The 730,496-nt window shown below is 58.8% G+C and carries 724 protein-coding genes, 15 tRNA genes, 2 rRNA genes, 14 pseudogenes and 1 riboswitch (2 of these 756 only partly in view); of the genes and pseudogenes, 384 read left to right on the forward strand and 371 right to left on the reverse strand.

What is annotated here, in order from left to right:
* The 3 genes in view from AFERRID_RS01405 to AFERRID_RS15390 are tightly spaced (each overlapping or abutting the next) and all read left to right on the forward strand, a layout consistent with a single transcriptional unit that may run on beyond the window.
* A protein-coding gene (locus AFERRID_RS01405) for a helix-turn-helix domain-containing protein (RefSeq protein WP_113525866.1) crosses the window boundary here: on the forward strand, nucleotides 1-434 show its 3' portion. 109 nt of this gene lie to the left of the window's left edge; 434 of the gene's 543 nt are visible here — the last part of the coding sequence; its start codon lies beyond the left edge, outside the window; its stop codon occupies nucleotides 432-434.
* The gene (locus tag AFERRID_RS01410; protein ID WP_232027696.1) at nucleotides 434-1,762 is read left to right on the forward strand and encodes a proton-conducting transporter transmembrane domain-containing protein; all 1,329 of its coding nucleotides are present in this window, start codon (nucleotides 434-436) and stop codon (nucleotides 1,760-1,762) included. Before AFERRID_RS01405 ends, AFERRID_RS01410 begins: the two co-directional genes overlap by 1 nt.
* Nucleotides 1,750-1,923 carry a hypothetical protein gene (locus AFERRID_RS15390; RefSeq protein ID WP_232027705.1) on the forward strand — a complete coding sequence of 58 codons (174 nt, stop codon included), beginning with the start codon at nucleotides 1,750-1,752 and terminating at the stop codon, nucleotides 1,921-1,923. Before AFERRID_RS01410 ends, AFERRID_RS15390 begins: the two co-directional genes overlap by 13 nt.
* Nucleotides 1,924-1,990: 67 nt before the next feature.
* Here AFERRID_RS15390 and AFERRID_RS01415 read toward each other — a convergent pair whose 3' ends face one another.
* Nucleotides 1,991-3,313 (reverse strand): IS701 family transposase, encoded by a 1,323-nt coding sequence (locus AFERRID_RS01415; protein ID WP_070807692.1) that lies wholly within the window; start codon nucleotides 3,311-3,313, stop codon nucleotides 1,991-1,993.
* Between the two features lie 165 nt (nucleotides 3,314-3,478).
* Between AFERRID_RS01415 and AFERRID_RS01420 the strand changes: the two genes are divergently transcribed.
* From AFERRID_RS01420 to AFERRID_RS01460, 9 genes are all read left to right on the forward strand, one after another.
* The gene (locus AFERRID_RS01420; RefSeq protein WP_226832909.1) at nucleotides 3,479-3,973 is read left to right on the forward strand and encodes a hypothetical protein; all 495 of its coding nucleotides are present in this window, start codon (nucleotides 3,479-3,481) and stop codon (nucleotides 3,971-3,973) included.
* Nucleotides 3,970-4,911: a respiratory chain complex I subunit 1 family protein gene (locus AFERRID_RS01425; RefSeq protein ID WP_113525410.1), complete on the forward strand. Its 942-nt coding sequence runs from the start codon at nucleotides 3,970-3,972 to the stop codon at nucleotides 4,909-4,911. The genes AFERRID_RS01420 and AFERRID_RS01425 overlap by 4 nt, the downstream gene beginning before the upstream one ends.
* A gap of 1 nt (nucleotide 4,912) precedes the next feature.
* Entirely contained in the window at nucleotides 4,913-5,590 is a 678-nt protein-coding gene (locus AFERRID_RS01430) for a formate hydrogenlyase (protein ID WP_126604231.1), read from the forward strand.
* On the forward strand, nucleotides 5,587-7,044 hold the full coding sequence (locus tag AFERRID_RS01435) for a hydrogenase 4 subunit F (protein ID WP_225981782.1): 1,458 nt from the start codon (nucleotides 5,587-5,589) through the stop codon (nucleotides 7,042-7,044). The genes AFERRID_RS01430 and AFERRID_RS01435 overlap by 4 nt, the downstream gene beginning before the upstream one ends.
* 10 nt (nucleotides 7,045-7,054) lie before the next feature.
* On the forward strand, nucleotides 7,055-8,602 hold the full coding sequence (locus AFERRID_RS01440) for a hydrogenase large subunit (RefSeq protein WP_126604232.1): 1,548 nt from the start codon (nucleotides 7,055-7,057) through the stop codon (nucleotides 8,600-8,602).
* Between the two features lie 36 nt (nucleotides 8,603-8,638).
* Nucleotides 8,639-9,136, forward strand: a complete 498-nt coding sequence (locus AFERRID_RS01445; protein ID WP_113525406.1) for an NADH-quinone oxidoreductase subunit B family protein — start codon at nucleotides 8,639-8,641, stop codon at nucleotides 9,134-9,136.
* A 255-nt stretch (nucleotides 9,137-9,391) separates the two neighbouring features.
* Nucleotides 9,392-10,771 carry a ribulose-bisphosphate carboxylase gene (locus AFERRID_RS01450; protein WP_113525405.1) on the forward strand — a complete coding sequence of 460 codons (1,380 nt, stop codon included), beginning with the start codon at nucleotides 9,392-9,394 and terminating at the stop codon, nucleotides 10,769-10,771.
* Nucleotides 10,772-10,910: 139 nt separating this feature from the next.
* Complete coding sequence (locus AFERRID_RS01455; RefSeq protein WP_126604233.1) at nucleotides 10,911-11,729, forward strand: CbbQ/NirQ/NorQ/GpvN family protein; 819 nt, start codon at nucleotides 10,911-10,913, stop codon at nucleotides 11,727-11,729.
* An 18-nt stretch (nucleotides 11,730-11,747) separates the two neighbouring features.
* Nucleotides 11,748-14,027, forward strand: a complete 2,280-nt coding sequence (locus tag AFERRID_RS01460) for a nitric oxide reductase activation protein NorD (protein WP_126604234.1) — start codon at nucleotides 11,748-11,750, stop codon at nucleotides 14,025-14,027.
* A 6-nt stretch (nucleotides 14,028-14,033) separates the two neighbouring features.
* On the opposite strand, the gene AFERRID_RS01465 is transcribed toward AFERRID_RS01460, so the two are convergent.
* Complete coding sequence (locus AFERRID_RS01465; RefSeq protein WP_172959314.1) at nucleotides 14,034-14,945, reverse strand: LysR family transcriptional regulator; 912 nt, start codon at nucleotides 14,943-14,945, stop codon at nucleotides 14,034-14,036.
* Nucleotides 14,942-15,283, reverse strand: coding sequence for a zinc ribbon domain-containing protein YjdM (locus AFERRID_RS01470; RefSeq protein ID WP_126604235.1), 342 nt, complete (start codon nucleotides 15,281-15,283; stop codon nucleotides 14,942-14,944). The genes AFERRID_RS01465 and AFERRID_RS01470 overlap by 4 nt, the downstream gene beginning before the upstream one ends.
* Nucleotides 15,284-15,885: 602 nt before the next feature.
* On the opposite strand from AFERRID_RS01470, the gene AFERRID_RS01480 reads away from it, so the two are divergent.
* The 3 genes from AFERRID_RS01480 to AFERRID_RS01490 all read left to right on the forward strand — a co-directional run bounded on the left by AFERRID_RS01480 (nucleotide 15,886) and on the right by AFERRID_RS01490 (nucleotide 19,415).
* Nucleotides 15,886-16,722, forward strand: a complete 837-nt coding sequence (locus tag AFERRID_RS01480) for a polysaccharide deacetylase family protein (protein ID WP_126604236.1) — start codon at nucleotides 15,886-15,888, stop codon at nucleotides 16,720-16,722.
* Nucleotides 16,723-16,869: 147 nt separating this feature from the next.
* Complete coding sequence (locus AFERRID_RS01485) at nucleotides 16,870-18,102, forward strand: putative glycoside hydrolase (protein WP_225981783.1); 1,233 nt, start codon at nucleotides 16,870-16,872, stop codon at nucleotides 18,100-18,102.
* Entirely contained in the window at nucleotides 18,057-19,415 is a 1,359-nt protein-coding gene (locus AFERRID_RS01490) for a serine hydrolase domain-containing protein (protein ID WP_225981784.1), read from the forward strand. The genes AFERRID_RS01485 and AFERRID_RS01490 overlap by 46 nt, the downstream gene beginning before the upstream one ends.
* A gap of 24 nt (nucleotides 19,416-19,439) precedes the next feature.
* Here the strand turns inward: AFERRID_RS01490 and AFERRID_RS01495 are convergent, their stop codons facing one another.
* The 3 genes from AFERRID_RS01495 to AFERRID_RS01505 all read right to left on the reverse strand — a co-directional run bounded on the left by AFERRID_RS01495 (nucleotide 19,440) and on the right by AFERRID_RS01505 (nucleotide 21,205).
* On the reverse strand, nucleotides 19,440-19,964 hold the full coding sequence (locus AFERRID_RS01495) for an RNA pyrophosphohydrolase (protein WP_126605658.1): 525 nt from the start codon (nucleotides 19,962-19,964) through the stop codon (nucleotides 19,440-19,442).
* An 87-nt stretch (nucleotides 19,965-20,051) separates the two neighbouring features.
* Nucleotides 20,052-20,495 (reverse strand): NUDIX hydrolase, encoded by a 444-nt coding sequence (locus AFERRID_RS01500; protein ID WP_126604238.1) that lies wholly within the window; start codon nucleotides 20,493-20,495, stop codon nucleotides 20,052-20,054.
* Nucleotides 20,492-21,205 carry a pseudouridine synthase gene (locus AFERRID_RS01505; RefSeq protein ID WP_126604239.1) on the reverse strand — a complete coding sequence of 238 codons (714 nt, stop codon included), beginning with the start codon at nucleotides 21,203-21,205 and terminating at the stop codon, nucleotides 20,492-20,494. Before AFERRID_RS01505 ends, AFERRID_RS01500 begins: the two co-directional genes overlap by 4 nt.
* A gap of 84 nt (nucleotides 21,206-21,289) precedes the next feature.
* Between AFERRID_RS01505 and AFERRID_RS01510 the strand changes: the two genes are divergently transcribed.
* The 8 genes from AFERRID_RS01510 to AFERRID_RS01545 all read left to right on the forward strand — a co-directional run bounded on the left by AFERRID_RS01510 (nucleotide 21,290) and on the right by AFERRID_RS01545 (nucleotide 30,956).
* Entirely contained in the window at nucleotides 21,290-22,321 is a 1,032-nt protein-coding gene (locus AFERRID_RS01510) for an agmatine deiminase family protein (protein WP_126604240.1), read from the forward strand.
* A 192-nt stretch (nucleotides 22,322-22,513) separates the two neighbouring features.
* Nucleotides 22,514-25,264, forward strand: a complete 2,751-nt coding sequence (locus tag AFERRID_RS01515; protein WP_126604241.1) for a molybdopterin-dependent oxidoreductase — start codon at nucleotides 22,514-22,516, stop codon at nucleotides 25,262-25,264.
* Between the two features lie 10 nt (nucleotides 25,265-25,274).
* Complete coding sequence (locus AFERRID_RS01520; RefSeq protein ID WP_113525395.1) at nucleotides 25,275-25,898, forward strand: 4Fe-4S dicluster domain-containing protein; 624 nt, start codon at nucleotides 25,275-25,277, stop codon at nucleotides 25,896-25,898.
* Nucleotides 25,895-26,929, forward strand: a complete 1,035-nt coding sequence (nrfD, locus tag AFERRID_RS01525; RefSeq protein ID WP_113525394.1) for an NrfD/PsrC family molybdoenzyme membrane anchor subunit — start codon at nucleotides 25,895-25,897, stop codon at nucleotides 26,927-26,929. Before AFERRID_RS01520 ends, nrfD begins: the two co-directional genes overlap by 4 nt.
* Nucleotides 26,910-27,437, forward strand: coding sequence for a TorD/DmsD family molecular chaperone (locus AFERRID_RS01530; protein WP_225981785.1), 528 nt, complete (start codon nucleotides 26,910-26,912; stop codon nucleotides 27,435-27,437). The genes nrfD and AFERRID_RS01530 overlap by 20 nt, the downstream gene beginning before the upstream one ends.
* Entirely contained in the window at nucleotides 27,434-27,967 is a 534-nt protein-coding gene (hybE, locus tag AFERRID_RS01535) for a [NiFe]-hydrogenase assembly chaperone HybE (RefSeq protein ID WP_113525392.1), read from the forward strand. The genes AFERRID_RS01530 and hybE overlap by 4 nt, the downstream gene beginning before the upstream one ends.
* A 160-nt stretch (nucleotides 27,968-28,127) precedes the next feature.
* On the forward strand, nucleotides 28,128-28,946 hold the full coding sequence (gene lgt / locus AFERRID_RS01540) for a prolipoprotein diacylglyceryl transferase (protein WP_113525391.1): 819 nt from the start codon (nucleotides 28,128-28,130) through the stop codon (nucleotides 28,944-28,946).
* A 30-nt stretch (nucleotides 28,947-28,976) separates the two neighbouring features.
* Nucleotides 28,977-30,956, forward strand: coding sequence for a UvrD-helicase domain-containing protein (locus AFERRID_RS01545; protein ID WP_225981786.1), 1,980 nt, complete (start codon nucleotides 28,977-28,979; stop codon nucleotides 30,954-30,956).
* A gap of 100 nt (nucleotides 30,957-31,056) precedes the next feature.
* Here the strand turns inward: AFERRID_RS01545 and rpsT are convergent, their stop codons facing one another.
* The 3 genes from rpsT to AFERRID_RS01560 all read right to left on the reverse strand — a co-directional run bounded on the left by rpsT (nucleotide 31,057) and on the right by AFERRID_RS01560 (nucleotide 33,303).
* Nucleotides 31,057-31,332 (reverse strand): 30S ribosomal protein S20, encoded by a 276-nt coding sequence (gene rpsT / locus AFERRID_RS01550; protein WP_009567470.1) that lies wholly within the window; start codon nucleotides 31,330-31,332, stop codon nucleotides 31,057-31,059.
* A 134-nt stretch (nucleotides 31,333-31,466) separates the two neighbouring features.
* The gene (locus tag AFERRID_RS01555) at nucleotides 31,467-32,480 is read right to left on the reverse strand and encodes an ABC transporter ATP-binding protein (RefSeq protein ID WP_113525388.1); all 1,014 of its coding nucleotides are present in this window, start codon (nucleotides 32,478-32,480) and stop codon (nucleotides 31,467-31,469) included.
* A 19-nt stretch (nucleotides 32,481-32,499) separates the two neighbouring features.
* Entirely contained in the window at nucleotides 32,500-33,303 is an 804-nt protein-coding gene (locus AFERRID_RS01560) for an ABC transporter permease (protein ID WP_126604242.1), read from the reverse strand.
* A gap of 206 nt (nucleotides 33,304-33,509) precedes the next feature.
* Here AFERRID_RS01560 and AFERRID_RS01565 point away from each other — a divergent pair, with 206 nt between their 5' ends.
* From AFERRID_RS01565 to AFERRID_RS01590, 6 genes are all read left to right on the forward strand, one after another.
* Entirely contained in the window at nucleotides 33,510-33,956 is a 447-nt protein-coding gene (locus AFERRID_RS01565; RefSeq protein WP_226833052.1) for a DsrE family protein, read from the forward strand.
* Between the two features lie 3 nt (nucleotides 33,957-33,959).
* Nucleotides 33,960-34,799 carry a symmetrical bis(5'-nucleosyl)-tetraphosphatase gene (locus tag AFERRID_RS01570; RefSeq protein ID WP_113525386.1) on the forward strand — a complete coding sequence of 280 codons (840 nt, stop codon included), beginning with the start codon at nucleotides 33,960-33,962 and terminating at the stop codon, nucleotides 34,797-34,799.
* 55 nt (nucleotides 34,800-34,854) lie between these two features.
* Complete coding sequence (recQ, locus tag AFERRID_RS01575; RefSeq protein WP_126604243.1) at nucleotides 34,855-36,666, forward strand: DNA helicase RecQ; 1,812 nt, start codon at nucleotides 34,855-34,857, stop codon at nucleotides 36,664-36,666.
* 87 nt (nucleotides 36,667-36,753) lie between these two features.
* Nucleotides 36,754-37,068, forward strand: coding sequence for an iron donor protein CyaY (cyaY, locus tag AFERRID_RS01580; RefSeq protein ID WP_113525384.1), 315 nt, complete (start codon nucleotides 36,754-36,756; stop codon nucleotides 37,066-37,068).
* 4 nt (nucleotides 37,069-37,072) lie between these two features.
* Entirely contained in the window at nucleotides 37,073-37,525 is a 453-nt protein-coding gene (locus AFERRID_RS01585) for an EVE domain-containing protein (protein ID WP_126604244.1), read from the forward strand.
* A gap of 114 nt (nucleotides 37,526-37,639) precedes the next feature.
* Entirely contained in the window at nucleotides 37,640-37,984 is a 345-nt protein-coding gene (locus AFERRID_RS01590) for a hypothetical protein (protein WP_126604245.1), read from the forward strand.
* Here AFERRID_RS01590 and lptG read toward each other — a convergent pair.
* On the reverse strand, nucleotides 37,977-39,050 hold the full coding sequence (gene lptG / locus AFERRID_RS01595; protein WP_113525381.1) for an LPS export ABC transporter permease LptG: 1,074 nt from the start codon (nucleotides 39,048-39,050) through the stop codon (nucleotides 37,977-37,979). The two genes, AFERRID_RS01590 and lptG, sit on opposite strands and share 8 nt — an antisense overlap.
* Nucleotides 39,047-40,168: an LPS export ABC transporter permease LptF gene (gene lptF, locus AFERRID_RS01600; RefSeq protein ID WP_126604246.1), complete on the reverse strand. Its 1,122-nt coding sequence runs from the start codon at nucleotides 40,166-40,168 to the stop codon at nucleotides 39,047-39,049. The genes lptG and lptF overlap by 4 nt, the downstream gene beginning before the upstream one ends.
* 116 nt (nucleotides 40,169-40,284) lie before the next feature.
* Here lptF and AFERRID_RS01605 point away from each other — a divergent pair, with 116 nt between their 5' ends.
* Genes AFERRID_RS01605 through nadC form a run of 6 tightly spaced genes read left to right on the forward strand, consistent with a single transcriptional unit; the run spans nucleotide 40,285 to nucleotide 47,956 of the window.
* Nucleotides 40,285-41,787: a leucyl aminopeptidase gene (locus AFERRID_RS01605; RefSeq protein ID WP_113525379.1), complete on the forward strand. Its 1,503-nt coding sequence runs from the start codon at nucleotides 40,285-40,287 to the stop codon at nucleotides 41,785-41,787.
* Nucleotides 41,788-41,798: 11 nt separating this feature from the next.
* Nucleotides 41,799-42,224 (forward strand): DNA polymerase III subunit chi, encoded by a 426-nt coding sequence (locus AFERRID_RS01610; RefSeq protein ID WP_113525378.1) that lies wholly within the window; start codon nucleotides 41,799-41,801, stop codon nucleotides 42,222-42,224.
* A gap of 13 nt (nucleotides 42,225-42,237) precedes the next feature.
* Nucleotides 42,238-42,918 carry a hypothetical protein gene (locus AFERRID_RS01615; protein WP_113525377.1) on the forward strand — a complete coding sequence of 227 codons (681 nt, stop codon included), beginning with the start codon at nucleotides 42,238-42,240 and terminating at the stop codon, nucleotides 42,916-42,918.
* An 11-nt stretch (nucleotides 42,919-42,929) separates the two neighbouring features.
* Nucleotides 42,930-45,746 carry a valine--tRNA ligase gene (locus tag AFERRID_RS01620; protein WP_113525376.1) on the forward strand — a complete coding sequence of 939 codons (2,817 nt, stop codon included), beginning with the start codon at nucleotides 42,930-42,932 and terminating at the stop codon, nucleotides 45,744-45,746.
* 30 nt (nucleotides 45,747-45,776) lie between these two features.
* Complete coding sequence (nhaA, locus tag AFERRID_RS01625; RefSeq protein WP_172959315.1) at nucleotides 45,777-47,132, forward strand: Na+/H+ antiporter NhaA; 1,356 nt, start codon at nucleotides 45,777-45,779, stop codon at nucleotides 47,130-47,132.
* A complete protein-coding gene (gene nadC, locus AFERRID_RS01630; RefSeq protein WP_113525375.1) occupies nucleotides 47,129-47,956 on the forward strand; it encodes a carboxylating nicotinate-nucleotide diphosphorylase in 828 nt (275 codons plus the stop codon). The genes nhaA and nadC overlap by 4 nt, the downstream gene beginning before the upstream one ends.
* A gap of 12 nt (nucleotides 47,957-47,968) precedes the next feature.
* Here nadC and AFERRID_RS01635 read toward each other — a convergent pair whose 3' ends face one another.
* Nucleotides 47,969-49,207, reverse strand: coding sequence for a hypothetical protein (locus tag AFERRID_RS01635; protein ID WP_126604247.1), 1,239 nt, complete (start codon nucleotides 49,205-49,207; stop codon nucleotides 47,969-47,971).
* A 160-nt stretch (nucleotides 49,208-49,367) separates the two neighbouring features.
* Here AFERRID_RS01635 and AFERRID_RS01640 point away from each other — a divergent pair, with 160 nt between their 5' ends.
* The 3 genes from AFERRID_RS01640 to AFERRID_RS01650 all read left to right on the forward strand — a co-directional run bounded on the left by AFERRID_RS01640 (nucleotide 49,368) and on the right by AFERRID_RS01650 (nucleotide 51,876).
* Nucleotides 49,368-49,985 carry a TetR/AcrR family transcriptional regulator gene (locus AFERRID_RS01640; protein WP_225981788.1) on the forward strand — a complete coding sequence of 206 codons (618 nt, stop codon included), beginning with the start codon at nucleotides 49,368-49,370 and terminating at the stop codon, nucleotides 49,983-49,985.
* 89 nt (nucleotides 49,986-50,074) lie between these two features.
* Nucleotides 50,075-50,803, forward strand: a complete 729-nt coding sequence (locus tag AFERRID_RS01645; protein WP_113525373.1) for a dienelactone hydrolase family protein — start codon at nucleotides 50,075-50,077, stop codon at nucleotides 50,801-50,803.
* Complete coding sequence (locus tag AFERRID_RS01650) at nucleotides 50,800-51,876, forward strand: NADH:flavin oxidoreductase/NADH oxidase (RefSeq protein ID WP_126604248.1); 1,077 nt, start codon at nucleotides 50,800-50,802, stop codon at nucleotides 51,874-51,876. The genes AFERRID_RS01645 and AFERRID_RS01650 overlap by 4 nt, the downstream gene beginning before the upstream one ends.
* A gap of 50 nt (nucleotides 51,877-51,926) precedes the next feature.
* Here the strand turns inward: AFERRID_RS01650 and AFERRID_RS01655 are convergent, their stop codons facing one another.
* The gene (locus tag AFERRID_RS01655) at nucleotides 51,927-52,553 is read right to left on the reverse strand and encodes a nucleotidyltransferase (RefSeq protein WP_113525371.1); all 627 of its coding nucleotides are present in this window, start codon (nucleotides 52,551-52,553) and stop codon (nucleotides 51,927-51,929) included.
* Between the two features lie 54 nt (nucleotides 52,554-52,607).
* Here AFERRID_RS01655 and AFERRID_RS01660 point away from each other — a divergent pair.
* The 4 genes from AFERRID_RS01660 to AFERRID_RS01675 all read left to right on the forward strand — a co-directional run bounded on the left by AFERRID_RS01660 (nucleotide 52,608) and on the right by AFERRID_RS01675 (nucleotide 55,162).
* A tRNA-Leu gene (locus AFERRID_RS01660) sits at nucleotides 52,608-52,692 on the forward strand.
* A 69-nt stretch (nucleotides 52,693-52,761) separates the two neighbouring features.
* Nucleotides 52,762-53,328: a DUF805 domain-containing protein gene (locus AFERRID_RS01665; RefSeq protein WP_126604249.1), complete on the forward strand. Its 567-nt coding sequence runs from the start codon at nucleotides 52,762-52,764 to the stop codon at nucleotides 53,326-53,328.
* A 32-nt stretch (nucleotides 53,329-53,360) separates the two neighbouring features.
* Entirely contained in the window at nucleotides 53,361-54,155 is a 795-nt protein-coding gene (locus AFERRID_RS01670; RefSeq protein WP_126604250.1) for an FkbM family methyltransferase, read from the forward strand.
* 152 nt (nucleotides 54,156-54,307) lie between these two features.
* Nucleotides 54,308-55,162, forward strand: coding sequence for an alpha/beta fold hydrolase (locus AFERRID_RS01675; protein WP_225981789.1), 855 nt, complete (start codon nucleotides 54,308-54,310; stop codon nucleotides 55,160-55,162).
* On the opposite strand, the gene AFERRID_RS01680 is transcribed toward AFERRID_RS01675, so the two are convergent.
* From AFERRID_RS01680 to rluC, 3 genes are all read right to left on the reverse strand, one after another.
* Nucleotides 55,155-55,724, reverse strand: a complete 570-nt coding sequence (locus tag AFERRID_RS01680) for a methyltransferase family protein (protein WP_113525367.1) — start codon at nucleotides 55,722-55,724, stop codon at nucleotides 55,155-55,157. The two genes, AFERRID_RS01675 and AFERRID_RS01680, sit on opposite strands and share 8 nt — an antisense overlap.
* A gap of 123 nt (nucleotides 55,725-55,847) precedes the next feature.
* Nucleotides 55,848-56,513: an HAD family hydrolase gene (locus tag AFERRID_RS01685; RefSeq protein WP_113525366.1), complete on the reverse strand. Its 666-nt coding sequence runs from the start codon at nucleotides 56,511-56,513 to the stop codon at nucleotides 55,848-55,850.
* Nucleotides 56,510-57,463, reverse strand: a complete 954-nt coding sequence (rluC, locus tag AFERRID_RS01690; protein ID WP_126604252.1) for a 23S rRNA pseudouridine(955/2504/2580) synthase RluC — start codon at nucleotides 57,461-57,463, stop codon at nucleotides 56,510-56,512. Before rluC ends, AFERRID_RS01685 begins: the two co-directional genes overlap by 4 nt.
* A gap of 197 nt (nucleotides 57,464-57,660) precedes the next feature.
* On the opposite strand from rluC, the gene AFERRID_RS01695 reads away from it, so the two are divergent.
* Nucleotides 57,661-60,012 (forward strand): Rne/Rng family ribonuclease, encoded by a 2,352-nt coding sequence (locus AFERRID_RS01695; protein WP_126604253.1) that lies wholly within the window; start codon nucleotides 57,661-57,663, stop codon nucleotides 60,010-60,012.
* 42 nt (nucleotides 60,013-60,054) lie between these two features.
* Here AFERRID_RS01695 and cysS read toward each other — a convergent pair whose 3' ends face one another.
* Both cysS and gltX read right to left on the reverse strand, forming a co-directional pair.
* Complete coding sequence (cysS, locus tag AFERRID_RS01700) at nucleotides 60,055-61,443, reverse strand: cysteine--tRNA ligase (RefSeq protein ID WP_113525363.1); 1,389 nt, start codon at nucleotides 61,441-61,443, stop codon at nucleotides 60,055-60,057.
* Entirely contained in the window at nucleotides 61,440-62,888 is a 1,449-nt protein-coding gene (gene gltX, locus AFERRID_RS01705) for a glutamate--tRNA ligase (protein WP_215886242.1), read from the reverse strand. Before gltX ends, cysS begins: the two co-directional genes overlap by 4 nt.
* Nucleotides 62,889-62,985: 97 nt before the next feature.
* Here gltX and AFERRID_RS01710 point away from each other — a divergent pair, with 97 nt between their 5' ends.
* From AFERRID_RS01710 to AFERRID_RS01725, 6 genes are all read left to right on the forward strand, one after another.
* Nucleotides 62,986-65,034, forward strand: a complete 2,049-nt coding sequence (locus AFERRID_RS01710; RefSeq protein ID WP_407923813.1) for a penicillin-binding protein 1A — start codon at nucleotides 62,986-62,988, stop codon at nucleotides 65,032-65,034.
* Nucleotides 65,027-65,473, forward strand: coding sequence for a hypothetical protein (locus AFERRID_RS16160; protein ID WP_407923814.1), 447 nt, complete (start codon nucleotides 65,027-65,029; stop codon nucleotides 65,471-65,473). Before AFERRID_RS01710 ends, AFERRID_RS16160 begins: the two co-directional genes overlap by 8 nt.
* Nucleotides 65,474-65,638 carry a hypothetical protein gene (locus tag AFERRID_RS15095; RefSeq protein ID WP_172959316.1) on the forward strand — a complete coding sequence of 55 codons (165 nt, stop codon included), beginning with the start codon at nucleotides 65,474-65,476 and terminating at the stop codon, nucleotides 65,636-65,638.
* Nucleotides 65,639-65,719: 81 nt separating this feature from the next.
* Nucleotides 65,720-66,256, forward strand: coding sequence for a hypothetical protein (locus AFERRID_RS01715; protein WP_126604254.1), 537 nt, complete (start codon nucleotides 65,720-65,722; stop codon nucleotides 66,254-66,256).
* On the forward strand, nucleotides 66,253-67,251 hold the full coding sequence (locus tag AFERRID_RS01720; protein ID WP_126604255.1) for an aminoglycoside phosphotransferase family protein: 999 nt from the start codon (nucleotides 66,253-66,255) through the stop codon (nucleotides 67,249-67,251). Before AFERRID_RS01715 ends, AFERRID_RS01720 begins: the two co-directional genes overlap by 4 nt.
* 4 nt (nucleotides 67,252-67,255) lie before the next feature.
* Entirely contained in the window at nucleotides 67,256-68,002 is a 747-nt protein-coding gene (locus AFERRID_RS01725) for an HAD family hydrolase (protein ID WP_113525358.1), read from the forward strand.
* 53 nt (nucleotides 68,003-68,055) lie between these two features.
* Here the strand turns inward: AFERRID_RS01725 and AFERRID_RS01730 are convergent, their stop codons facing one another.
* Genes AFERRID_RS01730 through AFERRID_RS15395 form a run of 3 tightly spaced genes read right to left on the reverse strand, consistent with a single transcriptional unit; the run spans nucleotide 68,056 to nucleotide 71,543 of the window.
* Nucleotides 68,056-68,799 carry a winged helix-turn-helix domain-containing protein gene (locus tag AFERRID_RS01730; RefSeq protein WP_126604256.1) on the reverse strand — a complete coding sequence of 248 codons (744 nt, stop codon included), beginning with the start codon at nucleotides 68,797-68,799 and terminating at the stop codon, nucleotides 68,056-68,058.
* Nucleotides 68,800-68,802: 3 nt separating this feature from the next.
* Complete coding sequence (locus AFERRID_RS01735; RefSeq protein WP_232027713.1) at nucleotides 68,803-70,587, reverse strand: ATP-binding protein; 1,785 nt, start codon at nucleotides 70,585-70,587, stop codon at nucleotides 68,803-68,805.
* A complete protein-coding gene (locus AFERRID_RS15395; RefSeq protein ID WP_232027715.1) occupies nucleotides 70,563-71,543 on the reverse strand; it encodes a sensor histidine kinase KdpD in 981 nt (326 codons plus the stop codon). Before AFERRID_RS15395 ends, AFERRID_RS01735 begins: the two co-directional genes overlap by 25 nt.
* 361 nt (nucleotides 71,544-71,904) lie before the next feature.
* Here AFERRID_RS15395 and AFERRID_RS01740 point away from each other — a divergent pair, with 361 nt between their 5' ends.
* The 11 genes and pseudogenes from AFERRID_RS01740 to AFERRID_RS01785 all read left to right on the forward strand — a co-directional run bounded on the left by AFERRID_RS01740 (nucleotide 71,905) and on the right by AFERRID_RS01785 (nucleotide 82,082).
* Nucleotides 71,905-71,997 carry a K(+)-transporting ATPase subunit F gene (locus AFERRID_RS01740; protein ID WP_113525355.1) on the forward strand — a complete coding sequence of 31 codons (93 nt, stop codon included), beginning with the start codon at nucleotides 71,905-71,907 and terminating at the stop codon, nucleotides 71,995-71,997.
* Nucleotides 71,994-73,745 (forward strand): potassium-transporting ATPase subunit KdpA, encoded by a 1,752-nt coding sequence (gene kdpA / locus AFERRID_RS01745; protein WP_126604257.1) that lies wholly within the window; start codon nucleotides 71,994-71,996, stop codon nucleotides 73,743-73,745. Before AFERRID_RS01740 ends, kdpA begins: the two co-directional genes overlap by 4 nt.
* 12 nt (nucleotides 73,746-73,757) lie before the next feature.
* On the forward strand, nucleotides 73,758-75,044 hold the full coding sequence (locus tag AFERRID_RS16305; protein ID WP_232027717.1) for an HAD-IC family P-type ATPase: 1,287 nt from the start codon (nucleotides 73,758-73,760) through the stop codon (nucleotides 75,042-75,044).
* 35 nt (nucleotides 75,045-75,079) lie between these two features.
* Nucleotides 75,080-75,826, forward strand: a complete 747-nt coding sequence (locus AFERRID_RS16310) for an HAD-IC family P-type ATPase (protein WP_232027916.1) — start codon at nucleotides 75,080-75,082, stop codon at nucleotides 75,824-75,826.
* Between the two features lie 12 nt (nucleotides 75,827-75,838).
* Nucleotides 75,839-76,459, forward strand: a complete 621-nt coding sequence (kdpC, locus tag AFERRID_RS01755; RefSeq protein WP_126604258.1) for a potassium-transporting ATPase subunit KdpC — start codon at nucleotides 75,839-75,841, stop codon at nucleotides 76,457-76,459.
* A 242-nt stretch (nucleotides 76,460-76,701) separates the two neighbouring features.
* On the forward strand, nucleotides 76,702-76,926 hold the full coding sequence (locus tag AFERRID_RS01760) for a hypothetical protein (RefSeq protein ID WP_113525351.1): 225 nt from the start codon (nucleotides 76,702-76,704) through the stop codon (nucleotides 76,924-76,926).
* A 50-nt stretch (nucleotides 76,927-76,976) separates the two neighbouring features.
* The gene (locus tag AFERRID_RS01765; protein ID WP_113525350.1) at nucleotides 76,977-77,222 is read left to right on the forward strand and encodes a hypothetical protein; all 246 of its coding nucleotides are present in this window, start codon (nucleotides 76,977-76,979) and stop codon (nucleotides 77,220-77,222) included.
* 190 nt (nucleotides 77,223-77,412) lie between these two features.
* Complete coding sequence (proB, locus tag AFERRID_RS01770) at nucleotides 77,413-78,411, forward strand: glutamate 5-kinase (protein ID WP_126604259.1); 999 nt, start codon at nucleotides 77,413-77,415, stop codon at nucleotides 78,409-78,411.
* A gap of 79 nt (nucleotides 78,412-78,490) precedes the next feature.
* A complete protein-coding gene (locus tag AFERRID_RS01775; protein ID WP_126605659.1) occupies nucleotides 78,491-79,687 on the forward strand; it encodes a porin in 1,197 nt (398 codons plus the stop codon).
* A gap of 54 nt (nucleotides 79,688-79,741) precedes the next feature.
* Nucleotides 79,742-80,112, forward strand: a pseudogene (locus tag AFERRID_RS01780) (P-II family nitrogen regulator).
* A gap of 347 nt (nucleotides 80,113-80,459) precedes the next feature.
* Nucleotides 80,460-82,082, forward strand: a complete 1,623-nt coding sequence (locus tag AFERRID_RS01785; RefSeq protein WP_126604260.1) for a cation:proton antiporter — start codon at nucleotides 80,460-80,462, stop codon at nucleotides 82,080-82,082.
* Between the two features lie 16 nt (nucleotides 82,083-82,098).
* Here AFERRID_RS01785 and AFERRID_RS15885 read toward each other — a convergent pair whose 3' ends face one another.
* The 5 genes from AFERRID_RS15885 to AFERRID_RS01805 all read right to left on the reverse strand — a co-directional run bounded on the left by AFERRID_RS15885 (nucleotide 82,099) and on the right by AFERRID_RS01805 (nucleotide 86,580).
* Nucleotides 82,099-82,227 (reverse strand): hypothetical protein, encoded by a 129-nt coding sequence (locus tag AFERRID_RS15885; protein WP_264158123.1) that lies wholly within the window; start codon nucleotides 82,225-82,227, stop codon nucleotides 82,099-82,101.
* A gap of 213 nt (nucleotides 82,228-82,440) precedes the next feature.
* Entirely contained in the window at nucleotides 82,441-83,046 is a 606-nt protein-coding gene (locus AFERRID_RS01790) for a thioredoxin fold domain-containing protein (protein WP_126604261.1), read from the reverse strand.
* 116 nt (nucleotides 83,047-83,162) lie between these two features.
* Nucleotides 83,163-83,603: a hypothetical protein gene (locus AFERRID_RS01795; protein ID WP_126604262.1), complete on the reverse strand. Its 441-nt coding sequence runs from the start codon at nucleotides 83,601-83,603 to the stop codon at nucleotides 83,163-83,165.
* A gap of 655 nt (nucleotides 83,604-84,258) precedes the next feature.
* Entirely contained in the window at nucleotides 84,259-85,380 is a 1,122-nt protein-coding gene (locus AFERRID_RS01800) for a carbohydrate porin (protein WP_126604263.1), read from the reverse strand.
* Between the two features lie 12 nt (nucleotides 85,381-85,392).
* Nucleotides 85,393-86,580: an outer membrane protein assembly factor BamB family protein gene (locus AFERRID_RS01805; RefSeq protein ID WP_126604264.1), complete on the reverse strand. Its 1,188-nt coding sequence runs from the start codon at nucleotides 86,578-86,580 to the stop codon at nucleotides 85,393-85,395.
* Between the two features lie 419 nt (nucleotides 86,581-86,999).
* On the opposite strand from AFERRID_RS01805, the gene AFERRID_RS15410 reads away from it, so the two are divergent.
* On the forward strand, nucleotides 87,000-88,334 hold the full coding sequence (locus AFERRID_RS15410; protein ID WP_225981790.1) for a hypothetical protein: 1,335 nt from the start codon (nucleotides 87,000-87,002) through the stop codon (nucleotides 88,332-88,334).
* Nucleotides 88,335-88,355: 21 nt separating this feature from the next.
* Here AFERRID_RS15410 and AFERRID_RS01815 read toward each other — a convergent pair whose 3' ends face one another.
* From AFERRID_RS01815 to AFERRID_RS01835, 5 genes are all read right to left on the reverse strand, one after another.
* Nucleotides 88,356-88,715 carry a roadblock/LC7 domain-containing protein gene (locus tag AFERRID_RS01815; protein WP_225981791.1) on the reverse strand — a complete coding sequence of 120 codons (360 nt, stop codon included), beginning with the start codon at nucleotides 88,713-88,715 and terminating at the stop codon, nucleotides 88,356-88,358.
* A gap of 17 nt (nucleotides 88,716-88,732) precedes the next feature.
* Nucleotides 88,733-89,524 carry an oxygen-binding di-iron domain-containing protein gene (locus AFERRID_RS01820; protein ID WP_113526601.1) on the reverse strand — a complete coding sequence of 264 codons (792 nt, stop codon included), beginning with the start codon at nucleotides 89,522-89,524 and terminating at the stop codon, nucleotides 88,733-88,735.
* A 142-nt stretch (nucleotides 89,525-89,666) separates the two neighbouring features.
* Nucleotides 89,667-90,422, reverse strand: coding sequence for a TIGR02186 family protein (locus tag AFERRID_RS01825; RefSeq protein WP_113526600.1), 756 nt, complete (start codon nucleotides 90,420-90,422; stop codon nucleotides 89,667-89,669).
* Nucleotides 90,423-91,340 carry a sulfite exporter TauE/SafE family protein gene (locus AFERRID_RS01830; protein WP_113526599.1) on the reverse strand — a complete coding sequence of 306 codons (918 nt, stop codon included), beginning with the start codon at nucleotides 91,338-91,340 and terminating at the stop codon, nucleotides 90,423-90,425.
* Between the two features lies 1 nt (nucleotide 91,341).
* A complete protein-coding gene (locus AFERRID_RS01835; RefSeq protein ID WP_113526598.1) occupies nucleotides 91,342-91,875 on the reverse strand; it encodes a universal stress protein in 534 nt (177 codons plus the stop codon).
* Nucleotides 91,876-92,124: 249 nt separating this feature from the next.
* Here AFERRID_RS01835 and purH point away from each other — a divergent pair, with 249 nt between their 5' ends.
* From purH to AFERRID_RS01865, 7 genes are all read left to right on the forward strand, one after another.
* On the forward strand, nucleotides 92,125-93,690 hold the full coding sequence (purH, locus tag AFERRID_RS01840; protein ID WP_113526625.1) for a bifunctional phosphoribosylaminoimidazolecarboxamide formyltransferase/IMP cyclohydrolase: 1,566 nt from the start codon (nucleotides 92,125-92,127) through the stop codon (nucleotides 93,688-93,690).
* A 13-nt stretch (nucleotides 93,691-93,703) separates the two neighbouring features.
* Nucleotides 93,704-94,966, forward strand: coding sequence for a phosphoribosylamine--glycine ligase (purD, locus tag AFERRID_RS01845; RefSeq protein WP_113526597.1), 1,263 nt, complete (start codon nucleotides 93,704-93,706; stop codon nucleotides 94,964-94,966).
* 15 nt (nucleotides 94,967-94,981) lie between these two features.
* Nucleotides 94,982-95,545 (forward strand): L-threonylcarbamoyladenylate synthase, encoded by a 564-nt coding sequence (locus tag AFERRID_RS01850; RefSeq protein WP_126604265.1) that lies wholly within the window; start codon nucleotides 94,982-94,984, stop codon nucleotides 95,543-95,545.
* A 4-nt stretch (nucleotides 95,546-95,549) separates the two neighbouring features.
* Nucleotides 95,550-96,440 (forward strand): oxygen-dependent coproporphyrinogen oxidase, encoded by an 891-nt coding sequence (gene hemF / locus AFERRID_RS01855; protein ID WP_113526595.1) that lies wholly within the window; start codon nucleotides 95,550-95,552, stop codon nucleotides 96,438-96,440.
* The gene (locus AFERRID_RS01860; RefSeq protein WP_126604266.1) at nucleotides 96,437-97,528 is read left to right on the forward strand and encodes a quinone-dependent dihydroorotate dehydrogenase; all 1,092 of its coding nucleotides are present in this window, start codon (nucleotides 96,437-96,439) and stop codon (nucleotides 97,526-97,528) included. The genes hemF and AFERRID_RS01860 overlap by 4 nt, the downstream gene beginning before the upstream one ends.
* Before the next feature lie 161 nt (nucleotides 97,529-97,689).
* Nucleotides 97,690-97,839 carry a hypothetical protein gene (locus AFERRID_RS15105; RefSeq protein WP_172959317.1) on the forward strand — a complete coding sequence of 50 codons (150 nt, stop codon included), beginning with the start codon at nucleotides 97,690-97,692 and terminating at the stop codon, nucleotides 97,837-97,839.
* Nucleotides 97,840-98,107: 268 nt separating this feature from the next.
* Nucleotides 98,108-98,656: a GNAT family N-acetyltransferase gene (locus AFERRID_RS01865; RefSeq protein WP_172959318.1), complete on the forward strand. Its 549-nt coding sequence runs from the start codon at nucleotides 98,108-98,110 to the stop codon at nucleotides 98,654-98,656.
* A gap of 3 nt (nucleotides 98,657-98,659) precedes the next feature.
* Here the strand turns inward: AFERRID_RS01865 and AFERRID_RS01870 are convergent, their stop codons facing one another.
* The 6 genes from AFERRID_RS01870 to AFERRID_RS01895 all read right to left on the reverse strand — a co-directional run bounded on the left by AFERRID_RS01870 (nucleotide 98,660) and on the right by AFERRID_RS01895 (nucleotide 103,641).
* Nucleotides 98,660-100,231: an alkaline phosphatase family protein gene (locus tag AFERRID_RS01870; RefSeq protein ID WP_126604267.1), complete on the reverse strand. Its 1,572-nt coding sequence runs from the start codon at nucleotides 100,229-100,231 to the stop codon at nucleotides 98,660-98,662.
* Nucleotides 100,232-100,291: 60 nt separating this feature from the next.
* Nucleotides 100,292-101,011 (reverse strand): TonB family protein, encoded by a 720-nt coding sequence (locus AFERRID_RS01875; protein ID WP_126604268.1) that lies wholly within the window; start codon nucleotides 101,009-101,011, stop codon nucleotides 100,292-100,294.
* A 21-nt stretch (nucleotides 101,012-101,032) separates the two neighbouring features.
* On the reverse strand, nucleotides 101,033-101,434 hold the full coding sequence (locus tag AFERRID_RS01880; RefSeq protein ID WP_126604269.1) for an ExbD/TolR family protein: 402 nt from the start codon (nucleotides 101,432-101,434) through the stop codon (nucleotides 101,033-101,035).
* The gene (locus AFERRID_RS01885; protein WP_126604270.1) at nucleotides 101,434-102,117 is read right to left on the reverse strand and encodes a MotA/TolQ/ExbB proton channel family protein; all 684 of its coding nucleotides are present in this window, start codon (nucleotides 102,115-102,117) and stop codon (nucleotides 101,434-101,436) included. The genes AFERRID_RS01880 and AFERRID_RS01885 overlap by 1 nt, the downstream gene beginning before the upstream one ends.
* Before the next feature lie 64 nt (nucleotides 102,118-102,181).
* Nucleotides 102,182-102,943 carry a winged helix-turn-helix transcriptional regulator gene (locus AFERRID_RS01890; protein ID WP_225981792.1) on the reverse strand — a complete coding sequence of 254 codons (762 nt, stop codon included), beginning with the start codon at nucleotides 102,941-102,943 and terminating at the stop codon, nucleotides 102,182-102,184.
* A gap of 176 nt (nucleotides 102,944-103,119) precedes the next feature.
* Nucleotides 103,120-103,641 (reverse strand): DUF3568 family protein, encoded by a 522-nt coding sequence (locus AFERRID_RS01895; RefSeq protein ID WP_113526588.1) that lies wholly within the window; start codon nucleotides 103,639-103,641, stop codon nucleotides 103,120-103,122.
* Nucleotides 103,642-104,380: 739 nt separating this feature from the next.
* Between AFERRID_RS01895 and AFERRID_RS01900 the strand changes: the two genes are divergently transcribed.
* Nucleotides 104,381-104,602, forward strand: coding sequence for a type II toxin-antitoxin system Phd/YefM family antitoxin (locus AFERRID_RS01900; RefSeq protein WP_113526587.1), 222 nt, complete (start codon nucleotides 104,381-104,383; stop codon nucleotides 104,600-104,602).
* A complete protein-coding gene (locus tag AFERRID_RS01905) occupies nucleotides 104,602-105,015 on the forward strand; it encodes a type II toxin-antitoxin system VapC family toxin (protein WP_113526586.1) in 414 nt (137 codons plus the stop codon). Before AFERRID_RS01900 ends, AFERRID_RS01905 begins: the two co-directional genes overlap by 1 nt.
* A gap of 653 nt (nucleotides 105,016-105,668) precedes the next feature.
* On the opposite strand, the gene AFERRID_RS01915 is transcribed toward AFERRID_RS01905, so the two are convergent.
* The 8 genes and pseudogenes from AFERRID_RS01915 to AFERRID_RS01950 all read right to left on the reverse strand — a co-directional run bounded on the left by AFERRID_RS01915 (nucleotide 105,669) and on the right by AFERRID_RS01950 (nucleotide 112,758).
* Entirely contained in the window at nucleotides 105,669-107,147 is a 1,479-nt protein-coding gene (locus AFERRID_RS01915; protein ID WP_225981793.1) for a hypothetical protein, read from the reverse strand.
* Between the two features lie 13 nt (nucleotides 107,148-107,160).
* Nucleotides 107,161-107,450, reverse strand: a pseudogene (locus AFERRID_RS01920) (transposase); the annotation flags it as partial.
* 37 nt (nucleotides 107,451-107,487) lie between these two features.
* On the reverse strand, nucleotides 107,488-108,846 hold the full coding sequence (locus AFERRID_RS01925) for a sugar porter family MFS transporter (RefSeq protein ID WP_126604271.1): 1,359 nt from the start codon (nucleotides 108,844-108,846) through the stop codon (nucleotides 107,488-107,490).
* A gap of 514 nt (nucleotides 108,847-109,360) precedes the next feature.
* Nucleotides 109,361-109,843 (reverse strand): phosphohistidine phosphatase SixA, encoded by a 483-nt coding sequence (gene sixA / locus AFERRID_RS01930; RefSeq protein WP_126604272.1) that lies wholly within the window; start codon nucleotides 109,841-109,843, stop codon nucleotides 109,361-109,363.
* A gap of 109 nt (nucleotides 109,844-109,952) precedes the next feature.
* A tRNA-Leu gene (locus tag AFERRID_RS01935) sits at nucleotides 109,953-110,039 on the reverse strand.
* Nucleotides 110,040-110,134: 95 nt separating this feature from the next.
* Complete coding sequence (locus AFERRID_RS01940) at nucleotides 110,135-110,671, reverse strand: Slp family lipoprotein (RefSeq protein WP_113526583.1); 537 nt, start codon at nucleotides 110,669-110,671, stop codon at nucleotides 110,135-110,137.
* A 114-nt stretch (nucleotides 110,672-110,785) separates the two neighbouring features.
* Nucleotides 110,786-112,057 carry an ATP-binding protein gene (locus AFERRID_RS01945; protein WP_225981794.1) on the reverse strand — a complete coding sequence of 424 codons (1,272 nt, stop codon included), beginning with the start codon at nucleotides 112,055-112,057 and terminating at the stop codon, nucleotides 110,786-110,788.
* 20 nt (nucleotides 112,058-112,077) lie between these two features.
* Entirely contained in the window at nucleotides 112,078-112,758 is a 681-nt protein-coding gene (locus tag AFERRID_RS01950) for a response regulator (protein WP_113526581.1), read from the reverse strand.
* Nucleotides 112,759-113,335: 577 nt separating this feature from the next.
* On the opposite strand from AFERRID_RS01950, the gene orn reads away from it, so the two are divergent.
* The 11 genes from orn to AFERRID_RS02010 all read left to right on the forward strand — a co-directional run bounded on the left by orn (nucleotide 113,336) and on the right by AFERRID_RS02010 (nucleotide 125,552).
* Nucleotides 113,336-113,920: an oligoribonuclease gene (gene orn / locus AFERRID_RS01955; protein WP_113526580.1), complete on the forward strand. Its 585-nt coding sequence runs from the start codon at nucleotides 113,336-113,338 to the stop codon at nucleotides 113,918-113,920.
* Nucleotides 113,921-114,065: 145 nt separating this feature from the next.
* Entirely contained in the window at nucleotides 114,066-115,151 is a 1,086-nt protein-coding gene (locus AFERRID_RS01960; protein ID WP_113526622.1) for an LLM class flavin-dependent oxidoreductase, read from the forward strand.
* Entirely contained in the window at nucleotides 115,151-116,113 is a 963-nt protein-coding gene (locus AFERRID_RS01965) for an SDR family oxidoreductase (protein WP_113526579.1), read from the forward strand. Before AFERRID_RS01960 ends, AFERRID_RS01965 begins: the two co-directional genes overlap by 1 nt.
* Before the next feature lie 21 nt (nucleotides 116,114-116,134).
* A complete protein-coding gene (locus AFERRID_RS01970) occupies nucleotides 116,135-117,025 on the forward strand; it encodes a diiron oxygenase (RefSeq protein WP_113526578.1) in 891 nt (296 codons plus the stop codon).
* Nucleotides 117,026-117,084: 59 nt separating this feature from the next.
* Complete coding sequence (locus tag AFERRID_RS01975) at nucleotides 117,085-118,716, forward strand: alpha-D-glucose phosphate-specific phosphoglucomutase (RefSeq protein ID WP_126604273.1); 1,632 nt, start codon at nucleotides 117,085-117,087, stop codon at nucleotides 118,714-118,716.
* A gap of 15 nt (nucleotides 118,717-118,731) precedes the next feature.
* Nucleotides 118,732-119,094, forward strand: a complete 363-nt coding sequence (locus AFERRID_RS01980) for a YtxH domain-containing protein (RefSeq protein WP_113526576.1) — start codon at nucleotides 118,732-118,734, stop codon at nucleotides 119,092-119,094.
* A gap of 34 nt (nucleotides 119,095-119,128) precedes the next feature.
* Nucleotides 119,129-119,205, forward strand: a tRNA-Pro gene (locus AFERRID_RS01985).
* Between the two features lie 18 nt (nucleotides 119,206-119,223).
* Entirely contained in the window at nucleotides 119,224-121,791 is a 2,568-nt protein-coding gene (mgtA, locus tag AFERRID_RS01990) for a magnesium-translocating P-type ATPase (protein WP_113526575.1), read from the forward strand.
* 301 nt (nucleotides 121,792-122,092) lie between these two features.
* Nucleotides 122,093-122,683, forward strand: coding sequence for a cytochrome b (locus AFERRID_RS02000; RefSeq protein ID WP_113526574.1), 591 nt, complete (start codon nucleotides 122,093-122,095; stop codon nucleotides 122,681-122,683).
* 213 nt (nucleotides 122,684-122,896) lie between these two features.
* On the forward strand, nucleotides 122,897-123,691 hold the full coding sequence (locus tag AFERRID_RS02005; RefSeq protein ID WP_113526573.1) for a COG4705 family protein: 795 nt from the start codon (nucleotides 122,897-122,899) through the stop codon (nucleotides 123,689-123,691).
* Between the two features lie 544 nt (nucleotides 123,692-124,235).
* Complete coding sequence (locus AFERRID_RS02010) at nucleotides 124,236-125,552, forward strand: MFS transporter (protein WP_126604274.1); 1,317 nt, start codon at nucleotides 124,236-124,238, stop codon at nucleotides 125,550-125,552.
* Here the strand turns inward: AFERRID_RS02010 and AFERRID_RS02015 are convergent.
* From AFERRID_RS02015 to rpsU, 7 genes are all read right to left on the reverse strand, one after another.
* On the reverse strand, nucleotides 125,434-126,360 hold the full coding sequence (locus AFERRID_RS02015; RefSeq protein WP_126604275.1) for a LysR family transcriptional regulator: 927 nt from the start codon (nucleotides 126,358-126,360) through the stop codon (nucleotides 125,434-125,436). The genes AFERRID_RS02010 and AFERRID_RS02015 overlap by 119 nt on opposite strands.
* A gap of 440 nt (nucleotides 126,361-126,800) precedes the next feature.
* Nucleotides 126,801-126,877 (reverse strand) — tRNA-Ile (locus AFERRID_RS02020).
* A 56-nt stretch (nucleotides 126,878-126,933) separates the two neighbouring features.
* Entirely contained in the window at nucleotides 126,934-128,808 is a 1,875-nt protein-coding gene (rpoD, locus tag AFERRID_RS02025) for an RNA polymerase sigma factor RpoD (protein WP_455550281.1), read from the reverse strand.
* Between the two features lie 131 nt (nucleotides 128,809-128,939).
* The gene (dnaG, locus tag AFERRID_RS02030) at nucleotides 128,940-130,682 is read right to left on the reverse strand and encodes a DNA primase (protein ID WP_113526570.1); all 1,743 of its coding nucleotides are present in this window, start codon (nucleotides 130,680-130,682) and stop codon (nucleotides 128,940-128,942) included.
* Between the two features lie 3 nt (nucleotides 130,683-130,685).
* The gene (locus AFERRID_RS02035; protein ID WP_113526569.1) at nucleotides 130,686-133,010 is read right to left on the reverse strand and encodes an endonuclease MutS2; all 2,325 of its coding nucleotides are present in this window, start codon (nucleotides 133,008-133,010) and stop codon (nucleotides 130,686-130,688) included.
* An 11-nt stretch (nucleotides 133,011-133,021) separates the two neighbouring features.
* Nucleotides 133,022-133,468 (reverse strand): GatB/YqeY domain-containing protein, encoded by a 447-nt coding sequence (locus AFERRID_RS02040; RefSeq protein ID WP_113526568.1) that lies wholly within the window; start codon nucleotides 133,466-133,468, stop codon nucleotides 133,022-133,024.
* Nucleotides 133,468-133,683 carry a 30S ribosomal protein S21 gene (gene rpsU, locus AFERRID_RS02045; protein WP_009564692.1) on the reverse strand — a complete coding sequence of 72 codons (216 nt, stop codon included), beginning with the start codon at nucleotides 133,681-133,683 and terminating at the stop codon, nucleotides 133,468-133,470. Before rpsU ends, AFERRID_RS02040 begins: the two co-directional genes overlap by 1 nt.
* Nucleotides 133,684-133,701: 18 nt before the next feature.
* Here rpsU and AFERRID_RS02050 point away from each other — a divergent pair, with 18 nt between their 5' ends.
* Nucleotides 133,702-133,917 (forward strand): hypothetical protein, encoded by a 216-nt coding sequence (locus AFERRID_RS02050; protein WP_126604276.1) that lies wholly within the window; start codon nucleotides 133,702-133,704, stop codon nucleotides 133,915-133,917.
* 53 nt (nucleotides 133,918-133,970) lie between these two features.
* Nucleotides 133,971-134,828: a sigma-70 family RNA polymerase sigma factor gene (locus AFERRID_RS02055; RefSeq protein WP_113526567.1), complete on the forward strand. Its 858-nt coding sequence runs from the start codon at nucleotides 133,971-133,973 to the stop codon at nucleotides 134,826-134,828.
* On the opposite strand, the gene rdgB is transcribed toward AFERRID_RS02055, so the two are convergent.
* On the reverse strand, nucleotides 134,795-135,418 hold the full coding sequence (rdgB, locus tag AFERRID_RS02060; RefSeq protein ID WP_113526566.1) for an RdgB/HAM1 family non-canonical purine NTP pyrophosphatase: 624 nt from the start codon (nucleotides 135,416-135,418) through the stop codon (nucleotides 134,795-134,797). The two genes, AFERRID_RS02055 and rdgB, sit on opposite strands and share 34 nt — an antisense overlap.
* A complete protein-coding gene (gene rph / locus AFERRID_RS02065; RefSeq protein ID WP_113526565.1) occupies nucleotides 135,415-136,143 on the reverse strand; it encodes a ribonuclease PH in 729 nt (242 codons plus the stop codon). The genes rdgB and rph overlap by 4 nt, the downstream gene beginning before the upstream one ends.
* A gap of 139 nt (nucleotides 136,144-136,282) precedes the next feature.
* Here rph and AFERRID_RS02070 point away from each other — a divergent pair, with 139 nt between their 5' ends.
* A complete protein-coding gene (locus AFERRID_RS02070) occupies nucleotides 136,283-136,777 on the forward strand; it encodes a Crp/Fnr family transcriptional regulator (protein ID WP_113526564.1) in 495 nt (164 codons plus the stop codon).
* Between the two features lie 26 nt (nucleotides 136,778-136,803).
* Here the strand turns inward: AFERRID_RS02070 and AFERRID_RS02075 are convergent, their stop codons facing one another.
* A complete protein-coding gene (locus tag AFERRID_RS02075; RefSeq protein WP_113526563.1) occupies nucleotides 136,804-137,361 on the reverse strand; it encodes an LON peptidase substrate-binding domain-containing protein in 558 nt (185 codons plus the stop codon).
* Between the two features lie 24 nt (nucleotides 137,362-137,385).
* Here AFERRID_RS02075 and hemW point away from each other — a divergent pair, with 24 nt between their 5' ends.
* Nucleotides 137,386-138,543, forward strand: coding sequence for a radical SAM family heme chaperone HemW (hemW, locus tag AFERRID_RS02080; RefSeq protein ID WP_126604277.1), 1,158 nt, complete (start codon nucleotides 137,386-137,388; stop codon nucleotides 138,541-138,543).
* A 14-nt stretch (nucleotides 138,544-138,557) separates the two neighbouring features.
* On the opposite strand, the gene AFERRID_RS02085 is transcribed toward hemW, so the two are convergent.
* Entirely contained in the window at nucleotides 138,558-138,869 is a 312-nt protein-coding gene (locus AFERRID_RS02085; protein ID WP_113526561.1) for an encapsulin-associated ferritin-like protein, read from the reverse strand.
* Nucleotides 138,870-138,892: 23 nt separating this feature from the next.
* Between AFERRID_RS02085 and AFERRID_RS02090 the strand changes: the two genes are divergently transcribed.
* From AFERRID_RS02090 to AFERRID_RS02095, 3 genes are all read left to right on the forward strand, one after another.
* Complete coding sequence (locus AFERRID_RS02090; RefSeq protein ID WP_113526560.1) at nucleotides 138,893-139,687, forward strand: pseudouridine synthase; 795 nt, start codon at nucleotides 138,893-138,895, stop codon at nucleotides 139,685-139,687.
* A 115-nt stretch (nucleotides 139,688-139,802) separates the two neighbouring features.
* Nucleotides 139,803-139,961 (forward strand): hypothetical protein, encoded by a 159-nt coding sequence (locus AFERRID_RS15110; RefSeq protein WP_012537140.1) that lies wholly within the window; start codon nucleotides 139,803-139,805, stop codon nucleotides 139,959-139,961.
* Nucleotides 139,962-140,186: 225 nt separating this feature from the next.
* Nucleotides 140,187-141,722, forward strand: coding sequence for a DHA2 family efflux MFS transporter permease subunit (locus tag AFERRID_RS02095; RefSeq protein ID WP_113526559.1), 1,536 nt, complete (start codon nucleotides 140,187-140,189; stop codon nucleotides 141,720-141,722).
* A 9-nt stretch (nucleotides 141,723-141,731) separates the two neighbouring features.
* Here AFERRID_RS02095 and AFERRID_RS02100 read toward each other — a convergent pair whose 3' ends face one another.
* Nucleotides 141,732-142,682, reverse strand: a complete 951-nt coding sequence (locus AFERRID_RS02100) for a D-alanyl-D-alanine carboxypeptidase family protein (RefSeq protein WP_113526558.1) — start codon at nucleotides 142,680-142,682, stop codon at nucleotides 141,732-141,734.
* Nucleotides 142,683-142,849: 167 nt separating this feature from the next.
* Here AFERRID_RS02100 and AFERRID_RS02105 point away from each other — a divergent pair, with 167 nt between their 5' ends.
* The 5 genes from AFERRID_RS02105 (at nucleotide 142,850) to AFERRID_RS02125 (ending at nucleotide 145,824) form a co-directional block, all read left to right on the forward strand.
* Nucleotides 142,850-143,611 (forward strand): sulfite exporter TauE/SafE family protein, encoded by a 762-nt coding sequence (locus AFERRID_RS02105; RefSeq protein WP_113526557.1) that lies wholly within the window; start codon nucleotides 142,850-142,852, stop codon nucleotides 143,609-143,611.
* 15 nt (nucleotides 143,612-143,626) lie between these two features.
* Entirely contained in the window at nucleotides 143,627-144,634 is a 1,008-nt protein-coding gene (locus AFERRID_RS02110) for a class I SAM-dependent methyltransferase (RefSeq protein WP_126604278.1), read from the forward strand.
* A gap of 72 nt (nucleotides 144,635-144,706) precedes the next feature.
* A tRNA-Ala gene (locus AFERRID_RS02115) sits at nucleotides 144,707-144,782 on the forward strand.
* Nucleotides 144,783-145,198: 416 nt separating this feature from the next.
* The gene (locus tag AFERRID_RS02120; protein WP_054608893.1) at nucleotides 145,199-145,435 is read left to right on the forward strand and encodes an antitoxin; all 237 of its coding nucleotides are present in this window, start codon (nucleotides 145,199-145,201) and stop codon (nucleotides 145,433-145,435) included.
* Nucleotides 145,432-145,824, forward strand: coding sequence for a type II toxin-antitoxin system VapC family toxin (locus AFERRID_RS02125; RefSeq protein WP_215878407.1), 393 nt, complete (start codon nucleotides 145,432-145,434; stop codon nucleotides 145,822-145,824). The genes AFERRID_RS02120 and AFERRID_RS02125 overlap by 4 nt, the downstream gene beginning before the upstream one ends.
* Before the next feature lie 189 nt (nucleotides 145,825-146,013).
* Here AFERRID_RS02125 and purL read toward each other — a convergent pair whose 3' ends face one another.
* The 16 genes from purL to AFERRID_RS02205 all read right to left on the reverse strand — a co-directional run bounded on the left by purL (nucleotide 146,014) and on the right by AFERRID_RS02205 (nucleotide 164,146).
* Nucleotides 146,014-149,868, reverse strand: a complete 3,855-nt coding sequence (purL, locus tag AFERRID_RS02130; protein WP_126604279.1) for a phosphoribosylformylglycinamidine synthase — start codon at nucleotides 149,866-149,868, stop codon at nucleotides 146,014-146,016.
* A gap of 70 nt (nucleotides 149,869-149,938) precedes the next feature.
* Entirely contained in the window at nucleotides 149,939-150,661 is a 723-nt protein-coding gene (purC, locus tag AFERRID_RS02135; protein ID WP_113526534.1) for a phosphoribosylaminoimidazolesuccinocarboxamide synthase, read from the reverse strand.
* Nucleotides 150,658-151,965, reverse strand: coding sequence for an adenylosuccinate lyase (purB, locus tag AFERRID_RS02140; protein ID WP_126604280.1), 1,308 nt, complete (start codon nucleotides 151,963-151,965; stop codon nucleotides 150,658-150,660). Before purB ends, purC begins: the two co-directional genes overlap by 4 nt.
* Complete coding sequence (locus AFERRID_RS02145) at nucleotides 151,962-153,095, reverse strand: outer membrane protein assembly factor BamC (RefSeq protein WP_126604281.1); 1,134 nt, start codon at nucleotides 153,093-153,095, stop codon at nucleotides 151,962-151,964. Before AFERRID_RS02145 ends, purB begins: the two co-directional genes overlap by 4 nt.
* Nucleotides 153,096-153,132: 37 nt before the next feature.
* Nucleotides 153,133-154,008, reverse strand: a complete 876-nt coding sequence (gene dapA / locus AFERRID_RS02150; protein WP_113526531.1) for a 4-hydroxy-tetrahydrodipicolinate synthase — start codon at nucleotides 154,006-154,008, stop codon at nucleotides 153,133-153,135.
* A gap of 141 nt (nucleotides 154,009-154,149) precedes the next feature.
* Nucleotides 154,150-154,225: transfer RNA gene (locus AFERRID_RS02155), tRNA-Glu, on the reverse strand.
* A 55-nt stretch (nucleotides 154,226-154,280) separates the two neighbouring features.
* Nucleotides 154,281-154,934 carry a PAQR family membrane homeostasis protein TrhA gene (gene trhA / locus AFERRID_RS02160; protein WP_126604282.1) on the reverse strand — a complete coding sequence of 218 codons (654 nt, stop codon included), beginning with the start codon at nucleotides 154,932-154,934 and terminating at the stop codon, nucleotides 154,281-154,283.
* A gap of 73 nt (nucleotides 154,935-155,007) precedes the next feature.
* On the reverse strand, nucleotides 155,008-156,336 hold the full coding sequence (locus AFERRID_RS02165; RefSeq protein WP_113526530.1) for an N-acetylmuramoyl-L-alanine amidase: 1,329 nt from the start codon (nucleotides 156,334-156,336) through the stop codon (nucleotides 155,008-155,010).
* 84 nt (nucleotides 156,337-156,420) lie between these two features.
* Entirely contained in the window at nucleotides 156,421-156,855 is a 435-nt protein-coding gene (trxC, locus tag AFERRID_RS02170) for a thioredoxin TrxC (RefSeq protein WP_113526529.1), read from the reverse strand.
* A gap of 30 nt (nucleotides 156,856-156,885) precedes the next feature.
* A complete protein-coding gene (gene grxC / locus AFERRID_RS02175; RefSeq protein WP_368356501.1) occupies nucleotides 156,886-157,167 on the reverse strand; it encodes a glutaredoxin 3 in 282 nt (93 codons plus the stop codon).
* Nucleotides 157,168-157,169: 2 nt separating this feature from the next.
* Entirely contained in the window at nucleotides 157,170-157,595 is a 426-nt protein-coding gene (locus AFERRID_RS02180) for a rhodanese-like domain-containing protein (RefSeq protein WP_113526528.1), read from the reverse strand.
* Between the two features lie 3 nt (nucleotides 157,596-157,598).
* A complete protein-coding gene (locus AFERRID_RS02185; RefSeq protein WP_113526527.1) occupies nucleotides 157,599-157,820 on the reverse strand; it encodes a YgaP family membrane protein in 222 nt (73 codons plus the stop codon).
* Between the two features lie 6 nt (nucleotides 157,821-157,826).
* Nucleotides 157,827-161,102 (reverse strand): efflux RND transporter permease subunit, encoded by a 3,276-nt coding sequence (locus AFERRID_RS02190; protein ID WP_126604283.1) that lies wholly within the window; start codon nucleotides 161,100-161,102, stop codon nucleotides 157,827-157,829.
* A complete protein-coding gene (locus tag AFERRID_RS02195; RefSeq protein ID WP_126604284.1) occupies nucleotides 161,095-162,177 on the reverse strand; it encodes an efflux RND transporter periplasmic adaptor subunit in 1,083 nt (360 codons plus the stop codon). The genes AFERRID_RS02190 and AFERRID_RS02195 overlap by 8 nt, the downstream gene beginning before the upstream one ends.
* Complete coding sequence (locus AFERRID_RS02200) at nucleotides 162,174-163,595, reverse strand: TolC family protein (RefSeq protein ID WP_113526524.1); 1,422 nt, start codon at nucleotides 163,593-163,595, stop codon at nucleotides 162,174-162,176. The genes AFERRID_RS02195 and AFERRID_RS02200 overlap by 4 nt, the downstream gene beginning before the upstream one ends.
* A 248-nt stretch (nucleotides 163,596-163,843) precedes the next feature.
* Nucleotides 163,844-164,146, reverse strand: a complete 303-nt coding sequence (locus AFERRID_RS02205; protein WP_012537155.1) for an ArsR/SmtB family transcription factor — start codon at nucleotides 164,144-164,146, stop codon at nucleotides 163,844-163,846.
* Nucleotides 164,147-164,259: 113 nt separating this feature from the next.
* On the opposite strand from AFERRID_RS02205, the gene AFERRID_RS02210 reads away from it, so the two are divergent.
* Nucleotides 164,260-164,333: transfer RNA gene (locus AFERRID_RS02210), tRNA-Gly, on the forward strand.
* A gap of 112 nt (nucleotides 164,334-164,445) precedes the next feature.
* Here the strand turns inward: AFERRID_RS02210 and ubiD are convergent.
* The 5 genes from ubiD to AFERRID_RS02235 all read right to left on the reverse strand — a co-directional run bounded on the left by ubiD (nucleotide 164,446) and on the right by AFERRID_RS02235 (nucleotide 168,892).
* Nucleotides 164,446-165,918, reverse strand: coding sequence for a 4-hydroxy-3-polyprenylbenzoate decarboxylase (ubiD, locus tag AFERRID_RS02215; protein WP_126604285.1), 1,473 nt, complete (start codon nucleotides 165,916-165,918; stop codon nucleotides 164,446-164,448).
* Nucleotides 165,919-165,942: 24 nt separating this feature from the next.
* A complete protein-coding gene (locus AFERRID_RS02220; protein ID WP_113526522.1) occupies nucleotides 165,943-166,815 on the reverse strand; it encodes a phosphate/phosphite/phosphonate ABC transporter substrate-binding protein in 873 nt (290 codons plus the stop codon).
* Nucleotides 166,816-166,827: 12 nt separating this feature from the next.
* Complete coding sequence (locus tag AFERRID_RS02225; RefSeq protein ID WP_113526521.1) at nucleotides 166,828-167,220, reverse strand: SCP2 sterol-binding domain-containing protein; 393 nt, start codon at nucleotides 167,218-167,220, stop codon at nucleotides 166,828-166,830.
* Nucleotides 167,221-167,330: 110 nt separating this feature from the next.
* Nucleotides 167,331-168,077: a tRNA threonylcarbamoyladenosine dehydratase gene (locus AFERRID_RS02230; RefSeq protein WP_113526520.1), complete on the reverse strand. Its 747-nt coding sequence runs from the start codon at nucleotides 168,075-168,077 to the stop codon at nucleotides 167,331-167,333.
* Nucleotides 168,077-168,892: a TatD family hydrolase gene (locus tag AFERRID_RS02235; RefSeq protein WP_113526519.1), complete on the reverse strand. Its 816-nt coding sequence runs from the start codon at nucleotides 168,890-168,892 to the stop codon at nucleotides 168,077-168,079. Before AFERRID_RS02235 ends, AFERRID_RS02230 begins: the two co-directional genes overlap by 1 nt.
* A gap of 129 nt (nucleotides 168,893-169,021) precedes the next feature.
* On the opposite strand from AFERRID_RS02235, the gene AFERRID_RS02240 reads away from it, so the two are divergent.
* The 8 genes from AFERRID_RS02240 to AFERRID_RS02275 all read left to right on the forward strand — a co-directional run bounded on the left by AFERRID_RS02240 (nucleotide 169,022) and on the right by AFERRID_RS02275 (nucleotide 176,633).
* Nucleotides 169,022-170,254 carry an FAD-dependent monooxygenase gene (locus tag AFERRID_RS02240; protein ID WP_225981799.1) on the forward strand — a complete coding sequence of 411 codons (1,233 nt, stop codon included), beginning with the start codon at nucleotides 169,022-169,024 and terminating at the stop codon, nucleotides 170,252-170,254.
* Nucleotides 170,244-171,431, forward strand: coding sequence for an FAD-dependent monooxygenase (locus AFERRID_RS02245; RefSeq protein WP_126604286.1), 1,188 nt, complete (start codon nucleotides 170,244-170,246; stop codon nucleotides 171,429-171,431). Before AFERRID_RS02240 ends, AFERRID_RS02245 begins: the two co-directional genes overlap by 11 nt.
* Before the next feature lie 11 nt (nucleotides 171,432-171,442).
* Nucleotides 171,443-171,706, forward strand: coding sequence for an accessory factor UbiK family protein (locus AFERRID_RS02250; RefSeq protein ID WP_113526517.1), 264 nt, complete (start codon nucleotides 171,443-171,445; stop codon nucleotides 171,704-171,706).
* A gap of 3 nt (nucleotides 171,707-171,709) precedes the next feature.
* On the forward strand, nucleotides 171,710-172,648 hold the full coding sequence (locus AFERRID_RS02255; protein WP_226858175.1) for a YifB family Mg chelatase-like AAA ATPase: 939 nt from the start codon (nucleotides 171,710-171,712) through the stop codon (nucleotides 172,646-172,648).
* Nucleotides 172,649-172,958: 310 nt separating this feature from the next.
* The gene (locus tag AFERRID_RS02260) at nucleotides 172,959-174,098 is read left to right on the forward strand and encodes a tyrosine-type recombinase/integrase (protein WP_126604287.1); all 1,140 of its coding nucleotides are present in this window, start codon (nucleotides 172,959-172,961) and stop codon (nucleotides 174,096-174,098) included.
* Nucleotides 174,095-174,532, forward strand: coding sequence for a helix-turn-helix domain-containing protein (locus tag AFERRID_RS02265; RefSeq protein ID WP_126604288.1), 438 nt, complete (start codon nucleotides 174,095-174,097; stop codon nucleotides 174,530-174,532). The genes AFERRID_RS02260 and AFERRID_RS02265 overlap by 4 nt, the downstream gene beginning before the upstream one ends.
* 9 nt (nucleotides 174,533-174,541) lie before the next feature.
* Nucleotides 174,542-176,350: a hypothetical protein gene (locus AFERRID_RS02270; protein ID WP_126604289.1), complete on the forward strand. Its 1,809-nt coding sequence runs from the start codon at nucleotides 174,542-174,544 to the stop codon at nucleotides 176,348-176,350.
* Nucleotides 176,337-176,633: a GIY-YIG nuclease family protein gene (locus tag AFERRID_RS02275; RefSeq protein ID WP_126604290.1), complete on the forward strand. Its 297-nt coding sequence runs from the start codon at nucleotides 176,337-176,339 to the stop codon at nucleotides 176,631-176,633. Before AFERRID_RS02270 ends, AFERRID_RS02275 begins: the two co-directional genes overlap by 14 nt.
* Here the strand turns inward: AFERRID_RS02275 and AFERRID_RS02280 are convergent.
* Both AFERRID_RS02280 and AFERRID_RS02285 read right to left on the reverse strand, forming a co-directional pair.
* The gene (locus AFERRID_RS02280) at nucleotides 176,630-177,442 is read right to left on the reverse strand and encodes a hypothetical protein (RefSeq protein WP_126604291.1); all 813 of its coding nucleotides are present in this window, start codon (nucleotides 177,440-177,442) and stop codon (nucleotides 176,630-176,632) included. The genes AFERRID_RS02275 and AFERRID_RS02280 overlap by 4 nt on opposite strands.
* Nucleotides 177,439-178,158: a HipA domain-containing protein gene (locus AFERRID_RS02285; protein WP_126604292.1), complete on the reverse strand. Its 720-nt coding sequence runs from the start codon at nucleotides 178,156-178,158 to the stop codon at nucleotides 177,439-177,441. Before AFERRID_RS02285 ends, AFERRID_RS02280 begins: the two co-directional genes overlap by 4 nt.
* 679 nt (nucleotides 178,159-178,837) lie before the next feature.
* Between AFERRID_RS02285 and AFERRID_RS15255 the strand changes: the two genes are divergently transcribed.
* From AFERRID_RS15255 to AFERRID_RS02380, 18 genes and pseudogenes are all read left to right on the forward strand, one after another.
* Entirely contained in the window at nucleotides 178,838-179,005 is a 168-nt protein-coding gene (locus tag AFERRID_RS15255; protein WP_197722469.1) for a hypothetical protein, read from the forward strand.
* A gap of 7 nt (nucleotides 179,006-179,012) precedes the next feature.
* On the forward strand, nucleotides 179,013-179,375 hold the full coding sequence (locus AFERRID_RS02295) for a MarR family EPS-associated transcriptional regulator (RefSeq protein ID WP_126604293.1): 363 nt from the start codon (nucleotides 179,013-179,015) through the stop codon (nucleotides 179,373-179,375).
* A complete protein-coding gene (locus AFERRID_RS02300; protein WP_126604294.1) occupies nucleotides 179,372-179,932 on the forward strand; it encodes a Uma2 family endonuclease in 561 nt (186 codons plus the stop codon). Before AFERRID_RS02295 ends, AFERRID_RS02300 begins: the two co-directional genes overlap by 4 nt.
* A gap of 15 nt (nucleotides 179,933-179,947) precedes the next feature.
* Nucleotides 179,948-180,352, forward strand: coding sequence for a hypothetical protein (locus AFERRID_RS02305; RefSeq protein ID WP_126604295.1), 405 nt, complete (start codon nucleotides 179,948-179,950; stop codon nucleotides 180,350-180,352).
* A gap of 16 nt (nucleotides 180,353-180,368) precedes the next feature.
* Nucleotides 180,369-181,370 (forward strand): UDP-glucose 4-epimerase GalE, encoded by a 1,002-nt coding sequence (galE, locus tag AFERRID_RS02310; RefSeq protein WP_126604296.1) that lies wholly within the window; start codon nucleotides 180,369-180,371, stop codon nucleotides 181,368-181,370.
* Nucleotides 181,367-182,836, forward strand: a complete 1,470-nt coding sequence (locus AFERRID_RS02315) for a flippase (RefSeq protein ID WP_126604297.1) — start codon at nucleotides 181,367-181,369, stop codon at nucleotides 182,834-182,836. Before galE ends, AFERRID_RS02315 begins: the two co-directional genes overlap by 4 nt.
* Nucleotides 182,837-182,894: 58 nt before the next feature.
* Nucleotides 182,895-184,094: an O-antigen polymerase gene (locus AFERRID_RS02320; protein ID WP_126604298.1), complete on the forward strand. Its 1,200-nt coding sequence runs from the start codon at nucleotides 182,895-182,897 to the stop codon at nucleotides 184,092-184,094.
* A 159-nt stretch (nucleotides 184,095-184,253) separates the two neighbouring features.
* Complete coding sequence (locus tag AFERRID_RS02325) at nucleotides 184,254-185,195, forward strand: glycosyltransferase family 2 protein (protein ID WP_126604299.1); 942 nt, start codon at nucleotides 184,254-184,256, stop codon at nucleotides 185,193-185,195.
* A 178-nt stretch (nucleotides 185,196-185,373) separates the two neighbouring features.
* Nucleotides 185,374-186,303, forward strand: coding sequence for a glycosyltransferase family 2 protein (locus AFERRID_RS02330; protein WP_126604300.1), 930 nt, complete (start codon nucleotides 185,374-185,376; stop codon nucleotides 186,301-186,303).
* A 42-nt stretch (nucleotides 186,304-186,345) separates the two neighbouring features.
* Complete coding sequence (locus tag AFERRID_RS02335; RefSeq protein WP_226833112.1) at nucleotides 186,346-186,606, forward strand: PIN domain-containing protein; 261 nt, start codon at nucleotides 186,346-186,348, stop codon at nucleotides 186,604-186,606.
* Between the two features lie 130 nt (nucleotides 186,607-186,736).
* Complete coding sequence (locus AFERRID_RS02340; protein WP_226833110.1) at nucleotides 186,737-188,770, forward strand: O-antigen ligase family protein; 2,034 nt, start codon at nucleotides 186,737-186,739, stop codon at nucleotides 188,768-188,770.
* 56 nt (nucleotides 188,771-188,826) lie between these two features.
* Nucleotides 188,827-189,060, forward strand: a complete 234-nt coding sequence (locus tag AFERRID_RS02345; RefSeq protein WP_126604301.1) for a type II toxin-antitoxin system Phd/YefM family antitoxin — start codon at nucleotides 188,827-188,829, stop codon at nucleotides 189,058-189,060.
* Nucleotides 189,061-189,065: 5 nt separating this feature from the next.
* Entirely contained in the window at nucleotides 189,066-189,527 is a 462-nt protein-coding gene (locus AFERRID_RS02350; protein WP_126605662.1) for a PIN domain-containing protein, read from the forward strand.
* 454 nt (nucleotides 189,528-189,981) lie between these two features.
* Nucleotides 189,982-191,466 (forward strand): undecaprenyl-phosphate galactose phosphotransferase WbaP, encoded by a 1,485-nt coding sequence (gene wbaP, locus AFERRID_RS02355; protein WP_126604302.1) that lies wholly within the window; start codon nucleotides 189,982-189,984, stop codon nucleotides 191,464-191,466.
* A 22-nt stretch (nucleotides 191,467-191,488) separates the two neighbouring features.
* Nucleotides 191,489-193,609, forward strand: coding sequence for a hypothetical protein (locus tag AFERRID_RS02360; RefSeq protein ID WP_126604303.1), 2,121 nt, complete (start codon nucleotides 191,489-191,491; stop codon nucleotides 193,607-193,609).
* A gap of 63 nt (nucleotides 193,610-193,672) precedes the next feature.
* Nucleotides 193,673-193,942 carry an IS66 family insertion sequence element accessory protein TnpB gene (gene tnpB / locus AFERRID_RS02370; RefSeq protein WP_197722471.1) on the forward strand — a complete coding sequence of 90 codons (270 nt, stop codon included), beginning with the start codon at nucleotides 193,673-193,675 and terminating at the stop codon, nucleotides 193,940-193,942.
* A gap of 49 nt (nucleotides 193,943-193,991) precedes the next feature.
* Nucleotides 193,992-194,249 (forward strand): annotated as a pseudogene (locus tag AFERRID_RS02375) (IS66 family transposase); the annotation flags it as partial.
* 60 nt (nucleotides 194,250-194,309) lie between these two features.
* Nucleotides 194,310-194,915 (forward strand): ATP-binding protein, encoded by a 606-nt coding sequence (locus AFERRID_RS02380; protein ID WP_269149225.1) that lies wholly within the window; start codon nucleotides 194,310-194,312, stop codon nucleotides 194,913-194,915.
* Nucleotides 194,916-194,961: 46 nt separating this feature from the next.
* Here the strand turns inward: AFERRID_RS02380 and AFERRID_RS02385 are convergent, their stop codons facing one another.
* From AFERRID_RS02385 to AFERRID_RS02405, 5 genes are read right to left on the reverse strand one after another with little or no spacing between them, the layout of a single operon-like run.
* Nucleotides 194,962-195,405, reverse strand: a complete 444-nt coding sequence (locus AFERRID_RS02385) for a tetratricopeptide repeat protein (RefSeq protein ID WP_151528248.1) — start codon at nucleotides 195,403-195,405, stop codon at nucleotides 194,962-194,964.
* 27 nt (nucleotides 195,406-195,432) lie between these two features.
* Complete coding sequence (locus AFERRID_RS02390) at nucleotides 195,433-197,052, reverse strand: peptide chain release factor 3 (protein WP_126604305.1); 1,620 nt, start codon at nucleotides 197,050-197,052, stop codon at nucleotides 195,433-195,435.
* Between the two features lie 6 nt (nucleotides 197,053-197,058).
* A complete protein-coding gene (rimI, locus tag AFERRID_RS02395; protein ID WP_126604306.1) occupies nucleotides 197,059-197,529 on the reverse strand; it encodes a ribosomal protein S18-alanine N-acetyltransferase in 471 nt (156 codons plus the stop codon).
* Nucleotide 197,530: 1 nt separating this feature from the next.
* The gene (tsaB, locus tag AFERRID_RS02400) at nucleotides 197,531-198,199 is read right to left on the reverse strand and encodes a tRNA (adenosine(37)-N6)-threonylcarbamoyltransferase complex dimerization subunit type 1 TsaB (RefSeq protein ID WP_113526512.1); all 669 of its coding nucleotides are present in this window, start codon (nucleotides 198,197-198,199) and stop codon (nucleotides 197,531-197,533) included.
* Nucleotides 198,199-200,115, reverse strand: a complete 1,917-nt coding sequence (locus tag AFERRID_RS02405; RefSeq protein WP_225981807.1) for an ATP-dependent DNA helicase — start codon at nucleotides 200,113-200,115, stop codon at nucleotides 198,199-198,201. The genes tsaB and AFERRID_RS02405 overlap by 1 nt, the downstream gene beginning before the upstream one ends.
* Before the next feature lie 78 nt (nucleotides 200,116-200,193).
* Between AFERRID_RS02405 and AFERRID_RS02410 the strand changes: the two genes are divergently transcribed.
* Together AFERRID_RS02410 and AFERRID_RS02415 are read left to right on the forward strand one after the other, a co-directional pair.
* Entirely contained in the window at nucleotides 200,194-200,529 is a 336-nt protein-coding gene (locus AFERRID_RS02410; protein ID WP_113526510.1) for a hypothetical protein, read from the forward strand.
* Between the two features lie 11 nt (nucleotides 200,530-200,540).
* Nucleotides 200,541-200,762, forward strand: a complete 222-nt coding sequence (locus tag AFERRID_RS02415) for a hypothetical protein (protein ID WP_126604307.1) — start codon at nucleotides 200,541-200,543, stop codon at nucleotides 200,760-200,762.
* 101 nt (nucleotides 200,763-200,863) lie between these two features.
* Here the strand turns inward: AFERRID_RS02415 and AFERRID_RS02420 are convergent, their stop codons facing one another.
* Nucleotides 200,864-201,925, reverse strand: a complete 1,062-nt coding sequence (locus tag AFERRID_RS02420; protein ID WP_126604308.1) for a C40 family peptidase — start codon at nucleotides 201,923-201,925, stop codon at nucleotides 200,864-200,866.
* A 510-nt stretch (nucleotides 201,926-202,435) separates the two neighbouring features.
* Here AFERRID_RS02420 and AFERRID_RS02425 point away from each other — a divergent pair.
* From AFERRID_RS02425 to AFERRID_RS02450, 6 genes are all read left to right on the forward strand, one after another.
* Nucleotides 202,436-203,692 (forward strand): carbohydrate porin, encoded by a 1,257-nt coding sequence (locus AFERRID_RS02425; RefSeq protein ID WP_113526507.1) that lies wholly within the window; start codon nucleotides 202,436-202,438, stop codon nucleotides 203,690-203,692.
* Nucleotides 203,693-203,724: 32 nt separating this feature from the next.
* A complete protein-coding gene (locus AFERRID_RS02430) occupies nucleotides 203,725-204,012 on the forward strand; it encodes a FeoA family protein (RefSeq protein WP_113526616.1) in 288 nt (95 codons plus the stop codon).
* Nucleotides 204,009-206,357 (forward strand): Fe(2+) transporter permease subunit FeoB, encoded by a 2,349-nt coding sequence (feoB, locus tag AFERRID_RS02435; protein WP_126604309.1) that lies wholly within the window; start codon nucleotides 204,009-204,011, stop codon nucleotides 206,355-206,357. The genes AFERRID_RS02430 and feoB overlap by 4 nt, the downstream gene beginning before the upstream one ends.
* Entirely contained in the window at nucleotides 206,354-206,668 is a 315-nt protein-coding gene (locus tag AFERRID_RS02440) for a FeoC-like transcriptional regulator (protein ID WP_113526505.1), read from the forward strand. The genes feoB and AFERRID_RS02440 overlap by 4 nt, the downstream gene beginning before the upstream one ends.
* 117 nt (nucleotides 206,669-206,785) lie before the next feature.
* On the forward strand, nucleotides 206,786-207,646 hold the full coding sequence (aguB, locus tag AFERRID_RS02445) for an N-carbamoylputrescine amidase (RefSeq protein WP_225981808.1): 861 nt from the start codon (nucleotides 206,786-206,788) through the stop codon (nucleotides 207,644-207,646).
* Nucleotides 207,639-208,394: a gamma-glutamyl-gamma-aminobutyrate hydrolase family protein gene (locus tag AFERRID_RS02450; protein ID WP_126604311.1), complete on the forward strand. Its 756-nt coding sequence runs from the start codon at nucleotides 207,639-207,641 to the stop codon at nucleotides 208,392-208,394. The genes aguB and AFERRID_RS02450 overlap by 8 nt, the downstream gene beginning before the upstream one ends.
* On the opposite strand, the gene AFERRID_RS02455 is transcribed toward AFERRID_RS02450, so the two are convergent.
* Genes AFERRID_RS02455 through AFERRID_RS02470 form a run of 4 tightly spaced genes read right to left on the reverse strand, consistent with a single transcriptional unit; the run spans nucleotide 208,391 to nucleotide 211,100 of the window.
* Nucleotides 208,391-209,038 carry a VTT domain-containing protein gene (locus tag AFERRID_RS02455; RefSeq protein WP_113526502.1) on the reverse strand — a complete coding sequence of 216 codons (648 nt, stop codon included), beginning with the start codon at nucleotides 209,036-209,038 and terminating at the stop codon, nucleotides 208,391-208,393. The genes AFERRID_RS02450 and AFERRID_RS02455 overlap by 4 nt on opposite strands.
* 28 nt (nucleotides 209,039-209,066) lie before the next feature.
* Nucleotides 209,067-209,423 (reverse strand): hypothetical protein, encoded by a 357-nt coding sequence (locus AFERRID_RS02460; RefSeq protein ID WP_126604312.1) that lies wholly within the window; start codon nucleotides 209,421-209,423, stop codon nucleotides 209,067-209,069.
* On the reverse strand, nucleotides 209,420-210,172 hold the full coding sequence (locus tag AFERRID_RS02465; protein ID WP_113526500.1) for a type 1 glutamine amidotransferase: 753 nt from the start codon (nucleotides 210,170-210,172) through the stop codon (nucleotides 209,420-209,422). The genes AFERRID_RS02460 and AFERRID_RS02465 overlap by 4 nt, the downstream gene beginning before the upstream one ends.
* A gap of 1 nt (nucleotide 210,173) precedes the next feature.
* On the reverse strand, nucleotides 210,174-211,100 hold the full coding sequence (locus AFERRID_RS02470; RefSeq protein WP_113526499.1) for a LysR family transcriptional regulator: 927 nt from the start codon (nucleotides 211,098-211,100) through the stop codon (nucleotides 210,174-210,176).
* A gap of 84 nt (nucleotides 211,101-211,184) precedes the next feature.
* Between AFERRID_RS02470 and AFERRID_RS02475 the strand changes: the two genes are divergently transcribed.
* The gene (locus AFERRID_RS02475) at nucleotides 211,185-211,787 is read left to right on the forward strand and encodes a TM2 domain-containing protein (RefSeq protein ID WP_113526498.1); all 603 of its coding nucleotides are present in this window, start codon (nucleotides 211,185-211,187) and stop codon (nucleotides 211,785-211,787) included.
* A 20-nt stretch (nucleotides 211,788-211,807) separates the two neighbouring features.
* Here the strand turns inward: AFERRID_RS02475 and AFERRID_RS02480 are convergent, their stop codons facing one another.
* Genes AFERRID_RS02480 through AFERRID_RS02500 form a run of 5 tightly spaced genes read right to left on the reverse strand, consistent with a single transcriptional unit; the run spans nucleotide 211,808 to nucleotide 217,897 of the window.
* A complete protein-coding gene (locus tag AFERRID_RS02480) occupies nucleotides 211,808-212,953 on the reverse strand; it encodes an aldo/keto reductase (protein WP_126604313.1) in 1,146 nt (381 codons plus the stop codon).
* The gene (locus AFERRID_RS02485; protein ID WP_113526615.1) at nucleotides 212,950-214,116 is read right to left on the reverse strand and encodes an acetoin utilization protein AcuC; all 1,167 of its coding nucleotides are present in this window, start codon (nucleotides 214,114-214,116) and stop codon (nucleotides 212,950-212,952) included. The genes AFERRID_RS02480 and AFERRID_RS02485 overlap by 4 nt, the downstream gene beginning before the upstream one ends.
* 44 nt (nucleotides 214,117-214,160) lie before the next feature.
* Complete coding sequence (locus AFERRID_RS02490; RefSeq protein WP_113526496.1) at nucleotides 214,161-216,656, reverse strand: nitric oxide reductase activation protein NorD; 2,496 nt, start codon at nucleotides 216,654-216,656, stop codon at nucleotides 214,161-214,163.
* Between the two features lie 9 nt (nucleotides 216,657-216,665).
* Nucleotides 216,666-217,496: a CbbQ/NirQ/NorQ/GpvN family protein gene (locus AFERRID_RS02495; RefSeq protein ID WP_126604314.1), complete on the reverse strand. Its 831-nt coding sequence runs from the start codon at nucleotides 217,494-217,496 to the stop codon at nucleotides 216,666-216,668.
* Nucleotides 217,493-217,897, reverse strand: coding sequence for a hypothetical protein (locus AFERRID_RS02500; protein ID WP_225981810.1), 405 nt, complete (start codon nucleotides 217,895-217,897; stop codon nucleotides 217,493-217,495). Before AFERRID_RS02500 ends, AFERRID_RS02495 begins: the two co-directional genes overlap by 4 nt.
* 123 nt (nucleotides 217,898-218,020) lie before the next feature.
* On the opposite strand from AFERRID_RS02500, the gene AFERRID_RS02505 reads away from it, so the two are divergent.
* Nucleotides 218,021-218,344, forward strand: coding sequence for a hypothetical protein (locus AFERRID_RS02505; protein WP_113526493.1), 324 nt, complete (start codon nucleotides 218,021-218,023; stop codon nucleotides 218,342-218,344).
* Nucleotides 218,345-218,402: 58 nt separating this feature from the next.
* On the opposite strand, the gene AFERRID_RS02510 is transcribed toward AFERRID_RS02505, so the two are convergent.
* The 21 genes from AFERRID_RS02510 to moaA form a co-directional block, all read right to left on the reverse strand.
* Nucleotides 218,403-218,780: a hypothetical protein gene (locus AFERRID_RS02510; RefSeq protein WP_113526614.1), complete on the reverse strand. Its 378-nt coding sequence runs from the start codon at nucleotides 218,778-218,780 to the stop codon at nucleotides 218,403-218,405.
* 52 nt (nucleotides 218,781-218,832) lie between these two features.
* The gene (locus AFERRID_RS02515; RefSeq protein WP_172959319.1) at nucleotides 218,833-219,840 is read right to left on the reverse strand and encodes a lipoate--protein ligase family protein; all 1,008 of its coding nucleotides are present in this window, start codon (nucleotides 219,838-219,840) and stop codon (nucleotides 218,833-218,835) included.
* 4 nt (nucleotides 219,841-219,844) lie between these two features.
* Entirely contained in the window at nucleotides 219,845-220,258 is a 414-nt protein-coding gene (locus tag AFERRID_RS02520) for a hypothetical protein (protein ID WP_113526492.1), read from the reverse strand.
* A 127-nt stretch (nucleotides 220,259-220,385) separates the two neighbouring features.
* Nucleotides 220,386-221,675: an OmpP1/FadL family transporter gene (locus AFERRID_RS02525; RefSeq protein WP_113526491.1), complete on the reverse strand. Its 1,290-nt coding sequence runs from the start codon at nucleotides 221,673-221,675 to the stop codon at nucleotides 220,386-220,388.
* A gap of 214 nt (nucleotides 221,676-221,889) precedes the next feature.
* A complete protein-coding gene (locus AFERRID_RS02530) occupies nucleotides 221,890-223,026 on the reverse strand; it encodes a radical SAM protein (RefSeq protein ID WP_113526490.1) in 1,137 nt (378 codons plus the stop codon).
* Between the two features lie 24 nt (nucleotides 223,027-223,050).
* Entirely contained in the window at nucleotides 223,051-224,112 is a 1,062-nt protein-coding gene (locus tag AFERRID_RS02535) for a geranylgeranyl reductase family protein (RefSeq protein ID WP_113526489.1), read from the reverse strand.
* Entirely contained in the window at nucleotides 224,109-225,179 is a 1,071-nt protein-coding gene (locus tag AFERRID_RS02540; protein WP_113526488.1) for a lipoate--protein ligase family protein, read from the reverse strand. Before AFERRID_RS02540 ends, AFERRID_RS02535 begins: the two co-directional genes overlap by 4 nt.
* Nucleotides 225,180-225,227: 48 nt before the next feature.
* Entirely contained in the window at nucleotides 225,228-226,349 is a 1,122-nt protein-coding gene (locus AFERRID_RS02545; RefSeq protein WP_113526487.1) for a radical SAM protein, read from the reverse strand.
* 84 nt (nucleotides 226,350-226,433) lie between these two features.
* Nucleotides 226,434-226,874, reverse strand: coding sequence for a glycine cleavage system protein H (locus AFERRID_RS02550; RefSeq protein WP_225981811.1), 441 nt, complete (start codon nucleotides 226,872-226,874; stop codon nucleotides 226,434-226,436).
* A 53-nt stretch (nucleotides 226,875-226,927) separates the two neighbouring features.
* Nucleotides 226,928-227,326 carry a DsrE family protein gene (locus AFERRID_RS02555; protein ID WP_113526486.1) on the reverse strand — a complete coding sequence of 133 codons (399 nt, stop codon included), beginning with the start codon at nucleotides 227,324-227,326 and terminating at the stop codon, nucleotides 226,928-226,930.
* A complete protein-coding gene (locus AFERRID_RS02560; protein WP_113526485.1) occupies nucleotides 227,323-227,769 on the reverse strand; it encodes a glycine cleavage system protein H in 447 nt (148 codons plus the stop codon). Before AFERRID_RS02560 ends, AFERRID_RS02555 begins: the two co-directional genes overlap by 4 nt.
* Nucleotides 227,770-227,837: 68 nt before the next feature.
* The gene (locus AFERRID_RS02565) at nucleotides 227,838-228,749 is read right to left on the reverse strand and encodes a CoB--CoM heterodisulfide reductase iron-sulfur subunit B family protein (protein WP_012537254.1); all 912 of its coding nucleotides are present in this window, start codon (nucleotides 228,747-228,749) and stop codon (nucleotides 227,838-227,840) included.
* The gene (locus AFERRID_RS02570) at nucleotides 228,742-229,461 is read right to left on the reverse strand and encodes a 4Fe-4S dicluster domain-containing protein (protein ID WP_113526484.1); all 720 of its coding nucleotides are present in this window, start codon (nucleotides 229,459-229,461) and stop codon (nucleotides 228,742-228,744) included. The genes AFERRID_RS02565 and AFERRID_RS02570 overlap by 8 nt, the downstream gene beginning before the upstream one ends.
* Nucleotides 229,462-229,484: 23 nt before the next feature.
* Nucleotides 229,485-230,303 (reverse strand): hypothetical protein, encoded by an 819-nt coding sequence (locus AFERRID_RS02575; RefSeq protein ID WP_113526483.1) that lies wholly within the window; start codon nucleotides 230,301-230,303, stop codon nucleotides 229,485-229,487.
* Complete coding sequence (locus AFERRID_RS02580; protein ID WP_113526482.1) at nucleotides 230,293-231,348, reverse strand: CoB--CoM heterodisulfide reductase iron-sulfur subunit A family protein; 1,056 nt, start codon at nucleotides 231,346-231,348, stop codon at nucleotides 230,293-230,295. The genes AFERRID_RS02575 and AFERRID_RS02580 overlap by 11 nt, the downstream gene beginning before the upstream one ends.
* A 12-nt stretch (nucleotides 231,349-231,360) precedes the next feature.
* Nucleotides 231,361-232,704, reverse strand: a complete 1,344-nt coding sequence (locus AFERRID_RS02585; protein WP_113526481.1) for a heterodisulfide reductase-related iron-sulfur binding cluster — start codon at nucleotides 232,702-232,704, stop codon at nucleotides 231,361-231,363.
* 10 nt (nucleotides 232,705-232,714) lie between these two features.
* The gene (locus AFERRID_RS02590) at nucleotides 232,715-233,401 is read right to left on the reverse strand and encodes a 4Fe-4S dicluster domain-containing protein (RefSeq protein ID WP_197722472.1); all 687 of its coding nucleotides are present in this window, start codon (nucleotides 233,399-233,401) and stop codon (nucleotides 232,715-232,717) included.
* A gap of 65 nt (nucleotides 233,402-233,466) precedes the next feature.
* On the reverse strand, nucleotides 233,467-233,937 hold the full coding sequence (gene dsrE2 / locus AFERRID_RS02595; protein WP_009562304.1) for a sulfur carrier protein DsrE2: 471 nt from the start codon (nucleotides 233,935-233,937) through the stop codon (nucleotides 233,467-233,469).
* Nucleotides 233,938-233,980: 43 nt separating this feature from the next.
* Nucleotides 233,981-234,211: a sulfurtransferase TusA family protein gene (locus AFERRID_RS02600; RefSeq protein ID WP_113526480.1), complete on the reverse strand. Its 231-nt coding sequence runs from the start codon at nucleotides 234,209-234,211 to the stop codon at nucleotides 233,981-233,983.
* Between the two features lie 123 nt (nucleotides 234,212-234,334).
* Complete coding sequence (locus tag AFERRID_RS02605; protein WP_113526479.1) at nucleotides 234,335-234,664, reverse strand: rhodanese-like domain-containing protein; 330 nt, start codon at nucleotides 234,662-234,664, stop codon at nucleotides 234,335-234,337.
* A gap of 60 nt (nucleotides 234,665-234,724) precedes the next feature.
* The gene (moaA, locus tag AFERRID_RS02610; protein WP_126604315.1) at nucleotides 234,725-235,759 is read right to left on the reverse strand and encodes a GTP 3',8-cyclase MoaA; all 1,035 of its coding nucleotides are present in this window, start codon (nucleotides 235,757-235,759) and stop codon (nucleotides 234,725-234,727) included.
* A gap of 258 nt (nucleotides 235,760-236,017) precedes the next feature.
* On the opposite strand from moaA, the gene AFERRID_RS02615 reads away from it, so the two are divergent.
* Nucleotides 236,018-236,323 carry a hypothetical protein gene (locus tag AFERRID_RS02615; protein ID WP_113526477.1) on the forward strand — a complete coding sequence of 102 codons (306 nt, stop codon included), beginning with the start codon at nucleotides 236,018-236,020 and terminating at the stop codon, nucleotides 236,321-236,323.
* Between the two features lie 3 nt (nucleotides 236,324-236,326).
* On the opposite strand, the gene moaC is transcribed toward AFERRID_RS02615, so the two are convergent.
* The gene (gene moaC, locus AFERRID_RS02620) at nucleotides 236,327-236,836 is read right to left on the reverse strand and encodes a cyclic pyranopterin monophosphate synthase MoaC (RefSeq protein ID WP_126604316.1); all 510 of its coding nucleotides are present in this window, start codon (nucleotides 236,834-236,836) and stop codon (nucleotides 236,327-236,329) included.
* Nucleotides 236,837-237,094: 258 nt separating this feature from the next.
* On the opposite strand from moaC, the pseudogene AFERRID_RS02625 reads away from it, so the two are divergent.
* The 10 genes and pseudogenes from AFERRID_RS02625 (at nucleotide 237,095) to AFERRID_RS02670 (ending at nucleotide 246,644) form a co-directional block, all read left to right on the forward strand.
* Nucleotides 237,095-238,137 (forward strand): annotated as a pseudogene (locus tag AFERRID_RS02625) (rod shape-determining protein).
* A 23-nt stretch (nucleotides 238,138-238,160) separates the two neighbouring features.
* Complete coding sequence (gene mreC / locus AFERRID_RS02630) at nucleotides 238,161-239,000, forward strand: rod shape-determining protein MreC (RefSeq protein WP_126604317.1); 840 nt, start codon at nucleotides 238,161-238,163, stop codon at nucleotides 238,998-239,000.
* Nucleotides 238,997-239,473, forward strand: a complete 477-nt coding sequence (mreD, locus tag AFERRID_RS02635; RefSeq protein WP_113526473.1) for a rod shape-determining protein MreD — start codon at nucleotides 238,997-238,999, stop codon at nucleotides 239,471-239,473. Before mreC ends, mreD begins: the two co-directional genes overlap by 4 nt.
* Nucleotides 239,470-241,278 carry a penicillin-binding protein 2 gene (gene mrdA, locus AFERRID_RS02640; protein ID WP_126604318.1) on the forward strand — a complete coding sequence of 603 codons (1,809 nt, stop codon included), beginning with the start codon at nucleotides 239,470-239,472 and terminating at the stop codon, nucleotides 241,276-241,278. Before mreD ends, mrdA begins: the two co-directional genes overlap by 4 nt.
* Nucleotides 241,275-242,369: a rod shape-determining protein RodA gene (rodA, locus tag AFERRID_RS02645; protein WP_113526471.1), complete on the forward strand. Its 1,095-nt coding sequence runs from the start codon at nucleotides 241,275-241,277 to the stop codon at nucleotides 242,367-242,369. Before mrdA ends, rodA begins: the two co-directional genes overlap by 4 nt.
* A 142-nt stretch (nucleotides 242,370-242,511) precedes the next feature.
* A complete protein-coding gene (locus AFERRID_RS02650; RefSeq protein WP_113526470.1) occupies nucleotides 242,512-243,678 on the forward strand; it encodes a D-alanyl-D-alanine carboxypeptidase family protein in 1,167 nt (388 codons plus the stop codon).
* 293 nt (nucleotides 243,679-243,971) lie between these two features.
* On the forward strand, nucleotides 243,972-244,238 hold the full coding sequence (locus AFERRID_RS02655; RefSeq protein WP_113526469.1) for a YbeD family protein: 267 nt from the start codon (nucleotides 243,972-243,974) through the stop codon (nucleotides 244,236-244,238).
* Nucleotides 244,235-244,873, forward strand: a complete 639-nt coding sequence (lipB, locus tag AFERRID_RS02660) for a lipoyl(octanoyl) transferase LipB (protein WP_113526468.1) — start codon at nucleotides 244,235-244,237, stop codon at nucleotides 244,871-244,873. Before AFERRID_RS02655 ends, lipB begins: the two co-directional genes overlap by 4 nt.
* 2 nt (nucleotides 244,874-244,875) lie before the next feature.
* A complete protein-coding gene (gene lipA, locus AFERRID_RS02665) occupies nucleotides 244,876-245,829 on the forward strand; it encodes a lipoyl synthase (RefSeq protein ID WP_113526611.1) in 954 nt (317 codons plus the stop codon).
* A 14-nt stretch (nucleotides 245,830-245,843) separates the two neighbouring features.
* Nucleotides 245,844-246,644, forward strand: a complete 801-nt coding sequence (locus AFERRID_RS02670; RefSeq protein WP_126604319.1) for a YdcF family protein — start codon at nucleotides 245,844-245,846, stop codon at nucleotides 246,642-246,644.
* A gap of 29 nt (nucleotides 246,645-246,673) precedes the next feature.
* On the opposite strand, the gene AFERRID_RS02675 is transcribed toward AFERRID_RS02670, so the two are convergent.
* Nucleotides 246,674-247,759, reverse strand: a complete 1,086-nt coding sequence (locus AFERRID_RS02675) for a L,D-transpeptidase family protein (RefSeq protein ID WP_113526466.1) — start codon at nucleotides 247,757-247,759, stop codon at nucleotides 246,674-246,676.
* Between the two features lie 113 nt (nucleotides 247,760-247,872).
* Between AFERRID_RS02675 and AFERRID_RS02680 the strand changes: the two genes are divergently transcribed.
* The 10 genes from AFERRID_RS02680 (at nucleotide 247,873) to AFERRID_RS02725 (ending at nucleotide 257,018) form a co-directional block, all read left to right on the forward strand.
* Entirely contained in the window at nucleotides 247,873-248,304 is a 432-nt protein-coding gene (locus AFERRID_RS02680; protein WP_113526465.1) for a hypothetical protein, read from the forward strand.
* Nucleotides 248,305-248,386: 82 nt separating this feature from the next.
* Entirely contained in the window at nucleotides 248,387-249,859 is a 1,473-nt protein-coding gene (locus tag AFERRID_RS02685) for a hypothetical protein (RefSeq protein ID WP_113526464.1), read from the forward strand.
* 9 nt (nucleotides 249,860-249,868) lie between these two features.
* Nucleotides 249,869-251,038 (forward strand): response regulator, encoded by a 1,170-nt coding sequence (locus AFERRID_RS02690; protein ID WP_113526463.1) that lies wholly within the window; start codon nucleotides 249,869-249,871, stop codon nucleotides 251,036-251,038.
* 56 nt (nucleotides 251,039-251,094) lie between these two features.
* Nucleotides 251,095-251,658 (forward strand): GTP-binding protein, encoded by a 564-nt coding sequence (locus tag AFERRID_RS02695; RefSeq protein WP_197722473.1) that lies wholly within the window; start codon nucleotides 251,095-251,097, stop codon nucleotides 251,656-251,658.
* Nucleotides 251,659-251,660: 2 nt separating this feature from the next.
* A complete protein-coding gene (locus AFERRID_RS02700; RefSeq protein WP_113526461.1) occupies nucleotides 251,661-252,299 on the forward strand; it encodes a roadblock/LC7 domain-containing protein in 639 nt (212 codons plus the stop codon).
* A gap of 47 nt (nucleotides 252,300-252,346) precedes the next feature.
* Nucleotides 252,347-252,709 (forward strand): roadblock/LC7 domain-containing protein, encoded by a 363-nt coding sequence (locus AFERRID_RS02705; RefSeq protein WP_113526460.1) that lies wholly within the window; start codon nucleotides 252,347-252,349, stop codon nucleotides 252,707-252,709.
* Nucleotides 252,710-252,798: 89 nt separating this feature from the next.
* A complete protein-coding gene (glyQ, locus tag AFERRID_RS02710) occupies nucleotides 252,799-253,683 on the forward strand; it encodes a glycine--tRNA ligase subunit alpha (protein WP_113526459.1) in 885 nt (294 codons plus the stop codon).
* Nucleotides 253,670-255,754 (forward strand): glycine--tRNA ligase subunit beta, encoded by a 2,085-nt coding sequence (gene glyS, locus AFERRID_RS02715; protein WP_126604320.1) that lies wholly within the window; start codon nucleotides 253,670-253,672, stop codon nucleotides 255,752-255,754. Before glyQ ends, glyS begins: the two co-directional genes overlap by 14 nt.
* Complete coding sequence (gene gmhB, locus AFERRID_RS02720) at nucleotides 255,754-256,293, forward strand: D-glycero-beta-D-manno-heptose 1,7-bisphosphate 7-phosphatase (RefSeq protein ID WP_113526457.1); 540 nt, start codon at nucleotides 255,754-255,756, stop codon at nucleotides 256,291-256,293. The genes glyS and gmhB overlap by 1 nt, the downstream gene beginning before the upstream one ends.
* Nucleotides 256,290-257,018 carry a lysophospholipid acyltransferase family protein gene (locus AFERRID_RS02725; RefSeq protein WP_113526456.1) on the forward strand — a complete coding sequence of 243 codons (729 nt, stop codon included), beginning with the start codon at nucleotides 256,290-256,292 and terminating at the stop codon, nucleotides 257,016-257,018. Before gmhB ends, AFERRID_RS02725 begins: the two co-directional genes overlap by 4 nt.
* Here the strand turns inward: AFERRID_RS02725 and AFERRID_RS02730 are convergent.
* Complete coding sequence (locus AFERRID_RS02730) at nucleotides 256,966-257,874, reverse strand: ATP-grasp domain-containing protein (protein ID WP_126604321.1); 909 nt, start codon at nucleotides 257,872-257,874, stop codon at nucleotides 256,966-256,968. The genes AFERRID_RS02725 and AFERRID_RS02730 overlap by 53 nt on opposite strands.
* 2 nt (nucleotides 257,875-257,876) lie before the next feature.
* Nucleotides 257,877-258,197, reverse strand: coding sequence for a hypothetical protein (locus AFERRID_RS02735; RefSeq protein ID WP_113526454.1), 321 nt, complete (start codon nucleotides 258,195-258,197; stop codon nucleotides 257,877-257,879).
* A gap of 174 nt (nucleotides 258,198-258,371) precedes the next feature.
* Here AFERRID_RS02735 and AFERRID_RS02740 point away from each other — a divergent pair, with 174 nt between their 5' ends.
* The 3 genes from AFERRID_RS02740 (at nucleotide 258,372) to AFERRID_RS02750 (ending at nucleotide 261,152) form a co-directional block, all read left to right on the forward strand.
* The gene (locus AFERRID_RS02740; protein WP_113526453.1) at nucleotides 258,372-259,724 is read left to right on the forward strand and encodes a heterodisulfide reductase-related iron-sulfur binding cluster; all 1,353 of its coding nucleotides are present in this window, start codon (nucleotides 258,372-258,374) and stop codon (nucleotides 259,722-259,724) included.
* Nucleotides 259,725-259,901: 177 nt separating this feature from the next.
* A complete protein-coding gene (locus AFERRID_RS02745) occupies nucleotides 259,902-260,204 on the forward strand; it encodes a hypothetical protein (protein WP_225981813.1) in 303 nt (100 codons plus the stop codon).
* Between the two features lie 246 nt (nucleotides 260,205-260,450).
* Nucleotides 260,451-261,152: an epoxyqueuosine reductase QueH gene (locus AFERRID_RS02750; RefSeq protein ID WP_126604322.1), complete on the forward strand. Its 702-nt coding sequence runs from the start codon at nucleotides 260,451-260,453 to the stop codon at nucleotides 261,150-261,152.
* On the opposite strand, the gene AFERRID_RS02755 is transcribed toward AFERRID_RS02750, so the two are convergent.
* From AFERRID_RS02755 to gstA, 6 genes are all read right to left on the reverse strand, one after another.
* Nucleotides 261,086-261,676 carry a hypothetical protein gene (locus tag AFERRID_RS02755; protein WP_113526450.1) on the reverse strand — a complete coding sequence of 197 codons (591 nt, stop codon included), beginning with the start codon at nucleotides 261,674-261,676 and terminating at the stop codon, nucleotides 261,086-261,088. The genes AFERRID_RS02750 and AFERRID_RS02755 overlap by 67 nt on opposite strands.
* Nucleotides 261,666-262,220, reverse strand: a complete 555-nt coding sequence (gene ampD, locus AFERRID_RS02760; protein ID WP_126604323.1) for a 1,6-anhydro-N-acetylmuramyl-L-alanine amidase AmpD — start codon at nucleotides 262,218-262,220, stop codon at nucleotides 261,666-261,668. The genes AFERRID_RS02755 and ampD overlap by 11 nt, the downstream gene beginning before the upstream one ends.
* Nucleotides 262,217-262,552, reverse strand: coding sequence for a thioredoxin domain-containing protein (locus AFERRID_RS02765; RefSeq protein WP_012537279.1), 336 nt, complete (start codon nucleotides 262,550-262,552; stop codon nucleotides 262,217-262,219). The genes ampD and AFERRID_RS02765 overlap by 4 nt, the downstream gene beginning before the upstream one ends.
* A gap of 270 nt (nucleotides 262,553-262,822) precedes the next feature.
* Entirely contained in the window at nucleotides 262,823-263,047 is a 225-nt protein-coding gene (locus tag AFERRID_RS02770; protein ID WP_113526610.1) for a hypothetical protein, read from the reverse strand.
* Between the two features lie 86 nt (nucleotides 263,048-263,133).
* Entirely contained in the window at nucleotides 263,134-263,382 is a 249-nt protein-coding gene (locus AFERRID_RS02775; protein WP_225981814.1) for a hypothetical protein, read from the reverse strand.
* Nucleotides 263,383-263,443: 61 nt separating this feature from the next.
* The gene (gene gstA / locus AFERRID_RS02780) at nucleotides 263,444-264,058 is read right to left on the reverse strand and encodes a glutathione transferase GstA (RefSeq protein WP_126604324.1); all 615 of its coding nucleotides are present in this window, start codon (nucleotides 264,056-264,058) and stop codon (nucleotides 263,444-263,446) included.
* Nucleotides 264,059-264,286: 228 nt separating this feature from the next.
* Here gstA and AFERRID_RS02785 point away from each other — a divergent pair, with 228 nt between their 5' ends.
* Nucleotides 264,287-264,661 (forward strand): winged helix-turn-helix transcriptional regulator, encoded by a 375-nt coding sequence (locus tag AFERRID_RS02785; RefSeq protein ID WP_126604325.1) that lies wholly within the window; start codon nucleotides 264,287-264,289, stop codon nucleotides 264,659-264,661.
* An 84-nt stretch (nucleotides 264,662-264,745) separates the two neighbouring features.
* Here the strand turns inward: AFERRID_RS02785 and AFERRID_RS02790 are convergent, their stop codons facing one another.
* Both AFERRID_RS02790 and AFERRID_RS02795 read right to left on the reverse strand, forming a co-directional pair.
* Nucleotides 264,746-266,287 carry a 2-isopropylmalate synthase gene (locus AFERRID_RS02790; protein ID WP_126604326.1) on the reverse strand — a complete coding sequence of 514 codons (1,542 nt, stop codon included), beginning with the start codon at nucleotides 266,285-266,287 and terminating at the stop codon, nucleotides 264,746-264,748.
* Between the two features lie 75 nt (nucleotides 266,288-266,362).
* On the reverse strand, nucleotides 266,363-267,682 hold the full coding sequence (locus tag AFERRID_RS02795) for a sigma-54 interaction domain-containing protein (RefSeq protein ID WP_126604327.1): 1,320 nt from the start codon (nucleotides 267,680-267,682) through the stop codon (nucleotides 266,363-266,365).
* 398 nt (nucleotides 267,683-268,080) lie between these two features.
* On the opposite strand from AFERRID_RS02795, the gene AFERRID_RS02800 reads away from it, so the two are divergent.
* From AFERRID_RS02800 to AFERRID_RS02825, 6 genes are all read left to right on the forward strand, one after another.
* Complete coding sequence (locus AFERRID_RS02800) at nucleotides 268,081-268,467, forward strand: DsrE/DsrF/DrsH-like family protein (protein WP_126604328.1); 387 nt, start codon at nucleotides 268,081-268,083, stop codon at nucleotides 268,465-268,467.
* 13 nt (nucleotides 268,468-268,480) lie between these two features.
* On the forward strand, nucleotides 268,481-268,711 hold the full coding sequence (locus AFERRID_RS02805) for a sulfurtransferase TusA family protein (RefSeq protein WP_113526101.1): 231 nt from the start codon (nucleotides 268,481-268,483) through the stop codon (nucleotides 268,709-268,711).
* Nucleotides 268,712-268,753: 42 nt separating this feature from the next.
* Nucleotides 268,754-269,893 (forward strand): NAD(P)/FAD-dependent oxidoreductase, encoded by a 1,140-nt coding sequence (locus tag AFERRID_RS02810; protein ID WP_126604329.1) that lies wholly within the window; start codon nucleotides 268,754-268,756, stop codon nucleotides 269,891-269,893.
* A 12-nt stretch (nucleotides 269,894-269,905) separates the two neighbouring features.
* A complete protein-coding gene (locus tag AFERRID_RS02815; RefSeq protein WP_126604330.1) occupies nucleotides 269,906-270,532 on the forward strand; it encodes a hypothetical protein in 627 nt (208 codons plus the stop codon).
* 227 nt (nucleotides 270,533-270,759) lie between these two features.
* Complete coding sequence (locus tag AFERRID_RS02820) at nucleotides 270,760-271,371, forward strand: class I SAM-dependent methyltransferase (RefSeq protein WP_126604331.1); 612 nt, start codon at nucleotides 270,760-270,762, stop codon at nucleotides 271,369-271,371.
* Nucleotides 271,372-271,485: 114 nt separating this feature from the next.
* On the forward strand, nucleotides 271,486-272,469 hold the full coding sequence (locus tag AFERRID_RS02825; protein ID WP_225981815.1) for a hypothetical protein: 984 nt from the start codon (nucleotides 271,486-271,488) through the stop codon (nucleotides 272,467-272,469).
* Nucleotides 272,470-272,796: 327 nt separating this feature from the next.
* On the opposite strand, the gene AFERRID_RS02830 is transcribed toward AFERRID_RS02825, so the two are convergent.
* From AFERRID_RS02830 to tldD, 32 genes and pseudogenes are all read right to left on the reverse strand, one after another.
* Nucleotides 272,797-272,873 (reverse strand) — tRNA-Pro (locus AFERRID_RS02830).
* Between the two features lie 37 nt (nucleotides 272,874-272,910).
* A complete protein-coding gene (locus AFERRID_RS02835) occupies nucleotides 272,911-273,363 on the reverse strand; it encodes a MerR family transcriptional regulator (protein ID WP_126604332.1) in 453 nt (150 codons plus the stop codon).
* Nucleotides 273,338-273,637 carry an integration host factor subunit alpha gene (locus AFERRID_RS02840; protein ID WP_012537288.1) on the reverse strand — a complete coding sequence of 100 codons (300 nt, stop codon included), beginning with the start codon at nucleotides 273,635-273,637 and terminating at the stop codon, nucleotides 273,338-273,340. Before AFERRID_RS02840 ends, AFERRID_RS02835 begins: the two co-directional genes overlap by 26 nt.
* 9 nt (nucleotides 273,638-273,646) lie before the next feature.
* Nucleotides 273,647-276,046 carry a phenylalanine--tRNA ligase subunit beta gene (gene pheT / locus AFERRID_RS02845; RefSeq protein WP_113526096.1) on the reverse strand — a complete coding sequence of 800 codons (2,400 nt, stop codon included), beginning with the start codon at nucleotides 276,044-276,046 and terminating at the stop codon, nucleotides 273,647-273,649.
* A gap of 9 nt (nucleotides 276,047-276,055) precedes the next feature.
* The gene (pheS, locus tag AFERRID_RS02850; RefSeq protein WP_113526095.1) at nucleotides 276,056-277,078 is read right to left on the reverse strand and encodes a phenylalanine--tRNA ligase subunit alpha; all 1,023 of its coding nucleotides are present in this window, start codon (nucleotides 277,076-277,078) and stop codon (nucleotides 276,056-276,058) included.
* Nucleotides 277,079-277,098: 20 nt separating this feature from the next.
* Entirely contained in the window at nucleotides 277,099-277,458 is a 360-nt protein-coding gene (rplT, locus tag AFERRID_RS02855) for a 50S ribosomal protein L20 (protein ID WP_012537291.1), read from the reverse strand.
* 18 nt (nucleotides 277,459-277,476) lie between these two features.
* Nucleotides 277,477-277,674 carry a 50S ribosomal protein L35 gene (gene rpmI, locus AFERRID_RS02860; protein WP_012537292.1) on the reverse strand — a complete coding sequence of 66 codons (198 nt, stop codon included), beginning with the start codon at nucleotides 277,672-277,674 and terminating at the stop codon, nucleotides 277,477-277,479.
* A 9-nt stretch (nucleotides 277,675-277,683) separates the two neighbouring features.
* A complete protein-coding gene (gene infC, locus AFERRID_RS02865) occupies nucleotides 277,684-278,184 on the reverse strand; it encodes a translation initiation factor IF-3 (protein WP_113526094.1) in 501 nt (166 codons plus the stop codon).
* Nucleotides 278,185-278,218: 34 nt separating this feature from the next.
* The gene (gene thrS / locus AFERRID_RS02870) at nucleotides 278,219-280,153 is read right to left on the reverse strand and encodes a threonine--tRNA ligase (RefSeq protein ID WP_113526093.1); all 1,935 of its coding nucleotides are present in this window, start codon (nucleotides 280,151-280,153) and stop codon (nucleotides 278,219-278,221) included.
* A gap of 53 nt (nucleotides 280,154-280,206) precedes the next feature.
* Nucleotides 280,207-280,281 (reverse strand) — tRNA-Val (locus AFERRID_RS02875).
* A 119-nt stretch (nucleotides 280,282-280,400) separates the two neighbouring features.
* Nucleotides 280,401-281,846: an NADH-quinone oxidoreductase subunit NuoN gene (nuoN, locus tag AFERRID_RS02880; RefSeq protein ID WP_126604333.1), complete on the reverse strand. Its 1,446-nt coding sequence runs from the start codon at nucleotides 281,844-281,846 to the stop codon at nucleotides 280,401-280,403.
* 12 nt (nucleotides 281,847-281,858) lie between these two features.
* A complete protein-coding gene (locus tag AFERRID_RS02885; RefSeq protein WP_113526091.1) occupies nucleotides 281,859-283,343 on the reverse strand; it encodes an NADH-quinone oxidoreductase subunit M in 1,485 nt (494 codons plus the stop codon).
* Nucleotides 283,344-283,346: 3 nt separating this feature from the next.
* Complete coding sequence (gene nuoL / locus AFERRID_RS02890; RefSeq protein ID WP_113526090.1) at nucleotides 283,347-285,329, reverse strand: NADH-quinone oxidoreductase subunit L; 1,983 nt, start codon at nucleotides 285,327-285,329, stop codon at nucleotides 283,347-283,349.
* A 1-nt stretch (nucleotide 285,330) separates the two neighbouring features.
* Nucleotides 285,331-285,648: an NADH-quinone oxidoreductase subunit NuoK gene (nuoK, locus tag AFERRID_RS02895; protein WP_113526367.1), complete on the reverse strand. Its 318-nt coding sequence runs from the start codon at nucleotides 285,646-285,648 to the stop codon at nucleotides 285,331-285,333.
* Complete coding sequence (locus AFERRID_RS02900; protein ID WP_113526089.1) at nucleotides 285,648-286,244, reverse strand: NADH-quinone oxidoreductase subunit J; 597 nt, start codon at nucleotides 286,242-286,244, stop codon at nucleotides 285,648-285,650. The genes nuoK and AFERRID_RS02900 overlap by 1 nt, the downstream gene beginning before the upstream one ends.
* A gap of 15 nt (nucleotides 286,245-286,259) precedes the next feature.
* The gene (nuoI, locus tag AFERRID_RS02905; protein WP_012537299.1) at nucleotides 286,260-286,751 is read right to left on the reverse strand and encodes an NADH-quinone oxidoreductase subunit NuoI; all 492 of its coding nucleotides are present in this window, start codon (nucleotides 286,749-286,751) and stop codon (nucleotides 286,260-286,262) included.
* 10 nt (nucleotides 286,752-286,761) lie between these two features.
* The gene (nuoH, locus tag AFERRID_RS02910) at nucleotides 286,762-287,787 is read right to left on the reverse strand and encodes an NADH-quinone oxidoreductase subunit NuoH (RefSeq protein ID WP_113526088.1); all 1,026 of its coding nucleotides are present in this window, start codon (nucleotides 287,785-287,787) and stop codon (nucleotides 286,762-286,764) included.
* An 11-nt stretch (nucleotides 287,788-287,798) separates the two neighbouring features.
* Entirely contained in the window at nucleotides 287,799-290,150 is a 2,352-nt protein-coding gene (nuoG, locus tag AFERRID_RS02915) for an NADH-quinone oxidoreductase subunit NuoG (protein ID WP_113526087.1), read from the reverse strand.
* Nucleotides 290,150-291,226 carry an NADH-quinone oxidoreductase subunit NuoF gene (gene nuoF, locus AFERRID_RS02920; RefSeq protein ID WP_232027734.1) on the reverse strand — a complete coding sequence of 359 codons (1,077 nt, stop codon included), beginning with the start codon at nucleotides 291,224-291,226 and terminating at the stop codon, nucleotides 290,150-290,152. Before nuoF ends, nuoG begins: the two co-directional genes overlap by 1 nt.
* Before the next feature lie 11 nt (nucleotides 291,227-291,237).
* The gene (locus tag AFERRID_RS15415; RefSeq protein ID WP_232027736.1) at nucleotides 291,238-291,432 is read right to left on the reverse strand and encodes a hypothetical protein; all 195 of its coding nucleotides are present in this window, start codon (nucleotides 291,430-291,432) and stop codon (nucleotides 291,238-291,240) included.
* Complete coding sequence (gene nuoE, locus AFERRID_RS02925; protein WP_126604334.1) at nucleotides 291,422-291,913, reverse strand: NADH-quinone oxidoreductase subunit NuoE; 492 nt, start codon at nucleotides 291,911-291,913, stop codon at nucleotides 291,422-291,424. The genes AFERRID_RS15415 and nuoE overlap by 11 nt, the downstream gene beginning before the upstream one ends.
* A 3-nt stretch (nucleotides 291,914-291,916) precedes the next feature.
* Nucleotides 291,917-293,170 (reverse strand): NADH-quinone oxidoreductase subunit D, encoded by a 1,254-nt coding sequence (locus tag AFERRID_RS02930; RefSeq protein ID WP_126604335.1) that lies wholly within the window; start codon nucleotides 293,168-293,170, stop codon nucleotides 291,917-291,919.
* Nucleotides 293,154-293,762 carry an NADH-quinone oxidoreductase subunit C gene (locus tag AFERRID_RS02935; protein WP_113526083.1) on the reverse strand — a complete coding sequence of 203 codons (609 nt, stop codon included), beginning with the start codon at nucleotides 293,760-293,762 and terminating at the stop codon, nucleotides 293,154-293,156. Before AFERRID_RS02935 ends, AFERRID_RS02930 begins: the two co-directional genes overlap by 17 nt.
* Before the next feature lie 3 nt (nucleotides 293,763-293,765).
* Nucleotides 293,766-294,242 carry a NuoB/complex I 20 kDa subunit family protein gene (locus tag AFERRID_RS02940; RefSeq protein WP_113526082.1) on the reverse strand — a complete coding sequence of 159 codons (477 nt, stop codon included), beginning with the start codon at nucleotides 294,240-294,242 and terminating at the stop codon, nucleotides 293,766-293,768.
* A complete protein-coding gene (locus tag AFERRID_RS02945; RefSeq protein WP_113526081.1) occupies nucleotides 294,233-294,589 on the reverse strand; it encodes an NADH-quinone oxidoreductase subunit A in 357 nt (118 codons plus the stop codon). The genes AFERRID_RS02940 and AFERRID_RS02945 overlap by 10 nt, the downstream gene beginning before the upstream one ends.
* A 130-nt stretch (nucleotides 294,590-294,719) precedes the next feature.
* A tRNA-Leu gene (locus AFERRID_RS02950) sits at nucleotides 294,720-294,804 on the reverse strand.
* A 40-nt stretch (nucleotides 294,805-294,844) separates the two neighbouring features.
* Nucleotides 294,845-295,246, reverse strand: coding sequence for a preprotein translocase subunit SecG (gene secG, locus AFERRID_RS02955; RefSeq protein WP_113526080.1), 402 nt, complete (start codon nucleotides 295,244-295,246; stop codon nucleotides 294,845-294,847).
* Nucleotides 295,247-295,250: 4 nt separating this feature from the next.
* Nucleotides 295,251-296,011, reverse strand: a pseudogene (gene tpiA / locus AFERRID_RS02960) (triose-phosphate isomerase).
* Nucleotides 296,012-296,129: 118 nt separating this feature from the next.
* Nucleotides 296,130-297,494 (reverse strand): phosphoglucosamine mutase, encoded by a 1,365-nt coding sequence (gene glmM, locus AFERRID_RS02965; RefSeq protein WP_113526078.1) that lies wholly within the window; start codon nucleotides 297,492-297,494, stop codon nucleotides 296,130-296,132.
* A 38-nt stretch (nucleotides 297,495-297,532) separates the two neighbouring features.
* A complete protein-coding gene (folP, locus tag AFERRID_RS02970; protein ID WP_172959320.1) occupies nucleotides 297,533-298,309 on the reverse strand; it encodes a dihydropteroate synthase in 777 nt (258 codons plus the stop codon).
* A gap of 53 nt (nucleotides 298,310-298,362) precedes the next feature.
* Nucleotides 298,363-300,288, reverse strand: a complete 1,926-nt coding sequence (gene ftsH, locus AFERRID_RS02975) for an ATP-dependent zinc metalloprotease FtsH (RefSeq protein ID WP_113526076.1) — start codon at nucleotides 300,286-300,288, stop codon at nucleotides 298,363-298,365.
* A gap of 96 nt (nucleotides 300,289-300,384) precedes the next feature.
* Complete coding sequence (tldD, locus tag AFERRID_RS02980; RefSeq protein WP_113526075.1) at nucleotides 300,385-301,830, reverse strand: metalloprotease TldD; 1,446 nt, start codon at nucleotides 301,828-301,830, stop codon at nucleotides 300,385-300,387.
* Between the two features lie 324 nt (nucleotides 301,831-302,154).
* On the opposite strand from tldD, the gene AFERRID_RS02985 reads away from it, so the two are divergent.
* The gene (locus tag AFERRID_RS02985; RefSeq protein ID WP_126604336.1) at nucleotides 302,155-305,007 is read left to right on the forward strand and encodes a ribonucleoside-diphosphate reductase subunit alpha; all 2,853 of its coding nucleotides are present in this window, start codon (nucleotides 302,155-302,157) and stop codon (nucleotides 305,005-305,007) included.
* A gap of 88 nt (nucleotides 305,008-305,095) precedes the next feature.
* On the forward strand, nucleotides 305,096-306,163 hold the full coding sequence (locus AFERRID_RS02990; protein WP_225982026.1) for a ribonucleotide-diphosphate reductase subunit beta: 1,068 nt from the start codon (nucleotides 305,096-305,098) through the stop codon (nucleotides 306,161-306,163).
* Nucleotides 306,164-306,426: 263 nt separating this feature from the next.
* Here AFERRID_RS02990 and AFERRID_RS15115 read toward each other — a convergent pair whose 3' ends face one another.
* The 9 genes from AFERRID_RS15115 to AFERRID_RS15260 form a co-directional block, all read right to left on the reverse strand.
* A complete protein-coding gene (locus AFERRID_RS15115; protein WP_172959301.1) occupies nucleotides 306,427-306,600 on the reverse strand; it encodes a hypothetical protein in 174 nt (57 codons plus the stop codon).
* The gene (locus tag AFERRID_RS02995) at nucleotides 306,601-306,999 is read right to left on the reverse strand and encodes a type II toxin-antitoxin system VapC family toxin (RefSeq protein ID WP_126604338.1); all 399 of its coding nucleotides are present in this window, start codon (nucleotides 306,997-306,999) and stop codon (nucleotides 306,601-306,603) included.
* On the reverse strand, nucleotides 306,999-307,211 hold the full coding sequence (locus AFERRID_RS03000) for an AbrB/MazE/SpoVT family DNA-binding domain-containing protein (protein ID WP_113526071.1): 213 nt from the start codon (nucleotides 307,209-307,211) through the stop codon (nucleotides 306,999-307,001). The genes AFERRID_RS02995 and AFERRID_RS03000 overlap by 1 nt, the downstream gene beginning before the upstream one ends.
* A 72-nt stretch (nucleotides 307,212-307,283) precedes the next feature.
* Nucleotides 307,284-307,472 carry a hypothetical protein gene (locus AFERRID_RS03005; RefSeq protein WP_126604339.1) on the reverse strand — a complete coding sequence of 63 codons (189 nt, stop codon included), beginning with the start codon at nucleotides 307,470-307,472 and terminating at the stop codon, nucleotides 307,284-307,286.
* A 141-nt stretch (nucleotides 307,473-307,613) separates the two neighbouring features.
* Nucleotides 307,614-308,144, reverse strand: a complete 531-nt coding sequence (locus AFERRID_RS03010) for a hypothetical protein (protein ID WP_113526070.1) — start codon at nucleotides 308,142-308,144, stop codon at nucleotides 307,614-307,616.
* Between the two features lie 276 nt (nucleotides 308,145-308,420).
* A complete protein-coding gene (locus AFERRID_RS03015; RefSeq protein WP_113526069.1) occupies nucleotides 308,421-308,807 on the reverse strand; it encodes a hypothetical protein in 387 nt (128 codons plus the stop codon).
* Nucleotides 308,800-309,189, reverse strand: coding sequence for a carboxymuconolactone decarboxylase family protein (locus tag AFERRID_RS03020; RefSeq protein ID WP_113526068.1), 390 nt, complete (start codon nucleotides 309,187-309,189; stop codon nucleotides 308,800-308,802). Before AFERRID_RS03020 ends, AFERRID_RS03015 begins: the two co-directional genes overlap by 8 nt.
* Nucleotides 309,182-309,571 carry a PadR family transcriptional regulator gene (locus AFERRID_RS03025; RefSeq protein ID WP_172959321.1) on the reverse strand — a complete coding sequence of 130 codons (390 nt, stop codon included), beginning with the start codon at nucleotides 309,569-309,571 and terminating at the stop codon, nucleotides 309,182-309,184. The genes AFERRID_RS03020 and AFERRID_RS03025 overlap by 8 nt, the downstream gene beginning before the upstream one ends.
* Complete coding sequence (locus AFERRID_RS15260; protein ID WP_226858178.1) at nucleotides 309,568-310,110, reverse strand: class II aldolase/adducin family protein; 543 nt, start codon at nucleotides 310,108-310,110, stop codon at nucleotides 309,568-309,570. The genes AFERRID_RS03025 and AFERRID_RS15260 overlap by 4 nt, the downstream gene beginning before the upstream one ends.
* A gap of 392 nt (nucleotides 310,111-310,502) precedes the next feature.
* Between AFERRID_RS15260 and AFERRID_RS03035 the strand changes: the two are divergent.
* Nucleotides 310,503-310,700, forward strand: a pseudogene (locus AFERRID_RS03035) (transposase); the annotation flags it as partial.
* 602 nt (nucleotides 310,701-311,302) lie between these two features.
* Here AFERRID_RS03035 and AFERRID_RS03040 read toward each other — a convergent pair.
* From AFERRID_RS03040 to AFERRID_RS03070, 7 genes are all read right to left on the reverse strand, one after another.
* The gene (locus tag AFERRID_RS03040) at nucleotides 311,303-311,512 is read right to left on the reverse strand and encodes a type II toxin-antitoxin system HicB family antitoxin (RefSeq protein ID WP_113526065.1); all 210 of its coding nucleotides are present in this window, start codon (nucleotides 311,510-311,512) and stop codon (nucleotides 311,303-311,305) included.
* A 152-nt stretch (nucleotides 311,513-311,664) separates the two neighbouring features.
* Entirely contained in the window at nucleotides 311,665-312,156 is a 492-nt protein-coding gene (locus AFERRID_RS03045) for a GNAT family N-acetyltransferase (protein WP_226833143.1), read from the reverse strand.
* A gap of 69 nt (nucleotides 312,157-312,225) precedes the next feature.
* Nucleotides 312,226-312,912 carry a DJ-1/PfpI family protein gene (locus AFERRID_RS03050; protein WP_113526063.1) on the reverse strand — a complete coding sequence of 229 codons (687 nt, stop codon included), beginning with the start codon at nucleotides 312,910-312,912 and terminating at the stop codon, nucleotides 312,226-312,228.
* Nucleotides 312,909-313,568 (reverse strand): FMN-binding negative transcriptional regulator, encoded by a 660-nt coding sequence (locus AFERRID_RS03055; protein ID WP_126604341.1) that lies wholly within the window; start codon nucleotides 313,566-313,568, stop codon nucleotides 312,909-312,911. The genes AFERRID_RS03050 and AFERRID_RS03055 overlap by 4 nt, the downstream gene beginning before the upstream one ends.
* 13 nt (nucleotides 313,569-313,581) lie before the next feature.
* A complete protein-coding gene (locus AFERRID_RS03060; RefSeq protein WP_126604342.1) occupies nucleotides 313,582-314,229 on the reverse strand; it encodes a transglutaminase-like domain-containing protein in 648 nt (215 codons plus the stop codon).
* Between the two features lie 10 nt (nucleotides 314,230-314,239).
* Nucleotides 314,240-314,725: a cupin domain-containing protein gene (locus AFERRID_RS03065; RefSeq protein ID WP_126604343.1), complete on the reverse strand. Its 486-nt coding sequence runs from the start codon at nucleotides 314,723-314,725 to the stop codon at nucleotides 314,240-314,242.
* An 89-nt stretch (nucleotides 314,726-314,814) separates the two neighbouring features.
* On the reverse strand, nucleotides 314,815-315,213 hold the full coding sequence (locus AFERRID_RS03070) for a VOC family protein (protein ID WP_113526059.1): 399 nt from the start codon (nucleotides 315,211-315,213) through the stop codon (nucleotides 314,815-314,817).
* A gap of 213 nt (nucleotides 315,214-315,426) precedes the next feature.
* Here AFERRID_RS03070 and AFERRID_RS03075 point away from each other — a divergent pair, with 213 nt between their 5' ends.
* Together AFERRID_RS03075 and AFERRID_RS03080 are read left to right on the forward strand one after the other, a co-directional pair.
* Complete coding sequence (locus AFERRID_RS03075; protein ID WP_126604344.1) at nucleotides 315,427-315,642, forward strand: hypothetical protein; 216 nt, start codon at nucleotides 315,427-315,429, stop codon at nucleotides 315,640-315,642.
* Nucleotides 315,643-315,866: 224 nt separating this feature from the next.
* Nucleotides 315,867-316,898, forward strand: a complete 1,032-nt coding sequence (locus tag AFERRID_RS03080; RefSeq protein ID WP_113526057.1) for an IS110 family RNA-guided transposase — start codon at nucleotides 315,867-315,869, stop codon at nucleotides 316,896-316,898.
* Nucleotides 316,899-317,182: 284 nt separating this feature from the next.
* On the opposite strand, the gene AFERRID_RS03085 is transcribed toward AFERRID_RS03080, so the two are convergent.
* Nucleotides 317,183-317,920: a DUF72 domain-containing protein gene (locus tag AFERRID_RS03085; RefSeq protein WP_113526366.1), complete on the reverse strand. Its 738-nt coding sequence runs from the start codon at nucleotides 317,918-317,920 to the stop codon at nucleotides 317,183-317,185.
* 827 nt (nucleotides 317,921-318,747) lie between these two features.
* On the opposite strand from AFERRID_RS03085, the gene AFERRID_RS03095 reads away from it, so the two are divergent.
* Genes AFERRID_RS03095 through AFERRID_RS03105 form a run of 3 tightly spaced genes read left to right on the forward strand, consistent with a single transcriptional unit; the run spans nucleotide 318,748 to nucleotide 320,673 of the window.
* Complete coding sequence (locus AFERRID_RS03095; RefSeq protein WP_113526055.1) at nucleotides 318,748-319,050, forward strand: BrnA antitoxin family protein; 303 nt, start codon at nucleotides 318,748-318,750, stop codon at nucleotides 319,048-319,050.
* 52 nt (nucleotides 319,051-319,102) lie between these two features.
* Nucleotides 319,103-319,288 carry a type I restriction enzyme endonuclease domain-containing protein gene (locus AFERRID_RS15265; RefSeq protein ID WP_197722475.1) on the forward strand — a complete coding sequence of 62 codons (186 nt, stop codon included), beginning with the start codon at nucleotides 319,103-319,105 and terminating at the stop codon, nucleotides 319,286-319,288.
* Nucleotides 319,285-320,673 carry an APC family permease gene (locus tag AFERRID_RS03105; protein ID WP_225981830.1) on the forward strand — a complete coding sequence of 463 codons (1,389 nt, stop codon included), beginning with the start codon at nucleotides 319,285-319,287 and terminating at the stop codon, nucleotides 320,671-320,673. The genes AFERRID_RS15265 and AFERRID_RS03105 overlap by 4 nt, the downstream gene beginning before the upstream one ends.
* 113 nt (nucleotides 320,674-320,786) lie before the next feature.
* Here the strand turns inward: AFERRID_RS03105 and dcd are convergent, their stop codons facing one another.
* From dcd to rpmB, 10 genes and pseudogenes are all read right to left on the reverse strand, one after another.
* Nucleotides 320,787-321,353 (reverse strand): dCTP deaminase, encoded by a 567-nt coding sequence (gene dcd / locus AFERRID_RS03110; RefSeq protein ID WP_113526052.1) that lies wholly within the window; start codon nucleotides 321,351-321,353, stop codon nucleotides 320,787-320,789.
* Nucleotides 321,354-321,382: 29 nt separating this feature from the next.
* The gene (apbC, locus tag AFERRID_RS03115; protein ID WP_126604345.1) at nucleotides 321,383-322,459 is read right to left on the reverse strand and encodes an iron-sulfur cluster carrier protein ApbC; all 1,077 of its coding nucleotides are present in this window, start codon (nucleotides 322,457-322,459) and stop codon (nucleotides 321,383-321,385) included.
* 14 nt (nucleotides 322,460-322,473) lie between these two features.
* Nucleotides 322,474-322,788 (reverse strand): antibiotic biosynthesis monooxygenase family protein, encoded by a 315-nt coding sequence (locus tag AFERRID_RS03120; RefSeq protein WP_113526050.1) that lies wholly within the window; start codon nucleotides 322,786-322,788, stop codon nucleotides 322,474-322,476.
* A 29-nt stretch (nucleotides 322,789-322,817) separates the two neighbouring features.
* Nucleotides 322,818-323,648: a 4-hydroxy-tetrahydrodipicolinate reductase gene (gene dapB, locus AFERRID_RS03125; protein ID WP_113526049.1), complete on the reverse strand. Its 831-nt coding sequence runs from the start codon at nucleotides 323,646-323,648 to the stop codon at nucleotides 322,818-322,820.
* Complete coding sequence (gene dnaJ, locus AFERRID_RS03130) at nucleotides 323,648-324,769, reverse strand: molecular chaperone DnaJ (protein ID WP_113526048.1); 1,122 nt, start codon at nucleotides 324,767-324,769, stop codon at nucleotides 323,648-323,650. Before dnaJ ends, dapB begins: the two co-directional genes overlap by 1 nt.
* A gap of 66 nt (nucleotides 324,770-324,835) precedes the next feature.
* Nucleotides 324,836-326,740 (reverse strand): molecular chaperone DnaK, encoded by a 1,905-nt coding sequence (gene dnaK / locus AFERRID_RS03135; protein WP_113526047.1) that lies wholly within the window; start codon nucleotides 326,738-326,740, stop codon nucleotides 324,836-324,838.
* Nucleotides 326,741-326,786: 46 nt separating this feature from the next.
* Nucleotides 326,787-327,305, reverse strand: coding sequence for a nucleotide exchange factor GrpE (locus AFERRID_RS03140; RefSeq protein ID WP_126604346.1), 519 nt, complete (start codon nucleotides 327,303-327,305; stop codon nucleotides 326,787-326,789).
* A gap of 72 nt (nucleotides 327,306-327,377) precedes the next feature.
* Nucleotides 327,378-328,399: pseudogene (gene hrcA / locus AFERRID_RS16170) on the reverse strand (heat-inducible transcriptional repressor HrcA).
* A gap of 235 nt (nucleotides 328,400-328,634) precedes the next feature.
* Nucleotides 328,635-328,790: a 50S ribosomal protein L33 gene (gene rpmG / locus AFERRID_RS03150; RefSeq protein WP_113526044.1), complete on the reverse strand. Its 156-nt coding sequence runs from the start codon at nucleotides 328,788-328,790 to the stop codon at nucleotides 328,635-328,637.
* 10 nt (nucleotides 328,791-328,800) lie between these two features.
* Nucleotides 328,801-329,037, reverse strand: a complete 237-nt coding sequence (gene rpmB, locus AFERRID_RS03155) for a 50S ribosomal protein L28 (RefSeq protein WP_009567983.1) — start codon at nucleotides 329,035-329,037, stop codon at nucleotides 328,801-328,803.
* Between the two features lie 110 nt (nucleotides 329,038-329,147).
* Here rpmB and metG point away from each other — a divergent pair, with 110 nt between their 5' ends.
* Nucleotides 329,148-331,184, forward strand: coding sequence for a methionine--tRNA ligase (metG, locus tag AFERRID_RS03160; protein ID WP_113526043.1), 2,037 nt, complete (start codon nucleotides 329,148-329,150; stop codon nucleotides 331,182-331,184).
* On the opposite strand, the gene AFERRID_RS03165 is transcribed toward metG, so the two are convergent.
* The 4 genes from AFERRID_RS03165 to AFERRID_RS03180 form a co-directional block, all read right to left on the reverse strand.
* Nucleotides 331,177-332,295, reverse strand: a complete 1,119-nt coding sequence (locus AFERRID_RS03165) for a 3-deoxy-7-phosphoheptulonate synthase (protein ID WP_126604347.1) — start codon at nucleotides 332,293-332,295, stop codon at nucleotides 331,177-331,179. The genes metG and AFERRID_RS03165 overlap by 8 nt on opposite strands.
* Before the next feature lie 78 nt (nucleotides 332,296-332,373).
* On the reverse strand, nucleotides 332,374-333,780 hold the full coding sequence (gene fumC / locus AFERRID_RS03170; protein WP_225981831.1) for a class II fumarate hydratase: 1,407 nt from the start codon (nucleotides 333,778-333,780) through the stop codon (nucleotides 332,374-332,376).
* Nucleotides 333,749-335,545, reverse strand: a complete 1,797-nt coding sequence (locus AFERRID_RS03175) for a M3 family oligoendopeptidase (protein ID WP_126604348.1) — start codon at nucleotides 335,543-335,545, stop codon at nucleotides 333,749-333,751. Before AFERRID_RS03175 ends, fumC begins: the two co-directional genes overlap by 32 nt.
* 43 nt (nucleotides 335,546-335,588) lie before the next feature.
* The gene (locus tag AFERRID_RS03180) at nucleotides 335,589-336,035 is read right to left on the reverse strand and encodes a DUF1841 family protein (protein WP_126604349.1); all 447 of its coding nucleotides are present in this window, start codon (nucleotides 336,033-336,035) and stop codon (nucleotides 335,589-335,591) included.
* Between the two features lie 163 nt (nucleotides 336,036-336,198).
* Between AFERRID_RS03180 and AFERRID_RS03185 the strand changes: the two genes are divergently transcribed.
* Entirely contained in the window at nucleotides 336,199-337,902 is a 1,704-nt protein-coding gene (locus AFERRID_RS03185; RefSeq protein WP_113526365.1) for a hypothetical protein, read from the forward strand.
* A 66-nt stretch (nucleotides 337,903-337,968) separates the two neighbouring features.
* Here the strand turns inward: AFERRID_RS03185 and AFERRID_RS03190 are convergent, their stop codons facing one another.
* Nucleotides 337,969-338,538, reverse strand: coding sequence for a 3-deoxy-D-manno-octulosonic acid transferase (locus AFERRID_RS03190; RefSeq protein ID WP_126604350.1), 570 nt, complete (start codon nucleotides 338,536-338,538; stop codon nucleotides 337,969-337,971).
* Between the two features lie 157 nt (nucleotides 338,539-338,695).
* On the opposite strand from AFERRID_RS03190, the gene glgA reads away from it, so the two are divergent.
* The 6 genes from glgA to AFERRID_RS03225 all read left to right on the forward strand — a co-directional run bounded on the left by glgA (nucleotide 338,696) and on the right by AFERRID_RS03225 (nucleotide 344,589).
* The gene (glgA, locus tag AFERRID_RS03195; RefSeq protein WP_113526037.1) at nucleotides 338,696-340,162 is read left to right on the forward strand and encodes a glycogen synthase GlgA; all 1,467 of its coding nucleotides are present in this window, start codon (nucleotides 338,696-338,698) and stop codon (nucleotides 340,160-340,162) included.
* A gap of 43 nt (nucleotides 340,163-340,205) precedes the next feature.
* Nucleotides 340,206-341,594, forward strand: a complete 1,389-nt coding sequence (locus AFERRID_RS03200) for an MBL fold metallo-hydrolase (protein WP_126604351.1) — start codon at nucleotides 340,206-340,208, stop codon at nucleotides 341,592-341,594.
* 83 nt (nucleotides 341,595-341,677) lie between these two features.
* Nucleotides 341,678-342,094 (forward strand): hypothetical protein, encoded by a 417-nt coding sequence (locus tag AFERRID_RS03205; protein ID WP_113526035.1) that lies wholly within the window; start codon nucleotides 341,678-341,680, stop codon nucleotides 342,092-342,094.
* Nucleotides 342,095-342,191: 97 nt separating this feature from the next.
* Complete coding sequence (gene nth, locus AFERRID_RS03210; protein ID WP_113526034.1) at nucleotides 342,192-342,854, forward strand: endonuclease III; 663 nt, start codon at nucleotides 342,192-342,194, stop codon at nucleotides 342,852-342,854.
* Nucleotides 342,855-343,430: 576 nt separating this feature from the next.
* Nucleotides 343,431-344,015 (forward strand): hypothetical protein, encoded by a 585-nt coding sequence (locus tag AFERRID_RS03220; protein WP_113526033.1) that lies wholly within the window; start codon nucleotides 343,431-343,433, stop codon nucleotides 344,013-344,015.
* A gap of 106 nt (nucleotides 344,016-344,121) precedes the next feature.
* Nucleotides 344,122-344,589: a hypothetical protein gene (locus AFERRID_RS03225; protein ID WP_126604352.1), complete on the forward strand. Its 468-nt coding sequence runs from the start codon at nucleotides 344,122-344,124 to the stop codon at nucleotides 344,587-344,589.
* 3 nt (nucleotides 344,590-344,592) lie between these two features.
* On the opposite strand, the gene AFERRID_RS03230 is transcribed toward AFERRID_RS03225, so the two are convergent.
* The 20 genes from AFERRID_RS03230 to AFERRID_RS03315 all read right to left on the reverse strand — a co-directional run bounded on the left by AFERRID_RS03230 (nucleotide 344,593) and on the right by AFERRID_RS03315 (nucleotide 364,273).
* Nucleotides 344,593-345,423: an energy transducer TonB gene (locus tag AFERRID_RS03230; RefSeq protein WP_113526364.1), complete on the reverse strand. Its 831-nt coding sequence runs from the start codon at nucleotides 345,421-345,423 to the stop codon at nucleotides 344,593-344,595.
* Complete coding sequence (locus tag AFERRID_RS03235; protein WP_226829019.1) at nucleotides 345,380-347,248, reverse strand: TolC family protein; 1,869 nt, start codon at nucleotides 347,246-347,248, stop codon at nucleotides 345,380-345,382. The genes AFERRID_RS03230 and AFERRID_RS03235 overlap by 44 nt, the downstream gene beginning before the upstream one ends.
* Entirely contained in the window at nucleotides 347,245-348,642 is a 1,398-nt protein-coding gene (locus tag AFERRID_RS03240) for an HlyD family type I secretion periplasmic adaptor subunit (protein ID WP_113526031.1), read from the reverse strand. Before AFERRID_RS03240 ends, AFERRID_RS03235 begins: the two co-directional genes overlap by 4 nt.
* Before the next feature lies 1 nt (nucleotide 348,643).
* Nucleotides 348,644-350,812, reverse strand: coding sequence for a peptidase domain-containing ABC transporter (locus AFERRID_RS03245; protein WP_113526030.1), 2,169 nt, complete (start codon nucleotides 350,810-350,812; stop codon nucleotides 348,644-348,646).
* Entirely contained in the window at nucleotides 350,809-351,576 is a 768-nt protein-coding gene (locus AFERRID_RS03250; RefSeq protein ID WP_225981833.1) for a DUF2968 domain-containing protein, read from the reverse strand. Before AFERRID_RS03250 ends, AFERRID_RS03245 begins: the two co-directional genes overlap by 4 nt.
* 115 nt (nucleotides 351,577-351,691) lie before the next feature.
* Complete coding sequence (locus AFERRID_RS03255) at nucleotides 351,692-353,080, reverse strand: sigma 54-interacting transcriptional regulator (RefSeq protein ID WP_113526029.1); 1,389 nt, start codon at nucleotides 353,078-353,080, stop codon at nucleotides 351,692-351,694.
* A complete protein-coding gene (locus AFERRID_RS03260) occupies nucleotides 353,080-354,636 on the reverse strand; it encodes a TadG family pilus assembly protein (RefSeq protein WP_225981834.1) in 1,557 nt (518 codons plus the stop codon). Before AFERRID_RS03260 ends, AFERRID_RS03255 begins: the two co-directional genes overlap by 1 nt.
* Nucleotides 354,602-355,207, reverse strand: a complete 606-nt coding sequence (locus AFERRID_RS03265; RefSeq protein WP_113526028.1) for a hypothetical protein — start codon at nucleotides 355,205-355,207, stop codon at nucleotides 354,602-354,604. Before AFERRID_RS03265 ends, AFERRID_RS03260 begins: the two co-directional genes overlap by 35 nt.
* Nucleotides 355,204-355,995: a tetratricopeptide repeat protein gene (locus tag AFERRID_RS03270; RefSeq protein WP_232027743.1), complete on the reverse strand. Its 792-nt coding sequence runs from the start codon at nucleotides 355,993-355,995 to the stop codon at nucleotides 355,204-355,206. The genes AFERRID_RS03265 and AFERRID_RS03270 overlap by 4 nt, the downstream gene beginning before the upstream one ends.
* A gap of 49 nt (nucleotides 355,996-356,044) precedes the next feature.
* Nucleotides 356,045-356,983 carry a type II secretion system F family protein gene (locus AFERRID_RS03275; RefSeq protein WP_113526026.1) on the reverse strand — a complete coding sequence of 313 codons (939 nt, stop codon included), beginning with the start codon at nucleotides 356,981-356,983 and terminating at the stop codon, nucleotides 356,045-356,047.
* A 7-nt stretch (nucleotides 356,984-356,990) separates the two neighbouring features.
* Nucleotides 356,991-357,932 carry a type II secretion system F family protein gene (locus AFERRID_RS03280; RefSeq protein WP_113526025.1) on the reverse strand — a complete coding sequence of 314 codons (942 nt, stop codon included), beginning with the start codon at nucleotides 357,930-357,932 and terminating at the stop codon, nucleotides 356,991-356,993.
* Entirely contained in the window at nucleotides 357,929-358,201 is a 273-nt protein-coding gene (locus AFERRID_RS15435; RefSeq protein ID WP_232027745.1) for a hypothetical protein, read from the reverse strand. The genes AFERRID_RS03280 and AFERRID_RS15435 overlap by 4 nt, the downstream gene beginning before the upstream one ends.
* Nucleotides 358,108-359,262, reverse strand: a complete 1,155-nt coding sequence (locus tag AFERRID_RS03285; protein ID WP_232027746.1) for a CpaF family protein — start codon at nucleotides 359,260-359,262, stop codon at nucleotides 358,108-358,110. Before AFERRID_RS03285 ends, AFERRID_RS15435 begins: the two co-directional genes overlap by 94 nt.
* Complete coding sequence (locus AFERRID_RS15440) at nucleotides 359,259-360,053, reverse strand: AAA family ATPase (protein ID WP_226858242.1); 795 nt, start codon at nucleotides 360,051-360,053, stop codon at nucleotides 359,259-359,261. Before AFERRID_RS15440 ends, AFERRID_RS03285 begins: the two co-directional genes overlap by 4 nt.
* A gap of 7 nt (nucleotides 360,054-360,060) precedes the next feature.
* On the reverse strand, nucleotides 360,061-360,486 hold the full coding sequence (locus AFERRID_RS15445) for a response regulator (RefSeq protein ID WP_226858240.1): 426 nt from the start codon (nucleotides 360,484-360,486) through the stop codon (nucleotides 360,061-360,063).
* Nucleotides 360,483-361,907: a type II and III secretion system protein family protein gene (locus AFERRID_RS03295; RefSeq protein ID WP_226858237.1), complete on the reverse strand. Its 1,425-nt coding sequence runs from the start codon at nucleotides 361,905-361,907 to the stop codon at nucleotides 360,483-360,485. Before AFERRID_RS03295 ends, AFERRID_RS15445 begins: the two co-directional genes overlap by 4 nt.
* 25 nt (nucleotides 361,908-361,932) lie before the next feature.
* Nucleotides 361,933-362,904, reverse strand: a complete 972-nt coding sequence (gene cpaB, locus AFERRID_RS03300) for a Flp pilus assembly protein CpaB (RefSeq protein ID WP_113526021.1) — start codon at nucleotides 362,902-362,904, stop codon at nucleotides 361,933-361,935.
* Nucleotides 362,905-363,012: 108 nt separating this feature from the next.
* Nucleotides 363,013-363,498: a TadE/TadG family type IV pilus assembly protein gene (locus AFERRID_RS03305; protein ID WP_113526361.1), complete on the reverse strand. Its 486-nt coding sequence runs from the start codon at nucleotides 363,496-363,498 to the stop codon at nucleotides 363,013-363,015.
* Between the two features lie 20 nt (nucleotides 363,499-363,518).
* A complete protein-coding gene (locus tag AFERRID_RS03310; protein WP_126604353.1) occupies nucleotides 363,519-363,977 on the reverse strand; it encodes a prepilin peptidase in 459 nt (152 codons plus the stop codon).
* A 122-nt stretch (nucleotides 363,978-364,099) separates the two neighbouring features.
* Nucleotides 364,100-364,273: a Flp family type IVb pilin gene (locus AFERRID_RS03315; RefSeq protein WP_113526019.1), complete on the reverse strand. Its 174-nt coding sequence runs from the start codon at nucleotides 364,271-364,273 to the stop codon at nucleotides 364,100-364,102.
* A 548-nt stretch (nucleotides 364,274-364,821) separates the two neighbouring features.
* Between AFERRID_RS03315 and AFERRID_RS03320 the strand changes: the two genes are divergently transcribed.
* From AFERRID_RS03320 to AFERRID_RS03330, 3 genes are all read left to right on the forward strand, one after another.
* A complete protein-coding gene (locus tag AFERRID_RS03320; RefSeq protein WP_113526018.1) occupies nucleotides 364,822-365,010 on the forward strand; it encodes a hypothetical protein in 189 nt (62 codons plus the stop codon).
* 179 nt (nucleotides 365,011-365,189) lie between these two features.
* Nucleotides 365,190-365,699, forward strand: coding sequence for a hypothetical protein (locus AFERRID_RS03325; RefSeq protein WP_113526017.1), 510 nt, complete (start codon nucleotides 365,190-365,192; stop codon nucleotides 365,697-365,699).
* Between the two features lie 90 nt (nucleotides 365,700-365,789).
* A complete protein-coding gene (locus tag AFERRID_RS03330; RefSeq protein WP_113526016.1) occupies nucleotides 365,790-366,233 on the forward strand; it encodes a hypothetical protein in 444 nt (147 codons plus the stop codon).
* A gap of 123 nt (nucleotides 366,234-366,356) precedes the next feature.
* Here AFERRID_RS03330 and AFERRID_RS03335 read toward each other — a convergent pair whose 3' ends face one another.
* Nucleotides 366,357-366,659 carry a superinfection immunity protein gene (locus tag AFERRID_RS03335; protein ID WP_225981835.1) on the reverse strand — a complete coding sequence of 101 codons (303 nt, stop codon included), beginning with the start codon at nucleotides 366,657-366,659 and terminating at the stop codon, nucleotides 366,357-366,359.
* 33 nt (nucleotides 366,660-366,692) lie between these two features.
* Entirely contained in the window at nucleotides 366,693-367,007 is a 315-nt protein-coding gene (locus tag AFERRID_RS03340; protein ID WP_113526014.1) for a hypothetical protein, read from the reverse strand.
* A gap of 297 nt (nucleotides 367,008-367,304) precedes the next feature.
* Between AFERRID_RS03340 and AFERRID_RS03345 the strand changes: the two genes are divergently transcribed.
* The gene (locus AFERRID_RS03345; RefSeq protein WP_225981836.1) at nucleotides 367,305-367,808 is read left to right on the forward strand and encodes a GNAT family N-acetyltransferase; all 504 of its coding nucleotides are present in this window, start codon (nucleotides 367,305-367,307) and stop codon (nucleotides 367,806-367,808) included.
* A 27-nt stretch (nucleotides 367,809-367,835) separates the two neighbouring features.
* On the opposite strand, the gene AFERRID_RS03350 is transcribed toward AFERRID_RS03345, so the two are convergent.
* Together AFERRID_RS03350 and AFERRID_RS03355 are read right to left on the reverse strand one after the other, a co-directional pair.
* On the reverse strand, nucleotides 367,836-370,124 hold the full coding sequence (locus tag AFERRID_RS03350; protein WP_113526013.1) for a tetratricopeptide repeat-containing sulfotransferase family protein: 2,289 nt from the start codon (nucleotides 370,122-370,124) through the stop codon (nucleotides 367,836-367,838).
* A gap of 98 nt (nucleotides 370,125-370,222) precedes the next feature.
* Nucleotides 370,223-370,624 (reverse strand): DUF2784 domain-containing protein, encoded by a 402-nt coding sequence (locus AFERRID_RS03355; RefSeq protein ID WP_113526012.1) that lies wholly within the window; start codon nucleotides 370,622-370,624, stop codon nucleotides 370,223-370,225.
* Between the two features lie 215 nt (nucleotides 370,625-370,839).
* Here AFERRID_RS03355 and AFERRID_RS03360 point away from each other — a divergent pair, with 215 nt between their 5' ends.
* From AFERRID_RS03360 to AFERRID_RS03370, 3 genes are read left to right on the forward strand one after another with little or no spacing between them, the layout of a single operon-like run.
* The gene (locus AFERRID_RS03360; RefSeq protein WP_225981837.1) at nucleotides 370,840-372,837 is read left to right on the forward strand and encodes a ribonucleoside triphosphate reductase; all 1,998 of its coding nucleotides are present in this window, start codon (nucleotides 370,840-370,842) and stop codon (nucleotides 372,835-372,837) included.
* 19 nt (nucleotides 372,838-372,856) lie between these two features.
* Nucleotides 372,857-373,063, forward strand: coding sequence for an anaerobic ribonucleoside-triphosphate reductase (gene nrdD, locus AFERRID_RS03365; protein WP_113526010.1), 207 nt, complete (start codon nucleotides 372,857-372,859; stop codon nucleotides 373,061-373,063).
* A 7-nt stretch (nucleotides 373,064-373,070) separates the two neighbouring features.
* Nucleotides 373,071-373,793 carry an anaerobic ribonucleoside-triphosphate reductase activating protein gene (locus AFERRID_RS03370; RefSeq protein WP_126604354.1) on the forward strand — a complete coding sequence of 241 codons (723 nt, stop codon included), beginning with the start codon at nucleotides 373,071-373,073 and terminating at the stop codon, nucleotides 373,791-373,793.
* Nucleotides 373,794-373,800: 7 nt separating this feature from the next.
* Here the strand turns inward: AFERRID_RS03370 and AFERRID_RS03375 are convergent, their stop codons facing one another.
* Genes AFERRID_RS03375 through ubiT form a run of 4 tightly spaced genes read right to left on the reverse strand, consistent with a single transcriptional unit; the run spans nucleotide 373,801 to nucleotide 377,846 of the window.
* Nucleotides 373,801-375,333 (reverse strand): lipoyl protein ligase domain-containing protein, encoded by a 1,533-nt coding sequence (locus AFERRID_RS03375; protein WP_113526008.1) that lies wholly within the window; start codon nucleotides 375,331-375,333, stop codon nucleotides 373,801-373,803.
* Between the two features lie 13 nt (nucleotides 375,334-375,346).
* Nucleotides 375,347-376,234: a U32 family peptidase gene (locus tag AFERRID_RS03380; RefSeq protein WP_113526007.1), complete on the reverse strand. Its 888-nt coding sequence runs from the start codon at nucleotides 376,232-376,234 to the stop codon at nucleotides 375,347-375,349.
* A gap of 49 nt (nucleotides 376,235-376,283) precedes the next feature.
* Nucleotides 376,284-377,294: a ubiquinone anaerobic biosynthesis protein UbiU gene (gene ubiU / locus AFERRID_RS03385; RefSeq protein ID WP_113526006.1), complete on the reverse strand. Its 1,011-nt coding sequence runs from the start codon at nucleotides 377,292-377,294 to the stop codon at nucleotides 376,284-376,286.
* A gap of 30 nt (nucleotides 377,295-377,324) precedes the next feature.
* A complete protein-coding gene (ubiT, locus tag AFERRID_RS03390; protein WP_225981838.1) occupies nucleotides 377,325-377,846 on the reverse strand; it encodes a ubiquinone anaerobic biosynthesis accessory factor UbiT in 522 nt (173 codons plus the stop codon).
* A 248-nt stretch (nucleotides 377,847-378,094) separates the two neighbouring features.
* Here ubiT and AFERRID_RS03395 point away from each other — a divergent pair, with 248 nt between their 5' ends.
* The 10 genes from AFERRID_RS03395 to AFERRID_RS03440 all read left to right on the forward strand — a co-directional run bounded on the left by AFERRID_RS03395 (nucleotide 378,095) and on the right by AFERRID_RS03440 (nucleotide 385,664).
* On the forward strand, nucleotides 378,095-379,276 hold the full coding sequence (locus tag AFERRID_RS03395; RefSeq protein WP_113526005.1) for an NAD(P)H-dependent flavin oxidoreductase: 1,182 nt from the start codon (nucleotides 378,095-378,097) through the stop codon (nucleotides 379,274-379,276).
* Nucleotides 379,273-379,620 (forward strand): hypothetical protein, encoded by a 348-nt coding sequence (locus AFERRID_RS03400; protein ID WP_126604355.1) that lies wholly within the window; start codon nucleotides 379,273-379,275, stop codon nucleotides 379,618-379,620. The genes AFERRID_RS03395 and AFERRID_RS03400 overlap by 4 nt, the downstream gene beginning before the upstream one ends.
* Nucleotides 379,621-379,832: 212 nt before the next feature.
* Nucleotides 379,833-380,489: a c-type cytochrome gene (locus AFERRID_RS03405; protein WP_225981839.1), complete on the forward strand. Its 657-nt coding sequence runs from the start codon at nucleotides 379,833-379,835 to the stop codon at nucleotides 380,487-380,489.
* A 5-nt stretch (nucleotides 380,490-380,494) separates the two neighbouring features.
* Nucleotides 380,495-381,304 carry an SDR family NAD(P)-dependent oxidoreductase gene (locus AFERRID_RS03410; RefSeq protein ID WP_113526003.1) on the forward strand — a complete coding sequence of 270 codons (810 nt, stop codon included), beginning with the start codon at nucleotides 380,495-380,497 and terminating at the stop codon, nucleotides 381,302-381,304.
* Between the two features lie 30 nt (nucleotides 381,305-381,334).
* Nucleotides 381,335-381,955, forward strand: a complete 621-nt coding sequence (gene petA, locus AFERRID_RS03415) for a ubiquinol-cytochrome c reductase iron-sulfur subunit (RefSeq protein WP_113526002.1) — start codon at nucleotides 381,335-381,337, stop codon at nucleotides 381,953-381,955.
* Between the two features lie 27 nt (nucleotides 381,956-381,982).
* On the forward strand, nucleotides 381,983-383,197 hold the full coding sequence (locus tag AFERRID_RS03420; protein ID WP_113526001.1) for a cytochrome b: 1,215 nt from the start codon (nucleotides 381,983-381,985) through the stop codon (nucleotides 383,195-383,197).
* A gap of 22 nt (nucleotides 383,198-383,219) precedes the next feature.
* The gene (locus AFERRID_RS03425; protein WP_113526000.1) at nucleotides 383,220-383,921 is read left to right on the forward strand and encodes a cytochrome c1; all 702 of its coding nucleotides are present in this window, start codon (nucleotides 383,220-383,222) and stop codon (nucleotides 383,919-383,921) included.
* Between the two features lie 86 nt (nucleotides 383,922-384,007).
* Nucleotides 384,008-384,328 (forward strand): iron oxidase, encoded by a 321-nt coding sequence (gene iro / locus AFERRID_RS03430; RefSeq protein WP_113525999.1) that lies wholly within the window; start codon nucleotides 384,008-384,010, stop codon nucleotides 384,326-384,328.
* Between the two features lie 174 nt (nucleotides 384,329-384,502).
* On the forward strand, nucleotides 384,503-384,955 hold the full coding sequence (locus AFERRID_RS03435) for a PH domain-containing protein (protein ID WP_113525998.1): 453 nt from the start codon (nucleotides 384,503-384,505) through the stop codon (nucleotides 384,953-384,955).
* A 100-nt stretch (nucleotides 384,956-385,055) separates the two neighbouring features.
* Complete coding sequence (locus AFERRID_RS03440; protein WP_126604356.1) at nucleotides 385,056-385,664, forward strand: cytochrome b/b6 domain-containing protein; 609 nt, start codon at nucleotides 385,056-385,058, stop codon at nucleotides 385,662-385,664.
* A gap of 67 nt (nucleotides 385,665-385,731) precedes the next feature.
* Here AFERRID_RS03440 and AFERRID_RS03445 read toward each other — a convergent pair.
* A tRNA-Arg gene (locus tag AFERRID_RS03445) sits at nucleotides 385,732-385,808 on the reverse strand.
* A gap of 10 nt (nucleotides 385,809-385,818) precedes the next feature.
* Entirely contained in the window at nucleotides 385,819-386,478 is a 660-nt protein-coding gene (locus tag AFERRID_RS03450) for a ribosomal RNA large subunit methyltransferase E (protein ID WP_009561097.1), read from the reverse strand.
* Nucleotides 386,479-386,573: 95 nt separating this feature from the next.
* On the opposite strand from AFERRID_RS03450, the gene AFERRID_RS03455 reads away from it, so the two are divergent.
* From AFERRID_RS03455 to AFERRID_RS03465, 3 genes are all read left to right on the forward strand, one after another.
* Nucleotides 386,574-386,858 carry a YhbY family RNA-binding protein gene (locus AFERRID_RS03455; RefSeq protein ID WP_113525996.1) on the forward strand — a complete coding sequence of 95 codons (285 nt, stop codon included), beginning with the start codon at nucleotides 386,574-386,576 and terminating at the stop codon, nucleotides 386,856-386,858.
* An 89-nt stretch (nucleotides 386,859-386,947) separates the two neighbouring features.
* The gene (gene apaG / locus AFERRID_RS03460) at nucleotides 386,948-387,331 is read left to right on the forward strand and encodes a Co2+/Mg2+ efflux protein ApaG (protein ID WP_113525995.1); all 384 of its coding nucleotides are present in this window, start codon (nucleotides 386,948-386,950) and stop codon (nucleotides 387,329-387,331) included.
* Nucleotides 387,328-387,933: a class I SAM-dependent methyltransferase gene (locus AFERRID_RS03465; protein ID WP_113525994.1), complete on the forward strand. Its 606-nt coding sequence runs from the start codon at nucleotides 387,328-387,330 to the stop codon at nucleotides 387,931-387,933. The genes apaG and AFERRID_RS03465 overlap by 4 nt, the downstream gene beginning before the upstream one ends.
* 67 nt (nucleotides 387,934-388,000) lie before the next feature.
* Here the strand turns inward: AFERRID_RS03465 and typA are convergent, their stop codons facing one another.
* Both typA and AFERRID_RS03475 read right to left on the reverse strand, forming a co-directional pair.
* Entirely contained in the window at nucleotides 388,001-389,818 is a 1,818-nt protein-coding gene (typA, locus tag AFERRID_RS03470) for a translational GTPase TypA (protein ID WP_113526358.1), read from the reverse strand.
* A 157-nt stretch (nucleotides 389,819-389,975) separates the two neighbouring features.
* Entirely contained in the window at nucleotides 389,976-391,193 is a 1,218-nt protein-coding gene (locus AFERRID_RS03475) for a porin family protein (RefSeq protein WP_113525993.1), read from the reverse strand.
* A 187-nt stretch (nucleotides 391,194-391,380) separates the two neighbouring features.
* On the opposite strand from AFERRID_RS03475, the gene AFERRID_RS03480 reads away from it, so the two are divergent.
* From AFERRID_RS03480 to hslU, 7 genes are all read left to right on the forward strand, one after another.
* A tRNA-Gln gene (locus AFERRID_RS03480) sits at nucleotides 391,381-391,454 on the forward strand.
* A gap of 56 nt (nucleotides 391,455-391,510) precedes the next feature.
* Nucleotides 391,511-392,404 (forward strand): diaminopimelate epimerase, encoded by an 894-nt coding sequence (gene dapF, locus AFERRID_RS03485; RefSeq protein WP_113525992.1) that lies wholly within the window; start codon nucleotides 391,511-391,513, stop codon nucleotides 392,402-392,404.
* A gap of 1 nt (nucleotide 392,405) precedes the next feature.
* The gene (locus tag AFERRID_RS15120) at nucleotides 392,406-392,582 is read left to right on the forward strand and encodes a hypothetical protein (protein ID WP_172959322.1); all 177 of its coding nucleotides are present in this window, start codon (nucleotides 392,406-392,408) and stop codon (nucleotides 392,580-392,582) included.
* A complete protein-coding gene (locus tag AFERRID_RS03490; protein ID WP_126604357.1) occupies nucleotides 392,583-393,266 on the forward strand; it encodes a DUF484 family protein in 684 nt (227 codons plus the stop codon). It abuts the gene before it with no gap.
* Nucleotides 393,260-394,207, forward strand: coding sequence for a tyrosine recombinase XerC (locus AFERRID_RS03495; protein WP_126604358.1), 948 nt, complete (start codon nucleotides 393,260-393,262; stop codon nucleotides 394,205-394,207). The genes AFERRID_RS03490 and AFERRID_RS03495 overlap by 7 nt, the downstream gene beginning before the upstream one ends.
* Entirely contained in the window at nucleotides 394,204-394,743 is a 540-nt protein-coding gene (hslV, locus tag AFERRID_RS03500; RefSeq protein WP_113525989.1) for an ATP-dependent protease subunit HslV, read from the forward strand. The genes AFERRID_RS03495 and hslV overlap by 4 nt, the downstream gene beginning before the upstream one ends.
* A 52-nt stretch (nucleotides 394,744-394,795) precedes the next feature.
* Nucleotides 394,796-396,067, forward strand: coding sequence for an ATP-dependent protease ATPase subunit HslU (hslU, locus tag AFERRID_RS03505; RefSeq protein WP_269149226.1), 1,272 nt, complete (start codon nucleotides 394,796-394,798; stop codon nucleotides 396,065-396,067).
* Nucleotides 396,068-396,091: 24 nt separating this feature from the next.
* On the opposite strand, the gene AFERRID_RS03510 is transcribed toward hslU, so the two are convergent.
* The 5 genes from AFERRID_RS03510 to ftsY all read right to left on the reverse strand — a co-directional run bounded on the left by AFERRID_RS03510 (nucleotide 396,092) and on the right by ftsY (nucleotide 400,027).
* A complete protein-coding gene (locus AFERRID_RS03510; RefSeq protein ID WP_113525987.1) occupies nucleotides 396,092-396,424 on the reverse strand; it encodes a DsrE family protein in 333 nt (110 codons plus the stop codon).
* The gene (gene rpoH / locus AFERRID_RS03515; RefSeq protein ID WP_113525986.1) at nucleotides 396,421-397,281 is read right to left on the reverse strand and encodes an RNA polymerase sigma factor RpoH; all 861 of its coding nucleotides are present in this window, start codon (nucleotides 397,279-397,281) and stop codon (nucleotides 396,421-396,423) included. Before rpoH ends, AFERRID_RS03510 begins: the two co-directional genes overlap by 4 nt.
* A gap of 144 nt (nucleotides 397,282-397,425) precedes the next feature.
* Nucleotides 397,426-398,331, reverse strand: a complete 906-nt coding sequence (gene ftsX / locus AFERRID_RS03520) for a permease-like cell division protein FtsX (RefSeq protein WP_113525985.1) — start codon at nucleotides 398,329-398,331, stop codon at nucleotides 397,426-397,428.
* A complete protein-coding gene (gene ftsE, locus AFERRID_RS03525) occupies nucleotides 398,328-398,999 on the reverse strand; it encodes a cell division ATP-binding protein FtsE (protein WP_009568266.1) in 672 nt (223 codons plus the stop codon). The genes ftsX and ftsE overlap by 4 nt, the downstream gene beginning before the upstream one ends.
* Nucleotides 398,996-400,027 carry a signal recognition particle-docking protein FtsY gene (gene ftsY, locus AFERRID_RS03530; RefSeq protein ID WP_126604360.1) on the reverse strand — a complete coding sequence of 344 codons (1,032 nt, stop codon included), beginning with the start codon at nucleotides 400,025-400,027 and terminating at the stop codon, nucleotides 398,996-398,998. Before ftsY ends, ftsE begins: the two co-directional genes overlap by 4 nt.
* Nucleotides 400,028-400,149: 122 nt before the next feature.
* Here ftsY and rsmD point away from each other — a divergent pair, with 122 nt between their 5' ends.
* The 3 genes from rsmD to AFERRID_RS03545 are packed head-to-tail and all read left to right on the forward strand — an operon-like array spanning nucleotide 400,150 to nucleotide 401,516.
* Nucleotides 400,150-400,719 (forward strand): 16S rRNA (guanine(966)-N(2))-methyltransferase RsmD, encoded by a 570-nt coding sequence (rsmD, locus tag AFERRID_RS03535; RefSeq protein WP_126604361.1) that lies wholly within the window; start codon nucleotides 400,150-400,152, stop codon nucleotides 400,717-400,719.
* Nucleotides 400,712-401,236, forward strand: coding sequence for a pantetheine-phosphate adenylyltransferase (gene coaD, locus AFERRID_RS03540; RefSeq protein ID WP_113525982.1), 525 nt, complete (start codon nucleotides 400,712-400,714; stop codon nucleotides 401,234-401,236). The genes rsmD and coaD overlap by 8 nt, the downstream gene beginning before the upstream one ends.
* 28 nt (nucleotides 401,237-401,264) lie before the next feature.
* Nucleotides 401,265-401,516: a YfhL family 4Fe-4S dicluster ferredoxin gene (locus tag AFERRID_RS03545; RefSeq protein WP_126604362.1), complete on the forward strand. Its 252-nt coding sequence runs from the start codon at nucleotides 401,265-401,267 to the stop codon at nucleotides 401,514-401,516.
* Here the strand turns inward: AFERRID_RS03545 and AFERRID_RS03550 are convergent.
* Genes AFERRID_RS03550 through hemA form a run of 5 tightly spaced genes read right to left on the reverse strand, consistent with a single transcriptional unit; the run spans nucleotide 401,500 to nucleotide 407,592 of the window.
* On the reverse strand, nucleotides 401,500-403,479 hold the full coding sequence (locus AFERRID_RS03550) for a dynamin family protein (RefSeq protein ID WP_126604363.1): 1,980 nt from the start codon (nucleotides 403,477-403,479) through the stop codon (nucleotides 401,500-401,502). The two genes, AFERRID_RS03545 and AFERRID_RS03550, sit on opposite strands and share 17 nt — an antisense overlap.
* A gap of 16 nt (nucleotides 403,480-403,495) precedes the next feature.
* Nucleotides 403,496-404,308 carry a bifunctional DNA-formamidopyrimidine glycosylase/DNA-(apurinic or apyrimidinic site) lyase gene (mutM, locus tag AFERRID_RS03555; RefSeq protein ID WP_126604364.1) on the reverse strand — a complete coding sequence of 271 codons (813 nt, stop codon included), beginning with the start codon at nucleotides 404,306-404,308 and terminating at the stop codon, nucleotides 403,496-403,498.
* Nucleotides 404,309-404,310: 2 nt separating this feature from the next.
* Nucleotides 404,311-405,177 (reverse strand): peptide chain release factor N(5)-glutamine methyltransferase, encoded by an 867-nt coding sequence (gene prmC / locus AFERRID_RS03560; protein WP_126604365.1) that lies wholly within the window; start codon nucleotides 405,175-405,177, stop codon nucleotides 404,311-404,313.
* The gene (gene prfA / locus AFERRID_RS03565) at nucleotides 405,167-406,264 is read right to left on the reverse strand and encodes a peptide chain release factor 1 (RefSeq protein ID WP_113525977.1); all 1,098 of its coding nucleotides are present in this window, start codon (nucleotides 406,262-406,264) and stop codon (nucleotides 405,167-405,169) included. Before prfA ends, prmC begins: the two co-directional genes overlap by 11 nt.
* Complete coding sequence (gene hemA / locus AFERRID_RS03570) at nucleotides 406,261-407,592, reverse strand: glutamyl-tRNA reductase (RefSeq protein ID WP_113525976.1); 1,332 nt, start codon at nucleotides 407,590-407,592, stop codon at nucleotides 406,261-406,263. Before hemA ends, prfA begins: the two co-directional genes overlap by 4 nt.
* Nucleotides 407,593-407,646: 54 nt before the next feature.
* Between hemA and AFERRID_RS03575 the strand changes: the two genes are divergently transcribed.
* The 6 genes from AFERRID_RS03575 (at nucleotide 407,647) to AFERRID_RS03600 (ending at nucleotide 412,016) form a co-directional block, all read left to right on the forward strand.
* Nucleotides 407,647-409,308, forward strand: a complete 1,662-nt coding sequence (locus tag AFERRID_RS03575) for a tetratricopeptide repeat protein (protein WP_126604366.1) — start codon at nucleotides 407,647-407,649, stop codon at nucleotides 409,306-409,308.
* Between the two features lie 14 nt (nucleotides 409,309-409,322).
* Nucleotides 409,323-409,961 carry a lipoprotein insertase outer membrane protein LolB gene (lolB, locus tag AFERRID_RS03580; protein ID WP_225981841.1) on the forward strand — a complete coding sequence of 213 codons (639 nt, stop codon included), beginning with the start codon at nucleotides 409,323-409,325 and terminating at the stop codon, nucleotides 409,959-409,961.
* Nucleotides 409,958-410,803, forward strand: a complete 846-nt coding sequence (gene ispE, locus AFERRID_RS03585; protein WP_126604368.1) for a 4-(cytidine 5'-diphospho)-2-C-methyl-D-erythritol kinase — start codon at nucleotides 409,958-409,960, stop codon at nucleotides 410,801-410,803. The genes lolB and ispE overlap by 4 nt, the downstream gene beginning before the upstream one ends.
* A 4-nt stretch (nucleotides 410,804-410,807) precedes the next feature.
* Nucleotides 410,808-410,882: transfer RNA gene (locus AFERRID_RS03590), tRNA-Gln, on the forward strand.
* A gap of 48 nt (nucleotides 410,883-410,930) precedes the next feature.
* Entirely contained in the window at nucleotides 410,931-411,878 is a 948-nt protein-coding gene (locus tag AFERRID_RS03595; protein WP_113525973.1) for a ribose-phosphate pyrophosphokinase, read from the forward strand.
* 62 nt (nucleotides 411,879-411,940) lie between these two features.
* A tRNA-His gene (locus AFERRID_RS03600) sits at nucleotides 411,941-412,016 on the forward strand.
* 411 nt (nucleotides 412,017-412,427) lie between these two features.
* Here AFERRID_RS03600 and AFERRID_RS03605 read toward each other — a convergent pair.
* The gene (locus AFERRID_RS03605; RefSeq protein ID WP_113525972.1) at nucleotides 412,428-413,591 is read right to left on the reverse strand and encodes an outer membrane beta-barrel protein; all 1,164 of its coding nucleotides are present in this window, start codon (nucleotides 413,589-413,591) and stop codon (nucleotides 412,428-412,430) included.
* A gap of 806 nt (nucleotides 413,592-414,397) precedes the next feature.
* Between AFERRID_RS03605 and AFERRID_RS03610 the strand changes: the two genes are divergently transcribed.
* Nucleotides 414,398-414,592: a hypothetical protein gene (locus AFERRID_RS03610; protein ID WP_126604369.1), complete on the forward strand. Its 195-nt coding sequence runs from the start codon at nucleotides 414,398-414,400 to the stop codon at nucleotides 414,590-414,592.
* A gap of 144 nt (nucleotides 414,593-414,736) precedes the next feature.
* On the opposite strand, the pseudogene AFERRID_RS03615 reads toward AFERRID_RS03610, so the two are convergent.
* Nucleotides 414,737-414,880, reverse strand: a pseudogene (locus AFERRID_RS03615) (type II toxin-antitoxin system RelB/DinJ family antitoxin); the annotation flags it as partial.
* A gap of 129 nt (nucleotides 414,881-415,009) precedes the next feature.
* On the opposite strand from AFERRID_RS03615, the gene AFERRID_RS03620 reads away from it, so the two are divergent.
* Entirely contained in the window at nucleotides 415,010-415,669 is a 660-nt protein-coding gene (locus tag AFERRID_RS03620; protein WP_226832946.1) for a trimeric intracellular cation channel family protein, read from the forward strand.
* A 139-nt stretch (nucleotides 415,670-415,808) separates the two neighbouring features.
* Here AFERRID_RS03620 and AFERRID_RS03625 read toward each other — a convergent pair whose 3' ends face one another.
* Nucleotides 415,809-416,297 carry a type II toxin-antitoxin system YhaV family toxin gene (locus AFERRID_RS03625; RefSeq protein ID WP_225981842.1) on the reverse strand — a complete coding sequence of 163 codons (489 nt, stop codon included), beginning with the start codon at nucleotides 416,295-416,297 and terminating at the stop codon, nucleotides 415,809-415,811.
* A 20-nt stretch (nucleotides 416,298-416,317) separates the two neighbouring features.
* Entirely contained in the window at nucleotides 416,318-416,647 is a 330-nt protein-coding gene (locus AFERRID_RS03630) for a type II toxin-antitoxin system PrlF family antitoxin (RefSeq protein WP_113525968.1), read from the reverse strand.
* Between the two features lie 582 nt (nucleotides 416,648-417,229).
* Between AFERRID_RS03630 and AFERRID_RS03635 the strand changes: the two genes are divergently transcribed.
* From AFERRID_RS03635 to AFERRID_RS16315, 14 genes are all read left to right on the forward strand, one after another.
* Nucleotides 417,230-417,871: a hypothetical protein gene (locus AFERRID_RS03635; protein WP_192796469.1), complete on the forward strand. Its 642-nt coding sequence runs from the start codon at nucleotides 417,230-417,232 to the stop codon at nucleotides 417,869-417,871.
* A 243-nt stretch (nucleotides 417,872-418,114) separates the two neighbouring features.
* A complete protein-coding gene (locus AFERRID_RS15270) occupies nucleotides 418,115-418,309 on the forward strand; it encodes a hypothetical protein (RefSeq protein ID WP_181710098.1) in 195 nt (64 codons plus the stop codon).
* Nucleotides 418,310-419,615: 1,306 nt separating this feature from the next.
* Nucleotides 419,616-419,834, forward strand: a complete 219-nt coding sequence (locus AFERRID_RS03650) for a hypothetical protein (protein WP_113525967.1) — start codon at nucleotides 419,616-419,618, stop codon at nucleotides 419,832-419,834.
* A gap of 51 nt (nucleotides 419,835-419,885) precedes the next feature.
* Nucleotides 419,886-420,923, forward strand: coding sequence for a hypothetical protein (locus AFERRID_RS03655; protein ID WP_113525966.1), 1,038 nt, complete (start codon nucleotides 419,886-419,888; stop codon nucleotides 420,921-420,923).
* Nucleotides 420,920-422,080 carry a polysaccharide biosynthesis/export family protein gene (locus tag AFERRID_RS03660; protein ID WP_126604371.1) on the forward strand — a complete coding sequence of 387 codons (1,161 nt, stop codon included), beginning with the start codon at nucleotides 420,920-420,922 and terminating at the stop codon, nucleotides 422,078-422,080. The genes AFERRID_RS03655 and AFERRID_RS03660 overlap by 4 nt, the downstream gene beginning before the upstream one ends.
* A gap of 2 nt (nucleotides 422,081-422,082) precedes the next feature.
* On the forward strand, nucleotides 422,083-424,278 hold the full coding sequence (gene mdoH, locus AFERRID_RS03665; RefSeq protein WP_113525964.1) for a glucans biosynthesis glucosyltransferase MdoH: 2,196 nt from the start codon (nucleotides 422,083-422,085) through the stop codon (nucleotides 424,276-424,278).
* A 55-nt stretch (nucleotides 424,279-424,333) separates the two neighbouring features.
* Entirely contained in the window at nucleotides 424,334-425,212 is an 879-nt protein-coding gene (galU, locus tag AFERRID_RS03670; protein ID WP_126604372.1) for a UTP--glucose-1-phosphate uridylyltransferase GalU, read from the forward strand.
* 24 nt (nucleotides 425,213-425,236) lie between these two features.
* Nucleotides 425,237-426,010 (forward strand): hypothetical protein, encoded by a 774-nt coding sequence (locus AFERRID_RS03675; protein ID WP_145987105.1) that lies wholly within the window; start codon nucleotides 425,237-425,239, stop codon nucleotides 426,008-426,010.
* Between the two features lie 195 nt (nucleotides 426,011-426,205).
* Nucleotides 426,206-426,424, forward strand: coding sequence for a GmrSD restriction endonuclease domain-containing protein (locus tag AFERRID_RS03680; protein ID WP_172959323.1), 219 nt, complete (start codon nucleotides 426,206-426,208; stop codon nucleotides 426,422-426,424).
* Nucleotides 426,425-428,204: 1,780 nt separating this feature from the next.
* Nucleotides 428,205-428,453 carry a YMGG-like glycine zipper-containing protein gene (locus AFERRID_RS03695; RefSeq protein WP_172959324.1) on the forward strand — a complete coding sequence of 83 codons (249 nt, stop codon included), beginning with the start codon at nucleotides 428,205-428,207 and terminating at the stop codon, nucleotides 428,451-428,453.
* A 943-nt stretch (nucleotides 428,454-429,396) separates the two neighbouring features.
* Entirely contained in the window at nucleotides 429,397-430,068 is a 672-nt protein-coding gene (locus AFERRID_RS03705; protein ID WP_113525959.1) for a hypothetical protein, read from the forward strand.
* Nucleotides 430,069-430,319: 251 nt separating this feature from the next.
* A complete protein-coding gene (locus tag AFERRID_RS03710; protein WP_113525958.1) occupies nucleotides 430,320-430,523 on the forward strand; it encodes a hypothetical protein in 204 nt (67 codons plus the stop codon).
* A 1,021-nt stretch (nucleotides 430,524-431,544) separates the two neighbouring features.
* Nucleotides 431,545-431,823 carry a hypothetical protein gene (locus AFERRID_RS03720; RefSeq protein WP_126604374.1) on the forward strand — a complete coding sequence of 93 codons (279 nt, stop codon included), beginning with the start codon at nucleotides 431,545-431,547 and terminating at the stop codon, nucleotides 431,821-431,823.
* A gap of 482 nt (nucleotides 431,824-432,305) precedes the next feature.
* Entirely contained in the window at nucleotides 432,306-432,944 is a 639-nt protein-coding gene (locus AFERRID_RS16315; protein WP_423856248.1) for an ArdC-like ssDNA-binding domain-containing protein, read from the forward strand.
* A gap of 16 nt (nucleotides 432,945-432,960) precedes the next feature.
* Here the strand turns inward: AFERRID_RS16315 and AFERRID_RS03730 are convergent, their stop codons facing one another.
* Nucleotides 432,961-433,254 (reverse strand): hypothetical protein, encoded by a 294-nt coding sequence (locus AFERRID_RS03730; RefSeq protein ID WP_197722477.1) that lies wholly within the window; start codon nucleotides 433,252-433,254, stop codon nucleotides 432,961-432,963.
* 186 nt (nucleotides 433,255-433,440) lie between these two features.
* Here AFERRID_RS03730 and AFERRID_RS03735 point away from each other — a divergent pair, with 186 nt between their 5' ends.
* Complete coding sequence (locus AFERRID_RS03735) at nucleotides 433,441-434,064, forward strand: nucleotidyltransferase family protein (protein ID WP_126604375.1); 624 nt, start codon at nucleotides 433,441-433,443, stop codon at nucleotides 434,062-434,064.
* Nucleotides 434,065-434,104: 40 nt separating this feature from the next.
* On the opposite strand, the gene AFERRID_RS03740 is transcribed toward AFERRID_RS03735, so the two are convergent.
* From AFERRID_RS03740 to AFERRID_RS03755, 4 genes are read right to left on the reverse strand one after another with little or no spacing between them, the layout of a single operon-like run.
* Entirely contained in the window at nucleotides 434,105-435,154 is a 1,050-nt protein-coding gene (locus tag AFERRID_RS03740; protein ID WP_126604376.1) for an FAD binding domain-containing protein, read from the reverse strand.
* A complete protein-coding gene (locus AFERRID_RS03745) occupies nucleotides 435,154-437,502 on the reverse strand; it encodes a xanthine dehydrogenase family protein molybdopterin-binding subunit (RefSeq protein ID WP_126604377.1) in 2,349 nt (782 codons plus the stop codon). The genes AFERRID_RS03740 and AFERRID_RS03745 overlap by 1 nt, the downstream gene beginning before the upstream one ends.
* Nucleotides 437,503-437,504: 2 nt before the next feature.
* Nucleotides 437,505-438,032 (reverse strand): (2Fe-2S)-binding protein, encoded by a 528-nt coding sequence (locus tag AFERRID_RS03750; protein WP_126604378.1) that lies wholly within the window; start codon nucleotides 438,030-438,032, stop codon nucleotides 437,505-437,507.
* A gap of 5 nt (nucleotides 438,033-438,037) precedes the next feature.
* Nucleotides 438,038-438,286: a hypothetical protein gene (locus AFERRID_RS03755; RefSeq protein ID WP_126604379.1), complete on the reverse strand. Its 249-nt coding sequence runs from the start codon at nucleotides 438,284-438,286 to the stop codon at nucleotides 438,038-438,040.
* Between the two features lie 230 nt (nucleotides 438,287-438,516).
* Between AFERRID_RS03755 and AFERRID_RS03760 the strand changes: the two genes are divergently transcribed.
* Complete coding sequence (locus AFERRID_RS03760) at nucleotides 438,517-439,461, forward strand: PDC sensor domain-containing protein (protein WP_113525950.1); 945 nt, start codon at nucleotides 438,517-438,519, stop codon at nucleotides 439,459-439,461.
* Nucleotides 439,462-439,796: 335 nt separating this feature from the next.
* On the opposite strand, the gene AFERRID_RS03770 is transcribed toward AFERRID_RS03760, so the two are convergent.
* A complete protein-coding gene (locus AFERRID_RS03770; protein WP_225981844.1) occupies nucleotides 439,797-440,165 on the reverse strand; it encodes a DUF167 domain-containing protein in 369 nt (122 codons plus the stop codon).
* A gap of 225 nt (nucleotides 440,166-440,390) precedes the next feature.
* Between AFERRID_RS03770 and AFERRID_RS03775 the strand changes: the two genes are divergently transcribed.
* The gene (locus AFERRID_RS03775) at nucleotides 440,391-440,624 is read left to right on the forward strand and encodes a hypothetical protein (protein WP_113525948.1); all 234 of its coding nucleotides are present in this window, start codon (nucleotides 440,391-440,393) and stop codon (nucleotides 440,622-440,624) included.
* A gap of 278 nt (nucleotides 440,625-440,902) precedes the next feature.
* On the opposite strand, the gene AFERRID_RS03780 is transcribed toward AFERRID_RS03775, so the two are convergent.
* Nucleotides 440,903-441,412 (reverse strand): hypothetical protein, encoded by a 510-nt coding sequence (locus tag AFERRID_RS03780; protein ID WP_126604380.1) that lies wholly within the window; start codon nucleotides 441,410-441,412, stop codon nucleotides 440,903-440,905.
* A gap of 156 nt (nucleotides 441,413-441,568) precedes the next feature.
* Entirely contained in the window at nucleotides 441,569-442,765 is a 1,197-nt protein-coding gene (locus tag AFERRID_RS03785; RefSeq protein WP_126604381.1) for an NnrS family protein, read from the reverse strand.
* 280 nt (nucleotides 442,766-443,045) lie between these two features.
* On the opposite strand from AFERRID_RS03785, the gene AFERRID_RS03790 reads away from it, so the two are divergent.
* Nucleotides 443,046-443,294 (forward strand): hypothetical protein, encoded by a 249-nt coding sequence (locus AFERRID_RS03790; RefSeq protein ID WP_172959325.1) that lies wholly within the window; start codon nucleotides 443,046-443,048, stop codon nucleotides 443,292-443,294.
* Nucleotides 443,295-443,339: 45 nt separating this feature from the next.
* Here AFERRID_RS03790 and eno read toward each other — a convergent pair whose 3' ends face one another.
* Entirely contained in the window at nucleotides 443,340-444,635 is a 1,296-nt protein-coding gene (eno, locus tag AFERRID_RS03795) for a phosphopyruvate hydratase (RefSeq protein ID WP_126604383.1), read from the reverse strand.
* 215 nt (nucleotides 444,636-444,850) lie between these two features.
* Between eno and AFERRID_RS15125 the strand changes: the two genes are divergently transcribed.
* A complete protein-coding gene (locus AFERRID_RS15125) occupies nucleotides 444,851-445,006 on the forward strand; it encodes a hypothetical protein (protein WP_172959326.1) in 156 nt (51 codons plus the stop codon).
* A 166-nt stretch (nucleotides 445,007-445,172) separates the two neighbouring features.
* Here AFERRID_RS15125 and AFERRID_RS15130 read toward each other — a convergent pair whose 3' ends face one another.
* Entirely contained in the window at nucleotides 445,173-445,460 is a 288-nt protein-coding gene (locus tag AFERRID_RS15130; protein ID WP_172959327.1) for a hypothetical protein, read from the reverse strand.
* Here AFERRID_RS15130 and AFERRID_RS03805 point away from each other — a divergent pair.
* The 5 genes from AFERRID_RS03805 to AFERRID_RS15895 all read left to right on the forward strand — a co-directional run bounded on the left by AFERRID_RS03805 (nucleotide 445,459) and on the right by AFERRID_RS15895 (nucleotide 447,748).
* The gene (locus AFERRID_RS03805; RefSeq protein ID WP_172959328.1) at nucleotides 445,459-445,770 is read left to right on the forward strand and encodes an addiction module antidote protein; all 312 of its coding nucleotides are present in this window, start codon (nucleotides 445,459-445,461) and stop codon (nucleotides 445,768-445,770) included. The two genes, AFERRID_RS15130 and AFERRID_RS03805, sit on opposite strands and share 2 nt — an antisense overlap.
* A 146-nt stretch (nucleotides 445,771-445,916) precedes the next feature.
* Complete coding sequence (locus AFERRID_RS03810; protein WP_126604384.1) at nucleotides 445,917-446,102, forward strand: hypothetical protein; 186 nt, start codon at nucleotides 445,917-445,919, stop codon at nucleotides 446,100-446,102.
* A 9-nt stretch (nucleotides 446,103-446,111) separates the two neighbouring features.
* A complete protein-coding gene (locus AFERRID_RS15890; protein ID WP_331251186.1) occupies nucleotides 446,112-446,279 on the forward strand; it encodes a DUF6858 family protein in 168 nt (55 codons plus the stop codon).
* 151 nt (nucleotides 446,280-446,430) lie between these two features.
* Nucleotides 446,431-447,300: a DUF2202 domain-containing protein gene (locus AFERRID_RS03815; RefSeq protein ID WP_172959329.1), complete on the forward strand. Its 870-nt coding sequence runs from the start codon at nucleotides 446,431-446,433 to the stop codon at nucleotides 447,298-447,300.
* Nucleotides 447,301-447,469: 169 nt separating this feature from the next.
* On the forward strand, nucleotides 447,470-447,748 hold the full coding sequence (locus AFERRID_RS15895; RefSeq protein ID WP_197722478.1) for a transposase: 279 nt from the start codon (nucleotides 447,470-447,472) through the stop codon (nucleotides 447,746-447,748).
* Here the strand turns inward: AFERRID_RS15895 and AFERRID_RS03825 are convergent.
* From AFERRID_RS03825 to AFERRID_RS03830, 3 genes are all read right to left on the reverse strand, one after another.
* On the reverse strand, nucleotides 447,702-456,278 hold the full coding sequence (locus tag AFERRID_RS03825; RefSeq protein ID WP_226832989.1) for a GH36-type glycosyl hydrolase domain-containing protein: 8,577 nt from the start codon (nucleotides 456,276-456,278) through the stop codon (nucleotides 447,702-447,704). The genes AFERRID_RS15895 and AFERRID_RS03825 overlap by 47 nt on opposite strands.
* A gap of 190 nt (nucleotides 456,279-456,468) precedes the next feature.
* Nucleotides 456,469-456,597 carry a hypothetical protein gene (locus tag AFERRID_RS15900; RefSeq protein WP_264158128.1) on the reverse strand — a complete coding sequence of 43 codons (129 nt, stop codon included), beginning with the start codon at nucleotides 456,595-456,597 and terminating at the stop codon, nucleotides 456,469-456,471.
* A gap of 65 nt (nucleotides 456,598-456,662) precedes the next feature.
* Nucleotides 456,663-456,992, reverse strand: a complete 330-nt coding sequence (locus AFERRID_RS03830) for a hypothetical protein (RefSeq protein WP_126604385.1) — start codon at nucleotides 456,990-456,992, stop codon at nucleotides 456,663-456,665.
* Between the two features lie 488 nt (nucleotides 456,993-457,480).
* Between AFERRID_RS03830 and AFERRID_RS03835 the strand changes: the two genes are divergently transcribed.
* On the forward strand, nucleotides 457,481-457,732 hold the full coding sequence (locus AFERRID_RS03835) for an AbrB/MazE/SpoVT family DNA-binding domain-containing protein (RefSeq protein WP_113525940.1): 252 nt from the start codon (nucleotides 457,481-457,483) through the stop codon (nucleotides 457,730-457,732).
* Nucleotides 457,729-458,124: a type II toxin-antitoxin system VapC family toxin gene (locus AFERRID_RS03840; protein WP_126604386.1), complete on the forward strand. Its 396-nt coding sequence runs from the start codon at nucleotides 457,729-457,731 to the stop codon at nucleotides 458,122-458,124. The genes AFERRID_RS03835 and AFERRID_RS03840 overlap by 4 nt, the downstream gene beginning before the upstream one ends.
* Nucleotides 458,125-458,435: 311 nt before the next feature.
* On the opposite strand, the gene AFERRID_RS03850 is transcribed toward AFERRID_RS03840, so the two are convergent.
* On the reverse strand, nucleotides 458,436-458,741 hold the full coding sequence (locus AFERRID_RS03850; RefSeq protein ID WP_009569260.1) for an Lpp/OprI family alanine-zipper lipoprotein: 306 nt from the start codon (nucleotides 458,739-458,741) through the stop codon (nucleotides 458,436-458,438).
* A gap of 395 nt (nucleotides 458,742-459,136) precedes the next feature.
* On the opposite strand from AFERRID_RS03850, the gene AFERRID_RS03855 reads away from it, so the two are divergent.
* Entirely contained in the window at nucleotides 459,137-459,715 is a 579-nt protein-coding gene (locus tag AFERRID_RS03855) for an RlpA-like double-psi beta-barrel domain-containing protein (RefSeq protein ID WP_113525938.1), read from the forward strand.
* A gap of 31 nt (nucleotides 459,716-459,746) precedes the next feature.
* Here AFERRID_RS03855 and pepP read toward each other — a convergent pair whose 3' ends face one another.
* From pepP to cysM, 17 genes are all read right to left on the reverse strand, one after another.
* A complete protein-coding gene (gene pepP, locus AFERRID_RS03860; protein WP_126604387.1) occupies nucleotides 459,747-461,087 on the reverse strand; it encodes a Xaa-Pro aminopeptidase in 1,341 nt (446 codons plus the stop codon).
* A gap of 121 nt (nucleotides 461,088-461,208) precedes the next feature.
* Complete coding sequence (locus AFERRID_RS03865) at nucleotides 461,209-461,649, reverse strand: DUF4168 domain-containing protein (protein WP_113525936.1); 441 nt, start codon at nucleotides 461,647-461,649, stop codon at nucleotides 461,209-461,211.
* A 168-nt stretch (nucleotides 461,650-461,817) separates the two neighbouring features.
* Entirely contained in the window at nucleotides 461,818-463,176 is a 1,359-nt protein-coding gene (gene radA / locus AFERRID_RS03870) for a DNA repair protein RadA (protein ID WP_113525935.1), read from the reverse strand.
* Nucleotides 463,173-464,267: an alanine racemase gene (alr, locus tag AFERRID_RS03875; RefSeq protein WP_113525934.1), complete on the reverse strand. Its 1,095-nt coding sequence runs from the start codon at nucleotides 464,265-464,267 to the stop codon at nucleotides 463,173-463,175. Before alr ends, radA begins: the two co-directional genes overlap by 4 nt.
* 86 nt (nucleotides 464,268-464,353) lie before the next feature.
* Complete coding sequence (dnaB, locus tag AFERRID_RS03880) at nucleotides 464,354-465,727, reverse strand: replicative DNA helicase (protein ID WP_126604388.1); 1,374 nt, start codon at nucleotides 465,725-465,727, stop codon at nucleotides 464,354-464,356.
* A gap of 14 nt (nucleotides 465,728-465,741) precedes the next feature.
* Nucleotides 465,742-466,188, reverse strand: coding sequence for a 50S ribosomal protein L9 (gene rplI / locus AFERRID_RS03885; protein WP_113526351.1), 447 nt, complete (start codon nucleotides 466,186-466,188; stop codon nucleotides 465,742-465,744).
* A 37-nt stretch (nucleotides 466,189-466,225) separates the two neighbouring features.
* Nucleotides 466,226-467,140 (reverse strand): DUF2232 domain-containing protein, encoded by a 915-nt coding sequence (locus AFERRID_RS03890; RefSeq protein ID WP_113525932.1) that lies wholly within the window; start codon nucleotides 467,138-467,140, stop codon nucleotides 466,226-466,228.
* A gap of 15 nt (nucleotides 467,141-467,155) precedes the next feature.
* Nucleotides 467,156-467,434 carry a 30S ribosomal protein S18 gene (gene rpsR / locus AFERRID_RS03895; RefSeq protein ID WP_009562432.1) on the reverse strand — a complete coding sequence of 93 codons (279 nt, stop codon included), beginning with the start codon at nucleotides 467,432-467,434 and terminating at the stop codon, nucleotides 467,156-467,158.
* Nucleotides 467,435-467,450: 16 nt separating this feature from the next.
* Complete coding sequence (gene rpsF, locus AFERRID_RS03900) at nucleotides 467,451-467,849, reverse strand: 30S ribosomal protein S6 (protein ID WP_113525931.1); 399 nt, start codon at nucleotides 467,847-467,849, stop codon at nucleotides 467,451-467,453.
* Between the two features lie 124 nt (nucleotides 467,850-467,973).
* Nucleotides 467,974-469,038 carry a beta-N-acetylhexosaminidase gene (gene nagZ, locus AFERRID_RS03905; protein ID WP_126604389.1) on the reverse strand — a complete coding sequence of 355 codons (1,065 nt, stop codon included), beginning with the start codon at nucleotides 469,036-469,038 and terminating at the stop codon, nucleotides 467,974-467,976.
* Nucleotides 469,022-471,163, reverse strand: a complete 2,142-nt coding sequence (locus tag AFERRID_RS03910; protein WP_113525929.1) for an APC family permease — start codon at nucleotides 471,161-471,163, stop codon at nucleotides 469,022-469,024. Before AFERRID_RS03910 ends, nagZ begins: the two co-directional genes overlap by 17 nt.
* Nucleotides 471,164-471,173: 10 nt before the next feature.
* Nucleotides 471,174-471,704 (reverse strand): L,D-transpeptidase, encoded by a 531-nt coding sequence (locus AFERRID_RS03915; RefSeq protein WP_226829140.1) that lies wholly within the window; start codon nucleotides 471,702-471,704, stop codon nucleotides 471,174-471,176.
* Nucleotides 471,685-473,007, reverse strand: a complete 1,323-nt coding sequence (gene rlmD / locus AFERRID_RS03920; RefSeq protein ID WP_126604390.1) for a 23S rRNA (uracil(1939)-C(5))-methyltransferase RlmD — start codon at nucleotides 473,005-473,007, stop codon at nucleotides 471,685-471,687. The genes AFERRID_RS03915 and rlmD overlap by 20 nt, the downstream gene beginning before the upstream one ends.
* Entirely contained in the window at nucleotides 472,982-473,815 is an 834-nt protein-coding gene (locus AFERRID_RS03925; protein ID WP_126604391.1) for a 3'-5' exonuclease, read from the reverse strand. The genes rlmD and AFERRID_RS03925 overlap by 26 nt, the downstream gene beginning before the upstream one ends.
* A complete protein-coding gene (locus AFERRID_RS03930; protein WP_126604392.1) occupies nucleotides 473,800-474,525 on the reverse strand; it encodes a DUF1318 domain-containing protein in 726 nt (241 codons plus the stop codon). Before AFERRID_RS03930 ends, AFERRID_RS03925 begins: the two co-directional genes overlap by 16 nt.
* Nucleotides 474,526-474,529: 4 nt before the next feature.
* A complete protein-coding gene (locus AFERRID_RS03935) occupies nucleotides 474,530-476,587 on the reverse strand; it encodes a hypothetical protein (protein ID WP_126604393.1) in 2,058 nt (685 codons plus the stop codon).
* Between the two features lie 7 nt (nucleotides 476,588-476,594).
* Complete coding sequence (cysM, locus tag AFERRID_RS03940) at nucleotides 476,595-477,479, reverse strand: cysteine synthase CysM (protein WP_113525923.1); 885 nt, start codon at nucleotides 477,477-477,479, stop codon at nucleotides 476,595-476,597.
* Nucleotides 477,480-477,584: 105 nt separating this feature from the next.
* On the opposite strand from cysM, the gene pgl reads away from it, so the two are divergent.
* The gene (gene pgl, locus AFERRID_RS03945) at nucleotides 477,585-478,295 is read left to right on the forward strand and encodes a 6-phosphogluconolactonase (RefSeq protein WP_113525922.1); all 711 of its coding nucleotides are present in this window, start codon (nucleotides 477,585-477,587) and stop codon (nucleotides 478,293-478,295) included.
* Between the two features lie 83 nt (nucleotides 478,296-478,378).
* On the opposite strand, the gene AFERRID_RS03950 is transcribed toward pgl, so the two are convergent.
* From AFERRID_RS03950 to glgB, 3 genes are read right to left on the reverse strand one after another with little or no spacing between them, the layout of a single operon-like run.
* Nucleotides 478,379-479,317: an SPFH domain-containing protein gene (locus AFERRID_RS03950; protein WP_113525921.1), complete on the reverse strand. Its 939-nt coding sequence runs from the start codon at nucleotides 479,315-479,317 to the stop codon at nucleotides 478,379-478,381.
* Nucleotides 479,318-479,368: 51 nt separating this feature from the next.
* The gene (locus AFERRID_RS03955; RefSeq protein WP_226833059.1) at nucleotides 479,369-479,755 is read right to left on the reverse strand and encodes an NfeD family protein; all 387 of its coding nucleotides are present in this window, start codon (nucleotides 479,753-479,755) and stop codon (nucleotides 479,369-479,371) included.
* Nucleotides 479,756-479,770: 15 nt separating this feature from the next.
* The gene (glgB, locus tag AFERRID_RS03960; RefSeq protein WP_113526350.1) at nucleotides 479,771-481,969 is read right to left on the reverse strand and encodes a 1,4-alpha-glucan branching protein GlgB; all 2,199 of its coding nucleotides are present in this window, start codon (nucleotides 481,967-481,969) and stop codon (nucleotides 479,771-479,773) included.
* A gap of 242 nt (nucleotides 481,970-482,211) precedes the next feature.
* Here glgB and glgC point away from each other — a divergent pair, with 242 nt between their 5' ends.
* The 5 genes from glgC to murI are packed head-to-tail and all read left to right on the forward strand — an operon-like array spanning nucleotide 482,212 to nucleotide 488,995.
* Entirely contained in the window at nucleotides 482,212-483,519 is a 1,308-nt protein-coding gene (gene glgC / locus AFERRID_RS03965; protein WP_126604394.1) for a glucose-1-phosphate adenylyltransferase, read from the forward strand.
* Nucleotides 483,520-483,524: 5 nt separating this feature from the next.
* Complete coding sequence (locus tag AFERRID_RS03970) at nucleotides 483,525-485,231, forward strand: glycoside hydrolase family 57 protein (protein WP_126604395.1); 1,707 nt, start codon at nucleotides 483,525-483,527, stop codon at nucleotides 485,229-485,231.
* Nucleotides 485,228-487,246, forward strand: a complete 2,019-nt coding sequence (locus tag AFERRID_RS03975; protein WP_126604396.1) for an alpha-amylase/4-alpha-glucanotransferase domain-containing protein — start codon at nucleotides 485,228-485,230, stop codon at nucleotides 487,244-487,246. Before AFERRID_RS03970 ends, AFERRID_RS03975 begins: the two co-directional genes overlap by 4 nt.
* Nucleotides 487,239-488,186, forward strand: a complete 948-nt coding sequence (locus AFERRID_RS03980) for an ROK family protein (protein WP_126604397.1) — start codon at nucleotides 487,239-487,241, stop codon at nucleotides 488,184-488,186. Before AFERRID_RS03975 ends, AFERRID_RS03980 begins: the two co-directional genes overlap by 8 nt.
* Nucleotides 488,186-488,995: a glutamate racemase gene (gene murI, locus AFERRID_RS03985; RefSeq protein ID WP_113525916.1), complete on the forward strand. Its 810-nt coding sequence runs from the start codon at nucleotides 488,186-488,188 to the stop codon at nucleotides 488,993-488,995. Before AFERRID_RS03980 ends, murI begins: the two co-directional genes overlap by 1 nt.
* 12 nt (nucleotides 488,996-489,007) lie before the next feature.
* On the opposite strand, the gene AFERRID_RS03990 is transcribed toward murI, so the two are convergent.
* Nucleotides 489,008-490,300, reverse strand: a complete 1,293-nt coding sequence (locus AFERRID_RS03990) for a DUF445 domain-containing protein (RefSeq protein WP_126604398.1) — start codon at nucleotides 490,298-490,300, stop codon at nucleotides 489,008-489,010.
* A gap of 168 nt (nucleotides 490,301-490,468) precedes the next feature.
* Here AFERRID_RS03990 and AFERRID_RS03995 point away from each other — a divergent pair, with 168 nt between their 5' ends.
* A complete protein-coding gene (locus AFERRID_RS03995; RefSeq protein WP_009569363.1) occupies nucleotides 490,469-490,657 on the forward strand; it encodes a YqaE/Pmp3 family membrane protein in 189 nt (62 codons plus the stop codon).
* A gap of 143 nt (nucleotides 490,658-490,800) precedes the next feature.
* On the opposite strand, the gene AFERRID_RS04000 is transcribed toward AFERRID_RS03995, so the two are convergent.
* Nucleotides 490,801-491,274 (reverse strand): single-stranded DNA-binding protein, encoded by a 474-nt coding sequence (locus AFERRID_RS04000; RefSeq protein WP_113525914.1) that lies wholly within the window; start codon nucleotides 491,272-491,274, stop codon nucleotides 490,801-490,803.
* Nucleotides 491,275-491,360: 86 nt separating this feature from the next.
* On the opposite strand from AFERRID_RS04000, the gene uvrA reads away from it, so the two are divergent.
* The 4 genes from uvrA to AFERRID_RS04020 all read left to right on the forward strand — a co-directional run bounded on the left by uvrA (nucleotide 491,361) and on the right by AFERRID_RS04020 (nucleotide 497,426).
* Nucleotides 491,361-494,165: an excinuclease ABC subunit UvrA gene (gene uvrA / locus AFERRID_RS04005; RefSeq protein WP_126604399.1), complete on the forward strand. Its 2,805-nt coding sequence runs from the start codon at nucleotides 491,361-491,363 to the stop codon at nucleotides 494,163-494,165.
* A 65-nt stretch (nucleotides 494,166-494,230) separates the two neighbouring features.
* Complete coding sequence (locus tag AFERRID_RS04010) at nucleotides 494,231-494,845, forward strand: hypothetical protein (RefSeq protein WP_232027749.1); 615 nt, start codon at nucleotides 494,231-494,233, stop codon at nucleotides 494,843-494,845.
* A 54-nt stretch (nucleotides 494,846-494,899) separates the two neighbouring features.
* Nucleotides 494,900-495,769, forward strand: coding sequence for a thioredoxin (trxA, locus tag AFERRID_RS04015; protein ID WP_126604400.1), 870 nt, complete (start codon nucleotides 494,900-494,902; stop codon nucleotides 495,767-495,769).
* A 136-nt stretch (nucleotides 495,770-495,905) separates the two neighbouring features.
* Complete coding sequence (locus AFERRID_RS04020) at nucleotides 495,906-497,426, forward strand: Do family serine endopeptidase (protein WP_126604401.1); 1,521 nt, start codon at nucleotides 495,906-495,908, stop codon at nucleotides 497,424-497,426.
* 19 nt (nucleotides 497,427-497,445) lie between these two features.
* Here AFERRID_RS04020 and xerD read toward each other — a convergent pair whose 3' ends face one another.
* The 9 genes from xerD to AFERRID_RS04065 all read right to left on the reverse strand — a co-directional run bounded on the left by xerD (nucleotide 497,446) and on the right by AFERRID_RS04065 (nucleotide 504,640).
* Nucleotides 497,446-498,354, reverse strand: coding sequence for a site-specific tyrosine recombinase XerD (gene xerD, locus AFERRID_RS04025; RefSeq protein ID WP_126604402.1), 909 nt, complete (start codon nucleotides 498,352-498,354; stop codon nucleotides 497,446-497,448).
* 113 nt (nucleotides 498,355-498,467) lie between these two features.
* On the reverse strand, nucleotides 498,468-499,640 hold the full coding sequence (locus AFERRID_RS04030) for a hypothetical protein (protein WP_232027751.1): 1,173 nt from the start codon (nucleotides 499,638-499,640) through the stop codon (nucleotides 498,468-498,470).
* Nucleotides 499,641-499,654: 14 nt separating this feature from the next.
* Nucleotides 499,655-499,999, reverse strand: a complete 345-nt coding sequence (rplS, locus tag AFERRID_RS04035; protein ID WP_009564594.1) for a 50S ribosomal protein L19 — start codon at nucleotides 499,997-499,999, stop codon at nucleotides 499,655-499,657.
* Between the two features lie 22 nt (nucleotides 500,000-500,021).
* Nucleotides 500,022-500,765: a tRNA (guanosine(37)-N1)-methyltransferase TrmD gene (gene trmD, locus AFERRID_RS04040; RefSeq protein WP_126605669.1), complete on the reverse strand. Its 744-nt coding sequence runs from the start codon at nucleotides 500,763-500,765 to the stop codon at nucleotides 500,022-500,024.
* Nucleotides 500,765-501,247, reverse strand: coding sequence for a ribosome maturation factor RimM (gene rimM, locus AFERRID_RS04045; RefSeq protein WP_197722479.1), 483 nt, complete (start codon nucleotides 501,245-501,247; stop codon nucleotides 500,765-500,767). The genes trmD and rimM overlap by 1 nt, the downstream gene beginning before the upstream one ends.
* A gap of 16 nt (nucleotides 501,248-501,263) precedes the next feature.
* Complete coding sequence (rpsP, locus tag AFERRID_RS04050; RefSeq protein ID WP_126604403.1) at nucleotides 501,264-501,524, reverse strand: 30S ribosomal protein S16; 261 nt, start codon at nucleotides 501,522-501,524, stop codon at nucleotides 501,264-501,266.
* A 70-nt stretch (nucleotides 501,525-501,594) separates the two neighbouring features.
* On the reverse strand, nucleotides 501,595-502,971 hold the full coding sequence (ffh, locus tag AFERRID_RS04055) for a signal recognition particle protein (protein ID WP_126604404.1): 1,377 nt from the start codon (nucleotides 502,969-502,971) through the stop codon (nucleotides 501,595-501,597).
* Complete coding sequence (locus AFERRID_RS04060) at nucleotides 502,956-503,315, reverse strand: NADPH-dependent FMN reductase (RefSeq protein ID WP_269149213.1); 360 nt, start codon at nucleotides 503,313-503,315, stop codon at nucleotides 502,956-502,958. The genes ffh and AFERRID_RS04060 overlap by 16 nt, the downstream gene beginning before the upstream one ends.
* A gap of 14 nt (nucleotides 503,316-503,329) precedes the next feature.
* Nucleotides 503,330-504,640: an arsenic transporter gene (locus AFERRID_RS04065; protein WP_126604405.1), complete on the reverse strand. Its 1,311-nt coding sequence runs from the start codon at nucleotides 504,638-504,640 to the stop codon at nucleotides 503,330-503,332.
* A gap of 93 nt (nucleotides 504,641-504,733) precedes the next feature.
* Here AFERRID_RS04065 and AFERRID_RS04070 point away from each other — a divergent pair, with 93 nt between their 5' ends.
* The 8 genes from AFERRID_RS04070 to AFERRID_RS04100 all read left to right on the forward strand — a co-directional run bounded on the left by AFERRID_RS04070 (nucleotide 504,734) and on the right by AFERRID_RS04100 (nucleotide 511,194).
* Complete coding sequence (locus AFERRID_RS04070; RefSeq protein ID WP_113527514.1) at nucleotides 504,734-505,093, forward strand: ArsR/SmtB family transcription factor; 360 nt, start codon at nucleotides 504,734-504,736, stop codon at nucleotides 505,091-505,093.
* A complete protein-coding gene (locus AFERRID_RS04075; RefSeq protein WP_126604406.1) occupies nucleotides 505,090-505,581 on the forward strand; it encodes an arsenate reductase ArsC in 492 nt (163 codons plus the stop codon). Before AFERRID_RS04070 ends, AFERRID_RS04075 begins: the two co-directional genes overlap by 4 nt.
* 212 nt (nucleotides 505,582-505,793) lie before the next feature.
* Nucleotides 505,794-506,831 carry an efflux RND transporter periplasmic adaptor subunit gene (locus AFERRID_RS04080; RefSeq protein ID WP_126604407.1) on the forward strand — a complete coding sequence of 346 codons (1,038 nt, stop codon included), beginning with the start codon at nucleotides 505,794-505,796 and terminating at the stop codon, nucleotides 506,829-506,831.
* A 3-nt stretch (nucleotides 506,832-506,834) separates the two neighbouring features.
* Complete coding sequence (locus tag AFERRID_RS04085) at nucleotides 506,835-508,613, forward strand: ATP-binding cassette domain-containing protein (protein ID WP_126604408.1); 1,779 nt, start codon at nucleotides 506,835-506,837, stop codon at nucleotides 508,611-508,613.
* Nucleotides 508,610-509,725: an ABC transporter permease gene (locus AFERRID_RS04090; protein WP_113527518.1), complete on the forward strand. Its 1,116-nt coding sequence runs from the start codon at nucleotides 508,610-508,612 to the stop codon at nucleotides 509,723-509,725. Before AFERRID_RS04085 ends, AFERRID_RS04090 begins: the two co-directional genes overlap by 4 nt.
* The gene (locus AFERRID_RS04095; protein WP_269149214.1) at nucleotides 509,725-510,531 is read left to right on the forward strand and encodes an ABC transporter permease; all 807 of its coding nucleotides are present in this window, start codon (nucleotides 509,725-509,727) and stop codon (nucleotides 510,529-510,531) included. The genes AFERRID_RS04090 and AFERRID_RS04095 overlap by 1 nt, the downstream gene beginning before the upstream one ends.
* Nucleotides 510,474-510,833, forward strand: coding sequence for an ABC transporter permease (locus AFERRID_RS15905; RefSeq protein ID WP_269149215.1), 360 nt, complete (start codon nucleotides 510,474-510,476; stop codon nucleotides 510,831-510,833). Before AFERRID_RS04095 ends, AFERRID_RS15905 begins: the two co-directional genes overlap by 58 nt.
* Nucleotides 510,834-510,873: 40 nt before the next feature.
* The gene (locus tag AFERRID_RS04100) at nucleotides 510,874-511,194 is read left to right on the forward strand and encodes a hypothetical protein (RefSeq protein WP_225981846.1); all 321 of its coding nucleotides are present in this window, start codon (nucleotides 510,874-510,876) and stop codon (nucleotides 511,192-511,194) included.
* 149 nt (nucleotides 511,195-511,343) lie between these two features.
* Here the strand turns inward: AFERRID_RS04100 and AFERRID_RS04105 are convergent, their stop codons facing one another.
* Nucleotides 511,344-511,625, reverse strand: coding sequence for a hypothetical protein (locus tag AFERRID_RS04105; RefSeq protein ID WP_113527521.1), 282 nt, complete (start codon nucleotides 511,623-511,625; stop codon nucleotides 511,344-511,346).
* Nucleotides 511,626-511,839: 214 nt separating this feature from the next.
* Nucleotides 511,840-512,082 (reverse strand): thioredoxin family protein, encoded by a 243-nt coding sequence (locus AFERRID_RS04110; protein WP_113527522.1) that lies wholly within the window; start codon nucleotides 512,080-512,082, stop codon nucleotides 511,840-511,842.
* Between the two features lie 83 nt (nucleotides 512,083-512,165).
* On the opposite strand from AFERRID_RS04110, the gene AFERRID_RS04115 reads away from it, so the two are divergent.
* Both AFERRID_RS04115 and AFERRID_RS04120 read left to right on the forward strand, forming a co-directional pair.
* Nucleotides 512,166-512,627: a hemerythrin domain-containing protein gene (locus tag AFERRID_RS04115; RefSeq protein WP_113527523.1), complete on the forward strand. Its 462-nt coding sequence runs from the start codon at nucleotides 512,166-512,168 to the stop codon at nucleotides 512,625-512,627.
* Nucleotides 512,620-513,066 (forward strand): glycine cleavage system protein H, encoded by a 447-nt coding sequence (locus AFERRID_RS04120; protein WP_113527524.1) that lies wholly within the window; start codon nucleotides 512,620-512,622, stop codon nucleotides 513,064-513,066. Before AFERRID_RS04115 ends, AFERRID_RS04120 begins: the two co-directional genes overlap by 8 nt.
* A gap of 90 nt (nucleotides 513,067-513,156) precedes the next feature.
* On the opposite strand, the gene AFERRID_RS04125 is transcribed toward AFERRID_RS04120, so the two are convergent.
* The 4 genes from AFERRID_RS04125 to AFERRID_RS04140 form a co-directional block, all read right to left on the reverse strand.
* The gene (locus tag AFERRID_RS04125) at nucleotides 513,157-513,666 is read right to left on the reverse strand and encodes a hypothetical protein (RefSeq protein WP_126604410.1); all 510 of its coding nucleotides are present in this window, start codon (nucleotides 513,664-513,666) and stop codon (nucleotides 513,157-513,159) included.
* A 141-nt stretch (nucleotides 513,667-513,807) separates the two neighbouring features.
* On the reverse strand, nucleotides 513,808-514,170 hold the full coding sequence (locus AFERRID_RS04130; RefSeq protein ID WP_126604411.1) for a DUF192 domain-containing protein: 363 nt from the start codon (nucleotides 514,168-514,170) through the stop codon (nucleotides 513,808-513,810).
* Nucleotides 514,167-515,048, reverse strand: a complete 882-nt coding sequence (locus AFERRID_RS04135) for a type II secretion system F family protein (RefSeq protein WP_126604412.1) — start codon at nucleotides 515,046-515,048, stop codon at nucleotides 514,167-514,169. Before AFERRID_RS04135 ends, AFERRID_RS04130 begins: the two co-directional genes overlap by 4 nt.
* The gene (locus AFERRID_RS04140; protein ID WP_113527528.1) at nucleotides 515,045-515,896 is read right to left on the reverse strand and encodes a type II secretion system F family protein; all 852 of its coding nucleotides are present in this window, start codon (nucleotides 515,894-515,896) and stop codon (nucleotides 515,045-515,047) included. Before AFERRID_RS04140 ends, AFERRID_RS04135 begins: the two co-directional genes overlap by 4 nt.
* Before the next feature lie 330 nt (nucleotides 515,897-516,226).
* Here AFERRID_RS04140 and AFERRID_RS04145 point away from each other — a divergent pair, with 330 nt between their 5' ends.
* From AFERRID_RS04145 to AFERRID_RS04215, 16 genes are all read left to right on the forward strand, one after another.
* Nucleotides 516,227-516,916, forward strand: a complete 690-nt coding sequence (locus AFERRID_RS04145) for a helix-turn-helix transcriptional regulator (protein ID WP_113527529.1) — start codon at nucleotides 516,227-516,229, stop codon at nucleotides 516,914-516,916.
* A 5-nt stretch (nucleotides 516,917-516,921) separates the two neighbouring features.
* A complete protein-coding gene (locus AFERRID_RS04150) occupies nucleotides 516,922-518,064 on the forward strand; it encodes an OmpA family protein (protein ID WP_113527530.1) in 1,143 nt (380 codons plus the stop codon).
* Nucleotides 518,065-518,451: 387 nt separating this feature from the next.
* Nucleotides 518,452-518,730, forward strand: a complete 279-nt coding sequence (locus AFERRID_RS04155) for a Flp family type IVb pilin (protein ID WP_113527531.1) — start codon at nucleotides 518,452-518,454, stop codon at nucleotides 518,728-518,730.
* A gap of 94 nt (nucleotides 518,731-518,824) precedes the next feature.
* Nucleotides 518,825-520,435 (forward strand): pilus assembly protein TadG-related protein, encoded by a 1,611-nt coding sequence (locus AFERRID_RS04160; RefSeq protein ID WP_126604413.1) that lies wholly within the window; start codon nucleotides 518,825-518,827, stop codon nucleotides 520,433-520,435.
* Nucleotides 520,436-520,449: 14 nt separating this feature from the next.
* Nucleotides 520,450-521,358: a hypothetical protein gene (locus tag AFERRID_RS04165; protein WP_113527533.1), complete on the forward strand. Its 909-nt coding sequence runs from the start codon at nucleotides 520,450-520,452 to the stop codon at nucleotides 521,356-521,358.
* A gap of 82 nt (nucleotides 521,359-521,440) precedes the next feature.
* On the forward strand, nucleotides 521,441-522,175 hold the full coding sequence (locus tag AFERRID_RS04170; protein WP_113527558.1) for a hypothetical protein: 735 nt from the start codon (nucleotides 521,441-521,443) through the stop codon (nucleotides 522,173-522,175).
* Nucleotides 522,176-522,177: 2 nt separating this feature from the next.
* Nucleotides 522,178-522,852: a hypothetical protein gene (locus AFERRID_RS04175; RefSeq protein ID WP_113527534.1), complete on the forward strand. Its 675-nt coding sequence runs from the start codon at nucleotides 522,178-522,180 to the stop codon at nucleotides 522,850-522,852.
* Between the two features lie 9 nt (nucleotides 522,853-522,861).
* Nucleotides 522,862-523,029, forward strand: a complete 168-nt coding sequence (locus AFERRID_RS15135) for a hypothetical protein (RefSeq protein ID WP_172959331.1) — start codon at nucleotides 522,862-522,864, stop codon at nucleotides 523,027-523,029.
* A gap of 8 nt (nucleotides 523,030-523,037) precedes the next feature.
* Nucleotides 523,038-524,084 carry a Flp pilus assembly protein CpaB gene (cpaB, locus tag AFERRID_RS04180; RefSeq protein WP_113527535.1) on the forward strand — a complete coding sequence of 349 codons (1,047 nt, stop codon included), beginning with the start codon at nucleotides 523,038-523,040 and terminating at the stop codon, nucleotides 524,082-524,084.
* Nucleotides 524,085-524,099: 15 nt separating this feature from the next.
* The gene (locus AFERRID_RS04185; protein ID WP_126604414.1) at nucleotides 524,100-525,455 is read left to right on the forward strand and encodes a type II and III secretion system protein family protein; all 1,356 of its coding nucleotides are present in this window, start codon (nucleotides 524,100-524,102) and stop codon (nucleotides 525,453-525,455) included.
* Between the two features lie 10 nt (nucleotides 525,456-525,465).
* Nucleotides 525,466-527,205, forward strand: coding sequence for an ATPase, T2SS/T4P/T4SS family (locus AFERRID_RS04190; RefSeq protein ID WP_126604415.1), 1,740 nt, complete (start codon nucleotides 525,466-525,468; stop codon nucleotides 527,203-527,205).
* Entirely contained in the window at nucleotides 527,195-528,190 is a 996-nt protein-coding gene (locus AFERRID_RS04195) for a TadE/TadG family type IV pilus assembly protein (protein WP_225981848.1), read from the forward strand. The genes AFERRID_RS04190 and AFERRID_RS04195 overlap by 11 nt, the downstream gene beginning before the upstream one ends.
* A 35-nt stretch (nucleotides 528,191-528,225) precedes the next feature.
* Entirely contained in the window at nucleotides 528,226-529,572 is a 1,347-nt protein-coding gene (locus AFERRID_RS04200; protein ID WP_126604416.1) for a hypothetical protein, read from the forward strand.
* 14 nt (nucleotides 529,573-529,586) lie between these two features.
* The gene (locus AFERRID_RS04205) at nucleotides 529,587-530,636 is read left to right on the forward strand and encodes a hypothetical protein (RefSeq protein WP_126604417.1); all 1,050 of its coding nucleotides are present in this window, start codon (nucleotides 529,587-529,589) and stop codon (nucleotides 530,634-530,636) included.
* 43 nt (nucleotides 530,637-530,679) lie between these two features.
* A complete protein-coding gene (locus AFERRID_RS04210) occupies nucleotides 530,680-531,657 on the forward strand; it encodes a lysozyme inhibitor LprI family protein (RefSeq protein ID WP_126604418.1) in 978 nt (325 codons plus the stop codon).
* 59 nt (nucleotides 531,658-531,716) lie between these two features.
* Nucleotides 531,717-532,424: a lysozyme inhibitor LprI family protein gene (locus tag AFERRID_RS04215; RefSeq protein WP_172959332.1), complete on the forward strand. Its 708-nt coding sequence runs from the start codon at nucleotides 531,717-531,719 to the stop codon at nucleotides 532,422-532,424.
* Between the two features lie 62 nt (nucleotides 532,425-532,486).
* On the opposite strand, the gene AFERRID_RS04220 is transcribed toward AFERRID_RS04215, so the two are convergent.
* Nucleotides 532,487-533,461, reverse strand: a complete 975-nt coding sequence (locus AFERRID_RS04220; protein ID WP_126604420.1) for a uracil-DNA glycosylase — start codon at nucleotides 533,459-533,461, stop codon at nucleotides 532,487-532,489.
* A gap of 176 nt (nucleotides 533,462-533,637) precedes the next feature.
* Here AFERRID_RS04220 and AFERRID_RS04225 point away from each other — a divergent pair, with 176 nt between their 5' ends.
* From AFERRID_RS04225 to AFERRID_RS16185, 4 genes and pseudogenes are all read left to right on the forward strand, one after another.
* Complete coding sequence (locus tag AFERRID_RS04225; RefSeq protein ID WP_126604421.1) at nucleotides 533,638-533,988, forward strand: DUF4870 domain-containing protein; 351 nt, start codon at nucleotides 533,638-533,640, stop codon at nucleotides 533,986-533,988.
* 96 nt (nucleotides 533,989-534,084) lie between these two features.
* Nucleotides 534,085-534,921: pseudogene (locus AFERRID_RS16175) on the forward strand (ATP-binding cassette domain-containing protein); the annotation flags it as partial.
* Nucleotides 534,922-534,954: 33 nt separating this feature from the next.
* Nucleotides 534,955-535,431, forward strand: a pseudogene (locus tag AFERRID_RS16180) (ATP-binding cassette domain-containing protein); the annotation flags it as partial.
* 285 nt (nucleotides 535,432-535,716) lie between these two features.
* On the forward strand, nucleotides 535,717-535,947 hold the full coding sequence (locus AFERRID_RS16185; protein ID WP_404813022.1) for an ABC transporter C-terminal domain-containing protein: 231 nt from the start codon (nucleotides 535,717-535,719) through the stop codon (nucleotides 535,945-535,947).
* Here the strand turns inward: AFERRID_RS16185 and AFERRID_RS04235 are convergent.
* The 9 genes from AFERRID_RS04235 to glnL form a co-directional block, all read right to left on the reverse strand.
* Nucleotides 535,944-536,267, reverse strand: coding sequence for a hypothetical protein (locus AFERRID_RS04235; RefSeq protein WP_172959333.1), 324 nt, complete (start codon nucleotides 536,265-536,267; stop codon nucleotides 535,944-535,946). The genes AFERRID_RS16185 and AFERRID_RS04235 overlap by 4 nt on opposite strands.
* Nucleotides 536,260-536,571 (reverse strand): hypothetical protein, encoded by a 312-nt coding sequence (locus tag AFERRID_RS04240; protein WP_113527544.1) that lies wholly within the window; start codon nucleotides 536,569-536,571, stop codon nucleotides 536,260-536,262. Before AFERRID_RS04240 ends, AFERRID_RS04235 begins: the two co-directional genes overlap by 8 nt.
* Nucleotides 536,568-538,322 carry a peptidoglycan D,D-transpeptidase FtsI family protein gene (locus tag AFERRID_RS04245; protein WP_113527545.1) on the reverse strand — a complete coding sequence of 585 codons (1,755 nt, stop codon included), beginning with the start codon at nucleotides 538,320-538,322 and terminating at the stop codon, nucleotides 536,568-536,570. The genes AFERRID_RS04240 and AFERRID_RS04245 overlap by 4 nt, the downstream gene beginning before the upstream one ends.
* A gap of 148 nt (nucleotides 538,323-538,470) precedes the next feature.
* Complete coding sequence (locus tag AFERRID_RS04250) at nucleotides 538,471-540,531, reverse strand: O-antigen ligase family protein (protein ID WP_126604422.1); 2,061 nt, start codon at nucleotides 540,529-540,531, stop codon at nucleotides 538,471-538,473.
* 316 nt (nucleotides 540,532-540,847) lie between these two features.
* Nucleotides 540,848-540,924: transfer RNA gene (locus AFERRID_RS04260), tRNA-Pro, on the reverse strand.
* A gap of 10 nt (nucleotides 540,925-540,934) precedes the next feature.
* A complete protein-coding gene (locus AFERRID_RS04265; RefSeq protein WP_113527547.1) occupies nucleotides 540,935-541,903 on the reverse strand; it encodes a polyprenyl synthetase family protein in 969 nt (322 codons plus the stop codon).
* Between the two features lie 101 nt (nucleotides 541,904-542,004).
* Nucleotides 542,005-542,958: a tetratricopeptide repeat protein gene (locus AFERRID_RS04270; protein ID WP_225981849.1), complete on the reverse strand. Its 954-nt coding sequence runs from the start codon at nucleotides 542,956-542,958 to the stop codon at nucleotides 542,005-542,007.
* A gap of 102 nt (nucleotides 542,959-543,060) precedes the next feature.
* Entirely contained in the window at nucleotides 543,061-544,467 is a 1,407-nt protein-coding gene (gene ntrC, locus AFERRID_RS04275; protein WP_113527548.1) for a nitrogen regulation protein NR(I), read from the reverse strand.
* Nucleotides 544,464-545,549: a nitrogen regulation protein NR(II) gene (gene glnL, locus AFERRID_RS04280; RefSeq protein ID WP_113527549.1), complete on the reverse strand. Its 1,086-nt coding sequence runs from the start codon at nucleotides 545,547-545,549 to the stop codon at nucleotides 544,464-544,466. The genes ntrC and glnL overlap by 4 nt, the downstream gene beginning before the upstream one ends.
* A gap of 309 nt (nucleotides 545,550-545,858) precedes the next feature.
* On the opposite strand from glnL, the gene AFERRID_RS04285 reads away from it, so the two are divergent.
* The 13 genes from AFERRID_RS04285 to AFERRID_RS04340 all read left to right on the forward strand — a co-directional run bounded on the left by AFERRID_RS04285 (nucleotide 545,859) and on the right by AFERRID_RS04340 (nucleotide 563,575).
* A complete protein-coding gene (locus AFERRID_RS04285; protein ID WP_126604423.1) occupies nucleotides 545,859-546,629 on the forward strand; it encodes a peptidase in 771 nt (256 codons plus the stop codon).
* A 314-nt stretch (nucleotides 546,630-546,943) separates the two neighbouring features.
* The gene (locus AFERRID_RS04290; protein WP_113527551.1) at nucleotides 546,944-548,407 is read left to right on the forward strand and encodes a circularly permuted type 2 ATP-grasp protein; all 1,464 of its coding nucleotides are present in this window, start codon (nucleotides 546,944-546,946) and stop codon (nucleotides 548,405-548,407) included.
* Entirely contained in the window at nucleotides 548,392-549,378 is a 987-nt protein-coding gene (locus tag AFERRID_RS04295; RefSeq protein ID WP_113527552.1) for an alpha-E domain-containing protein, read from the forward strand. The genes AFERRID_RS04290 and AFERRID_RS04295 overlap by 16 nt, the downstream gene beginning before the upstream one ends.
* Nucleotides 549,379-549,416: 38 nt before the next feature.
* A complete protein-coding gene (locus AFERRID_RS04300; RefSeq protein WP_126604424.1) occupies nucleotides 549,417-552,779 on the forward strand; it encodes a transglutaminase family protein in 3,363 nt (1,120 codons plus the stop codon).
* Nucleotides 552,780-553,236: 457 nt separating this feature from the next.
* The gene (locus AFERRID_RS04305; RefSeq protein ID WP_126604425.1) at nucleotides 553,237-555,171 is read left to right on the forward strand and encodes a PrkA family serine protein kinase; all 1,935 of its coding nucleotides are present in this window, start codon (nucleotides 553,237-553,239) and stop codon (nucleotides 555,169-555,171) included.
* A gap of 277 nt (nucleotides 555,172-555,448) precedes the next feature.
* Nucleotides 555,449-556,765, forward strand: coding sequence for an ammonium transporter (locus AFERRID_RS04310; protein ID WP_225981850.1), 1,317 nt, complete (start codon nucleotides 555,449-555,451; stop codon nucleotides 556,763-556,765).
* Between the two features lie 101 nt (nucleotides 556,766-556,866).
* A complete protein-coding gene (locus AFERRID_RS04315; RefSeq protein ID WP_113527555.1) occupies nucleotides 556,867-558,171 on the forward strand; it encodes a YeaH/YhbH family protein in 1,305 nt (434 codons plus the stop codon).
* Nucleotides 558,164-559,564, forward strand: a complete 1,401-nt coding sequence (locus AFERRID_RS04320) for a SpoVR family protein (protein ID WP_232027755.1) — start codon at nucleotides 558,164-558,166, stop codon at nucleotides 559,562-559,564. The genes AFERRID_RS04315 and AFERRID_RS04320 overlap by 8 nt, the downstream gene beginning before the upstream one ends.
* A complete protein-coding gene (locus AFERRID_RS16320) occupies nucleotides 559,513-559,638 on the forward strand; it encodes a hypothetical protein (RefSeq protein ID WP_456263961.1) in 126 nt (41 codons plus the stop codon). Before AFERRID_RS04320 ends, AFERRID_RS16320 begins: the two co-directional genes overlap by 52 nt.
* Before the next feature lie 181 nt (nucleotides 559,639-559,819).
* Nucleotides 559,820-561,007, forward strand: a complete 1,188-nt coding sequence (locus AFERRID_RS04325) for a porin (protein WP_126604426.1) — start codon at nucleotides 559,820-559,822, stop codon at nucleotides 561,005-561,007.
* A 53-nt stretch (nucleotides 561,008-561,060) separates the two neighbouring features.
* The gene (gene glnK / locus AFERRID_RS04330) at nucleotides 561,061-561,399 is read left to right on the forward strand and encodes a P-II family nitrogen regulator (protein WP_113527613.1); all 339 of its coding nucleotides are present in this window, start codon (nucleotides 561,061-561,063) and stop codon (nucleotides 561,397-561,399) included.
* 54 nt (nucleotides 561,400-561,453) lie between these two features.
* The gene (locus tag AFERRID_RS04335) at nucleotides 561,454-562,758 is read left to right on the forward strand and encodes an ammonium transporter (protein WP_113527614.1); all 1,305 of its coding nucleotides are present in this window, start codon (nucleotides 561,454-561,456) and stop codon (nucleotides 562,756-562,758) included.
* Nucleotides 562,759-562,861: 103 nt separating this feature from the next.
* Nucleotides 562,862-563,575, forward strand: a complete 714-nt coding sequence (locus tag AFERRID_RS04340) for a type 1 glutamine amidotransferase (protein WP_126604427.1) — start codon at nucleotides 562,862-562,864, stop codon at nucleotides 563,573-563,575.
* Between the two features lie 4 nt (nucleotides 563,576-563,579).
* On the opposite strand, the gene AFERRID_RS04345 is transcribed toward AFERRID_RS04340, so the two are convergent.
* Complete coding sequence (locus tag AFERRID_RS04345) at nucleotides 563,580-563,966, reverse strand: hypothetical protein (RefSeq protein ID WP_113527616.1); 387 nt, start codon at nucleotides 563,964-563,966, stop codon at nucleotides 563,580-563,582.
* 247 nt (nucleotides 563,967-564,213) lie between these two features.
* On the opposite strand from AFERRID_RS04345, the gene AFERRID_RS04350 reads away from it, so the two are divergent.
* Together AFERRID_RS04350 and AFERRID_RS04355 are read left to right on the forward strand one after the other, a co-directional pair.
* Entirely contained in the window at nucleotides 564,214-564,585 is a 372-nt protein-coding gene (locus AFERRID_RS04350; RefSeq protein WP_012537475.1) for a glycine zipper domain-containing protein, read from the forward strand.
* Between the two features lie 398 nt (nucleotides 564,586-564,983).
* On the forward strand, nucleotides 564,984-565,982 hold the full coding sequence (locus AFERRID_RS04355; protein ID WP_232027757.1) for a septal ring lytic transglycosylase RlpA family protein: 999 nt from the start codon (nucleotides 564,984-564,986) through the stop codon (nucleotides 565,980-565,982).
* Here the strand turns inward: AFERRID_RS04355 and AFERRID_RS04360 are convergent.
* The 4 genes from AFERRID_RS04360 to pgi form a co-directional block, all read right to left on the reverse strand.
* On the reverse strand, nucleotides 565,963-566,271 hold the full coding sequence (locus AFERRID_RS04360; protein WP_113527618.1) for a superinfection immunity protein: 309 nt from the start codon (nucleotides 566,269-566,271) through the stop codon (nucleotides 565,963-565,965). The two genes, AFERRID_RS04355 and AFERRID_RS04360, sit on opposite strands and share 20 nt — an antisense overlap.
* On the reverse strand, nucleotides 566,268-567,515 hold the full coding sequence (gene kch / locus AFERRID_RS04365; RefSeq protein ID WP_172959334.1) for a voltage-gated potassium channel protein: 1,248 nt from the start codon (nucleotides 567,513-567,515) through the stop codon (nucleotides 566,268-566,270). The genes AFERRID_RS04360 and kch overlap by 4 nt, the downstream gene beginning before the upstream one ends.
* 180 nt (nucleotides 567,516-567,695) lie before the next feature.
* Nucleotides 567,696-568,862 carry a D-alanyl-D-alanine carboxypeptidase family protein gene (locus tag AFERRID_RS04370; RefSeq protein WP_126604428.1) on the reverse strand — a complete coding sequence of 389 codons (1,167 nt, stop codon included), beginning with the start codon at nucleotides 568,860-568,862 and terminating at the stop codon, nucleotides 567,696-567,698.
* A gap of 110 nt (nucleotides 568,863-568,972) precedes the next feature.
* Entirely contained in the window at nucleotides 568,973-570,592 is a 1,620-nt protein-coding gene (gene pgi, locus AFERRID_RS04375; protein ID WP_126604429.1) for a glucose-6-phosphate isomerase, read from the reverse strand.
* A gap of 449 nt (nucleotides 570,593-571,041) precedes the next feature.
* Here pgi and AFERRID_RS04380 point away from each other — a divergent pair, with 449 nt between their 5' ends.
* Entirely contained in the window at nucleotides 571,042-572,733 is a 1,692-nt protein-coding gene (locus tag AFERRID_RS04380; RefSeq protein ID WP_126604430.1) for an ArnT family glycosyltransferase, read from the forward strand.
* A riboswitch (Fluoride riboswitch) is annotated at nucleotides 572,732-572,795 on the forward strand. (Overlaps the previous gene by 2 nt.)
* A gap of 104 nt (nucleotides 572,796-572,899) precedes the next feature.
* Here AFERRID_RS04380 and AFERRID_RS15140 read toward each other — a convergent pair.
* Nucleotides 572,900-573,238: a hypothetical protein gene (locus AFERRID_RS15140; RefSeq protein WP_172959335.1), complete on the reverse strand. Its 339-nt coding sequence runs from the start codon at nucleotides 573,236-573,238 to the stop codon at nucleotides 572,900-572,902.
* Between AFERRID_RS15140 and crcB the strand changes: the two genes are divergently transcribed.
* The 17 genes and pseudogenes from crcB (at nucleotide 573,228) to AFERRID_RS04445 (ending at nucleotide 592,935) form a co-directional block, all read left to right on the forward strand.
* Nucleotides 573,228-573,605 (forward strand): fluoride efflux transporter CrcB, encoded by a 378-nt coding sequence (crcB, locus tag AFERRID_RS04390; RefSeq protein ID WP_126604431.1) that lies wholly within the window; start codon nucleotides 573,228-573,230, stop codon nucleotides 573,603-573,605. The genes AFERRID_RS15140 and crcB overlap by 11 nt on opposite strands.
* Nucleotides 573,606-573,615: 10 nt before the next feature.
* Nucleotides 573,616-573,933, forward strand: a complete 318-nt coding sequence (locus tag AFERRID_RS04395; protein ID WP_113527628.1) for a DUF190 domain-containing protein — start codon at nucleotides 573,616-573,618, stop codon at nucleotides 573,931-573,933.
* A 51-nt stretch (nucleotides 573,934-573,984) separates the two neighbouring features.
* Nucleotides 573,985-574,878: a prenyltransferase/squalene oxidase repeat-containing protein gene (locus AFERRID_RS04400; RefSeq protein WP_225981851.1), complete on the forward strand. Its 894-nt coding sequence runs from the start codon at nucleotides 573,985-573,987 to the stop codon at nucleotides 574,876-574,878.
* A 77-nt stretch (nucleotides 574,879-574,955) separates the two neighbouring features.
* Complete coding sequence (locus tag AFERRID_RS04405; protein ID WP_126604432.1) at nucleotides 574,956-576,215, forward strand: SAM-dependent methyltransferase; 1,260 nt, start codon at nucleotides 574,956-574,958, stop codon at nucleotides 576,213-576,215.
* Nucleotides 576,216-576,276: 61 nt separating this feature from the next.
* On the forward strand, nucleotides 576,277-576,855 hold the full coding sequence (locus AFERRID_RS04410) for a TMEM175 family protein (protein WP_126604433.1): 579 nt from the start codon (nucleotides 576,277-576,279) through the stop codon (nucleotides 576,853-576,855).
* Between the two features lie 301 nt (nucleotides 576,856-577,156).
* A pseudogene (recC, locus tag AFERRID_RS04415) lies at nucleotides 577,157-579,541 on the forward strand (exodeoxyribonuclease V subunit gamma); the annotation flags it as partial.
* A gap of 29 nt (nucleotides 579,542-579,570) precedes the next feature.
* The gene (locus tag AFERRID_RS15465) at nucleotides 579,571-580,548 is read left to right on the forward strand and encodes a hypothetical protein (RefSeq protein ID WP_232027759.1); all 978 of its coding nucleotides are present in this window, start codon (nucleotides 579,571-579,573) and stop codon (nucleotides 580,546-580,548) included.
* Nucleotides 580,545-584,153 (forward strand): exodeoxyribonuclease V subunit beta, encoded by a 3,609-nt coding sequence (gene recB, locus AFERRID_RS04420; protein WP_126604434.1) that lies wholly within the window; start codon nucleotides 580,545-580,547, stop codon nucleotides 584,151-584,153. Before AFERRID_RS15465 ends, recB begins: the two co-directional genes overlap by 4 nt.
* Before the next feature lie 8 nt (nucleotides 584,154-584,161).
* Nucleotides 584,162-584,479, forward strand: a pseudogene (locus tag AFERRID_RS16075) (exodeoxyribonuclease V subunit alpha); the annotation flags it as partial.
* A gap of 60 nt (nucleotides 584,480-584,539) precedes the next feature.
* Nucleotides 584,540-585,867: pseudogene (gene recD / locus AFERRID_RS16080) on the forward strand (exodeoxyribonuclease V subunit alpha).
* Nucleotides 585,864-586,088 carry an ATP-binding domain-containing protein gene (locus AFERRID_RS15470; RefSeq protein WP_232027767.1) on the forward strand — a complete coding sequence of 75 codons (225 nt, stop codon included), beginning with the start codon at nucleotides 585,864-585,866 and terminating at the stop codon, nucleotides 586,086-586,088. The pseudogene recD and the gene AFERRID_RS15470 overlap by 4 nt, the downstream one beginning before the upstream one ends.
* Nucleotides 586,089-586,253: 165 nt before the next feature.
* Entirely contained in the window at nucleotides 586,254-586,382 is a 129-nt protein-coding gene (locus AFERRID_RS15920) for a hypothetical protein (protein WP_257248105.1), read from the forward strand.
* Nucleotides 586,373-587,194 carry a winged helix-turn-helix transcriptional regulator gene (locus tag AFERRID_RS04430; protein ID WP_126604435.1) on the forward strand — a complete coding sequence of 274 codons (822 nt, stop codon included), beginning with the start codon at nucleotides 586,373-586,375 and terminating at the stop codon, nucleotides 587,192-587,194. Before AFERRID_RS15920 ends, AFERRID_RS04430 begins: the two co-directional genes overlap by 10 nt.
* Before the next feature lie 113 nt (nucleotides 587,195-587,307).
* Complete coding sequence (locus AFERRID_RS04435; RefSeq protein ID WP_126604436.1) at nucleotides 587,308-589,713, forward strand: TonB-dependent receptor; 2,406 nt, start codon at nucleotides 587,308-587,310, stop codon at nucleotides 589,711-589,713.
* Nucleotides 589,714-589,907: 194 nt separating this feature from the next.
* Complete coding sequence (locus tag AFERRID_RS04440) at nucleotides 589,908-592,067, forward strand: TonB-dependent receptor (protein ID WP_232027783.1); 2,160 nt, start codon at nucleotides 589,908-589,910, stop codon at nucleotides 592,065-592,067.
* A 53-nt stretch (nucleotides 592,068-592,120) separates the two neighbouring features.
* Nucleotides 592,121-592,270, forward strand: coding sequence for a hypothetical protein (locus AFERRID_RS15475; RefSeq protein WP_232027785.1), 150 nt, complete (start codon nucleotides 592,121-592,123; stop codon nucleotides 592,268-592,270).
* Between the two features lie 86 nt (nucleotides 592,271-592,356).
* Nucleotides 592,357-592,935: a cytochrome b/b6 domain-containing protein gene (locus tag AFERRID_RS04445; RefSeq protein ID WP_126604437.1), complete on the forward strand. Its 579-nt coding sequence runs from the start codon at nucleotides 592,357-592,359 to the stop codon at nucleotides 592,933-592,935.
* A gap of 149 nt (nucleotides 592,936-593,084) precedes the next feature.
* On the opposite strand, the gene AFERRID_RS04450 is transcribed toward AFERRID_RS04445, so the two are convergent.
* The 4 genes from AFERRID_RS04450 to msrA all read right to left on the reverse strand — a co-directional run bounded on the left by AFERRID_RS04450 (nucleotide 593,085) and on the right by msrA (nucleotide 597,421).
* Nucleotides 593,085-593,330 carry a hypothetical protein gene (locus tag AFERRID_RS04450; RefSeq protein ID WP_126604438.1) on the reverse strand — a complete coding sequence of 82 codons (246 nt, stop codon included), beginning with the start codon at nucleotides 593,328-593,330 and terminating at the stop codon, nucleotides 593,085-593,087.
* Nucleotides 593,331-593,727: 397 nt separating this feature from the next.
* The gene (locus AFERRID_RS04455; RefSeq protein WP_126604439.1) at nucleotides 593,728-596,304 is read right to left on the reverse strand and encodes a cation-translocating P-type ATPase; all 2,577 of its coding nucleotides are present in this window, start codon (nucleotides 596,302-596,304) and stop codon (nucleotides 593,728-593,730) included.
* Between the two features lie 89 nt (nucleotides 596,305-596,393).
* Nucleotides 596,394-596,819: a peptide-methionine (R)-S-oxide reductase MsrB gene (gene msrB, locus AFERRID_RS04460; RefSeq protein ID WP_126604440.1), complete on the reverse strand. Its 426-nt coding sequence runs from the start codon at nucleotides 596,817-596,819 to the stop codon at nucleotides 596,394-596,396.
* 5 nt (nucleotides 596,820-596,824) lie between these two features.
* On the reverse strand, nucleotides 596,825-597,421 hold the full coding sequence (gene msrA, locus AFERRID_RS04465; RefSeq protein WP_126604441.1) for a peptide-methionine (S)-S-oxide reductase MsrA: 597 nt from the start codon (nucleotides 597,419-597,421) through the stop codon (nucleotides 596,825-596,827).
* A gap of 151 nt (nucleotides 597,422-597,572) precedes the next feature.
* On the opposite strand from msrA, the gene AFERRID_RS04470 reads away from it, so the two are divergent.
* The 8 genes from AFERRID_RS04470 to rng are packed head-to-tail and all read left to right on the forward strand — an operon-like array spanning nucleotide 597,573 to nucleotide 603,416.
* Nucleotides 597,573-598,442, forward strand: a complete 870-nt coding sequence (locus AFERRID_RS04470) for a thioredoxin fold domain-containing protein (protein WP_126604442.1) — start codon at nucleotides 597,573-597,575, stop codon at nucleotides 598,440-598,442.
* Between the two features lie 59 nt (nucleotides 598,443-598,501).
* Entirely contained in the window at nucleotides 598,502-599,158 is a 657-nt protein-coding gene (gene nadD, locus AFERRID_RS04475) for a nicotinate-nucleotide adenylyltransferase (protein WP_126604443.1), read from the forward strand.
* Nucleotides 599,159-599,182: 24 nt separating this feature from the next.
* Entirely contained in the window at nucleotides 599,183-599,539 is a 357-nt protein-coding gene (gene rsfS, locus AFERRID_RS04480; protein ID WP_113527497.1) for a ribosome silencing factor, read from the forward strand.
* Nucleotides 599,540-599,545: 6 nt separating this feature from the next.
* On the forward strand, nucleotides 599,546-600,019 hold the full coding sequence (gene rlmH, locus AFERRID_RS04485) for a 23S rRNA (pseudouridine(1915)-N(3))-methyltransferase RlmH (RefSeq protein ID WP_126604444.1): 474 nt from the start codon (nucleotides 599,546-599,548) through the stop codon (nucleotides 600,017-600,019).
* A gap of 13 nt (nucleotides 600,020-600,032) precedes the next feature.
* Entirely contained in the window at nucleotides 600,033-600,464 is a 432-nt protein-coding gene (locus AFERRID_RS04490; protein ID WP_126605672.1) for a DUF4398 domain-containing protein, read from the forward strand.
* Nucleotides 600,461-601,342 carry a hypothetical protein gene (locus AFERRID_RS04495; protein ID WP_126604445.1) on the forward strand — a complete coding sequence of 294 codons (882 nt, stop codon included), beginning with the start codon at nucleotides 600,461-600,463 and terminating at the stop codon, nucleotides 601,340-601,342. The genes AFERRID_RS04490 and AFERRID_RS04495 overlap by 4 nt, the downstream gene beginning before the upstream one ends.
* The gene (locus tag AFERRID_RS04500) at nucleotides 601,339-601,926 is read left to right on the forward strand and encodes a Maf family protein (RefSeq protein WP_126604446.1); all 588 of its coding nucleotides are present in this window, start codon (nucleotides 601,339-601,341) and stop codon (nucleotides 601,924-601,926) included. Before AFERRID_RS04495 ends, AFERRID_RS04500 begins: the two co-directional genes overlap by 4 nt.
* Complete coding sequence (rng, locus tag AFERRID_RS04505; protein WP_126604447.1) at nucleotides 601,923-603,416, forward strand: ribonuclease G; 1,494 nt, start codon at nucleotides 601,923-601,925, stop codon at nucleotides 603,414-603,416. The genes AFERRID_RS04500 and rng overlap by 4 nt, the downstream gene beginning before the upstream one ends.
* Before the next feature lie 20 nt (nucleotides 603,417-603,436).
* Here rng and AFERRID_RS04510 read toward each other — a convergent pair whose 3' ends face one another.
* The 5 genes from AFERRID_RS04510 to AFERRID_RS04530 form a co-directional block, all read right to left on the reverse strand.
* The gene (locus tag AFERRID_RS04510) at nucleotides 603,437-604,810 is read right to left on the reverse strand and encodes a sigma 54-interacting transcriptional regulator (RefSeq protein ID WP_126604448.1); all 1,374 of its coding nucleotides are present in this window, start codon (nucleotides 604,808-604,810) and stop codon (nucleotides 603,437-603,439) included.
* A 6-nt stretch (nucleotides 604,811-604,816) separates the two neighbouring features.
* Nucleotides 604,817-605,104 carry a hypothetical protein gene (locus AFERRID_RS04515; protein ID WP_225981852.1) on the reverse strand — a complete coding sequence of 96 codons (288 nt, stop codon included), beginning with the start codon at nucleotides 605,102-605,104 and terminating at the stop codon, nucleotides 604,817-604,819.
* A 4-nt stretch (nucleotides 605,105-605,108) separates the two neighbouring features.
* Nucleotides 605,109-606,629: a HAMP domain-containing sensor histidine kinase gene (locus AFERRID_RS04520; RefSeq protein WP_126604449.1), complete on the reverse strand. Its 1,521-nt coding sequence runs from the start codon at nucleotides 606,627-606,629 to the stop codon at nucleotides 605,109-605,111.
* A gap of 172 nt (nucleotides 606,630-606,801) precedes the next feature.
* On the reverse strand, nucleotides 606,802-607,047 hold the full coding sequence (locus tag AFERRID_RS04525; protein ID WP_126604450.1) for a hypothetical protein: 246 nt from the start codon (nucleotides 607,045-607,047) through the stop codon (nucleotides 606,802-606,804).
* Between the two features lie 291 nt (nucleotides 607,048-607,338).
* The gene (locus tag AFERRID_RS04530; protein WP_126604451.1) at nucleotides 607,339-607,620 is read right to left on the reverse strand and encodes an oxidative damage protection protein; all 282 of its coding nucleotides are present in this window, start codon (nucleotides 607,618-607,620) and stop codon (nucleotides 607,339-607,341) included.
* A gap of 375 nt (nucleotides 607,621-607,995) precedes the next feature.
* Here AFERRID_RS04530 and AFERRID_RS04535 point away from each other — a divergent pair, with 375 nt between their 5' ends.
* Nucleotides 607,996-609,468 (forward strand): mannose-1-phosphate guanylyltransferase/mannose-6-phosphate isomerase, encoded by a 1,473-nt coding sequence (locus AFERRID_RS04535; protein WP_126604452.1) that lies wholly within the window; start codon nucleotides 607,996-607,998, stop codon nucleotides 609,466-609,468.
* 26 nt (nucleotides 609,469-609,494) lie between these two features.
* Here the strand turns inward: AFERRID_RS04535 and AFERRID_RS04540 are convergent, their stop codons facing one another.
* The gene (locus AFERRID_RS04540; RefSeq protein ID WP_126604453.1) at nucleotides 609,495-610,673 is read right to left on the reverse strand and encodes a polysaccharide biosynthesis/export family protein; all 1,179 of its coding nucleotides are present in this window, start codon (nucleotides 610,671-610,673) and stop codon (nucleotides 609,495-609,497) included.
* A 410-nt stretch (nucleotides 610,674-611,083) separates the two neighbouring features.
* Complete coding sequence (locus tag AFERRID_RS04545) at nucleotides 611,084-612,406, reverse strand: IS701 family transposase (RefSeq protein ID WP_070807692.1); 1,323 nt, start codon at nucleotides 612,404-612,406, stop codon at nucleotides 611,084-611,086.
* 188 nt (nucleotides 612,407-612,594) lie between these two features.
* On the opposite strand from AFERRID_RS04545, the gene AFERRID_RS15480 reads away from it, so the two are divergent.
* The 13 genes from AFERRID_RS15480 to AFERRID_RS15145 all read left to right on the forward strand — a co-directional run bounded on the left by AFERRID_RS15480 (nucleotide 612,595) and on the right by AFERRID_RS15145 (nucleotide 625,311).
* On the forward strand, nucleotides 612,595-613,296 hold the full coding sequence (locus tag AFERRID_RS15480) for a hypothetical protein (protein WP_232027787.1): 702 nt from the start codon (nucleotides 612,595-612,597) through the stop codon (nucleotides 613,294-613,296).
* Entirely contained in the window at nucleotides 613,269-613,712 is a 444-nt protein-coding gene (locus AFERRID_RS15485; RefSeq protein ID WP_232027789.1) for a hypothetical protein, read from the forward strand. The genes AFERRID_RS15480 and AFERRID_RS15485 overlap by 28 nt, the downstream gene beginning before the upstream one ends.
* On the forward strand, nucleotides 613,702-614,502 hold the full coding sequence (locus AFERRID_RS04555) for an ABC transporter permease (protein ID WP_126604454.1): 801 nt from the start codon (nucleotides 613,702-613,704) through the stop codon (nucleotides 614,500-614,502). The genes AFERRID_RS15485 and AFERRID_RS04555 overlap by 11 nt, the downstream gene beginning before the upstream one ends.
* Before the next feature lie 24 nt (nucleotides 614,503-614,526).
* Complete coding sequence (locus AFERRID_RS04560) at nucleotides 614,527-615,240, forward strand: DUF4214 domain-containing protein (RefSeq protein ID WP_126604455.1); 714 nt, start codon at nucleotides 614,527-614,529, stop codon at nucleotides 615,238-615,240.
* A gap of 3 nt (nucleotides 615,241-615,243) precedes the next feature.
* A complete protein-coding gene (locus AFERRID_RS04565; protein ID WP_126604456.1) occupies nucleotides 615,244-615,783 on the forward strand; it encodes a glycosyltransferase family protein in 540 nt (179 codons plus the stop codon).
* A 49-nt stretch (nucleotides 615,784-615,832) separates the two neighbouring features.
* Nucleotides 615,833-617,155 (forward strand): IS701 family transposase, encoded by a 1,323-nt coding sequence (locus tag AFERRID_RS04570; protein ID WP_070807692.1) that lies wholly within the window; start codon nucleotides 615,833-615,835, stop codon nucleotides 617,153-617,155.
* A gap of 107 nt (nucleotides 617,156-617,262) precedes the next feature.
* Nucleotides 617,263-620,958 (forward strand): glycosyltransferase, encoded by a 3,696-nt coding sequence (locus AFERRID_RS04575; protein ID WP_126604457.1) that lies wholly within the window; start codon nucleotides 617,263-617,265, stop codon nucleotides 620,956-620,958.
* Nucleotides 620,959-620,966: 8 nt separating this feature from the next.
* Nucleotides 620,967-622,481: a glycosyl transferase family 90 gene (locus AFERRID_RS04580; RefSeq protein WP_126604458.1), complete on the forward strand. Its 1,515-nt coding sequence runs from the start codon at nucleotides 620,967-620,969 to the stop codon at nucleotides 622,479-622,481.
* 110 nt (nucleotides 622,482-622,591) lie between these two features.
* On the forward strand, nucleotides 622,592-623,614 hold the full coding sequence (gene gmd / locus AFERRID_RS04585) for a GDP-mannose 4,6-dehydratase (protein ID WP_126604459.1): 1,023 nt from the start codon (nucleotides 622,592-622,594) through the stop codon (nucleotides 623,612-623,614).
* 16 nt (nucleotides 623,615-623,630) lie between these two features.
* On the forward strand, nucleotides 623,631-624,470 hold the full coding sequence (locus tag AFERRID_RS04590; RefSeq protein WP_126604460.1) for a class I SAM-dependent methyltransferase: 840 nt from the start codon (nucleotides 623,631-623,633) through the stop codon (nucleotides 624,468-624,470).
* A gap of 112 nt (nucleotides 624,471-624,582) precedes the next feature.
* Nucleotides 624,583-624,840, forward strand: a complete 258-nt coding sequence (locus AFERRID_RS04595) for an AbrB/MazE/SpoVT family DNA-binding domain-containing protein (protein ID WP_126604461.1) — start codon at nucleotides 624,583-624,585, stop codon at nucleotides 624,838-624,840.
* Nucleotides 624,837-625,163 carry a type II toxin-antitoxin system PemK/MazF family toxin gene (locus AFERRID_RS04600; RefSeq protein ID WP_126604462.1) on the forward strand — a complete coding sequence of 109 codons (327 nt, stop codon included), beginning with the start codon at nucleotides 624,837-624,839 and terminating at the stop codon, nucleotides 625,161-625,163. Before AFERRID_RS04595 ends, AFERRID_RS04600 begins: the two co-directional genes overlap by 4 nt.
* Before the next feature lie 7 nt (nucleotides 625,164-625,170).
* The gene (locus tag AFERRID_RS15145; RefSeq protein WP_172959336.1) at nucleotides 625,171-625,311 is read left to right on the forward strand and encodes a hypothetical protein; all 141 of its coding nucleotides are present in this window, start codon (nucleotides 625,171-625,173) and stop codon (nucleotides 625,309-625,311) included.
* 80 nt (nucleotides 625,312-625,391) lie between these two features.
* Here AFERRID_RS15145 and AFERRID_RS04605 read toward each other — a convergent pair whose 3' ends face one another.
* From AFERRID_RS04605 to AFERRID_RS04615, 3 genes are read right to left on the reverse strand one after another with little or no spacing between them, the layout of a single operon-like run.
* Nucleotides 625,392-625,622: a type II toxin-antitoxin system Phd/YefM family antitoxin gene (locus tag AFERRID_RS04605; RefSeq protein ID WP_126604463.1), complete on the reverse strand. Its 231-nt coding sequence runs from the start codon at nucleotides 625,620-625,622 to the stop codon at nucleotides 625,392-625,394.
* A gap of 3 nt (nucleotides 625,623-625,625) precedes the next feature.
* Entirely contained in the window at nucleotides 625,626-625,763 is a 138-nt protein-coding gene (locus AFERRID_RS04610) for a PIN domain-containing protein (RefSeq protein WP_197722480.1), read from the reverse strand.
* Nucleotides 625,764-625,797: 34 nt separating this feature from the next.
* Nucleotides 625,798-626,178: an SCP2 sterol-binding domain-containing protein gene (locus AFERRID_RS04615; RefSeq protein ID WP_126604464.1), complete on the reverse strand. Its 381-nt coding sequence runs from the start codon at nucleotides 626,176-626,178 to the stop codon at nucleotides 625,798-625,800.
* Here AFERRID_RS04615 and AFERRID_RS04620 point away from each other — a divergent pair.
* From AFERRID_RS04620 to AFERRID_RS15925, 7 genes are all read left to right on the forward strand, one after another.
* Complete coding sequence (locus tag AFERRID_RS04620; RefSeq protein WP_226833033.1) at nucleotides 626,177-626,611, forward strand: type II toxin-antitoxin system TacA family antitoxin; 435 nt, start codon at nucleotides 626,177-626,179, stop codon at nucleotides 626,609-626,611. The genes AFERRID_RS04615 and AFERRID_RS04620 overlap by 2 nt on opposite strands.
* Complete coding sequence (locus AFERRID_RS04625; protein ID WP_126604465.1) at nucleotides 626,612-627,130, forward strand: GNAT family N-acetyltransferase; 519 nt, start codon at nucleotides 626,612-626,614, stop codon at nucleotides 627,128-627,130.
* 85 nt (nucleotides 627,131-627,215) lie between these two features.
* On the forward strand, nucleotides 627,216-627,878 hold the full coding sequence (locus AFERRID_RS04630) for an ABC transporter ATP-binding protein (protein ID WP_126604466.1): 663 nt from the start codon (nucleotides 627,216-627,218) through the stop codon (nucleotides 627,876-627,878).
* Nucleotides 627,878-628,639 (forward strand): class I SAM-dependent methyltransferase, encoded by a 762-nt coding sequence (locus tag AFERRID_RS04635; RefSeq protein ID WP_126604467.1) that lies wholly within the window; start codon nucleotides 627,878-627,880, stop codon nucleotides 628,637-628,639. The genes AFERRID_RS04630 and AFERRID_RS04635 overlap by 1 nt, the downstream gene beginning before the upstream one ends.
* Nucleotides 628,640-628,643: 4 nt before the next feature.
* Nucleotides 628,644-630,686: an HAD-IIIC family phosphatase gene (locus AFERRID_RS04640; RefSeq protein ID WP_126604468.1), complete on the forward strand. Its 2,043-nt coding sequence runs from the start codon at nucleotides 628,644-628,646 to the stop codon at nucleotides 630,684-630,686.
* Between the two features lie 191 nt (nucleotides 630,687-630,877).
* Complete coding sequence (locus AFERRID_RS04645) at nucleotides 630,878-632,047, forward strand: glycosyltransferase family 4 protein (protein ID WP_126604469.1); 1,170 nt, start codon at nucleotides 630,878-630,880, stop codon at nucleotides 632,045-632,047.
* Between the two features lie 39 nt (nucleotides 632,048-632,086).
* On the forward strand, nucleotides 632,087-632,221 hold the full coding sequence (locus AFERRID_RS15925; RefSeq protein WP_264318059.1) for a hypothetical protein: 135 nt from the start codon (nucleotides 632,087-632,089) through the stop codon (nucleotides 632,219-632,221).
* A 35-nt stretch (nucleotides 632,222-632,256) separates the two neighbouring features.
* Here AFERRID_RS15925 and AFERRID_RS04650 read toward each other — a convergent pair whose 3' ends face one another.
* The 12 genes from AFERRID_RS04650 to AFERRID_RS04705 form a co-directional block, all read right to left on the reverse strand.
* Nucleotides 632,257-634,113 carry an ABC transporter ATP-binding protein gene (locus tag AFERRID_RS04650; protein ID WP_126604470.1) on the reverse strand — a complete coding sequence of 619 codons (1,857 nt, stop codon included), beginning with the start codon at nucleotides 634,111-634,113 and terminating at the stop codon, nucleotides 632,257-632,259.
* 62 nt (nucleotides 634,114-634,175) lie between these two features.
* Nucleotides 634,176-634,613 (reverse strand): GNAT family N-acetyltransferase, encoded by a 438-nt coding sequence (locus AFERRID_RS04655; protein WP_126604471.1) that lies wholly within the window; start codon nucleotides 634,611-634,613, stop codon nucleotides 634,176-634,178.
* A 23-nt stretch (nucleotides 634,614-634,636) separates the two neighbouring features.
* Nucleotides 634,637-636,268, reverse strand: coding sequence for a peptide ABC transporter substrate-binding protein (locus AFERRID_RS04660; RefSeq protein WP_126604472.1), 1,632 nt, complete (start codon nucleotides 636,266-636,268; stop codon nucleotides 634,637-634,639).
* Nucleotides 636,269-636,284: 16 nt separating this feature from the next.
* Nucleotides 636,285-637,595, reverse strand: a complete 1,311-nt coding sequence (locus AFERRID_RS04665; RefSeq protein WP_126604473.1) for a metallopeptidase TldD-related protein — start codon at nucleotides 637,593-637,595, stop codon at nucleotides 636,285-636,287.
* Nucleotides 637,592-639,049, reverse strand: a complete 1,458-nt coding sequence (locus tag AFERRID_RS04670) for a TldD/PmbA family protein (protein WP_126604474.1) — start codon at nucleotides 639,047-639,049, stop codon at nucleotides 637,592-637,594. The genes AFERRID_RS04665 and AFERRID_RS04670 overlap by 4 nt, the downstream gene beginning before the upstream one ends.
* On the reverse strand, nucleotides 639,039-640,049 hold the full coding sequence (locus tag AFERRID_RS04675; protein ID WP_126604475.1) for an ABC transporter ATP-binding protein: 1,011 nt from the start codon (nucleotides 640,047-640,049) through the stop codon (nucleotides 639,039-639,041). The genes AFERRID_RS04670 and AFERRID_RS04675 overlap by 11 nt, the downstream gene beginning before the upstream one ends.
* Entirely contained in the window at nucleotides 640,046-641,113 is a 1,068-nt protein-coding gene (locus AFERRID_RS04680; protein WP_126604476.1) for an ABC transporter ATP-binding protein, read from the reverse strand. Before AFERRID_RS04680 ends, AFERRID_RS04675 begins: the two co-directional genes overlap by 4 nt.
* 1 nt (nucleotide 641,114) lies before the next feature.
* Entirely contained in the window at nucleotides 641,115-642,026 is a 912-nt protein-coding gene (locus tag AFERRID_RS04685) for an ABC transporter permease (protein ID WP_126604477.1), read from the reverse strand.
* Nucleotides 642,019-642,981: an ABC transporter permease gene (locus AFERRID_RS04690; protein ID WP_126604478.1), complete on the reverse strand. Its 963-nt coding sequence runs from the start codon at nucleotides 642,979-642,981 to the stop codon at nucleotides 642,019-642,021. Before AFERRID_RS04690 ends, AFERRID_RS04685 begins: the two co-directional genes overlap by 8 nt.
* Before the next feature lie 42 nt (nucleotides 642,982-643,023).
* Nucleotides 643,024-644,634 carry a peptide ABC transporter substrate-binding protein gene (locus tag AFERRID_RS04695; protein WP_232027791.1) on the reverse strand — a complete coding sequence of 537 codons (1,611 nt, stop codon included), beginning with the start codon at nucleotides 644,632-644,634 and terminating at the stop codon, nucleotides 643,024-643,026.
* A gap of 29 nt (nucleotides 644,635-644,663) precedes the next feature.
* Complete coding sequence (locus AFERRID_RS04700; protein ID WP_126604480.1) at nucleotides 644,664-646,505, reverse strand: DUF3857 domain-containing protein; 1,842 nt, start codon at nucleotides 646,503-646,505, stop codon at nucleotides 644,664-644,666.
* On the reverse strand, nucleotides 646,505-648,406 hold the full coding sequence (locus tag AFERRID_RS04705; RefSeq protein WP_225981858.1) for a DUF3857 domain-containing protein: 1,902 nt from the start codon (nucleotides 648,404-648,406) through the stop codon (nucleotides 646,505-646,507). The genes AFERRID_RS04700 and AFERRID_RS04705 overlap by 1 nt, the downstream gene beginning before the upstream one ends.
* 927 nt (nucleotides 648,407-649,333) lie before the next feature.
* Here AFERRID_RS04705 and AFERRID_RS04710 point away from each other — a divergent pair.
* From AFERRID_RS04710 to AFERRID_RS04785, 16 genes are all read left to right on the forward strand, one after another.
* Entirely contained in the window at nucleotides 649,334-651,808 is a 2,475-nt protein-coding gene (locus AFERRID_RS04710; protein WP_126604481.1) for a TonB-dependent receptor, read from the forward strand.
* 88 nt (nucleotides 651,809-651,896) lie between these two features.
* Entirely contained in the window at nucleotides 651,897-652,529 is a 633-nt protein-coding gene (locus AFERRID_RS04715) for a MarC family protein (RefSeq protein WP_126604482.1), read from the forward strand.
* A gap of 18 nt (nucleotides 652,530-652,547) precedes the next feature.
* Nucleotides 652,548-653,615: a malate dehydrogenase gene (locus AFERRID_RS04720; RefSeq protein ID WP_126604483.1), complete on the forward strand. Its 1,068-nt coding sequence runs from the start codon at nucleotides 652,548-652,550 to the stop codon at nucleotides 653,613-653,615.
* Nucleotides 653,603-653,875: an ACT domain-containing protein gene (locus tag AFERRID_RS04725; RefSeq protein ID WP_126604484.1), complete on the forward strand. Its 273-nt coding sequence runs from the start codon at nucleotides 653,603-653,605 to the stop codon at nucleotides 653,873-653,875. Before AFERRID_RS04720 ends, AFERRID_RS04725 begins: the two co-directional genes overlap by 13 nt.
* Nucleotides 653,876-653,946: 71 nt before the next feature.
* A complete protein-coding gene (locus AFERRID_RS04730; RefSeq protein ID WP_126604485.1) occupies nucleotides 653,947-654,651 on the forward strand; it encodes an energy transducer TonB in 705 nt (234 codons plus the stop codon).
* Between the two features lie 35 nt (nucleotides 654,652-654,686).
* Nucleotides 654,687-655,334 carry a MotA/TolQ/ExbB proton channel family protein gene (locus AFERRID_RS04735; RefSeq protein ID WP_126604486.1) on the forward strand — a complete coding sequence of 216 codons (648 nt, stop codon included), beginning with the start codon at nucleotides 654,687-654,689 and terminating at the stop codon, nucleotides 655,332-655,334.
* Nucleotides 655,335-655,365: 31 nt separating this feature from the next.
* Nucleotides 655,366-655,764: an ExbD/TolR family protein gene (locus tag AFERRID_RS04740; protein ID WP_126604487.1), complete on the forward strand. Its 399-nt coding sequence runs from the start codon at nucleotides 655,366-655,368 to the stop codon at nucleotides 655,762-655,764.
* 6 nt (nucleotides 655,765-655,770) lie between these two features.
* Nucleotides 655,771-655,950, forward strand: coding sequence for an N-succinylarginine dihydrolase (locus tag AFERRID_RS04745; RefSeq protein WP_225981859.1), 180 nt, complete (start codon nucleotides 655,771-655,773; stop codon nucleotides 655,948-655,950).
* Nucleotides 655,947-656,429, forward strand: coding sequence for a GNAT family N-acetyltransferase (locus AFERRID_RS04750; protein WP_126604488.1), 483 nt, complete (start codon nucleotides 655,947-655,949; stop codon nucleotides 656,427-656,429). Before AFERRID_RS04745 ends, AFERRID_RS04750 begins: the two co-directional genes overlap by 4 nt.
* Before the next feature lie 292 nt (nucleotides 656,430-656,721).
* Nucleotides 656,722-658,287 carry a glycosyltransferase family 4 protein gene (locus AFERRID_RS04755; protein ID WP_126604489.1) on the forward strand — a complete coding sequence of 522 codons (1,566 nt, stop codon included), beginning with the start codon at nucleotides 656,722-656,724 and terminating at the stop codon, nucleotides 658,285-658,287.
* Between the two features lie 230 nt (nucleotides 658,288-658,517).
* Nucleotides 658,518-665,975 carry a type I polyketide synthase gene (locus AFERRID_RS04760; RefSeq protein ID WP_126604490.1) on the forward strand — a complete coding sequence of 2,486 codons (7,458 nt, stop codon included), beginning with the start codon at nucleotides 658,518-658,520 and terminating at the stop codon, nucleotides 665,973-665,975.
* Between the two features lies 1 nt (nucleotide 665,976).
* On the forward strand, nucleotides 665,977-667,302 hold the full coding sequence (locus AFERRID_RS04765) for an aminotransferase class I/II-fold pyridoxal phosphate-dependent enzyme (protein ID WP_126604491.1): 1,326 nt from the start codon (nucleotides 665,977-665,979) through the stop codon (nucleotides 667,300-667,302).
* A 68-nt stretch (nucleotides 667,303-667,370) separates the two neighbouring features.
* Nucleotides 667,371-668,414: a capsular polysaccharide export protein, LipB/KpsS family gene (locus tag AFERRID_RS04770; RefSeq protein WP_126604492.1), complete on the forward strand. Its 1,044-nt coding sequence runs from the start codon at nucleotides 667,371-667,373 to the stop codon at nucleotides 668,412-668,414.
* On the forward strand, nucleotides 668,411-669,721 hold the full coding sequence (locus tag AFERRID_RS04775) for a capsule biosynthesis protein (RefSeq protein ID WP_126604493.1): 1,311 nt from the start codon (nucleotides 668,411-668,413) through the stop codon (nucleotides 669,719-669,721). Before AFERRID_RS04770 ends, AFERRID_RS04775 begins: the two co-directional genes overlap by 4 nt.
* Entirely contained in the window at nucleotides 669,628-670,401 is a 774-nt protein-coding gene (locus tag AFERRID_RS04780; protein WP_126604494.1) for an SDR family NAD(P)-dependent oxidoreductase, read from the forward strand. The genes AFERRID_RS04775 and AFERRID_RS04780 overlap by 94 nt, the downstream gene beginning before the upstream one ends.
* On the forward strand, nucleotides 670,394-671,986 hold the full coding sequence (locus AFERRID_RS04785; RefSeq protein WP_126604495.1) for an LTA synthase family protein: 1,593 nt from the start codon (nucleotides 670,394-670,396) through the stop codon (nucleotides 671,984-671,986). The genes AFERRID_RS04780 and AFERRID_RS04785 overlap by 8 nt, the downstream gene beginning before the upstream one ends.
* Here the strand turns inward: AFERRID_RS04785 and mutY are convergent.
* The 19 genes from mutY to AFERRID_RS04880 all read right to left on the reverse strand — a co-directional run bounded on the left by mutY (nucleotide 671,960) and on the right by AFERRID_RS04880 (nucleotide 686,871).
* Nucleotides 671,960-673,069, reverse strand: coding sequence for an A/G-specific adenine glycosylase (mutY, locus tag AFERRID_RS04790; RefSeq protein ID WP_126604496.1), 1,110 nt, complete (start codon nucleotides 673,067-673,069; stop codon nucleotides 671,960-671,962). The two genes, AFERRID_RS04785 and mutY, sit on opposite strands and share 27 nt — an antisense overlap.
* Entirely contained in the window at nucleotides 673,066-674,316 is a 1,251-nt protein-coding gene (locus AFERRID_RS04795) for an AsmA family protein (protein ID WP_126604497.1), read from the reverse strand. The genes mutY and AFERRID_RS04795 overlap by 4 nt, the downstream gene beginning before the upstream one ends.
* A 23-nt stretch (nucleotides 674,317-674,339) precedes the next feature.
* A complete protein-coding gene (ptsP, locus tag AFERRID_RS04800; protein WP_113527483.1) occupies nucleotides 674,340-676,049 on the reverse strand; it encodes a phosphoenolpyruvate--protein phosphotransferase in 1,710 nt (569 codons plus the stop codon).
* Nucleotides 676,046-676,318, reverse strand: a complete 273-nt coding sequence (locus AFERRID_RS04805; protein WP_113527482.1) for an HPr family phosphocarrier protein — start codon at nucleotides 676,316-676,318, stop codon at nucleotides 676,046-676,048. The genes ptsP and AFERRID_RS04805 overlap by 4 nt, the downstream gene beginning before the upstream one ends.
* Nucleotides 676,319-676,425: 107 nt before the next feature.
* Entirely contained in the window at nucleotides 676,426-676,842 is a 417-nt protein-coding gene (locus AFERRID_RS04810; protein WP_113527481.1) for a PTS sugar transporter subunit IIA, read from the reverse strand.
* On the reverse strand, nucleotides 676,839-677,738 hold the full coding sequence (rapZ, locus tag AFERRID_RS04815) for an RNase adapter RapZ (RefSeq protein WP_113527480.1): 900 nt from the start codon (nucleotides 677,736-677,738) through the stop codon (nucleotides 676,839-676,841). The genes AFERRID_RS04810 and rapZ overlap by 4 nt, the downstream gene beginning before the upstream one ends.
* Nucleotides 677,738-678,670: an HPr(Ser) kinase/phosphatase gene (gene hprK / locus AFERRID_RS04820; RefSeq protein WP_113527479.1), complete on the reverse strand. Its 933-nt coding sequence runs from the start codon at nucleotides 678,668-678,670 to the stop codon at nucleotides 677,738-677,740. Before hprK ends, rapZ begins: the two co-directional genes overlap by 1 nt.
* 54 nt (nucleotides 678,671-678,724) lie before the next feature.
* Nucleotides 678,725-679,171, reverse strand: coding sequence for a PTS sugar transporter subunit IIA (locus AFERRID_RS04825; protein ID WP_113527478.1), 447 nt, complete (start codon nucleotides 679,169-679,171; stop codon nucleotides 678,725-678,727).
* A 6-nt stretch (nucleotides 679,172-679,177) separates the two neighbouring features.
* On the reverse strand, nucleotides 679,178-679,519 hold the full coding sequence (gene hpf / locus AFERRID_RS04830; RefSeq protein WP_113527477.1) for a ribosome hibernation-promoting factor, HPF/YfiA family: 342 nt from the start codon (nucleotides 679,517-679,519) through the stop codon (nucleotides 679,178-679,180).
* Between the two features lie 103 nt (nucleotides 679,520-679,622).
* Nucleotides 679,623-681,050, reverse strand: coding sequence for an RNA polymerase factor sigma-54 (locus AFERRID_RS04835; RefSeq protein WP_113527476.1), 1,428 nt, complete (start codon nucleotides 681,048-681,050; stop codon nucleotides 679,623-679,625).
* A 12-nt stretch (nucleotides 681,051-681,062) separates the two neighbouring features.
* Nucleotides 681,063-681,788: an LPS export ABC transporter ATP-binding protein gene (lptB, locus tag AFERRID_RS04840; RefSeq protein WP_113527475.1), complete on the reverse strand. Its 726-nt coding sequence runs from the start codon at nucleotides 681,786-681,788 to the stop codon at nucleotides 681,063-681,065.
* Nucleotides 681,785-682,321: a lipopolysaccharide transport periplasmic protein LptA gene (gene lptA / locus AFERRID_RS04845; RefSeq protein ID WP_225981861.1), complete on the reverse strand. Its 537-nt coding sequence runs from the start codon at nucleotides 682,319-682,321 to the stop codon at nucleotides 681,785-681,787. The genes lptB and lptA overlap by 4 nt, the downstream gene beginning before the upstream one ends.
* Nucleotides 682,305-682,874, reverse strand: coding sequence for an LPS export ABC transporter periplasmic protein LptC (lptC, locus tag AFERRID_RS04850; protein WP_113527473.1), 570 nt, complete (start codon nucleotides 682,872-682,874; stop codon nucleotides 682,305-682,307). Before lptC ends, lptA begins: the two co-directional genes overlap by 17 nt.
* Before the next feature lie 25 nt (nucleotides 682,875-682,899).
* Nucleotides 682,900-683,454: a KdsC family phosphatase gene (locus AFERRID_RS04855; RefSeq protein ID WP_172959337.1), complete on the reverse strand. Its 555-nt coding sequence runs from the start codon at nucleotides 683,452-683,454 to the stop codon at nucleotides 682,900-682,902.
* A complete protein-coding gene (locus AFERRID_RS04860) occupies nucleotides 683,451-684,437 on the reverse strand; it encodes a KpsF/GutQ family sugar-phosphate isomerase (RefSeq protein WP_113527472.1) in 987 nt (328 codons plus the stop codon). The genes AFERRID_RS04855 and AFERRID_RS04860 overlap by 4 nt, the downstream gene beginning before the upstream one ends.
* A 9-nt stretch (nucleotides 684,438-684,446) precedes the next feature.
* Nucleotides 684,447-684,725, reverse strand: coding sequence for a hypothetical protein (locus AFERRID_RS04865; RefSeq protein WP_113527471.1), 279 nt, complete (start codon nucleotides 684,723-684,725; stop codon nucleotides 684,447-684,449).
* Nucleotides 684,726-684,756: 31 nt separating this feature from the next.
* Nucleotides 684,757-685,191 (reverse strand): hypothetical protein, encoded by a 435-nt coding sequence (locus AFERRID_RS04870; RefSeq protein WP_113527470.1) that lies wholly within the window; start codon nucleotides 685,189-685,191, stop codon nucleotides 684,757-684,759.
* Entirely contained in the window at nucleotides 685,181-685,870 is a 690-nt protein-coding gene (gene murU, locus AFERRID_RS04875) for an N-acetylmuramate alpha-1-phosphate uridylyltransferase MurU (protein ID WP_126604498.1), read from the reverse strand. The genes AFERRID_RS04870 and murU overlap by 11 nt, the downstream gene beginning before the upstream one ends.
* Nucleotides 685,843-686,871, reverse strand: coding sequence for an aminoglycoside phosphotransferase family protein (locus tag AFERRID_RS04880; protein WP_126604499.1), 1,029 nt, complete (start codon nucleotides 686,869-686,871; stop codon nucleotides 685,843-685,845). The genes murU and AFERRID_RS04880 overlap by 28 nt, the downstream gene beginning before the upstream one ends.
* A 107-nt stretch (nucleotides 686,872-686,978) precedes the next feature.
* Between AFERRID_RS04880 and AFERRID_RS04885 the strand changes: the two genes are divergently transcribed.
* The 23 genes and pseudogenes from AFERRID_RS04885 to AFERRID_RS04995 all read left to right on the forward strand — a co-directional run bounded on the left by AFERRID_RS04885 (nucleotide 686,979) and on the right by AFERRID_RS04995 (nucleotide 710,192).
* Entirely contained in the window at nucleotides 686,979-689,084 is a 2,106-nt protein-coding gene (locus tag AFERRID_RS04885) for an LPS-assembly protein LptD (protein ID WP_225981862.1), read from the forward strand.
* A complete protein-coding gene (locus tag AFERRID_RS04890; protein WP_113527466.1) occupies nucleotides 689,084-690,517 on the forward strand; it encodes a peptidylprolyl isomerase in 1,434 nt (477 codons plus the stop codon). Before AFERRID_RS04885 ends, AFERRID_RS04890 begins: the two co-directional genes overlap by 1 nt.
* Nucleotides 690,510-691,315 (forward strand): annotated as a pseudogene (locus AFERRID_RS16085) (ABC transporter permease). Before AFERRID_RS04890 ends, AFERRID_RS16085 begins: the two are co-directional and overlap by 8 nt.
* 6 nt (nucleotides 691,316-691,321) lie before the next feature.
* Nucleotides 691,322-691,657 carry a BolA family protein gene (locus AFERRID_RS04900; RefSeq protein ID WP_126604500.1) on the forward strand — a complete coding sequence of 112 codons (336 nt, stop codon included), beginning with the start codon at nucleotides 691,322-691,324 and terminating at the stop codon, nucleotides 691,655-691,657.
* Between the two features lie 32 nt (nucleotides 691,658-691,689).
* Complete coding sequence (gene grxD / locus AFERRID_RS04905) at nucleotides 691,690-692,022, forward strand: Grx4 family monothiol glutaredoxin (protein WP_113527463.1); 333 nt, start codon at nucleotides 691,690-691,692, stop codon at nucleotides 692,020-692,022.
* Nucleotides 692,023-692,031: 9 nt separating this feature from the next.
* Nucleotides 692,032-693,303 carry a UDP-N-acetylglucosamine 1-carboxyvinyltransferase gene (gene murA, locus AFERRID_RS04910; RefSeq protein WP_113527462.1) on the forward strand — a complete coding sequence of 424 codons (1,272 nt, stop codon included), beginning with the start codon at nucleotides 692,032-692,034 and terminating at the stop codon, nucleotides 693,301-693,303.
* Nucleotides 693,300-693,947: an ATP phosphoribosyltransferase gene (gene hisG, locus AFERRID_RS04915; RefSeq protein WP_113527461.1), complete on the forward strand. Its 648-nt coding sequence runs from the start codon at nucleotides 693,300-693,302 to the stop codon at nucleotides 693,945-693,947. Before murA ends, hisG begins: the two co-directional genes overlap by 4 nt.
* Nucleotides 693,944-695,245 (forward strand): histidinol dehydrogenase, encoded by a 1,302-nt coding sequence (hisD, locus tag AFERRID_RS04920; RefSeq protein ID WP_126604501.1) that lies wholly within the window; start codon nucleotides 693,944-693,946, stop codon nucleotides 695,243-695,245. The genes hisG and hisD overlap by 4 nt, the downstream gene beginning before the upstream one ends.
* The gene (gene hisC, locus AFERRID_RS04925; protein ID WP_113527459.1) at nucleotides 695,242-696,321 is read left to right on the forward strand and encodes a histidinol-phosphate transaminase; all 1,080 of its coding nucleotides are present in this window, start codon (nucleotides 695,242-695,244) and stop codon (nucleotides 696,319-696,321) included. The genes hisD and hisC overlap by 4 nt, the downstream gene beginning before the upstream one ends.
* Entirely contained in the window at nucleotides 696,318-696,917 is a 600-nt protein-coding gene (hisB, locus tag AFERRID_RS04930; RefSeq protein ID WP_126604502.1) for an imidazoleglycerol-phosphate dehydratase HisB, read from the forward strand. The genes hisC and hisB overlap by 4 nt, the downstream gene beginning before the upstream one ends.
* Complete coding sequence (gene hisH, locus AFERRID_RS04935; RefSeq protein WP_113527457.1) at nucleotides 696,914-697,585, forward strand: imidazole glycerol phosphate synthase subunit HisH; 672 nt, start codon at nucleotides 696,914-696,916, stop codon at nucleotides 697,583-697,585. Before hisB ends, hisH begins: the two co-directional genes overlap by 4 nt.
* Before the next feature lie 39 nt (nucleotides 697,586-697,624).
* A complete protein-coding gene (gene hisA, locus AFERRID_RS04940) occupies nucleotides 697,625-698,353 on the forward strand; it encodes a 1-(5-phosphoribosyl)-5-[(5-phosphoribosylamino)methylideneamino]imidazole-4-carboxamide isomerase (RefSeq protein ID WP_126604503.1) in 729 nt (242 codons plus the stop codon).
* Nucleotides 698,304-699,119, forward strand: coding sequence for an imidazole glycerol phosphate synthase subunit HisF (hisF, locus tag AFERRID_RS04945; RefSeq protein WP_204507242.1), 816 nt, complete (start codon nucleotides 698,304-698,306; stop codon nucleotides 699,117-699,119). Before hisA ends, hisF begins: the two co-directional genes overlap by 50 nt.
* A gap of 85 nt (nucleotides 699,120-699,204) precedes the next feature.
* Nucleotides 699,205-699,897 (forward strand): bifunctional phosphoribosyl-AMP cyclohydrolase/phosphoribosyl-ATP diphosphatase HisIE, encoded by a 693-nt coding sequence (gene hisIE / locus AFERRID_RS04950; RefSeq protein WP_113527454.1) that lies wholly within the window; start codon nucleotides 699,205-699,207, stop codon nucleotides 699,895-699,897.
* A gap of 78 nt (nucleotides 699,898-699,975) precedes the next feature.
* The gene (gene tatA, locus AFERRID_RS04955) at nucleotides 699,976-700,194 is read left to right on the forward strand and encodes a Sec-independent protein translocase subunit TatA (RefSeq protein WP_126604504.1); all 219 of its coding nucleotides are present in this window, start codon (nucleotides 699,976-699,978) and stop codon (nucleotides 700,192-700,194) included.
* 6 nt (nucleotides 700,195-700,200) lie between these two features.
* Nucleotides 700,201-700,569: a Sec-independent protein translocase protein TatB gene (gene tatB / locus AFERRID_RS04960; protein WP_113527453.1), complete on the forward strand. Its 369-nt coding sequence runs from the start codon at nucleotides 700,201-700,203 to the stop codon at nucleotides 700,567-700,569.
* A gap of 142 nt (nucleotides 700,570-700,711) precedes the next feature.
* Nucleotides 700,712-701,548, forward strand: a complete 837-nt coding sequence (tatC, locus tag AFERRID_RS04965) for a twin-arginine translocase subunit TatC (protein ID WP_126604505.1) — start codon at nucleotides 700,712-700,714, stop codon at nucleotides 701,546-701,548.
* Between the two features lie 311 nt (nucleotides 701,549-701,859).
* On the forward strand, nucleotides 701,860-703,281 hold the full coding sequence (locus tag AFERRID_RS04970) for a form I ribulose bisphosphate carboxylase large subunit (RefSeq protein ID WP_113527451.1): 1,422 nt from the start codon (nucleotides 701,860-701,862) through the stop codon (nucleotides 703,279-703,281).
* Between the two features lie 30 nt (nucleotides 703,282-703,311).
* Nucleotides 703,312-703,668, forward strand: a complete 357-nt coding sequence (locus AFERRID_RS04975) for a ribulose bisphosphate carboxylase small subunit (RefSeq protein WP_113527450.1) — start codon at nucleotides 703,312-703,314, stop codon at nucleotides 703,666-703,668.
* 155 nt (nucleotides 703,669-703,823) lie between these two features.
* A complete protein-coding gene (locus AFERRID_RS04980; protein ID WP_113527449.1) occupies nucleotides 703,824-704,627 on the forward strand; it encodes a CbbQ/NirQ/NorQ/GpvN family protein in 804 nt (267 codons plus the stop codon).
* A gap of 51 nt (nucleotides 704,628-704,678) precedes the next feature.
* Nucleotides 704,679-706,997, forward strand: a complete 2,319-nt coding sequence (locus AFERRID_RS04985; RefSeq protein WP_126604506.1) for a nitric oxide reductase activation protein NorD — start codon at nucleotides 704,679-704,681, stop codon at nucleotides 706,995-706,997.
* 202 nt (nucleotides 706,998-707,199) lie between these two features.
* Nucleotides 707,200-707,481 (forward strand): HU family DNA-binding protein, encoded by a 282-nt coding sequence (locus AFERRID_RS04990; protein WP_126604507.1) that lies wholly within the window; start codon nucleotides 707,200-707,202, stop codon nucleotides 707,479-707,481.
* On the forward strand, nucleotides 707,448-710,192 hold the full coding sequence (locus AFERRID_RS04995) for a bifunctional diguanylate cyclase/phosphodiesterase (RefSeq protein WP_225981863.1): 2,745 nt from the start codon (nucleotides 707,448-707,450) through the stop codon (nucleotides 710,190-710,192). The genes AFERRID_RS04990 and AFERRID_RS04995 overlap by 34 nt, the downstream gene beginning before the upstream one ends.
* Here the strand turns inward: AFERRID_RS04995 and AFERRID_RS05000 are convergent.
* The 21 genes from AFERRID_RS05000 to AFERRID_RS05100 form a co-directional block, all read right to left on the reverse strand.
* The gene (locus AFERRID_RS05000) at nucleotides 710,074-711,348 is read right to left on the reverse strand and encodes a dihydroorotase (protein WP_126604508.1); all 1,275 of its coding nucleotides are present in this window, start codon (nucleotides 711,346-711,348) and stop codon (nucleotides 710,074-710,076) included. The genes AFERRID_RS04995 and AFERRID_RS05000 overlap by 119 nt on opposite strands.
* A gap of 5 nt (nucleotides 711,349-711,353) precedes the next feature.
* Nucleotides 711,354-712,337 (reverse strand): aspartate carbamoyltransferase catalytic subunit, encoded by a 984-nt coding sequence (locus AFERRID_RS05005; protein WP_113526409.1) that lies wholly within the window; start codon nucleotides 712,335-712,337, stop codon nucleotides 711,354-711,356.
* A complete protein-coding gene (gene pyrR / locus AFERRID_RS05010; protein WP_113526408.1) occupies nucleotides 712,334-712,840 on the reverse strand; it encodes a bifunctional pyr operon transcriptional regulator/uracil phosphoribosyltransferase PyrR in 507 nt (168 codons plus the stop codon). The genes AFERRID_RS05005 and pyrR overlap by 4 nt, the downstream gene beginning before the upstream one ends.
* A complete protein-coding gene (ruvX, locus tag AFERRID_RS05015) occupies nucleotides 712,837-713,187 on the reverse strand; it encodes a Holliday junction resolvase RuvX (protein WP_331251187.1) in 351 nt (116 codons plus the stop codon). Before ruvX ends, pyrR begins: the two co-directional genes overlap by 4 nt.
* Before the next feature lie 72 nt (nucleotides 713,188-713,259).
* Nucleotides 713,260-713,817: a YqgE/AlgH family protein gene (locus tag AFERRID_RS05020; protein WP_113526406.1), complete on the reverse strand. Its 558-nt coding sequence runs from the start codon at nucleotides 713,815-713,817 to the stop codon at nucleotides 713,260-713,262.
* Nucleotides 713,818-713,886: 69 nt separating this feature from the next.
* Nucleotides 713,887-714,825, reverse strand: a complete 939-nt coding sequence (gene gshB / locus AFERRID_RS05025) for a glutathione synthase (RefSeq protein ID WP_126604509.1) — start codon at nucleotides 714,823-714,825, stop codon at nucleotides 713,887-713,889.
* Nucleotides 714,822-716,132 carry a glutamate--cysteine ligase gene (gene gshA / locus AFERRID_RS05030; RefSeq protein ID WP_113526404.1) on the reverse strand — a complete coding sequence of 437 codons (1,311 nt, stop codon included), beginning with the start codon at nucleotides 716,130-716,132 and terminating at the stop codon, nucleotides 714,822-714,824. The genes gshB and gshA overlap by 4 nt, the downstream gene beginning before the upstream one ends.
* 8 nt (nucleotides 716,133-716,140) lie before the next feature.
* Nucleotides 716,141-717,301 (reverse strand): citrate synthase, encoded by a 1,161-nt coding sequence (locus AFERRID_RS05035; RefSeq protein ID WP_113526403.1) that lies wholly within the window; start codon nucleotides 717,299-717,301, stop codon nucleotides 716,141-716,143.
* A 194-nt stretch (nucleotides 717,302-717,495) separates the two neighbouring features.
* A complete protein-coding gene (gene erpA, locus AFERRID_RS05040; protein WP_041647534.1) occupies nucleotides 717,496-717,867 on the reverse strand; it encodes an iron-sulfur cluster insertion protein ErpA in 372 nt (123 codons plus the stop codon).
* A 132-nt stretch (nucleotides 717,868-717,999) separates the two neighbouring features.
* Nucleotides 718,000-720,951: an FAD-dependent oxidoreductase gene (locus tag AFERRID_RS05045; RefSeq protein ID WP_126604510.1), complete on the reverse strand. Its 2,952-nt coding sequence runs from the start codon at nucleotides 720,949-720,951 to the stop codon at nucleotides 718,000-718,002.
* Between the two features lie 56 nt (nucleotides 720,952-721,007).
* A complete protein-coding gene (locus AFERRID_RS05050; protein WP_126604511.1) occupies nucleotides 721,008-721,988 on the reverse strand; it encodes an alpha-ketoacid dehydrogenase subunit beta in 981 nt (326 codons plus the stop codon).
* Complete coding sequence (gene pdhA / locus AFERRID_RS05055; RefSeq protein ID WP_113526400.1) at nucleotides 721,981-722,964, reverse strand: pyruvate dehydrogenase (acetyl-transferring) E1 component subunit alpha; 984 nt, start codon at nucleotides 722,962-722,964, stop codon at nucleotides 721,981-721,983. The genes AFERRID_RS05050 and pdhA overlap by 8 nt, the downstream gene beginning before the upstream one ends.
* Before the next feature lie 334 nt (nucleotides 722,965-723,298).
* Nucleotides 723,299-723,577, reverse strand: coding sequence for a hypothetical protein (locus AFERRID_RS05060; protein WP_126604512.1), 279 nt, complete (start codon nucleotides 723,575-723,577; stop codon nucleotides 723,299-723,301).
* A 64-nt stretch (nucleotides 723,578-723,641) separates the two neighbouring features.
* A complete protein-coding gene (locus AFERRID_RS05065; protein WP_113526398.1) occupies nucleotides 723,642-723,989 on the reverse strand; it encodes a hypothetical protein in 348 nt (115 codons plus the stop codon).
* Nucleotides 723,990-724,252: 263 nt separating this feature from the next.
* On the reverse strand, nucleotides 724,253-725,287 hold the full coding sequence (gene argC / locus AFERRID_RS05070) for an N-acetyl-gamma-glutamyl-phosphate reductase (protein ID WP_126604513.1): 1,035 nt from the start codon (nucleotides 725,285-725,287) through the stop codon (nucleotides 724,253-724,255).
* Nucleotides 725,288-725,363: 76 nt separating this feature from the next.
* A complete protein-coding gene (rpsI, locus tag AFERRID_RS05075; protein WP_009567384.1) occupies nucleotides 725,364-725,750 on the reverse strand; it encodes a 30S ribosomal protein S9 in 387 nt (128 codons plus the stop codon).
* A gap of 12 nt (nucleotides 725,751-725,762) precedes the next feature.
* Nucleotides 725,763-726,191: a 50S ribosomal protein L13 gene (gene rplM, locus AFERRID_RS05080; protein ID WP_113526396.1), complete on the reverse strand. Its 429-nt coding sequence runs from the start codon at nucleotides 726,189-726,191 to the stop codon at nucleotides 725,763-725,765.
* 231 nt (nucleotides 726,192-726,422) lie between these two features.
* A complete protein-coding gene (locus tag AFERRID_RS05085; RefSeq protein WP_113526395.1) occupies nucleotides 726,423-726,635 on the reverse strand; it encodes a YgaP family membrane protein in 213 nt (70 codons plus the stop codon).
* 85 nt (nucleotides 726,636-726,720) lie between these two features.
* Complete coding sequence (locus tag AFERRID_RS05090) at nucleotides 726,721-727,320, reverse strand: nitroreductase family protein (RefSeq protein ID WP_126604514.1); 600 nt, start codon at nucleotides 727,318-727,320, stop codon at nucleotides 726,721-726,723.
* 163 nt (nucleotides 727,321-727,483) lie between these two features.
* Nucleotides 727,484-727,599 (reverse strand): 5S ribosomal RNA (rrf, locus tag AFERRID_RS05095).
* Nucleotides 727,600-727,680: 81 nt separating this feature from the next.
* Nucleotides 727,681-730,496, reverse strand: a 23S ribosomal RNA gene (locus AFERRID_RS05100) (it continues 73 nt past the right edge of the window).

Consider the following 730,496-nt stretch of genomic DNA (forward strand, 5'->3'; position numbering starts at 1 on the left):
AGGCCGGGCAGAACTCCCCCTCCATCGCCACGCTGGAAAAAATCTGCGCGGCGCTGCAGATTCCCATCGCCGCAATTTTCGATGACGGTGAAACGGCGGGTTTGCCATGGATCATGCGCAGCGGTGACCGACGCAAGTTTTACAGTGCCGGTTCCCACGCTTCACTAGAACCGCTGGCCCACGGCCTGCCGCAAAAGAAAATGCAACCGCTGCTGATGGTACTGGAACCGGGCGGAGAGTGTGGTGAGCACCCCTACACCAGCGCCGAAGGAGAAGAATTCACCATCGTCATCCGCGGGACAGCCGCTTTTGAGCAATCCGGGGTGGCCACGGAACTGGGGGAAGGCGACGCCATTTACTATGATCCGCGTCTGCCCCACAACTGGCACAACCGCGGCCACTCCGCAACAACCCTGTTGGTGGTGGTAGCCTAGTGATCTCCTGCCTGCCTCTGGATCTCGCCACTGGGGCATTACTGCTCTGGCTGGGTCTCGGGCTACTGGGCTTTCTGCTGGGCGGCTGGCCAACCGCCGCCTGCCGGCTGATCTTCCCCCTCAGCAGCGTGGTTGCCCTGCTGCTGGCCATTGCCGGGTTCAGCGCGCTGACGGCCCCTCCAGACCAACTGCAACTGCGCGGGCCCCTGCCCGCCTTGCCTTGGTCTTTCCAGATCGATCCCCTCTCGGGATTTTTCCTGATTCTGCTGGGATTGCTAGCCTTCGCGGTATCCCTTTTTGCCACGGGCTATTTCCGCACCCTTTCGGGACCGGCACTGCGTCGGCTCGTGCTCCAATACCACACCTTTCTGCTGGGGATGGGGCTGGTTCTGCTGGCGGCCAATGCCTTCACTTTCCTGGTCGCCTGGGAAGTCATGGCGCTGGCCTCGTATTTCCTGGTGGTGACGGAGCATGAGGAGGCGGGCAGCCGCCATGCCGGTTTCGTCTATCTGCTCATCGCCCACCTTGGGGCGCTGGCCATTTTGCTGGGCTTCGTCCTCCTCGCCGGAGCGGCCATAGCCCAGGGCGGGCCGTTCAGCGCCATGCTGCACGCCCCCCTCGATCCATTCTGGGCATCGGCCGCCTTTCTCCTGACCTTTTTCGGATTCGGTGCCAAGGCGGGCTTGCTTCCCCTCCACATCTGGCTGCCGGATGCCCATCCTGCCGCCCCCGCACCGGTCTCCGCGTTGATGAGCGGGGCCATGCTGCAGATGGCCTTCTATGGCATGTTGCGCGTGGACTTTCTCTTTCTCGGCAAGCTGGCCTCGTGGTGGGGTCCCTTTGTACTGGGCGTGGGCCTGGCGACGGCCCTCTTCGGTGTGCTTTTCGCTGCCGTCCAGACCGACATGAAACGCCTGCTGGCCTATTCCTCCATAGAAAACATGGGGCTGATCATGGTGGCCTTCGGCCTCGCCCTGATCTTCCGCGCGCATGGACTCGGTGCCCTGGCGGCACTGGCTCTGGCCGCCGCCCTGTATCACGCCCTGAACCACGCCTTCTTCAAGGGTCTGCTTTTTCTCGGCAGCGGCAGCGTCCTGCACGGAGCGGGCAGCGTGGCCATGGATCGACTGGGCGGCCTGATCCGGCAGATGCCTCAAACCGCCTTTTTCATGCTCCTCGGCACCCTCGCCATCGCCGGGCTACCCCCCTCAACGGCTTCGTCTCTGAATGGCTGCTCCTGCAGGCATTCCTGCTGTCGCCTGCCTTGCCCCAAAGCACCCTCAGCGCGGTATTGCCCCTGGCGGCCTCCGGCGTCGTGCTGGCGGTAGCGCTGGCGGCCTATGCCATGGTCAAGTTTTACGGTATCGCCTTTCTCGGTCAGGCGCGCGGCGCACGGCATGCCCATGAGAGCGGACGCTGGGAACGCTCGGCCATGGCCCTGCTGAGTGTCGCCTGTATTGTCCTCGGACTTTTTCCGGCTGAAGTTTAGACATGCAGCCTCCTCGCCAGCTTCTATGTGTGGCGATATGGCGTAGTAAATGTGGAGCAGGATTGAGTCAGGCGACCTTTTTGCGGGGTGGGTCATCGGTATCGGCCCAAAAGGCGGGGGCGGGGCACTGGAATTTCCCGGACTTCGGGTCGTAGCCCTTCCAGAATGGAACCCGCAGAAATTGCAGATGAAGCCATTGGGCCATGAGTCCTGCGGTGACAGGAGTAGCGATACGCCAGGGCGCTACTGCAGTCATGGGGAAATCTTCGGATAGGGTTTCGGCGAGGAGTTGCACCATGGACCAAGCGATGCAGCGGATTTGCATCCAGCGTTCCAAGACGGTGCGTTTTTGCTGCCAGAGGTTATGGATGCCCCACCAGCGTTTGAGATTGTGGAAGATCGGTTCGATCTGCCAGCGGTTGCTGTAGAGGACGACGATTTCGCTGGCGGTGAGATCCGTCTCGGAAGCGAGATAGAGGCGGGTGGGAGACCACCGATGATGCTTTTCATCGTAGATCGCACTCCATACGGCACGGACCGGATGGCCGTTCAGGAATCGTGCATTGGCGATGATGGATTGAAGACGGACCTTCTGCCGTTTCCCATAGAGATCCAGAGAGACGATCTCGGTGGGCAGCGCAGCCATGTCTTCCACGGTGTACTTGTTTCCATATATCCGAGGACGCCCGCGTTGGGATGTCCTCGGCGGTGGGTCGCGGAGCAGTACAGTATCTTTGCGCACCTGGCCGATGAACTGGCCTGCCGGCTGCAGGCCGTGCTGACGCAACAGGGGCAAGAGCAGGCGCCGCCGCATGAACCAAGCATCGGTGAGCAACCGGACGGGTACGGGGATGTGGGGTATAAAGGCGCGCAGCAATGCTCCGGCGATTTTCAGCTTGTGGGTGTTGCCGGTACTGGGCACCAGGCGCAAGCGGATGGGAAAGGAAATGGCTTTGCCGGAACGGGTACGCAGGGTCAACGCCAGACCCACCCAATTCTGGGCGAGGACATAACTGGGGCGGTTGTGCTTATGACTGTGGTCGAAGCGGATGGCCGCGCCTGGGGCCTTGGTAGAGTGCCGCAGGACCATCGTGTCGTCGACGACTAACTCGACGATCAGGGGCTTGGGCAAGGACTGCAGGAGCCAGCGTACCTGGGTTATGGCCAACGCCTGTGTACGCAAGGACGCACGCTCCAGGAGTTTGTAATAGGTGGTCCAGTGGCAGCGGAGGGAGATGCTGCTGAGGGCGCGGGTGACCCAGCCTTCGGGCGAGATCAGGCAACCGCAAAGCAGCTCCACAAAACTGCGCCGCGAGCGGGGCGGCACGACCGTCAGAAAGTAGGAAATCCACTCCGAGAGGCGGAGGGCAACGAGACGATGAAAGGGCATGACAGTGATTCCGAGAAGCCTAAAACGCTTCTCATTGGCCGACCCTTTTTTACAAGGGTCGGCCGCACGGCACTATCACTGTGTCAAGCACTTTCGTAGCAAAAATAGAAAAAACCCGGCGGAGCCGGGCTGTATGTCTAAACTTCAGTTTTTCCGGGTATTTTGTTGAATATGCTGCATCCCGTGCTGCAGGAGATGCTCGGCCAAGGCTTCGCCGTCCAGCACGGGCTGTGGCTGACTCCGGTCTCCGCGCAACGCGCCAGTTACAGTCCGATCATTTTCTTCCTCGGCATAGCCACCGCCCTGGGACTGGGTTTTCTCCTGATCTGGAGCTTCTTTGGCCGGCCCCTGCGGCGGGTGCCGGTCTGGTCCTGCGGCTTTCCCGTCCGGACGTCGGCCATGCAGGATAGCCCACTGGGATTTGCGCAACCCCTGCTGCGCATCTTCGCCCCGCTGTATCAGGCGGGACGAGAGGCGGACGGCGCCGGCCGCTGGCGAATGCGGATCGGAGAACCTTTGTACCGTGGCTTCTATCAACCCCTGAACCTTGTTGCCTTCTGGCTCTCGGCTCAGGTGCTGCGCCTGCAGCAGGGCCGCATCACCCTGTATCTGCTCTACAGCTTCCTGACCCTGCTGGTCCTGCTGGCGATCTGGCGATGACGGGCATACTGCTGGAACTGGCACAGGTACTGCTGGTGGCATTTCTGGCGCCACTCTTTGCGGGGTTGCTGCGGGCCTTGCGGGCGATCCTGCAAAACCGGCGACCGGCAGGCTGCTGGCAGAACTACCGTGATCTGTATCGTCTGTTCCATAAAGAATCTCTACAGGCCGACGGCACGTCCTGGCTCTTCCGCTTTGCCCCTTATGCAATTTTCGGGGCGTTCTGTCTGGCGGCGGCGATCATCCCCATCCTTGCCACCGGCCTGCCTCTGGCACCCGCCGCCGACGTCATCGCCTTGGTGGGTCTGTTCGCCCTGGCACGGGTTTTTCAGGTGCTGGCAGCCATGGACACGGGGACGCCCTTCGCCACCCTGGGCGCCCATCGGGAAATGCTGATCGCCGGACTCGCGGAGCCCGCCCTGCTGGCCACACTCTTTACGGCGTCCCTGCTCTCCCGGTCCACTTCGCTGAGCGTGATCGTGGCCCATCTGGAGCAACTGCGCTTCGCCCTGCACCCCAGCATGGTTTTCGCGGCCGCCGCCTTTTTCATCGTGCTGTTGGCGGAAAATGCGCGGATTCCCGTGGACAATCCCGCTACCCACCTGGAACTGACCATGATTCACGAAGCCATGCTCCTGGAGTACTCGGGGCGGCATCTCGCACTCATGGAGTGGGCGGCGCAGATCAAGCTGACGCTCTATGTGGCCATCGGTATTGCGCTGTTCCTGCCCTGGGGTATCGTGCCCATCGCAGAAGTCGCGATACTGCCCGTGACCCTGCCGGTCCTGCTGCTGAAATTCGCGGGCGCCGCCGTGATCCTGGCATTGATCGAAACCTTGCTCGCCAAGCTCCGACTTTTCCGCGCCCCGGAGTTCATGGCCACCGCCTTTCTGCTCGGGGTTATCGGCCTTTTGACTTTTTTCATGCTGGGGGCATGACATGATCATCACCGCACAGGGACTCGCGTGGGGCATCCCCCTGCTGAAGCTCCTCGCCGCCCTCCTCCTGCTGCTCGCTTTCGCCATGCTGGCGCAACGGCGCCTCCTCACCCTGATCCATCTCCTCGCTTGGCAGGGAGTAGTCCTCGCGGCCGGCACGGCGCTGGTGGCACTGCTGACCGGGCAGACGGAATTGTGGTTTTCCGCAGCCCTGACCCTGGGGCTGAAGGCCATTCTGATCCCAACGGTACTGCATCGTCTGTTACGACGCCTGCAGGTACATGGCGATGTGGAGGCAGTGCTCAACATCCCCCTGACCCTGCTCGCCGGCATCGCGCTGGTCATCTTTGCGTTCTCCCTGGCCGCCCCCATCACCGCCCTGACCGACACCGTGACCCGCGGTATGGTCGGCATTGCCCTCGCCGCCGTGCTGCTCGCTTTCCTGATGATGATCACGCGGCGCAAGGCCATTTCTCAGGTGGTGGGATTTCTGGCCATCGATAACGGCCTCTTCTTCGCCGCCACCAGCGCCACCCTGGGCATGCCGATGATCGTGGAACTGGGGGTGGCCCTGGATGCCCTGATCGGCTTCGTCATTCTCGGCGTATTCTTTTTTCAGATACGGGAGACCTTCGACAGCATGGATCTCCAGAATCTGGAACATATCCGGGAGGAATGATGCTGATTCTATTGGTTCTGGCTTGTGCGGCGATGGGCATCCCCCTGCTTGCCCTCTGGGGCGACGGGCGCCGGGGGGCGGCGATGTTCATCGGCTTCAATACGCTGACGCTGCTGGCCATCCTGGCCCTGGCCATACAGGTGCTGCAAGACGGTGCATTTACCGCGGGCGGCGGGCAATTCTTGGTGGATGATCTCAGTATCGTGCTGGTACTGGTGGATGGCGTGGTGGGACTCAGTACGGCGTGGTTCTCCCGCAACTATATGCTGCACGAAACGGCGCACTGGTCGCTCTCTCGCCGGCGTGTCCGCCTTTATCACGCCATGTTTCAGACCTTTCTCGCCACCATGCTGCTGGCCCTGCTGACCAACAATATGGGCATCCTCTGGGTAGCCATGGAAGGCGCTACCCTATCCACGGTACTGCTGGTGAGCCTCTTCCGCACCGCGGAGGGCCTGGAGGCGGCGTGGAAGTATTTCATTCTCTGCGGCGTCGGTCTGGCGATGGCGCTATTCGGTACGATCCTGCTATATTTCGCCGCCCAGAAAATCATGGGGCACGGTGCGGACGCATTGTTGTGGACGCATCTGGCGGCCGTGCGCCATCAGTTGGAGCCGCAGGTCATGGCCATCGCCTTCATCTTCATGCTGGTGGGCTACGGCACCAAAATCGGCCTGACTCCGCTCAACAACTGGCTGCCGGATGCTCACGCCAGCGGCCCCAGTTCGGTTTCGGCGGTGCTCTCCGGCCTGTTGCTCAATGTCGCCCTCTACGCCATCCTGCGCGCCAAGGTACTGGTGGATGGCGCTCTGGGTCGGGACTTCGCCAGCCACCTGCTGATGGGTTTCGGTTTGCTCTCCCTGCTGGTGGCAGGCTTTTCCATGCTGCGGCAACGGGATGTGAAGCGGCTTTTCGCCTATTCCTCCATCGAGCATATGGGGCTGGCCACCTTCGCCTTCGGGATCGGCGGACCACTAGCGAGCTTTGCGGGCTTGCTGCACATGGTCAGCCACAGCCTGACCAAGTCCTCGGTGTTTTTCTCGGTCGGGCAAGCGGTACAGGACATCGGCAGCCGCGAAATCCAGCGCATCCGCGGTATGCTGGAATTCAACCCCTTGCTGGGCTGGGCGTTTATGCTGGCGGTGCTGTTCATCCTGGGAATGCCCCCCAGCGGGCTTTTCTTGAGCGAATTCCTGATCATCACCAGTACCCTGCAGGCCCAGCCCTGGCTCACGCCCTTGCTTCTGCTGGGGTTGGGTGTGGCTTTCGCCGGGATTTTCCCGCGTCTGCAGAGCATGGTCTTCGGGGTACATCAGGAAGGCGTTGTGCGCCAGTCCGCCGTCGGCATCATTCCGGTCTTCATCCAATTGGCCCTCGTCGCCATGCTCGGGGTGTTCATCCCCTTGACGCTGGACCAGTGGATGCAGCACGCCGCTCAGCTTCTCCACGGATAGGGACGCCATCATGCCCAACCCCGCGCTGCGCGTACTGACCGATTTCCGACAGTGGGGCACGACCTTGCCGGTGTGGTCCGGTCGCCTCTGCAAAGAGTACTGGCTCCTTGCCGCCGAAAACATCCATGCGCAAGGGGGTCGCCTGCTGGCCCTCTGGGGCGAGGACCGCCGTACTGAAGAACCTGGTTATCTCGTCCATGCGGCCTTTTTGTCGGAGACGGGCATCGTGCATACGGAGATGATCGTAGACCCGGCCGCGGCGTCCTGCCCGAGCCTGGCCGCCGTTTTTCCGGGCGCGCTGCGCATGGAACGCGCCCTATACGACCTGCTGGGCATTCGCGCGGGGAATGGCGACACTCGTCCCTGGCTGCGGCATGCCGCATGGCCTGCGGATCAGTTTCCCCTACGCACGGATTTTTGCGCTGACAACCTTACTACCGCTGGAGACGGAGACTATGCCTTCGTGTCTGCCGCCAGCCCGGATGCCCACGAGATTCCGGTGGGTCCCATACATGCCGGCATCATCGAGCCGGGGCACTTCCGCTTCCAGGTCCTGGGCGAAGAGATTCTGCACCTGGAGGAGCGCTTCGGCTATACACACAAAGGGGTGGAGCGCCTGCTCCAGGGCCTGGATGTGGATGCGGGCGCACGTCTGGCCGGACGGATCAGCGGTGACAGCACAGTGGCGTATGCGTGGAGTTATGCCCAGGCGGTGGAGCAGATCGCCGCGATGCAGGTCCCGGAACGCGCCCAATGGCTGCGCGTCCTCTGCCTGGAACGGGAGCGCCTGGCCAATCACCTCGGTGACATCGGCGCCATCGGCAACGACGCCGGATTGGCCTTCGCCCTGACCCAGTTCCAGGCGCTCAAGGAGGATCTGCTGCGGGAGAATCAGCGCTATATCGGGCATCGCTACCTTATGGACCGGGTCTTGCCCGGTGGGGTGGGCTTTGACCTTACGGCGGTGGCCGTCGCGGCCCTCCGCAGTGCGGGGCAAGCGCTTGGAACCGCCGTCGGGCGCCTGCAGGAAATCCTTGCCGAACATGGCGGTCTGCGCGACCGTGTGGTGCGGCTGGGCATAATTTCCCCGGAACGGGCGGCGCATCTGGGACTCATGGGGGTCGCCGGCCGCGCCAGCGGTCAACCCTGGGACCAGCGCATACAATTTCCCCAACCCCCTTACGATCAGATCCAGGTACGCATGGCCACCGCCACGGAGGGCGACGTCGCGGCGCGCATGGCGGTGCGCTTTCTCGAGATTTTCGAGTCGCTGCGCCTGCAGGAGGAAATCCTCCGCAATCTGCCCGGCGGGAACGTGTGCCAACCCCCGGATCTCCGGGATGCTGCGGGAGAGGGCGTTGGTTGGGTGGAGGGCTGGCGGGGTGAGGTATTTTTCTGGCTGCGCATGGAGCAGGGACGTATTCGCCGCTGTCATCCCCAGGACCCGTCGTGGACCCTCTGGCCGGCGCTGGAAGAAGCGGTCCTCCGCGATATCGTCGCGGATTTTCCGCTCATCAACAAATCTTTCAACCTGAGTTACAGCGGTCATGATCTGTGAGCACGGCGCCGGGACAGTTCCCGGAAGGAGATGGTGATGTACCGGATATTGCGTGAGCTGCTGCGGCTGGGAAGGGTGGGAGAGACACCACCGCGGACGGAACGGGACCCATCCTCCGCCAGCCCCCTTGTTTTTCGCCACAGCCTCGGCATCCGCCATGTGGATGCGGGCTCCTGTAATGGTTGCGAGCTGGAGCTGAATGCCCTGGGCGGCCCACATTATGGCCTGGAGCAGGCAGGCTTCCACTTTGGCGCCTCACCGCGTCATGCGGATGTGCTGACAGTGACTGGACCAGTGACCCGCCACATGGTCGCGGCTTTGCAGGACTGCCACAATGCCATGCCCGAACCGCGGCGGGTCATCGCCATTGGCGACTGCGCCTGTGGTGGCGGCGCATTCCGGGGCAGTTATGCGGTCATGGGCAGCGCCGCGGAGGTCTTGCCGGTGGATCTGCAGATACCAGGCTGTCCGCCGGATCCGGACGCGCTGCTGCGGGGACTTTTGCAGGTGTCCGGGGAACGAATAAACGGTTGACGGACGGACTCCGGCACCGAGGGTCTGACGCAGTCCGGCAAAAGCGGGGCAAACGATCCATAAGCTGATACTTACCGATCCAATAAGATTCTTCTGGTATATGGGTCGGTTTGACAATGCTATAATGCCCGGGGTTATTTGTTTTGTTGCGTGGAACGCGCTGCTCGCACAGTCCATCGGCCGGATCCGGCAGGAAGTCAACCGCAACATCGGACTTTTCATGATCAATATGCAATATGCACAAGAGGAACAACCATGGATCAATCTAATCGCTATGCCGATCTTTCGCTAAAAGAGGAAGACCTTATCTCTGGCGGCAAACACGTTCTGGTGGCCTACAAAATGAAGCCCAAGGCTGGCCACGGTTATCTCGAGAGTGCCGCCCACTTCGCCGCCGAGTCCTCCACCGGCACCAACGTCGAGGTCTCCACCACCGACGACTTCACCAAGGGTGTCGACGCGCTGGTCTATCACATCGACGAAGCGACCGAAGACATGCGGATCGCCTATCCGCTGGAACTGTTCGACCGCAACGTTACCGACGGCCGCTTCATGCTGGTGTCCTTCCTGACGCTCACCATCGGCAACAACCAGGGCATGGGCGACATCGCCCACGCCAAGATGATCGACTTCTACGTGCCCGAGCGCGTGATCGAGATGTTCGACGGCCCGGCCAAGGGCATCTCCGACCTGTGGCGCATCCTCGGCCGCCCGGTCAAGGACGGCGGCTATATCTCCGGCACCATCATCAAGCCCAAGCTCGGCCTGCGTCCCGAGCCTTTTGCGGCAGCGGCCTACCAGTTCTGGCTGGGCGGCGACTTCATCAAGAACGACGAACCCCAGGGCAACCAGGTGTTCGCCCCGATCAAGAAGACCCTGCCGCTGGTCTACGACTCCCTCAAGCGCGCCCAGGATGAAACCGGCCAGGCCAAGCTGTTCTCCATGAACATCACCGCTGACGACCACTTCGAGATGTGCGCCCGCGCCGATTTTGCGCTGGAAACCTTCGGTCCCGATGCCGACAAGCTGGCCTTCCTGGTCGACGGTTTCGTCGGTGGTCCCGGCATGATCACCACCGCCCGCCGCCAGTACCCCAACCAGTTCCTGCACTATCACCGCGCCGGCCACGGTATGATCACCTCGCCCAGCGCCGAGCGCGGCTACACCGCCTTCGTGCTGGCCAAGATGAGCCGGCTGCAGGGCGCTTCCGGCATCCACGTCGGCACCATGGGCTACGGCAAGATGGAAGGCGAAGGCGACGACAAGGTCATCGCCTACATGATCGAGCGCGACGAGTGCCAGGGCCCGGTCTACTTCCAGAAGTGGTACGGCATCAAGCCCACCACCCCGATCATCTCCGGCGGCATGAACGCACTGCGCCTGCCCGGCTTCTTCGAGAACCTGGGCCACGGCAACGTGATCAACACCGCCGGCGGCGGCTCCTACGGCCACATCGACTCCCCGGCGGCCGGTGCCATCTCCCTGCGCCAGGCCTACGACTGCTGGAAGGCCAAGGCCGACCCGATCGAGTGGGCCAAGGAGCACAAGGAATTCGCCCGCGCCTTCGAGTCCTTCCCGGGCGATGCCGACAAGCTGTTCCCCGGCTGGCGTGAAAAGCTGGGCGTGCATAAGTAATCCTCCGTCTCCGATCAACCAGATAAATGCGCCCCCGAACGGGGGCGCTTTTGTTGAAAACGGCCTCCAACAGCCCGTTTCGAACCGACTCATTCCCTGTTTCGCCGCCTCTGGCGGCAAACCACACACGGAGCGCCGCATGACTGCAACAGATTCCTCCATCCTGAACCAGTACCTGGTAGGCAAGGAACCGTTTTACCAGCCTCAGCACGACGAAGTGGCCCTGTTTGAATCTGCCTACCGCAAGCGGCTGCCGGTGATGGTCAAGGGACCGACCGGTTGCGGCAAGTCCCGCTTCGTCGAATACATGGCCTGGAAGCTCTCCAAGCCGCTGGTCACCGTAGCCTGTAACGAGGACATGACCGCCGCTGATCTGGTCGGCCGCTGGCTGCTCGACAAGAACGGTACCCGCTGGCAGGACGGCCCGCTGACGGTGGCGGCACGCTACGGCGCGATCTGTTATCTGGACGAAATCGTCGAGGCCCGCCAGGACACCACCGTGGTGATCCACCCGCTCACCGACCATCGCCGCACCCTGCCGCTGGACAAGAAGGGCGAACTGATCCGTGCGCATCCCGACTTTCAACTGGTGATTTCCTACAACCCCGGCTATCAGTCGCTGATGAAGGATCTCAAGCAATCCACCAAGCAGCGCTTTACCGGCTTTGAATTTGACTATCCCAACGCCGAACTGGAAGCCGGGATTCTGGTGCGGGAAACCGGTGTGGCGCCGGCCACAGCCACCCAGTTGGTCGCCGTGGCCGCTACCGCCCGGCGTCTCAAGGGCCATGGTCTGGACGAGGGCATCTCCACCCGGCTGCTGGTCTATGCCGCCATGCTGATGGACGATGGGGTGGCACCGCGCGCGGCCTGCCGCATGGCTTTGGTGCAGCCGATCACCGATGATGCCGACATTCGCGCGACGCTGGAGCACGCCATCGACATGACTTTCGCCTGAAGCGCGGCAGTGGCCTCCATGACGGATCATCCGTGCGACGCCTCTCTGCCATCCCGCCTGGCAGCATACCGGAAACAACTCGACTGTCGCTTCCCCCGGGTCGGCGAGGTGTTTCCCGACTGTATCGCCAAGGCCAGTGCCTGCCTCGGCCCGGCGGGAGTGAGCGCCTATGTTGACGCAGCGCGCGTCCTCTGCAAACTCGGGCGGGGTGAAGAACCGGTCCTGATTTTCCTCGAAGAATGGCCGGACATCGGCGCCGCGCTGGGCGACGGTACACTGGAAATGGTCATGCAGATGGTGCAGCACATGCAACGCACCCCCAACGGCAACGCCATCGGCGGATTTCTGCAAACCCTGGCGCCGGTCAGCCGCGCCCTGCAGGGCCGCGAGCAATTGGGGCATTACCTGGACACGCTACGCGACATGATGGAGCGTACCACCGGCTCCATCCACGGTCATCACCAGACCCACCCCAGCCCCGGTCTGCCGGAGCTCCTGCGCCAGGCACCCACCCTGTTGCAGAGCCTGACCGTGGATGGCCTGCGCCATTGGGTCGACTATGGCGTGCGCAATTATCTCCACCACCCCGAACGTCAGAAAGACTTCTTCTCGCTACAGTCGCCGGACAGCCGGGCGGTGCTGCAGCGCGAACGACACGGCACCCTGCTGGCGGACGTCGAACGCAAACTCGACCTGTACCTGCGCGGGCTCTGGGAGGACAGCGAAGTATTGGTCCCCTACTCCACCGCCTTTACCACGCTGCGCACGCCGCAGCCCTACTACGACGCGCTTGGCATGCGGCTGCCGGATGTGCTCGTTGATCTGCCGGGTGTCAGCGCGCTGGACCACTACCGCGCGATCCTGGCGCATATGGTCGGCCACCGGCGCTGGTCGACACCGCAAATAGCCGATAACTGGAGCCCGTTCCAGCGCCTGGCCGTGGAGTTTTTCGAGGACGCCCGCATCGACATCCTGGTCATCCGGACCTATCCCGGCCTGCGCACGCTATTTCTCGCGCTGCACCCCAAACCCGGTGAGGATGCCTGCGATCCGGAGACGACCTCCTGCTTGCGCCATCGTCTGGCGATGCTGTCGCGGGCGCTGCTCGATCCGGAACATGGTTACCGCAATCCCGTGCTCCATGACTTTGTCGGCCGCTTTCACCGGGAACTCGCGGGCGGCAATGCCGATACGGCGACCATGGCCCGGCTGGCGCTGGATTACGTCACCACCACACGCCGCCAGAGCGACCAGTTCGCCAAAGTGCATTTCGCCGATACCGAGATCAGCTACCGCGACGACAACCGCGGCTTATGGCGCTTCATCGAATCCGGCGATGAGGAAGAGGCCTTTGACGCGGCGCAACGCAAGGCGCCCGACCTGGAAACCCAAGGACTGCCGCCGCGCCACTATCCCGAATGGGACTATCAGAGCCAGAGCTACCGGCCAGACTGGGTCAGCCTCTATGAAGGGCTGCACGCCTCGACGGCGGCAGCGGCCATCGATCAACTGCTTCTCAAGCATGCGGCGCTGGCCAAGCACCTCAAACGCCTGCTCGATCTGCTCAAACCGCAGGACAAGGTGCGCATCCGCTACCAGGAAGAAGGCAGCGAACTGGATCTGGACGTCGCCCTGCGTTCCTGGATCGATTTCAAGAGCGGCAGCACCCCTGACCCGCGCATCAACATGAGCCATCGCACGGCCGGGCGCGATATCGCCGTGACCCTGTTGCTGGACTTGTCCGAATCACTGAACGAACCTGTCAAAACCGGCGGCGGTGACGGCCAGACGGTGTTGCAACTATCGCAGGAAGCGGTATCGCTGCTCGCCTGGTCCATCGAACAACTCGGCGATCCGTTGGCTATTGCCGGTTTCAACTCCAACACCCGCCATGAAGTGCGCTATCAGCACATCAAGGGTTTCTCCGAACCTTGGGGAGACACCGTCAAGGGCCGCCTGGCGGCGCTCCAGGCCGGTTATTCGACCCGGATGGGTGCCGCCATGCGCCACGCGGGACACTATCTGGCGGCACGCAAGGCCGACAAGAAACTGATGCTGGTACTCACCGACGGCCGGCCCTCTGACGTCGATGTGCAGGACGAACGTCTCCTGATCGAAGACGCCCGCCAAGCAGTCAATGAGCTGGATCGCGACGGCATCTTCACCTACTGTATCAGCCTCGACGCCCATGCCGACGCCTATGTCGCCGACATCTTCGGCCGTCAGTACACCGTCATCGACCACATTGCCAGACTGCCGGAAAAGCTGCCGGAACTGTTTATCGCCCTGACCCGGTAGGGGCCCTTATGCGGGCAGCAACCGCGCCGCATCCTGGTTCAGCAGAAAATCCCGGAAGGCCTGAGCGGCTGCCGAGAGGCGCTTACCCTGACGATGTACCAGATACCAATGGCGTTCGATAGGCATGCCTTGCACATCCAGCACCGCCAGATGTCCCGCCAGCAACTCTTCCCGCACCGTATGCAGAGAAGCGATGCCCAGCCCCATACCGGCGCGCACCGCATGTTTGATCGCTTCGTGGCTGCTGACTTCGATGCTCGCATGCAGCGCAACACTGGCCTTTTCGAAAAATTGTTCCACCGCGATCCGCGTCCCCGAACCCGACTCCCGCATAATGAAAGGATAAGCCGCCACCGCCTCCAGAGTAATCGCCCTGACCTGAGCCAAGGGATGATCAGGCGCGGCGATGATCACCAGCGGGTTTTCCAGAAAGGCCGTAGCCTCCAGCGACAGCCCCGCTGGTGGCCGCCCCATGATGGCAACGTCCACTTCGTTTTCCGCCAACTGATGCAGCAAGGTCTCCCGATTGGTGACATCCATACTGACCGTCACCTGCGGGTGCAATTTACTGAACGCCGCCAGTAGATAAGGTGCGATATATGCCCCAGTGGTCGCCACGCTGATATGAATATGTCCCCCGGCCAGTCCCTTGAGGTCATTGATCACTTGCACCGCCTCATCCAGCTGCTGGGTGATGGCGGCACTGTAGCGCGCCATTTCCCGCCCCGCTTCAGTGAGATATATCTGGCGCCCCAGTTGTTCAAAGAGCGGCAGTCCAACCTGCTCTTCCATCTGCCGGACCTGCATGGATACGGCGGGCTGGCTGAGATAGAGCGCCTGCGCGGCGCGGGTAAAGCTCTGATACTTCGCCACGGCGGTAAACACCTGTAACTGGCGAAAGGTGAGATGCATGCTCATGGTGTTTTACGTAGAAACTCGGACTTTAACTGTATCGCACCAACACCATCCACCTTACAATCAATGTTATGATCACCATCAACAATACGGACATTTTTTATTTTTGTTCCAACTTTTATTATTGATGACGAACCTTTGATCTTGAGATCTTTCACCACGACCACGGTATCGCCATCATTGATGGCATGGCCATTTGCATCAGAAGCACGAAGAGAGTCGATTTTTTCCAGATGGTTTTCTTTTGGCCATTCTTGTGCGCACTCTGGACATATATAAAGATTGCCATCTTCATAGACGTAATTTGAACCGCATTTTTGACAACTCGGAATACTGCCCATAGATAAGCCTTCCTTAGTGGTTATTGGTAAAAACAGCATCTTGCGGACCAAATATGGGTGCCCCATATACGCAACGACCATCCCGTTCCCAAACAAATCCGCCTCGACAGCAATGACCTGGTCGTCAGATCTCTCGCAGATTCTGGTGATACAGGTACACATCTTCTATCACTATTTAACATATTGGCCACCAATACGCCACCCTTCCGGGGTCTGGCGTAGCATGCCCGTAGAACTCCGCGCTGCATAACTGTCTGGCCTGGCCATCCTGGTTGAATCCGTCAATGAGCAGCACATCGACAAGTTTGGAGTGAACGGCCCCGAGTATTGTGGAGGCTGTTCAGGTTAAGTCATACCGCTTGACCGGCCTGACGTTCGAGTTGCTGATAATATTGTGCCTCAGCTTCTGCCGGAGAGATATAACCCAAAGACTCCAGCAGTTCATTACTAATAGCTATTTACAACTCCTTTCTCACAGGACGGTAGTTTCCTGCCAAATGACCATTTACACAACAATTCTTACAACCCCCGTTCCCGTCCGGCTGGGGAACTGCTAGCATCTACCCAGCAGCGGCCCCACGGCGATTTTTGAAGGCGGGTGCATGAAACTTGGAAGTTCGGGGTTGTTTCTCCAGACCGGCAGGGCACAGCGGATGGGAAAGCCGGGCATGCGCGTTGTTTGGCAAATGGTGTCTTTACTCGCCATATTTTTCGCCATACCGGCTTGGGGATCAGGGGCGGAGCGCGTCGTGCCCATCCTGCTCTACCATCGTTTTGGTCCCGTGGTGAGAGATACCATGACCGTTCGCACAATGGTCTTCGCGGCACAGATGGAATACCTGAGGAGCCATGGCTACCGGATTGTCCCGCTCAAGGAAGTCGTAGCATATATTCGTGGCGTTGGTCCCCCTCCCCCTCCCCATTCCGTGGTGATCACCGCGGATGACGGGCACCAGTCGGTGTACACGGACATGTTTCCCTTGGTGCAGCATTACCATATTCCGGTGACGCTCTTCATCTATCCTTCCGCCATATCCCGGGCGTCTTACGCCCTGACCTGGGATGAGTTGCGGATCATGCGCGACTCCGGGCTCGTGGACATCCAGTCCCACACCTACTGGCATCCGAACTTCAAGACAGAAAAGAAACGTCTTGCCCCTCAGGCATACGAGAAGTTCGTGGCCATGCAATTGGAAAAGTCCAGGGCGAAGCTCGATCAGGAACTGGGGATCAAAGTGGACATGCTTGCCTGGCCCTTCGGGATCTACGATGAAGAGCTCATCAAGAGCGCCGTGGCGGCGGGATATATCGCCGCCTGCACCATGGTAAGGGCGCCTGCCGGGCCATCGGATAATGTGATGGCCCTCCCGCGCTATCTGATCACGGACCAGGATACGGGCAAGACATTGGGAAGACTGTTGACCACGGACTCCAGATAAACGAGGTGAGCTGTGAAGGGTTATAAAAACATAAAAAACATATGCGCTTCGTTAGTTGCAGTCTTGTTGCTCGTCTCGGGGAGCGCTGCCGCCTACAGCGGGATGGTCGTGGACGCCTTGACATGCAAACCGATCCCAGGGGCATTTGTGACCTTGGGAGATACGGTCGTGCGCACCAGCCAGGGTGGACGTTTCCAGATTGGCGGAGAAGGGGCGGTGCTTGGCCTCAGGGCCTACGGCTACAGGCGACGCGAGGTCCCCGTCGGAGATCTCAAGGAGGATGAGACCCTATCCCTCGCGCCTTTCAAACCAAAGGCCCTTTATTTGTCTTCCTACGGAGCGGCCAACACGCGCCTGCGGGAATCCGCGCTTGATATCATCGGCAAAACGGACCTCAACGCCGTAGTGATCGATGTGAAAAGCGACCGGGGAAGGATTGCGTACAAGACCGACGTTCCTCTGGCGACAGAGATCGGCGCCCAAAAAATGATCACCATTAAACATATCAAGCAACTAATGGACGATTTGCACAAAGAAGGCATCTACACCATTGCCAGGATCGTGGTTTTCAAGGACAACGTCCTCGCATTGGCGCGACCGGATCTGGCCGTGAGGACCGCGGGCGGTGCCATCTGGAGGGATCGGGAGGGCCTCGCCTGGACCGATCCTTTCAGCAGGCAGGTATGGGACTACAACATCGACATCGCCATCGAGGCCGCCAGGGACGGCTTCGACGAGATCCAGTTCGACTACGTCCGCTTTCCCGACGCCAAGGGCCTGGTGTTTTCCCGGCCGACTACCCGGGAAAGCCGGGTCTCGGCAATTTCCGGCTTTCTCGCGGAGGCCCGCAGGCGCTTGATCCCATATAATGTCTTTCTTTCTGCGGATATCTTTGGTTACGTGATCTGGAACCGCAATGACACCGGGATCGGCCAAAACCTGGATGAGATGGCGCAGCAGGTCGATTATATCTCTCCCATGCTCTATCCATCGGGCTTTCAGTACGGTATTCCCGGCTACCCCAACCCCGTTCTCCATCCGCACCAAATAGTGTACCTCTCGCTGCGCAAAGCCGAAGAAAGAACGGGTTTGCCTGCAGTGCGCTTCCGCCCCTGGCTGCAGGCATTTCGTGACTACGCCTTTGGCGGGAAACCCTTCGAGGGCGAGGAGATTGCGGCGCAGATCGATGCGGCGCAGACTTTCGGATCAGACGGATGGATGCTGTGGAACCCCCGTAATGTCTATACTACGGCAGGACTCCGGCCGAAGTCGGGGATGGTGACAACCATTCGCGAAGGCCACCTGAACAATCCTGGAGGGATCGGAACGGGAATATGTTCACGCAATACGCCGGTAAAAATGGCGCATCTCGCGCGCTGACCTGGAAAGGCGCCCTATGGGCTCTGGTGTTCTTCGCCTTGCTGTGTACGGGCATATTATCCGCCCAGGCGGATGCTGACCCGGAAAGGCTTCATCGGGCGGACTTGTCGGGAATCGCGCAGATCGTTCAGAAGGAGATCCAGAGCGGCAGAATTCCCGGAGCCGTCATACTCGTGGGCAACGAGGGCCGGATCGTCTACCGCCAGGCCTTCGGATATGCCGCGCTGGAACCCGAAAGGATCCCCATGAGCGTCGGGACACTGTTCGATCTGGCGTCTCTTACCAAGGTCGTCGCAACCACCACCGCCGTGATGCAACTCGTGCAAGAAGGGAAACTGGATCTCGACGCCCCTGCGGCCAGATACTGGCCGGCCTTCGGGGAGAATGGCAAGGAAGTCATTACGGTACGGGAACTGCTCACCCATTACTCGGGGCTGGCCCCAGATCTCAACCCGAGAATCCCATGGCGCGGTTACCGGGGGGCGCTTGGGGCAATCATCGCGGAAAAGCCGGTGGCTGCGCCCGGTAGCCGTTACCTTTACAGCGATATCAATTTCGAGGCCCTCGGCGAGATCGTCCGCAGGGTTTCCGGCGAGCCGCTCGACGTCTACTGCGCCGAGCATATCTTTAGGCCGCTCCACATGCGGGAGACGACCTTCCGCCCACCCGCATGGAAACGATATCGCATTGCGCCCACGGAATATCTGGGTGGCAAGCTGCGCTGGGGCAAGGTGCATGATCCCACGGCCTACCGCATGGGAGGGGTTTCTGGCCATGCCGGGCTGTTTTCCACCGCCGGCGATCTCGCGATTTTTGCGCAGATGCTTCTGAACGGTGGCGCCCTTCATAGCGTTCGGATATTGGAGCGCCGTTCCGTGGGGCGGATGACCATCCCCCAATCCCCGCCCGGAAAGGTGCAGCTGCGCGGGCTGGGCTGGGACCTGGCCGCGCCCTTCGCCCCCAACCGTGACGACCTCCTGCCCGTGGGCGCCTATGATCACACCGGCTTTACCGGGACACTCCTGTGGATCGACCCGGTGTCCAGGACCTGTGTGATCATCCTGACCAACCGCGTCTATCCCTTCGGCAAGGGCAACGCCGGCCCACTCAGGGAAGCGGTGGTCCAACTGGTTTCTTCCCATCTCGGTCCCTTGACCGACGCCGAGGTGGCAGCGAGCCGCCCACGCCTCGGGCGTTATTACGCGACGGTGAACCGGCCAGATGTGGGGCCGAGCCATGTGCAAACCGGCATGGGAGGCCGGAAACGCCACTATGTGCAGAAGTCTTCGGGAAATCGTCCGGTGAGTGGATAGATCGTCCGTTACTGCGTAGGGCGGTCAGCGGCTTCCACCAACCGGATATCGGTTCTCGGAACGGCAAGGATCGGTCATGGGCGGCGGATTCATGTTGATCAGCGGCGCCAGTTCCTGCAACGCCTGCCAGTAGACGCGGCGTTTGAAGGAAATGATTTCATTCACCGGCATCCAGTAATCCACCCAGCGCCAGTCCTCGAACTCCGGCTGCCGGGTGCGCAGATTGATTTCTGCCTCTTCGCCCTCAAAACGAAGTAAAAACCAGATCTGCTTCTGCCCGCGATAGCGACGCCGCGAGACGCGATGGCGGGCGCAGGGCACTTCATAGCGCAACCAGCCCCGCGTCCTTCCGATGATGCAGACCTTGGCGGTCCCTACTTCTTCTTCCAGTTCACGGAACATCGCCTGCTCCGGCGTTTCTGCATAATCGATGCCGCCCTGGGGAAACTGCCAAGCATTTTCACCCAGGCGTTTGGCCCACAATACCTGATTCTGTTCGTTACAAATGATCATGCCCACATTGGGGCGATAGCCGTCTGCGTCTATCATGTTCATCGTCTCTGCCGATGCCTTTTATATTGGCAATATAACACGCTGCAGGGCCAGCGTCAGTCCAATTCCACCTCCGGGGCGCCTTCAGACCATGTGAAGCAGTTCCAGCGGGTAGCGTTGGCCCGCCCGATAGTCCGCCATGCAGCGCTGGACCATGGCGCTACGCATCTCTCCCTCACGCGCCACAATCTCCTCCGGGGTCAGCCACACCGGACCGATGATGCCCGCATCCAGAGCGCGGCTACTGTCCCTGGTGCCGAGCTGTCCGCCGAAGGCGAAGCGCAGATAAGTCAGGTTTTTCGCAGGATATTCCCAGTGATAAATACCAGTCAGATATTCCGGCCGAAAAAAGTGGCCGGTTTCCTCCAGGGTTTCGCGAACGACCGCCTCCAGCAGCGTTTCACCAGGATCCCAGTGGCCGGCAGGCTGATTGAAACAGCGCCGCCCATCTACCACTTCTTCCACCAACAGGAAACGGCCGTTCTCCTCTGCGACGGTGGCTACCGTCACATGGGGTGTCCAGATCATGGAATTTCCTCCCTCATACGCTCCGCCACTGTGAGTTCACGCCACTGACCGGCCGGGAGATCGCCCAGCAAAAAAGGGCCGTAGGCCTCCCGATGCAGTGTCAGCACGAGATTATCCAGAGCCGCGAACATCCGGCGGACTTCATGGTAACGCCCCTCCGTCAGTGTCAGCAGGACCTCGCGCTCTGTCAGGCAGTGCAACGTGGCGGGGCGACAAGGTGTGTCTTCACCGTCCAGCATCAAGGTTCCCGCGGCCAGAATGTCCGCCGCATCCCCTCGCAATGGTTCCTGCAGAGTCACGCGATACACCCGGGGAATGGCACGGCGGGGGCTCGTCCAGTGGTGCAGCCAGTCACCGTCATCGGTGAGCAGCAGGACCCCGCTGGTCTCCCGGTCAAGCCGACCGACACTGCTCAGCGCTGGCCGCCGATAGCGCCAGCGCAGGGGAAAATCCTGATAGATGGCGCGGGGATCATCGTGAGCACAGACCTTCCCCAGAGGTTTATGATAGAGCAGATAGAAAGCATGGGGATGATCAATGGGCTCCTCATCCACCCAAACCTCCGCCGCGTTCACTCTGGCAGAGGCCTTGCGCAGCAGTTCCCCAGCCACGCGCACGCGCCCCTCGCGCAACAGGTCGCGCACTTCGGAGCGGCTGCAATACCCTAGGCGGGACAGTAAATGATCCATACGCTCGGCAGTTTTTTGCATAGGACGCAGTTTAGCCTGTCGGACAGGCTGACGAAAAGTCATTAAACTCCTATGATGTCGGGGTGACGGACAACGGAGCGGACCATGGCAGCTGAATACACCCTTCCCGCGGAGTGGGCTCCGCAGCAATCGGTACAACTCACCTGGCCGCACCCGGATACCGACTGGGGGCCGCGCCTGGAAAGCGTGCTGCCCGTCTTTGCCCGCATTGCCCGTGAAATCAGCCTCCGCGAGGACGTGCTCATTGCCTGCCATGATCCGACCAGCATCGAGGTCTGCAGGCAATATCTGCATCAGGCCGGTGCCAACCTATTCCGCTGCCACCTGCACATCGTCCCCAGCAATGACTCCTGGGCGCGCGACCACGGTCCCATTACCCTGAAAAATGCTGCTGGACAGCATAAACTGATGGATTTTGCCTTTAACGCCTGGGGCCTGAAATTTCGCGCTGATTTAGATAATCAGATCACCCGTCACCTGCATGCTCAGGGTGCCTTTGGTGCAGCAGCGCTGGAAATTTCCGGCATGGTGCTGGAAGGTGGCAGCATTGAAAGCGACGGCCAGGGCACCTTGCTGACCACGAGTGCGTGCCTGCTTTCGCCCAACCGCAATCCGCAATGGTCCGCGGCGCAGATCGCAGACGCCCTGTGCGCCCAACTCGGTGTGGAACGCGTCCTCTGGCTGCATAGCGGCCATCTGGAAGGAGATGACACGGATGCCCACATCGACACCCTTGCCCGTTTCTGCAACCCCCATACCATCGCCTATCAGAGTTGCGATGACCCTGACGACAGTCATTTCGCCCCGCTCCAGCAAATGGCGGCGGAACTCAGAGCCTTCCGCAACCGGGATGGCGCACCGTATCACCTGATTCCTCTGCCTTGGGCACAGGCGCAAAGGGACGGTGATGGCGCCCGTCTGCCCCTCAGCTATGCCAACTTTCTCATTCTCAACTCTGCCCTGCTCCTGCCGACTTACGATGATCCCGCCGACACGGTGGCACAGAATCGCCTGCAACACGCCTTCCCCGATCGGGAAGTAATCGCCATTCCCTGCATCGAACTGGCTCGCCAGCATGGCAGCCTGCACTGCGTAACCATGCAGCTACCGCGCTGAGAATGGAACATTGAGGGCACCCCAGAACTACATTATATGATTATATACCGTTATAGAACATTACAATAAATAAATTGATTTTTATCAATTCCCACCCGGCACCAAGGCGCGTAGCATATCACCATATAATGACATTCTAAACTAATTATATTATTAAAAACATAGCGCTTATTGTGCACAGGAGGCCTTCAAATGGCTTGGCAGTTTCCAAAAATGACCCGCCGTACCTTTCTTAAAAGCACCAGCGTCAGTGCCGTGGGCGCGACGCTCTACCATCCCGACTGGATCAAACTGGCTGGCCCCACGCATCCCGACGCTGCCGACCACTTTGCCCACTCCATTTGCAACTACTGCTCTTCCTTTTGCTCGCTGCGTATTACCGTCGCGGAGAAAAAAGGCAAGCAGCGCATCATGAAGCTGGGCGGCAACCCCAACTCCACCCTCAACGGCGACAAGATCTGCGCCCGCGGCCAATCGGGCTTACGTCAGGTCTACAGCGCCAACCGCATCAAGACGCCCCTCATCCGCGTGGCGGGCAGCAAGCGCAGCGAGATGAAATTCCGCGCCGCCACCTGGGAAGAAGCCTGGGACTACATCGCGCAGAAGAGCAAGGGGATCAAGCCGTGGGAATGGACCATCTATGGCGGCTGGAGCACCTGCTCCTTCTATATTCCCAACACCTTCTGCTTCACTGCCGCCAATCAGATCCCCAATCTCATCACCTCGCCCACGCAAAATTGCGTTTTCAACGGCCATTTCGGCACCAACTCCATGACCGGCAACTATGTCGTTCACGGCGAGAACATTGAGGATTACGAAAACAGCGACTACATCCTCTCTATCATCGGCAACGGCAGCATCGGCGGCGTCTCGACCTGCCGAGCCGTGCGTTTCGCCGCCGGCATAGAGAAAGGGGCCAAGGTGGTAGTTCTCGACCCGCGCGCCTCGGAAACGGCGGCCAAGGCCGACGAGTGGTATGCCATCAAGCCCGGCACCGACCTGGATTTCACCCTCGCCATGCTACGGGAGATGATGAATAACGGCTGGTACGATGAGGAGTTTCTCATCAGCCACAGCAACATGCCCTTCCTGGTGCGCAAAAATGCCCACAACGTCTGGGAACTCTATCTTTCGGCGCAAAAAGAACCCGCCGTCATCGACGCCAAGAGCGGTCAGGTGGTCTTTCTCCCCGCCTTCAGCAACCACAATCTGCAAGGCAGCAACGGCAACAGCGTGACCCCCTTGCTTCGCGCACCCCAAGGCTTTACTCACAATGGCGAGGCCATGCTGACGGTCTTTGATGCTCAGCATCAGGAGATTCAATCCTATACACCCGAATGGGCTGCTGCCAATACCGGCATCAACGCCGCCGACATCCGCAAGATCGTTCGCGATTTTCATCAGGCCAAGTCGCCCATCCTCATCCCCGGATGGTCCGGGGCCCGCTACGGCAACATCCAGATGCTGCGCAGGGTCCAGGCCATGATCCAGGGCCTCAAGGGCGGGTTCGACGTGCCCGGCGGCTGGATCTTCGGCGGGGACTACCGCGAGCAGGTGCGGCACATGTGGGAGGTGAAGAATGATCCCAAGGCGCCGCCCATGGCCAGCTTGGCGGGCATGCCCTTCGTTTACTGGAGCGCCAAGGCGGCAGCCGATCCCAACACCTATCCCCACGGCTATCCGGCCTGGGCGGCGGTGCATCGCGATCAGACTCCCAAGGATTCTCCCGACTGGGCGGCGTTTCCCTTCACCACAGAGGTAGGGTTGGATTCCGCCGTAAAAGGCAAACTGACCTGGAAAGGCGCGCCCTATCTCTGCAAAGCCATCCTCTTCAACGGCACCAACCCCCTGCGCGATGCGCCCGAGAGCTTCTGGGAAGAGGTCCTGAACCATCCCAACATGGACTTGGTCGTCGTCATGGACGTAATGCCCTCGGATACCCTGGCCTATGCCGACGTGGTCCTGCCCGAACTCACCTACCTGGAGCGCGATGAACCGGCCATCTACGGCAACGGCACCAATCCCGACAACATGCTCATCACCCGTTATCAGGCCGTTCCGCCCCTCTACGACAACGTCATTCTGCCCGATGCCTTGCTGAAGCTGACGGAGATCATCAGCGGCAGCAGCGAACCCTATTATCGGGCACTGGAGCAGCTCGCTGGCGTGCCCGCCGCCCGCCTCAAGGCCCTGACTGCCGAGAATCGCGCCAAGGGCATCAAAAATCCCTTCAACATGGCCAGCCGCCAGGTGGATTTTGAAATGAAGGCCAAAGGACTCGGCATCACGCCGCAAAAGCTCGATGCGGTGTTGCGCGAGAAGGGGGTCTATCCCGTCGCCAAGGCCGAGGAACTCATCGCCAACTACGGCATGCCGCGCAAGATGGCCCTGCCCACCCCCAGCGGGCGAGCCGAGTTCTACAGCAACCTCTATGGGCAATTGCGGGAGCAGTTTGGCCTCTGGGATAACCCTTATTTTTCGGTACTGGCCACCCACATTCCCGCCGATTGTCGACCGGGCAGCAAGGCACCCATGGCCGATGACGAGTTCTATTTTACCTTCGGCATGGTGCCCGTGGTTTCCCATTGTTCGCCGAACAACGATTTCCAACCTCTGGTGAGTATCAGCAAGTTCCGTGGCGACATTTATACGGGTCTATGGGTGCACAGCCAGCGTGCCGGCAAACTCGGGCTCAAGGAAGGCGACAAGGTATGGGTGACCAACCAACTCACGCAGCAGAAGGCCGAGGCATCGGTTCATGTCACCCGCCTCGTCCGAGAAGATACCGTCTTTCTCTACAGTGGCTATGGCGACCAGAATCCGGCCCTCACCCATGGTTACCGCATGGGCACGGCCCTGAACAAAATCACGCCCGACTTCATCGAACCGGTGAGCGGCGGTTTCCGCTCCCAGGAATTCACCGTGCGCCTCGAACGCGCCTGAGGAATCTGTCATGACCAAATATGCGATGCTCATCAATCTGGATACCTGCGTCGGCTGCAATGCCTGTATGGCCGCTTGCGCCATGGAAAACCAGACGCCCGTGTGGAATCCGGAAAAATACCGCACCTATGTGTACGACGAAGAAATTGAAATCGGGGATAAGTTCCTCCGCCAGTTTTTTCCCAAGCTCTGTAACCATTGCGACAACCCGCCCTGTGTGAGCGTGTGCCCGACTGGCGCCACCTGGAAGGAGGCCAACGGCATCGTCCGCGTCAACCCCGACATCTGCATGGGTTGCCAGGCCTGTGCCATGGCCTGCCCCTACGATGCCCGCTACCCTGCCGACAGTAACGATATCGACAAGGGACTGGGCTATTACGGCAAGGACTTTCTCAAACGTACCGTGCCCAGCATCGATAAATGCGACTTCTGCTACGACCGCCTGCAGCAAGGTCTGGATCCCGCCTGCGTGGAAACCTGCGTCGCCCACTCCCGTATTTTCGGTGACCTGGACAACCCCAACGACCTCATCACCAAGGTGGTCGCGACCGGCAAGGCTCAGGGTCTGCTCACCGAACTGGGCACCGGCCCCAATATTTACTACATCCACAAGCTTCCGGAGGATCTCGTATGAACTCGGTCCATTTTGCCACCAGTCTCATCGTTCAGGACCGCTGGGCGACGCTGGTCGCGGCTTATCTTTTCCTCGGTGGTCTAGGTGCAGCCCTCATTGCCCTGAGTCTCTTCAGTCATCTCTATTTCCGGGCCAACCGGGCCGTCACCCTCTGGGGTACCCTGGCGGGAGAGGCTTTTCTGGGTGTTGGCTCCGCCCTGCTGCTGATCGATCTGCTTCACCCCCTCAATGTCTGGGAAATCCTGATGCCCTGGAATCCCTTCTTCCTGCCCTGGTCCTGGATCGCCTGGGGTACCCAGTTCATCGTCTGGGCGATGGTTTTCGGCCTGCTCTACATCTGGCCGCTGATGATCGATGAACCATGGTTCCGCCGCCTGCCGCTGGTGGGACGCTGGCTGAATTTCTGGTTCGAACTGCCGCTGATCAAACTGGTGGGCGTCTGGGCGCAGAAACTGCGCACCCCCATTGCCTGGGTGGCCATCCTCTGCGGAGTAGGCACCGCCGTGTATACAGGGTTGCTGCTACGCTCCTTCCCGGCGGCAACCCTCTGGGCCAACGACCTGGTGCCGCCTTTGTTCACGGTTTCCGCTTTCTCTACGGCGCTCGCCTTTCAATTGCTGGTACTGTACGGCGTACTGCATCAGCATGACACCCTGGCCCGCTGGTATGAGCGTCTGGACATGCTCCTCATCGCCGTTGAAATCGTGCTGATTTTCAGCATCATGCTGGTCATTTTGCCGGGCAATCTCAGCGGTCAGGCCACACTGCACATCCTCCTGCACAGTTGGGGCTGGATGATAGGCTTCCTGATGATCGGTCTGATTCTGCCCTTCCTGCTGGAGATCAAAGGCACGTTCAATGGTTGGAAGGGCAGCGCTCCGGTGATCCTCACCGCCTGTATGGTGCTGCTGGGCGGCTTCCTGCTCCGCCATTACTTTCTCGCCAGCGGGGTGTACGTCTTCCCTTGGGCCAATGCCGGCCACGACGGCGTACTTGGTGCGGGTATCTATCATGTCCTCACCAGCCACTGAAGCGGGTGTGTGTGCGGAGGTCTGGCGCTTTATCGCCATGGCCCTGGCCGAGCCCGCTGCCGACTCTGCGGAGTTGATCAGCGAACAACCCTATCAGCCGGAGTGGTTGACCTCGGCCTTGGGGGAATTGGCCACAGTGGCCCTGGATGTCTGGCAGGGCGAGCATACGCGGCTGTTCACCTTTCCTGCCGTCTGTCCACCCTTCGCCTCCACCTTCCTGGAGGACGGCGTGCTGGACGGTCACCGCGCCGGCGAACTGGAGCGTTTTTATGGACAGTATGATCTCGCTATTCAGGGGTTGCCTGCAGATTACCTGGGTACCATGGCGGAGTTCATCGGCTTTTTTCTGGAAAAGGACGACACGTCCGCGGCGGCCGATTTTTATCGGGAATACCTGGCGGACTGGCTGGATCGTTTCTGCGACTGCCTGGAAAGGCATGCCGAGTTCATGTTTTATCGGGAGCTGGCGGGCGAAATCCGCCGTCAGGCTAGAGGATTGCGCCCATGAACTGGCAACTCATGGCGGATCGCGACGATCTGACCCAGACCCTGGAGGGGGTGTTTGCCGACTGGCATCAACGGTGCTTTGCAAACAGTCCCAACGTCCATCCGGGACTCTCCGTCGAGATACGGGATTTGCAAAAAGTGCAGGACTGGTATCTGGCCTATCTTCTGACGCCCATCGCCCTCTATCGCCTGGCGATGCCCCTCAAAGTCCCCGACATTCCCCTGCCCGAAGGCTGGTCTGCTGCCGCACGGGTGAATCAGCCCTGTACCGGCCTTGGTCCCGCCCTGAGTCTGAAGATTCCGGGCGTGCTCGGGCAGGGCCACCTCCAATACCTGCCGGAGATCGGGCATTTTCTCTGGCAACCGCTGGTCCAGAACCTGCGCCGCTATCCCGACGCCGCCGCCGTGTTTGCGGCCTGGGAGGGCGTAATCGACCACCGCCGCAAAACTCGCGCCAGCATGCAGGAACAACAGCAGTGTGATCGCCGCGATTTTCTGCGGCGGCTGATGCCGGCGCCCAGGGAGCCATAAGCAATCGCTGTGAACCGCTGACCGATACGAAGGTCGCTTGCAACCGCCGCCCAGCGCCCGGAACTTGCTGCCGGGCGCGGTCGATATGCCTTCACCTGCGGTCCCAACTTGACAGAATCGCGAGGCTCCGCCATGGTGGCCTGAAATTGCGAGGGCACCTATGCTGCATTTTCCGGATATCAACACCGTCGGCTTCCAGCTCGGCCCCATCACCATCCACTGGTATGGCCTGCTGGAGATCATCAGTTTTGTTATCGCCACCGTCTGGCTCATCCGGCGCGGCCGCATGGCGCACTGGAACTGGCGCAAAGAGCAGGTCGTCGACCTGGAATTCTATGTGGCCGTCGGCGCCATTCTGGGCGGACGGGTGGGTTACGTGCTCTGGTACAACCTTCCCTATTATCTGGCCAACCCTATAAAAATGCTGGCCATATGGGATGGCGGCATGTCTTTCCACGGCGGCCTGCTGGGTGTCGTCATCGCCTGCTGGGTATTTGCGCGACTCCATGAGCAACATGCCTTTCTGCCCACTCTGGATTTTATCGCGCCGGCCGTGCCCATTGGGTTGGGTCTGGGACGTCTTGCCAACTTTATCAACGATCAGCTTTTTGGCCGCGTCAGTCACCTGCCCTGGGCCATGGTCTTCCCCTCCGGTGGTCCGCAACCCCGGCAGCCCTCGCAACTTTACGAGTTTCTGCTGGAGGGCGTTCTACTCCTTGTGATTCTCGCCATTTACAGTCGCAAAGCCCGTCCTGCCGGCGCAGTGGGCGGGATGTTCGTTTTCCTGTACGGCGTCTTCCGGTTTGCCGCGGAATATGCGCGGCAGCCGGATATCCAACTGGGCTTTGTCTTCGGTCCTTATACCATGGGTCAGGTGCTGTCCGTACCCATGATCATTCTTGGCCCGGTGGTGATCTGGTGGGCCTATAAGGGCGGTTTTTCCGAATCCCCTGAAAGCATACCGGCAGTCGGTAAATAGCGGCTGCAAACCCCCACCCATATGACACCTATGGCTGATCTCAATCCGCCACAGCAGGAAGCCGTAACACACATCCACGGTCCCCTGCTGGTGCTGGCCGGGGCCGGGTCGGGCAAGACCCGGGTCATCACCCGGAAAATCGTCCATCTCATCCGGGAGCAACAGGTCGCACCCAGGCATATCTGCGCGGTGACTTTTACCAACAAGGCCGCCCGTGAAATGAAGAGCCGCGTCGGGGAGGCCTTGCAGGGCCATAACAGCCGCGGCCTGATGGTCTCCACCTTTCATCATCTCGGCCTGCAGATCCTGCGTAAAGACATCGAGCGCCTGGGTTATCGCGGCAACTTCAGCGTCATTGACCCCGGCGATAGCCTGGGGATGGTGCGTAATCTGCTCCGCGAGGCCAATGGCCCCAGCGACCTCGCCGAAGCCATCCAGTCCCGCATCTCCCGCTTCAAGAATGACGGCGTCTTTCCCGAGGAGGCACGTGCCGATGACCGTCTCGGCCAGGAGGCTGCTCAAATCTATACGACCTATCAGCGTTCCCTCAGCGCCTGCAACGCCGTGGATCTGGATGACCTCATCCTCTTGCCCACCCGTCTGCTACAGGACGATGCGGAGGCCCGTTATGCCTGGCAGGACCGTATCCGCTACCTGCTGGTGGATGAATATCAGGACAGCAACGGCGCACAGTACCGGCTGATAAAAAGCCTGCTGGGCACCCGCCACAACCTGACCGCAGTGGGAGACGACGACCAGAGCATCTACTCCTGGCGGGGTGCGGCTGCCGGCAACCTGGATCGGCTGGCGCAAGATTTCCCCAACCTCAAGGTGGTCAAACTGGAGCAGAACTATCGTTCCACCGGCCGCATTCTCCAGGCCGCCAATACGGTCATCGCGCAAAATCCACACTTCTTTGAAAAACGCCTGTGGAGCACCCTGGGCGATGGCCACAGCATCCGCGCCCTGCGCTGCGCCAACGAGACGGACGAGGCGGAGCAAGTGGTCAATGCCATTCTCCGCGACCGCTTTCAGCGGCAGGGTGAATACCGCGATTACGCCATACTGTACCGCAGCAACCATCAGGCCCGTCCCTTCGAAGCGGCCCTGCGCAATGCCCGGATTCCATACCAGATATCCGGCGGGCTCTCTTTCTTTGAACGCAGTGAAATCAAGGATTTTCTGTCCTATCTGCGGCTACTGGTCAATCCTGACGATGATCCCGCCTTTCTGCGGGCGGTCAACACGCCACGCCGGAGCATCGGCAGCAGCACCCTGGAACGCCTGGGTGCCTTCGCCAAGGAGCGTAATCTCTCGCTCTTCGCCGCACTTTGGGACGATGCGCTGGACGTTCCCGACAAGGCGCGCATCGCCCTGCGCGGCTTCGCCGGCTGGGTGAATCTCAAAACGGACGAAATCGGCAAGACCGAACTCATCCCCGCCCTACGGGGTCTGCCGGAAGAAATCGGCTACCTGCAATATCTGCAGAATGAGGGAGATGAAAAAGACGCCGCGCGCCGCTGGGAGAATATTCAGGAGCTTTTGAACTGGATGCAACGCCTGCAGGAACAGGATGAAGGCCCGCAAACCCTTGCGGAGATCCTCAACCGCCTGATGCTCTTCCATGTGCTGGAGCGTGAGGAGGATGACGATCGCGATGTGTTGCGCCTGTCCACCCTGCACGCGGCCAAGGGCCTGGAGTTCCCGCAGGTATTTCTGGTTGGCGCAGAGGAGGAACTGCTGCCCCACCGCAACAGCGAAACCCCGGAGCAGATTCAGGAAGAACGCCGCCTCTTTTACGTGGGCATGACCCGCGCCCGCTTCCGCCTGACCCTCAGCCTTTGCCGTAAACGTCGCCGCTACGGCCAGGATGTCCATCCGGAACCCTCCCGCTTCCTCCAGGAAATCCCCAAAGAGCATCTGGACTGGCAGGGCGACCAGAACCCAGAAGAAGAAATGGACCCCACCGCCGCTTTCGCCCGTCTGCGGGAGATGCTCGGCAAGACCTGACCAGCGGGTTCGCCGCACATAAAAGCAAAGAGGCGATCCACACAACCGGATCGCCTCTTCTGCTACGCAGTCCACACGGACTGCGGGAATACCGCCCTCATTACTGGGCGGCGTTACCCATCGCCTTGACACGAGCCGAGAGCCGGCTCTTGGTGCGGGCTGCCATGTTGCGATGTGCCACGCCCTTGCCAACCGTCTTGTCGATGACCGACTCCGCGGCGCGCAGTGCGCTGCGTGCCTGCTCTTGATCACCGACATGTACGGCCTTCAGCACACCCTTCACATAGGTGCGCAAGCGCGACCGCAGGCTGGCATTATGCAGGCGCCGCTTTTCATTTTGTAATACGCGCTTGCGCGCCTGAGCTGTATTGGCCAACTTTTACTCTCCATATCTACAATCCCGCGTCTGCGGGAAATTAAGTCGCGTATTCTGGCGCCAACGCCCAACCCTGTCAATATCAATGGATTGCAAAAACCACCAGGCGCTACGAAAATGGGGCGCATGGCCTACTACTCTACTTCGGCCATCACATGTACATGCTCTGGTGCCACCTGTACCCAAAGCGTGGCGCCTAGCGCCAGAGACCTGCCTTCGCATTGTAAGCGAGGTAACAGCATATCCAAAGAACAAGCCCCTTCCATTCTGACGCGCAAGGCGACACCCTCCTCCCGGAGGCTCACGACCTTCAATTTCAGGGCATTCGGCGCTGGGACGCCCAAAACGTCGCCCGGCACGAGATCCTCGGAACGAATGGCCACGGTCACCGGTATACCCGGATGCATGCCATACCGAAAACCGGTACGCAGACGCCAGCCAGATCCAGCCACCACCATTCCGGCTTCCGCTGTCTCCTCAATGCGCCCCACCAGGAAATTACGAAATCCCAGCAAACGCGCCGCTCCCATAGTGGCGGGTCGTGCAAACACCGCACGGGGAGGGCCTTCCTGCACGATATGCCCACCCAACAGCACTGCCATGTGATCTGCGAGCATCGCCAGGTGCGGATCGTGGCTCACCGCCAGCACCGGCACTCCAAAATCGTGGACCTCCCGGATGAGTTCGTCCAGAATCTCGTCGCGCGTGGCCATGTCCAGCGCCGAGGTGGGCTCGTCCAGCAGCAGCAGCTCCGGACGCCGGGCCAGAGCACGGGCGAGCGCCACCCGCTGACGTTGCCCGCCGGAGAGGGCCGCAGGATAACGCTCCGCCAGGTCGGCAAGCCCCACGCGCGCAAGCAAATCCATAGCCTGCGTGCGGCGGCCTGCACCCCTTGGCAGCGGAAAGGCGACGTTTTCCCAGGCCCGCAGGTGCGGGAAAAGCGCATAACCCTGGGGCAAATAGCCAATGGGGCGTCGCTCGGCAGCAAGGCCACCGAAGGGATACCCATGCGCCGGAATCAAACCGGCGATGGCCTTGAGCAGCATCGTCTTGCCCTCTCCGGATAGACCGAGCAGGACGGTGAAATCCCGCACCTGCATCTGGATATCCAGGGTGACCGGCGTTTCCAGTTGATAACGAATTTCCATGAGTTTTAGCGCGGAGTCATCAGAACATTCCCTGTCGGCGCGAGCGCAACCCCAGCCACAGAGGTAAAGGCACAGCGACCAGAAAGAATATCCAGAGCAGAGGGTAAACCGCACTCAGCCCCATATCCTCCAGATTGACCCAAAGCTTGACCGGAATGCCCTGCGGGAAATACGCCACGATGAGCACGATGCCGAACTCGCCCATGGCGCGCACCCAGGCCAGCGCCACCCCGGCCGTCAGTCCCAGACGGGCCAGCGGCAGCGTCACCCGCCAGAAGGTCTGCCAGCGATTGCGGCCCAGGGTGCGACTGATCTGCTCCAGCTCTTCCGGAACCCCCTCAAAAGCCGCACGGGCGGCCAGCACATAGTAGGGCATGGCCCCGTAAATCTGCGCCAGCACAAACGCCGAGGCGGTATTGGTCAGGTAGAGCCCTGCCTGACTGAGCAGTCCACCCACTGGTGAGTAAGGTCCGTAAAAGGAACTCAGCAAAATGCCCATGGCCAGGGGTGGGGTCAGCAACGGCAACAGCAGCAGCGCATCCACCAGCCACTTGCCGCGGTAACAATAATGCGCCAACCACCATGCGAGCGGCGTTCCCGCCAGCACCACGAGCGCCAGAGCCAAGGCACTGTAAAACAGGGAAACCTGGATGGCGGCGAGGTCGCCGGGCGCAAAATGAAAATCGTGCCAGTCCGTGGCGAAAACCAGCGCCGCAAAAGGCGCCAGCAGAAACGTCAGAACGGTGGCAGCTGTTGCCGTCGCTATCCAGCGCGCCGATGGCTGGCGTCCTGCGCTGATCCCTACAGCCGCCCCATGACTCAAAAGAACCTTCCTGATGCGCCATATGCCCTTTGCCCGTCATCCGGGATACTCGCAGCCAGCATAATACGATAAGGCATCCACATCGGCAGATCCGGCATATTCAGGTGATCCGTTATTGTTCGTCAGATACTTCCGTGACCATCTTATATCGACGCCCCCGGAGCGGGTCAAGGGCACGGAGAAATCTTCCATACAAAAGCCCCACCTTGCATTTTTATGCTATGCTTACATGGAAAGGTATGCGAAAGCGGCGCGAGGACGCGCAACATTTTGAACGGAAAATTAAAATATTGAGCGAACCGACCATGCACTGGACCATTCTCATCAAATCCCATCCGGATGCCAGCGGCAATCCCGTTCTTCAGGGTCTGCGCATGGCGGCAGCCGCTCTCGCCGATGGCATCCCAGTCAGCCTGTTTCTTTCCGAAGAAGCGGCATCTCTGGCGCTACATATAGAAAATCCAGGGGATCGGCAAAAAGTTCACCACGATCTCATCGCGGAGATTCAAGAACTGGGCGCCGAAATTTATGTAATTGGTCTCGACTGGATGCATGCGGTCGGAAGCCTGACCTTGATTCCCGGCATCAAAGTAGCGAGCATGAAAACTCTGGTTCGCCAGATGAGGCTTTCCGACCAGGTTGTCGCGCTCTGATTTATGACCACCACGTACGCCATGGGCGACCTGCAGGGTTGCTATGTCCCCTTTGCCGCTCTGCTGGAACAGGTAGACTTCACACCGCAGACAGACCGGCTCTGGCTGGCAGGCGATCTCGTCAACCGGGGACCGGATAGCCGCGCCGTCATCAACCGGCTTTACGCCTGGCACGAGCGGGTGCAGATCGTCCTGGGCAACCACGATTTATACGCACTCGCCCGCTGGGCGGGCATCGTTGCGGCAAAAAAGAACGATACCCTCGGCCCACTGCTGGCCGATCCTCACACCGATGACTGGATGGAGTGGTTACGCACCCGTTCGTTACTGCATACCGATCCGCAACTGGGCTGGAGCATGGTCCACGCGGCTATCCATCCCGACTGGGATATGGCCAGCGCGCGAGGGCATGCTGACGCCGTCGAGGATGCGCTGCGCGATCGTCACTGGCGGCGTTTCCTGAAATCTCTCTGGGACGCCCCGGCACCCAACCGCTGGGAGGCTTGTCGCAACGAGGAAGAGGCGCAACGCTTCCGGGTCGCCGTATTCACCCGCGCCCGCTACGTGACTGCCAAGGGTGTTTTCAACTGGTCCAGCACTGCGCCCAAGGACACCGCTCGCGAATTTGTACCATGGCATGAGCGTTTTTTGGAAAAACAGACGTCTGGGTCTATCATCTGCGGTCACTGGGCCACCCAGGGTCTGCTGGTGCAACCACGTTTGCTGGCGCTGGACAGCGGTTGTGTCTGGGGTCGCCAACTGACCGCGGCACGGATCGATCTGGACGAACCCCTTATTTACCAAACCCCATGCCCTATGTTTGCACGACCGGACAGCGGGTGAGGGGCTGACCACCAGATTTTTGGTCCATCCCGTTTAGCGCTCAACCTGAGGCACCATGCCGATCCTCCCTACCCAGCAGCCAGTGGAAATCCTCCGCCACACCTTCGGTTATGACGCCTTCCGGGTGCCGCAGGAAGAGGTAATCCAGACCCTCATGGCGGCCCGGGATGCGCTGGTGCTCCTGCCTACGGGGGGTGGAAAATCCCTGTGCTATCAGATTCCCGCCATCGCCATGGCAGGGACGGGCGTAGTCATTTCGCCACTGATCGCGCTCATGGAAGATCAAGTCACCGCCTTGCGTCAGGCGGGTGTCGCTGCTGCCGCCCTGAACTCCACTGCCAGCCCCGCAGAAACACGCGCCACCGAGGAAGCGTTGCTACGGGGCAGCCTCGATCTGCTCTACATCGCTCCGGAACGCTTGCTGCAGGAACGCACCCTCAACCTGCTGCAAAGGGCCACGGTCAACCTCTTCGCTATTGACGAAGCCCATTGCGTGTCCCAGTGGGGTCACGACTTTCGCCCGGAATACCTGCAGTTACGAGTGCTGCATGAGCGCTTCCCCCAGGTGCCGCGCATCGCCCTCACTGCCACCGCCGACTCAAAAACCCGCGCGGAAATCACCGAACGGCTGGCGCTACAAGAAGCGGCCGCCTTTATCGGCTCCTTTGACCGACCCAACATCCGTTACCATATCAACAGCGGTGGTCAGGGTGCGCGCAACGCCTTGTTGCGATTCATCCGCGACCGCCACACCGGAGATGCCGGCATCGTATATTGCCTGTCCCGCAAGCGCGTGGAGGAAGTTGCCGAGTGGCTGCAGGGCGAAGGGCTGGACGCCCTGCCCTATCATGCCGGTTTGGGGTTCGACGAGCGGCGTCGTAACCAGCAACGATTTCAACGGGATGAGGGTGTGATCGTTGTCGCCACCATCGCCTTCGGTATGGGCATTGACAAACCCAATGTCCGCTTTGTAGCGCACCTGAATCTGCCCAAGAGTGTCGAGGCCTACTATCAGGAAACCGGGCGTGCCGGGCGCGACGGTCTGCCTGCAGAAGCCTGGATGCATTACGGTCTTCAGGATGTCGTGCAGTTACGGCAGATGATCCAGCAATCCGAAGCCGACCTGCCGCGCAAACAGATGGAAGGACATAAGCTGGACGCTATGCTCGCGCTTTGCGAAACCACGGACTGCCGCCGTCAGACCCTGCTCGGCTACTTTGGCGAAAGCCTCTCCTCCCCCTGCGGCAATTGCGACAATTGCCTGCAGACGCCGGCCACCTGGGATGCCACGGTGGCCGCACAGAAAGCCCTGTCTGCCATTCATCGTACCGGTCAGCGCTTCGGGGTGCAGTATCTGGTAGACGTGTTGCTGGCTCGGGAAGATCCACGCATTCGGCAACAGGGCCATGATCGGCTCAGCGTATACGGTATTGGCAAAGAACTGTCCGCCAACGCGTGGCGCGCCCTGTTTCGCCACCTCTTGCTGCGCGGACTTGTGGAAGTGGATCACGACGGTCACGGCGGCATGCGCCTCAGCCCATCCAGTCGCCCGCTCCTGCGCGGCGAAGAAAAGCTGACCCTGCGCCAGCACGAAAGCTCGGTCCCGAAGCAACGCGAACAACGCCCGGAGATCGCACCCCGCGACACCGCGCTCTGGGAAGCCCTGCGCCAGCACCGCCGTGAACTGGCGCAAGCCCAGGGCGTGCCGCCCTACATCATTTTTCACGACGCCACCCTCATGGAAATGCTCCATCGACGCCCGCGTGACCTGGAAGCACTGGCGGCGCTCCCCGGCATCGGCGAGCGCAAACTGGCGGCTTACGGCACATCTTTTCTGAAGATACTGCATCGCGATCGACCTTCCTAAGTTCCTCGCGCAGATACGACGCGGAGATGACGGCTTGCCCTGCGCCGCCGCAGACTGCATCATGAGGGCATGACTCAGGATAGCCCCATGAACCCGCAAAGCTTCGCCGTCACCGTCGAAAGCACCCTCGATGACCTGCAGAACCGGATAGAGGCCGATGCTCCCGAAGTGGAGTGCGACCTCGTGGACAGCGTGCTCACCCTGCTCCTGCCCGACGACAGTCAGATCATCGTCAATCGTCAGGAAGCGGCGCAACAGATTTGGCTGGCGTGCAGCGATGGTCCGGCACGTTTTTCGTGGCAGGGCGGCGCGTGGCAGGATAGCCGGACGGGGGAATCCCTGAAACAGGCCGTCGGCCGCCTGCTGAGCCTGCGTCTCGGCCACCCCGTGTCACTGGGTTGAGCGAATGGCCTACTGGCTGATGAAGACCGAGCCCGATGCCTTTTCCCTGCAGGATTTGCAGCGACGCGGGCAGGAGCCCTGGGACGGCATCCGCAATTATCAGGCCCGAAATTTCCTGCGTAGCATGCAGATCGGCGACGAAGCCTTCATTTACCATTCACGTGTACCGGTCCCGGGTATCGTCGGCACTGCCGAAGTCGTCTGTACCGCTTATCCGGACCCTACCCAGTTTGACCCGCAGAGCAAATATTACGACCCGGCCTCCCATCCCGACCGGCCGCGCTGGGATCTGGTGGAAGTGGCCTATCGCCGAACCTTTGCCCACGGCATCGCGCTGGACTTTCTTCGCTCCGTCCCGGAGTTTTCAGACAGCCCACTGATTCGCAAAGGGAATCGCCTGTCGATCTTGCCCATTAGCAGCAGCCAGTGGCAGTATATCCTGCAATATGCAGGATAAAACGGTGCAGGGTGAAAAAGCCAACCTCGCGGACGGCGTTACCATCCCCTCCGATTTACCATGTCATTTGTCGTTTGGCGGCGTGAGCCGAACTTTCTCATCCCGGAGTCCAGCATGACCTATCAACAACTCATAGAATTCCTCGACCGCCATTTGGGATACCCCTTCCTGCCGGATATGGCGCCGGATGCGGCGCTGCGTGCCGCGCAACAGGGCGGGCTTGACGACGCGCTGACCACGGAGGTGCTGACCGCCCTCTATCAGGGCAACCAGTGCAAAAGGGTCGATGACCCCGTGGACCGCGCGCACAGCTTTGATGGACTTGCCCACCTGCGCCTGCGCAGCCAGGCCGATGACACGGATCCCGCCGTATTCCGCAAGGTTCTCAAACTTTCCCAGGAACTCGACAATGCGTTTGACCAGGAACTGATTCGCCAGCGTGACGCTGCGCTCAGCTAAAGCGATGCAACACCCCGGCAACAGCCGCAAAGAGCGCAATGGGCAGGAGCGTGGCGGCTAGGGGTGGTATCCCGCCGGAGACGCTGATATATCCCGACATCTCCGTGAGGAAATGAAATCCCAGTCCCAGCACCAGCCCCGCCATGACCCGCGCCGCCAGGCCTCCACCTCGGGGATTGCGCGTCACAAACGGTACCGCCAGCAAAATCATCACCAGACCCACCCACGGATAACTCACCCGACGCCAGAACGCCAGGGCAAAGCGGTTCATGTTCAACGCCCCGCTCTGCAACGCCTGGTAACTTTGCCACAGGGTGAGCAAGGTCATGGTGCGTGTCGGGTGTGCAAAACTGCTCAGGGTGGCCGGGTGCAGGGCTACCGGCCAGGGCGTCTCCGTAACGGCCGTCATCCGTATCTGGTCAGGCGTGATCCTGAACATCCGGACATCGTGGAGATACCAGTGCCCCCCTTGGAATACAGCTTCAGAGGCCGTCGTGATGGCATTGATGCCCACCATACCCTGGCGCACGTCGGCGATATGCAGGTTCTGCAGGATCTTCCCGCCATCGCCCACTGTGCCCACCTGGATTATCTGTGTTTCATAGCGCAGCCATAATCCCCGCGGTCCCATATTGTGGAAGCCCGCTCCCGGCTCACCGGCGTTGGCCCACATCGCCTCGGCGGCGGGCGCCGTCACTGGTATGACCCATTCTCCCAGGGCAAACATCAGGCCGGCACCCAACAGTCCGACCAGCAACAACGGCTGCTCCAGGCGCCAGACCGACCACCCCGACATGCGCAGAGCAATCACCTCGGAATGCCCGCTCAGGATACTCATCCAGACCAAGGCACCCAGCAGTAGCGCCAGCGGGATCACATCGTACGCCACGTCGGGCAACTGCAAAGCGGCATAGGACAGCAGACGGGTCATAGACCAGACGCCGTGCCCGGGCCCGGAGGATTTAGCGATGAGCTGGGCGATATAGACCAGCGTCAGCAGCATGGCCAGCACGAGGCTGCTATACAGCAGCATGCCGCGAAACAGCAATCGGTCGGCGCGTTTCATGACGCAGACCGCCCCGGCCAGGCGGGTAACATCGGCAGATCGCGGCTGCGCCGGAGAAAGGCATAGGCAGCAACCACCAGAATCAGCACGAGTACCCACAATAATCCGGGGAAAACTGGCATGCTACCATTCATCATATGCTCTTTGACGTAAACGACGATGTTATTGACGGCCAGCAGAAACAGTATACCCACCAGCATGCCCGCCGCCCGTCCGCTGCCGCGGGGCTCACTGTAAGCCAGGGGGATGGCCAGCAAAGCCAACAATGGCAACGCCAGCGGCCAGAGCAGGCGCCACTCCAGCTCGGAGACGGCAAAACGCATCCCGGTGCCGCGCAACTGCCGTACCAGCTGCGGCAAAGATGCGCTGCTCCAGTTGATGCCGCCGCGCTCGACGCCGCCGCTGTCCTGGTTGTCCAGCAATACCCGGTAGCGTGCGAAGGAAAGGACTTTGAACCCGTCTTTTCCCGGCTGCCCCAGGTAGCGTTGGCCATCCACCAGCACCAGGGTCAGGGCACCATCCTGAGCGGGCTTGACCTCGCCGTAAGCCGCTGTCGCCATATCCAGTTGCCCGCCCTGGGCAACAGACAAAAATATCTCCTGGAAGCGGTGGCTGTCTTTACCGACGGCCTGCCCCACGTAAATAACCCTGCCACCGGGTAAATTCGTGAAACTACCAGGCTGCAGCATGGCTTCTGCCGCAGCATTGGCGAGGCGTACCGATTCGGACTGCAACTCGCGCTGCGCGCCGGGCGCCCAGGAAAGGGACAAAATCAGTTCCAGACAAAAGACGCACGCCGCAACCACCGCGACGGGCGGCAGAAGTCCCATCAGCCCGGTGCCGGTACTTCGGATGGCCACCATCTCGTTGGAACGATAGAGGTTGCTGAACACCAGATAAACCGCGAAAAAAAAGGCCAGGGGCAATACCATGACCAGCAAGGTCGGCAGCGCCAGTCCCAGCAATCGCAGAATGATCGACAATGGCAACTGCCCGGAGGCGACCTGCCTCAGCAATTGGGTCAACTGACCGATAGACAGAATGGCGAGCACCACCAGGCTGGTCAGCAGAAAGGAGATCGTGAGATTGCGCACGACCTGCATACGAATGCGGGTCAAGCGGGCAACCCCTGGGGATTATACGCAAGACTTGATTCCCTGTGCCTCTGGGGCTTATGTTCTGTCTTTGACATCGTCTCGAATTCCTCACCCATAAGATTATCAGGAGAACCGCCGTGGAGATAGCCGTACAATGCCAGAACCCGACTACCGACAACAGTGACTGTGTGGTCGTCGGAGTTTATGAAGGCGGCATATTGAGCCCTGCCGCAACGCTGGTTGATCTGGCCAGCGGCGGCGCGCTCCGGACCCTCCTCGATACCGGAGACTTTAGCGGCGCCTGTGGTGACACGCAGTTGCTCTACCAGGTGCCCGGCGTGGCTGCGGCGCGAGTACTGGTTCTGGGCCTCGGCAGCCATGGCAAGGTCAAGGACAGTCAGTTCCGCAAAGCCGCGCTGGCTGCGGCCCGCGCTTTGCAGGGTGCCCATGTCGGGCGCGCCAGTCTGCACTTGCTCGACATCCCGGTAATACGTCGTTCCGCGCCGGCTTGCGCCAAAATACTGGTCCAGGCCGTGGCGGACGCGGAGTATCACTTCGATCGCCACAAGAAACCTGCTGACGCGCCACAACGACCCATATCCGAACTGCAGCTATCCATTCCTGAAAACGATACCGCAGCGCTCGCGGAGCTTCAGGGTGCCGTAGCAGAAGCTCATGTAACGGCCCGCGCCGTCGCCTGGACCCGGGATATGGCCAACGAACCCGGAAATATCTGTACTCCCACGTGGCTCGCTGAACAAGCGGAGGCCATGGCCGGGCGGCTGGGCATCAAAAGCACTATCCTCGGTCCGGACGCGATGGAAGCCTTGGGTATGCACCTACTCCTTGGCGTGGCCCACGGATCCCGGCAGCCGCCCCGCCTGATCATTCTCGAATACCGGGGCGGTGCCGAAAATCAGGCGCCTATCGTCCTGGTCGGCAAGGGTCTCACCTTTGATGCGGGCGGCATCTCTCTAAAACCCGCCGACAAGATGGATGAAATGAAGTATGACATGTGCGGCGGGGCATCGGCCCTGGCAGCGATTCAGGCAGCGGCAGAACTCCAACTTCCGCTGAACATCGTTACCGTGGTGCCCGCTTCGGAAAACCTGCCCGACGGGCAGGCCACCAAACCCGGCGACATCCACAGGAGCATGAACGGCATGAGCGTGGAGGTCGTGAATACCGATGCCGAGGGCCGGCTGATTCTTGCGGATGCGTTGACCTATGTGGAGCGTTTCGAACCCGACGTGGTGATCGACATGGCCACCCTTACCGGCGCCTGCATCATCGCCCTGGGGCACCAGACGGCGGCGGTAATGGGCAATCATGAAGGGCTCGTTCATGATCTCATCGCTGCGGGCAAGGAAAGTATGGACCGGGTTTGGGAGTTACCCCTCTTCGAGGAATATCAGGAGCAATTGAAGAGCCCGGTTGCGGATCTTTCCAACGTCGGTGGCCGGCCGGCGGGGACCATCACCGCCGCCTGCTTTCTCTCGCGCTTCACCGAAAACTATCACTGGGCCCATCTCGATATTGCGGGGGTGGCGTGGAAGAGCGGCGAACACAAAAATGCGACGGGCCGCCCGGTACCGTTGTTGGTGGAGTATCTGCTGCGGCGGGCTCGGCAGGTGGCCTGAGAGGACCGCCCTTGCCTGTCGCCTCGTTTTATACCCTGCCGCCGACACTGCTTACCGCGCACGAACAGCGGCGCGGCATGTGCCGGGTGATTGCCAAGGTGTGGCAGGTCATGGGAGAAGCAGATATCCTGTGTCCGGATACGGAGGCCGGGCAGGCCCTGGATGACCTGCTCTGGACCTTTCAGGCGGGAGCTTTCGTGCCCCATGTCCGGGGCGCAGGAGAACCGGTACGCATCCACGAGAACGGCGCATGGCCCTTGCAGGGCAAGGCGCTGGTGCTCTGCGGGCTGGACGAATTGCCGGCGCCCCTCCCCCCCTGCGAGCGGCTCATCGACTTCATTCCGGTCGCGGAGCAATTACGCGGCTTCGCCAGAGAACGATACAGACAATTAAAGAACGCAGGATTCACCATGCAGGTGCATCCCCTGGAAGCCTGATCGGAGACACGCCATGGCAAGCATGACCACACGTAAGGAACCTGTCCTCGAAGAGCAGATGGACGTCGATGACGACGCCCCGCTGTTGCTCACCAACCTTGTACGTCCGGGGTTGCCACCCCAGCTTTGGCGACATGCGGACGACGAAGCGCCGGAAGCCGTAAACCGTCCGCCGGCAGAGGCGGCGCCGGACCAACTCCCTCCGCATGGTTCCGGGCCGGTGGCGACGCCCGACAATCCCGCCGCCTTTTCCATGCGTTGGGAGGAGGCTGCGGCAGCGAGCAATGGCGCAGCAGCGACTGCCGGAGAATATGCACAGGCAGCGCCACACTGGCAGGATGACGCGGCTTCCCCGGAAACACTGCAGGAGACCACGACAACCGATGCCCCCGAAATTGTCGGGTCAACCGCCGCGATGCCTCCCATGACCCTCGATTTTCTCAAAGACTTCGAAGAGTTGCTTTTCCGGGAGATCGAACGACGGATCATCAACGAGATCGAAGAGCAGGTGACACAGCATCTGCAAACCGTCTGGAAGGAGCGGATCAGCCTGACGATCATGCGTACCCTGGCGCTGGAGGGCATCCAGTTGCGTGAAAGCCTGAGCGAAGATCTTCGCAAATCGCTTCCGGAAATACTGCAGCGCGTCCTGCACGAAGGCCTGGACCAGATCAACGCCTCGGAAATCGAGTAAGATACCCTCCCATGACTGACACTCTGAATCGCCCCTTCGCCCCCGCCGAAATCGAAACCCAATGCTACGCACGCTGGGAAACCCACGGCCTGTTCCAGCCGAAAGGCAGTGGCACCCCCTATTGCATCATGCTTCCGCCACCCAATGTCACTGGCACCCTGCATATGGGCCACGCCTTTCAGGATACCCTCATGGATATCCTCACCCGCGTCCACCGGATGCGCGGCGAGCGCACCCTCTGGCAGCCGGGCACCGACCATGCCGGTATCGCCACCCAGATGCTGGTGGAACGGCAACTGGTACAGGAAGGCGGCGATCGCCATCAGATGGGCCGCAGTGCCTTTCTGGAACGGGTCTGGCAGTGGCGCCGGGAATCCGGTGGCCATATCACCCGGCAGATGCGACGGCTGGGGGCATCCTGTGACTGGTCACGCGAGCGTTTTACGTTAGACAGCGGGCTCTCCCATGCGGTCACCGAAGTCTTCGTCCGCCTCCATGACGAAGGGCTGATCTACCGCGGCAAACGGCTGGTCAACTGGGACCCGGTCCTGCGTACCGCAGTCTCCGATCTGGAGGTCGTCAGCGAAGCGGAGCAAGGCTCGCTCTGGCATATCCGTTATCCCCTCAGTGATGGCACCGGCTCCCTCGTGGTCGCCACCACCCGTCCGGAAACCCTGCTGGGCGACGTGGCGGTGGCGGTTCACCCCGACGATCCGCGCTACGCCGCCCTCGTCGGCAAGACCCTGCGCCTGCCGGTCATGAACCGTGAGATTCCCATCATCGCAGACGATTATGTCGATCCGGAATTTGGCTCCGGCTGCGTCAAAATCACCCCGGCCCACGATTTCAACGACTATCAGGTGGGGCAACGGCACAGCCTGGCCCTGCTCAACGTCTTTACCCCTGACGCGCGCATCCGGGACAGTATCGAGGTCTTCGGCGACGGCGTCGTCGCCGGGGAGATTCCCGAGACCCTGCGCGGACTGGACCGTTATGCCGCCCGCCAGCAGATTCTCGCCCTGCTGGCGGCGGAGAACCTGCTGGAACGCACTGACGAACACCAACTCATGGTGCCCCGCGGCGACCGCTCCCATGCCGTCATCGAGCCCTATCTGACCGATCAATGGTATGTGCGGGTCGCCCCCCTGGCGGAGCCGGCCATCCGCGCGGTGGAAGAAGGCCGCATCCGCTTCGTGCCGGAAAACTGGAACAAAACCTACTTCGACTGGATGCAGCGCATCGAGGACTGGTGCATTTCCCGCCAGCTCTGGTGGGGGCACCAGATTCCTGCCTGGTACGGTCCCGACGGCAAAATCTTTGTCGCTCGTCGTGAAGAGGAAGCGCAGTCGGAGGCCGCCCGCCATTACGGCATGCCGGTGGTCCTGGAACGCGACCCGGACGTGCTCGACACCTGGTTCAGTTCGGCGCTGTGGCCCTTCACCACCCTGGGCTGGCCGGAAAAAACATCGGACCTTGCCCAGTTCTACCCCACCAGCGTGCTGGTCACCGGCTTCGACATCATTTTTTTCTGGGTGGCGCGAATGATCATGATGGGTCTGCGCTTCATGGACGAGGTGCCATTCCATGAAGTCTATGTCCACGGTCTGGTGCGCGATGCCGAGGGCCAGAAGATGAGCAAGTCCAAAGGCAATGTCCTCGACCCCATTGACCTCATCGACGGCATCTGTCTGGAAGACCTCGTCGCCAAGCGTACCCGAGGTCTCATGCAGCCGCAGATGGCGGCCAAAATCGAAAAGGCCACCCGTAAGGAGTTCGCCGACGGCATTCCCGCCTTCGGCACCGATGCCCTGCGCTTCACCTTCGCGGTACTGGCCACCCAGGGCCGGGACATCAAGTTTGACCTCAAGCGGGTGGAGGGGAATCGCAATTTCTGCAACAAGCTTTGGAACGCCTCGCGTTTTGCCCTGATGCAGACACGAAATCCGGCCGATCTGGACGGCGAGCGCGAGCTACTGGCGCCGGAACGCTGGATCATCGGTCGCCTGCAGCACTGCGAGGCGGACGTCAACAGCGCCATCGACCAGTATCGCTTTGCCGACGCCGCCCATGCGCTCTACCAGTTTTTCTGGAATGACTACTGCGACTGGTATATCGAACTGAGCAAACCGGTGCTGCGCGAGGGCAGCCCGTTTACCTCGGCACAGCAGTGCGGCACCCGCAATACCCTGCTGCGGGTGCTGGAGGCCGGACTGCGTCTGCTGCACCCGGTGATGCCCTTCCTCACCGAGGAACTCTGGCAGCGGGTCGCACCGATGATCGGCAAGGCGGGCGACAGCATTGCCCTTGCCCCCTACCCGGTGGCCGATCTCGCTCGTGTGGACGCCGATGCCGATGCCGATACGGAATGGCTGATTGCCGTCATCCGCGCCATCCGCTCGGTGCGCGGCGAGATGGATATCCCACCGGGGAAACCTCTGCCCCTGCTCCTGCAGGCCGGCGATACCCATGACCGGAAAAGGGTGGAACGCTATCAGTCCTGGCTCTTCGCCCTCGGCCGCCTCGCCAGTCTGGAATGGCTGGGCGCCGAAGAGGAAGCGCCGCCCGCCGCCTTGCAACTGGTCGGCGATCTGCGCGTCCTCGTCCCTCTCGCGGGGGTGATCAACGTGGCCGCCGAACAGACCCGCCTCGCCAAGGAACAGCAGCGACTGGAACAGGATCGCGCCAAAACCGTCGCCAAACTCGGCCAGGAGAGCTTTCGCAGCCGGGCGCCCGCAGAGGTGGTCGCCAAAGAAGAGGAACGTCTGCGGGAGGTGGATGCCGCATTACTGCAACTGGAGGAGCAGGCACGGCGGTTAGCCTCGTTGTGATCAACGCCCCCGGAAATCGGAGACACCCGGATGGCTAAACGCCAGATCTATCCCCTGGAACCCCTGTTCGGAAGAATGCTCTCACCTTTCGAACAGTTTCTGCGGCGGGCAACGGCGGGTGGTATCGTGCTCATCGCGGCGACCATCCTCACCCTGATTCTCAGCAACTCAACCTGGCACACGGCCTATCACGCGTTCTGGGAGCAGCATCTCAGCCTGCACTGGGGTAACTGGATATTCGATCAGAGCCTGCATCACTGGATTAACGACGGGCTGATGGCGGTATTCTTTTTTGTGGTCGGGCTGGAACTCAAGCGCGAATTTCTGGTGGGGGAACTGTCCTCCCTGCGCGATGCCGCCCTGCCGGTTATCGCCGCGCTTGGCGGCATGCTGGCTCCGGCGTTGATTTATCACCAATTTAACCCGACCGGCCCGGCGGCAGACGGTTGGGGAATCCCGATGGCGACGGATATTGCCTTCGCCATCGGGATTCTCGTCCTGCTCGCCTGGCGCATCCCTCGTAATCTGATCATTTTTCTGACTGCACTGGCCATCGCCGATGATCTGGGCGCAGTGCTGGTCATCGCGATTTTTTACACACCGGCGCTCCATATCAAAGCGCTGATGATCGCCCTGCTCTTGCTACTGGCCTTGCTTTTGTTCAACCGGAGCGGCGTTCGTCATACCCTGCCCTATCTGCTGGTCGGGCTACCCTTCTGGTATTTCGTGATACTCTCCGGAATCCATGCCACGGTGGCCGGGATTCTTCTGGCTTTTACCATCCCGGCGCGGGGCCGCATACTGCCGGGCGAACTGGCGGACAACCTCAGTGCCCACGGACAACACCTGCGCGATACCATAATCCACGGCAAACGTCTGGATCCTCTGGTCAACGAACAACTTGCCGGGATCATTCAGGACATCCGCAACATCAGCGTCGCCGCGCTGGCCCCCCAACAACGTCTGGAGCATGCCATTCAGCCCTGGGTGACTTTTGCGGTCCTTCCGGTTTTTGCGCTCGCCAACGCCGGCATCCATTTTGCGCACATCTCCGTGAACATGCTGTTCAGTAGCGTTACCATCGGTATTTGCCTGGGATTGGTATTGGGCAAATTCCTGGGCATCGGCCTCAGCAGTTGGTTGGCCGTGCGCCTCAAAATCGCGCGGCTGCCTGCCGGGGTACGATGGCCACACCTGCTGGGCGCTGCCTGGCTCGGCGGCATCGGTTTTACCATGTCTTTATTTATCGGCCAACTGGCCTTTGGCGATCCGCAGCTGCGAGAAGAAGCCAGGCTCGGTATCCTGCTCGCATCGCTGATAGCCGCAAGCATAGGTTTGCTCTGGCTATTTCAGGTAAGCCGCAAAAAAGGAGACCTACCCGCATGATCCCCGCTGACATATTACACACGGTACAAGAGGCTCTTGCCGAAGATATCGGCAGCGGTGACCTGACCGCAGCACTCATTCCGGCAGATCAGGAATTGCGCGCGCGCATCATCAGCCGGGAAGCCGGCATTCTTTGCGGACGCCCCTATGCGGATGCCACTTTCGCCGCGCTATCCCCCGCCCTTCAGATCCACTGGCAATTGGCCGAAGGCGCGTGGATGCTGCCCGATCAGGAAATCTGCAGCATCGCCGGTCCTGCCAGGGCTCTGCTCAGCGGCGAGCGCACCGCACTGAATTTCCTGCAGACGCTCTCCGGTACCGCCACCCAGGTCAGCGCTTTTGTCGACATGCTGCGCGGCCATAAAACCCGGCTGCTGGACACCCGTAAAACCATCCCCGGCCTGCGTCAGGCGCAAAAATATGCGGTGCGTATCGGCGGCGGACACAACCACCGGCTGGGCCTATACGATGGCATTCTCATCAAGGAAAATCACATCGCTGCCTGCGGCAGCGTCGCGGCGGCACTGCAGGCGGCCCGGCAACTGGCTCCGGCACTCACCCGCATCGAAATTGAAGTGGAAAATCTGAGCCAGTTGGAAGAAGCGCTGAGCGCGGGCGCCGACATGATCCTGCTCGACAACTTTACCCTGGAGGATTTGCGCCTTGCCGTGCAGCGAGTCGCAGGGCGTCTGCCCCTGGAGGCATCGGGGAATATGGACCTGCACAATATCACTGAAGCAGCGGCCACCGGCGTGGATTTCATTTCCGTGGGCAGCCTCACCCGCCATCTGCGCAGCCTGGATCTGTCGCTGCGTCATCGCTGAGCGTTCCGCCGCTCAGGAGGCACGTGCCGCCGCATCCAGACTGCGCAGGGTCTCATCCGCACCTGCCGCCGCCGTCAGGTCGGCGACATTATCCTTGGTGAAGAAGCCCTGAAAACCTCCGAAGCGCTGTACGTACTCCACGATCAGCGAGGAATGCTCCGAAGCGCTGGAGAAAATCTGCTTCAGCCCTTCCCTCTCCGAACCAGCAACCTCCAGCAGAAATTTCTGCCCGCAATTCTGCAGGACGTGCACCACATGGTCGATATTGGCCTGACCTCCGGTGTGTCCATCCCGCACCGCCACCGCCAGATGATGTAAACGCGGCCCGAAGTTGCGCACGAAGGCCTCGGTGGGGGACGGTCTGCCGATCAGGTGATTGCAAAAATACGGATGGTTGGCGGCGGTAAAAACCTTGGCCGGGCTCTGCAGTTCACTGGTAAAATGCATGCTCTTGGTCACATTCGTGGAAGAATTCTGATCGGGAATATCGTAGGAACCCCAATAGTAATAACTGGAGAGAGTCAGATACTCGAGAATAGCCGCCTCCCGATTCTGACTGTAGACCCTGGTCGCCAGGTGATCGATGGGCAGAAGGAGCTTGTCCAGACCGAGCCTCTCACGCAATTCCTTGGCCCGTTCAAAGGCGGCCTGCATGTCCTCCCGGATCGAGGATAGCCCCAGGGAATAGACCCGGATGTGGTCGTCCGGGCGCTCCCAGTAACCGACGACATTGTGGGTATAGGGAGACGGTTTGACGATGGCCATATTCCCCGGCAACTCCAGGTGGCGAACCTGCTCCTGATTGAAAAAACGGATTTCCCGGCCCTTCTGCACCTCCACCACCTCATGCAGGTTTTGAACCTGAAAGATCTCCCCCATATACCGGGAGTTCGGCCGCTGCGCCCCGATGGGATAGACCTCGTTGAGACTGCGAAAAATACCGTGCAGGTTGGGATCTTTCACCTCCCGCACCAGCACGTCGGGGGCACTCATGTCGATCCGCAGGATGTGCGTCGAGTGCTGCTCTGTTTCCAAGGTAACCAGGTAGTCATAAGGCGTCATCAGGCAGAGTTCGCCGACATAAGCCACGGAATGCCCGGGCTCCACCGTGATCATCAGACTGTCGATACGGCCGATATTTTCGCTCAGGCCCTGGCGGTCACGGTCTTCCAGCAACCGTCCCAGCCACTCCTCAAAAAAAGCGGAATTCTGCTTGTCGCCCTGCCGCTGAAAATCTGCCGATGCCTGCATATCCACTTCTCCATTCATGTCGTGTCGATCAGTGTAACCCCCCTGATCCAGGCAGCCAACGTACCCCCCTTCGCACTGCCCTTGCTTCATCGGCCGCGTCTTGCCGGAAAAGCACATGCACTTCTTGACAAGATACCGATTGGTCGGTATCCTTAATTTTATGATGACACAGCCCCTACGAAAAACCCGTAACCCGGAGCAGACCCGCAGCGATCTACTGGATGCCGCCTATATCGAGATTTTGGAATCCGGCTTTCAGGCGGCCAGTCTGGAACGCATTCTTGCCAATACCTCAGTAAGCAAAGGCGCGCTCTACCACCACTTTGGCACCAAGCGCGAACTGGGGCTGGCCGTAGTCGAAGAAGTGATTGCGCCGCAACTTGCGGTGCGGTGGTTCGCCCCTTTTGCCGAGCACAATGACCCTTTGGTCAGCCTCCATCGTATTCTCGAAGAAAAAATCAATACCGCCGACGAATCCGTCATCCGCTACGGCTGCCCCCTCAATAATCTCATCCAGGAAATGAGCCCCCTCGACGAGGCGTTCCGCTGCGGGTTACAGCAGATTCTCGATCGCTGGGTCTCGGTCATGGCCGACGCCCTGGCCGAGGGGCAGACCGCCGGCAAGGTGCGCACTGACGTCGAGGCGAAAGAGGTAGCACTCTTCATCGTTGCCGCCATCGAAGGCTGCGTCGGCCTGGGCAAAAATGCGCAGTCCGTCGAAGCCTATCGGCGTTGTTTGCGACAGTTGCAACTCTACGTCCAGTCACTGGCGGCCTGAAGGGTATCCCGCATCGTGCCGTGAACATCCGCTTCTCCATTTCCGGCGTGCCGCTTTTTTCTGCTTTCTGACCGCAGCAAGGAGATATCATGTCGCAAATCACATCTGAATGGGTTCAACTGGAAAACGGCCTACGCGCCTGGTATGCCCGCCCTGCCGACGTGGGTCCACACCCGGCCGTGCTGATCTTCATCGAGGCATTCGGAGTCAACGCACACTTTCAGGACGTGGCCCAACGTCTTGCCCGGGCGGGTTATTGCGCCATAGTGCCCGACCTGTATCACGGCAAGACCTATGAATATTCCGATTTCAACAGTGCCATCGCCCACCTCAAAACTCTGAACGACGCAGTCGTCATGCAGGAAGCGCACATGGCCATCCAGGCACTGCAGCAACGCGCTGAGGTGCGTAAGGACGCCATCGGCACGCTGGGGTTCTGTATGGGTGGACGCTACGCCTTCATGGCCAACGCCATCCATGCAGAACATCTCCGCGCCGCAGTCGCCTTCTACGGCGGCGGTATTGCTCCCGATCAGGATTCCGTCGGACGTAAATCGGTGCTGCACCTGGCGGATCAGATGGGGGCGCCGCTGCTGCTGCTCTATGGCGCCGAGGACCAATCCATCACCCCCGGAGAACATGGCCGCATCGCCACTGCGCTCAGCGCCGCCGGCAAGCGCTATACCCTGACCGTGTTTCCAGGCGCGCCACACGGTTTTTTTGCGGATCCTCGGGACAGCTTCCGTCCCGATGCCGCGCAGGAAGGCTGGCGCCTGACCCTTGACCACTTCACCCGTTATCTCGGAGCATCCGCATGACGCACAAGCTGTTTTCCTCCTGGACGTTGCGCAGCGTCACCCTGCGCAACCGCATCTGCGTGGCGCCCATGTGCCAGTACTCCACGCCCGATGGCGTCGCCGGGGACTGGCATATGGTGCATCTCGGCAGCCGTGCCGTAGGTGGCGCCGGGCTGGTCATGGTTGAAGCGGCCGCCATCAGCCCGGAAGGCCGCATTTCCCCCCGCGACCTCGGTATCTGGACGGATACGCAGGCGCAGGCACTGGCCCCTATCGTGGCGTTCATGAAGGCGCAGGGGGCGGTCACCGCCATTCAGATCGCCCATGCGGGACGCAAGGCGTCCACCCGGCCGCCCTTTCTCGGTGGCGACCCCATTGCGACCGACGCAGAGGACGGCTGGGAGCCTCTGGGACCCAGTGCCCTGCCCTTCCACCACAGCCATACCGTGCCCCACGCCATGGACGCCCAAAACCTGGAGAAGGTACGTAGGGACTTTGTGGCCGCGGCCAGGCGCGCACTGGCCGCAGGATTCGAGGTTCTGGAACTGCACATGGCCCACGGCTATCTGCTGCACAGCTTTCTGTCCCCCATCAGCAACCAGCGGACCGACGAATACGGCGGCAGCCTGGAAAACCGCATGCGCCTGCCACTGGAAATCACCGCTGCCGTGCGCGCGGTGTGGCCCGAAGATCTGCCCCTCTGGGTGAGGATTTCCGCCACGGACTGGGTGCGCGGCGGCTGGGACCTGGAGCAGTCCGTCGTCCTCTCCAAGGCGCTGAAGGACCGTAGCGTGGACGTTATCGATTGCAGCAGCGGCGGCATGACGCCGGATGCCGTCATCCCCGCCGGCCCCGGCTTCCAGACGCCTTTCGCCAGCGCCATCCGCCAGGAGGTCGGCATACCCACCGTCGCTGTCGGCCTCATCACCGAGGCAATGCAGGCAGAACACATCCTCGTCACCGAGCAGGCCGACGCCGTGGCCCTGGCCCGGGAACTGCTGCGCAATCCCTACTGGCCCCTGCACGCAGCCCGAGAGCTCGGCGTCGAACTCGCCTGGCCCGTACAGTACGATCGCGCCAAAGCTCGTCCATAATCCCCCTGCCATTCGGGGACTGCCATCGGGGTGGCGGTAATGAGGGGATGTCAAACGGGGTTCGGGACGGATTCCACCAGCAGCTTCTGCAACTGCGCGAGTGTCGCCCTGCGCAGGGGTCGACCGTCCACGGGGGATGCGGGACTGCGCCGGTCCTCGTCCAGATCAAAGAGGACCAGACGCAGATCAGCCCCGGCAAAATTCAGTTTCAGGCAAGGATAATCCCGGGCCGGGGCATCCCCATAATGAAGCCGCTGCCAGACCTCTTCATAAGCCACCTTCTGATCCATCAGAAAAAAAATCACGCTCTCCGGCGTGTCCACAAAAAGATGGAGGGTGACGGGCACGTGACGCGTCGCCGTCCCGGTCAGAACCGGCCCGGTCAGACGCGGCCGAAACTCCGCCAGCCACTGCATGGCCTGCGCAGCCTGCTCGCGGAGCAGGCGCAACTCCGCCTCATGCGCCTGACCATGGAAAAGCTGCAGACGTGACTGAAGCTCTTCCTCGATCTCCGCATTACTTGGCCAGTCCTGTTGAGCATCGCCACCAGCGCCCAGGCGGCGCGCCGCCTTTTCCTTGGCCACCCGGAAGTCCACCACCCCTTCGTCAGCCATGATCCGCGCCGATTCCACCACTAGCAGGCGCCGCAAACGGGATTGTTGCTGTGACTTAACCATTTCCGCACCCCGCTCATTGTCTACAAACGACATTCCGCATAAGATAGCGCGAATGCGAGAGTGGCGGAATTGGTAGACGCACTGGATTTAGGTTCCAGCGGTTACGGCCGTGCGAGTTCGAGTCTCGCCTTTCGCACCAACTTCTCAAAATAGCCGTTGCGCCGTAAGGTTGTCGCGTGCTGCAAGTTGGGTACAAATGGGGGCATAAATGAATATGCAACAATCCATTATGTCAGGATATCAAAAGTTTTTTACCAGAAGCGGCCGGGCACCGCGCTCAGAATACTGGTATTTCCTTTTATTCTATCTATTGTTGAATATTGCCGTACAACTACTGGGTATCTATCTCCGGACCCACGATCATTCCGGCACCACTTCCATTCTCCTTTCGATTGTCGCGATGGGGTTCTGGCTGGCAGCCCTGGCCACTGCCGTACCAATGCTGATGGTCACGGTCCGTCGTGTTCACGATATTGGACGGACGGGTTGGTGGGTAGGCGTCTCCTTTATCAACGGGCTCCTGCTCGACGGAGCGTTTGGATATGTGATCTTCAGAACCACTATCATGCACAATACCCAAAATCTGCAGGCTGGTCTGCCCAGTGGCGGTATGGCAATCGTCTTGGGCATATTGGGCTTGATCGGCATCGCGTTGGGCCTTACGATCTTCATCTTCACCCTCCTGCCGGGAAGCCCAGGAGAGAACCGTTATGGCCCAAATCCTCTGGACTCCCACGCCACGCCTGTTTCCGGGCGCGAGTTCGATAGATCCTGATCGAGGCACCTGTAATTCATGAGGATTTAACATTGACCACCTTCAGACCAATTGCATTTGTCATGGCGTCAACCAATCATGGAACCATGATAGTCAACAGAAATGACTACAGAATCGTTCCCGGCGGGGAATTTGGCGTTGGCCATCAAATACTCACGTCGTCATCTTTCGACCAGCCCGAAGTGGATCTCGTCCTGCAGTTGTTATCCGCCAGAAGAACCCACCATGGCGATGGCGTCTTTGCCATCGATTGCGGCGCCAATATAGGCGTCCACACCATAGAGTGGGCAAAGCTCATGTATGGCTGGGGATCGGTGGTCGCCTTTGAAGCGCAGGAAAGAATTTTTTATGCGCTGGCGGGGAACATCGCCATCAACAACTGCTTCAACGCCAGAGCCGAATGGGCTGCCGTCGGCGCCGGCAACGGATTCATCGGGGTTCCGTCACCGGACTACAACCTGCCGTCGAGCTACGGCAGCCTGGAGTTGAAAAAATCGGCGAGCAACGAGTTCATCGGCCAGGAAATAGACTATTCAGAGGAAAAAACCATCCGGACGCGGATGGTTGCCATTGATCAGGCGATAAGTGGACGGGTTGATTTTATCAAAATAGACGTCGAGGGAATGGAAATCGATGTGCTCCATGGCGCAAGGGAAACGATCATACGCAATAAGCCAGGCATGCTCATTGAAAAAATAAAATCAGAGGAAAACGAACTGATCGGATTCGTTACCGGGCTAGGCTATAAAACATTCCAATTTGGGATCAATATAATCGCCGTACACGAATCGGATCCGGTGATCTCCATCATAAATACCACGGTGTAGATTCACGCCATGGAGCGGAGCACGACGTGTGCGGCGGCCGGGCAGAGCATCCTTACCGACGGCGCGAAGCGGATTGTCCTGGCAGATCGCCTGCGACCGAACACAATGCCTGAAAAATGAAACGGTCATTCACCTCGGATTCCGGCCGGATCGTGTCCTATGAAGACATCGGTGACCCGAACGGAAAGTTGCCGGTATTGTTCCTTCACGGTACGCCCGGCTCCCGCCTGCAACTGGAGTTACTGCCTGCAGCCCTGCGTAGCGGTCTGCGCTGGATCGCCTTCGACCGGGCGGGTTATGGAGCATCGGACCGGCAGCCGGGACTGACCATGACCGAAGTGGCGGCGACGGGCGAAGTTCTGGCCAACCATCTGGGGCTGGACGCCTTTCACGTGCTGGGTTTCTCGGGCGGTGGTCCCTACGCGCTGGCCTGCGCCCGCGCCATGCCGGGGCGGGTGCGCACCGTGCATCTGGCGAGCAGCTCGGGACCGGCGGAGCTTCCCGAGGTACGATCCGCCTTCGGTCTTCAGGACCACACCATCTTTATCCTGGTGCGCCATGCACCGTGGCTTTTCAGGGCGCTGTTGCGCCTCAGAATGGCGGGCGTGCAGCGGAGGCCGGAGCGCTTCGTGGCGCAGTTCGCGGCAAAGATGACTACCCGGGACCATGCCCTGCTGGCGGCGCCCGACGTTCTGGCGAAGCTTTGCGACGATTTGCGGGAGGCTTTGCGGCAAGGGACTGCGGGGTTGGCTGACGATTTCGCGGTGCTCAACCGCCCCTGGCCCTTCCGCCTGGAGGATATCCGGGTGCCGGTGCATGTCTGGCAGGGTACACAGGATCATGTGAACAATCTGCAGGTCGGTCTGGCGATGGCCGCACATTTGCCAAGTGCGCAGATCCATCTCCTGGAGTCAGGCTCGCATACGCTGTTGCTGACCCATGCCGCGGAGATCCGTGCGGCGTTGGACCAGGATGAGGCCCTGGCTGCTCAGGAACCCGCTAAATGATACCGGGAACAAGGCAGTACGTGCAGTTGCGGTATTCCTGATAAGCGATCCCGAAGGCGTCCACGAGTATGCGTTCCTCTTTGACGATTCTCCAGAGGTAGGCCAAAATAACAGGAACGACGATCAGGATGGCGGTGGCCCAGTAGCCAAACGACAGCGCCAACCCCAAAAAACAGAGTAGCGCTCCCGTATAGGATGGATGGCGCACCATGCGATAGGGTCCATGTCGGATCAGCCGGTGCCCAGGCTGAATGGCCAGATCCACGGTGAAATATCTCCTCAACGTCATGATCGCGTATGTTCGCAACAGGAGTCCCGCCATGAGTAACGAAACCCCCACCCGCGGTAGATAGAGCGCGATATGTGGCTCCTGACGGATTTCCAGAGCCAACACGCAAGCCCAACTTCCTACGCTGGACAAGATCACGACGTTGAATATTTTTGAAGACCCGCCATCCTGCCTGTTCGCATTCATGGGGGAACGGAAAAAGTATTCCAGGTACAGCTCCAGCAATATCCACGCTGACAACAGCGCTAACAGCAGAACAGCAGATACCATCATTCCTCACCGCCCTTGAGCCCCTTGCCCCGATCACCAGCGATGAAACAGTGTACCACCATATCTCCACATCCTGAATCCTTGAGATTATCCCGAATGTTACGACAGCTATTCAACGCCGGTGCGTTAGCGGATGAGCCACCCAGGCAAGGCGGTGGGGTCGGCAAAACACATCGCGGCACCGCTGGCATCCAGGCGTTCCGCGCCGTGTACGCCGCACAGCACCCCCACCGGCAGGACCCCGGCGGCCACGGCCATTTCCATGTCATGCACAGTGTCGCCCACCATGATGGCCGCTGCTGGGGGCAGGTCATAGTGCCGTAGCAGTTCGCGGAGCATCAGGGGGTCGGGTTTGGAGCGGCTTTCATCGGCACAGCGGCTGGCGCTGATGCAGGCGGCAAGGAGGGGATGTTCGCCCAGCACCCGATCCAGCCCGCGACGGGTTTTACCGGTAGCCACCGCAATCTCGTAACCAGCGCCAGCGAGTTGCACCAGCGCGTCTTCCACCCCGGGAAAGAGGGGCATTTGGCCGACCGGGGTGCCGAAAAAGCACTCCCGGTAACCCGCCAGAATCCGTTCCCGGGTAGGCTGATCCGCATCGGGGGCGAGGGCCGCCAGGGCGTCTTCCAGTCCCAATCCGATAATTTCCCGGTACTGCTGTACGCCGCGATCCGCCAGCCCTGCATAGGCAAACGCATGGGACAGGCAGCCGCAGATGGTAGAGATGCTATCCATGAGGGTACCGTCCCAATCGAAAACGATCAGCCGGCAATCACTGGGGGGCGGGATCATCCGGCGGATTCCTTGCGCAGTTGGGTCAGGACGGCCTGCAGATCAGCCGGCAGCGGGGCCTCGATGCGCATGGGTCGGCCGTCCTGCGGGTGGCGGAAGGCCACCAGGGCCGCATGCAAAAAAAGTCGCTGCAGGCCCAGGATACGCAGGCGCTGGTTGAAGATCGCATCGCCATATTTCTCATCACCCGCCACCGAATGCCCTATCGCTTGCAGGTGAACCCGAATCTGGTGCGTACGCCCGGTATCGAGGTCCGCCTGCAACAGCACCGCACCGCGGAAACGTTCCAGTGGTAGAAAACGCGTATGTGCAGCCTTACCCTCCACCGGGTCCACCCGCACCATGCGCTCGCCGGACTGCAGGGTGTTCTTGCGCAGGGCCAGACGCACGGAGCGCACCTTGCCCTGCCAGTCACCGGCCGCCAGCGCCAGATAACGTTTCTCCATGAGGCCTTCCCGCAGGGCTTCATGGAGCGCACGCAGCGCCGAGCGCTTCTTGCTGAATATCAGACAGCCGGAGGTGTCGCGGTCCAGGCGATGTACCAGTTCCAGTTCACGGGCATCAGGCCGCAACTGGCGCAATGCCTCGATGACGCCCCAGCTCAAGCCCGACCCCCCATGCACGGCCAGCCCGCTGGGCTTGTCCAGCACCAGCAGATAAGTGTCTTCGTAAAGGACAGCGGCTTCCAACTGGCTCTGCAGGTAGGTGGGCAGCACGGCGGGATCGCTGGGCGCCGCCACCCGCACCGGCGGCAGGCGCAGCACATCGCCCTCAGCCAGGTGGTAGTGCGGCCGCGCCCGCCCTTTGTTCACCCGAACTTCGCCACTGCGCAGGATTTTGTAGATATGGGAGCGCGGCACACCTTTCATCACCCGCAAGAGGAAGTTGTCCAGCCTCTGCCCGGCTTCCGCGTCGGTTACCTGCCATTGCCGCACCCCGTTTCCCGTCATTTTCCCTGCCTCTGTGCTTTTTTCATTTGCGATTCTATTCTTTTATGGCATATATTTCGACCTGGGCCGCTGCGCTTCTCGGAGCGCGGCCCCAATTTCAGCATCGACGGGTAACCCCGTCGGTCCCAATTACAAACGCTGCGCTCCCTGGTGGGCCCTTTGGGCTTGCGGGTTGAGCGCCGGAGAACGAAGAACTTATGAAACGGATGTTGATTAATGCCACCCACGCGGAGGAGTTGCGGGTGGCTTTGGTAGATGGTCAAAAACTCCTCGATCTGGATATCGAACGTGCGTACCGGGAACAGAAAAAAAGCAATATTTACAAGGGTCGAATCACCCGTGTGGAACCGAGCCTAGAAGCCGCCTTCGTCGACTACGGCGCCGAACGGCACGGTTTTCTGCCCCTCAAGGAGATCGCCCGGGAATACTTCCAGCAGCAGGAGCAGGGCCGCAAGCGCATTCAGGATCTGGTGCGGGAAGGTCAGGAAATCATCGTTCAGGTAGACAAGGAAGAACGCTCCAGCAAAGGCGCGGCGCTCACCACCTTCGTCAGTCTGGCGGGACGCTATCTGGTACTGATGCCGAACAATCCGCGTGCCGGTGGCGTCTCCCGGCGCATCGAAGGCGAGGACCGCACCCAGATTCGCCAGCACCTGCAACTCCTGGACATCCCCGAAAACATGGGCGTCATCGCCCGTACCGCGGGGATCGGTCAGGAGCTGGAGGCTCTGCAGCGCGACCTGGAATACCTCAAACAGATCTGGCAGGCCATCGTCGATACCGCGGCGCCGCGTGCCGCGCCTTTCCTGATTTATCAGGAGGGCAACGTCGTGGTCCGCGCCTTGCGCGATCACTTTTCCGAAGATATCGGCGAGGTGCTGATCGACGAGGAAGGGGCCTACCATGCCGCGGTGCAGTTCATGGGCTCCATGATGCCGAAAATGGTGCATCGCCTGAAATACTACGACAACGACGTACCTCTTTTCTCCCGCTATCAGATCGAGCAGCAGATCGAGTCCGCATTCAGCCGCGAAGTGCGCCTGGAGTCGGGGGGAGCCATCGTCATCGACCACACCGAAGCGCTGGTGGCCATCGACGTAAATTCGGGGCGCGCCACCAAGGGACAGGACATCGCGGAGACCGCATTTCAGACCAACCTGGAAGCCGCTGAGGAGATCGCCCGGCAGATTCGTCTGCGTGATCTGGGCGGGCTCATCGTGGTCGATTTCATCGACATGGAAATCCCCAAACACCAGCGCGAAGTGGAGAACAAACTCAAGGAGGCACTCAAGCTGGATCGGGCCCGGGTACAGTTGGGGCGTATCTCCCGCTTTGGCCTCATGGAAATGTCCCGGCAACGTCTGGGTGCGAGTCTGGAGGAAGCCTCTTCCGAACCCTGCCCGCGCTGCAACGGTACCGGTCAGATACGGGGCTGCGAAGCCACCAGCATGCACGTCCTGCGCCTGCTGTATGAGGAGTGCATGAAAACTGGTGCCGCCGAAGTGGAGTGTCAGGTCCCGGTGGATGTAGCCGTCTATCTGCTCAACGAAAAACGCCGCCAGATTCTGGAACTCGAGGCCAAAACCGACACCCGTATTCTGATCCGTCCCACGCCAGAGATGGTTACGCCCCATTATCAGATTCAGCGGACGCGCGTGGAGGGGGGCAGCAGCCGGACGGCTCCGGCGCCTGGCGGTGAAGGCAACACGCTGCCCACCCGCCCCAACCGCCCGACGAACGAATCCGCGGCGCTGAGTCCGTTGACCGCGCCGCCACCGCCCGAGGTGTTGCCACCACTACGCACACCACCGGCACCCAGCAGCCCGAAAACGAAAGCACCCGCCAAGGTCGTTCCGCCGGAAGAGGGCATTCTGGCCCGGCTGGTGCGGGCGCTGGTATCCCGTTATGTGCCCGTTGATGCCGCGACTTTCCTGGCGGAAACCAGTGGTGCCGAGATGTCGGCAAGCACGGAGCAGGCCAACGAGACCAACAGCGATGAGCAGGAAAACGGCAGCGAAGGGCGCAGCAGTGGCCGGCGCCGCCGCCGCGGTGGACGTCGGGCGCGCGCCCGGCGTTCCACCCAGGGTGGAGAGAATGGTACGGAATCCTTTTCGGCAGATGAGGAAGTCCCTGAGGAGAGCTATACGACAGAGGGATTTCAGGATAATGATCTGCTGGCAGGCCCCGAGGATGACAGCCATGTCCTGGAGGAACTCGTCTATCCCGGCTCGGTACCCGCCGCTGCCGACTGGCACCAGATGCTGGTCCCCGTCACGACGCGGACTCCGGTTGCCAATCTGACCGTTCAAAGTGATCCGGCACGGGAAGTAGAAAGCCTGCCCGCAGAGGAGCCCACGTCCTTGGCCGTTCAAGAACCGGCCAAAGACACCACTCGGGAATCCTTGCCGGTGGCCGTGCGACAGGAGCCCACTCCGGAACCCGTGCAGGGTGACCTACTGGCCGTGGAGGCCATAGAACAGGGGGGAGCAGAATCTGTTGACGTCCCCGGTGACGCCGAGCAACGGTCTTTCCCGCTGGGCGACGGTTGAGCAGCGGCTACGTCGCGCTACCAACCGGGGCGTAGTGGTGCCTTATCCCCGCCGCCATGTGGTGCCGCCGGGGCCATCTTCGAGGATGACTCCAGCGCCTGCCAATTCCTGCCGGATGGCGTCGGCTCCGGCAAAATCACGGGCCTGCCGCGCCGCAGCGCGCGCGGCAATACGCCCATCGATCCAAGGCACGTCCGCGTCGTCGCCGCGAAGAAAACCCTCGGCATCCTGTTGCAGCAAACCCAGCACACCCGCCAGTTCCCGTAACAGGGTGGCGAGCGGCGCTGCCACCTCACTGCCTTCGTCCCGCAGGCGATTCAGTTCGCGGGCCAGATCAAAAAGCACGGCAAGGGCTGCCGGTGTATGAAAATCATCACTCATGGCGGCATGGAAACGCTCCCGCCACTCGCTACCCATCTCCGCCACGATTTCAGGCCTGGGCATTCCACGCAGGGCAGTATAGAGCCGCGTGAGACCCGCCCTCGCCTGCTCCAGCGCCTCTTCCGCATAGTTCAATGGGCTACGGTAATGGCTGGAGAGAATGAAAAAACGCAACACTTCGCCGGAATAGCGGGGCAGAAGCTCCCGCACCGTGAAGAAATTATTCAGGGATTTTGACATTTTCTCGTCGTTGATGCGGACAAAGCCGTTGTGCATCCAGTAATGGGCAAAAGCACAGCCCGCGCCCTGGGACTGGGCGATTTCATTCTCATGATGCGGGAACTGCAGATCGGCACCGCCGCCATGTATATCAAAGGCACAGCCCAGGGCATCGGCGGACATGGCGGAGCACTCGATATGCCAGCCCGGCCGCCCCTCTCCCCACGCTGAAGGCCAGGACGGCTCGCCGGGCTTGGCCGCTTTCCACAGGGCAAAATCCAGAGGATCGCGTTTTTCTTCGCCGACTTCGACCCGCGCACCCGCCGTCAACTCGTCAATGGACTTGCCGGATAGGCGGCCATACTCCGGAAAGCTGCGCACTGCGTAGTATACATCGCCATTGGCCGCCACATAGGCATGCCCTCTGTGGATGAGTTCGCCGATCAGGGTTTGCATGGCGCCCACATGCTCCGTCGCCCGCGGTTCCAGATCAGGTCTCCGGCAGAGCAACGCCGCCTCATCTTCATGCATGGCGTCGATGAAACGTGCTGTGAGGGACTGAATCGACTCGCCACACTCCAACGCCCGACGAATGATCTTGTCGTCGACATCAGTGATATTGCGAACGTAGGTCACCTCATATCCGCGCTCACGCAGATAGCGCACCACCGTATCAAAGGTGACCATGACCCGGGCATGGCCGAGATGACAGAAGTCGTATACGGTCATCCCGCAGACATAGAGTCCCACATGATTGGGACGCAACACCTCTAGCGGCGTTTTACTGCGGCGCAGGGTGTCAAAGAGGGTCACTACGGGCAGATTGATCATGGGGTGGTCTCGATGGGCGTTGAGGGGCGTTGGGCCGCGGCATGGAGACGCGCCAGAGCGCGCTCTTCACCGATAAGGGGAAGGAGCGCCGCCAGTTCCGGGCCGTGAGTGAGCCCGGTGAGCGCGGCGCGCAGGGGCATGAACAACGCCTTGCCGCGATGCCCGCTAGCCTGCTGCAAGGCTTTTGTCCAGCTCCGGTACTCTCCACCGGACGCCTGCAGCGTCGCCTGAGCGACGGACCAGAACTCCGGACTAACGCCGATGATGGCCTCGACCGCGTCGTCAGCCAACGCGGGAACGCCAAAACAGCGCTCGGCCCAATCCAGGGCATCGCCGGGCAGCAGGATATTGGCACGCACCGCCGCCACGAAAGGCATTTCCAGCCCCATCGGCACCTTACCCCGCAGCAGTGGCGCCAGCCAGTTCCAGACGGCGGCCTCGTCCAGCGACTGCACCGCCTCGTGCTGCCAGTGCTGCAACTGCGCCATATCAAAATGGCTGGGCGCCCGGCTGATCTGGTTCAGCGCAAAGCCCTGCGCCAATGCCCTGCTATCCAGAAAGCCAGTCGCACTGTAATGATGACCCAGACGGGCGAGGTAGTTGCGCAGCGCCGCGGCCAGATAACCGTCCTTGCGCAAATCACGCAGGCTGGCAGCTCCGTATCGTTTGGACAGGGGCTGACCGTCGGCCCCAAGCAACAAAGGCAGGTGCCCATAAGCGGGAACCGGTAACCCCAGCGCCTGCAATATCAAAACTTGCCGGGGCGTATTGGTCAGATGATCCTCGCCGCGCAAAACCAGATTCACCTCCATCAGCGCGTCGTCGACCGCATTGGCGAAAAAAAAGGCGGGGCTGCCGTCGCTGCGACGGATGACAAAATCCCCCAGATCGGCCAGCGCATAGTGTCGCTCACCCCAAACCAGATCCGGCACCGTGAGGGTGCCCTGATCTGGCACCCGGAACCGCAGGGTAGGCAATAACCCGGCAGCCTCGCGCTCGGCCCGCGCCGCGGCGTCGAGGTGCCGGCACCGCCCCCCATAGCGCGGCGCCTTTCCGGCGGAGCGCAGCACGGCGCGCTCGGCGGCCAGATCATCGGCACTGCAATAGCAGGGGTAAGCCTGCCCGGCCGCCTGCAACTGGGCATAATACGCATCATAGAGGCGCAGACGTTCCATCTGCCGGTAGGGGCCGTGGTCGCCACCACGGTCCGGGCCTTCGTCCCAGTCGATGCCGAACCACCGCAGATCTTCCAGCAGGGCTCTCTCATAGATCTCTGGAGAGCGCTGCTGATCCGTATCTTCCAGACGCAAAGTGAATGTTCCACCCGCGCCACGCGCCGCCAGCCAAGCGAAAAGGGCTGTGCGGGCATTGCCAAGGTGCAGGTAACCGGTGGGGCTGGGCGCAAAGCGACTCTTCAGATTCATGGTGGTATAGTATTGCGCCATCGGCCGCATCGCAATGCAAAAGCCGGGATAGGATACTTCGCAAAGTGCAGGCCAGCATGCGCTTTGCGAAGTACTCATACACACGGAAAGAAACGGAATGGCTCAAGCGAATACCCCGCGCGCGCGCGCCAGGCAACCGAAGCGCCACCATTATGGACGCTGGATTTTACTGATCATCCTGCTGATTCTGATCAATATCGGGATCGGCGTCGGCATTTATGTCTACCGCATCTGGCAAACTCTACCGCCTGTCCACGAACTCAAGGAATGGCATCCGGATGAACCCTTGCGGATATACGCCGCGAACGGCGCGCTGCTGCAGGAGGTCGGTCCTCAGATGCGCTATGCGCTGCCCCTCGACCAGATTCCGGCCCGGTTGCAGGAAGCCTTCATATCCGCCGAAAACGCCCGTTTTTACAGTAACAACCCGCTGTATTACCCGGTCAGCTATCCCGGGATTCTGCGGGCGGCGGTGGTGGACGTCATTCATATGGCGCCGATGCAGGGTGCCAGCACCATCCCGGAGCAGGTGGCCCGGAACTTTTACCTGACTCCGCAAAAAACCATTTCCCGGAAGATCGCGGAAATTCTCCTGGCATACAAACTCGCCGCTCATTTCACCCATAAGCAGATTCTTGAACTTTATCTGAACAAGATTTATCTCGGGCAAGGGGCCTACGGCGTGCAGGCAGCGGCCCGGACCTATTTCGGAAAAGGCGTCAGTGAACTGACACTGGGGGAGATGGCAACTATTGCCGGGCTACCGCCGGCGCCTTCGGTCCTAAACCCCGTAGTGAATCCCGATCTCGCCAGGAGGCGCCGCGGCTATGTGCTCAAACGCATGGAAAAGCTCGGCTATATTTCTGCGGATGAGGAGGCGAAGGCCAATGCGGAGCCCATTCTCTCGCGCTATCATGCCGCCGCCAGCAATGGCGCGCCCTACGTCACCGACTGGATCGCCAGTTGGCTTACCCAGCAATTTGGCAGCGATTTCACCTACCGTTCCGGCCTCAAGGTGTATACCACCATCGTGCCGCAAGATCAGGAAGCGGCGAATGAGGCGATTGCCGTGGGCCTGGAAAACTACGATATGGGGCTCTCCAGCATGGATCCCAAAAGCTACCGTGGCCCCATCGCACGTCTCAGCGGGGCTGCGCTGCAGGCGGCTCTCGCCGGCAAGCGGCCGGACATGTTGCCACCACATGATCCGGCCAACCTCAAATGGGGCGTAGTGGTCAGCGCCGACCCCAAAAGCGCCACGGTCTCTCTGGAAGGCGTAAAAAATGTCACGCTGACCCTGCGCGACGTCAACTGGGCACGCCCCCGTGTGGGCGCACCCATGCCGCGTACGGTAAACGCGGTCCTGCACAGCGGCGACCTGATCTGGCTGCGCCCTTATGTCCACGCTGTCACGGCGGGGGCTGGCCAGGAATGGGGAGCCAATGTCTGGTCCTCGGCCGGGAAGAACGCGGGCTGGCAGCTTTCACAAGTTCCCCAGGTACAGGGCGCCCTGGTCAGTCTGGACAGTCGCACCGGGGCCATCCACGCCTTGGTGGGCGGCTTCAGCTATGAACTCAGCCATTTCGATCGCGCCGTGTTTGCCTACCGGCAACCCGGATCGGGCTTCAAGCCGTTCGTCTACGCCGCGGCCATGGATGCGCCGGCACTGCTGGCTTCGGGCAAGAACACCTACATGACGCCCCAGACCCCGATTCCGGACACCCCCCTGTCCATCACCCTGCCTACCGGCCAGGTCTATGTACCGACCAACTACAGTAACCAGTTCTCCAATACGCCGATCCCGGTATGGTCGAATCTGGCGTACTCCCATAACGTGCCCAGTGTGCGTATCCTGATGGATATCGGCATTCCCTACGCGGCGCAGTATGTGCAACGCTTTGGTTTTCCGGCAAAGCAGGTGCCTCAGGTGCCGTCCATGGTGCTGGGCGCGGGGGACTACAGTCCCCTGCAACTCGCTCGCGCCTATGCGGTCTTCTCCAGTGGCGGCTTTTTGCCCAAGCCCTATCTCATCACCAGAATCGTGAACAGTCGTGGCACCCAGATCTCCCTGCTCAACTGCCCCATGGGCTATACTCCGCCCCCCAGCAGACGGCCATACCCCCGGGGTGGCCTACCTGATGACTGAAATGATGCAACAAGTGATCAAAATCGGGACCGGTGTCGCCGCCCAGAGCCTCGGGCGCAATGACATCGCCGGCAAAACCGGCACGACCAACCACGAAAACAACGCCTGGTTCAACGGGTTTAGCCCGCGCATCACCACCAGCGTCTGGGTGGGCTACGACGATAACCGCACCATGGGCCGCTGGGCTGCGGGCGCGCGGGAGGCGTTGCCGATCTGGATTCACTATATGCGTACGGCCATGGCGGGCAGCCCGGCTACCGGATTCTTCCGGCCGCCCTCGGTGACCGGCCCGACCATCAGCGGTGGCAGCAATATCATCGGCGTCAGTGATTATCTTGCAGGATATCCGCCCGTTGCCGCGCCCACGGCGTCAACGACAAGCGGCGCGGGAACGGATATCGGCGACCGACTGATGAACACTATCAAGAGCCTTTTCTGAGTGGATAACCCAAGCCAAGCGCCCGCTGCCGCCTGGCGCCGCCCCGTCTGGTCCACCGCCCGGGAATCCTGCGTGGGTACGGCGCTGGGCAGCAGCCCCTTCGTCCAGGTCCCCTGCGCCATATTGCTTTTAGCGGCCTCGCCCGTGCTGCAACCGCCTAACTAACCACATCGCCCATGTTCCTTGCGGGCAGGAAGGGATATCGCACAGGCAGGCCCCGTTCAGCCGGGAAAGGAGAAACGGAGATTGGCAACACGTCCCAAAAAGTGGGCCCGGTCCAACCGCGGTCGATGGGCGATTTTTGTCATCCTCGCCGTGCTGCTCACAGCCATTGCGGTGGGTATAGCCCTCCATCTGCCGGTTCGTCCGCGGAGTGTCGGCGCGCCGCTCGTGACACGGAAACCGGCGGCGCCGATACCCTCCCAACGCGCCGTGGACCTGGGGTCTTATGGCGTCACCATTACGGACCATACCGGGCGAATCCATGTCCTGACCATTCATCCGGTGGCCATCCTGCAGGGCGATGGCCCTTGGAAGAGCCTTCTCCCATTGCAGGGGCAACTGGATGCGCGCATCGCCAACCCCTTCATGGCGTTTCCTGACCTGGCCGGCATCACCAGCTCCACCTCAGCCAGGGCTGCGCTGGAGCAACAAATCCAGCGAAATATCGCGCCGTTGCTGAATGGTGCGGAGTCGGGCTGGAAAATCATCGGGATAGAATTACATCCGGTACTGCGGCCTCCACCCCCGGAGATTCAGGGCAAGGCAAACGGCGCCCAATGAAATACCTGGGCCGTCTGAATCCCTACGATCCACTCTACGCGTATCTCGATAGGCAGATATTTCCACGACCAGACCATGGGCAGGGCTCCAGTCAGTTTCGGGTATTTCAGTTTCCGGCATCCAATGCGGTATTTCTCTATGAGGAAACCCATTCCCAGCAGAAAGTGATCGGCAAGTTCTTCAACCGTATCCATAGGGACCCGCAACAGGCCTGGGACCGGGCGCACAATGAATGGCGGCATATGCATCTGTTGCGCGACCTGGGTTTCCAGACCGAACGCCTGTATATTCCGCAGCCCCTGGGAATTTCACGGGATATCAACAGTGTCATCATCGAGGAATTCTGTCCTGGACAATCCCTCTCCAGCGTCATCAGAGAGTGTATTGAACACAACGATGCGGCGTTATTATATGCGCGCCTGACGGACCTCGGCTATTTCCTTGCCAAATTGCATAACCGGACAGCTCGCGTGGAGACCGTACGCTTTGATGCCCAATTTGCCTATTTCGACAAGATCACGGCGCGCCTGCAGAGACGCCAGCGGATATCCACCCATCAGACCGGAGAACTCCATCATTACCGGGAACGCTGGCAGTATATGGGCTGCATGTGGGCGGACCGGCAGGTGCTGATCCATGGCGATGCCACGCCCTCCAATTTTCTCTTCGCAGCCCGTCGGCGTACCATTGCCATCGATCTGGAACGGATGCAGTATGCAGATCGCGCGTATGATCTTGGCATGATCGCGGGAGAACTGAAACATCACTTCATGCGCAGCACCCATCATGGGGAGCATGCCGAACCATTCATCGGCCATTTTCTCTGGGAATACAGCACCCATTTTCCGGATCGTCATGCCGCTTTCGCGTCGATTACCGAACGGATCCCCTTTTACATGGGCATGACCCTGTTACGCATTGCCCGCAATTCCTGGCTGGACTGGCGTTACAGTCAGGTCCTGATCCACGAAGCCACTCACATTCTGCGGAGATAACACCATGTCCATACGCGCCGTATTTTTCGATCTTTATGGCACCCTGATCAACATTGAAACCAATGAGGAAATGGAGGAGATTTATCGCGGCATATCCCATTATCTCACCTATCACCGGGTCTTCATGAACCGGCGTGAGGTCCGCGAACGCTACTTTGCCATCCTGAAAGAAGGAAAACGCCAATCTGCGGAAAGATATCCGGAAATCGACGTCGAGGCGATCTGGCACACGCTGCTCGTCCAGGAGAACAGCAAACCCCTCAAAGGCCGGGCGAAACTGGCCAGAGAACTGGCCCGCCTGCATCGTGGTCTCTCCCGCACCCGCCTGGAGCGTTACGACGGTGTCAAACGCATCCTGAAAAGTGTTCAGGAAAGCTACCGGATGGCGACCGTTTCCGACGCGCAACGCTGCTTTGCGCTCCCCGAAATGCGCGCGCTGGGTATCAAGAAATATTTTGACGTACGGGTTATTTCCGGTGACTACGGCTATCGCAAACCAGACCCGCGATTATTCACTATGGCCGCAGAGCAACTGGAAGTGGCTCCCCATGAAACGATCTATGTCGGCAATGATATGTATCGGGATATTTATGGCGCCCAACAGGCGGGGATGAAAACCATTTTTGTGGACTCCAATCAGGGCAGCAAATCCTATAACGACGTAGTGCCCGATTATTATGCGAGAGATCTTTATCAGGTGCTGGATGGCATCGGGTTCCTCGCACTGAAACATGCGGATGGCGATGACTGATTACTGTTTTACCCTCGCCGTCAAAGCCCGTGGTATCTTTCCTCTGAGCACGGTTATTTTGAGACCTCCGGATTGCCAAATCGATACCCAACTCCTTTTTCGGTTACCAGATATTGTGGCATTCCGGGATCATCCTCAATCTTCTCCCGCAGTCGTTTGATATATAACCTTACATAGTGGGCCTGATCGCTACTGTGCTCTCCCCACACTGCGCCGAGAATTCGTCGATACGACAATATTCGCCCCTGATTCATCACAAAAAGGTGGAACAGTTGATACTCCTTGGGCGTAATCGGAATGGGCACCCCGCCCTTGCGAAGGGTATGGGTGAGATCATCCAGCTCCAAGACACCAATGACCCAACGGGAAGATTCGGCGGATGAGCCTACTGGCCGTCGCCGCAAATGGGCGCGCAGGCGCGCCAGCAGCTCGCCAATGGTAAACGGCTTGGTCAGATAATCGTCGGCGCCACTATCGAGAGCCTGTATCTTGTCAGCCTCGTTTCCACGCGCCGAGATGACGATGATCAATGCCTGTTCCCCGCCGTGGTCGCGTAATCGACGGATCAGTCCCTGCCCATCCCCATCCGGTAAACCAAGGTCCAGCAGAACCAAAGCGAATGGCCGACCTTCCTGGATTTGTCGTTTTTCCCAAGCCTTCCAGGCATCTTTCAGCGTGGTTTCCCAGTACAAGTGATATCCTGGTTCGCGGTCCATCGCCGCCTGTAGAAACCCGCCGATACTCGGGTCATCCTCCACCAACAGGATATCCAGATCACCTTCGTGTAGGTTTGTCATGGCTTAATCTCCGTCAGACGGCATAGGCGGCTCGGGCTCCCGAAGTACGGTAAAACAAAACACCGCACCGCGCACTGCGACCCGGTTACGCACCCAGATACGTCCGCCATGCAACTCTATAATAGCCGCACAAATGGCGAGGCCCAGTCCGCTACCACCCAGTCCGACGGGTGGCTGGACCTGGCTGAAGCGGGTAAATATTTCCTCTTCGCGGCCCGGTGGTACGCCAAAGCCGTGGTCGATGACGCAAACGGTGATCTCGGCATCGTTCGCATAGGCTTCCAGTTCGATAGCGCGGCCACTCGGGCTATATTTACAAGCATTTTCCAGCAGGTTGGTGAGCACTTGCACCATAAGTTGCGGATCCACGAGGAGCAATGGCAAATCTTTGGGTATCCGCGCCTGAAAAGGACGATCAGTGCATACGGCCTTAACCTGATCGCGTGCGGTAACCAGCAGGTCTTCCAGGGGAACCCATTCTTTCTTGATATGGAGTCGCCCGGACTGCAATGCGGCCATATGCAGAATGCGGTCCACGGTATGTTCCATCTTTTGGGTTTGCTCGCGAATATTCTCCAGGAGATCACGCTCCTCGGCAGTCAGGCCCTGCGCATTGCGCGAAAGTGTCGTCGCGGTGCCCAACACGCCAGCCAAAGGCGTCCGGAGATCATGGGAAACGGCGCCTAAAAGCGCATTTTGCAATTGCTCGACCCGCAAACGGACATCGGCTTCAGTACGCTGAAGAGAAGCTTGCGCCGAATCCAGAGCCACCGCGATGAGCCGCGCTACTGTTTCGAGAAAGCGCAACCAGTCGGCAGGAGCCCGGCGCAGGTCGAGATCCGACAGCATCATGACCCCCAGCACCCGCTCACCAGACAGCATGGGCATAAACAGTGCGGGAATATCCGCCAGCGTATCGGTGCTCATCCCGGCGTTCTTTTTATTCAGAAAACTCCACCGGGCAGCAGCCCGCAGGTTGCGTTGCGGAGCTTCCAGTTCGGTGGACGCTGGAAACATCTGCAAAAGACCATCCGCGTTTTCCGCAGGCGGCAGCCAGAATGCGGCCGCAATACCCAGGGTCTGGTTCAACTTCTCGATGCTGGCGTTCAGAATCCCCTCGACGCCACGGGCACTGCTGAGCGCCTGAACCAATTGATAGAGATTGCGAGCGCGCCGCTCGCGGAGCCGGGCCATGAGTTCCTGCTCGCGGGATCGCGCCACCAGCTGACTGATGAGCAGGATCAGAGAGAGGATCAGCGTAAAATAAGCAAGCGAGCCCACTGTGGTTGGCAAACCGCGATCCAATCCAAATGAATAGTAGCTCACCACGGCGGCAATGAACGTGATGAGGGAGGGCCAGCGACCATACATCAGGGCGGTGCCCACCGCGCCCAGCATATAGAGCATGAACACTCCGGCAAAACCCAGGTAGGCCCCCAAAGACCATGCCAGACCGCTTAAAGCAAGACCTATGGCCCCGCTGATCACAAAGGCGCGATTCCGAGTGCGGCGGCGCAGGGAGGTGTCCACGATGCCAAGGTATTGTTGATTCCGCAGGCGGCGATCTTCGGGTATGGCTTTTTTTACCGGCAATGGATGAATTACCACATCGATGCCGCGCTCGCTGTTCAACAGATGGGCCGTCAAAGAACCGGGCCACCACCAAAGAAACTTGCGCAGGCCTTGCGCCTGTCCCAGTACAATCTGGGTGACGTCGCGCAGCCGCGCATATGCCAAAACCTCCGCGCCGATATTTACTCCGGTCAGACGTGCGGTTTCCGCACCCAAACTTTCCGCAAGATGCAGGTGATTCCATATCCATGCCTGGGTCTGGGGTTCTGCAGCAGGCCGCGTGGAGTGTCCACATGAATCACCAACCAGTCGGCCCGTTGGGCGGTCGCCAGGTGATATGCCGCGCGCACCAGATGCTCATCTTCCGGGCGGCCACTCACGGCTACCAGCAAACGATCCCGGCTTCCGCTACGTCGCCCCTCCTCCGGATTCTGTTGATGAAACTGTCGCAGTTCCAGATCAACCCGGTCCGCTGCCAGTCGCAATGCCAATTGCCTCAGGGCGATGAGGTTGCCTTTACGGAAAAAATGCGTCATCGCGCGCTGACCGCGATCGCCCAGGTACACCTTGCCCTCCTTCAGCCGTTGCAAAAGATCCTCGTCACTGATATCTACCAGAATCACTTCATCGGCCTGCTGAATGATCTGATCCGGCAGGGTCTCCTGAACCTGTATCCCGGTAATCTGCTGGACGACCTCGTGAACGCTCTCCAGATGCTGAACATTCACCGTGGTCGCCACGGAAAGACCCGCGTCCAGCAGTTCCTCCAGATCCTGCCAGCGCTTCTTGTGGCGAGAGCCAGGGGCGTTGCTGTGGGCGAGTTCGTCCAAGAGGAGCAGTCCGGGACGACGGGCAAGCGCCGCGTCCAGATCAAACTCTTCAAGCACAACGTTTTTATAGGGAATATGCACTCGCGGTAACGTCGGCAGGGCATCAGCCAACGCTTGAGTTTCACTGCGCTGGTGGGTTTCGACGACGCCCACCAAAACGTCCACCCCCTTGGCCATCTCCTGTTGCCCGTAGCGCAACATGGCGTAGGTCTTCCCAACGCCCGGGGCGGCACCAAAGAAAATCTTGAGGCGGCCGCGCTGGCGCGCCTGCTCCTCCTGCTGTACCTGTGCCAGCAGGGCATCCGGATCGGGTCGTCCGTCTTTGCGATCTTCAGTCGACATCTGCTACTACCAGGTACCGGATACCATCATCCATAATGCTCCTTTGTTGTCGCATCTTCCGGCGTTTGAGCATAGGGCAAAGCCCGGTCATTACCAAGCGGGATAACGCCACCATGATCTGCAATGGGTATGGTTTACCCAGAAAATATACCATTTATATAGAATTTATAGATGATTTATATGGAATTTATAGAGGCAATCTTGCTAGGCTTTCTGGCGACTACATGATGAATACGTGCGAGACATTGCCTAGCGCACACCAAGGAGGCTACATGGAGCTTATATACCTATTGATTATTATCGGTTTTTTCCTGGCGTCCATAGGGGTTGTTGAGCTATTGGATCGCCTGAGGAGCATAAAATGAACGCTTTTGTGTGGATAGGCCTCGGATTGGGCGCCATGCTCTTCATCTATCTCTTGGTATTCCTGATTAGTCCGGAGCGCTTCCTATGATATCTACCATCATACTGACAGCCGCGGTTTTGCTGTTGACCATTCTGCTGGCCTTGCCGCTGGGACGCTATATGCATCGCGTCTATGCGGGTGATCGATTCTGGGCGACACGCCTGATGGGTCCCGTGGAGCGGGGACTGTACCGCGTCATCGGTGTTTCGGCGAGCGAGGAAATGGATTGGAAGCGCTACGCCATCGCCCTGTTGATCTTTAACCTGATCGGTGGCGTTTTTCTCTATGCCTTGTTGTTGGCGCAAGGCGCGCTGCCCCTGAATCCTTTACACTTCGGTGGCGTCCAGGGTGGCTCCGCATTCAATACTGCGGTGAGCTTTCTCACCAATACCAACTGGCAGGATTACTCCGGTGGCTCGACCATGAGCTATCTCTCGCAGATGCTGGGCTTGACCGTGCAGAATTTCCTCTCGGCGGCGACGGGTATCACCATCGTCCTGCCCATCATTCGCGCGATCGCCCGTCATAAAACCAAGGATCTCGGCAATTTCTGGGTCGACATGACCCGCACCGTTTTATACGTGCTGCTTCCCCTCTCCGCGCTCTTTGCGTTGATTCTCATGGAACAGGGTGTGGTCCAGACCCTCACCGGCGAGGTGCGGGCGGATCTTGTTGCCCCCTTTGTATCCGGCGGCAAGACCATTCTTCATCAGATAATGCATGTGGGACCGGTAGCCTCTCAAGAGGCCATCATGATGCTCGGCAACAATGGGGGCGGTTTCTTCAATATGAACGACGCCCACCCTTTTGAAAATCCCACCGCGCTTACCAACTTTCTAGAAACCCTGGCCATGATTCTCATCCCCTCCGCACTCGTGTTCCTATTTGGGCATATGGCCAAGGCCAAGCGCACGGCATGGGCTATCCTGATTTCCATGCTGGTGCTTTTTATCCCGCTGACGCTCGTAAGTCAGCACTATGAACTGGCCGGGAACCCCGTGCTTACCCAGTTGGGGACCTCCCAGGCCAACACCGCGAGTCTTGCCGGTGGTGGCAATATGGAGGGAGTGGAAGACCGTATCGGCGCTGGCGCGACCGCGCTCTTTGCAACATTGGCCACTGCGACCTCTACGGGGGCGGCCAACGGCGCCTACGATTCCCTCATGCCATTGTCCGGGGGGGTAAACCTTTTTCTGATGCAATTGGGTGAGGTCGTGTTTGGCGGTGTCGGTTCCGGTCTCGCCACTTTCCTCGCCTTCATGATTTTTGCGGTTTTTCTCGGTGGTCTCATGGTGGGACGCACGCCGGAGTTTCTCGGCAAGAAGATCGAGTCCTTTGAAATAAAAATGGCCTCTCTCTCCATACTGGTCATGCCGTTGCTGGTGTTGATCGGTACCGCCCTCGCCGTCACCACGGTGGCGGGGCGGGCCGGTGTATTCAATCCCGGGGCGCACGGTTTCAGCGAAGTGCTCTATGCCGTAACAAGTCCGGCCAACAACAATGGCAGCGCATTCGGCGGTCTGAGCAGCAACACGCGGTTCTACAACCTGCTTACCGGCATGTGCATGCTGCTGGGCCGGTACTGGACCTATCTGCCGTTGCTGGCGCTGGCGGGTGCCCTGGTCGAGAAAAAGAAAATCCCCGCAGGATCGGGGACACTGACGACTTACACGCCTATTTTCATTGGCCTGACGGTGGGCGTCATTCTCCTGGTTGGCGCGCTCAACTTCTTTCCGGCGCTGGCGCTGGGTCCGATTGCAGAGCAACTGGCGCCCCTTGCCACCCTGACTCATTAAGGAATCATATCCATGGAATCTATCCACCATAAACATGCGGCATCTCCGATCCACTGGAAAGATCAGAGCCGGGGCGCCCTCTGGGACAGCTTCAGCATGCTCTCCCCGCGTCGCCAGTTGCGCAATCCGGTGATGTTCGTCGTCTACGTCGGCTCCTGGCTGCTCCTGGCCCTCTTTTTTCACGATCTGATCGTGCATAACAGTGAAGCGCCTTTTACCGCTGTGATCGACCTCTGGCTCTGGCTCACACTGATTTTTGCCAATTTTGCCGAAGCGCTGGCCGAGCGTCAGGGCGAGGCCCAGGCCAACAGTTTGCGGCAGAGCCGGCAGGAAGTTACGGCCAAAAAACTGCCGAAACCGGTGCGCGAGGCGAGCTATAAGGAGGTTCCCGGCGCCAGCCTGCGCAGCGGCGACTTTGTCCTGATAGAAGCGGGAGACCTCGTCCCCACCGACGGCGAGGCGGTGGCGGGGGTCGCCGCCGTCGATGAAAGCGCCATCACGGGCGAGAGCGCACCCGTCATCCGCGAAAGCGGTGGTGATCGTAGCGCGGTGACCGGCGGTACCCGGGTGATCTCGGACTGGCTCATCATCCGGGTAACGCAGGAGGCCGGACACACCTTCCTCGACAAAATGATCGCCATGGTGGAAGGAGCGGCACGGCGCAAAACCCCCAACGAAATCGCCTTGAGCATCCTGCTGGTGGTGTTGACGCTGGTCTTTCTCGTGGTCACCGTCACCCTCTTTCCGTTTTCCTGGTACAGCGTGCATTATGCCGGCCACTCCGGATCGGTGATCAGCCTGACGGTGCTGGTAGCCTTGCTGGTCTGCCTGATTCCCACCACCATCGGAGCGCTATTACCCGCTATCGGTATTGCCGGCATCGTGCGCTTGCTGCAGAGCAATGTGGTGGCGACTTCCGGGCGTGCCATCGAGGCGGCGGGTGACGTGGATGTGCTGCTTCTCGATAAAACCGGCACCATTACCTACGGCAACCGATCCGCAGCGGCGTTTTACCCCGTTTTAGCGGTTACCCAGGAAATCCTCGCGCAGGCGGCCCGCCGCGCCTCTTTGGCCGATGAGACGCCGGAGGGCAAAAGTATCGTGACCCTTGCCGACAAACATTACCCGCAAAGCCGGGAAGCCTTGCCACCGGAAGCCCAATTGATCCCTTTTACTGCCGAAACCCGCATGAGTGGGGTGGACTGGAATGGGCAGCAATTGCGTAAGGGATCTCCCGACGCCATGAAGGCGTGGGTCCAGTCGCTGGGGGCACCTGGCCTAACGAGCTGGACGGCATAGTGCAGGAAATCGCGGGGGGTGGCGCAACACCCCTGGTGGTCTGCTCTGGCGCAGCGGTATTGGGTGCCATCGAGTTGCGGGACATCGTCAAAGCCGACATCAAATCGCGCTTTGCCGAATTGCGGGCGATGGGTATCCGCACCGTCATGGTGACCGGCGACAATCCGTTGACTGCCGCCGCCATTGCCGCTGAAGCGGGGGTCGATGATTATCTCGCGGAAGCCAAACCGGAAACCAAGCTCGCGCGCATTCGAGAATACCAGAATGAGGGTTACATGGTCGCGATGACCGGCGATGGCACCAACGATTCCCCGGCTCTTGCTCAAGCGGATGTCGGACTTTGTATGGCCAGTGGTACCCAGGCGGCGCGCGAAGCCTCCAACATGGTCGACATGGACTCCAACCCCACCAAGCTTCTGGAGATCGTCCAGATCGGCAAGCAACTGCTGATGACTCGCGGCGCCCTTACCACCTTCAGTGTGGCGAACGATGTGGCCAAATACTTCGCCATCATCCCGGCGGCGTTCGTGTCGACTTACCCCCAATTGAGCGCGCTGAACATCATGGATTTGAGCTCACCCACTCATGCCATCATGGCCGCGGTCATCTTCAACGCGCTCATCATCCCCTTTCTGATTCCTCTGGCCCTCAAAGGCATCAAGTTCCGTGCCGACTCGGCACAGCACATCCTGCGCCGCAACGTGTGGATCTACGGATTGGGCGGCGTTATTGCGCCATTTATCTTTATCAAGTTGATAGACATGCTGCTGGTTGTGCTGTAGGAGGATGACGCCATGATCAAAGACATCAAAACCGCGCTGTTGCTGTTCCTGATTCTGGCCGTGATGACCGGCCTGATCTATCCCTTGGCCATGACGGGTATCGGTCAGGTGGTGTTTCCCCATCAGGCCAACGGCTCGCTCATTCGTCAGCATGGACGGGTCGTGGGCTCCAGCCTCATTGGTCAGTATTTCCGCGAACCGCAGTATTTCTGGAGCCGCCCTTCGGCGACTTCACCGGTACCATACAACGGGGCGGGGTCCAGTGCCTCCAATCTGGGTCCGAACAATCCTGTTCTGGCACAGCACGTGGCGGCGCGGATCAAGGCCCTTGAAGCCGCCGATCCCGCGGAAAAGGGGCCGGTTCCGGTGGATCTCGTGACTTCCTCGGCGAGCGGGCTTGACCCGGATATCAGCATCGCCGCGGCGCGCTATCAAATCCCGCGCATTGCGCAGGCTGGCGGTATCGCCGCCGCAACGTTGCGCCACTTGGTCCAGCAAAATACGACGGAACCGTTGCTGGGTTTCATCGGAGAACCGGTGGTCAATGTGGTGAAGCTCAACCTCGCGTTGCATGCGCGATATGTCGCCGCACATGTGGCAACGGGATCCCTCACGAAAGGGCCACAATCATGATGGCCTTCTGAGTGTGCGCAGCTTTGGTCACCCTGCTCACGATCGCGCTTGGCATATACCACTGCGAGGCGCGGAGAGTGGCACTTCTTCGCCGCAAAATCAGCGCGTTTCAGGGCGGAGCAATCCGCCCGGCAGGCCCACCCGGCGCCTAGGGGTAATACGACACCACCAAAACCTACCGTTGGCGGAGGGGGTTTCTCTCTTCTACTAACGGCAGGATATCTACGGAGGTACAAAAACACATGGAGACGTTGAAAGAAAGCATCCTCGCGGCCGAGTGGGCGGGTTACCGTTGGGCGCTGCAACACCCGGATGCTACCGCCGATGAGCTTGAGGACGCCTGCGAAGCGTATTTACCCGAACACATGTCTGGCGTGCTGGCTTACGCATTTGAGCGTGGTTGGGCGATGGCGCGCGAGGGAAAGACACCGCAGTCCATCCATTCCGATGAGCCCTCGCTACCGTGACTTGATCATGGTCGATGTGCCGACGCTGCCAACCCACTAAGGAACTCCCCATGTCACCATTAACGCTCTTCGGCGTAATCGCTGTCACATGGATGATGATCTTTTATGCCCTGGAGGAGCGCTCCCTTTGGTGGACTCTGGCATTTTCCGTATCTTGCCTCAGCACCTCCATTTATGGATTCCTGGCCGGTACCTGGCCTTTTGGCGTGGTCGAGTTTATCTGGTGCCTGCTGGCGTTGCGTAAATGGTATCTGCTTTATGCTCGGAAAGAACACGTTACGGGCAAGACGGAATAATGCAAACCGGTGGAAATACTAACTCCTGTCCCATAATATTACGTTATCGTATGTGTAGTTTGCTCGTCGTGTTACGGGCAACAATATACGCAAATTATATACTATTTATATGGAATTTATAGATGATGACCATATACAATATCCGTTGATGACATAACCAAACCGGTTTATCAACCAATGGAGTCTTTCAATGCGCATGAATACCGTCGGTAAAACGACACTGCATTCCGTAGTGCCCGACCGTGCAGCGCTACAGCAGCACGCACGCCGCTGGGTTATCAAGATCGGGAGCAGTCTGCTGACTCAAGACGGCCAACGACTGGATTTGTCGGCCATGCAGAACTTTGTGCAGCAAATACTGCGACTTCGCGCCGACGATATTGAGGTCGTATTAGTTTCCTCCGGTTCCGTCAGTGCCGGCAAATGTCACCTGGGATGGGCACAGAAGATGACCACCACCGAAGAGCGTCAGGCGGCGGCCAGCGTGGGGCAATCCGCCCTGATTCATGCTTATGAGAATCTCCTGGCCGAGGGAGGGACGCATTGCGGGCAAATACTGCTGACGCGCGATAACTTCAGAGATCGGAAGCGCCTCAAGAAGACCCGGTCCGCCATCGAAATGCTCTTGAGAATGCAGATGTTGCCCATTATCAATGAGAACGATGTGATCGCCGATCTGGATAATGCTCTGGGCAACAACGACCATTTGGCCGCCCTGGTCAGCAACGTCTGGCATGCCGACCTGATGGTATTGCTGACCGATCAATCAGGGCTATTTACAGCCGACCCGCGCGCACGGCCTGATGCCGAAATGATCACAGAAGGTATGGCGGGTGACCCACGGTTTGAGCGTATGGCGGGTGGAAGCGGTGGCACCGTGGGTACCGGCGGGATGCTCACCAAAATACACGCCGCCACCCATGCGGCGCGCTCTGGTGCGACCACGCTCATTGCCGATGCCCGAATCCCGGATGTGCTCCTGCGCTTGCACAAGGGAGCACTTTTGGGGACGTTTCTGCGTTCTGGAAAATTCGACCGGAAATTGCGTCGGGATGCCTGGACACGTCTTCAGATCCACCACGGCCAACAGTGGGTGATCCATCCCGTGCGCCGGGTAAAAGATGAGGTGGTGTCTTTTTATTCGGAAACGCTGCCTTTTACCGCAATACCAATATTCAACGGCCAATAAATTTGCACATTCATTGGCTACGGGATCGCGCCAGTCATACCTGGTGTACAGGCCTCTTTTACCCAATTGGAGAAACATGATGAACCGCTTCACCACGAAAAAAGCCCCTCGCACCGGTAGCAAACTGGCTTTAACAATCCTGCCACTGGCGGTTTTGTCCACACTGGCGATGGTATCAGACACCGCTCAAGCCGCCCCCTTCGCATTGCCAGCCCCCCTGAGCTTTGACGCCGGGCCCTTGGGCAAACTTGATGTCCAAGGGGTGTTGAGCGGCTATGGCGTCTGGCAGGACAACAAGTTCGCAGGATCAGGCAATCCTGGCAACAAGTCTGCGTCCGCCGACATCAGCAACGGTCAGGTGATCATCCAGAAGAACTCCGGTCTGGTGCAATTTTATCTGCAGGCAGGGGCGTATAACGTCATGACCCTGGGCTCCAGCTATTTCTCCACCGGTACCTTCACTCAGAACACCTTCGGCGCCCTGCCGGTCGGTTATCTTGAAATCGCCCCCACCGATAACTTCAATGTCCAGATCGGCAAACTCCCGACCCTGATCGGCGCCGAATACACCTTCAGCTACCAGAACTGGAACATCGAGCGCGGCCTGCTCTGGGGCCAGGAGAATGCCGTCAACAAAGGCATCCAGGCCAATTACACCATGGGGCCGGTCACCGCTTCCTTGTCTTGGAATGACGGTTTCTACTCCGATCGCTTCAACTGGGTGACGGGCGCCCTGACCTGGGCCATCAACAAGGAAAACAGTGTCTTCTTCCAGGCTGGCAGCAATATGGGACATACGAATTTCGCCTATTCGTCCATTGCCACCACGCCGCTACAGAACAACGAGAGCATTTACGACCTGGGTTATACCCATACCGGCGCAAACCTCGTCGTGACGCCTTATGTGCAGTATACCAGCGTGCCGGCGAGCGCAATTCAGGCGCTGGGTGCCGGCACCAGAAAGACCAGCACCTTCGGTGCCGCCATTCTTGCCGATTACAGCCTGACGGACAAAATCTCCGTCGCCGGGCGGGTGGAGTACATCAGCAACTCCGGCACTGCTACAGATGGTGCCGCCAACCTCACCGGCTTCGGCCCCGGTTCCCATGCCTGGTCGCTGACCGTGACGCCGACTTATCAGGACGGCGGCTTTTTCGCTCGGGCCGAGCTTTCTTATGTTACAGCATCCATGCAGAGCGGCACTGGTTTCTCGGGTACCAACGGCCTCGCCCAGAACCAACTCCGGGGCATGGTCGAAACCGGCTTCATGTTCTAACCCCCGGGGTCGTTGCCCCCCGAGATGTTCCAACCCTGCGCAAGAGGTGTCGTCATGAAATTGATTACTGCCATAGTAAAACCCTTCAAGCTCGATGATGTCCGTGAGGCATTGTCGGCAGTCGGGATCCAGGGCCTCACGGTCACCGAAGTCAAAGGTTTCGGGCGCCAGAAAGGTCATACCGAACTCTACCGCGGCGCGGAATACGTGGTGGATTTTCTCCCCAAGGTCAAAATCGAGACGGTAATCAGCGATGACGTCGTCGACCAGGCCATTGAGGCCATCGAAAAAGGTGCCCGCACCGGCAAGATTGGTGACGGTAAAATCTTCGTCTCTGAAGTGCTGGAGACCATCCGTATCCGCACCGGGGAAATTGGCGATGGCGTCTGTAACCCACCTTTTACGGTGCGCTTTCGGCGTCATGAGCGCTCTGTCACTGATCGGCGATCTGGCAGAAGGCGTTTTTGTGCTTGGCGAGATATTCCTGCTGAAGCGACTCGATTCCTCCTTTTTCGGCTATCATCGTGAATCCAGACGGATTGGACGATTAAAAAAGTTCAATAGGAAATCTGTGGAAAAGCAGACGTAAAGCTATGCCTATGAAATGATTGATTATAATGATACCATACCCATATACCATCGTCGTCAGGATATTTGATGGCTCAGGTGGACATGGAGGCTGAAACTTGGCAGGCCGTTCACTGACGGTTGTCCAGATGCGCTGTAGTCCCGATGTCTGTCTTTCACCCTTCATGAACACTATGCAGGAACGATGATACCGGAAACTGCCATTCTCTATCTCTTTGTGGCGGCCTCATTGCTATCGGTACTGGCGAACCGCTTTCACATGCCCTATACCGTTGCGCTGGTGCTGGGCGGCCTAGTGCTGGGGGCGTTACACCTGTTTCAGGCGCCGGTACTGACCCATGATCTGGTATTCACCCTCTTCCTGCCTGGGCTGATTTTCGAGTCCGCCTACCATCTTTCCTCCGGCGCCCTGTGGCGTGACCGTCTCGCCATATTTGGCCTGGCGGTGCCGGGTGTGCTTATTTCCATGATTGTGACCGCCTTCGTGTTTCTTTGGAGCAGTCAATATCTGCCCAATTTATCGAATGTGGTCATGCCCGTCAGTGTCGCACTGGTATTCGGCGCCGCTGTGGCAGCCACCGACCCAATTTCTGTGGTCTCCATGTTTCGCAAACTGCAGGCGCCCGCACGGCTGACCTTTATGGTAGAGAGTGAAAGTCTGCTTAACGACGGTACGGCTATCGTCTTTTTTAGCCTTTTCCTTGCCTTGGCGGAAGGCAAAACGGTATCCGCTTCGTCACTGGGCATTCAGTTTTTCGCAGTGGTCGGCGGTGGCGCGCTGGTGGGCGTGGTCATTGGCTGGCTGAGTTCCGAAATCATCAAGCGCGTCAATGATGGCATGGTCGAAATCACTATCACCATTCTCGCGGCCTATGGCAGTTTTCTCGCTGCGATGCAGCTCGACTATTCCGGCGTCATCAGTACCGTCGTCGCCGGGCTGATCTGCGGCAATTACGGGGCCAAACAAGGGATGACGGCATCTGTTAAAATGGCGGTCGACACTTTCTGGGAATATATCGGTTTTGCCCTGAATTCACTCATCTTTCTGCTCGTTGGTTTCACCATCCACTTGCCTGACCTGCTCGGTATCTGGCCCTTGATTCTGGCCGCTTATGTAGCGGTCACCATTGCCAGAGCCGCGGTCATTTACGGGATGAGCGGATTATTGAGCCGCACGCGGGCCAGGATACCTCCTGCCTGGAATTTTGTGCTGGTCTGGGGCGGCATCCGCGGGGCGCTATCCATGGTGCTGGCCCTGAGTCTTCCGCATGACTTTCCTCATCGCTCCCTGCTGATTAACCTGGTCTTTGGCGTCGTATTACTGACCATCCTGATTCAGGGACTGAGCATTTCGCCGCTGGCACGGGCGCTCAAGGTGCTGGGTAACGGCCAGTCCTCCCAGGATTTTGAAATGCAGAGGATGCGCGTCGTCCTGGCGCAAATCGGTAATCAAGAGATCGGGCGGCTGCAGCAGGAAGGTCTGCGGGACGGGCACGCGCTGGACCTGCTGGCCACCTATTACCAGCAGGCGCAGAAGGATGCCGAAAAAAAGCTGGCTGGCCTGGATAAACGGGACGAAAAACGTGTACTTCAGGGCGATTTCTCCCGGTTATACCGGCGCCTACTCCTTAAGGAAAGACAGAAACTTCTTGATGCCCGCAACGAAGGTCTGCTCAGCGAGGCAAGTGGCGACCAGATGCTGGCCGACATTGACGCCAACCTGCTGGAAATTGAGTCCCAGCCAGAGGCCGTTATGGAGCGTTTATCCGCAAAACAGAAACCTGCGGAGGGAGTCACTCCGGGGTGATTCGTTTCAGCCCGGTTCAGACGACATGCTTAACGCCCTGGTGATCCAGCGCGGATACCATACCGGGGATAGCCCCCGCCAAAGGACGCGTATCCGTATCTGCCGAGAGTCCCAGCATCAGGACCGCATTCGCTCCCACTGGCACAAAGGTAATCAATCCTTTTACAGTGAGGTTGCGACATTGTGAGCACCCCGTCGTTGCTCGGCGATTTGATGGAAGGCTTATTATTCTCGGTGGCATATTCCTGCCGTGGTACAGGATCGCCGGAATTGTCAGCGGCTTCGGCGCAAAGGGGCCAGGATGGCGGGGTATGACTGGGCGGTAACTCATCCTCTGGCTGTGCTTTTCAGATGAACCCTATCTGAAATACGGCAACATGCTAACCAACCTGTGCCTGGATATCAATCCCATAACTGTTTTAATCCTACCGTCTTCAGCCCGGTATATAAGGGCGGGTGTTCCTGTTACACCCAATGACCTAACAACAAGAAGATTATCATGAAGCTTGATTCTCGTCGACGCGCTGGCTGGCACTGTCGGCAGGGTGCTAGTATTTTCGCTACGAAAAGCATCACCAACGATGTTTTCAAAGTGCTGCAACGCAAACAGTGGATGTGGGGCCTGCAACCATGCCGCCGCTTCCCCCAGGCTTCCAGGAGTCAGGATCGCTACTGGTATATACCTCACGGTTAGTTTCCCGGACTCAATCAGGGGGATCTCATTTTCGTATAGTACATGACAATATGGACAATTCGGATCCTGAACATCATATATAACCGGGCCATGCGTTCCATCCTGGATATAGGTAACACGATGCCGGAGTATTTGCGTCCATAATCTATTTGCTTTGCCGCCACTATGCGGCGCATCACCGGCCATGGCAACGCTCATGCTCATCAAACACAACACACAGAACATCAGCAATGAGTTCATGATATTCCGGATACCGCTATAATTCGTCATCACAAATATCCGGCATGACTGACAACATCACAATATTGCATATCAAAGACCGCTCCACATCATTTGCCTAGTCCACGTCGAGCGTTACAGAACCATGGCGAACGCTGGCATGGGCTCTACCTGCCATCGCCGTTGAAACGGCACAAACGCCCGGAACTGGCAGGATAAATTTCCGATATTCTTATCCATCTCTCATGGTCGGCCATCTGAATCTTGACGATTGGTCGTCTTATTTTTACCACCATACCGCACTGGGACATATCACCGATTTTGAGATGCTCACGAAACCTCACCGTTTCAGCGAAACCATTTCCTTCAGGGCGGGGCGTTTCTGTTTTTTGTGTATCAATAACCTGATGTGCATGATCGGTTATCTTGTTAGACTGGTTTACAGCAATCGGCGTTTTTTTTGCTGGTATGGCGGAGATTTTTTGGAGATCCTGCTGCGATGCGAGCCCCTCATAATAACTAGCCTGGCCCTTGTCCTCAGACATTGCGCATCCGGAGAGCAGTTGCACAACAACAAGCGCCATGATTACTTCAGCTATCCTTACCATTTTAATTTCCTTATAATGCAATAGTTATATGTTACCAAGGACGGTATTCCGTATTTCTTCGAGCCAGACTTTACACTAATAATCTAGATATTTTCCGGCAATCCTCTTGCCCGGCCAGATTCGGCAGATGGCGCCGTCACCGAAACCAACCTTACGGCACTCGCAACTGCTGCGCAAGCAGCCCCACGGAGCCCCCCATCGCGGCGTTTCCGGACCCAGCCTTAAAACCCCTGCCGCGGGTCATGACACCCCCACGCAGCACGCCCGGCAACTTGATAGCCCATGGCCAGAGCATGGTGATGCGAATCGGAACATGACACACCCCGCTACATCTCCCCTGTTGCATATGTATAAGCGAGATCTTGCTATACTTCAAGTGAATCGCTGGCATACATAAGCATGATCATATCATTTACGAAGAACAACAGTAAATCATGTAGCGCCAATACAGGTTTCCGTGATCCACTTCGGGGATCACCCTTGGAGGCATTTCTGCCTGGATATAAAAAAGCCGGGGTAAATCCGCCCGGCAATCAAGGAGAAGGTACTACACGACAACGCTAAATAAAACGAGGTTCTTTATCCGTGATCTGGACGCCCGACTTGGGCAATCATTCGATATAATCATATAAATGCAGAATTCGTTCCCATTTTACTAGGAAAAAGTGACATGCAAGCGTACGATGCCGACCAGCGCATTTGGATATACTGCACTGGGGTGAACGACATACTGAAGGTCTGTTTGTAGATATAAACGACGGACTATCCGCGCCGAATAATAGCCCTCAAAGTCTGTCTCCGCATTATAAGGAGCGCCCCTCAACCATGCCCGGGCCATGCCGATACCAGCACTATCGCGCGGGCGCACCGCCCAGAAGTGTTTCAGGCGCAACCCGGCACCCATATACCAAGGCAGACTATTCACCGGATTAGGCGCAGCTTCAAACTCCAAAAAGCTGCCCCAATCGATACCGTCCATCTCCCAGCGGTATTCTCCCGTGGTATACATACCACTGGCGTCATTACCCAGCGTTGCCTGATACTGTGGCAACTGGCGGTTACGCCACCCGCCCACTTTCACCGTATATTTTCCATCACCCAGAGAACCACTCTTGTCGGCCTCCAGCCAGATCATGTCTCCACGATGCGTAGGATCCCTGAAAGGATGAATGGCATCTCCCTCGAAAATGCCGACCATTCCCGTCCAGCCGTCAGCGCTATAGCTCCCCATCACCCCAAGGCTGGAAAATGGGTAAGAAGAAGCTCCTGGAACATTGATTCCCATAGCGGACCCAAACCCATAAGAAACATTCAGAAAATTACTCGCTACACCGGTGGAATCGAAATAATCATTGGCACTGATGAGTCCCGCCCTCAATGTGGCATTATCTATATTTTGCCGGTAGTACAGTTGATAGAGTGCGCCCCGGTTAAGTCCGGTAAAGGCGTTAACCCCTTGGGTATCGCCCACGTAGTTCTCCGGGTTGCCATTCTGAATGGCCAGAAACTGTGCGACCAATCGCCCGCCGGTCCACCAGCCGGCGCGACTGGTATTGAAGGCAAAACCGGCCCTAGCCGTAGCATTACCCACGGCACCCGGGGCGATTCCTCCGGAGAAATTGTCGATACCCTCCAGACTGAGGTGCAGATTCCAGGACACCGCCGAGCTCAGATAGTTCGCCTCGGCTATCGATGGCAATGCCGACAGGCAGCTTAAAATAAGTGCTGCCAGGCAAGCCGGACGACATGCGCGATATCGGTTATATAAATCACTCATGCGCCGTCCCCATCACTGGCCAATGGCTACCAAGGTCCCGCCGATGGTGCCGACATAGACGCTATCGCCCTTGGGGACGGGGCTGGTGACCACATTCTTGCTATGATAGGTCCACACCAAGCCTCCGCTCTGTGCATTGAATGCCATGATTTTGTGATCATTTACTTTAAGTACAGCGTCACCTTTCCAAAGTGCCGGTTGTGACTTGGGAATACCATGCAACTCGCTGCGCCAAAGTACTTCTCCGGTTGTTGCGGAAAGGCCCAGTATATTTCCGTCCTGCGACGCAACAACCACGATTTGCTTGGCCATGACCGGAGCGTAGGCCGTGTAGTCCGCCATCCGGGTATACCATAGTTGCTTCCCGGTTTTAGCGGAGAGGGCATAAACGCCACGATCCCCAGCCCCTGACGCAATAAAGGCACTGTCATGCCAGATGAGTGCGGTGGTACTAATGGGTCCGTTGGTCGTAAAATTCCATAACGATGTGCCGGTCGTTGTCGAGTACGCATGTACGGTACCACCCCGATTTCCGATGATCACTTCATGCTTCCAAACGGCGGGTTGCGCCACAAAGCCATAACCAGTCTTCTGTTGCCAACGAATTTTCCCGGTTTTATCGAAGAGCCCATAAACACTATGATCGGCAGAACCAAAAATGACGGTATGATCCACCACTACCGGTGCCGTCAATTTGGCACCATCTCCCGTAAATGCCCATAACCGGCGGTTCGGAATATTTCCGACTGGGTAAAAGGCATATAGACTATGACCATCCGTCTGTGCGAAAAGCAAATGATGCTCGTAATGTGTGAGATGGCTACACATGCACTCCGGAGGCTCATGTCGGGTGTAGTCCCATATCAACTTGCCAGTTTTGGCCTCGATCGCCCGTAGATAATGGGTGCTGCCCACGTCAGACGCAACCCAAACCTGTCCATGACCCACGGTTAGGGGCATTAGAATTGTCCCACCGGTCGTAAATTGCCAAAGAATTTTCCCATTTTTCGCCGAGAAGACATTGGGGCCCTTGGATTGAGCCGTATCGAAATAAACTACGCCATCGGCTACCCGAGGTGAGTTGTAGATCGGCGCATGGACATCCACCGACCACTGCACCGGCACACCGGCCATGGCCGTCGACACCGCCACTGACGAAAAGATCATCGTTGCCAAAACGATATTAAGTCTAAACCGCATGGGAATACCTCCTTAGGGGTTGTATGCGCGCTAGTAACAACTATTTCTATCATGTAATTCGTAGGAATATTACACGCTATGCAGCCCGTATTACCTGCGACAAATTGTCGCACCGGCGCGCAGGATTTATATGTCATAATATTTAAGATTATCGGAATACGCTAAATAAACATTCCGCTCTCCTCGCAGGCGTCTCTGGCTCCACGCATCATTGAGCCACACGCGCCTTGTTCGGTTACGGAATTTGAGCAGGTGGTTTGGTTTGACCGAACGGCCAAGAACAATGCATTGATCAAATCACTGTAGAAAATGATAATATAGCTCAGTAGCCGTAACCCAAGGGAAGCAACGATGCCGCAACGTAAAAGCCGTCGCCGGATTACACTGACAGTGGCAGCATTCCAGCCACCCCTGAGGCATTGCCTACGGCGCTGACGAACTCCGCGAGCAGTGGTACCACGCTCCCCTTGGTCAACCTGTCCCGCGCCCTGCCCGGCTTGGGGAACGATGCGGAGACTTATGCCAGCAATCTGGAGTCCTCCAAGCTGGGGCACCGCTTCCGTGCGGCAGGCCGGGCCAACGACCAGGCGATTCGCGCGGCCCTGAAAGCTGGCGACACGGCCAAGGCCGCACGCCTCCAGACCCAGCACGAAGCATGGAAAAAGCAGCAACGTACCCATGCCCTGGACACAGCGGAAAAGGCATACGCCGCGGGCGACTGGTCATCGGCTGTCGCCGACTACCAGCAACGTATCGGCCTTGGCCATAATGGTAATCCGCAGATCTGGTGGCACCTGGCCAACGCCATCCGCAACAATGGCGCGCCCTTCGAGAAAGACATCGCGTACTCCGCCTATCTCGCTTATGAGCGCACCATTCAGCAGCACAAAGCCGATGTCGCCATACTCCTTCCCGCCCTGAATCTCTTGCGGCAAACTCTGGCGGCGCGCGGTAATCACCTGGCTGAAATTCATCTTCTGGAGGCCATGTATCGCGCTTATCCCGCAGATACGCGGATTGCTGCCGATTTGAAAAAAACGGTGATGACCTACGGCTTCCAGGTGCAGAGCGTCACCCCGGATGCCAACCAGTTTCCAACCCGCACCTGCGTGAAATTTACCGCCCCGCTCTCCGATGCACCGGATTTTCATGCCAGTAACTGGGTAACCTTCTCCCCCGCCCGGCCCCATGCGGCGGTGGTCCGCGAAAACGGCGGCATCTGCGTCACCGGTCTGCCTGCGGGCAGCAGCACGCAGATGCATATCCGGGCAGGCCTGCCCGCCATTGCCGGAGCGGTCATGACGGCGGCGAAAAGCATTACGTTAACCCTGCCCAATCGCTCGCCCAGCATTATCTCCGATACCGGACGCTTTATCATTCCGGCATCACTGCCACCGGCGGTGGGCTTTTCCAGCGTCAATATTTCACGGGTCAAACTACAGATCAACCGGGTGCCGGAACGCACCCTGCTGGAGATCGCCGCACCCCCACCGGGCGCACAACTGACCGCCGGTGAGCCGGTCAGTATTCGCGTGCTCGGCGGCAGCCGACCTTTTCATTTTCTGGTCGATGGCCGCCCCATTCCGTCCAACCCGGCCTTGAGAAGTGTGCGCTGGACGCCCTCTGTGGCGGGCTTTTATCATCTCAGCATTCTCGACGCCAACGGCAAGCTGGTGAAGCGGGCGTTGCGGGCAGTACCGCCGATCAGCGCGGGAAATGTGGAGTGGGGCAGCACTACCGTTGCGCAGAAGTAGAAAACTCAAAACACCCGCCAGTCAGAACCGCTCCAGGCGACTTCGGACGGCCCTCGCCAAAGGGCGCGTGTCCGTCTCTGCCGATAGCACCAGCATCAGGAGCGCATCCGCTCCCACGGGCACAAAAAGTGCCGTATATCTGTCACAGCGAATGCTGATCTCCTGTGCCGGACATTCGGCAAGACCAGAGCTGATATGCTCTGCAAGACGCATAATGGCAGCCCCGGCGATACCGATAAGATGCTGGTCCACTATTGTTTCTCCCTCCTGAAAAATCACCGCCCCTTCGTTGGAAATCAGCGCGGCACCTTGTATTTCTGGCGATATGGCGCCGAGTTGTGCGTAGAGATCGTCAAACATGTCCTGATTCAAGATACCCATCTTTCGATGCACCTCTTTCAGAGATACTCGGGAATAGGAAACTGAAAGTCCTTCTGGGTCAACAGATCAGGCCCCGATTCCAGCCCCTCGAACCAGTCGAGGAAAGCCAGGACCGTCTCCCGCCCCTTGAAGGAAGCGCCGTGTTGCGGCACGATCCATTCGATGTCCATGCCCCGCGCCATATTGGTCCAGAGCCTGCAGACTTTCTGGCCACCCATATAACGACGGTGGAAGCCATCCATGGAGGTTGCCGCACGATGTGCCGCAAACGCTTCCGCACCTTCAATTACCTTGGAAGCATCATGCCCACTGACCAGGTTAGCGCCCAGATCTCCGGAGAACAGAATCTTGCTCACCGGATCGTAAACCTGGAAATTGCCCACCGAATGCATGTAATGCGCGGGCACGATAAAGAGTTCCTGCCCCGCCAGATTGACCCTCATGCCCTGCGGCGGAATACCGATAACTCGCCCGGCGGTCATCCCCTTGGAGCAGAAGTGCGGCAGGAAACGGGTCCATTCATTGGCGATGAGGATCTTCGCGTCGGTGATCAGCAGCCAGCCGTTGGCAGAGGCGACGATATCCGGATCCTCATGAGAGGCAAATACATAATCGAGATGCGCCGGCAGGAAATAGCTCGCCATTTCCGCCAGCAGATTCTTGTAGGTGAGGTTACCGCCCGGGTCGAGCAGCATCCCTTCGCCATTGTTGACGATGAGGAACTGATTGGCCTGAATCCCCTCGCCTTCCACCAAGTCGGTGAAGGCGATGCATTTATGCGTTCCGTTGTCATAGAGCAACTGGGACATTATGAACTCCTGATGGAAGTGGCATCGGCCAACATTTGTGCAGCCCGATAGAATGTTAAAATACCCAAATCAAATATTATAGCAGTTTGCTATTTCTTTTAAACGCCCCTACGAATGGCTGATCTGTGAGCACACGGAGAAGTCAGTTCAGACGCCGCTGCATGACGATACCCAGGCCGAGCCCCATGGCAGCCAGCATCAGGGTCAGTACGATGCCGTAGAGCCAGCCATCCTGGCTGACGAAACGCGCGATCCAGGCCTGAAAGCCGGTCTGCTGTACCTCGATATGTTGTTCCTGCCTAGCCACCACCTGATCGTGACGGACCAGGAAAGTATCCAGGGTATAGCGCCCCAAAGGCAGAGAAGCCGGCAGGGCCATACGAGCCGAAAAAAGTTGTCCACCCTCAATATGCACCCCTTGCGACTGCACCACATAGTCACGACGGCGCAGTTTGTTCTTCAGAAAAGCCTGCTGCCACGCAGCCACGTCCGCCGGCTCCGGCTGATAGCTGGCCTGCCGGGACAGATGGTCGGGGTCCAGACCCAGCAACTGCCGGGTCGCCAAGGGCAGCAACTGGTCTACAGGCGCTGAGGAGAGCATCTCCCAGATACCGGGGGCACCTGTCACCGTCACCCTGGCGCCGGTCAGCCAGATGGGCCCAGTCCGGGTTTTGCGTAACATGGCCTCGGTAGCCGCGGGAGAGTGCAGCAGGACAATCACCTGCCCCGGTTGGGAGAGAGCACCGTAAACCAGTAGTTCCCGCCCTGTAAAATGGCTGGTGACCTTCACCACGTCGTTACTGGTGCCGACCACCAGAGGCTCCGCCGCCAGCACGGGTGTCATCCATACCGTCATCAACGCGGCGAGACCCATGAGGCAAAGCTTTACCAGACGCATCTAAACCACTCGTGCCATGCTGTAGAGGTGCTCGGGCGGAATCACCAGCCCCAGACCCATCTTGATGGCGACGCCCAAAACCACCAGCGCCAGCACCAGACGCAACTGCTCCCCACGCATCAGCGCCCCCAGCCTGGCACCGAACTGTGTCCCGAATATGGAGCCCAGCACCAGCGCCAGGACCAGGTAAGGATCAACGGCGTGGTTCATGCCGGCCTGCAAAATGCCCACTTCCGCGCTGGTAAACAGCAACTGAAATAGCGAAGTCCCTACCACCACCCTGGTCGGCATCTTGAGCAGATACAGCATGATCGGGACCATGACGAAACCGCCGCCCACCCCCATCAGCGACGCCATGATTCCCACCGCGAAACCCAGCAGTACAGGTGCCAGAATGGAGAGGCGCAGTCCGGAAACAGGGAATTCCATCCGCCAGGGCAATCGATCCAGCCAGGAAATCCCTGCCTGCACTTTCTTTTTGTTTTTACCGGGATGATGGCCCCAACGCATGGCGAGGGTCGACTCCACGAGCATGGAGATGCCGATAAATCCCAGCAGGCCGACGTAAAGGAAGGTGACCACTAGTCCAAAATACCCGGACGCATCCAGGATACGCGCCACATGCACACCCAGCAGTCCACCCATCCAGCTCCCCGCGAGGAGGATGAAGGCCATGCGCATGTCTACATTACCCATACGCCAGTGCGCATAACTCCCGACAGCCGACGCCCCAACGATTTGCGCCGCGCCGGTGCCCACTGCCACGAGGGGTGGCACACCGACAAAAATCAACAGCGGAGTGATCAGAAACCCGCCTCCGACCCCCGTCAACCCGGAGAGAAAGCCGACGATCAGACCAAAGCCGATGATCAGCCAGATATTCACCGCCATATGAGCGACCGGGAGGAAAAGCTCCAACTTACGCGTCTCCGGGGGATCTGACAGAAACCATCACGCCGGCACAGATCTGATCCATCGGGGTATCGGGCGGAACCATCAGGACCGGCACCTTCAGCGTCAGGCTCAGTCTGGCGCCCAGGCCACCGAGCAAATGCGGCAGACCAAGGGGCCTGCTCTCGGTGCCATAGCCACGCTGGCCCACCACCACCATGATGATATGCGGATCCTGTTCGACCAGCCTGGGGATTTCCACCTCGGGAGCACCTTCGACCAGATAGTATTCCGGCAGGAGAATTCCACAGTGTTCCTGTATGCGCTCTGCGACACCTCGCAGATTTTCTTCCGCCTCGATGCGGGCATCCGCCAGCAGCCGGTTTTTGAGATCACTGGAAAAAAGCCCACCGCCAAACCCCAGGGGCACCGTCGGCACCTGCAAGGTCGTCACCAGACCCAAATGACCACCCAGCAGGTGGGTAAAGCGCGCAGCCACCGCTGCGGCCAGCAGGGCATTTTCCGAACCATCCACGGCCGCCAGTATCACATGCTCGGACATAGCCGCCTTTCCATACTGAGGAGTCCCGGAAATATTAGATTATCCGCATAGGTCTGTCGAGGACGGCGTTGTCCGCAGCGCACTTGCATCGCAATGGAGGCTCTTTTACAATGGTCTCATTCCGCCGGTGCGTGCGTTTGCACGGGCGTGAGCAAAACGCTCCCTCCATCAGGAGGTTTGGGTACGACAGGTCTCCTGATCGTACCTTTTTTAGTTTGGACTGCCACTTTTTCGGAGGCCGTGGGATTTATGGGTGAGATTACAAGGGCGCTCATCAGCGTTTCCGACAAGCGTGGCATTGTGGAATTTGCCCGGCGGTTGCAGGATTTTGGGGTGGAGATACTCTCTACCGGCGGTACCGCCAAAGCCCTGATGGCCGATGGTGTCGCGGTGCAGGAAGTGGGGGACTATACCGGTTTCCCGGAACTGCTGGAGGGCCGCCTCAAAACCCTGCACCCCAAAATCCACGGCGGGCTGCTGGCGAAGCGCGACGACAGCAGCCACACCCGGCAAATGGCCGAGTACGGCATCCCCGCCATCGATCTCCTCTGCGTCAATCTTTATCCCTTCGCCGAGACCATCGCCAGCGCCGATTGCACACTGGAAGAAGCCATCGAAAACATCGATATCGGCGGTCCGACCATGCTCCGTGCGGCAGCGAAGAACTGGGAGGGCGTCACCGTCCTCGTCGACCCCAATGATTATGCCGCCGTACTACAGGAGATGGAACAGAGTTACGGCGGCGTCGGCGCCAGTACCCGCTTCCGCCTGGCCACCAAAGTCTTCGCCCACACGGCGCGCTATGACGGAGCCATCGCCAACTATCTCTCCAGCCTGGGCCCCGATGGCAACCGGACAACCTTCCCGCAGACTCTGTCCCTGCAATTTAAGAAAGCGCAGGATCTGCGCTACGGCGAAAATCCCCATCAGGCCGCCGCCTTCTACCGCGATGGCAGCGGCGGCGGACTGGCGGACGCCCATCAGTTGCAGGGCAAGGAACTGTCTTACAACAATATCGGGGACGGTGACGCCGCCGTCGCGCTGGTGATGGAATTTGCCGAACCCGCCTGTTGCGTGGTGAAGCACGGCAATCCCTGCGGCGTGGCCGTGGGACCGGATCTGCTCGGTGCCTATCAGCGCGCATGGGCCGGCGATCCGATATCCGCCTTCGGCGGCATCGTCGCCTGTAACCGGCCGCTGGATGCACAGACTGCCGAACTCATTAGCGGCCAGTTCATCGAGATGGTACTGGCGCCCGCCATTTTACCCGATGCCCGGCCCATTCTGGCCAAAAAGAAAAATCTGCGGGTGCTCGCCTTTGACGATGGCCGCGCCTGGCGGCGGACAGGCTGGGATTACAAGCGCGTGCGGGGAGGCTTGTTGGTACAGAACTTTGATCAGGCCATGGAAGCGGAAGCGGACTGGAAAGTGGTCTCCGAACGCGCACCGACGGCACAGGAAGCCCGTGATCTCGCCTTTGTCTGGCGGGTTGGTAAATACGTGCGCTCCAACGCCATTGTCTATGGCCGCGAAGGCCAGACCATCGGCATCGGTGCGGGGCAGACGAGCCGGGTGGATGCGGCCAGATGCGGGGTAGCCAAGGCCCTGGAACTGGGCTTCGATCTGCACGGTGCGGCGCTGGCTTCTGACGCTTTCTTCCCTTTCCGCGATGGGGTCGATGCGGCGGCGGCGGCGGGCGTAAAGGCGATCATCCAACCCGGCGGCTCCATCCGTGATGAAGAAGTCATCGCCAGCGTCAATGAACACGGCATCGCCATGGTTTTCACCGGTGTGCGCCATTTCCGGCATGGTTGAGGAGAAAACGCAGATGGGCGCGAAAGTCATGATCCTCGGCGGTGGCGGACGCGAACATGCCGTCGCCTGGAAGCTGGCCCAGTCGGCGGAGGTCGCGACAGTCTACTGTGTGCCCGGCAATCCCGGTACGGCGGCCGAGGCCAAAGTCCACAATCTGGCCCTGAAGCCGACGGATGCCGACCAGGTGATCGCCGCCGCCCGTGGGTTGAACGTCACGCTGGTGGTCATCGGCCCCGAAGCCCCTCTGGTGGCGGGTGTAGGTGATGCGCTGCGCCGGGCTGGTATTCCCGTCTTTGGTCCCAACGCCGCCGGAGCGATGCTGGAGGGTAGCAAGGCCCACGCCAAAGCCTTCATGGCGCGGCACGGTATCCCTACCGCCCGTTACGGACGTTTTGACGATACCGACGCGGCCCTCGGTTACCTGCGTGACCAACCGTTGCCGATCGTGGTCAAAGCCGATGGCCTCGCCGCCGGCAAAGGAGTCGTCGTGGCTGCGGAGCGCGCCGAAGCGGAGGCCGCCGTGCACCAGTTCCTGAAATGGGGTTCTATCGTCATCGAAGAGTTTCTGGAGGGGGAGGAAGCCAGCTTCATCGCCATCGTGGTGGACGGTCAGGTCTTGCCGCTGGCGGGGTCGCAAGACCACAAGCGTCTGCTGGACGGCGATCAGGGTCCCAATACCGGCGGCATGGGTGCCTATTCCCCCACCCCCATCCTCGACACCGCCATGAGCGAGCGGGTGTTGCGCGAAGTGATGCGCCCGGCAGCGCAAGGATTGATGACAGATCGCACGCCCTACTGCGGGTTTCTCTATGCCGGTCTGATGATCGGCCCCGCCGGACCCAAGGTGCTGGAATTCAACTGCCGACTGGGCGATCCCGAGACGCAGCCGCTGATGATGCGCTTGCGGTCCGACCTCTATACGCTTCTGCTGACCGCGGCCCGCGGCGATCCGCTGCCGACGGCTCTCGACTGGGACAGTCGCGCTGCACTCTGCGTCGTACTGGCTGCCGCGGGTTATCCCGATCATCCGCAGACGGGAGACCCCATCTGCGGTCTCGACGAGACGCAGGGGGATACCGTCAAAATCTTTCATGCCGGGACGGAGGCGCGCGACGGCACCGTCGTCACCGCGGGTGGGCGGGTGCTAGGCGTCACGGCATTGGGAGAAAATCTGGCGATCGCGCAACGACGTACCTATGCCGCCGTCGCCGATATCCACTGGCCGGGCTTGCAGTACCGGCACGACATCGGCCACCGCGGCCTGCGGCGTGCCTGACGCCGTTTCCGGCTGATGCTGCCCCGCCATCCGCGTCGTCAGGATATTCGCCGAGGGGTTGCGCATATACGGCGCGGCGGGGTCATCGCCTATCCCACGGAAGGGGTCTGGGGGCTGGGCTGTGACCCGCGTCGGCGCCGCGCCCTGCACCGAATTCTAGCCCTAAAGGGGCGACCACGGCATAAAGGCGTTCTTCTGGTGGCAGGTCGGACAGCCGAAACCCGGCGTTACTGGTCTGCGCAAGATGATACAGATCAGGCGCTGCTGGCGCGATTCTGGCCCGGTACGACGCTGGTGCTCCCGGCCACGCCCCGGGTCCCCTTCTGGATACGCGGACGCCATACGGGCGTTGCGGTGCGGATCAGTAGCCATTCCGCCATCGTCGCGTTGTCGCGGGTCTTCGGCGGCGCCATGGTCTCCACCAGCGCCAATCCGGCGGGGAGACAACCGGCCCGTGACCTGCGCACCTTATACCGCTATTTTGGTCGCTCTCTGTGGGTACTGCCGGCACGGTTGGGGCAGCAACAGCATCCCAGCCGCATTGTCGATGCCCGCAGCGGTCGTGTCTTACGGGAGTAAAATCATGCAACAACCACCCCTGGATGAAATGGAAAACTTTCTCCGCGGCTTGCAGGATCGCATCTGCAACGCCCTGGAAGAAGCAGACGGCGCGGCGAAATTCCGCGAAGATCTTTGGGAACGGCCCGGCGGTGGCGGCGGGCGAACCCGGGTTATTGCCGACGGCGCTTTGCTGGAAAAAGGCGGGGTCAACTTCTCCAAAGTCCATGGCGACCGGCTTCCCCCCTCAGCTACCGCACATCGCCCTGAACTGGCGGGACAGACCTTCACCGCCCTTGGCATCTCTCTGGTACTGCATTCCCGTAACCCCTACGTCCCCATCGTTCACATGAACTACCGATTTTTCTCGGCGGGACCCGTGTGGTGGTTCGGCGGCGGCGCCGACCTGACGCCCATCTACGGCTTTGAGGAAGACGCCCGGCATTTCCATGGCGTCCTCAAAACCGCCTGTGACCGTCACGACCCGGGCTTTTATCCGCGCTTCAAAGCCTGGTGCGACGATTATTTCACCATCACGCACCGTCAGGAAATGCGCGGTATCGGTGGCATCTTTTTCGATGATCTCCATGGTGATGCCAGCCTCCTACGGGCCTTCTGGGAGGATATGGCTAACAGCTTCCTCGACAGCTATCTGCCCATCGTCGCCCGGCGCCGGGACCTAGCCTACGGTGAACGCGAGCGCCAATTTCAACTCCTGCGCCGGGGGCGCTATGTGGAATTCAACCTCGTCTATGACCGCGGCACCCTCTTCGGCCTGCAATCCGGCGGGCGCACCGAAAGTATCCTGATGTCCCTGCCGCCCCTGGCGGCCTGGGCCTACGACTGGCAGGGCGAAGCCGGTAGCCCCGAAACCCGCCTCAAGGAAGACTTCCTCACACCCAGGGATTGGGCATGAGCTACGGCCTGCTGCGCCCTCTGCTTTTTACGCTGGACCCGGAGCGCGCCCACACCCTGAGCATCGCGGCGCTGGAAGCACTGGGACACATGCCACGCGGCCTCGCCCGTGTGGCCCGGCGCTACACCCTCCATGACCCGCGTCTGGCGCAGGACTTTTGGGGCCTGCATTTTGCCAATCCCGTCGGTCTCGCCGCCGGCTATGACAAGGATGCCCGCGCCGCAGTCGCCCTCCCCGCTCTCGGCTTCGGCTTCATCGAAATCGGCACAGTGACCCCGCGCCCGCAGCCCGGCAATCTGCACCCCCGGGTCTTTCGTTATCCGGCACAGCAGGCGGTCATCAACCGTATGGGTTTCCCCGGTGAAGGGGCTGCGGCAGTTGCCCGAAGACTGGCGGCGTTACCTGGCCATCCGGTGCCTATCGGCATCAATCTCGGCAAAAACAAGGACACCCCGCTGGAGCGAGCGCAGGACGACTATATTGCCGCGCTGGAACTGCTTTTCCCCTATGGCGATTATCTCTGTGTGAACGTGAGCTCGCCCAACACGCCGGGTTTGCGCTTGCTGCAAGGTGAGGAAGCCTTACGGGGACTGCTCAATGCCGTCGCCGCAGCCAACCAGCGTCTGGCCCTACAACATCAGCGCCCGCCCCTGCCACTGCTCCTCAAAATTGCACCGGATCTGGACAACGATAATCTCGACGCCATCGCTAGTCTGGCCTTAGGCACGGCCCCTCTGGTGCATGGTTTTATCGCCACCAATACCACTATAGAACGCCTGGCCTCTCAACCCGGACTCTCCGAAAGCGGGGGCCTGAGCGGTGCACCATTGCTGGAGCAATCCAATGCCGTCATCGCGCAACTCTATCGTGCGACCCAGGGACAGGTACCCATCATTGGCGTCGGCGGCATTCTGAGCGCGGCAGATGCCTATGCCAAGATCCGGGCGGGAGCCAGTCTATTGCAGGTCTATAGCGGGCTGATTTTCCGCGGGCCCGGGCTGGTACGGGAGATTCTGGAAGATCTGCCGGGGCTTTGGTTAAGGGATGGTTATCCCGATCTTGCGCATGCGCGGGGTAGTACCGCCTGATATCCTCTCCGCCACCGCATCCAGACAGATCTTATAGAGATTTTCCGCTTGCTGAAAATCCATGGACATGTTAAACCGCTAAAAACAGGTTTCATGAGACATCAATGAATAACAACTGTTATCGGGGCCGGTTATTCCCAATTATACAAAGAGTATTTTCCATGGCTCATAAAATCCATATCATCGGTTTCATAATGCGCACTGCAGGCCTCCTGGTTATTTTCGGATCACTGGCGAGCTGTGCTGCCGTCTCCGATACCACATCGGCGACCGGGGATATGGTCAGTGCCGGGGCGTCCCTGATCCCCTGAGCAACCCGGTGACTGTAAGGCTGCCGGATAATCTGCAGATACCAATCAGACTTTAGAACTTGGCCGCCACGCTGGCACCGACAAAAACCGGTGTACTCGCCTGCGCGGCAACGAAGTTTCCGCCATATTTTGTGCTCCGCAACCGCGCAGTATTGCAGCACCAGAATATGACATTATTAATAAGTTTTAACAATAAAATTGTGACAAATGACGCTATTATTTGGAAGCGTCATAGATGACCACGGGATCACAATGTAAGGAAATCGAAATGGCACATTCAAAGTCGTTATATTCTTTCCGTATGGCGCAAAAAGCAGAAATGACTGCCCTTTGCGCGCTCATCAATAGTGTATATCGAGGCGAAGCTGCCAAAGGTGGGTGGACTACAGAAGCAGAGTTGCTGGGCGGCCAGCGCTGTGACGTGGCGATGCTGGAAAAACTCTCCGACAAACCGGACAGTGGTTTCCTGGTGGCCACGAAAGAAGGCGAGATCATCGCCTGCTGTCATGTACAACTTGCCACAGCGGCGGTCGCCGAGTGCGGAATGCTTTCCGTGACTCCGGCGTGGCAGAATCAGGGCATCGCCAAAGCGCTGCTCCGTACGGCGGAGCAATATTCCCGGGAAACCTGGCAGGCGACGCGCATGCGCCTATGGATCATCAAACAACGTCCGGAACTGGCGGAATATTATCAGCGGCGCGGCTACCGGCTTACCGGCGCTACTCTGCCCTTCCCGGATGATGTCCGCTACGGCATCCCCAGAGTCAACGGGTTGTACCTCCTCGCACTGGAGAAAGTCATCGCGTCCGCCGGGTAAGCATCAGATGCGGAAACCTTGGGGCCGCTGATCCCAGTCAAAAGCCCCCATCAGGTCATACGAGTCGGCGTCGCGTTGGTTGAGGGGTTGCAGACCGAAACGGGTTTCGATGAATTTGAGGATGCTCGCCGTACTGGCGAGGTGGTGATCCACCAACCCTTGCCGCGCCCAGGGGCTGATGAGCAGGGCCGGAATACGGGTGCCAAATCCATAGTCGTCCACCACTTTAGGCGGCAGCGAATCCCAAAAGCCACCACCTTCGTCATAGGTAATGAAGATGGCGGTTTTGTCCCAGGCCGGACCATCCGCAGCGGCGCGCACCAGTTGCTCCACCCATTCCATACCGTAGGCGGGTGCGCAGTCAGCCGGGTGTTCGTCATGGGCGGCACTGGCCCTGACAAAGGAAACACCGGGCAGCTTGCCGGCATGGGCGTCGGCGAGAAAGTCTTCGCTATCGCGCATGTGACCGTTCTTCACATATTCTGGCCAGCGCGGGTAATACTGGAAGGGATTATGGTGGGCCACATACAACTGACCCGTATCGATCACCGCCGAGCCGTCGCCGGGACCAAACGCGGTCTTGAGCGCCCATGGCTTCACCCGGTCCCAATTTTCGTTATACCAGGCCCAGGACACTCTGGCGCCATCCAGACGGTCACCGATATTGTCGTAGGTCTGCGCCTCCGGCGGCGGAGATATCTTCAGCGCCTTCACGGCATCCGCGTTGGTCGGTCCCTGCACCGGCGGCAGGTCGTTGACCAGCACTTTTTGGTGGTCATAGGGCAGATCAAAGAAACGGTGCTCCAGACCCGCTTCCTTCGGATCGAAGGGCGCACAGACCTCCCTGGGTGCGTGGGGATGGATACAGGAACGGGCGGCCGCCAGATAAAGCGCATTACCGGTGCTGCCGCCGCTCATAGCCTGAAAGAAATGATCGAAGAGCGTGTACTGGTGCGCCACCTGATGATAGAAGGGCAAATCTTCGCCAGTATAGTAGCCCAGCACCGGGCCGCTGGGGCGGGCCAGATCGAAGGCGATCTGCTCGGGGCTCATTTTCCGGAATTCGTCCCGCGACAAAAGGGTTTTGCTGCCACCCGCCAGAGCCACGAAGCGATCCATTTTGCCGTTGTGCACTTCCGCCATCATACGAAAAAAGCGATGCGCAGGATCCCAATGCACATTGCCCCTGACCGGAATATAGGGCGCCATGTGAAAAGGCTGGTTCGGCAATTGCACATTCTGAAAACCCGGAATTTCCGCAGGTAACGGAAGATTATCATAAGCGATGCCCGCGGGGTTTTTCTGTAAGCCGAGGAAACGCGGATCCAACTGTCCCTGCCCATCCAGCAGGTTGACGACCTGCTGTCCGTTTTTCGGCTGGAAAGTACCGAAGTAATGATCGAAACTGCGATTTTCCTGAAAGATCACCACCACATGCTCGATCTTCTGACGCAGGAGATGCTCTCCGCTGACGCCTGCCGCACGTGCCACCCCCAGCAGATGCGGAGCAGCGACAACTGCACCACTCCCCAGCCCCAGCCGCTTCAAAAACTGCCGGCGATTCTGTCGCTCCATGAAAAAAACTCCTGATTCCATTAATGATTGGCAAGTATCCGCCCATATAGCCGACGGATACTAGGAAGCGCGTCCTGACAAATGCACCTCTACCGTAAAATTGGTGGCATGCTTCGGCATATCTTTGGAGAAGGGCGGGTACTGTCCTTCTTTCACTGACTTCAATGCCGCCCTATCGATGGGCCCAGCCCCGCTGGATCGGGAAATTTTCGCCCACTGCAATCGACCCGAAGGCGCAAGCCGGAATGTGATGATCGCGGTGCCGCTTAAATGCATCAGGCGGATCGCTTCGGGCACATGGGCATCCGCCTGAACCTGGGCCCGCACCAGGGCTGCGTATTCGGCTAGCGCTGCCTGACGTGCGGCCATGCTGGGCGCGGGCGGCGGCGGTGGCGGTGGGACCACCGGCGGCCTAGGCGGTGCCACCGGTGCGAGAGGCAACGGTGTTTTGGCTATCAGCGGTTTGGGCACAGGCACTTGATGCACCACTGGTTTCGGCAACGGAACGGGACGCGGCAGCGGTTTGGGATGCACCATCGGCTTTGGCGGCGGAGGTACCGGCTTCGGCTTCGGCTTCGGCGGAACCGGCTGTATCATGTGGATTGCAATAATTTTCTTTACGACCGGCTGGGGGGGTGGCGTATTACTTCCCACCCAGATCAATCCGCCCACCAGCAACGCCTCCAATACCGCGCCGACCAACAATGCCCGGCCAAAATGCTCTTTATTCGTATTTAGTGGCGGCGGCGTCCAGGATGGATTACCAACGATTGTATTCACCAATTACCTTCCTTGTTTTTCCTAACCACGCGCTTTCGCGGCAATCCCGATATCACTCACTCCTGCCTTCTGGCAGCGATCCATCACATGGACGAAATCCTGAAAAGGCACGCCCTTATCGGCAGCGATGGTGATCTGGGTCTTCGCAGGGTTACCATCACCGGCGAGCATTTTCTGCAGGCCGTCGAGATCATAGTGGTGACCCTTCACATCCACCGATCCATCCTTATCGATATTGATGGTGTAGTGCGGATGCGGAAGCTGCTGCGCCTGGCTGGACCTGGGCAACTGCAGACTCAGCCCTTTGTCGGGGATCATTTGCAGCGTGATCATGATAAAAAACACCAGCAGGAAGAGCATAATGTCGATCATGGGGATGATCTCCACCCGGCCCTTCTTCTGCTCGAAATAACGGCGCTCCATCAACTGGCCCTCGCCACAGACAACATTTCACTGCGTTGCTGCTCACCGTTGTCCGGCGTGATCATGGGTTGACCGTCCATCCGATTGATCAGCATGGTCTTTACGGAATCCAGTTGCAGGAGAATCTGCCGCACCTGGTTATTGAAGGCATTGAAGGCCATCAGACCGAGCATGGCGATAAACAGGCCAGTTGCCGTGGCGACCAGCGCGTCAGCCACACCGCCGGTGACCGCCGTAGGCGCGTGTCCCGGAGTGGCCAGCACCGAAAAAGCGTGGAACATACCGATAATCGTGCCGAACAAACCCAGCAGCGGCGCCAAGGTGATGATAGTGTCCAGCAACCACAGACGGCGATCCAGTTGCGGCGCCAACACCAGCACACTTTCTTCAAGACGGCTGGCAAGGCCTTCGCCTTTCACCTGCCCATGATGGGAGGCAGCCATACGCAGCAACGAGGCTTCGGGCAGATCACTCGCCCCATCAGCCATCTGATTCAGCGTGTCACGATCCAGGCGACCATGGCTGCCCAGTTCATGTACAAAGATCAGCCCACGCAGGATGGTGCGCCGCAAAAACCAGAACCGGTCCACGATAACGGACAATTCGACCAATAACAGCGCGCCAAGCACGTAGAGAACGCCATCTGAATAATTGGCGAGGTGAATGAGATATTGCAGGTTCATAAGGACTCCCTCTCTAACCGGAGGGAGTACCATAGCAAATCAATGTGACAGTTTTATGAACCTGTTATGACAAATTTACATCAATGGCGTTTTTCGGCGGCAAACTCAGGCGATACCCAAACCCATGTACCGTTTCCAGCCACTCCGCAGCGCCAGCCTTTTCCAGACCTTTGCGCAAACGATGCACCTGAGCCGCCACCGAATTTTCCTGGATGAGGCTGCGGCCGTCCGTCAATACATTGGCAATTTCTTGGGGCGAGAAAGTCCGATCCGGGTGCAATGCCAAATAGTGCAGAAACCGGAAAAGTCGTCGACTCAGACGTATTTCTTCCCCATTCACCCATACCCGACAGCTTCCCGGATTGACCTGGATCAGCGACCCCCGCTCTACCGGGAGGCATTTCCAGTGCTGGTTTTTTTTCAGCAGCGCCGATGCCTGCGCCAGCAACAACGTCTCGCTACACGGGGTCGATACATACGCGCTCGCTCCAGCATCCAGAGCGGACATGGCGTTTGCGTCATCATCCACCCCGATAGCCAGCACCGGCAAACCGGCACAAACCGGGTAAGCGCTTAATTCCATGAGCCACGGCGCAAATCGGGCAGACCAGTCCTGCAGAATCAGCAGGGCCGGGTGCCATCCCGTAACAAGCTGAAAGGCGTCATTCATTGCGCTCGTCGTGCGCAGGAAGGCGCCCGATCCCTGCAGGCGGAATATAAGCCCACTCGGCGGCGCCGTTTCTGCCAGCAGCAGAATGCGTGCCTGATAAAGCGGATCCATTTCCACATTGTTATTCGTTGTGCTGCCTTGCGGTATGGCCATCATGGTTTCCTGCCGAAACTGGACCTTATGACAGGATATACCCACAATATGACAGTTTTATGAAACTACAATGACAATTTTATGACAAAAACCCAGCGCCATACGTACTGCAACACACAGGATTTGCGGAGACCGCAGTGGTCTCCGGCAACTCCAGCCAGGCATGGAAGATCAGTGAATTACTGAAGCGGGATGGTTTGCTGTTGCGGCTGCTGTGGCTGTTGCGGCGCCGCTGGTTGACTGCTGGTCTGAGGCAATACCACCCCTGCCGGGGCCTGAGGACTGGCGGTCATGCCCAGCCGTTGCGAAAGCAGCTTCTGGAACTGCAAAGATAGTGGCTTGTCGCCAAAAGTCCCGATACGGATGTTGACCTTGGTAACATCCGTGGCCATGGAAGTCAGCGTTACCTTGGCGGTCTGGCCGTCCGTGGTGGTACCCTCGATCAGATACTCGGACGGACTCTTGCGGATTTCGCCGTTATAGTGGATGCTCATTTCTCCGAATGCCGCCTTCGACGCTGCACTGACCCGCGTCACCGACGTCGGATAGTAGGCGTAGAAATTGGCGACCCCGCCATTTTCCACATAGGCCACGGCCCCACCACCAGCCCCGGCCGCGAGAAGCGCCACGCAACCACCAAGCGGCAGAGCTGCTACCACACCCACTACCGCCAACCACGCCAACCGCCGTTGCGTCGCCATGCCAACCCCCTAGCTCCAATCCAAGAAATAGTGACAAAAACCCGGCAGAACCGGGCTTCTTCGCTATTGTCTGAAATCCTATCACAGCTCACCCATGAACATCCACACCGACCAGCCAGTCTCCATTCCGCGCCTTCATGGGTTCCAGAGACAGGTTTATATCGAACGCGGAAGACAAAGGTGCATATTGTCACCAAAAAGTCACCTCAGTGACGCATTGCTGTCACATTGGACTGCTAATATTGTCACCATTCCAGGTGGCAAAAGATTGGCATTTGTTAGGAGGTAGCCGCATGAACACCATAAACCAAGGCCCGGCACACCCGCTGGATCGGTTATCTGCCTATAGCGGAACGATCTTTTTGGTCAGCGGGACCTGCGCCGTTGCAAGGCCGTCCTGGGCGCAAGGCTCTGCCCTCCGCGCGTCGCTTTGGCGCCGCCCCCTTCTGATATTTTCAGAACCTGCATCAAAGACCGGATATAAGGCAGCAACCAGACCTCAACATGTCAGAAGTCGAAAACCATCTTACGAACATGGAGGCATCCATATAAGCGTTTTCAAATCGTCACCAAGGATATCACTAAGTTGCGAGATTAACTGTCGAACTCGGCGGCGCGCGATGTCGGCCAATACAACGTCAGCGCCTGCCTGCCGGTGGACGTGATCGGTGTCTACGTGTTGTTGCCGGACGCTCTGTAATGTACACTTTGATGTACATCATCTGACGGGAGTACATTCATGCCGGAAACCACCTTCACCGAATTACGCAACCACGCCAAGACCTGGTTCGATCTGGTCGAGAGCGGACAGACGGTGCGCGTATTGCGCAACGGCAAACTCATCGCCGAAATTCACCCCATCCCGGCGCAACTGCCTTCGTGGAAGCAGCGTCCGGCGCGCCCACTGGCCATCGGTGGCAAGGAGATCAGCCGGCTCATCCTCGACGAGCGCGGAGACTGATGCGCGTCTATTTCGACTCGTCGGCCTTTGCCAAGCGCTACATCGACGCAACCGGCACTGCTGACGTCCTGGCGTGGTGCGAACGGGCCAGCGAACTGGCACTGTCGGTCATCGCCGTGCCTGAACTGATCTCCGCCTTCTGCCGTCTGCAACGGGAAGGACGCCTGACGGAGGCGCAATACCAGATCATCAAGCGCGCCCTTATGCTCGACATCGCCGATGCGCTGATCTGCGATACCACTCCCCAGGTCCTCCAGCACGCCGTCAAAGCCTTGGAAAACCACACGCTGCGCGGCATGGACGCCATCCACCTGGGCGCCGCCCTCGCCTGCACCGCCGAAGTGTTCATCTCGGCCGATGCCCGCCAATGTCGCGCCGCCGAGGCCTTCGGTCTGCAGGTGGTATCGCTATGAAACACCAGCCACGCCACCATCTCGCCTTCGCTACCCTGCCTTTCACTCGCGCCCAATGGAACCCTGCGCGCACAAAACCGCGACCAATATACTTGGCTGAACCACATGCCCGCCAGTTCACGCGCCTTCCCACTTGGCTGGCGCAGCATGACGAAGCTCTGCGTGCCGTGCTTACACCCGATTTGATGCTGAAAATAGCCCTACTTGAAAAAACCGGCCATAACCACGGCGTTGAGCATGTCCTGTCCGCCAACCCGCAAGCCGTCTGCCTCGCCTCTGCCAGACACCCCACCCGCGTCACGGTTACGGGCACTGTGGATGACGGGTACCAAGTCTATTTCGAGACAAACTCAGCCACACTACCGGGAGAGTTGGCCCGTTGTTTCCCAGGTGGACATAGGAATTGGACCGCCAATTAGGTGCTAACCGGCGCTGGATAGGCCGGTCGTGGTAGAGAGATGGGGTGATGGTGCGAGGATAAATCCTGGGCTGTGTTTTCTGGGGCGGTTCCGTCGTGGGCGGAAGGCAGGGCCACTATTTGGCCAGGGAAGCAACCCGAAACAAGAAGTCAGTCCAGCCCACCCAGCCCTGCAATAGCCTCAATGTAGAACATAATCGGGGGTCGTGAATTGCTTTTCTCTCGAAGTATTTCCTTAGAAGCGATATTTGAAGTAAAAGCGATTACTGAAATACGGGTTCTGATAATGTGCATAACCAGCCTCATTTTGTGCTATAGATATATCAGTATAATCAGCAATATAAAGCCCATTAAGAATACTGGAAAGATCATAGGAAAAGCCCAAATCCATGGACCAGAGTTTCTGATTAGGAACAGCTTCGCCCGTTGGAAAGCCGTATGCACCATTATAGGAGTAAACACTCCCCCCAAAGCCATAACGAACCAGATACCGAATAAAGCTGGCGTTAAACTTGAGCCGGTTGGCAAAAAAACCAAAGTTGGACGCTATACCATACGCATACCCAGGACCATAATCCGAAATACCGGTTTGCATGGTGGTGGTATAAAGTGTCCCGCTGATATCATTGTACGGATGAACCATGCCGCCATGGCGAAAAGAATTATAATTTCTGGGACTATAGTCTGCTACCAGAGCCACATTATCATCATAATTTCTAGCGAATTTCACCCCGATTCGACCGCCGTAAATATGGGCATCTACCGAATCTGCGTTTAGCGCATTCAAGAAGCTTGTACTTACTCCTGAACTTCCTTCGGAAACCATCTGGAAGTTCCCGAACAAGAAAACGCCGTTGGAGATCGGACGGCTGATTTCAGCGTCTCCGTAACACATATTTGCAAAACCATAAAAATGGTAATCCCAGACCTGGAGTTCCAGATGATTGCCTAGGAATGGGGTTTGGTAGCGTGCTCCTAACACGTAGAAACCATTGGTATGCGCACTGGTATAACGATTACCCGTGGTGAACGTTGCACTGAAACGACTGGCATAACTGTATATACGTGCAGCCATGAAGCTCAGTGTCGCGGGTGAACCACCAATAGCTAAAGGACTGTTGCCAGACCACTGTTCATCCTTGGGATGACCGATAATGTCCACGACTGCACTGATGCCAGTAAAAGCCCGTGGATTATACGTATAATCATCCCAGTTGGCATAAGGAGTATCGATAAACTGACGGCCAGCACGGATAATAAAAGGACCATGGTGATATTGCAAATAGGCCTGACGCACTATGGCGATGCCATGACTGGGATAAGGGCCAGTCAGTTCCGGATCTTCATGCTGATAAAAACCGGTCCAGGTGGCAAAATCTCCACCGACCCCCAGACTGAATCCTGCAAATTGTGGACTATGCACATATAGATGACCACCCAGAGCCAGCGAATGCGTGTCTTGTCTCGTATGCGCATGATTCAGATAGCTGAAATTAATAATCCCCAACATCGCGGAAATTTTGCTGTTGGAAATAGCACTGTCGATGAGGGTATTGGAAGGGATCAAAGAACTTGAGGGCGTCCCCGCCGTGGATAATGTGGACATTCCAAGACCAATGGCACATAATACGACCATACTACAAGCCAGACTATTTCTGGATGGGCTTCTTCCGGAAAGCGCTCTACGAAATCCACATTTATAATTTTTAATCATGGAATTCTTCTTACCCCAGCCCCACGAACCAGCGGAACGGAAGGTGGTAATCCATCTGCTCCATCAGTCGTCGCTCGGGGCGGATGCTGTAAAAGCCTTGCAGCAGCAAGGCACGAAGGAGATGCTCCGGGGAATGGAAGGACAGCCAAGGTGTGAATAGATGCGCCTGAAATGACCACCCAGTTCCGCAAGGGACAGGTCCACAATCACCCGGATGACATGTAGAGGATGATCCGCAGGAACCCGCTGTTCCGGCGACAGATAGCTGAACATGCTCTGTGTCTCCACTTTAGCCCCGCGCATCCCTTCGTCCTCCAGATTCCTAAATCCGAGCTTCAAATTATAGACTATCTTCGATCTGCTCCAAGGTCTTACCCTTTGTTTCTGGTACAATCCATAGGGTAAATAGGATCGCCAAAACAGTCATTGACGCATAAAATATGAAAGTAGGGCCGCGTCCAATCATCAATAACAAGTCTAGGAATATACCGGAAATCACCATGTTTGAGACCCAATTAGCGACGGTTGCAATACTCATGGCCCTACCCCGGATAGCGAGCGGAAAAATCTCAGAGATCATTAGCCAGAAAATAGGTCCAAGGCCAATAGCAAAAAAAGCGACAAAGATAGCAACCATACCCACGATGATATAAGTCAGTGCGCCGTGAAGCTGTATCATGAATCCAGTACCAATAAAAATAAGACTGACCAGCATACCATAGAGACCAAAAAGCAGCATTTTGCGACGACCGGCGGTGTCCAATAACCGCATTGCGACGCTTGTCATGATCACATTGACGGCACCAATACCCACGGTGGCGAGAATGGAAGCTGAAGCCGAAGATAAACCGGCATCCTGGAAAATGGTCGGTGCAAAATAAATAACCACATTGATACCCGTTATTTGTTGAAAAACTGCCAGACCGATACCGACGATAAGGGGCTTACGGACCTTACGTTTCAGCAGCAACGACCAGGGCGCTGCCCGATGGCTGCCCTCAACAACATCGCGACGTAGATCTCCAAGCTCTTCGGAAACGTCCTGACGTCCCCGCAAAAAACGAAGCCCTGCCGCCGCCTTTTCTATGAGATCACGCCCCGCCAACCATCGAGGACTTTCCGGCAGGATCATCATTCCCCCAAGCAAGATAAAGCCGGGAATGGCACCGATTGCCAGCATCCATCGCCAACCATCGGTGACACCAGAGAGCATATAATCAACCAGATAAGATACAAAAATACCCACGGTAATATAAAATTGATTAATGGTTACAATGGCACCGCGCCAATGCGCCGCTGTGATTTCTGATAGGTACAGAGGGGTAATCATGGAAGATACCCCAATGGCGGCTCCTACCATAACCCGGCCCAGGAAGAGAAGGGGTATGGTCCAAGCCACTGAGGCCAAAATCGCACCCGCTGAGAAGAGAACGGCGGCAACGATCAGTACGGTGCGACGTCCAAAAGCATCTGCAAGTGCTCCGGCAAATGCTGCGCCCACGGCGGCAGCGGCCAGTGCGATTGCAACAAATAGCCCCTTCATGCTTGCATCAAAGTGAAAAACTTGATTTAAAAACAAGAGAACACCAGCGACGACACCGGTGTCGTAGCCAAATAGCAATCCACCGAGCCCAGCGACAATTGCAATCAAAATAAATCGCCAGTCTTTCTTGGGTTGGCGTGTCTCTATCTCGCGCATCCGACGAATCTCCTCATGAGAACTTATAGGCTCTTTCAATATCTTTTTGTATTATTAACAGCTAGTTGCAGAGAATTCAATAACGCTTGTGGACTGGATAATGCCACACAGAATTGTTGCAAGAAATTTTATTTTACGTGCAACGCCTAAGTGCAGTTCGATAGCGGTAGAGAAATTCGAAGAGTTCTGGAACGGTCACTTTGAAATACAGGTTGCCGCAAAAAACAGAGTCAGTATGGAGCACATCCATGGAGAAATCAACGCAAGTCCTTTTCAGGTTTACCTGTCTCAACCCGGTTCTTCGCCATTTCAAACCCCGGTCTTCATCCACATCCGCGATACCGTTCGCTGCGCCGAGAATGAATTGCGGGTGGCAAACCAGGGCCTACGGAATCTGAGACTGGAGTTTGTCACTCTCTCAGCATTACCGGAATTAACCGCATTTTTAGAATTACCCACCGCACCTAATGCTGGTGTCCGGGGTCGGCTTAGGATATTGGTCCCGCTTCCCGGCTCAACGGTCTGCAAGACTGGCCAGCACCTTGGGATGGGCGTACCAGCGCAGCATACCGCTCAACGCGCCGTCCTCATCCAGGTCCACCGCCAGCGCCGCTGCGGTCTTGATCGGCAGCACGGCACCAGTGAGGCGTTCTGCCCAGTTTCCCAGGTGGGGCTGATGCCCGACTAGGATCAAGGCCTTGGGCTGGGGATCCAGATCCCGCCAATCGCTGGCGAGAACCTCCAGATCGCCCGCCGCTATGGCGTCGTGCTCCCGAACCTTTTTCACCTTAAAGGCGTTGGCCAGGATATCGGCGGTCTGGCGAGCACGTGGCAAGGGGCTGGTCCAGATCACGACCTTCCCTGACACGCAAAGTCGCAATCCTTGCGCCATCCCCTTTACCGTCGAACGTCCTGTAGTGGTCAGTTCCCGCTCAAGATCAGACGACCGTGCCGCCGGGTCTTCCGCCTTGCCGTGTCGCACCAACACGAGTTGCATAACTATTCCTCCTCCGAACCAGAGCGAACCACGGCGAACGGAAAAACCCACGAAGCCATTAAAAGAAAAGGCGCTCGTGAACTTCCACGAACGCCCACCTACTTAATAATGGTACCGAGAGTCGGACTCGAACCGACACGATGTCACCACCACCGGATTTTGAGTCCGGCGCGTCTACCAGTTCCGCCATCCCGGCAAAATACCAAGCCGTATAGTAAATCGTCTGGCCGCCCCAGGCAAGACGCATCGGACTCACCCGGTAGGCGGAAAACCGAGACGCCGTGCCGCACCTCACCAACCCCATGGGCCCCACGGCCCCCAAGGCCCCCACGGTCCCCAGGGTCCGCCGTACCAACCACCGTTGATAAACACCGCACTCGTAGCGGGTTGCGGTACCTCCACCGGCCATAAATACACGGTGCTGGCTTGCAGTTGGGGATAGGGATAATCATACCCGCCGACCTTTTCCACTTGCACCCCGGTCACGGTACCAATAAAGGTAAGCTCCCGTCCCGCCGCATAGAGCACCGGGTCGTAGAACCCGGGCGCACAGGCAATAAACCGCCCTTCATCCGATTTTTCCCCACCCTTGTAAGGCCGTCCATCCTGACGCAGCGGCAGCGCCATTACCGTAAAGCACGTCTCCTGAGCCTTCGGCTGCGCTTTGATGAGTGTGCCGCCCCAACGCACCAGCTTGCCGTTTTCCGCGCCTGTTTGCGCCTGACGCGGCGTAACGGACGGGAACTGCCCACTCACCGGCGTTACCGTCGCGCACCCCCCCAGAGCCAGCGCTACGATCATACCCGTCAAGACCTTCGATATGTTCATTTCACCCTCCTGAGCATCGCCATCGTTGACCGGTAAACACCTCAGTATAGACCATCTTTCCGGGCACATTACTGCGTAAAACCAAGCGCATGTTGGATGCCCCCACCGGAACGGTCATGCGGTCCAGGACAATTCCGCGCAGAGCCCACCGCCGACATCGTTGAAGAGGCGCAGGCGCATTCCCTGTGCCTCTGCGAGCTGGCGGGCGATGGCGAGACCCAGGCCGCTGCCCTCCCCATGTCCCCGGGCGTCATCCAAGCGGATAAAAGGCTCAAAAACGGTCTCTAGATCCGCCTCCGGAACCCCTGGCCCCTCATCGCAAAGGCGCAACTGGGTGCGTCCCTGAGTTTTCTGGAACTCCGCCCTCACCCTCCCGCCGCCGTAACGCAGCGCATTGTCCAGCAAATTGGACAGCAAGCGGCGCAGCGCCTCCCGATCCCCCCGGAAGGGATAACGGCGCGGCAAAGTCGCCTGCCAGTGACCGCCCTCTCTTTCGAAATCCGCCCCCACCTCGGCCAGCAACACCATCAGATCAAAATCCGCGACCTTCGCCGACATACCGCGCCCCAACGCCAGCGATTGGGCCAGTAGCGCATCCATCCGCTCAATATCCTGCAGCATACCTTCCCGCAGGTGCTGCGGAGTGTTGTCCGGCAGCAGCTCCCAGGCCATGCGCAGACGCGCCAGCGGCGAACGCAGATCATGGGAAATCCCGGTCAGCAGCAACGACTGATGGTTGATCATCGCCTGCAAACGGGTTCGCAGGTCGGCGAAAATGTTGAGGATGTTCTGGAACTCATAAGCACCACCTTGGGGCAGACTCGGCAGAGGGGCCTTCAGCGATCCGCGCAAGGCTTTCGAAATCACCTCCAAAGGCCGCAAGACCCGGCGTACCAGAATCATGGTCAGTACCAACAATGCCAGCGTGGAAAAAACGATCACAAAAATCATCGCAACGGGGAGGGAGGAAACCAGGCGTCGACGATCAAAATATACCCAGATCTTGTGTCCGCCGATGGGAACGGGTACCCAGAAGGTATGGGTACTTCCTCCCAGTACATACACCCTAGCGGGCGCACCCAGGCGTCGGGAGAGTGCCCGGCTCAGCAGCCAGCTATAGACGTGACCATGGGTGTGGGATACCGAACGGTCAAGATGTTTGGCAATTTCCATTCCGTTATCTGCCCACAAACTGGTCAAGAAAGCAGGACGATCTTCAGGCGACAGTTCGGTATAGGTTTTCGCGCTGATCACAATCAATCCGGCGAGATCCTCCGCTGAACGTTCGGCCAAGGGATACAGCACCGTGGCAACAACAATCAACAGCGTCAGAACCTGCAGAACGACGATACCCAGCCCCAGGGTCCACGCCGTCTGGGAAAACAATCTGCGCCCACCCTGCGAACTCATGAGGATGGAGTGAAGCGATATCCGGCGCCACGCTCGGTCTGCAAAAAGCGGGGTTGCCGGGGATTTTCTTCGATCACCTTGCGCAGGCGCGTCACCCGCACGTCAATACTGCGATCAAAACGGCCGTCCTCCTCCCCACCCAGCAATTGCAGCAACAAATCGCGGCTGAGTATTCGGCGTGGTCGTTGTGCAAAGACCAGGAGCAGATCCATCTCTGCAGGATTCACATCGACCTCGGCGTCGCCCCGGTAGAGTCGCCTCTCCGCCACATGCAGACAGAAGTCGCCAAAGCTGAGTTTGTCGCTGCCCTCATCCTTCCCGCTGCGGCGTAGCAGCACCCGCAGCCGCGCCAGCAGCTCCCGCGCGTTAAACGGCTTGGCCAGATAGTCATCCACGCCGCTTTCCAGCCCGAGAATACGCTCGTCCTCCTCTCCACGGGCAGACAGCATCAGAATGGGAGGCCCTGCCTTGCTGCGCAGGTCTTTGGCGAGGCTGATGCCGTCCTGCCCCGGCAGCATCCAGTCCAGAACGATGACGTCCACCGGCCCCGCCGCCAGTTGTTGACGCATCTGCTGCCCATTGGCGGCGAGCAGTACGGCGAGGCCCTGGGCCTGAAGAAACTCCTGCAGCATCTCCGCAAGCCGCCGATCATCATCCACTATCAAAACCACTGCCATCCCGGCCTCACAATATCCTGAAAACGGGTACCATCCTGCATCAGGATACCAAACCAGCAGGAAGACGCTTTCCGGAAATATTCTCGAAATATGATGGATACAGTATACACCACAGGCAGCATCGGTATCCAAACCAAAAGATTGAGCGGAGCGAATAAGTCGGGCAGTCCAAAGCATCTCAGATATTAGACAGATGGGCTGCGATACGAGTTTTGTAGCGGTTGTTTTGCGGCTATTAGACGGACCTTTGGTCCGTCTTTTTTTATGTCTCGGGCCAAAAAACCGCAGGTGGATCCGGCACCAGACCGCCCAGAAAATCATTTTAGACCGGAAATATTCCAGAAACAAAAGGGCCGTAGTCTACATCCCATGGCACGGGGCCAAGGCCCAACCCCATTCTAAAGATGGGGGATCGTCCAACAGGATTTAGCGCACTGACGACCAAAGGCCGCAGTGCTTAGTTTGAAATGGTTTTGTAGCGGTTGTTTTGCGGCTATTAGACGGACCTTTGGTCCGTCTTTTTTTATGTCCCGGAAGCAATGGTATACTAGGTGCATTCGCTCATCAAGGATGCCGCATGGACCCCAAAGCACACCGCCTCGTCTGGATCGATCTGGAGATGACAGGTCTGCAGCCGGAACAGGATCAGATTTTGGAAATCGCCACGCTGGTCACGGACGATAGTCTGAGGATTCTCTGCGAAGGGCCGGTATTGGCCGTCCATCAACCGGAATTCGTGCTCGCGGCTCTGGATGACTGGAACCAGCGTACCCACAGCACTTCGGGCCTCCTGCAGCGGGTCCGCGACAGCCGCCTGGATATGGCCGCCGCAGAAACCCAAACCCTGGACTTCCTGCACCAGCATGTTACCACCGGCACATCACCGATTTGCGGCAACAGCGTATGTCAGGATCGCCGATTTTTAGCCCGCCTGATGCCGCGGCTGGAACGTTTTTTTCACTATCGGATGATCGATGTGAGCACCGTCAAGGAACTCGCCACCCGCTGGTATCCGCACCTGCCCAGATTTTCCAAGGCCGAGCGCCACGAAGCGCTGGCCGACATTCGCGAATCTGTTGCCGAACTGACTTATTATCGCGAACGACTTTTCCCGCAGACACCTTTTCCAGGCTCTGGGGCTGGAAACTCCGCCACTGAATAGGTGCCGGTAGTGGGCACACCCACTGCCGCGGCTTCTTTGCCGACACGGTGCAGACGCAACCACGCCAATGTTAAGATGGCCGCTTGCAGCCGGTCGGCAGCCTGGCGCGGGGCGGTTGCGGCATTTTTTTGGAGGCACCAACGCGGTGGATATTGATCTCTTTTACGAACTCGCCGTACCCGCCCATATGGGTCGCAGTGAGGCTCAGGTTTATCATGAAACGCTGGATGAACTCAGTCTCGCCGATACCCTGGGTTTCCACGGCGCGTGGTTGGTGGAACACCATTTCATGCGGGAATACTCACACTCCAGTGCTCCAGAAACGGTCCTTGCCGCAGCCAGCCAGCGTACCCGGAATCTGCGTCTCGGGCACGCCGTCGTCGTCCTGCCCTACAATCACGCCATCCGGGTTGCGGAGCGCGCCGCCGCCTTGGATATTCTCAGCCATGGCCGTCTGGAGATGGGCATTGGGCGAGGGTTTTCTCCCAAGGAATATCAGATTTTCGGCAATCGGATGGCGGACAGCAGGCTGCACCTGCAGGAGGGGCTGCAAATCCTTCGCCAGGCCGGCGGCGGTGCTTTCAGCCATCACGGAAAACTCTACGACTTCAGTGAGCTGGACATTCTTCCCAAGCCTCTCCAGCAGCCTCACCCTCCTCTGTGGGTGGCGGCCGTGAGTCCGGCGACTTTCCAGTGGGCGGCACAAGAGGCCATCGGCGTGCTTTCCGGGCCGTTCAAACCCTGGTTCCTGATCAAACAGGATCTACGTGCCTATAAAAAGGCCTGGCGAGAGCAGCACGGAGACGGCCCTGTGCAGGCGGGCCAAAATGGGAACTTCGCCATGACCATAGGTTGTTTATGTTTGGAAGATGCTGCCGAGGCGCGTCGGCTGGCGGAAGGTTTCACCTGGTATTACCAGCGACTTCTGGATCAGACGCGACCGGTTCTGGTACAGCTGCGCGAAAGCTATGAATACTACCATCGTCTCGGCTTTCTGGAGCCGCTGCTGCGCCGCGGCCTCAGCCTGCAACTACTGGAGACCATGGGCATGGTCGTCGTCGGTGACCCGGACACCTGTCGCCGACGGCTGGCCCGTTATGCCCGGGCAGGGGTAAATCGCCTGATTTTGGCCGTAGGTGCCGGGATGGTCCCCAGCGAGGTCACCCAGCGCTCATTGCGCCTGCTGGCCGATGAAGTACTGCCGGCCCTGCGCACCCCCTCCCCCCACTGATGCAGGTGTTGGTCACCGGCGCGGCTGGGCATACGGCAGCGGCTCTGCTGCCGGCCCTGCTCGCCTGGCCGTATATCCGCCGGATTATCGCCCTGGACCGACGACCGCCGGCATTGCAGCATCCCAAACTATATTACCTGCCTCTGGATATCCGTGACCCACAGTTGGCGGAGCACCTGACTGGCGTGGATTGCGTCATCCATCTTGCCTTTATGGTACTCAGCCCTCGCCTTGGACCGCAGCAGCGCTGGCGTGCGGAAATGCGCCAGGTCAATCTTGACGGCAGTCAGCACCTGTTCCTTGCGGCCGCAGATGCCGGCGTACCGCAAGTCGTCTATTCCGGCAGTGTGGCCGCCTATGGCGCCTGGCCGGATAATCCGGTTCCCATCGGCGAGAACCAACCTTGTCGGCCAGTACCCGGTTTTGCCTACAGTGAGGATAAGGCCGCACTGGAGCAGTGGCTGGATGGGTTCACGGCTGCTCAGAAAAAAACCGCTGTCACCCGCCTGCGCTTGCACGCCATTATCGGCCCCCATGGGCAGGCCCTGGTGAATGAGATTGCGACGAGTTCTTACGGACTGCGACTAAGCAATCCGGACCTGCCCATCCAGTGTCTCCATGAAGACGACGCGGCCAGCGCAATACTGGCCGCGCTCCGTTATGGACAGGAAGGCATCTTCAACATCGCGGCGCCTGATCCTATCTCTTGGTCCAGCATTCCCCGCCGTTGGCAGTTGCCCCTTTCACCCACGCAACTGCACGGTCTGCACAGGTGGCTGCGGCCCCTCAGCACTCGTCTTGGCGATCCCGGCTGGCTGCAGGTACTGGAAAATCCACTGATCGTCGATATTTCCAGCGCCCGGCAGAAATTGAAGTGGCAGCCTCGCTATGACGTACGTCACGCGATAAACCAAGTGCGTAATACCTGCGGACGGAGCCCGATACACCCTTGGAGCGGCTGAGCGTCCGTGGCAGAATGGCTTATGAACTTTGCTCATCATATTCCTGCGCAAGCGCAGATCCAGCGGCACCATGACGCCTTGGTCAACCGGCTCAGCGAGCACAGCAGTCACTACCGGGACCCGGTCCAGACAGTCCCCTGGGAAAGCCTCGACGCGGAAGCGGCTTGGCTCCCGGAAGAGTTGCTGTCCCTGTATGGGTTGCCTGAATACTCACAGCTGAGTCCGGAGGAGCGTGTCCGCCTTTCCCAGGTCGAGTTCGTCTCCTTTTGCGAGTTGGGCTTGTGGCTGGAAGCACTCTTTATCCAACGCCTTGGCGCCAATTCACTCCAGGAGATGTACCGCGACCCGGTCAGTTACCACTATCAGTTGCACGAACTGCGGGAAGAAGTGGGGCACAGCCTCATGTTTCTGGAGCTACAGCGACGTTCACAGCGCTCCTTCATGACACCGCTGAGCCAGCGCCCGCCACTGGCGCGTCTTTTCGCCCGCTACGCGCCGGAAGGCTCGGCCGCTTTCTGGGCTACCATCCTCATCGGCGAGAACGTGCCCGATCGCGTGAACCGTATCATCTTCGCCCACAAAGAGTTACCCGCTGCGGTGCTGACCATCACCCATGTGCATATGCGCGAAGAAGCCCGCCATATGGCCTTCGCGCGCACCACTATCCAGATGCGCAGCCAGGCCATGAGCCGGGCGAAAAAACTTCTGATCAGCCCCGTCCTGCGCGAGGTTTTCCGGCAGTTTTTGCGGACCTGCTTCTTCCCGTCCGAACAGGTCTATGCGGCAGCCGGGCTGGGCAATCCGCGGATCTGGGCGCGACGTGCGCGCCGCAATCCACACCGTATCGATCTGATGAACCAGTGTGCGCTTCCCAGCCGGGATTTCCTGCGCACCCAGGGCTTTGCCTTGTGATCCGCGCTTTCCTGCTATAGTTTGAGAGTTGACGTTCCACTTGACCACTGAGGTATGCCATGGCGGTATTGCAGATTGCGACCCGACCCTTTGCCGACCAACGCCCCGGCACCTCTGGCCTGCGTAAAAAGGTCAAAGCGTTTCAGCAGCCGCATTACCTTGAAAATTTCGTGCAATCCATCTTCAACGCCATTCCGGATCGTGCCGGGAAAACCTTGGTGCTCGGCGGTGACGGGCGGTTTTATAACCGCGAAGCCATACAGGTCATCCTCCGGATGGCAGCGGGCAACGGCTGGGGCAAGGTCATTGTGGGGCGGGGTGGGCTCTTCTCCACGCCTGCGGTCTCTACCGTCATCCGCGCCCGCGGCGCCCACGGCGGCATCATCCTGAGCGCCTCCCATAACGCGGGGGGCCCCGACCAGGACTTTGGCATCAAGTACAATACGGCCAATGGCGGTCCCGCTCCGGAACATCTCACCGACGCCATCTGGACTGCGAGCAGGTCCATCCAGGGCTATCAGATACTGGACGGCGCGGACGTCGACATTGACCACGCTGCCACCTTTTGGCTGGGCGACATGCAGATAGAAGTCTGTGACCCGGTAGCCGAGTATGCAGAACTGATGGCCCGCATTTTTGATTTTGACGCGCTGAAACAACTCATGCAGGGGCCTTTCCGGATGCGTTTCGACGCCCTGCATGCCATTACCGGCCCCTATGCCCATGAGATTTTTGAAAAGCTGCTCGGGGCACCGGCAGGCACGGTAGTCAACGGCACCCCCCTCACGGATTTTGGGGGCGGACATCCAGATCCGAATATGGTTTACGCCAAGCCCCTGGCCGACGAACTCTTCGCAGAGAACGCACCCGACTTTGGCGCCGCATCCGATGGAGATGGGGATCGCAACATGATCCTGGGACGCCATTTTTTTGTGACCCCCAGTGATTCACTCGCAGTACTCGCGGCACATGCCACCGCAATCCCCGCTTACCGTCAGGGTCTCAAAGGCATCGCCCGTTCCATGCCCACCAGCCAGGCTGCGGATGTGGTGGCCGAGGCCCTGGGTATCGCCCATTATGAAACGCCCACCGGCTGGAAATTCTTTGGTAACCTGCTGGATGCGGGCAAAATCACCTTTTGCGGCGAGGAAAGTTTTGGTACCGGCTCGGATCACATCCGTGAAAAAGACGGGATCTGGGCCGTATTGGCCTGGCTCTCGGTGATCGCTCATACCGGACAACCGGTGGCGGAGATCGTCACCCGGCACTGGCAGCGTTTCGGGCGTCATTACTACACCCGCCACGATTACGAGAACCTTCCGGCGGAAATCGGGGAACAGATCATGCACAGCATTGCCGCCCAATTGCCGGTGCTCCCTGGTCAGACATTGGCGGGACGGGAGATCCTCATTGCGGATGACTTTGCCTATGCCGATCCCATCGACGGTAGTATCAGCGCGCATCAGGGCCTGCGTCTGCTCTTTGCCGACGGTGCCCGGCTGATATTCCGCCTATCGGGTACCGGAACCGAAGGTGCCACCTTGCGTATATATCACGAGCATCTGGAGAAAGACCCGCTGCGCCAGCACCAGGATCCGCAACGTACCCTGCGCGATCTGATCCAGGTCGGTAGGAATCTCAGCCGAATCGAAACCCTCACGGGTCGCAAGGCCCCCACTGTCATCACCTGATATAGGAGTCTGATCATGATGAATTTTGAAAACGATAGCGACAATGGCATGGGCTACAGCGCCTTGGGGATCGCCCTGCTGGCAGGTGCGGTAGCGGGCGCGGTCACGGCTCTGCTCTTCGCTCCGCAGACGGGCGACCGCACTCGCGAGCAATTGCGGCGGCAGGCCAATCGGGCCTGGGATCGCGTCGTCGCGTCGCGCGAGCGGATAAATGAGCGAGTTGAGGAACTGCTCGATACCATCGCCATTTATAGCGAAGAACTGGTGCAGAAGGGCAAGGAACTGAGTGACAAAGAGCGCCAACGCCTGAATGACGGTATTGCTCTTGCCCGCGGCGAACTGGACCGTCTGCGCCGTCGTCTCTCGCGCCTCGATTGACCGCAGCGGGGCGAGCGGCTATTCTCCTCCGCGACGGGGCGTAGCGCAGCTTGGTAGCGCGCCTGCTTTGGGAGCAGGATGTCGGAGGTTCGAATCCTCTCGCCCCGACCAAATAAAACAAAGTGAGCCATGTCTGAGTCTGAGCCCACGGAAGTGGAAGCGGCCTTTTGGCGGCAGCCTTTGCCAAATCTTTTTCATGCGCTCCATACCAGCCCTCGTGGCTTAACGACGGAAGAAGCCGCTTCGCGATTGACGTCTTTCGGCCTGAACGCGCTACGGCCCGCGCTGCGCGGCACGCTCCTCCGGCTGTTTCTCTCCCGCTTTCGCAATCCCTTGGTCATTATCCTTCTGGTCGCCAGCGCGATTTCTGCCGTGACAGGCGACAGGGCCAGCTTCCTGATCATCAGCGCCATGGTGTTGATGAGCGTGGCCTTGGACACCGTGCAGGAATACCGCGCTGGGCAGGCGGCCGAGCGACTCAAGCGATCCGTCGCCGTGCGCGCCACGGTCCTGCGTGATGGTCGTCCGCGTGACATTCCGATTTTCGAGGTGGTGCCAGGAGATACGGTGCTGCTGGCCGCAGGCGATTCGGTCCCCGCAGACGGGCGACTCATCGAGGCGCTGGATTTTTTTGTCAACCAGGCGCTCCTCACCGGCGAGCCGTACCCGGTGGAAAAGCATGCGATCGAGCTTTCCGACAAGGCAGATCTGGATGCCGCCGATAATGCGGCCTTTATGGGCACCTCCGTCATCAGCGGCAAGGCAACTATCCTGGTCTGCCGCACCGGTCTGGGCACCGCCCTCGGCGAGATCGCCGACAGCCTGGCCAGCAAGGCGCCCCCCACTTCCTTCGAACGGGGCACACGCCAATTCGGCTTGCTGATTATGCGTCTAACGGTTTTTCTGGCGCTGTTCGCGCTTTTCGTCAACACCGCGTTTCACCGCCCCCTGCTGGAGTCCTTTCTATTCGCCGTCGCCCTGGCCGTAGGTCTCACGCCAGAACTTCTACCGATGATCGTTTCGGTAACCCTCGCGCGCGGGGCTATTCGGATGGCTCGGAAAAAGGTGATCGTGAAACGCTTGGCGTCGGTACAGAATCTGGGGTCGATGGACGTGCTCTGCACGGACAAGACGGGAACACTCACCGAGGCGCGCATCCGGCTTGAGCACCACGTGGATCCCATGGGGCGAGAGAGCGAAAGGGTGCTGGAATTAGCTTATCTCAACAGCCACTTCGAGACTGGTCTGAAAAGCCCTCTGGACGATGCCATTCTCTCCCATCAAGAAATCAACGTCAGCGCCTGGCGAAAAATTGATGAAGCACCCTTCGACTTCGAGCGGCGGCGGGTCTCCGTGCTGGTGGAAAAAAACGATAGACGGCTTCTGGTCGTGAAGGGTGCTCCCGAGGACGTACTTCGACTTGCCGTGGCATATGAGGCGGACGGGATCCAAACGCCATTCGACGCACCGGCACGGAGTCGGGCAGGGGCGTTGTGCGACGAATTGGGACAGAATGGCTTCCGGGTGCTAGGTATCGCCTGGCGACGAGTGCCACTTGACCATCCCCACGCAGTGGTGGGCGATGAAACCGAGTTGGTATTTGCCGGCTTTGCCGCTTTTCTGGATCCCCCAAAGGAAACGGCGGCCCGTGCGGTTGGCGATTTGGCCAAAAGCGGTGTGGCAGTGAAGATTGTCACCGGTGACAACGACCTGGTCACCCGTCATGTCTGTGCGCAGATCGGGCTGCCTGTGAACAAGGTCCTGACCGGCGCCGAGATCCAGAGGATGGACGACTTTGCCCTGCAGGCGCTGGTGGAGGAGGCGAACCTATTTTGCCGCGTCACCCCCACCCAGAAAAACCGCATTATTCTGGCCCTCAAAGCACGCCAGCATGTCGTAGGTTTTCTCGGCGACGGCATCAACGACGCTCCTTCGCTCCATTCCGCAGATGTGGGGATCTCCGTGGACGGCGCGGTGGACGTGGCCAAAGATGCAGCGGACATGATCCTGCTCGAACGCGACCTCGATGTGTTGTACGAAGGCATTCGAGAAGGGCGACGCACCTTCGGTAACGTACTGAAGTACATCATGATGGGCACCAGCTCCAATTTTGGGAATATGTTCAGCATGGCGGGTGCTACCCTGATCATCCCGTTTTTGCCCATGCTGCCGGTACAGATCCTGCTCAACAACTTCCTTTACGACCTCTCGGAGGTTCCGATCCCGTTGGACAATGTGGATGAAAGCTATTTATCGCGCCCTCACGAGTGGGACATGGCCTTCATTCGCAACTTCATGATGGTGATCGGCCCGATCAGTTCGCTCTTCGACTTCCTCACTTTTTATGTCATGTTGCACGTTTTCCATGCCGGTGAGGAGATGTTCCACACCGGCTGGTTCATTGAATCCATCGCCACCCAGGTTCTGGTAATATTCGTCATTCGTACCCGCTTTAATCCCTTGACCAGCCGTCCGCACCCTTTGCTGGTGGGAACCTCATTAGCCGTGGTTGCCGTAGCAGCCCTGCTGCCTTTGACCCCGATAGGCGCCACGCTGGGATTTGTAGCACTGCCGATGGATTTCTTCGCGATACTTATGGCCATGGTCGTCGTGTACCTGATGGCGGTGGAAGGAGTGAAGAGATGGTTTTATCGACGCCTGGCAGGGAGAACTGCCGGAATCCCATCACCGATTTGATGATGCCAAAGGCGGGCTCTACGGTTTATTTGCGTAGCCGGTAAACGTTGCGGCCCGCCTGTATCTTCAGATGTTGGATCATGGCCTGCCTCATGGCACCACATAGTTTTTCTATCTGCCTGCTGACCAATATAGCAGCCTGTGGGAAAATCTCTCAACATTGTTGACTTTGGAAATTTTTACTGTTACAAAAACCCCGCCCTGTTGCTCCAAAATGGCTTTGCTATAGCAAACTCCTGTAAAATGCGGCTTCGCCGAATCCCGGCTAAGGAAGGGCACATATCAGAAAGAGGGAAGCGAAATGAACGAGAATGCAGCATTACTGAACAAAGAGGTACCGGACTCGGGTGGGGATCTGCCCGTGCGCTACGACCGGACAACCATCATTCTGCACTGGCTCACCGTGGTTCTGGTCGTCGTACTCTTTGCCCTGGCCGAAATCTGGGATTTTCTCGAGCATGGGGCGCCGCTCCGGAAGGAGTTCCAGTCCCTTCATATTTCACTGGGCATCCTGCTGACGCTGGTGCTCATAATACGGCTGGGCTGGCGTACCACACGCGGCACGCGCATGCCGGCGGCGACAAACTTGCAGGAAAGGCTGGCGAAAGGGATGCAACATGCGCTCTACCTTCTGCTGGCAGTACAGGTAGCACTAGGCTTTCTGCTGCGCTGGGCACAGGCGGAATCCTTCACGTTCTTCGGGCTCTTCTCCCTGCAGTTTGCGACCGTCAAAAATCACGCCCTGGAACACACCTTCGGCAACTTCCACAATATCATTGCCTGGACCATCATCATCCTCGCTGGTCTGCATGCTGCGGCGGCACTGATGCACCACTACATCCTCAAGGATGACACGCTGGAACGGATACTCCCCAGAAAAACCGGCCGTTAAGCCGCCCGCGCAAGGCGTTTTCCGGTCAATTCCACCGCGGACCGCCCTGGAGCAAACCCGGCGCCAATGCTCCGGGAGGACCGTGGCCAATCCTCCCCATTCATGAGGGTTAGGCTGCCGGGCAGAGGGAACTCATCGGGCAAAATATCGGTCCATGAATCTGGTTGCAGTATTCCCTCGGCGACCATGCCCTTAGAAAAATGAGGAACGTCAATGACTACAGCCGCACTTAGCCCAGCCAACGAAAAGAACGCCATGCTCAAGGTACCGAAGATCACCATGTATTTCTGGATGGCGAAACTCCTGACCACCGCCATGGGAGAAGCCACGTCGGATTTTCTCGTTTTCCACACGAACCCCTATCTGGCCGTGGTAGGTTGTGGATTGTTATTCCTGGCTGCTATCTGGCTGCAGATGCGGAGCAATCAATATACCGCACACTATTACTGGTTTGCCGTCATCATGGTGAGCATCTTCGGCACCCAAATAGCGGACGTCACCCATGTCGTGCTGGGCGTTCCCTATGACATCTCGACATCCGTTTTTCTGGTTACCTTGATCGGGATTCTGGGTACCTGGAAACTCAAAGAGAGAACCCTTTCCATTCATAGTGTGCATACACCTCGGCGAGAGGCATTCTATTGGGCGACCATCGTCGCCACCTTTGCCCTGGGCACCGCCGCCGGTGACATGACAGCATCGACCCTGGATTTAGGCTACCTTGGATCGGGCTTACTATTTGTCCTCTTGTTTGGCATTCCCGTCGTTGCATATTTCATGTTCGACCTTAATGAAATCGCCGCCTTCTGGATAGCCTATATCCTGACCAGACCGCTGGGGGCTTCTTTCGCGGATTGGACAGACAAACCGATACGGTTCGGTGGCCTTGGTCTTGGCACGGGCCCGGTGAGTATATCGCTGACGCTGGTCATTTTGATGCTGCTCATCTTCCTGATGATTTCCAGAGTAGATGACCCCAACCGAGCGCAAAAGATAGAGGTACGCTAGTAATCTGCCGCTAACAACCAAGATGTAATCGCTAGGCTATAGGCCACTGAGAAAACATTTAATAGCCCAAAAAATGAACACTTATAAAGGTTTCGTGGGGAAGCTATAGCTTCCCCACGAAGGCCATCGCCGAACCTCTTGGCTGACCAGTTTGTTCAACCGGTCTAGAGATGGCGGCACACCGGTACGCATCGGCAGCGAGAGGGGCTCGAACACGTGCTGCACGTTATCAACGCTCCGTCCTCGCCTATCACTTCTGGCCGATGATTGGTGTAGATACCTGCAAAGCCCATCGGATACTCAAATTTTTATGGGGATTGAAGAGCAGGTATCATCCTTGCGGGTCATGCAAGAAAAAATGGCTGATGTATCTGTGCGATGTAATCGTCGCCTAATCTTGGCTAAGGTCGGTGGATTAAAACCTTGTGATTGATATTTAACATATATGGAAGCATATCCTAAATGCTCTGGTACCTGGATTTACGAAGGACTAGGATCCCTCAAGTTCTATTCAGCCTTGCCATGAGTCATTTTTCATTAGCCAATGCGAAAACAATCCCTGATTCCCAGCCCACCGTCCTCTGAATCCTCCGCAAAAAACCATATTCGTCACGGCACCCGCTCATTCCGAAACACGAGCCTGGCGCTTTTCGCTGCGGGATTCGCCACATTCAGTATGATTTATTGTGTACAGCCCCTGATGCCTGCCTTCAGCAGAGAATATAGGGTGGCCGCCACGAGTAGTGCTCTTTCCCTGTCTTTGACTACGGGGATTCTGGCTTTCACGATGCTCCTGGTCGGGAACTGGTCGGATCGTCTTGGACGTAAGCCAATCATGGTCTGGTCACTGTTCATGTCCGCATTTCTAGTGCTCGCCACGGGATTCTCTCCAAATTGGGATGTTTTTCTGCTGGCGCGGGCTTTGCTGGGCATCAGCATCAGTGGCTTGCCGGCGGTAGCTATGACGTATCTCAATGAGGAGGTGCATGCGGACTCTATTGGCATAGGCATGGGGTTATATATCAGTGGAAGTGCAGTGGGTGGTATGTCAGGTCGGCTGATTGCTGGCGTTTTGGCCAATTATTGGGGTTGGCATGTTGCCATTATCAGCATCGGCGTCATCAGCTTGATCGCTGCCGTTCTATTTGTTCGCAGTTTGCCGGATTCGCTGCATTTTTCCCCACAGCATGTGTCCTGGAATGGCAGAGTCCAGCAAATACGTATGTTGTTCAAAGATTCGGGGCTCCCTTGGTTGTTTGCGGAAGGCTTTTTCCTGATGGGCATTTTCGTGACCTTTTATAATTATCTGACTTATCGCCTGATGGCTTCTCCTTACAACTTCAGTCAGGCTCAGGTGGGACTGATCTTCAGCGTCTACGGGGTTGGTATTTTCAGCTCTCCGATGATGGGACATATTGCCGGGCGGATGGGGCGTCGAAAAGTGCTGTGGATGGCTTTTGCGTTGGTGATTACTGGAGTCCTTCTCAGTTTTGCGGGGCCCGAATGGGCAATTATGCTCAGCACCATATTATTGACTTTTGGTTTTTTTGGAGGACATTCCATTGTCAGCAGTTGGGTGGGTCGGAGAGCGCATGGAGCCAAGGCGCAGGCGGCATCATTGTATCTCTTTTTTTATTATCTGGGTTCAGCGGTACTGGGAAGTTCCGGAGGATATTTCTATTCTGGCTGGTGTTGGGATGGTGTGGCTGGGCTGCTGATTTTTCTGGCAGCATCTGGACTGCTCATCGCCTGGAAACTGCGTGCGCTGCCGCCTCTGACTTCAATATCGTCAATAACTGTCGGAGAAGCGGTGAATGGTCCATACAGCGGTAAACCACATGGATATCAGAACGCGCACTAGGGGAAGACAGCGGTATGTAACACACGCTATCTTGCTGTAGGTATGAATAGGAAACTGGAAGAATGGTAATCCCCAGACCTGCCGCTACCAATCCTATCATTGTCGATGCTTCCTGCACTTCCTGAACAATTTTGGGATTAAACCCGGCATCGTGGCAAATCTGAAAAAACTGATTTCGTATACCGGTACCGGCCGAGTCTGCAAAAATAATGAACTGCTCGTGGACCAGTTGTGCCGGATCAAGAGGTACAGACAGGGTTGGAGAAATCGGACAGAGCGGGTGTTTGGCAGGTAGAACCGCTACGAGAGGATCGGCGTAGAGCATATGGGATTGAAGCATTACCGGTAAATGCTGAACCCGCATAATACCTACCTGTATTTTTTCGTGGATCAATGCGTCTATTTGTTCGAGAGAATTCAACTCTTCCAGACCCAGGTGCACAGACGGGAATTGTGTCCGAAACTGGAATATGGCTCTGGGGACCTGTTTTGCCAACATGGTTGAGCGGGTCATGCCGATGTGCAGTTCCCCTTTCTCTCCGCGCTCCACACGGCGCACATAGTCCACGGCACGATCCACTTGGACAAGAATGGCACGGGCCTCTTTCAGAAATGCCTCTCCTGCATCGGTTAGCGCTACCCGACGGTTAGTGCGTACAAGCAGCCGCGCTCCTAGCATTTCTTCAAGCGTATGAATCTGTTGGCTGAGCGGCGGCTGGGAAATGCCCACACGCTCTGCCGCGCGGCTGAAATGCAGCTCTTCAGCCACCGCGATGAAGTAGCGGAGATGGCGGAGTTCAAGTGACATTAATAATGAAGAGCCAACAATAAAAAGTTAAATAGACAGAATGCTTCATCGTATCTCTTGCTGATCGTGGCGTATTGATGTTCTCATAGCAAGTTACATAAGGTGCTCATAACGCGGCCAAATACAAGTCTAATCCTATCCATTCCCCGTGGTCATGTCTGCCAATTTGCATGACTGCCTCTGTATTAGCATGACCTGCTCCCACTGATTCAAAAAAGCCTGCACGCACTGGGGTGCTGGAGTTACCAGAACCAATCCCGATATTGCCCGTGTACGGGTGTGCGTCATGGGGTGCTGTGGCTGTCCATGACGGGTGGACGGCTACCAGATCGGAGCCAGCGCCAGCGCCTAGCTAACGCTTAGAGCCATCAAATCCTAATCAAAACCGACTACCAAGGATTTTGTCGTGCCGGGCGTAACGTATAACATATTGTTTTAATTGGTGGGCCCGCACGGACTCGAACCGTGGACCAAGGGATTATGAGTCCCCTGCTCTAACCAACTGAGCTACAGGCCCTGAAGAACGGCGTGGAATGCACTGACCCCACGCCGCATACCGCTAAAAAACATCCGTCACGATGGAATCGTCACTTCACCGTCCACAAAACTGCGCAAACGCTCCGATCGAGAGGGATGGCGCAGTTTGCGCAGCGCCTTGGCTTCAATCTGGCGGATACGCTCACGAGTAACGTCAAACTGCTTGCCGACCTCCTCCAGCGTGTGGTCGGTATTCATCCCGATGCCAAAACGCATACGCAATACCTTGGCTTCCCGCGCTGTCAGGCCATTATCAAGCAACTCCTCGACCACTTCGCGAATGGCGGCGTTAACGGCCGAATCCGCTGGCGCCGTCACATTCCGATCTTCGATGAAGTCGCCCAAGTGCGAATCTTCATCGTCACCGATGGGCGTCTCCATGGAGATAGGCTCCTTGGCAATTTTCAGCACCTTGCGGATTTTATCCTCAGGCATTTCCATCCGTTCCGCCAACTCTTCAGGCGACGGTTCACGTCCCATTTCCTGGAGCATCTGGCGACTGATTCGATTGAGTTTATTTATGGTTTCAATCATATGTACCGGAATACGAATAGTCCGCGCCTGATCCGCAATACTCCGCGTAATGGCCTGGCGTATCCACCAAGTCGCATAAGTCGAGAATTTGTAGCCACGTCGGTATTCGAACTTGTCCACCGCCTTCATCAGGCCGATATTTCCTTCCTGAATCAGATCCAGGAACTGCAGGCCACGATTGGTATACTTCTTGGCGATAGAGATTACCAAACGCAGGTTGGCCTCCACCATTTCCTTCTTGGCACGCCGCGCCTTGGCCTCACCAATGGACATCAGGCGGCTGGCCTCTTTGATCTCGGCAATCGGCAAACCGGCACGCTTCTCAATATTCGCCAAGCGTTTCATGATCGCCACGATATCATCACGAAACTCCACTAAACGGTTACTATAGGCATGACCAGCCGCGATTTGCTGATCAATCCAGCCGATATCACCCTCATGACCAGGATAACTACGTACAAAGTCTTTACGCGGGAAGCGCGCACGTTCAATGCACAGTTCCATCAACTCTCGTTCGCACTGACGCACCTCTTCCGTGAGCCCGCGCAGGGCGTCGGTCATGACGTCAATCTGACGACCGTTGAGTTTGATTTCCAGGAAACGCTCGGCGAGTTCCCGGCGCTGCTGCTGATAGCTTTCACCATGCATCTCACCCTCGGCATGGCTGGCCTGCAGCGCGGTATACGCAGCACGGATGACCGCAAAACGTTCCAATGCATCTTCGAGCTGTGGTCCCTTGTCTACGACTTCGATATCATCGTCTTCGGATTCTTCCTCATCCTCATCGACGTCCAGATCGTCGCCTTCCACCAGCACGCTTTCTTCCGCCTCACTGACGGTTTCTGCGTCCAGCGCGCTAAGATCAATAAAGGCGTCGACCACCTCATCCAGGCGCGTCTCGCCGCGCTCCACCCGATCCGCGGCGTCCAGAAGAAGAGAGATGGTCGTCGGACAGGTCGATACCGCGCGCAACACCTGCATCAGGCCATCTTCGATACGCCGGGCAATTTCGATTTCGCCTTCACGCGTGAGCAGTTCCACGCTGCCCATCTCACGCATGTACATACGCACCGGATCACTGGTTCGCCCAATATCCGCCTCGACCACAGCCAGGGCTTCTTCTGCCGCTTCTTCCGCTTCCTGAGCGGCGACTACGGTACCACCTTCCCCATCCATCAGCAGGGTATCGTCGTCCGGAGCCTCCTCAAAGACTTCAATACCCATGTCATTGATCATGGAGATGACATTTTCCATCTGCTCGGGGTCGAAAACCTCTTCCGGCAAATGATCATTGATCTCGCGATAGGTCAGGTAGCCTTGCTCTTTACCACGCGCAATAAGCCGCTTCAGCTCAGACCGCTGAGATTCATTATCCACTACACTCTCACCGTCTCTCATAACCAACCTGCACTCGCGGAAAGCCGCGCATTATATAGGAAAAACCATACGCATGGAAAGGTGCCCCATCACAGAACTGCACCCTCAGCCCATTTTTCATTTCATTCCGATCAAACGTCGTTGTGCCTGTCGCGCCGGGACAAACGCACCACTTCAGCCCTCTCCTGCTCAGAGAGTGCGCTCAAACCACCCTGATCTGCGGCCCGGCTGATAAAGTGACTGCGCGCCGCAGCAAGGCGCTGGTTCACTCGCGCCACACAACCGGAAATTTCAAGCCGCATTAGCACCTGTTCTTCCTCGTCGCCAGAGTCGCTCATCACCAGCGCGTAGCATGCCTCCGCATGTTTCAGTACCGACAGTTTTGCGAATAGTTCGTGAGAGCTTAGATGGGTCATGTTGGCCAAAATATCAAGGGCCTCTGCCAGAATTTCAGCCATGGGATCACGGTCGAAGAGGAAAGGCAGCAAATCGCGGTCCAACGCCTGCCAGGCGGGGTCTTCGGGAAAATTCAGCAATAATCGCAAAGCCGTTTTAAAAAGCGATCGTCCTCCGGGAGCGGAGAATGTCGCTTTACGCGGTGTGCGCGACGGCGCGCGCCGGGCGACGGGCGCCAATCCGCAAAGCATCTGCACCCGTTGTTCATAAACCTCCCGCAACACCGGATCGCTCACCCGCTTCAGAAAATCGCGCGCTGCATGCAGGAAAAGTGCCTTCTCATCTTCTGCGGCGAGGTTGTGTCGGCGTTGCAACTCCTCCAGAAAAAAATCGATGGCTGGACGCGCGGTCGGGAGCATCGATTCAAACGCCGCGCCTCCCTGTTCACGCACCAGCGAGTCCGGGTCCTGGCCATCCGGCAGGAACAGCAACCGTAGTAGACGCCCCGCACGCAGATGCTCCGGCGCTGTCTGCACGGCCCGCCAGGCCGCATTACGTCCGGCAGTATCGCCATCGAAACAGAGCAGCAACTCGGGCGCTGCCCGGAAGAGCATTTCCATCTGGCTGTCCCCCAAGGCCGTTCCGCTCGCCGCGACAGCGTAGTCGATGCCAGCCTGATGCAGGGTAATGACATCCAGATACCCTTCCACCAGCAACACCCGCCCTGCTCGGCGCATCCCCTCCCTGGCATAGTGCAGACCATAGAGCACCCGCCCCTTGTGGTAGAGCGCGCTTTCCGGCGAGTTGAGGTATTTGGGTTCATGACCATCGAGACTGCGCCCCCCCAGTCCCACCGCCTGTCCTCGCCCGTCGCGAATCGGAAAAATCACTCGCCCGCGAAAACGGTCGTAGACCGATCCATCTTCACGGCCGCTCACCAGACCCGCGCCCAGCAACTGCTGGCGCAACGACGGTTCCTTGCCCAGTTTCTGGCTCAGAAACCCGGCCGCAGACGGTGCGTACCCCAGCTCGAAGCGCCCAATGATCTCATCGCTCAATCCCCTTCCACGCAGATACTCCTGCGCCGACGGGTGCTCTGCGAGAGCAGATCGGTAAACACCAATGGCTTTTTCGAGAATCGCCCGCAGCGGCCGAAGACTTTCCTGCTCTCCGGCAGGGCCGTCTTCCGGCAGGGCGACACCGACTTCGTCGGCGAGCGCCTTCACCGCCTCCGGAAAAGACAGTCGATCATGAGCCATCAAGAATCCGATGGCATTCCCATGGGCGTGGCAGCCAAAGCAGTAATAAATCTGTTTGTCGGCACTGACCGAGAAAGACGGGCTCTTTTCCTGATGAAAGGGGCAGCAGGCCCAGAAATCCCGGCCTTTTTTCTTCAGCGGTACGCGGCTATCGATGAGGCGCACCAGATCGCTCTGCTCCAGCAGGGCGTCAATGAATGCGGGAGAAAAGTTGGCCATGGCTCAGCGTAACTCCAACTCACTGACGCCGCCACCGCCATGCTCTGGCCGCGCCATACGCCATAGGCTGACCCGAGGGTCTTGCTCGGCAAACTCGCGCACCATTTCTGCAAGCACCCCGTTGCCCTTACCATGCAGAATCTGGACCTGTCGACGACCGGCGGCTACGGCGCCATCCACATGACGACGTAGCGCCGCCAGGGCGTCTTCCCGAAGCTGTCCGCGCAAGTCCAGACGCCAGGGGTGCTCCTCGGGGGTAGCATACTGGGTGCTGCCGGTTTCGTTTGGGATCTGCAGCGCGGCGTCCACGGCAAATTGTGCGGCGGGCACCCACAACTGCTTGCCCCGTAATTGAATCTGCACCCTGCGTTGTGCGGGGTCCGCACGCAGCACTTGGGTCACCTGCCGGAGCGGCAGAAACAAACCCCTGGCCCCCACCGCAGGCAGGCTGTCCACTCGCTGCTCCTCCGCCCGGAAGGGGACCTCCAGACGTTGCAAAGCGGCCGTTGCCGCCTGGGTATCCCTCCCGGACTTGAGCGCCGCAATGGCTTGCCGCACCTGCTGGCGCGCTGTTGCCAGTATATCTTCCCATTCGGCGCGGGCGGCGGCTGCGGCTTTGTCACGCTCCTGTCTCGCTGCCTCCAGTTCGCGTTCCAGGCGGCGGGCCACCCTGGTGGCTTCGTCACGCGCCAGTACGGCCTCGTCCATAGCCTGCCGGGCGGCCTGCAATAGGGTTCCCCGTTGCGCTTCCCAACGTTCCCAATCCTCCCGGTCATCGGCATAGAGTGCCTCGGCGCGGTTCATCAATGGTGCAGGCATCCCCACGCGACGGGCAATGACCAGGCCCTGGCTCGCGCCACCCACGCCCCACTGCAGACGGTAGGTGGGTTTCAACGACTCTGCATCAAAGCCCATACCCGCCAGGGCTACACCCGCATGGCTCAGGGCATAACGCTTCATCACTTCCAAATGGCTCGTGAGCAGCGTGCAGCATTCGCCCGCCAGCAAGGCCTCTGCGACCGCCTGGGCCAGTGCGCCTCCTTCCCGCGGGTCGGTACCATTGCCCAGTTCGTCGAGAAGCACGAGACTGTGGGCGTCGGCATGCTCCAGCACTTCCCGAAGACGCTGCACCTGCGCCGAAAAGGTGGAAAGATCCGTGTGGATATCCTGGGCGTCGCCGATGACCGCAAAGCACTTCGGGAAATAACCCAATGTACCCTCCGCAGTTACCGGCAATCCCATGTAGGCCATCAGATGATTGAGTCCGAGTGCTTTCAGGATAGCCGTCTTGCCACCGGTATTGGGGCCAGTAATGACCAGTTGCCGCGCGTCCGCCCCGAGACGCAGGGCGTTACCCACGACCTGCCCCGGATGGCGCAGACAAAGCAGCGGATGACGCAGGGCCTGCAGATCAAATGCCGCAGCCGCATCGACCTTGGGCAAAATCCCGCCACAGGCGTCCCCCAGTTCCAGTCCCGCCCGTACCGCATCCAGCCGGCCCATATGCCGCAGGGCGGCGGCAATACCCGGCGCTTCCAGCCCTACCGCTGCGCTCAGGGCACGAAGAATGCGCTCCTGCTCCTGAATTTCGGCACGCCGGTCCTGGACCAGTTGATTATTCAGATCGACGGCTGCCAGCGGCTCCACAAAAAGAGTCTCACCACTTGCCGACCGGTCATGGACGATCACCTTGATACGCCCTTTATGGCTCGCTTTGAGCGGTAGCACATAACGCTCATTACGCTGCACGATGACCTGATCCTGCCAGTATTCCTGCCAGTCCCGATTACGCAGAAAGCCCTGCAGAAAACGCTGCAATTCGCTACGGCTGACCCGCAGGCGCTGGCGCAGAAGGGCGAGATCCGTACTCGCGGTATCCAGGAGCTCACCCTCCTCGTCCAACGCCACGCTGAGACGGCGCAACAAGGCTACCGGGGGATCAAGCTCACCTGCCAGCCCGGTCAGGGCATCCCGAGTCTCGCGCAAAGCCGCGGCGTAGCCTTTCTGTGCCGTCAGCACATCGAGCACCGCGCGCAAATCTCGCCCGCTGAGCACAGCACCAGGGCGCTCTGCCAGAACCAGCAGAGTGTCGACATCGGGAAGATCAGAAACGGGGAGAAGAAAACCGGCGGAAAACCGCTGCGACAACCAGGCCAACCAATTCAAACGATCATGGATCTCCGCAAGCGGCACCCAGGGAGTAGTCGCCGCAACATGTCTGCGGCCATAGATGTGGCCACAATGCTGTGACCACGCGCTCTGCACATCACTGGCATCCAGAGCCCGCCAGAAGCTGTCCTGCCAAGGAACAACCCCGGCCACAGCCATGCCCCCGTCCATCAACTGCCGAGGCGGGCCTTCACTTTATCCGCCACCACGGCCATATCCGCACGTCCCTGCATCTGCGGGCGCAGAAAGGTAAGTACCTTACCCATATCTCTAGGTCCGCTGGCCGCCACCGCTGTCATCGCCTCGTTGATCAACCCGTCAATCTCGCCGGGTGACAGCGCCTCCGGCAGATAGACTGCGAGAAAAAGAATTTCTGATTCTTCCTTTTCGGCAAGGTCCGGACGCCCACCGGCAAGAAACTGACTGGCAGAATCTTTGCGCTGCTTGATCAGCTTATCCACGATGCGCAACGCTTCAGCATCATCAAGCTCGCGGCGCTCGTCAATTTCCCGCTGTTTGATCGCCGCGAGGAGCATACGAATAGTCCCAAGACGCTCGGCTTCCCGGGCGCGCATGGCGGACTTCATATCCTCCTGGATGCGCTCACGTAATGTCATCAGTAAAGCCGAACCAGACGCATGGACTGACGACGCATACGCTTCAACGCCCGCTTGCGGGCAGCAGCGGCCTTACGCTTGCGCTCTTCCGTGGGCTTTTCGTAGAATTCGCGACGTCTTACCTCGGTAAGGACACCTGCCTTTTCGCAGGAACGTTTGAAACGCCGCAATGCGACTTCGAAAGGCTCATTTTCTTTGACACGAACAGTTGGCATAGAAGGATTCCGACCTCTTTGGATAAGGGTAGCGAGAAAGGGGCCGATTATAGGCAGATCAACGACCAGAGTCAAAAATCCCCTGGCCGCCTGCGCCATGGCCCCACCGGAGTCGGCTCCCATCGGAAAACCAGCACCGTTGTTGCTAAAACCGCAAAACATTCGTTGCCAGCCCTTGACAGCCCGATCAAAAAGAATCCTAATATACGGATGGTTAAAGCGCTTTTAAAATAAAAAATTAGGCGATAATGTTACAACGCCTTGTAATCAGGATCGGGGAGGTAGTGATGCACACCGAAGCCAGAGAGTTAGCGGGGTCAGACATTCCGGAGATGGGGCCTGTCACCGACCCGCCGCCTCTGAATGATTTCATGGACGACCAAAACAACGGGCCGTTTCTCAGCCAGAAGCAGGAACTGCAACTCATCCAGCGCTTGCGGCTGGGCGACGAGTGCGCCCGCGCCACACTGATCTCCGCGCACATGCCCTTGGTGCGGGCGGTCGCCAGGGGTTATCGCAATAAAGGGCTCAGTCAGGAAGACCTCCTTCAAGAGGGTTACATGGGTCTGCTGCGTGCCTCCGACCGCTTTCAGGAAGGCCTCGGCACACGTTTCTCCAGTTATGCGACCTGGTGGGTCCGCGAGGCGATGCAGCGGGCCCTCATCCGTTCCCGCTTCATCCGCCTGCCCGATTACCTTGCCAAGTCCCTGCACGCTTATATGCAGCGCGGAGCGGAGGAAGACAGCGACGCCGATGTGCGCAGGGAGCAGCGGCGTGAAGCCCTAGGGGTGCGCGAGAGCACCATGCGCGCCCTGGATTTCGCCGACATCCGCGTCTTCTCGCTCGACGAGGAAACATCCGACGGACCGGGCCGCATGGAACAGGTGACCGGTGACGTTGCCAGTCCGGACAGCGACTATGACCATGATGCCATCTGCAAGGCACTACGGGAACACCTGACCGAACTCAATGAAAAACAACGGGAGGTCATGGTCTTTCGCTACGGCATGCATGGTGACGCGCCCATGACCCTGGAAGCCGTCGCCGAGCGCATGGGCGTCAGTCGCGAGGCGGTAAGACAGTTGCAGGTGCGGGCCCTGACCCGCCTGCGTCAGTCGTTGAGCGAGAGCGGCTGGGGTTGCTGACGCTCCGCCAGCAAACCCAGCAGCCTGCGTAAGGCCGCCGCCCTGTGGCTGTGTTCGTTTTTTTTCTTCAGGCTCCACTGCGCCGCGCTGCCAGATCCTTGCGTGGGCCAAAACAAAGGATCGTAGCCAAACCCCCCATCGCCGGCAGGACGCTCACCAATAGTCCCTCTCCAAAAGCCTTGGGCTACCAGTGGCGAAGGGTCGGCGGCAAATTCCAGAAAAACCATGCAAGTCACGTAATAGGCAGCACGGGCCTCGCCCCGCGCCTCGGCCAGCATGCTCAGCAACTTGGCGTTATTGGCTGCGTCGCTGGCGTCCGGGCCGGCATAGCGCGCGGAGTAAATACCGGGTGCCCCCTGGAGATAGGGCACACAAAGCCCGGAATCTTCGGCGAGCGCCGCCATACCACTTTGCGAGGCTGCGTGACGTGCCTTGAGCAATGCATTTTCCACAAAGGTAGTGCCCGTTTCTTCAATGCCGGCGATGCCCAGTTCCGTCTGGCTGACGAGCGCGAAGCCACGGGCGGCAAGCAGCGGTTGCAACTCTCGTAATTTGCCTGCATTACTCGTGGCCAGCAACAAGGGCGTCATGAACGGGCTTCCGGACACTCCTGATGCTGACGGGCCACCAATTCGGCGATCCCCTTGCGCGCCAGAGCCAGCATTTCAGCCATCTGCTCCGCACTGAACACCGCGCCCTCCGCGGTTCCCTGTACTTCCACAAAGGCGCCAGCGCCGGTCATCACCACATTCATATCCACATCGGCATTGCTGTCTTCGGCATAGTCGAGATCCAGCACTGCCTGTCCCTGGTAAACACCCACCGAGACAGCGGCCACCCAGTCCCGCAGGGGATTATTCTGAAGCCGCCCCGCAACACGCAGATGCTGGATGGCATCGGCTACCGCCAGACAAGCGCCGGTAATGCTGGCGGTGCGGGTTCCGCCATCGGCCTGAAGCACATCACAATCCACCCAGATAGTGCGTTCGCCTAAAGCTTGCAGATCCACGGCGGCGCGCAGACTGCGCCCGATAAGGCGTTGGATTTCATGGGTGCGCCCACCGATACGGCCTTTGGCGGACTCCCGTGCCACCCGCTCCCGGGTGGCACGCGGCAACATGCTGTATTCCGCCGTCACCCACCCCTTGCCCGCGCCGCGCAGGAAGGGCGGTACCTTTTCTTCGACGCTGGCGGTGCATAGCACCTTGGTATCGCCGCAGGCTATCAGCACCGAACCTTCAGCATGCTTGGTAAAATTTCTGGTGACTTGTACCGGACGCAAGGCGTCTGCATTTCTTCCGCTAGGACGTATCATGGGAATACTCGTTGTAGGTGGTGAGGCATTGTATCGTGAGGAGGCGGGAGGATTCAAAATGCGGCGCTGCGCAGCACTGTCCCTCATCCCTCTTCCCCCCCTATAATGATAAAAAGTCCGCTTCTCAGAGGAATAAACCATGTCCGGCATTGACCACATAGAAATCGCCCAGTTTCTCAAACAACATCATCTGGCTCAGTCTCTGACCATCAGCGAAATCCAGACTCTCGCAGAATACGTCACCCACGCCCAATTTCATCTGGATCAGGTGATTGCCGAATGGGGCTCTCTGGGAGAGGCGCTGTTCTTCTGCGTCAAGGGCGAAATGGCCATCGTTCACCACACAGCCGACGGCGACGAAGTAGAAGTGGTCCGGGTGCGTGACGGAGAAATGGCCGGAGAGATGTCCTTTTTTGACCGTCAGCCACGTAGCGCCCGAATCATTGCCAAAAGCGAAGACACCCAGGTGCTGGTCCTGACCCGCGCCCGGTACCAGCGCCTGAAGGTGGAAAAGCCGTACATCACCGTCAATATTCTGGAGCAGGCCATCATCAGCCTGGACCATTTGTTCCGCAATCTTTCTCAGGGCTACACGGACTTCTCTACCTATATTTATGGCAAGGGCAAGCGCTAGATTTTGTCGCCGCCCAGCGCTTTTCCCTACGCGCCGTCGCGCTGGCTGAGCAACTCCGCAATCCGGCGCAAACGCTCCAGAGGATCCTGAAGAACCAGCAACTGCTGCTTTTCTTCGGGGGAGGCGGGCAGTGCCTGTGCCAGGATCATTCCGGCGCTACTGGCGTCTATCCCGGCGGCAGGCACCTTGCCGATCAAATCTTCCAGAATGGCGTGCAACGGCTGACTTTCCCGATCCATTGGCACAATGGGCTCTTCGGCCCAGGGGTGGATAGAAGCCATCGCCAGTTGTCCCTCATAACGCCAGTCCTGAATGGTGAAACGTTTCTGGCCGCGCACCTGAATCTGGAGAATGCCGGCCTCTCCCCCCCAATCCACAATACGTGCCAGGGTACCCACCAATTCCGGCTCGGCGTGGCCATCGCCCCGGGGGTGGCTAAGGCAAATGCCAAAATCCCGACCCTGCCGCAGTGAGGCGCTGATCATGTCCAGATAACGTGGCTCAAAAATACGCAGCCCTAATAAAGCCTTGGGGAAAAGTACCGTTCGGAGTAAAAATAGGGGCGTCCAGTCCGTATCCGTCACCTGTCACACCTCTCGCGAGTACCCATGAACCCCACCCTGAAACCACCGTCGTCGTATTCGCTCTACGTACATCTGCCTTGGTGCAAGGCCAAGTGCCCCTATTGCGATTTCAATTCCCACGCGGCCGACCGCATCCCGGCAGAACGCTATCTGGCTGCATTGATCGCCGATCTGGACCGCGAACTGCCGCGCATCTGGGGACGCCATGTGCGGACTGTTTTTATCGGTGGCGGCACCCCCAGCCTCTTTCCACCAGAAATCATCGACCGCCTGATCTCCGCGATCCGCGCCCGCCTGCGGCCGCACTCCCATATGGAAATCACCCTGGAGGCCAACCCGGGAGCGATAGAGGCAGCCTCTTTCCGCGCCTTCCGGGAGGTGGGCATCACCCGGCTCTCCTTAGGCGTCCAGTCTTTCCATGACGATTCTCTGCAACGCCTCGGACGTATCCACGATGCCGCCGCAGCCCACCGGGCCGTGGAACTCGCCATCGCGGCTGAATTCGAGAGCTATAATCTCGATCTCATCTTTGCCCTGCCGGGGCAGGATCTCGCCGCGGCGCAGGCCGATCTGCGCGCGGCGTTGGACTATGCACCCCCTCATCTGTCCCTCTATCAACTCACGCTGGAGGCCGGAACCCCATTTTCGACTCATCCACCCGCCGATCTGCCGGACAGCGACCAGGCCGCCGACATGGAAGATATCCTGCGCCGGCAACTCCGGGAGTCCGGCATGGAGCGCTACGAAATATCCGCGCATGCCCGGCCCGGTCATCGCTGCCAGCACAACCGCAACTACTGGCTTTATGGTGACTATATCGGCATCGGCGCCGGAGCGCACGGCAAAATCACCCTTCCCGAAGGCATCTGGCGCAGCTGCAAACCCAGCCGCCCTGAAAGTTATATGGACGATGCGCTCAGTGTTCTCGACATCCTCGGCGACCGGGAGCCGATTTTACCCGCCGACAGGCCCTTCGAGTTCATGCTCAACGCGTTGCGCCTGACCGACGGCTTCCCGGTGGCGCTCTTCCCGGAACGGACCGGCCTGTCTCTACCGCTTATTCAACCGCTACTCCGCCGGGCCGAACGCGACGGGCTGGTGGTCATGGAAGATGACATCCTGCGACCTACCGCGCTCGGGCTCAACTTCTATAATGACCTCTGCGTGCGTTTCGTACCGTGATAACGGCGCCTTACTCAGCCCCGTCCCACCGTCCTGGCTTCGTGGCCGGCGATCGAGCCTTCGCTGAACAAATAGGCATGCAATTCCTTATCCAGACGCGGCATTTTGCGGCGCAGCCACTCGAGGACCATAGCAGCATGTTCAATTTCTTCATCTCGGTTGTGTTCCAGCACCTGCCTGAGAATAGGATCGGTGCAGGCATCCGCGCGCTGCTGGTACCAGTCAACCGCCTCAAACTCCTCCATGAGCGAAGAAATGGCTCGGTGGATATCTATGGTTTCAGGAGACAGAGACTCGGGGGATTCATGCAACGCTTCATGTGCCATGATCGGCTCCTTGGGGCAGTCTGGTGAAACATCCTTCAGATCATAGTCCAAAGTTTGGGCAAGACCAAAGTACCCCCCGCTTTGGGCTTGCCCGCATCCTGTCCAAAGCGGGGCTGTGTTCCCGGACCGTTGCGGTGGAATGGATTCGTGCCGGGCGGGTAGAGGTAGACGGTCGCCGGATCCTCGATCCCGAGGCACGCTTCCCTCTGTCCAACCCCGGTATCCGGATCGATGGTCTCGACATCACCGCCAGCACCCGCCAGGTTTTGCTGCTACACAAGCCGCGTGGCGTTCTTACTACTCGCCGGGATGAAAAAGGACGTGCCACCGTATACGACCTGCTGCCCGGGAGTCCATGGCTGGCCCCCGTCGGACGCCTGGATCAGGCCAGCTCCGGCTTGCTGCTTTTCAGCAACGATCCACACTGGGCACAACGACTGCTGGATCCGGATCAGCATGTGGCCAAGACCTATCATGTGCAGATTCGCCCGCCTCTCTCTACTGACGCCGTAGCCCAACTCGCGGCGGACTCCGTGCTCGACGGCGAACCGTGCCTGCCGATGCAGATCAGGGAGTTACGCTGCGGTGGCAAAACCCAATGGCTGGAGTTTGTCTTGCAGGAAGGACGCAATCGCCAGATTCGGCGCCTCCTTGCCGCCTGTGATAGGGAAGTGTTACGACTGATTCGTGTAGCGGTGGGAAATCTGCCTCTCGGCGAACTGCGGGCCGGCGAATGGCGCTGGTTGCGTAGTGATGAGGAAGAGTTGCTACGTCAGACGCCCACGCCCCGTGATACCCACTGCCTACCGCCGGAATGAACCTGGCGGAGCCTTATGGCGCATAAGCCTCCCTATATTAGATATCTATGGTATTTACAGATCAATAGAATCAGTGTATGTTAGAACTGTCTTATTTACTGATGAGGATGATGCCATGGAACAGGAAATGGAACAGGAATTCGAGCTCATCTCCCTAATTTATCAGCTGGAAGAAGCAGGATACTGTTTTGCTGATGTCTCGGATGAGCAACTTCAACAAGCATTTTCAGACGGCCGGGACCTGCGGGATCTAGCCGTCTTGCGTTCTGCCTGAGCGCCTACTGTCTGACCTCTGACCAGCCGGCCTGCGGGCCGGCTTTCTTATGACGACCAGGTGGTGTCTCACACCATGAAGCCGCAGGTCTTGCCAGACCGTGGCACCCACCTTATAGTGACCGAACGGTCGGTATCCGGGCGGGCGCATTCGTCGGACCGGCGTCGGTGTGCGCAAAGCGGATCGGTACTTGCGGGACCATCCGCCCCAGAGAGGAGCCCATCCGTGGCGCAAGAGAGCCCGGCTTCACGTCTTACCATTACGGTCGCGGTCATGCTGGCGGTAGTCATGCAGGTGCTAGACCTGACCATTGTCAACGTAGCGCTGACCTACATGCGCGGCTCCCTGCATGCCAACAGCGATCAGATCACCTGGGTGCTCACCAGTTACATGGTCGCCAATGTCATCATCCTGCCCCTTACCGGATTGCTGGTGGAACGCTATGGTCAACGTACCATCATGCTTTGGAGTGTGGTCGGCTTTGTGATTTCTTCCATGCTCTGCGGGCAGTCCCATGGTCTGGTGGAAATCGTGCTCTGGCGTTTCCTGCAAGGCATTTTTGGTGCTTCTCTGGCCCCCGTAGGGCAAACCATCATGCTCGGCGCCTACCCGTCTGACAAGCGTGGCCAGGCTATGGCCATTCTCGGCATGGGCATCATGCTGGGTCCGATCCTGGGTCCTACCCTAGGTGGCTATCTGACGGACACGCTCAGTTGGCGCTGGGTGTTCTATGTGAATATTCCCTTTGGTATCCTCGCGTTCCTGCTCATGAGGACCATTCCCGACGGTGGCAAGATCACCACTCCCCGTCCAGTGGACTGGACAGGCTTCACGCTGATGGCCGTAGGGCTGGGCTGCCTGCAAGGCATGCTGAGCCTCGGTGATCAGGATAACTGGTTCAGCTCGCGGACCATCATCATCCTGACCATCTGCGCCATTTTGGGTATGCTTTTTTTCGTCTGGCGCTCTCTGAGCACATCCTATCCCGTAGTGGATTTGCGTCTGCTCAAAGACCGGAATCTGTCCATCGGCAGCATGGGGATCGGTATATTTGGTCTCGCCCTCTTCGGAACCATGGTGATTCTGCCCATCATGCTGGAGGGTCTGATGCGCTATGAGGCATTTACCGCGGGACTGGTGATGGCACCGCAGGGTATCGGTGCCATGATCGCCATGATGTTCGCGGGGCGCATGCTGGGACGCGGCGTCAATCCACGCAATATCGTGTTGGTGGGCATCGTTTTCGGAGCATTCGGCACTTATCTCACCACCCTCTACAATCTGGACATTAGCATGGCCTGGGTAATCTGGCCCAGTTTCATTCGCGGTATCGGTTTTGGCCTGGTGACAATCCCGCTCTTCACCCTGGCTTTTACGACCCTCAAGAAAGCCGAACAGGCGGAGGGCTCAGGCATTTTCAACCTGATGCGGACCTTGGGCGGAAGCATCGGTATCGCCATCGTTTCGACGGTGATGACTCAGGAAACACAGGTGGGCTGGAATCAGATGGGAGGGCTCATCAATCCGTTCAATCCCGCTTTTCACCGGTATCTTACGGCAGCAGGCCTGACTCCGGGGCCGACGACCTGGCAAGTGCTGGGTAACGTCGTCGTTTATGACCAGGCGAACATGCGCGGAACGCTGGACGCCTTCATGCTGGTTTTTTATGGATTTCTGGTTTTGATTCCGCTGATCATGTTCCTGAAGAGGCCACCTGGCAGCGCAGCAGGCGTGACACAGGTAACGCACTTCGGCGAATGAAGGCCGGGTTCACCGGGCGGAGGTTCGCTCCAGATGCGGTACCGAAGGCAGCCACAGGGTGCGGGCGAAACCCCAGTCCAGTAACTTGAGGCTCTGCCAGGAAGCCCGCCAGAACCCGCGTCCTTCGTCACGGAAAGATGGTACGCCGAGAATCACCGCGATCAGGCGGATACCGTCCTGCGTGCCCGTAGCGACAAGGCAATGCCCTGCAGCGTCGGTATAGCCACTTTTCATTCCGGTGATAAACGGTACACGTCCCACCAACAAATTGGGATTGGGGCTGGTGATACCCGCGTAGGTGAAGTTTTCATGCCGGAAAAAGGGCATGAACTGTGGGAACTGGGTCATGAGCGTGCGGGTGAGGACGGCCACATCGTAAGGACTGGCCATGTTGTTAGGGTGCGGCAACCCATCGGGGTCATAGAAAGTGGTGGAAAGCATCCCGATCTTGCGCGCTGTTCGGTTCATCTCGGCAACAAAGGCAGGTACGCTGCCAGCTACCAGATGCGCCGCCTCCACGGCGGCGTCGTTGCCAGACGGAACCGTCATCCCTAGGATCATTTGTGCAATGGTAAAAGGCAGGCCAGGATGCATAAACATGCTGGACCCCCCCGTCTGCAGCGCCGCCCGGCAGGGCACAAAACGCTGGTTCAACTGCAGATGACCGCTGTCGATATCCTTGAAGAGCAGATACAACGTCATCAGCTTGGTAATGCTGGCGATAGCGTAGGGCCGATAGGCATTTTTGGTGGCGATGATCGCGCCGGTATCGGCATTCATCAAGATATAGGCACGCGCATCTATGGGTGGGAGGCCGCTCTGGGCCTCAGCGCGCGGTGTGCAAAATAGAAAAATCGCCACTAACGAAAGCAAGGGAAAGAGCCACCACCCTATGGAAGGGAAATATTTTACCGTCGAGGGTCCAAAATCTGTGTCGGGTACAGGAATGGAAGCCAGCATGGGAACACCTCGCCGCATCGGCTAAATCAGGTTCAAGTAATTTCTCAGGATGCTTTGATATTAGGCTATTTTTTCACGGTTGCCTATAGACCAACGCTCGACTCGGATGAATCCATCCTACCAGCCCTATATGGAAGGTCATCCACAAACCATATAGACTGGTCGGTATGATAATGCATGCCTCTCTGTCTTATGCCACGCTGATCCAAAATCCATTGCTCTGGGCCATCGCGGGGGTGATCATCCTGGTCGCCTTTTATGTCCGCGCAGTGATCGGCTTTGGCTCCGGATTGATTTCGGTGGCACTGCTGACACTGATCTTCCCCATCAAAGAAGTAGTGCCCGTAGTGCTGCTACTGGACCTGCTCGGTTCCGTGCTGCTCGGCGCCTATGACTTTCAGGAAATGCGCTGGCCGGAGTTACGCTGGCTGATTCCCGGCAGCCTGATCGGGCTGGCCTTCGGCTCCTTTATCCTCGCCGATACCAATGCCCAGAATCTTACTCGCTTTCTCGGCGTGTTCATTCTCGCCTACGTGGTTTATGCGCTGGTCATGAAGCCTGAGCGACTACCCCAGGTCGCCTTGCCCTGGGGAATGCCGCTGGGCATTTTCGGCGGGGTGGTGGGCAGTTTGTATGGCGGCGGGGGTCCGCCCATTGTCGCCTATCTGCAAATGCGCCATCTCGACAAACGCGCCTTTCGCGCCACGTTTCAAGGTATCGCCCTCACGGACAATATTCTGCGGGCTTTTATGTACATAGCGCTGGCCTTGCTGACCTGGCAACTGACGGTGGGTTTTCTCCTGCTGATTCCACCGGTGCTGCTCGGTTTGTGGACAGGTAATCGCTTGCATCTGCGCATCAATCAAAGGGCTTTTCTCATGGGGACTCTCGCGGTACTTGCGGTGGTCGGTTTGAAATATCTCATCTGAATGAGGGAGTGTGACATGGCGTTACGCAGCATGGATGAACTTCGGCAGCAGGCTCAGGGCGCATTATCCCTGAATATCGCTTTCATTGGCGTCGTCAACGGGCTTTTTAGCACCCTCCATACTCTGGGCAACGCGGACAGCACAGCGCTGGCGGCCGCTGCCGGGATGGATACCGGCTACGTGCTGCGCTGGTGTGATGCCGCCTATGCGTTTGGCTGGCTGGAACTGTCCGATAGTGAGCAATGGCGACTGAGTGAGGATGGCAACAGCATGCGCCCGGAAGCCGAAAACAGCCGCGTTGGCGTAGCGGTAGGTGCCGTACTTTCTGCACACATGGCGGAGCGGGCGGCGGGTCTCATGCGCACGGGGGAGCGCCCCGGTGAAAAGGTGCTGGCCGAACGCGAAACTATTCTGCCCTGGTTTGGGCTGATGCTGGAGAACAATTTTCGCAAGACGTTCGAGGAGAAAATCTGCCCGGCCGTCCCCATCTTTGCCGAAGTCGATGCTCGCGGTGGGCTGGCGGTGGACCTGGGATGCGGCAATGGCTGGTATTTGCGGGCACTCGCCGCACGCTGCGGACATCTGCGTGGTCTGGGGCTGGATGGTTTCGCCGAAAACATCCGCCAAGCTACGGAAAAGGCCCAAAGCGAGGGTATTGCCGATCGCCTGCATTTTGATGAAGGTGATATCCATCAGTTTTCCCTGCCAGAGCCCGCCGACCTCATCACCATGAATCGCGCCCTGCATCATGTCTGGGAAAACCGTGGTGAGATTTTTCAGCGACTGCACGCCAGCCTGAAACCTGAAGGCGCCATCGTCATCTGGGAGCCAGCCTGGCCGGACAATCACCGCGTGCTACGTGAGCCGCCGCTACGCGGCATGGCCTTTCAAAATCTGACCGAACACATACAGGGCAACCATTTCCTGCATCCGGAGGAAATTGCCGCAGCCCTCAGCGAGGCGGGATTGAAGCCAGAAATATTCCCCTTTGGCAGCGATGTCGTGGTGGTGGGCCGGGCGTAAGGCTCGGCCATTTCCAACACCATGTGCCGCCCATTGCATTACGGGGGAGTTGCCTTTATCCTACGCGGCAATGGGGCGGTAGCTCAGCTGGGAGAGCGTCGCGTTCGCAATGCGAAGGTCGGGAGTTCGATCCTCCTCTGCTCCACCAAAATTCAGCGCCCAACTGTTCTCAGTTGGGCGTTTTTATCTGTGCTTCCCGCATGACACGCAGGGTTCCCGGTCATTCTGCGTGTGCGACCAGGGGTCTGTGGCCTGGCGGGAACATCCCCGGTTGCCCTCCGTTCCGCCCTCTCTTCTCTCGAAATCGGCGCTAACTTCTTCGCCTTGGCACACGCAGACTCCGGGAGACCTACTCCCATCTTCAGTACAACACCGCAACCTCGCGTTTGCGTTCGTAAAACACAACCGACGGGCGGCTAGGAATCCAGAACATGAAAACCAGCAAGGAATCGGGCTCATGCTTGGCAAGCGTCTCCCAACCAGCCGTTTTTGAGAAAACGTGGCATGCCATTGCGACGGCCCCATCGTCGTGATAACGTGACGTTATCACCTCTGGAGATAGTTATGCGTAAAGTCTTCCATACCAGCCAATTCATGGCAGGTAATTCACCTGCCGTCCGCATCCCTGTGAGCATGGCATTCCCGAAGCAGACCAAATTGGTCGTGATTCGAGAAGGAAACAGGCTCATCGTGGAGCCTGAAGAAGATTCGCTCGAATCGCTTCCGGCGCTGTTCGCTGCGCTGCGTCCGCAGCACACCGGCGAGCGCCCAGAGTTTGTCGAAACGGAAAGATCTTGGTGATACTGCGCTACTTGCTGGACACCAATATTTGCATCTACCTCATGAAGGAGCAGCCCGCATCAGTCATCCCGCGGTTCGCGGCCTGCAAGCCCGGTGAAATTGGGATCAGTTCGATCACCTGGGCTGAATTGTGCTGTGGCCTAGACGTGCATAACAGCCAATTGGAAATGGCCACGCTCTTGGGCAGGCTGATCGTCAAGGATTTCGACGTGGATGCAGCGGCCCTCTTTGGAAAACTCTCCCGGCGCTTCCCAGCCAGAAAGAGCAGCTTTGACCGTATGATTGCCGCGCATGCTTTATCGCTGGGGGTCACGCTGGTGACCAACAACAGGGCCGATTTCGATCTCTATGCCGGTGCAGGACTGGTCGTCGAGAACTGGGTGACATGATGGCGAAGTTGCACTTCCTGATCCTCAACGGGCCTTTTTGCCAGGCAAGTTTGGATCATATCCGCAGAAAGCCACACCAGGCGTCCCCGCGTAATCGACGAGGCGCAAGAAACCAGCGGCAGGTGGAGGTCGGGCTGACGCCTTCTATCCGATTCCGCCTGAACCATGAGATATCCCTTGCTCCAAACATTACTCCAACGCCTTCCGCGCGTTGACAAAAATCTGCATCCAGGGTGTAGCCTCACCCCACTCCGGCGGCCGCCAGCTCATCTGCAGGCTACGCACGACCCGCTCCGGGTGCGGCATGAGGATAGACACTCGGCCGTCCTCATTACAGAGGCCGGTAACGCCTTGCGGGGAGCCGTTGGGATTGGCTGGATACTGCACTGCGGGCTGTCCCTGGGCATTCACAAAGCGCATGGTAACAGGCCCCCCTGAGCCAGGCTGATCCCCGGCGAAGTGCGCCCGCCCTTCGCCGTGGGCAATAACGATGGGCGCATAAGTGCCCGCCATACCCGCAAATAACAGCGACGGCGAATCCACGACCTCGACCATGGCCAACCGCGCTTCGAACTGCTCCGAGCGATTGCGCGCAAAACGCGGCCAGTGCGCCGCGCCGGGGATAATGTCGCGCAGCTCCGCCAACATCTGACAGCCATTACAAACGCCCAGGGCGAGGCGCGAGGTATCGGCAAAGAAGGCGGCGAAATCGTCCCGCAGACGATCGTGGAAAAGGATCGATTTGGCCCAGCCCGCACCGGCGCCCAGCACATCTCCGTAGGAAAAGCCGCCGCCAGCAGCCATTGCCTGGAAATCCGGTAAGCGATGACGACCGGCCGCAAGGTCGCTCATATGCACGTCCACGGCGGTAAAACCAGCACGATGGAAAGCCGCCGCCATCTCGATCTGGCCATTGACACCCTGTTCGCGGAGAATGGCCACACGGGGCTTGACCCCAGTTTGAATCATCGGCATCTGCGGGGTAAAAGACAGATGGGAAAACAACGGTGCGTCCTCGCTGGCCACCACAGCAAAAGCCTCCTGGGCGCAAAGCGGATCATCGCGCAGGGCCTGCATCCGGTTACTGGTCTCCGCCCAGACACGCAGTAGATCAGCGCCAGCTTCCTTCAGGACGGATTGGCCATCCTGCTGTATTTGTAAACGCCAGTGGTCGGCCTTTACCTGACCAATGACCTGCGCCCGTCCAGCGAGGCCGGCATCGGCAAAAATCTGCATCATTCGCTCGCGCTGGGCGGCTGGGGTCTGAATGACCACCCCCGGTTCCTCGGCAAAGAGGAAGGACCAGCTATCCGCTCCCGAAGGCAGTTGAATGTCCGCTCCACAACGGCTGGCGAAAGACATTTCGCAGAGAGTCGCCCACAGACCACCGTCGGAGCGGTCATGGTAGGCCAGCACCAGTTCCTGCATGCGCAACACCTGCAATGCGGAGAACAGGCCGCGCAACCACTCGGGAGCATCCAGATCGGGCGTACTATCGCCCATCTGCCCCAAAGTCTGGGCCAGAATGGAAGCGCCGAGCCGGCCGCACCCCAAGTCCACCAGCCAGAGATCCGTATCGGGTTGAGCAGACCACTGGGGGGTCCAGCTCTTCCGCAAATCCGCCACTGGCGCGAAGGCCGAGATGATCACCGACAGGGGCGACACGACGGTCTTTTCCACGCCCTCCTCTCGCCAGATAGTGCGCATGGATAGGGAGTCTTTGCCCACCGGGATGGCAAGGTCCAGCGCCGGACAGAGTTCCAGTGCCGCCGCGCGTACCGCGTCATAGAGTGCCGCGTCTTCTCCCGGATGATCCGCCGCCGCCATCCAGTTGGCCGAGAGCTTGATATCTCCCAGCGCGGCCACATCGGCGGCAAAAAGATTGGTGAGGGCTTCGGCAATGGCCAGCCGGGCGCTGGCTGCAGGATTCAACACCGCCACCGGGGCACGTTCGCCGATGGCCATGGCCTCGCCGTGGTTATTCCAGAAGTCCGCTGCCGTAACGCCGCAATCGGCCACCGGCACCTGCCACGGCCCCACCATCTGGTCGCGGTGAATCAGGCCGCCGACACTGCGGTCACCGATGGTGATCAGGAATTCCTTGCTGGCTACCGAAGGATGGCGCAGGACGGCATAGGCGGCAGCGCGCAGGTCGGCGCCGGACAGGTCCAGTGGCCGCAAATCGGGCCGCACATGCCGGCTGTCCCGCTCCATGCGCGGCGGGCAGCCCAGCAGGGCGCTGAGGGCCATATCCACCGGCCGGTCATGGAGCAGGGAATCCTCCAGAATCAGGGCATCCTCCGCCGTGGCTTCTCCCAGGACCGCACAGGGGCAGCGCTCGCGGGCGCAGATCTCCGTGAAACGCGGCAAGTCTGCTGCCGCCACGGCCAGCACATAACGCTCCTGCGCCTCATTACTCCAGATCTGCATGGGCGACATGGCCTGTTCTTCATTGGGTACCGCCCGCAGTTGCAAACGGCCTCCACGACCACCATCATGCAGCAACTCGGGAATGGCGTTGGAGAGCCCGCCCGCCCCGACATCATGGATGGACAAAATGGGGGAGTCCTCTCCCAGGGCAATACAGCGCTCGATCACTTCCTGGGCCCGGCGCTGCATTTCCGGATTGCCGCGCTGCACCGAGGCAAAATCCAGTTGCTCATCCCCTGCCCCGCTGGCCACACTGGATGCGGCGCCCCCCCCCAGACCGATGAGCATGGCCGGGCCGCCGATAACCAGCACCTTGGCGCCTTCCGGCAGGGGCTTCTTCTCCACCAGCGAGGGGCGAATCTGCCCCAGACCGCCGGCCAGCATGATGGGTTTGTGGTAGCCGCGGTGCAGCCCGTCCTGATCACATTCGAAGACCCGGAAATAACCGGCAATGGCCGGGCGGCCGAATTCATTGTTGAAGGCCGCAGCACCCAGGGGGCCTTCGCGCATGATGTCCAGCGCCGAGCGGATACGCGCCGGCTTTCCGTAAGGATTCGACTCCCATGACTGGATATAGCCGGGAATCCGCAGATGCGATACCGAGAACCCAGTCAAACCGGCCTTGGGCTTGCCGCCCCGCCCGGTGGCGCCCTCATCGCGAATCTCGCCGCCACTGCCCGTAGCCGCTCCGGGAAAAGGCGAAATGGCCGTCGGATGGTTGTGGGTTTCCACCTTCATCAGAATGGCGGTGCGCTCTTCCGCTACGGCATACGCTCCCGACACGCCCACCGCGAAAGGCCGGCTCAGCGCGCTACCCGCCATGACCGCGGCATTGTCCTTATAGGCGGATAGCGTACCCTGCGGATGCAGGCGGTGAGTTTCGCGAACCATGGCGAAGAGGCTGAGGGCCTGATCCTGGCCATCCAGCCGGAAAGCCGCATTGAACACCTTGTGCCGACAATGCTCGGAGTTGGCCTGCGCAAACATCATCAGTTCGGCATCACTGGGATCGCGGCCCAAGCCGGAAAAATAATCAAACAGATAATCCAGTTCCGCCGGAGCGAGAGCGAGCCCCATACGGTTATTGGCCGAAAGCAAGGCGGCACGCCCCTCTTTGTGCAGAGGAATGCGGGTCAGCGATGCGGGTTCCGGGTGCGCAAAAATGGTCTCTGCCGCCGCCCAGTCCGGCAACACCGACTCGGTCATGGGATCGTGCAAAAGCCCGCTCATCGCCTGTAACTCCGCCACGCTGAAGGTCGCACCGCCGACTTTGCGCAAGCGATATGAAACCCCCCGTTCAATACGCCGCACCGCACCCAATCCACAGCGTCCGGCAATATCCGTCGCCTTGCTGGACCATGGCGAGATGGTCCCGAGGCGGGGCACCACACAGACTTCCGCTGCGTCCTCTGCACGTCCTTCCGCAGCTTCCCCGTAATGCAGCAAAGCCGTCAGCACCCCCATTTCTGCCGACGTCAGGGGCGCGCCGAGATCCATCAGATGGACGTATTGAGCGACTGCGCTCTGGACGGGAAAGCCCTCGGCAACGAGGATGCGTAGCAAGTGTTGCACACGAAAGGCGGACAGCGCCGCAGGGCCGCGAAGCAGCAGCATGGGATGGTCCCTCATTCAAGAAACGCGGCAGGACGAGCCAGAAGACTATCCCGCTGGAAAGATTACGACTTTATGATGTTGCCGGAAGCGGCACACCCAGGCGGCGCGCGACTTCCACATAGGCTTCCACCACCCCGCCCAGGCCGCGACGAAAGCGATCTTTATCCATTTTCTCCAGACTCCGGGCGTCCCAGAGTCGGCAGCCGTCGGGGCTGAATTCATCGCCGAGATAAAGCTCACCGTCAAAACGCCCGAACTCCAGTTTAAAGTCCACCAGAATCAGGTTCGCTTTTGCAAATAGTGCGGACAGCAGCACATTGACCCGCATCGTCCACCGGCGCATGGCCTCTACTTCTTCTGCCGTCGCCCAGCCAAAGGTGCGAATATGGGACGTGTTGATCAGGGGGTCGTGCAGCGCATCGTTCTTCAGGAAGAATTCCAGCGTCGGCGGCTCCAGGACCCGGCCCTCCTCGATACCCAGGCGCTTGGACAAGGACCCCGCAGCCCGATTCCGCACCACACACTCCACCGGGATCATCTCCAGACGGCGCACCAGGCTTTCTCGCGCATTGAGGCGGCGGATAAAATGGGTCGGCACACCCTCACCCTGCAAATACTCCATGATGAAGGCATTGAACGCATTGTTTATCTCTCCCTTATGGGCGAGCTGCTCGACCTTTTCGCCGTCAAAAGCCGAAGTGTCATCCTTGAAATGCAGGATCAGCGCATCGGGTGATTCGCTGGCATAGACGATCTTGGCCTTGCCTTCGTAGAGAGCGATGCGTTCATTCATTGGGGTTGTCCTTCCGGGAAAACGCGAGCGAAAATGGCGTCCACATTGCGGGTGTGATAGCCAAGATCAAACAACGCCGCCAGTTCCGGCGCGCTCAGATAAGGCTGAATCTGCGGGTCCTCTGCCAGGAGAGATTTGAAGTCCGCATTCGCCTCCCAGACCTGCATCGCGTTGCGCTGCACCACCCGGTAGGCGTCTTCGCGCAGCATGCCCTTTCCGGTGAGCGCCAGCAGCACCCGCTGTGAGAAAATCAGGCCATGCATCTTGTGCAGGTTATCCAGCATCCGCTGCGGATAAACCACGAGCCGTTCCAGCAGGCCGCTCGCCCGATGGAACATGAAGTCCATGATGATGCAGGCATCGGGGCCAATCACCCGCTCCACACTGGAGTGGGAAATATCGCGCTCATGCCAGAGGGCGATATCCTCCAGCGCCATGCCCGCATAACCACGCAGCAGGCGGGCGAGACCGGTCAGGTTCTCGGAGAGGATGGGATTGCGCTTGTGGGGCATGGCGGAACTGCCCTTCTGCCCGGCGGAGAACGGCTCCTCCGCCTCCAGCACCTCGGTGCGTTGCAGATGGCGGATTTCCACGGCGATCTTCTCGATGGATCCGGCAATCACCGCCAGGGTGCCGAAAAACTCGGCATGACGGTCCCGGGAAATCACTTGCGTACTGGCCAGTTCGGGGGCCAACCCCAGATCCGCACAGACCGCTTCTTCGACACCGGGGTCGATGTTGGCGAAGGTTCCGACGGCGCCCGACAACATACCCACAGACACTGCGTCTATGGCACTGATCAGGCGTTGCCGGTTGCGCTGCGCTTCGGCACACCACACCGCCACCTTCAGACCAAAAGTGATGGGCTCCGCGTGAATGCCGTGGGAGCGGCCGATCATCACCGTGTCCTTGTGCTTCCAGGCCAGATGCACCAGTGCCTGATACAGGCGATCCATCCCTTCCAGCAGCAGTGCCCCGGAACGCTTCAACTGCAGCGCAAAACCCGTATCCACCACGTCCGAAGAGGTCAGGCCAAGGTGGATGAAGCGGCTGGACGGTCCCACATGCTCGGCCACGGACGTCAAAAAGGCAATGACGTCGTGTTTGACTTCCCGCTCGATTTCCGCAATACGGGCGCTATCAAAAGCCGCTTTCGCCTCGATCTCGGCCAGGGCGTCGGCAGGAATCTGTCCCTGCACTGCCAGCGTCCGGCAGGCCGCCAGTTCCACGTCGAGCCAGGCCTGATATTTGGCATCCTGCGTCCATAAGGCACCCATTTCCGGGCGAGTGTAGCGCTCGATCATGCCTTATCTCCGTTTTTGGGAGACAGGCCCGACTGCAGCTTGTCGAGAATTTCTGCAGACCATTTGGGCGCATCCTTGCCCACGCCCGGCGTCGTCTCCAGGACGCTGCCCGTATCGTCTTTCATGCGCAACAGCGTCACCCGGACAGAAACGGGCTTCTGTTTCTCCCGACTGCTCCAGATTGCCTTGATATTATCCCAGGTCCGCTGGAAGATGCCGCCGATGAAACTCTGTTTCTGGCCTGCCTGTGCACCGCCCTCCCGGACTTGCACTTTCCATACCCCCGTGCCTTCCCTTTGCACGGGATAGCCCAGACCCTGCAAGACCACTTGTACTGCGGGCTCCGCCTTGGCGGGGACGGCATTCAACACCAGATAAGGGCCGCGGTCATCCCGGTAGCGGGTCACTTTGATCTCCGGCATTTCTGCGAGAATGGATTCCTCGCTCAGACGTTTTTGCACCGCTTCCATAAGCTGACGATTATGCCCGGCGTCGGCGGGCACCTTCTTCCACCCCACGCTGCTGCCGTTGGGATTATTCCAGAGGCGTTCCTGTTGTATCGTCAGGATTTCCGCGCCCTTTTCACCAGCACTCAGGTGAAAGGTGTATTTCTCCCGATAGGTTGGTGCGACAGTATGCCCCAGCACAAAGGCCAGACCACTGCGGAAATCACGCCAGTCAGTGACCAGTTCACCTTGTTCAGGAGAAAATTTCGCCACCGAGGTATCATCTGCCGCCAGTACCGCTTTCAGAGCGGCCCAAATCCGCTCTGGCCGGGCGGTCGTGCTCAACCGTAAGTCCGCGCCGCTACCCAGAATCTGCGCCCCCACGCCAGCGAGGGTTTTTTCCTCTACCGGCTTCTGCCCGGCCGCCTCGTGAGGTTGAAACAGTCCATAGCCACCGGAGGCGCTATTCGTATTCGTCGGCAACTCGCTGGAAGTTACCGCTCCCCCCGGTATGGTAACCCCCGGTTGCGGCGCGTGGACCAGTAGGTCCGGCGGGATCTTCAGGGGTTCCATCACCTTGGAATCCTGGTATTGGGGCCCGTTGTTGGACTTGAAGAAGGGAATGTACGAGCACCCCCCCAAACCCAGAGTGGCAACCACGGCAAGAGCTACGTAACGGCGCATGCAAAACTCCACTGAACGCGACCAGGCGCGAGAATGATCAGATACATTGCGCCCGGCGCAAACTTTCGCGCAGACGCTCATGATGAACGGTCGAAAGGGTGGTCAGGGGCAGGCGCAGAACGGACTCCATGCGGCCCATTTCGTGCAGGGCCCACTTGACCGGGATGGGGTTGGACTCCAAAAAGAGATCCCGGTGTAATCCTGTCAATTGCACGTTGACCGCACGGGCGCCCACAAAGTCTCCAGCCAGTGCCAGGTCACACATCCGTGCCATCAGTCGGGGCGCCACGTTGGCGGTAACGGAGATCACGCCGCGCGCACCTAACGCCATGGCGGCAAGGGCAGCACCATCATCACCGCTGTAAACCTGCACCTGATCCCCGCACAAGGCCAGAATTTCGGCGACCCGTTCGACTTTGCCGCTTGCTTCCTTGATGCCGACGATATCCGCACGCGGCGCCAGGCGCGCCACCGTCTCCGGTAAAATATCACCAGCAGTGCGACCAGGAACGTTGTAGAGGATGATGGGGAAATGGCAGTGCTCAGCGATCGCCGAATAGTGTTGGAACAGTCCTTCCTGAGTGGGCTTATTGTAATAGGGGGAAACCAGCAGCGCTGCATCGGCCTTGACTTCCATGGCCGCACGGGTGAGCTCTATGGCCTCATGGGTCGCGTTGGCCCCGGTTCCGGCGATCACCGGAACGCGCCCCCTGGCCTGTTCCACCACCGTCTGGATCGCCGCCACATGTTCCCTCATTTCGAGGGTGGCGGATTCTCCCGTAGTGCCGACGGCAACCAGCGCGTGCGTCCCTTCGGCGATGTGCCACTCCACCAGTTCGCGAAGTGCAACATCATCTATTGCCCCGTCCACCTGCATGGGCGTCACCAAAGCTACCATACTGCCATGAAACATGATCCAGCTCCCGCTTTATCGCATGCCATTTCTGCCAGGGATGGTACTTGCCCGACGGCGGGCTTGGCAAGGCAAGAAACCCGCACCGTCCGCGGACGGCCATTCAGCGCATTCGGAATGGGACGATCAGAGAAAAGAAAGTGGCGCTCCCAAGGGGGTTCGAACCCCTGTTACCGACGTGAGAGGCCAGTGTCCTAGACCACTAGACGATGGGAGCGGAGCGCAGATTATAAGCTCTTCTTCCCCAAAAGCAAGACCAAGCCGATGCTCCTTCAGCCAGCATATTGAAGAATAGCCCAGAACTGCAACGCCGTACCGGCGATGACAAAAACATGCCAGATAGAATGGAAATATTTCCAGCGATCCAGCAGAAAAAAGAGGACGCCTATGGTATAGGCCAGCCCGCCAGCGGCCAGCCACCACAAAAACCAGCCGGGTGCGGAATTATAGAGCGGCACGGCGGCGAATACCGCCAGCCAGCCCATGATGAGGTAGAGCCAGAGAGAAATCGATTGCGCGCGCGTCCCAGCCATCGCCAGCAGAGAGATGCCCAGCGCCGCCAGGCCCCACTCAACAATCAGCAGCGTCCAACCCCACGAGCCATGGAGCACCATCAGCGTCACCGGGGTGTAAGTGCCGGCAATAAGGAGGTAGATGGCGGATCGGTCCACCAACTGAAAAGCCCGTTTAAGTCGCCCCGACGGCAGAATGTGATAGACGGTCGAAGCGCCGTACAGCATCACGATGGTAACCACGAATATACTGATAGTGACTACCGCGAGAGGGGTGCTGTGGAGACCTGCGCCAACGATCCACAGCACAAAAACCAGCGAGGCACCGACCGCGCCTGCGCCGTGCAGCAGACTGTTAATCCATTCTTCAACACGGGTCTGATCCCGCACCATACCGCCCGAATTCAGCTCCATCACCCGTCCGCCATTCTGCATCATGCATTTGGGTTAGTTATAACATAGTCACCCGGATTCCCGCCATGACGCGTCAGGCTCCCATGATGGGAACACGCAGATGTGCTCCCGGCTGACCCTCTCCGTGCGGCAGATTGTTGGCCAGACGCAAAGCCTCTATGCTCAGCCCGTAACGGTGCGCCACATCCGCCAGGTTTTCCGCTTTTCCCAGCACATGCCGCGTCGCAGACCACGCGCTGTCCGCCGGTGGTGCGTTCACGAAGTGGGCGAGGACCGCGTCATGCATGGTGCGCGCAAGCAGTTGACGGAAATCCGGATCACGCAGGCGTTGTTCCTCCTGCGGGTTGGAAATAAAGGCAGTCTCCACCAGCATGGACGGCACATCCGGGGCGCGCAGCACTACGAAATTGGCGTGCTGCACGGCCGCGTTGTGCAAATCCTCCACCCCTGCCAACCCGCGAATCATCATATCCGCAGCCGCAGCCGCCGCGTTCATGGCAGCCGTCTGGGTCATATTGATGAGTACCTCGTTAAGCATAAGATCATGCACCCCCGATTGTACGTGGCCGAGGAGAGGATCAGCGGCATTCTGCGTTCTGGCCAGCCAGCGGGCCGCCGCACTGGTCGCCCCCGTTTGCGACAGCGCCCAGACCGTCGAACCGCTCACTGTTCGCTCCGGAAAGGCGTCCGCATGAATGGAGACGAAGAGGTCGGCACGCTGCGCCAAGCCCAGGTGCATACGATCCATGAGCGGCACATAACGATCGGTATCACGGGACATGACCAGACGCATTCCGGGGGTGCTGCGGATCAGTCGGGCCAAAGACAGAGCAACATCCAGCACGACATCCTTCTCGCGGGTCCCCCTGGCGCCGATGGCACCCGGATCGTGGCCACCATGGCCAGGATCCAGGCAGACCACAATGGGCCGCCCCGCCCCGGCAACGGGATACGAACGGGAAGACTCCACCGCAGTTCCAGCGACGGGCATCAAATCCAGCACCAGGCGATGTGAAGCACCACCACCAGGCCCCAGAGAGAAACTATGCCAGCGTACCGTTTCCCGCAAAGGCAAGCGCAGCACCACCCCGGCGGCGCTCTCGTTCATCTCCGCGCCGCCCTGCAGTGGTCCCAGCGCAGGCACCACGGGACGGCCAAGCCAATGCTGTATGCCGGGCAACTCGATATGCAGCACTTCACCCACGCTACGGATCACCGGTGCAGCCGACAAACGCCGATTGAGATCAAAGACCAGACGCACACCGTGCCCGTAGCGGCCCACCCGCAATCCACGGAGCTGCGCAGCGGCGGCAAGATTCCAGCCGCACAACAATGCGCCGCCCAGCGCAGCCTGTCGCAGGAACTGCCGCCTTGAAGAACCCGCATCAGACATCCCGGCCATAGCGCCCCCACTATCCTTTATAAATGCTGAGTTATAGTGGTAAGTTAGAGCTTATCCGGAAGAAGTCAAGCTAATGCTTGGGTCTCAGACTCCCTGTCCTGCCAACCAACGCTGAAGTTCCGCTGCACTCATGGCGCCGCTCATCCGCGCCAGCTCTTTTCCGGCCTTGAAAAGCACCATGGTGGGGATGGAACGAATCTGAAAGCGACCACTGATTTGCTGTTCATCTTCGGTATTCACCTTGGCAAAGAGCACACGCCCCCGCATCGCCCGACCCGCCTGCTCAAACTGCGGTGCCATGGTTCGGCACGGTCCGCACCAGGGGGCCCAGAAATCGACCAGCACCGGCAATTCGTTTTTCTGAATATACTCGGAAAAACGGCTACTGCCGAGATTGACGGGGTGGTCAGGAAAAATCTGTGCGTGGCATTTGCCACACTTGGGGTTTTCCCCCAGACGCTCTTTGGGCACCCGATTGACGGCGCCACAGGCAGGACAAAGCAATATCACGGATGTCATAACTTCCCCCGATGTTTCATCGAACCGCTATTATCCATCCCCCTGGCCATCTTCCTGCAACAAGGCATCCAAGGCACCGCGACGATCCAGTGCGGCAAGGTCATCATAGCCGCCGACATGTCGGCCATTGATAAATACCTGCGGCACCGTATGCCGCCCATGTGCGAGTTTGAGCATGCTCTGGCGCAGCGCGGGGTCCCGGTCCACCCGGAGGATTTCAGGTGTGACCCCCTTACTGCACAGCAGCGCTTCGGCGCGTCGGCAATACGGGCAGGTGCCCGTCGCGTACATTCGCACTACCGCCCCTTTCACGATCACTTCTCTATCGGCAGCCCGGCACTCCGCCACGCGCCGATCCCGCCTCTCAGACTGTAAATCTTATCAAAACCGGCTTTTTTCAGGCTCGCTGCGGCGCGCGATGAACGCATGCCACTCGCACACTGACAGATGACATGATGGCCACGATGCTTCTCCAGATCCTGCATATATTTGGGCAAGTCACCCAGAGGAATGTGCCGGGCACCGGGCAGATGCCCCTGCGACCACTCTTTCTGCTCCCGCACATCGATGATCACCGCATCTTCATGGTTGATCAACTGTACCGCGGTCGCCGGGTCTACTTCATGGATACCGACCGCCCTTCGCGTCAATGGCCCCTTGAAAATCATGATGATCAGCGCCACGGCCCCAAGCAGCAAGGGCCACTGCGACTCGATAAAGAAAAGAATTTTATGCTCCATGGCTTAGCGTCCGCAGGTCCCGGAACCAGGCACTCCGAACTTGAGCAGAATGCGATCCAGTGGGCAGAAACAGGTGAAACCACTTTGCAGCAGGTTGAAACCCACAAAGAGGGTGACGACCAAAAACCACTCGCTCACAAAAATCGGGCTGCCCGAAGCCCCCAGCGCCACGCTGAGCAATACAAAAAAACCGGCAACCACCCGCACCCAACGTTCCGTATTCATCCGCAGTCAAACTCCTTGTGTATGTTTTTCCAAGCGCCGCTCCCAAAGGAAATAGAGCAGCGGAATCACGATCAATGTCAGCAATGTGGAGGCGAAAGTGCCAAATATCAAGGAAACTGCCAGCCCGCCGAAGACCGGGTCGGTCACCATGATGGCAGAGCCGAACATGATGGCGAGTGCCGTCAGGAGAATGGGGCGGAAACGCACCGCACCGCCCTGTAGCACAGCCTCTTCCAGGGTGTAGCCCTGGCGCCGGTAGTCTATAATAAAGTCAATCAACAACAATGAGTTGCGCACAACGACACCGGCCAGGGCGATGACCCCGATCATGGAGGTGGCGTTAAACGGCGTGTTCAGCAGCCAGTGCCCGGGGAAAACCCCGATCAAGGTCATCGGAATGGCGCCCATGACGATCACCGGCATCATGAAAGACTGGTAGTAGGCCACCAGCATCAAGTAGATGAATACCAGGGCAACGATAAAAGCGGCGCCGAGGTCACGGAAGACGTCGAGGGTCAGACGCATGTCACCGCCCCAGAGAATCTGGTAATGGGTAATATCATCGGGCTGGGCGGGCGAAAAACCCAAATTGGCGGTACTGAGATGCACACCGTCGATGGTCTTGCCGTCCAGCCAGTGATTCAGCGATAACACCGCGTAGACCGGGCTGGAACCCATCAGATCCCCGGTCACGTATACCACGGGATGTTGATCACGGTCATAAATTGGCTTGGCCAGCGTCGTCCGTTCGATCTGCACAATACTCGCCAGAGGCACCTGCTGCCCGCTTCGGCTCTGCACATGCAGGTCGAGTATCTGCTGCCGCCAGGCGCGATCCGTCGGAGGCATGCGGAGGACGATATCCACCGGCTCGCGGGCATTTTTCACATGCAGGGCACCCAGTTTGGTACCCGCCACGTAATCATGCACCAGCGCCGCCACCTGAGCCGGTGCGACCCCGGCCAACATGGCCTTCTGCCGATCCACATGCAGCAGGTATTCAGGTACCGTCGCCGTCACCGAGTCATCCACATTGATCATGTCGTAGACTTTACGAAAATATTGCTCGACCGAACCCGCCACCTGACGCAGCTTCTCATAGTTGGGCCCGTAGAGTTCCGCCACCACCTGAGCACGTACCGGGGGCCCCGGCGGCACCTCGAAAATCTTGATGACGGTGCCCGGGAAACGCTCCCGGACGGGTTGCAGCGCCTTATAGATTTCCACGGAAACGGCATGGGACATGGGTCGCTCATCCCGCGGCACCATGTTGATCTGGATTTGAGCGTAATTGCTGCCTTCGCGCATCATGTCACCGCGCACCAGTCCCGCGAAATCCACAGGTGCAGAACGGCCCAGGTAGGTCTGAAAATTTTCGACATAGCGATTGCGGCTGAGCACATTGCCGATCGCTTCCGTGACCTGTCCGGTCTCGGCCAGCGCAGTACCCGCTGGGGTATCTACCTGTATCATGAAATCACTGACATTACCCTCCGGCAGCATCTTCAGGTTCACCCCGAGGGCACTCAGGGGACCATTCATGCCCTGAGGGCGGATGAACTGCCACATCGGCATCAGCATCGCCAGCAGAAGTAGCACGACGACCACAATGAAAAAGACATTGCGACGCACGGAGGATTTCAGCAGGGGCGTAAACACCCGGAGGTAACCACGCTGCAGGGCGTCCGGCAGCATCGCATGCCCACTTTTCTCAGCGCTGGCCTGCCGGTCGGCTTTACTCCGCAGAAACCGGTACGCCCCCCAGGGCACCACCGTATAGGCGAGCAGAACCGACGCAATCATGGCAATTGGCACAAAAATAGGGATGGGCAACATGAAAGGCCCCATCATCCCCGTCACAAAGGCCATTGGCACGAAGGCGAGAATCACCGCCAGCGTCGCTATATTCGTTGGATTGCCGATCTCATTGCTGGCATTGATGATACAGCGCGCGAAACCATCCTTGCCGCAGCCATGCAAATGGCGATGTATGTTTTCGATGACAACGATACCGCCATCCACCAGCAACCCCAGCGACAGAATGAGCGCGAACAGGGTGATCCGGTTGATGGTCTGCCCGAGCAGCCAGCCGATGCCCAGCACCATACCCAAGGTAAGCGGCACCGTCAGAATAACGATCCCCGCCTCCCGCCAGCCGAGGAATATCATCAGGATAACCGCGACGACCGCGACGGCGATGCTGAGGTGCTCGAAAAGGGTACTGACCGCATCATCGGCACGGGCGCCGTAATCACGGGTGACGGAAACATGCACACCCTCCGGCAGTGCCTCCCGCTCCAGACGATCCAGTTTCGCCTTGATCGCGTCCGCGACGGTCACGGCATTGGTCCCCGGGCGTTTGGCAAGGGTAATGGTAACAGCCTGCATGGTCGTGCCCGCAGGCAGGCCGACCCGGTTTGCACGCCCAAGGGTATTGCTGGTCGCGATGTGATTTTCCGCGGCCCCTTCTTCCACCCGGGCCACGTCCTTCAGAAATATCGGTTGCCCGTCATGGCTGCCGATAATGAGGTTACCGACCCCCCGCGCCGAACCTATCGCCCCATTGATACGCAGGGGAATTTCCTGATTGTCGTGCACTAGGTGGCCACCCGGAAGAATGACGTTGCTCCCCCTCAGCGCCTGCTGGATATCCTGCAGACTGAGGCCGACACCGGAAAGCTTGGCCGGATTCAGCCACACATTGATGGCCAGAGGACTGCCGCCGATCACTTCGGCGTTCGCCACGTCCGGCACACTCTGCAGCCGGTTCATCAGCCGCACGCCGACCTGGCGCAATGCCAAAGGCGTCATCTGGCTGGAGCTCAGAGTCACCGACATGATCGGAACATCATTGATGCCTATGGATTTAACCAGGGGTTGTTCCGTACCGGGGGGCATTTTGTCCATATTTCGGCTGAGCTGGTTGTAGACTTCCAGCAGGCTTTTTTCTTCGTTGGCACCGACTTGGAACTCGACGGTGACCACCCCCATATCATTGATTGCGTAACCATAGGTGTGATGGACACCAGGCAGGGAAGCCATCAGGGCTTCCAGGGGCCGTATCACCAGATGGTGGACTTCCTCGCTGTCAGAGCCGGGTCGCATGATGAAAATTTCAGCAGCGGGCACTACGATCTCCGGGTTATACAGACGCGGCGTGACAAGAATCGCCAAAGCCCCGAACAGGGCAATGGCCACCATGATCAACACCGTGATCTTGGACTTATAAAACGACTGAGCGAGCCGCCCTGCCAGATTTTGCCGCTGCTCGGACTCAGCCATGGGTAGCTCCCGCTGGCTCGATGTGATCTCCGTTATTCACGGCGGCGAGATTGCCCACGACCACCGTCTCTCCCGCACTCAGCCCCGACAGAATTTCCACACCCTCCGGCGTGCTCGGACCCGGTCGCACCATGCGATAATGCGCGACACCTTGCGCGTCAACGACAAAAACACCGGGGATTCCGGCCCGATCCAGCAAGGCAGCCGCTGGCACTGTCATCACCTGCCGCTGGGTGACCGGCACTTCCACGCTGACATAGTCGCCGGCCTGTAGTGCACTGTCGGCGGGTAGGCTGAGTTTGACCGTATGGGCATGGGTCATCGCGTCCGCAGCCCCGACCAAATCCAGAACCGTTGCGGGAACACGTTTTCCCTCGGCGAGGACCGCGACTTTCTGACCGATCTGGAGGCTGCGATACAGCGTCCCGCTGACACTGCACTGGACTTCCAGTCGGGAGGTGTCCGCGAGCGCCAGAATGGGCTGACCAGGTGACGCGAGGTCTCCGTTCTGCAGGAACTTACGGGTGATGATCCCGGAGAAGGGCGCCGTTACCCGGGCATAGCGCAGTTGTGACTGCGCCGTGCCGACCCCGGCGCGGGCGGCTGCAACACGGGCCTGCGCCATGCCATAGGCCGACTTTGTCTGGTCCCACTGTTGCTTGGGAATCGCCTTTTGAGCGTACAGGACCTTGAACCGCTCATAATTGGAGCGGGCGTCGGTGAGCGCCGACTGCGCCTCAGCCAGCCCCGCCTGCGCCTGTTGCACCTGCCCCACGACATCCGCCGGATCCACCTCAAAAAGCAGTTGTCCCGCCCGTACCGGCTGTCCGTCCCGCACACTCATGGAGTGGATGTAACCACTCAGACGCGAGCTGAGCTGCACCTGCTGATGGGCAACGACCGTACCCGGCACACGGGCGAAGGCAGCCATACTTTGATTCCGCATCTGCAGCACGGGCGCAGAAACTTTACCCTGCGCCAGGGGCGCCTCGGGAGGCGATTTACTGCAGGCGGCGAGGCTTGCCATAGCGAATATCAGGGCCGCAATCCGCGCGGTTCGCTTCGGGGTGTTCATTGGGAGACTCCTTCTGCGGTGGGCACACTGCTCACACCGACGATTTCCTGAGGGTTCAGTTTGCCGATGGCCAGCAACAGGGCGCCACGGTCTGTCGCTTCCGCATAACGGGCGGAGACGAGCTCGGCACGCGTCTTATCCAGTTCCGCCTGTCCGCGCAGCAGGCCCGTCACAGTCTCTATGCCATTTTCGTAACGCAGGCGCACCATATGCTGCGCCTCCTCCATCTGCCTGACCGCAAGCTCCCGCATCCTGACACGCAACGCTGCCTCCCGCGCACTACGCCAAACCTGCGCCACCTCCAAACGCAACTTATCTTGCGCTTCCTGTAACGCGGCCAGAGTCTGCTCATGTTTCGCCCGTGCGCGATCCAGACTGCCGCCCCGCGCGAAGTCGAGCATATTCCAGGTTACTTCTCCACCTACCGTGTAGGACGGCGCCGCATTGCCGAGAGTGCGGCCATTCCATTCCTGATTGGCCATCGCGTTGATATGCGGCAGATATGCGGCGCGGGCGATGCCGATACCTTCCTGCGCCGCTTTGACCTGATGGCGGAGGGCGACGATACCCGCATTCTGCGCCATCGCATCGCTCTGCAGGCTGCTGAGCGGCGCCGCAGGCAATATGGGCCGGACAGGGCCGTTCACGGTGAGCGTCTTTTCTTCCGGCCAGCCGATCAACGTGGCAAGATTGTCCAGGGCGTTAGCCCGAGCATTCCGCGCACTTTCGACGGCCAGTTCCGCCTTTTCCAGATAGACTTCCGCGGACAACAGATCGCTTTTTATCAGTACCCCGCGCGCCAGCAGGGAGCGGCTGGTTTTGACATACGATGCGGCTGCCTGCCTGGCTTTATCCGCTACCTCAATAGACGTGTCCGCGGCGACCACACCGTCATAGGCCTTGAGGACGGCATAAACCAGCTTCTGCCGGGCCATGGTATTTCCGCTCTGGGCGGCCTCCAGCATGGCCCGCGCCTGATCGATGCGCCCCCGGATTTCCCCGCCATTCCAGATCGGAATTTCCATTTGCAGCTTGGTACCGAAATTATGGTAGCCACCCGGTTGATCCAGCCCTGTCGGCGCCACACCCAGCGCATTCGGGTTGAACTGTCCCGCGCCAAAATCGTTGAACGTTGCCTGCCGCTGCGACAGCTTCATGCCGAACACCGTCAGGGCATTGTTCGACTGGCTGGCAGAGAAAGAGGCCGCGAGTTTAGGAAGCAGATGACCACGCGCCTCGGAAACTGCGCCCTGGGCTTCTGCTTGTCGGGCATGGGCCACGAGCATTTCCGGATTTTGTCTGAGGGCAAGATCAACGCACTGATTGAAGTCGAGGGCTGCGGCGGGTAGCGACGCACCGGTAGCCATGAGCAGAACGATTGAAATGGAGCGTATTTTTTTATGAGGACGAAAGGGCATATCTTTCCTCGCCGCGACAGGCGACACCAAAGCTCGGACAACCCAATGTTGCAAGGTCCGCGCATACCAGCACGAATCCCCACCGTGGACGAACCGTCGATTCCGACCGGGCATCAATGGCTGCGCCCACAGTGGCGAACATAAGCACATCAGAATATTATTCTATAATGTAACTCATGCACATTCAAGTGCCTCCCTAATGGCCAGGGTTCCATCCTTCCCGCCATTCGGTACTGATGCGGCAGCGTTCAACGGACGCTGCAGAAAACATCGCTCATCATGGAAATCAGCCGCAGGGTACGGGGGTCACCCACACGGTAATACACCTTGTTGGCATCCTTACGGGCACGAAGAATGTCTTTCTCACGCAAAATGGCGAGATGTTGGGAGATGTTGCTCTGGGTAGTGCCGACAGCGGACACGATATCCTGCACACTCATCTCTTCCGATCCCAGCACGCACAAAACCTTGAGGCGCAGCGGGTGCGCCATAGCCTTCAGGGAACGGGAGGCCTGCTCAATATCCTCTTCACGGGTTGGTAACTGTTCCATAATCATGCCTCTTGGTGTATAGTATCTTATTGACTTCGCTTATAATTACCAAAAACCGCGGTGCTTGCGGTCACCTTGCCTTTTGTTGTCTATCCGCATAGAATCCACCACAAGCGGGTGTAGTTCAATGGCAGAACCTGAGCTTCCCAAGCTCATGGCGTGGGTTCGATTCCCATCACCCGCTCCACTTCACATACAAGGTTCAGGTCACCGCCACAACGCCTGCTTTAATACTCATCAATGATTAAGAATAACCCCATATGAGTATTTAAGGAACCCCGCACCCCTTCAATGCGCATTTAGAACAGCGGCCGATCCAGCGCCAGCAACAGGTCATCCACTCGTTGGCGCACCACGGCAGTCATCTGGATGGGGCGACCCCATTCCCGGGTAGTCTCTCCGGGCAGTTTATTGGTGGCGTCCATGCCCACTTTACCACCAAGTCCGGCAACCGGCGAAGCGAAGTCGAGATAATCGATGGGTGTATTTTCGACGGGGGTAATGTCGCGCACCGGGTCCATCCGGGTGGTCATCGCCCAGATCACATCTTCCCAACGGCGCACATCGATGTCTTCGTCCACCACGATGATAAACTTGGTGTACATGAACTGTCGCAAAAAGCCCCAGATACCGAACATGACTCTTTTTGCATGACCGGGGTAACCCTTGCGGATACTAACAACGGCCAGACGGTAGGAACAGCCCTCCGGCGGCAGATAAAAATCCACGATTTCCGGGAACTGTTTCTGCAGCAGGGGCACGAAGACTTCGTTGAGGGCCGCACCCAGTATGGCCGGTTCATCGGGGGGTCGGCCGGTATAGGTGCTGTGGTAAACAGGATTTTCGCGGTGGCTGACGGTTTCCACGGTGAACACCGGAAAACGCCCGGCCTCATTGTAGTAGCCGGTGTGGTCTCCAAAAGGTCCTTCCACCGCCATGTCATCCGGGTAAATATGCCCTTCCAGGATGATCTCGGCGCGCGCGGGCACCTGTAGCGGAACGCTCAGGGCATTGGCGAGCTCAGTACGCCCGCCACGCAACAGGCCGGCGAATTGGTGCTCGGAAATGGTATCGGGAATAGGAATGACCGCCGCCAGGATCGTTGCCGGATCGGCGCCGTAGGCTACGGCAACAGGGAATGGCTCGCCCGGGTGCGCTTTCTGGAATTCACGCAGGTCCTGGGCCCCTCCCCGGTGCGCCAGCCAGCGCATGATCACCCGGTTACGACCAATGACCTGTTGCCGGTAGATACCCATGTTGGCCCGTCGCTTGTGTGGCCCTTTGGTCACGGTCAGGCCCCAGGTCATGAGCGGCGCAGCGTCTTCTGGCCAGCAGGTCTGCACCGGCAGGGCCGCAAGGTCGACCTCATCTCCGCGCAGGATGATTTCCTGGCAGGGAGGGCGACTCAGGGTGGTCGGTGCCATGTACAGGATCTTGCGCAGGGTGGGCAACTTGTCCCAGAGGTCGCGCAGGCCGCGAGGCGGGTCAGGTTCCTTGAGATAGGCCAGTAACTGACCGATCTGCCGGAGATCCGCCAGGGATTCGCCCCCCATCCCGAGCGCCACGCGTTCCGTCGTCCCGAACAGGTTGCCCAGCACCGGCATGTCGTAGCCGATGGGCTGGGTGAACAGAATGGCCGGCCCTGCCGCCCGCAAGGTTCGGTCGCAGATTTCCGTGATCTCCAGTTTGGGAGAGACGGGCACGCTCAACCGGCGCAATAGATCGCGCTTTTCGAGATCGGCCAAAAAGGCGCGGAGGTCACGGTAGCTCATGGATACATTGTAACCACAGCCAGGTTAGTTTGTCCCGCTATCGGGGTCCTCACGGGCAACGACAAAGGCACTGTCATCGATGGCCAGAGACGAAGTCGTGCGCAGATCGATGGCCTCGTGGCCGCTGATGTATTCTTCGGTAAGCATGGTCAGGCACGCCACCTCTTCGGCGCTTACCGGCACAAAACCGGAAAAACCGATATCCTGCAATAATACCTGCCCCCGCGCCTCCTGGTCCATTTGACAAAGTATCCGGGTAAGCAGATCCCGCTGCGCCGATAATCGTGGGCCAACACAGAATGCATGGAACGCGAAGGCATCGTCAGAACGGTCTATAATGCGCAGACTATCACGAATCAGGCCGCTTGCGCCGGCATAGACTTCGTCAAACAAAAAACCGACATCCGCCTGCCCCTGTAGTATGGCCTTGAGCACCCCCTGGTAACTGCCGGTAAAGACAAATTCCAGGCGTGCCCGGTCGATCTCTGCTTTATCCAGCAGAAACAAACCCACCATGTGAACCAGTGTGGCGGGATGGGCAGAGGCTATGCGGATACGCGGCGACAAATCCGCAACCTCCCGTACCGGACCGGCCGCTGCGGTGCATAAGTATACTTCATCAAAATGGTCCCGGGGTTTGGCGATGGGTATAAAACCCCTTTTTTGTACGTATTGCACCCAGTCGAATGGGTTGGCGTAAACCAGATCGTAATGGTTGTCGAGCACTGCGGCGCGACAGGCGTCAAAGCCGTCATACGGCTGGAAATGCATTATCTGACCCAGATGCCGCTGCAGATAGGTGTTCATCAAAAACCACCCCGGGAGATTCTTTCCGGAGTAATTCGGATCTACCGTAAAATTCAGGGTGGCCCCACTAGAGATTTTAGGAGATGGCATACGTTATTATCCTCAGATATCAAAATCTACCGGTATCTCACCGAGAATATTGAGGTGGATATTAAACGGCGTCATATATTTCATGGCCGTCATCATGGATCCCTTAAACTTCAGTCGTCGAGTCATCAAGGCCGATTTCCCGCTGATCTCTCCCGACAGGATTTTCTGCCAGTAGTCCATGCTTGTCCACATGATGAAGTCGCGGCGCCGCCCGTCGGAAGGTCCCGCATAGATAACCTTCCCCGCCTTGCAGAACAACATGACGTGAGGGATATCCGGGCGATCTTCAATATAATACTCCCAGGTGGCATTGAAGTTTTTCAGATCTTTCTGAATTTCCGGATGAGTATCCCACTGCTTGCCGACGAGACGAATCCACTCTGTACTCATAAATTTTGCTACCATAATCAGAGTCCTCGCGCTCAATACTGTTACCATCAAAGCATCCGATGACATCATCACTTTCACAATATTAGTAAATATGAATTTACCGGATGGCCCCTACGGATTCCTATTTAGACGTCATTGAGGTTTTCGCCAGTTGCCAGCAAATGCTGGAGAACAATACCGGACAGTACCACCCCGAAGAGCGCGGGCATGAAGGAAATGGTGCCGTTGACCGTTTTAGCTCGCCCGCCCGCGCTGGATACTTCCACGGGAGGGGCTGCCCGGCGCGGGGATTCATCGGAAAAGACGGTCTGCACGTCGAGGGACGCGCCATTCTTGCGTAGCAGCGCGCGCAACTCACGGGCCAGGGGGCATTTTTCCGTCTGGTTGAGTCTTGCGACACGGACCCGGCGGGGATCGAGACGATTGCCCGCCCCCATGCTGGAAAAAACCGGTAAACCCAGGGTCTGCGCCGCCTGGATAAGAATCGCTTTGCAGGCGATGGCATCAATGCAATCCACGACCATTTCCGCACCGCTGTCCGCCAGCAGGCGTGTGGCATTGTCTGCGCTGATGAACTCCTGACGGGTTTCAAGCACACAGTCGGGATAAATATCCCGAATCCGCGCCGCCATTACCGCTACCTTGGGCTGATTCAGCGTGGAATGCAGGGCGACGACCTGCCGGTTGATATTGGAAATACTGACCACGTCGTGGTCAATGAGCGTGATATGCCCTATCCCGGCACGGGCAAGGTTTTCCGCGACATAACCGCCAACGCCACCGACGCCGGCAAGGAGCACATGGCGGTCACGCAAATCTGCGACAGCGGAAGCGCCCAGGAGAATTTCGGTACGAGCAAAAGGATGGGGCATTATGACATGTCCTGAAGATGAAATAAGGTAAGGGCATTTTGCGCGGTAATCCGGGCAATTTCCTGAACCGGAGTATGGCGCAACTGCGCTAGTTCAGCGATGATTTCGCGAAGATATGCGGGTTCATTGCGAGCGCCGGGATGCGCATGGGGCGGTTGCCACGGGGCATCCGTCTCTACGAGTAGAAATTCCGCCGGAAGTGTGGCCGCCATCGCCCGCAAACGCTGGGCGCGAGGATGCGTAAAGGCACCGCCGAGCCCCAGTAAAAACCCCATATCCGTCAATCGCTGAGCCTGAACGAAGCTGCCTGAGAAGCTGTGCAACACCCCGCGCAACCGGGGAAAACGGCGCAGGGTCAGGAGCATTTCTTCCAGGCTCTGCCGCGCATGCAGAATGACAGGTAAGCCCAGTTGCTGCGCCATGGCGAGCTGAGTCGTGAAACCGGCACGCTGACATGCGGCGTCAGGCGCGCCCGCGCTGGCGTCGAGTCCGATTTCCCCCAAAGCGACCGCATCGGCGAGGAAAGTTGCCAGGGTCGCTTCCCATTGGCCATGCCGATCCTCCAGATAGAGGGGATGCACACCATAGGCCGGAAAAAGTCCGGGCCAGCGGTGGCAGGTTTCCCTGAGTCGCCTCCAATACCGGGGAGTATAGGCGGGGAGGACCATTTTGCGGACCCCGGCCATGTCTGCACGGCGCAGAACCGCATCACGATCATCGTCGAAGGCTGCGTCATCCAAGTGGCAATGACTGTCTACCAGACCATGCACGGACAGGTCCGCGAACTTTTCGGCGCCAGCATCAAACGAAGACATCTGCCGATCTTACGGTGGCAGAACCCGGGAGTAAACGTGCCCCCTTTGCTGGACCAGGAAATTCAGCACTTGCTGCAAAGGGCATCTTGGTCTTAAATGGCTGGATAAAATAGAGACCATGCGGGGGAAATGATGCGTACGTTGACGACAGACCTGGCCATTCTGGGTAACGGTCCAGTGGCGCGCAGTCTGATTCTGGCACTGGCGGACAGCCCGCTGCGGGTGCTGATGCTGGATACCTACCCTCTTGCCCAGGCACGACCGCGGCTGACGGAGCGAACCCTCGCCCTGGCCCTGGGCAGTCACCGTCTGCTCCGCCGTCTGGGAGTGGCCATGCCTCTGGCCGATGCCGCCGCTATTCGGACCGTGCAGATCACCCAACAGGGCATCAGTGGACGGGTACTTCTGGAACACAGTCTGCTGAACGCGCCCGAGCAAAGGCTGGGAGAAGTGGTCGGTCTGGAGACCCTGACTGATGCACTGGCCATGCCACTGGCAACTTGTCGCACCCTTCAACAGGAATCGCCGGGGCCGTTGCAGGCCCTACAGTGGTTTCCGGACCGGGTCCAGTTGGACTGGCCGGATTTGCGGGTAGAGGCGGCACTGACGGTGGTTGCGGATGGCGGCCATGGCGAGATCGCACGGCTGGCCGGTCTGCGACGCATGGGCTGGGATCACAACCGCCACGCCATCATTGCCACGGTGACCCCGCAGCAGCCCCTGCCCGGCATCGCTTTCGAACATTTTCTGGAGAGCGGACCGCTGGCGTTCCTGCCCATCGGCAAGCACCAGTTCTCCATCGTCTGGAGTCTGCGCCCAGGGGATGCCAGTCGCGTCCTGGATCTCTCCGATGCGGATTTCCTGGTGGCCTTGAACCGCCAGCGACCTTCGTCACTACCGCCACTGGTCACAACCGGTCCGCGCAGTGTCTATCCTCTGTTTTTCCAGCGGTTATGGGCTGAACCCGGCCAGCGCCTGGCGTTGGCGGGGAATGCCGCACAAACCCTGCATCCTTTGGCCGGGCAAGGCTATAACCTGGGATTGCGGGATGTGCTGACTTTGGGCGCCCTGTTACGGGAGGCAGCTGAACGTGGTGACGACCCGGGAAGCAGATCCCTGCTGGCCGATTACTCCCGTACTCGTCGCCGTGACCGGCTGGAGACCATTGCCTTTACCGAGACCATGAACCGTCTGTTCAGCAGTCCACGTCTGCCGCTGCGTTTGGCACGGGCTGCGGCTCTGACTCTGCTGGACCAGACATCGCTGGGCAAACGGGAACTGGCGGCGCGACTGGCTGGCATTCATCTCCCGGTACAAAGCGCCATACCGGATCTGGTTACGGATGGCTACCATGTCCGATAATGCTCGCTATGATCTTGTCATTTCCGGCGCCGGCATGGTCGGTGCCAGCTTGGCCCTGGCAGCCCAGCAAGCGGGCTTGCGTATCGCGGTGTTTGAAAAGCGCAGTGCTGCGGCATGTGCCGCGGCAGACCCCTTCGACCGCGCCAGTTTGATCGCCACCGGGTCCGTGCGTTTTCTGAGCAGCCTGGGCGTTGATCCCGCATTGCTTGGCAGTGCCGTGGAACGCATGCGGGTATGGGATGCGGAAGACTCCGGCGGTATTCATCTGGACGCCGAGGAAGGCGGGGAAGACCTGCTTGGGTACATTATCGAGAATCGCCGCCTGGAGCAGGCCCTGCATACGGCGCTGGAAGAATCCGGGCTATATATTCGCTACGGGCGGGAAATCACCGGCGCTGCCCCCGATGGCAAGGCCATGTACATCACCGATGCCTCTGGAACACAATCCCGCGGCACTCTGCTGGCCATTGCGGAGGGTCGGCAGTCGCCGTTACGCAAGGCGCTCATTCAGGCACCGATATTCCGGGAAAGCTATGGGCAGGACGCCATCACCGCCACCGTCTGGATTGAAAAGCCTCATCGCCACATCGCCTATCAACGATTCCTCTCCACCGGCCCGCTGGCGGTACTGCCGTTCAGTGACGACGCCCACGGACGTGCCCGCGCCTCCATCGTCTGGAGTGCCAAACAGGCCCGTGCGCGCCACCTGATGGCCCTGGATGATGCGCGGTTTCTGCGCGAACTGCACGAGGCGTTTGGACCGCAACTGGGGCATTTCCAGGAGATCGGACGACGCAGCAGTTATCCGCTTTCTGGCCTGCACAGCAGCCGTTATATCGGGGAGCGCAGCGTATTGCTGGGGGATACCGCCCATGGTGTTCATCCATTGGCGGGTTTGGGGGTAAATCTGGGATTTCGTGATGCGGAACAACTGATAGCGGCCATTACCACCGCCCGTGAGCATCACGACGACTGGGGCGAAGCCTCCGTACTGCGCCGCTATCAAAGCGCTCGGCGGCCTGATAATCTCGTCACTGTACTGGCTTGTGGTGCCCTCAGTCACCTCTTCTCCAACCGCAGTCGCGGCCTCGCCCGGCTGCGCGACCTGGGGATGCTGGGAACTGGTGTCATCTCTCCGGTCAAACGTTTTCTTATCCGTCAGGCCATGGGCCTTTAAGGAGATTGCAGATGCAACACCGTATTGCCGACGATATCGCCGCCGCCATTGGCGACACCATTGCCCGACTGGGGACCGTCAAGGAAGACGTGGACAAGCAGGCGCGTGCCATGCTTGCCAATACGCTGGATCGTCTGGATCTGGTTACCCGTGACGAATTTGATGTGCAGCGGGAACTGCTCTCCCGCCTCGCCGCGCGGGTTGCCGCGCTGGAAGCTCGCCTCGACGCCCTGGCACCCAAGGCCGCTTTGGACGAAGACGCCAGCAAGGATTGAGCCTTGCCGCTGGCGATAGTCCACAGCCGCGCCCTGACCGGGATACAGGCAGCAGGCGTCGCCGTGGAATGCGATCTGGGTCCCGGCCTGCCAACCTTTGCCGTCGTCGGTCTCGCTGAAACGGCGGTCAAGGAAGCCCGGGACCGGGTGCGTTCCGCCATTCAAAACAGCGGCTTCGAGTTTCCGGCACGACGGATGGTCGTCAATCTGGCCCCCGCCGACCTGCCCAAGGAAGGTGGCCGCTTCGATCTGCCCATGGCCATCGGTATTCTCGCCGCCAGCGGGCAACTTCCTGCGGCCGCACTGGAAAAGCTGGAGATGATCGGTGAACTGGCGCTGGACGGCAGCCTGCGTCCGGTGACGGGCACGCTCTCCAGCGCACTGGCGGCGGGACAGGCCGGACACGCCATTCTGGTGCCGCAAGGCAATGCCCGGGAAGCCGCCTTTGCCCAAAGTACTCCGGTCTTTGCCTGCGCGAACCTGGCACAGGCCGCCGCCCACCTGCGCGGTACGGATCGCCTACCTGAAGTCGTCTGCGATGCGGAAAGCCTCGAATCGGCCCTTCCGTACCTCGATCTGCGCGATGTGCGTGGTCAGGAATCGGCCAAGCGGGCACTGATTGTTGCGGCGGTGGGTGGTCATCACCTACTCCTGTCGGGCCCGCCCGGCACCGGGAAAAGCATGCTGGCAGCACGACTACCCGGCCTGTTACCGCCCCTGCACCGCAGCGAGGCGCTGGAAGTAGCCGCCATCCACAGCCTGCAAGGGGACGGCTTCGATATCCGTCAGTGGGGCAGACGTCCGTTCCGCAGCCCCCACCATAGTGCCTCTTCAGCGGCGCTGGTGGGCGGTGGTTCGCACCCTCGCCCCGGTGAAATCAGTCTGGCACATCACGGCATTCTTTTCCTGGACGAAATGCCTTCCTTACAATATTGCCAATAATTTTTATAATATCAGGCGACACATTCCCAATATGCTGTTTCTAAATGTAAAATAGACTTCATCCTTTTGCATTTTCTGCATAAAATGCAGGTTTCCCGCATGCGTCTTTCCCATATTGGAAATTCTCACCAATCCGGGTATCCCCCATAGGTTCAATGAGTTGGAAGATTCTCATGTTTACAGGTTGATTTGATGGCATTGTGCATGTATTTTTCATCTAGTGATGTTTTAATGCCCTTTACGAAACATATCTTCATGGTGTACAGTGTCTACATGGGCATTTCCACTTTCCGGAGATTGCAAACGCGTCATGGTCACCCGCAAGCTGAGATCCATCCCCGAGTCGCACCAGGGCGCGACTATGGCACCGCCAGTCTTTCGTCTACCCGACAAGGACGAAGTGCTGTTTCGGACAATGCTGGAAGCCTACGTCACCCGACGCCTGGGTGCGTTACGGCATCAACACAAGAGTGTGGATCGAGATACCCGCATCATCCTGGAGTTCCTTCAGTTCAGTGGCAAGGCGCCGTGGTACTGGACCGAAGAAGGCTTTGAAAAGTGGAGTTATGAGATCGGCGTGGTGCGCGCCCTGGCCGTGAGTTCCCAGCGGCACTATCAGGGTACAATCCGGAGTTTTCTCGCCTACCTGATAGAGAACCTTAACTTCCGCAATGCCGTGCACCGGGAGTACGGCGTCGATCTGGTACAGATCTGCCATCCAGAGAACTGCATTCCCCATATTTCCGAACGGGAACTGATCCGCGAGCGTCCGGCTCTCACCCATGCGGAGATTGACCAGTTTTTTAACGCTTATGATATTGCCATTACTGAAGCCGCCAGCTTTAACACGAAAGATCTGCGCCCCCTGCAGCGAGACAAAGCCATGTTTTATTTGACCTATGCGGCGGGGCTGCGGGCTTCCGAAGTCATCGGGCTGAATGTCTCTTCCTTCCAGCCTAATCCGGATATCCCTGAATTGGGGGCATACGGGTTTGTTTCTGTCTGGGGTAAAGGTAGCCGGGGCAGTGGTCCGAAGCATCGGATGGTACCGCTCACACATTTGCCGACTTCTGCCCTGTTGACCTGGTACATTCAGGAGATACGCCCACTGTTTATGGACCTTTCAAACGCGAATGAGAAGGCACTTTTCCTCTCGGAGCGTGGCCGCCGCATCGCCTTATCGACCTTTGAGGCGCGCTTTCAGCATGGAATCGCCCTGGCCGGACTGGAGGACCATGGATTTACGCCGCACTGCCTCCGTCACTCTTCGGTCACGCATGAATCCCAGCGCTTCAGTGGGGAAATGGTACGCCGCAAGCACGGGCACACCTATCAGGCGACGACTCAAGGATATATGCACCATCCCGACGAATTCGTAAACGAGGAAATCACCCGAGCGATTGGCTCGCAACTGGACGCTTTACTGGGCAAGAATGAGGATAAGGAATGAGTAAATTGGCGACACTCAATGCACTGGAATGGCGTGTACGCGTGATGATGGCCGAACGCCGCATCAAGACCGTTACCGAACTGCGCAAGCAACTGGAGGAGGTGGGAGTCGAGATTTCGACGACACAGCTCAGTCGAATAGTGGATGCCCTGCCGACACGTATCAGCTCGGAAGTCCTGGCGGGACTGACCACAGTTCTGCGTTGTGAGGTCAGTGATCTGATACGGGTAGCCCGGCGTCGTCCGCCGCCCATGGAACAGGACATTGATGACCGTCACCCTTCTGACACCGTTTCCAATGCGCGCTCCACCGATGACGCGACACCGGATTCATCGCCCAAACGCGGGATCCGCCGGACGCGGGAACCGATCAGCACGAATGTCACAGGCCCCAAAGTCACGGCCCTCCCCATCCCTGAGCGGCCTAAACGTTGAGCGCCAACCATGACTCCCGGCAAAGCGCATAAAACCTGCGGCTGTTGTGGTCGGTCGATGGCCAAGGCCGTCGCCGTAACGGACGGCGTGGCCTATTGCGCGACCTGCTATGCCCGCGAGTTCAAAAAAGTGCCTTGCGTCCAGTGCGGAAAAACCATGCGTTCACTGGGCGGCAAAACACCGGCGACCTGTCGTTCCTGCAAGGCCCAGGATCGGTACTGTATCCGCTGTGGCAAACCCGTACCTCGCGCCGGCCTCACGGTGGAGGAAGGGGTGGTGTGCCCCTCCTGTGTGCGTTATTACAAGGAACCCCAGGCTTGCGCGGTCTGTGGGCAGAAAAGTCTGCGGCTCTCTCGGGATTTTCAGGAGGGATTCACGGAGCCCGTCTGCAACCATTGTCGGCGCGAAAGTTATATCACCTGTCCTTCCTGTGGCAAACACCGGCGCCCGGCAGGGCCGGATAGTCAGGGGCGCATTGTCTGCAAGCAATGCCTGGAACGCACAGGCCCCTTCATCTGCCCGCAATGCGGTCAGGAAGGACGCGCCCACAGCAAAACCCGTTGCGAGGCGTGTTACTGGAAAAATTCTGTCGAAAAGCGCATGCGCAGCGCCGTAGCACTCTTGTCCCGCCCTTGGGCCAAGGAAGCCTTCTCCGGGTTTACGCTGGAATTGCGGGAACGCGTCGGTGCCCAGCCGGCGGCCATGCGCCTGGAAAAGTATTTTCTGTACTTCGCGAAGCTCGATACCCTGTTCATCACCCCCGGCGATATCACCGCCGAAAAGCTCATTATGGCTCTGGGACGGGAAGGTTTGCGCCGTTACGCGGTGCCACAAAGTTATCTGATACGCCATGGCATCGTACCCGCCTTTAGCGACGAAACCCTGCAGGCGGCCAGCGCCGAAGCCGCGCAGATCGCATTACTGACGGCATCCGAAGGCCAATGGTATGCGGGGTTGCTACGGCGTTTTCACGCCCACCTTGCAGAAATCAATGCCCGCTACCGGACCCGAGGGTGGCAAGGCAAGCAACAGCGTTTCATACCGCGCACAGTGACCACTGCGCTACGGGCGGCAAAAATATTTCTGGATTTTCTGGAGATCGACCCGGCGGCGGGGGTACAGCATATTCAGCAGATGCAACTGGACCGTTTTTTGGTGGAGCACCCCGGTTATCGGGACGGCATCCGCGCCTTCGTGCGTTTTCTGAATCGCAAGGAAAAACTCTTCCGCAAGCTCAAGATCGAGTCCGTGCAACGCAATCTGCCCAAGGGCCTTATTCTGGATCGGGATCGTTATACCAGCCTGCTCCGGGCCTGGCTCAACCCTGCAGACGATGTACTCAAGGCCTCCCTGATCAGCACGCTCATGCTGCTGTATGCGCAAACTGCCAAACGTCTCGTCCGATTGCGCTTAACCGATCTGGCGCAGGGTGCCACGGACGGGATGTATCGGGTGATTTTCGGGCGCACCGAGATTACCCTGGACCCGCGCGTGGGTCATCTCCTGGCCCGCTATTTGGAGCGGCGTCGCGCGCTGGCGACCATGGAAGATACCGATGACACCGACTGGCTCTTTCCGGGACGTCGTCATGGCGGCCACCTGCACGAAGCCATTGTCAGCTACTACCTCAAGAAACAGGGCGTGACAGCGGCCAGTCTGTTTACTACCGCCATTTACTACGCCTACCTCGGCGGGTTACGGCACCCCAAAGTGCTGGTCAAGGCCTTTGGGATCACCGACTACACGGCCGTCAAATATCTCCAAATGATTGACCCAAGGCTCACCGCCGAAGTGGAGGCCAGAGTTGCCAGCCGATAGGACATGGTGGGTGTATCTGATCGAGTGCCGGGGTGGCGGCATATACACCGGCATCGCCCTGGATGTCGAAAAACGCTATCAACAGCATATGAACGGCAAAGGCGCCCGATATACGCGCATGAATCCACCGGTACGATTGCTCGCCCGCCGGGCCTATCCTGACCACCGCAGTGCGGCGCAGGCTGAGTTCACGATAAAGGGGCTTTCCTGCCTGGAAAAATGGCGCTGGGCAGCGGCCTGTGCGCAAAACGTGAGCAATTTAGCCTTATCCGGTAGTGATTAAGCGGCCATCTTTCGCAAGAGGTCGGGCGCGTCCTTTGCCGTCACATTCACCAATTGCGCCAACTCCTCCAACTCCTCCGCATAGATTTTATTGACCTTGGGGATGGCCTGCGTGAGGACGATACATCGTTCTTTTACCAGAAACCCGGACTCCACGGCCCGCTGGAAACTGATTAGGGCATCGTTGACCTTTTGCTGGATGTCTTTCTTCGCTCCATGAAACGCGATGGCCTTGAATCCCATACGCGGCTCTTCCGTGATGGCGTAGGGGAAGGTGGTTACAAAAGGCTTGCCTCCTGGCATTTCAAAGGCCACCTCTACCCCTCGCGCGAACCCTTTACGATATACCAATTCAGACGTGCTGAAGACATCGTCAATCCATTCGGAGAAGGGCTTCTCTGGCGGTTTTGTCATTGTGCCAATAAGTCTTTCCTCAAGGCTATCGAGCAAAATGTCCACATCGTTGATATCTGGCCAATCCTCAAAGCGAGATGGGGTCGTAACAATCTGTCGTCCATTCGCCGCAATCTGGTCCAATATCCGATCTGAAATAAGGTTTTCCGGATTCCAGGCATCATTCCAGGTGGCGAGGTCTTGTAACCACTGCAACCACTCCCCGAACACCCAGTGCTCGTTGATCTGACGGGGAGCGATCGCGCGATAATAGCTGAGATCAATGGCCCCATTTCGCTGCATACCGACGGCACGCACATGGGTCTGTCCCCCTGCTCTGGCCAGCAACGCGAAGTTGCGGCCCTCCTGGCGCTCTGGAAACTCCCGGTACTGCAAGAGGCGGTATTCCACGATCATGGACGACTCCCGATGAAACTAACATGCCGCTGCACGATGGCAGGGAATGCCTCTTTTCGCTTCATCATGGCATCTGCGAGGGAGCGTTGCCACTCTTCGGACACGCCACGGAAGGGTTTACCCATTCGGCAGCACTCCCGAACATAGCCGTCCGGCAACGCCGCGATACGCTTGACCCAGGTGTCCAGATACACGGCCTGGACGCGCCCGTAGAATGGGTGGCGGCGCACAATGGGTTCCCCCACCGCTAATTTGCGGATGCTGGTCACAGGGTCAGACTCCGCCCCAAGCAGGGCATGGCTGTGATCGAATGCAGCGAAAAGCCGCACATGCGGAGTCACCAGGGAGGCCTTGAGGTTGCGGGCGCGGTCCCCGTTACCAATGTAGAGGTCGAAGGCGACCAGGGCCGCTACCTGATTGGGATAGGTAGCGGCGATGCGATCCAATTGCGGTTCCAGCACGTCCGGCAAATTGATTCCGGGAGAATGCACCAAGAGACTTGCATAGGCCGGGCCGTCGCCCGTGGTCGTCAGAACACCCTCGGCTATCGGGACGTGCAAGGTTTGCGCGAGGCGCTGGGCGACGTATTCGTTGTAGACACAATGGGGGGATTCGGTACTGTCGAATTTCAAGGCGGCATCCAGGGTGCACACGGAGGGCATAGTGACGCCTGCCTTGCGGGTTCCGGAAATGCGGCGGATTTTATAGGTTTGCATCAGTAGTCCATGGTGTGACCTTTTCTGGATACCGCACCCACCCTATGGTGCCTGGAATTTTCGAGTGCGACGCACGGATACCCTCTGGTTCGGTATCCAACCCACGACCAAGTATGCCAAATCGTAACGGGAAAGCAACCGGGACCCGCCTCTTAACGGTTTTCTGCTGGTTTCGACGTTTTCATGTGGGTAGCCTCAGGTCCAACTTACCGAGAATTCGGTAGGCCATGTTGTTGAAAGTTCTTGTGGGTGCGGCTATGTACCTCTCGTTCTGGACGTGTGCACTCTCGATAACTCCGACTCTCGGGAGGAGAGTCGTCGTGCTCAGCAAGCCTTTTCGCGCATCCATGCGCGATCGGCCTTGCGCTGGCGACCAGAAAAAAGGCCTCGGACGTCCTAGTCAGCGGCGTACCGCCACGCCCTCGTTGGGGCGCAGACGGCACACACGCTTCCCATATGACTCGTCGGTAACCATGCGGTAAAGCACGCGCCTGCACTCCCAGCTTGCGCGGTCGTTTCGGCGGTTGCAGTTCGCCGCGTTGCTTGCCGGGGACTGCTCGACCTCATGTCACTCTCCTGGCTCGTAGCGAAGGGGGCGTCGGTTGGGCCTACTCGGGGTTTATCAGCCATGCCCCCAACAGCCATACATTCTCGGAGCAGCACAGTAAAACCTGGGAGAATGTCGGAAACCGGGGACTTACCCTCCAACGCCGCTCACCTGGGTCAGAATGGCTGGAACATCGGCATGGAACTGCGGGAAGGAACCCAGCATCGCTATCGCTTCCCAGCCACACACTTGACACCCCAACCGCTGGCACCTATGCTCGCGCCCATATTCATCCCGTGAGCATACGATGAAACTCGATGACGCAACGCGCTACCGGCTGCTGAAACTCATTGCCGAACATACGGAATACACCCAGCGCGACCTGGCCGTCGCCATGGGCGTAAGTGTGGGGAAAACCAACTTTTGTATCAAAGCGCTCGTGGAGAAGGGCTGGGTGAAGGCGGGGAACTTCCGGCGGAACCCCGATAAGACGGTGTACGCCTACCTGCTGACGCCCGAAGGCGTCCAGGAAAAGGCACGGGTCACCGTTCGCTTCCTGCACCGGAAAATGGCCGAATACGACGCCCTCCGGGCGGAGATCGCCGCCCTGCGCCTGGAAGTGGACGATCTTGCCGCGTCAGGCCTCGATGCCGGTAGAGGGGCGGCGTGACTACCGCCGAGCGCCTCGCGTCCTACGAAGACCTCTTCGGCCTGCCCGAAAACGTCGTGGGTGAGATTATTGCCGGTCAACTGTATACCCATCCCCGTCCGGCACCAGCTCATGCACGAGCCCGTTCGGTGCTTGGCAACAAAGTGGGGACGCCTTTCGATCAGGGCGAAGGCGGTGGCCCCGGCGGCTGGTGGATACTCGACAAACCCGAGCTACACCTGAGCCAAGACATCCTCGTTCCCGACCTCGTCGGCTGGCGCCGCGAGCAGATGCCCGCACTCCCCAAAACCGCGTGGTTCGAGATGGCTCCCGACTGGGTCTGCGAAGTGCTCTCCCCGGCCACCGCCCGTACCGATCGCGTCCTCAAACTGCCCCACTATGCCGCCACTGGTGTCGCCCACTGCTGGCTCATCGACCCCGACGCCCGTACTTTGGAGGCCTACGCCAACCAGGGAGGCCGATGGCTACTCCTGGGCACTTGGGGAGGCGATGACGTGGCCACTATCGATCCCTTCGCCGCCATCCCCCTTTGCCTCTCGGGCCTATGGGTGGACTGAATTGGAGTCAAACTGATGAGCAATAACATCATTCCCATCATCCGACATGCTCCTTCCCGCGCAGTGCTGAGGGAGTCCTTTTCCGAGATAAACCATCAGATCGTCCATCTGGTCGCGCGCATCCAGGGTGCGGTTATGGACAACGATGATCACTTTTTTGGGCTCTGCGATGAGCTGCGTAGCCAGATCAGTGAATTAGTAGACATTTGCAGGGATTACGCACAGCCAGAGCTTTCCGCCGACAAGGATGGAGGGAAGGAAAGTTTGCGCATCCTGATCCTGATGGTCTCGCATATGGAACTCATGTTTCTGTATGCGCGCAAGAACAGAGCCTCGGAGACGCATTACCAAAAGGAGATTAACGCCACGGCAGATGAATTCCTCCATCGGCAGGCGCGGATTGGAATAGGTAGAGCGTAATGGGAGTGGGCTAGGTATGAAAGCGCTTTTCCCTGTTCTCGTCGTCGGCGGTGCCGGTTATATCGGCTCGCATATGGTTAAGATGTTGGTGCAGAGTGGCCATGAAGTCATCGTGCTCGATAACCTCTCTACGGGCTTTCGGGATGCCGTGCATTACGGGCGCCTCATAGAAGGTGATCTGGCCGATCAAGCCCTACTCGACCGGATATTTGCCGAAAATAGCATTGCTGCCGTCATGCACTTTGCCGCCCTCAGTCAGGTGGGCGAATCGATGCATGAACCCGCACGTTATTACCGAAACAATGTCGCCAACACCCAAAACCTACTGGATGCCATGCTCCGTCACGGGGTAAGGCGCTTTATCTTCTCTTCCACAGCGGCCATATTTGGCGAACCCGAAGCCTCCTTAATCAATGAGCAACACCCCCAACGTCCGATCAATCCCTACGGACGCGGCAAGCGGATGGTGGAAGAAATGCTGGGGGACTACGACCGTGCCTACGGCCTGCGCTCGGTCTGTCTGCGTTATTTCAATGCCGCCGGGGCTGACCCAGAAGGCGAACTGGGGGAGCGCCACGACCCCGAAAGCCACCTGATCCCTCTGGTGCTGCAGACCGCCAGCGGACGTCGCGATCATATCGCTGTCTATGGGAACGACTACCCGACACCCGATGGCACCTGCATTCGGGATTACATTCACGTCTGGGACCTCTGCAGTGCGCATTTGCTGGCCTTGGAGCATCTGTTGGCCAATGGCGGCAGCGACATCTTCAACCTGGGCAACGGTACCGGATTTTCTGTGCGGCAGATCATTGACACAGCCCGCCGTGTGACGGGTCAGATCATTCCGGAGATCGTCCAGGAACGTCGCGCTGGTGATCCGGCTGTGCTCGTGGCCGATAGCCAAAAGGCACGGCGAGAACTGGGCTGGCAGCCACGATTTGAGGACCTTGAGACCATCATGGGACATGCGTGGGAGTGGGAGCAGATTTATACGTCAGTGTTTGGTGTTAGGTGACCATTCCGCATCCATCCATTGCTCGATCAACCTTGATCAACCTAGCGGGTGCTGTCATATCAAGCGCCCTCTTGCTAATTACAGTACCTCTTTTTCTCAACCTTATCGGCGAAGCTCGCTACGGTGTTCTGGCCATAGTTTGGCTTCTTCTGGGTTATTTTGGTGTGTTCGACCTAGGATTTGGGCGCGCAGTCGCCAATCGTATCGCAGCCCTTCACGATGCTTCTGCAGAGGATCGACAAGGTGTTTTTTGGACCGGATTAGCAATCAGTGCAGTAACCGGACTTGTTGGTGGGGCTATTCTCTATCTGCTTGGCGGATGGCTGTTTGCTCATGTCCTCAATATTCATGGTGCATTGCGTACTGAAGCAGCAAACGCCATGCCGTGGCTGGCGCTTGCCTTGCCCCTTGCTATAATTATATCACTGCTTGCGGGTGCACTAGAAGGACGCCAAGCATTTACCGCTCTCAATAGTGCACAGGTTTTCGGTACGGTACTCTTTCAGCTTTTTCCTTTAGGAACGGCCTATGCGGGATGGATAACGCTTCCTTACTTGATAGCCGCCGCCATTATTGGGCGTCTATTGAGTGCTTTGTTACTCTTTGCCTTGTGCTATCGCTATGTACCACTATCTCCACGCCCTCGGTTTGCCATCAGTCAAGTAAAATCCTTGCTTCACTACGGTGGATGGATTACGGTTACTGGACTAGTCAGTCCGATTCTAACCGTTTTTGATCGTTTTCTTCTCGGTGCCAAGTTAGGTATGGTCGCTGTCACGACTTACACAGTGCCTTTCAATCTTGTGCTGCGCCTCTCCATTCTCCCCGCCAGTCTACAAACTGCATTATTCCCAAGGCTTGCTATGGAAGAGCCTGGAAAAGCAAAGCATCTAGCTGAACGAGCTCTGATTTCTATTGCCGCTATCATGACTCCGGTTGTGGTGGTAAGCTTGCTGCTTATAAAACCATTTCTCATCATTTGGGTGGGCGAGGCGTTAGCTGGAAAAGCATCTCCAGTAGGGCAAATTTTGCTTCTTGGCCTCTGGATAAATACCTTGGCCTTTATTCCTTTTACCTATCTCCAGAGTAGTGGGCGCCCCGATTTGCCTGCCAAGTTTCATGTCCTAGAGCTAGTGCCGTATATTGTCATTCTATGGCAACTTATCGACAGATATGGAGTGCTTGGTGCAGCTTGGGCGTGGGATATGCGTGTCTTTGTGGATGCCCTGCTACTTTTCTGGGCGTCCCAGACTTTTTCCGCATTTAAACATGCAGCCGCTGGAATACTTATCGTCATCGGAGCCTTCATAGTGAGTGTTAAACTACCTGGTGATACTGTTCTATTTTTGGGGTTGGCTGTTATGTTGGTTGTCAGTAGTTTAGGTTGGTCATTTACCAGCTTGCCCCATGACATACAAATCGGATTTAGACGGCGAGTACTATTAAGGTATTCACGAAAGAATTAAGCGGTTACTTAGAAACTATATGCGTTCGTAATTTTTGGAAGCATGAAAGAGGTGAGACATGCGTGTCAGTTTGTCGCCATTGGCGCTATTTTCTTATGTATGGTTACTACAGATTGCGTGTTTCTCCGTAGGAGTTTCCTATATTTTGCTGCGTCTTCAGGATCTGTCTGTTTTACAGATGGCTATCTTTCCTATCTCATGGGTTGCGTTCGCACTTGGCACACTGTTCATTCGCGTTCTTCCTCGGAAAAAAGGCGCTGCAAAGCCTGTTCGCATACTACTTGCAAATGATGGTTATTATTATGTTGCATATCAAATCAGAAAGCACATCAAGTTAATTTTATTGCTAGGCTTAACGGTCGTTGTTTATAATTACTTTATGTTTGGTTATCCGCCATTTGTCGACCTCGTTTTTGGTATTACTTCTAACTATACTTATATGAATTATGGTTCTTTTAAAAATATTATTTTTTCTGTTTTTATGTTAGCACCACTTCTGGCTCTGTATGATAAAGATAATTCATATAAATATGGTGTTGCCATTATATCTTTTGGAATTTTAATGTTATACAGTGCGCGAGGGCCAATAATACAAGGAATATTGCAACTTATACTTGTTGGAGCGATAAAAAATAGAGGCAAGATAACCTTTAAAAATTTTCTTATTGTTTTGTTATCTGCGGTTATTATTATATTCGTAATGGGTTGGATCGGCGCATTAAGGACTGGCACAAACACCATGTATACTGCGCTTCTTATACGTAGATGTTTTTATAGTTGGCCCTCTGGCATAGTTTGGGTATTGGCTTATATTTCCATGCCGCTTCAAAATTTATTTTCGCTAGTGTCCAGTAGTTTTCATAACTTTAAGATGGGCGAAGTTACTCTTTTTACGCTAGTACCTGGGTTCTTGCATCGTTACTTATTTAGTCACTCGGCAGCACAAATATGGAATAATATAATACAAAATTATTTTCCTGATGCGCAAAATACTGTTTCTACATATCTGGGAACTATTTATGTTGATTTCGGATGGCCAGGAGTGCTTGGTTACAACTTTATAATCGGAATGATTAGTTCGTTAATATATTTTTATACAAAACAGAGGAACGATCATTTCGTGCGTATTTTGTATGCCATCTGGTCATCCGGATTATTACTTATGCTATTTTTTAACATGTTTGTTCTACCGTCATTCTTGTTAGAAATTATATTATTGCTAGTGATTTATCGTGGTGTGCGCCATAGGGTAACTTGATTGATTAATGATGCCGGACCTCAGGCGTAAAATAGCCTGATTAGTATGAGTTTCATCTGCATTTTTCGGGTTGGTGCGCCGTTGTGATATAATGGATTGATTATTATAGCATGCGAGATTTAAGTCGTGGTTACATTTAGTCTGAAGAGAGATTTCGGCATGAACACTTCTAAGGTTGTCCCAGTCGACAAATCCTTCATTGTTGCAATAATAGTAACATTTAATCCAGACCTTGTGATATTGTCTGACGTGATAGAGGCGACATGGTCACAAGTCCAGTCGGTGCTCGTTGTTGACAACGGTTCCGGCAACAATATGTCTAACTGGGTGGCATCTTTGGGTAAAGATAATATCCATGCAATTTCCTTGCAAGAGAATCGTGGTATCGCTGCGGCGCAGAATGTGGGAATTCATTGGGCTTTGCAACATGGTAGTGGGTTTGTCCTTCTGATGGATCAAGACAGTATTCCTGAGGAAACTATGGTTAATAAGTTGCTGCTTACTTTTCATGACTTGAAAAATAATGAAAATGAAAAAATTGCAGCAATAGGGCCAAGATTCAAAGATAGCAAGAGTGGGCATCTTTCGAAACATGTTTGCTTCAAAAGGTTTGGTACGAGCCGTATAGCATGCAAGCCAGGAGATCGCGCAGTGCCTGTTGACTTTCTTATCGCATCCGGGTCCCTAATTGAGTCGAAGATTTTTGATACAGTTGGTTTTATGGACGAAGGGTTATTTATTGATCACGTCGATACTGAATGGATATTGCGAGCTAGATCAAAAGGATATTATGCATGGGGCCATTGCGATGCTGCTATGACGCATTCCTTAGGTGAAAGTCGTGTCCGTTTGTGGATTGGTCGTTGGCGCGACATTCCTATTCATAAACCCTTTCGATATTATTATGTTTTTCGCAATAGTATACTTATTCGGCGCCGCGATTATCCGTGTTCCGATTGGCGGCGCGTCGATATGATTAGACTCGTGCAACTTTTTATATTTATGGTCGTATTTCATCCGCACCGTATTCGGACGTTACGCATGATGTTTCTAGGAATAATGCATGGCCTGAAGGGAATTGAGGGGCCGTTGACGAGATGAAAACTGATATTTGTTGCTACAAAGGTGCGCAATGCAGAAACATGTTATTACAGGACGAAAGACTTCGGTAATTGATGGCAGTCAAATCCAATCCACCTTCTTTTTGATATTGAATCAGTATGCATTTTATTAATATCGCATATTATGGTCTAGATAAGGTGGATTTAAGGTCAGGCATATGACATCTCCAGGATCCTTTGCAGTGATCATTCCGACGTTAAACGGTGGCGAAGTCTGGCTGAAATGCCTCAATGCGCTTCGCCAGCAGGTCCCCCAGACCGACCACGTGATGATTTTAGACTCTGGCTCATCGGACGGGTCGGATAAGTTGGCTGAACAAATGGGTTATGAGGTAGTACGCATCGCCAAGAAGGAATTCGACCACGGGGGTACGCGGCAGATGGCTGCCGAACGACTGGCGGCGTTTGATGTGCTGGTTTACCTCACTCAAGATGCTGTGCTGGCGTCACCCAATGCATTAGCGCGGTTGGTGGCGTCATTCTCCGATCCCAACATGGGCACCGCATATGGGAGACAGTTGCCCAGACAGGGATCAAACGCCATCGAAGCTCACGCTCGTCTTTTCAACTACCCACCTCAATCGAACACGCGAACCCTTGCAGATAAGGCGCACATGGGTATCAAGGCAGCCTTCACCTCCAATTCCTTTGCGGCCTACCGCACGGAGGTGCTGTCGGCTGTTGGGGGCTTTCCCAAAAGCCTAATTCTGGGTGAAGACATGGTGGTGGCCGCTCGTATGCTGCAGGCGGGTTGGGCGGTTGCCTATGTGGCCGAGGCCCAGGTGTGGCATTCGCACGCCTATAGTGTGGTGCAGGAGTTTAAGCGCTATTTTGACATTGGCGTGATGCATCAGGACCAGGCGTGGATTCTTCGGGATTTTGGAAAACCAGAAGGGGAAGGTGGACGCTTTGTGCGTTCCGAGTTTGCCTACCTCAAAGATCATGCGCCTTGGTTGTTGCCTTCTGCTTTTGTTCGCACCCTGGCCAAATACCTGGGATACAAACTTGGCCAGCGCTCATTATCGTTGCCCTTATCCATTAAACGCAAGCTGAGTATGCACCGGGGTTATTGGGCTAAGCGCGGGTAGGGTGTGGCTGACGTCTTAATGGACAAGGGGGCGCGGTGAAATATGGTGCTGGCGCGTGCCAAACCCGACACCGCCCGGGAGGATATGAACGACCTGCTGCAACTGGATTTCCGGGTTGCCGAAGGGCCGGAACTGTATACGCTGGCCATCGCCCTTTCCCGGCGATACGGGCATCATCTTTTTGACACTTTGTACCATGCGCTGGCTTTGCTTCATCCCGAAGCGGTGCTGGTAACCGTCGACCGGCGATACTTCGCCAAGGCCCAAACAGAAGGGCGCATTATTTTGTTGGGAGATTTTTAGGAAAATTTAAGTAGCGAACGCTGAGGATCGGATACCGCTATGGGCGAATGCTTGCTTGATGGCTGAGCGACCTGCGTAGCGTTTAACATTAGTCTATCAGTTGCTTGAATATCGTCTTTGCGGAGGATTTTTGCCTATTTCTACCCCTGTGTCGCGTCCCTGGTTGTACGCCCTGTTACCCTTCGTAGCCTACCTGCTGTCTTGGTACTACAACGGGCAGATTATCCCGTTGCTGGCTCTCAGCATGATCGTATATCTTCTATGGGGGGCTTGGGTATGGTGGCCACGTTTGCGCAGGGGCTTGGCCTGGCCGCGTGGTTTTCTGCCAACGTTCATGGTGCTCTGGCTCCTCTGGTTCGGTGTTACGCTGTTCTGGAGCGGTGTACCCTATAGCAGTTGGTTTTATTTCTGGGTTCTGGGGTCTTTGCCGCTTGGGTTCCTGATTTGGGTCACGATGCCCGATGCCGTACAGGAGCGCGCCTGGATCTGGTTATGGTGGGGGGCGATAGCCAGTGCCTGGGTGCTGAGCAGTATGGCGCTTTGGCAGTATTACCAATGGATGGGGCAAGGTATCGGCTGGACAGGTTTGCGCCCCAATGGCCCCTTGCTCGATACGAATAGCTTTGCGGCATGGCTCAATCTGTTGTTCTTTCCATTGCTTGCCGTGTATTTTGCGTATGACGCACAGAGAAAGGTTTGGTTTCTAGGTCGTCAGGTAGATCTTCTCGGGCTTTTTTACCTGGCCACCATCACTGTTGTGCTATTGGCCTTCTTCTCCACGGGCAGCCGGGGTGGTCTGTTGGCGTGGTTGTGTACCTTATCCTTTGCACTGTGGGGCTTCAGGCGACAGGCTGGCTCGTTCCCGCGCTGGATGATGGTCTTCGCCTTGGCCCTGCTGGCCTTTTTGTTGATGAATTATGCAAAAGGCTACGATATTTTGGGCCATCTAGCTCCAGGTTATATCGACCACAACAGCTCTACAGTAGCTCGTGGCCTTATGTGGCTGGCCACTTGGCACATCTTTCTCAGCCATCCCTGGCTGGGCACGGGGTTAGGCAGTTATTTCCTCTACTATCCCGCCTATCGGCTCCCTGGGGAACTGGCATCTGCTGGCACCTACGCACACAACGATTATATCGAATATCTGGCGGAAGGTGGGTTGGTCAATCTGGGCTTTCTGTTGGCTTTTGCCGGTTCGCTGATGTACGCGCTCTATAAGTTACTCTACAAGGCCGGGAAATCCCTGAATCTGCCCGAAGGGCGGCGTCTGGAAGCCCTTGGTCTGGTACTGGGGGTGTTTGCCATTACGGGACATGCCCTGGGGAATTTCATCTTTTATAACCTGCCCCTCAGTGTACTGGCGGGATTATTCCTGGCGCGGGCGTGGCGAATCTATGGCTATCATGGGGAGACTGCGCCGATCTTGCCCCGCATCGGTATCCATCATGGGGCAATTGCCCAGGCAGTGATGGTTGTCGCGGTGGTGGTGGCCTCCTGGAACCTGCTGGCGGACGGCGCGACATTCGCCCTATTCAGCAGTAATGGTTGGCTCAATAAGGTGATTCCCAACAGTAATCAACGGGCGGTGTTTTTACTGAAGGCTGCAGATTGGATCAGTTTGGCGAGACCGCTGGCTACCCAGCCCCATGTTTATCTGGCCAATACCTATCTGTCGCTGGCTGAGCGTGACAAGTCTCTTAATGCACCTCATCGCAAGGCGCTGGTGGAAAGTGCGCTGCAACAATACCGACAGAGTCTGGTGGGCATTCCCCGTCAATCGGGGGTGCTCAATTCCATCGGCAGTCTTTATCTGACCCATGCGCAGTTGCTCGGTCTGAGTCCTGTACAGGCAGAGCGCAAGGCCTTGCTGGCATGGCGCCATGGCCTCGCCATCAATCCTGAGAGCATCAGTTTGCGCAACCAGGTCGCGCAACTGGCTTTCGTCCAGCACGGGGATGTGAACGGAGCCATCGCTTTTTTGCGCGCTGGTTTGCAGCGGCCACTCTTTCCTTTTCCGCGCAGCAACTTGCAGATGGAAATCGCCCTGACCCAGTGGCGTGCGGGGGAAAAGTCGGCAACCATGGCGACACTGGTGCAATTGCTACGGGAGAATCCGGACTACCATCCGGCGATCGCATGGTTATTGTCCATGAAGAAAAGTTGACGGAAGCATGCCCTATTCGTAAAGTAGTGTCAGAACCTATTCCATGAGGTGTGGTTATGAGAACGGTGACTGCCGCAGATGCCAACCGCCAGTTTTCCAGCGTCTTGCGCGGGGTAAGCCAAGGCGAAACCTTCACCGTGGTATCCAGAGGCAGGCCGGTGGCGACCATCGCCCCCGCCAGCGCCGATCACGCCCGGCGCAGCGCGGCAAAGGCCCGGTTGCTGGCCCGCTTGCGCGCGCAAGAGAGGACGGAGGCGCGCGATTGGTCGCGGGAGGAGTTGTACGAGTGACGGCCATGCGGGTCGCGCTGGACACCAATATCCTGGCCTATGCGGAGGGCGCTGGCGACGATGCGCGTTGCACCGCAGCCATCGAATTGATGGAACGGTTGCCCGCTGAAGGGATTTTGCTTCCGGCGCAAGCCTTGGGCGAGTTGTATCGGGTGATGACCAGCAAAGCCAAACGCGATGCCGCCGCCGCCAGGGAGGCCATCCTGGGCTGGGCGGATAGCTTCGAGGTCGTCGATTCCACCTGGGCGGCTTTTCAATCTGCGCTGGATCTTTCCGTGGATCATGGTCTGCAGGTCTGGGACGCTCTGATCCTGTCGGTAGCTGCGGAAAGCCGCTGTCGCCTCCTGCTCAGCGAGGATTTGCAGCCAGGCTTCACCTGGCGTGGCGTGACCGTGGTCAATCCCTTTGCCACGCCCCATGCGCCGCTGCTCGGCGGCATCCTGGGCATCGGTCGGCAGGAAAAATGAAAAAGAAGTGCGGCAGTGCACAGGGAGGCTGGCAAGGAGTAAAGGGTGAGAGTCCCTCACAGTAAGGATTTAGCGAATCACGCGTAAGCGTCTAACCAACCACCCTTGCGGGTTGGTTAGACGCGCACTGCTTTTCGGCAATGATACCCTGGCGCTAGCGGCTGCTTTTTGATTCGGCCGTATCGCCCATGCCATTTATTACGACAGGTGTTCATTTTAGAGGTAATTATGGGACGCTGAAAATAGAAAAGAATATCGAACGTTTATATATTACAATTATTATCCTGATTATAACGTTAAAAATAATAAACGTGTTGCCTATAGATTGGGGCGCTATTTTACTGATATCTATAGTCGCCGTATTCTATATAGTGGGATTTATCCAGTATTTAATAATAAAGTTAATAACTGATTTTATTGACCGGAAAATGGCTAAAAAGATCGGTGACCTATAATGGCGTACCCGACCTTGAGGGGCGATCCATTAAAATCTCAAAGAGCGCCGTTCGGCTCACGATTGCCCAACATCTTTCTTTTTCTGGGTGATGTGATAGCCATGATGGCTTCATTCTATTTCGCGCGGATCTCACATGCATTATATTATAATCTTGATGTTGCATCGACGCTAATTCATTGGTGGGGATCAGAATTCTCGGCAAATATGCTGCTTTTCCCCATGATGGCGTGTATCGCCCTTTCCTGGTTTGTGCATAATGGGCATTACAATCGGGGAAAATCATTCTGGGATGAACTTGGGGAAATGTTTGAGGCTTTAACTTTTCTAGCCCTACTGAACGCCGCTTTTGCGTTTTCTGGCCGACTGCCGTTATCACGGCTATGGTTGTTCAGCACGTGGGCCTTGGCTTTTATTTTAGTTCCATTGACGCGCTTTGCAGTCCATCACCTATTGATAATTACCGGGATATGGCAACGACCATATGTTTTACTTGGAGGTGGCAATAACGCTCTAGAGGCGTCGCAAGCAATACAGAGTGAACCCATCTTGGGCTATCGCTTGAGCGCGCTGCTATTACCAGATGATACAGATGTCAATTCTAATTTTTCTAGCACATTGCCGCGAATACACGTTGGCAATGATCCATTGAGCGTATTGAAAGAACTTGGCAATCCATATTTGGTGGTTGCCCTAGAAAGCGCACAATATGATGCAACCAAGGATATTGTCGAATTGCTGGGACTGAGCTACCCAAACTTAACCCTTGCCCCACCCTTGCGGGGATTACCGCTTCTTGGATTAGAAACCCTGCATTTTTTTAACCATGAGATTGTTATGTTACGATCCAGGGACAATCTATCAAGGCTTGGACCCCGTTTCATGAAAAGGAGCTTTGACATTGTCTGTGCATCCCTGTTAACACTAATCCTCTCTCCATTTCTACTGTTGATAACATGGTTGATTCGCCAGCAAGATAAAGGCCCAGCAATATTTTCGCATGTCCGCATAGGAAAAGACGGAAAAGAATTCGGATGTCTGAAATTTCGTTCCATGGTCATTGATGCAGACAGACGCCTTATTGACTATTTCACACTACATCCAGACGCGAAAGAAGAATATGATCGCACCTTCAAACTGAAAGACGATCCTCGTATCACGGCCATAGGAAAATTTCTGCGCCGAACGAGCCTTGATGAGCTTCCCCAACTTTTCAATGTGCTGAGGGGTGAAATGAGTTTGGTCGGACCAAGACCCGTTACGCAGCTGGAAATTGAAAAGTATTATGGAAATGTTGCGGATACTTACAAAAAGGTTCTTCCGGGTATCACTGGACTTTGGCAAACCAGCGGGCGCAGTGACACCACATATGAACAAAGACTTTACTTTGACTCCTGGTACGTCAAGAACTGGTCCCTGTGGTACGACATCGTCATCCTCCTGCGCACCGTGAAGGTAGTCTTTTGGCGGGAGGGGGCCTATTGATTCCACTGGTAATGACCGCGCAATGGCGATAACCCTCTCTCAGGATGCACAAAAAGTGATGCAGGCGTCGGCCCTCATCTGGACCTGGCATCCCGCCAATCTGACACTCGACGCGCTGGGTGCGCTGAATATGAAGCAAGCCAATGGCAAGGCGTTCACCCATGCGGCACTCGTCGATGCGCGAGGGGAACTCTTTGCCTCCGGTTTGCTGGTAGACCAGATGGTTCGCCCGGGTTACGCCCGGTTGGCAGACTCCGTCCGGCTGAAACAATACCGCGAAGTGCTGAATCGGTTTACCCCCGAAGTTTTGCGTCAATCCCTGATCCGGGTGGTGGAACTGGACACCAAAAGATCCCCTGGCTGGCCCCGCCTGGCGCGGGAAACCGGCATCGCCCTGTTGCGGCTGGGCGTATATACGGGCAGCACCCCGCAAGAGATGGAAACGCTGTGGCGGCAACTGCGGGTCATTTACGCATGGAACGAACTGATTGCCCCGGCCTGCGTTAATGGTTTTGATGCGGACCGGATGTCCGGGGTGGATGCACGGTTTCGCGAAATCATCCTGCACCAGGCGTTCAATGCGTTTTCCCACCAATGGGACGCCGGTGCTCTACCTGCGTTTCAATGGATGATGACGCAACCCAGGGAATCCCAAATGTCCCCGGCGTTGCGCTATCCACTGGCGGAAGCCCTGCTGCATCGTGGGGAACTGGGGCACTTGCGGGACGTGCTCAGAGACGATGAAAATCCTGAGGCCGAAGCCTTGCGTGCTTGTGCACTGGTCCAGGAAGGTCAGTGGGCGGCAGCGCAGAAGATGTTTGAGCCCGCACTGAAAGCCTTGCGGCAGGAAACGGGGGCGCGAAAGCAACTGCTGCCAGAAACCATCCTCTGGATGTATCCGTTGTGCCTGCTGGCCCAGCAAACCCCCAATCATCTGCTATTGGCCCGAAAATTCTGCATTACGGAATCCGGATCACGCAATCCCAGCGCGCTGGATCCCTGGGGTGCGTGGGTGCATGCCATCGATGTGCGCCTTGGGGACGCGGCACTGAACAGCCATGCCCTATTTCACACAGGGTATTCGCCACTGGCTTTGTTATGGTTCGCCCTGTTGCGCGCCTGGTTGGGCCCTAAAGTCGTACCCGCCGTAACGGACAAGCGACAAAAGGACCTTCGTCAGAAGGCCACCATTACAGCGCACGAACAATTACGGGCCTGCGGTTTCACCTGGCTGGACACCCAATTGACGGCAGCCGACGAGGTCTATGCCGGGGGTGAAGCACCGGAAAACTGCTTTATCGGCGGTGGAGCGCAAAGCTGGCAAACCGTTCTCGCCTCCCTGCGGGCATTGGGTGCGCCAGCGGTGGCACCGAACGCCCCGGACAAGGCCACCCGTCTGGTGTGGGCGGTGACCTTGAATGACGACGGTGCGATCCAGGAAATCCGGCCTCTGGAACAAAAACAGGGCGCGCGTGGCTGGGGTACACCCAAGCCCATCACATTGGCCAAACTCGCCAACAGCCAGCGGCTGGAATCCTGGGATGCACAGCTGGTCCTGGCCATTCATGCGCGACAGGGTCGTTCGCGTGACTACTTCATGGATCGGGCCGCTGCCATCCTGGCCCTCGTGGGACACCCTTCCGTGGTGATGTCTGATGCGATGGATATTCCCGTAGATGTAGTTGCAGGCACCCCCGACATTGAGGTCACCCACGACGGGAAGCGATACGTTCTGGAAGTGCGCCCTAACCTGCGTGCTCCCCCCGATGCCCGCCACGGATATTTTCCCGATGGCAGCCTTGAAAAACGGGAGCAGGAAGCCTTGCGTGCCATCACTGTCGTACGCGACTCCCCGCAAAGGATCCGCGTGGTCCAGTTTACCCCGGCCCAGCGCCATGCCATCCAGCTCATGTCCGGTCGTCTCAGCATACCGGATGAAGCGCAGCCTGAACTGCAGCAAACCCTGGAATCGCTGGCCGGTCATTTTCAGATACAGTCCGACCATGCGACGGCCACCCATGAAATGGACGCGGACCCGCATTTGCGCGCCGAACTTTCCCCAGCGGGTGATGGCCTCATGCTGCGCCGGCCCGGCCTTCCGTTTCGCCTGTGGAGGTTCACCTGTTGTCGGGCCGCAGCCTGAAGCTGACCGCTCCGATGGATGCCGGCTGGCTCCAGACGCTGGTCCAGGTCCTGGAAAGCCCATGTGGCTGAGTCCCGGCAGCCGCATCTGGCTGGCGGCGGCACCGGTGGACATGTGTTCCGCAACCGCCGCGGTGATCGGCTCAAGCTCTTGCTCTGGGATGGTCTGGGTTTCTGGCTTTTGTACCGACGCCTGGATCAGGGACGGTTGCATTGGCCCAGGATGGAGAACGGGGCCATAGAACTCTCCACAGCACAGTGGGCGATGCTGGTGGAAGGAAGACCCTGGACGCCGTTACCGGTCCTCAAAGTCTGTACGCCTACCGCCTTGTAACGTATCGCAAATGCTGGCTTCTTGCCAGAGTTTCTGGTAGAATTTGTCCATGAAATCAACGGCTCCCGACGATCTTCCAACGCACCCAGACGCCCTGCGCGAAATGGTCCTGCGATTGCTGCGGGAGCGGGAAGAGAAGGACGCCGAGCACGCCCGGCAGCTGGCCGAACAGCAACGTCTTCTGAACCAAAAAGATTGGTGCCTCACCCTGCGCGATGAGACCATCGCCCGTCTGGAGATGACTATCGCCAAGCTGAAACGCTGGCGATTCGGTCGACGATTGGAAAAGCTCTCTCCCGATCAGATTCTTTTCCTGCTTGCCCCTCTTCCCCAGAGGTAATATTGGAAGATTCTGCCCAATATTGGAATTTCCCAGTACGAGTTCCCTCGCGCGGTGCTGGAAGTCCTACGCGAGCCGTTGGAATCCGGAGAAATCCATATCGCCAGGGCGGCGCGGCGGGCCACTTTTCCGGCCAGGTTTCAATTGGTCGCCGCGATGAATCCCTGTCCTTGCGGCCATCTCGGTGATCCGCAGCAGATTTGCCGCTGTACCCCGGCACAGGTCAGCCAATACCGTAGTCGGCTCTCCGGCCCGCTGCTGGACCGTATCGACATCCAGATGGAAGTGCCCGCCCTGCCGGTAAGCGCCTTACAAGAGGCGGCACAGGGCGAAAGCTCTGCCTACTGGCGCGAACGCATAGCTCAGGCCGTTGATCGCCAGTGGCAGCGCCAGCAGGTGCGCAATGCACAACTTCAGGGCGAACTGCTGGATCAGTTTTGCGCTCTGGATACGGTGGGCACCCGCCTGCTCAGCCGCGCCACCGAGACCCTGCATCTCTCCGCACGCGGTTACCATCGGGTGCTGCGCGTCGCCCGCAGTATCGCGGATCTGGAAGGGAGTGATCCGATCGGTACCCAGCATCTGGCAGAAGCCATCCAGTATCGGCGCCTGGCGCAAACATTGGCCCAATGATCAGTTAAAGAAAATACCGCTGATTTTTATATCGTCGGCCCTTACCCTAGTCCTTATGGATACCCGTGTGGTGCCCAATCGCAAAACTCGCCGAAGGAGGCAATGCCGTCTCTATACGGGCTACGGCCGCCATTCTGGAGAAGTACGCTGCCGCGCGTTGCGGATTTTCCGGAACACCCAGACCCTTCTCATACGCCAGCCCCATATCGAAGTCCGCCCGGGCGCTGCCGAGCCAGGCCGCCCGGCGATACCAGCGCAGGGCCTCTGGCCAGCCTTTGACGACGGTGCTTTCCTGACGGATAATCAGCGGAGAGTAGAGGGTGCCAAGATAAAAGGCCGCATCGGCATTCTGCGATACCGCTGCCTGCCGCAAACGCGCCAGCGCGGCTGGGTTTTGTTCGGCCTGATTACGCAGGGATTCCAGGTCATGCGCCATGGCTGCAAGAGGCAACAGACCAGCTATCAACGAGAGTATCGCACGTAGAAGCACTTCTTCTCCTCCGGCTCATCAAAGGCATTATGATCCCGCATGCTCCCGGGTGGCATGAAACACGATTTTCGGCCAGCGCTCCATGGTGAGGTCCAGGTTCACACGGGAAGGTGCCAGGTAGGCGAGGCGATTCCCCGCATCTTCCGCAAGCTGCTCTTCATGCTTTCGGGTAAATTCGGCGAGCATTTTTGGATCAGCGCACTGAATCCAGCGCGCCGTCTGCACCGTCACCGCCTCAAAAATCGCGTCCACCGCATATTCGGTTTTCAGCCGTTCCGCCACCACATCAAATTGCAGTACCCCCACCGCACCCAGGATCATATCCCCGCCGTGCAGCGGTTTGAAGACCTGGGTTGCGCCTTCTTCCGCCAGTTGCTGCAAGCCTTTTTGCAGTTGCTTGGCCTTGAGCGGGTTCCGCAGGCGCACCCGGCGGAACAGTTCCGGTGCGAAGTAGGGAATCCCGGTGAACTGCAAGGCCTCACCCTGACTGAAACTATCGCCGATCTGAATACTGCCGTGATTATGCAGGCCGATGATGTCACCGGCGAAGGCCTCCTCTACCAGTTCACGCTCCTGAGCCAGGAAAGTAATAGGATTATGCACCTGGATATCCCGACCCAGACGCAACTGTCTGATTTTCATACCCCGTTTGAAATGTCCGGAACAGATCCGGAGAAAGGCCACCCGATCGCGATGCTGAGGATCCATATTCGCCTGAATCTTGAATACAAAACCACTGAAAGCCTCTTCTTCGGGCATCACGGTCCGACCGGTAGTAGGACGGGGGCGCGGCGAAGGTGCCCAGTCGATAAGGGCACCCAGCAATTCCCGCACCCCGAAGTTGTTGATGGCGGAGCCGAAAAATACCGGTGTCTGCTGTCCCTGCAAAAATTCCTCCAGCGAGAAGGGGTGGGAGGCGGCACGCAGCAATTCCACCTGTTCCCGCAACTCGGGCATTTCTTCGGAAAAGCGGCGGTCCAGCTCCGGATTATTGATCCCGGCAATCCGCTCCACCGCCTGCTCCCGGGTCTCCTCCCCCGCAGCGAAGACCAGCACTTCATCGCGTAGCAGGTGATATACCCCGCGGAAACGCTTGCCCATGCCAATGGGCCAGGTGACGGGGGCACACCGAATGCCCAGCACCGATTCCACCTCATCCAGCAATTCCGTCGGGTCACGGCTTTCGCGGTCGAACTTGTTCATAAAGGTGATGATGGGGGTATCGCGCAGACGGCAGACCTCCAGCAACTTGATGGTCTGCGCCTCGACGCCATTGCCGCCGTCGATCACCATCAATGCCGAATCTACGGCTGTCAGCACCCGGTAGGTATCTTCGGAAAAGTCCTGATGACCCGGTGTGTCCAGCAAATTGATGACGTGCTCATCATACTCGAACTGCATGACCGAACTGGCCACCGAAATGCCGCGGCTCTTTTCAATGGCCATCCAGTCGCTGGTGGCGTGACGACTGCTTTTACGCGCTTTGACCGTCCCTGCGAGCTGAATGGCACCCCCGAAGAGCAGGAGCTTTTCGGTAAGCGTCGTCTTACCGGCATCGGGGTGGGAGATGATGGCGAAGGTACGGCGACGCCGAATGGCGTCGGTAAAAGCATTGGCCGGAGCCGCAGCAACAGGGGATAACGACATAAACGATCAACCTTCCTTGAGTTGGTTTGCGGACGGCAGGAGCGACAGGGACAAGACCAGCGCATCCTCCCGACCCTCTCCATTGCGATAATAATTCAGACGCACTCCGATTTCATGAAATCCTTGGGAGCGGTACAGATCCTGCGCACCCGCATTGGACACGCGCACTTCCAGAAAAACCCTTTGCGCACCCAGTTGCCCGGCGCGGCAGAGGAGATGTTGCAGCATCCGCCGCCCGAAACCGCGCCGACGCAGGGCGGTCGCCACGCCGAGATTCAGGATATGTGCCTCGGCCGCGCCCGTGGACAGGACACCAAAGGCTCCCAGCACACCGTCATCGTTTTCCATAATCCAGGCATCATAACCCGCTTGCAGGCATTCGCGGAAAACACCCCGCGTCCATGGCCCCGGGGAGATTTGCGACTCCAGCGCCGCTACCGCGTCCAGATCATCCACCAGCATGGGGCGCAGATTCATTTTACGTTTCCTCTGGCAGGGAGGGGCGGATATAGTGCGGTTCCAACAGCGCCGGGAGAATACCCCGGTCTCCCGACTGACAGCGCGCCTGGGCAAGGCGCAATACGGCTCCGGCCCGGGGAAAACTATCGTCGCTCCAGCCCAGTATCCCCGGACCCTGCCAGCGGGCATGATAAACGTGCCAACCCGTACCGAGCCCCCACCACTGACCCTCCTCTGGCCAATCCACGGCCTCAGGTGCACAGACTTTTTCGGCGCCCCTTAACCGGGGAATCCCTTGCGCGTCCTGAGCGAACACCCCGCTATAGACTTCTCCTTTGCGTGCATCCAGCGCCGCGAGTACCAGTGGTTGGGGTACCGTCGCCGCCAGTGCCTGCAGACTGGAAACGGGATAAACCGGCAGCCCGCGTGCCATTGCCAGTGCCTGGGTCGTACTGACACCGATGCGCACCCCGGTGAAGCCTCCTGGCCCCACCCCGCAAGCGATGGCCCCTATATCGGCGAGGGTCATGCCGACCCGATCCAGCACCCGCTGAATCATGGGGAGCAGCAACTGGCTGTGGGCATTCACCGCCACGACAAACTCTTCGACCACCCCGGACGAGGTGCTGACGGCCACTGAGCAGGCCTCAGTAGCGGTGTCCATGGCCAGAAAACGCGGCAGTCCCATCAGGCTTCTCCCCGCCAGAACGCATGGATCGCGTCGAGGCTGGAAACACGCCGCATAGGCGGCAGACTGTCGAGGAAAATGCGCCCGTACCCCTTGCTGCGCAGGCGCGGATCGCAGAGCATCAGCACACCGCGATCCATCTCCGAGCGAATCAGCCGCCCTACACCCTGGCGCAGGGCAATCACCGCCTGAGGAATCTGTAACTCGCGGAAGGGTTCACCGCCCGCCGCCTGACACTGCTCCGTGCGGGCACGCAGAATCGGATCAGAGGGATTGGCAAAGGGCAATTTGTCGATGATGACACAGGAGAGGGCCTCGCCCTGCACGTCCACCCCCTCCCAAAAGCTGGCCGCACCCAGCAGCACCGCATTACCCAAACTGCGAAAACGGTCCAGGAGACGGGGGCGCGGCATGCTCCCCTGCACCAGAATGGGGAAGGACAAGCGCTGCGGCAGGGATGCTGCCGCCTCCTGCAAAGCGCGGTGACTGGTGAAGAGGAAAAAGGTCCGTCCGCCACTGGCCTCGATGACTGGCGCCGCCGCGTCCAAGCAGGCCCGTGTATAGGAAGGATGACCGGGTTCCGGCATCAGAGGCGGCAGATAGAGCAGGGATTGCCGCGCATAATCAAAGGGCGAGACTGCTGTAAGGGTGCTCACCGCCGTCAGACCCAGAGCACGTTCAGTACTGGCGAAACTGTCACCTACGCGCAAGGTCGCACTGGTGAGAATGACACTTTCCACCGGTTCCAGCAGGTGCCGCTGCAAGGGCGCCGCCACGTCCAGGGGAGTGGCATGGAGCTGCACCGTGCGCGCTTTCTTCTCCTGCCAGAACACCATGTTCGGGGCGTTGTGCGCGGCAAAGAAATCTACCGTCGCCAGCAGCACCACCCCACGCGCCGCACATTGTTCCAGGCCCTTGCCGCGCGCTGCTGCGGCACTCAGTGCCTGGCCCAGTTCCGCCACCGCCTGACGCAAACGGGCGAAGGCAGAGCCTTCCGCACTATCGGGATTCAAAGCCCAGGAGCCACGCTCGTCACCCGGACCGAGAACCGTCCGCCACGCCGTCGTTTGCGTTTCCACCTGTGCGGCTGCTGCAAGCAAACACTCATCATCCCCCGCTTCGGCCAGAGTTTCGGCGCGGCTATCTCGCCCCCAGTCCCAGAGCTGATGGCTACTCAGGTGCTGACCGAAATAACGCCCGGCCAGATCCAGCACTTGATGGGCCTCATCCAACACCATGGCATCGACTCGCGGCAACAGGTCCCCCATACCGTTGGCCTTCAACGCCAAGTCAGAAAAAAGCAGATGATGATTCACCACCAGAATCTCCGCCTCCTGAGCCTGGCGCCGCGCCTCGACGACATGGCAGCGCCCATATTCTGGGCATTCACTGCCAGGACAGTTGTCTCGGGTCGACGTTACCAGAGGCCAGACCGGCGAATCTTCGGGCACCGAGGTCAACTCACTGACGTCGCCCTCCCGCGTTCGCCCCGCCCAGTCGGCCACCCGCGCCAAAGGTGCCACCAAGGCTGGCGCCACGCCCTCGGCACTGAAGCGTTGCAGACGATACCGGCAGAGATAGTTGGATCGCCCCTTGAGGCGACTCACGCGCAAGGGCTTTCCCATCGCCCGCAGCAGAAGCGGAATGTCCTTCTCCAGGATCTGATCCTGCAGCGCCTTGCTACCGGTAGAAACCAGCACCTTGCGCCCGGAAAGCATGGCGGGCAGGAGATAAGCGAAGGTTTTACCGGTGCCCGTCCCCGCCTCGATCAGCGCCACCCCGCCGTCGCGCAGGGTATGGGCCACCTGCGCGGCCATAGCCTGTTGCTGCTCCCGTGCCCTGAATTGCGGCAACGCCCGCGCCAACGCGCCAGCCTCGCCCAACAGCACAGACCAGTCCTGGCCTCCCCCAGTCACGCCCGACACCTCATCGCTGCTCCCGTTTTATCGTCAGTCCTGCTATTTTTACACAAATCATGGGGAAAGAGGGCATTCATGTATAAACGGCGTGTACGTATCCTGTTCTGGCATCCGACCGATCCGGCAAAGGCCCACTATGCCACGACGCTGGCGGAATCCCTGGGCGCCGACTGGCTGGAGGCGAGGTCGGGGGAAACCGACCACGACTGGCCCGATCTACTCATCGCCCTCGACTGCCACGTCGCACCTCCCATTTTCCGCGCCGCGCATACCCAGTGCAAATGCTGGCCCCTGGTGGCCCAGGACATCTGGGAGGACGCCGTGCATAAACGCATCCTCGGTATGATCGGCGGCCTGCATTTGCTCGCCCGTATGGATCGGAGCGGGCCACCACCCCATGTCTTTGACTAAAGGAAGCCGCCATGCAAGTTCGCGAAGAGAAAGAGCAGAGCGTAGAAGTCATTTTGACCGCCCGTGAGGCGGTACAAATCGCCAGCGATATCCTAGCGAACCCAAAAACGGCCGGGCCAGGAGCCGTTGCCTTGGCTGAACTGCTGCAGAAGGAGGGATTCACGGCTGCCCAGACTCAGGCGCCCGACCGTTATGAGTGGAAGACGCCGGATGATATGGAGCAGGACGTCTAGCGCCCAATTGCGTCGCGGCCCGCCTTACAGCATATAGCACCCGCAGGCTGAATCAGGACGCGGGGTTTTGTTGGATGATAAAGCGAATGGTTACTTCGTCGTCAGGAAGCGCTGGACACCGGCAGACGGCGCGCCCCGTCAAAACGTGCGGCCCAATAAGGGTCATTCAAACTCGCTACGCGAACCCCTGTACTCGGGGTCTGGGCGCTGACAAAGTGCTCGTCACCGATATATATCCCGACATGGGAAAAAGGCCGGTGCAGAGTGTCAAAAAACACCAGATCGCCCGGCTTTAGATCATCCCGGGAAACCCTCCGCAACTGGGCGGCCTGGGCATAAGACGTACGCGGTACATGAATATCAAACTTCGCCAGGATGTATTTGACAAAACCGCTGCAGTCGAACCCTGAGACTGGGCTCATCCCGCCCCAGCGATAGGGAGCACCGATGAATTTGAGCGCAGAAACCACCATCCGGCGAGGGGACAGCCAGGAACCTGTGTCAGGATGGCCATCCGAATCCGCATATCTCCCTTCCTGCGCAATAACATCCGCCAGTTGGGCGGCCGCCTGCGGCCCGACAGCGACATTTCCACTGCTTTCTAGAGCCTGCAAAGGGTGGCGGGTCCAGTGATAAGCCTGACTCGCCAGCATCTCCAACGCCAGCCGCAGATGCGATTGCTGCGGCAGCGGGGCCCCAGGCATCGGATCAACTGGAGCAGCCACCGGCCGTTTCGGAAGAACCACTGGCACGTCATCCGTCGCCATCCCGGTCTTGACCAGGCCCAGCGACTGGTCGACAAAAACGGGGCTGGTTACGTTATCGCTATCCACTACCGGGAAGGACTGCATGGGGAAGCCGTAGGTCGGAACGGTCTGCGGAGCCGCACCAACCCCAGCAAATTCAACGGGGGCAAGATGCAGCAACCGTAACGCCGTCGGCGTCAGCGAGGTGTAGTCACCTTTTGCGGCACGTGTCGCCTTGTGGTGGGAGCGCAGGTAAGCATGGTGAACGACCCTATGCAAGGGTGTGTGGGTATGGTGGTGACTGACCCTATGCAAAGGCTTGTGAGCCACCCCGTGCGGGGCCGCCTGACACACACTGATCCCGCCTAAAAACGTCATTACCGCCATGGCAACCCGCCAGCGATGTTTTTTTTGCATTCGTTCGTCTCCCGAATTACCTGGGAATCGCCGCTGCGTAATCTGCCCGTTGGCCGATTATGCAGAGACATTGCCATTTCTCAAAACAAGACAGAGAAACTTCGAGGCTCTCCCTACCTACAATAAAAAAGCCGAACAAGTTCGGCTCGATATACATACTGCACTCCAGATGCGGACACATGGCGACAACCCAGAGCGCCGGCCGGACTACCGGTTACGCGGTCACTCTCTCCCAAACCAAGTCTAATATTAGTCATTAGTAAAATCAATGGTCCATAGCTGTTCTTTGGGACTATAGGTCGTATTCATCCCCAAGGCAAGACCCCATCGCTAGTCATGAAGCGCTATGGCGCACCTCCGGGGCAAGCCCGGACAAGTGCCATCGATACCATGACGGCAACAGGATTCTGAGGCCACGCCTGCTCTGGTCAGGGATGATTGACATGCAGCCTTCTCTATATTTACCATAATAGGAATGAGTCTTATTACATAAATAAAGGAGCGTACCCCATGCCCTGCCTTTTTCGTCTGGCCACTGCCGTGCTCATCCTCTGCGCTGGCACTTTCGGGCCATTTTCTGGTGTCTGGGCGGCGGAGGATCCAGCGGCCTGGAGAAACGGCCCTGTCCCCGATGCAACAGGCCTTTCTCCCAAATATCTGCCCGCTTACCGTCATCTGACAGACGGCATCTCCTGGGCTGGGCATGCCGACAGTGAGCTATTTTCCAACCTCACCGGCGGCATTCGCCGGGGCAGCGAGGGCAACCTTGCCGGCCAGATTGGTGGCGAGTACGACACCGAGAAGGCCGGTCTCTGGAAGGGCGGAAAATTTAGCCTTTCCCTCATGGGCATTTATAGCAGCGGGGTCCAGCAAAATTATAGCGGCGACATCCAGACGGCCAGTAATATCTGGGCACCCGACGCGGTCCGTTTTTATGATGCCGCCTTTCGCCAACGCTGGACGGACTGGATCAACACCCGTGTCGGTTACATGGATGTGAATTATTACTTCGACGTCACTGCCAATGCCTTGCAGCTCATCAACAGCTCCTTTGGCATAACGCCGACCATGACCGTCAACGTCCCGGGTACCGCCACCTATCCTTATTCAGGCCTAGGTTTCCTGGTGGGTATCCATAACGAGCATCTGAGCAGCAAGGTTGCAGTATTTCAGGGCGATCCACAGCACCAGACCTCCGCCTTCGATCGCGGCTACATGGCGTTGTGGGAAGGCGGCCTGCACTGGGGCAAAAAAGAGGACGAGGATCTGGAGAACAATGCCGACGATTACGGCGAGTATGTGCTCAAGATGGGTGCCTGGCATTATCAACAATCCAACCCAGACCGCTACGGGCTTTCCCCGACCACCTCCGGCATCTATGCCGTGGCCGAGGGCAATTGGGATCTATCCGGAGAACGGGAACTGGGCGCCTTTATCCAGATGGGCGGTGCGCCGCAGAACCTCAATCCCGTACCTTGGTATCTGGGCCTCGGCTTGCGCCTGGGTCATCCCTTCCCCAGTCGGCCCGATGACAGCCTGTCCGTGGGCATGGCTATGGCATGGTTACGCTCCGGACCCGTGGCGGAGGCCCTGGGTGTGGAGCCAGCAGATATTCGCGGCGCGGAAACGTCCTATGAATTGACCTACGTGGCGAAACTCACGGAGCATGTCAGTCTGCAGCCGGACCTTCAGTATATTCAGCATCCCAATGGCTATTATCCGGATAGCACCGTTGGCATTCTGCGCGTACATGTTGAATTTTTCTGAAGTCCGACGGATCTGCCATGGACGCTTTCATCATGAATTCATCTATCACTTCCCCATCCGAGTCACTTTTCATCGGTGATCTCCGCCTTGGCGACCATGCCCGGGTGCTGGAAATCACCGGAGGCAAAGTCATGCAGCAGCGCCTGGGCATGCTGGGTATCCGCCGCGACACTCCTGTCCGCGTGGTGCACGGACCCGGCAAACGCGGCGCGGTCTTACAGGTAGGCGGCGCACGCATCGCCCTGGGCTGGGGAGTCATCCAGCGTATCCGCGTAGCCGTCATCCCCACTGAAAGCACCCATACCGGAGAAAAAACATGAGCGACTGTCATGACACACCACAGCGCAGCCCGGTGTCGGCCAGGTTGCCGGTCATCGCCCTGACCGGCAATCCGAACTGCGGTAAAACTACCCTGTTCAACCTACTGACCGGCGCCCACCAGCATGTAGGCAACTGGCCCGGCGTCACTGTGGAACGGCGCAGCGGCACTATGACCATGGGCCGCCGCAAAATCTCCGTGGTAGACCTTCCCGGTGTCTACAGTCTGATGGGGGGTGGCGGAGAAGATCAGCGGGTGGCGCGCGACTTCCTGCTCGATGGCCAGGTCGATCTGATCGTCAACATCGTCGACGCCTCCAATCTGGAGCGGCACATGGCCCTGACCGCCGAGCTTCTGGAAACAGGGCGGCCGATGGTTCTGGTTCTGAACATGGTCGATGAGGCGGAAGCCCACGGTCTGCAGGTACGCAGCCATGAACTCTCAGCAGCCTTGGGTGTTCCGGTCATCCCCATGGTAGCCCGGAAAGCCAGGAACCGCACCAGGCTGATGGAGACCCTGACCCAGGCACTGGATCACCCCGCCCTGGGTAATGTGCTCGATTATGGCCAGCTTATCGATGCGGCACTCACCGCCCTCGGCATCCTGCTGCACGGTGACCCACCGGCACACCGGCGCTTTACCGCCCTGCGCCTGCTGGAAGGGAACACCGACCCGACCGACCCAAAAACGCAGCATGCTCTGCAACAGATCAGCAGCGAACTCGCAGTAACAAGCGATGAAACCCCTGCCGACCTGATCATGGACCGCCGCTTCGCCTGGGCGCAGGAAATGGCCGCCATTGCGGTGCACCGCCAGGGTCCGGCCGGGCTCCGTCAAAAAATCACCGACCGACTGGATCGGGTGGTATTGAACGACTGGCTGGGCGTGCCGGTTTTTCTGGCGGTACTGTATCTGGTTTTCGTCGTCAGCTTCAGTGGCGGCAATATCTTCCTGGACTTTTTCGATCAGGCCTCGGCAGCACTGCTGATCCATGGCGTCGGTCATCTACTGCTGAGCGCCGGGCTGCCCACCTGGCTGATCTCCATCATCGCCGGTGGTATCGGCGGCGGGCTGAATCTGGTGATTTCCTTCATCCCACCCATCGGCCTCACTTTTCTCTTTCTCGCCTTTCTGGATGACTCGGGCTACATGGCCCGCGCCGCCTACGCCATGGACCGCCTGATGCGCCGTATGAGCTTACCCGGCAATGCCCTGGTGCCCATGGTCATCGGCTTCGGCTGCAATGTACCCGCCATCATGGGCTCGCGCATCATCGAAGACCCGCGAGGGCGTATTCTGACCGTGCTGATGCAGCCCTTCATGTCCTGCTCCGCACGCCTGACCATTTACATGGCCTTTGCCGTCGTGTTTTTCCGCAGCAACGGCGGACAGGTGGTCTTTGCCCTCTATGTGCTGGGGATCATCGTTGCCCTACTGACGGCGTGGCTACTTGGCAAAACCGCCCTGCGCGGCGAGGTACTGCCCTTCGTCATGGAACTGCCACCCTATCGCCTGCCCAGTTTCCGCAGCGTGTTTCTCCAGGCCTGGCAGCGCCTGAAGGTGTTTATCTTCCGGGTGGGTCGGGTGATTGCGGTCATCGGCGTCGTGCTCTTTATTCTCCCCGGCATCGGCTGGACGGATCGCGGTCTGCGCAGCACCGACATCGACCATTCCCTGCTCGCCCAGGGCAGCCGCGCGCTGGTCCCGATTTTTGAACCCATGGGCGTTCATCAAGACAACTGGCCCGCCATTTCCGGCCTGATTGCCGGGGCGGCCGCCAAGGAGATCGTGATCGGCACCCTCAACGGCATTTATCAGCGGCAGAATGCAGCCGACCTGATGGCGGACTACCGCGATCCCGATATTGCCGGGCAACTCCTGGGCGCGATCAAAACCATCCCCGCCAACACGGTTACTTTTTTTACCACGCTGGATGATCCGCTCGGCCTCTCGGCCATGGACTCCACGGGTACCGCCGAACAGGCCTCCGGTGCCGAAAGTGCGACCCTGCAAGCCATTGCGGCCGGATTCATCCCCCTTTCCGCCTTTGCTTATCTGGTCTTTGTGCTGCTCTATGTGCCCTGCGCCAGCACCATGGGGGCACTGCGCCGGGAAGTCGGATGGGGATGGATGAGCTTCTCCCTGCTTTATGGCACCGGCCTGGCCTGGAACGCCAGCACGATGATTTACCAGACGGGCACCTTCGCCGAACATCCGGGATCCTCTACGGCATGGATCGCCGGAGTGCTGGCAGCTTTTGCCTTGCTGGTCATCGGGCTGCGGCTTTATGGACAACGCAGCGACGCCCTATCCAAGCCATCTCAGAACCGAAGGGCGTCGGCATGAAACCGTTATTCGCAGTTCGGGAGGTGCTACAGAAACAAGGCATGGCCAGCGCCAGTCAGATAGCTGCGGAATTAAAGCTCTCGGTCGGACTGGTCGAGGACATGCTGATGTACTGGCGGCGGCGCGGCGTGGTAGAGCAAGTATCCGTGGGCACCTGGGGAAGTTGTGGCCGGAGTTGCCATTCCGGCGGCTGCGGCACTTGCAGCAATGCCTCCGCGTCTCCTGTTCATGTCTACCGCTGGTGCGGCGGTGGGGAGAAGGCAGTGACGACAGCCCAGCCCGCCGTTCCACCGACTTGGCATCAACCATGAACTGGCGGGTGGTCACTTCACCTATTGTCTCCATGATGGGGTTCTCTATACTTATCCAACAGGCCGGAAATGATGTTTGATTGGCCATGACGGACGAGGTGACAGGTGCGGGTAACAGTGGCAGCCATTCAGATGGCCGTTGGCGAAGACGAGGCCGAGAATATTGCAAAGGCGCTACAGCAGGTCAGTGTAGCGGCCGATGCCGGAGCGAGGATCATCCTCCTCCAGGAACTCTTCAGCACGCCGTACTTCTGCAAGGATCAGAATCCCGATTTCCTGACCCTGGCGCAGCCCCGCGACAGCCACCCGGCCTTGCTCGCCATGCAAAAGCTGGCGCGGCAACGCGAAATCGTGATCCCGGTCAGTTTTTTTGAGCGCGCCAATAACGCCTTCTTCAACAGTCTGGTGGTTTTTGACGCCGACGGCAGCGATCTCGGGCTCTATCGCAAGGCCCATATCCCGGACGGCCCCGGCTATCAGGAAAAGTTTTATTTCAGCCCCGGCGACACCGGGTTCCGCGTGTTTGACAGCCGCTACGGACGCCTCGGCGTCGCCATCTGCTGGGACCAATGGTTCCCGGAAGCGGCGCGGGTGATGGCCCTGCGGGGTGCCGAAATACTGCTCTACCCCACTGCCATCGGTTCCGAGCCTCAGGCGCCGGAAATCCACAGTCGCGGACACTGGACCCGGGTCATGCAGGGCCATGCCGCCGCCAACCTGATCCCCGTCGTGGCTGCCAACCGGGTGGGACGGGAAATCGGCCGGGAAAGCGAGATCACCTTCTATGGCGGTTCCTTCATCAGCGACGCGACCGGCGCACTCATCGCCCATGCCGGTCAGGAAGAAACCATCCTCTACGCCGATCTGGACCTGCAAGCCCTCGCTGCCCAGCGGCTGGAGTGGGGACTCTTCCGGGATCGCCGCCCGGAACTCTATGCGCCCATCCTGACTTTGGACGGAAATCCGCACCGTGGATGATTCCCATCCCTCCGCACCACCCGTTATCGCCCTGAGTGCCTATGAGCGCAACGGGGAGGCCTTTTCCCTCGCCCCTCAATATGCCGCCGCCGTTTGTCAGGCGGGTGGGTTGCCCGTCCTCTTTCCGCCTCAGTGCCCCGAAGCCCGGGTCATTCTGTCGCGCTGTGATGCGCTCGTGCTTACCGGCGGCGGCGACATCTCTCCCGATTTTTATGGCGCGCCGTGCGGCAACAGCGTCCACGCCGTACACCCGGATCGCGATGCCGCCGAGATCGCTCTGGCGCGGGAAGCCATCGCCCAGGGTATCCCGGTACTCGGCATCTGCCGCGGACTGCAGATCATCAACGTGGCGCTGGGCGGCGACCTGCTCCAGGACCTGCCCACCAGCATCGGCACTCGCATCTGCCATCGCAATGCCGAACATGACCCCGTCCTGCATGAGGTCATCGTCCTGCCGGACACGTTGCTGAGAGGCATCGTCGGGCAGGATACCCTGGAGATATCCTCCTGGCACCACCAGGCCATCGCAAATATGGCCCCCGCGCTACGCATCAACGCCATCGCCGAAGATGGCGTCATTGAAGCCGTGGACATGCCCGACAATCCGGACGTCTTCGCCGTCCAGTGGCACCCGGAGCATACCGCCGCCGGTGACCCGCACCAACAGGCCCTGTTTGCCTGGCTGGTACAGCGCGCCGCTCGGCGCCTGGCGCGCGGGGTGGGGGAATACGGCGCCACGAAAAACTAGCGGGAGGGGGTCCCAGCAGGCTGCAAACGCTGCTGCAGCCATGCCAGCACGGCGGGAATCAGCGAAACCACGATGATGGCGACAATCACCAAACTCAGGTGGCTTTTGACCCAAGGAAAGCGTCCGAGAAAATATCCCGCACCCAGCAAGCCTCCCACCCACAGGATCGCTCCTGTCAGATTGAAGCCCAGGAAGCGGCGATAGGGCATGGCCGCAATACCGGCCACAAAGGGCGCGAAGGTTCGGATAACCGGCAAAAAGCGGGCAATGATCACGGTCTTGCCGCCGTGTCGCGCATAGAAGCGCCGGGTCGTATCCAGGTGCCGGACATTGAGCAGGCGCCCGCCAAAGAGGTGGACACCCCAACGGCGGCCCACCGCGTAATTCACCGCATCACCCAGCACCGCGGCCGTCACCAGCAGACCCAGCAGCCCGGGTGCGCTCATGACGCCCACCCCGGCAAGTGTGCCACAGATAAAAAGCATGGAGTCACCCGGCAAAACCGGCATGATCACCAGCCCCGTTTCCGCAAAGAGGATCAGGAACAACAGGGCATAGACCCACGCCCCGTATTCCTGAAGAAGGATGGTCAGATATTGGTCGAAATGCAGCAGGATCCGCAGGAGGTGATGAATATCCGGCATTGGCGCGATCACCCTCTGTGACGCGGACTCACGCGTCTTCCGGTGCGCCGCAGTAGCGCTGATAGTGACGTTCGAACATCTTCTCCAGTTCCATAATCACAGACTCCGCCGCTTCCCCGCCCACCACATGCCTGGACATCAGATTGGAGGTGTCGTTGAGCATTGCCTTGGCATCCAGCATGGCATAGCTCTCGCGCAGGCGTTTGATGGCGCCGACGACGGTCTCTCCGTCTCTGGCGGGCAGCATCTTCGGTTCCTGGGGTGCCACCGCCGGCTCCGGCTGTTGTCGGCTTTTCAAGAAATCAGCGAAGGCCAGTACCTGCTCCTGCTCCGCACTCCCGAGTTTGCGCAGGACGCGGAGAAAATGACGCTCCCGGCTATTCATACATCCGCTCCGGTATCCACCTTGAGAGAAAACACCCGCGGCTTGCGCTTCTCGGTCATGAGGGACAACTCGCGGACCATGGCGATGATGACCCGGTCCGTGGTTTTCTGCATCTCCGGCCACAACGTCCGCGCCTGTTCCAGAAGTTCCCCGATATTCTCGGGGGTTTCGCGGCCTTCTTCCATGAGGATATCTTCAATCAACCCCGGCTTCATCTCCGGCCGGAACAGCAGTCCCACAACACCGTCCTCCGCGCGGAAGGCAATCCAGCGGCCGTCATCATCCACCACCAGCGGCTTGATGTCTTCCGGCAAGGTCGCCGTCCCCGGAGACCAGACCATGACTCGGGCGCCGTCCACCGCCTGCGCCAACGGGTCGTCCCGGCCTGCCTCCGTAGCATGTGCCGTGGTGAAATAGGCGTTATGGTAAGGCTCCGGGTGCAGTTCCGCCCCTTCGTACTGTGCCAGCAACAACGCGCCCAGACCGAAGCCCACCACCGGTCGCTTCGCCTTGCGAAAAATGGCGATGGTATTGAGCTCCTGGGTCAGCCACGTGTAGCGGTCCGACTCCAGGGGGGACATTGGTCCACCCAACAGGAACAATGCATCAAAGGTCAGGGCATTGCCCGGCAGTTCGCCACTGAGAAAAACCCGGAAGTAACTGAAACCGATGTCGCGTTTCTCCAGTTGACTCTCCACGATGCCCAGGAATTCCGAGTAACTGTGCTGCACGACAGCGAAATGCTTCATGTCAAACCTCCCGACGCACCGGCACCGACAGCATGTCCCTGCTACAGCGATCCTTGGCGAACTCCAGAAATTCATCCATCACCAGACTGCGGAATTTCTGCTTCTGATAGACGAAGGAATAAGGACGGGCCAGCGGCGGATCCAGCGGGCGGGCCAGCAAAGTTCCCAACGCCAACTCCTTGAGGACAGTCGCCTCAGAAACGACCGCCACCCCCAGCCCGCCTTCCACGGCGCCCTTGACGGCTTCGGGGCTGCCCAGCTCCATGGTAATATTGAGATCGTTGGCATCCACGCCGACCTGATTCAGGTACTCCATGGTCACCTCACGGGTGCCCGATCCTTCTTCACGGGACACGAAGGGATAATCCAGCAATTCCTGCGGCGTCACACTTTCGTGAGTGCCCAGGACATGGTCGGGGTGGGCAATCACAATCATGGAGTCCATGCAACACTTGAGGGTGGCGAGGCTCTTGTTGGTTACCAGACCTTCCACCAGCCCCAGATCGATACTGTTATCCTCGATCATGTGGACGATTTTATCCGTATTACCCACATACATACGTACCTGCACATCGGGATACTTCATTTTGAAGTCACCCAGCACCCGGGGCAGCATGTATTCGGCAATGGTCGTGCTGGCACCGATGAACAGATGCCCGCGCAGATCGCCCGTCATTTCCCCCACCCGGTTGGACATTTCGCCATAAAGCGAGATGATGCGCTCAGCGTAATCATAAACCACCATACCGGCCTCGGTGAGGCTGATGCGATTATGGGTGCGATCAAACAAGCGCGTGTTGAACTGTTCTTCCAGCTGCTTGACCTGGAAGGTCACCGCCGGCTGGGTCATATGCAGCGTATCCGCGGCCTTGGTAAAGCTGAGCAGCCTTGCCACCGTATGAAAAACCTGTAAACGCCTGTCTGCCATGGAAATCCTCAAGTCGCCCGCGACTTTTCGCCAGTTTAGGGGTAATATCTGAGCGCTTCAATACAGTATTACGGAGGATACCCCATGCCCAAGGCTTGGGAAAAGCTCGATCTGCAAGGCGCTGGGGTACAGAGTCTACAAATTCGTCTGCAAAAACTCCAGAAAAAATCTCTATGGGGTTATCTGTACTGGTGTTGTTTCCCGGTCGGCGCCCATCGCTTCTACCTGGAACAGCCGTGGGCATGGGCCTTTCCGCTGGTCAGCGTGGCGATTGTCGTACTGGCTTTTTTGGGTCTGACCTGGGAGGCAGTCGGTTTCGCCGTCGCACTCTGCGTCGCTGCGCTTTGGGATCTCCGCCGTATTGGTCTGTGGATCAGCGCTTACAACAAGGATCTGCGCAAGGCGAGCTGGTTTGCCAAACAAACGCCGGCCGCTCCCGCCGATTACCAAGGGCGCGCGGACGCCGGGGAACACCTTATGCAGTGGCAGCGCGAGCTACAGGACTATACCCAAACTAAGGAGAGCGAGCGCGCCGGCCATCCTGCCGCCAATGCGCCCGGCAGGAAAGGCTTTGCACCGGGCCAGCGCCGACTTTCTTTCGCGGAACAGGAGCGACTGCTTGCGGAGATGGCGAAATCCGCCAAAAGCACAGCGGCGAAAAATCCACCCGATTCCGCCGAAAAGTAAGCGGAAGCCGTTCCCCCGGCCTATTGCTCCTTTTCAAACATGGCCAGATAACGTTCTTTGGAAAGCGGAAGCTGTCTGGCTACCGCCAGGACATCAGGGAGATGCAGCGGGGTGCTGAGCCCCACCAGAGTGACGCCTATGCCGGGCGTGGAGCGCACAAACTGAATGGCGCGCTGCGCGGCATCGGCCAATTCCGGCATGGCTTCCTGCAGGGACGGCACCTCTTCCCGCGCCAGCAGACCCTTGCCAAGGGGATGGCTGGCCATGATGGTCAGCTTGAGCTGAAAAGCCGCCTGGATGGTGGAGCCGATGTTGCCCTGCCCCGTGACCTGACTGAAACGGGTGTAGGCCTCCGGCATCAGCGCGTTGAAAGGCAACTGCACTACTCGTAGATGATGGCGATTCCCCTGCCCCGCCGCCTTCTCCGCCAGGCCGATAAGGCTGGTCAGGGACTGGAACAGGGTATTATCCGTCTCCACCCGGCAGGCATTGAAGGTGGAAATGCCGTAGTAGCGAATCTTGTTGGCCTGCACCGCCGCTTCGAGCATGGTGAACACATCCACCAGTTTGCGATACATCTGTTCTTTGTCAATCAAAGGGATATGCACCTCCGGCTGATCCACCAGAAACACATCCAGGGTTCCCAGACCAGTTTGCGCGCGCAACATATCCAGTTGCCAGGCAATATATTCGGGGCTCAGGCAGTGAACCCCCTGAACCAGGTCCTCCTCTTTGCCCAGCCCCTTGGCCGCCACCTCCTCACGGAAGAATGTCAGCGGATCTTCTGGCCGTCCGCCAGGGAAGGTCAGAAAGCCCCCCTTGCCAACCACGAAAAACTCCTCACGCTGAATACCTGCCGCCATCGCCTTCGCGATACCTACACCTACCGCTCGCCCGGCCCGGCCGAGGCGGTAGTTGGCACCCGTGTCGACGACGTTGATGCCCGCCTGCAAGGCCCGCGCCACAATGGCCGCCACCGCGACATCCGTCACATCGTCCACGCCACCGGGGAAGGTACCGACACCCAGGGAGGATAGCTTGATGCGGGTGTTCAAAAAGTCACTGAAGTGTTCGTCAGCGAGGGTCCCGGCGAAGCGCGCCACATAGGCCTTGGTACCCGCACTGTTGGCGGCCCCCGGAATCAGTCCATTTTCCGCAGCATTCACGCAGCGTTACTCCTGTTGGCAAAGAGGGGATGGTGGTGCAGCAAAAAGTCCAGGCGTTCACGCAGCTCGGCACGCACCGGGCCGGGCCGGGCCGCATCTTCCAGACTCAGGAACTGTTGACGATAGTCTGGCGCATCCTCATCGTCCAGTTCCCATTCGACCGCCTGGAGCAACGCTTGCCCGGATGCGGGCAATTCCGCGGCTAACGAGCGACCGCTGAGAATCGCCCAGAGACCGGTCCAACAGCGCGCCAAAGCAACGGGATGATAACCACCCCCGCCCAGGATCAGCAGACGCGGACTTTCCGCCACGATCTGGCGCACGACTTGCCAGAATAAGCCGTTGGACACCCGAAACCTACTCAAAGGATCCGGTGCGAGGATATCGGTGCCCGCCTGCAGAACGACGACGTCCGGGCTAAAGCGCTGCAAGACGCGAGGCCATAACTCGGCAAAAGCCAGTGTATATTCGCTGTCATTCACTTCTTTGGGCAAAGGCAGATTAACCGCCAGCCCCGGCCAGTCGGTAAGCTTGCCGCCCAGAAAGGGATAGGCGTAGTCCGTATCCATGTGCAGCGACGCCGTCAGCGTGTCCGGATCCTCCACAAAGGCCGCCTCCACCCCATCACCATGGTGGGCGTCCATATCCCAATACAGCACCCGCAGACCGGCGCGGCGCAGGCGCTGAATGGCAAGCACCGGGTCGTTGAGGTAGCAGAAGCCGCGCGCCTGACCCGGTGCGGCATGGTGCATCCCGCCCGCGGGGCTGAAGGCGGTTACGCCTTCCAGCACGGCTTCCGCCGCGAGCACGCTGGAACCGGTAGCCAGGGAGGGCGTATCGAAAAAACCGGGGAAATAAGGATTCTCCAGCGTACCCAACTGATAACGCTGACGATCGCTGTCCTGCACACCGCCGCGAAACTGCGCCCGCTCAAAGGCCTGTATGTACTCTTTCGTATGAAAGCCGAAGAGTTCCCGATGGCTCGCCGGGCGGCCCTGCCGGTATTCTTCCGGCGCCATGGCCCCGTAACTGTTGATGAGGTCCAAAGTCAGAGAGACCCGCGGAATCGCCAGGGGATGGTTACTCCCATAACTCGCCCGCCGGTAACGCGCCGCTCCGACGAAAACCGCTGGGCGGGTCGCGGCGATCTGCGGGCGCAGCATTCCCTGCTCGTTCACGCTGCCGGCAACCGTCTGCGCCTCGCCCGTCACACGCTGTGGCCGCGCAGGCGCAGATAAATCTCGGGCAGACGTACCGGCAGACTGTCGAGATGGGGCAGCACGAGATAGTGCCCCGGCCCGAAGACCAGCGGCAGATATTCGCCACCACGCGGGTCCAGACTGATACAAAAGGCGTGAATACCCAAGTCTTGCGCCTCCTTCACCGCCATGCGCGTATCCTCCTGCAAATAGCGGGGGTCACCACCGTCATCATAATCGGCGGGACGCCCATCCGACAGAATCAGGAGCAGACGCCGCCGTGCAGGACTCCGCAGCATCAGCCGCGAGCTGTGGCGGATAGCCGCCCCCATGCGTGTCGCCAGCCGCCCGGACAGTCCGCCGAGCAGGGCCCGTGCCCGCATATCAAACCTGTCCGCAAAGCGCTTGATGGGATAGAGCAAGACTTCGTCATGATATTTGCTGGCGAAACCATAGAGTGCAAAGGGATCGCCTACCTCCACCAGCGCCTCACCAAAGAGGAGCATGGCTGCGCGCAGACGGTCCACCACCCGCACTCCGGAATCTCCCGCCTCTGCCATGATGGAGGTGGAGAGATCGGCAAGGAGCAGGACTGCGGTATCCCGTTGCTGCGGGCGTCTTTGCTGGTAGATGCTGGCTTTCGGCGAGCGTCCGGCACGCCGCTCCACCATAAATTGGACCGCAGCCTCCAGATCCGGCTCGTCGCCCTCGTACTGACGGCGGCGCGGTGCCATCCGGGTCGGTTTCTGTGCCTGCAAGGCCTGCTTCAGACGGCGCAGGGTACCATCATATGCGGTGGTGATTTCCATTGCCTTGGCTTCGTCATACTCGCGCAGACTACGCTCATGGACCCGCGCCCAGTCTTCCTTATAGCTTTGATGACGGTAATCCCATTCGCGATAGGCCCAACCGCCCCTGGGCCCTTTGACTCCCCGGCCATGGCCCGTCACCTTCGCGGGCATGGGAATACCCACCCCGACCCGCCCGCCGGTACCCTGAATATCCTCTGGGGGAATATCCATATCCGGGTCATTCCCTTCGGCCTGCTGCGGAGACTCCCGGGGTTTTTCTTCGTGACCTGCGGCACCCAGCCCACCGCCGCCGTCCATTTCCGGCGCATCACTGTCGTGTTTCCGGCGCGGATACACCGGCCGTGCGGCGTTGGGCGAATGGCCGGGCAGATAGGCGCTGGCGCGCTCCGCCAAGGTCAGCGGCGGCAGATCCGTGTTCGCATACCACGTCAATGCCGCACGAAAGGCATCCACTATGCTGGCCTGAGGCGTGGTCAGAGCAGCGAGTCCGGCAGACAAACGACCAGCGCGCGCGTCTTCCAGCAGTCGCAGCGCCTCCTCAAAGTAATATCTGGCGGGTCCTTCCGGCAGATGGTGGCCACGCGCCGCCCGTACCACCCGCGCCAGATAACCGGGCATTTCCCGCTCCAGCGCCGCATCCACCCGCAAATCTTCGCAGAGGTCGAAAATGAGCTGGAAGCGGATCATATCCTCCCCAAAGCGCGCGAAGAGCGGCCGCCAGGTTATGCGCTGGTCGGGATCCAGGGGTGGATGCGCCATACCGATTTCCGCAAAGAGGGCGCGGATGGCATCCTGCTCGTAACTGTCGAAGGCCAGATGCGCGCCAGTGTGGTAGAAGGCCAGCAAGGCCTCTTCCCGGTCGGGCATCACTGCCGGTACAAAAAGGCTGCGCCCGTCGGTCTCGAGAAAGCTGCGCCCGCCCTCCAGGCTCCAGCTCCCCTCCTCCAGGGGCAGATGCAGCCCGGTCCAGGCCTGGAGCAACCATCCGAAGAGCCGCTTATGGGCCCCCATATGAAAGCCGGGCAGGACTTCCAGCAGAAAGCCGCGCGCCTCATCGCTCTCCAGTCGGAACCATGCCTCACCACGCACCCGCCCCGCCGCCAGCACATCCGCGCCACGCTGCGCCCACTCCGCCACGCCATCCAGACCACAGATGCCGCGCACCTGGATGGCGCCCTCCAGATACGTCCCCAAACCCAGACGGCCCCTGGCCAGGGTGTCGGCGGGTGCCAACAGCGCCCGCAGCCCCTCCGTACCCGCGTTGCCAAAGAGAATGGCTGCAGGCACCCGGAAATAGGACGCCGCGCTGTCCACATGCCGGTCGATCCACGTCGCGCCCAAATCGAACCAGAGCGCCTCGCCATCTGCACCCCAGCTCCGGCGCACTACTCCGGCCTGTTCAAAGAAACCCACCGCCGCCCGAAAAGTGCCACGCTGGCTCAGAAAGTGGCGGGCCTGATCCAGCCAAGGGTCCAGCCCGCCAAAGGCCTGCGTCAGATCAGCCGTCGCATGGAAAAACGCCTTGCCTGCCTCCCGGTCATAAAAAAACAGGTCACGGCCGGTCTCCAGATAGCGCAAGGCGGCCGTCTCACCTAGCGATGTGACGGCGGGCAAGGCCGCCCGCGCATCCCGACCGGCCACGAAACTGATGGCCGCCAGATGATCGAGGATATCCTCCGTCGCCGCCGACATGGCCGTTCCTTAGCCCTGTTCCGGGAAGAAGGTCCGGAAAATCTCCAGCAGCGCCTCGGCCAATTCCGGATCGTCCGTCTGCGGATGGATGATCGCCACGACACAGGCCTCCAGCGCGTCCAGACCCGCCACCATCAATGCCCCCGCATAGATCAGCGCCCGGGTCGAGGTGACTTCCTGCAACCCCTGCTCCTTCAGATTCCGTGCCTTGCCCGCCGCCGCCACCAGTGCCTTCGCCCTGCCCTCATCCACGCCCGCCTCTTTCATCACGATACGGGTTTCCACATCGGCCGGCGGATAATGGAAGTTCATGCCGACGAATCGCTGTTTGGTCGACGGCTTGAGGTCCTTCAACACCGTCTGATAGCCGGGATTATAAGAAATCACCAGCATGAAATCGCGGTGCGCCGTGATCTCGATGCCGAGCTTCTCGATGGGCAGATGACGGCGATGGTCGGTCAGCGGATGGATGACGACCGTCGTATCGGTACGTGCTTCGACGATCTCGTCCAGGTAGCAGATGGCCCCCTCCCGCACCGCCCTGGTCAGCGGACCGTCCTGCCAGACCGTTTCGTTGCCTTCGATCAGAAAGCGGCCGATCAGGTCCGAACTGGTCAGATCCTCATGGCAGGCCACGGTCACCAGCGGCCGCTTCAGGCGCCACGCCATGTGCTCCAGAAAGCGGGTCTTGCCACAACCCGTCGGCCCCTTGAGCATGACCGGCAGGCGCCGGTCCCACGCCGCCAGGAACACCCTAACCTCATTTGCCACCGGCTGATAAAAAGGCTCATCGAGGAGCAGGCGCAAGCCGTTACTCTCTGCCATTTTTGCCTCACTCATATATCGTCCCCGTTGTTTTGCTCGACATGACTGCGCAGATAAAGGCAGATATGGCGCAGGGTATGGATCACCATGCGCTCCGGTTGTGCGGGCAGCGCGTCGGCACGCCCTGCCTTCAGGCAATTCTGGTAAAAAACCAATTCACGACAATTATCGCGGATGGTATTCCAGTGAGGGGCGCCCTTCACCAGCGCCTTCCACAATTCCAGCAAATCCGCATCATGGGCATAAGGCTTGTGCTCCGCAGCCAGCATGATGCGCAACATGGCGGATGCCTCCGCCACCCCCGCCGCCACCAGTTCCGGCAAGGACATCCCCGCAGCCTGCTGCCTCGCCAGGGCGTCAATGCGCCCCTGCGCCCCGTCTAATGCGCTTATCAACCCGTTTGGCTCTGTCATCATCACTCCTGCAGGATTTTTCGGTCGCGCCCCGCTACCACTCCGGGCGGTTTTCGTCTAGGATAAAAGAGTTTTAACTGCATGCATGTACAATTCATTTTATAGCGTGATTAAGAAGGGGCTATCATGAGCACGAATCTGATCAAAATGGTCAAACTCAACAACCTGCAATACAATGCCAACCGCGATCCGCAGGTTTATCGCCGTGTCGCCGGTCATCCTTTCCGGATTCAGGCCATGCTCGAAGGCAAGGGGACGGCAAAGGTCAGCGTCATCTGCGAAGGCAAGACCATGAAGGAAACCAGCATCGAACTGCCCGGTATTTTCTCCTACGAAATCACCTTCAAGGACGCCGGCATCCGTATCGCCACCCTGAGCGTCAGCGTTGACGGTCAGAGTGAAAGCCGCGACCTGATGCTCGGCACCGAAGCCCACGCCAAAGTAGGCTGACACTACACAGCAGACCATCCCCATCGGCGCTTCGGCCGATGGGCCGTCTACCTACCCATCACCAGCCAAACTGGGCAAAAAATTCCGGCAGACGCTGCAAACCCGTATCCCGGTCAAAAAAGCGGTCCGCCCGTGCCGAACGCGCCGCATCCCGCCGCTCCTGACTTCCACCCAGACAGAATATCGCAATATTCAACTGGTATTCCCGCCGCAAGGTATCGATCAATTCAATGGGGTCCTCGATCCTGGAATCATCCAGACTGAGCAGCATGAAACGATGCAGCAGCACTTCCTGCCAATCGCCGAGGCCATCCAGATCCGTAGCTTCCGTCATTCCCCAGCCTTCGGGCGTCGCCGCCACCACGGCCGCGCGTAATTCGGGATCACCCGCCATAAGAATAAAGCGCTTGCGCATCCGGTCACTGATACTCGGCACCAGGCCACCTCCCTTGCATGAATTCAGGATATCCGTAGCAGGCACGACGGACTCAATCCGTCCAGACCGCCGTCTCTGATAGTCTTTCGCCCCAGAGTGCGGCCCCGGCGCCGGCCATTTCCCGCAAGCGTTCGTCAAACCCCGCCGAACCGGGCTGCAGGCCAGTCAGCATACCCCCCTGCCCCGCCGACCAGGCAGAACCAGCGACGCGCCGAAAGGCGCCATTTTCCGTCCACACTCGCAGCCAGTGGCCATCAGGCCAGTGTCGTTCCGTCAGGAAAGCACCCGCCTTGAGCTTGATCCCGGCACGCACCCGACGACCGACCGCCTGCTCCCAGTCCACATCCTCCAGCTCCACCTGCGTCATGGCACATCTTTCAGCCTCTGTAGGGCTTGATACGACGACGTCCCAGCCTGCCGCACGGAGCAGCGCCGGGCAGGCATCCAGCACCACTTCCGGGCCCACCACGCGGCCCAGCAACCGCGACCAGCTACCCAAGCCCTCCTCCAGCGCCACCTTCAGCCATGTGCGAAAACCCGCCGAAGGGGCGGCCACGCAATCCGCAAAAGATGTCCACTGGGCGTCCAGGATAAAGCTGCCGCCCAGCACCAGATCATGCCCGATGGAAGCCGCCCCGGTGCCCCCGATCTTGCGTCCCCGGCACCAGAAGTCCTGCCCGCTCCGCGCCTCCACCTCCAGGCCAAAATGAGCGTGTACGGCAAGCACCCAGGGGGCAACCCGCGCAAACAACTCCGGCGCGCGGCGCACCCCCGCCGCGGCGGGGAAAATGAAGAAGTAGTTCAACTGGCCGGGGTCTACCCACACCACGCCACCCCCCAGGGGCCGCCGCAACACCGGGATGTCCAGCCGCTCGCAAGCCTGCCGGTCCAGTTCCGCGCCCGGCCCCTGGGCGGCGCCCAGACTCAGATGGGCGTCGGACTGTGCCAGCAGCAGAATGGGCATATCTTGCTCCCCCTGCGCCTCCGCCAGTCCGGCATAGGCACGATGCAGCGCCTCCGGACTGAGCTTTCCCAGATGGAGCAGACGAATGGACGCCACTTACTTATCCGTTCTGTGAAATTTCGCCCGGCGCTTCCTGATCTTTCGGCCGATAAAAGGATGAGAAATAGAAGTCGCGCTCATTGAGGGCCTGGTGCCAGCGCGCCCGCTCTTCCACGCCCGCCTGCATGATCCCAGCCATGGCCATGGACTGCTCGCTGTCGAGAATCAGGATGCCGTCCTGCAGGTCTTCATCCAGATCAATAAAATGTGCCGCCAATCCCTGGGGCTCCTGGATATGTACCAGGAAAGACTTGCAGGAGGCGTCTTCCGGGTCCAGCGGTGTCATCACCAGCCGCCCCAGATAAGCCATCCGCGCCAGTTGATTGAAACGGGGAATCTCCAGCTTCTTCCCCATCTTGTACTTCTTCAGCTCGTTTTTCAGGCTGCTCACATCGGTAATCGGTATCGGCTTCATGGCAATCCATAGCAATATAGTCAACTATATATTGACCCAAAAACCCCTCCCCATGCAAGGCGCCCACAAAAAAGGGAGACGGTTGCCCGTCTCCCTCATAACCCGAGGAGGGATGTATTCAGATATATCAGAAGTCGTAACCGACCTGAAGGCCGTAGGAGTTCTCGTACATAGTGGCACTGGCAGGCATAGGACCACCGAAGGGGGAAGAACCAGCCGGCCCCGTATTGGTGTTGGAGAACTCGTGCATGTAGGCCTCCGTCAGCTTCCAGCCCATGCCCAGCTTTTGCGTGGCGCCGAAGGTGATGGCATTCTGCACGATGGCCGGGAAGATCAGATTGGAGGCGATGGTGTTGTTGCTGATGGGATTGGAGCCCCAGGTATAACCGGCGCGCACCTGCAACCAGTTGTTCACGTCATACTGGGTGCCGAAGTTGGCCACCCACTGATTGCTCCAGTGCATGGGGAGCTGCACATAAGACGGGCCATTCCAGGGACCATAGATGGTAAAATCATTCATGGTCGCCCGCCAGTTGATCCATTGCCCTTCCACACTGATCAACCATTGAGGGATAGGCCGAATGGCCAAGCCCAAAGCAACCTGCTGTGGGTAATTTAAATGCCCACTATATTGACCAGCAGTGCCGGTAGCCCCTCCAGGGCCATTTTGTGTACCCGCCTGCCAGGTGAGAGGAGTGAACATGATGGGGGACTTGTAGGTCGCACCCAGGGTCACCATGTCATTTACTTTATATAATACGCCCAAGGTCGCGCCTACGCCGTAAGCCCAAGAAGGACTGGCCAGATTAAGCCCGCCTGTCACAGGAACAGCTGACGGATAAGGGGATGGAAGGCCAGTAGGGAAATATTCCGTAAAAGTCTGCTGAAAGGACGCCTGCTCCGCAGCAATATTCAGCGATGCGCCGACGGCGAGATGACTATTCACCTTCCACGCGACGGACGGCGCCATCTGCATGAAGGTAATGCTGCTAGAGGCCTGCGCATAACCTGCGGAACCTAAATTCTGCAGATAATTGACACCCAGACCAGAGGTGCCATAAACGCCGCCACCGAATACCCAGTTCTTGGCAAAGGCCGGGGCCACCCAGCCGATGGCCGGAACACCGTAGACATTGCTATGGCTGCCGATCTCGCCAAAACCCAGATTCGTCTTGCGGACCGGGTTGAAAATCTCCGCCGAGAACGCGGCCTGCGGCGTCATCAATGCCAACCCGGCCGGGTTGCTCATGGCTGCCGACAAGGGATCATCAGGAGCCGCCACCACGGCACCCGCCATGCCCACGGCGTACTGACCGATACCGATCAACTGATAACCATCCGTTGCCAACGCACTGGCCGACAGGCCCATCGCCAACGTCGCGCCAACTGCAATTCCTAAAATCCGTGATTTTTTCATGTAATTTCTCCGCCCCTGTTTGTATCGCTGATGACACGTTGATTGTGTCGGAACGGGAACAGTGTTGCAAGATATTGTATCCGTAAATTTTTTAATCGGTTTATCAAGCCGTAAAATATTGGTTTATTAGCAACAATAAATATTATGGGAATTTACTGTTGCGCGACTGTTGAAAAAAAAGGGGCCGAAGCCCCTTTTCCGCGCCTCGCCCGTCTTATCCGGGAAACTGCAAGTCCTGCAACCGCATCTGGCGACGCACGATTTCCACATCTTCCCTGTTCAGCGCAAAGGGGAAGGAGCGGATGTCCGAAGGAGAGGAATCCCCATAAGGCCGATTACAGGCGCTGACTTCTTCATCATCCTTTCCTGGGCAGCCGGAGGTCTGGAAGGGCTTGCCCGAGTCGATGATGTCTTCCAGCTCCGCCTGGGGATAACCGAAACCCAGTACGCGACCATACTGATCAAACTCCATATCCTCATAACGGCCACCCGCATAGTCAATCAGGAAGCGGCCCAACTGCACCCGGCGCCAATGGTCCTGGGGCACGGCGTCCCAATCTTCCATCATGGAGCCTTTCTCCGGGAAGAAGGCAAACATGTGGTTATGGCCACCCAGGTCTTTCATCTTCTGACAGACGGCGAGGATTTCCTGCTCGGTCTCGCCCATGCCGCAGATCAGATGCGCACCGAATTTTTCGGGGCCGTAAATTTCCGCCGCCCATTCGATGGTCTGCCAGTACTTGTCCCAGGAATGGGGGCTCTGCACCGTCTTGCCACGGGTACGCTCAAAGATTTCCGGCGTCACGGCATCCAGGGCGACAGTAAAGATATCCGCGCCCATCGCCTTGAGGTCGATGAGATCCTGCTTGTCCATAGTGGTCGGGTTGGAGAGAATGGAGGCGGGGATATGGGGCGCCACCTCCATCCAGCGCTTCAGCATGACTTGGGTATCATGGTCAGAATCCGGGTGGGTGATCATACTGATGCACATACGCTGAAACTGGCCCTTGTCGCCGTTCTTGGCGATACGTTCGAGCATTTCATCCACGCGCACCGTCGGCCAGTCCACCCGGATGAAGTTGCGGTCGGCGTAATCGCGGCTCTCTTCACGATGCCGGGCCAGACCGCAGTAGGTGCAGTTGGCACGACAGCCTTCCGGGTAGGTCATCAGCAGATTCAGACAATTCGTACAGGAGGTGCGATGCATCACCCCGGGGATCAGGCCCAGCGTAATCGCCGCTGCGGTGCTGAGCTGCACATATTCGGGCGACCGCATCGTCGGCGTTTTGACGAAATAATCCGGGCGATAAAAGTTCAAGGGCTGAGAATTTTCTTGCGCTACCGCACTCATAGGAGTTCCTCCTGTCATTCCGCCTCAGGCGGCGTAGTATTCATCAAAGGCGATCCAACCGGATCGCATCACCCTGTCTTCCTGGGCCGCAGGCTGTCGCCACACGGCTTCCAAAGATTTTCTCCGCTGCACGGCCCGCGCCAGGGCCGGACCAAACTGATCCTGCATATCCTCTGCGTAACTCTCTAACGCGTCCCCGCCGCCCGCCAGATAATCCGCAGCGGCCAATCCCGCGCCCTCCCCGCTGATCACCGCAGCGGGGATGCCCGCCCCGGTAATGGGATGGGTCAGCCCCGCCGCATCCCCGGCAAGCACCACGTTGCCATGCACCATCCGTCGAATGCCACCCACGGGAATCGCGCCACCAGTACGCCCGAGGACGGCTTCGCCGATGATGCCACGCGCTACCATCTGCCGATGCAACTGCTCCAGCGGCAATTTAAGATTATCCTCAAAACGCCGATCCGCACCCAATCCGAGATTCGCCACCGGCCCGCGGGGAAACAACCAGCCATAGCCTCCCGGAAAAGTATCCGAAAGAAAAATATCCGTATCCGCATAGGGACGCAACAACGGCACCGTATATTGACGGGTATAAACGACCTCTTGATGCGGCAAGCCCACGGCCTCCGCCACCAGGCTGTGTGGTCCGTCGGCGCCGATCAGCAGGCGGGGGCGCACGGTGAATGCTTCTCCGGTGCCGCGCCGCAGACGGGCCACTGCGCCATCCCAGGCGAGGAATTGGCAACGCATTTCCACCTGCGCGCCCGCCGCCTGCGCCAACTCCGCCAACCCCTGATCAAAACGTGCCCGGTCAATCATCATGCCGGGGAAGACACTGTGGTGCTGTAGCCCGGATGGCAGTACCGTCAACATCCCTTCTATGTCCTGCACCCGCGAACCCGTTTCATGTACGGTACGCAAGAGCGGCATGGGGACAAACTCGGCACATTGCACCGGAACACCGACCTCCGCACGGCGATCCACGCAGATCACCGCAAGGCCTTTGCCCGCAGCGGCACGCGCTGCCGCCGCGCCGGCCGGACCAGCACCAATCACCAGTACATCTATGGCTAAGGGATTCACGCGTCTTTTGCCGCCATCCGCACCACCGTCGCGAAATGCTCCGGCTGTAAGCCGAAACCATCGACGGACTGTTTCTCGAATAATCCCGCGATAATGCCGTCCACGTCATTCAGATGGACATTACGCAACGCCGCCTCCAGATCGACGATAGCGCGCCGCGGCTGCACAAAATAATCACCGCTGAAGTGAACCTGCCGCACTCGATTGCCATAGCTGTCCCAGAGCATTTCCGCTTGCAGCGTGCCACCGGGGGCGCGTAACGTCGCTTTACGCAACGGCAGTTCGTCGCGCGAACGGCGGTTGATGCCGAGCCACTCCGCGTCACGCACCTCCGCCAACGCCTCCGGCAACAGCGCGGCTACGGCATCCGGCAAGTCGCCCTGGACGAAAGACAGCCCCAAATGCGCGCGGAAACCATCCAGCAAGACCTTCTGTACCGCCGTCAACTCCGGCGCTTTACCCAACAAGGCTTTCAAGCTGGTCACCCGTTCCGCCACCGAAGAAATGGCATGGGCATCCAGCTTCTCCAGCGGCACGCGCAGTACGCGCAACATCCGCGGAATGTCCAGATCGACCAGCACCGTCCCCTGAAAGAGCAGTACATTGCCATCCATAATCCCGCCGGTACCCGAAATTTTCCGCCCTTCCACCTCGATGTCGTTGCGCGGGCGAAACCGTGCGCTCACCCCAAGAAGCGATAAGCCAGCCGCCGCCGCCTCACAGATTCTCCGCGACAGCGCGGCCATATCGCCCGGCGGCAACGCCTCCCGCCGACACACCAACTCCCAGCCTATCTGGGTGGGATCAAAAATCAGTGCACCGCCGCCGGTAAGGCGACGCTGCACGGCGATCCCCTGCTCACGACAGAACTCCAGGTTGAGTTCCTGCTCCGGTGATTGGTGATAACCGACCAGCGCGGATTCCTCAAAGCGCAGGAAACGGAAAATGCCGGGAATCTGTCCTTCGGACATTGCCAGGAGCAATGTCTTGTCCAAGGCCATATTTTCGTCGGCCGGGCGCAAGCCAGTATCGACCACGAGCCAGTCCTTGGCGTTATACATTGTCATAACGCATGCAACCGGACGAACGTGAGGCCCAGAAGAAACAATGCAGTCTCAGGCCGTAAACACAATCGGGATATCCCGCAGTTGTGTGCGACGTTTCGGCGCGGCGGGGACATAGTCCAAGGGCATAGTGGTCGTCTCGTCACCCAGTGCCAAGACTTCTTCACCGACAATCATGGAACAGCAGGAAGGTGTCACAAAGACATCCCGTTCCAGGTGCTTGGCGAGGGCCAGCATGCCATCAGAGGGGAAGGCCACCCCGTTCAGTCCCGCCATGACCGCATAGGTATCGGTGATGGAACGATGCACGCCGGAAGGCCGTGCGCAGCCCAGCAATACCGGTGTTTCCGGCAGCGCGGCCCGCGCATCCATAAAGAATTTACCAATTTCATCCGCCGCTGGCGTCACGAAAGGCCGACTCGAAGCGGCATATTGCGGCATGATCACCACCAGCACCAGGGCACTGGGCAGATGCCGCTGGATAATTTCGAGAGAGTTCCATTCGCCAAGCAATTCCCCGTAATGCAGCCCGATGACGATATGCGGCACCACTTTCATCTTGGTGGCCACCAAAGCTTCCAGCGCCGCCTCAAAATCATCCACCGAACGGCGCAAATGGTAAACCTGGTTGATGGTGTCCTGGGCACCGATCACATCCATCATGGCCACATCGACGCCCGCATCCTCCATCCCGCGCGCGAACTCGGGGGTGGCGATACCCGTATGCATAGCGATCTGTAAATTGGGATAGCGATCCTTGATCTTGCGCACCGTCGGAAAATAGGGTTCATAGTGGACCACGTTCTGATGGTCCGAACCTCCTGAAAGCAGCAGCCCACGGCCCCCATCCAGGACGATCCGGTCCACCAGACGATCCAGTTCTTCCGGCGCGCGAACCGGAATCATCGGCTCCAGAATCTTCGCCTTACAGTGGTCACACTGCAACTTGCAATCACCACCGGTGATGGAAATGGCCGGGAAGGCATTCTTCCCGCAGGCGGAAACTTCGGACGTTTCATGGTGCTTAAAAGAAGGCGTATAGAAATTGATACGACCCACCTGACTACCGGACAGGCCGGACCACCGTTCGCGCATAGAGTCCACCAGATCCACATTGAGGACCAGATCCTCCAAAGCCTCTACTTGCGCAACAGCGTTCAACCATGGGTTCATATGAATTTCCATCCTTTATACAGAGAGAAAGCCGGACGGCCGCGAAATGCGGCCGTCTTCCTGAATCATGACGGATTGCAGCAATCAGCAGCCGCCAAAACCATCAGCCGTCATCTTTGCTTCGAATGCCGCCAAAGCATCGGCACCCGTCTTCAGTTCACCGGCATCACCTGCAAAATCAGCGGGCGTCAGCTTGGCAATCCAGCCGCTTCCATAGGGATCCTTGTTGATGAGGCCCGGCTCTTTGGCCACATCGTCATTGCTCGACACCACCGTACCGCTGACGGGGCTCTTCAACGGGCCAACCCACTTGCCGGACTCCACCGTTGCTGCGGACTTGTCCTTCTTGATCTCCTTGCCAGCGCCCTTGGGTGTATAAGAAACGATCTGTCCAGCCAACGCACAGGCATAGGAGGTCATGCCGATGGTCACAGTGCCATCGTCTTCCTTGCGCAGCCACACGTTATTCTCGACGTTGTACAGCAGATCTTCGGGGATTTCACAGCCACGTACAGTTCCCATCATTTTCTCCTTTGGTTTGCATTTCCAGTAAACAGACCCCGCTGCCAAGCAGGATTTTAAAAAAACAGCAGTCGGTCAACCGACAGAATCAGATCGGCTAGATCACCGGCGGACGCCACCGCGTCCACTTCATCGATCAGGTTGTCGGCCTCGATCTCATAGCCGGGAAGCGCCGGTCGACAGACCTGGATTTCCACTCCGGCATTTTTTGCGTCACGAATGAAGTCGATAATCCGCTTGCCGCCAGCCATCGCCGAAAGATTTTCCGCGACGCCCGTCTGCATCAGCCGGACCGCTTCCATCGTGCAAAAAATCTTAACCTCCGCATCCATGGAAGACAACAGGGCACCCAGATAAAACGGCGTCGCACAGCGATGCGCAGTGCTCGGCCCGCTGGTCATGACGATGACTACCGACTTTTCGCCCTGATCTTCCAGATAATGGTCGTCGCTCATCGCATTCCTCGCTCACAATGAATGTCATCACGCAGACAGCGCTGCCGGTACAACTCAAAGGCGGCGTCCCCAGTAGACAGCTTTTTGAGCGCAGCGTCCACCGAAGCCACCGGGCGTACCCGGGCGATCCAGGCTTCGTAGGGTTCGATATTGAGCAGATTGGGATCTTCCAGGACATCTTCGTTGGCCGATTCGATCACGCAATCGAAGACATTCGGAACCGGACCTGCCCATTTTCCGCTCTCGATAGTGGCAACCGGCTTACCCAGCGGACGACGTGTCCCTGGTCGGCGTACCCGGACATGCAGAATTTTTCCGGCAATCGACTGAGATATGTCGGTCATACCCACCGTAAGCGTGCCATCGCCTTCGCGTCGCACCCAGATCTGGCATTCCCGATCGTAATATAATTCGGCGCGGAATTCGCAACCGTTACATTCCATGGCCTTCCCCTGGTGTCAGCGACAGGTAAAAAAAAGCGCCCCGCAAAGGGGCGCTTCCCCATACCATTTCAGATAATGCCCTTGGCGGCAAGAAGATCCATCGAGTCGCTGACATTGTCGGGAATGCCGACCTTGCGCGCAGACAGACCCATGGCCAAACCGAGCAACTGGGTGAAATAAATCACCTTGACACTCGACTTGATGCCGAACTCCGTCTCCGCACGGATCTGATGCATTTCCAGACCGGAATGGCAGGTAGGACATTCGGTGGCGATCACTTCCGCACCGGCATCTTCCGCCGCCTGGAGGATATTCAGCACCAACTGGGTGGAAGTATCCGAATCCGACAACGTATGCGCCCCACCACAACATGCCGTCTTCAAGGGGAAATCCACGCTCACGGCACCGGCCGCTGCGAGCAGGTCATCCATGAAATGCGGCGCATAGCTCGATTCCGAACCGGGACCCTGATCTTTTTCCGGAAAAATCTGCCGGGGACGGGTGTACATGCAACCGTAGTAGTTGGCGATCTTCAGACCGTTGAGACTCTTTTTGACCTTGCTTTTGATACCATCGACGCCCACTTCCTCCATGAACCATTCCAGCGCGTGCAGGCTGCGCACGTCGCCTTCATAAACAGGGTCACCCGACTTGTTGGCAAGTTCCTGCACCGTCTTCATGGTTTCTTCTGAAGTAGCACATTCATATTCGGTCTGCTTCAGATTACGATAGCAGCCGTTACAAGGCGCCATCACCGTATCACAGCCCTGCAGCTTACTGGCGATGGCCAGATTCCGCGCCGACATATAGGTCTGCAACATGGGATGAATGTTCTTTACCTCCATCGCACCACAGCAGTTGTAGTCCTCGAGGTTTTCCATCTCCAGACCGAGTTCCTTCACCAGAACGCGGGTGGACTTGTCATAGGGTCCGCCGGAACCTTCCAGCGCACAGCCCGGATAATATGCAACCTTAGCCATGATGAGCGGCCTCCTTCTGTGCCTTCACGTATTCAGCGAGGACTTCACCGGTTTTACCCCAGGATTTGGTCTTGGGACGAAACACCACATTCATACCCATTTTGCTCAACTGACCCAAGGGCATGTGCTTGGTCAGGCGTTTGCCAAACTCCACGATCCAGGCCTGGACCAAGGGTTGCCCGCTGCGCTTGAAGAATCCCACCATGACTTCGGTATCTTCGATACGCCCGAATTCGATGCACTCATGGGTGAATTCCTCATCAAAATGCGTCGAAGGCGTTTTCGGGGTCAGGCCGTTCTCTTCCAGCCAATGCGCCGTCGCCTTCATCACCCCCTCAGGACGGACATCCTTGGGACAGATATTGGTGCACTTGTTACACGAAACACACTGCCAGATGATGTCTTTATCCTTCATCAACTCGGCCTTCAGGCCCAAACGAATCAGATAAATCCAGTAACGCGGGTTAAAATCCACATTCTGCGCATACATGGTGCAGGAATTCGTGCAGGAGCCGCACTGCCAGCAACGGTGCACGTTCTCGCCACCGTTGTAACTCTGGATGATCTCTTCAAAATGCTCTTCGTAGTCCGTCAGCGTGCGGGGGGTAATCATGGTGTTCCAGGAACCTGAAACGTCCACCCCGTCTATTACCAGGTGATCGTGCTGCAAAATCCGATCGGGATCGATCAGTGTTTTTTCATGAATAGCCATAGCCGCTCCTATACCCTAATTCATCAATGAATGGCGTCTCTCTTGATGCGAGATCCACCCATCCGCCGGTGTACTTCTACGCCCAGCAATTTACGGATTTGTTCCGTAAAGTCTGTTTGGCCACCAAAATCCGAACGCAAAAAGCCTTCTGCCATAGCGCGCACATATTGTGAATACTGGTAGGCCAGGATGATATCGACCATATATGGCACATCACGATACACCCCCAGTTCCAGCAGCGCTTCCCGCATCCACTGGCGCAGACCCTCGAACATTTCGGGACTTTCTCCGAAAGGGAAAGCCGTCAGGTAGTCACCCCCGCGGATGAATTCCCGCACCGCGCCTGAGGTGGTACCCTGATCCCAGACCCAGCGCGTCATCAGCGGATAGCGTTCGGGATCACTGAAGTGCAGAACCTCAGCCCCCATGTCCCTGATAACGCGTTTTGCCTTTCCTGTAGCAGGCAAAGCCTCTTCAAAACGCGTCATACGCTGCGTCAGATCACCATGGCCCTCCAGCAAATCGCGCATCATTTCACCTACCCGCGCAACACCCTGCTCCTCTATGACGGGCCAGATCTTGCGTCTCGCAGTAAACATCTGCTCCACGAGATGCGCCATCTGTGCTTCCGTCAATGGTCGTTTGTCCTCCAGCAGGAGGCGACGAAAACTCGCCGTCTTCTCTGTCAGGCTACCGACCAGGTTTGCAAGACCCTGCTGTCCCTCGAACGCCTCTTCAAGCTCATAAAAGGATCTGTTGAGCAGCGCCTTATCGAGATCAATCGGCAGCGCGGCGGGAACGATATGTTCGCCGTTCCCGCTGTGGTAGATATCAGCTGGCAATTTTCTGCTGTCCGTAGAGATCGGCCACCGCACGCGCACCAGCAGACTGCCCTTGCGCTATGGAAGAATCGATATCATCCGGGCCGGTCGCCGCACCACACACGTAAATCCCCTTACGGGTCGTACCCTGGCTGTTGGTGTATTGTTCCGCGCGATCGATAAATCCGTGTTTTTCCAGACCAATACCAAAAGTCCTGGCAATTTCCGGGTTCAATGCATTGGGGTCCATACCGATGGCGTGAACGACGATATCCATGGGAATCACAATAGGACGCTTGACCAGGGTATCCTCACCCTTGACCAGCAAACGACCGTCAGGCGACTTGGTGACCTCGGCGATACGCGCCTTGACGAACTTGGTTTTAAACTCTTCCTGACTCTTCCAGTAGAATTTGTCTTCGTAAAGGCCAAAGGTACGGATGTCCATGTAATAAATGAACACATCGGTACTCGGAGAAATTTCCTTGATCTCCATGGCAAGGTTGGTGGAAACGGTGCAGCAGATCTTGGAGCACCATTCACGACCAATCTGACGGTCACGTGAACCGACGCAAAGCAGGATGGCCACGCGCTCTGGAACCCTGCCGTCCGAAGGACAACGAATCTGCCCCGCCGCCACCATCTGCTCCATCTGCGTGGTGGTCAGGACGTCCTCGTAGGTACCGAAGCCCCATTCCGGCTTGTTGATGGAGTCGAAATGGGTGAATCCGGTACCCAGTATGATGGCACCCGCTTCCACCTTGTCGCCGTTGCTCAGGGTGGCCGTAAAGTTACCGGCCTCACCCGCTACCTGGGTGACCTTGGCTGACTTGTGGATGCTGATGTTGCCGTCGCCTTCCACACGGCTGACCATGCGGCCAATGGCATCTTTGGCCCATTCGCCAGAAGGTACCAGCTTGGCGTAACCGGAGATGATGGGCGCCCCACCGAGAATATCTTCCTTCTCGACGATGACGGCCTTCTTCCCCATGGAGGCTATGGTGGCGGCTGCCGACAAGCCTGCTGGACCTGCACCTACGACTAACACTGTATCTTGTGCACTCACTGAACTTTCTCCTTAAGCGCCCGCTTTCATATTGATGTTTTGATTGGTGGCCAGTTCGGGGTTGTAGAGGTATTCCACGTTACCCTGTTCCACCTGCTTGAGATAATCCTGGAAGTCGGCCTTGGCCTTGTCCCAACTGATGCCCATCTTCTCCACCAGGTCTTCACAGGGCGAAGCATGCCACTGCAACTGCACGATCTTGAAGGGATCGGCGCCGCAGGCCAGGGCCGCGAGCTGCACGTCGGCGACAATGGGAATGCTGTAGTTCATGTCGTGGGCCTTGCCGATCCACTGGTTCTTGTCCATGGTGGTGATACAACCAGTATCGATGCCGACCATGACATCGGCGTTGGCTTCTTCCCGGGCGACCTTGATCTTGCGATTCATCGTAAAACTGCGGGTGAACTCGCGTTCGGAAATGATGTGCCGAAAACCGAAGCCGCAGCAGTCGTACCAGGTGGAGTAGTCGATGACCTGGGCGCCCAGGGCCTGGGCGACGGAGGTGCCGACGGCGGTACGATTACCGCCGAGCACCGTGTTGTCGTACACGGCGTCTTCCGCCACCATCTTGTAATAGTGGCAGGCGGCATGGTTGGTGACCCGGATGTTGCTCATGTCGATGGTCTGCAACTCGCTGGCGATACGGTGGCGCATGACGTGCAGCCATTCGCTGTAGTGGACCACCTCCTCGGGGATGACGATCTTGCCGTCCACCAGGCGTCCCAGCTTGCCGAGGATCTTCTTGACCTTCTCCCGCAGTTCGGCGGACTCGATGAGGTATTTGCGGATCTCCTTGTAGTTGCCGAAGGAGGTGCCGCAGTGCACCAGAGGGTAGAAGTGGCCATTCTCGAAGCCATGCTGCTTGCCGGAGACGTAGGCCTGATGGAAGTTGCGCAGGAAGACGGCGGCCAGGGACTCCACGTTGCCGATGCCGGAGCCATGGTAGTTCCAGGCGGTGCAGGAAGTCTGGTCGGTCTCGTCCAGATAGTCCATGCCGAACTTGTTCATAAACCAGAGGATACTGGTGGGATAGCCGGGTATGTTGCCGCACTGCCCGCAACTCTTGTGATGCCAGAATTGATTCGTAGGAATCCGCTTTTTCCAGCCATACAGAGTATCCACTTCAACGGGCTTGTGCTGGTCGGTAAGGCGGTGGACGATGATTTCGCCTTCCTTCTCCAACTGCCACATGTGATCACGGACGTCATCCATCCGCTCGCCCAGATCCATCGTACGCCGGTCGACATGGCTGCGCACCCAGGCCGTTGCCGCTTCGGCTTCGTTCGCCGAAAGATTCGTGTCCTGAAAGAAGGCGCCGTGACCCGCCACGCCTTGCTGTGTGCTGTTGTCGCTCATGATGGTCTCCTCAGTCCTTGTCGTTCTGGCTCTCGAGCCAGTCTTCATAGTCTTCACGTTTCTCGTCAATGAAGTCCTCAATGACGTCGAAAAGGTTTTCATCCATGGTTTCCAATGACTTCAGCACGCCCGTCATTTCCCAGATGGTGTACATCTCGACGGAGGTTTTTAGCGACACTTCCCACGCCGTTTCCACGGTTTGCAAGGTGCGCACCGGAATGGCTTTACGCAGTATGCGCAAGTCGCCTTCCACCTTCTGAATATTGGGACCCCAGTCGGGGAAGTGATCGGGCTGGATCATGTCGGGGGACAACTGATTGCCCGTGGTGATCAGCTTGAGCATGACGCGCCCGAAAGGTCGCAACACATCTTTGGCCGACTGCATGCCATGGCGGATGGACACTTCGCGCATGATCATGACCAGCCCACCGGGAGAATTCTTGAAAGGACAGCGTGCGGCACAGGTCATACACTGCGCACAGGCCCAGATTTTCTCCTGCATCGCGTCGTAGATCTGCTCGACATTTTCGGTCCACAACAACTGTACAATCTCGCGCGGGCTATAGTCATAGAACTGCGCAGACGGGCAGGTGGCCGTGCAGATGCCACAATTCAAACATCCATTGAGTTCGTGGTCATAACGAAAATCCGCACGGATTTCGTCGAACATCTCCCTCATTTCAGCGTAAGTCGCCATTTACTCGCTCCTCGCTAGCAATAAATACGTCGTACCTGTTGACACCCGCAGTGCAGCCCGACAGTTCACATGAAGAGCGTGATATCAGACTCTCCGGCGAACTCAAAGAACGAGGCAGCACCACCGAGTTCAATGCCGTCAATGAAATCCGCGGTGTCAAACTCGAAAAGATCAACGGTCATCTGGCAGGCGATCATCCGTACTTCTGCTTCAACACAGAGCTCACGAAGTTCTTCCAGACTGGCTACACCCTTTGCCTTCATTTTGCTCTTCATCATGGAGGTAGCCATCCCTTCCATGCCGGGGAGCACCATCATCAGTGTCGGCATTGGTATCGGCATGGGCATTGCGGGATTCCCGAGCGGACTCACGCGCAGATGGCTCAAATCCTTCTTCAACAACTGCAGGCCGTAGAAGGTGAAAAATATTTCAACCCCATAGCCGAGCGCCGCTGCGGTAGATGCCAGGATGAAGGGCGGATAACCCCAATCCAGCGTGCCTTTCGTAGCGATAATCGCCAATTTTTTCTCGTCCATTATTTATTACTCCCGGTCGGGCTCGCAGCCCGGCTGTGATAAATTAAGCCTTCTGGATGAAGAAGATGAACTCCCCAGCAGCTTCCGCCTGTTCCAACAGGGGATTCTTGGTCTGCTTGGCGAACGCTTCAAAATCCTTCACCGCGCCAGGGTCGGTGGCGACGACCTTCAGGACCTGGCCAGCGGTCAATTCCCCAAGCGCCTTCTTGGTGCGGAGAATCGGCAGCGGGCAATTCAGTCCGCGCGCGTCGAGTACTTTGTCTTCTTGTACCATGGGTTAACCTCCTCGGTTATGATGTCTGAAAAACTACCTGCAAGACTCTATCAGGAAAAGTATGAACAGCAAGGCAAATATTTTGATTTGATGATTAAGCACCCCTATTTTAGAGTATCCTTATCAACTGGACAACTGGACCAAGGGGAATCCCCGGTTGACCCAGGCGGAGATTCCGCCACGCAAATTAAGCACTTGGCCGAAGCCTTGGGACGCCGCGAAAGCCGCCGCCTGCGCCGAACGCCCGCCGCTCAGGCAGTAAAAAACGAGCGGTTGCGATTTATCCATCTGCTGCACGGACATGGGAAGCAGGTGCAGCGGCAGGTGCCTGGCACCATCGATGACGCCCCGCGCCACTTCGCCGGGCGAGCGCACGTCAATCAGCGTAAACGCCTCCCCCCGTTCTCGTAAGGCATTGAGCTGATCCGCAGTGATTTCCTGAAATCCGTACATGTGCCACTCGCTTGCATGAAAGAAAATTGACCGGGGATTTTACACGAAACGCCCGGCAGGCTAACCCCCAAGCCGCATCATGAACACTCTGGCGGAACGGTTGGGGTCATTTACAAAGTGATGGTGCTCCGGCTTGTCGCGCCAGATCCCTTGGATAATAGCCTCCGCGATCTGTCCATCACTGGCTGCTCCACGTAGGAGGGGTAAAAGTTCCAGCCCCCCGTCCTGCCCCAGACAATACACCAGACGCCCCGTTGCAGTGAGGCGTACACGGTTGCAGGTTGCGCAGAAATCGCTGCTGATGGGCGTAATGAAGCCCACCTGGGAGCGCACCGCGGGGAGCTGATAGAGGCGCGCCGGACCATTATCTGCCGGTCGGACCACGGGTTGCAACGGACCGAAGTGCCGCTCGATAACCTGCTGCGCCTCGGCAGCGCTCAAGAATTGCGTCTCCCGGGCATCCGCCCCCGCTTCACCGAGCGGCATGGCCTCGATGAAGCGGATATCGACACCACGCTGTATCGCATACTCCAGCAGCGCTGGCAGGCTATCCCCATTATCCTGGCGCAGCAGAACGACGTTGAGTTTTATCCGCGGAATCTTTGCCCGTATCGCCGCATCGATGCCTTCCAGTACACGGCGCACGTCACCACCACGGGTCACCCGTGCGAAAACCTCGGGGTCCAGACTGTCGAGACTGACATTCAGGTTGTTGACGCCCATCTGTTTCAGAGCGTCGGCGCGCCGCCCCAGCAGCACTCCATTAGTGCTGATGCTGATCTTGCCTACACCGTGACGCCGTGCGAAGCCGACGAAAGACAGAATCTGTGGATGAAGAAGTGGCTCGCCACCCGTAAAACGTATATGGCGGACGCCGAGTCCGCTGAAAATGCGGATCAGGCGGTCATATTCTTCCGCCTGTAGATGGTCTTTCCGCACGAAGAAGGGTGTCCCCTCCTCGGGAGAACAGTAGCTACACCGGAAATTGCAGTGCTCCGTCACCGAGATGCGCAGATAGGATACGCGCCGACCGAACTGGTCCGTCAACGCAGCCTCCTGCGCCGGTTCTGCAACTAAAACTAATCCCTGCGGCATGCCGTCTGCTCCCTGGGAACCTTACCCTAAGGGGGCTATACTAGACCTCTTTTAAGACTGTGTTCAACTCTGCCGGCACCCATGACAGAGATGTGCTGCACCAACCCCTGGGTCGCCGGTTACAGAACAACCGGGAGGTTAGCCCGGATTTGTGACAACGCAAGTCAACGTTTTTAATTTTACAATAAGTAGTGTTTATTTGCTTTGTATCCGGCGCGGTGATTAGTTTAGGGGCGCACAAGCCAAGGAGATCCATACATGATTCGCAATGATTTCAAAGAACATTCGCGCATTACCGTCACCTGGAGGGATAAGGACGGCAAGCTGCGGCCTGGCAACTTTTATGTCTACGCCCTTCTCAAGGACGCCATGATCGTACGCGCCACCGACAAGGACGGCCTGCTGCGCAAACTCCCTTTCAGCGATGTACTGCGCGTGGTGAAGTTTCAGGACGTGGCACCACAGGACCGGTACATGATCCCCGAAGACATCCTGAAGGAAGCGAGTTGGAAGGACCGGGATGTGATGATGCGCTACAGCTCCTCGCCACACCGCGGCAAGTAGCTATCAGCGGACTGGCGGGCAGGACGCGGGGATTCTCTCCCAAACGCCCGTCTTGCCGCCCTCTTTCCGCAAGAGGCCGATATTTTGCAGCAGCATCCCGCGATCAATAGCCTTGCACATATCGTAAATAGTGAGCAATCCCACGGAAACAGCCGTGAGCGCCTCCATTTCGATGCCCGTCTGGCCGACACAGCGCACTTCTGCGCGGCAGACAATCCGCGCAGGATCGTAAGCAGGGGTTAATTCGACCTCGACACCGGTGAGGAGCAAGGGGTGTGCCAGAGGAATCAACTCCCAGGTCCTTTTGGTGGCTTGTATGGCCGCGATGCGCGCGACTCCCAGGACGTCGCCCTTTCCCATTCGCCCAGAGACAATGCGTTCCAGGGTGGAATCCGCCATCAGAATTTCGCCTGCCGCCAACGCAACCCTGGTCGTCACCGCCTTGGTACCGACATCGACCATGTGCGCATCTCCTTGTTCATTGAAATGATTGACGGTATCTGGATTTGACATGAATCGGGGACTCCTTTTCGTAAGGGACCGAAAAAACACGCACCACGCAGGACCACCGTCCATGAGCATTCCAGAATGGCCGTAAACGATTCTCCGTTCTTTTGCTATCCCCGCGCAAGCCGGACGTTTGGCATCATGGCGTTGGTCTCGGCCGTTCCTCATGATAGACTGCCCGATGCACATGGCTTGTTGCGGATGCAGTAATTTTTCTGCTCCCTCGAAGCGCCTCCATCCATTTCCAGCAAGGCTTCTAACTTGATGATATTTAAACGAATTCTTGGCCTTTTCTCCACCGACCTGGCCGTAGACCTGGGTACCGCCAACACCCTGATTTACGTGCGCGGTAAGGGTATTGTGCTCTCCGAGCCCTCCGTGGTAGCCATCCACACCGGACGGAATGGGGCTATCAGCCGACAGATGCACGTCGGAGAGGAAGCCAAACGTATGCTGGGCCGCACACCGTCCAATATTACGGCTGTCCGGCCGCTGAAAGACGGTGTGATTGCCGATTTCCAGATTACCGAGGCCATGCTCAAGCACTTCATCAAACGGGTGCATCATCAACGTTTCCTCAGTCCCAGCCCGCGGATTATCGTCTGTGTGCCCTATGGTGCAACACAAGTGGAACGACGCGCCATCCGTGAATCGGCGATGAGTGCGGGTGCGCGCGAAGTGCATCTGATCGAGGAGCCGATGGCTGCCGCCATCGGCGCCGGAATGCCGGTTGCGGAGCCCACCGGCTCCATGGTGGTGGACATTGGCGGCGGCACAACCGAAGTCGGCGTCATCGCACTGGGCGGGGTGGTCTACTCCCAGAGTGTGCGGGTAGGCGGCGACAAAATGGACGAGGCGATCGTCAACTATATCCGGCGCAATTACGGTATGCTGATTGGCGAGACGACTGCCGAAGAGATCAAGAAGAAGGTTGGCTGCGCTTATCCCGGTCAGGAAGTGCTCAGTATGGAAGTGCGCGGCCGCAATCTCGCCGAAGGCGTTCCCCGAACATTCACGATTACCAGCAATGAAATCCTCGAAGCCCTTCAGGAACCATTAGGCGCCATTGTCGGTGCCATCAGACTGGCCCTGGAGCAAACCCCCCCGAACTCGCAGGCGATATCGCTGAACGGGGCATGGTATTGACGGGTGGCGGCGCCCTCCTTCGCGATCTGGATCGACTGATCATGGAGGAAACCGCGCTACCGGTCATCGTTGCGGAGGATCCATTGACCTGCGTGGCGCGGGGCAGCGGCCGGGCGCTTGAAGAACTGGAGTTGCTGGGTGAGGTATTTGCGGACGATTAAGCCTTCGGCTGCCACGAACTACTATGCCTGCATTGTTTTTCCCCCGCCGCTACCCGCCGCTCCTTCGCGTAGCGGTGCTGGTTTTGTTGACGGTATTCGTCTCGGTATCCAGCGAAAAACACCCCAACATAGGAAACGTTTCTTTGACCATAGCTTATCCTGTGCAGTGGATCAGCGTGCAGGGGGCACGTCTCTGGCGGCAGACCGACCATTACCTGCAAAGCCGTGCCGCGCTAAAATCCGAAAACGTCCGGCTACGCGCCGAACTCGTCCGTGCGCAGCCCAAGTTATTGGAAGCAGGTATTCTGCGTGACGAAAACCGTCAACTTCTCGCATTGCTCGACAGCATCCCCCACCCGCCCGGGAAGGTGGCCGTAGCGCAGGTTATCGCCCAAAACTTTGCACCAGGCAGCCAGTTGTTGGTCGCCAACCTCGGTTCGCGTGCGGGGGTCTTTGTCGGACAACCGGTCCTCGCTGCCGGCGGAGTGGCGGGTCAGGTGGTCCGCGTCTCCCCCGAGAGCAGCCAGGTGGCGCTGCTATCCGACCTGGACAGCAGCATCCCCGTAAAGCCCGCAGGCTCGGACACCCCATTGTTGGTGGATGGCACGGGGAACCTGGACAGTCTTACGGTACCCTTTCAACCGCGCAACACCCCCCTGAAGGTCGGCGACAAGCTCGTCACCTCGGGTCTGGGTGGGCGTTACCCGGCGGGGCTGAATGTCGGTACGATTTCCGCAGTCATCCACAATGGTGACCAACCCTTTGCACGGATCGCGGTACGACCGGCCGTTCACCTGGGGCGATTGGGCACTGTGCTCATGCTCTGGGATAGCCCAGCCTCGCAGCCCGCAGCAGCGCCATGATCGCCGTCGTAATCGTTCTCGGTTTTTTCTTCGCGCTCACGGCGGAAGCCGTTCCCTGCGGCCCGTTTTACGCACTGCTCCACCCGGATTTTGTTGCCCTGCTACTGCTCTACTGGGCCATCAGCAGTGCTTCTGAACTGAGCTTTACCGTAGTCTGGCTGATCGGGCTGCTTCAGGATATGGTACTTGGCGATGTGCTGGGAGCCCAGGCGATCGCCGGGGTCGTCATGATTTATCTGCTCTACACCGGTATTGCCAGGGTTCGCAGTCTGGCGTCCTGGGAGCAGCTCTTCTTCATATTCGTGTTACTGCTGGCCCACCGGTTGCTGGTCTGGTTGTGGCAGGCCTGGGCAGGCACCGTCACATGGCATTTTTCGCTGCTTTTAGGGCCGCTGATCGGCGCCCTGCTGTGGCCGCTTTTTGCGTTGACACTCGATTATCTGCGTCACGCATTGCGCCTGAACCACACATGAACGCAGTACAGCCCGCCCGGGAACATCGGCAATTCACCCGCCGACTGCTGGGCGCGGCGGGATTGATCACGGTGCTTACGGCGCTGCTGGCCATACAGATATTCCGGCTGCAGGTCTGGGATCACGATCTCTATGCCACCCAATCCACCCATAACACCATTGTGCTGCTGCCCATCGCCCCCCAGCGGGGGCTGATTCTTGACCGGCATGGGCAGATACTCGCCGATGATCAGACCGGCTTCGCCCTAACGATCACGCCGAACAAAACCATGCACCCGGAGGAAACCATCCAGCGCCTGCGGCGGATATTGCCCGTCAGCGCAGAGGACCAGCAACGCTTCAACCGCGATCTATTACATGCGCGTCCCTATCAGCCCATTCTTCTGCGTGGCAATCTGAGTCCCGGGGAGTTGGCCGCATTTGCCGTGCAGCGCCATCAATTTCCGGGGGTGGACATACAAACCCGGATCAAACGCCACTATCCATATGGTTCACTTTTCGCCCATGCAGTGGGCTATATGGGCCGCCTGACCCCAGCAGAAATCCGCGAGGAGCAGATGGCGGACTACGCGGGGCTGGACAGCATCGGCAAAAGCGGCCTTGAGGCGCAGTATGAAACCCTGCTGAAAGGGCAGCCGGGCGACCAGGAGGTAGAGGTCGACGCACGCGGACATACATTACGCACACGCTTGCGCAACCCGCCCCGGCGGGGCGTAACCATCCGAACGACTCTGGATCTTGCGGTGCAGCAGGCCGCCGCCAAGGCCATGATGGGCCAGCAGGGCGCCGTAGTGGCGCTGGATCCGCGGAATGGTGACGTACTCGCCGCTTATTCGGCCCCCGCGTTCGATCCAAATGCTTTCGTAGATGGCCTGAGCACCGCCGTATGGAGCAGCCTGCGGGACGATCCCGGCATGCCCATGGCCAACCGCTTTCTGCGGGGCAGTTATCCTCCGGGCTCCACCATCAAACCTTTTGTGGCACTCAGCGCCCTGCATGACAAGGCCGTCGCCGCTGATCAGCGGCTCGCTGGCGGCGCTTACTACCAGATTCCCGGCACCAAACACAAATATTACGACTGGAAACCCGGTGGTCATGGTGCGCAAAATCTGCGCGAAGCCATTCGCGATTCCAATGATGTGTATTTTTACCAGATTGCCATGCGTCTTGGCGCAATCCAGCTCGGCAACGGTCTCGCGCATTTTGGCTTTGGTCAGCGCAGTGGAGTGGATTTACCTGGGGAATCCGCGGGTGTGATCCCCTCTCCGCTCTGGCTACGTCGGCGCTACGGCCAGACCTGGTATCAGGGACAGACCGTGATAATGGGAATAGGACAGGGTTATCTGCTGAGCACCCCACTCCAGTTGGCACGTGCCACAGCGAGCATCGCCAATGGTGGCAGACTGGTTATTCCGCATATGAAACAATCATCCGGCAGTGCCACGCAACCCCTGGATTTTTCACCAGAGGACATTGCCGTCATTCAGGGTGCGATGCGTGACGCGGTGACTTCGGGGACCGGCAAATCACTGGCCAACGACCTCCATGCCATTGCCGGCAAAACCGGCACTGCCCAGGTGCACCATGCGCAGCGTAATGATTCCGGTCGGGTGTTGCACGATACGATTCGACTTTGGCAGGATCACGCACTCTTCATCGCCTATGCGCCGGCTGACCATCCGCGCATCGCCGTGGCGGTAGTGGTCGAACATGGCGGCCATGGAGGCAGCACTGCCGGGCCTGTCGCGAGAGCGGTTATCGACGCCTACCTCAATACATTGACGACACCGGAGGTCAATTCATGAGCTGGCACCTACGCTTGCCGAAGCCCCTGCAGAAACTGGATCCGGCAATCATGACGGGGGTGGTAATGCTCATGCTCATCAGCCTCGCGGTGATCTACAGTGGCAGCCAGGAAAGTATCCGCGTAGTGCTTGCCCAGCTTTTGCGATTCGCGATCGGCATCATCGTCCTCGTTCTCGTTGCCAATACACCGCCGGAGCGTATTCGCGCCTGGGCACCCGTCTTGTACGCTACGGGCATCTTCTTACTGGTCATCACACTCGTGGCCGGCAAAGCCAATCTCGGCGCACGCCGCTGGCTGGGCGTCGGCCCGCTGACCTTTCAGCCCTCGGAGCTCATGAAGCTTGCCCTGCCTCTGTTCCTCGCCTATTACTATTCGCAACGGGAAAATGTTCGCCACTGGCTTTCTGCCGTCACCGGATTTGTGCTGATTGCTATCCCCTTTCTGCTCATCGCCAAGGAACCAGATCTGGGTACGGCGGCGCAAATTGGCGCTGCCGGGGTCTTCATGATGTGGCTGGCGGGTGTGCGCCGGCGATGGTTTATCGCGCTGATCATTCTAGCCGCCATCAGTGGGCCGGTACTCTGGCATTTTCTGCATGGATACCAAAAAGAACGCATACTGACCTTTCTCGATCCTCAGCGCGACCCCCTGGGCGCCGGTTATCACATCATCCAGAGCATGATCGCCGTGGGTTCGGGAGGATTCTGGGGGAAGGGCTGGTTCAACGGTACCCAGGTCAACCTCGATTTCCTGCCGGAAGCCCAGACCGACTTCGTTTTTGCGGGGTTTGCCGAGGAGTTTGGTCTGGTCGGCGTCCTGCTCCTCATCTCTACTTACCTGCTCATCGTCCTGCGCGGGCTGGTCATTGCCTACGAAAGCCGTGACGCCTTCGGCCGTCTCATTGCCGGCACCCTGAGTCTGACGTTTTTTCTTTATATTTTCATAAATATGGGTATGACCACCGGCATTCTTCCGGTAGTCGGAGTGCCGCTGCCGCTGGTAAGCTATGGTGGGACCGCCATGCTGACTTTCATGGTCGGACTGGGCATATTGATGTCGGTCCACGCCCATCCACGCATCCACGAATGATAGGATTTCTCCGTCCAATGGCATGGGGTACCAAGTATTGCCCGCCGTTCCCAAGCATGATTTTCTCCGCAGGCGTCGCTATAATCCCGGACTTGCCCAATCCCCCTGAACTCCAACCAGCGTTTACCACTGAGGTCTCTTCATGATTGCCCGTACTTCCCTGATCACCCGGATACTCTTCCTGTTGGCCGGCTTCTGTTTCACCCCCTGGGCATCCGCTGCCACCCCCACACCCATGTTGCCCACACCGCCAGCCCCGGCACTGCCTGCCATCGTCAGCTATACGCTGATGGACTACGATACCGGTCAGATCATCGCCGCCAAAAGTGAAAACCTGCACCGCGCGCCGGCCAGTCTCACCAAACTCATGACAGCCTATCTGACCTATCAGGCCATTCAGGGCGGCACCCTGACCGCACAGGAAAACATCCACATCTCCAAGACCGCCTGGAAAACGGGGGGTTCCAGCATGTTCGTCCAGCCCAATGTCCCGGCGAATGTCGACCAATTACTGCATGGGCTACTGATCGATTCCGGGAACGATGCGGCGGTCGCACTTGCCGAGGCGGTGGGCGGCAGCCAGTCTGGTTTCGTCACGCTGATGAACGATTCGGCTCTGCGCCTCCATCTGCACAACACCCATTACAGCAATGTCGACGGTCTGCCGGACAGCAATCTCTATACTACCGCACTGGATGTCGCCAAGCTGTCGCGCGCTCTCATCCGGCAGTTCCCGCAAGTGATCCAGATCACCAAGGAAAAGTCGTATACCTACAACGGCATTACCCAGCGGAGCTGGAACCCCGTGCTTTTCCGTGACCCAACGGTGGATGGACTGAAAACCGGCCTGACCGATGCTTCGGGTTATTGTATCGATGCCACCGCCATACGAAATGGCCGCCGCCTCATCGCCGTCGTTCTTGGCGGGCCGAGTTGGGCTGGCAGCACCAACGCCGTTGAAGCCCTGCTGGATTACGGATACCGCTTTTTCGTCAACCATCCGGTGTATACCGCCGGAGAAAAGGTCAGCGAAATCAGCCGCAGCGATTTATCGCCGATGCCTATCCCCGTGGGGGTCGAACAGAACGTAGACATTACAGTTCCGAAAGGACGGTTTTCCAGTCTACAGCGCGTGGTCGAGATTGCACCCCATCTTCAGGTACCGATGAAGAAAGGTACGGTCGTCGGGCGACTGGTCTTCCTGCTGAATGGCAAACCGCTGAAATCTGTACCTGTAGTGACGCAGACTGCGATAGAGAAGGCGGGCTGGATAACGCAAATGTTCCATAAGATCAGAAGCGTGCTGTAAGCGGGCCGCCGAAGCTGCGGCCACCATGCTGATGGCTTCCTGCAGGCTGTACGCAGCTCCGGTCGGGGCTTCACCTCCGGCGGAGGAAGACTTACCATGGCCAACAGGCCCCGCAAAGGCCTGTCACCATTTTAATGGCATTTGTAGGCAGTCCCGGCTGGTCTTCCGGCCCGCGCTTCGGCAGTGCGGTCCCAGAAACAACGGCCCAAGTTTGGGGGAGCCTGTCATGCTCACGGCAAGCCGGCATGGATTGAGTCCTGTCCGACGATGACACGAGGGGGTTACGAGACGCTATGGAAACCGACACCAATCCGGCAAAAGACTTTCCGCACCTGCATCATGTCAAAGCCATCGGTCAGCACGACGATCTGCTCGCCGCGGTGCGTGCAGCGATTGCGCCTCATGCACCGGATTTGCCGGACACGGCGTTCTCCTGCCGGCCCAGCAGCCAGGGAAACTATCAGGCCGTCACGGTGTCCATCGAAGCCAGAAGCCGTGAACACCTGCTCGATATTTATACGTCCGTCAGAGCGATTGACGGCGTGATTCTCTGCTTATGAATGCGCCCATACTCGTTCGTTTCTGGCCGGGGCTGCTGCCTTACTTCACGGTACTGGACGCCATGCGCGAATTCACCCGCCAGAGGGACGCCGACACTCCCGACCAAATGTGGATTCTCCAGCATCCTCCTGTCGTCACCCTCGGTCGCAACGCCGACGCGGCTGATGTCCTGGACCCTGGTCCCATTCCGGTGATTCGCAGTGATCGGGGTGGCAAAGTCACCTATCATGGACCGGGACAATGGGTGGTCTATCTGCTTATCGACCTGCCGCGCATGGGTATCAACGTCCGTACTTTGACCACCGCCATGGAACAGTCCGTCATTCGTCTGCTCCAGCGGCGCGGCATCGAAGCCCATGCGCGGCGCGATGCCCCGGGCGTATACGTGGGTAATGCCAAAATTGCTTCCCTGGGCCTGCGTATTCAGCGCGGTCGCAGTTACCACGGCCTCAGCCTCAACACGGAGATGGATCTGAGTCCGTTCCAGCGTATTCATCCCTGTGGCATGGCGAATCTCGCGGTCACCCAAGTGCACGATCTCTGTCCGGACTGGCCAAGTCACGATGTTGCCGAAGCCCTGATGGCAGAGCTGTCCGTCAGCCTGGACCGCCCCTTAAAAAAAGGAGGGGCATGAACATGGACCCCCAACTCCAGGCAAAAAAAGCGGCTCGTGGTGCCGACAAAACCGCACGCAACCCCATACCCATCATTCCGGCACATGCAGAACGCCTCCCCAAGCCACAGTGGTTGCGGGTACGATCGCCCTTATCCCCCGAGGTAGACCGACTCAAAAAGATCCTGCGTGACGCGGCTCTTCATACGGTCTGTGAAGAAGCCTCGTGCCCGAATCTGGGAGAGTGCTTCGGCGGTGGAACGGCAACCTTCATGATCCTGGGGGACATCTGCACCCGCCGCTGCCCCTTCTGTGATGTGGCGCATGGCCGCCCCGAAGCACCCGATCCCCTGGAGGCCGTCCATCTTGCCCGGACCGTGGCTAGCATGAAACTACGTTTTGTCGTCATCACCTCCGTCGATCGTGATGATCTGCGTGACGGAGGTGCCCGTCATTTTGCAGAGGTCATTTCGGCACTGCGCGAACATTGTCCGGAACTGCACGTGGAAATTCTCGTACCGGATTTTCGCGGTCGGGTGGACAATGCCCTGGCCGCATTTCGGGAGACTCCTCCCGATGTATTCAATCACAACCTGGAGACCGTGCCGCGCCTGTACTTACAGGCCAGGCCGGGTGCAGATTACCATCACTCGCTGCAACTGCTCGCCGCCTTCAAGGCACAGCATCCGCAGGTCCCCACCAAGTCCGGGCTGATGCTTGGTCTGGGCGAGGAACTCGATGAAATCCGCGGGGTGATGCGTGATCTGCGGCAGGCGGGATGTGAATTGCTGACCATCGGGCAGTATCTGGCACCATCTCGCCATCATCTGCCGGTGGCGCGTTTTGTACCACCAGAAGAATTCCAGCAGTTGCAGCGGGATGGCATGGCCATGGGATTCCGCCACGTCGCCAGCGGCCCGCTGGTGCGATCTTCCTACCATGCCGAGCGTAGTTTTCATGAAATAGGTGGCGACTGAACGGGGTCGGAGGGATGCTGTTACGCTACACCACCTTGTTGACCCTGGTTTCAGCGCTTCTGCAACCGCCGGGTGTCCTGTTCGTTCTCGCCGCCCTGGGCTGGCTGGCAGAAATCGTGGGCTGGCGCTATCTGGGCCGGGTGCTCATACTCCTCGCGCTGGGCACCCTCTATTTTTTCTCGACTGCGTTAGGCGCACGGCTTCTCCTGCTGCCTCTGGAAGACCGCTACCCACCCCTGACCAAGCCCCTGCACGGAGCCGACACTCCCCAGGCGATTATCGTGCTAGGGGGCGGAGAGGTCATGCAATCGCCGGGGTCCAATCAGGAAACGGCGAATGCACGCACCCTTGTGCGCCTGCTGGCGGCAGCTCAACTCGCCCGACAAACCGGGCTTCCCATCATTCCCAGTGGCGGCGCCCCGCGTCTCGGCGCCCCAGCCGAGGCGCTCACCATGGAGTTCATCCTGCGCCAGGATCTGGGCGTACAAAGCCCCATCTGGCCGGAAACCCAGTCCTACAATACGGCAGCCAACGCAACAGACAGCGCGGCAATATTGGCCGAACACCATGGCCACCCGGCCTACTTGGTAACCTCCGCGCTCCATATGCCGCGGGCCGTCGCATGGTTTCGCCGCGCTGGCGTGAAAGTGATCCCCGTGCCCACCGACTACCGTCTGGACCGGGTGAACGGACTCCGCCTGGAGAGTTGGCTGCCGCGCGCGATTTATCTCGAAATCAGCAGCGAGGCGAGTCATGAATACCTCGGACTTCTTTGGCTCTGGATTCAGGAGCAGGGAATCGGGGGTGGCCACTAGTTCCAAAGCCCCGAGGAGGGAACGAGATGCTACGGCTTCTGATCGGGGAAAGTCACCTGAACATGCAGATGTTCCTGATCTGCGGCGCTAGCCAGAGGTAAAGGCGGCGGTACCGCGGCGCCATTCGCCGATGGCCCGTAAGGAGCGTACGCGTAGGGTGTTGCGGGAAGTGCGGCAGACAGCGTTGCATAGCTCGGTGCGTCGACCCCGATGGGAAGTGCCACGGTGTTATGCTCAGCCACAATATGCCTGACCATACCCCAGTCGATATGCTCATCGATCCGGTTCCGCACCATGAAAGACTTGATCGCCATCACGGCCCGCTGCAACTCCGGAATACCCTTTTTGTGGTAGGCATACATCGGTTTGTATGACTGCAGATAGACCTGCCCGTCGCGCACACCCACCAGGTTGGGCTGATCGATGATCCGTACTGGGGTGCCCACCGGAACCATCGGGAAGAGTTGTGCGACATTCTCCGGGAACATCTGAAAACACCCCTGGCTGGCCCGCATGCCAACTCCCCAAGGGTGGTAGGTACCGTGGATGAAAATACCGGAGAGTCCGGTCTCCATCGCCAGTTCACCCATGGGGTTTTCAGCGCCGGGTGGCCAATACCAGGGGATATCCATGTGAAATTTCTTCTCGAACCACGCGTGGATATTTTTGGGTACATTCCACGCAGGCATTTTATATTTGGCGATAATCCGCGTATCCGTCAACGCCTCCTTCCAGCCCGGCAGAAAGACACCGACGGGATAGGTGTATACCACTCGGTCATTCACCGGAAAATAGTAGATCCGTCGCGCCGGAATATCCACGATGATCCCGGTCCAGGGCTTTGGCGGTAAAATATACTCGGCAGGAATGACCACCTTGCTGGCCTCGCCAGGAAGCCAGGGATTGACACCAGGGTTGGCCGCCGTTACCTGATTGTAACCGAGGTCGTAGAAACGCCCGATGTCGAGAAGGGTATCGTCTCTGTGGGTGGTTACCGCCTCGAGCGCCCCGACAACATTACCCTGGGCGGGCAAGGCATAGACACTGGCATTGGCTACCGTCACACCACATCCCATGAAGGCTGCCAGAAACCAGGCACCTAACTGTTTTTGCATGACTTATTTTCCTGTTCGCGGCTCGCTGAAAAAGCAAGAACGCCATCCGCCGCGCACGCGCGTTGGCAGCGTCCTCTATTATCGCCATAATCATAAAGTAAAAGGAGGTCTGTATGGAATCGCCACACCTGGTTTTTCTGAGAAACGCAGTGCGCGGCCAGACCGTTCCGGTCGTGCCATTACGCGATGCACTGCACCGTCTCGATCATATGCTGACCGGTTTGGCTGGCGATCTGCATATCCCCTATGCAGGCCCTTATGTCGGTCTGGGACAAATGACCCGGCAACACCAGTTGTGTATTGCCGAGCATCAGTGGTCGGCGCAGGAGCGCGGCTGGGGCGTCGCCATCTGCATTAGCCACCCCGTTCACGGCTGGCGCGCAGAATGGCGGCTGGCCACAGTAAGCCGCGAACGTCTCCCGCTCATCGTACAGGCTTTGCCTGCGCTGTTCGCCGGCTACGCGGCGGCTGCGGACACCTCCTTGGCGGCGCAGCGCCCCAGCACGAAGCGCATCCATGAAATTGCCGGGATCTTCGCGCATTGACAGTGCCGTTAAAACGCCTAACTACCAGTCAGAATAGCGGCAAAGAAGCAACACTACGTTTACCCTGAAGCGAGATTCCTGCATGGAATTGCCCACCGGCAGCCTGATTATTATAGCCTTTCTTGTATCCCTGGTGGTGCTGACCGGGGTATGGAAGGCGTCGCGCGGACGGAAACCTCTCAGAGTTCCAGGTTTGCAGCGCGAGGGCAGCGGAAGTCCGGCGCCGACCGCATCCCCCGTCAAAAGCAACCTGGCCAGCACCGTAACAGCGGCATCCCCCGTGCAGGTCGATGAAATCAGCATTCTGGACGAGGTGGATATTTATCTTTCCTATGGCCACCTGGAACAGGCTGCCACATCCCTCAGCTGGTACGTGGATCACAACCCAGACAATGCCCAGCAGATGCGCAGGCTCCTCGCGATCTATCGTGAAATACCGGATATCGATCATTTTGTTGAACGGTTGGAACAACTCACCGAGTCACACACCATTCCCGATGCGGAAGCCAGGGATCTCGTTTTGCAAGGGCTGAAACTGGATCCACAGAACCTACAACTACGGGTAACTGCAGAGAATTTGGGGATGAGCGGCGCGCAAATTGCGGCTGTCCTCGCGCACGCCACCCTTGCGCCACCACCGACGGAGTCTTCCGCGCTCGCCGGTGCGCAGAGGGAGTTGCAGCAATCCATCGTCAACCCGGAATCACTAGATCTGTCCGGATTTATGCCTAGACCAGAGATGCTATCGTCCGGGGTATCCCAAAACGGTCCTACCGGGGAGGGCCTCATACTGCTCACCGGGCCCGATGATATTCTGCCGCTGGACGAGGAGGAATATGGGGTAGTAGCTAGCCTGGTTTCGCCGCTCCTTGCCGCACACCATCTGCTGGCGTGTCACCAATATCCTGAGGCCGAGCGACTGTTACGTCGCCAACTCATTCTCGATCCCCGCAAGCTCATTCTCCATGTCACCCTGCTGGAACTGCTGTACGACCAGCAGCGCTGTGCCGCCTATGCCGAATCCCTCCTGCAGCTCTATATCGCCCTGTGGGGCGCTGGTAGCGATCTGCGAACGCGATTGCTGCAACAAGGCCTGCGCCTGGGTGAACACAACCTCTGGGTAGCCCTTGCCGGAAGTGACGGAAAGGAGCAGGTTCTCGCAGGGCTGGCCGAGAAATACGGGCTGTATCTGCCGATCACCGCCATACCACTGAGCAGCCCCCCACTGGTGACGGAAGAAATTCACCGTGATCAGCTGGTTACCGAAAAGGACAGTGAAGATAGCATTATCGAGGAGTTCAACATGCTTCTGGACTACGGGCAGGTGAACGAGGCGGTGGACCTTCTGGAGAAGGCCATAATGGCGCAACCTCGGCATGAGGTTTACTACGGACCGCTTCTCGAAATGTACGAACGGATGGATGCCCGCGAGCGATTTTCCCGTTTCGTCAAATCCATTCTCACGACGGACATGCAGCCCAGTGAAGATATCATGCGCCAGATGTTCAGCCTGACTGAACGCCTCCAGCGTTACCCGCAACGACAGATCATTTAGGATTTGATCATGACGACAAACCCCTCCAACAGCGGTAGTATCCTCGTCCGCAGCATCGGGATGGATGCACGCAAAGAAGCCGTCTTCCGCATGGCTTTCAAGATGTTTACCCGGCGGCATTATCAGTTGCTGGACGCCGGTGACGCGCAAACACCCGCAGTGATCATTATCGATGTGGATGGTATGGACGGTATGGCCATCGCGCGTCGGTTGCATGGAGAACAACCGGAACAACGTATCCTGCTGACCAGCGTTTCCGCACACCCTGACAGTATTTTCCCGGTACTACGGAAACCCATACGGATGGAAACCCTGTTCCCCGCACTGGAGCTTCTGCTGATCGGTGGCCCCGCTCCGGCAAAGCCGGCAGAAAGGAACAGCGCGACAGTCATGCCCATCCGGCCCGACGTCGCGATCTCTTCGCCATTCGCGTCCGTCGCGGCACCACCTGCGGCCAAGCCAGCGTCGGCACCTGCTCCCAAACCGGCCGCAGCGCCAGCCGTCGCACCTCGCCCGACACCCCTGCTACGCGCTGAAGACGTACGTCATTTCAACCCTCAGGCTGGGCTGCTGGGACTTTTGCAGATCGTCCGCCGCGACCAGTCGCCAGCCATCATCGTGGATGATCGGCAGCAGGTTATTCTGCGCTTGGACCCGGTGACAGATCAGGCTATTCTGCTGACGGACGACGCAACCCTCAAGTCCCTGGCCCAGGAGGAGCACCCACGGCTGCAAATACGCGCCCCCGCTGACACGGATATCCCTGCCCATGCGTCTGTACGGCATCTCACCCTTCCATCCCTGCTCTGGCAAGTGGGTGCGTGGGCTGCTGACGGGCGCCTCATTCAGCAACTGCAGATCAACGCCCCAGTCCAACTGAAGCAGTGGCCCAACCTCACGCGCCTGACCATGTTGCCTGACGCCTTGCGCCTGGCGGCGTTTCTGGCCCGTTCTCCGGCGTCTCCGGCATTGACGGTGAAGATGTTGCGCGTCGTGCCCGCCGACCTCTTCAACTTTCTGGCGGCCGCGGATAGCCTGGGGTTGTTGCGCTATAACACGGCGGAAAACCCTGACAACCGCATCCGCCCTGCATCCGCGAATGCGCCGGAGGCTGCTGAAATACCTGCAGCAAAACGGAGCTTTCTGGGCCGTCTCCTTGCCCGCATTGCAGGGCTGTAAGACGCGACCGGGATTTTTCTCCGGTAAAGATTAAAAGATCCTATGTAAGGAGCCGTATGGTGAGAGAAGACAATAAAATTATTTTTACCGGTCCTGTTGGCGTAGGCAAAACAACGGCCATTGCGGCATTGTCGGATATTCCGATCATCTCCACCGATGCCCAGGCCTCGGATATGACGCTGAATCGCAAGGGTCATACCACCGTCGCGATGGATTACGGTGTGTTGAAGCTGGATGAGGGTACCAAAATTCACCTGTATGGCACTCCGGGTCAGGAACGTTTTGACTTCATGTGGGATATCCTCACCACCGGCGGCCTGGGCCTCATTCTGATGCTCGACAACACCCGCCCCAACCCCAAAAAAGACCTGCATTTTTTTCTTCATGCCTTCAAGGACTTCATTGTCGATGTCCCGGTCGTCATCGGGGTTTCGAAGACGGATATCCAGACGCAGCCCCAGATAGCCGACTACGTCGACATGCTCCCGGAGGCGACGGCGGACCTGCGGATGCTCAATCCCATTCCTCCAATTTTTGAAGTGGATGGCCGCAACAAGGACGACGTAAAGAATTTGGTCATGGCACTGCTGTACTCCATTGATCCGGGCATCGGAGGTTAGTGATGAGTATCGAACTGGTCGCCACGAATGCGGACATTTACGGTGAGGTGACGCCCGCCGGGGCTTTTTATGCCACCTCCAGTCCGCATCAGGACGAAAACCGGACCACCCTCCTCCACGTTTTACGGCAAGGACACCGGGCTCCCTTCAGCGCCAGCACCGCACAGCACTGGACGCAGGCGGCGAGCGAAGAGGAAGCCCTGCGCAGCATCTTCCGCCTGCAGCGACTGGGCATGTTGCGGGGCACGGCACGTCCGCGCCAACGGGAGGATCAGCGGCTGGAAGACGCCTTACCGCCGCTCCTCGCGCAACTTTCGGATATACAGAAAACCCTCCTCGCCGATGAAAACGGCTTTTATCTCGCGGCATCGGGCTACACCCATGAAGCCGCAGAAGAACTCGCCGGGCTTTCGGCCGATCTGCTGTCCCTGCAGTCCAGACACGACCGTCTGCTGAAAAACAACCTCCGCGTCAACACCGAAACCTGGGGTTTGATCGATCCGGCGGGGCGCTCCGAACTGGGATTCTGGCCGTTATTTATCGGTCAGCAACATTTCATGCTCGTCATCAGCGGTACCCCTCGCCTGCAGGATCAATCCTTCGTTACACTGGTGCAGGACCTGGATACACGTTACCGCTAACACAACCTCTTTTTCACAGACCCCGATTTTAATTCAGGAGAATAAAAATGCGTGAAGAAATGCTCAAATCCATCCTCAGTGACCTGAACGGGTCTTCTGCGGACATCGAGGCCTCGGCCGTGATTTCCACCGACGGCCTCACCATCGCCTCACTGCTTTCTTCGACCATGGACGAAGACCGGGTAGGGGCCATGGCGGCGGCGATGCTTTCCCTGGGCGACCGCACCGCCGTAGAGCTGGCGCGGGGTGAACTGGAGCAGGTCATGATCAAAGGCGATAATGGCTACGTTCTGCTCATTCATGCCGGCCCGGATGCGGTCCTCACGGTCATAGCCCGAAAAGAGGCGAAGCTTGGGTTGGTCTTTCTCGACGCCAAGCGGGGAGCTGCGGGGATCGCCGAACTGCTTTGAAGCCGTCGGGGTTACGCAGACTTGCGGACACCCTTCACAGGGCTGGCCGCGTTGGGCCATAATGCGCAAAATATCTGCCCGAGACCCCTATGACTTTTCAGGAAATCATCCAGCGGCTGCAAGGCTTCTGGGCCGATCAAGGCTGTGTTCTGCTCCAGCCCATGGATATGCCGGTAGGTGCCGGAACCTTCCACCCCGCCACCTTTTTGCGGGCCATCGGCCCAGAACCATGGCGGGCTGCTTACGTACAGCCCTCCAGGCGCCCCACGGACGGCCGTTATGGGGACAATCCCAATCGTCTCCAGCACTACTACCAGTTTCAGGCGGTGCTCAAACCGAACCCGGTAAACCTGCAGGAACTCTACCTCGAATCGCTGGCGGCCCTCGGTATCGATTCCGGGGTCCAGGATATCCGGTTCGTCGAAGACGACTGGGAGTCACCAACCCTGGGGGCCTGGGGGCTGGGCTGGGAGGTCTGGCTGAATGGCATGGAAGTCACCCAGTTCACCTATTTCCAGCAGGTGGGCGGTCTGGATTGCCATCCCGTGATGGGCGAGGTCACCTATGGTCTGGAACGACTGGCCATGTACCTGCAGGGCGTCGAAAGCGTCTATGACCTTGTGTGGACCCCGAACGTACTCTACGGGGACGTATTCCATCAGAACGAAGTGGAGCAATCGCGCTATAATTTTGAACTGGCGCCCGTAGAAGACCTCTTCCAGCGCTTCGACCAGGCGGAAAAAGACTGTCACGCCTTGCTGGCAGCCGAACTCCCTCTACCCGCCTACGAACGGGTGCTGGACTGCTCCCATACCTTTAACCTGCTGGATGCACGCCATGCCATCGGCGTCAACGAGCGCGCTCGATTCATCGGCCGCGTCCGGACGCTGGCGCGAGGTGTGGCCGAGCACTATGCCGAGGCCCGTGCCGCCCTCGGTCACCCCCTGCTGAGGAGCCGAGATGTCAGCGCCTGAAGATCTCCTGCTGGAACTGGGTTGTGAAGAGTTGCCGGCGCGGGAACAAATGCCCCTGCAGGACGCCGCGACCAGGATCATAGGCCAACTGCTCGATGCGGCCGGATTGCAGTTTGGGGGCATTCACGGCTATGTCACACCGCGACGGCTCGCTCTCTGGATCAAAGACGTCTCCCGACAGAGCCCGCCGCAGGAGACCCTGCGCCGCGGTCCCCTCGTGGCGCGCGCCCGTGATGCGCAGGGCAGGCCCACGGCGGCGGCGGAGGGCTTTGCCCGCTCCTGTGGGGTCAGCCTGGACGACCTGCTCATCCTGGAGACCGAAAAAGGCCCCGTCCTGGCTTGGCGGGAGGTCGGCGCAGCGCAGGATAGCCATGCTCTGTTACCCGAGATCGCCAGCAAACTGGTCACCAGCCTGCCCCTGCGCAAACGCATGCACTGGGGGGATCGTTCTGACAGTTTCCTGCGTCCGGTACGCTGGCTTTTGCTGCGTCAGGGCAGCCAGGTGCTGGACTGGAATATGTTTGGTCTGGATGCCGGCGGCGAGAGCTTCGGGCATCGCGTCCACCATCCCCAGACGGTGCAGATCAACGCCCCTGCCGGTTACGCCGGATCCTTGCTGCAGGCAAAGGTGATGGTGGATTTCGCCGGACGCCGCGCGCACATTTCCGGTAAAATGGCCGCCCTGGCAGGCGAGATGGCCGTCACTCCGATCCTGCCGGAGGCATTGCTGGACGAGATCACCGGACTCAACGAATGGCCAGTCATTCTCGCTGGCAGCTTCGCCGCGGACTATCTGCGGGTGCCCGAAGAAGCGCTGATTACGGTCATGATGCAGCACCAGCGATATGTCCCCCTGCGCGGTCAGAATGGGCGCCTGGTGCCCCATTATCTGTTTGCGGCCAACCTCCACAGCCGGGATACGCAGGTCGTCATCGATGGAAATAACCGGGTACTGCGTGCCCGCCTCGCGGATGCTGCCTTCTTTTGGGATCAGGATCGCCAGATCTCCCTGCAGACACGACGGGCCGCACTTGACGGGGTGCTGTTTCAGGATGGCCTCGGCAGCATTTTCGATAAGACGATGCGTCTGCAAGAGCTTGCCGCAACCCTCTCACCACAGTTCGCGGTGGATGCGGGTGACATGTACCGCGCCGCGGAACTCTGCAAAAGTGATCTGCTCAGCGGTTTGGTGGGCGAGTTTCCGGAATTGCAAGGCATCATGGGCGGCCACTACGCCCGGCATGACGGGGAAAACAACCACGTTGCCACAGCCATCGCCCAGCATTACCTGCCCAGTGGGCGCGACGATGAAATCCCGGCGGATGCGCACGGCCAGTGCCTGGCTATCGCCGACAAGCTGGATACCCTCTGCGGTTTTTTTGCCATCGGCAAAGTACCTACCGGGGACCGCGATCCCTTTGCCCTGCGCCGCGCGGCGCTGGGGGTGCTGCGAATCGTGCTGGATGCCGGAGTGCCCCTGAACCTGGATGAAGCGGTAACCCACACGCTGGCCGCTTACGGTGGCGCCTTCGCCAGGAACCGGACGGAGATACGGAGCGCGGTGCTCGACTTCTTTCAGGATCGGATGCGGGTCTATTTCCGGGAGGAGGGCTTCCGCGCCGACCAGATCGCCGCCGTGCTCAGCCGCCAGCCCCACGAGCCATTGGACGCACGCCAGCGTCTCGAAGCCCTCGCCCTTTTCCAGGCTGAGCATGCGGCGGCAGATGCCCTCGCCGTACTGATCAAACGGATCAACAATCTGTTACGCAAAGAAGTGATCTCCGGCGACCGGCCCATAGATCCCCAATACTTTATGGACCCGGTAGAGAACACACTCTGGGACTACTGGCAGGCCCTGGAGCAGCCCCTCCATGCGCAGCTTGCGGAACGTCGCTATGCCGCGGCCCTCGGGCTGCTCGCAGGCCTGCGTCCCGCTGTCGACCAATTTTTTGATGGGGTCATGGTCCTGGCCGAAGATCCGGTGCTGCGCCAGAATCGCCTGGCACTGCTGGCCCGGCTTCAGGAAGCGTTCCTGCGCATTGCCGACTTCTCGCAGTTGCAGGGGGCCTGATGGGGCAGATCGTCATTCTGGATCGTGACGGTGTGATTAACGAGGACAGTAACGCTTATATCAAATCGCCCGCAGAGTGGCGCCCCATCCCGGGCAGTCTGGAGGCCATCGCGCGACTGAACCGTGCCGGTTACCAGGTAGTGGTGGCCACCAACCAGTCTGGTGTGGGACGGGGGCTTTTTGATATCCGCACCCTGATCGCTATCCACCAGCGCATGCGTCAGGAACTGGCCGCCGCAGGCGGTCGGATCGATGCCATTTTTTTCTGCCCCCATGCTCCGGAGGCAGCATGCGCCTGCCGCAAACCGGCGCCGGGTCTGTTTCAGGAAATACAGGAGCGGCTGCAAATCTCGCTGGAACAGGTTCCCACCATTGGTGACAGTATGCGCGATCTGCTCCCGGCACAGGAGGCGGGCGCACGACCCATGCTGGTACTGACGGGGAAAGGTCAAGACGCGCGCCTCGAAGCGCGGGCCGCAGGCTTTCCCATCTTCGCTGACCTTACCGCGGCGGTACACGCCATTCTCGGCACACCATGATACGCACCATCCGCAGCGCATTGTTCTATGGGGGCTTTGCGATCTGGACGCTGATCTGGGCTATTTTCAGTCTAGCCGTAGCACCATTGCCGCTGCCGGCGCGGGTCTGGGCCAGTCGTTTATGGGCGCGCGCCGGCGTCGGCTGGCTCCATTGGAGTTGCAGCCTGCGTTATCGGGTTTCCGGTCTCGCCAATATTCCCGCCACACCTTGCGTCATCGTCGCCAATCATCAGTCGGCGCTGGAGACCCTGCTCTTTTGGTGCATCTTCCCGCAACTCTCCTTTGTACTGAAAAAGGAACTCTTCCGCATCCCGGTGATCGGCTGGGGCCTGCGTTTGGCCTGGCCCATCGGGATCGACCGCAACGGGGGCAGGGAAGCCCTGCTGCAGGTGATTGAACAGGGGAAACTCCGGCTGGCTGCGGGCTTTCATGTGGTCATTTTTCCGGAAGGCACCCGCCACCCCTGCGGCACAGTCGGCCCCTTCAGCAGCACCGCTGCCGGGCTGGCCATCCGGGCTCAGGTCCCCCTTCTGCCGATCGCTGTGAATAGCGGGTGTTTCTGGCCGCGTACAGACTGGCGAAAATGGCCGGGGATCGTCGAAGTGCATATCGGCCCCGCGCTACCCCCCGCAGGCAAGGCTGGGTCCCTCAACCAGCAGGCGCACGACTGGATTACGGCTGCAATTGCGGAGATGGGGACGAGGCCTGCCGCAAAAGCGCTTTGACCAGCGTACCAGCGATATCCTGCCCCGTAACAGCTTCGATGCCTTCCAGACTGGGGACAGGGTTCACCTCCAGCACCAGAGGCCGCTGATCTTCAGCCAGCATAATATCTACTCCGGCAAAGCTCAGGCCCAGAGCAGCCGCCGACCGGCGGGCAATGACGGCAAAATCTTCGGGCAGATCGGGCAATGCCGACGCCCGCCCCCCGCAATGCAAATTGCTGCGAAAATCCTCGGCAGATGCCTCCCTGCGCATGGCCGCAATGACCTTACCGAACAGTACGATCACGCGGATATCCTGGCGCCCGCTGAGAAAGCGCTGCGCCATCGCCTCGTGCTGCAGATGGAGGACGGTATCCAGCATGCCCCGAGCAGCGGCAGGTGTATCTGCCAGACTGACACCCACCCCCTGCGAGCCGCTGAGTAATTTTTGCACCAGCGGCATTCCCAAGGAGGAGACCGCCAGATCGCGCTGTCCCGCCTGGGTGAAGTAGGCGGTCTGCGGTACGGCAACGCCCGCCGCCACCAGGGCCTGAAGGGAGGCGAATTTATCCCGGGAAAGCTCCAACGCCCCCGCACTATTGAGGCAGCAACTCCCCTCCCCCGCAAAATAACGCAGCAGACGCGCTCCCAGGTTCGTGATTGGAGTACCCACCCGTGGAATCACCGCCGCACAGGGTGCCAGGGGAGAGGATCCATAATAAAGCGCGGCCTGCGTGTCGTGTAGCATCAGCAAACACTGTTCAGGCTGAAGCAGGACCGGATCGGCGCCCGCAGCGACAACCGCATCCAGCAAGCGGCGGGTCGAATAGAGCTCCACATGGCGCGAAAGAATGGCTACGCGGGGCACCGCAACCATGCCTAGGCTACATCCTCATGGAAACTGAGCAGGGGCAACTCGCCGTGCCCGATGGATCGCTCGATGAAACCTGCCCGCCCCGGCGACCGCTGCTCCAGCGCTGTCCTTGCCAGGGCGGGCGCAGCGCTGATCGCGGCAAAGAGTACCTCCAGTTCCCAGGGATCGACCCGCAGCGTGCCAAAGGGATTATCCCGCGTTGCCGGACGCCAGAAGAGATTCGGCAACCATCCTTTGTTGCGCACTGCGGGGGCCAGATAAAACGCGCGACAACGTGCGGCTACCTCCGCCGACGCGGGAATCGAAATCACATCCTGGTTTTCCATAATACCCCTTTCAAGTCGTTGCTGATGCGGGCCGCCACCCACGGCGACGATCATAAAGCCATTTACTTGGCAACGGAATCATTGTGGAGCATAATAGTCAACTATTCGCATGGATGTACAATGTGTTCCACAGTGTATTCCGGTTAAGCGGCTTGATGCCCAAGGAGTCAATCTATGAAAGACGACAACAACAGCACGCAACAGGGCGTGGCAGGTCACGGCGCCTTTTTTCAGGACACGAATCTTTCGGCAAATGAGGCGGAAACGGCTACGGCCTGGGTGCGCAGCCATGTGGATCGCCGCACCGTCGATCTGGGCGAGCGCATGGACGACATCCGCGACCACATGTGGGAACTGGAGAAGGAAGGTGAGATCATCGTCCACCGCATCAACCCCGAACATCGTGCGGAAGCGGTGCAGACCCTTTACGGCTGGGATAAAAAGATCCCCACCAATAACCTCTGGCACCACAAGAGCTGCGGGCAGTGCGGCAACATCCCCGGCTATCCCACCAGCCTCATGTGGTTCATGAACAAGCTGGGCATCGACTACCTCGACGAGACCGACCAGACCTCCTGCACCGCCTGGAACTACCACGGCTCCGGCATCGGCAACGTGGAGTCCCTGGCCGCCGTTTTCCTGCGCAACTTCCATCAGGCCTACGTCTCCGGCAAGCAGCACGGCTTCGAGAATGGCCATTTCTTTCCCCTGGTGCACTGCGGCACCTCCTTCGGCAACTACAAGGAGATCCGCAAATACCTCATCGAGTCCGCCGAACTGCGGGAGAAAGTCAAGAAGATCCTCGGCAAGCTGGGACGTCTGGTGGACGGCAAGATCGTCATCCCCGAGGAGGTGGTCCACTATAGCGAATGGCTGCACGTCATGCGCCACCGTATCGCCAGCGAGTTGCAGACCATCGACATGAGCAACATCCGGGTCACCGTCCATGCCGCCTGCCACTATTACAAGATGGTGCAGGAAGACGCCGTCTACGACAACACCGTGCTCGGTGGTAATCGTACCGCCGTCGGCACCTCCGTCGCCCAGGCCCTGGGCGCCCAGGTCATCGACTACTCCACCTGGTACGACTGCTGCGGCTTCGGTTTTCGGCACATCATTTCCGAACGCGAGTTCACCCGCAGTTTCTCCATGAACCGCAAGATCAAGGTGGCGCGGGAGGAGGCCAAGGCCGACGTCATGATCGGCATCGACACCGGCTGCATCACCACCCTGGATAAAAACCAGTGGATCGGCAAGGCCCACGACATGAATTACTCCATGCCCATCATCGCCGACGTGCAGCTCGCGGCCCTGGCCTGCGGCGCCGATCCCTTCAAGATCGTGCAGTTGCAGTGGCATGCTTCGCCCTGTGAAGACCTGGTGGAGAAGATGGGCATCAGTTGGGACAAGGCCAAAGCCGACTTCCAGGATTATCTCAAGCAGGTGGAACAGGGTAACGTGGAATACCTCTACAACCCCGAACTGGCCACCAATCAAAACATCAATATGAAGATGGCGTCCGCCTGATTCAGTTTGATGCGCAAAATGACCCCGCCTTTGCGCGGGGTTTTTTGTTTTTGCACGGAATCTATCCGGGCATGGAATACTTCAATCGACAAAAGCCTCCCCTCCGGACATGTTTTTCGGGTATGCTTAGGCACGCCCGCCACGACAGGCGATGGCTTTGCCCGTTTAAACAGGAGGATGACAGTGGACCCGAAGGCCCTCAATGCCCGTTGTGTAGAACTTTTTCAGAGCCCGGATGTGCGCCTGCGGATGTGGAATGCGCGGATGTTCTGGCAGGTTGGCGATCAGATGAATGTCGCGCCGACCGCACTCACCGATCCCAAGGTGGATACCTGCGAACTGGAAGTCATGCTCAGCGCCGCCGCACTGACCGATTCCCAGTGTGCCGCTGAACTGGACAAACGCGAGCCCGGCCGCGCCGCCTTCATTCAGCGCCAGGTCCGGGAAGGCATGCGACCGCTTCTGCGTCCTGCGCAATAGTCAAGGTCGCAGGCATTGCGTAGTAGTTGCAGGCCCCCGCAACATGGGTGGTCGCCAGCGTAGCGGCCCCCTGTGCGGCGACGTTGACCGGCAACGTACAGCCGGCAAAAAAATGTCTCGGACCGGACCGAGGGGCATGCCGCACCCAGCGCAAATCACCTCCCATTGTTATCCGCCCTTTGGCAAGGCTGGTACGAGGCGCTATTCTCGCGTCATCAATGCCGCCATTCGTCAGGGAACTGTTCCATGTCCAAAAAACCCACCACGCCTCTGCAAACCCCCGATGGCAGCAAACACATCCTGCTGCACTCCTGCTGCGCCCCCTGCGCCGGACCCATCATGGACGATATCCGCGCCGCCAGCATCGACTTCACCGTCCTGTTCTACAATCCCAACATCCACCCCACGGCGGAATACGAGCTGCGCAAGGAAGAGAATATCCGTTACGCGGAAAAGCTCGGCGTACCCTTCGTGGATCTGGACTACGACAAGGACCGCTGGTTTGAACGGGTCAAGGGCCTGGAATGGGAACCGGAACGGGGCGCGCGTTGCACCGCCTGTTTCGACATGCGTTTCGAGCACTCCGCCCTCTATGCCAGAGAACACGGCTTCACGGTCTTTACCAGCACCCTGGGCATCTCCCGCTGGAAGGACATGGTCCAGATCAACGCCTGCGGCGAACGGGCCGCTGCCCGCCATGGGGATCTGCAGTACTGGACCTACAACTGGCGCAAGGGTGGCGGCAGCCAGCGCATGATCGAGATTGCCAAGGAAGAAAGCTTCTACCAGCAGGAATATTGCGGCTGCGTCTATTCCCTGCGCGATTCCAACCGCCACCGCACCGCCCAGGGCCGCCCCAAGATCGTCCGCGGCGTCAAGTTTTACGGACGGGACGAAACGGCCGGCGCGGTACCCCCAGAGGCCGCCACCGGCATCAGCAAGCGGTAACGGTCCCTGGGGCCGATGATCTCCAGCAAGGGATAGTGCGCCGGCAGCCCCCGCGCCTTCAGCCACGCCTTGAGGGCGGAGTACGCCTTGAGGGAGGCCACCGCATGGTAGGCATTCACCTCGACACTCACCGCCATCTGCCGCGGCCAAACCCCTTGCTGCAAGCCCGCAGGCACCGGGCTGCCGGGGTTCACCAGCACCCCCACCCGCGCCGTCACGGCGGCGGATTGGCCCCCTTGCTCATGCTCGATGAGGGTCATGACCGAAACCGGCGTCAGCCCCGCTGACAGCAAGCGCTTTTTCAGCGCCTCCCGGGCCTTCACCATATCCGGATAACGGCCAGCAAATGGCTCATAAACATAGAGATAGGGGCCCATTGTCGCCCTATCCACCGTCGCCTGGCGGAAGACCCCCAGCCACAGCAGGGTAAACAGGAGCATGGCCAGGAAGGCCACGAAGGGCCATAACCAGCCCTTGCGCCAGTCGCGCCGGGGTACCTTTCGCGCTACCGGTTCATCGGTCATCCGCCCACTCCTCCCAAAGGGTTTTCCAGGAAAAACAAGGGCCCGGGTCCCATTTTCGCCCAGGGGCGATATCCGCGTGCCCCACCACACGCTCCCGCGACAGAGCCGGAAAGAGCGTTTGCAAATCCCGCCCCAAGTGCCCCAAGGTCCGGTATTGCTCCGCTGTAAAAGGCCGCGTCGCCGCCCCTTCCAATTCTACCCCGATACTATAATCATTGCAGGCCGGACGCCCCGCCCATTGGGATTGACCGGCGTGCCAGGCGCGCTGGAAAACGCCGACATGCTGCCATAATGCGCCGTCGCGGGGGATGAAAAAATGGGCCGAGACCCGCAGGTGGCGGATCCCGTCATAATAGGGGTGGCGGTCGAAATCCAGCTCGCCCAGGAAAAAGCGCTGCACGTCCCCGCTGCCGAAGGTGTCCGGCGGCAGGCTGATGGCATGAACGACCAGCAGATCCACGGCGGTGGGCGGGCGTTCGTCAAAAAACGGCGATGGCGCGCGCCGGGCCGCCCCATGCCAGCCCTGAGCGTCGAAAACGCTCACGGCTGCTCCTCACCGGGCAGATCTTTCACCGACTCCACCAAGCGATGCAGGGCCTGGGGCCGCGCCTCCACCTGCAAGGGCCGCAGATAGCGGCCATCCTTGAAAAGAAAGAGCGCCGGCAGGTGATAAACCTCGAACTCCTGGGTCAGCCCCATGTCGATACCGGCATCCACCTCCCAGACACGCAGATCCTCGCGGGTCATCTCATACTCCCGCAGCAAACCTCGCCAGATGCGGCAGGAATGGCAACCCGCCGAGCTAAAGAAGAGGATAATCAAGCCCCGCTCCGCCGCCATCCGCTGCCAGAAACCCAATTCGGATATTTTTTCCATTGCCGTCTCCCCTCCCTCGGCTCCCTCGTCCCATCACGCCAGATCATGGCCGATGATCGCCAAGGCCCATCGCCAATAGGTATGGCGCAAACGCCATGCCCTGAAGCGTTACCTACATCCAAGCATCTCGATCCGGTTTGGATGCGGTCTACTTCTTGCGTGCGTGAATATGCAGATCTCCCTCATCCTACCATAATGTCCTGGCGGAATTCGGATCTGCGCCAGCCTGGAGGGAAAGCTTGCCGCGCCGCCTGCGCCTACCGTCACGGCCTATCCATTGGCTCCGCCGCTGCGCGGGTTTTCCAGGTCCACCAGGCTGCAGCTTGTTTTCCTGCTGGCCAGACAGTCGGCGTCGCCCGGGACATAATCAAAAGAACAGGATTTCTTTTGCAGATCCAGCCAGTCCTCCCGAGGGTATTTCCCCTCCGGGAGATTCGGCGGGAAATATACGCACATGCCGCACAACATTTGTGCTTTGCTTGACTCGTCGCTCATGAAGGGTCGCTCCTCGCCGTATCGGGCAAAAAAATAGATTTCCATTGTTCCCATCGTTGCACCCGCCCGAAGCGGCATCATGCCGGTCAGCTCAGGCGCGGATCCGTTCCGGGCACCGGAATAGCGTCGGCATGGGGGGCGATGGGAAAGCGCACGCGCTTACGGATCAGGCAACTAAAAAGCAACTCCAGTTCCACGAGCAGCGGCGTGGGATGCACTGCCAAGGCGCGCTCCGCACCGGCTGTCAGCCGCACCTGAATGGGGTGGCGCCGGGCCCCGTGCCCTCCCCTGGACTGATTTGCCGCGCCTTTCACGTCCTCAAGGGCTGAGATCATGTTGTTTCCTCCGGGCGTTGGGAAGCTTTGGGAAAAGCATATAGATAGATACCATCCGATCTCAGGTATCCTGGAGAAGCCCTTCCGCCTTCAGGGCCGATTGCACCGCCGGCCGCATGGATACCCGCCCCTGATACGCCTGGAGCACCGGCCATTGCTCCAATTCAATGCCCACATGCCGGCCCCAGCCCAATACCGTAAAGAGATAGGCGTCGGCCACTGTGAATCCCTCGCCCAGCAACCAGTCCTTGCCCTCCAGTTGCCGGCTGACCGTGCCCAGGCGCCGCCCGAGTTGGGCAGCGGCCACCGCCTTCCATTCCTCGGGCGCCTGCGGATTGAATAAGGGAGAAAAACCCTTATGCAGTTCCGTGGAGATGAAATTGAGCCACTGCATGAGTCGGTAGCGCTCCAGTGTGCCTAGGGGCGGGGCGAGCTTCTTTTCGGGCACGCGATCGGCAAGGTACTGAATGATGGCCGGCCCCTCGGTGAGCACCTGCCCGTCGTCGAGCAGGAGGGCGGGCACGTAACCGTCGGGGTTGATGGCGGCATAGTCGGCACCGGTTTCCGTTTTTTTGCTGGCGAGGTCCACCCTTTCCTTGTCGAAGCGGAATCCGCCTTCGTTGAGGACGATATGGGGAGACAGGGAACACGCACCGGGGCTGTAATACAATTTCATGGCAATCTACCTCCTGACCGAGCGATTGACGGCAAAAGTGCCGGACTTGTTGTGCATGGCTTCAGACCAGCGCGGCTGGCCGTTCGATGAGATATTAGTACCCCATACAGCTGGTCTTGTGAAGTATGCACTTTCTTGTTATATACATTCATATATAATAGTAAGTATATTTTTAGTAAGTATGAATAAAAGGGGGGATTCCCAACCTTGCTCACGGAGGGAAGATAGATGGCAGAAGAGGAGCCCTGCGCGGTGGATGTCACCCTCCGCGTCATTGGTGGAAGATGGAAGGTACTGATTCTTCAGGATTTGTTCACGGGAACCCGGAGATTCTCAGAAATCCACAGAGCCGTTCACGGCATCACCCAGAAGATGCTCGCCCAGCAATTGCGGGAGATGGAGCGGCACGGCATCGTGAACCGGCTGGTATATGCCGAGGTACCACCCAAGGTCGAATATTCCCTTACCCCCCTGGGGAAGAGCCTTTGGCCCGTCCTCATGGCGATGCACAAGTGGGGGCTGGAGCAATTGGCGGCGACAGGCAACCCGGCGCCAAGCCCCCGGGAAAGCGGGCCGCAGGCGGCGGATCTTCCCGGGCATTGAGGAAGGCGGGAGCCCGCTTCCGCAAAAAGGGGATCCCCTGAAGGAAAACGCCCTCAAGGGATCGGTGACGAAGGGCATGACCTCCTAGATCTGCGGATGCCGCCGCCCTTGGGGCTGTTGCAGGCGGTTCAAGGCCGAGAGATAGGCCTTGGCGCTGGCGAGGACGATATCCGTATCCGCCCCCTGACCATTGACGATGCGGCCATCCTGCTGCAAGCGCACCGTGACCTCGCCTTGGGCGTCGGTGCCGGTCGTGATGGCATTGACCGAATACAGCAATAATTGCGCACCGCTTGCCACCACCGCTTCGATGGCCTTGAAGGCGGCATCCACCGGCCCTCCGCCCACGGCCGCGGCGGTCTTGGCCACGCCTTCCACCAGGACTTCCACCCGGGCTTCGGGATGGGTGCCCATCTCCGAGCAGACGCGCAGGTAACCCAGGCGATAGCGTTCCGCCTGCTCCTCCTGCAGATCCTCGTTGACGAGGGTCTGCAAGTCCTCATCGAAGATTTCCGCCTTGCGGTCGGCCAACTCCTTGAAGCGCGTGAAGACCATGTCGAGGGCATCCTTGTCCAGATGGATGCCCAAGGCCTCCAGGCGCGCCCGCACCGCCGCCCGGCCCGAGAGCTTGCCCAGGGTCATGCGGTTGGCCGCCCAGCCCACGTCCTCGGCGCGCATGATTTCGTAGGTCTCCCGGTGCTTGAGGACACCGTCCTGATGGATGCCCGACTCATGGGCAAAGGCGTTGGCCCCGACGATGGCCTTGTTGGGCTGGATCGGGAAACCGGTGATGGTGGACACCAGCTTGCTGGTGGGCACGATCTGGGTGGCGTCGATGCGGGTGTCGCAGGAGAAGACGTCGGCGCGGGTGCGCACCGCCATGACGATCTCCTCCAGGGCGGCATTGCCCGCCCGCTCGCCCAGACCGTTGATGGTGCATTCCACCTGGCGGGCGCCGTGGAGGACGGCCGACAAGGAGTTGGCCACGGCCAGGCCTAGGTCGTTATGACAATGCACCGAAAAGATCGCCCGGTCGGCATTGGGCACGCGCCCGCGCAAATTGCTGACGAGCTGCCCGAAGCGGTCCGGAAGGTTGTAACCCACCGTGTCCGGGATATTGATGGTGCGCGCCCCGGCGTCGATCACCGCCTCGATGACCCGGCAGAGGAAATCCTCCTCCGAGCGCCCGGCATCCTCCGGCGAAAACTCCACGTCGTCGCAATAGTGCCGCGCCAGACGCACCGCCGCCACCGCCCGCTCCAGGACCTCGTCGGGGGCCATGCGCAATTTGGCCTGCATGTGTACCGGGCTGGTGGCGATGAAGGTATGGATGCGCCCCGCCGCCGCCCGGGCGATGGCCTCCCCGGCGCGGCGGATGTCCTCGTCCCGGGCCCGTGCCAGGGCACAGATGCGGCTGTCCTTCACCGCTGCGGCGATGGCCTGCACGGCTGCGAAATCGCCGTTGCTGGCGGCGGGGAAGCCCGCCTCGATGACATCCACGCGCAAGCGCTCCAGGGCCTTGGCGATACGCAGTTTCTCCTCGCGCGTCATGGCCGCACCCGGCGACTGCTCGCCATCGCGCAAGGTGGTGTCGAAAATGATCAAGTGTTCTTTAGTTGGACGCATGAATCACCCTTTCCGGATTGTCGGATGGATTATACCGCGTCGGCGGGTTTTTCACGAAGGGTACGCCGGCGTCCCTTACCCCACAGTCTGGCGCTGTAACCAGCGGTACACCGTGCGCTCACAAACTCCCAGCACATCTGCCACTTGGCGTCTGTTACCATGATAAAGACGCAACAATTCGTCGAGGTTGTCAGGGTGCAGTCCAGTCTTCCCCGGCTCGGGGAGCGACGATCGCTTTGCTGTCGGCAGGGTTGCTTTGCGCGATACTGCCCAATCCAGATGCCGGGGCTGAATGATCGGACCATCCGCCAGCGCCGCCGCCTTTTGCAGAATGTTGCGCAACTCCCTCACGTTGCCCGGAAAATCGTAGGCACACAGACGAATCTCCGCCTCCTTGGACAAGCTCCAACCCCCGCCCCAGTTCCTGCCAATGCGATCCAGCAAAACTTTGGCGATACCCGCGATATCTTCGCGACGCTCACGCAACGGCGGCAAATCAATGGTAATGGCCGCCAAACGGTAATAGAGATCTTCACGAAAGGCCCGCTGCGTAGCCATCTCCAGCAGATTGCGATTGGTGGCGGCCACTATGCGCACGTCTGCATGCAGGGTTTCCGCTCCGCCCAGTCGCCGAAAGCTACCCGTTTCCAGTACCCGCAGCAGCTTGGCCTGCATAGCAAGCGGTAGTTCACCGACCTCGTCCAGAAACAGAGTGCCGCCATGGGCCATTTCATACAGCCCGCATTTGCGCCCGAGACAACCGGTGAAAGCACCCCGCTCGTGGCCCAGTATCTCGCTTTCAAAAAGGGTCTCCGGCAAGGAAGCGCAATCGACGGTGATGAAAGGACCACTCGCCCGCGCCGAGAACTGATGCAGAGCATTGGCAGCCAGCTCCTTGCCTACCCCGCTCTCACCGGACAGCAGGATGCTGGCATCCGTCCGCCCTGCCATTTCTAAATGATGCAGACAGCGCATAAAGGCGGGTGAGTGTCCTACCATATGCAACTCACCGCAGGTGATTTCCTCCACCTGACGCGGGAGACGGATGATTTCCTCCCCCAGATAAGCATTACCGTCCTGATCCTTGATGGCATGGCCGCGAATCCGCACATGCTCGGCATGATTCTGGTGGTCATAATGAATGTGACGCACCTCATGCGCTTCCCCGGTATTGAACACCGCCTGGTGAGGACAATCTTCTCCACACATGTGACAAGGTACTGGGGAGTGATGGGAGATTTCATGGCAACACTTCCCGATCACCTCATCCGCACGCACGCCATAGGCATTCTGATAGGCGCGGTTGGCGGCTATAATCCGATAGTCCCGATTGATCAGCACCATGGGATTCTGCTGAATATTGAGCACACTGCCGACATCCAGCCCAATGGACAAGTCATTCCGCCTGGCCGTGCCCTCCGATTTTCCAGATCGGGTTCTTTTCCTGTGGTTTATCATATCCAAACCCTTCGATATTTCAGCTACGACCATTCTATAGTACGTATTCTCCAGGCCACCGGATGCAAGAATATTCTTATCACCTCCGAATAATTACTTTTGTTGATAAATTATAATGTTATGTTTGGCTTATGTGTCATGACCGGCTGGTCATGACCTGCCATGACACATCATGGCATAGCAGCCGTCAAAACCGCGCAAAACTGCAGTACCATAATATTCAAGAAGCATTATTTACCAGAAATAACAGTGTGGTTAAATAACTTACCATACAATATCCTGATCTGGCATGCATTCTGCTTACTGAGATTATCCAGTCACAGAGCGAGGTTTTCATGTCGGGATTATATATCATCTGTTTAAGTGGGGTGAGAGAGCGGTTGCAGTTTGCGGCGATGGCGGCGTCGGTTGCGGCGGTTTCGGGGTCGGAGGTGCATGTTTTTCTGTCCATGAATGCCTTTCCCTATTTTGTGAAAGGACACGGCAAGGAGGCCCCGGCGGAAGGCGAGATGGGGCATTCGATGGCCGGGCGCAATGTGCCGCCGTTCTACCAGATTTTTGAGCAGGCCGTGGAATTGGGCGATGCCAAAATCTGGGCCTGCTCCATGGCCATGGACGTGATGGGGATCCAGGCGGAGGCGATGGAAGACATCGTCGCCGGGCCTTTGGGTCTGACCAAGTTCCTCAGCGACGCCGAAGGCGCGCAGATCCTGACCTTTTAAAAAGGAGTGGTAGATGAGTGAAAGAGTCGTAGATGCCCGCGGCAGTTTTTGCCCCGGGCCGCTGATGGAGCTGATTTCCAGCATGAAGATGATGAGTGTCGGCGATACCCTGGAATTGTTGTCCACCGATGCCGGTTCCGCTGCGGATGTACCGGAGTGGATCCAAAAGGTCGGTCACGAAATGCTCGATACCCGACAGGATGATGCGGGTACCTGGCATATCCGGGTGCGCAAGGCCAAGTAGCACGACGTCCAACCAGTACACAGACCTACAAGGAGTGACATCATGAGAATTCTCGTCGTCGGTGGGGGTATGGGGGGCACCATTTTCGCCAATCATCTGGCCCGCCGTATCCACCATGAAATGAAAACCGGCAAGGCCCGCATTACCATGCTCTCGGCCAGCCACGAACACGTCTATCAGCCCGGTTGGCTTTATGTGGCCATGGGTCGGACGACCCCGGATGAACTGGTCCGCGAACAGCAGAGCCTGCTGGAACCCGGTATCGAGTTTCATGTCGATCCCGTGGAGGAGTTTCATCTCGCCGACAATCACGTCCAATGCAAGAGCGGCAAGATTCATGAGTATGATGTTATGGTCATTTCCACCGGCTCCCGTCCCATGCCAGAAAACATCCCCGGCCTCCAGGAGAACTCCATCAACTGTTACACCGCGGAGAATGCGGTGGAGTTCTTCCGGCAACTCTCGGACTTCAAGGGGGGGCGCATCGTCGTCACCGTCGGTCTGCCGCACAAGTGTCCGATGATTCCGCTGGAAATCACCTTCGCCATGCACGATTTCATTCAGGATCGTGGCCTGCGGGACAAGACCGAGTTCTACTACACGTATCCCATCGGTCGGGTGCATAGCCTGGAGAATGTGGCGAAGTGGGCGGCACCGGAATTCGACCGGATGGGCATCCAGTACGAGACGCTGTTCAATATGAAGGAAGTCGATGGCAAAAATGCCCAGGTCCTCAGTGAGGAGGGGGGTGCCGTCAAGTATGACCTGCTGGTGGCGGTGCCGCCGCACAAGGGTCAGGAAGTCATTGAGCAGAATGGCCTCGGGCAGAATGGCTGGATTCCTACCAACCGCACGTCTTTGCACATGGAGGGGGAATACGGCAAGAATGTCATCGTCCTGGGGGACACCACCAACCTGCCGATCAGCAAGGCCGGCTCCACCACGCATTTCGAGGCTGAGGTCGCCGCCGAGAATGTCGCGGCGGTGATCAAGATCGGGCGATCGGTGCGCAGTTACGATGGCAAGGTCTTCTGCTTCATAGAGGCGGGCAAGGATCGCGCCACGTATGCCATGTTTGATTACCAGCATCCTCCGCAGCCCAAGGCCCCGACCGGTGCGGTCCATGCCTTCAAGATGGCCTACAACCAGCTCTATTGGGCCAGTGCCCGCGGCTTACTCTAAGGGAGGTGATCTATGACGGCTGTTATGGCGGAAACCTCCCACGAGGAGGAGTTGGCCGAGGCCCGGGAAGCCCTGGCGCATCTGGTGGAGAATGGGGATCTGGAGCGTATCGTGCATCTGGCGCGGCTGGCCGGTGCCGCGCAGGATTCCATGAGCGATGAATTGGTCGGGCGGATGGCGGGTCTGGCCAGCGATGGTCTCGACTTGCTGGACCGGGTCCATCGCAGTCAGGTCGTCCATGCCCTGCCCGCCATCTCCGCGCTGGTGGAGAATGGGGATCTGGAGCGTATCGTGCATCTGGCGCGGCTGGTCGGTGCCGCGCAGGATTCCATGAGCGATGAAATCGTGACGCGGTTGGCGGGCATGGCCAGCAATGCCATGTGCCTGCTCGACCGGGCTACCCGCACCGGCGTCATGGAGCGGATGGTGACGGTGGCGGAAAAGATGGATCAGGAGCATATCCTGACCGATTTCCTCCGCTGTCTGGCCGGGGCTACGGAAGAAGCGGCCCATGCCCCTCTTCCCAAAGGCGGCCTCACCGGACTCTGGGAACTGATAAAACAACCGGAAACCCAGCAAACCATCCAGTTCCTCATGCTCCTCGGTAAACACTTCCGATCCTGCCGACTCAAACACTGAGGCCCCACCTCAACCATTCCTTTTTAAAAGCGTTCTACTCGCCCCGCTTGTAGCTCCCTGATCTTCCGGGGGCTTTTTTTGTAGCTCCGCATGTCGGATGGCTGTAAACTAGGCTCACCGTGCCAGAAATATCATTGAGTGCGCGTTGCTGTTCAGATTGGGGCAGATCGGCCCCACGGCCGGGTCGATCTTCCGGAAGAAGTCGAAAGCTGGAGTATCCGCCAATAATGAATAATATACATTGGGATAAGATTTACACCGAGAAAGCATCGACCACGGTGAGTTGGTACTGTGACCATGATGAGACATCGTTACGACTGCTGGATGAGATGGATTTGAAACCACAAGACGCGATTATCGATGTCGGTGGTGGCGCTTCCACATGGGTCGATGACTTGATTGGGCGCGGATTTTCCAGAATCTCCATACTTGATCTCTCCGCTGCCGCACTGGCCGTGACCCAACAACGTCTTGGGAAGTATCCGGGCACCGTGAAGTGGATCGCCGGGGATGTGCTGGAAACGCCCCTGCCGCAAGCAAACTTCTCTTTATGGCATGACCGCGCAGTTTTTCATTTCCTGACGGACAAAAAACAGCGCCAACGCTACGTTCAGGTATTGAGCGACGCCTTAAAGCCAGGCGGCCATGTCATCATAGCCACCTTCGCAGAAGACGGGCCTACCCAATGCAGCGAACTTCCAGTGTGCCGTTATAGCCCTGAACAATTGCATTCTGAGTTTGGAACATTATTTACGCTTATTTCCCATGATCACGTGATACACCGCACCCCGGCAGGGAAAACCCAAGCTTTTACGTATTGCCATTTTCAGATCATTTGAAGCACCTGACCATGCCCTGATCTTTGCAAGGCAGGCCATACCTTTTGGATGCCAATTGTCATATATATGACATGCCACGTTCATCGTACTGTCACATTTCGTCTGTATGCTTAGGTGTTACATCCTACACGGATTGTTGTTTCTTTTTTTATACCGTTGCCGGTCAGCGGATCACTCTACTGGGATATTGGCACCTTACCGCTGCTCTGGGCGTTACCCATAGCGGTGATTCTTTGGTCGTCGGTCATGGCCACCCTGTTCTTCCGGCCCGAGCGGTTACGCTCCCTGGTTGAAACGCAGGAGACACGACTCGATGCGCAAACGCACGATCAACCTGCCAAAACGCGCTGGTCTGTCTCCCGGAATTGGCGGGCGTTGGCCCGATGGACACCACAGACGTGGAGAAACCCGCTTGTTTTGTACCCCATGGGGGTTCCCAGCGTCCTTCTGATAGGGACGGCGGGGGTGCTGCTGACGTTACTCACTTCGGTGATCGGCAGACAAATGACGCATCCCGAACTCTCTGCCGTTTTTATGCATCATGCCGTTATTCTGAGTGTGAGTATGGGCAGGACATTAACCGTTTTGCTCGTCAGTGCGGCGAACAGTCATTGGATTCAGCAGGACGCAGACTGGCGAACGGTTTTCCTGACCGGGCTATGGGGAAGCAAAACGCGATTCTGCCAGCAAGCCATGCGCCATCATGCACGTCAGAGCACCTTATTGGCCGGAGTGCTTGCGCTAACGATACTCGCCCTATCGACTTCGCTTCTGTCGTTACAGATTTTACAGGGCATAGCGCTCATGGCATTTCTATTTACGACGACACTCTGGTTGAGCTACGCCTTTTTCTTCGCCTATATGTTTGGCTTGCGCATTGCCGCTCGAAAAAAGATCATCCAATCGCTGGCGTTCGGATTATCCTACCTTCCGGTAAACCTCGGCCTGCTAGCGCTGCTGCAGTCATCAACCGGTTTCATGCTTTGGTTCCTGGGACTTTGCATGCCCTTGTTACTGCTTATCTGGGTGTTTTCCACCCATCGGCAGGCAGTATGCAAAATGGGGCGGGAAGACTGGATGCTTAATGCCACCGCTTAAGGGCATTTGCATTTTTCATTGGCTTGGCGACTGCCGGTCCAATTTTAAAGACGGCCGCGACACCGGACTCACCTCCTACCCAAAGGCGCTGCCTCACAGTATCAAGTGACAATACATGGCGCCGGTGGTTGGCAAAGCCGGAGGTGGATGACTGCCATTTCCTGACATAGGCGCGGGCCCTGGCCGGCCACGCCCTCGGCTGATATCACCGAGGCACATATCAGCGTCAGAAAAGCGGAGAGGGTCCCCACTGAGCAGAATGGTAGAAAACGGCATGGATTGTAGAAAAAGAAGGCAGGGAAAAATGTCCTAATCCTTTTGATTTATTGGTCGGGGCGAGAGGATTTGAACCTCCGACCACCTGAACCCCATTCAGGTGCGCTACCAGGCTGCGCTACGCCCCGCAAGAGGTCGTAATGTACAGCGGAAACGCTACTTGGGTCAATGCCTGCGACCGCATAAATCCAATAATTCCGATAACTCCTGGCGCAGGTATTGCCAACGTTTGCGGACCTCGATAACACTGATGGATGCGCCACCCACGTCCAGACTCAGTTGCCGCTGATTTTCATCCGGGGACTCGCGGTGCGGAAAGCGCCCCCGCCCCTGCAAACGCTCCCGCGCACCGTGAATGGTGTACCCTTCTCCATAGAGAAGGGTACGAATCTGTCTCGCCAACAACAGGTCGTGGCGCTGGTAATAACGCCGGTTACCCTTTCTTTTGAGTGGACTAAGCTGCGGAAACTCCTGCTCCCAGTAACGCAGCACATGTGCCTTCACCCCGCAGAGCAGGGCGGCCTCGCTGATGGAGAAATACCGTTTTTCCGGTATATCCGGGAGCGGAGCGAGGTCTTTGCTCGCCTTTTCCCTATGCGTTGTCTGGTTCGCTACCATTCACGTAGGCTTTGAGCTTCTGGCTCGGATGGAACGTCACCACGCGCCGCGCCGTGATGGTAATCTCCACACCGGTCTTCGGGTTACGTCCGGGGCGGGGGTTTTTATCGCGTAACGTAAAATTGCCAAAGCCGGATAGCTTCACCTCCTCGCCTTTGGCCAGATTCTCACGGATGCCGTCGAATAGGGCCTCGACGATACCTTTGGCTTCCCGCTTGTTCAGACCCATACTCTCAAACAGCATGTCTACAATTTCAGCTTTGGTAACGGCCACATTATTCTCCTATGCCCTGAGTTCGATGGAACCGAGTTGCCGCACGGCAACCAGCAACCGGTCCATTTCTGCTTGTACCTCTGTATCCGTCAGCGTCCGCCCCGCGTCCTGAAGGAGCAGCGCAAAAGCCAGACTGTACGTTCCCGCCACCAGGGAAGAACCCTGATAGCGATCAAAAATGGTGATGCTCCGCACGATACCCGATGCAGCGGCCCGCATGGTATCGAGTACCGTTCCTGCCAGTATGTCATTCGGGATAACCAACGCTATATCCCGCCGCAATGCCGGAAATGGCGACAGGGATGAAAACCTGGAAATGCTCGTCAGATTACCCAGCCACTCCACATCCAAGTAGAAGAAAAACGGTGACTTGTCAAGGCCATACTCTGCGGCCTGGGTTGGATGAAACGCACCGAGCACGCCCACCCGCCGATCTTCCACACAAATTTCTGCAGCCTGTCCCGGATGCAGGGCCGGGTAGGCGTCCAGCGGCCGGAAGGTAAAGTCCGTACCCGGCCAAAGCGCGAGCAAAGCACTCACGTCGCCTTTCAGGTCATAGAAATCAACCGCGCGCAGGGGTTCCGCCCAGCTTTCCCGATCCACCGTCCCGACTATACAGCCGCCCAGCACGAGGCGCTGCCCGTGGGCGGAAAATACGCGCCCCAGTTCAAAAATGCGTACCCGTTCCTGCTGCCGTTTCATGTTGAATTGAAGCGCTTGCATCAAACCCGGCCAAAGGCTGGCGCGCATGACGGCCAAATCTGCGGACAGGGGGTTGAGCAGCGCTGGCGCGTCGGCATCCGGTGTGAACAGGTTTTGCGCCTGACGGGAGATAAAACTGTAGGTGATCACCTCATGATAATCCCGCGCCTGCAAAACACTGCGTAAAGTGGCTGCCTGCGGTCCCTGCTTCATGGGCAGCGGTTGCAGGATGCCCTCAGGGCGGTGGGCGGGCAATCGCTCATAACCATGGATCCGTCCCACCTCTTCGATCAGATCCGCCTCGATGCGGAGATCAAAGCGGTGACTCGGGGGAATCGCCTGCCAGCCATCGGGGACCCTGTTGACATGCAGCCCCAGACGAGTGAGAGCCGTTTCGACCACATCATCCTCGTAATCCATTCCCAGGATGCGTGCCAGTCGGGCACGGCGCAAGGGGATCGGCTGATGCTCCGGCAACTGACCCAGAATGGTGCAGGATCGTTCTGTTCGCAAACGTGCCATACCTAACGTGGCGAAAAGCTGCAAGGTACGGGTGGCCACCACCGGCCCCAAGGTGAAATCGACGCCGCGTTCAAAGCGCATGGCAGCATCCGTCTGCAGGCCCAGGCGGCGTGCGCGCCCCTGGATAGCCCCCGGCTGGAAGAAAGCGGACTCCAGGACAATGGAACGCGTCTGTGCTGTCACCGCAGTGCGCCGCCCACCAATAATACCCGCCAGAGCCACCGGACCCGCGTCGTCCGCAATCACCAACATATCGGATTCCAGCGGCAAGTCGCGGCCATCCAGAGCATCGAGAGTCTCCCCAATCTGCGCCCAGCGCACGGTGAGATTCCCTTGCAGCGTTTCTGCGTCAAAGGCGTGTAGAGGCTGTCCCGTTTCGAGCATTTGCAGATTCAGCAGATCCACTACGGGATGGATGCAACGCTGACCTGCACGACGCAGACGCTCACGCAAATAGTCCGGCAACCGTTCCGGAACACCCTCTATCCACAGGGCGGTGTAGGAACGACAGGCGTTTTGCGCGTCTGCGGCAACATGCGGAGCAAAGCCTCCATTACCGGGGACCACATCGCCCGGGCGCACGACCGCCCATGCCGGTACCGGGATAGCCGCCGTGGGGAGGGACAACGCTTCAGCCCCGAGGGCAAACAAATCCCTGGCGACTCCAGCTACGGACAGCGCATCGCCACGATTCGGAGTGATCCCCAGGGTCAGTATCTGGTCATCCAGACCGAGGTAAGCGCGCAGGTCGGCTCCCACCGGCGCATCCGCGTCCAGAACCAGCAAACCGCTGCTGCCGTCATCAAGCCCCAGCTCCGCGGCTGCACAAAGCATTCCTTCCGAGGATATCCCGCGCAGCATAGATGTGGCGATGCGGTGTTCTCCAGGGAGCAGCGCACCGGGGAGGGCCAGAGGCACCCGCTGACCTGCTGCCAGGTTGTCCGCCCCACAGACAATCGTGCGTAGCCTCCCGTCGCCCGCATCCACCTCTGCCACCCGCAGCTTATCGGCCTGCGGATGGGGTGCCACGGACCGGACGGCAGCGACGACCACTCCGCGAAAAGACGGCGCGGCATCCTCAATCGCCTCCACCTCGATACCGCCCATGGTCAAACGCCGGGCGATCTCCTCCGTATCCCAGGAAATTTCAAGCAATTCACGAAGCCACTGAACACTGACACGCATGGCGGGTCCTCAGGAAAACTGTTTGAGGAAGCGCAGATCGTTCTCGAAGAAGAGACGTAGATCGTTCACTCCGTAACGCAGCATGGTGAGACGCTCGACACCCATCCCAAAGGCAAAGCCGCTGAAACGCTCGCCGTCGACACCGGCACCCGCCAACACCGCCGGATGCACCATACCGCAGCCCAGCACCTCCAGCCAGCCGGTCTGCTTGCAGACCCGGCAGCCGGAACCGCCGCAGATGACGCAGCCGATATCAATTTCAGCGGAAGGCTCCGTGAAGGGGAAGTAGGAGGGACGGAAGCGTACCGGGAGATCAGGCTTTGCGAAAAACCCGTGCAGAAAATCCGACAGCAAACCGCGCAAATCGGCGAAACTGGCCCGTTCGTCGAGCAGCAAGCCCTCCACCTGGTGAAACATCGGCGTATGGGTGATATCTGAGTCGCGCCGGTATACCCTGCCGGTGGCGATCATACGCAGGGGCGGCTGATGGGATTCCAGAAACCGGATCTGAACTGTCGACGTCTGGGTGCGCAAAAGACGTGTTGCGTCCAGATAAAAGGTGTCATGCATCGCCCGCGCAGGGTGGTCTTCCGGAATATTGAGTGCGGCGAAGTTGTGATAATCGTCCTCGATTTCGGGGCCATCGCTGATCTCAAAACCCAATCCGAAAAAATAATGCTCTATCCACTCCAGAGTCTGGCGAATAGGATGCGCGCTACCACACGCTTCCCGCCGTCCCGGCAGCGTCACATCCAGATGTTCCTGCTGAAGACGTGCATGAATAGCGGCCGCTTCAAGCTCTGCCTTGCGTTCCTGCAAAAGCGACTGCACCTCGGACTTGCGCTCGTTGAGCAATTGCCCGGCTTCCCGCCGCGCTTCGGGTGACAACTGCCCGAGTTGCTGCATTGCCTCGGTAAGAACGCCCTTCTTACCGAGCCACCGCAGGCGGATCCGTTCCAGGGTGTTCAGGTCGGAGGCCGCCGCGACTTCCTGGGCAGCCTCCGCGATGGAGGCCATGGATTGAAAAGGCATCGCCACAGCCTCCGCCACCGTCAGGCTGCCAACTGGCCCTTGACCACCTCAACGAGACGGGAAAAGGCCGCCTTGTCACGTACGGCTATGTCGGCCAGCACCTTGCGGTCAAGCTGGATACCCGCGCGCAACAAGCCATTCATGAAACGGCTGTAGGTCACGCCCTCAGAACGTGCCGCGGCATTGATACGCACAATCCACAAACTGCGAAAATCGCGTTTCTTGGTCCGGCGATCACGATACTCATAGGTCAGAGCCTTCATCACCGCCTGATGGGCAATGCGATAATTGCTCTTGCGCTGGCCACGAAAGCCCTTGGCACGGGCCAGAACTTTCTTGTGCCGTGCATGGGCGGTTACGCCACGTTTTACTCTAGACATGGTACTGTTCCTTTATCATCAACCGTAGGGGAGCATTCGCCGCAATGCGGCCTGGTCGCTACCCGAAGTAACCAGCGTATGGCGCAGGTGGCGCTTCCGCTTGGTCGTTTTCTTGGTCAGGATGTGGTTCAAAAACGCCTGACGATGCTTGAATTTACCGGAACCGGTGCGCTTGAAACGCTTGGCCGCCCCACGATTGCTCTTCATTTTTGGCACGATTGTCTCCTATTTTTTCCGCGGCGCGACAATCATCACCATTTGTCGCCCTTCCATGCGTGGCCGTTGTTCAACCACACCCACTTCCGTTAAATCCTGTTCTACCCGATTGAGCAACTCCATACCCAATTCGGGATGCGACATTTCACGACCGCGAAAGCGCAACGTAATTTTCGCACGATCTCCATCTTCAATAAAACGCAAAATATTGCGCAACTTGATCTGGTAGTCAGCATCATCCGTACGAGGGCGGAATTTAATTTCCTTCACCTGCGTCTGTTTCTGCCGGCGTTTTGCATCATGCTGGCGCTTACTTTCCTGAAAACGAAACTTTCCGTAGTCCATGATCCGGCATACGGGAGGATCGGCTTGCGGGGCGATCTCAACGAGATCCAGTTCAGCCTCTTCAGCAGCCGCGATGGCTTCCATAAAAGATAACACACCTAACTGTTCTCCCTCGACACCTATCAACCGGACCCGCGCTGCGGTAATTTCCCGATTGATATTCACTTCTTTCTCTGTCGCGATCGCCTTGTCCTCCTCGCTAGCCTTGCCACTCCAGGGTGTTCACCCGCGCCTGGTCCATTTTCTGCAGGGCGGTGCCCACGGCGTCTATGGTAAGCGTGCCGAGATCCTGGCCATTTCGATCCCGCACCGCCACCGTACCCGCTTCTTTTTCCCGTTCCCCGACCACCAGCAGGTAGGGCACCCTACGCAAAGTATGGGCGCGTATCTTATAACCTATCTTCTCGTTTCTCAAGTCCGTTTCTGCCCGGATGCCGCGTTTCACCAATATGTCACTTACCGACTTGGCGTATTCCGAGTAATGCTCGCTGATCGGCAGCACCACGGCCTGTACCGGAGCGAGCCAGACCGGAAACTTGCCCTCATAGTGCTCGATGAGTACACCGAAGAAGCGTTCGATGGAACCGAAGATGGCGCGATGCACCATGATGGGCACCTTGCGCGCACCGTCTTCCGCCACATATTCCATGGCGAAGCGCTCCGGCAGATTAAAGTCGAGCTGCACGGTACTGCATTGCCACTTACGACCGATGGCGTCCTGAATCTTCAGATCGATTTTAGGTCCGTAGAACGCGCCCCCACCTGCATCCACCTGATATTCCAGGCCTGCGCGCTCCAGGGCATTGCGCAGGGCCTGGGTGGCAGCATCCCAGATCTCGTCACTGCCCACCGAATGCTCGGGACGGGTGGACAGATTGATTTCATACTGGTCGAAGCCGAAGGTGCCGAGAATTTTTCGCACCAGTACCAGCACCGCACCGATTTCCGCCTCTATCTGGTCGGGTCGACAAAAGACGTGGGCGTCATCCTGGGTAAAGCCCCGCACCCGCATCAGTCCGTGCAGGGCACCCGACATTTCGTGGCGGTAAACCGTACCCAGTTCCGCCCAGCGAATCGGCAGATCCCGGTAGGAATGCAGCTTGTCCTTATAAATGAGAATATGGAATGGACAGTTCATGGGTTTGAGCTGGTAGGGCTGCCCCTCGTCCTGCATCGGGTCGAACATGGATTCACTGTAGAAATCCTTGTGCCCCGAGGTATACCACAGCTGCTCATGGGCGATATGCGGCGTATAGAGCAGATCGTAACCTGCTTCCACGTGGGCCGCCCTCCAGAAATCCTCGATGACGCGTCGCACGCGCGAGCCCATGGGATGCCAGAACACCAGGCCGCCACCGGCATCTTCCTGAATGGAGAAGAGCTCCAGTTCAGTGCCGATACGCCGGTGATCCCGCTTTTCGGCCTCCGCCAGTTGCTGGAGATAGGCGTCAAGGTCTTTCTGCTGCGCCCAGGCCGTGCCATAAATACGTTGCAACATGGGATTGCGCGAATCCCCGCGCCAATAGGCGCCCGCCACCCGCTGCAATTTGAATGCCCCGAGAACACCAGTCGATGGCACATGGGGACCGCGGCACAGGTCCACGAAATCCCCCTGCCGATACAGGCTCAGTGGTTCACCTTGGGGAATGGCGCGGATAATTTCGACCTTGTAGTCTTCGCCCATCTTTTCAAACAGCGCCAGGGCATCTTCGCGGGAGAGCATCTCGCGTTGCACCGGAAGATTTTCTTTGACCAGTGCGTGCATCCGCGCTTCGATCGCTTCCAGATCTTCTGGCGTGAAACCACGCGGGAAAGCAAAGTCATAGTAGAAACCGTTATCGATCACCGGCCCGATGGTGACCTGAGCTTCCGGGTAGAGGGACTGCACCGCCTGCGCCAGCAAATGCGCGGTGGAATGGCGGATCACCTCCAGACCATCTGCGCTGTCGCGGGTGACGATCGCCACTTCCGCATCCTGATCCAGCACCGCCGAAAGATCCTTGAGGATGCCGTTGACCCGCATGGCTATCGCCGCCCTGGCGAGCCCGCTGCCGATCGTTCGCGCCAGCGTCAGCCCGGTCACGGGCTCCGCAAACTGACGATGACTACCGTCCGGCAACTGGATATCTGGCATAGCCCCTCCAAAGAAAAAGCACCAGCGAAGCATTGCCCCTCTGGTGCGGGATTTGGTAGGCGCGGGCGGTTTCGAACCGCCGACCTCTACCGTGTCAAGGTAGCGCTCTCCCCCTGAGCTACGCGCCTGCAGCCCGAAATGTACCGGCTGGCGGGCTATACGTCAAGAACTGCGCGGGATCGGAGGAAACAGACCCGATCACGACCATTGCGGTGCAAGGCCAGCGCCCCGCCCGCCTAGACGTCGGTCAGATTACCCCCCGCATGGCGTAGAAACAAAAGGCCATCAACGGCCCCGGCAGGATACCCAGCACCAGCAGCGCCAGGCTGTTGATGCTTAATGCCATACTGGCCAGGTCATCACGTACGATCAAACCCGCATCCGGCGCCGGCTTATCAAAATACATCACCTTGACGACACGCAGATAATAAAATGCCCCGATCACCGCCAGCAGGACGCCGACCACGGCCAACCACACGTATCCCGCCGCCACCACCGCCTGAAACACCGCGAGCTTGGCATAAAAGCCCACCGTCGGCGGCACACCCGCCATGGAAAACATGACGATCATCATCAAAAAAGCGTACCAGGGCTTGCGCTGCGCCAAGCCCTTGAAGTCATCGATACGTTCCGCCTCAAAACCCGCCCGGCTCACGAGCAGAATCATGCCAAAACCCGCCAGAGACATCAGCGTATAGACTACGATATAAAAAAATGCATTGGCCAGCCCCGCCTCCGTACCCGCCACGATCCCCAACAACATAAATCCGATATGACCGATGGTGGAATACGCCAGCATCCGCTTGATGTTCTGCTGGGCGATGGCGATCACGTTACCCACCACCAGCGATACCACGGTCAGTGCGACAAAAATCTGCTGCCAGGATTCCTGCATGCCGTAGCCACCATCCACCAGCAGGCGAATGATCAGGGCAAAGGCGCCGATTTTGGGCGCCGAGGCAAGAAAGGCGGTCACCACCGTAGGCGCGCCCTGATATACGTCGGGTATCCACATATGAAAGGGCGCCGCGCCCAATTTGAAGGCAATACCTGCGGCAATAAATACGATGGCAAAGACCAGTACCAGATTGCCTGTGGTCATATTCACCAGATCAGCGGCAATATCCCGCACATCCAGGGTACCCGTCAGCCCGTAAAGAAGCGACATCCCATAAAGCAGCAAGCCCGAGGCCAGCGCTCCGAGAACGAAATATTTCAGCCCCGCTTCCGTCGCCATCACACTGTCGCGGTAAAAGGCAACCAGGGCATATTGGCTCAGTGCCAACAGCTCCAGCCCGAGGTAGACACTCAGCAGACTGCCACCGGAAACCATTACCATGATTCCCAGCAGGGCGAAAAGCAACAGCACAAACACCTCGCCTCGGTAAATCCCCCGGTCCACCAGATAGCGCCGGGAGTAGAGCACCACCATTAACACGGCCAGATAGCTGAACAGCTCTGCAACGTTGGTGAAGCGGTCCAGCACGAAAAGGCCCGCAAAGGTGGTACCGCTCTGCCCCATCTCAAAAACGGTCAGCACGGCCGCGCCGCAGAGGGTCAGCACCGTCAGCACCGCAGCAAGATCATGCAGGTCGTCGCCCCAGAACAGGTCTGCCAGCAAAACGGCGCAGGCCATCGTCAGTACCCAAATTTCCGGGATGGCGTAAGTCCAGTGCATAAGGAATGGATTCATAGGCAAGGTCCTTTACGCCGGAATCTTGGAGAGAGACACCTGGGTCACCAGGTGCTGTACCGAGCTGTGCACGATATCAAGGAAGGGCGCTGGCCAGAGGCCGAGCAGCAGGGTAAAGGCCGCCAGGGTACCGAGCACCAATACCTCCCGGCCATCGAGGTCTTTCAGTCTGGCCACTTCGGGCTGGACGACACTGCCGAAAATCACCCGCTTGAAAAGCCAGAGGGTATATCCAGCGCCGGTAATCAGGCTGGTGGCCGCCAGAATCGCCAACCAGGGGTTTACCTGATAGGTTCCGAGCACCACCATGAATTCGCCGACAAAACCCGACGTCCCCGGTAGGCCGACATTAGCCATGGCAAAGAGCATCATCAGTGCAGCAAAAACCGGCATGACATTGACCACTCCCCCGTAAGCTTTGATATTGCGGGTATGCATCCGGTCATAAAGTACGCCGACACAGAGGAACATGGCTGCGCTGACAAAGCCGTGAGATAACATTTGAATGATACCGCCCTCGATCGCCACGCTATTGAACACAAAAAATCCCAGCGTCACGAAACCCATATGAGCGATGGAGGAATAGGCGATCAGCTTTTTCATATCCTCCTGCACGATCGCCACCAGCGCGACATAGATGATGGCGATGAGGGACAGGACAATCATCAGCCAGGCCAACCTGTGACTCGCGTCGGGCACAATCGGCAGGCTCAGGCGCAGGAAGCCGTAGGCGCCCATCTTGAGCATTACCGCCGCCAGGATGACGGAACCCCCGGTGGGCGCCTCGACATGGGCGTCCGGCAACCACGTATGCACCGGCCACATGGGAATTTTTACCGCGAAGGCAAAGAAAAAGGCCAGGAAGATTAGCGTCTGCGCGTTCATGCCCAAGGGAGTTTTCTGAAACTCTAACAAACTGAAACTATCTCCACTATGGAAGTAGAGATAGAGCAGCGCCACCAGCATCAATACCGATCCGAGAAAGGTATAGAGAAAGAACTTGATGGTCGCGTAGACCCGCCGCGGGCCGCCCCAAACCCCGATGATCAGAAACATGGGGATGAGCATGGCTTCCCAGAACACATAGAACAGAATGGCGTCCAGCGCACAGAAGACACCAATCATCAGCCCCTCCATGATCAGGAAAGCCGCCATGAATTGTGCTACCCGCTCCTGCACGTTTTTCCAGGAACTGATGACCACCAACACCGTCAGAAAACTGGTGAGCAGGATAAACCACAGGGAAATTCCGTCGATCCCGAGGTGATAAAAGATATTCAGGGAGGGAATCCAGGCGACCCGTTCGCTGTACTGCATCGCCGCCGTATGGGTATCGAATCCGGTAAATAGGGGAATGGTCACGGCGAAAGCAGCCAGCGAGACCACCAGCGCCAGCCAGCGCGCGGCCTCCGCACGCCGGTCACCCACCGCAAGGACCAGCAGACCACCGATGATCGGCACCCAGATCGCGTAACTGAGGAGAGGGGAATGCGTCATGCCTTATCCTCTCCAGACCACAAAATAGCTCATGAGCAGAATCAACCCGATAATCATTGCGAAAGCATAGTGGTAAATATAACCCGTCTGGACGCGCCGCCAGGATAATGCCGCCTTACCGATTTCACGGGCCGTACCGTTGACCATGATGCCGTCGATCAGACGTTCGTCGCCCACATGCCAGAACAAAGCGCCAAGCTGTAAGACGCCGCGTACCAGAACCGTCTGGTTGAAGGCATCAAACCCGTATTTGCGCTGCAGCGCCCAGATAACGGGGCTGAGAAACCGGGTCAGCGTTGCCGGCAGGCCCGGCCGCAACCAGTAGAACCAGGCAGCGACGGCAATACCCAAGAGCGCCAACCAGAACGGTAAGGTCCCCAGACTGTGCAGCACGAACGCGCCCGCACCCTGCCACTGGGCACGGATCTCCCCGATGGTATTCCACTGCGGGGCAACGACCAGGGAGGAATCCAGGAAGTGCCCCAGGCCGACGGGCCCAATATACGCCCAACCCGCGTAAACCGCGGGGATCGCCAGCGCAATCAGGGGCACGGTAATCACCCAGGGTGACTCGTGCAGATGTGCGCGGGTGTGGGCATCCATGCGCGGAGTGCCATGGAAGACCAGGAAAAACATCCGGAAGGTATAGAGCGCCGTGACGAAGGCGCCGGCCACCAGCATCCATTCCGCCCAGCCCGCCCCGGGCAGGGTAGAGAGCCCGACAGCCTCGATAATGAGGTCCTTGCTGAAGAATCCGGCGAAAGGCGGAATCCCGCACAACGACAGGCTGCCGATCAGAAAGGTGACATAGGTGATGGGCATGACCTTGCGCAGCCCGCCCATTTTGCGGATATCCTGCTCGTTGGACATCGCATGGATCACTGAACCTGCGGCCAGAAATAGCAAGGCCTTGAAGAAGGCGTGAGTCATCAGGTGAAAAATTGCCGCAGAGAAGGCGGAAGCGCCCAGCGCCGCAGTCATGTAACCCAACTGGGAAATGGTCGAATAAGCGATGATGCGCTTGATATCGTTCTGCACCAGACCGACGAGCCCCATAAAGAACGCCGTTACCGCGCCGATGACCAGCACCACCGAAAGGGCCGTCGCGGACTGTTCAAAAATCGGCGACATCCGTGCGACCATAAAAATACCCGCTGTGACCATGGTCGCCGCATGGATCAGGGCGGAGATGGGGGTCGGGCCCTCCATGGATTCCGGCAGCCAGACATGTAAAGGCACCTGCGCGGATTTACCCATGGCGCCGATAAACAGCAGCAGGGCAATCCAGGTCAGCACACTCCAGGGATGTCCCGGTATGATTTCCAGTGTTTGTCCGGTCAGATAAGGTACGGCCGCAAATACCGTACGATAATCCAGACTGCCAAAATAGTGGTATACTGCGGCAATACCGATCAAAAAGCCGAAATCACCGACACGGTTGACGATAAATGCCTTGATCGCGGCGACATTGGCACTTTCACGCTGAAACCAGAAGCCGATAAGCAGGTAGGAAACCAGACCCACCGCTTCCCAGCCAAAAAAGAGCTGGAGAAAATTATTGCTCATCACCAGCATGATCATACTGAACGTGAACAAGGCGATATAGCTGAAAAAACGCGCGTAACCCGGATCGCCATGCATATAACCAACGGTATATAGATGCACGCACAGAGATACAAAAGTGACAACGACCAGCATCAATGCCGTCAGGCTGTCGATGTCAAAACCGACGGATACCGGCAGATGACCCAATACCGCCCAGGTATAGATATCTCCATAAAAGGTTATACCGTGACCGGTTTGCCAGAGCACGGCCAACGATAGATAGAAAGCAATGGCCACCCCGATGATCGGTGCCCAATGCGCATGCTCCCGGAGCTTCCAGCCCCAGAAGCCGGCCACGAGTGCACCCACCAGTGGCGCCACGGGGATAACCAGATACACGGCGAGGGGAGGGAAGGCGTTTAACCAGTCAAAAACCCACATATCAGCCCCTCAACTCGTCGATATCATCCACATTGATGCTATGGCGATTGCGGAAATAGGCGACCAGTATCGCCAGGCCAATCGCCGCTTCGGCAGCCGCCACCGTAAGAATAAAAAATACGAATATCTGCCCATCGAGATTGCCGAGATAACGGGAAAATGCGACCAGATTGATGTTTACCGCCAGCAGCAGCAACTCGATGGCCATCAGCAGAATGATGACATTCTTGCGATTGAGGAAAATACCAACCACACCGATGGAAAAGAGCATCGCTCCGAGAATCAGGTAGGCCGCCAGGGTCGGTTGTCCAGCATTCATCATTCAGGCTCCCGCAAATCCACCAGTTGTACCCGGTCTTTGGCCCGCACGGCCATCTGCGCGGCAATGTTCTGGGTTTTGGTACCAGTCCGGCGCCGCAGGGTGAGGGCAATCGCGGCGATAATCGCCACGAGCAGAATTACTGCAGCTATTTCAAATGGATACAGATACTTGGTATACAGTAGGACCCCCAGTGCCCGGGTATTGTCGGTATTCGCCGGAAGTGCGGCGGGTGCAGGGATATGGCCCAGGGAAGACGTCCAGAAAACAATCGCCAGCTCCAGTACACCGAGGATGGCAATAGCGAGGCCCAATGGCAGATAACTGAGAAAGCCTTCCTTGATACGCGCCAGGTTGATATCCAGCATCATCACCACAAAGAGGAAAAGCACCATCACCGCGCCCACATAGACCAGAATCAAAATCAACCCCAGGAATTCAGCTCCCAACAGCATGAACAGGGCGGCAGCATTAAAAAACGCCAGTACCAGATACAGGGTCGCGTATACCGGATTACGCGCCGTAATCACCAACGTTGCAGAGCCCAGCAATATGGCAGAGAAGATATAAAACAGAATCGTGGTTACTGGCAGCATGGCATCTGTTCTCCGTCAGCGGTAAGCGCGATCAGCATCGCGATCGGCAGCCAGCTCCGCTTCCAGGCGATCGCCATTGGCCAGCAGCATGTCTTTGGTATATATCAGGTCGCCGCGAATTTCTCCATGATAAGAGAGCACCCGGCTTTCGACGATGGAGTCTACCGGACAGGATTCTTCACAGAGTCCACAAAAAATACACTTGCTGAGATCGATGTCGTAGCGCGTCGTCCGCCGCGTTCCATCACTACGGACGTCGCTTTCGATGGTAATGGCCAGCGCCGGACACACCGCCTCACAGAGTTTGCAGGCAATGCAGCGTTCCTCACCGTTCGCATAGCGGCGCAAGGCGTGCAGACCGCGGAAGCGGGGCGATTGCGGCGTCTGTTCTTCGGGGTATTGCACGGTGATCTTCCGCGCAAAAAAATAACGGCCGGTAAGCTGCATGCCGCGCAGCATCTCCGTCAGGAAAAAAGTATTAAACCATTGCCTTGGGCGAAATTGCATATGGTTCTCCTCAGCGCAAAATGGCACGCAGGGGCGTTTCCAGAGCAACGCCGACTACGACAATCCAGACAATGGTCACCGGGATAAACACCTTCCAGCCCAAACGCATGATCTGGTCATAGCGATAACGGGGAAAAGTAGCGCGAATCCATAAAAATACATACAGCAGGAAAGCGGTTTTCAGCAATAACCAGACGACACCCGGTATCCAGGTGAGCCATGGTGTATTGATCGGCGCATACCAGCCACCGAGAAAGAGCACCGTCGACAACATGGAGACGAAAATCATGTTGGCATATTCCGCTAGAAAGAACAGTGCGAAGGCCATCCCGGAATACTCCACATGAAATCCCGCCACAATTTCCGACTCGCCTTCCGCTACGTCAAAAGGTGCGCGGTTGGTTTCGGCCACGCCGGAAATAAAGTACACCAGAAAGAACGGAAATAACGGCAGCCAATACCAGGACCAGAAACCGCCGCCCGCCTGGGCTTCCACGATTTTGGTGAGGTTCAGGGTCTGGGCAGCCATCAACAACCCCACCAGGGCAAAGCCCATGGCAATTTCGTAAGCCACCAGCTGAGCCGCCGCCCGCATGGCCCCCAGAAAGGCATATTTGGAATTGGATGCCCAGCCCGCAACGATGATGCCGTATACCCCCAGTCCGGCGATGGCCAGCACATAAAGGAGACCGGCGTTCATGTGGGAGATGGCCATATCCGGACCGAAAGGAATGGCCGCCCAGACCAGCATTGCCGGCACGAAAGCCAGCACCGGTGCCGCCAGGAACAGAAACCGATTAGCGTTGGTGGGGATGATCACTTCCTTGAACATCAGCTTGACCGCGTCGGCGATCGGCTGCAACGATCCCTTGAAGCCCACGCGATTGGGACCCAGACGTACCTGTATATAACCAATCACCTTGCGCTCGGCCAGGGTCAGATAGGCCACACCCAACAGTAGTGGCACCAAGACAACGACAATCTTGATCACCGACCAGAGGATCGCCCACCACGCCGTACTCTGAAAATCATGCATGGTGTTGCCTCCTAAGTACCGGTCGCAGTGACGGCCCGCGTCGCCGTGCTCACCGAGCAGGCCGTATAGGCTGCACCCAATATCGCCGTCTCAGCATATCCCATAGGCACCCAGACGGTACCCATCGGAATCCCGGCATCCACTACCAGAGGCAGGCAGACCTTGCCGCCGGGGGTGCTGATTTCCACGAAATCCCCCTGCAGGGCCAGCGCCCTGACCTGATCCGGATGCATTTTCACCACAGCGGGCTGGGTGAGGGGTATGGCACGTCGCACCAGCGGGTCGCCCCGGAAAAGAGGCCAATCACCCAGACGGCGCAATCCGTCGTCTGCATACGGGGACACCGGAACTGGTTCCAAGACCGGGAAGGTACGGAAAGGCGGCACATCCAGGGCATACTCGCCGATTTCACGCTGCCACATGGCCGTTACTTCACTCAGTTCATTGAACTGGAATCCTGGCAGATTAAGGCCATCACCGAGTACACGCAGTATCTTCCAGGCAGGACGTGCCTCCTCCGGCGTTTTTACCGCGGCGCGGAAGGTTTGCAGACGTCCTTCGTTGTTGATGAACGATCCAGCCCCCTCGGCAAAGGCCGCCATGGGCAGAATCACATCGGCATACTGTTTCGCCTCGCCCGCAAACTGCGCGATGCTCAGCACAAACTCCGCATTTTGCAACGCCGCCAGTGCGGCCGCGCCGCGCATCGCGTCCACACCCGGCTCTGTACCCAAGAGTATGAAGCCCCGCATATCCGCATCCCAAAACGCATCCGCAGGCAACCCTATCGTCTGCGCCCGATGTCCCCCCGGCAGACGGTGCGGTACACAACCACTCAGCCAGGCGCCGGCGCTATTGGCGTCTTGCGCCAGCCAACCCACCCGCGCGCCCGCCAACCCGGCAAGAGACTCGATCTGTGCGATCATCGCCGCCGCCTGCGGGTGATGCAGCAAGGCACTGCCAATGAGGATCAGGGGGTTATCTGCCGCCAGCAGGTCACTCGCCACACCCGCCAGAGACTCCATGCCGCCGGTTTTCCCGGCGTGACCGGACAACTCGCTGCAGAGCGCCGCATAAAGGGCCAGGTCGGCGCCTGCTTCGGCCACCAGTTGGGTGACGGGATAGTTGAAATCCTGACGCAGGCTGTCGATGGCAATCACCTTGCCACCTTGCAACACCGACTTGCGCAAACGATGGTTGGTCAGCGGCTGCTGTTGCCGCGGAAAGGCATGGCAGAGCAATATCAGCGGCTCGCGCTCCAGATCTTCCAGAGCCATGTTCAGCGCCGGATAGACCGGCATTGCGGCATCCGCGCGGAAATCCTGCTGACGCAAGCGATGGTCCACGTGAGGGCTGCCCATGCCGCGCAGCAAGGCCTGGAAAAGGAACAGTTCTTCATTGCCGGACTGCGCCGAAATGAGTCCGGCCAGCCGTTCCGCACCATGCCGGGCAATCACCTGCTCCAGACCCGACAAGGCGACATCCAATGCTTCCGCCCACGAGGCCTCACGCCATACGCCGTCGACACGCAGCAAAGGCCGCGTCACGCGGTCCTCCGCTTGTAGGCCGGTATAGGCATAACGCCCCTTGTCACAAATCCACTCTTCATTCACCGCCTGATTGGCACGCGGCAGAACCCGCAACACTTCGCGGCCCAGGCTCTGCACGTCGGTATTACAGCCCGTCGAACAGTGCGGGCAAAGCCCGGGCGTGTGCTTCAGTTCCCAGGAACGGGCCTTGAAACGAAAAGGCTTGCTGGTCAATGCGCCTACCGGACAGAGATCAATCATGTTGCCGGATAATTCAGACTGCACAGCCTTGGCGACGTAGGTGCCAATAGCCATATGTTCACCACGCCCCGTCGCTCCCAGTTCCATGATTCCGCCGATTTCCTGACCGAAGCGCACGCAGCGGGTGCACTGGATGCAGCGCGTCATTTCCGTGGCAATGAGCGGCCCGATGTTCGGGTCCTGCACGACCCGTTTCTCTTCGGCGTACTGGCTGTGCGGATTGGCATAGCCCATGGTGATGTCCTGCAGAGGACATTCGCCACCCTGATCACAGATGGGGCAATCCAGGGGATGATTGATGAGCAGAAACTCCAGCACACCCTGCTGCGCCATCTTCGCCTTGCGCGACGCTGTGGCGACCTTCATACCGTCTGCGACAGGCGTCGCGCAGGCCGGCAACGGCTTGGGGGCCTTTTCCACATCTACCAGACACATGCGGCAATTGGCCGCTACCGACAGCTTGGGGTGATAACAAAAGAAGGGAATATAGATCCCCAAAGCCTGGGCTGCCTCCATGATGGTGGTCCCTGGGACGACCTCGATGGACTGTCCGTCGATCTCGATATGCGGCATCAGGCAGCCCCCCCATTCACCAAACAGTGTTTATGCCGAATGTGGTATTCATATTCTTCACGAAACAGATGCACAGAGCTGACCACGGGCGCCACACCACCATCCGCCAGGGCACAGATGGTGCGGCCCTCAATGCGTGATCCCACATCCAGCAGTAGTTGCAGGTCCTCTTCGCGGCCCTGACCATTTTCGAGGCGATGCATCACCCGCCACAACCACCCCATGCCCTCCCGGCACGGGGTACATTGGCCGCAGGACTCGTGCATGTAAAAACGGGCGATACGTTCCACCACCTTGACAATACAAACACTATCGTCGATGACGATGACCGATCCTGCCCCAAGGGCGGATCCGGACTTGGCGATGGAGTCATAATCCATGGTGACCGCCATCATGGCCTCGCCACCCACCATGGGAGTACTGGTGCCGCCGGGAATCACCGCCTTGAGTTGACGCCCCGGCCGCAGCCCTCCGGCCATTTCCAGGAGTTCTTTGAAAGGGGTACCCATGGGAACTTCGTAGTTACCCGGCCGCTGCACGTGGCCGGTCACCGAAAAGATCTTGGTGCCGCCATTGTTGGGTTTTCCCAGATTGAGGAACCACTCGCCGCCCTTGGCGATGATGCTCGGCACCGAAGCAAAGGTTTCCACATTGTTGATGGTGGTGGGCTGACCATAGAGACCATAGCTGGCGGGAAATGGCGGCTTGAAACGTGGCTGCCCTTTCTTCCCCTCCAACGCCTCCATCAACGCCGTTTCCTCACCGCAAATATACGCACCCGCCCCCCGATGCACGTACAGATCGAAGGAGAAATCGGTGCCCAGGATATTCTGCCCCAGATACCCCTTTGCGTAGGCCTCTTCCAGCGCTCTCTCCACAATGTGGATCGGCTCCACGAACTCGCCGCGGATAAAAATATATCCGGTACTCGCCCCCATGGCGTAGGCACCGATAATCATGCCCTCGATCAGGCGATGGGGTTCATAACGCATGATGTCCCGGTCCTTGCAGGTACCTGGTTCACCCTCGTCGGCATTGCAGAGCAGGTATTTGGTACCGGTCACGCCCTTGGGCATGAAACTCCACTTCAGCCCGGTAGGGAAACCGGCGCCCCCCGGCCACGCAGTGCGGATTTTTTTACCTCGCTGATAATCTGATCCGGCGCCATGGAGTCCAGCAGCACCCTGCGCAGAGCATCGTAGCCGCCAGTCCCCGCATACACCGAAAGGCGGTGGGAGTCAGGCAACCCACGGTTCTGCAACGTAACGCCGTTAACGAACATCGTCGGAGTCCCCCCGTAATTTCGCCAGCAAGGCATCCAGACTTTCCTGCGTCAGATTCTCGTAATAGTGATCACCGACCTGCAGCATCGGTGCGTCTTTACAGGCACCCAGACATTCCACTTCCTGGAGGGTGAAGAGACCGTCCGCGGTCGTCTCACCAGGGCTCACACCCAGGCGCTCGCGCAGGTGTTGAAGTACCGCGTCGGATCCATTCAGAAAGCAGGAGACGCTACCACAGACGCAGAGTTTGTGCCGCCCCACCGGCTGGAGTTCGTACATGCTGTAAAAAGTTGCCGCTTCATAGACCTGAATCGCCGGGATGTCGAGCAGACCGGCGATATGCTCCATCACCGCGTCACTCAGATAGCCGTGCTCCTCCTGGGCGATGCGCAGTGCCGCCAACAGGACGGAACGCGCCTGATCCGCCGGATATTTAGCCCGCTCACGAGCAATTTCTGCCAGAGACTTTTCCGATAACATGGCTTACCTGTCGATCTCGCCGAAAACAATGTCCATGGTGGATAAAATAGCCACCACGTCCGCGATCATATGTCCCCGAGCCATCTCGTCCATAGCGGCGAGATGCGGGAATCCGGGTGCCCGGATTTTCATCCGGTAGGGTTTGTTGGCACCATCCGAAATCATATAAATGCCAAACTCCCCCTTGGGAGCCTCCACCGCGGCATAGACTTCACCCGCAGGAACCGCCATGCCCTCGGAGAAAAGCTTGAAGTGATGAATCAGCGCCTCCATGCTGGTTTTCATCGTTTCGCGGGACGGCGCGGCAATCTTGAAATCATCGGTAATCACCGGGCCGGGATTCTTGCGCAGCCAATCCACACACTGGACAATGATCCGGTTGCTCTGCCGCATCTCTGCGACGCGGACCAGATAGCGATCATAACAGTCCCCGGTTTTACCCACCGGAATATCAAAATCCAGATCGGCATACGCTGCGTAGGGTTGGGTACGCCGTAGATCCCAAGCCACACCGGAAGAGCGCAGCATGGGGCCAGTGAAGCCCAGTTGGATGGCCCGTTCCGGCCCCACCACACCGATACCCACAGTGCGCTGCTTCCAGATCCGGTTGTCCGTCAGCAGGGTTTCATACTCGTCCACGTAGGTAGGGAACCGGCGCGCGAAGTCCTCTATGAAATCCAGCATGCTGCCCTGCCGGTTGGCATTGAGCTCTTGCAGGCGCTGGGCATCACGGTAAGGAGACGGCTGGTACTGTGGCATCTGTGCAGGTAGGTCGCGGTACACCCCCCCCGGGCGATAGTAGGCGGCATGCATGCGCGCGCCGGATACCGCTTCATAGACATCCATGAGGTCTTCCCGCTCGCGGAAGCAGTAAAGAAAGACGCTCATGGCACCGACGTCCAGGGCATAGGCACCCAACCAGAGCAGATGATTGAGAATGCGGGTAATCTCGTCGAACAGGGTACGGATATACTGGGCACGAACCGGCACTTCGACGCCGAGCAGTTTCTCCACCGCTAGACAGTACGCGTGTTCGTTGCACAGCATCGACACATAATCGAGCCGATCCATATAAGGCAGGTTCTGCAGATAGGTCTTGTTTTCCGCCAACTTCTCGGTAGCCCTGTGCAGCAGACCGATGTGGGGATCGGCGCGCTCGATCACTTCACCGTCCAGTTCCAGTACCAGACGCAGCACACCGTGGGCAGACGGATGCTGCGGCCCGAAGTTCATGGTGAAGTTATTGATTTCGGGCATTGTAGCGACCCTCCCCTGCTTCACGGATGATACGTGGTACCACCACGCGCTCCTCGGTGCGCGTCGGCTCGTAGACCACCCGGCCCTGGTCCGCGTCGTAACGCATTTCCACCGTACCGACCAGGGGAAAATCCTTACGGAATGGATGGCCGACAAAGCCGTAGTCCGTAAGGATGCGCCGCAAATCGGGGTGACCGTCAAAAAGAACCCCGTAAAGATCAAAGGCCTCACGCTCAAACCAGTTGGCGGCTGCCCAGACCTCCACTACGGATGGCACGATGGGCAGATCGTCATCGGCAAAAATACGTACCCGCAGGCGCTGGCGGTGCTTCAGGGAGAGCAGATGATAGACCACCGCAAAGCGCGGCCCCTCCCAGAGCCCTTCGCCATAGGCGGAGTAGTCCACTCCGCAGACATCTACCAGCAAGTCAAAGGCGCAGGCCGCATCATCCCGAAGCAGGAGACATGCCGCAGAAAAGCCCTCACGGGACAACTCCACGGTCAGTTCGCCGCGATCCAGGCGCGCGGTTCGCAGTGTCGCGCCCAGTTCATCGCTGAGATGCTGGAGCAGATTTTCGAGTGCGTCAGTCATGGCTCACCTGGCAATGGTATTGGTGCGGCGGATTTTTTTCTGCAACTGGATCAGGCCGAAAAGCAAGGCCTCAGCAGTAGGCGGACAACCCGGTACATAGATATCTATCGGCACGATGCGGTCACAGCCCCGCACGACGCTGTAGGAATAGTGATAATAACCGCCGCCGTTGGCACAGGAACCCATGGAGACCACCCAGCGCGGCTCCGGCATCTGGTCATAGACCTTGCGCAAGGCCGGGGCCATCTTGTTGACCAACGTCCCCGCAACGATCATCACGTCGGACTGGCGCGGACTGGGACGGAAGACGATACCGAAACGATCCAGGTCGTAACGCGCGGCCCCGGCGTGCATCATCTCCACTGCACAGCAGGCGAGGCCGAACGTCATGGGCCAGAGGGAACCGGTACGGCCCCAGTTGACTACCGTGTCGATGGTCGTGGTGACGAAACCCTTTTCAAGAAGGCCCTCTATTCCCATTCCAGCGCCCCCTTCTTCCATTCATAAATGAAACCGACCACGAGAATGGCGAGGAATAGCATCATGGCCAGAAAACCCGTCATCCCGATCTGGTCAAAGACCACCGCCCAGGGGAAGAGGAAGGCAATTTCCAGATCAAAGAGGATGAAAAGAATGGCAACGAGATAGTAGCGCACGTCGAATTTCATGCGCGCATCTTCAAAGGCCTCGAACCCGCATTCATACGGCGAGAGCTTTTCGCTGTCCGGCCTGTGTGGCCCCAGCGAAGAACCCATCAGCAGCGAGGTTACGCCAACCACCAATGCGACGAGCAGAAATATGAGCACTGGCAAATAGTGGTTCAACATCTCCAACCCCTCCACCCGATACGGGCCCCGGAAAACACATCCAAAGCCGCTGATAAATTATTTTTTTAGTAGATAAATCATATCTCTGGATGATATCAGAGATAAAAAAACAGCCCGTAGGGCTGCAATTTGGTGCCGAAGACCGGACTCGAACCGGTATAGCTTGCGCCGCCGCCCCCTCAAGACGGTGTGTCTACCAATTTCACCACTTCGGCCTGATAACTATTAAAACTCTCTCATGATGCGCTGGCGACGTCAAGGCTTGACGGGGGTCTTTTCTGCGACGACAGAAGAAGCCGCACTGGTCACCGGGCCCGCTGCGCTTGCTACCGACTGCGCCGGAGCAGCAACGATGGGAGCTACGGGCGCCGACGTCGTCACCGGCGCCTTGCTGGGCAGAGCGATGCCGGAAAAAACACTGCTGCCGGAGTGATCGGAAAGATAGGCCAATCCAAGGCTGTTCAAAAAAAACAGCGCGCCGATCACGGCCGTAGTATGGCTCAGAAAATTCCCCGCACCACGCGCTCCGAAAATCGTCTGAGAGCCACCGCCCCCGAAGACCGCGCCAATATCGGCACCCTGCCCCTTCTGAATCAGGACAAGGCCCACCAGAACAAGACAAATAATGATCTGGAACACCAGCAACACCGTGTACATCGACTCAGCCTCCTCGCCCTGCCGACTCGGCAGCATGACAAATTTGGATAAACTCACCCGCCTGCAGGGACGCGCCACCCACCAGGGCCCCGTCGATGTCCGCCTGGTCAAAAAGCGCGGCGGCGTTGTTGCCTTTCACACTTCCGCCATAAAGCAGCAACAGACGCCTGGCAAGCTGCGCCGAATACGCGGCTGCCAACTCGCGGATGAACACATGAACCGCCTGTGCCTGTTCAGGGCTGGCGCTCAGACCTGTGCCAATGGCCCAAACAGGTTCATAGGCAATGATCAGGTTGGGTTGGCTCGCCTCAAGATTCAGCAGGGGCAGCACGGCTTCGAGTTGGCGGCGTAATACCGCATCTGTGAGACCCTGCGCACGCTCCGCCTCTGTCTCACCCACGCAAACCACGGGAATGAGACCTGACAGCAATGCTGCTTTAATCTTCTGGACGATCTGTGCGTCGCTCTCCGCAAAAATCTGCCGCCGCTCGGAATGCCCGATCAGCACATAACGGCACCCCATATCACGGAGCATGGCCCCGGATATTTCTCCGGTATAGGCGCCGCTGGCTTCCCAGAAAAGGTTTTGCCCCCCCAGCGCAAGGCGCTGCTTTTGGCCTCCTGGGACACTGCGTGGAGCAGGGTAAAAGGCGGGAAAATCACCACCTCCGGGCGCATCGGCTCTAGCCCTGCATGAAGAATGGCCTGGGTGAGATGCACGGCATCCCCACTCAGGCCGTTCATCTTCCAATTTCCTGCTACCATAGTGGGACGCACGGCGGTTCTTCCTTATGATCAGCGTCTGCGACAACCTCACCGTCCCCTGGGGGTGGCCGACAGCCCAGTAATGTAGGCGCCAGTGTAAAGATTCAGCTTCGAATGGTCAATTTCGTGGTCTTGGGACGGCACCGGCAAGAGCCAGCTTGGTTAAACCACTGGTCAGCGCTGCGGCTACATCCGCCGCCATATCAGCGGATGCTGCCTCGACCATGATCCGTAATACCGGTTCCGTACCGGATGGCCGCACCAGCAGGCGCCCGCTTCCTCCCAGACGATCCTCCGCATCCGCAATGAGTTGGTGTGCCGATGACTGATCGAGCAGCGTTTGTGCCCCAGCCATGCGCACACTTTTCAGCACCTGGGGGAAAGCGCTATAGCCTTCCCGCAGGGCTGCCAGCGCCACACCGCTGCGGCGCAGAATGGCCAGTATCCGCAGCGCGGCAAGGATGCCATCGCCGGTAGTGTTCGCGGGTGTGATGATGTGCCCCGACGACTCCCCACCCAGCGGGTAGCCATGGCGGCGCATGGCTTCCAGTACGTAACGGTCACCTACGGGCGTGCGCAGCATGGGCACACCACAGCCGGCCAGCGCCTGCTCCAGGGCCAGGTTGCTCATGACCGTACCCACCACGCCGGAGAGCCCACCGTTCTGGCACATATTTCGCGCCAGCAGCCAAAGAATTTCGTCACCGTCGAGCAACTCACCCCGATCGTCCACCAGAAGCAGGCGATCACCGTCACCATCAAACGCAATGCCCATATCGGCGCCGGTGCGTAGCACCGCAGCACGCAGCGCTTCAGGGTGAGTGGAACCCACCTGATCATTGATATTGATGCCGTTGGGCTCCGCTCCCAGCAAGTCCAGTGTGGCTCCCAACTCCCCGAAAATCATGGGCGCTACTTTGTAGTTGGCGCCATGCGCACAGTCCAGCACCAGACGTATTCCGCGCAGATCGAGGTCGGCGGGAAAGGTGGTTTTACAGAACTCCACATAACGGCCCGCCGCATCATCCACCCGCCGGGCCTTGCCCAGCCGTTCCGAGGCCGAGAGCGCCATCGGCCGGTCCATCCATGCTTCGATGGCCTCCTCCTGGGCATCCGGCAACTTGTAACCGTCTCCGGAGAAGAATTTTATGCCGTTGTCCTGATAAGGGTTGTGCGAGGCGCTGATCACAATACCGGCATCCGCGCGCAGGGTACGGGTCAGATAGGCGATGGCCGGCGTCGGTAAGGGGCCGACCAGTAGAACATCGACGCCTGCCGCCGCCAACCCGGACTCCAGGGCAGACTCCAGCATGTATCCGGACAGACGGGTATCCTTGCCGATAACTACCCGGGGCCGACCTGGCGCGTCGGCGGTGAGTACGTGCCCCGCAGCCCAGCCCAGGCGGAGTACCCATTCCGGGTGAATAACAGAATCACCGACCTGACCACGTACTCCGTCGGTCCCAAACCATTTTCTGGCCATCGTTTGCCTAACTCCACATAGGAACAGCGGTCTTCAAATCAAGCCAATCCGCGCCAGACCCGCAATGCCTGCACCGTTTCTGCGACGTCGTGGACGCGTACGATACTGGCGCCGCGCGACACGGCCCAAAGTGCCGCGGCAACACTGCCCGCCACACGCTCAGAAGCCGATTCTACGCCAGAAAGCTCACCGATCATGCGTTTGCGGGAAAGACCGACAAGCAGCGGCGCCTCTAGGGACGCAAGGTCATCCAGATGGCGCAGCAAAGTACGATTTGCTTGCAGATCCTTGGCAAAACCAAAGCCGGGATCTACCAGCAGATGGTGCCGGGGAATGCCTGCGGCGACACACTGTGCTACACGCTCGAACAGGAAATCCTTCACCTCTGCCACGACATCGCGGTAACGGGTGTTCTCCTGCATATTCTGCGGGGTACCCCGCATGTGCATCAGACAGACGGGAATACCCAACCCTGCGATGGTCTCCAGCGCCAGCGGATCAGTACGCAACGCGGTCACGTCATTCATGAGCCCTGCGCCCAGAGACCAGGCTGCACGCATGACAGCGGCTTTGCTGGTGTCAATGGAAATGGGCAGCGGCACCTCCGCCGCCACCGCCTCCAGCACCGGCAGAAGTCGCCGCAGCTCTTCCTCCTGCGTCACCGCCGGCGCCCCAGGGCGGGTGGATTCCGCCCCGATATCGATGATATCGGCACCCTCCTCCCACATCCGTTGGGCGCGCCCGAGGGCGGCATCCACAGACAGATAGGTACCGCCATCCGAAAAGGAATCAGGAGTGATATTGAGCACTCCCATAACACAAGGGCGCCCAAGAACCAGGGGGCGCCCGTTGCAATCCAGCGTCAGGGTCAAACCGGATGTTCGCCGGGGTTGAGGCCGGGCAACGACTGCCCGCCGGATTTGTCGGCCGTTGTGACATTGCCGTCGGGGATGGAAGGATAGCTTCCCGTTCCCCCTTCCACCGGCGGCTGCGGATCATGCCCCGCCATGATAGCGCTCACCTGTTTTGCGTCCAATGTCTCATACTTCAGCAGGGCCTTGGCCATGGCCTCAACCTTGTCGCGATTTTCTTCGATCAGCTTACGGGCAATACCGTAGCGCTCCTGAATAATATCGCGCACCTCTCCGTCCACGGTCCTCGCCGTCTGCTCGGAGATATTGCTGTGCTTGGTCATTTCCCGACCAATGAATACCTCTTCCTCTTTTTCACCAATGACCATCGGCCCGATGCCGGACATACCCCACTGGGTCACCATGCGCCGCGCCAGGTCGGTGGCACGCTCGATGTCATTACCTGCGCCGGTCGTCATCTGGTTGAGAAATACTTCTTCGGCGATGCGTCCACCCATGAGAATGGAGATATTGTTGAGAATTTCCTGACGCTCGTAGTTGAAGCGATCCTCCGTCGGCAACTGCATGGTGAGCCCCAAGGCCCGACCACGCGGGATAATGGTGACTTTATGCACGGGGTCCGTGCCCGGAAGCAGCTTGGCCACCACGGCATGACCGGACTCATGATAGGCCGTGGTCTCACGCTGTTTGTCGCTCATCACCACCGACTTGCGTTCGGCGCCCATCATGACCTTGTCCTTGGCATCTTCAAAGTCAATCATGTCCACCAGACGCTTGCTTCTACGAGCGGCCATCAGCGCCGCCTCATTGACCAGGTTGGCCAGATCGGCGCCGGAGAAGCCAGGGGTACCGCGGGCAATGACCTTGGCGTCCACGTCGGGGGCAACCGGTACCTTGCGCATGTGTACCTGCAGAATCTGCTCGCGTCCGCGAATGTCAGGCAACGGGACGGTGACCTGCCGATCGAAGCGGCCGGGCCGCAACAACGCCGGATCCAGCACATCCGGACGGTTGGTAGCCGCGACGACAATGATGCCCTCGGTGCCCTCGAACCCATCCATTTCCACCAGCAACTGATTCAGGGTCTGCTCGCGTTCATCATTACCGCCACCCAGGCCAGCGCCACGCTGACGACCCACTGCGTCGATTTCGTCAATGAAGATAATGCAGGGGGCATGCTTTTTAGCCTGCTCAAACATGTCGCGAACCCGCGACGCGCCTACGCCGACAAACATTTCCACGAAGTCGGACCCGGAAATGGAGAAGAACGGTACCCGCGCCTCTCCGGCGATGGCACGCGCCAGCAGGGTCTTACCGGAACCCGGCGAACCCATGAGCAGCACACCCTTGGGAATACGCCCGCCGAGGCGCTGAAACTTCTGCGGATCGCGCAGGAATTCAACAATCTCGGCCAGTTCGTCCTTGGCTTCTTCAACACCTGCCACATCGGCAAAAGTGACCTTGTTGTTTTCCTCGGTCAGCATCCGCGCCTTGCTGCGGCCAAAGGTCATCGCGCCGCGACCACCGGCGCCACCACCGCCCATCTGGCGCATGAAGAATATCCACACGCCGATCAGCAGCAACATCGGGAACCATGAGATGAGAATGGAGAGCAGCAGCGACTGCCCCTCCGGGGGCTTGACCGAGATCTTCACTCCCGCAGCCAACAGTTGGGGAACAATCTGGGTATCGTTTGCCGGGGTGTAGACACTGAAATGCTGCCCAGAATTCAGGCTGCCTTCCACATGATTACCGTTGATGGTGACATCCGCGACCTGACCTTGCTTGATACTACTCACGAAGGTCGAAAAATCCATGGCCTGGGCCGGGGTAGAACTGCTCGTATTGAGGTTCTGGAACACCAGCATCAGGATAACACCGATCGCCACCCACAACAGTACATTTTTTAAGACATTATTCATTAGCTCACCCCCGACCGGGAGAATTTAGACTGATTATAAGACCAATATATCGTCCGATCTTAACCTTCTCAAGACCACCTGACAAGAGCAGCTTCCTCAACCCTGCGTTCCCCCCACCGTCAAATCACGGATTTTCAGCGTCGGCTGTCCAACACCTACCGGTACACTCTGGCCATCCTTACCACAAGTACCCACTCCTGTATCCATCTGGAGGTCGTTGCCGATCATTTCAACCCTGGTGAGCACATCCGGGCCGTTGCCGATCAGGGTCGCGCCCTTGACAGGCCTGGTTATCTTACCGTTCTCGATCAGATATGCTTCCGATGCGGAAAAAACAAATTTGCCATTGGTGATGTCCACCTGACCGCCACCAAAGTTGACGGCGTAGAGTCCGCGTTTGACGCTGGCGATGATTTCCCGAGGATCGCGGTCCCCGGCCCGCATATAGGTATTGGTCATCCGCGGCATCGGCAAGTGTGCGTAAGACTCGCGGCGTCCATTACCGGTCGAACGCGTCCCGGTCAAACGCGCATTCAGGGTGTCCTGCAGATAACCTTTGAGAATGCCATCCTCAATCAGCGTCGTACACTGAGTCGGGGTCCCTTCGTCATCGACATTCAGACTCCCGCGGCGACCATCGAGCGTACCGTCATCCACGACAGTGACACCCGGCGCGGCGACCCGCTGGCCGACCCGACCGCTGAAGGCGCTGGTCCCCTTGCGATTGAAGTCCCCCTCCAGTCCGTGGCCAATGGCCTCGTGCAGCAGCACGCCCGGCCATCCCGGCCCGAGGACCACTTCCATAGTGCCGGCTGGGGCCGCCTCCGCCTCCAGATTGACGAGCGCCTGACGCGCGGCTTCCCGGGCGAAGCCTTCGGCCATGTCGCCCTGAAGAAAGGTCTGATAATCGTAACGGCCGCCGCCACCGGCACTACCCTGCTCACGCCGCCCGCCCTGCTCGGCGATGACGGAGACGTTGAGGCGCACCAAGGGACGCACATCGGCAGCCAGCGTACCGTCGAGACGCGCCACCAGCACCGCCTCGAAGCGGGCAGTGAGGCTGGCCATCACCTGGACAATGCGCGGATCGCAGGCCCGGGCGGCCCGTTCCACCCGTTCCAGCAGGGCGATTTTCTCGCTGTTGGAAATGGAAGCCAGAGGATCGACCGGCGGATATAGTGCCAGCCCCGGACGCTGCTGCCAGACCAGTCCTTTCGTCTGACCCGGACGATGGACAATGGCGCGCGCCGCATCCGCCGCCGTCAACAAGGCATCAACCGCGATTTCGTCAGAATAGGCCAACCCCTGACGCTCACCGCTCACCGCCCGCACGCCCACTCCCTGTTCAATGGAGTGACTGCCCGACTTCACGACCCCTTCTTCCAGGCTAAAGCCCTCGCTGCGGCTGTACTGAAAATACAGATCCGCATCATCCAGGGCGCGATGGGAGAGGCGACCGAACACCTTTTCCAACGCCCCCTCGCAGATTCCGCCAGGTGCAAAAAGGGTAGCGCGGGCAATTTCCAGGGCTGAGGCAGTCATGACGTTCCTTTCTGACAGATTAAGATGGTCAGTATGCGCCCAACCCATGGTTTAGAACAAGTCCAAACCATCTGTTGCGCCTGCTACAGAGCAGGGTTGTCGGCAGCCAGATCCGCACCGCCATCCACCCGCCGACCGGGACAAAATTTCGTCGTGAAATGATACCGCTGGTTCGGTTATCCACATCTTTTGCACCATTTGCGCACCATATTATGCACAAGATGTAGTTGACACTGACAGAAACGAGTCTATATTTAGTATTCAGGTGCCACGCTTTCCGCTATCGCTGCTTGTCCTCACCACCGCCCTGATCTGGAGTCGCCCATGTCTAAACCTACCACCCAGACCGTCATCGGCAACCCTGCCTACGACCCTTCCGAAGCCAGCCGTTACAAAGTCATTCGTCGCAACAACGCGATGGTCAATTTTGACGCCAGCAAGATTCATATCGCCATGACGAAGGCTTTCCTGGCCGTGGAGGGCGGCAGCGGGGCGGCAAGCGCGCGCGTTCGTGACCTCGTCAGCCGCCTGACAGAACAGGTGATCGAAGCACTGAAACGGCGCCAGCCGGGGGGCGGCACCTTTCACATCGAAGACATTCAGGATCAGGTGGAACTGGCGCTCATGCGTGCCGGCGAACACGAAGTCGCCAGGGCCTATGTGCTTTATCGCGAGGAGCGCGCGCGGGAACGCCGCCAGCAAGCTGCGGAGGAAACCCCAGCCGATGTCCCGGTTATTCAGGTCAGCTATCCGAATGGCAGCCGACGGGTTCTGGACATGGTACGATTGCGCGCCGTTATCGAAGAAGCCTGCAGTGGCCTAGGCACCGCCGTGTCGATAGACGCCATTCTCGGCAACACCGTCAAAAATCTCTACGACGGTATCAGTGAGGATGAGCTGTTTCAGGCCCCCATTCTGGCCAGCCGGGTGCTGATCGAGCGCGATCCCGCCTACGCCTACGTCTCGGCACGTCTGCTTCTCGACCGCGTGCGCTGGGAAGTACTCGGTGAAGCCGCGACGCAGGCAGAGATGACCGCACGTTATCCCCAGTATTTCCGCGACTATCTGCAAACCGGCATCCAGAATGAGCTGATCGACCCGCGCCTGGGGCAGTATGATCTGGAACGCATCACCGCCGCGCTCCGGCCGGAGCGGGACCTGGACTTCCAGTATCTGGGCATGCAGATTCTGTATGATCGCTACTTTTTGCATGTACGGGAGCGTCGCATCGAGTTGCCGCAAGCCTTCTGGATGCGGGTGGCCATGGGTCTGGCGATGAATGAAGTCGACCGCGAAACCCACGCCATCGCCTTTTACGAAGTGCTGTCGAGCTTCGACTTCGTCAGTTCGACACCCACCTTATTCAATGCCGGAACCTTGCGCCCGCAGTTGTCCAGTTGCTTCCTGACCACGGTGGGTGACGACCTGGATGACATCTACGAGGCCATCAAAGAAAACGCCATGCTCTCCAAGTTCAGCGGCGGGCTGGGGAACGACTGGACGCCGGTGCGTGCGCTGGGCTCCTTCATCAAAGGCACCAATGGCAAGTCGCAGGGCGTCGTTCCCTTCCTCAAGGTGGTCAACGACACGGCGGTGGCGGTCAATCAGGGCGGCAAGCGCAAAGGCGCGGTCTGCGCCTATCTGGAAACCTGGCACATGGATATCGAGGAATTCCTCGAACTGCGCAAGAATACCGGCGACGACCGCCGCCGCACCCACGATATGAATACCGCCAACTGGATCCCCGATCTCTTCATGGAGCGCGTGGAAAGCAACGCGATGTGGACACTGTTCAGCCCCAATGAAACACCGGATTTGCATGACCTTACCGGGGCGGCGTTCCGGGAGCGCTATGAGCACTATGAGCACATGGCAGATGCGGGCACCATCGGGTTGTTCAAGCGCATACCAGCCGTTCATCTCTGGCGCAAAATGCTGACCATGCTCTTCGAGACCGGCCATCCCTGGATCACCTTCAAGGACCCCTGCAACCTGCGCAGCCCGCAGCAGCACGTCGGAGTAGTGCACAGTTCCAACCTCTGCACCGAAATCACCCTCAATACCAACGCCAAAGAAATTGCCGTCTGTAACCTGGGGTCCGTCAACCTGGTAGCCCATTTGCGGGCAGTGGCGGACGCCGACTCCGGCGCATTGCGCGAGAACAGCGCACCGGAAGAACTGCTCGCCATGATGGATGGGGAAAAGTTGCATCACACCATCCGCGTTGCCATGCGGATGCTGGATAATGTCATCGACATGAACTACTACGCCGTTGCCAAGGCACGTAATAGTAATCTGCGGCACCGGCCGGTGGGCCTGGGGCTGATGGGCTTCTCCGATGCCTTGTTACAGATGCGGATTCCTTACGCTTCGGCAGCAGCCCTCGCCTTTGCCGACATCAGCCAGGAAGTCATTTCCTACCATGCCATCGATGCATCGGCCGATCTGGCCCGGGAACGGGGCAGTTATCAGAGCTTCCCAGGGTCCCTGTGGAGTCAGGGTATCCTGCCCATCGACAGCATCGAACGGCTCGCGGCCAGCCGTGAGCACGGCGTGGACGTGGACCGCAGCCAGCATCTGGACTGGGCAACACTGCGTGGCAAGGTACAGGGCGGCATGCGCAACAGCAATTGCCTGGCCATTGCGCCCACCGCTACCATCTCCAATATTGTCGGTGTCAGCCAGGGTATTGAACCGATTTACCAGAACCTCTATGTCAAATCCAACCTGTCCGGCGAGTTTACGGTGGTGAACAGCTATCTGGTCCACGACCTGAAACGCCTGGAACTCTGGGATGAGGTCATGGTCAATGATTTGAAATACTTCGATGGCTCGGTCATGCCCGTAGACCGCATTCCGGCGAGCATCAAGCCCCTATATGCCAACGCCTTTGAAATCGATCCGGAATGGCTGGTGGAAGCGGCGGCGCGGCGGCAGAAATGGCTGGATCAGGCCCAGAGTCTCAACCTCTATTTCGGCCAGCCTTCCGGCAAAAAAATCGACGAGATCTACCGGCTGGCCTGGAAACGCGGCTTGAAGACCACCTACTACCTGCGTTCACTGAGCGCCACGGCAGCCGAAAAATCGACGGTGCAGACGGGCACCCTCAATGCTGTTGTATCGGGTCAACCCAAAGCCTGTGCGATCGATGATCCGACTTGTGAGGCCTGTCAGTGATACGGGAATTGTTAAAAATAAGGAAAGCATCATGTTAAGTTTTGAAGAAAATCTTCGTAAAGAATCCATTCTCAATGGACCGTTAGCGATGCGTCCGGAGCATGTTGGTGGCATCGAGGAGACTGACATGAACAGTTTTGAACGGGTGCGCGCTGAGGACAAGCGCATCATTAACGGCCACGCCGATGTCAACCAACTGGTGCCCTTCAAATACCAGTGGGCCTGGGACAAATACCTCGCCGCCTGCGCCAACCACTGGATGCCGCAGGAAATTCAGATGTCCAGGGACATCGCCCTGTGGAAAGACCCCAAGGGGCTGACCGAGGACGAGCGGCGTATCGTGAAGCGCAATCTGGGCTTTTTTGTGACGGCGGACAGTCTGGCGGCCAACAACATCGTGCTGGGCACGTATCGTCATATCACCGCCCCGGAATGCCGCCAGTATATGCTGCGCCAAGCCTTTGAAGAGGCCATTCATACCCACGCATATCAGTACATTGTCGAATCCATCGGCCTCGATGAGGGCGAGATATTCAACATGTACCACGAGGTACCCTCGGTACGGAATAAGGATCAGTTTCTGATGCCTTTTATCGACATTCTGGCGGACCCCCATTTCAAAACCGGCACCCTGGAAAATGATCAGAAATTATTACGCTCGCTGATCGTATTTGCGGCGATCATGGAAGGCACCTTTTTCTATGTGGGTTTCAGCCAGATTTTGGCGATGGGCCGGCAGAACAAAATGGTGGGCGCGGCGGAGCAGTATCAATACATCCTGCGCGATGAATCCATGCACTGCAATTTCGGTATCGATATGGCCAACCAGATCAAGGTGGAAAATCCGCAGCTCTGGACAGAGGCTTTCCAGCAGGAAATCATCGACCTGATCCGCCGCGGCGTAGAACTGGAATGTGCTTACGCCGACGATACTATGCCCCGCGGCGTGCTTGGCCTGAATGCACCGGTCTTCAGGGAATACGTCAAATATATCGGCAATCGCCGTCTGGTGCAGCTCGGTTTGCCGCAACAGTATCCGGGCGTACAGAATCCCTTCCCGTGGATGAGCGAAATGATGGATCTCAAGAAAGAGAAGAACTTTTTTGAGACGCGGGTCACCGAGTATCAGACCGGCGGGGCGCTGAGCTGGGAATAAGCGGGTTCGTTCGTTGGGCGACACATAAAGTGAGATCAAATGAGACCAGTCAGCCAAACGTAGGCTGCCTCTTCTTAATGAAGAGGCAGCAAAAGACAAAAACCTCGTCTCGCGCGTAATGCCCAACCATAATTCGAATGTCCACAGTGCAGCGTTTGCAGTCATTCTCGCCCAGCTTTGAAACGTATGCGTTAGAAACATCGATAACTAACTGCATTGCAAACCTAATCGCGGGAAGGGGAAAGTGATGAGTATGTACACGATTAAAATCGAAAATTGCCCGATGCGGGTGGCGACTTGATGAGCAGGTATTGCTCGCCACGCTTTTCGTAGGCGCGTTCCTGCATCGGCCGCATCCCCAGCGCATTGGCCTTGGTCGACGCGCCGTTACGGGCGTAGGTGACGGAGACGGAGGGGATGCTTTTCCCCATATTCATTCAATTTTCCCCATCGGTCTTGGCGAACAGCGCCACGCAAGGCAGCCCATCGAAATGCGCATCGCAGGTGAGCAAGGTCGCGCCCTGACGCCGCGCCGTCGCGTAAACGATGGCATCGGCCGTGGCCAGCTTGTATTCGCGGTGCAAATCTGCCGCGAGCAGCGCGACGGCGGTGTCCAGGGGCACGACGACGCATTTCTGCGTATAGGCGATCACCTGGTCGGCCTGTTCCTCGCCGACTTCACGCACCAGCCACTTCGACAGTTCAAGCTGCACGATGGTCGGCACAATGCACTGCGGCCTGTCCGGAAACTGCTTTCCCAGACGCTTGCCCAGCGCGGTGTCGGCAAGCCATTCGATCCATGCCGAGGTATCGACCACGCAAGGCGCTGCCCCCATCAGTAGCGATCCTTGCGATCACGGACATCAGAGGTGGCAGCACCCTTGGCGATGCCGACCAACTGCGCCATCTCGGGCACAGGCATCACCAGCACACCCTTGCCCTTGGGAATGAACACGAACTCCTGCCCTGCCTCCCAGTGCTGCTCTTCGCGCACGGCCTTGGGGATGGAAATCTGGAACTTGCTCGACAAGGTGGCTGTAGCGGTCATGGTTCGCACTCCTGTGGAATCGATGCGTATTTGGTAAGAATACCTGACTCCAGCCCGGGATGCCAGGCAATTTCACAGCCCAAGCGTTGACTCTGGGTGTTTCGCACCCGCCTTGCGCTTGCTGCCCTTGGCCGGTGCAGCCGCAGCGGTCATCTTGGTGTAGAGATCGAACAGCTTTTCCAGCCGCTCGGTGTCGTTCTTGAAGCGACGGCCGATGTAGATACGCTCCAGCACTCGTAAACAGGATCTCAGGCTAGCCACTTAAAACGTCGAGGAACCCAGGAAGTTTTACAGATTGAGCCTTTCCCGCGATTTTCTCCTTTCTCCTTACGTCATCTCAAAATTGCGAGATAGCCGAAAACTCGCGGGAGACTTCTGAGCGATTATCGTCCCTCCGCCCGCTCACTTGTCAGGTGTTCTGTGATGCTGTGCCCAAGTCTTGGCAGCCAATTGGGTGTAGGTGGCTTTTTGTGCGGGATTGAGCAATGCATAGCCTTGGAGATGGTAAGGAACCATTTCCCATCCTAATCGCATTTCTGCTTTCCCAACGCGGATGATGTCACCTTTTATCGTTGCCAAGGTCGGATGTGCGGTAGCGGCGTCCTTTTCGTACTTGTCATATGCCTGCTGCAGTGCCCTGTCATCCTCGATGGTGTGCATAGCCATCTCATCCTTGATCTGGCTTTCCCTCTGGATTTGTCCGGGTGTCAAATGAAACGCAGATTTATTCTTTAGTATCCAGTAAGGTCCAGGATGATATCTTTTGAAAATTGAAGAAAAACCCAGGGAATGAGTTCGAAAATACTGTTGGGCCTGTTTCTTTTGACCAGGGCTCATTGTTTCAAGCTGACCTAAAGACAAGGCGTAGGCAGAGGAAGTGCTCAACAACAGAATGGCTGTGATACTCGATAGCAATACTTTTACAGATTTCATTAGACAATCCTTATAACAGTAAATATCTCCAGGTAAAAACTAGGAGATTTGGTTCGTGAACCGCTTAAAGCAGATTGAAGAGAAGCTAGTACGCCTCCCAATCCACAGTCTAATCCAAGTCGGTTTCCTTTGCATAAAGGAGGTATAAAACGCGATATTTAGGAATCAGGCCGTGCCTGATCTCTTGATACCATTTTTTTCCCCGTCTTCCCCACGCATGTGAGGGGAAGACGGGGGTTGCTGGGTGCTTACCCTCGTTGCGTGAAGGGCGCACCCTTAATTGCCTACGTAACCAAACTCTCCGCGCCATTGTCCATGTTTAATATCCAGACTCAGCCAACGCGCCAGGAACGGTTCCACTCGCTTGATGGGGAAGGTTTGCAGCTCGGGTACCGGTTGGTCGGATATCAGGCAGGTCTTCGTGCCGACGGCGCGGAACCCGATCCGTACTTGCTGCTCGCCGCCATCAAGCAGGAGAGCGTCAGGATGTTCTGACTCCAGGAACAGCACCTGTTTGCGAATCATGCAACTGAACAGCAATTCGAGATGTACGAGCAATGGTGTCTCACGTTGCGCGAGCGCGCGTCGAGCGGCGGCGGTCAGGCGCAGTTCGATTGTACCGGCGAGTGTGCTGCTGGATTGCGCCGAGGTGACATCACTCATTGGCGTTGTCTCCTGTGGATTCCCGCAGGGCCTGGCTGACCACTTGGACGCCCAGGTTGTAAGCCGGCATGCCGCCGACGATGGCTGCCGTTTCGCACACGCCGTGCAGCTCAGGCGCGTCTGCGCCTGCCTGGATTGCGGCACGTGCATGCAATAGAGCGGGTGCCTCACGGCCAAGTACCAGAAGCATACCCAGATGGACAAGCTGCTGGGTTTTGCGTTCAAGCGGATTGTGATGGATTAACGTGTCGCGCAGGTGCTCGATGGCCTCGAGAGCGGTCTCACGGCCGGCCATGCGTGCCAGATCGATTCTCATGCGTACGCCATCGGGGATATATCCGAATAGTTCCTTGTAACGTGTCTCAACGGGAGTTTCATTCATTTAGCGGATTCCTTAAGTGCTCGTGCGTTGCGGGCCGGCAGCGCAGCGCATCGTAGCGTTGGATAAAGAGATCGAAGGCTTGGCGGCGGTGCGCAATGTCCTCGTGCCAGTCTGCCAATTCGTCAAGACCCACTGGTGTGATCTGGTAAACGCGGCGTGCCGCTCCAGAACCGACAGTGCTCCACTCCGAACGCAATGTGCCGCGCGCCTCCATCTCCCGCAGCAGGCGGTACAGATTGCCGGCATCCACTTTGAGCCCTTCCGGCAGCAATTGATTGATGCTGCGGTGAAGGGCCAGGCCATGTGTCGGCTCCTCTGCACAGAGGAGCAGCGCGAAGCTTGCCAGGTGTCGGCCCTGGCGATTGGACTCTCTGGGTCTCAAGACGCCTTCCGAAAACGTTGCATGCGTTCCGCCACTTCGCGATAAGCGGCATCGGGCAGTGCCTTTTCTCCGCCTAGCACGCGCGCATGCAGTACCAGTTCTGCGGCCTCTTCCAATGCCGTCAGGCGGTTCAGTGCCACTTCAGGCGTATCGCCCGTCACCAGTACGCCATGGTTGGCCAGCAGTACGGCTACCGTATCGGGCCTGTCGAATGCCTCGAGTATTCCATTTACCGAGGCGCTCGAACCGCGCGGCGCCCAAGCGACGACGGGCACATCGGTATGCATGCCTTGGCGCAGCATCGGTTCGTAAACTGCGGGCACGGACTGCTGGGCGACGGCGAACGCTGTGCTGTGGGTCGGGTGGCAGTGAATGATCGCGCAGATGTCCGCACGATGCCGGTAAAGCCGGGTGTGCATCTCGATGATTTCGCGATAATTGGCATCAAAATCAGACTGCAGGCCTTCGGCCGCGACCGGAAGCCAGGAGAGGTCTTTTTCACCCAGATTGGCGACCGAACCGCCACGAGTGATAAGCAGGCGGTCGTCCTACCGCGCAGAAAGATTGGCGTGTGCACCACGGAACAGCAGGCCGCGCTCACGCAGCGCATTGGCGGTACGAATCAGTTCCTGTGCCAGATTTAGTGTGCTGTCAGTCATGAATCACCTCACAGTTAGATGTTTATTGGTAATATATGTAAATCACATATACATGACACGAGAATACTCTTGGCTGTGAAGCAGTGCAAGCCATTTAGAACGTGAGGCGCATGCCGGCGGAGATGCGGCATTTGTCGGGGGTATGAAGGTTGCCATAACTCGATTAGCGGTATGGGGATCTCTCTGCAAAAAGGTGCCAAAAATCACGCAGGAAACGCCGCATTACCCTAAATTCACAGGAGACACAGGTATTCTGGCATTCCCCGCCCCCGGTGTCAGATACCGTCTTGAACCATTGGGATGGCGTGCTCCGCTGGTTCGAGAGCCAGATCAACAACGGCATTCTCGAAGGCTTCAACAGCCTCATCCAATCCGCCAAGGCCAAGGCTCGGGGTTACCGCACCCACAAAAACTTCATCAACATGGCCTACCTGATCCTGGGTAAACTGGATCTCAGGATACCCACTTAAAACGTCGAGGAACCATTTGCCAAGTAATGACAATGGAATCGAATTAGGTAAGCAAATCAGTCAGTCTGGCACAACAGTGCCAATTGTTTTGAATGATTTAATTACTACTATTCACGTTGCACCAACTGCTCCAACATGGCTTGTCGATCTAGTCGCTGAAGTGAGTGCAAAGTACGAAATATCGGCTGTAGTAAGAAAATCTGACTTGTACTCTGAACCAGTATTCTAATCTAATGGCTAACAAGGCAAATGCACTCGGGCGGAAAAAAGCGCCGCTCGTTCCTCGCTCTGCTATTTGCCGCCGTGATTTGCGACGTTATGCCTCAAGGAACGCCAATGAGTGATCACCCGCCAATTTCAGCAGAACTCAACGTTGACGCAGTAGAAATTCTCTAACGACTCGGCCGATCCGTGGCCAAAGCCGGATTTAGGAGAATAGCGGCCATGCGTTCATTGCGCTGTTACAGCGTTGTATGCAGCCAACTGGTAAATATAGGTCGGATAATGTCATCTGCCTCCCGCGGTTGAACGACCGCAATCAGTCTGCTGCTGTCCAACAGGCTTTGACCGCAGCAGGGCGTCAAATGGGGACAAGGAGTGCTTCATGCATAGAGCAACCGCCCGCGTGGCTCTGGTATGGGGCGCCCCAGCTCCGTTGCCGTCTCGACCCATTCACCAATCACCCGTTCCGCATTGGCTACCGCCTCTTGATAAGTGGCGCCATCGGCCATGCAGCCAGGGAGTTCAGGAACTTCCACGATAAAAGCACTGTCTTCGTTACTCCAATAAATGACCAGTTCATACTTACTCATCGTTATTAATCCCTAGGTGATACTTGGTGAGTATGCTGCGCGCTTGCTTCACTTGGTAGGGCTTCGCCATGCGTCCTATGGGTTGGAGATTGATGATCTCGGCCACCCCTTCTATGGTAACGACCGCTTCCAGTCTGCTGCGGCCATCCCGGCTATCGCACCCATGGCTCTTGACGAGGAGCCCCATCCTCATCAATGACTTCCGTCATGCTGTCAGTTGGGCTTGTGGATACGTCAGTCGACTGCAATGATTTGACGAAGTGGTAGCCGATGATCTGGTAACCGTTGCGCTGATAAAACCTGTGCGCAGGATGATTGGTGACGTAAGCATCCAGCACCATGATTTCGCAGCCCTCTTTGTGCGCGTAGGTCTCTACCCAATCCATAAGCTGTTGACCAATACCGACACCCCGATACTGCGGATCGACGATCACGTTGTCGACATCCAGATAGCGTCCACACCAAAAACGCGTGCCCAGCCAAATGCCCGCCACACCGATACAGCAATCATCCGCAAGCGCGGCGGCGCAGCGATATCCCTGTGCGGTCATATCCTGAAGTCTTTGCGCGAGCACGTCCGGCGGCACGCCAGGATTGAGCTCCTGTACCAGCGGCAAGATCATGGCCAGTTCATCCTTCGCCAACAATCGAATCACCATCTGAGGTAGCAATGGTCTACGCCCCACAATCATCCCCTTCGTCTTGCCCTTGATTCATTCCGCTGGAGGACGTGTTATCCACTGCCCAATCATCCGCTCACGTTCGGCGCGCAATGTTTCGGTGTGGCGCCGGACAACCTCCACGATATCCTTGGGGGCATCCTCCGGCCTGCCGGCCTGGAAAGGCGGCTCCGGCGCATATTCCAGGGCAAGCTGAATTTCTTCCGCTGCGGCTTGACCGCGCAGCGCTGCGACCAGCACGAGACCAAAGTCTATTCCGGCGGTAACACTGCCGCCAGTGATCAGATTACCATCCCGAACCACACGCTCCTGTACAGGTATGGCGCCAAATTTGGCGAGGAGATCATGATAACGCCAATGCGTCGTCGCGCGCCGTCCAGCGAGTAATCCCGCGGCGCCAAGCAGCAGGGCACCGGTGCAGACAGAGGTGACAAACTGCGCTGTCGACGCTTGGCGCTGCACCCATCCCCGTACTTCTTCATCGCATAGCAAGGGGTTGATGCCGACGCCGCCCGGAATGCAAAGCACGTCCACCAGCGGCCCATCGTCAAGGGTGGTCGTCGGGTAAATGCGCATACCCGCTGAACAGGCCACCGGCTCCCGGGTTTTCCAGAAAAGATGTATCTCGCCATCCGGCAAGGCCGAAAAAATCTCATAAGGACCCGCCAGATCCAGCAGTTGAATGCCCGGAAACACCAGAAAACCCACCGTAATCGTCATCCGGGATGGTCCTGTTTGCCGTCTTTCAGGCTGGCCAGAACATATTCAGCCATGGACCCGGAGTCAGGCTGGTTTTGCTGCTCCAGGTGTGCGACGACACTATCACGGTTACCAAACGGCTGGTTCTGGCTGACCTTCCACTTACCCATCCAGCGGGAGATGGGAATTTCTATGCCCACCACCTGCCCAATAAGCCGCTCCGTAAAGTCCCGAGGCGCATCATCCACCTGCCAGGGCAGGGTAAAGCCACTCTCCTGCTGCGCGGTCAAGGCGACCATCTGTTGCCGTACCCAAGCGGGATCGTCTCTGACCTGCAGCGGACCGTAAGCATGGACGACGGCATAGTTCCAGGTTGGGACCACCTTGCCGGTTTCCGCCTTGGTCGCGTACCACGAGGGGCTGATGTAGTGTTGCGGCCCCTGAAAGATGACCAGCACCTCATCGTCCGGGGGCGCCTCTCGCCACAGCGGATTAGCGCGTGCCACGTGTCCCTGCAGCACCGGTTGCGGTCCTTCTCCGGGTGCGAGATACAAGGGAATATGATTTGCCTCCAAACCATTACCGCCCATGCTGACCAGTGTTGCGAGAGGGTAACGCTGAATCAGCGCCCGCAGGATTTCCGGGCGGTTTTCTGCAAATGGCTCAGGACAATACAAGTTCGGCCTCCTGTCATTCCATGTTCGGCGCTGCAGACTCACTTGCGCACAAATCCGCGGCGGGTGGGCAGGCGTCAATGGGATGGTTCCGATACTGCGATATGTTTTGCAACTTCCCCATGGCGGCGAGCAAGTCTGGCCAGGGCTCTGCCCAAATATCCGGATAGGTCCGCTCGCCGTTATACATAGTCGGATAGGCCAGGTTCTCTTGTCCGGGCGTGAATTCGCAGCGGATCCCGGGTTTGCTGTTGCCGCGCGCATCACAACGATACCAGCCCCGGTCATCCAGCCAGACCGCGGTGAAGCCGTGTGTGCAGTAAGGCGGATTGGGGCCATCCAGCGTCAGCCGTTGATAGCAAAATCCTGCAGGGATTTGGTTGGCGCGCCATAAGGCCACGAGCAGATGACTTTTCGCGGTGCATAGGCCAGTGCCTTGCTGCAACACATCCGACGCGGCGCAGGTCACTTCTTCCCGGTGGAAATCCATGCTGTGCGCAATGTGATCGCGTACCCATTCGAAGCAATGCCTGGCGGTTGCCGTTGGATCGTCAGAAGACAGCGCGGCTGCCAACTTGCGGATATCGGCATGCGTATAATCTACGGTGGCACTTTCCATCAGGAAGTGCGGCGACGGCTGGCTATCAAATTTTGCGAGTTTCATAGGTTTCCTGTCATTCCTGCGTGGATTCGCGCAACACACGGATATCTGCCATATCCACCAGATTCCATTCCCCATGATTACGGTACAGGCGTTTATGCTGATTCGGGTAATCCGCGACGTCCTGATCCAGGCGCTGACCGATGACCAGGCACTCGAGTGTTTCCGTCCCATCGTTGATGATGCTGTGCGCGGCTGCATGGCAAGGAAAACCGACGAAGTCACCTGGGGCGATGAGATACTGATCACCCCCCATGGTGAGCGTGCCCTTACCAGACAGCACGTACACGGCTTCTTCTTCATAATGATGCAGGTGGTACTCGGTACTCTCTTTACCCGGCTCTATCTGGATGAGATGTATACCCATGTGCCGTAGGCCTACCGCATCGCCTAAAGACTTATTGATACGAACGGCGCCGGGATTGAGGAAATGGACCTTATGTTCGCCCTTCATCTGACTGATTTCCTGCGCGGTGAGCAGCAGTTTTCGGGTATCCATATCAGTACCACTCCTTTACGTTCACTGCGCGATAGCCAGACCAATGCCGGAGGTGGCGCCGGTAACCAGTGCGACGCGCGAATTACCGGTCATGACAGTTGTATCGGCTGATCATACGTGGCCACCTCCAGCAAATTGCCATCGGGGTCCCGAAAATAGACAGAGGTGATCGGCCCCGTGGCTCCAGTGCGGGGCACCGGACCGGCTTCCAGGGCGACTCCGCAGGTCTGCAGATGGGCGAGCATTTCTTCGATACCACCGGCCACGATGAAGCATAAGTCCGCCGACCCGGGAGTGGGACTGGCCGCATGCGGAGCAATAGGACGCCCTGCCGAATGCAGGTTGATTTTTTGCTGCCCAAAGGCCAAGGCCCTTCGCTGGTCACCAAAGGTGATTTCCTGCATGCCCAATACCCGTGAATAGAAGGCGATCGTAACAGATATATCCACCACGGTCAGGACAACATGGTCCAGGAGGTCTATGCGCATAGCGTGATCTCAGAAAGTGTTCGTGGAGTGGGACGGGGCCAAGGGCGATTCCAGCGTAGCAGTGATGAAGGGTAGATAAAACCAATGGTACTATGTTTTCGGACACTATTGTCTAGCTGTCGGTTTCGACTATGTGCCTGGCTCAAGGAAAGCATCACCTCGCCCGTCGCCAACGAAAACGGATGACCGCTTTCAGTCTCCGCTGGAGGGCATATGACCGACGCATTCTTCACGCAACAGCAAATCACGACGGAGTTCAAGCACACAAGCGCCGACGACAATTGGGAGTCAATCTTGGTGATCGGCAAAGGCACCCGCAAAAAAGGAGCCAGATGTATAACGTCGCAGCCAAACGAGGCGCCCAAAAAGATCAATTTTTTCTGCTGCTTAATGTCTGCAATCAGCCTGTTGCTGTCCAACGGGCTTTGACTGCGGCGGGGCGTCGAATGGGGATAAGGAGTGCTTCATGCATAGAGCAACCGCCCGCGTGGCTCTGCTATGGTGCGCCCCAGATCCGTTACAGATGGCATGGATGCCTCCCCCTACACAGGACCGGCAGCGGGGAGTTTCAGAAGGGAGTCCTCGCTTGAACCGGACGGCATCAAGGTGCCAAAGTGGAAATTTACCCACGCGAAGGACAAGGAGGACTCATCATGGAGATTACAACCTATGGACTGGATTTGGCAAAGTCGGTCATGCAGTTGCACTGGGTAGATATGGAGACTGGTGAAATCCACCGCAAACAGTTGAAGCGCCGTAGGCTCTTGGAATTCTTCGCCAACCGACAACCCGGCGTCGTTGCCATGGAGGCCTGCGGAAGTGCGCACTATTGGGCGCGCGAGTTGCTAAAGCTCGGCCACGAGGTGCGTTTGATAGCCGCGCAGTTTGTGCGCCCCTTCGTGAAAACCAACAAAAACGATGCAGCCGATGCTGCGGCCATCTGGGAGACCGTACAACGGCCGGACATGCGCTTCGTGGCTGTCAAAACTGAGGAACAGCAATCGGTCCTGGCGCTGCACCGCATGCGGTCACAACTGATCAAGGTCCGGACGATGCAGGTGAATCAGATCCGCGGCTTACTTTACGAATTCGGTGCCGATTTGCCGCAAGGTCGCCAACGGGGGCTGAAAGAGGTTCCAGATGCTTTGACCAATCTGGAAAACTCTATATCGCCCATGATGCTGGACACGATTCGCCAGCAATTAAAACGCCTCGAAGAGATGGACAAGGATATTGCAGAGATCGAAAAGCGTTTAACGCTGTGGAAGAAAGACCAGGAGGCAGTGACGCGATTGATGGCCATCCCCGGCGTGGGGCTGCTTACGGCAACCACCATCATCGCCACCGTGGGGGATATGAAGTCCTTCCGTTCAGGACGGGAGTTTGCGGCGTTTCTGGGGCTGGTTCCCCGCCAGAGTGGGACCGGTGGCAAGGTCCGGCTGCTAGGCATCAGCAAACGGGGGGACACCTATCTGCGATCTCTGTTGACCCATGGGGCACGGGCGGTAGTGAACTTCCAGATCAAGAACCGGAATCCCTGGATCGACAAGCTCCTCAGCCGACGGCCACACAATGTGACGGTGGTGGCATTGGCCAACAAGATGGCCCGAACCATCTGGGCACTGCTAGTGAAAAATACAGAATATGTGGCAAGTCACACAATGAATGCGGCTTCCATATCGTAACTGTTACAGAATTGTTGAAGTTCAACAAAAGGAGTTGCGCAGGCTGATAAACGATTGATGGCAAAACAGGTCAGACCACGGAAGAGAGAGCCTGGCAGTTACTTGTCCTTCGAGGACGTGTTACAGATAAGGACTTTTCCGGCGGATTCCATCGGGGCCAGCAGGCTTATCATCCTGCATCAAAGGCCGGATATAAGACAGCAACCCGACCTCAATATGCCAGACATCAAAATCATCTTGCACACATGGAGGCATCCATATAAGTATGGAGGCATCCATATAAGCTACAGTCCGAGCATTCCCATGAGTTCCAAAGCATTGCGGGTGGCGTAGGCGGCCTGGTCATTGTCGAAGTAGACATAAACGGTGCGCAGATCCCAAGTCCGGATGCGCGCCGCCCAAGCCCTAAGGGCCTCAGTCGTGTAACAGCCGGCATAGGCGGAGAGACTGGGGCCGTGCAGCCGGATATAGGCGAAATCGGTCGTCAGTTGGATGGGAGATTGAAAACCCGCGATGTCGAAGATGCAAAAGGCGGCGTTATAGGCCTTGAGTAGCGCGTAGATCTCTGGATGATGCCAGCTTGGGTCGCGCATCTCGAAGGCGTAGCAGTGTCCAGAGGGCAGCACCCGTAAAAATCTCTCCAGGCGCTTGGCATTCCGTCTCCAGTGGGGTGGCAGTTGGAAGAGCACGGGTCCCAGTTTCTCCCTCAGGCTTTCCGCGCGCCCCAGGAGCCGGGCTAGTGACGCCTCGGAATCCTTGAGCTTTTTCATGTGGGTGATGAAGCGGCTAGCCTTGAGGGCAAAGAGGAAGCCTGCGGGCGTGCCGTCATGCCAGGCACGCAGGCACTTCTCGCCGGGCAATCGATAGAAGCTGTTGTTGATCTCCACCGTATGAAAGCGCCCGGCGTAAAAGGCCAGCCGGCGTGTCGAAGGCAGGTCAGGCGGATAAAACGCCCCGACCCAATGGGCGTAATGCCAGCCGGAGCAGCCGATGTGGTAAGGCGATGAAACCGGCTTTCCCACGCCGACCTCCTCCATCATGGGGGCCTGGAAAAGTCCATGGAAGCCACCAGTGCCTCCTCACCGCTGCCGAGATCCTGCTGCAGGTAACCCGTATGAGGTCCATGGGCCATGTCACTCGCGGGGACGCTTCGGATATCGGCCACGGGCCAGCCGCTACCAGCGATGATGTGATCCAGCAGGGTACGCAGCTTGTGCGCTTGTCGTTGCCGATCTCGGAGTCGATCCGGACCGAACGGGTTGCCCACATCTGGGCGAGGTTGGCCATCATGGCAAAGCCCCCCGCTACCGCGCCCTCGCAGGACTCTTCCAGAGTCCTGCCCCGTATGAAAATACCATCAATGGCTACACTCCATCCTCGTGCTCGCCTTATGGACGACGAGGTCAGATCATCTGGCCCTTGAAAGTATAGGACAGATGAATGACGACCAACGACCATGTGTGAGCGCCGCATGGTCTGATGCAACAAGGCTGTTTCTATAGCCCCAGCGAAATATTCGACAAGACATGACCACCTGCTGGATCTCGATTTCCCACAGCCAAGAAGACCATGCCGGCATAAAAAACCACCGCCGCCATTGACCGCCACTTTTTATGTTACTACACTAAATCTAGTGGCCAGAGGCCGGATTTTCGCGATGCGGATTGGCTGCCGGAGTCCCGCTATCGTCTCGACGTTCCGGTGGTATGGAATAGCGAAATGCGGCTTCGGTCCCTTGCCTATGTGTTTGAGCTGTTCGCCGTGCTTTCTTTGGCGCATGCCGAGCGCGGCGAGGAATCTCGCCTCATCAGCTTTCGGAAAGCCGGCGCGGAAGGACGGGAGTGGTACCATGAGTGGCTTGAAAACGACTTCACAGACTGATTTGGCGCGGCTCCGGGCCACCGGCGACTTTGCCTGGGATGGAACCGACGAAGGCGACCGCCCGCTTTCGCGGGAAGAGATGCAGGCTGGCATCGATGCCCATCGCAAGAAGCGGGGGCGACCCGTGGGAGCGCTCAAGGAATCCACGACGATCCGTTTCGATCGCGATGTCTTGGAAATGTTTCGCGCCTCCGGCCCCGGCTGGCAGACCCGCATGAATGCCGCCTTGCGCGACTGGCTCAAAACCCATTCTCCGACGCGGAGATCCTGATCATGTCATCGGCTGGGTATGGCTTGATCGTGCCACGTTCCACGGTGGTCTGATGACCGAGCTGCGCCAGAACGCCAGCATCGACTGGACGGTTAGAGAAAGTGCGCGCGCCGGGATCAAGGTGATGGTCAGGCGCATCCTCAAAAAACAGGGTTTGCCACCGGACTTGCAGGACGAAGCAACCCAAACGGTGCTGGCCCAGGCGGAGTTGCTGTCGGCGATCTGGGCGGCGGCGTGACGCTTGGCCGGGCTAGCGGTGACCGCATAAACGTCAGCGAGCTGTGGGGTCATGCCGTCGCCAATATCACGCCGTCGGCCATGCCGGCCGTCACGATTTCTCTGGTGGCCATACACGGCGGCTCCTTTACTTGGCTGGCCTATGCCCTTATCGGCGTGCTGATGACCCTGGTGGCCTTGCAGGTAGGCATTCTGGCCAGACATTTTCCCTCCCCCGGCTCGCTGTTCTTTTATTTGAGCAAAGCCCTGCATCCGATTTCCGGCATGGTCGCGGGCTTCACCATGATGGCCGGGTACTTTGGCGCTTTGGCGGCGGCCCCGCTGCTGGGCGGGCTATTTGTGGAGCAGGCACTGCACTTCTTCTGGCCGGTTTCCGGGGTGGGCTGGATTGCGGGGATTGGGGTGCTCTATCTGCTGGCGGCGTGGCGACTGGCCCTGCGCGGCATCGAAATTTCCGCGCGCTGGGGGCTCTGGGTAGAAATCTTCTCTATCCTCTGCATCGTCTTCATTGCCGCGGCAACACTCTGGCATTTTGGCTGGCGCGATCCGGCTCAGTGGAATTTCCAGCGCCTGCACACCGCGCCACTGGCGCGGGCGTTGATTCTCTCGCTGCTGGCTTACGGCGGCTTTGAGACGGCGGGCAATCTGGCGGGTGAGACCAGCGCGGCACGCACCGCCATCCCGCGCGTCATGGTGCTTTCCGTGCTGATGGTTGGCGGGTTTTTCGTCGTCATGGCGTATATCGAGGTGCTGGCTTTTGCCCACCTTCCTACCCCTCTGGGCGACAGTGCGGCCCCGCTCAATGCCATCGCCAAGGCCATCGGTCATCCCTGGCTCGGCATTTTTTCCGATCTCGCCATGGCGACGGCGGCATTTTCCGCCACGATTGCCACCCTCAACAGCATCTCGCGGATTCTTTATAGTATGGCCGGGCACGGGGTCATCCCGCGTTTTTTCCATCACCGAGATGTACGCCACGGCACCCCGGCGCGGGCGTTGCGGGTACTCGCCATCAGCGTGCTCATCAGCATGGCGGTGGTTACCCTGTGGAAAATCCCCATATTATCGGTGGTCGGCACCTTTGGCACCTTTACCGGGCTGGCCTTTCTGCTGATTTATGGCCTGGCCAACGTCGCCACGCCCTGGTTCCTGTTTCGCCAGCGCCATGCCTGGCGCTGGCTCAGCCTGATCATCGCCGGCATCAGCCTGCCGCTCCTGATCAAAGTAATGGCGGTCAGCCTCTGGCCCTTGCCGGTCGGCGGTGAAGGCGCGGCCACTCTGCTGTTTGTCGCGCTGGTGATGGTCATTTTTTTCTGGGGACTCTACTGGGCGGCGTTTCGGCCGGAGCGTTTGCGGCATATCCTTGTTGCCGTGGACGAACCATAAGCCTGCCAATTTCCACCGGGAAAATGGCCCGCGCACCAACAAAGCGATGGATGCCTGCTCCTCCGAGCAGGCCGATATCGCCTATACCAAAGAGCCTTTACCCTGAGCCGCTTTCAAGCCTTCGGTAGGGTTACGCCACTCTGGCCCTGATACTTGCCGCCGCGGTCGGCATAAGACACCTCGCAGACCTCGTCCGACTCCAAAAACAGCACCTGCGCCACACCTTCATTAGCGTATATTTTCGCGGGTAAGGGCGTCGTATTGGAGAATTCCAGGGTCACATAACCCTCCCACTCCGGCTCGAAAGGCGTGACATTGACGATGATGCCGCAGCGGGCATAGGTGGATTTACCCAGACAAATAGTCAGCACATTACGCGGGATACGGAAGTATTCCAGCGTGCGCGCCAGGGCGAAAGAATTCGGCGGGATAACGCAGGTATCCCCGGTAAAATCGACAAAAGAATCTTCACTGAAATTCTTCGGATCGACAATCACGCTACGGACATTGGTGAAGACCTTGAACTCCCCGGCACAACGGATATCGTAACCATAGGAAGACAGGCCGTAAGAGATAATGGAATTTCCCTCGACGTGCCGCACCTGCCGCGGTGAAAAGGGTTCGATCATCCCGTGTTCTTCCGCCATGTGACGGATCCAGCGATCGGATTTGATGCTCATGGCGGAAACTTCCTGTAGGCGGCTGGAAATCAGCGGTTCTGGACGACGATGTTGGGGAACTTGTGGCTGTGATCGACCGCCTGGATCGCCACCCGTCCCGCCACATGGCGCGCCAGTTCCAGATAGATTTTGGCGAGACGGGAATCCGGCTCCGCCACCACCGTCGGCGCGCCATTATCGGCTTCGTTGCGAATGCTGCGGTCGAGCGGTATCGCCCCCAGAAATTCCACCCCGTCCTGCTCGGCCATGGCCGCACCACCGCCATGTCCGAAAATATCGTCCTCGTTACCGCACTTCGGGCAGATATAAAAACTCATGTTCTCGATGATACCGAGAATAGGTACGCCCACTTTCTCAAACATCTTCAGACCCTTACGGGCGTCCAGCAAGGCGATGTCCTGTGGCGTCGTGACGATCACCGCACCGGAGACCGGCACCTTCTGCGCCAGGGTGAGCTGGGTATCGCCGGTACCCGGAGGTAGATCCACCACCAGATAATCCAGCTCGCCCCAGCGGGTGTCGGAGAGCAACTGCTCCAGCGCCTGCATGACCATGGGGCCACGCCAGACCATGGGCGTTTCGTCGTCGATGAGAAACCCGATGGACATCGCCTTGATGCCGTGTCCTTCCATGGGCTCCATCTTCTTGCCATCTTTACTGGTCGGTTTGCCGGAAATGCCCAGCATGCGCGGCTGGCTGGGGCCGTAGATGTCGGCGTCCAGCATGCCCACTTTGGCGCCTTCTTTGGCCAGCGCCAGTGCCAGATTGACGGCAGTGGTGGATTTTCCGACCCCACCCTTGCCCGAGGCAACGGCAATGATGTTTTTGATGCCTTCCATCAGCTTGACGCCGCGCTGCACCTGATGCGAAAGAATGCGGTGCCCGACGGTGACCTGCGCGCTGATGCCATGATCATTCCGGATTTGGCGGGCCACCTCCTCGCTCAAACTGATGGCCACCCCCAGGCTGGGGTAAGGCAATTCCAGTTTGACGACAGAGTCATCGACCCCCTTGAGGACCCCTGCTGCCGCCAGATCTTTGCCCAGATAAGGGTCCTGCACCGCGCGCAGCGACTGCACGACCTGTTCCCGCGTTAATCCTGTCATGACATTCTCCGCTCTCAGCGCGACTCTTCAGAATGGATGATCACCTCGTGGCGCTCGATACCACCGCCCTCGCCAAAAGCTTCTTTGGGCAACGGATTGGTGTGGGCGGTCTTGAAGTCGGCACTTTTCATCCAGGCCTCAAAGGCCGCCTGATCGACCCAGTGGGTCAGCACCACATACAGACCGTCATCGTTCACCGGACGCAGGATCTCCATACGCACGAAGCCCGGCTGTTTGTCCACCTCGCCCGCCCGGCGCCGAAAGCGCTCCTCAAACTCTGCACGATACTCCGCCTTGACAGGAACCCGGTTCGCTACGACGTATTGCATGATGATGCTCCTCGTATATCAGATGGTGTTCATTGTAGGGCCGTCAAATCTTTCAAGCCAAGAACATCCTGCATATCATACAGGTTTGGTGCCCTGTTCCGCAGCCAACTGGCGGCACGCAAGGCACCCTCCGCAAAATTGAGACGGCTGGACGCGCGATGAGTCAGCTCCAGCCGCTCTCCGGTCCCGGCCATCCATACCGTATGTTCACCGACCACGTCCGCACCGCGTAGCGTCGCAAAGCCAATACTGCCCGCCATCCGGGGGCCGGGGATACCATTGCGATCCAGACACTGGACCTCATCCAGCCGCTGGCCACGTCCCGTCGCCACTGCCCGCCCCAGAGCCAGGGCAGTACCCGAAGGCGCGTCCATCTTGTGACGATGATGGGCCTCGACGATCTCCACATCGTAGCCCTCGCCGAGGACTGCGCTGATGGCGGGCAGAAAGGCCAGCAATACATTGACGCCAACACTCATATTCGGGGCCAGCACCAGCGGAATATGCCGGCTGGCGTTTTCCAGTTCCGCACGCTGGTCCACGGAAAACCCCGTCGTGCCCACCACGACCGGTTTCGCTGCCGCCACACAGGCCGCGATATGTGCCAGAGCGGCCTCTACCGGACCAAATTCAATCAGCACGTCCAGATCCGCCAGCGCGCCCACGAGATCAGCGGTAACCGGCAGACCCAAGGCCTGAACGCCGGCCAGACGGCCGGCGTCCTCCCCCAGATAAGCAGCCCCGCTGCGTCCTATGGCTGCCACCAATTGCAGTTCAGGATGAGCGACAATGGCCTGCACCAAGGCCCGGCCCATTCGGCCCGCCACCGCAGTGATGCCGACGCGCCATACCCCCGCCATCAGAGGCCCATCCGGTCGAAAAAGTCTTTGACCTTATTCCACCAGTTTTCCTGCTGAGGATGCTGGATGTTATCGCCGCCTTCCCGGGCGAACTCCTCCAACAACTCCTTTTGCCGGGCAGAGAGATGTACCGGCACCTCCACCTGGAGCTGGCAATGCAGATCGCCATTGAGCTTGCTGCGCACCCCCTTGATGCCCTTGCCACGCAGACGGAATACTGTGCCCGACTGGGTACCCGGAGCAATCTGCACCTTGGCACGCCCGGTCAGGGTCGGCACTTCCAGTTCACCGCCCATGGCCATGGTCGTAAAGTGTACCGGCACCGCGCAGTGCAGATCATCGCCGTCCCGCTCAAAGAGCGCATGGGGCAACACCCGCACCTGAATATACAGGTCTCCCGACGGGCTGCCCCGCTCGCCCGCTTCGCCCTCACCGTTCAGACGGATACGGTCCCCCGTATCCACTCCGGCGGGGACTTTGACCTGCAAATCGCGGTTCTTGCGAACCCGACCATGACCATGGCAGTTCGTGCAGGGCTCCTTGATGACCTTGCCGCTACCATTGCACTGCGGGCAGGGACGGGTAACGGAAAAGAAGCCCTGTACCATCCGGACCTGACCACGGCCGCCACAGGTGCTGCAATCCTCCACCGCGCTGCCGGGCTTGGCGCCACTACCGTGACACACCTCGCAAGTGGCCGAACTGGGAATCTGAATGGTGACTTCTTTACCCAGAGCCGCTTCTTCCAGCGTAAGCTCCAGTTCGTAACGCAGGTCGGCACCGCGCCCCGAATCCTGGCCGCGAAAACCGCCGCCAAAAGCCTGTTCGAAGAGATCGCTGAAAACGTCGCCGAACCCCCCGCCGCCGCCACCAAAGCCGGCACCCGGCCCACCGCCATTCACTCCGGCATGGCCAAATCGATCATAGGCCTGCCGTTTCTGCGGGTCGGAGAGCACCTCATAGGCGGCGCTGATTTCTTTGAAACGCTCTTCCGCACTCGCATCACCCGGATTGCGATCCGGGTGATAACGCATCGCCAGACGCCGGTAAGACTTCTTGATCTCACCGTCGTCTGCCGTGCGAGAAGTTTCCAGTACTTCGTAGTAATCCCGTGTGGCCATCATCTTTCCTGAAACGGGCAAGGGGACAGGATAACAAATCCCGCCCCCTTGCGACCGATGATCATTTTACTTCTTGTCGACTTCTTCGAACTCGGCATCCACCACGTCGTCCGGCTTGGCATTGCCCTGGGCACCTGCACCAGGTTCTGCCTGGGCCTGACTGGCAGCGGCACTCTGCAACAGTGCCGACATGGCGGCCATCAGGGTAGCGACAGCCCCCTTGATCGCTTCCACGTCCTCACCCTTGGCGGCGTTTTCCACTGCGGAGATCGCTTCCGTCACCTTGGTCTTGTCGTGCTCAGGCGCCGCTGCATGTTCCTCCACCGCCTTGCGCGCGCCGTGTATGCTGGCATCCGCCTCGTTACGCGCCTCGATCAGCGCACGCGCCTTCTTGTCATCCGCGGCGTGGGCCTCGGCCTCCTGAATCATCCGCTTGATTTCTTCCTCGGACAGACCAGAGCTTGCGGTGATCTTGATGGACTGCTCCTTGCCGGTCTGGTTATCCTTGGCCGAGACATGGAGGATGCCATTGGCGTCGATGTCGAAGGTCACTTCGATCTGCGGCATGCCCCGTGGGGCGTTGGCAATATCGGTCAGATCAAAACGCGCCAGCGACTTGTTATCCCGCGCCAGTTCGCGCTCACCCTGCAACACATGCACTGTCACCGCCGACTGGTTGTCTTCCGCCGTCGAGAAAATCTGCGACTTGCGGGTCGGAATGGTGGTGTTCTTCTCGATCAGCTTGGTCATCACGCCACCCAGGGTCTCAATGCCAAGGGACAACGGCGTCACATCCATCAACAGCACATCTTTCTTTTCACCGGACAATACCGCGCCCTGGATGGCCGCACCGATGGCCACCGCCTCGTCAGGGTTCACATCCTTACGCGGATCCTGACCGAAAAAGTCTTTAACCTTCTCCTGCACCTTGGGCATCCGGCTCTGGCCACCCACCAGAATCACGTCGGTGATCCGGCTCGTCGCCAGATTGGCGTCCTTCATGGCCACCCGGCAAGGCGCCATGCTGCGGTCGATCAAATCCTCCACCAGCGACTCCAGCTTGGCACGGGTCAGCTTCATGTTCAGATGCTTCGGTCCGCTCTGATCCGCCGTAATAAAGGGCAGATTGACGTCGGTCTGCTGCGCCGAAGACAACTCGATCTTCGCCTTCTCCGCAGCCTCCTTCAGGCGCTGCATGGCCAGGCGGTCGCCGCGCAGATCAATACCCGATTCCGCTTTGAAGGAATCCGCCAGGTAGTTGATGACGCGGGTGTCGAAATCACCGCCGCCGAGGAAGGTGTCACCATTGGTGGAAAGCACTTCAAACTGGTGTTCACCCTCCATTTCCGCGATCTCGATGATGGAGATATCAAAGGTGCCACCCCCCAGGTCATACACCGCAATTTTGCTGTCGCCGGGCTTCTTGTCTTCGCCAAAGGCCAGCGCCGCCGCAGTTGGTTCATTGATGATGCGCTTGACCGCCAGGCCAGCGATACGGCCCGCATCCTTGGTCGCCTGACGCTGTGCATCGTTGAAGTAGGCGGGCACGGTGATGACCGCTTCGGTAACTTTTTCACCAAGATAATCTTCGGCCGTCTTCTTCATCTTCTGCAGGATGAAGGCAGAAATCTGCTGCGCGGAATACTTCTTGTCGCGCACTTCCACCCAGGCATCGCCGTTGTCGGCCTTGATGACCTTGTAAGGCACATGCTTGAGATCCTTCTGGACCTCGGCATCGTCGAACTTGCGGCCGATCAGGCGTTTGACCTCATAAACGGTATTTTCCGGATTGGTAACGGCCTGGCGCTTGGCCGCTTCACCCACCAACACTTCGCCCTCTTCCGTGATGGCGACGATAGACGGCGTGGTGCGCTTGCCTTCGCTGTTCTCGATCACCTTGACCTTGTCGCCTTCCATCACGGCAACGCAGGAGTTGGTGGTTCCCAAATCGATTCCTATTACTTTTGCCATTTTATCATCTCCTGAAATATGCAAAATCTGTCCGGTGTGCGTGGTGTTATTCTGCTGCTTTAGTTGCTTTGGAAACGGAAACCATGGATGGCCGCAACAAGCGGTCATGCATCAGATAACCTTTCTGATGCACCGCCAGGACCCGGTTTGCGTCCCCTTCCGTTTCCACCATGGCAATGGCCTGATGCAGATGGGGATCAAAACGCCCTTCGCCCATTTCTATGGGGGCGATGCCGGCCTTTCCCAAGGCCTGGGCGAACAGCGTCAACGTGTTTTCCAAACCCTGCCGCAATAGTGCGATGCTCTCCGCGTCCTCCACCGGGCTGGCCAGCGCCAGCTCCAGGCTGTCGATCACCGGCAGCAATTCGCGGGCAAAACGATCCACCGCATAATTGCGGGCATCTTCCATCTGCTTTTCATGACGCTTGCGCAGATTTTCGATATCCGCCAGGGCGCGCAAATAATCGTTGCGGTAGCCTTCCGCCTTCTCTTCCCAGTTCACCACTTCTGCACTGGCAGATTCTGCTTCAGTGGACGGCGATTCCTGCTGCTCTTCTTCATTCATGTGCAATCAACCCCCGAAAGTTTGAGTCCAAGACCATATGGGGAAAGGGTTGGGGTATTTCAAGGCCCGGCACTAGCCGGATTGCGACAGGGCGCGACCAAGCAATTGCGCCGTGCCGCCTACCAGCGGAATGATCTGCTGGTAGGGCATCCGCATCGGCCCGATCACCCCCAGCACCCCGACCACCTCCCCATCGACACTGTAGGGCGCCGATACCACGCTGCAATCACTGAGCGGCGCATAGCCCGACTCTTCGCCGATAAAAAGACGCACTTCACTACCGCGCATACTCTCATCCAGCAAATGCACCAGATCTCGCTTCTGCCGCACGGCGGCCAGGAGTTCACGCAGGCGTTCACTCCCCGCCAGCTCCGGCAGGTCCAGCCATTGGAATTCGCCCTCGATGAGCATGCGTTGCTGATCCTCCTCCAGCATCTCCTCACCCAGCTCCATGGCGCTGCGCAGAATGAGGTCCATTTCGTGACGGGACTGCTGCAGATCCCGCTGCAAATTATGGATGACATCCTGCAATGGTCGACCGCCATAGGTGGCATTGAAGAAATTGGCCGCCTGCGTCAGCTCTGCCGCGCCGAAGGGGTGCTCGGTGCGGATCAGGCGGTTTTCCACGTCCCCCTGTCGGTGACGAAAATAGCCAGCACCTCATGCTCGTGCAGGGCGATAAAGTCCACATGCCGCAAAATGCGTGTTGCCCGCCGCGGCACCCGCACAAAACCCGCCATATGCGTCAGTTCAGAAAGGATGCCGGTGGCGGCGTGCAGCACCTGCTCCACATCCGGAGCGCGAAAACCGATGCGATGAATGAGCAGGCGGTTGGATTCCGCCGACAGCGGCACCACCCGCAGCAGGGCATCGACAAAAAAACGATAACCGACACGGGTGGGGATGCGCCCGGCAGAAGTGTGGGGGGAGATCAGGTAACCCTCATCCTCCAGGTCCGCCATGACATTACGCACTGTGGCGGGACTGATGTTGAGGCCGGCATCACGGGCCAACTGGCGACTGCCGACCGGCACGCCTTTGGCGATATGCTGTTCGATGAGGGACTTGAGCAGGTGACGGGCACGTTCGTCCATGACCGTCTACAACCCTCGCCAACATGCGCAGAGCGGCCCACCCCGTGCAATGGGCGAAGACAGTGGCTGCATGGCGCAGATCAAGAAATAAAACATGGCGGGAGAAATCATCCTTAGCACTCAACCATCATGAGTGCTAGTAATTTAGCAAAAAATGATGGCGGAGCAAAGGATATCGTCCGGCCCCTCCCGAAGATTCAGGGCAGACCACCGGGAGGCAGACCGAAAACGGGTGTTACTTGATCTTGTCTTCCCGGTACATGACATGCTTCCGGACCTTGGGATCGAATTTCTTCATTTCCAGCTTATCGGGCTTGGTCTTCTTGTTCTTGGTGGTGGTGTAGAAATGACCGGTACCGGCCGTGGAAACGAGCTTAATCTTGTCACGCATGATTCAATCCTCAGATCTTTTCGCCGGCGGCGCGCAGGTCAGCCAGAACGACGTCAATCCCTTTCTTGTCAATGGTACGGATACCCTTGGTGCTTACCCGCATACGCACCCAGCGGTTCTCGCTCTCCACCCAGAATCGGTGGTACTGCAAATTGGGCAGAAAACGGCGGCGGGTCTTGTTGTGGGCGTGGGAAACATTATTCCCTGCCATGGGCTTCTTGCCCGTCACCTTGCATACTCTGGACATCGGTTAATCTCCCTGAAAAAAGGCGCTCTTTATACCATAGATGACCGCGGTCTGCCAGTAGTCGTGGTGGCATTGCCTGCAAGCGTCTTCCCCTGTAATTTATCCGCACCATGAAACGACGCATACTGATCACCAGCGCCCTCCCCTACGCCAACGGCCCCATCCATCTCGGGCATCTCGTGGAGTACACCCAAACCGACATCTGGGCCCGCTATCAGCGCCTGCGGGGCCACGACTGCGTCTATGTCTGCGCCGATGATGCCCATGGCACGCCGATCATGCTCCGTGCCCAGAGCGAGGGCATCACACCGGAAGAACTCATCACCCGCATGCACGGCGATCATCTCCGCGACTTCACCGGCTTCGGCATTCAGTTCGATCTGTATCACAGCACCCACTCGCCGGAAAACTTTGAAATTTCTCAGAGTATCTATCGCGTCCTGCGGGCGGCGGATTACATCAACGTCCGCGAAATCGAACAGGCCTACGATCCCGTCGCCGGCATTTTCCTGCCCGACCGCTTCATTCGCGGCACTTGCCCGCGCTGCGGCGCGGCGGACCAGTATGGGGATAGCTGCGAGATCTGCGGCGCCACCTACAGCCCCACCGACCTTATCAACCCTGTTTCCGCGGTCTCCGGCGCCGTACCCGAGCGCCGCAGCTCGGAGCACTACTTTTTTCAGCTTGGGGATTTCAGCGACTTCCTCCGGCGCTGGATTCACAGCGGTACCCTGCAGGAAGAAGTCGCCCACAAGCTCGATGAATGGTTCAGCATCGGCCTGTCCGACTGGGACATCAGCCGCGACGCCCCCTACTTCGGCATTCCCATTCCCGACGCGCCGGGCAAATTCTTTTATGTCTGGCTGGATGCATTGCCCGGCTACATGGCCGCCACCCAGCACTGGTGCGCGGCCCACGGCCGCAATTTGGCCGATTACTGGGGCCCGGATTCCACGGCCGAGATCTACCATTTTATCGGCAAGGACATCATTTATTTTCACGGCCTGTTCTGGCCGGCCATGCTCAAGGGTTCCGGACACCGCCTGCCGACGGGCATATTCGCCCACGGACACCTGACGGTAAACGGCGCCAAAATGAGCAAGTCGCGCGGCACCTCCATTACCGCCGGGCAGTATCTCCAGCACCTGAATCCCGAGTTCCTGCGTTATTACATCGCCACCAAGCTCAACAGCCATGTGGAAGATATCGACCTCAATCTCGAAGACTTCCTGCTCAAGGGCAATGGCGACCTGGTCGGCAAGGTGGTCAATCTGGCCTCGCGCGCGGCGGGTTTCATCCACCGCAGCTTTGCGGGCCGACTGGCCGCTTCCCTGGGCAAGGATCAGGCCTTTTATGACGGGCTGCTGCAGACCCAGGAGGCCATCGGCGAGGCCTACGCCGAACGGGAATATGGCAAGGCCATGCGCGACATCATGGCGCTGGCGGATCAGATCAACGCCTATGTGGACCAGAACGCCCCCTGGACTTTGGCCAAAGACCCGGCCCAGCACGAGTCCCTGCACCGGGTAGTTACGGTCACTCTGAACGGCTTCCGAGTGCTGATCACCCTGCTCAGCCCCGTTCTGCCGGAACTCTCGCGCAAAGCGCTGGAATTCCTGCAGTGCGAACTGGACTGGGCGGGCCTGACCAGGCCGCTTCTCGATCACCAGATCCTACCCTACACCCATCTTTTACAACGTATGGAAAAAACCCAGGTGGACGCCTTGATCCAGAATCCCGCAGAAAGTCCCGCGACAGCCCCAGGCATGGCGACGGCGCCAGTGCCCACGCCCGTACCTGCCGAGGCCAGGGAGGAGAACCCCGTTATCGGCATGGACGACTTCAGCAAGGTGGATTTGCGCATCGCGCGGATCGTTGCCGCGGACAACGTGGACGGCGCGGACAAACTACTGCACCTCACCCTGGACATCGGCGAGGGCACCCGCTCGGTCTTTGCCGGCATCAAGAGCGCTTACGATCCTGCCAGCCTCGTCGGCAGGCTGACCGTGATGGTCGCCAATCTGGCCCCCAGAAAGATGCGCTTCGGCCTGTCCGAGGGCATGGTGCTCGCCGCCAGCGGTCCGGAGGGCGGCCCTTTCCTGCTCTCTCCCGACAGCGGGGCCCAGCCCGGCATGCGGGTTAAATAGAGGTCTGCGCGGCTGCCAGCAACCGGCGTTCTTCATAGGCTTCCCGGGCCAAACGCACGTCTTCCAGGAACCACGGTAGTTCTTCCAGCAGCAGGGCCTGCGGGCCATCCACCAGCGCCGTCGCCGGATCCGGATGGAAGTCCACCAGGATCATGTTGGCACCCGTCGCCACGCCCTGCGCGGTCACATGAAACACATCCATGATGCCATCCGGCCCCGCATCGCGGCTGCCCACCGAGTGCGACGGATCGATGCAGACGGGCATCCGGGTCAGCCGCTTCACGACCGGCACCTGGGCGAAATCCACGAAGTTGCGGTGCGGATCGCCCAGATTCGTCTTCATGCCGCGCAGCCCGAAGACCACTTTCGTGTTCCCCTCCGAGGCCAGATACTCGGCGGCATTGAGGGATTCTTCCAGGGTGATGCCGAAACCACGCTTGAGCAGCACGGGGAGTTCCTGCTGCCGCCCCACCGCCTTCAGCAACTCGAAGTTCTGGGTATTGCGGGTACCGATCTGCAGCATGACTCCGGTCGGATGGCCGGTCTTCTCCAGCGCCTCACGGATCTCATCCATATGCGACTCGTGGAGGATCTCCATGGCGATGACGCGCATGCCGTATTTGCCGGCCAGTTCAAAAACCCAGGGCAGGCAGTCCTTGCCGTGCCCCTGAAAGGCATAAGGACTGGTACGGGGTTTGTAGGCGCCCATGCGGGTGCATACCTGGCCATTTTCGTGCAGCGCGCGCAGCATCCGCTCGACGTGCTCCGGGGTATCCACGGCGCAGAGCCCGGCAAACACGTTGAGATTATCCTGGCTGAAACGCACCCCGTTGTAATCAAAACCATGGGTACGCTGATCGCCGGTATGGCGGCCCAGCAACCGATATTCCCGGGATACGCGAATGGCCCGCTCGACACCGGGCAGGGCTTCCATGTCTTCTATCCGCAACGGCTTGGTATCACCGATCAGGTAGATTTCGCTGAGCACCTGCTCCGCACCCTGTTCCTGATGGACCCGAAAGTGAATACCGGAAAAGCCGCGCAGATGGGTCAGCAGTTGCTGGAAGATCGGCGATTGTTCGCCGAGGTCGGCCTCTAAAATCAAAATCATGATCAATCCCCTTCTGATGTCTGCATGGATTCCGACGTTCTGGTGGCAGTTTACTCAGGCAAACCAGAGACACAAGCACTAAAGCATCGCCTCCGGACGCAGATGCCGGTCGATATCTTCGCCGGAAAGATAACCCAGCGCCAAGGCGGCTTCGCGCAAGGTGCAGCCTTCGCGATAGGCATGCTGGGCGACAACAGCAGCTTTCTCATAACCGATCACAGGCGTCAGGGCCGTGACCAGCATCAGCGACTCTTCCATGTTCCGGCGGAGCTGGCCTTCTACGGGCTGCAAATCGCGCAGACAGTGATCGCTGAAGGAACGGGCAGCATCGCCCAGCAGTACGATGGATTGCAGGATATTGTAGGCAATCAGCGGCTTGTAGACATTCAGCTCGAAATTACCCTGGGAGGCGGCAAAGGCGATGGCCGCGTCGTTGCCGTAAACCTGCACGCAGACCATGGTCAGGGCCTCGGCCTGAGTGGGGTTCACCTTGCCGGGCATGATGGAGGAACCGGGTTCGTTTTCCGGGAGATGCAGTTCGCCCAGACCGGCCCGTGGGCCGGAGGCCATCCAGCGGATATCGTTGGCGATCTTCATCAGGGACATGGCCAGGCCACGTAGCGCCGCACTCAATTGCAGTAGCGCTTCATGTCCCGCCAGCGCGGCGAACGCATTGGCGGCCGGGCGAAAAGGCAGGCCCAGCTCGGCATGCAAACGCGTAGCCACTGCGCTGGCAAAATCCGGGTGGCAGTTGAGTCCGGTACCGACCGCCGTGCCGCCCAGTGCCAGGGCATAAAGACCGGGCAGAGTCTGCTCCAGGCTGCGAACACCCTGCTGCAATTGCGCCAGGTAACCGGAGAACTCCTGCCCCAGAGTCAGTGGCACCGCATCCATCAGATGGGTACGCCCGACCTTGATGAGGTGGGCAAAATCCTCCGTCTTGCGCTGCAGTGTCCCTTCCAGGTGCGCCAAGGCGGGCAAAAGTCCCTGATGCACCGCCAAAGCCGCAGCAATATGCATGGCCGACGGAAACACATCGTTGGAAGACTGGCCCAGATTGACGTGATCGTTGGGATGTATCGGCATCTTGCTGCCCCGGGGCTGCCCCGCCATTTCATTGGCCCGGTTGGCGATGACCTCATTGACGTTCATGTTGCTCTGGGTGCCACTGCCCGTCTGCCAGACCCGCAGGGGAAACTGCGTATCCCAGCGCCCCGCGACGACTTCCGCCGCAGCATCGCTGATCTTTTCGGCCAGCGTCGCATCCAGCAGACCCAGCCCGGCGTTCACTGAGGCGGCCGCGCGCTTGATCCGCGCCAGGGCGTGGATCACCGGCAGGGGCATCTGCTCCATACCAATGGCGAAATAACGCAGGGAGCGCTGGGTCTGGGCGCCCCAGAGGGCGTCGTCTTCCACCTCCATAACCCCCATGCTGTCCGTTTCCTGACGCATATCAGCGTACCCCCGCCAGTCTCTCGGCTTCATCCACCATCCCGGACATATAATCCAGCGCCCGCGACCAGATGTCCGGATCTTCCAGATCGATGCCCGTTGTCGCCACCACCTCGGCGGGCGCTTTGCTGCCGCCGAGTTTCAGCATGGCGGTATAACCGGGCACGAACTCCGCCGGGGCAGCCCGCTGGCGCTGAATCAGCGCCAGCGTCAGCAGTTCCCCAAAGGCATAGGCATACACATAGCCCGGCGAGCCGATGAAGTGGGGAATATAGCTCCACCACCAGCGATAACCGGGGCTGAACTGGATACTGTCGGCAAACTGCTCCGTCTGGGTTTGCATCCACAGCTCCGCCAGGCGATCTTTGCTCAGCTCGCCCTCGGCGCGGCGAGCGCCATGCATCACCACCTCAAAGCGGTGCATGGCCATCTGCCGGAACACCGTGGCAAAGGTGTCCTCGATTTTGCCGCAGAGCAGGCCGAGACGCCGCCGGGGATCCTGCTCCTCGCGCATCAGCCGCTCGAAGGTCAGCATTTCACCAAAAACGGAGGCCGTTTCCGCGGTGGTCAGGGGGGTGTCGGCGTTCAGGTAACCCTGCCCGCGGGCGAGATACTGGTGGATACCGTGCCCCAATTCATGGGCCACCGTCATCACATCCCGCACCGTGCCGGTATAGTTGACCATGAGGTAGGGATGCACGTCGGGAGTCACCGGATGGGCGAAGGCCCCGCCCCGCTTGCCCGGCGCCAATGCTGCATCGATCCAGCCCTCGTCGAAGAAGCGCTGGCCGATGGCCCCCAGTTCCGGCGAAAAATCCGTCACCGCCGCCAGCACGATGCGTCGGCACTCCGCCCAGTCGTAGCGCCGGTCACTGCCGGGCAACGGCGCATAGCGGTCATAATCCATCAAGGGCGAGAGGTTCAGCAATTTGGCCTTGAGCCGGTAATAGCGGGCCACCAGTCCGTAGCGTCCGACCACGGCCCGTTCCAGCGCCTCAACCATGCCGTCGGAGATTTCATTGCTCAGATTGCGTTCACTCAGCCAGTGGGGATAGCGGCGCAGACGGTCATCCAGGGCCTTGTCGGCGAGGATGGCGTTGAAACAGGTGGTAAGGGTATGCAAACGCCCTTCCAGCCCGTTGCTGAGGGATTCCGCCGCATCCCGGCGCAACTCCCGATCGGGATTGGACAACAGTGTCAACACCTCCTGCTCGCTCATCTGCTTGCCGCGCAGAGGAAAACGCATTTCCGTCAACGTCTCGTCAAAAAGCCGTTCCCAGAGCCCCCGTCCGGTCACCCGTTTTTCCGACAAGATCTGCTCTTCACTTTCACTGCGCAGGTGATCACGGTACTTGCGCCAGTTGCGCAGCAGGTGCGTCCAGTGTGCCAGCGCGGGATCGGCCAGCAGGGCACCGGCCCTGGCGTCGTCCACGGCGTTCCAGGCGATATCGAAGAAGATCAGTTGATTCTGAATGGCCGTAGCCGCCTCCTCGTAGGCCTGCAGAGCGGCGCCATATGCCGGCTGATCGGCATGAGTCACATAGCTGAGGTAACGAAAGGTACCCACCCGGCCGATGCGTTGGCGGATGGCTTCCAACTGCTCCAGGGCCGCCGCCAGTTGCGCCGCGTTCAGCCCCCCCAGGCCGGGACGATAGACCTCGGCGAAACGCGTCGCTGCGCGGTCCGCCCAATGGAGGTCCTCCGCCAGCCGTGGGTCGTCCACCCCGGCATAGAGATCTTCCAGACGCCAATGTACCTGCTCCGCGCCCGTCGCCGTCTGATTTCCGCTCTCCATCATGCTGTTGTTCTCCATCCGAGTCATGTTCGATTGGTGTCGCCGCTCAGCCCACCCTTTCCGGCAAACCCAGCCCGCGGCGCACGCAAGGCAATAGTGCCGCGGGTTCAGGGGCCCGCCTGGTCCTCTGAGCCTGCCACATCATTTCTCCCAGACAGTCCACGAAAAGATGTTCGGCGCCGGCTTCACCCAGCTTGCGGCGCGCGCTGTCGAAGAGGTCCACGATACCCGCAGGCTGTCCCAATGCCAACATCTCCTCCAGCCCGACATGCAGGGACATGTGCATATAAGGGTTGGTCCGTCCCTGCTCGGGCGGGAAATCCTGTTCCAACCCCTGCTGTGCATCGTCGAGCAGGGCATGATATTCCGGATGGCGGAGAATGACGGCGACAATCCGCGTCTGCACCCCTTCCAGCGGCCGGCCCTCCTGGTAGGCCCGCCAACTGTCCAGAAAGACCTGTCGATATGTTTCTCGTTTAGTGCCATAAAGCATAATGATTAGCCTGTCAGAACATACCGGAAGATCATAGGGCACACCGGCACGGGTGGGAAAGAGGGGTCTTTTGTGGTAAACAGGTCAGATTCCGGAGGCCTGACCAGGCTTGACCAAAAGCATTTATCGCGACATTCATTTTCGGCGGGAGAGCAGCGCAGACATGGCTAATGCAAATGCAGTATCGACAGCAGCAGTAATCAACCTCAATGAGCGCCAGTGGGAGGGGCTCGGCAAAGTCGGCGACGCCGCCCTGCAGGTGCAGAACCTGCTACAGATGCTGCGCGACATCCTCAATGAACTGCCCCAGGCCATCGATACCGACAAGCTCATGGAGACCATGAAGCCCTATCTGGAACAACTGCAGCGCGTTTCGGAGTCGCTGCAGGCCTTTATCAAAGGGGATTCCGATGAAGAGCCGCTGGATCGCCTGCGCACCATGCTGACCGAGGTCCAGAACGCCGAACTCGACAAAACCCTGAAAGAAGTTCTGCAACTGCTCGGCAACCTGCAGCGCGCCGGTTTCTTCAGCTCCGTCACCGCCCTCAGTGCGGAACTGAAATGCCCCATCATCGGCGAAAGCCCCGAAGACATGGTGCAGAAAATTCACGCCGCCACCGCCAGCCTGCAATACTGGATGGAGAGCGCACGGCAAGGTGCCGGGGTCATCGGCAACATGGTCGGTCAACTCGACCTGCCCGATCGCCTCGACGAAATTCAGGAAATGGCTGACCAGTGGATGCAGATGGCCCGGCGGGCGCAGCGCCTGGTGCAGGGCGACGCGCCCAGCCTGCAGGCCCGCCTGAGCGCCATGCTCGATATGGCGGAGATCCTTGGCGGGCAGATGAACATCGCCATTGGCACCCTGCGCGACACCATGCCGGAAGTGCTGGAAAGCGCTGACATGAGCGGCGCGTTCGCCACGATCGGTGCCGGTGGCAGCCGCTGGATGCACATCGCATTGCGGGTCAAGGCCCTGGCACAGGGTAACTCCGAAAACCTCGCCCAGCGGGTGGAAGGTCTGCTGGATCAGATCGACCACCTCGCGGGCTATGCCGCGAGCGCGGGCTTCTTCATTCAGGCGGGCAAGGATGGCGTGGGTGCGGTCCGCAATATGCTCACGGATATCGACCTCCCGGAAAAGCTGGATGACCTCGCGGAAGAAGCGGAAAAGTGGCTGAAAATCGCGAAGCGTGCCAAGCTGCTGGCGCAAGGTGATGCCGGAAGTCTGGCCGACCGGGTCGGCAGCCTGCTGGGCATGGCGGAAACCGTCAGCGGTTCATTACAGGCCGCGGCCAGGGCCTTGGAAGACAGGGGCATCCATCTTCAGGAACTGATCACTCCGCACGGCGACCTCAGTGTCGCGTTGGGTACGGTTGCGGATATGGTGGGCGAATTCTGGCAGGATGGCACCATCCGCCACATCATCATCACCGTCAGCCAGGGCGCCATGGCGTGGCTGGAAATCGCGAAAATTGCGACCGCCACCGTAAAAGGCGACGCGGAAAGCATCAACGCCCGGATCAAGGAAATCGTCCAGGGCCTGCAGGATGCCCACCTCATGGAGATGCTGCCCGACGTCTTCGCACTGCTCGGCAACCTGCAAAAGGCCGGCCTGATCAGCAAGGTGAACATGGTGATGACCAAGGTCGTCCCCATGATCCCCTCCGACGAGGTCTTTGCCAGCGGCGTGAACAAGGCCATGCAGGCGCTGGAGCAGACCCGCGCCGGAATGAAGGACGAGAACAACAAGGGTGGAGGCCTCTTCGGCCTGATGAAGATTTTCTTCGCCAAGGACACCCAGTTCGTGCTGAAGTTTGCCGTGCGCTTCGCCTCCATCTTCCTGAAGGCGCTGAAACAGGGCTGATTTTCCAGCACCCGCAAAAAGGCCCCGGTCCTTGTGGTCCGGGGCCTTTGCGTCGTAGGAAAGGTACTAAGCCCCGCGCTGTCCCCACCATGTCTTCGCCTTCTCCGCCGCTGCCCTGGCCGCTGCCGGTTCGTTCAGCCAGGCCTTCGCCAGATCGATGATCTCCGCATTATCCTTTGCCCATACCGCGGCGCCAGCGGCCAACAAGCCCTGACGTACCGCGTCATCCGGCATTTTCGGACCGAGGATGAGGGGACAGCCGTCGGCGATGGATTTGGCAAGATCCACCGTACCACCCGTCAGGGTGCCGCCGGGCACACAAAAATCCGCGCATCGGTAGAAGGCATCGCGCTGCGCCACCGTCTCCACAAAGTAAACACGCGTCTTGATGGGCACGAAGCTGGTGAACAGCCGGCTGTGGCGGATGGTCTGCAGGTGGTATTTCAGCGCATCCCGATAAACGGGTTCATAGCGCTCTTCCCGATCCGGCGCCAGCACCATGATCCCCATCCTCACCCGCATCAGGGAGAGAAAAATCCCATAGGCCTCCGCATCTTCGCCCTCGTGCAGGTTGGGGAAGTACACTATGCAACGGTTCCGGTCCCGGAACTCCTTAAAACGTTCGCACCAATCCATGCGTCTCACTCCGTAGCGGTAGTCGTGGGTTTTTCCATCCGCCGATGATAGGCGACGCCGGGACATCATTCAAAATTTGCATGGCATCGGCGCTTGTAAAGCATACCGCGCTGATGTGTTATATTAGCAACATCGTTTTACCCAAGAAGAATACACCATGTTGCGAACACTTTTCGTATTTTCGGAGATGGCACCCTATTCCAAGACGGGCGGCCTCGCGGATGTCGGCGGTGCCCTACCCGTGGCGTTGGGGCAGTTGGGCGTCGACACCCGCGTGCTGGTGCCCTACTACGGGTGTCCCGCCGTGGGCGAGATGGACTGGCGTTGCGCGGTCAGCGTGCCCTATACCGATGAAACGGCCGAGTTATGGTCGCTGGCGGAGCGGCCGCAGATTCTTTTCCTGCGCTACCCCCCTTACTATGAACGCGACGGCGGCCCTTACCAGGATGCGCAGGGCGAAGACTGGCCGGACAACGACCGGCGCTTTGCCCTGCTCAACCGGGTAGCCGTGGAAATTGCCCAGGGACGCGTGTCGGGGCTCGACTGGCGTCCGGACATTGTTCATGCCAACGACTGGCAGACCGGGCTGATACCTTACCTCCTCGACCTGGAAGCGCGCATCGGCGCCGCGCGGCCGCCGGTCCTTTTCACCATTCACAATCTGGCCTATCAGGGCCGCTTCCCGCCCCGCGCCATGGCGCCGCTGCACTTACCTGCGGCGGATTTTCACTGGCTCGGGACCGAACATTACGGAGCCTTTTCCTTCATGAAGGCGGGCCTGGCGTTCTGCGACCAGATCACCACCGTCAGCCCCACCTATGCCGCAGAGATTCAGACCAGCGCCTTCGGCATGGGACTGGATGGTCTGCTCCGGTCCCGGTCTGAGCATCTATCGGGCATTCTCAACGGGATCGATACCATCCACTGGAACCCTGGGGCGGACCCCTATCTGGCCGCTCATTATTCGCCGCAGGACCGGCAGCCGGGCAAGGCCCAGTGCAAATCGCACCTGCAGAGCAGTCTTGGCCTCTATCCCGAACCCGGCGTCTTCCTCCTCGGCATGATCAGCCGTCTGGTGGAGCAGAAGGGGACGGATATGGTGCTCGACATTCTCCCGGATCTGTTGCGTCGCGGCATGCAGGTGGTGGTGCTGGGCAGCGGCGACAAGTCTTTCGAGCGGCAACTGCTGGAGATGGCAGCGGCGCACCCCGCGCAAATGGCGACGCGCATCGCCTTCGACGAGGGACTGTCCCATCGTATAGAGGCAGGCGCAGATGCCTTTCTCATGCCTTCCCGTTTCGAACCCTGCGGCCTGAACCAGATGTATAGCCTGCGTTACGGTACCATTCCTATCGTCCACCGCACGGGCGGGCTGGCCGACACGGTCACCGATGCCGACGACTTCCGCCACCCGTTGCAACGCAACGGCTTTGTGTTCGACAGCCCGCAAGGCGACGCCCTGCACCATGCCGTGCTGCGCGCGGAGGCGTTGTTCCGCCAGCCTGCGCTCTGGTCGCACCTACAGGACCAGGCCATGGCGGGCGACTATAGCTGGCAGCACTCCGCACGCGCCTATCTCCAGCTCTATTACGAGGTGCTGGCGCGGCACAGAGGCGGCCACTGAGTTTCCCACCATCGATTCGCTCTACGAAAAAAAGGAGAACCACATGGAAATGCAATTTTATGGTGCGGCGGGAGGGGTTACCGGGTCCTGTCATTTTCTCCGCGTGGGCGACAAAAAGCTGCTCATCGACTGCGGGATGTTTCAGGGCGGGCATGACCTGGAAGAAGAAAATCGCACCGAGTTCGGCTTTGACGCCAAGGATATCGACTATCTGCTGCTGACCCATGCCCATCTCGATCACTGCGGGCGCATTCCCCTGCTGGTCAAACGCGGCTTTCGCGGCGAGATCATCACCACATCAGCCACCCGCGAACTGGCGCGACTGGTGCTCATGGATGCGGCGGGGCTGGCGGCGGAAGAGGCGCGACGCTCCAACCGACGTCACCAGCGTCAGGGCGGGGCCGAAACCACGCCCATCTATGACATCACCGACGTCCTCGATACCATGGATCGCTTCGGACGCAGCGCGGATTACGGACAAAAAATAGAGGTCTGCCCCGGCGTCAGCGCGACTTTCGGAGACGCCGGGCATATCCTTGGCTCCGCCTGGATACTGGTGGAAGCCAGCGAAGCGGGCAGGCAGCAGCGCATCGTCTACTCCGGCGATCTGGGCAACCGCGGCAAGCCGATCCTCAACCCGCCCACCCCCGCCCCCCAAGCGGACGTCATCGTCATGGAAACCACCTACGGCGACCGCCTGCACAAGGCCATCGGACCTTCGGTGGACGAGTTGCGCGATGCCATCCTCGACACCCTGAAACGTGGCGGCAACACCATCATCCCCACCTTCGCCCTGGAGCGCGCGCAGGATTTGCTGTATTACCTGCGGGAAATGATGAACGACAACCAGATCCCCACCAACCTGCCGGTCTTTCTCGATTCGCCCATGGCCATTTCGGCCACGGAGATTTTTCGTCGCCACCCGGAGTGTTTCAACCCCGCTACCCGCGAAAACCTGCAGCACGGCGCCGACCCCTTCGCCCTGCGCAACCTCCATTTCACCCGCGAAACCAGCGAATCCATGGGCATCAACCTGATCAAGGGCGGTGCCCTGATCATGGCGGGATCGGGCATGGCGACGGGAGGGCGGGTTACCCACCATCTCCGGCATAACATCTGGCGTGAGGACAGCAGCGTGGTCTTCGTCGGTTATGCCGCCCAGGGGACGCTGGCGCGGCGCATCATCGACGGGGCCAAAACGGTGCGGATATTTGGTGAAGAAGTGCATGTCGCCGCCAGCATTTTCACCATCGGCGGTTTCTCGGCCCATGCCGACCACGATGAACTTCTCGCCTGGTATGGTGACCAACGCCCGCCGCGCACCGTTCTCGTCCATGGTGAGGACAACGGCCGGGAAGGCATCGCCAAGGTGCTGCGGGCGCGGGGTTTGCAGGTGGATTGTCCGGTCATTGGCGATCGTTATTCCCTCTAAAAAAGCTTTTGCGTTGCGCCGGGACCATAAACGGCTACAATGCCCCGAAGGCTTTTACACCCGCATGCAGGAGGAGTCGTACGATGTCAGGTCACTTTCCTTTTTCCGGCAAGGCCAACCGCGTTTCGGTCTACGCCTTTTTTGAGGCCCACGACTGGAGCCTTGAAGCGCAAGAGAAATATTTTCAGGCGTGGTACCAGTGGACGAAAGACTACGTCATGAATGACGCCGATCTGAAAGCCGCCAAGGGCGTGCTCTTCAGCGGCGACCATTTTGGAACGCACGCCGACCACGATTTCCATCTGCACGGTTACGCGGTCGCCACGCGCATGCTGGAGCTCGGGGAACTCATCAAGGGCAGCATCCTGCCGCGGCTGGACCACGACATGCTCCACGCCCTCGAACATGACCATGAAGAGTGGATTGCGGCGGCCAACGCCGTTGCCACGGAACATCCCCGCCCTCAGGCGCCGGAGATCGGCCGTTATCGTCACGTCTGAATGTCCGGCAACGGTGCCGGGGCGGGTCGCATACCCGATCTCCGACACCGCGGCCCTGCATCCCGACAGCCCGCAACATCGCCGTGGATGACGCAGCGTGGACCCACAGCACGTTCATCGCTGTTTTGCCGCCCTGCGCGTCGCCATTCCCGAACCCAAAACCGAGCTGAACTATCACTCCCCCTTTCAGCTTCTGGTCGCCGTAGTGCTTTCCGCGCAAAGTACGGACAAAGCCGTCAACGCCTGCACCCGGATGCTCTTTGCGGTGGCACCGACTCCCGAGGCGATGGTGACCCTCGGTGAAGACGGCATCAAGGCCCACATCCATCGTCTGGGACTGTTCAACGCCAAGGCCCGGCATGTGCATGCCCTGGCCCGGCAACTGCTGGCCCTGCATGATGGCGAGGTACCCGCCGACCGGAAGGCGCTGGAAGCGCTCCCCGGCGTCGGCCGTAAAACCGCCAATGTCGTCCTCAATACCGCGTTCGGGCAACCCACCATTGCGGTGGATACCCACATCTTCCGGGTCGGCAACCGGACCGGCATCGCCCCCGGCAAGACACCCCTGGCCGTGGAACAGGCCCTGCTCGCGGCGGTGCCCGCCGAATACCGGCAGGACGCCCACCATCTCCTGATTCTCCATGGCCGCTATACCTGCACAGCCAGGCGGCCGCACTGCGGCCACTGCCCGATTTTTCAGTGCTGCGAATGGCCGGACAAGCATCGGTGGGCAGCGAAGTCACCTCCTGGCGGCGCTTAAAGACCGGACAGACTCCGCCACCGAGGCGAGCACATCATCCCATACACCCGCCCTGGCCTGCCGGAACAGACGCATGCCCGGATACCAGGGGGTGTCGTCCCGGTCCAGCAACCAGCGCCAGCATTGTGGCGCCACCTGTGGCCGCGACGAAAATGCGGCTTTGGTGCTATTGCGGTGGCTGGAAACGAGATTAACCGGTGGTTCCGGCTCCCGGCGGAAACCGTCCGAGATGTGGAGCGTTGGAAGTTTCGCCGCGATGAAGCACGAAACTCACGCCATAGCCGTATAGGCTTGGCGGGAGCAGTTCATGAATATCCCGGTGTCCAGCATCGCCCGCAAGACGCTTTGTCCGCAGCGTATCGACCCCCGGCCAACGATGTTACTCACTCCGTTACGCAACAACACCGGATACGTATCACTTTTTATTACGTGATGCCCATAAACAGACACTTATCTTCTTAATTTTCTGGCATGGATATTGCGTCTACCAAGCGCCGACGGACAACCGTCCTTTTTGGACCATACCGTCTTGGCAAGGATACCAATTTTCAACCATCTAATTTAGGAGTGATTATTATGGGACTTAACGTTGGCGGTCTTCTTAGCACGGTAACGGGTTTGGTGGGCGGCATCCTGGGTGGCTCAGCCCCCGCTGGCCTTTCCATCAGCGATGTCAACACCCTGATGACGAATGGCGTTACTGCTGCCACCAATCTGGACAAAGCGGTTACCACCGATGCTTCCACCCTCGCAGCCAATATGACCAACGACATCACCACCGCCGCGCAGGGCACTCTGTCCATGGCCGTAAATGGTGCCGCAGCACTCAGCAAGAGCTTTTTGTCTGACTCTGCAAAGACCATTACCTCCTTGAACACGGCCGTAGGTGGTACCCTTGCCGGTGCGTACACCGCAGATGTGGCTGGTCCTCTGGCCGCAGGTGTGGGCGGTGGTATCAGTGGCATGCTGAGCGGCGTAGGCACGGGCGTGGGCAACGCCATGGCGAACATGGCCACCAGCATCCCGGCAGCCACCGCCTCCATCGTCGGCTCCCTGGGTGCGTCCACCCTGACCGCAACGGGCCTGAGCGCCGTATTGGGCAGCGCCACGGTGGTGGGCAGCAGTGCTGCCCCCACCGGCTTGCTGAGCGGCTTGCTCTAATAATCGGCGTACAAAGCAAAGCCGGTTAAGTAACGCGACAGCGCGGGGAGACTCGCGCTGTTGTCTTATCATCATATCAGGTCTATCGATTACAAGGAGTCCACAGATGGGCGTATTGAGCAGCCTCCTTTCGGGAGTATTGGCCACACTGGGCTTAGGCGGTTCGGGTGGGAGCAGTCAACCCGTTGCGACGGTGGAGACGGTGGCCAGCACCACCGCGGCAATGAATCAGGCGGTAGCGGCATCCATCAACCAGGCGGCCGGACTGACCAGCGGCGGCATCGGTTATGCCAACGGCGAACTGACCACCACCTTGACGCAGGCAACATCGAAGCTGATGAACGGCATTTTGACCACGCAAACGGCGATCCCGGCCATGCTGCAGGGCACCAGTGCCCTCAGTCCCACAGGTATACTCAACACCCTCAGCGCCGACGGCGCACAGGCCGGGATGATGGTGGCCGGTTATGCCAGCCAGATGCCGGCGAACGTCGCCAAAAGTATCGCCGACGCGGTCGGTAATTATCCGACTGTGGTCATGCCGACCGGTATTTCCGGCCAACTCTTTTACTGAATTTCAGGAATCGGAACCCAACAGGGCCTGGGACAGGCTTCCTGACAACCCTTGGGTAGGCATGATGCCTGCGCCGCCCGATGCAGAGGGCTGGGATTGGGCTCCGACATCACCGTTCAGGAAGTTCATCGTACAACGGATTACCAGTTTATTGGCCTGCCGGGCCAGATCCTCGGGGAAAGGGGCGAACGGAGAAGCCGTGCGGATCATGCGAACCGCCTTATCGGCTGCGCTGGTCGGCAGGGTCGACCGGACGACGGACAACTGCGCCAGATTGCCGTTGCGGAACACGGTAACCCGCACCTGTATCTCGCCCCCTCTTTCTATGGGCCCCTCGCGCGCGCCCCTGCTCTCCACCTGCCGTATCCAGTACGTCACATAACGGCTGATGAGACTCGCCTTATGGGGCGTGGAAACCGTCCATGCCGGCGGCGGATAGGCCGCATGGGTCATGGCCGGCGGCGCTGCTGGCTGGGAGGGCGGGGGCTTTGGGAGGCCATGCTTTGCCGGAAGCGTCCCGGTCTGGCGGGCGGAGGGACTACTGGACGCCAGCCGGGATGCCTTTCCGTGCAGGTCGACAGGGGCCATTTTTGCCGGAGGCACCGGCGCGGCGGGAGCCGGAGGCGATGGCGGCACCCTGACCATACGGAAGGCCGAGGGCGCCGCAACGGTTCTGGTGACCTCATGACGGATGGTGCGATAGATTAAAAAGGTGAGCGAGGCGACGCAGACCGCCGCGCCGATCAACCACAAGGTCAACCGGTCCCTGGAAAAAACCACCCTGAGCCGTTCACGCGTGTTCAGCGCCCGCTCCCGAAGACGACGGCGCGGCATTGTCGGCTTCTCCAGCCTGTGTTTTCTGGAGCAGGCTGTCGGCGACATGCCGCGGATCCACCATGGCGTACAACATCCAGCGGGCCACTTGCAGTTGCGCACGGGCGTCCCGACACGCATCCTCAGCATTCATGGTTTTGATTTGCGCGGCGTGCCGATCGGTTTTGCTGATGCGCCCGTGTGCATAAAGCTCTTCCATCAGTTTCTGATTTTGCCGGGCACGGGCATAGATGCTCTCCAGCGCGGCCAGGCGGGCGGTGCCGGCACGCACTTCCTCCTGGTTCACTCGCAGTTCCTGACGCCCTTCCTGCAGCGCCCGCTGATAGCGGATCAGCGCCGCTTCCGACCGCGCCTCCGCGGTATCCAGCTTGGCCATATGGCCGGTGAACGGTGCGAGAGTCTGGGTAATGGAAATGCCCACCGTATAATTACTGGGCGACGTGGAGCCGATCGCCCGGCCAAACCCCTGACTGGACGTGCCGATCCAGTTGTACCCCGTCTGCAGATTCACATTCGGGAGAAAGGAACCGCGCACCGCATCCACCCGATCCCGGGCCTTGCGCAGTGCGGCACGGGCGACCTGCACGCTCGGCAGGTTTTCCACGGCGGCCCCCTCCACGGTCGCAACATCGAATTCCGGCGGGGTGGGTATGCTGTCATGCACGCCGGACTGGAGCAGATCGAAAGCGCCGGTTTTGCCCGTGAGCAGAGCGAGGTTCGTTTGCGCCTTGACCAGTCGCTTTTTCGTATCCTGGCGCTGTGCTTCCAGATTCGCGACCTGACTCCGCATCTGGTTCAAATCGATTCGACTTTCGTTTCCCTGCCGCATCCGCTGCTCGGCCAGGGCGAGGTCCTGACGCATGAACACCAGAGACCGCTGGATCGCCCGCAACTGCCACTGCAGACTTTGCAACTCTTCATAGCCAGCCAGCACATTCAGAGCGGTGCGCCTGCGCCGCTCAGACACCTGCTCGTGACCGGCATGGACACCCTGACGGGAAGCCGCCAGATTGGCGATCCCCTGTCCGCCTTCGAACAGATTCAGGCTGGCCATCACACTGAGATAATTGGAATAGTTATTGCCTTGGGTCACCACGATGGTGGAGCCGATCAAGGACACCGCTGGATGGTTGGTCTGATTACCGTATAACTGGGTTTGCGCCTGAAAATTCAGATGCGGTAAAAACTGCCCGAAGGCGTCCAGTGACTCGGCCTGCGCCTCGCGCAGCGACTGATCGGCGAGCCGGATATCGGAATTATTGGCCAGGGCGGTAGCCAGCAACTCGTGCAGCTTGCTACCGCCGCCCGCCGCCACGGCTCCCACCGGCGCCGCCGACGAATGGGCCGTGGCATGGAGGTCCGGCAGAGCAGGTGCGGATGCGCGCGGCGCCATAATGGTTACGGCGGCCGCATGATCCGCCGGATGGGTGCCCGCGTCCGCAGCGGAGTTGCGGACTTTGGTTACCCCATGCCCGGAGGACAGCGCCAGCGCAACAGTAGTCGAGGGGACCACATGGGACAACGCCGCTGGTGTCCGGATCGGCGCCGGAGGCGTTGGCGTGGATCCGACCGGCGAACGCTTTTTCACCGCCCGCCGAGCCTGTGCCTGTGCTGGTGGGAGCAGGCCTGGGGCGACGGTTTCCGGTGATGCCGGCAATGCGTTCATCAACGCCGAACCCAGTCCGGCGCCATCCGCATCATTCTGCGTCAGCGATCCCGCGCAGGCCCCCGGCAGGATACCGATCATCATCCAGCAGGCCAGTACCCAACGGGTACTTCCCGGATGCCGCGCAGGAATCCGCCAAGGTAAAGTCCGCTTCCTCATCGAACCGACAGCCCTTCATCCCAGTCGCGGAACAAGGGGCCCAGGAAAAACTGGATGATCCGACGCCTGCCGGTGTTGATGTTGGCGGATACGGTCATGCCCGGACGCATTTTCACGGACACCCCGTGTACCATCAGATAAGGGTGAGGGACGGTGATGTGCACCCGGTAGGATAATCCCGCACCAGCCAGGGCCTTACCGGACCCGTTCGGAGAAACGGCATCGGGGCTGATTTTCTGGACAACCCCTTGCAGGGCGCCGTACTGCTCGAAGGGATAGGCGGAGACTTTTACCCGCGCTGTCTGACCGACATGCACGAAAGCCATGTGGGCATCCGGCAGATACGCCTCCACCACCAGCGGTGTACCGCTGGGGACGATACTGACCACCGGTTGTGCGGCGGTCACCACCTCGCCCACGTTGCGCACCGCGAGGTCCTGCACGATGCCGTCCACCGGCGAACGTAATTCGTGCAGGGATAGATCGTGGCTGGCGTGGGTTTGTTGCGCCTGCAACGAAATCAGCGACTGGGCGTTTTCTCCGAGGCTATGCAGCAGGGTGGCGTGATAACTCGCCTTGATGCCCTCAATATCTTGGCGGTATTCCACCTGCCTTTGCAGATAACGGGCGATATCTCCCTGGTTCTGGGCGATCTGGCTTTGCAGGCCGAGTTCCTTTTGCCGCGCATTTTCGTATTCCATGCGGGGGATGGCGCCGCTTTGCGCAAGGGATGCATCGGCGACGACCTGGGGGTGCAACAGCGCCTCCTGATTTTGCAGACTCTGAGCCAACGCCCGTGCTGAGTTCAGTGCCGTGGCGTTCTGCTCGGCACGCGACTGCGCCGCCTGCAGACGGCTTTGATAGTCGGCCTCCTGGGCGGCCTGCAACGCCTTCTCCATCCGTATGTATTCAGGGTTGGTGCCCGATGCGGGTGCAATGGCGCTTCGCCCGCTCAGTTGCGCGTGGATACGCGCCTGCTGCAGATTCCGGAAGGCCAGCTCCTGCTGGGTGGCCTGCAGATTCGCCCGGGTGATCGCCGGATTGAGCGATACCAGAAGTTGTCCCTTGCGCACCGTCTCGCCGTCATGCACATAGATGCGTTCGACGGTGGCCGTGGACAGGGGCTGTACCACCTTGACCCGCCCGTCGGGGATGAACTGCCCGGTCGCCGTTGCCACGATATTGATTTTGCCCAGATAAGACCACAGCAGCGCGGCGAAGAGCAGCGCCAGCAGTGTCCAGAGTATCCAGTGCTGCCAAGGCGCCGGCGGCCGCTCCTGAATTTCCAGCAATGGCGGCAGAAACTCGTTTTCGAGCTTTTTCAGGGCCGCCTGGCGGTTCCGTTCCCGGGCCTCCGCCAAGCTGCCGCGCAGGTTGTTGCCGATCTGCCCCATATCAGGCCTCCTCTTCGTCGCGGGCCAACAGGGCATAGATCCCTTTCTGGGCCATCAACGCCTGATGCGCGCCATATTCCGCCAATCGGCCATCATCCAGGACGAGGACGATATCCGCCGAGCGAATGGACGCCAGGCGGTGCGCCGCCATGAACACCGTCCGCCCCTGGCAGATTTTGGAGAGGTTTTTCCAGATGATGCGCTCCGATTCATAATCCAGCGCACTGGTGGCTTCATCAAAAATCAATATCCGCGGATCGCCCAGCAGCGCGCGGGCGATGGCGATGCGCTGCCTCTGGCCTCCCGACAGCGAATCGCCCCGTTCGCCTACCTTGGTGTCGTAGGCGTCGGGGAGCTTGCTGATGAACTCGTGGGCGCCAGCGAGTTCCGCCGCCGCGATGATCCTGTCCAGCGGCGCCTCGGGATAAACCATCGCAATATTTTCCCGGATGGTCCCCGAAAACAGAAAGTTATCCTGAAGCACCACGCCGATCTGGCGGCGCAGCCAATTGGGCTCCACATGGCGCAGATCGACGCCGTCGATCAGCACATTGCCGGAATCCGGCAGATACAAACGCTGCAACATCTTCGCCAGGGTGCTCTTGCCGGAACCGCTGCGCCCGACGATGCCGACAAAGGAGCCCGCGGGAATATCAAAGCTGATGCCCTTGAGCACCTCGTCACCGTCCGCCGTATAACGAAAGTGCACATTTTCCAGGGTGACCCGGCCATGCAGCGCACCCGGCGAGGCCTTGCCGATATCGATGACCGGCTCCGCCGGCGTATTCATCAAATCGCCCATACGGCTCACGGAAACCCCGACCTGCTGAAAATGCTGCCACAACTGCGCCAGACGGAGGATGGGGCCGGTCACCTGGCCGGAGATCATCTGAAAGGCGATCAGTTCGCCGACACTGATGTCTCCGGACAAGGTAAGTTTGACCCCCACCCAGAGAATCGTCAGCGTCCCCATCCGTTGAATCATTTGGGTCAGGGAGCCGGTGATTCCGGCCAGACGGTCGACGCGGTAGGAAGCCATCACATAGCGCGACAGACTCTGCTCCCAGCGCTGGTAGATGCGGGACTCCACAGCCAGCGCCTTGACCGTCTGAATACCGGTGATGGTCTCGACCAGAAAAGACTGGTTTTCGGCGCCCCGGTCGAAGCGCTCTTGCAACAACTGCCGCAGCATGGGAAACACCAGGAGGGATATGCCGACCATGAAGGGAATGGTAGCCAGCACCACCAGGGTCAGGCGCACACTGTAAAAGAACAGTACGACGAGGAAAATGCCGACGAACCATACGTCGATGAACGCCATGAGGGTGGGTCCGGTCAGAAACTGCCGTACCACCTCCAGTTCCCGCACCCGCGCCACGGTCGAGCCGACGGTCCGGGATTCAAAATAGCGCATGGGGATACGCAGCACATGGGCGAACAGACGCGCGCCGAGAGTGACGTCGATACGATTGGTCGTATGGGTCATCATCAGCGTTTTGAGCACGTTCAGGGTGGTTTCGAAGGCGATCACCACCAGCATCCCCACCGCCAGAATGTCCAGGGTGGGCAGGCTGTGATAGACCAGCACCCGGTCGATCACCAACTGGATGAACAACGGCATGGCCAGACCGAACATCTGCACCACGAAGGCCGCCACCAGAACTTCGATGACGGGCTGCCGGTATTTGAGAATGATGGGAATGAACCAGCGCAACCCGAAGCGCTGCCCCGCCGCATTCCACTCGAAGCGCGGCTTGATGAGCAACACCCGTCCGGTCCAGACCTGGTGGAGGGTGGCTTCATCCAGTATCAGTTGACCGCGCTGCGGATCCACCGCGACCAGGCGGTTATTCTCGAAACGGGCCAGCACGAGGTAATTGCCATCCCGCAACTCGGCCATCACCGGATACGTCTGGCGGGCCAGATCCGTCCATTTCAACTGAACCGCCTTCGCCACCAGACGCACTTCGCGAGCCGCCAGAATGATTTTGCCCAGCGGCAGAATGGGTTCGGACATACCCAAGGCGCGCGCCAACTGCTCGGCGTTACACGGCCGCTGGTAATATCCGGCGATCAGCGCGAGGCATTGCAGCCCGCTGGAGGCAATGCCACCGGCCTTGCCTTGAGCGGCGGGCCCGGTGGCACCGCCATGGTTTTCCTCCGCCGTCATGGATGCGCAGTAGCCCGCACCTGAATCTTCGGCTTCTGGTGGGGGGTGACCCCGACCGGAGCAGACGCTGAGGGAAGCGTTTGCAGATCACCCAGAGACGGGCCTTCCTGCGCCTTGCTCTGCAATCCGGCAATCGCGGCATTGGTTTGGTCCAGTTGGCGTTGCAGTTCCTGGCGCCGGGAATTCAGCGCCTGGGCTTCGGAGAGAAGCTGGCTCTGGGCCGCGGTTCCCGCCTGCATGACCTTTTGCTGGGCGGATATCTGCTGCTCCAGTTCCGCTTCGCGCTTTTGTTGTGCCCGCAGGCTGCTGCGTGCCACCGCGATACGCGCATCCAACTGAATTTTGGCGATGTCCGGGGCAGATAAGCGTATGGTTTGCGTCGCCAGTTTGGTGTACAGCATTTCCGCCTTGTGACCGTCGGCGGTTTGTCCAACCCACCAGAAATCGTGGTTCTTGAGCAGGACGACCGTATAGTTGAGCGTACTCGGATTAAAGAACATGGCCGCCGCGAAAGGGCCGTTATAGATGGTCCGCAGCTCCACCAACCGGTGTTCCTTGATCGACTGCAACACATGCTGGGTCAGTACCGGGGCCTCTGCCGGCGCGGTAGACGGCACGGCCTGCCGGGCACTCACGGGTGCGGACGGCGCAGCGTTGCTGCTGCTGTCAGTGCCCGCCCGGGCCACGCCGGTGACGGGCAAGGCGCCCATGACGACGGCGAATACCGCCATCCGGATACTCTGTTTTCCGTTTTGCTTTTCCATATCTCGCATCCTGTTTCTCCCTGTAAAAACGCGTAATGGCCTTGCGGCCGCAAACCGGTCGTTCGACGGATCCTTGTCGCTGCTGCTGATATGCCGACTGTGCGTCGGCTCGGTGTTACCCAGATAGCCCGTATTTTTTCATTTTGAGCCACAACGTCTTGCGGCTCCAGCCCAGCGCCTCTGCCGTTTCCAGTCGGCGCCACTGGTTTTTTTCCAGCGCGTCCAGGACTTGGCTGCGCTCCTCTGCCCTGGTGGAAAAATCCGGCGGAGTGCAGACCCCGGTGGTTTCGCAGTCGATTTCTCCGGCGCGCAAAAGATGCATGCATTCGGCCTGCTCCAAAGCCCCGTGGCCGAGGTAAAAGGCGGCAAGCCGCGCCGCCCGGTTGAATAATTCACGCACGTTACCCGGAAACTGGGAAGTATAAACCCAGTCCTTGAGCCAGCTCGGCAGTTCCGGAAAGGGGACATCGTCGTCGGAAAACTTTTTCAGGGCCAACCGGAAAGCGTGGGTGAATAGCAGCCACTTTTCGTCCCCGCCACGTTCCTGCAGAGTGGGTATATAGAGTTCGACCACACTGATGCGATGATAGAGGTCCAATCGGAAAGTCCCGTCCCGGATCATGTTGATGAGCGGCCGATTGGTGGCGGTGACCAGGCGGAAATTGATCCGCATCGTCTCGTTGCTGCCCACCGGGTGGATCACCCCGTCCTCCAGCGCGCGCAACAATTTCACCTGCTGATAAAAAGGCAGGTCACCGATTTCGTCCAGATACAGGGTGCCGTTATTGGCCTCGCGCAAAAAACCCGGATGATCGCGTACGGCGCCCGTAAATGCGCCCCGGACATGCCCGAAAAAAAGCGACTCGAACAGCGCATCGGGAATGGCCGCGCAGTTCACCGGCACAAAGGGCCCGGAGCGGTACTCGGGGTGGGAATCCGCCACCAGACGGGCGACATATTCTTTTCCGGTACCGCTGGCACCGCGGATCAGCACATTCACCGACAATGCGCCATAAAGACGGGCATTTCCCACCAGGCGGTGCATGCAGGGCGACTGATAGACGAAATCCCCGTCTTTAGCCATGGGCAACTCGGAGAGCGGGATGGCGTCATCCGCCGGTAGTTGCCGGGCTGTTGCGCCCTGCGTCACCACATGCAGGGTGTGTTTCAGTACCGCAGACAGACTCGCGCAATTGAAATAGGCGGGCAACACGACCCGTTCGGATAGCGGCGTCGTCGCATAGATGCTCTGTTCTCCGCTGCCCACCCAGATCACCGGTACGCCTTCTATCCGTTTCCAGGCGAGGTGGTTTTTTTCATAACGCCGCAGCGCGGTGGTGCTGATGAAAACGATATCCACGTCCATGGCTTCCGTGCTGGACGGATGATCCACCTCGTCATCGTAGCGGATGACCTCGGCGTCGGCATGCTGACTCAGACAGCGTTCCAGACGCTTGGCGAAATCATGCTGTCCTTCCCAGACTAAAACACGAATCATGTTCATCAGTACACCAGAACCGGGGGGATGGTGCCGCAACTGAGGGTCGTGTACGTCACCTTGGCATTACCGAGCGAGATACCGAGAACCTTTAATACCGGGGCAAGGAGGTCGTCCACTATTGGATTAAGCAGACCGTTCAGTAAAGAACCCAAATTTAATCCTAGCAAGTTGAGATTAAGGTTTAGCGGTGCCTGCCCAGCGCTTGTCGACCCGATGTCCCAAGGCTGATTGCCTGAGTTTGACGCAGTTTGGGGGATCGGCAGGCCGGTGAATGTATGATTCGAGAAATTCTGGGGAAGCACTACCGGCGTATTGGTTTGCGGGGCGAGAACGCCAATGGACGCGGTCAACAAACCGGTCCCCGCCCGAACGCCTACCTGACTCTGGCCTTGCGGCATCGTGCAGACAACGTTCGTGAGATCGGCGATCGCGGGGCTTGCCTGCAAATCGACCTTGACCAGGGAACCCAAAACCTGTAGCTGTAGGGCCACCTGTGCGGTCTGCGCCTGGGTTTTCCAGGTGCCGTCCGGGTTTTGACCGGGCTCGCCGTAGGCCAGCTTGGGTGGTGAGATGATGAACAGTTTTAAGCTGGCCAAGCCCAGCACGTTGACGCCGGGAACATCGACAAAGTGCTGCTGATTGGCCAGTTGCGCCGATGCAGTGATCAAACCCAGGAGATTGACCTGCGCATTGGCGGCGGCGTTTTTATCGGCCAGCCCCAGATTCAGAATTTTTCCTAACTGAATATTGGTACTGTTGGTGGTCGAGCCGATGATCTGCTGCAACGCACCCGTTGCGTTCTGACTATTGAGCAGGCCACCGTTGGCTTGATTGCCCAGAACCGTCAGTGCCCCCTGATAAAGTCCGGGCAGATTCAGGTTGGTGGAAAGCAGATGGTTCACGGTTCCCACATTCAGGGTTTGCGCGAGTTGCCCCAGCGAAACCGTCGTACCCAGCAGCGCATTATAGCCTGCTACACTTAAATTCAACGACGTGCCCAGCAATCCGCCGAGGATACCATTAAGCAGAGCCGACTGCTGGGTATTCAGATTCAGCACCTGGCTGGAGATCGAAAACCCCGCCGCCGGATTGGGCACCCAGGCGATGGCCTGGGCTTGCACGGTTTTCTTGGGACCGAAAAAGAAGAAATAGGGCACGCTCTCGGACAATTGCACCTGTACGGCATTGGCCTGATGGCCATAGGGCACGGCGGTGGAAAAATAAGTGGGACCCGTCTCGATCTGCGGATTCCAGTTGCCTTGAGTGGCCGTTATGTGCGTGGACGACGACGTCTGCAGCCCGTTTTTGACGGCGTTTTCCTGCGCCAAGGACTGGGCGTTGGGAATATCTTCCGCGCCCGCGATGGCCGCCATATCGGCAATCTTCTGCAGATTGCGCTGTACGTAGGTCATATGACCGATGTCGATGCCGAAGGCCAGCGCCAGGATCATGATAGGCATGACGATGGCGGCGATGATGGCGATATCGCCCCGCTCGCCCCTTCCGGCACGCCACCGGCGCGGATCAATACCCTGAAGCATTACCACCAGACTGGCCATTGCTCATTCCTTGCAGGGCGACGTTGCTCCCCGCGTTTTTCGTTGCAGACGACGATGTGGAACCGGAACTGCCCGTAAAGGATTTCAGGTAGTTCTTGAAACTCTGCCGAGCCTCGGCGCCAAGAATCGGCTGAAAGGTCCCGGGGTCCTCGCCTTCGCTCTGGAAAGCCAGCAACCTTTGCACGGAACTCTGGCGTTGCGCCGCCGGGGGCGCGGGCGGGGGCGGCGGGCTGGTGTTCGCCACCGGCGCGCTATGGATCACCGGCGGAACGACCGCTTCCACGGCCGGAGGCGGCAGTGCGGGTGCGGGTGGCTGCGGCGCCGGTGGCGCGGGGGTACGCACGGGAAGGGCGGCGGCTGGCGCGGCTGGCGTTGCGACCACCGAGGCCACCGACGCTGTCGGCGCAACCGCGGCCGGTGCCACCGCCTTCGGCAATTCATGCCAGCCGAGGATCGGGGGCTGCAGGTAATCCGAAGCACCATCAGCGGCGGCGAGGGGCATTACCCCAAAGGCGCAAAAGGCCAGCAGCATCTGCGGCAGGCGGTGGGAAAGGTGGGGGTTGCGGTTCATGGCACGCTCCTGGGTTCAGTGGCTGGCCCGGCATTACCGGAAGAAAACAATTGCGTCAACGGCGGATTGGGGAATGCGGGCATCACCGCTCCCGAGGGCGCGGTCGCCGCTGCGGGAGGATGGTCGCCGGCGGAAGTGGGCACGCCCGTCATCTGATTGGCTTCGCGGCGGATGCGCTGCGAGACGGCCCAACTGAAATGGTGCGCACCCATGATCTGCTGCGCCCGGAAGCCATCGCCGCGCAGCAGGTAGTACAGGGCAATATTGCTCCACACCCGCTCGTCCTGCGGGGCAAGCTCTCCGGCGCGGAACAGGGCATTGCGCGCGACATCCCAGTTCTTGCCCTGCAGGGCGGCGTAACCCAGATCATTCAGTATCCCGGCGTTCGTGGGATCCTCCCGTGTGGCGCGCTGGAACAGCCGGATGGCGCGGGTGACGTCGCCGCCGCGCGCGGCGATGAGGCCCAGACCCTGGTACCCCTGCGCGGCGAGGGGCGTATGCAATACCCGCTGAAAATAGCGCTCGGCCTGAGCCGGCTCACCCGTGGCCGCAAGGGCGCGGGCGCGCAACAGATCGGTCTGATCCGAGGCCGGCCATTCCTTCAGGTAGCGGTCCAGATAGGAAATTGCCGCATACCACTTCTGCTCGGCCTCCATTTTCTGGATCAGCTGCAGACTCAACCCCCGCAGATTGGAGGAGGAAACCTTCGGCTCCGGCGCGTTGGTGACGACCGGCGCCGACGGATGGGTGGCGCACCCCCCGGCGGCCAGGACGCAGAATGCGGCCACCCCCCGCTCAAGTGCCGGATTCCACGGACACGGTTCCAGGCGGTCATCTTCATCCCATCTTGTCGAAGAAACGCAGCAACGCGAGCACCGCAGGACCGGCCGTGATCAGCAACAGCGCCGGCAGCATGGTCAGGGTCATCACCGCCGTCATTTTGACGTTGAGTTTTCCGACCCTTTCGCGCAGGGCCATCTGCCGTTTTTCCTGAAGGCGGCCGGCGAAATCCCGCAGGGGCTGGGCCACGTCGCCGCCAAAACGTTCGATCTGACGGAGCATGTTCACCAGTTCCGCGAAATCCGCGTCGCCCAGTTGTTCCGCCAGCTTCTGCATCGCCTCCACGCGGGGGCGGCCAATGGCGATATGCTTGCTCATTTCGCGCATCTCGCCGGCGAGCAGCGGGATTCCCGCCTCGCTGGTCTGCGCCAGGGAGGCGAGACTTTGCTCCAGGCTCAGGCCGACGCCCTGCAGAAGGGCCAGCATGTCCACGAAAAACGGGATTTCCGCGTTCACCGCGTCCCCGCGACTTTTGGCCTTGCTCTCCAGGATGAATTTGGGGAGCAGGTAGCCAAAAATGGCCGCCGCCAGAAGGCTCATCCAGAAGGTGAGATGGAGCAGGTGCGGCGCCAGCAGATGTTCGGTCAGTCCGGTCACCACGACAAGTACGGCGGCCAGCAGAAAGCGTATCGTGTTGAAAATACTGGGGGCGGCAGGCCTCCGGTAGCCGGCTCTCAGGAGCAGGCGGGCATCCTCGCTGCTCCGCCAGCGATCCAGCAGATCCCAGCGCACGCTGGCCTGCTGCCCCCGCTCCATCTGCGCGGCGACTTCCGACGGTTCACTGCCGGCTTCCAGCTTCGGGGCGACGCGATCCATGGCCGAGCGGGCGCGGGCGACCATCACCAGACGGTACGCCCAGAAGAAGACGCCCAGCAGTACCGCCAGGGCGAGGCTCGCGACGGCCAGAGCGGTCAATAACGCATGCAGGTTCAGCATGATGGCGTCACCTCAACCTGGCCATACGATTGAGCAGGACCACTCCGGTCACCAGCAGGGTTCCACCGGCGATCAGGAGCATGCGCCCGGTCGACACCACCCACATACCCTGCAGGTAGCTGTGGTTCATCAGCACAATATAGAGGGCGAGCCCAGGAATCATCAGACTGAGAATGAGCGCCCCCAACCGGGTTTCGGCGGACAGGGCGTTAAACTCCGCCTGGGCCATCACCCTCCCCCGCAACCAGTCGGCGATGCGCTCGAGCACGACGTCGGTACGCCCGCCGTAGCGCATGTTCAGGCGCAGCACCGTGGCGATGATCGCCAGTTCCTGCATCTGGTAGCGTTTGCCGACCGTCAGCATGGCCTGGTCGATGGGGGTACCGGATTGCTGGCGGCGCATGATCTGGTTGAACACCTCCCGCACCGGCCCATGGGCATCCTTGGTGGCGCTCAGGAGAGCGGCGGGCAGGCTGGCGCCCACCCGCGAGGCGCGCACCACCGCATCCAAAAAACCCGGCAGGGCGAGAATCGCGGCGCTACGTCGCAAACCGATCCAGTAGCGAACCTGCCCCCACAGGGCCAGGGGATAAAAGACGAGGAGGAACGCCAGCGCCAGCCAGCCGCTGACCAGAAACGCCAGCAGCAGGGTGATCAGCAGGCCGACGATGGCGGCCTTGGGAAGATAGGTTTTCGGTCGCAACCCCGCCTGCCACAGCCATTCCTTCGCCTGGAGCAGGAAGGATTCCTTTTTGTAGCGGGCGGCATGGTCCAGCAGATCGTCCTGGGCAGACTCTGCATGCCCCGCTTCGCCCTGCTGCGCGTCGAAGGCCCGCAGGCGCTCGCGCAGGGCGTCCGGAAACGGCTGCCGCTGCCGGAAGGAGAGCCAGACGCCCGCCGCGATGCCGAGAAGCAACAGGGCGAAAACGATCAGACCCAGGGCCATCATTGCTGCCACCCGAACTGATCCTTCTCGGAGGATTCTGGACGATACTTAGCGAGTTTCGGACTGCGCGGATTGATGCCCGTGGATGTCCAGCGGTCGACCGTCTTGTTTTCCCGGTTCACCTGGGGTTCGTAACGGAAATGCTCCTGGGTGGCGATGATGTTGTCGCCGACGCCGGTCACCTCGGTGACGGAGGTGATGCGGCGCCGCCCGTCGGGAAAACGCTCGATCTGGACGATGAGGTCGATGGCCGAAGCGATCTGCCGCCGCATGCTGGATTCATTGCCCGGAAAACCGCCGAAGCTGAGCAGGATTTCCAGGCGCTGCAACGCCTCCCGGGGGAGTTGGCGTGGATCGTGCCCAGTGAACCGTCATGGCCGGTGGTCATGGCCTGCATCATCTCCAGGGCCTCGCCGCCGCGCACCTCACCGACGACGATCCGGTCGGGGCGCATGCGCAGGGTGTTGCGCAGCAGATCGCGCACGTTGACGGTACCCGCCCCGTCATGCCCGCCGGGACGGCTTTCCAGACGCACCACGTGCCTGCTCTGCAGTTGCAGTTCCGCCGTGTCTTCGATGGTCACCACCCGCTCCTCATCGGAGATATAGCTGGCGATGACGTTGAGGAAAGTGGTCTTGCCGCTGCTGGTGCCGCCGGATACCAGGATGTTGCAGCGCGCGCGCACCGCGAACTCCAGAAACTGGAGGATGGGCGCATTGAGCGTGGCCGTCTCGATCAGGTCCTCGGCGCGCAGCGGATGCGCCGGGAAGCGCCGGATGGAAATGACCGGCCCGTTCAGGGCCAGGGGCGGAATCACCACGTTGATGCGCCCCACGTTGCTCAGACGCGCGTCCACGGTCGGCGACGACTCGTCCACCCGTCTGCCGGTGGCTCCCAACAGACGATAGATGATACGCATCAGATGGGCTTCATCCTGAAACACCAGGTCGCTGTGCTCCAGCGTGCCTTTCCGTCCCAGATAGATTTCACGAGGTCCATTCACCAGAATATCTTCGATCTCAGGATCCTTGAGGGCCGTTTCCAGCGGGCCGTAGCCGGTCAGTTCATCGGTGAGTTGGTTGATGAGCACCTCGGTTTCTTTTTCGTTCAGCGGATAGGGGCGCTCCGCCATCAGGCGGTCCAGTTCCAGCGAGACGAAACGATAGACGGCACCACGGCTCAGCTCCGCGAAATCGGCGCCGATCTCTTCGACCCGGTCGATGAGCCGCAGATGCAGATAACCTTTGAACTGCTGGTAGGCATCCTGCTGGTTCAACGCCTTCGCGGTGGCCATGTCGAAAGGCTGCGCGCCAAAGGGACTGTCGTCGGTCATGCCATCGTCCTCCACCGGCGCAACCAGCCGGCCGCTCCACGGGTTCCCTCCGGGTTGCTGTCCGGCCAGATACGGCCCGCCAGCAACCCGGCACATTGTTGCACCGCACGACTGTAGGCGTCCTTCGGGAGGGCATCGACCGCCAGTGCGCCGCCGTTCATCGCCTGAATCAGGGGCAGGCGCCGTTCGGGGATGATGCCCTGGCCCAGCAGGGGCAACCCCAGCGCCTCCCCGACATGCGCCGCGTCGACACCCAGCGCAGGCTCGTAATGATTCACCGCCACACCCGCCTGCAGGCGAGTGCCGATTTTTTCCCGCAGATTGGCGGCGATTTTTTTCCCTTCGAGAATGCCTGCCACCGACTGGTCGCAAACCACGACGATCTCGTCCGCCGTCTGCAGCAGATACTGGCCGACCTCGCTGAACACCGCCCCACCGATATCGGCCACCACCAGATGATATATCGACAGGATGATTGCCAGCATCTGAAAGACTTCGCTGAGATTCAGTCCGCGCAGGTCCCGGGCCGCGGCGAACAGCGGCAACACCCCGAGACCACGGGTATTTTGGGCAATGGCCGTGTCCAGATACGTCTTGTCGCAACGCTCCAGATTGCGCACCGCCTCGGCAAAGGCGACGCGCGGCGCTATGCCCATATAGGTGGCGGCGGTCCCGACCGGGGTGCCGAAATCCAGCAGCAGCTCCGCGCTCTGCGGGTGGAGTGCGGAGAGGGACGCCGCCAGATTGCACGCCAGGGTGGTGCAGCCGCTGCCGACACTGCCCGCCACCACCACCAATTTACCGGCGCGCGCGCCGTTGCCGGGTCTGGGACAGGATGCGCCCCACCGCCATGCGCAGGGGTTCCGGCGCGCCGCCGCTTTGCACGAAGTCCACCGACTGGGCGCGCATGGCCGCCAGCAGCACCCGCTGATCGGCCACCGGCGCTATGCCGATCAGCCGGAGATCCGGGAACGCCTGATGCAGGCCGTCGAATACGAGGCCGAAATCGTCATTCTCCGCGCCGAAGTCCACGATCAGCAGCGCGGCGCCGCTCTGCCCGATGGCGGCGGAGATTTCATTCTGCCGGGCATGGACCGGCAGCACCGTGGCCAGACCATCGAGTGCGTGCCGTATCCACGTCAGGCATTCCGGGCGCCGGGACAGAGCCAGCACGACCACCGGGCCGGTGGCCTGTTCAAAGCGGGCGGCGGGTTCTACGCTCATTGACTGTATCCGGGACCGTTGTCGGGCTGATCATATTCCGAGCCCGGCAGCAATACCGCCTTGCCCAGATTGAAGCGGGAATGGGCAAAGGCCGCTCCCGGCAGTGGCGGGAGTTTGGCTCCGGCGGCGATGGGGCGCACCAGACGCGGGGTGACGATGATGGCGAGCTCCATGTCCTGCTTGGAATACTGGATGGAGCGGAAGAAGGCGCCCAGTATGGGCAGATCCCCCAGGATCGGCACTTTGCTGATGTTCTGCTGCATCTGGCGGTCCACCAGACCGCCGATAACCAGACTCTCGCCATTGCCGAGGGTGACGGTGGTGTCGGCCTGACGGACCAGCAGGGCGGGCACCGAATAGCCGTTGAGGGTGATGGCGTTGGTATAGTCGAGAGAACTGACCGACGGCGCCACGTGCAGGGCGATCCGGTGGGCGCTGAGGATGGTGGGGGTCAGATCGAGCTGCACGCCGTATTTTTTGTACTGGATGGTGATGGTGGGGGTGCCGACCCCGCTGCTCTGGGGTACGGGGATCGGGATTTCGCCACCGGCGAGGAAGCTCGCCTGCTGGCCGTTCATCGCCACCAGCGTCGGTTCCGCCAGCACCCGGAGGATATTATTGCCCTCCAGCAGGCTGAGGTAGCTGCTCAGGCCGCTGTTGCCGACCCCGCCCACCAGATTGAAGGCCTGGGTGAAGGGCGCCACGCCGGTGAGCGCCAGCGCCCCTGGTCCGCCGCTCGCGAGGGATACCGGATAATTGGCCGAGGTCAGGGTGGAGGGGCCGAAGGTGCCCAGGCTGAACCCGCCGGTGCTGGAGAAAATGTTGATGCCGACATTCTTCAACTGCGCCTTGCTGAACTCCACCACCTTGACGCCGACCTGCACCTCGTCATCCACCGGGATCACCGACTGGTCGATGACCTTGCCGGTTTTGCCGGCGGCCAGCGCCGCCGCTTCCAGGGCCGCTTCATGTTTCACCTGGTCCGCCACCGCGCCGGACAGGGTGACGGCGTCGCCCTGGGCGCGCACTGTCGGCATGCCCGGCGCCGGGGCCGCCAGCGGCGCCGCGGGCACCGGCACGCTGACCTGAAGCTGCCAGACCTTCGGCGTCTTGTGGCCGAGGTTCCAGACCAGCAGGCTGGTGGTGCCGGTACTGAGGCCGGTGATCAGAAACTGGCGGCCGCCGGAGCGCGGCAGCGGCGCCACCGATGCCGTTTTCGGGTTGCCGACGGCCACCCGGTAGGCCGGCTCGGTGAAACTCAGGGTCTGCTGGGTGCCCACCGGGATATTCAGCGCGCGATACCCGCCGCTCTGGTGCGCCGCCCAGGATGGATGGGCGCCGCCCTCCGTCGCCGGCCCTTCCGCCCAGGCGCCCTGGGAGCCCAGCGCCGCCAGGGTCACCACCGCCAAACTGCTCATCATCCATTTGCGCATCGTTCAGGCCTCTTCAGTAGGGTACCGCTGTTTTTTGTCCACCCTGATAGATCTCCATCATGGGCGGCGGAGGCAACGGATGCATCGCGCGCTCGGCCGCCTTGCTCTTGCCCGCCAGACCCGGCAGGGTCAGACCGGCATAGGCCCGGTTCTCCGGCTTTACCAGTGCCGCCTTGCGTTGCGCGACGGGTAGTTCCGCGGGCGGCAACGCCGGCGACGGGGTCGGGAAGGCCCCGGTATCGGGCAAGGCATGGTCTTTGGGATTGCGCAGCGCGAGCAGGAGATGGCCCTGACCGCTGGCCAGCGCCAGCGTCGCGGCAGAGGCGACGGGCACTTGCAGCACCACGGTGCTGGGCGGCTCGCGGGGCGGCTGGTTGCTGGAGCCCGCCGAACCGGCCGCTGGACCGAAGGCCGACGGCTCGCCCTCGGCGACATGGCGCAGCACCGTCTGCGGCCCCACCGCCAGCACCCGCAGATCGGCCAGCAGCAGGCGGCTCTGGGTCGGCCAGCCGCCGTGCATAGTCATCTGGTCACCGGCCAGGGTGGTGAAGACATCGACGAAATCGCCGGGCTGCAGATGGTCGCCCACGGCGATGGCCTTGTTGACGTCGATGGCCATAGCCACATCTCCTTCGGGCACCTGGGTAGCCAGACCGGACAACAGGTTGCTGGACATCACCGGGGCGCCCATGCCGATGTTCACCTGCGGCACCTTGCCGACGACGTGCACGGCCTCATGGAAGGCGCCGGCGGGAAATTCGGGGTAATGCAGGACCTTGACCCCGTCCGGCGGGATGGGGAACCCCGCCGACAGGGTTTTGGCCGCCACCACCACGGCCACCCCCGCCGCCGGCTGCTGTGGCGCTGCGGCGCTGGTTTTGCTCTGCACCACCGGACTGGGTTGGCTGACCATGTAGGCGGACACCCCCAAGGCGATGGCCAGCAAGACCAGTATCGCGATCACGATCTTCGCGGTATTTCCCATGCTACGTTTCCTCCCCGTGGTAGCCTCGCCTGGGCGGGCACCCGTCTGTGTTCTGAATGGCCTGATGGCCGACGTGATGAATCATTGCTGGACCGAAATCCGACCGCCTCAACCCCCCGGCAACAAATTGCCCGGATCCACCTGCATGGTCGCTTTGCCCACCAGTTGCGTGGGCGCGAACAGGCCGAAGCCCGGAAAAGGCGGAATCAGCGGATGCTGCGCGTAGGGATAACTGATCTGCACATGAAAGCAGATCAGGTTGGCGTTATAGGTGCAGGGCGCGGAAGTCGCCGTGAGATAAGCCGCCGGATCGTAGGCAGGGGTGAAGTTCTGCAACCACTGTACGGTCTGGGTCGCCATGGTCGTCGCCGCCGTGATTCGCGCAGCCGTGGCGCCTGCTGCGGTGGTGGCGGGCTGGTAACGCAGGGCCGCCCGCGCGCCGTTTTCAGCCGCCAGGGTCAGGGTGTTCTGGGCGGCGAAAATGAAGCCGAAGGTAAGGATGCCCCAGAGCATGGCGAAAAAGAGCAGGAAGACGATGGCGAACTCGATGGCCGCCTGACCCCGCTCCGCCGACTGGTCACGGGTCCGTGTCATGACGCAGGTCATGGCCGCCGTCATGACAGGGGCCAATGCAGGGCCAGCCGCCAGTGACCGAGCACCACCAGCGCGCAGCCCAGACCCAGACCCACGCCATAGGGGTACTGCCGCTGCACCCTGCCCGTGAACAGGCGGTCGCGGGCCACCAGCGCCAGGGTGATGACCCCCGCCGCGAGATAGACCGGGAACAGCACATCCACCCCGCCGAGGGCGCCCATAGCCATGAAAAACTTGACGTCGCCCGCCGCCACCAGGCGCCAGACATAGGCGGGCAGCAGGGCGAGAAAAGCGGCTGCGACCCCCAGCAGGGCGGCGCTCCACGGCGCGCCCAGGAGGCAGCGCCCCGTCAGCGGCAGCACCGCCAGCCCCAGCGCCAGGGCGCTCAAAGTCAGGCCGTTGGGCAGGCGCCGGCGACGATAGTCGCCCTGCGCCCCCCACACCGCCCACAGGGCCACCCCGATTTCCTCCCATCCCACATCTCCTCCTGTTTGTTCTTATTCTGAAAAATCCCCTGCGGACTACCGCCCCCATGCGGGGGAAGGGATTTTTCACAATGCCGCTGAACGGTGAGGCGCTCTCGCGCCTCACTAACAACTACTTACGGTAATTTAGAAGCAATTAAGTTAAAGACCGCATTTAATTTCGTACCCAGGGTCGTTACCGCTCCAATAATCACCACTGCAATCAAACCGGCAATCAGGCCGTACTCGATGGCGGTGACCCCTTCTTCCTCCCGCACGAAGCGGGCTACAGCGTGCTGCAACATCTTCATCGCTCGTTCTCCTTCATAATCCACCCAAGAAAATATCCGTTCCCAACGGCAGAGTCCCATCCGCCCGACCGGCAGCCGACAACTTGCAAACTGCGTGCCAAACCCATTCCTACCGACCGGCCTTTACTTGATGGGGGCATCAAGGAAACCTTGCCATCGGGTACACGCACCTTAACATGATAATATTATGAGAGGAAGTGTATTTGTATATAAACATATGCTTCTATTATGAAGTGTCCAATTCCATATCTGGTCCAGAAACAGCGTGGAATATTTTGCGACGCCCGTTACACGCTGTTACAGACAACGAAACCAACCATACTAGCCTGCCGCAAGGCGCGGGGCCGGGAGTTGTGCCGGATGGCGGCCTCGGGAATCGCCCGAGGCCGCCATCCGGCCAAGCAGCCACGATATCCAACCTGCCTGAAAGCAGGCGGCAACATTGCGGTGATACCGCATTGCGTTTCCTGGGTGGACGACGCACCCAGAGCTACGCACGAGTCGTGCCACCCCGGAATCACCAGAATAGGCGCATACAAAACAAAGCGATGGGCATATCCAAAGATGCTGAAGGTTACCAACGCCGTATCCATCAACCCCAATGGGTAACCAACATTGACCCGTTGCCCGCCTTACCGCCGGGATATTCCGCCGGCGCGGGGGATGCGCTCCTCCGGGCGCGGGAAGAACTGCGTAACGCCATTTCCCGTGATGTCACCAAAGTCATCTTCATATAACAGATTATTCTCATGTACCAAACTTGGTCGCGACCCGCTTATCCGGACATTATCAACACGATAGAAAGGAATGATGAATCCCCAAAAAGAACTGGCATGCAATATGCTGCCCGCTGCTGTCCCTGCGCGGCAGGGGCGCGAGCAGGACACGTAACCTACTGACTATGGAGAAATGATCAATGTCAATTTTGAACCTTGGTAGCCTGTTGAGTGGTTTGTTGGGCGGCGGCAGCGCGGCGGCCTCCGGTACCGGCGGCCTGTTGTCCGGACTCCTGGGCGACGTGGGCGGAGCGGCTTCCAGCGTCAGCGGCATTCTGTCCGGCGTCGCCTCCACGGCGACCTCCACCCTGGGCGCGGTGGAAGGCGTGGCGGGCGGTCTGGTGAGCACCCTGGGCAGCGCCGTCAGCGGCGTCACCACCGATGCGGAAAGCCTCCTAAACAATGTGACGGCCAATGTGGGCAGCACCGTGGCCACCGCCACCTTTGCCGCCGGCGCGCTGATGGGCGGCACCGAAGGCCTGCTCAGCAACGTGGTGGGCAACGCCGGCAACGCCTTGGCGGCGGTCAGCTCCACGGTGCCCAGCCTGCTTTCCGGCACGGTGGGCGCCCTGGCACCGGTCACCGGCGCGGTCACCGGTCTGGCGGGCGGCAGCACCGGGCTGCTGAGTGGCCTGTTGGGCAGTCTGTAAGCAGGAAGACGGCACGGGGGGCCATGCCGGCCCCTCGTGCCGGGCCGTTTCCGGGTGTAAGCAAAGGAAAACCATCTCGAGGAGAATGACATGAGTGGATCAACAGGGATATTCGCCAATGTTCAGGGCACCGTCGGCGGCTTGCTGGCGGATCTGGTCAACACGGTGGGCAGCCTGCTGGGCGGGGTTACCGGCCAGGGCAACGGCGCGCAGGTCCAGGTAGACAACTTGGCTTCCGTCTCCATCAATACGCCGGGAGGCAGCGCCAGCATCGCCCAGGTGAGCGCCACCACGAGCAACGGCAGTGCCGGCGGGGCCCTGGCCGCGGACGTGCAGGGCCTGCTCGGCAGTCTCGCCGGCGGGGTGGTGAATGACCTCGGCAGCCTCCTGGGCGGACTGGGCGGCGGTCAGGGTTCGGGCTTCGCCCTGTCGCTGGGCGGTCTTATGTCCATCGGCATCAACCAGACACCGGCACAGGCATCCTTGCTGTCCCTCGGCATCAACACCTCGTCCACTGGCGCAGGCGGCCTGTAGACCCTCCGCGGGCGCTCACGGCCCGCAGAGACCACTTTCGGCAGACCAGTGGCGGCGCGCCGGTTGCCGTGATCGGCCCCCTTTTGCGCCCGTTGGGCCAGCAACCTTCGTTCCACCGCCTTCTCAGTGCCCCATCAGCACCAGCGCCATCGCCAGCAAGGCACCACTCACGGCAAGGGCGATCCTCCCCGGGCGCAACGACGGGTGTTCGTCTCCGCAAACGTAGTTCTGCGCCGATTTCCCGACAAATATCATGGGGCTGGACCAGCGTGCCTGTTTCCAGACCTGCCACCAGAACACTCCCGTCCATCCCAGCAATCCATTTAGTAACAGAAGCCTGCGCCAATACGCATGACGGCAGCCGTTTTTCCAGGCGCGGACGGACGGGAGGAAATACATCAGGGTGACCACGCAGATGAATGCCATGGGAATACCCCGGTACATGCGCCCGCCTTGCGCTTATGAGAGAGCGCCGAGCGTGGAACGTGGCCATTCCGGGAACGGGATGCCGGGCCGGGCGGCCTCTGGTCCGGTGAGATCCTGTGCCAGCTTGCTCAAGCGCGCTTCCAGAAAAATCAGCGAGAATATCCACTCGTCCAGTTCGGCGGGTTCGCCGCTGGCCTGATGAAAGCGCAACTCCGCGGCCAGATGCCCCAGCTCCCTCTGTACCAGACGAAGCTCCTTGAGCAGGGGCGGTGAATCCGGCGCGGCGCCGACTGGCGCGGCACTCCGGCGATTCGAGCTTTCTGCCAACTGGTCCGGCGCTGTATGCACGACGATGCTCTCCCGAATGTACGCGATACGCTGTACCGGCCATATGCAATTTTTGCGCTAAACCGGGCGGGTGGCCAACTGCCGGTATTTACTGGATTACCCGCGGGTCCGATTTTCGCAACGGGGAAAAGGATGTTACGGAACGCAACAAAACGTTACCGCATGGCATTGATATACTGAGGTTCCCTGCAGTTCACCGGGTTTGACAGATCGCCCAGCCTGCCCCAGAGTAACCGCCGCTTACGGAACCGTCCGGGCGTTCGTCGGCCCCCTTGGGGAGGACGGTGCAAGGATCTTTTGAACAGACCATGGGGGTATTGGATCGTGCCGGCAATCCGTCCTGCAGAAGCAAACTATGTGAACATGCCGCCCGCGTACCGCCCCCGATTCTTTGCGGGGCTGGTGGCCTACCAGACGACGCAGTTGCAGCAGGCGATGGGATATTCCCAGGATGTGGCGCACGATCTGGCTTACCGTCAAATTCAGGGCATCCAGCAGGACGACGCGGGCCTGCCCCACCGCCATCTGGTCGCGGCGAAGTGGAAAAAGAACATCATCGGCGGCGCGTGGTATGTGGCGGTGCCCGAGCGGGCATCCTCCCTGCTGTGGATCATGATCGAGGACGCGCACCAGGGGCAGGGCCACGGCCGCAGACTGCTGGCGCACGTGGCGGAGCAGGCGCGGGCGGCGGGGGCCACCGGCCTAGTGCTGCACGTATTCACCGCGAACACCGTGGCCGTCACCCTGTACCAGAAGCTGGGGTTTTCCGACATCGGGAAGGAAATGTTCCTCCCCTGGTGAGAAAGGCCGGGCTTGCAAATCCGGCTTTCAGTCCCCCTGCCCGAGCGCGATCAGCAGCGGCGCGAGCTGCTCTGCGTACGCTTCCCATTTGCCGATAGCCGAACGGTAGATGGGCTCCTTGACCTGCAGGCGGCTGGCCGTCTGCAGCGTCCGGGTGTTTTCGGCAAAATCCAGGCAGCGCGGGTCGTATTCCAACTGCATGAATCGCAATATTTCCCGGATGCCGCTTTCGGGGTCGGCAACGAGGTCTTCATAGCCTACGGTAAGGACGTCCTCGGCCATGCGGGATTGCCATTGCACGAGGGTTTTCCGGTGCGCGCCATAGTATTTCCCCAGGCTGTCGAGGTCGTGGCTGTAGGCATGGTCCCCGATCATGTGCTGCTGAAACAGGGAAAGGCAGTTGTCGCGCGCATCGCGTTGGCAGTAAACGATTTTTGCTTCCGGGAACAGGAGTTTTGCGCTGCCCAGAAACAGAAAGTTGCTGGGCAGCTTGTCGATAAAATATCGGCCTCCGGTCCATCGGTGCCGGATCCGGTCCAGGTACCATTGGCGGATTGCGCCGATCTGATCCGCCAGGTTTTCGGAATCGAGGGGCAGGCTCCGCAGCTTGGCGGCGGCCTGGGGAAGATGCCGGAGTTCCCCAAGGCCGTCGATGTCGGCGTGCATGTCCAGCATCTGATGCAGCAGGCTGGTTCCGGACCGGGGCATGCCGACGATGAACAGGGGGACCGGACTGTCGGGCGTCGCCACCGCCACGTTGCCCTTCCAGCGATCATACCGGTCCAGGTCGTTCCGCAGGGTATCGGCCATGGCCTGGGAATCGAAGGACTCGATCTTTTGCAGCAGCCGATGTCCCTGACGGTAACAGGCGAAGGCCTGGGCGTATTGGCGTTGGCTGTGGTGGTGGTTTCCGGCGATGAACCAGGCGTTGACGGCGCAATTTTCCCGATCTTCGCCGCTTTCCCAGGACAACAGCGGTTCTATCAGCGCGAAAGATTCCGCGTGATTTTTCTGCCGTTGGAGTATCTCGGCGAGGGCGACCCGCACCCGAAGGTCGCTGGGCGCCAGATTCCCGGCCTTCCGCAGAGTCGTTTCGGCAGCCTCGACCTCGCCCAGTTTCTCCAGGCAGACCGCCAGGTTGACCAGCGCCGCGCTGTTGTCCGGCTGTTTTTCGAGCAGCTTGCGGATCATGCCCTCCGCCGTCCGGCATTCTCCCAGGTGGATCAGGGCCACGCTCAGATGAAACTGCGCCTCCGCAGACTCCGGCAGAAGTTCCAGCGCTCTGTGGAAGGTCTCCACCGCTTCATCCACATACTTCAACTGAAACAGTGTCCGCCCTGACAAGACGAGGGCATCGACATGGTCAGGTTTCAGGTTCAGCGTTGTCAGCAGCACTTCCAGGGTTTCGGGATAACGACCCTGCTGGAACAGCAGGGTACCCAGAGGATAGTGGAGAGCGTGGCTCTGGGGATGGTCGGCGATGGCGGAGCGAATGTACGCTTCGGCTTCCCGTTCGCGTCGCTGTGCGACGAGGTTCCGGAAAATATAATGTCCGACGTCCGCATGCGCGGAATAGGTATCGGCGGTTCTTCTGAATATTTCTTCCGCTTCGGTCAACCGGCCCTGTTCCTGCATGGCGATTCCCAGACCGATCAGCAGCGACGGATTTTCGCCGTACAGATGAATCCGCCGTCGGAACAGGGCTTCGGCGCCGCCATGGTCGCCGCTGGCCAACGCGAGCATATTCCGGTGATGCAGGGCGACGGCGTGGTTGGGATCCATATCCAGCGCCTTGTCCAATAACACCCGCGCGTCTTCCTGCCGGCCTTGCTGCGCCAGGGTGACGCCCAACTGGACGAGGCAATCCAGACATTCCGGGCAGTGCGCCAGTGCCGCGCGAAAGGCGCGTTCCGCTTCCGGGATACGCTGGCCGGCGAGGAGCAGGAGTCCGTAATTATATAATGCGGGCACGAAATCGGGCTTGGACGCGATGGCGGCGAGGTAAAGCTCTTCGGCGGCCACCGGTTTGTTCTGATGAAACAATATGAGGGCGAGATTACTGAGGGTATCCGTGTGGTGACCATCCACGGCAAGCGCCGCCCTGAATGCGCGTTCGGCCAGGTCCAGTTTGCCACTTCCGGCCGTGGTCTGCCCTATCGTGGTGAGGAGGTTTATTTTTTCCGCCGCAGGAATGGCCGTCGCCTGTTCGATCAGCGTGATCGCGGCGTCGTATTTTTGTTGGGAATAGTGGTTTTTAATGGCTTCCAGGGCGATAGGAGCGGCGTCTTTTCCCGAGGGATCGCGTTTTTTGAACATCTTACATTCCTGTCCTGGCAGTCGTTGGCGTCTGATGCGAATGGGGCATCATACCTTATCCGGCACAGGAGGCGTCAGATTCATTCCGGGCCCGTTCTTTACGGCCTGCGCCAGGGCAGAACGGGCGGCACCTTCCACCATAGCAGCAGCACGCCGATCCAGATCAGGACATAGATCGAGGTGAAAAAGGACATGGGCAGGCGCCAGAACAGCAGATGATCGACCCAGGTCTGGATCAGGGGCAGACGGTAGCCCTGCCGCCCTGCCGCTTCCTGCAGTTCGCTCTGCCAGATGGTCAGAAAGCAGGCCCTGCCCAGCAACGCCTGTACCGCCACCACCAGGAGCGCCGCGAGGTGGAGGGCCCGCCACCAGAAGATGCGCACCCACCGCCAACCCCGCCAGGCACCCAGCGGGATGGCGATCAGGCCAAAGACGTTGAAGGCGATGATCAGGATATGAACCACCAGAATCACCTGAGCCAGCCAGAGTTCATTTTGCATGTCCGGTCTCCGTTGCGGAACCATTGTACACCCCGACTGGCGGTGACCTGCCAGTACGGGCTGACCCTGCCGACCCTGGGGATGATCTCAGTTCCACTTTGCTGTTGACGAACCCAATATATGTGCTAAATTATCTATTGAGATGTCTATATATTGTGGTCTACCGTCCCGAGACGCGACAGCGTCGGTTCGGTGCCGGTCGGGAGAAGATGGCGATGAACGATCTTTCGATGTTGAAGCGAAACGGCGCAAGGGTGCCTTTTGATCCAGGTCGGATCTGCTCGGCTATCACCCGGGCGGGACGTGCGAGCGGCGAATTTGACGACGGCGTTGCGGAAAGAATCACCGACGTGGTTCTGGGCGCCCTGGCACCTGATGCAGCCCATCGCGAACCCACGATTGAGCAGATTCAGGATCTGGTCGAACTGGCGCTGATGGACGAGGGCTTTTATCGCACCGCTCGCGCCTATATTGCCTACCGCGAACAGCACCAGCGATTGCGCGGGGATCGCCAGGCGATGATAGACGCCATCACTTCCGTCAATGAATACCTGGATCGGGAGGATTGGCGGGTCAACGCCAATGCCAACCAGGGTTATTCCCTCGGCGGCCTGATCCTGAACATTGCCGGAAAAGTCACCGCGAATTACTGGCTGAGCCATGTCTATCCCGAAAAAATCGGTGCCGCCCACCGCGAGGCGGACCTGCATATCCACGATCTCGACATGTTGGCCGGTTATTGCGCCGGATGGTCCCTCCGCACCCTTTTGCAGGAGGGGTTCAACGGCGTACCGGGGAAGGTAGAGGCGGCACCGCCGCGTCACCTGTCGAGCGCCGTCGGGCAGATGGTCAACTTCCTCGGCACCCTGCAGAACGAATGGGCAGGCGCACAGGCCTTCAGTTCCTTTGATACCTATCTGGCGCCGTTCGTCCGCAAAGATGGCTTGTCCTACCGGGAGATACGCCAAAACATCCAGGAATTCATCTATAACCTGAACGTCCCTTCGCGCTGGGGTGGCCAGACGCCGTTCACGAATGTCACCTTCGATTGGGTTTGCCCCGACGATCTGAAGGAACAGGTTCCCGTGATCGGCGGAGAGGAGATGCCTTTCCGCTATGGCGATCTGCAGGCAGAAATGGAACTGATCAATCAGGCTTATATCGAGGTGATGAGCGAAGGCGACGCCAGGGGACGGGTTTTTACTTTTCCTATACCCACCTACAACATAACGCCTGATTTTCCGTGGGATTCGGCGAATGCCGAAAGACTGTTCGCCATGACGGCCAAATACGGCCTACCCTACTTTCAGAATTTTATCAATTCCGAACTGCAGCCCAACATGGTGCGCTCCATGTGTTGTCGCCTGCAACTCGACCTGCGTGAACTGCTCAAACGCGGAAATGGTCTTTTCGGGTCCTCGGAACAGACCGGTTCCATCGGCGTGGTGACCATCAATTGTGCCAGACTGGGCTATCTCCATAAAAACGATTCGGAAGGTCTTTTCCGTCGCCTGGACGCGCTCACGGAAATGGCAAAAGAAAGTCTGGAGATCAAACGCAAAATCATCCAGAGACAAATGGACACCGGCCTTTTCCCGTACTCCAAGCGTTATCTGGGTACCTTACGCAATCATTTCTCCACCATTGGCGTGAACGGTATCCATGAAATGATCCGCAACTTCACCGATGATCGCGAAAACATCACCACCCCTGCCGGATATGCCCTCGCCATTCGTTTTCTCGACCATGTCAGAGAACGCATGGTGGCTTTTCAGGAAGAAACCGGACACATGTATAACCTCGAGGCGACCCCTGCGGAAGGCACCACCTATCGTTTCGCCAAAGAGGATCGGAAGCGCTTTCCCGATATCTTACAGGCAGGTCTCCCGGATAAGCCGTACTACACCAACTCCTCACAATTGCCCGTAGGCTTTACGGACGACCCTTTTGAGGCCATGGAACGCCAGGAGGCGTTACAGGCGAAATACACCGGCGGAACCGTTCTTCACCTGTATATGGGGGATCGCGTCTCCAGCACGGAAGCCTGCAAGCGCCTGGTGCGCCGCGCACTGGAACGTTTTCGCCTGCCCTACATTACGGTTACGCCCACGTTTTCCATCTGCCCGGTGCATGGATATCTATCGGGGGAACATCCGTTCTGTCCGATCTGTGATGAAGAACGACTTGCTGAAAAACGGCGGCATTCCGCCTGAACCGAGAAAGGAGAATATCATGTATCCTGAAATAATGAACCAAAATCCTCTTGAAATAAAACTGGCGGATGACGAAAGGCAACCCTGCGAGGTTTGGACGCGGGTCATGGGTTACCACCGACCGACTTCTTCTTTCAATATCGGCAAGCAAAGCGAGCATTCCGAGCGCAAATACTTTGTGGAGACCGGGACGCCGGATACGGGCGTGTCGCGGCCGGTGCATTGACGCGGCGATGAGCGAAGCAGCCAGCACGGTGGATATCGGGTTACAACCCCTACCCCCATTGGGCGGTTTCGCGCGGTTCAGTACGGTGGATTATCCCGGACATTTATGCGCCGTGATATACACGCAGGGCTGCCCATGCCGCTGCCGCTACTGCCATAATCCGCATCTGCAGCAGGGGCGCGGCCAGTCCGGCATATCATGGCCGGCCATCATGGCCTGGCTGGCCACCCGAGCGGGATTACTGGATGCGGTGGCGTTTTGTGGTGGCGAACCCACCGCTCATAAATCGTTACGGGCGGCGCTTCAGCAGGTGCGGGAACTGGGATTTGGCACCGCCCTGCACACATCCGGAATCTATCCCTACCAATTTTCGCAAATGTTGCCCTATATCGATTGGGTAGGCTTTGACATCAAGGCGCCCCCCGCCCGTTATGCCGCCGTCACCGGCGTGCCGGGAAGCGGCGCCCGGGTGCAGGACTCCGTAGAATGGTTGTTATCCGGCAAGGTGGCTTATGAAATCAGAACCACGGTACACCCGGCCATACTCGATACCGCGGACCTGATCGCGATAGCGCGCTGGCTGAAGCTTCTGGGAGTTTCCCGCTGGGTACTGCAATCTTTCAACCCGGCAGGATGCGTGAATGGGGATCTGGTCACTAGCTACGCGCCGATCGACCATGAACTGCTCGATGAGTTGCGTGGATACGTGCCCGATATCTCGGTGAGATAGTCCAAGGCTAATGACAGGCGTTGCTCTGATGCGCGATATGGATCACCTTTGTCGCCACTTCCAGATCTATTGCGGATTCGGCCACGAATTTACCAGAATATGCCGCCTGCTCCTGCAGGAGCTCATAACAGTTGGCACCCGCTATATCCAACAACAATGCCGGAATACCTGCCGCCCTGAACGCGTCTTCATGCTTGATATAAAAATTATTGCAGCACATTCCGATATAGCATCGGGCATCTTGCACCTTGAGCGTTTTCAGTGTCCGTTCCAGATGCTCAAAGTTTTTTACGGTGGTGACCTTTAATCCCTGCCTTCCGGCCAGGTCGTATATTTCACCGACGTCACATTTTCCGCAGCGGGAGCATCCATCCCTATGCCGCCATTTGCACCATGCCGGCTTGGCACAGTATGGCACCAGCACCGCCTCCGCCTGCGCGGCGATTTCCATGGCGTCCATATCTCCGTCAGGATCATGGACCATGAACGAATTGGCTGCAGACGCAGTTATGGCAAGTTGCTGCGCTATCCGGCTGCGCTCGAACAGTCTGTGAAATAATTGTAGGACCTGTCCGGGGGTAAATCCGGACATCTCCCACCGTAGATCATAAAGGAGGCTTTCCATGCGCTGTGATATTTCACCTTCCGACGCGCCGTACCATACAGACTGAATTTTTTTAAAGAGGTGGTGTGGCATGACGTAGACATTGCCAGCGATTTTTGCGGAAGATATCCTGAGTTCGTCGTCCAGAGTGATGCTGCCGTGGAGAACGCCACCGGATGTCGCCAGAAAGCCGCTATAGGTGCGGCCGTGGTCTGGTTCAGGAAATTGCTCCTGAGCGCCGCGCGGGCTGTGGGATACGCTGTCTATCCACGGCGTAGGTACGAGGGTTTCCAGGTTGCACATTTGTGCCATGAACCGCGCCAGGGATTCCTTTAGATTGTCCAGATCCGCTGCGCTCCGGTTTTGTAGCGTAGTGAAGTGGAGACCGGCGGCATGTATGCCGTCCACTGTCAGCTTCTCTTTGGGCACGCGCAACGCGCGAAGCATCGTACTGATGTCCAAGGATCTGTATAGCGTGCCATTCGCGACGATGACATCATCCTGCATTCCGACGTAGACGCTGCCCAGCTTCCGGTTGTTTGCGTAGATATCGTTTGGTTTATGGAAATAGACATTTTCGTATCCGCTATTGCTCAGGCCGTTGCAAACCGCCATACAAAGCCTTTCCAACCATTGTGCCATACTGAACTCCTGCGCCTGTATGGTCAGGCTCCAGGCAACCTGGTCAGGATACAGATATGCCGTTCCGCCCCCTGTTATGCGGCGGATAACCGGTATGGACCTGGCCCGACAATAAGCCATTCGCACGGCAAAGTCCTGGTCCTCGAAGGCGCCCAGGGCCACCGCGTGGCGATTTTCATAAAAACGCAATAATGGTAGCGATTCCATGCGCGTAACGATCATCTGATGCGAGTCGAGAATGATATTATCTGCGGCATCACGAAGCCCGCTATCTCCCCATAACAGCTTATCCATAACACCTCCTTCCTCAATGTCCCGGCACAGGACCGACAGGACTGAACTGCATGCCGGGTTTGCCGTACCAATAGCCGTTACAGGCTGGCGAGCCATATTCAACCGGGGGGCTGATTTCTCCATTCAACACGGCATGGAATGCCCGTATGACGGACTCCGTGTCGGCAAGTTGCGGGGATATGCGGACGATATCTATGCCCATTTCCGACATGGCCACCGTCTCATTCAAGAGGTTGCACGGAATACCGGACTGCAGCTGAATGCCGTTGATGGTAAACAGGCGTTCCTGCTCCTGGGTGAACAGCGCCCGCCCCTCCGGATCACTGATGCAGCGCAGTTCACAGGCATCCTTACCGACGTTATCCGCGCGGGCGGTGAAACAGCGGGCTGAAAATGACAGCGGCAGATAACCGTAGGCAAACACCTCGGTTTCCAAGGTCTCAGGCCGCGTGTCTTGTAACATGGCAATGGTCGTGGCCGACAACTCCACCGGAGGAACCCATCGCCTGGCTCCCAGATCGGCCAGGAGCGACAATGTTTCGGCGTTATAACCATTGATATGGGGTCCGATGACGAAGGGACCCCGCCCCGCCAGCAGATGGACCGCCGCCATGTCGTTGGCTTCCACTAGGTAATGGACGTTCGCACAAATCCTTTCCAATTGCAGAAGGTCTGAATGGGCTTCCAGAAGGGCCAGTGTGGACAGCACGACCTCCTTGCCCGCGTCGGTCAGACGCGCCGCGATGTCGAGCCAGTCGGCGCTGCGCAGGGCGCGTCGTTTGGCGCACACGGTCTCACCCAGATAGACGATGTCCACCGGCCAGTGTTCCGCGCGCCGGTAAAACTGCTCTATGTTTTCCTTGGACCAGTAATAGTGGATCGGGCCTAGCGAGATCTTCATTCTCCACATCTCCTTATTGAAGGGCGCTGTCTTGTTGGGTAAAAATCCATCAATGCCAGGGCCGGTGATAGGCCCCGAGCGTATGCGTCTGCCCTTCGGAAAGACGATCAAGCACCGCGGTCCAGTGGTTTCTGACCAGATATCGTGCCGGATCGGCGGCGCAGGTATCTATGGCTTCGCGCAGAACGCGGGCGACGGACGCCACGTAGGCCGGACTTCGCTGGCGGCCTTCCACCTTGATGGCGGCTATGCCGTGGTGCAATAAATCCGGCAATATATCCAGAATATTCAGGCTGGTAGGCTCTTCTATGGCGTAATAGGCCTGGGCGTCCGTGTAGTAACGCCCCTTGCACAAAGTGGGGTAACCGGCCGCCTCGTTCAGGCCGTGACGGTCGATCAATACGCCGTTGAGGCGAGACTCGCGACCCAGGGCGGTCTCCTCCCAGCGTACAGACTCGGCTGGCGAACAAACGCCACTGGCATTCGGGGAGCGTCCCGTAATGTACGATGACAAGGCGCAACGGCCTTCCACCATGACGCACAGACTTCCATAGCCGAATACTTCGATCTCCACCGGGCTGTTGGCTATGGTGTGCCAAAGCTGTTGCAAGGACAGGACCCTGGGCAGAACGGCGCGCTGAATGCCAAATCGCTGGTGGTAGAACTCCAGGGCCTTGTACGTGGTGGCGGATGCCTGCACGGAAAGATGCAAACGGAGATCGGGGTGGTGGGTTGCGGTATAACGCAACAGTCCCGGGTCCGCCATGATCACGGCGTCTATCCCCAGTTCCGCGGCGCGATTCACCGCAGTGGTCCAGACCGCCCAGTTATGTGCCTGTGGGTAGGTATTGATGGCGAGAAGCACCTTTTTGCCGGCGCGATGCGCGTATTCCAAGCCGCGCGCGGCCTCTTCCGGACCGAAGTTCAACCCCGGAAAATTGCGGGCGTTGGTATCGTCGCGAAAGCCGATATATATGGCGTCTGCACCATTATCGACCGCAGCTTTCAGGGCAGGCAGTCCGCCAGCGGGGCAGACCAATTCGGGTTTGCGGTGGTTCATGTGAAATCCTTTCCGGTGTCGGGCCGATAGTCAGGGTTGCAGCGCACGGTCCAGCATGTCGTGCAGGTGTCTGTCGGCATGGGTCTTGCGGATGGCGTGGTCGATGGCCTGTCTGATTCGGGGGCCGAGCGGGGCAGGCAGGTAGCCGACCGGAGCCAGCCAGTCCAGGTCTATGGAATCCAGAATATTCTTGAGTTGGAGTCCAACGGAGGTTTCTCCTTCCAGGACCAGACGGCGCGCGAAGAACAGGGTATCCGGATCTTCGAGACGTAGCGCGAGGCGGCAAAGATCTTTCGCATTTCCGGCGATGCGCAAATCGACCGGACCGGCACGGGTCGGGGCGATTCTTCCTTGCCTTATCACCAAATGTAGTGATTTCCCAAGGTCGGACACCTCGACCACGATACGCCGCCCTTCTATCGGCAAGAAATCCGCTGGATACCTCGCCAGAACCCGGTTAGCCAAGCCCATGAAAATGGTCATGATTACCGGGTCCATAAGAATAGTTGTTGCGGCGATAAATGGACGTGTTAGGGTGCGTCCGTGTTCCATGAAGGTTTTCATCATAATGTTTTGGGGGGAAACCAAGCATTATTGCCAGGGGGGAATAGCGCTGCGAGCGTAAGACTGCCCTCCCCTTCCCCATTTCTCCTTTATCGGTTGCTGCGCGCTATCGGTAGCTTAATTGCGCTGTTGACATTCGTGCAAGAAAGCGGTACAAAAGCATCGTACCAAACAATAAACAGATGTGGAAGTATTTTGTAACATGGTCGCTCACGGGCGCAGATGAGGTGGTTGAGATGGACTTGCCATACCTGAAGATCAAAGGACGGTCCCTACTCCCGGTGATACAGGGGGGTATGGGTATTGGCGTTTCTGCACACAGCCTGGCTGGGGCGGTGGCGGCGGAAGGGGCGGTCGGAACGATTGCCAGCGTCGAGTTGCGGCGTTTGCACGAGGACCTGATGCAACACCTGCGACGCCTGAGAGACCCTGCAGCCTCGGCCCAGGCGAACCTGATCGCACTGGATCGGGAGATTCAGGAAGCGCGGCGAATTGCCGGCAAAGAGGGGTTCATCGCCGTCAATGTCATGCATGCCATTTCCGGCTATCGGGAGCACGTGCTTCAAGCCATCAGGAGTGGGGTGAACGCGGTGATCGTGGGCGCGGGCCTGCCCCTGGACCTGCCCACGCTGGCGGCGGAATTTCCCAACGTCGCACTGATCCCGATCCTTTCGGAAGAGCGCGGCGTGCAGGTGGTGCTGCGCCGCTGGATGCGCCAAAAGCGCCTTCCGGACGCCATCGTCATCGAGAACCCGCAGTTCGCGGGCGGGCATCTGGGCGCCACCCGTCTGGAGGACGTTTCAGATTCCCGGTATGGTTTTGCCCATGTTTTGCCCGCGATTCGCAAACTGTTTGAAGAATTGGGCCTGAAGGCCGACCAGATTCCGCTCATCGCCGCCGGAGGGATCTCTTCCTTTCAGAAAATGCGGGAGATATTTTCTCTCGGCGGCAGCGGCGCCCAGTTGGGCACCCCCTTCGCCGTAACCACCGAAGGTGACGCACACATCAACTTCAAACGTGTCCTGGCGGACGCGATGCCTAAAGATCTCGTGACATTCATGAGTTCGGCGGGTTTACCCGCGCGCGCGGTGCTTACCCCCTGGTTGCGCCGCTACCTGGGACGCGAGCGGAGGCTGCGCGCCTGCGCGAGTCCCGATCACTCGCAGTGCCCCAGCCAGACGGAGTGCCTGGTTCATTGTGGTTTCAAGGATGGTCATTCCTCTTCCGGGCAATTCTGCATCGAGGCGCAGCTCGCTGCCGCGCAACGCGGTGACGTAGAGCATGGGCTGTTTTTTCGCGGCGCCGGACAGTTACCCTTCGGGCAACAGATCAAAAGCGTTCGGGAGCTTTTTGCCACGCTGCTGGGTGAAACTGCGCAGACCTCCGTGGATGAGTGCATATCCAGGGTGGCTGTATGACCCCACCCTTCCGGCAAAAACAGGTCGGCGCCACCGGTGCGGTTTTTTTGGGCAATGTCCATCAGTTAATCACCAGGTTGGTGCATGCTAACACGCTAAAAAATAGCCACCCAACGTCTGGAGCCGTTTCTATGTCGATGATTCATCTTTTAACGGCGCGGGGCAGATGGAAAAACCCTTGCGTTTCAGCGTTGCACCATAATAATTCATGCACCGTGTTGCGTGCCGGGTTAATCAGCAATCCGTTGCAGGATACCGACGCCGTTGCGCATTTGAAAAATCATTTGTTGCGTCATGGCGTTATGGTCCCACAAAGCGCGACTATGGGCCCACAAGGAATATGAATGGCGCACTGGCAAACATCATCTATATAATGTTCTTAGAGAGGTCCTTCCTGTGAATATGTAATCAGGGTTTTTGTTTATAACCGGCCCATAACTATCAACAAGCGGTAAAAGGAGATTGATAGTTGCCAGCCCTAACAACCAAGGTGCCACATATGCTACAAAAAAAACCGCTTTTATCCGTTATCCCACTATTCTCTATGGCAATGGTCATGGCTTCGGCGGCCTATGGCTCCCCTCTCGCCAAGACGGTCTCCGGCGCCCCCACAGCGGCTACGGCCAGCGCTGTCAGTAGTGTTACCGCGACGACGGCGTCCGTCACCGCAAGCGGTATCCCCACGGTGGTGCAGTCCACCTGCATGGCCTGTCATGGCATGCAGGGCATAGCGGCTGACGGGGGCATGTTCCCGAACCTGGCGGGGCAATGGAAGCCCTACCTTTTGCGTCAGCTCGATCATTTCAAAACTCATGTCCGCGCGGACCCGCAATCACCCATCATGTGGGGAATGGCGGCTCCGCTGACGGCCGCGCAGATGCAGCAGGTCGCCGACTACTTCTCCTCTCAGAAACCCGCGTCTGGACACGTTTACGATCCCAAGCTTGTGGCCGAAGGGAAAAAACTGTACTTCGGTGGTCTGCCCGACAAGCACATGCCGGCCTGCATGGCCTGCCATGGCGCCACGCTGGCCGGGCTGCCCCCTTATTTCCCCAGACTGGCCGGGCAAAAACGCACCTATGTGATCAATCAACTCACCTATTTCAAATCCGGGCAGCGGGTCGCCACCCACAAGGGCATCATGCAATACGTGGCCTCCAGACTGAACCCGAAGCAAATCACGGCACTGGCCGCTTACATACGGTCCCGGTGAGCGCCATGACGGAAAATGATTATACCCGGGCGAAAGGCGACGGCACCCTGGACGGAAAAACGATACTCGTGACGGGTGCGGGAGATGGTATCGGCAGGGCGGTGGCCATCGAGTATGCCCATCAAGGCGCTACGGTCATTCTGTTGGGCAAAACGAAGCGCAATCTGGAAGGGGTCTACGATGAAATCACCGACTATGGCTATGCCGAACCGGCCATCCTCGTGGTGGACCTGGCCGACCCGGCAAGCGACGCATTCAAAACCATAGGCGCCGCCATTTCCAGCGAGTTCACCCAATTGAATGGCATCGTGCACAACGCCGCCGAACTCGGGATGCTGACCCCTCTGGAGAACTATGAAGGGGCATTATGGGACCATGTATTTCAGGTCAACGTAAAGTCTCCCTTGCTGGTGACGCAGCAGTGCCTCCCGTTACTGAAAGAGGCGCCATACGCATCCATTATTTTTACCACCGATGAGTCCGGCGTTAAGCCCAAGGGCTATTGGGGCGCCTACGGCGTGAGCAAAGCGGCCATATTGCACATGGCCCGCATGTGGGCGATAGAGTATGCCAACACGCATATTCGGGTAAATATCGTAGACCCGGGTCCGTGCCGAACGGGACTACGCCTGCTCACGCATCCCGGCATGCCGATGAAGCGATATACGCCGCCTGAAGCCATCACCAGTATCTATACACAATTAATGGATTGTGACGTTCTGGGTCATAACGGCGAGCTGTTTTATGCCCAAAATTTCATCAATCCCGATCTGGACGACAGAACGGAAAAGGATTTGGCAACTTCTACGGTGTAGTCCATCAAACAACAGACAGGAATCAATATCATGTCAGACGAAACGCAAGACAGCAAACATGCTCCCAATGTAACCCGCCGGCGCTTTCTCACGGCCCTGGTCACGGTATCCGGCGCCGCCGTGGCGGGCACCATCGCAATACCCATGGTGAAATCACTGGACCCGACCGCCGCAGCCGCGGCATTGGCCACCACCACCATCGATCTGGGCCCCATCGAGCCCGGTATGCAAATGGTGGCGTTATGGCAGGAGAAGCCGGTCATCGTAGTAAACAGAACACCGGAAATGCTGGCCACCCTGGATGAGGCAGAGCAGAAGGGCATATTGAAAGATCCCAACTGCAATGTTCCGCAACAACCCCCTTATTGCAAGAATAAGTATCGGTCACGCGTACCGGAATGGTATGTGGGTATAAAAATTTGCAACCATCTGTGTTGCATACCGCATTACCGGCCGAAAAAAGCCAGTGTCGCTCCGTGGTGGCTCGGCGGATTTCATTGCCCCTGCCATGGCTCCATGTACGATCTTTCGGCACGCGTAATCAAAGGATCACCTGCTCCCCATAATATGGCGGTTCCCGAATATGACATCGATGTGGCCAAGAAAACCGTCGTTGTCACCAAAATGTATCCGCTCGCCCATTTGTGCTGAGCGAGGTAGCCGATAAAGGAGGCTGATATGAGTTTCAAAGAATGGTTTGTCAAACGTTCGCCGCTGCCCGAAATGTGGCGCGAGCACATGGCTGAATACTACGCGCCAAAGAACTTCAATATTTTCTACTACGCCGGATCGTTACTCTTGCTGATGGTCGTGCTGCAGTTCCTGTCGGGATTCCTGGTGCTGGCACATTACATACCTACCGCCAAAGGTGCCTACGACTCTGTTTATGGCATCATGTACGACGTGCATTACGGTTGGCTGATGCAGTACATGCATGTGGATGGGGTATCGCTGATATTCGTGCTGCTGTATGTGCATATGGCGCGGGGCATGCTGTACGGTTCCCACCGATCACCACGGGAACTCGTCTGGATCATCGGCTATACGACCTATCTGGCTTTCATGGGGGAGGCATTCTTCGGATATGTGTTGCCTTATTCAAACCTCTCCTACTGGGCCGGTACGGTAATCACTTCTTTATTGAAGTCCATTCCGTTTATCGGTGGCTGGGTTACCACCCTGGTGCGCGGTGGGCCCGGCATGAGCGGCGACACGCTGGACCGGTTCATGGCGCTGCACGTTACATTGGTGTTTCTGGTCATCGTCGGGCTGATCGTTTTTCACATCCTTTATCTCCATAAAGTCGGCTCCAACAATCCCGATGGCATCGAAATCAAGGCTAATAAAAGGCCTGATGGCCATCCCGTGGACGGTATTCCGTTTCACCCCTACTACTCTGTAAAAGATTTGTTTGGATTCGGCGTATGGCTGATCATTTTTGGCGCGATCATCTTCTACGCGCCGACGTTTCATCATATTTTCCTGGAACGTACCATGTCTACGCCGGCCAATCCGCTCAAAAGTCTGCCGGATGTCACGCCGCCGTGGTATCTTTCACCTTTTTACGCGATGCTGAGATCCATACCCAACAAGACTGGCGGCATCCTATTAATGGTGTTCGCGGTGCTGGTCCCATTCGTACTCCCATGGCTGGACAGAAACCCGGTGAAATCGACACGATATCGTCCGGTCACCCGTGTCCTGCTGATCATATTTTTCATCAACTTCTTCGTGCTTGCCTATCTTGGAGAGCAGCCTCCGCTGCCGAAATATTTTTTCATGGAAAGATTGGGGGCGTTCATCTATGTGGCGTTCTTCCTTTTGCTGCCGTTCGTGAGCAAATTTGAACCGACCAGGACACCGCCGGCGCGCGTCCGTTTCCATGCCCACTGAGTTCGGGCAGAGAGGAGGAGTTATGAAAAAGTATGTTGTGTGGGCAGGAATGGCTCTGGGACTGTTTGCTGGCAGCGCATCTGGTGCATTCGCGGACGGCGAGCCACAATTATTGACACCGCATTATACCTATAATGCAAAAACCATCATTAGTGGCGCAAGGTTGTTTGCCACCAACTGTATGGCATGTCACTCCATAAAATTCATGCGTTATGAGTTTTTGACCCATGACCTGGGCATGTCCAGAGCCGATGTGCAAAAACAGATCATGTTACCGACAGGATCGACATTCAAGGATAACATGATCTCCGCCATGCCGACCCAGATGGCGCATAAATGGTTCGGGCTCCCCCCGCCGGATCTCAGTCAGATGGTTCGGTACAAGGGTCAGGACTGGATCTACACTTATCTGCTCTCTTTTTACCAGGATCCCAAGCGCCCGTCGGGGTGGAATAACCATGTATTTCCCAATGTAGCCATGCCGGACGTGCTTGCCCCGTATGGCGGGATCGTCAATGAACAGGGGAAGCTGCTTCGGGCAGGGGACGAATCTCCCCAGAAATTCAAGGAACAGGTCACGGATATCGTCGCATTCTTAAGATTCGTGTCCGATCCATCCGTTGTGCAACGACACGACGACGGGCCCTGGGTGCTCGGGTTGCTGGCGTTTTTTACCATAGTGGCCTATTTCCTCAAGAAGGAATACTGGAAGGAGGTAAAGTGATGGAAGGTTATTTGGATCTATGAAGTAGTATTCCGCTGATCGTAGTGAGGCAGGCTGTAAAACTGTTCATCTGAAGGAGCGATATCATGAGTGAGAAACTGAAGGAAACCGGAAATGCCAAGGCTGGGAACATAAGCCGTCGTGACATGTTGAAAGGTATCGCCATTACGGCCGGCGTCGTGGCTGCGGGGACGGTGGTCGGAGTAAATCCCATCGGTGCCGCCCATGCAGCGGGTAATTGCCCGGGGACCACGCCCAAGGCGGAAGTACAATATCAGCCACACCCCAAGGGGAAGGATCAGTGCTCTGTCTGCGCCAATTTTATTGCCCCGAAGTGCTGTAAGGTGGTAGCCGGACCCGTCGCACCCGACGGGTATTGTATCGCGTTCACGCCGATGCCCGCATAATCACATTTTGCCTGGAGTTCCTCCTGCTTCTCCCCTTCTCTGAAGGGGAGCTTTTATTTTTTCACGTACCATGTATGCTGCGGCTTCGTTGCCCACCGGAATCCGGAAAATCGTTAGATTGCTGCAGATGTTGGTGGTACCCTGTGATCATACTACTGGATACGGGAGTCAAGCATGCCTGGGCAGCAATATGACCTGAAATCAAACCCTGCCATGGTGTTGGCGGATGTTACCGTCGCCCAGTCGGCATATTGGGGTTCGCTGATCATATTTATCTGCAGCTTTCCATTTTTATTCCTCGGCACCGGATTTTTCATCGTCATTGGTGCAGTATTCATCGTTTTGGCATTTATTGATGCCGCCAACATAGCCACGCTCACCTTTACTACAAGCTGTGCTGCAGACAATGGCCAATTGATTGTCAGATACGGACTGATCCGTCCGATAAGGGCGATCATTCCCGCTTCGGCCATTCGCCATATAAACGTTGATCAGAGCTGGATCGGGTCAAAACTCAAATATGGCTCGATCATCATTCTCGGAGATGACCTTGGTATTCGCTTGCAGTATATAAAGGACCCGCAGAACGCACTGAGCGCGATGAAAAATTCGATTGGACTATCATGAGTTATAAGGAATATTGAGATAGACCCGTATACGGCAGGAGCGGCTTCCTGGAAACTCGTATCTGTTACCTTGATTTTATCGACAGCGAGGAGCAGCAAGAATGGCGCTTAACGACCACAGCGTTGCAAGCGAAAGCGGCGCACACGATTTTGACAACACTACCAAGATCATCCATCTGGCCATGGCCATCGTCCTGACGCTGCAGATGGGTATTGGCCTGCTGGTCCATGATCCGCAGACCAGGTTCTTTTTATACCTGCATGAGTATGTCGGCATACTGTCGGCGCTGGTCATTTTCGTCGAGTGGTTATGGATCTATACCGCATCGCAGTTTTCCGTTTTATTTCCATGGAACCGTGCCGGTATATCACTTGTTGTGAAGGATATCAGAAACCTGGGGAGACATAGGCTTCCGGAAGGTGGCGATACCGTGGGACTGTCCGGATTTTGGCATGGCATTGGTATATTGTCGTTTACGTTTATGGCATTGACCGGAACCATCCTGCTTTTTGTTTTGCCCGGCGGACATTCCATACTCGGACTGCACTCGACGGATTTTGTATTATACACCCGCATTTCCCTATATCACCGGCTGGTGTCCTATCTTGCATGGGTATATCTGCTTGGACACGTTCTTTTCGCCATTTTTCATCAATTGACCGGGAACGATATATTCGGGAGAATTTTTCTTTTCCGTCGGGATGGATAATCTGGTATCCGCACCACGGCGGGAAAGAGAAAAGGCCAGGAATACGATCCCAGACCTTTGCGGGAGTTGGTGCGCAGTACTGGAGTCGAACCAGTGACCTTCGGCTTCGGAGGCCGACGCTCTATCCATCTGAGCTAACTGCGCGTGGGCCAGATTATAGGGAACTCGCCCCACCGTTGTCCAACCTTTCCTGCGCAACTCCCTGAAAGTCCAGCGCCAGCCAGTACTGCTCCGTGGAGCGCGCACGGGAGGCCTCCGGCTTGCGCACCACGATCTTCTTGAAGTCCCGGCGCAGCGCCCGGCGCAACTCCTCCGCGCCGGACCCCATAAATACCTTGATCAGCAGCGCTCCGCCCGGCACCAGCCAGCGATGGGCCATGTCCAGAGCCAGCTCTGCGAGATCAATGGCGCGGGCCTGATCGACACTGGCAATACCGGACATGTTGGGCGCCATGTCACTCATGATCAGGTCGGCGCCGCCCGGTAGGGCTTCCTGGCAGGCAGCCAGTATGGCGTCGTCGTAGACGTCGCCACAGATTACCGTGGCATCCGCCACCGGGTCCATTGCCAGACGATCCACCGCCACCAGCCGCCCCTTCCTGCCGATCAACGGCGCCGCCACCTGCGTCCAGCCCCCCGGCGCCGCGCCCACATCCAGCACCCGCATGCCCGGCCGGATCAGGTGATCCTTCTGCTGAATCTCCAGCAATTTGTAGCTCGCCCGCGAGCGATACCCCTCTTTCATGGCGCGCTGCACAAATGGGTCTTTGAAATGTTCCTTCAGCCACTTCTCACTGGATTTACTTCTTGCCAAAACGCACCTCCGGGCCAGGCTTTGACCCCCGCCCTCTGCAAACGTACACTCTGCCGCTACACCCATAGCGGCCCAACCAGACTGACGAGGATACCATGCTGGACGCGAAACATAGACAAGCCCTGCGTGGACAGGCACACGCCCTCAAACCCGTCGTCATCATCGGTGCCCACGGCATCACCGACGCCGTTCTCGCCGAACTGGAGGTCGCCATCCACGCCCACGAACTCGTAAAGGTACGTCTACCCCAGGTATCCCATGACGAACGCGATGACATGATAAGGACCTTGTCTACCACCAGCCATGCCGACATTGTCGGCCACATCGGGCGCGTGCTCATTCTCTACCGCCCCCGCCCGGCTGCGGCGCCCAAACGCTGATCGGTCCGCCGGTATAGCTTGGCAGCCCACCTCAAGACCGTTAGACTGTTTCTGAATCGCAACACCGACCAGCGGACCGGAGCAGACCCATGGAAGACCAGCCCCCCACAGAAATCCAGATCAGCGTCGAGACTCGCTATCTGCCGGAGCAATCCAGCCCGGAGCAGGAGCACTTCGCCTTCGCCTATCAGATCACGATGCTGAATAACGGCCCGCAGACGGCGCAGCTCCTCAGCCGTCACTGGATCATTACCGATGCGGAAGGTCATATCCAGGAAGTCAAAGGGCCCGGCGTGGTTGGAGAACAGCCCACGCTGCAGCCTGGACAACGCTTCCGTTATACCAGCGGGTCCGTCCTGTCCACGCCCGTAGGCAGCATGCACGGCACTTTCGAGTGGGTCAGCGATACCGGCGAAAGTTTCGTGGTTCCCATCCCCGCCTTTCGCCTGGCGGTGGCGACCGTCTTCCATTGAGCCGCCAGAGCCTGCAGCGCGCCTATGCGCTCTGGGCGCCCATATACGATTCGGCGGTGCGCAGCTTCTCTGCCCCCCTGCGGCAAAGCAGCCTCAGCCATATTCCGCAAGGACCCTGCCGCGTCCTGGTCGATGGCATCGGCACCGGGCTGGACATTCCTTATCTGCCCGCCCACTGCGAAGCCATCGGCATCGACCTCACCCACAGCATGCTCCGCCGCGCCCGCAGATCATCGCCTCATTTTTCGCTGGTCCAGGCAGATGCCGAGGCTTTGCCCTTCCCGGACGGTTGCTTCGACGTTATCGTCATGCATCTCATACTGGCCGTCGTACCCCATGCCGGCCTGGCATTAGCGGAGGCCAGCCGCGTCCTCCAACCCGGCGGCCGGATACTGGTCCTCGACAAGTTCCTGCGCCCCGGTGAACGCGCCTTCTGGCGACGCCTGCTTGCTCCCCTGTCCGGCCCCGTTGCCACCCACACCGACCTGGTGTTTGAAGACCTTCTGACCCAGCGCCCGGAACTGCACCGCTGCAGCGATACACCGGCCGCTGTCGGCGGCTGGTTCCGTCTGATCGTTCTGGAAAAATCTGACACCATGTGACATGGAAATGGCCCGAAGCCTTCTATCGGCTCCGGGCCATTTCCGCTCATTCCTCTACGGCGACGTTCTATCCGCCGCCACGCGACGCCTTCTTGCGCTCGTTCTCCGTCAGATAACGCTTGCGAATACGAATGGACTGCGGCGTCGCCTCTACCAATTCATCGTCCGCAATGAACTCCACCGCCGCCTCCAGCGTCAGCTTGATCGGCGGCGTCAGCATGATGTTTTCGTCTGAGCCCGATGCCCGCATATTGGTCAGCTTCTTTTCCTTGAGCGGATTGACCACCAGATCGTTGTCGCGGGTATGGATACCAATGACCATGCCCTCGTAGACCTTGTCGCCGGGGCTCACAAACATCCGGCCGCGTTCCTGCAGGTTAAACAGGGCGAATCCAACCACTTCGCCCTCTTCCGCCGAGATCAGCACGCCGTTGTTACGGGAAGGGATGCTGCCCTTTACCGGACCGTAGTTATCAAAAATATGGCTGATGACTCCGGTGCCGGACGTGGCCGTCAAAAATTCGGTGTGGAAACCGATGAGACCCCGTGCGGGAATCCGGTACTCCAGCCGCACGCGGCCCCGGCCATCGGGAATCATGTCCTGCAATTCGCCGCGCCGGATACCCAGGCGTTCCATAATGGTGCCCTGATGCTGTTCTTCCAGGTCGATGGTCAGCGCTTCATAGGGCTCTTCCCAGACGCCGTCCACCTGGCGCTGAATCACCCGGGGCCGTGATACCGCCAGCTCGTAGCCCTCGCGGCGCATGTTTTCTACCAGAATGGTCAGGTGCAGCTCGCCGCGCCCGGAGACCATGAACACATCGGCGTTGTCGGTATCTTCCACCCGCAGGGCGACATTGGTCAGCAACTCGCGATAAAGACGCTCGCGCAACTGGCGACTGGTGACAAACTTGCCTTCCCGGCCCGCGAAGGGGCTGGTATTGACCTGAAACGTCATGTTCAGGGTGGGCTCATCGATGGGTTTCCACGGTAGGGCATCCGGCGCTTCGGGCGCCGCGATGGTGGCCCCGATGGAGGGCTCTTCAATGCCGGTTACGGCGACAATGTCGCCCACCGTAGCACTTTCCCACGGCACCCGCTTGAGGCCGTCGAAGCCGAGGAGCTGAAGGATGCGCGCCTTGGTCTGGGTCTTGTCGACACCGTGAATCAACACGATATCCTGACCGGGACGCATGCTGCCGCGACGGATGCGTCCTACCGCAATACGCCCCACATAATTGGAGTAATCGAGGTCGGCAATCTGCATCTGCAGAGGGCCATCGGGATCTCCTTGCGGGGCCGCCACCTTATCGAGGATCATCTCAAAGAGGGGCTTCATGTCACCGGAGCGGACTTCGGGATCTTCCCCCGCGTAGCCCTGCAGACCGGAGGCATAGATCACCGGAAAATCCAGTTGGTCTTCCGTCGCACCCAGCTTGTCGAAGAGGTCAAAGGTGGCACTGATGACATAGTCGGCGCGGGCGCCGGGGCGATCCACCTTATTGATGACCACGATCGGCTTGAGGCCCAGTTCCAGCGCCTTGCGGGTGACGAAACGGGTCTGCGGCATGGGGCCTTCGACGGCATCCACCAGCAGCAACACGCCGTCCACCATACCCAGCACCCGTTCCACCTCGGCGCCGAAATCGGCATGGCCGGGGGTGTCGACGATGTTGATGTGGGTGTCGCCCCACTGCACCGCCGTATTCTTGGCCATGATGGTGATGCCGCGCTCCTTTTCCAGGTCGTTGCTGTCCATCACCCGCTCTTCCAGTTGCTGGTGGGCGGCAAAGGTACCGGACTGGCGCAGGAGCTGATCCACCAGCGTGGTCTTGCCGTGATCCACGTGGGCGATGATGGCGATGTTACGGATTTGACGAGCCACTGATATTCCCCAAAAAACGGTCATAAGAAAAAACGCCGGGGCCACAAGCCCCGCAGCGGGCTTTCTTATAACGGTATACATCCCAAAAAGCAAATAAAAACCGCCCCCGAAGGGGCGGCAATGGGGCCACCGAAGCGGCCCGAAGGCTTATTTGAACTTAGAAGCCGGCCTGGAACTGCAGCATCAGGGTGTTATAGGCAACACCGTTGATGGGGGCAATGCCGTTGCTGGAGGTACCATAAACATTATTGATGGAACCGCCACGGGTCGCCAGAATGTAGTTCAACTGCACTTCGGCGGCGTGGGGATTGTTTGGGTTGACGTAGTAGTTCAAGCCCACGGTGGCATTACCCAGGGTGCCCTGACCATGGACCGCATACTGGTCATAGCGCGCGGCAGCCTCGACGTCCAGCCAGTCGGGGGTCAGCGTCATCTCGTACAGGTTGGCGGCGAGTTCCGCATGCCAATCGGTAGCGGAATAAGTGACCGGGGCATACGACGGGTTGGTATTCAGGTAAGACCATGCGGGCACGCCGGAAGCCTTGGTGAATCCCGCACCGTAGTGGATGCCCATCATCCCGCCCTGGACGCCAACGTTCCAACTGGTCAGGTTGTCGGTACCACGCCCGGTCGCTGTACCCATACTGCCGCTCAGTTCCGCGGTCAGCAGCGGGCCCATGCTGTACTTCAACATGCCGGAAACGATGTACTTGCCGTTGCCGTTGAGGAGTCCGCTCTGACCACCGCCAAAGGTGTTGCCGTTACTGAAGACGGTATAATTGTCCAATGAGGTATTATCAAACATACCCACGGCATAGCCGATGCCTGTACCCATCACGTCGTCGGCATGGAGCATGGCGCCAGCGGAGCGTCCGGGCAGCAGGGACTGGTTCATATTGCGGTAGATGAACATCAGTTCATTGCCCGCGGTGCCGGTGTATTCCAAACCTTCCGGGGTCTTGAACTTGCCGACCTCCAACTGGGCGAAGGGCACCGGCGCAAAGTTGATCCAAGCATCCATCAACTGTGCCTGAGCGCCGCCTATGACATTGCCGCCGAGGCCGTTGTTGAGCAAGCCACCGGAATGCGGGAACAGAGCGTTTGCGTTGCCGAGGCCCGCCTCGTCATAAGCGCCCTGGATGTAATAGGTCACGCCGGGAACCGCTTCGCCCTTGAAACCCAGACGGACGCGGTTGCCACCAAAAATGAGGCCATTGGAACTGCCGGGGCCGGTGCCAAACTGCTGGGCGCCGGTGATCTGGGCATAACCGAACACCACAGGGCCGGTGTCCGCGTTGGAAGTGTCTGCGGCGAAAGCGACGCCGGGGACCACAAAAGCCGCTGCTACGGCCAAAGCTACGAGATTCTTCTTCATGACTAGGCTCCTCCTCGAGAGCAGTGTTTCAAATACTACAGTGCAAGTTATAGCACCGGTGCGAACACGTTGCAACATTTCCACAACACCTTTTTTGCAACGCGCCGTCAATTTTATACACCGATATGCTTATCGAGGTCCACGTTTGACACAGATAGTCGGCCACGGCTATTATTCGCCCCTGTTTTGGGGGATCGTCTAGCGGTAGGACCGCGGACTCTGACTCCGCTAACCGTGGTTCGAATCCACGTCCCCCAGCCAAATAAAAACGCTGACGCGTACTGTCCTCCCTGGACAGACATTGCTAAACTCATGGCATGAACCATTCCCATACGGATTCCGCGTTGCCCGCCCTGCGTTTTACCAAAATGCAGGGCTTGGGTAACGACTTCGTCGTTTTTGATGGCATCCGTCAGCGCGTCGATCTACCCCCAGAGAGGATCCGCGCCATCGCCGACCGCCACTTCGGCATCGGCTGCGATCAGATCCTGCTGGTGGAGGCCGCCGCATCCCCCGATTGCGACTTCCGTTACCGCATCTTCAATGCCGATGGCGGCGAGGTGGCGCAGTGCGGCAATGGCGCCCGCTGCTTTGCCGTCTTCGTGCGCCGCGCCGGGCTCACCGGCAAGGACATCATCACCGTCGAGACTCGGGCGGGGCGGCTGATCCTGCATCACCGGGGGAACGGGGATATCACCGTCAATATGGGTGTTCCACAACTCGTCCCCGCCGATGTCCCCTTCCGCGCCGATGAAGAATCTCCCGAATACCTGCTGTCCGCGGGGAAGCACACCCTGCGCATCGCCGCCGTTGGCATGGGCAACCCCCACGCAGTGCTGCGTGTCGCGAGCGCGGCGGAGGCCCAGGTAGCCACTCTGGGTCCGCAGATCGAAACACACCCGGCCTTTCCCGAGCGCTGCAACGTGGGCTTCATGGAAATCCGCGACCGCAACCATATTCAACTGCGGGTCTGGGAACGCGGCGCGGGTGAAACCCTGGCCTGCGGCAGCAATGCCTGTGCGGCCGTGGTGGCGGGCATCCGCTGGGATGAACTGGATCATGCGGTGGCGGTGGCCCTGCCCGGCGGCACTCTGGAGATCGAATGGGCGGGTCCTGGACATTCCGTGATGATGACCGGTCCGGCGCAGGTGGTTTTCGACGGCGTCTGGCCGCTACCGGCAAAGATCCAACACATTGAAGAGGGATCATGACATGCGGGATACGACATTGGAGGCGGTTGCCAAGGGTTTGAACAGTGATACGGCGGCGTTGGCCTTTCTGCACAAACTCGATGATGAGGAAGGTGAAACGCTGGCGCGCCTGATCGCTGCGCTGGAGGTTCACGGTGCCTCGGAACGCTACAGCGATACCCACTGGGAGGATGACTGAGTGGCTACGGAGCCTGAACTGGAAACACAGGCGGATCAGGTCCTGGCCTATCTCCGTCGGCATCCGCAATTTTTGTGGGACCAGGAAGACCTGCTCCTCACCCTGACCCTGCCCCATGTCGGACGTGGTTCCGCTTCGTCCCTGCTGGAACGGCAGGCGCAGGTGCTGCGCGAAGAAAACCTCCGGCTGCAGCAGCGTATCAGCGCACTGCTGGGTGCCGCCCAACAGAATGCCGCACTCGGCCTGCACCTCTCCGACCTGGCTACCGAACTGTTGCAGACACCCGACTGTACCACGACCGTCAATACCGTCATCACCCGTCTGCGGGAGGGTTTTCAGGTGGAGGAAATGGCCCTGATCGCCCGCGCACCCGTGGCCGGATTGCCCCAGTTTCTACCGTTGGAGCAGGCTGATTTTCAGGAGATTCTGAACGGCCTGCCGTTGTTGCGCGCCGCGACCGGGCTGACCCTGAGCCCGACCCTGCGCAGCACCCTCTTCGGCGCGGCGGGGGCGGGACTGGCATCTTTTGCCCTGATCCCGCTTGCCGGTCAGCATCTGCAAGGAGGGATTCTGCTCGGCAGCCAGCACCCCGACCGCTATGCCGAGGACGCCGGGGCCGACCTGCTCGACCAGATTGCCCGTCTGGTCACGGCGGCACTGGATCGCTGCCTAGCCCCATGCTGATCGAAACCGCCGTTGCCCAATTCATCGAAACGCTCCGGCAGGGCGGCGGGGCCAGTCCGGCCACGATCAGCGCCTATGGCCGCGACCTACATGCCTGGGCGCGGTTTTCGCTACAGCGCGGGCAGACGGAGATCGCCCAGATCGATCGCGGCAGCGTGCGCGCCTACCTCCTGGCGGAGCGCAGCCGCGGAGTGTCCATCCGCAGCCTGCGCCGACATTTCGCGGCGTTGCGCGCCCTCTATCGCCATCTGCAGCAGGATGCGCCCGAACTGCGCAATCCGGTGTCGGGGCTCGCCATGCCCAAAGCGGAGCAGCGCCTGCCCGACTGGCTGACGGTAGATCAGGCCCGCCTGCTGATGCAACCTGCCGCCTTATCCGACGTGGAAGCGGCGCCGCAGGATTTCACCGGGCTGCGGGATCAACTGATCCTGGAGCTGCTGTACTCCAGCGCCCTGCGCGTCAGCGAACTGGCGGGACTGAATCTGGGCGATCTGGACCGTCACGCGGGCACGGTACGGGTGCTGGGCAAGGGGCACAAGGAACGTATCGTGCCGGTAGGACAGCCCGCCTGGGCAGCGCTTCGCGCCTACCTTGCGGCGCGACCGGCCGTGGCGGCCAGCGGCGAGCCAGCCCTCTTCGTCAACCGGCGCGGCCAGCGGCTCACGGTGCGCAGCATTCAGGTGCGGGTCAAAAAACTCGGCGATGCGCGGCTCGGGCAGCCGCTGCATCCCCATACCCTGCGCCACAGCGCTGCCAGCCATCTGCTGCAGTCGTCCGGCGACTTGCGCGCGGTGCAGGAATATTTAGGCCATGCGGGTATTGGCACGACTGCTATCTACACCCATATGGATTATCAGCAACTGGCGCAGGTCTACGACCACGCGCACCCGCGGTCGCGACGTGGTGACCAGGACATGAAGCACTTTGAGGGAAAAACATGACGGATTCGCAACAAATGCACGGCACCACCATCCTCTGTGTGCGGCGGGGCGCCAACGTGGTCATGGCCGGAGATGGCCAGGTGACCTTCGGCAATACGGTCATGAAGGGCAATGCCCGCAAGGTGCGCCGTATAGATCCGGGGGTGCTGACCGGTTTCGCCGGCGCCACCGCCGACGCCTTTACCCTGCTGGAGCGTTTCGAGGCCAAACTCAAGGCCCACCCCGGCCAGTTGGCCAAGGCCGCCGTGGAACTCGCCAAGGAGTGGCGCACCGACCGGGTACTGCGCCGTCTGGAGGCCATGCTCGCCGTCGCGGACGATAAACAAAGTCTGATCATCAGCGGGCAGGGCGACGTACTGGATCCCGAATACGGCATCATCGCCATCGGTTCCGGGGGGCCTTACGCCCTGGCGGCGGCGCGTGCCCTGCTGGAAAACAGCGATCTGCCCGCCCGTGAAGTCGCCGAACGCGCACTCGGCATCGCTGGCGATATCTGCATCTATACCAACCACCAACATACGATCGAAGAGCTATGAGCATGTCTGAAATGACCCCCGCGAGATCGTCCAGGAGCTGGACAAGTACATCATCGGCCAGTCCGAGGCCAAGCGCGCAGTGGCCATCGCCCTGCGCAACCGCTGGCGGCGCGGGCAGGTGCCGCCGCCGCTGCATCAGGAAATCACCCCCAAAAATATCCTCATGATCGGGCCGACGGGGGTAGGCAAGACGGAAATCGCCCGGCGTCTGGCACAACTCGCCAATGCCCCCTTCATCAAAGTGGAAGCCACCAAATTCACCGAGGTGGGCTATGTGGGCAAGGATGTGGAATCCATCATCCGCGATCTAACCGAAACCGCCGTCGACATGATCCGCAGCGAACGGCAGGTCGCGCTGCGCCAGCGCGCCGAGGAATTGGCCGAGGAGCGGATTCTCGACATCCTCATTCCCGGTCCGCGCGACAGCAGCGTACCGCGCAGCGACGAGGGTACGCGCCAGAAGTTCCGCAAAATGCTGCGCGAAGGCAAGCTGGATGCGCAGGAAATCGAGATCGAGGTGAGCGCCCCCAAGGGCGGGGTGGAGATCATGGCCCCGGCCGGCATGGAGGAGATGACCAACCAGCTCCGCGAGATGTTCTCCAACATGGCGCCAGGGAAGACCAGCACACGACGCGTCGCCGTGAGCGAAGCGCAGCGTCTGTTGACGGACGATGAAGCCGCCAAGCTGGTCAATGAAGAGGAAGTTCGCGCCCTGGCACTGGAACGGGTACAGTCCGGCGGCATCGTCTTCATCGACGAAATCGACAAGGTGGCGGTGCGCTCCGGCACTCAGCAGGGCTCGGATGTCTCCCGGGAAGGGGTACAGCGCGATCTTCTGCCACTGGTGGAGGGCTCCAATGTGAGTACCCGTTACGGCGTGGTGAAGACCGATCATATCCTCTTCATCGCCTCCGGCGCCTTCCACCTCAGCAAACCCTCCGATCTGATCCCGGAACTGCAGGGCCGCCTGCCTATCCGCGTGGAGCTGGAGGCCCTGAGTGCGGCGGATCTGGTGCGGATACTGCAGGAGCCGGAGAATGCGCTGGTCCGGCAATACGGTGCGTTGCTGGCCAGCGACGGGCTGGCTTTACACTTTACCCAGGATGGCGTGCAGCGTATCGCCGAAATTGCCCAGCAGGTGAATGAACGGGTGGAGAACATCGGCGCCCGGCGCCTGCATACGGTCATGGAGCGGCTGCTGGAAGAGGTGGCTTTTGTCGCACCGGACGGCAGCACTACGGCCCTGGAGGTCAACGCCGCCTATGTGGACAGCCGTCTGAAAGACCTGGCGCAGGACGAGGATTTGTCTCGTTATATTTTGTGACGGGGGTAACTGTGTACAGCGTGGTCAGGGCTTGATGTAGAGGGCGCCGGCCTCCTGGGCATCCGCAATGGCGATGATGCCGGCGGCGACCAATTGGCTGCCCGCAGGCCGGTCGTCAGGGTTCAACCCCATGTTACGCAAGCTATTTTCACAAAAATCGACCTGCACTCCGGCACTGATGCGCTCTTCGATCTCGCGCCGCCAGTGGCCCTTCGCCCAGAGGGACACGGGTGCCTGACCATTCGCGATGACCCGCAGGCTTTGCGCCGGCGCCGCTGTCTGGGCATTACGCAGATTGGCCAGCAGATTGGGCCAACGCCCGGCATCGTCCACGTGAAAAAGCAATACGGCGCTCAAGCTACTGCCGCCGTCGTCAGCATTTGTTGACGCAACTTGCCCATACTGCTTTTTTCCAGTTGCCGCACCCGTTCCGCCGAAACACCCAGTTCATCGCCCAACACCTGTAAGGTCTTGGGGTCGTCGCTCAGCCAGCGGTTTTCAATGATGTAGCGATCCCTCTGGGGCAGGGCCGACAGCGCCGTATGCAAGGCCTTGTGCTGCTGCTGATCCCAGTCCCGCTCCACCAGTTGCTCGATGGGCGACCCGGTGGGATCCGCCAGATCCAGGACACGTCCGCCCTCCCGTTCCTCATCCGGTTCGAGGTTGAGCGAGTAATCGTAACCGGACATCCGCCCTTCCATCTCCAGCACCTGGGCCTGGGTGACACCCAGATCGTCCGCCATGGCGGCACTCTCCTCACCGCTCATCCAGCCGGTATGGCTGCGGCTGGAACGGAGGTTGAAGAACAGCTTGCGTTGCGCCTTGGTAGTGGCCACCTTGACAATACGCCAGTTGCGCAGGATGAATTCGTGAATCTCCGCCTTGACCCAATGCACTGCAAAGGAGACCAGACGTACGCCATGATCCGGGTCGTAGCGCTTCACCGCCTTCATCAGGCCGATATTGCCTTCCTGAATCAGGTCGGCTTCCTGCAAGCCATATCCCCGATAACCCCGCGCCACCCGCACCACGAAGCGCAGGTGGCTGAGCACCAGATCCTTGGCCGCATCCACGTCGCCATGATCGCGCAGGCGCCGGGCCAGATCACGTTCTTCTTCCGGCCGCAGCAGCGGTTGGGCGTTCACAAAACGCAGGTACCCCGCCAGCCCGTCGGGGCTGACCAAATCTCTACTGGCTATCGCAAGTTCCTTCATGGCAATCCTCATGCACCGTCCTGCGTACTTGGACTCCGAACACGGCCGCACGTTCCGTCTGGTGGATTCTGATTCACGACACATCACCCGGCATATGGAGCCACCGGCGCGCTGTTTCAAGGACGGGCCGCAAAAAATCCGCCCTCAGGAAAAAGTATGGTCGAGGTGCCGCCCGACTGCAAGGCGGGATCCCAGCCAGCCGAGAAGCGCACTGGCCGCAATGAGAACAAGGCCCTGCCCGGAACTCAGGCCCAGCAAATGAAAGCGGGTACCGTAGAGTTCCGCCAGCCGTTCCACAGGCCCCTGCAAGGCCCATACCGTGATGGCGACTATCATCCAGGCCAGCAGCCCGGCCACTGCCCCCTGAAACAGGCCCTGGTAAAGAAAAGGGCGGCGGATGAAGGCGCGAGTGGCCCCCACCAGACTCTCCACATCGATTTCGTCGCGCCGCTGGGCGATGTGCAGACGAATGGTGTTTCCCATGACCAGAATAACGCCCACCGCGAGCAATCCGGTGAGAATCCAGACCGCGCGCTGACCCAGCGAAAGTATCGCCTGCAGACGGGCCACCCAGCCCAGGTCTGACTGTGCGCTGGCCACCCCCGGCTGCCGGCCCCAATAGGCCACCAATGTCTGCAGTGACGACGGGCTCTGGGCCAAAGGGTTCAGCTCGACCACGAAAGAGGCCGGCAGGGGATTTTCGCCCAGGGTCTGGATGGCCGCCGTCATGCCGGCGGTGTGCTCGAACTCCGTCAAGGCGGCGGCTTTACCCACATAACGCACGCTCACCACCCCGGTGCCACGTTCGAGCAGGGTCTGGAGGTTCTGAATCTGGGCGGCGGAGGCTTCCTGGTGCAGAAAGAGAGAGATCTGCGCCTGATCCTGCCAATGTCCCAGCAGTTGCTGGAGATTGTTGAGGGCCGCGAAAAGACCCACCGGAAGCGCCAGAACAATAGCCAGCGCGAACACGGTCATGAAGGTGGCCACAGGCTGTCTGATCAGCGTGTTCAGCGCATTTTTTGCGGCTTCCAGGCGAACATGAAGATTCACGCGTTGTCCTCCCCAGGCGTGTGCAGATGGCCCTGTTCCAGGTGAAATACCGGCAGGCCGAGGCGGTTGACTTGCGATTGGTCATGGGTCGCCACCAGCACTGTCGTTCCGTGGTGATGGAAGTCGCGGAAGAGGTCCAGGATCTCCGTGCTCAGAGATTGGTCCAGATTTCCCGTCGGTTCGTCGGCCAGTAGAATTTCCGGGGTATGGACGATGGCGCGGGCGATACCCACCCGTTGCTGCTCGCCCCCGGACAGGATCGCTGGAAAATCCTGTGCGCGATTCCCCAACCCCACCTTCTCCAGCGCCGCCCGTACCCGGCTTTGCACTTGCCGGCCGCTGAGACCTCCGACCTGCAGGGTCAACGCCACATTGCTGAACACATCGCGATCCATCAGCAGCTTATGGTCCTGAAAGACCACGCCGATCCGCCGCCGGTAGGCGGGAATATGGCGGCGCCTGAGGGTGGAGACATCGATACCGTTGACCATCAACGTCCCGTGACTGACATCTTCCAGGCGCAGAAGCAACTTGAGGAGTGTACTTTTGCCAGCACCGGAAGGTCCAGTCAGCAGGGCCATCTCCCCTTTACGCAAACGCAGATTCACCTCGCGGAGGACATGATGTCGTCCCGGATAATGCTTGGTGACGTTGATGAACTCGATCATGACTTCGACTCCGCAAATAAGGCATCGACAAAAGATTCGGGGTCAAAGGGGCGTAAGTCTTCGACCTGCTCACCGACACCAATGTAGCGAATAGGGATGGGCAGGGCCTTGGCGATGGCCGCCACCACACCCCCCTTGGCGGTGCCATCTAGCTTGGTGATGCAAATACCTGTCAGCCCCACCGCATCATGAAACTGACGCGCCTGATTGAGGGCGTTCTGCCCGGTCCCGGCGTCCAGCACCAGCCAGATCTGCTGCGGCGCCTCCGGGTCCTGTTTGCCGAGAACCCGCCTGATCTTCTTCAGCTCTTCCATGAGATGGCCCTGGGTATGGAGGCGCCCGGCGGTATCGGCGATGAGCAGGTCGTTGCCACGCGCGCGGGTCGTGGTCAGCGCATCGAAAATCACGGAGGCGCTGTCAGCGCCCGTACCCTGCGCCACCACCGGCACCTGCGCGCGCCTCCCCCAGCCCTGCAACTGCTCGACGGCAGCGGCGCGGAAGGTGTCGCCAGCAGCAAGCACTACCGTGAAACCTTCCGCTTTCCAGCGTGCCGCCAGTTTACCGATGGTGGTCGTTTTGCCCGCGCCGTTGATACCGACCATGAGCAACACCTGAGAATGCCCCTTCTCGGGCGACCAGGGTTGTGCGCGGGGACGCAGGATATCCAGAAGCGACTCGCGCAGTGCCGCCTGGAGCGCGGCGGGGTCCGTGAGCTCCTTGCGACGCACCCGTTCCGTGACGCTGTCCATGACTTCCCGGGTTGCGGCGCTGCCGAGATCCGCCTGTAGCAGTAGGGCTTCCAGATCTTCCAGCAGATCCGCATCGATCACCTTTTTACCAAGTACCAGACGCCCTACACCCCCGGCCAGTTGTTCCCGGCTGCGGGCCAGACCTTGCCGAAGACGGGAGAAAAGTCCCTTGGGGGCGTCTTCCGGGATAGTCGCCACAGTGGCAGGGGGCAATGCCTCTTCGGCGAACGTTTCCCCCGCAGGGAGGCTTTTGTTACGCTTGAACCAGTCGAACACCATTGGGTTAAGCAGACCTCAGACGCCATGAACCTTTACATTATCCACCGAAGGGCGGAATCGAACAATGCGCGGGGTGCCCGCACACCCCTCGCGGGACGATCCCCGCTGCCGGGCCGCTGCGCATGAGCATCTCCATCATCGCGGGGCGTCATCGCGGGCGACGCCTGCTGACTCCAACCGGCCGTACCCTGCGCCCCACGCCTGGCGCGGTACGAGAGAGGCTGTTCAATTGGCTGGAGGGGCAGGTGGCCGGGGCGCGGGTGCTGGATCTTTTTGCCGGTAGCGGGGCGCTGGGACTGGAGGCCTGGTCACGCGGCGCCCAGGAAGTCGTTTTTGTCGAACAGGACCCTGGTCATCGCCGGCTCCTGGCCCGGAATCTGGCCGCCTGCGGCGTAGCGGCACAGCAGTTGGCGGGAACGGACGCGCTGGGGTACCTGCAACAGTGTACCAGACCCTTCGATATCCTTTTCGCGGACCCGCCTTTCGATCAGGGCTGGCCAGCCCGGATGGCTCATCTGCTGTGGCAGGACCGGACACTTGCTGCGGGAGGCTGGCTCTACCTGGAAACCTCCGCTGCGGAGCAATGGGACGACGCCCTGATCCCTCGCCACTGGCAAGCCCACCGGCGGGGCCACTGCGGTACCGCACACTATGTTCTCTACCGGACCTTGCCGGAGCACCCCCATGACTAAGCCCAATACAGAGCGCCGGATCATTTATCCCGGCACCTTCGACCCCATCACCAATGGCCATGAGGATCTGGTGCGGCGAGCCGCGGCACTGTTCGACGAGGTCGTCGTCGCGGTAGCCGCCCAAACGGCAAAGACTACCATTTTCCCTCTCGCCGAACGGGTCGCGCTCGCCGAGGCGACTTTAGGCGCGATTCCGGGGGTGCGGGTACGCCCCTTTCCCGGACTGCTGATTCATCTGCTTCAGGAAGAAAGGGCCCATCTCATCCTGCGCGGATTGCGCGCCATATCGGATTTCGAGCATGAATTTCAACTGGCGTCCATCAACCGGCGTATGGATGCGCGGATCGAGACGCTCTTCCTGATGACCTCCGATCAGCATACGTTTCTCTCATCCAGCCTCGTGCGGGAAATCAGCCGCCTGGGGGGGGACGTAGGTGCCTTTGTCCAGCCCCTGGTGGCTGCGGCCCTGAAGCGGCATTTTCGTATCGGCATGGACCCCGGTGCCGTAGAAACGTAGAATACCGGGCCACCCTGAGGAGAACACGATGTCCCTGCTCATTAACGATCAGTGTATCAATTGCGATGTCTGCGAGCCGGAATGCCCCAACAACGCCATCAGCATGGGCACGCGGATCTATGTCATCGATCCCGACCTTTGCACCGAGTGTGTCGGTCACTACGACACTCCGCAATGCAAAGAGGTCTGCCCCGTGGACTGCATTGTCAGCGACCCTGACCATGCGGAATCGCCGGAGGCCCTGCAACAGAAATTTCTGCGGCTTATCGGGCAGTGCTGAACGGCTCCCGCAACAAGCGGAGCAACGGCGCCGCGTGACGGTCAAGACGGGCCGCCTGTTCCTCCGCGGCTTGCAGGTTCTGCCGTAACTGCTGAATGCGGGTGTCAATATTGCCCATCGTCTGGACAATACTTTGCAACGCCGTGAGTTCTTCTTCGGCGTTATCGTGATAAACCTGTAACTGCTGGTTCAAGACTGCCATGATCTCATCCACCCAAACCTCTGCCTCTCGCCTGGTTTCCACGACAAAATCCCGGGTCCGCCCGGCTACGGTGAGGAATGCCTTGCGCACCACCGCACTCTGGGTATTCACGGCGATCTCCAGCATCATCCCGAATCGCTCATAATTTTCCGCCATGTCGATGAGCTCCGCCCGCCGCGGCATGATGGCATAGGGCACTGCCCTCAGTGCGGGGAGACGATAGTGCTTCTGCAGCGCCTGATACTCCCCGGCCACCAGTTCCGATACCTGCTGCGCACCCTGCAGCGCAGTATCGAAGTGGGCTATGGCCTCCGCGAAGAAACGTCTGAAGCGTTCGACGATACCGGCCGTCGTCCAGGCGGAAAGCATTTCCGCTTTGGCGTTGCTGATCACGAAATCAAAGGATGCGGGCGCCAGGGGGGCCAACAGAAGCTCTTCAACCGCCTGCCGGAAAACCGCCTTTTTCCCTTCGAAGGCCTGCCGGTCAGCCTCAAAACTCCCTAGCAACCGACGATGTTGCTCCACCAGTTCAGGCACCTTCTCTGCAGTCCGGTCCTTGAGGCTGCGCATGCTCTCCATCTGCACCGTGATTCTGTTCATTTGCTCACGCAGCAGCCTCTTCTGGTCCATGACGACACGCTCTACCAGCGCCCGGCATTTAGCCTGAATGGCCGCCTGCCGTGCGGGCAGCAGCACTTCGGCGATGGAACGCTCCAGGGCAGCCATCCCACTGCGTTCCAGCAGTTTCCGGTCCCGGCGGATCCGGGCAACGAGCCCCTTCTGGCCGGAAACCGGGATCACCTGTTCACGGAGCACATGCAGTCGTTCCGCCGTTTTGTCCACCTGCTGTTCAATTTCCGCCACCACCCCGGACCAGTCACGCAATTCGTCCCAGAGGGTATCGATCTTGTTGAGCAGCACGATTTGCTTCTGGTGCGCATTGCGTATCAGATACTGTTCCCAGATGGTCAGGTCGCTCTGGGTGACGCCGGTGTCCGCGCCCAGCACAAAAATGATGGCGTCAGCGTCGGCAAGCATGCCAAAAGTCAGTTCAGGCTCTGCCCCGATGGCGTTGAGGCCGGGAGTGTCCAGCACCGTGAGGCCGGCGTCCAGCATGGGATGCGCCAGATACAGCAGGGCATGACGCCAGCGCGGAATCAGCACCTTACCGAGTCCACAGGATGGACAAACGGTGCGTTCGCGGTCCTTGGGCGTACGATTGAGCGGCGGGCACAGCCCGATGCGACGGGCATCCTCTACCGTCACACAAACCGTTTCCGTAAGATGCAACAGCGTCTGGTTGAGTTCGCTTTTCTCTTCCAGCGGCAGCGGCAGGCGCGTCCACGCGCTCCCCGCCCTCTTGAGTTTTTCGATACTGACATCCAGACTACGGCTGGCAATGGGTAGCAGTTGCAACCCCGGTCGCCCCTGTGGCGCACCACGGATCTCCACCGGACACATGGTGGTCTGGCCGGAACCGGAGGGCAGCAGCCGCGTCCCCATATCCGAGAAAAAGAGCGCGTTGATCAGCTCGGTCTTGCCGCGGGAAAACTCGCCGACAAAGGCGATACGCAAGCTGTCCTGCTCCGTTTCATAAGCCAGCGTTTCCATCTGCAGCATGGCCCCGCTGGGTAACAGGCCCAGATCAGCCATCATCGCGGCCATCCCATGCAGGCCGCTAATGACGTCCTGCCGCCAGCCGTTCAACGCGCGCAGCCCCTGCAGAATGGGGGACAATTCCAACAAACCCGATTCACTCATGCCTACTCCCGACCCATCAGCGCTGACATCGAGAACAATAGATCGTCGCCCGGCCACCGATGCGGACGCTCTGTAACGGCGCACCGCAATGTGTACAAGGCTCCCCCTCTCGTCCATACACCGCCAGAGATAGTCGAAAATATCCATTCCCGCCATCCGGTCGGGTAAAATCACGCAAGGTCGTTCCACCCTGGGCAATGGCGGCCTCCAGGACGGCGCGCACCGACTGCACCAGTTTCATGTAACGCGGCAGGGCGATCCGTCCCGCAGGACGGCGTGGATCGATACCCGCCGCAAACAGCGATTCGTTGGCGTAAATATTACCGACGCCCACAACGATATGGGCATCCATGAGGAAGGATTTGACCGGTATCTGCCGATTTCGGCCCCGCTGGTAAAGGTACTCCGCGCCGAAAGCATCGCCCAGGGGTTCCGGCCCGAGATGCTGCAGGAGGGGATGGCGGTCGGCATCGGCAAGCCAGAGTACGGCTCCAAACCGGCGCGGGTCATGAAAGCGCAGACAGAGATCGTCCGCAAACAGCAAATCGACATGATCGTGCTTCTGCACCGGGGCGCTTTGGGGGAGGATGCGCAGGTGTCCGCTCATTCCCAGATGGATCAGGATCGTTCCCCGTTCCAGATCGAGCAGCAAGTACTTGCCCCGCCGCCGCAGGTTCAGCAGACGCTGCCCGCTCACCCGCGCCGCAAGGTCGTCATTCACGGGCAGTCGCAGGCGGCCGTCCCGCACCACGGCCCCCTCCAGGCGCCGCCCCCGCAGATGGGGAGCGATACCCAGGCGGGTGACTTCGACCTCGGGCAACTCGGGCATGACTAGATCCTCGTTCCGCTGCTCACACGTTCGCGCCCGGCCAGATCACAGTGGGTCCGCACGGCGCAGAAACCGGCGTTGCCGAGCAGGCGACGCACCGCGGCGCCCTGATCCGGGCCATGCTCCAGCAGGAGCATGCCGCTGGTCGAGAGCCGTTCATATGCGCCGGCAATGATGCGTTCCAGGCACTCCAGGCCACGGGGGCCGGCCACCAGGGCGTCCCGGGGCTCATGGTGCAAATCGGGAAGATGAGGGTCGTCATCAGCCAGATAAGGGGGGTTGGCTACTATCTGGTCAAAACGCAGGGCATCATCCAGTGGCGCATACCAGTCGCCTTCCAGCCAATGTACCCGCGGCGCCAGAAGCGCACCGTTGGCGCGCGCCACCCGTAATGCCGCCGGGCTGTGCTCCACGGCCCAGACTTCCGTCTGCGGCCGCGCCAGGGCGATGGCCAGGGCAATGGCCCCGGAGCCGGTGCCAAGGTCGAGCACACGCCCCGCGCCCTCCTCCGCCAGTCCCTCCAGAGCCAGGGTCACCAACGTCTCGGTATCCGGGCGGGGGATCAGCACCTCCGGGCTAACGCGCAGGTCCAGCCCGTAAAAAGACCACTCACCCAGACAATAGGCCAGAGGGACTCCAGCGAGGCGCCGGGCGAGCAGTGCGGCAATCTGTTCTCCCTGGTCCGCAGGAATGGGCAGCAAGGCATTGCGGAGCAGGGCTGTCGTATCCAGTCCCAGGGCAGCAGCCAGCAACCAGCGCGCTTCCTGCTCCGGCTGATCGCTGACTACCCGCAGTCGTTCGCGCAGATGATGCTGCCAGTCGCGCAGGCTGCGTGACAGAGGGTGTGCCACGCCTGAATCAGAGGTCATCACCCATATGCTGCAGGAGATCGGCTTGATATTCCTTGATCAGCGGTTCAATCACGGCATCGAGATCACCCTCCAGCACCGCTTCCAGCCGGTACAGCGTGAGATTGATGCGGTGATCGGTGATCCGCCCCTGGGGGAAATTGTAGGTGCGGATGCGTTCGGAGCGATCTCCGGAACCCACCAGCAGACGTCGGGTCTGCGCCGCCGCACTCTGCTGCTTCTCCTGCTCCTGTTCCAGCAGACGGGCCTGCAGCAGCGCCATGGCCCGCGCCCGGTTCTTGTGCTGGGAGCGGTCTTCCTGGCAGGCCACCACCAGACCGGAGGGGATATGGGTGATGCGGATGGCGGAGTCGGTTTTATTGATGTGCTGCCCCCCCGCGCCACTGGCACGGTAGGTATCAATGCGCAGGTCGGCGGGATTGATGGTGATCTCGCTCACCGTATCCACCTCGGGCAGTACCGCCACCGTACAGGCGGAGGTATGGATGCGGCCCTGCGTCTCGGTCTCGGGCACCCGTTGCACCCGATGTCCGCCCGATTCGAATTTCAGGCAGGAGTAAGCACCACGTCCACTGATTTCCAGCACGACCTCCTTGTAGCCGCCCCGTTCCGATTCGGAGGCGGAAAGGATGACCACCGCAAAGCCCTTACTCTCGGCATAACGGGTATACATCCGGGCCAACACTCCCGCGAAGAGCGCGGCCTCCTCACCACCGGTCCCTGCCCGCACCTCCAAAAAGACACTACGATCATCATTGGGGTCTTTGGGCAATAGGCGTACCCGCAGGGCTGCTTCGATCTGGTCGAGCTCTGCCTCGGCCGCCGCAACCTCTTCGATGGCCAGCGCACGCAGTTCCGCATCCTGTTCTTCCATCAGCATACGCCCGCCCTCGTCCCGATCCCTCTGCCGCTGCTGATACCGGCGGAGCAGTTCCAGGACCGGGCCGATCTCGCCCAGCTCTTTGGAGAGGCTCTGAAAACGCTGGGTATCGTCAGCCGCACCAGGACTCGCCAGCAACTGACTCAATTCATCAAAACGAAAGGCCAACTGCTCAAGCTGGCTCTGCAACCGCGGACTGAGACTCATCCTTCGGCGTCGCTGAGACGAAAGAGAATATCCAGTGCCGCGACCAGACTTTCGTTGGTCGCGTCCTGACAAGGCTGGCGAAGGGTCGCGATGGGATCGTGAAGTACTTTATTCATCAAGGCCTTGGAGAAGGCCTCCAGAACCGCACGAGGGTCCTGCCCCTGATCCAGGTAATGGCTAAAACGCCGTAGCTCCTCCTGGCGCCGTCCCTCCACATGATCACGCAGACGACGGATGGCGGGCACCACGTCCAGACTCTCCCGCCATTGCTGAAACTCGCCGACCTCATCGGCAATGATCAGCTCCGCCGCCGACGCCGCCTCGCGGCGGGCGCGCACGCCCGCCTGGGCGATATCGTTCAGATCGTCCAGCGTATAGAGAAAACACTGCGCAACACCTTCCACCTCCGGGGCGATATCCCGGGGTACGGCAAGATCCACCAGCATCAGATCACCCCGCGCCCGCTGTGCCATGACTGCAGAGATCGTTTCCCGCGTCACTATGGGCAGCAGGCTCGCGGTGCAACTGACCACCACGTCGGCATCGTGCAACAGATGGGGGATAGCCTCCAGCGCATGGGAGTCGCCGGTAAATTTTTCGGCGAGTTGCTGACCGCGTTCCGCACTGCGGTTGGCTACGGCGAATCTCTCCACCCCATGCTCACGCAGATGGGTCGCCACCAGTTCGATGGTATCCCCGGCGCCGATCAGCAGCACCGATTTGCCTTCGAGGCTGCCCAGCAACTGCTTGGCCAAACATACGGCCGCATAGGCGACACTGACCGGGGCCGAACCAATGGCGGTCTCCGAGCGCACCCGCTTTGCCACACGGAAGGCCCAGTGCAGCAGGCGATTCAATACCGGCCCGGCGGCACCACTATCCGCCGCCGCCTGATAGGCATCCTTGACCTGACCGAGAATCTGCGGTTCTCCGATGATCATGGAATCCAGCCCGCAGGACACCCGAAACAGATGGCGCACGGCTTCCGCATCGCTCGAATGGTAGATATGCCCATCCAGCAATCGCGGGTCCACGCCGTGAAAATGGCAGAGCCAGTCCTGCAGGGCCTGACGATGGTAGCCAGCACCGCCGTGAACATAGATTTCCGTGCGGTTGCAGGTGGATATGATCAGCGACTCGGCAGCCAAGCCCTGCTCCGCCAGGTCGTGATAGGCTGCAGCAAGCCTCTCCGGCGAAAAAGCGACTTTTTCCCGGACCGCGATGGGGGCAGTATGGTGACTCAGTCCGAAGCAGAAAATGGTGGTGACCGTCCCTGCGGAGCGACGATTAGGGGGCTGGATTGTCGCCGATGCCGGACAGGATTGCAAGCCGGAGCCCCAACGGGTATTGTGCCCGCTGGCAAAAACGTGGAGAACGAGCGGATGAGGAGCAGGCTTGGGGGCATCGTGGCGGGTATTGCACTGTGCCTTACCGCCGGAGGTGCGGCCGCCGATTCCGCTTCGGATGGCATGACCGGGAAGCAGCTCTACTATCTGCTGGTGGCCGAGTTCGCCACTGCACGGCAGGAACCGCAACTGGCCATCCCCGCCTGGCAGGAAGCCGCCAAGCTGGCACCAGAACCCAATGTTCTCGGGCGGGCAACGCAGGCTATCGCCCGGTTTGGCGATTTTCAGGATGCGCTGCAACTCGCCAGACGCTGGCGGCAGGCCGCCCCGGGGAGCGCCGAAGCGGATCAGTTTGAAGCCGCGTTGCTGCTTACCACAGGCCAGGACGAGCAGGCCTTGCAATTGCTGCAGGCCACGCTGGCCCGCTTCCCCGACGATCCGAAGGTCACCCTGCAGCTCGCCGAGTTATTGGTGACCCACGGGCGCAGCGGTGAGGCGCGGCGGTTATTGAGCGCACTGGCCGATAAAGACCCGAAATCCGCAGCCGCCTATTACGCGCTCGGGCGCATCGATCTCCTTGAAAAACGACCGGAACATGCCATCTCCTGGCTGGAAAAGGCCCTCGGCATCCGCCCTGACTGGCAGGAAGCCGCCATCAGCCTCGCCGAAGCCCTGCAGGCCGTTCAAGGTCCGGCAGCCGCCTTGCGCAGCATTCAAAGCTTTACCGCCAGCCATCCCGAGGCTACCCTCGCTCGCCAATATCTGGCGGCGCTCTATCTCCAGATGGGCGGCCTGACCCAAGCCTATCGCCTCTATCAGGACATGGCGCGGCAGAACCCTGATGACCCCGACATCCTCCTTTCTCTCGGACTCATGGACATCGACCGGAAGGACTGGAAGAGAGCGGAAAGCGTTTTGCTGCGCACCCGGGATCTGGCGCCCCAGTCTCCCGTCCCGGTCTACTATCTGGGCCGCCTCTACGAGGCGCAGGACCGATGGGCAGAGGCGCTGCAGTGGTACCAACGCATCCATTCGGGTCCCCTCTACCCTGAAGTCGAACTGCGCAGCGCGCGGGTGGAATACCTGCTGGGTCATCACGACAAGGCTACCGACAAACTGCGGGCACTGGCGGCCGCGCATCCGCAGGATGCGCAGATTCCGCTGCTGGAAGCGGGCCTGCTACAGGACAGCGGTCACCTTCCACAGGCCCTGCAGGTAATCAGCAGCGCCTTGCAACGCATGCCGGAGCAGCCCAGCCTCTGGTACGCCCAGGGTGCCATCTATGAGCAACTGAAGGATTATCCGGCCATGGAAAAAGCCATGCGTATGGTTATCCACCTCGCGCCGAACCATGCACAAGCCTACAATTTCATTGGCTATAGCTTGGTGGAGCGGCACAGCGACCTGGCCGAAGCACAAAAATTGCTCACCAAGGCATTGAGTCTGAACCCTGACAATCCCGAGATTCTGGACAGCGTCGGCTGGCTCTATCATGCGCAGGGTGACAACGACCGAGCTCTGGGATATCTGCAGAGGGCCCATGCGGCACTGCCGGATGAGGCCGATATCAGCGCACACCTCGGACAAGTCCTCTGGTCGCTGGGACACCATGCGGAGGCACGGCAGGTCTGGCAGCACGCGCTGCAAAAACACCCGGATGATGCTGCCCTCAGAAGGGCGCTCAACCGCCAGCCATGAGGATTCCCCACGCCATGCGACCCACCCGGCTTCGGTTCCGGAGAACCGTTCGCACACTGGCCGCACTCCTGCTTACCGGCGTGCTGTCCGCCTGTGCGACCACCCCTCCCGTTTCGCCATCCCCCGGGGTCATCCTGCCGACGGCCGAGAGAAACCAGGTCGTCGCCAGCCTGAAACAGTGGCAAGCCAGCGGCCAGGCAGCGCTCAGCACCCCCAAAAGCAGTGAAGACTTCGGATTCGACTGGAAGCAGTCCCCCCGGCGCCAGGAGTTCTCCGTTTACGACCCCCTCGGCCGCACGGTCGCCCGCATTACCGTCGATCCCCGAGGCGCGCACCTGCAACTGGCCAACGGTGATGTCCGACAGGCGGATACTCTGGAGGCGCTCCTTGCGCTGGTCCTCCATGTTGATCTACCGGCGAATGAATTGCCGGACTGGATACTTGGCCTGCGCCGCGGTGCGGCGACGGAGCGGCAGAATGCCGCAGGTCTGCCCGAAGTCCTGCGCAGCGGCCCCTGGCGGATCCAATATCTCCAATATGCGCCGGTAGGCGGCCTCACCATGCCCAAGCTGCTCCAGGCCACGGGGCCGGAGGGCATCACCCTGCGCCTGGCCATCACCCAATGGCGCATGGGGAATCCCGGCACTCCATGAGCGAAAGTTATCCCGCCCCCGCCAAGCTGAACCTGATGCTGCGCGTTATCGACCAGCGCAGCGATGGCTATCACGAACTGCAAACGGTGTTCCAGTTTATCGACCTGGCCGACCGGCTATGGTTCAGCTCGCGCCCTGCCGGACAATTTTCCCGCAGTGGTGGACCTACAGGCGTGGCAGAAGCCGATGACCTCAGTATCCGCGCCGCGCAATGCCTGGCCAAGGTCGGTGCCGTCCGCGAGGGGGTCCACATTCGTATGGAAAAAATTCTGCCCATGGGGGGTGGCATCGGGGGTGGTTCCTCGGATGCCGCCACCACCCTCATCATGCTCAACCGACTGTGGCGTACCGGTCTGAGTCGCGCGGAACTCATGGAGATCGGCACCAGCCTTGGCGCCGACGTTCCGGTGTTCCTATTCGGGCGCAGCGCCTGGGCGGAGGGAGTGGGCGAACGCCTACAGGCACTCGATGCCCTCCAGGAAAGCCACTATGTGCTGTTGCATCCGCAGATATCGGTTAGTACCCGGGAGATATTCACTGCTCCTGAATTGACACGGCACCATGTGCCCATCACAATAAGCGCGTTTCTCGGCGGGGCGACGGAAAACACTCTGGAATCCGTGGTGTGTGCTCGCTATCCCGAAGTCCATCGCAGCATACGCTGGTTAAGAGACCATGGCGTGCGCGATGTTCGGCTGACGGGTAGCGGGGCCTGCGTTTTCGGGGTGGTGGCAGATGCCGTTGCCGCACAGCAGGTTGCCGCGCTGGCGCCCCCGCCCTGGCGGGCATGGGCGGTACGCGGATGTAACCAGCACCCACTTTACGATCCCGCCGAGCAATGATTATTGGGGCGTAGCCAAGCGGTAAGGCACCGGATTTTGATTCCGGCATTCCCAGGTTCGATCCCTGGCGCCCCAGCCAAATTATCCTCGGACTGTTTTGCCACCTGCGAAGAGAGAACGACATCACATGGCCCACGGCAATCTCATGGTCTTCAGCGGGAACGCCAATCCCGTACTGGCCGCCCAGGTAGCGCGCTTCCTGCAAATTCCTATCGGCCGCGCCGAAGTCAGCGCCTTCAGCGACGGCGAAGTCTTTGTTGAGATACTGGAAAACGTGCGCGGGCGAGATGTTTTCGTGCTCCAGCCTACCTGCACGCCGACCAACGATCATCTCATGGAATTGCTGACCATGATCGACGCACTGAAACGCGCTTCGGCCAATCGCATCACCGCCGCCATGCCGTATTTCGGCTATGCCCGTCAGGATCGCAAGTCACGCTCACGTACAGCCATCACCGCTAAACTGGTCGCCGATCTCATTACCAGCGCTGGTGCCAACCGGGTCCTCACCATGGATCTACATGCTGACCAGATTCAAGGCTTCTTCGATGTGCCGGTGGATAATATTTACGCCTCACCCATTCTCCTCGGCGACATCTGGCGCCAGAGCTATCCGGAGCTGATTGTGGTTTCCCCGGACGTAGGCGGCGTCGTCCGCGCCCGCGCCATTGCCAAGCGCCTTGAAGTGGATCTCGCCATTATCGACAAACGCCGACCGCGCCCCAACGAATCGGTCGTCATGAATATCATTGGAGACGTGGACGGCCGCACCTGTGTTCTCGTGGACGACATGGTCGATACCGCCAACACCCTCTGCGAAGCGGCCCATGCCCTCAAGGCGCGGGGCGCCGTCAAGGTCTGCGCCTACTGTACTCACCCCGTACTGTCCGGCCCCGCCATGGAGCGCATCGAGCGATCCGATCTGGACGAACTGGTCGTCACCGACACCATACCGCTCAGGCCGGATGCCCGGGCCAGCGCCAAGATCCGCGTACTGTCCGTTGCCGAGCTGCTGGCCGAAACCATCCGCCGGATTGCGGAAGAGGACTCGGTCAGTTCGCTGTTCATGGATTGATCGCCGTTTCACCGGCCTTGCGGACGGGCGTCGGCCATTGTATGATCTGCCCTCTGTCAATGGTGGCTGTAGCTCAGTCGGTAGAGTCCCGGATTGTGATTCCGGTTGTCGTGGGTTCGAGCCCCATCAGCCACCCCATATTTTCAAGCAGTCAGGCACGTTGTGGCATAGTTCTCAGTGGGGGCCGCGCCATTTCTGTGCCGCCCTTGCAGGGCGCTCGCGTTCCGATGGTCTGGATGATAGCCATACCATGAAATGGTACATGGCGCACGATGCCGCCGCCCACCTCTCTTTTCTTGTGGGGTTTTTTGGGCCGGCGAATTCAAATAACAACCACCCTCCCTCTGCACCCAGGAAACCTGAAGCCTAAAAGACCTCGTAGGGTGTCTGGTATCACAGACACTTTCAAGACGGCAATTCAGTCGACCAGAGCTGGGCGGCGAACTGGTCCTGCACCTGATGCAGGTTTTGCGTTCCAATGCTGAGCGCGATCAAACCAAAGCTGACGCCACTATTCCGGGTTCAGTTACTTATATTGCTCGCCTTCGATCAAAACCAAAACCCGGTTTCCAGAATATCTCTGAACTGATCAGGCCTATTACCAGTGCTGAAACCAGAGGAATAGTTGGTGAGGTGAACATAAGAGAGTTCATCTCGTATAAAATACCAGTTATCTACATAAGTTGGTGTGATCATCACTCCGAAAGCGCTAGATCCCGCACCATAACCAAAATAGCCGCCCGTCGCCGCCGCAGCCTCACCAGTTGAAGTTGCGTGTTCATAGTCGACACCGGCTGCAATAGACCAGTTCTTGGTGAGATAATAGTCTGCGTGGATCATGGCGCTGATGTCGTTGGAACTTTGAGTCGTACCAAAAGCCCGATTGATTGGAGTGTACATGTACTGTAATTCCGGAGTTATGGTAAAAAGCGAACCGCTATAGGTGTAGTAAAAACCATAAACATTACTATTGTCATATACCAGTGAGCTATCTACATAACCATTTTTAGAGAAGCGTAACGAGTTCACATCATTGATCGTGCCGGTATGCCCTGTATTTCCATCGGCGTAGATGGAAACCGAGTTTTCCGGGTTGATCGTATAGGTCAGCAAGCCCGATATAACGTTATAACGATTGGAAAAATATCCGTCATTCCAAGAAACCGATGCCGATACTGGCCCATAGGAATAGTTGATCTGGATGCCGCGACTAAATGACGGTTGAATAGTCCACGGAAATCCTCCCTCGATATTCATGCGGTTATAATCAAGTGTTCCAGTATAACCAATCAGAGTGGGAAGCTGCCCGATGCTAACAGAAAAATTACTCAATGGCGCAATAGTAAGATAGGCAGACGGGAGCGCGGTAAAGTCTTGTAAGGCAGTGCTTGCAGAATGGAAGGGTTGCCCAAGGTTTGGAAAATCATAGACACCGGCAGTCAGATAAAACTGTATAAGGCCGGTAGGCTTACTGATGGATATCAAACCGTTGGTTATCCCGGCACCAAAATTTTTACCGTTGAGGCCTGTGCCGGCAGGGTTGGTCTGTGCAAAGACCATAGCAGAGGCAACACCCTGGACGTCAAGTTTTCCTAGGGGACCGGCATTAAATTTTAGTGGTGGTGGAATGGAGAAACCATCTGCATATGCTAACCCGGAAAGTCCGGATAGCAAGCCAAATACAAAAGCAATAGATTTTGGCTTTTTTGACATGTTAAAGCTCCTACATTTAATTTTAGAAAAAATGTAACTTTTTGACTAAACAGAAAAATCACCAACAGGAAGTCCGGATATCACGTCATCGGTAAGTATTCATGGTGCGCCGATGACCGGCATCTATTCGGCTGGTCCTGGTTTTTCAGCTTCATGAACAGCGTCAGACTTTGTATGGACGCCTTTAAAAACCTTCCAATTTCGGATGAATCTGCTGAAAATATAGCCAGTTGAACATTGTGGTGTATACCAGATGACACCACGAAATAGCACAATCACAATAGGCCCTGTTTGCATCTGATTTGCACCCGCAGAAACCGGATCAGGGCACCTCGAATAACAAAAATTGTTCAGTTTGAGATAGAGGTGCCCCCCCACCCTCGCCTTTCTCAGGCGATTTTTACAAAGTATCCCTACTTTATCTGCGTATTTCCAGTATTTTTTTAGCCCTTTTCGTGGGCTTTGGACAGATTGATCCCCACCTGGCTACCGATTGCTGGATCAATCAGGCAAACCGCCGCATGTTAGACCAAATACTGTTTAGCCAGTTGGATTTCTGTGAGACTATAGCCGGGTTACCCATGATGGAGGCAGCGCTATGGCGAGGACAAAGCGCAATGATCAGCGGGTGTGCGTTTGGCGGATTACCTGACCGTAGGCTATCTGGCCATGGTGCTCTATGCCAGAGTTGTTCCGCCTCGGTAGCGTCCTGAAGCTGCCCCGAGAGGAGGGCTGGCCGATGGGTCCTGCCTCAGCACCTCTATGCCAGTGCCCAAGACCGGAAGAAGGGACGCGATGGTGCCCGGGTGCGTGTCATCGAATACACCCTGGACGGGATCCCCGATGCGGAACCCCGCTATCGCCTGGTCACCAACTGGATGAACCCGACCGAAGCGGCGGCCCAAACCGGGCAGGCCGCTGAAAATTTGTCTTTCTCGCATACCATTCGCGTACTACTATCGCCGGCTACCCGCCGCTGGCTCTATTCCCCCTCGGAGTAGGTCAGCATGGATATACAGCGTCCTGGCTGAGATTGCCTCATGACGGGCGGTAACCAGTCGCGGGCAGCGTAATCCGCGTGGCGTCAGAAGAAAGATGCGTTCGTATCCGATTCGAGATCGGGGCGATTTGCTGCATCAGCCCTGTCGGTGTTCGTCAGCGATGCGCAGCATCAGCAGGCGAATGGCGTCGGAAACCGACAGCCCCATTGATTCAAGCGCGCTGGCGGCCCGCTCCTTGGTATTGGTGTCAATGCGGGCGCGGACGTAGGTGTCGGTGGTGGTGCTCATGGTAGTTCTCCAGGAAGGTTCAGACACCCGTCTTGTAGTCACAATGAGACTACGCAACAAGGACGCATTTTGGCTTATCCCCCTTCTCACGCAGTTACCTAACCGTATAGTATCCCCGGCGCTAATCTTTTGGCGCAAAAACCTAAACAAACGACGGAGGCCGTGCAGTTGAGTCATACCACCACAACTTTCTTCCTGGACCTGATCAACCTGTTAGGGATATTCGCATTTGCCATCAGCGGGGCAATGCGCGGGGTGCGCAGTCAAATGGACATTTTTGGTATTGTCGTATTGGGCGTTGTTACTGCGGTTTCAGGGGGCATTTTACGGGACCTGCTCATCGGTGCCACCCCTCCAGAAGCCATCGCCAACTGGCATATCATGGCCCTGGCGGTTCTCGTAGGTGTCGGTGTATTTTTCTTTCATCACCTTTTTGATCACCTGCGCCACCCAGTGCTACTTTTCGATGCTGCCGGCCTTGGTGTTTTTGCTGCCACGGGAGCACAAAAGGCTTTGACTTTTGGCTTATCTCCGGTCATGGCAGCAGTTTTGGGGATGATCAGCGGCATTGGCGGCGGCATGGTGCGCGACATTTTAACAGCCCAGATTCCTGTGGTTCTGCGCGCAGAAATCTATGCGTCGGCGGCCTTGTTAGGAGCAGCGATTACTCTGGTTGGCGATTTTCTGCATTTACCCTCCATCGAAAGTACCCTGGCTGGCGCATCACTGACCTTTATTCTGCGCATGATGGCCTTGTATCGACACTGGAGTTTACCCAGACCTCGCTAACGCCTTGAAGTGTGAACATCAACCTTATTCCAGATATAGAACTTCTGGCCCTCGGCCATTTCAAGTGGGTAGCCTGAGATCCCGCTTACCCAGGCCCAGGAGCTCAAGATGGGGTACGAGTAGACGCACGCTGCGCCAATCACTGCGCTGCTGCCGCCCTGGCCAATGATTCCTGCATCCGCTGCGATTCTTTCTGCGCCTCAGCCAGGAGCTGATCCCAGTCATCCGGCGGATGCCCGCTTTCCAGCATCTTGCGGAACACCCGGTAGGCGTCGTCGCTGCGCTCAAAGGCACGTTTGCTGTCTTCGTCATTCACCCAGGCGTAGACGATCACCTTGCTCGGGGCATGGTAGCGGAAGAATAGTCGGTACTGCTGGAAGAACTTGGCCCGAAACCAGTGCTTGTGATCGTCACCGAGCGTCCCGCCCTGGCGATACTCCGGTCGCGTCGGATCTTGCGGGATGACATCGAACGCCAGTTTGGTGATCGCGGCCAGCCGTTTGCTGGCGTTCTTTTTTACGTACCCGGCCGGGTCCTTCTGCTTCAGAGTCTCGACCTGCCGCGCCAGCGCTTCAATCTGCGCCAGGAACAGTGGATGGGCGAAGACCGTCCAGCCATGAATGACCAAGGGCTCAGGCTTCCCTGCACTTATTCATCGTCTGCCGACAGGGCGGCATCGAGATCGACATCGACGCCGCCGACCAGCGACTGGAGGCGTTGGACGAGGCCGGCATCCACAGCTTGCAGCCGCTCAGGATGGCGAGTGATATCGGCGGCCAGGAAGCCGAGAAACTGACCGAGCACAGGGTCGTCACCGTCGGATGCTTGGACGCGCGTCAGCACCACCTCTCCGCTGGGGCGAATGGTGTAGTGGATCTTGTCGCGCTTGCCCAGCTTGAGGGCACGACGCACGGTTTCCGGCACCGTGGTCTGGTAGCGATCGGTGAGAGTGGATTCGACTTCGAGGGTCGCGGCCATGGCAGTCTCCTGCGGATTTGGGTTGACGCTTGGATGGTAATGCAGTCGCATTGTCTTGTCAATGCGGTTGCATTACCTCCAGCGGAGCTTGGCTTGAATGGGCGTAAATGGGTGTGGTGTTGGTCGAGGCGTCGGACGCGGGTTTGATTCCCGTTTTGGGAATTGAACTGGCCCCGGAAAGCAGACGAGGTTGAGCAGCCTTTCCGGTCACCAATCAGGGTGAAAATCGCGCTTGATCGTCCACGGCCGATGGCCTTACCGGCAGGCTTGTCGATGGAGTTCGCAATGGTTCGCGCAGCCCGCAGCGCTTCGATTCCGTCCTTTCAATAGTCGTTTGATGCGGGGTACCACCCCACCGCCAAATTCACATCCAGCAGCTTCCTGAAATATACATAACCACAAGAAAATGCGGGGTTTTTCTATATGCAGCTTCCCGTGAATTCCAAGAAAAACCGTTGGCAGCCAACCGCAAGTGATGGTAACTTTGAACCTGAATCCGTGGGCCAACCCCACAAAATCCGTTTCAACAATTTGATTATTATGGGATAATATGGCCATTCGCCGTTCACCTGATGGGTGCGTATGGAACCGGTGCAATTTATCCTTCGTCAGGGCCATGAAACCCTGACTCCACTGGCGGGTTTGGTCTTGGCCGGTAAGGCCATCGCCCGGTTTTCCCGGTTGCGGCAGATCATTGATCCCCATTTTCCCGTCCGCAGCGGCATCCCCAACAGCGATGTGCTCATTGCCTACTGGGGACTGCTGTGTCTGGGCAAGTTCGATTTCGACGCCATTGAGCGCTTTTCGGGAAGACCGGTTCTTTGGCGAAGCCCTGGGCTTACGGGCTATCCCGTCGAGTCCCACCCTGCGCCAGAGACTGGATGCCAAGGCCGAGGCGTTCTGCCCGTATTGGATGAATCCCTGCTGCAACTAGTGAAGCAGTCCAAGGTGCCCGTCACTCCCCAGTCCTGTGGCGGGGTGGCTTTGGACATGGACGTCTTCACTCTGGACAACTCGGATACCCGCAAGGAGGGCATTGGCTGGACCTATGCCGGCTTGTGGGTTATGCCCCCATTGCGGCGTATCTGGGACAGGATGGCTGGTGCATCGGCATGGAACTGCGCGAAGGCACCCAACACAGCGCCGAGGCGATGGATGCCACCCTGGATCGCGTCCTGCCCCCGGGCCCTGCAGTTGACGCAGGCCCCTTGCTGGTGCGCCTGATGCCGGATTCCATGGCAAGGACATCGCCCAGGCCATCGCCCGGTACGACGCCACGTGCCGGTAGACCTCCGGTGCGCCCGTTGCCTTTCTGGTGAAATGGAACCGCCGGGGCCAGGATCTGGAGGCCATCGCACAGCGCCACCGTGCGGAACCGGAGGCGGTCTGGGGATCACCCCGCCCTGGCAAACGCGTGACTGTCTGGGAGGAAGGCGCCGCCGGGTAAAAACCGTCATCCAGGAAATCATGACCCTGGCGGCTCACTGCGTGCGCCATGCCCGCCGCCAGATCCTGTCCTTTCCGGTGCATACCCTGGCCTTTGCTCCTTTCCAACGCCTCTATGCGGTCTGGTCGGCACCCTGCCATCCGGTATGGTTTCCTCACTCCCGCCTTTTCCGGACGCCGCCACTGATAGGAGGCGGACGGCTGCCCTCCCGCTGAAAAACCACCTCAAAATACCCACAAAAACCATCACCAAAGGAGCCCGCACCCTCTTTATCCATCCGCCGGAATGACCTAGCCCTTGGCCTCACGGCCCACTCAGGCCATTTGCTGGCCGCCCGGTTACCAGATCACGGATTCAGGTCCAGGGCATCCTATACCAGCGGTTTGTCGACTGAAAGGGCAGTACATAGTGATCGTGCTCGACGTCAATTATCTTGAACGTGTTCGAGACCCCGAATTCGGCACTTTGAAATGGCGCCATTACGCCGACCATCGGTGGCACCATATTGCCAGCTGGTGACAATTCCAAACTTCAAGCACGAATTGGGCTATACAAAACATTGGCCTGGAAGCCATGGAAGGCTAGTTTACCCTGCTCTCCGGGGGAGCCCGGCCTTCGGCATCCAGCGGCTGGGGCCTCCGCTTACCTTCAAACAGCGTCCCGGCCTGCTCCTGGATGGCTCATTTCCACTGTGCCACCTGAGTCGGGTACACCCCGTGATCTTGGGCTATCTCGTGCGGTCAGGAATGTCTACCGCATGCTCCAGGCGCAGAAACGTTGGAAGCTCCGTCGATCCAGGAATTGAAATCCGGCCTGTTCGTTGGACAATCCATGTAGTCGCTTGCCCACTAGGACCCGCACCATGAACTCGCTGGGGTCAGGCTGACGGCCACCATTTCCTTGCAGGGGAGGGGGCGCAATCTGATCGACCGCATCCGTCAGCCGTTGGATAACCACGACACTGCACGATCTTCCGCAGCGAATCCCCGAACTCCTCGACCTTTCGAGCCCGCAGCTCACCGGCAAAAGATCGTTCTGGATGGCTGTCCTGAGCGCAATCATCCCCGCCCAATCTCCTGTCACTCGAGACCATCCTATTTTACCCGATCAGACCACATCGGCGGAGTTATTCGAGGTGCCCTGCAAAAAGACGTAGCCGTTTTCCCCCAGGCTGGGTATAGAACTCGCAAGCAAAGGCCATCTAACCGAATCTGGGACCTTACCAGATAGTATGGGTATTGCCATCTGTTGCGCTTTGGCGACAAACCGGGGCGGTAGGACGGCATGGGTTCTTTCCATATATGGGAGAAACTGCATAGGTAACCTATGGAAAAATTTTATGGCCTTTCGCTGATATGGCGGATTGGCATGATCCATGCATAAAAATCGCCTGCCTGATGGTGCGTCCGACTACGCGTCTAGAGTAGATCCCGACCGCCCGGCAGAGCCTGAAGCCATTGTGCGAGAAGACTCTCTTGCAGGCGACAGCCACAATACGGAACAGAGGAGATGTCGATAGCCATGGAAACCCGTATGACCTACTGGCGCTCGCTTTTGCGGTGCACACCCAACATGCGGTTGGTTCCAAGCCACACCAACGAGTTGCGCATGGCGCTGCGGGATGCGCTGGGCGAAATAGAGAACCTGCGCGGCCAAGTGGAGCGCGAGAGGCAACGCTATGCCCAACTGGAGGCCAACAGCCGGCCGCTATCCCCATTGAGATGGAGTGGCAGGTATTGATGTGGCTTTGTTCCGCAGATGAATCATAGAAACCGACATGGAGAATTTCCGATGAGTTCCTGGGCGTCCCGTCATAAGCTTTTGATCGGACTTGTGTTCGTACCGAACCTGCTCAATGCGGCCTACTGGGTTGCCCATCCGGATCAATACACCGTCACCACCAACCTGCTGGTGTACCGGAGAAGCTCCGGCACCAGCTTTTCCGGCGTCCTGCAAGGAAACGCCGGCGGGGCCGACAGCGGCGCGGGGCGGGTGCTGGCTTCCCTCCTGAAAGCGGGCAGTACCTGGCGGGCGGTGGATAGCAAACTGGATCTGGCGCGGATCTACCGGTGGGGGCCGTTGTACGGGTATTGCAGCGCCACCAATTTCTGGTCGTGCGGCGCGAAAGGCTTGCTATCTACCTATCGGGACCGGCTGCGTCCCCGCGTGAATCCCAAGAGCGGGGTGCTGTCCGTGCATTCCACCGCCTACACCGCCGCGAACAGCCTGGCCGTCCTGCAACAGGCGACTGCCGTTGCCGAACGGCGCCTTCTGCGCATGCACCAGCAAGAGTCCCTCGCGCAGTTGGCGCAGGCCCAGCGCCTGGTCCAAACCTTGACCGGCAGCCTCGAAACGGCGCAGGAAGCCAGCAATGCGTATCTACAAGCGCAAAAGAGCCTGTTTCCCAGCGCTGAGGACGCGGCCGCGCTTCACCTGATGAACACCCTGGAGACAGAATCAGCGCGGATCGACGCGCAACGCCAGGCGCTCACCAGCGGTGCCCCCCATAGCCCAATGATCGGAAATCTGGACGCCGAAGCCGCGGCGGTCCGCCAGCGTATAGAACGGCTACAGCGGCAAATGCCTCAGATGTCTGCGGTGTTCGGCCACTACACCCTTTTGCAGATGCGGGTCGACTCCTTACGGGAACAGCTGAAGCTGGCCAATGCCGCGTATGTGCAGGCCCAGATCGCGTCCGTTCGTCCCTGGTACACTCTTCATGTGCTAAGTCCCGCGCAAAAGCCGCTTGGCCCTTCCGGGCCGGACCGCAAGGCCTGGATATTCTGGGTTCTAGTCGGCACCCTGCTGCTTTGGAGCATCTTGCGATGAAGACGAAACTCCTCTACTTCCCGCTTCTCGCCGCCGTGCTCGGCGGATGCGCACAGTTCCCCTCCGGCGGCCCGGGAAGTACCACTTTGCTGCACCCTTCAGCGGGCGAGCGCATCCAGACCATAACCCCGGAAAAGGCCGCCGCTGAAGCCAAAAACCTGCGTAATCAGCAGCGGCAAGCCGTAGCCCAAGCAGTCGCTACCCTGCGGGAATACGCCGAAAGGCACCCATACTCCGGGACGCTGCTGGCAGGCGACGTTCTTCAAATTCGGCTCTGGTCCTATTCAGGCCTTAATCTCAGTTCCGCTAACGGAAGCGGATTGATCGCCACCAACCTGAGTCCGGTCACAGTGGACCCACAGGGCCGGATAGATCTGCCATATCTACCGTCTCTCCGGGTTGCGGGAGATACTCCCGCAATAGCCGCACAAGCCATAGCAAGGGCCTACGCCAAGCGACAGACCATGGAGGCACCCCAAGCCCAGGTGCGCGTCGCCCACCAAGCCCAGGGAGTCTGGATTTACGGCGCCGGAAACCGCCATTTCCTGCCGTGGACGCCGCACGGCTGGACGCTGGCACAGGCACTGTCTGGAGTCAGTGGTGGAAACAGCTCCGGATCCGGATGGGCCTCGAGCGCCATGCATCACAGTACCAGTGTCCATGTCGTGGCCCATGGACGGATGCTGGCCAGCCTTCCCATTGCTCAGGCACTCCGCAAGCACATTCCCCTGGTCCCAGGAGAGCGACTGGTGGAGATTAGCGGAGCACCGGTGCGAGTCAGCATTTTGGGATCGGGAATGCGCAAGCCGGACATATACGGTTTTGATGGAAACGTACCGGTCAGTGAGGTCCTGGCCAAGGCCGGCGGCCTGAACGGCAATACGGCCAACTATCGTTATGTTCTCCTTTACCATCCCGAAGCCAACGGCCGAATGGAGTTGGCCGTGTTCCATTGGGATAGTGGCGCCGGATTCCTGGCGTCACAGCGGTATCTGGTCAGGAACAACAGCGTGCTGTATGTCTCCAGCCAACCGATCGTCAAGCTGAACAGGGCACTAAACTTGCTCCTGAATATCGCTCTTCCTGCTCAGGTGTTCAAGGAGGTAGCCACCCAGCCGACGGGCGCCGTTGGTATTCCTGTTCAGACAGGGAATTAGCCATGTTTCGCGAACATAACAGGCACCCGCTACCTGCCGCCATTTGGGATCGCTCATGGAAGGGTGCCTTCCGGCGGCGTTTCATGCGCCCCATAGGCAAGCCCAAGGCGGGAACAGTGCCAAAGGTGCCTTGGGAGCGCTTGCTCCGCCATCGCCGGCGCAGCACTCTGGCCCTGACCGTGGCGACCGTGGCGGCGATACTCCTGCTGGTGGACAACATCCTGCGAGACCAGGCGCTGGCGCCAGTTTGGCAGATGGCATACCTCTCCCTCTACGGGGTCATGTCCTTCTTCATGATCCAGAGTTTCTACAAGATCCTGATCGGCACTTGGCACGTTTCCCGGGGCATCGCCGGCAACCCCTACCACCCTTTGCGGGAACGGCGAGATCCGCCGGGAGGGGAGACGATGGCCCTACTGTTTCCTGTGTACCAGGAGGACGTGGCTCGGGTCCTGGCCGGACTCGTGGCCACCTGGGACGCCATACGCGCCTATCGTCCGGATCTTGCGCCTCGCGCCCATACGTTCCTTCTATCGGACAGCCGGCGCCCGGCCATGGTCGCCCATGAGGCAATGGCGGTGCAGCGGCTCAAGCGGGAACGTCCGGACCTGCCGCTTTTCTACCGGCACCGGTCTATCAACGCCAACCAGAAGATGGGCAACCTGTCGGACTTCTTCCGGCGCTACGGACGGCATTATGCCTATACGCTCGTCATGGATGCCGACTCGATCATGGACGGGGAGGCCTGCATCGAGATGTGGCGAGCCATGGCCGCTCATCACCGCATCGGGATTCTGCAGACCAATCCCCGTCCGGTATTCAGGGAGAGCTTCTTTGGACGCATGTTGCAATTCGCCGCCCATCTTTATGGCTCGGTATTTTCTTATTCACTGATGGTGATGCAAATGGGCCATGCGGGTTATATCGGCCACAACGCCTTAATCCGGACACAGGCATTCATGGACCACTGCGTCCTGCCGAAGCTCCCCGGGCCAAAGCCCTGGGGCGGCAAACCATTAAGCCATGACTTCGTCGAGGCAGCCATGATGTGCCGGGCGGGTTACGAGGTGTGGTTCGTCCCCGAGTTGACAGGCTCGTACGAGGAAGTGCCCGCAAACATAATCGCATTTCTCGTCAGAGAACGGCGCTGGATGCAGGGAAACCTCCAGCATCTGCGGCTGCTGTTCCTCAATGGCATACGAGGGATGCACAGGGAAATCTTCATCAACGGGGCCATGGGGTATGTCACTGCCCCCATATGGTTCGTTTTTCTGCTGGTATCCGCATACACCATGGTGCATTTTTTGAGTGCCGCCAACCTGTCCGTTGGGTCCGTTCAGATGCTGATGGTTCCCATGGGCCTACTGCTGGCGGCAAGCATGGTGTTCCTATTCCTCCCCCGCATCCTGGCCATCCTGACGCATATGAGGTCGCACAAAGCCCCTATGTATGGCGGGCGCATCAAGCTGATATGGTCGGTGCTTGCCGATACAGTACTTTCGTTTTTTTATGCGCCGCTCATGATGATAATGGTCAGCTATTTTCTCTGGGCGTGGGTCAAGCGTCGGACCGTTTCATGGGGGCAGCAGCAACGGGATGACCGTGCCGTTGCATGGAAAGATGCATGGAAATCCTTTCGCGGTGTAATGGTCCTGGGGATCGCAGGATGGGCGGCCTTGCTGGCCCTGGTGCATGGGGCCATCCAGTCCCTGCACGCCATGCTGCTGGAGTCCATAACATACGGTTGGATACAGCCCGGCAGCATGCTGATGTGGTATGCACCGATCCTGGCCGGCTGGGCCCTTAGCGTTTTCTTAGTGCAATGGACCAGCCGAACCTTTCCTACGATCAATCGCATTCGCTGGTTCGCCATCCCTGAGGAGTTGAATCCCCCCAAGGTGCTGCAGGAGGTTCGTACCCTGGAGCAGCAGTTCCGCTCATGGTGGGAGATCCCGGATACGGACGACCCAAAGGAGTATCTGCCGGTGTTCGTGCGCATCTGCAAGGCGCAGCAAGCGGATCTGGTGGAACTGCCGCATCGCCACACCAAGACCGAACTCTACCGCCGTCTGCATGACAAGGCCATGGCCCAGGGCGGGCTTTCCCAGCGGGAATGGATCCTGCTGCTGGGAAGCCAGCAGTTTCGGCATTACCTGTGTTCGGATGCCGGGTCGGAATTCCTGGCGGCGTTGCATTGACCGCTCCGTACACCCCTGCTTCCGTCATCACTCGCTGCAATTTACAGGAGGAAATGTGGATCGTATTCGCAAGGCGGTATTCCCCGTAGCCGGGCTAGGGACCCGGTTTTTGCCCGCCACCAAGGCCAGCCCCAAGGAAATGCTGCCGGTGGTCGACAAGCCGCTGATCCAATATGCCGTCGAGGAGGCTGTTGCGGCCGGCTGCGATCAGTTGATCTTCATTACTGGGCGGAGCAAGCGAGCCATCGCCGACCATTTCGACGTCTCCTACGAGCTGGAAAAGGAGCTTGAGAAGAAGAGCAAGACAGAATTGCTCGAGCAGGTCCGGGCCATTCTGCCTAGACACGTCAAGGCCATCCACCTGCGCCAGCCCCATCCACTAGGCCTGGGCCATGCGGTAGCGATGGCCGCCCCGGTGGTGGGCGACGAGCCTTTTGCCGTGCTCCTCGCTGATGACCTGATGCTTGCCGACAGGCCGGTCCTCGCCCAGATGATGGATCTGCACCAGCGCTATCAGTCCGGCATCCTGGGCGTTGAGGAGATTCCCAGGGAGCACAGTACCCGCTATGGGGTCGTCGAAGTCCGTCCCTGGGATGAATGCGTTTATCAGGTCGAAGGCATCGTCGAAAAGCCCAGCCCTGAAGCAGCCCCATCAAATCTCGGCGTCGTAGGCCGCTACATCCTGCCTGCGCGCATCTTCCACTTTTTGGAAAACGCGCAAATGGGCGCCGGCCAGGAAATCCAGCTGACGGATGCCATCGCTGAGCTGCTTGGCGAACGGCAGATGCTCGCTTATCGCTTTGCCGGCCAGCGCTTCGACTGTGGTGACAAGCTGGGCTATCTCCAGGCGACGCTGACTCTCGCCCGGCGACACCCGGAAGTCGGCCCGGACTTCGAGGAGTATCTACGCGACCTTTGCGGTCAGTTCCGGTAACTCTGGTCTGGAGGGAGAGAGCCCATGCGCACCCAGCGCCTTGCCTCGCCAAGCGATTATCTAGCCATGGCCGTCTCAGAATTTTTCATCCAAAACCAGGACGGTTATGCTGGCGTTTCGGCTCGCCACTCGAGGTCAAAGGCATTCCGGATCCGCCCGTACCAGTCATCGGATCGGGGAAGCATCCGTCGCTTGTGCTGCGATACCGGCTTTTTCGGCAAGCCCATCGACCGTATATTTTGCGACCGCGAGCTCTTCGCCGACCTCCATACCACCCCCTACCTGGATTACGAGCCGGAATGGGCCTTTGTCGCGGAAGCGGATGGTCGTCTGGCAGGCTACCTGCTCGGTTCGGTGCGTCATGACTTCCCCTGGCTGCTTGTCTACGAAGGCTCCCGTACCGCCATGCGAATGTGCTCCCGCAGCCTGAAGGGCAGTTACGACTACCACCCGCGCAGCCGTCTCTATGTACGGTGGCTCTTGACCAGGAGCTTCCGGGAGCGCCCCAGGCACCCTCCGGGAGCCGCCCACATGCACTTCAACGTGGCCGCGGCCTATCGGGGCCGCGGTGTCGGTCTGGCTCTCTGGCGCGCCTTTGAGGCGTCCTTGCAGGCGGCCGACATCCCCCACTATTACGGCGAACTCTTTTCCTGCCCGGGTAGGCGGCCCGAGCTGGCCTACCGGCGCTACGGGCTTCGGATTTATGATCAGGTGGACACCAGCGTTTACACCCCCGAGCTCTCCCGACCTGTCCACCTCGCCTGTGTACACAAGGTTCTCGATGGAAACGACTTATGAACGAACTTCAGCGGATGGCGAGCATTTCGTTCGCTTGGACATCAATCAGTCCGCCATGATCAAGAAGCTATTGCTGATCACCAGTAACCCGCGACTCGATGAGTGGTTTGCTGCTGCATCCAGGTAATTCCAGGGAGAGGAAATAAGTTCAAGCAAAAAGGCCAGATCGAGAGCGCCCAAATTGTCATTGGCGAAGTGTTTTCACGCTTCTGGTTCCGCATCCTGGATTACCAGCGGGCCTACGTCTGGGGCAAGGATGAAATTTCCGAGATGATCGATGATGTGAATTACGCCAGCGAGCACAACCGGGAAGGGCAGTATTTCCTGGGCTCAATGGTACTGCGCAAGGCAACCCATACCACCGATGGGGTGGGATTTGAGGAGTACGAACAGCTGGATGGTCAGCAGCGCTGACACCCAGGCTTTGGCTTGGGACCATGTGCAGAAGCTCAAGGCCGAAGTAAGCAATGCGTCCTGCGATGTACGTTAGAATTACCGATTTGACCAATGATCTGCGCGTTGTTTTGTCCGTCTGAAACCACCGTGGTGATTGCCACGCCACCAGCACGACAGGCACTGTAAATGCAGCTTCAAACCAAGGATCTGAAATCGTACCCACCGTCACACACATCAAAGCCAATGGAAGCGCTCAGCTAGGGCGATCGCTCAAGTAACAAATGAGGCCAATTATGCCAAGCAACCCAAATACGCATACGCTATTATGTGTTACTGGATACGCAAGGATGCCAGGCTGTCCTATGGCCATAGGACTAGCCGTATGTATGATTCAGGAGTTGAGCCAGATATTAACGGCTGGATGCACTGGCAAAGGATGATTCTATGCCTAAAATCTCATCAATAGAGCACAGGGCCTCAAATAAGATACGCGGAATGCTGCGCCTTGGGCTGCGTGCAATGGTTGCTTGTGGCACAGCAATCCTAATCAGCGGCTGCTTGCCGTTGATGGCGGCAAGTGCTGCAGGTAGTGTGGCCTACTATAACATGCCGCATTCTGCCAAGGGCCAATAGCGCAACAGACGGTCTATCGGGCTGAACATTAACATGGCTGTTGGCTGCATAACCCGCCTACATAACATGCATGGCCAGCTTACTACATGACGTTATTGTTGCGATACCCTATTGCCAGCATAAAGGAGCCAAATTGTCATGGAATCAAGCCGGTCGTTCTCATCCCCTGATGATTCTGCAGACTGGCACAACGGCGACAACACAAGCCCTACCAAATCAGCGAGATGAGATGGAGCAACGTACAAATGTAGTCAACTGACTACAGCAGAGATGTGCCGATCAGGGTTAATACCCACTGGAAGCCCGTAAAGAGCCAGAAGTCCTGCCGGGAATGTTTTTTGCTTGTGTACTTTTGGCCTTGGATTTTCGATGGGAGCATTGCCATGAAGCCGTTCCTCCATGCTTCACAGGTGCGACGAAAACCGATGCTATTGGCGGTTGCCGTTATTCTCGTGCTTTCGCCAGTTGCTGGAATCACCTCGGCGCTTGCCGATAACCTTTCCCTGGGTTTGGCAATTCCAGGGCTCAGTGTTTCATTGGGAGGGGCACCTGTTTATTATCCTGTTCCCCCAGCGGCTTATGTTCCACCCCCACAACCCGTGTATTACTATGCAGCCCCGCCACCGCCGCCGGGATTTCCGCCCGTCTACTACGCGGTTCCCACGCCTGTGGCGGGCTATGTATCCGCTCCCTGATAGTGACGCCGGATTTCGTAGGAAGACAGAATGCAAGGGATACAGTATTTTTGGCTAATTGCGGTCACTTTACTATTGAACGGCTGTGCCTCAACCATGGTCGCTCCGTCCCCGATACCGGCACAGACATCCATTACCCATCAGCCAATGCCATCATTGTCCCAACCTCCCACCTCGGTCTTGCCACTTCCCACGGGTCCGATCCAGAAACCCTTGGGATTACAGCGCGATTGCCAGCGGTACCAGGTGCAGGCTCATCGATTGCAACAAAAACTGACAAAACGGCCACACTCTGGTCTTTTGATGGATGACTTTGACCAAATCCAGGCGGTAGTGAAACCGCTATGCGCTGCACCAGGTTCTGGAACGCCATATCCTGTTGCCCAACAAGAAATTCGCCGGGCAATGCGGGACGTGGAACAGCTATCCAGATCCGCTTCTTCATCCACACCCTAAGGAGAAATATCCGCATGTTATCCACGTTCAATTTTAAATATGGCCAGCATAAGTACCGGACAAAGGCCCTGCTGATTGGTATTGGCCTGATCGCTTTGGGCGGTTGTGCCAATATGAGCCCCACCGGGCAACGCGCACTGAGTGGGGGTGCCATTGGTGCTGCTGGCGGTGCGGTGCTCGGTGCCGTCGCTGGCGGCAGTCCGGCAGTAGGAGCCGCTGTAGGTGGTGCGGCGGGAGCGGCGACGGGTGCTTTGATGCACTGAAAGCACCCTTCAATGATGTGGAACACGCCCCATTTTCAGCAACAAATGGGGCGTGTTTTTGCGTAACCAGTTCACAGCAGAGCGATTGGCCTGTAGCTTTTGAACCCTCTTGCGGAACCTCTCATGGAGGGGGCGGTGGTGGGGGCGGACCGGGTTGCTGGTAATAACCACCGGGACCCGCTGGCCCTCCAGGCGGCGGTGGGGGTGGCGGCGGTGGTGCGGGTTGCGCATAATAACCGCCAGGTCCCGGAGGTGGGCCAGGGGGGTAGGCATAACATCCTGCCAACGCCGCCAAAACACCCAAGGCCGCGATACGTAATGCGTGATGCCACACTTTACGGCCTGTCAGGTACTGAATTTCATGCAACATGAGGTTCTCCTTTAAGGGGATCACTTAATCTTCATCGCCTGAATAAGTGAATCACGGATTTCGGTACAGCAAGTGGTCATACCTCCTTTCCGCTTTGCGGTCCTGTTTTTCCGACTTGCGCAGCGCCTTCCAGTAACGATGATCGGCTTTGCGATCCCGTTTGACCAGTCGCCGCTGACTTAAAGCATAGACGGCACCTGTAGTGGTTCCAATATCAAAAGAAATACAATGGGTTCGTTTTGCCTTGTCGGAATCCGATGAGATGATGCCATGATAGGTTGTCGCCAAAGCGCAACAGACGCGCTTGAGAACTGGCCTGCTAGCACCGAGATCCCGTGAAACCCGCAAAGCGATTTCATGAACGGACGGAGCAGGACACTGATTTCATCCAGAAATTCAGCCTGCCGGAACCTTTGGCATAAATTCTGCTGTCTAAAGCTCTGGGCTTGTCAGTGAGATTTCTCATGCTTTCTGTCATAACCCGAATGGCGGTCTGATTGCACGGTATGACTTTAAAAGGCATACCGTCAAACTCAGTCTATTTTTTAAACTAAACAAGGCAGGAGTATTCCGATGATTCAGAAAAAAATATGGTTAACCGCGTTGACTCTCGCAATCACTTTACCGATAGGTGCCGAAGCATCTGTATATGGCGTCATGAATCAAGTCGGTGTTTCCGGCAATGTGCAAGGGGCTACCAATCAGTATGGCAATACCACCGGCGGACTGGGTCTGCGTGCCAGCCTTTACAATGGTGGATTGTTTGGTACAGCTAAGTACCGCCACGAGTTCGGGGCCACCTATCAGGGATATACCGGGGGCAATACCAATACGGTTGGACTCAAATTCGGCTATCTCTTCCATGCCAGCAACATCCTGGCTGTCGGACCTTATGTGGGGTACGAGTATAACCGTTTTGCACAGTCCAACAGCTATTATGACTACCACTCCTCGCTGAGCACCAATGATCTGGGTGGGGGTCTATATGCAGCAACTGCATTGCCGGGTATCAATTTTACCGGATACATCGGGTACCTTGGTGGTATCTCTGAAACCCAGCATGTTTCTGGATTTGCACCGGATACTTTCAACAGCACATCGGACCTACTGCAAATGGGAGTAAACGCATATTATCCGTTGATGGCAAACGTATCCCTCTATGTCGGATTGCACGATGATGACTTTACGCAGCGAGGCGCTCCCAACATACTTCGGGGGGATGTGGGCTTAGGTATGCAATTTTAAGTATCCGCTGACGACATCATCAAATTCATACGTGACACTCAGGGTGGGCTCCACTCTGAGTGTGTTTCAGCCGCACGGCAAGGGACCAATGAGGGTTCTTGTCAGCGCCTACCGAAAAGTAGTGGCAGAACCTGGCTGGAACCTGTTACAGAAGGCGACTAGACTAAAAGCATATTCTCCCAATCAGGGAAGGGTTAATCGCTTTTCTGTTGCCGATGTTGATGATGAAGGGCCACGTAAAGGAGAATGCCATGCAGATTAAAACTACTACAAAACTCCTTCTGTTTGCCTTGGGTGCCATGATTTTATTCGGGCGTATGATGTTTCCTCACAGGGGATATGGCCATTCTGGTTATTATTCCCAGGGGGGCCAGCAAGCATATGGTTATCAGGGCAACCGCCCGCCACCACCGGCCTATGGGTCGGATCCTGGTAATTACGGGTATGGCAATTAACCGCCAGGGTCATAAAACGGATCCGCGGCCCTGTAGTATACTAAATAACCAAGGAGGTTAAAATGTCTCGTAAAGCTATTTTACTCCGCATCTCTCTCGCGCTTGCGGGAGCGGGTTTGTTGTCCAGTTTTGTACCGGCTACGGCCTTTCCCTTTGATATCAGCGTATTGTTGGGAGATATGGGTATCAACATCGGTAATGCTGGATGGCCCCAGCAGTATGCTTACTGGCAGCCGCCCTATGGGTACACCAGTTATTACAGCCAACCGCTCTATGCACAATACATGATGTGGTACTACTATCCGCAATCTTATTATCAGTATTATCCAGCGCCTCCGCCGCCTCTACCTGCGGGTGCGCCTCCGCCTCCGCCACCGCCTCCAGGCGCACCACCACTGCCACCGCCGGGAAATTTTTTCCATTACCTGGGCATGCGGCAGCCACCTCCGCCCCCGCCCGGAGCGAGGCTAACCCGTCCACCGGGTCCACCAGGAGCCAATCGATTTTATCCTGGTGGGCCTGGATTCAGCCCGCAACATGGACCGCAAACCGGTAGGCCAGGACCCATAGGGCCGCAGTTCCAGCATGGACCGGCGGGAGGGCCACCGCAGGGGCCACAATATCGTCCGGGAGGACGGCCACAAGAGGGGGGGCTAGGAAGGCCGGGAGGTCCGGGACCTCAACCAGGCAGACCAGGATTTGGCCCACAACTAGGACTACAACCCGGTAGGCCAGGACCCGGGGGTCCGCAGTTCCAGCATGGACCGGCAGGAGGGCCACCGCAGGGTGGCCCAGGCAGACTCGGAGGTCCGGATCCCCAACAGCGTCCACAAGGCCCTATGGGTGGACCGCCACGTGGAGGTCCAGGCGTTCCTTAAAATGCGTAAAACGAAACGAGCCGCTTATATGGGGCGGCTCGCTCTTGGGTCTTTGCGGAACGTCTTTGCGTCTATGCTATGGCTCTGAGCGATTCAGTGAAGAGCTTTACTTTGCGGGTGGAAAGAATTTTTCCGCCCGGAGTATGGCCGCCGTCAACGACTGCATTGCCGGGAAGATTGGCAAGCGTTTTGACCTGGATATGACGGTCCGGGAACCCAGTGGAGAGGGGTTTCGTGCACAGATGGAGCGATTACTGCCGCAAACACAACATGACAAGGTGTTTGGTAAGGCTGGGTATGAGAAATATTTCGAGAATACTGTCAGTGGATTGCTATACAGTCTGCAGAAGGAGCTGGAATTTGATGCTCAAAAAATCCCGCGGGTGCCGTTAGGGAAGAAAAAATGTGGTCCGGAGTTGTGACACTATTAGCCTGTTTTAGGGGTTGAGAGTGGCGATTATTACGAGAGCACGCGTGGTAAGATCATCAAAGCATCCGGAATCAACCGGCTAAAAGAAGTTTCCCGTGCGCAAGATCGTGGCAACCGTTGGTTTTGCTATCCTCGCCTTGCCTACCTGCGCGGCGGCGCACGGCGTAAACCCCATCCCGCGCGCGCAGATCCGCCTCACTACGACAGCTGGCTACCGTGTGCCTGACACCGAACTGCGCGCCAGCCTTTCGGCGCGGCCCAGCGGATCCGGTCCTCGACGCTTGCCGCCCATGTCAACCGGACGGTGGCATGGGCGGACGCACGGGTTTCGTCGGTACACCGTTTGCAACGGCACGCCGACGGATATGCGGCCGTGCGCACGGAGAACAAAACGGCCCCATGACCCGATAAGGCTGTACCACGATCACCCGATCTATACCTCCCAATCGAAGATTAACTGCGCTGGAGAGTACGATGCCCGTCCCCGCCCCACTCCATTCCGGGAACAACACCGAAAAGAAAGATCCCCGTCTTGAGCTTGCCGATAGGCTGATTGAACAGATCGAGGCAGGAACCGCCTCCTGGCAAAGGCCCTGGGAAGCCGGCGATGTGTTGGCCCCGGTCAATGCAGTCACAGGCAAGCCTTACAGCGGGGTGAACTACCAAAATCTCATGATGTTCTCTCCGGATACGTCCGATCCACGTTGGTGTACCTACAAGCAGGCCCAGGAGCAGGGCTGGCAGGTGCGCAAGGGTGAGCATGGGATCCCCATCGAAAAGTGGTCGCGTTACGAGCACAAGCGCACGGAAGAGGAAATGGGCAGACTCCGGGAACAGGGAGCAGCGGACCCTGAGCCCACAGAAATGCGTCTTGGCGTGCGCTACTACAAGGTGTTTCACGCCTCACAGATCGACGGCATCCCGCCGCTGGAGAGGTCCCCACGTCCCGAGATCCAGGGAACTCCCGATGATCGCCTGCGGAAGCTGGCCGGGCGTTTTATCGTCCGTCGGAAGACCGGGTGCAGATGCCTCTCGTGGAATCTTTCGAGCAGGCTGTGGGTCAGGACACTACCCTCCTGCACGAAGTCTGGAAGTAGTTCTATTCGTGGTTGAAATTTCTTGAATGTGCTCACTGAAACTTCCTGGTCGGCAACGTGGGTATATCGTCTTCGCTCTCCGCTAGGCCCAGCCGGTAATGCCAGAAATTCCACATGCGCGGCGTGAACCATCCCGCTTCGGCATTCTTCAGGGCATCGACCAGTTTTTCTGGCCCAAAGGTGGTTTCCAGTCGGCGGGCATCTTCCCAGTCGCCTAAATTCATAACCTGAGCGATCAGGCGACGTTCATATTGGAGTGCATCGTCAGGCGTCTTCCACCAGATATACTTGGTGAAGTCGCGTAATGCCTGTTGTTGTGCATTCACCACAACATCCCTCCACCAGTCGCCAACCCAAAAGTATTATACTATCTTCCTTTCGCGCAGCAGAGGGTCACTGGGCCTTGGTGGCTATGGCGGGCACGTCTTTATCCTATAATTTCAGGGTGAAAAAGGGGCCGCGGTAAGGCCATGGGCCAGCGCAGAGCCCAGCAGATTGGGGAGAATAAATTCATGCCTGGCCGGTACGTGATCGCGGGTATCCTTCTGGCGGCGGGCGCCAGCCGTCGCTTCGGCTCCCCCAAACTGCTTCAACCCCTTGCCGGCGGGACGCCCATGGCCCTCGCCTCCGCCCGTGCGCTGATGGGGAGCGTGGATCGGGTGATTGCGGTGATCCGTCCCGAGGACAAGGCATTGGCCCGGCTCTTCGCGGATCATGGCGTCCCCGTATTGCCCTGTCCGGAATCGTCGCAGGGCATGGGGCGTAGTATTGCGTGCGGGGTGCGGGCGAGCGCGGAGGCGGACGCGTGGATCATCGCGCTGGCGGATATGCCCTTTATTCAGAAGGGCACCATCCAAGGGGTGGCGGAGTTACTGCGGAACGGTGCGGTCTTGGCCGCTCCCCTTTATGGGGGCAGGCGAGGGCATCCCGTCGGTTTTTCCCGGTCCTTTGGAATTGCCCTATGCGGACTGAAGGGAGATGAAGGGGCGCGGAGCATCGTGGCGCGGCATCTCGACGAGTTACGCCTATACCCGTGCGCGAACCCCGGCGTACATAGGGATATCGATACCCCGAAAGACCTAGCTTTCTGCGAATCTGCGGGCATGGGCCGAGGCACAGCGGAACCGGCTCCATGACAAAGTGAACTTGCCCGTTGATGGATCACTCTTTTCTAGGCTACGGCCGTGGATCCTGCGACAAGGCGGCGGCAGCGAGCACGGCACGGCGTACTAACGTTGCGAGTAAGGGTAGTTTGTAGGCATTCTGCGCTAAGGGTGTTGCCCCCGCCAGCGCCGCTTCTCCCGCCGCCTCCGCCGTTTCCCCGTTGATGGTCGCCCCCGTCAGCAGGGCTTCTGCCTGTCGCGCCCGCCAGGGCGTCGGCGCCGCTGCGCCGAGCACGATACTCGCCTCCCGGCAAAGGCCGGCTGCGTCGAGATCCACGACCACTGCTACGGCCGCAAGGGGCCAATCAAAGGCTTCCCGTTCAGCAACCTGGAAATAAATGGAGTGATTGGTCTGCATCTGGGGCGGCAGCCATACCGCCGTCAGGATCTCCCCGGCCGCAAGAATGTTTTCCCGGTGCATATCTGCTTCGGGCAAAACGAAAAAATCCTCCAGCGGAACCTGCCGCCGCTGTCCTTGCGGGTGGAGAAGTTCCACCTGCGCATGAAAGGCCAGGAGCGCGGTGGCCGGGGTAGAGGGATGGATGATGGCGCAGCCGTGATTGGCAAAAATGGCGTGGTAGCGATTGTCGCCCGCAAAGGCGAAGCAGTGTCCACCGCCCTTGCGCAGGCAGTGATGGGCGGCAGAGCGCAAGTACCAGCAGCGCGGCCGTTGCAGCAGATTCCCGCCCAGCGTGGCGCGGTTGCGGATTTGCGGGCTGGCCGCCATGGCGGCCGCTTGTGCCAACGCGGCATGGCTCTGGTGGAGACCGGGGTGTGCGGCGATCTGAGCCAGGGTAGTCAGCGCCCCGATGCGCAGACTGCCGTCGCTCCCCCGGGAGATGCCCTGCAGTTCCGCCAACTGGCTGACGTCCACCAGACGCAGGGGATTGACCAGGCCCTCCTTCATAAGGTCCAGCATGTCCACCCCGCCGGCTTTCACCAGAATGGCTTGTTGTGCGATCGGCGTATCTTGCAGCGTGAGCATCGCCTCGGCCGTGGTCTGAGTGACGAGGGCTGCGGCTTCCGTCGGCGACCGGGCCTGTTGCCACTGGAAGGCTTCCATCAGCGCGGCCCTCCGCCTGTGGCACCGAGGGCATGGAGTACCTTTGCGGGCGTCATGGGCAAGGACCGCATGCGCACCCCGATGGCGTTGTAGACCGCGTTGGCGATGGCGGCGGCGGTGGCGATGTTGGCCGGTTCGGCAATGCCGTAGGCATCGGTGGCGCTAAATCCCTGGTAATTTTCCAGCAGTATCACCTCGATCTGAGGAGCGTCCCACGCCCCGGTCAATTTGTAATCGACCAGATTGGCATTGAGCATCCAGCCGGTGTTGGTATCCAGGATCCGTTCCTCCAGCAGCGCATAAGAAACGCCCATGAGCACGCCTCCTTGCACCTGACTTTCAATCTGCAAGGGGTTGATGGGACGGCCGCAGTCCTGAACGGCCAGCACTCGTTCCACGCGGATGACGCCTGTCTCCGTATCGACGGCTACTTCGGCGAACTGGACTCCACCCAAGTCGTTCAGTGCCATGGCCGCATCACCCGAGCGGCTGCGGAAACCGGCGTAGTCATCGATCCGCCCGGCAAAGGCGCTGATGCGGTCGGTACGCAGGGCGGCGGCCGCCTCCTGCCAGGAGATGCGCCGCTGCGGCGCATCGCGCAAATGGATCCAGCCGTCTTGCACGGTCAATTGTTGCGGATCCACCTGCCAAGACGAGGCGACGGAGCGGAAAAGGGCCTCTTTGATCTGCCAGGCGGCGGTGCGGGCAGGGGGAGTGATGGAGGCGGTGGTACGACTGCCGTAGGAAGGTGGTCCCGAGGGAAATTCGGTATCCCCGATGCGCACATGGATATCTTCCGGCCGCAGACCCAGCTCCTCGGCCACCACCTGGGCCAGGACCGTACCGACTCCGGTGCCGATGTCCTGCACGCTGGAAAGCACTTCGACCCGGCCATCCCGCCACAGGCGTAGTTCGCAGGCGGCATTGGTCTGAACATTGGCGGACCACAGGGATTGCGCCATGCCCCTACCACGTTTGATAGGCCCCTGATCAGCCCCCAGCGGCTTGCCCTGCGTCCAGCCGATTCTTTCGGCGCCCATGCGGCGTTCCTCCCGGCGAACGGGGCTGGGGTCGATGACATCGCGGAGGGCAAGGGGATCCATGGCAAGTTTTTCCGCCAGTTCATCGATGCCCTGTTCCAGGGCGAAGGCACCCTGGGTGTTGCCGGGACCACGCATGGGGCAAGCGGGACCGGCATGCGTGAAAACATCATACTGCAGGGATTCCACATGGGGGCAACGGTATAACGCGGTGGCCATATTGCCGACGCCGGCGCCGAAGGCGATGCCGGCGCTGCCGTAGGAATGCAGGGAAAGCGCCATCAGGGTGCCGTCGCGGCGGGCCCCGATGCGCAGATGCTGCTCACTGGAGGGGCGGTTGCCGCTATCCATCTGTTCCTCGTCGCGGCGATGGACCAGGCGTACCGGCGCCTTGGCCAGCCGGGAAAGGGCTACCGCCGTGCGCCCGTAAAGTCCAATCTGCGATTTGGAACCGAACCCCCCGCCAACGGCCTCGGCCCGTACGCGGACGCGGGAAAGGGGCAATTGGAAATGGCGGGCCAACTGGGCGCGCACGCCGGCGGTGAATTGGGTGGACATCCAAACGTCGAGACCGTCCTCGTGCCAGGCCGCGACGATGGCATGGGGTTCCAGACAGCAATGGGTCTGGACCTGGGTATGATAGGTTCCGTCTACCACGATCTCGGCGGCGGCGAAACCCGCATCGATGTCGCCGCGGCTGCCTTTGCTCTCGGGTCCCCGGATATTGCCGGTGATGGGGAGATCACCGGCTGCCGCAGGCAGGCCGGCCGATGGACTTTTTTGCCACTCGGAATCCGGGTAAACGATGGGCGCATCCGCCTGTCTGGCCCCATCGAGATCCACAACGAAGGGCAAGGGATCATACTCCACTCGGATCAGGCGCAACGCCGCCTCCGCCAGTGCCGGCGTGTCCGCCGCCAGGGCGGCGATGGGTTGGCCGACATAGCGCAGCACCATGGAGGCGCCATCGGCCGGGGGCTCCACTACGGTCAGGACCGCATGGACGCCGGGCAGCGCAGCGGCTGGGGAAAGATCCAGGGAGCGAATGCGGGCATGGGGCAAAGGCGAGCGCAACACCGCCGCATGGAGCATTCCCGGCTGATGCGCATCCACCGTATAAAGGGCTGCGCCAGTGACTTTGTTCCGCGCATCCCAGCGGCGGATATCCTTGCCGATCTGCGTCAACTCGGCGTTGGGCGCCAGTGGCGGCGGCTCGTCAGCGGGAATCTCCCGTTCCACCGCATCGAGCCCCAGATGGGCGAGGCCGAAGGGGAATTTCTCCCGACGCCGCGGGAATTCGTCATCCATGCTCAATCTCCTTCCGCCTCGGCCAGGGCCAGCATGGCCTGGATCACATGGGGATAGGTTCCGCAGCGGCAGAGATGCCCGCTGATGGCGGTCCGAATCTCCGCTTCGCCTGGGTGGGGGTTCCCTGCCAGCAGGGCGGCGCAACTCATCACCATGCCGGGGGTGCAAAAGCCGCATTGCACCGCGTCGTGGGCGATGAAGGCCTCCTGGACAGGATGCAGTCGCTCGCCCGCGGCCAGCCCTTCGATGGTGGTGACCCGCCGTTCCCCCACCTCGATGGCCAGGATGCTGCAGGAGGCAACCACGAGGTCGTCGAGCCACACGCTGCAGGCCGAGCAGGCCCCCTGATTACAGGCGATTTTCGTGCCCGTGAGGCCCAGAGGCCCGCGCAGGGCTTCGGCAAGGGTGGTGCGCGGTTCGACCAGCAGGGTACGGGCTTCGCCATTGACCCAGAGGACAATGGGCACGGCACCGGGACCAAGGATGGAAGCGGTGGCCGATTTTTCATTCTCCTGCGGATCTTCTTTCATCAGGGTCAGATCTCCCTCTGGAAACGCCCGCGCCCCCGGAAACATGGCGTGGCGAAGATGTCTTCAGTGTAGACGCCCATGGGAGCGTCTTCAAAATCCGAGATCTCCCGCGTGGTGCCGTCGCCGACCCGCTTGAGAATCACCAGCCCACGAAACACGGCCAGCCAACCGACGAGTTGCACAAAATTCTCATCACCATCACCGCCTCGTAACCTGGAGCGACGTGAGAACTGATCGAAAATCTCTTTGACCACAAGATATTCCGTGGCTGAAGAGCACATTGCCCTAAAACGGCGCTGATCCTGCACCATGATAATGCAGGATATACATACCGCCCACGGATACAACACCCTGCTTGTTTCGCTACGCGCTGCCAAATGATCTGCCGCCGCAGCCGCTCTTGATACTTTCTGGCATGATCTCTGCATGATGAGATGCTCGCTGAGTCTGGCGTGTATGGGCGGCATCTGTCAGGAGGGTATCCATGAATCGTTTCGATCATTTTCGCGAACTGCGGGTAGATCTCTCGGCATTATTGGGTGGGGTGGTAGACGCCGTAGCCAGTCCGCACCTGCTCAGGCAGGACCGCAAGGAGCAACGACGCGTCCTGGCGTGTTTAATTGAACGGCATCCTTTTCTGGATCTTTGTTACTTGCTTGACGCCGATGGCAACCAGATTGGCGATAATGTAGCAGCATCCAGGAGGCGGAAAGCACACGGTGGTGATGGCGCAAACCGCAGCCATCGTCCTTATTATCGATTGGCCAGGGAAGCTACCAGCCCTGTGCTCACGGAGCCGTATCTCTCCTCCACCAACGGTCATATTTGCATCACTGCAACCGCACCCGTTCGTGATGAGGCCGGTAAACTGCTGGGCATGGTAGTGGCGGATAGCGAACTGGATCGTACTTTGGCGTTGCTGGAAGAAGATGGCAGCCGACGTAGTTTCGAACCTTATTTTAAATTCATTTACCTGTTGTTCTCCGCCGGATTGCTCACGGTAAGCATGGCACTCGGTCTGCATGCATTGATCGCGCTCGGTTCTGTATGGTCTACAGTAACTACCCCGGATGATTTTAGTGCACCGTTCCAGGCAACGATTCTTTTTACTCTGGCCCTTGCTGTTTTTGATCTGGCAAAGACCATCTTTGAGGAAGAGGTATTGTTACGCAAGGATATTCGCCGTCATAGTACGACACGACGCACTCTGACCCGGTTTATTGCCGCTATTCTGATTGCGGTTTCCATCGAGGGATTGATGCTGGTTTTTAAATTCGCACTCGATGCCCCGCAGCATCTGTGGCTTGCCATTGGATTACTGGTTGCAGCCGCCGCACTTATGGTGGCCCTGGGACTCTATGTCTATTTTGGCGCGCAGGCTGAGGTACTGTTGCTACGCAACAGAGAGCAGCGCCACGATGGACACTAAAATGGTAAAACTTCCGCCGTTACCCGACAACGCAGCCCAGATGATCGACGCACTCCAGGCAAGTCCTGTCCAAACCAGGAGAACATCCAGTAACGTAATCGCCACCCGGTAGCGGCTCCCCCATGCTCCACACCATCAGCGCAGAGAGCACCTACACACCCAGTGCCAGGACAAAGGCGATGGCGAGGAACGTGACAAATCCGGCACGGCTATCAGTAATCCAACGCATCATACGCTCCCCTGTTTTTGCTGATATGCTGATTATGTAGTCGATACCTGGAGAAAGGCAGATCGCCGGCGAGCGACCTTTTGTTGCCCGCTCTGTTCGCCGACCGTCAGTCCAGCAGGGTCGCCTGCACCTGAAACACTGGTGACAGGTGTGTGGGGGCCTTGATCCGTAGCTGTTTGTTGACGTTCATTCGTCCGAATACCACCTCGATGGCCGAAGGGGCAACGCCGAACTCCCCCGCCAGAAACCGGACCATGTGATCGGTAGCGCGGCCATTTTGGGGTTTTGCGGTGACACTGACCTTGAGCTGGTTACCCTTGGGTTTGCCAATCGCATCGCGGGAGGCATTGGGTTTCCCCAAAATATTGACCACCAGAACATCCCCTTCCCACCAAAAAAATTTTTGATCTAGTTCATTGTTTTTATTCATATTTAACCATCCGGTCACAGATCCTGAAAATTTTCCTTCGGACAAGAAAACCCCACGCAGTGAAGATCTTTGGGGCTCACAAAACAGTGACGATATGATAGGACTAAGTTCTACCGATTACCATCGGCGCAAAGAGGGTATTGACTATGCGTTCCGCATAGCAAATGAGCATTACCTTACCTCTGGAGAGGGTTCGATTAAATCCATTGCCATGCCAATCTGCGGAGTCCCGGCGTACTCGTGGTCAATTTTCCGAATAGTGGTTGGCGGATGGATGCCTATATCAGTCGCATTCAGATAAGCTTTGATGATCAGGTCATAGTGGTGGAAGCGGAAGAAGCCGGTAACAAGATACTTGTTTGCATACAAAGGCAACAATTTTTCACTGTTAGCCAAGAAAATAACGGGGAGAGCGAGCGATCCATGAATTCTTTATATGATGTATCCATAAAAAATACGGCGCACAAACTGATTTATAAATTAATCCAGCTATATGCGTTATGATACCATTTTTTACTATTACCACAAATTTTTGGATGACCACCCCCGCTGAGACCAGGTCATCCGCATTCGCAGGTCGAGGATGATTAACCACCAAGTAAAGAACTGGATTGTCGTGCCGCACCCGCTTGTTCAATCCTGTTCTGCACAGAACGGCACATAGGGATATTACTGACAAACATCGTTTCGCGCATTGTGCGTTTCAGTTGTTTGGGAGGGGGCATGGCAGCGGGGCGGGTGATCAGCGATTCCTCGACCCTTGAACCGAAACAGGGGTCCCCTCACGGAGATACGCCTTTACGGCCCCGACGCGGCCAATGATCGATGATGCTGAACGCCAGATGCAGTACCCACAACAACAACAGAAAGGCGGCCAGTGTGCGGTGCCAGGGCAGGAGATCTCCCGCTCCCCGCCACAGCAGGATACCCAGGATCACGGTCACGCTCGCCAGGAGCAGAAAGACCCCCGCCACAGCGGCGTCCAGCCCCTCGCGCAGGAGGGTGCCGTCGCGCCCCAAATGGCGCCACTGGCGAACGACCCGCCGCCGAGTCGTCGCCGAAAGTAGAAAGATCCGCGCCGCACTCCGCCGACCTGCCCCAGAGCCAAGGAGCCAGGACCATTCACCGGCAAGGAAAAGCGCGGCAACCAGGCCGTCGATGATGTGGAAGGGCAGAAGCCAGATCCAGCCCAAGGCCAGGAGCAAACCCGAGGCGAGTTGCAGGGTCACCGTCAACACCACGCCGAGGAGCAGGAATATGGCCCAGGTCGGCCGACGCTCAGCCCTCACCATTGCGCCAGATCCCGCCCGAGCGGCGCCCGGCGTCAACCAGAAAGGCTTCGGCCACGGGGAACGCATCGGCACGCAGACATTGGTATAAGACGGCATACATGGCAAAGGTCCCCCATCAAGCTAACGTTCATACATTAAAGCCCTCCGATTATTTCATTACCCATATCGGCCATCGATCCGCGGCTTTATGAGCATGGGCGCATAAACGATGATAAAACCGACGAAGGCAATAATCCACAGGCCTTGCGACACCTCAATCCACATTCGGTACTGCATTGGCAATATTATTGGAATAATCACGCGCACAATGGCACCAAGAAGCAACGAAAAGAATATCCAGTTCAAGGCCGATGGGGGTGTAAAGATGTTTCTTCCTGTGTGCCCTAGAGAGACTCTCGCCATCATGCCAATGGTCATCATGCCTACCCCACCATACGCAAAAGCATGAATTCCTAACATTGGATTGATGGGTATCCAATGAGCAAGCGCAGTCAAAATAAATCCAATGAATATCCATCCATAAGCCAGGTAAAGACTCCATAACAAGGGCTTACGCCATATGCCCGGAGTATACCATCCGATCATTTGTAGAACCTGCAAAAACGCTAACGCGATGGCCACCAAAACCGTAATCAGTGAAATCGGATTCCATACAACAGCCACTATAAAAAACATCATAAGAATCAAACTGCTGATGTTTACCCACGGCCGAACCCTCAAAACCACCGGATAACCAACGCCTCTTTCAATAAAGAACGGCATTATCCGCTGTCCCATCAGCATAATCAGCGCGATAATCAGATAGAGGCCGAAAAACAACCCAATCTGCGTCAGCTCAGGATGCTTCCAGATGAGGCCTATATAGAACAATGTATTACCTGTCGTCATTAGTAATAATATGGACCATATGCCAAGCTGTTTCCATTGCTTGCTGCGGACCAAAGGATACAGTAAGGCGATGCAAACAGTGACATCAAACAACAGGTCGAATAGCGCCATGATCATCAGTGCGCCAGGAAAATCGGTGAACGGCATTATGCGTGCCATAAGCCAGAACAAACCTAGTAATAATAATCCATATCCGCGAAGCGTCTGGTGACCCGTCCAGTTTTTGACTGCGGTCAACAAAAAACCAACAGCCACGGCCATGGAATATCCAAATATCATTTCATGGGCATGCCACAGGATAATCGGGAAATTGCCATTATCAAGAAACTGCGTTCCGTGATAATAGAACCAGAACCAGGCAGAGATGGCAAAAGCAGAGAATACCGCCCCTAACAAAAAAAAGAGGCGGAACCCAAGATGGAGAAGGGCAAAACGATACTTTTTACTGGGCTCTATGACTATCACGAGACCCTCCTGTATGAAAATCCATGGGGTTGCCAATTTTTTGCAATATGCCCATTCGACTTTTACCGTTGGCTCGTCAGAAAAGGATCATGGCACATATGCTCATCAATAATCCATCTTGCCGCCGCCTCTCATTTTGGCTCCATGCCCTGAGGAGAACGGGTACCGATCCCGGATGCATAGATACCGCACTATGCGGACAAAAACCGTTCGAACTACAAACAGGAGTCCGGCAACCCTTGGCTCAGAGCGAATTTCGTCACCCCCTGGACCAGTCGCGTTGATCCGCAGACATACAGGTCCATCACCGGCTGATGGTCGCCCGGTGGCTTATCCCGATGTCGGCGTGCAGGCAGCTGTGCTGATAGACTTCGCTCGCCAGGGCCGTCCGTTGTCCGAACTGGCCCGCGCCATGGGCACGAGTTGGCCAGCTGCACAGCGCCTTATCCGTCCTGGAAACCCCACCATCAAACAGCTTGAACGCGCCGCCGCTGCTTTGGGGAAGCGGCTGGTGATCAGTCTGGAGTAAATCGTCCACCGGGTAGAACGCAGGATATCTCTCCTTTGAACGCTATCAGAAACGGACCGGCCTGCAAAACGCGTGTTTGCCAGCAAAGCTGGCGGCCGTGCCCAGTTCTTCTTCAATGCGCAGTAACTGGTTGTATTTGGCAACTCGCTCACCGCGTGCCGGTGCTCCGGATTTCAGATGGCCGGTGTCCAGAGCTACTGTCAGATCCGCAATGAAATCATCAGTGGTTTCACCGGAGCGATGAGATACGAAAGCTCCCCAGCCATGAAACTGAGCCAGCCGGGTGGCGGCAATGGTTTCGGTGACAGTCCCAATCTGGTTGAGTTTGATCAGCGTCGAGTTGGCAATGTTGTCTTCTATGGCCCGGGCAATGATTTTCGGGTTGGTGCAGAAGATGTCGTCGCCGACCAACTCAATGATGCCACCGAGTTTCTCATTGAGCAGTTTCCAGCTTTCCCAGTCATCTTCCGCAAGACCATCCTCTAGCAATACGACGGGGTAGTTATGCACGATCTCGGCGTAATATCCGACCATTTCCGCACTGCTGAGCGCTCGTTTTTCGGTGCGCAAATGGTATTTTCCATCCTTAAAGAATTCCGAAGAGGCTGGATCGATGGCGATGCCGCAATCTCTTCCCGGTTCAAGTCCGGCGCGACGGATCGCCTCTACCAGCAGGTCATAGGATTGATGATTGGATTGCACGGCGGGCGCAAAGCCGCCTTCGTCACCGACGCCAACGGACAGATGTTTTTCCAGAAGCAATCCCTGCAGGGTATGGTAGATTTCCGCACCCCAACGCAAAGCTTCGCGGAAACTGTCAGCGCCATAGGGGACCAGCATGCATTCCTGAAAATCAGCTCCCTGCCAGTGGGCATGGACGCCGCCATTAAGCACATTGAAACAGGGGACCGGTAAGCGGGTGGCACCCGGGCCGCCCAGGTAGACATACAGGGATAAATCACAAAAATCAGCCGCGGCGCGGGCGCAGGCCATGGAAACGCCCAAGAGGGCATTGGCCCCCAGTTTGCCTTTATTGTCCGTTCCGTCCAGGCCGATCATGGTGTCGTCGATGGCTTTCTGCTCGCGAACATCCAGCCCCTGGAGGTCTGGAGCAATGATTTCTTCAATATTCTTCAGTACCTGTTGCACACCCTTGCCGCCGAAACGGTGACTGTCACGGTCACGCAATTCGACGGCTTCCCTGCTACCCGTCGAGGCTCCAGAGGGAACTGCCGCCCGGGCGTGCCGACCATTGCTGAGATACACTTCTACCTCAACCGTAGGATTACCGCGTGAATCCAGAATTTCCCGGGCGATAATGTCTTCAATCAAGCTATCCATAAAACCTCCTTGTCATGGGTGCACAGAATCTTCCAAGGGAATACATATGAATCATGACGCTCATGGTAGCCGCTGACATCCTGCCAGCGCAGGCGGTAAGGCGTGTGTAAAGGAAGTGTAGCCGATCGCAGACCCTCTGCCCATTTTAGCCAGAACGTTTGCATCTGGGCCGGGCCTACCTAGCCTGCCTGAACTGGGACACCAAGCGGGTGTGCGTGGCCCTGGTAGAACGCTGGGAGCCGGACAACTTGCGCGACTACATCGATGGCACGCCGCTGCTGTCACTGGATCAGTGCATTGGCAACGTGATTGCGAGGGTGGCAGAACAGGCGATTGCAGCGCCGGCTCTGCCGGTCAAGGCCACTCACTAAACCGGCGAGAGTCAAGACCCTTTCACGATACCACGCGCCGCCGGAACCGCCCAGCAGCACCCCTCCAGGCCGGCAACGTCCGGCCTTTTTCACGCCTGCTTCGGACGCGTGCACACGTCCCTTCGCTTGACCGCATGTAATCGCTCGATTACACTACGCTCGTGACCTAGGCGGTGAAACTACTCAGTGAGTTCTCCGACTGGCTTAAGGGCCTGAGGATGGGCTGACCCGGCAGCGCATCAACAATCGGCTGCGCAAGGCCCAGCTGGGCGACGTGGAGCCGGTAGGTGAAGGCGTGTTCGAGATGCGCGAACACTTTGGGCCGGGCTAGCGTATGTACTGCGTCCAGCGGGGCGAGACGCTGATCGTGATACTTGCCGGCGGTGACAAGTCCACCCAGCAAGCCGACATCCGCCGAGCGATTGCGCTGGCGAAGCTTTTGGAGGATTGACATGACCAAGAGAATCAAGGTTTCTGAACTTGCCGAGTTCGATGCGTCGGAGTACCTGAACTGCGACGAGGATGTGGCCGCATACCTGACGGCCGTTCTTGAAGAGAATGACCCCGCGTTGCTGGCCGCGGCCCTTGGCGACATTGCCCGCGCACGCGGTATGTCGCAGGTTGCGAAGGATTCCGGCATTGCACGCGAAGCCCTGTACAAAGCCCTTCGGCCCGGCAGTGAGCCGCGCTTCGAGACGATCAGCCGCGTTTGCGCAGCCCTGGGCGTGCGCCTGGTCGTGCAACCGATGCACCCGGCGCACTGACGCCGCTCTGCTGCGGTCAAGTCATCGGGTCGGCGTACTCCGACCTTGTTCACTTGTTTGCAAAACAGTCCGGTTATACCGACCCTCCGCAAACAGAACATCGATTTAAGAAGATAATAGATGAAGCGGGGAAGATGGAGTTTCTTGTGAACGCAGGCAAAATGATAAATACGGGACTGAAGGCGGCCCCGGAAATCAGGCGAGGCAGCATCTTCGCGCGAATGTCTCGATACGAGCTGGTCGAATATTGCCGCTCGCTATACATCCAAGGCGGAATCGAAGCTCTTTCTTATGCGTCCCGGGGTGGCAAAATTGCCGATGGCATTCTCTGAGCCCAGACTCTGCTCTTTTGCGTAGCTAACGCCATTCCCCACGCTGACATCGTGGCCCTGCGACCGCGCTCCATCGGCGTGACCAGATTTGCTGACCGCTTTGTGCTGAATTTTCTTGAGGCACCTGCCCAGTCCGTCACCGATACCATGCTGGCGCTGGTCGACGCCGTCGCCTAGGAAATCTGTGGGGGCGACCAAGGTCCTTACCAGTCACCCCCTTGCCTTGAACAAAAAACTCCCGCGCACAAATTAACAATTCTCAATGCGGCATTCCCTTTGTTGGTCTATAAAGGATAATCATTAGTATTCATCAGATAGGAGATATCCCATGGACAACAGGGAATTGAGCACTCAAGGCCGGACCTGCCCCACCTGCGGAGTGGATCTGCCCGGATTGAACAGCAGCGTCGACAACAACCTGCCCAACAACCAGAATATCCGCGGTGGCCAAGGTAACCGCGGGCGCGGGGCAGGTGGTGGCCGTGGCATGGGTGGCGGTGGCATGGGTGGCGGCGGGAGATTTGGCATGGCTGGAGGTGGTAGGGGCTTGGGCGGTGGTGCTTGGCAGAGTGCGGTTCCCGCTCAGGTTGGCAGCGACTTCGTCTATCTCGACCGCACCGCGCACCGCGAGGAGCACCTCGCACAGATCCGCTCCACCGTTGCAGCGTATCGCCCGGGCGAGTTGAGCGTTGAAGAGCGCGACGATTTGTTGCTGATGCGCGAGGAAGAAAAAATTGCCCGCGATGTCTATCTACGCCTTTATGACCGCTGGGGAATTCGTCCTTTCGACAATATCAGCGGAGCTGAGCAAGCGCACATGGACGCCATCCTGGCCTTGCTGAAACATTACGGCCTCTCGGATCCGGCGCAGGGACTGGAACTGGGTCGGTTCCACCGTGCCGAGCTGCAGGATTTGTACGATCGCCTCGTACAGCAAGGGCTGCAGAGTCGGGAAAATGCGATCCGTGTCGGCCTGCTGATCGAGGAATTGGACATCGCTGATCTTCAGAATGCGGCGCATCGCGCCGTCAAACCGGAGATCCTCGCGGTCTATGCCGAACTCGAACGCGGGTCACGCAACCATTTGCGTGCATTTTATCGCTGGAAGCAGGGCCTCGGAATCGACTACCAACCGACGCATCTTCTCTCCGACGACTTTGAGCGCATCGCCCACTCGGCGCAAGAAGACTGTCAGTAATCTGCACGAAGGCATTTTATGCCGTGCCAATGCTCGAAATACCTCCCCGAGTTCCGGCCGCAATCTGACCGCTTTCCTCGTCGGGAGGTATTGACAGTACCCGCCCAACTCATTGCGCCAGCCCTTCCCATGGCCTCTCCGGATCGTCCGGGGATGCCATGCTTCCCTAATGGATGCTGGCAAGATCTGGAACGCCGTTTGCATTACGAAGCCCTCTGGATCAGGGCATTCTGGTGGAACTGTCGGGCTGTGGGATGGCACTAACGCCATAGAATCGCTGAATAATTCGATGAGGAGGGTGCTGAAGAACTGCGGCGCGTCCCCGAACGATAAGTCGATCACGAAGCTCATGTGGTTCTTGCACGCTAAAGCTGATGATGACAACTTTCCCGAACAGTTATTTAGTCGAGGTAGACATCGACATCGTGCTCGCGGCGGTCATCCATGAGCGGAATCCTGTCTTGCGGCAATTCAGCACCATCCAGGGTAATGCGCACTACCCGCGTTGATGCGGTGCTATCACCATGAACGGTGATATGGTACAGCGTATCGCGGTAGCGGTAGTGGACCTTATAGAATTTCCAGTCCGCCGGGACGCGGGGCGTGATGCGCAGGTGATCAACCTCAAGCGATAGGCCCAGCAAGGTTTCGATCGTTAATCTATACATCCAGCCCGCTGCGCCGGTGTACCAGGTCCACCCACCGCGCCCGACGTGTGGTGCGGCGCCATAAATATCGGCGCACATAACGTAGGGTTCTACCTTATAGCGGGCGATAGATTCTGCGCTACTTCCATGACGGACTGGATTGAGCATGTTAAACAACTCCCAGGCCCGTACTTTGTCTCCCATTTGGGCAAAAGCCATGGCGGTCCAAATGGCAGCGTGGGTATATTGTCCGCCGTTTTCGCGCACACCAGGTACATAGCCCTTGATGTAACCGGGTTCGAGTGCTGACCGGTCAAAGGGTGGATTGAGTAACTGGATAAGCTGCGCATCGCGACGGACCAGATATTTGTCCACCGCTGCCATGGCCTGTCGCGCCCGCAAGGGATCGCCTGCGCTAGAGAGGATGGACCAACTCTGGCTGATGGAATCAATTTGGCATTCGTCATTCGTAGCAGAACCAAGGGGCGTACCATCATCAAAATAAGCCCGCCGATACCAGGCACCGTCCCAGGCATTTTTTTCTATGTTCTCCTGTAACACGACAGCCTGTTGCACACAAAGATCAACAATGGTGCTGTCACCCCGGATGCGCGCGAGACCAGCAAACTGCTGTAGATTCTGAATCAGGAACCAAGCCAGCCAGACGCTCTCACCCCGACCCTCGTGACCGACCAGATTCATCCCGTCATTCCAGTCGCCACTGCCCATCAGAGGTAAGCCATGGACACCCAATCGCAAACCGTTTTTGAGCGCCCGAACGCAATGATCATAGAGGCTGGCGGATTCAGCAGAGCGCTGGGGTTGATCGTAGTAGGACTCTTCCTCGGAATTCAGTTCGCGGCCTTCGAGAAAATGAATGGGTTCGTCAAGAATGCCAGTATCGCCGGTAGCCATCACAAAGCGACAGGTGGCATAGGGTAACCAGAGATAGTCATCGGAAATATGGGTGCGCACCCCTTGGCCGTGGGGCGGGTGCCACCAGTGCTGGACATCCCCTTGACAGAATTGGCGCTCTGCACAACGGATCAGTTGTTCTCGGGCCAGCCCGGGGGTCGTGTGGATCAGCGCCATGCTATCTTGTAGTTGATCACGAAAACCGTAGGCCCCGCCCGACTGGTAGTAGCCGCTGCGGCCCCAGAGTCTGCTGGAGATGGTTTGGTAGACCAGCCAGCCGTTCGCTAATACGTTCAGTGCAGGATCCGGGGTTTCCACATATATCGTACCTAAGGTCCGGCTCCAGTATTCCCGTACCCCGGCCAAAGCTTGCCGCGCATACTCTCTATTGGCGAAGCGGTCTGTATATTGCTGCGCTTCGTCGGTGCTGGCTGCGGTACCAAAAACAAACACGATTTCGCGCTCCGCGCCTTCAGCCAGATGAATCGGCGTTTGTATGGCGGCGCAGGGATCAAAGCCCGCCCCTGTTTTATCGGACAGACGGCTGCGGTACAGTGCCGCAGCTTTGGCAAGCGTACCGTTACGGCCGATAAACTCGCTGCGATTGCCGGTGATCGTACGCTCCCGTTCACTGGTCTGAACGAAAACGACCCGATGTCCGCACTCGCGCCCATAGTCATTGTGGGCATACAGCGCACCGTTGTGCGGATCACTTTCGGTGACGATATGCATCATATTGGCATGACGCCACTCGCCGAGTACCAGTTCCCAGTATGCCGTCAGCGAAAGCCTTCGCGGGCGCTTGGAATGGTTGTGCAGTTTGACCACTACGAATTTCACTGGCGCGTCCATCGCGACGTAAGTGGTCATTTCTGAAGAGATCCCCGACTCATAATGTTCAAAAATAGTGTATCCAAATCCGTGGCGGCACACATATCCGGACTGACCGCGGGCGGGCAATGGAGAGGGTGACCAAAATGCTCCTGTGTCTTCGTCGCGGATATACAGAGCCTCGCCACTACTGTCACTGAGCGGATCGTTGTGCCATGTGGTCAGACGGAATTCATGGGCGTTTTCGACCCAGGTATAGGCACCGCCGCTCTCGCTGATGACAGTGCCGATGTGCGGACTGGCAATCACATTGGCCCAAGGAGCGGGTGTAATTTGGCCCGGCTCCAAACTGATGACGTATTCACGTCCATCGGCTGTGAATCCACCCAGCCCGTTGAAAAAAATGCGTTCCCGCGGCAGCAGCGGTTGTATGATTTCGACGGCTGGGGGTGACTGCGGATTCAGCGGAGCAGGAAAGCGATCCCCTGATACCCGCCGTTCCACCTGCTCTAGTAGGGAGTCGGCGCTGTCGGTGAGGATAATACGCGCGACGGTCTGGAACAGCACGCGATCCTCTTCAGAAAGTTCTTCGGCGCGGCGTAAGAAGACGCCACCGGGTTTGTCGACGATTTGTGCTTCCGGACCTGCGTGAATCAAGCCCATTATCTGATCTTGCAGCGTGGCCCGGTAGCTGGTGAAATCTTCGTTGACGATCACCAGATCGGTCGCTAGTCCTTTCAGTCGCCAATATGCATGGGCCTGCAGTATTTGTTTTACCAGATTGATACGGTTTAATTGACGGACGCGCAGCAGCACAATCGGTAAATCGCCTGATATCCCAAAGCGCCACAGGCCGGATTGCCCTAACTGATTACGGGCAATTACACTGGGCGCGGCCCGCCGCAGGGCACTGGCGTACACCACGGAATTGGCCAGGCGTCCAAACACCTGGGCATCGGCTTCGCTGGCGCTCAGATGGCGGAGCACTTCCTGGCCCTGGAACCAGGCCATTTCAAAAGCACGTTCCACCAGGTGACGGTCACCATACTTCTCCAGCAGGGCAATAGCGGCCTCACGCGTGTCGGCCATTCCGGAAATGATCTGTACCGTCGCGGACTCGTCTACGCCAAGCGTCAGTGTACGACGGATGGCCACAATGGGGTCTAATACAGGCCCCTCGCTATTTGATAATGTAGCCTGTTGTAGGCTGTCGAAGACGCGCGGATGCTCGGCGGTACGACCACGGCCTATGAACTGTGCGCGATCAGTTTCGTAAGATGCTGCACTGGCGGCAACACCGGGCGCAGCAAATAGATGAAACATCCAAGGCACTTGCTCGTCCGGTGAGCGACGACGTCGGGTACAGAGAATCGCATTGTGCTTTGACAGAATTTCGGTCTGAACGAATAAATTGCTGAATGCACGGTGAGCAAGGTCGGCATTTAACGGAGCGAGGACAATCTCAGTATAACTTGTTAACTCTATCTGACGAATGCGTGGGGAGATATTGGTGAGCGTCACACGGCGGATCTCCACGTTGTCTTCCGGCGCAACGCTGACCTCCATATAGCTCTCTATCATTTGATCACGGCGACGGTATTCCGCCCGTGCTTGGACGAAAATCGCCTCATAGTGATCGGCTTTGCTTCGGGTGGGTTGATGGGTCGTCGACCAAAAGTGTCCGGACTGACGGTCACGCAGGTAAATGAAGGTCCCCCAGACATCTGCGGCGGTATCCTCGCGCCAGCGGTTCACGGCGAGACCGTCAAGATGGCTGTAACCGCTGCCAGCGTGGTTGATCATGACGTGATAGCGGCCATTCGATAAAAGGTGGACTTCTGGCATGGACGTATCCGGATTGCTGTATACGCGCATTATTGTCGTAATTTCGACGCTGGACACGTTTGCGGCAGCGCTGACTTCAGCTGCATGGGGATGAAACGTAGCCTCCTGCCTGGGCAGACGCTCTTGCAACAATAACTGAGTGGCCTGAATGCCGGGATCAGATAAAAACCGGCGCTGCATTGGCTGATTGAGAAGGACATGGGCAAAAGCCAGGAGACTCATCCCTTGATGATGCGCCATAAAGGTTCGGACAATGGCATGACGCTCGCCCGGTGGCACCCGGGATGGCGTGTAATCGATGGCTTCGTAAAAGCCATAGGCGCCGAGAAACCCCTGCGCCGCAAGATTCTGCAAGTTGTGGCAGGCCTCCCACGGCATCACAGTTAGTGCCAGCGCGCTGGCATAAGGTGCAATCACCAAATCATCGCCGAGCCCGCGTTTGAAACCAAGACCGGGAACCCCAAATGCCCGGTATTGATAGACTTGATGCATGTCCACGGCGTTGAAACAGGATTCCGATATTCCCCAAGGTACGGTGCGTTGGCGCCCATATTCTATTTGGCGAGAGACGGCCGCTTTGCAGGTCTGGTAGAGCAGTGTGTTGGGGAAATCCGGCATGATCAATTGCGGCATGAGATACTCAAACATCGAGCCGCTCCATGAAATCAAGCACAGTTCGCCGCCGTAGCTCGTCAACAGGCGCCCCAACGAAAACCAATGTTTCTGAGGCGCTTGTCCTTGTGCAATAAGCAGAAAACTGGCCAGGCGTGCTTCTGATGCCAGCAGGTCGTAGCAGGATGGATCACGGCGCCGTTCCCCGACATCATAGCCAATGGCCAGCAGGTCGCGCGCAGGGTCGTAAAGAAATTCAAAATCCATCGCCGCCAACGCGCGGCAGCGATCCACCAACTGATCAATGACCCTTAACCGTTCTGCGGCAGCTGCCCGGGCGGCAGCCGTCCCCGTGGCAATGCCATGGGCTAATTCAGCCAGTGTCAGAGTGTTGTTCACGTCCCGCGCATCAGGGACGAGGGTTTCCAGATCCAGCGCCAAAGCCTGACATTGTTGATAAAATGCCTTTGCCCAGTAAGCACAGTCGCTATCCGCCGGAACATCGGCGGGAAACCCGTTCACGAGATCGCCGCTGATCCTTTGAATATCGGCAAGCTGGTGATGGGCATCCACCAGGGATGGGGGGCATCCGTTGAGCGTCATGGCAGACAACACATCTTGCAGTGCAAGGACTTTGTTGGCCAGATCTGTCGTGGGGATGTCGTGGATGCATGTTGCCAACAGATACAGCGTATCCTGCAGGCCCGCAAAGGCGTTGTCCGGCAACACCGGATGAGTTTTGAGCGCGTTCAACCCTGCTTGGAGGGTGAGCAGGCAGCCGCCGAGATTACCGCTATCCACCGCTGAGATATATTGCGGACTCAGTATTTGCAGGGTGCGCGTGTCATACCAGTTATAGAAGTGACCGTGATAGCGTTCCAGTTGCTCCATGGTTGTCACGGTGTTTTCGGTCAATTGGAGGAACTCGCCGGCAGTAATATAACCAAAATCATAGGCAGCCAGACTGGCCAGCAGCGACATGCCCATGTTGGTCGGTGAGGTTCGCGAGGCAATGACCGTCGTTGGATACTCCTGAAAATTATCGGGGGGTAACCAGTGCTCCGCAGGGCCGACAAAGTCATCAAAAAAACGCCAGGTACGTCGTGCCGATAGCCGCAGAAAGCGTCGCTGTATATCATCCAGACCTGTGACACCGGTCCGCAACGGCCGGCTGATCCACCATGCGATAACCGGTGAAAACAGCCACAGCCCTAAAATGGGCATGCTGAACAGTAACACCGAGGGTGAACTGGTCCCCAGGCTGGAGGCGGTCACCAAGGCTATTCCGAGGAGGATGGCGAGCAGGGGTGCACTCCAGATCTCCCTGAAAAAATCTCCGGGGGTATGACAGGCGTTACGGCTGCGGTACGAAGGCAGTTGCCAAAGCAACAATCCCCGACGGGTGAAAAGCATTCGTATGCCTGAGCGCAGAATGGCATCCAGGCTCATCACTGCGTCATAAGGCAGCAGTGCGACTGTCAGCAGTGCGGAGAATAGCGGGCGACTTGCCGAAGCCCTGGTCAAGGAGAGATGTGCTGCCCAGTCGAGGTCTTGAGGCTTGCGGAAGAGGTCGATGAGCGGCGAAAGCAGGACTGGCACGAGGATGATCCCGGTAACCAAGGTAGTCCATAACCAGGAGAAGGCCGGACCCAGGAGCCAGCCCCCCGCCAGCAGCAGCAACAGTGCGGATGACACCAGGCTGCGGCGGAGATTGTCAAAAATTTTCCATATCGACAAGTCGGATAGCGGATTGGTCGGACGCGGCGCCCGCATACCGTTAGCGGTTGGGGCACCGGGTACCGACGGCAACAGCCAGCCGATAATCTGCCAGTCACCCCGAATCCATCGGTGTCGACGGGAGACTTCTGCGGTGTAACTGCCAGGCAATTCTTCAATCAGGACGACGCTGGTCGCCAGTGCCGCACGGGCATACCCGCCTTCCAGCAAATCGTGACTGAGGATAAGGTTTTCTGGAAAACGGCCATCAACCGCCTGGCGGAAGGCATCTACATCGTAGATGCCCTTGCCGATGAATGAGCCTTCGCTGAAAATATCCTGATAGACATCGGACACCTCGCGCGTATAGGGGTCAATCCCAGAATCCCCAGCCATGAGTTTAGTAAATAGCGATTGACCGGCGCTGGTCAGGTCGATCGCTACGCGGGGCTGAATGATCGCGTAGCCATCGACGATACGGCCCTTATCGACGTCATATACGGCTTGGTTGAGTGGATGCGCCATATGACCGATCAGTGCCCGCGCCGTGTCACGGGGCAATTGGGTGTCGGTATCGAGGGTGATGACATAACGAATGCTGCCGAGGATGGACAGGTCGCCGACCTGCTCTGAGAATGCTGCCGCCTCCGCCGCCCCTCTCAGCAGCGCATTAAATTGTTCCAGTTTGCCGCGTTTGCGTTCGTAGCCCATCCACACCTGTTCAAATGCGTTCCAGACTCGGGGCCGGTGAAACCAATAAAACAGGCAGGGTCGATCATCGACATAGCGGGCGTTGAGGGTCTGAATAGCGACACGTGCATAGTCGATTAATAAAGCATCTTCCGGACTGGTCTGCTCTGCCGCATCCCGAAAATCCGTCAGTAACGCAAAGTAAATATTGGAATCGCGGTTTCCGAGGTAGCGGATTTCCTGGGCCTCCAGCAACGCGTCAATTTCCTGTGGCGAACTCAGCAGTGTCGGGATAACGACCATGCAGCGGTGCGCATCAGGAACACCCTGCGAAAAATCCATCTGCGGCAAGGCGCCGGGCGCCATAAAAAGAGTGATCAGGCGATTTACCAGAGAAACCGCCAAAGCCGAAATACTCACAACCCCGACCATGCCTAGCCACCAGACACGCCAGTCGGTGGGGCTGAGGCCCTCAAGAGGGACGCGCAAAATTAAACTGATCAGCACCGTCAACAGGAGTATGGCGCTGATATACAAGGAAAGGCGGAGATGATCGCCCATTTGTCTGGCCGCTGACCGCCATTCAAAATAGCAGCCCATCGCCAGATCAAGACGCTGCCGACCCCGATCCAGCAGGTAATAGCCGACATGCGCAGATCGATCTTCGCTGCCTGTTTGCTGCGATGCCGCCTGGGCAAGTGCAATCGCCTCCTCCGCCACCGCCAGCTCATCACGCCCACTGCTGCGTGCAATATCTTCAATAGCGTGGCGATATCGATCGCGTGTTGCGAAATCCTGTCCGTCGTATATGCCCATCGGGTCCTGGCGCAGGCTTTGTTCGACAACACTGTACGCTTCGACATGACTTCGCCAGTCCATAGCCGCGAGAAAATTCAGGCTTCCAATGCTGTTCGCCATGGATATCTGGTTGGCAGCGGACTTTCTGGCGGACACTTCAGACAACTGGGTAGCGGTTATGCCCTGTTCAAGTAATTTATGTTCGACCCAGGTTTGCACGAACGCCATAGCGGGACCGTAGGCTTGCAATCTGGCGTAAAACTCCTCCACAAACGGCGCCGTCAAGGGCATATCCGCATGCGCAAATTCAGCAAGTAATTGAATCAGCAGGTTCGGCTTTTTTTCTGCGGCGGCGAGCATGCGATCCGCCCAGATCATGGCAGCATTGCGTTCCTCCCGCCGACAAGCAACGTTCAGACTAGCGCGACGCAGGTTTTCCAGTAACGCCAATTGCAGCATGATGGGGAAGGCCCATAATTCGCCCAGCGTTAATGCCGTAATGGTCTGATAAGCATGGATATAGGCGCTGACGTTATCTCCGTCGACGCGGGCATCCTGATGCGCAATCAATTCAGAGGCGAGGTCGTAGACACGGGGGAACCCCGCCAAGCTGCCGGATTGCAGGCGTGGCAGTTGCTTGCCATAATCGACAGGCAAATGCCTTCGGGCTAGAATGATTTGCTGCTCAATGAGGTAGAAATTATCAAGCAGCCAGATCTCGCCAGACTGTGTCCGCTGCTCAGCCTGCGCGGTCCCTGCAGTGAGCACGTCATAGGCTGCACGAAGAACATCGGCATTGTCGGCCAAGCGTGGTAGCAGGCGATCTGGCCCAGGGTATGGATCAATAGCATGCTGACCAGCCAACATTACCGCATGTTGTTTCAGTTGTTCAACACTGAACAGCTCCGAGCGTAACAAGTCCATATCCGACGCATTGTTTAGGGCGTTTTTTACGCAGGATGAGAACTCTAATTTTTTTGTAGATATGACGCTCTCCTCGGAGTAATTTGGCGACACATTAAAGCATCATCTATTCCCCCTCCACTGCTTATGTACTGCAACATGTTCTTGTTACGGGACTCCTCCACACTTTTTTGGCTGGGCGCCGCTGATTTCAGCGGGGAACGATGGTGGCACCCATATCGCTGGAATGCTTCTTGGCCTGTTTGGCCTGTTTTTTCTCTTTGGGCGTCATCGCTGGCTGCTTCTTGGTTTCTTTATTGCTTTTCTGTGTTTTGCTCATGATGGTTTCCCCTATGCAGATGATTGAAATCTATAGTCAATCTGGAGTGATCTTGTTACCGGGCTTTAATGCGTCCTGCTCTGGTACCCTTTACCATTGGTCATGGCATCATGCAGCTCTGACTTGAGCCCTGCAATATCGGCCGTCTTGGATCTCAGTTGCTGCGCTGCGCGAATAGCGCCTGCCCGGTCATGGTGGGACTTCAACGTGACAATCCTTTCTTCCAACCGGTGCTGCGCGATCTCTTCATGGTTGAGGTGCTCGCGCATCTGAGCGATGGTCCTGTTATGCGTGAGCGGATAAGGGGCCGATACCCTGTCCGTACTTGCCTGGGCTCCGGCAGCGACACTACCGATGAGCAGTATACCGGCCATGGTTGCCATCCAGCGGTTCATGATCATGCTCCTGTGTAGCGATGTGCGACAAACCACGCACCATGCATTTCACAGTATAACCCATTCCTGGTCGCGCGTGCGGTAACATAAGCATAACCCCGTTTGCTGCCCGGCCTGGGCATTTCCTGTTCCAACCAGCGAGAAAGCCCAACCCCCGGAGAAATTCTCTATGGGGCACCAACCCCGATTGTGCGGTCATGGGTTCTTCTGTTGCGGACCGCTTAAAAGGACGCACAGTTCGTGCCATTTTTGTCGTCGGGTCCTCCTGCAACTCTCCCTGTAGGTGAATCTTTTTTGTCGAGTCCATTATACCGGAAAACCTTACAGGCTGGGCTCTTCATATTGTTTTTCCATCACATCATCGCGGAATTAGGGCTGGACGTTGTCCAGCATGACCGACTAATGATCGTTTGACCGACATTGATAGTAAGGCGTTTATGCATTACTATGCAAGACATCAACCTACGTAACCGCGAGGGTAGACCACCATGACTACATTGACCGTTACCGCACGGGGACAAGTGACGTTTCGCAAGGATGTACTGCAACACCTCGGCATCAAGCCGGGTGACAAGATCGAACTGGACTTGCTGCCAGATGGCCGGGTGGCACTCAAGGCGGCACGGCCCACAGGGTCGATAGACAGCTTTGTCGGCCTGCTCGCAGGTAGAACGCAGAAGGTTGCTACCATCGAAGAAATCAACGAGGCGGCGGCGCAAGGCTGGGCAGGCAAGCAATGAAGATCGCCGTCGATACCAACGTCCTTGTGCGTGCGGTTGTGCGTGACGATCCCGCACAAGCGGACGTTGCCGCCGCAGTCTTGACCGATGCCGAGTTGATCGCGGTGGCTCTGCCGTGTCTATGCGAATTTGTTTGGGTGCTATTGCGCGTATATGAGTTCCAGCAAACTGACGTGGCTGGCGCGATTCGAGCGCTACTTGCCGCCACCAACGTGGAAATGAACCGGCCCGCCGTGGAGGCTGGCTTGCTGATGCTCGACGCAGGCGGAGACTTTGCCGATGGCGTCATTGCCTACGAAGGCCACTGGCTTGGCGGGGAAACCTTCGTTTCCTTCGATAAGAAGGCAGTGGCACTCCTTACCGCGCAAGGGCAATCAACGCACCTTTTGTAGGGAAAACCGCCTATTTCTAATGCGAGTTAGAATAATACAGGGTAGCCAGGCTATTGAGGCTGACAGCGATATCGGGATGTCCATCGGGCAGCAGGGTCTTGAGGCGGATATCCAGCGCTTCTAGGAAAAGTGGCTCCGCGTCTCCTCTGGTAGAGTTTCTATTGAACAAGGACTAGAAGTCTAGACGTATAATGTGACAATATGATGAAGTTTTGATGATAGAACGGTGACATAACCAAACAAGCGCCAAAAAAACCAAAGGCCCCGTCGGGAACCGGCGGGGCCTTTGCACATCCACTACGACGATAAAATTACTTCATCATCGACTTTTTGAACATCCGCTCCACCTTCGTGTTGGCTTCATCAGCCTTCTGATTGGCAGCGTTGGCGGTGCTCATCGCCTGATCAGCGGTGCTCTGCGCGGCGTTGGCTTTGCTCAGGGCATCGGTAGCGGTGCTCTGCGCGGCATTGGCCTTGGCCAGTGCTTCGTTGGCGGTGGACTGCGCGGCATCAGCCTTCGCAGAAACCTTGGCAAGGTCAGAACTGGTCGCACAACCGGCCAGGCCCAAGGGCAAAATCAGCGCAGTTACCTTCAAAGCGGTGGTGAACTTGCTCATAGCAGTCTCCTTTGTTGGGTTGGAAAAACGAGCAAACAAAGCATAGCTAAAAAAACAACAACGCGCCAGTCTTTACACACATTTCTCCGGTGTGCCGCAATCCGGTACATTGGTCGCAAGAGCGACCGCCTGGCTCATCTTCACGGGCACTCCGCAAAAAATGTATCACCTCTTTTAAGCTGATCCAAGATCATCCAGCCGGCATGGTAACAGCGCATAAACCTCGGGCAGGGGGGCTGCCTCCTATCTCGTTGTTTACCAATAAATAAAATTATCTTCTTGACTTTTTTCATATTTTTTGTAAGATGCTGTTTCATTTCGTCTTTCGAGAAGTATGCCAGTGTCATTGCGACCGGGAGGGGTCGCCACAGACCAGCTTAGATAAGGAGATAGACTTGATACGACGATTATCTGCCGGGATGAGTCTTGCCCTGTCGACGTTTTTTCTGCCCAACGCCCTGGCGCCCAATCTGCCGGACTTGCCCGCACCATTCCTCGGCACACCCGTCGGCAGTATCGGCGACCCCCTGAAGCAGGGCGACAGCCTGGGTGATATCACCGATGCCCAGACTGTTGCGGGCTTCACCCAGGCACAGGGGGTCAGTGACGGCACGCTGCTCATGCGCCACGGTTTTTTTTATTTGCGGCGCGTAACCGCCTACAATGCGCTTGCTGACCAGACCAGCAGCACCCCGGATATTTCAGCCTGTGGCCCTAACCGGCCCGATCAGGTGGCGCTGTCGCAGGACCTGTTCTTCCGCAAAAACGGAGGCAACCGCTGTGGCGAACGCGTCAACATCATCCTACGCTCCGGGCGCGTCATTCATGGCGTAGTCTGGGATACCATGAACCCCCGCTACCACATGGCAGCCGATATACTTATGGGCAGCGTTCAACACGCCGTGGATTTTGGCGTCAAGCAGGCCAAACTGCGTTTCGTCCATTCCATGGTACCCGTCACCAACGGCATCTAAGCGGGCAACACACACGGTTCGGGCGGTTTCGTCAGCCTTCCGCCCACCCTGCTGCCATCATGGCTTCGACCTCGGCAACCTCCTTGGGTACTCCGCTCGACAGAACATCCGGACCGCCGGTGGTCACCAGCACGTCGTCTTCGATGCGAACTCCGATACCGCGCCAACGCTCCGGTACCGATGGATTATCTGGCGAGAAGTACAGGCCCGGCTCCACCGTCAGCACCATCCCTGCCTCCAGTTTCCGCCAGGACTGATCCGCACTGCGATAGTGGCCGACGTCATGAACGTCCATGCCCAGCCAGTGCCCCGTTCGATGCATATAGAAGGCCTTATAGCTGCCCTGCTCGATGACTGCGTCGCGACTGCCGGAAAGTATGTTCAGCTCCAACAAGCCGTCCACCAGCACCTTGACGGCCTCGTCATGATAATCGGTAACGGAGCGCCCTACCTGTACGGCGGCGATTGCCGCTTTCTGACTGGCCAGAACGACTTCGTAAACTTCCCGTTGTGCGGGACTGAAAACCCCGTTCACCGGCAAGGTCCTGGTAATGTCTCCGGCGTAGGCGCCAACCTCTGCGCCGGCGTCGATCAGCACCAGATCGCCATCGCGCAGTTCCGCATCATTTTCCGTGTAGTGCAGAATGCAACCATTGATTCCGCCGCCGACGATACTGGGATACGCCACGCTGGGCGACCCGAGGCGACGAAAAACATGCTCGATCTCGGCGGCCAATTCGTATTCCAGCATACCCGGACGACATTGGCGCATGCCATGGCGATGCCCGGCACCGCTAATGCCCACCGCCGCCCGCAGGATTTCGATCTCTTCGGGGTCTTTGAACAACCGCATCTCATGGATCAGCTCAGCAACATCAACCACTTCGAGCGGGTAGCGCATACCCTGGCGAATCTTGCTCTTGGCAACATTGCGCCAGTGCATGACCCGCGCGTCGAAATCCGTGGACTGACCCATGGGATAAAACAGCAGTTCCCGATTTTCCAACAGTTGTGGAAAGACGTCGTTCAGGTCATGAATCGAGAGGCAACGATCTACCTGACATTGCTCAAGAGCACCCTCCAGCCCGGCGCGACGCCCATCCCAGGTTTCCCGCTCGGGGTCACGAGGACGGCAGAACAGGATCTCCTCCCCGTCAGCGTGTCCCGGTGCCAGCACCAGTACAGCCTCCGGCTCTGTGAAACCGGTCAGATAGAGGAAATCACTGTCGCCGCGGAAGGGGTACTGTACATCGCTGTTACGGCTCTTGGGTGCGGCGGTGGGGATAATCGCAACACCGGCAGTGTGCATCTTCTGCATCAGCAGACGACGGCGGGCGGCATAATCGGGGCGGGGCAAATCAAGCTTGGGCATTGGCAGACCTCCTATATGCCCTATTATCACACAAAGCATAGATGCGGAGGAAAGGCCGAAAAAGCATAAGCCGGCACGCCGACGATCCCGGAAGGAAAGCGGCGCTAGCCAGGGTGGGTCGTTACCGCATATCTGACTCGACCTCTTTCGCGAAATCCGGATCGCTTTGGGTCTGCCTGAGCAGGCTGGAATATTGCTCTGCGGTCAGGTGATTTTTAGCGAGTATATCCTCCACCTTCGTCATATAGGATTTTTTCAACTCTTCCCGCTGGGTGGCGGTGATACCCTTCCGACTCAAGGCACTATGGACCTGTTCATTGAGTGGCTTGATCTCCTGGACGGCTGCCGCGAAATTCTTTACTTCCGCAGGGCTTGCCGCTGCGCCCCCGGCTAGCGCGGTACGCATCAACCCTGGTGCCGATGTCCCTACGCTCGACGCGAACGCCGTGCCGGCCCCAAGGCCCAACAGGCCGAAAGCCACCAAAACGCTCCCCGCCACACCTCTCCGCAGCGATGAATGAAATAGGCCCTGTGCAGCAGGGTAAACCGGTAACTTTTGCATAATACTCCTCCTTTCAGACGATCATAAAAACGCCGGACAGCTTCACATATCAGAAAATTATGTGATGTATTACCTATAGTTACAGACCACACTAACCGCTCCGGAAAGATATTGCAAGGCGCCGACCATCCTGCCGGTAGTGCGTTGCGGCCATCAGCGCGTCAGGATTCACCCTCCAGCAAAGGCGGCCTCCATTGCATCACCCAGGCGGGCCGCCGGGTGTAGTTTAAACGTGGCGGCAACCGAAATCTTGTCGCCGCGCGGGAGAATGGCGCCGTTGAAACCGAGTTTGATGGCTTCACGAACCCGTGCCTCGGTGCCCGCCACCGGGCGCACCTCTCCTGCCAGACCCAATTCGCCAAAGACCACCCGACGGCCCTCCAGGGGTTTATTGCGAAAACTGCTGACCAAGGCGAGGGCCACGGCAAGGTCGGCGGCAGGTTCGTTGACTTTGATCCCCCCCGCGATATTCACGAAGACATCCTGATCAAAAAACATGCTGCCACCGTGACGATGTAGAATGGCCAGAAGGAGGGAGAGGCGGTTGGGATCCAGACCGATGGCAACCCTGCGCGGATTCGCCAGCGGACTCGGAGTCACCAGCGCCTGCACCTCCACCAGCAGCGGTCGGGTTCCTTCCTGCGTTGCCAGTACCACGCTCCCTGCCACGGGTCGCTCATGCTGCGACAGGAAAAGCTGCGAAGGATTGGCGACCTCGCTCAAGCCCTCTTCATGCATCTGGAAAACACCCAGTTCGTTGGCCGCCCCAAAGCGGTTCTTGATGGCGCGCACGATCCGGTACGGGCTACCCGCCTCCCCTTCAAAATAGAGCACGGTATCCACCATGTGCTCGAGCACACGTGGGCCAGCAATGGCCCCCTCCTTGGTCACATGGCCCACCAGCCACACCGTGGTGCCCGTCGCCTTGGCGAAACGCACCAGGCGTGCCGCACACTCCCGCACTTGGGCCACCGAACCTGGGGCCGATTGCAGCGTGTCGGTATAGACGGTCTGAATGGAATCCACCAATAACAGTGCGGGCTGTTCTCCCCGGAGCAGCCCCTCGATCGCTTCAAGATGGTTTTCGGCGACCACCCGTACAGGGCTCCGGCCCAGCCCCAGACGCTGCGCACGTAAGGCGACTTGTGCCGCCGACTCCTCCCCGGTGACATAAAGCACCTTACTGACCTGAGCGAGGTGATGGGCAGTCTGGAGCAGGAGGGTGGATTTTCCGATGCCCGGCTCCCCGCCCAGAAGAATGGCTGCCCCCGGCACCTGCCCGCCGCCCAGCACCCGGTCGAGTTCCGCCAAGCCCGTCGTGCTACGCCCCACATCCGTGATCGGCACCGCATGCAGAAATTGCGGCGGGCTGGCCGTGGCATAGGTGGTTTGGGATTTGGCGACGGTCTTCTCCACGCGCTGTTCGACGAAGCTGTTCCATGCACCGCAATCTGGACAGCGTCCCAGCCATTTATTGCTGATACTGCCGCATTCCTGGCAAACGAAAAGGGTTTTGTCGCGACTCATGAAACCAACTGGCGCGGTACCCGCGTCTGCATGCGGCAGCTCATTTCATAGGAGATGGTACCGAGTTCCGCTGCCAAGGATTCGAGAGGCGGTCCGCCAGCCCCCATGAGGACGACAGGAGCGCCGATGTCTGCCTGCACGGCCGTCAGGTCCACAAAAAGCATATCCATGCTGACCCGCGCCAAAGTGCAGGTAGTCTGCCCGGCTACCGTGACCGGCGCGCCACACCCTAGGTGACGGGGATAACCGTCGCCGTAACCCGCTGCCACCACCCCCACCCGACACGGCGCCGGGGCCTGCCAGGCTGCGCCATAACCCAGCCAGTCACCGGGGCCGAGTTCGCGGATGGCCACCACCGCACTGCGCCAGGAGAGCACGGGTTGCAAACCGATTTCGCTGCCGCGACGCCCGGCGAAGGGCGAAAGACCGTAAAGTATGAGCCCGGGCCGCACCCAGTGCTGGTGGGTAAAGGGCAGCGCCAGCACCCCCCCCGAGTTGGCGAGGCTGTGCTGACCTGCGGTGGCGTGGCCGACGTGCGCAATGGCAGCGGCAAAAACACCCGCCTGTTGACGATTGAAGGGGTCATTCGGCGTATCGGAGCGGGCGAGATGGCTCATCAGCCCCAACACCTCCCAGCGCGGGTGGCGTTGCAAAGCGGCAAACAGGGCGGACAATCGTTCCGGGGCAAAACCCAGCCGGTGCATGCCCGTATCCACCTTGATAAACAGGCGCAACGCAGCATCCGCAGCATGGGTCTCCAGCCACTGCAACTGGCGTTGTTCGTGAATCACCAGCAGATAAGCGCGTTCTGCGGCGACGGACACTTCGTCAGCGTCAAAAGGACCCCCCAGCAGACAGATGGGGCGCTCCAGCCGCAAGGCGTGAAGCGCTTCCGCCTCTTCCAGGGAAGCCACTGCAAAGGCGTCCACTCCAGCCTCGGCCAGCACCGGGGCGCAAAGGGTTACTTCATGCCCATAAGCATTCGCCTTTACCGCCGCCATGATCTGTGCGCGGGGTGCATGTTCGCGCACCACCGCTACATTATGGCGCAGTGCGGCAGCGGAGATATCGGCAATAATCGGGCGGGTCATGGGCCAATGATACACCCCAAGGCGCGAGAAAATCCCGTGAAAAAATACATGGACGGCACGCCGATGATCGGGCTTGGTGCAGGCAACTAATGCCCGAAGCCATCCCCGGACGGCGCATAGTTCTCAAAACGGGTATATTCACCGAAGAAACTCATCCGCACCGTCCCGATAGGTCCGTTGCGCTGTTTACCGATGATCACCTCGGCAATGCCTTTCACCTCTTCCTTGTCCTTGTAATACACCTCATCGCGATAGAGGAAGAGGATCAGGTCGGCATCCTGTTCAATGGCTCCGGATTCACGCAGATCGGACATCTGCGGACGCTTCTCGGTACGATTTTCCAGACTTCGGTTGAGCTGGGAGAGGGCAATCACGGGGATCGACAGCTCTTTGGCCAACGCCTTGAGCGAACGGCTGATCTCGGAAATCTCGGCGACCCGGTTATCACCCCGTCCCGGCACTTGCATGAGTTGCAGATAGTCCACCACGATCAAAGCCAAGCCATGCTCCCGCTTCAGCCGACGGGCCCGCGAGCGCAAATCCGTCGGGGTCAGCGCGGCAGAATCGTCGGCGAACAGGGGCGCGTTGCCGAGTTCACCGATGGCATGGGCGATGCGCGGCCAGTCGTCGTTACCCAGGCTGCCATTGCGCAGGCGGTGCTGATCTACCCGTCCCCGCGACGAGAGTGCGCGCAGGACGATCTCCTCGGTCGGCATTTCCATGCTGAAAATCGCGACAGGCTTGCCTTCGATACAGGCGACATGCTCCGCGATATTCATGGCGAAAGAGGTTTTGCCCATACTCGGACGGCCCGCAACAATAACGAGCTGGCCGGGGTGGAGGCCGGAGGTTTTCTCGTCCAGATCGGCAAAGCCCGTGGACAGCCCCGTGACACCCTTCTTCTCACGGGCGATGGTCTCGATCCGGTCTATAACCGCCGGAAGTGCGTCCTTGAGTTGCTGGAAACCTTCGCCGGCTCGCTGCTGTCCTTCGGCGAGATGAAAGACCCGGCTTTCAGCCTCGTCCAACAAGGCCTGAGCCGACCGCCCTTCCGGACGGTAGGCAAGCTCGGCGATTTCCCGACCGACCCGGATGAGGTCACGCAGGGTGGCCCGCTCCCGCACGATCCGCGCATAGGCGAGCACATTGGCCGCCGAGGGCGTCTCGTTGGCCAGCATGAGGAGATACTGCACCCCGCCCACATCGGCGAGCTGCTCATGATCTTGCAACCATTCGGAGACCGTGATGGCGTCCACCGCCCGCCCGGCGCCCAGCATGGCGCTGATGGCCTGGAAAATCTGGCGGTGACGACGCTCATAAAATTCTTCGGCCGCCACCGCCTCAGTGACCTGCTCCGCCGTCTCGGGGTCGATCAGCAGGGCGCCGATGACGGATTGCTCCGCCTCGATAGAGTGCGGCGGGGCCTTGACCCCGCCGCCGTAGTCCGCCGAATCAGACACGCCCAGGCCTGGGATCAGGCGCGCTCGACGAAGACTATCACATCCAGTTCGACCTCCGGGTGCAAATGCACACGCGCCGGGAATTCGCCGATCCGTTTGATCGGCCCTCCCGCCAGACGGATTTCGGAATGAGCCACTTCGTGGCCCAGGGCCGCCAGGGCCGCACTGATGTCATGCAGGCCCACCGAACCAAATAAACGACCATCCTCGCCCGCCTGCAGGGCAATCGTGACCACGGTATCGGCCAGCGCCGCGGCGCGCTGTTGCGCGGCTTGCAGGCGTTCTGCCTCCACCTGCTCCAGCGCCGCCTTACGGGCGGCAAAGTCTTCCAGATTGCGCTGGTTGGCCACTACGGCCTTGCCCTGCGGCACCAGAAAATTGCGCCCATAACCCGGACGCACTTCGACCACATCGCCCAGACGCCCCAACTTGTTGATACGTTCCAGTAAAATCACTTTCATTTCAAATTCCTCCCAAAAATTCTCTGCAAAACCGCCATCAGGACCGCGGCCCGGCAAGCCGTCGGCGCAGGTGAAAAACACGGTCCAGAATACCCAGCACACTGACCACCAGCAGGAACTGTGAAAGCAGGATCAGTCCGATATAAAAAGCCGCCAGCGCGATCAGGGGCCAGCCTCTCGACGCGAACCACAGGTGCACCAAACTTAGTCCCTGCAGCAAGTACAGCCCAGCGACCAGAATGGCGAGGTTCTGTACCGGCCATGCGCTGCCATGTGGCAGGAAAAAGCCCAACCCCGTCACCACCGGCAACCAGATCAGCCACTCTGGCAGCACCCAATCGCGAAACACCCGTTGTGGCACCACAATACCCTGAAACCGTTCGCGCCAGCGACTGGCCATCACTGCCGCCAGCGCCCAGAGCAGTGCCATGACCGCAGCGAGGATCCCCGGCATCAGACGAACCATATCGCCCAGGACCTGACGCTGCGTCGCGCTGAGGTCCTTACGCGCCGGTGCCAGCAAGTGCTCCATCTGCGCCTGCCAGAAGCCTGGGCCCGTACCCTGCGGTATGGCCCAGAGCAGTAACGCCAGCGTCAGGAGTGACAAACCGATGACCACCCAGACCACTCCGCCCCACCCCACGTCCCACTGCAACCCCTCTCCCAACAGCCGTCCCGGCAACCAGGCTACCAGCGCAAAGGCGACACCATACCATGGGTTCAGCGTGAACAGCGCGGAGGCGATTCCGGCAATCACCAGCACTTCGAGGCTCTCCCTGCGTCCCGCCTGCAGAGTAACCAGCGCCACCAGAGCGACGCAGTTGAGCAACAACGGTCCGGCAAGAAAAGGAATCAGGCCTGCCGCGCTGAACAATACAGCAATACTGACACCAGCTGGCCAGCGTCCGCTGAGAAACCAACGGAGGACCCCGCCTCCTGGCTGCACCGCCACCGGAGCGCCGGCGCCTTAACGCACGACGTAGGGCAGTAACGCCAGAAAACGGGCGCGTTTGATCGCAGTGGTCAACTGCCGCTGATAGAGGTTGCTGGTTCCGGTAATCCGGCTGGGGACGATCTTACCCGTCTCGCCCACATAAGCCTGCAAGGTCTTCAGATCCTTGTAGTCGATTTCTTTGACACCTTCCGCCCGGAACCGGCAGAACTTGCGCCGGCGCGTAAAGTTGCTGCCGCCGCCACGCTTGTCGCCATCACCACTATCCCGATCTCTGTCCCGATTAAATGCCATCTGAAATCTCCTTAGATTAAGCCGTCACTACGGCTTCGTTAGCGCTGTGATCCGGTTCGCCTTCGGCGGTCTCTTCGCTGCGTTCCCGACGGTCCGTCTCATCGCGGGCCAGGAAGGAAGGGCTGGTGACGGCTTCATGGCGGGCCAGCGTCAGATGGCGCAATACCGCGTCGTTGAAGCGGAAAGCGTCCTCCAGTTCAGCCAGCGCAACACCGCTGCACTCTATGTTCATCAGCACATAGTGTGCCTTGTGGGCCTTCTTGATGGGGTAGGCCAGTTGCCGGCGGCCCCAGTCTTCCAGGCGATGAAAATGCCCGCCGTCGCTCTCGATCATGCCGCGGTAGCGCTCGATCATCTGGGGGACCTGTTCACTCTGGTCAGGATGGACCAGAAACACAATTTCATAATGACGCAAAAGTTGCTCCTTATGGTTCACTGCGGAGTCCGGACGCCCATCGCCCGAACAAGGAGTAAAAGGTGAGGGCGTATTCTAATACGCGACGCGGGAAAAACAAGGGGTTAACATTCTGGGCCGCGCATCAGTCCGTGCATCCGGGGGCGAGCGCCCGTAACGCTTCGATCTGCTGCAGGCAGCGCACCCGGTCAGCCGCGGACAAGGCGGCCGTGGCGGCGTTACCGGCGAGACGCTCCAGGCGGTCACCGGTCGGGAGTACATCCCTGGACTGTAAATGCGCGATGGCTGTTTCCGCACCTTCCGGATCGTTACAGACCAGCAACAGGTCGGCGCCCGCCGTCAGCGCCGCATCCACCCGGGCAGCCATGCCGCCCGCAGCATGGGCACCCGCCATGCTGAGGTCGTCACTGACCACCACACCGGTGAAGCCCATCTCTTTACGGAGAACATCCTGCAACCAGCGCGGCGAGAAGCCGGCAGGGTGTTCACCATCCACCCTGGGATAAAGACAATGCGCGGGCATGATCGCCGGAATTCCTGCGGCGATCATGCCCGCAAAGGGCTGGAGGTCTTCCTGAATGGCGCTGAACGGACGATCATCCAGCGGCAAATCGAGATGAGAGTCCGCGGCCACCGCCCCGTGACCGGGGAAATGCTTGGCGACCCCCTGCAGGCCGGTCCGGGCCATGCCCTTCCAGAGTGCTGCCGCAATAGCGCCCACCCATACCGGATCGCGGTGGATGGCGCGATCGCCGATCACCGCAGAGATACCGCGATCCAGATCCACGCAGGGGGTAAAATCCAGATCAATGCCGAGATCCCGAAGTTCCGTACCGAGCAGCAAGCCCCAGTCTTCGGCCGCCACCCGCGCACTTTCCAGTCCGTCACGATCCGCCAGACGCCCCAGGGTCGCCATGGGCGGGAAACGCGTCACCCCCGCACGCAGACGCTGCACCCGTCCGCCTTCCTGATCTATGCCGACAAGAAGGGGAGTGCTGCGCAAGGCATGCAATTCCGCGCACAGCTCACGCACCTGTCCGGCGTCGGCACAGTTGCGGGCAAAAAGGATGACACCGCCGACGGCAGGCTGGCGCAGCATGGCGCATTCGGCGGCCGTGGGCCGCAGGCCGGCGATATCGACCATCAGCGGGCCCCGTGCAGGGTGCCGCCGTTCATTCCGTACCAGCATGGGGGGCAGACTCCTGTATATCCGCTTGGGTGGTGGCCTGCGCCTTGGCTGCGGCGCGAACCCTGGCCTCTTCTTTTTTTACCTCTTCATTCTGCACCAGCTCCAGATCGGGCGACATGGAAATGGGCAGAACGATATTCGGCGGCTGGCTCGGGATACCGCGCACATGCACGGGCACGATCATCATGCTGAAACCGTCATGCTGCAGGCGATCCTGGACGATGAAGCTGACTTCATCGTGCAGCAGCCCATGGAAAGGCCCCTGCGCAGACGTGTCGATCACCCGCCCGGCAAAAAAGATGCTCTGCGGAAAATAGCGAATGGCGACATTGGCCAGTTCCTCCATCGCCAGGATACGGTCGGTGGAGTAGGTGGCGAACCAGGTCGCCGCCATCCCCTCATTACGGCAAAAGGCCATATACTGGTTGGCCTCGGTTTCCACATATACCTTCAGGTCCTCCAGGGCCTTGATACCCTTGAACTCGCCCTGACCCACGATGCCCGCGAGCAGGAAAACATAGTTCTTGACGAAGCCGCCGACCATACGGTGCGCAGTCAGCAGGGTGTGCAGCCCCAATCCGTCAAAACGGCTGACAAAAAATACGGCGGTGGCGCCACGCGGATCGAGGGGCAGGTTCGGGCCGGACTCCAGATGCTCGGGCACCACGTCCAGCATGGTCTCATCCAGTTCGGCAGTGATTTTGCTGATACTCTTGTAATGGCGATAGATCAGGTACCCAAGGCTCACCACAATCGCGGTGACCAGCAGGGTGAACCAGCCGCCAGCATCGAATTTTTCGAAAATGGTGATGGCGAGAATGGAGGCCGTGACCACAAAGCCCAGCGCACTGACCGCAAGCCGGCCTCGCCAGAGTGGATCTTTGTCGCGCTGGGCAAACCAGTGCCGACTCAATCCCGCCATGGTCAGGGTAAAGGTGATGAAGACGTTGATACTGTACAGCACCACCAGAATGCTGACGTGTCCCCCCGTCATCAGAAGGATAACCACGGCCGCGAAACCAATGAGCAACACGCCGTTACGCGACACGAAGCGATCCGACAGGTAGGAAAAACGCTCCGGCAGCCAACGATCGACGGCCATATTCGCCATGACGATGGGTGCCGTGATGATACCCGTATTGGCGGCGATGAAGAGGAGCAGCCCCTCGGTAATCAGGGTAAGCAGAGTCGCCGTCGGGCCGAAGGGGACTCCCCCCACCGTCCACCCCCGCGTAATCGCGCCATAAAGCACGGCATTCAGAGTTTGCCCCTGCTGGCTGTGCACCTGATACATCAGGTATAAAAAGATCAGGCTGCCGGCGACCAGAGACAGGGAGGTCGCCAGCAGGGTCATCGTGCGCTGGCCGGTCTGCACACGCGGCTCACGCATAATATGCACACCGTTGGCTACGGCCTCCAAACCCGTATAGGTGCCGCCTCCCAGGCTGAAGGCCCGCAATATCAGCGCCACGATGAATATCCAGCCGTACTGCGTGCTATCCTGCCGAACACTCGCAACAGTGTTGTAGGCGATGTCCGGTACGGCGCCTACATGGCTCAGCAGGCCCCAGCCGAGCAGTATGGTGTGGGTCAGGATGAAGGCCATAAAGATGGGCAGCAGGATCTTGATGGATTCTTTCATGCCGCGCAGGTTGATGAAGATCAGGAACAGCAGTATCGCGACATCCAGGAGAAGCCGTTCGCTGTACCAGGAGACGGGCATGGTGCTCAACAGCGCCTCGGTACCCGATGCCACCGAAATCGCCGCCGTCAAGACATAGTCGACGATCAGCGCAGCGCCACTTACCAAGCCGGCCTTCGGCCCTAACAGTGTAGACGCGGTGTGATATCCGCCACCCCCGTCAGGGAACAGGGCAATGACCTGTTTGTAACCTGCCGAGATGACAAACACCGAAAGCGGGATGCCGATGGCCAGAAAAACGGCCAGATATTCATGGCCCTTCAAGGCATAATAGATTTCCGGTGGACCGTAAGCGGAGGAAGACAAGGCATCCGAACCCAGACCGACCCAGGCCAGAAAGGCCGCAAGCGAAAGGTTTTCGAACAACTTTGGATTGAACACGTTTACGGCGCGGCGGAAACGGGGCAAGCGGAAACGGGCCATTAGGACATCCTCAGCGGGGGAAGTGCAGCGGTGGCTGCAGTCCGACAAAAACGGGGGTATTCACGGCACATTCCGCAAAGAGGGCGCATACCGCATCGGGCGCCATCCGCACACAGCCCGCCGACACCGGTTGACCGAGATGATCCACATCGGCGGTGCCATGGATGTAGATATAACGGCGGAAGGTATCCTGAAGGCCACCACGATTAAAACCCGTTTCACTGCCCGAGAGCCAGAGGATGCGCCCGAGAATCCAGTCCCGACGCGGCTGGCCGGCCGCCCACTCCGCACTGTAACAGGCACCGGTCCAGCGCCGGCCGCGCAGAATGGCCGTCGCGGGCAGGCCGGCGCCGATGCGCGCGCGCACTACATGCCAGCCGCGCGGCGTGCAACCGCTGTCGAACTCTTCGCCCAGCCCCTTACGGGCCGTGGATACGACATACTCGGAGCGCGCTTCGGCGCCGTGCATTTCATACAGGCGTTGGGCGGAGACATCCACCCAGAGCCAGCGCGCGGGCCGCTCAGCGTTCGAAGAGGGCAATGGATTCGACATGGGCAGTATGGGGAAACATGTTGACGACACCTGCCGCTCGCAAACGATAGCCGCGCTCATGTACCAGATACTCGGTGTCACGGGCCAGGGTCGCCGGATTGCAGGAGACATACACCAGACGGCGGACGCCGGGGGTCAGACTGCGCAACACTTCGATGGCTCCACTGCGGGGCGGGTCGATGAGCATTTTGTCGATGGCGCCCGCCGAAGCAAAATCTTCCATCCGGGCCTGGGTGAGATCGGCTACAGCATACCGGGCTTTATCCGCCAGGCCGTTGGCGGCGGCATTCTCCGCAGCCAGCGCAACCAACCGGGCATCTCCTTCAATGCCAAGCACCTGCGCTCCCAAGCGGGCGATGGGCAGGGTAAAATTCCCGAGCCCGCAGAAGAGGTCCAGAATGTGCTCTCCCGGTTGTGGTTGCAACAAGGCCATGGCGCGGCGCACCATCACCTGATTCGCCGCCTGATTGACCTGAGTAAAGACCAGGGGATCAAAACGCAGGCGCAACGCATAATCCGGCAGGTCGTAATGGAGCGGCTCCGGCTGCTCCGGCCACAAGGGATACAGGGTCTCGGGCCCGCGCGGTTGCAACCATATCTGCAGGTCGTGTTGCGCACCAAAAGCGCGCAGGTGCTGCAGATCACTTTCCGCCAGCGGCCGCATGTGACGAAACACCAGCGCGACGGCATCCGGCGTGGCCGCCACTTCGATCTGTGGGAAATCCTGGGGCGACTGCATCTGCGCGATCAGCGCCCGCAGGGGCAGAATGCGTTGCCCGACGCGCGGGTCGAGGGTCAGACATTGCCCCATATCCACGACGTAACTGCTGTTGCGTTCACGAAAGCCCACCATCGCGCCCCGGGTTTTCGGCGTGCGCACCGAGAGCCGCGCCTTGCTGCGATAGCCCAGGCTCGGGCCATGAATGGGTGGCAGGACGCGTTCGGGGCGGACCTTGCCGATGCGCCAGAGATGATCTTCCAGTTGTCTTTGCTTGATAGCCACCTGTGCCGCTGGCTCCAGATGCTGCAGGCTGCAGCCCCCGCAGACACCAAAGTGAGGACAAGGCGGCGACACCCGCAGGGAGGACGCCTTGACCACCTGCAGCAACTCGGCACGATCAAAGCTCTTGTGGTTCTGGGTACGCCGTGCCCAGACCCGCTCGCCGGGCAGCGCCCCATCGACAAACAGTACCTTGCCCTCCACACGGGCAATTCCGCGTCCCTCGGTATCCAGACTTTCAATAAACACCTGCTCAGGCTGAGCGTTATGAATGGGCTTGGGACGCGACATGCAGATTCTCTGGCCACAGTGTGAGAAATTCCTGGACGTGGGCCTCGTCCCGGCTTTGCAGGTAAGACCGCAACCGGGTCTGGCAAACATCATAAGCCGATCTGTCGAGATGCCCGCGAGTCAGTTCAAAACGCAGGTGGACCAGGGCCGTGTTGAGCACATCGACTTCGCAGTAGTGGCGAATGCCCGCCAGCTCCCCTGCCTGATAATGGGTCCAGACCTCCGCACCGCTCATTCCCAGCTTGCCGGGCAACCCCAGCAGCAACGCGATGTCCTGGAGGCGGGCGACATTGCGCGACTGATAGGCGGAGAGGACATCCATGAGATCGAGATGGCGCTCGTGGTAACGGCTGGTGTAATTGTTCCAGCGATAGTTCTGGTCCTGTTCGCCGTGCTCCCAGTAGCGGGCGGCAGGGATGCCGTGGAGCAGGGCACGGTAATGGAGCACCGGAAGGTCAAAGGCCGCGCCATTCCAGGATACCAGTTGCGGGGCATGGCGCTGAATGAACTGAAAAAAGGCCGTGACCAGAGCCACCTCGTCATCGTCCACTTTGCCGAAACTGCTGAGCTTGACCTGTCCGCCCTGCCACCAAAGGGCGGAAATAGCGACTACCCGGTGCAGATAGGGGCGCAGAAACTCCGTTGCGCCCTGGGTTTCGATGCGACGCCGGTGCTCCAGCAATTCCGCCACGCCCGCGTCGTCCGCCAGTTCAATGCCATGCACCCGTCGCCCGCCGGCAACGTCGGGCACCGTCTCGATGTCGAAAACCAGCACATTCTGCAAGGCAGTGGCTATTTCTTCTGCCATTGACCACTGGGCGACTGATACCAGTATCCCGCCGGTGCCTTGTTGATCCAAGCTTGGGCAAAAGTCTGCTGAATTTGACCCTCCCACTCGGGATGACCATTGGCATCAGCGATCTGCTGGTAGAGGTTGCTGAGTGCGCTGTTATTGCTGTTCACGAGACCATTCAGGGCCGCCCGCTGCTGCAGGGGCACGGCCGCGGCATCATGGATGGCAACCAGACCATTGGCGGTAAAACCCACGGCGCCGCTGACAAAATAAGGGCGCATCTGCGCCGCTATCGCCTCGAGCTGCGCCCTGGCCGATTGCACTCCGGGGCTGGACGCATCGAGGTTGGCGGCGGCCTCCGCCGTGCCGCTGATGGCGGAGAAGCCCATGGCGAGCAGGTAGCTGGCCGCATGGTAGGGGGATGCCATGCTCAGGGCATTGCTGGCGGAGGCTGCGGACCGTGTCGGGGCAGCCGGCGGCGCGGGTACCGATACGGCGGGCGCAACCGGCGGCGCAGGTACCGATGTGGCGGGCGCAACCGGAGCCAGCAGGGCGCCTTTGGCGGCGGCCTTATACACCTCGCCGACCACCTGATCCGCCAGCTTCTGTGCCGCCGCAGCCGGGAAGTAGATGTTGACGGTCACACAAGCGGACAGTGCCATAAGCAACCCCAGTACCAGCACACTGCGCCAGCCCTGCGTTTTCAGCCAATCCTGCCTCGTCATATGCTTACTCTCCTGTCTGGACCTGGGCACCACCGTGCATGGCGGTTTGCAGGCGCGCCAGCAGTTCGTTCCAATTTACCCGGCGATTGTACCCCACTATATCCACCCTGGGCAGCCCTTGGCCCTGGAGGATCACAAAACCGGAATCTTCGGTCCCCACTCCGGATAATTCGGCAACACCATGCCTGAGCCGCACCCCCATCCCCAAATGCGCATAAGCAAAGGTTTTGAACATCCGCAGAAACAGGCCCTGAAAAAATCCGCCGATGCCGTCACCTCCACCCAGTCGGGTAAGGTTCTGGACCGCAGCATAACTGATTTCCTGACGTACGCCAGGAACGGGAACCGTATGGAACTGCGCGTCAAAGGCCTCCGGCGACCAGTTCAGCAGGGCGAGATTTTTTACGTGGCCGTCGAGTACGCCGCTAATGTACCCGAAGTGAAAAGCGTCAGTCAGAGGCTTCAGCCGCACCCCGGAAATTTCGACGTTGCCGCGCAACAGGGGCAAAACGCCAAAGAAATTCTCAACGTGCAGGTCATTCACTCGCACGGTACCGCCAAACACCTGGGCGGAAAGTGCGCCGCTGGTGCTGAGGTCCCCCGCATGGTACTGCAGCTCCGGTATGGTCGCCGACACCGTTCCGGTAAACGGCGGCCAGCGCATGATCCTGGTCAGCTGAGCCATGCTAACCCCCCGCAGGTCGCCGCTCATGCTGAAACCCGATCGCGTCCCCGCCCAACGCGCCGCCAGTTGCCGGAAATGCAGCGCGCCCCCCAACATGGTCAGGGTAAAGGGCTGCTGCAGATGGAAGCCCTGGGGATTGACCACCAGATCCGCATGCAGCGGACCCACGGGGATACGATAGAGCGCCGCCGATTGCCAGCGGAGCGTGGCGGCGGAAATTTTACCGGTACGACTCCACGCGCCCCGGCTATTCACCCCGGTCACCGCAAGAAGCCTGTTCGAGCTGGAAACGGCCGCATTGCGCAGATCCCATCGCAGCGCGTTCAGCCCTCCTGCTCCCGCCACGGAAAACCGCACCTGCCCCGAGGCCTGCAACCCGGCCGCCAGACCTCCGGGAAGGGCCAGCGGTTTGATCCAGTTTGCATACAGCGGCGCCATGGCCACATTCATATCCCGAATCTGCCAGCGCAGCGCTCCACCCTGGGTCGGCCAGTACAGCGCAAAACCGCCCTGCCCGAGGCCGGGCCAGCGGATGCTTCCCTGGTCCAGTTGCCAGGCCTTGGCCGTCTGTTGCCAGCGGGTTTGCATCCGCACCGGCGCGGCAGGGGCTGTCCAGTACCATGGACTCCAGAGGACACCACCCTGGGTCCAGCGCAGCCGAGCGCTGCCGTGCCACCGTCCGCTGTAGACCCCCGCCCCCTGGAGCCGCAATGCAACACCCTGGGCGCCCTGCAAACCGTCCGGGCTGCTGAACTGGAGCTGGCTGCCTTGCAGTTCAAAGGCCATCTGACGGGCCTGTGCCCAGCTCGCACCCTGCGCCCGGACTTGCCACCGGGCCTGCCCCGAGGTCTGCCAGGCGGCAGGCAGCAGGCTGAAAGCATGCACCAGACCGGCAACCGGCAGGCTGCCCGCACCCGTCAGATGCCACTGTCCGGCGGCGGTACTTTGCACCTGCACCCGGGCGCTGCCGAATTGCACACCACGCACCGCCAGCACGGCCTGCCCGCTGCCACCCAGCTGCCGCAACTGTACCTGCCCATCGCCATGCAGTGCGCCCCACGGGCTGCCGTCCACCACCAGGTGGCCCTGCGGACACGCCCAACCCTGCGTCGTCCGGAGCCCGCATTGCCACTGGGCGCGCCGCCAGAGCTTGCGTCTGCCCGCCTGCACGGCACCCACCACCAGACGCAACTGGTCGCCCTGCGCCGATGTGGACAGCGTCACACGCGGGTGCTGCACCGTCCAGCCCGTTCCGCTGACGTCCGCGGCGCTGATTTCCAGAACCTGCGCCCCGGCGGCGTCACTGATCGCGAGTCCCAGGCCCGTCAACAGTAGCCACCGGGCGATTCTCGGCAACACCCCGCTGCGCCCGTGCATCGTTCCGTCAGGCCGGAAAAACGCCCGTAGAGAGGTAGCGGTCACCCCGGTCGCAGATGATGACGACGATCACGCCAACCTCCAGATGCTGCGCCACCCGTATCGCCGCCGCCAGCGCTCCGCCCGAAGAGATGCCCGCGAGCACTCCTTCTTCCCGCGCCAGGCGCCGGGTCATCTCCTCGGCTTCTTCCTGACTCACATCGACGATTCGGTCAACAGACTCGGGATGATAGATGCGCGGCAGATAGGCTTGCGGCCAACGGCGGATACCGGGAATTCTGGCCCCCTCCGTCGGCTGTACACCGATGATCTGGATACCCGGCGAGACTTCCCGCAAATAGCGGGAGGTACCCATGATGGTCCCCGTCGTCCCCATGGACGATACGAAATGGGTCACGGCGCCGCGGGTATCGCGCCAGATCTCCGGCCCGGTCCCGAGGTAATGTGCCTCGGGATTATCAGGGTTGGAAAACTGATCGAGCATGAAGCCCTCTCCCGCAGCGACCATCTGGTGCGCGAGATCGATGGAACCTTCAATACTCCGGGCCGCAGGGGTGAGAATCACCTCCGCACCGTAGGCACGCATCACCTGGCGCCTTTCGATGCTCATATTGTCCGGCATGATCAGCGTCATGGACAATCCGCGTACCGATGCCGCCATGGCCAGGGCGATGCCCGTATTCCCGCTGGTTGGTTCGATCAGACGTGTAGCGGGGGTGATGGTGCCCCGCTCCAGCGCCCGACGAATCATGTTCACGGCGGGACGATCCTTGACTGAACCGGCGGGATTGTTCCCCTCCATCTTCCCGAAAATCCGCACCCCCGCATGGGGCGACAGGCGCCGCAACTCACACAAGGGGGTATTGCCCACCCAGTTCTCCAGACCACCCATCTCTGCCTCCTTCAGGGCAATATCCAATAAGCAGCATCATAGACCCAAGCTGCAAAGTGGGGCTATCCTTTGCAAAAGATCGGGAACACACGGGAGCACATCCGCATGGAAACAGCTCGGCATCGCAATACCTGGCATATTCATCCCGATCCCGAAGCGCTCGCCCGGCGACTCGCGGCGGCTGTCGCCCGTATGGCGCGGGAGGCCATCACCGCCCGCGGCGCCTTCCATCTGGTGGTCGCCGGTGGCACCACCCCCCGCGCGGCTTACGCCCTGCTTCCGCAACTAGGCGGAGACTGGCAGTGCTGGCACCTCTATCATGGGGATGAACGCTGTCTGCCGCCCCAGGACCCGGATCGCAACAGCCTGATGCTCGACACGGTCTGGCTGTCCCGGGTGCCCATCCCGGCACGGCAGATTCATCACATCCCAGCGGAACGGGGCGCCGATGTGGCCGCCCGCGACTACGCTGCGGTTCTTCCACCCCACGCCTTCGACCTGGTCCTGCTGGGAGTAGGGGAGGACGGCCATACGGCCAGCCTGTTCCCCGACCACGACTGGGGCATGGAAAAGAACGGCCCCGCCACGATCGCCGTCCACGACGCCGCCAAGGCGCCACCCCAAAGGGTGAGCCTGAGCGGCTGGCGCTTACAATACACGCGGGAAATGTTTTTTATGGCAGCCGGCGGCGGCAAGCGGTCGGCACTCACGGCCTGGTGGCGGGGCGAGCCCATTCCCGCCGCCATGGTAGGCGCAGCAGCGGATGTCTGGCTGGACAATGCAGCCTGGCCGGAAATAGTGCCCGGGACCATCTGACCCCATGCCCCATGGCACCATCCTTCCTCCCCTTGTCCCCATGCCCCCGCGAATCCTGGTTTCTCAGACACCTCAGGCGGTGTTCAGGCTTTCGCTGCCCCATTCTGCCCGCCCGACTGTTTGACCATGGCGAGCGCCGTACCCACCAGTGCACCGATATTGCCCAGATCCGCCGGGATCACCAGACTGGTGCCCACCTTGGCGAGGTTGCCCCATTTTTCGATATAGTCCTTGGCCAACTGCATCTGTAGGGCCTCGATACCGCCCGGGGCCTGCGCAGCATCGCCGATGACCCGGATGGCGGCCGCTGTGGCTTCTGCCACCAACTGGATGGCCGCCGCCTCACCCTGAGCGCGAAGCACTTCCGCCTGCTTGCGGCCATCGGCGACATTGATGTCCTGCTGCCGTTGCCCCTCGGAGGTGTTGATCTGTTGCTGCCGTTGCCCCTCGGACTTGGCGATCAGTGCCCGTTTTTCCCGCTCGGCCGTGATTTGCAGCTCCATGGCGCGGATGATCTCCTGAGGCGGAGTAATGTCCTTGATCTCATAGCGCAGTACCTTGACGCCCCAGTTGACCGCCGCCTCATCCACCGATGCCGCGACGGCAGTGTTCAGCAACTGCCGGGACGAGAGCGCCGCATCCAGATGCAGCTTGCCGATCTCGGAACGCATGGTGGTCTGCGCCAGCTGTATCACCGAGGTAAAGGGGTTGCTGGAGCCGTAGGCCGCCTTTACCGAATCCGTAATCTGCAGATAGAGCACGCCGTCCACGGTCATCGTGGTATTGTCCAGGGAAATACACACTTGCGCCGGCACCTCCATGGGCACCTCGCGCATATCAAAACGGAAAGCGATGCGGTCCAGAAAAGGGATGATAAAATTCAGCCCGGGCTCCAGCACTGCATGATATTTACCAAGGCGCTCCACCACCCAGGCGCGCTGTTGAGGCACGACCCGAATGGTGGTTCGCAGGATGAAGAAAGCCGCAACGACAACGATCAGGACGACGATGAGGGAGGACATAGCGGCTCCTTGCCAGAATCTTGCTTGGGTAGCACTCCTAAATGTAGCAGATTATCGGTCTTGGCGATGATAACGGCCCGATCCCCCGGATGGGGGGGGCGGGCCATCATCGACGACCGCCATCCACTCGGCGCCGCGATAACGCACACTGTATTGCTGATTGCTGTCCGGTCCGCTGACGACATCCACCCCCTGCCCCAGATCGAAATCACCGAGGTCTCCGCTTTTGCCCGCCAGGCGATGCCGCAGCCACACTCCGGCGGGCAGCAGAACCAGACAGAATCCGAGAAAAACCCAGTGCAGCACCGCACCCGGCAGGAGCAGCCCGGTGATCGCGGTAAACAGCGCCGCCAGCGCCACCGCCGCCAGGTAGAACGTGCCCGTAAAAAGCTCCGCCAGCCCGGCGCCAAACGCAATGACGATATAAATGATCAACATCGCCACCCCCCGGGTTCAGCCTGCCCCGGCAAGCTGTAAATAAATCGCGGCCAGGGGCGGCAGGACCAGTTCCAGCGAATGGGGCAGACCCATCCACGACTGGTCCTGGGCCTGCTGCGGCAGATTGCCCACATTGCTGCCATGATAGGCGCCCGCGTCGCTGTTGAAGATCTCCCGGTACCGACCCGCAGCCGGCACCCCCAGACGATAATTGCGCCGAGGCACCGGCGTGAAATTGAACACCGCCAGCACGAAACCGCCGTCCCGGTCCCAGCGCAGAAAACTCAACACCGACTGATCGGCGTCATGGCAATCCACCCAGGAGAAGCCCTCGCCCTGAAAATCCTGCGCATGCAAGGCCGGAACAGCCCGGTAGAGATGAGCCAGATCCCGGCTCAACCGCTGCGTACCCTGATGCCAGTCCCAATGCAGTAGATCCCAGTCCAGGGCCCGCCCGCAATCCCACTCCCGTCCCTGGCCGAACTCGTTGCCCATAAAATTCAGTTTCTTGCCGGGATGCGCAAACTGGTAGCTGAAGAGCAGACGCAGGTTGGCAAAACGCTGCCAGGCATCCCCCGGCATTTTGTCCAGCAGTGAACGCTTGCCATGCACCACTTCGTCATGGGACAAGGGCAGCACGAAGTTTTCCGAATAAGCGTAAAGCTGGCTGAAGGTCAGGTCGTTCTGGTGAAAGCGCCGGTAGACCGGGTCCTGCTCCAGGTAGGCCAGGGTATCGTTCATCCAGCCCATATTCCACTTCATGGAAAAACCCAGGCCGCCCACATAGGTGGGGCGGGAGACCATCGGCCAGGCCGTGGATTCTTCGGCAATGGTGAGGATGCCCGGATGACGCTCATTGAGGATCACATTCATCTCACGCAGGAAATCGATGGCCTCGAGATTTTCCCGGCCACCATACCGATTGGGAATCCACTCGCCCTCCTGGCGCGAATAATCGCGGTAGAGCAGGGACGCCACCGCATCCACGCGCAACCCGTCGATATGGAAGCTGTCCGCCCAGTAGCAGGCGTTGGCCAGCAAAAAACCACGCACCTCGTTGCGTCCGAAGTTGAAAATATAAGTGCCCCAGTCGCTGTGCTCCCCCTCGCGCGGGTCGGCATGTTCATACAACGGGGTACCATCGAAGCGCGCCAGCCCCCAGTCATCCCGGGGGAAATGCCCCGGCACCCAGTCCAGGAGCACGCCGATGCCCGCCTGATGAAACTGATCCACAAAGGCGCGGAAGCCGTCGGGCGTACCGAAGCGGCTGGTGGGCGCAAAATAGCCGCTCACCTGATAGCCCCAGGATTCGTCCAGTGGGTGCTCCATCACCGGCATCAGTTCGATGTGGGTATAGCCCATGTCCTTGCAGTAGGGCACCAGGCTCTCCGCCAGCGCCGCGTAACTAAGGAAATGGCCCGCCGCGTCACGCTGCCAGGAACCGAGATGCACTTCGTAGATGTTCATGGGGGCGTGCTGCCAGTCCTGCCCAGCCCGAGCCGCCACCCAGTCCTGATCCGCCCAGACGTGGTCATTTTCCACCACGCGTGCCGCCGTACTCGGTCTGAGCTCAAAGGCATGGGCGTAGGGGTCGGTCTTGACAAATACCGCTCCGGAATCGCGGTGACGGATCTCGAATTTGTAGATTTCGCCAATGGCAAGGTCCGGGATGAACAGTTCCCAGATGCCACTCTGGCCGCGCGCGCGCATGGGGTGGGCGCGGCCGTCCCAATCATTGAAGTCACCGACGACACTGACCCGCCCGGCATTGGGCGCCCATACGGCGAATAACACCCCATCCACTCCCTCGTGATGGCGACGGTGCGCACCGAGGTGACGATAGGCTTCATAGAGGCGCCCCTCGCTGAAGAGGTAAACCTCCACATCCCCCAGCACCGGACCGAAGACATAAGGGTCATGGCGTTCGTGGAATCCGTGCCGGTCCTCCCAGCGCAGGCGATAAGGCACCGGTATGACCTCGCCCTGACGGGTGAAAATGCCGGCAGGATGGCTCTGTTCCATGACCACCCATCCCGCTGGCGTCTGTATCTCCACGCCGTGGGCGCCGGGCAGAAAGACTCGCTGCACGGTCCGCCCACCAACCATATGCTGGCCCAGCCAGGCGAAGGGGTCGTGATGACGCGCCTCACGGATGGCCAGGCCGTCTTCACTGTCGCCAGATGGACCGCTCACCGTACTGCCATGCTTTTGCATTGCCGCCACCGCACCCTCCTTAACCCGCCATCCGAGGTGAAACCATTCCTGCTTCATCGTCATGCCAACACTTCTGAGCATAACACATCCGCAAAGCTGCGCCGCTCCAGCCGGAGCACGGCTTGTTCATGCACAGGCCCTTGCCGCCAACGGACAAGTTCAGTACCTTAAAGGCCAGCGCGCCGGCAATCTCACCTATACTCCAGGTAAGGTCGTATTCCGTGCCCGAAAAGGAGATGGTCATGTCGGAAGAAGGCAGTCGCGGAGCAACCAACTCACCCCGCTTCGTCAGCAACCTGACCCAAAATACCCTGGCCCTGGTGCTCGCCGGGGGGAGAGGCAGCCGCCTCGGTCCGCTGACCGACTGGCGTGCCAAACCCGCCGTTCCCTTCGGCGGCAAATTCCGCATCATCGACTTCTGCCTCTCCAACTGTCTCAACTCCGGGATTCGTCGCATCGGTATCCTCACCCAGTACAAATCTCACAGTCTCATCCGCCATATCCAGCTTGGCTGGGGTTTTCTCCGCGGCGAGTTCAGCGAGTTCACCGAGATTCTCCCCGCCCAGCAGCGCATGAATACCGGCTGGTACAAGGGCACCGCCGACGCCATCTTCCAGAACATCGATATCCTCCGTGCCCACCGCCCGCGTTTTGTGATCATCCTGGCGGGTGATCATATTTATAAAATGGATTACGGACAGATGCTTGCCGAGCACGTCCAAAGCCAGGCCGACATGAGTGTCGCCTGCATCGAGGTGCCGCTGGAAGAAGCCAGGTCCTTCGGCGTGATGTCCGTCAACAGTGAGGATCGCATCACCGCCTTTACCGAAAAGCCCCAAGATCCGATCCCCACCCCCGGCAATCCCGATCGCGCCCTGGCGAGCATGGGTATCTACGTATTCAACACCGACTTCCTCTATGAACAACTCATTCGCGATTCTGACAGTCCCGATTCCACCCACGACTTCGGCAACGACCTCATCCCTTATATGATATCGCGCTACCGGGTGATCGCGCATCGCTTCCGCAATAGCTGCATTGCCAGTTCCGAGGGGACCAATAGCCGCTGTTACTGGCGGGATGTAGGCACGGTGGATGCCTACTGGGCCGCCAACATCGACCTCGTACACGTCACTCCCGATCTCGACCTCTACGACAGCCGCTGGCCAGTCTGGACCTATCAGGAACAACTGCCGCCAGCCAAATTCGTATTTGACGACGAAGGCCGCCGAGGCATGGCGCTGGATAGTATCGTCTCGGGCGGATGCATCATCAGCGGCGCCACCGTCCGCCGCTCCCTGCTCTTCTCCAACGTGCGGGTCAATGACGGTCATACCCTGATCGAAGACTCGGTCATCCTGCCCAACGTGCGCATGGGCGAAGGCGCCCGCCTGCGCAAGGTGGTCGTGGACAAGGGTACGATCATCCCGAACGGACTGGTGGTCGGCGAAGACCCTGACGAAGACGCCCGCCGTTTCCATCGTACGCCCAACGGGGTGACCCTGATCACCCCGGAGCTGCTGGGCCAGCAACTGCATTTCGTGAGGTAATCCCCATGCCCCCGGCGCGTGCGCTTCATGTCATTTTCTGCTGGCACATGCACCAGCCCGATTACCGCGATGCCGATGGCTTCTACGCCCTGCCGTGGACCTACCTGCATGCCTGCAAGGACTACGCGGATATGGTGGCACATTATGAGGAGAACCCCCTCGCCCGGGGAGTGTTCAACTTCGTGCCGATATTGATCGAGCAGTTGGAGGACTATACCGCGCAGTTCCGGAGTGGGCAGTTTCGCGATCCGCTACTGATTGCGCTAGCCACGGGAGACCTCAAGACACTGCCCAACGAACGGCGGCATTTCCTTCTGGAGCAATGTTTTCGCCTCGACCACGAGCACATGCTCACCCCCTTCCCGCCCTATCGTCGCCTATATGAGATTTACCAGCTCATGCTGGAGGACGTTAAGGAGATGGCGGATTATCTCTCGGTACAATACATCGCGGACCTTCTGGTCTGGTACCACCTGGCCTGGACCGGGGAAACCGTGCGCCGCGGCAGTCCCTTTCTCCAGTCACTGTTCGCCAAAGGCCATGCTTTCAGCCAGGAAGACCGCCGGCAACTGGTGGCGTTTCTCGGCGAACTCATCGCCGGCCTGATTCCCCGCTATCGCGCCTTGGCGGAAGCGGGGCGTATCGAAATTTCCACCACCCCCTACTACCACCCCATCGGCCCCCTGCTGCTCGACTTTGCGGCAGCGCACGAGGCGGTGGCGGACGCGCCGTTGCCGGACTGTCCGGTCTACCCCGGCGGCGCCGAGCGTGCCCGCTGGCACATCGACCGGGCGCAGCATAGCCATCCCCGGCATTTCGGGGTACCGGCGCAGGGTATGTGGCCAGCAGAAGGAGGGGTCTCCGCCGCCTTTGTCGAAATGATGGGCAGCGCCGGCGTGCGCTGGACGGCCTCCGGTGAAGGCATATTGGCCCACAGCCTGCTGCTCGGCAACGACGACAACGGTCCCCGCGGCCGGGCGGAATACCTGTACCGCCCCTACCGACTGCAGGGGCAGGGTCCTGTGATCTTCTTCCGTGACGATGCCCTCTCCGACATCATTGGCTTCGATTACAAAACCTGGTTCGGCCACGATGCGGTCACGGACTTCATCCACAAACTGGAGGCGATCTGGCGGCAGACGGAACATGAGGAAAACCCCGTTGTCAGCATCATTCTGGATGGCGAGAACGCCTGGGAATACTATCCCTACAATGGCTATTACTTTCTCTCCGAGCTTTATAAATCCCTGGCCAATCACCCCCACATCCAGATGTGCACCTTCAGCGACTTCGTCAGCCACCATGCCGACGGTATCCAGAGCATACCCCATCTGGCGGCGGGGAGCTGGGTCTACGGCAGCTTCAGCACCTGGATCGGCGAGGCTGCCAAAAACCGTGCATGGGATCTGCTCTGCGCCGCCAAACAGGATGTGGATCAGCATATCGGGCAATTTCCTGCGGAGCAGCAGGCTCTCATCCTCGAACAGCTCGGGCGCTGTGAGGGCTCCGACTGGTTCTGGTGGCTGGGTGATTACAATCCCTCGGACTCGGTCCGCGATTTCGATCATCTATACCGCCTCAACCTCCGCAAGCTCTACACCCTGATGCAAATCCCCGCCCCCGACAACCTCAGCGAGCCCATCAGCCACGGCGGCGGCGCGGCGGAGGCCGGTGGTACCATGCGCCGTACCCACACCAAGGACCCCGAATGATCCACAGCACCCCGCTCCTCTTGGGCGTCCATGCCCACCAGCCGGTCGGCAACTTCCCCCATGTCATCGACGATGCCGTGGTCCGCTGCTATCACCCGTTTTTAGAGACGATGCACCGCTTTCCCGACTTTCCCTTCGCCATCCACATCAGCGGCTGGCTGCTCTCCTATCTGCTGGACCGGCACCCCCGAACCATCGTCCTGCTACAGGAGATGGTCAGCCGTCAGCAGGCGGAACTGGTGGGGGCCGGCGATACGGAACCGGTGCTCGCCGCCATCCCCCACCTGGACCGCGTCGCGCAACTGGAGGCCATGGCCGGGCGTCTGGAGAAGCACTTCGGACAGCGGCCGGTCGGGGCATGGCTCACGGAACGGGTCTGGGACCCCAGCGTCGTGCCGGCACTCCACGAAGCCGGAGTAAAATATGTCATGGTGGACGACTACCACTTCCTCTGCGCCGGCGCAGCAAGAGAGCAACTCGGTGGTTTCCACCGCACCGAGGAGAACGGCCAATGTATCGATGTCTTTCCGATTTCCGAAGATCTGCGTTATCGCCTGCCCTTTTCCGAAGCGGCCACCACCGTTGCCCACATAGAGGGCATCTCTGAACAGCATCCGGACAGCGCCGGCATTTACTTCGACGATATCGAAAAGTTTGGTCTCTGGCCGGAAACCTATAGCTGGGTCTATGAGAAGGGCTGGCTGGAACAGTTTCTGCGCGGCGTCCTCGATTCATCCCATATCCAGCCCATGCACTACCGGGATTATCTCGCAGTAAACCGGCCTCGGGGTGTGATCTACCTGCCGACGGTGTCCTACAGCGAGATGAACGAATGGACGCTGGCTCCCAAGGCGGCCCGCTGCTATGCCGCCTTCCTGGAGCAGGAAAAAACGGCGGGCCGACTCGACAACCGCAAGGCATTCATCCGCGGAGGCATCTGGAAGAACTTTCTGACCCGTTATCCGGAGTCCAACTGGATGCATAAACGCATGCTGCAGCTATCTCGGCGCTTCCATGCCCTGCCTGGGCGCCAGCAGAGCAAAGCCCTGCGCGCAGACCTACACGAAGCCCAGGCCAATGATGCCTACTGGCATGGCCTGTTTGGCGGTATCTACCTCCCGCATCTGCGCCGCGCGGTGTTTAACGCCATCGTGCGCCTGGAGGCTGGGCTCGATCAGCTCCAGCCCCGTCCGGAACTGGAGCGCATGGATCTGGATATGGATGGCAGCGATGAACTGCTCTATCACAATCACGCCCTGCAGATCATCATCCGCCCCGAATCCGGCGCCGCCGTCACCGAGTGGGATTGCTACGGGTTGCAGCATAATCTGGGAGACACCCTTGCCCGCCGCGATGAAGCCTACTACGACAAGATCCGCAACGGCGCCGTCAGCCCGAAACACACTGGTGAAGGCATCACTTCCGCCCATGACCGTGTCGCCTTCAAGGCAGAAATCGGCCCGGACGATCTGACTCCGGATGCCTCTCCCTGCCACAGCTTTCAGGATTGGCTCGATGACGATGCCGTCAGCTACGGTGAGCACTCCCTGCAACAATCGCCCCATTTTTCCGGAGGGGTCGCCGATGCCTGGGCGGTCAGCAAACGTTACACCCTGACAGACAACCGCCTCACCGTAAATTATCGCGTCGAGTCGGCCCGCAAGGGCGCGGAATCTCATCGTTTCAGCACCCGGCTCTTTCTGGCGATGCCCAGTTGTGACGGCCCGGCGGGACAGTTCTTTGCCAACGGCCGTTCTCAGGGCGGCTTTGGCAGCCCCATCGAGGGCGAAGCGACGAGTGAAATCGTGCTGGAGGATGCAGTCATGGGCGGCAAAATCGTTCTGCGGTTCCATCCGCCCGTGCGCTGGCAAGGTGCGCCCCACCTGACGGTATCGCAGTCGGAGGCAGGATTCGAAAAAATCATGCAGGCCTTGCGCCTGGATCTGGAATGGCCTGTGCAGATGGGCAAGGCCCATGTCATAGAGGTACAGACGGAGGTTGTTCCCCATGGCTGAGGGCCTGACCATCGGCATCGATGTGGGCGGCACCAACCTGCGTTTCGGCGTCTTTCGCGGTAACGAACTGGTGGACTCCACCCGCAGTGAAGTGGATTTGCGCGAGAAGTGCCGCCAGGCGCCGGACCCGGAGGGCGCAGCAGCGCTGGTCACCACCCTCCTGACCGAAGGCATCGCCGACCTGCGTCGACATCATCCCGATATTGCGCGAGTCGGTATTGCTTTCCCGGGATTTATCAACGATGACGGCGTATTGCTGCAATCCCCCAACATTCCGCAACTGCTTCACTTCGATCTGCAAACCGCCATCGGCGCGTCCTGCCAACTCCCCGTCCTCGTCGAAAACGACGCCAACGCTGCGGGCTATGGTGAATTCTGGGAGGAGCGGCAGGAGCACCCGGAACTGCAAAATCTGCTCTACGTCGGCCTCGGCACGGGAGTCGGCGGCGGCTGGATTCATCAGAGCCGACCTTGGCGGGGGGACCACGGCAGCGCCATGGAAATCGGTCATATCATCGTGGTGCCCGGCGGGCGGCGCTGCGGTTGTGGCAATCAGGGCTGTCTGGAACAGTACGCCTCGGCGCGCGGGGTGCAATCCAGCTATGTGGAAATGACCGGCACAGCCCCGGACGCCATGGTCATTGCCCAGATGGCGGGCGATGGCCACAGTGAAGCCGCCAGCGCCTTTCGGATGGCTGGTGGCTATCTGGGACAGGTGCTAGCCCATATCCTCAAGGTAACCGATGTCGCGGTGGTGCGGATCGGCGGCGGCATGAGCGCCGCATGGGACCGCTTCGCCCCGGACATGCTGCAACGACTCGACGCGGATATGATTCCCGCGTTGCGCGGTAACGTCGAAGTGAAACGTGGCAATGACGACGACCTCGCCGGCATGCGCGGGGCCGCGCTGCTCGCCGATCAAGAGCTTCTCCACAACTGATGCGCATCGGCATATTCGACTCGGGTATCGGCGGTCTCAGCACGCTGCTCAGTTGCCTGCGCTACCTGCCTGACGCGCATTATCTTTTCTATGGCGACAGCGCCCACGCGCCCTACGGCGACAAAAGCCCTGCGCAGGTGCGGGAGTGGACGGAGGCAGCCTATGCCTGGTTCATCGCCGCTGGCGTGGACGCGGTGGTGCTCGCCTGCAATACCGCCACCAGCGCCGCCGTCGCACCGTTACGCGAGCGCGCCGACGTCCCCATCATCGGCATCGAACCCGCCATCAAGAAGGCGCTCGAAGATCACCCGCAGGGCGAAATATTACTCCTGGCCACCGCCGTTACCGTCAGCGGCGTCAAACTGCAAGAACTGTTGGGTCGTCTCGAAGGCGGCCCGGAGCGGGTCCGCCCCCTCGCCTGTTCCGGCCTCGCCGAAATTGTCGAAACACAGGATGCACAGTGGCGCGAACGCGCCAGCCGCTATCTGCAAGCGCAGGTCCGGCCAGCGCAACAACAGGATACACGGGCCGTTGTCCTGGGCTGTACCCATTACTGCTGGATCGACGACCTGATACGCGATGTTCTCGGCGGCGACATTGCGGTTGTCGATGGCAATGATGGGGTGGCCCGTCAACTGTGTCACCGCCTGGACATCCCCACCGAGACGGGTGTAATGCCCCCACTACCAGGCCATGCGCGGATATCCCTGCACTTCACCAGCGACAACGACGTAAAAAGCCACCTGGCTCGCCAACTTTTGGCCGCCAGCGGGGTGCGCATGGATTCGCAGCCCGATTCGCCCCTCTGACCCATAGGGAGGCTATATCAGCAACGGCACCACCAGAGCCAGGGCATGAATGGCAATACCGATCATTCCGCCCACCAGCGTCCCGTTGACGCGAATATACTGCAGATCCGTACCCACCCCTTCCTCCAGGAGGCGGACCATATCCTTATCCGGCCAGGCATGTATCGTCGCTTCGATATGCTGGGCCAGACCATCGCGCAGGGCAGGCGCCAAACGACGGGCGCTGTCCTCCAGGTAGCCATTGAGCGCATCCCGCAATGCCGGTTGCTCGCCCAGGAAAAGGCCCAGTTGCTGGGACAGACGCTGCACCTGCCTCTGTAACCGGGAATCCGGGCGCTGCAGGTCCGTTTCCAGCCAGGAGCGCAGATCGCCGAGTAGGCCATCCACATAGGCCTGCGCCGCCGGATGAGTGATCAGACCATGCTGCCAGCGCTGCACCCGCGCCTGGAAGGCGGCATCTGTCTGCAAGCGCAGAATGGCATCCTGCATCCATCGGTCAAAAGCCAGGCGGCGCGGATGCTCCGGGTCATCCGCGATTTCCTGCAACAACTGATGCGCCGCCTTCACCAAATTGCGGGCCAGATTCTCACTTAGCGTGGCCGGGTCCATGACGGCCCCCATCCACGCGAACAGGGTCGGATAGGCGCGCTCGAGCATCGCCCCGATCTGATCCGCCAGCAGGCTTTGGGTATCTTCACCATCCAGCCAGCGACGCAGGCGCTGAATGCCGTCGTCGAGCAGAGTCTGGTGGCGGTGGTCTTCGGTCAGCAGCGCCAGAATACTCCCCACCCAGCGCGCACCGTCCATGCCCTGCAGTTGCCGCCCCAACGCAGCACGCAGGGCGGTGCGCAATTCGCGGTCGTCACTGAGGGCCAACCCTTGTTGGAACAAGACCGTCATCTGCCGGGCCAGCAGCGCGCTGTTTCCGGCATCACTCAGCCACTGCGCCAGCCAGGTGGCCGGATCGGCGCGTCGCAACAGGCGCACAATGGCCTCGGCCTCCAGAAAGTGATCGCGGATGAACTCCGCCAGTCGGCGTGCCAGACGCGCCTTGTTCCGCGGCAGGATCGCCGTGTGCGGAATGGGCAATCCCAGGGGATGCCGAAAGAGTGCGACCACCGCAAACCAGTCCGCCAAGGCGCCCACCATGGCCGCCTCCGCAAAGGCCCCCACCCAGGCCCAGGGTCCGGCAAAGTCATGTGCTGCCGCCACCAGAAACAGCGCCAGCGCCCCCAGCAACAAACCCAGCGCCCAGCGGCGCAGCAAACGTAGTCTTCGAGTCCGATCTGGTTTAGCGGCGGTCACGACAGCTCCTGTAGGTAAGGGCGGGCACGGGCGCATCCCCGGGATGTCTGGCCTGGAGTTTAGCAGAAGGCAGCGCATGCCCGGTAAAAGCGCGGCAAGGGCTTGAAGCGCGGACAGCGCCGGTCGTAGTATGGGCAGGCGACAAGAGAAGTCCTACGAGGGGAGCACATGCGTCTGTTTTTAGCTATTTTTCTGCCATTTCTGGTATTTTTCACCATTGGCCGCCCGATTGCGGGGATTATTTGCCTGATTTTGCAGATCACGCTGATCGGCTGGGTGCCCGCGGCCATCTGGGCGGTGTATGCGCTGAGTCAGTACAAGACGGACAAGAAAATTGAAAGGGCGTTGGGGAGGTAAGATCCTGAGAAGACTCATAAGCCGCACACGTAGTCGTCAGGAATTCATTCGGCATCTTTCTCTGACAAGAGGACCACTCAGACGGCGAAGCCCGCAACTCGGCGGGCTTGGCGTCCATCGCAACACCCTACTCCAGGTAAACTCTAGAACGGAATATCATCATCAAAATCCTCCGCTGGCGCGGGCGGCATCTCATTCTTCCTCGCGCCCCCGGCACTGCTGCTGCCGCCACTCGGCCGGGACGGATCTTCCTCATCGAAGCTGGCCGCACCGCCGCCACCGCCCCCACGCGCGCCCACCAGTTGCAGACGGTCTCCCACGATCTCCGTGGTGTAACGCTCCTGCCCTTCCTTGTCGGTCCACTTGCGCGTCTGCAAGCGGCCTTCCACATAGGCCATGCTGCCCTTGCGCAGATATTCGCCGGCGATTTCCGCGGTGCGTCCGAAGAGCACGACGCGATGCCATTCGGTGCGCTCCTGCTTGTTGCCTTCCTTGTCCTTGAAGGTCTCGGAAGTCGCGATGCTGAAGTTCGCAATGGCGCCGCCACTGGGCTGATAACGCATCTCCGGGTCCCGTCCCAGATGCCCCAACAATATGACCTTGTTCACTCCCGCCATCGTCTGATCTCCTTATGGTCAAGGGGACGGGTGTCCCCGAAAGCTTTATACTAACCCATTGTCCTAAAAAAGAGCATGTCGGCTGCATGGAACACATCCACATCCGGGGCGCCCGCACCCACAACCTCAAGAACATTTCCCTTACCTTACCGCGCGACCGCCTCATCGTCATCACCGGGCTGTCCGGATCGGGCAAGTCGTCGCTGGCCTTCGACACCCTCTACGCCGAGGGTCAGCGCCGCTATGTGGAAAGCCTCTCGGCCTATGCCCGCCAGTTTCTCTCCCTCATGGGCAAGCCCGATGTGGATGCGATTGAGGGGCTCTCCCCGGCCATCGCCATAGAGCAGAAATCCACCTCCCATAACCCTCGCTCCACCGTCGGCACCGTCACCGAGATTCACGACTATCTGCGCCTGCTCTACGCCCGTGCGGGTACCCCCTGGTGCTGCGGCGCGCCCATTCAGAGTCAGACCATCAGCCAGATGGTCGATCAGCTTCTGGCCCTGCCCGAAGGCGAAAAGCTCATGATCCTGGCGCCGGTGCTGCGTGATCGCAAAGGCAGCCACGAGGACATCATCGGCAGCCTGCGTGCCCGTGGTCTGATCCGCGCCCGGGTGGATGGTCAACTCCTCGAACTGGACGAAATCCCCGCGCTGGACAAGAAGCGCAAGCATCGCATCGAGGCCGTCATCGACCGGCTGGTGCTGCGCGACGATAGCGGGCCGCGCCTGGCCGAATCGCTGGAAACCGCCCTCAGCCTCGCTGAAGATCAGGCCATCGTCGTTCTCATGGGGCCACAGCATGTGGAAGAGCGACTATTTTCCGCCCACCATGCCTGCCCCAGTTGCGGACGCTCCTTTCCGCCTTTGGAGCCGCGCCTGTTCTCTTTCAACAATCCCGCCGGGGCCTGTCCGCGCTGCGACGGTCTGGGCGAAATCACCTTTTTCGATCCCGACCTCATCGTCCCCAATCCGGAACTGAGCCTGCGTGATGGGGCTATCGCCGCCTGGACCAAGCGCCATCAGGAGCACTACGCGCCCCTGCTCACGGCGCTGGCCGAGCACTTTCATTTTTCCCTGGACACCGCCTGGCAGGACCTGCCTTTCGACATCCGCGACCATATCCTTCACGGCAGTGCCGAACGCATCACCGTCCAGCAAGGGGCACGCAGCCACAGGCTGAGCTTCGAGGGCGTCATCGGCGGGCTGGAACGCCGCCTGCGGGAAACCCAGTCCAACCTCATCCGCGAAGAAATCATGCGCTATATGGGCCGTCTGCGTTGCCCCGCCTGTAATGGCAGCCGCCTGCGCGAAGAGGCGCGCATGGTCAGGGTTGGCCCGCTGGCCATTCAGGAAGCCTCTGCCCTCTCCATCCGTGACGCCCTACAACACTTCACCCATCTGCAACTGGAAGGGCAGGAAGCCCTCATCGCCGAGCGCATCCTCAAGGAAATCGGCAGCCGTCTGACGTTTCTGGTGGATGTCGGCCTCGACTACCTCAGCCTCGACCGCTCCGCCGAAACGCTCTCCGGTGGTGAAGCGCAGCGCATCCGTCTCGCCTCGCAGATCGGAGCCGGGCTGGTGGGCGTGATGTACGTCCTCGACGAACCCTCCATTGGCCTGCACCAGCGCGACAATGACCGGCTCCTCGGCACCCTCAAGCATCTGCGCGATCTCGGCAATACCGTCATCGTCGTCGAACACGATGAAGACGCTATCCGCGCCGCCGATTATGTGGTGGACATGGGTCCCGGCGCCGGCACCCACGGCGGCGAAGTCATCGCCCAAGGTACACCGGAAGAAATCTGCACCAATCCCAACTCCCTCACCGGCCGCTATCTGACCGGCGATCTGTGCATCGCCGTCCCCGGACGGCGTCGCACCAATATCAGCCAGCGCTGGCTGGAAGTGCAGGGCGCCACCGGCAACAATCTCCAGTCGGTGGACGTGCGCATTCCCATCGGCCTCTTCACCTGTATCACCGGGGTCAGCGGTTCCGGTAAATCGACCCTCATCAACGACACCCTCTACCCCGCCTGCGCCCGCGTGCTCATGGGCAGCAGCCAGAGTCCTGCGCCCCACAGGCAGATACGCGGCCTGGAAGAACTGGACAAGGTCATCGCCATCGACCAGAGCCCCATCGGCCGCACCCCGCGCAGCAACCCGGCCACCTACACAGGCCTCTTCACCCCGATCCGCGAATTGTTCGCCGCGACCAGCGAAGCCCGTACCCGCGGCTACAATCCCGGCCGTTTCAGCTTCAACGTCAAGGGCGGGCGCTGTGAAGCCTGCGAGGGCGACGGCGTCATTCGGGTGGAAATGCACTTTCTGCCGGATATTTATGTACCCTGCGACGTCTGCGGCGGCAAGCGCTACAAGCGCGAGACCCTGGATGTGCATTACAAGGGCAAAAGCATCCACGACGTCCTGGAGATGACCGTGGAGGAGGCGCGGGCCTTTTTTGACCCCGTCCCCGCCATCGCCCGCAAATTGCAGACCCTGCTGGATGTGGGACTTGGTTACCTGCGTCTGGGCCAGTCGGCCACCACCCTCTCCGGCGGCGAAGCGCAGCGCGTCAAGCTCTCCCGGGAACTCTCCCGTCGCGACACCGGACGGACCCTCTACATCCTTGACGAACCCACCACCGGCCTGCACTTTCATGACATCGCCCTGCTCCTGGAGGTACTGCAGAAGCTGGCCGATGCGGGCAACACCATCGTCGTTATCGAACACAATCTGGACGTCATCAAGACGGCAGACTGGGTCATCGATCTCGGCCCCGAAGGCGGCTCGGGCGGCGGCCAGATCATCGCCACCGGCACACCGGACGAAGTGGCGCACAATCCCCTGTCCCACACCGGGCATTATCTGGCGCGACATCTCGATCGTTGAGCTTTTTTGCACACCCGCAGCCAATATCGCAAAATAACCGGCAACCATTGACTGGAGTTCACCGCATGCCCGTCCTCCCCGAACGCCGAGAGCAGATCCGCAGCGCCCACGCGGCGCTCATCCTGCAAGTCGTCGCCGCCTGCCAGAATGTCCATCTCCGGGCGCCGCTGGAAGAAAGCCTGCGCGTAGCGGCCGCCAACGGCTGGGGAGATCTGGTCACCGTCATCCGCCACATACTGGCCGGGCAGCGGGAGCCAGGCCTGCTCCAAGGGCTGGACGAAGAAGACGGCACCATCATCGAATCCATTCTCATGGGCTTGCAAAATCCCGAAACCTTGCCCAAGGCAAGTGATCAGGCCGACCCCACACTTGCCGCCCCTGGCCTCGCCAGCGTCATCCTCGCCACCCGCCGCGGTGAGCCGGAAGCCTTGGCGTGGCTGGGCCGTATGGCCACCCAAATGCAGCGGGCCGGTGGTGACATGGCACGCATGGGCGCGGCCCTTGGCCCCCTTTCCCGGGCCAGTACGATCGCCGCAAACTGGAACGCGGCATGGGCCCCCTCGGGCGTAGCCTGCTCCAGGCCGTGCTGGACGCCTTGGCTAAAGCGGAACAGCAATAACCGCCCTGGAAGCCGGCCGCGCCTTGAAAATGCCCGGTTTCGACCATACCTGAAACGGTAAAGGAAGGCGGTACGGTCCTATCCTCTTCTTCACCTCTTCTTCTCAGGAGTTTGCATGGCCGTCAGTGAACACGTTCTCGAAGTGAATCTCGATAATTTTCAGGAAGCCGTCGTAGGGCTGTCCCGGAAGGTGCTGGTACTGGTCGACTTCTGGGCGCCCTGGTGCGCGCCCTGCCGCGCTCTGGGTCCGGTCCTCGAAAAACTGGCGGAGGAGATGGGCGGCGCCTTCGTGCTCGCCAAGGTCAACTCTGACGAGAACGCCGACCTGTCGCGCCAGTATCAGGTGCGTGGCATCCCCGCCGTCAAGGCCTTCAAGGATGGCAAAGTCGTCGACGAATTCACCGGGGCGCTGCCCGAATCCGCCGTGCGTCGCTTCATCGAAAAAAACCTGCCGTTGCCAGGTGACAACCTGCGTGTGCAGGCGCTCGACGCCATCGCCAAGGGCAAGGCGGCGGAGGCCGAAGCATTGCTGGAACAGGCCATCAGCATCCACCCTGGGAACGATCCTGCGCGCCTGGCGCTGGCGCACCTGGCCATCCAGCAGGGCCGCCATGCCGACGCCCAGGCCCAGATCGACGCCATGTCCCCTACCTTCCAGATGGAAACCGAAGTCGAAGGACTGAAAGCCCTGCTGGAATTCACCGAGGTCGCCCGCAGTGCGCCGTCCATGACCGCACTGGAGGCCACCATCGCCAGCGAAAAGGGCGATCTCCGTGCGCAGGCCATGTATCAGCGGTCCTTGCTCCTTCTCTTGCAAGGGCAGGAAGAAGCAGCCCTGGACCAGCTCATCGAGATGGTGGAACGCCACAAAAACTACCAGGACGGTCTGGCCCGCAAAACCGTACTGAAGATATTCGCTTTGCAGGGTAACCGAGGGCCTCTGGTGGAACGCTACCGGTCCCGTCTGTCCCGCGCTTTGCACTGAGGGCGTTGCTAGCCATATCGTCTCTCATTGAGGTTTTATATGTTATGTTGTGATGGCTGGCCGGAACCACGGCCTTTTCCCGGAGTCCAAGCTGGAACGTACCAAGCTGCAAGACAAAATCCCGAAGGAGAGTCCTATGGCGAATGATCGCCCGAGTGTAATGTTGAAGCGCCCCAAACTGGTAATCACTGCCGTCGTGGCGGCATGTTTTGGTTTTTCACTGGGTGCAGCGGAGTGGGCGCAAGCCGACGCCCCCGCAGCCCCGGCCCTTGCCATCTCGACCGACACCGTTCCCCAGAAGGCGCTGGTCGCCTTGCCGGATTTCACCCCGATTATCGACCGTTATGGTCCCGCGGTGGTCAACATCAGCAGCACCACCAACAAGGTCATTCACCAGCAAGCCAATCCCTTTCCGCCAAACTCGCCTTTTTACCAATTTTTCCATCACTTCATGGCGCCCGGACAGGGTGGTGGTTCCGGACCACAGCAGCATGAAAAAATCCAATCTCTCGGTTCCGGCTTCATCATCAGTCCCGACGGCTATATCGTCACCGCCGGTCACGTCGTTCGCGGCGCTAACCATATCGTCGTTACCCTCACCACCCACCATGCCTATCCGGCCAAACTGATCGGCCTGTCGGTGCGTTACGATACGGCACTGCTCAAAATCGACGCCAAGAACCTGCCCACTGTGCCCATCGGCAATTCCGACGATCTGAAGGTCGGCCAGTGGCTGCTCGCCGTCGGCGCGCCGTTCGGTTTCTATAATACGGTGACCCAGGGTGTAGTCAGCGCCATGAACCGCCCGCTACCCGATGATGAATACATCCCCTTCATCCAGAGCGATGTACCCATCAATCCCGGCAACTCGGGCGGGCCACTCTTCAATATGAATGGCCAGGTGGTCGGCATCAACGACCAGATCTATACCAACAGCGGTGGCTATATGGGTCTGTCGTTCTCCATCCCCATCAATACCGTGATGCGGGTGGTGCAGGACTTCAAAAATCACAAGGCAATCCAGTTTGGCTATCTGGGGGTCGAGGTACAGGATGTCACGCCGCAAATGGCGCAGGCGCTGCACCTCCAGGAACCCGTCGGCGCCCTCATCGCATCCGTGGAACCCGGCAGCCCGGCGGCCAAGGCAGGCATCAGGCCCGGTGACGTCATCGTCACCTATGATAACAAGCCGGTGTACAATGTCGGACAGTTGCCACCTATGGTAGGCAACACCCTGCCGGGCACCCACGCCAAGGTCGGCATCCTCCACCGCGGAGAAGCGGAAACCAAAGATGTCCTGATTGCCGCCCTGCCCAAAAACATGGAAGGGCCTTCCGGCAACCAGGAGCCCTCCACGGCCGCCAAAGTAGGCAAGATCTCCCGTATGGGCATCCATGTCCAGTCGCTGACTCCCAATATGGAGAAGCAGTTGGACGTACATCATGGCGTCGTGGTGGTCGGTGTTAGTGAAGGCGCGGCAGCGGAGGCAGGGATCATGCCGGGTATGATCATCCAGCAGATCGATCAGCAGGACGTCAACAGTCCCGCCGAGTTGGAGCATATCGTTGCCGGTCTGCCGGCCGGTCAGCCCATCCCGCTGCTGGTGCGGCAAGGCAAGGCCAGCATCTACGTGGTGGTGACGCTACCCAAGAAGTAGAGACGCGACAATACAGGCATCACCCGCGCGGGTGATGCTTCGCGTGCAGCGCCTTGAGCCGCGCCTGCGCCACATGGGTATATATCTCCGTGGTGGACAGGGCGGCATGTCCCAGCATCAACTGCACACTGCGCAGGTCCGCGCCGTGGTTCAGCAGGTGGGTGGCAAAGGCGTGGCGCAGGCTGTGCGGCGATACGGTCTGGGTGATTCCGGCAGACCGGGCGTAACGTTCAATGTTTTGCCAGAAACGCTGTCGCGTCATGGCAGTCCCCCGCCCGGTCACAAAAAGGAAGGCACTGATGCGCTGACCCAGTATCTGCGGACGACCCATCTGCAGATACTGGGTCACGCGGCTGGACGCCACTTCTCCCATGGGCACCAGGCGTTCCTTGCGACCCTTGCCAAAGACCACCACCATATCGGCGCCGAGGTCCACCTGGCGCGTCTCCAGATTCACCAGTTCCGATACCCGCAAACCGCAGGCGTACATCAGTTCCAGCATGGCTGCGTCACGCAGGCCCAGTGGGTGGGTACAATCAGGGGCCGCCAGCAAGGACTCTGTTTCCGTTTCGCTGAGAACATGGGGTAGTACGCGGCCGATACGAGGACTCTGCAGGTTGCGACTGGGGTCACGGGATACCCAGCCCTCCCGCTCCGCGTAGCCATAAAAACGACGCACACTGGAGAGCAGGCGGACTACGGAGCGCAGGGCGGCCCCGGCCTGTAACCTCTGTCCCAGTATGCGCGCCAAGGCGCCGTCGTCAGCGGTAGTCAGGGTCAGACCCAGCTCCGCGAGCGCGGCGGCCACCTGCAGCAAATCCTGACGATAAGCCGTCAGGGTATTTTCACCGAGGTTTTTTTCCAGCCACAGGGCGTCAAGAAAGGTGTCGATCCGCTGCCGTTCGGCAGACAGACCGGCGCTAGGCATCGAATCCCCCCGCCGGATTATCGTGACACCAAGCGTCCGGGCGCCGCCGGGTCAACCCGGAAACAAGCGTATGATCACCAAAGGATGAATCCATGCCAACGCCGCTCCTCCCGTCAGGGAACCAGCACGCCGCGCCGTGCGCCACAAGGACCAGAAGCCGGGCAAGCCCGTCTGTGCCACACCGCGCTCTGCCATCTGTAACCACCACTGGGGACCGGAGCCCGACGCCGCAGCGTATAGAGCCCCTGCCAGCTAAAAGGTTCCGGCACCGGCTCGATGGCGGCCCGTTCACGATAAGCGGCCAGCATACTGAAGTGCGGCCAGTCTTCCTGACGCTGCCATCCGGCAAAACCAAAAGTGGTGGCTGCGGCACTGAACAGCACTTTCCGCGCCTGCCGCAAGCTGCGGTGGGGTAATGCCAGCAAACTGCCGAGCCAGACGTAAAGACGCAGCAGCGGCAGGGGTTCCTGGCCGCCGCCGCCCTCGATGATCATCAGGGTAACCGTCAGGAAGAGCTGACGGATGGCATCTAAAGGCTGATCGCCGAGCGCGCGGATACGCCCCATGAAGGCAGGCAGATCGCGCTCCCGCAGGGCATGGAGCAGGGGCTTGTCTACCGCCGGATCACGACTGGCCCGCCCTTCGGGGACGACCACCGCCACTCCGGAAGGCAGTTGCCAGTGACTCTGCAACAGCGCCAGAGCCCCCAGCGAAAAAGGCCGGGCTGGCAAATCAGCCGCAGCACCCTGCCACTGCCCGTAGAGGATTGTACGCAGGCCCTGGGCGTGGTTATCATCGGCAAGACGCTGGGCCAGACGATGGAGGACAACCCGCCGGGCATTATCGTCCTCCGCCATACTGAACAGTAGCGGCGCCAGTGTCTCCAGATCACGGTCCTCGATCGCCTTGGCAAAGGTATCCGCCTCCATGTCCAGGGGCATGGGGTTGGCGGCCTTGGACATCAGCGCCGCCGGCAGCATGGCTGCCGGCTTCACCAGCGACGTCTCCTGCACCTGTAGGGCAGCCGCCAACAGTGCCGGGGGCAAAGACTCCGCCTCGGCGAGAAGAGCCTGGGTATCCGCCACAACCTGTAGTGCCTGCGCGTCTGCGGCGGCGGCCCACCAATGCGGCAACAAACTCTGCTGCCAAGCAGCGCGCAAGGCCAACCGTCGGGCGGAGTCGGCCCAGAGCATTTCCCACTCCGGGACAGAAGCGGAGCGCCAGTGTTCGAGGATCTTCCGCGAACCCGGCGTCAGCACTCCTGCCCCCAAGCCGAACCCGGCCATGGCCGAGTGCCGCGTCAGCCCAGCTTTTCTTTAATGCGCGCAGCCTTGCCCGAAAGATCACGCAGGTAATAAAGCTTGGCGCGACGCACATCGCCACGGCGCTTTACTTCAACCTTGGTCACCAGCGGGGAATAGGACGGAAAAACGCGCTCCACCCCTTCACCGTTGGAGATCTTGCGGACCGTAAAGGCAGAGTGCAGGCCGCGGTTACGGCGGGCAATGCAGATACCTTCAAAAATCTGGACACGCTCGCGGTCACCTTCCTTCACTTTCACGTGAACGGCCACCGTATCCCCCGCACCGAAAGCCGGCAGTACCGACTGCATTTGTTCCTGATTGATTTCGTCAATGATGTTCATGCCCAACTCCTTAAGCCTGGTATTACTGCACTTCGCCGCGCTGACGGCGATACTCTTCCAACAATATTTGCTCATCTGCCCGCAGCCCTCGCTGCTCCAGCAAATCCGGGCGCCGCTCAGCGGTGCGTCCCAACGACTGCTGCAGACGCCAGCGCCGGATGCGTCCATGGTCCCCGGAAAGCAGCACCTCCGGGACACCTTCCCCGGCCACCACCTCGGGCCGGGTATAATGCGGGCAATCCAGCAGGCCAGACGCCGCGAAACTGTCTTCTGCTGCGGAATCCGCATGACCCAGCAGACCCGGCAACTGCCGCGCCACGGCCTCCATCAGTACCAGCGCCGGCAATTCTCCGCCCGCCAGCACGTAGTCGCCGATGGACCATTCCGCATCCACTGCCGCCAGCACCCGCTCATCAATACCTTCATAACGACCTGCCAGCAAAATCAGGCCCGGCGCCGCTGCAAAATCCTGCACCGCCCGCTGCTGCAAGCGCCGCCCCTGGGGCGACAAGTAAATCACCGGTGCCCCGGGATTGGCCTGCCGCGCCGCCGCAATGGCCGCCAGCAAGGGCGGAGCCATCATCAGCATACCCGGCCCACCACCGAAGGGGCGGTCATCCACCCGCCGGTAAGCGCTGTCACTGAAATCCCGAGGGTTCCAGGTATGCACCTCGATCAGCCCGCGGGTCAGCGCGCGTCCGACAATGCCTTCCTGCAAGTAGCCGTGGATCAGCCCAGGGAAGATGGTGAGGACGTCAAAACGCATCACCAGTCGGCTTGCCAGTCCACGACAATCTGCCCGGCGGGCAAATCCACACCCGCAGAGGCTTCCGCCGACCATGGGATGAGCAGTTCACCACCCTTGCCATCGTCGACCACCATCACATCATTCGCGCCGGTCTCCAGGAAAGCGGACACGGTGCCGAGAACGATGCCTTCCCGGTTCAGCACCCGAAGCCCGGTCAGCGTGCTCCAGTAAAACTCACCGGCAGCCAACTCGGGCAAATTAGCCCTGATCACGGCGATCTCCTGCCCGATAAGGGCACGCGCCTGCTCACGGTCCTCTACCTGCGCCAGTTTGGCCACCACACCCTCGCCCTGCATACGTCCATCTTCCAGCACCCAGGGGCGCCGGTCAGGCCCGAGGTACCAGGGCGAGTAGTCGAGGATACTGTCACGCGACTCAGTGAAAGAAAAAACTTTCACCATACCGCGCACACCGTAGATGCCGGAGACACGTCCCAGCACCACCCACTCCTCGGCTTCAGACGCTGGCAACACCCGTCTTGCTCACGCCTTCTTTCTTCAGAAAGCCGGCGACGGTATCGGACGGCTGGGCGCCCTGGCTCAACCAGTAAGCGGCGCGTTCCTTATCGATCCGCAACTCCGCTACCGCGCCAACGGGATTGTAAAAACCCAGACGCTCAATGAAACGGCCATCCCGACGGCTACGGCTATCGGCCACCACAATGTGATAAAAAGGCCGCTTCTTGGCGCCGCCCCGGGCCATACGAATGACTACCATGTGTTCTCCTTAACCATGATCCTCTCCCACTGTGCGGAAGAAAGGCGCGTATCGTAACTAAAAACAAGCTCTAACGGAAGGGTAAACTGCCCTTCAACATGGATTTGGGATTCATCCCCAGCAAACGGCTGAGCCCCCGGCCCCCTTTACCCATTTTTTTGAACATCTTTTGCATCATTTCGAACTGTTTTAGGAGTTTGTTCACTTCGGTCACGGTCGTCCCGGAACCCGCGGCAATCCGCCGCCGCCGCGAGGCCTTGATGATGTCCGGATGACGCCTTTCGCCGGGCGTCATGGAGTTGATGATCGCTTCCAGGCGGCGCATGGGCTTGCCATCCTGCATCGCGCTCTGCGCCTCGGCGGGCAACTCGCCCATACCCGGCAGCTTATCCATGATGCTGGCCATACCGCCCATGCGCTCGAGCTGACGCAACTGCTCACGGAAGTCTTCCAGATCGAAGCCCTTGCCGCTGCGCAACTTCTCGGTCATTTTCCGGGCCTGATCCTCGTCCACATCCTGCTGGACCTGTTCCACCAAACTGACGATGTCACCCATCCCCAGAATGCGCGAGGCCATGCGCTCGGGATAAAACGGTTCCAGACCCTTGCGGATTTTCTCACCGATACCGATAAACTTGATGGGCTTGCCGGTAATGGCTCGCACCGACAGGGCCGCGCCACCGCGGGCGTCACCGTCCGCCTTGGTGAGAATCACGCCGGTCAGCGGCAGAGCGTCGTTAAAGGCCTTGGCGGTATTCACCGCGTCCTGACCGGTCATGGCATCCACCACAAAGAGCAGTTCCACCGGCTTGACCGCCGCCGTCAGTGCCTGCGCCTCGGCCATCATCTCGCCGTCCACGTGCAGACGCCCCGCCGTATCGACGATGAGCACGTCATAGACGCCGCGCTGCGCCGCCTCCACCGCATCCTGGGCGATACGCACCGGCTGCTGGCCGGGGCTGGAGGGAAATACATCCACCTCGATGTCCTTACCCAGATGCGCCAACTGTTCCATGGCGGCAGGACGATAGACGTCGGTACTGACCATCAGCACGCGCTTCTTTTCCTTGTCCTTGAGCCACAGGCCGAGCTTGGCGCTCGTGGTAGTCTTACCCGAACCCTGCAAACCCGCGAGGAGAATCACAGCCGGAGGGCGGGCGCTGAGGTCGAGGCTGTCGTTATGCGCGCCCATCAGCTTCACCAATTCGTCATGGACGATCTTGACGAAGACCTGCCCCGGCGTAAGGCTTTTGACCACGGCTTCGCCCATGGCCGATTCGCGCACGTTGTTGATAAAGTCCTTGACCACCGGCAGGGCAACATCCGCCTCCAGCAGCGCCAGGCGCACGTCGCGCAGGGCGTCACGGATGTTGTCCTCGCTCAGCCGTCCCTGGCCGCGCAGATTCTTGAAAGTCTGGGTCAGTTTCTGGGTCAGATTGTCAAACATGGGTCCCCCTCGTGTAGCGGTGGATTTTGGACTGTATGGAGCAGTCGCGCAATGCGTCCGCTGGCACTTGCGTAGCCCTGCAATTCTACCACTTTGGGATGTGTCACCGGGGCATCATCGGGCAGGGGTAGTCCCGACGGGTGAAAGACGTGGGTTTCCGCGCCAAAGTATCGCAGCAGACGTTCCGCCTCCAGCGTCAACAGGCGACTGTAGGAACATTCCCGGTTGGAGCCATACAGCAGCAAGATGCGCGGCGGGTGATCCGTTTCGGCGGCACTCCGCAAACACCGGACATCCGGCACCTGCAGCAGCACATCGTCGGTATTGGGCAAATTTCCAGACATGATGACCATCCTCCTCAAGCCAGCGGCAACCACCAGGCCAGGGCCAGCAGGGTGACCAACAATACCGGCGGGGTAATGAGCAGACCCGTTCTCATGTACTGTCCCCAAGTCACGGTCATACCTTTGCGACTCAGCACATGCAGCCAGAGCAGGGTCGCCAGGCTGCCGATCGGGGTAAACTTGGGGCCGAGATCACAGCCGATAACATTGGCGTAGACCATGATCTCTCGGAGCATGGGGTCTGTTGCTACCGACGACAGTTGATGGATAGCCAGCGCTCCCACCAATACCGCTGGCATATTGTTCATGATGGAAGACAGCAGGGCCGCGAGAAACCCCGTGCCCAGCGCCGCGGCCACGGTCCCGTGACCGGCAAACCAGTGCAGGGCCATGGCCACATAACTGGTGAGTCCGGCATTGCGTAATCCATAAACCACCAGATACATACCCAAACTGAAAACCACAATCGCCCAAGGGGCTTCCTGCAGCACTTTGCGCACGGGAATCCGCGCGCCGCGCCCGCCCTGTGGCCAGCGCCCGGCCAGCGCCAACAGGATCAACGCACCGGTTCCGGTCACCACGGAGACCGGAATCTGCCATTGCGCAGTGACAAAATAGGCCACCAACAACAGAATCAACACCGGAAAACTGGCCCGAAAAACCACGTGATCCTTGATGACTGAAGCCGGCTCGGGCAGGTCACTGGTCAGATATCGGCGTGGCACCACCCGCCGGAAATAGAGCCAGAGCACTCCCAGCGTCGCGGCCAAGGCCACCAGATCCACCGGCACCATCACCATTGCATAACGATCAAAAGAGATATCGAAGTAGTTCGCACTGACGATGTTCACCAGATTGGAAATCATCAGCGGCAGGCTGGTGGTGTCGGCCACGAAACCCGTCGCAATGACAAAGGCAAAAGTGGCCGCCGGGGTAAAATCCAGGCGCAGCAATATGGCCATGACGATCGGGGTGAGCAACAACGCCGCGCCGTCGTTGGCGAACACCGCAGCAATCATGGCCCCCAGCACGACGATCAAAGGAAAGAGCAGGCGCCCGCGACCACCACCCCAGCGAACCACATGCAGGGCCGCCCAGTGAAAAAATCCTGCCTCATCGAGAATCAGCGAGATAATGATCAAGGCCACAAAGGTAAAGGTGGCATCCCAGACAATGTGCCAGACGATGGGAATGTCGCCCCAGGTGATGACGCCGGTGGCCAGCGCCGCGACAGCGCCACCCATGGCGCTCCAGCCGATGCTGAGGCCCTTGGGTTGCCAGATGACGAGAATCAGGGTGACGAGAAATATGGCGACGGCCAGCATGCTTGGAGGAACTCCGGAAGTAAAACACAGCGCCAAGTCTTGACGAGCGCCACGGTCTTGTCAATACTGCAAGAAATATTCGTGGATAATACGATGGAATCACTACAAGACCCTGCACAAATCGTCGCCCGCCTGGAGGCCCTGGCCTCGCCGGTGCGCCTGGAGATCTTTCGCCTGCTGGTAGAACAGGAGCCGACGGGTCTGGTATCCGGCGATATTGCCGAGCATCTGGGGCAACCGCACAACGGCATTTCCTTTCATCTGAAAAACCTCCAGCACGCCGGGCTGGTCACCGTGCAGCGCGAAGGACGCTATCAGCGCTACCGGGCAGCCATGCCGGTGGTGCGCGCGCTGGTCGCGTATCTCACCGAAAACTGTTGTCGCGGTACCCAGGATTGCGCTTTACCCCGTGCAACCATCCCTTCTTCGGTCCGCCAAGGAAACCAGCGATGAAAACCCCGGAAATCCTTTTTCTCTGCACCGGCAACTCCTGCCGTTCCATTCTCGCCGAAGTCACCTTCAATGCGCTGGCCGGACCGGGCATGCATGCCAGCAGCGCCGGTAGCCATCCTGCAGGGTACGTCCACCCTCGTTCCATAAGCCTGCTAAAGCGTGAGGGCTTTCCTACGGAAGGTCTGCGCAGCAAATCCTGGGAGGACCTGAAAGAGACTCCGGACATCGTCATCACCGTCTGCGCCAGTGCCGCCGGCGAAACCTGCCCCGCCTATCTGGGACCAGCCATCCGTGCCCACTGGGGTGTGGACGATCCGGCCAAAGCGACCGGTACGGAAGCGCAGATCGAAGCGGCTTTCGATACTGCCTACCATATCCTGCGCCACCGTATCGAAGCCTTGCTGCAGTTACCAGTGGTAGAACTGCTGGAGAAAGATCCGGCAAAGCTGCGGCAGGAACTGGAGCACATCGGCACTTTGCTGCCTTAATCTACCCATCAAGGCGCACGGCGCATGGGTACGATGATCATGCAAAGCAACGGCTTGGCGAACACCCCCGTCACTTGATGCGTTTCTCCGAATCCAGACCATCCTCCCCCACTCACGGGCAGCGCGGCACGACCGCATCTGGAATCCGTCAATATCCTGTCAATAGGGCGCGAAGCGTTCTAACATAACGCGCGTAACCATCGGAGATAAATATGGCCATTTCCCGCAAAAAACGCGCACTGGCACTGGTAGTAGTGCTTATCGTTGCTGGTGCGGTCGCCTATTATTTTCTGAGCCGCAATCACGCCCCAGAAAAAACCGTCACCATCTACGGCAATATCGACATTCGCCAGGTGCAAGCCGCCTTTGACGACAATGGCCGGCTTCTCGGTCTTCGGGTACAGGAGGGCGACCGGGTAAAAAAGGGACAATTGCTGGCCGATCTGGACCCCGTACGCTTCCAGGACGCTGTAGATAAAGATGCCGCAGGCATGGCCGCACAGGAGCAGGTGCTAGCTCGCCTGCTGGCGGGTTCCCGTCCGGAAGAAATCGCCGAAGCCCGGGCCGAAGCCGCTGCCGCTCAAGCGACCCTGAGCAATGCCGAGATCACCTGGCAACGCCAGCAGTCCCTGGCCGCCGAGCAATACGTGCCCAAGCAAAGCCTCGACAACGCCGCCGCCGCCCTGAAGACCGCCCGCGCCAATCTCGATCACGCCCAGCAGGCACTGACCCTGGCTATCAAGGGGCCGCGCAAAGAAGATATTGCGGCGGCGCGGCAGCAGCTGCAAGCCGATAAGGCAGGTCTGTCTCTGGCGCGCCGCGAACTCACGGACACCCGTCTTTATGCGCCAGAAGACGGCGTCGTTCAGGACCGTATTCTGGAGCCGGGCGACATGGTTTCCCCGCAGACCCCGGTGTTCACTCTGGCATTGGATAATCCGGTCTGGGTGCGCGCCTATCTGCCGGAAAAGGCGTTGGGGCAGGTGCGACTGGGCATGAAGGCGACGATCGATAGTGATTCCTTCCCGGGCAAATCTTTCTCGGGCTGGGTGGGTTTCATTTCGCCCACTGCGGAATTCACGCCCAAGACCGTGCAAACCACGGAGTTGCGTACGGAGTTGGTGTACCGGGTGCGGGTCTATGCCTGCAATCCGCAGCATCGCCTGCGCCTGGGTATGCCCGTCACCGTTCATATTCCGCTGATAGACAACCAGCCGCAAAAGCTTTCTGCGCATCCTTGCGGAAACTGAGCCGTGGCTGAGGCTGATACCCCGCTGCGTTTTACCGAGGTCAGCAAGGGCTTCGCCCGCGGCCGAGCCCGGGTGCAGGCGCTGGACCGACTGGAAATTGCGCTGCAGGCAGGCACCGTCACCGGCCTGCTGGGTCCCGATGGTGCCGGCAAAACAACGTTGATGCGTTTGGCGACGGGCCTGCTCCTGCCAGATACCGGAACGGTGACGGTCCTGGGCGCAGACACTCGCAGCCAGGCCAATACCATTCAGCGCGAAATCGGCTACATGCCCCAGCGCTTCGGCCTTTACGAAGACCTCACGGTACAAGAGAACCTGGATCTCTATGCCGACCTGCAGGGACTCGGCCGGGAAGATGCCCGCGCCCGCCAGCAGGACCTGCTCAAGCTGACAGCCCTGGGTCCCTTCGGTGCGCGGCGTTCCGGAGCCCTTTCCGGCGGCATGAAGCAAAAGCTCGGCCTCGCCTGTGCGCTGTTACGCGCGCCGCAATTGCTGCTGCTCGACGAACCTACCGTTGGTGTCGACCCCATCGCGCGCCGCGAGCTCTGGGACATCGTTCAGGGACTGCGGGACAAGGGCGTGACGGTCCTCATGAGTACGGCCTATTTTGATGAGGCGGAGCGCTGCGACGAAATCATCCTGCTCCATCAGGGCAGACTGCTCAAGAAAGACACCCCCAAGGCCTTCGGCGCGCCCCTACAAGGACGCTGCTTGCTGGTGACCAACAACCATGCCACCAGCAAGCGGCATCTACGCGAGGCGTTACAAGCCCGTCTGGGTGTTCAGGATGCCCGCATTCTGGCGGAGGGAGTGCGGGTGCTCTGCCGGACCACCGCGCAACCCGCTGCGGCGGAGGGCGAACAATGGCAACCCGTCGATCCGGTCTTTGAAGATGCGTTTGTGGATTTGCTGGGCGTGCCGGTGACCGCTACAGCCGCCAGCGCGGCGACCACTGCTCCTGCGACCGGCACCGCACCCCAGGCGTCGGCCAGCGCACCGCCGGGACAGGAATCCGCAGTGGAAACCGTCATCGAAGTACGCGATCTCTGCAAATTCTTCGGTCACTTCGAGGCCGTCAAGGGCAACACCTTCCGTGTGCAGAAAGGGCAGATTTTTGGCCTGCTGGGCGCCAACGGCGCTGGCAAGACCACGACTTTCCGCATGCTCTGTGGCCTGTTACCGGCGTCCTCCGGCACCTTGCGCGTCGCCGGGGTCGACATGCGCCACGCCAGCGGCCGGGCGCGGGCACGCATCGGTTACGTCTCTCAGAAGTTTGCGCTCTACGGCAACCTCAGTTGCGATCAGAATCTCGCCTTTTTCTCGGCGGCTTATGGCTTGCGCGGTACCCAGCGGCAGGATCGCCTGAACTGGGCGCGTCAGGAATTTCAGTTGCGCGACTACCGCGACGTCAACGCCGATGATCTACCTTTGGGTATCAAGCAGCGTCTCGCCCTGGCCTGCGCGCTGCTACACGAACCGCCCATCCTCTTCCTCGACGAACCCACCTCTGGTGTCGATCCTCTGGCGCGCCGGGAATTCTGGCAGCGGGTCAATGCCCTTGCAGAGTCGGGTGTCACCGTAATGATCACCACCCACTTTATGGATGAAGCCGAATACTGCGACAACCTGGTGTTGATGTCCCTCGGCGAAGTGCTCGCCCAGGGCAGCCCCGAGCAGGTGCGGGCCCAGGCCAAGGATGCAGAGCATCCCGACCCCAGCATGGAAGACGCCTTCATTCTCCTGATCCAGGCCCACGAAAGCCGGATCCGGAGGGCGTCATGAATCTGCAACGCCTGCGCGGACTGATCCGCAAGGAATTCGTCCAGATCCTGCGCGACCCTTCCGCCATCGCCATCGCCTTTTTCATGCCGGTGTTTTTGCTGTTTCTGTTTGGCTACGGTGTGTCTCTGGATGCCAAGCATGTGCCGGTCGCCGTCGTAGTGGATCAACCAACGGCGGAAACCAGTGCCTTCGTGGGCGGCTTGCAACAGTCCCCCTATTTCGAGCCACAGATATACACCAGCATGCACAGTGCCCGGCAGGCACTGATGGCACGCAAGGCCGATGGCATCCTCTGGCTGCGCGAGGACTTCAGCCGCCAGATACTACGGGGAAATACCGCCTCCATCGGCGTTCTGATCAACGGGGTAGATGCCAACAATGCGCGCATTCTGGAGGGCTATCTGCAGGGCATCTGGCAGAACTGGCTGCAACAGCGCGCGCTCAATGCCGGAGCCCCGCTGATCATCCCGGTGAACGGCGAAGACCGCATCTGGTTCAATCCCGCCCTGCGCAGCAGGGACTATCTGGTACCGGGTCTGATCGCGGTGATCATGACCCTCATTGGCGCCTTGCTGACCGCCTTGGTGGTGGCCCGTGAGTGGGAACGCGGCACCATGGAGGCCCTCATGGCCACTCCGGTCACCATGAGTGAGATTCTGCTGGGCAAACTGATTCCGTATTTTATCATGGGCATGGGCGGTATGCTGCTCTCCGTGGCACTGGCCGTCTGGCTTTTCGCCGTCCCCCTGGTCGGCAGTTTCTGGGTGCTGCTCGCCTGCTCGGCGCTCTTTCTGCTGACGGCGCTGGGCATGGGGTTGCTGATTTCCAGTGTCGCCCGTAATCAGTTTGTGGCCGGGCAGATCGCCATCATCGTCACCTTTCTGCCCGCCTTTATTCTTTCGGGCTTCATCTTCGATATCCAGTCGATGCCGGCGGCCATCCGCATCATCACCCATATTGTCGCGGCCCGCTATTTCGTGAGTATCCTGCAGACCATCTTCCTCGCCGGGGATGTCTGGCCCATCATTCTCTGGAACAGTCTGGCGCTGCTGCTGATGGCGGCGTTTTTCCTCGGCGTCACCTTGCGTCGTTCCCACAAGAGGCTGGACTGATGCTAGCACGGGTCTGGGCCTTGGTCATCAAGGAATTCCTCGCGCTTTTGCGGGACAAGAAAAGCCGTTTCGTGCTCATCGGTCCACCCCTCATTCAGTTACTGGTCTTCGGCTATGCCGCCACTTTTGACCTGAGCCACATCCCCTATGCCGTCTACAACCAGGACACCGGATTTGCCTCCCGGAAACTGCTGGGGGATTTTCAAGGCTCTCCGGCTTTTCAGCAGGTGGCGACCATTACAAACGAGGGGCAGATAGCCCCGCTCATCGATAACGAAAAGGCCCTGCTCGTCTTGCAGATCGGCCCCCACTTCACTCGCGACCTGCTGCTGCATCGGCCGGCTCCCGTGCAGGTGATCATGAATGGCCGCAACTCCAACACGGCCACTTTGGCCCTGAATTACGTCAATACGGTGCTGCTGTCCTTTGATACCCGTTGGGCCGCGGACCATCATTGGGGTCGGCCGCCGGCACAACTGGTGGTCCGTTCCTGGTTCAATCCCAATCTGCTGTCCCGCTGGTTTATTGTGCCGGGCATTGTGGCCCTGCTCATGCTGGTGGTAACGCTCCTGGTGACCGGCCTGTCGGTGGCGCGCGAGCGGGAGCAAGGAACCTTTGACCAGCTCCTGGTGACCCCCATGGATCCGGTGGAGATACTGGTGGGGAAAGCCCTGCCCGGGTTCATCATCGGGGGCTGGAAGGCAGCTTCATCGCCCTGGTGGCGGTGCTCTGGTTTCACGTGCCTTTTGTGGGCAGCATACTCGCACTACTGGTGGGTATGGCCCTGTTCCTGCTGGCGGCGGTAGGCATCGGCCTGATGATCTCCTCACTGGCGGTGACCCAGCAGCAAGGACTGCTGGGCGTGTTCCTCTTTCTGGTACCCGCCATTATCCTCTCGGGATTCGCCACCCCTATCGCGAATATGCCGGAACTGGTACAGGATCTGACCTATATCAACCCCATGCGCTATTTTCTGGTGATCGTGCGCGGGGTGTTTCTGGAGGGAGACAACATGTCCATGCTCTGGTCGCAATACTGGCCCCTGGCGCTCATCGCGATTTTCTCCATGAGCGCTGCCGCCTGGCTCTTCCGGCACAGGATGCAATGATGCGCCCATTCTCTCAACACGCTTCCCCGAGGAATTGAAAATGCTGCGTATCCTGTTGATCGAGTGTTTGTTCAGCGCACTGCTCGGCGCGATCATTTTTCGTCTGGCTTACGCCTTCCTGCAAAAACGCTGCTGCGCCTGGGCGGTTGCACTACTGACCGCCTTGCTGCTGGGGATCGGCGTCAGCGGTGTGCTGCATCCTTACCTGGTGAGGGATTTCGCGGAAGCATCGAACAGGCTGATTCCGCCTCTATGGTTTTCGCAACTCTCCCGGTCTCTCTGCTATCTCGCCGGAGCCTGGCTGGCCGATCATGTCGTACGCAGACGGGAGCGTCTGGGTTTTGGTCAGAAGAAGATCTGAGCCCGTTCCAGAACCGCGGCCAAACGCCACCACCATAGGGCCTTGCCGGTTGCACACGCATCCCGCCGACCATCACGAAGCGGACACATTGTGAAAAGAATGGGGCCGGGACGACAGCGTCCCCAGCCCCGCCCTTGGGTCACCGTTCCTCAGAGCGTTTTCGTGGAACGTGCCATGGCTGCAGTGATTTCTTCCGGACTCAGGTCTCCCGCAATATGGATTTGGGTGCCGTCCTCTCCCTGAACCACCTCCATACCCGTCACCTTGGCTTTGGTTTCAGCGCTCATGCAGTTGCATTGCCCGGTCTGGCAGTTTTCCACGATGGCAAAGACCTTTTTGGCCTCTACCGAGTTATCGACGTGTACGGCTACACCCTCGGCCGTTTTTTGTACGGTGCTGACATCTTTGATGGTGCGATCACAGCAGGACATGGCAATGCTCCTTTTCGGTCAAAGAAATAAGGTATCCCGAGCCAATGCCGGGCTTACCCTGCTTCCTTCATGAGATTAATAATACTTGTACAATATACGTACTTTCGTTGACTCATTGCAATAGCGCACTTCATGGAACGATGTCACTTTCTCATCGCCGAGGCCTTCACTGCGGTCAACACCCTCGGCGCCCTGCTGCCAAGCACGGCAGGCTTCAGGCGCCGAGCAATTTCAAAACGTCACCTAACGGCTGAACGCCCACAGCTTTCAAGGTGCCATCCACCACCACCGCAGGAACGGTTTTGATGCGCAGTCGGCTGACGACCTCGCGACCATCCCGTTCAGCGACATCCAGAATCTGCAGGTCCATGGGTAATTTTTGTGCCGCTTCTGTCCAGATTCTTTCTGCCTGTGGGCAGGTGGGGCACCATTTCGACACCAATAGTTGCACTTTCATTTCCGACCTCTCTGGCGACATTGGGCTATGATTGCAGGAGCGGTAACCGTTTTACCCGCTCCACACTCAAAAAGGAGAGTACCGTGGGTAGCATAGATCAGATCATGCAACACGACCATGAACGGCTGGACGCGCTTCTGGAAGCCTGCGCTACCGCCGTGCAGGAGAGTCGATGGCAAGATGCTGCCGGGCTTTTGGAACAGTTTCGTCGCGGCATCGTGGAGGGACATATGTTCGTGGAGGAAACGATGCTGTTTCCCGCATTCGAAGCGCTGGAGGGTGGCGACGAGCATTCCCTGACGGCCTTGCTGCGCAAAGGGCATCAGGACCTGCAGGTGTTCTTTCAAGAGATGGCCGAGGCCATAGAGGCGCAGGATGCCGAGGAGTTCAACGACTTCCTGAGCACGGTGCAGACCATTCTCAAGCAGCATGACGCCAGGGAGGAGGCGGAACTCTATCCCCATCTGGCGGACGCCCTGCCGGATCACGGCGCCGCCGCAGCGCAGCGCATAGCAGATGGACCAAGGGAGAAAGGGAATGAGTGAGTTTCAAGGCTGCCAGTTGCCGGAAGACCTCCATTATGATCTGGACTATGTCTGGGCACGTCCCGAGGAGGATGGCACCTTCACCATCGGCGTCACCGATCCGGCCCAGACAATGTCGGGGCGCTTGCAAAAGGCCCGCATCAAAAAGGTGGGCACCCACCTGGAGGCCGGTCGACACGTGGCCACCCTGGAGAGTGGCAAATGGGCCGGCGGCGTCCCGGTGCCTTTTGCCGGGACGGTGATAGCGCGCAACGACACGTTGCTGGAAAATCCCCATTTCATCAACATCGACCCCTACGGCGATGCCTGGATCGCACGGGTGCAGCCTGACGATCCGGCCACGGCCCTGGAGCGCCTCCATACCGGCCCGGATGCCGTCGCGGCACTCCAGGCCTGGATCAAGCGCTATGACGTGCAATGCATGCGCTGTTCCGACTAAGGCGCCGACGCTCGTTCGTTGGCTGGTTTTCTGCAAACACTCCCGTCCGACGATATGCGGAAGCTTACGAACCGGCTGCCCGGAATAACCTCATGGAGATATGCCGTTGCGGTGCCGACGCGGCCAATGATCGATGATGCTGAACGCCAGATGCAGTATCCACAACAACAACAGAAAGGCGGCCAGTGTGCGGTGCCAGGGCAGGAGATCTCCCGCTCCCCGCCACAGCAGGATACCCAGGATCACGGTCACGCTCGCCAGGAGCAGAAAGACCCCCGCCACAGCGGCGTCCAGCCCCTCGCGCAGGAGGGTGCCGTCGCGCCCCAAATGGCGCCACTGGCGAACGACCCGCCGCCGTGTCGTCGCCGAAAGTAGAAAGATCCGCGCCGCACTCCGCCGACCTGCCCCAGAGCCAAGGAGCCAGGACCATTCACCGGCAAGGAAAAGCGCGGCAACCAGGCCGTCGATGATGTGGAAGGGCAGAAGCCAGATCCAGCCCAAGGCCAGGAGCAAACCCGAGGCGAGTTGCAGGGTCACCGTCAACACCACGCCGAGGAGCAGGAATATGGCCCAGGTCGGCCGACGCTCATCCCTCGCCATTGCGCCAGATCCTGCCCGAGCGGCGCCCGGCGTCAACCAAAAGGCTTTCGGCCACGGGGAACGCATCGGCACGCAGGCATTGGTGTAAGACGGCATACATGGCACAGGTCCCCAGTCCAGCGACCGTCTTCTTCCAATCAGTCAAGGACGCAATGATGCAACCCGCCACGTAAAACACTGTCCCGAAACCACTCCATGACGTTCAACACCGCCTGCCGCCACCTCCAGCGTCACGCGGGCGCCCCGGCAGGATTTAAGCCGCCATGGCCTGACACGCGAATGGCACGCCAACACCTTCAGATCGGCATCCAGGAAAACGATATCGATGGGGAAACGCATACCCGCGGTGTGTACACTCCCGCAAGCAGTCAGCAACAACCCCTGCTGATCAGCGAGCCCGGCCTTGCCCAGCAAACCCTGCAAACGGTCGAGAAAACTGTCCGCCATCTGCACCTCAGACCAGAGCACCTGATCACCCCGACAAACTACGCCTTGTTGTGTCAAAAGCCGCCTTCCTGAAGAAACTTCATGTAGATGACAAAAGCTAGCATCAAAAAGGTGATGGGAAAAATGAAGACGAGCAGTGGCGCCAGCAACTTGACCGGGGCCTCCAGCGCCATTTTTTCGGCGCGCAGGAAACGCTCTTCGCGCCGCTGTTCCGCCTGCGCCCGCAACGCTGGCCCCAGATCACCACCCCGATCTTCCGACTGAATCAGCGCACTGACCAGACTCCGGACCTCCGGCAACGGAACTCGCTCGCCAAAGCGCCGGAAAATGTCTGTCTTCGATGTCCCCGCGCGCAAATCGCGGATCATGACACCGAACTCATTACGCAACGGACCCGGAGGCCCCTTATCCACCGCCACTTGCATGGCGCCGGTCAAATTCAGCCCGCCCTCGATCATCAGAGTGATAAAATCGAGATAAACGGGCAGATCCTTGAGAATCAGCCGCCCCCGCCGCCGGGATTGCTCAACAAGCCACAGATCGGGATAAAAACTGCCGATAAACACGGCCAGCAGGCTCAGCCAGAGATTAAAAACTCCTAGCGCCATGTAGAGTAAAAAGATAAAAATCAATGGAGCCAGAGTGCCGACCCATTTGAGCGCCACGAACTCTCGAGCATTGAGCATATAATGAACGCCCGCTCGCTGTAATCGCTGGTGGATGCGCAGCAGAAGGCGGTCCGGAATAAAAATAATCACCGTGGACCGGATGAATTGCACAAGGGGCCAGAACAGGCGTAACTCCTTTGGCAGGGGGTCCATATAATCCCGCAGTGAAGGCTCCATCTGCCGCACCAGCACCCCCAGCGCATAGACCAAAAGCCCGACGGAAATCCCGGTGACGAGGGCTACTGACAGTGTCCATGGCGTACTCATACCTCAATGCTCACGATTTTTCGAATCCAGAAATAGCCGAGCACCTCAAACAGGATGGCGATGGCAAGCACTGCCCAGCCCCGTATGGTATTGAACAGCGCACCCATGGCCTGTGGCTCGATCTGCAGGAGCGCAAAAACAACCAAAGCCGGTAATATGGTCATCACCATACCCTGAAGGCGGCCTTGTGCCGTCAATGCTTGAATCTTCTGCTCCATCATCAATCGTTTGCGGATGGTATGTCCCAGTCGCGCCACCGTTTCGGCAAGATTGCCCCCCACCTCTCGACTGATGCGCAGCGCCGAGGATACCAGTTGCACATCCTGCGACGGTACCCGTCGCGCCAGATGGTCTATGGCGTCCTCGAAGGCAACCCCCAGACGTTGCTCCCGCACCACCAGCGCTAGCTCTTGGCTGATGGGTGGGCTCAGATCACGGGAAAGCCCCTCCATGGCTTGCTGCAGGTTGGCGCCACCGCGCAAGCTGCCAGCCAGCATCATAAGAGCATCCGGCAGTTGGACATGCAGACGATCCAAACGCCGCTTCCGCAACCAGCGCAACGCAAAACGCGGCAGCAATGCGGCGAGGGTAGCCGCTGCAATGACCAACACCGGCGAACCCAGCAACAGCCAGGCCGTGAGCGGTAAAATCAGCACCAGCGCCACATTTAGCTTCCACAACAGATCAGGGTCCGCAAAGATGAACAACTCTGACAACCTGACCTGCCCATCGCGAGCGAAGGTCGCCCGCCCCTTCACCAAAGCCTGCCGGGTTGCCTCCAGAGCCACCAAAACAAATCCGGCCACCGCAGCGAACACCAGAATACCCAGTATATTTTGGTCTACCATCCGCTCCTCCACCCATTTTTCGATCCGATTACCGATTCCCGACGAATCGCACCAATACCCCGTATGTGACGTCAGCTTCCACCCATTACCTCTGGCGCCGACATGTTTTCTGCATTAAAACACAATCCACAGATCAGAAACAGATATTCTATAATCACGCACTATAAATTGTATTTCACTGTATTTGTTTGTTATTTTAACATCAACTCAAAAATAATAGCTTTACAATAGCCATTATAGTGAGCCGCTTTGGTACATATTGACATCGGCACCAAGGGCGGTACTATCGCATCATAGTATAAATTAATCTCCATATCGGAGGGAGCGAATATGTGGCTGAACCTACTGGCCCAACCCGCGGCGTGCGGCGCGGGTCCTGCACTGAAATGCTATGCATTGGGAAGATCCCCCACGGAAATCGCCAAAGGATGGCGAGAGCAGGGCTGGTTCCGACAAATCAAAGTCTATCGCCTGCACCGTCATTGCAAAGGCTGGCAGACGACTTCCTGGTGGCGCTACCCCGCCGGACGCTGGCCTGCCCTGCCCCGGGAGCTGATCGTCCGGGCGCAGCGCGAGGCCACAGCCGGGAATCCACACCCCTACTGCATCACAACGTCCTCGCAACTCGCGATGAGTATCCTCTGCAACCTCGCGCCCATGCAGATCGCGTTATGCCACCTGGAGATCACCAGGCAACTAAGCCATACGGAACTTAGGGATATCCAGGCAGAGTTATTAATTCTCTACACTTCCCTCGAAACCAAAGAACCTTTCCATCCCGAACTCACCCCGACGGACTTACGTATTGCCCAAATGCTGGTAGAGGGAATCGGCCAGAATGAGATTGCGGCTCAGATTGGCCAAAGTGAAAGCACCATTCGCTCCCGGATCGCCGTCATGTGCAGACGGCACGGGGTACCCAACCGCAGGATGCTCTTGGCCCGCCTACTCAAAACCATCGAAAACAAGGGATCTGGGAGTAAACGATCGTTTCCGAACCAATTGTCACAATCGGAGTGAAAAGCATGCGCACGTTTATCCTGCGACTCAGCCTGGTACCGCTTTTATTCACCGGCCCTGCTCTTGCACTGGACGAACCTGGACAGGACTTGCCCTATCTAGGACGTTACCCTGGCAGCGTCATTGACGGGTACAAAACCACCCATTATGACCAGATCACCGTGCCTCTCGGCCCGTTGGGCAAAAATGGTTTGACCCGTTCTGAGACCGTAGCGGGTCAGGTGACGTACATTCGTTACAACGTACCCGAAGACCGCTCCCCCTTGGAATTCATCCTCAACTACCAACAGGCCCTGCAGCACGCAGGATTTCACATCCTATGGCAATGTGCCAACCTTGGCTGTAGAGTCAACAACGACGCCCCAGTAAACACTCTCCTATGGCGCGGCGCGCCAACCAATTACCAGGGGAATGTAGAGAACTTTTTATTTGAGAACGGTCGGATGTTGACCGCCGAGCATCACGCCACCGATGGCGTACGTACCCTGATTTTCATTAATGATAACACGTTGTTTGGACACTCCCAGATCGCTTCAGTGTATTCGGTGCAAACCAAACCCATGCAAGGCGGTTTAGTCAGCAGCGATGCCGGACACTTGACCAGTGCGGGCATGGCCGATGCCCTGGCTCAGCACGGCCGCTTCACCATGCACCTGCCCTTCGATTTCAACCAGGCGACCTTACGCGCGGATGCCCAATCCAGCATCATGGCGTTATTTCAGCTTATGCAGCAGCATCCTCCCCTGCGGGTACGCCTAGACGGGCATACCGATCCGGTAGGCACCGCCACCTATAACCAGAAGCTGTCGCTGAACCGCGCTCTAGCCGTAAAATCAGCGTTGACAGCGCAAGGTATAGATGGTCGGCGTATTGAGGTCACCGGGTACGGAGCCTCACGTCCGATAGCATCTAACAGTACCGACGACGGCCGGGCAAAAAATCGTAGGGTCGAAGTGGTCGCCCTCACTCCCGGCGCCACCGCCGGACTCCGGCCCGCAAGCGTGCCACCACCCACCATAGCATCTGCCCCAACCGAAATCCCCGGTGCTGCACTGGCGGCCAATGTCTTGGACACTGCCCGCAGCGAAACCAACTATCAGATACAGCAGGGCGTACGCAACCTGATTCAGGGCGTATTTGGAAACTGACTACATACACCTTCCGGACCACCATCACCAGAAGCGCCGAAACTTTTCTCCGGCGCTTTTTTTATGTCGTAACACCAGGCAATTTTAGCACCACCATAAAGTTACACAATGGCATACAGGCACGTTTACACTAATGTTACATATCGTCGCCCAATTTGACTATTACTAATATCTATTCGTGTTGTTCACGCTCAGAGTACCATGGTTTCAACCCACCTCACAGCTCCGGATTCACACCATTTTTTATAACGATATGGGAGTACCACTGATAATCATTGTATTCATATAATTACAAAATATGTTCAGTGATTACCGACCATATTGCGCGACTAATTTACCTATGCTTGAATGAGGTCGTGGTAGTCATCAATCCTTTCAGGAGAACCCATGAAACCAAACTTCGCCACTCCAATATTTCAGGCAGAACGCGGACAAGGCATGACAGAATATCTGATTATCGTCGCTCTTATCGCTATCACTGGTATTGCCGTATATTCGTTCTTCGGTCAGACCTTGCGTCATCAGATGGCAGGAATATCCCAGGAATTATCTGGTAAAAAGGCAGACTCTGAGATTGGATTAGCCCAAGGTACCGCCGGAGAGGCGACGAACAACGCGGGCAAGCAGAAGAACATGAGCGATTACAAATCGGATATGGGTAAGTAATTTTCTCTTCGCAGGACGGGGCATACCCCGTCCGTAATCTGCGGCTATACCTCCCGGTATGCCGTGACTATAACATATATTTTGGGGAGATGCAGTGTTTCCTATTCCTCGATCACGAGACGACTCTCCTGTCGCGGTAAGGCATGTAGAATCCGGACAGGCCGCGTTATTCTCTGCCCTTCTGATTCCCGTAGTGTTATTGGCGGCACTCTTCGTATTCAACACCGGACAACTATCCGCCATCAAACTGAAAACCCAGAATGCCGCCGATGCGGCCGCTTTCTCCGCTATGCAAATGGAAGCACGAGAACTCAATTTCATCTCCTACACCAACCGTGCAATGGTTGCCAATCAGGTGGCTATCGGGCAAACCATCAGCCTGGTTTCGTGGGCACATTATGTAAAAAGTCTTGGCCTGAACATTCAGAGAGCCGGCACAATTGCTTCTTTCATACCCTACGTTGGTCAAGCAATAATGATGATTACCAATGGTATTGCCAAAGCCGCAACCTTGCTGGATCAAAGCGTTTCCAACGCTGCCAAGGTGGCTCTTCCCGCTCTGGATATCGCCGATGCCGCACTTAGCGGTGCGCAAGAAATCTATCATCTATCCAACGGCGCTTTTGATCCCGGAACAGACAACAGCAAAGCAGGAGGCGCGATGACCGCAGTGGCTGAGCAGGTAATCAAAATCCATGATCCGGATGCCCGATTAAACGCCATTCTTTTAGCAAGCAATCTTGGGCAGTATTTCAAAAATCGTAGCGACCTTATCCAGCGTTGGGGAGGAGATAAGAATAGAGCGCAGGCACGCATGGCTTATATGATCAATGCCTCACGGGATGGGTTTACGGCGGCTCGGAATGATTTGCCGACACCGTTGCGTTTCTTTAGCTCACCAAATTTGTGGAGTTTTGGATGGGAATTTCGCCGTGCGGGCGGAACGCAGTTGGCCCCCAACCGAGATGGTCGTTATGTCTGGTCTGGGATGGATACACTGTCTTTCCACTACTGGCAGAGGAAAGCGGCACTTTTTGGCGGAAAGAAATGGTCTGAAATACCTTTAGGTTACGGTGCCTCGCAGACCGGTAATGGTAACAATTTTTCATACCCCAGCAACTACACCGAAACCCGGGCACAACCGCAAATGCATTTCCCCGCCGATGACCGCAACGCGCTTTTACCGGCCTATCAAAATTCCTGGAATGCCAATTCCGGCGCCTCTCGCATCGCCGCCAGTCTGCACCCGGAGGACCAGAACGGCATGGGCAGCACAGCACTTAAACGCCCCGGCGGCGATAGTAGTCGCGCGACGGCGGGTGGGATTACCCGTTACTGGGACTTCAATCGTCGCAACCAAAAACTCGTGGACGCCAACGGCGATCCATCAGACATCATGCCATTTTACACGGTGGTCGTGGAGCATGCACGGGGAAGTGTTCGGGATGCAGCAAACGCCCTGCGCATCCATCAAATGGCATCTCGCCAGGATATCAACTTGGTATTGCCGCAAAAGGCGCTAGAAGGTCAGGTACGCGCCGTTGCAAAAGCACAGGCCTACTTCCGTCATCCTGCGCCCATCTGGCAACGGAACGATAGATTCTATGAAAGAGGCAACCTGTTCAGCCCCTTCTGGGAAGCCCGTCTCGTCGACTTAGACGCGACTGACCGTATGCAATACGCCGCCATGCTCGGTCTGCACTAACCTGAGGACAATCCATGATCAAAGATAGAAATGTAATTCGCATCGGTCTGCAAATCAGCATGGCAGTTGCCTGCCTCACCCTCACCACCTATGCCGATGCGGAAAAAGTGACGGAACCGGTCCCCGATTCTCCCCATGCAAACCCGGCGTTACGCGCGAAGATTCGCTCTGGCCAGATCGGTAGCACTTTGGAAGAAAAATTAAAAACATTGCGTGAAGCGAGGGACTACACCAATGCGCCGGGCGACTTCACGAAAAATGGAGACGTTCCTGAGTACGATGTTATCGTTGCCGGCTTGAACCATTTCAAAAAATTCATTACCAACTATACAAACCCATCAATAACGGACTGGGACCGTGATTTAAAGTTGCCAGAAGGATGCCGATGGATTCCCAATCCTCCGGCACTCGCTCCTGTCATCATCAGGAGTGCTTCAGTGAATGCCCCAACCCATACCAGCAAATGGCACATTATCTCCTGTGTGGCGAAGGTCCAGTCCGGCAAAAAGATGAAATCTGTGACATATTTTTACCGTCTTTATGCCAGCATCACTAGCGGTTCAGCAGACGAAGCCCTCTCTCTCGCGCGAAAAAATCTACGAAAATACGGATACGATGAAGTAACGCTTCCCACTTATCCTCATGACCAAAATGATAGATCAGCCATATTTTCAGATAAGGGCCGTGCAGCGATAGCTGTTGCCGGTGCGTCTTCTGAAACCGTGCCGGCCACATACATTAACCACCCGGACAAACTAACTAAATATACGCCAATGTTACATAACTTGAAGAACTATTTACAAAATAATGGAAAAATCACCACCATAAGCATATATGAGGTTTCTTTGACCCCGTTGGATGCCCCACTAAAACCCATCCGCGGACTGGACACCGCCGTCGCCGGACTTCCCAAGAATCATTAATCAAAAAGATATGACACATCGGCCACTCACAAGCCTGCCACATACCTGTAGCGAACGCGGTCAATCCCTTACCGAGTTCGTCGTGGTGGCTGCGTTCGCGCTTATTCCACTTTTTTTCCTGGTGATCTACACCGGGAAATGGAGCTTCACCCAGTTACGGACTATCGAAGCGGCGCGCTACGTGGCATGGGAGCGCACGGTGTGGCGCAGTCAGCCACCGCAGGGACGGGGGTGGGTGGCCATTAAACCTGATGCCGATCTGCGGGATGAGGCGGCTGCGAGATTTTTCGGGCAACACGGTATGGCGTTAGCCAATACCGAGAACAGAACAGTTATAGACCCGATTCTGACCCGTCATGATGGTCGGCCTTTGTTACGTGACCTCGCCAATATTCAGGTGGCTACGCATGAGGAAACCATCTCCAGTGGAGTTTCTATGAACTTTTTGGGAACCATCATGAAAATTACGGACATTCCGTTGCGCATGACCGGACCCACAGTCGCCACCGTCAGCGTTCAACTGGAAGGACTGCCGGGGTATCGCTATCTACCGGACAATCCGCTCGCCAGCGGCCCCCTCTTTACCGCGCAGGCCGCCGTGCTCACGGATGCATGGACAGCCAACGGCCCTGCAGAGGAAGCGCAGACGGTAAAAAAGTTCCTGCCAACCGCGTATCTGGATGACGGGGCGATAAAAGCGGTAACAACCGTGGGAGGCACCCTTTTTCCTGAACTCAAACGCCTGGATTTCGGGCACGTCGATCCGGAAGTGCAGTATGGCGACCGCCTGCAACCTTATCCCAGTGGAGGCAAATAATCATGAACATCCGATCGATCATGTTCTGTATCGTTGCGATTCTCAGCGCCCCGACTTTGGCCGTGGCGGATGAGAAGGGACCACTCCTGCCTCCTCCAGACAACGCGGTCACCGAACCACTGGCAAGTCACCTTCGTATCAACGGCTTGGATATGCGTGCCGTACAATTTCATGTGGGTGCGGAGGAAGAACGGCTACGCTCCTATTTTGTAGAGGCGTGCGCAAAACTGGGCGGATCCTATACGGAAAATCAACTTCGCAATGAACATATTCAAGGGTGCATTACGCCACCTTATTCGTTGGCCACCCAGTGGCACATGGAGGGCGAGTCTGCCTACGGCACTCTCTCCAGTCTGCGTATGGATCAAAAAATGGAGCGCGACCCGCTACCTGCCGATTTGCCGTTACCGTCCAACGCCTCAGTATTGCAGGATGTGGAGACTACCGACGCGGGCATTCACGGACGGGTTTTGCATATACGTGCTGACAGTCCTGCCAAAACACTGCGCAGCACGCTCACAAACGCATTAATGGTACAACAATGGCAACCGGCTCCGGCCATGCGCAACAACCCATCCGTGATCTCCATGAATAAAGGGAACCGCCATCTGGACATTGTAATTGGTGAAGACGGTACCGATAACAGTCGCCTGGTGGTAGTTCTGGATCAACGTTAGGGGCGTGCCATGAACGAAAAAGGCCAGTCCAGCATCGAGTACATCATCGTTGCGGTTTTCGCCCTGGGATTGCTGTTTGTCGGCAATCCCAGCCCCATTACCCGGCTCCTGGAAGCACTGCGGACATTTTCCAGCGATTTTTCCTGGGCTGCGTCCATAGCCACTTTGCCATTCTGAGGAAACGCATGTCGACCCCGATTAAACCTGACTCCATAATGCGGCCGACTCTACAAAAGAAAAGTCGTGCTATCACCGGATGGATTCTTCTGTCATTCGCGGTGCTGGCCGGGCTTGGCGCAGCGTATCTTGCTGTGCATATCCTCAATGCCAAGGAGTCCGCTTTGAAGCAGCGCTTGCTAAGTGAAATGTCTTCCAAAAAGGAAATCACCGTTGCCGCGGTTGTACCGATTGAGAATCTGCCCGCGAATACCATCCTCACGTTGTCTATGGTCGCGCGGCGAAGAATCCCGGTCGACACCGCACCGGCCGGGATCATACGGGAATCCGATTTCAACAAAATTGAAAACAAAAGACTCCTGTTCCCGGCGGAAGGCGGCAAACCGCTGACACGGTCGATGTTCAGCAACGTGGGCAGCCCGGCGGATATTCTCGATGCTCATCACATCGCCCTGACGATTTCGGTCAATTCGGAAAACTCCTTCAATAAAATGCTTCGCCCTGGAGACCACATCGACATGCTATGGATCACGCCAGCCGATGTTCGCGCCAATGCAGCCGCAAGCACCATCACCAACCTACAGACCGCTCCTGCAGCGCCAGATGGCTCCTTGGCGCGATTTTTAGGGCAGAACCTGAAAGTTCTCGCGACTGGGCGAGAGATGTCTCCCAATAACCCTGGTGGAGCAGATGGCTATGGCACCATTACCCTCGAAGTCACACCGCAGCAGGCGCAAAAAATCCTGGTAGCCCAGAAAAGCGGGGAAATCCGTCTGGATTTAAGGGGTAACAACAATACTGGTGCCTGGCCAAAATATGCGATTTCGCTGCACGATATTATCGGATATCCGCACACCATGCCGGCTGGGGTGGAATATATTGTCGGTGGCGCATCGAATAGTGGTAGCACGACTATCCGCGACGTGCAAACCGCCGGAAATGCAGCGCAGCACGCGGCCCCCGGGAGCGGGGATATGACGCTACGGAATAAGGCTCAGAACGGCGAATTCACCGCTCTGCCGTTCCCCTATGTACCATCATCACCCACGCCTTGACAGGACATTTTTCCGATGAAATACATCCGTAACTCCTTGGCTGTGGCCATGGCAACCTGCGTCCTACCCGCTCTGACCTATGCTGGTGATCTCCTCAGTCTCGAGCAGCGATCTGATATTTCCATGTACGCCGGGCAGGTAAAAATCATCCCTACCAATACCGTGAAGCGGGTCGCCGTCGGTAATGGTAAAATACTCAGCGTTACCTTGGTTGACAACAAAGAATTACTTCTTCTGGCTGAGGGGTCTGGTGAAACAAATTTACACCTTTGGTATAAAAATGGGGCCAAAAGCGCGTCGCGAGTCGTCATCGCACCAAAAGATGTAGGTCGCACCGCCGAGGAAATATCTACTTTACTCGGGAACGGCACTCATACACAGGTCAAGGTGGTCGGCGACAAAGTTGTTATTGATGGTAGGAATCTATCGGACGAAACCATAAACAGAATAGAGAAACTCAAGGCGATTTATCCAAATGTTGTCAACCTCGCAGAAAAAGAATCGATAAGAATGGAGAAAGTGGTGCTTCTGGATGTAAAAATATTGAAGATGAAAAATGATTTTTTCCGCAGTCTCGGAATTAACTGGAACCAATCAATTTCCGGACCACAAGCTGGCATCGTCGGAGATTTCAGTTCTAATCCATACTTCCGCATGGATGTGCCATCCACAACCGGCACTGGCGGACCCCTTGCCAATTTTTCCTTCCCCAGTTCAGGGGTGCAAAACCTCCCTCTCAAGGTGGCCCCATTTGCGACCAATTTCGGGGTCATCGCCTCAGTGGCTTCCCGCATCAACTACGCACTGCAAAACGGTGATGCGTACGAAATCGCCAATCCCAAACTCAGCGCCAAAAGTGGCAGCAAGGAGCCAGCGGAGTTTCTGGCAGGCGGACAGATTCCCATTCCCCTGGCGATTGGATTTGGACAAACATCTGTCATTTTTAAGGATTTTGGCATTCGCCTGAAGTTTTCTCCGGTTGCGGATGACAGAAATAATATCAGCCTGAAGATATTCTCCGAGATAAGTAACATTGATCCAGCATTGAGCGTTGGTGGCGTACCCGGATTTTTTACTACCAGGACTCAAGAGGAAATCAACCTGAAAGATGGTGATACACTTGTAATGTCTGGATTGATAGATCACAGTATGGCCAATAATACCAGCAAAATACCAGGACTCGGAAATATCCCTGTTCTTGGCTACCTATTTAAATCTGAAGATTTCCGCAACAACGAGTCAGATTTGGTTTTTCTCGTCACACCCAAGGTAATCACTGCCGATTCCCTAGAGAATATCGATGCGGAATCTCATGGTCGTTATCTGGAAAACCTATATCGAATGCGTTCTGAAAAAGGCCTGATCCGCTAGGAGAACCTCTATGTTTACCGTTCGTGTGTCACATCCCAGAATCGGTACGCAGGTCATATCACCGAGCGACGGCGTTTGTCTTCTTGGCAAGGCGGAGCATGCCCATCTGCGCATGGAAGGCTGGAACGTCGGCAAGGAACACGTGCGTATTTACGCTGAACAAGGTGGTGTTTATATCGAAGGATTAGGAAGGTTCGGAGCAGTGCTGGTCAACGGCGAACGCATGCGAGCCTACGGTCCGGTGGAGGCGCACGACGAAATATCGATCGCGGGATACCGTCTGCAAATCATGCCGCGCTTTGATAACGTGACGGCATCCATCGAGGAATTTGCCTACCTTCCCCTTTCTGGTACCAAGCCACCCGACGGTGCGCCCGTTATCAGGCAATCACCATATTGGAACCAGCAGCTGACCGAGGAAGTTACCTGGCCAACCCGTCCCGTTTACGACGCTCACTGGCTGGTATTGGTGCGCGAAGTCCACGAAGCCGTGCGCAGTCAGATGGATTTGCGACGTGTCGACCTCGGGGCGCTATCGCCGGAGGAGCTGCGCCGTATCGTCGGCGAGTTGGTGCGGGAAGTCGTGTGGCGGATGAATTCACCCCCGGAATTCGACCGGCAGCGTCTCGTAAAAGAGGTGCTGAATGAAGCCGTCGGACTTGGTCCGCTGGAAGACTTTCTAGCGGATGAAAGCATTACGGAAATCATGGTGAACCGCTATGACGAAGTATTTATCGAGCGCCAAGGCAGATTGCTGGCTGCCCCGGCGCTATTCAGCAGTGAGATGGCGGTGCGGCACATCATCGACCGTATCGTTGCGCCCATCGGTCGGCGCATTGATGAAAGCGCACCGCTGGTGGATGCCCGCCTATCCGATGGTTCCCGCGTCAATGCCGTCATTCCACCGCTATCGTTGAAAGGCGCGTGCATCACTATCCGTAAATTTTCCAAAAAGCGGCTACAAATGGAAGATTTGATAGCTTACGACTCCATTGCGGTGCGCATGGCACATTTCATCCAGGTCTGCGTACAGCAACGCAAAAACATCATCATCTCCGGGGGTACCGGCTCCGGCAAAACCACCCTGCTCAATGTACTTTCCAACTATATTCCCGACCATGAACGCATTGTGACCATTGAGGATGCGGCGGAACTGCGCCTATACCAGCCCAATCTGGTCTCGCTGGAGGCGCGCCCGGCCAACATGGAGGGAAAAGGCCAGATTTCCATCCGCGAACTGGTGCGCAACGCCCTGCGTATGCGCCCTGACCGCATTGTAGTGGGCGAATGCCGCGGCGGCGAGGCCTTGGACATGCTGCAGGCCATGAACACCGGCCACGACGGCTCCCTCACCACCGCCCACGCCAACACGGCACGGGACATGCTGTCCCGTCTGGAAGTCATGGTGCTGATGGCGGGAATGGACATCCCCCTTATCGCCATTCGGGAGCAGATCGCCTCAGCAGTAGACATCATTGTTCAGATCACGCGCTTTTCCTGCGGCTCGCGCAAGGTGACCAGCGTCTGCGAGGTCACCGGCATCGAGAGCGGCACCATCCAGTTGCAGGAGCTATTCGCCTTCAAGCAGCAAGGCTACGACGCCGCCGGCAAGGTCAAGGGCGTCTTCCGCGCCACGGGCGCCGTACCAGAGTTCTATGAAGTGATGCGCGAGCGGGGCCTGCCGGTGGATCTGTCCATCTTTCAGGAGGAGGAACCCTTGCGGGGGCGGGAGGCGGGTTATGTGGCGTAACCCAGTAATCGGAATGGGGAATGGACCCGCTGCGGCGGTGGCGCCGTTACCGGCATCAGAAAGGGTGCCAGTATCCCCCCACCTCCTCTTGCAAAGCGCGGCCGGACGGCGCGAAGGCGGCGCCAGCGCCGTGGAGTTCGCCATCGCGGCCCCTGCCTTGCTGCTCGCGATCTTGGGCACCTTTCAGACGGCCCTGCTCTACCAGGCCCGCGCCCAACTGGAGGTGGCGGCCCAGGAGGCAGTGCGGGCCGGGACCTTGCACGGGGCAAGCCTGGGCGCCATCCGCGATGGCCTCGCCCGGGGATTGACGCCCCTCTATACCCACGGCCGGGACATGACGGCGCTGGCTCAGGGCTATGCCGCCGCCACCCTCGCCGCTCAGCAGGCCGACATCCACATTCTCAACCCCACCCAAGAGGCCTTTGCCGACTTCCAGGAGCGCACCCGCGATCCCGACGGCCACTGGGTCACGGGCATCCCCAGTGATCATCTGGGCTACCGTAGCGTCCAGCCGGGCCAGCAGAGCGGCCTTTCCATCCAGGATGCCACCCTCCTCAAGATCCGGGTGGTCTACCACCATCCCCTCATCATGCCCTTCGTGGACCACCTCTTCGCCCGCTTCGGCGGCGGGGCCTTCGCCCAGGCCCAAGGGGTGCAGGACCGCCTCCTCGACACCTTTCCCCTCTCCGCCGAGGCCATCTTCCGCATGCAAAGCCCCTTTACCCATCCCGAGGCGCTGCAGGCGCTTTCGAACCTGGGCAGACCGCAGCCAGGGCAGACATCTTCCGAGAATGCCGGAGAGGGCAGCAGAGAGAGCGCAAACCCAGGTACCGTTCCCGAACTGCCGGAATATGCCGACGAGGGTGCTTCTTGCGCCGAGGACTCGTCCCCACCCGCAACGGAGGGGACGAATCCATTGCTCGACTACATCAATCGGCAGGGCGGATCGGGATCGTCCAATCCTTTTTCCGCCGTTTCCGAATAGTCCAGGCCGTTTTGCCCATTTGAATGGAGGGAGCCATGTTCGCGAAACGCCCGATTCTCAGCTCGGCCCTGGTAGCCGGGACCGCCATCGGCGGCGCCTACCTGTACGCGGATTACCAGGATCTCTGGGATGACAAAAGCATCGAGCGGCGCGACGAAAACGCTGCGGATGTCCAACGCCCGGAAATCGGGGAAGCACAGCCCACGGTTCTTACCAACTCGGAGCAAGCGACCGCCCATGGTGCCGGCGAAGCCCCGGCCCAAGGAACAAGTCCCGGCACAGAGGCCCAGACCTTCCCCCTGCCGCCCACCGGCCCCATAGAGCAGCGGAACATTCCTTTCCCGAATCCTTCCAAGGAGGCGAGCACGTCCCTTGCGTCCCGCCCGTCCCGCGAGACGCCCATCCTTACGAACCCGTCTTCCGGCATGGCATCCCGCCCCCATCCGGCCTCCCGGGAAGGGAACCGGCAGGCCAAGCGCCCATCCCCTGCCGTGATGCCCGATTATCCGGACCAGAACCCCAAGCCGCCCCCTTCCCTCCCGCAGACACTCTGGGAGCGCGCCAGATCCTGGGCAGAGTCCTCCTGGCAGCGGGTGCGCCAGGAGGCCCGGGATTTCTTCGCCCCCCCACCCCCCGTCGAGCCGATCCTCCAGCGCAATCAACCCGCCGGGGCGGCTTGCGTTCGGAAAACGCCCTTGCCGGGTCTTTTTGCGGGAATGGATGGGGCGCAGACGGGTGCGGACGATCGCTTTGCGCTTTACCGCAAATGCGTGAAGGTGCGTTCCGGTTTCGAAAAGTACCTCAGCGACGAATTCCTCGCCAAAACCGAAGCGGTCGCCGGGCACGTAGGGGCGAAACCCGCCCATCTCCTCGCCGTCATGGCCGCAGAGACGGGGGGAAAGTTTCGGCCTAGCACAAGGAACGACATCGGCGCCACGGGGATCGTCCAGTTCACCAAAAGAACCGCGAAAGGACTTGGAACGAGTACCCAGGATCTGGCCGGGATGAGTAACACCCAACAACTGGACTATGTGCAAAAATACCTGGAGCAGCGCCGCGCCCGCGGCATCTCTGTAAAACTGGGCGGCCCGGTCAAGGGCCCCGTCCCCTTGGACAGCATCCCCCGTCTGTATGGGGCCGTCTGGTATGGGACCCCACTGGACAACGAAGATACCGTGCTCCACCGCTGGCCGGAGCGCCCCTACCTCCTCAACTGGAACATGGACGTGGATCCCCGCACCGGCAAACTCGAAGGGGCTACCGTCAATCCCGGAACGCGGCATGGCGTCAAGGGATACATCAACGGCAACGATCTGGTATGGTTCATAAAAAAGAATGGCACCCACGCCAACAAGGCCGGGTGCGCGCATTTCCTCGACTGATGTGGGAGCGTGTCATGTGGAAGAAACTGAACAAAGGGCTCATGGCCCTGCTGGCGGGGCTCTTCCTGACCCTGCCGGGCCTGCCCGCGGCCCAAGGACAGGAAACCCCGTCCGACCATACTTGGCAGGTCATTGTCGACCTGCGCCCCCTGCGCCTGGTGGGGGACAGGAAAAAGCCCTTGCCCGGCTACTGGCAGAAGCGCAACCTCGCCTTCAATGACCGAGCCGTGCCCCTGGCCAGGGTCCTGTACCCCAAGCCCGGCAAAGGCGTGGAGATCGGCATCAGCGACAGCCTCCAGGGCCATTTCACCGATACTCAAGGTATCCAGACCCTCTACCTCGCCTACAAGTACTTCGCCGGTAGCGAAGCGGTCAACCCCAACCCCTATTTTGCCCGCCAGCCCGACATGGCCTACTCGCCGAAATACAACGATGACGCCCTCATCCTTACCCAGGGCCAACGGATTCTCGGCTTTCTGCCCATGGACCGGCTGCCGTGGTTTCACTATCCCGTCTATCACGACCCCAAGGACCCAGATCAGGGTTTGGCACCGGACAATACCTTCATTGCCCAGAAAGACGACGAATTTTCCCCCTACACCTATGGTTTTACCCACCTCCCCAAGATAGGGGGCATGGGCGCTGTCTTCGCCATCGGCGGGCGAATGGGCTTTTGGGGGCGGCATGGTTGGGAGGATCATACGGGGGACTATATAGGTAACGTCTACACCGAAAACTACGCCCTGAATCTCCTGCGCTTCGAAGGGAATCGGCTGGTCCTGCTGGCCACCTTCCCCCATGCCCACGAGGTACATTTTTGCGGGATGCCCCAAGACAAAGGCTCCTTGCGCAATCAGGTCATCGCCTACCGTCCCGATCCCGGCGATCCGGCCAAGCTGCAATTTCGCATCCAGACCTATGCGGCCCCTTGCAATTGGCACAAACCGGCCATCGAGGTCCCCATCAAGGGCCCCTTGAAGCTGGTCAAGACGGAGATCGTCACCGTGACCCCCGAGGTGCTGGGGCCTTTGCTGCCCTTTCCCGGCGGCAAATCGGTGCCATGAGCCCGGATGGGCCTTTGTGGTCTCGCGACGGGAGATTCTGGTCATGAACCGATCGTCCCATTGGCATCATTTCGCCTTCGTCATCTGTTGCATGGGCTGGCTCGGCATCAGCCCGGCCCAGGCCCAGTCCATCGACGATCTGCCTTATACCCACACCTTAAATTGCAATGCCGAGCAGAAAAGTCCGGCGGTGGGAACGATCTGCGCGCAGCCGAAACCGAAGAATTTTGATGAATCGCACACCCTTCGCGGTGAACTGTTGCGTCAAGACATGTATGTCGTCGGCCTCTACCGCCGCGCCCTGGAGAACACCGCACCGGGCGGGCCCGAGCAGGCGAAGATCATTGCCGAGCAGGGGGCGTATCTCAAACGGCGCGACGCCTGCGGCCAGGATGCCCAGTGCATCCTGCGGGTGGAGCAGGCCCGCCACAAGGAACTGATCACGCTGACCCATAAGCTGCAAAAGGAACTGCCCTATGAGGACATCCAATCCTGGACCCGGGGCCTGGTGTTCCCCGATGGAAACGGCAAAGCCCAGCCCCTCGAGCAACGCCTCTTGCAGTCCTTTGATCAATATCCCATGCCCCATGTGACCCTCCCCGACGGCAGCACGGTCTTCTGGGGCTTTCTGACCGGGGCCGGGCAGGTGCAGTCCCTGGCCATCACCGATGCCCAAAACCATCTGCGCTTGCTCGGGGCGGCCGACGATCTCCTCCTGGCGGGTACCGATCCGCACAAGCTCCAACAGGCGCGCCTCGTGGTCTTCGTCCGCGATCCCCAAGCCTTGGCCCGCTATCTCCCGGTCGTGCGCGCCTGGGCGGCCGCGGATGTCCTGGGTTTCAACCGGAAGTGCCCGGGCCAGGACCACGCCCGCTGCACCGCGGCCTTGCAGGCGCCCCTGCCCATCCAGGCCTATAACCTGAATTGCAAAACCAGCAACGGCAAAATCATCCAGCAGCACTGCGCCCTTCCCTTGCCGCAGGTGCCGGATGACGTCTCACCCGGGTTGTTCTGGCAGTGAGCAGTCGAATCCATAAGTTACGCAGGATGTTGTTTTCACCTGACAGAAGGAGCGTATCCATGTACTTAAACACCCTGTTCCTGAACACCCCATCCCGTTTTGGGGCGTTGCTGATCCTGTCCACCGCGCCTTTGGCCTCGCCCGCCGTGGCGCAGGCCGGCCTGCCCGCCGCCCAATGCAGCCGGGCGGCCACGCCCACGGAAGGGGCCATTTGCGCCAACCAGGAACTCCACGCCCTGGACACGGAACTTGCCGAGGCCTATCACCACGCCTTGACCGCTACTAATAAGGGTAGCAACGAGCGTCAAATGCTCATTGCCGAACAGCGACAGTGGCTTACCATGCGTGATGCTTGCAAGGCGAATGTCGGGTGCTTGGCGGCGGCGTACCGCGAGCGTCTGGCGCAACTGCATCCAGGGGCGATGCTGGAGCTATCTCCGATCGCGCTTCCCCAGTTTCTGGCGATGCACCCAGACGCGGTCATTCAACTCACCAGTCAAAGTCCGGGCTGTATATACTGTACGGACCAGGATCGCAGGATTTTCGCTGAGGTGGCGGCGCATCTACCCGCGCATGTGGCCATCGCCCGGGTAGAGTGGACACCATGGTACCTTTTCCCCAAGGAAGTTGCTTCGCTTGCCGAATCCACGCCGGGAATTCCAATGATCGCGATATTGCGTAATGGAGAGGTGGTCGATCGCATTACAGGTGAGCAGAGAGACCCGGCATTGCTATCCCGAGCCATAGCCTCGGTGTTTCGGGAGTGATCGGGCTCAGGCAAAGACGGTCGCCCATCTCCCAAGAGACTGAACGGCGGCGCCCATGACGCTTAGAAGGTTGCCTGCTCCGCAAACACCCCCAACGCCCGCTTCAGATCCTCCCAGACCTTGCGCTTGTCGATGGGATTACGCAGCAGATAGGCGGGGTGGTAGGTGACGATCAAGGGAATGCCTTGGTAGTGCTGGGTCGTACCGCGCAATTGGCTGAGCGGCGTATCCACCTGAAGCAAGCCCTGCGCAGCAAAGCGTCCCAGGGCAACGATCACACGCGGCTGTAACAGCGCGATCTGGCGCTGCAGGTAGGGCATGCACGCCTGCACCTCCGGGCCCAGCGGATCGCGGTTGTTGGGGGGACGGCATTTGAGGATATTGGCAATGTAGGCGTCTTTGTCGCGACTCAGGCCCATGGCCTGGAGCATGTTGTCGAGGAGTTGACCGGCACGCCCCACAAAGGCTTCGCCGCGGCGGTCTTCTTCCGCGCCCGGCGCCTCGCCGACAAAGAGCCAGGACCCGCGCGGGTTGCCCGCACCGAATACGGCATGTTTGCGGGTTTCGCCCAGGGGGCATGCCTGACAGGTGCTGACCATGTTGCTGAGATCACGCCAGTCCAGAGTGGCGATGCGGGTGATCCGTTGCCGCTCCCCAGTAGCGCCGCTGGCCTGGGCTGCGGCGGGTGCCGGCGGAGATGGAAGGGGCTCGGCAGTGGGCGGCGACCGTGTGCCGTTCACCGGGATCGGGGTCGCCTCTGCGGATGAGAGTGCCGTCGCGGGTGCCGCACCACCCCCTACCGGGGCCCCCTCTTCGGCGGGGATCGGGAGTGGTTCCGGGCACCGCATGGACGTCTCCACAAGGGGCGCCGGAACCGACTCCGACGCTGATGGCGCAGGTACAGATCGGTTCGCTACAGCGCTAGCGTTGTTTGCCGTCGTTTTGTCCTGCGCCAGCTCCGGCGGCGGGTCACCGGGCACGGGCATGCGCAAAAGCTGCAGGAACTGGCGTTGTTCGTCGCTGAGGATGTCGGGCATGAGTCTATGCTAAAGGTCCGGCCCCTTGGTGGCAATCCTCCAGCCGTCCGCAAAGGGCCCATCGCAAGGCTATTCTTTGACAAAAAATTCAGTATGATAGTGAGCACGGGCCACACAGACTGGAACGCCACTCGGCCACCCAGCGCAAAATCCATCATCCTACAGGGAGCGTGAACATGGACAGCAATGACCTCATTGAATCAGTCAGTAAGGACGATCGTAATATCGCTGCGCTCACCCATGCCGGCGGTATCATCTTCGGGTTCATCCCGTCGCTCATCGTCTATCTCCTCAAAAAGGACAGCGGCTCCGCCTGGTTGGTGCAGCAAAGCCGAGAGGCGCTGAATTTCCAGATCACGGTGCTGATTGCCTGTGTAGTAGCCAGCATTCTCAGCACCTTGTTGATAGGCCTGTTCATTTTCCCGCTGATTTTCATAGTGAATTTGATATTCTGTGTGTTGGCCGCCATCAAAGCCAGTAATGGCGAGGTCTACCGCTACCCGCTCACCCTGCGTTTGCTGAGTTGACGCGTAGAACCAGAGAACACCCTTTCGGCTTGCGCCACTGCAGCGCGCCCCGTACCCTACGCCTTTATTTTGCATAACCAGGATGGGGTCGGCTGAATGTCTATTCTGCGGCTGGAGGCAGGGCAAGTGGAATGGGGTGGCCGGGCGCTGCTGGACCATGCCGAGTTGAATCTGGAGGCGGGCGAGCGGGTCGGCCTGATCGGCCGCAACGGTGAAGGCAAGTCTACCCTGCTGCAAGTGCTGGCAGGGCTCTGCCCCCTCGATGGTGGAACGCTGTGGGTGGCGCCCGGCATACGTCGGGCCTACCTGGCGCAGGAGCCGGAATTAGCCGGTGAGCACGACCTGCTCACCGCCATCAAATCCGGACATCCTGCCTGGCGGCACTTGCAGAATGCCGATGCGGACGATGCCCATGCCCATGCCCTTGCCGACCACCACGATGCCTGGCAGATCGACTACAAGGCAGAGGCCCTGCGCGACAGCCTGGGGCTGCCCGCTGAAGGCGTGGTCAGCGCCCTTTCCGGCGGCCAGCGCAAGCGGGTAGCCATCGCCGCCACCCTGGTCGCCGAGCCGGACCTGCTCTTTCTCGACGAACCCACCAACCATCTCGACCTGCCCGCCATCCTGGCGCTGGAACAATCCCTGCTGCGCCATCGCGGCACACTGGTCTTCGTCACCCACGATCGACGTTTTCTCGACCGCCTGGCGACCCGCATCGTCGAACTGGATCGTGGCATACTACGCAGTTTTCCGGGCACTTTTGCGGCTTATCAAAGCCGCAAGGCCGAAGTCCTCGCTGCTGAGGCTGCCGCCGACAGCCGTCTGGAAGGGCAACTGGCGGAAGAGGAGGCCTGGCTGCGCCAGGGGGTCAAGGCCCGCGCCAAGCGCAACCAGGGCCGCCTGCGCCGTCTGGAGGGGCTGCGTGAGGAGCGCGCCAGCCGTCGTCAGCAGCAGGGGCACGCCACCCTGCAAATCAGCACGGCGGATCGTTCCGGCGCACTCATTGCCGAGCTGGATCACGTGTCTTTTGCCTATGGTGGGCGTCCGGTCATCCGCGATTTTTCCACCCGCATCGAACGCGGCGACCGGGTTGGCATTATCGGCCCCAATGGAGCGGGCAAGACGACACTGCTGCGCCTGATCCTTGGCGAACTGGAGCCACAGGAGGGTACCGTCCGCCGCGGCACCAAACAGGAGGTCGCCTACTTCGACCAGATGCGCGCCACCCTCGACCCCGAGAGCCGGGTGTTGGACGCCATCGCGGACGGGAATGATTTTATCGACATCAATGGCGAACGCCGTCACGTGCTGAGCTATCTGCAGGATTTCCTCTTCCCGCCCAGCCGGGCGCGGGGGCTGATCAAGGCACTCTCCGGCGGCGAGCGCGCACGTTTGCTGCTGGCTCGCCTGTTTGCCCGCCCCGCCAATATTCTGGTGCTGGACGAACCCACCAACGACCTGGACCTGGAGACGCTGGAGGTGCTCGAAGAACGTTTACAGAGTTACGCCGGCACGATCTTCCTGGTATCCCATGACCGAGACTTTCTCGATAACGTGGTCACCCAGGTGATCGCCTTCGGGGAAGACGGCCAGATCAGCCAGAATGCGGGCGGCTACGAGGACTGGCTGCGTTGGCAGATGGAGTCGCAGCGCACGGCAAAATCGGTAGAAGGTGGCGGCGGCAAGGGTTCCGGCAAGCGGGATGGCGGCAAGGGCAGAAAATCCGCCATGAGCTACAAGGAAAACCAGGAACTCGCCGCCCTGCCGGCGCAGATCGAGGCGCTGGAGAAAGAAGAGGGTGAAATCGCCGCCACGCTGGCCCTGCCGGAAACCTACCAGAACCCGGAGCGCTTGCGCGAGGTGCAGGCCCGCGCCGATGTCGTCAGTGCATCTTTAACGAAAGCGTATGGGCGCTGGGAGGCGCTGGAAGAAAAGGCCGCCCGGGCTGCCGACTTTTAGGAAGAAGAATTTGGTGTGCCCTGCCCCTTGTCGCGCAGCAAAAAATGCAGGGCCACGCCGTCGACTACCGCCAGGAACAGGGTCGCGACCAGGCCCGCGGCCATGCTGACCCAGGGTCCGGGGGGCGCCTGGGGGTCGGGAACGAAACCCTGCCAGTGCCAGGCCATTCCGGTTATCCCATAGGCGATGATCAGCCCCGGAATCAGCAGCAGACCATCCAAGGCCAGCAGTACCAGCACCGCCAGCAGTACCAGCAGTACCATACCCGCGCCTTTGAGCAGCTCGCGCAGCCAGCGCAACCAGTCACGTGGTTCAGCCACGGTACACCCAAAGCACGATATCCCGGCGCGGCAGGGTGACCGGAGCCCCATTTTGGAAATCCAGGGTGGCGTTGGGCCAGAAGGCCGTGTCGGCGAAGCGCGGGGTCACCAAATAGGTTCCCGGCCAGTCGGGCGCGGCCACTGCCTGATGCCCTCCGACAATAATGGCGCGCGCCCCGGCCTCGTTCACATAGATGTGCGCCACAGGGATGCGGGTAAACACCGCCGTCGTCAAGATCCCCAGCAGGATCGCCACAATACCTGCCGTAAGTACTCCCGCGACCCATTTGTCCAGCCTGCTCAATTGCCGCCTCCTTCCGCCCAGATTTCCGCCTGGGTGGCCGTGATATGGTTCTCCTTGGAGGCACAGGCCTTGCCTCCGCACCAGCGTGGTGCAATGTTCAGCTCTTCCAGGGCGTGGCGCATGGTCACCCGGAACACGGGGGCCGACTCCACGCCACCGAAGTTCCAGTAGCGGGTACTTCCGCGCAAGGTTACCGCCATGACCAGTTTCGGTGCAAAACCAGGTGCAAATCCGACAAACGTCGCATTGGTCTTGTTCTTCAAAAACCCGTCTTTTCCGTTGGCCAGGTTGGCAGTGCCCGTCTTGCCCGCCACTGCATAACCGGGGATCGCTGCGAGGATGCCCGTACCGTTGGCAGCGCAGACTCCTTCCAGCCAGTGCCGCAGGTGCGCCGCGATGGCGGCGGGCATGATGCGCACGCGCTGCGTGGGCTGGCCGGCGATCAGCGTCGGAGCGACGTGATAACCCCCGTTGGCGATGGCCGCATAACCTTCCGCCAGTTGCAGGGTCGTCACCGACACGCCGTAGCCCAGCGCTATGGTGGCATGGCGCGCCTTGTCCCAGGTCTGGGGCGGAGGCAGCACACCACCGGTTCCACCTGCAAAACCCAGATCCGGCTCCTTGCCATAACCCGCCGCCCGATACATGTCGTAGATGGCCTGGGCAGGTGTTCGCAGGGCAATCTTGGCGGCGCCGATGTCGCTGGAGTATTTGAGAATATGCGCCACGTTCAGTTCATGGTGTACCACATCGTCGCGAATACAGAACCCGCCCACGGGCAGGCAGTGGGAGACGTTAAAGCGCTGGTCCGGCTGGATACTGCCCGTTTCAAGGGCGGCCGCCACCATAAATGGCTTCATTACCGAACCGGGCTCGAAAGCCTGGTGCACGGCGTTATTGACATAATCCATAGGATCGCCGCAACTACCGCGCGCATTGGGATTACAGGACGGCACGCTCGCCATGGCGAGAATCTGTCCGGTTTGCACATTCATTACCACCGCCGAGCCTTCGGTGGCGCCGAAATGTTGTTGCGCAGCCAGCAACGTCATGTAGGCCCAGTACTGAATCTGAGGGTTGATGGTCAGGTGCAGGTCGTGGCCGGGTACCGGCGCCTGCCGCGCACCGAGGAGGTGGAGCACTTCGCCCTGCCCGTCTACCAGCACCTTCTCACGGCCCGCCTTGCCCGACAGCCAGGAGTTATAGCCCATCTCCAGGCCGGCAGCGCCCTGGTGATCGAGATGTACCAAGCCTAGCAGCGGTGTGGTTACCGCCCCCAACGGATAATAAGTGCGACTGGTCTTCTGGACATAGATACCGGGCACATGGAGGGCATCGAGTGTGCGCCCCAGTTGCGGCGGCACCTGACGCAGGATATAGGCGAAGCCGGATCCACCGGACCGGACCCGCGCCGTCAGCTCGTCGGGACTGAGATTCAGAGCCTGCGCCACCTTGTTCCAGTCCTTACGGTGGGCATTGAAGATGCGCGGATCCGTCCAGATGGTCACGGCCGGCACATTTACCGCCAACGCATCACCGTTGCTACCGTAGATCACGCCACGGGCAGCGGGCAAAGGCCGCGACTGCAGATAGCGCATGCGCCCCTGAACACGCAGCTCGTGGGCTTGCCGCCATTGCAGTTCCGTATCCCGCGCCAGCACCACCACCAGCCCCAGAAGAATGACGGCAAGGAGCAGTATCGCCCGCCAGCGCGGCAGGATGCGTTGCAGGCTTAAGCGTTCCGACGGCATGCCCAGCCCCTCAGCGGTATTCCCCGGGCGTCCCTATGGAAAGGCAAGGGCACGCCGGCAGGACTTAGAATGAGCGCCTCCGGCGGTTCGCGGTTCTCCGCCCCACGAACGTCACAAGCCGCAAAGATGCTGGTCGGGATATCCATACTCAGTGCGCTATTGCCGCCTCCTTCGCAGTCTGGCGATGAATGGATTGCAGCCAGGAAACAGCCGGGGTATAGGCCGGATTCGCGCGCAACAATTGCAACAGGGTGGCTTCCGTCGCACGTTTTTCGCCTGCCCGCCACTGGGTGAGGGCGATTTCCATCTGCAGATTACTGCGCGGGTAAGAAAACAGCGGCCGCTGTAACCCGGCAGATAAAAAGGCTATACCCTCCCCGATGTGCCCCTGATCCACATAGGCCAGTTGGGCGATTTTGTTGCGCAGGCCGACACTTTCGGGATTGATCGCCAGGCCTTTACGCCAGGCCAGCAGCGCCAACCGGTCCTGCTGCGCCTTATCGAGGCCGAGCAGGGCGCCCTGCTCCAGATAGAGCGTACCGATGGAATTCCACACGCCCGACTGCTGGGGAATTCCCACCAGACTCTGGCGATATTGACTGAGCGCCGCCTTTACCAAGGAACGGCGTTGGGCAATATCCGGCTGCTTTCCGCGCTCTGCGAGACTGAGATAGGTGTTGGCCAGATACACATGGGGTTGGGTCGCCAACGGTCGTACCAGCGTCAGCACATCCGCCGCCTTGAGTAGAAGCACGGCACGCTGGTTCGCGTTGGGGATCAACCGGTTGAGCCAGCCGTTTTCGCTCAGCAGGGCGAAAGTCGCGCCATCGGCGGCGAGGTTCCAGGAAGCCGCCACCACCGCCAGCACCAGGAGCGCTTGCGCGATGAATCCATGGTTAATGCCGATCCGTGGTAGCAAGGGCGCAGTCTCGGTCTGGACACCGTAGAACCGCCAGGCACGTGCCAGAAAGAGGCCAGACAGCAGGCTCAGGGGTAGATTGTAGAAAATGAAATTCCCCAGGGCATGGCCGGTAACGGCGAAAACCCCGAGTACCAGACCCAGGGCCTGCAAGCGGCGTTCATCCGGCACCTGCAAGACCTTGCCCGCGCGGTAAAGCAGACGGTACAGGGCGTACATCAGGGTCGCGGCAAAGCCGAGGAGAACACCCAGATTGATGAGCCCTCCCTCGGCCAGATATTCCAGGTAATCATTGTGGGCGTAAGTACCCGCCGACGCCAATTCGCCGGGCAGACGATAGGCAGGGTAATTCAGAAAATATGACCCGAGGCCGGTACCCAGCCAGGGATGGCTGAGAAACATATGCCAGGTCGCCACCCACATCAACCCGCGGGAAACCGTAGAAATGTTATGGGTAATGAAGCCTGGCGCCAGATGTCCCAGAAGGTCATAGCCCTGGGGATAACCCAGCAGGGAAAAGCTGATCAACGCCACCGCCGTTATCACCGCCATACGCGCCCAGCCGCCCGGGCGCCTTCCAAACCCCCAGAAAACAAAAGGCATCGTACATATCCACGCCAGCAACCCACCCCGGCTATTCGTGGAAAAAAACGCGAGCAGGATTACGGTAAGCGTGGTGAGATAAAATAACCCGGCCATGTTTAGCTGAAGCGCCCCAAAGCGCGTACCGCGTTTCTCATCGTCGATGAGGTAAACGGCAAGAATGGGGAAAAACAGGAGATTCAGCCACGCCGCGAAACTGTTGGTATCCAGCAGCGGACCATAAGGCCGCAAGCCGGATAGCCCAACGCCCTGCCCCATCCAGTGGTAATACTGCCAGAGCGCCATACCGCTCAGAATCCAGGCACTCAGCAAGATCCCTCGCCAAAACCAGACCCAGGCCTGTTCTGCGACCGGCGCCGGAATCATCACGCTGATGAGAAATGTCAGTGGCAGGGCACCCAATACCCAAAAGTAGAACCAGCTCGTGTAAGGTGATCCGCTCCAGAACAGGGTCAGGCCAAACCACAGCAGCCAGAGCAGCATGAAGATCGGCAAAAACCCGCGCGGCCAGGCCAGTCCTTCCCCCAGGCGCGGCCACCAGACCAGTGCACCCCAGACCATCAAAACCATGCTGGTGACGGCCAGCAGGGGGATCATCTGACCGTTGTAATACCAGGAAAAAAAATAAGCGATCAGGGGAAAGGCCGCATAGAGCCCGGCCCGATAGGAGGGTACGGCAGGATTCACTGATCGTCTCCAGCATGTTGTGGGCAACAGTAATGGCCGTCAGCCCGGCGGACCGCTTCCTGTAGTGGCAGATGCCGGTTGCAGCGCGCGCATCGCACCAGCCGATCTATCCGTGGCGCCCGGGGGCGGCGGTGCTGCCGACCATACCAAAGCAGCGCCACAAACACCGTTAGAATCAGCCACTTCAACATAAGCACAGGTACCCGTGTGGTGCGGACTGACAGCGCCATGCCATCCGCGGATCCACCACAAAAAGCGACTCGACGATCGCCAAGTCCTTGTGAAAAAGGCCCGACAATGCGGGCCTTTCCTCAATTGGTCGGGGCGAGAGGATTCGAACCTCCGACATCCGCCTCCCGAAGGCGGCGCTCTACCAGGCTGAGCCACGCCCCGATGACATACATCAAAAATCACGCCGCACGGCAAATGCCGCCAAAAAAGCAAGGGCTTCCTTCTCCACACCTGCCGGGAACCCGGACAGGCAAGCAATGGCCTGATCCGCCTTTTCCTTCGCGACGCGCAAAGTGTAATCAATTGACCCCGTTCTGGCAATGATTTCCCAGACGGTTCCAAAGACGGCTGGCGCATTGCCGCACAGTGCTTCACGCAGAATGGCCTGCTCCGCCGCCGTAGCATGCTGCATGGCGTGGATATAGGGCAGGGTTGCCTTGCCTTCCGCGAGATCGTCGCCGCGGTTTTTACCCATTTTCTCGGCACTGGTGGAATAATCCAAGGCGTCATCCATCAACTGAAAGGCGATGCCGAGCAGCGAGCCATATTGCGCCAAGGCATTCTCCGCAGCGGCATCCAGGTGGTTTACCAGCGCCCCGATACGGGCGGCGGCCTCGAAGAGCTTGGCAGTCTTGGCTTCTATGACCGCGAAGTACGCCTCAGGGCTCAGATCGGCATCGTTGGCATTCTCCAGTTGCGCAACCTCTCCCTGGGCAATAACGCTGGTGGCCTCCGCCATGGTGGCGAGGATACGCATGTCGCCGTCCTGTACCATCATCTCGAAGGATCGGGCGTAAAGAAAATCCCCGACGAGGACGGCGGCGGCGTTGCCCCAGCGTTGATTGGCAGTCGCATTGCTGCGCCGCAGTTCGGAACCATCGACTACGTCATCATGCAGCAGCGTCGCGGTGTGGATAAACTCGACAACAGCCGCCAGAGAGATCGGACGCGGGCCACGCTCACCGCCCATACGTGCGGCGAGCAGCAGAACAATAGGCCGCAGCCTTTTGCCACCGGCGTTGATCAGATAAGTCCCCATGGCCGGAATGGTCGGCACCCCCGAACGCAATTGTTCCTGGATAACGCTGTTCACCGCAACCATATCGGCCCGTACGAGGCGGTTGACTTCCTCCAGATTCATGCCCTTGCTGCTCCCTGCTGTCTGCCTCAGCACCTGCCACACACCGGTATGGTGCGGAGCCGTTGATTGCAGGCGATTGTCGTTAGCGCGGCACAAGCTTGTCAAGCGCGGTCGTCCGCCTTATGCGCAGCGCCGGACAACCCGGCCGGGATCTCCAGGTGGCGTGATCTGGCCAATCGTCTCAATACTTCCGGGTCGCCATTCCAATGTGCAAGAGTATCCCACAGGGGGTGCGGGCCGAGGTCTTCACCTACCCGCAACATGCGTTCACGCAAGGTTTTGCCACCACTGCCCACCGCCAGAAAGAGCAGTATCAGGGTATTGATATAATCCTCGCTACGGCGTTGCTGGTAGGTGATGCGCAGAAGTTCGGCATACAACGGCAGTCGCCGCGGTTCATGGGCGATAGCCCGCCACAGGATCGCCATGCCGTAGGCCGGATCATGGTTGCGGGACACCAGGGCCAGCGCCATCTCCGCCGTCATGACGGCATCCGGAGTTCGCACGTGCGGAAGGGGGATGGCCATGCCCACTTTCTCGGCAAGCACGAGGAGTTCAAGATTGCCGGGATCCTGACTCAGGCCGGTATTTACCCGTTCCTGCCACCAGGATTCGTCCATAGGGGCAGCCCCCGGCTTTTCTCCCAGACTTTCGAGCAACTCGGCATAGCTGTCGATATCGGCCATGGCAAGATAGGCATCCAGGAGCATGTTGATGGGTTTGGTCACATGCGGATTGATATCCACATACCAGCGCAACACGGTCGCGGCCTGCGCATAGTGGCCATACTCCAGGTAAATGGTCGCTTCGTTGAGAAGATCGTCGATGCTGAGCGCTTGCTGCTCGGCACCACCGGTAGTAGTTACGGGTGGCGCAACAGCATCTACGCTGGACACTTCGGGTCGCATCTGCCGCACGTCTGTGGCGGGTGCCGAACGCGCTGCTGAGGAGACTGGCGCGCTGCTTTTGTTCTGTAAACGGCGGCGCCGTGCCCGTAAACGGATGAAAACCTCCACCAGCAGCAGCAGGACGACAACGATTTCCAACAGTAACATTACACCTTGCATAGGCACCTCGAGTTCGACCAAACATGTCCCTGTATTCCCGCATACAAGGGGGTATTAGTCGAAAGCCCGGGATTCGCCAGAAGCGACGCTTTACGTATCCTCCGCCATGCCCAACTCCTTCAGCTTGCGGGTGAGCGTATTGCGCCCCCACCCGAGTTTGTGCGCGGCGCTCTGCTTATGGCCACGGGTATGTTGCAGGGCCGCTTCCAGCAGACAGCGTTCGAACAGCGGCTGAATTTTGTCCAGCAAGGCTTCTTCACCACCAGCGAGGCGCTGCCGTACCACCGCCCCCAGCAGCAGGCGCCAATCCTGGGTGTTCGGGTCCGATATCATGGCGGACGCCGGCGACGCGGCCATTTCCGGCGGCAAATCCGTCACCTGGACCTCGCGGGTGGGTGCCATCACCGTAATCCAGCGACAGACGTTTTCCAATTGGCGCACATTACCGGGCCAATGCCAGTTCATAAAGGCGGTCTCCGCCTCCGGACTCAATATTCGCCGCTCCACATCCAGTTGCTCCGCGCTACGACGGAGAAAATGGCGGGCCAGACGCGGGATGTCCTCCCGCCGCTCGCGTATGGGCGGAAGATGGATATGGATGACGTTGAGACGGTGGTAGAGATCTTCCCGGAAGCTGCCATCGCGCACCTTGGCTTCGAGGTTCTGGTGGGTCGCGGCGAGGACGCGGACGTCCGCACGCTGGGGCGCGTGGCCACCGACCCGATAGAAAGTACCGTCGGAAAGCACCCGCAGCAGGCGCGTTTGCAGGGCGGCCGGCATATCGCCGATTTCATCCAGAAAGAGGGTTCCCCCGGAGGCCTGCTCGAAGCGACCCTGCCGGGTCTGCACCGCCCCGGTAAAAGCGCCCTTTTCATGGCCGAAAAGTTCCGATTCCAGCAACTCGGCGGGAATGGCCGCCGTGTTGATAGCGATGAAAGGTCCGCGCGCACGGGGGCTGTGCCGGTGCAGCGCACTGGCCACCAACTCCTTGCCGGATCCCGATTCACCGGTAATCAGCACATTGATCTGTGAGCGCGACAGTCGCCCGATGGCACGAAACACCTCCTGCATGGCCGGAGCCTCACCGATCATTTCCGCCGGATCGCTCTCCTCAACACCCGCCGCACTCGGTCCCGCCCCACTGCCGAGGGCGCGCCGCACCAGCGTAACCGCCTCGTCCATGTCAAACGGCTTGGGCAGATACTCAAAGGCCCCACTTTGAAAAGCGGCGACGGCATTGTCGAGATCAGAGTGCGCCGTCATCACGATCACCGGCAGTTTTGGCCAGCGCGACTGAACTTCGCGCAGAAACGCCAATCCGTCCAGGCCGGGCATGCGCAGATCGGTGACAACGGCGCCCGGCTGCTCACGCCCCAGGGCCCGCAGCGCGCTGTCGGCGTCTGCAAAGCTGCGCACCAGGATATCGGCCTGAGTCAACGCCTTCTCTAAAACCCAGCGAATGGAAGGATCGTCATCGATAATCCAGACCTGTGTCATGCGGATGCCTCCCGGTGCGGTGACAGGGGCAGGGAAACGGAAAATACCGTTTCTCCAGGTTCTGAATGGCAGTGGACCACGCCGCCATGCCCACGCACCAGTCCCTGTGCGATGGCGAGCCCCATTCCCATACCCTCGGCACGACTGGTGACCAGGGGCAAAAAGATCCGTGGCAGCAGGTCCGGGGAGATTCCCGGGCCGTTGTCGACGACATCCACACGCAGCGCCAGGCGGAACTTGTGGTGCAGCAGGGTAACGTAGCGTTCGACCCGGGTACGGATCAGGATTGCACCGTGGCGGTCCAGCGCCTGTTGGGCATTGCGCATCAGATTCAGAAAAACCTGCACCAGTTGCTCCTGATCCGCCATAAGGTCGGGAATGGAGGGGTCGTAGTCGAAACGCACGGCAATACCGGTGGGCAATTCCGCATTCAGCAGGTGACGCACGTGCTCCAGCACCTGATGGATATTCACCTCGGCAAAAACTGGGCGGCTACGGGGCCCCTGGAGGCGATCCACCAGATGATGCAGGCGATCCACCTCATGGAGAATGACGCGGATGTAATCTTTCAGTTCCGGACGTTGCAACTCACGATCCAGGAGCTGCGCAGCGCCACGCAAACCACCGAGGGGGTTTTTAATTTCGTGGGCGAGGCCGCGCAGCATCTCCTGCGCTGCGCCGTAAATGCGGTCCTGCATTTCCTCCTCGGCGTGCCGCGCCGGCAGTTCCATGGGCCGCATTTCGATAATGAGGCCGTCGGTTGGTGCCGGTGTCACCACCAAATCCACCACGGCGCCGCCGCCCTCACTCAGCGCCAGGGGCAGGGCTCTACGCAGAGTCGCCGCATTCGCCGCAATGGTATCCGCAAAAAGTGTGGCAAATCGCTCTTCGCCAACGACACTGCATAGCGCCGGCAAATATTGTCCCAATGCCTGGTGCTGGCTGATGCGCAGCAGATTCTCGGCGGCGGGATTCATATACCGGATGTGGTAACCCGCTCCCAGAATCAGTACCGCTGATTCCAGGGCGTCCAGCACCATATTCTCCGTGGGCAGGGTGGCTATGTTTTTGCGGCGCGCCATGCAAGCTCCGATTTTATGATTCACCAAACAGGCTCCGTGCTCAGTAAAGCAAAAAGCGCACCAGACCATCAGGAACGCAGCCCCTGCACCCCGGCATACCATGGACATACTTCTGCATCCCCGGCGCAAACACCAGGCATACCCTTATCGTGCGGCAGCCGGTTGCAGACGCATATGATGCACCATAATAGTGCATTTCGGACGAGGCGCCTAGCGCCACTGGCGGCCGACCTTTTGGTCGCGCTTCCCAAGGACGGTATTTTCAGCGACTATCATCCATCCATGTCGTCGGGCTCACAGGAACACTCCATGACCTATTGCCTCACCACCCACGTCACCGGGGGTCTGATTTTCTGCTCCGACTCGCGGACCAACGCGGGCACCGACAATGTCAGCATCTACTCGAAAATGCATCACTTCTGCTGGCCCGGGGATCGTTTTCTCTGCCTGCTTTCAGCGGGCAATCTGGCGACCACCCAGGGCGTGGTCAAGCGGATGCAGCAAGATATCGATCAGGACGCCGAAACCCATCTGCTCAATCTGACCAGCATGGCAGAGGCGGCGGATTATGTCGGCCTCATCAATGCCGAGGTGCAGCGCAACCAGGCCAACCGTGATACCGCCAACACCAATTTTGAGGCGACCTTCATACTCGGCGGGCAGATCGGGGCAGAAATGCCAGCCACCTACATGATCTATCCACAAGGCAACTACATCCATGAATCATCGGACCATCCCTTTCTGCAAATCGGCGAAATCAAGTACGGCAAACCGATCCTGGACCGCGTAGTCAGGCCCGACCTCTCGCTGGAGGCTGCAGCACGCTGTGCGCTGGTCTCCATGAATTCCACCATGCGCAGCAATGTCACGGTAGGCCCTCCGGTGGAACTGCTCATTTACCACGCCAACAGCCTGCAGGCGGGGCGCTACCTGACCTTTTCCGAAGAAGATCCTTTTTACCGCAGCATCGGTGAACGCTGGAGCCAGGGGTTGCTACGGGCGCTGGATGACCTGCCGCGCTTTGCCTGGGAAAGTGCGGCCACGAGTCCCACGGAAACGACAGAAAACGGCGTCCGTTAACGGACGAAATCAGCCCTGCACTACGGCTGAGCCAAGCGCACCGTATTGGTGCATATCTCTTCTTGACTGCGGCACGGTCCCGCCGGAAATCCGCCATTCGGGTGCAACCGGCATCCAAGGACCACGAACTGCGGGAAATGTGATGGTTGGTGACCGGAGAACGAGGCGATCGCCCAGCCGGCATCTGGCATAATCTTTGCTGATATCATCCCAGCGACCACAGCACAGCCCGATCCGGCACCGGAACGAGGACGTCGTCTCACCGCCATATTCAGAAGCGTGAGCGTGCATCACGCGAAGAGGAGAACTGGTTTATGGATTGGCTGAGCAAGCATTATCAACAGCAGAAGAGTTACGATGAACTGGTAGGCGAAGGTGGGGTGCCACGTCTGCCCGCAGCCCCCCTGTTTGACTACCTCAGCACCCTGGACGGTAGTGAACTGCGTGCCCGCCGACAGGCCGCCGATGCCGCGATCCTCGCCATGGGTATCACCTTCACGGTGTACAGCGAGGCAGGCGATATCGACCGCGCCTGGCCCTTTGATATCATCCCCCGCATTCTCTCCCGGCGAGAATGGGTGCGCATCGAAGAAGGGCTCAAGCAGCGTTTACAAGCCCTCAACCTCTTTATCGACGACATCTATAACGCACAGCGTATCGTTGTGGACGGTGTTTTCCCGGCCGAGGTCCTGGCCAGTTCCCGTAATTTCCGGGAGGCCTGTCGCGGCGTGCGTCCACCTTTCGGAGTCTGGGCCCACATCTGTGGGAGCGATCTGGTCCGCGATGCGGACGGCACGATCTATGTTCTGGAGGACAACCTGCGGGTTCCCTCCGGCGTCTCCTACATGCTGGAAAATCGACAGATCATGAAGCGGCTCTTTCCTGAACTATTCAAGTCCTCCACGATCCTGCCCGTGGACGACTACCCCAACCGGCTCTACGACACCTTGGCCGCGCTGTCGCCACGCGAGGGTGAACGGCCCGTGGTCGCCGTGCTTACCCCGGGCATCTACAACTCGGCCTACTTCGAGCACAGTTATCTGGCGCAGCAAATGGGGGCATATCTGGCGGAGGGCGCGGATTTCTTCGTCAGCAGGGACGATATCGTTTATCTCCGGACCATCTCCGGTCCGCAGCGGGTGGATGTGATCTACCGCCGCATCGACGACGAATATATGGACCCCGAGGTCTTCCTCTCCGATTCCGTTCTGGGTATTCCCGGATTGCTGCGCGCCTGGCGACGCGGCACGGTCGCCATTGCCAACGCCCCCGGTGCCGGGGTCGCCGATGACAAGGTGGTATACGCCTTCGTGCCCGATATCATCCGCTACTATCTGGGCGCCGAACCCATCCTGCCCAACGTGCCGACCTACTTGTGCATGCGTGACGCAGACCGCGATTATGTACTGAGTCACCTGCACGAACTGGTGGTCAAACCGGCCAACGAGTCAGGCGGTTACGGCATGCTCATCGGACCGCGCGCCACATCCGAAGAGCGTGGGCGCTTTGCGGAACTGATCACCGCTAACCCGCGTAATTATATCGCCCAGCCCACCCTGAATCTTTCCACCGCGCCAACCCTGGTGGAAGACCATCTGGAAGCCCGCCATCTCGACCTGCGCCCCTTTATCCTGCAGGCGGACAAGCTGTATGTGACCACCGGCGGCCTGACCCGGGTGGCCATGCAACCGGGGTCGCTGGTGGTGAACAGCTCCCAGGGCGGCGGCAGCAAAGACACCTGGATTGTCGATGAGGAGGCCCCATGCTTTCGCGCGTAGCTGAAAACCTGTACTGGATGGCCCGCTATCTGGAGCGGACCGAAGACATGGCCAGACTGATCAACGCCACCACACTGCTGCTGCTCGACCTGCCCCAGGGCGCCGAGTTCGGCTGGGACATTCTCTTGCAGGTGACGGGCGACGCCAAACTCTACACGGAACACTACGGCACGCCGGAGGAAGGCCGCATCATGCGGTTTCTCATTGCCGACGAGCGCAACCCCAACTCGGTGATGGCCGCCATCCATCAGGCCCGGGAGAATTGCCGCACCTTCCGCGACCTGCTTCCCGCCGAGTTCTGGGAGCGCCTGAACACCCTTTTCCTCTTCGTCCGCGAACATGCCGACACCAGTTCAGACAGCCGTCATGCACGTTATGCCTTTCTCAGCGAGGTCATTTCCCGACGCCACGCCCTGGTTGGGCTGCTCATCAGCAGCATGAGCCAGGACAACGTCTACCAGTTCATCAAGCTGGGCCGCAACATGGAACGCGCCGACATGACCACCCGCATCGTCGACGTGACCAGCGCCGTGATTCTGCCCCAGGACCAGGGGCTACAGAAAACGACCACCAGCAGCCTCTGGCTGGGCGTATTGCGTGCGCTCAGCGCCTTTGAGATGTACCGCCGTCATGTCTCGGTACAGGTGCGCAGCAATCAGGTGGTAGACTACCTGCTCAAGGATAACAAGTTTCCGCGCAGCATGAAGTACTCCCTGGGGGAGATGGAGGTGGCGCTCGCCTATCTGCCCAACGCGGGCATCCCCGCCGAGGCCGTGCGCCGCGCGCGGCGGCGTCTGGATGTCCTGAAACTGGCGAATTTGCGCCCGGACCTGCTCCACGAGTACCTGGATCAGGCACAGAAAGATCTCGCCATGGTGCACCGCACGATTCACGACACCTATTTTGCCCGGGATGATACCGGTTTCGGCGGAGTGCCGAGCGGGCTGCTCCTGAATGCCGCGCAAGCCTGACCGCAGACGCGGCCCCACCCACTTCGGAGGAAATCATCATGGGCATCCATGTCGTACTGCGCCACCAGACCGAGTATGACTTCGACCGGCTGGTGGAAATCCACCCCCATGTGCTGCGCCTGCGCCCCGCGCCCCATTGTCGCACCCCGATCCTGGCCTACTCCCTCCATGTCGAACCGGGCAAGCATTTTCTCAACTGGCAACAGGACCCATTCGGCAACTACCAGGGGCGCCTGGTCTTTCCCGAGCGTGCGCGCTCGCTGAAGGTGGAGGTAGAGGTCATCGCCGATCTGACCGTGATTGACCCCTTTGATTTCTTCATCGAACCTGAGGCCGAACACTGGCCCTTCGCCTATGACCCCATTCTCCGCAAGGAACTCGCACCCTACCTGGAAGAGGAAGAGGCCGGCCCGTTGCTACGGCGTTTTCTACTCGATATCCGCCGCCAGCGCCAGCGTACCGTGGATTTTCTCGTGGCCATCAATCAACGCCTGCAGGGACAGATCGGCTATACCCTGCGCATGGAGGCCGGGGTGCAGACACCGGAGGAGACCCTGGAAAAGGCCAGTGGCTCCTGCCGCGACAGTGCCTGGCTGCTGGTGCAGGTGCTCCGCCACATGGGCCTCGCAGCGCGCTTCGTGTCCGGCTATCTGGTGCAACTGGTAGCCGATCAGGCGCCCCTGGACGGACCCGCAGGCCCCGCCAGCGATTTCACTGATCTCCATGCCTGGGCAGAAGTTTACGTCCCCGGCGCCGGCTGGATCGGTCTCGACCCGACCTCCGGACTGTTTGCCGGAGAGGGCCACATCCCGCTCGCCTGTACCCCGCATTATCAAAGCGCGGCCCCCATTACCGGCGCCACCGGTGCCTGCAAGGCCGAGTTTCACTTCGCCAACACCGTGACCCGCCTGCTGGAAACGCCTCGCGTCACCAAGCCGTACACCGACGGGCAATGGGAACAGATCATGGGCCTGGGCGATGCGCTGGACAAGCGTTTTCAGGCCGCCGACATGCGCCTCACCATGGGCGGCGAGCCCACCTTCGTGGCCACGGAAGGAGTGGATGCCGCCGAATGGAATCAGGACGCCCTTGGCGACCACAAGCGGGAACGCGCCGAAACGCTGGTGCGTCGCCTCGGCCAGCGCTTCGCGCCCGGCGCACTGCTGCACACGGGTGAGGGCAAATGGTATCCCGGTGAACCGCTGCCGCGTTGGGCGCTCGGTCTATACTGGCGCAAGGATGGTATCCCCCTGTGGGGCGATCCCCGACTGCTCGCCGATCCATTGCACGACTACGGCTGGCAGGCCGATGACATCCACAATTTCGCCTGTACCCTGACCCGCTATCTGCAACTCGACAGTGACCGTCTGCTGCCCGCTTACGAGGATGCCTGGCATATTCTGCATCAGGAGGGCCGCACTCCGATCAATATCGATCTCAGCACCCATCGCCTCGACGACCCGCTGGAACGCCAGGCGCTGATCGGCAAATTGCAGGCGGGACTCGATCAGCCGGTGGGCTGGGTGCTGCCCCTCGCCTGGGAATGGAAACAGCAGCGCTGGTACTCGGCGCCGTGGAGTTTCCGGGGCGGGCGGCTGGTTCTGCTGCCTGGCGACTCCCCGCTGGGCATGCGTCTGCCCCTCGACAGCCTGCCCTGGGTCGTCGAAGCCCATAAAAAATGGCAGCCGGACCCTGACCCCTTCGCGCCGATGCAGCCATTGCCGGATATCCACGGCGATATCGCCGCGCGCTACAGCCATGTCCCTGAAGCGCAGCCATCGTCCACGGCGGACCAGCAACGCTGGGAGGAGATCCCCCATACCGCAGTCACCCTGGAAATCCGCAAAGGCTGCCTGTACTGCTTCTTTCCGCCCTTGCAGGTGACGGAACACTATCTGTACCTGCTCAGCGCGGTCGAACACAGCGCCACCGAACTCCATATGCCGGTGGTCATCGAGGGTTATGCGCCGCCCAGCGATCCACGGGTGGAGAAGCTGCTCGTCACCCCCGATCCCGGGGTCATCGAAGTCAATATCCATCCTTCCACGCACTGGCAGGAGATGGTGGAAAAGACCACGGCCCTCTATGATGACGCCCACGCCTGCCGGCTGACCGCCGAAAAATTCATGCTGGACGGGCGCCATACCGGAACTGGCGGCGGCAATCACATGACACTCGGCGCCGCCACCCCCGGCGACAGTCCCTTTTTGCGCCGCCCCGATCTGCTGCAGAGCCTCATCACCTACTGGCAGCACCACCCGGCCCTGTCCTACTTTTTCAGCGGCATGTTTATCGGCCCCACCAGTCAGTCGCCGCGGGTGGATGAGGCGCGCCATGAGGCCCTTTACGAGCTGGAGATCGCTTTTGCTCAGGTGCCGCCCGGCATCGTGCCGCAGCCATGGCTGGTGGACCGTCTCTTCCGCAATCTGCTGGTGGACATCACCGGCAACACCCACCGCGCCGAAATCTGCATCGACAAGCTCTATTCGCCGGCCGGGGCCGCCGGCAGGCAGGGACTGGTGGAACTACGGGCCTTCGAGATGCCGCCCCACGCCCGCATGAGCCTTGCGCAGCAACTGCTGGTGCGCAGCCTCTTGCTGCGATTCTGGGAAACCCCCTATCGCCATGAACTGGTGCGCTGGGGCACCACCCTCCACGATCGCTTCATGCTACCCCATTATATCTGGGAAGATCTGCGCGAAATTTGCGCGGACCTGCAGGAACACGACATTCCCTTCCAACTCGACTGGCTGGCGCCCTTCTCCGAGTTTCGCTTTCCACGATACGGTCACATCCGGATCGGCGAGATCGACATCGAGTTGCGCGCCGCCATCGAACCCTGGCACGTTCTCGGCGAAGAGATGACGGGTAGCGGCACGGCGCGCTATGTGGACTCCTCGGTCGAACGGCTGCAGGTACGGGTAACGGGCATGACTCCGGGGCGCCATGTGCTCGCCTGCAACGGACGACGGGTGCCACTGCAGGCCACTCGTGCGCACGAAGCGCAGGTGGCCGGGGTACGCTACCGCGCCTGGCAACCGCCATCCGCGCTGCACCCCACCATTCCGGTGCATACGCCGTTGACTTTCGACCTGATCGACACCTGGAACGGAAGTAGCGTAGGCGGTTGCAGCTACCACGTCATGCATCCCGGCGGGCGCAATCCGGAGGCCTTCCCGGTCAATGCCTGGGAAGCGGAGGCGCGGCGCCAGAGCCGCTTCACCACGACCGGCCACAGTCAGGGTCCGCAACCGGAGCCGATCCTGCAGGGTCAGGGCGAGAGCCTTTTCGTGCCAACCGGCAGCGGTGAGCACGCTTGGCTGCCCCCCCATGCGGAAGATCAACCTGACTATCCCCATACCCTGGACCTACGCATGGCGCGGCCCATGGCATCGAGCTGAAAGGCTGCATCGAATATGGCACGCTTCCTGCTACATAAATACTGATCATGGTCATGTGATCACTCCTCCTCAAGTGGCTTCCAGGGCGGTTATTCCGCCCTTTTTTTCGTCCTCAGGGCGAACGTCATTGAAAATAATATGTAGAACAATATGTTAAAAACACTCGCCATTCTCGAACCAAGCGTCTCCCGGGGATAGAGCACCCGCGCTGCACTGGCGCACCCCCAGGATCTGCACCATACTTGTGCAATGGCGCACCACTCCAGCGCACCCTATTCGGGGTGATTGCACACGATCATCTCCATGGTAGAACGGCAGGCGACTGGAGCAGCAAATGTCAAACTGGCACAGGAAATGCTAGTTTCATGGTGTACACGGGGTCTTCCCCATAGCGAACCGCGACGACCGATGCCGGTCTAACCAATCGCAGACGCGGCAATGCCGCAAGGAGTGGCAAATGGCGTTATTCGACCGTTACCAGGAGCGTTTCCTGCAGCAGCAGGAAGTCACCCTTTCCATCGATGAGTATCTGGACCTTTGTGCCCGGGATCCCATGGCTTACGCCACCGCCGCGGAGCGGATGCTGGCGGCCATCGGCGAGCCACAGGTGGTGGACACCCAGGCTGATCCCCGGCTGTCGCGTATTTTCATGAACCGTAAACTGCTCACCTATCCCGCCTTCAAGGACTTCTATGGCATTGAAGACGTGGTGGAAAACCTCGTCGCGTATTTTCGTCACGCAGCGCAGGGACTGGAAGAGCGTAAACAGATTCTCTATCTGCTCGGTCCGGTGGGCGCCGCCAAATCGTCTCTGGCGGAGCGCCTGAAAAACCTGATGGAGCACTATCCCATCTATTGCCTCGCCGCCCATGGCAGGGTATCGCCACTCTTCGAGTCACCCCTCGGTCTCTTTGACCGGGATGAGGATGGCCCGGTGCTGGAAGACCGCTTCGGCATTCCCTCCCGCGCCCTCAATGGCGTAATGTCGCCCTGGGCCGCCAAACGGCTGCGCGAGTTCGGTGGTGACATTCGTAAGTTCACCGTGCACCGCCTGATGCCGTCGCAGTTGCACCAGATCGGCATCACCAAGGTGGAACCGGGCGACGAGAACAATCAGGATATTTCCAGCCTCGTCGGCAAAGTGGATATTCGCAAGCTGGAAGATTTCTCCCAGGACGATCCCGACGCCTATGCCTATGCGGGCGGCCTCAATGTCGCCACCCAGGGCGTGCTGGAGTTCGTCGAGATGTTCAAGGCGCCCATCAAGATGCTCCACCCCCTGCTGACGGCCACCCAGGAGGGCACCTACAACGGTACCGAAGGTTTTGGCGCCATGCCCTTCCAGGGCATCATCCTGGCCCACAGCAATGAATCGGAATGGTCTGCTTTCCGCAACAACAAGCGCAACGAGGCTTTCCTCGACCGCGTCTATATCGTCAAGGTGCCCTATTGCCTGCGCGTCACCGAGGAGACGCAGATCTACCGCAAGCTCCTCGAAAGCAGCGCCCTCAACGCCGCCCCCTGTGCCCCCGACACCATGGACATGCTGGCTCGTTTCTCCGTCCTCAGTCGTCTCAAGGAACCCGGCAACAGCAGCCTGTGGTCCAAGATGGAGGTCTACGATGGCAAGTCCCTCAAAGATCGGGACCCCAAGGCCAAAAGCCTGCAGGAGTATCGTGACGCATCCGGCGTGGACGAGGGCATGGACGGCATTTCCACGCGCTTCGCTTACAAAATCCTGTCACGCACCTTCAACTTTGACGGCGACGAGATAGCGGCCAACCCGGTACACCTCCTGCATGTGCTGGAAACACAGGTCCGTGCCGAACAGTTTCCGGCAGAACTGGAATCCCGCTATCTCGCCTTCCTCAAGACCGAATTGGCCCCCCGTTATGCCGAGTTCCTCGGTCTGGAAATTCAGAAGGCCTATCTGGAGAGCTATGGCGATTACGGCCAGAATCTCTTTGACCGCTATATCCAGTACGCCGATTTTTGGCTGCAGGATACGGAATTCCGTGACCCCGATACCGGGCAACTCATGGACCGCAGCCTGCTCAACGAAGAACTGGAAAAAATCGAGAAACCGGCGGGCATCGCCAACCCCAAGGATTTTCGCAACGAAGTAGTAAACTTTGTGCTGCGGGTCAAGGCATCCAACGACGGCGTCAGCCCGGCCTGGACCAGTTATGAGAAGCTGCGCGCAGTCATCGAGAAGAAGATGTTTGCCAATACCGAGGATCTGCTACCGGTGATTTCCTTCGGCAAGAAGAGCTCCTCGGATGACGAACGCAAACATCAGGACTTTGTCGCACGCATGACTTCCAAGGGCTACACCGAAAAGCAGGTACGCCTGCTGGTGGACTGGTATATGCGTTATCGCAAGCATCATTAGAGGCTGTGCCATCGCAAAGAGGGCCAACGGCCCGCGCTTCGACCTGTCCCGATCTCCTGCCCGCACCCGCGGGCTTTTTTTGCCGGGATGGCCGACTCCACCGGCGCGCAGCGGATAGAGCGCACTATTTTGGTGCGCTCGGCATTCCCGGCCTCCTGTCACAATCCATAAGCCCTTATTTTTCGTTATCCTGCCCGGCTTGCACACTTATTGCTTGACGCTATCTGAGTAAGCACGGGGCGAACAGCCCCATAACGGGCAAAAAAGGAGCGACAAGATGCAGAAGGGAGCGAAACACCCATTTTTACCGGTGGCGTCGGGAATCGGCGCATGGATATGGTTGGCCAGCCCGCTGGCCCAGGCCGATACCACCCCACCCTTTAACAGCGGCGATACGGCATGGATGCTGAGCTCCACGGCTCTGGTGCTGCTCATGACCGTCCCCGGCCTGGCCCTCTTTTATGCGGGCATGGTGCGCAAGAAAAATGTCCTGGCCACGGCGGCGCAGAGTTTCGCCATCACGGCCCTGGTTTCCGTACTGTGGATGTTCATAGGCTACTCACTGACCTTCACCTCAGGCAATGCGTTCATGGGCGGGCTGAGTCGACTTTTCCTCAACGGCATGGGCCTGGATTCCGCCAATGGTCTGGCCCCCACCATTCCGGAATCGGTGTACATGACCTTTCAGATGACCTTCGCCATCATCACGCCGGCCCTGATTGTCGGCGCCTTTGCCGAACGGATGAAGTTCTCCGCCCTGCTCTGGTTCACCGGCCTCTGGTCGTTGCTGGTCTATGCGCCCATCGCGCATATGGTCTGGGGCCCAGCCGGCTGGCTGGCTGCGGATGGCGTCCTCGATTACGCGGGCGGCACCGTGGTGCATATCAACGCCGGTATCGCCGGGCTGGTCGCAGCGCTCGTCATGGGCAAGCGGATCGGTTACCGCCATGACACCATGCACCCCAATAATCTGATGTATACCCTGATCGGCGCATCCCTGCTCTGGGTGGGCTGGTTCGGCTTCAACGCCGGTTCGGCGGTCGCCGCCAGCGACCGCGCGGGGATGGCCATGGCTACCACCCAGATTGCCACCGCCGTGGCAGCCCTCTCCTGGATGTTTGCGGAATGGCTGGCGCGCGGCAAGCCGACGGTGCTGGGCATGACTTCTGGCGCCGTAGCCGGTCTCGTCGCGATCACCCCAGCCTCGGGTTTTGTCGGCCCCATGGGTGCATTGTGGATCGGTCTTGCGGCGGGCGTCATCTGTTTCTGGGCTGCGGTCTACCTGAAGAACCGGTTGGGTTACGACGATTCTCTGGATGCCTTCGGCGTCCATGCCATCGGCGGTATCATCGGCGCGTTGCTGACCGGCGTTTTCGCGGTGAAAGCCATCGGTGGTACAGCGGGTATGCTGGAAGGGAATACCGGACAACTGCTCATTCAGGCGACGGGTGTTGGTGTCACGATTGTCTATGACGCCATCGTCAGCTTCATCATCCTCAAGGTCATCGACTGGACCCTGGGCCTGCGCGTCATAGGGGAGCAGGAACGGGAGGGGCTGGACATCACCCAGCACGGTGAGCAGGTCTACGAATAAACCGCGTTCCCGGTGGACCGTCCATGGGGGAGGTCCACCGTAACCATCCGCCCCATTTTAGGTCATAATGAGGGTGAGGCGTCGCCACCAGGGAGTCTGCCATGAGCATGATCATCGACCGGCGCAGTTCCGGAACCAGATCCACGGCCAATCAGGATCGTCTGCAAAGACGTGTCCGCGCCCGACTCAAGGTCGCTGTCGAAAAAATGGCCCGCTCCGGCTCCATTGAGGATCTGGCCAATACCGACCAACCCGTTTCCATCCCCACCCGCGATCTCCATGAACCCAGCTTTCGCCGCGACCTCGGCGATACCTCCTGGGAGCGGGTGTTACCCGGTAACAAGGAATATCAGCGTGGCGACGAAATCAACAAGCCCGAGGGGGGCGGTTCCGGCAAGGGTCGGGTGGGGTCTCCCGACGGCCTGGGAGAAGACGAAGTCGCCATCGTCCTCTCCGCCGACGAGTTTCTGGACCTGCTCTTCGACGGACTGGCGTTACCCAATCTGCGTAAAATGGCACAGGGGGATATCCAGGCCGATCAATGGCGGCGGGCGGGTTTCATCAAGGACGGCAGCCCCTCCCGCATGCACGTCGGCCGCACCATGCGTGCCGCCCGTGCCCGTCGGCTGGCTTTGCGTGCCGGAAAACGCCGCGAATTGCAGGATCTGCTGGATGCTCGCAACGTCCTGCAGGAAGAGATTCAAGACCGTCTGGCACAGAAGCAAGATGTCTCCGTAGAGCAGGAGCGCCTCAGCGAACTGGATCATCAGATTGACGCGTTGGAGCGCAAAATCAAAGCGATTCCATTCATCGACGAGGCCGACCTGCGCTTCGCCCATATCGACCAGCAACCCCACCCCATTACCAACGCGGTGATGTTCTGCGTCATGGACGTTTCGGGCAGTATGGGTGAAAAGGAAAAAGACCTGGCCAAGCGCTTCTTTCTGCTGCTGTATCTGTTTCTGCACCGGCATTATCAGGCGGTGCAGATGGTCTTCATCAAGCACCACAGCACCGCCTCGGAGTGCAGTGAACAGGCCTTTTTCGGCGCCCGCGAGGGAGGTGGGACGCTGGTCTCTCCGGCCATCATCCTGAGTGAAGAAATCATGCAACAACGCTTCCCCCCGGATCGATGGAATGTCTATCTGGCACAGGTATCCGACGGTGATAATTATTTTGCCGACAACGCCGTGGTGGAAGAGCACCTTCTGAACCTGCTGCCGCGCCTGCGCAACCTCTTCTATCTGGAGGTCAACCGGGACAGCGAGAGTGATCTGCTGCGACTCTACGATGCCATTGCCCAGGACTTCCCGGAGCTGGTCACCGCCCGCGCCAGCGAGCGCGAGGACATCTACCCGATGTTCCGGACACTCTTTGCCACTGAGGAGACGCCAAGCCATGTCTAGGTTCCTCTTTACCGACAATGACTGGACCTTCGCGCGGATCGATGCGGTCACCGAAGAAATTGCGGCCATCGCCGCGGAAGAACTTCAGCTCGACACCTATCCCAACCAGTTGGAGATCATCAGCGCCGAGCAGATGCTCGATGCCTATGCCTCCATCGGGCTTCCGGTCTATTACGCCCACTGGTCTTTCGGCAAGCAACGTGCCATCGAATCCGGGCAGTACCGTCGCGGCGAAATGGGTCTGGCGTATGAACTGGTGATCAACAGCAATCCCTGCATCAGCTACCTCATGGAAGAAAACACCATGACCATGCAGACTCTGGTGATCGCCCATGCGGCTTACGGGCATAACGCCTTTTTCAAGAACAATGTCTTCTTCCGGCAATGGACGGATGCGGAGGGCATTCTGGATTATCTGGCGTTCGCCCAGCGCTACATCGCCCGCTGCGAGGAGCGCTACGGGATCGAGGCGGTAACCGACGTATTGGATGCAGCCCATGCCATCAGCCGTAACGGCGTGGATCGCGGCCGCCGTCCGCGCCAGCTCTCGGCCCGCGAGGAAGAGCAACGCCGCGAAGAACGTGAACGCTACCTGCAGCAGCAGCTCCTGGAAATATGGCGCACCCTGCCTCCGCATGACACCAGCCAGCCCGTTGATGCCAACGTATTCCCGCCAGCCCCCCAGGAAAACCTGCTCTATTTCATCGAAAAAAACGCCCCACACCTGGAGGGCTGGAAGCGGGAAATACTGCGTATCGTGCGCAAGATCTCCCAGTATCTCTACCCCCAGGGACAGACCAAGATCATGAACGAGGGCTTCGCGTGCTTCGTGCATTACCATATCCTGCACAGCCTGCATGCCCGGGGGCTGATTACCGACGGCACCCTGCTGGAGTTTTACGCCAGCCACACCGCCGTCACCTTCCAGCCGGACTTTGATGATCCGCGCTACAGCGGAATCAACCCCTATGCCCTGGGTTTTGCCGTGTTCCAGGACATCAAGCGGATTTGTCTCGCGCCCACGGACGAAGACCGCCGCTGGTTTTCCTTTGCCGGAGACCCCGACTGGCGCAAGCAGATTCACTTCGCCATGCGCGAATTCCGTGACGAAAGCTTCATCCTGCAATACCTCTCGCCCAAGGTCATGCGCGACCTGCACCTCTTTGCCCTGAGCAACGACCCAGACGCTACGGCGTACCGGGTCAGCGCCATCCATGATGACTCGGGCTACCAGTATCTGCGCCAGGCTTTTGCCCGACAAATCGCTGAAAGCACCCGCCCGCCGGACATTCAGATCGTGTCTGTGGATCGCTGGGGGACCGACATCTGCGTCTACGGCAGATGGATCCTCAGCCCCTCGATCAGGATGAAGCCCAAAAGACCCTCCATTTGATTCACACCCTCTGGGGGTATGATGTGCATCTGAACATGGAAGAGCTTTCCCTGAGCGAATCCGGCACGCTCTGAAGATCCGATTCCGACAACCCCAAGGGTTGCACCATAATAGTGCATAGCGCATTGATATGGTGCACCAAATGCGGTCACTTCCTCGCCATTTTTCAAAAAACGTTACGTTATAGCCTGTTATAAGTTGGCACTAAGTTTGCTAGAAGCTCCCTGTAATTTCACACCAAAGGGAGCAGCAAACATGAAGAGTTCCAAACGGAGTTATGGTCATAAAATCATTCCGCTGACTGTACTCGCCCTATCGCCGCTGGCGATCGGGACTGGCCACGCATCGCCACTGGCCCTGCCCAGCCCGCTGACCTTCGAGGCGGGTCCACTGGGTAAACTCAATGTGCAAGGCGTGGCGAGCGGCTATGGCATCTGGCAGGACAACAAGTTCGCCCCCGCCGCCTCCGGCCCGGCAAACACTCCGGCAACCAAATCTGCGTCCGCCGACATCAGCAACGGTCAGGTGATCATCCAGAAGAACTCCGGTCTGGTGCAATTTTATCTGCAGGCAGGGGCGTATAACGTCATGACCCTGGGCTCCAGCTATTTCTCCACCGGTACCTTCACTCAGAACACCTTCGGCGCCCTGCCGGTCGGTTATCTTGAAATCGCCCCCACCGATAACTTCAATGTCCAGATCGGCAAACTCCCGACCCTGATCGGCGCCGAATACACCTTCAGCTACCAGAACTGGAACATCGAGCGCGGCCTGCTCTGGGGCCAGGAGAATGCCGTCAACAAAGGCATCCAGGCCAATTACACCATGGGGCCGGTCACCGCTTCCTTGTCTTGGAATGACGGTTTCTACTCCGATCGCTTCAACTGGGTGACGGGCGCCCTGACCTGGGCCATCAACAAGGAAAACAGTGTCTTCTTCCAGGCTGGCAGCAATATGGGACATACGAATTTCGCCTATTCGTCCATTGCCACCACGCCGCTACAGAACAACGAGAGCATTTACGACCTGGGTTATACCCATACCGGCGCAAACCTCGTCGTGACGCCTTATGTGCAGTATACCAGCGTGCCGGCGAGCGCAATTCAGGCGCTGGGTGCCGGCACCAGAAAGACCAGCACCTTCGGTGCCGCCATTCTTGCCGATTACAGCCTGACGGACAAAATCTCCGTCGCCGGGCGGGTGGAGTACATCAGCAACTCCGGCACTGCTACAGATGGTGCCGCCAACCTCACCGGCTTCGGCCCCGGTTCCCATGCCTGGTCGCTGACCGTGACGCCGACTTATCAGGACGGCGGCTTTTTCGCTCGGGCCGAGCTTTCTTATGTTACAGCATCCATGCAGAGCGGCACTGGTTTCTCGGGTACCAACGGCCTCGCCCAGAACCAACTCCGGGGCATGGTCGAAACCGGCTTCATGTTCTAACCCCCGGGGTCGTTGCCCCCGAGATGTTCCAACCCTGCGCAAGAGGTGTCGTCATGAAATTGATTACTGCCATAGTAAAACCCTTCAAGCTCGATGATGTCCGTGAGGCATTGTCGGCAGTCGGGATCCAGGGCCTCACGGTCACCGAAGTCAAAGGTTTCGGGCGCCAGAAAGGTCATACCGAACTCTACCGCGGCGCGGAATACGTGGTGGATTTTCTCCCCAAGGTCAAAATCGAGACGGTAATCAGCGATGACGTCGTCGACCAGGCCATTGAGGCCATCGAAAAAGGTGCCCGCACCGGCAAGATTGGTGACGGTAAAATCTTCGTCTCTGAAGTGCTGGAGACCATCCGTATCCGCACCGGGGAATCCGGCAATGATGCACTGTAATCACCTATAACCGTTTTACAACCGCTCCGAATCCTTATAGGGAGGAATTTCTTCATGTCAGTAGCTTGGCTTAATACCGGCGACAATGCGTGGCAGCTTACCGCAGCGACCGTCGTTGGCTTGCAGAGTGTTCCCGGGCTCGTCGTCCTGTACGCGGGCATCGTCAAGAAGAAGTGGGCCGTCAACTCCGCTTTTATGGCCTTTTATGCCTTTGCCGCAGTACTGATCGCATGGGTCCTCTGGGCCTACAATATGGGTTTCGGTAATCAGTGGTTTCCTTTTGTCGGCATGCCGCATTCCATCATCAGTATGCAGGATGAACTCAAACAGGCCCTGATCCCGGCCTCCAACACCAGCGCCGCCTTTCCCATGTCCACCATGGTATATTTCCAGTTTGTCTTTGCCGCCATTACTCTGGTGATCATGGCTGGCGCCGTATTGGGACGGATGAGCTTCAAGGCATGGATGATTTTCGTTCCCTTATGGCTCACCTTCTCCTATACCGTTGGCGCCTTCAGTTTGTGGGGTGGCGGTTTCCTCTCCAGCCTCGGCGTCATCGATTACTCCGGTGGTTATGTCATTCACCTCTCTGCAGGTGTCGCGGGCTTTGTGGCGGCCGCGGTGATTGGACCACGCCTCGCGCGTGACCGTGAAAACTTCCAGCCCAACAACGTACTGCTGATGCTGGTCGGTGCCGGTATCCTCTGGCTCGGATGGAACGGCTTCAACGGTGGTGATCCCTACGCTGCCAGCCGCGATGCCGGCGCGGCGGTGCTGAACACCAATATCGCCACAGCGGTCAGCGTCATCGTCTGGACCATCATGGATATCTTCTACTTCAAGAAGCCATCCGTCATCGGTGCTGTACAAGGCATGATCACCGGGCTGGTGGCTATCACCCCCGCGGCAGGTGTGGTCGATGGCTGGGGCGCGATAGCCATCGGCATCAGTTCCGGCATCATCCCCTGGCTCAGCATGAATCTGCTCGGTAAAACCGCGCTCTTCCGCAAGGTAGATGACACCCTGGGGGTCTTCCATACCCATGCGGTGGCGGGTCTCCTCGGTGGTATCATGACCGGTTTACTGGCGACCAAGGCGGGCTGTGCAGCTTTCGCCCTGAGCACCCCGGGCGGCGCCATCGAGGGCAACTGGCATCAGGTCTGGTTACAACTCGTCGGCGCAGCATTCATCATCGTGCTGAATATCATAGTGACGTACGTTCTGCTCAAGCTCATCAGCCTGATCGTGCCTCTGCGCATGACGGAAGAAGAGCTGCTGATCGGCGATGATGCGGTGCATGGCGAGGAAGCCTACGCCTTTTTCGGTGACGGCGAACGCCGGCCGGTGACTGGTGACTGAACGCTACCCCCGACATCTTTACGGTTATAATACGACACGGCGGGCAACCGCCGTTTTGTATGCCATCATGGCACCCCGACATCACTGAAGAAGGGCCTGCATCATGACCAGGATTCTTGTTTTACAGCATCATCCGGAAGAGGGGCTGGGAAGCCTGCACGATATTCTTGCGGCACAGGGGCATCGAACGGGCGTATATCGCCTGGATCTGGGCGTGCCGGCTCCCGATGACTTGGCCGACTATGGCGCCTTGATCATCATGGGTGGACCCATGAGCGTCCACGATACGGACCGGTACCCGTGGCTGCTCACCGAGCAACGAATCATTCGTCGGGCAGTGGTCGAAGAACTCCCCGTCCTGGGACACTGTCTCGGTGCGCAACTGATTGCCCAAGCGATGGGCGGCCAGGTAACCCCTAACCCGGATGGCCCGGAGATCGGCTGGTGGCCCGTCACCAAGACCCCGGAAGCAATGGGCAGCACCTGGTTAACAGAGCTTCCCGACACGTTTACGCTCTTTCACTGGCATGGCGAGACCTTTTCCCTGCCAGCCGGTGCAGTGCCCCTGCTTTCCAGCGACCTTTGCGCCCAGCAGGCCTTTGCCATCGGCAAGCACTGCCTGGCGCTTCAAGGCCACCCGGAGGTCACTCCCACCACGGTGCAAGCCTGGACGGAAAGCATGGCGCATGACTTGCAACAAGCCGGTGCGGGCGTACAGAGCCGCCAGACCATTCACGACCATCTGGAGCGCCGATGTGAAGCGTTGCTGGCCAGCGCCGCGGCCATCTACCGCCCGTGGTTGGAGCAGTTACGCTGACCGTTCAGGGCCGCGCAATGGCCTGCCCTACATACTGCCCCATCCAGTGCTCGATCTCTTCCACCTCACGGAGGTGCCCATACAGACCGATACGCGCCGAAAACTTTGTCACCGCAGCACCCTTGGTTTGCAGGGTGATCAGGATGGCGTTACCCTCTGGATCGTAGCCATGCACTTCTACGGTACTGGGATTGATCTGTTTGGATCCGGTAAACCGCATCCCCGCCTGGGGCAGTGCCCTCTCCGCCGCTGCCGTGACGACGCTGAGAGATGCCGGGTAAAAAGTATAGTACGGTACGGGGTTGACTTGCGGAGCCCAACTGGCGGTACAGCCACTCAACCCAAGAGCCAGCACCAAAGAAGCTACTGCAAGGCGTAAGGATAAGGTCATAGCATTCTCCATAGCGAAATTATGAGGCTGGTCCGGGGTGAACCCGGCTTTCCCATTATACGGCAAAAGACCGCGCAGGGGATTCCTTCGGGAAGGGACTCACCATAACGGCGCCCCCGCTGCCGGAGCAGGCATCGCGATCGATCAGGCCGGTGGGTGTACCCCATTCACCACACTGGCATACCCGTGGGATTTTGCATCATAATGAAATGTAACTGGCTCAAGACGATATAAGGAGATGATGACCATGAACACTGCACGCTGGTTAATGATTGCGGCACTGCCCCTGACGCTTGCGGGCTGCGCGAATAATCCCTACGCCACCAACGGCACTACGGCCAACACGGCGGGCGGCTCCCTGCTCGGCGCCGTCGCGGGCGCGGTCATCGGGAATCAAACCGGGTCGCCGCTGGCTGGTGCCGCCATCGGTGCCGGGCTGGGCGGACTCGCCGGTTACGGCCTCTCACACAGCCAGCAGCAGCCGGCGCCACAACCCGGCTATTATGCCGCGCCACAAGGTAACGTACCTTGCCCCTCCGGCTATGTGTGTACGCCAACGGCCCCGCAATACCAGCAGCCACCCGCCTGCCCGCCCGGATATACCTGCTCCCCGCAATAAGCGGAAACTAGCGAGGGTAGGCCGTCCCTCCGGCACCCCGCTGCAACCCACGCGGGGGAGAGCGGAGGGATGGCACGCTCCTGGGTGCCGGAGCCGCGCCGGCAATCTCCACGATAAAAGCGCTATGGCCCATAGCGGTAGAAGCCACAGCAGTACAGGCTGGTTTGCTGGCATTTCTAGTCCACAGCTTGAGAATAAACGGCCAACCCCTAGCCTTACTTAAATTTTTCAAATACTATGGCCTAGAATGTAGGGATATTTCCAGACGGAGACCGCGCATCGGCAAACGTCCAGAACGGTTCCGACCAGGGGGAAACATGCGCGTACGGTTCCATCTGCGGCTTTTGAGGCTAGGGGCTTTTGGCCTTGGTGCCGCAGCACTAGCGGGTTGTGCGAGCATGCCTGATCATGTTGCGGGCCAGCCGCGCAATAGCTACGGTTCGGCCATGGCGGGCTCGGGATATTCTACCGGACAGGACTGCTTTGCCACCGCGCCCAACCTGAATGCCGCCTACAACCAGCCTTATGAAATCAACGGTCGCTGGTACCATCCGCTCCGCGGTGACGCGGATTTCTCCGAAAATGGCATCGCCTCCTGGTACGACCGGCAGTCGTCCAGCGACGTGACCGCCATGGGTACCGCCTTCCACGCCCGGCAAATGACCGCCGCGAGCCGGACATTGCCACTACCATCGTGCGTGCGCGTCACCAACCTGAAGAACGGGCGCAGCATCGTCGTCCTGGTGAACGATCGCGGCCCCTTCGTGAGCGGCCGTATCATGGATATGTCCTATGGTGCCGCCAGCCGGTTGGGCATGCTCAGCCGAGGCACCACGCCGGTACATATTCAGGTGATTCCCAGCAGTCCGGCACCTGGCGCACCGCTGCCGAGGGTACTGCCCGTAGTCCAACGCACTGTGCCCGGAACGGTACCCGCACCGGTCCCGCAAGCGCCGGCGGCGATACCGGTACCGGCCTATACCGCCCCCTCCAATGCCAATGCCAAGCTGACGGCGGTGGTGGACGACACTTTTGCCAGCGGTCCGATTCGCGCCATGCCTGCCGCCGCCCGCACGGTCCCGCCCGCTCCCCTTCCCCCACATAGGGAGGCCACCGCCCATACTTTGGAACAGTGGCGGCAGACGCCGCGATCCGAGCAAATCTATCTGGAAACAGCAAGCCCCATGCATCTACAGACCGCGGTTCGTGAGCGCAGCAAGCTGCAGGATTTCGGCATAAGCACCGCGCAGATGGTGCCGGTATCCTCCACGACCGGGGGCGGGCTGTATAAGATCAAGATCGGTCCCATGGCCCCCACCGCGGCCCCGGAAGACTACGCGGCCAGCCTGCGACGCCTGCGCCTCGGTACCTTTGTGGTCAGCGAGCAGGAGGGTTAAAGGCATCGGTGCTCAGCCTGCGCGGGGGTGGTTCCCTCCGTTCGCCGAGAATGGCCCAGACAATCAGCGCGATCCAGGCGATGCCCGACCAGCCGAGCACGATGTTCAATATCAGCACCCACAGAAAATGCTCATGGTGGCGCGCGGCAGCGATGATGCTGGGGACAAAATAGATCAACAGACCGAGTATGGCAGCCAGCAGCCATACCACCGTGTGCAAAAATAGCGCCGCAATACCCAGTGCAATCAAGGCGAATATGGCAATGCTTATGGCGATCAACGCACTCAAGTCTCAGCTCCTTCCGCCTTCGCGGTAAACAATTTACTGATAATGGCATCTCCTGCCAGACTCTCACCGCTCAGGGCCAGCGCCAGCAGTTCCCCGCCCAACACTTCCGGAGAGATGATGAGATCGGCCCCGATCTGTCGCAGACGTTCCAGATGCTTACCGTTCTGAACCGCCGCCACGGTTTTCCCGGGAACACCCAACTCTCTCGCCGCGAGAATGATAAAGGCATTTTCACTGTCATTCGCCCGCAATGCGAGCACTCCCAGGGCATACTGGGCTCCCGCTCTGCGCAATACATCCAGGTCCGTTGCATCACCGATCATGAGATCTTCCGTGGCCATCCACTGTCGCTCCGGTAGCACGGACATCAGCACCAGCGCCGACAAATGCCTGGCGCGCAGGGCGCGGTAGGTATTCTGGGCCAACGCATTATCCCCGATGATCAGGTAGTGACTACGGTAACTGCGCCGTTTCTCTCCCATGAGCAGGCGCTGCATCCTGCCGTTCAGCAACGGTACGACAACCGCGGAAATAGAGGTTGCGAAAACGGTGATGCCCAGGATGATGATGGAGATGACAAAAATCCGGGCGTCTTCGCTTTTCGGCACGATATCTCCATACCCGACGGTGGACATGGTAACCACGGAGAAATACAGGGCATCCACCAGATTCATGATAGGCGGCGAAAAGCCTGCGCCCAGCACGTAACTGCCCAGTACCGCGTAACTCATCAGCAGCAAAATGGATATCGCTGCAAACAGGGTTCCCGCAGCCACGCTCGAATGCGCAAAATGGCGCCGAAACACCAGCAGCGCTATCAGGATCGCCGCATTGTAGGCAACGACGCCGCTCCACACAAAACCGTAGTGGTGCAGCAACATGGCCAGCATCGCGGCCGCCAATATCAGAGTAATGGCCCAGGAGAAGCGGGAGCGGAACAATAACCCGATGGCCATCAGCAACAGGACGATACCGACAATCGCCTCGGGTACCGTGCCCAGTGCCGATAAGAGCGGGGCCTGGGTCAGGCTGGCGGAGGGGGCAAGGCCTGCCAGCGCCGGAAAGATCCGGGTCAGGCGCGGCAAGGCATTCAGGATCGCCAGCCCCCCCAACAGCCCAACGGCCAGCGCCATCGGAATCTGTGGAAACCAGACATCCAGATTCAATACGACACGCGCCTTGGCCACGAAGCGAAAAAACCGCTGTCGCAGTGACCATCTCATCACATCGGGGATTCTGATCATGGACAGACCCTTACTTTCGGAGGCCGGACACTGCTCAGCCCAAACATCGTCCGTACGGAACTGTAGCATCTGCGGATCGCTGCAGCGACCTATGGCTGGCGCAGCACCCTGTGCATGCCGGCGCGAAGAACCGTCAGCTTTGGATTTCCAGGGGTGTGGACACGCCCGACGGCACGGAGATCACAGCCAGGATTCTCCTTCGTGTAACAGGCGGGTGAACCATCCCGCCGGCTGCACGGCGCTCCGTGCAACCACCGGCACACTCTGCAGGACATGGCCGTGCCAACGGACAGACAGGGTACCGATGGGTGCACCGGCGCGAATCGGCGCCTTGAGACCGGCGGCGGGAATAAACCGCGTGTGCAGCCCGACACCCTGCTGTTTGGGTTCAGACACCACGACGGCGCGGGTGGTCACCCCCTCCATCACTTCCGGACTCCAGTCCACATGACGGACTTGTGCGACTACCTGTCCGGCCTTATACAATGGAAGGTTCTGCCAGCCGTTCCAGCCATAATCCAGCAGCGCGCTCGCATCACTGCCCGCCGCACTGCGTGAAGGCGCCCCCAGCACGACGGCCACCAGGGTGCGTCCGCCGCGGGTCGCGCTGACATCCAGATCCCAACTGTTCTTTGCCGCCAGGCCGACACCCAGACCATTGATGTTTTCCTGACCGGCCAGCGGGTTGTAGTTGTACTGGGTGATATGGTTGTAAGTGTAAGAGACCTTCCCCGCCACCTGTAACACCTGCGGATACGCCTGGATCAAGTGTTTCGAGAGTCGCGCGACATCCAGCGCTGTACTGGTCTGGCCCGGCTGGGGCAAACCATCGGGGTTGGTAAAGTGGGTGTGTTGCAGCCCCATCGCCGCCGCGTCGTGATTCATCAGATCGACGAAACCACCGACGCTGCCGGCCACCGTTTGGGCGATGGCGACAGCCGCATCATTCCCCCCGTCAATCAACAGACCATGCTCCAGTTGGCTCATGGTCACCGGCAGGTGGGGCTGAATAAACATGCGCGAACCCTGCGCATGCCAGGCCTCGTTGGAGACATGAACCCGCCGCTGCGGCGGCACCAGTCCCTGCTTTTCCGCCTGATACATGACGTAGGCCGTCATTAACTTGACCAGCCCGGAAGGGTTGAGGGGTTTTTCGGCGTTCTCCGCCACCAGTACCTGACCGCTGTTCACATCCAGGAGAACCGCGCCCTGTATGCCCGTCAGTTGGGGCGCCGGCATGGGTGGCGGCGGGGGCAGGGTTGGCAAGGGGGGTAAATTCGGGGTCGCCGCGTTGGCGCCCCCCCACACAAGCAGCGCCACGAGGGCCAGAATGTTTGGCGATTTCATTGTTTTTGGCGGTTCTTCATCCGGCGGATAACACTGGGTTGGAAGCCCTCCGACAGGTAAAAGTTCCCGGCCGGCATCGTAAATTTTCAGCCGCGGCACACCCGCCAGGATCAGCTACCCCGGCGCTGCAGATAGCGCTGCAGCAAAGCGGCAGTCGAGGCGTCGTGGGGATGGCGGGCCGTACTCCGCAGTTCCGCCACGATCCGCTGCGCCAACACCTTGCCCAACTCCACGCCCCACTGATCAAACGAGTCGATACCCCAGATAATCCCCTGGGTAAAGACGCTGTGCTCGTAAAGTGCCACGAGCGCCCCCAGAGTATGGGGGTCGAGGCGGTCCCCCAGAAGGACGCTGCTGGGCCGGTTGCCGGGGAAAACGCGGAATGGCACCAACGCCTCGGCCACCCCTTCGGCACGCAATTCCTCCGCCGCCTTGCCAAAGGCCAGCGCCTCGGCCTGGGCGATGAGGTTAGCCATCAGCAACTCGTGCTGCTCGGCCAACGGACTGAGCGGCTGACAAAAGCCAATGAAATCACAGGGAATCAGTCGCGTACCCTGATGAATCAATTGATAGAAGGAATGCTGCCCGTCGGTGCCGGGCTCACCCCAGATAATGGCGCCCGTATCGACGGTAACCGGGTGACCATCCTCATCCACGCCCTTGCCGTTGCTTTCCATCTGCAGTTGCTGAAGATAAGCGGGGAAACGCGCCAGATCATGGGCATAGGGCAATATGGCCTGGGTCTGCGCATCCCAGAAATTGTTATACCAGAGCGCCAGCAGGCCCATGAGCACCGGCAGGTTCTGTTCCAGGGGCGCCGTCTGAAAGTGGTTATCCATGGCATGGAAGCCCGCCAGCATGGCGGTGAAATGTTCCACCCCCACCCCCAGCATGGTGGACAGGCCGATGGCCGAATCCATGGAATAACGTCCGCCTACCCAATCCCAGAAACCGAACATGTGTCCGGTATCCATCCCGAAGGCCTTGACAGCTTCGACATTGGTGGACACGGCGACGAAGTGCCGGGCCACGGCCGCCTCGCCCAGGGCCGAGGTAACCCAATAGCGGGCCTGTTGGGCGTTGGTCATGGTCTCCAGGGTGGTGAAGGTTTTGGAAGAGACGATGAACAGGGTTTCGGCGGGGTCCAGATGCGCCGTAACGTCGGTAAAAGTCGCGCCATCCACATTGGCGACAAAACCCAGCTCCATGCCTGGGTGACGATACGGGCGCAGCGCCTTCCAGGCCATTTCCGGCCCCAGGTAGGAGCCACCAATCCCAATATTGATGATCTTGCGAATGGGCTGACCGGTCGCCCCCCGCCAGGTGCCATCGTGGATGGATCGGGTGAAGGCGGCCATGTGGTCCAGTACCTTATGGACTTCTGGCACCACATCCACCCCCGCCGTGCGCATGACATGGCCTTTGGGTGCGCGCAGAGCCACATGAAAAGCCGCCCGCCCCTCCGTGCGATTGATCCGTTCGCCCGCGAACATCGCCGCCCGGCGTTCTTCCAGGTGCCGCGCCCGCGCCAGGGTGATCAGCAGACGCAAGGTCTCCGGGTTGATGAGGTGTTTGGAATAATCGAGGTAAAGGCCGCAGGCCTCGGCGGAAAAATTCCGGGCGCGCTGCGGGTCGTCCTGAAAGAGCTGACGCAGGGTCACGCCCTCCCAACTTTGCCGATGCTGCTGTAAATCCCGCCAGACGGATGAGGTATTCAAGGGTGTGGACACGAAAAAACTCCTTGCGCAAAACGGGACGGACGCGGAAAAGTGCTGACCCAAGAGTAGGCAAGGCGCGTCTCCACTGCAAGGGCAGCGGTTTTGCACCGAAAAAATTCGCGGCATCATAGCATTCAGGCAATGGCTTCGTGCCGCATACCGCCTTCGCCTCCGCGCCTGCGCCTGCGCCGATATTTCCTGCCCTGTCCAGTTTCACCAGTTTATCGTAATATTCATTCTTTACGATTTAATGTGTGAGAAAATTTGGCTAGTTAGTAGATCAACCTGTTTTTGGGCGTTTTTTGAAAAATCGGCTGAGCCGCTTATACTGCCAGTCTTTGTTGGTCCGGAACCTCTACTCGCCTTGATTGTTGCCTCATTACCCGCCGTTTCGCGCGATAGCTCATCCTGGTTTTCCGAGTCGCCGCCTGACGCCCGTGTAACTCCTCGGGGATCTGCCCATGTTTTCCCGGAGTAGTGCCGTCGGCCGAGTCTTCGGACTCAAGGCAGCCGCGGTTTTTTTGCTGGCGCTGCTGTTTTTCGGCTGGGACGTGGGCAATACCAGTCTGTGGAACATCGATGAGCCCATCTACGCGCAATCCCTGAAAGAACAGATCGCCCAGCACAATCTGGTGGTACCGACCTTCAACGCACGGCTGATGCCTGACAAGCCGGCGCTGAACTACTGGCTGATGTGGACCGGCGTAAAAATGCTGGGAATGAACTCCTGGGGATTGCGGATGGGTTCCGCCGTTGCCGGCGCCCTGCTGGTTCTGTATCTGGTCATCGGATTGCGGCGTCTGTATGGTGAAAACATCGCGCTGATCAGCGGGCTGATGACCGCCACGGCACTGCACAGCACGGTGATTTTCCGCAGCGCCACCCCCGATCCGCTGCTGATCCTGACGGTGACGATCGCCCTGCTGAGTTACCTGCGCGGTTATCTGTTCCCGGACATACGCAGCCGCGAAATCCTCATCGCCTATGCCGCCATGGCCCTCGCCACGCTGGACAAGGGCCCCATTGGATTTCTCTTGCCTGGCCTGATCATCGTCCTGTTTTTGCTGCTGCGCAGGGAGCTGTCCTTTCTCTGGCGGGAAGGCCGGCTGACCTGGGGAGTGCCGATCTTTCTGATCATCGCCCTGCCCTGGTATCTTGCCGTCGGCGTCGAAACCCATTGGGCCTGGGATCGCGCGTTCATCTTCAAACAGAACATCGGCCGCTTCAGCGACAGCATGCAGGGGCACCGTGGTCCTTGGGTCTATTATCTCATCAGCACCTTCCTCGGGATGCTGCCCTGGTCGATTTTTTTACCCCAGGTTTTCCGGGAGATATGGCTTTCCCGGCGGCAATTTTTGCGCAGCCATCCGAAGACATCGTTCCTGCTGGTCTGGGCGGTGGCGTGGATCGGTTTTTTCACCCTCTCCGCTACCAAACTCCCCAATTACGTCTGGGAAGCCTATCCGCCGCTCTTCATTCTGCTGGCCGCCTATTTCGAGAAAGTCCGGGCGGGTACCACTCGCCCCACACGCCGGGGGTTGATCCTGTCAGCCGGGGTGCTGTTCCTGATCGGACTGGCCATGAGTCTTTTTGCGGGCCTGGTCCTACCGCTACGCGAGCCGCACCTGCCGGATATGGTGGAGATCGGCCTGCCTTATCTGCTGGCTGCGACCGGCGCCGGCGCCCTGCTCTGGCAGCGGCGCTGGGTGCCGGCATGGGCGACTCTGGGCGTCGGCGGCGTGGCGCTAACCGCCTTGCTGGTCTTGGTCATCACCCCGTCCTTGAATGGGGTGAAGCCCTCCCGGGAGATGGGGCAACGCATTGCCGCCCTGCAAGGTCCGCAGCCATATCGGCTGGCGTCCTGGCAATGGTTTCAGCCGAGCTTTCTATTTTATGCCGGGCGCGGCAACATGCCCATCCGTCATTTGCAGACCCTGACGGAATTACCGGCGCTACTCGGTCCGGAGCCGCTCTATCTCGTCTGCCCGGCACACACCGTCGCCGCTGTTCGCGCCGCCGTGCCCGCGGCATACCGGCAGCAGACCGTCCTACTGCGCTACGAGATCTATAACCGCGAAAATATCGCCCTGTTGCGGATCAGCCCGCGCACGAAAAGCCTTGACCATGCCATTGCGCCTTACTACCATCAATAAAACGTGTGGCGATGGAGTCCGCCCAATAACCGCCTTTATAGGCTAATGACTGCTACTGATCCTGATCGCAAGATCGGGCGGTGGGGAGTCGGAAGTCATATAAGGGGAAGGTATGCTCGACGATATCGTCCTGCAGTGTGAGCAAGTCTTGGCGGTGCTTTTGTTATCACCGCTCCTGCACGGCTTCATGGTCACCATGGAAGAGCGCGTTCAGCGCGGACAGGGGCCGTCCATCTTCCAGCCCTATCGGGATCTCTGGAAACTCTTCCACAAAACCCTGCTGATACCGGTGCTGACCAATTTTCCCCTGCCGCTCTCGGACATGGGCGATATCCTCGGTGGCGGCCTCATCCTGACCCTTGGCGGTTTTTTCATCCTGCTGGCCTTTTCCATAGTTGACATCCGGAACGTGAATATTTCGTGCGCAATCGGAATTCGGAATATTGTTGATCGTTGTTTTTGCGTCTTTTATTTGTAACGTATAAGGAGTAGAGATGTTCGCCACTTTCGGCTTCATTGCCCTGTTCGCGGTGCTCGGCGCCTGGGCGCGTTATGGACAGACCCTGTTGGTGCAGGCGGCATTCGGCCGCGGTTTTCCCTGGGCTACCCTGAGCATCAATGTCCTGGGCTGTTTTATCATGGGCTTTCTGTTTTTCGAGACCTTGGAACGTATTTCCGTGAGCCCGGAATTGCGCACGGGCATACTCACCGGCGGCCTGGGTGCCTACACCACTTTTTCGACGTTTTCCCTCGAAACCTTGGTGCTTTTTGAAAATGGCGAAGCCATCAAGGCGCTGCTATATATGTTTACATCATTGTTTCTGTGCGTCGGTGCCGCTTTTGCCGGGGCCTGGGTTTCCCGCAGTATCTGAGAGGTGCATCATGACGACCGTATCCGTAGTACGCATTTATATCAAAGAAGGCGACAAACATAGCGGACACAATCTCATGGAAGAAATCTTCCGCATGCTCCACGACCAGTACAAGGTCCATGGCGTCACCGCCTTTCGCGGTATCGCGGGCTTTGGCAGCAAAGGACAAGTGCATGCCGACGATGTTCTGCGCCTCAATGTGCATTTGCCGCTGGTACTGGAATTTTTTGACGAACCGGAGGCCGTGGATGCGGTGATGCCGCACCTGCGGGAATTGGTGCCACCGGGCCACATTCTGCGCTGGGAAGCTGACTGCTGCTGCGAATGATTTGTCCGGCTTGCGGGTGGGATATCAGAGCGTTGAATGTGGATGACGGGCATGGACATGGATAATGACCAGAAACTCTGGGCACGGGCGCAAAACTACGTGCTGAGCCGTCAGTCGGCGGATGGCGGCTTTTGTTTCTACCGGGTCTGGGGCGTGGAAGAGTCCACCGCACCGGATACCTATTACGCCGTTGCCGTACTCCGCTTCTGGGGCATGGCTATTCCCCACCGCGCCGAGCTGGTCCGCTGGCTGCACTCCCTGCAGGACGATCAGGGGCGGTATTCCAGCCTGACCAATGCCAGTTTTGGCGTGCGCGCCCTGAGTCTGTTGGCCGCTGCCCCTCTCCGCGATCCGCGCCCGCATGTACTGAATTGGGCGGCCCAAGCCGCAGGCCGTAAAAAAGCAGCCAATAGCGAGACACTGCGGGACTGGCAGCGCTGTATCCAACTGCAGCGCCTGCTCGCCCCGGATGAGCCCCTGCCCGAAATCATGCGTAGCGGCGCCGAAGCGATTCTGCATGGCATGGAGGCCGTCGCCGGAGGCTTCGGCAGTCACCCCAACCTGATCGACAGCGGCATCGCCTGGGCCTTGCAGCGGCTTCTGGGTCAGCCCCATCGCCCGCAGGATCGAATCTTCCTGCATGACTGCGAAGATGCCACCCTCGGCCTGCGTCTCAGCCCCGATGGCGCCAGCACCCGTCTGGAGGCCATCTTCTGGGGGATACTACAGATGGTGCATCTCCACATCGCGCCACAGTATCCAGAGGCCGTCATGGCCTATGTGCGTGCATGCCAGCCAGTGAATGGCGGTTTCGGACGCCGCGCTGGCGCCATTGCCACCCTGGAGGGCACTTTTCATGCAGTGATGATTGCGGCGGGCTTGTCCCGTAACCCGCTGTTACAGATGCTGACGGGAATTTCAACGAGCGAGGATGTTCTACACTGAATTGGGGGGCAGACGTTCGCACTGATGAGCGGGCGTTTCTGCCGTTCCGCTTGGCTTGAAAGGACAGGAGTCTCAACGTGAAAGATCTACGCACCAACTTTTTGGACCACGTCAAAAAGGGTCTCAACGGAAAGCCGCTGTTTCTGCGCATCGTCTTCTGGGATGGCCATGAATACGCCTTTAACCAGGACATCCGCGTCACCATGCGCATCAGCTCCGCCAAACTCATCTCGCGCATGCTCATGGGCAGTGCCCTGGATGTGCTTGGCGAAGGATATGTGGAGGGCACCATCGGCATCGATGGTCGCTATCAGGATATTCTCGCGGTGGCGGAAGGGCTGAGTGACGCCTTCCCCGCCAAAAAACCCAAAATCGGCATTTTCCGCAAACATCAGGCCACCCACAGCAAATCCCGGGATGCCGATGTGATTCACTACCACTACGATGTTTCCAACGACTTCTACAAGCTCTGGCTGGACCGCAATATGGTCTACTCCTGCGGCTACTTCAAAACCGGTGCGGAAGATATCGACACCGCCCAAGAGCAGAAGCTGGACCATATCTGCCGCAAACTCCATCTGCAGCCGGGTGAAAAGCTTCTGGATATCGGCTGCGGCTGGGGTGGTCTGCTGAGCTGGGCCGCAACACATTACGGGATTCAGGGCGTGGGCGTTACCCTCAGCGAGCAGCAGTTTGCCTACGCCAAGGAACGTATGGAACGGGAGGGGCTGGCGGATCGGGTGGAAATCCGCCTGCAGGATTACCGCGACATCCCCGAACGGGATTATTTCGATAAGGTGTCTTCGGTTGGGATGTTCGAGCACGTCGGCCGCGCCAAGCTGGGAGAATATTTTGGCGTCATCAACCGGGTGCTCAAGGAAGGTGGCTGGGTGATGAATCATGGCATTACCGCCAGCCAGCAGGACGACGAAGACGGACATCATTCCGGCAGCGATTTCATGGACAAGTACGTCTTCCCCGACGGGGAAATCCCGCATCTGTGGCGCCTGGTACTGGAAATGGCGGGACAGGATCTGGAAGTCCTGGATGTGGAAAACCTCCGCCCCCACTACGCCCAGACTCTTATCCACTGGGTACAACGCCTGGAAGCACACAAGGACGAAGCCGTCGCCATGGTGGGGGACAAGCGCTATCGCATCTGGGCCATCTACATGGCGGGCTGCGCCTATGCCTTCTGGCGCAACTGGTCAGCCCTGCACCAGGTGCTGGCCGTCAAACAGGGCGGCGCCGAGCTCACGCCGCGGCCCTGGGAGCGGCGTTACCAGCATCAGGAGGATAGCTTCCGCCTGGCCGCGCCGGATTGGGGGGATTTGTAAAAATAGCAGACATCAACCTGTATGGGCGCGGAATCATCCGACTGGGGCAAGGGAATACCGTATGGGCAGAAATCGACTGGAGGCCTTTAGTGATGGCGTGATCGCTATCATCATCACCATCATGGTCCTCGAAATGAAAGTGCCCCCTGGTGAGCACCTGCATGCCCTCCTGCCGGTGCTCCCGGTGTTCCTCAGTTATGTGATGAGCTTTATCTACGTCGGCATATACTGGAATAACCATCACAACATGCTACAGGCCAGCGGAAAGGTGAACGGCGCCATTCTCTGGGCCAATCTGCACCTGCTCTTCTGGCTCTCTTTGTTTCCGTTTGTGACGAGCTGGATGGGTGAAAACCATTTCGCCGTCGCTCCTACCGAACTGTACGGCGTCGTACTTTTTATGGCCGCCGTCGCCTATCTTATTCTCCAGTCTTGCATTATCGCCGCCGGGGCGCCGACCTTGCGCCGCGCCGTCGGTCGAGACTGGAAAGGGAAGGCCTCGCCCGCCCTCTATTTCATAGGTATTGTTTCCGCCCAATGGTCCCCCACGGCGGCCAAACTCATCTATCTGGGCCTGGCCTTGTTGTGGTTGATTCCGGATCGCCGGATAGAAAATCTCCTCGTCGACAGCAAGGAATGAGCATGCCCCACTCGGGGTGACGATGACGCCCGCTGCGCCCGAATAACGTCCGCGATGGCCTGCTGGATTTCCGCCTCGTGGTTCATCACGCGGAGCGGGACGGTTTGTTACCGGAGTTCTGGGTTATACTCGCAACAAGGGCAGGGTCGCATGACAAAACACCCATAACCTTACCGAAGTCGCAAGAGGGGGCGGGGATGAGCCGGCACAGACGTTTACTGGGTTGTTTTCAGGCAGATGCCCGCGAACGGTCAAAGAATCCATACCGAATCACGCCGGTCGGCTCGGCGCCCGCCCTCGCATGAGTCATCCGGAAATCGAACCGGGCTTTATCGTCCTCCACGGCGACCGTCTGGAGTGGCTCGGCGATGCCGTTCTGGAATGGTTGCGCGAGCACCCGCTTCGGCCACTGGAAGAGGAAATCTTCCTCGTCCAGAGCAACGGCATCGCCGAGTGGCTGCAATGGACACTGGCAGCCCATGAGGGCATCTGTGCAGCGGTGCGCGTCGCCCTGCCGGGGCGTTTTCTCTGGGAAAGCTATGCACGGGTGCTGGGCACCGGCATCGTCTCGGGCCGCGCGCCGCTGGACAAGGCACCGCTCACCTGGCGACTGATGCGGCTCTTGCCGGAACTGCTGGCCCATGCCGATTTCGCCCCCTTGCGGCATTTTATCGGCCAGTCACAGCGGCCGGACGGCGCATTGGAGCGGCGCTGGCAAATGGCCGCGCAGATCGCCGATCTCTTCGACCAGTATCAGGTCTATCGTGGCGACTGGCTGGCGGACTGGGCCACAGACCAGTCCCTGCTGCGGCGGGGCGATGGCGAGCGGGTGACCCTGCCCGCCGACCAGTGCTGGCAACCCCGGCTCTGGCAGGCGTTACGGCAGGACCTGCACAGCAGCGGGCAGGACCAGGCGCTGGGCCGGGCGCAGGTGCATGAGCAATTTCTCGCCGCCCTGAATGCCGGGCGCCCCCCCGTAACGCCCTTGCCCCGCCGCGTCGTCATCTTCGGAGCAGCCACCCTGCCGGAACAGAGTCTGACCGCGCTGGCCGCGCTGGGCCGGCAGATGCAGGTGATCCTTGCGGTGCCCAACCCCTGCCGCTACCACTGGGCCGACATCGTCTCGGGACGCGAATTGCTCAGGCGCGAGCGCCGTCGCCAATCCCCGCGCAACGGCCACGATCTCTCTGCCACCGCAACAGAGGACCTGCATCAGTTCGGCAACCCCCTGCTCGCGGCCTGGGGACGTCAGGGCCGGGATTTTCTCCATCTGCTGGACCAGTTCGATGAAACGGCGGCATTGCAGCGCCAGATGGACATCCCGCGCATCGATCTCTTCAGCGAAGATCAGGGCGCCACCCTCCTGCGCCAGTTGCAGGTGCAAATCCGTGATCTGGAAGGCATCAGGCCGGAAACCTGCACGGCGCTCGACGACAACGATCACTCCGTGGTCTTTCACATCGCCCACAGCGCCCTGCGCGAGGTGCAGATTCTCCACGATCAACTGCTGGACCGCTTTGCCGCCGGCACACTGCAACCCCGCGACGTAATCGTCATGGTCCCGGAGATCGGCGGTTTTGCGCCCCTCATCCGCGCCACTTTCGATCAATATGACCGGGAAGACAGGCGTTACATTCCCTACCACATCGTCGATCTGCAGGCCCGCGACGAACAGCCCCTGCTCCTGGCCCTGGACTGGCTGCTGCGGCTGCCAGAACAGCGCTGCCGACAGAGCGAAATCCGCGATCTCCTCAACTGCCCCGCCCTGCGCCGGCGCTTTGGTCTGGAACTGGAGGACCTGCCCATCGTGCAGCACTGGCTGGCCGAGGCCGGCTGGCGCTGGGGGCTCTCGGCAGAGCACCGGGCCGCGCTAGGCATGCCCCATTGCGGTCCCCAGAACAGCGGCGACTTTGCCCTGCAACGCCTCTGCCTCGGCTATGCCAACGGCGACGACAGCCATTTCTCCGGGATCGAGGCCTACGGCGAGGTGGGCGGGTTGGACGCCGCGCTCCTCGGCCCCCTCGGTCAATTGCTGGAAAAGCTGGAGCACTGGCAGCACGTTCTGGTGGAATTTCTGGTGCCGGGACGCTGGGGTGAAGCGGCCCGCAACCTGCTCACGGACTTTTTCAGCGCCAGCGATGACGACGATGAGGCGCTCCTGCAAAATCTGGAAGAGGCCCTGCGCCAATGGCTGGAGGACTGCGCGGCGGCAGGTTTTGACGAAGCGCTCCCCCTCGCGGTATTTCGCGGCGCCTGGCTGGAGATGCTGGATGCGCCGGATCTGGGGCGCAGCTTTCTTGGCGGCGGAGTCACCTTCTGCACCCTCCTGCCCATGCGCGCGGTGCCCTACCCGCTGGTCTGCCTGCTCGGTATGAACGAGGGCGATTACCCGCGGCGCAGCCCCCGTCCGGACTTCGACCTCATGGCGCTACCCGGCATGGCCCGCCCCGGCGACCGCTCCCGCCGCGATGACGACCGCTATCTGATGCTGGAGGCGCTCCTGGCCGCCCGTCAGGAGATCTACGTCAGTTGGGCGGGAAGGGATCAGCGCAATAACCATGAACGGGCGCCCTCCCTGCTGGTGGCGCAGTTGCGGGAGGCCATTCGCGACGGCTGGCCGCTGGCCCTGGAAGAGCGCACTTTCGAGCATCCCCTACAACCCTTCAGCCCCGACTATCTGTCCGGCAAACCCGGCCTGCGCACCTGGGCCCGCGAGTGGTATCCCTCTCCGCACAGCGCCCCGGAAAACACCGCGCTACCCGACCCCGCCGAGGTCACCCCCGCAGCATCCGCGAGCTGCTGGAGTTTTTTCGCCTGCCCGCCCGCGCCTTTTACCGGCAACGCCTGCGCACGGACTTCAACGAAGAAGATCCGGCTGAGGAGGACGACGAACCCTTCACGCTGGACAGCCTCGAAACCTATCACCTGCTCGAAGACCTGCTCCGCGCCGCAGAAAAAAACGGCCCTGACCGAGTTGCCGAAAGAGCGCGGGCACAACAGCGCGGTGGTCGCTATCCCCTCGCGGGCATGGCGGCGAGAACCGCGGCCGCGCTGCTCGACGACATCACTCCCGTCCTGACCGTCTGGCAGGAGATCCGCATGGAATGGGCCGCAGCGCCGCAACGACAGGCTATTACCCATGCCCACGGCCGGATATTGCTGGAGGACTGGCTGCCCACATTGCACCAAAACAGTGCAGGAGACCTCGCCTTCGTCCAGCTCCGCGCCAGTCGCCTACTGAATAAGGAGAGCCAAAAACCCGAAGGGGATAAACTCGCAGCGCTCTGGCTCCAACAGTTGCTCGCCAATGCCGTCGGCCTGCGCTGCGATGGCATCGTGGTGGGCCGGGATGTGCTTGTCCGCGCCGCGCCACCGCCACCGGGCGCCATGGCCGCACTGGACGATCTGCTGGATCTCTGGCAGGAAGGTCTCTGCGAGCCCCTGCCGGTCACCCTCAAAACCGCCCTCGTCAGTCTGCAGGGCAAAAACCCGGCGCCGATTTACGACGGCAATGACCACCTGCCCGGCGAAGTCAGGAAAAATCTCAACCTGTTCCGCGATTATCCCGACTTCGCCGCCCTCAGCAGCGCCCGAACCGGGCTGCAACGACGCGGCTTCGCAGAATACGCCGCAGCCCTCTACCGCCCCTTCGCCGACTGGCTGGAAACCCTGGAATGGCAGGCGCATCCATGACCACGATCCTCGACCCCCTGCACCTGCCCCTGCACGGCAGCCGCCTCATCGAGGCCAGCGCCGGCACCGGCAAAACCTGGACCATCGCCGCCCTCTATCTGCGCATGATCCTTGGGCATGGCGCAGAAGGTGAGCGCTTCGCACGCCCTCTTCTGCCCGAAGATATTCTGGTGATGACCTTCACCCGCGCCGCCACCCAGGAACTCAAGGAACGCATCCGCGATCGCCTGCAAACGGCCGCCCGATATTTCCGCGGCAGCGAACATCCAACGCAGCCAGATCCCTTTCTCGAAGCGCTGCTGGCCGACCATCCCGACCCCGTGGTCCGCGCCCGCGCCGCGCATCAGCTTGCCTTGGCGGCCGATGCCATGGATGACAGCGCCATTTTCACCATTGACGCCTGGTGCCAGCGCACCCTGCGCGAGCACGCCTTTGCCACCGGCAGCGACTTCCGCGAGACGCTGCTTCTGGATGAGACCGATCTGCGCGACGACGCGGTGCGCGACTTCTGGCGGCAGGAGATCTATCCGCTGAGCGAACCCGTCCTCGATGAGGTCCTCCAGCTCTTTTCCAGTCCCGACAAGATCCGGCAGGAAACAGAAGCCCTGTGCAAACTCGATCCGCCCCTGCCCGCCCCCGAATCGACACTGGCGGACTGGCTGTCCGCCGCCGTCGGTGCGCCCCGACGGCAGCTCGCCACCCTCAAGGCGCAATGGGCGGCGGAGCATGATGCTTTTGCGGAGTGGCTGTTGGGGCTCGTAAACGGTCCCAAGGCAGACAATCCATTGAATGGTAAAAGCCTAAGCGCAGCGATTGTCAGTCGGGCCCTCGCCGCGCTGCGTGATTGGGCCGACCATTCCGATATATTGATTCCCGACGAACCGGATAAATGCCAGCGCCTTGCTGCCAGCCAACTGCCCGAGTATTGCAAAAAAACACCGCCTCTCGTCATCCACCCCGCTGCCGAGACACTGGATACCCTGTTCAGGGAGTTGGAAACCATCGCCCAACAGTTCGCCCAACTGCATGGTGAAATTCGCACCCACGCCGCCGCCTGGATCAACGCCCGGCTGAGTCAGCTCAAGGCCCAGAGCGGGCAGGTCAGCTTTGCCGACTATCAGCAGCGCCTCGCCAGGGTACTGCACGACAAAACCCAGGGACCGGCACTCGCCGCCCGCCTGCGGCAGAAATATCCCGCCGCCCTCATCGACGAGTTTCAGGACACCTCCGCCCTGCAATACCAGATCTTCGACGACATCTACCACGCCGCCGACAACGACCCCAATACCCTGCTTCTGCTCATCGGTGACCCCAAACAGTCCATCTACGCCTTTCGCGGCGCGGACATCGGCAGTTATCTGCAGGCACGTCGCCTGACCGAGGGCCGCCATTACGCCCTCGGCACCAATTATCGCTCCAGCCATGCGCTGGTCAGCGCCCTCAACGCCATCTACACCGCCGCCGAACACGACGACCCCCAAGGCGCTTTTGCCTATGCGGCCCCCGGTGCCGACAACCCGCTCCCTTACCAGCCGGTGCAGGCCCATGGCCACCAAAAAGTCTGGCGGATCCATGGCAAAGCCGCCCCCGCGCTGACTTTCTGGAATGCCGGCGGGAAACTGAACAAAGGCGACTATCTGGAACGCTGCGCAGCACAGGCCGCAGAATGCATTGTCGGACTGCTCGACAACCCGGAAGCAGGATTCGCGCAGGAGGGAGAAATCACCCGACGGCTGGAGGCCAAGGACATCGCCATTCTCGTCCGCGATCATCATGAAGCCGCCAGCATCCGTCAGGCCCTCCACCACCGCCGATTACGCAGCGTCTTTCTCTCGGAGCGGGATTCCGTCTATGCCAGTGAGGAAGCCCGCGAACTGCTTCTCTGGCTGGAGGCGGTGGCCGAACCCGAAGATGCCCGCCGTCTGCGCGTCGCCCTCGCCCTGCCGCTGCTGGGACGGTCTTTCAGCGCCCTGGACGCCTTTCATCAGGACGAAGCGGCCTGGGAGGCGCAACTGGAGCAGTTCCAGGATCTGTCCCGGCAGTGGCGGCGGCAGGGCGTCCTGGCCATGCTCCACCACAGCATCCATCAGTTCGGCATTGCCGCCCGCTTGCTGACGCAGCCCGAAGGCGAACGTCGCCTCACCAACCTGCTCCACCTCGGTGAACTCTTGCAGCAGGCGAGCGCCACCCTCGACGGTCCCGAGGCCCTCATTCGCCACCTGCGCGAGGCCATCGCCGCCGGAAGCGATCAGAGTGATGCCCACATCCTGCGTCTGGAGAGCGATGCCGGACTGCTGCGCGTGGTCACCATCCACGCCGCCAAAGGTCTGCAATATCCCCTGGTTTTTTTGCCCTTCATCGCCACCTGCAGGCCCGCCAGGGCCAACCCCTTTACGGTCATCCACAGCGCGGACGGACAGTCCGCCATCCACTGGGAAAGCGGCGACACGGCAGCGGCAGAAAGGGCACGGTTGCAGGAAGATCTCCGCCTCCTCTATGTCGCCCTCACCCGCGCCGAACACGCCCTCTGGCTGGGCCTCGCCGAACGCCAGGACAGGAAATCCCATATCTTCACCGGCAGTGCCATCGCCCATCTGCTGGGTAGCGAACGCACCGCCCGCGATCTCGCCACCTTGCTCGAAGACTGCGCCCGCCGCTCTCCGGAGATTGTCGTCGAGACGCTACCGGACAGCATCCCCACGACGCTGTTCATGCGGCCCCTCGACAACGCCCACAACCCGCCTGCAGAGTACACCGCCAGCTTCGAGAAGCACTGGGGCGTTGCCAGCTTCTCCCATCTGGTGCGCGAACTCCCTGCCGACCCGGCGGCGCCACCGACGCCCCGGCGCGCCCAGGCTGGCGCGCCATGGCATCGCTACCCGCAAGGCATGAACGCCGGCACCTTTCTTCACGACCAACTGCAACGCCTCGCCCGGAACGGCTTTGCCCAAATCGGTCAGGACCACTTTGCCGAACAACTGCATAAGACCTGCGCCCAGGCCGGCCTGGGCGACTGGGTCGAGGAGACCGCCGAATGGCTGCAAGCCATCGTCCATAGCCCCCTTGCCCCCCTCACGGCGACGCTCTGCGATCTCAGCGACACCCTGAGCGAAATGGCCTTCTGGTTTCCCAGCGACGCCTTGCGCAGCGACGACCTGGACAGGCTCTGCCAACAACATATTTTCCCCGACGCCGATCGCCCCAGGCTCCCCCAGCGGGTCATTCACGGCATGATGCGCGGCTTCATGGACCTCGTCTTCGAGCAGGGGGGGCGTTACTACGTCCTCGATTACAAATCCAACGTGCTCGGCAGCGAGGATGCCGATTACCACGCCAAAGCACTGCGCGACGCCACCCTCGGTCATCGCTACGAACTGCAATCCAGCCTCTACCAACTGGCCCTGCACCGCCTGCTGCGCCAGCGCATGGGCAGCCGTTACCGGCCCGAGGCCCATCTCGGCGGCACCCTCTTCTTCTTCCTGCGCGGGCTGCAAGGACCGGAGCAAGGCATGCTCCATCTTCCCGCCGACCTCGCCCTGCTCGATGCCCTCGACGGCCTCTTCGGCGGACCGCAGCGAGCAACCCAGCCAGGAGTAAGCCCATGACCAGCCCCATGATCGACCAACTCCGCGCCTGGACCAGCGCCGGCTGGCTACGGCCCCTCGACCTTGCCTTCGCGCAGTTCCTCATCCGCCTGGACCCGCAGGCCCCGGCCCTCCTGCCCCTGGCGGGCGCCCTCCTCGCGCGGCTGGAGGGAGAAGGCCACACCTGCATCGCGCTGGAAGACTTCCTCGGCGCGCCCGAACGCTTCCTGGACTGGCCTGCGTCGGGGCACGCCATGCTGGCCACCGCACTCGGTGACTGGCCCCATGCCGCCCAATGGACGGAAACCCTCGCCCGTAGCCTCTGCGTACAGGTCACCGAACGCAACGCCTCCGACCCGGCAAACGGCGCAGAAACACCCCTGGTCCTCAGCGCCGCCCGCCTCTATTTGCGCCGCTACTGGCGCGACCAGCAATTCATCGCCGCGACCCTGCGCCAGCGCGCCCAACAGCGCGTCGCCGATGCCGCCAACCCCGAGGTCTTAAGGCCCTGGCTGGAGCAGCTTTTCCCGGCATCTGATGAACCCGACGATGCACTCCCCTGGCAAAAAATCGCCTGCGCCCTCGCCCTGCGCAGCCACTTCAGCATCATCACCGGCGGCCCCGGTACCGGCAAAACCTACACCGCCGCGCGCTTCATGGCCTTGCTCATGGCGACCAGCAGCACACCCCTGCGCATCGTGCTTGCCGCCCCCACCGGCAAGGCCGCCGTGCGCATCGACGAATCCCTGCAGAGCGCGGTCGGCACCCTTCCGCAATTGAGCCGAATACCCGATATGACTGCCGCCTTCGCCCGCCTGCGTCCGGCGCGCACCCTGCACAGCCTGCTCGGCGCCCGCCCCGACAGTCGTCGCTTTCGCCACGATGCCGCCAACCCCTCGAACTGGACGTACTCGTGGTGGACGAAGCCTCCATGATTCATCAGGAGATGATGGCCGCCTTGCTCCGCGCCCTGCCGCCTGCGGCCCGCCTCATCCTCCTCGGCGATCAGGACCAGCTTGCCTCCGTCGAAGCGGGAGCGGTGCTGGCCGAACTCAGTCTCGGCAGCGGTAAATACGACGCCGAGACCTGCCGCTATATGCAGGCCAGTTGCGGTGCCGCGCCGCAGCCCGGCGACAACGGCCCCGGCCCCCTTGCCGCAAACATCATCCGCCTGCAACGCAGCCATCGCTTCAATGCAGAAATCGGCGCGCTGGCGGACGCCGTGCATAGCGGCCACCCCGAAACCGCCATCCGTATCCTGCAAACGGCGCACACTGGCACCCTCGCCTGGCAACCCGCCCCCGCCATCCACCAGATACTGGAACTCGCCCGCTCGGAAAGCGCCTATGGTCCGGTCTGGCAAACTGCAGGCCAGCCGCCACCCAAAGACCGGCAACAACATAGCGCATGGGTTAAAACCATCCTCAACGACTACGCTGGTTTCCGCGTCCTCTGTGCCCTGCGCCAAGGCCCCTGGGGCGTTACCGGCGTCAACCGCGCCATCGAAGACTACTTGCAGCGCCAGGGCATCCTGCAGAGCCGCGGCCTTTGGTATGCCGGCCGCCCCACCCTCGTCACCCGCAATGATCCCAACCTCGGCCTCAGCAATGGCGACATCGGCATCGCCCTGCCCGACCTGGATAAACGCCTGCGCGTCTACTTCCCCAATGGCGAAGCCCCCCCCGCGCCATCCTCCCCAGCCGCCTCAACCACACCGAAAGCGCCTGGGCCATGACCGTCCACAAGGCACAGGGTTCTGAGTTTGCCCACACCGTCCTCATCATTCCCCCGGAAGACAGCCCCGTCCTCAGCCGCGAACTGCTCTACACGGCCATCACCCGCGCCCGCAAATGCTTCACCCTCATCGCTCCCCGGGAGCGACTGGAAAACGCCATTCAGCGCCAGACACGGCGAATGAGCGGGTTACATGCGGCGTTAAATGATCCCAGGCGCTGAATGTCACCGACATCAACTTTGTGACCAGGCTGGAGCGAATCTCCACAGGTCAGATTTCGACGGTTCGTTCTTGTCATAACATAGTCATGCAATCTTCATATTAGTGTCACATAAGCCAGTTACGCTAAGGGGAGCCGCTATATCAGCCCCCATAAGGAGATCTGCATGAGTCAACCCACGGGCACACACGTACCCCAACCGGGCGTCATCGAATCCCTCAACCATGCCCTGATGAACTTCTTCCATTGGTTCGTCACCTTCACGGCAAGCATGAGATTTTTACCATGTTATTGATTTTACTAGATAGTGTTGTTGTACACAGCGTACATGTGCTACATGCGGCGATGCTGGCGCAGACGCGCGCGCCCCTGCCGATCCGGACCGAATCACCGCAAGGCCCACGAATCCTTCTGCTGGTGAATGCACGGACCAACGGTAAAACGATCGTCTCTGTCGAAATAGCTCTGGAACGCACCGGCGGCAGGGTAATGCGGGTCACCGAGCGTGCCGAAGCCGAACAGTTGGTGCGCCGCTGGGATCCTCAAGTAATGGTCCTGCTCGGGTGGTCTAGCAGTATGCGCGACTGGCTGCGGCATCTGCAATTCGCATCGCGTCAGGGCGAATTGCCCTTCCTGGTGGTCGGCAATAGTGCGGGAGAAAACCACGAGGAAACAAACGCCGTAGCGGCTCTGGAAACAGGTGCACAGGCGTATATCCCTGCCGGTATGGGGCTGGGAATCTTAACCGCCCAGGTATGCGGTCTCCTCAAAAAGCTGCGCACACAAGCACCTGCCCGATTGGTTCAAGAGGAAAACCTCTGCATCGATCTGGTATCACTGCGTGTCTGGATATTGGGACAGGAAATTCATCTACCGCGACGACTTTTCTATCTGCTGTACTATTTCGCCACCCATCCGGACGAAGTCGTTTCCAACGAGCAGATCGCCGATATCCTGTGGGGGGGCAAGAGCACCTATCTCGCTCCCAATACCCTGGTGGTCAAGATTTATCGTCTACGCAAAATTCTGGAAAGTGCCGGCGCCAAAGGCTGGCTGGAAACAGTGCACAGTTTCGGATACCGCTTTTCACCACCAAAGAATGTGTGAAATGTCATAATAACGTCATAACAATGTCATATTAACGCCACCTCAGTGACACATGGATGCAATATTCGGCCGTTAGTATAGGGGCCATTCCAAGAGGCAAGAGGCGTATATCCGTGAAACATCAGTATCGTTATCATCCTTTATTTAGTGCATTGATTGCTGCGGGTTTATGTGGGATGTCCAGCATGGCGCTCGCTACCGGTGTAACCGCTCCCACCACCTCGTCCAGTATTAGCGTTGGAGAAGTATCCTCTACCACCGGCGCTCTAAACACGCTGACCCATCTCCCCACTAAAAAACAGGTGTTCAATTCCACCCAGTCGGTAAAAGTCATCAATAAGCGTCAGATGGCTACCGCAGGGCCGGCGGGTGGGGCGGCACAAGCGCTGGCCGTGGCCCCGGGCATCAATGTCGCCACCGATGGCCCGAGTGGCGCGCCGCGCTCATCGATCAGCATCAACGGCATGAAGACCGGCTGGGGCAACATCGCGGGCAACGCGAATGATGGCACGGTCATGGTCACTTTTGACGGTGTACCCATGGTGGATCCGGCTTACGGCGTCTGGCAGGGCTCAGAGCTGCCCCAGATGTCCATGATCAGGGGCATTACCGCAACCTACGGTCCAGGCTATCCGCTGAATCGCTGGTACAACAATATTGGCGGATCCATTAATTTTTCGCCGCTGCAACCGACCAGGAAGGCCGGGGCATCCATAGGCATGTACTATGGGAGTTTTGATTCCAAAGGTATCCACTTCAATATTCGCACTGGCCAGCACGACGGCTGGTCAGGGATCATTGCGGGTGGGGTAGGCAGCAGCGGAAACTATTTGAACGGGTATGGGTTCAACAATCCCGGTAATAATTATGCCTATTATGGAAAGGTCCGGAAAAGCTTTCGTGGCGGCCACATCAGTTTTGGTGGCTACGTCTCACGTTCTGTGGCCTACAGACCATTGCCAATCCCGGTAACCGCCAATCCCAATGTCACTATCTACGGGGTCAACCCAAATACCGGAACCGTGAATCCCGGACCCATCTACAGTCAACAAACCACGGGCTTTTATACCACCCTCCCATATTCTGTTTACTGGAAGGAAGCTTTTGTAAAGACCTATCTCATTTATTCTCGCTTCGAACAACATCTTACCCCCAGCATGGTGATCCATAACCTGCTATGGTATCGCTATGGCGACCGCGTGCATCTGCACTACAACAATACCGGCAATGCTGCCAACGTGCTGAATCAGCATTATAACGCCTCCGACCATACCTACGGGGACAAGCTTTATCTGACCGTAAACGCACCATACAACAATATTTCACTCGGCGGGTATTTCCTGAACTCGAAATACAACTCCCTGTTGTATTTCTACAATCAGAACCAGATTGCGACTTATGATTCGCTAAGCCCCAATGCCGGAAATAACGTAATCATCAATGGTTCTCCGGTATACAACAGCCCATCCTTGCCGAGCGCATTCCATAGCTCGTATCTCTACATGACAGACCTTGCGGCCTTTGTCCAAGACGTCATCCACCCTATCCATGGTCTGCGCATTACCCCCGGTATCCGCGTGGTTCAGTTTCAAACCAACTTTGTGAACAACTCTGCCGCCCAATTCCCCACGAGTGTGGCTAACCTGATCGGCCACAACGGCGATTATCAACCGAACTCATCGACGAATTTCACCGAGTTCGAACCGTCCATCGGCATCAACTATAAGGTGACGCCCAATGTTGCGCTATATGGAAACTACGCCACCGGCTACAAGGCACCGGCGGGCGCTACCGGGACGTATGCGCATGAATTGACATCCACGTTACAGCCGCAAAAGTCGACACAGTACCAGATTGGGGTAAAGGCGTATGTCAAAAGTTATGGACTGCTGCATCACGCCGTCTTCAATGCTAATTACTACCATCTGAATGATACCAATGAAATCATCCCCATCCCGGTTGTCAACCATCTTTACTCGCGCTTCGCATCGGGTTCGTCGGTATTCAGCGGTGTCAATCTGTCGATGGACGACAATCCGCTCTACAATCTATACCTGTTCTCCAACGTGAGTTTCGAGAAGGCCACTTACTCAAACTACACCACCGGTCATGGCGTATCCTACGCTGGCTTGCCTATTTCTAATGTGCCGGCGCAAACCGCCAACATCGGCGCCTACTATCAGCTTTATAATTCGGGCATTCTTTATGAGCCAAGAGTCTGGTGGCAGTATACCGGTGTCCAGAACATCTACAACAACAACACCGGAGCTCCCACAAGTCAGAAATTGCCCAGTTTTGGCATATTCAATGCCGCACTGCGGGTCAAGGTATCCAAAAGATATCTGTTTGCCGGGATGCATGATGCCTCGGTTAATGTAACAGTCCTTAATCTTCTGAATAAGCAATACAACAATTACGAGTATATTTCCGGTGGCGGCTATTATGGCGTGGCCGGCCAGATACTTGGGGAACCAGGTATGCCACGCTCGGTTTATCTTAGTATCAACGCCTCATTCTAGCATTACGAAGTAATACGGTTCGCCGGGGCGAGTCATTCCTTCGCCTCGGTTTTTAGCCGTATTATTGTCATATTATGGTCATTGTAACGTAATAATAGTGTCACAATTCTCCTGTATCGTTTTCCCCGTTGTTTGGGCAACATTAATGAAATCATGCAGCTTTATACGATCATATTCTTATACAGGAGCCAGAAATGAATAAGCGGACTCGTATGAACCCGTTATTGTTCGCAATGTGTACCGCAGGGCTTTGCACCTGGAATACCCTGACAGCCGCATATGGTGCCAATTCAGGCGGCCAATCCACCAGTGTCGGCGAGGTAAATGCTTCGGCCAGCGCACTTTCTAAATCTGCCAAGGCGCTGGCCAGCACCGACGGCAAGCTGACCAAGAAGAAAATCTTCCAATCCACCCAATCCCAGGCGGTTCTCGGGAAGCGTGAAATTCAGGGTGTAGGTCCCGCCGCGGGGGCGGCACAAGCGCTCTCTCTGGCACCCGGCATCGCTGTCCGTGGTTATGGCGGTATCTCCTCGACCGCGCGCTATGAAATCGCAGTGCGCGGCGTAAAGGTAGGCTGGTCATCCGTGAATGGTGACGTCGAGCGCAATGGCTTGACGGTGCTGTTTGACGGAATCCCCATGAACAACCTGATTTCCCATAACGGCGGCTGGGATTCCAACGAAATCCCCATTCTCCAGATGATCCATGGCATCAACGTGACCTATGGCCCCGGAAATCCCGCCGGCCGGTGGTTCGACAGCGTCGGTGGCACCATCAACTTTGTGCCGCTGCAGCCATCCGTAAATCCGAGCGCTGAAATAGGTACCACCTTCGGCAGTAATGGCACCCTCGGCTACAACTTTGACCTCAAAACGGGAATGTACGATGGCTGGTCCGCGGTTCTGGCCGGAGGTTATACGAAAAACAATACCTTCCGCACCGGTACGTTCAATGCGCCGTCCCAGTCTCTCGCCTATTTTGGCAAGGCGGTGAAGACCTTCCGGAGTGGCACCTTCAGCCTTGGCGGCTATGTCGACAGTTCGCGCGAGTTCAGGCCCAATTTCATACCGGTCACCCCGATACCGGGCATCACCACCCAGGGCCTGAACGCCAATGCGCCTTTGTATAGCCAACAGACCAGCGGGTTTTATGCATCTCTGCCTGAGTCCATCTGGTTTAAGCAATTGAAAGTACAAGGCTACATGTTGTACTCCAAGTTGAACCTCCAGCTCAGCAGGGACGTCACCCTGCACGAAATGGCCTGGTATCGCCATGGCCACCGGGTGCATTACCGCATTACCAACTTTGTACCAGGAAGCAGCGTGAATTCCGAGTATTACCATCCGAACTCGGAAACTTATGGCGACAAGCTGTATTTCGACTGGCGCCTGCCTATGAATCTCCTGAAGGCCGGAGGGTCGTGGATTCATCAGCAATACACCACGCCCTATGCAGGATACAATACACTCATGGGCACCAGCCCCTCCTTCCCCAGTCAGTACAATAGTGACGTTCTGTATAACAACTATCTGACGGGCTTCATTCAGGACACGTTCACCCCGTTCTCCGGCTTCAAGATTACTCCGGGCATTGCTGCCGTCCAGTATCAGACCCAGATGTATAATAATGGGGCCCAGGCATTCCCCAATCTTCCTGCCGGCGCCCAAAATCAGACGCTGATCAACAGTGCTGCGGATACCATATCCGGTCTTGAACCTTCGGTTGGAGTTCGCTTTGCTCCGGTAAAGTGGGGCTCACTATATGCCCATTATGCCCGGTCTTATCAAAATCCCACCGACAATAACTTTGGCGCCTACAACAGCCACGGAGGCAATATAGACTTCAACAGTTTAAAACCGGTAAAAAGCACGGATTATGAAGTCGGAGCCAAGTTTTTCGTGCACAACTGGATGTTGCTGCATAACTTCACGTTCAATATCAACTACTACTATGATCACTTGGCCAATGAGACCATAGCGACCTATCTGACAAACATCGCACAAACCAAGTTTGCCGCGGCCAATGCAGTGGTGAACGGCGTCAATATCGCCATGGCCGACAACCCCTCCTGGAACTGGCATCTGTTCGCCAATCTGGCGCTCAATCATTCGTACTACACCTCGTATACGCCGCAGGGTGGGGGTACGACCTTATATGGCGCCAACGTATCTTATAGCCCGTACCTCACCATGAGCGCGGGTATTGACTATCGCTACTACTACCATGGATTCCTGTTCTCCCCACAGTTCGTGGATCAATACACCAGTTCACAGTACCTCTTCAATAATTTAACCGGTGCGCCATCGCACCAGAAGCAGCCGGGATACAATGTCTCCAACCTCAGTCTTGGATAAAAACGACCCGATTGAATCCATACATCCCGACCCTGAAAGACGTGAAGCTCTCCGTGGGAATATACAATCTCTTTGATGCACACTATAACCCCATTGAGTACATCACCAGTGGTGGATACTTTGGCGGTAACAGTACCGGTGCCATTCTGGCTGATCCGGGGGCACCACGGCAGTATTTTATGACGGTATCGGCGAAGTTCTAAGACTTTTTCGCGCTGCGTGGTGTCACGCAGCGCGCTTTTCATTGATTTTGTTACACTAACGGATTTATCAAACTACGGAGTTTCACATGCCTGAAGAGATTCAAGAGTGGCCAAGAAGTACGCGATGGATACATGCGGGATTTGCGTTGGCGGTAACGCTTCTGCTGTTCAGCGAACTTGACATGAAGGCCATATGGAAAAAAGTCGGCGAACTTCCATTCCGGCATTTACTGTTTCATATGCATATGTGGATTGGCATGTTTGCAGCGATTATTGTTGTCGCATTCTGGGTGCAGGTTTTCTCCAACAAAAACCTGCGCTCACACCTGTTCCCCTACAGCGGGCCCTACTTGGACAACGTCTGCACCGATATCAGGGGGCTGGCAAGCAGAAAGCTGCCGCCAAGCGGGATGCGCGGCGGGGTGCCGGGCATGGTACATGGTTTTGGTTTGGTTGCCGTGACCGGCATGGCCCTCCTGGGATTTATCATGTTTTTCCTGATTCCAAATTATGGAGTGGCTGCGCCCATAGGCTTCTACCAGCTTCCCAAGAAGATGCACGACTTTCTTTCTTCATTTGTCTGGTTGTACTGGTGGGGTCATATTGGCATGGCTACACTCCACGCAAGCAAATCTCCGGTCATTTTACGCATATTCAGACCGTAGTAGCGCAACCCTGGGCTTGGTTTAGCGGCCCCGGAAGGCAGCTCCTGGAATACTCCAGGGGTACGCGCTTCCGGGGTTACCGGGTAGCATTAGTTCTCGGGATTTACGCTCCGTACCTTTAGCGGCCCGCGTGACCTCTCCGGAAATTCCTAGTGATCGGCACGGTGATAGTCCCGATGCCGGTATTCCTGCCGCCGATTTTCCCGGTGCCACTCGTGATCCCGATATCTACGCTCATCCCGATACCTGTAGTGGTCCTCCCGTGGGCCATAGTAAGCCGGATACTTCATATAGTAATGATCCGCATAGCCCCTCTGGTCAGCAAATCCATCCTGGGCAACGGAAAACGTCAGCCCGAGGATGACCAACGGCATCATAGCCAGTTTTTTTCTCATATGATTTCACCTATACCAAACATATACGGCAATAATATTTGACAGCCATCATGGATGCATTGACATCGGACCGTTGCAATCAGTGATCTTCACCATGATGCCACCCGCCTTCTCCCCTTCCTCCATAATAGCCGCCATAACCCCCATAATAGCCGCCATACGGGGGAGCTATTATGCATCCGGAAAGCATGGAAGCGCTCACAAAAACAAAAAGCGCCATATAAACCAGTCGCCTTACCTGCCTCAGCTTGTTCATGATTTTCTCTCCAAAAAGGTTTGCGACACCAATCCGTAATACTTCCTGCTAATAAAGCATTCCGTGACATGCATGACCCATACGCCAATCATGACACAATTAACCGGTTAATCAGATAGAAAGTCAAGCTATCGAATGGCCTTACTTTTGCGTCCAGTGCAACCGTCGATTGTTTGTCCAGCGCACGGTTTGCAGCCACAGAACGCAGAGCACTACCAGCCCGCCGGCGATCAGCAGTGGCGGCATGCCGATGGCGGCGAAACCCATCACACCGCGCGTGAAAGGAATCGCCAGGACCGCGACGAGCACCGCGCCCACTCCCGCGAACATGGGCGCCAGCAAAGAATTGTTGCCACTCAGATTACGCAGAGCCGGACGCGTGAGGTCGCGGTTGGCGAGGATCAACAGAAACAGTGCAAACACCAAGGCACTGAATATGCTGATACGAACGTCTTTTTCGGCCCAACCCAGGTGTTGCAACCATGCCGATCCCGCCAGAAGAATGGCCGCAATCCCCAGGCCTTGGGTCAAGGCAAAACCGATGTTACCCGCGGCAAATGGATTGGCATGGAGGGAACGCGGCGGCCGATGCATGATGTCGGCGGCTGCGGGTTCGGCCTCGAATACGATGGAACAGGCAGGATCGATGAGCAGCTCCAGCAGCACGATATGCACCGGCAGCAATAATACCGGCCAGCGCAAAAGCGCCGGAAGCAGCGCCAACGCGACGATGGGCATATGCACCGCAAACACGAAGCGTGTAGCTTTGGTGATGTTGTCGTAGATGCGCCGTCCACTGCGGATGGCACCGACGATGCTGGCAAAGCTATCGTCCAGCAGCACCAGCGCCGCAGCCTCCCGCGCCACATCGGTGCCATGTTCGCCCATGGCGATGCCGACATCGGCGGCCTTCAGCGCCGGGGCATCGTTGACGCCGTCACCGGTCATGGCGACCACCTCGCCGGCCTGTTGCAGTGCCCGCACCAGACGCAGCTTCTGTTCAGGCAACAGGCGGGCGCACAGATCGACCTGTTTCAAGCGCAGACGTAGCGCCTCGTCATCCAGTGCGGCGATTTCGGGGCCGGTAATGACCTCGGCACGCTCGGACAACCCCACCTGCCCGGCGATCGCGCGCGCTGTGGCAGGATGATCGCCCGTGAGCATCAACACCCGTATACCAGCGTCGCGGCATTCGGCAACAGCGGCGGGAACGTCGGGACGTGGCGGATCGAAAAAGCCTACCAGGCCAAGAAATCGGAAATCGAAATCGTGCTGGGTTTTGGGCCAGGGAGTATCGGGGTTGCCAGCCTCCCACAGGCCCCTGGCCACGCCCAGCACGCGCAGACCTCGTGCGGCCATGGCTTCCACCCGCTGCTGGATCGCCAACCTGTCCGCCGCGGACAAGTGGCACAAATCGGCCACGGCTTCAGGCGCGCCTTTGGTCGCCAGCAGATGCGCATCGGGTCGCGCACCGGAAAACACCCGGGTCATCGCCAGAATGTCGGGGGATAATTCATACTGAAACTCAGGCTGACGGTCGTCATGGACATGTTCGGTCCCGGCCAAACGCCCATGGCCGAATACCTGGATGGCCTTTTCCATCGGGTCGAAGGGATCGATGGGAGTGGCCAGCATCGCAAACTCGACCAGGGTATGGAAGGTCTCTGGGAGATCGGGTTGGGCCACCACGAATACGGCGTCGCCCACCGCAAGTTCCGCCACCTGCATGCGGTTCTGCGTCAGCGTGCCGGTCTTGTCCACCGCCAGCACGGTGATCGCACCCAACGCTTCCACCGCCGGCACGCGTCTGGTGAGTACCCTGGCTTTGGCGATACGCCAGGCGCCCAGCGCCAGGAACACGGTGAGAATGACCGGAATTTCCTCGGGCAGGATGGCCATCGCCAGGGCGATACCGGACAGCAGGCTTTCCAGCAACGCGCGGCCATCCCACAACCAAGCCACCAGAACCAGCGACAGCGCCAGCAACAGCGCGATCGCCGTCAGATTACGGATGAGGGTGCGCGAGGACTGTTGCAGGCCGGAGGTCGCCTCTTGCGTTGTTGCCAGCGCCTGACCGATGCGGCCGACGGCGGTTGCGATCCCCGTAGCCTGCACCACCGCAAGGCCCACCCCCCTGGTGACCACGGTGCTGGCGAACAGCGCAGCGCCGTCAGCACCGCCCGACGTGGCCAGCGCGCCGAACTCCGGATTGGGGAGCTTGTCCACCGGCACCGCCTCCCCAGTGAGCAGCGACTCGTCCACCGTGAGCTGGCCCTGCACCAGTTGCGCATCGGCGGCGATGCGATCCCCCTCATGCAGGACCAGGAGATCGCCGCGCACCACCTCGCGCCCGGCGATCCGCAACTCCCGACCGTCGCGGATCACCAGCGCCCGCGGCGCGGAGAGATCGCGCAACGACTCCAGCGCGCGCTGGGTCTTGCGCTCCTGGGCCAGGGAAATGCCGATGACCACGAACACGAAGGCCAGCAGAAACAGCGCTTCGGCATGGTCGCCCAGCAGCAGATAGATGCCGCCAGCCACCAGCAACATCACGAACATCGGCTCGGCCAGGACACCGAGCACGATGGCCAGCAGCGTTTTTGGCGTGCTTCCGGGCAGAAGGTTCGGGCCATCTTCGGCAAGGCGCCGGGCCGCGGTTGCGCCGTCAAGTCCCGTAAATGGACGGACGTCCGCTTGCGCCGCAGGGCGTGTATCCATATTCATGCTCCCCCTGTCCGGTAACACGCCCCGCTCTTCGCCAGCAACAACCCCGTCGACGACGGAAACCAGGATGCCGCAGGGTCCTGCTAGGTGGCCCTTTGAAAGCGCAGCGCCGCCGAATTCAAACAGTAACGCCGCCCCGTCGGGGCCGGACCATCGGAAAACACATGCCCCAGGTGGCTGTCGCAACGCGCGCAGCGGATTTCCGTGCGTACCATGCCATGACTGGCATCGCGGATCTCATGGATATGGTCGGGTGCAAAAGGCTCCCAAAAACTCGGCCAGCCCGTCCCCGACTCAAACTTGGCTGCCGAGCGAAACAACGGCAACCCACACAAAGCACAAACGAAAGTCCCGTCGCCCTGTTCGTGCAGCAGCCCACCGCAGAAGGGCGGCTCCGTGCCATGTTCAAACAGGACATGGCGCACCTCGGCAGACAATCCTTGCGCCATTTCTGCGCGCTTCCCGGCATCGATGGGGGTCAGATCAAAACCTGCGGATGAACGGATCATCGTCATCACCTCCGTTGATTCTCGCGCAACCATTGCGGAAAGCGCGTGCGCAGTTTTTCCACTTTCGGCAGCGCCACCGCACATATATAGGGCTGATTCGGATGCTGGCGGGCATAATCCTGGTGATCGTCTTCCGCCGGATAAAAATGCGTCAGGGGCGTGATTTCGGTGGCGATGGGTCCGGCAAAAACCTTCGCCTGATCAAGCTGCGCCACATAGTCCCGCGCCAGCACCGTCTGAGCGTCATTCAGGGTGAATATCGCGGACCGGTATTGCGTCCCCACATCATTCCCCTGCCGATCGTGCTGCGTCGGATCGTGGGCCACCGCAAAAAAGACCTGTAACAGCCGGCCAAACGACAGCAACGCCGGGTCGTAGTGAATCTCTACCGCCTCGGCGTGGCCGGTCGTCCCCGTGCATACCGCCCGGTAATTGGCCGTTTCCGCCGCGCCGCCCGTATAACCGGACACGACCCGCGTCACTCCCGCGAGGCCCAGATACACCGCCTCCACGCACCAGAAGCACCCCGCCGCCAATACCGCCACACCCGGCGTATCGGCAGCGGCATCCTCGCGGTCGGGGGCGGGAATCGTCAACGCCATGACCTGTACTCCATGTGAACGGACCCTGTCCAAAGCATAGCCGCAAAGCTCCGCCAGACCAACCGTCGGCAGACGATGTGCCAGACTCCGGCACATTTGCTAGTATCCACGCTTCAATGAAATTCGTCCTGCAAAATTCTGGGGAAGGGCCATGGAAACGGAAGATCGGAGCGGTGGAAAAAAGGCGCGCGTAGGATTCGGAAAGTCCGCAGGGGCGGCTTTGGGCGCATTGTTCTTCGGCCCGCTGCTGCTCGCCGGGTGCGCCACCAGCCCGAATCTTCAATCCGCGGAGCATCTGGTGCAAGACAACTTCCACGGCAAGGCCCATGTGGTGAAGGTCTTTCCGGGCCCCACCCAAAAACTCACCGGCATCATCGCCGAAAACAGCCAGCATCAGCAGGGGATACTCTGGATGTTGTCCAATCGCTACCTCCTGCTCGGCCCGGTGGTGAATGATAAGGGCCAGGATATCACCCAGGCGGCCACGGAAAAGTATCTGCCCCAACCCCGAAAGGTCCCCGCCGGACAGATTGCCCCGGCGGCCATGCAGGCACCGGGCTTCACGATCGGTCACGCGGGGCCACTCATGGTGGTGTTTGCCGACCCCAACTGCATCTACTGCCATCTGCTCTGGGAGGCATTGCAAAAACCCGTCGCCGACGGTCAACTCCGGGTAAAACTGATCCCCGTCGGTTTTCTGAAAGATTCCAGCGCCGCCAAGGCAGCCACGATTCTCGCCGCCCCCGACCCGGCGGCGGCATGGGCGGAAAACGAGATGGGTTTTGACAAAAGCACCGAGGAGGGTGGCACCCGGCCCCTGGCGCAGATTCCCGCCGAAGATATGAAGGCGGTCCATGCCAACACCGCCTTGCTTCAGTCCAGCGGTGAAGAAGCGACGCCGACCCTGCTTTTCTGCCGGAAGAAGAGGATGGTGCTGGTCCATGGCATCGCCGTGCGCGGACTGCCCGCGCTCATTCACTCGCTCCGTGGCGATGTCAGCGCGGAGGGCTGCACCCCCTGATCTCCGCCGGTTCTGCCGGACGACTTCCCCCGCAGGCGGCCCTTGGTTATATTCCACTAATGCACAGTTCCACACATGATGATCTGGTCATCCTCGGCGGCACCTTCGACCCCATCCATTATGGGCACCTGCGCGCCGTGGAGGAGGTGCGGCAGGCCCTCGGCATTGCACAGGTGATGCTGATCCCGGCGGGGCACCCGCCCCACCGCCAAAGCCCCTGGGCCGACGCCCGCCACCGTCTGGCCATGACCCGCATCGCCGTCGCGCACCATCCGCAATTCACGGTCAGTTCCTGGGAAGTGGAGCGGGAGGGGCCGTCCTACACCGTGGATACCCTCACCGCCCTGCGTCGGCAACGCCCGGATGCGGTACTCGCCACGGTCATCGGCATGGATGCCTTTCTGCGCTTCGACACCTGGCACCACTGGCAGCACATTCTCGATCTCACCCACCTCGTCGTTACCGGGCGCCCGGGCTGGCCTGCCGCCGAATTACCCGAAGCCCTGCGCCAGGCCCTCTATCAGCGCCGTTGCGAAGATGTCGGCGCCCTGCGCCAGACGCCCGCCGGCTGTATCCTGTTTCATACGGTCACAGCCCTGGAAATCTCCGCCAGCAGTATTCGCAGCCTGCTCGCCGGTCATCAGAGCCCGCGCTTTCTGTTACCGGACGAGGTATTGGATTATATTGACGCCGAAGGGCTCTACCAGAGCCCATAGCCCGACAACAAAGGATCATAACACTTGGCGACAGCAGAAACCCTTCGCGACCTGGCCATCTCCGTTCTGGATGAACACAAGGCGCTCGACATCAAGAGCATCGATGTCCGCAAACAGACCGACATCACCGACTATCTCATCATCGCCTCCGGCACCTCCGACCGCCACTTGCGGGCGCTGGCCGACGCGGTGATGGCACGCATGCGCGAGGAAGGCGTAAAACCCATAGGCAAGGAAGGCCTCACCGTGGGCGACTGGGTGCTGGTCGACCTCGGTGATGTGGTCATCCATGTGATGCGTCCGGAAGTGCGCGATTTTTACCAACTGGAGCGGCTCTGGGGAGAACTTCCGCAGATGCGTAGCCAAAGCGAGGGGCACTGATCCGCGATGCGCCTCTGGGTGCTGGCCATCGGCAGCAAAATGCCGGCTTGGGTAGAGGCGGGCGTCGCCGAATACAGTGCGCGGATGCCGCCGCAACTGCGCGTCGAGTGGCGGGGATTGCCGCTGGCACGACGCGGGCGCAGCGGGGACCCGGCCCGCTGGCGGCGCGAGGAAGGTGAACGGATACTGGCGGCAACCCCGGCCGGAGCCGAGCGGATCGCACTGGAAGTAGACGGCAGGAATCTGGACAGCGAGGCACTGGCGCAGCGCATCGACACCTGGTTCCACGGCGGGCGCGATGTCGCTCTGTGGGTCGGCGGCCCCGACGGCCTCGACCCGGCCCTGCAACCAGACTGGCGCTGGTCCTTGTCGCCCCTGACCCTCGCCCACCCGGTGGTGCGTGTCGTGCTGGCCGAACAATTATACCGGGCCTGGAGCATTCAGGCCCGATTACCTTATCATCGTGGCGGAGAGGAGTGACGCTGAAGTGAACATGCCATGGAACCGAAGTCTCCATCCCCGCCTGGGGATGGCCCTGGCCCTGAGTCTGGGCCTCAGCGCCTGCGCGCAGATGGTGCAGGTCAGCCCACAACAGAGCGTCTCCGACGCCGTTGCCGTGCAGGCGGGACGGGAACGCATCCTCGCCCTCTCCCCTGCGGTCAGCGCGCGGCGGCTCGCGCCGGTACGACAGGCGCTGAACGCCGCCAGGGACGCCGTGGCACGGAACGACTACGCCTATGCCGACCGGCAGACTCTCCTCGCCAGGGTACTGCTCGACAACATCCAGACCCGCCTCAATACCGCCCCAAGCAACAGTCGGCAAATGGCCCTGCGAAGTCAAATCGCCAATTTGCAGAGTCAGATCGCCACGACCCGCCAGCAGATCGCCACCACCAAAGCGCAGATCGCCCAGGAGGCACCATGATGCGCGTCCGTCACCTCATCGCCGCGGTCCTGCTCATTGCGCTGCCCGGTATGGCGGCAGCCGATCCCGCCACCACGCAGGCGCTGCAGCAGGCGATCCAGCGCCTGCGCGACGCACAGCGCGGCGCGCCGCCCATACCCGCCGCGACCTTGTCCGGCCTGCACAGCAGCCTGCAGATGATGACCCGCGACCAGGTCGACCCCGCGCTCTTCCGGGTCGATCAGGCCATTTTTAATGCGCGCCTCGCCGGGCTCCGTGAAATGCGGGAGCAGGCTGCAAAACAAGACCAGCTCAACAGTCTGCAGCGCCAGGTGCAGTCGTTGACCCGACAGCAACAGTCGCTGCAGACCGAGTATGGCAAACTGCGCGAACAACTGGCGAACAATACCATGAGCGGTGCCCGGACCCAGCACCTGCAAGCCGAAATCCAGCAACAGAAGCAAATGTTGCAGTCGGAAGAACAGCGCCTGGCCGGCATCGCCAAGCAGCAAGGCGCATCTGCCAGCCCCCTCGCGGCGCAGCCCGGCTCCGTCAAGGCCTTGACGGTATACGCCCAGGTCCGGGCCGCCAGCGACGGGGTGCATGTCACCATGCCGGTAGACAGCCTGTTCGGCAGCGACAACCAGCTTTCCGCCAGCGGCAAACAGCGCTTGCAGGCCATTTCCGGCATCCTCAAGCAGACGACAGCCAGTGAAATACTGGTGCGGGTGGCGCCACAGCCCCTGGGTGCCAATGTTGCCACCCAACGTGCCGAAACCATCCTCCGCGCCCTGCGCCGCGATGGCGTTCCCGATCAGGTGCTCGCACTGGCTACCGGCGTCGGCCTCAGTGCTGGGAGCGCCGAACTGCTGTTGGTGAATGCCAGCCCGGCGCCGTGACCAGCCTGATTCTCGCCTCGGCCTCGCCGCGCCGACTGGCCCTGCTCCACCAGTTGGGCTATGCGCCAGAGGTTATCGCCACCGACGTGGATGAATCCCCGCGGCCCGGAGAGAGTCCGGATACCCTCGCGCTGCGCCTTGCCCACAGCAAAGGCCTTGCTGCCGCGACGGCAAGGCCCGAAGCCGTCATCCTGGCGGCAGACACGGTCGTCGCGCTAGGTGATCGCACCTTCGGCAAGCCCAGCGACTACGAGGAAGCCGTGCGGATGTATACGGTGCTCGGTGGCGTCTGGCATCAGGTGCATACCGCTGTCGCCGTTCTCCATCGAGGCCGTGTAGACCAGCGCCTGTGCAGCAGCGCCGTCCGCCTGCGCCCCCTCAGCAGCGCGGAGATGCGCAGCTACTGGGACACCGGGGAACCGGTGGACAAGGCGGGGGCCTATGCGGTTCAGGGCATCGGCGCAGTCTTTGTCAGTGGCCTGCAAGGGTCCTACAGCGGCGTCATGGGCCTGCCCCTTTTTGAAACGGCAGAGATGCTTGCCGCTTGCGGCCTCTCCCCCCCTTGCCTCTCAGGACATCCATGAGCGAAGAACTGCTGATCAACGTCACCCCCCAGGAAATCCGTGTCGCGCTGGTGGACAACGGCGTCCTTCAGGAACTCCAGGTCGAACGTAGCGGCCACCGCGGTCTGGTGGGCAACATCTATAAGGGCGTCGTCCGCCGCGTCCTGCCCGGCATGCAGGCTGCGTTCGTCGATGTGGGTCTGGAACGTACAGCCTTCCTCCACGCCGCGGATATTCAGGACGACAGCGAGGAGATCCAGGGCGAAACCGACATCGAGCCCCGTGCCGGGCACCACCACGAGGTCCGCAACGTCTGCACCCTGCTCCGCGAAGGACAGGAAGTGCTGGTGCAGGTCATCAAGGACCCCCTCGGCAGCAAAGGCGCGCGACTCTCCACCCGCATCACCCTGCCGGGACGTTATCTGGTATACATGCCCTTCGTGCCACGCATCGGCGTCTCCACCCGTATCGAATCAGCGGAAGAACGGATGCGTCTCAAGGAGCAGCTCAAATCGGCGATCCCCCCCGAAGAGGGCGGCGGCTATATCATCCGCACCCTCGCGGAAGGCGTGACGGAAACCGACTTCGCCGGAGATATCGATTTTCTCCGGCGCCTGTGGGACTCCATCCGCGCCCGGCTGGAGCGCAGCTCGGCGCCCAGCCAGATTCACAGCGACCTCAATCTAGCCTTACGCGTGATGCGCGATGTGATGTCCGACAATATCCAGCGGGTGCGCATCGATTCACGGGAAACGGTCGATGCCGCTCTGACCTTCTGTCAGGGCGTCATCCCGGAAGTGGCCGACCGCATTGAACACTACAGTGGCGAACGTCCGCTCTTCGATCTCTACAACGTCGAGGACGAGATAGAGCGCGCCCTGCAAAGCCGGGTCACCCTCAAGTCCGGCGCCTACCTCATCATCGACCAGACGGAGGCCCTGACCACGGTGGACGTCAATACCGGCGGCTTCGTGGGGCGGCGCAATCAGGAAGAGACCATCTTCAAGACCAATCTGGAGGCCGCCGCCGCCATCGCCCGGCAGATGCGCCTGCGCAACATCGGCGGCATGATCATCATCGACTTCATCGACATGGAGGACGAAGAACATAAACGCCGGGTCCAGCGCGCGCTGGAAAAAAGCATCCAGAGTGACCGCACCCGCTGCAATATCACCCAGATATCCTCGCTCGGCCTGGTGGAGATGACCCGTAAACGCACCCGCGAAAGTCTCCGCCAGACCCTCTGCGAGCCCTGCCCCTATTGCCACGGCCGCGGCTTCATGAAAACCGCCGAAACCATCTGCTACGAAATCCTCCGCGAGATCGTCCGCGAAACCCGCGCCTACCCCGCCGAACGCTTTGTGGTTCTGGCTTCACCGCAGGTCATGGACAAGCTGTTGGACGAAGAAAGCACCAGTCTGGCGGCGCTGGAGGAATTTATCGGCCGCCCCATCAAGGTGCAGGCGGAGGCGACCTATACCCAGGAGCAGTACGACATCATCCTGATGTAACCGGTCCGGCATCCACCCCCTTACTCCTCCTCCGCTTCGCCACCGGGTTCCTTGAAGGCGGCGGGATCGAGGTGGTAGCGGTGCAGGAGGCGGTAAAACTCGGTGCGGTTGCGCTGTGCGAGTTGTGCGGCCTGACTCACGTTGCCGCGGGTCATGCGCATGATCTGGATCAGATAATTCATCTCGAAACGGCCCTTGGCATCGGCCAGAGGCATGACCTCCCCTTCCCGGTCGCGCAAGGCATGACGGATCAGGGGCGCCCCGATTCGCGGGGTAGTGGACAGCACCACCGCCTGTTCAATGACGTTGGCGAGCTGCCGGACATTGCCCGGCCAGGGCGCCGACACCAGCAGCTCCATGGCCTCCGGCGCGATCCCGCGAACGTCCTTGCGATTCTTGGCCGCTGCATCCCGCAGGAAAAACTCGGCCAGCAGCGGGATATCCTCCGGGCGCTCCGCCAGGGCGGGAAGCTCCAGGGTCACCACGCAAAGGCGATAGTAGAGATCATCCCGGAAACGCCGGGCAGCCATCTCCTGCTCCAAATCCCGGTGACTGGCGGAGATGATCCGCACGTCGACGGCAATGCTCTCGGTGGCGCCGACCGGACGAATCATCCGTTCCTGCAGGGCGCGCAACAGCTTGACCTGTAACGGGAGAGGCATATCGCCAATTTCGTCCAGAAAAAGCGTGCCGCCCTCCGCCGCCTGGAACAGGCCCTGATGACTGCTGGCCGCTCCGGTGAAGGCGCCCTTTTTGTGCCCGAAGAGTTCCGACTCCAGCAGTTGTTCGGGAAAGGCCGCGCAGTTGACCGCAATAAAGGCTTGGCTATGGCGCGGACTCGCCTGATGGATGGCCTGGGCCAGCAGTTCCTTACCGGTACCACTGGCGCCATGGATGAAGACGCTGGCATCGGATGCCGCCACCAGACGCGCCTGATCCAGCACCGTCTGCATTTTGGGGCTGCGGGTGAGGATCCGGTCCCAACTGGAGTCCCGGCCCTTCTTGCCCGAAGAAGGGGGAACCGCCGCCGTCAGGTTGAAGGCACGCTCCACCTGCGCCATCAGGTCCTTGCCATCAAAGGGCTTGGTGAGGAAGGCAAAGACACCCTGGTCAGCGGCCAGCAGGGCATCGGGGATGGAACCGTGGGCGGTAAGGATGATGACCGGCAACGTCGGGTAGTCGCGGCGAATGGCGTCCAGCAGCGCCATACCGTCCATCTCATCCATCTTGAGATCGGTGATGACCAGGGACGGGTGCTCCATCGCCAGTACCGACAACGCTTCGCTACCGTTGGCCGCGGTACTGACCACATAGCCGGCCGCCTTCATGCGCAGGGACAACAGACGCAGGAGATCGGCGTCATCATCCACCAGTAAGATTCTGCCCTTTTCCATTTCGGTTCAGTGCCCCTGGGGTAAACGTGCGTTTTTTTCGATCTGCACCAGCTCGTTCAGCTTCTTGCGCAACTCCGCCTCGCGCTGCTGGGACTGCGAGAGGCGGTTTTGCAGTTCGTTGACCCGCGTCTGTAGCTTCTGGTAGCCGGGATCACCCGCCCTGGCTTCGGCCAGTTGGCCGGACAGACTCTCCGCCTCCGCCTTTTCGGAAACACAACTCGCAGTCACCGGAGCAGTCTTTTCCAGCGCCGCAATCTGATCCCGCAAAGCCATCAGGGTGCTGGTCTGTACCACCTGTTCACCGGGCTTGAGAGTCACTGTATTGGGCGGGGACGGCAACGGTGTGGTCGCGCAACCCGCCAGGGTCAGCACGATGAACACCATGGGGAGCGACATGGTCGGTAAGGGGCAGGCGCAACTGGAACCATGCCCCCGGCGTTTCTTTATCCAGCAATTCAAGACTTCCCCCATAACTCAGTACATATTCTCTGGCGATGGCCAGTCCCAACCCGCTGCCCTCGATCTTTCCCGCATCGGAGGCCTCGCCCCGGTAGAGGATATCAAAAATCTTTTCACGCTCTTGGGGCGCCACACCGGGCCCCTCATCCTGAACATCGAGAACCGCCTGTTCGTCCTGTACCTGCAAATGCACCCGTATGGTAGCGTTTTGCGGCGAGAATTTCACGGCATTTGAGAGCAGGTTATCGCAAATGGTCCGCAAGCGATCTTCATGACCAGGCACCCGCACCTCCGCCAGATCCGTGACCAGGTGCAGGGATTTGCTACGCAGGCTCGGCTTATAGCTCAACAACAGGTCCTGCACGACCACCGTCAGGGAGATTTCCTGCACCATGCCCGCCCCCACCGGCCCCTCGGCCAGGCTGAAACGCAGCAGGTCTTCGATCAGGCGCTGCAAACGCAAGCTGTTATCGCGAACGATGTGCACGATCTCCCGCTGCTCGGCACCCAGTTCATGCCCCAGATCCTCCTGGAGCAACTCCGCGCCTTCGCGAATGGCCGTCAGCGGCGTCTTCAGCTCATGGGAAAGCTGCCGCAGGAAATGCAGCTTGGCGGCTTCCAACGCGTTGAGCCGGTTACGCAACCACTCCAGACGGTCACCCAGGCTGGCAATATCCCGCGGACCCTGCACGGCTATGGGCGTTTCCAGATCGCCGTCACCCAGGCCGGAAACCGCCTGATCGAGACGCCGGATGGGACGGGTGATCAACACGATAAACAGGATGGCGACGGCAATGGAGAGTGGCAGCACCAGCAATACTTCCGCAATGGTCAGACGCTTGATGGCCAGCGCCCGGGTACCCAGTTTGGCCACTTCGGTGCTGATCCCCTCATTCACGTCGCTTTGGAGATGTTGCGCCTCACCGGTGGCAAGGCTGAAGTCGCTTTCCAGCGTACTGCGGTTGCCCCCCAGGGATACCAGCGGCAATAGTTGCCGCGCGCTGGTCAGATGAGCCGCCAGCCGTTCAAGATGCCGACGATCCACGGGAGAAGGCCCAGCGGCGGCAAACTGGGTGCTGGCTTTTTTGTACTCCGCGAAACTCTGATCATAGAGCACCAGCAGCGCCTGATCCTGCAGGACCGTATACTGCAGACCATAGCGTTCCATGGATCGCACCGCGTTATTCATCCGGTTGGCGGCATCACTCATGGCTACCGCGCGCAAAATGCTCACCTGTCCTTGTTCGGCAAAGTGTGCGATGGAAAAGGTTACACTGACGATAACCAGCACCAGCGGCACAATGGCCAGACTAAAACCGATGACGATGAGTTTGGAGATGGAACTCGGGCGTAATGCCATGGACCTGCAAGCTCCGGCAAGGATCATGAAGAGCCTCAGCGTAGAATCGTGGGCTGGAAAGTGCAAGGACTTCGAGACATCCGGGCACCGCCCGCCGCGTCAGGGGGCAGCCGATCCAACAAAAAAGCCTGGGGAGTTAGGCCCCCAGGCTTGCACATCAGAACTCAACAAGTCACGCCGCAGGCTTCTTCGCCGCAGGCTTCTTCTCCATAGCCTTCTTCTCCATCACTTTGTGCGCAGGAGCCTTCTTGACGATCTTCTTGTGCACCGCCTTCTTTTCCATAACCTTATGCTCAGGGGCTTTATGCTCCATGGTCTTTGCCGGGGCCTTTGCGGCAGCGGCAGGGACTTCGGTGGCAAAAGCAGCAGTGGCCGTCAGGAAGGACAGGGCAGCCGTCAGGGCAATAATTTTCTTCATGGGTAATCTCTCCTCAAAAGGTGGTTCCAGTTCCCGCATTCAGCGGTGCCGTCTTTCGACAGTGATCAGGCAATAGCATAAGTCATGCCATATAGTTATGTGCATGTTTTTCAGCGAAAACAGGAGGAAGCGACGTATTGCAAAGGCAATATTACGTCACCCTCCGGCGACAGAATCTGACGGTTTTATGACGATTTCCTAAATATCAGAAGCTCCGGCGCGCCCTGGCCCTGTCGTTCGAGAACGACGTCGGAGGCCGACAGGCATTGCGGCGCGCCGCGGAGGCGCCCTTCAGGAGTCCTGCGGTGCCGGCGGCACATAGCCTTCCGGCGATTGGGCACCTTCGCCAAAGAAATATGCTTCCATCTGTTTTTCCAGAAATGTCCGTGACTTGGGATCAATGGGAGAAAGACGGTATTCGTTGATGAGCATGGTTTGATGTTTCAGCCAGCCCTGCCAGGCCTCCTTGGAAACCTCCTGATAAATTCGCGCGCCAAGGGCGCCAGGATAAGGCGGACGATCAAGACCTTCGGCCTCATGGCCGAGTTTTACGCACTGTACCATTCGTGACATGACGGCAATTCCTTAATGATTCCGGGGTGGATGACATGGTGCCCCCTATATTACCTGAACTTGTCGCTCAGGAATAAGCCGCACGGCAATAAATTTACTCTATTAACCAGCCCGACGCACCAGGGCGAAAAAGCCGGTTTATTCCTAGACACAACCCCCAGCCAACCCGGTGCCACCCAGGTTACAGAAGTTGTAACTATTTGCTAATAAAGCGTGAATGGCCGTTAGAACGAGAATCGGCCCATACGAGGCCTCCTGAAGCCCGGCTGGCCCCTGCTGCATTATAAACTCACATCATTAGCTTGCATTATGGCCATGGGATGTTTCATACTTGAAACCATCCGCAAAATTTGGGCAGACAAAAAGGGGATAACCATGCGTTTAGTGCCTGTGATTTTGTCCGGCGGTACGGGTTCCCGCCTGTGGCCGCTCTCCCGCAAATCCTTTCCCAAACCTTTCGTCGCGCTGCCGGACGGCGAAAGCCTCATTCAAAAAACCCTGCATCGCATCATCAACCTGGGAGCCAAAGGCCCCATCCTCACGGTCACCAACCGCGACTACTATTTTCTGACGCGCGACGCCTATGCCGCCTGCGCCAAGACCCACCATTGCAAGATACCGGACGCGCACTACCTGCTGGAGCCGAAAGGCCGCAATACCACTCCCGCCATGGCCGCAGCGGCCCTCTGGGCGCGTGAGACCGAGCGGGATGACGCGGTTCTCCTCTTCCTGCCGGCGGACCATCTCATCGCGGACGAAGCGCGCTTCGGCGCCGCCGTACGGAGCGCGGCAGCCCTGGCCGGGCAAGGTTACCTCGTCACCTTTGGCGTGACCCCCACCGCGCCGGAAATTGGCTACGGCTATATTCAGGCGGGCGAATCACTGGGCGCGGGGCATCAGGTCGTGCGTTTCGTCGAAAAACCAAACACGGCAACCGCCCAAGACTATCTCGCCAGCGGCGACCACCTGTGGAACTCCGGCATGTTCTGCATGCAGGCGGGCAGCCTGCTGAAGGCGCTGGAAGAGCATGCACCCGCGACCCTCGCCGCCGCCAGCGCCGCGATGGCGTCCGCCGAGCGCAACGGCGACACCTGGGAGCTCGGTGAGGAATTTGCCGCAGCCCCGGACATTTCCATCGACTATGCCGTCATGGAAAAGGCCGCCAACGTCGCCGTGGTGCGCGCCGACTTCGACTGGAACGACCTCGGCGCCTGGACGAGTTACGGTGTACTGATGCCGGAAGATGAAAACGGCAACCAGGTCCACGCCTGCGACAGCCTCTTCGTCGATGCGCAGCGCTGCGTCGTGCATAGCCCGGACCGGCTGACCGCCGTACTCGGTCTGCGCGACGTGCTCATCATAGACACCCCGGATGCGCTATTGATTGCCGACCGGCACCGGGATCAGGAAGTCAAAACCATCGTCGAACGGCTTAAAGCCCGCAAACACGATAGCGTGGATATTCACACCACCGTCCACCGCCCCTGGGGTACCTACACCACGCTGGAAGAGGGCGACCGTTTCAAAATCAAGCGGATTATCGTCAAGCCCGGTGAAAAGCTCTCCTTGCAGATGCACCACCATCGCAGCGAACACTGGATCGTGGTACGCGGCACCGCCCGGATCGTCAACGGCGATACGGAAAAGTTGATCCTGACCAACGAATCCACCTATATCCCGGCTGGTCATTGCCATCGCCTGGAAAACCCCGGCATGATCGACCTGGTGCTGATCGAGGTGCAGAGCGGGGCTTATCTAGGTGAGGACGATATTGTACGGTTCGACGATATCTATGGTCGCGCCCCGAAAAACGCGCCCGAATCTCCTAAAATGTCCGTAACCGGGTAACCCGCAAAAGGAACCCCGCGTTACCCCTATGGAACCACACCGGCCGTCGTCAGACCCTGAATGGGGTAAACGACCTGTATGATCAAGCCCAGGAATTTCTGCAGATCGGTGATAGGCGCAGATGCCACATAAATCAGATCGTGATTCTGGATCGGGAACGTCTGCGCCGCAAAAAGCGTGGCCGGATTGCTGAAGTCGAAGCGGAACACCGTCGGCACCTGACCGTTGGCGGCCAGTTGCACGGGTTTTGGCCAGTGGGGGAGCAGAGAAGGCTTCTCGAAGCGGAAGACAAAGACCGCCTTGGCATCGGCCTGGGTGCCATCCAGTCCGCCGACGGTCGCCAGGGCTTGCGCCAGACTGATGCCCGACGCCTGGAAATCCACTTCCTTGGTCTGCTTGGTGGCGCCCATCACCGTCACATGCAAAGGCTGATACAGCGCGGTCAGAATATCGCCGCCGCGCAAGGAAACATTCTCGGCCGGATCACGGATGACATCCTCCAGCGGCAGTTGCAGCACCTTGCCGGCGCGGGACAACTGCAGGGTCACCTTGTTGACGGGTCTATTCACGCCACCCGCCGCAGCGATGGCCTGGAGTACGTTGACGCCGCCCGGGATCATGGGCACCAGGGCGCTCCGGGCCACATTGCCGACTACGGTAATGCTCTGCGCATGGTTGTTCACCAGCCGCACCACCACCTGCGGATCGTGGGCCATATGACTGAGCCGCTTGCGGATCTCGGCGCCAATCTCATTGAGGGTTTTGCCGGCACAAGGAATTTTGCCCGCGAAAGGCATCATGATATCCCCGTCGCTCCCCACCATCTGCTCCGGGATGGCGGTCATCATGGACCCCGACGGCTTGCTCATGGACTGGCTCGTCGAGGTAAAAAGCATGGCCGGCGGCGCCTCCCAGAGGTAGACCTGCAGGGTATCGCCGGGGCCGACGGTATAGGTGAGCGGGTCGGGATTGGTGAAGTCCTTCAGCAGATCCAGGCGCGGCCGTTCGATCTCGTTCTTGATGTAGCGGGACACGGCATAATTCACGTCCACCAGTTGAATCCCCGCCATGGTCTTGTTGCTGGCGACATCCTTCACACTGTCGGCGCGCGGCCCGGAATACGGCATGTAGCCGGCGCAACCCTCCAGGCCCAGCAGCAGGGCAGCCAGGACCCCCATGCGTATGGTCCAACTTTTCGTCACCATGACCACGTGCGGCCTCCCAACCATCGATCAAGCGCATTTACCCGCGCACATCAGGCATCACAAGGCCGCCCTTCGCGACCCGAAGCGCTATAAATCTACTCTATAATCCAGCCCGGCGCAAAGGGGCGAAAAAGCCGGTTCATCCCTGGACACAATCCTCAGGCAACCCGGTGCCACCCTGATTACAGGATTTGTAACTATTTGCTAATAAAGCGGGCATGGCCGTTAGAACGAGAATCGGCCCATACGAGGACTCCTGAAGCGCGGCTTGCGCCGGCTGCATTATGAACCCACATCATTAGCTTGCATTATGGCCATGGAATGTTTCATACCTGAAGTTTAGACATGCAGCCTCCTCGCCAGCTTCTATGTGTGGCGATATGGCGTAGTAAATGTGGAGCAGGATTGAGTCAGGCGACCTTTTTGCGGGGTGGGTCATCGGTATCGGCCCAAAAGGCGGGGGCGGGGCACTGGAATTTCCCGGACTTCGGGTCGTAGCCCTTCCAGAATGGAACCCGCAGAAATTGCAGATGAAGCCATTGGGCCATGAGTCCTGCGGTGACAGGAGTAGCGATACGCCAGGGCGCTACTGCAGTCATGGGGAAATCTTCGGATAGGGTTTCGGCGAGGAGTTGCACCATGGACCAAGCGATGCAGCGGATTTGCATCCAGCGTTCCAAGACGGTGCGTTTTTGCTGCCAGAGGTTATGGATGCCCCACCAGCGTTTGAGATTGTGGAAGATCGGTTCGATCTGCCAGCGGTTGCTGTAGAGGACGACGATTTCGCTGGCGGTGAGATCCGTCTCGGAAGCGAGATAGAGGCGGGTGGGAGACCACCGATGATGCTTTTCATCGTAGATCGCACTCCATACGGCACGGACCGGATGGCCGTTCAGGAATCGTGCATTGGCGATGATGGATTGAAGACGGACCTTCTGCCGTTTCCCATAGAGATCCAGAGAGACGATCTCGGTGGGCAGCGCAGCCATGTCTTCCACGGTGTACTTGTTTCCATATATCCGAGGACGCCCGCGTTGGGATGTCCTCGGCGGTGGGTCGCGGAGCAGTACAGTATCTTTGCGCACCTGGCCGATGAACTGGCCTGCCGGCTGCAGGCCGTGCTGACGCAACAGGGGCAAGAGCAGGCGCCGCCGCATGAACCAAGCATCGGTGAGCAACCGGACGGGTACGGGGATGTGGGGTATAAAGGCGCGCAGCAATGCTCCGGCGATTTTCAGCTTGTGGGTGTTGCCGGTACTGGGCACCAGGCGCAAGCGGATGGGAAAGGAAATGGCTTTGCCGGAACGGGTACGCAGGGTCAACGCCAGACCCACCCAATTCTGGGCGAGGACATAACTGGGGCGGTTGTGCTTATGACTGTGGTCGAAGCGGATGGCCGCGCCTGGGGCCTTGGTAGAGTGCCGCAGGACCATCGTGTCGTCGACGACTAACTCGACGATCAGGGGCTTGGGCAAGGACTGCAGGAGCCAGCGTACCTGGGTTATGGCCAACGCCTGTGTACGCAAGGACGCACGCTCCAGGAGTTTGTAATAGGTGGTCCAGTGGCAGCGGAGGGAGATGCTGCTGAGGGCGCGGGTGACCCAGCCTTCGGGCGAGATCAGGCAACCGCAAAGCAGCTCCACAAAACTGCGCCGCGAGCGGGGCGGCACGACCGTCAGAAAGTAGGAAATCCACTCCGAGAGGCGGAGGGCAACGAGACGATGAAAGGGCATGACAGTGATTCCGAGAAGCCTAAAACGCTTCTCATTGGCCGACCCTTTTTTACAAGGGTCGGCCGCACGGCACTATCACTGTGTCAAGCACTTTCGTAGCAAAAATAGAAAAAACCCGGCGGAGCCGGGCTGTATGTCTAAACTTCAGTTTCATACTTGAAACCATCCGCAAAATTAAGGAATAGCGCGTGCTCAAGGCCCTCCGGACCAGGATCAGCAATCTCGGCAAACTGTTCATCTGGGTGGTATTGGTACCCACAGGCGTGTCCGCCCTCTATTTTGGCGTGATCGCCTCCCCGATATATATAAGTGAGGCGCGTTTCGTCGTTTACAGTCCCAACCAAAGCGTAAGCACCAGCGGACTCGCCTCCCTGCTCAGCAGCTTTGGGGGCAGCAACTCCACCAGCGCCGCCCAGACCATCAGTGCGTACATCTCGTCTTGGGACGGCATGATGGCGGTCAACAAGCCCTACCCGCTCAAGCAGATCTACGGCAACAGTCATATCGACATCTTCAACCGCTTCGGCGGCATATTTCACCCCTACACCTCCTATGTGCGCCTGTGGCGCTACTATCAATCCATGGTGGGGGATGTGCTGGACTCCAGCAATGGCATCAGTGAACTCAAGGTCAACGCCTATACCCCGCAGGATGCCCAAAAGATCAATGACTTTCTCCTCGCCAAAAGCCAGGATATCGTCAATCAACTCAACGCGACGGCCCGGCATCGAGCCGTCTTTTACGCCAAGCAGGACGTGGAACAGGCCAAGCGCTCCCTGCGCGATGCCACCCTGGCCCTGGCGGAATATCGGAACAGTCATCGCGTATTCAGCCCCCTGCACAGAGCAGCTTGCAGTTGGGTATGGTCAGCAAACTGCAGGATCAGTTGATCACCCAGCAGACCGAACTGGACTCCATCCTCGCCCATGCCCCGGCCAACCCTCAGATACCCGTTCTCAAAAGCAGTATTCACGCACTGAAGGGACAAATCACCAACGAGCAGGCCAAAGTCACGGGCGACCAGGAATCCTTGGCCAGCAAGGATATTGAGTTCGAACGCCTCACGGTCAATCAGCTCTTAGCGCAAAAATTGCTGGAGGCCGCGGTAACCTCGCTGGAACAGGCAAGAGTGACAGCGCAGAAGCAGGAACTGTATCTGGAAACCATCAGCCGTCCGAACCTACCCGATGCGTCCCAGAAACCCAAGCGCTTTGAGGACATTCTAGCCGTGTTGATTGTATCCCTCATGGTCTGGGGTGTGCTGAGCATTCTTTACGCCGGGGTCAAGGAACACCATGAGCGCTAACGCCAGCCAAGAAAGCTTCTGGTTTCAGCTCCGCCTGCAACTGCGGGTGATCTGGGCGCTGATGCTGCGGGAAACCGTCACCCGCTTTGGGCGGGAAGGGCTGGGGATGCTGTGGATGATTGCGGAGCCGGCTATGTTTGTAGTGGGGGTGATGATTATTTTCTCGTTCATAGAGACTGGATACCCTTATGGAATCAGTCCGGCGGAATATCTCGCAGTAAGCTATCCCACTTTGCTGTTCTGGAGAAACGGAACAGGGCGCGTGACCGGCGCGATCAATATTAATCGTGCCCTTTTGCATCATCAGCCTATCAGGCCAATGGATATCATTTATTCGCGCATCCTTCTGGAGTTCTCCAGTAGTATGGCGGTTTTTCTGTTTTTATTTCCGATTTTTATTGTGGTTGGAATTTGCCACGTTCCAGACAGTATCCTGACAATGGCATTGGGATACCTGCTTATCATCTGGTTTTCTTTTGGGTTTGTGCTGATTATGGCAGGTTTGGCGGAGTTGAGTGAGACTATAGAGAAAACCTCGCACATCATTCTTTACCTGATGCTCCCAATCAGCGGGGTATTCATACCCACATTTTTGGTGCCAGAACCATATCGCAGCTATTTATTGTATTTTCCGCTAATCGATGCGGTGGATTATTTTCATCACGGATACTTTGGTAGCGGCGTGCCCAGTTATTATCACATAAGTTATACCCTCTTTGCACTCACTGGGATGACATTGTTTGGGTTAGCTATATCAGGTGTCGCGATTAAGCGAGTAAAAGTATCATGATTATGAGAAAAAAGGTTTCCGTATATGCTGGTCAATAATGTGTATGAATTGTTTGCACTGAACGGACGTGCGTTCATCATGGCGGCCTATGAAAACCTTCTAATGCGTGATCCCGACGAACACGGTTTGCGCTATTATCTTGGGCGCTTGTCCGTGGGCTATAGCAAATCGGATATCATTGTACAACTTTCCATGTCCACAGATTGTCGCCCGCTCGACGAACTTAACGGCTTGAAAAAGTTTATTGCTGATGAGCATCGCGCCCATCACTGGTTTTGGGGGTTCTTTAACCGACGTGACCGGGTGGGCAGAAGTATGTTGTCTGCTTTGGTTCAAATTGATAACGGATTTGCTCGTATTGACCAGCGATTGGAGTCACTGCAAGACAGCTTGAAAGAGAGTATGGGTAGCCTGTCGAGTCTTTCACCTATTGAGGAACGTCTGGCGATTTTGCAGGAGGCATTACTTGCGCAAACACGTTTCTCCACCCAAACCGAGGATGACGGCCCACACCTGTCCATGGAAGCGGTCCGCCAAGCTTTTTTAAGAGTGCTCGGACGAGAGCCTGAGAATGAAGATGTCTACAAATACCATGCTCGGCTCGCTTCAGTGGATACGTTGCGAGGCACCTTGCTGAATTCCGAAGAATTTAGATTGAAGCTCAAGACCCTACCCGAACACGCACGCAACATTTTTATGCGCCAAATCCAACTACAACCCGCGCAACACGGAGAATAATTCATGCGGTTAGTCATCGACATGCAAGGCGCGCAAAGCGCGAGCCGGTTTCGGGGGATTGGCCGTTACACACTATCTTTGGTCAAAGAAATGGCGCGGCAACACACCGGGCATGAAATCCTGCTCGTGCTCAATGCCGCCTACAGCGACACCATCGAACCGATTCGCGCCGCCTTTGCCGAATTGCTTCCTGCAGAGGCGATTCGGGTTTTCGACGTGGCGGGGCCTGTCGGTGGGCATGATGCGGCCAATGACGCGAGACGCAAAGCCGCTGAGGCGATGCTGGATGCGTTTTTTTACAGTCTGCAACCCGATGTGATTTTTATTCCTTCCTTGTTTGAGGAGTTTGGCGGTGAGGCCGTCACTAGCGTGCGGAGTTTGCACAACGCCATTCCCACTGCAGTGGTTGTCTATGACCTCATTCCGTTGATTCATCGCCAGATACTGAAGTTTAGACATACAGCCCGGCTCCGCCGGGTTTTTTCTATTTTTGCTACGAAAGTGCTTGACACAGTGATAGTGCCGTGCGGCCGACCCTTGTAAAAAAGGGTCGGCCAATGAGAAGCGTTTTAGGCTTCTCGGAATCACTGTCATGCCCTTTCATCGTCTCGTTGCCCTCCGCCTCTCGGAGTGGATTTCCTACTTTCTGACGGTCGTGCCGCCCCGCTCGCGGCGCAGTTTTGTGGAGCTGCTTTGCGGTTGCCTGATCTCGCCCGAAGGCTGGGTCACCCGCGCCCTCAGCAGCATCTCCCTCCGCTGCCACTGGACCACCTATTACAAACTCCTGGAGCGTGCGTCCTTGCGTACACAGGCGTTGGCCATAACCCAGGTACGCTGGCTCCTGCAGTCCTTGCCCAAGCCCCTGATCGTCGAGTTAGTCGTCGACGACACGATGGTCCTGCGGCACTCTACCAAGGCCCCAGGCGCGGCCATCCGCTTCGACCACAGTCATAAGCACAACCGCCCCAGTTATGTCCTCGCCCAGAATTGGGTGGGTCTGGCGTTGACCCTGCGTACCCGTTCCGGCAAAGCCATTTCCTTTCCCATCCGCTTGCGCCTGGTGCCCAGTACCGGCAACACCCACAAGCTGAAAATCGCCGGAGCATTGCTGCGCGCCTTTATACCCCACATCCCCGTACCCGTCCGGTTGCTCACCGATGCTTGGTTCATGCGGCGGCGCCTGCTCTTGCCCCTGTTGCGTCAGCACGGCCTGCAGCCGGCAGGCCAGTTCATCGGCCAGGTGCGCAAAGATACTGTACTGCTCCGCGACCCACCGCCGAGGACATCCCAACGCGGGCGTCCTCGGATATATGGAAACAAGTACACCGTGGAAGACATGGCTGCGCTGCCCACCGAGATCGTCTCTCTGGATCTCTATGGGAAACGGCAGAAGGTCCGTCTTCAATCCATCATCGCCAATGCACGATTCCTGAACGGCCATCCGGTCCGTGCCGTATGGAGTGCGATCTACGATGAAAAGCATCATCGGTGGTCTCCCACCCGCCTCTATCTCGCTTCCGAGACGGATCTCACCGCCAGCGAAATCGTCGTCCTCTACAGCAACCGCTGGCAGATCGAACCGATCTTCCACAATCTCAAACGCTGGTGGGGCATCCATAACCTCTGGCAGCAAAAACGCACCGTCTTGGAACGCTGGATGCAAATCCGCTGCATCGCTTGGTCCATGGTGCAACTCCTCGCCGAAACCCTATCCGAAGATTTCCCCATGACTGCAGTAGCGCCCTGGCGTATCGCTACTCCTGTCACCGCAGGACTCATGGCCCAATGGCTTCATCTGCAATTTCTGCGGGTTCCATTCTGGAAGGGCTACGACCCGAAGTCCGGGAAATTCCAGTGCCCCGCCCCCGCCTTTTGGGCCGATACCGATGACCCACCCCGCAAAAAGGTCGCCTGACTCAATCCTGCTCCACATTTACTACGCCATATCGCCACACATAGAAGCTGGCGAGGAGGCTGCATGTCTAAACTTCAGGCCAGATATACCTTGCCTCAAATCCCGCGATGGAGCGCTGGTACTTCGGCAAGCTCAATCACTTAAAACGGGCTGACCTTCTGCTTTCTATTTCTGAATCTTCTGGGAGTGAGGCAAGGGAGCATCTCAATTTTCCAGAACATGCCGTTACCAATATCTCGACCGCCTGCGGCGAGCAGTTTCGCGCCCTCGCTCTGAGCGAGGCGCAACAGACGCATCTCAAGAATGCCTATGGCATCAACCGCCCCTTTGTGATGAATACGGGCGGAACAGACCAGCGGAAAAACCTCGATGGCCTCTTCCGCGCTTTCGCCAGCCTGCCCGCCGAAATGCGCAAAGCGCATGCCCTCGTGCTTGTGGGGCGCGAAGTTGCAGACGAGAAACACCACTTCCTTGACCTAGCCAAACAGGCTGGATTGCGCGAAAGTGAACTGGTCTTTACCGGCTATGTGTCCGATTCTGAGCTGAACCTGCTCTACAACGCCTGCACCCTGTTCGTGCTCCCCTCGTGGCACGAGGACTCTGGTCTGCCGGCGTTGGAAGCCATGGCCTGTGGCACAGCGGTGATCGCCGCCAATTCCTCCAGCTTGCCTGAAGTGGTGGGGCGGCAGGATGTCCTGTTTGCCCCGGGTGACCATGCGGCCATGGCGGCCAAAATGGCCGAGGTACTGGCCAATGCCGAATTCCGCGAGGAATTGGAGCGCCACGGTGTGGAGCAGGCAAAAAAATTCTCATGGGTCGAGAGCGCCCAGCGGGCATGGTCTGCGCTGAGCAAGTTGCAGGCCCAATGGGCGTCAGTCAGCGAGGCGACACCCTCGCGTCTTCCTCACCGCCCCAAGCTGGCTTTTGTTTCGCCTTTGCCTCCTGAAAAGACCGGCATTGCCGATTACTCCGCCAAGCTTCTGCCCGAACTGGCACGGCATTACGACATCACGGTGATCGTGCAGCAAGATACGGTGAACGATGCCTGGGTGCAGGCCAATGCCCCCGTGCATGATGTGGCATGGTTCTGCCAACATGTGAGTTTCTTTGACCGAGTGCTCTATCAATTTGGGAACTCGGCATTTCATAGCTATATGTTCGACCTGCTTATTGATATTCCTGGTTTGGTTGTACTGCATGATTTTTATCTGAGCGATTTTTTTTGGCATCGAGATATTATAGATGCAAGGAGTGGTTCTTGGGCTCAAAATTTATTCCACAGTCATGGATGGACCGCTGTTCAGAAAAGATTTGAAGGAAATGATGCACAGCTCGTAATGGCATACCCATCAAATCTAAATGTCATAATTCCTGCGTTAAGCATAATTGTTCACTCAGATTTTTCTAGGCAACTGGCGCGACTCTTTTATGGTGCGCAGGCGGGAAAGGACTGGGCGCTGATACCTCTTTTGCGACAGCCCGTGAATGACATAGACAGGGCAGCCGCTCGCAAAAAACTCGGCTTAGCCGCCGAGGAATTCATCGTCTGCAGTTTTGGCCTGCTGGGCGCCACAAAACTCAATCATCGCTTGCTGGAGGCTTGGCTTGCCTCGCCTTTATCGAAAGATAGACAGTGCCGCCTGATTTTCGTCGGCGAAAATACTGGAGGAGACTGCGGCAGGAAGCTGTTGGAAACCATCGCTCAAAGTACTGCAAAAAACAGCATCCAGATCACCGGTTGGGCGGATGCCGAGGCTTACCGCAACTGGCTGGCCGCTGCAGACATCGCCGTGCAGTTGCGCACTCTCTCTCGCGGCGAGACTTCCGCAGCCGTGCTGGACTGTATGAATTACGGTCTGCCCGTTATCGTCAACGCCCACGGCAGCATGGCCGAACTCCCCAGTGACGCCCTTTGGCTGTTGCCCGATACGTTCAGCGAGGCGCAGCTCATCGACGCCCTCACCACCCTGTGGCGAGAGCCTGCACGCAGGTCAACGCTCGGTGCTCGGGCGCAGCAGCACATCCGGAGCCAGCACCAACCGCGCCGTTGTGCCGATCTGTACGCCGAGGCCATCGAAGGCGCGTATGCCCAGGCGGAAAATAGCCTGTACGGGCTTATGCAAGCATTGCCGCGGCTTGAGGCCTCCCTGCCGCCTGAGGAATATCCGCGCTTGGCAAATGCTCTTGCGACCAACTTTCCACCCCAACCAAGGCGGCGACAACTCTTGCTGGATGTTTCTGCATTGGCCCAGAATGATCTTAAAACGGGGATTGAGCGCGTCACCCGCGCCCTACTGGAGCAAATCGTCCTCAATCCACCTGCAGGCTGGGCTGTGGAGGCGGTATATGCCACCAGCGAGCAAGCAGGTTACCGCTATGCCCGGCAGTTCATGTGCCGTTTTTTTGGTATCCCGGGTGACTGGTCGGAAGATGCGCCGGTACAGGTCTGGCAGGGCGATATATTTTTTGGTCTGGATTTCCATCCTCATGTTATTCCCGCGCAGGAAGGTACTTTTAATGCTTGGCGTAATCGGGGCGTTTCTGTCTATTTTATGGTCTACGATCTTTTGCCCGTGCTGATGCCCGAAGTATTCCCGGAGGGCGCAAAAGAGGGGCATCAGCGCTGGCTGCAAACCATCACCCACATGGACGGTACTTTATGCATTTCCCGGGCGGTGGCCGATGAGTTGTATGACTGGCTGCAAACCTTTGGTGAAAAGCGGGAATGTCCCTTTGCGGTGGACTGGTTTCATTTGGGTGCGGATGTGGTGGATAACGGCAATCCAAGCCGTGGCCTGCCCAGCGATGCGCCACAAACCCTGCGCAGCCTGGCGGATCGGCCCAGTTTTCTGATGGTCGGCACCATCGAACCACGCAAGGGCGTGTTGCAAACCCTGCAAGCCTTCAATCAGCTTTGGGCGCAGGGCGTTGATAGCAATCTTGTCATTGTCGGCAAAGAAGGCTGGAAGCCTGTGCCCGACCACCAGCGTGGCGATATTCCGCAAACTGTGCGGGCGTTACGAACGCACCCTGAATTCGGCAAACGCCTGTTCTGGTTAGAGGCCATCAGCGATGAATATCTGGAGCAAGTCTATGGCACATCCACCTGCCTGATTGCTGCCAGTTACGGCGAGGGCTTCGGCCTGCCGCTCATCGAGGCTGCCAGCCATGGTTTGCCGCTGCTGGTACGCGACATTCCGGTATTCCGAGAAGTGACCGCTGGGAAAGCGCAGTTCTTTACCGATAGCCACCAGCCGGAAGTGATTGCCGAAGCTACTCGCGATTGGCTGGCGCTGTACCGGCAAGGCAAACACCCGCACAGCGATGCCATCGCGCACCTGACCTGGGTCGAAAGTGCCCGCATCGCTTTAGAAATCGTGCTAGGTAACACTCCACCCTACCGCACCTGGCTGCCCGATGGCGTGCGCCGCTACTGGGGCGCCGATCCGCGCTTGGGCACCGAGGTAGGCGAGGCCAAGGGCCGCTCAATGCAGACCACAGGCAAGGCAGGGTATCTTGTCCATGGGCCGTATGAGCGCTTTGAGCCAAGGCGCTATCGGGTTGCTATCCAAGGTAGCGCCGATCATTTGACGGGTGGAGAGTCTCTGGATATTGTCTGCAATAAAGGAGAGACAGTGCTGCAGCAATATACAAGCTGGATTAATGAATCTCTAGGAGCATGGCATGATTTAGAGTTCACTCTTGAAACCAAAGCTGATGACCTAGAGATACGCATATGGGTTGGCGAGCAATCACGCATTATTATTGATGGGATTAACTTCTGGCCTGAAGCGCTGCAATAGGAATAATAATGGAGAACTTTAATTTGGCTTACCATACCCGGCTAGATAATAATGGCATGCACTTGTCGTATGAGTATCTGCAATCGTTTATATCAGAAGATTTATTTCTAGTCAACTCATTGATAACTAAAAATAATATAACTTTTGACGCGTATAAAACTTCAGTAATTGATAAGGCAAAAAAAGAACAATTTTTTTATTATTTATTCAATGATGCTGGCGATGTCATTAAAAAATCTGACAATGCCACAGAAGAATGGATAGAAACTCGCGCCAATATTTACCAGGACTTTCTAAGCAGCATAACCAGCATCACTAAACTCCCGGGATTTATTTTTGGTATCGAATACAAAGATATGACTCACGGTTCTGATCTTCCGCTCCTTTGTTTCCATAAAAATATAGATAATCAATCATATATACTGATACCTGACTTTGAAATAATTCAATACAATTATTATACGCAACTAAAAGACGGAACCGATCTTGAAAATAAAATTGATAAGGCTGTTTTTGTAGGGAGTACTACGGGCACAAATTTCAAGGAAAATCGCAGTTGCTGGAATACTATCGATAACATACTGAACGATCCTAGCGTTCGCATCAGCGCAGCTCGTTTTTTTAATGACAAAGAAAACGTCATTTTCAAATTACCTTCTATTGTCCAATGTGACAGCTCGCAAACCGAGAAATTCTTACGAAATCAGCCTTATATGCAGGCCCAAAGAATGACATGGGATCAGCAGTACCTGAATAGGTATATCATTTCTGTTGATGGTAACGGTCCGACGTGTACCCGAGTAGCGCTTGCCTTACTTAGTAATTCGGTGTTAATGAAATACAACAGCAATTGGACTGTTTACTATCATAGGATGTTGAAGCCATATTTCAATTATTTGCCGGTGGAGAATCATGTTGATATTGAACGCTTGATGGAGACTTTTTCTCATGATTTAGACTTTCTTCGTTTTATAAATGGTAACGCAAAGCGCGAATTTCGATTGTTATTTAATCGGCGCAATGTGCAAAGAATGTTTGCTATTGCATTGAATGAGCTATACGCAATATTTTTTGGTCATAACACAATTTATCAAGAAAACAGGCGACGCATTAGTCAGGTTGCGCATTTAGATATAGACGCACACCTATCTAATATTGGCGATAAACAATTCTGGCCGGACCATGAAGTTTACTGCGATGGCCAATTCATTGAAGGAATCACCATTTATCCCGCAAGCGCACTTATATACTGGTATAACATGGAATATCAGGCAAAGCTGGAAAATGGAACAATTACAGCATGTGCTAACGGGGGCGGTTTTGTTGGAACAAAAGATCATTCCCTCAGGATGGTAGCCTTCAGATTTTTGGCAAAACCAAATATTCCATGTCATATCGAATATGAGGGTGTTTTTGAGAGCGGTTATAAGAAAACTGTTAAAAATGGAAACTGGCTGGAATACAATAATGAAATGCTTATACGTATCACCTTCAAATTTGGGGCAATCCAGAATGAAGGGTAAGAGTCATAATTCGAAGCAACTGATTCAGGTGTTAGCTTCGCAATTGCACACACAAATCAGACACGACAAAGAATTAGGATTATATGATTAACATACTTGAAGGTAACATTATGGATAAAACATCAATCATCACCGGCATCACCGGCCAAGACGGCGCCTATCTCACCCAACTCTTGCTGGAGAAGGGTTATACCGTTTTTGGCACCTACCGCCGCACCAGTTCTGTGAGTTTCTGGCGTCTGGAGGAACTCGGCGTGGCGCAGCACCCCAATCTGCATCTGGTGGAGTTTGATCTGACTGATCTGGGTTCCGCCATTCGCCTGATTGAAAGCAGCGGCGCGACTGAAGTTTATAATCTCGCCGCCCAAAGCTTCGTCGGTGTCAGTTTCGACCAACCCAACACCACCGGGCAGATTACCGGTTTGGGTGCCTTGAACCTGCTCGAAGCCATTCGCATCGTCAATCCCAAAATCCGCTTCTACCAAGCCAGTACTTCCGAGATGTTCGGCAAGGTTCAGGCCATTCCCCAGGATGAAAGCACCAACTTCTACCCTCGCAGCCCTTATGGGGTGGCTAAACTCTATGCCCACTGGATGACCATCAACTACCGCGAAAGCTACGGCATATTCGGCAGCAGTGGCATTCTGTTCAACCACGAAAGTCCCTTGCGTGGTCTGGAGTTCGTTACCCGCAAAATCACCGACGGCATGGCGAAAATCAAACTCGGCAAACTCGATCAGCTCCAGTTGGGGAATCTCGATGCCAAACGCGACTGGGGTTATGCCAAGGATTATGTGGAAGGCATGTGGCGCATGTTGCAGGCCGATACCCCGGATACCTATGTACTGGCTACCGGCCGCACGGAATCCGTCCGGGATTTCGTCACCATGGCCGCCAAAGCGGCAGGCATCACCATGGAATGGCAGGGTCAGGGCGAAGCCGAATGCGGCAGAGATGCCGCTACTGGCAAAGTCATTGTCGCCGTCAATCCCAAGTTCTACCGTCCCGCTGAAGTGGAACTCCTCATCGGTAACCCTGCCAAGGCTAAGACGGAACTCGGCTGGGAAACCCCCACGACGCTGGAACAGCTTTGTGCCATGATGGTCGAAGCCGACTTGCAGAGGAGTCGCTGAGGATTCTGGAGGCCTGATGTCTGATCCCGACTTTTACCGCGCCTTCGAAGACCGTCACCGGGGTTCCCGAGCACTCATCAAGTCGCGGGTAAAAGTCTATTTGCCATTCTTGTATCCCCTGAAAGATCTTTATCCCGATAGTTCCATACTGGATCTGGGTTGCGGGCGCGGGGAGTGGCTGGAACTGCTCCGTGAAGAAGGCTTTACCGCCCACGGCGTGGATCAGGATGCCGGTATGCTCTCGGCCTGCACGGCACTGGGCCTGTCCGTAGAGCAGGGCGACGCGCTGGCCGCGTTGCAAAAGCTGCCCCGTGCCAGCCAGATTGTGGTCTCCGGTTTTCACATTGCCGAGCACGTGCCTTTCCCGATGTTGCAGGAGATGGTCCAGGAAGCCCTGCGCGTGCTCAAACCAGCGGGTTTGCTGATACTGGAAACCCCCAATGCCGAGAATCTGGTCGTGGGTTCTTCCAGCTTTTATCTGGACCCTACCCATCAGCGGCCTCTGCCGCCCTTGCTGCTATCGTTTCTGACGGAATACACCGGCTTTCTGCGCAATAAAATAGTGCGTTTGCAGGAATCTCCCGAGCTTGCCGCCGGGAAAACCCCCGTATCTCTGCTTCAAGTGCTGGCGGGAGTGAGCCCGGATTACGCGGTGGTCGCGCAAAAAGAAGCCGCCGCAAAGAAGCTGAAAAGTTTTGATGCGCTCTTTGATCGGCAGTATGGGTTGACTCTGGAAGACCTAGCCATGCGCTATGAAGCCAGTCTGCGCGCGGAAACCATCCGTGAACTGAAGCCCAAGCGTAGAAAACCCACGGCAAAAGCTGCCAGCGATGCCCAGGACGCGCCTGGAAAGTAGCGGGAATATCGCCAAAATCAAACTCGGCAAACGATGCTGCGCTGGGGACGGCTTGCAGCCCAAAGCAATTGAAATTATACTTAAATATAATTTAACGCACTGAAGGTGCATCATGCACACAACCAAACTGCGCAAGGTCGGCGGCTCGATCATGTTGGCCGTCCCACCCGCATTCCTTGAACAGCTGCACCTGCAAGCCGGTGCGACGGTCGGCTTGGTCGTCGATCATGGTCTACTGGTGGTCAATCCCAGTCCACGCCCGCGCTACACACTTGCAGAGTTGCTGGCCGCGTCCGACTATTCCCAGCCGCAACCGGTCGAGGAGCGCGAATGGGTCGATGCGCCCGCCGTGGGCGGTGAGCTGCTATGAAGCGAGGTGACATCTACCTCGTGTCGCTCGATCCCACCGCCGGGCATGAACAAAGCGGTAGCCGTCCTGTCCTGATCGTGTCGCCTGCGGAGTTTAATGAAACCACCAAGCTGCCGGTGATCCTACCGATCACCAATGGTGGTGAGTTCGCCCGTCGCCTTGGTTTCGCGGTGCCCGTGACCGGCATAAAGACCACCGGCGTCGTGCGCTGCGACCAGCCGCGCGTGATGGACTTGGCCGCCCGAAATGCCCGCAAGGTGGACACTCTGCCGGTACCGATCATGGACGAGGTGCTGGCCAGGGTCGCCACGATCTTCGAGTGAGCACAGCATGAGCATGAATGAATTTCGCCGCTTGGAGCCAATTATTTATCAATCCGTCACTCAAGAGGCATTTTTGAGCACAGCAACGCCACAAGAAACACCTGTAGATCAATCGCCCGCTCCTGCACAGATTGAATCTACCTCCTGAGTTCAGCGGCGTTTGACGCGACGGCCGGTTTTGCGGCAGCAAAAATGGGTGCCGGGTCAAACGTCCGCTGCAACGATTTGTTAGCTGCGGGCTTCACGCTCGCGCCCTTCGCGAACGGAGCTGACAATTTCGTCTCGGCTGAGATTCAACTTCACGCCCTTGACGTCCAGAGGAGACGGAGATTCCTGAACCGGGCGGATTAGGAATGCGCGACCATCTCGACGTGTGATTTTAACCGCCCCTTCAAGTTGGGCTGAATCGAGTACTGACGAGAACTTTTGACGAGCTTCAGAGAATGTGTAGACCTTCATGAGCTAGACCTCCAGGACTTTGATGCCCAGGGACTCAGCCACCTGTTTAAGGGGTTGGTCGAGGGTAAGCAGTGGTGAATTGGATTGCATGGCACACACCAGCAAGTAGGCGTCGTAAGAAACATACAGCAACATTGCCATCACCTCCTCAAAGCCATCCAAATAACAAACGCGTCTAAAAAGTAGCGGGAATATCGCCCATGCGCCGGAAGGTGGCATTGAAGGGGTCCATATATTTGAGCAGGGTCAGCATGGAGCCACGAAACTGGAGCTGTTGGGTCAGAAAGGCCTTTTTGCCGCTGAGTTCCCGCTGGTGGATGCGCATCCAGGTTTCCCGGCTGGCATGGACGCGCAGTTGGGCTTTTTTAGGCAGGGTTTCTGTAACGCCATGCGGCAAGCCATTGACCAGGGTCAGGTAAACATTGGGGTAATCTGTGTCCAGCCAGCCGTATTCGATGCTGGCATTGAATCCTTTCAGTGCCGCCGCCAATGCCTCATCCGCGCTGCAATGCGCGGCATAGGCTTCCATCCAGGGAATACTCAGAAAACGTTCCATGATTTTTCCGAGGATACTGGAATGGGTCAATGATTGCCACGGCGTCGCGCAACGGCGCACGCGCTATATCTTGATGAGTACGGACAAATGGCGTACGCTGAGCCTGTTGCCATACATCCATCCTAACGGGGCCGCCATGCTGAACACGCCTGAAAAGCACGACAAGCCGCGCAATGCACGCCTGGAAGCGCGCGTCTCCAGCGACCAGAAAGACTTTTTCCAGCGGGCCGCCTCGCTGACAGGGCGCACCTTGAGCGAATTCGTCATCGACAGTACCCAGGAAGCGGCGGCCAAGATCGTGCAGGAGCACGAAGTCATCCGCCTGTCCCGCGAGGAACAGGTCGCCTTTGTGAGCGCCTTGCTGGCGCCGTCCGAGCCGGGCGCGCGCATCGATAAGGCCGTCCGGAGCTACCGTCAAAAAACGAGGCCGTGATTGGCGCTCTCTTTAGTCCCTGAACATGTTGCTCCGCTTGAAAAGGCGCACGACCGCAAGTCCTTCGATTGCGGCAACGAGGAGCTGAATCGTTATCTGCGCGAGCAGGCGCGGCAAGACGCCGCGAAGCGCGTCGCCGCGCCTTTCGTATTCACGCAGCCTGGCAGGCCTGCGGTGCTCGGCTTCTACACCCTATCGTCATCCATCATCCCGGTGGCTGAACTACCGCCGGTCCTGATGAAACAACTGCCGCGCTACGGGCAACTGTCGGTCACGTTGCTCGGCAGGTTGGCGGTGGACCGCTCGGTCAGTGGCCAGGGGCTGGGGGAGTTCCTGCTCGTAGACGCCCTACGCCGCAGCCTGGAAGCTGTGCAACAGATCGCGGCCATGGCGGTGATTGTGGAGGCCAAGGATCAGCGGGCCGAGAGCTTCTATCGGCATTTCGACTTTCGGCCTTTCCAGCAAACCCCGTTGCGTCTGTTCCTGCCCATGGGGCAGATTGCGAAACTGTTCGCGTAGTGGCTTCCCCAGGCGAGGCCCCTGTATCATAGAGTCCAGGCAACATCGGAAAAGGCGAAAGGTGGCTGATGAAGAGTATCGATCCATGAGTGAAAATAGCCTGATTCTTTCCCATATCAGTAAGTCCTTCCCCATCCACCATGGCCGGGATATGCGGCTGGTGCTGGATGATATTTCTCTGGACATTCATCCCGGTGAGCGCTGGGGGATTATGGGGCCAAACGGCGCGGGCAAATCGACCCTCATTCAGATTATCAGCGGCTCACTGCGGGCGGATGCGGGAACGGTGCGTCGCGGTATGACGGTTTCCTGGCCCCTGGCTTTTGGGGGGGCTTTTCAGGGGGCGTTGACCGGTCGGGATAATGCCCGCCTCATCGCCCGAGTATACGGGGTGGATGTGAAAGAAACCGTGGCACAAGTGGAAGATTTTGCGGAGCTTGGTATTTACCTGGATGAACCGGTCAAAAGCTATTCTTCGGGTATGAATTCCCGCTTGAGTTTTGCCATCAGCATGGCGGTGGATTTCGACTGCTATCTGGTGGATGAGGTGATTTCGGTGGGCGATGCGCGTTTCAACCGCCGCTGTGAGGATGAATTAAAGCGCCGGGCCACCAAGGCGATGGTGCTGGTGTCTCACCATGCCGATCTGATCCGCAATAATTGTGACCATGCGGCCATTCTCGAAAACGGGCGCTTGCGGGAGATTGATGACATCGACGAAGCCGTCCATTACTACACGAATATGTAATGGGAATGCTGCCAGACAGTAATGCCGATTGGCAAAAGATCGCACAAAATCGGCCTTATTATGGGGTGTTGAGCGAGGCGGCATATCAGGATTCTGCGCTTTCCGACGAACAGCGCGCGGCCTTTTTTGAATCGGGTCAGCGCTACGTCAATATGGTTCTGGATCAATGTACGCGGTTTTTCGGGCCGGACTGGCGGGCTGGTAAGGCGCTGGATTTTGGCTGTGGGGTTGGGCGGCTCGCCTTGCCCCTGTCGCGACGCTTTACCGAGGTAACGGGGCTGGATGTGGCTCCGGCTATGCTCAGTGAGGCCCGGTTCTTGGCCGAACAAGCGGGCGTTACCAATATCCGGTGGCGGCTCGGCGATGACGCATTGACCGCCATTGCGCAGGAACATTTTGATTTTATGTTATCTTTTATCGTGTTTCAGCACATTCCCGAAGTGCGTGGGCAGGCGATATTAAAACGGCTTTTGCAACATCTGGCCCCTGGGGGTATGGGTGTGTTCCATTTTAAGTATGCTCAGGTGAGCCCGCGTCATCCGGCGGCGACCTTCTTGAGTCACCGCATTCCGGGTGGGCGCATGCTCATCAATGCCCTGCGCGGCAAGCCGCTGCAAGAACCCCACATGCAAATGAACGCCTATAACCTCAACCGGTTGGTGCAGGCTTTTCAGGCTGCGGGTGCTCGGGAAATCCATACCCGTCTCGAAGATCACGGTGGGCATTGGGGAGTGGAAATGTATATTCGGCGGGGATACTGAGGCGGTGTCGCGCAGGGAACAGACATCCTGGTGGCGGCGTTGGCGTGGCCGTAATGAATCGACGGAAGACCCCGCCTGGGCGGCGCTGGATGATGAGGCGTTTCTGGACGCGATTTATCTCAAGTATCTGGGGCGTTCCACTGATCCAACGGGCAGGGACTTTTATCTCCGACGTCTGCAATCTCCACAGGCCCGCCGCCACGTCATGCGGACCCTCCAGAACTCCGAGGAAGGGCGGGCCTACCAGGAGCAGCAGCAACGGGTGGCCGTGCTGAACGCCTTGGAACAACAAGAGCAGCAATTCCCGCCGATACCCTCCATAGGCATTACCCCGGCAGCCGAACAGCCCCGCTTGGCCATTCTGGGCACCTGTCTGATGGAAGGCTTGTTGCGGACGGCGCTGGCAGCCCATTGGCCGGTGCGCCATTATCTGATGGATTCCGGTCCCCATGATCCGGTGCCCCCGCTGCCGGTCGGGGAACAGGATGCCGTTCTCGTGCAACTCACCCTGCGTTCCTTGCTGAGTCTGGTAACGGACGGCGGCGACGGGGATTTGTTCCACTTGCGCCCCGATCTCGACTGGAATCTGCTGCGGGAAAGTACCCGTCGTCCCCTGAGCGCCATGGTGGAACGGGTGCTGGCGGGGTTGCCCGAGGGGATTCCCGTATTTTTTCTGAGCTTTCTGGAACCCGCCCCGCAGATCAACGGAATCCTGGGCCGGAACCGGCAGAAGTCTCTCTATGCCCTGATCCGGGACTTGAATGATGCCCTGGAGGAGCAACTGGCATCGCACCACCACGCTTTCTACCTGGAACTGAATGACCTGCGCCTGCACTATGGGGACAGTACCGCCTACGATGGGCATGTTTCCCATTTTACCCACGGCGGCTTGCTCAGTAGTCGTCAGGGAGATTTGATCCACCTGGGGATTCTGGACAAGGTCCGCGCGGCCTTGCGGATTTTGCAGGGCGAACGTCCGGTGAAACTCATTATTACCGATCTCGATAATACGCTCTGGAAAGGCGTGCTCGCGGAAGCCGATGAGATTATCCCCCTGGAAGTCACGGAAGGTTGGCCCTTGGGTTACGCCGAAGCCTTGCTGGCGTGCAAGGCGCGGGGACTTTTACTTGCGATCTGCAGTAAAAACGATGCCGCGAGTACCCGGGAGAATTTCGTGCGGGTCTGGGGCCGACGCCTGCGCCTGGAGGATTTCTGCTCGGTGCAGATCGGTTGGGAACCCAAGCCCGCCGGTATTGCCCGGATTCTGGCCGAAACCAACATCCTCCCAGAGCATGTGCTGTTTATTGATGACAACCCCCTGGAGATTGCGGAAGTTTCCCATGCCTATCCGGCCATGCGTACCCTGAGCGGCGACCCGGAGCGCTGGCGCTACACTCTGCTCTATGCGGCGGAAACCCAGGTGGCCGAGGTTTCCGAGGAATCCGCCCGGCGCACGGAATTGATCCAGGCCAAAAAAGCGCGTGAAGAAGCGGCGGGGAGTCAGGATCGGGATGCCTGGCTGGCGTCCTTGCAATTGGCCTTGCGCATGGAGGTCATGGCCGATGCCGCACACCCACGCTATGCGCGGGCCCTGGAGCTGCTCAATAAAACCAACCAGTTCAACACCACCGGCCAGCGCTGGAGTGGTGCTGAAATGCAAGACTGGCTGGCCTCGGGCGGGGCATTACTGGCCGCCAGCGCGGAAGACCGTTTTGCCCCCCACGGACTGATTGCTCTGGCTTTGCTGCGCAATAACGCCATAGAGCAGGTGGTGCTGTCTTGCCGGATATTTGGTCTGGGCATCGAAACCGCCCTGCTCGCCGCCGCGGTGCGGCAGATTCAGGCTGCTGGACACCCGGCGTATCTCGGGTATTACACGTCCACCGGCCGCAACGACGCCTGCCGGGATTTCTGGTCCAAGCATGGCTGTACTTGGGATGCGGAGGCGCAGGTATGGCGGGGCGACGTCGTGCCTGTTAGCCCTGCCTGGATTCATCTGAACGGTTCCAAAAGCGATGGGCTACATCACGCATCCGCCCAAAAGTAGCGGGAACATCACCCATGGGCGGAACGTCGCGCGGATGCGCCGCACAGTGCAGGTAACCGTGCTGATCCGGAAAAATGGGCGTTCGTTGCCGTCCGGCGGCATGATGAGGTTTCTGGGCTTGGTTGTGCAGATCGTCTATCCTACTCGCGGCCTGACCAACGCAGGAGTGCTCCCTTGAGTGTTTGCGCCTTATGAACCAGGGTGACCGCCCCTTATTGATCGATGTCACGCGCTTGATAGGGCGGGCGCGTAAAAAGCGGATGCCCACCGGGGTGGATCGCGTCTGCCTGGCGTATATCGCCTTTTTTCACCATCGTGCCCAGGCCCTGATGCAACACGGAGCCATCGCCGTGGCGTTGTCGCCCACCGCGTCATCTGCCCTTTTCGCCTGGCTCCTGGCTTGGCGAGATGGCCAGCCGCATCCCGCCCTGGGGACGACCATGGCCTGGCTGGCGAGGCTGCCCTTGCGCGCCGTGCCTATGGGAAGTTGGGTATTGAACATGGGGCACAGCGGCCTGGACCGGCGCGGCTACGGTGCATGGATGGCACGCAAACGGATTCGCTTGCTGGTAATGGCCCATGACCTGATCCCCCTCACCCACCCACAGTTCTGCCGTCCAGGGGAAGATGGTCGGCATGCCGCGCGTGTGCGGGTGATCCTGCGTCATGCGGCGGGTGTCGTCAGCAATTCTCAGCACACGGCGCGCGTTTTGCGACATTATGCCCAGCAATGGGGCGTAACCCTGCCGCCCATCTCGGTGATTCCTCTGGGTGCCAATCATTTTCACCACGCTCCACTTCCTGCAATCCATGATCCCTTGCCGGCGTCTTATTTCCTCATGGTGGGCACCATAGAACCGCGTAAGAATCATCAGTTTGCCCTGGATCTGTGGCGGGAGTGGAAAAGCCGCCGGACGGATGTTCCGTTGCTGGTGGTGATTGGCCAGGTGGGATGGATGTGCGGTGATATTCAGGAACAGTTCCGTGCAGACGCGACCCTGAAGGATTCGGTGCGGGTGTTGCACCATTGCGGGAATGACTGTCTCCGGGCTTACCTGCAGGGCGCGCGTGCTTTATTGTTCCCTTCCCACGAGGAGGGTTACGGCCTGCCGCTGGTGGAGGCGTTGGCGGTGGGAATTCCCGTCATTGCCAGCCCGCTGCCCGTTTTCCGGGAGATCGCCGGAGACGTGCCCGATTATATCGAAACCTCGGATGCTTCGGCCTGGCTTGCTGCTTTGAGCGACTATAGCCGCCCCGATAGCTCCATGCGCCAGGGGCAACTGGAGCGCCTGCGGCATTTTTCGCCCCCTACCTGGGAGCAGCACTTTGAGCAGTTCACCGAGTTCATGAACCGCTTATGACCATTTCTTGAAACGTCTCTCCAATCTACTGGCTGAAACTTGACCTATAAAGTATTGCGTGAAGCCGTGGTGCTTGGTATTGAAGACATCGAGGCCGGCCGTTACACCGCCATGAATTCGACTGCTGATTTGCGCGCCCACATCAGCACCTTGACCAACGAGGACCTATGCTGAGACTTTGAGCCTGGCAATTGCCAAAAATGCTCATATTAACGATTCATGGGCTTGCTTTGCCTAGTCCATAATTCTGCATAGTGTCCGTTGGCCTGCAATAATTGCTGGTGATTACCCATTTCAGTAACCTGCCCATTTGCCATCACAATAATACGATCAAAATGGGCAATCGTGGAAATACGATGCGCAATAGAAATTACCGTACGTCCGGCCATGAGAGCATCCAACTCATGTTGAATTTCCTGCTCAGTAACAGAATCCAGAGCGGAAGTCGCTTCATCCAGGATCAATATGGGCGCATTTTTGAGGAACACTCGGGCAATGGCGATACGTTGACGTTGCCCGCCCGAGAGCTTGATGCCGCGTTCGCCCACCTGCGCATCAAGACCAACCCGCCCGTAGGAATCCGCCAGATCCAGCACAAAAGTATCTGCTCGTGCCTTGCGCAAAGCTTCTTCAACTTCTTCCCGAGTGGCACTTTGCCGCCCATAACGCACATTATCGAGAATGGATCGGTGGAGTAGAGAAGTATCCTGAGAAACAACGCCGATATACTGGCGAAAACTTTCTTGCTGCAAGTCCCTGACGTCCTGACCATCAATCAGGATACGTCCCTCATTCACATCGAAAAAGCGTAACAGCAAGCTGACCAACGTAGATTTACCGGACCCGGAAGGACCTACAATAGCTACTCGCTCGCCGGGGGCGATGGTAATGGACACATTATCAATGTGTTTGATTTCATCTACTGTGCCGTGCCGCTGATGGTAGCCGAACGAGACCCTATCAAAATCAATGCGCCCGCCCTTGAAAACAAAGGGCTTGGCTGTAGGGGTATCTCCCATAATCCGAGGACGGTCTACAGAACGCATGCCATCCTGGACAGTGCCGATATTTTCGAAGATGGCAGAAAGATTATTCGCGACCCAGCCCGACATATTCGCAATCTGCCAAACCAATGGAATGGCCGTGACCAATATCCCGACAGATATAGTGCCTTCATGCCATAACCAGAGTCCAACACCAGTCGTCGCACTGAGCAATAAGGCGTTCAGCACGGTCAAGGACGTCATCCAGGTGGTGACCATGCGCAGTGACGCTTTGAATGCAGAAGTATGACTGGTCAGCGCATCACGCACAAACTGATCTTCATCTTCTGATTTGGCAAACAGTTTTACGGTATGAATATTAGTATAGCTATCCACAATCGCTCCCGTCAGACCTGATCTCGCCTTGGACAGCATATTGGATCGCTGGGTCAATCGTGGAATAAAAAACCACATCAATGAACCATAAAATAAAAACCACAAAGATACCGGTACTGAAAGCGTCCAGCTTTGCTGTGCAAGAATAATGATGGAGCTGATTCCATACGTCAGTAAGTACCAGACGGCAGTTAGTGTTGCAACCGTGCTCTCCCGTAAGGAAGGGCCTGTTTGCATAACTCTATTGGCAATACGTCCGGCAAAATCATTTTGGAAAAATCCCCAGCCTTGACGAATCAGACCACGATGATTCTGCCAGCGGATCAAGTTGGTAAAATTTGCAGCAATCGTCTGGTTTGTCACCATGTCATGGAAAAAATGAATCAACGGACGCAGCACTATGATCACAAAAGCCATGATCAAGATAGCGTGAACTTCATTTAATGGTAGTGCATCAGACTTTGCATGAGACACGTATCCAGTGATTTTACCAATAAACAGGGGAATAGAAAGATCAACAATAGCTGTCACAAAACCTGCAACAAACAGCAATATCATTGATCCTTTAACCTGGGAGACATAATTCCAATAAAAACTCCAGACAGATATTCTTTGATCATGATCTAAAATCTCATGGGTTTCGTGATCCCGAAATATGTCAATCATTTTTTCGAATGTCTTATACATTCTATTCACCCGGTTGATTTTAGCGGCTGCAATGGAAGAAACACTGCGTATAGAAAAAGACCTTACTTTACCATGGAGTAACGCATGGTGACATGATCAATCCCGGCTTCTTCAAAAATGCTTCCTTCTGCCTTATAACCCAACACACTGTAAAAGTTCTGGGCGGAAAGTTGGGCGTGACACCAGATTTCTGACAAGCCCGCATCTCTCGCACTCTGGTGAAGCCGCTCTACCAATTGACGACCCGCCCCCCGCCGCCGATAAGGTTGGATCACCGCCAAGCGGCCCATCTTACCCTCTAGTTCCAGATCCAGACGAACCGTTCCAATCGCAATGCCATCACAACGCGCAAGAAAATGCTGACAATACATATCCCTTTCATCCATCTCTAGGTCCTCTGGTACGCCTTGTTCCCGAACAAACACGCGCACGCGCAACTCCTCAATGATCTCGCGTTCACGTATAAAGTCTGCAAGGTAAACTTCAAGATTGTCTGCCAAAAGACACCTATTCAGAAACTGGGTCAGTGTAAGGACTGGGGGGTGCAATCTACAGAATAAACACCTTCCATCAACTGTGCGTGCGTCACGTTCTGAGCATATTTCACAACATACTCAGGATAAGGTAGGAAAATCACCGGTTGCTGAGAGTATGCATAATTCTCATACCTATCCAGAAAGCGGGCGCCATTTTTTTCTGTAGTGTCGTAAATCATCTTGTCCATCATTGGGTTACTATAATCCCCATAATTACCGCCTCCCCCGGTATTAAACAAACCATCACCGCTGGGGTAGTAATCCGGATCATAAGACCAGACGATCATGGACGCATCCCACTTCCCGTGGGGGTGCAATTTAGCTAGTTCCAGATTGAACGGCACGACGCGCAGGCGCATATCTACACCAATAGCCTGCCAGTCTGCTTTCAACATTTCCGCGACCGCTATCAATGTCTGGCTGGTGTCAGGAACCATCATCGTAAACTGAAGACGCTGTCCATCATGCATCCGTATACCATCCGGCCCTGGTTCCCATCCTGCCTCGGTCAGCAGCCGCTTTGCGGTGGAAGGATTGTAGGCAAGGGCGGGATTTGCCACGAGCTTCTTCATCTCAGGGGAAAGATAGGTATCTGGATTAGTGGGTACCGGATTAAAACTGGGTACGCCCAATCCATGAAATGCAATTTGGATAATCTGTGTCTGGTCGATTGCCAGAGCAAGTGCTTGGCGCACTTTTACGTTACGAAAAAAAGCCACCCGGGGATTCGTGAAATTCAGTGTCACATAATTAAAGCCATAACCACCGTTACTGACGCATGTTTTAAGATCTTTCACCATTCCACGTGCTGCATACAGGTAATGCGGAATCATTCCTGCCTGAATGGTGCCTGTTTTCAGGGCCCAAAAAGCAGTGGAATCGGAAGTATACATTTTAAAATGTAAGTGTTCCAAGGTAGCAGGTTTTCCAGAATAATGGGGATTCCGAACAAAACTGATTCCTCGGCCAAGGGTGAAATGTTGCAGCTTGTATGGACCATCAACGACGGAAACCATGGCCGGGTTATCCTGAAGCTTAAACAGCGTATCAATGGAATACCGTTTCCAGCGCCATGCGGGTACCGGGAACAATTGTGATAATCCATTGAGCTCGAACCAGTCGGGATTCACACTGCGCTTGAGCGTTATTTGCAAAGTCAGCGGATTGATCACTTTTGCATGGACAATGATATCGGGAATACCGCCCATTCCCGCATTGGGGTAACGTGATCCGTACTCACGAATGAGCTTCAGGCAGGCCAGCATATCTTCCGCTGTTACCGGCCTTCCGTCAGACCAGTACCAGTTTTTGAGATGAATGGTAAATTGCCGACGATCTGGCGATACGTTAATATTTTTGGCAATGGATTGCTGCCAGTTGATTTTCAGATTAGTACCAATCCACAAAAGAGGCCGAAACATCAAGCTGATTATCTGTGCATTGGCGCTGGAATCATTATTTACCACCGGCAGCAGCGAGTTGACATTCATGGGTGGAGACAAACCTACTGAGGTCACTGTAGTCATTGATGTGGCAGCGGTAACTGCGCTGCCAGGCAAAGCAAAACTGAACAAGACGATGCCAGCAAAAGCCGACAGCACGTGGGGGAGTCGATTCATATGTTAGATCATCATCCTATAGAGTTATTTTCAGCGCAGTCATCACCCCTGGCAGGCTGGAAGACCCCCAACCCCTTTGCCCATAGCTTTGGGTTTCGGGAATCTGGTGTACATGCATCCCAAGAGCTTCCAGATCCTCCCCCAACAACTGATAAATACTGGAGTCCATACGTACTGGTGATAGTGGTCCCACTAAGGCGCCTCCTTCTACCCAGAAGCAGTCATATCTTGTCATGGCTGTCAGCCGACAACTGGCGGGGTCAGAAATATTTGTATACCATATCCGCCCAATATAAAGTCCGGTGCCAATTCTTTGTAACACTTCGCTATCTGGCAAGTCACCTCCCCGCAGATAGAGAGCCGAAGGATATCCGCTGTCACTATTGATGGTCGTGTCAAACTCCTTCGCGGCACGGGGACTGCTTAAATGATGTCTAGCTAGTCCATCTTGAATAAGCGGCACTTCGCCTGGCAATAAAAACCCCTCACCCGTGAACGAGGGCACCTCGCCCATCTGCCTATTTTCATAGAGATGAATCCATTGGGACAATTGCTTTTCACCGTTGTATAACTTGTTTAGGGGGCTGCTGCCACTACGGATGGAATCTACGGAAAAGCCATTCCAGCTAATCGTGCTTAACAATTCTCCTAAAGCCTCTGCAGACAACCAGGCGCGGTAAATACCCGCCTTGATATTCACGGCAGGTTGCTGTAAGGCTTTCAGATCCTGAGACATGCCACTCATCAATGCCGGAATGTCCGCCAGATCAGGATCCCGTCGCACCCGCTTTACGGCATTGTAATCTGCATCAAAAAAGCTCACATCAATACTGCTGCCACCACCCCGATGAATCAGGCAATGACCAAGACTGCTGCAAACAGCAAGCACCTGTGGGCCGCTCAACACCAGACCCACGAGGTCTTGCTTCCCCGCCGATTCACAAAGGGTATTCACCAATGCATCAAAATGCATGGACCCATGGGCATTCCCGGTTTCCAGTTGCTCAGGTGTTTCATTCAGGGTTAGCCAGGGATCCTGAGGGACATACGGCAAATCTTCCCTTAGTGCCTGTACCAGACCACGAATCTGGTCTGGAGATGGTAAATCACCTTCTACGGACATACTGATCATAGATAGACCATTACTAAGGAATAAAGTCAGTTGTTCCTGAAATATGCCCCCGTTCTGGTTCACCCGCGCCTGGGTCAGGCGCGCATACTGGGTTTCTTCCTGGTAAACCTTGGCGTAAAGGCGCTCGTTACCTGAGACTAAAGCAGATAGAACGTCCGGTAAGGCTTTAATATAGTCATCTATCGTTGCCGTCATACATCACCACCAAAAGTTTCAATATTACGAAACAGACAAACCGGAGAGGCATGCCCCACTGTAATAGCCTGATTGGGCTCGCCCTTACCGCAATATGGTGTTCCCGCAATCTGGTAAGTGTCACGATTGCCAACCGCCGCCAAAGAATTCCAGAAATTCAAGGTGCGGCCTCGATAGTTGGGGTTTTTAACCCAACCCCCAAGCATGCCATTTTCGATACGCCGCCCCCACTCGCAGCCAAACTGAAACTTGTCGCGACGCTGGTCGATGGACCAGGAGCGATTCTCGTCCATCCAGATGCCTTTTTCGACCTGAGAAATCATTTCCTGAAAACTGCTATGCCCCGGCTGTAAATTGACGTTTGCCATTCGGTCAATAGGTGGACGCAGAGGATCGCAGACCCGCGCACAGGCTACGACTTCCATACCGGCTCTGGAGGCAGAACGAGCGCCACCCAAGGGTCTTTGCAAAATACCATTCTGGATCAGATAAATGGGCAAGGCTGGGGTACCTTCATCATCGTAGGCATATCCAGCAAGTTGTCCTTTTTCGGTGGGGTCAAATAATATATTCAGTAAGGGGGTACCATACCGAAGCGTGCCAAAGTCAGATTGCTTCACAAAACTCCAGCCCGCATAGTTTCGTTCATCTCCAAGAATACGGTCGAGCTCCAGTGGGTGGCCGATACTTTCATGAATCTGCAGCGTCATTTGCGCAGGAGATAAAACAACATCTGTCACTCCAGTCGGACACTCTGGTGCTTGCAACAGTTCCAGGGCTTCCGTCGCAATCCGCAGTGCAGTGTCCGGGGTAAAGTCCAGAGCCTTCAGCGTTTCTGCATTGAGCGATCCCTGCACATAAGGTCCATAACTACGCGACTGGGCCTCATGGCCATCGCTGGCAGTTGCTTCCATATGGGGAATGCACAACTGGGTTTCTTGAAACTGCTCTGCACCAGCGCTGTGCATAAAAAAACGATGTCGATCCATACTTGTCAGTACCACTTGACGGTCCCGGATGCGCTCGTCTGTTGCCATCGCAGCATCCAGTGCGCGCATATAATCAAAGCGCTCCTTTAAGGACATCCCTGCACCCGTGGGAGATTGCCATTGCCCCTTCTGAACTGCTGCAGGCCAACAGGCCGTTTCCATCAACCGGAATGCAGCCAGTGCCTCTGCGCGACTTTTCGCGCTTGCGATAGCGCGACGCAAGCCGCCTTCCGAAAGATCCGTGGTAGAGGCATAGCTGACATTATTTCCGGAACCCAGCGTGATCAGTGCTGCTTTTAATACTTCTCGATCGGGCGCGTCAGCAACCCCTCTGCGCACGGAAGTCGTGAGTTGGGAGCGTTCCTCAATCAATACTGACCAATAACGAAACGCACGCAATAAATCGGCAGCCCTATAGGCAGTAACACGCATATGTTCCACAATCATTGGCCCACTATTCAGCATGAACAGCCTCCTTCATCGGATAAACATCCCGTAACGGAAAGTGACAAGCCACCTGATGTCCTGATCCGACCGAGTTAAGCGAAGGCCTGTCACTACTGCAGATGGCCTCAGCTTGCGGACAACGGGTATGAAAGGCGCAGCCTGATGGCAGATTTACCGGTGAGGGCGGGTCACCGACCGGCTCCGGTAGATGTGGCCGCTCCCTCTGTCGGACCATGGGCGGCAGAGCATCCATCAACGACGCCGTATAAGGGTGTGCCGGGCTGGAGATGAGCGTGGCGGTGGGGGCGATTTCCACCACACGCCCCAGGTAAAGCACGATGACATTTTGCGCGAGATAAGAAATCGCACCCAGATCATGGCTGATGAACACATAACTGAGGCCCATCTCCTTCTGTAGGTCCCGCAACAGATTCAGAATGCGCGCCTGCATGGAAACATCCAGTCCCGAGGTAGGTTCATCCAGCACCAACAGCTGTGGCTCCGTAGTGAGCGCACGGGCAATGGCAATGCGCTGGCGTTGCCCACCCGAATATTGCCCCGGGTAGCGGTTCATGGCACGCCGGTCCAGTCCCATTCGCTCCAGCAATGCCTCTGCCTTCTGCCACCGTTCACCGGGCGTGCCGATGCCCTGCAGTAACAAAGGCTCCATAATGATTTGTCCGACCGTCATGCGCGCATTCATGGAATCAAAGGGGTCCTGAAAAACCATCTGCATCTGCTGACGATAGGGACGCATCTGTTTTTCAGGGAGGGCCGTCAGATTGGTTCCTTTGAAATAAACCGCTCCGGCACTGGGACGTACCAGATGCAAGATAGCGCGGCCCAGTGTGCTCTTCCCGGAACCGGACTCGCCAATCAAACCCACCGTCTGCCCTTGTTCCAGACCAAAATGGATATCACTCAGCGCATGAATGGTGCCCTGGCTCTGGCGGAGCAGCCCGCCCTCACCCAGGTGAAAACGCACATCCAGATTTTTCACTTCCAACCAGGCGCTCATGCGGCACCCCCGACCGGATGAATACAGTAAAAATGATGGTCGTCACCGCTACGCGGTGGATAGGCCGTCAGACATTCCGGAGTCATTGCCGGGCAACGTTCGGCAAAGCGGCAACCTACTGGAAACTCCTGAGGGCGCGGTGGGATGCCGTCAATATCGGTTAGTCGTTCTTCGTTGTTGACCAGGCGGGGAATGGCGTGAAGTAATGCCTGGCTGTAGGGGTGTCGGGGCGCACTAAAAAAAGCCTCTGCAGGCCCCTGCTCCACCGTCTTTCCCGCATAAAGCACCATGACTTTCTGGGCATACTCGGCGACCAGGGACAGATCATGGGTAATGAAAATCACGGCCATCCCCTGCTCTTTTTGCAGGCGTTGGATCAGGCGCAAAATCTGGGCCTGATTGATGACATCCAGGGCGGTGGTCGGCTCATCGGCAATCAGCAGTCGGGGTTTGCAGGCCAGTGCCATGGCAATCATTACCCGTTGCCGCATCCCCCCAGAGAACTGATGGGGATAATCATCCAGCCGTTTGGCCGCATCGGGAACCCCTACTTCCTGTAGCAAATACAGGGCATGTTTACGCGCCGCTGTTGGGGATGCGCCCAAATACAGTCGATAAGGCTCGGCAATTTGCTGGACAATGGTGAGACTGGGATTGAGGGATGACAAGGGGTTCTGGAAAATCATTCCGATTTCCCGGCCACGCGCCGTGCGCAGGGCGATATTGGATAAGCGGGTAATATCTGTGTCACCAAGCTGCACCGAACCCCTGCTGACTTTGCCACCCCAAGGCAGCAGACCCATGAGGGCTGCCGCAGTCATGGATTTGCCGGATCCCGATTCCCCCACCAGGCCCAGGGTCTCACCAGCGGCCACCTCGAAACTCAAGTCTTCAATGACGTTGAAGGCCTTGCGCCCGCGCCCGAAGGTCACGGTGAGATCACGGACCTGTAATCCGGCACCTGCCGAGGAGGGTGACGCAACCTGAAGATTTTGCACGCGGTCACTGCGCATGACGCTTTCGCGCAGCGGAATATGCGAACAATGAACGGCCTTTTCTGCCATCTTAGCGGCCCTCCAGACGGGCGAGGAGTCCTTGCCCCAGCACATTCATCGCCACAATCGCCAGAAAAATGGCCACACCCGGGAAAACAATCATCCACCATGGTCCGATAATCACCAACTGTAATCCATCATTCAGCAGTCCTCCCCAGGAAGCATGCGGCGGTTGTATCCCCAATCCCAGAAAAGACAAACCGGAAAGCGCCAGAATCAGATCCGCCACCATAAACGTGGCATTGACGATCAGAATCGGCAGCATGGAGCGCAGCAAATGGGTGCGAGCTATATAGAACGTACTGGCCCCAAACTGCCGGGCGGCCAGAACGTAGTCTTTTTCTTTGTAGGCCAGCGCCTCATTGCGCACGATCCGCGCCAGACCCGGCCAGGACAGACAACCCAGCACCAGGATCAGGCTCAAGGCATTGAGGGGGATGATGGCCGCGAAAAAAATCATCAACACGATGGCTGGCAGGGCGAGCAGAGCATCCAGTAAGCGCATCAGCACTTTGTCCAGCCAACGCGGGCTCATGGCGGCAATCATGCCGTAGATGATTCCCAATGAAATGGCTATCAGCGCACCTAACAGCCCTACCTCCAAAGTGGCCTGCCCACCATCCATCATTCGCGCCAGCAGGTTCCGGCCCAGATTGTCCGTGCCAAAAGGAAATTGCCAGGAGGGCGCCAGTAATAAATGATTGGCATGGATGGCCAGAGGGCTGAGCGGATACAGCACTGGGCCGAGCCAGGAAAAGAGCATCAAAAAAACAAATAAACCCAGTCCGGTCCAGGTCATGGGATGACTGTATTGTCCTACCCAATGCCGCAGGGAATCCGTCCAGAGCCGGGTAAACATGCCGGGAATGGGACGTGCCACCAGGCTGTTATTCACATTCATATCGGTCGGACTACTACTCATAGCGCACCCTTACGTCCAATATACTGTTGGTGAGATCGGCCGCCAGATTGCCGAGTATGGTCAACACCCCGATGAGCAGCACAATGGCAGACAGCGTGGGGTAATCCTGCTCCAGAGCTGAGCGCCATAATAACCAGCCCAATCCGGGATAGTTGAACACGCTCTCGGTCAGGATCCCGCCGACAAAAATTCCGGGGATCATCATGCCGATGACCGTGACCAGAGGCCGAATGGCGTTGCGCAGGACATGATTAACGGCGATACGCAGTGGCGGCACACCACGAGCTCGGGCGGTGCGGACATAATCCAGGCGATATTCACTCCGGGCCTGGTGCCCGAAATAGCGGGACAAACCGGCGGTCAGGGGCAAGGCAATGGTAATGGCCGGCAACACCATGTGGTGAAAATAACTGCCGATGTTCAGCACGCCACCGGCACTCTGATCACCGCCAATTCCACCAGGCGGAAACCAGCTGACATAAATGGCAAAAAACAGGATCAGCATGACTCCAATGAAAAAAGTAGGGATGGAGTACACAATGATCTGCCCGGCGCCGATGAGCACGCCGGGAGTACGCTCGGCCCAGTACCCCTGGAACATGCCGATGAGTACCGAAAAAAGAACGGCGATGACCGTAGCCAACACGTAAAGGATGATGGAGTTGGCCAGATAGGAGCCCATCAGAGAGGCAACGGGGGCATGCTGCGTAAAGGAATAACCCAGATTGCCTTCAAACAGATGCGCCCACCAGATGCCGTACTGCTGCCAGAGGGGATGATCCAGACCCATTTGTTTATTGAGCGCAGCAACAGCTTCCGGCGTTGCATGCATACCCAGAATACTGTAAGCAGGGCCACCGGGTGTCGCATGAATCAAAAAAAACACGATGGTAACCAATAAAAATAAGGATAAAACTGATGTCCCCAAACGATTGAGAATCATGCGTCGCATCATCACCAATTTCTCCTAAATCGCATTCCAGGGAAATAGAATCTGTTATTGATCATGGCTAACCCATAAAAACTGTGGATAAAAATTACCTCCCGGGGTGATAGCATGACTCACACCATGAATATTTTTAGCAGCCATCACAAATAATTTCATGTTAGGAAGAACAATAACAGGCTGCTGATCTGTAAAATAGTTTTGAAATTTATACAAGGCATCAAGCCCTGATGTAATTCTTATTCTATCCATCATTGCATCCATTTCTTTGTTGCAGTAATGATAACCATTCTGAACGCCGCCGCACTTAAAAATAGAACCACCAGTAGGATACGCAGTTTGCGACCAGGCTAGATAAACTGCCTGCCAGTTTTTGCTATGTGGATCGATCATTTTTTCGTAAAGTTCGTTGAAAGGCATTTCACGCATCCGCACTAAAATACCAACTTTGGCAAGCATCGTCGCCAACAAGGTGGGCCCACGAATCATGGATGGTGGAATATACAAAGTGAACGCCATTTTATGTCCATCTTTTTCACGGATACCATCAGGTCCACGATGCCAGCCGGCTTCCTTCAACAATTTATTGGCAAGCGCAGGGTCGTAAGCGCCATGTTTTAATAAGGCCTTGGCCTCCGGCGACAAATATACTGGAGGATTTCCCGGCACTAGACCATAAGCACGTGCACCATGACCAAAACCTAATACTTTGATCATCAAATCCTGATTGATTGCATGCATCATGGCTTGGCGCACCAACAAGCTATTCACAAATGCAATTTTTGGATTAGAAAAGTTAAACCCCAGATAATTGAATCCCCAGTTTGGTCCACTGATCGTCAATCGGTCATTAGTCAGTTGTTTACGTGCTGGATACAGAGGATCCGGCAAATTACCCAACTGAACCGTACCGCTCTTCAAGGCAAAAAACACGCTGGCATTCGAATTAAGAAAACGGAATATCAAGCGACTGATATGCGGCTTGTCAGGACCGCTGTACGCTAGATTCGGGACCATACTGGCATAGCGCCCCGCATGAAAGCTTTTCAGCCGAAAAGGCCCATCCACCACCGAAAAGAATTTGGGGTTAGTCATATTGTCATTCATCTGTTTGACTGTGTAACGCTGCCAGCTCTGAGCTGGATAAGGATAGAAATCACTCAATCCAGACAGTTCAAACCAGGTGGGATTGACTGAGCGGGTCGTAACCACCCGAAATGCGTACGGTCCAAGCACCGTAAATGAATGGATGTCCCCAGGAACTCCACCACTATCCCAACCGGGCCACAAGGGCCCTAACTTCATGAGCATGTGGTAGGTATAGGCGACATCGGCCGTAGTCACCGGAACCCCGTCGGACCATTTCCAGTGTCTGGACAAATAGACGGTAAAGCTACGATGCTTGGGACCCACCACAATTTTTTTCGCCACACTGAGCTTAAAATTGATCTTAAAATCACGGTTGACCCAGATTAGTGGCTGGTACATCAAATCTTCAGCCTCAGAATCATAAGCAGAAGAGGTAAGCAAAGGGTTGAAACCGTTCATAGCGGAAGGGGGAGCCAACCCTACTCCGGGAACGGTCACGATCGTGCCGCCATTCTGAATGTTGGGGCTGTCTGCCGCATGGGCGATAGCCCAGGTTCCTACCAAACTTAACACTAACAACGCCTCCTTCAACCTCTTTAGGTTCACGCCGACTTCTCCAGCACCAAAGCCTGGTGATCACTCTCCAGAGCCAGGGCAGCGATTTTGTGCAGTTCAGGAAACGCCTCAGGTGAAACAATGAAACGGTTGAGCACCAAAGATTTATTCTCCGTAAAAACACTGTTTTTGAATGCAAAAGAAACCTTATAGTCACCGACAGATGTCTTTAGACTCTCACTATCGGGCAGGTACAAGGGGCGGTACTCCTCAGGAATCTTGATTTTCAGTGTGAAATTGAGGTTGACCGGCGTGGTTAGGCTAGGCGTGCTTCGCTGGATACTGCTCGCAAAAAGGACCAACGCTGCAGAAATCTGATGCATTTCCGGCAAGGAAACCGAGAACATATTGCCTGGCACAAAGTCACCTGCCCTGTTTAAGCTCAAACGAATCCCGAACGGCTTTTCCAGGTCATCACGGTTCAAGAAAGCAACCGCATTCACATCACCCACATCGCCTTGTGCATAAAAAGCATCACGAATGACTTTTAGCAGTCGCCGGCCTGTGAGCCCGGATATCGCCGAGCGTTCTTGCTGAGCCATATAGCTCGAAGCCATTAGCTCTTCCGTACCAGACAGCTCAGAGCCCTTCAGCGTGAAATCATCCGTCTGGGACAAAAGGGGCACATTGACGTCTGGAGACGGCGTCATAGTCATTTCTGGATTTTTACCGGTAATTAGCACTGGCCGCCCAGCATCCTGAACTGGCAGCACGTCGGCTGAAGCATGGCGATAGGCCAAGTCCATAAAATGCTGCTCTTTGGGTAAATAAACCAGAAAATGATCAAAGGCAAAGGGATCTACACCCGGATATTCCTTGAACCGGGAAGTCTGGGAGATCATGGCAGGCACTGCCGCTATCCCCAAGGAGTGCAACATGGCACACATCAACGCTACTTTGGCATTACTGTCGCCTACGCCGCGCTGCAATGTCTCTTCGGCAGAAAGCGGTTTAAAACCCGCCGTTTCATAATTTACCGATACCCCGTGAATATTTTGCTGAATCCAATGGTAAATACTCGTGATGGCCGGCTCTCCACCATCTCCTTCAGCAATTTTTAAAGCATCTGCATGAATCGTTGGTGTTACCTCGGTGGAAGACGCGGCAAGCTGATTATAGGCATCAGCCAATGCCTTCCAGCTATCTGCCGTGGATAATACCGCCACCCCTGCATATTCAGAAAGAGCAGGAGTCCCAAGGGGTGGGACTAACACCTTATTCACGGCTCCCCTGAAGTCGGCTGAACCTGCTTGCCAGCCTTTGCCTGAACTGCTTTTATAGATTTTCAGGTGCGCATTTTCTCCATTATCCATGGCGATGCTGGCATTATTGACCAACACACTCGGGTCAAGTACCGCACTAAGGGCATATATCCCTGGCAAATATGGATGCGCGTACGTCAGATCATACTGAATATGGATAGCATCTCCAGGGGATACCGCAGGAAAGATAACACTTTCATTCACACCATCACTCAAAAATGGTGCGGAAATGGCACTGTGGGTGGATTGTTTAAAGATCTCTGAGGCTAGGACCGGATGGCGTGTCCCATCAGGGTCTTCTGTATAGGCAGTAATTACTTTCAGTTTTGCGAAATTGCCGGGATAAGCAATATTCACTTGGGATTGATTTTGCACCCCAGTGGCATTGAGCGGCTCCACGACGCGCACCACCTGCATGGTGAAGCTACCATTTTTATGAATTATCAATGAATTGTGAGCCAACAAAACGCGGTAACTGACCTGTGCGGGCGGGGTACTTGCTGCTGGAGCGTTATTGATGGCACAAAAGCTACAGAAGACGGCTAGCGCAATACCAACTTTAGTCATTATATGCGTTCCTCTTTTTTGCGGGCAAAAATCAGCGGGCTTTTCTGATCTGACAAATCTGCCAAAAGTAGTGCACGCAAAGCAGGGTATTGTTGAGGATTATAAACTACGCGATTCAGTTTTAGATCATAATGGACCAAGAGTACATCGTTATCATATCGAATTTCATAGGAGAATCTACCGGCCGCGTTGTGTACATCCTGATTGGAGGGCAAGAAGACCGCTTTATAATCCGAAGGAATATGTATTGTACTTGTCCAGCTCAGCCCGCCCAAATAAGTCTCTACACTGCGCTTTCGCGACTCCGGTCCAGCCACCTCAGCCAGGTATGAAATAGGGTTAGGTGTAGCCGCCAAGCTCGGCACCAGGAACGGTCCGGGTGGCACAGGAAAACTCAGATGGCTGCCCACCTTCGCAAAATCAGGCGTGGACCATTCCGCGTCAACCTGGAACGGCTTATCCAATACAGTAGGATCACCGGGAAAAAATGTACCAGTGCCCCCACCACTCGGAGCAAGGAGCATACTCATGACAGTGGCATAATGCGATGGTGGAACTGAAGCAAAAATCTCACGGTACGCCCACGCCCACCATCCTCTGCTGGTCATTTCTCCGGATCCACTCAGCGTACCATCCCTGTGCAGACGGAGCTTGGCCGTGTAAACAAAGTGGTTTTGCTCTGGCTCGGCACCAGGAGTCACTACAATCCGTGGATCTGGCCCGGTCACCAGCGCAGGTTTATGTCTCTCCCCTACGGCCAGTTGTCCCGGTGTTTCATATTGACCGGTACTATCCAGAAACAGATGTCTCTTAGGAGCATAATCAATAGCGTGATTAAACCAGAAGGGGGTCGGCAAAGGAGGAAGATTGTACACGTTGTTCCAATTCATAAGGACTGGAAATAGCTTAAATCCTTTGGCATTAAACAAGGCTTGCAACAATGTGGAATGCGCTTTGCAATCACCATAGCCTGTTTGCAGGGTTCTATTCGCTGCGATAGGAACGAAGCCGCCTACCCCCAGCTCCAGCCCCACGTATCGGATGTTTGCAGAATCCCAAGAAAACAAGGCCTTCTGTGCGCCCCAGCCAGCGCGTTTTCCAGCAGCCATATCCGCCACTTTCTGCACCAACGGGGTCACATCCGCCATTTTATCCGCTCTCACCCAGTAGGCGGTACCCACTGCCGCCCAACTTGGGAAACTGGTCACTTCAAATATCGGGCTGAACTGACGTTCTCCCACCGTCTCCATACCGGGATATTCAGCATGATGGATAGCCATGCGCGCATGGATTATTTCCTTACTGCCTTCTCTGGTATGAAGAATCTCCCAGCCGCCACGCTGAGCTGCCCGAAGATGCATAGAAACTGGAGCTTCTATTTTTATGGTTTCGTCTCGAACAGACGTGCTCTGAGGAATTTCCCAATAATTCGAGTACTCATTTGAAAAATACGGCTTAAAAAAATGCTTTTCCGTGACAACATGCAGTACATCACCGACAGCGAGTTGGGGCGGGACAATACTGAGCACTTTGGAATGACTATACATCGGTGCCCCTTGTGCCACCGGGACCGGCCGCACAAATATATTAGAATCAGGAACAATGATTTGCTTTCCAGATGGGGTCTCCACCCATGCTCTGACCACTTTAAAGCTTGAAAGCGCTGAAGAATAAGTCTCGCTGTAGGGGTTAATCTTACTTTCACCCTTGCGGTTAAGCAACTGGATACTTTGGCTAACCTGGTCCGTGTAAGTTCCAGTCGCGGCCACTTTAACCACCGCATGGTAAGACAATTGCCGAGTCATCGCACCACTGGAAACCGTATCAACCGGCATAAAACCTGCAGGGCTCGCTTCTGCGAAAAGTCCGCTGGCGCCCAGCAATAAGCCAAAAACACCCAAGGTAACATCTTTTCGTAAAAGATACCTATGCATTAGGTTCGCGACCTCTCAACATTGTCATGCGGGCACCTCCATCGGCGTCGGATGAAAGCATTTTCCGGTAAACCTGGCACCAAGCTTTTGCCACTAACAGAGCAAGGACAACGGAAGCAATTTTTCTGCCACGTCACGTCCTGAAGTGACTTACATTATTCTATCATTAAAAACATAGCGTTTTCAATTGGATATCTTTGTCACGTCGAAACCGGACAGATCATGAGGGGCTGCGCGACAAAGCTTTCTCGCTCAGAACGCATGCCCCATTCTGCCTGACTTTTCCCGGCTGCACCACGGCAGTGCAGCCCGTTGAGACCATTCGATCGTCTGCCGGATCCCTGAAGGCGGGCGTTAAATATGTTTTTAATTCAACAGCATGATTAGCTACATCGGAAGAAAAACCAATATAATACGACGCCTTTTATAAAAAATCGTATCGGGTACAAATATTACTTTCCAGATTCTCAGCAGACCGCCTTGAATGCAAATGTTAATTTACAATGAACTAGGATAATCAATTATCGTTTTCCATAATATCACCACGGCATCATAGTCACGACTGCACCAAAATGGAGGTCAAACTGATGGTGACGCACCAACAATGTGCAAAGACATTGCTTGACGGCGTCATAACAGCAAATCCACGGGCGCCATGCGAGAAACAACCCCGAGAATAACAAACAACTTTATTTTTATTTTTCAACTAGTTATTGAGCTCTACCAGCAGACGCCACCAGCGACACCACGAAACCCTCCTGGCTTTCGTACAATTGGCACAATATTTGCTGTAATGGGCACGTAGAATTTTCCTGGCACGGTGAAACAACCATTTGAGCTGGAACGTTCTTGAGAGAAATATTGGTATGTATTAGTTTTATCGGAGATAAAATAATGCCTTTAAAGCCGAACAATCCTTCCATCAAAGTGACGTATGCAGACCATCGTGTGCCCAAGGTCAGTAGGTTATTGCTCACGGCAACCATGTTTGCCCTTTATCCCGCGCTCAGCTCAGCAGCTTTTGCATCTACAACAAAAAATTCTGAGGTGTCCAAAAGCGCCCACACTAAAAGAGTGGTCAAACTGAAGGAAATAAAAAAGAAATATGAGAAGATATTGGTTGGCGAGCGCAATATCGCCTCAGCCATGTCCGTCATCGGTCCTGACCAGATCAAACATTCCAGTTCGGCGGAAAGTATATATAGCCTTTTGAAACAAACCCCATCGGTCAATGAATATCAGCAGAATATTGGTCCGGGTACACCGGTGCTGACCGTACGTGGGGTGCGCATGAGCCAGCTTGCCCAAACCCTCGACGGCATTCCAATGACAGACCTGTTGTCTGGTGGGCAAGGTGCATATCTGTCTAACAATATCGGGACGGTCATAAGCAATGGACAAATATCGGGAATTCATGTTTACCCCGGTGTTGCTCCGCCAGATCGCGGAGGTTTTGCGACAGTAGGTGGTACAGTTTCCTACAACACCAAAACCCCTCCAGAAAAACGCTACGCGGATATTTTCACCAAGGTGGGATCATTTTCAACAGATACATATGGTTTTGACGCAAGCTCGGGGAAGATTCCTGGTACAGATGGTCTGCGCGTGTATACCCGGTTAAGCCAAACCCAGACAAATGGCTATATTCAGAATACACCCGCCCGTTATACAGATTTTCTCTTTACCGCAATTAAGCCGTATGACTACGGCTTGTCGAAAGTTACCGGCACGGTCATTTATAATACTGCACATGGCTATTTGATTAGCGCACCCAACGCAGTGGCTCAATTAGACAAATACGGGATTTTTTATAATTATCCCTTGTCGGAAGCCAGCACTCTACAGAAGAACCAATATCTGACTGCTATAATAGGTGACAGCACTTATATCAATAGTCACCTAGTCATTGGTGCCAAGGCATTTTATATTCATAAACATAGCTATCTCGCTGGATATTTGGATCCTAATTTGATTAATGAATCATATCCATATCAGGTGAATTTCAACAACCCTTATTCCGGCTATGGAGCACTACCTCCGACTGCAGCGGCTCCCGGCGTCATCCCCCACACTTATAATCCCGTCGCTGTATTTGGCAGTTATCCTGCGGGTGAAGCCGCGCAAATCAATATTACTGGGAATACCACAATTGGTATAGCACCAAAAATAAACATATTTATCCCCCACAATGATATCACGGTTGGTGCATTGGTGGCTCAGGAAACTGCTGGTCCAGGAGGAGGAAACTATTTTTATGGCACATTGGCTATGCCACAACTTTATGGATATAATTCTTACGGAAATCCCGCATCTCCAACCAACAGTAAACAACAACGAACTGTTTATAGCGGCTACGTATCAGACAAAATAAATCTGTTCAATAACAGGCTGCATATTGAGCCTGGTGTCACTCTAACCGGTGTAAGTACTAGCAACTACGTTCCTGTCAACCAATACGGAACGCCAGCAAATTCCTATACTCTTTCCAACTATGATAAAGAGGTGCTTCCATATTTAGGTTTATCCTACGATATCACCCACAAGGTCATTGCTTATGCCAGTTATGGGAAGGGCGCACGTTTTGCTCCAGTAGCTGATTATGTTTTGGGTCCATCCGGGAGTACAACCCTGGCCCCTGGCGCAGAAACCGTCAACGCTTATGAAGCAGGGCTGCGATATGTAGGCAAACATCTTTATCTGAATTTCGACGGCTTTTTACAAAATATGCACGGAATGTTCTCCTTCTATACGAACTACCTTACTGGCTACTCGCAATACGCCAACGTCGGAGAAGAGCAGATGAAAGGGTTGGAGTTGGCTGGGAAATATGAAATCAATCCAGAGTGGGCGATTTCTGGTCATGTCTCTTATACGGATGCTCAGTACATGAATAGTTTCTCTGCCAATGTGACGCCATTTGAAGGGCAGTATGGTTATGTTTTCGCGGGCGATCCTCTTGCTTCTGTACCAAATTGGCTTGCGGGATTGCGCCTGGGTTATCACAATCATAACTTCCATGCTGCCTTGATGGAGAGTTACACTGGACCCCAGGTGACCACTTACGACTTACCACCGACGGAGTCCAACCCACTGCTGCAGGACGCGACCACGCCTAATCCTGGCGTAAAGCTCGCACCTTACTTCCTGACTAACCTCCAGGCTAGCTACAAGGTTCCAATTCATCAGGATCACTTGTCATCCGTAACTGTGAGTCTGAATATCGATAACTTGTTGGATAGTCACTACTACCTGCATTACTACCAAGCCTATAAGGAATATGCTTTTGCTGCTGTAGGTAACCCTTATGCAGAAGCATACCCCGGCATGCCTCGTTTTATTGAGGTTGGTCTATCTGGGCGCTTCTCATAATGTTAGTTTTCAGTTAAGTTAAGCATCTTAATCGACCCGGTCCAACGCCCGGGTCAAATTTTAGAACATTAGTTAACGAGAATAGTTGGTGAATTCCACAAATATAGAGATTTTCATACAAACGTTAGTGACCCTGTTTGTACTGATGGATCCCATCGGTATTGTTCCGATATTTGTGTCACTTACCAGTGATCAAAGCACTGTTCAAAAAAAAAGGACAGCCAAAAATATTTCTATTGTTGTCGCTTTTGTACTTATTATTAGCACACTATTTGGCAATGATATTCTTCGCTACTTTTATATTGGCATCGCCGAATTTAGAGTCAGCGGAGGGCTACTGCTTTTACTAATGTCCATCCAGATGTTGACTACCGACCTTTTCAGCACCGCTGTTGCCAAAGGCCACACCAGCACTTACAACGGCGGGCGGTTGGTAACACCACTAGGCATCCCTCTGCTGGCTGGACCAGGAGCCATTGGTACGGTCATTATTTATGGACAAAACGCTCACACTTTTTTTAGTTACGGACTTATACTCATCGACGTCCTTATTGCGTCTTTTGCTGCGTACGTCGCAATGTATAACGCACATCATATTTCCCACTTTTTTGGTGAAATAGGTATTGAAATCATAACTAAAATTGCTGGCCTCATTCTGGGTGCAATAGCTGTTCGTTTTATCTGCCAGGGTCTGATCCGTTTATTACCTGGCCTTAGCTAACCGCGAGATCTATACCATATGGATATATCTATCATTGGCGCCAATGGCAGCACCGGGAAGCATATCGCCAGCCGGATTTTGCTGGAGCGTCTTCTGCTACCTACAGATCGCCTGCAACTGGTAGGAAGACGAGATGGAAGCAGTGGCAATGCGTTGTACGGATTTCGCCAGGATCTAAAAGACGCTTTTGCCGAGCACTGTCCTATTATTGATATCGCACTGCAGCCCGAAGAGGTTGTCGCCGATATCATCGTCATGACTGCCGGGGCAACTCTCCAAGCGCATAGCGACCCAAATAAAGCTCCACCCAGCCGTGATGAATTAGCTAAATACAACCAGCAGATTTCTATACCATATGCAGATGCTTTGGCTCGATATGGTCATGGTCACGAGGTGGTGATTGTGGTCACTAATCCCGTCGAATTGATTGTGGAAGTCTTTTCTCAGCGTTATGACCGACATAGGATTGTCGGAATGGGTGCTTATCAAGACAGCCTGCGCTTTCGTCGGGAAGTGGCACGCTCGATCAATGTATCCCGGGAAGCTGTCCGCGCCATGGTACTTGGCGAACACGGTGACGGGATGGTACCGCTCTGGAGCAACATCACGGTACAAGGATTTTCCGATAATGAAACGATATGTGCTATCCGCAAAGTGCGCAGTAGCACCAGTAGTCGCGACTTCCCCGAAACCCTGATTCGGATGCGTAACGAGATTATAAAGATCGCACAAAGCGGTGATATAGCCGAAGCTTTCCGGCGTTTTGATACTCTTCCGCCAGATGTCAGACTCATGATTGGACCATTTTTAACCTTGTTTGCTGGTGCCAAGACAGACATAGCAACAGCGAATGCCAGCGTGGATCTCATCAAATCCATGTTAAGTGGCAAGGATACGGTGATTGCCGCTCAGGTTTCACTTGCCGACGAGTTTCTGCAGGTAAAAGGTCCGATTGGAGCGCCGGTGGTCATTAGCCCTAAAGGATGGGATGCCGTTTACCCCATGACACTTTCTGATGGGGAACAGCAGCTTTTCCATCAGTCGGCACAGTCCATAAAGGAGAAATTAAACCGATGGAACATTTAGATTGTGATGCCTTACCAGAACAGATAATCACATTGATAGTGCGCGACGAGCCCGGCACACTGTTTCTGATTTCCTCCGTATTCTCCAATCGAGGTATTTCCATGCGCAGCATTCAACTTCATGAAGAGCCTGTTCTGCATCATGACATCTCCTGTACTCGGTTGGTCATCCGTTTTTTTGGGGAGGAAGGTCGCAAAAAAATCATCAGTCGTTTACTCACAAGGCTTGATTGTGTGTTAGAATCCAGCGATTCCGGATGATTCAAAGAAATAACCATAATGTCATTGTTCATAACTTTTAGTATACCAAACAAAATAATAGAGGTGATTTAGTGGGTGAACCTACCCCCTCCAAGGTTCCTGAGAAGCCTTCCCGCTGGAGTTATCAGGGTCAATCCAAAAGTTTTCGTTATGCCATTATCAGTGCATTGGCGGTAGAAATTGCGCTGGTGGCGGGTCTCATTCTGATTACGCATGATCAACCAAAACCTAAGAAACCACCCAAGGTGATCAGTGTAAAAATCGTTCACCTGCCGCCACCACCGCCTCCAGCACCCCCGCCGCCCAAGGTAAAACCTGTGCCGCATCCACCCAAACCGGTTAAAATACCGGTTCCTGTGGTACATCGTCCTGCACCATTGCCCGTAAAGCCGCCGCCTCCGACGCCTCCGCCACCCCCCAAACAAGTGGTGAAGACGCCGCCTCCGCCGATCAAAACACCGCCACCGCCACCTCCACCCACTCCAGTATATAGCGGGGTAGGAGCTTATGGTGCTGGAGCCAGATCGCAGGTACGCAATAATGTTCATATCTCAGCCATTATTAAACGACTGGGTTTGCATGGTACGGTGATTGTCAGCTTCAAATTAGGCCCAGCGGGTGGAAAAGCGACAGACGTGCACGTCGTGGGCGGTTCACATAATCCCCTGCTTCGCAAAGCTGCTCTGGCTGCTGTGTCGGACAGCACGTTTCCGGCATTTACCAGTCACATGCCCCCTCACACTTTATCGTTCACGGTGCCAATAGATATTTCGTGAACTCAATTAATATCGCCATTAAGAGGAATAAAATTATGTCATTCCAATATATCATTCATCTCGCCAACTACTCGGATGGGGTGCTTTATGTGTTAGCCCTCCTATTTCTCACCGAACTGGCAGTTATTTTTGATCGAGCCTGGTTCATGCGCTCGGCCTTACGCAAAGGCAAGACCATCATTCATCAGCTCTCAGAGGTCAGCAAACTGACCACTGAAAAACTGGAAGAATTGATGCAGGAGGCCAGAGGTCAGCCTGAAGAGCAAATTATCACTGCGGCTTATCGCCACATGGATCTGGTTCACCATTATGGTAGTGCTCGTGGAGAGGCCTTTGATAATCGTCTTGACGAAGCTATTTTCCTGACAACGCCTTTCCTGGATAAGCGTCTGTGGATTCTTGATACGACAGTGACTTTGGCGCCTCTTTTAGGCCTGTTCGGAACGATCCTCGGTATGTTCCATGCGTTTTCCATTTTGGCGGCCCCAGGGCATGCACCTACTCAGGTTACCGGTGGTGTGGCGGATGCCCTCATCGCTACCGCGTCCGGTTTGTTTATTGCTATGGTTGGCCTGATTACTTTCAATGCATTTAACAACGCGATTGATAAAACCATACAACAGCTTGAATCGATTAAGTTGCTGCTGATCAATCGTCTGGACGGGGCACCCAACAACATTTGATTTTCATTTCAAAGATACTCAGGAGCGCATCATGATTCCGCGTCGAAGAAACAGCAAAAAGGGTCGGGTCGAAATCATTCCAATGATTGACGTGATGTTGTTTTTACTTGTCTTTTTTATCATGATCACCTTGCAAATGATCACTGATAAAGGCCTCAAGCTGCAATTACCGACCTCCAGCACAGCCAAGGAACTGCCTCATCCACATTTTGTCATCAATATCGAAAAATCGGGTAAGGTCATTGTTAAAGGCAAACAAATGACCCTGGATCAGTTACAGGGTTTCCTCAGTGCTGACGGTGATGTAGAACATACGCAGGTCACTATCGCCGCAGATAAAGTGGTTCCATTCCAGCAATTCGTGCATGTCATGGATACCTGTCAAAAAGCTGGGGTGACACAAATTGGTATCGCCACCAAGGCGACCTGACGAAGCATGTCCATGATCGAAATGAACATGGACGGTCTGGTTGGCCCCAGCCATCATTTCGCTGGGCTTAGCCACAGCAACCTCGCCTCCGCTCAGAATGCTCATAAGGTAGCCAACCCAAAAGCGGCAGCACTGCAGGGTTTAGCCAAGATGGTGGAAGCATCCAACACAAGGAATCGTCCATGATTGAAGTCTACCAAGCGGATTACCAAAACGCAGATCATTGTCTAGCCATTTGCGAACTCCTCGATCTGTATGCAAGAGATAACATGGGCCAAAGGAAGCCCCTCCGCCAGGAGGTCCATGAAAAGCTGGTAGAGGACCTCATGCGTCGCCCGTGGATTCGTGTTTATTTTGCCGCAAATAAGCAAGAAATGATTGGCATTGCTGTTTGTATTGAAGGGTTTTCCACTTTTAACAGCGCGCCACTGGGGAATATTCACGACGTTTACGTCAAACCGGGCTTTCGCAGACAGGGAGTTGCCCATAAACTCTTTGCCTTTATTGAGAGCCAAGCACGTGAGATGGGATTCTGTAAACTGACTCTGGAAGTGTTGGAGGGTAATCTTCCTGCCCAGGAAACGTACCGTAAAATCGGTTTTGTGCCATATACTATCAACGATAGTGCGGGTGTAGCACAGTTCTGGCAGAAGTATCTGACCTGAAACCGTTCGAGGACTTGGCATAAACGCCGTCCATGCCCCAGAATCAAAACCAATGATGGAAAATCCCATGAATCCATTGTTGGGTACATTGGCGGCTTATCCTTTTGCGCGACTGTGGCAATACCTGCCGGGAACATGGCCTCATGCTGGCAACCTGGGCAACGCGCCACGAGGCGGACTTAAGGAAGGAGTTCTCGCGCGAACGAAAGCCTCCGCGCAAAAGGGCGGCAGGCGCCCCCAAAAAAATAGAAGCTCGTGACGGTCACCGAAGGGGCTGGTAAACTTCCCCACTATGCATAACGCCAACAATGCTCTCCGTGTGCTCATGGAAATGCGCCCTGCCCTGGATGGCTTTTATGGTATCCCGCAGGAAACCCGCCTGCTTTATGGGGTGCTTTCCACCTTGCCGGATTTGGAACTATCCGGCCTGCTGCAGATGTCCAAACGCAGCGTGCGCGGCGGGGTGTATGGCAGCGTGTCACTCTCCGAGGCGGAGCGGGTGCATCGCTTTGCGCGGGTGGTGGTATCCCTCAAGGGCCGCAGCGCGCTGGACTGGAAAGGCGATGTCGCCGAGTGGCTCGATCACTTCTGGCAGACCTGGCGCTTGCGCTGGGGTGCCTGGACCGGGCTGGGGAGGATTCCCTTAGGGCACTTTGAGACCCGGCATTTCCGCGATTTTGTCTGGCAGGAGCTTTATGGCCGGAGCCTGCCCGCTGCTGACCGTGAACAGGTATTGCAAAGCGATTATCGGGTTTGTGCCTATCCGTGGCGGCGTATGCATCTGGTGGGTATTGAGCGGGCGCAGGTCTTGTCCCGTTCCCGCTATCCAGTGCTGGATACGCGGGGGCTGGATGTTTTTGTGGCGCAGACGCCTTTTCCCGGACGGGTGAGCGCGGGCACGGCGTTGGTGGTGCACTACCACGATGCCATCCCGGTGCTCATGCCCCATACCATCTCCGACCGCGCCTTTCATCAAAGCAGTCACTTTCAGGCCATGGCCGCCAACGTGCGCTCCGGCGGGCACTTCGTTTGCGTGTCCGATGCCACACGGCGCGATCTGCTGAGTCTCTTCCCCGAGGCGGAGGCGCGGGCCCACACCATCCACAATATGCTGCCCGCCCACTATTATCCCGCAGAGCCTGAGCCCGAACGGATTCCCGACATCGTCCGCCGTCATTTGCATGGCGAGTATGAGGGGAAGGTGGGGGGTACGGTGACGGGTAAGAGCAGAATCTATCCGCTGGCCCGCGTCTTCCATAACGAAGAGGAAAAAACCGCCTTTTATGCCCGCGCCCTGGGGCCGGGGACGCGCTTCGTGCTCATGGTCTCCACCATCGAGCCGCGCAAAAACCACGCCCGTCTGCTGGCCGCATGGGAAACCTTGCGCGGCATGCTGGATCCGGAGCTGAAGCTGATTCTGGTGGGGCATATCGGCTGGGATTACCAGACCGCGTTGGAGGGCTTCCTGCCGTGGATCGAGCAGGGTAACCTCTTCCTGCTTTATGGTATCCCCGCCGACGCCCTGCGCCTGCTCTACCGGCAGGCGGTGGTGACCGTCTGTCCCAGCGTGGGCGAAGGCTTTGATTTCTCCGGTGCGGAGGCCATGCGCTGCGGTGGTGTGGTGGCCGCCTCCGACATTCCGGTACATCGCGAGGTCTATGGCGAAGCGGCCCGGTACTTCGACCCTTACGACACCGCCAGCCTGGTAGAAACCCTGCGTCAGATCATCTACAGCCCCGACGCCAACGCCCTGCAAAGCCAACTCCGCGCCAGTGGCGCCGCCCAAAGCGCCCGCTACCTGCCCGAACGCATCCTGCCCCAGTGGGAAGCGTTTTTGCGGGGAGTGAAACAGGGATAGACATCATAATCCGCGTCTATTAGGCCGTTATGTGCAAATCACGCACTCCTGCCTATTTGCGGCGATTGTCGGGTGGGCGCCGCGGGCGTGGCGCTGACTTGACCAGCGGTTTCCTGTATTCTTGATAAACTGGTTGAATGGATGAAGTTCCCGGGGCTGAGTCATGCAGATTGTGTACCCAATGGATGGACTGGCCATCTCTCTGAATTTGAAAACTTCGTGAACCGCCTATGAAAAACCAAAAAATTGCCGTCATCGGCTATGCCTCACGCTTGCCGCAAACGTCTGACGCCACTTTCTGGGAAGACTTGCTGGCGGGGCGGGATCTGGTGACGCAGGTGGCCGAGGACCGTTGGGCCACGGCGAATCTGGAGCATCCGCAGCGGAGCCATCCGGGAACTTCGGTGACGTTCGCGGCGGGTTCGCTGGGGGATGTGGCGGGCTTCGATGCGGGGTTTTTTCGCATTTCGCCGCGCGAGGCGGCGGCCATGGATCCGCAGCAGCGCCTGTTGCTGGAGATGAGTTGGGAAGCCTTTGCCCATGCCGGAATCGCGCCTTCCTCTTTGCGCGGGAGTCGTTGCGGCGTCTTTATGGGTGTGGCGAGTACCGACTACGCGTATAGGATGGCCGATGATCTGGCGGCTATCGGGTCCAACTCGGCTACGGGTTCGACGGCGAGTATCGCCGCCAACCGGTTGTCTTACTTTTATGATCTGCGGGGGCCAAGTCTGGTGGTGGATACGGCCTGCTCGTCGGCGCTGGTAGCCTTTCATCAGGCCTGCCAGTCGCTGCTGCGCGGTGAGAGCGAGTTGGCGCTGAGCGGGGCCATCAGCCTGCATCTGCATCCTTATGGCTTTCTGATTTTTTCCAGGGCGTCCATGCTCTCGGCGAGCGGCCGCTGCCGACCCTTTGACGCTGCGGCCGATGGCTATGCGCGTGCGGAAGGCGGCGGGGTCTTCGTGCTCAAGGGCTATGATCAGGCCTTGCGCGATGGCGACCGGATCCTGGCGGTGGTGGCCCATACCGCCATCAACACCGATGGACACAAGGGTGGGCTGACGATTCCCAACGTCGAGGCCCAGGCCCAACTTTTGGAAGAGGCCTATGCCGCGACGGGTATCCACCCTGAGGCTATCGACTACGTGGAGGCCCATGGGACGGGAACCACGGTGGGCGATCCCATCGAGGTGGCGGCGATTGGACGGGCGTTGGGCCGCCATCGCCACCCCCGCTACCCACTGCCCATCGGTTCGGTAAAGAGCAACCTGGGCCACTTGGAGACTGCTTCCGGGGTACCCAGTCTGATCAAGGCCATTCACTGCCTGCAGAAACGCCAGGTGCCCGCCACCATCGGCGTGGAACGTCTCAACCCACGACTGGAATTGACGGAAAACCGCCTGGAGGTGGTGACGGAGAACCTCGCCCTGAAAGGGGAGGGCCGGCTGGTGATCGGCGTGAATTCGTTCGGTTTTGGCGGCGCCAATGCCCATGTGATCCTCGAAAGCGCCGAGCCGGTACAGGCGGAAGAAGTCACTCCTGCGCCCGAATGCCCGCTGCCCTTGGTACTGACGGCAGCGACCCCTGTGGCACTCCAGCAGGTGGCGGGGGATCTGGCCCGGGTTTTGGCGGCGCAACCGGAGACGTCCTGGTACGCCACGCTGTATCAGGCCAATTTTCGCCGGGACTGGCTGCGTCACCGGGCGATTTTTTGGCACGAGGGCCACGATGACCTTGTGGACCGCCTGGCTGCCTTTGCCGCGCATGACGACAAAAGTGTGGGAGTCGTCATGGACACCGCCCTGGCAGATCCCCGGGGCCCGGTTTTTGCGTACTCCGGAAACGGCTGTCAATGGTTCGGCATGGGTTGTTCGTTGCTGTCCGAGCCGATATTCCGACAAGCCATCGAAGAGATCGATGCCTTTTTCTTCCCTCTGGCGGGGTATCGTCTCGTCGATGAGTTGGCGGGGTCTTTGGGCGAGGATCGCTATGCCCTGACCGGTCATGCCCAGCCGGCCCTTTTTGCCCTGCAGGTCGGCATCACCCAAATGCTGCGCTCTTGGGAGGTGCGGCCGGTGGCGGTAACTGGTCATAGCGTGGGAGAAGTGGCGGCAGCTTGGGCCTGTGGCGCCTTGGACCTGGAGGATGCGGTTCAGGTGATCTTCCATCGCAGCCGTTTGCAGGAGCAGAGCCGGGGGCGGGGGCAGATGACGGCGGTGGCGTTGGCGGCCGACGCGGCGCGGAAGCTGCTACGGGAATGGGATCTGGCGGAAGTATTGGACATTGCGGCTTGGAACAGCCCGCGCGGGGCTACCGTCGTCGGTCCCACGGTGGCCTTGAGCGAGATGGAGGCCCGCCTGCGCGCGCAAGGGACGGCATGTAAGCGTCTGGACGTCGAGTATCCCTTTCATAGTCCCGTGATGGAAGATGTCCGGGAAGAACTTTTCGCCGCTTTGTGCGGATTGCGACCGGGCGAGGCCAATATTCCCTTCTACTCTTCGGTCAGTGGCGCTAGCCTGCCGGGGGAAGCCCTCGCTGCGGACTATTGGTGGGCCAACATCCGCGACCCCGTCCGTTTTCAACAGGCCACCGAACAGATACTGGCCGATGGCTTCAATGTCTTTGTAGAACTGGGAGGGCATCCAGTCCTGCGCGGTTATCTACAGGATGGCTTGACCCAGGGCGAACGGGAGGGGCGCATCATCGCCACGCTGCAGCGCGGTGATGATCATCCGCAACGAATTTTGGCGGCTGTCCAACAGGTATTCGTTACCGGGGTTCCGGTAGCATGGTCCCGTTTTTACCCGAAGCCTGGTCCTTTTGTGGACTTGCCTCATTATCCATGGGAGCGGGAACGCTACTGGCACCCGGTTACCGAAGAGTCTGCCGGGACGCTATATCGATACCCGGTGCATCCCCTCCTGGGGCATCCCGTGCCCCAGCATGAGCATGAGTGGGAGCAGGACATCGATACGGCCCGTTTGCCTTTTCTGGCCGATCATCGGGTTGGGGAGGGTGTGATTTTCCCTGGCGCGGGTTATGTGGAGCTGTTTCTTGCGGCGGCCCGTCAGCAGGGCGATGAAAGCGCGCTCCTGGTGCTGGAAGATCTGGAGATATGGGCGCCCCTATCGCTGAACGAGGAAAGTGGCAAGGTCCTGCGGGTGACGCTGGATGCGGCCAGTGGCGAGGTTCAGGCCCTCTCCCGCGACCGCCTCGCCCAGGACTGGACGCTGCACGCCAAGGCCCGCATCGTTGCGGAGCGGAAGGATCTGCGCCTGCGTCGGCCTGCCTTGGAGAGGCCCGAAGGCGCGCCGGACTTTGATGGAGAACAACACTATCGCGTCGCGGAATCCGTTGGACTTCTCTACGGGCCGAACTTCCGGACGGTGACCCAAGGCTGGGTCCGTGGTGATGCGGTGTGGGCGGCGATGGCCTTGCCCTCGGGCATCGCGACCTCTGAGCTCGGCTTTCACCTGCATCCGGCGCTCCTGGACGGCGCTTTTCAGCTCTTTATCGATCTCTTGCACGATAATATCGTCGACCACCCGGGGGTGGCGTTCGTTCCCATTCGCATGGGCAGGATCACGCTACGGCAACCGCTGACCCAAGTCGCCTGGGCCGGCGCGCGATTGCTCCGCCGTTCGCCCCATTCCATCCTGGCGGAATTTACCCTGATGGATGCCGCAGGGACGGTGGTCGCGCTGTGCGAAGGGGTGCGCATGCGGCAGGTGAAGTTGCTGCGTACTCCGGACGAGCCGTTGAGACTCATCGCCACGGAACTCGTGGCCATGCCGCGCCGGGAAGCGCTGCAAGGGGCCACCCCCCTGCCTGTCGCGGCGCTGGCGGAGGCATTGCAGGCGGCTCTGGGGAGGGGAGACGTTCAGCATGCCTTGGACCGCTATCGGGACGAATATGCACCCCTTCTGGACGCGCTGCTCCAGGCATTTCTGAGCGAGAGCGGGGGCGAGGCCGTAGCAGAGACCATGCCTGCCTTTGCGGACGAAGAGCCTATTTCCGCCGGGCAGATTTGGATGACCTTGATTCGGGACTATCCGGAGTTTTCCGCCCTCACCCTACAGGTGGGGAGCGCGGGCTTGGCACTTGCCGCCTCTTCTGCGGACTATGGGGACCATGATCGCGCGGCTGCGCCGCGCCTGGATCCGGACCTTTTGGTCAGGACTATCCTGCAAACCGTCAATGACCCCATCCACGCGGCGGTCACCCGTTTTGCGCAGGAACGATGCGCCCAACTAGCCCCATCCTCCCGCTTGGGGATCATGGAGATCAACGCCCATGGACCTGACTGGATAGTGCAGGCGGCGGAGGCCCTTTCCCGGGAAAATTGCTGCGACCTGTACTACGCGAGTCCCGGAGCAGAGATTCTGGAGTCCCAGGCGGAGACGGCCCGCGAAGCCCAATGGCAATCCCTGACCATTCCCGCGGCAGGTACCTTACCCGCGCCAGACCCACGGCCCACCGTGCATTTCGCCTGGGTGCAGGTGGACGGGATGGATGCGGATAGCGCCGCGCAAATGATCCATATGGCCCGGGACTGCCTTGCGCCTCAGGGGCTGCTGTTTTTGCTGGGCGTGCATCCTGAGCCCTGGATGACGGCCCTGGCGGAGTGTCGGGATGCCGACGCCGGACAGTCTCTGACTGCAGCCCAACTGCAGGCGGATTTGCCGCAAATGGGCTTCGTGGACGCTCGATTATTGGGTCCGGATAATGTGCTGCGCACGGGTCCCTACCTGCTTCTCGCCAGAAAAAGTGAGGACGCCCTTCCGACTGCCCAGCCCGAGCCGGGCGCCAAGGGCCGGTGGCTATTGGTGGGGGAAAAGGCGTGTGGCGATGACCACCAGTCCCCCTGGACGGCGGCGCTGGAATTGGAATTTGCGCAGCAAGGCTTCAAAACGATCACTCTGGAGGCGGCGAACGTGCAGGAACTGGAGAATTCCCTGCGCGTCCTGTCCAGGGAAGAGGTGGATGCCTGGGAGGGTGTCCTGTATTTCCCCGGACTCTTTCCGGCCGCCGACGAGATGTCCATGAGCCGCTTGCTGGGGGAGCAATGCCAGAGTCTGCGCGCCCTCAGCCAGTGGGCCTTGGGCCAGGAGGAGCCACCCTCGGTGTGGGTGCTCACCCGCCATGGCCTATCGGCGCTGTATCCCTCCTCCCTGCCGCCCGCCATGACGGACGGGATGGCGCAACCCCTCCATGGAGCGGGCCTCACCGGCTTTGCGCGGACACTGCAAAACGAGCTGCCGGAGCTTGCCCTGCGCGTGCTGGATCTGACCGAGAGCGAGCCCACCCCTCCATTGCTGGAACATCTCGTGCGGGAGTGCGTCCGTCCCGATAGCGAGACGGAAATCGTTCTGGACGGACATGGGGGCAGGTACGTACCGCGAGTGCGGGAGAAACCGGCCCTGGAGATCACGGCCAGGGCGCCACGGCAACTGCGTTTTGCCGCGCCGGGGCAGTTACGCAATCTTCACTGGGCACGTTTTAACCCTCCGGACCTGGCGGAAGACGACGTGGAGGTGCTGGTCAGCGCCACGGGCTTGAATTTTCGGGACGTGATGTACGCCTTGGGAATGCTGTCGGATGAAGCCTTGGAAAACGGCTTTTCGGGGCCGGGCCTGGGACTGGAATTCGCCGGGACGGTCAGTCGGGTGGGAAGCGGAGTCTACCATGTAGCGCCGGGCGATGAAGTGCTGGGCTTTGCTCCCGCCAGCTTCGCCACCCATGTAGTCACCAAGGGCTATGCGGTCACGCGGCGGCCGGAGCATCTGGGTGTGGAGGCTGCGGCCACGATGCCGACGGCCTTTCTCACCGCCTGGTATGCCTTGATGGAACTGGCTCGCTTGCAGCCGGGGGAGCGGGTCTTGATCCATGGCGGCGCGGGTGGTGTGGGTATCGCCGCCATTCAGATGGCCCAGTGGCGGGGCGCCGAGGTATACGCCACGGTGGGCTCGCCTGAGAAACGGGATTTTCTACGCCTCTTGGGGGTGCCCCATCTGTACCATTCCCGGTCTTACGACTTTGCCGAGGAGATCTGGCGAGACACGAACCAGGAAGGGGTAGACGTGGTGCTCAATAGTCTCTCTGGTGAGGCCATTCGCCGCAATCTGCAGATATTGCGTCCCTTCGGGCGATTTCTGGAGCTGGGCAAACGCGACTTCTACGAAAACACGCCCATGGCTTTGCGCCCTTTCCGCAATAACCTCAGTTACTTCGGGATCGACGCGGATCAGTTGATGCAGCTACGCCCCACGCTGACCCAGGAAATGTTTGGCCAGGTCATGGGGCGCTTTGCCGCTGGGGATTTTTTTCCGCTGCCCTATACCTGCTTTCCGGCCCGCTCGGTCGTCTCGGCCTTCCGTTATATGCAGCAGGCACGCCAGATAGGCAAGATCGTGGTGACCATGGAGGAGCCCCCGCTCCCTGTGGTGAATAACATCCGCCTGCGTGGGGAACCGCTGCAGCTTGCCGCGGATGGGGTCTATCTGGTGACCGGGGGGCTTTCCGGTTTTGGTCTGGAAACGGCGCGACGCCTGGCGGAGCGCGGTGCCCGCAAGCTCGTGCTGATCTCGCGGTCCGGCCGGATGGATGGGCATGCCCGGGAGGCGATGGTCCTGATGCGCTCATGGGGCGTGGAGATCCTGGCGTTGCGCTGCGATGTCACCGATCGCACCCAGTTGGCGGATCTTTTTGCGCGTATCGCGCTGGAATTGGGTCCATTGCGGGGGGTCATCCATGCCGCGGCAGTCATCGACGATGCGCTGGCGCAGAACCTCAGCGAAGAACAAATCCAACGGGTCCTGGCCCCCAAGGTACAAGGCGCGCTCCATCTGCACCACCTCACCCAAACCCTATCCCTGGATTTTTTCGTGCTCTATTCTTCGGTGACGACGATTCTGGGGAATCCGGGGCAGGCCCATTACGTGGCCGCGAACACCTGGATGGAAGCCCTGGCGCAGCAGCGACGCGCCCAGGGTTTGCCGGCCACCGCCATATTATGGGGCGCCATTGGCGATGTGGGGTTTTTGGCGCGCAACAAGAAGACCAAGGAGGCCCTGCAGCAACGTCTGGGCAGCGCCCCCATGTCGTCGCAGGCGGCACTGGATTGGCTTGAAGAGATCCTGGCCAGGGACGTGAGCGGCGATGCGGTGGTGGATTGGGATTGGCGGGCGATTCGCCGTTTTCTGCCCATCGCGCAGTCCCCCAGGTTCTCCCCGTGGAATCTGGCCATGGGCCATGGCGAGTCGACGGATTCCACCGACGAGGATCTGTGCGGATACCTGCTCTCTCTGCCGAATGACGAGGCGGTCTCCGCCATCACCGATCTCCTCCGTCGGGAAGTCGCGGAGATTTTACGCCTGCCGATGGAAAAGATCGAAGCCACCCAGAGCCTGTCCCAAATCGGTCTGGACTCCCTTATGGGCGTGGAACTGGCCTTGGCTCTGGAACAGCGTCTGGGCGTCAAGCTTCCCTCTCTGCTGCTCGCCGAAGGACCAACGCCGGCCAAACTCGCCGATCGCGTGCTTCAGGAGTTGCGCAAGAAACAAGGTCCAGGTGAATATCCGCAGGTTGCGGCGATAGACGAGGAAGAGCTGCGCCGACTGGCGGGCCTGCACGGCGTCGAGGCCCAGGCGCCAACCCTGGATGGATGGGTCATGAATGCGGAGGGGCGCTGAGATGGGTCAGGGGGCCAAGGGGTTGACGGCACAGATCAAGGATCGGCTGATCCAGAAAACGTTGGAGAGGCGCCTGACACAGTTGGAGCAAACGCCGGTACGTTCCGTCGTGGAGAGCGGTATTCCGGAACGGTTTTACCGCTGGGATCTGCACCCGGGCTACCAGCAAGTGCGCCTGTTGCAGGAAGGCGCTGCGCGCTTCGGTGTAGAAAACCCGTTTTTCAAGATGCATGAGGGCACCGCTTCGGCCCACAGCCGGATAGCGGAAAAAACCGTGGTCAATTACGCCAGCTACAATTACCTGGGTCTGTCTGGGCATCCGGTGGTCAACGCCGCGGCTAAAGAGGCCATCGACCATTATGGAACTTCCGTTTCCGCGAGCCGCATCGTCTCTGGAGAGCGGCCCTTGCATACGCAGTTGGAGCGGGCCATTGCCCAGGCCTACGGCGTAGACGACGCCATTGTGATGGTGAGCGGGCATGCCACCAACGTCACCAGCATCGGTTATCTCTTTGGGCCGAACGATCTCGTTCTTCATGATGAATATGCCCATAACAGCATCATCCAGGGCATCAGCCTGTCGGGTGCCAAGCGCCTGGGCTTTCCCCATAACGATCTGGAGGCCTTGGAGCAGATCCTGACGCAACAGCGGCGTCAGGCTGAACGCGTCCTGGTCGTTGTCGAGGGTATCTACAGCATGGATGGGGATTACCCCGACCTGCCCCGCTTTATCGAGATCAAGAATCGGCATCGGGCCTTGCTGATGGTCGACGAGGCACATTCCTTCGGCGTGTTGGGCCGCCACGGGATGGGGATCCGTGAGCACTTTCACCTGGATCCGAAGGACGTCGATATCTGGATGGGCACCCTCAGCAAGGCGCTGGCGGCCTGTGGCGGCTATATTGCGGGGGCATCCGCCCTCGTCGAAAACCTGCGTTATCTGGCCCCTGGATTTTTGTATAGCGTCGGTATGGCGCCACCCGTGGCGGCGGCCGCCTTGGCAGCCTTGCAGGTGCTCCAAGCGGAACCGCAAAGGGTGAGCACCTTGCAGCAGCGAGGCCGGTATTTTTTGGAGAAGGCACGCGACGTCGGCCTGCAAACAGGCGCCAGCACCGGCAACGCCATTGTACCAGTCATAACCGGCAGCTCCCTGCGTGCGGTGCGCCTTTCCAACTGGTTGCTGGAGCGGGGTATTCATGTGCAGCCCATCCTGTATCCAGCCGTCCCGGAACGGCAGGCCCGCCTGCGCTTTTTTCTGAGTTCCGAGCATACGCTGGAAGATATTGATGAGACGATGGCGGTTCTGGCCGAAGACCTGCGTGCCTGACCCGGTTGCCGGAGGAGAGGACCGCCGCTTTTTTGAAATGGCTCTGATAGCCCATGCAGGAGCAGCGCATGAATAACCCGCAAGGCCCAGAAATGCCGTCGATACTGTATGCGGTAGGGTTCTCGCCTTGGAAAAGGCGGAGCCTGCGGGCCTTTTTACCGGGAACCCGGCTCCACTTCATAGAACACGTCGACAGCGCTCCTCCACACAGCAGTCTCTTGCTCTGGGGCAATAGCGATATAGGGGGGCAGGAAGAGCGCAAGGTCGTCCGGGTAGAGGACGGGTTTCTCCGCTCGGTGGGATTGGGGGCAGACCTGATTCCTCCGGTTTCCTATGTCTTTGACCATTCCGGGCTCTATTACGACCCCCGTCGCCCCTCGGATCTGGAGATTCTGCTGCAACATTTCGAAATGGATTCGGATCTTTTGGCGCGGGCGCAGTGGCTTCGCAAGCACATCGTGACCCAGGGTCTCACCAAATATAATGTTGGGGGTGTCACTTGGCGTCGACCGCCGCATGCGCGCCATGTCATCCTGGTACCGGGGCAGGTGGAGAGCGACGCGTCCATCCTTCTGGGCTGTGCTTCCATTCGCACCAACATGCAACTCCTGCGGCAGGTGCGCGCGCAGCATCCCGACAGTTACCTGGTGTACAAACCCCACCCCGACGTGGTGGCGCGCTTGCGCCGCCCAGGCGCGGATGAGGAGGAGGCACCCGGTTATTGCGACGAAGTGGTGACGGATGTATCTATGCATGCGTTGCTGGAGGCAGTGGATGCCGTGCATGTGCTGACCTCTTCCACGGGCTTCGAAGCCCTTTTGCGTGCCAAGCCGGTGACTTGCCATGGGGTGCCTTTCTACAGTGGTTGGGGGTTGACCGATGACCGCATTTCCGTGGCGCGGCGTAGCCGCCGACGATCCCTGGATGAACTGGTGGCCGCCGTGCTGATATTATATCCACGCTACCTGCATCCCCTGACCAAAACCCTGTGCAAACCCGAGGAGGCTATCGCAGGGTTGGGTGCGCTGCGGAGACGCGCCCGTGACCACCGCACCACCTTGTGGCGAAAAGGGTTTCGGATGGTCCTGCGCCATGTCGTAGGGGTGAGATGAAAAATTTTCTCTTTCTGCAAGGCGTTGCCAGCCCCTTTTTCGCGCTACTCTCCGATCGCTTGCGCGCCCGTGGCCGGAACGTGTTCCGGATCAACTTCTGCACGGGAGATGTGGCCTATTGGTGGCCTCGACCAGCAGTAGCGTTTCGCGGCGAAGTGGATCGATTGGGGCCTTTTCTGAACCGGTATCTCGAGGATCACCACATTACCGATATCGTTCTCTTCGGCGACCGCCGACCTATCCATCAAACCGCCCTCGCCCTTGCGCAGGAACGCGGCATCACCGTCCATGTCTTCGAGGAGGGCTATCTACGCCCCTACTGGATCACCATGGAGCGGGGCGGGGTCAACAAGCACTCCCAGCTTCCCAAAGATCCCCACTGGTACCGCCAGGCGGTGGCGCAGGCGTCCATGGGCGCGGAGGGAAGGGAATTCCCCGGTAACTTTCGACTGCGCGCGATGCATGATGTTTTTTATCACGCGGGAGACCTCCTCAATCCCATTGCTTTTCGGGGTTATCGGCACCACGCGCCGGTGCATCCCATACGTGAATATTACTGGTATATCCGACGCTTCCCGCGCATCAAAAAACGATTGAAGAAGGACCTGGTTGCGACTTATGACTTCGTTCGGCAAGGCAAACCCTATTTCCTGTTACCGCTCCAGCTCTATAGCGACAGCCAAATTACCTGTCATTCCAGCTTTTGCGATATGTATGAGTTTATCACCACGACATTGACCTCTTTTGCCTCCCATGGGGATCGGGATCTGCATTTGGTGGTAAAAAATCACCCCCTCGATCCCGGCATGCAGGCCTATGAGACATTCGTTGCGGAACTCGCCGCCAAGCTGGGTATCGCCCATCGCGTGCACTATTACGATTACGGTGATCTGCTACTGCTGCTGGAGCACAGCGAGGGGGTCGTCACCATCAATAGCACGGTGGGTACCTGGGCCCTCAATTTAGGAAAGCCCGTATTGGCGCTGGCCGACCCCGTTTATCATCTGCCGGGTCTGACGAGTGAAATGCCCTTGGATCTGTTCTGGAATGCCCCTGACGCGCCAGATCCAGAGTTGTGGAGTGCTTTCAAGCGCGTGCTCATCCATACCACACAAATCAATGGCGGATTTTATTGCCGTGCCGGAATGGACCTGGCTCTGGATACTGCAGTAGATCGCCTGGAACTTGTTCAGTCCCCGCTAGAGGAACTTTTATGCCGCATCGACATCCCCAAAGCATCCTTATCACCGGCGCAACCAGCGCCATCGGCTCCGCCCTCGCCCTGGCCTACGCCACGCATGGTATAACCCTTCATTTGCACGGCCGGAATACGCAAAAACTAGAAGCCGTTGCGAGCCAGTGCCGGGACCGTGGCGCCCGAGTCACGCAATGTTCCTTTGACATTCGCGATAGCGGCATCCTGAGGGACTGGGTGTCCGATAGCGGCATGACGGATCCGCTGGATGTGGTCATCTCCAATGCCGGCATGAATACCAATATTGGTCGCAACGGAGATGGCGAGCGCTGGGAGGACAGCGCGGCACTCATGGACATCAACCTGCGCGCCACGATGGTGTTGGTGGATGCCGCACTGCCGGCCATGCGCCAGAGGGGACGGGGGCAGATTGCCTTGTTGAGTTCTTTGGCGGGTTACTTTGGGTTGCCGGTCACGCCCAGTTATTGTGCATCGAAGGCGGCTATCAAGGCCTATGGAGAGGCACTACGGGGCTGGCTCGCCCCGCAGGGAGTGGCCGTGAATGTCATCATGCCCGGCTACGTGGATTCCGCCATGTGTCGTGCCATGCCGGGGCCGAAACCCTTTTTGTGGACGCCGGAACGCGCCGCGCGTCTCATCAAGCGGCAGTTGGCCGCCAATCGGGGGCGCATCAGCTTTCCTTTTCCCCTGAACTTTGGCACGTGGTGGCTCGCCGTGCTCCCGGAAGCGATCTCTCAACGCATCGTCCGAGGGATGGGCTATCATGGATGAGCGGCAGCTTTTATGGCTTGCTTTGCCCCTGCTCCTTGGCTACATACTGTCCTATGCCCTGGAGTGGATCCTCCGGCCTCGCATACGGGTTTTTTGGCGGCGTCCATTTTTTACCCATGTGCTGCAAGGGGGCATTTATTTGGCGCTCTATGGACTCATCCTGGCCATAGTGGAAAGGCCATGGTTCGCGCTGACGATTACCACGGCCTTGCTTTTTCTGGTGGTTATGGTCAACAACGCCAAATACGAATCGTTGCGTGAACCCTTTACCTATCAGGACTTCGACTACTTTACCGATGCCATCCGGCACCCGCGTTTATACCTGCCCTTTCTGGGCCTTACCCGGGGCATCGCCGCAATCCTGGCCTTTGTCCTTGCGCTTTATGTTGGTTTTACCTTTGAGCGCCCCCTGCCAGAAAGCTTGGGCTGGATGGATTTCGGGGAGTATGTGGGCGCAATTTTCCTGCTTGCGGCAATATTTATTTGGGGGGGAGGTCGGAGAAAGCAGGAGCTGAGCTATGACCCGATAGTGGACATGAATGCGCTTGGCTTCTATGGCAGCATCTGGTTCTATGCCAGGGAAGAGCACGGCCCCTGTCATATCGCCACCCCGTTCGCAGGTCTCCCGGTACCAGCCATCGATCCGCCCACGCTACCCAACATCGTTGTTGTGCAGAGTGAATCGTTCTTCCGTGCCGATCGTTTTTATGATCAGGTCCGCCAGAACCTTTTCCCAGAATTCACGCAGATCGAGCGGGAGGCCATTTGGGCAGGGAAGGTGCAGGTGCCCGCATGGGGCGCCAACACCGTGCGTACGGAGTTTGGTTTTCTGTCGGGATTGGCCGAATCCGATATTGGCGTTCACCGCTTTAACCCTTACCGAAAACTCGCCCTACGCGGCTTTACGTCCCTGGCAAGCCATCTGCAAAATTTAGGTTATGAAACCATCTGCATTCATCCATACCCCGCAAGCTTCTATAACCGCCACAATATCTATCCACAGATCGGATTCAGCCGATTTATCGATATTCGTGAGTTTTCACCTGGCGAGAAGGATGGCCAATATACAGGCGATATCGCCATCGCCAATAAAGTCCGGGATATCATTTCATCTGTAGTTGAAAAACCACTATTTATCTTTTGCATAACCATGGAGAATCACGGCCCCTTGCATCTGGAGTCGCCCCGTGAAGGTGATGCGGACTTGTTCTACGCCACGGGCATCCCCGATTCGTGCCGGGATCTCACGGTCTACATGCGCCATCTGATGAACGCCGACCATATGGCCGGGATGATCCGGGATACCTTGGGCCGTGAACCGCGCGAAGGGATATTTGCCTGGTACGGCGATCATGTCCCCATCATGCCGTCTGTGTACCGGCAAATGGGCACCCCCGAAAGTCTCACCGATGGCTTCATCTGGCGCACGCAGTCCAGTGCGGATACCTATTCCAGGGCGCATTCTGCCCAGATCACCGCTATGGGGGTAGAGTGTTTGGGGGGTGAAATCATTCGTCTGTTACCTTCCGGGCGGGTGGCGGATCCGGAAATTCGGATATCAGCGACCTCCGCCGAGATTTCGTAGAATCCGCCGAATGGGCGTGGGCAAACCTTGCGCCAGGGCGTCTGCGGGGCGATACCAGCGCAGAGTGGCGGCCGAATCCGCAACGGCGCTACCCAAAACGCGCGCATGCGCACAGCGAAAACGTAACTGGAAGTGGGTAAAAACATGTTGCTGTTCTTCCCCCAGCGCCGTCAACCGGAGATCCAGCCGCAAACGGCGCGACCATGCCTCCTGCAAAAATTGTCGTATGGCGGGGGTATCTTCCAGCGGAGGAAGGGTATCGTTGCAAAGGTTGGAAAGTTCGCCGCTGTCGGGCGCCGCCTGCGGTAGGCACCAGAGCCCGCCCCAGATACCCGAATCCGGCCGTTTTTCCAGCAATATCCGTCCTTCCGGATCTGCGGCCAAGAGAAAAAAGGCGCGGCGCTGTGGTTTTGGAGGCCTGTGAACCGTCACGGGCAGGGCGTGACTGCGTCCTTCGGCATGGGCCTTGCAACGGCTGGCCAAAGGGCAATCCGTGCAGCGCGGCTGGCGGGGGGTGCAGATCATGGCGCCGAGGTCCTGAATGGCCTGATTGTAGCCATGGGCATCCTCAGGAGTAAGGGCGCTGGCCAGTGTCCAGAGCCACTGCTGAGTCGCAGTGGCCTTCGGATCCGCAGCTATGGCATGGCTACGGATGAGCACGCGCCGGGCATTGGCGTCGAGGATCGCCTGTCGGTGCCCAAAGGCGCTGGCCAGCACCGCCGCTGCGGTGCTACGCCCCACCCCCGGCAGGGTGACGGCCTTTTCCAGGGTGTCGGGAAAGTGGCCGGCAAAGCCGGCCATCACCACTTGTGCGGCGCGCTGGGCGTTGCGGGCACGGGTGTAATATCCCAGCCCGCTCCATAGCGCGAGCACCTGATCCTGGGGCGCCGCAGCCAATGCCCGCCAGTCAGGCAAGGCCTGCAGAAAGCGGGTGTAATAGGGTTTGACGCTCTCCACCCGGGTTTGCTGGAGCATGATTTCTGCGAGCCAGAGACGATAGGGATCGCGGGTCTGCCGCCATGGCAGATCATGGCGTCCGTGGCGGGTGTACCAAGCCAGCAAGGGTTCCGCGATAGGAATCATGGCCGCACCGCCGAGGCGGCGCTGTGGATGACCAGATTTTGGGCCTTGAGCTTTCCCCAGCGCAGTTGGGCGATGCGGACTTCGCCGGTTACCGGCCACTGTTGCGGCAACGCCGGCAAGACCGCTGCCTTGCCCGGCCGGGGAGCAGGCAGGTAATGTCCCAGATCGAGTTGCGCCACGCTCAGGTTGAGCTGAATCGCCAGCGGTTTCCAGGTCCCGGATATTTTGCCGGTCCAGGCGCTGTTGTCCAGATCACCCTGGGCGACGGTCCACTGAAAGTGGGGGTTATCCAGCCGGATGGCGCCGGTCGACGTCAATCGCTGCAAGGCGCCGGGATCCGTCAGCTTCGGCAGGGACAGCCCGCAGCGCGCGGCTATCCGGGGCAAGTGCCGGATAGCCACCTGATAGGCCAGGTGGCCCTGCAACTTTTTCCAGTTGAGGGCCACCGCGCGGACCTGAAGCGCCAAGTCATTCCCCACGGTCAGTGCGCCTTGCTGCACCGCGATCCGGCCTTGCGCCATATTCAGATGCAACGCCTGCACATCCAGCCGCGCACCACCTTGCTTCCGCTCCTGCCAGCGGGCGCGCATCGTCGGCAGGACCAACTCGCCGGAGACGCTTTGGAGTGCCGGAATGCCCACCTGTAACAGCGTTGGATCACGGGCTGTACCCACCCGCAAAGCAATGCGGCGCGCCTGCAACGTCGGTGCGGACGTCATCCCCGCCGCAAAGTGCCAGCGTCCCGTTTTATCCCGCCAGTGCCAGTCACCAACCAACCGGCTGGGCCCGTCTGCCAGTACCTGGCCATGCACGGCGGTCAAAGACAGTGTATGTCCCGCCACACCGGACCAGCGTAGTGTGCCATCGCGCACCACCACCCTGCCCGGCAGGGAGAGCGCGGCACCGCTCGCGTTGGCGGCGCCGTTCCAAGGCGCGTCCAATACGGGTGTATCCAACTCGATCCGCCGCAACTGCACCCGCCCGTGCAGAAGGGCACGCCAGGGCAACGCAACGGTGATCCGGCCTGCGCTGAACAGGGGGAGATCCGACGGGCCAAGGCGCAGGCCCGACAACACGATCCGCAATTCCCGCTTTCCCCAATGCCATCCAGGATTGGCGGCAAGAGACACCGGCTGCTGCAGGCGCCCCGCCAAAAACTCCTCGACAGCGTAGCGCGGACCACCCGCGAACCAGAAAAACACCCCACCCAGGACGACGAGCATCAGCAGAATGAAGACCGCCGCCATCCTCCGGTGCAAGGTCGGCCTGGCTATGTCTGGCCCCCCATCGACACCGGCCATTCCCCGGAAAGCGCGCGTGCGGCCAGGGCTTCGGCATCCGCGATGGTCGTCTGCCGGATCACCTCTTTGACCTCGGGAATGGCACCGGGATACATGCTGAATTCACGCAAGCCCAAACCCAGCAGCAACACCGTAAAGGCAGGGTTTGCCGCCATTTCACCACACATCGCTACGGGGATACCCCGGGCGTGCCCGGCGGCAATGGTGTACTGAATCATCGCCAGCACCCCCGCATGCAGCGGGTCGAAAAGATCGTTGACGTCGTCATCGCCGCGATCCACTGCCAACGCGTACTGAATCAGATCATTGGTGCCGATGGAAAAAAAGTCGGCCTGCCCGGCAAAATAGTGCGCGGCCATCGCCACAGCCGGCACTTCCACCATGATACCCAGCGGCATCTCCTCATCACAGGCGTGCCCTTCGGTGCGCAATTCGGCCTGCAACTCGCTGACCAGCGCCCGGGTCTGCAGCAATTGTCCCATGCTGCTGAGCATGGGCAGCATGAGCCGCACCGGTCCCAGCGCCGAGGCGCGAAGAATGGCGCGCAGATGCGGGCGGAACCATTCCGGGCGCCGCAGACAAAACCGCAGTCCGCGCAAGCCGAGAGCCGGATTGAGCGCGGTATGGACTCCTGCATCATCACTACGCAGCCCCTTGTCGGCACCGATGTCGAGAGAGCGGATGGTCACCGGCGCACCCTCCATCTGTTCGACTACCCGGGCAAAGGCAAGGAACTGCTCCTCCTCATCCGGAATGTCCGGACGATTCATGAAGAGAAACTCGCTGCGGTAAAGGCCCACACCATCCGCATTGATGCGCCGCACCATATTCGTATCATCCGGTAGCTCGATATTGGCGCGCAGATGGATGAGCACCCCGTCTGCGGTTATGGCGGGCAGATCGCGCTGCTCCTCCAGCAGCCGCCGGCGCCGCTGCCGCTGTTCCTGCAATGCCTGATACTGTCGCAAAATCAGGGCGTCCGGCGCGACCAGCAGGATCCCCTGATCGCCGTCGACGATCACCATGTCGCCACTGCGCAGCAGGCGCGTCGCCGAGTGCATACCCACCACGGCCGGCAGGCCAAGACTGCGGGCAAGGATGGCGGAATGGGAGTTTGCTGCACCGAAGTCGGTTACCCAGGCAAGCACCTTGTCTTTCTTCATCAACACCGTATCGGCGGGTGTCAGATCTTCCGCGATGATGATCCGCCCTTCGGCGCTCTGCAGGATGGGGGTCTTTACGCCGATCAGATAGCGTAAAACCCGGTTGGTTACCTGAATGATATCCTCCCGCTTGGCACGCAGATAAGGATCTTCCATGCGGTCGAAAATCTCCAGCAACCGCTCTCGCTCCAATTGAATGGCCCAGGCGGCGTTGCGATGTTCATCACGGATGGAGCGCAGGGGTCGTTCGCGCAGGGCGGGATCGTCCAGCATCAGAAGATGCGCGTCGATAAAAAGGCGGGTGTCCTGCGGGGCGTCACCCGGGATGGCGTCGCGCACTGCCAACAACTCATCCCGGGCGCTGCTCAGGGCGGCGCGAAGGCGCAATACTTCCGGCTCTATGGCCTCAGGCGGTAACAGGTGCTCGGGAATATCGAGAGTGGTGGGCTCGAGCACCAGCGCCGTACCGATGGCGATGCCTCCGGAGGCAGCAACCCCCGCCAGTTCAAAGCTCATGATTCTTCACCAAAACGATCCGCCGCGAGGGCAAGCAGGGCATCGGCACAGGCCTGTTCTCCCTCACCATCGGTTTCCAAGGTCAGAATGGTCCCCTGTGCCGCGGCGAGGGTCATCAGCCCCATGATGCTCTTACCATTGACTCTCTGGCCATCCCGCTCCAGCCAGACCGCACAGGGACAACGTGCCGAGAGGCTGACGAATTTAGCCGATGGTCGCGCATGCAGGCCGAGCCGATTGAGAATAGGATAGTCTACACGCAGTGTCACAGGCCCCCCGCCTTCCTTCCCTCAGTGAACGAAAATAAAGCGGCTACGCTGAAAGCATAGCGCGCGACGCCTGCCCGGACCACAATGCGGTTGCCGCGGATGGACACTCAGCCCTCCGGCAATTCTGGTGTATCCCGGCGCGCGAGGATATCGACGACACCGCAGACCCCACCCTCCAGGGCGCCCTGGCGCGCTGCCGCCAACCCTTCACTGCGCCGCGACAAGGCACGCAGAAGCATGGCGAGATTAAGACCGCTCACCGCCGCCACCCGATCTTCCGGGAGAATGGCTGGAATGAGGTTGGCGGGAGTGGCTCCGTAAAGGTCGTTCAAGATCAGCATGGCATCGCCCTCGGGCATTTTCTCCAGCAAGCTCCACAAGCGCCGCCGACCTTCCTCAGGCGGCTGATCAGACAGGATTTCCAGCACCTCCAGCGCCGGCGGCATGGTACCGAAAATGTGCCGAAGCGCGGTTGCAAAGGCCTCGCCTATACCGGTATGGGTCAGGAGCACGATGGTAATCATGTCAGCGTCTCCGTAATGCCCAGTTCCCGATGCTGGATCAGGACGCGCTGCCCTTCTCCGGCCAGCAGGCGGGCCAATGCCTCCACCATATATACGCTGCGGTGCTGTCCCCCGGTACAACCCAGAGAAACCGTCACATAGTTACGGTGCTCCTGTGCAAAAGGCGCCAGCCACGTCTGCAGGAAAGTGCGCAGGGAGACGAAGGAACGGGCCACTTCGGGAGATTTTTCCAGGAAATCCCGCACCGGTGCGTCACGACCGGTCAGGGCACGGAGTTCGGGATCGTAATGTGGATTGGGCAGCGCGCGCAGATCAAAAACAAAATCGGAATCCAGGGGAAGGCCTTTCTTGAAGGCAAAAGACTGCAACAGCAAAACCAGCCCGCTGTAATGGCGTGACGCCAGACTCCACGCCTGCACCCGCAAACGCAACTGGTGGGTGTTGATCTGGGAGGTATCGAGGCGCTTATCCGCCACATCGGCAAGGGGTTGGACCATCTCGCGTTCACGCCGCAACACCGTGAGCAGCGATTCGCCCAAGGCTGCCGCGAGATCATCGGTGAGAGGATGGCGACGGCGGGTTTCACTGAAACGGCGCAGCAACGTACCCTCATCCGCTTCCAGGAAAAGGATGCGCGGGCACAGAGCGTAACGCTCGCGCAGATCAGCCAATGCTTGTGGCAGAGCCGCGAGAAACTCGCGGTTACGCACGTCGATACTCACCGCTGCGAGCATGGAACTGGCATCCCGCCGCGCCAGTTGGGCTCCGAAATCCACCAGCAAGGTGGCTGGCAGATTATCGACGCAATAATAGCCCTGATCCTCCAGAGCCTGCAGAACCGTGGATTTTCCTGAGCCGGACAGGCCGCTGACGATGATAAAGTCCCGCTCCGCCATCATCCTTCTCCGACATTCTGCAGTACCTGCGCCTCGAAGTCCGCCAGCATATCGCCGCCGGACTCCTTCACGTACTGGCTGCGTGCCGCCGCTTCGACCAGCACCGCCAGATTGCGCACCGCAGAAACCGGCAGGCACAAACGCGGCAACTGAATTCCAAGAATATCCAGGTGATCCACCTTACCCTGCAGACGATCGATGTTCGCCATTTCCGTATCGCTCATATCCCGGATTTCGACAACCAGCCGGATACGTTTGGAGCGCACAATGGCGGCGGCACCGAAGAACTCACGAATATTGACAATGCCCAAACCACGCACTTCCAGGAAATTCTGCAGCGCCGCCGGACAGTGTCCCGTCAGGATATTCGGGGCTTCTCGGATACAAAGCACGCTATCGTCGGCCACCAGGCGATGACCGCGGCTCACCAGTTCCAGCGCCAGCTCGCTCTTGCCAATACCCACCTCGCCCTGCAGAAGCAGTCCGACCCCGAGCACATCGACCAGCACTCCGTGCACCTGCTGGCGGGGCGCCAACTCCTGGTGCAGGTAGTGTTGCACCCGTGCCAGCACCCCCGTGGCGGCCGCCGGCGTCGTCATCACCGCGATATGGTGGGCGTTCAGATCGCTATAAAAATGCCTATCCGGCGTCTGGCCCTCACAGATAATGAGCAGACGCAGCTTGGGGGACAAAAACTGCGCCATGGCCTGGGGATGAGCGCGCAGATAGGCCAGCTCGCAATCTCCGGCGATCTGCACCGGGTACGGTCGGATAAAATTGAAAAACCCGACCAGTGCCGCCCCACCCGCATCGTCTTCCGCCAGCAGATCGCCGCCGAGGTGATCCTCTTCACCCGGTTGACACAGACATTGCCATTGCAGTTCGCCGCGCAGATCCTCAAAGAGCCGACGCAGGCTGATTTTTCGTTCCATATCCCCGCCTTACCTGGCACTCACGGCTGCCCGCAGTCTGATTGGTGGTACCAATTACGCAGGATTGGTCAACAAGCGAAAAAACTCTGCGGAATTCCGGGCCTTCAGCAACCCCTCGCGCACGTCGTCCACGGCGAGGCGGGCGGCCAGCGCGGAAAGTGTCTCCAGATGTGCGGTCGCGGCCGCTTTGGGCACCACCACTGCGATAAAGAGATGTACGATGACCCCGTCCGGCGCCGAGAACGGGATACCCTGCGCCGTGCGCAACGCGGCGATGGCTGTCTGCTGCACGCCCTCTAGACGTGCATGGGGCAAAGCCACGCCGTGCCCGATACCGGTTGAGCCCTGCGCCTCGCGGTTCTGCAGGGCCTCGGCAATCGTTTCGGCCGATAACCCGGTAGACCCTGCCAGGATTCCCGCCAGCATCCGCAGCACATCACCGGCATCAGCCACGGGCGGATCCATGCAAATATTTGCCGGAGCAAGAGGCAGAGTCGTCATGACGGCTCAGTCGGCTTCAACAATGGCCGCCAAACCGGCGGGTTGGTCATTACGTCGATCCTGCAGTTTTTCCTTGTAACTGCGCACCTGCGCCTCCAGCTTGTCGGTCACCAGGTCTATGGCCGTGTACATATCGGCATCATGTACCTCCGCATGGAAGACGTGCCCCGGAGCATTGACCGTAATATCCACGACGTTGCTTAATTTTTCGTGGGGGAGATGCTTCAGCACCACCTGAGCGTCGCTGACGTGATCGAAGTAACGGCCGAGGCGCCCGATCTTTTCATCGGCATAGTTTTTGATGGAATCGGTCAAATCCAGGTGCTGCCCGGTAATGGTAATCTGCATGGCGTTCTCCTATCCAGGTGATGATACGCACCCGCGTCCCACGGTGCGCCCCGGCTTCAGTGTAACGCCAACGGCGCCGGCAAAAAACCCTGGCCCCACGTCCTCACAAACGACGGCGCTGGCTCGCCGGAGGGACATTGGCCGCTTCGCGGTATTTGGCCACCGTTCGCCGCGCGATCTGAATGCCCTGATCGGCCAGCACCCGGGCAATTTCCGCATCGCTGAGGGGGTGTTGTGCGTCTTCCGCCTGCGTCATCTTGATGAGCAACGCGCGAATGGCAGTGGCCGACGCAGAGCCCCCGCTGTCGGTACCAACATGACTGGAAAAAAAATATTTGAACTCGTAGAGGCCGCGGGGTGTGATCATGTATTTCTGGTTGGTGACCCGCGACACCGTAGACTCGTGCATATCCACAGCATCGGCGATGTGACGCAGAACCATGGGCCGCATGGATTCTGGCCCGTTGGCAAAAAAATCCTTCTGTCGTTCGACAATGGCGCGCGCCACCTTCAGGATGGTGTCTTGGCGGCTTTGCAGGCTTTTGATAAACCAGCGCGCTTCATTCAGCTGATCCTGGATGTATTTATGCGCCGCGTCTTTCCCACCCGCCATATCGGCATAGTGACGATTGATGCGTAATTTGGGCATGGCCTCGGGATTCAGATCGGTGCGCAGGCGGCTGCCGGACCAGCGCACGATCACATCGGGGATCACATACTCGGTGCTCTCGGTGCCCACATCTTCACCCGGCTTGGGGTTCAGTGCGGAAATCAGCGCCATCGCCGCGCGCAATGCCGCTTCATCCACGCCCAGCACCGCGCACAAACGCGGGTAATCATGACGGCCCAACGCTTGCAGATGGTCCTTCACAATCCGCTGGGCCAGCAACACGTGCGCGTCTTCTTTTTCCGCCATCTGCTTCAGTTGCAGCAGGAGGCACTCGCTGAGATCGCGCGCGCCGACACCCGGCGGGTCGAAGTCCTGCACACGGAGCAGCACGGCCAGCAGCGCATCCTCCTGCACATTCATATTGACGGCGAGGTCTTCCAGGCTGTCTGCCAGATAACCACGCTCATCAATGGCGTCGATGATCAACTCCGCCATGTTGCGTTCGTCAGCAGTGAAGTGCGTCAGGTCGGCCTGCCAGCGGAGGTAATCCTGCAGGCTCTGGGTGCGGCTGTTGCGCGATTCAAAATCCGGCAGCTCCTCGTCGGAACCATTACCGGAGCCCGGGGTTCCCATGTCGAAGATGTCGTCCCACTGGCTGTCTACCGGCAACTCGTCAGGCAGGACATTCTCAGCCGCCAGATCCAACTGGCGATCTTCGGAAGGAAGTTCAACGGTCTCCGGGATCGACCCGCCACCGCCTTCGTCTCCGGTCTCTTCGTCAAGCAGCGGGTTGCTCTCCAGCATGCCTTGAACCTCTTGCTGCAGATCGACCGTAGACAACTGCAGCAGACGAATCGCCTGTTGCAGTTGCGGCGTCATGGCCAGATGCTGGCCGAGCTTGAGTTCTAAGCCTTGTTTCATAATATCCCAAAATCAGATTTGAAACTGATCTCCCAGGTAAACCTGCCGCACCATGGGATCATCAACGATTTCCTGCGGGCTGCCCGCCGTCAGCACTTTACCATCATGCAGTATATAGGCGCGTTCGCAAATGCCTAACGTCTCGCGCACATTATGATCGGTTATCAGAACCCCGATGCCACGCGCGCGCAGGTCCCGAATCAGGCGTTGAATTTCCAGCACGGAAATAGGATCGATACCAGCAAATGGTTCATCGAGCAAGATAAAACGCGGGCTCATGGCCAGCGCCCGCGCAATTTCCACACGCCGCCGCTCACCACCGGAAAGGCTGTGTCCCTTCGTGTCACGCAATGCATGAAGATGTAACTCACTGAGCAGTTGTTCCTGACGCTCCTGTCGCTCGACGGGGCTCAGGGGCAGGGTTTCCAGCACCGCAAGGACGTTATCGGCGGCGCTCATCTGGCGGAAAACGGAGGGCTCCTGAGGGAGATAACCCAGCCCCATACGGGCGCGTTCATGCATGGGCAGCGTAGAAATATCGCGCTGCTGCAAAAAAATATGACCGCGATCGGGACGCACCAGCCCGACCATCATGTAAAAGGTCGTGGTCTTGCCTGCCCCGTTGGGGCCGAGCAGCCCCACCACTTCGCCAGTGGCCACCTGTACCGAGACATCGCGCACCACGACGCGCCGCCGGTACGACTTGAATAGCGATTGCGCCTGGAGCAGTTCGCTCATGGCCTCCCACCGCCAGCGGAGCGGCCCGCCGCAGCGGGATAAAAGATCGATTGCACACGCTTACCGGGTGCCGCGGTGACGGCGGTTTGCTGAGTCTGCAGGAAATAAGTGACCTGCTGCCCACTGATCTCGTTCTTTTTCTGCCAGAGATGGGCGTTACCCTTGAGCACGATTTCGCCACTGCCAGGCTTGTAGACCAGGGTGTCGCCATAGCCGTGACGCTGTGCTGCGGACATGGTGAAGGTTACCGGGCTCCCCACCGCCGTAGCCTGCTGCACCTTGCCGGCAATCGCGTCGACGGTGAGCTTGTCGGCATGTACGACCACATCGCCCTGGGTCATGACCACGTTCCCGGTATAGACGGCCTGCTGCTGTGGTTTATTTTCTCCATGCAGCGCATCGGCACTGATCTGAATCGGACCCTTGCCCAGTCCCTGCTCCGCAACCGGCGCGGCCAGGGCACTGGCCGAAAGGACTGCGAGCAGAAACGGCCAGCAGCGCTGGAAAGAAAGTCGCTTAAGGAATATACGCACCGCGTACCTCATGCAAGATATCCACCTCTTGGGTTTTTACCGAAGCCCAGAGCCCCACCCCGGTCATCCAGTCCCGCCCCCGCTCCAGGCGGAGCGGCTCCGGCGACGTAATAATGCCTGTCTGCGGATCATAGTACACCCTTTCGGTGAGCAGTCGGGTGTCCGGTTGCAAGGTACCGACCACATTCCCCCATAAGGTAATCCGCTGGCTGTGCCCATCGACCAGACCCTGGTCGGCACGCAGATGCGTCTGCTGTCCGGGTTTGAACCGCTCGACGGCGACCTGGCTCAGCACGGTCTGATCGACGCCCGGCACATGATAGGCCGTCTGGGCAGTGGCCAGCAAATCCAGCTTCCCGGCCGCCGTGTACTGGCGCATCACCACGTCTTCGGCGGCCTGGTCTCCCTTATGGATTTGTCCATGCCAGTCGATCGGCGGCAGAGATATGGGATGCTGCGGCCAGGACCACCACACCAGCGCCGTGAGAACCAGCAGCAGCAAAGAGATGCCCAGCCCCGGGGTATGGAGTCGCGACATCACCTTGCGCGGCATGGCGTGGCCTCCGGCCGCCCGATGATCAAGGCTCAGCTCCGGCAGATCTGGCGAGGATGGCTGGCCAATGCCCTTGCGCCTGCAGAATCAGTTCGCAGAGTTCGCGCACCGCGCCACGTCCACCGCGCTGTGCGCTCTGCCAGTGTACCCGGCAACCGACCTCCGGGTGTGCGTCGGCCGGGGCCGTCGCCAGGCCGACGCGGGTGAGAATGGGCAGATCGATCAGATCGTCCCCCATATAAGCCACTACGGCATCCTCCAGGCCAAGGGCGATTTTCAGTTCGGTGTAGGCCAGGTTTTTATCCGAACAGCCCTGGTAAATCCGCTTGATGCCCAGATCATGAGCGCGGTAGGCGGCCGTCGGAGAGTAGCGTGCCGTTATGACGGCAACCTCGATGTGCCATTCCTGCAAGAGTTTGATGCCGTAGCCATCCCGCACATGAAAGGCCTTGCTTTCCCTGCCGTCGTCGTCAAAAAACAGGCGGCCGTCCGTCAATACGCCATCCACATCGAGCATCAGCAGACGGACCTGTGCGGCGCGTTGCAACAATGCTGCATCTGGCAATATGCAGGTGTTCACACGATACCTGCGCGCAGCAAATCGTGCATATTCAGGGCACCGATCAGCCGTGCCCCACTATCAGTGACTAGCAGCGCGCCGATGCGATGATGCTCCATCAGCGCAAGGGCCTCGGCAGCAAGGGCTTCGGCGGCGATCGTGGCCGGTCGGGCATGAGCCAGCGCGGCCATGGGCTGTTCCCAAAGATTCTGACGCTGGGCAAAGGCACGACGCAAATCGCCATCGGTAAAAATTCCTACCACTCGGTCTTCGGCATCGACCACCGCTGTCATTCCCAGCCCCTTGCTGCTGATTTCCAGGACCGCATCCTGCAACGGTGTCTCCAGCCCCACACGAGGTATTGCGTCACCTCGGTGCATAACGTCCTGAACCCGCAGCAACAGGCGTTTGCCGAGGCTGCCACCAGGGTGGGACAGGGCAAAGTCGTCCGCCGAAAAGCCGCGGGCCTGCAGGATCGCCATGGCCAGGGCATCACCCATGGCCAGGCTTGCCGTGGTCGAGGCCGTCGGTGCCAGATTGAGGGGGCAGGCCTCTCGCGCCACACTGCAGTTGAGATGGACAGCAGCAGTTCGCGCCAGGGTAGACTGCGGATTGCCGGTCATGGCAAGCAGCGGCACCGCAAGGCGCTTGACTACCGGCAGAATGGCGAGGAGTTCGGCAGTCTCTCCGGAATTGGAGAGCGCGAGCAGACAATCCTGACGGGTCAGCATACCCAGATCACCATGGCTGCCTTCGGCGGGATGCAGGAAAAGAGCGGGGCTGCCGGTACTGGCCAGGGTCGCCGCGATTTTTTTGGCGATAATCCCGGACTTGCCCATGCCACTAACGACAATGCGGCCGGAGCAGTTCAGCAGAAGTTCGCATGCCCCCACGAAATCTGCGTCGAGGCGCTCCTCCAGTGCCGCCACTGCCGCGGCTTCCAGGCGCAGCACATCGCGACCGGTCATGAGCAGACTTTCCGGTGTCACGTTCAGGGCAGGCATGAGCAATCGTCAATCCACATGGGGCGGATCCTGGCTCTGGAGGGCTTCATAGACCGCATGGCAGTGAGGATGTGCCGCCATGACCCTGTCCACGTCTGCAAAAGAGCTGCCCTGCAGCAGTTTCCAGCATTTCTGGTTTTCGGCAGCCAACGCAGCAGGATGCCGGGCGTACCAGCCCGTACTGTCCTGGGGAGCGGCAGCGCCACCCACCTGGCCGCGCGCCCACCACAGAAGCAGGGCAAAGAGCGCAAGCGCACCGATAACTACTAACGCGTAAACAATCTTCATAAATATGCTGGCTAACCTGAATGAGGTTGGATCACACTTCTTCCTGATACTGCTGGTTCAATAACCGCACGAGCAGCTCTTCGCGAGCCACCATGTCCGCCATTACTGCAGCGCTCAAGGCCTCCCACACCGTCCGGAAGGCGGCAATATCTGCGCCATTACTGAACTGCCCCGCGATTTCGCTGACTTTTTCCAGGGACTCCCGAGTCTGCAGGCTGGTACTCAGGGCATTCTTGATCTGTTCGCGAGGATGCGGAATCCAGCTCCGGTCACTGCCGTACGAGCGCAGTCGTTCTCCGAATTCCAGCACTCGTTTACGCAGCTTGCCCGGCAAACCGATCTGGGTACTGCGCAGCTCCCCCCAGACCGCCAGATCCATGAGCAAACCCCACTCCCGGCGCCAGCGATGGCACAGCCCGGCATCCAGATGAACCGCAGCCTGCACTGCGTCCAGGTCAAAGTCCACTGGGGGCCTCTGCGCAATCACGCTCCGCTATCCGCAACCGCTCCGGCGTGCCGACATCCGTCCACTTGCCCTGATACAAACTCCCCTCCACCAGACCCGCTGCAATCCACCGCCGCAGCCAAGGCGCCAGAGAGGCCGGCTGCTCGGGAAACTCCCGAAACAGCTCTGGGTCGAGACGGGCGATACCCGCGTAAGTATGACGCTCTTCGCCCGCCAAAGCCACCACGCCGGCGGACAACGCAAAATCTCCCTGCGGGTGCTGGACCGGGTTGGGCACCAGCACCAGATGCGCACGCGCGGAAGAAGGCTGACAGAGACGGGTCCAGGGAAAGTCCGTGCAAATATCACCGTTCACCAGCAAAAAAGGCGCGTCCCCCAATAAAGGCAAGGCACGGACAATGGCACCCCCCGTGTCCAGACGGCACCCGCGCTCGTCGCTGTAATGGATCCGCAGCCCCTGCCAGTCCGCACCCAGAGCTTGCATGATGGCGTCGCCCAGATAACCGACGTTAATGATAACATCCTGAATGCCGGCCACAAGCAAGGACTCCAGGTGGCGCACGATGAGCGGTTTACCCGCAACTTCCAGCAGCGGCTTGGGGACATGATCGGTGAGAGGCCGGAGCCGCTCACCCCGACCCGCGGCCAGTATCATCGCACTGGTGACGGGGGCTGCCATGGGGCGAAAATCTCCTGATAAGACCGCAATTGTGGGTCGGCGTCCAAGGCATCCATGACATAGGCCCAGAATCGCGGCAGGAAATCGAGATAACCCGATTTCCCGTCGCGGTAAGCGAGGCGGCAGAAAATGCCGAGAATCTTCAGGTTGCGCTGGAGCGCCATGCGCCGGACACTGAGCAGAAAATCGGCCGGCGGTGGCAAGGCGGCGCCATGCCGACACATCGCCGCCAGAAAATCCAGTGACCAGGCATCCCGTCGCACCCGTCCCCAGTCCCAGTAGCGATCCCAGAGCAGGGAGGCCAGGTCGTATGTCCACGGCCCGCACACGGCATCCTGAAAATCGATCATGGCCAGCAACCCCGTGTCCTCCCGAACCATGAGATTGCGCGCGTGAAAATCCCGGTGGACCCAGACCTGTGGCTGCGCGGCTGCGCTCTCCCGCAACACGGCAAAAAGCGCCTGCAGAAAATCTGTCTGCGACCGCTCCAGAATCATGTCAAGATGCCTGCCCAGATACCAGTCCGTAAACAGGGTCGATTCGTCCTTCATACGGGCAGTCGAAAACGACGGCAGTGGGGGCAGCGCCACCCGTCCCTGCCCGGCCCGCTGCAAACGGAGAATCAGGGCCATCGCCCGCTGCATCCACAGGTCCGCATCCCCGCCCGCATCTAGCAGCGCCCTGAGATCGGTTTTGCCCAGATCCTCCAACAGGACAAAGCCAAGATCTGTCCGGGCGGCCAATACCCTGGGCACCGGTAGGTTCGCGCGGGAGAATCGATGCTGCACCCGCAAAAAAGGCAGGATATCTTCGGGTGGCGGGGCGTACATGAAGATCAGACCCCGCGGCAGACGCCAGTAACGCCGCCCGCTGGCGTCGCCGGGGATAGCACACGCGGACCCCGCCGCCCCCTGCCGGGCAAGCCAGTGTGCGGCGGCGGTGGGAAGGGTATCCCCGGTCACCGCGCGGTGAACATCCGATGCAAGGAAAGATTGCGACATAAAAGCATTCTGTGCGATTTTAAGCCCCTATGAAAAGAGCCCCGTACCATACCCAAAAATCCCGGCCCCACCCAAGGAGACGCCCCTGTCTACCGCCCGGCATGCGCATGGCGCTGCTGGGCGCCCTGCTGCTGCCAGGAATGGCCATGGCCGCAGCCGTGGAGAGCCCGGTCACGCTTTATGCGGATCAGGTGCAGGGGCTGGGTAGCGGCCATTGGACAGCCACCGGCCATGTCGAAGTGCTCTATGGCGATCGCCGGCTCTATGCCGATACCGTGCGCTATGACCAGACGCGCGATGAGATCACTGCTGACGGCCACGTGCGTATGATCAGTCCCGGTCTGGAAACCGACGCCCCCAAGGCCACGATTCACCTCCAGGCTAACGAGGGAGTGGTCGTCCATCCCCGCTATCTGCTCGAAGCACAGCAGGGTCACGGCCATGCCGAGAGCGGCAGGGAGTTGAGCAAAGACCACTATCAGCTCAACGAAGCCTGCTATACTACCTGCCATGGTCAAAAACCGGCTTGGCAGCTGCGGAGCAGTCAGATCAACCTGAACCAGAATGACAACTACGTCTCCACCCGCAACACCACCCTCGACGTCTTGGGACTGCCGGTATTCTGGATGCCCTACCTGAGTTTCCCGCTCAAGCGACACTCCGGATTCCTGGCCCCCAGCGTGGGCAGCTCTACCATCAATGGCTTTTATCTCGGCATCCCTTACTATTTCGATATCGCCCGCAACATGGATGACACGCTCACCGTCAACTATTTCACCAGGCGTGGCGTCATGCTGCAGAATGAATTCCGCTATCTGGAACCGAATTACAGCGGCAAGCTCTACCTGGATCTGCTCCCCTCCGATCAGTTGACCCACAGGAATGTCTGGGCGATCTCCTGGCAGCATAACCAGAATCTGGGCGACGGATTCAGCTTCAATGCCGATTACAACCGTGTCAGTTACAAAAATTTCCTTTCGGATTTTGGTGGCGCGGCAGGTTTCGGCAGCAGTTTCGTGGGCGGCATAGGCAACGCACCCTATATTTCCTCCTCGGGCGGACTCTACTACAACGACGCGCACATCAGCGCGGGCGCCACCCTACAAGGCTACCAGGAACTCGCGCCCGGCGGCGCTGCACCCTACTCCCAGCTCCCGCGTTTGTTTGCCGATGGCTATTGGCGCGTAGGACGCAATGGTTATTTCGACTGGCACAGCAGCTTCAATTATTTCTCGGCTTCTACGGGCCCCACAGGCCAACGCCTCGACCTCACCCCCACCCTTGGCTGGCGCTTCAGCCGTGGCTGGGGCTTCCTGGAACCACGGGCCCGGCTCTACTACAGTCACTATCAGATTCAGCACAATGCGCCCTACGCGCGCGCCGTCAACCGCACCCTGCCGGCGCTCAGCCTCAAGGGCGGCCTCAATTTTGTCCGTTACGGCAGCAACGGCAGTACGGCATTGCTGCAACCCCTGTTCAAATACACCTACATTCCCCTGCAGTCCCAGAGTAACATCCCCATTTTTGATGCCAGTCAGCCTTACCAGGACTTCCCGATGATTTTTGAGGATAACAGCCTCTACACCGGCGCCGACCGCATCAATGCCGCCAACCAGGTGGCGCTGGGACTACGCGGCACCTGGCTCACCCCCAGTGGCCGCCAGCTCTGGCAGGCCGCCGTCGGCCAGATCCGCTACTTCAACCATCGCCAGATCAACCTCGCCGGAGATATCGTCCCCCAGAATCAGCAGTCCAACTATTTTTTGGAGGGACAATACGCCCCCCTTCCAGACATCAACCTTATCGCCAGCTCCCAGACCAACGCCCTCTGGAACCAACTCGAGCGACTCAACCTGCGCGCCCAGTGGCTGCCCGGTCCGCAGCGCGTCATCAACCTCGACTATCGTTTCACCCGTGGTTTCGTGGATCAGACCGGCGTTTCCGGAGCCTGGCCCATCTATAAGCGCTGGCAGGCGCTCGCCAGTTATCAATACGATGTCACCGATCGCAAGCCTCTGGAGGAGCTCGTGGGGATCGGCTATGATGGCGGCTGCTGGGCGGCCCATATGATGGTTTATCATCAGATCCTTCTTGGCGGGCAGTCCAATAACGCGGTTTATCTGGAGATTGTGTTGCGTGGCCTGACCAGCCTCGGCAACGCCTCAAACGCTTTGCTCAGCCAGTATGTGCCGGGCGCCAGCATGGAGTTTTGATGTCCCTCAAACGCCGTCCTATTCTACTCGCCCTGGGTATCGCCCTGGGGGTCGCCCCGGTTCTGGCCTGGGCGGCCACGCCTTTTCTCAACCGCGACACGCTGCTGCCGACCACGCCCGCGATGGCGCCCCGCACGACAACCCATACCTATTCGGAACGCTCCGCGGAAGCACCGGCGGTGGCGCCGCTTCCCCAGAACACCCAGAATCTGGATAAGGTCGTTGCGGTGGTGAACGACAATATCATCACCTCCATGCAACTGGAGCAACGGATTGGCGCCGTACGGGCCCACCTGCAGACACAAGACCCCAACGCCATGCCCCCCGAAGACATCCTGCGCCGCCAGGTGCTGCAGCAGATGATCCTCCAGGACATCGAACTACAGATTGCGCACCGCGCCGGGCTCAAGGTGGACAAGGCCACGCTGGATCAGGCCATCAGCAACCTCGCCCAGGCCAACCACCTCACCCCTGACCAGTTACGCCAGGCGCTGACCAACCAGGGACAGTCGTGGGAGCACTTCACCCATGACCTCGAGGATCGCATTCTTGTAGATCGCCTCATGCAGCAGGAAGTGGAGAACCGGGTTCACATCGGACCCGATGAGGTGAAAACCTTCGCGCAACAGCTCAAGGAAATGGGTGGCGTGAGTTTCGACCTGCAGCAGATATTCATCCCCTTGCCGGACAACCCGACGCCGGACGCCGTCAGCGCGGTGCGGCGCGATGCCGAACAGGCGCGCGATCGCGTGCTGGCCGGGGAGAGATTTGGGCGCATTGCCACACAGGTCAGCAGCGGCCACGATGCCCTGCAAGGCGGCCGCCTCGGCTGGATAAAGGCGGGCGAGCTGCCTCCGGCAGTGGCCCAGACACTCCTCCAGTTGAAGGTGGGCGAAATCAGTCCCGTCATCCCCGGACCCACCGGCTTTCATATTTTCAAGTTGCTGGACGTCAAACACGGTCAGCCGACGGTCACCGAGGTCAAGACCGCCATGATCGTCCTACGTGCCGGCAACAGCCTGCAATTGCAGGAAGCCGAGGCGCGCGCTCAGGATATCCAGCAGGCATTGCAAAGCGGTAGCCGCTTCTCTGAACTCGCGCGTAGCTATAGCCAGGATCCGCGCACCGCCGCCAATGGCGGCGAAATGGGCTGGGTCGCTCCCGGGCAGTTGCCGGACAGTCTTGAACGCACCCTGCTCACCCTGCAACCCGGCGGCGTCAGCAGCCCCATCCGCGAAGGGAATGCGATTTATATTCTGCACTCCCAGGCTCAGCGCCAGCAGGCGGTTGAAGAGAAACAGATCATGGCGGCCGCGCGTATGCAACTCTACAACCGCATCGTCCACGAGCGCATGGACGAGTGGCAGCGCCGCATCCGCGACGGTGCCTACGTCGAGATACTCGAGCCCGGCCTACGCAGCAGCGATGCCTGAGCCTTTCGGCAAATTACAGCCGGCGGTGACGGGCTGCGCCCACTTCGCGCCGACCTGGACCCTGTTTTATAAGGAATCGTTGCGCTTCATCAAGGTCTGGCTGCAAACCATTGCCGCGCCCCTGATTACCACCGTCCTCTATCTGGTGGTTTTCGGGCACGCCCTGGGCGGTCGTGTTTCCGTCTATCCGGGGGTCAGCTACACGGCGTTCATCGTCCCCGGCCTGATGATGATGTCGGTCCTGCAAAATGCCTTCGCCAACAGTTCTTCCAGCCTGATCCAGTCCAAGGTGACGGGCAATATCGTTTTTCTGCTGCTCAGTCCGCTCAGCCCCACCGAGATTTTCGTGGCCATGGTTGCCGCATCGGTGCTGCGGGGGCATTGGTGGGTCTGGCTATTTTGGCCCTGGCGTTGATCTTCCTGCACATCCCATTGCTGCACCCCTTGTGGGTCATCCTGTTTACTCTCCTGGGCGCTAGCGGTATGGGCGCGCTGGGTCTGGTCGCCGGGCTCTGGGCAGAAAAATTTGATCAGATTGCCGGTTTTCAGAATTTTGTCATCATGCCGCTGACCTTTCTCGCCGGGGTGTTTTACTCGGTACAGTCCCTGCCCGGCGCATGGCGGCAGCTATCCCTGTTCAACCCGTTTTTTTATATCATCGACGGGTTTCGCTATGGTTTTTTTGCAGATTCCGACGTGAGCGTCTGGGCCTGCCTGGGCGTCAGCATCGCCTTCGCGGGCGGGGCCGGTCTCCTTGCCTGGCACCTGCTGGCGCGTGGTTACAAATTGCGCCAGTAGGCGCCCTTGAAAGCTGTCCGCCCTGCGCGACGTGGCCGGGGAAGTGACCACATCACACGGCGGCTTTTTTACGTTACACTACACCTCATGAACCCCGATACGATCAAATCACTCATTCAGCAGCGGCTTCCCGATGCGCTTGTCGAAGTTCTGGGAGAGGACGGCACGCACTTCGAGGCGCTGATCGTTTCCCCGGCTTTTGTCGGGCTTTCCCTCATCAAACGGCATCAAATGGTTTATGATGCGCTGGGCGACCGTATGCGCGAAGAAATTCACGCCCTCTCGCTGCGCACCCTGACTCCCGAGCAGGCACAACAGATCCGTCACCCGGCAGTCCATTAGCCGCACTTCCCCCTAATTCAGCGAGGATAACCATGGCAACGATTCAGGAACTTATTCAGGAACAGGTCCAGAAACACCCGATAGTGCTTTACATGAAGGGCAACCCGCGAGCACCGCAATGCGGTTTCTCGGCCCGTGCCGTGCAACTGCTGCAGCAGTCAGGTGTCAAGGAGCTCTTTACGGTGGACGTGCTGGCCGACCCGCAGATTCGCGACGGCATCAAGCAGTATTCCAACTGGCCGACCATTCCCCAGCTCTACATCCAGGGTGAGTTTGTCGGTGGCTCGGACATCATGTCCGATCTCTATCAGCAGGGTGAATTGCAGAAACTGGTCGGCAGCGCCCAAGCTGCCAGCGCGAGCTGATTCTGCCCCATGGATAAGCTGCTGCTGCGTGGCAATGGTCCCCTGCGTGGTGAGTTGCGGATTTCCGGGGCCAAAAACGCGGCCTTGCCCTGCCTCGCTGCCACCCTGCTGGCGCGCGAGCCGGTGCGGTTGTGCAATATTCCGCATCTGCGGGACATCACCACGACCCTGGAGTTGTTGAGCACGCTCGGTGCGAGGGTGCTGGTGGACAGCCAGCTCGGGATTGAAGTCGATCCACGCCCGGTACATTCGGTCGTCGCGCCTTACGAACTGGTGAAGACCATGCGGGCCTCGATACTGGTGCTTGGGCCATTGCTGGCCCGCCACGGATCGGCAGAAGTGAGCCTGCCCGGTGGCTGCGCCATCGGCAGCCGCCCGGTGGGTGTCCATCTCAGCGGCCTGCAGGCGTTGGGTGCCGAAATCACCGTAGAGGATGGTTTCGTTAAAGCGCAGGCAGTACGCCTGCGCGGCGCCCGCATCGTTATGGAGATGGTCTCCGTCACCGGTACGGAAAACCTGCTCATGGCGGCCACCCTCGCCGAGGGACACACCATCCTGGAAAATGCCGCCCGCGAACCGGAAATCGTCGATCTCGCCCGTTGTCTGTCAGCCATGGGCGCGCGCATTTCCGGGGCGGGAACGTCGGTCATCGAGATCGAGGGAGTGGCAGAGCTGCATGGCGCGGAACACAGCATTGTGCCCGACCGCATCGAGACCGGTACGTACCTGGTGGCTGCGGCCATGACTGGCGGCGACGTCTGCCTCAAGCGCACCGACGCGGGCCTGCTGGAGAGCGTCCTCCTCAAACTGAAGGAAGCGGGGGCCGAAGTCACGACCGGGGCAGACACGATCCGCATCCGCATGAAACGACGGCCACAGGCAGTGGATGTCCGCACCGCGCCCTTTCCGGCCTTCCCCACGGACATGCAGGCGCAGTTCATGGCGATGAACTGCATTGCCGAAGGGAGCAGCGTCGTCACCGAAACCATCTTCGAGAATCGCTTCATGCACGTCTCCGAGTTGCAGCGGCTGGGCGCCGACATCAATGCCGATGGCAAAACCGCCGTAGTGCGGGGAGTACAGCGTTTGCGCGGCGCCCCCGTAATGGCAACCGATTTGCGGGCATCGGCGTCGCTGGTCCTGGCCGGGCTGGTGGCGGAGGGCGAAACCCTCATCGACCGCATCTATCATCTGGATCGTGGCTACGAGGTCATCGAAGAGAAGCTCAGCGCCCTCGGCGCAGATATCCGCCGGATCAGCAGCACCAGGAGTGTCGCATGAGTACAGGCATTACCATCGCACTGTCCAAGGGACGGATTCTGCAGGAAGCCATTCCCCTCTTTGCGGGCGCCGGCATCCATCTGGCGGAAGATCCTGAAGAATCCCGCAAGCTGATCATCCCCAGCACCGATCCCGCCGTGCGCTTTCTGGTGATCCGCGCCAGCGATGTGCCCACCTACGTGACCTGGGGCGCTGCCGACGTGGGTATCGCCGGTAAGGATGTGCTGCTGGAGCAGGAGGGCCTGGACCTTTACGAACCCCTGGACCTGCGCATAGGAATCTGCCACATGGCGGTGGCCGAACCAGCCGCAATAGCCGCCAATGACGCGCCGCAAAGCTGGGAGCGGGTGCGCATCGCCACCAAATATCCGCACATCACCCGCCATTATTTCCACAGTCGCGGCGTGCAGACGGAAATCATCAAGCTGTACGGCAGCATGGAACTGGCCCCTCTGGTCGGATTGGCGGATCGTATCGTAGACCTGGTATCCAGCGGCCGGACGCTCAAGGAAAACGGGCTGGTGGAAGTGGAAGAAATCATGCCTATTTCCAGCCGTCTGGTGGTCAATCGCGCCGCCATGAAACTCAAACGCCGCGCTATCGAAACCCTCATCCGCCAACTGGAGGCGCAAGTCACGCCATGAACCGTCTGGATACCAGCGACCCTGATTTTGCCCAACAGTTTCACGCGCTGCATGATTGGGATGCCAATCTCGATCCGCAGATCGAGGTGCGGGTACGAGATATCGTCGCCGCCGTCCGCGATCGGGGCGATGCGGCGCTGCGCGAGTACACCGAGCGCTTTGATGGGGTGACGACAGCTTCCGCCGCTGATCTGGAAATCCCCCGCAGCGCCTGGGATGCGGCGCTCCACGGTCTGGAGCCCACCCAGCGGGCCGCTCTGGAAGAGGCGGCGCAACGTATCCGCAGTTACCACGAGCACCAGCGCAGTGAAGGCTGGACCTTTACCGAGGCCGACGGCACGGTGCTCGGACAGCGCATCCTGCCTCTGGCCCGGGTGGGGATTTACGTACCCGGCGGCAAGGCGGCTTATCCCAGCTCCGTGCTGATGAATGCCATTCCCGCACACGTGGCGGGCGTGAAGGAAATCATCATGACCGTACCCACCCCGCAGGGGCAGGTGAATCCCTGGGTGCTGGCCGCAGCCGCCATTGCCGGGGTGGACCGGGTGTTCTGTATCGGCGGCGCGCAGGCAGTGGCGGCGCTGGCCTACGGTACGGAGAGCGTCCCCGCGGTAGACAAGATCGTCGGCCCCGGCAATATCTATGTGGCTACCGCCAAGCGCATGGTCTTTGGCCGGGTAGGCATCGATATGATTGCCGGACCCAGCGAAATTCTCGTGATCAGCGATGGCTCGGCACCGGCGGAATGGTTGGCCTGGGACCTGCTCTCACAGGCGGAGCATGATGAGATTGCCCAGAGTATTTTCATCAGTTGGGACAACGCCCACATCGAGTCGGTGGTGAACGCGGTGGATGCCGCCTTCGATAGGCTCGACCGCGCACCCATCGCCCGCAAGAGCTGGGCAGATCGAGGGGCGGTGATTCGTGTGCGGGACCGTGCCGAGGCCTGCGCCATTGCCGACCGTATCGCGCCGGAACATCTGGAACTAGCCGTGCAGAATCCCGAAGACTGGCTGGCGGACATTCACAATGCCGGGGCCATCTTCATGGGCATCCACAGTTGTGAGGCCCTCGGCGACTATGTGGCCGGCCCCAACCATGTGCTGCCCACGGGCGGCAGCGCACGCTTTTCCTCGCCCCTCGGCGTCTATGATTTCGTCAAGCGGAGCAGCCTCATTCACAGCAGCCCCGCCGGCGCCGCGCGACTGGGGCAGATCGCCGAACGTCTCGCCCTGGGCGAAGGCCTGACCGCCCATGCCCGTTCAGCAGCCTGCCGCATCCCCAAGGCCGGATCATGAGCGACGGCGCTACGACCGCCCTGATGCAGGGCCTGCTGCGCCCGGAGTTGCTGGCCAGCAAGGCCTATGCGGTGGCAGACGGTGAGGGGCTCATCAAGCTGGATGCCATGGAGAACCCCTATGGCTTACCGGCGGCCTTGCGTGAGCAATGGCTGGAGAGTCTGGCCGACGCACCCCTCAATCGCTATCCCGACGCACACCCGACCCTCCTCATGGAGGGGCTCAAGGCCCACATCGGCCTGCCTGCCGGAATAGAACTCATGCTCGGTAACGGCTCCGATGAGCTGATCCAGATTCTGGTGACCGCGGTAGCGGGCAGCCGGCGCCCCATCATGGCGGTAGACCCCAGTTTCGTCATGTACCGGTTGTTGGCGCAGCAGCTTGGTCTGCCTTTTGTGGGCATTCCCCTGGATGCGGACTTCCAGCTCGACCTTCCGGCCATGCTGGCGGCCATCGCCGCGCAACAACCCGCCGTCATTTTTCTCGACTGGCCCAACAATCCCAGTGGCAGCCTTTTCCCCGAGACCGATCTGGAAGCCATTGTCGCTGCAGCGCCGGGCCTGGTGGTGGTGGATGAGGCCTATCACGCCTTCAGTCAGAGGACCTTTGCCGACCACCTGGGACGCACTCCCAACCTCCTCTTGCTGCGCACCATGTCCAAGGAAGGTCTGGCGGGGATGCGGCTGGGGATGCTGGCGGGGCCCGCCGCGTGGATTCAGGAACTGGACAAGCTGCGTCTGCCTTACAATATCAATGTACTCACCCAGCGCAGCGCGTCCTTCTACCTGCGTCACACCGAAGTGCTGAATGCCCAGGCCGAAATTCTGCGTGTCGAGAGGGAGCGGCTCTTCCAGGCCATCAGTGCCTGCGGTCTTTCGGTCTGGCCCAGCGCCGCCAATTTCCTGCTCTTTCATGCCCCGGGGCAGGCAGCGGTGCTGTTCTCAGGCCTGCGCGCGGGTGGAGTGCTCATTAAAGCCTTTACAGGCCACCCCCGCCTCGGCGAATATCTACGGGTCAGTGTCGGCACACCCGCTGAAAATGACCGCTTTCTGGCCGTACTGGAGTCCTTACTGTGAATCCGCGCCAAGCCGAGGTAGAAAGAAACACCCTCGAAACCCAGATCCGTGTCACCCTGAATCTCGATGGTTCCGGGCAGGCCGACCTGCACACCGGATTACCCTTTCTTGACCACATGATCCACCAGATCGTCCGTCATGGTCTTTTCGACATGCACATTCAGGCTCAGGGCGATCTCGATATCGACGCTCACCACACGGTGGAAGATATCGGCATCACCCTCGGTCAGGCCTTTGCCCGCGCCGTGGGGGACAAGGCCGGCATCCAGCGCTATGGCCATGCCTACGCGCCCCTTGACGAGGCGTTGTCGCGGGTGGTGGTAGACCTTTCCGGTCGTCCCGGACTGATCTTCGCAGTCGCATTCCCTCGCGCCCAGGTCGGGGACTTTGATGTGGATCTCTTTCATGAGTTTTTCCAGGGCTTCGTCAACCATGCTCAGGTAACCCTGCATCTGGATACCCTGCGCGGCAGCAATACCCACCACATCGCCGAGACCCTCTTCAAGGCCTGTGGACGTGCCCTGCGCATGGCGGTCGCCCCTGACCCGCGCATGGCGGGCGCCGTGCCCAGCACCAAAGGCACCCTGACCCTATGAGTGCAGTGGCGACACGCGTCGGTATCGTCGACTACGGCATGGGCAACCTCTACTCGGTGGCCAAGGCCGTAGAGCATCTGGGGGGCAAGGCGATCGTCAGCGGCCGGAGCAGCGAACTGGCCGCCACGGACCGTATCATCTTCCCGGGCGTCGGCGCCTTCGGTGACTGCATGGCGGCGCTGGAGGCGCGGGAGCTCAGCGACTTCATCCGCAGCGCGGCGCGGACCCGGCCATTTCTCGGCATCTGCCTCGGGATGCAGATGCTCATGGACAGCAGTACGGAGCATGGCGAGCATGCCGGACTCGGTCTGCTACCGGGGCGGGTGATTGCTTTCCCGGAAGAGGCTCTGCGAACGGCCGACGGCCGACGCCTGAAGATCCCACACATGGGCTGGAATGAACTGCAGCAACAGATGGAACACCCGCTGTTTGCCGGCGTTCCCCAGAACGCCTGGTTTTATTTCGTCCACTCCTTCTATGTGGAGCCCTCTGCCCCCGGCATACTTGCGGCCTCCAGCGATTATGTCCTTCCTTTCTGTGCGGCGGTCGCTGCGGATAACCTTTTCGCCCTGCAATGCCATCCAGAAAAGAGTGGCATGGCGGGTCTGCGCCTGATCGGGAATTTTCTCGACTGGGATGGCGATCGCGGAGCCGACCATGCCGTTTAAACCCGTTTTCTGGAATATCTCTTTGTGGAGGAAGCTGTCATGCTGTTGATTCCGGCCATCGATCTCAAGGGCGGGAACTGTGTGCGTTTACGGCAAGGCCGGATGGAGGACGACACGGTATTCTCGGATGATCCGGTCGCCACGGCGCAGCGCTGGGTAGAGGCGGGCGCCAAACGGCTGCACATCGTCGATCTCGACGGCGCTGTCCAAGGAGAACCGGTCAATGCGCACGCCATAGCCGCCATCTGTGCGGGTTTCCCTGACCTTGAAATTCAGGTCGGCGGCGGTATCCGCAGCGAAGAACAGATTGAAACCTATATCCAGGCTGGGGTTCGCTACGTGATCATCGGCACCCAGGCAGTCAAGGCCCCCGGTTTCGTCGCCGATGCCGCCGTAAGTTTTCCTGGCCATATCATGGTGGGTATCGACGCCCGTGACGGCAAAGTGGCTACCGAAGGCTGGTCCAAGCTATCCCGTCACGACCCCATTGATCTCGCACAACGCTTCGCCGCCGACGGCATAGAAGCCATCATCTACACCGACATCAGCCGCGACGGCATGCTCAGCGGCCCCAATATTTCTGCGACGGTTGCGCTGGCTCAGGCGGTGCCCGTGCCGGTCATCGCCTCGGGCGGTATTGCCAATCTGGAACAGGTGCTGGCGCTCAAGGCCCATGAGGGTGACGGTATCATCGGCGCCATTACCGGGCGCGCCATTTATGAAGGGGCCCTGGACTTTTCACAGGCCCGCGCCCAGGCCGAGGCCTGAGCAGGTGCTCGCCAGTCGCGTCATACCCTGCCTCGATATCGACCAGGGGCGCGTGGTGAAAGGCGTTCAGTTTGTTGCCCTGCGCGATGCCGGCGATCCGGTGGAAGTCGCCAAACGCTACAACGATGAGGGCGCCGACGAAATCACCTTTCTGGACATCTCCGCCAGTTATGAAGAGCGCGGCACCTTGGCCGATGTAGTGTCTGCCGTGGCGGCGCAGGTCTTTATCCCACTGACCGTAGGTGGTGGCGTGCGTTGCGTCGAAGATATCCGCACCCTGCTCCTCGCCGGGGCCGACAAGGTCAGCATCAACAGCGCCGCCGTGAATGATCCGGAACTGGTACGCGCCGCCGCCCGGCGTTTCGGCAACTCCTGCATCGTCGTCGCCATCGACGCCAAGCAGGTAGACGACCACTGGGAGGTCTTCACCCACGGCGGCCGGCGCAGTACCGGTCTGGACGCGGTGACCTGGGCGCAGCGCATGGCAACATATGGTGCCGGCGAAATCCTGCTGACCAGCATGGACCGCGACGGAACGGGCATCGGTTTCGACCTCGCCCTCACCCGCGCCATCAGCGACGCCGTGCCAGTACCCGTGATCGCCTCCGGTGGCGTGGGAGAGATCCGGCACTTTGTCGAAGGTATCCAGCAGGGGCGTGCGGATGCGGTATTGGCCGCCAGCGTCTTCCACTTCGGCCAGTTTCGCATCTCCGAGGTCAAGGCACAGATGGCTGCCGCGGGGATTCCGGTGCGCACCACCCGCTAAAGCACGCAGGCCATCCGTCGGGCGCTATCTGCGTATTATTCGTATTATTGAGTAGAAAGACTTCAACGAGGGGGTTCTGACCATCATGAATGAACCGGAAGCGCAGCACGCCGCCATACTCGCCGCCGTGCGCTGGAATGCAGACGGCCTGGTGCCTGCCATCGCCCAGGATGCTCGCAGCGGCAGGGTGCTCATGCTGGCCTGGATGAACGCCGACGCATTGCTGGCGACACTCCGTGACGGCCTTGGCACTTACTGGTCACGCTCCCGGCAGGCACTCTGGCGTAAAGGCGAAACCTCCGGCCATATTCAACATCTGGTGGATCTGCGCCTGGATTGCGATGGCGATACACTCCTCCTGCGAGTCATTCAGGAAGGTCCTGCCTGCCATACCGGGGAGCAAACCTGCTTCTTCCTCGGCCAACCCGGCGAGCAGGGCTGGCAGCATCAGGCTCCGCCTCCTGGAAGCATCCTCGACAGCCTGCAAGGCACCCTGCACAGTCGGCGAACGGCTGATCCCGGCCAGTCCTATGTGGCGCAACTGCTCCGCGGCGGTCAGGACCGGATCCTGAAAAAAGTAGGGGAGGAAGCTACCGAGTTTGTCATCGCCTGCAAGAATCATGAGTCGAAGCATATCGTTGCAGAGGCGGCGGACCTCGTATTCCATTTGATGGTGGCCCTGGAGGATAGGGATTTACATATTGATGACGTCCTCGGAGAACTGGCGCGACGGGAAGGAATGTCCGGCCTGGAAGAAAAAGCGGCAAGGCGTCCATAAGCTTGACGCAACCACTTTATTTTCTTATGGTCCAAGTGAGTTGTAGCGCGTAACCCCTACGGGGGAAGGAGAGCTGTCATGGGCGCTTTTAGTATCTGGCATTTGGTCATCATTCTGCTCATCGTGGTTGCCCTGTTTGGTACCACGAAGCTACGCAACGTGGGTTCCGACCTCGGTTCCGCCATCAAGAGCTTCCGGTCCGCCGTCAAGGAGGAGGAGGAAAAGAAGGAAAGCATCGGCCGCACTATTGACGCCGAGGTCCAGCCCAGCAAAGAACACGAAACCGTCAACCGCTGACCGCTTATGTTCGACTTCAGCTTTGGCGAACTCGCGCTGCTCGGAATCATCGCGCTGCTCGTGGTCGGGCCGGAGAAAATGCCCCAAATCGCGCGTACCGCGGGGAAGTGGTACGGCGCCATGCGGCGTACCATGACGAGTCTGCGCTCCGAGGTTGAGCAGCAGTTGTTGCTGGATGATCTGCGCGAGGAAGCCAACAAACTGCGTGACTATGCCCACGAGGAGTTGCTGCCTGCCGACATCACCGCTTCAGACACCCCGAAAACGACCGGTGAGAAGCCCGAAATGAAGGACGCTCACCAGCAGGGTGAACTCGATATCATGCCGGCAACGCAACATGCAGGACTGCCGGGACCGGAAGACCGCGTACATTGATTCCGATGCCCACCTGATGCTCCCACCGAGGTTCGTCATTATTATGGATGCGCGGCGGCACCGCTTGCGCATCCAGAGGATTTGCCGCCTGCTCGTCACCAGATTCGCGCGCTTCGACACCGCCTAAGGATATTTTTTAAGCATGGACAAATTGGCGGAAAACACCTTTATCGGCCATTTGCTGGAATTGCGCCGCCGCGTATTATTTTCAGTGATCGCTATTTTCGTTGGCTTTCTGATCTCCTATCCTTTCTCCAAAACGATTTATAACATTCTTGCGGCTCCGCTCATTGATATATTACCAAAAGGCAGTCATTTAATTTATACCAGTTTACCCGAAGTATTTTTGACCTACGTGCAGCTTTCTTTGTTGTCCGGATTTATTCTGGCGCTACCTGTCGTGCTCTATCAATTCTGGGCCTTCATAGCGCCCGGCCTCTATGAGCATGAGCGCAAGGCCTTTTTTCCGCTGATCTTTGCCTCCATTTTTCTGTTCATCGGCGGCATGCTCTTTGCCTACTTTATCGTATTTCCTAATGCCTTCCGGTTTTTCGTGAGCTTTTCTGGCGGTGATATCACCGCCATGCCCAAAGTGGATAGCTACCTCTCGCTCATCGTAAAGTTCTCCCTGGCCTTCGGTCTGGCCTTCCAGATCCCCATTCTCATTATTGTACTGGTACGCGTCGGAGTGCTGCAGGTGGCCACGCTGCAGCACGGTCGCCGCTATGCCTTCCTGATTTGCGCCATCGCCTCTGCATTGCTCAGTCCTCCCGACGTGTTATCCATGATCATGCTCCTCATCCCCATGTATATGCTTTTTGAACTCGGATTATTTTTCGCCGCAAGATTGCCCGGACCTCGGTCTGCGGAGGAAGACACAGGGGATCATGATATTGCTCAGTCATCCCACAGCATTGACGAGATGGATGTCGCCGGTGAACGCTCCGGAAATAAGGATAGCGATACACCAGGAAGCTGAGCAAGCGAAAATGGATGCCAACCATACCATGACTAGCAGGCCTGTTTATTGGGTCAGTCCGACTCGTCTTTATGGAGCCCACGCCCCACGATAGTGCGGTCATGGCTTCTGCCCGACGGCGGTAAACACTGCCAACCTCCGAACATCAGACATGTAGTCACAAGCCACTATAGCATCAGCTATGCGTTATGGAAAAAATAATAACTACTTATTAGCGCTTATGCGTCACCCGCACTATAGTTCGATCATCGCTGCAGACGCAGCGATTGCGCCGGGGGCACCGGCGTCGGGCAACTGCATGGAGGTGGCATATGGCCGTCAAGACCTATAACGCGGGTGTGAAGGATTACCGGAACACCTATTGGGAACCGGATTACAGCGTCAAGGATACCGATATCCTTGCCGTGTTCAAGATTACTCCCCAGGCGGGCGTGGATCGTGAGGAGGCCGCTGCTGCGGTTGCCGCCGAATCCTCTACCGGCACCTGGACCACGGTGTGGACGGATCTTCTCACCGACCTTGACTACTACAAGGGGCGCGCATACAGGATTGAAGACGTTCCTGGCGATGATACCTGTTTCTATGCGTTCATTGCTTACCCCATCGATCTCTTCGAAGAAGGTTCCGTGGTCAACGTCTTCACCTCGCTGGTGGGTAACGTCTTCGGCTTCAAGGCGGTACGTGCCCTGCGCCTGGAAGACGTCCGTTTCCCCATCGCCTACGTCAAGACCTGCGGTGGGCCACCCCACGGGATTCAGGTCGAACGCGACATCATGAACAAGTATGGTCGCCCATTGCTGGGCTGCACCATCAAACCCAAGCTGGGTTTGTCGGCCAAGAACTATGGTCGCGCCTGCTATGAAGGTCTGCGTGGTGGACTCGACTTCACTAAAGATGACGAAAACGTCAATAGCCAGCCTTTCATGCGCTGGAGGCAGCGTTTCGACTTCGTCATGGAGGCCATCCAGAAGGCCGAGGCCGAGACCGGAGAGCGTAAGGGGCACTACCTGAACGTTACCGCCCCGACTCCAGAGGAAATGTACAAGCGTGCGGAGTACGCCAAGGAAATCGGCGCACCCATCATCATGCACGACTACATCACCGGCGGCTTCTGCGCCAACACGGGTCTGGCCAACTGGTGCCGCGACAACGGCATGCTCCTGCACATTCACCGCGCCATGCATGCGGTGCTGGACCGCAACCCCCACCACGGCATCCACTTCCGTGTGCTGACCAAGATTCTCCGTCTGTCCGGCGGCGATCATCTGCACTCGGGTACCGTGGTCGGCAAACTCGAGGGCGACCGTGAGGCGACCCTGGGCTGGATCGACATCATGCGTGATAGATTCATCAAGGAAGATCGCAGCCGAGGTATCTTCTTCGACCAGGACTGGGGCTCCATGCCGGGCGTGATGCCGGTCGCTTCCGGTGGTATCCACGTTTGGCACATGCCGGCGCTGGTCACCATCTTTGGTGATGACTCGGTGTTGCAGTTCGGCGGTGGCACCCTCGGTCATCCATGGGGCAATGCCGCAGGTGCTGCGGCCAACCGCGTCGCGCTGGAAGCCTGTGTGGAAGCCCGTAACCGCGGTGTGGCCATCGAGAAGGAAGGCAAGGCTGTTCTCACTGAGGCGGCCAAGCACTCCCCCGAACTCAAGATTGCCATGGAAACGTGGAAAGAGATCAAGTTCGAATTCGATACGGTCGACAAGCTGGACGTTTCCCATAAATGAGCACGTTTATCACCTGCCCAGGAGTCTTTTATGAGTGAAGTACAGGATTACCAATCCCGGCTCTCCGATCCCGCGAGCCGGAAGTTCGAGACACTGTCTTACCTGCCCGCCCTGACCGCGGAGCAGATCCGTCAACAGGTTGCGTACATTGTTTCCAAGGGCTGGAATCCGGCGGTAGAACATACCGAACCGGAAAACGCCTTCGGCAACTACTGGTATATGTGGAAGTTGCCCATGTTCGGCGAAACCGACGTGGACACCATCCTGAAAGAAGCGGAAGCCTGCCATAAGGCGAATCCCCATAACCACGTCCGTATCGTCGGCTATGATAACTTCAAGCAGTCCCAGGGTACTTCCCTGGTAGTCTATCGGGGCAAGACCGTATAAGTCCCGTGCCGTACCGCCCAGCCTTTTTGCGCTGAGCCGGTGCGGCGCTTGTCGAGAGCATTTCTGATGTTGTGCAGGGCCGTTTTCGCCCGAAATGTTCCCGTCAAGTGCCGTGTTTCCCTGTCCAGGAACGTTTTCCCGAGGAGCAGCATTCCATGAACGACCAGTTGACTGAATACCGCATCAAGAAAGCGCCTTACTACCGTGCCACCGGTGATGAAACAGAACTTTACGAAGCCGCTTACAGCGTACGCATGCCGATGATGCTCAAAGGTCCCACCGGCTGTGGCAAGACCCGTTTCGTAGAGTATATGGCCTACAAACTGGGCAAACCGTTGATTACGGTAGCTTGCAATGAAGACATGACGGCCTCTGACCTGGTCGGACGTTTCCTGCTCGACCCCCAGGGCACCCGCTGGCAGGATGGCCCATTGACCCTGGCCGCGCGTCTGGGCGCCATCTGCTATCTGGACGAGGTGGTGGAAGCCCGTCAGGATACCACGGTGGTTATCCATCCGCTGACCGACAACCGCCGGGTACTGCCCCTGGAGAAGAAGGGCGAACTGGTGCAAGCGCATCCCGATTTCCAGTTGGTGATTTCTTACAACCCAGGCTATCAGAGCCTCATGAAGGATCTGAAGCAGTCCACCAAGCAGCGTTTCGGGGCCCTGGATTTCAACTACCCCGATCACGAAATCGAGGCAGAAATTGTCTCTCACGAAACCGGGGTCAACAAGGAAGTCGCCGGTAAGCTGGTGTCCATCGCCGAGCGCGCCCGTAATCTGAAGGGCCACGGTCTGGATGAAGGTATTTCCACCCGTATGCTGGTCTACGCAGGTTCCTTGATCAACAAGGGTGTTGAGGCGAAGGCCGCCTGCCGGGTAACCCTGGTACGTCCAATCACCGATGATCCCGATATGCGTGATGCTCTGGACGCCGCAGTCACCACGTACTTCTGAGTCCTCACGTTCGCCTTGCCGTACAGAGGATCTAGCGATCACGGAGGACGTATGAAACATCTCGAAGAATACGCGGAACTGCTGCAGGCTTTTGGCGAGGGAAGCCAGGCCGTCCTGCAGAGCAAATGGCAGGAGGCCACCCGAGTCTTCAGTCCGTCAGGCCTGGATCAGTACCTGGACGGCGCCATGGGATTGCGATCTCTAGGCAAGGGCGATGGCTTGGTGAGCAGTTATCTGGATGCGGCCCCCCACATCGCCCGCGAAGTGGGAGAGGATGCCGTCTGGGAACTGGTGGGTGCCGTCATGAAAATGGCGTCCAAAACCAGCGGTGCGGTACTGGAAGCGGTGGTGTCCACCAGTCCGACAGCCGCCAACCGCCTGGCCGATCTGGAGCTCTTCAAAAGCTATCTCGGCATGCTGGACCGCCTGCTCGCGCAAGTGCCGCGCGCGCTGCGGCCCATGCTGGAAAATATCGACCAGCTCTTCGGCTATTTGACGCTGGGCGGCTTGCGCCGCTGGGCACTCTGGGGCGCACACGCCCATCGTACGGATTTCGAAGCTCAAATTGCCTACTTTTCCCTGAAAAGCCCGGAAGCCCTGGCCATGCTGCAACAGGAGCGCAAGGGCACGTTATTTGTGGATATTCAGCGACGTCTGCGGATGTATCTACGCGCGCTCTGGGGGCGGGATTTTTTCCTGCGCCCCACCAGCGGTGACTTTGAAGATCGCGAAGGGTATCGGTCTTATATCGAAGGGATTTTCATCCACCTTCCCGATGCCTACGACGACTGGGAAGATGTCGATGGGATGACCCGCTATCGCGCCGTGGCGGCTCACGCCGCCGCGCATGTGGCCTACATGCAGAAGGCGATCTCGGCTGAGGCGCTTAACCCCGAGCAGATGGCGGTGATCGGTCTGTTTGAAGATGCCCGGGTGGAAGCCCTGGCGATGCGGGCTTTTCCCGGCATCCGCGCCATCTGGCTGCCTTTTCATACGGCGGTGGCGGGGCCGGTGGCCAGCATGGGACATCTGTTCTCCCGTCTGGCACGGGCCATCATCGATCCCGACTATGTGGACGACAACGCCTGGGTACAGGAAGGCCGAAGGGTATTCATGGAGGCCGAAGCCCGCTGGGACGACCCGCAACTCTCCTGGGATCTGGGGGTACGCCTTGCGGACCGTCTTCGAAATCAGAGAGTCAGTTACCACGCTCGCACCGACATTCCCGACATCCTCTACCGCGACGACAACCGTTACATCTGGGAGTTTGAGGAAATCGACTGGGAGCATGAAACGACCGTCCTGCCCGGTACCCAGGTGCGCAAGTACGTAAACGTCATGGAAATGGTCAATGAGGTGGATACCGAGCTGGCCGGGGATGATGCACAGGAAGTCTGGGTACTGCAATCAGAGTTGTTTCCCTATGAAGATATGGGACTGAGCTATAACCAGATGGAAGGCAAAGAGCCAGTCTCCGATCCCTTTCATTACCCGGAATGGGATTACCAGATTCAGGCCAGTCGTCCGCACTGGGCGACGGTACTGGAGCGTCGCCCACGTCTGGGCGACGCCAGGGTGGTGCAGGAAGTGCTTGAGAAATACAAGCCGGTCTCCAGCCGCCTCAGATACCTGATAGAGGCCTTGCAGCCTCAGGGTGTGCAACGTTTGCGCAAGCAGGAGGACGGCGACGAAATCGATATGGAGGCGGCGGTGCGTGCACTGGTGGATATTCGCATGGGTCTGGCGCCGGATACCCGTATCCACATGCGTAACTTGCGCAAGGTGCGCGACCTGGGCGTGCTGGTATTGATGGATCTGTCCGAGTCGACCAACGACAAGGTTCGCGGTTCGGAAGACAGCATTCTGCAACTCACCCGTGACGCCACCTCCCTGCTGGCCGATGCCATGAACCGCATTGGTGATCCCTTTGCGATTCACGGTTTCCATTCCGATGGTCGTCATGATGTGGCTTATTATCGCTTCAAGGATTTTGACGAGGCCTACAGCAAGGAGGCCATGGGGCGCATTGCCGGCATGACGGGCCAATTCTCGACGCGCATGGGTGCGGCACTAAGACACGCGGGGCATCATCTGCGCCACCAGCGGCAAAGCAGAAAACTGCTCCTGGTGATTACCGATGGTGAACCGGCGGACATCGACGTGCGGGATCCTCAGTATTTGCGCCATGATGCCAGGCGGGCTGTGGAAGACCTGGGAAGAGATGGCGTGATCACCTATTGCCTCAGCCTGGATCCTCATGCCGATGAGTACGTGTCGCGGATTTTCGGGGCACGGAACTATCAGGTCATCGACCATGTGGAACGCCTGCCGGAGCGCCTGCCTATATTATACGCTGGGCTGACCCGATAAGCTGCCTACCCTTTACCACGGCGATCATGGCCCTGGCGCGGGGCGTCCGGCATTGACGTACCCTCACCGCCCAAATAACATCCCTACCAACGAAATCATCGGCCGCAAACCGGATGACCTCGCCGCAGGGATTGCCTTTTCCTGCCATCCCCGCATGGTTTTAAGAGTGACCCGGCCCTTGCCATAATCCATAGAGGAAACCATGACAAAAACCGAATTTGTGGCCGCTGTAGCAGGTACACATGGTATCAGCAAGAAAGACGCCCATGAGGCCGTGGACAGCGTCGTCAGCGCACTGGCTCAGGCGCTGATCGATGGCGAGTCCCTGAACCTTCCGGGATTTGGTACCTTTTCCCTGAAGGAACGGGCTGCCCGCCCCGGACACCATCCCGCTACCGGTGAAAGAATCCAGATATCCGCCAAGCGTAGTGTCCATTTCAAGGCGGCCGGATGCCTGCAAAGAAAAATCCCTCAGCCTCAATGAAGGGGTATTCTTCATGGCACCCCTCCCGCAGGGCGGCAACACAGGCCACTCTGCAGAATAGTGTTGGGCGCTTGCAGCGGGTCACCGATTTTAGCGTGCTTCTTTCCGGTGCCAATGAAGTCATCGCCTATACGGAAAACGAAACGGATCTGCTGCGATCCCTCTGCGAATTGGCCGTCCGGCACGCCCATCTGCGGCTGGCGTGGATTGGCCGGCCCGATAGTGATGGCATCTTCCAAAACCTCGCCGCCGCCGGGGCGGTGCGCTACCTGGAAGGTATCCGCATATCCACATCTGCAGAACTTCCCGAGGGACAGGGCTCCGCAGGCCAATCCTGGCGCGCTCAAAAACCGGTTTACAATGCTTCCTTCCCCAAAAATGTCCGCATGAACCTCTGGGCGCAACGCGCCAAAACCTTTGGGTTCGGGGCAAGCGCATCGCTGCCTATTTATCGGGGCAACACACTGTGGGCCATCTTGATGGTCTATCACGGCAAGAAAAACGTCTTCGATGCCGACCTCCGGAGAATAATGACGGATCTGGCCAAAAACGTCAGTTATGGCCTGGATCGTTTGGATATCCGGCGAAAGGAGCGGGAATCAAACGCCTTCAACGAAGTGCTGCTGAACGATCAGGCATCCGGCATCAGCGTCGTGCGTTTTCCGGAACGGATCGTCGAGCGAGTCAACACGCGGATGCTGACGATCCTCGGTGCATCTTCCGCGGATGATCTGGTCGGACATCCCGTATGGGGGATCATTCACCATGAGGAAGTCGGTGAGCAGGTTGGCCAGTTTGCCCTGGAGGTTCTCCGCGAAGGCTACGCAACACGCAGGGATGTGCCCTATCGCCGCCTGGATGGAGAAATGGTTTTCACGGATATTTCAGGGCAGCGGCTGGACGGATCGGATGGTGTGCAACGTATCCTCTGGACTCATGTGGATGTGACGGAGCGCCATCGGCTGATGGATGAAGTCACGCAGTTATCGCTTTCCGACCCACTCACCGGCCTGCCCAATCGCCGCGCTCTGGATACAGAACTGAGCAAAGCCATGGCCCGCGCTGATCGTCATGAACACCTTTTGAGCGTCGTCATGATCGATCTCGACGGCTTCAAACCAGTCAACGACACCTGTGGCCACGAAGCCGGGGATATGGTGTTGCGGACCATCGGCCAGCGTTTACGGAAGGGGCTGCGCGGCACGGACTTCCTGGCCCGCCTGGGTGGCGACGAGTTCGTTCTGCTTCTGGAGAACTGCACCTCCCTGGAGGAGATCGAAGTCGCCATGAGGAAGGTCGGGGAAATGATCCGGCAACCCATCGAACTCCCCGACAAAAGCAGGGCGGAGATCGATCTTAGTGCCGGCATATGCCTCTATCCTTTCGGCGATTCCCACAATCCTGATGCGCTGCTCCGCTATGCCGATCAAGCGCTTTACGAGAGCAAAAACCACAAGGCGGATCGCGTGCATTTCTGGACCCTCTTCGGAGAATCGGTGCCAGTGCGGCAGAACGTCATCCAGACCCAGTTGCGGGAAGGTGGGTTGCTGGTCCATTACCAGCCCATACTCGACAATCGCTCCCACAAGATCGTGGGTGTGGAGGCTTTGGCCCGGCTGTGGGACAAGGACGGGCGGATACTCTATCCGGCGGAGTTTCTGCCTTTGATCAATACCGAGGACACCACCTATCTCAGCAGGATGGTGCTTACCCAGGCGCTGGCAGATCTGGCCGAGCTGGATACCTTGGGATGCTCGCTCTGGGTGTCCGTGAACGTGGCTCCGGAGTCCTTCGATGACCACTTCGTTCCATGCATGGCAGGCGTTATTGGGGCCAGTGACATCGCGCCTTCCCGGATCACGCTGGAGATCCTGGAGGGCAGCAATTTCCTGGAGCATAACGCCGCGTTGTCCGTTCTGCACGGCGTCAAAGAACTGGGCGTTCGTCTCGCTCTGGATGATGTGGGCAGCGCGTATTCCTCACTGCTGCGCATCAAGGACTTGCCCATTGATGAGATCAAGCTGGATCAGGGATTTATCCGCTCCCTGGAGGATCGGCCCCAGGATTTGTATTTTCTTGCTTCCGTTCGGGATTTGGCCATCGGCCTGGGAGTGGATCTGGTGGTGGAGGGAGTCGAAACAGAGGACATTGCAGATGCAGTCTCGGTCATGGATATCAAATTACTGCAAGGCTATGGTATCGCCAGGCCCATGCCTATGGCGCAGTTACGGGATTTTCTAACCCGCCGTCCGTCCTATCATCGACAGCATCCGACCAGCTTGTTCGGACTTTATGCCAAACAGATCTGCGACCAGGGAACCTTGAAAAAAATGATCCTCAGCAATCCGAGCCTGATCAATGGCAACGAGTTGGCGGATGCCGCCCGTTGCGACATGCATAACCATATGCAGCGCCTGGGTCTTACTGAAGACTCTCCCTTATTTGGGCTTCATCGGGAGGTCCATGGTGCTATCGCATCGTTGTTAAAGGCTCCGGTCGCGGAAGGCTGGGAGCAAGTTCGGCAGGTGCAAAAAGCATTTGAGGATGGCTTGCTGGAAGCTTTCCAGAAAGCAAAGAGAGGCGCCAGCCCCCTCAACTGCGAAAAATTACCCGCCCTGCCACCAGGGTGTAGCGCACCTGCCCGCGCAACTCCCATTGCCCATACGGAAGATTCCGGCCCCGGCTCCACCCCTGCGTTGGCTCCACCATAAAACGGGACTCCGGGTCGAAAATGCAGAGGTCGGCGGTGGCACCGACCGCCAGGGACGGCGGAGTCAAATCAAGAGCCTGGGCCGGGCCGATACTGAGCAGGCGCAGGATTGTCATCAAGTTGACCACTCCTTCATCTACCAGTCGCAGCGCCAGAGGCAGGAGCCATTCCACCGCGGCGATGCCGAAGGGCGCCTGGATAAAGGTCCTGCCTTCGCGGTCCACCCCCCAGGGGCAGTGATCACTACTGATGGCGGTTATCGCGCCCGCAGCCAGGGCGTGGCGCAAGGCATCACGATCTGCGGCAGTGCGCAGAGGCGGCAGGATCTTGGCGTGCAGGTTGAAAAACCCGACGTCCTGTTCGGTGAGCAGCAGGTGGTGGATACTCACCCCGCAGGTCACCGGCTCGCCCCGTTGCCGGGCGGCAGCTACTTCGGCAACCGCCGCGGCAGTACTGAGATGCGGAAAATGGATGGGGCAGCCACTGAGCGCCGCAATGGCGATATCACGCTGGACGCCGATCAGCTCCGCCGCCACCGGGCGTCCAATCAGGCCCAGGCGGATACTCAGGCGGCCTTCGTGCATCACGCCATGAGCCGCCAGTTCCGGTTCTTCGCCATGGAGCAAAACGGGTCGGCCCAAATCCGCCGCGTAACTCAGCGCCAGCCGCAACAAGGCCGCACTGGCTACAGGCTTTTTCGCCTGGCTGAAGACGATGGCGCCCGATTCCACCAGGCCCGCCATCTCCGTCAGCGCCACGCCCTGAAGCTGGGTAGTAAGGGCGCCAGCGAGATGTACCCTGGCCAAGGCCAGGTGCTCTGCCACCGCATGCTGCTCCTGCAAAACGGCGGGCGTATCAGCGACAGGCAGGGTATCCGGGCGCAGTAGAACCTGCGTCACGCCTCCCGCTACCGCCGCACGCAATTCGCTGGCCAAGTCGCCATCCCGACCATGACCGGGCGTGTGTCCCTGAAAAGAAGTCTCGACAAGTCCGGGGCAGGCGATCAAGCCCGTGCCATCCAACGCTTCTTCGGCCTGGAAGTCCGCAGGCAGCGGCCCCCGCGCGACAATTCGGCCGTCGGCAATGGCCAGATCGGTGACCGCATCAAATCCGTCGCCGGGGTCCATGACCCGAATATTGCGGATGATTCTGTGCATCGTCCTCACGCTCCGCCCGCCGCGCCGGCGAGGATGGTGAGCACCGCCATCCGCACCGCCAGACCATGGGCAACCTGTTGGAGAATCACCGCCTGGGCCCCGTCGGCCACTTCCGAGGCAATTTCCACCCCCCGGTTCATGGGGCCCGGATGCAGCACCAGCGCGCCGGGTTCCGCCCACTGCAAGCGCTCCGGCGTCAGTCCGAACCGGCGGTGAAACTCATCCAGACTGGGAAGCCGGTGCGACTCCATGCGCTCCCGCTGCAGGCGCAGGGCGCAAATCACATCCACTCCGCGCAAACCGGCCTGCAGATCGTGGTAGACATGCACCCCCAGCGCCGAAAGTTCTTCGGGTACCAGAGTGCGCGGGCCGATGACACGAATTTCCGGGCAGCCGAGGACGGACAGGGCATGTATCTGCGAACGCGCCACCCGCGAATGGAACACATCCCCGACAATGGCCACCACCCGGTCCTCGATCGGACCTCCCAGACGGCGGATCGTGAACACGTCCAGCAAAGCCTGTGTCGGATGCGCATGCTGACCGTCACCGGCATTCACCACCAGCGCCGAATCACCCAGATGACGAGCCACTAGATGAGCCGCACCCGCCTCCGGGTGGCGGATGACGAAGCCATCCACCTGCATGGCCATGAGATTATCAATCATATCGGTGAGGGATTCGCCCTTGCTGGCGCTGCTGGTGCTGACAGCGATATTCAGCACATCCGCCGAGAGGCGCTTGGCAGCCAGCTCAAAAGTGCTGCGGGTCCGGGTGCTGTTCTCAAAAAAAAGGTTGGCGATGGTGCGACCGCGCAGGGTGGGGGTCTTTTTGACGCTGCGGTTCGCAATACTGAGGAAGGATTCCGCCGTATCGAGAATCTGCAGTAATTCCCGCTCCCGAAGCCCTTCGGTACTGAGCAGATGCCGCAAGCGGCCCTGCGCATCGTATTGCAGGTTGCCCTCACCAAAACGCAGGGTAGCGCTCATGGCTGCGGCTCCCGCTGCTCCAGTTCCAGACGCAACGGATCGGGGCCGCGCAACTTGATGTGTTCACCCGCGGTCGCGATCAGACGCAGCGCCGCCACATCGGCCGCCACCGGCAACTCATGCCCGCCGCGGTCCACCAGCACTGCCAGAAGGATGCGGGCCGGACGCCCATAGTCGAAGATTTCATTCATGGCGGCGCGCACGGTGCGTCCGGTGTAGAGGACATCGTCCACCAGAATGATATCGCGGCCATCCACAGCAAAGGGGATATCCGAGGCGCGCACCTGCGGGTGCAGGCCGATCTGGCTGAAGTCATCGCGATAAAAAGAGATGTCCACCCGCCCCAGTGGCTGCTGCAAACCGAGTGCGGCGTGAAGGGCACGTGCCAGCCAGACGCCGCCGGTAAAAATACCGATCATCGCCGCCTGCTCCGGATCGATGAGGGGGCGCAGATCACGCGCCATAACTTCCATCAGCGCGCCCACATCCCAGTCGGTCGTCATGCGTCGCCTCCCGCATTATGAAAGGTCCACAAAATTTCGCAGGCTGCGGCCTGATCCAGCAGGCGACCGCGCTTCTTGTGGGAAAGCTCGCGCTCCTTCAGGACCAGATCAGCGGCATGGCTGCTCAGTCGTTCATCCACCCAATGGATGGGTAGGGGGAAACGGCGCTGCAAACTTTCCGCAAAGTTGCGCACCCGGCCAACCATGAACCCCTCACTGCCATCCATGTGCAAGGGCAGACCCAGAACCAGGGCGCGGGGCTGCCATTCTTTGAGAATACGGGCGAAGCCCTCCCAGTCCGGCCCCCCCTCGCCATTGCGCAGGGTAACGACCCCCTGCGGCGCCAGGCCCGACTCCCCAGAACCGCAATCCCGATCCGGCGCGCCCCGAAGTCTATTCCGAGCAGCGGCCCACTGCGCTCAGGCATGGCCCGCCGCACCGCTGAGCAGACGCATATCCACCCCCAGCAAACGCGCCGCAGCCTGCCAGCGCTCCCCAGCGGGCAGTTCAAAAATCACCGCCATGTCGAGGGGGCCGTGTAACCATGCGTTATCCTGCAACTCCGCTTCCAGTTGCTGCGCGCCCCAGCCGGCATAACCCAGGGCCAGGAGGTAACGCTGCGGCTCTTCGTGCTGGGCGATGGCCTGCAGAATATCCGGTGAACTGGTCAGCGCCAGATCGTCGTTGACCTCCAGACTGGAAAGCCATTCGCCCCGCGGCGAATGCAGAATAAATCCGTGCTGCGGCTGGATCGGCCCGCCCCAGTATACCGGGCGATGGATCATTTCTTCAGAGGGCTGGATGTCCACTGCACGCAGGGCATCGGACATATTGATGTCCACCAGCCGGTTGATAACCACGCCCATGGCGCCTTCGGCATTGTGTTCGCAGACCACGATTACCGTACGGTCGAAAACGCCGTCGTGCAGCGCGGGCATGGCAATCAGCAGATGATTTTTGAGAGAAGAAAAGGTCATAGGCCCTATGATACGTCTTTCCTACCAAAAACGGCAGGCACCCGTGACCACCGGCACGGGTGGGCCGCATTATCGCCCCCGCTCCAGACGCTGCCAGAGCAGATCTGCGGCATCGACCCCAAAAAAACGCTTGATCTCCCGCGCCCCGGTGGGGCTGGTGACATTGATCTCCGTCACATACCCGCCGATCACATCCAACCCGACAAAAAGCAGGCCTGCGGCGCGCAAGGCCGGGCCTATCGCCGCACAGATGTCTCGATCACGGTCATTGATCTTCGCTGCCACCCCCGTTGCACCTGCCACCAGATTACCGCGGAAATCCGCCGCCGAAGGCACCCGCAGCAGGGCGCCTGGCACCGGGACGCCATCCACCAGGAGGATCCGTTTATCGCCCTCGCGAATCGCGGGCAGGTAGCGCTGCGCCATCACATAATGCTGGCCCCAGCCCGTCACCGTCTCCAGAATACTGCCGACATTGCGGTCCTGCAGGTGCAGATAGAACACCCCTTCGCCACCACGCGCCGAGAGCGGTTTGACGACGATTTCGCCGTGTTCGGCGAGAAAGGCCCGCAAATCCCCGAGATCACGGCTGACCAGCAAGGGCGGCAGAAATTCCGGGAAATGCAGGGCATAGAGCTTTTCATTGGCATTGCGCAGACTGACCGGATCGTTGACCACCCAGGTTCCGGCGTGCTCCAGCAGATAGCAGGCGGTGAGATATTCCAGGCCTACAGGCGGGTCCTTACGCATGAGGACCACATCCATCTCGTCGAGAGGGCGTTCTTCTGTCTCACCCAGCGTAAAATAATCTTCCACATCATCACGTACAACGATGGTACGGAGCCGTCCCCAGGAACGCCCTTCCCGAAAAAACAGGTCCGGCAGACCAAACACCCGGCATTGATGCCCACGCGCCTGCGCCGCCAGCAGCATGGCGAACGTCGTATCTTTGGCCGGTTTGATCCCGGTAATGGGATCCATAAGGATAGCGGCCTTGAGCGCACTCACTGGCCTGTCTCCGGTGTACCTTGCCGCCGCCAGTCCGCCATTTCCCGGGCCGCCGCCACCAGGGTGAGGCGCGCGATGACGCCATAGGCATAGTAACGATTGACCGGCGCATCCGGTGGTGATTTCCGGCAAGGGAGCACACAGGTCTGGCCAAAGGACATAGGCTCAAAATGCGCCCCCGGAGCGTTGAGATTCTCATCCCGTCCACGCTCCGTATGTACCCGGTAAAACCCTCCCAGCACCTGCTGGCCGATCATATAGACCACCGGCTCTGCGACTGCCTCCTGCGCGGTCTGTTCGAAGGTATATACACCCTCCTGAATAAAGACATCACTGACTGGCAGCCCCTCTTTACTCTTCGCCATCCGGGTGCGCTCCTTACGGTTGAGGTCAAGGAATTCGTCACCCGAATAGGCGGTCATAATGCCCATACCGTAAGTACCCGCATCCGCTTTGACGATCACAAAAGGACGCTGATGAATACCATAGTGGGCATAACGCTCGCGAGTAATCTCCAGTACGGCATCCACGTTCGCAACCAGGCACTCGCGGCCTTCGGAGCGCATGAAGTCAATGCCCTGACAACGCCGAAAAACGGGGTCAATCAGCCAGGGATCGATGCCGATCACTTCCGCCAGTTCCTGCGCCACAGCACGGTAATGGGTGAAGTGCTGAGATTTACGTCGGTTACGCCAACCTGCCGCGAGAGGAGGCAGAATAGGTTGCTCCAGGCCTACCAATATTTCCGGCACACCACCAGATAAATCATTATTCAGTAAAATCACTTGTGCATCAAAACCCGTCGTCGACAGGCGCCCGCCGTCGCGACACAATGGTTCCAGCAGCAACTGGCCACCTGAAGGCAGATCATAGACCGTACGATCTTCCACAATCAGGGAACCCACCCGCACGTCCAATCCGGCGAGTTCCAACAACTCACGCAACCGTGCCACGCTCTCCAGATAAAAGAGGTTACGCGTGTGATTTTCGGGAACCAGCAGCACCCGCTCCAGACCTGGATAGTACTGGTTCAGATAATGCTGAATAGCCGAAACATAGAGCGCCGAAAACTCCGGATTGAGGTTATTAAAGCCCGCCGAAAACAGATTGGTATCCACGGGCGCCAACTTGAAACCGGCATTGCGCAGGTCCACAGAGGCATAGAAAGGCGGCGGCGTCCGCTGCCATTGTCCCCGAAACCAGCGTTCGATCGTGGATTGCTCGGCGATCAGATGGCGCTCGATATCCAGCAGAGCCTCCACCCGATCCGTGGCCAGGAAAGGAATATCCCGTATTACTTCCGTCATGTGTTTTCCTAAATACGTTGCGCCACAGGAACATAGCGTCGATTCTGTTCCCCTGTATAGACCTGCGTAGGCCGGAAGATCCGGTTATCCGCCAGTTGCTCCCGCCAATGGGCCAGCCAGCCCGCAGAGCGAGCCATGGCAAAAATAGGCGTAAAAAGGTCCGCTTTGATGCCCATCTCGTGATACAGCACGCCCGAGTAGAAATCCACATTTGCGTGAATCCCCTTGGGACCGAGCCGCTCCGTAGCCTGGCGTTCCACTTCAATGGCAATTTCAAAGAGGCCGCTATGACGCAGATTTCCATGACTGGCCATATCCTCCATCATCTCCTTGAGAATCACTGCACGCGGATCGCGGGTTTTGTAGATGCGATGCCCGAAACCCCAGATTTTCTCCTTGTTGGCCATCTTCCTGTCGAGATAGGCACCCACCTGCCGGACGGAACTGATTTCTTCCAGCATTTCCACCACCTTCTGATTAGCACCACCATGCAACGGGCCAGCCAGGGTTCCGATCGCCCCCCCGATGACATGGTAAGGATTGGTCAGGGTGGATCCGGTCACCAGTACCGAGAAGGTACTGGCATTGATGGTGTGCTCGGCATGCAGAATCAGGCAGGAGTCGAGGATTTTGGTATAGGTCGGATCAGGTTCGCGACCCGACAGCATATACAGAAAGTTGGCTGCATGGCTGAGATCGGGGCGAGGTGAAATAGGATCATTGCCAAAACGCATCTGCTCCCACATCGCGACAATGGTGGGCATGCGCGCAATAATCCGCATCGCCATGGCATCCAAATGGAGCGTATTTCCGCGTTCGGCGTCGGAAAGCTCCTGCTGCGGGTAGAACATGCCCAGACTGGCCACGGCACAGTGCAGCATATCCATGGGGTGTCCGGTCACGGGCATGAACTTCATGATTTCCCGGACATTATATTTAACTTGGCGGTGCGCACGCAGACCGTGGTCGAAGCGTTTCAGATCTGCAGCGCTGGGCAGGACACCATCCAGCAGCAAGAACGCCACCTCCTCGAAGCTGCTGTACGCGGCAAGATCCGCAATGGCAAAACCACGGTAACTCAGCAGGCCGGCAGCGCCATCGATGTTGGAAATGCTGGACTGGGTTGCAGCCACACCCTCCAGACCGGGCGCAAAGTTCGGTTCCGCCATACAGAACTCCTTTTATCATTCTGATACTTGACTGCCCGGACCTGCGGCGGTCGCCGCCAGTCGGGGCACGGCTCACGGGCAGCATCCTGCACGAAGGTTTTCGGACGACAAGCCGCCGGATCATCATAACCTGCCCGTAAAAGAAAAGGGAGGCCGTCAGCCTCCCCTTGGGGCACTTCCGCACCAACCGGCGATCAGGCCGAAAAGGAAGATCCGCAACCGCAGGTGGTCGTTGCGTTGGGATTTTTGATGACGAATTGCGCACCTTCCAATCCCTCGCTGTAGTCAATCTCCGCGCCAACCAAGTACTGGTAACTCATAGGATCAATCAGCAGACTCACACCCAGCTGATGCACTTCCGTATCGCCTTCATTCATATTCTCATCGAAAGTGAAGCCATACTGAAAACCGGAACAACCGCCCCCCGTCACAAAGACGCGCAACTTCAGATCGTCAGAACCTTCCTCTTCAATGAGTGACGCGATTTTGTCCGCTGCATTTTGTGTCAAGGTCATGACTGGGGGGATGGAATCCAAATCCGTCATCGTTTCCGTTGCTGTGCTCATTATTCATCGCTCCATGCGCCGCAGCGCTTCATCCAGTGGATACCCGAGTATTTTGCTCGCTTTTGCGCGCAGGCGTCAAGCCACGACAGCACCCAACTGGAGACTCGCGTCGTGCTGGAATGGCAAGGACCATCAGCTCGCCGCCCGGGCACTGCGCCGCAGGCGGGATAGCAGACGTCGTGCCATTTCGCCGAACAGTTCGGTCTGAGTCGGATGGGGATGGATGGCGCCAGCCACCTGCTCCAGGGTCAAACCGGCGCTGACCATCATCACGGCCTCGCCCACCAGGGTATCCGCATGATCGGCGAGGAAATGCACACCGACGATACGGTGGCTGATCTTGTCGGCGACGATCTTGATCAGTCCGTCGGTCTCGCCGGTCATCATGGCCTTGGCATCGATGCTCAGGGGCACTTTGACTTCGACGGCGTCGATCCCTCCCGCCTTGGCCTGCTCCAGGGAAAGGCCGACAAACGCGCACTGCGGCCGGGTGAAGGTCACCCCGCAGTCTTTAGCCGCTTCATAACGGGCGCTGTGGCCAAGCAAGCTGGCAGCCGCCACCCGTCCCTGCTGACCGGCGGTGTGGGCCAACATGTAACCGCCGATGACATCACCGACCGCATAGATATGGGGCACATTGGTGCGCCCGGAGGCATCGACGGCGATGACGGCGCGATCGCCCAAAGCCACACCGACCGCGGCCAGATTCAGCCCGCTGGTATCCGGGCGCTTACCCGTCGCTACCAGCAGCAGATCACAGGCATAATTCGCCACCTCGTCGCCTGACTGGTAACGCACCGCCAACTGGCCGGGTTGCCCCGCGACATCCATCACTTTGACCCCGGTCAGCACCTGCAAACGCGGGCTGTTATGGGCGATGGCCTTCATCAACTGTTCGGCGACTTCCTTCTCCATCTCGGCCACCGGCCGTGGCAGGGCTTCCAGTACCCGCACCTCAGCGCCGAAGTCGTGGAACATCTGCGCCATTTCCATACCGATGGCACCGGCGCCGATGACGCAGAGGCGCGCGGGCGGTTGTTTCAGGTTCCAGACTGTGTCGGAAGTCACCGCCGCGCCACTCTTCAACGCGTCCTGAATGCCGGGAATCGGCGGCACAAAGGCGGGTGCGCCCGTAGCAATGACACAGGCTCCGAAGGTCAATGTCCGCGCATCCTTGCCGCTGATCTCGACGCTGTGGTCACCGGTAAAACGGGCATAGCCTTCCAGAACCTGAATTTTCACACCCTGATCGGTTTTCAGGGCCATTTCTCCGCGGGTCTGGAGAATACCGCGCCGATGCTGTTCCAGTTGTGCCCAATCCAGTCTGGGCGTGCCCAGGGCAATGCCCATTGCCGCGTCGTGCTCGCGGTCGCGGATGCGATCCGCAGCAGCGCGCCAGGCCTTGGAGGGAATACAGCCCCGCCACAGACATTCGCCGCCCGGCAGGGGCGCATCGTTGACCATGGCCACCCTGATGCCGTTCTCTGCGAGCTCGCGGGCGCAGTCTTCGCCGCCGGGGCCTGCGCCGATGACCAGCACTTGCACGTCGTAATCCCCTTCTGGAATCACCTGGCCGCCACTACCCAGCCAGTTCTCTGGGTGCTCAATGGCCTGTTTCAAGTCATTGAGGAACAGCGCCGCCTCGGCGCCGTTGACCACCCGGTGATCTGCCGTGATGGTGATGGGCATGCCTTCGGGTCCATTCCCGGCGATAGCAATGATGGCCGCCGTCCCCGGGGTGACGATGGCATCGAACTGGGCAATGCCGTACATCCCCATGTTCGAGATAGTAAAGGTAGGGTTGGTATATTCAGGCGGACTGAGACGACGTTTGCGCGCCTTCTCCAGCAATGAGGTCCACTCCGTCTGCAACTGTTCCGGCTTCTTGCCTTCGACACCGCGCAGGACAGGCACAACCAGACCACCGTCTTCCGTAGTCGCGGCAATGCCGATATCATGCTGACTGCGTTCGACAATCTTATCCACAGGCTGATAAGCGGCGTTCACCAGGGGGTGTCTGTGCAACGCCTGCGAAGCGGCCTTGGCAATCGCCACCGTGACGGAAAGCTTGTGTGCCTTGGCGGCGCGGATCAGCGCCTCGGGCCTGACCTGCACGGTGACATGAAAAACCGGGATACTCAGGGATGCGGCCATCGCTTGGCTGATCGCTCTTTCGATGGCCGTCATGGCGCGGCCGTTACCTGGCACCGCGGGCTCGGCAGTACCGTCCGACGCGACCGGGGCGGCACGGCCACCAGCAGCACCGAGAACATCTGCGGCGACAATCACGCCCGCAGGCCCCGTACCGCGCAGCCCGTTGATATCCACACCCCGCTGGCCCGCCAACTGCCGGGCAAAGGGACTGGCGGTCCCCTGCCGCGGACGCGGCGCCGGATATGCACCAGGTACTGGGCCAGACATGGCGGCGGCAGGCACGGGAGTCGCTACCGGCGCCGATGTAGCATCGGGCTGGCGCCGCCCTCCGTCATGGACAGCGTTTTCGTGGCTTACCTGCTCCGGCGACTCCACTAGCCAGGCGATGGCCTCCCCTACGGGCACCACCGCATCCACCACCGCCAAAGGCCCCGACAGGTACCCCTCACGGAACACTTCCACGTCCATGATGGCCTTGTCCGTTTCCACCGTCGCCACCACGTCGCCACGCTCTACCCGCGCGCCCGCAGGCTTCTCCCAGGATACCAGGACACCTTCGGTCATGGTGTCGGAGAGTTGCGGCATCTTCACCGCATAGCCTTCAGAGGCGGGTGGCGTAGCGGATGCAGGCCCCGTCGGCACGACCGCAGGCGCTGCAGGAACAGGCGCTGCCGCCGTTTCCACCGCGCTATCGGTGATATAGCCGATAGTCCCGCCCACCGGAATGACGCTGTTGGCCTCGGCCAGGGGTCCCGCCAAGTAACCGGAACGAAACACCTCGACATCCATGATGGCCTTGTCCGTTTCCACCGTCGCCACCACGTCGCCACGCTCTACCCGCGCGCCCGCGGGCTTCTCCCAGGATACCAGGACACCTTCCGTCATGGTGTCGGAAAGTTGCGGCATTTTGATGACGTAAGGTTCAGCCATATTTCACCATTGTTGAGTCAAACCGAGGGTAAGGAGGGGGACGGATTGCCGGAATCTTACCGGCCCAGCATCTTCCGCACAGCGGCGACCACTTCTCCGGCATTGGGGATAGCCGCCTTTTCCAGGTGGCGATTATACGGAATAGGCACATCCAGCGCATGCACCCGTACCGGCGCCGCATCGAGATCAAAAAAGCATTCCTCGTTGAGGATCGCCATCACCTCGGAACCCACGCCCACCGGCGCCTCGTCTTCTTCGACAACGACGGCGCGATGGGTCTTGCGCACGCTGGCCGCGATACCGGCCCGATCCATGGGTTTGAGCGCCCGCAAATCCACCACTTCGGCGTCGATGCCGTAGTCCTGAGCCAACTTCTGCGCCGCATCCAACGCCCAATGAACGCTGATGTTATAGGCAAAAATACTGACGTCCTTACCCGGCCGCATCACTTCGACGCCTTCCAGCGGCGTAAAAAATTCTTCGTCCGGGATCTCGCCCTTGAGGTTATACATACTCTCGTGCTCAATGATCACTACCGGATCATCACAGCGCACGGCGCTTTTCAGCAGTCCGTAGGCGTCGCGCGGCGTTGCCGGGGTCACCACCCGCAGGCCGGAAATACCCATGAACACTTTCTCCATGCGCGCCGAGTGCTGGGCACCCAATTGGTGCGCAGTGCCGCCCGGTACCCGCATCACGAAGGGACAACGGATACGACCACCGGACATGTAATGGATTTTCGCGGCGTTGTTCATGAGCTGATCCATCGCCAACCAGGCGAAATTAACGCTCATGATTTCGACGATGGGACGGGCCCCGATCATGGCGGCGCCCACCCCGATACCGGTGTAGCTGTTTTCGGAAATGGGGGTATCGATTACCCGCTGCTCGCCGTACTTGGCGAAGAGGCCGCTGGTCGCCTTGTAGGTACCGCCGGCGACGCCGATATCCTCACCCATGGCAAAAACCAGGGGGTCCCGCGCCATCTCTTCATCGTGGGCGCGCAGGATACCCTGCCAATACATCATTTCAGCCATGGCTGCCTGCCTCCTTTTCTGTGTATACGTAACGGGCGATATCTTCCAGACGCGGCTCCGGGCTCTCGGCGGCAAAGCGCACGATTTCATTTTCGATTTCGTCCAGTATGGCCTTGTCCATGGCGTGGAACTCGTCCTCGCTGACCACCCCGGCTTCCAGCAGACGGTGCTTGTAGATGCCGATGGGATCGCGCTGCGCCCATTCCTCCACCTCTTCCTTGGAACGGTAGGCGCCCGAGTCGGACATGGAATGGCCCCGCAGACGATAGGTCATCAACTCCAGGAAGTAGGGTTTACGCTTTTCCCGCACGTACTGCACCGCCTTTTCGGCGTGGTCCATGACCACATCGATATCCTGGCCGTCGCACTGCGCCGCCTCGATTCTGTAAGGTGCCACCCGCTTGTACTGGTTGATCTCCACCGTCGAACGTTCAATGGCAGTGCCGATACCATACAGGTTGTTTTCGCAGATAAAGAGCACCGGCAGATTCCACAGGCTCGCCATGTTCATGGTTTCGTGGAAAGTGCCCTGATTGTTGGCGCCGTCGCCCAAAAAACAGATCGAGATTTCGTCACTACCGCGCAACTGGATCGCCTTGGCGAAACCGGCCGCCAGCGGGAAGGGGCCGCCGACCAGCGCGTAGCCGCCCATGAAGTGCACATCGGGATCAAAGAGGTGCATGGAACCACCACGGCCCTTGGAACAGCCTGTCTCTTTGCCGAAGAGCTCCGCCATCAGCACCTTGGGATCCATACCTGACTTCAGGGCGTGGATATGATCGCGATAACCAGTCACCACGTAGTCCGAACCGGTGCGGGCCTTCTCCAGCACACCGATGGCACAGGCTTCCTCACCAGGATAAAGGTGCAAAAAACCGCCGATCTGGCGTTCGTGGTAGGCCTCCGCGCAGCGTTCCTCGAAACGGCGGGCAAACAGCATTTCACGCAACAGGCGCTTCTGGTCCGTGGCGTCCATGGTCCTCCTAGACAAAAAACATTGGACCTGTGTCACTAGGGACACAGGCCTCAGGTGAATGAGTGAAAGCAAAGTCTTGGGAATGATGGCCCAGGCTGCGGCAAAGCGTCAAGAGCGAGCGAACTGAGCGCCCGCCTATAAGCCCCGACTTGCCAGCACAGGGGGGGCAGCAAACAAGACGGGCACCGAGGCAGATTTGCGCTGCTGTGAAAACCCTTTGCATAACTCAGGAGGCACAAAACCCGCCTTATAATTCGGCGGGTTAGGCTACGACATCAGATAAAGAAGAAACCACCATCCTGACGTGTGGGAGTCAGCGTAGCGGGTGTTGTCTTCAGTTGCCGTTCAGAGTGCGCTCGATATTGGGGAGTGCCGCGCCTATACCGGCACCAACCGCACCGCCGACCGCAGCCCCTACAGCGGGATTGCCTGCAGCGACAGTACCCAGAACCGCTCCACCGGCCGCGCCAATGGCGCCGCCGCTCAGGGCACGCTGACCAGTAGGGCTCATATTGGCACAGCCGCCGAGCGCCACAACGCAAAAAGCCAGCACGAGAGGAGACAACCAGCGCCGCCGGTCTGCAACAGCGCTTACGAAGTTTCCTGATATCATTGTCCTGCTCCTGTGTTTTCCGTACTTACCATCAATTCGATAGACCGGACATTCGTCACTTCATTCAATGATGCCAGTCATCATCGTGCCGCCAGCGCCCGGCCCAAGGCGGAGGTCCGCGATGCTCCCAGCGACGGCGCTCATAAATCCGGGCACGCATAGGTGCCACATAATAGCCAGGGGGTGGTGGGGGCGCATAGTAAATGGGGCGAGGAGGCGGGGCGTAATAAACCGGTGGGGGCGGGGCGTAGTAACCCAGACCGTTGCCAAGAAATACGCTCAACCCCGGAATAGCGAGCCCGAGGGACATGTCATCGTCTGCCCGAACCGCGGTGCTGGTCAAACCGCACAGCAGCGCCAGGGTGGCGACAAGTACCAAATGGCGGACGCCATAAGCTGACGACTTGATCATAATCAAACTCCTTGTGTCAGGTAATGATTCGCCCGGCTCCAACATCGGCAGATCATCGTGTACCACGACTTTGTCCGAACATCTACCGATACTGATAACAGAGCGTAGCAGACAAACTTTGCAAAATTGGTGCCATATTCATTAGCCTTATTTTTCGGCAGCTTACGTTGCAGCATTGTAGGGAAATGGCTACAGATCCGGAACCATATATAATAATATGTATGCTTTCATCGGGTTATATTGTCGCTGATTACCATGGGCGCTTACGGCAGCAGGGCAATTTGCATCAGGCCCGCGTCCTCCGCCAGAGAGAACAGTCGGTTCATATTCTGTATTGCCTGTCCCGCCGCCCCTTTGACCAGATTGTCGATGACCGACAGGACGACTACTTGCCCCGGCCGGGGCTGATGTACGGCGATATGGCACATGTTGGCACCCCGCACTGAACGGGTAGCCGGGTGACAGCCGAAGGGCAGGACATCCACAAAAGGCTCGCCGGCGTAACGAGTGGCGAACAGATCCTGTAGCGCCGCATCGCTCATCGGCTGCGCCAGGCGCCCGTAGAGGGTGGCATGTATGCCGCGGATCATCGGCATCAGGTGCGGTGTGAACTGCAACTCCAGCGGAGTCCCACTGATATCAGAGAGCACGGCCTCGATTTCCGGCCGGTGCCGGTGGCCGCTGACGCCATAGGCGCTGACACTATCCGCCGTCTCGGGGAGAATCAAGCCGACCTTGGCGCTACGACCCGCTCCGCTGACGCCGGACTTGCAATCCGCGATCAGCGTATCCTCGCGCAGCAAGCCCTCGGCCAACAGAGGCGCAAAGCCGAGGATGACTGCCGTCGGATAACAGCCTGGATTGGCAATCAGCCGCGCCTCACTGACCTTAGTCCGATAGTATTCGGGCAAGCCATAACAGGCTTCGGCCAGCACCTCGGGTGCGCGGTGGGCCATGCCGTACCACCGGGCAAAAACTTCTGCATCGCGCAATCGGAAATCGGCACCCAGGTCGATGATTCGCACGCCTTTGGCCAGCAGTTGCGGAGCGCTGTCCATGGCCACTCCATGGGGTGTCGCAAAAAAAACGACGTCCAGGGTGCCAAGTATGGCGGGATCTGGGGCGGTATAAGACAGGTGGCAGTGGCCACGCAAATTGGGGAAGTGCTCGTCCACCCGCTGCCCGGCCTCAGCGCGGGAAGTGATGGCCACTAACTCGACTTCCGGATGCGGCAGCAGCAAACGGAGCAACTCCACCCCGGTGTAACCCGTACCCCCAACGATACCTGCGCGAATCATGTTCCCCCCTGATGCTAATCCGTAATAGAAAAAGCCGCCCGAAGGCGGCTTGTTTCGCAGTTCGAAGCGTCGGTAATTAACGCTTGGAAAACTGGTGACTACGCCGAGCCTTATGTTTACCCACCTTCTTCCGCTCCACTTCGCGAGCGTCACGGGTGACAAAACCAGCGCTGCGCAAGGGGCGTCGCAAGGTTTCGTCGTAGACCATGAGGGCGCGCGTGATGCCATGGCGGATCGCCCCGGCCTGACCACTGGCGCCACCACCGTTGACATTCACCAGAATATCGAACTGGCCGCCATGACCGGTCAACTCCAAGGGCTGCATGACCACCATGCGTGAGGTCTCACGGCCAAAGTAGTCTTCCAGGGTGCGCTTGTTGATGACGATCTTGCCAGAGCCACGGCGCAAATACACGCGGGCAGTTGCACTCTTACGCCGACCGGTACCGTAATATTGTTCCATAAAGTCTTCGCCTTAAACGTTCAGGGGCTGCGGCTGCTGTGCCGAATGGGGATGCTCGGAGCCGGGATAGACCTTGAGCTTCTTGAACATCGCCCGACCCAGCGGATTCTTGGGCAGCATGCCCTTGACCGCAAGTTCGATGATCCGCTCCGGGTGCGTCTCCTTCATCTTCTCGAAGGAAGCACTCTTCAGGTTGCCGACATAGCCGGTGTGATGGTAATAAATTTTATCTTTGGCCTTGTTGCCGGTAACCGCGATCTTGTCGGCATTGATGACGACGATGTAATCGCCGGTATCAGCATGGGGCGTATACTCGGGCTTATGCTTGCCACGCAAACGTTTAGCCAGCTCTACAGAGAGGCGGCCCAGGACTTTATCGGTGGCATCCACCACGAACCAGTCCCCTTGTACTTCATGAGACTTGGCAGAATAGGTCTTCATCACAAACTCCGGCTTCGGATTTTTCACTGAGGGGCGGGAGATTAGCGACGATAGGGGCAGATGTCAAGGTATTTGCGCGCTCTGGGGACGGCTATCCAATGAATTTCGTCAGAGTCGACACCCTGCATCCATGCGGGAATATCGCGTTGTCCGTGCAAAGCACATCAAACGTCGGCACGACCAGGGTGCTCTGGATAAAATATTACGTGCCGTGAAAGGGCACTCAGAGGATCAGGATTTTGCGCGCGGCTTCATCGGGCAGGTCTTGATGCCCAGCAGGGTATATAGTGCGCAGAAACCGGTGAGCCCGGTAATAAGTGGTACCAAGCCGACCAGCGCCCACCATTTCTCGGCGCCCGGCAGAAAAACCGCCAGCACGATAATAATGGCCAATCCCACGATCACGCGAAGAATCCGATCCGCAGTTCCTTCATTGACAGGCATTTTCAACTCTCCCGCAGGCTGTCACCTGCACCGTATGATGAGTTACCAGTATAGAGCAATTTCCTGCGACGATCTGCCCAAAAACTCAAAAATGATCAAGATATACCAGATTCTCCACAGGTTCCCGATTACTCGGCCAGGCATTCCCCATACCCTTGCCGACCGCCACCATATAGCCGATGGCAAAGCCCGCCGGCAGACGAATAATCTTTGCCACCGCGTCGAAATCAAACCCGTCCATGGGACAGGAGTCGTAACCCAGATCCTGTGCCACCAGCATCAGGGTCATGCCGAAGATACCCAGAGTGCGCATCGACTCATCCCTCGCCACTTCCGGCTTGCCGCGATAGTATTCGTCCAGCTTCGGCAGCAAAAAATCCTGCACCGGCTGAGGCGATGTCGCCCAGTATCGCTGCGGGTCCTTCTGCCAGGCATTGAGGTCGGCACACAGCACATAGAGCGCCGAAGCGTCCGTCACCTGCGCCTGACCCCAGGCCACTTCCCGAATGGCCGCCCGCTGCGCAGGGTCCCGCACATCCACGATCCGCCAATGCTGAATGTTGTATGCACTGGGTGCCAACACCGCCGTCTCCAGCAGCACCCGACGCGTTTCTTCGGATATTTTATGATTCGGATCAAAGGCTTTTACGGCGCGACGATTTTTTACGGCAGTAACCACTTCCATACAGGCCCCCTAATATTTTCAGTATGGCCCCAATCTAAGACCGACCGGTTGGTATTGTCAAGGAAGTGGGCGGGATAGATTGGCGGGACCGGCAGGTCGTTTAAATTCGCGTCAAAAAACAACCCCGCCTCGATGATGCGGAGGCGGGGTTATGGGAATAGGTGTCTGGCGGTGACCGACTTTCGCGGAGGGAGACCCCCAACTATCATAGGCGCTGCAGCGTTTCACGGTCCTGTTCGGGATGGGAAGGGGTGGTTCCACTGCGCTATGGCCGCCAGACAAGGTTAAACTGGTCTGCCTGAGATTTGGTCTCAGGGTGTATCAGAAGGGAAGGTTTTCAGTTGGATGCTTGGGTGATATATGGTCAAGCCGCACGGGCGATTAGTACTCCTTAGCTACACGCATTACTGCGCTTCCACAGAGAGCCTATCAACGTGGTAGTCTTCCACGGCCCTTCAGGGGGCTTTAAGCCCCGGGAGATCTCATCTTAGGATGGGCTTCCCGCTTAGATGCTTTCAGCGGTTATCCCGACCGTACATAGCTACCCGGCAATGCCCTTGGCAGAACAACCGGAACACCAGAGGTACGTCCACTCCGGTCCTCTCGTACTAGGAGCAGCTTCCTTCAAATCTCCAACGCCCATGGCAGATAGGGACCGAACTGTCTCACGACGTTCTGAACCCAGCTCGCGTACCGCTTTAAATGGCGAACAGCCATACCCTTGGGACCGGCTACAGCCCCAGGATGCGATGAGCCGACATCGAGGTGCCAAACTCCCCCGTCGATGTGAACTCTTGGGGGAATCAGCCTGTTATCCCCGGCGTACCTTTTATCCGTTGAGCGATGGCCCTTCCATACAGAACCACCGGATCACTAAGACCTGCTTTCGCACCTGCTCGACTTGTCTGTCTCGCAGTCAAGCACCCTTGTGCCTTTGCACTCACTGCGCGATTTCCGACCGCGCTGAGGGTACCTTCGTGCTCCTCCGTTACTCTTTGGGAGGAGACCGCCCCAGTCAAACTACCCACCAAACACTGTCCCTGATCCGGATCACGGACCGAGGTTAGAACCCCAAGATCACCAGGGTGGTATTTCAAGGACGGCTCCACCAGAACTAGCGTCCCGGTTTCACAGCCTCCCACCTATCCTACACAAATCATCTCAAGGTCCCATGCTAAGTTGTAGTAAAGGTGCACGGGGTCTTTCCGTCTTGCCACGGGAACGCTGTATCTTCACAGCGACTTCAACTTCGCTGAGTCTCGGGTGGAGACAGTGTGGCCATCATTACGCCATTCGTGCAGGTCGGAACTTACCCGACAAGGAATTTCGCTACCTTAGGACCGTTATAGTTACGGCCGCCGTTTACCGGGGCTTCGATCAAGAGCTTGCACCCCCTCACTTAACCTTCCGGCACCGGGCAGGCGTCAGACCCTATACGTCGACTTTCGTCTTTGCAGAGCCCTGTGTTTTTGTTAAACAGTTGCAGCCACCGATTCTCTGCGACCCCTTCGGCCTTCCTCCGCAAGGGAGTACAACCTATCAGGGCACACCTTCTTCCGAAGTTACGGTGTCAATTTGCCGAGTTCCTTCACCCGAGGTCTCTCAAGCGCCTTGGAATATTCTTCCTGCCCACCTGTGTCGGTTTGGGGTACGGTCATCACAAGACTAGAGCTTAGAAGCTTTTCCTGGAAGCGTAGGTTCACTCACTTCTCCTCCGTAGAGGATCGTCATCACGCCTTGAGATTGCCTTCCCGGATTTGCCAAAGAAGACTCCCTACACGCTTAAACCAGGACATCCAACACCCGGCTGAGCTACCTTTCTCCGTCACTCCATCGCATCTTGTAACAGTATCGGAATATTAACCGATTTCCCATCAGCTACGCCTCTCGGCCTCGCCTTAGGGGCCGACTCACCCTGCGCAGATTGACTTGACGCAGGAACCCTTGGGCTTACGGCGAGGGTGGTTTTCACACCCTTTATCGCTACTCATGTCAGCATTCGCACTTCGGATACCTCCAGCATGCTTTCCAACACACCTTCATCGGCTTACCGAACGCTCCCCTACCGCGCGTCCCTAAGGACACACCCGCAGCTTCGGTATATGGCTTGAGCCCCGTTAAATCTTCCGCGCGGGCCGACTCGACTAGTGAGCTATTACGCTTTCTTTAAAGGATGGCTGCTTCTAAGCCAACCTCCTAGCTGTCTGGGCCTTCCCACATCGTTTCCCACTGAGCCATATTTGGGGACCTTAGCTGGCGGTCTGGGTTTTCATCCCTCTTGACGACGGACGTTAGCACCCGCCGTCTGTCTGCCGCGCTCTACTTGCCGGTATTCGGAGTTTGCAACGGGTTGGTAAGCCGTGACAGCCCCCTAGCCGTAACAGTGCTCTACCCCCGGCAGTAATACGCGACGCGCTACCTCAATAGCTTTCGGGGAGAACCAGCTATCTCCGGACTTGTTTAGCCTTTCACTCCTATCCACAGTTCATCCCCGACCTTTTCAACGGGCGTGGGTTCGGACCTCCAGTAGGTTTTACCCCACCTTCATCCTGACCATGGATAGATCGTCCGGTTTCGGGTCTACTCCCTGCGACTGTCGCCCTATTCAGACTCGGTTTCCCTACGCCTCCCCTCTTCGGTTAAGCTCGCCACAGAAAGTAAGTCGCTGACCCATGATACAAAAGGTACGCAGTCACCCGTAAAACGGGCTCCCACTGCTTGTAGGCATACGGTTTCAGGATCTATTTCACTCCGCTCTCCGCGGTTCTTTTCGCCTTTCCCTCACGGTACTGGTTCACTATCGGTCAGAGACGAGTATTTAGCCTTGGAGGATGGTCCCCCCATCTTCAGACAGGATTCCACGTGTCCCGCCCTACTTTGCTCATGCCTAGTTCCACCAAAGCCTTTTCGGATACGGGGCTATCACCCACTACGGCCGACCTTCCCAGGTCGTTCTCCTAAGTCTATGGCTACATCATGAAGGCTACTCCCGGTTCGCTCGCCGCTACTACGGGAATCTCGGTTGATTTCTTTTCCTGCAGCTACTGAGATGTTTCAGTTCACCGCGTTCGCTTTACACACCTATGTATTCAGTGTGCAATAACCAGATCACTCTGGCTGGGTTGCCCCATTCGGATATCCCCGGATCAAAGCTTGTTTACCAGCTCCCCGAGGCT

Source organism: Acidithiobacillus ferridurans (genome assembly GCF_003966655.1).
Taxonomy (GTDB): Bacteria; Pseudomonadota; Gammaproteobacteria; order Acidithiobacillales; family Acidithiobacillaceae; genus Acidithiobacillus; species Acidithiobacillus ferridurans.

Coding starts and splice junctions, on each gene's coding strand:
- AFERRID_RS01415 (WP_070807692.1), bottom strand. CDS start 3,313: ATGCCCTTTCATCGTCTCGTTGCCCTCCGCCTCTCGGAGTGGATTTCC.
- AFERRID_RS01425 (WP_113525410.1), top strand. CDS start 3,970: ATGACGGGCATACTGCTGGAACTGGCACAGGTACTGCTGGTGGCATTT.
- AFERRID_RS01430 (WP_126604231.1), top strand. CDS start 4,913: ATGATCATCACCGCACAGGGACTCGCGTGGGGCATCCCCCTGCTGAAG.
- AFERRID_RS01435 (WP_225981782.1), top strand. CDS start 5,587: ATGATGCTGATTCTATTGGTTCTGGCTTGTGCGGCGATGGGCATCCCC.
- AFERRID_RS01440 (WP_126604232.1), top strand. CDS start 7,055: ATGCCCAACCCCGCGCTGCGCGTACTGACCGATTTCCGACAGTGGGGC.
- AFERRID_RS01445 (WP_113525406.1), top strand. CDS start 8,639: ATGTACCGGATATTGCGTGAGCTGCTGCGGCTGGGAAGGGTGGGAGAG.
- AFERRID_RS01450 (WP_113525405.1), top strand. CDS start 9,392: ATGGATCAATCTAATCGCTATGCCGATCTTTCGCTAAAAGAGGAAGAC.
- AFERRID_RS01455 (WP_126604233.1), top strand. CDS start 10,911: ATGACTGCAACAGATTCCTCCATCCTGAACCAGTACCTGGTAGGCAAG.
- AFERRID_RS01460 (WP_126604234.1), top strand. CDS start 11,748: ATGACGGATCATCCGTGCGACGCCTCTCTGCCATCCCGCCTGGCAGCA.
- AFERRID_RS01465 (WP_172959314.1), bottom strand. CDS start 14,945: ATGAGCATGCATCTCACCTTTCGCCAGTTACAGGTGTTTACCGCCGTG.
- AFERRID_RS01470 (WP_126604235.1), bottom strand. CDS start 15,283: ATGGGCAGTATTCCGAGTTGTCAAAAATGCGGTTCAAATTACGTCTAT.
- AFERRID_RS01480 (WP_126604236.1), top strand. CDS start 15,886: ATGAAACTTGGAAGTTCGGGGTTGTTTCTCCAGACCGGCAGGGCACAG.
- AFERRID_RS01490 (WP_225981784.1), top strand. CDS start 18,057: ATGTTCACGCAATACGCCGGTAAAAATGGCGCATCTCGCGCGCTGACC.
- AFERRID_RS01495 (WP_126605658.1), bottom strand. CDS start 19,964: ATGATAGACGCAGACGGCTATCGCCCCAATGTGGGCATGATCATTTGT.
- AFERRID_RS01500 (WP_126604238.1), bottom strand. CDS start 20,495: ATGATCTGGACACCCCATGTGACGGTAGCCACCGTCGCAGAGGAGAAC.
- AFERRID_RS01505 (WP_126604239.1), bottom strand. CDS start 21,205: ATGCAAAAAACTGCCGAGCGTATGGATCATTTACTGTCCCGCCTAGGG.
- AFERRID_RS01510 (WP_126604240.1), top strand. CDS start 21,290: ATGGCAGCTGAATACACCCTTCCCGCGGAGTGGGCTCCGCAGCAATCG.
- AFERRID_RS01515 (WP_126604241.1), top strand. CDS start 22,514: ATGGCTTGGCAGTTTCCAAAAATGACCCGCCGTACCTTTCTTAAAAGC.
- AFERRID_RS01520 (WP_113525395.1), top strand. CDS start 25,275: ATGACCAAATATGCGATGCTCATCAATCTGGATACCTGCGTCGGCTGC.
- nrfD (WP_113525394.1), top strand. CDS start 25,895: ATGAACTCGGTCCATTTTGCCACCAGTCTCATCGTTCAGGACCGCTGG.
- AFERRID_RS01530 (WP_225981785.1), top strand. CDS start 26,910: ATGTCCTCACCAGCCACTGAAGCGGGTGTGTGTGCGGAGGTCTGGCGC.
- hybE (WP_113525392.1), top strand. CDS start 27,434: ATGAACTGGCAACTCATGGCGGATCGCGACGATCTGACCCAGACCCTG.
- lgt (WP_113525391.1), top strand. CDS start 28,128: ATGCTGCATTTTCCGGATATCAACACCGTCGGCTTCCAGCTCGGCCCC.
- AFERRID_RS01545 (WP_225981786.1), top strand. CDS start 28,977: ATGGCTGATCTCAATCCGCCACAGCAGGAAGCCGTAACACACATCCAC.
- AFERRID_RS01555 (WP_113525388.1), bottom strand. CDS start 32,480: ATGGAAATTCGTTATCAACTGGAAACGCCGGTCACCCTGGATATCCAG.
- AFERRID_RS01570 (WP_113525386.1), top strand. CDS start 33,960: ATGACCACCACGTACGCCATGGGCGACCTGCAGGGTTGCTATGTCCCC.
- recQ (WP_126604243.1), top strand. CDS start 34,855: ATGCCGATCCTCCCTACCCAGCAGCCAGTGGAAATCCTCCGCCACACC.
- cyaY (WP_113525384.1), top strand. CDS start 36,754: ATGAACCCGCAAAGCTTCGCCGTCACCGTCGAAAGCACCCTCGATGAC.
- AFERRID_RS01585 (WP_126604244.1), top strand. CDS start 37,073: ATGGCCTACTGGCTGATGAAGACCGAGCCCGATGCCTTTTCCCTGCAG.
- AFERRID_RS01590 (WP_126604245.1), top strand. CDS start 37,640: ATGACCTATCAACAACTCATAGAATTCCTCGACCGCCATTTGGGATAC.
- lptG (WP_113525381.1), bottom strand. CDS start 39,050: ATGAAACGCGCCGACCGATTGCTGTTTCGCGGCATGCTGCTGTATAGC.
- AFERRID_RS01615 (WP_113525377.1), top strand. CDS start 42,238: ATGGCAAGCATGACCACACGTAAGGAACCTGTCCTCGAAGAGCAGATG.
- AFERRID_RS01620 (WP_113525376.1), top strand. CDS start 42,930: ATGACTGACACTCTGAATCGCCCCTTCGCCCCCGCCGAAATCGAAACC.
- nhaA (WP_172959315.1), top strand. CDS start 45,777: ATGGCTAAACGCCAGATCTATCCCCTGGAACCCCTGTTCGGAAGAATG.
- nadC (WP_113525375.1), top strand. CDS start 47,129: ATGATCCCCGCTGACATATTACACACGGTACAAGAGGCTCTTGCCGAA.
- AFERRID_RS01635 (WP_126604247.1), bottom strand. CDS start 49,207: ATGCAGGCATCGGCAGATTTTCAGCGGCAGGGCGACAAGCAGAATTCC.
- AFERRID_RS01640 (WP_225981788.1), top strand. CDS start 49,368: ATGATGACACAGCCCCTACGAAAAACCCGTAACCCGGAGCAGACCCGC.
- AFERRID_RS01645 (WP_113525373.1), top strand. CDS start 50,075: ATGTCGCAAATCACATCTGAATGGGTTCAACTGGAAAACGGCCTACGC.
- AFERRID_RS01650 (WP_126604248.1), top strand. CDS start 50,800: ATGACGCACAAGCTGTTTTCCTCCTGGACGTTGCGCAGCGTCACCCTG.
- AFERRID_RS01655 (WP_113525371.1), bottom strand. CDS start 52,553: ATGGTTAAGTCACAGCAACAATCCCGTTTGCGGCGCCTGCTAGTGGTG.
- AFERRID_RS01665 (WP_126604249.1), top strand. CDS start 52,762: ATGAATATGCAACAATCCATTATGTCAGGATATCAAAAGTTTTTTACC.
- AFERRID_RS01680 (WP_113525367.1), bottom strand. CDS start 55,724: ATGATGGTATCTGCTGTTCTGCTGTTAGCGCTGTTGTCAGCGTGGATA.
- AFERRID_RS01685 (WP_113525366.1), bottom strand. CDS start 56,513: ATGATCCCGCCCCCCAGTGATTGCCGGCTGATCGTTTTCGATTGGGAC.
- rluC (WP_126604252.1), bottom strand. CDS start 57,463: ATGACGGGAAACGGGGTGCGGCAATGGCAGGTAACCGACGCGGAAGCC.
- AFERRID_RS01695 (WP_126604253.1), top strand. CDS start 57,661: ATGAAACGGATGTTGATTAATGCCACCCACGCGGAGGAGTTGCGGGTG.
- cysS (WP_113525363.1), bottom strand. CDS start 61,443: ATGATCAATCTGCCCGTAGTGACCCTCTTTGACACCCTGCGCCGCAGT.
- gltX (WP_215886242.1), bottom strand. CDS start 62,888: ATGGCGCAATACTATACCACCATGAATCTGAAGAGTCGCTTTGCGCCC.
- AFERRID_RS01710 (WP_407923813.1), top strand. CDS start 62,986: ATGGCTCAAGCGAATACCCCGCGCGCGCGCGCCAGGCAACCGAAGCGC.
- AFERRID_RS16160 (WP_407923814.1), top strand. CDS start 65,027: ATGACTGAAATGATGCAACAAGTGATCAAAATCGGGACCGGTGTCGCC.
- AFERRID_RS01720 (WP_126604255.1), top strand. CDS start 66,253: ATGAAATACCTGGGCCGTCTGAATCCCTACGATCCACTCTACGCGTAT.
- AFERRID_RS01725 (WP_113525358.1), top strand. CDS start 67,256: ATGTCCATACGCGCCGTATTTTTCGATCTTTATGGCACCCTGATCAAC.
- AFERRID_RS01730 (WP_126604256.1), bottom strand. CDS start 68,799: ATGACAAACCTACACGAAGGTGATCTGGATATCCTGTTGGTGGAGGAT.
- AFERRID_RS15395 (WP_232027715.1), bottom strand. CDS start 71,543: ATGTCGACTGAAGATCGCAAAGACGGACGACCCGATCCGGATGCCCTG.
- AFERRID_RS01740 (WP_113525355.1), top strand. CDS start 71,905: ATGAACGCTTTTGTGTGGATAGGCCTCGGATTGGGCGCCATGCTCTTC.
- kdpA (WP_126604257.1), top strand. CDS start 71,994: ATGATATCTACCATCATACTGACAGCCGCGGTTTTGCTGTTGACCATT.
- AFERRID_RS16305 (WP_232027717.1), top strand. CDS start 73,758: ATGGAATCTATCCACCATAAACATGCGGCATCTCCGATCCACTGGAAA.
- kdpC (WP_126604258.1), top strand. CDS start 75,839: ATGATCAAAGACATCAAAACCGCGCTGTTGCTGTTCCTGATTCTGGCC.
- AFERRID_RS01760 (WP_113525351.1), top strand. CDS start 76,702: ATGGAGACGTTGAAAGAAAGCATCCTCGCGGCCGAGTGGGCGGGTTAC.
- AFERRID_RS01765 (WP_113525350.1), top strand. CDS start 76,977: ATGTCACCATTAACGCTCTTCGGCGTAATCGCTGTCACATGGATGATG.
- proB (WP_126604259.1), top strand. CDS start 77,413: ATGCGCATGAATACCGTCGGTAAAACGACACTGCATTCCGTAGTGCCC.
- AFERRID_RS01775 (WP_126605659.1), top strand. CDS start 78,491: ATGAACCGCTTCACCACGAAAAAAGCCCCTCGCACCGGTAGCAAACTG.
- AFERRID_RS01785 (WP_126604260.1), top strand. CDS start 80,460: ATGATACCGGAAACTGCCATTCTCTATCTCTTTGTGGCGGCCTCATTG.
- AFERRID_RS01790 (WP_126604261.1), bottom strand. CDS start 83,046: ATGACGAATTATAGCGGTATCCGGAATATCATGAACTCATTGCTGATG.
- AFERRID_RS01795 (WP_126604262.1), bottom strand. CDS start 83,603: ATGGTAAGGATAGCTGAAGTAATCATGGCGCTTGTTGTTGTGCAACTG.
- AFERRID_RS01800 (WP_126604263.1), bottom strand. CDS start 85,380: ATGAGTGATTTATATAACCGATATCGCGCATGTCGTCCGGCTTGCCTG.
- AFERRID_RS01805 (WP_126604264.1), bottom strand. CDS start 86,580: ATGCGGTTTAGACTTAATATCGTTTTGGCAACGATGATCTTTTCGTCA.
- AFERRID_RS01815 (WP_225981791.1), bottom strand. CDS start 88,715: ATGGGTATCTTGAATCAGGACATGTTTGACGATCTCTACGCACAACTC.
- AFERRID_RS01820 (WP_113526601.1), bottom strand. CDS start 89,524: ATGTCCCAGTTGCTCTATGACAACGGAACGCATAAATGCATCGCCTTC.
- AFERRID_RS01825 (WP_113526600.1), bottom strand. CDS start 90,422: ATGCGTCTGGTAAAGCTTTGCCTCATGGGTCTCGCCGCGTTGATGACG.
- AFERRID_RS01835 (WP_113526598.1), bottom strand. CDS start 91,875: ATGTCCGAGCATGTGATACTGGCGGCCGTGGATGGTTCGGAAAATGCC.
- purH (WP_113526625.1), top strand. CDS start 92,125: ATGGGTGAGATTACAAGGGCGCTCATCAGCGTTTCCGACAAGCGTGGC.
- purD (WP_113526597.1), top strand. CDS start 93,704: ATGGGCGCGAAAGTCATGATCCTCGGCGGTGGCGGACGCGAACATGCC.
- AFERRID_RS01850 (WP_126604265.1), top strand. CDS start 94,982: ATGCTGCCCCGCCATCCGCGTCGTCAGGATATTCGCCGAGGGGTTGCG.
- hemF (WP_113526595.1), top strand. CDS start 95,550: ATGCAACAACCACCCCTGGATGAAATGGAAAACTTTCTCCGCGGCTTG.
- AFERRID_RS01860 (WP_126604266.1), top strand. CDS start 96,437: ATGAGCTACGGCCTGCTGCGCCCTCTGCTTTTTACGCTGGACCCGGAG.
- AFERRID_RS15105 (WP_172959317.1), top strand. CDS start 97,690: ATGGCTCATAAAATCCATATCATCGGTTTCATAATGCGCACTGCAGGC.
- AFERRID_RS01865 (WP_172959318.1), top strand. CDS start 98,108: ATGGCACATTCAAAGTCGTTATATTCTTTCCGTATGGCGCAAAAAGCA.
- AFERRID_RS01870 (WP_126604267.1), bottom strand. CDS start 100,231: ATGGAGCGACAGAATCGCCGGCAGTTTTTGAAGCGGCTGGGGCTGGGG.
- AFERRID_RS01880 (WP_126604269.1), bottom strand. CDS start 101,434: ATGGAGCGCCGTTATTTCGAGCAGAAGAAGGGCCGGGTGGAGATCATC.
- AFERRID_RS01885 (WP_126604270.1), bottom strand. CDS start 102,117: ATGAACCTGCAATATCTCATTCACCTCGCCAATTATTCAGATGGCGTT.
- AFERRID_RS01890 (WP_225981792.1), bottom strand. CDS start 102,943: ATGATGGCCATACCGCAAGGCAGCACAACGAATAACAATGTGGAAATG.
- AFERRID_RS01895 (WP_113526588.1), bottom strand. CDS start 103,641: ATGGCGACGCAACGGCGGTTGGCGTGGTTGGCGGTAGTGGGTGTGGTA.
- AFERRID_RS01900 (WP_113526587.1), top strand. CDS start 104,381: ATGCCGGAAACCACCTTCACCGAATTACGCAACCACGCCAAGACCTGG.
- AFERRID_RS01905 (WP_113526586.1), top strand. CDS start 104,602: ATGCGCGTCTATTTCGACTCGTCGGCCTTTGCCAAGCGCTACATCGAC.
- AFERRID_RS01915 (WP_225981793.1), bottom strand. CDS start 107,147: ATGATTAAAAATTATAAATGTGGATTTCGTAGAGCGCTTTCCGGAAGA.
- AFERRID_RS01925 (WP_126604271.1), bottom strand. CDS start 108,846: ATGCGCGAGATAGAGACACGCCAACCCAAGAAAGACTGGCGATTTATT.
- sixA (WP_126604272.1), bottom strand. CDS start 109,843: ATGCAACTCGTGTTGGTGCGACACGGCAAGGCGGAAGACCCGGCGGCA.
- AFERRID_RS01940 (WP_113526583.1), bottom strand. CDS start 110,671: ATGAACATATCGAAGGTCTTGACGGGTATGATCGTAGCGCTGGCTCTG.
- AFERRID_RS01950 (WP_113526581.1), bottom strand. CDS start 112,758: ATGGCAGTGGTTTTGATAGTGGATGATGATCGGCGGCTTGCGGAGATG.
- orn (WP_113526580.1), top strand. CDS start 113,336: ATGGACCCCAAAGCACACCGCCTCGTCTGGATCGATCTGGAGATGACA.
- AFERRID_RS01965 (WP_113526579.1), top strand. CDS start 115,151: ATGCAGGTGTTGGTCACCGGCGCGGCTGGGCATACGGCAGCGGCTCTG.
- AFERRID_RS01970 (WP_113526578.1), top strand. CDS start 116,135: ATGAACTTTGCTCATCATATTCCTGCGCAAGCGCAGATCCAGCGGCAC.
- AFERRID_RS01975 (WP_126604273.1), top strand. CDS start 117,085: ATGGCGGTATTGCAGATTGCGACCCGACCCTTTGCCGACCAACGCCCC.
- AFERRID_RS01980 (WP_113526576.1), top strand. CDS start 118,732: ATGATGAATTTTGAAAACGATAGCGACAATGGCATGGGCTACAGCGCC.
- mgtA (WP_113526575.1), top strand. CDS start 119,224: ATGTCTGAGTCTGAGCCCACGGAAGTGGAAGCGGCCTTTTGGCGGCAG.
- AFERRID_RS02000 (WP_113526574.1), top strand. CDS start 122,093: ATGAACGAGAATGCAGCATTACTGAACAAAGAGGTACCGGACTCGGGT.
- AFERRID_RS02005 (WP_113526573.1), top strand. CDS start 122,897: ATGACTACAGCCGCACTTAGCCCAGCCAACGAAAAGAACGCCATGCTC.
- AFERRID_RS02010 (WP_126604274.1), top strand. CDS start 124,236: ATGCGAAAACAATCCCTGATTCCCAGCCCACCGTCCTCTGAATCCTCC.
- AFERRID_RS02015 (WP_126604275.1), bottom strand. CDS start 126,360: ATGTCACTTGAACTCCGCCATCTCCGCTACTTCATCGCGGTGGCTGAA.
- dnaG (WP_113526570.1), bottom strand. CDS start 130,682: ATGGCCAACTTTTCTCCCGCATTCATTGACGCCCTGCTGGAGCAGAGC.
- AFERRID_RS02035 (WP_113526569.1), bottom strand. CDS start 133,010: ATGGCTGTGGCCGGGGTTGTTCCTTGGCAGGACAGCTTCTGGCGGGCT.
- AFERRID_RS02040 (WP_113526568.1), bottom strand. CDS start 133,468: ATGACATTACGTGAGCGCATCCAGGAGGATATGAAGTCCGCCATGCGC.
- rpsU (WP_009564692.1), bottom strand. CDS start 133,683: ATGCCAACTGTTCGTGTCAAAGAAAATGAGCCTTTCGAAGTCGCATTG.
- AFERRID_RS02055 (WP_113526567.1), top strand. CDS start 133,971: ATGCACACCGAAGCCAGAGAGTTAGCGGGGTCAGACATTCCGGAGATG.
- rdgB (WP_113526566.1), bottom strand. CDS start 135,418: ATGACGCCCTTGTTGCTGGCCACGAGTAATGCAGGCAAATTACGAGAG.
- rph (WP_113526565.1), bottom strand. CDS start 136,143: ATGATACGTCCTAGCGGAAGAAATGCAGACGCCTTGCGTCCGGTACAA.
- AFERRID_RS02070 (WP_113526564.1), top strand. CDS start 136,283: ATGTCCGGCATTGACCACATAGAAATCGCCCAGTTTCTCAAACAACAT.
- hemW (WP_126604277.1), top strand. CDS start 137,386: ATGAACCCCACCCTGAAACCACCGTCGTCGTATTCGCTCTACGTACAT.
- AFERRID_RS02085 (WP_113526561.1), bottom strand. CDS start 138,869: ATGGCACATGAAGCGTTGCATGAATCCCCCGAGTCTCTGTCTCCTGAA.
- AFERRID_RS15110 (WP_012537140.1), top strand. CDS start 139,803: ATGGAACAGGAAATGGAACAGGAATTCGAGCTCATCTCCCTAATTTAT.
- AFERRID_RS02100 (WP_113526558.1), bottom strand. CDS start 142,682: ATGCTGGCTTCCATTCCTGTACCCGACACAGATTTTGGACCCTCGACG.
- AFERRID_RS02105 (WP_113526557.1), top strand. CDS start 142,850: ATGATAATGCATGCCTCTCTGTCTTATGCCACGCTGATCCAAAATCCA.
- AFERRID_RS02110 (WP_126604278.1), top strand. CDS start 143,627: ATGGCGTTACGCAGCATGGATGAACTTCGGCAGCAGGCTCAGGGCGCA.
- AFERRID_RS02120 (WP_054608893.1), top strand. CDS start 145,199: ATGCGTAAAGTCTTCCATACCAGCCAATTCATGGCAGGTAATTCACCT.
- purL (WP_126604279.1), bottom strand. CDS start 149,868: ATGCTGCTGCTTCGCGGCCCTGCGGCGCTGTCCGCCTTTCGTGTGCAA.
- purC (WP_113526534.1), bottom strand. CDS start 150,661: ATGAATGAACGCATCGCTCTCTACGAAGGCAAGGCCAAGATCGTCTAT.
- purB (WP_126604280.1), bottom strand. CDS start 151,965: ATGATCGAGCGCTACACTCGCCCGGAAATGGGTGCCTTATGGACGCAG.
- AFERRID_RS02145 (WP_126604281.1), bottom strand. CDS start 153,095: ATGCGCCGTTACGTAGCTCTTGCCGTGGTTGCCACTCTGGGTTTGGGG.
- dapA (WP_113526531.1), bottom strand. CDS start 154,008: ATGTTTCATGGCAGTATGGTAGCTTTGGTGACGCCCATGCAGGTGGAC.
- trhA (WP_126604282.1), bottom strand. CDS start 154,934: ATGGAGCTGAATTCGGGCGGTATGGTGCGGGATCAGACCCGTGTTGAA.
- AFERRID_RS02165 (WP_113526530.1), bottom strand. CDS start 156,336: ATGGCCGGGATGTCTGATGCGGGTTCTTCAAGGCGGCAGTTCCTGCGA.
- trxC (WP_113526529.1), bottom strand. CDS start 156,855: ATGACATCCGTGATATTGCTTTGTCCTGCCTGTGGCGCCGTCAATCGG.
- AFERRID_RS02180 (WP_113526528.1), bottom strand. CDS start 157,595: ATGGAGCATAAAATTCTTTTCTTTATCGAGTCGCAGTGGCCCTTGCTG.
- AFERRID_RS02185 (WP_113526527.1), bottom strand. CDS start 157,820: ATGAATACGGAACGTTGGGTGCGGGTGGTTGCCGGTTTTTTTGTATTG.
- AFERRID_RS02190 (WP_126604283.1), bottom strand. CDS start 161,102: ATGGCTGAGTCCGAGCAGCGGCAAAATCTGGCAGGGCGGCTCGCTCAG.
- AFERRID_RS02195 (WP_126604284.1), bottom strand. CDS start 162,177: ATGAACACCCCGAAGCGAACCGCGCGGATTGCGGCCCTGATATTCGCT.
- AFERRID_RS02200 (WP_113526524.1), bottom strand. CDS start 163,595: ATGCCCTTTCGTCCTCATAAAAAAATACGCTCCATTTCAATCGTTCTG.
- AFERRID_RS02205 (WP_012537155.1), bottom strand. CDS start 164,146: ATGGAACAGTTACCAACCCGTGAAGAGGATATTGAGCAGGCCTCCCGT.
- ubiD (WP_126604285.1), bottom strand. CDS start 165,918: ATGAGCTACCGTGACCTCCGCGCCTTTTTGGCCGATCTCGAAAAGCGC.
- AFERRID_RS02220 (WP_113526522.1), bottom strand. CDS start 166,815: ATGCCATCTCCTAAAATCTCTAGTGGGGCCACCCTGAATTTTACGGTA.
- AFERRID_RS02225 (WP_113526521.1), bottom strand. CDS start 167,220: ATGGTAGCAAAATTTATGAGTACAGAGTGGATTCGTCTCGTCGGCAAG.
- AFERRID_RS02230 (WP_113526520.1), bottom strand. CDS start 168,077: ATGCCCCATCCTTTTGCTCGTACCGAAATTCTCCTGGGCGCTTCCGCT.
- AFERRID_RS02235 (WP_113526519.1), bottom strand. CDS start 168,892: ATGTCTTCGTTTGATGCTGGCGCCGAAAAGTTCGCGGACCTGTCCGTG.
- AFERRID_RS02240 (WP_225981799.1), top strand. CDS start 169,022: ATGATGCGTACGTTGACGACAGACCTGGCCATTCTGGGTAACGGTCCA.
- AFERRID_RS02245 (WP_126604286.1), top strand. CDS start 170,244: ATGTCCGATAATGCTCGCTATGATCTTGTCATTTCCGGCGCCGGCATG.
- AFERRID_RS02250 (WP_113526517.1), top strand. CDS start 171,443: ATGCAACACCGTATTGCCGACGATATCGCCGCCGCCATTGGCGACACC.
- AFERRID_RS02260 (WP_126604287.1), top strand. CDS start 172,959: ATGGTCACCCGCAAGCTGAGATCCATCCCCGAGTCGCACCAGGGCGCG.
- AFERRID_RS02265 (WP_126604288.1), top strand. CDS start 174,095: ATGAGTAAATTGGCGACACTCAATGCACTGGAATGGCGTGTACGCGTG.
- AFERRID_RS02270 (WP_126604289.1), top strand. CDS start 174,542: ATGACTCCCGGCAAAGCGCATAAAACCTGCGGCTGTTGTGGTCGGTCG.
- AFERRID_RS02280 (WP_126604291.1), bottom strand. CDS start 177,442: ATGATCGTGGAATACCGCCTCTTGCAGTACCGGGAGTTTCCAGAGCGC.
- AFERRID_RS02285 (WP_126604292.1), bottom strand. CDS start 178,158: ATGCAAACCTATAAAATCCGCCGCATTTCCGGAACCCGCAAGGCAGGC.
- AFERRID_RS15255 (WP_197722469.1), top strand. CDS start 178,838: ATGTCGGAAACCGGGGACTTACCCTCCAACGCCGCTCACCTGGGTCAG.
- AFERRID_RS02295 (WP_126604293.1), top strand. CDS start 179,013: ATGAAACTCGATGACGCAACGCGCTACCGGCTGCTGAAACTCATTGCC.
- AFERRID_RS02305 (WP_126604295.1), top strand. CDS start 179,948: ATGAGCAATAACATCATTCCCATCATCCGACATGCTCCTTCCCGCGCA.
- galE (WP_126604296.1), top strand. CDS start 180,369: ATGAAAGCGCTTTTCCCTGTTCTCGTCGTCGGCGGTGCCGGTTATATC.
- AFERRID_RS02320 (WP_126604298.1), top strand. CDS start 182,895: ATGCGTGTCAGTTTGTCGCCATTGGCGCTATTTTCTTATGTATGGTTA.
- AFERRID_RS02325 (WP_126604299.1), top strand. CDS start 184,254: ATGAACACTTCTAAGGTTGTCCCAGTCGACAAATCCTTCATTGTTGCA.
- AFERRID_RS02330 (WP_126604300.1), top strand. CDS start 185,374: ATGACATCTCCAGGATCCTTTGCAGTGATCATTCCGACGTTAAACGGT.
- AFERRID_RS02335 (WP_226833112.1), top strand. CDS start 186,346: ATGGTGCTGGCGCGTGCCAAACCCGACACCGCCCGGGAGGATATGAAC.
- AFERRID_RS02345 (WP_126604301.1), top strand. CDS start 188,827: ATGAGAACGGTGACTGCCGCAGATGCCAACCGCCAGTTTTCCAGCGTC.
- AFERRID_RS02350 (WP_126605662.1), top strand. CDS start 189,066: ATGCGGGTCGCGCTGGACACCAATATCCTGGCCTATGCGGAGGGCGCT.
- wbaP (WP_126604302.1), top strand. CDS start 189,982: ATGGCGTACCCGACCTTGAGGGGCGATCCATTAAAATCTCAAAGAGCG.
- AFERRID_RS02360 (WP_126604303.1), top strand. CDS start 191,489: ATGGCGATAACCCTCTCTCAGGATGCACAAAAAGTGATGCAGGCGTCG.
- AFERRID_RS02390 (WP_126604305.1), bottom strand. CDS start 197,052: ATGTCGTTATCCCCTGTTGCTGCGGCTCCGGCCAATGCTTTTACCGAC.
- rimI (WP_126604306.1), bottom strand. CDS start 197,529: ATGAATCTGCGCCCCATGCTGGTGGATGATCTGGACGCGGTAGCGGCG.
- tsaB (WP_113526512.1), bottom strand. CDS start 198,199: ATGGGACTGCCGCGTTTTCTGGCCATGGACACCGCTACTGAGGCCTGC.
- AFERRID_RS02410 (WP_113526510.1), top strand. CDS start 200,194: ATGTATAAACGGCGTGTACGTATCCTGTTCTGGCATCCGACCGATCCG.
- AFERRID_RS02415 (WP_126604307.1), top strand. CDS start 200,541: ATGCAAGTTCGCGAAGAGAAAGAGCAGAGCGTAGAAGTCATTTTGACC.
- AFERRID_RS02420 (WP_126604308.1), bottom strand. CDS start 201,925: ATGCAAAAAAAACATCGCTGGCGGGTTGCCATGGCGGTAATGACGTTT.
- AFERRID_RS02425 (WP_113526507.1), top strand. CDS start 202,436: ATGCCCTGCCTTTTTCGTCTGGCCACTGCCGTGCTCATCCTCTGCGCT.
- AFERRID_RS02430 (WP_113526616.1), top strand. CDS start 203,725: ATGAATTCATCTATCACTTCCCCATCCGAGTCACTTTTCATCGGTGAT.
- feoB (WP_126604309.1), top strand. CDS start 204,009: ATGAGCGACTGTCATGACACACCACAGCGCAGCCCGGTGTCGGCCAGG.
- AFERRID_RS02440 (WP_113526505.1), top strand. CDS start 206,354: ATGAAACCGTTATTCGCAGTTCGGGAGGTGCTACAGAAACAAGGCATG.
- AFERRID_RS02455 (WP_113526502.1), bottom strand. CDS start 209,038: ATGCCGGATATTCATCACCTCCTGCGGATCCTGCTGCATTTCGACCAA.
- AFERRID_RS02460 (WP_126604312.1), bottom strand. CDS start 209,423: ATGAATAGCCGGGAGCGTCATTTTCTCCGCGTCCTGCGCAAACTCGGG.
- AFERRID_RS02465 (WP_113526500.1), bottom strand. CDS start 210,172: ATGAAGCATTTCGCTGTCGTGCAGCACAGTTACTCGGAATTCCTGGGC.
- AFERRID_RS02470 (WP_113526499.1), bottom strand. CDS start 211,100: ATGGCAGACAGGCGTTTACAGGTTTTTCATACGGTGGCAAGGCTGCTC.
- AFERRID_RS02475 (WP_113526498.1), top strand. CDS start 211,185: ATGCCCAAGGCTTGGGAAAAGCTCGATCTGCAAGGCGCTGGGGTACAG.
- AFERRID_RS02485 (WP_113526615.1), bottom strand. CDS start 214,116: ATGCTGCGCCCGCAGATCGCCGCGACCCGCCCAGCGGTTTTCGTCGGA.
- AFERRID_RS02490 (WP_113526496.1), bottom strand. CDS start 216,656: ATGTCGGCGGCGACGGAGGATATCCTCGATCATCTGGCGGCCATCAGT.
- AFERRID_RS02495 (WP_126604314.1), bottom strand. CDS start 217,496: ATGAGTGAGGCAAAAATGGCAGAGAGTAACGGCTTGCGCCTGCTCCTC.
- AFERRID_RS02500 (WP_225981810.1), bottom strand. CDS start 217,897: ATGATGACAGAGCCAAACGGGTTGATAAGCGCATTAGACGGGGCGCAG.
- AFERRID_RS02505 (WP_113526493.1), top strand. CDS start 218,021: ATGAGCACGAATCTGATCAAAATGGTCAAACTCAACAACCTGCAATAC.
- AFERRID_RS02520 (WP_113526492.1), bottom strand. CDS start 220,258: ATGAAGCCGATACCGATTACCGATGTGAGCAGCCTGAAAAACGAGCTG.
- AFERRID_RS02525 (WP_113526491.1), bottom strand. CDS start 221,675: ATGAAAAAATCACGGATTTTAGGAATTGCAGTTGGCGCGACGTTGGCG.
- AFERRID_RS02530 (WP_113526490.1), bottom strand. CDS start 223,026: ATGAGTGCGGTAGCGCAAGAAAATTCTCAGCCCTTGAACTTTTATCGC.
- AFERRID_RS02540 (WP_113526488.1), bottom strand. CDS start 225,179: ATGACAATGTATAACGCCAAGGACTGGCTCGTGGTCGATACTGGCTTG.
- AFERRID_RS02545 (WP_113526487.1), bottom strand. CDS start 226,349: ATGAACCCATGGTTGAACGCTGTTGCGCAAGTAGAGGCTTTGGAGGAT.
- AFERRID_RS02550 (WP_225981811.1), bottom strand. CDS start 226,874: ATGATGGGAACTGTACGTGGCTGTGAAATCCCCGAAGATCTGCTGTAC.
- AFERRID_RS02555 (WP_113526486.1), bottom strand. CDS start 227,326: ATGAGCGACGACCATTATCTGGAAGATCAGGGCGAAAAGTCGGTAGTC.
- AFERRID_RS02560 (WP_113526485.1), bottom strand. CDS start 227,769: ATGGAATGTAACGGTTGCGAATTCCGCGCCGAATTATATTACGATCGG.
- AFERRID_RS02565 (WP_012537254.1), bottom strand. CDS start 228,749: ATGGCTAAGGTTGCATATTATCCGGGCTGTGCGCTGGAAGGTTCCGGC.
- AFERRID_RS02570 (WP_113526484.1), bottom strand. CDS start 229,461: ATGGCTATTCATGAAAAAACACTGATCGATCCCGATCGGATTTTGCAG.
- AFERRID_RS02585 (WP_113526481.1), bottom strand. CDS start 232,704: ATGAGCGACAACAGCACACAGCAAGGCGTGGCGGGTCACGGCGCCTTC.
- AFERRID_RS02590 (WP_197722472.1), bottom strand. CDS start 233,401: ATGGCGACTTACGCTGAAATGAGGGAGATGTTCGACGAAATCCGTGCG.
- dsrE2 (WP_009562304.1), bottom strand. CDS start 233,937: ATGGACGAGAAAAAATTGGCGATTATCGCTACGAAAGGCACGCTGGAT.
- AFERRID_RS02600 (WP_113526480.1), bottom strand. CDS start 234,211: ATGGTACAAGAAGACAAAGTACTCGACGCGCGCGGACTGAATTGCCCG.
- AFERRID_RS02605 (WP_113526479.1), bottom strand. CDS start 234,664: ATGTACGGATTTCAGGAAATCACTGCGGATCAGCTCAATGCCTTACGA.
- moaA (WP_126604315.1), bottom strand. CDS start 235,759: ATGCCGCAGGGATTAGTTTTAGTTGCAGAACCGGCGCAGGAGGCTGCG.
- AFERRID_RS02615 (WP_113526477.1), top strand. CDS start 236,018: ATGATTCGCAATGATTTCAAAGAACATTCGCGCATTACCGTCACCTGG.
- moaC (WP_126604316.1), bottom strand. CDS start 236,836: ATGTCAAATCCAGATACCGTCAATCATTTCAATGAACAAGGAGATGCG.
- mreC (WP_126604317.1), top strand. CDS start 238,161: ATGCCTGCATTGTTTTTCCCCCGCCGCTACCCGCCGCTCCTTCGCGTA.
- mreD (WP_113526473.1), top strand. CDS start 238,997: ATGATCGCCGTCGTAATCGTTCTCGGTTTTTTCTTCGCGCTCACGGCG.
- mrdA (WP_126604318.1), top strand. CDS start 239,470: ATGAACGCAGTACAGCCCGCCCGGGAACATCGGCAATTCACCCGCCGA.
- rodA (WP_113526471.1), top strand. CDS start 241,275: ATGAGCTGGCACCTACGCTTGCCGAAGCCCCTGCAGAAACTGGATCCG.
- AFERRID_RS02650 (WP_113526470.1), top strand. CDS start 242,512: ATGATTGCCCGTACTTCCCTGATCACCCGGATACTCTTCCTGTTGGCC.
- AFERRID_RS02655 (WP_113526469.1), top strand. CDS start 243,972: ATGGAAACCGACACCAATCCGGCAAAAGACTTTCCGCACCTGCATCAT.
- lipB (WP_113526468.1), top strand. CDS start 244,235: ATGAATGCGCCCATACTCGTTCGTTTCTGGCCGGGGCTGCTGCCTTAC.
- lipA (WP_113526611.1), top strand. CDS start 244,876: ATGGACCCCCAACTCCAGGCAAAAAAAGCGGCTCGTGGTGCCGACAAA.
- AFERRID_RS02670 (WP_126604319.1), top strand. CDS start 245,844: ATGCTGTTACGCTACACCACCTTGTTGACCCTGGTTTCAGCGCTTCTG.
- AFERRID_RS02675 (WP_113526466.1), bottom strand. CDS start 247,759: ATGCAAAAACAGTTAGGTGCCTGGTTTCTGGCAGCCTTCATGGGATGT.
- AFERRID_RS02680 (WP_113526465.1), top strand. CDS start 247,873: ATGGAATCGCCACACCTGGTTTTTCTGAGAAACGCAGTGCGCGGCCAG.
- AFERRID_RS02685 (WP_113526464.1), top strand. CDS start 248,387: ATGGAATTGCCCACCGGCAGCCTGATTATTATAGCCTTTCTTGTATCC.
- AFERRID_RS02690 (WP_113526463.1), top strand. CDS start 249,869: ATGACGACAAACCCCTCCAACAGCGGTAGTATCCTCGTCCGCAGCATC.
- AFERRID_RS02695 (WP_197722473.1), top strand. CDS start 251,095: ATGGTGAGAGAAGACAATAAAATTATTTTTACCGGTCCTGTTGGCGTA.
- AFERRID_RS02700 (WP_113526461.1), top strand. CDS start 251,661: ATGAGTATCGAACTGGTCGCCACGAATGCGGACATTTACGGTGAGGTG.
- AFERRID_RS02705 (WP_113526460.1), top strand. CDS start 252,347: ATGCGTGAAGAAATGCTCAAATCCATCCTCAGTGACCTGAACGGGTCT.
- glyQ (WP_113526459.1), top strand. CDS start 252,799: ATGACTTTTCAGGAAATCATCCAGCGGCTGCAAGGCTTCTGGGCCGAT.
- glyS (WP_126604320.1), top strand. CDS start 253,670: ATGTCAGCGCCTGAAGATCTCCTGCTGGAACTGGGTTGTGAAGAGTTG.
- gmhB (WP_113526457.1), top strand. CDS start 255,754: ATGGGGCAGATCGTCATTCTGGATCGTGACGGTGTGATTAACGAGGAC.
- AFERRID_RS02725 (WP_113526456.1), top strand. CDS start 256,290: ATGATACGCACCATCCGCAGCGCATTGTTCTATGGGGGCTTTGCGATC.
- AFERRID_RS02730 (WP_126604321.1), bottom strand. CDS start 257,874: ATGGTTGCGGTGCCCCGCGTAGCCATTCTTTCGCGCCATGTGGAGCTC.
- AFERRID_RS02735 (WP_113526454.1), bottom strand. CDS start 258,197: ATGGAAAACCAGGATGTGATTTCGATTCCCGCGTCGGCGGAGGTAGCC.
- AFERRID_RS02740 (WP_113526453.1), top strand. CDS start 258,372: ATGAAAGACGACAACAACAGCACGCAACAGGGCGTGGCAGGTCACGGC.
- AFERRID_RS02745 (WP_225981813.1), top strand. CDS start 259,902: ATGACAGTGGACCCGAAGGCCCTCAATGCCCGTTGTGTAGAACTTTTT.
- AFERRID_RS02750 (WP_126604322.1), top strand. CDS start 260,451: ATGTCCAAAAAACCCACCACGCCTCTGCAAACCCCCGATGGCAGCAAA.
- AFERRID_RS02755 (WP_113526450.1), bottom strand. CDS start 261,676: ATGACCGATGAACCGGTAGCGCGAAAGGTACCCCGGCGCGACTGGCGC.
- AFERRID_RS02765 (WP_012537279.1), bottom strand. CDS start 262,552: ATGGAAAAAATATCCGAATTGGGTTTCTGGCAGCGGATGGCGGCGGAG.
- AFERRID_RS02770 (WP_113526610.1), bottom strand. CDS start 263,047: ATGAGCGACGAGTCAAGCAAAGCACAAATGTTGTGCGGCATGTGCGTA.
- AFERRID_RS02775 (WP_225981814.1), bottom strand. CDS start 263,382: ATGATCTCAGCCCTTGAGGACGTGAAAGGCGCGGCAAATCAGTCCAGG.
- gstA (WP_126604324.1), bottom strand. CDS start 264,058: ATGAAATTGTATTACAGCCCCGGTGCGTGTTCCCTGTCTCCCCATATC.
- AFERRID_RS02785 (WP_126604325.1), top strand. CDS start 264,287: ATGGCAGAAGAGGAGCCCTGCGCGGTGGATGTCACCCTCCGCGTCATT.
- AFERRID_RS02790 (WP_126604326.1), bottom strand. CDS start 266,287: ATGCGTCCAACTAAAGAACACTTGATCATTTTCGACACCACCTTGCGC.
- AFERRID_RS02800 (WP_126604328.1), top strand. CDS start 268,081: ATGTCGGGATTATATATCATCTGTTTAAGTGGGGTGAGAGAGCGGTTG.
- AFERRID_RS02805 (WP_113526101.1), top strand. CDS start 268,481: ATGAGTGAAAGAGTCGTAGATGCCCGCGGCAGTTTTTGCCCCGGGCCG.
- AFERRID_RS02810 (WP_126604329.1), top strand. CDS start 268,754: ATGAGAATTCTCGTCGTCGGTGGGGGTATGGGGGGCACCATTTTCGCC.
- AFERRID_RS02815 (WP_126604330.1), top strand. CDS start 269,906: ATGACGGCTGTTATGGCGGAAACCTCCCACGAGGAGGAGTTGGCCGAG.
- AFERRID_RS02820 (WP_126604331.1), top strand. CDS start 270,760: ATGAATAATATACATTGGGATAAGATTTACACCGAGAAAGCATCGACC.
- AFERRID_RS02835 (WP_126604332.1), bottom strand. CDS start 273,363: ATGGTAGCGAACCAGACAACGCATAGGGAAAAGGCGAGCAAAGACCTC.
- pheT (WP_113526096.1), bottom strand. CDS start 276,046: ATGCGTGTCAGTGTTCAGTGGCTTCGTGAATTGCTTGAAATTTCCTGG.
- pheS (WP_113526095.1), bottom strand. CDS start 277,078: ATGCCTTTTCAATCCATGGCCTCCATCGCGGAGGCTGCCCAGGAAGTC.
- rplT (WP_012537291.1), bottom strand. CDS start 277,458: ATGTCTAGAGTAAAACGTGGCGTAACCGCCCATGCACGGCACAAGAAA.
- thrS (WP_113526093.1), bottom strand. CDS start 280,153: ATGCCAGATATCCAGTTGCCGGACGGTAGTCATCGTCAGTTTGCGGAG.
- nuoN (WP_126604333.1), bottom strand. CDS start 281,846: ATGAATCCATTCCTTATGCACTGGACTTACGCCATCCCGGAAATTTGG.
- AFERRID_RS02885 (WP_113526091.1), bottom strand. CDS start 283,343: ATGACGCATTCCCCTCTCCTCAGTTACGCGATCTGGGTGCCGATCATC.
- nuoL (WP_113526090.1), bottom strand. CDS start 285,329: ATGTGGGTTTTTGACTGGTTAAACGCCTTCCCTCCCCTCGCCGTGTAT.
- nuoK (WP_113526367.1), bottom strand. CDS start 285,648: ATGAATGCTGGACAACCGACCCTGGCGGCCTACCTGATTCTCGGAGCG.
- AFERRID_RS02900 (WP_113526089.1), bottom strand. CDS start 286,244: ATGCTGCCAGTAACCACGATTCTGTTTTATATCTTCTCTGCCATATTG.
- nuoI (WP_012537299.1), bottom strand. CDS start 286,751: ATGCAATTTCGCCCAAGGCAATGGTTTAATACTTTTTTCCTGACGGAG.
- nuoH (WP_113526088.1), bottom strand. CDS start 287,787: ATGCATGATTTTCAGAGTACGGCGTGGTGGGCGATCCTCTGGTCGGTG.
- nuoG (WP_113526087.1), bottom strand. CDS start 290,150: ATGCCGCATATCGAGATCGACGGACAGTCCATCGAGGTCGTCCCAGGG.
- nuoF (WP_232027734.1), bottom strand. CDS start 291,226: ATGCCCAAGGGCGTGACCGGTACCAAATACCTGCTCTGCAATGCCGAC.
- AFERRID_RS15415 (WP_232027736.1), bottom strand. CDS start 291,432: ATGTTCGTTAACGGCGTTACGTTGCAGAACCGTGGGTTGCCTGACTCC.
- nuoE (WP_126604334.1), bottom strand. CDS start 291,913: ATGTTATCGGAAAAGTCTCTGGCAGAAATTGCTCGTGAGCGGGCTAAA.
- AFERRID_RS02930 (WP_126604335.1), bottom strand. CDS start 293,170: ATGCCCGAAATCAATAACTTCACCATGAACTTCGGGCCGCAGCATCCG.
- AFERRID_RS02935 (WP_113526083.1), bottom strand. CDS start 293,762: ATGACTGACGCACTCGAAAATCTGCTCCAGCATCTCAGCGATGAACTG.
- AFERRID_RS02940 (WP_113526082.1), bottom strand. CDS start 294,242: ATGGGAATAGAGGGCCTTCTTGAAAAGGGTTTCGTCACCACGACCATC.
- AFERRID_RS02945 (WP_113526081.1), bottom strand. CDS start 294,589: ATGTTGAACCACTATTTGCCAGTGCTCATATTTCTGCTCGTCGCATTG.
- secG (WP_113526080.1), bottom strand. CDS start 295,246: ATGTACACGGTGTTGCTGGTGTTCCAGATCATTATTTGTCTTGTTCTG.
- glmM (WP_113526078.1), bottom strand. CDS start 297,494: ATGGCCAGAAAATGGTTTGGGACCGACGGAGTACGTGGTCAGGTCGGT.
- folP (WP_172959320.1), bottom strand. CDS start 298,309: ATGGGAGTGCTCAATATCACTCCTGATTCCTTTTCGGATGGCGGTACC.
- ftsH (WP_113526076.1), bottom strand. CDS start 300,288: ATGAATAATGTCTTAAAAAATGTACTGTTGTGGGTGGCGATCGGTGTT.
- tldD (WP_113526075.1), bottom strand. CDS start 301,830: ATGACTGCCTCAGCCCTGGAAATTGCCCGCGCTACCCTTTTTGCACCT.
- AFERRID_RS02985 (WP_126604336.1), top strand. CDS start 302,155: ATGTCTAAACCTACCACCCAGACCGTCATCGGCAACCCTGCCTACGAC.
- AFERRID_RS02990 (WP_225982026.1), top strand. CDS start 305,096: ATGCGTCCGGAGCATGTTGGTGGCATCGAGGAGACTGACATGAACAGT.
- AFERRID_RS15115 (WP_172959301.1), bottom strand. CDS start 306,600: ATGAATATGGGGAAAAGCATCCCCTCCGTCTCCGTCACCTACGCCCGT.
- AFERRID_RS02995 (WP_126604338.1), bottom strand. CDS start 306,999: ATGGGGGCAGCGCCTTGCGTGGTCGATACCTCGGCATGGATCGAATGG.
- AFERRID_RS03000 (WP_113526071.1), bottom strand. CDS start 307,211: ATGACCGCTACAGCCACCTTGTCGAGCAAGTTCCAGATTTCCATCCCC.
- AFERRID_RS03010 (WP_113526070.1), bottom strand. CDS start 308,144: ATGAAATCTGTAAAAGTATTGCTATCGAGTATCACAGCCATTCTGTTG.
- AFERRID_RS03015 (WP_113526069.1), bottom strand. CDS start 308,807: ATGAGTGATGTCACCTCGGCGCAATCCAGCAGCACACTCGCCGGTACA.
- AFERRID_RS03020 (WP_113526068.1), bottom strand. CDS start 309,189: ATGAATGAAACTCCCGTTGAGACACGTTACAAGGAACTATTCGGATAT.
- AFERRID_RS03040 (WP_113526065.1), bottom strand. CDS start 311,512: ATGAGTAAGTATGAACTGGTCATTTATTGGAGTAACGAAGACAGTGCT.
- AFERRID_RS03050 (WP_113526063.1), bottom strand. CDS start 312,912: ATGACGATTACGGTGGGTTTTCTGGTGTTTCCGGGCATTCAACTGCTG.
- AFERRID_RS03060 (WP_126604342.1), bottom strand. CDS start 314,229: ATGAAACTCGCAAAATTTGATAGCCAGCCGTCGCCGCACTTCCTGATG.
- AFERRID_RS03065 (WP_126604343.1), bottom strand. CDS start 314,725: ATGGATACCCGAAAACTGCTGCTCACCGCGCAGGAAATCAGTCAGATG.
- AFERRID_RS03070 (WP_113526059.1), bottom strand. CDS start 315,213: ATGCGCATAGACCTCCTGGACCATGTTGTCCTGACCGTGGTGGATATA.
- AFERRID_RS03075 (WP_126604344.1), top strand. CDS start 315,427: ATGACCGACGCATTCTTCACGCAACAGCAAATCACGACGGAGTTCAAG.
- AFERRID_RS03080 (WP_113526057.1), top strand. CDS start 315,867: ATGGAGATTACAACCTATGGACTGGATTTGGCAAAGTCGGTCATGCAG.
- AFERRID_RS03095 (WP_113526055.1), top strand. CDS start 318,748: ATGAGTGGCTTGAAAACGACTTCACAGACTGATTTGGCGCGGCTCCGG.
- AFERRID_RS15265 (WP_197722475.1), top strand. CDS start 319,103: ATGACCGAGCTGCGCCAGAACGCCAGCATCGACTGGACGGTTAGAGAA.
- dcd (WP_113526052.1), bottom strand. CDS start 321,353: ATGAGCATCAAATCCGATCGCTGGATCCGTCACATGGCGGAAGAACAC.
- apbC (WP_126604345.1), bottom strand. CDS start 322,459: ATGACAGGATTAACGCGGGAACAGGTCGTGCAGTCGCTGCGCGCGGTG.
- AFERRID_RS03120 (WP_113526050.1), bottom strand. CDS start 322,788: ATGCAATACGTCGTAGCGAACCGGGTTCCTGTCAAGGCGGAGTATCGT.
- dapB (WP_113526049.1), bottom strand. CDS start 323,648: ATGGCGGGGGTATGGCGCGTCGGCATCACTGCGGTGGCGGGCCGAATG.
- dnaJ (WP_113526048.1), bottom strand. CDS start 324,769: ATGGCCACACGGGATTACTACGAAGTACTGGAAACTTCTCGCACGGCA.
- dnaK (WP_113526047.1), bottom strand. CDS start 326,740: ATGGCAAAAGTAATAGGAATCGATTTGGGAACCACCAACTCCTGCGTT.
- AFERRID_RS03140 (WP_126604346.1), bottom strand. CDS start 327,305: ATGAATGAAGAAGAGCAGCAGGAATCGCCGTCCACTGAAGCAGAATCT.
- rpmG (WP_113526044.1), bottom strand. CDS start 328,790: ATGCGTGACAAGATTAAGCTCGTTTCCACGGCCGGTACCGGTCATTTC.
- rpmB (WP_009567983.1), bottom strand. CDS start 329,037: ATGTCCAGAGTATGCAAGGTGACGGGCAAGAAGCCCATGGCAGGGAAT.
- metG (WP_113526043.1), top strand. CDS start 329,148: ATGAAACGACGCATACTGATCACCAGCGCCCTCCCCTACGCCAACGGC.
- AFERRID_RS03165 (WP_126604347.1), bottom strand. CDS start 332,295: ATGATTTTGATTTTAGAGGCCGACCTCGGCGAACAATCGCCGATCTTC.
- fumC (WP_225981831.1), bottom strand. CDS start 333,780: ATGAAGCCGAGAGACTGGCGGGGGTACGCTGATATGCGTCAGGAAACG.
- AFERRID_RS03175 (WP_126604348.1), bottom strand. CDS start 335,545: ATGATGGAGAGCGGAAATCAGACGGCGACGGGCGCGGAGCAGGTACAT.
- AFERRID_RS03180 (WP_126604349.1), bottom strand. CDS start 336,035: ATGCTTTATGGCACTAAACGAGAAACATATCGACAGGTCTTTCTGGAC.
- AFERRID_RS03185 (WP_113526365.1), top strand. CDS start 336,199: ATGGCTAATGCAAATGCAGTATCGACAGCAGCAGTAATCAACCTCAAT.
- AFERRID_RS03190 (WP_126604350.1), bottom strand. CDS start 338,538: ATGGATTGGTGCGAACGTTTTAAGGAGTTCCGGGACCGGAACCGTTGC.
- glgA (WP_113526037.1), top strand. CDS start 338,696: ATGTTGCGAACACTTTTCGTATTTTCGGAGATGGCACCCTATTCCAAG.
- AFERRID_RS03200 (WP_126604351.1), top strand. CDS start 340,206: ATGGAAATGCAATTTTATGGTGCGGCGGGAGGGGTTACCGGGTCCTGT.
- AFERRID_RS03205 (WP_113526035.1), top strand. CDS start 341,678: ATGTCAGGTCACTTTCCTTTTTCCGGCAAGGCCAACCGCGTTTCGGTC.
- AFERRID_RS03220 (WP_113526033.1), top strand. CDS start 343,431: ATGGGACTTAACGTTGGCGGTCTTCTTAGCACGGTAACGGGTTTGGTG.
- AFERRID_RS03225 (WP_126604352.1), top strand. CDS start 344,122: ATGGGCGTATTGAGCAGCCTCCTTTCGGGAGTATTGGCCACACTGGGC.
- AFERRID_RS03230 (WP_113526364.1), bottom strand. CDS start 345,423: ATGCCGCGCCGTCGTCTTCGGGAGCGGGCGCTGAACACGCGTGAACGG.
- AFERRID_RS03235 (WP_226829019.1), bottom strand. CDS start 347,248: ATGAGGAAGCGGACTTTACCTTGGCGGATTCCTGCGCGGCATCCGGGA.
- AFERRID_RS03240 (WP_113526031.1), bottom strand. CDS start 348,642: ATGGGGCAGATCGGCAACAACCTGCGCGGCAGCTTGGCGGAGGCCCGG.
- AFERRID_RS03245 (WP_113526030.1), bottom strand. CDS start 350,812: ATGACGGCGGAGGAAAACCATGGCGGTGCCACCGGGCCCGCCGCTCAA.
- AFERRID_RS03250 (WP_225981833.1), bottom strand. CDS start 351,576: ATGGAAAAGCAAAACGGAAAACAGAGTATCCGGATGGCGGTATTCGCC.
- AFERRID_RS03255 (WP_113526029.1), bottom strand. CDS start 353,080: ATGAACATGATTCGTGTTTTAGTCTGGGAAGGACAGCATGATTTCGCC.
- AFERRID_RS03260 (WP_225981834.1), bottom strand. CDS start 354,636: ATGGCCAGTCTGGTGGTAATGCTTCAGGGTATTGATCCGCGCCGGTGG.
- AFERRID_RS03265 (WP_113526028.1), bottom strand. CDS start 355,207: ATGAACCGCAACCCCCACCTTTCCCACCGCCTGCCGCAGATGCTGCTG.
- AFERRID_RS03275 (WP_113526026.1), bottom strand. CDS start 356,983: ATGCTGAACCTGCATGCGTTATTGACCGCTCTGGCCGTCGCGAGCCTC.
- AFERRID_RS03280 (WP_113526025.1), bottom strand. CDS start 357,932: ATGATGGCCCTGGGTCTGATCGTTTTCGCCCTGTTGCTTCTCGGCATC.
- AFERRID_RS15435 (WP_232027745.1), bottom strand. CDS start 358,201: ATGCGGCGGCAGATCGCTTCGGCCATCGACCTCATCGTCCAGATCGAG.
- AFERRID_RS03285 (WP_232027746.1), bottom strand. CDS start 359,262: ATGACCGACGACAGTCCCTTTGGCGCGCAGCCTTTCGACATGGCCACC.
- AFERRID_RS15445 (WP_226858240.1), bottom strand. CDS start 360,486: ATGAGCGTAGAACCCGCCGCCCGCTTTGAACAGGCCACCGGCCCGGTG.
- AFERRID_RS03295 (WP_226858237.1), bottom strand. CDS start 361,907: ATGATGAGCAGTTTGGCGGTGGTGACCCTGGCGGCGCTGGGCTCCCAG.
- cpaB (WP_113526021.1), bottom strand. CDS start 362,904: ATGGGAAATACCGCGAAGATCGTGATCGCGATACTGGTCTTGCTGGCC.
- AFERRID_RS03305 (WP_113526361.1), bottom strand. CDS start 363,498: ATGACACGGACCCGTGACCAGTCGGCGGAGCGGGGTCAGGCGGCCATC.
- AFERRID_RS03315 (WP_113526019.1), bottom strand. CDS start 364,273: ATGAAGATGTTGCAGCACGCTGTAGCCCGCTTCGTGCGGGAGGAAGAA.
- AFERRID_RS03320 (WP_113526018.1), top strand. CDS start 364,822: ATGGGCATATCCAAAGATGCTGAAGGTTACCAACGCCGTATCCATCAA.
- AFERRID_RS03325 (WP_113526017.1), top strand. CDS start 365,190: ATGTCAATTTTGAACCTTGGTAGCCTGTTGAGTGGTTTGTTGGGCGGC.
- AFERRID_RS03330 (WP_113526016.1), top strand. CDS start 365,790: ATGAGTGGATCAACAGGGATATTCGCCAATGTTCAGGGCACCGTCGGC.
- AFERRID_RS03335 (WP_225981835.1), bottom strand. CDS start 366,659: ATGGCATTCATCTGCGTGGTCACCCTGATGTATTTCCTCCCGTCCGTC.
- AFERRID_RS03350 (WP_113526013.1), bottom strand. CDS start 370,124: ATGTTCAAAAAACGCGATCCCTCGGGAAAAGACGCCGCTCCTATCGCC.
- AFERRID_RS03355 (WP_113526012.1), bottom strand. CDS start 370,624: ATGCAAAATGAACTCTGGCTGGCTCAGGTGATTCTGGTGGTTCATATC.
- AFERRID_RS03360 (WP_225981837.1), top strand. CDS start 370,840: ATGAACGATCTTTCGATGTTGAAGCGAAACGGCGCAAGGGTGCCTTTT.
- nrdD (WP_113526010.1), top strand. CDS start 372,857: ATGTATCCTGAAATAATGAACCAAAATCCTCTTGAAATAAAACTGGCG.
- AFERRID_RS03370 (WP_126604354.1), top strand. CDS start 373,071: ATGAGCGAAGCAGCCAGCACGGTGGATATCGGGTTACAACCCCTACCC.
- AFERRID_RS03375 (WP_113526008.1), bottom strand. CDS start 375,333: ATGGATAAGCTGTTATGGGGAGATAGCGGGCTTCGTGATGCCGCAGAT.
- AFERRID_RS03380 (WP_113526007.1), bottom strand. CDS start 376,234: ATGAAGATCTCGCTAGGCCCGATCCACTATTACTGGTCCAAGGAAAAC.
- ubiU (WP_113526006.1), bottom strand. CDS start 377,294: ATGAACCACCGCAAACCCGAATTGGTCTGCCCCGCTGGCGGACTGCCT.
- ubiT (WP_225981838.1), bottom strand. CDS start 377,846: ATGGAACACGGACGCACCCTAACACGTCCATTTATCGCCGCAACAACT.
- AFERRID_RS03395 (WP_113526005.1), top strand. CDS start 378,095: ATGGACTTGCCATACCTGAAGATCAAAGGACGGTCCCTACTCCCGGTG.
- AFERRID_RS03400 (WP_126604355.1), top strand. CDS start 379,273: ATGACCCCACCCTTCCGGCAAAAACAGGTCGGCGCCACCGGTGCGGTT.
- AFERRID_RS03405 (WP_225981839.1), top strand. CDS start 379,833: ATGGCTTCGGCGGCCTATGGCTCCCCTCTCGCCAAGACGGTCTCCGGC.
- AFERRID_RS03410 (WP_113526003.1), top strand. CDS start 380,495: ATGACGGAAAATGATTATACCCGGGCGAAAGGCGACGGCACCCTGGAC.
- petA (WP_113526002.1), top strand. CDS start 381,335: ATGTCAGACGAAACGCAAGACAGCAAACATGCTCCCAATGTAACCCGC.
- AFERRID_RS03420 (WP_113526001.1), top strand. CDS start 381,983: ATGAGTTTCAAAGAATGGTTTGTCAAACGTTCGCCGCTGCCCGAAATG.
- AFERRID_RS03425 (WP_113526000.1), top strand. CDS start 383,220: ATGAAAAAGTATGTTGTGTGGGCAGGAATGGCTCTGGGACTGTTTGCT.
- iro (WP_113525999.1), top strand. CDS start 384,008: ATGAGTGAGAAACTGAAGGAAACCGGAAATGCCAAGGCTGGGAACATA.
- AFERRID_RS03435 (WP_113525998.1), top strand. CDS start 384,503: ATGCCTGGGCAGCAATATGACCTGAAATCAAACCCTGCCATGGTGTTG.
- AFERRID_RS03440 (WP_126604356.1), top strand. CDS start 385,056: ATGGCGCTTAACGACCACAGCGTTGCAAGCGAAAGCGGCGCACACGAT.
- AFERRID_RS03455 (WP_113525996.1), top strand. CDS start 386,574: ATGCTGGACGCGAAACATAGACAAGCCCTGCGTGGACAGGCACACGCC.
- apaG (WP_113525995.1), top strand. CDS start 386,948: ATGGAAGACCAGCCCCCCACAGAAATCCAGATCAGCGTCGAGACTCGC.
- AFERRID_RS03475 (WP_113525993.1), bottom strand. CDS start 391,193: ATGAAGAAGAATCTCGTAGCTTTGGCCGTAGCAGCGGCTTTTGTGGTC.
- dapF (WP_113525992.1), top strand. CDS start 391,511: ATGAACCATTCCCATACGGATTCCGCGTTGCCCGCCCTGCGTTTTACC.
- AFERRID_RS15120 (WP_172959322.1), top strand. CDS start 392,406: ATGCGGGATACGACATTGGAGGCGGTTGCCAAGGGTTTGAACAGTGAT.
- AFERRID_RS03495 (WP_126604358.1), top strand. CDS start 393,260: ATGCTGATCGAAACCGCCGTTGCCCAATTCATCGAAACGCTCCGGCAG.
- hslV (WP_113525989.1), top strand. CDS start 394,204: ATGACGGATTCGCAACAAATGCACGGCACCACCATCCTCTGTGTGCGG.
- rpoH (WP_113525986.1), bottom strand. CDS start 397,281: ATGAAGGAACTTGCGATAGCCAGTAGAGATTTGGTCAGCCCCGACGGG.
- ftsE (WP_009568266.1), bottom strand. CDS start 398,999: ATGATCGAGTTCATCAACGTCACCAAGCATTATCCGGGACGACATCAT.
- ftsY (WP_126604360.1), bottom strand. CDS start 400,027: ATGGTGTTCGACTGGTTCAAGCGTAACAAAAGCCTCCCTGCGGGGGAA.
- rsmD (WP_126604361.1), top strand. CDS start 400,150: ATGAGCATCTCCATCATCGCGGGGCGTCATCGCGGGCGACGCCTGCTG.
- coaD (WP_113525982.1), top strand. CDS start 400,712: ATGACTAAGCCCAATACAGAGCGCCGGATCATTTATCCCGGCACCTTC.
- AFERRID_RS03545 (WP_126604362.1), top strand. CDS start 401,265: ATGTCCCTGCTCATTAACGATCAGTGTATCAATTGCGATGTCTGCGAG.
- AFERRID_RS03550 (WP_126604363.1), bottom strand. CDS start 403,479: ATGAGTGAATCGGGTTTGTTGGAATTGTCCCCCATTCTGCAGGGGCTG.
- mutM (WP_126604364.1), bottom strand. CDS start 404,308: ATGCCCGAGTTGCCCGAGGTCGAAGTCACCCGCCTGGGTATCGCTCCC.
- prmC (WP_126604365.1), bottom strand. CDS start 405,177: ATGACCTCTGATTCAGGCGTGGCACACCCTCTGTCACGCAGCCTGCGC.
- prfA (WP_113525977.1), bottom strand. CDS start 406,264: ATGAGTCTCAGTCCGCGGTTGCAGAGCCAGCTTGAGCAGTTGGCCTTT.
- AFERRID_RS03575 (WP_126604366.1), top strand. CDS start 407,647: ATGAGGAGCAGGCTTGGGGGCATCGTGGCGGGTATTGCACTGTGCCTT.
- lolB (WP_225981841.1), top strand. CDS start 409,323: ATGCGACCCACCCGGCTTCGGTTCCGGAGAACCGTTCGCACACTGGCC.
- ispE (WP_126604368.1), top strand. CDS start 409,958: ATGAGCGAAAGTTATCCCGCCCCCGCCAAGCTGAACCTGATGCTGCGC.
- AFERRID_RS03595 (WP_113525973.1), top strand. CDS start 410,931: ATGGCCCACGGCAATCTCATGGTCTTCAGCGGGAACGCCAATCCCGTA.
- AFERRID_RS03605 (WP_113525972.1), bottom strand. CDS start 413,591: ATGTCAAAAAAGCCAAAATCTATTGCTTTTGTATTTGGCTTGCTATCC.
- AFERRID_RS03630 (WP_113525968.1), bottom strand. CDS start 416,647: ATGGCCGCGACCCTCGAAGTCGAATCCACTCTCACCGATCGCTACCAG.
- AFERRID_RS03635 (WP_192796469.1), top strand. CDS start 417,230: ATGGAACCGGTGCAATTTATCCTTCGTCAGGGCCATGAAACCCTGACT.
- AFERRID_RS15270 (WP_181710098.1), top strand. CDS start 418,115: ATGACCCTGGCGGCTCACTGCGTGCGCCATGCCCGCCGCCAGATCCTG.
- AFERRID_RS03650 (WP_113525967.1), top strand. CDS start 419,616: ATGGAAACCCGTATGACCTACTGGCGCTCGCTTTTGCGGTGCACACCC.
- AFERRID_RS03655 (WP_113525966.1), top strand. CDS start 419,886: ATGAGTTCCTGGGCGTCCCGTCATAAGCTTTTGATCGGACTTGTGTTC.
- AFERRID_RS03660 (WP_126604371.1), top strand. CDS start 420,920: ATGAAGACGAAACTCCTCTACTTCCCGCTTCTCGCCGCCGTGCTCGGC.
- mdoH (WP_113525964.1), top strand. CDS start 422,083: ATGTTTCGCGAACATAACAGGCACCCGCTACCTGCCGCCATTTGGGAT.
- AFERRID_RS03675 (WP_145987105.1), top strand. CDS start 425,237: ATGCGCACCCAGCGCCTTGCCTCGCCAAGCGATTATCTAGCCATGGCC.
- AFERRID_RS03695 (WP_172959324.1), top strand. CDS start 428,205: ATGTTATCCACGTTCAATTTTAAATATGGCCAGCATAAGTACCGGACA.
- AFERRID_RS03705 (WP_113525959.1), top strand. CDS start 429,397: ATGATTCAGAAAAAAATATGGTTAACCGCGTTGACTCTCGCAATCACT.
- AFERRID_RS03710 (WP_113525958.1), top strand. CDS start 430,320: ATGCAGATTAAAACTACTACAAAACTCCTTCTGTTTGCCTTGGGTGCC.
- AFERRID_RS03720 (WP_126604374.1), top strand. CDS start 431,545: ATGGCCGCCGTCAACGACTGCATTGCCGGGAAGATTGGCAAGCGTTTT.
- AFERRID_RS16315 (WP_423856248.1), top strand. CDS start 432,306: ATGCCCGTCCCCGCCCCACTCCATTCCGGGAACAACACCGAAAAGAAA.
- AFERRID_RS03735 (WP_126604375.1), top strand. CDS start 433,441: ATGCCTGGCCGGTACGTGATCGCGGGTATCCTTCTGGCGGCGGGCGCC.
- AFERRID_RS03740 (WP_126604376.1), bottom strand. CDS start 435,154: ATGGAAGCCTTCCAGTGGCAACAGGCCCGGTCGCCGACGGAAGCCGCA.
- AFERRID_RS03745 (WP_126604377.1), bottom strand. CDS start 437,502: ATGGATGACGAATTCCCGCGGCGTCGGGAGAAATTCCCCTTCGGCCTC.
- AFERRID_RS03750 (WP_126604378.1), bottom strand. CDS start 438,032: ATGAAAGAAGATCCGCAGGAGAATGAAAAATCGGCCACCGCTTCCATC.
- AFERRID_RS03760 (WP_113525950.1), top strand. CDS start 438,517: ATGAATCGTTTCGATCATTTTCGCGAACTGCGGGTAGATCTCTCGGCA.
- AFERRID_RS03775 (WP_113525948.1), top strand. CDS start 440,391: ATGGATGCCTATATCAGTCGCATTCAGATAAGCTTTGATGATCAGGTC.
- AFERRID_RS03780 (WP_126604380.1), bottom strand. CDS start 441,412: ATGGTGAGGGCTGAGCGTCGGCCGACCTGGGCCATATTCCTGCTCCTC.
- eno (WP_126604383.1), bottom strand. CDS start 444,635: ATGGATAGCTTGATTGAAGACATTATCGCCCGGGAAATTCTGGATTCA.
- AFERRID_RS03805 (WP_172959328.1), top strand. CDS start 445,459: ATGACCAAGAGAATCAAGGTTTCTGAACTTGCCGAGTTCGATGCGTCG.
- AFERRID_RS15130 (WP_172959327.1), bottom strand. CDS start 445,460: ATGTCAATCCTCCAAAAGCTTCGCCAGCGCAATCGCTCGGCGGATGTC.
- AFERRID_RS03815 (WP_172959329.1), top strand. CDS start 446,431: ATGGACAACAGGGAATTGAGCACTCAAGGCCGGACCTGCCCCACCTGC.
- AFERRID_RS15895 (WP_197722478.1), top strand. CDS start 447,470: ATGGATGCTGGCAAGATCTGGAACGCCGTTTGCATTACGAAGCCCTCT.
- AFERRID_RS03825 (WP_226832989.1), bottom strand. CDS start 456,278: ATGGACTTGTTACGCTCGGAGCTGTTCAGTGTTGAACAACTGAAACAA.
- AFERRID_RS15900 (WP_264158128.1), bottom strand. CDS start 456,597: ATGAGCAAAACACAGAAAAGCAATAAAGAAACCAAGAAGCAGCCAGCG.
- AFERRID_RS03830 (WP_126604385.1), bottom strand. CDS start 456,992: ATGAACCGCTGGATGGCAACCATGGCCGGTATACTGCTCATCGGTAGT.
- AFERRID_RS03835 (WP_113525940.1), top strand. CDS start 457,481: ATGACTACATTGACCGTTACCGCACGGGGACAAGTGACGTTTCGCAAG.
- AFERRID_RS03840 (WP_126604386.1), top strand. CDS start 457,729: ATGAAGATCGCCGTCGATACCAACGTCCTTGTGCGTGCGGTTGTGCGT.
- AFERRID_RS03850 (WP_009569260.1), bottom strand. CDS start 458,741: ATGAGCAAGTTCACCACCGCTTTGAAGGTAACTGCGCTGATTTTGCCC.
- pepP (WP_126604387.1), bottom strand. CDS start 461,087: ATGCCCAAGCTTGATTTGCCCCGCCCCGATTATGCCGCCCGCCGTCGT.
- AFERRID_RS03865 (WP_113525936.1), bottom strand. CDS start 461,649: ATGCAAAAGTTACCGGTTTACCCTGCTGCACAGGGCCTATTTCATTCA.
- radA (WP_113525935.1), bottom strand. CDS start 463,176: ATGAGTCGCGACAAAACCCTTTTCGTTTGCCAGGAATGCGGCAGTATC.
- alr (WP_113525934.1), bottom strand. CDS start 464,267: ATGACCCGCCCGATTATTGCCGATATCTCCGCTGCCGCACTGCGCCAT.
- rplI (WP_113526351.1), bottom strand. CDS start 466,188: ATGAAAGTGATTTTACTGGAACGTATCAACAAGTTGGGGCGTCTGGGC.
- rpsR (WP_009562432.1), bottom strand. CDS start 467,434: ATGGCATTTAATCGGGACAGAGATCGGGATAGTGGTGATGGCGACAAG.
- nagZ (WP_126604389.1), bottom strand. CDS start 469,038: ATGCTGGTACGGAATGAACGGCGGCACCCTGCACGGGGCCCGCTGATG.
- AFERRID_RS03910 (WP_113525929.1), bottom strand. CDS start 471,163: ATGGCCCGTTTCCGCTTGCCCCGTTTCCGCCGCGCCGTAAACGTGTTC.
- rlmD (WP_126604390.1), bottom strand. CDS start 473,007: ATGTCGCGTCCCAAGCCCATTCATAACGCTCAGCCTGAGCAGGTGTTT.
- AFERRID_RS03925 (WP_126604391.1), bottom strand. CDS start 473,815: ATGGCAGAAGAAATAGCCACTGCCTTGCAGAATGTGCTGGTTTTCGAC.
- AFERRID_RS03930 (WP_126604392.1), bottom strand. CDS start 474,525: ATGACGAGGCAGGATTGGCTGAAAACGCAGGGCTGGCGCAGTGTGCTG.
- AFERRID_RS03935 (WP_126604393.1), bottom strand. CDS start 476,587: ATGCACGGGCGCAGCGGGGTGTTGCCGAGAATCGCCCGGTGGCTACTG.
- cysM (WP_113525923.1), bottom strand. CDS start 477,479: ATGGGTGGTCTGGAGAACTGGGTGGGCAATACCCCCTTGTGTGAGTTG.
- pgl (WP_113525922.1), top strand. CDS start 477,585: ATGGAAACAGCTCGGCATCGCAATACCTGGCATATTCATCCCGATCCC.
- AFERRID_RS03950 (WP_113525921.1), bottom strand. CDS start 479,317: ATGTCCTCCCTCATCGTCGTCCTGATCGTTGTCGTTGCGGCTTTCTTC.
- AFERRID_RS03955 (WP_226833059.1), bottom strand. CDS start 479,755: ATGTTGATCATTTATATCGTCATTGCGTTTGGCGCCGGGCTGGCGGAG.
- glgB (WP_113526350.1), bottom strand. CDS start 481,969: ATGCAAAAGCATGGCAGTACGGTGAGCGGTCCATCTGGCGACAGTGAA.
- glgC (WP_126604394.1), top strand. CDS start 482,212: ATGTCGGAAGAAGGCAGTCGCGGAGCAACCAACTCACCCCGCTTCGTC.
- AFERRID_RS03970 (WP_126604395.1), top strand. CDS start 483,525: ATGCCCCCGGCGCGTGCGCTTCATGTCATTTTCTGCTGGCACATGCAC.
- AFERRID_RS03975 (WP_126604396.1), top strand. CDS start 485,228: ATGATCCACAGCACCCCGCTCCTCTTGGGCGTCCATGCCCACCAGCCG.
- AFERRID_RS03980 (WP_126604397.1), top strand. CDS start 487,239: ATGGCTGAGGGCCTGACCATCGGCATCGATGTGGGCGGCACCAACCTG.
- murI (WP_113525916.1), top strand. CDS start 488,186: ATGCGCATCGGCATATTCGACTCGGGTATCGGCGGTCTCAGCACGCTG.
- AFERRID_RS03995 (WP_009569363.1), top strand. CDS start 490,469: ATGCGTCTGTTTTTAGCTATTTTTCTGCCATTTCTGGTATTTTTCACC.
- AFERRID_RS04000 (WP_113525914.1), bottom strand. CDS start 491,274: ATGGCGGGAGTGAACAAGGTCATATTGTTGGGGCATCTGGGACGGGAC.
- uvrA (WP_126604399.1), top strand. CDS start 491,361: ATGGAACACATCCACATCCGGGGCGCCCGCACCCACAACCTCAAGAAC.
- AFERRID_RS04010 (WP_232027749.1), top strand. CDS start 494,231: ATGCCCGTCCTCCCCGAACGCCGAGAGCAGATCCGCAGCGCCCACGCG.
- trxA (WP_126604400.1), top strand. CDS start 494,900: ATGGCCGTCAGTGAACACGTTCTCGAAGTGAATCTCGATAATTTTCAG.
- AFERRID_RS04020 (WP_126604401.1), top strand. CDS start 495,906: ATGGCGAATGATCGCCCGAGTGTAATGTTGAAGCGCCCCAAACTGGTA.
- xerD (WP_126604402.1), bottom strand. CDS start 498,354: ATGCCTAGCGCCGGTCTGTCTGCCGAACGGCAGCGGATCGACACCTTT.
- AFERRID_RS04030 (WP_232027751.1), bottom strand. CDS start 499,640: ATGGCCGGGTTCGGCTTGGGGGCAGGAGTGCTGACGCCGGGTTCGCGG.
- rplS (WP_009564594.1), bottom strand. CDS start 499,999: ATGAACATCATTGACGAAATCAATCAGGAACAAATGCAGTCGGTACTG.
- trmD (WP_126605669.1), bottom strand. CDS start 500,765: ATGCGTTTTGACGTCCTCACCATCTTCCCTGGGCTGATCCACGGCTAC.
- rpsP (WP_126604403.1), bottom strand. CDS start 501,524: ATGGTAGTCATTCGTATGGCCCGGGGCGGCGCCAAGAAGCGGCCTTTT.
- ffh (WP_126604404.1), bottom strand. CDS start 502,971: ATGTTTGACAATCTGACCCAGAAACTGACCCAGACTTTCAAGAATCTG.
- AFERRID_RS04060 (WP_269149213.1), bottom strand. CDS start 503,315: ATGTCTGGAAATTTGCCCAATACCGACGATGTGCTGCTGCAGGTGCCG.
- AFERRID_RS04065 (WP_126604405.1), bottom strand. CDS start 504,640: ATGCTGGCCGTCGCCATATTTCTCGTCACCCTGATTCTCGTCATCTGG.
- AFERRID_RS04070 (WP_113527514.1), top strand. CDS start 504,734: ATGGAATCACTACAAGACCCTGCACAAATCGTCGCCCGCCTGGAGGCC.
- AFERRID_RS04075 (WP_126604406.1), top strand. CDS start 505,090: ATGAAAACCCCGGAAATCCTTTTTCTCTGCACCGGCAACTCCTGCCGT.
- AFERRID_RS04080 (WP_126604407.1), top strand. CDS start 505,794: ATGGCCATTTCCCGCAAAAAACGCGCACTGGCACTGGTAGTAGTGCTT.
- AFERRID_RS04090 (WP_113527518.1), top strand. CDS start 508,610: ATGAATCTGCAACGCCTGCGCGGACTGATCCGCAAGGAATTCGTCCAG.
- AFERRID_RS04095 (WP_269149214.1), top strand. CDS start 509,725: ATGCTAGCACGGGTCTGGGCCTTGGTCATCAAGGAATTCCTCGCGCTT.
- AFERRID_RS04100 (WP_225981846.1), top strand. CDS start 510,874: ATGCTGCGTATCCTGTTGATCGAGTGTTTGTTCAGCGCACTGCTCGGC.
- AFERRID_RS04105 (WP_113527521.1), bottom strand. CDS start 511,625: ATGTCCTGCTGTGATCGCACCATCAAAGATGTCAGCACCGTACAAAAA.
- AFERRID_RS04110 (WP_113527522.1), bottom strand. CDS start 512,082: ATGAAAGTGCAACTATTGGTGTCGAAATGGTGCCCCACCTGCCCACAG.
- AFERRID_RS04120 (WP_113527524.1), top strand. CDS start 512,620: ATGAGTGAGTTTCAAGGCTGCCAGTTGCCGGAAGACCTCCATTATGAT.
- AFERRID_RS04125 (WP_126604410.1), bottom strand. CDS start 513,666: ATGGCGAGGGATGAGCGTCGGCCGACCTGGGCCATATTCCTGCTCCTC.
- AFERRID_RS04135 (WP_126604412.1), bottom strand. CDS start 515,048: ATGAGTACGCCATGGACACTGTCAGTAGCCCTCGTCACCGGGATTTCC.
- AFERRID_RS04140 (WP_113527528.1), bottom strand. CDS start 515,896: ATGGTAGACCAAAATATACTGGGTATTCTGGTGTTCGCTGCGGTGGCC.
- AFERRID_RS04145 (WP_113527529.1), top strand. CDS start 516,227: ATGTGGCTGAACCTACTGGCCCAACCCGCGGCGTGCGGCGCGGGTCCT.
- AFERRID_RS04150 (WP_113527530.1), top strand. CDS start 516,922: ATGCGCACGTTTATCCTGCGACTCAGCCTGGTACCGCTTTTATTCACC.
- AFERRID_RS04155 (WP_113527531.1), top strand. CDS start 518,452: ATGAAACCAAACTTCGCCACTCCAATATTTCAGGCAGAACGCGGACAA.
- AFERRID_RS04165 (WP_113527533.1), top strand. CDS start 520,450: ATGATCAAAGATAGAAATGTAATTCGCATCGGTCTGCAAATCAGCATG.
- AFERRID_RS04175 (WP_113527534.1), top strand. CDS start 522,178: ATGAACATCCGATCGATCATGTTCTGTATCGTTGCGATTCTCAGCGCC.
- AFERRID_RS15135 (WP_172959331.1), top strand. CDS start 522,862: ATGAACGAAAAAGGCCAGTCCAGCATCGAGTACATCATCGTTGCGGTT.
- cpaB (WP_113527535.1), top strand. CDS start 523,038: ATGTCGACCCCGATTAAACCTGACTCCATAATGCGGCCGACTCTACAA.
- AFERRID_RS04185 (WP_126604414.1), top strand. CDS start 524,100: ATGAAATACATCCGTAACTCCTTGGCTGTGGCCATGGCAACCTGCGTC.
- AFERRID_RS04190 (WP_126604415.1), top strand. CDS start 525,466: ATGTTTACCGTTCGTGTGTCACATCCCAGAATCGGTACGCAGGTCATA.
- AFERRID_RS04195 (WP_225981848.1), top strand. CDS start 527,195: ATGTGGCGTAACCCAGTAATCGGAATGGGGAATGGACCCGCTGCGGCG.
- AFERRID_RS04200 (WP_126604416.1), top strand. CDS start 528,226: ATGTTCGCGAAACGCCCGATTCTCAGCTCGGCCCTGGTAGCCGGGACC.
- AFERRID_RS04205 (WP_126604417.1), top strand. CDS start 529,587: ATGTGGAAGAAACTGAACAAAGGGCTCATGGCCCTGCTGGCGGGGCTC.
- AFERRID_RS04210 (WP_126604418.1), top strand. CDS start 530,680: ATGAACCGATCGTCCCATTGGCATCATTTCGCCTTCGTCATCTGTTGC.
- AFERRID_RS04215 (WP_172959332.1), top strand. CDS start 531,717: ATGTACTTAAACACCCTGTTCCTGAACACCCCATCCCGTTTTGGGGCG.
- AFERRID_RS04220 (WP_126604420.1), bottom strand. CDS start 533,461: ATGCCCGACATCCTCAGCGACGAACAACGCCAGTTCCTGCAGCTTTTG.
- AFERRID_RS04225 (WP_126604421.1), top strand. CDS start 533,638: ATGGACAGCAATGACCTCATTGAATCAGTCAGTAAGGACGATCGTAAT.
- AFERRID_RS16185 (WP_404813022.1), top strand. CDS start 535,717: ATGAGCTACAAGGAAAACCAGGAACTCGCCGCCCTGCCGGCGCAGATC.
- AFERRID_RS04245 (WP_113527545.1), bottom strand. CDS start 538,322: ATGCCGTCGGAACGCTTAAGCCTGCAACGCATCCTGCCGCGCTGGCGG.
- AFERRID_RS04265 (WP_113527547.1), bottom strand. CDS start 541,903: ATGAATCTGGAGGAAGTCAACCGCCTCGTACGGGCCGATATGGTTGCG.
- AFERRID_RS04270 (WP_225981849.1), bottom strand. CDS start 542,958: ATGTTACTGTTGGAAATCGTTGTCGTCCTGCTGCTGCTGGTGGAGGTT.
- ntrC (WP_113527548.1), bottom strand. CDS start 544,467: ATGACACAGGTCTGGATTATCGATGACGATCCTTCCATTCGCTGGGTT.
- glnL (WP_113527549.1), bottom strand. CDS start 545,549: ATGGCGCGCCGCAAAAACATAGCCACCCTGCCCACGGAGAATATGGTG.
- AFERRID_RS04285 (WP_126604423.1), top strand. CDS start 545,859: ATGACCTATTGCCTCACCACCCACGTCACCGGGGGTCTGATTTTCTGC.
- AFERRID_RS04290 (WP_113527551.1), top strand. CDS start 546,944: ATGGATTGGCTGAGCAAGCATTATCAACAGCAGAAGAGTTACGATGAA.
- AFERRID_RS04295 (WP_113527552.1), top strand. CDS start 548,392: ATGCTTTCGCGCGTAGCTGAAAACCTGTACTGGATGGCCCGCTATCTG.
- AFERRID_RS04300 (WP_126604424.1), top strand. CDS start 549,417: ATGGGCATCCATGTCGTACTGCGCCACCAGACCGAGTATGACTTCGAC.
- AFERRID_RS04305 (WP_126604425.1), top strand. CDS start 553,237: ATGGCGTTATTCGACCGTTACCAGGAGCGTTTCCTGCAGCAGCAGGAA.
- AFERRID_RS04310 (WP_225981850.1), top strand. CDS start 555,449: ATGCAGAAGGGAGCGAAACACCCATTTTTACCGGTGGCGTCGGGAATC.
- AFERRID_RS04315 (WP_113527555.1), top strand. CDS start 556,867: ATGAGCATGATCATCGACCGGCGCAGTTCCGGAACCAGATCCACGGCC.
- AFERRID_RS04320 (WP_232027755.1), top strand. CDS start 558,164: ATGTCTAGGTTCCTCTTTACCGACAATGACTGGACCTTCGCGCGGATC.
- AFERRID_RS16320 (WP_456263961.1), top strand. CDS start 559,513: ATGGATCCTCAGCCCCTCGATCAGGATGAAGCCCAAAAGACCCTCCAT.
- AFERRID_RS04325 (WP_126604426.1), top strand. CDS start 559,820: ATGAAGAGTTCCAAACGGAGTTATGGTCATAAAATCATTCCGCTGACT.
- glnK (WP_113527613.1), top strand. CDS start 561,061: ATGAAATTGATTACTGCCATAGTAAAACCCTTCAAGCTCGATGATGTC.
- AFERRID_RS04335 (WP_113527614.1), top strand. CDS start 561,454: ATGTCAGTAGCTTGGCTTAATACCGGCGACAATGCGTGGCAGCTTACC.
- AFERRID_RS04340 (WP_126604427.1), top strand. CDS start 562,862: ATGACCAGGATTCTTGTTTTACAGCATCATCCGGAAGAGGGGCTGGGA.
- AFERRID_RS04345 (WP_113527616.1), bottom strand. CDS start 563,966: ATGACCTTATCCTTACGCCTTGCAGTAGCTTCTTTGGTGCTGGCTCTT.
- AFERRID_RS04350 (WP_012537475.1), top strand. CDS start 564,214: ATGAACACTGCACGCTGGTTAATGATTGCGGCACTGCCCCTGACGCTT.
- AFERRID_RS04355 (WP_232027757.1), top strand. CDS start 564,984: ATGCCTGATCATGTTGCGGGCCAGCCGCGCAATAGCTACGGTTCGGCC.
- kch (WP_172959334.1), bottom strand. CDS start 567,515: ATGATCAGAATCCCCGATGTGATGAGATGGTCACTGCGACAGCGGTTT.
- AFERRID_RS04370 (WP_126604428.1), bottom strand. CDS start 568,862: ATGAAATCGCCAAACATTCTGGCCCTCGTGGCGCTGCTTGTGTGGGGG.
- AFERRID_RS04380 (WP_126604430.1), top strand. CDS start 571,042: ATGTTTTCCCGGAGTAGTGCCGTCGGCCGAGTCTTCGGACTCAAGGCA.
- crcB (WP_126604431.1), top strand. CDS start 573,228: ATGTTCGCCACTTTCGGCTTCATTGCCCTGTTCGCGGTGCTCGGCGCC.
- AFERRID_RS04395 (WP_113527628.1), top strand. CDS start 573,616: ATGACGACCGTATCCGTAGTACGCATTTATATCAAAGAAGGCGACAAA.
- AFERRID_RS04400 (WP_225981851.1), top strand. CDS start 573,985: ATGGACATGGATAATGACCAGAAACTCTGGGCACGGGCGCAAAACTAC.
- AFERRID_RS04410 (WP_126604433.1), top strand. CDS start 576,277: ATGGGCAGAAATCGACTGGAGGCCTTTAGTGATGGCGTGATCGCTATC.
- recB (WP_126604434.1), top strand. CDS start 580,545: ATGACCACGATCCTCGACCCCCTGCACCTGCCCCTGCACGGCAGCCGC.
- AFERRID_RS15470 (WP_232027767.1), top strand. CDS start 585,864: ATGACCGTCCACAAGGCACAGGGTTCTGAGTTTGCCCACACCGTCCTC.
- AFERRID_RS15920 (WP_257248105.1), top strand. CDS start 586,254: ATGAGTCAACCCACGGGCACACACGTACCCCAACCGGGCGTCATCGAA.
- AFERRID_RS04430 (WP_126604435.1), top strand. CDS start 586,373: ATGTTATTGATTTTACTAGATAGTGTTGTTGTACACAGCGTACATGTG.
- AFERRID_RS04440 (WP_232027783.1), top strand. CDS start 589,908: ATGAATAAGCGGACTCGTATGAACCCGTTATTGTTCGCAATGTGTACC.
- AFERRID_RS04445 (WP_126604437.1), top strand. CDS start 592,357: ATGCCTGAAGAGATTCAAGAGTGGCCAAGAAGTACGCGATGGATACAT.
- AFERRID_RS04450 (WP_126604438.1), bottom strand. CDS start 593,330: ATGAGAAAAAAACTGGCTATGATGCCGTTGGTCATCCTCGGGCTGACG.
- AFERRID_RS04455 (WP_126604439.1), bottom strand. CDS start 596,304: ATGGATACACGCCCTGCGGCGCAAGCGGACGTCCGTCCATTTACGGGA.
- msrB (WP_126604440.1), bottom strand. CDS start 596,819: ATGATCCGTTCATCCGCAGGTTTTGATCTGACCCCCATCGATGCCGGG.
- msrA (WP_126604441.1), bottom strand. CDS start 597,421: ATGGCGTTGACGATTCCCGCCCCCGACCGCGAGGATGCCGCTGCCGAT.
- AFERRID_RS04470 (WP_126604442.1), top strand. CDS start 597,573: ATGGAAACGGAAGATCGGAGCGGTGGAAAAAAGGCGCGCGTAGGATTC.
- nadD (WP_126604443.1), top strand. CDS start 598,502: ATGCACAGTTCCACACATGATGATCTGGTCATCCTCGGCGGCACCTTC.
- rlmH (WP_126604444.1), top strand. CDS start 599,546: ATGCGCCTCTGGGTGCTGGCCATCGGCAGCAAAATGCCGGCTTGGGTA.
- AFERRID_RS04490 (WP_126605672.1), top strand. CDS start 600,033: ATGCCATGGAACCGAAGTCTCCATCCCCGCCTGGGGATGGCCCTGGCC.
- AFERRID_RS04495 (WP_126604445.1), top strand. CDS start 600,461: ATGATGCGCGTCCGTCACCTCATCGCCGCGGTCCTGCTCATTGCGCTG.
- rng (WP_126604447.1), top strand. CDS start 601,923: ATGAGCGAAGAACTGCTGATCAACGTCACCCCCCAGGAAATCCGTGTC.
- AFERRID_RS04510 (WP_126604448.1), bottom strand. CDS start 604,810: ATGGAAAAGGGCAGAATCTTACTGGTGGATGATGACGCCGATCTCCTG.
- AFERRID_RS04520 (WP_126604449.1), bottom strand. CDS start 606,629: ATGGCATTACGCCCGAGTTCCATCTCCAAACTCATCGTCATCGGTTTT.
- AFERRID_RS04525 (WP_126604450.1), bottom strand. CDS start 607,047: ATGAAGAAAATTATTGCCCTGACGGCTGCCCTGTCCTTCCTGACGGCC.
- AFERRID_RS04530 (WP_126604451.1), bottom strand. CDS start 607,620: ATGTCACGAATGGTACAGTGCGTAAAACTCGGCCATGAGGCCGAAGGT.
- AFERRID_RS04535 (WP_126604452.1), top strand. CDS start 607,996: ATGCGTTTAGTGCCTGTGATTTTGTCCGGCGGTACGGGTTCCCGCCTG.
- AFERRID_RS04540 (WP_126604453.1), bottom strand. CDS start 610,673: ATGGTGACGAAAAGTTGGACCATACGCATGGGGGTCCTGGCTGCCCTG.
- AFERRID_RS04545 (WP_070807692.1), bottom strand. CDS start 612,406: ATGCCCTTTCATCGTCTCGTTGCCCTCCGCCTCTCGGAGTGGATTTCC.
- AFERRID_RS15485 (WP_232027789.1), top strand. CDS start 613,269: ATGGTCAGCAAACTGCAGGATCAGTTGATCACCCAGCAGACCGAACTG.
- AFERRID_RS04555 (WP_126604454.1), top strand. CDS start 613,702: ATGAGCGCTAACGCCAGCCAAGAAAGCTTCTGGTTTCAGCTCCGCCTG.
- AFERRID_RS04560 (WP_126604455.1), top strand. CDS start 614,527: ATGCTGGTCAATAATGTGTATGAATTGTTTGCACTGAACGGACGTGCG.
- AFERRID_RS04565 (WP_126604456.1), top strand. CDS start 615,244: ATGCGGTTAGTCATCGACATGCAAGGCGCGCAAAGCGCGAGCCGGTTT.
- AFERRID_RS04570 (WP_070807692.1), top strand. CDS start 615,833: ATGCCCTTTCATCGTCTCGTTGCCCTCCGCCTCTCGGAGTGGATTTCC.
- AFERRID_RS04575 (WP_126604457.1), top strand. CDS start 617,263: ATGGAGCGCTGGTACTTCGGCAAGCTCAATCACTTAAAACGGGCTGAC.
- AFERRID_RS04580 (WP_126604458.1), top strand. CDS start 620,967: ATGGAGAACTTTAATTTGGCTTACCATACCCGGCTAGATAATAATGGC.
- gmd (WP_126604459.1), top strand. CDS start 622,592: ATGGATAAAACATCAATCATCACCGGCATCACCGGCCAAGACGGCGCC.
- AFERRID_RS04590 (WP_126604460.1), top strand. CDS start 623,631: ATGTCTGATCCCGACTTTTACCGCGCCTTCGAAGACCGTCACCGGGGT.
- AFERRID_RS04595 (WP_126604461.1), top strand. CDS start 624,583: ATGCACACAACCAAACTGCGCAAGGTCGGCGGCTCGATCATGTTGGCC.
- AFERRID_RS04600 (WP_126604462.1), top strand. CDS start 624,837: ATGAAGCGAGGTGACATCTACCTCGTGTCGCTCGATCCCACCGCCGGG.
- AFERRID_RS15145 (WP_172959336.1), top strand. CDS start 625,171: ATGAGCATGAATGAATTTCGCCGCTTGGAGCCAATTATTTATCAATCC.
- AFERRID_RS04605 (WP_126604463.1), bottom strand. CDS start 625,622: ATGAAGGTCTACACATTCTCTGAAGCTCGTCAAAAGTTCTCGTCAGTA.
- AFERRID_RS04610 (WP_197722480.1), bottom strand. CDS start 625,763: ATGGCAATGTTGCTGTATGTTTCTTACGACGCCTACTTGCTGGTGTGT.
- AFERRID_RS04620 (WP_226833033.1), top strand. CDS start 626,177: ATGATTTTTCCGAGGATACTGGAATGGGTCAATGATTGCCACGGCGTC.
- AFERRID_RS04615 (WP_126604464.1), bottom strand. CDS start 626,178: ATGGAACGTTTTCTGAGTATTCCCTGGATGGAAGCCTATGCCGCGCAT.
- AFERRID_RS04630 (WP_126604466.1), top strand. CDS start 627,216: ATGAGTGAAAATAGCCTGATTCTTTCCCATATCAGTAAGTCCTTCCCC.
- AFERRID_RS04635 (WP_126604467.1), top strand. CDS start 627,878: ATGGGAATGCTGCCAGACAGTAATGCCGATTGGCAAAAGATCGCACAA.
- AFERRID_RS04645 (WP_126604469.1), top strand. CDS start 630,878: ATGAACCAGGGTGACCGCCCCTTATTGATCGATGTCACGCGCTTGATA.
- AFERRID_RS04650 (WP_126604470.1), bottom strand. CDS start 634,113: ATGTATAAGACATTCGAAAAAATGATTGACATATTTCGGGATCACGAA.
- AFERRID_RS04660 (WP_126604472.1), bottom strand. CDS start 636,268: ATGAATCGACTCCCCCACGTGCTGTCGGCTTTTGCTGGCATCGTCTTG.
- AFERRID_RS04665 (WP_126604473.1), bottom strand. CDS start 637,595: ATGACGGCAACGATAGATGACTATATTAAAGCCTTACCGGACGTTCTA.
- AFERRID_RS04670 (WP_126604474.1), bottom strand. CDS start 639,049: ATGCTGAATAGTGGGCCAATGATTGTGGAACATATGCGTGTTACTGCC.
- AFERRID_RS04675 (WP_126604475.1), bottom strand. CDS start 640,049: ATGAGCGCCTGGTTGGAAGTGAAAAATCTGGATGTGCGTTTTCACCTG.
- AFERRID_RS04680 (WP_126604476.1), bottom strand. CDS start 641,113: ATGGCAGAAAAGGCCGTTCATTGTTCGCATATTCCGCTGCGCGAAAGC.
- AFERRID_RS04685 (WP_126604477.1), bottom strand. CDS start 642,026: ATGAGTAGTAGTCCGACCGATATGAATGTGAATAACAGCCTGGTGGCA.
- AFERRID_RS04690 (WP_126604478.1), bottom strand. CDS start 642,981: ATGATGCGACGCATGATTCTCAATCGTTTGGGGACATCAGTTTTATCC.
- AFERRID_RS04700 (WP_126604480.1), bottom strand. CDS start 646,505: ATGACTAAAGTTGGTATTGCGCTAGCCGTCTTCTGTAGCTTTTGTGCC.
- AFERRID_RS04710 (WP_126604481.1), top strand. CDS start 649,334: ATGCCTTTAAAGCCGAACAATCCTTCCATCAAAGTGACGTATGCAGAC.
- AFERRID_RS04720 (WP_126604483.1), top strand. CDS start 652,548: ATGGATATATCTATCATTGGCGCCAATGGCAGCACCGGGAAGCATATC.
- AFERRID_RS04725 (WP_126604484.1), top strand. CDS start 653,603: ATGGAACATTTAGATTGTGATGCCTTACCAGAACAGATAATCACATTG.
- AFERRID_RS04735 (WP_126604486.1), top strand. CDS start 654,687: ATGTCATTCCAATATATCATTCATCTCGCCAACTACTCGGATGGGGTG.
- AFERRID_RS04740 (WP_126604487.1), top strand. CDS start 655,366: ATGATTCCGCGTCGAAGAAACAGCAAAAAGGGTCGGGTCGAAATCATT.
- AFERRID_RS04745 (WP_225981859.1), top strand. CDS start 655,771: ATGTCCATGATCGAAATGAACATGGACGGTCTGGTTGGCCCCAGCCAT.
- AFERRID_RS04750 (WP_126604488.1), top strand. CDS start 655,947: ATGATTGAAGTCTACCAAGCGGATTACCAAAACGCAGATCATTGTCTA.
- AFERRID_RS04755 (WP_126604489.1), top strand. CDS start 656,722: ATGCATAACGCCAACAATGCTCTCCGTGTGCTCATGGAAATGCGCCCT.
- AFERRID_RS04760 (WP_126604490.1), top strand. CDS start 658,518: ATGAAAAACCAAAAAATTGCCGTCATCGGCTATGCCTCACGCTTGCCG.
- AFERRID_RS04765 (WP_126604491.1), top strand. CDS start 665,977: ATGGGTCAGGGGGCCAAGGGGTTGACGGCACAGATCAAGGATCGGCTG.
- AFERRID_RS04770 (WP_126604492.1), top strand. CDS start 667,371: ATGAATAACCCGCAAGGCCCAGAAATGCCGTCGATACTGTATGCGGTA.
- AFERRID_RS04775 (WP_126604493.1), top strand. CDS start 668,411: ATGAAAAATTTTCTCTTTCTGCAAGGCGTTGCCAGCCCCTTTTTCGCG.
- AFERRID_RS04780 (WP_126604494.1), top strand. CDS start 669,628: ATGCCGCATCGACATCCCCAAAGCATCCTTATCACCGGCGCAACCAGC.
- AFERRID_RS04785 (WP_126604495.1), top strand. CDS start 670,394: ATGGATGAGCGGCAGCTTTTATGGCTTGCTTTGCCCCTGCTCCTTGGC.
- mutY (WP_126604496.1), bottom strand. CDS start 673,069: ATGATTCCTATCGCGGAACCCTTGCTGGCTTGGTACACCCGCCACGGA.
- AFERRID_RS04795 (WP_126604497.1), bottom strand. CDS start 674,316: ATGGCGGCGGTCTTCATTCTGCTGATGCTCGTCGTCCTGGGTGGGGTG.
- ptsP (WP_113527483.1), bottom strand. CDS start 676,049: ATGAGCTTTGAACTGGCGGGGGTTGCTGCCTCCGGAGGCATCGCCATC.
- AFERRID_RS04810 (WP_113527481.1), bottom strand. CDS start 676,842: ATGATTACCATCGTGCTCCTGACCCATACCGGTATAGGCGAGGCCTTT.
- rapZ (WP_113527480.1), bottom strand. CDS start 677,738: ATGGCGGAGCGGGACTTTATCATCGTCAGCGGCCTGTCCGGCTCAGGA.
- hprK (WP_113527479.1), bottom strand. CDS start 678,670: ATGGAACGAAAAATCAGCCTGCGTCGGCTCTTTGAGGATCTGCGCGGC.
- AFERRID_RS04825 (WP_113527478.1), bottom strand. CDS start 679,171: ATGACGACTCTGCCTCTTGCTCCGGCAAATATTTGCATGGATCCGCCC.
- hpf (WP_113527477.1), bottom strand. CDS start 679,519: ATGCAGATTACCATTACCGGGCAGCACCTGGATTTGACCGATTCCATC.
- AFERRID_RS04835 (WP_113527476.1), bottom strand. CDS start 681,050: ATGAAACAAGGCTTAGAACTCAAGCTCGGCCAGCATCTGGCCATGACG.
- lptB (WP_113527475.1), bottom strand. CDS start 681,788: ATGAGCGAACTGCTCCAGGCGCAATCGCTATTCAAGTCGTACCGGCGG.
- lptC (WP_113527473.1), bottom strand. CDS start 682,874: ATGCCGCGCAAGGTGATGTCGCGACTCCATACCCCGGGGCTGGGCATC.
- AFERRID_RS04860 (WP_113527472.1), bottom strand. CDS start 684,437: ATGCCTGCCCTGAACGTGACACCGGAAAGTCTGCTCATGACCGGTCGC.
- AFERRID_RS04865 (WP_113527471.1), bottom strand. CDS start 684,725: ATGAAGATTGTTTACGCGTTAGTAGTTATCGGTGCGCTTGCGCTCTTT.
- murU (WP_126604498.1), bottom strand. CDS start 685,870: ATGGCAGCCCCCGTCACCAGTGCGATGATACTGGCCGCGGGTCGGGGT.
- AFERRID_RS04880 (WP_126604499.1), bottom strand. CDS start 686,871: ATGTCGCAATCTTTCCTTGCATCGGATGTTCACCGCGCGGTGACCGGG.
- AFERRID_RS04885 (WP_225981862.1), top strand. CDS start 686,979: ATGGCGCTGCTGGGCGCCCTGCTGCTGCCAGGAATGGCCATGGCCGCA.
- AFERRID_RS04890 (WP_113527466.1), top strand. CDS start 689,084: ATGTCCCTCAAACGCCGTCCTATTCTACTCGCCCTGGGTATCGCCCTG.
- grxD (WP_113527463.1), top strand. CDS start 691,690: ATGGCAACGATTCAGGAACTTATTCAGGAACAGGTCCAGAAACACCCG.
- murA (WP_113527462.1), top strand. CDS start 692,032: ATGGATAAGCTGCTGCTGCGTGGCAATGGTCCCCTGCGTGGTGAGTTG.
- hisG (WP_113527461.1), top strand. CDS start 693,300: ATGAGTACAGGCATTACCATCGCACTGTCCAAGGGACGGATTCTGCAG.
- hisD (WP_126604501.1), top strand. CDS start 693,944: ATGAACCGTCTGGATACCAGCGACCCTGATTTTGCCCAACAGTTTCAC.
- hisC (WP_113527459.1), top strand. CDS start 695,242: ATGAGCGACGGCGCTACGACCGCCCTGATGCAGGGCCTGCTGCGCCCG.
- hisH (WP_113527457.1), top strand. CDS start 696,914: ATGAGTGCAGTGGCGACACGCGTCGGTATCGTCGACTACGGCATGGGC.
- hisA (WP_126604503.1), top strand. CDS start 697,625: ATGCTGTTGATTCCGGCCATCGATCTCAAGGGCGGGAACTGTGTGCGT.
- hisF (WP_204507242.1), top strand. CDS start 698,304: ATGAAGGGGCCCTGGACTTTTCACAGGCCCGCGCCCAGGCCGAGGCCT.
- hisIE (WP_113527454.1), top strand. CDS start 699,205: ATGAATGAACCGGAAGCGCAGCACGCCGCCATACTCGCCGCCGTGCGC.
- tatA (WP_126604504.1), top strand. CDS start 699,976: ATGGGCGCTTTTAGTATCTGGCATTTGGTCATCATTCTGCTCATCGTG.
- tatB (WP_113527453.1), top strand. CDS start 700,201: ATGTTCGACTTCAGCTTTGGCGAACTCGCGCTGCTCGGAATCATCGCG.
- tatC (WP_126604505.1), top strand. CDS start 700,712: ATGGACAAATTGGCGGAAAACACCTTTATCGGCCATTTGCTGGAATTG.
- AFERRID_RS04970 (WP_113527451.1), top strand. CDS start 701,860: ATGGCCGTCAAGACCTATAACGCGGGTGTGAAGGATTACCGGAACACC.
- AFERRID_RS04975 (WP_113527450.1), top strand. CDS start 703,312: ATGAGTGAAGTACAGGATTACCAATCCCGGCTCTCCGATCCCGCGAGC.
- AFERRID_RS04980 (WP_113527449.1), top strand. CDS start 703,824: ATGAACGACCAGTTGACTGAATACCGCATCAAGAAAGCGCCTTACTAC.
- AFERRID_RS04985 (WP_126604506.1), top strand. CDS start 704,679: ATGAAACATCTCGAAGAATACGCGGAACTGCTGCAGGCTTTTGGCGAG.
- AFERRID_RS04990 (WP_126604507.1), top strand. CDS start 707,200: ATGACAAAAACCGAATTTGTGGCCGCTGTAGCAGGTACACATGGTATC.
- AFERRID_RS04995 (WP_225981863.1), top strand. CDS start 707,448: ATGCCTGCAAAGAAAAATCCCTCAGCCTCAATGAAGGGGTATTCTTCA.
- AFERRID_RS05000 (WP_126604508.1), bottom strand. CDS start 711,348: ATGCACAGAATCATCCGCAATATTCGGGTCATGGACCCCGGCGACGGA.
- AFERRID_RS05005 (WP_113526409.1), bottom strand. CDS start 712,337: ATGAGCGCTACCCTGCGTTTTGGTGAGGGCAACCTGCAATACGATGCG.
- pyrR (WP_113526408.1), bottom strand. CDS start 712,840: ATGACGACCGACTGGGATGTGGGCGCGCTGATGGAAGTTATGGCGCGT.
- AFERRID_RS05020 (WP_113526406.1), bottom strand. CDS start 713,817: ATGACCTTTTCTTCTCTCAAAAATCATCTGCTGATTGCCATGCCCGCG.
- gshA (WP_113526404.1), bottom strand. CDS start 716,132: ATGACGGAAGTAATACGGGATATTCCTTTCCTGGCCACGGATCGGGTG.
- AFERRID_RS05035 (WP_113526403.1), bottom strand. CDS start 717,301: ATGGCGGAACCGAACTTTGCGCCCGGTCTGGAGGGTGTGGCTGCAACC.
- erpA (WP_041647534.1), bottom strand. CDS start 717,867: ATGAGCACAGCAACGGAAACGATGACGGATTTGGATTCCATCCCCCCA.
- AFERRID_RS05045 (WP_126604510.1), bottom strand. CDS start 720,951: ATGGCTGAACCTTACGTCATCAAAATGCCGCAACTTTCCGACACCATG.
- AFERRID_RS05050 (WP_126604511.1), bottom strand. CDS start 721,988: ATGGCTGAAATGATGTATTGGCAGGGTATCCTGCGCGCCCACGATGAA.
- pdhA (WP_113526400.1), bottom strand. CDS start 722,964: ATGGACGCCACGGACCAGAAGCGCCTGTTGCGTGAAATGCTGTTTGCC.
- AFERRID_RS05060 (WP_126604512.1), bottom strand. CDS start 723,577: ATGATATCAGGAAACTTCGTAAGCGCTGTTGCAGACCGGCGGCGCTGG.
- AFERRID_RS05065 (WP_113526398.1), bottom strand. CDS start 723,989: ATGATCAAGTCGTCAGCTTATGGCGTCCGCCATTTGGTACTTGTCGCC.
- argC (WP_126604513.1), bottom strand. CDS start 725,287: ATGATTCGCGCAGGTATCGTTGGGGGTACGGGTTACACCGGGGTGGAG.
- rpsI (WP_009567384.1), bottom strand. CDS start 725,750: ATGGAACAATATTACGGTACCGGTCGGCGTAAGAGTGCAACTGCCCGC.
- rplM (WP_113526396.1), bottom strand. CDS start 726,191: ATGAAGACCTATTCTGCCAAGTCTCATGAAGTACAAGGGGACTGGTTC.
- AFERRID_RS05085 (WP_113526395.1), bottom strand. CDS start 726,635: ATGCCTGTCAATGAAGGAACTGCGGATCGGATTCTTCGCGTGATCGTG.
- AFERRID_RS05090 (WP_126604514.1), bottom strand. CDS start 727,320: ATGGAAGTGGTTACTGCCGTAAAAAATCGTCGCGCCGTAAAAGCCTTT.